The 922746-nt window shown below is 66.1% G+C and carries 756 protein-coding genes, 7 tRNA genes and 7 pseudogenes (1 of these 770 running past the window's edge); 431 read left to right on the top strand and 339 right to left on the bottom strand.

The annotated features are described in order from the left end of the window. Positions 1–247: 247 nt before the first annotated feature. Positions 248–1195, top strand: a complete 948-nt coding sequence (locus tag ACQPZ2_RS43690) for a DNA-3-methyladenine glycosylase family protein (protein WP_433523662.1) — start codon at positions 248–250, stop codon at positions 1193–1195. A 152-nt stretch (positions 1196–1347) separates the two neighbouring features. Here ACQPZ2_RS43690 and ACQPZ2_RS43685 read toward each other — a convergent pair whose 3' ends face one another. Both ACQPZ2_RS43685 and ACQPZ2_RS43680 read right to left on the bottom strand, forming a co-directional pair. After that, on the bottom strand, positions 1348–1554 hold the full coding sequence (locus tag ACQPZ2_RS43685; RefSeq protein WP_433523661.1) for a hypothetical protein: 207 nt from the start codon (positions 1552–1554) through the stop codon (positions 1348–1350). Beyond that, positions 1554–1844, bottom strand: coding sequence for a hypothetical protein (locus ACQPZ2_RS43680; protein WP_307678042.1), 291 nt, complete (start codon positions 1842–1844; stop codon positions 1554–1556). The genes ACQPZ2_RS43685 and ACQPZ2_RS43680 overlap by 1 nt, the downstream gene beginning before the upstream one ends. Before the next feature lie 560 nt (positions 1845–2404). On the opposite strand from ACQPZ2_RS43680, the gene ACQPZ2_RS43675 reads away from it, so the two are divergent. From ACQPZ2_RS43675 to ACQPZ2_RS43660, 4 genes are all read left to right on the top strand, one after another. Next, positions 2405–3334, top strand: a complete 930-nt coding sequence (locus tag ACQPZ2_RS43675) for a helix-turn-helix domain-containing protein (protein ID WP_433523660.1) — start codon at positions 2405–2407, stop codon at positions 3332–3334. Next, positions 3331–3528 (top strand): DUF397 domain-containing protein, encoded by a 198-nt coding sequence (locus ACQPZ2_RS43670; protein ID WP_397042997.1) that lies wholly within the window; start codon positions 3331–3333, stop codon positions 3526–3528. The genes ACQPZ2_RS43675 and ACQPZ2_RS43670 overlap by 4 nt, the downstream gene beginning before the upstream one ends. Before the next feature lie 12 nt (positions 3529–3540). Further along, complete coding sequence (locus ACQPZ2_RS43665) at positions 3541–3768, top strand: DUF397 domain-containing protein (protein WP_433523659.1); 228 nt, start codon at positions 3541–3543, stop codon at positions 3766–3768. 161 nt (positions 3769–3929) lie between these two features. After that, the gene (locus tag ACQPZ2_RS43660) at positions 3930–4127 is read left to right on the top strand and encodes a hypothetical protein (RefSeq protein ID WP_040697654.1); all 198 of its coding nucleotides are present in this window, start codon (positions 3930–3932) and stop codon (positions 4125–4127) included. A 56-nt stretch (positions 4128–4183) separates the two neighbouring features. Here the strand turns inward: ACQPZ2_RS43660 and ACQPZ2_RS43655 are convergent, their stop codons facing one another. From ACQPZ2_RS43655 to ACQPZ2_RS43630, 6 genes are all read right to left on the bottom strand, one after another. Then, positions 4184–4930, bottom strand: a complete 747-nt coding sequence (locus ACQPZ2_RS43655) for a succinate dehydrogenase/fumarate reductase iron-sulfur subunit (RefSeq protein ID WP_063042544.1) — start codon at positions 4928–4930, stop codon at positions 4184–4186. Positions 4931–4932: 2 nt separating this feature from the next. Further along, positions 4933–6873: a fumarate reductase/succinate dehydrogenase flavoprotein subunit gene (locus tag ACQPZ2_RS43650; protein WP_433523658.1), complete on the bottom strand. Its 1941-nt coding sequence runs from the start codon at positions 6871–6873 to the stop codon at positions 4933–4935. 30 nt (positions 6874–6903) lie between these two features. Beyond that, positions 6904–7734 (bottom strand): hypothetical protein, encoded by an 831-nt coding sequence (locus ACQPZ2_RS43645; protein WP_063042548.1) that lies wholly within the window; start codon positions 7732–7734, stop codon positions 6904–6906. Between the two features lie 271 nt (positions 7735–8005). After that, entirely contained in the window at positions 8006–8293 is a 288-nt protein-coding gene (locus ACQPZ2_RS43640) for a hypothetical protein (protein WP_063042550.1), read from the bottom strand. 232 nt (positions 8294–8525) lie between these two features. Beyond that, positions 8526–9533: an alpha/beta fold hydrolase gene (locus tag ACQPZ2_RS43635; protein WP_433523657.1), complete on the bottom strand. Its 1008-nt coding sequence runs from the start codon at positions 9531–9533 to the stop codon at positions 8526–8528. Positions 9534–9942: 409 nt separating this feature from the next. Continuing rightward, positions 9943–11898, bottom strand: coding sequence for an acyl-CoA dehydrogenase family protein (locus ACQPZ2_RS43630; protein WP_433523656.1), 1956 nt, complete (start codon positions 11896–11898; stop codon positions 9943–9945). Positions 11899–12207: 309 nt separating this feature from the next. Between ACQPZ2_RS43630 and ACQPZ2_RS43625 the strand changes: the two genes are divergently transcribed. The 4 genes from ACQPZ2_RS43625 to ACQPZ2_RS43610 all read left to right on the top strand — a co-directional run bounded on the left by ACQPZ2_RS43625 (position 12208) and on the right by ACQPZ2_RS43610 (position 14811). Next, a complete protein-coding gene (locus tag ACQPZ2_RS43625; RefSeq protein ID WP_433523655.1) occupies positions 12208–13578 on the top strand; it encodes a serine/threonine-protein kinase in 1371 nt (456 codons plus the stop codon). Continuing rightward, positions 13560–14066, top strand: a complete 507-nt coding sequence (locus tag ACQPZ2_RS43620; protein ID WP_433527728.1) for an AfsR/SARP family transcriptional regulator — start codon at positions 13560–13562, stop codon at positions 14064–14066. Before ACQPZ2_RS43625 ends, ACQPZ2_RS43620 begins: the two co-directional genes overlap by 19 nt. Positions 14067–14135: 69 nt before the next feature. Further along, positions 14136–14267 (top strand): FHA domain-containing protein, encoded by a 132-nt coding sequence (locus tag ACQPZ2_RS43615; RefSeq protein ID WP_433527693.1) that lies wholly within the window; start codon positions 14136–14138, stop codon positions 14265–14267. 106 nt (positions 14268–14373) lie between these two features. Next, the gene (locus ACQPZ2_RS43610) at positions 14374–14811 is read left to right on the top strand and encodes a peptidoglycan-binding domain-containing protein (protein WP_433523654.1); all 438 of its coding nucleotides are present in this window, start codon (positions 14374–14376) and stop codon (positions 14809–14811) included. Between the two features lie 8 nt (positions 14812–14819). On the opposite strand, the gene ACQPZ2_RS43605 is transcribed toward ACQPZ2_RS43610, so the two are convergent. Further along, the gene (locus ACQPZ2_RS43605; RefSeq protein WP_433523653.1) at positions 14820–16001 is read right to left on the bottom strand and encodes an AAA family ATPase; all 1182 of its coding nucleotides are present in this window, start codon (positions 15999–16001) and stop codon (positions 14820–14822) included. Positions 16002–16094: 93 nt separating this feature from the next. Here ACQPZ2_RS43605 and ACQPZ2_RS43600 point away from each other — a divergent pair, with 93 nt between their 5' ends. The 3 genes from ACQPZ2_RS43600 to ACQPZ2_RS43590 all read left to right on the top strand — a co-directional run bounded on the left by ACQPZ2_RS43600 (position 16095) and on the right by ACQPZ2_RS43590 (position 17835). Beyond that, positions 16095–16361 (top strand): hypothetical protein, encoded by a 267-nt coding sequence (locus ACQPZ2_RS43600; protein ID WP_063042561.1) that lies wholly within the window; start codon positions 16095–16097, stop codon positions 16359–16361. A 461-nt stretch (positions 16362–16822) separates the two neighbouring features. Next, positions 16823–17425, top strand: a complete 603-nt coding sequence (locus ACQPZ2_RS43595) for a C40 family peptidase (RefSeq protein WP_433527692.1) — start codon at positions 16823–16825, stop codon at positions 17423–17425. A 2-nt stretch (positions 17426–17427) separates the two neighbouring features. Further along, positions 17428–17835 carry an RNA-binding S4 domain-containing protein gene (locus ACQPZ2_RS43590; protein ID WP_433523652.1) on the top strand — a complete coding sequence of 136 codons (408 nt, stop codon included), beginning with the start codon at positions 17428–17430 and terminating at the stop codon, positions 17833–17835. Positions 17836–17839: 4 nt separating this feature from the next. Here the strand turns inward: ACQPZ2_RS43590 and ACQPZ2_RS43585 are convergent, their stop codons facing one another. The 5 genes from ACQPZ2_RS43585 to ACQPZ2_RS43565 are packed head-to-tail and all read right to left on the bottom strand — an operon-like array spanning position 17840 to position 28524. Continuing rightward, positions 17840–18982, bottom strand: a complete 1143-nt coding sequence (locus tag ACQPZ2_RS43585) for a cation:proton antiporter (RefSeq protein WP_433523651.1) — start codon at positions 18980–18982, stop codon at positions 17840–17842. After that, entirely contained in the window at positions 18979–19371 is a 393-nt protein-coding gene (locus ACQPZ2_RS43580; RefSeq protein WP_063042607.1) for a hypothetical protein, read from the bottom strand. Before ACQPZ2_RS43580 ends, ACQPZ2_RS43585 begins: the two co-directional genes overlap by 4 nt. A gap of 56 nt (positions 19372–19427) precedes the next feature. Then, entirely contained in the window at positions 19428–21107 is a 1680-nt protein-coding gene (locus tag ACQPZ2_RS43575) for a fatty acyl-AMP ligase (RefSeq protein ID WP_433523650.1), read from the bottom strand. Continuing rightward, positions 21104–28210, bottom strand: a complete 7107-nt coding sequence (locus tag ACQPZ2_RS43570; RefSeq protein ID WP_433523649.1) for an SDR family NAD(P)-dependent oxidoreductase — start codon at positions 28208–28210, stop codon at positions 21104–21106. The genes ACQPZ2_RS43575 and ACQPZ2_RS43570 overlap by 4 nt, the downstream gene beginning before the upstream one ends. Beyond that, positions 28207–28524: an acyl carrier protein gene (locus ACQPZ2_RS43565; RefSeq protein WP_433523648.1), complete on the bottom strand. Its 318-nt coding sequence runs from the start codon at positions 28522–28524 to the stop codon at positions 28207–28209. Before ACQPZ2_RS43565 ends, ACQPZ2_RS43570 begins: the two co-directional genes overlap by 4 nt. A 168-nt stretch (positions 28525–28692) precedes the next feature. On the opposite strand from ACQPZ2_RS43565, the gene ACQPZ2_RS43560 reads away from it, so the two are divergent. Then, positions 28693–29652: an MBL fold metallo-hydrolase gene (locus ACQPZ2_RS43560; RefSeq protein WP_433523647.1), complete on the top strand. Its 960-nt coding sequence runs from the start codon at positions 28693–28695 to the stop codon at positions 29650–29652. A gap of 21 nt (positions 29653–29673) precedes the next feature. Here the strand turns inward: ACQPZ2_RS43560 and ACQPZ2_RS43555 are convergent, their stop codons facing one another. Next, positions 29674–30264: a Uma2 family endonuclease gene (locus ACQPZ2_RS43555; protein ID WP_433523646.1), complete on the bottom strand. Its 591-nt coding sequence runs from the start codon at positions 30262–30264 to the stop codon at positions 29674–29676. A 198-nt stretch (positions 30265–30462) separates the two neighbouring features. Next, positions 30463–31437, bottom strand: coding sequence for an NAD(P)H-dependent flavin oxidoreductase (locus ACQPZ2_RS43550; RefSeq protein ID WP_433523645.1), 975 nt, complete (start codon positions 31435–31437; stop codon positions 30463–30465). Between the two features lie 336 nt (positions 31438–31773). Here ACQPZ2_RS43550 and fadD5 point away from each other — a divergent pair, with 336 nt between their 5' ends. Both fadD5 and ACQPZ2_RS43540 read left to right on the top strand, forming a co-directional pair. Further along, positions 31774–33345: a fatty-acid--CoA ligase FadD5 gene (gene fadD5, locus ACQPZ2_RS43545; RefSeq protein ID WP_433523644.1), complete on the top strand. Its 1572-nt coding sequence runs from the start codon at positions 31774–31776 to the stop codon at positions 33343–33345. A gap of 51 nt (positions 33346–33396) precedes the next feature. Beyond that, entirely contained in the window at positions 33397–34005 is a 609-nt protein-coding gene (locus tag ACQPZ2_RS43540; RefSeq protein WP_433523643.1) for a cysteine hydrolase, read from the top strand. A 30-nt stretch (positions 34006–34035) separates the two neighbouring features. Here the strand turns inward: ACQPZ2_RS43540 and ACQPZ2_RS43535 are convergent, their stop codons facing one another. Further along, positions 34036–34644, bottom strand: a complete 609-nt coding sequence (locus ACQPZ2_RS43535) for a TetR/AcrR family transcriptional regulator (protein WP_063042613.1) — start codon at positions 34642–34644, stop codon at positions 34036–34038. 121 nt (positions 34645–34765) lie between these two features. On the opposite strand from ACQPZ2_RS43535, the gene ACQPZ2_RS43530 reads away from it, so the two are divergent. Then, positions 34766–35470, top strand: coding sequence for a methyltransferase domain-containing protein (locus ACQPZ2_RS43530; RefSeq protein WP_433523642.1), 705 nt, complete (start codon positions 34766–34768; stop codon positions 35468–35470). On the opposite strand, the gene ACQPZ2_RS43525 is transcribed toward ACQPZ2_RS43530, so the two are convergent. Further along, on the bottom strand, positions 35471–37843 hold the full coding sequence (locus ACQPZ2_RS43525) for a lysylphosphatidylglycerol synthase transmembrane domain-containing protein (RefSeq protein ID WP_433523641.1): 2373 nt from the start codon (positions 37841–37843) through the stop codon (positions 35471–35473). It lies immediately after the preceding gene. A gap of 205 nt (positions 37844–38048) precedes the next feature. Here ACQPZ2_RS43525 and ACQPZ2_RS43520 point away from each other — a divergent pair, with 205 nt between their 5' ends. Continuing rightward, positions 38049–38885, top strand: coding sequence for an SDR family NAD(P)-dependent oxidoreductase (locus ACQPZ2_RS43520; protein ID WP_364473876.1), 837 nt, complete (start codon positions 38049–38051; stop codon positions 38883–38885). Between the two features lies 1 nt (position 38886). On the opposite strand, the gene ACQPZ2_RS43515 is transcribed toward ACQPZ2_RS43520, so the two are convergent. Together ACQPZ2_RS43515 and ACQPZ2_RS43510 are read right to left on the bottom strand one after the other, a co-directional pair. After that, the gene (locus ACQPZ2_RS43515; protein ID WP_433523640.1) at positions 38887–39654 is read right to left on the bottom strand and encodes an SDR family NAD(P)-dependent oxidoreductase; all 768 of its coding nucleotides are present in this window, start codon (positions 39652–39654) and stop codon (positions 38887–38889) included. Continuing rightward, positions 39638–40426 carry a 2OG-Fe(II) oxygenase family protein gene (locus ACQPZ2_RS43510; RefSeq protein ID WP_433523639.1) on the bottom strand — a complete coding sequence of 263 codons (789 nt, stop codon included), beginning with the start codon at positions 40424–40426 and terminating at the stop codon, positions 39638–39640. The genes ACQPZ2_RS43515 and ACQPZ2_RS43510 overlap by 17 nt, the downstream gene beginning before the upstream one ends. A 16-nt stretch (positions 40427–40442) precedes the next feature. Here ACQPZ2_RS43510 and ACQPZ2_RS43505 point away from each other — a divergent pair, with 16 nt between their 5' ends. Beyond that, entirely contained in the window at positions 40443–41117 is a 675-nt protein-coding gene (locus ACQPZ2_RS43505) for a GDSL-type esterase/lipase family protein (RefSeq protein WP_433523638.1), read from the top strand. Between the two features lie 235 nt (positions 41118–41352). On the opposite strand, the gene ACQPZ2_RS43500 is transcribed toward ACQPZ2_RS43505, so the two are convergent. Next, positions 41353–42717: an ABC1 kinase family protein gene (locus ACQPZ2_RS43500; RefSeq protein ID WP_433523637.1), complete on the bottom strand. Its 1365-nt coding sequence runs from the start codon at positions 42715–42717 to the stop codon at positions 41353–41355. A gap of 228 nt (positions 42718–42945) precedes the next feature. On the opposite strand from ACQPZ2_RS43500, the gene ACQPZ2_RS43495 reads away from it, so the two are divergent. Further along, positions 42946–43725, top strand: coding sequence for a GntR family transcriptional regulator (locus ACQPZ2_RS43495; RefSeq protein ID WP_433523636.1), 780 nt, complete (start codon positions 42946–42948; stop codon positions 43723–43725). A gap of 153 nt (positions 43726–43878) precedes the next feature. Next, entirely contained in the window at positions 43879–44829 is a 951-nt protein-coding gene (locus ACQPZ2_RS43490) for an oxidoreductase (protein ID WP_433523635.1), read from the top strand. Positions 44830–44836: 7 nt separating this feature from the next. On the opposite strand, the gene ACQPZ2_RS43485 is transcribed toward ACQPZ2_RS43490, so the two are convergent. The 7 genes from ACQPZ2_RS43485 to ACQPZ2_RS43455 form a co-directional block, all read right to left on the bottom strand. Next, positions 44837–45010: a hypothetical protein gene (locus ACQPZ2_RS43485; protein WP_433523634.1), complete on the bottom strand. Its 174-nt coding sequence runs from the start codon at positions 45008–45010 to the stop codon at positions 44837–44839. A 142-nt stretch (positions 45011–45152) separates the two neighbouring features. Next, positions 45153–46277 carry an NAD(P)H-dependent flavin oxidoreductase gene (locus ACQPZ2_RS43480; protein WP_063042581.1) on the bottom strand — a complete coding sequence of 375 codons (1125 nt, stop codon included), beginning with the start codon at positions 46275–46277 and terminating at the stop codon, positions 45153–45155. Between the two features lie 217 nt (positions 46278–46494). Then, positions 46495–47235, bottom strand: coding sequence for a class I SAM-dependent methyltransferase (locus ACQPZ2_RS43475; RefSeq protein WP_433523633.1), 741 nt, complete (start codon positions 47233–47235; stop codon positions 46495–46497). 46 nt (positions 47236–47281) lie between these two features. Then, positions 47282–48637: a WS/DGAT/MGAT family O-acyltransferase gene (locus tag ACQPZ2_RS43470; protein ID WP_433523632.1), complete on the bottom strand. Its 1356-nt coding sequence runs from the start codon at positions 48635–48637 to the stop codon at positions 47282–47284. Between the two features lie 144 nt (positions 48638–48781). Then, a complete protein-coding gene (locus ACQPZ2_RS43465; RefSeq protein ID WP_433523631.1) occupies positions 48782–49429 on the bottom strand; it encodes a methyltransferase domain-containing protein in 648 nt (215 codons plus the stop codon). Positions 49430–49455: 26 nt separating this feature from the next. Further along, complete coding sequence (locus tag ACQPZ2_RS43460) at positions 49456–49662, bottom strand: hypothetical protein (protein ID WP_433523630.1); 207 nt, start codon at positions 49660–49662, stop codon at positions 49456–49458. Positions 49663–49757: 95 nt separating this feature from the next. Next, positions 49758–50687 (bottom strand): DMT family transporter, encoded by a 930-nt coding sequence (locus ACQPZ2_RS43455; protein ID WP_433523629.1) that lies wholly within the window; start codon positions 50685–50687, stop codon positions 49758–49760. Between the two features lie 154 nt (positions 50688–50841). On the opposite strand from ACQPZ2_RS43455, the gene ACQPZ2_RS43450 reads away from it, so the two are divergent. Then, positions 50842–51258, top strand: a complete 417-nt coding sequence (locus tag ACQPZ2_RS43450) for a DoxX family protein (RefSeq protein WP_433523628.1) — start codon at positions 50842–50844, stop codon at positions 51256–51258. Positions 51259–51356: 98 nt separating this feature from the next. On the opposite strand, the gene ACQPZ2_RS43445 is transcribed toward ACQPZ2_RS43450, so the two are convergent. Then, entirely contained in the window at positions 51357–53030 is a 1674-nt protein-coding gene (locus ACQPZ2_RS43445) for a cutinase family protein (protein ID WP_433523627.1), read from the bottom strand. Between the two features lie 254 nt (positions 53031–53284). Between ACQPZ2_RS43445 and ACQPZ2_RS43440 the strand changes: the two genes are divergently transcribed. The 3 genes from ACQPZ2_RS43440 to ACQPZ2_RS43430 are packed head-to-tail and all read left to right on the top strand — an operon-like array spanning position 53285 to position 56837. Next, complete coding sequence (locus ACQPZ2_RS43440; RefSeq protein WP_433523626.1) at positions 53285–54328, top strand: GNAT family N-acetyltransferase; 1044 nt, start codon at positions 53285–53287, stop codon at positions 54326–54328. Further along, a complete protein-coding gene (locus ACQPZ2_RS43435) occupies positions 54316–55563 on the top strand; it encodes an MFS transporter (protein WP_433523625.1) in 1248 nt (415 codons plus the stop codon). The genes ACQPZ2_RS43440 and ACQPZ2_RS43435 overlap by 13 nt, the downstream gene beginning before the upstream one ends. Then, complete coding sequence (locus ACQPZ2_RS43430; RefSeq protein ID WP_433523624.1) at positions 55560–56837, top strand: KamA family radical SAM protein; 1278 nt, start codon at positions 55560–55562, stop codon at positions 56835–56837. The genes ACQPZ2_RS43435 and ACQPZ2_RS43430 overlap by 4 nt, the downstream gene beginning before the upstream one ends. Before the next feature lie 4 nt (positions 56838–56841). Here ACQPZ2_RS43430 and ACQPZ2_RS43425 read toward each other — a convergent pair whose 3' ends face one another. The 3 genes from ACQPZ2_RS43425 to ACQPZ2_RS43415 all read right to left on the bottom strand — a co-directional run bounded on the left by ACQPZ2_RS43425 (position 56842) and on the right by ACQPZ2_RS43415 (position 60599). Further along, positions 56842–58644: an alpha/beta fold hydrolase gene (locus tag ACQPZ2_RS43425; RefSeq protein WP_433523623.1), complete on the bottom strand. Its 1803-nt coding sequence runs from the start codon at positions 58642–58644 to the stop codon at positions 56842–56844. Beyond that, positions 58644–59234 carry a TetR/AcrR family transcriptional regulator gene (locus ACQPZ2_RS43420; RefSeq protein WP_433523622.1) on the bottom strand — a complete coding sequence of 197 codons (591 nt, stop codon included), beginning with the start codon at positions 59232–59234 and terminating at the stop codon, positions 58644–58646. The genes ACQPZ2_RS43425 and ACQPZ2_RS43420 overlap by 1 nt, the downstream gene beginning before the upstream one ends. Positions 59235–59339: 105 nt before the next feature. Next, complete coding sequence (locus ACQPZ2_RS43415; RefSeq protein WP_433523621.1) at positions 59340–60599, bottom strand: MFS transporter; 1260 nt, start codon at positions 60597–60599, stop codon at positions 59340–59342. Positions 60600–60712: 113 nt separating this feature from the next. Here ACQPZ2_RS43415 and ACQPZ2_RS43410 point away from each other — a divergent pair, with 113 nt between their 5' ends. After that, complete coding sequence (locus ACQPZ2_RS43410; RefSeq protein ID WP_433523620.1) at positions 60713–61660, top strand: LysR family transcriptional regulator; 948 nt, start codon at positions 60713–60715, stop codon at positions 61658–61660. Here the strand turns inward: ACQPZ2_RS43410 and ACQPZ2_RS43405 are convergent. Then, complete coding sequence (locus tag ACQPZ2_RS43405) at positions 61636–62520, bottom strand: alpha/beta fold hydrolase (protein WP_433523619.1); 885 nt, start codon at positions 62518–62520, stop codon at positions 61636–61638. The genes ACQPZ2_RS43410 and ACQPZ2_RS43405 overlap by 25 nt on opposite strands. Before the next feature lie 59 nt (positions 62521–62579). Between ACQPZ2_RS43405 and ACQPZ2_RS43400 the strand changes: the two genes are divergently transcribed. Further along, entirely contained in the window at positions 62580–63146 is a 567-nt protein-coding gene (locus ACQPZ2_RS43400; RefSeq protein ID WP_433523618.1) for a CGNR zinc finger domain-containing protein, read from the top strand. A 182-nt stretch (positions 63147–63328) separates the two neighbouring features. Here ACQPZ2_RS43400 and ACQPZ2_RS43395 read toward each other — a convergent pair whose 3' ends face one another. Then, complete coding sequence (locus tag ACQPZ2_RS43395; protein ID WP_433523617.1) at positions 63329–64192, bottom strand: alpha/beta fold hydrolase; 864 nt, start codon at positions 64190–64192, stop codon at positions 63329–63331. 75 nt (positions 64193–64267) lie between these two features. Between ACQPZ2_RS43395 and ACQPZ2_RS43390 the strand changes: the two genes are divergently transcribed. Beyond that, positions 64268–64633 (top strand): winged helix-turn-helix transcriptional regulator, encoded by a 366-nt coding sequence (locus ACQPZ2_RS43390; RefSeq protein ID WP_433523616.1) that lies wholly within the window; start codon positions 64268–64270, stop codon positions 64631–64633. A gap of 158 nt (positions 64634–64791) precedes the next feature. Here ACQPZ2_RS43390 and dnaB read toward each other — a convergent pair whose 3' ends face one another. The 5 genes from dnaB to rpsF form a co-directional block, all read right to left on the bottom strand. Beyond that, positions 64792–66531, bottom strand: a complete 1740-nt coding sequence (gene dnaB / locus ACQPZ2_RS43385; protein ID WP_433527691.1) for a replicative DNA helicase — start codon at positions 66529–66531, stop codon at positions 64792–64794. A gap of 788 nt (positions 66532–67319) precedes the next feature. Further along, a complete protein-coding gene (gene rplI, locus ACQPZ2_RS43380) occupies positions 67320–67772 on the bottom strand; it encodes a 50S ribosomal protein L9 (protein ID WP_387286879.1) in 453 nt (150 codons plus the stop codon). Between the two features lie 16 nt (positions 67773–67788). Continuing rightward, positions 67789–68040, bottom strand: a complete 252-nt coding sequence (gene rpsR / locus ACQPZ2_RS43375; protein ID WP_040697505.1) for a 30S ribosomal protein S18 — start codon at positions 68038–68040, stop codon at positions 67789–67791. A gap of 55 nt (positions 68041–68095) precedes the next feature. After that, entirely contained in the window at positions 68096–68632 is a 537-nt protein-coding gene (locus ACQPZ2_RS43370; protein ID WP_357473651.1) for a single-stranded DNA-binding protein, read from the bottom strand. A gap of 83 nt (positions 68633–68715) precedes the next feature. Further along, complete coding sequence (gene rpsF / locus ACQPZ2_RS43365; RefSeq protein WP_040697500.1) at positions 68716–69003, bottom strand: 30S ribosomal protein S6; 288 nt, start codon at positions 69001–69003, stop codon at positions 68716–68718. A 193-nt stretch (positions 69004–69196) separates the two neighbouring features. On the opposite strand from rpsF, the gene ACQPZ2_RS43360 reads away from it, so the two are divergent. After that, positions 69197–70588 (top strand): hypothetical protein, encoded by a 1392-nt coding sequence (locus ACQPZ2_RS43360; protein ID WP_433523615.1) that lies wholly within the window; start codon positions 69197–69199, stop codon positions 70586–70588. Between the two features lie 12 nt (positions 70589–70600). Here the strand turns inward: ACQPZ2_RS43360 and ACQPZ2_RS43355 are convergent, their stop codons facing one another. After that, the gene (locus ACQPZ2_RS43355) at positions 70601–71137 is read right to left on the bottom strand and encodes a CGNR zinc finger domain-containing protein (protein WP_433523614.1); all 537 of its coding nucleotides are present in this window, start codon (positions 71135–71137) and stop codon (positions 70601–70603) included. 90 nt (positions 71138–71227) lie between these two features. On the opposite strand from ACQPZ2_RS43355, the gene ACQPZ2_RS43350 reads away from it, so the two are divergent. Further along, complete coding sequence (locus ACQPZ2_RS43350; RefSeq protein WP_433523613.1) at positions 71228–72145, top strand: DMT family transporter; 918 nt, start codon at positions 71228–71230, stop codon at positions 72143–72145. Position 72146: 1 nt separating this feature from the next. Here ACQPZ2_RS43350 and ACQPZ2_RS43345 read toward each other — a convergent pair whose 3' ends face one another. The 3 genes from ACQPZ2_RS43345 to ACQPZ2_RS43335 form a co-directional block, all read right to left on the bottom strand. After that, positions 72147–72764 carry a TerD family protein gene (locus ACQPZ2_RS43345; RefSeq protein ID WP_433523612.1) on the bottom strand — a complete coding sequence of 206 codons (618 nt, stop codon included), beginning with the start codon at positions 72762–72764 and terminating at the stop codon, positions 72147–72149. Positions 72765–72847: 83 nt separating this feature from the next. Next, complete coding sequence (locus tag ACQPZ2_RS43340) at positions 72848–73957, bottom strand: DUF475 domain-containing protein (RefSeq protein ID WP_433523611.1); 1110 nt, start codon at positions 73955–73957, stop codon at positions 72848–72850. Between the two features lie 246 nt (positions 73958–74203). Next, positions 74204–74779, bottom strand: coding sequence for a TerD family protein (locus ACQPZ2_RS43335; RefSeq protein ID WP_063042648.1), 576 nt, complete (start codon positions 74777–74779; stop codon positions 74204–74206). Positions 74780–74923: 144 nt separating this feature from the next. Here ACQPZ2_RS43335 and ACQPZ2_RS43330 point away from each other — a divergent pair, with 144 nt between their 5' ends. The 7 genes from ACQPZ2_RS43330 to ACQPZ2_RS43300 all read left to right on the top strand — a co-directional run bounded on the left by ACQPZ2_RS43330 (position 74924) and on the right by ACQPZ2_RS43300 (position 82113). Beyond that, positions 74924–76141: a hypothetical protein gene (locus ACQPZ2_RS43330; RefSeq protein WP_433523610.1), complete on the top strand. Its 1218-nt coding sequence runs from the start codon at positions 74924–74926 to the stop codon at positions 76139–76141. Positions 76142–76190: 49 nt separating this feature from the next. Next, positions 76191–77402 carry an HpcH/HpaI aldolase/citrate lyase family protein gene (locus ACQPZ2_RS43325; protein ID WP_433523609.1) on the top strand — a complete coding sequence of 404 codons (1212 nt, stop codon included), beginning with the start codon at positions 76191–76193 and terminating at the stop codon, positions 77400–77402. After that, positions 77399–78832, top strand: coding sequence for a phosphoribosyltransferase family protein (locus ACQPZ2_RS43320; protein ID WP_433523608.1), 1434 nt, complete (start codon positions 77399–77401; stop codon positions 78830–78832). The genes ACQPZ2_RS43325 and ACQPZ2_RS43320 overlap by 4 nt, the downstream gene beginning before the upstream one ends. Then, positions 78829–79992 carry a cysteine protease StiP family protein gene (locus tag ACQPZ2_RS43315; protein ID WP_433523607.1) on the top strand — a complete coding sequence of 388 codons (1164 nt, stop codon included), beginning with the start codon at positions 78829–78831 and terminating at the stop codon, positions 79990–79992. Before ACQPZ2_RS43320 ends, ACQPZ2_RS43315 begins: the two co-directional genes overlap by 4 nt. Further along, a complete protein-coding gene (locus ACQPZ2_RS43310; RefSeq protein WP_433523606.1) occupies positions 79992–80834 on the top strand; it encodes an HAD family hydrolase in 843 nt (280 codons plus the stop codon). The genes ACQPZ2_RS43315 and ACQPZ2_RS43310 overlap by 1 nt, the downstream gene beginning before the upstream one ends. Before the next feature lie 65 nt (positions 80835–80899). Beyond that, a complete protein-coding gene (locus ACQPZ2_RS43305) occupies positions 80900–81253 on the top strand; it encodes a MerR family transcriptional regulator (RefSeq protein WP_433523605.1) in 354 nt (117 codons plus the stop codon). Then, the gene (locus ACQPZ2_RS43300) at positions 81253–82113 is read left to right on the top strand and encodes an LLM class F420-dependent oxidoreductase (RefSeq protein ID WP_433523604.1); all 861 of its coding nucleotides are present in this window, start codon (positions 81253–81255) and stop codon (positions 82111–82113) included. Before ACQPZ2_RS43305 ends, ACQPZ2_RS43300 begins: the two co-directional genes overlap by 1 nt. A gap of 96 nt (positions 82114–82209) precedes the next feature. On the opposite strand, the gene ACQPZ2_RS43295 is transcribed toward ACQPZ2_RS43300, so the two are convergent. From ACQPZ2_RS43295 to ACQPZ2_RS43285, 3 genes are read right to left on the bottom strand one after another with little or no spacing between them, the layout of a single operon-like run. After that, a complete protein-coding gene (locus tag ACQPZ2_RS43295; protein WP_063042659.1) occupies positions 82210–82977 on the bottom strand; it encodes an AIM24 family protein in 768 nt (255 codons plus the stop codon). 3 nt (positions 82978–82980) lie between these two features. After that, positions 82981–83676 carry an AIM24 family protein gene (locus ACQPZ2_RS43290; RefSeq protein WP_433523603.1) on the bottom strand — a complete coding sequence of 232 codons (696 nt, stop codon included), beginning with the start codon at positions 83674–83676 and terminating at the stop codon, positions 82981–82983. An 11-nt stretch (positions 83677–83687) separates the two neighbouring features. Beyond that, on the bottom strand, positions 83688–84311 hold the full coding sequence (locus tag ACQPZ2_RS43285) for an AIM24 family protein (protein WP_433523602.1): 624 nt from the start codon (positions 84309–84311) through the stop codon (positions 83688–83690). Positions 84312–84494: 183 nt separating this feature from the next. Between ACQPZ2_RS43285 and ACQPZ2_RS43280 the strand changes: the two genes are divergently transcribed. Both ACQPZ2_RS43280 and ACQPZ2_RS43275 read left to right on the top strand, forming a co-directional pair. Next, on the top strand, positions 84495–85877 hold the full coding sequence (locus ACQPZ2_RS43280; protein WP_433523601.1) for a TerD family protein: 1383 nt from the start codon (positions 84495–84497) through the stop codon (positions 85875–85877). A 28-nt stretch (positions 85878–85905) separates the two neighbouring features. Then, entirely contained in the window at positions 85906–87522 is a 1617-nt protein-coding gene (locus tag ACQPZ2_RS43275) for a TerD family protein (protein ID WP_433523600.1), read from the top strand. A gap of 108 nt (positions 87523–87630) precedes the next feature. Here the strand turns inward: ACQPZ2_RS43275 and ACQPZ2_RS43270 are convergent, their stop codons facing one another. From ACQPZ2_RS43270 to ACQPZ2_RS43260, 3 genes are all read right to left on the bottom strand, one after another. Next, positions 87631–89331 carry a glycosyltransferase family 87 protein gene (locus ACQPZ2_RS43270; RefSeq protein ID WP_433527690.1) on the bottom strand — a complete coding sequence of 567 codons (1701 nt, stop codon included), beginning with the start codon at positions 89329–89331 and terminating at the stop codon, positions 87631–87633. A gap of 561 nt (positions 89332–89892) precedes the next feature. Beyond that, positions 89893–92034 carry a transglycosylase domain-containing protein gene (locus tag ACQPZ2_RS43265; protein WP_433527689.1) on the bottom strand — a complete coding sequence of 714 codons (2142 nt, stop codon included), beginning with the start codon at positions 92032–92034 and terminating at the stop codon, positions 89893–89895. A 730-nt stretch (positions 92035–92764) separates the two neighbouring features. After that, a complete protein-coding gene (locus ACQPZ2_RS43260) occupies positions 92765–93184 on the bottom strand; it encodes a DUF5318 domain-containing protein (RefSeq protein WP_169814622.1) in 420 nt (139 codons plus the stop codon). Between the two features lie 159 nt (positions 93185–93343). Here ACQPZ2_RS43260 and ACQPZ2_RS43255 point away from each other — a divergent pair, with 159 nt between their 5' ends. The 5 genes from ACQPZ2_RS43255 (at position 93344) to ACQPZ2_RS43235 (ending at position 97907) form a co-directional block, all read left to right on the top strand. Further along, complete coding sequence (locus ACQPZ2_RS43255; protein ID WP_433523599.1) at positions 93344–94438, top strand: DUF1707 SHOCT-like domain-containing protein; 1095 nt, start codon at positions 93344–93346, stop codon at positions 94436–94438. Between the two features lie 6 nt (positions 94439–94444). Next, positions 94445–95248, top strand: coding sequence for a DUF1707 SHOCT-like domain-containing protein (locus tag ACQPZ2_RS43250; RefSeq protein WP_433523598.1), 804 nt, complete (start codon positions 94445–94447; stop codon positions 95246–95248). Between the two features lie 285 nt (positions 95249–95533). Beyond that, entirely contained in the window at positions 95534–96052 is a 519-nt protein-coding gene (locus ACQPZ2_RS43245; RefSeq protein WP_433523597.1) for a GNAT family N-acetyltransferase, read from the top strand. Positions 96053–96220: 168 nt separating this feature from the next. Beyond that, entirely contained in the window at positions 96221–96775 is a 555-nt protein-coding gene (locus tag ACQPZ2_RS43240) for a PadR family transcriptional regulator (protein ID WP_040697429.1), read from the top strand. Next, a complete protein-coding gene (locus tag ACQPZ2_RS43235; protein ID WP_433523596.1) occupies positions 96768–97907 on the top strand; it encodes an inositol-3-phosphate synthase in 1140 nt (379 codons plus the stop codon). The genes ACQPZ2_RS43240 and ACQPZ2_RS43235 overlap by 8 nt, the downstream gene beginning before the upstream one ends. Positions 97908–98276: 369 nt before the next feature. Here ACQPZ2_RS43235 and ACQPZ2_RS43230 read toward each other — a convergent pair whose 3' ends face one another. From ACQPZ2_RS43230 to ACQPZ2_RS43205, 6 genes are all read right to left on the bottom strand, one after another. After that, complete coding sequence (locus ACQPZ2_RS43230) at positions 98277–98702, bottom strand: GyrI-like domain-containing protein (RefSeq protein WP_040697421.1); 426 nt, start codon at positions 98700–98702, stop codon at positions 98277–98279. 8 nt (positions 98703–98710) lie between these two features. Then, entirely contained in the window at positions 98711–99169 is a 459-nt protein-coding gene (locus tag ACQPZ2_RS43225; protein ID WP_433523595.1) for a GyrI-like domain-containing protein, read from the bottom strand. Positions 99170–99636: 467 nt separating this feature from the next. Then, positions 99637–101901 (bottom strand): transglycosylase domain-containing protein, encoded by a 2265-nt coding sequence (locus ACQPZ2_RS43220; RefSeq protein ID WP_433523594.1) that lies wholly within the window; start codon positions 101899–101901, stop codon positions 99637–99639. A gap of 115 nt (positions 101902–102016) precedes the next feature. Continuing rightward, positions 102017–102892 carry a carbohydrate ABC transporter permease gene (locus ACQPZ2_RS43215; RefSeq protein WP_433523593.1) on the bottom strand — a complete coding sequence of 292 codons (876 nt, stop codon included), beginning with the start codon at positions 102890–102892 and terminating at the stop codon, positions 102017–102019. Continuing rightward, positions 102892–103914 (bottom strand): carbohydrate ABC transporter permease, encoded by a 1023-nt coding sequence (locus ACQPZ2_RS43210; protein WP_084509351.1) that lies wholly within the window; start codon positions 103912–103914, stop codon positions 102892–102894. Before ACQPZ2_RS43210 ends, ACQPZ2_RS43215 begins: the two co-directional genes overlap by 1 nt. 44 nt (positions 103915–103958) lie before the next feature. Then, a complete protein-coding gene (locus tag ACQPZ2_RS43205) occupies positions 103959–105260 on the bottom strand; it encodes an ABC transporter substrate-binding protein (protein ID WP_433523592.1) in 1302 nt (433 codons plus the stop codon). 410 nt (positions 105261–105670) lie between these two features. Here ACQPZ2_RS43205 and ACQPZ2_RS43200 point away from each other — a divergent pair, with 410 nt between their 5' ends. The 3 genes from ACQPZ2_RS43200 (at position 105671) to ACQPZ2_RS43190 (ending at position 108266) form a co-directional block, all read left to right on the top strand. Then, positions 105671–106696: an alpha/beta fold hydrolase gene (locus ACQPZ2_RS43200; protein WP_433523591.1), complete on the top strand. Its 1026-nt coding sequence runs from the start codon at positions 105671–105673 to the stop codon at positions 106694–106696. Between the two features lie 141 nt (positions 106697–106837). Further along, positions 106838–107677 (top strand): DUF2786 domain-containing protein, encoded by an 840-nt coding sequence (locus ACQPZ2_RS43195; RefSeq protein WP_433523590.1) that lies wholly within the window; start codon positions 106838–106840, stop codon positions 107675–107677. Positions 107678–107753: 76 nt separating this feature from the next. Continuing rightward, positions 107754–108266 (top strand): TIGR04338 family metallohydrolase, encoded by a 513-nt coding sequence (locus tag ACQPZ2_RS43190; RefSeq protein WP_433523589.1) that lies wholly within the window; start codon positions 107754–107756, stop codon positions 108264–108266. 214 nt (positions 108267–108480) lie between these two features. On the opposite strand, the gene ACQPZ2_RS43185 is transcribed toward ACQPZ2_RS43190, so the two are convergent. Next, positions 108481–109443, bottom strand: coding sequence for an o-succinylbenzoate synthase (locus ACQPZ2_RS43185; RefSeq protein WP_433523588.1), 963 nt, complete (start codon positions 109441–109443; stop codon positions 108481–108483). A gap of 300 nt (positions 109444–109743) precedes the next feature. Between ACQPZ2_RS43185 and ACQPZ2_RS43180 the strand changes: the two genes are divergently transcribed. Together ACQPZ2_RS43180 and ACQPZ2_RS43175 are read left to right on the top strand one after the other, a co-directional pair. Then, entirely contained in the window at positions 109744–110637 is an 894-nt protein-coding gene (locus ACQPZ2_RS43180) for an IS982 family transposase (protein WP_433523587.1), read from the top strand. Positions 110638–110780: 143 nt separating this feature from the next. Then, positions 110781–111074 (top strand): hypothetical protein, encoded by a 294-nt coding sequence (locus ACQPZ2_RS43175; RefSeq protein ID WP_433523586.1) that lies wholly within the window; start codon positions 110781–110783, stop codon positions 111072–111074. A gap of 44 nt (positions 111075–111118) precedes the next feature. Here ACQPZ2_RS43175 and ACQPZ2_RS43170 read toward each other — a convergent pair whose 3' ends face one another. Next, positions 111119–112288 (bottom strand): thiolase family protein, encoded by a 1170-nt coding sequence (locus tag ACQPZ2_RS43170; protein WP_433523585.1) that lies wholly within the window; start codon positions 112286–112288, stop codon positions 111119–111121. Positions 112289–112389: 101 nt separating this feature from the next. Here ACQPZ2_RS43170 and ACQPZ2_RS43165 point away from each other — a divergent pair, with 101 nt between their 5' ends. Continuing rightward, positions 112390–112902 (top strand): winged helix-turn-helix transcriptional regulator, encoded by a 513-nt coding sequence (locus tag ACQPZ2_RS43165; protein WP_433523584.1) that lies wholly within the window; start codon positions 112390–112392, stop codon positions 112900–112902. A 5-nt stretch (positions 112903–112907) separates the two neighbouring features. On the opposite strand, the gene ACQPZ2_RS43160 is transcribed toward ACQPZ2_RS43165, so the two are convergent. Together ACQPZ2_RS43160 and ACQPZ2_RS43155 are read right to left on the bottom strand one after the other, a co-directional pair. Then, a complete protein-coding gene (locus ACQPZ2_RS43160) occupies positions 112908–113660 on the bottom strand; it encodes an NADPH-dependent F420 reductase (RefSeq protein ID WP_433523583.1) in 753 nt (250 codons plus the stop codon). A 150-nt stretch (positions 113661–113810) separates the two neighbouring features. Continuing rightward, the gene (locus ACQPZ2_RS43155) at positions 113811–114905 is read right to left on the bottom strand and encodes an ABC transporter ATP-binding protein (RefSeq protein WP_433523582.1); all 1095 of its coding nucleotides are present in this window, start codon (positions 114903–114905) and stop codon (positions 113811–113813) included. 420 nt (positions 114906–115325) lie between these two features. Here ACQPZ2_RS43155 and ACQPZ2_RS43150 point away from each other — a divergent pair, with 420 nt between their 5' ends. From ACQPZ2_RS43150 to ACQPZ2_RS43115, 8 genes are all read left to right on the top strand, one after another. After that, on the top strand, positions 115326–116120 hold the full coding sequence (locus ACQPZ2_RS43150) for an LLM class F420-dependent oxidoreductase (protein WP_433523581.1): 795 nt from the start codon (positions 115326–115328) through the stop codon (positions 116118–116120). 185 nt (positions 116121–116305) lie between these two features. Then, on the top strand, positions 116306–118096 hold the full coding sequence (locus ACQPZ2_RS43145) for an ABC transporter substrate-binding protein/permease (protein WP_433523580.1): 1791 nt from the start codon (positions 116306–116308) through the stop codon (positions 118094–118096). A 24-nt stretch (positions 118097–118120) separates the two neighbouring features. Beyond that, a complete protein-coding gene (locus tag ACQPZ2_RS43140; protein ID WP_433527688.1) occupies positions 118121–118846 on the top strand; it encodes an amino acid ABC transporter ATP-binding protein in 726 nt (241 codons plus the stop codon). 97 nt (positions 118847–118943) lie between these two features. Continuing rightward, positions 118944–119240 (top strand): hypothetical protein, encoded by a 297-nt coding sequence (locus ACQPZ2_RS43135; protein ID WP_433523579.1) that lies wholly within the window; start codon positions 118944–118946, stop codon positions 119238–119240. A gap of 95 nt (positions 119241–119335) precedes the next feature. Then, the gene (locus ACQPZ2_RS43130; RefSeq protein ID WP_433523578.1) at positions 119336–119824 is read left to right on the top strand and encodes an N-acetyltransferase family protein; all 489 of its coding nucleotides are present in this window, start codon (positions 119336–119338) and stop codon (positions 119822–119824) included. A gap of 143 nt (positions 119825–119967) precedes the next feature. Further along, positions 119968–120324 (top strand): nuclear transport factor 2 family protein, encoded by a 357-nt coding sequence (locus ACQPZ2_RS43125; protein WP_063045732.1) that lies wholly within the window; start codon positions 119968–119970, stop codon positions 120322–120324. A 34-nt stretch (positions 120325–120358) separates the two neighbouring features. Continuing rightward, positions 120359–120778: a hypothetical protein gene (locus tag ACQPZ2_RS43120; protein WP_433523577.1), complete on the top strand. Its 420-nt coding sequence runs from the start codon at positions 120359–120361 to the stop codon at positions 120776–120778. Between the two features lie 101 nt (positions 120779–120879). Continuing rightward, complete coding sequence (locus ACQPZ2_RS43115) at positions 120880–121719, top strand: alpha/beta fold hydrolase (protein WP_433523576.1); 840 nt, start codon at positions 120880–120882, stop codon at positions 121717–121719. A 5-nt stretch (positions 121720–121724) separates the two neighbouring features. Here the strand turns inward: ACQPZ2_RS43115 and ACQPZ2_RS43110 are convergent. Both ACQPZ2_RS43110 and ACQPZ2_RS43105 read right to left on the bottom strand, forming a co-directional pair. Beyond that, positions 121725–122402: pseudogene (locus tag ACQPZ2_RS43110) on the bottom strand (CHAT domain-containing protein); the annotation flags it as partial. Positions 122403–122694: 292 nt separating this feature from the next. After that, positions 122695–122844: a hypothetical protein gene (locus ACQPZ2_RS43105; protein WP_433523575.1), complete on the bottom strand. Its 150-nt coding sequence runs from the start codon at positions 122842–122844 to the stop codon at positions 122695–122697. Between the two features lie 50 nt (positions 122845–122894). On the opposite strand from ACQPZ2_RS43105, the gene ACQPZ2_RS43100 reads away from it, so the two are divergent. Beyond that, entirely contained in the window at positions 122895–123203 is a 309-nt protein-coding gene (locus ACQPZ2_RS43100; RefSeq protein ID WP_433523574.1) for a putative quinol monooxygenase, read from the top strand. Here the strand turns inward: ACQPZ2_RS43100 and ACQPZ2_RS43095 are convergent. After that, positions 123200–124408 carry a helix-turn-helix domain-containing protein gene (locus ACQPZ2_RS43095; RefSeq protein WP_433523573.1) on the bottom strand — a complete coding sequence of 403 codons (1209 nt, stop codon included), beginning with the start codon at positions 124406–124408 and terminating at the stop codon, positions 123200–123202. The two genes, ACQPZ2_RS43100 and ACQPZ2_RS43095, sit on opposite strands and share 4 nt — an antisense overlap. 177 nt (positions 124409–124585) lie before the next feature. Between ACQPZ2_RS43095 and ACQPZ2_RS43090 the strand changes: the two genes are divergently transcribed. From ACQPZ2_RS43090 to ACQPZ2_RS43070, 5 genes are all read left to right on the top strand, one after another. Beyond that, a complete protein-coding gene (locus ACQPZ2_RS43090) occupies positions 124586–124834 on the top strand; it encodes a hypothetical protein (protein ID WP_433523572.1) in 249 nt (82 codons plus the stop codon). Further along, positions 124831–125328 carry a hypothetical protein gene (locus ACQPZ2_RS43085; RefSeq protein ID WP_433523571.1) on the top strand — a complete coding sequence of 166 codons (498 nt, stop codon included), beginning with the start codon at positions 124831–124833 and terminating at the stop codon, positions 125326–125328. Before ACQPZ2_RS43090 ends, ACQPZ2_RS43085 begins: the two co-directional genes overlap by 4 nt. 47 nt (positions 125329–125375) lie before the next feature. Then, a complete protein-coding gene (locus ACQPZ2_RS43080) occupies positions 125376–125648 on the top strand; it encodes a hypothetical protein (RefSeq protein WP_433523570.1) in 273 nt (90 codons plus the stop codon). 70 nt (positions 125649–125718) lie between these two features. Next, on the top strand, positions 125719–126147 hold the full coding sequence (locus tag ACQPZ2_RS43075; protein WP_433523569.1) for a hypothetical protein: 429 nt from the start codon (positions 125719–125721) through the stop codon (positions 126145–126147). An 11-nt stretch (positions 126148–126158) separates the two neighbouring features. Beyond that, complete coding sequence (locus ACQPZ2_RS43070; protein ID WP_433523568.1) at positions 126159–126443, top strand: hypothetical protein; 285 nt, start codon at positions 126159–126161, stop codon at positions 126441–126443. A 235-nt stretch (positions 126444–126678) separates the two neighbouring features. Here ACQPZ2_RS43070 and ACQPZ2_RS43065 read toward each other — a convergent pair whose 3' ends face one another. Genes ACQPZ2_RS43065 through ACQPZ2_RS43050 form a run of 4 tightly spaced genes read right to left on the bottom strand, consistent with a single transcriptional unit; the run spans position 126679 to position 131826 of the window. After that, positions 126679–127944: a CHAT domain-containing protein gene (locus ACQPZ2_RS43065; RefSeq protein ID WP_433523567.1), complete on the bottom strand. Its 1266-nt coding sequence runs from the start codon at positions 127942–127944 to the stop codon at positions 126679–126681. Continuing rightward, the gene (locus ACQPZ2_RS43060) at positions 127941–129476 is read right to left on the bottom strand and encodes a tetratricopeptide repeat protein (RefSeq protein WP_433523566.1); all 1536 of its coding nucleotides are present in this window, start codon (positions 129474–129476) and stop codon (positions 127941–127943) included. The genes ACQPZ2_RS43065 and ACQPZ2_RS43060 overlap by 4 nt, the downstream gene beginning before the upstream one ends. Next, positions 129476–130507 (bottom strand): hypothetical protein, encoded by a 1032-nt coding sequence (locus ACQPZ2_RS43055; protein WP_433523565.1) that lies wholly within the window; start codon positions 130505–130507, stop codon positions 129476–129478. Before ACQPZ2_RS43055 ends, ACQPZ2_RS43060 begins: the two co-directional genes overlap by 1 nt. Next, a complete protein-coding gene (locus ACQPZ2_RS43050) occupies positions 130507–131826 on the bottom strand; it encodes a hypothetical protein (RefSeq protein ID WP_433527687.1) in 1320 nt (439 codons plus the stop codon). Before ACQPZ2_RS43050 ends, ACQPZ2_RS43055 begins: the two co-directional genes overlap by 1 nt. A gap of 146 nt (positions 131827–131972) precedes the next feature. On the opposite strand from ACQPZ2_RS43050, the gene ACQPZ2_RS43045 reads away from it, so the two are divergent. Next, on the top strand, positions 131973–132515 hold the full coding sequence (locus ACQPZ2_RS43045; protein WP_433523564.1) for a lipoprotein LpqH: 543 nt from the start codon (positions 131973–131975) through the stop codon (positions 132513–132515). A 163-nt stretch (positions 132516–132678) separates the two neighbouring features. Beyond that, on the top strand, positions 132679–133494 hold the full coding sequence (locus tag ACQPZ2_RS43040; RefSeq protein ID WP_433523563.1) for a hypothetical protein: 816 nt from the start codon (positions 132679–132681) through the stop codon (positions 133492–133494). 57 nt (positions 133495–133551) lie between these two features. Here ACQPZ2_RS43040 and ACQPZ2_RS43035 read toward each other — a convergent pair whose 3' ends face one another. Next, positions 133552–133797: a hypothetical protein gene (locus tag ACQPZ2_RS43035; protein ID WP_433523562.1), complete on the bottom strand. Its 246-nt coding sequence runs from the start codon at positions 133795–133797 to the stop codon at positions 133552–133554. A gap of 259 nt (positions 133798–134056) precedes the next feature. Here ACQPZ2_RS43035 and ACQPZ2_RS43030 point away from each other — a divergent pair, with 259 nt between their 5' ends. Continuing rightward, a complete protein-coding gene (locus ACQPZ2_RS43030) occupies positions 134057–136126 on the top strand; it encodes a PhoX family protein (protein WP_433523561.1) in 2070 nt (689 codons plus the stop codon). Between the two features lie 66 nt (positions 136127–136192). Here ACQPZ2_RS43030 and ACQPZ2_RS43025 read toward each other — a convergent pair whose 3' ends face one another. Both ACQPZ2_RS43025 and ggh read right to left on the bottom strand, forming a co-directional pair. After that, positions 136193–136852 (bottom strand): glycoside hydrolase family 25 protein, encoded by a 660-nt coding sequence (locus ACQPZ2_RS43025; protein WP_433527686.1) that lies wholly within the window; start codon positions 136850–136852, stop codon positions 136193–136195. A 203-nt stretch (positions 136853–137055) separates the two neighbouring features. Continuing rightward, a complete protein-coding gene (gene ggh / locus ACQPZ2_RS43020) occupies positions 137056–138393 on the bottom strand; it encodes a glucosylglycerate hydrolase (RefSeq protein ID WP_357481901.1) in 1338 nt (445 codons plus the stop codon). Positions 138394–138593: 200 nt separating this feature from the next. Between ggh and ACQPZ2_RS43015 the strand changes: the two genes are divergently transcribed. Together ACQPZ2_RS43015 and ACQPZ2_RS43010 are read left to right on the top strand one after the other, a co-directional pair. Further along, on the top strand, positions 138594–139289 hold the full coding sequence (locus ACQPZ2_RS43015; protein ID WP_433523560.1) for an SDR family oxidoreductase: 696 nt from the start codon (positions 138594–138596) through the stop codon (positions 139287–139289). 192 nt (positions 139290–139481) lie between these two features. Beyond that, positions 139482–140252 carry a polysaccharide deacetylase family protein gene (locus tag ACQPZ2_RS43010; protein ID WP_433527685.1) on the top strand — a complete coding sequence of 257 codons (771 nt, stop codon included), beginning with the start codon at positions 139482–139484 and terminating at the stop codon, positions 140250–140252. Between the two features lie 153 nt (positions 140253–140405). Here the strand turns inward: ACQPZ2_RS43010 and leuS are convergent, their stop codons facing one another. After that, positions 140406–143255, bottom strand: coding sequence for a leucine--tRNA ligase (leuS, locus tag ACQPZ2_RS43005; RefSeq protein WP_433523559.1), 2850 nt, complete (start codon positions 143253–143255; stop codon positions 140406–140408). 128 nt (positions 143256–143383) lie between these two features. On the opposite strand from leuS, the gene ACQPZ2_RS43000 reads away from it, so the two are divergent. Continuing rightward, a complete protein-coding gene (locus tag ACQPZ2_RS43000) occupies positions 143384–143791 on the top strand; it encodes an SdpI family protein (RefSeq protein WP_433523558.1) in 408 nt (135 codons plus the stop codon). Positions 143792–143822: 31 nt separating this feature from the next. Here the strand turns inward: ACQPZ2_RS43000 and ACQPZ2_RS42995 are convergent, their stop codons facing one another. From ACQPZ2_RS42995 to ACQPZ2_RS42975, 5 genes are all read right to left on the bottom strand, one after another. Then, complete coding sequence (locus tag ACQPZ2_RS42995) at positions 143823–144230, bottom strand: cupin domain-containing protein (protein ID WP_433523557.1); 408 nt, start codon at positions 144228–144230, stop codon at positions 143823–143825. 109 nt (positions 144231–144339) lie between these two features. Beyond that, the gene (locus ACQPZ2_RS42990) at positions 144340–145374 is read right to left on the bottom strand and encodes an aminotransferase class I/II-fold pyridoxal phosphate-dependent enzyme (protein WP_433523556.1); all 1035 of its coding nucleotides are present in this window, start codon (positions 145372–145374) and stop codon (positions 144340–144342) included. Then, positions 145371–146414 (bottom strand): 3-oxoacyl-ACP synthase III family protein, encoded by a 1044-nt coding sequence (locus tag ACQPZ2_RS42985; protein ID WP_433523555.1) that lies wholly within the window; start codon positions 146412–146414, stop codon positions 145371–145373. Before ACQPZ2_RS42985 ends, ACQPZ2_RS42990 begins: the two co-directional genes overlap by 4 nt. A 9-nt stretch (positions 146415–146423) precedes the next feature. Next, the gene (locus ACQPZ2_RS42980) at positions 146424–147083 is read right to left on the bottom strand and encodes an SRPBCC family protein (RefSeq protein WP_433523554.1); all 660 of its coding nucleotides are present in this window, start codon (positions 147081–147083) and stop codon (positions 146424–146426) included. Further along, entirely contained in the window at positions 147080–148756 is a 1677-nt protein-coding gene (locus ACQPZ2_RS42975; RefSeq protein ID WP_433523553.1) for a thiamine pyrophosphate-binding protein, read from the bottom strand. The genes ACQPZ2_RS42980 and ACQPZ2_RS42975 overlap by 4 nt, the downstream gene beginning before the upstream one ends. Positions 148757–148957: 201 nt before the next feature. On the opposite strand from ACQPZ2_RS42975, the gene ACQPZ2_RS42970 reads away from it, so the two are divergent. The 3 genes from ACQPZ2_RS42970 (at position 148958) to ACQPZ2_RS42960 (ending at position 151385) form a co-directional block, all read left to right on the top strand. Further along, complete coding sequence (locus tag ACQPZ2_RS42970; protein WP_040697293.1) at positions 148958–149473, top strand: EXLDI protein; 516 nt, start codon at positions 148958–148960, stop codon at positions 149471–149473. 161 nt (positions 149474–149634) lie between these two features. Beyond that, positions 149635–150612 (top strand): ATP-binding cassette domain-containing protein, encoded by a 978-nt coding sequence (locus ACQPZ2_RS42965; RefSeq protein WP_433523552.1) that lies wholly within the window; start codon positions 149635–149637, stop codon positions 150610–150612. Continuing rightward, positions 150609–151385: an ABC transporter permease gene (locus ACQPZ2_RS42960; protein ID WP_433523551.1), complete on the top strand. Its 777-nt coding sequence runs from the start codon at positions 150609–150611 to the stop codon at positions 151383–151385. Before ACQPZ2_RS42965 ends, ACQPZ2_RS42960 begins: the two co-directional genes overlap by 4 nt. 53 nt (positions 151386–151438) lie before the next feature. Here the strand turns inward: ACQPZ2_RS42960 and ACQPZ2_RS42955 are convergent, their stop codons facing one another. The 3 genes from ACQPZ2_RS42955 to ACQPZ2_RS42945 all read right to left on the bottom strand — a co-directional run bounded on the left by ACQPZ2_RS42955 (position 151439) and on the right by ACQPZ2_RS42945 (position 153359). Then, complete coding sequence (locus tag ACQPZ2_RS42955) at positions 151439–152146, bottom strand: anti-sigma factor family protein (RefSeq protein WP_433523550.1); 708 nt, start codon at positions 152144–152146, stop codon at positions 151439–151441. After that, positions 152143–152652 (bottom strand): sigma-70 family RNA polymerase sigma factor, encoded by a 510-nt coding sequence (locus ACQPZ2_RS42950; protein WP_433523549.1) that lies wholly within the window; start codon positions 152650–152652, stop codon positions 152143–152145. The genes ACQPZ2_RS42955 and ACQPZ2_RS42950 overlap by 4 nt, the downstream gene beginning before the upstream one ends. A gap of 62 nt (positions 152653–152714) precedes the next feature. After that, on the bottom strand, positions 152715–153359 hold the full coding sequence (locus tag ACQPZ2_RS42945) for a YqgE/AlgH family protein (protein ID WP_433523548.1): 645 nt from the start codon (positions 153357–153359) through the stop codon (positions 152715–152717). 151 nt (positions 153360–153510) lie between these two features. Between ACQPZ2_RS42945 and ACQPZ2_RS42940 the strand changes: the two genes are divergently transcribed. Further along, the gene (locus tag ACQPZ2_RS42940) at positions 153511–154272 is read left to right on the top strand and encodes a lysophospholipid acyltransferase family protein (RefSeq protein ID WP_433523547.1); all 762 of its coding nucleotides are present in this window, start codon (positions 153511–153513) and stop codon (positions 154270–154272) included. Between the two features lies 1 nt (position 154273). On the opposite strand, the gene ACQPZ2_RS42935 is transcribed toward ACQPZ2_RS42940, so the two are convergent. Next, on the bottom strand, positions 154274–154585 hold the full coding sequence (locus tag ACQPZ2_RS42935; RefSeq protein WP_433523546.1) for a GNAT family N-acetyltransferase: 312 nt from the start codon (positions 154583–154585) through the stop codon (positions 154274–154276). Between the two features lie 150 nt (positions 154586–154735). Here ACQPZ2_RS42935 and ACQPZ2_RS42930 point away from each other — a divergent pair, with 150 nt between their 5' ends. Further along, positions 154736–156334 carry an alpha/beta hydrolase gene (locus ACQPZ2_RS42930; protein WP_433523545.1) on the top strand — a complete coding sequence of 533 codons (1599 nt, stop codon included), beginning with the start codon at positions 154736–154738 and terminating at the stop codon, positions 156332–156334. 102 nt (positions 156335–156436) lie between these two features. Here ACQPZ2_RS42930 and ACQPZ2_RS42925 read toward each other — a convergent pair whose 3' ends face one another. Then, the gene (locus ACQPZ2_RS42925; protein ID WP_433523544.1) at positions 156437–157297 is read right to left on the bottom strand and encodes an LLM class flavin-dependent oxidoreductase; all 861 of its coding nucleotides are present in this window, start codon (positions 157295–157297) and stop codon (positions 156437–156439) included. Between the two features lie 2 nt (positions 157298–157299). Beyond that, a complete protein-coding gene (locus tag ACQPZ2_RS42920; RefSeq protein ID WP_433523543.1) occupies positions 157300–158340 on the bottom strand; it encodes an aldo/keto reductase in 1041 nt (346 codons plus the stop codon). A gap of 106 nt (positions 158341–158446) precedes the next feature. On the opposite strand from ACQPZ2_RS42920, the gene ACQPZ2_RS42915 reads away from it, so the two are divergent. Then, positions 158447–159055 (top strand): TetR/AcrR family transcriptional regulator, encoded by a 609-nt coding sequence (locus ACQPZ2_RS42915; RefSeq protein ID WP_433523542.1) that lies wholly within the window; start codon positions 158447–158449, stop codon positions 159053–159055. A gap of 74 nt (positions 159056–159129) precedes the next feature. Here the strand turns inward: ACQPZ2_RS42915 and ACQPZ2_RS42910 are convergent, their stop codons facing one another. After that, a complete protein-coding gene (locus ACQPZ2_RS42910; RefSeq protein WP_433523541.1) occupies positions 159130–159924 on the bottom strand; it encodes an ArsR/SmtB family transcription factor in 795 nt (264 codons plus the stop codon). 160 nt (positions 159925–160084) lie between these two features. On the opposite strand from ACQPZ2_RS42910, the gene ACQPZ2_RS42905 reads away from it, so the two are divergent. Genes ACQPZ2_RS42905 through ACQPZ2_RS42895 form a run of 3 tightly spaced genes read left to right on the top strand, consistent with a single transcriptional unit; the run spans position 160085 to position 162103 of the window. Beyond that, on the top strand, positions 160085–161011 hold the full coding sequence (locus ACQPZ2_RS42905; protein ID WP_433523540.1) for an ABC transporter ATP-binding protein: 927 nt from the start codon (positions 160085–160087) through the stop codon (positions 161009–161011). Continuing rightward, positions 161008–161859, top strand: coding sequence for an ABC transporter permease (locus ACQPZ2_RS42900; RefSeq protein WP_433523539.1), 852 nt, complete (start codon positions 161008–161010; stop codon positions 161857–161859). The genes ACQPZ2_RS42905 and ACQPZ2_RS42900 overlap by 4 nt, the downstream gene beginning before the upstream one ends. After that, positions 161849–162103 carry a helix-turn-helix transcriptional regulator gene (locus ACQPZ2_RS42895; RefSeq protein WP_084509363.1) on the top strand — a complete coding sequence of 85 codons (255 nt, stop codon included), beginning with the start codon at positions 161849–161851 and terminating at the stop codon, positions 162101–162103. The genes ACQPZ2_RS42900 and ACQPZ2_RS42895 overlap by 11 nt, the downstream gene beginning before the upstream one ends. A gap of 3 nt (positions 162104–162106) precedes the next feature. On the opposite strand, the gene ACQPZ2_RS42890 is transcribed toward ACQPZ2_RS42895, so the two are convergent. After that, the gene (locus ACQPZ2_RS42890) at positions 162107–162985 is read right to left on the bottom strand and encodes an NAD(P)-dependent oxidoreductase (protein WP_433523538.1); all 879 of its coding nucleotides are present in this window, start codon (positions 162983–162985) and stop codon (positions 162107–162109) included. Between the two features lie 178 nt (positions 162986–163163). Here ACQPZ2_RS42890 and ACQPZ2_RS42885 point away from each other — a divergent pair, with 178 nt between their 5' ends. Further along, positions 163164–163514 (top strand): winged helix-turn-helix transcriptional regulator, encoded by a 351-nt coding sequence (locus ACQPZ2_RS42885; protein WP_433523537.1) that lies wholly within the window; start codon positions 163164–163166, stop codon positions 163512–163514. Between the two features lie 4 nt (positions 163515–163518). Here ACQPZ2_RS42885 and ACQPZ2_RS42880 read toward each other — a convergent pair whose 3' ends face one another. Beyond that, positions 163519–164634, bottom strand: a complete 1116-nt coding sequence (locus tag ACQPZ2_RS42880; protein WP_433527684.1) for a glycerate kinase — start codon at positions 164632–164634, stop codon at positions 163519–163521. 218 nt (positions 164635–164852) lie between these two features. Between ACQPZ2_RS42880 and ACQPZ2_RS42875 the strand changes: the two genes are divergently transcribed. Further along, positions 164853–165299 (top strand): nitroreductase family deazaflavin-dependent oxidoreductase, encoded by a 447-nt coding sequence (locus ACQPZ2_RS42875; protein ID WP_433523536.1) that lies wholly within the window; start codon positions 164853–164855, stop codon positions 165297–165299. A 123-nt stretch (positions 165300–165422) separates the two neighbouring features. On the opposite strand, the gene aroQ is transcribed toward ACQPZ2_RS42875, so the two are convergent. Both aroQ and ACQPZ2_RS42865 read right to left on the bottom strand, forming a co-directional pair. Continuing rightward, positions 165423–165860 (bottom strand): type II 3-dehydroquinate dehydratase, encoded by a 438-nt coding sequence (gene aroQ, locus ACQPZ2_RS42870; protein WP_433523535.1) that lies wholly within the window; start codon positions 165858–165860, stop codon positions 165423–165425. Positions 165861–165884: 24 nt separating this feature from the next. Further along, the gene (locus tag ACQPZ2_RS42865) at positions 165885–166466 is read right to left on the bottom strand and encodes a hypothetical protein (protein WP_433523534.1); all 582 of its coding nucleotides are present in this window, start codon (positions 166464–166466) and stop codon (positions 165885–165887) included. Positions 166467–166881: 415 nt separating this feature from the next. Here ACQPZ2_RS42865 and ACQPZ2_RS42860 point away from each other — a divergent pair, with 415 nt between their 5' ends. Further along, positions 166882–168561, top strand: coding sequence for an NTF2-like N-terminal transpeptidase domain-containing protein (locus tag ACQPZ2_RS42860; RefSeq protein ID WP_433523533.1), 1680 nt, complete (start codon positions 166882–166884; stop codon positions 168559–168561). On the opposite strand, the gene ACQPZ2_RS42855 is transcribed toward ACQPZ2_RS42860, so the two are convergent. The 3 genes from ACQPZ2_RS42855 to ACQPZ2_RS42845 form a co-directional block, all read right to left on the bottom strand. Further along, positions 168562–168924, bottom strand: coding sequence for a DUF3054 domain-containing protein (locus ACQPZ2_RS42855; RefSeq protein ID WP_433523532.1), 363 nt, complete (start codon positions 168922–168924; stop codon positions 168562–168564). It lies immediately after the preceding gene. Between the two features lie 175 nt (positions 168925–169099). Then, positions 169100–170209 (bottom strand): lysylphosphatidylglycerol synthase transmembrane domain-containing protein, encoded by a 1110-nt coding sequence (locus ACQPZ2_RS42850; RefSeq protein ID WP_433523531.1) that lies wholly within the window; start codon positions 170207–170209, stop codon positions 169100–169102. 4 nt (positions 170210–170213) lie between these two features. Next, positions 170214–171734, bottom strand: coding sequence for an adenylate/guanylate cyclase domain-containing protein (locus ACQPZ2_RS42845; RefSeq protein ID WP_433527683.1), 1521 nt, complete (start codon positions 171732–171734; stop codon positions 170214–170216). A 102-nt stretch (positions 171735–171836) separates the two neighbouring features. Between ACQPZ2_RS42845 and ACQPZ2_RS42840 the strand changes: the two genes are divergently transcribed. The 4 genes from ACQPZ2_RS42840 (at position 171837) to ACQPZ2_RS42825 (ending at position 176401) form a co-directional block, all read left to right on the top strand. Beyond that, positions 171837–173081, top strand: coding sequence for an AI-2E family transporter (locus tag ACQPZ2_RS42840; RefSeq protein ID WP_433523530.1), 1245 nt, complete (start codon positions 171837–171839; stop codon positions 173079–173081). Then, positions 173059–174264 carry a MacS family sensor histidine kinase gene (macS, locus tag ACQPZ2_RS42835; RefSeq protein ID WP_433523529.1) on the top strand — a complete coding sequence of 402 codons (1206 nt, stop codon included), beginning with the start codon at positions 173059–173061 and terminating at the stop codon, positions 174262–174264. The genes ACQPZ2_RS42840 and macS overlap by 23 nt, the downstream gene beginning before the upstream one ends. Before the next feature lie 344 nt (positions 174265–174608). Continuing rightward, the gene (locus ACQPZ2_RS42830) at positions 174609–175241 is read left to right on the top strand and encodes a response regulator (RefSeq protein ID WP_433527682.1); all 633 of its coding nucleotides are present in this window, start codon (positions 174609–174611) and stop codon (positions 175239–175241) included. 458 nt (positions 175242–175699) lie between these two features. Then, the gene (locus ACQPZ2_RS42825; RefSeq protein ID WP_433523528.1) at positions 175700–176401 is read left to right on the top strand and encodes a DUF1707 SHOCT-like domain-containing protein; all 702 of its coding nucleotides are present in this window, start codon (positions 175700–175702) and stop codon (positions 176399–176401) included. Between the two features lie 270 nt (positions 176402–176671). Here ACQPZ2_RS42825 and ACQPZ2_RS42820 read toward each other — a convergent pair whose 3' ends face one another. After that, positions 176672–177862, bottom strand: coding sequence for a helix-turn-helix domain-containing protein (locus ACQPZ2_RS42820; protein WP_433523527.1), 1191 nt, complete (start codon positions 177860–177862; stop codon positions 176672–176674). Positions 177863–178179: 317 nt separating this feature from the next. On the opposite strand from ACQPZ2_RS42820, the gene ACQPZ2_RS42815 reads away from it, so the two are divergent. Both ACQPZ2_RS42815 and ACQPZ2_RS42810 read left to right on the top strand, forming a co-directional pair. Next, on the top strand, positions 178180–178641 hold the full coding sequence (locus ACQPZ2_RS42815) for a hypothetical protein (RefSeq protein ID WP_433523526.1): 462 nt from the start codon (positions 178180–178182) through the stop codon (positions 178639–178641). Between the two features lie 1408 nt (positions 178642–180049). Continuing rightward, positions 180050–181660, top strand: coding sequence for a DUF2339 domain-containing protein (locus ACQPZ2_RS42810; protein ID WP_433523525.1), 1611 nt, complete (start codon positions 180050–180052; stop codon positions 181658–181660). 659 nt (positions 181661–182319) lie between these two features. Here the strand turns inward: ACQPZ2_RS42810 and ACQPZ2_RS42805 are convergent. Continuing rightward, positions 182320–182916 (bottom strand): TetR/AcrR family transcriptional regulator, encoded by a 597-nt coding sequence (locus ACQPZ2_RS42805; protein ID WP_433523524.1) that lies wholly within the window; start codon positions 182914–182916, stop codon positions 182320–182322. Between the two features lie 88 nt (positions 182917–183004). Here ACQPZ2_RS42805 and ACQPZ2_RS42800 point away from each other — a divergent pair, with 88 nt between their 5' ends. Further along, positions 183005–184210: an alpha/beta fold hydrolase gene (locus tag ACQPZ2_RS42800; RefSeq protein WP_433523523.1), complete on the top strand. Its 1206-nt coding sequence runs from the start codon at positions 183005–183007 to the stop codon at positions 184208–184210. A 387-nt stretch (positions 184211–184597) separates the two neighbouring features. Here ACQPZ2_RS42800 and ACQPZ2_RS42795 read toward each other — a convergent pair whose 3' ends face one another. From ACQPZ2_RS42795 to ACQPZ2_RS42780, 4 genes are all read right to left on the bottom strand, one after another. Then, positions 184598–187468 carry an MMPL family transporter gene (locus ACQPZ2_RS42795; protein WP_433523522.1) on the bottom strand — a complete coding sequence of 957 codons (2871 nt, stop codon included), beginning with the start codon at positions 187466–187468 and terminating at the stop codon, positions 184598–184600. Then, entirely contained in the window at positions 187468–188196 is a 729-nt protein-coding gene (locus ACQPZ2_RS42790; protein WP_084509697.1) for an NYN domain-containing protein, read from the bottom strand. The genes ACQPZ2_RS42795 and ACQPZ2_RS42790 overlap by 1 nt, the downstream gene beginning before the upstream one ends. Next, positions 188196–189005, bottom strand: coding sequence for a tRNA (guanosine(46)-N7)-methyltransferase TrmB (gene trmB, locus ACQPZ2_RS42785; protein ID WP_433523521.1), 810 nt, complete (start codon positions 189003–189005; stop codon positions 188196–188198). The genes ACQPZ2_RS42790 and trmB overlap by 1 nt, the downstream gene beginning before the upstream one ends. Positions 189006–189076: 71 nt before the next feature. Beyond that, on the bottom strand, positions 189077–190414 hold the full coding sequence (locus tag ACQPZ2_RS42780) for a lipase family protein (RefSeq protein WP_433523520.1): 1338 nt from the start codon (positions 190412–190414) through the stop codon (positions 189077–189079). Between the two features lie 246 nt (positions 190415–190660). Here ACQPZ2_RS42780 and ACQPZ2_RS42775 point away from each other — a divergent pair, with 246 nt between their 5' ends. The 4 genes from ACQPZ2_RS42775 to ACQPZ2_RS42760 all read left to right on the top strand — a co-directional run bounded on the left by ACQPZ2_RS42775 (position 190661) and on the right by ACQPZ2_RS42760 (position 196301). Then, positions 190661–191443, top strand: a complete 783-nt coding sequence (locus ACQPZ2_RS42775) for an SDR family oxidoreductase (protein WP_063047865.1) — start codon at positions 190661–190663, stop codon at positions 191441–191443. A 123-nt stretch (positions 191444–191566) separates the two neighbouring features. Then, positions 191567–192700: a hypothetical protein gene (locus ACQPZ2_RS42770; protein WP_433523519.1), complete on the top strand. Its 1134-nt coding sequence runs from the start codon at positions 191567–191569 to the stop codon at positions 192698–192700. Further along, the gene (locus tag ACQPZ2_RS42765) at positions 192687–194222 is read left to right on the top strand and encodes a hypothetical protein (RefSeq protein ID WP_433523518.1); all 1536 of its coding nucleotides are present in this window, start codon (positions 192687–192689) and stop codon (positions 194220–194222) included. Before ACQPZ2_RS42770 ends, ACQPZ2_RS42765 begins: the two co-directional genes overlap by 14 nt. Positions 194223–194462: 240 nt before the next feature. After that, positions 194463–196301 carry a phosphoenolpyruvate carboxykinase (GTP) gene (locus tag ACQPZ2_RS42760; protein WP_433523517.1) on the top strand — a complete coding sequence of 613 codons (1839 nt, stop codon included), beginning with the start codon at positions 194463–194465 and terminating at the stop codon, positions 196299–196301. Between the two features lie 542 nt (positions 196302–196843). Here ACQPZ2_RS42760 and ACQPZ2_RS42755 read toward each other — a convergent pair. Together ACQPZ2_RS42755 and ACQPZ2_RS42750 are read right to left on the bottom strand one after the other, a co-directional pair. Next, complete coding sequence (locus ACQPZ2_RS42755) at positions 196844–197578, bottom strand: phosphohydrolase (protein ID WP_433527681.1); 735 nt, start codon at positions 197576–197578, stop codon at positions 196844–196846. Between the two features lie 164 nt (positions 197579–197742). Beyond that, on the bottom strand, positions 197743–198582 hold the full coding sequence (locus ACQPZ2_RS42750) for an NAD(P)H-binding protein (RefSeq protein WP_433523516.1): 840 nt from the start codon (positions 198580–198582) through the stop codon (positions 197743–197745). Positions 198583–198645: 63 nt separating this feature from the next. On the opposite strand from ACQPZ2_RS42750, the gene ACQPZ2_RS42745 reads away from it, so the two are divergent. The 3 genes from ACQPZ2_RS42745 to ACQPZ2_RS42735 all read left to right on the top strand — a co-directional run bounded on the left by ACQPZ2_RS42745 (position 198646) and on the right by ACQPZ2_RS42735 (position 200543). Further along, on the top strand, positions 198646–199044 hold the full coding sequence (locus ACQPZ2_RS42745) for a winged helix-turn-helix transcriptional regulator (RefSeq protein WP_433523515.1): 399 nt from the start codon (positions 198646–198648) through the stop codon (positions 199042–199044). Positions 199045–199094: 50 nt separating this feature from the next. Further along, positions 199095–200045 (top strand): GlxA family transcriptional regulator, encoded by a 951-nt coding sequence (locus ACQPZ2_RS42740; RefSeq protein ID WP_433523514.1) that lies wholly within the window; start codon positions 199095–199097, stop codon positions 200043–200045. A gap of 294 nt (positions 200046–200339) precedes the next feature. Continuing rightward, entirely contained in the window at positions 200340–200543 is a 204-nt protein-coding gene (locus ACQPZ2_RS42735) for a hypothetical protein (RefSeq protein WP_433523513.1), read from the top strand. Here the strand turns inward: ACQPZ2_RS42735 and ACQPZ2_RS42730 are convergent, their stop codons facing one another. Continuing rightward, complete coding sequence (locus ACQPZ2_RS42730; protein WP_433523512.1) at positions 200544–201986, bottom strand: aldehyde dehydrogenase; 1443 nt, start codon at positions 201984–201986, stop codon at positions 200544–200546. Positions 201987–202194: 208 nt separating this feature from the next. Between ACQPZ2_RS42730 and ACQPZ2_RS42725 the strand changes: the two genes are divergently transcribed. Next, positions 202195–202497, top strand: coding sequence for a hypothetical protein (locus tag ACQPZ2_RS42725; protein WP_433523511.1), 303 nt, complete (start codon positions 202195–202197; stop codon positions 202495–202497). Here ACQPZ2_RS42725 and ACQPZ2_RS42720 read toward each other — a convergent pair. After that, entirely contained in the window at positions 202494–203276 is a 783-nt protein-coding gene (locus tag ACQPZ2_RS42720; RefSeq protein WP_433527680.1) for a class I SAM-dependent methyltransferase, read from the bottom strand. The genes ACQPZ2_RS42725 and ACQPZ2_RS42720 overlap by 4 nt on opposite strands. Before the next feature lie 226 nt (positions 203277–203502). Between ACQPZ2_RS42720 and ACQPZ2_RS42715 the strand changes: the two genes are divergently transcribed. Continuing rightward, a complete protein-coding gene (locus ACQPZ2_RS42715; protein WP_063046408.1) occupies positions 203503–204669 on the top strand; it encodes a glycosyltransferase family 4 protein in 1167 nt (388 codons plus the stop codon). A 179-nt stretch (positions 204670–204848) separates the two neighbouring features. Here ACQPZ2_RS42715 and ACQPZ2_RS42710 read toward each other — a convergent pair whose 3' ends face one another. The 3 genes from ACQPZ2_RS42710 to ACQPZ2_RS42700 form a co-directional block, all read right to left on the bottom strand. After that, entirely contained in the window at positions 204849–206960 is a 2112-nt protein-coding gene (locus ACQPZ2_RS42710; protein WP_433523510.1) for a hypothetical protein, read from the bottom strand. 82 nt (positions 206961–207042) lie between these two features. After that, on the bottom strand, positions 207043–207510 hold the full coding sequence (locus ACQPZ2_RS42705; protein ID WP_063046406.1) for a MarR family winged helix-turn-helix transcriptional regulator: 468 nt from the start codon (positions 207508–207510) through the stop codon (positions 207043–207045). A gap of 57 nt (positions 207511–207567) precedes the next feature. Further along, on the bottom strand, positions 207568–208329 hold the full coding sequence (locus tag ACQPZ2_RS42700; protein WP_433523509.1) for an alpha/beta fold hydrolase: 762 nt from the start codon (positions 208327–208329) through the stop codon (positions 207568–207570). Between the two features lie 174 nt (positions 208330–208503). Here ACQPZ2_RS42700 and ACQPZ2_RS42695 point away from each other — a divergent pair, with 174 nt between their 5' ends. Beyond that, positions 208504–209748, top strand: a complete 1245-nt coding sequence (locus tag ACQPZ2_RS42695; protein ID WP_433527679.1) for a polysaccharide biosynthesis protein — start codon at positions 208504–208506, stop codon at positions 209746–209748. Positions 209749–209820: 72 nt separating this feature from the next. Beyond that, positions 209821–210186: a VOC family protein gene (locus tag ACQPZ2_RS42690; protein WP_433523508.1), complete on the top strand. Its 366-nt coding sequence runs from the start codon at positions 209821–209823 to the stop codon at positions 210184–210186. 69 nt (positions 210187–210255) lie between these two features. Here the strand turns inward: ACQPZ2_RS42690 and ACQPZ2_RS42685 are convergent, their stop codons facing one another. After that, entirely contained in the window at positions 210256–211353 is a 1098-nt protein-coding gene (locus ACQPZ2_RS42685) for a DUF3068 domain-containing protein (RefSeq protein WP_433523507.1), read from the bottom strand. Between the two features lie 203 nt (positions 211354–211556). Here ACQPZ2_RS42685 and ACQPZ2_RS42680 point away from each other — a divergent pair, with 203 nt between their 5' ends. Further along, positions 211557–212762, top strand: a complete 1206-nt coding sequence (locus tag ACQPZ2_RS42680) for an acyltransferase family protein (protein ID WP_433523506.1) — start codon at positions 211557–211559, stop codon at positions 212760–212762. 94 nt (positions 212763–212856) lie between these two features. Here ACQPZ2_RS42680 and ACQPZ2_RS42675 read toward each other — a convergent pair whose 3' ends face one another. The 5 genes from ACQPZ2_RS42675 to ACQPZ2_RS42655 form a co-directional block, all read right to left on the bottom strand. Beyond that, the gene (locus ACQPZ2_RS42675; RefSeq protein ID WP_433523505.1) at positions 212857–213357 is read right to left on the bottom strand and encodes a DinB family protein; all 501 of its coding nucleotides are present in this window, start codon (positions 213355–213357) and stop codon (positions 212857–212859) included. 18 nt (positions 213358–213375) lie between these two features. Then, on the bottom strand, positions 213376–217788 hold the full coding sequence (locus ACQPZ2_RS42670) for an alpha-(1->3)-arabinofuranosyltransferase domain-containing protein (protein WP_433523504.1): 4413 nt from the start codon (positions 217786–217788) through the stop codon (positions 213376–213378). A gap of 59 nt (positions 217789–217847) precedes the next feature. Continuing rightward, entirely contained in the window at positions 217848–218015 is a 168-nt protein-coding gene (locus ACQPZ2_RS42665) for a DUF2613 domain-containing protein (protein WP_083898253.1), read from the bottom strand. Positions 218016–218129: 114 nt separating this feature from the next. Further along, positions 218130–219221: an isochorismate synthase gene (locus ACQPZ2_RS42660; RefSeq protein ID WP_433523503.1), complete on the bottom strand. Its 1092-nt coding sequence runs from the start codon at positions 219219–219221 to the stop codon at positions 218130–218132. Positions 219222–219278: 57 nt separating this feature from the next. After that, positions 219279–219758, bottom strand: coding sequence for a universal stress protein (locus ACQPZ2_RS42655; protein ID WP_433523502.1), 480 nt, complete (start codon positions 219756–219758; stop codon positions 219279–219281). Between the two features lie 148 nt (positions 219759–219906). On the opposite strand from ACQPZ2_RS42655, the gene ACQPZ2_RS42650 reads away from it, so the two are divergent. The 4 genes from ACQPZ2_RS42650 (at position 219907) to ACQPZ2_RS42635 (ending at position 224933) form a co-directional block, all read left to right on the top strand. Continuing rightward, positions 219907–221235, top strand: coding sequence for an ADP-ribosylglycohydrolase family protein (locus ACQPZ2_RS42650; protein WP_433523501.1), 1329 nt, complete (start codon positions 219907–219909; stop codon positions 221233–221235). A gap of 37 nt (positions 221236–221272) precedes the next feature. Continuing rightward, positions 221273–222433: a glycoside hydrolase family 3 N-terminal domain-containing protein gene (locus ACQPZ2_RS42645; RefSeq protein WP_433523500.1), complete on the top strand. Its 1161-nt coding sequence runs from the start codon at positions 221273–221275 to the stop codon at positions 222431–222433. Positions 222434–222683: 250 nt separating this feature from the next. Continuing rightward, positions 222684–223283 (top strand): TetR/AcrR family transcriptional regulator, encoded by a 600-nt coding sequence (locus ACQPZ2_RS42640; protein ID WP_354956604.1) that lies wholly within the window; start codon positions 222684–222686, stop codon positions 223281–223283. A 429-nt stretch (positions 223284–223712) separates the two neighbouring features. After that, positions 223713–224933 (top strand): DUF5685 family protein, encoded by a 1221-nt coding sequence (locus tag ACQPZ2_RS42635; protein WP_433523499.1) that lies wholly within the window; start codon positions 223713–223715, stop codon positions 224931–224933. 60 nt (positions 224934–224993) lie between these two features. Here ACQPZ2_RS42635 and ACQPZ2_RS42630 read toward each other — a convergent pair whose 3' ends face one another. Beyond that, entirely contained in the window at positions 224994–225860 is an 867-nt protein-coding gene (locus tag ACQPZ2_RS42630) for a MaoC/PaaZ C-terminal domain-containing protein (RefSeq protein WP_084509518.1), read from the bottom strand. Next, entirely contained in the window at positions 225860–227218 is a 1359-nt protein-coding gene (locus ACQPZ2_RS42625) for a 3-oxoacyl-ACP reductase (RefSeq protein WP_433523498.1), read from the bottom strand. The genes ACQPZ2_RS42630 and ACQPZ2_RS42625 overlap by 1 nt, the downstream gene beginning before the upstream one ends. 229 nt (positions 227219–227447) lie before the next feature. Between ACQPZ2_RS42625 and ACQPZ2_RS42620 the strand changes: the two genes are divergently transcribed. Together ACQPZ2_RS42620 and ACQPZ2_RS42615 are read left to right on the top strand one after the other, a co-directional pair. Further along, positions 227448–228764, top strand: coding sequence for an acetyl-CoA C-acetyltransferase (locus ACQPZ2_RS42620; protein WP_433523497.1), 1317 nt, complete (start codon positions 227448–227450; stop codon positions 228762–228764). Positions 228765–228950: 186 nt separating this feature from the next. After that, positions 228951–229490 (top strand): hypothetical protein, encoded by a 540-nt coding sequence (locus tag ACQPZ2_RS42615; protein ID WP_433523496.1) that lies wholly within the window; start codon positions 228951–228953, stop codon positions 229488–229490. A gap of 4 nt (positions 229491–229494) precedes the next feature. On the opposite strand, the gene prcB is transcribed toward ACQPZ2_RS42615, so the two are convergent. Next, positions 229495–230295, bottom strand: a complete 801-nt coding sequence (prcB, locus tag ACQPZ2_RS42610) for a proteasome subunit beta (RefSeq protein ID WP_433523495.1) — start codon at positions 230293–230295, stop codon at positions 229495–229497. Positions 230296–230532: 237 nt separating this feature from the next. Continuing rightward, entirely contained in the window at positions 230533–231564 is a 1032-nt protein-coding gene (gene gnd, locus ACQPZ2_RS42605) for a phosphogluconate dehydrogenase (NAD(+)-dependent, decarboxylating) (RefSeq protein ID WP_433523494.1), read from the bottom strand. Positions 231565–232115: 551 nt separating this feature from the next. On the opposite strand from gnd, the gene ACQPZ2_RS42600 reads away from it, so the two are divergent. Then, a complete protein-coding gene (locus ACQPZ2_RS42600) occupies positions 232116–233891 on the top strand; it encodes a VanW family protein (protein WP_433523493.1) in 1776 nt (591 codons plus the stop codon). Between the two features lie 7 nt (positions 233892–233898). Here the strand turns inward: ACQPZ2_RS42600 and ACQPZ2_RS42595 are convergent, their stop codons facing one another. Beyond that, entirely contained in the window at positions 233899–235002 is a 1104-nt protein-coding gene (locus ACQPZ2_RS42595; protein WP_433523492.1) for a DUF4185 domain-containing protein, read from the bottom strand. Positions 235003–235233: 231 nt separating this feature from the next. On the opposite strand from ACQPZ2_RS42595, the gene ACQPZ2_RS42590 reads away from it, so the two are divergent. Next, positions 235234–236358, top strand: coding sequence for a diguanylate cyclase (locus ACQPZ2_RS42590; RefSeq protein WP_433523491.1), 1125 nt, complete (start codon positions 235234–235236; stop codon positions 236356–236358). A 50-nt stretch (positions 236359–236408) separates the two neighbouring features. On the opposite strand, the gene ACQPZ2_RS42585 is transcribed toward ACQPZ2_RS42590, so the two are convergent. After that, on the bottom strand, positions 236409–238244 hold the full coding sequence (locus ACQPZ2_RS42585; protein WP_433523490.1) for an acyl-CoA dehydrogenase: 1836 nt from the start codon (positions 238242–238244) through the stop codon (positions 236409–236411). Between the two features lie 313 nt (positions 238245–238557). Between ACQPZ2_RS42585 and ACQPZ2_RS42580 the strand changes: the two genes are divergently transcribed. Further along, positions 238558–239154, top strand: a complete 597-nt coding sequence (locus ACQPZ2_RS42580) for an alpha/beta hydrolase family protein (protein WP_433523489.1) — start codon at positions 238558–238560, stop codon at positions 239152–239154. 565 nt (positions 239155–239719) lie between these two features. On the opposite strand, the gene ACQPZ2_RS42575 is transcribed toward ACQPZ2_RS42580, so the two are convergent. After that, positions 239720–240421: a class I SAM-dependent methyltransferase gene (locus tag ACQPZ2_RS42575; RefSeq protein WP_433523488.1), complete on the bottom strand. Its 702-nt coding sequence runs from the start codon at positions 240419–240421 to the stop codon at positions 239720–239722. A 1195-nt stretch (positions 240422–241616) separates the two neighbouring features. Here ACQPZ2_RS42575 and ACQPZ2_RS42570 point away from each other — a divergent pair. Then, a complete protein-coding gene (locus tag ACQPZ2_RS42570) occupies positions 241617–243020 on the top strand; it encodes an IS1380 family transposase (protein WP_433522759.1) in 1404 nt (467 codons plus the stop codon). Positions 243021–243159: 139 nt separating this feature from the next. Here ACQPZ2_RS42570 and ACQPZ2_RS42565 read toward each other — a convergent pair whose 3' ends face one another. From ACQPZ2_RS42565 to ACQPZ2_RS42555, 3 genes are all read right to left on the bottom strand, one after another. Then, positions 243160–244407, bottom strand: coding sequence for an erythromycin esterase family protein (locus ACQPZ2_RS42565; RefSeq protein WP_433523487.1), 1248 nt, complete (start codon positions 244405–244407; stop codon positions 243160–243162). Positions 244408–244526: 119 nt separating this feature from the next. Beyond that, entirely contained in the window at positions 244527–245636 is a 1110-nt protein-coding gene (locus ACQPZ2_RS42560; RefSeq protein WP_433523486.1) for a DUF4185 domain-containing protein, read from the bottom strand. A 179-nt stretch (positions 245637–245815) separates the two neighbouring features. After that, on the bottom strand, positions 245816–246565 hold the full coding sequence (locus ACQPZ2_RS42555; RefSeq protein ID WP_433523485.1) for a crotonase/enoyl-CoA hydratase family protein: 750 nt from the start codon (positions 246563–246565) through the stop codon (positions 245816–245818). Positions 246566–246675: 110 nt separating this feature from the next. Here ACQPZ2_RS42555 and ACQPZ2_RS42550 point away from each other — a divergent pair, with 110 nt between their 5' ends. The 3 genes from ACQPZ2_RS42550 to ACQPZ2_RS42540 are packed head-to-tail and all read left to right on the top strand — an operon-like array spanning position 246676 to position 249675. Beyond that, positions 246676–248208 carry an acetyl-CoA acetyltransferase gene (locus ACQPZ2_RS42550; protein ID WP_433523484.1) on the top strand — a complete coding sequence of 511 codons (1533 nt, stop codon included), beginning with the start codon at positions 246676–246678 and terminating at the stop codon, positions 248206–248208. Next, positions 248205–249023: a crotonase/enoyl-CoA hydratase family protein gene (locus ACQPZ2_RS42545; protein ID WP_433523483.1), complete on the top strand. Its 819-nt coding sequence runs from the start codon at positions 248205–248207 to the stop codon at positions 249021–249023. The genes ACQPZ2_RS42550 and ACQPZ2_RS42545 overlap by 4 nt, the downstream gene beginning before the upstream one ends. 4 nt (positions 249024–249027) lie before the next feature. After that, complete coding sequence (locus tag ACQPZ2_RS42540) at positions 249028–249675, top strand: TetR/AcrR family transcriptional regulator (protein ID WP_433523482.1); 648 nt, start codon at positions 249028–249030, stop codon at positions 249673–249675. Here the strand turns inward: ACQPZ2_RS42540 and ACQPZ2_RS42535 are convergent. Further along, positions 249659–250447 carry an alpha/beta fold hydrolase gene (locus tag ACQPZ2_RS42535; RefSeq protein ID WP_433523481.1) on the bottom strand — a complete coding sequence of 263 codons (789 nt, stop codon included), beginning with the start codon at positions 250445–250447 and terminating at the stop codon, positions 249659–249661. The two genes, ACQPZ2_RS42540 and ACQPZ2_RS42535, sit on opposite strands and share 17 nt — an antisense overlap. A gap of 105 nt (positions 250448–250552) precedes the next feature. Here ACQPZ2_RS42535 and ACQPZ2_RS42530 point away from each other — a divergent pair, with 105 nt between their 5' ends. The 3 genes from ACQPZ2_RS42530 (at position 250553) to ACQPZ2_RS42520 (ending at position 251507) form a co-directional block, all read left to right on the top strand. Continuing rightward, positions 250553–250777, top strand: coding sequence for a hypothetical protein (locus tag ACQPZ2_RS42530; RefSeq protein ID WP_433523480.1), 225 nt, complete (start codon positions 250553–250555; stop codon positions 250775–250777). Continuing rightward, complete coding sequence (locus ACQPZ2_RS42525) at positions 250764–251060, top strand: hypothetical protein (protein WP_433523479.1); 297 nt, start codon at positions 250764–250766, stop codon at positions 251058–251060. The genes ACQPZ2_RS42530 and ACQPZ2_RS42525 overlap by 14 nt, the downstream gene beginning before the upstream one ends. A 117-nt stretch (positions 251061–251177) precedes the next feature. Continuing rightward, positions 251178–251507 carry a hypothetical protein gene (locus tag ACQPZ2_RS42520; protein ID WP_433523478.1) on the top strand — a complete coding sequence of 110 codons (330 nt, stop codon included), beginning with the start codon at positions 251178–251180 and terminating at the stop codon, positions 251505–251507. Positions 251508–251569: 62 nt separating this feature from the next. Here ACQPZ2_RS42520 and ACQPZ2_RS42515 read toward each other — a convergent pair whose 3' ends face one another. Then, the gene (locus ACQPZ2_RS42515; protein WP_433523477.1) at positions 251570–253024 is read right to left on the bottom strand and encodes an alpha/beta hydrolase; all 1455 of its coding nucleotides are present in this window, start codon (positions 253022–253024) and stop codon (positions 251570–251572) included. Between the two features lie 164 nt (positions 253025–253188). Further along, positions 253189–253259: transfer RNA gene (locus ACQPZ2_RS42510), tRNA-Gly, on the bottom strand. Positions 253260–253891: 632 nt separating this feature from the next. On the opposite strand from ACQPZ2_RS42510, the gene ACQPZ2_RS42505 reads away from it, so the two are divergent. From ACQPZ2_RS42505 to dcd, 3 genes are all read left to right on the top strand, one after another. After that, positions 253892–270976: an amino acid adenylation domain-containing protein gene (locus tag ACQPZ2_RS42505; RefSeq protein ID WP_433523476.1), complete on the top strand. Its 17085-nt coding sequence runs from the start codon at positions 253892–253894 to the stop codon at positions 270974–270976. Next, positions 270973–271647 carry a DUF6875 domain-containing protein gene (locus ACQPZ2_RS42500; protein ID WP_433523475.1) on the top strand — a complete coding sequence of 225 codons (675 nt, stop codon included), beginning with the start codon at positions 270973–270975 and terminating at the stop codon, positions 271645–271647. Before ACQPZ2_RS42505 ends, ACQPZ2_RS42500 begins: the two co-directional genes overlap by 4 nt. 104 nt (positions 271648–271751) lie before the next feature. Beyond that, on the top strand, positions 271752–272324 hold the full coding sequence (dcd, locus tag ACQPZ2_RS42495; protein ID WP_433523474.1) for a dCTP deaminase: 573 nt from the start codon (positions 271752–271754) through the stop codon (positions 272322–272324). Between the two features lie 283 nt (positions 272325–272607). Here the strand turns inward: dcd and ACQPZ2_RS42490 are convergent, their stop codons facing one another. Further along, positions 272608–273057 (bottom strand): hypothetical protein, encoded by a 450-nt coding sequence (locus ACQPZ2_RS42490; RefSeq protein ID WP_063044860.1) that lies wholly within the window; start codon positions 273055–273057, stop codon positions 272608–272610. Between the two features lie 234 nt (positions 273058–273291). On the opposite strand from ACQPZ2_RS42490, the gene ACQPZ2_RS42485 reads away from it, so the two are divergent. The 3 genes and pseudogenes from ACQPZ2_RS42485 to ACQPZ2_RS42475 form a co-directional block, all read left to right on the top strand. Continuing rightward, on the top strand, positions 273292–274623 hold the full coding sequence (locus ACQPZ2_RS42485) for a helix-turn-helix domain-containing protein (protein ID WP_433523473.1): 1332 nt from the start codon (positions 273292–273294) through the stop codon (positions 274621–274623). Between the two features lie 170 nt (positions 274624–274793). Beyond that, on the top strand, positions 274794–276050 hold the full coding sequence (locus tag ACQPZ2_RS42480; protein ID WP_433527678.1) for a pyridoxal phosphate-dependent aminotransferase: 1257 nt from the start codon (positions 274794–274796) through the stop codon (positions 276048–276050). A 407-nt stretch (positions 276051–276457) separates the two neighbouring features. Next, positions 276458–277726: pseudogene (locus tag ACQPZ2_RS42475) on the top strand (YibE/F family protein); the annotation flags it as partial. 477 nt (positions 277727–278203) lie between these two features. Here ACQPZ2_RS42475 and ACQPZ2_RS42470 read toward each other — a convergent pair. Together ACQPZ2_RS42470 and ACQPZ2_RS42465 are read right to left on the bottom strand one after the other, a co-directional pair. After that, positions 278204–279538, bottom strand: a complete 1335-nt coding sequence (locus tag ACQPZ2_RS42470) for an Hsp70 family protein (protein ID WP_433523472.1) — start codon at positions 279536–279538, stop codon at positions 278204–278206. Positions 279539–279689: 151 nt separating this feature from the next. Beyond that, on the bottom strand, positions 279690–281012 hold the full coding sequence (locus tag ACQPZ2_RS42465) for a UDP-glucose dehydrogenase family protein (protein ID WP_433523471.1): 1323 nt from the start codon (positions 281010–281012) through the stop codon (positions 279690–279692). 149 nt (positions 281013–281161) lie between these two features. On the opposite strand from ACQPZ2_RS42465, the gene ACQPZ2_RS42460 reads away from it, so the two are divergent. From ACQPZ2_RS42460 to ACQPZ2_RS42435, 6 genes are all read left to right on the top strand, one after another. Next, the gene (locus tag ACQPZ2_RS42460) at positions 281162–281707 is read left to right on the top strand and encodes a YdcF family protein (RefSeq protein ID WP_433523470.1); all 546 of its coding nucleotides are present in this window, start codon (positions 281162–281164) and stop codon (positions 281705–281707) included. 235 nt (positions 281708–281942) lie between these two features. Next, positions 281943–282686 carry a DUF3558 family protein gene (locus ACQPZ2_RS42455; RefSeq protein ID WP_433523469.1) on the top strand — a complete coding sequence of 248 codons (744 nt, stop codon included), beginning with the start codon at positions 281943–281945 and terminating at the stop codon, positions 282684–282686. Between the two features lie 321 nt (positions 282687–283007). Continuing rightward, the gene (locus ACQPZ2_RS42450) at positions 283008–284237 is read left to right on the top strand and encodes an acyl-CoA dehydrogenase family protein (protein ID WP_433523468.1); all 1230 of its coding nucleotides are present in this window, start codon (positions 283008–283010) and stop codon (positions 284235–284237) included. Continuing rightward, positions 284237–285385: an acyl-CoA dehydrogenase family protein gene (locus tag ACQPZ2_RS42445; protein ID WP_433523467.1), complete on the top strand. Its 1149-nt coding sequence runs from the start codon at positions 284237–284239 to the stop codon at positions 285383–285385. Before ACQPZ2_RS42450 ends, ACQPZ2_RS42445 begins: the two co-directional genes overlap by 1 nt. Before the next feature lie 2 nt (positions 285386–285387). Next, complete coding sequence (locus tag ACQPZ2_RS42440; RefSeq protein WP_433523466.1) at positions 285388–285966, top strand: QsdR family transcriptional regulator; 579 nt, start codon at positions 285388–285390, stop codon at positions 285964–285966. A gap of 19 nt (positions 285967–285985) precedes the next feature. Beyond that, positions 285986–286810 carry an enoyl-CoA hydratase-related protein gene (locus ACQPZ2_RS42435; protein WP_433523465.1) on the top strand — a complete coding sequence of 275 codons (825 nt, stop codon included), beginning with the start codon at positions 285986–285988 and terminating at the stop codon, positions 286808–286810. Positions 286811–286888: 78 nt separating this feature from the next. Here the strand turns inward: ACQPZ2_RS42435 and ACQPZ2_RS42430 are convergent, their stop codons facing one another. Then, positions 286889–289981, bottom strand: a complete 3093-nt coding sequence (locus tag ACQPZ2_RS42430; RefSeq protein WP_433523464.1) for a (Fe-S)-binding protein — start codon at positions 289979–289981, stop codon at positions 286889–286891. 465 nt (positions 289982–290446) lie between these two features. Between ACQPZ2_RS42430 and ACQPZ2_RS42425 the strand changes: the two genes are divergently transcribed. Continuing rightward, positions 290447–291202 (top strand): hypothetical protein, encoded by a 756-nt coding sequence (locus ACQPZ2_RS42425; RefSeq protein ID WP_433523463.1) that lies wholly within the window; start codon positions 290447–290449, stop codon positions 291200–291202. A 53-nt stretch (positions 291203–291255) separates the two neighbouring features. Here ACQPZ2_RS42425 and ACQPZ2_RS42420 read toward each other — a convergent pair whose 3' ends face one another. The 6 genes from ACQPZ2_RS42420 to ACQPZ2_RS42395 all read right to left on the bottom strand — a co-directional run bounded on the left by ACQPZ2_RS42420 (position 291256) and on the right by ACQPZ2_RS42395 (position 300899). Beyond that, positions 291256–292140: an NRDE family protein gene (locus ACQPZ2_RS42420; protein WP_433523462.1), complete on the bottom strand. Its 885-nt coding sequence runs from the start codon at positions 292138–292140 to the stop codon at positions 291256–291258. Positions 292141–292279: 139 nt separating this feature from the next. After that, positions 292280–293482: a S1 family peptidase gene (locus ACQPZ2_RS42415; protein ID WP_433523461.1), complete on the bottom strand. Its 1203-nt coding sequence runs from the start codon at positions 293480–293482 to the stop codon at positions 292280–292282. A gap of 223 nt (positions 293483–293705) precedes the next feature. Continuing rightward, entirely contained in the window at positions 293706–295070 is a 1365-nt protein-coding gene (locus tag ACQPZ2_RS42410; protein WP_433523460.1) for a S1 family peptidase, read from the bottom strand. 89 nt (positions 295071–295159) lie between these two features. Continuing rightward, on the bottom strand, positions 295160–296287 hold the full coding sequence (locus tag ACQPZ2_RS42405) for a hypothetical protein (RefSeq protein ID WP_433523459.1): 1128 nt from the start codon (positions 296285–296287) through the stop codon (positions 295160–295162). A gap of 44 nt (positions 296288–296331) precedes the next feature. After that, positions 296332–299070, bottom strand: a complete 2739-nt coding sequence (locus ACQPZ2_RS42400) for a LuxR C-terminal-related transcriptional regulator (RefSeq protein WP_433527677.1) — start codon at positions 299068–299070, stop codon at positions 296332–296334. Then, a complete protein-coding gene (locus tag ACQPZ2_RS42395) occupies positions 299070–300899 on the bottom strand; it encodes an Hsp70 family protein (protein ID WP_433523458.1) in 1830 nt (609 codons plus the stop codon). Before ACQPZ2_RS42395 ends, ACQPZ2_RS42400 begins: the two co-directional genes overlap by 1 nt. 280 nt (positions 300900–301179) lie before the next feature. Here ACQPZ2_RS42395 and ACQPZ2_RS42390 point away from each other — a divergent pair. Continuing rightward, positions 301180–301335, top strand: a pseudogene (locus ACQPZ2_RS42390) (IniB N-terminal domain-containing protein); the annotation flags it as partial. 33 nt (positions 301336–301368) lie between these two features. Here the strand turns inward: ACQPZ2_RS42390 and ACQPZ2_RS42385 are convergent. After that, the gene (locus tag ACQPZ2_RS42385; protein ID WP_433527727.1) at positions 301369–303786 is read right to left on the bottom strand and encodes a hypothetical protein; all 2418 of its coding nucleotides are present in this window, start codon (positions 303784–303786) and stop codon (positions 301369–301371) included. 120 nt (positions 303787–303906) lie between these two features. Between ACQPZ2_RS42385 and ACQPZ2_RS42380 the strand changes: the two genes are divergently transcribed. The 3 genes from ACQPZ2_RS42380 to ACQPZ2_RS42370 are packed head-to-tail and all read left to right on the top strand — an operon-like array spanning position 303907 to position 308602. Next, entirely contained in the window at positions 303907–305154 is a 1248-nt protein-coding gene (locus ACQPZ2_RS42380) for a hypothetical protein (protein ID WP_433527726.1), read from the top strand. 32 nt (positions 305155–305186) lie between these two features. Then, the gene (locus ACQPZ2_RS42375; RefSeq protein ID WP_433523457.1) at positions 305187–307052 is read left to right on the top strand and encodes a dynamin family protein; all 1866 of its coding nucleotides are present in this window, start codon (positions 305187–305189) and stop codon (positions 307050–307052) included. After that, positions 307049–308602 carry a dynamin family protein gene (locus tag ACQPZ2_RS42370; RefSeq protein ID WP_433523456.1) on the top strand — a complete coding sequence of 518 codons (1554 nt, stop codon included), beginning with the start codon at positions 307049–307051 and terminating at the stop codon, positions 308600–308602. The genes ACQPZ2_RS42375 and ACQPZ2_RS42370 overlap by 4 nt, the downstream gene beginning before the upstream one ends. 221 nt (positions 308603–308823) lie before the next feature. Here ACQPZ2_RS42370 and ACQPZ2_RS42365 read toward each other — a convergent pair whose 3' ends face one another. Next, positions 308824–309390, bottom strand: coding sequence for a TetR/AcrR family transcriptional regulator (locus tag ACQPZ2_RS42365; RefSeq protein ID WP_433523455.1), 567 nt, complete (start codon positions 309388–309390; stop codon positions 308824–308826). A 74-nt stretch (positions 309391–309464) separates the two neighbouring features. On the opposite strand from ACQPZ2_RS42365, the gene ACQPZ2_RS42360 reads away from it, so the two are divergent. Further along, positions 309465–310664 (top strand): FAD-dependent monooxygenase, encoded by a 1200-nt coding sequence (locus ACQPZ2_RS42360; protein WP_433523454.1) that lies wholly within the window; start codon positions 309465–309467, stop codon positions 310662–310664. Between the two features lie 60 nt (positions 310665–310724). Continuing rightward, positions 310725–311366 (top strand): endonuclease, encoded by a 642-nt coding sequence (locus ACQPZ2_RS42355; protein ID WP_433523453.1) that lies wholly within the window; start codon positions 310725–310727, stop codon positions 311364–311366. Positions 311367–311369: 3 nt separating this feature from the next. Here the strand turns inward: ACQPZ2_RS42355 and ACQPZ2_RS42350 are convergent, their stop codons facing one another. Then, positions 311370–311642 (bottom strand): helix-turn-helix domain-containing protein, encoded by a 273-nt coding sequence (locus ACQPZ2_RS42350; RefSeq protein ID WP_433523452.1) that lies wholly within the window; start codon positions 311640–311642, stop codon positions 311370–311372. A 66-nt stretch (positions 311643–311708) separates the two neighbouring features. On the opposite strand from ACQPZ2_RS42350, the gene ACQPZ2_RS42345 reads away from it, so the two are divergent. Beyond that, complete coding sequence (locus ACQPZ2_RS42345; RefSeq protein WP_433523451.1) at positions 311709–312323, top strand: NUDIX domain-containing protein; 615 nt, start codon at positions 311709–311711, stop codon at positions 312321–312323. Between the two features lie 3 nt (positions 312324–312326). Here ACQPZ2_RS42345 and ACQPZ2_RS42340 read toward each other — a convergent pair whose 3' ends face one another. The 4 genes from ACQPZ2_RS42340 to ACQPZ2_RS42325 all read right to left on the bottom strand — a co-directional run bounded on the left by ACQPZ2_RS42340 (position 312327) and on the right by ACQPZ2_RS42325 (position 316409). Further along, positions 312327–313487 carry a zinc-binding dehydrogenase gene (locus ACQPZ2_RS42340; RefSeq protein WP_433523450.1) on the bottom strand — a complete coding sequence of 387 codons (1161 nt, stop codon included), beginning with the start codon at positions 313485–313487 and terminating at the stop codon, positions 312327–312329. 89 nt (positions 313488–313576) lie between these two features. Then, the gene (locus ACQPZ2_RS42335; RefSeq protein WP_433523449.1) at positions 313577–314014 is read right to left on the bottom strand and encodes a winged helix-turn-helix transcriptional regulator; all 438 of its coding nucleotides are present in this window, start codon (positions 314012–314014) and stop codon (positions 313577–313579) included. A gap of 392 nt (positions 314015–314406) precedes the next feature. Then, the gene (locus tag ACQPZ2_RS42330) at positions 314407–314703 is read right to left on the bottom strand and encodes a hypothetical protein (protein WP_433523448.1); all 297 of its coding nucleotides are present in this window, start codon (positions 314701–314703) and stop codon (positions 314407–314409) included. Then, a complete protein-coding gene (locus ACQPZ2_RS42325; RefSeq protein WP_433523447.1) occupies positions 314700–316409 on the bottom strand; it encodes an MFS transporter in 1710 nt (569 codons plus the stop codon). Before ACQPZ2_RS42325 ends, ACQPZ2_RS42330 begins: the two co-directional genes overlap by 4 nt. 116 nt (positions 316410–316525) lie before the next feature. On the opposite strand from ACQPZ2_RS42325, the gene ACQPZ2_RS42320 reads away from it, so the two are divergent. Further along, positions 316526–317011, top strand: coding sequence for a MarR family winged helix-turn-helix transcriptional regulator (locus ACQPZ2_RS42320; RefSeq protein WP_063044824.1), 486 nt, complete (start codon positions 316526–316528; stop codon positions 317009–317011). A gap of 2 nt (positions 317012–317013) precedes the next feature. On the opposite strand, the gene ACQPZ2_RS42315 is transcribed toward ACQPZ2_RS42320, so the two are convergent. Continuing rightward, positions 317014–318624: an FAD-binding oxidoreductase gene (locus ACQPZ2_RS42315; RefSeq protein WP_433523446.1), complete on the bottom strand. Its 1611-nt coding sequence runs from the start codon at positions 318622–318624 to the stop codon at positions 317014–317016. A 536-nt stretch (positions 318625–319160) separates the two neighbouring features. On the opposite strand from ACQPZ2_RS42315, the gene dnaK reads away from it, so the two are divergent. The 5 genes from dnaK to ACQPZ2_RS42290 all read left to right on the top strand — a co-directional run bounded on the left by dnaK (position 319161) and on the right by ACQPZ2_RS42290 (position 325073). Next, positions 319161–321008, top strand: a complete 1848-nt coding sequence (gene dnaK / locus ACQPZ2_RS42310) for a molecular chaperone DnaK (protein WP_433523445.1) — start codon at positions 319161–319163, stop codon at positions 321006–321008. Beyond that, complete coding sequence (gene grpE, locus ACQPZ2_RS42305; RefSeq protein WP_433523444.1) at positions 321005–321658, top strand: nucleotide exchange factor GrpE; 654 nt, start codon at positions 321005–321007, stop codon at positions 321656–321658. Before dnaK ends, grpE begins: the two co-directional genes overlap by 4 nt. A 24-nt stretch (positions 321659–321682) precedes the next feature. After that, on the top strand, positions 321683–322846 hold the full coding sequence (dnaJ, locus tag ACQPZ2_RS42300; RefSeq protein WP_433523443.1) for a molecular chaperone DnaJ: 1164 nt from the start codon (positions 321683–321685) through the stop codon (positions 322844–322846). Then, complete coding sequence (locus tag ACQPZ2_RS42295; RefSeq protein ID WP_433523442.1) at positions 322846–323247, top strand: heat shock protein transcriptional repressor HspR; 402 nt, start codon at positions 322846–322848, stop codon at positions 323245–323247. Before dnaJ ends, ACQPZ2_RS42295 begins: the two co-directional genes overlap by 1 nt. A 656-nt stretch (positions 323248–323903) precedes the next feature. Further along, complete coding sequence (locus tag ACQPZ2_RS42290; protein ID WP_433523441.1) at positions 323904–325073, top strand: FAD-binding oxidoreductase; 1170 nt, start codon at positions 323904–323906, stop codon at positions 325071–325073. Positions 325074–325489: 416 nt separating this feature from the next. Here the strand turns inward: ACQPZ2_RS42290 and ACQPZ2_RS42285 are convergent, their stop codons facing one another. Next, the gene (locus tag ACQPZ2_RS42285) at positions 325490–326266 is read right to left on the bottom strand and encodes an FAD-binding oxidoreductase (RefSeq protein ID WP_433523440.1); all 777 of its coding nucleotides are present in this window, start codon (positions 326264–326266) and stop codon (positions 325490–325492) included. 106 nt (positions 326267–326372) lie between these two features. Here ACQPZ2_RS42285 and ACQPZ2_RS42280 point away from each other — a divergent pair, with 106 nt between their 5' ends. Both ACQPZ2_RS42280 and ACQPZ2_RS42275 read left to right on the top strand, forming a co-directional pair. Further along, the gene (locus ACQPZ2_RS42280) at positions 326373–326663 is read left to right on the top strand and encodes a hypothetical protein (protein ID WP_433523439.1); all 291 of its coding nucleotides are present in this window, start codon (positions 326373–326375) and stop codon (positions 326661–326663) included. An 18-nt stretch (positions 326664–326681) separates the two neighbouring features. Continuing rightward, positions 326682–327524 (top strand): RNA-guided endonuclease InsQ/TnpB family protein, encoded by an 843-nt coding sequence (locus ACQPZ2_RS42275; RefSeq protein ID WP_433523438.1) that lies wholly within the window; start codon positions 326682–326684, stop codon positions 327522–327524. A gap of 34 nt (positions 327525–327558) precedes the next feature. Here the strand turns inward: ACQPZ2_RS42275 and ACQPZ2_RS42270 are convergent, their stop codons facing one another. From ACQPZ2_RS42270 to ACQPZ2_RS42260, 3 genes are all read right to left on the bottom strand, one after another. Next, positions 327559–328716: an FAD-binding oxidoreductase gene (locus ACQPZ2_RS42270; RefSeq protein ID WP_433523437.1), complete on the bottom strand. Its 1158-nt coding sequence runs from the start codon at positions 328714–328716 to the stop codon at positions 327559–327561. A 207-nt stretch (positions 328717–328923) separates the two neighbouring features. Then, positions 328924–329820 carry an LLM class flavin-dependent oxidoreductase gene (locus ACQPZ2_RS42265; protein WP_433523436.1) on the bottom strand — a complete coding sequence of 299 codons (897 nt, stop codon included), beginning with the start codon at positions 329818–329820 and terminating at the stop codon, positions 328924–328926. A 6-nt stretch (positions 329821–329826) separates the two neighbouring features. Next, on the bottom strand, positions 329827–330762 hold the full coding sequence (locus tag ACQPZ2_RS42260) for an NADP-dependent oxidoreductase (protein ID WP_433523435.1): 936 nt from the start codon (positions 330760–330762) through the stop codon (positions 329827–329829). Positions 330763–330984: 222 nt separating this feature from the next. Between ACQPZ2_RS42260 and clpB the strand changes: the two genes are divergently transcribed. The 7 genes from clpB (at position 330985) to ACQPZ2_RS42225 (ending at position 339589) form a co-directional block, all read left to right on the top strand. Beyond that, complete coding sequence (gene clpB, locus ACQPZ2_RS42255) at positions 330985–333543, top strand: ATP-dependent chaperone ClpB (RefSeq protein WP_433523434.1); 2559 nt, start codon at positions 330985–330987, stop codon at positions 333541–333543. A gap of 729 nt (positions 333544–334272) precedes the next feature. Then, positions 334273–335100, top strand: coding sequence for a DUF5666 domain-containing protein (locus ACQPZ2_RS42250; RefSeq protein WP_433523433.1), 828 nt, complete (start codon positions 334273–334275; stop codon positions 335098–335100). A 56-nt stretch (positions 335101–335156) separates the two neighbouring features. Further along, positions 335157–336290, top strand: coding sequence for a hypothetical protein (locus tag ACQPZ2_RS42245; RefSeq protein WP_433523432.1), 1134 nt, complete (start codon positions 335157–335159; stop codon positions 336288–336290). Between the two features lie 38 nt (positions 336291–336328). After that, positions 336329–337120 (top strand): SDR family NAD(P)-dependent oxidoreductase, encoded by a 792-nt coding sequence (locus ACQPZ2_RS42240; protein ID WP_245721158.1) that lies wholly within the window; start codon positions 336329–336331, stop codon positions 337118–337120. A 5-nt stretch (positions 337121–337125) separates the two neighbouring features. After that, complete coding sequence (gene pyrE / locus ACQPZ2_RS42235) at positions 337126–337692, top strand: orotate phosphoribosyltransferase (protein WP_063044806.1); 567 nt, start codon at positions 337126–337128, stop codon at positions 337690–337692. A 146-nt stretch (positions 337693–337838) separates the two neighbouring features. Then, entirely contained in the window at positions 337839–338897 is a 1059-nt protein-coding gene (locus ACQPZ2_RS42230) for a beta-ketoacyl-ACP synthase 3 (protein ID WP_063044805.1), read from the top strand. Next, positions 338897–339589, top strand: a complete 693-nt coding sequence (locus tag ACQPZ2_RS42225; RefSeq protein WP_433523431.1) for a lysoplasmalogenase — start codon at positions 338897–338899, stop codon at positions 339587–339589. The genes ACQPZ2_RS42230 and ACQPZ2_RS42225 overlap by 1 nt, the downstream gene beginning before the upstream one ends. 60 nt (positions 339590–339649) lie before the next feature. On the opposite strand, the gene ACQPZ2_RS42220 is transcribed toward ACQPZ2_RS42225, so the two are convergent. The 3 genes from ACQPZ2_RS42220 to ACQPZ2_RS42210 form a co-directional block, all read right to left on the bottom strand. Continuing rightward, complete coding sequence (locus ACQPZ2_RS42220) at positions 339650–340102, bottom strand: DUF3592 domain-containing protein (protein ID WP_040696927.1); 453 nt, start codon at positions 340100–340102, stop codon at positions 339650–339652. Between the two features lie 130 nt (positions 340103–340232). Beyond that, positions 340233–340886 carry a LuxR C-terminal-related transcriptional regulator gene (locus ACQPZ2_RS42215; RefSeq protein ID WP_063044803.1) on the bottom strand — a complete coding sequence of 218 codons (654 nt, stop codon included), beginning with the start codon at positions 340884–340886 and terminating at the stop codon, positions 340233–340235. Further along, positions 340883–342247 carry a sensor histidine kinase gene (locus ACQPZ2_RS42210; protein WP_433523430.1) on the bottom strand — a complete coding sequence of 455 codons (1365 nt, stop codon included), beginning with the start codon at positions 342245–342247 and terminating at the stop codon, positions 340883–340885. The genes ACQPZ2_RS42215 and ACQPZ2_RS42210 overlap by 4 nt, the downstream gene beginning before the upstream one ends. Before the next feature lie 95 nt (positions 342248–342342). Between ACQPZ2_RS42210 and ACQPZ2_RS42205 the strand changes: the two genes are divergently transcribed. The 3 genes from ACQPZ2_RS42205 (at position 342343) to ACQPZ2_RS42195 (ending at position 344606) form a co-directional block, all read left to right on the top strand. Next, the gene (locus ACQPZ2_RS42205) at positions 342343–342681 is read left to right on the top strand and encodes a hypothetical protein (RefSeq protein WP_063044812.1); all 339 of its coding nucleotides are present in this window, start codon (positions 342343–342345) and stop codon (positions 342679–342681) included. A 38-nt stretch (positions 342682–342719) separates the two neighbouring features. After that, positions 342720–343400, top strand: coding sequence for a TrmH family RNA methyltransferase (locus ACQPZ2_RS42200; protein ID WP_387286528.1), 681 nt, complete (start codon positions 342720–342722; stop codon positions 343398–343400). Between the two features lie 117 nt (positions 343401–343517). Then, a complete protein-coding gene (locus tag ACQPZ2_RS42195) occupies positions 343518–344606 on the top strand; it encodes a glycoside hydrolase family 76 protein (protein ID WP_084509135.1) in 1089 nt (362 codons plus the stop codon). 3 nt (positions 344607–344609) lie between these two features. On the opposite strand, the gene ACQPZ2_RS42190 is transcribed toward ACQPZ2_RS42195, so the two are convergent. Further along, positions 344610–345293: a DedA family protein gene (locus ACQPZ2_RS42190; protein ID WP_174566280.1), complete on the bottom strand. Its 684-nt coding sequence runs from the start codon at positions 345291–345293 to the stop codon at positions 344610–344612. Positions 345294–345312: 19 nt separating this feature from the next. Then, on the bottom strand, positions 345313–345972 hold the full coding sequence (locus tag ACQPZ2_RS42185) for a DedA family protein (RefSeq protein WP_084509133.1): 660 nt from the start codon (positions 345970–345972) through the stop codon (positions 345313–345315). Between the two features lie 324 nt (positions 345973–346296). On the opposite strand from ACQPZ2_RS42185, the gene fbaA reads away from it, so the two are divergent. Both fbaA and ACQPZ2_RS42175 read left to right on the top strand, forming a co-directional pair. Further along, positions 346297–347331 (top strand): class II fructose-bisphosphate aldolase, encoded by a 1035-nt coding sequence (gene fbaA, locus ACQPZ2_RS42180; RefSeq protein ID WP_063044797.1) that lies wholly within the window; start codon positions 346297–346299, stop codon positions 347329–347331. Between the two features lie 31 nt (positions 347332–347362). Continuing rightward, positions 347363–348481, top strand: a complete 1119-nt coding sequence (locus tag ACQPZ2_RS42175) for a BTAD domain-containing putative transcriptional regulator (RefSeq protein WP_063044796.1) — start codon at positions 347363–347365, stop codon at positions 348479–348481. A gap of 4 nt (positions 348482–348485) precedes the next feature. Here the strand turns inward: ACQPZ2_RS42175 and ACQPZ2_RS42170 are convergent, their stop codons facing one another. Further along, positions 348486–348824 (bottom strand): excalibur calcium-binding domain-containing protein, encoded by a 339-nt coding sequence (locus ACQPZ2_RS42170; RefSeq protein ID WP_433523429.1) that lies wholly within the window; start codon positions 348822–348824, stop codon positions 348486–348488. A gap of 43 nt (positions 348825–348867) precedes the next feature. Continuing rightward, on the bottom strand, positions 348868–349236 hold the full coding sequence (locus ACQPZ2_RS42165) for an excalibur calcium-binding domain-containing protein (RefSeq protein WP_433523428.1): 369 nt from the start codon (positions 349234–349236) through the stop codon (positions 348868–348870). A 300-nt stretch (positions 349237–349536) separates the two neighbouring features. Between ACQPZ2_RS42165 and ACQPZ2_RS42160 the strand changes: the two genes are divergently transcribed. Beyond that, positions 349537–350991: a DUF4185 domain-containing protein gene (locus tag ACQPZ2_RS42160; RefSeq protein ID WP_433527676.1), complete on the top strand. Its 1455-nt coding sequence runs from the start codon at positions 349537–349539 to the stop codon at positions 350989–350991. 10 nt (positions 350992–351001) lie between these two features. Here the strand turns inward: ACQPZ2_RS42160 and ACQPZ2_RS42155 are convergent, their stop codons facing one another. Together ACQPZ2_RS42155 and ACQPZ2_RS42150 are read right to left on the bottom strand one after the other, a co-directional pair. After that, on the bottom strand, positions 351002–352072 hold the full coding sequence (locus tag ACQPZ2_RS42155; protein ID WP_433523427.1) for a fused (3R)-hydroxyacyl-ACP dehydratase subunits HadA/HadB: 1071 nt from the start codon (positions 352070–352072) through the stop codon (positions 351002–351004). A gap of 116 nt (positions 352073–352188) precedes the next feature. Further along, positions 352189–353625, bottom strand: coding sequence for an Rv0361 family membrane protein (locus ACQPZ2_RS42150; RefSeq protein ID WP_433523426.1), 1437 nt, complete (start codon positions 353623–353625; stop codon positions 352189–352191). 1941 nt (positions 353626–355566) lie between these two features. On the opposite strand from ACQPZ2_RS42150, the gene ACQPZ2_RS42145 reads away from it, so the two are divergent. Together ACQPZ2_RS42145 and ACQPZ2_RS42140 are read left to right on the top strand one after the other, a co-directional pair. Then, positions 355567–356016 (top strand): DUF3151 domain-containing protein, encoded by a 450-nt coding sequence (locus ACQPZ2_RS42145; RefSeq protein ID WP_040696903.1) that lies wholly within the window; start codon positions 355567–355569, stop codon positions 356014–356016. A 3-nt stretch (positions 356017–356019) separates the two neighbouring features. Then, positions 356020–357168 (top strand): FUSC family protein, encoded by a 1149-nt coding sequence (locus tag ACQPZ2_RS42140; RefSeq protein ID WP_433523425.1) that lies wholly within the window; start codon positions 356020–356022, stop codon positions 357166–357168. A gap of 295 nt (positions 357169–357463) precedes the next feature. Here ACQPZ2_RS42140 and ACQPZ2_RS42135 read toward each other — a convergent pair whose 3' ends face one another. Together ACQPZ2_RS42135 and ACQPZ2_RS42130 are read right to left on the bottom strand one after the other, a co-directional pair. Further along, positions 357464–358249 carry a site-2 protease family protein gene (locus tag ACQPZ2_RS42135; protein WP_433523424.1) on the bottom strand — a complete coding sequence of 262 codons (786 nt, stop codon included), beginning with the start codon at positions 358247–358249 and terminating at the stop codon, positions 357464–357466. Positions 358250–358251: 2 nt separating this feature from the next. Further along, positions 358252–358959 (bottom strand): hypothetical protein, encoded by a 708-nt coding sequence (locus ACQPZ2_RS42130; RefSeq protein WP_433523423.1) that lies wholly within the window; start codon positions 358957–358959, stop codon positions 358252–358254. Between the two features lie 212 nt (positions 358960–359171). Between ACQPZ2_RS42130 and ACQPZ2_RS42125 the strand changes: the two genes are divergently transcribed. The 3 genes from ACQPZ2_RS42125 (at position 359172) to ACQPZ2_RS42115 (ending at position 364081) form a co-directional block, all read left to right on the top strand. Continuing rightward, positions 359172–360461, top strand: a complete 1290-nt coding sequence (locus ACQPZ2_RS42125) for an adenylosuccinate synthase (protein WP_040696877.1) — start codon at positions 359172–359174, stop codon at positions 360459–360461. A gap of 81 nt (positions 360462–360542) precedes the next feature. Next, positions 360543–363152 carry a LuxR C-terminal-related transcriptional regulator gene (locus tag ACQPZ2_RS42120; RefSeq protein WP_433523422.1) on the top strand — a complete coding sequence of 870 codons (2610 nt, stop codon included), beginning with the start codon at positions 360543–360545 and terminating at the stop codon, positions 363150–363152. Between the two features lie 8 nt (positions 363153–363160). Continuing rightward, positions 363161–364081 (top strand): AraC family transcriptional regulator, encoded by a 921-nt coding sequence (locus tag ACQPZ2_RS42115; protein WP_433523421.1) that lies wholly within the window; start codon positions 363161–363163, stop codon positions 364079–364081. 56 nt (positions 364082–364137) lie between these two features. On the opposite strand, the gene ACQPZ2_RS42110 is transcribed toward ACQPZ2_RS42115, so the two are convergent. The 7 genes from ACQPZ2_RS42110 to ACQPZ2_RS42080 all read right to left on the bottom strand — a co-directional run bounded on the left by ACQPZ2_RS42110 (position 364138) and on the right by ACQPZ2_RS42080 (position 371270). Beyond that, positions 364138–364890 (bottom strand): DUF427 domain-containing protein, encoded by a 753-nt coding sequence (locus ACQPZ2_RS42110; RefSeq protein ID WP_433523420.1) that lies wholly within the window; start codon positions 364888–364890, stop codon positions 364138–364140. A gap of 37 nt (positions 364891–364927) precedes the next feature. Further along, positions 364928–365377: a MarR family winged helix-turn-helix transcriptional regulator gene (locus ACQPZ2_RS42105; RefSeq protein WP_433523419.1), complete on the bottom strand. Its 450-nt coding sequence runs from the start codon at positions 365375–365377 to the stop codon at positions 364928–364930. A gap of 113 nt (positions 365378–365490) precedes the next feature. Next, entirely contained in the window at positions 365491–366570 is a 1080-nt protein-coding gene (locus ACQPZ2_RS42100; RefSeq protein WP_433527675.1) for an acyl-CoA dehydrogenase family protein, read from the bottom strand. 20 nt (positions 366571–366590) lie between these two features. Then, positions 366591–367622, bottom strand: a complete 1032-nt coding sequence (locus ACQPZ2_RS42095; protein ID WP_433523418.1) for an acyl-CoA dehydrogenase family protein — start codon at positions 367620–367622, stop codon at positions 366591–366593. Continuing rightward, positions 367619–368836, bottom strand: coding sequence for an acyl-CoA dehydrogenase family protein (locus ACQPZ2_RS42090; protein WP_063047692.1), 1218 nt, complete (start codon positions 368834–368836; stop codon positions 367619–367621). The genes ACQPZ2_RS42095 and ACQPZ2_RS42090 overlap by 4 nt, the downstream gene beginning before the upstream one ends. Then, positions 368836–369723, bottom strand: coding sequence for an enoyl-CoA hydratase (locus ACQPZ2_RS42085; RefSeq protein WP_040696851.1), 888 nt, complete (start codon positions 369721–369723; stop codon positions 368836–368838). Before ACQPZ2_RS42085 ends, ACQPZ2_RS42090 begins: the two co-directional genes overlap by 1 nt. Continuing rightward, on the bottom strand, positions 369723–371270 hold the full coding sequence (locus tag ACQPZ2_RS42080; RefSeq protein ID WP_433523417.1) for a FadD3 family acyl-CoA ligase: 1548 nt from the start codon (positions 371268–371270) through the stop codon (positions 369723–369725). Before ACQPZ2_RS42080 ends, ACQPZ2_RS42085 begins: the two co-directional genes overlap by 1 nt. 97 nt (positions 371271–371367) lie before the next feature. Between ACQPZ2_RS42080 and ACQPZ2_RS42075 the strand changes: the two genes are divergently transcribed. The 5 genes from ACQPZ2_RS42075 to ACQPZ2_RS42055 all read left to right on the top strand — a co-directional run bounded on the left by ACQPZ2_RS42075 (position 371368) and on the right by ACQPZ2_RS42055 (position 376312). Continuing rightward, on the top strand, positions 371368–372558 hold the full coding sequence (locus ACQPZ2_RS42075) for an acyl-CoA dehydrogenase family protein (protein ID WP_433523416.1): 1191 nt from the start codon (positions 371368–371370) through the stop codon (positions 372556–372558). Next, a complete protein-coding gene (locus ACQPZ2_RS42070) occupies positions 372555–373352 on the top strand; it encodes an SDR family oxidoreductase (protein WP_433523415.1) in 798 nt (265 codons plus the stop codon). Before ACQPZ2_RS42075 ends, ACQPZ2_RS42070 begins: the two co-directional genes overlap by 4 nt. Positions 373353–373723: 371 nt before the next feature. Next, complete coding sequence (locus tag ACQPZ2_RS42065) at positions 373724–374452, top strand: hypothetical protein (RefSeq protein WP_433523414.1); 729 nt, start codon at positions 373724–373726, stop codon at positions 374450–374452. Between the two features lie 45 nt (positions 374453–374497). Beyond that, complete coding sequence (locus ACQPZ2_RS42060) at positions 374498–375115, top strand: TetR/AcrR family transcriptional regulator (RefSeq protein ID WP_433523413.1); 618 nt, start codon at positions 374498–374500, stop codon at positions 375113–375115. 9 nt (positions 375116–375124) lie between these two features. Continuing rightward, entirely contained in the window at positions 375125–376312 is a 1188-nt protein-coding gene (locus ACQPZ2_RS42055) for an acetyl-CoA C-acetyltransferase (RefSeq protein WP_433523412.1), read from the top strand. 175 nt (positions 376313–376487) lie between these two features. Here the strand turns inward: ACQPZ2_RS42055 and ACQPZ2_RS42050 are convergent, their stop codons facing one another. From ACQPZ2_RS42050 to ACQPZ2_RS42035, 4 genes are read right to left on the bottom strand one after another with little or no spacing between them, the layout of a single operon-like run. Next, positions 376488–377564 (bottom strand): NAD(P)H-dependent flavin oxidoreductase, encoded by a 1077-nt coding sequence (locus ACQPZ2_RS42050; RefSeq protein ID WP_433523411.1) that lies wholly within the window; start codon positions 377562–377564, stop codon positions 376488–376490. Continuing rightward, entirely contained in the window at positions 377561–378370 is an 810-nt protein-coding gene (locus tag ACQPZ2_RS42045; protein WP_433523410.1) for a CoA-transferase subunit beta, read from the bottom strand. The genes ACQPZ2_RS42050 and ACQPZ2_RS42045 overlap by 4 nt, the downstream gene beginning before the upstream one ends. Next, positions 378367–379251: a CoA transferase subunit A gene (locus ACQPZ2_RS42040; RefSeq protein ID WP_433523409.1), complete on the bottom strand. Its 885-nt coding sequence runs from the start codon at positions 379249–379251 to the stop codon at positions 378367–378369. Before ACQPZ2_RS42040 ends, ACQPZ2_RS42045 begins: the two co-directional genes overlap by 4 nt. Then, positions 379251–380024 (bottom strand): enoyl-CoA hydratase family protein, encoded by a 774-nt coding sequence (locus ACQPZ2_RS42035; RefSeq protein ID WP_433523408.1) that lies wholly within the window; start codon positions 380022–380024, stop codon positions 379251–379253. Before ACQPZ2_RS42035 ends, ACQPZ2_RS42040 begins: the two co-directional genes overlap by 1 nt. A gap of 60 nt (positions 380025–380084) precedes the next feature. On the opposite strand from ACQPZ2_RS42035, the gene ACQPZ2_RS42030 reads away from it, so the two are divergent. The 5 genes from ACQPZ2_RS42030 to ACQPZ2_RS42010 all read left to right on the top strand — a co-directional run bounded on the left by ACQPZ2_RS42030 (position 380085) and on the right by ACQPZ2_RS42010 (position 385016). Beyond that, the gene (locus tag ACQPZ2_RS42030; RefSeq protein WP_433523407.1) at positions 380085–380882 is read left to right on the top strand and encodes an SDR family oxidoreductase; all 798 of its coding nucleotides are present in this window, start codon (positions 380085–380087) and stop codon (positions 380880–380882) included. A 36-nt stretch (positions 380883–380918) separates the two neighbouring features. After that, a complete protein-coding gene (locus ACQPZ2_RS42025; protein WP_387286473.1) occupies positions 380919–381830 on the top strand; it encodes an SDR family oxidoreductase in 912 nt (303 codons plus the stop codon). Positions 381831–382339: 509 nt separating this feature from the next. Continuing rightward, entirely contained in the window at positions 382340–383482 is a 1143-nt protein-coding gene (locus ACQPZ2_RS42020; RefSeq protein WP_433523406.1) for a hypothetical protein, read from the top strand. Positions 383483–383493: 11 nt separating this feature from the next. Beyond that, on the top strand, positions 383494–384009 hold the full coding sequence (locus ACQPZ2_RS42015; RefSeq protein WP_433523405.1) for an ImmA/IrrE family metallo-endopeptidase: 516 nt from the start codon (positions 383494–383496) through the stop codon (positions 384007–384009). Beyond that, complete coding sequence (locus tag ACQPZ2_RS42010) at positions 384006–385016, top strand: hypothetical protein (protein ID WP_433523404.1); 1011 nt, start codon at positions 384006–384008, stop codon at positions 385014–385016. The genes ACQPZ2_RS42015 and ACQPZ2_RS42010 overlap by 4 nt, the downstream gene beginning before the upstream one ends. A gap of 304 nt (positions 385017–385320) precedes the next feature. Here ACQPZ2_RS42010 and ACQPZ2_RS42005 read toward each other — a convergent pair whose 3' ends face one another. Then, positions 385321–385737 carry a helix-turn-helix domain-containing protein gene (locus tag ACQPZ2_RS42005; RefSeq protein WP_011207048.1) on the bottom strand — a complete coding sequence of 139 codons (417 nt, stop codon included), beginning with the start codon at positions 385735–385737 and terminating at the stop codon, positions 385321–385323. 361 nt (positions 385738–386098) lie between these two features. Continuing rightward, on the bottom strand, positions 386099–387262 hold the full coding sequence (locus ACQPZ2_RS42000; RefSeq protein ID WP_433523403.1) for a steroid 3-ketoacyl-CoA thiolase: 1164 nt from the start codon (positions 387260–387262) through the stop codon (positions 386099–386101). A 98-nt stretch (positions 387263–387360) separates the two neighbouring features. On the opposite strand from ACQPZ2_RS42000, the gene ACQPZ2_RS41995 reads away from it, so the two are divergent. Continuing rightward, entirely contained in the window at positions 387361–388668 is a 1308-nt protein-coding gene (locus tag ACQPZ2_RS41995) for a cytochrome P450 (RefSeq protein WP_433523402.1), read from the top strand. A 137-nt stretch (positions 388669–388805) separates the two neighbouring features. On the opposite strand, the gene ACQPZ2_RS41990 is transcribed toward ACQPZ2_RS41995, so the two are convergent. The 5 genes from ACQPZ2_RS41990 to ACQPZ2_RS41970 are packed head-to-tail and all read right to left on the bottom strand — an operon-like array spanning position 388806 to position 393377. Continuing rightward, positions 388806–389222 (bottom strand): nuclear transport factor 2 family protein, encoded by a 417-nt coding sequence (locus ACQPZ2_RS41990; protein WP_433523401.1) that lies wholly within the window; start codon positions 389220–389222, stop codon positions 388806–388808. Further along, the gene (locus ACQPZ2_RS41985; protein ID WP_433527674.1) at positions 389219–390109 is read right to left on the bottom strand and encodes a TIGR03619 family F420-dependent LLM class oxidoreductase; all 891 of its coding nucleotides are present in this window, start codon (positions 390107–390109) and stop codon (positions 389219–389221) included. Before ACQPZ2_RS41985 ends, ACQPZ2_RS41990 begins: the two co-directional genes overlap by 4 nt. Positions 390110–390117: 8 nt before the next feature. Then, positions 390118–391287 carry a thiolase domain-containing protein gene (locus ACQPZ2_RS41980; protein WP_433523400.1) on the bottom strand — a complete coding sequence of 390 codons (1170 nt, stop codon included), beginning with the start codon at positions 391285–391287 and terminating at the stop codon, positions 390118–390120. Further along, on the bottom strand, positions 391284–392360 hold the full coding sequence (locus ACQPZ2_RS41975) for a thiolase domain-containing protein (protein WP_433527673.1): 1077 nt from the start codon (positions 392358–392360) through the stop codon (positions 391284–391286). The genes ACQPZ2_RS41980 and ACQPZ2_RS41975 overlap by 4 nt, the downstream gene beginning before the upstream one ends. A 24-nt stretch (positions 392361–392384) precedes the next feature. Further along, the gene (locus ACQPZ2_RS41970; RefSeq protein WP_433527672.1) at positions 392385–393377 is read right to left on the bottom strand and encodes a Zn-ribbon domain-containing OB-fold protein; all 993 of its coding nucleotides are present in this window, start codon (positions 393375–393377) and stop codon (positions 392385–392387) included. A gap of 193 nt (positions 393378–393570) precedes the next feature. Here ACQPZ2_RS41970 and ACQPZ2_RS41965 point away from each other — a divergent pair, with 193 nt between their 5' ends. Both ACQPZ2_RS41965 and ACQPZ2_RS41960 read left to right on the top strand, forming a co-directional pair. After that, the gene (locus ACQPZ2_RS41965) at positions 393571–394608 is read left to right on the top strand and encodes an LLM class F420-dependent oxidoreductase (RefSeq protein WP_433523399.1); all 1038 of its coding nucleotides are present in this window, start codon (positions 393571–393573) and stop codon (positions 394606–394608) included. A gap of 85 nt (positions 394609–394693) precedes the next feature. Further along, the gene (locus ACQPZ2_RS41960) at positions 394694–396223 is read left to right on the top strand and encodes an acyl-CoA synthetase (protein ID WP_433527671.1); all 1530 of its coding nucleotides are present in this window, start codon (positions 394694–394696) and stop codon (positions 396221–396223) included. Between the two features lie 460 nt (positions 396224–396683). Here ACQPZ2_RS41960 and ACQPZ2_RS41955 read toward each other — a convergent pair whose 3' ends face one another. Next, positions 396684–397673: a sigma-70 family RNA polymerase sigma factor gene (locus ACQPZ2_RS41955; RefSeq protein ID WP_433523398.1), complete on the bottom strand. Its 990-nt coding sequence runs from the start codon at positions 397671–397673 to the stop codon at positions 396684–396686. Positions 397674–397857: 184 nt separating this feature from the next. On the opposite strand from ACQPZ2_RS41955, the gene ACQPZ2_RS41950 reads away from it, so the two are divergent. After that, positions 397858–398274 carry a VOC family protein gene (locus tag ACQPZ2_RS41950; protein WP_433523397.1) on the top strand — a complete coding sequence of 139 codons (417 nt, stop codon included), beginning with the start codon at positions 397858–397860 and terminating at the stop codon, positions 398272–398274. Between the two features lie 68 nt (positions 398275–398342). Here the strand turns inward: ACQPZ2_RS41950 and ACQPZ2_RS41945 are convergent, their stop codons facing one another. Further along, positions 398343–399119: a crotonase/enoyl-CoA hydratase family protein gene (locus tag ACQPZ2_RS41945; protein WP_063046682.1), complete on the bottom strand. Its 777-nt coding sequence runs from the start codon at positions 399117–399119 to the stop codon at positions 398343–398345. A gap of 85 nt (positions 399120–399204) precedes the next feature. Here ACQPZ2_RS41945 and ACQPZ2_RS41940 point away from each other — a divergent pair, with 85 nt between their 5' ends. Then, the gene (locus ACQPZ2_RS41940; protein ID WP_063046681.1) at positions 399205–400854 is read left to right on the top strand and encodes an acyl-CoA synthetase; all 1650 of its coding nucleotides are present in this window, start codon (positions 399205–399207) and stop codon (positions 400852–400854) included. Positions 400855–400861: 7 nt separating this feature from the next. Then, positions 400862–401692: a thioesterase family protein gene (locus ACQPZ2_RS41935; protein WP_433527670.1), complete on the top strand. Its 831-nt coding sequence runs from the start codon at positions 400862–400864 to the stop codon at positions 401690–401692. 41 nt (positions 401693–401733) lie between these two features. On the opposite strand, the gene ACQPZ2_RS41930 is transcribed toward ACQPZ2_RS41935, so the two are convergent. Continuing rightward, positions 401734–402915: an FAD-dependent oxidoreductase gene (locus ACQPZ2_RS41930; RefSeq protein WP_433523396.1), complete on the bottom strand. Its 1182-nt coding sequence runs from the start codon at positions 402913–402915 to the stop codon at positions 401734–401736. Positions 402916–403015: 100 nt separating this feature from the next. Between ACQPZ2_RS41930 and ACQPZ2_RS41925 the strand changes: the two genes are divergently transcribed. Beyond that, positions 403016–403630, top strand: a complete 615-nt coding sequence (locus ACQPZ2_RS41925) for a TetR family transcriptional regulator (protein ID WP_433523395.1) — start codon at positions 403016–403018, stop codon at positions 403628–403630. Here ACQPZ2_RS41925 and ACQPZ2_RS41920 read toward each other — a convergent pair. From ACQPZ2_RS41920 to ACQPZ2_RS41895, 6 genes are all read right to left on the bottom strand, one after another. Then, on the bottom strand, positions 403603–404364 hold the full coding sequence (locus ACQPZ2_RS41920; RefSeq protein WP_433523394.1) for an SDR family NAD(P)-dependent oxidoreductase: 762 nt from the start codon (positions 404362–404364) through the stop codon (positions 403603–403605). The genes ACQPZ2_RS41925 and ACQPZ2_RS41920 overlap by 28 nt on opposite strands. Then, positions 404361–405335: a hypothetical protein gene (locus tag ACQPZ2_RS41915; RefSeq protein WP_433523393.1), complete on the bottom strand. Its 975-nt coding sequence runs from the start codon at positions 405333–405335 to the stop codon at positions 404361–404363. The genes ACQPZ2_RS41920 and ACQPZ2_RS41915 overlap by 4 nt, the downstream gene beginning before the upstream one ends. Positions 405336–405524: 189 nt before the next feature. Then, the gene (locus ACQPZ2_RS41910) at positions 405525–406316 is read right to left on the bottom strand and encodes an alpha/beta fold hydrolase (RefSeq protein WP_433523392.1); all 792 of its coding nucleotides are present in this window, start codon (positions 406314–406316) and stop codon (positions 405525–405527) included. A gap of 71 nt (positions 406317–406387) precedes the next feature. Then, on the bottom strand, positions 406388–407497 hold the full coding sequence (locus tag ACQPZ2_RS41905; protein ID WP_433527669.1) for a cytochrome P450: 1110 nt from the start codon (positions 407495–407497) through the stop codon (positions 406388–406390). Between the two features lie 37 nt (positions 407498–407534). After that, a complete protein-coding gene (locus ACQPZ2_RS41900; protein WP_433523391.1) occupies positions 407535–408437 on the bottom strand; it encodes an SMP-30/gluconolactonase/LRE family protein in 903 nt (300 codons plus the stop codon). Continuing rightward, complete coding sequence (locus tag ACQPZ2_RS41895) at positions 408431–409576, bottom strand: cytochrome P450 (RefSeq protein WP_433523390.1); 1146 nt, start codon at positions 409574–409576, stop codon at positions 408431–408433. The genes ACQPZ2_RS41900 and ACQPZ2_RS41895 overlap by 7 nt, the downstream gene beginning before the upstream one ends. Before the next feature lie 86 nt (positions 409577–409662). On the opposite strand from ACQPZ2_RS41895, the gene ACQPZ2_RS41890 reads away from it, so the two are divergent. Continuing rightward, complete coding sequence (locus ACQPZ2_RS41890) at positions 409663–410274, top strand: TetR/AcrR family transcriptional regulator (protein ID WP_245721287.1); 612 nt, start codon at positions 409663–409665, stop codon at positions 410272–410274. A gap of 47 nt (positions 410275–410321) precedes the next feature. Continuing rightward, positions 410322–411080 carry a helix-turn-helix transcriptional regulator gene (locus tag ACQPZ2_RS41885; RefSeq protein WP_433523389.1) on the top strand — a complete coding sequence of 253 codons (759 nt, stop codon included), beginning with the start codon at positions 410322–410324 and terminating at the stop codon, positions 411078–411080. Positions 411081–411113: 33 nt separating this feature from the next. Here ACQPZ2_RS41885 and ACQPZ2_RS41880 read toward each other — a convergent pair whose 3' ends face one another. From ACQPZ2_RS41880 to ACQPZ2_RS41865, 4 genes are all read right to left on the bottom strand, one after another. Then, on the bottom strand, positions 411114–411551 hold the full coding sequence (locus tag ACQPZ2_RS41880; protein ID WP_433523388.1) for a type II toxin-antitoxin system VapC family toxin: 438 nt from the start codon (positions 411549–411551) through the stop codon (positions 411114–411116). Next, positions 411541–411783: an AbrB/MazE/SpoVT family DNA-binding domain-containing protein gene (locus tag ACQPZ2_RS41875; RefSeq protein ID WP_433523387.1), complete on the bottom strand. Its 243-nt coding sequence runs from the start codon at positions 411781–411783 to the stop codon at positions 411541–411543. The genes ACQPZ2_RS41880 and ACQPZ2_RS41875 overlap by 11 nt, the downstream gene beginning before the upstream one ends. A gap of 174 nt (positions 411784–411957) precedes the next feature. Then, the gene (locus tag ACQPZ2_RS41870; protein WP_433523386.1) at positions 411958–413064 is read right to left on the bottom strand and encodes an acyl-CoA dehydrogenase family protein; all 1107 of its coding nucleotides are present in this window, start codon (positions 413062–413064) and stop codon (positions 411958–411960) included. Between the two features lie 20 nt (positions 413065–413084). Continuing rightward, positions 413085–414278, bottom strand: a complete 1194-nt coding sequence (locus tag ACQPZ2_RS41865) for an acyl-CoA dehydrogenase family protein (protein ID WP_364357308.1) — start codon at positions 414276–414278, stop codon at positions 413085–413087. A 208-nt stretch (positions 414279–414486) separates the two neighbouring features. On the opposite strand from ACQPZ2_RS41865, the gene ACQPZ2_RS41860 reads away from it, so the two are divergent. From ACQPZ2_RS41860 to ACQPZ2_RS41805, 12 genes are all read left to right on the top strand, one after another. Next, positions 414487–414675, top strand: a complete 189-nt coding sequence (locus tag ACQPZ2_RS41860) for a ferredoxin (protein WP_364357305.1) — start codon at positions 414487–414489, stop codon at positions 414673–414675. 120 nt (positions 414676–414795) lie between these two features. Further along, entirely contained in the window at positions 414796–415713 is a 918-nt protein-coding gene (locus tag ACQPZ2_RS41855; protein WP_063046665.1) for a 3-oxoacyl-ACP reductase, read from the top strand. A gap of 297 nt (positions 415714–416010) precedes the next feature. Continuing rightward, the gene (locus ACQPZ2_RS41850; protein ID WP_387286415.1) at positions 416011–416775 is read left to right on the top strand and encodes an MlaE family ABC transporter permease; all 765 of its coding nucleotides are present in this window, start codon (positions 416011–416013) and stop codon (positions 416773–416775) included. Between the two features lie 4 nt (positions 416776–416779). Continuing rightward, positions 416780–417631, top strand: a complete 852-nt coding sequence (locus ACQPZ2_RS41845) for an MlaE family ABC transporter permease (RefSeq protein ID WP_040686323.1) — start codon at positions 416780–416782, stop codon at positions 417629–417631. A gap of 99 nt (positions 417632–417730) precedes the next feature. Next, a complete protein-coding gene (locus ACQPZ2_RS41840) occupies positions 417731–418864 on the top strand; it encodes an MCE family protein (protein WP_433527668.1) in 1134 nt (377 codons plus the stop codon). After that, the gene (locus ACQPZ2_RS41835) at positions 418861–419889 is read left to right on the top strand and encodes an MCE family protein (RefSeq protein ID WP_084509547.1); all 1029 of its coding nucleotides are present in this window, start codon (positions 418861–418863) and stop codon (positions 419887–419889) included. Before ACQPZ2_RS41840 ends, ACQPZ2_RS41835 begins: the two co-directional genes overlap by 4 nt. After that, on the top strand, positions 419886–420953 hold the full coding sequence (locus ACQPZ2_RS41830; RefSeq protein WP_063046661.1) for an MCE family protein: 1068 nt from the start codon (positions 419886–419888) through the stop codon (positions 420951–420953). The genes ACQPZ2_RS41835 and ACQPZ2_RS41830 overlap by 4 nt, the downstream gene beginning before the upstream one ends. Next, positions 420950–422218: an MCE family protein gene (locus tag ACQPZ2_RS41825; RefSeq protein ID WP_433523385.1), complete on the top strand. Its 1269-nt coding sequence runs from the start codon at positions 420950–420952 to the stop codon at positions 422216–422218. Before ACQPZ2_RS41830 ends, ACQPZ2_RS41825 begins: the two co-directional genes overlap by 4 nt. After that, on the top strand, positions 422215–423435 hold the full coding sequence (locus ACQPZ2_RS41820; protein ID WP_063046659.1) for an MCE family protein: 1221 nt from the start codon (positions 422215–422217) through the stop codon (positions 423433–423435). The genes ACQPZ2_RS41825 and ACQPZ2_RS41820 overlap by 4 nt, the downstream gene beginning before the upstream one ends. After that, positions 423432–424841: an MCE family protein gene (locus ACQPZ2_RS41815; RefSeq protein ID WP_433523384.1), complete on the top strand. Its 1410-nt coding sequence runs from the start codon at positions 423432–423434 to the stop codon at positions 424839–424841. The genes ACQPZ2_RS41820 and ACQPZ2_RS41815 overlap by 4 nt, the downstream gene beginning before the upstream one ends. Further along, on the top strand, positions 424838–425560 hold the full coding sequence (locus ACQPZ2_RS41810) for a hypothetical protein (protein WP_433523383.1): 723 nt from the start codon (positions 424838–424840) through the stop codon (positions 425558–425560). The genes ACQPZ2_RS41815 and ACQPZ2_RS41810 overlap by 4 nt, the downstream gene beginning before the upstream one ends. Further along, positions 425557–426042, top strand: coding sequence for a h domain protein (locus ACQPZ2_RS41805; RefSeq protein ID WP_433523382.1), 486 nt, complete (start codon positions 425557–425559; stop codon positions 426040–426042). Before ACQPZ2_RS41810 ends, ACQPZ2_RS41805 begins: the two co-directional genes overlap by 4 nt. Here the strand turns inward: ACQPZ2_RS41805 and ACQPZ2_RS41800 are convergent. The 4 genes from ACQPZ2_RS41800 to ACQPZ2_RS41785 form a co-directional block, all read right to left on the bottom strand. Continuing rightward, complete coding sequence (locus tag ACQPZ2_RS41800) at positions 426039–427535, bottom strand: sensor histidine kinase (protein WP_433523381.1); 1497 nt, start codon at positions 427533–427535, stop codon at positions 426039–426041. The genes ACQPZ2_RS41805 and ACQPZ2_RS41800 overlap by 4 nt on opposite strands. Then, a complete protein-coding gene (locus ACQPZ2_RS41795; RefSeq protein ID WP_063046655.1) occupies positions 427532–428269 on the bottom strand; it encodes a response regulator transcription factor in 738 nt (245 codons plus the stop codon). The genes ACQPZ2_RS41800 and ACQPZ2_RS41795 overlap by 4 nt, the downstream gene beginning before the upstream one ends. Positions 428270–428622: 353 nt before the next feature. Then, complete coding sequence (locus ACQPZ2_RS41790) at positions 428623–430107, bottom strand: alpha,alpha-trehalose-phosphate synthase (UDP-forming) (RefSeq protein ID WP_433527667.1); 1485 nt, start codon at positions 430105–430107, stop codon at positions 428623–428625. A 177-nt stretch (positions 430108–430284) separates the two neighbouring features. Further along, positions 430285–430455 (bottom strand): hypothetical protein, encoded by a 171-nt coding sequence (locus ACQPZ2_RS41785; protein WP_169338030.1) that lies wholly within the window; start codon positions 430453–430455, stop codon positions 430285–430287. Positions 430456–430643: 188 nt separating this feature from the next. Between ACQPZ2_RS41785 and ACQPZ2_RS41780 the strand changes: the two genes are divergently transcribed. From ACQPZ2_RS41780 to ACQPZ2_RS41770, 3 genes are all read left to right on the top strand, one after another. After that, positions 430644–431477: an alpha/beta fold hydrolase gene (locus tag ACQPZ2_RS41780; protein WP_063046653.1), complete on the top strand. Its 834-nt coding sequence runs from the start codon at positions 430644–430646 to the stop codon at positions 431475–431477. A 128-nt stretch (positions 431478–431605) separates the two neighbouring features. Beyond that, positions 431606–431848 carry an MbtH family protein gene (locus tag ACQPZ2_RS41775; RefSeq protein WP_011207082.1) on the top strand — a complete coding sequence of 81 codons (243 nt, stop codon included), beginning with the start codon at positions 431606–431608 and terminating at the stop codon, positions 431846–431848. 127 nt (positions 431849–431975) lie between these two features. Further along, positions 431976–432050, top strand: a tRNA-Thr gene (locus ACQPZ2_RS41770). A gap of 318 nt (positions 432051–432368) precedes the next feature. Here ACQPZ2_RS41770 and ACQPZ2_RS41765 read toward each other — a convergent pair. After that, positions 432369–432794 (bottom strand): HIT family protein, encoded by a 426-nt coding sequence (locus tag ACQPZ2_RS41765; protein ID WP_433523380.1) that lies wholly within the window; start codon positions 432792–432794, stop codon positions 432369–432371. Positions 432795–432907: 113 nt separating this feature from the next. On the opposite strand from ACQPZ2_RS41765, the gene ACQPZ2_RS41760 reads away from it, so the two are divergent. Then, positions 432908–433978 (top strand): alpha/beta fold hydrolase, encoded by a 1071-nt coding sequence (locus ACQPZ2_RS41760; RefSeq protein WP_433523379.1) that lies wholly within the window; start codon positions 432908–432910, stop codon positions 433976–433978. Here the strand turns inward: ACQPZ2_RS41760 and ACQPZ2_RS41755 are convergent. Further along, positions 433966–434340 (bottom strand): PH domain-containing protein, encoded by a 375-nt coding sequence (locus tag ACQPZ2_RS41755; protein ID WP_063046650.1) that lies wholly within the window; start codon positions 434338–434340, stop codon positions 433966–433968. The genes ACQPZ2_RS41760 and ACQPZ2_RS41755 overlap by 13 nt on opposite strands. A 193-nt stretch (positions 434341–434533) precedes the next feature. Here ACQPZ2_RS41755 and purD point away from each other — a divergent pair, with 193 nt between their 5' ends. Further along, entirely contained in the window at positions 434534–435805 is a 1272-nt protein-coding gene (gene purD / locus ACQPZ2_RS41750) for a phosphoribosylamine--glycine ligase (RefSeq protein ID WP_433523378.1), read from the top strand. Positions 435806–435997: 192 nt separating this feature from the next. On the opposite strand, the gene ACQPZ2_RS41745 is transcribed toward purD, so the two are convergent. After that, positions 435998–436972 carry a M23 family metallopeptidase gene (locus tag ACQPZ2_RS41745; RefSeq protein ID WP_433523377.1) on the bottom strand — a complete coding sequence of 325 codons (975 nt, stop codon included), beginning with the start codon at positions 436970–436972 and terminating at the stop codon, positions 435998–436000. A 126-nt stretch (positions 436973–437098) separates the two neighbouring features. On the opposite strand from ACQPZ2_RS41745, the gene ACQPZ2_RS41740 reads away from it, so the two are divergent. The 5 genes from ACQPZ2_RS41740 to ACQPZ2_RS41720 all read left to right on the top strand — a co-directional run bounded on the left by ACQPZ2_RS41740 (position 437099) and on the right by ACQPZ2_RS41720 (position 442177). Then, positions 437099–438265, top strand: coding sequence for a pyridoxal phosphate-dependent aminotransferase (locus tag ACQPZ2_RS41740; RefSeq protein ID WP_157124574.1), 1167 nt, complete (start codon positions 437099–437101; stop codon positions 438263–438265). Positions 438266–438406: 141 nt separating this feature from the next. After that, positions 438407–439045 (top strand): TetR/AcrR family transcriptional regulator, encoded by a 639-nt coding sequence (locus ACQPZ2_RS41735; protein WP_040686341.1) that lies wholly within the window; start codon positions 438407–438409, stop codon positions 439043–439045. 161 nt (positions 439046–439206) lie between these two features. Next, on the top strand, positions 439207–440628 hold the full coding sequence (gene purB / locus ACQPZ2_RS41730) for an adenylosuccinate lyase (RefSeq protein ID WP_433523376.1): 1422 nt from the start codon (positions 439207–439209) through the stop codon (positions 440626–440628). A gap of 21 nt (positions 440629–440649) precedes the next feature. Then, positions 440650–441072, top strand: a complete 423-nt coding sequence (locus tag ACQPZ2_RS41725) for an HIT family protein (protein WP_433523375.1) — start codon at positions 440650–440652, stop codon at positions 441070–441072. 148 nt (positions 441073–441220) lie between these two features. After that, a complete protein-coding gene (locus ACQPZ2_RS41720; RefSeq protein ID WP_433523374.1) occupies positions 441221–442177 on the top strand; it encodes an alpha/beta hydrolase in 957 nt (318 codons plus the stop codon). 2 nt (positions 442178–442179) lie between these two features. Here the strand turns inward: ACQPZ2_RS41720 and ACQPZ2_RS41715 are convergent, their stop codons facing one another. Both ACQPZ2_RS41715 and ACQPZ2_RS41710 read right to left on the bottom strand, forming a co-directional pair. Beyond that, positions 442180–443214: a DUF2330 domain-containing protein gene (locus tag ACQPZ2_RS41715; RefSeq protein ID WP_433523373.1), complete on the bottom strand. Its 1035-nt coding sequence runs from the start codon at positions 443212–443214 to the stop codon at positions 442180–442182. A 42-nt stretch (positions 443215–443256) separates the two neighbouring features. Further along, positions 443257–444345, bottom strand: coding sequence for an alkene reductase (locus ACQPZ2_RS41710; protein WP_433523372.1), 1089 nt, complete (start codon positions 444343–444345; stop codon positions 443257–443259). A 187-nt stretch (positions 444346–444532) separates the two neighbouring features. Between ACQPZ2_RS41710 and ACQPZ2_RS41705 the strand changes: the two genes are divergently transcribed. The 3 genes from ACQPZ2_RS41705 (at position 444533) to ACQPZ2_RS41695 (ending at position 447436) form a co-directional block, all read left to right on the top strand. Then, entirely contained in the window at positions 444533–444904 is a 372-nt protein-coding gene (locus ACQPZ2_RS41705) for a MerR family transcriptional regulator (protein WP_433523371.1), read from the top strand. Positions 444905–444914: 10 nt separating this feature from the next. After that, positions 444915–447086, top strand: a complete 2172-nt coding sequence (locus tag ACQPZ2_RS41700) for a S9 family peptidase (RefSeq protein ID WP_433523370.1) — start codon at positions 444915–444917, stop codon at positions 447084–447086. Between the two features lie 119 nt (positions 447087–447205). Then, the gene (locus ACQPZ2_RS41695) at positions 447206–447436 is read left to right on the top strand and encodes a hypothetical protein (RefSeq protein ID WP_433523369.1); all 231 of its coding nucleotides are present in this window, start codon (positions 447206–447208) and stop codon (positions 447434–447436) included. A 1-nt stretch (position 447437) separates the two neighbouring features. Here the strand turns inward: ACQPZ2_RS41695 and ACQPZ2_RS41690 are convergent, their stop codons facing one another. Further along, positions 447438–447590 carry a hypothetical protein gene (locus ACQPZ2_RS41690; RefSeq protein ID WP_433523368.1) on the bottom strand — a complete coding sequence of 51 codons (153 nt, stop codon included), beginning with the start codon at positions 447588–447590 and terminating at the stop codon, positions 447438–447440. Positions 447591–447831: 241 nt separating this feature from the next. Between ACQPZ2_RS41690 and ACQPZ2_RS41685 the strand changes: the two genes are divergently transcribed. After that, the gene (locus ACQPZ2_RS41685; RefSeq protein ID WP_433523367.1) at positions 447832–448533 is read left to right on the top strand and encodes a DUF2334 domain-containing protein; all 702 of its coding nucleotides are present in this window, start codon (positions 447832–447834) and stop codon (positions 448531–448533) included. 115 nt (positions 448534–448648) lie between these two features. On the opposite strand, the gene ACQPZ2_RS41680 is transcribed toward ACQPZ2_RS41685, so the two are convergent. After that, positions 448649–450061: a glutamate decarboxylase gene (locus tag ACQPZ2_RS41680; protein ID WP_433523366.1), complete on the bottom strand. Its 1413-nt coding sequence runs from the start codon at positions 450059–450061 to the stop codon at positions 448649–448651. Positions 450062–450293: 232 nt separating this feature from the next. Here ACQPZ2_RS41680 and ACQPZ2_RS41675 point away from each other — a divergent pair, with 232 nt between their 5' ends. After that, the gene (locus tag ACQPZ2_RS41675) at positions 450294–451658 is read left to right on the top strand and encodes a dipeptidase (protein ID WP_433523365.1); all 1365 of its coding nucleotides are present in this window, start codon (positions 450294–450296) and stop codon (positions 451656–451658) included. 90 nt (positions 451659–451748) lie between these two features. Here ACQPZ2_RS41675 and ACQPZ2_RS41670 read toward each other — a convergent pair whose 3' ends face one another. After that, entirely contained in the window at positions 451749–452393 is a 645-nt protein-coding gene (locus tag ACQPZ2_RS41670; protein ID WP_063044492.1) for an MBL fold metallo-hydrolase, read from the bottom strand. A gap of 95 nt (positions 452394–452488) precedes the next feature. On the opposite strand from ACQPZ2_RS41670, the gene purS reads away from it, so the two are divergent. Both purS and purQ read left to right on the top strand, forming a co-directional pair. Then, on the top strand, positions 452489–452728 hold the full coding sequence (purS, locus tag ACQPZ2_RS41665) for a phosphoribosylformylglycinamidine synthase subunit PurS (protein WP_040686358.1): 240 nt from the start codon (positions 452489–452491) through the stop codon (positions 452726–452728). 76 nt (positions 452729–452804) lie between these two features. After that, positions 452805–453482, top strand: coding sequence for a phosphoribosylformylglycinamidine synthase subunit PurQ (gene purQ, locus ACQPZ2_RS41660; RefSeq protein ID WP_063044491.1), 678 nt, complete (start codon positions 452805–452807; stop codon positions 453480–453482). A 206-nt stretch (positions 453483–453688) separates the two neighbouring features. On the opposite strand, the gene ACQPZ2_RS41655 is transcribed toward purQ, so the two are convergent. Beyond that, complete coding sequence (locus ACQPZ2_RS41655; protein ID WP_433523364.1) at positions 453689–454765, bottom strand: substrate-binding domain-containing protein; 1077 nt, start codon at positions 454763–454765, stop codon at positions 453689–453691. Positions 454766–454814: 49 nt separating this feature from the next. Here ACQPZ2_RS41655 and ACQPZ2_RS41650 point away from each other — a divergent pair, with 49 nt between their 5' ends. Together ACQPZ2_RS41650 and ACQPZ2_RS41645 are read left to right on the top strand one after the other, a co-directional pair. After that, a complete protein-coding gene (locus tag ACQPZ2_RS41650; protein WP_397055697.1) occupies positions 454815–455240 on the top strand; it encodes a MarR family winged helix-turn-helix transcriptional regulator in 426 nt (141 codons plus the stop codon). A 415-nt stretch (positions 455241–455655) separates the two neighbouring features. Continuing rightward, positions 455656–456954, top strand: a complete 1299-nt coding sequence (locus tag ACQPZ2_RS41645; RefSeq protein WP_433523363.1) for a M18 family aminopeptidase — start codon at positions 455656–455658, stop codon at positions 456952–456954. Between the two features lie 236 nt (positions 456955–457190). Here ACQPZ2_RS41645 and ACQPZ2_RS41640 read toward each other — a convergent pair whose 3' ends face one another. Then, positions 457191–458549: a glycosyltransferase 87 family protein gene (locus ACQPZ2_RS41640; RefSeq protein WP_433523362.1), complete on the bottom strand. Its 1359-nt coding sequence runs from the start codon at positions 458547–458549 to the stop codon at positions 457191–457193. Between the two features lie 177 nt (positions 458550–458726). Between ACQPZ2_RS41640 and purL the strand changes: the two genes are divergently transcribed. Both purL and ACQPZ2_RS41630 read left to right on the top strand, forming a co-directional pair. Beyond that, entirely contained in the window at positions 458727–461021 is a 2295-nt protein-coding gene (gene purL / locus ACQPZ2_RS41635) for a phosphoribosylformylglycinamidine synthase subunit PurL (protein ID WP_433523361.1), read from the top strand. A gap of 71 nt (positions 461022–461092) precedes the next feature. Further along, positions 461093–462874 carry an alpha/beta hydrolase gene (locus ACQPZ2_RS41630; RefSeq protein WP_433523360.1) on the top strand — a complete coding sequence of 594 codons (1782 nt, stop codon included), beginning with the start codon at positions 461093–461095 and terminating at the stop codon, positions 462872–462874. A gap of 56 nt (positions 462875–462930) precedes the next feature. Here ACQPZ2_RS41630 and ACQPZ2_RS41625 read toward each other — a convergent pair whose 3' ends face one another. Next, positions 462931–463221 carry a YiaA/YiaB family inner membrane protein gene (locus ACQPZ2_RS41625; protein WP_433523359.1) on the bottom strand — a complete coding sequence of 97 codons (291 nt, stop codon included), beginning with the start codon at positions 463219–463221 and terminating at the stop codon, positions 462931–462933. Positions 463222–463640: 419 nt separating this feature from the next. Here ACQPZ2_RS41625 and ACQPZ2_RS41620 point away from each other — a divergent pair, with 419 nt between their 5' ends. The 4 genes from ACQPZ2_RS41620 (at position 463641) to ACQPZ2_RS41605 (ending at position 467364) form a co-directional block, all read left to right on the top strand. Continuing rightward, on the top strand, positions 463641–465392 hold the full coding sequence (locus ACQPZ2_RS41620; RefSeq protein WP_433523358.1) for an alpha/beta hydrolase: 1752 nt from the start codon (positions 463641–463643) through the stop codon (positions 465390–465392). A 47-nt stretch (positions 465393–465439) separates the two neighbouring features. Then, entirely contained in the window at positions 465440–466030 is a 591-nt protein-coding gene (locus ACQPZ2_RS41615; protein WP_433523357.1) for a lysostaphin resistance A-like protein, read from the top strand. A 225-nt stretch (positions 466031–466255) separates the two neighbouring features. Then, on the top strand, positions 466256–466945 hold the full coding sequence (locus ACQPZ2_RS41610) for a hypothetical protein (protein WP_433523356.1): 690 nt from the start codon (positions 466256–466258) through the stop codon (positions 466943–466945). A 23-nt stretch (positions 466946–466968) separates the two neighbouring features. Further along, positions 466969–467364: a sterol carrier family protein gene (locus tag ACQPZ2_RS41605; protein WP_433523355.1), complete on the top strand. Its 396-nt coding sequence runs from the start codon at positions 466969–466971 to the stop codon at positions 467362–467364. Between the two features lie 222 nt (positions 467365–467586). Here the strand turns inward: ACQPZ2_RS41605 and ACQPZ2_RS41600 are convergent, their stop codons facing one another. Together ACQPZ2_RS41600 and ACQPZ2_RS41595 are read right to left on the bottom strand one after the other, a co-directional pair. After that, positions 467587–467796: a DUF397 domain-containing protein gene (locus ACQPZ2_RS41600; protein ID WP_329415316.1), complete on the bottom strand. Its 210-nt coding sequence runs from the start codon at positions 467794–467796 to the stop codon at positions 467587–467589. Continuing rightward, on the bottom strand, positions 467793–468872 hold the full coding sequence (locus ACQPZ2_RS41595; protein WP_433523354.1) for a helix-turn-helix domain-containing protein: 1080 nt from the start codon (positions 468870–468872) through the stop codon (positions 467793–467795). The genes ACQPZ2_RS41600 and ACQPZ2_RS41595 overlap by 4 nt, the downstream gene beginning before the upstream one ends. A gap of 342 nt (positions 468873–469214) precedes the next feature. On the opposite strand from ACQPZ2_RS41595, the gene ACQPZ2_RS41590 reads away from it, so the two are divergent. The 4 genes from ACQPZ2_RS41590 to ACQPZ2_RS41575 all read left to right on the top strand — a co-directional run bounded on the left by ACQPZ2_RS41590 (position 469215) and on the right by ACQPZ2_RS41575 (position 472674). After that, complete coding sequence (locus tag ACQPZ2_RS41590) at positions 469215–469499, top strand: hypothetical protein (RefSeq protein WP_433523353.1); 285 nt, start codon at positions 469215–469217, stop codon at positions 469497–469499. 65 nt (positions 469500–469564) lie between these two features. Continuing rightward, positions 469565–469873 carry a transposase gene (locus ACQPZ2_RS41585; RefSeq protein ID WP_433523352.1) on the top strand — a complete coding sequence of 103 codons (309 nt, stop codon included), beginning with the start codon at positions 469565–469567 and terminating at the stop codon, positions 469871–469873. A gap of 569 nt (positions 469874–470442) precedes the next feature. Continuing rightward, on the top strand, positions 470443–471687 hold the full coding sequence (ltrA, locus tag ACQPZ2_RS41580) for a group II intron reverse transcriptase/maturase (RefSeq protein ID WP_433523351.1): 1245 nt from the start codon (positions 470443–470445) through the stop codon (positions 471685–471687). Between the two features lie 54 nt (positions 471688–471741). Then, positions 471742–472674 (top strand): IS3 family transposase, encoded by a 933-nt coding sequence (locus ACQPZ2_RS41575; protein ID WP_433527666.1) that lies wholly within the window; start codon positions 471742–471744, stop codon positions 472672–472674. 279 nt (positions 472675–472953) lie between these two features. Here the strand turns inward: ACQPZ2_RS41575 and ACQPZ2_RS41570 are convergent, their stop codons facing one another. The 3 genes from ACQPZ2_RS41570 to ACQPZ2_RS41560 all read right to left on the bottom strand — a co-directional run bounded on the left by ACQPZ2_RS41570 (position 472954) and on the right by ACQPZ2_RS41560 (position 476848). Next, positions 472954–474357 (bottom strand): IS1380 family transposase, encoded by a 1404-nt coding sequence (locus ACQPZ2_RS41570; protein ID WP_433522759.1) that lies wholly within the window; start codon positions 474355–474357, stop codon positions 472954–472956. Positions 474358–474522: 165 nt separating this feature from the next. Further along, the gene (locus ACQPZ2_RS41565; RefSeq protein WP_433523350.1) at positions 474523–475584 is read right to left on the bottom strand and encodes an acyl-CoA dehydrogenase family protein; all 1062 of its coding nucleotides are present in this window, start codon (positions 475582–475584) and stop codon (positions 474523–474525) included. Positions 475585–475594: 10 nt separating this feature from the next. Further along, positions 475595–476848, bottom strand: coding sequence for an ABC transporter permease (locus ACQPZ2_RS41560; protein ID WP_433527665.1), 1254 nt, complete (start codon positions 476846–476848; stop codon positions 475595–475597). A gap of 217 nt (positions 476849–477065) precedes the next feature. Between ACQPZ2_RS41560 and purF the strand changes: the two genes are divergently transcribed. From purF to purM, 6 genes are all read left to right on the top strand, one after another. After that, positions 477066–478625, top strand: a complete 1560-nt coding sequence (purF, locus tag ACQPZ2_RS41555; protein ID WP_433527664.1) for an amidophosphoribosyltransferase — start codon at positions 477066–477068, stop codon at positions 478623–478625. Between the two features lie 397 nt (positions 478626–479022). Further along, positions 479023–480579 carry an ABC transporter substrate-binding protein gene (locus ACQPZ2_RS41550; RefSeq protein WP_433527663.1) on the top strand — a complete coding sequence of 519 codons (1557 nt, stop codon included), beginning with the start codon at positions 479023–479025 and terminating at the stop codon, positions 480577–480579. 119 nt (positions 480580–480698) lie between these two features. Then, positions 480699–481709, top strand: a complete 1011-nt coding sequence (locus tag ACQPZ2_RS41545; protein WP_433527662.1) for an ABC transporter permease — start codon at positions 480699–480701, stop codon at positions 481707–481709. Positions 481710–481744: 35 nt separating this feature from the next. Then, entirely contained in the window at positions 481745–482809 is a 1065-nt protein-coding gene (locus ACQPZ2_RS41540) for an ABC transporter permease (protein ID WP_433527661.1), read from the top strand. Beyond that, positions 482806–484518 carry an ABC transporter ATP-binding protein gene (locus tag ACQPZ2_RS41535; RefSeq protein ID WP_433523349.1) on the top strand — a complete coding sequence of 571 codons (1713 nt, stop codon included), beginning with the start codon at positions 482806–482808 and terminating at the stop codon, positions 484516–484518. The genes ACQPZ2_RS41540 and ACQPZ2_RS41535 overlap by 4 nt, the downstream gene beginning before the upstream one ends. 211 nt (positions 484519–484729) lie before the next feature. Then, positions 484730–485809, top strand: a complete 1080-nt coding sequence (purM, locus tag ACQPZ2_RS41530) for a phosphoribosylformylglycinamidine cyclo-ligase (RefSeq protein ID WP_063044470.1) — start codon at positions 484730–484732, stop codon at positions 485807–485809. Positions 485810–485951: 142 nt separating this feature from the next. Here the strand turns inward: purM and ACQPZ2_RS41525 are convergent, their stop codons facing one another. The 4 genes from ACQPZ2_RS41525 to ACQPZ2_RS41510 all read right to left on the bottom strand — a co-directional run bounded on the left by ACQPZ2_RS41525 (position 485952) and on the right by ACQPZ2_RS41510 (position 489118). Then, on the bottom strand, positions 485952–486164 hold the full coding sequence (locus tag ACQPZ2_RS41525; protein ID WP_364396718.1) for a DUF3073 domain-containing protein: 213 nt from the start codon (positions 486162–486164) through the stop codon (positions 485952–485954). A gap of 175 nt (positions 486165–486339) precedes the next feature. Next, complete coding sequence (locus ACQPZ2_RS41520; RefSeq protein WP_433523348.1) at positions 486340–487284, bottom strand: asparaginase; 945 nt, start codon at positions 487282–487284, stop codon at positions 486340–486342. Next, positions 487281–488003 (bottom strand): MOSC domain-containing protein, encoded by a 723-nt coding sequence (locus ACQPZ2_RS41515; RefSeq protein WP_433523347.1) that lies wholly within the window; start codon positions 488001–488003, stop codon positions 487281–487283. Before ACQPZ2_RS41515 ends, ACQPZ2_RS41520 begins: the two co-directional genes overlap by 4 nt. Beyond that, positions 488003–489118, bottom strand: coding sequence for a YgfZ/GcvT domain-containing protein (locus ACQPZ2_RS41510; RefSeq protein WP_433523346.1), 1116 nt, complete (start codon positions 489116–489118; stop codon positions 488003–488005). Before ACQPZ2_RS41510 ends, ACQPZ2_RS41515 begins: the two co-directional genes overlap by 1 nt. A gap of 151 nt (positions 489119–489269) precedes the next feature. Here ACQPZ2_RS41510 and ACQPZ2_RS41505 point away from each other — a divergent pair, with 151 nt between their 5' ends. The 7 genes from ACQPZ2_RS41505 (at position 489270) to ACQPZ2_RS41475 (ending at position 498189) form a co-directional block, all read left to right on the top strand. After that, a complete protein-coding gene (locus ACQPZ2_RS41505) occupies positions 489270–490187 on the top strand; it encodes an aminodeoxychorismate lyase (RefSeq protein WP_433523345.1) in 918 nt (305 codons plus the stop codon). 175 nt (positions 490188–490362) lie between these two features. Next, complete coding sequence (locus tag ACQPZ2_RS41500) at positions 490363–491847, top strand: cytochrome ubiquinol oxidase subunit I (protein ID WP_433523344.1); 1485 nt, start codon at positions 490363–490365, stop codon at positions 491845–491847. A gap of 9 nt (positions 491848–491856) precedes the next feature. Further along, positions 491857–492888: a cytochrome d ubiquinol oxidase subunit II gene (gene cydB, locus ACQPZ2_RS41495; RefSeq protein ID WP_433523343.1), complete on the top strand. Its 1032-nt coding sequence runs from the start codon at positions 491857–491859 to the stop codon at positions 492886–492888. Between the two features lie 2 nt (positions 492889–492890). Then, the gene (locus ACQPZ2_RS41490) at positions 492891–494897 is read left to right on the top strand and encodes an ABC transporter ATP-binding protein/permease (protein ID WP_433523342.1); all 2007 of its coding nucleotides are present in this window, start codon (positions 492891–492893) and stop codon (positions 494895–494897) included. A 68-nt stretch (positions 494898–494965) separates the two neighbouring features. Further along, on the top strand, positions 494966–496807 hold the full coding sequence (cydC, locus tag ACQPZ2_RS41485; protein WP_433527660.1) for a thiol reductant ABC exporter subunit CydC: 1842 nt from the start codon (positions 494966–494968) through the stop codon (positions 496805–496807). Between the two features lie 291 nt (positions 496808–497098). Next, entirely contained in the window at positions 497099–497536 is a 438-nt protein-coding gene (locus tag ACQPZ2_RS41480; RefSeq protein ID WP_433523341.1) for a hypothetical protein, read from the top strand. Between the two features lie 68 nt (positions 497537–497604). Then, positions 497605–498189, top strand: coding sequence for a Uma2 family endonuclease (locus ACQPZ2_RS41475; RefSeq protein ID WP_433523340.1), 585 nt, complete (start codon positions 497605–497607; stop codon positions 498187–498189). Here the strand turns inward: ACQPZ2_RS41475 and ACQPZ2_RS41470 are convergent. The 6 genes from ACQPZ2_RS41470 to ACQPZ2_RS41445 form a co-directional block, all read right to left on the bottom strand. Further along, positions 498186–498893 (bottom strand): FABP family protein, encoded by a 708-nt coding sequence (locus ACQPZ2_RS41470; RefSeq protein ID WP_433523339.1) that lies wholly within the window; start codon positions 498891–498893, stop codon positions 498186–498188. The genes ACQPZ2_RS41475 and ACQPZ2_RS41470 overlap by 4 nt on opposite strands. A 183-nt stretch (positions 498894–499076) precedes the next feature. Continuing rightward, the gene (locus ACQPZ2_RS41465; RefSeq protein ID WP_062988334.1) at positions 499077–499382 is read right to left on the bottom strand and encodes a DUF1416 domain-containing protein; all 306 of its coding nucleotides are present in this window, start codon (positions 499380–499382) and stop codon (positions 499077–499079) included. Positions 499383–499386: 4 nt separating this feature from the next. Continuing rightward, on the bottom strand, positions 499387–500220 hold the full coding sequence (locus ACQPZ2_RS41460) for a sulfurtransferase (protein ID WP_433523338.1): 834 nt from the start codon (positions 500218–500220) through the stop codon (positions 499387–499389). Between the two features lie 31 nt (positions 500221–500251). Next, positions 500252–500815 (bottom strand): DUF4395 domain-containing protein, encoded by a 564-nt coding sequence (locus tag ACQPZ2_RS41455; protein WP_433523337.1) that lies wholly within the window; start codon positions 500813–500815, stop codon positions 500252–500254. 322 nt (positions 500816–501137) lie between these two features. After that, positions 501138–501578 carry a thioredoxin family protein gene (locus tag ACQPZ2_RS41450; RefSeq protein WP_433523336.1) on the bottom strand — a complete coding sequence of 147 codons (441 nt, stop codon included), beginning with the start codon at positions 501576–501578 and terminating at the stop codon, positions 501138–501140. Continuing rightward, on the bottom strand, positions 501575–502381 hold the full coding sequence (locus tag ACQPZ2_RS41445) for an LmeA family phospholipid-binding protein (RefSeq protein WP_433523335.1): 807 nt from the start codon (positions 502379–502381) through the stop codon (positions 501575–501577). Before ACQPZ2_RS41445 ends, ACQPZ2_RS41450 begins: the two co-directional genes overlap by 4 nt. Positions 502382–502564: 183 nt before the next feature. Between ACQPZ2_RS41445 and ACQPZ2_RS41440 the strand changes: the two genes are divergently transcribed. The 6 genes from ACQPZ2_RS41440 to pstB all read left to right on the top strand — a co-directional run bounded on the left by ACQPZ2_RS41440 (position 502565) and on the right by pstB (position 508453). After that, positions 502565–503332: a winged helix-turn-helix transcriptional regulator gene (locus ACQPZ2_RS41440; RefSeq protein WP_433523334.1), complete on the top strand. Its 768-nt coding sequence runs from the start codon at positions 502565–502567 to the stop codon at positions 503330–503332. Between the two features lie 64 nt (positions 503333–503396). After that, the gene (gene mshD, locus ACQPZ2_RS41435) at positions 503397–504308 is read left to right on the top strand and encodes a mycothiol synthase (protein WP_433523333.1); all 912 of its coding nucleotides are present in this window, start codon (positions 503397–503399) and stop codon (positions 504306–504308) included. A gap of 249 nt (positions 504309–504557) precedes the next feature. Then, the gene (gene pstS / locus ACQPZ2_RS41430; protein WP_433523332.1) at positions 504558–505673 is read left to right on the top strand and encodes a phosphate ABC transporter substrate-binding protein PstS; all 1116 of its coding nucleotides are present in this window, start codon (positions 504558–504560) and stop codon (positions 505671–505673) included. A gap of 91 nt (positions 505674–505764) precedes the next feature. Beyond that, positions 505765–506757, top strand: coding sequence for a phosphate ABC transporter permease subunit PstC (pstC, locus tag ACQPZ2_RS41425; protein WP_433523331.1), 993 nt, complete (start codon positions 505765–505767; stop codon positions 506755–506757). Continuing rightward, positions 506757–507662, top strand: coding sequence for a phosphate ABC transporter permease PstA (pstA, locus tag ACQPZ2_RS41420; protein ID WP_063044451.1), 906 nt, complete (start codon positions 506757–506759; stop codon positions 507660–507662). Before pstC ends, pstA begins: the two co-directional genes overlap by 1 nt. A gap of 14 nt (positions 507663–507676) precedes the next feature. After that, positions 507677–508453 (top strand): phosphate ABC transporter ATP-binding protein PstB, encoded by a 777-nt coding sequence (pstB, locus tag ACQPZ2_RS41415; RefSeq protein WP_433523330.1) that lies wholly within the window; start codon positions 507677–507679, stop codon positions 508451–508453. 210 nt (positions 508454–508663) lie between these two features. Here pstB and phoU read toward each other — a convergent pair whose 3' ends face one another. The 4 genes from phoU to ACQPZ2_RS41395 form a co-directional block, all read right to left on the bottom strand. After that, positions 508664–509326 carry a phosphate signaling complex protein PhoU gene (gene phoU / locus ACQPZ2_RS41410; RefSeq protein ID WP_433523329.1) on the bottom strand — a complete coding sequence of 221 codons (663 nt, stop codon included), beginning with the start codon at positions 509324–509326 and terminating at the stop codon, positions 508664–508666. A 100-nt stretch (positions 509327–509426) separates the two neighbouring features. Further along, complete coding sequence (locus ACQPZ2_RS41405; protein WP_433523328.1) at positions 509427–511775, bottom strand: LCP family protein; 2349 nt, start codon at positions 511773–511775, stop codon at positions 509427–509429. Positions 511776–511997: 222 nt separating this feature from the next. Further along, positions 511998–513146 carry a tRNA dihydrouridine synthase DusB gene (dusB, locus tag ACQPZ2_RS41400; protein WP_433523327.1) on the bottom strand — a complete coding sequence of 383 codons (1149 nt, stop codon included), beginning with the start codon at positions 513144–513146 and terminating at the stop codon, positions 511998–512000. A gap of 69 nt (positions 513147–513215) precedes the next feature. After that, positions 513216–514076 (bottom strand): SDR family oxidoreductase, encoded by an 861-nt coding sequence (locus tag ACQPZ2_RS41395; protein WP_433523326.1) that lies wholly within the window; start codon positions 514074–514076, stop codon positions 513216–513218. 216 nt (positions 514077–514292) lie between these two features. On the opposite strand from ACQPZ2_RS41395, the gene ACQPZ2_RS41390 reads away from it, so the two are divergent. Continuing rightward, positions 514293–514946: a hypothetical protein gene (locus ACQPZ2_RS41390; RefSeq protein WP_433523325.1), complete on the top strand. Its 654-nt coding sequence runs from the start codon at positions 514293–514295 to the stop codon at positions 514944–514946. A 120-nt stretch (positions 514947–515066) separates the two neighbouring features. Here the strand turns inward: ACQPZ2_RS41390 and ACQPZ2_RS41385 are convergent, their stop codons facing one another. Both ACQPZ2_RS41385 and ACQPZ2_RS41380 read right to left on the bottom strand, forming a co-directional pair. Beyond that, positions 515067–516032, bottom strand: coding sequence for an acyl-ACP desaturase (locus ACQPZ2_RS41385; protein ID WP_433527659.1), 966 nt, complete (start codon positions 516030–516032; stop codon positions 515067–515069). 838 nt (positions 516033–516870) lie between these two features. Then, a tRNA-Lys gene (locus tag ACQPZ2_RS41380) sits at positions 516871–516943 on the bottom strand. Positions 516944–517793: 850 nt separating this feature from the next. On the opposite strand from ACQPZ2_RS41380, the gene ACQPZ2_RS41375 reads away from it, so the two are divergent. The 7 genes from ACQPZ2_RS41375 to ACQPZ2_RS41345 all read left to right on the top strand — a co-directional run bounded on the left by ACQPZ2_RS41375 (position 517794) and on the right by ACQPZ2_RS41345 (position 520621). Next, positions 517794–518459: a TetR family transcriptional regulator gene (locus ACQPZ2_RS41375; RefSeq protein WP_433523324.1), complete on the top strand. Its 666-nt coding sequence runs from the start codon at positions 517794–517796 to the stop codon at positions 518457–518459. 93 nt (positions 518460–518552) lie between these two features. Next, a tRNA-Glu gene (locus tag ACQPZ2_RS41370) sits at positions 518553–518625 on the top strand. A 29-nt stretch (positions 518626–518654) separates the two neighbouring features. Next, a tRNA-Asp gene (locus tag ACQPZ2_RS41365) sits at positions 518655–518728 on the top strand. 59 nt (positions 518729–518787) lie between these two features. Continuing rightward, positions 518788–518864 (top strand) — tRNA-Phe (locus tag ACQPZ2_RS41360). 238 nt (positions 518865–519102) lie between these two features. After that, entirely contained in the window at positions 519103–519330 is a 228-nt protein-coding gene (locus ACQPZ2_RS41355; RefSeq protein WP_433523323.1) for a hypothetical protein, read from the top strand. Positions 519331–519475: 145 nt separating this feature from the next. Further along, positions 519476–519661 (top strand): hypothetical protein, encoded by a 186-nt coding sequence (locus ACQPZ2_RS41350; RefSeq protein ID WP_433523322.1) that lies wholly within the window; start codon positions 519476–519478, stop codon positions 519659–519661. 240 nt (positions 519662–519901) lie between these two features. Then, entirely contained in the window at positions 519902–520621 is a 720-nt protein-coding gene (locus tag ACQPZ2_RS41345; protein WP_281197528.1) for a polyprenol monophosphomannose synthase, read from the top strand. Between the two features lie 441 nt (positions 520622–521062). Here the strand turns inward: ACQPZ2_RS41345 and ACQPZ2_RS41340 are convergent, their stop codons facing one another. Both ACQPZ2_RS41340 and ACQPZ2_RS41335 read right to left on the bottom strand, forming a co-directional pair. Beyond that, the gene (locus ACQPZ2_RS41340) at positions 521063–522511 is read right to left on the bottom strand and encodes an HAD-IB family hydrolase (protein WP_433523321.1); all 1449 of its coding nucleotides are present in this window, start codon (positions 522509–522511) and stop codon (positions 521063–521065) included. After that, positions 522511–524967, bottom strand: coding sequence for a glycerol-3-phosphate 1-O-acyltransferase (locus ACQPZ2_RS41335; RefSeq protein WP_433523320.1), 2457 nt, complete (start codon positions 524965–524967; stop codon positions 522511–522513). Before ACQPZ2_RS41335 ends, ACQPZ2_RS41340 begins: the two co-directional genes overlap by 1 nt. A gap of 121 nt (positions 524968–525088) precedes the next feature. Here ACQPZ2_RS41335 and ACQPZ2_RS41330 point away from each other — a divergent pair, with 121 nt between their 5' ends. Next, on the top strand, positions 525089–525853 hold the full coding sequence (locus ACQPZ2_RS41330) for a DUF2127 domain-containing protein (RefSeq protein ID WP_433523319.1): 765 nt from the start codon (positions 525089–525091) through the stop codon (positions 525851–525853). A 92-nt stretch (positions 525854–525945) separates the two neighbouring features. Continuing rightward, on the top strand, positions 525946–527256 hold the full coding sequence (nbtS, locus tag ACQPZ2_RS41325) for a nocobactin biosynthesis salicylate synthase NbtS (protein ID WP_433523318.1): 1311 nt from the start codon (positions 525946–525948) through the stop codon (positions 527254–527256). 118 nt (positions 527257–527374) lie between these two features. Here nbtS and ACQPZ2_RS41320 read toward each other — a convergent pair whose 3' ends face one another. Continuing rightward, positions 527375–528994 carry a (2,3-dihydroxybenzoyl)adenylate synthase gene (locus tag ACQPZ2_RS41320; RefSeq protein ID WP_433523317.1) on the bottom strand — a complete coding sequence of 540 codons (1620 nt, stop codon included), beginning with the start codon at positions 528992–528994 and terminating at the stop codon, positions 527375–527377. 139 nt (positions 528995–529133) lie between these two features. Here ACQPZ2_RS41320 and ACQPZ2_RS41315 point away from each other — a divergent pair, with 139 nt between their 5' ends. From ACQPZ2_RS41315 to ACQPZ2_RS41300, 4 genes are all read left to right on the top strand, one after another. Next, positions 529134–532637, top strand: coding sequence for an amino acid adenylation domain-containing protein (locus ACQPZ2_RS41315; protein ID WP_433523316.1), 3504 nt, complete (start codon positions 529134–529136; stop codon positions 532635–532637). A 50-nt stretch (positions 532638–532687) separates the two neighbouring features. Beyond that, positions 532688–533566, top strand: a complete 879-nt coding sequence (locus tag ACQPZ2_RS41310) for an oxidoreductase (RefSeq protein ID WP_433523315.1) — start codon at positions 532688–532690, stop codon at positions 533564–533566. A 212-nt stretch (positions 533567–533778) separates the two neighbouring features. Beyond that, a complete protein-coding gene (locus tag ACQPZ2_RS41305; RefSeq protein WP_433523314.1) occupies positions 533779–534249 on the top strand; it encodes a carboxymuconolactone decarboxylase family protein in 471 nt (156 codons plus the stop codon). A gap of 221 nt (positions 534250–534470) precedes the next feature. Beyond that, positions 534471–535562 carry a 3-deoxy-7-phosphoheptulonate synthase gene (locus tag ACQPZ2_RS41300; RefSeq protein WP_433523313.1) on the top strand — a complete coding sequence of 364 codons (1092 nt, stop codon included), beginning with the start codon at positions 534471–534473 and terminating at the stop codon, positions 535560–535562. Between the two features lie 37 nt (positions 535563–535599). On the opposite strand, the gene ACQPZ2_RS41295 is transcribed toward ACQPZ2_RS41300, so the two are convergent. Both ACQPZ2_RS41295 and ACQPZ2_RS41290 read right to left on the bottom strand, forming a co-directional pair. Next, a complete protein-coding gene (locus tag ACQPZ2_RS41295) occupies positions 535600–536151 on the bottom strand; it encodes a class I SAM-dependent methyltransferase (protein WP_433523312.1) in 552 nt (183 codons plus the stop codon). A gap of 44 nt (positions 536152–536195) precedes the next feature. Further along, positions 536196–536765 (bottom strand): GNAT family N-acetyltransferase, encoded by a 570-nt coding sequence (locus ACQPZ2_RS41290; RefSeq protein WP_433523311.1) that lies wholly within the window; start codon positions 536763–536765, stop codon positions 536196–536198. A gap of 61 nt (positions 536766–536826) precedes the next feature. Between ACQPZ2_RS41290 and ACQPZ2_RS41285 the strand changes: the two genes are divergently transcribed. Beyond that, on the top strand, positions 536827–537747 hold the full coding sequence (locus ACQPZ2_RS41285) for a sigma-70 family RNA polymerase sigma factor (RefSeq protein WP_433523310.1): 921 nt from the start codon (positions 536827–536829) through the stop codon (positions 537745–537747). Between the two features lie 49 nt (positions 537748–537796). On the opposite strand, the gene ACQPZ2_RS41280 is transcribed toward ACQPZ2_RS41285, so the two are convergent. Then, the gene (locus ACQPZ2_RS41280) at positions 537797–538000 is read right to left on the bottom strand and encodes a hypothetical protein (protein ID WP_329415367.1); all 204 of its coding nucleotides are present in this window, start codon (positions 537998–538000) and stop codon (positions 537797–537799) included. 176 nt (positions 538001–538176) lie between these two features. Here ACQPZ2_RS41280 and ACQPZ2_RS41275 point away from each other — a divergent pair, with 176 nt between their 5' ends. After that, positions 538177–539355, top strand: coding sequence for a pyridoxal phosphate-dependent aminotransferase (locus ACQPZ2_RS41275; RefSeq protein WP_063044425.1), 1179 nt, complete (start codon positions 538177–538179; stop codon positions 539353–539355). Here ACQPZ2_RS41275 and ACQPZ2_RS41270 read toward each other — a convergent pair. After that, positions 539352–540002: a trimeric intracellular cation channel family protein gene (locus ACQPZ2_RS41270; protein ID WP_063044424.1), complete on the bottom strand. Its 651-nt coding sequence runs from the start codon at positions 540000–540002 to the stop codon at positions 539352–539354. The two genes, ACQPZ2_RS41275 and ACQPZ2_RS41270, sit on opposite strands and share 4 nt — an antisense overlap. A gap of 34 nt (positions 540003–540036) precedes the next feature. Beyond that, positions 540037–540681 (bottom strand): LysE family translocator, encoded by a 645-nt coding sequence (locus ACQPZ2_RS41265; RefSeq protein ID WP_063044423.1) that lies wholly within the window; start codon positions 540679–540681, stop codon positions 540037–540039. Between the two features lie 310 nt (positions 540682–540991). Between ACQPZ2_RS41265 and ACQPZ2_RS41260 the strand changes: the two genes are divergently transcribed. Genes ACQPZ2_RS41260 through ACQPZ2_RS41245 form a run of 4 tightly spaced genes read left to right on the top strand, consistent with a single transcriptional unit; the run spans position 540992 to position 545478 of the window. Next, a complete protein-coding gene (locus tag ACQPZ2_RS41260; RefSeq protein WP_433523309.1) occupies positions 540992–542650 on the top strand; it encodes a DNA repair helicase XPB in 1659 nt (552 codons plus the stop codon). Between the two features lie 40 nt (positions 542651–542690). Next, a complete protein-coding gene (locus ACQPZ2_RS41255) occupies positions 542691–543359 on the top strand; it encodes a DUF3239 domain-containing protein (RefSeq protein WP_433523308.1) in 669 nt (222 codons plus the stop codon). Positions 543360–543398: 39 nt separating this feature from the next. Next, entirely contained in the window at positions 543399–544034 is a 636-nt protein-coding gene (locus ACQPZ2_RS41250) for a LysE family translocator (RefSeq protein ID WP_063044420.1), read from the top strand. 52 nt (positions 544035–544086) lie between these two features. After that, entirely contained in the window at positions 544087–545478 is a 1392-nt protein-coding gene (locus tag ACQPZ2_RS41245) for a M1 family metallopeptidase (protein WP_433523307.1), read from the top strand. A 3-nt stretch (positions 545479–545481) separates the two neighbouring features. Here the strand turns inward: ACQPZ2_RS41245 and ACQPZ2_RS41240 are convergent, their stop codons facing one another. Continuing rightward, complete coding sequence (locus tag ACQPZ2_RS41240; RefSeq protein ID WP_433523306.1) at positions 545482–546297, bottom strand: hypothetical protein; 816 nt, start codon at positions 546295–546297, stop codon at positions 545482–545484. Between the two features lie 224 nt (positions 546298–546521). Here ACQPZ2_RS41240 and ACQPZ2_RS41235 point away from each other — a divergent pair, with 224 nt between their 5' ends. From ACQPZ2_RS41235 to ACQPZ2_RS41225, 3 genes are all read left to right on the top strand, one after another. Next, positions 546522–547925 carry an IS1380 family transposase gene (locus tag ACQPZ2_RS41235; RefSeq protein WP_433522759.1) on the top strand — a complete coding sequence of 468 codons (1404 nt, stop codon included), beginning with the start codon at positions 546522–546524 and terminating at the stop codon, positions 547923–547925. Positions 547926–547966: 41 nt separating this feature from the next. Beyond that, the gene (locus tag ACQPZ2_RS41230) at positions 547967–548152 is read left to right on the top strand and encodes a hypothetical protein (RefSeq protein WP_433523305.1); all 186 of its coding nucleotides are present in this window, start codon (positions 547967–547969) and stop codon (positions 548150–548152) included. Positions 548153–548283: 131 nt separating this feature from the next. Next, positions 548284–548796, top strand: a complete 513-nt coding sequence (locus tag ACQPZ2_RS41225) for an LppU/SCO3897 family protein (RefSeq protein WP_433523304.1) — start codon at positions 548284–548286, stop codon at positions 548794–548796. On the opposite strand, the gene ACQPZ2_RS41220 is transcribed toward ACQPZ2_RS41225, so the two are convergent. Then, positions 548797–551196 (bottom strand): helicase-associated domain-containing protein, encoded by a 2400-nt coding sequence (locus tag ACQPZ2_RS41220; RefSeq protein ID WP_433523303.1) that lies wholly within the window; start codon positions 551194–551196, stop codon positions 548797–548799. A gap of 142 nt (positions 551197–551338) precedes the next feature. On the opposite strand from ACQPZ2_RS41220, the gene ACQPZ2_RS41215 reads away from it, so the two are divergent. Next, positions 551339–551527, top strand: a complete 189-nt coding sequence (locus tag ACQPZ2_RS41215; protein ID WP_063044417.1) for a hypothetical protein — start codon at positions 551339–551341, stop codon at positions 551525–551527. Between the two features lie 103 nt (positions 551528–551630). On the opposite strand, the gene ACQPZ2_RS41210 is transcribed toward ACQPZ2_RS41215, so the two are convergent. Continuing rightward, on the bottom strand, positions 551631–552254 hold the full coding sequence (locus ACQPZ2_RS41210) for a transglycosylase family protein (RefSeq protein ID WP_063044413.1): 624 nt from the start codon (positions 552252–552254) through the stop codon (positions 551631–551633). A gap of 366 nt (positions 552255–552620) precedes the next feature. After that, a complete protein-coding gene (locus tag ACQPZ2_RS41205; RefSeq protein WP_387286249.1) occupies positions 552621–552863 on the bottom strand; it encodes a hypothetical protein in 243 nt (80 codons plus the stop codon). Positions 552864–553064: 201 nt separating this feature from the next. Between ACQPZ2_RS41205 and ACQPZ2_RS41200 the strand changes: the two genes are divergently transcribed. Then, a complete protein-coding gene (locus ACQPZ2_RS41200) occupies positions 553065–553490 on the top strand; it encodes a cold-shock protein (RefSeq protein WP_063044411.1) in 426 nt (141 codons plus the stop codon). Between the two features lie 130 nt (positions 553491–553620). Here ACQPZ2_RS41200 and ACQPZ2_RS41195 read toward each other — a convergent pair whose 3' ends face one another. The 3 genes from ACQPZ2_RS41195 to ACQPZ2_RS41185 all read right to left on the bottom strand — a co-directional run bounded on the left by ACQPZ2_RS41195 (position 553621) and on the right by ACQPZ2_RS41185 (position 556785). After that, positions 553621–554130: a DUF2771 domain-containing protein gene (locus ACQPZ2_RS41195; RefSeq protein WP_433523302.1), complete on the bottom strand. Its 510-nt coding sequence runs from the start codon at positions 554128–554130 to the stop codon at positions 553621–553623. Positions 554131–554199: 69 nt separating this feature from the next. Beyond that, positions 554200–555942, bottom strand: a complete 1743-nt coding sequence (locus ACQPZ2_RS41190; RefSeq protein ID WP_433523301.1) for an MFS transporter — start codon at positions 555940–555942, stop codon at positions 554200–554202. Positions 555943–556011: 69 nt separating this feature from the next. Continuing rightward, positions 556012–556785: a glutaminyl-peptide cyclotransferase gene (locus ACQPZ2_RS41185; protein ID WP_433523300.1), complete on the bottom strand. Its 774-nt coding sequence runs from the start codon at positions 556783–556785 to the stop codon at positions 556012–556014. Between the two features lie 17 nt (positions 556786–556802). Between ACQPZ2_RS41185 and ACQPZ2_RS41180 the strand changes: the two genes are divergently transcribed. Together ACQPZ2_RS41180 and ACQPZ2_RS41175 are read left to right on the top strand one after the other, a co-directional pair. Then, positions 556803–559703 (top strand): DUF3027 domain-containing protein, encoded by a 2901-nt coding sequence (locus tag ACQPZ2_RS41180; RefSeq protein ID WP_433523299.1) that lies wholly within the window; start codon positions 556803–556805, stop codon positions 559701–559703. Further along, the gene (locus ACQPZ2_RS41175) at positions 559700–562810 is read left to right on the top strand and encodes a sacsin N-terminal ATP-binding-like domain-containing protein (RefSeq protein WP_433523298.1); all 3111 of its coding nucleotides are present in this window, start codon (positions 559700–559702) and stop codon (positions 562808–562810) included. Before ACQPZ2_RS41180 ends, ACQPZ2_RS41175 begins: the two co-directional genes overlap by 4 nt. 19 nt (positions 562811–562829) lie before the next feature. On the opposite strand, the gene ACQPZ2_RS41170 is transcribed toward ACQPZ2_RS41175, so the two are convergent. Next, on the bottom strand, positions 562830–563444 hold the full coding sequence (locus tag ACQPZ2_RS41170) for a TetR/AcrR family transcriptional regulator (RefSeq protein ID WP_387286241.1): 615 nt from the start codon (positions 563442–563444) through the stop codon (positions 562830–562832). Positions 563445–563571: 127 nt separating this feature from the next. Between ACQPZ2_RS41170 and ACQPZ2_RS41165 the strand changes: the two genes are divergently transcribed. Continuing rightward, positions 563572–565629, top strand: a complete 2058-nt coding sequence (locus ACQPZ2_RS41165; RefSeq protein ID WP_433523297.1) for a neutral/alkaline ceramidase — start codon at positions 563572–563574, stop codon at positions 565627–565629. Between the two features lie 9 nt (positions 565630–565638). On the opposite strand, the gene ACQPZ2_RS41160 is transcribed toward ACQPZ2_RS41165, so the two are convergent. Then, positions 565639–565875, bottom strand: coding sequence for a DUF2530 domain-containing protein (locus ACQPZ2_RS41160; RefSeq protein ID WP_433523296.1), 237 nt, complete (start codon positions 565873–565875; stop codon positions 565639–565641). A 63-nt stretch (positions 565876–565938) separates the two neighbouring features. Between ACQPZ2_RS41160 and ACQPZ2_RS41155 the strand changes: the two genes are divergently transcribed. After that, positions 565939–566376 (top strand): MarR family winged helix-turn-helix transcriptional regulator, encoded by a 438-nt coding sequence (locus ACQPZ2_RS41155; protein ID WP_063047673.1) that lies wholly within the window; start codon positions 565939–565941, stop codon positions 566374–566376. Positions 566377–566401: 25 nt separating this feature from the next. Here the strand turns inward: ACQPZ2_RS41155 and ACQPZ2_RS41150 are convergent, their stop codons facing one another. Beyond that, a complete protein-coding gene (locus ACQPZ2_RS41150) occupies positions 566402–566830 on the bottom strand; it encodes a YccF domain-containing protein (RefSeq protein WP_433523295.1) in 429 nt (142 codons plus the stop codon). A gap of 374 nt (positions 566831–567204) precedes the next feature. Then, entirely contained in the window at positions 567205–568410 is a 1206-nt protein-coding gene (locus ACQPZ2_RS41145) for a GNAT family N-acetyltransferase (protein ID WP_433523294.1), read from the bottom strand. Positions 568411–568612: 202 nt separating this feature from the next. Here ACQPZ2_RS41145 and ACQPZ2_RS41140 point away from each other — a divergent pair, with 202 nt between their 5' ends. Genes ACQPZ2_RS41140 through ACQPZ2_RS41125 form a run of 4 tightly spaced genes read left to right on the top strand, consistent with a single transcriptional unit; the run spans position 568613 to position 570923 of the window. Beyond that, positions 568613–569515, top strand: a complete 903-nt coding sequence (locus tag ACQPZ2_RS41140) for a M23 family metallopeptidase (protein ID WP_433523293.1) — start codon at positions 568613–568615, stop codon at positions 569513–569515. A 24-nt stretch (positions 569516–569539) separates the two neighbouring features. Beyond that, entirely contained in the window at positions 569540–569824 is a 285-nt protein-coding gene (locus ACQPZ2_RS41135; RefSeq protein WP_433523292.1) for a hypothetical protein, read from the top strand. Further along, on the top strand, positions 569812–570615 hold the full coding sequence (locus ACQPZ2_RS41130) for a TrmH family RNA methyltransferase (protein WP_433523291.1): 804 nt from the start codon (positions 569812–569814) through the stop codon (positions 570613–570615). The genes ACQPZ2_RS41135 and ACQPZ2_RS41130 overlap by 13 nt, the downstream gene beginning before the upstream one ends. After that, positions 570612–570923, top strand: coding sequence for a DUF2537 domain-containing protein (locus ACQPZ2_RS41125; RefSeq protein ID WP_433523290.1), 312 nt, complete (start codon positions 570612–570614; stop codon positions 570921–570923). The genes ACQPZ2_RS41130 and ACQPZ2_RS41125 overlap by 4 nt, the downstream gene beginning before the upstream one ends. Before the next feature lie 145 nt (positions 570924–571068). On the opposite strand, the gene ACQPZ2_RS41120 is transcribed toward ACQPZ2_RS41125, so the two are convergent. The 3 genes from ACQPZ2_RS41120 to serC form a co-directional block, all read right to left on the bottom strand. Then, entirely contained in the window at positions 571069–571812 is a 744-nt protein-coding gene (locus ACQPZ2_RS41120) for a DUF6928 family protein (RefSeq protein WP_433523289.1), read from the bottom strand. A 437-nt stretch (positions 571813–572249) separates the two neighbouring features. Next, positions 572250–573377: a septation protein SepH gene (sepH, locus tag ACQPZ2_RS41115; protein ID WP_433523288.1), complete on the bottom strand. Its 1128-nt coding sequence runs from the start codon at positions 573375–573377 to the stop codon at positions 572250–572252. A gap of 200 nt (positions 573378–573577) precedes the next feature. After that, positions 573578–574702: a phosphoserine transaminase gene (serC, locus tag ACQPZ2_RS41110; RefSeq protein WP_063047679.1), complete on the bottom strand. Its 1125-nt coding sequence runs from the start codon at positions 574700–574702 to the stop codon at positions 573578–573580. A gap of 64 nt (positions 574703–574766) precedes the next feature. Here serC and ACQPZ2_RS41105 point away from each other — a divergent pair, with 64 nt between their 5' ends. Next, positions 574767–575411, top strand: coding sequence for a hypothetical protein (locus tag ACQPZ2_RS41105; protein WP_433523287.1), 645 nt, complete (start codon positions 574767–574769; stop codon positions 575409–575411). A gap of 31 nt (positions 575412–575442) precedes the next feature. On the opposite strand, the gene ACQPZ2_RS41100 is transcribed toward ACQPZ2_RS41105, so the two are convergent. The 4 genes from ACQPZ2_RS41100 to ACQPZ2_RS41085 all read right to left on the bottom strand — a co-directional run bounded on the left by ACQPZ2_RS41100 (position 575443) and on the right by ACQPZ2_RS41085 (position 581429). Further along, positions 575443–576033 carry a GTP-binding protein gene (locus tag ACQPZ2_RS41100; protein ID WP_063047681.1) on the bottom strand — a complete coding sequence of 197 codons (591 nt, stop codon included), beginning with the start codon at positions 576031–576033 and terminating at the stop codon, positions 575443–575445. Next, positions 576030–578750 (bottom strand): ATP-binding protein, encoded by a 2721-nt coding sequence (locus ACQPZ2_RS41095; RefSeq protein ID WP_433523286.1) that lies wholly within the window; start codon positions 578748–578750, stop codon positions 576030–576032. Before ACQPZ2_RS41095 ends, ACQPZ2_RS41100 begins: the two co-directional genes overlap by 4 nt. A gap of 285 nt (positions 578751–579035) precedes the next feature. Next, a complete protein-coding gene (locus ACQPZ2_RS41090; protein WP_433523285.1) occupies positions 579036–579911 on the bottom strand; it encodes a polysaccharide deacetylase family protein in 876 nt (291 codons plus the stop codon). A 369-nt stretch (positions 579912–580280) separates the two neighbouring features. Continuing rightward, on the bottom strand, positions 580281–581429 hold the full coding sequence (locus tag ACQPZ2_RS41085) for a citrate synthase 2 (protein ID WP_063047564.1): 1149 nt from the start codon (positions 581427–581429) through the stop codon (positions 580281–580283). Between the two features lie 190 nt (positions 581430–581619). Here ACQPZ2_RS41085 and pdxH point away from each other — a divergent pair, with 190 nt between their 5' ends. The 4 genes from pdxH (at position 581620) to ACQPZ2_RS41065 (ending at position 585580) form a co-directional block, all read left to right on the top strand. Beyond that, on the top strand, positions 581620–582324 hold the full coding sequence (gene pdxH / locus ACQPZ2_RS41080) for a pyridoxamine 5'-phosphate oxidase (protein ID WP_063047570.1): 705 nt from the start codon (positions 581620–581622) through the stop codon (positions 582322–582324). Between the two features lie 109 nt (positions 582325–582433). Continuing rightward, positions 582434–583735 (top strand): MFS transporter, encoded by a 1302-nt coding sequence (locus tag ACQPZ2_RS41075; protein WP_433523284.1) that lies wholly within the window; start codon positions 582434–582436, stop codon positions 583733–583735. 138 nt (positions 583736–583873) lie between these two features. Further along, positions 583874–585178 (top strand): citrate synthase, encoded by a 1305-nt coding sequence (locus tag ACQPZ2_RS41070; protein ID WP_084509660.1) that lies wholly within the window; start codon positions 583874–583876, stop codon positions 585176–585178. Positions 585179–585220: 42 nt separating this feature from the next. Further along, the gene (locus ACQPZ2_RS41065) at positions 585221–585580 is read left to right on the top strand and encodes an FKBP-type peptidyl-prolyl cis-trans isomerase (protein ID WP_063047562.1); all 360 of its coding nucleotides are present in this window, start codon (positions 585221–585223) and stop codon (positions 585578–585580) included. A gap of 53 nt (positions 585581–585633) precedes the next feature. On the opposite strand, the gene ACQPZ2_RS41060 is transcribed toward ACQPZ2_RS41065, so the two are convergent. The 6 genes from ACQPZ2_RS41060 to ACQPZ2_RS41035 all read right to left on the bottom strand — a co-directional run bounded on the left by ACQPZ2_RS41060 (position 585634) and on the right by ACQPZ2_RS41035 (position 592595). Then, a complete protein-coding gene (locus tag ACQPZ2_RS41060) occupies positions 585634–585969 on the bottom strand; it encodes a transcriptional regulator (protein ID WP_433523283.1) in 336 nt (111 codons plus the stop codon). Then, positions 585966–586679 (bottom strand): hypothetical protein, encoded by a 714-nt coding sequence (locus tag ACQPZ2_RS41055; RefSeq protein WP_433523282.1) that lies wholly within the window; start codon positions 586677–586679, stop codon positions 585966–585968. The genes ACQPZ2_RS41060 and ACQPZ2_RS41055 overlap by 4 nt, the downstream gene beginning before the upstream one ends. A gap of 56 nt (positions 586680–586735) precedes the next feature. Further along, positions 586736–587908, bottom strand: coding sequence for a hypothetical protein (locus ACQPZ2_RS41050; RefSeq protein WP_433523281.1), 1173 nt, complete (start codon positions 587906–587908; stop codon positions 586736–586738). 63 nt (positions 587909–587971) lie between these two features. Continuing rightward, positions 587972–589804 (bottom strand): ATP-binding cassette domain-containing protein, encoded by a 1833-nt coding sequence (locus ACQPZ2_RS41045; RefSeq protein WP_433523280.1) that lies wholly within the window; start codon positions 589802–589804, stop codon positions 587972–587974. Positions 589805–589852: 48 nt separating this feature from the next. Then, positions 589853–591034: a type III polyketide synthase gene (locus tag ACQPZ2_RS41040; protein WP_433527658.1), complete on the bottom strand. Its 1182-nt coding sequence runs from the start codon at positions 591032–591034 to the stop codon at positions 589853–589855. Positions 591035–591122: 88 nt separating this feature from the next. After that, a complete protein-coding gene (locus tag ACQPZ2_RS41035) occupies positions 591123–592595 on the bottom strand; it encodes a cytochrome b5 domain-containing protein (RefSeq protein WP_433523279.1) in 1473 nt (490 codons plus the stop codon). 426 nt (positions 592596–593021) lie between these two features. Here ACQPZ2_RS41035 and ACQPZ2_RS41030 point away from each other — a divergent pair, with 426 nt between their 5' ends. Beyond that, the gene (locus ACQPZ2_RS41030) at positions 593022–593852 is read left to right on the top strand and encodes an LppX_LprAFG lipoprotein (RefSeq protein WP_433523278.1); all 831 of its coding nucleotides are present in this window, start codon (positions 593022–593024) and stop codon (positions 593850–593852) included. An 85-nt stretch (positions 593853–593937) separates the two neighbouring features. On the opposite strand, the gene ACQPZ2_RS41025 is transcribed toward ACQPZ2_RS41030, so the two are convergent. After that, on the bottom strand, positions 593938–595275 hold the full coding sequence (locus ACQPZ2_RS41025) for a PLP-dependent aminotransferase family protein (RefSeq protein ID WP_433523277.1): 1338 nt from the start codon (positions 595273–595275) through the stop codon (positions 593938–593940). A gap of 85 nt (positions 595276–595360) precedes the next feature. Between ACQPZ2_RS41025 and ACQPZ2_RS41020 the strand changes: the two genes are divergently transcribed. Continuing rightward, positions 595361–595999, top strand: coding sequence for a DJ-1/PfpI family protein (locus ACQPZ2_RS41020; RefSeq protein ID WP_433523276.1), 639 nt, complete (start codon positions 595361–595363; stop codon positions 595997–595999). Here ACQPZ2_RS41020 and ACQPZ2_RS41015 read toward each other — a convergent pair. From ACQPZ2_RS41015 to ACQPZ2_RS41000, 4 genes are all read right to left on the bottom strand, one after another. Then, positions 595992–597368, bottom strand: coding sequence for a sensor histidine kinase (locus tag ACQPZ2_RS41015; protein WP_433523275.1), 1377 nt, complete (start codon positions 597366–597368; stop codon positions 595992–595994). The two genes, ACQPZ2_RS41020 and ACQPZ2_RS41015, sit on opposite strands and share 8 nt — an antisense overlap. A gap of 7 nt (positions 597369–597375) precedes the next feature. Further along, positions 597376–598092 (bottom strand): response regulator transcription factor, encoded by a 717-nt coding sequence (locus ACQPZ2_RS41010; protein ID WP_433523274.1) that lies wholly within the window; start codon positions 598090–598092, stop codon positions 597376–597378. Positions 598093–598270: 178 nt separating this feature from the next. After that, positions 598271–598657, bottom strand: a complete 387-nt coding sequence (locus tag ACQPZ2_RS41005) for a hemophore-related protein (protein WP_433523273.1) — start codon at positions 598655–598657, stop codon at positions 598271–598273. Between the two features lie 144 nt (positions 598658–598801). Next, positions 598802–600799 carry an AMP-binding protein gene (locus ACQPZ2_RS41000; protein WP_433523272.1) on the bottom strand — a complete coding sequence of 666 codons (1998 nt, stop codon included), beginning with the start codon at positions 600797–600799 and terminating at the stop codon, positions 598802–598804. Between the two features lie 415 nt (positions 600800–601214). Between ACQPZ2_RS41000 and ACQPZ2_RS40995 the strand changes: the two genes are divergently transcribed. From ACQPZ2_RS40995 to ACQPZ2_RS40970, 6 genes are all read left to right on the top strand, one after another. Then, the gene (locus tag ACQPZ2_RS40995; protein WP_433523271.1) at positions 601215–605327 is read left to right on the top strand and encodes an ATP-binding protein; all 4113 of its coding nucleotides are present in this window, start codon (positions 601215–601217) and stop codon (positions 605325–605327) included. Beyond that, positions 605324–605737: a roadblock/LC7 domain-containing protein gene (locus tag ACQPZ2_RS40990; protein ID WP_011207200.1), complete on the top strand. Its 414-nt coding sequence runs from the start codon at positions 605324–605326 to the stop codon at positions 605735–605737. Before ACQPZ2_RS40995 ends, ACQPZ2_RS40990 begins: the two co-directional genes overlap by 4 nt. 7 nt (positions 605738–605744) lie before the next feature. Next, entirely contained in the window at positions 605745–606119 is a 375-nt protein-coding gene (locus ACQPZ2_RS40985) for a DUF742 domain-containing protein (protein WP_040686485.1), read from the top strand. Then, positions 606100–606702 carry a GTP-binding protein gene (locus ACQPZ2_RS40980; RefSeq protein ID WP_174414979.1) on the top strand — a complete coding sequence of 201 codons (603 nt, stop codon included), beginning with the start codon at positions 606100–606102 and terminating at the stop codon, positions 606700–606702. The genes ACQPZ2_RS40985 and ACQPZ2_RS40980 overlap by 20 nt, the downstream gene beginning before the upstream one ends. A gap of 50 nt (positions 606703–606752) precedes the next feature. Continuing rightward, positions 606753–608249, top strand: coding sequence for a carboxyl transferase domain-containing protein (locus ACQPZ2_RS40975; RefSeq protein ID WP_433523270.1), 1497 nt, complete (start codon positions 606753–606755; stop codon positions 608247–608249). 105 nt (positions 608250–608354) lie between these two features. Then, positions 608355–609209: an aldo/keto reductase gene (locus ACQPZ2_RS40970; RefSeq protein ID WP_433523269.1), complete on the top strand. Its 855-nt coding sequence runs from the start codon at positions 608355–608357 to the stop codon at positions 609207–609209. Between the two features lie 5 nt (positions 609210–609214). On the opposite strand, the gene ACQPZ2_RS40965 is transcribed toward ACQPZ2_RS40970, so the two are convergent. Next, on the bottom strand, positions 609215–610342 hold the full coding sequence (locus ACQPZ2_RS40965) for an NAD(P)-binding domain-containing protein (RefSeq protein WP_433523268.1): 1128 nt from the start codon (positions 610340–610342) through the stop codon (positions 609215–609217). A 90-nt stretch (positions 610343–610432) separates the two neighbouring features. Here ACQPZ2_RS40965 and ACQPZ2_RS40960 point away from each other — a divergent pair, with 90 nt between their 5' ends. The 5 genes from ACQPZ2_RS40960 to ACQPZ2_RS40940 all read left to right on the top strand — a co-directional run bounded on the left by ACQPZ2_RS40960 (position 610433) and on the right by ACQPZ2_RS40940 (position 615276). After that, positions 610433–611158 carry an enoyl-CoA hydratase gene (locus ACQPZ2_RS40960; RefSeq protein ID WP_433523267.1) on the top strand — a complete coding sequence of 242 codons (726 nt, stop codon included), beginning with the start codon at positions 610433–610435 and terminating at the stop codon, positions 611156–611158. Further along, positions 611159–612301 (top strand): MBL fold metallo-hydrolase, encoded by a 1143-nt coding sequence (locus ACQPZ2_RS40955; protein ID WP_433523266.1) that lies wholly within the window; start codon positions 611159–611161, stop codon positions 612299–612301. 33 nt (positions 612302–612334) lie between these two features. Then, positions 612335–612646 (top strand): antitoxin, encoded by a 312-nt coding sequence (locus ACQPZ2_RS40950; protein WP_433523265.1) that lies wholly within the window; start codon positions 612335–612337, stop codon positions 612644–612646. Between the two features lie 49 nt (positions 612647–612695). After that, positions 612696–615005 (top strand): ATP-dependent DNA ligase, encoded by a 2310-nt coding sequence (locus ACQPZ2_RS40945; protein WP_433523264.1) that lies wholly within the window; start codon positions 612696–612698, stop codon positions 615003–615005. A gap of 91 nt (positions 615006–615096) precedes the next feature. Beyond that, entirely contained in the window at positions 615097–615276 is a 180-nt protein-coding gene (locus tag ACQPZ2_RS40940) for an antitoxin (RefSeq protein ID WP_040686491.1), read from the top strand. Positions 615277–615356: 80 nt separating this feature from the next. On the opposite strand, the gene ACQPZ2_RS40935 is transcribed toward ACQPZ2_RS40940, so the two are convergent. After that, positions 615357–616004: a cysteine hydrolase family protein gene (locus ACQPZ2_RS40935; RefSeq protein WP_433523263.1), complete on the bottom strand. Its 648-nt coding sequence runs from the start codon at positions 616002–616004 to the stop codon at positions 615357–615359. 358 nt (positions 616005–616362) lie between these two features. Here ACQPZ2_RS40935 and ACQPZ2_RS40930 point away from each other — a divergent pair, with 358 nt between their 5' ends. Beyond that, positions 616363–617526, top strand: coding sequence for a lipase family protein (locus tag ACQPZ2_RS40930; RefSeq protein WP_433523262.1), 1164 nt, complete (start codon positions 616363–616365; stop codon positions 617524–617526). A gap of 64 nt (positions 617527–617590) precedes the next feature. Here ACQPZ2_RS40930 and ACQPZ2_RS40925 read toward each other — a convergent pair whose 3' ends face one another. The 5 genes from ACQPZ2_RS40925 to ACQPZ2_RS40905 all read right to left on the bottom strand — a co-directional run bounded on the left by ACQPZ2_RS40925 (position 617591) and on the right by ACQPZ2_RS40905 (position 623532). Further along, positions 617591–618235: an ammonium transporter gene (locus ACQPZ2_RS40925; protein WP_433523261.1), complete on the bottom strand. Its 645-nt coding sequence runs from the start codon at positions 618233–618235 to the stop codon at positions 617591–617593. Positions 618236–618446: 211 nt separating this feature from the next. Then, positions 618447–619133: a hypothetical protein gene (locus ACQPZ2_RS40920; protein WP_433523260.1), complete on the bottom strand. Its 687-nt coding sequence runs from the start codon at positions 619131–619133 to the stop codon at positions 618447–618449. An 18-nt stretch (positions 619134–619151) separates the two neighbouring features. Then, positions 619152–619889 (bottom strand): energy-coupling factor transporter transmembrane component T family protein, encoded by a 738-nt coding sequence (locus tag ACQPZ2_RS40915; protein WP_433523259.1) that lies wholly within the window; start codon positions 619887–619889, stop codon positions 619152–619154. Then, positions 619889–622003 (bottom strand): ATP-binding cassette domain-containing protein, encoded by a 2115-nt coding sequence (locus ACQPZ2_RS40910; protein WP_433523258.1) that lies wholly within the window; start codon positions 622001–622003, stop codon positions 619889–619891. Before ACQPZ2_RS40910 ends, ACQPZ2_RS40915 begins: the two co-directional genes overlap by 1 nt. A 62-nt stretch (positions 622004–622065) precedes the next feature. Continuing rightward, on the bottom strand, positions 622066–623532 hold the full coding sequence (locus ACQPZ2_RS40905; protein ID WP_433523257.1) for a flavin-containing monooxygenase: 1467 nt from the start codon (positions 623530–623532) through the stop codon (positions 622066–622068). Between the two features lie 99 nt (positions 623533–623631). On the opposite strand from ACQPZ2_RS40905, the gene ACQPZ2_RS40900 reads away from it, so the two are divergent. Further along, positions 623632–624690, top strand: a complete 1059-nt coding sequence (locus tag ACQPZ2_RS40900) for an AraC family transcriptional regulator (protein ID WP_433523256.1) — start codon at positions 623632–623634, stop codon at positions 624688–624690. Here the strand turns inward: ACQPZ2_RS40900 and ACQPZ2_RS40895 are convergent. Together ACQPZ2_RS40895 and ACQPZ2_RS40890 are read right to left on the bottom strand one after the other, a co-directional pair. Further along, complete coding sequence (locus tag ACQPZ2_RS40895; protein ID WP_433523255.1) at positions 624687–625466, bottom strand: metallophosphoesterase; 780 nt, start codon at positions 625464–625466, stop codon at positions 624687–624689. The two genes, ACQPZ2_RS40900 and ACQPZ2_RS40895, sit on opposite strands and share 4 nt — an antisense overlap. 162 nt (positions 625467–625628) lie before the next feature. After that, a complete protein-coding gene (locus tag ACQPZ2_RS40890) occupies positions 625629–626063 on the bottom strand; it encodes a MarR family winged helix-turn-helix transcriptional regulator (protein WP_433523254.1) in 435 nt (144 codons plus the stop codon). 85 nt (positions 626064–626148) lie between these two features. Here ACQPZ2_RS40890 and ACQPZ2_RS40885 point away from each other — a divergent pair, with 85 nt between their 5' ends. Then, complete coding sequence (locus ACQPZ2_RS40885) at positions 626149–626793, top strand: TIGR03086 family metal-binding protein (RefSeq protein WP_433523253.1); 645 nt, start codon at positions 626149–626151, stop codon at positions 626791–626793. A 116-nt stretch (positions 626794–626909) separates the two neighbouring features. On the opposite strand, the gene ACQPZ2_RS40880 is transcribed toward ACQPZ2_RS40885, so the two are convergent. The 6 genes from ACQPZ2_RS40880 to ACQPZ2_RS40855 form a co-directional block, all read right to left on the bottom strand. Continuing rightward, on the bottom strand, positions 626910–627338 hold the full coding sequence (locus ACQPZ2_RS40880; protein ID WP_433523252.1) for a TA system VapC family ribonuclease toxin: 429 nt from the start codon (positions 627336–627338) through the stop codon (positions 626910–626912). Continuing rightward, the gene (locus ACQPZ2_RS40875) at positions 627335–627592 is read right to left on the bottom strand and encodes a hypothetical protein (RefSeq protein WP_433523251.1); all 258 of its coding nucleotides are present in this window, start codon (positions 627590–627592) and stop codon (positions 627335–627337) included. The genes ACQPZ2_RS40880 and ACQPZ2_RS40875 overlap by 4 nt, the downstream gene beginning before the upstream one ends. Positions 627593–627629: 37 nt before the next feature. Further along, complete coding sequence (locus tag ACQPZ2_RS40870) at positions 627630–628418, bottom strand: RluA family pseudouridine synthase (RefSeq protein ID WP_433523250.1); 789 nt, start codon at positions 628416–628418, stop codon at positions 627630–627632. A gap of 140 nt (positions 628419–628558) precedes the next feature. Next, positions 628559–629566, bottom strand: a complete 1008-nt coding sequence (locus ACQPZ2_RS40865; RefSeq protein WP_433523249.1) for an adenylate/guanylate cyclase domain-containing protein — start codon at positions 629564–629566, stop codon at positions 628559–628561. Positions 629567–629618: 52 nt separating this feature from the next. Then, entirely contained in the window at positions 629619–631958 is a 2340-nt protein-coding gene (locus ACQPZ2_RS40860; RefSeq protein ID WP_433523248.1) for a galactose oxidase-like domain-containing protein, read from the bottom strand. 64 nt (positions 631959–632022) lie between these two features. Continuing rightward, positions 632023–632622 carry a PadR family transcriptional regulator gene (locus ACQPZ2_RS40855; RefSeq protein WP_433523247.1) on the bottom strand — a complete coding sequence of 200 codons (600 nt, stop codon included), beginning with the start codon at positions 632620–632622 and terminating at the stop codon, positions 632023–632025. 114 nt (positions 632623–632736) lie between these two features. Between ACQPZ2_RS40855 and ACQPZ2_RS40850 the strand changes: the two genes are divergently transcribed. Further along, the gene (locus ACQPZ2_RS40850) at positions 632737–633192 is read left to right on the top strand and encodes a hypothetical protein (RefSeq protein ID WP_433523246.1); all 456 of its coding nucleotides are present in this window, start codon (positions 632737–632739) and stop codon (positions 633190–633192) included. Positions 633193–633250: 58 nt separating this feature from the next. Here the strand turns inward: ACQPZ2_RS40850 and ACQPZ2_RS40845 are convergent, their stop codons facing one another. After that, positions 633251–633739, bottom strand: a complete 489-nt coding sequence (locus tag ACQPZ2_RS40845; protein ID WP_433523245.1) for a protein-tyrosine phosphatase family protein — start codon at positions 633737–633739, stop codon at positions 633251–633253. 243 nt (positions 633740–633982) lie between these two features. On the opposite strand from ACQPZ2_RS40845, the gene ACQPZ2_RS40840 reads away from it, so the two are divergent. The 4 genes from ACQPZ2_RS40840 (at position 633983) to ACQPZ2_RS40825 (ending at position 637055) form a co-directional block, all read left to right on the top strand. Next, positions 633983–634111, top strand: coding sequence for a hypothetical protein (locus tag ACQPZ2_RS40840; protein ID WP_433527657.1), 129 nt, complete (start codon positions 633983–633985; stop codon positions 634109–634111). A 93-nt stretch (positions 634112–634204) separates the two neighbouring features. Continuing rightward, positions 634205–635425 (top strand): cytochrome P450, encoded by a 1221-nt coding sequence (locus ACQPZ2_RS40835; RefSeq protein WP_433523244.1) that lies wholly within the window; start codon positions 634205–634207, stop codon positions 635423–635425. After that, on the top strand, positions 635422–635988 hold the full coding sequence (locus ACQPZ2_RS40830; RefSeq protein WP_433523243.1) for a TetR/AcrR family transcriptional regulator: 567 nt from the start codon (positions 635422–635424) through the stop codon (positions 635986–635988). Before ACQPZ2_RS40835 ends, ACQPZ2_RS40830 begins: the two co-directional genes overlap by 4 nt. An 83-nt stretch (positions 635989–636071) precedes the next feature. Then, on the top strand, positions 636072–637055 hold the full coding sequence (locus tag ACQPZ2_RS40825) for an aldo/keto reductase (protein ID WP_433523242.1): 984 nt from the start codon (positions 636072–636074) through the stop codon (positions 637053–637055). Position 637056: 1 nt separating this feature from the next. Here the strand turns inward: ACQPZ2_RS40825 and ACQPZ2_RS40820 are convergent, their stop codons facing one another. After that, the gene (locus tag ACQPZ2_RS40820; RefSeq protein WP_433523241.1) at positions 637057–637707 is read right to left on the bottom strand and encodes a TetR/AcrR family transcriptional regulator; all 651 of its coding nucleotides are present in this window, start codon (positions 637705–637707) and stop codon (positions 637057–637059) included. 243 nt (positions 637708–637950) lie between these two features. On the opposite strand from ACQPZ2_RS40820, the gene ACQPZ2_RS40815 reads away from it, so the two are divergent. From ACQPZ2_RS40815 to ACQPZ2_RS40805, 3 genes are all read left to right on the top strand, one after another. Then, a complete protein-coding gene (locus ACQPZ2_RS40815) occupies positions 637951–638283 on the top strand; it encodes a hypothetical protein (RefSeq protein WP_433523240.1) in 333 nt (110 codons plus the stop codon). A gap of 92 nt (positions 638284–638375) precedes the next feature. After that, complete coding sequence (locus ACQPZ2_RS40810; protein ID WP_433523239.1) at positions 638376–638894, top strand: hypothetical protein; 519 nt, start codon at positions 638376–638378, stop codon at positions 638892–638894. A 362-nt stretch (positions 638895–639256) separates the two neighbouring features. Further along, positions 639257–639574, top strand: a complete 318-nt coding sequence (locus ACQPZ2_RS40805) for a hypothetical protein (RefSeq protein ID WP_433523238.1) — start codon at positions 639257–639259, stop codon at positions 639572–639574. A 7-nt stretch (positions 639575–639581) separates the two neighbouring features. Here ACQPZ2_RS40805 and ACQPZ2_RS40800 read toward each other — a convergent pair whose 3' ends face one another. From ACQPZ2_RS40800 to ACQPZ2_RS40785, 4 genes are all read right to left on the bottom strand, one after another. Next, positions 639582–640469, bottom strand: coding sequence for an ABC transporter substrate-binding protein (locus tag ACQPZ2_RS40800; RefSeq protein ID WP_433523237.1), 888 nt, complete (start codon positions 640467–640469; stop codon positions 639582–639584). Between the two features lie 25 nt (positions 640470–640494). Continuing rightward, positions 640495–641259: an SDR family NAD(P)-dependent oxidoreductase gene (locus ACQPZ2_RS40795; protein ID WP_433523236.1), complete on the bottom strand. Its 765-nt coding sequence runs from the start codon at positions 641257–641259 to the stop codon at positions 640495–640497. A 20-nt stretch (positions 641260–641279) separates the two neighbouring features. Then, complete coding sequence (locus tag ACQPZ2_RS40790) at positions 641280–642014, bottom strand: SDR family oxidoreductase (protein WP_433523235.1); 735 nt, start codon at positions 642012–642014, stop codon at positions 641280–641282. Positions 642015–642401: 387 nt separating this feature from the next. Continuing rightward, complete coding sequence (locus ACQPZ2_RS40785) at positions 642402–642935, bottom strand: nuclear transport factor 2 family protein (protein WP_433523234.1); 534 nt, start codon at positions 642933–642935, stop codon at positions 642402–642404. A 114-nt stretch (positions 642936–643049) separates the two neighbouring features. Between ACQPZ2_RS40785 and ACQPZ2_RS40780 the strand changes: the two genes are divergently transcribed. Further along, entirely contained in the window at positions 643050–643661 is a 612-nt protein-coding gene (locus ACQPZ2_RS40780) for a TetR/AcrR family transcriptional regulator (RefSeq protein ID WP_433523233.1), read from the top strand. A 5-nt stretch (positions 643662–643666) separates the two neighbouring features. Continuing rightward, positions 643667–644593, top strand: a complete 927-nt coding sequence (locus tag ACQPZ2_RS40775) for an NADP-dependent oxidoreductase (RefSeq protein WP_433527656.1) — start codon at positions 643667–643669, stop codon at positions 644591–644593. Positions 644594–644728: 135 nt separating this feature from the next. Here the strand turns inward: ACQPZ2_RS40775 and ACQPZ2_RS40770 are convergent, their stop codons facing one another. From ACQPZ2_RS40770 to ACQPZ2_RS40760, 3 genes are all read right to left on the bottom strand, one after another. Beyond that, complete coding sequence (locus tag ACQPZ2_RS40770) at positions 644729–645064, bottom strand: calmodulin (protein ID WP_433523232.1); 336 nt, start codon at positions 645062–645064, stop codon at positions 644729–644731. A gap of 163 nt (positions 645065–645227) precedes the next feature. Beyond that, positions 645228–646259: a MauE/DoxX family redox-associated membrane protein gene (locus tag ACQPZ2_RS40765; protein ID WP_433523231.1), complete on the bottom strand. Its 1032-nt coding sequence runs from the start codon at positions 646257–646259 to the stop codon at positions 645228–645230. Between the two features lie 310 nt (positions 646260–646569). Then, positions 646570–646642 (bottom strand) — tRNA-Arg (locus tag ACQPZ2_RS40760). Between the two features lie 217 nt (positions 646643–646859). Here ACQPZ2_RS40760 and ACQPZ2_RS40755 point away from each other — a divergent pair. Next, positions 646860–647006, top strand: coding sequence for a hypothetical protein (locus tag ACQPZ2_RS40755; RefSeq protein WP_433523230.1), 147 nt, complete (start codon positions 646860–646862; stop codon positions 647004–647006). An 83-nt stretch (positions 647007–647089) separates the two neighbouring features. Here ACQPZ2_RS40755 and ACQPZ2_RS40750 read toward each other — a convergent pair whose 3' ends face one another. Continuing rightward, on the bottom strand, positions 647090–647902 hold the full coding sequence (locus ACQPZ2_RS40750; RefSeq protein ID WP_433523229.1) for a DUF1542 domain-containing protein: 813 nt from the start codon (positions 647900–647902) through the stop codon (positions 647090–647092). A 183-nt stretch (positions 647903–648085) separates the two neighbouring features. Then, positions 648086–648286: pseudogene (locus ACQPZ2_RS40745) on the bottom strand (acyl-CoA dehydrogenase family protein); the annotation flags it as partial. 288 nt (positions 648287–648574) lie between these two features. On the opposite strand from ACQPZ2_RS40745, the gene ACQPZ2_RS40740 reads away from it, so the two are divergent. From ACQPZ2_RS40740 to ACQPZ2_RS40715, 6 genes are all read left to right on the top strand, one after another. Continuing rightward, the gene (locus ACQPZ2_RS40740; protein ID WP_397056203.1) at positions 648575–649300 is read left to right on the top strand and encodes a ParA family protein; all 726 of its coding nucleotides are present in this window, start codon (positions 648575–648577) and stop codon (positions 649298–649300) included. Beyond that, entirely contained in the window at positions 649300–650148 is an 849-nt protein-coding gene (locus ACQPZ2_RS40735; protein WP_433523228.1) for a hypothetical protein, read from the top strand. The genes ACQPZ2_RS40740 and ACQPZ2_RS40735 overlap by 1 nt, the downstream gene beginning before the upstream one ends. Positions 650149–650416: 268 nt before the next feature. Then, entirely contained in the window at positions 650417–652018 is a 1602-nt protein-coding gene (locus tag ACQPZ2_RS40730; RefSeq protein WP_433523227.1) for an NlpC/P60 family protein, read from the top strand. A 133-nt stretch (positions 652019–652151) separates the two neighbouring features. After that, positions 652152–652547, top strand: coding sequence for an ArsR/SmtB family transcription factor (locus ACQPZ2_RS40725; protein ID WP_433523226.1), 396 nt, complete (start codon positions 652152–652154; stop codon positions 652545–652547). After that, on the top strand, positions 652544–653662 hold the full coding sequence (locus tag ACQPZ2_RS40720) for a cation diffusion facilitator family transporter (RefSeq protein WP_433523225.1): 1119 nt from the start codon (positions 652544–652546) through the stop codon (positions 653660–653662). The genes ACQPZ2_RS40725 and ACQPZ2_RS40720 overlap by 4 nt, the downstream gene beginning before the upstream one ends. Before the next feature lie 218 nt (positions 653663–653880). Further along, positions 653881–655518 carry a long-chain fatty acid--CoA ligase gene (locus ACQPZ2_RS40715; protein WP_433523224.1) on the top strand — a complete coding sequence of 546 codons (1638 nt, stop codon included), beginning with the start codon at positions 653881–653883 and terminating at the stop codon, positions 655516–655518. Positions 655519–655534: 16 nt separating this feature from the next. Here ACQPZ2_RS40715 and ACQPZ2_RS40710 read toward each other — a convergent pair whose 3' ends face one another. The 3 genes from ACQPZ2_RS40710 to ACQPZ2_RS40700 all read right to left on the bottom strand — a co-directional run bounded on the left by ACQPZ2_RS40710 (position 655535) and on the right by ACQPZ2_RS40700 (position 657654). After that, positions 655535–656083 carry an HD domain-containing protein gene (locus ACQPZ2_RS40710; RefSeq protein ID WP_433523223.1) on the bottom strand — a complete coding sequence of 183 codons (549 nt, stop codon included), beginning with the start codon at positions 656081–656083 and terminating at the stop codon, positions 655535–655537. Between the two features lie 71 nt (positions 656084–656154). Continuing rightward, the gene (locus tag ACQPZ2_RS40705; protein WP_433523222.1) at positions 656155–656547 is read right to left on the bottom strand and encodes an SCO5389 family protein; all 393 of its coding nucleotides are present in this window, start codon (positions 656545–656547) and stop codon (positions 656155–656157) included. Between the two features lie 60 nt (positions 656548–656607). Continuing rightward, positions 656608–657654, bottom strand: coding sequence for an NAD(P)H-dependent flavin oxidoreductase (locus ACQPZ2_RS40700; RefSeq protein ID WP_433523221.1), 1047 nt, complete (start codon positions 657652–657654; stop codon positions 656608–656610). A 268-nt stretch (positions 657655–657922) separates the two neighbouring features. Here ACQPZ2_RS40700 and ACQPZ2_RS40695 point away from each other — a divergent pair, with 268 nt between their 5' ends. The 9 genes from ACQPZ2_RS40695 (at position 657923) to ACQPZ2_RS40655 (ending at position 719318) form a co-directional block, all read left to right on the top strand. Beyond that, positions 657923–658750 carry a M23 family metallopeptidase gene (locus ACQPZ2_RS40695; RefSeq protein ID WP_433523220.1) on the top strand — a complete coding sequence of 276 codons (828 nt, stop codon included), beginning with the start codon at positions 657923–657925 and terminating at the stop codon, positions 658748–658750. Positions 658751–658817: 67 nt separating this feature from the next. Further along, a complete protein-coding gene (locus tag ACQPZ2_RS40690) occupies positions 658818–659801 on the top strand; it encodes a DNA-binding response regulator (protein WP_433523219.1) in 984 nt (327 codons plus the stop codon). Between the two features lie 247 nt (positions 659802–660048). Beyond that, positions 660049–667287 (top strand): amino acid adenylation domain-containing protein, encoded by a 7239-nt coding sequence (locus tag ACQPZ2_RS40685; RefSeq protein ID WP_433523218.1) that lies wholly within the window; start codon positions 660049–660051, stop codon positions 667285–667287. Between the two features lie 192 nt (positions 667288–667479). After that, positions 667480–681804 (top strand): amino acid adenylation domain-containing protein, encoded by a 14325-nt coding sequence (locus ACQPZ2_RS40680; protein ID WP_433527655.1) that lies wholly within the window; start codon positions 667480–667482, stop codon positions 681802–681804. Between the two features lie 1100 nt (positions 681805–682904). After that, the gene (locus tag ACQPZ2_RS40675) at positions 682905–690260 is read left to right on the top strand and encodes an amino acid adenylation domain-containing protein (protein WP_433527654.1); all 7356 of its coding nucleotides are present in this window, start codon (positions 682905–682907) and stop codon (positions 690258–690260) included. Positions 690261–690381: 121 nt separating this feature from the next. Continuing rightward, complete coding sequence (locus ACQPZ2_RS40670) at positions 690382–705945, top strand: amino acid adenylation domain-containing protein (RefSeq protein WP_433523217.1); 15564 nt, start codon at positions 690382–690384, stop codon at positions 705943–705945. A 190-nt stretch (positions 705946–706135) separates the two neighbouring features. Further along, complete coding sequence (locus ACQPZ2_RS40665; RefSeq protein WP_433523216.1) at positions 706136–716728, top strand: amino acid adenylation domain-containing protein; 10593 nt, start codon at positions 706136–706138, stop codon at positions 716726–716728. 230 nt (positions 716729–716958) lie between these two features. After that, positions 716959–717948 carry an alpha/beta hydrolase gene (locus tag ACQPZ2_RS40660; RefSeq protein ID WP_433527653.1) on the top strand — a complete coding sequence of 330 codons (990 nt, stop codon included), beginning with the start codon at positions 716959–716961 and terminating at the stop codon, positions 717946–717948. Positions 717949–718067: 119 nt separating this feature from the next. After that, the gene (locus ACQPZ2_RS40655) at positions 718068–719318 is read left to right on the top strand and encodes an Nramp family divalent metal transporter (protein ID WP_433523215.1); all 1251 of its coding nucleotides are present in this window, start codon (positions 718068–718070) and stop codon (positions 719316–719318) included. Here the strand turns inward: ACQPZ2_RS40655 and ACQPZ2_RS40650 are convergent. Continuing rightward, positions 719315–719722 carry a nuclear transport factor 2 family protein gene (locus tag ACQPZ2_RS40650; RefSeq protein ID WP_433523214.1) on the bottom strand — a complete coding sequence of 136 codons (408 nt, stop codon included), beginning with the start codon at positions 719720–719722 and terminating at the stop codon, positions 719315–719317. The genes ACQPZ2_RS40655 and ACQPZ2_RS40650 overlap by 4 nt on opposite strands. Positions 719723–719732: 10 nt before the next feature. After that, entirely contained in the window at positions 719733–720665 is a 933-nt protein-coding gene (locus tag ACQPZ2_RS40645; RefSeq protein WP_433523213.1) for a zinc-binding dehydrogenase, read from the bottom strand. 109 nt (positions 720666–720774) lie between these two features. Between ACQPZ2_RS40645 and ACQPZ2_RS40640 the strand changes: the two genes are divergently transcribed. Continuing rightward, positions 720775–721131, top strand: coding sequence for a winged helix-turn-helix transcriptional regulator (locus ACQPZ2_RS40640; RefSeq protein WP_397056246.1), 357 nt, complete (start codon positions 720775–720777; stop codon positions 721129–721131). Here ACQPZ2_RS40640 and ACQPZ2_RS40635 read toward each other — a convergent pair whose 3' ends face one another. After that, positions 721132–722157 carry an SDR family oxidoreductase gene (locus ACQPZ2_RS40635; RefSeq protein ID WP_433523212.1) on the bottom strand — a complete coding sequence of 342 codons (1026 nt, stop codon included), beginning with the start codon at positions 722155–722157 and terminating at the stop codon, positions 721132–721134. 69 nt (positions 722158–722226) lie between these two features. Then, entirely contained in the window at positions 722227–723030 is an 804-nt protein-coding gene (locus tag ACQPZ2_RS40630; protein ID WP_433523211.1) for an enoyl-CoA hydratase-related protein, read from the bottom strand. A gap of 166 nt (positions 723031–723196) precedes the next feature. Here ACQPZ2_RS40630 and ACQPZ2_RS40625 point away from each other — a divergent pair, with 166 nt between their 5' ends. Then, positions 723197–724429, top strand: a complete 1233-nt coding sequence (locus ACQPZ2_RS40625) for a TetR/AcrR family transcriptional regulator (protein ID WP_433523210.1) — start codon at positions 723197–723199, stop codon at positions 724427–724429. Between the two features lie 175 nt (positions 724430–724604). Here ACQPZ2_RS40625 and ACQPZ2_RS40620 read toward each other — a convergent pair whose 3' ends face one another. Next, a complete protein-coding gene (locus ACQPZ2_RS40620; RefSeq protein WP_433527652.1) occupies positions 724605–726122 on the bottom strand; it encodes an aldehyde dehydrogenase family protein in 1518 nt (505 codons plus the stop codon). Positions 726123–726556: 434 nt separating this feature from the next. Here ACQPZ2_RS40620 and ACQPZ2_RS40615 point away from each other — a divergent pair, with 434 nt between their 5' ends. The 3 genes from ACQPZ2_RS40615 to ACQPZ2_RS40605 all read left to right on the top strand — a co-directional run bounded on the left by ACQPZ2_RS40615 (position 726557) and on the right by ACQPZ2_RS40605 (position 729310). Then, complete coding sequence (locus ACQPZ2_RS40615) at positions 726557–727567, top strand: ATP-binding cassette domain-containing protein (RefSeq protein WP_245721277.1); 1011 nt, start codon at positions 726557–726559, stop codon at positions 727565–727567. Between the two features lie 109 nt (positions 727568–727676). Further along, entirely contained in the window at positions 727677–728459 is a 783-nt protein-coding gene (locus ACQPZ2_RS40610) for an ABC transporter permease (protein WP_433527651.1), read from the top strand. Beyond that, on the top strand, positions 728456–729310 hold the full coding sequence (locus ACQPZ2_RS40605; RefSeq protein ID WP_433523209.1) for an ABC transporter permease: 855 nt from the start codon (positions 728456–728458) through the stop codon (positions 729308–729310). Before ACQPZ2_RS40610 ends, ACQPZ2_RS40605 begins: the two co-directional genes overlap by 4 nt. Positions 729311–729316: 6 nt before the next feature. Here the strand turns inward: ACQPZ2_RS40605 and ACQPZ2_RS40600 are convergent, their stop codons facing one another. Next, positions 729317–730510 carry a lycopene cyclase family protein gene (locus tag ACQPZ2_RS40600; RefSeq protein WP_433523208.1) on the bottom strand — a complete coding sequence of 398 codons (1194 nt, stop codon included), beginning with the start codon at positions 730508–730510 and terminating at the stop codon, positions 729317–729319. Positions 730511–730567: 57 nt separating this feature from the next. Continuing rightward, positions 730568–731044, bottom strand: coding sequence for a hotdog fold domain-containing protein (locus ACQPZ2_RS40595; protein ID WP_063046548.1), 477 nt, complete (start codon positions 731042–731044; stop codon positions 730568–730570). A 548-nt stretch (positions 731045–731592) separates the two neighbouring features. Here ACQPZ2_RS40595 and rpsJ point away from each other — a divergent pair. From rpsJ to rpsQ, 11 genes are read left to right on the top strand one after another with little or no spacing between them, the layout of a single operon-like run. Further along, on the top strand, positions 731593–731898 hold the full coding sequence (rpsJ, locus tag ACQPZ2_RS40590) for a 30S ribosomal protein S10 (protein WP_003938093.1): 306 nt from the start codon (positions 731593–731595) through the stop codon (positions 731896–731898). A 14-nt stretch (positions 731899–731912) separates the two neighbouring features. Next, complete coding sequence (rplC, locus tag ACQPZ2_RS40585; protein ID WP_433523207.1) at positions 731913–732578, top strand: 50S ribosomal protein L3; 666 nt, start codon at positions 731913–731915, stop codon at positions 732576–732578. Then, positions 732575–733249: a 50S ribosomal protein L4 gene (gene rplD, locus ACQPZ2_RS40580; RefSeq protein ID WP_433523206.1), complete on the top strand. Its 675-nt coding sequence runs from the start codon at positions 732575–732577 to the stop codon at positions 733247–733249. The genes rplC and rplD overlap by 4 nt, the downstream gene beginning before the upstream one ends. Beyond that, entirely contained in the window at positions 733246–733551 is a 306-nt protein-coding gene (gene rplW / locus ACQPZ2_RS40575; protein ID WP_040686547.1) for a 50S ribosomal protein L23, read from the top strand. Before rplD ends, rplW begins: the two co-directional genes overlap by 4 nt. A gap of 33 nt (positions 733552–733584) precedes the next feature. Next, positions 733585–734421, top strand: coding sequence for a 50S ribosomal protein L2 (gene rplB / locus ACQPZ2_RS40570; RefSeq protein ID WP_063046550.1), 837 nt, complete (start codon positions 733585–733587; stop codon positions 734419–734421). A 15-nt stretch (positions 734422–734436) separates the two neighbouring features. Beyond that, positions 734437–734718 (top strand): 30S ribosomal protein S19, encoded by a 282-nt coding sequence (gene rpsS, locus ACQPZ2_RS40565; protein ID WP_040686549.1) that lies wholly within the window; start codon positions 734437–734439, stop codon positions 734716–734718. Continuing rightward, on the top strand, positions 734715–735113 hold the full coding sequence (rplV, locus tag ACQPZ2_RS40560) for a 50S ribosomal protein L22 (protein WP_062983231.1): 399 nt from the start codon (positions 734715–734717) through the stop codon (positions 735111–735113). Before rpsS ends, rplV begins: the two co-directional genes overlap by 4 nt. Beyond that, on the top strand, positions 735114–735923 hold the full coding sequence (rpsC, locus tag ACQPZ2_RS40555) for a 30S ribosomal protein S3 (RefSeq protein WP_040686551.1): 810 nt from the start codon (positions 735114–735116) through the stop codon (positions 735921–735923). A gap of 3 nt (positions 735924–735926) precedes the next feature. Next, positions 735927–736343, top strand: a complete 417-nt coding sequence (rplP, locus tag ACQPZ2_RS40550) for a 50S ribosomal protein L16 (protein WP_025347180.1) — start codon at positions 735927–735929, stop codon at positions 736341–736343. Next, positions 736343–736582 (top strand): 50S ribosomal protein L29, encoded by a 240-nt coding sequence (gene rpmC / locus ACQPZ2_RS40545; protein WP_040686552.1) that lies wholly within the window; start codon positions 736343–736345, stop codon positions 736580–736582. The genes rplP and rpmC overlap by 1 nt, the downstream gene beginning before the upstream one ends. Continuing rightward, on the top strand, positions 736579–736860 hold the full coding sequence (gene rpsQ / locus ACQPZ2_RS40540) for a 30S ribosomal protein S17 (protein WP_063047820.1): 282 nt from the start codon (positions 736579–736581) through the stop codon (positions 736858–736860). The genes rpmC and rpsQ overlap by 4 nt, the downstream gene beginning before the upstream one ends. An 83-nt stretch (positions 736861–736943) precedes the next feature. Here the strand turns inward: rpsQ and ACQPZ2_RS40535 are convergent, their stop codons facing one another. Next, complete coding sequence (locus ACQPZ2_RS40535) at positions 736944–737417, bottom strand: hypothetical protein (RefSeq protein WP_433523205.1); 474 nt, start codon at positions 737415–737417, stop codon at positions 736944–736946. 68 nt (positions 737418–737485) lie between these two features. On the opposite strand from ACQPZ2_RS40535, the gene ACQPZ2_RS40530 reads away from it, so the two are divergent. From ACQPZ2_RS40530 to ACQPZ2_RS40505, 6 genes are all read left to right on the top strand, one after another. Continuing rightward, positions 737486–738760 (top strand): helix-turn-helix domain-containing protein, encoded by a 1275-nt coding sequence (locus ACQPZ2_RS40530; protein WP_433523204.1) that lies wholly within the window; start codon positions 737486–737488, stop codon positions 738758–738760. Between the two features lie 3 nt (positions 738761–738763). Then, positions 738764–739228, top strand: coding sequence for an NUDIX domain-containing protein (locus ACQPZ2_RS40525; RefSeq protein WP_433523203.1), 465 nt, complete (start codon positions 738764–738766; stop codon positions 739226–739228). Positions 739229–739265: 37 nt separating this feature from the next. Beyond that, positions 739266–740501, top strand: coding sequence for an MFS transporter (locus ACQPZ2_RS40520; RefSeq protein ID WP_433523202.1), 1236 nt, complete (start codon positions 739266–739268; stop codon positions 740499–740501). Positions 740502–740726: 225 nt separating this feature from the next. Next, positions 740727–741131 (top strand): EXLDI protein, encoded by a 405-nt coding sequence (locus tag ACQPZ2_RS40515; protein WP_433523201.1) that lies wholly within the window; start codon positions 740727–740729, stop codon positions 741129–741131. Between the two features lie 41 nt (positions 741132–741172). Continuing rightward, positions 741173–743341 carry an MMPL family transporter gene (locus ACQPZ2_RS40510; protein WP_433523200.1) on the top strand — a complete coding sequence of 723 codons (2169 nt, stop codon included), beginning with the start codon at positions 741173–741175 and terminating at the stop codon, positions 743339–743341. 538 nt (positions 743342–743879) lie between these two features. After that, positions 743880–744452 carry a hypothetical protein gene (locus tag ACQPZ2_RS40505; protein ID WP_433523199.1) on the top strand — a complete coding sequence of 191 codons (573 nt, stop codon included), beginning with the start codon at positions 743880–743882 and terminating at the stop codon, positions 744450–744452. On the opposite strand, the gene ACQPZ2_RS40500 is transcribed toward ACQPZ2_RS40505, so the two are convergent. The 5 genes from ACQPZ2_RS40500 to ACQPZ2_RS40480 form a co-directional block, all read right to left on the bottom strand. Continuing rightward, positions 744442–747291, bottom strand: coding sequence for a hypothetical protein (locus ACQPZ2_RS40500; protein WP_433523198.1), 2850 nt, complete (start codon positions 747289–747291; stop codon positions 744442–744444). The two genes, ACQPZ2_RS40505 and ACQPZ2_RS40500, sit on opposite strands and share 11 nt — an antisense overlap. Before the next feature lie 169 nt (positions 747292–747460). Beyond that, positions 747461–748204: a lysostaphin resistance A-like protein gene (locus ACQPZ2_RS40495; protein WP_433523197.1), complete on the bottom strand. Its 744-nt coding sequence runs from the start codon at positions 748202–748204 to the stop codon at positions 747461–747463. A gap of 104 nt (positions 748205–748308) precedes the next feature. After that, a complete protein-coding gene (locus ACQPZ2_RS40490; RefSeq protein ID WP_433523196.1) occupies positions 748309–749244 on the bottom strand; it encodes an RluA family pseudouridine synthase in 936 nt (311 codons plus the stop codon). A 51-nt stretch (positions 749245–749295) separates the two neighbouring features. Continuing rightward, entirely contained in the window at positions 749296–749748 is a 453-nt protein-coding gene (locus ACQPZ2_RS40485; protein WP_433523195.1) for a TIGR03667 family PPOX class F420-dependent oxidoreductase, read from the bottom strand. Positions 749749–749809: 61 nt separating this feature from the next. Beyond that, positions 749810–750004 (bottom strand): hypothetical protein, encoded by a 195-nt coding sequence (locus ACQPZ2_RS40480; RefSeq protein WP_387295093.1) that lies wholly within the window; start codon positions 750002–750004, stop codon positions 749810–749812. A 618-nt stretch (positions 750005–750622) separates the two neighbouring features. On the opposite strand from ACQPZ2_RS40480, the gene ACQPZ2_RS40475 reads away from it, so the two are divergent. The 3 genes from ACQPZ2_RS40475 (at position 750623) to ACQPZ2_RS40465 (ending at position 755269) form a co-directional block, all read left to right on the top strand. Further along, positions 750623–751609 (top strand): sulfotransferase family protein, encoded by a 987-nt coding sequence (locus ACQPZ2_RS40475; RefSeq protein WP_433523194.1) that lies wholly within the window; start codon positions 750623–750625, stop codon positions 751607–751609. 97 nt (positions 751610–751706) lie between these two features. After that, positions 751707–753536 carry an ABC transporter ATP-binding protein gene (locus ACQPZ2_RS40470; protein WP_433523193.1) on the top strand — a complete coding sequence of 610 codons (1830 nt, stop codon included), beginning with the start codon at positions 751707–751709 and terminating at the stop codon, positions 753534–753536. After that, positions 753533–755269, top strand: a complete 1737-nt coding sequence (locus ACQPZ2_RS40465; protein WP_433523192.1) for an ABC transporter ATP-binding protein — start codon at positions 753533–753535, stop codon at positions 755267–755269. The genes ACQPZ2_RS40470 and ACQPZ2_RS40465 overlap by 4 nt, the downstream gene beginning before the upstream one ends. 59 nt (positions 755270–755328) lie before the next feature. Here ACQPZ2_RS40465 and ACQPZ2_RS40460 read toward each other — a convergent pair whose 3' ends face one another. The 4 genes from ACQPZ2_RS40460 to ACQPZ2_RS40445 form a co-directional block, all read right to left on the bottom strand. Beyond that, the gene (locus ACQPZ2_RS40460; RefSeq protein ID WP_433523191.1) at positions 755329–756924 is read right to left on the bottom strand and encodes an RNA-guided endonuclease InsQ/TnpB family protein; all 1596 of its coding nucleotides are present in this window, start codon (positions 756922–756924) and stop codon (positions 755329–755331) included. Next, positions 756863–758242, bottom strand: a complete 1380-nt coding sequence (locus ACQPZ2_RS40455; protein ID WP_433523190.1) for an alpha/beta hydrolase family protein — start codon at positions 758240–758242, stop codon at positions 756863–756865. The genes ACQPZ2_RS40460 and ACQPZ2_RS40455 overlap by 62 nt, the downstream gene beginning before the upstream one ends. A gap of 246 nt (positions 758243–758488) precedes the next feature. After that, entirely contained in the window at positions 758489–759190 is a 702-nt protein-coding gene (locus ACQPZ2_RS40450) for a siderophore-interacting protein (RefSeq protein WP_433523189.1), read from the bottom strand. A 123-nt stretch (positions 759191–759313) separates the two neighbouring features. Beyond that, positions 759314–759805: a hypothetical protein gene (locus ACQPZ2_RS40445; protein WP_433523188.1), complete on the bottom strand. Its 492-nt coding sequence runs from the start codon at positions 759803–759805 to the stop codon at positions 759314–759316. Positions 759806–759947: 142 nt separating this feature from the next. Here ACQPZ2_RS40445 and ACQPZ2_RS40440 point away from each other — a divergent pair, with 142 nt between their 5' ends. The 12 genes from ACQPZ2_RS40440 (at position 759948) to ACQPZ2_RS40385 (ending at position 783712) form a co-directional block, all read left to right on the top strand. Further along, the gene (locus tag ACQPZ2_RS40440; RefSeq protein ID WP_433523187.1) at positions 759948–761234 is read left to right on the top strand and encodes a SidA/IucD/PvdA family monooxygenase; all 1287 of its coding nucleotides are present in this window, start codon (positions 759948–759950) and stop codon (positions 761232–761234) included. 41 nt (positions 761235–761275) lie between these two features. Beyond that, positions 761276–762211 carry a methionyl-tRNA formyltransferase gene (locus ACQPZ2_RS40435; RefSeq protein ID WP_433523186.1) on the top strand — a complete coding sequence of 312 codons (936 nt, stop codon included), beginning with the start codon at positions 761276–761278 and terminating at the stop codon, positions 762209–762211. A 186-nt stretch (positions 762212–762397) separates the two neighbouring features. Then, complete coding sequence (locus ACQPZ2_RS40430) at positions 762398–763189, top strand: thioesterase II family protein (protein ID WP_433523185.1); 792 nt, start codon at positions 762398–762400, stop codon at positions 763187–763189. After that, positions 763186–764502, top strand: coding sequence for a polyketide synthase (locus ACQPZ2_RS40425; protein ID WP_433523184.1), 1317 nt, complete (start codon positions 763186–763188; stop codon positions 764500–764502). Before ACQPZ2_RS40430 ends, ACQPZ2_RS40425 begins: the two co-directional genes overlap by 4 nt. Next, positions 764495–767590 (top strand): nocobactin polyketide synthase NbtC, encoded by a 3096-nt coding sequence (gene nbtC / locus ACQPZ2_RS40420; RefSeq protein ID WP_433523183.1) that lies wholly within the window; start codon positions 764495–764497, stop codon positions 767588–767590. Before ACQPZ2_RS40425 ends, nbtC begins: the two co-directional genes overlap by 8 nt. Positions 767591–767604: 14 nt before the next feature. Next, entirely contained in the window at positions 767605–773598 is a 5994-nt protein-coding gene (locus ACQPZ2_RS40415; protein WP_433523182.1) for an amino acid adenylation domain-containing protein, read from the top strand. 70 nt (positions 773599–773668) lie between these two features. Next, positions 773669–778279 carry an amino acid adenylation domain-containing protein gene (locus tag ACQPZ2_RS40410; RefSeq protein ID WP_433523181.1) on the top strand — a complete coding sequence of 1537 codons (4611 nt, stop codon included), beginning with the start codon at positions 773669–773671 and terminating at the stop codon, positions 778277–778279. Next, positions 778276–779232, top strand: coding sequence for an ATP-binding cassette domain-containing protein (locus ACQPZ2_RS40405; protein ID WP_433523180.1), 957 nt, complete (start codon positions 778276–778278; stop codon positions 779230–779232). Before ACQPZ2_RS40410 ends, ACQPZ2_RS40405 begins: the two co-directional genes overlap by 4 nt. Next, positions 779229–779993, top strand: coding sequence for an ABC transporter permease (locus ACQPZ2_RS40400; RefSeq protein ID WP_433523179.1), 765 nt, complete (start codon positions 779229–779231; stop codon positions 779991–779993). The genes ACQPZ2_RS40405 and ACQPZ2_RS40400 overlap by 4 nt, the downstream gene beginning before the upstream one ends. Continuing rightward, a complete protein-coding gene (locus ACQPZ2_RS40395) occupies positions 779990–780754 on the top strand; it encodes an ABC transporter permease (RefSeq protein ID WP_063046886.1) in 765 nt (254 codons plus the stop codon). Before ACQPZ2_RS40400 ends, ACQPZ2_RS40395 begins: the two co-directional genes overlap by 4 nt. A gap of 84 nt (positions 780755–780838) precedes the next feature. Further along, positions 780839–782602 carry an MFS transporter gene (locus tag ACQPZ2_RS40390; protein ID WP_433523178.1) on the top strand — a complete coding sequence of 588 codons (1764 nt, stop codon included), beginning with the start codon at positions 780839–780841 and terminating at the stop codon, positions 782600–782602. A 45-nt stretch (positions 782603–782647) separates the two neighbouring features. After that, positions 782648–783712, top strand: a complete 1065-nt coding sequence (locus ACQPZ2_RS40385) for an MAB_1171c family putative transporter (protein ID WP_433523177.1) — start codon at positions 782648–782650, stop codon at positions 783710–783712. A 2-nt stretch (positions 783713–783714) separates the two neighbouring features. Here the strand turns inward: ACQPZ2_RS40385 and ACQPZ2_RS40380 are convergent, their stop codons facing one another. Continuing rightward, on the bottom strand, positions 783715–784698 hold the full coding sequence (locus ACQPZ2_RS40380) for an ABC transporter substrate-binding protein (protein WP_433523176.1): 984 nt from the start codon (positions 784696–784698) through the stop codon (positions 783715–783717). Between the two features lie 271 nt (positions 784699–784969). On the opposite strand from ACQPZ2_RS40380, the gene ACQPZ2_RS40375 reads away from it, so the two are divergent. Together ACQPZ2_RS40375 and ACQPZ2_RS40370 are read left to right on the top strand one after the other, a co-directional pair. Next, a complete protein-coding gene (locus ACQPZ2_RS40375) occupies positions 784970–785320 on the top strand; it encodes a hypothetical protein (protein ID WP_433523175.1) in 351 nt (116 codons plus the stop codon). Between the two features lie 186 nt (positions 785321–785506). Then, the gene (locus tag ACQPZ2_RS40370; protein WP_433523174.1) at positions 785507–786088 is read left to right on the top strand and encodes a Uma2 family endonuclease; all 582 of its coding nucleotides are present in this window, start codon (positions 785507–785509) and stop codon (positions 786086–786088) included. A gap of 21 nt (positions 786089–786109) precedes the next feature. Here ACQPZ2_RS40370 and ACQPZ2_RS40365 read toward each other — a convergent pair whose 3' ends face one another. After that, on the bottom strand, positions 786110–788146 hold the full coding sequence (locus tag ACQPZ2_RS40365) for a M13 family metallopeptidase (RefSeq protein ID WP_433523173.1): 2037 nt from the start codon (positions 788144–788146) through the stop codon (positions 786110–786112). Positions 788147–788245: 99 nt separating this feature from the next. Continuing rightward, positions 788246–790291, bottom strand: coding sequence for a M13 family metallopeptidase (locus ACQPZ2_RS40360; protein WP_433523172.1), 2046 nt, complete (start codon positions 790289–790291; stop codon positions 788246–788248). Between the two features lie 346 nt (positions 790292–790637). Between ACQPZ2_RS40360 and rplN the strand changes: the two genes are divergently transcribed. The 4 genes from rplN to ACQPZ2_RS40340 are packed head-to-tail and all read left to right on the top strand — an operon-like array spanning position 790638 to position 792080. Then, positions 790638–791006 carry a 50S ribosomal protein L14 gene (gene rplN, locus ACQPZ2_RS40355; RefSeq protein WP_040686591.1) on the top strand — a complete coding sequence of 123 codons (369 nt, stop codon included), beginning with the start codon at positions 790638–790640 and terminating at the stop codon, positions 791004–791006. Position 791007: 1 nt separating this feature from the next. Continuing rightward, entirely contained in the window at positions 791008–791325 is a 318-nt protein-coding gene (gene rplX / locus ACQPZ2_RS40350; RefSeq protein ID WP_062983172.1) for a 50S ribosomal protein L24, read from the top strand. 1 nt (position 791326) lies between these two features. Then, positions 791327–791890: a 50S ribosomal protein L5 gene (gene rplE / locus ACQPZ2_RS40345; protein ID WP_062983164.1), complete on the top strand. Its 564-nt coding sequence runs from the start codon at positions 791327–791329 to the stop codon at positions 791888–791890. A 4-nt stretch (positions 791891–791894) separates the two neighbouring features. Next, positions 791895–792080 carry a type Z 30S ribosomal protein S14 gene (locus ACQPZ2_RS40340; RefSeq protein ID WP_062983162.1) on the top strand — a complete coding sequence of 62 codons (186 nt, stop codon included), beginning with the start codon at positions 791895–791897 and terminating at the stop codon, positions 792078–792080. 130 nt (positions 792081–792210) lie between these two features. Here ACQPZ2_RS40340 and ACQPZ2_RS40335 read toward each other — a convergent pair whose 3' ends face one another. Further along, positions 792211–792864, bottom strand: a complete 654-nt coding sequence (locus tag ACQPZ2_RS40335; protein WP_433523171.1) for a Uma2 family endonuclease — start codon at positions 792862–792864, stop codon at positions 792211–792213. Positions 792865–793059: 195 nt separating this feature from the next. After that, on the bottom strand, positions 793060–795831 hold the full coding sequence (locus tag ACQPZ2_RS40330; protein WP_433523170.1) for an ATP-binding protein: 2772 nt from the start codon (positions 795829–795831) through the stop codon (positions 793060–793062). A 275-nt stretch (positions 795832–796106) separates the two neighbouring features. On the opposite strand from ACQPZ2_RS40330, the gene rpsH reads away from it, so the two are divergent. The 10 genes from rpsH (at position 796107) to ACQPZ2_RS40280 (ending at position 801866) form a co-directional block, all read left to right on the top strand. Next, positions 796107–796505 carry a 30S ribosomal protein S8 gene (rpsH, locus tag ACQPZ2_RS40325; RefSeq protein ID WP_062983150.1) on the top strand — a complete coding sequence of 133 codons (399 nt, stop codon included), beginning with the start codon at positions 796107–796109 and terminating at the stop codon, positions 796503–796505. A gap of 14 nt (positions 796506–796519) precedes the next feature. Further along, positions 796520–797059, top strand: coding sequence for a 50S ribosomal protein L6 (gene rplF, locus ACQPZ2_RS40320; protein WP_433523169.1), 540 nt, complete (start codon positions 796520–796522; stop codon positions 797057–797059). A 2-nt stretch (positions 797060–797061) separates the two neighbouring features. Next, a complete protein-coding gene (gene rplR, locus ACQPZ2_RS40315; protein WP_063046901.1) occupies positions 797062–797469 on the top strand; it encodes a 50S ribosomal protein L18 in 408 nt (135 codons plus the stop codon). A gap of 31 nt (positions 797470–797500) precedes the next feature. Continuing rightward, positions 797501–798163 carry a 30S ribosomal protein S5 gene (gene rpsE / locus ACQPZ2_RS40310; protein ID WP_063046902.1) on the top strand — a complete coding sequence of 221 codons (663 nt, stop codon included), beginning with the start codon at positions 797501–797503 and terminating at the stop codon, positions 798161–798163. Positions 798164–798165: 2 nt separating this feature from the next. After that, positions 798166–798345 carry a 50S ribosomal protein L30 gene (gene rpmD, locus ACQPZ2_RS40305; protein WP_062983142.1) on the top strand — a complete coding sequence of 60 codons (180 nt, stop codon included), beginning with the start codon at positions 798166–798168 and terminating at the stop codon, positions 798343–798345. A 1-nt stretch (position 798346) separates the two neighbouring features. Further along, complete coding sequence (gene rplO / locus ACQPZ2_RS40300; protein WP_063046903.1) at positions 798347–798790, top strand: 50S ribosomal protein L15; 444 nt, start codon at positions 798347–798349, stop codon at positions 798788–798790. 138 nt (positions 798791–798928) lie between these two features. Next, entirely contained in the window at positions 798929–800251 is a 1323-nt protein-coding gene (secY, locus tag ACQPZ2_RS40295; protein WP_433523168.1) for a preprotein translocase subunit SecY, read from the top strand. Then, complete coding sequence (locus ACQPZ2_RS40290; RefSeq protein ID WP_433523167.1) at positions 800248–800793, top strand: adenylate kinase; 546 nt, start codon at positions 800248–800250, stop codon at positions 800791–800793. Before secY ends, ACQPZ2_RS40290 begins: the two co-directional genes overlap by 4 nt. Positions 800794–800799: 6 nt before the next feature. Beyond that, positions 800800–801597 carry a type I methionyl aminopeptidase gene (map, locus tag ACQPZ2_RS40285; RefSeq protein ID WP_433523166.1) on the top strand — a complete coding sequence of 266 codons (798 nt, stop codon included), beginning with the start codon at positions 800800–800802 and terminating at the stop codon, positions 801595–801597. Positions 801598–801647: 50 nt separating this feature from the next. Beyond that, positions 801648–801866, top strand: a complete 219-nt coding sequence (locus tag ACQPZ2_RS40280; protein WP_433523165.1) for an antitoxin — start codon at positions 801648–801650, stop codon at positions 801864–801866. A 949-nt stretch (positions 801867–802815) separates the two neighbouring features. On the opposite strand, the gene ACQPZ2_RS40275 is transcribed toward ACQPZ2_RS40280, so the two are convergent. Further along, positions 802816–803637 carry a class I SAM-dependent methyltransferase gene (locus ACQPZ2_RS40275; RefSeq protein ID WP_433523164.1) on the bottom strand — a complete coding sequence of 274 codons (822 nt, stop codon included), beginning with the start codon at positions 803635–803637 and terminating at the stop codon, positions 802816–802818. Positions 803638–803798: 161 nt separating this feature from the next. Here ACQPZ2_RS40275 and ACQPZ2_RS40270 point away from each other — a divergent pair, with 161 nt between their 5' ends. Next, positions 803799–804395 carry a zinc ribbon domain-containing protein gene (locus ACQPZ2_RS40270; protein ID WP_433523163.1) on the top strand — a complete coding sequence of 199 codons (597 nt, stop codon included), beginning with the start codon at positions 803799–803801 and terminating at the stop codon, positions 804393–804395. An 82-nt stretch (positions 804396–804477) separates the two neighbouring features. After that, a pseudogene (locus ACQPZ2_RS40265) lies at positions 804478–805182 on the top strand (ESX secretion-associated protein EspG); the annotation flags it as partial. Here the strand turns inward: ACQPZ2_RS40265 and ACQPZ2_RS40260 are convergent. From ACQPZ2_RS40260 to ACQPZ2_RS40250, 3 genes are all read right to left on the bottom strand, one after another. After that, on the bottom strand, positions 805179–806678 hold the full coding sequence (locus ACQPZ2_RS40260) for a hypothetical protein (protein WP_433523162.1): 1500 nt from the start codon (positions 806676–806678) through the stop codon (positions 805179–805181). The pseudogene ACQPZ2_RS40265 and the gene ACQPZ2_RS40260 overlap by 4 nt on opposite strands. Positions 806679–806934: 256 nt before the next feature. Continuing rightward, positions 806935–807366, bottom strand: a complete 432-nt coding sequence (gene dtd / locus ACQPZ2_RS40255; RefSeq protein WP_063046912.1) for a D-aminoacyl-tRNA deacylase — start codon at positions 807364–807366, stop codon at positions 806935–806937. Positions 807367–807411: 45 nt separating this feature from the next. Next, positions 807412–809169 carry a hypothetical protein gene (locus ACQPZ2_RS40250; RefSeq protein WP_433523161.1) on the bottom strand — a complete coding sequence of 586 codons (1758 nt, stop codon included), beginning with the start codon at positions 809167–809169 and terminating at the stop codon, positions 807412–807414. 242 nt (positions 809170–809411) lie between these two features. Here ACQPZ2_RS40250 and ACQPZ2_RS40245 point away from each other — a divergent pair, with 242 nt between their 5' ends. The 6 genes from ACQPZ2_RS40245 to ACQPZ2_RS40220 all read left to right on the top strand — a co-directional run bounded on the left by ACQPZ2_RS40245 (position 809412) and on the right by ACQPZ2_RS40220 (position 839665). Next, positions 809412–810323 carry a cupin-like domain-containing protein gene (locus tag ACQPZ2_RS40245; RefSeq protein ID WP_063046914.1) on the top strand — a complete coding sequence of 304 codons (912 nt, stop codon included), beginning with the start codon at positions 809412–809414 and terminating at the stop codon, positions 810321–810323. 150 nt (positions 810324–810473) lie between these two features. Continuing rightward, complete coding sequence (locus ACQPZ2_RS40240) at positions 810474–810788, top strand: hypothetical protein (protein WP_433523160.1); 315 nt, start codon at positions 810474–810476, stop codon at positions 810786–810788. A gap of 10 nt (positions 810789–810798) precedes the next feature. Further along, on the top strand, positions 810799–811314 hold the full coding sequence (locus tag ACQPZ2_RS40235) for a YbaB/EbfC family DNA-binding protein (RefSeq protein WP_433523159.1): 516 nt from the start codon (positions 810799–810801) through the stop codon (positions 811312–811314). A 16-nt stretch (positions 811315–811330) separates the two neighbouring features. Further along, the gene (locus ACQPZ2_RS40230) at positions 811331–837001 is read left to right on the top strand and encodes a hypothetical protein (protein WP_433523158.1); all 25671 of its coding nucleotides are present in this window, start codon (positions 811331–811333) and stop codon (positions 836999–837001) included. Positions 837002–837231: 230 nt separating this feature from the next. Continuing rightward, positions 837232–837885: a hypothetical protein gene (locus tag ACQPZ2_RS40225; RefSeq protein ID WP_433523157.1), complete on the top strand. Its 654-nt coding sequence runs from the start codon at positions 837232–837234 to the stop codon at positions 837883–837885. 178 nt (positions 837886–838063) lie between these two features. Then, entirely contained in the window at positions 838064–839665 is a 1602-nt protein-coding gene (locus ACQPZ2_RS40220; RefSeq protein WP_433523156.1) for a hypothetical protein, read from the top strand. On the opposite strand, the gene ACQPZ2_RS40215 is transcribed toward ACQPZ2_RS40220, so the two are convergent. The 3 genes and pseudogenes from ACQPZ2_RS40215 to ACQPZ2_RS40205 all read right to left on the bottom strand — a co-directional run. Beyond that, positions 839662–840327: a response regulator transcription factor gene (locus ACQPZ2_RS40215; protein WP_433523155.1), complete on the bottom strand. Its 666-nt coding sequence runs from the start codon at positions 840325–840327 to the stop codon at positions 839662–839664. The two genes, ACQPZ2_RS40220 and ACQPZ2_RS40215, sit on opposite strands and share 4 nt — an antisense overlap. A 56-nt stretch (positions 840328–840383) precedes the next feature. Continuing rightward, positions 840384–840593, bottom strand: coding sequence for a hypothetical protein (locus ACQPZ2_RS40210; protein ID WP_433523154.1), 210 nt, complete (start codon positions 840591–840593; stop codon positions 840384–840386). Positions 840594–840655: 62 nt separating this feature from the next. Further along, a pseudogene (locus tag ACQPZ2_RS40205) lies at positions 840656–840981 on the bottom strand (MFS transporter); the annotation flags it as partial. A gap of 227 nt (positions 840982–841208) precedes the next feature. Here ACQPZ2_RS40205 and ACQPZ2_RS40200 point away from each other — a divergent pair. The 15 genes from ACQPZ2_RS40200 (at position 841209) to ACQPZ2_RS40130 (ending at position 851384) form a co-directional block, all read left to right on the top strand. Then, positions 841209–842423: a hypothetical protein gene (locus ACQPZ2_RS40200; protein ID WP_433523153.1), complete on the top strand. Its 1215-nt coding sequence runs from the start codon at positions 841209–841211 to the stop codon at positions 842421–842423. 24 nt (positions 842424–842447) lie between these two features. Continuing rightward, positions 842448–842582 carry a hypothetical protein gene (locus tag ACQPZ2_RS40195; RefSeq protein ID WP_433523152.1) on the top strand — a complete coding sequence of 45 codons (135 nt, stop codon included), beginning with the start codon at positions 842448–842450 and terminating at the stop codon, positions 842580–842582. Between the two features lie 15 nt (positions 842583–842597). After that, a complete protein-coding gene (locus ACQPZ2_RS40190; RefSeq protein ID WP_433523151.1) occupies positions 842598–842786 on the top strand; it encodes a hypothetical protein in 189 nt (62 codons plus the stop codon). A 264-nt stretch (positions 842787–843050) separates the two neighbouring features. Further along, positions 843051–843296, top strand: coding sequence for a hypothetical protein (locus ACQPZ2_RS40185; protein ID WP_433523150.1), 246 nt, complete (start codon positions 843051–843053; stop codon positions 843294–843296). A gap of 143 nt (positions 843297–843439) precedes the next feature. Then, positions 843440–845272 carry a WXG100 family type VII secretion target gene (locus tag ACQPZ2_RS40180; protein ID WP_433523149.1) on the top strand — a complete coding sequence of 611 codons (1833 nt, stop codon included), beginning with the start codon at positions 843440–843442 and terminating at the stop codon, positions 845270–845272. Next, positions 845269–846054 carry an ESX secretion-associated protein EspG gene (locus tag ACQPZ2_RS40175; RefSeq protein WP_433523148.1) on the top strand — a complete coding sequence of 262 codons (786 nt, stop codon included), beginning with the start codon at positions 845269–845271 and terminating at the stop codon, positions 846052–846054. The genes ACQPZ2_RS40180 and ACQPZ2_RS40175 overlap by 4 nt, the downstream gene beginning before the upstream one ends. 12 nt (positions 846055–846066) lie before the next feature. Further along, positions 846067–846408 carry a hypothetical protein gene (locus tag ACQPZ2_RS40170; RefSeq protein ID WP_063046511.1) on the top strand — a complete coding sequence of 114 codons (342 nt, stop codon included), beginning with the start codon at positions 846067–846069 and terminating at the stop codon, positions 846406–846408. 29 nt (positions 846409–846437) lie between these two features. Continuing rightward, complete coding sequence (locus ACQPZ2_RS40165; RefSeq protein ID WP_433523147.1) at positions 846438–846737, top strand: YbaB/EbfC family nucleoid-associated protein; 300 nt, start codon at positions 846438–846440, stop codon at positions 846735–846737. 138 nt (positions 846738–846875) lie between these two features. Next, positions 846876–847187, top strand: a complete 312-nt coding sequence (locus ACQPZ2_RS40160; protein WP_040686631.1) for a type VII secretion target — start codon at positions 846876–846878, stop codon at positions 847185–847187. Positions 847188–847189: 2 nt separating this feature from the next. Beyond that, positions 847190–848473 (top strand): hypothetical protein, encoded by a 1284-nt coding sequence (locus ACQPZ2_RS40155; RefSeq protein WP_433523146.1) that lies wholly within the window; start codon positions 847190–847192, stop codon positions 848471–848473. 25 nt (positions 848474–848498) lie between these two features. After that, the gene (locus tag ACQPZ2_RS40150; RefSeq protein WP_433523145.1) at positions 848499–848831 is read left to right on the top strand and encodes a PE domain-containing protein; all 333 of its coding nucleotides are present in this window, start codon (positions 848499–848501) and stop codon (positions 848829–848831) included. A gap of 29 nt (positions 848832–848860) precedes the next feature. Further along, the gene (locus tag ACQPZ2_RS40145; RefSeq protein WP_433523144.1) at positions 848861–849841 is read left to right on the top strand and encodes a PPE domain-containing protein; all 981 of its coding nucleotides are present in this window, start codon (positions 848861–848863) and stop codon (positions 849839–849841) included. Next, the gene (locus ACQPZ2_RS40140) at positions 849838–850644 is read left to right on the top strand and encodes an ESX secretion-associated protein EspG (protein WP_433523143.1); all 807 of its coding nucleotides are present in this window, start codon (positions 849838–849840) and stop codon (positions 850642–850644) included. Before ACQPZ2_RS40145 ends, ACQPZ2_RS40140 begins: the two co-directional genes overlap by 4 nt. 98 nt (positions 850645–850742) lie before the next feature. Next, positions 850743–851045, top strand: a complete 303-nt coding sequence (locus tag ACQPZ2_RS40135) for a WXG100 family type VII secretion target (protein WP_063046517.1) — start codon at positions 850743–850745, stop codon at positions 851043–851045. Between the two features lie 48 nt (positions 851046–851093). Further along, on the top strand, positions 851094–851384 hold the full coding sequence (locus tag ACQPZ2_RS40130; protein ID WP_433523142.1) for a hypothetical protein: 291 nt from the start codon (positions 851094–851096) through the stop codon (positions 851382–851384). A 195-nt stretch (positions 851385–851579) separates the two neighbouring features. Here ACQPZ2_RS40130 and eccE (ACQPZ2_RS40125) read toward each other — a convergent pair whose 3' ends face one another. Next, entirely contained in the window at positions 851580–853310 is a 1731-nt protein-coding gene (gene eccE, locus ACQPZ2_RS40125) for a type VII secretion protein EccE (protein ID WP_433523141.1), read from the bottom strand. A gap of 224 nt (positions 853311–853534) precedes the next feature. On the opposite strand from eccE (ACQPZ2_RS40125), the gene eccB (ACQPZ2_RS40120) reads away from it, so the two are divergent. Then, positions 853535–855040: a type VII secretion protein EccB gene (eccB, locus tag ACQPZ2_RS40120; RefSeq protein WP_433523140.1), complete on the top strand. Its 1506-nt coding sequence runs from the start codon at positions 853535–853537 to the stop codon at positions 855038–855040. 4 nt (positions 855041–855044) lie between these two features. Here the strand turns inward: eccB (ACQPZ2_RS40120) and eccA are convergent, their stop codons facing one another. Then, positions 855045–856865 carry a type VII secretion AAA-ATPase EccA gene (eccA, locus tag ACQPZ2_RS40115; RefSeq protein WP_433527650.1) on the bottom strand — a complete coding sequence of 607 codons (1821 nt, stop codon included), beginning with the start codon at positions 856863–856865 and terminating at the stop codon, positions 855045–855047. Between the two features lie 270 nt (positions 856866–857135). On the opposite strand from eccA, the gene eccD (ACQPZ2_RS40110) reads away from it, so the two are divergent. The 3 genes from eccD (ACQPZ2_RS40110) to eccCa (ACQPZ2_RS40100) are packed head-to-tail and all read left to right on the top strand — an operon-like array spanning position 857136 to position 864105. Beyond that, a complete protein-coding gene (eccD, locus tag ACQPZ2_RS40110) occupies positions 857136–858611 on the top strand; it encodes a type VII secretion integral membrane protein EccD (protein WP_433523139.1) in 1476 nt (491 codons plus the stop codon). Beyond that, a complete protein-coding gene (gene mycP / locus ACQPZ2_RS40105; RefSeq protein ID WP_433523138.1) occupies positions 858608–860041 on the top strand; it encodes a type VII secretion-associated serine protease mycosin in 1434 nt (477 codons plus the stop codon). The genes eccD (ACQPZ2_RS40110) and mycP (ACQPZ2_RS40105) overlap by 4 nt, the downstream gene beginning before the upstream one ends. A gap of 8 nt (positions 860042–860049) precedes the next feature. After that, positions 860050–864105 carry a type VII secretion protein EccCa gene (gene eccCa, locus ACQPZ2_RS40100; RefSeq protein WP_433523137.1) on the top strand — a complete coding sequence of 1352 codons (4056 nt, stop codon included), beginning with the start codon at positions 860050–860052 and terminating at the stop codon, positions 864103–864105. On the opposite strand, the gene ACQPZ2_RS40095 is transcribed toward eccCa (ACQPZ2_RS40100), so the two are convergent. Both ACQPZ2_RS40095 and ACQPZ2_RS40090 read right to left on the bottom strand, forming a co-directional pair. Next, positions 864087–864695 (bottom strand): GNAT family N-acetyltransferase, encoded by a 609-nt coding sequence (locus ACQPZ2_RS40095; RefSeq protein WP_433523136.1) that lies wholly within the window; start codon positions 864693–864695, stop codon positions 864087–864089. The genes eccCa (ACQPZ2_RS40100) and ACQPZ2_RS40095 overlap by 19 nt on opposite strands. A 30-nt stretch (positions 864696–864725) precedes the next feature. Then, positions 864726–865535, bottom strand: coding sequence for a GntR family transcriptional regulator (locus tag ACQPZ2_RS40090; RefSeq protein ID WP_433523135.1), 810 nt, complete (start codon positions 865533–865535; stop codon positions 864726–864728). Positions 865536–865748: 213 nt separating this feature from the next. Between ACQPZ2_RS40090 and ACQPZ2_RS40085 the strand changes: the two genes are divergently transcribed. Then, entirely contained in the window at positions 865749–866210 is a 462-nt protein-coding gene (locus ACQPZ2_RS40085; protein WP_245721274.1) for a DUF4254 domain-containing protein, read from the top strand. A 74-nt stretch (positions 866211–866284) separates the two neighbouring features. Here the strand turns inward: ACQPZ2_RS40085 and ACQPZ2_RS40080 are convergent, their stop codons facing one another. Together ACQPZ2_RS40080 and ACQPZ2_RS40075 are read right to left on the bottom strand one after the other, a co-directional pair. Beyond that, positions 866285–866557 carry a hypothetical protein gene (locus tag ACQPZ2_RS40080; RefSeq protein ID WP_433523134.1) on the bottom strand — a complete coding sequence of 91 codons (273 nt, stop codon included), beginning with the start codon at positions 866555–866557 and terminating at the stop codon, positions 866285–866287. 218 nt (positions 866558–866775) lie between these two features. After that, positions 866776–867207, bottom strand: a complete 432-nt coding sequence (locus ACQPZ2_RS40075) for a VOC family protein (protein WP_433523133.1) — start codon at positions 867205–867207, stop codon at positions 866776–866778. 100 nt (positions 867208–867307) lie between these two features. Between ACQPZ2_RS40075 and ACQPZ2_RS40070 the strand changes: the two genes are divergently transcribed. Next, positions 867308–868282 carry a GlxA family transcriptional regulator gene (locus ACQPZ2_RS40070; RefSeq protein ID WP_433523132.1) on the top strand — a complete coding sequence of 325 codons (975 nt, stop codon included), beginning with the start codon at positions 867308–867310 and terminating at the stop codon, positions 868280–868282. 592 nt (positions 868283–868874) lie between these two features. On the opposite strand, the gene ACQPZ2_RS40065 is transcribed toward ACQPZ2_RS40070, so the two are convergent. After that, the gene (locus ACQPZ2_RS40065; RefSeq protein ID WP_433527649.1) at positions 868875–870218 is read right to left on the bottom strand and encodes an AAA family ATPase; all 1344 of its coding nucleotides are present in this window, start codon (positions 870216–870218) and stop codon (positions 868875–868877) included. A gap of 2065 nt (positions 870219–872283) precedes the next feature. Here ACQPZ2_RS40065 and ACQPZ2_RS40060 point away from each other — a divergent pair. The 9 genes from ACQPZ2_RS40060 (at position 872284) to truA (ending at position 879900) form a co-directional block, all read left to right on the top strand. Continuing rightward, entirely contained in the window at positions 872284–872538 is a 255-nt protein-coding gene (locus ACQPZ2_RS40060; RefSeq protein WP_433527725.1) for a hypothetical protein, read from the top strand. Between the two features lie 2442 nt (positions 872539–874980). Beyond that, positions 874981–875202, top strand: coding sequence for a translation initiation factor IF-1 (gene infA / locus ACQPZ2_RS40055; RefSeq protein ID WP_003418601.1), 222 nt, complete (start codon positions 874981–874983; stop codon positions 875200–875202). 115 nt (positions 875203–875317) lie between these two features. Continuing rightward, complete coding sequence (gene rpmJ, locus ACQPZ2_RS40050; protein WP_040686659.1) at positions 875318–875431, top strand: 50S ribosomal protein L36; 114 nt, start codon at positions 875318–875320, stop codon at positions 875429–875431. Positions 875432–875608: 177 nt separating this feature from the next. Next, positions 875609–875980: a 30S ribosomal protein S13 gene (gene rpsM / locus ACQPZ2_RS40045; RefSeq protein ID WP_062983099.1), complete on the top strand. Its 372-nt coding sequence runs from the start codon at positions 875609–875611 to the stop codon at positions 875978–875980. Between the two features lie 10 nt (positions 875981–875990). Further along, a complete protein-coding gene (gene rpsK / locus ACQPZ2_RS40040; RefSeq protein WP_014349147.1) occupies positions 875991–876404 on the top strand; it encodes a 30S ribosomal protein S11 in 414 nt (137 codons plus the stop codon). A 20-nt stretch (positions 876405–876424) separates the two neighbouring features. Continuing rightward, positions 876425–877030, top strand: coding sequence for a 30S ribosomal protein S4 (gene rpsD / locus ACQPZ2_RS40035; protein WP_063039138.1), 606 nt, complete (start codon positions 876425–876427; stop codon positions 877028–877030). 102 nt (positions 877031–877132) lie between these two features. Beyond that, entirely contained in the window at positions 877133–878191 is a 1059-nt protein-coding gene (locus tag ACQPZ2_RS40030; RefSeq protein WP_040686662.1) for a DNA-directed RNA polymerase subunit alpha, read from the top strand. Positions 878192–878240: 49 nt separating this feature from the next. After that, positions 878241–878768, top strand: a complete 528-nt coding sequence (gene rplQ / locus ACQPZ2_RS40025) for a 50S ribosomal protein L17 (RefSeq protein ID WP_063039137.1) — start codon at positions 878241–878243, stop codon at positions 878766–878768. 325 nt (positions 878769–879093) lie between these two features. Next, entirely contained in the window at positions 879094–879900 is an 807-nt protein-coding gene (truA, locus tag ACQPZ2_RS40020; protein ID WP_433527648.1) for a tRNA pseudouridine(38-40) synthase TruA, read from the top strand. 64 nt (positions 879901–879964) lie between these two features. On the opposite strand, the gene ACQPZ2_RS40015 is transcribed toward truA, so the two are convergent. Next, positions 879965–880408: an Hsp20/alpha crystallin family protein gene (locus tag ACQPZ2_RS40015; RefSeq protein ID WP_433527647.1), complete on the bottom strand. Its 444-nt coding sequence runs from the start codon at positions 880406–880408 to the stop codon at positions 879965–879967. Positions 880409–880559: 151 nt separating this feature from the next. On the opposite strand from ACQPZ2_RS40015, the gene ACQPZ2_RS40010 reads away from it, so the two are divergent. The 5 genes from ACQPZ2_RS40010 (at position 880560) to ACQPZ2_RS39990 (ending at position 886039) form a co-directional block, all read left to right on the top strand. Then, positions 880560–881384, top strand: coding sequence for an LLM class F420-dependent oxidoreductase (locus tag ACQPZ2_RS40010; RefSeq protein WP_433523131.1), 825 nt, complete (start codon positions 880560–880562; stop codon positions 881382–881384). 169 nt (positions 881385–881553) lie between these two features. Beyond that, complete coding sequence (locus ACQPZ2_RS40005; protein ID WP_433523130.1) at positions 881554–882963, top strand: MFS transporter; 1410 nt, start codon at positions 881554–881556, stop codon at positions 882961–882963. 46 nt (positions 882964–883009) lie between these two features. Next, positions 883010–883669, top strand: a complete 660-nt coding sequence (locus ACQPZ2_RS40000) for a response regulator transcription factor (protein WP_433523129.1) — start codon at positions 883010–883012, stop codon at positions 883667–883669. Positions 883670–883709: 40 nt separating this feature from the next. Beyond that, positions 883710–885134: a sensor histidine kinase gene (locus tag ACQPZ2_RS39995; protein WP_433523128.1), complete on the top strand. Its 1425-nt coding sequence runs from the start codon at positions 883710–883712 to the stop codon at positions 885132–885134. Beyond that, on the top strand, positions 885134–886039 hold the full coding sequence (locus tag ACQPZ2_RS39990) for a TAXI family TRAP transporter solute-binding subunit (RefSeq protein ID WP_433523127.1): 906 nt from the start codon (positions 885134–885136) through the stop codon (positions 886037–886039). The genes ACQPZ2_RS39995 and ACQPZ2_RS39990 overlap by 1 nt, the downstream gene beginning before the upstream one ends. 3 nt (positions 886040–886042) lie before the next feature. Here ACQPZ2_RS39990 and ACQPZ2_RS39985 read toward each other — a convergent pair whose 3' ends face one another. Both ACQPZ2_RS39985 and ACQPZ2_RS39980 read right to left on the bottom strand, forming a co-directional pair. After that, positions 886043–886396, bottom strand: a complete 354-nt coding sequence (locus ACQPZ2_RS39985; protein WP_174566180.1) for a metal-sensitive transcriptional regulator — start codon at positions 886394–886396, stop codon at positions 886043–886045. An 82-nt stretch (positions 886397–886478) separates the two neighbouring features. Then, entirely contained in the window at positions 886479–886694 is a 216-nt protein-coding gene (locus ACQPZ2_RS39980) for a hypothetical protein (protein WP_433523126.1), read from the bottom strand. A gap of 89 nt (positions 886695–886783) precedes the next feature. On the opposite strand from ACQPZ2_RS39980, the gene ACQPZ2_RS39975 reads away from it, so the two are divergent. The 4 genes and pseudogenes from ACQPZ2_RS39975 to ACQPZ2_RS39960 all read left to right on the top strand — a co-directional run. After that, positions 886784–887593: an S-methyl-5'-thioadenosine phosphorylase gene (locus tag ACQPZ2_RS39975; RefSeq protein WP_433523125.1), complete on the top strand. Its 810-nt coding sequence runs from the start codon at positions 886784–886786 to the stop codon at positions 887591–887593. Between the two features lie 168 nt (positions 887594–887761). Continuing rightward, a complete protein-coding gene (gene tnpA / locus ACQPZ2_RS39970) occupies positions 887762–888160 on the top strand; it encodes an IS200/IS605 family transposase (protein ID WP_433523124.1) in 399 nt (132 codons plus the stop codon). Beyond that, complete coding sequence (locus ACQPZ2_RS39965; RefSeq protein WP_433523123.1) at positions 888160–889359, top strand: RNA-guided endonuclease InsQ/TnpB family protein; 1200 nt, start codon at positions 888160–888162, stop codon at positions 889357–889359. The genes tnpA and ACQPZ2_RS39965 overlap by 1 nt, the downstream gene beginning before the upstream one ends. Then, positions 889356–890378 (top strand): annotated as a pseudogene (locus ACQPZ2_RS39960) (NAD-dependent epimerase/dehydratase family protein); the annotation flags it as partial. The gene ACQPZ2_RS39965 and the pseudogene ACQPZ2_RS39960, both read left to right, overlap by 4 nt. Positions 890379–891138: 760 nt before the next feature. On the opposite strand, the gene ACQPZ2_RS39955 reads toward ACQPZ2_RS39960, so the two are convergent. Then, positions 891139–891975, bottom strand: a complete 837-nt coding sequence (locus ACQPZ2_RS39955; RefSeq protein ID WP_433523122.1) for an NAD(P)H-binding protein — start codon at positions 891973–891975, stop codon at positions 891139–891141. A gap of 143 nt (positions 891976–892118) precedes the next feature. Here ACQPZ2_RS39955 and ACQPZ2_RS39950 point away from each other — a divergent pair, with 143 nt between their 5' ends. Continuing rightward, positions 892119–892679, top strand: coding sequence for an NADPH-dependent FMN reductase (locus ACQPZ2_RS39950; protein WP_433523121.1), 561 nt, complete (start codon positions 892119–892121; stop codon positions 892677–892679). A gap of 133 nt (positions 892680–892812) precedes the next feature. Here the strand turns inward: ACQPZ2_RS39950 and eccE (ACQPZ2_RS39945) are convergent, their stop codons facing one another. After that, positions 892813–894462: a type VII secretion protein EccE gene (eccE, locus tag ACQPZ2_RS39945; protein WP_433523120.1), complete on the bottom strand. Its 1650-nt coding sequence runs from the start codon at positions 894460–894462 to the stop codon at positions 892813–892815. 113 nt (positions 894463–894575) lie between these two features. Here eccE (ACQPZ2_RS39945) and eccB (ACQPZ2_RS39940) point away from each other — a divergent pair, with 113 nt between their 5' ends. Next, complete coding sequence (gene eccB, locus ACQPZ2_RS39940) at positions 894576–896063, top strand: type VII secretion protein EccB (protein WP_433523119.1); 1488 nt, start codon at positions 894576–894578, stop codon at positions 896061–896063. 1 nt (position 896064) lies between these two features. Here eccB (ACQPZ2_RS39940) and ACQPZ2_RS39935 read toward each other — a convergent pair whose 3' ends face one another. From ACQPZ2_RS39935 to eccD (ACQPZ2_RS39925), 3 genes are read right to left on the bottom strand one after another with little or no spacing between them, the layout of a single operon-like run. After that, positions 896065–896823, bottom strand: a complete 759-nt coding sequence (locus ACQPZ2_RS39935; protein WP_433523118.1) for a potassium channel family protein — start codon at positions 896821–896823, stop codon at positions 896065–896067. A 60-nt stretch (positions 896824–896883) separates the two neighbouring features. After that, positions 896884–898290 carry a type VII secretion-associated serine protease mycosin gene (gene mycP / locus ACQPZ2_RS39930; RefSeq protein ID WP_433523117.1) on the bottom strand — a complete coding sequence of 469 codons (1407 nt, stop codon included), beginning with the start codon at positions 898288–898290 and terminating at the stop codon, positions 896884–896886. Beyond that, positions 898287–899753, bottom strand: a complete 1467-nt coding sequence (gene eccD, locus ACQPZ2_RS39925; protein ID WP_433523116.1) for a type VII secretion integral membrane protein EccD — start codon at positions 899751–899753, stop codon at positions 898287–898289. Before eccD (ACQPZ2_RS39925) ends, mycP (ACQPZ2_RS39930) begins: the two co-directional genes overlap by 4 nt. Before the next feature lie 174 nt (positions 899754–899927). On the opposite strand from eccD (ACQPZ2_RS39925), the gene eccCa (ACQPZ2_RS39920) reads away from it, so the two are divergent. Next, positions 899928–903971: a type VII secretion protein EccCa gene (eccCa, locus tag ACQPZ2_RS39920; protein ID WP_433523115.1), complete on the top strand. Its 4044-nt coding sequence runs from the start codon at positions 899928–899930 to the stop codon at positions 903969–903971. Further along, on the top strand, positions 903971–905419 hold the full coding sequence (locus ACQPZ2_RS39915; RefSeq protein ID WP_433523114.1) for a type VII secretion-associated protein: 1449 nt from the start codon (positions 903971–903973) through the stop codon (positions 905417–905419). Before eccCa (ACQPZ2_RS39920) ends, ACQPZ2_RS39915 begins: the two co-directional genes overlap by 1 nt. A gap of 101 nt (positions 905420–905520) precedes the next feature. Here the strand turns inward: ACQPZ2_RS39915 and ACQPZ2_RS39910 are convergent, their stop codons facing one another. From ACQPZ2_RS39910 to ACQPZ2_RS39880, 7 genes are all read right to left on the bottom strand, one after another. Further along, the gene (locus ACQPZ2_RS39910; RefSeq protein ID WP_040686706.1) at positions 905521–905808 is read right to left on the bottom strand and encodes a WXG100 family type VII secretion target; all 288 of its coding nucleotides are present in this window, start codon (positions 905806–905808) and stop codon (positions 905521–905523) included. A 39-nt stretch (positions 905809–905847) separates the two neighbouring features. Beyond that, the gene (locus ACQPZ2_RS39905) at positions 905848–906183 is read right to left on the bottom strand and encodes a WXG100 family type VII secretion target (RefSeq protein WP_387295284.1); all 336 of its coding nucleotides are present in this window, start codon (positions 906181–906183) and stop codon (positions 905848–905850) included. Positions 906184–906558: 375 nt separating this feature from the next. Then, positions 906559–908151: a serine/threonine-protein kinase gene (locus tag ACQPZ2_RS39900; RefSeq protein ID WP_433523113.1), complete on the bottom strand. Its 1593-nt coding sequence runs from the start codon at positions 908149–908151 to the stop codon at positions 906559–906561. 98 nt (positions 908152–908249) lie between these two features. Continuing rightward, a complete protein-coding gene (locus ACQPZ2_RS39895) occupies positions 908250–909461 on the bottom strand; it encodes a DUF7373 family lipoprotein (RefSeq protein ID WP_433523112.1) in 1212 nt (403 codons plus the stop codon). A gap of 9 nt (positions 909462–909470) precedes the next feature. Then, the gene (locus tag ACQPZ2_RS39890; RefSeq protein WP_433523111.1) at positions 909471–910664 is read right to left on the bottom strand and encodes a DUF7373 family lipoprotein; all 1194 of its coding nucleotides are present in this window, start codon (positions 910662–910664) and stop codon (positions 909471–909473) included. A gap of 8 nt (positions 910665–910672) precedes the next feature. Next, positions 910673–911761 (bottom strand): DUF7373 family lipoprotein, encoded by a 1089-nt coding sequence (locus ACQPZ2_RS39885; protein WP_433523110.1) that lies wholly within the window; start codon positions 911759–911761, stop codon positions 910673–910675. A 361-nt stretch (positions 911762–912122) separates the two neighbouring features. Next, complete coding sequence (locus tag ACQPZ2_RS39880; protein WP_433523109.1) at positions 912123–913328, bottom strand: DUF7373 family lipoprotein; 1206 nt, start codon at positions 913326–913328, stop codon at positions 912123–912125. Between the two features lie 143 nt (positions 913329–913471). Here ACQPZ2_RS39880 and ACQPZ2_RS39875 point away from each other — a divergent pair, with 143 nt between their 5' ends. Continuing rightward, positions 913472–914767 (top strand): FHA domain-containing protein, encoded by a 1296-nt coding sequence (locus tag ACQPZ2_RS39875; RefSeq protein WP_433523108.1) that lies wholly within the window; start codon positions 913472–913474, stop codon positions 914765–914767. 166 nt (positions 914768–914933) lie between these two features. Here the strand turns inward: ACQPZ2_RS39875 and ACQPZ2_RS39870 are convergent, their stop codons facing one another. Continuing rightward, the gene (locus ACQPZ2_RS39870; protein ID WP_433527646.1) at positions 914934–916325 is read right to left on the bottom strand and encodes a metallopeptidase; all 1392 of its coding nucleotides are present in this window, start codon (positions 916323–916325) and stop codon (positions 914934–914936) included. Between the two features lie 162 nt (positions 916326–916487). Here ACQPZ2_RS39870 and ACQPZ2_RS39865 point away from each other — a divergent pair, with 162 nt between their 5' ends. From ACQPZ2_RS39865 to glmM, 5 genes are all read left to right on the top strand, one after another. After that, the gene (locus ACQPZ2_RS39865; protein ID WP_433523107.1) at positions 916488–919043 is read left to right on the top strand and encodes an FHA domain-containing protein; all 2556 of its coding nucleotides are present in this window, start codon (positions 916488–916490) and stop codon (positions 919041–919043) included. Positions 919044–919107: 64 nt separating this feature from the next. Then, the gene (locus ACQPZ2_RS39860; RefSeq protein ID WP_433523106.1) at positions 919108–920883 is read left to right on the top strand and encodes a hypothetical protein; all 1776 of its coding nucleotides are present in this window, start codon (positions 919108–919110) and stop codon (positions 920881–920883) included. Between the two features lie 144 nt (positions 920884–921027). Continuing rightward, positions 921028–921471 carry a 50S ribosomal protein L13 gene (rplM, locus tag ACQPZ2_RS39855; RefSeq protein ID WP_040686710.1) on the top strand — a complete coding sequence of 148 codons (444 nt, stop codon included), beginning with the start codon at positions 921028–921030 and terminating at the stop codon, positions 921469–921471. Beyond that, complete coding sequence (rpsI, locus tag ACQPZ2_RS39850) at positions 921468–921977, top strand: 30S ribosomal protein S9 (protein ID WP_433523105.1); 510 nt, start codon at positions 921468–921470, stop codon at positions 921975–921977. The genes rplM and rpsI overlap by 4 nt, the downstream gene beginning before the upstream one ends. Before the next feature lie 217 nt (positions 921978–922194). Next, positions 922195–922746, top strand: partial view of a phosphoglucosamine mutase gene (glmM, locus tag ACQPZ2_RS39845; protein WP_433523104.1) — the 5' portion only. The gene runs 825 nt beyond the window's last position; only the first 552 of its 1377 coding nucleotides appear in the window; its start codon is at positions 922195–922197; the stop codon falls past the right edge of the window.

Genomic DNA, 922746 nt, shown 5'->3' with positions numbered 1-922746 from the left:
ACCCCAGGCATTGAGCAACCAGTTGAGCGCGTTGGTGATCATTTCGTACCTCCGTTAAGGCGACTGCCAGCTGTTTGCCGAACGCATCAATATCGCCACACTAATTCTTCGCGTTACAAAATAGCGGGGATCAGCGATTATGCCGGATCCGTATGGCAAATCGCACATTCGGACCGAAACAATTGTGAGCCGGGCAACATTCGAGGCCCGCACGCCCGCCGCCCACCTACCGGGGCACAATGGGGCGGTGCGCAATCAGACGGCCGCGCCGGACCTGAACCGGACCGGCCTGACCAGGACGATCACGGCCGAGCGGCCGATCGATCTCGCGCCAACGCTCGCGCCACTGTTCCGCGGCCACGGCGATCCCTGCCACCAGGTCACCCATGACGGCGCGTACTGGCACGCCTCCCGAATGCCGACCGGCCCGGTCACCTACCGCCTGATCCAAGCCGATCGCCACACCGCCGATGCCCGTGCCTGGGGTCCGGGCGCGGCCGAATTCCTCGACGGACTCGACCACATGCTGTGTCTTGACGAGGACGTCTCCGACTTCGCACCCGATCATCCGAAGATCGTCGACGCGCACCGCCGCTTTCCCGGACTGCGCATGCTGCGCACCGGCCTGGTCTTCGAGGCCCTGGTACCCGCCGTGCTGGAACAAAAGGTGCACACCGTCTCCGCCCGCGCATCATGGCGAAAGCTGGTGCGGCAGTTCGGCTCCCCCGCACCCGGCCCAGCACCCGCCGGACTGCTGCTGCCGCCCGACGCCGAGACCTGGCGCAAGATCCCGTCCTGGACCTGGCACCGCGCCAATGTCGGGCCGCAGCGCGCGCAGACGATCGTGCGCGCCGCCCGGGTGGCGGACGCGCTGGAGCGGGCGGCGGCCGAAAGTCCGGCCGAAGCCGCCCGCCGCCTGCGCACGGTGCCCGGTATCGGGGTGTGGACCGCCGCCGAGATCGGGCAGCGCGCCTTCGGTGACGCGGATGCTCTCTCGGTCGGCGACTACCACCTTGCGGCCATCGTCGGCTGGACCCTGCTCGGTGAACCCATCGACGACGACGCGATGGTCGAATATCTGGAACCGCTACGGCCACATCGCTATCGGGCCGTCCGCCTGCTGGAGATCAGCGGTTACGCGCACAAGCCGAAGTTCGGCCCGCGCACCCCGCTCACCGATCACACCTGGCACTGAGCGGATCCGCCGGACAACTCGCTTCGGCAGGCCGTATTTGGTCTGCGCGACAGCGTGCCGTCGATGTGCCAGGGACTCGGCGGTCACCCAGCGCAGGACCCGAATGCAGTCGGCAAGCACCTCCGGGACGCCCGGTGGCTCGGCGGCGGGCCTCATAACGGCAGGGCGCGCTCGTCCAGCACACATTTGCCCGCCTCGACCAGCGCGGTCCGCGCCGCACGGCGGACCCGGCACCGGTCGACGGTGCAGTCGATATGCAACTGCATTGCGGCGTGGGCTTGTTCGATTGTCAGCACACCAGGGTCGTTTCCGCAGGCCAATAGGGATGCGACGGGCATGTGCAGGTTGGTGAGCTGCATCAGGCGACCTCCGCCCGGCGGCGCACCGCGCGGACTTGTCGGGTGTATCGGGAGATCGGTCCCTGATCCCACGGTGCCTGTCGAACGGCCATCCCCAACGCCTCGAGTACGGTCAGGCCGACCTCGTCCGCGAGATCGCCGACCGCGGCGAACAGCGATGGCACCACCTCAGCAACCTTCAGCGCGGCAACCGCCTGGTCGCAGGTCAGCGTACGTCCGGGCAAATAAGAAACCACCCAGCTCTCCTGCCCGACGCTGCGGGCACGATGCGGGGTCAAATCGCTGGTCATCAAGGACGACGCTATGACACTTACAGCCATGACTCCTCGTTCCTACGTGCGATTCCTGCGACGCTCGCGACGCGCCCGGAGGCGGTAGCTTGCGTGACCACGGAGGACGCCGCGAGCGTCGCCATCGAATACTGTGCGCGCCCGGAGGTTTCACAGGAGGAGGGGAAAGGCGCCTGTTCCGCTCCGGGCACACTCCCAGCACACCATCACGGCAGGTCGCGAACAGCATCCTTCGTGGATATCCAAAGATTTGAGGCGAATTCCCAGCACAAAACCCAGCAGGGAAGGGAGGATTCTCCATAGTGGACGAAAGAGCCCTCTGCCCAAGCGAAGTGCCGGGGAACCGAGCTTGTGGGGTCGCCCGGAGCAACCGTTGGGTTTGCATCCGAACTCGCGGCGTGAGCGAGCGCAGCGAGCGAACCATGTAACAGGGCGCATCGCGCACGCCGGAGCCGAGCGTCAGCTAGGCGCGGGCGTGAGCGACGGGCCCGGAGGCGGCAGCCTGCGTAACCACGGAGGGACCCGAGAACGTCGCAGTTGAATACAGAACGGAGCGTGCTGTGTCAGCGAATTCGGCAAGAGCGTCGGAAACCCCGGACCGGCTATCCCCTGAGAACGCCGCCTCCACTCTACCCAGACGCCAGCTCGGCAGGTATCTCCGGGACTGGCGCACCCAGTCGGGTCTCACCATCGCGGAGGCGTCCAGGCTGATGGAGTGGGGCGCAAGCACGTTGCAGCGCTTGGAAAAAGGCCAGGCCGACCGCATCCGAACGATCGACGTCCAAGAATTGTGCCGTATTTACGGCATACCGGACGAATTGTCCGATGGTCTGAAGGGCCTGGCCCAGCAAGCCGCCGTCAAGAGCTGGTGGCATGCCTACGGCGATCTCATCCCCGAAAACTTCGACGTCTATGTCGGTTTGGAGGCATCGGCACAAAAACTCACCTCCTACCAATCCGAAATCGTACTGGGCCTACTTCAGATTGCCGACTACGCCAGGGCGCTCAATCGTCTCGGCTACCCGGATGATTCGGACGCGGAGATCGAGCGCCGGGTCCAATTGCGTATGCAGCGACAGGCTTTGATCATCCGTAAGGTCGCACCGGCGACGGTGAACGTGATCCTGCACGAGTCGGTTTTGCATCGGGTGGTCGGTGGCGCCAAAGTGATGGCGGCGCAGCTACGTCATCTTGCCGATATCAGCACCCAACCCAATATCTCCCTGCGTATTCTGCCGTTCGCGGCCGGTGTTCCGCTCGGAGTGTCCACCGGACCGTTCACAGTTCTCGAATTCGGTATCGATGGCAAAGGCCAGCCGATCGAGCCGCCGGTGGTGTATGCAGAGGGCTTCACGGGGGATCTCTACCTCGAAAGACATGCTGATGTACGGCGGTACGATCGTGCGCACGAGTGCCTCCAGCGCTGCGCGCTGGATATTCAACCCAGTAGACATCTGCTCCGGCAGATAGCGAAGGAGTATGTGGCATGAGTATGGATTTGGTTGGCGCGCAATGGTTCAAGAGCACCCGCAGCGGTGCGGGCAAGGACTGCGTCGAGGTCGCTTTTCTAGCGGGCGGCCGGATCGGCGTACGCGACAGCAAAAATCCCGGTGGACCTGCCCTCGTCTTCGGTACGGGCGCATGGCACGCTTTCACCGCAGGTGTTGCGGGCGGCGAGTTCTGAGGAGTTGCGGGCGTGAGCATCAATGAGGGTGCGAAAGTAGATTTGACCGGCGCGATCTGGCGTAAAGCCGGCGAGGGCGCGGGTAAGGACAGCGTCGAGGTTGCGCTATTGGATGCCGGGCATGTCGCGTTGCGTGACGGTAAGGACCCGGACGGGCCGGTCCTGGTCTTCACCCCCGGTGAGTGGGCCGCTTTCACAGCGGGTGTGCACGATGGTGAGTTCGACCGGCCCGAGTCCTAGGGTGAGCGACCCGGCGGTTGTCGTGCCCGCCGGGTTCGGTCACGTGACGGCAGACCGGTTCCCGCCGTATTGATCAGATCTGCTCGGGAAGATCACGAAATAGCGCAGATTCGACAACGAAACCGCGTTTGCCGAGGGTCATTACGGGTAGCCCACTTCTTGTGGACCGTGGGCTCAAGAGTTCCCATCCCCGGTACAAGAAACTGCGTCCGGGCGATTGGGTGGAATGGCTGATCGTGGCACTGCTTTTCGCGGTGTCCGCGGTCGGTGTGTTCGTCCTGACCGGCTCGTTCCTCTCGGCACTTTTCGTCGGGGTGCTCGTGTGGGTCGTCGCCGTCGGGGTTGTCGCGTTGTTATAAGGGTGCGCCGACCGGCCGGGTAGTCCTACCCCGGCCGGTGGTCCAGTATCGGTTGATCAGCGCCGGAAAAGCTTGTTGCCCAACCAGACCAGCGGATCGTACTTCTTGTCCGCCACCCGCTCCTTCATCGGAATCAGGGCATTATCGGTGATCTTGATGTGCTCGGGGCAGACCTCGGTACAGCATTTGGTGATATTGCAGAGCCCGAGCCCCTGCTCTTCCTGAGCCAGATCGCGACGGTCGGCCACATCGAGCGGATGCATCTCCAATTCGGCTATCCGCATCAGGAACCGCGGACCGGCGAACGACTCCTTGTTCTCCTCGTGGTCGCGGACCACGTGACAGGTGTTCTGGCACAGGAAACATTCGATGCACTTGCGGAACTCCTGGGAGCGCTCCACATCGACCTGCTGCATCCGGTAGTCGCCCGGCTTCAGGTCATCCGGCGGGGTGAAAGATGGTATCTCCCTTGCCTTCTGGTAGTTGAACGACACATCGGTCACCAGATCGCGGATCACCGGGAAGGTGCGCATCGGCGTGACGGTGATCAGCTCGTCCGGCTGGAAGGTCGACATCCGGGTCATGCACAGCAGCCGCGGCCGACCGTTCACCTCGGCTGAACACGAACCGCATTTGCCCGCTTTACAATTCCACCGCACCGCGAGATCCGGGGCCTGGGTGGCCTGCAGCCGGTGGATGATGTCGAGCACCACCTCGCCCTCGTTCACCAGGACGGTGAAGTCGTGCAGTTCCCCGCCGTCGATATCACCGCGCCACACGCGGAATTTGGCGTCGTAACCCATTCTTACGCCTCGCCTTCCGTGGCCGAAACCGAACCTGCCGGATGGGAGGCGAGATCGGCTGAGTTGTAATACTTTTCGAGCTCACCCAGATCGAAGAGCGCGAGCAGATCGTCGCGCATCGGGATCTGGTCCTCCGGGGTGACCCGCACGCCGGGCACCGGTCCGTCCGCATCCGCGGAATCGACCGCGCACACCAGCAGCTTGTTGCGCCACTCCGGATCCATGGCGGGGAAGTCGTCGCGGGTGTGTCCGCCGCGACTCTCGGTGCGCAATAGCGCAGCCTGCGCGACACATTCGCTGATCAGCAGCATATTGCGCAGGTCGAGGGCGAGATGCCAGCCCGGGTTGAACTGCCGGTGCCCCTCCACGGTCACACTGTTGAAGCGGGTCCGCAATTCGGCGAGGCGCTCGATCGCCTCCTGCAGTTCGTGTTCCTTGCGGATGATGCCGACCAGGTCGTTCATGGCCTGCTGCAGATCGGTGTGCAGGGTGTACGGGTTCTCCCCGCTCCCTTCGGCGGGCGGATCGAACGGCGCCACAGCGGCTTTCGCAGCCGCATCGATATCGGCATCGGCCACTGCGGGGCGCTCGGACAGTTGTTCGACGTAGGTCGCCGCGCCGAGTCCGGCCCGTCGGCCGAATACCAGTAGATCGGACAGCGAATTGCCGCCGAGCCGGTTCGAGCCGTGCATACCGCCGGAACACTCACCCGCGGCGAACAAGCCGGGCACGGTCGCCGCGCCGGTGTCCGGATCGACCTCGATTCCGCCCATCACGTAGTGGCACGTCGGGCCGACCTCCATCGGTTCCTTCGTAATATCCACGTCCGCAAGTTCTTTGAACTGATGGTGCATCGAGGGCAGCCGCCGCCGGATCTCTTCGGCGGGCAGTCGCGAGGCGATATCCAGGTACACGCCACCGTGTTCGGTGCCGCGTCCCGCCTTCACCTCCGAGTTGATGGCGCGGGCCACTTCGTCGCGCGGCAGCAGATCCGGCGTGCGGCGCGCGGAGTCGTTATCGCGCAACCACTGATCGGCCTCTTCCTCGGTCTCGGCGTACTGCCCCTTGAAGACCGGCGGAATGTACTCGAACATGAACCGCTTGCCTTCGGTGTTCTTGAGCACGCCACCGTCACCGCGCACACCCTCGGTGACCAGAATGCCCTTCACACTGGGCGGCCAGACCATGCCGGTCGGATGGAACTGCAGGAACTCCATATTGATCAGCGTCGCGCCTGCCCGCAGGGCCAGCGCGTGGCCGTCACCGGTGTACTCCCACGAGTTCGAGGTGACCTTGTAGGACTTGCCGATGCCGCCGGTCGCGACCACCACGGCGGGCGCCTCGAACAGCACGAACCGGCCGGACTCGCGCCAGTACCCGAACGCACCGGCGATCCGGTCGCCGTCCTTGAGCAATTCGGTGATGGTGCATTCGGCGAAAACCTTGATGCGCGACTCGTAGTCGCCCGTCTCCGCGAAATCCTCCTGCTGCAGCGAAACGATCTTCTGCTGCATGGTCCGGATGATCTCGAGTCCGGTGCGGTCGCCGACGTGCGCCAGCCGCGGGTAGGTGTGGCCACCGAAGTTGCGCTGGCTGATCCGGCCGTCAGCGGTCCGATCGAACAGCGCCCCATAGCTTTCCAGTTCCCACACCCGGTCGGGCGCCTCCTGGGCGTGCAGTTCGGCCATGCGCCAGTTGTTGAGGAACTTGCCTCCGCGCATGGTGTCCTTGAAATGGACTTGCCAGTTGTCCTTTTCATTGGCATTACCCATCGAGGCGGCGCATCCGCCCTCGGCCATCACGGTGTGTGCCTTACCGAACAACGACTTGCACACCACCGCGACGGAGAGACCGTGTTCGCGTGCTTCGATCACCGCGCGCAGTCCGGCGCCCCCGGCACCGATGACGACGACGTCGTACTTGTGCCGTTCCACTTCTGGCATGGCCGCGAAACTCCTGGTTTGTGAGGGCGGTTAGTTGATGAACCGCAGATCCGAAATCGTGTCGCTGGCAACCAACATCACGTAGAAGTCGGTCAGCACGAGCGTGCCGAGGGTGGTCCAGGCCAGCGCCATGTGCCGGGTATTGAGCTTGGAGACCTGGGTCCAGAACCAGTACCGCACCGGGTGGGCGGAGAAGTGCTTGAGCTTGCCGCCCATGATGTGCCTGCAGGAATGGCACGACAGCGTGTAGGCCCACAGCAGCACCACATTGCCGACCAGGACGATATTGCCGAGACCGAAGCCGAAACCGCCGGTCTTGCCGTGGAACGCGGTGATCGCGTCATAGGTGTTGATCAGCGAAACCAGCACGGCCACATAGAAGAAGTAGCGGTGCACGTTCTGGATGATCAGCGGCAGTTTGGTCTCGCCGGTGTACTTGGCGTGCGGTTCGGCTACTGCGCATGCGGGCGGGGAAAACCACACCGCGCGGTAGTAGGCCTTGCGGTAGTAGTAGCAGGTGAGCCGGAACCCGAGCAGGAACGGCAGCACCAGGAAGCCCAGCGGCAGGATGGCCGGGATGTGGCCGAACCATGCGCCGAAATGGCTGGAGCCCTCGACGCAGTCGCTGCTCACGCACGGTGAGTAGAACGGGGTCAGGTAGTGGTACTCCGGAACCCAATATGCCGTTCGCACATACGATCTGATCGTCGCGTAGGTGACGAAAGCGGCTAGTCCGACGGCGGTTACCAGCGGTGGGACCCACCACCGGTCGGTACGCAGGGTGCGCGTGGAGATGGCGGCCCTGGTCTTGCTGAAGACGCCGGTGCCCGTTTCCGGGGCGGCGGTCGGTGCGGCACTCACAGGTGGATGCCTCGCTGATCTGCTGTGCGGATGGTCCGCGCGACCTCCGCAATCGAATGTGATGCTGAGCACCATACGACACCCCCGCTATGGCTCGAGCGGGGTCCCGGCAAAGCCGACCCGCCTGGGGGGCCGTGATTTCTGCCACATTCGATCGAGGTTTGGTCGCCACCCGGGGTGGTGAATCCGTTACACCGCGCAGATCAGGGCGGTATTGCGAGCGCATACGGTCGCGGGCCCGCTCGACGGCGAGCCGGGTCCGCGAACCGGATTACTTTGTGCGCGGGCGGGAATGGAAGCCGAGGCCCTCGTCCTGTGCGCCCATCCACGCGGCTTCGTCGGATTTGCTGTCCGGTACGTAGATGGTCTCTTGCGGACGGCGCGTAATCTCCTGCGGCGGCGACTGCTCGAGTTCGTCGGCATCGATGACGAGCCGCTCGAGGTCGTTTTCCAGTCGTCGCACCGAATTGGCGTCGCCGTAGTGGGAGCGCAGTGCGCCGATGGATTGCCGGAGCTGGCCGACCGCGTAGCGCAGTTCCGCTATGTCGCTGCGTGTCATCGATACCTCCTGTGTTCCTTGGCGGACAGACGAACTCGATGGGTAGCGATGGGTTCCATGGTCTGCCTGGTAACGCGCTCTACCGAGTCGTGTGACTCACCACACAACGTGATCTTTAACACAGTACGTGAGGAATTCGGTTTTGGCTCGTGGTGCCCACAATTTCGGTGGTTCGCCCGAAGGTTGCCGGGGGTTGGCTGCCGTCCAGTTGTGTGTTCCGACGAACGGTTCGTCAGCTGGCGGTGGCGTACTCGGGGCCGTGCCCGTGCATAGCGGTGATGGCCCGGTCGACCAGCGCGACGATGGACAACGCCACCTCCTCGGCCCGCTCCAGATGCACGCTGTGGCCCGCGCCCTCGAGCCGGACCAACTCCGAGCCCGCCAGTTGCGAGGCGAGTACCACCGAATGTGCGAAGGGCACAACGATGTCGGCCGACCCGGCCAGCACCAGCGCCGGAATGCCGCCGAGGTGGTGCAGCGATGCGGTCTCGTCGAAGGTCATCAGCGAGGTCAGGAAGCTCGACATGGTGAGCAGCGGGGTGTCGTTCATCATCGCCGCGGCCACCGCGACCATGCGCGGATTCGTCCGCTTGGTGCCCATATTCGCCTCGCGGGCGATCGGCTCGAAGATCCGGCGGGAAAGACGCTTCGAGGCCTGCATGAATCGGGGCGCTCGCAGCACCGCGAGCTGAAACGAGCTCACCGCGCGCCGATTCAGGAAACGGCCGAGGCCGACCTCGGTGATGCCATTGGCCGCACCCGCGATGAGGCCGACGCCGACCACCCGGGTGCCGATGGTCGCCGGGAACAGCCGGGCGTAGGCGAGGGTGACCATCGCGCCCATCGAATGTCCGATGAGGATGATCGGGCCGGTCGGCACGACCGCCCGCAGCACGGCGTCGAGGTCGTGGCCGAGTTGCTCGATGGTGTAGGTCGAGGGATGGGCAACGCCGGATTCGCCGTGGCCGCGGTGGTCGTAGAAGACCATCCGTACGTCCGAACCGGTGTACTTACCCGCCCCGCCGGCTTCGCCGGCTGCCATCCCCAATTGCCGCAACAGTTGATCGCGCAGGAATGACCAGGACTCGGCGCGCAGACAGTGACCGTGCGCGAAAACGACGGTCAGTTGAGCATCGTCGGCGCCGAAGGTGCGGACCGCGATCGGGGTGCCGTCGTCGGCCGATACCGTCATCCGGTGGCCGTCGTAGTCGGCGGCTCGGCGGGCAGTCGTCGTGGACATGACGATTCTCCTGTGTCTGGTAGGACACCCGGTTCGGAGCGTTCTTGCCCGGTTGTCGGGCGGAATTCCCGCCCTGTTAGCGCGCCATACCGTCCGTTATGTACGCGTTGTCCAACTGACGCCGCTGATCGACCTGGCCCGGGCGCACGAGCCCGTGGATCGGTAAATCTATGAATGGATAGGTCAGGCGCTAGATTCCGGTAGACGTCCATGATCGACCCGTGGCATTGCCGCCTATCGGGTAATCGATCGGATCTCCTAGAGTCCGCTAGAAATTGTTATGGGACCGTAACCATACGTCGAGTATCGGAATTATGTCTATATCTAGAAATTTTGCGAGATATATGAATACTCATCACGCGACGAGCCGTCACCCATGCCTGGGTGACGGCTCGTCGCGGTTGCGCGCCTAGGTGCCCGCGTGGCTGCGGGTCGACGGTAGGAACGGTCGCAGCAGGTTGGTCTCGGTCGACGGACCCACCTGCCATTCGGCGATCCACGGTCCGGTGCCCTCGCTCGGATCGAAGATGCCATCCTCGAGCCACTCGTAGCGGCCGTCGAGGATGTGGCGGGTGAGGGTGCGATCGTCGTCATCGGTGTTGTCCCACAGCGCGTCGAACAACTTCTTGACCCGGATCCGCGACTGCCTGCTGAAGGTATCGGCCAATTCCTCGGCGGCCTTGGCCTCCGGCGCACCCGCGGTCCGCAGTGCCTGCGCGCGCACGCAGGCGGCCGAGATCGCGAACAACTCCGCGGCGATATCGACGATGCGGCCGAGGAAGTTCTGCCGGTATTCCAGTCCGGCCTGCCAGCGCGCCATCGCGTACATCAGCGATCTGGCCTGCTTGCGGGCGCTGCGCTCGACGAAGCGCAAATGCCGTGCCAGCGGCCCGAATTCGGCATAGCTCGCGGGCACCGTGCCCGCGCCGACGGCCAATTGCGGGAACCACTTGGCATAGAAACCACCCGCGCCGACCGCCGCCTTGGCCTTGTCCTTGAACTCCGCGTTCCGATCGACCAGCGCACCAGCCGCGGCCATATGGGCATCGGCCATCTCCCTGGCGACCAGCAGTCGCATGATTTCGCTGGACCCCTCGAAAATACGGTTGATCCGCAGATCGCGGACCAGCTGTTCGGCCCCGACCGCGCGCTCACCGCGGGCCCGCAGCGACGCCGCCGTCTCGTAGCCCCGGCCGCCGCGGATCTGCACGAGTTCGTCGGCGATCTGGCAGCTCATTTCGCTGGCCCAGAGCTTGGCCAGGGCCGCTTCGATACGGATATCGTTGCGGGCCTCGTCGCACATGGTGGCCGAAAGGTCGAGTGCGGCCTCGAGTGCGTAGGTGGTGGCCGCGATGAAGGAGATCTTCTCCCCGACCGCCTCGTGCTCGCCGACCGGCCGACCCCACTGCACCCGCTGCGTGCACCACTGCCTGGCGATCTTCAGCGACCATTTCGAGGCGGCCGTGCACAGCGCCGGGATGGCGAGGCGGCCGGCATTCAGCGTGGTCAGCGCGATTTTCAGGCCGTCGCCCTCGCGCCCGACCAGGTTGCGCTTTGGTACCCGGACGTTGTGCAGGCGCGTGACACCGTTCTCGATGCCGCGCAAGCCCATGAACGAATTGCGTCGCTCCACCGTGATGCCGGGCGAATCGGCCTCCACGATGAAGGCCGAGATGCCGCCGCGGTGGCCCTCGCTCTTGGGAATCCTGGCCATGACCACCAGCAGTTCGGCGACCACGCCATTGGTGGTCCACAGCTTCACGCCGTTGATCTCATAGGCCTCGCCGTCCGCGGTCGGAGTCGCGGTGCTGGCCATGCGGGCCGGATCGGAGCCGACATCGGGTTCGGTGAGCAGGAACGCGCTGACCGCGCCCGCCGCGCAGCGGGGCAGGAATTCGGCCTTCTGCTCCGGGGTGCCCGCTAGCTTCAGAGGTTCGGGGACGCCGATCGACTGGTGCGCCGAAAGCAGGACCCCGAGGCTGGGGTGCGCGGACCCGACCAGCATCAGGGCCCGGTTGTAGCCGACCTGGGAAAGGCCCTGGCCGCCGTACTCCTCCGGGATCTTCAGGCCGAAGCAGCCGAGTTCGGCCAGACCCTTCACGTACTCGTCCGGAATCTTGGACTCCGCCTCGATGACGCTGCCGTCCAGCGATTCGCAGAACGGCCGCAGCCGGGCCAGATAGGCCTCGGTGCGCGCGGCGTCCTCGTCGCTGGGCTGGGGATAGGGGTGGATCAGATCGAGCCGGAATCGTCCCAGAAACATCTCCTTGGCGAACGATGGTTTGGCCCAACTGGTTTCGCGGGACTCCTCGACCAGTGCGCGGGCCTGTTCTTCGGTGGCGTCGACTTTCGCGGTTGTCGCCATGATGTCCTCCTCGGACGTGATCAGGATCACATAAGAGTGTAGGAGGGTTTGTTACCGGCCGGTAGATGTTCGGGTAGAGCGTTATCTATCAATCTCTAATGATCTTGATAGACGGGGAGATGTGCCGTAGCGATTGCTTGTAGGTCGCTTGAAGGGTCAGCAGCGATTGCTTGCAGGTCGCTCGAAAGGGTCGGCTGACACTTGCCGTGTGCCGGGTGGCCCGAGTTGTCTTGACACCAAGCTTCGGATGTGGGGTAGTGGGCTGAAACGTGCCGGACAACGTGGTCCGAATTCCCTTGGAGGGTGGGGATGTCATTGCGGCCCGGGCAGGTATTCGCAGGGTATTCGATTGTGCGGCCCCTCGGTTCCGGCGGAATGGGGGCGGTCTATCTGGCCGATGATCCGGCCCTGCCGAGGCAGGTGGCACTCAAGGTACTAGCCAAGAATCTCGGGGCTAATCAACGTTATCGCAGCATCTTCCGGCGCGAGGCCGATCTGGTGTGCCGCCTGGACCATCCGAATGTCGTTTCGGTCTACAACCGGGGCGAGGAGGGCGAGGCCCTGTGGATGGCGATGCAGTATGTGGATGGCACCGATGCGGGCGAACTCATGCACTCCGAGCCCGGCGGATTGGCGCCGAACCGGGCGGCGCGCATCGTGTGCGAGGCCGCGAAGGGGCTGCATCACGCGCATGAGCAGAATCTGCTGCACCGCGATGTCAAACCGTCGAACATCCTGGTCGCCGACGGCGTCGACGGTGAACGCGTGCTGGTCGCCGATTTCGGGCTGGCCCGTACCGTCGAGGATGCCGCGACGGTCACCGAAACGGGTTGGCGCGCTTGCACTCCCGCCTTCGCCGCGCCCGAGGTGCTGCGCGGTCTCGCGGTCGATCGCCGGGCGGATATCTATTCTCTCGGCGCCACCTTGCTGGCGCTGCTGACCGGCGCGAATCCGAATGGAGGTTCGCCGTCGCCCGCAGGCACCCGAACGGTGCGGGACACGCTCGCGCCGACTCGAGTGCGTCCGGATGTGCCGCCGGCGCTGGAAGAGGTCATCGTGCGGGCGATGGCGGCGGAGCCGGAGCGGCGGTATCAGACCTGTGAGGAATTCGCGCGGGCCGTCGAGCTGGCGGTCAGCGATACCGAACGCTGGCCGTACCGGTGGGGGCTGTCCGGCCTGGTGCGTCGTCCGCGTGGCCGCATCGCCGCGCTCGGGGCGATCGCTGTCGTTGTCGTGGCAGCAGTGCTGACCGCTGTCTGGCCGACTCCGCATCGATCCGATGGCGCGACCGCGACGACGGTGCCGCAGACGAGCGCTGCGAAGACGGGCCTGCTGCGGTGCTATTGGCGGGCGCGGGTACCGATCGGCACCGACTTCTATCTCGAATTGCCCAGCGGGGCAGCCGATCACGACGATTCTCGCTGCGCGCTCAATGACGGTGATCGAGGCGATTCGGTGCTGGCCTTGCGGCAGGCGCTGACCATGTGCCACGGCATCGAACTGGATGCGACAACGGTGTACGACACCCCGATGAAGCGCGCCATTCGGCATCTGCAGGTCGACTACGGCGCCGCGGTCGACGGCATCTACGGACCGGAGACGCGGGCGAAAGCCATCCAGTGGCCGGTATTTCGGGTCGCCGACGGCGCCTTCGACGGCCGATGCGCACCGGCGCCATGACACCCGGTGCCGAGACGCCGCTCGATGTACGCATCCTCGGTCCGGTTCGGTGGTACGTCCTGGGTCGTCCGCTCGCCGTCGGCGGACCGCTGACCAGGGCGATGCTCGCGGTTCTGGTCGTCAACCGGGGCAATGCCACCTTGCCGCCGCGGTTGGCGAACACCATCTGGGATGGTGACCCGCCGCCCAGTTTTCGCGCGAACCTGCACAGTCGCATCGCCGAACTGCGCGCAACGCCGCAGGCCGCCGATGTGACCGCGACCGCGATATTGCGCACCGACAGTTCCGGCAACTACTACCTCGATATTCGCGACGAGCAATGCGATCTCGGCCGTTTCGAACCGGGGCCGAATTCGCTTGCGTCTCGGTGTGGATACCGATGGATCCGCGCTGCTGGAGACGCTCGGCCACGTGCTGTTGTACGTCGACGACGGCAGGCGATTCGAGGTGACCGGGGCGGGTATGACGATCGGTCGCAGTGCGGATAACGACATCCGGCTCGAGGATGTGAAGACCAGTCGGCGGCACGCGAGCGTTGTGTTAGTGCTGCGGTCCGGATCGAGGATCGTGGGTCGGCCAATGGCGTGTTCGTCAATGACCTGCGCATTCGGGGTCGGGCCGCGCTGGTGCACGGGGACCGCATCCGGATCGGATCGGTGACGCTCGAGGTGCGGCGGCCGCTGGCCTGAGCTGCGGGCGTGAGTACTTCGTTGGTCTGTCATTGGTCGCGCTTCCTAACTTGGCGCTACCAGCTTCGCCAGCAGGGGTGAGGCTTCGCGCACCACGAGGAACATCATGTACGCAGCACAGCTTTCCGGCGCTCATCGGATTCGCCGGGCGATTGCCGCGGCGGCCATCGGGGTTGCGGCGGTGGCCGGAACCGCCGCTATCGCCGCGCCCGCACACGCCGAGGTCCAGTACCCGGCGTCGATCAATCAGTGTCTTGCGGCCAAACCGACCTTGAAGGAGGGGGTGCGCAATCAGGGACCCTGTGTGGCGGCGGTGCAGGCATTCCTCACCTACAGCTATGGCAACGGCCAGGTTGATGTCGACGGTAAGTTCGGTCCGAAGACCAAGGCCGCGGTGCGGAACTTTCAACGGGCCGTTGGCATTTACGACGACGGAGTGGTCGGTCCCGTCACCTGGCGGTCGCTGCAGAATGCCTGCACCGCACAGGGGAAGTCGCTGGAGGGGAATTGCGACTACCGGTATCCACTTCCGCTGCCGTTCTGAGCTTTCGGCTACACGCTGCGCAGATAGCGGCCGAAGTGCGGCACCGTGAACCCGATGGTGCCGCGCTCGGCCGAATAGATCAGTCCCTTCTTGATCAGACCGTCGCGGGCCGGTGACAGCGAGGCGGGTTTGCGGCCGAGCTCACTGGCCACCGCCGCGGTCGGCACCGGACCGTCGTCGCCCGCTAAATCGGCCATGGCGCGCATATATTCGCGTTCGGCGGGGGTGGCGCGCTCGTACCGGGAACCGAAGAATCCGACGGCCAGTTCCTCTTCGGCGCTCGGCGCCGCCACCTCGACATCCTCGGCGGTGATCGGGCTTTCGGGCGCCTGATCCCAAGCGGCTTTGCCGTAGGCCTGCACGAAGTACGGATAGCCATCCGCCCTCTGGTACAGGGCATCCAGTGCTTCCTCGGTGAACTTCACCTCTTCGCGCTCGGCCGGTGCGATGAGGGCTTGATCCGCCGATTCGCGATCCAGCCGGTCGATGCGGTGGTAGCTGAACAGTCGCTCGGAGTAGCTCTTCGAGGCGGACAGCACCGCGGGTAGGTGCGGGAGCCCGGCGCCGACCACGATCAAAGGTGCGGTGTCCTGGCTCAATTCGTGACAGGCGCCGCATATCGCGGAGATATCGGCGGGACCGAGATCCTGCATTTCGTCGATGAAGACCGCGATGCCGACGTTGATATCGCTGGCCAGCGCGGCCGCCTCCTTGAGCAGCTCGATCAGATCGATCTCGATATCGCCGGAGTCGGCGCGACCGGTCACCGCGGGCACGTCGATCCCCGGCTGCCAGCGCTCCCGCATGCCCTTATCGGCGGTGGAGCGCAGCGCGAAAGCCTTGAGTATGCCCAGGAAGTCGTCGACGCGCTCCTGGTTGCGATGTGTCATGGCTATCGCGCGGACGGCCATATGCAGTGCCGACGACAGCGGGCGGCGCAGTTCCTGATCCGGGCGGGCCTCGATTTTGCCTGTACCCCAACCGCGCGAGCCCGCGGCAGAGCGAAGTTGGTTGAGCAGCACGGTCTTTCCGACACCGCGCAACCCGGTGAGCATGACGCTGCGTTCCGGCCGACCACGCGCGATCCGCTCCAGCACAACGTCGAAGGCCTTGAGTTGCTTATCGCGCCCGGCCAATTCGGGTGGGCGCTGTCCGGCTCCGGGAGCATACGGATTCCGCACGGGGTCCATGCCCAGACACCGTAGCGCGTTTCGTCAGCCGAATCTGGCCATATATAAGGCGTGTCCTAGATATTGCTAGCAAACTGTCGCATGCTGAGGGGCATGCCCACGGAACCACTCCCCACCCTTGCCGAGTTGGTCGAGTCATGGAAAGTTCCCGCCGAAGCCCCTGTGGCAGGCCACATCCGGTCCAATATTCTGGAGGCGATCGAAGGCGGCCTCGACGATCCGCAACTCGTCGCGGATATCGCGGTGGGTCCGCTGGTGGTGGCTCTCGGTCGGCTGGAGGTCGGCCTGGCCGATGCGCGGCGGCGGATCGATGAACTGGAGCGGGCGCTCGATCAGCGGAGTGCCGGATCCGACGGGTAGCAAGCGGTGGATCGCGAATCCGGTGGACGCAGTGTCACTTCCGATCGGGACTTCGGTTCGATAACACGCCGTGCGTCGCCGATACCGTGTCGTGACCATCTGGGCGTGTCGCAATTGCGCCGCTCGTCCTGGGATTTTTCGATCATCCACGAAGAGGCTGGTCTGTGCGCTGGACAACACCGCGTCCTGGCCGTAATCTCTTCGTGACCCAGTGGAGTCTGTCGGTTCGGAAGAGAAGCGGCGCCACTGAGTTACCGCCAAAACGGCTGTCGGGGCCACCAATTCCGACGGCCGTACCGGGACCCAGAGATTCAACTGGGAGTTGGGGCCGTTCTGCCGGTCCGAACCGACAGCTGACCCGGTCGGCGGGAGAGCAGAAAGATCGGAGACTCGGCTCGGTGGGTAAACACAGCTTGCAGCGGGAATCGCGGCTACCGAATTCCGTCAAGGGTGCGCTCGTCATGGGCGCGGTCGCCGCATCTACTGGTGCGATGCCCGCGATCCCCGCGATGGCAGCCACCATCAACATCCCGGGAATCGGCGATTTCGATGTCCCGGTTCCGCAGGAATTCGACCAGCAGGCCCAGGATCTGGGTAAGCAGCTCACCCAGGCACTCGCCTCGATGCCCGCCGCGCCCGCCCCGGAGGCCGTTGCCCCGCAGGCCGCGCCGTCGCTCCCCGGCTTGTTCGCCCCGGCCATGCCGCAGATGTTCCACAACACCGCCAGTGACGTCGCGCTGGACGCCGCCAAGACCAAGGTCGGCGCGCAGTACTCCTGGGGTGCCTCCGGACCGTTCAGCTTCGACTGCTCGGGTCTGGTCCAGTGGGCCTACAAGCAGGCCGGAATCGAACTGCCGCGCACCAGCTTCGAACAGTCGCACGTCGGCGCTCCGGTCGCCTTCGAGGACCTGCAGCCTGGCGATATCGTGGTGACCAACGGCGGCGGCCACGTCGGCCTGTACGCGGGCGACGGCAAGCTGCTCAATGCGGTCCAGTCCGGTCAGCCGGTGTCCTACACCCCCCTGCGCCCCGACATGGTTGTGACGGCACGCCGTATGGTCTAAGGGTGGCACCCGCCCAACCGACTACCAAGAACACCGCCCCGAACCAGGCCCGCGTGGACTCCTGGACGTGGGCGGTGCGTCTTTTCAAGACCAGGTCTGCGGCTGCGGAAGCCTGCCGCGGCGGCCACGTCCGGGTGAATGGTGTTGCTGCCAAACCGGCACAACCGGTTCGCCCCGGTGACGAGGTCCGGGTCCGAGCCGGTGGCATCGAACGCATTGTCATCGTGGAGCGCGCCATCACCAAGCGCGTCGGCCCGCCGATCGCCGCACAGTGCTTGATCGATCGCAGCCCCCCGCCGCCGCCTCGGGAGATTCTCGTGGGCATGCCGCGCCGCGACCGCGGCTCCGGTCGCCCCACCAAGCGGGAACGTCGCGAGACGGATCGGCTACTCGGCCGCACCGATAACTGAGGCGCTAATTCATGCCGGATTTCGCGGTGTGGGTTGCGACTCGGCTGGCCGCTAGTGCTGCGGCGGCGATGGTGCACAGGGCGCCGAGCATCATCGCGGATGCTTCGCCGGGCACCAGGGCGTGTAGCTGGGAGCCAACGGTGACAGCGGCGACCGGGACGCCGACTTGGGCCGCCGCGAGGGTGCCGAAGGCGATCGGCTGTCCCGCGACACGGGTGCTCAGGTGCACCAGTACCGCACCGGTGCCGAGTGCGATGCCGAGTCCGATCAGCCGTGGGTGGTCGCCGAATTCGCGCAGGTTGAGTCGGGCGCCCAGCCAAACGAAGAACAGTGGGCCGAGGAAACCGTCATTGATGGCGAAGAGTTGGCGGGCCACGCGCCGCGGCTCCCCGATTCCGGCGACCGCGAGTCCGGCGGCGAATCCGGCGAGCATGATCGACACCCGGGTCTGGGTTGCCAATGCGCACAGGGCGAACAGCACCGCGAGACTGACCCGCAGTTCCAAGGCGAATGCGCGCTTCTCGGACAGTCGATGCACTCGTCGTCGCCGACCCGACAGCTCCAGTTTGCGCAGCACGAGGAAAAGCACAGTGGCGGCCGCCGCCACCGCGGCGGCGCCGAGCGCCGCGCGGCCCGCGTTCCCGGGATCGATCACCAGCGGCAGCGCCACCACGCAGGCGGTATCGGCGATCGCGACCTGCGCGGTGAGGGCAAGTACCGGCTTTCCCGACAGACCGACCGAGTCGATGATCGGCAGCACCAGCGCCGCCGATGAGGACGCCATCAGCACCGCATAGACCGCACCGTGTCCGGTTCCGAACCAGCGGGCCAGCCCGAATCCGGCTGCGACCGCGAGCAATCCGACCAGGACGGCCCGGACCGCGCCCTTACCGAGTGCGGAGTGAACCGCCGGATCACGCACTGGGACATGGGTGCCCGCGACGAACATGACGACCGCGAAACCCATATCGGCGAGAAAGGCGAAGATCGGGTCGGCGGGGTGCAGGATGCCGAACCCGGTGGTGCCGAAGACAATGCCCGCGAGCAGTTCACCCAGGATCGCCGGGATGTGCCAGTTCTGCCGCAGTGCGAGCAGTGGTCCGCACAGTCCGAGCGCGATGATCAGGGCGAGGGTTGCGAAGGTCATTGCGGCATGGCGGCTATCTTCGCCGGGATGGCGATATTCTCATCGGCCCAGTGCACTGCGCACACGCGGTGGTAGCCATCGGCGATCACCATGGGCACGCCGGTGCGGAAGTCGCCGCGCACCAGCAGGATCGGCGATAGCGACTTGCGATTATTGATCTTGATCAGATCGCGGCGGACATACGGATTCTCGGCCGATACCAATTCGAGTCCGGCCGCGCGCAGAATGTCCTTGGCCTTCTTGTGCACGACCGGTGCGGCGCGCAGTTCCGCGATCACGGCGTCGACCACGTCCGGTTCGGCGAGCAGCTCCAGATAGTCGGCGGCTGCCGGGTAGTCGTGTTCTTCCGGGTGGTCTTTCCACGTCACGGGGATGATTGCGGTCGCCATTCGCCCATCATCGCGCCCCATATGGGCGAGCTGGGGGAGGTCGGTGGGTGTTTCCGCTATGGCTGGGTCAGGTGACCCGCGCGGTAGAGCGCTCGGCATTCGCCGCGGCGCAATTTGCCGCTGGATGTCTTCGGAATCCGGCCCGGTTCGACCAGGACCACTGCCCCCGGTGTCACCTCGTGGGCGGCCGCGATGGCATTGCGGATGCGAAGGGCCAGTTCCGCTGATCCGGTGGTCGCCGTGTCGGCGAGTTCGGCGACGACTACCAGATCCTCGCGGTGCCCGTCATCGTGGCCGAACGCGGTCACATGGCCGACGCGCAGCTCGGGGGCACAGTCCGAAACCGTGGATTCGATATCGGCAGGATAGTGGTTGCGGCCGTCGATGACGATGAGGTCGTTGAGCCTGCCCGCGATATAGAGCTGGCCCGCGTGCCAGAAGCCGAGATCGCCGGTGCGCAGCCAGGATTCGTCACTTCCGGACAGAGTGGCCCGGAACGTCGCCGCGGTGGCGATCGGATTGTTGTAGTAACCGGCGCAGATATTGGGGCCGCACACCCAGATCTCGCCGACGGCGCCCGCCGCGACCTCGGTGTGCTCGTTGGGCTCCACCACCGCGACTCGCTGGCCTGCGGGTACGCCGCAGCCGACGAGTGGAACGCCTTCCTGTGCGGTCTGTGCGCGACCCTGCGCCAAGGCTGTTCGATCGAATCGATGTGTGACGGGTTCGGTCGACTGCTCGCATACGGTGACCGAGAGAGTGGCCTCGGCCAAGCCGAAGCCCGGTGTGTGGGCGCGATGTCGGAATCCGTAGGGGGCAAAGGTTTCGGTGAAGGCGGTCAGGGCCTCGGTGCGGATCGGTTCGGCTCCGTTGAGGAGTGCGTCGAGGTGGGATAGGTCAAGGCCCGCGCGTTCGGCGGGGGTGGTTGCCGAGACCGCGAGGGTCAGGCCGAAATTGGGGCTGCCGGTGGCGCCGGCACGGTAGTCGCCAAGGGCGCGCAGCCAGCGGATGGGGCGTTTCACGAATTCGGCCGGTGCCATGGTTACGCCGTGCACGCCGGAGTAGAGCGGTAGTGAAAGGGCCAGGATCAAGCCCATATCGTGGAAGAACGGGAGCCAGGAGACGATGGGTTCGGTGCGCACCGCGGGCACCGCCGTCCACAGTTGATCCAGTGCCGCAGCGAGATTCGCGTGGGTTACTTCGACGCCTGCCGGGGTCTTGGTCGATCCGGACGTGTACTGGAGATAGGCCGTCTCTGTTCGATCGATAATCGGGTCGGCTGCTGGGGCGGATTCCGGTGCGAGTATCAGCACCCGGCCCAGGGCCGGACCGAAGATCTCGCTGGTAGTGGTGTCGGTCGCCGAGATCAGGCTCGACGCGGGCCGAGCATCGGCGAGCACACCTTCGAGTCGGGTCCGGTTTCTATTGCCCGTCGGCGGAAATAGCGGCACCGCGATGCGATTGCTGTAGAGGCAGGCGAGAAACGCTGTGACGTAGTCGATTCCGTGGGTACACAGGATCGCCACTCGATCACCGGGATCGGTTGTTGCCCTGAGTTTTTGGGCCTGGGCGCCCGCCGCGTGGTGCAGTTGTTCGTAGGTCAGTGTGACCGGAGTGCAATCCTGTCCGCGATAACGCAATTCGGTGTACGCATTGTCGTTGGGCTTGGTTCGTGCCCACTCGGCGACCCGGGCCGCCAATGTGTCGGTCAGCCGCGTCGTGTTCGGAGAAGTCACAGCACCCCATCGGATTTCGCGGCGGCGACTCGGTCGGCCAGGGCCGCGCCGAGTGCGGTGATGGTGGGGTGTTGGAACAGTTCGGCGGTCGAGATGCGGATATTGAGGCGGGATTCGAGGTGTCGGCGCATTTCTATGCCGAGCAGGGAGCTCAGGCCCAATTCGTTGAAATCGGCTTCCGGATCGACGTGGTCGGAGGTCAGGTCGAGGGTGACGGCGAGAGCGGTGCGGATGGTCGTGGTGAGTGGTTCGGACGGACGCGGCGGTATCGGGTTCGGCGACGCGGGGACCGTTATCGGTTGGTCGGTGAGCAGGTCTCGCAGGCGGGTGGCGACCCGGTCGGGATCGGCGGTCGGCGTGTAGTCGAGGGCGAGCAGGTAGGGCTCGTTGTAATACATGGCCTGGGCGAGTAATTCGGTGCCGCGTGGGATATCGAATGCGGAGATTCCGGCGCGACGCAGATGTGCCGCACCACCCGCGCTCTCGGTGAGGCCCGAATCCCATACGCCCCAGCCGATGCTCAGTACACGCCGACCCGGGTGTCTGTGAGCGAGGGCGTCCATTGCGGCATTCGCGCTGGCGTAAGCGGCCTGTCCGGGTGCGCCCAGTGCACCGGTGGCCGAGGAGAACAGCAGCACGAAGTCGGTTGGGTCGGCGGCGGTGAGCTCGATGAGGTTGTTCGCGGCGATGGGTTTCGGCGCGAACATGCGGGCGAGTTGGCGGGCGGTTACGGCCTCGAAGGCGGCGTCTTCGAGTGCCCCCGCGGCATGGACGACGCCCCGGATGGTGGAACCGCATTCGCGAACATCGTCGAGCGCGTTGGCGAGATCGCTGCGGTCGGCGGCGTCGCAGCGCACCACGACTATTCGGTCCTCGAGTCCGTCCAGGAGTGCGGGCACCGGTCTGGGGGCGCGGGTGAGCACCACGACATCGTGGGCACCGGCGTCGAGCAGCCAGCGCACCGCGACCGAACCGAGTGCACCCAATCCGCCGGTGACCACATAGGTTCCGTTGGGGTCGATCGGCGTCGGGGTGGTCGATCGGGGACGGGTGAGGATGAAACGGCGTGCCGTGATGGCGTCGGCGGAGATGCGGAGCTCATCGGGGAGCGCGTGGGCGGTGGCGATGAGTTCTCGCAGTCGTGACACTGCGGACGGTGATGTATCGGTCCATACGAGCCGCACGTCACGGCCCGATTCGAGCTGCATCGATCGCACCAAACCGGCTACCGCCATCGGCATGATCGTTTTGTCCGGCGAGCTGTGCTGTCGGCTCCGAGCGGGCGTTTGGCGGTCGGTCGTGCCGGGTTCCGGGAGGACGACCGTCAAAGATGCTGTGGTGTCCTCGGATTGGACGCGTTGAAGCAGATCCAGCACGCGTCCGGTTGTGGCGGTGGCACTGATCGCGGACTCGATGGCGTGGCCGGTGTGAGCGCCGGATTCGGTGGGCCAGACCACGACGACTGCCGTGTCGGCGGTGCCGGTGTGTCCGGCGAGTACGGCGGACACGATCGGGCCGGCGGCGTCCGGTTCGCGGGCGACGCGTTCGGTGGGCAAGGTACGGTCGAGTTCTCTGGCGAGCCGGATGGCGAGCTGTGATTCGCCGATAACCAAGGCGCGCTGCGGATTCATGGTCCTGTTGGGCTGGCCGTTGCTCTCGGCGTGGCGAAGGTACGGGATCCACGTTTCATGGCGGAACGGGCCGACCTGCGTTGTGGATTCGACCGTCGCGAAACGTATGCGGACACCCGACAGCGCGAGCACAGGGACGCCGTGCTGATCGGTGCCGATGATGTCACCTGTCAGGCCGGTCGTCGATCGATCACGCACGAGCGCATGGGCTTCCAGCAGAACCAGGTCCGGTTCGGCGGACAGCCAGGCGGATTCGATGCCGATCGGCAGCGCGATGGCATCGGCGGGCATGCGGTCCCAGCTCGCGGCGGCGAGCAGATGCAGGCAGCCGTCGAGAGTCGCCGAGCGCTGCGGCGGGGCGGAATCGAACGACCCCACCGCACAATCGGGTCCGGCCTCGATGTCGCGCAGCGCGCGGAAGCCGGGACCGTAGTCGAGTTGCCGCGCGCGCAACGAGTCGTAGAAAACACCTGGCGTGAGCACTCGCATCCGCCGACGGGCGGCCCGATTTGCATCGACCACCCGCATCCATGCGACGATATCCCCGGGTGTGGGGTCACCGGCCAACCGTGCCGAAGCCAGCGTCCCGGCGCCTGTGACCTCCGCCTGCAACCTTCCAGCACCATCGGCTCGATAAGTGACAGCGGACAGCGCGGCAAGCCCGGTCCGCTCATGCACCACGAAATCACTGATCGTCCGCCCGGCCCCAGCCAGGCCGATGAGCCTGAGCAGCCAGAAGACCGCGGGGACAGTCGGGACACCCTGCACCACGTGATCGTGGAGATCATCTGCGGGGAATTCGGATTCAGCGATGAAGACGCTGGATGCGCTCGAATCGACGGCATCTCGGCTGCGACCGATGTCGAAACCACTGGTTGTGTTCGTGGCGTGGATGTCTCGGCCACGAGGGGTGCCGAGCCGGGCGGTTGTGTTCCAGTCGTGGCCGGCGGGGCCACCACCGATGTCGAAACCGGTGGCTGTGTCCGCGCCCAGGGCATTTCGGCTGCGAATGGTGTCGCGCCCGGTGGTTGTATTCGCGTCGTGGGTGTCGCGTCCGCTAGCCGTGTCGAGTCGTGCGGCTGTGTTCGAGTCGTGTGCGGTTGTGTTCGAGTCGAGAGCGTCTCGGTCGCTACCAGCATCGTGCCCGGTGGTTGTGTTCGCACCCTGCGCATTTCGGCTGTGCGGAGCCGCGAGCTGGGTGGTTGCGTTCGGGTCGTGGGTATCGCTACGGACGACATCGACTCCGATCCCTGCGCCGAAGTCGGAGACCGGGGAGTTGTTGACGGCGTGGCCGTTGAGAGCGGGCTCAGCCGCAGCGCCGTGGGTGGCGCTGGGTTCGGTTGCGGCGTCTCGGGGAGTGCTGTTTTCGGTGGCGGGGCCGAATGTGGTTTCGGGCTTGGTGCCGGCGTGGCCGGTGGTGGTGGGCTTGGTTGCAGTGCCGTGGGTGTCGGGTTGGGTTGCGGCGTTGCGGATGACGCTGGGCTCGGTTGCCGCATCGGGCTTGGCTGCAGCGTCGCGGGCCGTGCGCGGTTCTGTGGCAGCGGCGTACGACGTGCTGGGCTCGGTGGCAGGAACATTGGTGGTATCGGCCTGGGTGGCGATGTCGCGGGTCGTCCTGGGTTCGGTTGCGGCGTTGCGGGTGGTGCGGGATTCGGTTGCGGCGTCGCTGGTCGTGCCTGGTTCGGTGGCAGCGACGTACGAGGTGCGGGGCTTGGTGGCGGGGTCGCGGGTGGTGCCGGGTTCGGTTGCGGCGTCGCTGGTCGTGCCGGGCTCGGTGGCAGGGACGTACGAGGTGAGGGGCGTTGTGGCAGGAACGTTGGTGGTGTCGGGCTGGGTGGCGGTGTCGCTGGTGGTGCCGGGTTCGGTTGCGGCGTCGCTGGTCGTGGCGGCCTCGGTGGCAGCGACGTACGAGGTGCGGGGCTTGGTACCGGCGACATGGGTGGTGTCGGGCTCGGTGGCAGCGACGTGGGTGGTGCCGGGATCGAGGGTGGTGATCAGGGGGAACCGGCGGTGGGACCATTGGCGTGCGGGCGGGGGTGCGGTGAAGGGGCCGTTCGCGGCCCAATTCAACGGGCGGCCTTCGAGGTAGAGCTTGGCGAGGCAGGTCAGGAAGGTTCCGGCCTCGTTGTCGCGGGTGGTCACCGTGTGGGTGGCGTCGGCGAATTCGGGGAACTCACGGATCGCGGATGTCAGGACCGGATGGGGTGCGATTTCGAGCACCGTGGCGAATCCGTCGTCGGCGGCTTTTTGCAGCGCGGCGGCCAAATCGACCGTTCTCGAGGCATTTTCGGCCCAGTAGTCGGCGTCCATCGCGGCCGTGGTGATGGTTTCGCATCGACGCGCCGTGGAGTACACCGGGACGCGCGGCACCTGCGCGGTGAGTCCGCCGAGCGTGTCGACGAATTCGGGCAGGAACGCGCCCACCTGTGGACTGTGTGCGGCGAAGTCGACGGCGATCCGTTGTGCGAATATCTGCCTGCGTTTGGCCCGGCGCACTAGCGCGTCGATGTAGCGCGGCGCACCGGAGATGACCACCGAACGCGGTCCATTGATCGCCGCGACCGCTACCGTCGCGTGCAGTGGTTCGACCAGCCGCGCCGCCTCATCCGCCGTCGCCTCCAGCACTGCCATGGCACCGTGCCCGTCGAGCCGCGCCAGAATCCTGCTGCGCTGCACCACGACTCGGGCCGCATCCGAAAGCGATAACGCACCGCTCACCATGGCCCCGGCCACCTCGCCGAGGCTGTGCCCGACCACCGCATCCGGTTCGATCCCCCACGTGGCGAGCAGTTCGGCGAGGGCCACCTGGAATGCGAAGATCGCCGGTTGCACGAGTTCCGTCGCACTGCTTCCGTTGCTCGCCGCACCGCTGAGTGCGAACCCGTTGCGCGGTGTCCACACTCGCCCGCCACCCGCCGCCGCAATCGCATCCGCGGCAGCGGTCACCGCCTGCGCGAATACCGGATAACGAGCCGCCAGACCCCGCCCCATCTTGGAATACTGCCCACCCTGCCCAGAGAACAGGAACAGCACGCCACCCCGCCGCCGCACCGAACCAGCGCCGATCACCCCGCCCCTGGACTCCCCACCCGCCAACGCCCGCAACTGATCCACCGCATCGTCCAGATCCCGCGCAACCACTGCGGCCCGGGCATTCTCAGGTATCAACCGCGCCGCAGCAGCCGCGAATTGCCGAAGAATTTCGCGATCGCCACCGCCTGCACCCGAGTAGCTCGCCACCGCATTGGTCGCTGCGCCCATGTCCGCGCGCGAAGTGCTGCTTGTGCGCTCGCGTGAATCGCCATTCGTACCTTCGCGCGAAGTGCCACTGTGCCCATGTGAATCGTCGCTAGCGCCCTCGAGGGAATCGCCGCTTATGCGCTTGCGCGAGTCACTTGTATGCGCACGCAAATCGCGACTGGTGCCCGCGCGCTGAGCGTTGCTGGTGTCGCCCCAGGAGATGCTTGCGCCGTTGTGCCAAGGGGCGTTGATGTTATCGCGCGATGCGTTGCCGGTGTCGATTTCCGAAGTGCTGCTCAGCCCATCGCGCCTGGCCCTGCCGAGGGAATCGCTGTTCGTGCCCTTGTGCGAGTCGCTCGTGCCCGCGCGTGACGTGCGACTGGTGCCCTCGAGCCGGGGGTTACCTGTGTCGTCGCGGGAGGCGTTGTTTGCGCTGTTGTGCCAAGGGGCGTTGATGTTATCGCGCGATGCGTTGCCGGTGTCGATTTCCGAAGTGCTGCTCAGCCCATCGCGCCTGGCCCTGCCGAGGGAATCGCTGTTCGTGCCCTTGTGCGAGTCGCTCGTGCGATCGCCTGACGTGCGACTGGTGCCCTCGCGTGACTCGAGACCGGTTCCCTCGGGCCGTGGGTTACCCGTGCCGCCGCGGGAGGCGCTGTTTGCGCCATCGCGCGAAGGGGCGCTCATGTCGCCACGCGATGCCGAGTCGGTGTCGTCACCCGACGGAGTGCCGATGCCGTCGTGCGAGGGGGTGCTGCCGCGTGAGGTGCTGCTCATGCCGTGGCGAGTGGCGTTGCCAGGCCTGTTGTGCGGGGCGTTGCTCATGCTGCTGAAGGAATCGCCGCTCGTGCCGTCTGACGATATGCCCGCACCCTCGAGCAACTCGGCCCACCGCAACGCTTGTGACCGCAGCTCCGCGATGTCGCGACCGGTGACCGGAAGCAGTACGGGCGGTTCATAACTACGGTGGCGCGCGGCCTCGAGACCGCGCAGCACCACGTGCGCATTCGTCCCGCCGAATCCGAATGAGCTGACTCCGGCACGTCGCGCACCAACCGGTGTGTCGGTCCAGTCGACAGGCTCGGTCGGTACCCGCAGTCCGTGTTCGGTGAGCTTCAGCAGCGGATTCTCGGTGTGGAAATTGATGGTAGGCGGGATTGTGCCGTGTCGAATGGACAGCGCCGCCTTGACCATTCCGGTGATTCCGGCGGCCGCCTCGAGATGTCCGATATTGGATTTGAGGGAGCCGATCCAGGTCGGTTCGGCATCGCTCGCGACTACCGCGGCGAGCGCACCCACCTCCACCGCATCACCCAATGGTGTTCCGGTGCCGTGGCATTCGATGTACCCGACATCATGTGGATCGAGTCCGGCCCGTGCCCAGGCAGTACGAATAACCTCCTGCTGGGCCCGGCCGTTCGGCGCGTACAGCCCATTGGACCGTCCGTCCGAACCGACTGCCGTGCCGAGGATTTCCGCATACACCCGATGCCCGTCCCGCAGCGCGTCGGCGGTGCGCCGCAGTACCACCACGGTGCATCCGTCACCGCGGGCATATCCGTCGGCAGCGGCATCGAATGGTTTGCACCGCCCGTCGGGCGCGAGGAACCCGCCTTCGGCCAGGTACTCCGAGGTATGCGGCAGCAGCGTGAGATTCATCCCGCCGACGATCGCGAACGGCACCGCCTCATCGGCCAGCAGACGCACCGCGAGATCCACCGCGGCCAGCGAGGACGAGCACGCGCTGTCCACCACCAGACTCGGTCCGTGCAGATCGAGGACATAGGACAGCCGGTTGGCGATGATGCTGAGCGCCGATCCGGTGACCGCGTACGGCGCATCGTGCCCTGCGCGGCCCAACACCGCGATGCCGTGATCGTAGGCGCATGCACCGAATACCACCGCAGCCCCGGAACCCCGGGTGCGATAGCCGATTCCGGCATCGTCGAGCGCCTCGATCGCGACCTCGAGTGCCAGCCGCTGCTGCGGATCCATCAGCGCGGCCTCGCGACCGGAGATCGCGAACCAGTCGTTGTCGAAGGCGTCGACATCAGTGAGATATCCGGCGCGCCGCGTGCCAGGTCGATCCGGCGGTGGTGCACAGGTGGCATCCCGGCCATCGCACAGCATCCGCCAGAACTCGGATACATTCGGCGCCCCGGGCACCCGGCAGCCGATGCCCACGATCGATACCGGCGGATCCGGCCGGACGGAGGCGGTATCGACGGTGCTCATCGCATCGCGAGATACTCGACAAGCTGCTCGATGTCCGGATGGTCGTAGAGGGTGGTGAGCGAAACCTCGACTCCCATGGCATCTTCCAGATGCGCCGTCAGCCGCGCCAGTTGCAGCGAGCTGAGGCCGAGATCGCTGAACGGCGCATCGGTCGAGACCTTTGCGGCATCGACATTCAGCAGGTCGGCGATGGCGGCGGTGGCAGCGCTCAGTAGCGCGGCACGTCGCGAACCGGCTCTGTTCGAAATACCGTCGGCGACTGTTCGCAGGTCGCTCGAGACAACACCCTGCCCGTCCGGAAGATCAGGCCCCATCCGTCCTCCTCCCGTCGCCGGAGGGCTGGTGCCCCCACGCCGGTACCCCCTGCGATTATGCCGTAGATATCGGCGCGATCAAGGTGTCGTCCAGGCTGGTGGATTGTCCGGAATTGTCCTGCATACCCGGCTCTTTCGTCGTTTACCGTGATCGCCTACGGTGGCACCGTGCCCGAATCCGGAACCGAGCGGACGCCCACCCTGCCGACCGTGCTGCGCTGCTGCAGCGCACTGGCGGCCACGCCTGGTCGGTTGCTGCGCCCGCGTCGGCCCGATACCGCGTTGCTGGCCGGTCTGGAACCGGTCCCGCTGCCGCAGACCGAGGTGACCGTCGGGCTCACCGTCCTGATGCAGGCCCGCATGGCCGCGCCGACCACGATCGTCGCGGAGGGCGTGCGCAGCCTGCGCGAACTGCCGATGACCATGTCGGCCTATCTGATCGAACATCCGAAGGCGCGATTCCTGGTCGATCCGGCCCTGTGCGCGGGTGTGCACGACCGGGTGCTGCCCGAGTTGCCGTTCCCGATTCCGCTCTTGGTCGCGCCCGATAAGCCGGTGCTCGGGCTCTCCGACGCGCTGGCCGCCCGCGATATCGCCGTCGACGCGATCGATTTCGTCCTGCCGACCCACCTGCACTGGGATCACATCTCCGGCCTGCTGGAACTGCCCGATTCCGTGACCATCCGACTACCCTCCGTGGAACGCGCCTGGGCCCTCGACGGCCCGCATGCCCCGGTCGGCGTTGCCCGAGGCCCACTGCGCGGGCGCACCTTCGACACCTTCGAACTCGACGGCCCGCCGGTGCTCACCTTCCCGCGCAGCCTGGACCTGTTCGGTGACGGTTCGGTGCTGCTCGTAGACCTAGCCGGACATACCCCGGGCAGCATCGGCGTCCTGCTCGCGGTCGACGACGGCACCCGGGTACTGCTCGCGGGCGACGCGGTGTGGAACAAACTCCAGGTCGAGCTGATCCGCGAAAAGGCACCCATGCCTGGCCAACTCTTCGATGCCGATCGCGACGCCACCTTCGCCACCATCCACCGCCTACACGCACTACCGGACGGCATCGAAATCGTCGCCGCCCACGACTACGCGGCCGTCGAGGCGCTCGCAGCACGGAAGCGGTAACCCGCCCCATCAGGGCGGAATTCAGTCGATGCCCTCGTCGAGCTGCTGCCGAGTGGCGGGCACCTCGAACGGCACCAGCGAATCGATCGCACTGGCAGAACGGTCCGATCGGGTGTGATGTCCCGCCGAGACGTACTCCCCGGCAGAGTTGAGCGTCAGCATCTCGATCGAAACCGCGGGACCGTCCTCGTTGGCCATACGGACGATCCAGTAGTGCTGGATACCGAACCGGGCATACTCGGCGCGTATGTCGACCAGGTCGGCGGTGGTCGTCGTCGGCGCTACAACCTCGACCACCAGCACGGTGTCCGCAGCTGTCGGCTTCATCCGCCACTTCGGTCGAGGCTCATCGATGCAGCGGTAGACGATGACGTCCGGCCGCTTGTAGTGGAAGGGAACCTTCGAGACCAAGATGTCCACATCTCGGTTGATCCGCAAGCACGGCTCGGCCGAACCGCGTTTGGCATGGCCCGCCAGCAGTGCCCGTTCGATATTTCGGGCTATCGCATTGTGATTCGGCGAGGCGGATTCGCAGTGGATGATCATCCCGTCTCGGATCTCGACATTGCGCGCGATGTCCTCGGGCATGGACAGGTAACCGTCGATATCCACCGGCAGGATGTAGGTCTTCGGCAGAGACCAGTCGAACGCTTCCAGCGCGGATGACCGTCCTTTGGTTGGTAGTCGACGTCATCGTAGGTCAGCGCCTCGCTCGACCTCGGTCGTGGTCACCGGTCGATGGACTGCGATGGGCCTGGCTCGACTATCGGACGAGCCCTGGGCGCTCAGCCCAGGGCTCGTAACGAACAGCTAGGCGACCACCTTCTCGGCGAGTTGCGCGGTGATGAGTTCCTCCGCGTCGGCGACCATCCGGCCGATCAGTTCGGCGCAGGAGGGGATGTCGTGGATGAGGCCCTGGGCCAGCCCTGCCGACCAGATGCCCGCGTCGAGATCGCCCTCGTCGAAGACGCGTCGTCCGCGCGCACCGGCGACCAGATCGCGGACATCGTCGAAAGTGCCACCGGCCTTTTCGATTTCGACGACCTTGCGGCTGATCTCGTTATCCGCGACGCGCGCGGTATTGCGCATGGTCCGGAAGATCAGCTGGGTATCGAGTTCGGAGTTGGCGACGATCTGTTCCTTGACCTTCTGGTCGATCGCCGACTCCTGCGTGCACAGGAAGCGCGTGCCCATATTGACGCCGTCGGCGCCGAGCGCGAGCGCGGCAACAAGACCGCGGGCATCGGCGATACCGCCGGACGCGATCATCGGAATATCGAGAACCCGTGCGGCGGCCGGGATCAGGATCAGCCCGGGAATATCGTCCTCACCCGGATGTCCCGCACATTCGAAACCATCGATGCTGACGCCGTCGACGCCGATCTTCTGCGCCTTCAACGCATGCCGCACGCTGGTGCACTTGTGCAGCACCTTGATACCGGCCTCGCGGTAGTACGGCAGGAAGGGCTCCGGATTGCTGCCCGCGGTCTCGACGATCTTGATGCCGCTCTCGACGATCGCCTGCACGTATTCGGCGTACGGCGGCGGATTGATCGACGGCAGGATCGTGACGTTCACACCGAACGGCTTATCGGTCAACTCCCGGGTGCGCGCGATCTCCTTGCGCAGGTCGTCGGGGGTGGGCTGGGTCAGCGCGGTGATGAAGCCGAGCCCGCCCGCGTTGGCGACGGCCGCGACGAGGCCCGCGCGGCCGACATGCATCATGCCGCCCTGCACGATCGGGTGTTCGACGCCGAATGTCTCGGTGAACCTGGTACGCAGCATTGCGCTTCTCCTATGCGTTGCGGGGCGTGCCAGTGGCGCCCTTACGCAGTGATGGTGACACGGGAATCGTCTGCTGTTCAACTTGTAAGTGAGCCGTGATTCGCATCGTATGGCCCTCTGGACGCGTGCGAAGACGCGAAGCAACCATCGAGATAGCGTATAAAAGCGCAGATAGAGGTGATTTCTTGCGCTGGGTCGCCCCATCGAGACGATTAACAGCGATTCCCATATCGGTCGCTTGCCGCCAGATTAAGTTAGTTGTTATTCTGCTCTCAGTTCAGCCCGTCGACGCCGTCGGATACACCGGCGCACGGTTGGCGGTCCGAGAGGAGTGGCATGACCACCGGTGCACAGGCGCTCGACGAGCCGATCAGGTCGCGGCGCAACCACTGGAACAACCAGATCGCGTCGCATGCGCAGATGCGCCCGGACGCGGTCGCCGTGCGGTTCCGTGGTGTGGACACCACCTGGCGGCAGTTGCACGAGCGTTCGCTGAAGTTCGCCGACGCGCTCGCCCGCCGCGACATCGGCTTCGGTGACCGGGTGCTGATCCTGGCGCTGAACTATCCCGAATACCTCGAGGCCGTCTTCGGCATCAACGCGCTCGGCGCCATCGCGGTCCCGGTGAACTTCCGGCTCACCCCGCCCGAGGTCGCCTATATCGTCAGCGATTCCGGCGCCAAGGCGATCGTCACCGACACCATGCTGCAGCCGTTGGCCACCGCCGTACAGGGTCAGGCGCCCGAACTGGCGACCTGCATCGTGATCGGCGGCCAGAGCGCCGACGGAGTGCTCGGCTACGACGATGTGCTTGCCGAGGGCGGCGAACCGCATACGCCGCTGGACATTCCCGAGGACACCCCCTCGCTGATCATGTACACCTCGGGCACCACCGGCAGCCCGAAGGGCGCGGTGCTCTCCCACTCCAATATGAACGGCCAAGCGCTGACCAGCATTCGGGCCACGGATATCGGGCCCGACTCGGTCGGCTTCTGCACCTCGCCGCTGTTCCATATCGCCGGACTCGGCAGTCTCGCACCGTATTTCCTGCTCGGCGGCAAAACCGTGCTGCACCCGCTCGGTGCGTTCGATCCCACCGAATTCCTCGACGCCGTCGAGCGCGAGCAGGCCACCACCGCGTTCTGCGTGCCAGCGCAGTGGCAGATGATCTGCGAGGAGCCGACGGTCAAGCAGCGCAAGCTCGCGCTGAAGGTGCTCAGCTGGGGTGCGGCCCCGGCCTCCGATACCGTGCTGCGGGCCATGGCCGACTGTTTCCCGGACGCGGTCAATGTCGCGGTCTTCGGCCAGACCGAGATGTCGCCCATCACCTGTGTGCTGGAGGGCAAGGACGCGATTCGCAAGCTCGGTTCGGTCGGTAAGCCGATCCCGACCGTCCAGGCCCGCGTCGTCGACGACGAGATGAACGATGTCGCGCCCGGTGAGATCGGCGAAATCGTCTATCGCGGACCGACTCTCATGCAGGGCTACTGGAACAAGCCGGAGGCCACCGCCGACGCCTTCGCCGGTGGCTGGTTCCACTCCGGTGACCTGGTCCGCGCGGACGAGGAGGGCTTCCTCTGGGTGGTCGATCGCAAGAAGGACATGATCATCTCCGGCGGCGAGAACATCTACTGCGCCGAGGTGGAGAATGTGCTCTTCGGACATCCGAAGATCCGCGAGGCCGCGGTGGTCGGTCGGGCGCACGAGAAGTGGGGTGAGGTGCCGGTTGCCGTTGTCGCCCTTGTCGATCCGGATGCCGAGCTCACCCTCGACGAGCTGGCGCCGTTCCTCAACGAGAGCCTGGCGCGCTACAAGCACCCCAAGGATCTGGTAATCGTGGCCGAGCTGCCGCGCAATGCCAGCGGCAAGGTGGTGAAAGTGCAGTTGCGCAAGGACTATTCGTCCTGAGCTTTCGCCGAATCGAAGACATCGGCGGCGCCGATGCGTCACGATCACCGCATGGCCATCCCACGCATCCGCGCCGCCGTGCTGGCGGTGCATTGGCAGGTGAATGTCATTCGGCCCGAGGGGTTCTTCGGGCCGATGCTGGCCGGTCCGGTCACGGCGAGCGGGGTGGTGCCGCGGGCCGTGCGCTTCCACGACGCGGTGGCACGATCCGGATTACCGGTGGTCTTCGTGCGGTTCGTCATTCCGGTCGGTGAGGGCGGGTTGGTCCGCAATACCGGATTCATGCGTTCGGTGGCCGCGGCGCAGACCGAATTCCGGCCCGAAGCGCCTGGTTCCAGGCTGATTCCGGAGATGGTCGAACAGCCGACCGTGGTGTTCGACAATCAGAAGCTCTCCGCGCTCGCGGGCTGTGACCTGTCCGAATGGTTCGACGAACAGGGCGTCGATACCTTGTTCATCACCGGTGTCGCGACCAATCTGGCGGTCGAGCAAACCGCCAGGAACGGAACGGATCTCGGCTTCACCGTGCATCCGATCGCGGACTGCGTCACCGCGGCCGACCCGCAAGCCCACGCCGCCTCGCTGGCGAATCTCGAACTGACCACGGCAGGTTGCCGCACCGCCGAGCAGGCGCTGGAGCTGATCGGCACATCGGCGTGAAGGCCATGCCCTCAGGCCGACCTGCGTGGATCAACGGCCTGCGCCGCTGACCCGTTCGGTGTGCGACACCCGGCTCGTCAGGCCGGGCCCGACCAGAACTTCGAGCCGACGGTAGGTTTCGGCCGCGGGCAGCGGCGGCTCCGCATCCGCGATCGAGCCGAGCAGGCCGACGACGCCCCAGGACAGAAATGTCATCGTCACCGCGAATTCGTCGTCGTCCATATCCAGGCGACCTGAAAGTTGTTCGGTGAGAATCTCTTCCACCATGCGCCGCGTCGAGCGCAGCAGCACCCCGGTCGCCCTGCGGCCCAGCAGCGCCCGGTAGACCTCCGGATTCGCCGATGCCAGCCGGAACAGTGTGTACAGCGGTGCCAGCGGTTCCGAATGTTGCGGTGCGTCAGGATCATTCGCGCCCGATTCGACATCGGCGACCGCTGCGCGCAGGTACTCGGTACTGCTGACCAGCAGCAGATCGTCCTTGTCCCGGAAGTGCGCGTAGAAGGTGGAGCGTCCGACATCGGCGCGATTCAGAATGTCCTGCAATGTGATCCGGTCATAGCCGCATTCGATCATCAGCTCGATCAAGGCACGGTGCAGCAGGCTCTTGGTGCGCCGCACCCGGCGATCGGTGCTGGTCATCGGCATCCTCCGAACGCGAATACCCGCGTTTCCGTACAGATAGTGCGAATCCGTTCGCAATGGCACGATATCCGCACTTTTGCTTCTGGTCGATCCGGTCATCCGGTCCGATTATGGACTCATGACCGGAAACGCACAACAGTCCACTAACACCCATGCTGACCGGAACTTCGAGATCGGCATTCTCATCACCAAACCGCGCGGCTACCTAGCTGTGAAATCGGCCTTCTTGCTCGGCCGGGTGGGCAGCCTGAACGCTCGACTCGTCGAGCTGACCGGTGCCGCACCGGGCGATCATGCTGTCGATATCGGTTGCGGCCCAGGCCAACTCGTCCGAGCGCTGGCCGATCGGGTCGGACCGGCCGGTCGAGTGATCGGTATCGACCCGTCCCGGGCGATGGTCGACTACGCGAGCGGTCGCGCCGCCCCCAACTGTCGTTTCGAAGTCGGCGCCGCCCAAACGCTGACTCTGCCCGATGCCTCGGTCGACGTGGTCACCTCGACCTTCGTCATGCATCACATTCCAGAGGCACAGCGCACAGCGGCGCTGGGACAGATGTTCCGCGTGCTGCGCCCCGGCGGCCGACTGCTGCTCGCCGACACCCATCCGACCGGAATAGTTCTGCCCGCGGCGGTTCGCATCATGTCCCGCTTCGCCGCGCGCCGCACCGATGACCCGCACGCGCCAGGAAACCACGCGGACCCACTGGCGGCCATCGATATTCGCCGCTACCGAGAAGCGTTGCGGGCAGCCGGATTCGCGACCGTGGACTTCACCGCGATCCCACCGATGAGCGGCGTACTGGTGGCGACCAAGGACGCCTGATCAGATCAGGTCCTTCGATGTCATCCAGCGCATGCAGAACCAGCCGCAGAACACCGGCAGCCAGCACGTGAGCACGCGGTAGAGCAGCACCGAGGGCACGGCGATGGTCGCGGGCAGGCCGAAGGCGGCAAGACCACCGATCAGCGCGGCCTCGACCGCGCCGACGCCACCGGGTGTCGGCGCGGCCGCGGCCAGGGTGCCGCCGATCATGGTGACGATGGTGAGGGTGATGAACGACGCGCCACCACCGAACGCCTCGACGCTGGCCCACAGTGCGAGTGCCAGGCCGAGTGTGATCGCACCGCAGCCGAGCACGATCACCGAGAAGCGCTTCGGATCCCGGACCAGATCACCGAGTTCACCGAGCACCTCCTGCAACTGCGGACGCACCGAATTGTTCAGCCAGCGGCGCAGTTTCGGGACGAACATGAACGCGCCGATAATGCCGACGCCCACACCGGCCGCCAGATAGAGCACAGTTGCGTCGGGCACGAAATGCGACAGATTCGCCGAGGTGCCCGCCGCCACGCTGAACAGGATCAGCAGGCCGATGTGGGTGATCACCTGGACGGCCTGCTGCAATGCGACGGCGGCGGTGGCCCGCACCGCGCCGAGTCCGGCCTGCTGCAGGAAGCGCACACTCAACGCCAGCCCGCCGACGCCCGCCGGGGTTGTCGTAGCGGCAAAGGTATTGGCGACCTGCATGATCACCAGATTGCGGAAGCTGACCAGGCGTGTTGCGCAGGCCCACAGTGCGGCCGCGGCACCGATATACGTCAGCCCCGAGAACGCCAGCCCGAGCAGCGCCCACCACCAGTTGGCGGTCCACAACTGCGAGAAGAAGGTCGGCACCGCGCTGATGAACGGATAGGCGACATAGACCAACCCGATCAGCAGCACCAGCTGGATGAGCTGATTGCGGCTGAACCGGGTGATCTGCTCGGCCTCGATCTTGTCCTGGCCGGTCTGCTTGCGCACCTCGTCGCGGGCCGAGGAGACCACCTCGCCCCAGTCCGGAATCGATTTCTTGATGCCGGGGGGCATGGCGGACTTGGTGAGTCGGCTCGCCGCGGTCAGTACCGTCTGCTCGCCGAGCGTTTCGATGGCGGTGCGCACCGCGGCTTCCTTGCCGAAGACCGCGGTGGTCGAGACCAGCAACTGCGCGACATCGGACTGTCGCTGCTTATCGGATGCGCCGAATTCCGCGTTGATGAATCCACTGAACAGCGTGGCGCCGTTCTCGATTCGGATCTCGACGGGCCGCAGATCGCCGTGCGAGATCTGGCCGCAGTGCAGTGCGGCGAGCGATTTCCATACACCGGCGAGGTCGTCGTCGGAGGTTTCGTCGAGCGGCTTACCCCGGGGCATGGTGTGCGCGTACAGCATCCAGCCGCGTTCCAGCGCCGCGACAGCGACCTGCTGCACCGCGGCCAGACCCATTTCGCCGACGGCGATGGCCACCAGCGCACGGTGCTCGACGGCGCGGTGCATCGAGCCGTGCATTGCCGCGGTTTCACTGCTGCGGAAGGTGAGCCAGCGCCACAGCTGACGCAGCGCACCGAAGCTGCGCTGATTCTTGCCGAACAGTTCGACGGTCAACTCGCGCTCCGGACCGTCGATGGCCGCCGCGAGCACGAGCGGACCGCGTCCGGCGGGATGCACCACGGTGAACGCGGTGACGGTATGTCCGCGCCTGGCCAGCACCCGCACCGCCGCATCCAGCGGCACCTCCAGCGCCGGGGTGCCGACAACCAGCACGATCACCGCGCCGACCAACCAGCCGACCGCGAGCCCGAACATGGCCCGTGCGGGCACTACCGTGCTGACCACCAGGTGGATCGGTGCGAAGGCCAGCAACAGGAACCACAGCCAGCGCCGTGGCCGGGTCGGCAGCCACGGACTGGATACGGTCAGCACCGCCGCGAGCATGGCGATCCAGCGCGGATCGTCGAGGAACTGCGACAGGAAGGTATCGAGCCGATCCGGTACCTGCAGATGCCATTGCGGCGCGGACAATCCAGTGCCGGTGATCGATAGCAGCAGGCCCGCGACCAAACCCGCGGCCGCGTAGCCCGCGAGCAGCTTCCACTGCCTGCCGATGATCAATTCGATGAGGATCGCGAACGGCAGCGCCAGAATCGCCATGCCGTAGACCAGGTACACCAGATTGGACTGGTCCGGATTGAGGAAGCCGACGATATTCGAGACCGAACGTTCCAGCGCCAGCCACTCCGGCCGGGTGATCAGCGATGCGGCGACGACCACACCGACCCACAGTGCCGCGAGTACGACACGGATGATGTCACTGGTCCGCCGGATCAGCGGTTGCAGCAGGCTCCCCGTGACCGGGATATCCCGCCCATCAACTCGCATCTCTGGCTCCGCTCGTCCGCCTCCCCCGGGCCTCTGCCGGTGTTGGGTGTGCCTAACTTACCGTTGCGGGCCGGTGCTTCCCCGGATGGCTGGGCCTGGGCGTCCTGGCGAGTTCGCCCCGCCGACCTACCGGTCAGTAGACGGTCTTGCCGAATCTGTCCCAGCCGATGAGGATCAGGACGAATCAGCCGACGGAAGGCAGGACATGGCAGCACAGGATCTAACCGGGAAGACGGTCGTGGTGACCGGCGCCAGTTCCGGCATCGGCGCCGAGGCGGCGGCGAAGCTGGTGGCGCGCGGCGCGAGCGTCGCGGTGGTCGGGCGCTCGCCGGAGCGCACCGCCGAGGTGGCGACGCGGGTCGGCGCGGAGCCGTTCATCGCCGATTTCGCCCGCTTCGACGAAGTGCGCAAACTTGCCGATCAGCTCCTCGATCGCTATCCGCGCATCGATGTGCTCGCCAATAACGCCGGGGGCGCATGGGCGAAACGCACCGTCACCGATGACGGCAACGAACTGACCTTCCAGGTCAATCACCTGTCGCCGTTCCTGTTGACCGCCCTGCTGCTGGATCGGCTGGTGCAGTCACAGGCCAGGGTGGTCAATACCGCGAGCATGACCTACCGGATGGCGAAGCTGGACCTCGACACCGTCAACGCTTCGACCGGCTCGTTCAATCAGCTGGGCGCTTACGGCACCTCCAAGCTCGCCAACATCATCTTCACCAGGGAACTGGCCCGCCGCACCGAGGGCACCGGGCTGGTCACCGCCGCATTCCATCCGGGCGCGGTCGCCACCCACGTCTACGACAATGCTCCGCTCGGCCTCGGCGCCTTCATCCGCTCGCCCCTGTCGCGGCCCTTCTTCATCAGGGCAGACAAAGGCGCGGATCCATTGGTGCACTTGGCGACAACGCCGGACGAGATCAACGGCAAGTACTTCCACCGGTTCAAAGTGGAGGAGCCGCGGAACAAGCAGGCGGTGGATGCCGAACTCGCGCAACGGCTCTGGACGATGTCCGAAGAGATCACCGGAACGGCATAGGTCAGTGGGCGTCCGCACCGAGTGCGCGACGCCCACTCTCGGCCGCCACACCGACGGTGAACACTTCGCCGCTCATCTCGCCTCGATCGAGTTCGACGATGGCCCGCACCACCTGTTCGGTGGACACCGTCGCGGGAAAATCATCGGGCGCGATGGCATTGGCCCGCACCCCGAACTCCTCGAATTCGGCCGCGATATGCCGGGTCAGGTGGTTGAGCGCCGCCTTGGACGCCGCGTAGAGCGCCTGCCCGCCGGGGTACACCCGCGAGCCCGCGATGCTGGAGACATTCACGATATTGCGATTGCGGGCTCGGTTCTCGTCCCCGGCATGCACCCAGCTCCGCTGTGCCAAGCGAGCCGACAAACGCAGCGGCACACCGACATTGAGCGCGAAATGCGGATCGAATTCGTCGAGCGCGGCATCACCGTCGACGATGCCGCGTGGCTGGAATCGGCGGTGCGCGGCATTGTTGACCAGCAGATCGATCTGCCCGAAGCGGGCAAGTGCGATATCGACGACGCGCTCGACTTCACCCGCCTCTGCCAGGTCGGCCCTGATCACGAAGATCCGCGAATCGTTCTCCGGCACCGGCATTTCCGGTTCGAAGGGATCGACGAACCATTCGAGCTGGGACGGTGCGGCCGGGGTGCGATTGCGGCAGACCGCGATGATGTCGTAGTCGGTGTACAGACCCCGGCAGAAGGTGTCACCGAGGACACCTCCGGCTCCGGTGAGCAGACATACCCGGCGTTCAGTGCCACTGCGCAATGCTGTCTCCTCCCCAGCGCCGCACCACATCTTCCTTCGGCCGGTGCAGCCACATCACCACGCTATTGCGCGCGGCGGCGTTGTCGCCGACGAACGTATGCCATGAGCGCGGTGTGCACTCGAACAGCAGCAGCGAATTGTCCAGTGGCGGAATCGTCAGTGCGGGAACCGGATTCGCGCCGATATGCGAATACAGCGCGGTTTCGCCGCCATCGCCGGGTTGCCAGTCCGGATTGCCGAAATAGAACAGCACCGCGACGGCGCGCACCGTCTCCCGCGCGAAGACCTCCGGCGTCCGCGGGCCGGTCTTCAGATCCACCTCCGGATCCACGGTCCTGACCTCGCCCGGCTCAGGCGCCGAACCCTTGAACCAGGCCGGATTCAGATCATTGTGCGGTGACCCCGACGGACTACCCGGCCGATGATGGTGCACCGACCCCTCGACATCACCGGTCGTCGCCACCCCCGCCACCCGTGCGATCAGGTCATGCCATTCCCGTGAAAGGAAGAGCGCCAACGGACCGTCCCGCAGTCCGGCCAGCGAGGCCCCGACCGCACCGTAATCCGCCGCTACCGCTCCGAAGGCCTCCGGCCGCTCGCGGCGCACCCGCGCAAGCTCATCGGCCAGCCGCCCGTAGAACTCGGGCACGAACACATTCCTGGCGTAGATATGCGGAAACGGTTCGACCCGGCGAATCCAGCGCTGATGCGCGAATAAACCCGTGAACCACGGCGGCGCCGCGGTCACCGCGGATTCGGCTACCCCTGTCAACTTCAATCCCTCCCGAATGACCACAGCGATCCTAACGGGCACGACCGGATTCCGTGCCCCGGCGGTATCCCGGCCCAGCAGTTGCGAAGATCACCGGGTGTGGAACGACCTACGCGTGTGCTTCATCGGTGATTCCTTCGTCGCGGGAGTCGGCGACCCGCTGTGCCTCGGCTGGGTCGGCCGCTTGGCCGCCCAGACGTATGCGAACGGCCAGCCGCTCACCACGTACAACCTGGGTGTGCGGATGCAGACCTCGACCGAAATCCTCGGCCGCTGGCGTACCGAATGCGCGCCCCGATTTCCGGTCGGCTCCGATGCTCGTTTGGTCGTCTCGTTCGGCGTCAACGACACCACGTTCATCGAGGGACGGCCCCGAGTCGCGCCCGGGCAATCGGCGGCCAATCTGTCCGAACTGCTCACACAGGCCGCCGAGCTTCCGGTCCTGGTCGTCGCGCCGCCGCCTATCGATGACGCCGAGCAGAATGTCAGGACCGCCGCGCTCGACGAACATTTCGCCGAAATCTGCTCTGCCGCAGCGGTCCCCTACGTGCGCGTCCATCGACCGCTGCGCGACAGCGCGGTATGGATGCGCGAGGTGCGCGCGGGTGACGGCGCACATCCCGGCGCGGCAGGTTACGACGAATTGGCCGCGCTCATCCACCCGGACTGGCGGGAGTGGTTGGCGCGCTGACCAACCCGGAAAAGTGCCCGACAGTCGGGCGGCGACGAGCCGATCGAGGCCCCGCGATGATCGGCATCCACCCATCGCCGAGGAGTCGGGTTCGTCGGTGGGCCGCGAACCTTGGAAACGCCGGACGTTCATCGACGCCGGAATGCCCGGCCCGCGAGCAAGGGCCATACTGTCTGAGACATAGTGTCTCGGGTAGTTCCGTCCGCGGCGTCCGAGCAGGTCAGCGCGGTTGTACTCAGCTGACAGACATCCGTCGCGCATCCGCGTCGGCGCGCTTTTGCCGAGCCGCCGCCAGGTCGACCGGCAACGCGCCCTCCGCGACGGGCCGAATCACCAACTCGTGCAGCGTCGGATGCCAGCGCCCGACCTCGTCGCGGAACGAACCCTCGGTCTCCAACTGACCGATCGCACCGATCAGCGTCAGCATCGATCGCGCGAACGGCGTGAAGCGCGCGGGCATCGTGCCCTGACGCAGGGCATTCGACAGCCGCGGATTCGTCACGCGCAGTACCTGTTTGCGCAGCCAGCGCATGGTGAACCGGTAATTCGCGTGCCGGAAGGGTTCGACGCACGGCGCGACCACATGGAACAGATCCTCGGCATCGAGTACCCGGCCCGGTTCGCAGAAGCCGTGCCGGCGTGCCGCCGCCTCCAATTCCGCGGGGCCGCCGTTGAACAGCGCATCGCAGTAGTCGAAGGCGAACTCCTCGAAACCCTCGGTCGGCCACGGTGTGCAGGCCCCGAAGTCGACGACGCCGAGTCGCCCATCCGGCAGCACCCGGAAATTGCCGGGATGCGGATCGCCGTAGAGCAGACCACTGCGGATCCAACTGGAGGCCATGAACCGAATCAGCTGCATGCCGACCCGATCCCGTTCGGCGCGCGTACCGGCGGCGATGACGCGCGGCAGCGGCGTACCGTCCAGCCATTCGGTGACGAGCACATCGCCGCGCTGTTCGATCACCCGCGGAATGTAGAAATCCGGATCATCGGCGTAGGCCGCCGCGAAGATCCGCTGCGATTCGGCCTCGGCCGCATAGTCGAGTTCGTCGAGCACACAGGCGCAGATCGCCTCGGTCACGCCCTTGACGTCCGCGCCCGGCACGAAAACCGTTGCCAGCATGGAGATCCGGCGCAGCTGATCGAGCTCGTTCGCGACGGCCTGCTTACCGCCGGGATACATCACCTTCACCGCGACCGGCGTACCGTCGCGCCATACCGCGCGATGCACCTGGCCGAGCGAGGCCGCGGCCGCGCGCCGATCATCGAATTCCCGGAAATGCCAACGCCAGTTCTCCCCCATGCTGGCGGCCATCGCCGCGTGCACCGACCGCGGGAGCATCGTCGGCGCGGAATCCTGTAGCCGACTCAGCGCGATCTTGTACGGCTCGGCGAGATCAGGCGGCAGTGCGAGTTCGTAAATGGCAAGCAGCTGGCCGAGTTTGGCGGCACAGCCCTTCAGCTCGCCGAGTACCTCGAACATATGCTGTGCGGTGCGCATCTGGATTTCGCGATTGACCTCACCGGCCGGTCGGCCCAGCGCGCGCTTACCAACGCCCGCGGCCTGACGGCCCGCGAAAGCGACCGGCAGCGCCGCCAATTTCGCAGTGCGAACCGCCGTGCGAACAGGAGGTTTACCGTTCGACCTCATCGCGAAAATGCGTGCACGTCTAGTTGTCGAACTCTCGGCCGATCGACCGTCGCCACGCTGAATTGTCATGACTCACCTCACACTGCACGCTGACCAGTGTTACACAGGTGCAGTCTCGCACAGGAGAGCATAGACTGTCTGGGACGTATCGGAACCGAGTCGAAAGGTGGCATCTCGATGGGATCCCAAACGGTAGTCGCCGACGTTGCCGATGAGCTGGCACGCCGGGTTGCCGCAGGGGAATATCAGCCGGGGGATTTGATGCCGTCGGTCCGGCAGGTCGCGGAAGAGTTCGATATGAACCGCGCGACCGCGCAGTTGACCCTCGGTCGGCTGGAATCGTACGGATTCGTCGAGGCGCGACGCGGCAAGGGGTTCACGATCCGCGATGTCCGAGAGGCGGGCGGCATCGATGTGTATCGGCACCTGTTCCGGTTCTCGGTTCCGATGCCGGATGTGGCCATCGAGATGTTCCACGACATCGTCGAGGTGGAGCGCGGCATCGTCATGGAGGCGCTGCTCGCATACACGAGCAGCGAGCAGGAGATCGACCCGGCCGAACTCAAGGCCGAGATCGATGAACTGGAATCGCTTGCCCGGCAGGATGTTCCCGACTTCCGGCAGATCCTGGCCATCGAGGTCGGCCTGGTCCGCCGTCTGCTCACCGCACTCGGGCTGAGCATGCAGCGCGCGATCATGAACTCCATCGGCGAGATGGTGCTCGAGGTACCCGAGGCCGTCGAGGCCTTCTTCGCGGGTGCGGCGGATCTGCATGTTTTGGTATGGCGTGCGCTGGTCGCGGTATGGGATTCCGGTTCCGGGCCGTCCGATGCGCAGCTCGCGCTGTTCGAGGATCTGTTCGGGCTGTATCACGACAAGGTGATCGCCCGGTTCGAGGAATTGCTCGATGTCGGGGCCGAGGGCCACGAGGATGCGGAGCACGCGGCGACCGCCTGATCGCGCCTCGATTCTTCCGAATTCACTGTCTGGGTCATTTGCCCCCAGGTCGATGGCCGTTAAGACGTCGACCGAGCTCCCAGAGCTGGCCATGCTCGGCCGGGTCTTCGGTGGCATCGTCGGGATCTGCGCTTGATCAACCAGGAGTTCTCTGTGAAATCGGTACCAATCCTGCCGCGCCGCTGGACCATTGCGGATATCGCGGATCAATCCGGCAAGACCGTCGTGGTCACCGGCGCCAATAGCGGCCTCGGCCTGCGCACCGCTGAGGCACTGGCGAGCAAGGGCGCACACGTGGTGCTGGCCTGCCGCAATCCGCAGAAGGCCGCGACGGCACTGGATGCGGTCACCGCGGTAGCCACCGGGACCGAACCCGAAGTGCTGCAGCTGGATCTGGCCGATCTGGCCTCGGTCGCGCGGGCTGCCGAGCAGATCAACGACACCATCGGGCGGATCGATCTGCTGATCAATAATGCGGGCGTGATGGCGTTGCCGCGCGCACGCACGGCCGATGGGTTCGACGCCCAATTCGGCACGAACCACCTCGGGCACTTCGCATTCACCGGCGGCGTGCTGCCCGCACTGCTGCGCGCCGAACGGCCGCGCGTGGTGACCGTATCGTCAGTGGCCGCGTGGGTCGGCGTGATCAATTGGCTCGACCCGAATTGGCAGCGGCTCTATCTGCGCTGGCCCGCCTACAGTCAGTCCAAACTGGCGAATCTGCTGTTCACCGCCGAACTGGAACGCCGGGCCCGCGCAGCCGGTTCCGACCTGCGCGCGGTGGCCGCGCATCCCGGAGTGTCGGCGACCCATCTCTACGACCGCAACGGTGAGAAGGGTGTGAGCGGTGTCTTGGCGGCGATCCCGCAGGCGATCCTGTTCGCGCTGGCCCAGTCCGACCACATGGGCGCATTGCCGCAGCTGTACGCCGCCACGGTTCCGGAAGTGCGCGGAAACTCCTATGTGGGACCGGGTTTCGAGTTCGCCGGATATCCGCGGCGGACACTGCGCAATCCACTTGCCTACCGCCGCTCGACCGCGCGCAAACTGTGGGAGCTCAGCGAGCAGCTGACCGGTGTGCGTTACGACTTCTCGGTGACCTAGACAGATATCAATGCGGTGCCGCGGCGAAGGCGGCCAGGACCAGTGAGCTCACGATCGCGACGGCAAGTACACCCAGCACCACCAAATTTCGCCGTTGCGGCAGATCGGCGTGCACCAGGTTCGGACATTCCGGCTCGTTATGTCCGCGACTTCCGCACCGAGGGTTGGTGCAGGGATACATGCCGACCTCCCAAGACTGACGCGAGCACTCGCACTGTAGCAATGCGAATCATCTGTATACCGCGTGCGCCGATGAACGGCTACCCAGCCACGGGAGGACGAAAACGCCGCCCCGACCGGTCGGGGCGGCGTCGAAGAGCCTGCTACAGAGCGCTATTGAGTTTGTTCAGGCGGTCGCACGCCTCGACGTACTCGTTGATCAGCCGGGCGATCACATCGGCGGAGCGCTCCACCTTGTTCATCATGCCGACGACCTGGCCGACCGGATTGAAGTTCACATCCTTGGCCGCTTCCGGATAGCGGTGCCCGCGCTTGACGCCGTCCAGGGCCACCATCATCTGCAGCGGCATGGGCAGCGGATCCGGATTCTCCGGCGCCTCCCAGGCCTCGGTCCAGTCGTTCTTCAGCATGCGGCACGGCTTACCGGTCCAGGACCGCGAGCGCACAGTGTCCTGGCTGGTGGCTTCGATGTAGGTCTGCATCTGCGCGGGCGGCACATTCGCCTCCTCGACGGTCAGCCACAGCGAGCCGGTCCACGCACCCGCCGCGCCCATCGCCATGGCCGCGGCGACCTGGCGACCGTTGCCGATACCACCGGCGGCCAGCAGTGGCATATCGCCGATGGCATCGACCACCTGCGGCCACAGCACCATCGAGGAGATCTCACCGCAGTGCCCGCCGCCCTCGGTGCCTTGGCAGACAACGAAATCCAGGCCCGCGCGCTTGTGGTTGAGCGCATGCTTCACCGAACCGCACAGCGCGCCGATGAGCCGTCCGGAGCCCTGGATCTGCTCGATCACATCCGGCGGCGGGGTGCCGAGGGCATTGGCGACCAGCTTGGCCTTGGGATGGCGCAGGATCACCTCGATCTGCGGTGCGACAGTGGTCGCGGTCCAGCCGAGAAGTTGGTTGTGGTGCTCACCGTCGGGCAGATGCGGCACATTGTGGTCGTTGAGGAGCTTCTCCGCGAAGTCCCGGTGTCCCTGCGGAACCAGTTCCGCCAGTTTGGCTTCCAGTTGTTCGGGGGTAAGGTCATCAATGCCCTTGCCCTCGTACTTCGACGGGATGACGAGGTCGACGCCGTATACACCGTGTACATGGTCGTCGAGCCAGGCCAGTTCGACTTCCAATTCCTCGGCGGTGAAGCCCACCGCACCGAGCACGCCGAGTCCGCCGGCATTGCTGACCGCGGCCGCCACATCGCGGCAATGGGTGAAGGCGAAGATGGGGAATTCGATCCCCAGCCGGTCGCAGATTTCGGTACGCATGGCGTGCTGGTCTCCCTACTTGCTCAGCAGCCGGATCGCAACGGCTGACGAGTGCTGGAACGGGTTGCATATTTGGTCACCGGCCCGCGCTGCCGATTCGGCCGACTGCCGCAGATATCGCCATGACGCGACGGTAGCTTCGTCGACAGGCGCGGACGCCTGCCATCGAATGTAACACGTTCTAGTTTTCTCGGGGTAGCCGTTCTGGACGACCGGATCAGAGTTCGGCGGTGACGAGCCGGTAGCCCAGGTCGAGGTGGGATTTGTCGAGCAGCTCGGGATACCGGGCGGACCACGCGTCGGTGGCGAGATCGTCGCGGAGCCGGTTCAGTCCGTCCTGTAGCAGTGCCGCCGGAGTCATCGCCAGCATCGACATTCCCGCGCGCACGGTTTCGTCCAGATACGCCTCGGGCCGCCGCCAGTACGCGCCGCCGAAGCCGTCGACGCAATCGTGCGGGACCGGGATCGGGGTGATCGATACGTCGCCGAGTAGGGCGGTGAGGCGCGGAAGTGGGACGGCCAGGCGCGCATCGGTTACGGCCGCGGCGGGCAGATAGTCACGGACCAGCCAGAATTCGCGGTAGACGGTGTGGTCCCAGGTGAGGATGACGACGCGGCGGCGGGCGATCCGTTTCAGTTCGGCGATGCCGTGATCGAGGTCGGTCCAGTGGTGCACGGTCAGGATGGCCAGGGCGGCATCGACGGCATCGGTGTGGATCGGCAGTTGCTCGGCGACCGCCTGTACCGCGGGTGCGGCGGCGGGCGGACGTTGCGCGATCATCACCTCGCTCGGCTCGACCGCGATCACGGTGCCGGTCGGTTCGTAGGATCCGCTGCCAGCGCCGATATTGGCGATCGAGTCCATGTCACGTACCGCGTCATCGATGACCGCGGCGATACGCGGATCCGGTTGCCTGGTCCGCGCGTACGTCTGCCCGGTGTGGTTGTAAAGAGTCAACCGCCTGCCTCGGCTTATCGACTGGCGACGTGGGCGATTCAACTCCTCAGGTGGCCGACTGCTCCAGTTCGGCCAGCGAATTCTCCAGGTGGTCGAGCAGGCTGTGCAGTCGCGGCACGCTGCGTCGGCAGCCCACGAGCCCGAAGTCCAGACTGTCGACATTGGTGGTGAGGGTGATGTTGACCGCCTGCCCGTCGAACGGAATCGACATCGGGTAGGAGGCGTCCAAGCGCGCGCCGTTCCAGTACTGCGGTTCCCTGGGGCCCGGGACATTCGAGATGACGATATTGAACGGCGGATTCGTGAACGACAGCATGCCTGGCAGCAGGGTCAGGGCCAGCGGGCTGAGCATCAACCCGGACAGCGCCATGGTCTGGATGGGCGAGAGCGAGTTGTAGACCTCTTTGCTGCGGCGCATCGATTCGCTCACCACGCGCAGCCGTTCGATCGGATCGGCGATATCGGTGCCGAGATTGCACAGGATAGCGCCGACCTTGACGCCACTGGCCTCGGCATCGTCCTCATCGGTCCGCAGCGAGACCGGAACCATGGCGATCAACGGCTTATCGGGCAATGCGTTCTGTTCGATCAGATACGCGCGCAACGCACCGGCGGACATCGCGAGCACCACATCGTTGACGGTCGTGCCGGTCGCCTTCTTGACCTGCTTGACCCGCTCCAGCGGCCAGGACCGGACCGCGCACCGGCGGGCGCCGCCGATCGGCACATTGAACATCGAGCGCGGCGCCTCGAAGGGCATGGTCAACTGTTGCTGCACCAATGCGGCGCGCGCGACCCGCAGCGCGGCGGGCCCGGAATTGGCCGCCGACAACAGATTTCGCGCGAGCCCACCCAGCAGCGAGCTCGACGGCTCGGCCTTGCGCTTCGATCGAGGCAGGTTCCACGGCACGCGTGTTTCGCTCGCCGTGGGATCGTTGGTGAGCGTTCGCTGCAGCACTCGCTGCGCGGCGACGCCATCGATCAACGCGTGATGCATCTTCGAGTACAGCGCGAAGCGGCCGTCGTTCAGGCCCTCCACCACATGGATTTCCCAAAGCGGGCGGTGCCGGTCGAGGAGGGCGCTGTGCAGGTCGGAGGCGAGTTCGAGCAGTTGAGCGAAGCTGCCGGGACTCGGCAGCGCCGACCGACGCAGGTGATAGCCGAGTTCGACGTGCTCGTCCTGGGTCCACGCCAGCTGCGGTGCGCCGAGCCAGGTTGCCGGGCGCTTGCGGAAGGTGGGGTGGAATTCGTTGTCCGCCAACAATTTCTCGTGGGTCAGCCGCGCGAAATCGGGCGCGGCGTCCTCCGGTGCCTCGAATAGTTGTAGCGAACCGACGTGCATCGGATGCTCGCGAGATTCGGCGAGCAGAAATACGGCATCGATCGGAGAAATGAGCTCCATGGTCTGTCGCCCCCTGACGACGGTGTGGTGCTGAGGTCTTGGTGAAAAGGAAAACGACCACGATGTCGATAAGGGCCCGCACAGCCATGTCCCCTGTGCGCTGTCCCCAACCTTACTGAAAGGTACGGATTCGCGTTCGCCGAATCAGCGATCCTTGACCAGGAGCAAGTACGCCTGGCGGCCCCGCTCGCCGGGATCCGGTTCCCGGACCAACCGGGCGATCGGCGCGAAACCGGCCTGTTCGGCCAGTGCGGCGAGCCGATCCGGTGACCATCGGTAGGCGGTTATCACCTTGTGGTCGAACGGTTCCGGATCCTGGACATCGGGTGCCTGGAAGAACGCGAGCAGTGCGTGCCCTCTCGGCTCGAGTACCCGATGAAACTCCGCCAGCACAGCGGGCATTCGTTCGGGCGGCAGATGGATTATCGAGTACCACACGAGAATTCCCGCGAGAGTGGCGTCGCCGATATCGAGGTGCTCGAGCGAGCCCTCCTCGAAGCCGAGTGTCGGATACTGAGCCCGCGCCAATTCGAGCAGCCGCGGTGACAGGTCGATCCCGAAGATATCGAGGCCGAGCCCGGCCAGGTGTGCGGTCATTCGTCCTTCACCGCACCCGAGGTCGGCCACTCGACCGTCGTGCACCAGTTCCGCGAATACGCTGAGCATGGCGCGGTCGAACGGCTGTGTCGCCAGGTGATCTTTGGCGAATTCGGCGTAGCGGATGGCGTTCTCGTCATAGGCGGCGCGGGTGTGCGCCACGTCCGCGGGATCGGTTCGACTGTTCGCTGTCACCCGAACATCATGCCCTCCTGTCACCTTCATCGAGTCGCGCCGCGACGCTGAATTTCATCGCCGAGCCCCGCGACAGGGAGGATCAAGCCGATGGCCAGGAGGGCCTTATCAATCCATTGGCTGATCGGCCGCCGCCACTCGGGAATCTGCTCGGCGCTGCGGCCCGAACGCTTGCGGCCGAGTTGGATGCGGGCTTGGCGGCGGCCGGGTTCACCGATCTGCGGGCCGCGCATGCGCCGGTGTTCCAGGTCATCGATCCCGAAGGCACGCGACTGATCGATCTCGCCGGTCGTGCGGCATCGGCGGGGCCTTCAGCGCGTGCGGGTGCTCAGGACTGGGTAACCGGCGTCGCGGCCGGTTCCTCGACGGCGCGGGCGCGGGCGGTGCCGAGGATCGAGCCGAGAATGACCAGCGGGAAGCCGATGCCCATGCCGATGGTCAGCGGTTCGTCCAGCAGGGTGACGCCGAGCAGGATGGCCACCGCTGGATTGATGTAGGTGATGACGGTGGCGCGGGCCGGGCCGACCTCACTGATCAGCGCGAAGAACACCAGGAAAGCCGCGGCCGTGCAGATTGCGGCCAGCCCGAGCACCGACCACGACGCGTCGGCGGTGAAATGTGCCGGTCGGCGGAGTATGGCGAACGGTGTGTAGATCACCGCGGCCAGAATCAGTGACCCGGTGACAACACCGAGCGGCGGCAGATCGGCGAGTGCGCGGTTGATGATGATCGGGCCGATGGCGTAACCGATGGTGGTCAGCCCGATGGCGCCGATGGCCGCGGGCCGTGTCAGATCGATGTCGAAGCCGACCAGCGCAGCGACCCCCGCGAATCCGATGATCAAGCCGGTGGTGCGGCGTGCGTCGAAGCGATCGTGTGCGAAGGAGTACCTGGGCCACATTTTCGCGCCGAGACCCTGAATGGGTTTGGACAGGATCACCACTCCGACCAGCGGAACCGCGGCGATCAGCAGCCCGACGGTCGAGCTGTTCAACGTGGTCTCCGCGTACCCGATCAGAAACCACGGCCCGGTGATCTCGACCAGCGTGTACAGCAGCAGCGGGCGCCAACGCCGGAACACCGGGGCGAGTGTCTTTGTGTATAGCGCGATCGGCAGCAGGATCAGCGCGCCCAGGAAGGTCCGGCCGAATGCCACCGCGATCGGGTCGAAATCCTCGACCGCGATCCGGATCATCGCGTAGGGCACGCCCCAGATGACGCCCATCGCCAAGAACAGCACCCACCCGCGCTGTGTCATCGCTTCACCATCTCGCCCTGCTCGCTTCCGATCGAATCGGAGCCTATACGAATACATCCCATCACGGGATGGCTGGACGAGCGATGAATTCGGCGATCGGGTCTCGTCTGTACCGGTGCAGGATCCGATACACGTCCTTGGGAGGACTCATACCATGACCGCTGAGAACACCGCCGAGGTCGGCGCGGGGCCCGGCCGTTCCCTCAACATCAGCCTGTGGGTGCTGCAGGGCCTGCTTGCCGCGTTCTTCGCATTCGCCTCCGCCACGCCGAAGCTCATCGGCGAGTCCAGCGCGGTCGAAGGCTTCGAGTTGATCGGGGCCGGCGACTGGTTCCGCTACTTCGTCGGCGCCGTCGAGTTGGCCGGTGCGATCGGCCTGGTCATCCCGCGGCTGTCGGGACTGGCCGCCACCGGCCTGAGCCTCACAATGGTCGGCGCTGCCTACACCAACGCCTTCGTCATCGACGGCTACTGGCCGGTCTACACCCCGCTGATCCTGCTGGTGCTCTTCGTCTTCATCGCCTGGGGGCGTCGGGACGAGACCAAGCGGCTGTTCGATCGAAACGCCTAGGGCTACTGGCAGACGCCATTCGACGCCTCGACCGCTGAAAGGATGTCGGTGCAGGCCCGCGACGGCGTCAGCCGTGCGGACCTGCCCTCCTGAGCGGATCAGGGGCGACTCGACCCGCTGGTGGTGGTCGGTGCCGCGGATTGCGTTGTCGTGGTGGTGGATTCGGTGGTGGTCGGCTTCGGGGGCTGAGTTGTCGTGGTGGTCGAAGCCGGTGGTGTCGTCACTGCCGGTGTGCTCGGCGGCGTGGTGGTGGTGGTGGTTGTCGTCGTCGGCTGGCTGCTGACTTCCGTCTTCGCGGGGGCGGTGGTGGTGGTCGTCGGTGACGTGGTCGTGGTCTTGCTCGGTTCGGGCGTCTTGGTCGGTTCGGGCGTCTTGGTCGTCGAGGTCGCGGCCTGGTAGGCGGCGGCGAGATCGGCCGACTCCGGCTTGGCGGTCGGGTCGACCGGCTGACCCGCCTGGGCCTGCTTCGCCAGATGGGTGAGCCAGGCGGCCGCGTACTCGGCGGAGGTCAGCGGCTTACCGTTGTTCGGGTCGGCGTCGCGCCAATAGTCGAAGTGGTGACCGGTCGCATTGGGGCCGAGCGTCTGCTGGTACGGGTCGCTCATGATCACCGGGATGGTGTTCTGGTTCGTCACGATGAGACCGATGATTTCGTTGAACACCTTCTGCGGCAGGTAGGCCAGCGGCGACATCTGATTGGTCGAGATCGCTTCCGCCTTGGCCGGAGTCTGCGACGTCTGTCCCGGCTTGTATTCCGGATCCGAAACCCTCAGCAGCACTTGCAGAAACGTCTCATCGCTCTGCATCCAGTTCGGCTGCGACTGGATATCCGCGAATGCCGCCAGCGCGATTCGGCCGAGGACAACGGCGACGTCCTGTCCGGTTGCGGGGGTGAGCCCGTCGCGTTCCAGTGCATCGACATTCAACTGCCGACCCACATTCACCACCAATTGCAGCAGTGAAATGTTCTGCGGCGCCGAGCACGTGAGGTCGCCATCGGAGCAGAACGACGCGATCTTGCCGTTCAGCGCGCCGAAGTCACCGCTGGTACCGGGCAGCGCGCCCTGGCCCGATGTGGCTTTCGTGCCGTTCTGATACTTCTGGTCGAACCCGTCGGGGTTGCTGTACGGATCCTTCGAACCCGGGAACGGACCGTCGCCCGCCGAACGTCCGGCATCGGCCAGGATGACGACACCCACGACATCGGCCGGATCGACGATGCCGTAGCCACCATCCTGATCGGCGCTCTGATGCCCGATCGTCATGGCGACGCGGCGCACCACATCGGCGCCCTCGCTGTAGCCGACGATCGAGAACTTGGTGTCCGGGCAGGCCTGCGAGATTTCCCGCATCACCTGTTCGGTATTCGCGACACCCGCGTTGACGGCGTCCTCGTAGGTGTCCATATTCGCCGGATAGGCGATATAGACAGCGGCATACGAGCCGGGATCGACATCGTCGGCCGGTGCGTTGACCACCGGATCGACCCATTCGCTGCTGTGATCTCCGGACAGCGCGGCGGGCAACTCCTCACCATTGGCCCCGACCAGCATTTTCGTGGTCGCGGCGTCGGGCGTATCCCGACGCCCGGCGACCGAAATGGTGACCATGTCGTGGCACTCCGTCACGGATGCCCGCAGGCGCGTATCGACGGTTTCGTGCGTCGATGTCAGCGCCATCGAAGCGGCGACAATTGCTACCACTCCCAATGACGCGGGCGCGACGATGGCCGAAGCCATGCGATGGCGCGCGAAAAACTCCCGAAGAGCCATGTCCCGTTCCCCAATCCAAAAACCGACAAGTGGACGGACAGGCCCCCCGACAGGCCGTGTGTCTTGAAGGACGTCGGACTCGAGGGCCGAATCGTTACGCGGGAGCGACAAAAAGTTACGCTCGGGCCAAGTTATATATGTCACTGTTCAACGGCACACTTGATATAGTTACGTCAGTTAACGGCATGATCGATGTGGTGCTTCCGCGGTGTCAGCGCCGATCCGCTCACTCATCGGGAATCTGCAGGTGAGCAATGCGTGTGGAACTCAGGGGGCCCGGAAACTGTCCGCCGGAATGGGTGACGCTGACGGCCGCGACCACGGATTTCGCCGTGTCCGGCCGATGGCTCGAGACCATGGGACCTTTGCTGCCGGGGCAGCCGCGCTGGCTGATCGGCAGTGTCGACGGCAGCCCGCAGGTCGGATTGCATGCCCGGCTGTTGGAAACTGCACCCGCGGAACCTCGCTACGACATCGGCGCGGTGCTGCGCGGTGAAATCCCGGCGTTCGAGCCGCGATCGGTTCCGCTCTCGGCATTCGAGCCCGAGACGCTGTACCCAGCCCTGCTTTTCGTATTGCCCGGCTACACCTGCGTGCCCGCCGGGCCGGGCGCCGCCGATCCGGCCGTGCTGGGGCGCACCGTGGAGGCCGTGCACGACTGGGCGCGGCGGCACGGCATCCGGTCGGTGTCGTTCCTGTATGTCCCTGAGCGGCAACGCATTCTGCGGCAAGCGCTCACCGAATTCGGGGCGCGGCCGGTCCAGTTGTATCCGACCTGCGTCCGGCCGGTGGATTTCGCGGATCTGGACGAGTACCTGGGCCGGTTGACGCGGCAGCGGGGTCGGGATCTGCGGCGGCTGCTGCGCCGGATCGACGAGAACGGCATGGTGCTCGGCGAGGACGAGCTGAGCAAGGTCCGCGACGAGGTATTGGAATTGCGCTTGGGGTTGTTGCGCAAGTACGACTCCGCCGCCGACCGTGCCACCCAGGCTGCGACGCTCGATCGGATGATCCGGAACTATCAGCCCGAAGATCGGGTGGTCACCACGGTTCGTCGCGATGGCCGAGTCGTCGGTTTCACCCTGTCGCTGCGTCACGGTGATTCGTTGCGTGTGCTCTGGTGCGGCCACGAGCCGGATGTATACGGCACCTATTTCGTGATGCTGTTCTACGAATTGGTGGCGGCGGCACTGCGGCGGGGTATCAACGAGATCGACTACGGCACTTTGAAGTGGCAGGAGAAGATCTCGTTCGGCTGTCGGCTGGAACAGCTGGCGGGCTACACATGGACGCTCTGAACCGTCCCACGGTTGGTCGGCTGTTCATACCCGGTCAGATCGTCTCGCTGTTCGGTGACGGGCTGGCCGTACTGGCGATTCCACTGCTGGTGGTGCATCTCACCCACAATCCGACGGCAGTGGCGCTGGCCGCCGCACCCCGCATGGTGGGCTACCTGCTGGCCGGGCTTCCGGCCGGCCCGCTGGTCGATCGCACCGATCCCTGGCATGTGCTCATCGCGGCCGACGCGGTGCGGGCGGCGATTTTCCTGGGCCTGTTCGGCATGGCGATCACCGGAACCGGTTTGGTCCCTGTCATTCTCGCGCTCGCATTCATCGCGGGAGCGGCCGGAGTGTTCTTCGAGACAGCGCTGACGGTAGTGGTGCGCGATATCTACCGTGATCGAGAACTGTTGCGCACCAACTCGTTTCTCGAAACCGCGAGTCAGGCGTCCTTGGTAGTCGGTCCCGCGGTGGTCGGATTGCTGGCGGCCGCGGCGGGTTCGGGTGCGGCGCTGCTGATCGACGCGGTTACGTTCATGGTGTCGCTCGCGACGCTGATGGGGACGTATCGCAGTGTGCCGCAGCGGATTCGCTCCAGCGAGCGGCGGCATCGGCTCCGAGCCGAATTCCGGGCGGGGTTACGGTATCTCGCGTCGTCCTCGATCATGAGCTCGCTTGCGGTATTGCAGCTGATCACGAATCTCTGCCTGGCGGCGACGACACTGATCGTCTTCTTCGCCCGCGATGTCTTCGGTGCGTCGCCCGGTCTGGTCGGTGTTGTGGCCGCGGGCGGTGGTGTCGGCGGAATCCTAGGCGCGGCAATGGCTTCCACCGTCGCCGCCCGCTATCGCCCAGTCCCGGTGTGTGTGCTGGGTGTGCTGCTGATCGGTGTCGCCCTGGCGGTCGCGGGAATCGCGCCCGGCATCTGGTGGCTCGCCGCGAGCAATGCGGTGCTGGTGTGGGCTGATGTGCTGGCGAGCATCGTGATCCGGACGCTGCGCCAACAGACGGTCCCGCGCGAGCTCCTCGGGCGGGTCACCAGTACGACCCGCTCGCTCGTCTTCGCGGCCGGGCCGGTGGGTGTGGTCCTGGCCGGACTGCTCACCCAGCTCGACGGAAATAATCCGCGCCCGGTGTTTCTTGCGGCCGCGGCGCTCATCGGGGTGTCGGCACCGGTCGTCTGGGCGACCGGTTTGCGCCGCCACCGCGGCATTCCACTCCACCGCAGCGATGAAGAATTGGTGACCGCATGAAGCTCTACACCGGCGAGCGCCTGGCCGAATTGGCAGGCGCCCGTGGCCTTTCCGACGACTATCTCCGTGAGCTACGGATCGTTTCCGCGGTACTGCCGTTCCGCGTCAACGACTACGTCGAGCGCGAATTGATCGATTGGTCGGCCGCGCCGGACGACCCGATCTTCCGGCTCACCTTCCCGCATCGGGATATGTTGCCGCCCGATGTCTTCTCCGGCGTCGCCGAACTATACGACGCGGGCGCCACCCGGGAGGTGCTCGCCAAGGCAGGCGCACAGGCCCGTCGACTGCTCAACCCGCACCCCGGGGGCCAAATCGAGGCCAATGTTCCTGTGCTGCGAGGTAAGCCGGTGCTCGGCCTGCAACACAAGTATCGCGAGACGGTGCTGGTTTTTCCGTCCCAGGGGCAGACCTGTCATGCCTACTGCGGCTACTGCTTCCGCTGGGCTCAGTTCGTCGGCACCGAAACCCGCCAGGCGCTGTCGGATCCGGCGACCATGGTCGCCTACCTGCGCGCGCATCCCGAGGTCACCGATGTGCTGTTCACCGGTGGTGACCCGCTGATCATGAAGACGGCGGTCCTGCGCCGTTGGGTCGAGCCGATATCGGAACCTGGGCTGAACCATATCCGCACACTGCGTTTCGGTACCAAGGCGCTGTCGTACTGGCCCGCGCGATTCATCGAGGACGACGACGCCGACGATCTGCTGCGTCTGTTCGAGCAGTGCGCGGACACCGGTCGACACGTCGCCGTGATGGCGCACTTCTCGCATCCACAGGAGCTGTCGACCCCCGCGGTGCGGCAGGCCATTTCCCGGATTCGGAGCACCGGTGCGGTGATCCGGGCGCAGGCGCCGCTGGTCGCGCATGTCAACGATGACGCCTGGGTCTGGGCGGATATGTGGCAGCAGTTGATCGGGCTCGGGGTGATCCCGTACTACATGTTCGTCGAGCGAGATACCGGTGCCCGCAACTACTTCGAAGTGCCTTTGGCCCGCGCCCATGACATCTACACTGATGCCATTCGCAGCGTGTCTGGCTTGGCGCGCAGTGCCCGGGGACCGGTCATGTCCGCCCACCCCGGCAAGGTCCTCATCGACGGCATCACAACCGTCATGGGCGTCAAGGTTTTTGCCCTCCGCCTACTGCAAGCCCGAAATCCGGCCGATGTGGGCCGCCAATTCTTTGCCCGATACGACCCGACTGCCCGTTGGTTCGACGAGCTGACTCCGGCCCTGGGTACGCACTTTCCGGGGGCCGCAGTGGAGCACTAGGGGCTCATCGCTTGAAATGAACCGTCTCCGCTCCGGTAATAGTACGGGCCGACTCATCGGGGTGAGTCAATTGTGGATGATGGGCAGCTCCGTCAATGGTGCTGGATTCGATTCGGGGCGACAGTGATTCGAGCAGGACCGGATCGAGCGGGTCCGCGCTTCCGGTGATCACGTGCACCGGTCCGGGATATTGCGCGAGCTTGTCGGCGAGTTCGCTGCGCCAGCGCGCGTTCGTTGTTGCGGCGAACAGTGTGGCGACGTTGGCCGCGACCTTCGCGCGACGCAGATCCTGGACGCTCGATTCCAGAACAGCCGCGTGGTCGGTCGAGCCGGTGAGCTTGTCGGACAAGGCCTCCGGGCTGATCCGACGCAGATACCACCGGGTCAGGGGTGTGACCCGTGTCGAAAGCCCGGCGCTCGGCTGGAGAAAGAACGGGGCGACCAGCGTGATCGATCCGACCTTGTCCGGATGCGCGGCCGCGGCCTCGACCACCGCGGCGGCGCCGATGGAGTGTCCGACCAGGTGCGCGCCGGGTGATCGTGCGAGCAATGCCTCGAGCCATGCCTGCCAGTCGCCTCGACCACCCGCGGACATCCCGAGACCGGGCAGATCCAGCACCTGGGCGTGGCCGATGGCCGCCGCGACCGGAGCCCAGGTGTCGGCATTGACCGGCAGGCCGGGCAATATCACGGTGGGCGCGTGGGGCTCGCCGATACGGAATGTTCGAACACCGGCGTATTCGTCGAAAGTCCTTGCGGCACTGCCGGTTGGAGCGGTCCCGAACCGATGCGCGGCGAGATGGTCGGCCCATCGCAGGATCGTGGGTGTGGTGTCGGGCATATCGAGGCCATGCCTGCGGGCGAGTTCGTGCGCCGAGTCCGTGGGGTACCGGTCGGTGGACAGGAAGGTCAGTGTCTCGGGGTCGGCTTTGGTCAACGACTGCGGTAGGCGTTTCACCAGCGCGACCGGGATGCGCGTGCGCGGCACCGGCACTCGGTAGTGCCGACCGACCTGCGAGAGCAGAGCCGGGAGAGCGGGCGTGGCGTCGTCGAGCACCCAGTACGCCGCACCGGCTGTAGTGGGATCGGTTGGGAGCAGGGTCATGAAGCGGGTCAGGTAGTCGACCGGGATCACCGGCACGAAGGTGTGCGAGTTGCCCGGCAGTGCCGCCGCCGTGCCTTGCCAAATCTCTTTCAAGCTCGCCGCGAGGCCCAGTTGCTGATCGGATTCGCCGGTGCCGCTCGGACCGATGACGGTGGGCGGGTTGACGATCGACCACGGCACGCCGAGTTCATCGGCGGCGGCCTGGAATACCGCATCGCTTTCCACCTTCGACGCCTCATAAGCGCCCAGCAGGCGATGGGTTCGTTCCACCCGCTCCGGGCTCCACGGAACGGTGGCCGGGTCCTGACCGCCGACGCGGTAGCCGGAGACATATACGAGCCGGGACAGCTGTGGCAGCCGGGCGGCGAAGGACGCCACCGAGCGGACGCTGTCGACATTGCCGTGCCGGGCCTCGTCCTTCGTCATCCCGAATCGGTAAGCGCCGACGCAGTTGTAGATCTCGGTGACATCCGCCCACGCCGAATCCTCGTTCTGGACAAGGGGATCGGCGTCGAAGTCGACAATCAGCTCGGCCGGAGCCGTCCGGCACCCGTGATCGGCCAACCATGCCGCAAGCTGCGTGAACGATTCTCTGCTGCGCACCGCGGCAGTGACGCGGACCCCGGCCTGCTCCAAGGTGCGGATCAAATTGCGACCGATAAAGCCGGTGGCGCCGAATACGAGCGCGTGGCGGGTGGTCATCACGCCACCGCCCCTGGCTGGTCGAGCAGGGCCGCCAGCAGCTGTGCCGTGCTGTGCAACGGCTCCACATCGCGTTTGGCGCGCGCCATGATCACCGCGCCCTCGACCGCGCTGACCGTCGCCGTCGCCAGCGTGCGTGCCGCCGCTTCCGAATGCCCTGCCGCGACCAGGTATTCACGCACCGGCCCGATCCACGATTCGAATGCCGCCGCGCACACGGCCCGCAGTCGTTCGCTGTGCGCGCCCATCTCCAACGTGACCACCGAAACCGGGCAACCGAGTTGAAAATCGCTGTCCGCGACCAACCTGGCCAGCACCTCCACAACCCGCCGGATCACCTCCCCCGGCGAGACCCCGGCCCCCGCCGTCTCGTCCAGCAAGCTCCGGAACCGTTCGGCCGCCAACTCGATCGCCTTCTCCCCCAGCTGCTCCTTCCCCTCCGGAAAGTGGAAGTACAACGACCCTTTCGGCGCCCCCGCATGGTCCACGACCGTGTTCAACCCCGTACCGCTATACCCCCGAGCCTGGATCAACTCCAGCATCGACTCCACCAACTGCCCACTCGTCTGAGCACCTTTGGACGTAACCATGAACCTCAGAATAGACCGGTCTATAGATTTTGCAAGCCGCGTGTGAATCGGCCTCGCCAACCGCCGCGGCGACGTCATCACGAGCCCTGAAGCGGCCGTCCAGGGTCATGCTTGCGCGCTGTCCTTGGCGAGAACTTCATGCGGCGGGATCGGTTCGGGCGCGGCCACTTGCCGCGGCAGCAGGAAGGGCGTGGCGAGCAGGAGAACTCCGGCCAGCGCAATTGCCGTACGCGGGCTGGTGAGTTGTGCCAGCAGACCCCATGTCACGGTGATTGCCGCGATGCTGATGCTGCTGGTGATCGACCACGCGGCGAGGACCCGGGCGTGCCGATCGGTTTCGGTGTTGTTCAACCGGTAGGCGGCGAACACCGCGTTGAAAATGCTGATGCAGATGATGAGCCCGAACTCGGTGACCATCACGATCACCAGCCCGGCCGGGCCCGGCCGGATGAACGCCAGCCCGAGCGGCCAGCAGGCACGTAGCGTGCCGAAGACCCGCAGCACCGTCTGCTCGCCGCAGCGGGAAGCGATGTGGCGAGCGAGTCGTGACCCGATCAGGCCGCCGATACACGGAACAGCGAAGGCCAGTCCGTACTCCCAGACCGGGAAATGCAGGTGCGCGAGCATCAGCACCGACAACAGCGGCTCCCCGGCCATGATCAGCCCGTTGACCAGCATGGTGTTGACGAAGAACCGGCGCAGCGTGTGATGGGTGAGGATGTAGCGCCACCCCTCGACGATGTCTGTCGACCGGCGCGTTCGGGTCTTCCGCAGTGGAGGTGGCTGCTCGGGTTCGCTGATCGCGGTGATGCCGAGCGCCGAGAGCAGGTAGCTCACCGCATCGATGACAACGGTGGTCACCGGACCGAGCAGCCCGATCGCCGCGCCACCCACCGGCGGTCCGATAACCGTGGCCGACCAGGTGGTGGACTCGAAACGACTGGTGGCCACGAGAAGTCCGTCGGCGGGGACGACGGTCTTCAGGTATGCGCCACTGGCCGCGGTGAACGCGATCTTCGCTGCCGCGGTGACGATGGAGACCACCAAGAGCTGCGCGAAGGACAATCCACCCAGGCAGTAGGCGAGCGGTATGGATGCCAGCGCTGCGAAGCGGATCAGGTCCGTGGCGATCATGACCGGCCGCTTGGCACGAAATTCCATCCACGGCCCGAGCGGAACCGCCAGCAGCGCCCCGATCGCCAGCCCGGATGCCGACAAGGCCGCGACTTCCGCCGAACTGGCGTTCAGCACGGTGATGGCGACCACCGAAAATGCTCCGAACCCGAGTCCGGTCCCGTAGGCGCTGACCGCGTAGGCGGCCCACAACCACCCGAACGTCCGACCCGGTTTCGCGCTACGCCACATATTCCGCACTCCCTCTGTTGTCAGGGAGATTGAAGCCGGTCGATGGGTGCTGTCACCAACAACGAATCGAGCGGAGTGTCACAACTTTTCGTTGTGGGAGTAGGTTTCCGCTCGTGGATCTCGACGCGGTTCGTACCTTCGTCGCGGTCGCCGAGACCGGCCAGTTCCAAGCCGCTGCCGACGATCTGCGAATCACCCAGCAGGCCGCGTCGAAACGAGTGGCCACGCTGGAGCGAGAACTCGGCGTTCGGCTTTTCGCGCGGATCGCCAGAGGTGTGCGGCTCACCGTCGACGGGCAAGCATTGCTACCGCATGCCCGCGAACTACTTCGTGCCGCCGAACGCGCGACCACGGCCGTGACTCCGGGGCGCAGGGCCCTTCGGATCGACGTCGTGGCCCGCAGGATCGCGCCGTCCACCATCCTGCATGCTTTCTACCAGCAACATCCCGATATAGAACTCGATGTCGTCACCTTGACCAACTTCGACGCGGAGGCGGCGCTGGCCGAAATCAGCGCGGGCACCATCGACGCCACGTTCAGATCCCTACGACACCTCGAAGTCCCGAGTGGACTCCGGGCGTCCCGTGTCATCGACGACCGGCACGAACTGCTCGTCGGTCCACGGCATCCACTGGCGAACGCCAAGACGGTGACACCGGCCGAACTCACCGATCACCCGATCTGGATGCTCGGCATGTCCGACGCCGAACCAGTCGGCTACTACAACGATTTGGCGACCGCGTTCGGACTGCACATCGTCACGATCGGCCCGAGCTTTGGCATCGAAGCGCTCCTTGCCGAACTCGCGGATTCCACCCAGCTCGCCACCTTCGTCGGCGAAGGTTCCCGATACCTCTGGCCGGAAAGCTACGACCTGCGCCGCATCCCTGTCGTCGACCCGACCCCGGTCTACCCACTTTCGGTGATCTGGCGAGCGGACAATGCACATCCCGTCCTCGCGAACTTCCTCGAGTACCTGCACACCAGATACAAGACGACATTCGACGACGACGTATGGACCCCGGACTGGGCGCCCTATCCGAAGAAGTCGCACAGGTGAGCTGCGACGAGATCGGGCTGTTCCTCGGCGAGATAGTGCCCGCTGTCAGGGATTTCGATGGCGAGTACGTCGGCTGCTCGCTCGGCGAGACTGTCGAGGATGTCGGTGTGGCCCGGAAAGTGCAGTGCGGCAACGGGGATCGTAAGTTTCGCGTATGTCCGGCCGTCCTCGATGTCCTGGGTGAGACTCTGATACCAGCCGTTGGCGGCGCGGATCGACTCGGGACGGGAATAGGCGCGTGCGTACACCGCACGGGACTGTTCGTCGATGGCATCGGGATTGCGCAGATTTCGATGGCACAGGTAGTCGACCAGGTGCCTGCCGCGTCCGGCCAGGAGCTGTTCGGGTAGTTCGGCGACCTGATTGAAGGCGAACCACCATCGCTGCCGGGCCCGTTCCGCGGGGCCGGGCAGCAGGCGGAAGTCGTAGAGCCGATCGTCGGGATGCGGCTCCTCCAGCAGCGCCAGCCTGCGCACGGTCTCCGGATGGTTGGCCGCGAGGCTGAAGGCCACCATCGAGCCGATGTCGTGCCCGGCGACGTCGACCGTCGAATAGCCGAGATGCCGGACCAGTTGGTGGATATCCTCGGCCATCGTCTTCTTGTCGTAACCGTGGTCCGGAGTATCCGAGGAGCCCATACCGCGCAGGTCGACGGCGATGACCCGGTGACGGCGTGCGAGCAGCGGCATGATCTTGCGGGCCTGCCACCAGGTTTGCGGCCATCCCGGCAGAAGTATCACCGGCGAGCCCGTCCCGCCCGCGACGTAGTGCAGCCGAATGCCGTTGATCTGGGCATGGTGGCTGCGGAAGTCTCCCGAGAGTGACTGTGCCAGTTGTGCATCCGTGACTTCGTCGGTCATGTGAACTACTTTAACCGGTTCCTTTCGAACTGGTCGAAGTGGTTCCATACACTGGGGGTGTGCCTCTATTTCGTGAAGGATCCGGTCGGATCTGCCTCGATTACGTGCGGACGTTGCGCCACCGCGGCTCGCCCGCCGAGGCCGAGGAGTTGACCGATCCGGCGGCGCTGACGGCCTGGGTTGCGCAATTCGGCCCCTGGGACCGGGTCGCGGCGGTACCTGACATTCGCGCCGTCCAGTCCGCGCAAACGTTGCGGGAGGCCATCTTTCGGGTGGTCGACCTTGCCCGCAAAACCAAGGGCCCGGTACATCCGACCGACCGGGACCGAGCCGTCATCAACAAGGCGGCGAGCCAACATGTTCCGATCCCGAGTCTCGACCGGCGCGGGGAATTGCAATGGACCGCGCCCGACCCGATCGCGGCTGTCCTGGCGACGGTCGCCCGGGACGCACTGGATCTGGTCACCTCGTCGACCGCGGCCCGAATACGGCGATGCGCGGGCGAAAGCTGCCAGGCCTACTTCGTCGACCTGTCCCGCCCGGGAAACCGACGCTGGTGCTCGATGGATACCTGCGGCAATCGCGCCAAGAAGCGAAACCTCCGGGCCCGGGAGACATCGGCGTAGCAGCGGCACCGCAATGGCCCCAACCGAATTCGGCTGGCACTGCGGGGCGCGGTGCCCCTGGGACTGCCGAATCGACCAGCTCATCACCGCCGCCGACCCTCGCTGAGGCCCCGGCACGTTCGGCACCGCCACACTCGCTGACCCGGATCCTCCAGTCCCGGACCGTAACCGGCAAGGGGTCACTAGGGTGCCAGGAAGTCGGTGAGCAGCGGGAGCAGTGCCGGTAGCCCGTCTACCGGAACGATGTGGCCGCAGTCGGAGATCACCGCCTCGGCCAGATCGTCGGTGCAGGACTGCAACTGCCGGGCGAGGGTGTCGCCGACCGGATGCGCCCCGACGGCCAGCGTCGGCATCCGCAATCGGGTTGTGGTGGTGGCGTTCTCGATCTGACGGGCGCTCTCGGACAGTGCGCGGTAGTGCGCGAAGGCGGCGCGCAAGGCGTCGGAGCCGGTGTAGGCGGCGACGAATGCGGCGCGCAGTTGCGCGGGCACACCGCGGCCGCGCGTGCCTGCGGTCAGAAACCAATTGATATAGGAGGCCTCATGCCCGGTGAGCACCGACTCGGCCAGGCCCGGGACGGTGTGGAAGCCGAACCACCAGGGCGGCCCGTCGCGCAGGAAATCCTCGGCCCCGGGTAACCGGCCAAGTAGCGCCTCCATGAGCACCAGGCGCCGGACCCGATCCGGGCGATGCATCGCGGCCAGGAACGCCGGAGCGGCGCCGAGGTCGAAACCGACGATATCCGCGCGGGTTTCGCCTAGGGCGTCCAGCACGGCAATCGCATCCATGGCCAGATTCCCGGCGTCGTAACCGCTTTCCGGCCGGGTGGTCGCACCCAGCCCGCGTAAATCGGGCGCGATCACCCGATGCGTGCCAGCGAGTCCGTCCAGCACACCCCGCCACACCTGCCAGGTGTGCGGGAACCCGTGCAGCAGCAGGACCGCGGGACCCGCCCCGGCGACCGCAACGTTCATGTCGATCCCGTTCGCCGCGACCCTGTGCAGTGCGATGTCGGCGCTCATCTCCACCTCGAAGCTGGTAACCATCAGTGACCACATCACGGTAGGTAACCTGGTTGGGTCGGCCAAGACGGCACTTTCGACTCAGGTGGTGAGGTCCAGGTGACTACCCGGCGCGGAGATCTGTTCGATCCGGCCTGTCCGACTCGGCAACTGCTGGACCGGATCGGCTCCAAATGGGTATCGATGGTGGTGAAACTCCTCGCAGCGGCGGACCCGCCCGAGGTGCGCTTCGCCGATCTACGCCGCCGCATCCCGGGCATCTCCCAGAAGATGCTGTCGGTCACCCTCGGGCAACTGGTGCGCGACGGCCTGGTCGCCCGCCGCGTCGACCCCACGGTCCCGCCCCAGGTCCACTATCGCCTCACCGAACTCGGTATGTCCCTAGAAGTTCCGCTCGCAGCACTACGGGAATGGGCCGAGCAGCATATGCCCGCCATCAACGACCGCCCCCCAGCCGACCGGTGATCCGCCGGGGCCGTCACGACATCCGAACTGGTGCAGGCTGGTTGCTACGGATCGACGCATCCCGGCAGAAGGAGCGGGATCTCAAAACCGTGGCGGATCCGCCACGTCACCGCCAAACTGAGACTCCGCCGCGACTTCCGAGACCCGACAGCATGGTTTCAGCCACGGGCCATGTCGACAAATCGAGACAGATGCAACTGGTGTGCGACAGTAATAGTCGCTGTCGGACCATTACGGTGTTTACCGACAATCAAGTCCGCCTCACCGCCGCGCGGGTCGTCTCTTTCGAATGCATCCGGTCGATGCAACAGAATGACCATATCCGCATCCTGCTCGAGCGATCCGGATTCGCGAAGGTCGGACACCATGGGGCGCTTATCGGTTCGCTGTTCCGGACCACGGTTCAGCTGACTGATCGCGATTACCGGGACCTCGAGTTCCTTGGCGAGTAGTTTCAGGTTTCGCGAGAAATCCGAGACTTCCTGCTGCCGGGATTCGACCTTTTTACCCGAGGTCATCAGCTGGAGGTAGTCCACCACAACGAGTTTCAGGTCGTGGCGTTGCTTCAGGCGCCGTGCCTTGGCGCGAATCTCCATCATGGTGAGATTGGGCGAATCATCGACGAACAGTGGCGCTTCACTGATCTCACTCATCCGCCGAGCCAGCTTCGTCCAGTCGTCGTCACTCATGCGTCCGGAACGCATATCGCCCAGCTTGATCTTCGCCTCGGCCGACAGCAGACGCATGACGATTTCGGTACGGCTCATCTCGAGCGAGAAGATCACGCTGGCCAGGCCGTGCTTGATCGAGCAGCTGCGCATGAAGTCCATGCCCAGGGTCGAATTGTGAGTCGGCACCATCGTCGCCCCGGCGAGGTACAGATGGTCGGCATTGTCCACCTCGACACATCGGACGGGGACGGTGTCGATCTTTCGAACATCCACAATGTGCCGGGCGTTCGAACGAGCGGTGGTCGGCACGAGATGGTTCGGGCTGTCGTCCGTGAGATGCACGCTGTGGACGATTTCGCCGGTTGTGCGTACGGCGGCGACGCGAGCACCAGCTGACCCCGCAATGGTGAGCCACTGATGTTGCTCATCGGCGACGATCACGGTGCCGTCGGAGAATTCGACCTCGTAGCACGGCCTTTCGGTCAGCACCTCGGTGGCCGCGACGACGCGAGTCGGACGGCCGGTGGTGTCGAGGAGTTCATCGCCGACTCGGACTTCGCCCATGGTGGTCCAGCCGGACGGGGTGGGCAGGGGAGTGTCCAGGGCGAGGGCCTTGCCGACGCCGGGGCGGGCGGCGACGATGATCATTTGGCCGGGGTGCAGGCCGTTGGTGAGTTCATCGAGTTCGGTGAAGCCGGTGGGGACGCCGAGGGAGATGCCGCCGCGGGAGGCGATGGAGTCGATCTCGTCCATCGTCGGCTGCAGGAGTTCCTCGAGGGGGAGGAAGTCTTCGGTGGTGCGGCGTTCGGTGACCTCGTAGACCTCGGCCTGGGCGCGGTCGACCACCTCGGCGATGTCCTGGCCGTCGGCGCCTGCGTAGCCGTATTGGACGATGCGGGTGCCTGCCTCGACGAGGCGGCGCAGAATCGCCTTCTCGGCAACGATTTCGGCGTAGTAGCCCGCATTGGCGGCGGTGGGGACGGTTTGGGTGAGGGTGACCAGATAGGGCGGGCCACCGATGCGCTTGAGTTCGCCGCGGCGGTCCAGACCCGCGGCCACTGTGACCGGGTCGGCGGGTTCGCCGCGGCCGTAGAGATCGAGAATGGTGTCATAGACCGCTTGGTGGGCGGGGCGGTAGAAATCGCCGGGGCGCAGCACCTCGACCACGTCGGCGATCGCGTCCTTGCTCAGCAGCATGCCGCCGAGCACGGACTGCTCGGCCGCCATATCGTGCGGAGGCTGCCTGCCGAAGTCCTCACCGGGCGGTTCGGGCGGATAGTCCGTATGCCCGCGGTCATCGGTGGTGGTCACCAGACTCGACCGTCCTCTCTCGCCACTTGCAGGCCGCTCGAAAACGCCTACCCGCCGACCCTATTGATCACTCGTTGTACTCCCGGGCTCCGACACATTCGGCAGCGCACCGCGGTCGAGTGACCTCATGAGAGGGTCTCACCTGCGGTTCCAGCAAACCGCCGCGACTGGTGTCGAATCATGTCGTTCCGGGTGGTGCGTGCATGATGTTGCGACGAACCTAGGCGACCCGGCGGGCAGACGCCAAACCGCAATGTGCACACACCTGTGGATAAGTTGGGGACTGTTTACCTGGTGTTGTGCACCCCCTGTGTACAACTTGGGGAAAACCCAGGTCACATCGTTCAAACACGCTGATAGATATCGATTTCTTGATCTATCCACGTGTGGATGAATCAAGTGCGGCGTGTCGATCTAGTTGAACAGCCGGGCGTGTTGTAGGTAAACAGCGTGTTCCACGGCTATGGCGTAGATCACATTGCGTCCGGTTGGTTTTCTTGGCGATCCACAAGCCGAATAACCGGTGGTAGAGCCGATAGCAGCGGGGTGTCGAGAATGGTCCAGATCACCGTTTCGGCCTTTCGCAAACAATTGGCTATTTCAGCGAAAGGCGCAACTCACCCAGGCCCGACCAATATGGGATCGATGCCGCACAGTCGAAAGCCACCCTTGTGCCGGAACACAAGAGTGGCCTTCGAATGAACTCAGTTCGCCGCGACCTGCAGGTCGAACTTCGCGACGACATCGGGGTGCAGGTGCACCACGACGTTGTGCTTGCCGACCGACTTGATGTGCGACTTCGGCAGCTCGATGCTGCGCTTGTCGACGACCGGCCCGCCAGCCGTCTTGATGGCGGCGGCGACGTCGGACTGGGTGACCGAACCGAACAGCTTGCCGGTGCCAGCGGTCTTGACCGACAGCGAAACCGCCGCCAGGCCCTCGATGGCCTGCTTCAGCTCGTTGGCGTGGTCCAGGTCGCGCACCTTGCGCGCGTCCTGCGCCCGACGGATGCCTTCGACCTGCTTCTGCGCGCCACGGGTGGCCACGATCGCCAGGCCGCGCGGCAGCAGGTAGTTGCGGCCGTAGCCGTCCTTGACCTCCACGGTGTCACCGGGGGCACCGAGGTTGTCCACATCAGCAGTAAGAATCAACTTCATTGCGATGCCTCCCTTCTCAGCGAGCCGTCGACACGTAGGGCAGCAGGGCCACCTCACGCGAGTTCTTCACGGCAACGGCGACGTCGCGCTGGTGCTGCACGCAGTTGCCGGTGACCCGGCGAGCGCGGATCTTGCCGCGATCACTGACGTACTTCCGCAGCAGGGCGGTGTCCTTGTAATCGATATTGACGGTGCCGGACTTGGCTTCCTTGCAGAAGGTGCAAGCCTTCTTCTTCAGCACCTTTTCGCGCGCGGGCGCTTTAGGCATGGTTACTCCGTAATCAATGATGGCCCAATGTCATTCAGGCCGATGTGAGCCGTTCTCAGAACGGCGGTTCGTCGTCTACGCGGCTGCCCCCGAAGGAGCCCGCCGCGGGTGCGCTGCCCCACGGGTCGTCGTCGGCGCCGCCGGAACGGCTGCCGCCACCACCACCGGCCGGAGCGAAGTTGCCACCGCCGCCACCGGAACCGAAGCCACCGCCGCCCCCGCCGCCGCGACTGGCCTTGGCGACCTTCGCGGTGGCGTAGCGCAGCGAGGGACCGACCTCGTCGACCTCGAGCTCGACGACCGTGCGCTTCTCACCCTCGCGGGTTTCGTAGGAGCGCTGCTTCAGTCGTCCGCTCACGATCACACGGGCGCCTCGGGTCAGGCTTTCGGCGACATTCTCCGCAGCTTCACGCCAGATGTTGCAGCGCAGGAAAAGCGCTTCGCCGTCTTTCCATTCATTCGAATTACGGTCGAACACGCGGGGAGTCGATGCGACGGTGAAATTCGCCACCGCAGCGCCCGCGGGCGTGAATCGAAGTTCGGGATCGGCCGTCAAGTTTCCGATGACGGTGATGACCGTGTCGCCTGCCATGTGGTTCCTCCTGCTCGGTATGCAGTCCGCAGTGCACTCGCTTTGCGCTAGAGCCTAGAGACAGGCACCGACGCAATCGAGAGTCACTTGCCGTGGCGCAGAACCTTGGTGCGCAGCACCGACTCGTTGAGACCCAGCTGGCGGTCGAGCTCGCTCACCGTGGCGGGCTCGGCGGTCAGATCGACCACGGCGTAGATGCCTTCGGCCTGCTTCGCGATCTCGTAGGCGAGCCGGCGGCGGCCCCAGATGTCGACCTTGTCGACCTTGCCGCCATCGGTCTTGACGACGCTCAACATGTTGTCCAGCGACGGACCAACAGTGCGCTCGTCCAGGCTCGGATCGAGGATGACCATCACTTCGTAATGACGCACGGACCAATCACCTCCTGTGGACTAGGAAACGGCCACGGACGGTCCGTGGCAGGAGGGTCGTTGCGTCAGCAACCCGACAAGGCTACATGAACGCCCGTTGAGCAGCGAAATCGATGCCTGGGCCGGTGCCCGTATGGTCATTGGTGGGGGGAAGCACGGGCGTCGTCGCACGGTGCGGCCTAGGGTGGTGCCCATGCCGACCGGACTCGCCACCCGCGACAGGATCGTCGGGGGAGTGACGCGCAGCGCGGCCTTGGCCGCGGTGGTGGTGTTGCTGTGCGGGCTCACGTTGGCGCTCGCGTACGCGAACAAGGCGCGGTGCGCGGGTGCGCCGTTCGCCGAGAACGGTCGCAGTGCGATTTTCGATGTGATCAAGGATTCGGATGTCTGTTATTCCGATATCCAATTCCTGTGGCTCGGTCGCGATATCGATCAGCACGTCTTTCCGTACATCGACGGCGGCATCACCGCTGACGGCACGCTGACCGGTGGCGCGGTCGAATATCCGGTGCTCAGCGGCGTGCTGATGTGGCTCGGTGCGGTCGGCGCCGATAACGACGCGGAATTCCTGCTGCATTCGGCATTGCTGTTGGCGCCGTTCGCCTTGTTGACCGCCTGGCTGCTGGTCCGGCTGGCCGGGCGGGCGGCGCTGCTGTGGGCGGCAGGCCCGCCGCTGGTGCTCTACGCATTCCACAACTGGGAGCTGCCCGTGGTCTGCACGGCGGTCGCCGCGGTGTACGTGGTGACCGCGCTGACCCGATATTCGTTGCGTACCAGGGGAATCCTTGCCGCTGTGCTGCTCGGTATCGGGTTCTGTCTCAAGCTGTATCCGGGCATCTTCGTGTTGCCGTTGCTGGCTTATGTGCTCACCGGCGGTCAGCGCGATATGGATGATCCGACGCCGACTCGATTCGATGTGCGCGGCGCGCTGCTGACCGCCGCCGCGGCCGTCGGCACGGTGGTCGTGGTGAATCTGCCGTTCGCGCTCACCGGTTACGACGGCTGGCGCGCATCGATCACCTTCCAGCAATTACGCCAGGCCGATATCACCACGAATTCCATTTGGTACTGGGGACTCCGGCAGCTGTTCGGCCAGGATGCCGATGGCGAGAGCGCGTTTCAGCATGCGGTCTCGATCGCCTCGCCGGGTCTGGTACTGACCTCCTTCGCGCTGGCGATGTGGTTGGGCTGGAAGCGATTCACGATGACCGGCACCTTCCCGTGGATCGGGGTCAGCGGCGCGATGCTGTGCGGATTCCTGCTGTTCCACAAGGTGCATTCGCCGCAGTACACGCTGTGGTTGGTGCCGTTCATGGTTCTGCTCGAGGTGCCGTGGGCGGCGATCGGCGCGTATCTGATCGCCGACGCCGCGATCGGAATCGGCGTATTCCGGTATTTCTATTCGATCGGATCCGGCAATTCGGTGGATTCGATGGAGAACGTCGTGCAATTCGGCGTCTGGGGACGTGCCGCGCTGCTCGTGGTGTTCTTCTTCCTGTTCGTGCGTGCGGTACCGCGCGGATTCCGGCCCGAACCGCCGCGGATACCCCGATTCGAACCCGGCAGCCTGGTACCGGTGGGCTAGCACGAACCGGGGTCAGTCGGCGCGTCTGGCGCGGAACGCCGCACTTTTGGCGCGGTTGCCACAGATGGTCATATCGCACCAGCGGCGTGACTTACCGCGTGAGGTATCGAGGTACAGCCGCGTGCATTCGGCGCGGCCGCATTCCTTGATCAACCCTCGCTCCGGCCCGCCGAGCATTTCGATCGCGGACCGGGCGATCGCGGCGAGTGCGGCGTCCGGATCGCCGTGGCGGGTGACCGTCGCATCGGCTCGCAAAGTGAGCCCGGGGAGTTCGCCGCCTGCGAGCTCGTTGACGATCTCGCGGTCCGCATCCGCGAACGGCTGGTCACGGGTCGCGGCCAGGGCCAGTCGGTAGCCCGCCTCGCGTAGGCGCACGGCTCGGTCGAGTGTTGCCGCATCGCAGTGTGGGGTGGTGTCGAGGAGGTCGGCGGCGAGCAGCCATTCGTCCAGATCCGCCGGGGTGGTGAGTACGTCGTCGAACGTCGTGGCACGGGCCTTGACCGTGCCTGCGAAGTCCAGGGCGAGGTTACCGCTCACGAAAGCGAACACCCTCCGATAGTAACCACCTTGACAGGTTACGTACAAAGATGCGACGGTTGGTAACCGCCTCAGATGGTTATCAGGCCGGTAGGAGTGGAAGTGAAGACGCAGCTGTCCCGAGCAACCGACAAGCCCTCCCTTGCGGCAGGCATGCAACCACTGTTCGTCGTGCTGTGGAGCAGCGCCTTCATCGCCGGGGTCATCGGTGTCGGCGCGGCACCGCCGCTGATGGTGCTGTTCGCGCGCTTCGCCATCGCGGCGGTCCTGCTCGCGGTGTACGCTCGCGCGATCCGCGCGAGCTGGCCGAGCGCGGGCCAGCTCAAACATGTCGTCATCGCGGGTCTGCTGATGCAGATCGTGCAGTTCGGCGCGTTCTACACGGCGATGAGCCTGCATGTTTCGGCCGCGATCATCGCCCTGGTGCAGGGACTAAATCCGGTCGTCATCGCTTTGCTGGCCGGATTCATCGGCGAAACCGTCACGGCGCGACAGTGGTTCGGCTTCGGCATCGGTGGTGTCGGCGTCGGCTTGGCCGTACTCGACCAATCGAGCATGTCACTGGTCGGTCTGCTGCTGTGCGTGATCGGCTTGCTCGGCCTCAGCGTTGGCACGATCTACCAGAAGCGCTTTGTACCGCAGGTCGATTCGCGCGCCGCCACCGCGATTCACGTGGCCGCGAGCGCGCCGATCGCTGGCGTATTGGCTTGGGGTACCGGCCAATTGCACATCTGGGATGCGACGCGATTCGCGGAATCGCTCACCTGGATGGTACTGGTCAATTCGATGGTCGCATTCCTGCTGCTGAACGCGATGCTGAAGCGTTGGGAGGCAACGCGAGTCGGCCGGCTGTTTTTCGCGACTCCCGCGGTCACCGCAGTGCTGGCCTGGCTGTTCATCGATCAGCCGCTGCGGCCCCTCGCCGCCGCCGGACTCGGCGTCGGACTGATCGGCATGGTGTTCGCCTCGCGCCGCCCGACGCCCGCGGTCGATCAGCGGCAGCCGGTTTCCGTGCGCTGAATCACTTCCTGGCGGCGTGCCAGTTCATGCCCCAGCTGTACGCCTCGTCGATCGCGCGCTGAGCACCGTTGATGTAGTTCACTTCCCGGTGCACGGTGATGCCCGAGCCCTGATTCTGCAGTAGGGCGATCGCACAGGACCGCGCACCGTCCACGGGGGAGTCCAGCCGGACCTCGATCTGCGGACCGGAGGTGGGGAACAGCGTCACCACACCGTCGGCCGCGGCCCAGTTCGGGATGCCCTCGTAGATGAAGGCGAAGATCAGAACGCGCCGGAACACCTCGGGCCGAGCGAGATTGATGTGCATATTCTCGCCGTCGGCCGATGCGCCGCTGCGGTCGTCGCCGTCGAGTTGGATGAACGGCTCGGATTCCAGTGCGCCGAAATTATTGCCGACGGCCTGCACCACACCCTTTGCGCCGCTCGACAATTCGTAAAGGCAGCCCAGGTCCAGATCGACGGCCTTGGAGCGGCGGAAAAAGCCCTTCGGACCACTGGACCAGTTCAGGTTGACCCGCATCGTGCCCTGCTGATCGCCGGGTTTGGTGAGGGTGATGCTCGGCGTGGCCTTCGACAAGGTCACCTTGGACAGGTTCGCGCCCGGAGTTTCGTTCGACATCGCCATTTCCCCCCTCGGGAAAGAGAAGCGGTAGCGGCCAAGGAGGCCGCTACCGCTCGAGTTCTTCGGCTACCCGCCGGAATTCAGGCTACCGGGGTGACCTCGCGCGCGCTCTCCACTTCGTCGGTGTCCTCGCCCCGATTCCGAATGATGCTGGTAATGAACGCCGCGCCGATGAACGCGACGCCGACGAGACCGGTGACGATCTCGTTGATGTGCACGCCGATCGAGACGAACAGGATGACCGCCAGCGCGCCGATCGCCCAGTGCGCGCCGTGCTCCAGGTACACGTACTCCGACAGCGTGCCCTTGCGCACCAGGTACACGGTGATCGAACGCACGAACATGGCGCCGATCAGACCGAGGCCGAGCGCGATGATGATCGGGTCTGAGGTGATGGCGAAGGCGCCGATGACACCGTCGAAGGAGAACGACGCGTCGAGCACCTCGAGGTACAGGAACAGGAAGAACGCCGCCTTACCCGCGGCCTTGACCAGCTGGGACGGACCGCCGTCCGCGGATTCCTCGAACTCCTCGGTGTGGAACAGCGAACCGAGGCCGTCGACCACGATGTAGGTGATCATGCCGAGCAGACCGGCGACCAGAACGGTGGCGCGCTCTTCGTCGCCCGCGATGAATTCCGCGGTGAGCACCAAGCCGACGCTCGCGACGACCACTGAGAGCATATCCAGCTTGCCGAGCTGGGCCAGCGGCTTCTCCAGCCAGGACAGCCAGGTGATTTCGCGTTCCTCGAAGATGAAGTTCAGGAACAGCAGCAGCAGGAACATGCCGCCGAATGCGGCGATCTGCGGATGTGCGTCGGTGAGCAGCTTTTCGTAGCTGGGGCTGCCGTCCGGGAAGACCAGCGCGTCATCGGCGGGCGGGTTCAGCGCCAGGTCGAACGCCTTGACCGGGTTCAGGCCCGCGGTGATCCAGACGATCGCCAACGGGAAGACCAACCGCATGCCGAAGACGGCGATGACCACGCCGATGGTGAGGAAGATCCGCTGCCAGAACTCGTTCATCCGCTCGAGCACGGTGGCGTTGATGACCGCATTGTCGAACGACAGCGAGACCTCGAGGACACCGAGGATGGCGGCCAGCGCCAGCGCTGTCGGCCCGCCGTACAGGAATGCCACGACGAGTGATATCACCGTGACAACGATGGACATGCCGAATATGCGCAGGACCACGCGGAGACCCTTTCCGTGCGGCGGTCGAATGTCTGTCCGAGCGCGCCTTATGCCGATGTAACCCGAGGGCCGTACCAACCCGCGGTCGCGATGATGGTTCCAGCGTGGTCGCGGAACCGTCGATTGTCCAACGGAGCGGCGAGCCGAATCGTTCCGTGAACATGCGAGCAGGGGGCCCGTCGCCGAGCCCCCTGCCGATCCTTTCGAGCGACCTGCAAGCAGTCGCTACGGGAAGACCAGTCCGTCTTAGACGTTCACGCCGTAGTCACGGGCGATACCCGCCAGACCCGAGGCGTACCCCTGGCCGATGGCGCGGAACTTCCACTCGGCACCGTTGCGGTACAGCTCGCCGAAGACCATGGCCGTCTCGGTCGAGGCGTCCTCGGACAGGTCGTAGCGGGCCAGCTCGGTGCCGTTGGCCTGGTCGACAACGCGGATGTAGGCGTTGCGCACCTGGCCGAAGGACTGCTGGCGGGTGTCCGCGTCGTAGATCGAGACCGGGAAGAAGATGCTCTCGATGGTCGGCGGGGTGTTGGCCAGGTCGACCTTGATCACCTCGTCATCGCCTTCGCCCTCACCGGTCAGGTTGTCACCGAGGTGCTCGATGGAGCCCTCCGGCGACTTGAGGTTGTTGAAGAAGATGAAGTGCTTGTCGGACACGACCTTCTTGTCCCCACCGGTCGCGATCGCACTGGCATCCAGATCGAAGTCGGTGCCGGTGGTCGTACGAATATCCCACCCGAGCCCGACGGAGACAGCGGTAAGGTTCGGCGCTGCCTTCGTCAACGAGACATTGCCGCCCTTGGACAAACTGACACCCATGCGGGGTTCCCTTTCAATAGACGTCTGTGGTTCCCAGCATTGTCCGAATCGCCGGGTACGCCTTACGACAGTAGTAGGTTTCGGCAATCTTGCGTAGGAACTGGTGTATCCCCGGCGAACTAGTCCACCGCCTAACATCGGGGCGTGGCAGGCCGTAGGCGTGGATGGTTCCGGTCGTCCGGGAACAATGAATGGATTGCACAGGCCCGGTCGACACTGGCGGCCGCGTTCCTCGATATGGATCGGCGCCAGAGCGCGGCCGAGGCGGCGGTGCACGCCTGCGAACAGGTGTTTCCCGAGCGACGGATGGGCGCGAAATGGGAACCCGTGCGCAGCAGGTGCTACGACGCCGCAGGCGCATATCTGACGTTCACCGAGGAGCTGGATAACGCCGAGCGCGACGGCACGCCGATGCCACAGGGACAACCGCGAGTGGACATCCTGGTGCGGCAGCTGACCGACGCGGCCCGTGCCGTCGACGAGTTCTATCGTGGTGATCAGTCCCAGCTCGAACATGCCGTCGCGGTGCTCGGCACGGTGCCGCAATTCGCGCAGCAAGTGAAGATCGCGGCCGCGGGTGTACGCAGGCAGGCCGCCGAATCCGAATATGCTGGTTACCCCTCGGTGCGCCAGCACGCGGCGGCGGTGGATGAGGCGCTGCTCACACTCGAGGGTCTCGATTCCGAGGCGCCCGCGGCCAATGTCCGAGAGGCCGCCAACCGCCTGGAATCGGCGACGAAAGCGCTGGCAGAAGCGTTGGCGCAGGCCCCATCTCGGGCTGCGGCGGCGGCGAACGCCATTACCTCGGTGGCTACCAGATCGGCTGCCGTGCGCACCCGTGGCGAACGGGTGGCACCGGCCTACTCGGAGATGCTGCGCGAGTTCAATGCTGCGAGTTCGGCGGATCTGGCTAACAATGGGCAGGAAAGCAGAAAGGCCATCGATGCCGCGGAGACCGCCCTGGTGCGGGCGCGTGCGGCGGCGGCCGAAAACAATCCGGAGTCCGCACTTGATCTGACCACATCCGCACGGGGGCACCTCACCGAGGCCGAACACTTGATCGACGCCGTCACCAAACGGCTGACATTGCTGCGTGAAGTCCGTGAGAATCCGCAAGAGAAGGCCAAGGCCGTACGATTTCGGCTGCGGGACGCACAAATGCTCGCGGTGAGCCGCGGGCTCGTCGGCGAATGGGGATCTGTGCTCGATGCACAGGTGGACCGGATCGATCGAATCACCGAAAACCTGTCGGGGCGCCATCCCGACTACTGGGCCTATGTGGCCGAATTGGATACCGTCGCGGAGTTCGTAGCCGGGGTAGTGGATCGAATGAGAAAACAAGCAGGACCACGACGAGAATGAGGCCAGGGGTTATGCGGCCACCGCAATTAGGGATGAGGACAGCGAAGCGATGACCGCGGGCATCGTCGTCCAGCAACAGGTCTCCCTGCGAAAGCAATTGCCGCTGCGCCATTTTCGCCAGCTGCACGGTCCGGAGGCGCGGCACCTGTTCCATAGACAACCGGAACCGTTCGGCGAGGATGCCGACCGGGAAATTCTGGCGTTCGCGCTCGGCGCCACGCTGTATGCGCCGGCGACCCGCGCCGATCTCGCCTTGACGATCAGTAAGCGGGCCGCGCGCGGTGTGTGTTCGATGGTCATCGATCTCGAGGACGCCGTCGCCGATCACGAGGTGGAATTCGCCAAACGGCAGACCGTCGCGACGCTGAATCTGCTTGCCGACAGCGAGGATCCGAATCCGCTGCTGTTCGTCCGGGTCCGCGATGCCGATACCGTGACCGAAATCGTCGAACAACTCGGCACCGGGGCGGTGGCACTGACCGGTTTCGTCTTTCCGAAATTCGACCGTGCGAGCGGTCCGAAATATCTCGCCGCGCTGGAGGCGGCCGCCGAGCGGTTGGGCAGGCCGGTATACGGCATGCCGGTGCTCGAATCGCCTGCGCTGGTGCATCGCGAGACCCGGGACCAGGAGTTGACCCAGATCGCGGCGCTGCTGGCCGAGCACCGGGAGCGGATACTCGCCGTGCGCATCGGTGCGACGGATATGTGCTCGACCTTCGGCATTCGGCGGGACCGGGATCTGACCATCTACGACGTGCGGGTGGTCGCGGATGTCATCGCCGATATCGTGAACTACCTGGGGCGTTCGGACGGTACAGGTTTCGTGATCACCGGACCGGTCTGGGAATACTTCGCCGACCACGAGCGGATGTTCCGGCCGCTGCTGCGGACCGCGCCGTTCGAGGAATCCGATGCGGTGCCGTTCCGGCGCTATCTGGTCAGCCGCGATCTGGACGGGCTACTACGTGAGATCACACTCGACCGGGCCAATGGGATCCAGGGCAAGACGGTGATCCATCCGTCGCATGTCGCGGCCGTGCATGCGCTGTCGGTGGTGACGCACGAGGAGTATTCGGATGCGCTGGACATTCTGCAGGTCGATGTCGGCGGGGTAGCGGCATCCGGATATCGGAACAAGATGAACGAGATGCGGCCGCATCGCAGTTGGGCGCGTCAGACGCTGCTGCGGGCTCGTGTTTTCGGCGTCGCGAATAAGGGTGTTTCGTTCGTGGATCTATTGACGGCGTTGGTGACCGAGTGAACATTGATCCTTGGGCGACAACGAATTTGGGTATCGAGTTGCGGCACGAGCGGTCGCACGGCGGCGGATCGGTGGATGTGCTGCCCGCCGAATTGCCCATCGCCACATTGATTCAGCCGGGGTTGCGGCGTAATCCACGTCGCGCGCACCTACTGGTTTCGACCGTGCTCGGGAAGCATCTGCCGACCGATCCGCGGGTGGTTCTCGGCGCGGGCAATCGGCTGGGCGATCTGGTGCGTGACGCACTGGGCGATCGCGAGGCCGTGGTGCTCGGATTCGCGGAGACCGCAACGGGTTTGGGGCATTGTGTGGCGGCGCGGGTCGGGGCCGGATGCTATCTGCATTCGACCCGTCGCGAGGTGCCCGACGCGAACACCTTGACCGGCTTCGAGGAGGGGCATTCGCACGCCACCTCGCATCTGCTGCAGCCCGCACCGGCGGATATCTTCGTCAACGATCTGCCGCTGGTGCTCGTCGACGACGAGATCTCCACCGGTGATACGGCGATCGATGCGGTTCGGGCATTGCACGCGTTTTCGCCGCGTTCGCATTATGTGCTCGCGTCGCTGGTGGATATGCGGACCGAGGGCGATCGGGCGCGGTTCGAGGCGGCGGCCGAGGAGTTGGGTGCGCGGATCGACACGGTGTGTTTGGCGTCCGGGCGCACCTTGCTGCCCGAGGATCTGGTCGAGACGGTGTCGTCTATGCCGGATCCGCAATTGAATCCGACTGCGGCGCAGCGTGGTTCGTTCGATCGAGTCGAGTTGCCGTGGCCTGCTTCGGTTCCAGAAGGCGGTCGGCACGGGATTCTGCGATCGGATACCGATGCGTTCGAGGCGGCGGTGGTGCAAGCCGCCGAGGCGTTGCGGGTTCGACTTGCTGATGATTTCGCTGGTCGGCCCGCGATTGTGCTCGGGCACGAAGAGTTGATGTATCTGCCGTTGCGGTTGGCCGCCGAGCTGGCCGATGCCGGGATTCCGACGCGGTTTCAGACGACGACCCGGTCGCCCGCATATGTGCTGGATGAGCCGGGATATCCGCTGCGGCGTGGGTTTCGGTTCGTGGCGCCCGAAGCTGGTGAGACGCAACCGCGCTATCTGTACAACGCGCACTGGATCGAGGACGGGTTGTCCGAACTCGTGACGCGCGACGATGGCGCGGCAGCGGGCGATCGTACGCGTGTGGTCGAGCGGGCGGTGGATGATTCAACGCTGACGGGGGCTGCCACCTCGGTGCGGTCACTCGAAGTCGATCCGATTCTGGTCGTCGTCATCGACACACCTGCCGATACCGATGAACTGCTGGTCGAGGGCGGTCTGATCGATGTGCTGACCGCATCCGGCGACGATGTCGTCCTGGCAGTGCTGCCGGGTGCGGATCCGCGGCTGTTGCATGCGGACCGGACCGATGCCGAACCGAGGGTGTTATGAGGTCGAACGCTGTGCCGGAATCGAATATCTCTCCGCAATCGGCCTTGGAACTTCCGGTTCCGCTGTACGGCCCGGCATTCGGATCGTATGCGGCCGAGGAGGTTTCCTGGCTGCTGAAGGATCTGTCGGGCGTCGACCTCGAGGCCGATGTGGCCGAGCGGGAACGCCGGATCCAGTCCGGTGCCGCGCATTACGCGGAATCGCTGCCGATCGAATATCAGCCCGACGCCGCATATCGCTCGCTGTTCGACGAGGTGTTGGCCGAGAGTGCCGAGCGACTCGCGCTCGCCGTGGCGACGGTATCCGAACTCGTTGTCGCCGAACGCGGTACCGATATCGTGCTCGTCTCGCTGGCGCGCGCGGGTACGCCGATCGGGGTTCTCATGCGGCGCTGGTTGCGGTCGCGAAGCCTCGATGTACCGCACTATGCGGTATCTATCGTGCGCGATCGCGGTATCGATGCCGTCGCACTGGATTATCTTGCTCGCAATCATGATCCGGCCTCGGTGGTGTTCGTGGACGGCTGGACCGGCAAGGGTGCCATCACTCGCGAACTCACCGAAGCGCTGGACTCCTATCACGCCGCGGGCGGCGCCCGATTCAATGACGAACTCGCCGTGCTCGCCGATCCGGGACATTGCGTGCGCACCTACGGCACCCGAGACGACTTCCTGATCGCCTCCGCGTGCCTGAATTCGACAGTCTCCGGGCTGATTTCGCGCACCGTACTCAATGACTCGCTGATCGGACCCGGCGATTTCCACGGCGCGAAGTTCTACCGCGAACTGGCAGCCGACGATGTCTCCGGTCGTCTGCTCGACACCGTGACCACCGCCTTCGACGCGGTCCGGGATCGCGTGCCCGCCGAACTGGCCGCCGTGCGCGCCGACGACCGGACACCGACCTGGACCGGCTGGGCCTCGGTCGACAAGGTGCGCGAGGAATACGGCGTCGCCAGTGTGAATTTCGTGAAACCGGGTGTCGGTGAGACGACCCGGGTGTTGCTGCGGCGGCTGCCGTGGCGGGTGCTGGTGCGTGAGGCGGACGCACCGGAACACGCGCATATCCGTCTGCTCGCCGCGGCCCGCGGTGTTCCGGTCGAGGTCGTACCCGACCTGGCCTATTCGTGTATGGGATTGATCAAGGACGTACAGCAGTAATGCATCTGAGAAAGCTACGAAGACAGGCTCTGATCGCTACCGATCTCGACCGAACGATGATTTACTCGCGCAACGCTTTCCACGCTGCCACCGACGTGCCGACGGTTTGTGTGGAACACCTGGAGGGCGCGCCACTGTCGTTCATGACGACCACCGCCGCTCTGCGCATGCAGACCCTGACCGAACCCGCCGCCGTCATTCCCACCACCACACGGACCATCAAGCAGTTCGAACGTATCCAATTACCCGGCGCTCCCTGGCGATACGCGATTACCAGCAACGGCGGGAACATCCTGGTCGACGGCGTGCCGGATATGCGCTGGCGCATCGATATCGACGCGCAGGTGCGGGCCGGTGGCGCGACGCTGTCGGAGGTGAATACCGAACTGCGTGCTCGGATCGACGATTCCTGGGTCACCAAATTCCGGGTCGCCGATCATCTGTTCACCTACCTGGTGGTCAAGCCCAAGGAAGTGCCCGACGGCTTCCTCGCCGAATGGGATGCCTGGTGCCGCCCGCGCGGCTGGTCCGTCTCCCAGCAGGGCCGCAAGATCTACACCATGCCCCTCGCCGTCTGTAAGAGTCACGCGGTGCGCGAAGTCCGCCGCCGCCTGGTCGAAAACGGTGAACTCACCCCTGCGTCGATGACTCTCGCCGCAGGTGACGGCGCTCTGGACGCCGAAATGCTGCGTACCGCGGACTCCGCCATCCGTCCGCGCCACGGCGAACTCGAACAACTCAACTGGACCCATCCCAACCTCACCATCACCCGCGCCTCCGGAATTCTCGCGGGCGAGGAGATCATCAACTGGTTCATCAAGGCCGCACCGGACGCCACGTAACCGACCTTGCCTTGACACCGGCGACAAGGTTTAGCGTTGCCCCGACGGGTCGTGAAGGAGGTCGAATGCTGATCGGTGAGCTGGCCGAGCGCGTCGGGACGAGTACCAGGACGCTGCGCTACTACGAGGAGCACGGTTTGGTGCGGGCGCGGCGCTCGACCAACGGGTATCGCGTCTATGACGAGTCGGAATTGCGGGTCGTAAACAAGATCCGGACGCTGCTCGACGTCGGTTTCGACCTCGACGATATCCGCCCGTTCGTCGCCTGCATCCGTGCTGGAAATACCTCCGGGGATGTCTGCCCGGATTCGGTGGCGACATTGCGACGCAAACTCGACGAAGTCGACGCCGCCATCGATCGGTTACATGCGGTGCGCTCGCAACTGTGCGACCAGCTCGACGCTGCGGCGGTGTCCTGATGAAATTCGGAATCAATTACAGCACACCGTATTACGGCACCGATCCGGACCGGCTGATGGCCTTCGCGCAACATGCCGAGCAGTGCGGTTTCGAGTCGATCTACCTGCCGGATCATATTGCGCTCTATCCGGGCGCGGTGATCGGAGCGTACGACATGCCACCGACACTGCCGTTTCCCGATCCGCTCGACTGCCTGAGCTTCGTCGCCGCGGCCACGGAGCGGATCCTGTTGGGCACCGGCGTGCTGCTGCTGCCGTATCGGCATCCGGTGGTGCTCGCCAAGCGGCTCGCCACCATCGACCTGCTGTCCAAGGGACGAATGCGGTTGCTGACCGTGGGAATCGGCACCTTGCCTGGTGAGGCCGTCGCGGTGGGGGTGGATTTCGCATCCCGGGGCCGTCGGACCGATGAGGCGATCGATGTGCTGCGCCTGCTGTGGGCCGGTGGCGCGGATGGTGTCGACTACCACGGCGAATTCTTTTCGTTCGACAAGCTATGCGTATATCCCAAACCTCATGGGGGAGACCAGTTGCCGATCCATATCGGCGGATCGAGCCGGGCCGCGGCGCGGCGAGTGGGACGACGTGGCGATGGGTATTTCCCGGGTGGGATGCTGATGCCCGCCGAACGTGCGGAGCAATGGGATCTCGCGAAATCCACCGCCGTTGCCGAGGGCCGGGATCCAGCCGCGCTGGAATACACCCGATGGGGATCGATCGATATGCCACAGGATCGGGTCGAGGGATTCGCCGCACAAGGCGTGACCCGGATCATCGTCGGCGCTACCGCCACAGACCAAGCCGTGCAGCTCGAGGAAATGTCGGCGTTCGCGGAGCGCGTCGGGCTGTCGAAGTCCTGACGGCGGTACCAGCACCGGGCAGTCTTCCGCGCGCCTCGATGCGGGGCGTCCGCCAGCTCGAGTCCCGGCGCGAGGATGATCCTCGAGTCATCCGGTTCAGTAATTCTGTTGCTGGGCGCCCAATTGCTGGGTAATCACACCGTGCAGCCGCTGCAGGCCGCCGACGGTCATACCGCTCTGCAATTGACCCTCGATGGTGCGAACCAGCGCGGAATCGCTGAGGATCTTCTCACTGGATTGAATGAGAACCGTTCCGGCGCCGGTGAAGTCGAACTGGCGCTCCTCACCGGAGTTCACCCCGAAGCGCGCCGCACCGGCGGCGAGGAAGCTGGAGACCCAGCGCTGATCGTAGTGATGGCTGGGTGATGGGCAATCCGCCCAGCCGACAAGGGCTTCCGGATCGACGCGCAGCGGCGGTTCGGCGAACATGACCGGGCCATTGGAGGAGGCCAGGAACTTACCGGTGCCGATGAGGGTGAGAAATCCGGGGACGATGGACTGATTCAGCGACAGTCCCGGCTCGAAGGCGAGCAGGTTGGCGGCGCGGATCGTGAGGTTGCCGTTGTCCTCGAGGTCATAGGAATTGATGTCGTAGCCGCGGTCGCCGATGATCAGCTTGCCGTGGCCCTCGGCGATCACATAGTCGCCGGTGAACAGCGGCGCGGAGAACTGCTGCGAGACCATGTGCAGCAGTCCGCCCTGCAATCCGTGGGTGAGCATCTGGAAGCGCATATCGCCGTAGTAGGCGATCATCGCGCCCTTGCGCATGAACCACGGCTTGTTCAGGTCGATGCAGTAGGCGTAGCTGTTACCCGGAAGGTTGTCGCTCTCACCGAGATTCAGCGGATTCAAAATATCGGTCATGGTTCACAACTTCTCTTCCGAGGCCTGTACGTACACGACACCCTGTCCGGCACAATGCAATTGCATCGCCTCGCCGGAACCGCGACCGACCGCATCGCGCCAGCTCAACGCCGTCTTCAGCTCGGTCTGCACATTGCCGTAGGCGGCAACGAAGGCCTGCGGGTCCACCACGATCGGATTCGGCCCGCCCACCGGCAGTTCCAGGAATCCGCCGTGGGCCAGCAGCACCGCCGCGCCCTGTCCGGACAGCTGCGTGGTGAACATGCCCTGACCGGTCAGCGCACCACTGGCCGCACCGCGCAACGCACCCATCAGTCCGCCGCCACCACCGCCCCCCGAACTCATCACGGACACAATCGAACTCTGCAGCGCGGCGGTATTGGCCAGCAGCCGCGAGGCCTCGACGCGCAGCACCGCGCCCGGCTGCATCTGCACAACATGCACTTCCAGCCCGGCGAAGCCGTAGTGCACCTCGCCATTACCGGAGGCCAGCATGGTGCGTTCGTGCTCACCGGCCATCATCCGGCCCGCCATCCGCATAATGCCGCCACCGCCCATACCGGGCGCGGCGCCCGGAATCTGGTGTGGCGCAAAGGAAATATCGCCGGTGTAGAACAGCATCGCGCCGTTGCGCGCGACCACGCCGCCCGCCATCCCGACGTCGACCTTGACGACCTTGCCGTTGACCTTCTCGAACATCGCTGGCTCCCTTACCGTTCCGCAGGCTGGATCAACACCAGGCCCTGGCCGTCGAAGCGCAGCGAGAACGCCTCCCCGGCATCCTGGCCGACGAAGGTGCGCCACGAAACATCGGTCACGAACGACTGATTCAGATTGCCCCGGCAGGCCACGAAGGCATCCGGATCGACGATCAGCGGATACTGCGGTGAAACCTCCAGGTGGATCAGCGGCCCGCCCGCCGAGAGCAGTGCGACCTGCCCCTGTCCGGTCACCGTGGTGGTGAACAGACCCGCACCCGACGACGCACCGCGCAGACCGGCGAAACGCACGTCCGTGCGCAGATTTCCGGCGAAGCACAGCAGCTGCTGCGATTCGACCTGCAGCGTCTCGTTATTCAGATTCACCACGGTCACGTGCTGACCATTGACCGCGAAGAAGACCCGGCCGTTGCCGCTGCATTCCATCAGCGACAGTTTCTCGCCGGTGGCACGCCGCTTGAGCCCGGCGAGTACGCCGTCGCCGCCGCCGAAACCGGCCGACTTGAACTGCACATTTCCTTCGTAGGCGACCATCGAGCCGGAAATCGCCCGGATACTCGATCCGTCGAGGTGTGCCTCGATCACCTTTTTCGACTGCTCGAACAGTTGCGCCATAGGGAGTTTGCCTGCTGTCTCGTAGGGGAACACGGGTTTATCGCCCGCCGCTCCGACCGCGTTTCGCCACCCTAACCGATCTTGGAGTACCTGTATGGGCCACGGCGAGGAGTTACTTCGGATCGTGGTCGGCACGTTTCTCGTAGAGTGGCACCGTACGCACCGACAAGCGAAGGGTCGAACTTGTCCGCAACACTCGCCAAGGGTCAGAATGGCCCGCTGGCCGTCAATGACGTGGTGATCTCCGTCCAGCTGACCGCACCCGCGGATCTGTCCGCGCTATTGGTCACCGAGTCGGGGAAGGTCCGTTCCGACGCGGACTTCGTCTTCTTCAATCAGCCCAATGGCCCCGGGGTGAATCTGCAGCCCGCGCCGTCGGGGCAGCCCGCGTCGCTGGCGGTATCGCTGAATGCGGTGCCCGCGGATATCGCGCAGATCCGCGCGGTGATCACCCTGGACGACGCGACCAGCAATTTCGGCCGTTTTCCCGCGCCGACGGCGATCGTGTCGGATTCGGCGGGTAATCAGCTGTACGAGTACCGCATCGACGGTTTGAACTCCGAGTCGATCGTGATCGCACTCGAGTTGTACCGGCGCCAGAGCGAGTGGAAGGTACGCGCGGTCGGCCAGGGCTACGCCGGTGGATTCGCGGCGCTGGTCACCGATCACGGTGTAACCGTCGACGAATCTCCGGCCGCGACGCAGGTTCCGCCGCCACCGGCCTACCAGCCCGCCCAGCCCGGACCGGGCTACCCGCCGCCGCCACAGCCCGCACCCCCGACGCAGCAGCAGCCGCAGTACCCGCCGACGCAGCAGGGTTACCCCCAGGGCGCACCCGGTTACCCGCCGCCCGGCCAGGGCTACCCGCCCCCGCCCGCCCCCGGTGGTTACCCGCCGCCCGCACCCGGCCCGGGCCAGGGCTATCCGCCGCCCGCCCAGCCTGCCGCGCAGCAACAGCCGCCCAGCGAAATCAGCCTGAGCAAGGATCGTCCGGTCAGCCTGGTCAAGGGCCAGCGGGTCACCCTGCGCAAGGAGGGCGGCGCCGCGCTGACCTTCGTGAAGATGGGTCTGGGCTGGGATCCGGTGCGCAGCCGCGGCATGTTCGGCAACCGGACCGTCGATATCGACCTCGACGCGTCGGTGGTGATGTTCGCCGATATGAACGTGGTGGATGTCGCCTACTACGGCCAGCTGACCTCCAAGGACGGCTCGATCCGGCACCAGGGCGACAACCTCACCGGTGAGGGTGAGGGCGACGACGAGGTGATCCTGGTCGACCTGACCCGGATCCCGGCGCACGTCAGCACGCTGGTCTTCATCGTGACCTCCTATAAGGGCCACACCTTCGAACAAGTCCAGAATGCGTTCTGCCGCTTGGTCGACGGCGCCAACAACGGCGAGTTGGCCAGGTACACCATGGCAGGCGGTATGCCGTTCACCGCGATGGCGATGGCCAAGCTGTTCCGGGTAGGCGGCGATTGGAAGTTGCAGGCGCTCGGCGAAGGCTTCCAGGCCAAGCATCCCGGTGAAGCGGTGCCACAGCTGGGCCGGTTCCTGGGTAATTGATACTGCACGAAACAACGGGGCGGACAACGTGATTCAGCTGAAGGCCGGTCAGAATACGGTGCTGACCGGTGATGTCGTTCGATTCAGCGCGAAAGCCGGGGCTGCCCTGGATGTTTCGGCGCTGGTTGTGGCGGAGAACCTGCGGGTCTTCGATACCGGCGATTTCGTGTTCTACAACCAGGCCGAGACCGCGGGGGTGACGCTGTCCGAGGACGGCGTCACCATCCGGCTCGCCGAGGTGCGTGCCGATGCCAAGGCAGTGCTGCTGGTGGTCAGCGCCGATCCGGCCGCGCCGGCGCAGGCGCACGGGCTCGGTGCGGTCACCGCCGAACTCGCCGTGCACGACACCCCTACAGCGGAATTCGCGATCAATCCGTCCGCGGGGGAGACCGCGCTGATCTGCCTCGAGGTGTACCGGCGCGGAACCGACTGGAAGCTGCGCGCGGTCGGTCAGGGCTATGCGGGTGGGCTGGCCGTGCTGCTCACCGCGCACGGCGTCGAGGTCGACGAACCGGCGACGCCGCAGTCCGGGCAACGCAACGCGGCCGATCTGCGGGAAGCCGAACCGGTCGGCAGCGCGGGCCGGGCCGGTGGTCAGGACACCATCAGCGGTCCCGGCGACTCCCGTGCCGCCGGTCCGGCGCCGCTCGAGGTCGCGCACGGACTCGAACGCCTGTGGATGATCTTCGAGGATGCCGCGCGCTCGGCCGCCGCGCTCATCTCCGCGCGTGATTACGCCATGCAGCGGCTGGATCAGGAACTGTCCGCGGCGGTTTCGGATCCGGCGACCAGGAACACCCCCGCCGCCGAGGAGGCCAGGCAGACCGCACAGCGTCGCTGTGACGATCTGATCGCCACCGCGGAAGGTAGTCATCTGCGCGATAGCCAAGCGCTCATGGGTGAACTCGCCGACGCCGATCGGCAACTGCCGCCGTCACTTGCGTCCTGGGATTCGCCCGCCTGGGACGGGGCGCCGACACCGAGCGATGGCATCCGACTCGGCGAGCTCTACGCGAACGAGCGTGGACCGCTGCGCATTCCGTACTGCGTGCCGGTGCCGCTGACCCGTCCGCTGTGGATCGATACCGAATCCACGGCCGCGGCGACCCCGGTCGTCGGCGCGGTGCTCGCGCGCCTGCTCGCGGCCGATCCCGGTCGGCGCACCCTGGTCGACATGATCGATCTGACCGGTGCGTTCAGCCAGCTCGTCGGTCCGCTGACCCCGGTGCTGAACGGTCCGCCGATCACCGACTTCGGCGATATCTCGGCGCGGCTGCAGATCCTGGTCGAGGCCGCCGACCTCGCCGATTTGGCTTATTCCAGTGGGAATTTCACGCCGCCGACCGAGCATCGGGTATTGCTTGCCGCGGACTTCCCGCACGGATACCAGACCGCGGACGCGCAGCGCATCGCCACGCTGCTGGTGCGCGGCGATCTGATCGGGCTGTCCACGGTGATCGTCGGCACCGACGAATCCGAGTCCAGTGACGGCACGGTGGCAATGCTGTCCCAGGCCTGCCGTCACCTGCCGACGGTGGACGGCACCCCGCTGTTCGATCCGTGGACCGGCAGCGCGTGGCAGCTGGATCTGGACCTGCTGCCGAGGGAACCGGCCAGGCAGGCGCGCTACCTGCGCACCAGCTGAACCGACCTTTTCGAGCGACCTGCAAGCAGTCGCTAGCGGCTGACCTTTTCGAGCGACCTGCAAGCAGTCGCTAGCGGCTGACCTTTTCGAGCGACCTGCAAGCAGTCGCTAGCGGCTGAGCAAAGCCCTTGGCCGCAGTGCCTCCGGCAGCCAGGGCAGCAGCGGGTCCGGTGCGCGATCGATGACGCCACCGACCGGATCGTCCACGAAATCGCGCCGGACCAGATCCTCCTCCGGTCGGTAGATCTGCCGAATGATCAAGGCGCACAGTGCGAGTACCGCGATATCGCGCAGCAGTACGGTGCCGGTGAACCACTCCTCGGGCAGACCCTTGCGGTCCAGGCCGAGGTAGTAGAACATGCGCGGCACCCAGACCAGTGCGTCGATGGTCATCCAGGCCAGCAGAATTCGGCGATGCGGTAGCGCGAGCACCGCCAGCGGCACCAGCCACAGCGAATACTGCGGGCTCCACACCTTATTGGTGATCAGGAAGGCGGCGACGACCAGGAAGCACAGCTGGGCCAGGCGCGGTCGGCGCGGGGCGGTGAGCGCGATATAGGCGATCGCCGCACAGGCTGCGACGAATACCAGCAGCGACACCAGATTCAGGACGGTCGGCTGTTCGGCATGTCCGATCTCGCCGTCGAATCCGGCCCAGCCGGTGAACGAGGTGACGACGTTGTAGACGGAATCCGGATCGGCGTGCCGAGTGGTGTTGAGCCGGAAGAACTCCCGCCAGCCATTCGGGTACAGCAGCGCAATGGGCAGATTCACAATGAGCCAGGTCCCCGCGGCGGCCGCGACGGTCAAGGCGGCCGCACCGAGCGGTCGAGCGCTGAGAAACCGCATGCGATACGGAGTTTCGCGCAGCCAGGTCATCGCGGTGCGCCCGCTGTTGATATCGCTCAACCGGAGTCCGAGCCGTGCGCTCGGCACTCGCTGCAGTGGGTCGGCACGCAGGCACAACACCACGATCGGCCCGAGCAGCAGCAGCGGATAGAGCTTGGCCGCGCCGCCGAGTCCGAGCAGCAGGCCCGCGAGCAGCGGTCGTCGGCGGGCCCAGGCGAGTAGGCCGGTGGCGGCGAAAGCCGTTGCGAGCGCGTCGAAATTGGTGAACGCGTGCACGATCACCAATGGCGAACAGGCGACCAGCGCGGCATCCCAGATCCGCCGCCCCGCCAGTTGCGCCGATGCCCATACCGTGACCAGCCAAGCGAAGGCCAGACCGACCGCGACCACATTGAAGTAGATGACCACCTGCAGCGCACCGGGCAGCGGGGACGCATCCCAGGTCTTGGCGACCTGCATGGACGCGTACTGGTAGAGCCCGGACAGCACCGGATACTCCATGTACCTGGTCTCGCGGCCGCCGTCCGGAGTCTGCTCGGTCCATTCCTTCTTGTACGGGAAGGCGCCCTCGTTCAAACGCTCCGCACCGTAGAGCGGCACGGTATCCGAGTAGCACATGGCGATGTACTGGCGGCCGTTGTTCCAGTCGAGGGTGAGCGAACCGTCGGACGTGGTCGTCTGCTGGATGCAGCCTGCCTTGCTCGCCCAGCCGAGTGCGAGGAAGACCAGTGCGAAGGCGAGCAGCACCCGCATCGGGGTCCAGAATCGCACCCGCCCGATCAGCGCGTGGTCACCGACCGGGCCGCCGACGACCGTGCTCAGCTGCGCGGTCAGGGAATCGTTGCGGCTGGGCCGATCTCGGCCGTCGGCCGAGCGCAGGTCCGGCGCCAGCGGCGCGGGCGCGACATAGTGCCCACCCGCGTCATACGCCGGTGTGGTCTGCGCTGCACCGGACTGCATCCCAGTGGGCTGCGGCGCGCTCCCGTTCGTCCGCCCGTCCGCGAGGTGCTGTTCGGTCACGCCATCCGAGAGTACCGGCCGCTGGGTGCGCCGCCTGGACCGAGTGGTACTGAGTGCCGAATGCGTATCGTTCTCGATGCGGCTGTTGCCGCTGATCGAACTGCTATGCGGCGTTTTTGGCGGTGTTAGCATCGTATTGATCAACTGTCGGAGGGGTGGTTGATCATCACAGGAGGGGTGGGAATGTTCACGAAAGTCATGGCTACCGCGGCCTTGGTCGGCGCAGCGCTCGTCGGATTCGCCGGTAATGCCTCAGCGGGGTACCCGTCGTACTCGGAATGCTTGACCTGGGCCGGGGTTCGCGACAGGTGCGTTCAGATATCGGACGGCTCATATGTCGTCTTGAAGGGTTACGGTTCCTACACCGAATGCCTCAGTTGGGCTGGGGTGCGGGACAAGTGCTACCAGGATCCGAATGGGTTCTGGTACATCACGAGTGTCTGATCCGACAACGTCGGGAAGCTCTGGCCAGCCGCAGCGGGCTGGCCAGAGCTTTTCGGTTCAGCGGGTCCGGGTCGGTTGACTGCCGTTGCCGTTACCGGTGCCACCGGATTGGGGCGATCCGGTGGTCGTCGGCATCGAACCGTCGGAGTTCGCCGTCGGCTGTCCGGGCAGCGGCGTCGACTCCGGCTGCTGCTGTTGTTGGGGCTGGCGCTGCTGCGTCTGCGGTTGCACACCGGGTACCTGGATCGGTCCGAAGGGGGTGTCGATCGTATTCGGGACGATCTGGATCGGCGGCAGTAGCGGCGCCTCCGTGGTCGACGGCGGGGTGAACGGTGCGGACCATGCGGGCACACCGGCCTGGCCCTTGATCGGGGCCGGCTTCGGGAAGGTTTCCTTGGGGGTGCCGTCCAGGGCGCCGTCCATGGTGGCCTTCCAGATGTCCGAGGGCAGACCGGAGCCGTAGACCATGCCCCCGCTGTAGTTGCGCAGCGGCGAGTTATCGATGGAGCCGACCCACACCGCGGTGGACAGCGATGGGGTGTACCCGACCATCCAGGCGTCCTTGTTCTCGCCGGTGTCGAGCAGCTGGGCGGTACCGGTCTTGGTCGCCGACTCGCGGCCGTTGGCCAGGTTGTGATTGCGCGACCACGCTGCGATCGGCTTCATCGCGTCGGTGACGTTGTCCGCGACCGCCGCAGAGACCCGCTGTTCACCGGCCACATCACCGCGGTCGAGCAGCACCTGCCCGTCGGCGCTGACCACCTTGGTGACGAAGTGCGGTGCGTGGTAGACGCCGGAGGCGGCCAGCGTCGCGTAGGCCGAGGCCATATCGAGCACCCTGGCCTGGTACTGACCGAGCACGATGCCGTTGTTCGGCGGGGAGCCGTCCGGCTCGACCAGGCTCTTGCCGACGCCCGGAATGGTCTCCGGAATGCCGAGCTTGTGCGCCATATCGGCGATCTTCTGCGGACCGTTCTGCATATCCAGCTCCATGCGGTAGAAGCTGGTGTTCAGCGAGCGCTTGAGCGCCTCGGCGATGGTGCAGGTGCCGCACTGCTCGCCTTCGACGTTGGTGATCTTGATGCCGTTCACGGTGATCGGCGAACTGTCGTACATCTCCGACAGCGGTTTGCCCAATTCCAGGTTCTCCGCGAGACCGAAGACCTTGAACGAGGATCCCGGCTGCAGACCGGCATTGGCGAAGTCGTAGCCCTGACCGTCGTCGCCGCCGTAGTAGGCGCGCACCGCACCGGTCTTCGGATCCACCGAAACCACTGCGGCGCGCAGCTTTTCCGGTTCGCCCTGCATCTTCTTCTGCGCCGCGTCGATGGCGGCCTGCTGTGCCTTCGGATCGATCGTGGTGGTAATCGACAGACCAGCGGTGTTGAGCTGCTGTTCGCTGATGCCCGCGGCCGCCAACTCCTTGAGCACTTGGGTCTTGATCAGACCCTCGGGCCCGGCATCCAGGCCCTTGTCCTTGGTGGAGGACACCGGGACGACCTGCGGGAACTGCTGGGCCTGGCGTTCTTCGGCCTTGAGATTGCCGCCGGAGACCATGCCGTCGAGCACATAGTTCCAGCGGAACTTCGCGCCCTCGGGGTTCTTCTCCGGATCCAGGCCGGAGGGCTGCTGGATGGTGGCGGCGAGCACCGCGCCCTCGGCCACGGTGAGCTCCGAGACCGGCTTGGCGAAGTAGGCCTTGGCGGCGGCATCGATGCCGTACGCACCGCGACCGAAGTAGATGGTGTTGAGGTAGGCGGCGAGGATTTCGTCCTTGCTCCACTGGCGCGCCATCTTCGCCGAGATGACCAGCTCGTGCAGCTTGCGAGACAGCGAGTGTTCGTCACCGACGAGCGCGTTCTTCACGTACTGCTGGGTAATGGTCGAGCCACCGCCCGCGCTCTCCCTGTTGAGGGCTTGATCCCTGGCGGCGCGCATGAAGCCGGAGACGGAGAAGCCCGGGTTGGTGTAGAAGTCCCGGTCCTCGGCGGCGATCACGGCATTGCGCACATGCGGCGGAATCTGGTCGATCGTGACGTCGGTCCGGTTGCCCTCCGGCGGTACCACCTTGCTGATCACCGTGGTGCCGTCGCTGGCGAGGATATTCGCGACCTGGTTGGTTTTGAGGTCACCCGGCTGGGGTACCGAAACCGTGGTGTAGGCGATCAGGAAGACCGTGCTCGGCAGAATGATGGACAGGGCTAGCAGGACGTAGATGACCCGGCGCACGATCCGCCACGGCGACTTCTTCTTCGCACCGGGACGACGACCGCCCGGTCCGCCCGGACCACCGCTGCCGCCATTGCGGCGCGGCGGCGGTCCCGAGGGCGGCGCGCCCGCGGTCGCGCGGCGCTCGCCGGTGGTGGGTCCGGCGCCGTTGGGCTGACGGGCGCCGGGGCGATCCTGACCGGGTCGATCCTGGCCGGGCCGCGGGCTGGCCGGTCGGGGACCGGTGGGCGGGGCCGTGCGGCGGTTGCGTTCGGCGACCGCGTCGGTCAGCGAACCGGGCTGCCGATTCGGGCGCTCGATCTTCTGCGTGGACTGCGCGCCGGGCGGGGCGTTATCGGGTAGTGGCCTGCCCTGCGGCGGACGGCCCTGCGGCGGCGGACCCGGTCGACGCGGCGGCGGCTGCGGACCACGCGGCTCACCCGGGTACCCGCCTTGCGGCGGCCGCGGACCACCGGGACCGGGCCGACCGGGTGGGGGACCGGCCGGTCGCTGACCGGGATACGGGTTCGGAGGCTGAGGTGAACTTCGCTGAGTGCGGCCGCCGTGCGGTTCATCGCCGTAGGGGGAAGTCTCGTAGGGCGAATTCACTGACAAGATCTCCATAACTCGTAAGGGTCTGCGGGGCGCGGTGCTGCGATTATCGCCGCGGCGGACACGTCGAGGCTCCGCGTGTCACCCGACGGGCAGATGACCTGGCACATCATTCGGCTGCGGTGCGCCGGTTGGCCCTGGTGCCCGTGCGCCGCCGCGTGGGCGACGGAGCGGTACCGAGCACATAGGACTGCACCAGATGATTCCAGCTGCAGCTCCGGCATACCTCGACGACATGGACCGAGAACTCCTCGCGAGTCTCGGCGAGGCGTATCAATTCCTCTGGTGTGCGAGCCGAACCCGCCATCGGGCCGACGCCGTCGCCGTAGACCCAGGATACGAGCGTCAATTGCTCTTTCCGGCAGATCGGGCATGTGACCTCACTCCCCCGACCGTGGAACTTCGCCGCACGTAAAAGGTAGGGATTGGCATCGCAAACCTCGGCAACATCGACACGGCCCGCATAGACGTCAGCGAGCAGCGAACGACGCTTGAGAGCGTAGTCGACCACCTGTCGCTGAATTCGCACGAGAACCAGAGTAGCGGGGACGCGCGCGGGCCGCGCTGGGCTGTGCGGGATCGACCGACCGGTATTCATTGTTGAACTGGGGCGTTACCGGCGTCGGCGGATTACGATTCTCCCGTGTCCCCCGCTACATCCGGGCGGTCGACCGCAGCATCCGGACGTATGCGAGCGCGTGACCTCGACCGTGCCAACGCGTCCAGCGTGCTGGATGCCGCCTACGCCGAAGGCCAGCTCGGCGCCGATGAATATCGCGACCGTACCGCGCGGGCCGAGACCGCCAAGACCATCGCCGATCTCGACCGGCTCACCCGCGATCTCCAGGTCCCTTCGGCGGTGCGCGATCTGGTACCGGGTGCGCCGACACCGACGCGAAACCCCTTGCGCCGCCCCGGTTCCACGGGCCGTTATCCCGATCACACCCGAGCCCGCGACGCCGATCGCGACACAACCGGGCAGGTACTCGACAGCGCCCGCCGGGACGGTCAGCTCACCGAAGAGGAGCATCAGACCCTCGGCGAATTGGCGCAAGGGGCCAAGACACTCGGCGATTTGGCCGATCTGGTCGACGACTTGCAACGGCCGACCGATGCGCCGTTGCCGCCTGCGCCACCTCGATCGAATCGCCGACGCTGGTATGTGATCGGTGTGACCGCCGCGTCGGTCTGTGCCGCCGTCGCCGCTTTCGCGCTGACCAGCGGCGCCACGACATCGGAGGCACCACCCGTCGCACATGTCGGCGCCGCGGTGCCCGATCTCGGTGCGGTGCAACCGGTGGTGGTCGCGACGCCGAATCTGCTCACCCGCGAAGGGCTTACGCACTTCCTGACGAAGTACCGGGAGAAGTTCGGTGATCTGCAGGCCGATCAACTGACCCTGTTCGGCGATTACGCCACGGTGACGCGCGCGGTACCCGGCCAGCCGAATCGGCAGGTCCGCTACGACTACCGCGGCGGATTCGCGCAGAGCGGTGCCCCCGTCAGTCGCAAGACCGATACGCCCGCCGCAGATCTGGCGCAGCTGAACGTCGCCGCTGTGTCGGACTTGCTGGCGACCGCGCCCACCGCGTTGAAGGTGCCGAACGGAGTTGTCACGCATATGGATGTGGAAGTCGACGCCACCGGTACCTATAGCTCTTTCGGCAGCGCGAAGGGTGCGACCATCGTGCGGATCTACGCGGGCAATCAATTCAACGAGTCCGGGTACTACGTGCTGACTCCGGCGGGCCAGGTTGTTCGCGCCTGGCCGTTCCAAGGGTGATGGTCGATGGCGACGACGCGCTATAGCGGAATCCGGGCCCGCGATACCGATCGGGCCGATGTCTGCGGACTGCTCGACGCGGCGCTGGCCGACGGTCAGCTCACCGATGCCGAACACGCCGAACGCACCGCGCAGGCCATGCGCGCCAAGGCATTCGGTGAGCTGGACGAGCTGATCGGCGATCTGCAGATTCCGCGGAATCTGGTGGACGCTCCGGTGATCCGAGTCGATCGCCGTCGGCCGCGGCGCTGGCTCGCGCCGGTGGCGTTCATCGCCGGTGCGGCTGTCATCGGTGCGGCGGTGGGCGGCATCGCGAGCTGCGCTTCGGGCGGGTCCGGACCGTTCGGGTGGTCCGAACATGTGCCGGTGCTCACCACGGGTAGCGGCCTGGCGTACTTCATCGACGAATATCGCGCCGAGTTCGGCGATACGAAGGTCGACGAGGTCACCCTGTATCCCGACTACGCGCTCTTCGAGCGGCAGGCGGCAGGCGATCCGACCGAGACCGTGCGATATCGCTACGACGGCAGATTCCACGACTACACCACCAGCAATGGGCGCAAGGCCGATGTGCGCACCTTCGATCTCGCGATCATCGATCTGCGTGCTATCGCCGGGCTGCTGGCCGGTGCGCCGCAGTCGATCGAGACCGGCGGCGCGATCACGCACGCCTCGATCGAATTCCCGCCGGGCCGTAGTGATTCGGACGCCGCTGTCTCGATCTACGCGAAGAACCAAGCGGGTGCGTCGGGCTATCTGACAGCGACGGTAGCGGGGGAGCCATTGCAAGTCTTCCCACCCAGTCGCTGACGAGGAGTCGGGGCGATCCGCGGCGGCCGTAATTCGCTGGCCCGCCACAATCGGGCGCGCTAGCATTCCTTGTTCGTATTCGACCCGATATACAGCCCGAGGAGGTGGGGCGGGATGACCGCGCCGAAGACCGCCGTCGCGCACGACGCCCGGACTGTTCAGATGTCCCGGGTCCCGGTCTGATCGCTGCTCATCCGGCGTTCGTGCCGCGAGCCGTCTGGTTCGCGTGACGGCGGTGCCGTGTCCGAAATCGGGCCCGAACCATACGAATACGGAGAATCCGAGTTGAATCCCCCCATCGATTGGCGCACGCGCGCCGAAACCGATGCCGATATCCCCGCGATCCACGTGATCAACCAGGCGGCCTTCGATCGACCCGATGAGGCCGATCTGGTCGACGCACTGCGCGCCGACCCGGCCTGGATCCATGGACTGTCCATCGTCAGCACGCTGCCGGACGACACTCCGGTCGGCTACGCGCTGCTGACCCGCTGCCACGTCGACAGCGCGCCTGCGCTGTGTCTCGGACCGTGCGCGGTGCTGCCCGAATATCAGAAGTCCGGCGCCGGCGCCGCGGCAATCCGGGCGGGTCTCGCGGCGGCGGAGCAATTGGGCGAGGCATTCGTCATCGTGCTCGGGCATCCGACCTACTACCCGCGCTTCGGCTTCGAGAAGGCGTCGGAGTTCGGCATCGGCCTGAGCATCGAGGTGCCGGACGAGGCGTTGATGGCACTGACGCTCGATCCGGCGCGACCGCTACCGCGCGGCACGGTGCGCTACGCCGCGCCATTCGGTATCGACTAGCGAGAATGTCGGCACCGACGGTGGGGAGCCCCGGCTTCCCGCCGTCGGTCTACCTGCGCAGAGAGTGCTTTATATCGCCGACGACTATGCACGTTTATATCGCTCCGATATAGTGGAAAGTCGCATCCATCGGTTAGGTCTGCACACACAGTCAGGGGGTGAAGCCCGATGCTCGAGCTGGCAATCCTCGGGCTGCTCCTCGAAGCGCCCATGCACGGGTACGAGCTGCGCAAGCGGTTGACCGGATTGCTCGGGCCGTTTCGGGCCTTCTCCTACGGATCGCTCTATCCGACGCTGCGTCGCATGCAGACCGATGGGCTGATCGCCGAGGAGAACGTCGCGGGCGTCACCCGTCGTGCGCGACGGGTCTATCAACTGACTCCGGCCGGGCGGGAGCGGTTCACCGAACTGCTCGCCGATACCGGACCGCAGAACTACACCGACGACGGCTTCGGCGTCCACCTGGCGTTTTTCAGCCGCACCCCCGCGGAAGCACGGATGCGGATTCTGGAGGGCAGGCGACGGCAGGTCGAGGAGCGCCGAGAGGGTCTGCGGGAGGCGATCAAGAAGGCCAGTGGCTCGCTGGATCGCTACACCCGCCAGCTCCACCAGCTCGGTCTGGAATCAAGCGAGCGCGAAGTGCGCTGGCTCAACGAGTTGATTGCGGCGGAGCAATCGACGAAGGCGGCACCACAGAAAGAGGGAAATATCGGCCATGAGTGAAGACAACAAGGCTGACAACGCCACGAATTCGCCCACCCCGTCGGCTTCGCCTCCTGCCATCCCCCAGGTCCGCGTCGCCATCGTCGGCGTGGGTAACTGCGCTTCCTCGCTGGTCCAGGGCGTGCAGTACTACAAGGACGCGGACGAGACCTCCACCGTCCCCGGCCTCATGCACGTCAAGTTCGGCCGGTATCACGTGCGCGATGTGAAATTCGTCGCCGCGTTCGACGTCGACGCCAAGAAGGTCGGCTTCGACCTGGCCGAGGCGATCTTCGCCAGCGAGAACAACACCATCAAGATCTCCGATGTGCCGCCGAGCGACGTTGTCGTGCAGCGCGGTCCGACGCTGGACGGTATCGGCAAGTACTACGCCGAGACCATCGAGCTGTCCGAGGCGCAGCCGGTCGACGTCGTGAAGGTGCTGAAGGACAACAAGGTCGACGTCCTGGTCTCCTACCTGCCCGTCGGCTCGGAAGAGGCGGACAAGTTCTACGCCCAGTGCGCCATCGACGCAGGCGTCGCCTTCGTCAACGCGCTGCCGGTGTTCATCGCCTCCGATCCGGTGTGGGCCGAAAAGTTCACCAAGGCAGGCGTTCCCATCGTCGGTGACGACATCAAGAGCCAGGTCGGCGCCACCATCACCCACCGCGTGATGGCCAAGCTGTTCGAGGACCGCGGCGTGCAGCTCGACCGCACCATGCAGCTGAACGTCGGCGGCAATATGGACTTCAAGAACATGCTCGAGCGCGAGCGCCTGGAGTCGAAGAAGATCTCGAAGACCCAGGCCGTCACCAGCAACCTGAAGAAGGAACTGGGCGCCAACGATGTGCACATCGGCCCGTCCGATCACGTCGGCTGGCTCGACGACCGCAAGTGGGCCTATGTGCGTCTCGAGGGCCGCGCCTTCGGTGATGTGCCGCTGAACCTGGAGTACAAGCTCGAGGTGTGGGATTCGCCGAACTCGGCGGGCATCATCATCGACGCGGTGCGCGCCGCGAAGATCGCCAAGGACCGCGGCATCGGCGGCCCCGTGCTCCCGGCATCGGCGTACCTGATGAAGTCCCCGCCGAAGCAGCTGGCGGACGACATCGCGCGCGCCCAGCTGGAAGCGTTCATCATCGGCGCCGAGTAATCGGGCGCACTGACGAGTAAAGCCGGGCCGGGCACAAATCTCCGGCCCGGCTTTGCGTGTCGAATCGGTTGGTGCCGCAGCCCGGTCTCGTCCCTTTCGGGTTGGTCGGGCTGCGGTGGGGCCTGTGGTCCTGCACCGACATATCGGGTTCGGCTGCCCTCGGATGGCTCGCCGTCCCGTGGTTTGCCGGGCCGTGCTGGGCGCATCGTGTGCCGTACCCGACTTACCTGCCGCAGTCAGGCGGGCAGGCCCATATCTTCCAGCCGGTCGACCGGTCGTGGTTGCGTGCTCGAGCTTTGTCGACGGTAGTCAAATGGTGGTGGCCGGGGTTGCCAGCCACCATTTGACTAGCCTCGACGGGGTGAGCGGTCAGTCGAGCGAGACGTAGACCTCGACGGAGGTCGGTCCCGTGTAGCGCTCGAGTTCCGCGGTGTGCGAGCGGGTGATGGTGCCCGCGCTCTCGGCCTTGCGGACCTGCGCCCATGCGGTGCGCAGCAGATCGTAGGGCTTATCGGAGACAACGAATTTCGCGTAGCGTCCGGTCGGGACCCGGGTCAGCACATCACCGGCATCCATATCGTCCATCTCGGCGACCTCGTAGCCCAGAATCGCGACGGCGTGATCGTTCTGGCCGATATAGGCCGCGACCCGCGGCACGTTTTTCTCCCGCGCCAGATACCGGTCCCAGGTGAAGTTCACCAGGTCCAGGTCGCGGGCGGTCACCTCGCGTCCGGCCAGCGGGACCGTGAGTCCGGCGACCAGGCTTTCGTCCAATGTGACAATTTCGAAGTCCACAGCTGTTCCTAACCGTCGACCGGTTCGTCTGCCAGCGCCACGAATACTTCGGCCGTGCGCGCGTCCGGATAATGTTCCACGTCACCGGTATAGCCGCGCACCAATCGTCCGGCGGCCTCGGCATCCCATACCGCCCGCCAGATGGTCACGATGGTGTCGCCGAGATTGTCGCCGCTGAGCGTGAATCGGGCGAACCGTCCCGCGGGTACTCGGGCGAGCACATCGCCCGGTAGCAGATCCGCGAGCGTGTGGCAGCGGTAGCCGACGATATGCGTCAAGTAGGAGTTGATCTCCGGCGCGTGGTCCACATACGCGGTCGTCGGCGGGCCGGGCAGCTTGCGGGCCAGATTGCGTTTCCACGCCTCCTCGACCTTGGCGCGGCGCGGTCCCTCGACCGCGAGCGCCGGGCTGCGCAGCACTGTGCCCGCCACGAGCGTCTCGGGACGGTCAACGACATTGAAATCCACCGGCGTGCCCCTATGTCTAGTCTGTCTCCAATTGGCGGCGCTCCCGGGCCCCCGTGGCCGCGGAAGCTACTTCCGGGCCTGACGCTCGCGCCGCGTGTCGTCGCTCGAGCGCATATCCTTCCTCATCGATCTCGCGACGTCGGCGTCGGCCTGGTTTCGGTTCCGGCGCGCGCGCTCACTTCACTCTGGCAAACGATGCTGCCACGTCATCCGTTCCCATGGCCCCGGTCGACGCACATTCATAGCGAACCAAATATGAGCAAGCTGGAAGCTTCGGCCAACCCAAACGGAGCGAGTCTTACGAGCGGCCGTTCGCGGCCGTCTCGCGTCCGAGTCGTCGAAGCGCATGCGACGTAGTCGCGAGTCTCGACGACGCCGCTAGCGACTGCTTGCAGGTCGCTCGAAAGGGTCAGCCCGCGAGACACCAGGGGCCGCGAACACGCAGCGCCGTAGGCGCTGCCAAAGATTCAGCCCGGCACCGGAATGCTGAATCCGGGGAAGATTTCGACTTCCTTCGAGGGCTCCGGGGCGGGTGGAATGATGATCACCGGTGCGGCGGAGGTGCTGGTCGGCGGATTCAGGATGTCGTAGCCGCCGCCGCTGGAGGGTTTGCTCGCGGTCGGCGGGCCGCCTTGCGATCCGGCCGCCGGGAACTGCTCGATCGGGGTGCCGCCGAGCGCGTCGTCCATCACCTGCTTCCAGATGTCGGCGGGCAGACCGGAGCCATAGATGTCGGTACCGCGCGCGGTTTCGATGGGCTGGGACTGTTCGGTGCCGACCCAGACCGCCGTGGACAGCGACGGGGTGAAGCCGATCATCCACGCGTCCTTGTTCTCTTTCGACTCACCGAGCTGGGTGGTGCCGGTCTTGGCGGCCGAGGGGCGTCCGCCGGACAGGCTGTGCCCGTTGGAATATGCGGCGATCGGGATCATCGCGCCGGCGGTACTGTCGGCGATGCCGCGCGGTATGCGCTGCTGGCCGGGCGGCAGCTGCTTGCCGGCCTGTCTGTCGGGTCCACCCCGATCCAGCAGGACGCGGCCGTCGCCCGCGACCACTCGCTGCACGAAGTAGGGCTGGTGGTAGACACCGGAATTGGCGATCGTCGCGTAGGCCGATGCCATATCGATGGGGCGAACCAGATACTGGCCCAACACGATTCCGTTGAGCGGGTGCCCGTCGTCCTCGGTGAGCGTCTTACCGGCCACGCCCGGAATCTCTTCGGGGATACCGGCCTGATGGGCGGCATCGGCAATTGCCTCGGGGCCGTCGGACATCGACATCGTCAGTCGATAGAAACTGGTGTTCAGCGAGCGTTTCAGCGCCTCGGCCATGCTGCATTTGCCGCACGATTCGCCGTCCACATTGGTGATCGTGATACCGCGATCGGTCACCGGTGAACTGTCGAGCATCCGGGTGAGCGGAATACTCTGCCGCAGCGCCGCGATCACCGCGAAGACCTTGAATGCGGAACCGGTCTGCAGCGGCGCCTGCGCGAAATCGAAGCCGAAACCGTCGGCGCCGCCGTAGTAGGCGCGCACCGCGCCGGAGCGCGGGTCGATCGAAACCACCGCGCCACGCAGTTCCGGCGGCTGCGGGTCGAGTCGATCGTGGATCGCGTCGAGTGCGGCCTGCTGTGCCTTGGTATCGATGGTGGTGGTGATCTGCAATGCCCCGGTATTCAGTTCCCGCTCGCTGATGCCCGCACTGCGCAGTTCCCGCAGCACCTGGCTGCGGATCAGGCCCTCTGGGCCGCGGGCCGCGTTGACGTCCGGGATTTCGGTGATCGGGACGATCGGCGGGAATACCGTCGCATCACGGTCGCCCGGCGCGAGCGCACCCATCTCGACCATGCCTTCGAGCACGTACTTCCAGCGCGCGGTCAGATCGGCGAGATGGGTTTCCGGATCCAGGATCGATGGGGTGCGGATGACCGAGGCCAGTACCGTCCCTTCGGCGAGCGTCAGCTCCGGCACCGACTTGTTGAAGTAGGCCTTCGCGGCCGCCGAGATCCCGTACGCGCCGCGCCCGTAATAGATGGTGTTGAGGTAGGCGGCGAGGATGTCGTCCTTACTCCATTGCCGCGCCATTTTGGCGGCGATGATCAGCTCGCGCATCTTCCTGGTCAGGGTGCGTTCGGACCCGAGGAAGGCATTCTTCACATACTGCTGAGTGATGGTGGAACCGCCGCCCGCATCCTCTTTGCCGAGGATATTGTCCCGCGCGGCGCGCAGGAATCCGCTGGTCGAGTAGCCGGGGTTGGTATAGAAGTTGCGGTCCTCGGCCGAGAGCACCGCATCGCGCACCGGTTTGGGCACCTCCGACAGCGGTACCGGAATCCGATTGCCATCGGGCGGAACAACTTTCGCGATCACCGTGGTTCCGTCGGCGGCCAGGATGGTGGCGATCTGATTGGTCTGCACCGAATCGGGATCCGGGATTTCGGCGCTCCAGTAGACCAGCACGAACAGCAGCGACGGCACCGCGACGAAGGTGATGAACAGGGCGAGCAGTAGTCGTCGGAAGCGTTCGCCCCTGGTGCGCTGCGGTCGATTCGCCGGGGTCGGTTGCGGCCGAGACGGTTTCGAAGAGCCGGGCGGTCGGGGCTTGTCCTTGCGTCGTGACGTCCCGAAGTTGTGCTCGCTGAATCCCGCGACCGAGGCATAGGGTGCGGGCGCCGGTTTGCCCCGGCGACTGCCGCCGCGTCGCCGCTTGCCGAACGAGCTCACGATCATCTCCTCCCGGAGCGTCGGTAAAACTCACCTGCACAGGACACGATCGGAAATGACCAGAGATCGTATACACCGAGTATTACCGCCGCAATGGGATTCAACCCATACGACAGGCGTACTAGCTCTTCACGCCACCCGCCGTGAGACCGGAGATGATCCGGCGCTGGAACAGCAGCACCATGATGACCAGCGGAATCGTGACCATCGTGCCCGCGGCCATGATCGCGGCGTAGGGCTGCACGAGCGGGTTGTTACCGGAGAAGCGCGCGATCGCGACGGTCACCGGTTCGGTCTTATCGCTGGAGAGCAGCCGGGCCAGCAGATATTCGTTGACCGAGGCGATGAACGCCAGGATCGCGGTGGTGAATACCGCGGGCGCAGCCAACGGCAGCATGACCAGCCGGAACGCCTGCATCTTGGTCGCACCATCGATGCGGGCGGCTTCCTCGAGTTCCCATGGCAGTTCGGCGAAGAACGAGGCCAGGATGTAGACGGTCATCGGCAGCACGAAGGAGATGTTCGGGATGATCATCGCCTGGTATTCGCCGATCCAGCCGAGGTTGGTGAACAGCTGGAACAGCGGGGTGACGAGCACGACCACCGGGAACATCGACGCGGACAGGATGAGCCCGGAGACCAGGTACTTGCCCTTGAAGGTGAGCCGCGCCAGCGCGTAGGCGGCGAGCACGCCGAGCACAAGCGCGACGGCCGTGGTCACCGCGCCGATGATGACGCTGTTGAGCAGCGCCTTGCCGAAGTCGTTGCCGCGGCTGGTGTCGAAGGCGTTGCGGAAGTTCTCCAGGGTGACGTGGGTGGGCCACGGCGTGTTGTCGAAGGTGTAGTCCGGATCGCGGAATGCGGTGACGGCCATCCAGTAGAACGGGGCCAGGCCCCACACCAGCACGATCAGCGCACCCAGATACAGCCGCACTGGGCCCAGGCGCTTGGCCCAAGGTGTCTGTGCCGCGGGCTTTTTGGTGCTCACGGTGGTCATCAGTGCGCCTCCCGCTGTTCTTCCTGGGTCCGAACGGCATTGGCGCCCAAGACCTTTACCAGCAGGAACGCCACCGCGAAGATCAGCAGGAAGGTGATTGTCGACAGTGCCGCCGCGCTATTGGGCCCCTGGCGGACCTGTTCGACCACCAGCGCCGAAATCGGGCGGGTGGACGGGTTGCCGAGCGTCATGATCGCGGGCAGGTCGTACAGGCGCAGTCCGTCCATGGTGCGGAACAGCACCGCGACCAACAGCGCGGGCTTGAGCAGCGGCAGCGTGATCTGGGTGAAGCGCTGCCAGGCCGACGCACCGTCGACCTTGGCGGCCTCGTACACATCGGCCGGAATCACCTGCAGACCGGCCAGCAGCAGCAATGCCATGAACGGCGTGGTCTTCCAGACATCGGCGGCGATGACCGCGAACCGCGCGGGCCAGGCCTCCGAGGTCCACAGCACGTGGGTGCCGAAGACCCGGTTCACCACGCCGTCGTACTGGAACATGAACTCCCACAACCGGGCGGTGACCGCGGTCGGAATCGCCCACGGCACCAGCACCGCCGCGCGCAGCAGCGCCCGGCCCTTGAAGGTCTTGCCCATCACCATGGCCATGCCGAGGCCGAGGGTGGCCTCCAGGGTCACCGTGATCACCGTGAAGAACAGCGTCACGCCGATGGCCAGCCAGAACTGCGAGCCGAGGTTGCCGGTCGGGCAGGAGACCGTCTCGCCAGCCGCCTGACACTGCTGCAGCAGCCAGTGCGTGTAGTTCGAGAAGCCTGCGCTGCCGCCCTCGACGAACATGCCGGTCGCCGGGTCGAGTCCAGGATCCTTCTGGAACGACATGTACAACGCGCGGAAGACCGGATAGCCGACGACCACCGCGAGGGTGATCAGCACGGGCGTGACGAACAACCACGCCTTACCGGAACGCCGCAACTCCAACGCCAAGGTGCCACCGAATCCGCGCTTTGTCGGCTGATCGCCGTCGCTCGGCACGCGAGTGGCCGTTCCCGAAGGATCCGACACCGTTTCTCTCTCCTACGGGGTGGTCGGGTCCGCTCTAGTACTCGCTACGACCCGGCTGTCTCGATGCCCTTTTGCATACCGTTGATCGCGTCGTCGACGGACTTGGTTCCGTTCAACGCAGCATAAGCGTTGTCCTGGATAGCCTTCGACACCGCCGGGTAGAACGGGGTGACCGGACGCGGCACCGCGTTGGCGATCGAATCCTTCAGCGCGGGCAGGTACGGCATCTTCGCGATCAGCGCCGGATCGTCGTACATCGACGCGCGCACCGACGGCAGCGCACCGGCCGCGACGATGTGCTGAGCGTCCTCGCTGATCAGGTAGCGCAGGAAGTCGAGCGCGGTGGCCTTGTTCTTGGAGAACGCGCTGATCGCCGCGTTGTAGCCGCCGAGGGTCGATGCGCCGACGCCGTTCTCGCCGGGCAGCGGCGCGACGCCGAACTTGTCCTTGACCGAGGAGGATTCCGCGCCCGCGTCACCGAAGGTGGACGGCCAGTTGCGCATGAAGAGCAGCTTGCCGGTGTTGAAGGCGTTGGCGCTTTCCGGCTCCTTGAAGGTGATGGCTTCCTTCGGGATATCGCCGTTCTTGTACGCGTCGACGAGCACCTTGAGCCCGGCACGCGCCTGCGGGGTGTTCACGGTCGGGGTCTTGCCGTCCGCGCCGACGAAGGTGCCGCCGTAGGCGTTGATGGCCTCGGCCGCGTTCACCGTCAGACCCTCGTACGGTGCGAGCTGGCCCGCGTAGCAACCCATATTGTTCTGCTTGGCGATCGGGCACTGTGCCAGCATCTCGCTCCAGGTCTTGGGCGGGGTCGGCACCAGATCCTTGCGGTAGAACAGCAAGCCGCCGTTGGTGTTTCGCGGCGCGGCGTAAAGCGTGTTGTTGTAGGTGGCGCTGGCGACCGTCGGGGACAGCAGGGCCGAGGTGTCGATGCTGAAGGTGTCCTTCAGCGGCTGGATCCAGCCCTTCGCGGCGAATTCCGCGGTCCACGGCACGTCCAGTGCGACCACGTCATAGGTGGACTGCTTGGAGCGCATGTGCTCGACCAGGTCGTCGTACTGCTGCGAGGCATCGTTCGACTGCTCTTTGAAGGTGACCTGCTCGTCCGGGTGCGAGGCGTTCCAGCGCTCGATCAGCTGCTTGACCGCGCCGGTTTCGGTGGTGTCCTTGCCCTCGACGTAGGTGATCGGGCCGCGGCCGGTGAGGTTCTGACTGGATGGATTGCCGCCGTTATCGCTGGAGCAGGCGCTGGTGAACGTCGCCGTCAGCAGCGCAACAGCGGCGGCTGCCAACGCCGCTCGTGGTACGAGCGACGAACGTAGGGACGTCACCTTTTTCAAAGCCATCGCGAACACTCCAAGGGGTCGAGACGTGAGCAGCAGCACACCCTGCAGGTGCACAAGGCAAGATACATGGTTGTTATATGCGACGCAGCGATTGTGCCCGCAACAGGGGCACTGTCCAGCCGGGGCGGACGCTTTCGCCGCGATGTCATAGTCGCTCGCAACCTCGTTATTTCGCCGGGCCCTCGGCCCGATCGTCTGCGCCCGGATCCGGGTTGAGCGCGCCGACCTCCTGACGGCTATCAGTTTTGAATATTTCGTCAGAAACCTTGACTGTGTGAATCATCGCATGTGACGATTTCGTCAGCTACGGCGGAGGTGGACACGAATGCTTTCGATAGCTGGTGGATCGCAGCCGACGAACCTCGCGCCCAGCATTCCGAATTACGCACCAACGGACAGGAACCATCGAGATGACTGTGGATTTCGCCCACACGTATACCGATCCGCCGCAGCGTTTCAGTGCCGAACTCAGTGGTGGCGGCGCTGCGCAGGACCTCTTCCAGCGTGTCGGGACACTCCTCGGGGAACTCCCCGAACCCGGCCCCGTGCGGACCGACACCGACGGTGAACGCGAGCAGCTCGGCGATACGACGGTGGTACACCGGTTCGTCAAGGCGCCCGGTGACAGCGAGACCGTCACATGGCACTACGTGGAGGCCGGTGACCCATCGGCGCCCACGGTCGTGTTCCTGCACGGTGTGCCGGATTCGTGGTGGCAATGGCATTACGCCTTGGAGTTGCTGAGCGACCGATATCATTGCGTCGCTGTCGATTTGAAAGGCTATGGACAATCCGACAAACGCACCGGCGATTACCGTCAACGAGGGGTGGCAGGCCAACTCCAGGCCCTCTTGGACACGATCGGTATCGCCGAGTTCGCGCTGGTGACGCACGACCGCGGCACCCCGCCCGGCGATCACGTCGTCGCCATGCTCGGCGATCGGGTGACCGGATATGCCCGCGGACAGCAGCATCTGTGGCATCTGCATCCCAGCCTGCATCCGCAGCAGCAACTCTTCACGTCGGCGGACGCCCCGACGCTGCTCGGTGACGCCCGTCGGTTCGTCGCCTCGGCATACACCTGGCTGGCCGCGCGACCCGTCGCGGCATCGGACCTCCTGCGCACCATCGAGGAGTTCTCCCATCCGGGTATCGCCGCGGCCGTCCCGCGCTACTTCCACTCCTCGTCATTCCGGCAGGAATGGATCGATCGGCGCGCCGAATTGATCCGCTCCTGGACGGCGCCGGTGCTGATTTTGCAGGGCGCTCAGGACCCGATGCAGCCGCACGAGTTCTACACCGATCCCGATGTTGTCGAGATGCTGCCGACGGGCAGCGATGTGCACCTATTCGACACAGGACATTTCTGGCCCTTCGAGGCGCCGCACGAATCGGTCGATGTCATTCGCGCGTTCCTCGATTCCGTGACCCGTTAGCCACGATTTCCGCCGGATCTGTGGCACCGCAAGATCAGGTTCGGATTCGGTGGGTGTGGTCGACGGCCGTGTCGGTCGACAAACTGCCGGGTTCCGCGGGCCCGGTGGTGGTCACCCGCGATGCGGTTAGGCTGGCTGGCGATGACTTCGCCGAATGCGGTTCCGGACCGGATGCTCACCAGGATCGGTGGGTTGCTGCGCCAAGCCGAATCGACCGATAACGAGCACGAGGCCGAGGCATTTCTGGCCGCGGCCCAGCGGTTGGCGACCAGGTCCTCGATCGACCTCACGGTCGCCCGTGCGCATATCGCCGGACGTGAGCGCAGGCCGACGCCGGTGCAGCGGATGATTCCGATCGGCGAACCAGGCAAGAAGGGTTTGCGCACCTACGTGCAGTTGTTCGTGGCGATCGCCGCGGCCAATGATGTGCGCTGCGATGTTGCGCGCACGTCCACGCAGGTTTACGCGTACGGCTTCGATTCCGATATCGATACGTGTGCAGCCCTCTACGCCAGTCTGCTGGTGCAGATGGTGCGTGCGTCGGATCAGTACATCAAATCGGGCCAGTATCGTTCGGCCACCGTCGAAAAGCTCGTCACGGAGAAACGCTGGGGCCGAAAGGTGCAGCGGCGGGTGCAAGCGCCGGTCGCGGCGGTTACCGCGCGGCTGAACTTTCAGATGGCCTTCGCCGCACGGATCGGCCGACGCCTTGCCGAGGTGAAGGCGGAGGTCGTGGCCGAGGTGGTGCCCGAAACCGTGGCGGCGGGAACGGCATTGGCCCTGCGCAATAAGGAAGTCGAGCTCACCGACTTCTACAAGAAGACCTCCGATGCCCGCGGCACCTGGCGCGGTCCGCAGGCGTCGGCCGGACATTCCGCCGCGGCCCGGCGTGCGGGTGATCGGGCGGGGAAGGCGGCGCGACTCGGGACATCTCCCGAACTCGGTACTGCGCGTGGGCAGTTGCCCGGCGGGGCGAAATGAGCGAATTCATTGCGTGACATGCGAATTGCCCGACTCGGTGTGAGCGACAATGGGTGTGAACCGTGAGCGGGGCCCGATGAGTGCACGAGATACCCAGCGCGCCAAGGTGTATGACGCCGAGCAGTTGGTGCGCAGTGTATTCGATCGAGCCGATGAAAACGGTGTCCGCACGGTGGAGCTCTACGGTTCACATCTCACGCTGCCGATCGAGCGCCGCTTCGCCTCGGTCGAATCGGTGCAGGTCTACGCCGATAAGGTGCTGAGTCTCAATTGGATTCGGGCGCAATGGGACCGTGCCGCGACGCCCGTCCGGGTCCGCTCCCGCGCCGGAACCGCCGCCGCGCACTACGAGGCCGCCGATGCGGTGCTGGCTGTTCCGCTGTACACCGGTGCGACCGCATGGGCACTGCGCGAATTGGTGATTCTGCACGAACTGGCCCATCACCTCGAGCCCGCCGCCGGATCGGTGGCCCCGCACGGACCCGAGTTCTGCAGCCGCTACTTGGAACTCGTCGATGGCATTATCGGGCCGGAAGCTGGGCTGGTTCTGCGGTCGAGCATGCTCGGGTGCGGTGTCCGCTTGACCTGAGGCCGCTGCTGCTTTTGGTCGCGCCGTGTCTGCGGCCGCCGGTGGCTGATTGTCGGGCTAGGCATGCGAACTCGCGATGCTCGGCTGTGGTGCCCGCCTTCGCGTGTCCAACGCGATCGAGATCGCGCGACCGCGGTTGCGCAACGCCGACCTGTTGGAGGTGCCGGGTTCGGTGGTCCACTGCTCTCCGTTGCCGACTGATGTCGCGACACGGTCACTCGGGCGGCGCCAGTGCGCGGACGCGGGTAAGTCGGTCCTCCCACCAGCGGGTTCGTGCTGGGTCGGGGTGGCGGTACTGCTCCAGTAGGGCCGGGTCGGGTGTAGGTGGTGACTTCGGGACCGCCATGAAGCCGTCGACGGGGCGGAGTGATTCGTGGACGAGGTCGCCTTCGAGGAGCGACAAAGTGCCAAGGCCGCAGGCGAATTCGAGTTCGGGGAGGGCGGCGGCGAGTGCGAGTTGGGCGGCTAGGCCGACGCTGGTTTCCAGGGCGGAGGAGACTACGCACGGCAGCCCAGCGGCCTCGGCGACCTGGAGTGCGCGGCCGACACCGCCCAGCGGAGTGCATTTGAGAACCGCGATATCCGCGGCACCCGCCACCGCGACGCGCAGGGGATCATCGGCGCGGCGGATGGATTCATCGGCGGCGATTCGGACATCGACACGCCGACGCACCGCGGCCAGCTCCTCGATAGTGCGGCATGGTTGCTCGACGTACTCCAAACCGCCTGCGGCACGGTCGATCTGCTTGATATGCGTGACGGCCGTCTCGACATCCCAGACCGCATTGGCGTCCACCCGAACCGAGCCATCGGGCCCCAGCGCATCCCGGACCGCCTCGACCCGCGCCAGATCCTCGCTCAGCGAATCCGGGTGATCTGCGATCTTCACCTTCGCTGTGCGGCATCCGGACCCGGCCACGATCGCATGCGCTCGCCCCGGATCGACCGCGGGCACCGTGCAATTGATCGGAATCAGTTCCCGCACCGGCGCCGGCCAGCCAACCGTCACCTGTTCCACCGCGGTCGCCAACCAGCTGGCGGCCTCTCGATCGTCGTACTCGGGAAACGGACAGAACTCGCCCCACCCGAGCGGCCCCCTGATCAACATCCCCTCACGCACCGTGATGCCGCGGAACCGGGTCCGCATCGGAATGGCGTAGACGAAGGTTTCGGTCATCACCGTGCAGCCTAGCGATCCCGGTGCCCCCGCCCGCGCTGTGCGCCTGCCGCCACTGGCAAGGCCGCGAGGATCGGCGAATTGTTCGCGCACGGAGTTGCACTGCCGCGGGCTTCCTGTCGGGCGCGCCTGGTGTGGCTGGCAGGGCCGCGGGGATCGGCGAATTGTTCGCGTGGAGCAGGGCTGCTGCGCGGCTAGCTTCTCGTTGTCGGCGTTTGCCGCTGTGGACGGTGGGCTAGACGAGTAAGTCCGAAGTCCCCGTGATGCCCGGACATGGCGGAGGGCGTCGAAGATCATTGTGTGACGAACGATCTGGACGCCCTCCTGACCGCACTGTACGTGAAGATCGATGATGAGTTGACCGGACCGCGGTGGACTGGGCGGCCTCCGGTGTTGACCGATTCGGAACTGGTGTGCCTGGCGGTGGCGCAGTCGCTGCTGGGGTTTACCTCCGAGGCGCACTGGCTGCGGTATGCCCGCAAGCATTTGACCGGCATGTTTCCGTATCTGCCGCAGCAGTCCGGCTACAACAAGCGGCTTCGGGCGGCTCTGGGCTTGGTCAAGCGGGTCGTTCGGATGCTGGCGCGGTCGAGTGATTTCTGGCTCGATGACTGCTGGATCGTGGACTCGACCCCGATACCGTGCGGGATGTCCCGACCCACAGTGGCGCGCTCGGAGCTGGCCGGGTGGGCCGGTTACGGCTACTGCGCGTCGCATTCACGGTTCTACTGGGGTTTGAAACTGTATCTGGTGTGTACCCCGGCGGGGATGCCGATCATGTGGGCCTTAGCAGACCCGAAAATCGGTGAACGCGAGGTGCTTTCGGCGATGCTCGAGGTCGACGCGGTCGTGGCGGGTGAGCACGACGGGATTCTGTTGATCTGCGACAAGGGTTTCGCGGGCCGTGATTTCGAGACACTGCTGGGCGAGTACGGGATCACCATGCTGCGGCCATCCCGCAAGGATGAGAAGGCCCGTTACGGTGAACCGCTGCTGAAGAAGGTGCGGCAGTTGATCGAGTCGGTCAACGACACCCTCAAAGGGCAACTCGACCTGGAAGACCACGGCGGACGCTCCTGCCAGGGCGTCGCGATCCGCGTCGCCCAACGCGTGCTGGCGATGGCCGCCGCGATCTGGCACAACCACACGATCGCCGCACCGGTCACCCGCTCACTGATCGCCTACGACCACTGACCAGGCTTCGGACTTAGTCGTCTAGTGCGGGCGGGTGGTGCTGGAGCGGAGTGGCACTGGGATGTGCGAGTCCGATCCAACGGTCATGCTGGGGTATGGGGTCGAGTCGGTTCGAGCTGCGGTTGGCGAATGCGGTTCGGGCGGTGCTCGGGTCGGTGTTCGTGGTCGGGTTCGGGTGGGTGGTGGCCTCTGCCGTGCCGCTGTATGAATTTCTCGGACGTGATGCCGATCCCGATGGGGGTGTGCGCTATCTGCCGGTCGCGTATTGCGTTGCGTGGGTCGGGATCGCCCTTTCCGTAGTCGCGGTGGGCATCATGGTTGTGCAGAAGATCCGTTACCGACGCCGCATCGCTTGGGCGCCGCTGGTGGCGGTGCCATTGATTGCCGAGTCGTGGTTGCTCGGCTTTTTGATCGCGGTAGTGCTGGTTTCGATCTGAGCCCGCGGCACCGATGCGAGACCGGTGCCGCGGTACTCGGTGACTCAGAGCCGTTCGATAATGGTGGCGTTGGCCAAACCACCTGCTTCACACATGGTTTGCAGACCATAGCGCGCACCGCGCTCCTGCATGGCGTGCACCAGCGTGGTCATCAGGCGCGCGCCGGAAGCGCCGAGCGGATGTCCGATGGCGATGGCGCCGCCGTTCACATTGACCTTCGACATGTCCACACCGGTGTCGTGTGCCCAGGCCAGTACCACCGGCGAGAAGGCCTCGTTGATCTCGACCAGATCGATATCGGAGAGCTGAAGTCCGGCGCGCTGCAACACCTTCTGCGTTGCCGGGATCACGGCGGTCAGCATGAGCAGCGGATCGTCACCGGCTACGGCGAAGCTGTGCAGCCGGGCCAGCGGCTTCAGTCCGAGTTCTTCGGCGCGTTCGCTGGTCATGATCAGCACCGCCGCGCTGCCGTCGCTGACCTGGCTCGCCGTCGCGGGGGTGATCTGCCAGCCGATTTCCGGGAAGCGCGCGGCCATGGCCTCGTCGTAGTAGGCGGGACGCAGTTTGCCGAGGGTCTCCAGGGTGCTGCCCACCCGGATGCCCTCATCGGTTTCCAGTCCGGCGATGGGGGCGAGCTGACCGGCGAACGAGCCGTTCTTCGTTGCCAGCGCTGCCTTTTCGTGGCTGCCGAGGGCGAATTCGTCGAGCTGGTTGCGGGTCAGGCCCCAGCGGGCCGCGATCAGTTCGGCGCTGATGCCCTGGGATACCAGACCCTCCGGATAACGCTCGGCGAAGCCGACACCGGAGAAGTCGTCGGATCCGATCATATTTGCGCCCATCGGAATTCGTCCCATGGACTCGACACCTGCCGCGACCACGATGTCGTAGGCACCGGCGATCACGCCCTGTGCGGCGAAATGAATGGCCTGCTGACTGCTGCCGCACTGGCGATCGACCGTCGTCGCCGGTACCGATTCGGGATAGCCCGCGGCCAGCGCCGCACGCCGGGTCATATTGGCGCCCTGTTCGCCGATCTGCGTGACGATGCCGCCGATCACATCGTCGATGAGCACCGGATCGATGCCGCTGCGGTCCACTACCGCGCGCAGGCTGTGTGCGAGCAGGTCCACCGCGTTGACATCGTGCAGTGCCCCGTTCGGCTTCCCCTTGCCGATCGGCGTGCGTACCGCTTCGACAATCACCGCGTCTCTCATGGTGGTTCCTTTCGAACCGTGAGCCGATCTTTTTCACCTGGCTCTATGGGCTTATAGTCAGGTTAACGCCTGGATATAGTCGACTCAAGCCAGATATCGCTATGATGTTCGTCATGGCAGCCGTGATGGAAGGACCGTTGGCAGATCTGAGCGCGTGGAAACCCACGGAATGCTCGATCGCGAAGGCGATGGACCTCATCGGTACCCGCTCGGCGATCCTGATCCTGCGCGAGGCCTACTACGGCACGACCCGGTTCGACGGTTTCGCCGCTCGGGTCGGCATCACCGACGCCGCGGCATCCGGCCAGCTCCGCAAGCTGACCGAGGCAGGCCTGCTCGCCAAGCGGCCGTATCAGGAGTCGGGCAAGCGGACTCGCCACGAGTACGTGCTGACGGATATGGGTCGCGATCTACTGCCCGTGGTGCTCGCGCTCATGCAGTGGGGCGATGCGTACCTGCAGCCGGGACCCGCGCCGCTGCTGCTGGTCGAGGAATCCAGCGGTGCGCCGGTTCGTGTGGAAGTGCGCAGCGAAACGGGTCGCGAGATCGACCTCGAAGAACTCCGTGTCCGGCTCAACCCCGAATATTCGCGCGCCATCCGCTCGGCGAAGTAGGACCCTCAGGCGGTGACAACCGCGTAGTTGATGTCCTCGGTGCCGAACTTGTTGTAGAGGTGAACCCAGAGCAGCACAAGGGGTTCGGTGCTTCGCGCGGTCACGACGCCGCCCAGGTCGATGATCTGCTCATCGGACCAGCCGAAGGATTTCAGCAGCGCCGCCACCTCGGCCTTGGCCGGCTCGTCATCGCCGCTCAGAAAGACATTGTGCTGCCCTGGAATTCGGGACGGGTCCACCATGAGCTGGTTGTTCATGGTGTTGAGGGTCTTGACCACCCGCGCGTCCGGGAAGGCCTGCTGGATCGCCTCGGCGACGCTGCCCGCCTCGGGGGTGGCCAATTTCGGCGGGAATCCACCGGAGAAATCCAGTGCATTCGACACGTCCACCAGCACTTTCCCGCTCAGATTCGCCGCGCCCGCCGCAGTGAGCGCAGCCAGCGAGACGGTGCCGGAGGTCGCGTTGAACACCAGCTCGGCATCGGCCGCGGCGTCGGCGAAAGTGCCATGGCTGCCACCGGTTTCGTTCGACCACTCGGTTGCCGCCGCATTGTCGGCGGTCCGGGACCCGAGCGTCACCGCGTGTCCCAGTTCGACCAGCTTGCTCGCGAGCCTGCGTCCGACCTGCCCGGTACCGAGCACCGCTATCTTCAACGTCCACTCCTCACGCAGATCCCGTTCGAGCGTCGAGTTTATGAGTGCGGCGTGGTTTTCGCGTGGTCTTCCGCCGTGGGCGAACGCCGATGGCATCGCGCTCATCGGACAGTTCCACACTGCGAGCGGTCTGGGGAGGCGGCCTGTGCTGCCTTCAACGACGAGGGCAAGGACGGCACCTCGGTTTCTGCGCGTGCACTTTCGCCGGTATCCGGTAGGAAGTGTCGGATCGGCGAAAGTGCACGCGCAGCGGTCTCAGGACAGACGGCGACCGTCGACGGCGGAGAAGAAGTAGGTGTGTTCCGGTGTGGGCGTCAACCGCACCCGGGTGCCCTTCTCCGGCGGGTTGCGCCAATCCGCCCGCGCCACAATGGTTTCGGCCGCGCCGTTCGTCGCGCCCTCGGCAACCGTGCGGCCGTAGATGTAGGCGTCCGAGCCCAGCTCCTCGACGACGTCGACTTCCATCTGGATGCCCGACTTGTCCACCGCCCCACCGATTTCCAGATGTTCGGGCCGCACGCCGACCACTACCGACCCCTCTGCGGCATCCGCGACCGACCGCGGTACCGCCAGCTCGGCGCCGCCGAGCTGCACCGCGCCGTCGGCGACCGGCAGCGTGAACAGATTCATCGCGGGCGAACCCATGAATCCGGCGACGAACACATTCGCCGGATCCCGGTACAGATCACGCGGCGTCGCGCACTGCTGCAGCAGTCCGTCCTTGAGCACCGCGACCCGATCACCCATGGTCATAGCCTCGACCTGGTCGTGCGTGACGTACACGGTGGTGGTGCCGAGGCGACGCTGCAGCTGGGCGATCTGCGTGCGGGTCTGCACGCGCAGCTTGGCGTCCAAGTTCGACAGCGGTTCGTCCATCAGGAATACCTGCGGCTGGCGCACGATCGCCCGGCCCATCGCGACGCGCTGACGCTGACCGCCGGACAGCGCCTTCGGCTTGCGGTCCAGATAGGGCTCGAGGTCGAGCAGTTTGGCCGCCTCCAGCACCCGGCGCTCCTTCTCCGCCTTGGCGACCTTGGCGAGTTTGAGCGCGAAGCCCATATTCTCCGCGACGGTCATATGCGGGTAGAGCGCGTAGTTCTGGAACACCATGGCGATATCGCGTTCCTTGGGTTCGGCGTGCGTGACGTCGTTGTCGCCGATCAGAATGCGCCCGTCGTCGACATCCTCGAGCCCGGCGAGCATCCGCAGCGAGGTTGATTTACCGCAGCCGGACGGGCCGACCAGCACGAGGAATTCCCCGTCGGCGATCTCCAGATTCAGCTTGTCGACGGCGGGTTTGGTCGAGCCGGGGTAGAGCCGGGTCGCGCTATCGAAGGTCACGGTGGCCATGACAAATCACATCCCATCACCGGCAGGAACGTGCCGGACGATCCGAGTAAGGGTTGACCGGCGATATTACTGGATGTGCTTGCTTCGCGCGCGATGCGCTCGAGTTCGCGCAGAAATAGATCGGTGCCGTCGAGCGGCCGGTTCCCGCCGGACAGCGGTGTCCGTGGCAGCTCCCTCCACCTCCGCCTTCCTTACGGGCTCAGCCGGGAATGGGGACGGCCGAGAAGTGATGATCATCGACGGCACTCTGGAGCTGAGCAACCTGGACTCGTGCTGGGCCAGTGGCTTCGCGCGCGTTATACGTTTCGCTTCGTTCGCGGTGCACTGCGCGGGACAGGACCCCGGGTAATAGCTGCGCTGAAGATCTTGACGCCGGTAGCCTCGATCGGGGAACCAGATCGAGCAACGAGGAGCAGGCTCATGACGCGACCGGTTCGAATCGGTGTACAGCTACAGCCCCAGCACGCCTCCGACTACGGACTCCTGCGCGACGCCGTGCTGCGCGCGGAGGATGCGGGCGTCGATATCGCCTTCAACTGGGATCACTTCTATCCGCTGACCGGCGACCACAACGGTGCGCATTTCGAATGCTGGACCATGCTCGGAGCGTGGGCCGAGCAGACCGAACGAATCGAGATCGGCGCGCTGGTCACCGGCGGCGGTTACCGCAATCCCGATCTGCTCGCCGATATGGCGCGCACGGTGGACCACATCAGCAATGGCCGGCTCATTCTCGGCATCGGCGCGGGGTGGTTCCAGAAGGATTACGACGAGTACGGCTATGAATTCGGTACGCCGGGAACCAGGCTCGCGCTGCTGAAGGCGAATATGGCCCGGCTCACCTCCCGGCTGAAGAAGCTGAATCCGCAGCCGACCCGCGATATCCCGATCCTGATCGGCGGCGGTGGCGAGAAGAAGACGCTGCGGCTGGTCGCGCAGTACGCCGATATATGGCATACCTTCGCCGACCTCGACGCGATCGCGCACAAGAACAAGGTGCTCACCGACCACTGCGCGGACGTCGGCACCGATCAGGCGAAGATCGAGCGCTCGGTGCAATGGCCGGGTGCGGAGCGGGCGGCGACATTCGTCGACGCCGGGGTGAATCTGTTCACCATCGGTGTGAGCGGGCCGAAGTTCGACCTGAGTGAGGTCGAGCGGGCGGTCCGTTGGCGTGACGAGGTGAATCCGGAGCCGGTCAGAGGTCTGGCCTAGCCCCGGACCGTAACGCCGGTCGGCGCTCGGGTTCGAATCACCGTGATTCGAATTCCGGGATCGGGCCGTGGTGCCGCGTCCGTGCACGCCCGGCGGCCGCAGGCCTTGACGGCGAGATGTGGCCGACCGCACGCGCCACGGGTAGCTGCCTGTCAGCCCTGAATCGGACGTTAGGGTTCCTCACCATGGCTGGTCTGCCCGCTGTGCGGTCTCGTGCGTTGATCGCCGTGCTATTGCTTGCCGTCGGCCTCGCCGCCACGGCCTGCGGTTCCGGCGACGAATCCTCCGATCGAGACCAATGCACGCCGCCCGGACTCAGCGCGGCATCGGCCGCACCGACGAACCTCGGCTCGGCGGCAGCGGCTGGCGCGGACAAGTACACCACCGCGAGCACGTTGCCGGTGTCGGCGATCGATACCGGCAAGCTGCGTTTGATCACGCCGGGCAAGCTCACGGTGGGCACGCTCTCGGATGCGCCGCCGAGCATCTGCTTGAACTCGGCGGGCTCGTTCACCGGCTTCGACAATGAGCTGCTGCGGGCGATCGGCGCGAAACTCGGTCTCCAGGTGGAGTTCGCTGGCACCGAATTCGCACCGCTGCTCTCGCAGGTTTCCGGCGGTCGCTTCGATGTCGGTTCGTCGAATATCACCACCACCGCGGAGCGGCGCGAACGCGTCGGATTCACCAACGGTTACGACTTCGGCTACTTCTCTCTCGTTGTCCCCAACGGCAGTGCCGTCAAGGGCTTTTCGGATCTGGGGCGCGGCAACCGGATCGCCGTCGTGCAGGGCACGGTGCAGGACGATTACGTGGTCAACCAGCTGCATCTGGATCCGGTGAAGTTCCCGGATTACGCCACCGCCTACGCGAATCTGAAGTCTGGTCAGGTCGATGCCTGGGTCGCGCCGTCGGCGCAAGCCGAGGGGCAGGTGAAGTCGGGTGACGGAACCACGATCATCCAGAACACCTTCAGCCTGGACAATTTCGTCGGCTACGCGGTCGCCAAGAACAACCAGCCGCTGATCGACGCGCTGAACAGCGGTCTCGATGCCGTGATCGCCGATGGCACCTATGCCAAGCTCTACGCCGACTGGGTGCCGAGGCAGTTGCCGCCCGGTTGGAAGCCGGGCTCGAAAGCCGCACCCGCACCGCAACTCCCGGACTTCGCCGCCATCGCCGCGGCGAAGAAGACCACCGACAGCGGACAGACCGCGCCGAAATCGACGTTGCAGCAGCTGCGGGAGACGTTCTTCGACTGGTCGCTGTACCGCAAGGCATTTCCCGATCTGTTCACGACCGGTCTGCCGAATACCCTGATCCTGGCGCTGGTTTCGGGCGTGCTCGGCACCTTCCTCGGCATGCTGCTCGCGGTCGCGGGCATCTCCCGGACGCGCTGGTTGCGCTGGCCCGCAAGGATTTACACCGATATCTTCCGCGGCCTGCCCGCCGTCGTGATCATCCTGATCATCGGACTCGGCATCGGCCCTGTCGTGCGCAATATCACCGGCAACAACCCGTATTGGCTCGGTGCGATCGCGCTGGCATTGCTGGCCTCGGCCTATATCGGTGAAATCTTCCGTTCCGGCATCCAATCCGTGGAGGCGGGGCAGCTGGAGGCCGCGCGTGCCATCGGCTTCGGCTACCGCCAGGCCATGACGCTGGTGGTGATTCCGCAGGGTGTGCGCCGGGTGCTGCCCGCGCTGATGAACCAATTCATCGCGCTGATCAAGGATTCCTCGCTGATCTACTTCCTCGGACTGCTCGCGACCCAGCGCGAACTGTTCGCGGTCGGACGAGATCTCAACGCACAGACCGGAAATCTCTCCCCGCTGGTCGCCGCCGGTCTGGTCTATCTACTGCTGACCATCCCGCTGACGCACCTGGTGAACTATATCGACCACCGGATGCGCACCGGCCGACCCGACCAGCCGATCGACCAGGTCGAGGCGGCCACGATCACGGAAGGGCGCGGGTAAACCATGAGCGAGCGAATCGACAACATGAGTGCCTCTCTCACCGGAACCGGTCTGCATCTGACGCTGGGCCACAACCATGTGCTGCGCGGCGTCGATATCCATGTCGACGCGGGCAAGACCACCACCGTCATCGGGCCGTCCGGCTCCGGCAAGTCGACACTGCTGCGGGTGCTGAACCGCCTGCACGAACCCGATCAGGGTGATGTGCTGCTGGACGGCGAGTCGGTGCTCACCGAGGATCCGGATAAGCTGCGCCAGCGCATCGGCATGGTGTTCCAGCACTTCAACCTGTTCCCGCACAAGACGGTTGCGGAGAATGTGGCGCTCGGACCGCGCAAGCTGCGCGGGCTGTCCAAGGATGCCGCTCGCGCGCTGGCCGTCGAGCAGCTCGAGGTGGTCGGGCTGGCGAAGAAGGCCGATTCGCGGCCGGGCAATCTGTCCGGTGGGCAGCAGCAGCGGGTGGCGATCGCCCGTGCGCTGGCCATGCAGCCGGAGATCATGTTCTTCGACGAGGCCACTTCGGCGCTGGATCCGGAGTTGGTGAAGGGCATTCTCGCGCTGATGGCCGATCTGGCTACCCAGGGGATGTCGATGATCGTGGTGACCCACGAAATGGGTTTCGCGCGCAGCGTCTCCGACAGCGTGCTGTTCATGGACGCTGGTCAGGTGGTTGAAACCGGCACACCCGACGCTTTGTTCGACAACCCGCGGACTCCGCGACTGCAGCGCTTCCTCGCGCAGGTTTTGTGACCGGCAGCACACATCTAGTAAACTCGATAGATGCGCACCTGTTAATGTATTGCCGCGCTCGGCGCGACATATCCAGCAATGGGAACGAGGAGGTCCGATGACCACAGCGCATCACGAGCACACCGACCACCAGCACGTCCACGGGCCCGGCTGCGGCCACACCGAAGTCCCGCACGGTGACCACACCGACTACGCCCACGGCGGCCACCTGCACCGCGAACACAACGGCCACTGGGACGAATGCGAACCTGCCGGCCACACCGAACATGTCGGCCACGACCACACCCACGGCCCCAATTGCGGCCACGAAGCCGTCCAGCACGGCGACCACGTCGACTACCTCCACGACGGCCACCACCACGCCGCCCATAACGGCCACTACGACGACCACTGAGCGCGCCTCGCCGAGCTGCTGCCCGAATCGGCCGCAGCTCGGCAGCTGGCGAAATCGACTCGCCGCGCGACTCGGATTCGAGTAGAGATGGCGGGATGGGGATTGTCGATCCACTGGTTCGGCTGCTGACGCCCGAGGACTGGGCGGCATTTCGGAGCATTCGCCTGCGCGCCCTGGCCGATGCACCGCAGGCTTTCGGCTCGACGCTGGAGCAGGCGCGGAGCAGGTCCGATCAGGATTGGTCGGACCTACTGACGCAGCGTGCGCAGTTCGTTGCGAGCGTCGACGGCATCGATGTCGGGACCGCCGCCGGGCTGGATGATCCCGAACGGCCTGGGGCGCACCTGATTTCGATGTGGGTTGCGGAAAAGTCCCGTGGGACCGGGATTTCGGATCGTCTCGTGCGATCGGTGATCGACTGGGCGGTCGATGTGGGGCATCGCAAGGTGTGGTTGGAGGTCGCTGCCGGCAACGCGGCGGCCGAGCGGTTGTATCTGCGGCACGGCTTCGTGCGGACCGGGGTGCAGGGGACGATTGCGCCCGACGATCCACGGCCCGAATTCGAGATGCTCTTGAACCTGTGAACCGGGCACGCTGACCGCATACGTATAGGTCGGCGAAAAGTACTTATGGATGACTGATTCGGCGCCCATGGCTCTGCTCATAACGTAGTTCCCGTCAGCACGAACGACAGCGGAACCGCAGATCAGAAGCCTTGGAGGCCAACATGAACGAGCTCGTCGCGCAGTACCTGGAAGTCTGGAACACCACCGATGCCGCCGCCCGCAAGGCCGGAATCGAGGCTGTGTTCACCCCCGAGGCCAGCTACATCGACCCGCTGGCCGCGGTTGCCGGACACGACCAACTGGATGCGGCCATCGCCGGTGTTCAGGCCCAGTTCCCGGGGTGGGTTTTCACCCTCGCCGGACCGGTCGACGCTCACCACAACCAGGTGCGCTTCACCTGGGAACTCGGCCCCGCCGATGCCCCCGCCGTAGTCGTCGGCTTCGACGTCGCGGTCATCGAGGACGGACGTATCGCGAACGTCTACGGCTTCCTCGACAAAGTTCCCGCCGCAGCCTGATCCGAACTCGTTATCCCAGAAGGAAATACCAGTCATGACCACGACCGCCCCCACCTACATGTCCACCCTGCTCGCACCCGGCCAGCACCTGCTGCGCACCTCACTGCGCCTGGACTCGGTCGTCACCACCGTCAACGGCCTTGCCTACCTGGCACTTTCGGGCCCACTCGAATCCCTGCTCGGCCTGGACAGCAAGATCGGCATTCCGATCGGAGTCTTCCTGACCCTCTACGGCATCGGTGTCGCACTGGTCGGCATGACCAAGACCATCAATACCAAGGCCGCCGTCGTGGTCGCCGCGGGTAATGCCGCCTGGGTCGTGGTCAGCCTGGCCGCCCTCGTCGAGGGCTCACTCGAGCTGAACACGGTCGGCTCGATCTGGACCGTGATGCAGGCAGCCACCGTCGGCGGATTCGCGGCCCTGCAGTACCTCGGCATCCGCAAGGCCCGCTGAATATTGGATCTACTCGACCAACCCCCGCAAAATGCGGCATCGGAACCGTCCGATGCCGCGTTCGGTGTTTGTGGTCGGTGCCTGCCTCTAGAGTCGGGGGCGTGCTCGAGGCAACCAAGATCCCGACCGAATTCGGCACCTTCGACGCCCTGACCAGCGGCGAACCAGGTGGGCGCGAAGTTGTGCTGTTGCACGGCTTTCCGGAGTCGGCCATCGCATGGGAGTTCCAGCTGACCGCCCTCGGTGGCGGCGGCTGCCATGTCATCGCGCCCGATCAGCGCGGTTATTCGTCAGGGGTGCGTCCCGGCAAGGTCGCCGATTACCGCGTCGAGGAGTTGGTCGCCGATGTCATCGCCATCGCCGACCAATCGGGTTGGCAGCGTTTCGATCTCGTCGGTCACGACTTGGGCGCGCACGTCGCCTGGGCAGTAGCGGCCGACCACCCGGCACGAATCCGAACCCTGACCGCCGTATCGCAGCCGCACCCCACCGCGTTCTCACAGGCCATGACCGAGGACGAAGACCAGGCGCAACGAGCCCAGCACTTCACCCACTTCCGCCAGCCCCGGACCCCCGAGCGCGCCCTCCTCGCCGACGATGCCGCCGCCCTCCGCAAGATCTTCGACTGGAAGATTTCCGAGGAACGCATCGACGACTACATCCACCGCCTCACCCGCCCCGATGCCCTCACCGCGGCCCTCAACTGGTACCGAGCCTTCCCGCTCGCCGGTCCGACCGTCCCCATCACCGTCCCGACCCTCTACGTCTGGGGCACCGAAGACCCCACCATCGGCTCCACCGCCGCCCTGGCCACCGCCGCCCAGGTCACCGCCCCCTACCGCTTCGAAATGCTCGAGGACACCTCCCACTGGATCCCCGAAGAAGCCCCCGAATCCCTCACCCGCCTCATCATGGAACACCTCCTCGCCCATCGGACGTAGTCGCCTCAGGTACGGACGGTGGCGAAGGCGGACCAGAGGAGGGGGGAGTATTCGATGGCGTGGGTGGTGCGCCAGGCGGTCAGGCGAGATCGTTGCCAGGTGGCGAGGGCGGTTACCGGGTCCGGGTGTTCGTGGGCGGCGTCGATGGCACAGATGGCGTCTTGCAGGGGGTGGGCTTCGGGGGGTGCACCGGCGAGGCGTTGGAAGGCGAAGTCGGTGGGGAGCGGCCAGCGGCTGGCGGTGACCAGTTCGGCGCCGCCGTTGATCATGGCGGTGACCAGGCCGAGGGCCTCGCTGAAGCGCATATCGCCGCCGCTTTCGCAGGCGATCAGCGCGACTCGGCTCGGAATGGGCCAGAGTTGTGGTCCGGCAACGGGATCGGTGGTCAGGGTGTGGGTGCCGAGCAGTAGGTCCTTGGCCGAGAGTGGGCGGTGGGCTCGGACGGGGGCGGCGAAGCCGATGGATTCGGCGTCGCAGGCGAGGTGTAATTCGGAGGCTTCGCTCTGGCCGGATTCGGGGGCTGCGGCGGTTACGTGCCCTACATAGGTCAGGCGGCTGGCACCGCCATGTAGCGCTTCGCTCAACCAGCTGCGATCGATATCCGTGCGGCGGAAGGCGTCGATCGGATCATCGACCGCGGGCAGTAGTCGGCCCTGGGCCGAATATTCGGCAACCCGTTGGGAAGACCGGGCCCAGCGAGCCCAGCACTTTCACCTACTTCCGCCACCCCCGGTCCCTGAGCGCTCCCTCCTCGCCGGTGATGCCGCAGCCGTCCGCCAGAGGAAGATTCCCGAGGAGCGCATCGACGACTATGTCCACCGCCTCCACACGAGGCACTGTGCCCGTACATCAAGAGCGTCCACACGCGCTGATCGAAATCGCCACGCGCCGAACCGATCGCGCATCGGTCGAGATCGACCGATGCGGATTCGGACAGGACCCGTCGCTGCTGAAATTCAAATCGGAGTGGCCCGGTCAGAATCCGATCAGCCTGGTTCGCCCGGCGACCTCGACGCCGACGTGCATCTGGCAGCCGCCCTGCTGCCCGAGATCGGCGCTGCCGGGCAAAGTGCGGCGAAGGTGCGCCGGGAACAGGTGACCGCGACCGGCGACGTCGCCGGCCATCGACGCTGAGATTCTCTGCCGTCGGTGCCGCCCACTGCTACGGTCGTGCCATGTTCGCTCTTGTGGTGAAGTTCGACTTGTTCGACCAGGACGCGGCCGACGCGTTCGACCAACTCGTCGCCGACACCGTTCAGCAGATCATCGAACACGAAACCGGCACGCTGGTTTACGCAACGCACACCGTCGCCGATGCACCGTTGTCGAGGATCTTCTACGAGGTTTACGCCGATCGCGATGCTTTCGAAGAACACGAACGGCAGCCGCATACGCGTGCGTTCCTTAACCAGCGCGAAGATTTCGTCGAGTCGTTCCGCGTCGAGTTTCTGGCTCCGGCCGTCGCGAAGGGCCTGCCCGCCTAGAGTCGCTGGGCAATACCGCACCATATGGCGAACCCGTGCACGCTGTCGACGGCGCGGGCCTCAGCGCGAGCGAGCGCTCGGGCGGTCTCGTGAACCATTGGGTTGTAGCGGGTTTGCGCCGGTGCGATCGACTTCGCAGTGAGCAGCGCGTCGAACGCACGACGGCGGTCACCGTGAAGTAGGTAGGCGCGCGACAGGTCGATGTAGTGATGGCCTGCACGCTCCTTCGGTGTGTCGGCGGGGAGCACCAGAGCGCGGGCGCGGTTGAGCGCCTCCGTACCGTCCATCGCTTCGACTGCTAGCGCGACCGACCATATACCGACGTTCGTCGGGCCGAAGCTGAGGACCCGGTCGCGGTCGTCGCCAAGTCGTTCGGCAGTGGCTCGAGCCTCGTAGAGATGGTCGTCCGCCAGGCTACGGCGGCCAGACCGTGACGCGGCCAGGCCGGATTGCAGGTGCAGGCCACCCCATGCAATCAGGTCGTCACGGTGGCCGACGCCGAGCCTGGGCTCGATATCGCCGCGGCATCGCTCGAGGAAGCTGAGCGCAGCTGTCCAATCACCGCCAGAAGTGAGCAGCGCTGCGCGCTGAAACTGGGCTGTTGCCTTCCATAGCGGGTTGTCGGCTTCGGCTGCGGCCCATGCGATTCGATCGACGGCGAGCGCAGCGAGGTCGGAGTAGCCGAGCTTGTGCGCCAGTGAGTGCGCGGAGTAGTACAGCTCGCACAGCATCACCAAAGCATGATTGCGGTCGACGCCGGTAGCATGGTGCACGGCGGCGCGCAGTTCGCCGAGCAAACCAGGCAGGTACTCGCCAAGCTTGTGGAAGCTAGCCGCCCGCCGCCAGGTGCACACTTTGTCGACTTCGGCGGCGAGTTGCGTAAGGGGGCGAAGCTCGGCCACAGCGGCATTGTCGATGTCGTAGGCGGCCAGCTCAGTACGAAGCACGGCAATCGCAGAGTGCACTTCGGTGTCCGGGCCGGGCGCCGGCGCGTACGGCTGCCCTGTCAGGTCGGTCACCGACAGGCGCAAGGCTTTCGACACGGCACCGAGAAACGCGGGCGTTGCTGGCGCTCGGCGCTGTTCGACAGAGCGGACGAGCGCCGTCGACACGTTCGCTTTCTCGGCCAGCTGCTTTTGCGTGAGTCCCGCCAAACGTCGAGCCTCGCCGACCCGGGCCGCTACTGCCGCGCGATCTGCGCTCATGGTCACCACCGTTTCATTGAACGCCGTGCCAAGTCCGTAGTGCCAAGAGTACGAAAATCTTTCGCACTTCACAGTCGGAAGCTGCGCCATCGTTCTAGACACACCACGCCGCCGGGTCGAGCCTCATCCCCGGCGGCGTGGTGGTCAGCGGTCCGAACCAGACGCCGGGGGAATCCCATGGCTAAACCAGAAATTGCCGCCCTGATAGCTCGCGACGACGAGCTGCTCGACCGGTCCGTGCTGCCGCTTGGCTGGCCACACGAGGCACCCGAGCGGCCGTTCAGCATCGACCAGGCACACCACGCGATGCAGCGGCACGCCTCATGCCCGCTCGACTCCTGCGCCCGTAAGCGCACCGCGCACAAGGTGCTCGTCGAGGCCGGTCACATCGTGCCCGACCCGCGCAACTCGAAGAACCTTCCGTGACCGGCGAGGTTGCCCGGCTCGGCGGGCACGACGACGACCAGAACCACCACGCTGCGGCGTGGCTGCAACGCGATTCGCAACTGCCGCAACGCGATCCGTTTACCGGGCCGCCAGCAACCTATAGCGGCGCACCGGCCGATGTGGTCGAGCTATTCGCGGATGCCATCCGCCAATGGGGAGAACTGCCGCAAGCGAAGCCGTGCCCCCGCTGCACCTACGAGGACGCCGAGCCAGCTACCGGCATTTGCCGCTACTGCACGGCCGCGATCGAGCGCGGAGGCGCTGCCGCGCTTGTCGCGATGCGTGACGCCAACGCCACAACCGATCGCCCGGCGGGCTGGTTGCAGCGCGACGACGGATCGTGGGCGCCTGTCGACGATCACGGGTTCATCGGCCAGTCGTTCGCATTCGAATTGGATGACCATCACGAGATCGACGAACACGCTGTGATCACCGTCGAACCAATCTCGATCTACGACACGGAGGTCGACTAGCCGTGTCGACGACTGGACTTGTATGCGCAACCGTCGCAGGGGTTTTGATGTTGGGCGCCGTGGTCTTCTACCTGCTGCCGTACCTCATCGACCGCCCCGTGCATCTCGACGGTGAGCGCCGCAGCACGGAAATACTCGCGCGCATCGCTCGCGACGCGTGCCACCGTGCACCGCGCCATCCGTACAGCGTCGAGGAAGCGCGCCGCGTATTCCGTGCGCGGATCAACTGCGACGCCGACGCATGCGGCGCAAAACACGACGCGTTCTGGACCCTTGTCGACGCGGGAGTGCTCCGACCCCGCGCATATGTCGAGCAGTAGGGCGCCTGGTTCGAGCCAGTTCTGATCTCTCCCGTGGGGTACGGGAGCAGTAGGTAATGGAGGGATATCTATGAGATTCAACGTGATTCGGGCGGCCGTCACGGTCGTCGCTGTCAGCGCCGCACTACTCGGCGGACAGACGCTCACCACCACGCCGGTCACGCAGGCCGGTGGCGGTGTATGCACCTTCGCCTTCAACAAGAACCCGTACGTGCTGCACGACGCTGTCGTCGTAGGCGGAGTAGTGGAGTGCGAGCCAGCCCCTCTCCAGTTCCGCATAGAGTTGCGGCTATGGCATCGGTCAGGCACCAGCAACCCGCAGCCGAAGGGGGACCCCGCCATTGTCACGCAGATCCCTAACCTGCACCTCAACGTCGCTGCGATGGCGTTGGACTGCGTACCCGGCGTGTGGCAGGGCAAGATTGTCATGCGGGCGACCTGGGACACCGGGACCGATGAGGGCCGCAACGAGACCGCGCCCACCTTCCTCCAGTGCTAAGTTGACACCTGATGAAGCTGCTCCATATCAGTAGCGGCCCTGCCACGTGGTCGAGTCGCTGGTTCTTGTTGCGCCGCAATCTGTACTACCGGTTTCGTCATGTCTCCCGCGAGCCCGGCTACACCGGTGAGAACCAGTGGAGTCCTCACCGCGAATACGGCGGCTGGGTCATCCGTCCGGACAGCGGGTGGCGGCGGATCCGCTGGATAACCCCGCCTCTGCACTACACGCGCGCCATCCCCGCTGACGACATGTACGCCGTCGGCAGTTGGATGCTGGAGAAGCTGGAGAAGTAAGGCCGGTAAACCGGATACAGCGAATCCCGCCCTGCCTCCGAATCAATAGACGTGGGGCGCATTATTCGTCGGCCATGGCGTCGGTACCTGCGCGCTCGGGTCACCGACCAACATCGGCATCACCTCGTCGAGCGGTGGCATCGATGAGCCTGACCCACAGGTATCCACGCACACCGTGACCGTCATCCACCCGCCTCATCATGGAACACCTCCTCGCCCATCGGACGTAGTCGCCTCAGGTACGGACGGTGGCGAAGGCGGACCAGAGGAGGGGGGAGTATTCGATGGCGTGGGTGGTGCGCCAGGCGGTCAGGCGAGATCGTTGCCAGGTGGCGAGGGCGGTTACCGGGTCCGGGTGTTCGTGGGCGGCGTCGATGGCACAGATGGCGTCTTGCAGGGGGTGGGCTTCGGGGGGTGCACCGGCGAGGCGTTGGAAGGCGAAGTCGGTGGGGAGCGGCCAGCGGCTGGCGGTGACCAGTTCGGCGCCGCCGTTGATCATGGCGGTGACCAGGCCGAGGGCCTCGCTGAAGCGCATATCGCCGCCGCTTTCGCAGGCGATCAGCGCGACTCGGCTCGGAATGGGCCAGAGTTGTGGTCCGGCAACGGGATCGGTGGTCAGGGTGTGGGTGCCGAGCAGTAGGTCCTTGGCCGAGAGTGGGCGGTGGGCTCGGACGGGGGCGGCGAAGCCGATGGATTCGGCGTCGCAGGCGAGGTGTAATTCGGAGGCTTCGCTCTGGCCGGATTCGGGGGCTGCGGCGGTTACGTGCCCTACATAGGTCAGGCGGCTGGCACCGCCATGTAGCGCTTCGCTCAACCAGCTGCGATCGATATCCGTGCGGCGGAAGGCGTCGATCGGATCATCGACCGCGGGCAGTAGTCGGCCCTGGGCCGAATATTCGGCAACCCGTTGGGCGAGTGGAGCTTTGGGGTCCATGCGGCCGAGGACGGAGCCGAGCGCCGAATCGGCGCGAAAGCCCGGGACGCGCGGGTCGAGTACCGCCACCACCGGCAATGCACTCGTCTCGGACCAGGTGCGCGCCGTGCGGTCCGGACCGTGCACAATGCTGGCGGGAGCGAGCAGACTGATATCGGCGATATCCACCAGGCGCAGTTCCGGGCCGGGAGCGATGATCTCCCACGGAATCTGAGCTACCCGGGGCGAGGGTTGCAGCCGAATATGCGGACGCACCCCCCGTACGTGCAGGTCGTACAACTGCACCGCCAGGCCATAGGGCAGCAATGCGCGGGAAAGCGACCGCGCGACAAGATATTCCGCGTCGTACGACGCGAAAGCGCCGGTGGTCATGGCATATTCGAGTCCGCCGGGCAGCGCCGGATTCGGCAGCGCCCGCGCGAACTGCTCGACGGCATCGGTGATCGCATCCCCGGGCAGCATGCTCGCACCCTGGGCGTATTCGTTACGCAACCAGCGCCACGACATGTACAGATCGCCCGCATCCGCCATCCGCACAATGACGGTCGGTTGTTCCGAGAGGGTCATGCGGGCAGCACCCGGCTGTCCCGCACCGGATGCCCGTACCGCAGCTCGGCGGCCTCGATATACCCGGCCAACGCGATATGTCCGTCCGGTGCGACGGCCACCCGCGGCGGTGGCACCACCGGCAGTCCGGCGCTCGCCGCGACCGAGGCCAGCGCCGTGCCCAACTGCGGTGCCGACCCACTCTGCGGCCCGGTCCCGACCTGTACCGTGGGTTGCGCCGGCTCAGCCGGTGGATCGAATAGTTCGAGCGGCAGCCGCGGCGGCGCGCCGACAGCCGATCTGGCGATATCCAATGTCGTACCCGCGCACTGTGTTTCGATGAGGTCAACGATCAGCGGACCATTGCCGGACAGATAGGCGAACCGGAATGCCATCCGCATTGCCGGATCGGCGATCTGGCGGTTCCATTTCTCGCGTTGATTGCCATTGGGCAGGGTGTAGCGCACGGCATCGATGGCCAGCGCCGACGGCACCGCGAGACCGATCGCTCGCCCCAGTAACTCGGCATCCGGGGATTCGGCCGCCTCGATGACCGACTCCAGCAGTGCGGCATGCCAGAAATCGATTTGGGCACAGTGCAATCCGAGACCGCGCTCGGCATACGCGGCGAAGGCCTCGCCGATGAGGGCCTCGCCCTCGCCGTATTGTCCGTTCGAGTACGCCACGGTCGCCAGGCGCACCCGCACATCGGCGTCATCGAGCACCGCACCGGATTCTCGAAAATAGTCGAGGCTGCGGCGATAGAGCTGGTGCGCCGCATCGGTATCGCCACGGCCCTCGGCGAGAAAACCCATGGTCTTGAGCCCGACGCCCGCGCGATATCCGAGTTCGGCGCGCTCGAAATACTCCTGGCTGGACCGCAGCGGCGGTTCCGCCTCGTCGAACCGATCCAACCTGACGTACATGACGGCCAGATTCTGTTCCGTCTCGGCGACGGCATTGCGATCACCGGCGGTATCGAAGGCCGCCAGCGCCTGGCCCATGAAGTCGACGGCCAGTTCGCGCCGTCCGGTCTCGAAGTAGATCCCGCCGAGCGTCGAGAGCGGATGTCCGGCCAGGTGCGGCGCGAAACGCACTGCCGCATCCAATGATTCGGTGGCGAGTTCGATGGCGTAGGCCCAGCTCTGGCGATGGAATGCGACCGCGGTCAGCGATAGCAGGCAGGCTACCCGCTGCATGCTCTCGTCATTGTGTTCGGTGAGCAGTGCGCGCGCCTGCTCCAGCGCCTCCTGCGCACCATCGAGATCGCCGACGTGCTGCAATGCCTGGGAGAGGTTGATCAGTGCGGCGGGCCGCTTTTCGATCGCGTCCGCGGGCATCTCCGCGAGCGCCTCGCGGAACATGACGATCGCCCCGGCATGATCGCCGAGTTCATCGGACATGCTCGCCGCATTGACCAGTGCGCTGACCCGCAGGCCATCCGCGCTGGTCCTTGCGATTTCCTCGAACAGTCGCCTGGCCTCGGCGACATCGCCGCGCTGATAGGCGGCCGCTCCTTCGGCGAGTCGCTCGCGACCGTCATCCGCGGGCATCAGAAGTCCGAATCCGATGCGGCGGCTGCGATTTCGGCAAGAAGGGGTGCATCGACCGCATCGTCCGCGGCGGTAGCCCGACGCAGCCGTGCGGCCGCGAGCTCACGAATCCGTCGCCGGATCTCGGGACCACCCAGCTCGGGTGCGCCGGGCGCACCGACGCCGGGCACGTAGACATCCACCGTAGAAACGGAATCGGATGGTGTGGTGGCCGCGCCGGTCCACAGATCGCCGACCAGATCCAGTTCGACCTCGGCGGTGCCGACGGGTGTGGTGATGAGGGCGCGCGGGTGCAGGTGTGCCGGTGCGTCCGAACCCAATTGGGGCGCGGCTACCGCGGTGACGCGGACCGTCGTGGTGCCCGAACTTCGGGTCGATTCCCAGGACACCGCCCGTTCGGACGCGTCGATGAGGCCGGGCGGGCATCGCTGCCAATCCCATCCGCCCGTGCCGTGACCGAGCGACAGCGCCCCGGCCGGACGATCGGCCCCGCCACCGGCGGCGAGCGCATAATCCTCCGCACGAGTAGGTATTTCGACAAAAAGAGGCAACTCATCGTCTGAGCCCGGCTCGTCATCACCGAGGAGCGGTTCGCACTGCGTGCGCAGTGTCGCTATCTCCTGGTCCAGCAGCAGATCGTCGAGCGGAGTGATGCCGTCGATCGTCGATGCGGGCCACCAGCGCGCGGCCCAATACGCGAACCCGAGCCGCCAGGCAGCGGCCACCAGATTCGGCACCGCGGGGTCGGCTACGTCGGTGAATTCGGTGCCACCGCTCTCGGTGTCGGCGATGGCAATGGCAATCCGTTCGCCGTACACCGCCCACAACCAGTCCTGAGCGAGCTCGACGTCATCGATCACGGCCGCCGGAATCGTCTGTCCGGCAAGCAGACTCCACGACAGATGACCGCCGACCACCTCCAGCACCATCGCATCGATCGCCGCGGCGCCGTCCGATACCGTCGGCGCTCCGTCAGGTGCGATGATCCAGATTCCGTCTCCGGCCGGTTCCATCCGCACGATCCCGCTCATCAGCTCGCCCTCGATTCCGCCGGATCCGACTCGGTGACCAGGGAACTCACACTCAGCGCCTGTTTGACCCGCATACGATGGTCCAGCATGACCGAGCGCGCCACACCGTCGAGCAGATCCCACAGCTCGTCCGGCTCGTAGACGCCGAACTCCCTGACATCGCGTCCGTGCAGGCGAACCCACAGCCGCCGCAGATATGGCCGCCACGGTGTGCGCAACTCGGTCGCGATGGCCGCCAGCGGGCCACTCGGCATTTCGATATCGGTGCGCACCGCGAGCCGCCGGGCCTGCAGGACGTATGCCTCCCGCTGCCAGCGGCCATTGATGACCCGATGCGCCGCGGTTTCGGCCGCCGCCGACTCCGCGCCATGCACTGCGATCGGCCGCAACCCGAGCGCGAGCGCGGCCCCCGCCGTCGCCGCGACTCGTAGTGATTCATCCAAAAGTGCCCAGGGCGAGCAACTTCGGGCGATCTCCGTGGTCACCAATTCCGGAATGGGCGGCAGTTCGGCCCGTTCACTCGACGCCTGCAGCACGGTGAATACGCGCTCGTAGATGGTGCGATCGAACGGCAGTCCGAGACTGGCCTTCGAGGCCGACGAACCGAGCGCGGGCGGCTGCGGAATCGACACCGCGGTCAGCCCCAGCTGATGTGCCGTCGGCTCGAAGCTGTTGTCCCATAGTCGGATTCCGCCGTGCGTCCCGGCATGGGTGGCGACGAGCTGATCGAATGTCCGCTGCCCGTCGGCGCTGCGACCGTCACGCGCCGCAGCCGCATCGAGCAGCGCCGCGAACAGTTCGGCGTGCTCTCCGGTCGGACCGCCCACCGGACGTCGTCCCCACGCGATATCGATCAATGAGCCGAGTTCGGCAGTCCGCGCACCCGCGGTGATGAACTCCTTGAGCGCCTGTGTGGTGCGCCCCGCCGCGAATTCATGGACGTCGCGCAGTGTCGCCTCGGCGGTCGCCCGGTCCCGGTCCGGATCCGGCATACCCGATGTGGTGGCGAGTTCGAAGGCACGCTGGAAATACAGATCCTGCGGATTGCCCTCGGTGATCCGCAGGGCCCGCCGGACCTGTTTGAGCAGGGAAAACCAGGCCGCAGTCGCGCGCAGCACGTCGGCGGCGGCATGGATTCGAGTCGCGAGCAGAACCGCGCCGTCGGCGGTGAGGATCGGGCCCGCGCACAGCGGATTCTGCACGGGGCGAATGACCAGTGGATCCAGGATGAGCTTCACGGTCCGCCGCAGCGGCCCGCCGTGGGGTCCACTGAGCGGTTCGACGCCCTCGAGTCGGCGCCAAACCTCGTCCAGCACCATCGCGCGCGGCCGTCGCATTCGACCAGGTTAACGGAACTTCCTCCGTTTCAGACTCCGAAAAACCTGGGATCGGTAGGGCGCGTTCGATTCCTACCTTTCTCGTATCGGCCCAACACCGGAGCCGAACGAAGCAAAAGGAACAGATCATGAACACCAAGCCGGTCCGCATCTCCGCCGCCGCCCTCGCCGCCTCGGCCGCCGCCTTCGCCCTCTTCGTCACCGGATGCAGTGACGACTCGGGCAGCTCGCCGACCACCTCGGCCAAGCCGGGCACCTCGGCCGCCCCGGCGCCGGCGTCGGGCAAGTCGACCGCTTCGGTCGACGGCAAGGCGCTCGACGGCAAGTTCGACACCACCTGCGCCAAGCAGGGCGGCACCCTCGCCCTCGCGCTCAGCGACACCAATAACGCCACCTACGGCACCCTGAGCGTGAGTGCCTCCATCACCGGCACCGACAACGTCCAGGCGGTCGCGGTCGCGGGCAGCAAGGGTGGCGCCAACGGCCTGCCCTACGCCCTCGGCTTCGGCAACGGCATGCCCGGCGGTTCGGCCAAGGTCGTCAAGGACGGCAACACCTACAAGGTCACCGGTGAGGGCGTCGGCGCGCCCGACCTCGCCAATCCGACCGCAAGCCCGAAGAGCTCGAAATTCGACATCACCTTCGCCTGCTCCACCGTGGTCGGCGGCTGACCCGCACCATGACAAACCCGCTCACGGCTCCGCCTCGCTGACGCTCGGCTCCGGCCGTGCGCGGACGCGCGCTGTGTCTTCAGTTCGCTCGCTGGCGCTCGCTCACGCCCCTTGATATGAGGGGCGTGAGCGGGGCAAACCTCTTCATACACAAGGGAACATCATGAAAAATATCGCCCGCTCGCTCGCCGCCGCCTTCCTCGTCCTCTCGATCGGCTACTACCTCTGGCACGGCCTCACCTACACCAGCTACGGTCCCTTCGACGACGGCACGCTCGCCTGGGTCGGACCGCAGATGGCGCTGCCGCTCATTGCCCTGACCATCGTCCCGATCGTCTTCGTCTTCACCGGAGATGGCATCGGCGAGGGCATCATGGCGGCCTTCACCGGCAACAACAGCTCGGCCTTCCGTGATGGTCTGGTCGGCATCGGCACCATCAAGTCCTTCCGCCAGACCGGGCTGACCGTCAATGATCAGCCGCAGATCCGCATCGACTTCAGCGTCGAGGGCGTCGACGGCAAGATCTTCCACTCGCACGCCAAAATGATCGTCCCGCTCACCGAACTCGCCCTGCTGCAGCCCGGTGTCGTGCTGCCGGTGCGCTATCTGCCCGATCGCACCGACAAGGTCGAGGTGGACCGCTCCGGCGATATGTCGGCAGCCCAGCGCGCCATGAACGAATCCATGATCCGAAAGGGCTTCACCACCAAGGCCAAACTCGATATCGCCGAGCGCGGCATTACCGCTCAGGCCGTCGTGCAATCGCTTGCGGTGCCCGGCGAAATTCGCAACGGGTATTCCAAGATCGAGCTCGGCCTGGTCGTGACCCGGCCCGACGGAACGACGTTCACCGCGAGCGTGGACAAGTTCCTGCCGCCCGCCAGCGTGGCCCAGGTGCAGGTCGGCCGGATCATCCAGGTGCACTATCTGCCGGAGAACGAACAAGAGGTCGTGATCGCACTGCAGGTCAATGCGTAGCCCCGGCACAGAATATTGCTCTCGTTCATCACCGAACGGGAGCAATATTTGTTTGCGTCAGAAGACGCGGTGGCTGAAGAAGCTGTGCTGGCAGGTGGGGCGCTTGCAGACCGCACCACCGCCCGGGATGAAGCCGACACAGGTGGGGTGGGTACACCTGTTGCAGCCGCCGTCGCCGTCTTCGCCCATATGGTCGTGGTCGACGAGTACGACGCGGGCCTCGGCCACCGCGCCCGCGAGAATCGAATCGAGATAGTCCAGCGCCTTCGAGGTGAGCTGGGGTTTTCCTCCGGACAAGGTCATCGCACCACTCCTCACTCTGTACTCATGTCCTTGATCCCGATCTTCCTCCCGCGAGGGGATTCGCACACGAGTAGCGCGGTACACAAATTGAGGGTCACCTAATTGGTCGGTCGTTCATCTGACTGTTTCCTGTGGATTGCCTGAGCGGCTTACGGTGCGCCGGTCGGCACTAATGTCAGGAGTTCATCGTGAGCGAGCGAACCGTAAGCAGAGGCCACCTCGGTGGCACGACGGAGCCGAGCGCTAGCGAGGCGCAGTCGTGACACCGAAGCCCCTTGCCCTGTTCGTGAAGCGGGACGGCCAGCCGAAGCGCTCGGCCATCACCTGTCAGTACAAATGCGGCAACGCCTGCTTCCACGACGTTCCGAACACTTCCGAGAACGAATACTTCGGCGATATGGTGCGCGCGGCGCTGACGCGGCGCGGCATGTTGAAGGGCAGTGCGGGGGTCGTGGTCGCGGTCGGCGCGGCCGGTGTGCTCGCGGCCTGCGGAGACGACAAGGTCGAATTGGCGGCGGGCGGCTCGCTGGTCGACGGTGTGCCGGTCGGCACCAACTTCGAACCCGTCGCGGCGAATTCCGATGACGCACTGGTCATTCCGGAAGGCTACGAGCACAATGTCGTGATCCGCTGGGGCGACCCGCTGTTCGCCGACGCGCCGAAGTTCGACGCGAATGCCCAGTCCGCGGCCACGCAGGCCGAACAGTTCGGCTTCAACAACGACTTCGCCGCGCTACTGCCCATCGAAGGGCAGGCGAATACCTACCTGCTGGTGGTGAATCACGAGTACACCACCGAACCGCAGATGTTCAAGGGCTACAACAAGGAAGAGCCCGCACTTGAGCACTACCAGACCGCCATTGCCGCGCACGGTCTTTCGGTGGTCCAGGTAAGGGGCGAATCCGGAATCGGCAAGCTGACACCGGAATTCGGCAAATACAACCGTCGCATTACCGGCACCACCGAATTCACGGTCACCGGGCCAGCCGCGGGCAGCGCCTTCCTGAAGACGAGCGCCGACCCGTCCGGCGCCAAGGTGCTCGGCACCCTCAACAACTGCTCCGGCGGCCTGACCCCGTGGGGCACAGTGCTTTCCGGTGAGGAGAACATCAATCAGTACTTCGCCAACGGCGATAAGGTCACCGACGAGGCCACCAAGGCCAGGCTCAAGCGCTACGGCTTCCCGAACGGCGCCTCCGAGCGCAAGTGGGAGCGGCACGAGTCCCGTTTCGATCTGGCGAAGGAGCCCAACGAGGCCAACCGATTCGGCTGGGTCATCGAGGTGAATCCGTGGGATGCCGCGGCCGCGCCGATCAAGCACACCGCGCTCGGCCGGTTCAAGCACGAGGCCGCGACCATTCACGTCGCCAAGGACGGCACCGTGGTCGCGTATATGGGCGATGACGAGCGTTTCGACTACATGTACAAGTTCGTCTCGTCGCGAAAAGTGCAGTCCGGCAACGGCCAGGCGAGCATGCGGCACAACCTGACGATTCTGGACGCGGGCACGCTGTACGTCGCCAAATTCACCGGCGATCACCCGGACAAGATCGACGGCAATGGCACGGTGCCCTCGGATAAGGGCTTCACCGGTACCGGCCAGTGGATTCCGCTACTGGTCACCGGCGAGGACGGCAAGGCCACCTCGAAGGTGGACGGCTTCACCGCCGAAGAGGTTTCGGTATTCACCCGATTGGCTGCCGATAAGGTCGGCGCGACCAAGATGGACCGTCCTGAGGATTTCGAGGCGAATCCCAAGTCCGGCAAGGTCTATGTCGCGCTGACCTACAACGAGCAGCGCGGCGCGCAGGGCAAGCCCGCCATCGACGAGGCGAATCCGCGCAACATCAATAAATTCGGGCAGGTGCTCGAACTCGACGACGATCACGCGGGCACCACATTCACCTGGAATATCCTGATGCTGTGCGGTGATCCGAAGACCACCGACACCTACTTCGCCGGTTTCGACAAGGCCAAGGTCAGCCCGATCGCGGCACCGGACAATCTCGCCTTCGACGATTACGGCAATCTGTGGATCTCCACCGATGCCTCACGCGCCAACGGTGCCAATGACGGCCTGTTCTCGGTGGTGCTCGACGGGCCGAATCGCGGCGAGACCAAACAATTCCTGACCGTCCCGTTCGGCGCGGAGACCTGCGGTCCGACGGTGTCGGAGCAGCGGGTCACCGTGTGCGTCCAGCATCCGGGCGAGCGCGATGACGCGACCGCGGAAAAGCCCGCCTCGCATTGGCCCGATGGTGGCGATAGTCTGCCCAGACCCGCCGTTGTCTCGGTGTGGAAGAAGGGTGGCGGGCGAATCGGAGCCTAGTCGATTTCCCCGCGCAACACACGAAGCCGCTACTCGAACCTGCAGGGAGTAGCGGTTTCGTGCTGTTCAGCCCATATTGGCGTAGCGCGCGAAATCGCCTTGGGCGCCGCTGTACACGTTGACGTCGGTGCCGCCCGCGATACCGGGAATGCGGCCGCTGTCGGTGGTCTGCCAGAACGTCCAGGTCTGCCAGCCACCCGGCACTTCGGGTTGTTCGTTGCCGCGGTAGTCGGCGATCCAGAGCGGATACCTGGTGAATTCATTGGTATTCGCCATGGCCGACTTCCAGAAATTCGGATAGGTGTAGACGATCGGCACCCGTCCGGTCAGGGCCTGCACGGTATTGAGATACCGATGCGTCCAGTCGATCAGTGCGGCCGGACCGAGTCCGCCCGTACTCTCCAGATCGAGCACCGGCGGCAGATCGAGCGGCCCGTTCTGTCCGAGCACGATCGTCGCGTACAGCGCCGCCTGCGGCTCCGGCGGCAGGTTCGGTCGCGCGTAGTGATACGTCCCGCGCGCGACCCCCGCCGCCCGCATCAGCAAGCTGTCCGGCACGAAATACGGATTGACGTAATTCACGCCCTCCGTCGCCTTCAGCATGGCGAAGGCGTGCCCCGCGCTTCGCACCGCGAACCAGTCGATGAACCGGCCGTCGACATGCTGCCACGACGACACATCGGGCCCGCTCGGTTCGGCCACCGCCGTGCCCGCCGAAGTAGCCATCAGGATGCTGCCCGCCGTGATCGCGGACAACGCCAAGGCGCGAGTGGATCTCCAACAAGTACTATCCATGCTGTTCGACGATAGCGACCATTGCTTGATGTGACCAGAGTTACACCTGAGGTATTTGCGCAGCGTTCACTGGTCGCCTCTTGGAGCCGATTACATCAACAGCGGCCACCATTGCCGCGACCGGCCCGGATACGTCAGCCGAGCCAGTCCAGGACCGAGGCCGCGGTCCAGGACTGCTGCATGCTGCCGAGGGGTTCGCCGGTGAATGGTTCGTAGTACTCGGCGAAGCTGCCGTCGCTGGCTTGGCGCAGACCCTCGGCGCGGAGCATGAAGGAGCGTTCGGCCCAGCCGCGGCGGGCGAAGACCCAGGAGAACAACCAGCTCATCACCGGCCAGACCGGGCCGCGCCAGTATTCGCGGGAGCGGAAGTCCTTGGAGACCGGCGAGGTGGACGGCGGCAGGGCGTAGCGCAAGTCCGGATGACCGCAGAAGCGCGGGCCCTCGAACAGTCGCAGCAGACTGCGTTCGGTGTCGCGGGGCAGTCCGCCGCACAGCAGCGGGGCGAACATCGAGAGGGTTTCGGTGTTGATCCAGCGCTTGAGTCGCACATCGAAATCCCGGGCCGCGCCGGTGCGCGCGTCGGTAGTCGCGACCACACCCGCGCGGAAGCGCTCCGCCCACGAATACAGTTCGCGGACATCGGCATGGGGCTGCTTGTACTCCTCGCCGATATTGGCGAGAACCTCACACGCCAGCGCGAAGATCGCGGTGACGAAGACATCCTCCACCGCGAAACTCATCGTCGAGGCGAGCTGGTAGTCGTCGTATCCGGCGCGGCGCATCTGCTCGACCAGCCACAGATAGCGGTCGTATTCGCGATCGCTCGGCCGCTGCGATGTGTCCGAGACCACCAGCAGATCCTCACGCTGATACGGCGGCAGATCGCCGGGCGTCACATTCGCATAGGCCCGATCCCAGCGCGGCGAATTGTCCATCCCGGATTCCCAGCCGTGATACAGCGTGATCCGGCCGCTCTCCTTGGGGTCGCGGGCATGGGCCAGCCAGCGATGCCAGCGCACCAGATCCGGCCAGCGCCGATTCAGGAATTCCTCGGCGACCGCCCTGGTGCTGCGGCCGTGGCGGCGGGAATGGTCGAGGATGCGCTGCACCGCGATGGCGTGCACCGGCGGCTGGGTGATGCCGGAGGTGTCCGGACCGTCCGGGGCATTGGCGGCCAGCTTCTTGCACTCCCAGCGGGCCGGGCCGGGGAAGTAGCCGTCCACACCATTGGCGAAGACGATGTGCGGGATCATCCCGTTCTTCCACTGCGCCGAAAGCAGCGTGTCCAGTTCGATGACCGCGCGCTCGACACTCAGCGGGGCGAGGCCGACCGCGACGAAGGCGGCATCCCAGCTCCACATGTGCGGATACAGCCGGGGTGCGGCACTGGTCATGGTGCCCAGATCATTGCCCCGTAGCAGGTAGGCGGCGCGAGCCGCGAGCTGTGTTGGGGTGAAACCCGGGTGTGCCATCCCCCTATTTTGCGATGACACTCGCAAGTACGCCCGCTCAGTGACTCGTGTCTCGTCCTGGTGCGTCCTGGTGGCCAGCTGTTGTGTGCCGGATCTCACTCTGCATGCCCCGTCCGTGAATTCCACTTATTCGCTTTATGCATCCATCGCCGCGCGCGGGTAGTGCTACCACCCGCTTCGGTGGCCGATACGGTGACTCCATGACCTCCGCCGTGACCAGCACACCGAAGCCGACCGCGCTGATCACCGGCGCCAGCCGGGGGCTCGGCGCCGCGATCGCTCGCGAACTCGCACCGACCCACGATCTGTTGCTCGGCGCCCGCTCGGCCGAGGCGCTGCGCGCGATATTAGGCGAACTGCCCGGCGCCACCGGATGGCCGGTCGAGTTGACGGACTATTCCGCAGTGGCGGAAGCTGTTTCGCCGATTCGACGCCTGGATGTGTTGGTACACAACGCCGGTATCGCGGACCTGGATTCTATCGCCGAATCCTCGGTGCAGCAGTGGCGAAATACCTTGGAAGCCAACGTGATCGCCATCGCCGAGTTGACTCGGCTGCTACTGCCCGCATTGCGCGCGGCCAACGGTCATGTGGTGCTGATCAATTCGGGTGCGGGATTGCGGGCGAATGCGGGGTGGGCGTCTTACGCGGCGAGCAAGTTCGGCTTGCGGGCTTTCGGTGACGCGCTGCGGTTGGAGGAGCCGACGCTGCGGGTGACCTCGATCCATCCCGGCCGCATCGATACCGATATGCAGCGGGAGATCATCGCGGGCGAGGGGCGCGAGTACCACGCGGAGGAATTCCTCAGCCCGGAGACTGTCGCGGCGACCGTGCGTGCCGCGATCGACACACCGCGCGACGGCCATCCGACCGAGATCGTGCTGCGGCCCTACTGATTCGGCTCACTGTGATTTCATCCGAATGTGCGGCCGAGATGGTGTTGTTTTCTTGACATGTTGTTCCGAGGTTCAGCTCGGGGACAGTTTCACTCGGTAGCCTCGCGTCTGTTACCTGCGCGTTTGCGTCGACGGGGCGGCGGTGCGCTGATAGAGCGAAGCTAGAGGGTTCGGATCGTGGATAGACGTCGGTTGCTGACAATGCTTGCAACAGGCACCGCGCTGGCATTGACCGGCTGTGTGCGGGCCGAGGGGGAGCCGTTCAACAGTGGCTCGGCGGGCAGCGGGCCGATACTGCCCGCGCCGCTGCTGCCCCCGCCGCCGATCGGACCGAAGACGCCGATTCCGGCGCAGACCATCACCGCGCTGCCGGGCGGTGGCACCAATCTGGCGCTCACGATCGATGACGGTGCGAGTCCGGAAGTCGTCGGGGCCTACATCAAATTCGCCAGGGATACCGGCGCGCGGTTCACCTTCTTCGTGACCGCCTACTACGACTCATGGGCGATTCACCGAGATGCGTTGCGGCCCCTGATCGATTCCGGTCAGATCCAGCTCGGCAATCACACCTGGGACCACGCCGATCTGACCAAGCTGTCCGCGTCGGGCATCTCCTCGCAGCTGGAGCGGGCGAAGTCCTTCCTGCGGAACAACTTCGGTGTGGACGGCACGCCCTACTACCGCCCGCCCTTCGGTCGCCACAACGGCACGGTCGACCGGGTCGCCGCGGATCTCGGCTACACCGTGCCCACCATGTGGTACGGCTCGCTGTCGGACTCCGGTGTGATCACCGAGGATTACCTACTGGAGTGCGCGCGTAAGTATTTCAATCCGCAGACGATCATCATCGGGCACGCGAACGCGCCCGCGGTTACGCACGTCTACGGGCAGCTGGTGGACATCATCAAGGAGCGCAACCTCTCGATGGTGACCCTCAACGACGTGCTGCTGCCGCCGCGCTGACAGAACCGCGGCGCGCACGGTATCCGTCCGCCGCGCTGACAGGGCTCTGCACACGGGCCCGTCCGTCGCGTTGACAGCGGCTGCGCCGCGCACGGAATCGGTCGGCGCGCACGAAATGTGCGGGCGAATTCCGAGCGCAGCGGTGACCAGCGCCTACGCGACGATATTGATGAGCCGCCCCGGCACCACGATCAGCTTGCGCGGCGCATTCCCGCCGAGCAGTGCCGCGATCTTCTCATCGGCCAGCGCGGTCGCCTCGATGGTCGCGTTATCGGCGTCGGCGGGCACCTGAATTCGGCTACGCACCTTGCCGTTCACCTGAATCGGGTACTCCACCGACTCCTCGACCAGCAGCGCCGGATCCGCCACCGGGAACGGGCCGTGGGCCAGGGATTGCTTGTGCCCCAGCCGTTCCCACAGTTCCTCGGCGATATGCGGTGCCATCGGCGCCAGCATCAGCACCACCGGCTCGACCACCTCGCGCGGCGCGCCGGCGGGGTAGCTCTTGGTCAGATGGTTGGTCAGCTCGATCAGCTTGGCACCGGCGGTGTTATCGCGCAGCGCGGCGTAATCCTCGTCCACACCCGCGATCGTCTTGTGCAGCAGGCGCCGCGTCTCCTCCGACGGCGCCGCGTCGGTGACCCGGATCGCGCCGGACTCCTCGTCGACGACCAGTCGCCACACCCGCTGCAGGAACCGGTGCGCACCGACGACATCCTTCGTCGCCCACGGCCGCGAGGTATCCAGCGGACCCATCGACATCTCGTAGAGACGGAAGGTGTCGGCGCCGTAGGTATCGCACATCTCGTCCGGCGAGATGGCGTTCTTCAACGACTTTCCGATCTTGCCGTACTCCTGGAACGCCTCGATCTCGATGCCGGTGGTGGGATCCGGGAAGTAGTGCTTGCCGTCGCGCTCGATGATCTCGGCGGCGGGCAGATACGCACCGCGCGCGTCGGTGTAGGCGTGCGCCTGGATGTAGCCCTGGTTGAACAGGCGGCGGTACGGTTCGTAACCGCTCACATCACCCAGATCGAACAGCACCTTCTGCCAGAACCGCGCGTACAGCAGGTGCAGCACCGCATGTTCGACACCACCGACATACAGATCGACGCCGCCGGGATCGTTCGGGCCGTGCTCCGAGGTGCGTGGGCCCAGCCAATACTGCTCGTTTTCTTTGGCGCAGAACGCATCCGGGTTCGTCGGGTCCGCGTAGCGCAGCTGATACCAGGAGCTGCCCGCCCAGTTCGGCATGACATTGGTGTCGCGGCGGTACTGCTTGGGACCGTCGCCCAGATCGAGTTCGACATTCACCCAGTCGGTGGCCTTGGCCAGCGGCGGCGACGGTTCGGAGTCGGCGTCGTTCGGATCGAAGGTGACCGGTGCGAAATCGTCCAGCTCCGGAAGTTCTACCGGCAGCATGGATTCCGGCAGGGCGTGCGGTGCCCCGTCCTCGTCGTAGACGATCGGGAACGGCTCACCCCAGTAACGCTGGCGGGCGAACAGCCAGTCGCGCAGCTTGTACTGGACGGTGCCCTTGCCGTGGCCGTCGGCCTCGAGGCGGGCGATGACGGTGGCCTTGGCCTCGTCGACGGCCAGGCCGTTCAGGTAATCGGAGTTCACCAGCGCGCCGTCACCGGAGTAGGCCGCGGCCGAAATATCCCCGCCGGAAATGACTTCCACGATCGGCAGGCCGAATACCGAGGCGAATTCCCAGTCGCGCTGATCGTGCCCTGGCACGGCCATGATCGCGCCGGTGCCGTAACCGGCCAGCACGTAGTCGGCGATGAAGATCGGCACCGGGGCACCGTTCACCGGGTTCGTCGCATAGGAACCCAGGAAGACACCGGACTTCTCCTTGTTCTCCTGTCGCTCCAGATCCGATTTGGCCGCGATCGCCTTGCGGTATCCGGCAACGGCTTCCCGAGGGTCACCGGCGTCCTCGAAGGTCCAGCGCGGATCGACGCCCTCGGGCCAAGCCTCCGCGGTCAGCCTGTCGACCAGTTCGTGCTCGGGAGCCAGCACCACATACGTGGAACCGAACAGGGTATCGGGCCGCGTGGTGAAGACCTCGATCTGCTGACTGTCGGCATCGAATTTCACCTGTGCGCCACGGGATCGCCCGATCCAGTTGCGCTGCATGGCCTTTACGTTCTCCGGCCAGTCCAGGCGATCCAGATCGTCGACCAGCCGGTCGGAGTAGGCGGTGATGCGCATCATCCACTGCCACAGCCGCTTCCGGAATACCGGGAAGTTGCCGCGCTCACTGCGGCCGTCGGCGGTGACCTCTTCGTTGGACAGCACCGTGCCCAGACCGGGACACCAGTTGACCACCGAATCCGTTTGGTACACCAGGCGATACGAGTCCAGCACCTCGGCGCGTTCGGCGGCGGTCAGATCGTTCCAGGCGCGGCCGTCGGGGGTCGGCCGGGCACCGGAGTCGAACTGCGCCTGCAGCTCCGCGATCGGGCGGGCGCGGTCCAGATCCTGGTCGTACCAGGCGTTGTAGATGCGCAGGAAGATCCACTGCGTCCACTTGTAGTACTCCGGATCGGTGGTCGCAAACGAGCGCCGACGGTCGTGGCCCAGGCCGAGCCGGTCCAGCTGACGCTGCATGGTGGCGATATTCGACTCGGTGGTCTGGCGCGGATGCGCACCGGTCTGCACCGCGTACTGCTCGGCGGGCAGACCGAACGCGTCATAGCCCAGCGCGTGCAGCACATTGCGGCCGTGCATCCGGTGATAGCGCGCGAAGACATCGGTGGCGATGTAGCCCAGCGGATGCCCGACATGCAGGCCCGCGCCGGACGGGTACGGGAACATGTCCTGGACGAACAGCTTGTCCGTCGGCGTCGCACCCGCGAGCGGGCCTACCGGGTTCGGCGCGTGGAAGGTCCCGCGCTCATCCCAGGTCCGCTGCCACCGGCGCTCGATGCGGCCGGCGAGCCCGGCGCTGTACCTGTGCTCCGGTACATCGCTTTCGGTTGCACGAGTGTCCGCCACGGTCCTGCCTTCTTGTTCTCGCCGATCCCCGTCATAGATGTGTCTATCAGGGTAGAACGTCCGGGCTCATACACCGAAAATCGGGCCGGGCTGGATCCGGCGTGGCGGCGGTGCGATAACCTCCTCAGGTGTTCGTCGTCGCTCTCACCCTGTTCGTGCTGGCCATGGTCGCCATCGCAACCGGCGTGCTCGGACTGACCGGCCGGCTGCCACGCAACCGCTTCGTCGGGGTGCACACCGAGGCGGCACTGTACGACGAGGAAACCTTCCGCATCGCCAACCGCGTCGCCGCCCCCACCTCCGTGGCCGCGGGCGCACTGCTGTTCGCGGGCGGTCTCGTCGCCCTGGCCGCAGGTGGTTTTCCGGCGGTGATCGTTGCGGTGGTCACAGCGGCGGTGGCGCTGTTCACCCTCGGCGCGGGCGCGAATGCCGCGGCTCGTGCGGTCGAGGAACTTGTCCCCGCCCAAGAGATCGGTGGCTGTGGTTCCTCCTGCGGCGCGTGCTCGCTGCGCGACGCCTGCGCCCCGACCAACTGAGTGCGGTTCGGGAGCTGATGCGAGCACGGAACTAGTCAGCGGCGCACTCAGGCGGATCGACGTGGCGCGATAGCGGGCTGCCGACCGGGTTCAGGTACAGCACGAACAGTGTCACGGGTGTCGTCCCGAGATTGCGCGCCACATGGGGATAGGACGGGCCGCTGGGCTCCCGGAAGATTCGGCCGCGCCGGTAGGTGACCGGGACACGGTCCGAGCCCGGATGGTCGAGCGTGCCGCGGGCGACCAGCACCAGCAGCGTGCCGTCGTGATAGTGCCAACCACTGGTCCCACCTGGTTCGATGACAGTCTGCCTACCGATGACCGCACGCCGCCCCAGCGTGCACCGGAACAGCACCCGACTCGCCGTCCCGCGCGCCGGGGCCGCATTCACCTGGAACTTCCGCCACAGCATCACCCCATCGAACCACCGCGCGATCACGAGAGGTTCCTATACCGAGCCGCAATGCCATCGCTGCACGATGCCCGTTGGAGGCGGCGGCGCAGTGGAAACCACACAGGTTCCGCGAACGCCGCCGCTCCAACACCACCTACCGCAGTGATTCCAGCGCCTTCGACACCGCGTTGTCCGCCTCGGTGTCCCCGACGGCTACGCGCGCGCTGCCGTCGGGGTACACCTTGGCCGCGATGCCGGCCCGGCGCAGCGCCGTTGCTACGCCGGGCCCCGGCAGGTACAGGAAGTTGGCGTGGCTGCGCGGCACGGCGATGTGCCGGTGCAGCAACGCACTGCGCAGGGTCTCGCGTGCGGTGGTGATGCGCAGGATGCGCGCGGCCAATTCGGGTTCGGCGGCGTAGGACGCGGCGACCGCGGCCACCGCCGCCGAACTCACCCCGAACGGCAGCTGCAGCCTGCTGACGCGGCTGATCAACTCGCTGCTGCCGAAGGTGTAGCCGATGCGCAGACCGGCCAGTCCGTAGGCCTTCGAAAAGGTGCGCAGGACCAGCAGATTCGGATGTCGATTGAGCAGTTCGAGGGTATCGACCCGATCGGCGGGACCGAGGAATTCGGCGTACGCCTCGTCCAGGACGACCGGCATCCGGCGCGGCACCGAGCACAAGAACGCCTTCAGCTCAGCGGCCGAGATCACGGTGCCGGTCGGATTGTGCGGACGGCAGACCACCACCAAACCGGTCCGCTTGTCGATGGCCTTCGCCATCGCCCAGAGATCCTGATTGCCCGCGACATCCAGGGGCACCGGAACGACCTCGAGATCGGCCATCTCCGCCATGATCGGATAGCCGTCGAAAGTCGGTGCCCCGTAGACGATTCCGTCACCCGGCTTGGTCAATGCCTGGATGATCTGCATGGCCACCCCGGTCGCACCGGAACCGACGACCACCTGATCCGAATGCACCCCGACGCGCCCCGCGATCAACCTCGGCAGCCGACGCGGCAGGAACTCGGGATAGCGATTGGCCTGCGCCAGTACGTGGTTCACCGCGATGAGTACCGAAGGCAGTGGGGGGAACGGATTTTCGCTCAGGCTGAGATCGAACCGAGCCTGCGTGCGCTGACTTCGGTGCTGTTGCGAGGGCCGAGATTCATCGGCCACCCGCACGCTCATCCGGCCGCGCCCCAGCGCACCGCCGCGGCGCCGGCGAAATCACCGGCGTGCGCGAATGCCGACAACAGCACTACCGAGCCGTTGCGCAGCCGACCCGCCCGATTCTCGGTATCGAGGGTGACCGGAATGCCTGCGGCGAACAGGTTTCCGCACTGGTCGAAGGTGTCCGGATGCCGCTCCGGCGGCAGTTCCAGCGCATCGTGCCAGTTGCGCAGGAACAGCCGGTTCGGCTGATTGGTGACGAAGGTGTCGATATCGCGGCCCTTCACCCCGATCCGATCGCACACCGCCAATGCCACCTCCGGCACCAGCCGATTGCCGCGTGCGAACACCTTGGTGATCTTCGATTCGCTGAAACTGACGCAACCCTGGCCTTCGCCCGGCTCCCAGTACTTGCGCTCGCCATTGGTCGAGAACTCCATATCCCCGGCGAATTCGGGATAGGTGCGGCATTCGATATCCAGGATCGGCGCGGAATCGTCCTTGACGAGCAGTCCGACACCGCAGGCGTCGCCGGGCACCGGCGCCTGGGCGAGCTTGCGGATCTCGGTCTGGGTGAACACCGGGCCCGCGCAGTTCTGGGTCGCCGCGATGAGCGCGGAGCGGGCGTCGGTGGTCTGCAGGATCATCCTGGCCATGGCCATCATGTGCACGAAGGCCGCGCAGCCGCCATTGTGCACGTCGTATACGAAGCGGGGCGTCATCCCGAGGCGGCGGGCTGCCTCGGGTCCGCAGCCCATCACCGGATTGTCCGGCAGCTGGGTGTGCGTGATCAGCACGTCGATATCCGAGATCGCCTGTGCGCCATGGCGTTCGACCAGCGGTGCGACGGCCCGCTCGACCATGTCCACCGCGGTCTCGTCCCTGCCCACGTGGTGGCGCGCCTTGGGCGAGCGGAACATGACGTTCTTGGCCATCCGATCGGATCGGCTGTACTGCGTGAAGTATTCGGTGCCGACCGGCTCACCCGGCAGATAGCTCGATACATCGACAAGGCTGACGGCCGGCAGTCCAGGGCCGTTCGGATCAGAGAAGTTCATTGCGCGGCCTCACTTCATCCAGTCGGGCTTGATCGGAAGACCGTTAGCCGCACGGTATTCGCAGATCGCCTTCAGGTTGTCCATCTCGAGCTGGTGCCCGGCGGAGAACATCTCCCAGAAGTCGCCCACCCATACCGGCCGCTTCTCGGGAGCCGTTTCGGGATAGGGGTTTTCGTCGTAGAACGGGTGACGGCAGTTCACCCACAGCACTACCGAACCCGGCTTGTTGAACACCACCTGGGCATCGATCACCCGCAGCAGGTAGATCATCCACAGGTGCTGACTCTGATCCCAGGCGCAGTGGTAGTCGACGGTCATGCCCTCGCGATGCGCGACGGTGCGGGTGAAGATCTTGGTCGCCGGGCCGAGCCGGTCCCAGGCCAGCCACAGACCCGGTTCCTCGGTCTCGACGAAGCCGCGCAGGCTATAGGTCCACTCCTCCAGGCTGCGGGTATCGGCCAGGTATTCCCACACCTCCTCCGGCGGCGCGGCGATATACGCCTGCACCGGACAGTATTCGCCGAAGATCTGGTCGTGTGGATACACCGACCGCAGCATGTCCATGATGATCGGAGTGGTTGCGTCCTTATCTGAGTTCTCGATCCGCAGCACGCCGGGGACTACGTCTTCCGGAATGTCGCTGAGGGCGGGGAGGGCGCTTGTTGTCACGGCTTCTTCTCCAATGTCGCGAGAAACGGGATGAAGGGTGGAACTTCGTCGGGGTCGACGTCGATCGAGATGAACGCCGGCCCTTCGGATTCGACGCATCGCCCCAGTGCGATGGCCAGCTCTGCGGTAGTACGGACGGAGTACGCGGGAAGTTCAGGGAACATGGCATCGATGCCCGCTCCCAGTTGTGTTGGCCGAAATCGGTTGAAGCTGTAGCGATCTTGGTAATAGAGCTGTTCTCGAGTGACACACATCGCGTGCGCGTTGTTGTTGAGCACGATGAAGATGACCGGCAGCTGATGTTCGATCGCGGTGTGCAGTTCCATGCCGTGCATGTAGAAAGCGCCGTCACCTGCGACGACGACGGTGCGTCTGGTTCCGGACGGTCCGCGATGGCGTGCGAATGCCGAACCTATCGCGGCGCCGAACGCATAGCCCATCCCGCCCATGCCGAGCGCGACCACGAATCGGCCGCCGCGCGGCACCCTCAAATGGTGCACCACCGCGGCCCCGGTATTACCCGCATCCGCGAAAACGTCCGTGCCCTCGGGCAATAACGCCTCGATCGTCTCGACCAATTCGCGGTAGCGCACACCGGGTCCGGTCGACTCGGGCACCCGCAACGGCGTCAGAGCATGCGGTGGATACGGATGGTTCTCTTCGATGCCGTCGGTGAATTCGTCCGCGAGTTCGGCCAGATCCCGCGCAAGATCGGTGCTGGTGGCGTGGATCGCGGACAGATACGGCGCGGCGACACCGATATGCGCGACGGTGCGGTCGGCCAACAGTTCGTCCAACCCGGTGCGCGCGGTGATCGGCATCGGTGTGCCGACGATCAGGCACAGGGCCGCCGAGCGCAATGCCGCTGGCAACTCCGGATGTCCCATGACCCCGGCGACTCCGCAGAACGCCGGGTCGGCATTGTCGTAGGTGTCCTTCGCGTCCGGGGCGACGCCCACCGACGCATCCAATGCGCGTGCCAGCCGTGCGAGTTCGGCGCGGGCGTCGTCGCGCGCGATTTGGTCGCCCAGGATGATCACGATCTTGCCGATCTTGCGTGCCGCGGTCAGCGCCGTGCGCACCCGAGCCAGGCCGCTTTCGTCGCGCCGATGCGTCGGCGAGGTCGGCCGGAACGGCGGGGTATCGCCGATATCGCTCTGCTGTACGTCCTTGGGCAGCAACAGGACTGAGGGCCCGCCGCGCCGGGCGGCGTCGACCGCCCTGGACAACTTGTCGGGTAGGTCGGCGGCGGTCTCCACCCGTGCGCAGTATTGGGTGATCTCGCCGAACATCCGGGCCGCATCGATGGTGCCCGCGAGCCCGCTGGAGTCCTGGAACGCGCCGTTGCCCTCCTGGGCGGTCGGCGGCTGCCCGACCAGCGCCAATACCGGCACCCGGGACGCGAACGATTCGGCAAGTCCGGCAACGAGATTCATCGCGCCGCCGCCGGAGGTGGCGGCGACGACACCGAGTCCGCCGGTCGAGCGGGCATAGCCGTCGGCCATGGTCGCGGCCGAAAACTCGTGCTTGGCAACGATTCCCGCGATGTCGTCGGGCGCGTCGAATAGCGCGTCGTATAGATCCTCGATATTCGCGCCGTCGACACCGAAGATGTGCTGCACCCCCAGGGTTGAAACCGCTCGAACCAGATAATCTACGACCCTGCTCGGCATCGGCCCTCCTCTCGCAGTGACCTGCCGTGCGCCGAAGGCGAACACGGACGCGGTCACGCATCGCGTACACGTGAACTACGAGTTGGGCTGCTGAGCGGTTCAATCCCTCGTGCAAGATGTACTCCGCGCATGAGGCGGTCTGGGGATTCTTGTGAGCCGTCACTGCTTGCGTGTACGTATACATCTACGTATAGTGAGTTCATGCCCAACAAAACGATCTACGTTGCCGACGACGACCTGCCACTGTTCCAGCGCGCGCAGGAGCTCGTCGGCGGCAACCTTTCGGGGGCGGTGACCACTGCACTGCGGCGGTTCATCGAGCTGGAAGAGGGCAGGCTGGAGGGCTACGACGAGGTAGTGCTGCGGGTCGGCCACAATGGCGTGCGTCAGGTCCGCTTCTCCGGCGCCCTACTCGGCGAGCATCGCGACGTGAACGAAGAGCGCATGGAACACGTCCGGGTGTATCGCAGCCGGAAGGGCAAATTCGTCATGCATGCCCAGTATTCGAACTGGGACGAATACCCGCAGAGCACCAACTGGGTCAAGGATCTGACGAACTGGCGTCGCATGCTGGGCGTCGGTGATCAGGACTGGGGCGATTTCATTTTCGAGATCGTCGATTCGCTCGGCGAATTGAAGGGAAAGATTCCGGACAAGCTCTACGAGCGCGTGGCCCAGATCGCCGACCGTCCACCGGTCGAGGAACTGGATATCTAGGGGGATGGCAGTCGGCGGGAGCCGACGGGGCGGGTAAGGACAGTCGAACTCGATATCAACCGAATACCACCTCTCACAACGCCGCACCGGACTCCGGGCGCGGTGCGGCTGAATCATGCTGTCATTCGCATTGATTTATGAAAACCCTCGAAAGGAAGACCATGACCAATGGTCATCGCGCCCCCGCCATTTCGGCGCTGGGCCTGCGTAAATCGTTCGGTGAGCACGTGGTGCTCGACGGCATCGACATCACGGTTCAGGAGGGCACGATCTACTCCCTCCTCGGCCCGAACGGTGCGGGCAAGACCACCACCGTGCAGATCCTCACCACGCTGCTGCGCCCCGATGCCGGTGAAATCCGCGTCGACGGCCACGATCTGGTCACCGAACCCGATGCCGTGCGCACCGCGATCGGTGTCACCGGCCAGTTCTCCGCGGTCGACGAATTGCTGACCGGCCGCGAAAACCTGATCCTGATGGGTGATCTGCACCATCTGCCGCGCCGCGAGAGCAAGCGCCTCGCCGCCGAGCTGCTGGAGCGCTTCGACCTGGTCGAGGCGGGCGACAAGACCGCGGCCACCTATTCCGGCGGGATGGTGCGGCGGCTGGATCTGGCCATGACGCTGGTCGGCGATCCGCGCATCATCTTCCTGGACGAGCCCACCACCGGACTGGACCCGCGCAGTAGGCGGGCGATCTGGGAAATGATCCGCACACTGGTCGACGACTACAGCGTGACGGTCTTCCTGACCACCCAGTACCTCGAGGAGGCCGATCAACTGGCCGACCGGATCGCGGTGCTCGACCACGGCCGGATCGTCGCCGAGGGCACGGCCGCCGAATTGAAGCGGCGGATCCCCGGCGGACATATCCGGCTGGAATTCGCCGACCAGCTCGGATTAGCGGCCGCGGCAACGGCATTGGGGCCGGAGGCGCGCGTCGTCGATGACGCGGCCGAGGAGGAATTCACCCTCGCGGTCCCCAGCGACGGCGGCGTCAAATCGCTGCGCGCGGTGCTCGACCGGCTCGACTACGAGCAGATCGAGGTCGCCGGACTTTCCGTGCACACCCCCACCCTCGACGACGTATTCCTCACCCTCACCGGACATCCCACCGCCGAAAAGGAGACCGTGCGATGAGCAGCACGATGGCGTACGCGCTCGCCGACTCGAAAACGATGCTGCGGCGCAGCATGCTTCATGCGAAGCGGTACCCGAGCATGACCTTCGGCATCATCCTCATGCCGATCATCCTGCTGCTCACCTTCAACTTCGTTTTCGGTGGAGCACTGGAGAAGTCGTCCGGCGGTAACTACATCGACTACCTGACGCCGGGCATGCTGTTGATGATCCCGGCGTATATGACCGCAGGTGTGGCGGTTTCGGTCTGCACCGACACCACCAAGGGCATCGTGAATCGCTTTCGCACCATGGCGATTTCGCAGTCCTCGATACTCGCCGGACATGTGGTCGGCGCATTGATCCAGGCCCTGCTCGGCATCGCCGCCATGGTCGGTGTCGCGTTGCTCGCCGGTTTCCGGCCGTCGGCGAATGTCGTGGAGTGGATCGCCGCATTCGGACTGCTCGGCATGCTCGTCTTCGGACTCACCTGGCTCGCGGTCGGCATGGGGCTGGTCGCGCAGACTCCGGAGAGCGCGAGCAATATGCCCTTCCCGCTGATCATGCTGCCGTTCCTCGGCAGCGGCCTGGTCGGCACCGACACCATGCCGGTCGGACTGCGTCAATTCGCCGAGTACCAGCCGTTCACCCCGCTCACCGAAACCATCCGCGGCCTGCTCATGGGCACGGAGATCGGCAATAACGGCATCATCTCCATCGCCTGGTGCGTCGGTCTCACGCTGGTCGGATACTTCTGGTCGACCTCGGTCTTCCGCAAGCAGACCCAGCGCTGAAGCACCGAAACCTTCGATCCCCCCGTCGAGTTCGGCGGGGGGATCGAAGTGTGTCAGACCGTGCCGGACAGCAGTGTCTCGCCCGTCGAGGCCTTCCGGATCTGCACCGCCTGGATCTGATCCGGCGTCTTGTCGACGGTCCGGTCGATCGTCAGCTCGGTGCCGGGTCCGGCGGGCCACCGATCGAGTTTGGCCTGGCTGCCATCGGTGCCGATGACGTACAGGTCGAGATCCCAGTTGTACTTCTGATCGCTCGGCCCATAGCTGCAGGTCATCACGATCCGGGTCTTGCCATCGGCCTGCACGACCTTGAAGCTGGCCGTCACCGGATTCGGTGTGATCGCTTCCATACTGCGTTCGGCCACAACCTGTTCGGAGCTCGGCTTCTCCACCGCGGTGACCGAGGTGACCACCGGAACCGCGATGGCCACCGCCGCGGCAGCCGCAGCGACGGCCGCCCCGACGGCCGCCCACCGACTGCGCCGCCTACGCCGCTCGGCGGCATCGGCGAGCCTGGGCAGCAGCTGTGCGGGGGGATCCGCCTCGGCCGCAGTCTTTTCCGGCGGCTCGATCATGGCGAGCGCGGTGTCGGGATCGACCATCGAGAGCAAACCCGGGAGTCCGGCGAGATCGGCAACCGCCGCCCGGCAGACCGGGCAGCCGTCCAGATGCTCTTCGTACTCCCGCCGTTCGGCGCGGGACAGGGAGCCGAGGATGTACGGTGCATCCCACGTCGAGTAGTCGTCGGCGATGTCCGTCATTGATTCGTCACCCCCATCTCCTGTAGTGCCAGCCGTAACGCCCGCATGCCGTAGTGCATGCGAGATTTCACCGTGCCCGCCGGGATATCGAGTTCCTCGGCGATCTGGTGGGTGGAAAGGCCTCGATAGTAGGCCCGCACGATCACCTCGCGATGATCGCCGCTGAGTCTGCTCAATGCGTCCGCGACCAGCCAGCCGTCCAGGGCCCGCTCGGCCTGGTCCGGAGCGGCCTGCTCCGGCGGATTGTCGGTACGGAATTCGCGCCGATTGCGGGCGCTGCGGTGCTCATCCACGGCGAGATTGCGCGCGACCGTGAACAACCACGCCCGCGCCGATGTCGTCGATTGATCGAGCACGTTGGGGCGCTGCCACGCCCGCAACAACGTCTCTTGCACGATGTCCTCGGCCCGACCTGGATCGCGAACCAAACCGAGCGTGTACCGCCATAGCGCCGAAGCATGTTCCTGATATAGAACCCGCATGAGCTCGGCTTGTTCTTCGGGCATTCGTCACCTCCCGCTCATCCCACGAATCAGGAGGGCCAAAAGGTTCAATGCGCGTAGGCATGTCAATTGCGTTCTAGTTCGATCGGATGTGTCGCCAGGAGAGACAGGGGCAGTGGCTGGCGGCGCAGCACGTGGGCCCACAGGTCGGGGCGGCCGGTGCTGATCGGATCCGAGGGCAGTGCCGAAAGCACGATCCAGTCGTTGTTCTGCAGTTCGCCCTCTAGTTGGCCGAAGGTCCAGCCCGCATAGCCCGCGAAGATCCGCAGCCCCTCGATCAGCGGGTTGATCTGATCCGGGTCGGCGTCGAGATCGACGAGCACCACGCGGCCATCGATGCGACGCAGTCCACGGACGCCCGCGATCGACGCGCCGACCCGGACGGTGCCCAGACACAGCGCCGCGTCCCGCTTGACCGGGCCGCCGATGAAGAGCGTGCGCGGCGCGGCGGCCGCCTCGGACCAGCGTGGCAGCACGTCGTGCACCGCGGTATCGCTCGGACGGTTCAGTACGACCCCGAGGCTGCCCGCCTCGTTGTGCTCGATGATGTACACGACGGTGCGCCGGAAGGTCGGCTCGACCAGTTCGGTCGCCGACACCAGCAGGGTGCCTGCGCGAACCACCTGCTCGCCCTGCCGGAAATCGCGTCGCCTGCGGTCACCGTGTCCGCCGCGAGTTTTCCGATCGTCCGGGTCATCTCCGCGTGCCACTCCGACATCATCGCACTGGCGCGGGCGGTTCGTCGGTCAAGCGGCGTGGCGGATTCTCGGATCGACGGCGAGCTGACCCTTTCGAGCGAGCTGCAAGCAGTCGTTAGCGGCACGTCGATCACCCCGAAAACAGACCGGTTAGGGTGTGGCCATGGAACGGCCCGAGGTCCTCCTCGACAACGCTGACACTGTGTACGACTTCTATCGCGACCACCGGCAGAACCGGCTGAAGGCATGGGGGGCCTACGCCATTCTCGGACGCCGATACCATCCGCGCGTCACCTATGCCGAGGGTGCGCAAAAGCTACTGCACCAGGTGATACGCCAGCGCAGGCCGTTGCTTGTCGCGATCGACCACCTCTCCGAATCCGACCCGTACACCGTCGCCGCCGCGGCCTGGCGCAGCGAATTGCGTTCGGTGATCGGGCGGGTTCGCGTACTGGCCAAGGACGAGCTGTTCATCGATCCCGACCAGCGCCGCAAGATCGACATGATGGGCGGGATCCCGGTATTCCGCGGTAAGGACCACGGCCTGCGGGCGGTGAACGCGGCCGGTCAACGGATGATGGATATCTGCGCGGAGCGGATGGCGAACGGCGACGGCATCGCGGTCTTTCCGGAGGGCACCTGCAACGATGTCGACCACACCGAGGTACAGCCGGTGGGCAGCGGGATCGGCCACATCGCATTCCGTGCGATGAAGTTGGGTGCGCAGCCGGTGCTGCTCAGCCTGGGTTTGAGCTATGGGCCGCGACCCGATCCGAGCGTGCCGGTCACCAAGGAGGAGGCCAAGTCGGCCAGCTTCCATTTCGGGGTGCCGATCACCGAGCTGCCGACCAAACCCGCGGAGATCGCCCGGCTGGTGCGCACCGATCTGCAGCAGGCGCTCGACGGAGCTGTCGCCGCGTACTGAGCTACAGGGGCAGGCCGAACTTCTGGCGTGCCCACTGTGGAACCGTCGCGATGTACTCCGGTTCCGTTTGGACGAATTGCCGCACCAGCGGACACATCGGCAGAATGCCGAAACCTTCCTGACGTGAGGCGTTCAATGCCGCCTGCACCAGCACCCGGCCGTATGCCCGGCCCGCGTACCTTGGATCGAACTCGGTGTGGATGAAGGCCCGCTCGGCGCCGGTGTCCTGATATTCGGCGTAGCCGGCGATGGCACCGTCGACGTAGATCTCGAAGCGTTCCAGCGCGAAGTTGTTGCGGACCTCAGTCGACATGGCTCGACGCTACTCCGGTGGGGGTGGATGGCTGTGCACCGCAATGCCAATCGCATCCGATCGCCCGCTCGACTTGTCTACCGGTGCCGGGCTGACCAGAATGCCTATGGTCGCGCCGAATCAGCGATGGGCCCGGCGGAGGTACGAAACATGATGAGGACGCCAGGTTTTCCACGAGCGCTGGTCGCTGTCGCGGCCGCGAGCCTGATCAGCGGATCGATCGTGACGGGTTGGGCCGAGGCCGCACCCGCGGCATCCTTCGGCGCCTGCCCGGACTCGTCGGTCACCGAGGGGCGCGGTGTGCAGTGCGCGGTGATCTCCGTCCTGATGAATTATGCCGACCCCGGCGGCGCGCGTATCGAGCTCACCGTCAGCCGGATCGCCGCCACTGGCGAGCGTCGCGGCGTCATTGCCGCGAATCCGGGCGGACCGGGCGCGGATGCCCTCGACTACTGGGCTCGCCGGATCGATTCGATGCCTGCCGAACTCAACGAGCATTACGACCGGATCGCGGTGCAGCCGCGCGGACTGCGCTGGGCCACCCCGCTGCGCTGCGATTCCCAGACCCTCAGTGCGGCATCGAAATCGGCTGAGGGCGAACAAGTTTCGCTGGGCGGCGGTAACCGCGACGATATCAAGAAGGCCTGCGACGCGGCGCTGCCCGGCTACCTCGACACCATCACCACCGAGAGCGCCGCCCGTGACCTGGACGAGGTGCGCGCCGCGCTCGGCGTGGATCGGATCAGTTACCTCGGTACGTCGTATGGCACCTATCTCGGCGCGGTGTACGCGTCGTTGTTCCCGACCCGGGTGGATCGAATGGTGTTGGACTCCAACGTCAATCCCGATTGGGTGTGGACCGAGGAATTCGCCCAGCAGCAGGTCGCCGGTAAGCAGCGACTCGACGATCTGTTCGCCTGGATCGCCGACCACAGCGGCGACTACGGGCTCGGTGATACCGCGCTGCAGGTCTACCAGAACTGGGTGCGGCTGGTCGCAGACCAGGGCGGCGGCTGGTACGCCAACCTGACCCCGCCACCCGCGAGCGTCGCCGACCTGCCCGGCGCGCTGCCCGACCCGCTCGCCGAAATCGCCCGCGACGGTTTCAACGACAGCGTGGAACAGGCGGGCAAGGTGCAGAATCTGGTGCGCCTGCTGGTCACCGGCGGTGCGTCCGCGCAGGTGCCGCTGGTCGGTGCGACCGCGGTCGCCACGTACACCCGCACCTTCTGGCCGACCTTCGCCAGGGCGATGGCCGACGCCAATATCGATCCGAAGAACGTCCGCCAGCTACTCGCTATCGAGGGCGCGACCAGTACCGATCCCACCGGACGCTTTGTCTTCTCGGCCATCACCTGCAACGAGAACAATGTGCCCGGCCGCTCCGAGCTGATCGGCTCGGCCATCGCCACCATCGCCACCGGCGGCAATGCCATGGACGCCCGCGCCGATCTGGTCCGCTCCGGAACCGCCTGCGGCAGTTGGAAACCGGTGACCAAGCCGGTGTCGATCACCGGAAAGGATCTGCACACCCGCCCGCTACTGCTACAGAGCCGCTGGGATGCGCTGACCGCCTACGCGGGCGGCCCGGCCATGGCGCAGGCGCTCGGCGGATCGCTGATCACGGTCGAGGGCGGCGACCACGGCGCATTCGGCCGAGGCAACACCGCCGTCGACGACGCCGTGATGACGTATCTGCGCACCGGTCAGGTCACCATCGACCACGCCGACCAGGCGCCGTTGCAGTAGGCGATATCACCGTGGGCGCACTCGGTGAGGATTTGGCCTGCGCGCCAATCCAGCAGGCGCATTCGATTGCGGAATGGGCCGCCAGGCCAATCCTTTTCGGCCCTAGGCCGCCGTTCTGATGAGCTCGTCGGCGACCCACTGTGCGACGCCGGCGGGGTATGGCGCGGGCAGTCCGAGGACTATGTGGTGGAAACCGGCGTCGATCGCCGCGCCGATCGCGTCACGGGTGCCGCCGGGGTCGTCGTAGGAGATGGGCAGGTGGATCGACCGGGTGATCGAGGCGGGGTCTCGGCCGATCTCGGTGCAGTAGCGGTCCAGCAGTGCGCTGCGGCGGATGACGTCGTCGATATCGCCACCGGGGATGTTCCACAGGTCGGCGTGCTCGGCGGCCACTCGCAGTGTCGCGGCTGATCGCCCACCGATCAGGATCGGCGGGTGTGGGCGCTGGACCGGTTCGGGGTTGCAGAACGCTCCGGTGAGTTGGATATGGGTGCCATGGAAGTCGAACGGTTCGGCCTCGGTCCACAGCCGCCGGATGACCGTGCAGGCCTCGGCGAAACTTTCTACGGCACTGGCAGTGTCGTGGAAGGGTAGGCCGTGTGCTTCGTACTCGCGCCGCGCCAGCGGATGGTCGGGTCGTGAGCCCACACCGATACCGAAGTCGAGCCGCCCACCGGAGACGATGTCGACGGTCGCGGCGATCTTGGCCAGCATCGCGGGCGGGCGGAAGCGGTTGCTGGTCACGAGCAGACCGAGGCGCAGTCGCCGGGTCTGCGCGGCGAGGGCCGAGAGCAATGTCCAGCCTTCGTGTGTAGGTCCGTTCGGATCGCCGCCGATGGGCATGAGGTGGTCGAACAGCCACGCGTGTTCGATCTGCGGGATTGTGTCCGCCTCGCGCCAGACCCGCAGGATGTCTTGGTAGCCGACCTGCATCGGGGCGGTCATGATTCCGAAACTGGGCATGGCTACCGGCCACCTACCGGCGATGAGCGGCGTCGTAGCGCCGCGTCGAGCAGAGCGGGTGGCGTGTCGTGCTTCTCGTCCGGGGCGAGGTCGACGCCGGGCGCGACGATCGCGTCGATCGCATCGAGCACGTCGGCGGAGAGCACGGTGTCGGCGGCGGCGAGTTGCGAGTGCAAGTGATCCATCGTGCGTGGCCCGATGATGGCGCTGGTGACGCCGGGGTGCGCGGTCACGAAACCGAGGGCGAGCTGGATCATCGTCAAACCGGCCTGGTCGGCGACCTTGGCCAGCTGCTCGACGGCATCCAGTTTTGCCCGGTTGATCGGGATGGTGGTGTCGAAGCGTTGCGGCATGAATTTCGAGCGGCTGGTGGTGATGTCTCGACCCGCGCGGATCGCACCCGAGAGCCAGCCCGAAGCCAGCGGGCTCCACGCCAGCACGCCGAGTCCGTACTGCTCGGTCACCGGCAGCACGTGGGATTCGATGCCGCGCTGCAGGATCGAGTAGCCGGGCTGTTCGGTGACGTAAGGGCGCAGGTGGTTTTCGCGAGCGGCCCACTGGGCCTGCACGATTCGGTACGCGGGAAATGTCGACGAACCGAAGTAGCGAATCTTTCCGGCGCGCTGCAGGTCGGTCAGGGCCGACAGCGTCTCCTCGTCGCTGGTGTTCGGGTCCCATCGATGAATCTGGTACAGATCGACGTGGTCGACGCCCAGCCGTCGCAGGCTGTTGTCCAACTCGGTGACCAACCAGCGGCGTGAGCCGCCCTGACGGTTGCGCTCCGCACCCATCGGCATGCTCGCCTTCGTGGCCAGCACGATGTCGTCGCGGCGCTCGGCGATGGCCTTGCCGACCATCTCCTCCGACTCGCCGTCGCTGTACATATCGGCCGTGTCGATGAGGTTGATCCCGGCCGCCAAGGCGGCATCGACGATAGCGGTGGCCTCGTCCTGGGTGGTGCGCCCGATCCGGCCGAAGTTCATCGCGCCGAGCGCGAGGGTGCTGACCTGCACACCGGTGCGGCCCAAAGTGCGGTACTGCATGAGGTGTTCCTCCATGAGAGGCGTGAATTGGTTTCGGAACGGCTGTTCTGTCATCCTGAACAAACGGAACCTTGTTCCGAAACCAACATACGGAACGCTGTTCCGTTTGACAAGCGCTGTGCCGGAGGTGGTTGATATCGACAGCGGATCGGGGCCTTCAGCCCCGCGGAAACGAGCCGACGCCCTGCGTAACAAGAAGACACTGCTGGACGCGGCGGCCGCGGCTTTCGTCGAGTCCGGCGTCGATGTGCCCGTGCGCGATATCGCCGCGCAGGCGGGTGTCGGCATCGGCACGATCTACCGCCACTTCCCGACGCGAGCCGATCTCATCGTCGCCGTGTACCGACACCAGGTCGAGGCATGCGCCGACGCCGGTCCGACACTGCTGGCGAACAGCGGCACACCGCATGCCGCCCTGGGGCGGTGGATCAACCTGTTCGTCGACTTCCTGGTCACCAAACACGGCCTCGCCGAGGCGCTGCAGTCCGACGATCCCGCCTTCGAGACGCTGCACGCCTACTTCCTCGACCGCCTGGTCCCGGTATGCGCCCAACTCCTCGACGCCGCCACCGCGGTAGGCGAGATCCGCCCCGACATGGACCCCTACGAACTCCTCCGCGCCGTCGGCAACCTCTGCATCGGCGCAGGCAACACCCCCCGCTACAACGCCCGCCGCATGGTCGACCTCCTCATCGCAGGCCTGCGCCACCAGTAGCGACCTCATTCAGGCGCGCCTCAGGCGCCGATCCAGCTGGGTCCCCGGCGGTATTCGAGCAGTTCCGGCTGGAACTACGCCACCGGTTCCGGCAGTGACTCGCCCGTCTCCAGCAAGGTCTTGAGGCTCGACAGGATGCTCGGCCAACCACCGCTGATTCCGGCCAGGACCGCGCTGCCTGGCTCGAAACCGTCGTGGATGACAGTCAATTTCACGGTTTCGCCATGGGGTTCGATTTCGAACGTCACCTTCGAGCGGGGCTCGCGCGCCCAGGCCGCCACGTCTTCCGGGTTCATTTCGAAGGTGGTGGCGAAGGCGGGGTCGAAGGTGTGCCAGGTGTAGGAGAGCCGGGTGTAGGGATCTGCCTCCAGGACAACCTGTTCCGGATCCTTGCTGGTCCAATCCCGTTGGTGCCAAACCATTTCCGAGCCGGGCTGCCAATCGGTGTCGAAGCTGGCGCCCCAGTAGCGGTTGGTGAAGGCGGGGTCGGTAAGGGCTTGCCATAGTCGCTCCGGCGTCGTCTTTATGTAGGTGGTGTAGACGAATGCGTTGTCACTCATGGGGTTTGCCTCCAAAGCTTGTTTCAGGTCGGCCAGCGCGTGGACGCGGGCGCGGTGGTAGCGGGTGATCCAGCGGTCGGCGATGGCGTTGATGGGTTCGGCATTGAGGTAGTGCAGTTTTTCGCGGCCGCTGCGACGAGTGGTGATCAAGTTGGCGGACTCGAGGACCGCGAGGTGCTTGCTCACCGATTGGCGGGCCATATCCAGTTCGGCGCACAGTTCGCGCAGGGTTTGGCCATTGCGCGCGTTGAGGCTGTCGAGCAGCCTTCTGCGGCTCGGATCGGCGAGCGCTCGGAATACCTCGTCCATGCCACCTTCTTCGTGATATGCAGCCCTCCGGCTGCGCATTCACACGATAGGCAGCCATTTGGATGCATGTCAACCGTGACGTAGGCAAGAAATAGCATTGTCGCGGTGCAATGTAGTAGATATGCTACGATTTATCCCGATCTCACAACGGGAGGATGAGATGACCATGGGCGATGGCGTCGCGCTCGACGTCGAAAAATTGCGGATGCGATACGGCACGACCGACGTCCTGCACGACGTGACATTCCAAGCCCGGCCGGGCGAAGTGCTGGTGCTCCTCGGTCCGAACGGCGCGGGCAAGACCACGACCATCGAAATTCTGGAGGGCTTCCGCATGCGCTCCGCGGGCCGTGTCGAGGTGCTCGGCATGGATCCGGCGCACGGGAACGAAGCCTGGCGGGCGCGACTGGGTGTCGTCCTGCAGTCGTGGCGTGACCATGCCAAATGGCGTGTGCGCGAGCTGCTTTCACACCTGGGCTCCTATTACGCGCCGTACGGCACGGATAGGATCCACCGGCCTTGGGACACAGACGAACTCATTGCCGCCGTCGGACTGACCGAGCAGGCCGACCGCAAGATCGGATCGCTGTCCGGCGGTCAGCGCCGTCGCATGGATGTCGCGATCGGCATTGTCGGCCGCCCTGAACTGCTGTTCCTGGACGAACCGACTGCGGGCTTCGACCCGCAGGCCCGCCGCGAATTCCATGATCTGGTCCATCAGCTCGCCGACGACCGGACCACCATCCTGCTCACCACCCACGATCTCGACGAGGCCGAGAAGCTCGCCGACCGCATCATGATCCTGGCCGGTGGCCGGATCATCGCCGACGGCTCGGCCGACGAACTGTCGCGCCGCATCGCGGGCGAGGCCGAAATCCGTTGGACCCACGATGGACAACGGTTCGTGCACACCACCGCGGAGTCGACCGAATTCGTCTACGAACTGTTCAAGCAGCACGGCGACGAGATCGGCGAGCTCGAGGTGCGCCGCGCCTCGCTGGAGGACACATATATGGCGCTGGTGCGGCAGTACGAGTCCGGCCGGCTCGAAACCGAGGTCCATTCCCTGGAGGAGGTCGCGCGATGAATCCGATCGATGCCGCCGTGCGGGCCGGAACCCGGCGCGGACTGATCGAAATACGGCAATCGCTCACCAATGTGCAGGACCTGTGGGGCATGCTCTTCTGGCCGGTCGCCATGGTCATCGTGCTGTTCTTCATGCGCGACGCGACCTTCGAGGCGAGCGGCTTCGCACTCGGTTCACTGGCCCTGCCGAGCATCCTCGGCATGCTCGTCGCCTTCAACGGCATGTTCGGCATTGCCCAGATGCTGACCCTGGAACGCGAAGACGGAACACTGTTACGCGCCAAGGCAACTCCGAACGGCATGGTCGGCTACCTGATCGGCAAGATCGTGACGACCGCGGGCTGGGTGGTCATCCCGTTCCTGATCGTGCTGATTCCGGGACTGTTCCTGGTCGACGGCACGGCAATGGGCAGCATCGGTTCCTGGCTGGGTCTGATCGGCGTCGTCGCAATCGGCATGCTCGCGACCATGCCGATCGGCGCGGTGCTCGGATCGCTGTTCAGCAACCCGCGCAATATCGGCTTCGTCTCGCTGCCGATCATGGGCATCGTGGCGATCTCCGGCGTCTTCTACCCGATCACCTCGATGCCCGGCTGGCTGCAGGGCGTCGCGCAGGTGTTCCCCGTCTACTGGGTCGGGCTCGGCATGCGTTCGGCGATGCTGCCGGGCGATGCGGCCGCCATCGAGCTCGGCCATTCCTGGCGGCATCTGGAAACCATTGCCGTGCTGGGTGTCTGGGCGGTGGCGGGGCTGCTGCTCGCGCCGATCGTGCTGCGTAGGATGGCACGTCGCGAGTCCGGGTCGAACGTGGCGGCGCGCCGCGAGAAGGCGATTCAGCGTGCCTACTGAGGTCATCTACAACCGCATCGCCATGTTGCGGGCCGAGCGCGGCATCTCCCGGCGGGAGCTTGCCGAAGCGCTCGGCGTGCACTATCAGACGATCGGTTACCTCGAACGCGGCGAGTACAGTCCGAGCCTGCATCTGGCATTGCGGATCGCGGCGTATTTCGAGGTCGCGGTGGAGGTGATCTTCTCGACCACCCCGTTCCCGCGCCTCGGCTCCGTCGATTCGGCGCGTGCCGCCGGGGACTGAGACTTACCGCCGCCCGGCGAACAGCTGATACACCGGAACCGGCTGCCCCGCCTCCTCGCTGGCCGCGATCGCGCGCCGCCACAGGCCCTGCGCCGCGTGCGACAGCGTAGCGTCGACACCGACCTCCTCGCTGGCATCGATGATGTGCTGCGCCCCGGCATCCATCATCTTCAGACTCGCCAGGGTGCCCCAGCCACCCGCCTTCGCGGCGGCCGCGAAATCCTCGATGAAATACGGGTACGCGCCGGTCGCGCGCAGCGCGAAGGGCACGAACTGGTCGATGCTGTGACCGGACTTCTCGATCACCGCGAGCGCCTGATCGAACGCGAGCATCCAGGGATGGAAAATGATCAAACCGGCCTGGTAGAAGATCTGCGCGAGACCGTCATCCGCACCGAGGTATTCCTGCGGGCTCAGCGGTCGCAGCAGTTCGGCGTGCGCGTCGAAGACCTCTTTCGGACCGCTGTAGAAGATGAACGATGACGGATGAGCGATATTGTCGCCCGCCGACATGACGCCGCCGGAAATGAATTCCGCCCCGTGCGAACGCACCCACTCGGCACCCTTGTGCGCCTTCTCCGGTGAATCCGAGGACAGATTGGCGATCACCTTGCCCGGCAAATGGTCGATGGCCTGGCCCAATACGTCGTACATGGCGGCGTAGTGGGTAAGGCTGAGCACGGTCACCGGATTGGCGTCCAATGCTTCTGCGACCGTCGAGGCCCGCTTCGCGCCGAGTTCGACCATGGCGTCGACCTTTTCGGTACTGCGATTCCAGACCGTCACCTCGATACCGGCGTCCAGGAAGGCCCGGACCATGGCCTGGCCCATCGGACCGAGGCCGACCACGGAGACGGAGCCAGCGGTGTTCTGCTCGGACATATTGTGTCCCTTCGGTTCTCGTTTCGATTGTGTCGACTGGCCTTTTCGAGCGACCTGCAAGCAGTCGCTACGGCCGAGTTCCATGGTCGTTGTCGCAGGTAGCGTCGGGAAGACCGAACGTTCAGGTGTGGTTGCTTACCTCGAGGTTCGAATTCAGGTCAGAAGGAGTGCGGTGGGCATGAGCAGTGACGCGGATCACGATGTGTGCGGCATGTCGGTGGCGATCGACGTCGTAGGCGGCAAATGGAAGCTGCACCTGATGTGGGTGCTCGCCGCGGGTCCACAGCGCTTCGGTCGGATACGCAAGCTGCTCACCGGCGTCAGCGAGAAGGTGCTGGCGGAGAATCTGCGGCACCTGGAGGCCAGCGGTGTGGTGCACCGCGAGGTCTTCCCCGAAGTCCCGCCGCGCGTCGAATACTCGCTAACGCCGCTGGGCGAAGAACTCGAAGTCGCCCTGCGCCCGCTCGAAGCCTGGGGTGATAAGCACCGCAACGAACTGCTCGGCAATCTGCTCGCCGCGGCGGGCTAGGCGTTCACAGGTTGTCGGCGCCTATTTGTTCGCCGACGCGAGTAAGGAGCTGTGCCGCATCGGCGATCGAGCGGGCGGGGTCCGGTTCCAGATCGGCGAGTGCGTAGCAGGCGGTGAAGCCTGCCGCTCGGATCTCATCGCGCGTCAATTGTGTTCGGCCGACGGCGGCAACCACCGGGACGCCCGCCTTGCGCGCCGCCTCGCAGACACCGATGGGGGCCTTTCCGTGCAGGCTCTGGGTATCGAGGGCCCCCTCGCCGGTGACGACGAGGGTGGCTCCATCGAGAAGTGTTGGGAAATCGAGGAGTTCGAGTACGACTTCGATGCCGCTGCGGACCTGCGCCCCGAGCACTGCGAGCGCGCCGAATCCGGTGCCGCCCGCCGCACCCGCACCTGGAACCTCCGCGAATTCCGGGGCGACGACGGTGGCCCAATTCGTCAGTGCCGCTTCTAGAATCGACAGATCCGATGGTGTCGCACCCTTTTGTGGCGCATAGACGGCGACCGCACCGGTTGGGCCGAGTAGTGGGTTGTCCACATCACAGGCCAGAGTGAAGGTCGCCGTCGCGATCCGTGGATGCAATCCGGTGCGATCCAATCGTGCGGCATGCGCCAAAGCCGCTCCACCTGTGGATAATTCAGCGCCATCGGCATCCAGGATCCGGGCACCGAGAGCCTGCAGCATGCCCGCCCCGCCATCGGTGGAGGCGCTGCCGCCCAAGCCGAGGACGATATCGGTTACCCCTCGATCCAGCGCATGAGCGATGACAACACCGAGTCCGTAGGTATCAGCTCCGAGTGGATCACGTTGTTCCCCTGACAGTTTCGTCAGTCCGACCGCCGCGGCCAATTCGATCACCGCCGTGGTTCCGTGTACCGCATAGGCGGCGGTGTCGGGTGCGCCGGTCGGTCCGGGCGCATCGACCTCGATCCGCGCCCAGCCCGCGGCCACGAATGCGTCGACGGTTCCGTCACCGCCGTCCGCGACCGGCACCTGCCGGAGCTCGGCCTCCGGCACGGCGCGCGTGATGCCCGCGGCCAGGGCGGCCGCGACCTCGGGGGCGGTCAGCGAGCCCTTGAATTTGTCCGGGGCGAGCACCACCCGGGGCGCGGACGTCATCTGCACATTCTCTGCGGTGGTTCCGAACGGCGCACGTCGGGGAGCGCGGTAGATCGGGTCCGGCGGCGCTTCGGCACCGACTCCATTCGTTGTGATCATGAGTGTGTGGCTCATCGCTTTTGGACGCCCAAATAAAAGAGAGCAGTGCTCTTGACTTGATGGGATTTGGTGTGGAACACTGATCTCAACAGAGAGCAGTGCTCACAAAGGAGTAGGAAATGAACGCCAGCACCCGCTACCTCGCCCCGACCGGCATGGACCCGATCATGAACAAGATTGCCAATTGGCTGCCTCGCCTCGGCATCAGCGTGATGGGGTCGCGGCTGTTGGCTGTGCGCGGACGCAAGAGTGGCGAATGGCGCACCACCATGGTCAATCTGATGACCGATACCGACGGCACGCGCTACCTGGTCGCGCCGCGCGGCCACACCCAGTGGGTGCGGAACCTGCGCGTCGCGGGCGATGGTGAACTGCGGCTGGGTCGCAAGGTCGAGGTGTTCACCGCGACCGAAGTGGCCGACGCGGACAAGGTGCCGCTGCTGCGCATCTACCTGCAGAAGTGGGGCTGGGAGGTCGGCAAATTCTTCGAGGGTGTCACCAAGGACGCCACAGATGCGGAATTGGCCGAGATCGCCCCGGGCTTTCCGGTCTTCCGACTCGCCTAGTGTGACAAGCCGATCCGGTCAGCCGACCCTTTCGAGCGACCTGCAAGCAGTCGCTAGCTGACCCTTTCGAGCGACCTGCAAGCAGTCGCTAGCTGACCCTTTCGAGCGACCTGCAAGCAGTCGCTAGCGGTGGATCAGGAATTCGATGGCCGCGGCGTAACCCCGAATCCCCATCCCCGCCACCACCGCGGTGGCGATGGGGGAGATGTAGGAGTGATGCCGGAACTCCTCGCGCGCATGCACATTGCTGATGTGCACCTCGACGATCGGGAGTTCCGGAATCACCAGCGCATCACGCAGTGCGACCGAAGTATGCGTGAGCCCACCGGGATTGATGACGATCCCGGACTCGACGCCGCGCGCCCGGTGGATCCGATCGATCAGCGCTCCTTCGGAATTCGACTGGAACGCATCGACCTCGCGGCCGTACCGGGCGGCGGTCTGTCGGCACAATTGGACGACATCATCGAGCGTGGCCGACCCGTAGACCTCCGGCTGGCGGGTGCCGAGCATATTGAGGTTCGGGCCGTTGAGAACCAGGATCGGGCCATGTGTCGACATGGCTTAGACACTAGCCCGCCCTGTTCAGAGTCCCTGCGGACCTTCCGACCGCAGGTCGTCCACTTTCCGCATGGCGGTGCGCAACTCCTCGAGCCAGGCCTCGGCATGTTTGCCCGCCAACTTCACCGTCCACGCCAGCGCGTCCGCGCGCGAGCGCGCCACACCGGAATCGACCAGCGTGTCGAGCACCTTGCGCTCCGGCTGCCGCAGTCGCGTCATCACCGGAACCGCCAAGTGCGTGAACATGATTCGTTCGCCGTCCACCGAGACGCCCCACGCGACGCTGCGTCCGTAGCGGCGCTGGGCCTCGTTCGCGATCTGCATGCGGGCCGGGCGAGTGGTCTCGCGGAAGCGGGCGACCGCGCCCTGCTTCGTCGCGGCCGGGACCTCCTCGGCGGGAGTGTCTTCCTTTTCCGATACCGGGGCCGGGAGCTCACCGATAACCACGATCTCGTCCCGGTCGATTTCGATGACGGGCTGCCCGGCGAACCAGTCGCTCGGCAACCTTCCGGCGAACCAGTCCGGGGCGTCCGCGGGATCCGGTAGATCGGCCTGCTGCCAGCCGCCCGGTCGTCCGAAGCCTCGTCCCCGATGCTCGTGCCTCATTGGGATTCACCTACTTACTGTGGTGCCTGTATTTCATTGATTACAAGATTACGTCGCAAAGAGCGCGCGTGGTTCTGCTCTGTGCGAACGGTTTCGGCCACCGGCCGTGCGGGTACGCCGGATAAAGGTGTGTGCTGGTCAACGAGGCCCTGCGCGATCGAAACGCGGACGCGGGCCGCCGAAACGCCGACGTGGGCCGTTTTCTGACAAGTTCGTGTTCCGGCCGGTACGGTTGCGGCGCCGGGTGTCGCAACGGGACCGGGGAACGTCCATGATCGACCAACCGAAGCACGGGCTTCGGGAACAATCGGAGATACTGAGCATGGGTAACGTCCGGCCGGTGCGGCACGGTGGGCAGCTAATTTCAGGTACGGTGGTCTTGTTACTGGAGTGACAAGAGTAAAGAGTGGGCGACATGGATGTGTGGGGATCCCGCCGCTATCGCGTCCGGGGCGCAATCGCACTCTCGGGGGTGGTGGCGCTGGCTATCGCAATTGGGGCTTGTGGTTCGGATGCGAAGCGCAATGAGGCCGAGTACGTCGTTGATCGCTTCACCCAACTGCTCGACGAGCAGAACTACGCCAAGGCCGCGGAGCTCACCTCTTATCCCACGGCCGCATCCGCAACGCTGAAACAGATGTTCGCCGGATTGCAGCCGGGCAAGGTCGACTACCAGAAAACCCAGTTCATCGACCTGGACCGCGAGGCGGGCCTGTTCAGCATGGATGTCGCCTGGAACTTCGGCGAGAACAAGACCTGGAAATACAGCCTGCAGGGCAACGTACGGAAGTTGGCGATCGGCTGGCGCATCTCCTGGGATCCCGCGGTCGTCATGCCGCAGTTGGACCACAACCGCACGGTCCGGCTCGTGCGCACCATGCCGACGCCGCCGCCGCGGGTCAAGGACATCGTCGGCGACGCGCTGATGACCGAGCAGGTCATCAATGTGGTCAAACTCGATCCCGCCAAGGCGACCGATCCGGTGGCCTCGACCGATGCGCTGGCCAAGGCCATCGAACCGGTCGCGCCGCTGATCACCGGACCGTCGCTGATGCAGCAGCTGTCGACCTCGCAGGGCAAGCCGATCATCGCGGTGAATCTGCGTGAACCCGATTTCGCGATCCTGGAATCCGCGCTGGCCCGGGTGCCCGGTGTCGTCACGGAGAAGCAGCCGCGGCTGATCTCCGCCGACCGCCGGACCTGGTCGCCGATGCTGGACGCGCTGCGCAAGGTGTGGCAGGACAGCCAGGATCTGCACTCCGGTTGGGGCGTGCAGGTTTTCGAACAGGACGGACGTTTCGTCGGCCAGATCGCCGGTTACCAGGGCCCGCCCGGTCCGGATATCGCGGCCACCATGGATCAGCGCCTGCAGCGCGCCGCCGAGGATGCGGTGGTGAGTGTCGGGACGCCCGCCTCGATCGTGGCGATCCAGCCGTCCAGCGGCGCGGTCGTGGCGGTAGCGCAGAATACGCAGGCCAGTGAGCACGGTTCGGTCGCGTTCACCGGGCTGTATCCGGTCGGCACCAATATCGATCTTTTCCGCAATGTCGCCTCGGTGCTGAAGAACAAGGCACCGCAGGACGTCTCGGTGCAGGATGCGGCCGAATCCGCGCCGAATCTCGGCGTCGGCGTCGATTACAAGGTGCCGGGACTGGACGAGGTGACGGGCCGGGTCGCGATCGCGGGCCGCAGTGCCGAGCAGGTGCGCCAGGGTGGTGGTACGGATGCGGTGCTGGCCAGCCCATTCGGCATGGCGATCGCCGCGGCCGCCATCGCGCGCGGGCAGGTGCCGCCGCCGATGATCGAGGCCGGACACCCGAGCGCCACGGACGCGCAGGTCCCCGAGATGTCACCAGAACTCACCGATCGGCTGCGCGCGATGTTGCGCGACGGCGCGGGCCGACCGGAGTTCGCGCCGCTGCGGCCCTACCGCGATGTCATCGGTTTCATGGCAACCGCGGGCCATGACGGTTGGCTCATCGCGAATGCCGGGGATCTGGCCCTCGCGATTCACATCAATGACGCCGACAGCGGCGACGCGACCGCGCGGATGGCGGCCAGGTTGTTCCAATCGCTGGCCCATCCGGAACCGTGATCAGTTGATGGCCTTGATCGCCGCGCGCCAGCCGAGCAGGAACAGCGCGAGCACACACGCCGCGACGATGATGAAACTGAATGCCGTGCCCTGACCACTGATCACGCGCAGCAGCATGCCGCCGCAGAGGGTGCCGAGCCAGACCAGAACTCCAGCGGGCCACAGGGCGGTTCCGTCGACGTGCCCCTTTACCCGACTGGCGACGGCGGCCGCGAGCACCCAGCCGATCGCCAGCCCGATCGCGAAGGGCCACACCGTCTTCAGCAGTCCGGTGAGTACCGCCTCGTCATGGCTGCGCCGCCCGATCGCGCAGAACAAGATCACCAGCAGTGCGTCCACCACCAACGGCACCAGTCTTCTCACGCTGGCCAGCGTAGTAGTGCCCGCATCCGTCGTTGCGACGCGACCACCTGCGGTACTCCTGGCTAACCGACCGATCTCGTCCGGCGTACGTCGGTTTCTGAACCATACGCACATTGCCGACCACGACGGAGCGAGTCTGACGAGCGAACACGCAGCGCCGCAGGCGCTGCCAATGTCACAGGCGGCGCTGTTCGAACTCCTTCTCGAATTCGGCATCATCGGCCTGCGGAGTGCGGAAGAGGAAGGCGAAGACGATCCAGCCGATGATCGCGACCAGCACGAAGCTCACCAGGCGGTAGACGAAGGCGGCGGCGACGGCCTGGGAGGCGGGCAGGGTCGCGCCCGCGGTCAGGCCGTAGATGAGGGTCGCATCGACATAGACGATGCCGCCGGGTGCGAACGGGATAGAGCCGACGGCCTTGCCCACGGTGAATGCGATCAGCAGACCGGCCAGCTTCGGATCCGCACCGATCGCGTAGCAGGCGGCGCCGAGACAGGCCACATCGGCGAAGCGGTGCACCAGCGCCCAACCCGCGACCATCGCGCCGTCGCGCTTGCCGAGATCCACCGATTCCAGCTGCGAGAGCATATCGGCGATCTTGTTCATGCCCTGCTTGGCGGGGCGTTTGCGGATCCGGTTGAGCAGCGCGAGCCCCCGGCGCAGCACGGCCTCCAGCGCGCCCGGATTCTTCGACAGGTAGTTGCCCGCCCACACCAGCGCGATCACACCGGCCAGCGACAGTATGAGCTTGAACGGGCCGACCCGGTCGCCCACCAGCAGTGCACCACCGACGCCGAGCAGGGCAAGTCCGGCGGTCGCGATCACACCCGACATCACCAACTGCCAGGAGGCGACGATCGGATTCGCACCCCACCGGCGGGTCTGGCGATAAGTGAAGGCGGTGGAGAACACCTGTCCGGCAGGCAGCGTCACCGACATCGCGGTGGCGCCATAGACGACGGCGACGGATTTGTGCTGACGGACCTCGACGCCGCCCGCATGCAGCAGTTGCTTCTGCACCCGGCTGAATCCGCTCATCGACAGGGCCTGCAACCAAATACAGGCGGCGACCCAGCCCCAATGGATTTCGGTGAGGTTATTCCAGGAATCGTGTAATCGTGGCCAGAGGTAGTAGCCCTCGCCGATCAGCAATGCCAGCAGGGCGATGCCCGCGACCCATTTGACCCACCAGAATTTGCTCCGGCGACCACGTTTCGCCGGTCTATCGGGGTCGTCGGACGGCTGCGGCGCAGGCTCGCCGGCTAGTTCCCCATTGGCCGTCACGCGGTCAGCCTAACGAACCGACTGTTTCGCTGTCTGCATCGACGTGCGGATCCGTACCATCCTTCGGCCAGGCCAACCTGGTCTTTCGTCGCCGCCCGCGGAGCTGGACTTCCTCGCCCGTCAGCCAAAAGTCCTGCTCACTTTCATCGGCGAAATACAGCGCACTGCCCGAGGCGAGTACGCGGCCGGGTTGATCCTTTGCCAGTTCGGTCAGGCGTGATGCCTCGTTCACCGGATCGCCGATCACGGTGTATTCGAAACGGTTTGCGGCGCCGATATTTCCGGCGACGGCCAGGCCCGCCGACACTCCGATGCCGATATCGAGTCCGGGCACCTCGCGCAGGACTTCACGCAGTTCACGGGCGGCGGCCAGGGCGGCGGTCGGTGCGTCCGGACGGTCCAGCGGGGCGCCGAAGATCGCCAGTGCGGCGTCGCCGACGAATTTGTTGACGAAGCCGTGGTGCCGGTCGATGACGTCGACCACGATGCGGAAGAACTCGTTGAGCAGGCTGACCACCTCGGTCGGCGGTCGCTCCGCGGCGGTCGCGGTGGACCCGACCATATCGACGAACAGCACGGCGACGAATCGGGTCTCGCCGCCGAGTTCGGTGCCGTAGTCGAGTGCGCGCTGCGCCACTTCCTCGCCGACATGCTGGCCGAAGAGTTCTTGCAGCTGGCGGCGCTTGGCGGCCTCTTCCATCATGCGGTTGAAGCCGACCTGCAGCAGTCCGATCTCACTGCCGTCGAACACCTCGACCTGTACATCGCGAGCGCCCTCCTGCACCCGGTCGATGGCCTGGCTGAGCTGGCGCACCGGGTCGGAGATGCTCGATCCGGTCAGCATCGACAGCGCCAGCGCCTGCATGATCACCACGCCGCACAGCAGCAGAATCGAGATGGCCAGCGACTGCGCGGAGAACTTCACGTCCGAGGAGATCTGCGTGACGCACAGCAGCACGATGGCGATGGTGGGCGCGAAGGTGCCCATACCCCAGGTCATCCCCATCCTGGTGCCGACGCCCGGGGTCAGCGTGTGGTCGAACGAGCCCTCGGTGAGGGCCTGAGCGGCGACCGGGCGCAGAATTCGTTCGCCGAGCATGTAGGTGAAACCGAAGACGATCGTCGCCGCCATACATTCGGTGACGATGACCGCGCCCGCCAGCTCCGGCGCGTCCACGATGATGGTGGCCGCCAGGATGGCGCCGCCGATCAACCACAGCACCAGATGCAGGATCGCCTGGCGCAGCGGCGCGTGCAGTGCGGCCATCTGTTCTTGGTGGCTGGGCGGCCCACCGCGCATCTGCCAGCGCATGACCGGACGCAGCATCAGCGCCGAAGCGGCCAGGCTCAGCAAACCACCGGTGGTGAAAACCAGACCGGGAATCACCAGGCCGGTGCGTCGCGCACCAGCCGCCTCACCTTCGGGAACCGGGAGTCCATATTGGATGAACGCCCACACCAGGACCGCGCCGAAGGCATTGGCCAACAGCATCGATGTCAGGTACAGCGGCCAGCGCGTTCGCATGGTCTGTTTGACCGCTTCCAAGGGCGCTGACACGATCACCAATCTAGCGTTCAGCTCATCCGAGCATGTCCGCGGCGCTCTGCGGCCATTAGGCTCGCGGAGGTGACCGACCAGAAGGTTAGTGCTCTCGGAAAAGCCACTGCTGCGCGGTCGGCTGCTGATTCTGTACATCCGTTCGTCCGAGTTTCCGCCGAGTGGGCGTGGCGGCTGCTGGTGATGTTCGCCGCGCTGATCGCGATGACGATGGTCGTGCAGAAGTTGGCGACGGTGGTGATACCGCTCGCCATCGGCCTATTGGCCGCCGCAATGCTGGCGCCGCTGGTGGATTGGATGCAGCGGCTCGGGGTGCCCAGGTCGGTGGGGGTCTTCGTCGCGCTGGTCGGATCGCTGGGGGTGGTCGCGGGAATCATGACCTTCGTCATCGAGCAGTTCATCGAGGGCGTACCGCAGCTGTCCGACGAAATCACCCACAGCGTCCACGAGATTCAGGACTGGCTGATCAACGGTCCGCTGCATCTGAGCAATGAGCAGATTCGGAATGCGGGCGACACGATCGTCAAAACCATCCAATCGAACAGGGAAGGTCTCACCAGCGGGGCACTGACCACCGCGACGGTGATCGGGCATATGCTCACCGGCGCGTTCCTGACCCTGTTCATCCTCATCTTCTTCCTTTACGGCGGCGATCAGATCTGGCACTTCGTCACCCGGATCGTGCCGACCCCGCATCGGGAAAAGGTGCGCACCGCAGGGCAACTCGGCTTCGGCACGCTGGTCGGATTCGTCCGCGCGACGGTGGTGGTCGCACTCGTCGATGCCATCGGCATCGGTGCCGGTCTAGCGATTCTCGGGGTGCCGCTGGCATTGCCGTTGGCATCGCTGGTCTTCATCAGCGCATTCATACCGATCGTGGGTGCATTCCTGGCCGGGACCATCGCGGTATTCATCGCGTTGGTGACCAAGGGCTGGGTGACCGCGGTGATCGTGCTCGGCATCATCATCGCGGTGATGCAGCTGGAAAGCCATGTGCTGCAACCATTGCTGCTCGGTCGGGCAGTAAGCATCCATCCGCTCGCGGTGGTGCTGGCCATTGCGGCGGGCCTAGTGCTCGGCGGCATCGCGGGCGCTCTGTTGGCGGTGCCGTTCGTCGCGGTGATGAATACCGCGATCCGGTCGCTGCTGTCGGAGAGTCCGGAGGAGGCGTTCGAGGAACTGCACACCGGCGACGGGGGTCGATTCGCGGTGGAGCCGGATAAACCGGAACCCGGCCGGTTCGATGTGGATGCGGTGCTGACCAGGGAGATGCACCGGGAGGACCGCTCGGATGACTCGGCCGGTCCCGGCTGAGGCCGGTGCGGCCGAACTGAGCGCGGACGATGCGGCGACCGCGCCGCTGTGGCGTGCCGTGCAGGCATTGCGGCTGGTCACACTGCTCTATGCGGTCGGTCAGCAGATCGCCTCGGTGCAGCACTATCAGAATCAGCAGCTGAGCTGGGTACTGATCGCCGCGATGGCGGTGTGGTCCGGTACGTCGGCATTCATGTTGTCGCAGTGGCACTTTCCCGATGTGGCGCGGCTGCGGTCGTGGGTGGTGATCGGGGATCACGTGGTGGTGATCGCGCTGATCGCCTCGACCAGGTTGGTCGCCGATTACAGCTGGTACCACGGGCATCAGACGCTGCCGACCACGCTGTGGGTCGCCAATGCCGTTGTCTCCGCGGCGATTCTGCGTGGGCCACTGGCCGGTGTGCTCTCCGGGCTGCTGATAGCGGGGGTCATCGTGACAGTGCGTGAGCAGTGGGGCCAGGATGTGTGGGCCGATGCGACCGCGCCGGTGCTCGTCTCCATCGGGCTGGCGCTCGGACTGGCCGCCAATACCGCGCGTCGGGCGCAGGGGCAGCTGGAACGGGCCGTTCGGTTGACTGCGGCGGCCGAGGAACGGGAACGGCTGGCTCGTGAGGTGCACGACGGCGTGCTGCAGGTGCTCAGCTACATCAAGCGGCGCGGTAGCGAGATCGGCGGTCTCACCGAGGAATTGGCGCAGCGGGCGGCGGAACAGGAAGTGGCGCTGCGGGTTTTGATCTCCGAACAAGGTAGGCACGGGGATACCGGTGGTGCGGATGTCGATCTGCGGCCGCTGCTGACGGTGCACGCGACGCCGTCGGTGTTCGTTTCGACGCCGGGTGAGCCGGTGCGGGTCGGGCGATGGATGGCGGGCGAGATCGCTGCGGCGGTGGCGAACGCGCTGTCCAATGTCGGGCTGCATGCCGGCCCGGATGCGAAAGCTTATGTGCTGCTGGAGGATACCGGTGACGAGCTGATCATCAGCGTGCGCGATGACGGTGTCGGGATTGCGCCGGGGCGCCTGGAAGAGGCGGAAGCCGAGGGGCGCATGGGGGTTTCGCGATCAATTATCGGTCGCATCGAGACGTTGGGGGGAACGGCGGTGTTGCTGACCGAGGAGGCTGGTGGGGTGGGGTTCGGTACCGAGTGGGAATTTCGGGTGCCGCGTTCGGACGCTGCCGCGTGAACTCACCGCAGCCGTGCTGGCCGGAGTCGGTGTCTCCGGCGTTCGAGCGCGGAGGAGGACACTGTGACCAGTGGTGATGCGGCCGAGGCGATTCTTGCCCCGGGTTGCCCAGGTGCGCGAGCGAGCGGAGGAGGACCTTGTGACCAGTGATGATGCGACTGAGGCGATCCGGTCATGGATTGCCGCTGGCTGCCTAGGGGCTCGAGCACGTAGGAGGAGGACGTGGTGACCAGTGGCGGTGCGGCCGGGGCGGTTCGGTCATGGATTGCCGCTGGCTGCCCAGGAGCCCCAGCACGTAGGAGGACGATGTGACCAGCGATGATGCTGCCGAGGCGATTTCGGTGATGGTGGTGGACGACCATCCGATGTGGCGGGATGGGGTTTCCCGTGATCTGGCCGAGGCGGGGTTCGTGGTTGCCGCGACGGCGGATGCGGTGGGGTCGGCTACTCGGCGGGCGGCGGCGGTGCGGCCTGCGGTGGTGTTGATGGATATGCAGTTGCCCGATGGGAATGGGGCGCAGGCGACTGCGGAAGTACTGCGGGTGTCGCCGGAGAGCCGGGTGCTCGTGTTGTCTGCGTCGGCCGAACGCGACGATGTGCTGGATGCGATCAAGGCGGGGGCCTCGGGTTATCTGGTCAAGAGTGCGTCGGCGAGCGAGTTGATCGAGGCAGTGCGGGCCACAGCGGCTGGGCAACCGGTGTTCACGCCGGGGCTGGCCGGGCTGGTGCTCGGTGAGTATCGGCGGATGGCGACCGCGCCGGTCGAACCGGATGAACCGCATCGGCCCGCGCTCACCGAGCGGGAGACCGAAGTTTTGCGGATGGTGGCGAAAGGCCTGTCCGCCAAGCAGATTGCGTCCCGGCTCGGGCTCAGCCACCGAACCGTGGAGAACCATGTACAGGCGACTTTGCGGAAGTTGCAGCTGGCCAACCGAGTTGAACTGACTCGCTATGCGATCGAGCAGGGGCTCGAATAGGTGCGCAACGGTTCTCGAATACGTGGCTGGAACGTCAGGCGGTGCGGTAGAACTACTCGCCGTCCTAATACCGGGCACCCCTTCTCGCTAGTGGGCACCTTGTACATGAGGTCGGGGTGCCCGGTGGGCGGGCTCGTCCTCCGGCGCGGGTCGTCGTCTCGGTGCCCGGTGGTGCAATGGAGTGCCCCAGGGGATCCAGGGAATGCGCGGACCTGGTTCGCTGACGCACCTGTGTGATGAGCGGGAAACGGTCCGGATCTGTGCGCAAATCGGCGGGAGTGGAGCGGGGTGCCCCGTGGCTCCAGGTGATGTGTGCTCGGTTGCCCATGCATCTGTGCGATGAGTGCGGAAACGGTCCGGATCTGCGCGGAAATCGGGCGGGACCACGCCCGAGGGGAGCGGGGACTCGGGGATTGCCCTGATGCGTCGGGGATGCTGGGGTCGGTAACCTCGGATTCATGGGTGGCCCCGAATCGGTATCCAACGGTGTCGGCTCCGGTGACGTGGTCGGCGATCGTGAGTTGCGTGTTTCCGATGCCGAACGCGAACATGTCGGTCAACTGCTGCAGCGCGCCGTCGGGCTCGGCATGCTCTCCCTCGGGGAGTTCACCGAGCGGATGGATACCGCGCTGGCGGCCAAGACCCGCGGTGAACTCAATGCCGTGCTGGTCGACCTGCCCGGTGTGCGACTCGTCGGCCAGCCCGCCGCGCCGCCCTCGACATACGTGAATTCCTCGCCCGCCTTCACGAAGCGGGTGTCACCGCCGCCCTCGGTCCCATCGCAGGTCACGCCGGGGAATGTGATCCGCAGCCGACTGTCCGGGGTCAATCGCCGCGGTCCCTGGCAGGTGGCGCCCGCGCTGCATCTGAACAACTGGCTGTCCGGCGTCACCCTCGATTTCACCGAGGCGATCATGTCGACCCAGGTCGTCGAGGTGCACGTCGACGACTATCTCAGCTCACTCACCCTGATCGTCCCCGCCGAGGCCACCGTCGACCTCAACGCCGTCGACCTGATCGGCTCCAGCGTCAACAACAAGGTGCGCACCGGCCCACCACTCGGCCGACTGCACGTCGTTGTACAGGGCCGAATCCGCTTCGGCTCGATAACCGCCAAACACTCCTTACGCGCCCAATGGCGCAAATTGATGGGCAGCTAGCGCGGACCGGCTCGGTGAGGTCGGTTGCCGGGGCGCGGAAGCTCGAACGGTGCGGGGACATGTTGCGGCAGGCGGATTCGGTGCGTTCGGCGGTCGAGCAGCGCGGATCGCGCGAGTCCGATGACTGAGCCGCAATAGCTCGGTGCAGCGGCTGGGTTTTCGCTGCACACTCGTCAGCAGTGGCCACTGTGGCACAACTCGCCGCTAGAGCCCGCGGTGATACCGCAAAGCACCTGCGGCTGACGCCGATCGACCGGATCTCGACGCCGATCAGGTGTTGACGCCGATACGGCGGGCGAAGGCGCGCAACGGGACTCGGCGGTCGTGGTCCAGTAGTTCGGAGACGATGTGCCGGGGCAGGGACTGGTATTTGATCCAGTCGGCGCCGCCGACGCGTTCGGCGTCGAGCAGGGCGGCAAGGGCGCGCTTGTGCTGGCCGGTGCGGGTCAGAGCGACGGCAGTATCGGTGAGGTGGCGGGCGCGGGAGGCCTGGGGCAGACCGCAATTCGGGGGCATATCCTGCGCGGCGGTCAGAGCCTCCGGATAGCGTTCGGAGCTGATATTCACATCGACCGTCTGCATGACGACTTGTGAAGGGCCGAAATAGGTTTCGTAGTCGTGACGATCGACGCCGATGCGCAGCGCGACCTCGCTCGCAGCTTGGACCAGCGACAACGCTTCGGGAACGTCCTGCGATCGACCGGCCGCGGTTGCGCCCTGCAGGACCAGCGATCCGTACGCGGACAGGTGTGCCGGAGCTTCGTCACCCTCGGGCTCCAGATCCGCCGCCGCACGCAGCGCGACCTTGCGCGACTCCTCATAACGGCCCTGCACCAGCAGCTGCCAGGCGACCGAGCCGCGAATGGTGGCCAGCAGCAGCGGATCATTGCCGAGTTCGGCGGCGGCAAGTCCTTGCCGGATCGCGAGGAACGCCGGATCGGTCTGCCCGAGGTGGACCAGGGTGCAGCCGGTGACCCAATACATCCGTGCGAGTAGCTCATTCGCGGATGCGACCGCGCCGTTGCGGGCGGCGTGCACCGTTGCCCGCAGTTGGGTGAGTCCGGTCGGCAGGATCGAGGTCAGCAGTTCGTAGTGGCCGGTCCAGTAGGCGCCCCACGCGTAATCGACGGCGCGACTGCCCTCGTCGAGGCCGATCGCACCCTCATCCGGGATCTCGCCGAGCAGATCGTCGACCGGGGTCAGTGCGCGCCGGATCGCGACGATACCGGCATCGGGATTGCCGGAGGGGATGCCGTGTCGCTTGCCCACGAGGTCGGAGATGTCGACATCCAGTGCGCGCGCGAGTTTTTGCAGACTGGCGATGGACGCGGTCTGGCGGCCACCCTGTTCCAGTTTGCGCACCAGATCCACGCTCACACCGGCTTGGTCGGCGAGTTGGCGCTGCGTGAGCGCCTTGCCACGGAAGAGCCTTATCCGCACGCCGATCGACGAATCGTCCATTTAGCCAAGTCCTTTGTTACATCCTTGTTTCAGGGTACGACGTTAAGTGATCGTGCTCACTCGAAGTGGGACATTACGTACGACTCGTTCCCGCTCAGTTGGAATACCTTTGCCTTTCTGCAACTTTGAGAATGCAAAGGGCGGCGGCAATGATCACCATGCCGAATACCACCGTGCGAGCTCTCCGCGCCGATCGCGCGTTCGAGCCGGGTGTCCAGACCAGTCGATCCGCGCGCCACACCCAGCGCGTGCGCGAACAGCACGGTCCGCTACGCAGAGGGTGCTGCCCGGTCTGCGGACGGGGGGAGGAGTAGACCATGTTCGAGCGCTGTCACTCGCCCCACGAAATCGCGCACATGCTGCGACATCGGTACGGATTGCCGGTCCAGCTGTTGGCGGGTCGCCCGATGATCACCACCGGCTCCATCCTCGGTGCCCTGGTGATGCCACCGGATCTCGGCCGCAAAGTCCTGGGCACCCTCGACCGGACCTACACGGCCCCGGTGGTCGCCGAACCCGGCGAACGCACCTGGACCTTCCTCGTCGCACCACCGAGTCCGGCAGTTCCGGTCGAGATCAGCGTGCGCCGCTGCCTGGCCGGACATCACGTGACCGTCATCCCCCCTGGCCGCCACGTCCTGCTCCCCACCACCGATTCCCAACTCGGCTGGCACTGGGCAGGCGAACCGACCCCCGGTGTCCTGCGCATGCCACCCCGGTCCGCGGTGATCAATGCGGTCTACCAGGCCACCAACATGCGCTTCCACACCCTGCAGTAAGCGCCGACCCCCGCCCTGCCACGACCGGGCGGGGGTTCCGGTGGAGCGCTGCGGCGGTGGGCGTCTTCGTACTGGTGACTCGGTCGCGCAGATGGAATTCGAGTAGATCCCGGATGAGTACCAGTGGTTTCTACTCATGTTCCGGTGCGCTCGGGAAATCAGCATTGGAGACATGACTACGTCTATCGATCCCGCGCTGATTTCGCGGTTGTCCGGGGAGTTCGCTGCGTTGGGAACGCAGATGGGCGTCCTCGGCCGAGATCTGGATTTGTTACGAGCGCAGGTCGTCGCCGATTCGGTTGCGGCATCCGCGGTTTCGCCGGAGTCGACCGGATTCTCGGTTCGCGGAGAGTATCCGCTCGGTCCGATCCCGGTGCCGCCCGGTGCCAGCGGCGAGCCTGCGTCCGGAGCCGCAGGGGCGGGCGGTGGCCAGACGGGTTTGCCGGACGCTCCCGTAGCTCCTTCGGCCGAGCCGACCTGCGGTGCTGGGCATACATCGAATGCAACCGCCGCATCGGCAGTCTCGGGAGAGTCGGCTGCCGACCAGAGATCGACGGCGCGGTCGGATGCTGCGAGTGCCCCGACACCCGAAGCGATCTCTGATGCTTCCAGTGTGCCTGTCGGGGGCGCGTCGCTGGATGCGCCGACCATGCCCGCAGGGAGTAGGTCGGATGCGGCGGCCGCGGGTACTGCCGCAGCGGTGTCAGCAGTGCCTACAGCAGGAGAGACTCCCGATGCTCCGGTTGTGCCTGCGGGGGGCGCGGTGCAGCAGTCAGCTTCTGCTGATGTTGTGGGCGTTCCAGTCGTGGCTGCGGCTGGTGTGGTCCCGGGTGTTCCGGTTGTGCCTGCGGGGGGCGTGGTGCAGCAGTCTGCTTCTGCTGATGTTGCGGACGCTCCAGTCGCGGCTGATGCAGTCCTGGGTGTTTCGGCCACGCCAGCGGGGGGTGCGTCGGCCGTCGCGGGCGCGGCCTCGGGGGCTCATGGTGTGTCTGCAGAGGCTGCGTCGGGTACGGGTTCGGCAGGCGCGGTGCCTGGTGCTCTGGTTGTGCCTGCGGGGGGCGCGGTGCCGCAACAGTCAGCTCCTGCCGGTATTCCGGGCGCTCCCGTCGTGCCTGCGGCTGGTGCGGTGCCGGGGGTGCCCGCCGCTTGGGCGATGCCTGGCGCGCCGATGGCGGGTGCGGCGCCGTCCGCACCAATTCCTGGCGGGGTGGGGCGGATTCCGATGCCGCCGACCGGGTGGGCGCGGCCGGTGCCTGGGTACGGCGCGCCAGGCGGTGTCGGGATGTCCGGGTGGGCTGCGGGGCCCGGTGGAGTGCCGGGGGCTTCGGGTATGCCCGGCGGGTTTGTGCCGCCAGGACCGCGGGGGCCGGGGGGTGGGGCGGTGCCGCCGGGGTGGGGTGGGGCGCGTGTGCCGAAGACGCCGTGGTGGCAGCAGGAGGGGATGATCAGCCGGGTACTGGCGGTGGCCGGGGTTGGGGTGACGCTGATCGGGGTGGTGATGCTGTTGGTGCTCGCCGCGCAGGCCGGGTTCTTCGGGCCGGTACCGAGAGTTGTTGCCGGGGCGGTGTTCTCGGCGGCGCTGGTGGGGGCCGGGGCGCGGGTGTTCGGGCGGGCCGGTGGTCGGGTCGGTGGAATTTCCTTGGCGGCCACCGGTATCGCCGGGGCGTATCTGGATGTGGTCGCGGTGACGGCGATCTACGAGTGGCTGCATCCGGTGGTCGGGCTCGCGGTGGCGCTCGGTGTTGCGGTGGGTGGGGTCGGGTTGGCGATGCGGTGGCAGTCGCAGCCGCTCGCGGTGCTCGTGGTCGCGGGTGCGGCGTTGTTGTCGCCGTTCGTCACTTCGGAACTGGTGCTGCTCGCATTCCTGATCGTGTTGCAGTTGACCTGTGTGCCGGTGCAATTGGTCCGTGATTGGCCGTTCCTGCATGTGGTGCGCACTGTTCCGACGACATTGGCGACCTTGTTCGCCATTGCCGTCGCCATCGTCGACGATCCGGCGCAGGGCCGGGTGTACTGGCTGCTCACCGCTGCGGTGGCGATCGCGGCGATCGGGTTGGTCGGTGGCGTTCTGGTGGTGCGCAGGCGATCCGGTGATAGCGTGGCCGCGCTGAGCTTCGCGCTTTCGACGGCACCACTCTTGGCCGCCCCCGCGATGTTCGAGCGGCACCCGGCCACTTTGGTCGCGGCTGTTTACGCGGCGGTTCTGCTGGCCGTGGCGGCATTGCCCATGGTGCCGAAATTACGTGAGCTGGTGCGGATTCCGGGTTCGATCGCATTCGTCTCCGCGATCGCCGGTTCGTTCGCGCTGCTCGAAGCGTGTGTCGGCGTGACGCGAGTACAGACCCTGCCCATCGCACTTTTCCTGGTGGCGCTCTGCTATCTGGGGTTGGCCGGACAGCGACGCTCCCGTATTGTCGCCGCCATCGGCGCGGCATTCACGCTGGTCGGATCGGTAGCGTACTTCACCACCGCGACTCCGGAAGCGCTTGCGACACAACGGTTTGCGCACGAGCATCTGGGTATCGCCACCGCTCTGGGCGCCGTCCTCGCGCTCGCGGTCATCGTTGTGGGCGTCTGGTGCGCCCGGAGACTCCCCGGCATGACGAAGGGCGGAACCGACGAGTCGACGCTGTTCGTCGTCGCGAGCATCGCGGGCCTGTATGCGGTAACCGCCACGGCGGTCTCGATCGGCATCGCGACCGGCAGCGCCGACGGTTTCATCATCGGCCACAGCGCCGCCACCATCCTGTGGATGGCCGCCGCCACGGCCGCGCTGTTCTTCGGCCTGCGCAACCTGTCCCGCTCGGCCGCCGTCGCCAAACTGGCCCTCGGCTCCGGACTGCTCGTCACCGCAGCCGCCCTGGCCAAACTGTTCCTCTTCGATCTCGCCACCCTCGACGGTCTGGTCCGAGTAGCGGCCTTCCTGGTAGTCGGCGTTCTCCTGCTCCTGGCAGGTACCCGCTACGCCCGAGCCTTTGCCGAAGCCGGTGCCACAAACCCGGATTCAGTAGAACGCTGACAACTGCGGTACTGATCGTCCGCCTGCTCATAGCCAGTGCGCGCCTATGTGAGCGTCTTCGCCGAAGACTGCAGGCCGAGATCCAGCAGAAGACCCCGCTGATACTCGCGGGGTCTTTCTCGTCTCGGCTGGTATTTGCAATGTCGGCCCTTCGTCGAAGCCGGTGCCGCAGACGAGGATTCAGCAAAGTCAGCGCGCTGATACTTGCGGGCGCCTCCTTGCTGGTATCTGTAGTGGCGGGCTTTCGCGGAAGCCGGTGCCGCAAACCCGGATTCAGCAAAGTCTGCGCGGTGATACTTGCGGGCGCCTCCTTGCTGGTATCTGTAGTGGCGGGCTTTCGCTGAAGCCGGTGCCGCAAACCCGGATTCAGCAAAGTCAGCCCGCTGACACCTGTGGGCGCCTCCTTGCCGGTACCCGTAGCGGCGGGTCCTTCGCTGAAGCCGGTGTCGCAAACGAGGATTCAGCAGCGGCACTCGCCGATGCAGGCAGTGACCGTGCCGCTCGGCACACCGCAACGCCCGAACGTCTCGCCGAAGCCTCTGTTAGATATCAGAATTCAGCAGACGCAACCCGGCGAGACCGGTCCGACCGTTGGCGGGTACTCAGGTGTTGAGCATCGTTGGGCTAGTGGCAATCTCGTTGCACCAACTCGGCGTGTGTCACGCACCCGGTTGCTCCAGCCCGGCGCAGATCAGGGCGACGATGCGTTCGGGCAGGGTCTCGTCGATCGGCTCGTGGGTGAGTAGGACTCGCATGTGGAACGGCGCGATGACGGTCTCCAGCACCAGGCGCGCATCGGTGGTCCGGGGCAACTCGCCTCGCTGAATGCCGCGTTCGATGATGACCGACGTCAGGCCGAGGCGCGATTCCCAGAACCTGCGGCGCGCTGCTGCGACGGACTCGTCGTCGACGTGCACGGCCGCCGCGCGGGTGAAGGTCGCTCCGGCGGGTTGGGACAGGAATGCCGCTACCGAGCGGGTCAGTGCGAGGAGGTCGCCCCGCACCGAGCCGGTATCGGGCACGGGGACGTCCTCGCCGCTGGTGGCCAGCATCGCATCGACGATGAGGTTCTCTCGGGTGCGCCAGCGGCGGTAGATCGAGGTCTCATGGACACCGGCACGGGCCGCGACCTCGCCGACACTGAAATTGTTCGGACCATGTTCGAGCAGCACGCTGACGGCGGCCTCGACGACTGCGCCGCGCACCCGCGCACTGCGACCGCCGGTACGCCGCGGCCGATCTGCTGACTCGGTCACCCAGCCACCTTAACGCAAGAATCCTTGCGTTCGAGTGCGGTGCGGGTTAGCGTTCTTATCGCATGATTGCTTGCGTTAAGGAGTGGATATGGTCAACTGGGATGCGCCGACCATCGACCTCGCGCCCGCTGCGGACCCAGTCGGCTACCACAGACTGCATCCGGACCGGGGCATGGAATTCCAGCTCAACCGATTCCTGCAGTGGATCGGCCCCGATGCTCTGACCGAGATTCGCGCCGCCGCCGAGCGGATCGGCTCCTACTCCGACTGGATCACGGCGTTCCTCGAACTGGCGCAGCAGTCACGGGCGGACGGTCGCGTGCTGCCCGCCGCGTACTACGACCGGGCGGCAGAGTTCTTCATGCCCGTGGACGACCCGCGCCGCGTCCACGCTCGCGACCGGTTCGTCGGTGCGATGCGCGATCTCTACCAGCTGTTTCCGGTCGATGTGCCCTTCGGTGCGGTCGCATTGCCGACATACGAGGTGCGGCCCGAAGGCCCTTCGCGAGGCGTCATCGTCGTCTGCGGTGGATTCGACGAGTACACCGAGGAAATCTTCCCCCTGCTACTGACCGGCGCCCGCGCCGGATACCGCGTCATCGCCTTCGACGGCCCCGGCCAGGGCGGCGCTCTGGAAGACCACGGACTGCCTCTCACCGCAGCCTGGGAACACCCTGTCGGTGCCGTCCTCGACCACTACGGCCTCGATGACGTCACCTTGATCGGCATCTCACTCGGCGGTGGACTCGCCATCCGCGCCGCCGCCCTCGAACCACGCATCCGGCGCGTCGTCGCGCTCGACGTTCTCGATGACTTCCTCGAATGCCTTGGCGGACAAGCCTTTCCCGGCGCAACCCCGGCGCTGCGTCTCGCCCTCGCCGCCCACGCTCGCCCCATCGTCAACCTCACCGCGCGCTTGGCCGCCGCCCGCAAACCGATCGCCGCCTGGGGCGTGCGCCAAGGCATGCACGTCACCGGCACCGCGGACGCCTACGCCTTCTTCCGCGCCGCCCGCGCCCTGTCCACCCGCACCATCTCCGACCGCGTCACCGCCGACGTCCTCCTGCTCGCCGGAGCCGACGACCACTACGTCCCCGCACGCCAACTCCACCGCCAAGCCGCCGCGCTGACCCACGCCCGCTCCGTCACTACTCGCCTGTTCACCGCCGCCGAACAAGCCCAAAACCACTGCCAAATCGGCAATATCGGCACCTGCCTGCAGGCCATCCTCGCCTGGCTCCACGATCATCAGCCCGCAGCGGACGACAACCTGAGCGCAACGCCGAGCCGGTGAGCCTCTGGGTTCGCACCGAACGGCCCGCAAAACCGCTGGCACCGAAGCTGCTCAGTGTCGTTCGGTCGTCACCGACGAATCCACCACCGGCACCCGAGTCTCCTCAGCAGCGCTCAACGCCATCGAAACCAATAACGACACACCGGAATTCGCACCCGGGCCGCGACGACCTCCCGCGGAACGCCCACTGAGGCCGGAATTCGAAAGCCATAGCTTCCCCACTCGGCGCAAATCTGCTGATGGAGGAGTCCGTATCGCGACCCTCGCGAACCCAGACGGCACCATCTGGCAACGCCATCCGGCGCTGGCTCAACGAACAAGGCGCCCGCCAGTTCTTCCTCCGCGCCCTTGCGTAGTCGCCGTCGAAAGCCGCAGCTGCGCAGCGCGTTACTCGCGATCCCGCCGCCGCAGCAACTCGTTCACGCTGACTGTCCGCCCGTCCGCGCTGTGGTGCCGACCTTCGTCGGGCTGGCCGATGCGGCGACGATTGGACCGCAACTCGGCCATCCAGTTCTCGATGCTGCTCCGGTTCTCGTCCGAGACATCGTCATTCGACGGGGCGGGCCGCTCCGACGGCGCGTGGTGGGTCGGATGGTCCGAAGCCGGGATGGGCGTCTGCTGAACCGGTGGCGGGGGAGGCGTCGGTGTGGGCGCAGGCGGAATCGGACGAGTCGGTTCGGACGCTCCCGAAATCGTCGGAATCGGCCGCGGCCGAATGGGCTCGGGTGCGGGCGGCGCCGACTGGCCGAACGGCACGGCCGGCGACCCCTGCGCAGGCGGCAACCCCGGCGCAGGCGATGCCAGTCCGGATGGCGGCACGGGCGGCCCAGGCGGTGGCGTGTGCAGCGACGGATTCGCCCGCGGCCGAGTCGGATCGTGCGGCGCGACAACCGGCCGCGGCGGCACCGGCGGCTCGGGCGGGAGCTTCGCGAAATGCTGCGTCGGCGCGTCCGCCTCGATCTCCTCGACCGTGCGCGGCCGCCGCGGCGACCGCGACCGAGTACTGGCGTTATCGGTGAGCGCGGGCATCTGCATCGTCACCGGATCGGTGATCGGCGTGGTCTTGACCAGGTCGACGACCTCCCCCCCGCCGGGACGTTCGTCGTCCAGAATCGGCTCGCCGAGCCCGATCTTCTGCTGCACCTTCTTCATCCACGCAGGCGCCCACCAGCAGTCGTCGCCGAGCAGCTTCATGGTGGCCGGGACGAGCAGCATGCGCAGAATCGTCGCGTCGATGAAAAGCGCCGCGATCATGCCGTAGGCCAGATACTGCATCATGACCAGATCGGAGAACGCGAACGCGCCGGTCACCACGAGCAGGATGAGCGCGGCGGCGGTGATGATGCGCCCGGTCTGCGCGGTACCGATGCGCACCGCCTCGGTCGTCGAGGCCCCTTGCGTGCGCGCTTCGACCATGCGCGACAACAGGAATACCTCGTAGTCGGTCGAAAGACCGTAGATAACAGCGATGATCAGCACCAATACCGGCGACATGATCGGCTGCGGCGTGAAGTTCAGCAGGCCCGCGGCGTGCCCGTCGACGAAGATCCACGTCAAAATGCCGAGCGTGGAACCCAATCCGAGCGCGCTCATCAACGCGGCCTTGATGGGCAGCACCAGTGAGCCGAAGGTGAGGAACATCAGCAGCGTGGTCACGAACAGGACCAGCGCGATCATCCACGGCATCCGGTGCAGCAGCGCGTCGATGCTGTCCTTCTGGATCGCGGGCTGTCCGCCGACATACATCTGCACGTCGTCCGGGATTTCGAGGGAGCGCAGATAGTCGATGGTCGGATCCGGATTCTCCGAATCCGCCAGTGTCGCGCTGGTGCGGAACACTTCCTTGTCCGTGTTGGACTGAGCGGGCACGTCGAAGGTGCCGTTCAAGCCGGGCGCCTGCTTGGCCGCGGTCCACACCTTGCCGACGTCACTGCTGTTACCGGAGACGAAAACCAGCTGGATCGGATCGGACTTGCGTAGCGGGAAGATCGAGTCGAACTTCGCCTGCGCGAGCCGGGTCGCGTTATCCGGCGGCAGATACCGCTCGTTGATACCGCCGAAGGCCAGATTCTTGACCGGAATGATCAGCAGCAGCAACAGGATGCAGATCGGGATCGCGATCTTGAGCGGATGCTGCATCACCCAGCGGGTCGACTTGCCCCAGAAACCGGTCTCGACTTCCTCCGCGGTCTTGGTCTTGCGGAAACGCTTGAGCCCGAGCAAATCCACCCGCGACCCGAGAATGCTGAGCATCGCGGGCAGGATGGTGATGGCGGTCAGCGCGGCCAGCGTGACGGTCGCGATGGAGCCGTAGGCGATCGATTTGAGGAAGCCCTGCGGAAACAGCAGCATGCCGCCGAGGCTCGCGATGATCATCGTCGCGGAGAACACCACGGTGCGACCCGCGGTCATCACCGAACGTCGCACGGCCGCACGGGTGTCGTAGCCCTCGGCGAGTTCCTCGCGGAATCGACTCACGATGAACAGGCCGTAGTCGATGGCCAGACCGAGACCGATCATCGAAACGACCGGCGAGACAAACGAGTTGACCTCGGTGAACTCGGTCACGAACCGCACGATGCCCCAGGCGCCGATCACCGTGAGACCACCGACGATCAGTGGTAGCGCCGCCGCGACAACACCACCGAAGATGAAGAACAGCAGCACCGCGACCGCGGGGATGGCCAGGATCTCCATCCGCTTCTGGTCCGCGGCCATGGTGTCGTTCAGCGTGCCCGCCACCGCCTGCAGACCCGCGACCTGCACATCGACGCCCGGAATGGCGAAGGCATCCTTCGCTTTCCGGAAATTGCGCACCATATCGGTGTCGTTATTGCCCTGGATGGCGACCGAGGCGAAGGTGTACTTCTTATCCTTCGAACCGAATGTCAACGGTGATGCCGGACCGGTTTCGGTCTGCCAGTAGGCGCCGTTGATCTTGGAGATCTCATCCGGATGTTCGCGCGGCAGCGAATTGAGGCTGTCGACGATCTTCTGCCGGAATTCGGGATCATCGATCGTCTTACCGTCCGGTGCGGTGTAGAGCACGATCACATCGCTGTTGTGATCACGTCCGAACGCCTCGTCGGACAACTTGGCCGCCTTGGCCGATTGCGACGTGGGATCGTCCCACCCGCTGGAGCTGAGATGGTCTTCCAGGCCAAGGCCGTAACCGCCGAGTGCCAAGAGGGCGGCCGCGACCATGCCGATGACGGCGAAGCGCAGCCGATAGACCAGATCGCCCCAGCGTGTGAACACTAAGCGACTCCTTGGGCAGGGCGAGAGGTGAGCAGCGCCGACAGCGGCCGGAACGGCTGCAGCCAGGCTCCCTCATCGGGCAGCGAGTCGAGGCTGACCCTGGGCAGTGGTTCACGGAACACGCCCGGGATGTCCTCGAGATCTACGAACTCGAGGGTATCGGATGTTACGGCCCAACTCGCATGCTCACGGAAGCCGAGTATCTGAACGGGGATTCCGTTGGCGGCCAATCGTTCGAGCGGTTCGCGGAATGCCTGGCCATCGGCGGAGGCGACCATGATGCCCGCCAGCCCGGCACCGCGGCTGCGTAGCTCGATGTGCGCGAGCATATCCGCGTCGACATCGGAGTCCTCATCGATCTTGGGCTTGGCGAAGACCGCGTAGCCGACATTGCGCAGCGCCTCCACCCACGGCCGCACCACATCGGCGGTACCCGGCGCGATATTGGTGAAGACGGTCGCTTCCGGTTCGACCCTGGTCACGCTGCCCACCGATAGTTCGGCGGTGCGCGCGAGCAGCCAGCGGCCGAGCGCGTCGAAGCGCGGTCGATAGGCGGCGGTCGGGCGGCCGCCGAGGATCGCGCCCAGTCCCATATCGAGGTTCGGGGCGTCCCAGACCAATAGCACCCGACGCACATCGGGCGTAACCGCGCCGATCACCTCGGATCCGGTTCCGTGCACCTCCCCGGCAACATCCACGACCGCATGGGCCATCTCACCGACACTCATCATCCGATCTTCCCCCATATGAACTCGTTGATGGCGCTTCCGGCGCGATGTGCCTTGCCTTCGAATTTCGTGACGGGCCTTTCGAAGCCGATCGGGGCGCTGTCGCGATGCTCGGCGCTGACCCCGACCGTGGTCTCGTTGAGGCCGATGAGCTGCGGTTCTGCGGCACCGACCTCGGCGATGAATTCGGCGTAGTCGGCGTGGTCGGTCGCGACGTGCAACACACCGCCGGGCCGCAGGCGATTGGCGATCAGTGCGAATGTCGCGGGCTGCAACAGTCGGCGTTTATGGTGTCGCGCCTTCGGCCACGGGTCGGGAAAGAAGACTCGAACGCCCGTGAGCGACTGCTCAGCAATCATGTTTTCCAGCACATCCACAGCGTCACCGCGCAGCAGTCGAATGTTGCCGATCTGCTCACGCTCGATGCGTTGCACCAATTGCGCGAGACCGGGCTGGTAGACCTCGATGCCGATGAGATTCAAATGCGGTTCCGCCTGTGCCATCGCGGCGGTGGCGGTGCCTGTCCCACAACCGATTTCGATGACGAGCGGAGCCTCCCGGCCGAACCAGGCAGGGGCGTCGAGTGGTTCGTCGGCCACATCGCGGCCGATCTCGGGCCAGGTGCGATCCCAGGATTGCTGCTGGGTCGCGGTGAGTGCGCCCCGGCGCGAGCGGAAGCTCGTCACGCGTGGGTACAGGCGAGAGCCCGAGCCCTTTCGGGATCCACCGTCCGCCGGAGCCGGAGCTGTGGACGGCGGTCCGGGAACTGACTCGGCAGTATGGTTCGCGGCGTCGTTCACGCGCTCCATTGTCCAGCATCGCAGGATGCGGGCAGCAAGCGGTCGTAGCGGATCGCTTGCGGGTCACCCGATACGAACGATTATGCGGCGCGTACGCGGGGGATTCGAGCGGCGGGCTCGGTCTCCTGACGCAGCGGCTTGCCCAGCGCCACCTTGAGTGCGGTGCCGAGCATTTCCCACAGCCCGCGCACCCCCGTGGGCGAGGCGGCGACCGACCACACCGTGCTGTCACCGACTTCGCGCACCGGTTTTCCGGCGAGCCGGTCGCTGAGCCAGTCCAGGCTGATCGGGGTGGCCAGGGGGAGCAGCGAGAAATGCTCGCTGAGCCGGTCGCGCACATAGGTGACCTGTGCGCCGCCGCGGCGATACCGCTCGACCTGGCCGTCGACGCCGTCCATATGGATGATCTGGTCGTGCACCGGCTGCAACACCAGCAGCGGGCAGGTCGGGGTGGAGTGGCCGAGGCGCAGGTCGTCGAGCATGGCCTGCATATCGGGCGTGGCGAGTACCTCGGCGAGCGGACGGCTCAGATGGTGGCCGACATCTCTTTTGACGAGCCCGAGAACCGCCGCGAACGGTGTCGACCGTTCGGCGCGTTCGATGAGCCGCAGACCCTCGGCATCGCAATCGCTGTCGAATACCTCGCCCAGTGCCGGATAGAGCCTGCGTAGCGCCGCGATCACGATCGCGGGCAGTCCGGCGTAGTGCCCGCCGTTGAGCCGGGTGAATACCTGGCCGGGATCGCCGACCGGCGCACCGAGTACCGCGCCGACGATATCGAGCTCCGGTGCGTAGGTCGGCGCCATCTCGACCAACCACGAACTGGCCATACCGCCGCCGGAATAACCCCAGACCGCGATCCGGGTATCGGGGCGCAGACCAAGCGGCGCGAAGCGCAGCGCCGCGCGGATCCCGTCGAGTCCGCGGTAACCGGGCTCGCGCGGCGCGCCGAAATTCCCGTGCGGGCCCTCGTGATCGGCGATGCTCACCGCCCAGCCCCGGCGCAGCGCGTTGGCCACCAGCATCCATTCGAATTGGGTGACCGAGCCGAGTGCGTGGGCACCGCGACGCAGTGCGTAGGAGGGGGAACATCGCTCGGCGACCGCGTCCATGGCGGTCTGGAAGGCCAGCAGCGGGCGGTCTTCGTTAGGGTCGGCGTCGAGCGGCAACAGCACCGTGGTGACTGCCGCTTCCGGAGTGCCGTGCATGTCACAGCTGCGGTAGAGCAGCTGCCAGGCAGAGACCTGCTGCGGTACAAGACCGAACAGTGCGAGTTCGACGCGACGGCTGCGCAGGATGGTCCCGGCCGGACGGGCCGCGAAACCCTTCGGTGGTCGGAGGAATGGATCGCTACTGGGTAGCAGTGGCTTCCGATCGCCGGACGCGTCCGGCTCGACACCGATGACATCGACAGTCACGGCAACCTCCTCATCGAGACCAGCGGAACGGATTCCGCCTGGTCGGCTTGCCGTGTTCGATTGCGGCGCTCCCGGGGCCCTGCGTGGTGACGTAAACTACCGCCTCCGGGCCCGTCGCTCGCACCGCGTGTTCGAAAAGCAAAGCTGCGCACCGACTATGGTGCCGACCATCCCGCCAGATTAAGTGACCATGGCATCTGTGGGAACCCCGAGGTAGGGGGCTTGCCGCCGCACTAGACTGCGCGCATGAGCAGACCGACTGTGTTCATCACCGGTGCGGCGGCGGGTATCGGCCGGGCCACGGCCCTACTTTTCGCAGCACAGGGGTATCACGTCGGTGCATACGATATCGATGAGGTGGGGCTGACCAGGCTCGCGGCCGATATCCACGCCGCCGACGGCAGTGTGCGCACCGGGGTGCTGGATGTGACGAACGACACTCACTGGACCGAGCGTCTCGCGGAGTTCAACGGTGACGAGAACCGGCTCGACATCCTCGTCAACAATGCGGGCATCCTGCGCGCGGGTTCATTCGAATCGATCGATCTGGCCGCCCACCAGACAATCATCGACGTCAATCTCGGCGGGGTCATAGCGGGAACGCATGCCGCGTTCAGCTATCTGCGCGATACGCCCGGTGCTCAGGTGGTGAATCTGTGCTCGGCATCGGCGATCTACGGTCAACCCGAACTCGCCAGCTACGGCGCGACCAAGTCCGCGGTCAAAAACCTCACCGAGGCACTCGATCTCGAATGGGAGCGTCACGATATCCGGGTGATCGCGGTGTGGCCGCTGTTCGTGGCCACCGCCATGGTGGACGGCGTCGAGACCGGTACGACCAAATCGCTCGGCGTGCGTCTGACCGCCGAGGATGTCGCGCAAGGGATCTGGGACGCGACCCGCAAGCGCGGACGGCTGCCGCGGGTGCACTACGAAATCGGTGCGCAGGCAAAGGTACTGGCGGCCGCCGCGAAATACGCGCCCAACTGGGCCGTGCGGACCGCGAACAAATACTTCAGCGGCAGCTGACCCTTTCGAGCGACCCGCAAGCAGTCGCCAGCTGACCCTTTCGAGCGACCTGCAAGCAGTCGCTACGGCCCGTCCGCGCGGTATGTCTGCAAGAATGGCGCACCGAAAAGGGGGTGCGAAGCTTTGCCGACAGCCACCGAATCCGACGGGCCCCGGATCCGACCGGGCGGACCCGCACGGGAACTGGACCAACTCGACCACCTGCTCGCGACGCTGCGCTCGGGTGCCGATCCGCGGATCGTTGGCCAGGTGGGGACCGCCGTCGCGCGCTGGCGTCGGCCGCCGCGCATTCAGGTGACCGGGCGGGCGCATACCGGGCGGACCACCGTGCTGCACGCGCTGGCGTTGATGTCGGCGGTGGAGACGGCGCCGATCGATGAACCGGGTGTGGCCGATCCTGAACTCGACGCCGACATCGTCGTCTATGTGCTCTCCGGTGCGCCACAGCCTGCCGACCGGCGGATTCTGTCGGAACTGCCGCCGGAGCGCACGGTCGCGGTGCTGAACAAGGCCGATGCCATCGGATCCCGGTGGGGTGATGCGGTCGCCGCCGCCGAGCAGTACAGCGGCGGCCTCGGGACCGTCACGCTGCCGGTGGTCGCCTCGTTGGCCGTGCGCACCAGGGCCGGTGCGGTGAGCGAGGCCGATATGGCCACGCTGCGCCGCCTTGCCGAAAGCGCGGATCCGGCGCTCACGCTTTCGCCCGACTTGTTCGTCTCGGCATCGGCCGGACCGGACGTCGCCGAGCGTGAAGAGCTGTTGCAGCGCTGGGATCTGTACGGCGTGACCTGTGCGCTGTCGGCGTTGCGGCAAGACCCCGGACTGGGTCCGCACGCACTGCTGCAGATCATGCACGCGGCCAGCGGTATCGATCCGCTGCACCGCTTATTGCACCGCCGCTACGAACAGGTCTCCGCGCTGCGCGGCGGCGAACTTCTCGACGAACTGGCCCGTCTCGCCGCCCGCGCCGTCCCGGCCGACGGCGCGAACGCACGGGACGTGCTGGAGGACTACCTCCTCGGCGACGACGCCCTCTGGCTCGGCCTCTGCGCGGGTCTCGCCTACCCGGAGGTCGCCCACCTGGCCGCCGGATATCGCGCACCCGCGCCGTCCGATGCCGACGACGCCCTGGCCCGCGCCGCCCGCTGGCGCGCGGTGGTCTCCAGCGATATGTCCGCCGCGGCTCGCCGCGCCGCCCTGCGCGTGCACAACGGCTACATCCGGCTATGGGAACGGATGAGCAGTGCCGGACTCTGAGCAACCGGATTCCGTCGGCGCGGAGCCCGAGAAGGGGTCGCTGACTCCAGAGGTCGAGGCGGTCATCGCGCGGTGGAATCCGCAGGGGACGGCGCTGTTGCGCGCGGTGCGGGGGACCGGGGTGGCGTCGGCGGTGTCGTTGATCGGGCCCGATGACGCCAGTACGAGCCTGTTGCGCACCGAGCTGGCACGGTTCGAGCCGCGGATCCCGCTCTCGGATCCGGTGCCCGATGCGAGCGCGGCGGTGGAGACCACGTCGCCGTCGGGTAATGCGCCGTCGGCGGTCGCGCTCATGCTGTTGGACGCGGGTAGTGCCCTCGGCGCCGACACCCTGCACATCGTGCAGCGCCTGCGCGCCGACGGCACCCGGCTCCTGCTCGCCATGAACGGCATCCACGCCTATCAGGACTGGCGCGCGGTGCGGGCGCACAACCTCGAACTGCTCGCCGCCCAGGGGATCGACGATCTGGAGATCGTGCCGGTTTCGGCGCGGCTCGCGGTGGCGGGCCGATCGGGTGGAGATGCGGGTCTGCTCGATCGCTCCGGACTCGGCGCGCTGCATGCGGAACTCGCGGCGGCCACGGCCGGCGCCGAATCCGATGACCGGGTCGCCGCGGTCACCACGCGCGTGTTGACCGATACCCGCCGACGGGTCGCCGAACAGGTCGCGGTACTGCGCTCCGGCGCGGAACCGATCCAGTGGCGCGAGGAACGCGCCGTACTGCTCGCCGGGCGTGACGGCGGCCGCGCCACCGCCATGTCCACCCTGCGCAGCCAGCTGCATCTGGCCAGGGTGGATCTGATGACCGATGTCGGGGCCCGGGTCCGCGCGCTGCACGCCGCCGCCCGGGGCGAACTCGATCGCTTGCGCCGCGCCGAATTCGGCGGCTATCCCGAACGCTTACAGCAGGCGGTCAACGAGCTGACCAACGTCGTGGACGGAACCATCGACCAGCGGCTGTCCGAGCTCACCGACCGGCTCGCCGCAGCACCGGAACAGGACCGCGGCATGCCACCGCGTTGGCGTGATCCGGCCCCGCGTGTCGGTCCGGATCCGGAGCCGAGGCACCGAGGTGTCGAAGATCACCTCATGATCGCGCTGGGTGCGTCCGCGGGGGTCGGCATCGGCCGCCTGCTGGTGGCCCCGTTCTCGCTCGTGCAAGCCCTCAATTTCGCGGTCCTGCCTGTGACGCTGCTGCTCGGAGCGGGTGCGGCGGCCTGGGTGGTGCGGGCCCGCGGTCAGGTCGCCGACCGTGCGCACCTACGTCAATGGGTCTCGGACGCGCTGGTCAATGTGAAGGCCCAATTGGAGCAGCGGGTCGCCACCGCGCTGGTGGAATCGGAGACCGCGCTATCGGACCGCGTCATGCGCGCGAGCACCGAGCGAATCGTCGAAATCGACCGTCAGGTGGCCGAATTGGAGGCCAGACTGCGCCGCGCCGCAGCGGAGCAACCGGGACAGCTCGCCGCCTGCGAACGCGATATCGCCATCCTCGACCGGTATCGGACTTCTTTTGATTAGGTAACTTAGTGGGTACTCCTGGGGGAACCCGATTCCGTACTGGTCGTCACATCGCGTTAACCTCTTAAGCAGGAACCTGGGCGTCCGCTTCGTCCTTGTACGCGGTCCAGCCATGACGCGCTTTCGACTGGTCGTAGCGGGTGCCTTCCCGCCAACGGTGGCGCTCGGTGTGTTCGCGCTGGTCATGGGCCTATAGGCCAGGCGGAAACACCGTGAACCGCCCATCTCAGGAGAGTTTTCATGACCTCAGCGACCATTCCTGGTCTTCGCGATTCCGACGGCAAGCAGCCGACCGAGCACAGCGAACTACTCGCCTGGGTACAGGACGTCGCAGAACTCACTCAGCCAGAGCGAGTGGTCTGGGCGGACGGTTCCGACGAAGAGTGGGATCGGCTGACCGCTCAGCTCGTTGCGGCGGGCACTTTCAAGAAGCTCAACGAGGACAAGAAGCCGAACTCGTTCCTCGCCCTCTCCGACCCCTCCGATGTGGCGCGTGTCGAATCCCGCACCTACATCTGTTCGAAGACCGCGGCCGACGCGGGCCCCACCAACAACTGGGTCGACCCCACCGAGATGCGCGCCACCATGACCGAGCTGTACCGCGGCTCGATGAAGGGCCGCACCATGTACGTGGTGCCGTTCTGCATGGGCCCGCTCGGCGCCGAGGACCCCAAGCTGGGTGTCGAGCTCACCGACTCCGAATACGTCGTCGTCTCGATGCGCGTGATGACCCGCATGGGCACCGCCGCGCTGGAGAAGCTCGGCACCGATAAGCCTTTCGTGAAGGCCCTGCACTCCGTCGGCGCCCCGCTGGCCGACGGTCAGGCGGATGTGCCGTGGCCGTGCAACGACACCAAGTACATCACCCACTTCCCCGAGGACCGCGAGATCTGGAGCTACGGCTCCGGCTACGGCGGCAACGCGCTGCTCGGCAAGAAGTGCTACTCGCTACGCATCGCCTCGGCCATGGCCCACGACGAGGGCTGGCTGGCCGAGCACATGCTGATCCTCAAGCTGATCTCCCCCGAGGACAAGGCGTACTACGTCGCCGCGGCCTTCCCGAGTGCCTGCGGTAAGACCAACCTCGCGATGATCCAGCCGACGGTTCCCGGCTGGCGCGCGGAGACCCTGGGTGACGACATCGCCTGGATGCGGTTCGGCAAGGACGGCCGCCTGTACGCGGTGAATCCCGAGTTCGGATTCTTCGGCGTCGCGCCGGGCACCAACCGCAGCTCGAACCCGAACGCGATGGCGACCGTCGAGGCGGGCAACACGGTCTACACCAATGTCGCGCTCACCGATCACGGCGATGTCTGGTGGGAGGGCCTGGAGGGCGAGCCCGATCACCTGATCGACTGGAAGGGCAACGACTGGTACCTGCGGGAGACCGAAACCCTTGCCGCGCACCCGAACTCGCGGTACTGCACGCCGATGTCGCAGTGCCCGATCCTGGCTCCGGAATGGGACGACCCGCAGGGTGTGCCGATCTCGGCCATTCTGTTCGGCGGCCGGCGCAAGACCACGGTCCCGCTGGTGACCGAATCCTTCGACTGGCAGCACGGCGTCTTCATGGGCGCGACCCTGTCCTCCGAGCAGACCGCCGCCGCCGAGGGCAAGGTCGGCACCGTGCGCCGCGACCCGATGGCGATGCTGCCGTTCATGGGCTACCACGTCGGTGACTACCTGAACCACTGGATCAATGTCGGTAAGAACGCCGATGCGAACAAGCTGCCGAAGATCTTCTACGTGAACTGGTTCCGTCGCGGTGGCGACGGCCGCTTCCTGTGGCCCGGATTCGGTGAGAACTCCCGCGTGCTGGAGTGGATCGTCGGCCGCATCGAGGGTTCGGCGCAGGCCGAGCCGACCGCGATCGGCAATGTGCCCACCGCCGCCCAGATGGACCTCGAGGGTCTGAAGGTCGATCCCGCCGATGTCGACGAGGCACTCGCCGTCGATGCGGACGAATGGCGCAAGGAGATTCCGCTCATCGAGGAGTGGTTCGAATTCGTCGGCGACAAGCTGCCCTCCGGCGTGCGCGACGAGTTCGAGGCGCTGAAGGAGCGCCTGGGCTCTGTCTAATGGCCGCGCCTTCGGCGCGGCGTGTTCGCGGCCCCCTGGTGTCTCGCGTCCGAGCCGTCGAGACTCGCGCCTGCGGCGCATGCGCTTCGACGACTCGGACGCGAGACGGGCCGCGAACTCCTCGCTCGTAAGACTCGCTCCGTGGTGGCTGAGTAATCGACGAACGCGCGACGCCGCCTGCACCGTGTTGCTTCGACGACTCGGACGCGAGACGGGTCGCGAACTCCTCGCTCGTAAGACTCGCTCCGTGGTGGCTGAGTAATCGACGAACGCGCGACGCCGCCTGCACCGTGTTGCTTCGACGACTCGGACGCGAGACGGGCCGCGAACTCCTCGCTCGTAAGACTCGCTCCGTGGTGGCTGAGTAATCGACGAACGCGCGACGCCGCCTGCACCGTGTTGCTTCGACGACTCGGACGCGAGACGGGTCGCGAACTCCTCGCTCGTAAGACTCGCTCCGTGGTGGCTGAGTAATCGACGAACGCGCGGTACCGCCCGCACCATCTTTCGCGATGGTGCGGGCGGATTCGGCTGTGGCGGGATTATTCGGAGAACGGCGCGAACCGGATCACTTGACGGAAGCCCGTAGTCCGGAAGAGCCATCGGATCCGTCCGTCCGGCATCACGGCAGCCTCGTTCGTCAGCGCTTGCGTAACATGCTGTTTGAAGTTGTGCCGAGGATGGCGGCGCAGCAGTTCCTCGACCCAGCTCGGATCGAGATCGGACATCCGTGCCCCGAAGACGTCCACGGACGCGCCTGCGGAGACGAAGCCGAGATCGTCGACCTCATCGGCGACTCCGACGGTGAGGTGCGCGGCGATCGCGGCACCGACGGTGTGTGCCTGTTCCGGTGTCGCACCCGCACCGGTGACGAATTCGACGGCCCGCTCCGCCCCGGTCACCGCGAAACACCTTCCCGGCGTTGGATGTTCGAGATGCAAATCATGCAGCAGGCAGGAAACGTAGGCCAACTCGTCGTCGTATCGCGTGCCATCGACTTCAGCGAGCGCACGCCCGAAGAAATAACTCCGATACGAGTGCTCCAGCACGTGCACCGAAAGACTTTCCCGCGCTTCCTCTTCCGTGGCCTTGGCCAGCTTCGAATCGGGCAGTTTCAGTTCCGCGAAATCCACCCGCCCGTTCCCGCGTCGACCGAGCGCCATCGCTACCTGTCCCGCAACGAGCCGGGGCAATCCCGCAACGAGCTTGGCAGTCAGCTGCCTCCGCTGACGACCGGAAAGCGCCCCGCTCGTACGCGTCGCCCATTCCCAATCCATCCCAGCAGGCGCACCCACGTCGATCTCCTTCTCCTCGAACAAGTCTCGCTCTCAGTGAAGCCCCCGAGGCGCCCGCCGACGAGTGGCGCAAATGTCAGTAACCCTCGGATTCCCGCCAATCGTACGCCCCACCAGCCGAAAGTTCGGGCTGGACAGGCGATCGGTCAGCGGAAATCGAGAGCGTGATCTTGTGCCCACTGGGCGAAGGTGTGGGCGGGGCGGCCGGTGAGGTCTTCGACGATCGTCGATACCTGCGGTGGTTCGGTGACGCCGGCCTTCCATCCGGCCAGGACGGCCTCGACGCCGATCTCCGGCATGGTCTTGCCCAGCTCCACGCGGGCCTGTTCATCGGAAATCACTTCGAAAGCGATCTCGCGATCGATGGCCGCACCGATCTGCCGCACCTGCTCGCGCAGGGTCAGTGATTCGGAGCCCCATACGGTGTAGGCCTGGCCTTCGTGACCAGGCTCGGTCAGCGCGGTCACCGCGAGTGCTGCCAGATCCTTCTCGTGGATGGGTGCGGTCCTGGCTTCGGGATATGGCAGCCGGACGGCGCCCTCGTCACGGATGGAATGCTGCCACCACCAGAGGGCGTTCGTGGCGAACATGCCGGGGCGGATGAAGGTCCAATTCAGACCGGACTTCTCGATGGCGGACTCGATGACGCTGTGCATCAAGGCAATCGGATTGCTCGACGCATTGCTGTGCAGCACGGCGCCCGACGATAGGAACACCACGTGCTCGACTCCGGCGGCCTCGGCGGCTGCCACGAAACCGTCGATCCCCTCGGGCTTGGCGTATAGGAATACGCGCTGCGCCCCTTCGAGCGCCGCGGGCAGCGTTTCGGGCTGCTCGAGATCGGCCGCGACGACCTCCGCGCCCGGCGGGAAGCCCGCGGTGGCGGGTGCCCTGCTCGTCGAACGGACTTGTTCCCCTCTCGAAATCAGGCCCTCCACCACGTGGCGACCGACATTGCCTCTGGCTCCGAAAACAACTGTGACCATGGCGGCAGCGTAGGCCGCCCGGCTTACCCATGGTAAGGACATACCTTCAGGTAAGCTCCAGAAATGGCGGTACGTTCGCAGGTCGAGCCCACTACCTGGCAGGGCATGAGTGACGCATTCAACAGTGAGTGCCCGGCACGCGAGGTGCTCGACCACATCACGAGCCGCTGGGGAATGCTGATCCTGACCGCGCTGACCGACGGGCCGCTACGGTTCTCCGAGCTGCACGCCAAAATCGGTGGTATCAGCGAGAAAATGCTGTCGCAGACGTTGCGCACGCTCGGGCGCGACGGGCTGATCGCGCGCACCGTCGAGCCCACCACGCCACCGCGGGTCAGCTACGAACTCACCGAACTGGGCCAGGGGCTCACCGTGTCGCTGCACCAGTTCCTCGGTTGGATCCGTCAGCACACGGTCGAGGTCATGGCCGCCCAGCGCCGCCACGACCGCCAGCACCAGTAACCTGATGGCAGGGATTCCAGTCATGCTCGGATTCATGCCACACTGAGGATGTGCAGCAGGTAGTCGCGCTGGCGCTGGACGGCGTCATGACCTACGACCTGGCCTGTGCGGTCCAGGCATTCCGCCATGGGCCGGGCAAGACCGGGGAGTCGGTGGGGTTCGAGATGCGGACCTGTGGAGTGCGGCCGGGTCCGGTGTGGACCCCGAACGGTTTCGAACTCCGGGTCGACGAGGGGCTCGAGGCGTTGGCGAACGCCGACATCGTGGTGGTTCCGGGTATCGGGTTGCCCACGCTGCCGCCGCCCGACGAGGTGCTCGATGCGCTGCGGGCCGCATCGGAGCGCGGCGCGACCATGGTGAGCATTTGCGTCGGCGCGTTCATCCTGGCGCGGGCCGGACTCCTGGACGGGCGGGCCGCCACCACCCACTGGGCGTATTGCGATGAATTCGCCGCACTGTTCCCAGCGGTAAAGCTGGACCCCGCCGCACTCTACGTGGACGACGGTGATGTGCTCACCTCGGCGGGATTGTCCGCGGGAATGGACCTGTGCCTGCATATCGTGCGTCGAGAGCTGGGCGCGGGTCCGGCCGCCGATTTGGCCCGCTGGAATGTGACACCACCGCACCGCGAGGGCGGTCAGGCGCAATACATTCCGGATGCCTTGGGCGGCAATGACTTCCCCGGCGCCCTGGCCGCGACCATGGCCTGGGCGGCGGCGAATCCGGCTGCGGCGCCGGATGTTTCGGCGCTTGCCGGACATGCGCTGATGAGTGAACGCACGTTCATCCGCCGATTCAAAGCCGAGGTGGGCACCACGCCGCGGCGCTGGTTGGAGGCACAGCGCACCGTACGTGCCAGAGAGTTGCTGGAGACTACCGAACTGCCCGTCGAAGTTGTTGCGGCACAGTCCGGATTCGGTAGCGTCACCGCGCTGCGGGTGCATCTGCGCGCAGCCACCGGTACGACGCCCGCCGGTTATCGCCGGTCGCTGCGTCGTTAGCAAATCTCGTCGGCGAACGCGCGTACCAGGCGGTATCGATCGGTCGATGTTCTCGGATCGTCGGATCTGAAGCCGTCGGTGCGCTACGGTTGATTTGCCCGGACGTGCTTCATATTAATAAGAAGCCGGTCCGGGAGGGGCCTATGCTTCGCGTGTTTTCCGTCTCGTGACCCGACAGTTCGATTGCTAATCATTAACTGCATGACTTAGATCGACTGAACTACTTCCCTTTCGACTCGCGAATCCGCACCTTGCGGCCAGCGATGAGATCAACGCACGAGAGGTGGTTGGAACATGACCGATCTGGAAATCGGCCCGCTGGCGGTGCCGCAGATCGAGCCGGCGACCGCGAGCACACCGCTGCGGCGCGCTGTCGGACGTTTGCAGGATGCGCTGCCGTCGGGTTGGCAGGTCGAAATCGTCGACGCCGGTGCGCCGAGCATCGTCGACGCACCGGGCCGTCAGCCGGTAGTCCGGGTGGTCATGCCAGGGGTTTGACTACCCCGTCCATCCCATCGGCATCAGCAGGGACTTCTGCTCGCAGAATGCATCCAGACCCTCTGGTCCGTTCTCCCGGCCGAGGCCGGAGTTCTTGTAACCGCCGAACGGCGAGCTCGGGTCGAATGCGTACCAATTGATCGCGTATGTTCCGGTACGCACCCGCGCCGCGATTTCCGCGCCGTGCTCGATATCGGCGGTCCAGACCGAGCCGGCCAGGCCGTATACGGAATCGTTCGCGATGGCCACTGCTTCGTCCTCGGTCTCGTATGGGATGACCGACAGGACCGGGCCGAAAATCTCCTCCTGCGCGATCGTCGACTTGTTGTCGACATCGGCGAAGATGGTCGGCTCGACGAACCAGCCGCGGTCCACATTTGCCGGGCGGCCGCCGCCGAGCACCAGTCGCGCGCCCTCCTCCTTCCCCTTTGCTATATAGCCCTCGACACGGTCGCGCTGACGTTCGGAGATCAGTGGGCCGAAGGTCGTCGCCGGATCGGTGGGATCGCCGGTCTTCAGCGTCTGCACGTGCTCGACCAGCGCGTCGAGGATCTCGTCGTAGCGGCTGCGCGGCGCGAGAATGCGGGTCTGCGCGACGCAACCCTGGCCGCTGTTCATCAGACCGGAGAAGGCGAGCACCGGGATATTGGCGATATCCATATCCGGCAACAGGATTGCCGCCGATTTGCCGCCGAGCTCGAGCGAGACACTCTTGAGCTGTCCGGTCGCAATGGCGCCGATCTTGCGACCGACCGCGGTGCTGCCAGTGAAGGTGACCTTGTCGACGCCCGGATGCGAGACCAGGTACTCCGCGGCATCCGCCTCGGCGGGCAGGATCGACAGCACGCCCTCGGGCAGGCCCGCCTCGGTGAAGATTTCCCCGATCTTGTTGGCGGTCAACGGAGTCAGCGGCGCGGGCTTGAGCACCACCGTGCATCCGGCGAGCAATGCGGGCGCCAGCTTATTGGCGGCGAGGAACAGCGGGACATTCCAGGCCGTGACGGCCGCGACCACACCGCGCGGTTCCCGCGAGACCCGCGCGGTACCGAACAGGCCGGTGCGGGTTTCGTTCCAGGGGAAGGACTCGGCCAGTCCGGCGTACGCGTCGAGCGCGGCCACTGCCGGAATCTGGTTGAGCGTCATCGCGATCATCTGCGGTGCGCCCATTTCCGCGGTGAGCGTGGCCAGCAGATCGGCCGAACGCTCCTCGATCAGGCGCGCGGCACGCGTCAGCACCTGGGCGCGCTCCGCGGGCGGTGTGGACGGCCACGGACCGTTGTCGAAGGCGTGCCGGGCGGCGGCTACGGCGGCGTCGACGTCGGCGCGACCGACCACCGGGACGCTGCCCACCGGCTCGACCGTCGCGGGCGAGATGACCTGGAGGCGCTCGGTGGCGGCGGGCGCGGTCCAGCGGCCGCCGATGAACAGGCTGTCGTAATGCATGAGAACACGTTACAGTTTTGTGGCCCGATTGTCTGTAACGTGTTCCAGTTTTCCATTCGGCCAGCGGTCTGAACTGCGCGAATTCCAACCTGTCGGTTCGCTTTTCAGAGAACGCACTATTGCGTTCTGTTGCTGCACCGGTCATGCTGTAGCTACTGATCAGCTCGCTCGATTCATGAACCGATTACGCAATTGGGGAGTCAGAGTCATGGCGGTGCAAGTGATCGGTCGGTCGCTGATGACCAGCGACCAGACCGAGCATCAAGCTAAAAGTGTCGGCGCAGGTGGGTGGGTAGTTTCCTTCCTACCGGGCCGGACGCTGACCATCGAGCAGGCAACCGCCGCGATGCAGGCCGCCGAGGCGGTCGCCGTCGTCGGAATGCTGGCTGATCAGGTCGGTCTGACCACCCTGGAGACGGTCGGTTTGGCCATTCAGGAGTCGCCATGGGCGGCCACGATCAACGCGTGCGGGCGCAGGAGCTGGCGCCGGGGCTGGCTGGAGAAGCGCTAGGGCTTGGTGGCCACTACCACCAGATTGCTCACCAGTAACTCTCGCAACACGGGTACGCGAACCATCCACCAGGCCCAACGCGGGTGGTAGCGGGGGAAAACGATGCGCACATCTGCGGAAGTGCTTGCCGCCCAACGCAACCCGTCGGCGGCGCCGACCGCGAACAGTGACTTGCCGAAGCGGTTCTTCGGTTCCCGGCCGGTCTTTCGACGGTATCGGCGCGCGGCGTACTCGCCACCTAGGTAGTGCCACGGCCCTGTTTCGTGGCCGCCGAACGGGCCGTGCCACACCGTGTACGAGAGCACGATCAAGCCGCCTGGACGGGTCACGCGGACCATTTCGTCAGCCATGACCCACGGCTGCGGCACATGCTCGGCGACATTCGAGGAGAAGCAGATGTCGACCGCGTTGTCCCGGAACGGCAGTGCCATCCCGGACCCGCGGACCGCGCCCGCTACCGAGAGTCCGGCGGCGTGCATCTCCGATGGGTCGGGCTCGACGGGGATGTAGCGCGCACCCGTCTTGACGAATTCGTCGGCGAAGTAGCCGGGGCCGCCACCGACATCCAGGATGGTCGCGCCATCGAGGCCGTGTCCGGTGACATCTGTGTAGAAATCGCCGAGCATCGCCGCGCTGTCGGCGGCCAGACCGCCGTAGAACAGTGCGGGATCGGTCTGCTCGAATCGGAAACTGCCGAGCAGCCGCAGCGACCGCCGCAAGGTCGCCCGCCGCGCGAACCGGGACACGGCTCGTCCGCGCCGTGGGGCATGCGTCGCCACGGCCTCGGCTGGCTCGGTTTCAGCAGTCGGCACGGCGCAGAGTCTCGCATAGTGCGGGCAACCCGCCGCAGTGCCGCCCACCTGGACTGGGAATTCTCGCGGGCGTCGGTTGTTGTTCATGCGGTGCGCGATCGCTGGTAAGGGCGCGGTGGAGGCTGGTCGGGCGGGTGCGCGGGTTAGGGTGTACGGCGATATCCGTGACCTGCTGACCGAGAGAAGCTCCACCGTGCGCGAAGTCCTCCTGCTGTGCTGGCGTGACACCGGGCACCCGCAGGGCGGCGGCAGCGAACGATACCTGGAACAGGTCGGCGCGCAGCTCGCCGCGCGCGGGGTCAAGGTAACGCTGCGCACCGCGCGTTATCCGGGCGCACCGAAGCGGGAGCGGATCGACGGCATCGATATCAGCCGGGCGGGCGGGCGGTTCTCCGTCTATCCACGGGCGCTGGCCGCGATCGCGTTCGGGCGACTCGGCATCGGGCCGCTGCGGGGGCTGCGGCCCGATGCGGTGATCGATACGCAGAACGGGATCCCGTTCTTCGCGGGTGCGGCGACCAAGGCGCCGTCGGTGGTGCTGGTGCATCACGGGCATCGGGAGCAATGGCCGGTCGCCGGACGGTTCGTCGGGCGGATCGGCTGGTGGATCGAATCGCGGCTCTCGCCGCGGGTGCATCGGCACAACCAATACCTGACCGTTTCGCTGCCCTCGGCCGAGGAACTGGCCACGCTGGGGGTGGACGGTTCCCGGATCGCGGTGGTCCGCAACGGCGCCGAACCCGTTCCAGTGGACGCGCCGACCGGCTGTGCGGAGACCCGCACCGAAGAGCCGCGCATCGTGGTGCTCTCGCGGTTGGTGCCGCACAAGCAGATCGAAGACGCGCTGGCGGTTGTCGCGCGACTACGGAGTCGGATTCCCGGCCTGCGACTCGATGTGATCGGCGACGGCTGGTGGGCGGACAACCTGAAGGCCGACGCCCGCCACCTCGGCATCGCCGACGCGGTCACCTTCCACGGCCACGTCGACGAGCGGCGCAAACACGAATTGCTCGCGCGCGCTTGGGTACACGTGCTGCCCTCGCGCAAGGAGGGCTGGGGCCTCGCGGTCATCGAGGCGGCGCAACACGGTGTACCGACGATCGGCTACCGCAGTTCACGCGGACTCACCGATTCCATTGTCGACGGGGTGACCGGGGTGCTCGTCGACGATGTGAGCCAGCTCTCCGAGTCCGTCGGTGAGCTCGTCGACGACACCGAGGCGCGCGCTGTCATGGGGGAGAAGGCGCGTGCCCGTGCGCGTGAATTCTCTTGGGAGCAAACCGGGAACGGTGTGTACGAGGTGCTCGCGGCCGCGGCTCGAGGTGAGCACAGCTCGGGGCTTATCCCGCCTGGACCCTGATCGACCGCGCTCGCGCGAGCGATTTGTCGGTGACGTGCGCGGGCGGATGTCGTGGCCTGCGTATCCGAACCCCGCAGAGCCGGTGCGTAGTGCGCCAGCTCGGCTGCGGTCCTACCGCAATCGCATATCCAGGCAGTACCGCGCAATGGTCGGTCGGGTATGTGGGCCGTCAACGGTTTTCACGTGGTTGGGCGTGGGCGCAATATGGCCGCGAGCAGCAGGCCACCGACCAGTAGGGCGGCCCAGAGGATGTGGGCGGCGTAGGCGATCACGCGGTGCGCGGACTGTGATTCTTCGAAATGGCCGGTGGCGTCGGGAACTCGGTACAGCGCCAGTTGGGAGTCGGCGTAGACCGGGTCCAGCTGGGCGAGTGTTGTTTTCGACTCGCCGAGCGGTCCGGGCGTGGTGCGTTCGACGAGGACCCAGCCGACCCCGAGCTCACCCAACCGCCGCGCCGAATCACCGTGCAGCAGTGCGGTTTCCACCTCCCGGGCCCGGGTGCCCTCACCGGCCACGATGCGCCCGTGCACCGGAAGCTCGCCGGTCTGCAACACATCGCGCGGCAACATTCGTGGCGCCGGATCCAATACCGCCACTTTGCCGCTGTACGGGAACTTCCGAAACATTCCGCCGGGCAAGACCGCAACATCCCCAGGCCCATCGATCCGTTCCGCAACCCGCAGCCAGCCGACCGGATAATGCACCGGCTTCAGCGCCCCACCCACTCCCCAGGCCAAATCGAATAATGGCAGCACCAGCAGCGCGATGAATACCGTTGCGGTCAAGGCCATCCAGGGCGAGCGGGCGGCCTCCTTCGTCGCGGCACTCTTCGCTGCGAAGCGCAGCACGACCGCTCGACACCCAGCGGCGGCGCACAGCACGTACGCAGGCATGGCTAGCGCCACATACTTCTGCGTATCCCGCAACAACCCCGCACCGGGCACATGACCGACAAGCCACTCCATGCCGCTCATGCCCCAGGACGTCGCCCCCAATGCGGGCAGTAGGACGGCAAGAGCCGCAAGTAGCAGCAATGCGCGACGGACTCGCAAGCTCTCCCGATCGATGCCGCGAGTGGCGATTGTCGCGGCATCGGGGTGCGTCGAATTCGTGGCGTCGCCTACGGGAGTCGCGCTGGCGCCGGATGTCTCGGCCGCCTCGCGATTCGAACCCGCGTCGCCTGTGCCGGATTCGACGTCATCGGCTTGGAGAGGGGAGATTGCGGAATCGCCGGACATTTCGGCAGCAGAAGCTGGCGGATGGGTTGTGGCGGTGTCGGATTCATCGGCAAGTGAAGTGCTCGTCGAAGGGGTGGACTGACGAGCGGTACGGCCGTTCGTAGTGCCCGTCTCGATACCCGCGGTGGCGCGGATGCCGAGGGCTACGAGGGCCAGGAGTAGTGCGGTGGCGATCAGGGCGAGGGGGGTGGTGCGGGAGCCGGGGACCGAGTCGGCGTTCCATATTCCGCCGAGTCCGGCCAGCGAGCCGAAGGTACCGAGGGCGGGTTCGGCGCGGGCGGCGAAGGCGGCGATTCCTGCGGGGTCGGAGGGTTCGGAGCCTGCGCCGGACAGTGCCGTCGCGGTCAACCAGGGTGCGGACGTGGCCAGCAGCAGTGCAAGCGTTCCAAGTAGATTTCGGCGTCCGACCAGGACCATCGCGGTGCAGCCCGCCAGCAGCGCACCCGTCGGGGTCAGTCCCGCGGCCGCGAAGCATCCCGCCAGAGCCGCCCACGAACTCACGGCACTCGTGCGCGAAGCGGACTTTCCGCTTCGGCTCAGCGTCTCGAGTGGCGGCTTCCTGGGGTCTGGGTTGATCGAACAGCGGATTCGGTACGCGGCCAATGCGGTCCAGGGCAGGGCCGCATATCCGGTCAGGAGGCTCCAGTGGCCTTGTAGGAGACGTTCGGCGACGTATGGGTTCCACATGGCGACCGTGACGGCCACCAGTTGGGGGCCGGTCGATACCCGGAGCAATTCGCGGGACAGGACCGCGGCGCCGAATCCGGCTGCCCACAATGCGACTAGCAGTATCGCCTTGACGATCGAACCGCCGTCGATGAGCGGTGCGAGCGCTGCCAGCAGCGCATCCTGGGGGACTGCGCGTGGGGCCGCGTCGCCGAGACCGAGCGCGGAGTCCGTCAGGTAGGAACGCGGTGTGCTCACTGCGTCGCGCAGCAGCAGATAGCCCGGCCCGAGCAATGGGCCTGCGATGAGCAGTGCCAGCAGGCCGCTGTAACCGGCGGGGACGAACCTTGCCCACCGGGTGCGTCGAGCCGGGCCGCTGCCACTCACGCCTGTGCACCTTACGTACCGGCGAGCAAGCCGCCACCTTCCGGTACCGAGTGCCTGTCATGGGCATCACCTGCCAGGCGACTCAATGCCGTTCTTGCAGAGCCGCCCGACGTTCGACCGCCCGCACCGCGGGAAAGTCGGCGGCGAAGCCGCGCAACAGTTGCAGCGTCTCGTCCACGGGTCGTCCCGTGGTCGCCGTGTCGATCGCGCCGTACAAGCGCTCTTCCACCAGCGCCACCTCCGCGGCGAGCCGGCGTCCGGCGGATGTGAGGCCGAGGGTGATCTGGCGTCGGTCGACGGACCCGGCCTGCTTATCGATCAGGTCCATAGCGACGAGTCGGTCGACAAGTCGGCTCGGGCTGCCACCGGTCTCGCAAACCAGCAGGTCGCCGAGCCCGGCCAAGGTCAGCGGCTGATGGTCGGCAAGTACGCGCAGGACCTCGGCCTGGGATGGAGTCAGTCCCAGTGGTCGTAACTCGGACGACAGTTTTCGGTTGCCCTCCCGCTGAATGGCGAGGATGAGATAGCGCAGTTCCTCAGCCGGCCGCACGGGTTCGCACCTGCCGAGCGCCGTCGAATGAGCGGGTGGACGTCATGGGCTACCACTTTAGATGTCGTGTAACGGGCTGACGCGCGGCAGCCCGCTGCTGAGCTCCTCGTCACGTAGGAACGCGGCGATGGCGTTCGCGTAGGTGTGCGGGTGGGAGAAGCGGAACATGTGGCCGGTGCGTTCCAGGACGACTTCCCTGGCGTCCGGGATGCCCTCCTGTAGCACCGTCGCCGCCGCTTCGCCGATCAAGACGTCATGCGAGGGCGTGAGGATGAGCGTGGGCACCGCCACCTGCCCGAGTTCGCCGGTGTAGTCGGCGTTCAGCGCCGCGATCGCCCGGGCGCCGAAGGATCGGGCGGGGGTGTTGTCCAGGAACAGGTTCCGGCTGTCGGCCTTGTTCCACGGGACCTGCCCCTCGTGATCATGCGGCGAGGCCAGATTGTGGGCGTGAGCGCGCAGGGCCACCTGACGGTAGAGACTGCCGCGCATCCGCCCCATGGCGCGCATCGCGGTTTTCAGAACGGGCGAAGAGATCGGATTGGCGGCGAATCCGCCCGACAACACCAGGCCTTTCAGGCCGCGCGGTCGGCGGACGGCCAGCGCGAGCGCGACATTCGCGCCGAAGGAATCGCCGATCAGTACGAACTCCTGCAGATCCCCGACCACTTCGGCCACGGCATCGGCATAGGTCTCCATATCGGCGACGGCTTCGGGGAGCCGCATTGTGCGCATGGGATGGGCGGCCAGTGGCGTGAGTTGCTCGATATCCCACGGGGCGCCGGAGAAGCAGGGAACAAGGACGAGAGTCGGTTCGGTCACGCATTTAGATTACACGACATACATGTCGTGTAATCTAAATAGTGATGCAGGTCACGGCGATTCAGATGGTGGGCGCGTGCGGGGCGCGGGGTGGTGGGGTGGGACGATTGCCGCGTGCCCGCTGTCCGTCGTCTCCCCGTTGTGGCGGATCTGACGTTGGTCACGGCAGGGGCGATGACGGCCAATGTGGCGGGATATCTGCTGCAGATGCTGGCCAGCCGGTGGTTGGGGGTCACCGGATACAGCGAATTCGCCAGTCTGCTCGCGGTGCAGCTCTTGTGCGCGGTACCTGCCCTTGCACTCCAGAACGTGGTTGCCAGGGAACTGGTGCGCGGGTCGAGCGTGGCCGCACTGCGCGGGTTGCAGTGGCGGTGTGCGGTGATCGTCGCGGTAGCCGCCGCGGTGCTGGTACCGGTTGTGACGGCGGTACTGAATGTCGGCGTACTCGCCGGTGCAGCCGCCCTCGGTGCGGCCCCCGCCTTGGTCCTGCTGTCCGGTGAACAGGGAATCCTGCAGGGCAGCAGACGCTTCCGAGCCCTGGCCGTAGTCCTGGGCGCGGCCGGGGTAGCGCGGGTGGTCCCGGCATTGGTGGTCCTCGCGGCGGGTGGCGGCACAGCTCCCGCACTGTGTGCCGCCGCTGCGGGAATCGTCGTCGCCGCCGCGTTCGCCCGCTCCACCGCAGGCTCGCCCCCGGTACGCACTCGCCCCGCTGTCGCCCCCGCGACGGAACGGTCGCCGGACGTTACCTCCGAAGGCGCTGGCGCCGAAGGACCGATGCCCGGATTCACAGCTCAGGGTGTGCGTTCCGTCGGAGTGCTGCCGGTCTTGCGGGCGGCGCAGGTGCAGGCGGCGTTGATGGCATTGTCGTCGGCGGATTTGATCGTTGCGCGAATAGTTTTGGCCGAGGCGGATGCGAGCCGGTACGCGCTGGGGGCGATCGCGGCGAAGATCGCGTTCTGGCTGCCGCAGGCCGTGGGAGTCGTGCTGTATCCGCGGATGGCGCAGCCGACGCATTCGGCGCGTGCGATCCGGGATGCACTGGCGGTGCTGTCGGGCATCGGAATCGTGGCGGTATCGGGCGCTGCCCTGGCGGCACCGCTCGCGCCATTGTTCGCGGGTCAGGATTACGCGCCGATCCAAGGCTTGCTGTGGTTGTTCGCCCTACAGGGAGCCGTACTGGCGGTGCTGCAGGGTGCACTGCTTTCGGCGATCGCGGTGGACCGCACCGCCCTCGCCGCGGTGACCTGGCTCGGCCTGCTGGTCGAGGTGGTCCTCATGGCCTGCTTCGCCCGCTCGGTACCGACGCTGATCACCACCGCGGTCTGTGTCGCGGCCGCTACCACAACGCTCGTGGCGGTGATCGTGTTGCGTACCGCCGACCGCTCCGGGACCGCCGGACCGCCGGGCGCATCCAGCTGATCACGCGCTAGCCGAGCGCCGGGCCGACCATACGCGCGTCGTAGAGCCGTCGACTCGCCTAGCATCACCAGCATGATCACCGCTGTGCACACGCTGGTTTACGCGGAGGATCCGGACGCGGCCCGCGCCTTCTTCCGTGACGTTCTCGGCTGGCCGAATGTCGACGCCCACGACGGGTGGCTCATATTCGGGACGGGGCCGAGTGAGCTCGGGGTGCATCCGGCGGATGGGCCGCCGCGTCACGAGATTTCGTTGATGTGCGATGACCTCGAGCAGACGATGGCGGAATTGGGCGGGCGTGGGGCGGAATTCGTGGGTGAGATCGCCGAGCGGGGTTTCGGGCGCTGTATCGAGATGAAGATTCCCGGCGCGGGAGTGCTGCTGCTGTATCAGCCGTCGCATCCCGTTGCCTATCCGCTGGGTCCGTCCGCGCCCTGAATCGACCTACGCGAAAACGAACTCGGCTCCCCGGCATAACGCCGGGGAGCCGAGTGGTCGGACTGACGATCAGAGATTCTTCTGGATCCTGATCTGCTCGGTCGGAGCATCATCCCTGCCGCGACCCGGCCCACGCCGACCCGCACCGTCCCCGCCGCGGATCCCGAGGAACACACCGCCGACCACGGCGGCGACGCCGAGCACACCGAGCACGATCGGCATGATCCGGCCATACAGCGACAGCTTGTCGATGTTCTCCTTGGCCACCGAGATCTGCGATTCGATGGTGTTCTCGTCGAAGACGAGGTGCGACTTCAGCGCGGTGACGTCCGGGTGGTCGCCGCTGCGCGCGTAGTACAGGTGGATCTGCTCGCCACCCTTGATCACGGTGCCGGTCTGCGGCTCGACCCACAGGTCGCGGGTGTCGGTGTAGAAGCGGGTCATGGTGACCGGGTCATCGCCCTCGAGGCCCCACTTCGAGGCGGGCAGGCTCAGCTTGTTGGACGGCGACTGGATCACGTCCCACAAGTTGGTGGCCGGGACCGACATCTGGAAGTGGTAGACCTTCATGTCGTTGATCTCGGACTCTTCGATGAACTTGGCGTCGTAGGACTTACGCGCATTGACATCGAAGTACGGGTAGGTCTTCTTCTCGGTGCCGATCGGGAAGCGGTACTGCAGACCGGTGTGCTGGACCGGGTCGGCGATGCTCTGCATGTCCTTGTTCACCGTGACGGCGATGGAGCCGTTGGGGTCCTTGGCCACCGGCGCGCCGGTCTTGCGGTCGATGGTGACCCGGTCGACGGTCGCGGTGAGCAGGCCGGTGTCGCCCTGCTTATCGATGCGCCGCAGGGTCTGACCGGCCTGGACGGTCATCTCGGTGGCGTCGGAGGGCTCCTCGACGGTGAGGAACCGCTGCGAGATCAGCGGTACGTTTGTGTCGATCTTGGCCGCGCCCTCCGGTGCGGTGAGCGACTTGGCGTCCAGGACCAGGCTGTCCTCGCCCGGCTGGTTCGTCGCGATCGTGGTGATCTCGAGATCGAGTGGAGTTTTCGCCAGTTTGCTGACGGTGTAGGTCGGGATCATCACCGCGGCGACGATCAGCAACGCACCCAGACCCACGAGCAGGCAGGCCACCGTCCTTCTGGTTCCGGCACTCAGTGCCATGCAAACTCTCCTCGTCGTAGAACACAGGTCTGTCCGGCGAGTACTGCGGGCGCGCCGCTGCACTCGTGAGCCCCGACACTAACAGCCCGATGTCGTACCATGCGGTGCCGAGGCCGGATTCGACCCAGAAATCGCCCGAGTCTAGCGCGAAATCTGAAACGTGGGGTTACCAGCTGGTAGGACATCCTGCAGACTGGAGTCCGATGACCGCCACTCTTTCCGCTCCGACCACCGACGCACCCGCGCGTACCCGCGGTTTCGTGCCTGCCTTGGAAGGTATGCGCGGCATGGCCGCACTCGGTGTGCTGCTGACGCACGTCGCATTCCAGACCGGCGCCGCGAATACGCCTGTGCTCGGGCGGATTTGGGAACGGTTCGATATGGCGGTCGCGGTGTTCTTCGCGCTGTCCGGATTCCTGCTGTGGCGTCCGCATGCGGCGCTCGCGCGCGGACTGGGCACCGCGCCGCCGGTCGGCCATTATTTGCGGCATCGGGCGGCGCGCATTCTGCCCGCGTATTGGGTGGTCGTCGCCGCGGTACTGATCCTGGTGCCGAGTGCGGCCGATACCGCAGGCCTGCGGGTATGGGCTTCGAATCTGGCGTTGACGCAGGTATTCGTGCCGCTCACGCTCACCGATGGACTCACCCAGATGTGGAGTCTGTCCGTCGAAGTGGCCTTCTATCTCGCGCTGCCGCTGCTGGCATTCGCGGCGGTGCGGTTGCGTGGCGATGCCGCGCGCTGGCGCATCCCCGCGATTCTCGCGCTCGCGGTGGTGAGCCTGGGCTGGAACTTCATTCCGGTGCCGACTCCCGACGCCATTCACGCCGATAATTGGCTGCCCGGATATCTGCCGTGGTTCGCGGGCGGCATGTTGCTCGCCGAACTCGTCGACGATAGGGATCAGCTATCACCACGGCTTCGGCTGCTCGCCAATCAGCCGGTGATGTGGAGCATCGCGCTGGTCGCATTCCTGATCTCCGCCACCGACCTGGGCGGTCCCGCCGGGCTGACGCGGGCCGAGCCCTGGCAGTACGCGGCGAAGATGGGTTTCGGCGCGATCATCGGTTTCGCGCTGCTCGCTCCGCTGGTGTTGCGCCCGCCCGGCGCGCGTCCGCATCGCTGGTTGGAATCCGGGGTCGCCGCGATGATCGGGCGCTGGTCCTACGGCATCTTCCTCTGGCATCTCGCGGTGCTCTCGGTAGTGTTCCCGATTTTCGGAATCCTGCCGTTCGGCGGCAACTTCGGCAAGGTGCTCATCCTGACGATCGCGATCACCCTCCCGATCGCCGCGGCCAGCTATGCACTCATCGAGGAACCGGCGCGCCGGTTCGCGCGTGATCGCGATCGTGCGAAGGCCGCGCGCTCGGCTGCGACCGTGACAGAAGCGCGTGACGAGACGGTTGGCTGAGCGGATTCGGGCCTGCGGCGAGTGAATTGCCGACGCCCGGAGACTGTGAGCTGGTGGCCGCAGGACTCGGCGTCGCGAGATCGGGCGGTTGTGATCAGCTGTCGAGCTGGCGGCGGATGTCGAGCAGATGGTGCCGGAGCTCGTGCAGCGTGTGCAGGGCGAGCCAACGCAGTGGACGTTCCAGGCGCTGCGGGAAGTTGTAGATGATGGTCCGGTCCCAGTCCGCGCGTGCCAGCCGATCGAGGACGTTGGCGAAGAGCAGGGCCGCATCGTCGAGTTGCCGGGCGACATCGGCCGGATGCTGCTCGTTGTACCCGTCGTGCTCGACGCGTTCATCGCGACCCATCGGCTCGAGCACGGGAGTATCGACCCGGCGCGCGAGCAACACCCGTTCCCGTTGTGCGAGCAGGACATCCCGCACATGGCAGGCATACTCCAACGGCGACCACACATCCGGCGCGGTGCGCTGCCGAAGTACCCGACCGTCACCGGCGAGCAGTGCCGCGTATTCCGCTGCGTGGCCCCTGGTCAGCGCCGACACCTCGGGAACCAAGGCAGGGTCGTACTCGAATCCGCACTCTGCGCAGTCCGTCACCTGTTCGAGGCTATGCCCTCAACGATGCTCACGTCGGGCGGGCAGAGCGGCGATGCCGACGGCGATCACGGCGAGCAGTGCGGGTACTTGCACCCACAGCGAGCCGCCCATGTATCCGCCTGCGGCGCGCCATGGTCCGGTGGACAAGGCTGCCGCCGCGGTGGCGGTGCCCAGGCCCGCGACGGCGGTGAGGACTTTCGGCGTCACCCGTGCGGAGAACCGAGCGGCGGCGAGCGTGACAACGGTCAGTGCGGTGCCGACCGGCCCGGCGATGACTGTTGCGACAGCAGCGATTCCGAGCGCGCCGAGAACGCGACTACCCCAGGTGGTCGGGGGTGACGCGTCGTCGGCTGCGTGCACGTTGGAGTCGGCACGGCTGCGCTTGCCAGGCGGATTCCGAGAGGCGTCTGTGCCCGCGGGTGAATTCGGCTCCGGGCCAACGGTTGCCGGGATCCGGCGCTTGCGGGGGATGGCGATCAGGATCAGCGGGATGAGCAGCAGCAGGCCGCCGAAGATGCTGAGGCGGTACCAGCGGTCGATGGGGAATGAGACAGTGACGGGATTCGAGTAGTTGTCCGGGAGCAGCCAGCCTTGCTGCCAGCCGTTGACCACGACCGGCTCGAGTTCTTTGCCGTCGGCGGTGCGCGCCTGCCAACCGACATTGGTACTGAGCGGCAGGACGAGGAGCTGTCCCGATGTCGCAGTGGGCGCAACGGCGAAATCGGTGCGGTTGAGGCGAAGTCGGTCGACGAAGAAGAGATCCGTCGGTGCGACCGTCACGTCCGCTCGCCCCGCGGCCAACGCGATCGTGTCGGTGGACTCGAGACCGGTGTCGGCCGCATCCGGTGTGCGAGCTGTACTCGGGCCATTTCCGGGTGCGGGGCGGGCATTCCCGGTGTTCGCCAACTCGGGCGGAAGTTCCGAATCCGCGCAAACACGAGCGGGAACCGGTGCACCAGAGCGCAATTCATCAGCAGTCGCGGTGACGGACGTATGCACGAATCGTCCACCGAATGCAATCGTCGGCCCCTGCGCACACGGGACGGTGATCAGCCGATCCCCCGGAGCGGGCGCAGGGTAATCGGGACCGAGTACCGCTACCTCGGCGAGACCGGGCGGCTGCGTCTGGGCGAACCCGAGGGCGGTGCGGTCGAGTACCGGCCGCCAGGTCTGGATGCTCAGTTCGATGCGGTCGGTCACGGTGGGCTGCAATGAGACTCGGGTCGATTCGCCCGGTTCGATCTCGCGAACCTGTGGGCCGTTGCCGAGATTCACGACTATCGAAAGCGGTGCGGCGGGCAGCTCGCCGAGCGACGGTGTCACGTCCAACCCTGTCACCAGCGCGGGTTCGGGCAATTCCAGTGTGAGTGTCGGTTTGCCGCCCGCCAGATTCCGCACCGAATCCTCCGGCGCGGTCCAACTCGTACGCGGATCCCCATCGGTGGCCGCGAAGGCGGACCCACGGAGGTCGCCGACGTCTGCCTTACCGCGGGCGACGGGACGCGTGTGGTCGGTGAGCAGTGCCTCGAGTGCTGGACCCTGTCGAGTCCGCACGGTCAACTGCGGCGTCACACCGACTGGTTCTGGTACCGACAAGGTGCGTTCGAAGGCGCCGGGTTCCTCCGGTGCCAGGGCGAGTCCCTTGCTGCACCGCACCCGGTCCGGCGCATCGAAACACGCACTGCGCCCGGGAAATTCCTGACCGAGATCCCAGGCCCGCACCTGCGCGCCCGCCGGGGTGGGCGGCAGCACGGTCCGATGCCGAATATCGACCCGCACCGGCGCACTCCGGTCGGTGTAGTCGTCCAGAGTCAGCTCGCTGATTCCGAATTGCCCACCGCGCGTACCGTCCTCGGTACGGATGGCAGTGATGGTGAGCCAGCCCGTCTTGCCCGCAGGCAGCGAAATAGAAACCGGCATACCAGGTTCGGGAATGCGCGCGGACACACTCCCGTTGGCGGTCCGCACCTCGACCCACTTCACCGGATCGCCGATCGCGGCCGCGCTGGTGGTCAGCTCGAGCAGTCCGGAGCTGATCGGATGGTCGAGATCGAGCCGAAGCCATTGTCCCAGTGCGTGTTCGGCGCCATTGCTGATCCACGCGGTCGACGGATCACCGTCGACAACCGCGGCCGTCGAACTGCCCGGCGCGGAGCCGCCCAACTGCGTGGCGTCAGCGGCGGAACTCGATGCGGTGACCGTCGCACCGGACCATTCCCCGCGCACCAATTCCGCACCGGGAACGGCATAGTCGGGCACAAGGTTGTGCGTGCGGCGCGCATCGTCGGGAGCGCGCAGCGCCGAATTGTGATTGTCGACCCGACCGAAGTCGGCTTCCCGGTCCATCGGCGTATCCGTCACCGTCAACGGCCCGATCGGCAATCCGGCCGCCGCCGCATCGGATGCGAGAAGTGTCGGCGCGGTTCCGGGATCGCGACGCAACCGTTCGAGCACTTCCGGCCCGCCCTGAACCGTCCCGACCGAGGTCATGGGCACCGTGTAGGCACCGGGGAATGATGTCGGCGCGCCTGTGCCGCTCTGAATCTCGATCGGCATGCCCACCGGTGATGCCTCGACGCGATAGATCTCGACCGCCCGATACGCGGGGCGCAGATCACCATCGGCGACCAGACCATCGGGTCTGACAGTCTCGATCGGGTTGCCGAATTCGGCCACCTTGCGTATCCCTGGCGACCCGTCGATCGCCTGATGCGCCAGCATCGGCCGGGTCGAACGCGACGTCTCCGGATCGAGATCGTTGCGCAACACCAGAATTCCGATGCCCTGCTCGGCCAGCGTCGCAGCGAGACCGGTCGACGGCCTACCGTCGGCGATCAACCGCTGCACCGAATCCATGGCGCGGATGGTGCCCGGCGGATTCAGCGGCACCGCATCCCGGATAGCCCACGGCGTACTCGCGAGCGCCTGCAGCGGTTCGTCGCGGGTGAGGCCCCACACCTGACTGCCGAAGGGTGCGCCGGGCACGACCAGCGCTCGGGTATCGGAGGCATTGTGGGACAACCACTGCGCCGTCTGCTTCCAGTACCCGGGCACTTCGTCGTAGGCGCCGCGCGGCGCGAGCTTCGCGGTCCAGGCCAATGAGGTGGACAGCGCGAGCGCGGTGAGGATCAAGGCGGCGACGGCGACCGACCTATCGCGTTCGGGATGTGCGAAGGCGCTGCGCCACACCGGCATCGGGACGGACGCGGGCAACGGCACCTTGCTCAACATATGAGCGAGACCGAGCACCAACGGAATGCGGATCAGCGGTTCCAGCTTGTGCACATTGCGCAGCGGCGCACCTCCGGCATCCAGGAATACTCGCACCGAATCCGCGAACGGCCCGCTCAGTTCACCGACAAATCCGGCACAGATCCCGACCAGCCCGACCAGCAGAATCAGCGCGAGCCGCCCGCGATACGGCATGGACCGCATCGCCAATCCGGCCATACCCGCCGCCGCGAGCAGTCCGGTGGCCAGCACGGCGGCGGGCTGGGTCACCAGCACCGCGCCCGCGATCCGCTCTGGGGAGACGAACGGTGTCCAACTGTCGGTGCCGCGCAGCACTTCACCGAGCGAGGCCCACTGCGTGGTCACCCCTGACGATTCGATGTAGTCCAGGAACGGCGGACTCACCTTGCCGAGCAACAGCAACGGCACCGCCCACCAGAATGTGGCCAGCACAAGCAGCGGAATCCAGGCCCGGGTGAACCGCCACCACCTCCGGTTCGGTCGATACGACGCCCACCACAGCAACGCGGGCAGAAATGCGGCGACCGTCGCCACCGCATTGACCGCACCCATCAATGCCAAGGCCAGCGCACTACCTGCGGGCGAGGCCGCACCGCCGCGCCGGTTCCGGTAGGCGGTGCCCAGCGCGGCGGGCGCGAGCAGCACCCACGGCGCGAGCACCATCGGCAGCGTCTCCGAGGAGATCGAACCGAGCGTGGTCAGCACCCGCGGTGACAGTGCGAATGCCGCAGCCGCCACGATCCGCGATCCGCGTGCGCCGATGCCGAGCGCTTCGCAGAGCCGCACGATGCCCCAGAACCCGGCGAGCAGCAGCAACGCCCACCAGATCCGCTGGGTCACCCAGGCGGGCAGACCGAGTACATGCCCGGCCGAGAAGAACGCGCCGTGGGGGAAGAAATATCCGTAGGCCTGGTTCTGCACCTGCCCCATCGGGGCCTGACTGCTCCACAGGTGGGCGGCGCGTTCGAGGAAACCCAGCGGATTCTGCGCCAGGTCGTATTTGGTGTCGGCGACCGTCAGGCCGGGCGCCTGGAGAAAGGTGAGCAGGAACGCCGCGACCACGGTCCCGACGAACCAGCCTCTGCCGAGCGGGGCGCTGTCGTGTCGCCGCGCCGCGCCGGAGGAACCGAACGAGTCGGTAGACGAAACAGCAGGCTGTGTCGAATCTGCGGCGCTCACCGGCCCTCCGTGGTTACGCAGGCTGCCGCCTGCGGGCCTATCGTTCGCGCCGCTGGGAATCAGCGGCTGCCGTACTCAACGTTGTTGAGTAGCGAGGAGGTGGAGTCGGAGCGCTCGATATCGGGCCGCGTGTTCTGCTGCACTGCCATCGTGATGACGAATACCGCGATCACGCCCAATACGGCGCCCGCGACCGCACTCGCAACACCAGGGACAGCAAACTTCATCGCGGCACTCCAATACATCGATGCAGGCACATTCTGGGCCAACCTAGCAGGGCCGCGCGCGATCACCTACGTTCAGGCCATTGATAGCTGAATCGAATAGCGAGCGCGGGTCGCTCAGCTCGGGATGGCGCAGTGCAAACTGCCGAGCAATGTGCGCAGTTTGGCGGTGGTCTCGTCCAACTCGGCGTGCGGATCCGAAGCGGCCACGATGCCGCCGCCCGCGAAGGCACGGATCGAGCGCCCGTCGGCGGCGATTTCCGCGCTGCGAATCGCGACCACCCATTCGCCGTCGCCGTACGCGTCGCACCAGCCGACCGCGCCGCCGTAGAAGCCGCGTTCCTCTTCTATGTGCGCGATGGTGTCGAGGGCGAGATCGGTCGGCGTGCCACAGACCGCGGGGGTGGGGTGCAAGCGGATCGCCAGGTCTAGCGCGGTCGTCGCGGGATCGCGTAGGCGACCGGTGATCGGAGTGGCCAGATGCCAGACCTCGTGGGTATTGATCAGCTGCGGGCTGTCCGGAATGGTGAGTTCCGCGCAGACCGGCGCGAGCACCTCCCGAATCCACTCGATGACGAACGCATGCTCATCACGATTCTTGGTGCTGGCCAACAACTCTCGCGCCTGCGCGGCATCGTCGTCCGGATCGGCGAGGCGCGGCGATGTCCCCGCGAGCGGATGCAGCGTGACGGTCGCGCCATGCCGTGCGACCAGTACCTCCGGGGTGGCGCCGACCAGCGTCGCACCCGGGCGGCCCGCGGCCGTCAGGTCGACCGCGAAAACATTCGCATGCGGATGCCTGGTCAGCAGATGTCCCGCGACCAGCTCCGGTTCCAGCGCGCGGTCGGCTTCGGCCAGCACCGATCGAGCGGCCACGACCTTGCGCAGCGGCTGCGCCGGATCGTTCAGTTGCTCGACCAGTTTCGTCACCCGCGCGACATGCTCTGCCGGACTTGGTATTTCGGTGATGACCCGAACGGCGGGAAGGTCCGGCAGTGCCGCTGGCCGCCATGGCCCGACCGTGCGCTGTGCCTGCTCGGGCACGCAAAGCGCGGCCGAATTCCGGGGATCGAACGGCAGGGCGCCGACGATCAGCTCGGCGGTCCCGTCCCGCAGCGCCGCCACCGCCCGCGCCGCCTCGTCGAAGGTGACCCGGGTCCCCGACGCGCGGATCACCCCACCGGGCTGAGCGAGCAAGAAACCGTTCATGATCCCTCGACCCTAACCCCGCAAACCCGGAGCAGAGCCACCCGAGCGATCCAAATCTCAGCGGCGCGGTTCCTTACCCGGCGGCACCATGAGCACCGGACGGTGGCAATGCTTGAGTACGGCGTCGGCGACGCTGCTGTGCATCAGCGCTCGAATACCGGTGGCGCCGCGCGTCCCTGCCACGATGATGTCGACGTCGAGGTCGTCGGCGGTTTCGACGATGGCGTTCCAGATCGTCGATGTGCACTCCGCGGTGCGCGCCTCGGCGTTGAGACCGGCGAGTTTGGCCAGGCGGACGCCCTCGATATTGATATTGCGGGCATCGACATAGGCGACGTCCTCGATCTCCTCGTCGGGCACCCATTCCGGCTGCATCACACCGGAGAGTCCGGACAGCCGAGCGGCCTGGCGCACCATGGGTTCCCAGGCGGTGAGCACCACCGCTCTGTTCGCCGCGAGGAACCGTCCGGCGTATTCGATGGCCCGCTTGGCATTTTCGGAACCGTCATAGGCAATGAGCATGAGATCGCACGGCACGATGACCTCCAGGTAGGAGTCATTTGGCTACGTCACAACATTACTCCCGACAACCCCGTCACGAGGTATTGCGGCGCGCGGATAATCTGCTGCGGGAACGGATTGAACGGCGAAAAAACCGACTGGGCGACACGGACCAGGAGCGGATATGTCCGATGCGAACGAACTGGTGTTCTTCGGCAGGCACGAGATCGACCCCCGGACCCTGCTGTTCTATGAATGGCGGCAGCGGCTCGAATCGGGCTATCCGGTGGCCGAGTTCGAGTCCGAGGTGCGCGCGCTCGTCGCCGTAGATCATGTCGAACCGGCCGAATGCTGGGCGGTTTTCGATCGGCTCGAAAGCACCGAACGCGATCCCGACTGGCGTTATGACGAATCCGAAACCGAGGCACCGCAGTCGGTGATCCGGCCGGTCGCGCCGATACCCGAGTTGTTCGAGCGGATCCACGGCGGTTGGCTCGGGCGCTGCGTCGGCTGCACGCTGGGCAAGCCGCTGGAAAACGGATTCGTCTGGACGCCTGCGCGAATCCGCGCCTATCTCGAGCGTGCCGATGCCTATCCGCTGATCGACTATGTCCCCGCATTATTGCCGCCGTCGCCGGAATATCCGTTGAATCCGACGTGGCCGGTATCGGCTAAAGGCCGCATCGACGGTGCACCGCGTGATGACGATGTCGATTACACCGTGCTGGGATTGCACCTATTGGAAACATGCGGAACGAATTTCACGCAATCCGATGTCGCGGATGCCTGGTTGGAACATCTGCCATTTCTGCAGACCTACACCGCGGAGCGGGTCGCTTACCGCAATCTGATCGCCGGTCGGAAACCGCCGGAAGTGGCCGGGTATCGAAATCCGTACCGCGAGTGGATAGGTGCGATGATCCGCGCGGATATCTACGGTTACGTCAACCCGGGTAAACCCGCGCGCGCCGCCGAGCTCGCCGCCCGCGATGCCGGGCTTTCGCATACCGGCAACGGTGTGTACGCGGCGATGTGGGCTGCCGCATTGGTAGCTGCGGCTTTCACTGCCGAAGGCGTACCGGATGCGCTTTCGGTTGCCCAGCAATGCATTCCGGACCGTTCGAGGTTGCACGTCGCGGTTGCCGAAGTGATCGCGGACCATGACCGCGGCATGTCATGGGAGCGGGCCCTCGAAGTCATCCACCGCCGCCACGATCACTACAACTGGGTGCACGCCATTCCGAACGCCTGCCTCGTCACCGCCGGTTTACTCTGGGGCGCAGGCGATTTCACCCGCACCATCGCGCTGACCGTGCAGGGCGGCTGCGATACCGACTCCAATGGCGCGACGGCGGGGTCGGTCGCCGGAATCCGCGCCGGTGCCAGCGGAATCCCGACCCACTGGACCGATCCGTTCCACGACCGACTGCACAGCGCGGTCTTCGGCCACGACGGCAGCCGAATCTCCGACCTGGCCCGCCGGACGCTGCGAGTGGCCGCTAGCCATACCTGAGTCGGACCGTCCGGAGCACGCCGATTACCGTGGGCTTATGCGGAAGACGCCTCTCGTTCTGCTCGCAATCCTCGCCGCCGTCGCGACGGCGTGCTCGAACGGCGACTCCAGTCCCGCGCCGTCGAAATCCGCGATTCCCGCCGTGACGGCCGGTTCCGCGGCTCCCGCCGCCACCACCGCCAAACGTGACTGCGGTGCCGACTACCTCGCGAAACTCACCCTGCGCGAGAAACTGGGGCAACTGCTGACGGTCGGTGTCACCGGCGCCGACGACGCCACGAATGTGGTGCGCAATTCGCAGGTCGGCGGCATTTTCGTCGGCGGCTGGACCGATAAGTCGCTGCTGGGCGACGGCCTGATCAAACAGGTCAAGGCCGCCGCCAAGGTGCCGCTGATGGTGACCATCGATGAGGAGGGCGGCCGCGTCTCCCGGGCCAAGGATCTGATCGGCGTCGCCCCGTCGGCCCGGGTGACCGCGCAGACCATGACCGCCGATCAGTTCCACGACGCCACCGTGACCCGCGGCCGCGCCCTGAAGGATCTGGGCGTCACGGTGGACTTCGCCCCGGACGTCGATGTGAGCAGTCAGCCCGACGACTCCGTCATCGGTGACCGGTCCTTCTCCGACGATCCCGCGGTGGTCACCGAATACGCCGGCGCTTACATCCGCGCCATGAACGAGGTCGGCGTCGGCACGGTGATGAAGCACTTCCCTGGCCACGGCTCCGGATCGGGCGATTCGCACACCGGCGCCGTCCGCACCCCGCCGTTGACGCAGTTGCAGAGTGTCGATCTCGTGCCGTTCCGCAATCTGGTCGACTCCGGCGCCGCCGCCATGGTCGGCCACCTCGACGTACCCGGCCTGACCACCCCCGATGTCCCCGCCAGCATCAGTCCGGAGGCCATGGCGCTGCTGCGCGACGGCACCGGCTACGGCGCGGCGCCGTTCCAGGGTCCGATCTTCACCGACGACCTCGGCGGCATGGCCGCCATCACGAGCCGGATGAGCATCGAGGACGCGGTCGAGGCGGCGCTGATCGCCGGTGCCGACAATGCCCTGTGGATCACCACCGATGCGGTGCCGCAGGTGCTGGATCGCCTCGAGCAGGCGGTATCGAGTGGGCGCTTGTCCACCGAGCGGGTCGACGCCTCGGTGCTGCGGATGGCTCGATTCAAGGGCGCGCTGCAGTCCTGCTGACGGTGGCCTTTCCAGCGACCCGCAAGCAGTCGCTGGTGGCTGTCGTATGTTGTACAGCCGCCTTATCGCCGTACACCCGTAGTATTCCTCTGCTGGACAGCTGAACAGCTGCGCCTGCGAATCCAAGGACATCGCGGTCCGAAGGATGGGAGCCGAGTGCCGATAGTTCGCCGAACTTACTAACGCGCAATCCGACCCGCCGAACTTACCTTGGAGTAATATAAGAGTTTCACCATGTGGTAGGAGAGTGATGGCGGGCGGAACGAAGCGACTTCCTCGGGCGGTTCGTGAGCAGCAGATGCTCGACGCCGCGGTCGAGGTTTTCTCGCGTAGGGGGTTCCACGACACCTCGATGGACGCGATCGCCGCCGAGGCGAAAATCTCCAAGCCGATGCTCTACCTCTACTACGGCTCCAAGGATGAATTGTTCCGCGCCTGCATCCAGCGCGAGGGGCTGCGCTTCATCGAATCGGTGGCACCGGCGGGCAATCCGCAACTGTCCCCACATGAACAAGTGCGCACGGCGCTCGAGGGTTTCCTCGGATTCGTCGACCGCAATCGCAACTCCTGGCAGGTGCTCTATCGCCAAGCGATCGGCCAGCAGGCCTTCGCCTCGGAAATCGAGAACGCCCGCGAACGCGTCATCGAACTGACCGCCAAACTGCTCGAATCCAGCGCCAAGCACGCCGAACCCGGCACCAACTTCGACGTTGTCGCCGTGGCCGTCATCGGTGCGGGCGAGGCCATCGCCGACCGCGTAGCCAGCGGCCGCATCGAGGTCTCCGAGGCGGTCGACCTCTTGGACGACCTCGCCTGGCGCGGTCTTGCGGGGCGCAAGAAGGCGGAGTAGCTGCCCGGGGCGGATTGCGCCGAATCGCTGCCCCCGAGTGCGCGCACTCTTTGTCCCAGCTGCACGCCCCATACAGCCGGTGTGCGGTAGATCAAAGGTGGAGTACGTGCCCGAGTAGCCCTGTGGGTTTGGCTGCTCTGGCCCGTAGCGGCGCACCCCGATTTTGGGGCGTGTGGGTTCATGTAGGTGTACCGGAGTGCACTCTCGAAAGACCGTAGTGGCCGGCTGCCCAGCGCGCCATTGTCATAGCAGCGCAACTCTATTCGCAGCTGTATATGCGTATTGGGGTGGTGGGGTCCGGGCACAGGGGGTGTGCCGCACGCCGGGGCAGTGGCTCGGCTTGCGGCGGCGTTGACGGACTGCCAGAGTGCGGGAGATCAAGAGAGTGGACCGGCGCAATGGCCGGGGAACGGGGCGGAATTGTTCGGGATGTTGCGGCCTTGTCCGCATGGGGCCGAGAAGTACGGGATCGATGCGAGCACGTGGCGGGCACATATGTGTGGGCTGTGTTTGGGGCTGCGGGATGGGCACGGGCAGTTGGCGCGGGCGGCGACCAATACCGATGCGATCGTCCTGAGCGTGCTGACCGAGGCGCAGATGTCCGGCTCGATCGGGCGGACCACGGCGGCCCCGTGCGCGCTGCGGGGGATGCGTCGCGCCGAGGTGGCGAGTGCGGATTCGCCGGGCGTACTGCTGGCTGCCACCGCGTCACTGTTGCTGGGATCGGCCAAGATTCGCGATCACGTCGACGATGGTGACGGTTCCGTCCTCACTCGGCGTCCGATGACGAAGGTGTCGAGCCGCTGGGCCGACCGCGCGCGCTCGCAGGCATCCATGATCGGCCTCGATGTGGAACCGCTTGTCGCCGCGATCAATTCGCAGTCGCACCTGGAAGCCCTCGCCTCGGTGGGTGCCAACCGCTCCACCGCCTCCGCGGCGGGTACGTCGGAAAATGCGTCTCGCACAATCTCTCTCGACGAGCTGACCGCACCGACACAGATCTGCGCGGCGGAATTCTTCGCGCACACCGCGGTGCTGGCCGACCGCCCCGATAACGTCGCCGCTTTGCGTGTGGCGGGCCGGAATTTCGGACGGATAGCGCATCTCGCCGATGCCGTCGCAGACTTCGACGACGACCGAACCCGCGGCCGCTTCAACCCGCTCGCCGCCACCGGAACCACCATGCCCGAGGCATACGATCTGCTGCGGCAATCGGATTCGCACCTGCGCAAGGCCGTCGCGGAGGCGAAACTCGACCAGGTCCCGACCGTCCGCTGGATGCTGCTCGATCCGCTGCACGCCTTGGTGCGGAGAGTCGGCCGTGGTCTCGGCGTAACCGCCCACGCCTGCAGCACATCTCGGCACAGCGCGACAATGCAGTACCCGATGCCGCCGGGAACGGGATTCGAGAAGCCGCCGCGTCGCCCCGGGATCGGCGAGGCGCTGGCTTTGGTTCTCGGCGTCTACTGCACCGGCTACGCCTGCTGCGCCGACCACACCAACCCCTGCAACGGCAAGCGCAAGGACGCCTGGATCAAGAACTGCGACTGCGGCGATTGCTGTGACTGCGGCGATTGCAGCTGTAATTGCTGTGGCAACTGCTGCGACTGTGACGGCTGCTGCTGCGACGGTTGCGGCTGCGACTGCTGAAACTCGGCCCAGAAACGGCGAAGCCGCACTCCGAACCAGGAGTGCGGCTTCGCCGTCGGGTCAGCGCAGGGTGGCCGTCAGATGCGGATACCCCTTCTTCGGGTTCAGCATCGCCAGGTCCCAACCGCCGTCGACCTGATCGGCGTACACATTCACCGTGGACGGCAGCAGGATCGGCTTGCCGAATTTGACCGCGTAGCCAGCCTTTTCGGGAATCCGCCCCTCCACATTCGAGAGGATGTTCGCGGCCGACCACATGCCGTGCGCGATCGCCTTCGGGAAGCCGAATGCCTTGGCGCCCAATGCCGAAGTGTGGATCGGGTTGTGGTCACCGGAGGCGGCCGCGTAGCGGGTGATCGTCTTCTGATCCACCCGAACGGTGCGCATCGGCGGCGGCGGAACCTCTTCCGGCTTCGGCTCACCCTTCGGTTCGCCCGAGAGCGAGGTGCGCTGCTGGTGCAGGAAGGTGGTGACCTGACGCCACACCAGTTCCCGGCCGACATTCACCTCGGTGATCGCATCCACCAGCAGCCCCTTCGGGTGCTCGCGCAGATTCTCGATGTGCGTGGTGAAGTCGAGCGGTTCGCTCACCGAGATCTCGCGACCGCGCTCGATCAGATTCTGCGCGTGCACCGCACCCACCGCGACGAACGGAAAGTCCCGTGCCACAACCAGTTGCATCGCCAGCGGGAAGCTGAGGATGAACGGGTAGGTCAGCGGCAGCGAGTCGCCGAACCGCAGTCCGGTCGCCCGGCAGTACGCGGCCAGGTGATCCGGATCCACGCGCAGGCCCTCCAGACGGACGACGCGGTCGGGCAGTGTCGCTTTGCGCCCCGAGACCAGCGGCACCGGCACCGCACCGAGCGCGGCCTTGACGAAAAGGCCGCTGTTCTTGGGAGGTTCGGTGAGCGTGATCGTCTCGGTCATCATGCTCCGATCAGGCTCTGACCGCAGACCCGAACCACATTGCCGCTCACCGCGTTCGACGCCGGGCTGGCGAAGTAGGCGATGGTCTCGGCGACGTCGATGGTCTGTCCGCCCTGCAGCAGCGAGCTCATCAGCCGACCGGCCTCACGGGTGGCCAGCGGAATGGCCGCGGTCATGGCGGTTTCGATGAAACCGGGCGCGACGGCGTTGATGGTGATGCCCTTCTCGGCCAGCTTGGACGCCTCGGCGTTGACCATGCCGATGACACCGGCCTTCGACGCGCCGTAGTTGGTCTGGCCGCGGTTACCGGCGATGCCCGCGATGGAGGACACGTCGATCACCCGACCGCCCTCCTTCAGTGCGCCACGCGCCACCAGGCCCTCGGTAATGCGGTGCGGCGCGGCGAGATTCACGTTGATGACCGACTTCCAGCGGCCCTCGTCCATATTGGCGAGCAGCTTGTCGCGGGTGATACCGGCGTTGTGCACGACGATATCGATGCCGCCGAAGCGTTCGGTGGCGAATTCGGCCAGCTTTTCGGCGGCATCGGGTGCGGTGACATCGAGTGCGAGCGCGGTGCCGCCGACTTTGTTGGCGGTGGCCGAGAGGGCCTCACCGGCGGCCGGGATATCGGCGACGATCACGGTCGCGCCGTCACGGGCGAAAACCTCGGCGATGGTCGCGCCGATGCCGCGCGCGGCGCCGGTGACCACGGCGACCTTGCCGTCGAGCGGCTTGTCCCAGGCGGCCGGGGCCACCGAATCGGCCGAGCCGACCCGGATGACCTGACCGTCGACGAAGGCCGACTTGGCCGAAAGCAGGAAGCGCAGCGTGGATTCCAGGCCGGACGCGGTGGCGGATGCCTCCGGGTGCAGGTAGACCAGCTGGGCGGTGGCGCCGCGCAGCAGCTCCTTGGCGACGCTGCGGGTGAAGCCCTCCAGCGCGCGCTGGGCGATCTGCTCGTCCACGCCCGCGGTCAGCTCGGGGGTGGTGCCGATGACGACGATGCGCCCGGACGCCGCGACGCTGCGCATGGCGGGCTGGAAGAATTCGAACAGCTGCGAGAGATCCTCCACCGTGCCGATGCCGGTCGCGTCGAAGACCAGCGCGCCGTACTTCTGACCCGAGGCGGGCGCGTCGGCGAACGTGTAGTCCGAGAGCAGCGTGCGCACCGGTTCGGCGACGCGGCCCTTGCCGCCGAGCAGCACCGGACCGGGCAGCGGCGGCTCACCGGCCTGGTAGCGGCGCAGGTTCTGCGGCTGTGGCAGGCCCAACTTGCTCGCCAGGAATTGGCCGGGAGCGGAGTGTACGAACGATCCGTAGAGGTTGGGAGCACCCTTGCTCTTGCTGGCTGCCACTGTTTCTCCCTTTTCTCGTGTGTCGTGGTTTCGGCGCGCCGGTGGCTGCGTTGCCGAATGGTCTGCATGCCCCGGCGCGAATTTACGCAGACTTGCGGGGTACGGTGTCGACAACAAACTTACTCCAGAGTAAGTTTAAAGTAAACCAACCGCGACGGGGCGCCGATCTGCGCGGACACGTCCGTGTCGAACGGCCCACCGGGCACCCGACGAGACCTTGGAGACTCGAGTGACAACCAAAGCCCGTTCAGCGAAGAGCACGGCAAAGAAGGGCCCACGCCCGGTTGCGATCGTGGGCGGCAACCGGATTCCGTTCGCCCGCTCCGATAAGGCCTACGCCCACGCCTCCAACCAGGACATGTTCACCGCCGCGCTGGACGGTCTGGTGAGCCGGTTCGGCCTGCAGGGCGAACGCCTCGGCATGGTCGTCGGCGGCGCGGTGCTCAAGCGGGTCGGCGAGCACGGCATGGTCCGCGAGAGCGTGCTCGGCAGCAAGCTCAGCCCCTACACCCCGGCTCATGACCTCCAATTGGCCTGCGGCACCGGCCTGCAGGCGATCGTCACCGTCGGTGACGCGATCGCCGCCGGTCGCATCGACGCCGGTGTCGGCGGTGGCACCGACACCACCTCCGATGCCCCGATCGGGGTCAGCGAGTCCATGCGCGAGTGGATGCTCGACGCCAACCGCGCCAAGAGCAATAAGGACCGCCTCAAGCTGGTCGGGCAGCTGCGTCCCGCCATGCTCGGCATCGAGATCCCGCGCAATGCCGAACCGCGCACCGGTCTGTCCATGGGTGAGCATGCCGCCATCACCGCCAAGGAATTCGGTATCGCGCGCGAGGCCCAGGACGAACTGGCCTACCTGTCGCACAAGAATATGGCCGCCGCCTACGACCGCGGCTTCTTCGACGACCTGATCACCCCGTTCCTCGGCCTGACCCGCGACGACAATCTGCGTCCGGGTTCGACCGTCGAGAAGTTGGCCACCCTGAAGCCGGTGTTCGGCAACAAACTGGGCGATGCCACCATGACCGCCGGTAACTCCACCCCGCTCACCGACGGCGCCTCCGCGGTGCTGCTGTCCAGCGACGAATGGGCCACCGAGCGCAACCTGCCGGTGCTGGCGCATCTGGTCGACTCCGAGGTCGCCGCGGTCGATTACATCCACGGCCCCGACGGCCTGCTGATGGCGCCGACCTACGCGGTGCCGCGCCTGCTGGCCCGAAATGGCCTGACCCTGCAGGACTTCGACTACTACGAGATCCACGAGGCCTTCGCCTCGGTGGTGCTGGCCACGCTGCAGGCGTGGGAGTCGGATCAGTACTGCAAGGAGCGCCTCGGCCTGGACGGCGCGCTCGGTTCGATCGATCGCAGCAAGCTCAACGTCAACGGTTCCTCGCTCGCCGCGGGTCACCCATTCGCGGCGACCGGCGGGCGGATCGTCGCCTCCACCGCGAAGATGCTGGCGGAGAAGGGATCCGGCCGCGCGCTGATCTCCATCTGCGCCGCGGGCGGACAGGGCGTCGTCGCGATCCTGGAGCGCTGACCAGTCGACAGGAGGCGGCATCGGCCCAGCCGATGCCGCCTCTCGTCTGTCGCCGCACTTGCGAGTTCTATTCGACACCAACGGATTTCATGGCGATTCTCGCGAACTCCCGTATCCGCAAGTCTGACCGGGTAGGTTCCGTTCGGAACCTTTGTCCGAGACCGCTACCGGGTACAGGAGCGATGGATGCCGACCGCGAGGACCCTGGCCGAAGCGCAGACCTACCTGAGCCTGCTCGCCGCGGCCGATGGGGATGCGAGCCCGCCGCAGACTTCGCTGACCGAAGGTGAGCACGCGTGGACGGTGCACTCGATGCTCGGTGACGTCGAGGTGCCCTACGACTCCGAGGCGGCGTGCCGCAACCTCGGAGTGTGGTTCGGTCTCGGCGTCTCCCCGCTGGTCGACGCCGGGCAGTGGATCATGATCGCGGGCACCTACGCCCGCCGTGCGCTCGACGCGGATCTGACCTACCAGGGCAGACCCGGACAGGACCGCAATACCGTCGAACTGAACTGGCAGTTCGCCGCCGAGGCGCTCGGCGAGGCGATCAAATTCCTGCCCGAGGGTGCCGACCGTCTCCCGGCCGCGGCATTCTGGTCCGAACTGGGCGAACAGCTCCGGCGCGACCAGCCCGAGCAGATCACGCGTGCCAAGCTCGCCGACGATCTGGAGTACTACACGGGCACACTCGAGGACTTCCGCGCGCTCTACGGCGAGTCCCCCTGAGGACTCATTCGCGGGCCAGTGCGGCGCGATCCTCGACTAGTCCGTGAGTGATCTCGGCGAGCCGTTGCGCCGGAACCTCCACGGCGCCTTCGGCATTGATGACGACCACGGTCGGATAGATGCCACGGGTGAGATCCGGACCGCCGGTGGCGGTGTCGTCCTCGGCGGCATCGAAGAGCGATTCGACGGTGATCCGCAGCGCCCGATCCTCATCGATGCCGCGGCTGTAGGTCTTCTTCAGCGAGGACTTCGCGAACAGCGAACCGGAACCGACCGCGGTATAGCCGAAGCGCTCCTCACTGCGACCGCCGACGACATCGTAGGAAAAGATCCGCCCGACCTTCTCCGGGTCGGTGGCGCTCAGGTCGTAGCCGATCAATACCGGGACCACCGCCATATCCTGTAGTGCGGCAGGCAAATTGTCGCGCACCATCTTCGACAGCTTGTTCGCCTTGCCCTCGAAGGTCAGCCCGACACCCTCGATCTTCTCGTAGTGTTCGAGCTCGACCGCGAACAATCGGATCATCTCGATGGCCATGCCGACGGTGCCCGCGAAACCCGCCGCCGAGTAGGTGTCGGTGATGTACACCTTCTCCATATCCCGGCTGGCCAGCAGATTGCCCATGGTGCCGCGCCGGTCGCCGGCGAGCAGCACGCCGCCGCGGTAGGCGACGGCCACGATCGTGGTGCCGTGCGGCGCGATGTCCTGTCCGCGCACCGTGGCATTGCCGAAATCGCTGCCGGGCAGTAGTTCCGGGGCGTATCGGCGCAGGTTCTCGGAGAAGGAAGACGTCGCGAACTCCATAACTCCACCGTAACGACTTCCCGCCCGCCGCGTCAGCGCACCGAACTTCCGTGGGCGGAAAGTCCGGTGCGCCACAGCCATTCGCTCATACCGATCTTGATCGCGGCCTTGGGCAGTACCGGCCGCGCGAGAAATTCGAGCAGGCGAACGACTCGGCGTCAGTGCAATATTGCGTGGCATCGGCCGTGGACAACCTTGTCCGACAATTTCTGTCTGAGACGATGGGTTCGGATAGTCCTACTCCGGGGGCAGCTCGATGTGACCGCCGAAGGCCTTGCGCATGGCCGAGAGCATCTTGTCCGCGTATAGTGCCTCGCCACGCGAGGAGAATCGCGCGAACAGCGCCGCCGCGAGCACCGGTGCGGGGACGCCGGTATCGATCGCGGCGTCGAGGGTCCAGCGGCCCTCGCCGGAGTCCGATACCCGGCCATCGAAGGATTCCAGGGTCGGATCGGCATAGAGCTCGCTCGCGGTGAGGTCCAGCAACCACGAGGCGACCACCGAACCGCGCCGCCACACCTCGGTCACCTCGGGCACGTCGATGTCGTATCGGTACCACTCGGGATGTTCGAGCGGGGTCTCCTCGGCGGAGGGCACGGCATCGTGGGTCGCGCCGATATTTGCCTTGTGCAGGATGTTCAGGCCCTCGGCGTAGGCGGCCATGGCGCCGTATTCGATGCCGTTGTGCACCATCTTCACGAAATGTCCTGCTCCGGCCGGTCCGCAGTGCAGATAGCCCTGTTCGGCGGGTGACGGCTCACCCGTGCGGCCCGGCGTCCGTTCGGCCGCCTCGATCCCAGGAGCGATGGACTTCAGCAGCGGATCCAAATGCGCCACCGGCTGGGCCTCGCCGCCGATCATCAGACAGAAGCCCCGGTCCAGTCCGAAGACGCCGCCCGAGGTGCCGATGTCCACATAGTGGATGCCCTTGGGCTTCAGCGCCGCGGCGCGTGCGATGTCGTCGTGGTATCGGCTGTTGCCGCCGTCGATGATGATGTCGCCGGGCTCGAGCAGCTCGGCGACCTGGTCGATCACCTGACCGGTCACCGCAGCCGGAATCATCACCCAGACCACCCGCGGGGTCTCCAGCCGGGATACGAAGTCCTTCAGATCGGTGGAGCCCTGGAAACCGTCGCTGCCCAGCTCCGCGACGAGCGTGTCGATCATCTTGGGTCTGCGTTCGTAGCCGACGGCGGTATGCCCGTTCTTGACGATCCGGCGCACGATATTGCCGCCCATCCGGCCCAGGCCGATCATTCCCAGCTGCATTCCAGCCATCTCCCTCGTCGCATGTGGGCCCTGGTGGTAGGGAAGTTCAGCTCGATTGTCCCGCGGATGTGTAACGCAGGGTGCGGCGGACCAGATAAACGGATTGGCTCCGCGTAGTTGCCAGACCCCCGACCCGGCAACTACGCGGGGCCCTTCCATGTGTGGCGTGGTCCGTTGCACGGGGTTTGCTGATGGACCGCGCTGTGCTGACGATGTCGGTGCAGACCACTATCGTTGGCGGGGCTCGCACCGTGCGAGTTCCTAACAATCGAGCGGGAGGACGGTTCGTGACGAGCGAATCGAGTACCGGGCGGCACGGTCCACACGAAGGCGGCCAGGTCGGACTACGACAGCTCCTCGACTCGGCTCGATCCTCGACACCGCAGCAGCCACCACCGCCGCGCACGGTTTCGCAGCAGGCTCCGGGCGCGGATCCGACGCCGCAGCCGCCCCGGCTTCGATCGGCGCAGCAGCAACCGAGGTCGTCCGAGACGGCGGCTCAGCAGCCGACGCCGTCGGGACATCAGTCATCGGAGTGGGCTGGAGATTCCATGCCGACCGCGCCGCTGCGGGCGACTCGGCGACCCAAAGCAACCGCGCCCACCGGCGGGCAGCGGGGTCGCGCACCCGAACAGCCGTCCAGACCGAGCGGGCTGAGATCGCCCATCGCGAAACGCATCGGCATCGGCGTCGGCGCACTGATAGCGGTCTGCGGTCTGGCTTACGTTGCGGACCTTGTACTTTCGTCCGGTCACGTACCGCGCGGCGTCGTCGTGGCCGGTATCGATATCGGCGGCGAGGATACCGCGGCCGCGCAGGCTCGGTTGCGCACCGCGGTGGATCCGCGCGTCGACCAGGAACTGCCGTTGCAAATCGGTGACGTGCAGACCAGGCTCACCCCCAAAACCGCTGGCCTGGCGGTGGATTGGGATGCCACCCTGGCCCGAGTCGGCGGCCAGCCGCTCAATCCGATCACCAGACTGACGTCGCTGTTCGTCACGCACACGGTGCCGGTCGCGAGCACCGTCGACGACAACGCACTCGATGCCCAGCTCACCGCCCTGCGCGTGCACGACCGCGCGACGGTCGAGGGCACCATCGCCTTCGACGGCGCGCGTCCGGTCGCCGTGCCGCCGGTACCCGGCCGCATCCTCGATGTTCCGGCCGCGCGCGCCGCGCTCATCGAAAACTGGTATCTCGGTGCGCTGCTGGATCTTCCGGAGACGGCCGCGCCGATCGCCGTGCGCGCGGAAGCGGTCGAACAGGCTTTGCACACCATTGCCGAACCGGCGGTGAGTGCGCCGATTGTGTTCGCGGGCAAGAACAATGCGGCGGGCAAGCTGGAGCCGGAGCAGATCGCATCCATACTGTCCTTCGCCCCCGATGGGCAAGGCGGTCTCGCCGCGTCCTTCAAACAGGATGTCGCACTCGGGGTGCTGGGTCCGCAACTCGCACCATCCGAGGTCGAGGCCAAGGATGCGACCTTCGCGGTGACCGGGTCGGCCGCGACGGTGGTTCCGGCCGTGGTGGGCGACAAGATCAATTGGGCGAAGACGTTCGAGCAGTTGCCGAATCTCGTCGTCGCCCCGCAGGAGCGCACCGCGCAGGCCGTCTACGAGAAGGTGGATCCCAAACTCACCACCGAGGCCGCCAACGCACTAGGCGTCACCGAGGTGATGGGCCAATTCACTACGAGCGGCTTCAGTGGGCCGTCCGGTGTGAATATCCGGGTGGTCGCCAAGAAGGTGAACGGCGCCATCGTCAAGCCGGGAGAAACCTTCTCGCTCAACGACTTCACCGGTCCCCGCGGGACCGCTGAGGGGTACGTCGAATCCGGCATCATCGATCACGGTCGCCCGAGCACCGCCGTCGGCGGTGGCATCAGCCAATTCGCGACCACGCTTTACAACGCCGCGTATTTCGCGGGCATGGAAGATGCCGGTCACACCGAGCACAGCTACTACATTTCCCGCTATCCGGCGGCCCGCGAGGCCACCGTCTTCGACGGCGCCATCGACCTCAAATTCCGCAACAACAGCCAATCCGGTGTCTACATCGAAACATCGACCACCGACTCCGAGGTCACGGTCCGCCTCTGGGGCACCAAGACCGTCAATGTCGAATCCACCACCGGTGAGAAGACCAAGCCCACCGAGCCCACCGAGATCAAACTTCCCAAGGGCAAGGACTGCATCGCGACCGAAGGTGCACCGGGCTTCACCATCTCCGATACGCGAGTCATCACCGACCGCAAAACCGGTCGCGAAATCTCGCGCAGCACGCGGACGGTGAAGTACGACCCGGTACCTGTCGTGAAATGCGAGTAGTCGACTCCTACAGCGGGGTTCGCATCAGCAGCACGTTGTACTGGTTCCACACCGACAGCAAGAAGTACAGGTCACTGCCGGTCTGATACGGGAAGATCATCGGCGCGTAGGCGCTCGGCAGCGCGGGGCCGTCGACGAGCACCTCCGGCTCGCTCCACGGTCCCTCCGGCGCCGATGCGGTGCGCAACACCACCGCATTCCGGGAGTCCGTGGTGAGCATGATGAATTTGCCGAGATGCTCGTTCCACATGACCGACAGTTCGCTGACATCCCCGACGATCGGTGTGGCGTCCTTGGCCTCGGGCTTCCACTCCTTGCCGTCCCAGTACTCGTAGCGATCGAGATCAGCGATATCGGATTCCATTGCCCGCGAGATGAATCCGGGATTCAGCCGACCCGCCGGGGTGCCGTAGCGGTAGATGTAACCGCCGTCCTTCAGGAAGGCGTTCTGCTGAAAGTTCTGATGGCCGTCCACATTCGCGCGCCGGGTCGTGGTCAGTGGGGTCCAGGTCTGTCCGCCGTCACCAGAGGCGGCGAGAGTGGAGAAGTTGGTCGACCACTTGCCGTGCTCACCCCATTCGCGCACCGACATCAGGCTCATGTACTGCACACCGCCGACCGAAATGCCCGCTGTCGGAATGAGACTGATCTCGATGCCCGGAATCTTCGGGCTCGGCAGCGGATTGGTCACGGCGCCGTCGAAGGAAATCCCCTGCGACGGATCCTTGGTCGAGCTGTGGAAAAGTACCTGGCTGCTCCAGGCGAAGACGCTGCCTACGAGCAGGTTCGGGAAGCCGAGGCCCGCGCTGTCACCGAAGGCGGTGATCATCCGGCCGTTGCCGTCGTCCCACATGACGCCGAGGTCGGTGCCGAGCACATTGACGTGCTGGGTGCGATTGGGGCTGTCCATACCGGTCATCTGGAAGACCGCCTGGGTCGGTCCAGGTAAGCGTGGCAGGCCGCGTGGCTGTCCGTTGATGCCAGGAATGGGGTTGATGCCGGGAATGGGAAGCAGGAAGTTCGAATCGGCGGCGGCCGGTCCGGCCAGCGCGACCGATATTGCGGCGGCGAATACACCGGCTCTGCTGAGTGCGGACAGCGATCGGTTCATCCGGACGATCCCTTCTTGCGCGCGTCTGCCCGGTCATTGTGCCCCGATTCGTGACCTATGTCCGGTCCCTGCGCGCTGGAGGCCGACATGTGATCATCGCTACACTGAAGATCACCAGGAGACGGGGGTTCCGGCAGGGGCTGGCCTGTCACCGCTGCTTAATGGTCGCTCGAAATGGCAAAGCTGTTCGGTACATCCAGCAGGATTTCGTGAACGCTAGGCGGTGGCTCCATGGGTGACAGTCGCGCGATACTTCGCAGTTGGTGGCGCGATCCGGCGCACTATCGCTGGTTCGTGCGGACACTCGAATCTCATTCCGGGCTGCGCCTGATCAAGGCGATCATCGGCGCGGGCGGTGCGATCATGCTCGTGATCAACATCCTGATCTGGATGTCGCCCGCCGGTCCGAGCGGCACGGTGCACCGCACTATCTTCGCGGCGGCCGGTGTTACGGCAGTGGTGTGGACGGTTCGCTGGTGGCTGTTCCCGTGGCCCCGCGCCATCACCTCACTGGCGTTGTTGACCTGGGCGGATATCGCGATCACGGCATCGTGCCTGGTGGACAGAGATCGGGTGTACGGCGCATTGAGCGCGATGCTGCTCGTGGTCACCGGCGCCTACATCACGTTCTTCCACAGTCCGAAGGCGCTCGCCGCGCACGCCGGATGGTCGCTGCTCACGGTGGGGGCGCTGGCCGTATTGCTGGTGACCGATGCGCAAAGCAATGATCTCGCGCTGGCCGGTGCGATGGTCCTGATCATGGTCGCGGCCATCGTCGTGGTGCTGCCCGCCTTGCAGTTCTGCTATTGGGTACTGCGCATCGATGTGCTCTCCGATCCGCTGACCACGCTGCTGAATCGCCGCGGACTCGACTATTACGTGCACCGTTCGCGATACCAGCGCCAACTGTGCGTGATCACGCTCGACCTCGACCACTTCAAGGCGGTCAACGACACCTTCGGCCACACCATCGGTGACGAGGTGCTGGTCTCGACGGCCGCGCGGTTGCGCGCCGCGGCCGATCCCGATGCCGTGGTCGCCCGCACCGGCGGGGAGGAGTTCGCGGTGGTCGATCAGTTGGATCGTGCGGCCGCGCTGAGTCTGGGCGAACGATTGCGCCTGGCCGTGGCGGAGACGCCCGGCATATCCGTCACCGTCACGGCCAGTGTCGGTGTCGCGGTGTGCGACGGCGGCACGGACGCGGGACGGCCGCGATGGCTGCTGCGGTGTGCCGACAACGCGATGTATCAGGCGAAACGGCTGGGCGGCAATGCCGTTGTGCTGGCGGAAGATCCGGAGCAACCGGCGATCGAACTCGCCGAGCCCGCCCGAGAGATGGTGCACCGCATCAAATAACAACAGCGGCCCCGGAGACTCCGGGGCCGCTGTGTGCGAAATCTATTGGATCAGAACGCCGCTTCGTCCAGCTCCATGATGTCGTTGTCGAGGTTCGACAGGATGGCGCGGGTCGCGGTCAGCTCCGGCAGCACATTGCGCGCGAAGAACTGCGCGACGCCGACCTTGCCCTGGTAGAACGCCTCATCGGCGCCGGTCGCGCCATTGTCGAGCGCCTTGATGGCGATGTCGGCCTGACGCAGCAGCTGCCAGCCGATGAGCAGGTCACCGACCGAGAGCAGGAAGCGCACCGAACCCAGACCGACCTTGTACAGCTCGCTCGGCTGCTCCTGGGCGCCCATCAGGTGCCCGGTCAGGGTGGCGGCCATGGCCTGCACATCCTCGAGCGCGGTGGCGAGCAGCTTGCGCTCGGCCTTCAGCCGGCCGTTGCCCGCCTCGGACTCGATGAACTTCTGCACCTGGCCGGCCACGTGGGCCAGCGCGACGCCCCGGTCACGGGCGATCTTGCGGAAGAAGAAGTCCTGCGCCTGGATGGCGGTGGTGCCCTCGTAGAGCGAGTCGATCTTCGCGTCGCGGATGTACTGCTCGATCGGGTAGTCCTGCAGGAAGCCGGAGCCACCGAAGGTCTGCAGCGATTCGGTCAGGTACTGGTAGGCCCGCTCGGAACCGACACCCTTGACGATCGGCAGCAGCAGATCGTTGACGCGGAAGGCCACATCCTTATCGGCGCCGGAGACCAGCTCGGCGATATCCGCATCCTGGTGCGCGGCGGTGTAGAGGTAGATGGCGCGCAGACCCTCGGCGTAGGCCTTCTGCAGGGCCAGGCTGCGGCGCACGTCCGGGTGGTGGGTGATGGTGACGCGCGGGGCGGCCTTGTCGGTCATCTGGGTCAGGTCCGCACCCTGGACACGCTGCTTGGCGTAGTCCAGTGCGTTCAGGTAACCGGTCGACAGGGTCGCGATGGCCTTGGTGCCGACCATCATGCGTGCGTTCTCGATGACGTCGAACATCTGCGCGATGCCGTTGTGCACCTCGCCGACCAGCCAGCCCTTTGCGGGCACGCCGTGGCCGCCGAAGGTGACCTCACAGGTGGCCGAGACCTTGATGCCCATCTTGTGCTCGACATTGGTGACGAAAACACCGTTGCGGTCGCCCATGGTCTGGGTGTCGAAGTCGAAGTGCCACTTCGGCACGTAGAACAGCGACAGGCCCTTGGTGCCCGGACCAGCGCCCTCGGGGCGGGCCAGCACCAGGTGCATGATGTTCTCGAACAGGTCGTCGGAGTCACCCGAGGTGATGAAGCGCTTGACGCCCTCGATGTGCCAGGAGCCGTCCTCCTGCTTGATCGCCTTGGTGCGGCCGGCGCCGACATCCGAACCGGCATCCGGCTCGGTCAGCACCATGGTGGCGCCCCAGTTGCGATCGGCGATGATCTGCGCCCACTTCTTCTGCTCATCGGTGCCGTTGTTGTAGAACACCTGCGCGAAACCCGCACCGGCGGCGTACATCTGAGCTGGCGGGTTGGCGCCGAGGATCATTTCGCCGAGCGCCCAGGAGACGGCGCTCGGAGCGCCGAGGCCACCCAGCTCCTCGCGGACGGCGACCTTGGCCCAGCCGGCGTCTTCCAGCGCGCGGTAGGACTTCTTGAACGATTCGGGGAGAGTGACCGTGTGAGTCTCGGGATCGAAGGTCGGCGGGTTGCGGTCACCGTCGACGAACGAATCGGCCAGCGGACCCTCGGCCAGGCGACGCACCTCGTTGAGCATCTCCTTGACGGTCTCGGCGTCGAGGTCGCCGTAGGCGTCGCTGTCGAGGATGGCGCCGAGGCCGAGTACCTCGAAGAGGTTGAACTCCAGGTCGCGGACGTTGCTCTTGTAGTGGCCCATGTCTGTTACTCACTCTCCGTTGAGTTGGTGCGGTCGGTTGGTTGCCGTTCCCGCCCGTTGTCCGTCCACCGGGTAGCCGTGCCGGTTTCTCCGCATGCTACTCGCGGGTAACTTATGTCCCATATTACCGGTCGGTAATGGGGTCGCAAAGACCCGAGCGGGCAATGTGACGCGGAAAACACTCGAAGGCGTTGCCGTTTGTCTACGGCTCGCGTAGTAGACGTTCGAGCCGGGTTTGCCGGTGCATTACCCTGCGGCCGACGCGCTGCGGGTGGCTGGGCGTCTTCGGATAGCTGGGGACTACCTTGGAAATGTGCGAATCGAGACGAGCGCCGGGCCCGCGGAGATCGAGCTCGACAAGCCGCGCAAGGCGGCGTTCCTACTGCTGCTCACGCACGGATCCGGCGGCGGTGTCGACGCGAAAGACCTGCTCGCCGTGCGCGACCGCGCCTACGAGCTGGGCGGCGCGGTGGCGCGAGTGGTGCAGCCGTACCGGGTCGCGGGACGACGCGCCCCCGGTTCCGCGGTGAAGCAGGACGAGGCGTGGCTCGAGATCGTGACCGACCTGCGCAAGCGAGTGAAGAAGGTCCCGCTGATCCAAGGTGGGCGCAGCAATGGGGCCAGGGTGGCCTGCCGCACCGCCATCGCCGCCGACGCGCGCGGCGTGCTCGCGCTGTCCTTCCCGCTGCATCCGCCGGGTAAGCCGGAGAAGTCGCGTCGCGAGGAACTGCTGGCTCCGGGCGATATCGAAGTCGTCGTGATCAACGGCGCAAACGACCCATTCGGCATCCCCGACCCCGCCGATGCCGCCGAGGTGCGCGTAATCCCTGGTCAGCCGCATTCGTTCCGGTCAGGATTCGACATCATTGCCGATACGGTCGCGCCCTGGTTGCGGCGCTGGTCGCAGTAGCGCAGGTCTCGGCGGGGCGGCCGCGTGTGTGCGGCCCCGGGTGCGATGGGTCGCTGACTGCTCGCGTGCCGGTGCTGGAGACCTCGGATCCCGCGCGCCCGCATTTGGCGCGCTGCGCACGAAATATTCGGCCGAGCTATGTGTGGGGCGCCGAAAGCATTGCCGATACGGTCGCGCCCTGGTTGCGGCGCTGGTCGCAGTAGCGCACGGTCTGGGCGGCGGTCGCGTGTGAGCGGCCGGGTGCGACGAGTCGCTGACTGCTCGCGTGCGGGTGCTGGACACCTCGGATCCCGCGCGCCCGCATTTGGCGCGCTGCGCACGAAATATTCGGCCGAGCCATGTGTGGGGCGCCGAACCATGAGTGGCGCGCCGAAACGTGTGAAGCGTAGAGCCGTGTGTGGCGCGTGGAGACGTGTGAAGCGCAGAGTCGTGTGTGGCGCGCCGAAACGTGTGAAGCGCAGAGACGTGCGAAGCGCAGACACGTGTGTGGCGCGCCGAAACGTGCGTGGCGCGTACAGATGTGCGCGGCGCGCAGGGACGTGGGCGGCGCAGGCGCCAGGTTCGGCTAACTAAGCGATGCGGGTTCGACGGCGGGTGGGTCTGCCGGGGGTTTGGTGGCGATGACCAGGGCGTCGATGGCGTCGCGTTCCTCGGTGGGGCGGTAGACGCGGTCGGCGAGGCGGACTCGGATGCGTTCGGGGTCGGTGCCGAGGTCGGCGATGATGTCGTCGGGGGTGAACAGGACCGAGGGGTCCTGCGGGCCGCCGAAGCCGTCGGTGAGATTGGTGGTGTCGTGACCGATGATCAGCAGCGTGCCCTCGGGGGCGAGTAGATCGGCGAGTCGGCGGACCAGCGGGCGGCGGTGTTCGGCGGGCAAGTGCAGGAAGACCATCAGTACGAGTTCGTACGGGCCGGTGATGCCCGCGGCATCCAGATCGGTGACATCGGCGCATTGCCAACTGATGCGGTTGCGGACCGAGCGGGACAGTCGGGTCGCGATGGTTCGGCCCTTGTCGACGCCCACTTGCGAATAGTCGACGGCGTGCACCTGCCAGCCGTGCGTGGCCAACCACAGCGCGTTGCGCCCTTCGCCGCAGGCAAGATCGAGGGCACGCGGCAGGCCGGGCGGATCGCCGTCGGGAGTGTCCGGCACCAGCGGTGCGATCCGCTCCAGCCCGTAGACATGCTCCACCACAGTGCTGTTCGGCGGTGCGCCCCAAACCAGTTCACTCTGCGCATACCGCGTGTCCCAATCGGCCGCGTCCATATGCGCGAGTGTATTTGCCCCGCGCACCGCGCGACCGCCGCCTACCTCGCGACCGCTGGGTACTTCGCGACTGCTGGGTACTTCGCGACGGCTGTGCCCTTCGCGCCCCGCTGGGCACCCCGCGATGGCTGTGCAGACCGCGATGGCTGTGCAGACCGCGATGGCGGTGTGCCCCGCGATGGCTATTCACCCAGCGATGGCTATGCAGACCGCGGTGCCGGGTACTCCACGATGGCAATGCACCCCAGGGCGGCTGTGCAGACTGCGCCCGCTGTGTGTCTCGCGATGGCGGTGTGCCCGCGACGGTCGTGCTTCGCGCCCGCTGTACATCCCCGCGCTAGCTGCGCAGCGCGGGATGTCTGTGACTCCGCGATGGCAATGCACCCAGGGCGGCTGTGCACCTCGCGCCCGCTGTGCACCTCGCGCCCGCTGTGTGCTTCGCGATGGTGGTGTGCTTCGCGACGGCCGTTCCCTTCGCGCCCCGCTGGGCACCCCGCGATGGCTATTCACCCAGCGATGGCTATGCAGACCGCGGTGCCGGGTACTCCACGATGGCAATGCACCCCAGGGCGGCTGTGCAGACCGCGCCCGCTGTGTGCCTCGCGCCCGCTGTGTGCCTCGCGATGGCTGTGTGCTCCGCGATGGCTGTGTGCCCACGACGGTCGTGCTTCGCGCCCGCTGTACATCCGCGCGCCAGCTACGCAGCGCGGGATGTCTGTGACTCCGCGATGGCTATGCACCCAGCGATGGCTGTGCAGACCGGGATGCCGGGTACTCCGCGATAGCAATGAACCCAGGGCGGCTGTGCAGCCGCGCCCGCTGTGCAGCCGCGCCCGCTGTGCAGCCGCGCCCGCTGTGCAGCCGCGCCCGCTGTGCAGCCGCGCCCGCTGTGTGCCTCGCGACGGCGGTGTGCCTCGCGACGGCCGTGCCCTTCGCGCCCGCTGGGCACCCCACGATGGCTGCACTGCGGGACCTCTGTGCTTCGCGCGACCGCCGTGCGCCGCGCGATCGCCGCGCACCCGCGACGATCGCGAATCCCGTCTGTGCGCCCGGGGCATCGCGGCCCGAGCTCTAAGCCTCGATCCGTGGACGTAATCAGTGGTGGGCCGTCCCCGGAATAGGGAAAGTGCCTTCCGAGCTGCGATGATTGGTGTTCTCACGCATCAATCGTTGCAAGATCGGAAAGACACTTTCAGTGCGATTGTTTCACACGTTCGCCGAGGGCTCGGCAGTGTTCGATGACGACAATCTCGTCTCGGTGGCTGGGCTGGTCCCGGTGATGACGTTGGCCGAGCAAACGGGCCTGACCAGCATGTTGGCTGACAAGGTCGCCATAGCTTCGCCGCGGATCACTTCCGGGTCGGCCAACCCGGCCCCGAAACTGGCCACGCTGATCGCCGGGATGTGCGCGGGTGCGGACAGTATCGATGACATCGACCTGCTGCGCAGCGGCGGGATGGGGCACCTGTTCGGTGGTGTGTATGCGCCCTCGACGGTGGGAACTCTGTTGCGCGAGTTCAGCTTTGGTCATGCCAAGCAGTTGGAGTCGGTGATGCGCGAGCACCTGTCCGCGCTGGCCGCCCGTACCGATCTGCTGCCCGGCGCGCAGACACGGTGTTTCGTCGATATCGATTCGCTGCTGCGCCCGGTCTATGGCAAGCAGAAGCAGGGCGCGTCCTACGGGCATGCGAAGATCGCCGGGAAACAGGTTCTCCGCAAAGGGCTTTCACCCCTGGCGGCCACGCTCAGCACCGACCTCGCGGCACCGGTTGTTGCCGGGATGCGGTTACGCGCCGGGAAAACCGGCTCCGGCAAAGGAGCTGGGTCGATGGTCACAGAAGCGATCGGCGTCGCCCGCGCCGCCGGGGCCACCGGCACCATCGTGGTGCGCGGGGATTCGGCCTATGGCAACCGCAGGGTCGTGCGCGCAGCGCTGCGGGCTGGGGCACTGTTCTCGCTGGTGCTGACCAAGAACGCGGCCGTGAAGAAAGCGATCGCCTCGATTCCCGATGACGCGTGGACCCCGGTGCGCTATCCCGGTGCGGTCCGCGACCCCGACACAGGCGAGTGGATCTCCGACGCCGAGGTCGCCGAAACCTCCTACACCGCTTTTGCTTCCACCAAGGACCGCGTCACCGCCCGGCTGATCGTGCGGCGGGTGAAAGACGCCCGCTACCCCGACGCGCTGTTCCCTGTGTGGCGTCACCACCCCTTCCTGACCAACTCGCAAGAGCCGGTTGCCGATGCCGACATCACCCACCGCAAACACGCCGTCATCGAGACCGTTTTCGCCGACCTCATCGACGGTCCCCTGGCCCATATGCCGTCCGGGAAATTCGGTGCCAACTCCGCCTGGGTGATCTGCGCTGGGATCGCCCATAACCTGCTGCGCGCTGCCGGAACCCTCGCCGGCGGCAACCACCGCCGCGCCCGCGCAGCTACCTTGCGCCGCAAAATCGTCAACATCCCCGCCCGACTGGCCCGCCCGCAACGTCGGCCGATTCTGCATCTGCCCACCCACTGGCCCTGGGTCGAGCCATGGCTCATGTTGTGGCACAACACGATCGGCTACACACCGCCACAACCCGTCACTACCTGACCACCCGGCCAGAACCGGCCCGAACCGAGATCCACGTGGAAATGCTGGGCAGACCAGCGGCTACCTCATACCCGAAACCCGCTGGTCTGCGCGCCTCCGGCGCGCAGACCAGCCCGAAACCCGAGTCCATGGATCGAGGCTAAGAAGTCTCTTGGGGCAACCAGTGCACGGGGGAGGTCTCGCGGATGTGGACGAGCACGTCGAAAGCATCCAGGAGAGATCGGACGCTCGTGTGGGCGGTGGCATCCTTGACGGGATCGTAGATACCGCTGATCGTGCGCAGCTTCGCCGGTCCGTGCAGCCACTGCTGCACCGATTGTGGTGCGTCGCTGTGCAAGTCGACGTAGAAGGCGGGCACAGCTACCTCACCCAGCGCCGCATCGACCAGGTCCGACCGCGGTTCCGGCGCCACCGCCATGCCGAGATCCCCGTGGTGGAAGCCGATGGCGACCGAGATATACCGCGCACCGAAATGTTCGCGCAAATAGCTACCGGTACCACGGAATTCGGCGGTCTCCGCCGGACCGTCGCCGAGGGTAAGGGCTGCGGTGTGGGCGATGCCGTCCCAATACGCGATCTTCGCGCCGGTATCGCGCTGCCATTCGATTACTCGGTCTGCGGCGGGGCGCTCGTCGCGCGCGAAACCGCCCTGCCCGGCAACGCTCTTCTCGTGGAATTCGACTATGAGCCGCAGATGCGCCTGTGCATTTTCGAATTCTGTTGTTACCGGAAGGTTTTCGACCAATGCCAAGGCATCACGTGCGTCGTCGATGAACGGGCGGCCGGGGTGAACTCCCTGATGGCGCTGCACATGTTCATCTACTTGGTGCGCGGTGCGGATCGGAGCGAGGTGGGATTCTATGGCGGCCAATCGATCCGGTGCCTGTTGGCGGACATAATCCAGCACCACGTCGTAATCCGACGGTTCGGCACGCGGCGGTTCGACTCCGAAAATCCGCACCGGATCGTTCGGGTGCTCCTTATTGAATTCGCGAATCCACACCAGTGCCGCCGCCATTTCGCCGGTACGGGTCGGCCGCCATGCACCCGCGAGCACCGATTCGGGATCACCCGCGCCGTTCCGTACATAGGCATCGAGCCGCTCACCGGAACGTGCACTGTCCTGCACGGCGAGCGCGCGGAAACCGTATTCCTCGACGAGCACCCGGAATACCCGCTCCCGCAGTCCGAAGGTCTGTCGAGAGAACCGGGTCGACTCACCGAGCCCGACCACGGTCGCAGATCCCAGCCGCTCGGTTAATGTCGCGATATCCGATCCCACGCTATTCGAATGCGTATCGAAAATCGGCCGCGCATGCGAACGCAGCCATTCACGCAAATCCGAAGTGCCGGTCACTGATTCACTGGATGTGAGGGTGGTACCCATGGTCTCTCCCGAAGCTCGACTACTCGACGCGACCCAGCTTCATACCTGAAGTGCCATTGAGGTCAAGTCGGCACACGAGCAACGGCACACGGCCACGGCCATGTGCCGTTGCGGAGGGGCTAGAGGGTGGTGTGCATCAGTAAGACGTTGTACTGACTGTGAACCGTGGTGACGAAGTACAAGTCGCGTCCGGTTTGGTAGGGGAAGATCGACGGAGCGTATGCGGACGGCAGTTCGCGGGTGTCGATCAGCACCTCGGGATCGCTCCACGGACCCGCGGGCGAGGCGGCCCGCCGCATGACCACCGAGTTGAACGGATCGGTAGTGAGTGAGATGAACTGGCCGAGGTACTCGTTGTACATCACCGACATCTCGCCGACGCCCCACATGATCGGCGCCGCGGCATCGACATCGCCCTTCTTGCTCCAGTGCTCGCCGTCCCAGTACTCGTACTCGCCCAGATTCTTGATATCGCCTTCGCGGACCCGCCCGACATACGCCGCCCGGTTGCGCCCGGACTGGGTGCCGTACTCGTAGACGTACCCGCCGTTCTTGACGAACGCGTTCATCTGGAAGTTGGCGTTACCGCCCTCATTCGGGCGTCTGGTCTCGGGTAGTTCGGCCCAGGTCTCACCGTTATCGCCGGATACGGCGAGTCCGGAGAAATTCGTGGTCCACCGGCCGATATCGTCCCAGGTCTGCACCGACATCAGGCTCATGTACTGAACGCCGCCGACCGAAATGCCCGCGGTGGGGATCCGGCTGATCTCGATGAATGGAATCTTCGGGCTCGGAATCAGATCGCGCGCCTGGCCGAAGATATCGCGCACGACGCTGTCGAAGTAGATGCCATTGGACGGATCGTGGGTGTGGCTGCGCACCAGAATATTGCTGCGCCACGCCCAGGTGCTGCCCGCGAGCAGATTCGGCAGGCCGAGTCCGGCGGTATCGCCGAATGCGGTCAGCATCTCGCCGTCGCCGTTGTCCCACATGATGCCCAGATCCGTGCCGAGCACGTTATAGGCCTGGGTGTTATTCGGGCTGGCCATGCCGGTCACCTGGAATATCGCCCTGCTTCGGCCGACCAGATTGGGGAGTCCACTGGTGCCGTTCAGCACCGGGATCGGATTGATCGCATTGGGGTTTGCCGACGCTGGGGTAGTCGCAACGAGGAGCAAGGCCGAAGCTCCTGCCAGTGCCGAGAGCAAGGCGGACGCGGTCTTGTTCAAGTCTCAAGGCCCTCCGGTTCTGGCCGAAGTGGCACGATACGCACGCCCCCCACCTCGTGTGTCGTGTCACATTCGGCTGGCTGGCAAATCGTTCAAGATGCTAACAGCGAAACCGGGGAAATTGGTGGCTTGCGTGATTCGTCTGGACAGTTGTAAGCGCGGTGCTACCTGAATTGTGATCAGCGACGACGAGAAATGGCCTGCCGCAGGATCAATGGCAGCTGGGTGGCTCGCTCGACGGCGAAGGTGCGGCGAGTCGAGGCGTGCCAGGAGCGATCGAATAGTTGTTTTGCCCCTGCGACGGCGTGCGGGGAGCGGATGGCGATTCGATCGGCGAGCTTTTCCGCCGCCGCGACCGGGTCCGCGGTCACCTCGGTGACCAGGCCGATCCGCTCGGCGTACGCGGCGTCCACGATATCGGCGGTCATGGTCAGCAGCAGTGCCTTGTCGACACCGATCAGCCGGGACAGCGTCGCCGCGCCGGTCATATCCGGGACCAGACCGTACTTGGCCTCCATCACCGAGAATTCCGCGTCGGCGCTGGCGAAGCGGACGTCGGCGGCCAGCGCGATCTGCAACCCACCGCCGTAGCAGTGGCCGTGTACCGCGGCGATCACCGGCACCGAGAGCCGACGCCAGGCCCAGCAGGCTTCCTGGAAGGTATTGGTGCCGCGCCAGGGCAGCGGGATGAAGCCGCGGACGACGGCCAGTGGATCGCGGCTCGTTCCCGCGATATCGAGGCCACTGCTGAAACTCGGACCGTTGCCGGACAGGATGACCGCGCGGACTTCCTTGTGGTCTGCGACGGTATGCGCGGTCGTGACGAGATCGCGCAGCATCTCGATGGTCAGGCCATTGTGCTTATCCGGCCGGTCCAGCGTGACGTAGGCGCGGTCGTCGACGAACCGCAGCGCGATATTCGAGGCCATTCCCGAATCTTACCCGTGAGTCAGTTAGCGGGCCATTGCTTGCTGCATGCGCGTTTGTTCTAATCGAACGCAAGTTACCGTCAACATTGACGGTAAAGAGTGGAGGAACCATGCTGCCACCCGGAATGGACCCGCGCACGCCGGTACTCGTCGGCGTCGGGCAGGTCGTGCACCGCAACGGCGAGCCCGGCCTGCCCGGACCGGTCGAACTCGCCGCCGAATCGCTGCGCCGTGCGGGCGCGGACAGCGGCGCCGGGGATCGGCTATTGCGCTCGGCCGATCTGATCGCGGCCGCGGCCCCGGTCAGCAGGCCTTATCCGGATCTCGGTGCGTTGGTCGCGGTGGAACTCGGCGCCGCACCGAAGCGCACGCTGCAATCCGTGCGATTCGGCGGTGACGCGCCACAGCGCCTGGTCGATACCGTCGCGCAGGCCATCGCAGACGGACGGTGCGAGGTCGCGCTGATCGCCGGGGCCGAATCGGTCGCATCCTGGAATGCGGCTACTCGTACCGGTGCCGCTCTCGACTGGCCCGAGCAGGGCGAGGAGGTTCGGCCGACCGAGCTGATCGGCACCGAACGCGGACCCAATACCGAGATGGAGACCGCGGCGGGACTGTGGGGTCCGATCTATTTCTATGCGCTGATGGAGACCGCGCTGCGCAGACGGCTCGGCCTGAGCGAGGCCGCGCAGCGCGAACGCATCGGGGCACTGTGGTCGCGGTTCTCGGCGGTGGCCGCCCGGAATCCGTATGCGTGGCAGCCCGCCGAGCAGTCGATCGAGGATCTGGTGACGCCGTCGCGCGCGAATCGCATGGTGTCGTCGCCGTATCCGAAATTGCTCGTCGCGAATCTGTCCGTGGATCAGGGCGCGGGGCTGATCCTGTGCAGTGCGGCGGCGGCCGATGCCGCGGGCGTGCCGAGGGACCGCTGGGTGTTTCCGCACGGTGGGGCCAGCGCCGCCGACGAGTGGTACGTCTGCGAACGTGCGGACATGTCGAGTTCACCGGCCATTGCCGCGGCCGGGCGGGCCGCATTGTCGGGTGCGGGTATCGGCATCGACGATGTCGCGCATATCGACCTTTACTCGTGCTTCCCGGTGGCGGTGCAGGTCGCGGCCGAGGCGCTGGGACTGCCGATCGACGATCCGGCGCGGCCGCTGTCGGTCACCGGCGGACTCACCTTCGCGGGCGGCCCCGGCAACAACTACGCGACCCATTCGATCGCGACGCTTGCCGGTCGGCTGCGCGATGATCCGTCGGCCTACGGCCTGGCGAGCGCACTCGGCTGGTACATCACCAAGCACGCCATCGGCGTCTACTCCGCTCGCCCGCCCGCGCGACTCTTCCGTGCCGACGAACCGGAAGTGCCTGTGGCACGGCGCGATACGGCGCTCGGCTATACCGGACCGGCCACCGTCGAGGCCTACACCGTCGCCTATCGCAAGGGCCCCGCGCCCGAACACGCCGACGAACCCGAGGCCGTGGTGATCTCCGCATTGACTCCGGCCGGTGCCCGCATACTGGTTCGGGCGTCCGATTCGGAAACCGTCGCGGCGTTCACCGACGGCGACCCGATCGGCGCGGAGGCCGATGTGATCGCCGCCGACAAGCTCACGTTGCTTACCGAGAGGACTGTCAAATGAATGCAGCGTCGCACAGCGACTCCACGAGGGGTGATGGCCGGGAGACGGGTGGGCCCGATTTGGTACTGGTCGAAAAGCGCGATGCGATAACGCTGTTGACCGTCAATCGTCCGGAGGCCCGCAATGCCATCAATTTGGCCACCGCACAGGCGATCGAGGCGGCGGTCGACGAATTCGAGGCCGACGATGCCGCGCGCGTGCTCGTGCTCACCGGTGCGGGCGGAACCTTCAGTGCCGGAATGGATCTCGTCGCGGCATCGAAGGGAGAGATGCCGATAACCCCCAAGCGCGGTCCGCTCGGCATCGCCGCGAAACCGCCTGCCAAGCCGATGATTTCGGCGGTCGAGGGTTTCGCGCTGGCCGGTGGGTTCGAACTCGCGCTCTCCGGTGATCTCATTGTCGCCGCGAACAATGCCCAGTTCGGTATTCCGGAGGTCAAGCGCGGTCTGGTCGCCGCGGGCGGCGGCGTACTGCGGCTGACCCAGCGGCTGCCGCGTCCCATGGCCGCGGAGCTGGCCCTCACCGGTGGCCGCATCGATGCCGAACGCCTCTACCAGCTCGGACTGGTCAACCGGCTCACCGAACCCGGTGCGGCACTCGACGGCGCTTTGGCCCTGGCGGCTGAAATCGTCGCGGCCGCACCGCTTTCGGTGGCGGCGAGTAAGCGGATCATCGACGAATCGCCGGATTGGACCGTCGCGGAGGGGTTCGCCAAGCAGGGCGAAATCGCGCTGCCCGCGCTGTTCTCCAAGGATGCCGCCGAGGGTGCGCTGGCCTTCGCGCAGAAGCGCGAACCCCAGTGGCAGGGACGCTGATCCGATGCCCGATCGCGTCCGGGAGACGCAGGCGCAGCGGCGCTCGCGCATGCGCACGCGGCTCCTGGACGCCGCGGTGGAGAGTCTGGTCGAGGTCGGCTACGCGGGTACCACCACGCTCGAGGTGCAGAATCGGGCCGGGGTGCCGCGCGGCACATTGCAACACCACTTCCCGACCAGGGCGGACCTGCTGGCCGGTGCCGTAGAGCATCTGGCCGAGCGTCGATTCGCCCAGCTGACAAGGGAATTCGAGGCGATCACGGCCGACGCCGATCGCCTCGAAACGGCGGTCGAGCTGACCATGCGCATGTTCACCGGGCCGTCATTCTGGGCGGCGCTGGAGATGTGGGTCGCCGCGCGCACCGATCCGGAACTTCTCGCGGCCTTCCTGCCGCTGGAGTATCGACTGTTCGACCTGATGCACAACAGCATTCGCGACATCTTCCGTCAGGAATTCCCGGACGATCCGCGCGTGCCGACCATTACCGAATTCACCATCGAGATCATGACCGGTCTCGCCATGCGCGTGCTGCTCACCGGCGACCTGGACCGGAACCGAATCCTGCGGCACCGCTGGGGAAATGCGGTCCGGATCCTGCTCGGCGAGGCGGATCCGGCAACGCTGACGCGAGCGGTCAGGGATGTGGGCTGATGGTGTCGAGCAGAACCTGCGCGCACCCGGCCGGATCGTCGAAGAACGGGGTGTGGCCGCTGCCGTGCAGCGTGACGTGGCGGGCATTGGGCAGCACGGTGCGTGCCTTCCTGCTCTGGGTGGCGTAGGTCAGCAGGATATCCCGGTTGCCCCAGGCGATGGTGACGGGTATGTCGGCCAGCGCACCGATTTCGTGCAATTTCGCATCGGTGAAGGAAGCGAGGGCGGGCTCGAAGCCGGGTGCGTCGGCCGCGTCGGCGGCGGTGTCGATGGCCACCTGTGGATCGAGCGCCCACGGCTTGCCGAAGATCAACGTCAGAAATGTGGTGCGGCCCGCGGCGGTGCCCAGCACATCGGGCAGCCACCGGCGCAGCACCCGGGCGAGTTGGCGGGATTTGCCGAGCGACTGTTGGCACCACACGCGGCCGGGGGTGTCCCAGAATCCGATCGGTGAAAAGGCCGTGACCGAGCGGGCCGCGCCGCGTGCGCCGAGGTTGAGGCTGATGAGTCCGCCCATCGAATTGCCCGCCAGGTGCGGGCGCTCGATGCCCTGTTCGCGCAGGAAGTCGGCGAGCGCTTCGGTGAGGGTGTCGACGGTGGTGTGCTCGATCGGCGCGGACCCCGCGAAACCGGGCAGATCGACGGCGATGACGTCGAAGGATTCGGCGAGAGTACCGATGATCGGCTCCCACACCTGCCAGCGGCTGCCTACGCCGTGCACCAGGACCAGCGGTTCCCCCGCGCCCACCCGGTGGTGGTTCAACGTCGTCATATCTGTGACCGTACAGCGATTCGCAGCCGTCGGACCGAGATTTCCGGCCACGACCGGATCGGATTTCCGCTGGCAGTCGGCCGAAACGGCGGTACGATAAATGGTATGGCAACGCGTAAGGTCACCCTTTCGCTGGACGCGGCGTCCTGGGCCTTCGCCGAACAGGCGGCGGCCCGCGCGGGGATGTCGCCCTCGGCGTGGATATCGAAAGCAGCGCGTCGCGAAGCAGTGCGGACCGGTGTCGGTTCGGTAGCCGATGTGACGGCCCTGGCCGCGGCGGACGAAGCGGAGCTCGCCGCCGCCGAGGAGGCGATGCGTGCGCAGGGGTGAACTGTGGCTCTATCACCCACACGGTTCGCCGCGGCACCGTACCGTCGTGCTCATCAGCAGTGATGGCATCAATGAATCACCGAGGCAGTGGCTGATCGCCGCCGAGGTCGTCGACGAGGATCCGCAGGACATTCTGGCTGTGCCCGTGGAGCGGCACGGTTGGGTGCATGCCGGGAATATCGGTCGCATCTATCGCGGCTGGCTGGCCGAGCCCATCGATGAGATGGAAGCGGATGCGCTGGATCGGTTGGATACCGCATTGCGCGCGGCCATGGACCTTTAACTTACTTTCCGAATGGGAAGCCGCTCGCTCGGCTACCGCTGGGCGTCGTACGGCATTATCGTTGCGGCGCCACCGGCGGTGGCCGTAGATACATACTGAATCGAGAAGAGGAATCAGGTGCGGACCTTCCTGATCGCCGCAGCGCTCGTCGCGCTGCCGGTGCTGGCGGCGTGCGGTAACGACAAGGCCGCGGACCAGCCCGCGGTAACCCAAGCGGACCTCTCCAAGTCGCTCCAGGACAAGGGGCTCAAGGACAGGAACCTGGCCGACTGTGCCGCCAAACTCTATGTGGACCAAGGCATTTCGCAGGCGGGCCTGCGCAAGATGGTCAGCGACGAATACGACGCCAAGGCCGCCGACGCGAATAACTTCGGCATGAGCCAGTCCGATGCCGACAAGGCCCGCGAGGCCAACACCAAGATCTTCACCGAATGCCGCTCGAAATAGCGGGTTGATCAGCCTTTACGCGCCCCGGACCCGTTGGGTTCGGGGCGCTTTCGGCCGACTGGTCAGGCGGCCGCGCAGTGTGTCGACGGTGCCGGAATGACCAGGTCGATGAGATAGCGGTCGGCCGCATTCGTCGTGCAGGGTGTGCGGTCGTAGCTCCCGTGGCCCCAGCCGTCGTAGGTGAGCAGGGTGGAGTTGGGGATCTGGGCGGCTACTCGAGTTGCCCATTCATACGGGGCGGCCGGGTCGTGGCGGCCGTTGATGACGAGAATCGGTGGGGCGCCATCGATCCTCGGGCGGTGTGGCGGATTTTGTGCAGCGGTCGGCCAAGCGGAGCAGAGAGTGCCTGCGGCCCAGGCGAAATGGGCACGCAGCGTCGGGGCGGCGGCATTCTGCTCATGCCATTGCCTGATCCAGTCGTCCTGATCGGCGATATCGAATTTCCAATCGGCACATACGAAGGCCTCCGGCGTTGCCGCCGGTCGGCCTGATCGCTGGACCGCGGCGGATTGCACCGGGGTCGCCGGTTGAGCGGCCAATGCCTGCAGATCGACGGTCAAACCCGGCCAATCGGGGCGGTAAAGCCGTTGTGTCACTTTGATACTCAGATCGATCGGGCCCATTGCCCGGTTCGGATCCGCCGAGTCGTGCAGTGTTCCTTGTGCGGCCCGGTCGAAAAGGTCGCCGTAGATCCGGTGCACATCGGTGCCGTGCAGTGCACATGTCCGGTCGCGTTCGCACCACGCCGCGAATTCGTCGAAAGCGTCTTGGCCACCGCGTGCCTCGGTGGCGAAGAATCCGCGGCCGTCGAGGCTGTGATCGTCCACGCTGTCCATCAGCAGTGCGCGCAGCCGCTGCGGGAACAGTTCCGCATACGCCTGCGCGAACATGGTCCCGTACGACCGGCTGTAGACGCTGAACCGATCGACTCCGAGCGCAACCCGCAGCGCCTCCACATCGCGCGCGACGCTGACGGCATCCAGATGGTCGACGAGGGCACCGGTATGCTCCCGGCAACTCGCTGCGAAATCTCTTGCATAGGAACGAATTTCGTCGAGCCGACCACCGAGGTCGGGCACCATGTTCGGCCGGTGCGCGGCAAGTCCGCCGTCGCAGCGCAGCGGGTGACTACGCTGCACCCCACGCGGATCGAGACTGACGATGTCGAATCGCGCCCGCAGCTCCGGTGAGAACCTCCCGCCTTTCAGGAGGTCATCCACCCCGGAGGACCCGGGGCCGCCGGGTAGCGCGACCAGCGTCCCCACCTTCCGCGCCGGATCATCGGCTTTGTCCCGGATCACGGCGATATCGATCGTCGCACCATCGCGATCGGCCCAATCGATCGGCACAGTGACTGTCGCACAGTCGAATCCGTCATTCTCCTGGCAGGATCGCCAATTCAGCGTGGGTGTCGGACTCGATGTGGAAGTACAGGCGACCAGGGTGGCCGGTACCAGCGCGGCCACGATGGCGGCGCTGAACATAGTGCGGCGGAAGACCATGGCGCCGATCGTCACCTCGGCGCCTACCCACCTGCATCCCTCCGTCGAGCCATCCCGCACTAACACTCCGGTACTGCGGGGGCTGCACCCGAATGGCTGAATCTGCTGGTGGGGAAGGGTTTCGGCGACAGTGGCGGCAGAGGAAAAGGCCCCCGGCAACTTGCCGGGAGCCTTGCGCGAGCCGATGACGGGAATCGAACCCGCGCTGTCTGCTTGGGAAGCAGAAGTTCTACCATTGAACTACATCGGCAGACCCCGAAGGGTACGTCCGAGACTGTAGCAGAATCGTCCGGCGGCCGGTAAAAGTCCAGGTAGATGTCGCTGACCTGCTCTGATGCGGACAGGCAGTGGCGACCCGCCGGTGGCCGCCGGAGCGTGGTCGGCGCCGACACCCGGCCGCGATGCGCGGCGCAGCGAACTCACCGCGTCCGGCAGCTGTGTGATGGAATATCCTTTCGAAACCGATTCACCGATTTCCATGAAAAGCGACGATCGCAATGCGGCTGGCATGTGTTAACAATAGAATCGAATTTATATAGATTTGCCGTCTTTGTATTGCAATTCGGCTGGTTTATACATCGCGTGTATTATTGGCGTTTAGGGCATTTGGTCATGGGATCCGGGGGCGAAGGTCCCTGTGTGGCAACATGTTGCATTCCGCCTGTCGATGCGCCATGCCTCTCGAAGGAGAGTCGGGAGATTCGCAGGTCGCCACCGCGAATCAGGTGAAAATTTCACGGTGCAGATTCCGTAATGTGGGTATACATCGGCGAATGATTCGGCTTAGACTGGCCGTGGTCGGGGTTAGAGGAAAGTTCAATGACCGTTCTGCGACCACAGCTTCGCCCCGACCGGGGGTTGAGCAGAGTAACCGAGCCGGACGTGTCAGCAATAACGCGGATACCGTTGTCCGCTGGGCAGCGTGGGTTGTGGCTGGCGCAGAAATTGAGTCCGGATGTGCCGATATGCGAGGCACAATATATCGAGTTGCGTGGCGATCTCGATGTTGATCTACTGCGCGAAGTCTCGATACGAGCCGGCCAGGAGTTCCAGTCTGGCTACCTGCGGCTGGTAGAGGTGGACGGCGAGCCGTACCAGTTGTTCGACCCGTTGCTCCATACGACCGGGCCGTTGATCGATGTGCGCGGCGAGCCGGATCCTGTTGCGGCGGGCTTGGAGTGGATGCATCGGGAGTACACCAGACCGCTCGACATGACGCGGGACCGGTTGCTCGGATCGGCGATCGTGCAGGTCGGGGACCATCATTACCTGCTGTACCTCAAAATCCACCATGTCGCGTTGGACGGCTACGCCGGAGTGCTGATCGCGAACCGCATCGCCGCGCTGTACACGGCGGCGGTACAGGAACGGACACCGGAGCCGAACCGAGCGGCGGACGTGCGCACGCTCTTCGAGGCCGACCGCAGCTATCGGGAGTCGAAGCGATTCGCCGACGACAAGGAATACTGGCTGAACAGACTCGCCGATGCGCCGGACGAGTCCAGTCTGGTCGCCGGGCACGCAGCTGCCCGCGCGGACAGTACGGTCGCCACCGCCGAACTCTCGCCGGTGACGGTACAGCGGATCGGTGATTCCGCGAAAGCGCTGAACGCGAGTCCGGCCGCGGTGGTGATCGCCGCATTCGGCTGCTATCTGGCCCGGATGACCGGCCGCGACGAGGTCATGGTCAATATCCCCGTTTCGGGCCGCACCAACGCCGTACTGCGGCAGTCCGGCGGGATGTTCGTCAATGTCGCACCCCTTCCACTCGCGCTGGGGCCGGGCGATACCGCGGCGACATCGACGCGGCGGGTGCAGTCCGATCTGGTCGGGGCATTGCGCCACCAGCGGTGCGGCCTCACCGATATCCGTGCGGCCGCCGGATACCACGGCGGACAGCGACGTTTCGCGGGCCCGGTAGTCAATGTCATGTTCTTCCACCAGGAGATCCGGTTCGGAACGATGAGCGGGGAGTTCCATATCCTCAGCTCGGGGCCGGTCGACGATTTGCTGATCGACCTGTATCAAACCGGGGACCCGCCGCGCACGATCCTGCACTTCCTCGCCAATCCCGACCTCTATACCGACGCCGAACTGTCAGCACACTGCACCAGATTCGGGGAGTTCCTCGATGCGTTCGCGGCCGATCCGGACGCCGCGCTCGAGCAGATTCACCCCGCCAGCATCCGTGATGGCGCCCTGATCAAGCGTCGCCGAGAGAATCTGGCGTTCTGGCAAGCCGCGCTCGCGGATCTTCCCGAGGAGCTTCACCTGCCGTTCGACCGGCCGCGGCCGGAGGTGCCGACGAATCGCGCCGCCACCGTACGGTACCCATTGCGTGCCGAACTGGTTCCTGCGTTGGAACGGTACGCGCGGCAGCACAACTGGTCACTGTTCACCGCGATCCATGGCGCGCTGGCGGTGCTGCTCGCCCGGCTGAGCGGAACCACCGACATTTCGATCGGCACACCGATCACCGCGCACGCTGGGGTCGCGCGCGACGAGGTCGCCGACGGGTTCGTCGATACTCCGGTGCTACGGACCGAGATCTATCTCGATGAATCGTGCAGCGACTTGCTCGGCCGCATCGAACAAGCCGATCTGGACGCCTTCGAACATGCCGATGTTCCGTTCGAGCAGGTGCTCGATGACATCGTTCCGCGGCGGTCCCGGCATCCGGTGTTCCAGGTGATGTTGGCGGTGCGGGATATGGAGCCGGATCCCGAACGGTCGGCGGTCGATCTGCCAGCTGAAGCATCCCGCTTCGACCTGCAGTTTCTCTTGTCGGCCGACCAGGACAGCGGCGCTGCGACGATAGCGGTCACCTACGCCGTCGACCTGTTCGACGCCGCGACCATCGATTCTGTTGCCCATCGGTGGATTCGGATTCTGGAGTCGATCGCCACCGATCCGAGTGTGCCTGTCGGGGCGATCGACGTTCTCGAACCGGCTGAGCGAGCTGATCTGCTGACCCGCTCCGGTGTCCCGTCGGCTCCGCCCACCACGTTGCCCGACCTGCTGACGGCGGCGGCTGCGCTCGATCCCGACGCCACCGCGATCGTGTGCGACGGACAACAGTTGAGTTACCGACAGTTGGACGAACGTTCCAGCCGGTTGGCTCGCCAGCTCATCCAGCGCGGCATCGGACCGGAAGACATTGTCGCGATCGGAATCCCACGCTCCGCGGACTCCGTGCTCGCGGTGTGGGCGGTCACCAAAACGGGAGCCGCCTTCCTGCCGATCGACCCGACCCACCCCACCGAACGCATCACCCACATGATGACCGATTCGAAAGCAGCAATCGGTCTGACCGTGACATCTGTCCGCGCACAGCTACCCGACAGTACGGACTGGTTGATATCGGACAACCCCGGCACTTCCGACGACCAGCCGACCACAGACGGTCGGCCCGTCACCGACGACGACCGGGTTCGTCCGTTGCGGATCGACGATATCGCCTACGTCATCTACACCTCCGGATCGACCGGACTACCCAAGGGCGTCGCGGTCACCCACCGCGGACTCGCCAACTGCGCCGCAGAACATCGGGCTGCGATGGGCGTCGAACCCGGCTCCCGGACATTGCATCTGGCGTCACCGAGCTTCGATGTGTCGGTGCTGGAGATGCTGCTGCCCTTACCTGCTGGTGCGGCCATGGTCATCGCACCCGACGACGCATACGGCGGGGACGAACTCGCCGCACTGCTCGACCGCGAGCACGTCAGCCACGTCCTGGTCACACCTTCGACACTGGCCACCATCGACCACACCCGTTGGCCACTACCGGATCTGAAGTATCTGATGGTCGGCGGCGAGGACTACGGCACCGAACTGGTCGAGCGCTGGGGCGTCGACCGCGTCGTGCTCAATGAGTACGGTCCGACCGAAACCACTATCGCCGCGACACTGATCTCGCCGTTGGCGGCCGGAGAGGTGGTCACGATCGGTGGTCCGGTCCGCGGGGCCTCGGTATGGGTTCTCGATCAGCGGTTGCAACCGGTTCCGGTTGGTGTGGCCGGTGAGTTGTATATTGCGGGTGATCTCCTCGCTCGCGGGTATCACCTCCGGGCGGCCACCACGGCCAGCCGGTTTATCGCGTGTCCGTGGGTGCCTGGTCGGCGTATGTATCGCACTGGTGATGTCGTGCGCTGGACCGGCAACGGAGCGATTCAGCACCTCGGTCGTTCGGATTTCCAGGTGAAGATTCGTGGGCTGCGTATCGAACTCGGTGAGATCGATACCGCCCTCGCTACCCACGAAACCGTCGCCTACGCGGCGACCATCGGTTATCGCAACGACGCCGGAACTCACAGACTCGTTGCGTATGTCGTGGCCGCACCGGGCCACGCCATCGACACCACGATGTTGACCGAGTACCTCACCGACCGGTTGCCGTCTTATATGGTGCCGTCCTCGATCATGGTCTTGGACCAGATTCCGTTGACACGGGCGGGCAAGCTGGACCGGAGGGCGTTGCCGAAGCCGGTTTTCGCCGACCGCAAACCCTTCCGAGCACCACAGACACCAACCGAACACGCGATCGCCCAGGCGATCATCGACGTATTGGGTATCGAGACAATCGGTCTCGATGATTCGTTCTTCGCCCTGGGCGGCGACAGCTTGGTCGCGACCCGCGTCGCGGCGCGACTCGGGGCCGCATTGGATGCCGAGATTCCGGTGCGACTGTTGTTCGAGGCGTCCACTGTCGCGGAACTCGCCACTCGCATCGAGCAGCATGCCGGTACCGGGCGCAGACGCCCGCCGCTCGTCGCCGGGCCGCGTCCCGATCTCGTGCCGCTCGCGCCTGCCCAACAACGGATGTGGTTCTTCAACCAGTACGACACCGCATCGGGCGCATACAACATGCCGATCGCCATTCGGCTGCGCGGCGACTTGAACATCGACGCCCTGCACGCGGCGGTTCTCGACGTGCTGGGCAGGCACGAGTCGTTGCGAACGCGGTATCCGGATCACCACGGAATGCTGATCCAGCTGATCGAGCCCGTCGAGAACGTGGATCGCGAGCTGATCGTGGTGCCGGTCGTGCCGAGCCGGTTGGTCGAGACGCTGACCGAATTCGTCGCCGACGGCTTCGATGTGACCAGCCAGGCGCCCGTGCGTGCCCGGTTGTTCCGCATTGTCGGCGGCGCGGAACCGGAATACGTATTGGCCGTCGTAGTGCACCACATCGCCGCGGACGGCTTCTCCATGGCGCCGCTGGCCCGCGACGTGACGGCCGCGTATGCCGCGCGGATCAGCGGCAGGGCCCCGGCCTGGACACCGCTGCCGGTGCAGTACGCGGACTACGCGCTGTGGCAGCAAGCGACCCTCGGCACACCCGATGATCCGGAATCGCTGTGCGCCGAACAGATCCGATACTGGACCGAGGCGCTGGACGGCGTCGCCGAGGAGCTTCGTCTGCCGTTCGACCGGCCGCGGCCGGTGGTGCTGTCGAATCGTGGCGCCACTCTCGATTACTCGGTGTCCGCCGGTTCGGTGCGGGCATTGGAACGGTTTGCGCGGCAGCATAATTCGTCGTTGTTCATGGCGATCCACGGCACGCTTGCGGTGCTGCTCGCCCGGTTGAGCGGCAGCACCGACATTCCGATCGGCACACCGATCGCCGGGCGCGGAATGGCCGCACTCGACGACATGATCGGCATGTTCGTCAATACCCTGGTGCTGCGGACCGAGATCGATCTCGACGAATCCTTCACCGACCTGCTCGGCCGGATCAAACAAGCCGATCTGGACGCCTTCGAACATGCCGACGTTCCGTTCGAGCAGGTGGTGGACAAACTCGTAGTACAGCGGTCCCAAGCGCGACATCCGCTGTTCCAGGTGCTGCTGGCGTTCCAGAATCTGGAACCGGTAACACTGCGACTTCCCGATCTCGAGTTGTCGGTGGTCGAGCTGCCCAACCAGGTCTCCCGGTTCGACCTGCAATTCATCCTGTCGGAAAACCATGACAGCGGCGATATGCGCGTTGCGGTCACCTATGCCACGGACCTGTTCGACGCCGCGACCGTCGATTCTGTTGTCCATCGGTGGATTCGGATTCTGGAGTCGATCGCCACCGATCCGAGTGTGCCTGTCGGGGGGATCGACGTTCTCGAACCGGCTGAGCGAGTCGATCTGCTGACTCGGTCCGGTGCGCCCTCGGCTCCGCCGACGACGTTGCCCGACCTGTTGGCGGCGGCCGCCGCGCTCGATCCTGAGGCCACCGCGATCGTGTGCGACGGACAACGGCTGAGTTATCGAGAGCTGGATGAACGTTCCAATCGGTTGGCTCGGCAGCTCATCCGGCGCGGTATCGGACCGGAAGATGTTGTCGCGATCGGCATTCCACGGTCGGCGGACTCCGTGCTCGCGGTGTGGGCGGTGACCAAATCGGGGGCCGCTTTCCTGCCGATCGATCCGACTTATCCGGCTGAACGCATCACCCATATGGTGACCGATTCGAAAGCGGCCCTAGGCATTACGGCCGGGGCCATACCCGCGCGATTGCCAGACGACACCGAGTGGGCGACGTTCGACAACCTCGACGAGGCCGACAGCGGTCCGATCACCGACGGCGACCGGGTTCGTCCATTGCGGATCGACGATATCGCCTACGTCATCTACACCTCCGGATCAACCGGACTCCCCAAGGGTGTCGCGGTCACCCACCGCGGAATCGCCAACTGCGCCAGCGCACTCGGAGCCGCCATGTGCGTCGAATCCGGCTCCCGGACACTGCATCTGGCGTCACCGAGCTTCGACGCGTCGGTACTGGAGCTGCTGTTGCCGTTGTCCGAGGGGGCGGCCATGGTCATCGCGCCGACGGATGTCTACGGCGGTGATGAACTCGCCGCGTTGCTCGACCGCGAGCACGTCAGCCACGTTCTCATCTCACCTTCGGCGCTGTCGACCATCGACCACACCCGTTGGCCACTACCGGATTTGGAATACCTGATCGTCGGCGGCGAAGACCACGGCAGTCAGTTGGTCGAACACTGGGGCGTCGCCCGGACGCTGATCAACGACTACGGCCCAACCGAAGCCACCGTCACCGCGACGCGGAGCCCTTTGACGGCCGGAGAGGTGGTCACGATCGGTGGTCCGACCCGCGGGGCCTCGGTATGGATTCTCGACCAGCGGTTGCAACCGGTTCCGGTCGGTGTGGCCGGTGAGTTGTATATCGCGGGTGATCTGCTCGCCCGCGGATATCACCGGCGCGCAGCCACCACCGCCGGCCGTTTCGTCGCCTGCCCGTGGGCACCCGGTCGGCGTATGTACCGCACCGGTGATGTCGTGCGCTGGACCGGCAACGGAGCGATCCAGCACCTCGGCCGATCCGACTTCCAGGTGAAAATCCGCGGCCTGCGTATCGAACTCGGTGAGATCGATACCGCCCTCGCTACCCACGAAACCGTCGCCTACGCGGCGACCATCGGTTATCGCAACGACGCCGGAACTCACAGACTCGTTGCGTATGTCGTGGCCGCACCGGGCCAGACCATCGACACCACGATGTTGACCGAGTACCTCACCGACCGGTTGCCGTCCTATATGGTGCCGTCCTCGATCATGGTCCTGGACCGGATTCCGTTGACACGGGCGGGCAAGCTGGACCGGAGGGCGTTGCCGAAGCCGGTTTTCGCCGACCGCAAACCCTTCCGAGCACCACAGACACCAACCGAGCAGATCATCGCTGGAGCCTTCGCCGACATACTCGACGCCGACACGGTCGGGCTCGATGATTCGTTCTTCGCCCTGGGCGGCGACAGCATCATGGCGATCCAGTTGGTGGCCCGAGCCAGGTCGGCCGGTGCGACGTTCTCCGCACGCGACGTGTTCGAGCGGAAAACGATCGCCGGATTGGCCCAGGTCGCAGCCCACGACAGCACCGCAGCCGCCCAGTTGACGGAACTGCCCGGCGGCGGCGTCGGCACGGTACCGCTGACGCCGATGATGCGAAGGCTGCTCGAACGGTCAGGTCCGGAGTTCGCCCGCTACTCGCACGCGATGATGCTGAATCTGCCGATCGGAATCGACCTGGAGCGGTTGGCGAAAACGGTGCAGACGGTGCTCGACCGGCACGACATGCTGCGCGCGCGGCTGTGTTCGGACGACGATGGCCGCCGGACGTGGGATGTGCTGCCGGTCGGCACGATTCGTGCCGCCGATGCCATCCACCGGGTGCCGATGCCGGGAAGCGCCGAGTTCCGGACGTTCGCGGCGGCGGAGCTGACTTCCGCTGCGGCCCGGCTCGATCCGGACGCCGGGATCGTGCTGCGGGTGGTCTGGTTCGATCCGGCGAATCCGGCCGAACCGGGCAGGGCTCTGGTGCTGGTGCATCAATCGGTGATCGATCGGGTTTCCTGGCGGGTACTGGTGTCGGACCTCGCGGCCGCGTGGGCGCGGATCGAGTCCGGCGAGCCACCCGAGCAGGCCCCGGCCGGGACCTCGATGCGCAGGTGGGCGTATGGGCTGGTCGAGGCGGCCCGGCGGCCGGAGCGGGCAGCCGAGCTCGAACTGTGGCGGGCGATGGCCGACCGGCCCGATCCGATGATCGGGTCGCGGGCCCTCGACCCCGCGATCGACGTGGTCGCGACTACTCGGGTGGTTGAGGTCGAGCTGTCCCCCGAGGTGACAGAGGCGCTGTTGACCGACGTGCCCGCGGCATTCCACGGCGAGGTGGGCCACGGGCTACTGGCTGCGCTGGCGGTTGCGCTGACGAAGTGGCGGCGCGAACGGGAACCCGCGGCCACGGGGCTGACGGATGTGGTGATCGGTCTCGAAGGGCACGGTCGGGAGGAGGGCGTTGTCCCGGGCGCGGACCTGGCCCGGACGGTCGGCTGTTTCACCACGAGTTTTCCGGTGCGTCTGGATCTGTCGGGCATCGATATCGACGACGCATACGCGGGCGGGCAGGCCATCGGCGCAGCGGTCAAGTCCGTCAAGGAACAGCTGCTCGCCGTCCCGGACCACGGGATCGGCTACGGCTTGCTGCGGTATCTCGACGAGGACACCGGCGCGCTGCCGACGCCGCAGATCGCCTTCGACTACGTCGGTCCGTCCTCCAGCGGGGTTCCCGAAGGGGAACCGGCGGTCGGATGGCGGCCGGTGGACGGCGACGAGTTCACCTATGCGCAGGATCCGGATAGGCCGGTTTCGGCGGTACTCGACATCAATGTCCGTGTTCGTGACGACGGACGAGGGCCGCGTTTGCGGGCCATCTGGTCCTATCCCGCCGAGTTGCTCACCCCCGAGGAGGTGCGTGCGGCGGCGGAGTCCTGGCGCCGGGCACTGACCGCGTTGGCGAGCAACGTCCGCCTGGCCGGTAGCGGAGGACGGACACCATCCGATCTGGATCTGGTCCGGCTCGGGCAGACCGAAATCGAGCGACTCGAGCACCGATACCCGACGCTGAGCGATGTCTGGCCGTTGACGCCGTTGCAGGAGGGGCTGCTGTTCCACGCGTTGGTGTCCGAGGAGTCGGTGGACGCCTACCTGACCCAACTGGTCGTCGAATTGCGAGGTCAGGTCGATCCGGAGCGGCTACGCAGAGCCGGACAAGTGCTACTGGACCGGCATGCGAATCTGCGCGCCGCCTTCGACACCGATGTCGGACCGGTGCAGGTGGTCCAGGAAGATGTCGAGGCCGCCTGGTCGGAGCTGGACCTGTCCGACCTCGATGACAGTGCCCGCGATCGCGAGTGGGAGTTGCTCCTGGCCGCGGACCGGGCAACCAGGTTCGATCCGGCGCGTGCCCCGCTGCTGCGCTGGATGCTGGTCACCACCGGGCCGCAGCATTATCGGCTGGTACTGACCAATCATCACCTGCTGCTCGACGGCTGGTCGACGCCGCTGCTCCTGCGGGACTTGCTGGTGCTCTATGCCACCGACGGCGATGCGACCGTGCTGCCCGAAGTCCGTCCGTACCGGGACTTCCTTGCCTGGATCGCCGGGCAGGACTCGGCCGCTGCGCTCGACGCGTGGGCCGGCGCGTTCGACGGCGCCGAGGAGCCGACGCTGGTAGTGCAGGCCGATCCCGGCCGCCGCTACACCGAATCACGCGATGTGCCCGGCGATTTGACCGAGGAGCAGACAGCGGCGCTGACGAATCTGGCCAGAACCCGCGGCGTCACCCTCAACACCGTGATCCAGCTGGCATGGGCAATTGTGTTGGGCACGTTGACTTCTCGGGACGATGTGACGTTCGGCGCCGTGGTCTCCGGACGGTCACCGCGGATCGAGGGCGTCGAATCGATGATCGGACTGTTCATCAACACCGTGCCGGTGCGCGTCCGTCTCGACGCCGCCGAGAGTCTGGGACAACTGCTCGACCGAATCCAGACCGAACAGGCGGACCTGCTCGAGCACCAGTTCGTCGGCCTCACCGAAATCGAGCGGGTGGCCGGGCCGGGGGCGGTGTTCGACACGATGACGGTGTTCGAATCGTTCCCGATCGACCGTTTCGGGCTGACGGCGCAGACCGATATCGCGGGGATGCGAGTAGTCGATGTCACGGGCGCGGACGGCGCGCACTATCCGCTGGGAGTGGTCGCGCGGATCGACACCCGGCTGCACCTGAAGATCAAGTACCTGCCCGAACTCTTCGACCACGACACGATGACCGAGACCCTGCAGCGCATCCTGCGCGTGCTCGGAGTCGTCGCAACCGATCCGGAGCTGCCGCTGGCCCGGCTGAATCTGCTTTCACCCGCGGAATACCGGGAGTTGACGCCGGTATCGGGCTCCCCGGCGGTGCCGGGGCGAATGCTGCCGGAGCTGTTGGCGGCGACGGTGCGGCGGGATCCGGGGGCAATCGCGATGGTGTACGAGGATCGGCGCTGGACCTACAGCGAGCTCGATGCGCAGTCGAATCGGTTGGCACGGTTGCTGATCGATCGAGGTGTGGGGCCGGAGGCCAATGTGGCGGTGGGGCTGCCGCGATCGGTCGAGTCGGTGCTTGCGGTATGGGCGGTGGCGAAGTCGGGGGCGGCATTCGTGCCGATAGACCCGCAGTATCCGATCGGCCGGATCGAGCACATGCTCACCGATTCCGGTGCAGCGGTGGGAATCACCTTGGCACAGTGGCGGTCTCGATTGCCCGGATCGGTGCCATGGCTGGTCCTCGACGAGGCGGCGGTCGAAGCCGAGGCGTCGGCGGCGTCGTCGGCGCCGGTGACCGATGCGGAGCGAACACGGCCGATCCGGCTCGATCATGCGGCGTACCTGATCTACACCTCCGGTTCGACGGGTGTGCCCAAGGGCGTGGTGGTGTCGCACCAAGGGTTGGCCGACTTGGTGGCCGAGCTGTGTTCGCGGTTCGATATCGAGCCGGGTGCGCGGGTGCTGCATGTCGCGTCGCCGAGTTTCGATGCGGCCGTGCTGGAACTGCTCTGGGCGTTCACATCGGGTGGGCGGCTGGTGATCGCGCCGCCGACCGTCTACGGCGGGAACGAGCTGGCGCGGATCCTGTCGAGCGAGCGGGTGACCCATGCCGCACTGACGCCGACGGCCTTGGCGACCGTCGACCCGGCCGGGTTGGAGAACCTCGAGACGGTCATGGTCGGTGGCGAAGCGCCCCCGCCCGATCTCGTGTCACGGTGGGCGCCGGGCCGGAGATTTTTCAACACCTACGGTCCGGCCGAGGCCACGATCCAGACCGACGCCAGCGCGCCGCTGGTGGCAGGTGAGCCGGTGACGGTCGGCGGACCGATCCGCGGGGTCGGGCACGTCGTGCTCGACGCCTGGCTGCGGCCGGTGCCCGTCGGAATTGTCGGCGAGCTGTATCTCACGGGCCCGGCTCTGGCTCGTGGTTACCGCAACCGGATGGGGCTGACGGCCTCGCGCTTCGTCGCCGATCCGTTCGCGGAGGAGGGGCGGCGGATGTACCGGACCGGTGACCTGGTGCGCTGGCTGCGGCTGCCGGAGGGGAATCTGACGCTCGACTATGTGGGCCGGGCCGACTTCCAGGTCAAGCTGCGTGGTTTCCGCATCGAACTCGGCGAGGTCGAATCGGGCCTGCTGGCCTGTGCCGGTGTCGCACGAGCGGCCGCGACCGTCCACCGGGGCACAGTCGCCGGTGACCGGCTGGTCGGGTACGTGGTGCCCGAGCCCGGCGCCGAGCTCGACCCGTCGGCGATCCTCGCGTTCGCCGAACAGCGGCTGGCCCCGCACATGGTGCCCGCGACCGTGGTGGTGCTCGACACCTTGCCGGTGACGGCGAGCGGCAAGCTCGACCGCGCCGCGCTACCCGAGCCGGACTTCACTACCGGCCGGGCCGAATTCCGGGCGCCGGTCACCGAGGTGGAAAGGACGCTGGCCGGACTGTTCGGCGAGGTATTGGGCATCGACAGGGTCGGAGTCGATGATTCGTTCTTCGCCATGGGCGGCGACAGCATCATGTCGATCCAGTTGGTGACCCGAGCCAGAGCAGCCGGTGTGGTGTTCTCCACACGGGAGGTATTCGAGCGGAAAACGGTTGCGGGACTGGCCCAGGTCGCAGTCCAGGACAGCACCGCGGCGGCCGCTCTTCCGGCGGAGCTCCCCGGCGGCGGCGTCGGCCGGGTACCGCTGACGCCGATCATGTGCTGGATGTTCGAACGCGGCGGATTCGACCATTTCTGCCAGTGGGTGATGCTCACGCTGCCGAGCGGTATCGACGTCGACGGGATCGAGGCCACCGTGCAAGCGGTGATCGATCAGCACGACATGCTGCGGGCCCGATTGCAGCCGGAGCCGACGCACCCGTCCGGGTGGGCATTGCGGGTGCGGCCTACCGCGACGATCGCCGCCGGACTGATCCGGCGCGTGCCGGTGGCAGCGGCGCCGGACAGCGCCGCCTTCGCCGCGATCGCCGACGCCGAGGCGCACGCGGCCGCCGAACGACTCGACCCCGCCGCGGGCATCGTGCTGCAGTTGGTCTGGTTCGACTGGGCGCAACGGCCGGGACGGCTGCTGGTTGTCGTACATCACTTGGCCGTCGATGCGGTGTCGTGGCGGATCCTGATTCCCGACCTCGCCACGGCATGGGCCCAGATCGATGCCGGGCAACAGCCACGGCTCGCGCCCGTCGGCACCTCGATGCGCCGCTGGGCGCACGGCCTGAACGCCGCCGCCGAGAGCCTCGATGAGCTCGGCTGGTGGCGATCCACGCTGGGTGCCGCCGATCCGCCGCTCGGCGCCCGCCCGCTCGACCCCGAACTCGACGTGCAGGCCACCGTCGCGACCGTAGAGGTGACACTGCCGACCTCGGTGACCCGCGCTGTGCTCACCACCCTGCCCCAGGCGTTCCGCGGCAGTGTGGACGACGCCCTCATCGCCGGGCTCGCACTGGCACTGGCTCGCTGGCGGCAGCGTCACGGCGACAACGTGATCGAAACGCTGCTCACGCTCGAAAGCCACGGCCGCCACGACACGGTGCTCCCCGGCGCCGACCTCACCCGCACGGTCGGATGGTTCACCACCGCCTACCCGGTGCGGCTCGACCTGTCCGGCATCGATATCGACGACGCATTCGCCGCGGGTGCCGCGGCGGCGGCGGTCGTCAAATCGGTCAAGGAACAACTGCGCGAGGTCCCCGACCGTGGGATCGGCTACGGGCTGCTGCGCTACCTCAACGCCGATACCGCCCCCATCCTGCGTGCGCTGCCTGCCCCGCAGGTGAGCTTCAACTATCTCGGTCGTCTGGACACCGTTCCCGAGGCGTTGCGCGACAGCGGATGGCTGCCCGCCGATGGCGACACCGGCGGCGGCAACCAGAATCCCGACGCGGCCGCGGCCGCCGTGCTCGGCATCAACGCGGTCACCACGGATACCTCGGACGGCCCCGCCTTGACCGCCGCCTGGGACTACCCGTCCGGCGTGCTCACCTGCGCCGAAGTCACCGACCTCGCCGAACTGTGGCGCGACGCCGTGACGGCTCTGGCTGCCCACGCGTCCCGACCCGGTGTCGGCGGGCTGACCCCTTCCGATGTCGGCCTAGTCGATCTCGACCAAGCCGCGATCGACCGGCTGGAGACCCGGCACCAGGCGCTGGACGACATCTGGCCGCTCACGCCGCTGCAGGCGGGACTGCTGTTCCATGCCCAGCTCGCCGATGGCGCCCTCGACGCCTACATCGTGCAACTCCGTATCGAACTCGCCGGGCGCGTCGATGCGGACCGGCTGCGCCGCGCCGCGCGGACTCTGCTCGGACGGCACCCGAACCTGCGGACCGCGTTCGTGCGTGACGGCGCCCGCGACCCCGTCCAGGTGGTGTACCGGCATGTCGACGTGCCGTTCGCCGAGGTCGACCTAGCCGAGCACGACGACACCGCGGCCGCGCTCGAACAGGTCATGGCCGACGACCGCCATTTCGATGTGACCGCAGCGCCGCTGCTACGACTGACACTGATCAGGATCGCCCCCCAGCAGTACCGGCTGGTGTTGAGCATGCATCACATCCTGATCGACGGCTGGTCCACACCACTGCTGATCCGGGAACTGCTGATCCTCTACGCCGCCGACGGCGACGCCGCGGCACTGCCTCCGGTGCGTCCCTACCGCGATTACCTGATGTGGCTGACCAGCATGGACCGGACCGGTGCGGAAACCGCGTGGGCACAGGCACTCGAGGGGGTCGCCGAGCCGACTCTGCTGGCCCCCGAGGACCGCGGCCGCCGAACCACCGCCGCGGGGCGCGAAGTGCGCGTGCAGCTGAGCCAGGACCACACCGCGGCCCTGGTCGAGGTGGCTCACCGGCACGAGACCACCCTCAACACCATCGTCCAAGCGGCCTGGGCGCTCGTGCTCGCCAACGCGACCGCCCGCGACGACGTGGTCTTCGGCACCACCGTCTCCGGGCGTCCGCCACAGCTTCCCGGCATCGAATCGATGATCGGACTGTTCGTCAACACCGTGCCCGTGCGGATCCGGCTCGACCACCGCGAAAGCGTCGCCCAGCTGCTGCGGCGAATCCAAACCGAACAAACCGCGCTGCTCGATCATCACCACCTCGGACTCGCCCGGATCCAACAGGTGGCCGGTGCCCGCGCGATGTTCGACACCGTGACCGTCTTCGAGTCCTACCCGGTGGACCGCGCCGGGCTGTCCGAAGACATCGACATCGCCGGAATGCACGTCCGCGGCATCGACGGACGAGACGCCGCGCACTATCCGCTCGGCCTGGTCGTGCACCACGACACCCGGCTGCACTTGACCTTCGAATACCTGCCTGAACTGTTCACTCGACAGCAGATCGACGCCCTCGCCGACCGGGTGCTGCGCGTGCTCGACACCGTCGCCGCGCATATCGATCTCCCACTCACCGAACTGCAGCTGCTCTCGCCCGCCGAGCAGGCCGCACTGGTGCCCGTCCGCGGTCGGCCCGGCCCGGTGGCGTCGGTACTGCCGCAGGTGTTGTCGGATGCGGTCGCGATGACGCCCGGCACGGAAGCGCTGGTCTGCGACGGCGTTCGGCTGTCGTATCGCGAACTCGACGAGACCTCCAACCGCTGGGCGCGCGTATTGATCGATATGGGAATCGGTCCGGAAGCGATGGTTGCCGTGGCGCTTCCGCGCTGTGTCGACGCTGTCATCGCTGTGTGGGCGGTCGCCAAGTCCGGCGGCGCGTTCGTGCAGATCGATCCCACCCACCCGCGCGACCGGATCACGCGCATTCTCAACGATTCCGGTGCCGCGGTCGGGCTGACCCTGGACACCTATCGAGAGCAGTTGCCCGGCGCGCTCGAATGGCTCGCCCTAGACGATCCCGCCTTCGTCGCGATGACGGCGGAGACCGACCCGAGGGCGATCGATGACGCCGAGCGCGCAACCCCGCTACGCCCGGAGCATCCGGCCTACCTGATCTACACCTCGGGCTCCACCGGGACTCCCAAAGGAGTGGTTGTCACTCATACCGGGATAGCGAATCTGGCCACCGAAATACGGGAGCGGTTCGGCCTCACCCCGGCCTCTCGGATGCTGGCCGCCGCTTCACCCACCTTCGACGTCTCGATCCTCGAATGGTTCAGCGCGACCGCCACCGGCGCCACCCTGGTCGTGGCCCCCGCACCGGTAGTCGCGGGCGCCGCACTGGCCGAGTTGATCAATGCCGAACAGGTGACCCATGCCGCCGTGACTCCCACCGTGCTCGCATCACTGCACGCCGACGAAGTCCACACCCTGGACACGCTGATCCTGGGCGGCGAGACCTGTCCACCCGATCTGGCGGCACAGTGGACGCCGGGCCGCACCGTGCTCAACGCCTACGGGGCTACCGAAACGACAATCGTCAGCTGCGGCCATGCTCCTTTGACCACGACCGCGGGCGGCCCGATGACAATCGGCGGGCCGGTGCTCGGATTCACGGCCGTCGTACTCGACCGCAGATTGCGCCCCGTCCCGCCCGGAGTAGTCGGCGAACTGTACGTGTCCGGACCGGGCCTCGCCCGCGGCTACCATCGCGAACCCGCAACCACAGCAGCCCGATTCATCCCGGACCCGTACGGACCGGCCGGGACACGCATGTATCGGACCGGCGACCTCGTCAGCTGGACTACCGATCGAACACTGCGATTCTCCGGTCGCAGCGACCTACAGCTCAAGATCAACGGCCACCGCATCGAACCCGGCGACATCGAAGCCACACTCCGCGCCCACCCCGACATCGACCATGCCGCCGTCACGGTGCACACCGGCCCCAACGGAAGCACTCAACTCGTCGGCTACGTCGTGCCCGCTCCCGGCAGCACGACCGACACCGCCGCACTGACCGCCCACCTCGCAACGCGACTAGCCACGCACATGATCCCCACGGCCATCCGCACGGTCGACCGGATACCCCTCACCCCGACCGGCAAAGTCGATTACCAGGCCCTACCCGCACCCGATTGGCGACCCGCCCGGTTCCGGCCGCCGTCCACCGCACTCGAGGGCACCGTCTGCGACGCCTTCACCAGGAGCCTCGGCATCGAGCGGGTCGGCCTCGACGACGGCTTCTTCACCCTGGGCGGCAACTCGCTTGCCGCGGCCGAACTGGTGGCGCGCCTTGCCGAGTCGACCGGTGTCGACGTGCCGGTTCAGTGGATCTTCACCGATCCGACGCCCGAGTCGCTGGCCCGCCGCATCGACATGCGCCGTCGCGGGCTCGACGAGCAGGACAGCGATGCGCTGTCCGTCCTGCTCCCGCTGCGCGCCGCCGGAAACGAGCCGCCGCTGTTCTGCGTCCACCCCGCCATCGGATTGGCTTGGGGTTTCAGCGGACTCGTGCAGCACATCGATCCCGACCGTCCCGTGTACGGGGTGCAATCCCCAGCATTCAGCGATGCCACCGCGGAGTTCGAGACGCTCGACCAACTCGCCGCCCGCTATGTCCAGGAGATCCGGGCCGTCCAGCCGCACGGGCCGTACCACCTGCTCGGCTACTCGCTCGGCGGCACCATCGCGCACGCGATCGCGGTCCGACTCCGCGGCGAAGGTGCGTCCGTCGCCACCCTGGCCATGATGGACACCCGCGTCGTCACCGGCGACACCGTCCGTGTGCCCACTCCTTCCATCGGACAGCTGCTCGCCGAGTTCGCCGGACTCGATGTGCCACCGGGCGCGGCCGATCTCACCGCCGCGGCCGCGGCCGAACTGCTCCACCGGCAAGGCGGACTCTTCACCGCGGTGACCCCCGAGCACCTCGTGATCCTGCACGACGACTACACCCGGCTCGTCGACCTCACCTGGAACTACCGGCCGACTCCCTTCGACGGCGACCTGATCTACTTCAGCGCCGCCGCCCACACAGACGAAGGTCCCTCGCAGGCCCTCGCATGGCACAACCTGATCAATGGCCGTATCACCGACCATCACATTCCGGTCCGGCACGAGCGGATGATCGAACCCGAGTCGCTGCGCGCGATCGGACTCGTCCTCACCGAGCACTTCCGCTCAGCCCGGACCACCCCGATGGAACCCGCCACCTCCGCAAGGACAAGCCGATCATGAACCCGCACCGAATCGTCGGGACACGTTCCGGCATCGAGCCGGTCAACCTATTCGCGCCCGATCCGGCGACGCATATCGATCTGCATCCCCGTGCTGCCGAATTGCGTAGGTGGACTCGCGAATACCTGTGTCGGCCGCACCCCGATCTCGGCCGGTCCGGTCCGGTCTGTCCCTACACCAACCACGCCATCGCGAACCACTCGCTCTGGGCCGCATTCTTCGCGGGTACTTCCGTGGACGCCGAGTGCCTGACCGCGATCATCGACGATCTGTACGACATGTTCCCCGCCCTGCCACCCTGGGATGAACCCGATTGCAAGTTCAAGGCCGTCCTCGCGGTGTTCCCGGACCTCACCGACTACGCCGACATCGACGCGGTGCAGCATGACCAGAAGTCTCGGTTCGTCGCAAAGGGTCTGATGCTCGGCCAGTTCTATCCGGGCTGCACCGTCCCGGGGCTGCGCAACCCGGCCTTCCCCGCACTCGACGCGCCCCTGCCCATGCTCGCCATTCGCCATATGGCCGCCACCGACTTCCCGTTCCTCAGCTCCCGCCATGAATGGGTGGACTCCTATCTCAAAATATTCGCACCCGCGATCCCCAAGTTCATCACCAGCGCCATGTCCGACAGACTCGTGCAGACAACCGAAGCCTCGGACGGAAATCACTGAGATCGGGTCCCGGACAAGGCAACCGAGCCATCGACAATGCGGCGGCAGCTCGTCACCGTGCGGCGGCTGAGCAGCGGTATCGAGCAGGCGCTACGCTCGTCGGCGTGCTGCTTTCCGATCGTGACATCCGTGCGGAGATCGCCGCTGGGCGTCTCGGCGTCGAGCCGCTCCTGGAAAACCTGATCCAGCCGTCGAGTATCGATGTGCGGCTGGATGGGCTGTTCCGGGTATTCGACAACACGCGGTACACCCATATCGATCCGGCACAACGTCAGGATGAGCTGACCAGCCTTGTCGAGCCCGACGCGGGTGAGCCGTTCGTGCTGCATCCCGGCGAATTCGTGCTCGGCTCCACGCTCGAGGTGTGCACGTTGCCGGACGATCTGGCCGGTCGGCTGGAAGGCAAGTCCAGTCTCGGACGGCTCGGCCTGCTGACGCACTCGACGGCGGGCTTCATCGATCCGGGCTTCAGCGGCCACATCACACTGGAACTGTCGAATGTGGCGAATCTGCCGATCACCCTGTGGCCGGGTATGAAGATCGGTCAGCTGTGCCTGTTGCGCCTGACCAGCCCCGCCGAGCACCCCTACGGCAGCACCAGCGCGGGCTCCAAATACCAGGGCCAGCGCGGACCGACCCCTTCCCGGTCGTATCTGAACTTCCCGCTGCCCACTTAGTCTGTGACAGTGCGGGTTTCGGCGGGCCGGAAATAGTCGCGACCAGCGGCAGCGACCCGTACGCATCGGCGTCGATCCGAACGAGCTTCCTCGTCTCGCTCGAATCTTGCCGATGCGTACGGGTTTCGGCGCCAGGGCGCAACCCCACTGCCCTTTCGCTGCCTCTTCGCCCACGTCGGATCGCGCGGATCCGGCCCGAAAAACACCCGACCGAGCCCGCCCCTGTCGACTGCCAGTAGAGGGGCGGACTCGGTAGGCCCGGCGGCGGGGACCGACGACGCATTCAGTCCCCGCCACCCGCCCCCACCGCGAGTGCCGTCGTGATGACGACGGATAACGGTGGGAGCGTGTCGCCGCGACTCGGTGGGTTGACCCAGAAGCACCCTTCCCGGGTCCACCGACCGAGCCCGGTCGGCAACATCACGGCACTGCCGATGGCCGGTATGCCTATATCGAGACGGTTCAGCACCTCCAATACCTGCGCGCCCGGCCGACTGTCCGGCTCGGCGAGGAAGCTCCAGCGAATCTGCCTGGCCAGCATCGGGCCCCTCGTCCCGTGCTGTTCCAGTGCGGCCCTGACCTTTTCGGCCCGAATCGTCGGCAGATGGACAACGCAGACCCGGCCGGTGATGGGCAGCATCACGAACCCGCCGCGTTCGGTGACCGGTAATCCGAACTCGTGCCGGTAATAGGCCACCCAATCGTCGACTGTTCTGAGTTTCTCCACGTTCACGGCCAACTCCTTGCCTCCTCGTGTCCAAGGGTCCTGTGCCGGACGGCGATTCGGGAATTGCCCACCCGCTCGCCTTCTACTGCCATTCCGCTGCCTCTGATAGCGGACGGCTTTTGCCTGTGGCCGCACTCACAAAGCGCTCGTACCCTGGGAAGGAGTTCGTTCGGAAGGGATGACGTCGTGGTCCGGCAGTGGTCAGGTAAAGAGGCCCGTGCCCTTCGCGATGCCAGGCGGATGAGTATCCGGGAGTTCGCGGCGCATCTGGGTGTGCACGAGCGGCTCGTATCGAAGTGGGAGGCCGGCGGCGCCCGGGTCCATCCACGTCCGGTGAATCAAGCCGCCCTCGATACATCCCTGGCCAGGTCCGACGATGTTGTGCGGGCGCGGTTCGCGGCCATGATCGATCAACCTGTATTCGATCGACCGGCCGCGCCCGGATTCGACAGGCGGGCCGATGCGTCGGCTCGCCCCAATTATTCGAGTGACGCGGATCTTTTGGCTCTCATAGACGCCGGTGCGATGAGAGGTGATGCGTTAGCGGCGATTTCGGAGAGGGATCTGATCATGGCGGCTGCCCATGAGGCGAGCGAGCATGCCGGCCAGGCCGAGAGCACCAATGTGGGTGCCACCACCTTGGAGCAGCTCGATGCCGATGTCACGCGCATCGCGAACGAATATGTGCACATCCCGCCGGTACCGATGATGGTGGAGATGCTGCGAGTGCGCCGCCGGGTGTACCGGCTGCTGGAGGGGCATCAGCGCCCTGCCGATACCAGCCATCTGTATCTGCTGGCAGGCACGCTGTCGGGACTGCTCGCCAATGCGAGCACCGACCTCGGCTATCTCGATGCCGCGGGCGAGCAGATCAGAGCGGCCTGGGCCTATTCGGAATTGTGTGGTCACAACGGGTTGCGCGCCTGGACCCGCGGCATGCACGCGCTGATCGAATACTGGTCCGATCGACCGCGTCGGGGGGTGCTGCTGGCACAGAGCGGGCAGGATTTCGCCGAATCGGCCACGGCCAAGGTTCGACTATTGAATATCGAGGCCAGAATCTGGTCTCGATTGGGCAGTGACGCCGATGCCGATCGCTGTATCCGGGCCGCCGACGATGCCCGCGAGGTGTCCGATACCGACTCGCTGCACGACGAGGTCGGCGGCGTCTTCGGCTTCAACGAGGCCAAGGCCCATTACTACGCTGGCGCGACCTATATCCATCTCGGTCAGGCCGAACCCGCGTTGGCCGCGACGCAACAGGCTATCGAGTTGTATGCGAACGGTCCGTCCGAGCGGCGTTCCTACGGCACCGAGGCGATGGCCCGGGTCGACAGCGCCGCGGCGCATCTGATCAACGGCAGTCTGGACGGCGCGGCCGCCGCGCTGGTTCCGGTGCTCGGCCTGGCCGAGGACAAGCGCATCGCCCAACTGGAGGAACGGCTCGTCGGGCTGCGGCGGCGGATCGCCGGACCGGAGTTCCGCGACGCCGTCGAGGCGCGGTTCCTCGACGAGAAAATCGAAGAGTTCTGCGGAACCACTGCGGCCAAAGGCATCCCGCCGGGCAGTTGAGCGACTCGAAGCCTAGAGAGCGCTGGCGGGCGACGCGTCGTATTCACATCACCACAACCGAGCGAGTCTTACGAGCGACCGTTCGAGACACCGGGGCCGCGAACACGCAGCGCGAAGGCGCTGCCATTAGACACAGTGACGTGGATTAACCAGTTGCTCGGGATGGCACCATAGGCAGCGTGAGTCCTAGCCATTTACCGCATCACCCGCCGCGCGTGCTGGAGCAATCCACGAAGCTGCAGAACGTCCTCTACGAAATTCGTGGACCGGTGGGCGCACATGCGGCACGGCTGGAGGCGGAGGGGCATCGCATCCTCAAGCTGAATATCGGCAATCCCGCGCCGTTCGGGTTCGAGGCGCCCGATGTGATCATGCGCGACATCATCGCCGCGCTGCCGTATGCCCAGGGCTACTCGGAATCAAAGGGCATCCTGTCGGCCCGGCGCGCCATCGTGACCCGCTATGAGCTGGTCCCCGGCTTTCCCGAACTCGATGTCGACGACGTCTACCTGGGCAACGGCGTCTCCGAGCTGATCACCATCACCATGCAGGCGCTGCTCGACAACGGTGACGAGGTGCTGATCCCGGCGCCCGACTATCCGCTGTGGACCGCCATGACCAGCCTGGCCGGCGGCACTCCGGTGCACTACCTGTGTGACGAATCCAACGGCTGGCAGCCCGATATCGCCGATATCGAAGCCAAGATCACCGATAAGACCAAGGCGCTGCTGGTCATCAATCCGAACAACCCGACCGGTGCGGTGTACTCCACCGAGGTGCTGCAGCAGCTGGTCGACCTCGCGCGCAAGCATCAGCTGCTGCTGCTCGCCGACGAGATCTACGACAAGATCCTCTACGACGACGCCAAGCACATTTCGCTGGCGACGCTCGCGCCCGATCTGCTCTGCCTGACCTTCAACGGACTCTCCAAGGCCTACCGGGTCGCGGGCTACCGCTCCGGCTGGTTGGCGATCACCGGACCCAAGGAGCATGCGGCTGGTTTCCTCGAGGGCATCGATCTGCTCGCCTCGACCAGGCTTTGCCCGAATGTGCCTGCGCAGCACGCGATTCAGGTGGCACTCGGCGGACATCAGAGCATCGAGGATCTGATCCTGCCCGGCGGCCGACTGCTCGAGCAGCGCGATGTCGCGTGGGAGCGGCTGAATATGATCCCGGGCGTTTCCTGTGTGAAGCCGAAGGGTGCGCTCTACGCGTTCCCGAAGTTGGATCCGAACGTCTATGAAATCCACGATGATTCGAAGCTGATCCTGGATCTGCTGCTGCAGGAGAAGATCTTGATGGTGCAGGGCACCGGGTTCAATTGGCCGAATCATGATCATCTGCGGATCGTCACGCTGCCGTGGGCACGAGATCTCGCGGTGGCGATCGAGCGCTTCGGGAACTTCCTGTCGAGTTACCGGCAGTAGGAACTGGGCGGTCCGAACCCCCTTGTCAGCGTGCGCTGGGCTACCGAATCGCCCCGCTTCCGGGGGCAAAACATACCCGGTGTACGGATAGTTGCGAGTTTTGGTTACTAGCTAGCGCTAAACGAGACTTTTTGTGTACAGTGTCTCTTGGCACTTCGAGTGCCCGGTCAAGTTGTCTACCCCCCCTGGACAACCTGACCTCGGGTTAGGCTGCCTACCCCCCTGGGCGCCAACCTGCGGGCGGCGGAGACATCCCCCTGCTCTCCGCCGCCCCCTCCCGATTTTCCATTCGGAACCTTTCATGACTCTTCGTCGGTCGCTGCCGGTCCGTGAATCCGATCTTGAAAATGAAATCCTTTAAGCTCGCACCCTGGACTACAGACGAAAAGGTAGGAGTCCGGTGAGCCATGAGTGATCATCACCATCACCACGACCATTCCGGCCCCATCGCGATCGGCGCGACCGCGGCCCGTGTGGTCGTCGGGTTGCTCGCCGCGATCGGTGTCGTGGTCGTGATCGCCGCGATCGTGCTGTGGCCGAGCAGTCAGCACATCGACATCCCGCTGCCGATGCAGAACGCGGGCGGTGGCGCGGTGCAGACCGAAGCCGGAACCGTGGTGATGCAGGACGTCGGCGCGTGCGGGAGCAGTTCGATCGGCAAGGTGTTCATCGATAAGCCCGAGCAGCCGCGCGCTGCGGGCTACACCTGTCAGCGCAGCCTGATCAGCATCGATTCCGGTCCGCACAAGGGCAATCGCACCCTGTTCGAAATCGCGCCCGGCCCAGGACAACCCGATCTGCATGCCGGTGACCACATCCGGATCGTGCGACAGACCGATCCGAGCGGAATGCCGCTGTACTCGTTCGAGGACTACTCGCGCGGGCTGCCGCTGACCCTGATCGTGCTGGCCTTCGTGGTCGTGGTCATCGTGGTGGCGCGCTGGCGCGGGTTGCGGGCGTTGCTCGGGCTGGTCTTCGCCTTCGCGGTGCTCGTGCTGTTCATGCTGCCCGCCCTGTTGGACGGTAAGCCCGCTATTCCGGTCGCGCTGGTCGCGGGTGCGATGATCCTGTATGCCGTGCTGTATCTGGCGCACGGTGTGAATCTGCGCACCAGTTCGGCGCTGCTCGGCACGCTGACATCGATGATCGTCGCGGCGGTGCTGTCCTGGATCGCCATCGAGGTCACCCATCTGACCGGCCTATCCGAGGAACAGAACACCAACGTCGCCACCTACATCGAGCACGTCAGCATTACCGGTCTGCTGCTGGCTGGCTTCATCATCGGTTCACTCGGTGTGCTCAACGATGTGACCATCACCCAGGCCTCGGCCGCCTTCGAACTCGCCGCCCTCGATGAATCCGCTTCGCGCCGCGAGGTTTTCGCCGCGGCCATGCGCGTCGGCCGGGACCATATCGCCAGCACGGTCTACACCCTGGTGCTGGCCTATGCCGGTGGCGCGCTTCCGTTGCTGCTGCTGTTCAGTGTCGCGGGCCGCTCCATCCGCGACGTCCTGACCGGCGATGCGGTCGCCATCGAAATCGCCCGCTCCTCCGTCGGCGGTATCGCGCTGGCCCTTTCGGTCCCGTTGACCACCGCCATCGCCGTCATGCTCGCCCGGCCCTTCGGTCACAAGCCCGAACCCGCGGTTCCCGCGCGGCACTCGCGGCATGCGAAGTCCGAGGCGTCCGCACCTTCCCGTCGCTCGCCGTCCCGCTCCGCCGCCGCTCCCAGCCGCCAGCGGACCTCGACCCCGACCCGGGACGACGAGCCGGGCTCGGCTGCCTGGAACGACCAACCCTCGAATACCCGGGCATACGAACGCAGTCGGGGCTACCGCAGCGCCGACTCACGGGACTACGAACCCGACTACGACACCGACCCGCACGGCTACCGCCGCCCGGATCCGCGCGGATCCTGGGACGACGACGGCCCTGCCTCTCGGTAACCGCCGCCCGGATCCGAGAGCGCGTGGGGCGACGAAGGTCCCGGCCCCTCGGCAACTGCCGCAGGGTTCAGCCCAACTATCCACCGCCCTACACCCTCGCAAGGCAAGTGCGCACCCAGCTACCGGGTGGGCACTCGCCACAAAGAGCGTGCAATACGAGACGTACTGCCGCATTACCTGCTCGGCTGGGGAGTGCAGGTCACCGGTTCAGCGCTGCGCGGGTGGCGGGAAGGGGAGGATCACGGGCGGAATCGTGGGCACCACGATCGGCGGAAGTCCTGGCACGACAATGGTGTTCGGGCCGGGCGTGGGCGAGGGCGGCTCCGTGGTCGTCGCACGGTACGGGGGCGGTGCGGCCACCGACTCGGCGGACTCGGTGGTGCTGGCCGGTGCGACGGCGATCTGCGGGTCCAGGGTGGTGGTGCGCGGCGGGTTGGTCGGCGAGACCGAGGTCGGGTGGTCACTGCTCTGCGAATCGCGCGTGAGAACCTGTGGGCCGTAACCGAGTCCGAGTCCGATTGCCGCGACGACAGCCAGTGCGCTGACGGTAAGCACCGCACCATTGATTTCCCGCTTGCCGCGGCGCCGTTTGGGCGGTGCGGATAGCCAGGCGGGTGAGAGCTCATCGTCATCGAGCAGCGAATCCGCGACGGGCGCGTGCTGCTGCGGGGTCTGGACGACCGTGCGCACCGGACGCGCCATCAGTGCGGCACCCCGGGTGACCACCGTTTCCGGGCTGTCGGGCACGATGACCGGCACACCCATCCAGCGTTCGAGGACCTTGGCGATCAGCGGAATTCGCGCGCAACCGCCGATCGCGAGCACACCGTGCACCGGACGATCCGAGCGCACGATGACATCGCGCGCCATCCGCGCCGACGATTCGATCGCCAGCATGATGAGGGCTTCGAAATTCTCCTGGGCCAGCAGCACCAGCCCTTGTTCGCTGGGCAGCGCCACGGCGGTATTCGAGGACAGTTGCTCTTTGGCCTCGCGGCACAGTGCGTCCAGGGCGGCCAGCCCCGCCGAATCCGGCGGATGCGCGATCCGGCCCGAGGCGATCTGCTGTTCGCGGATCAGCGAATCCAGGTAGTCGCCGCTGATATCGCTGGTGCGCTCGCTGTGGCGGATCTCACGGGTCTGGGTGTCGACGACGCTGACCGTCAGTCCGGAGCTGCCGAGGTCGTAGACGACGAGTGAGGAGATGCCGCGGATATCCCCGGTGGCCTGCGCGAATTCGACCGCCGCGACAATTTCGGGCACCAGTTCGTAATTGGTGAGCTGCTGCCGCGCCATGGCGGCGCGCAGCGCCTTGGCATGCTGCTCACTGCGGTAGGCGATCGCGGTGGCCGCGATACCTGGCATGGATTCCAGCGTCACGCCGATCGCCTCGGCGGCCAGCTCCTCCACTTGATGCTCGACGACCGGAATGGTCTGCAGATCGAAGGAATGCGGAGCGATGGGGCCGTGGGGGCTCGCGGTGTGTGGTCGCGCCATACGGACTGCGCCGGCCCCCACCGAAACTCCCAGAACCGAACTCATCAGCTGCCCATCCCGTTTCACACATCACGACATGCGAGCCTGCGCCGCCCGCCGGGGGATCGGCCCGCTCTCGGGACCCTACCGCCGACGTCCGACAGACCCGAAGGCAGGATCTGATCGTCCCGGCGTCGCCCCCGCGTCGCAGGCAACTCTACGGTGTGCCGAGTCCGGCGTACACCCATCCGGCGTCTCTCCAGGTGGCTCGATTGAGACAGTTGCGACCGTCGATGATCGACCGTTTGCGAACCACCGGATCGAGGTCTTGCGGACGCAATGCGACGAATTCGTCCCACTCGGTCAGCACCAGCACCACATCGGCGCGATCGCAGGCCTCGGTGACCGAGGTCGCGTAGTTCAATGTGGGGAAGACCCGTCGCGAATTCTCCGCGGCCTTCGGGTCGTACACCGTCACCACTGCGCCGTGCAGCTGGATCATCCCCGCGACATTGAGTGCGGGTGAGTCACGCACATCGTCGGATTCGGGTTTGAAGGCCGCACCCAACACCGCCACATTGGCGCCGAGCAGCGATCCGCCGCAGGCCCGCGCGGCCATATCGACCATCTTGGTGCGGCGGCGCATATTGATGTTGTCGACCTCGCGCAGGAAGGCCACCGCGTGATCGGCGCCGAGTTCGCCGGAGCGCGCCATGAACGCGCGAATGTCCTTGGGTAGGCAACCGCCGCCGAAACCCAGTCCGGCATTGAGGAATCGGCGGCCGATGCGCGCGTCGTAGCCGAGTGCGTCGGCCAGCATGGTCACATCGGCGCCGGTCGCCTCGCAGACCTCGGAGACGGCGTTGATGAAGGAAATCTTGGTCGCGAGAAAGGCATTCGCGGAGACCTTGACCAATTCGGCGGTGGCCAGGTCGGTCAGCAGGAACGGCACCTCGGCCCCGATCAGGTCCGCGTAGATCTCGCGCACCAATTCCTCGACCCAGGCGGCGCTTTCGCGTTCGCGATCCACGCCGAGTACCAGTCGATCGGGACGCAGGGTGTCCTTCACCGCGAAACCCTCACGCAGGAACTCCGGATTCCACGCCACCTCGACCGCGGCGTCGGTCAGCGCGCGGGCCCGCGTACCCAATGCGGCGGCGGTTCCCACGGGCACCGTCGACTTCCCGACGATCACCGACGGCCGCTCCAGCAGCGGTGCGAGCGTATCGACCACGGCGTGCACATATTTCAGGTCCGCGGCGTACTCGCCCTTTTTCTGCGGTGTCCCGACCCCGAGGAAATGCACCTGGGCATGGTCGGCGGCCTCGGCGTACGAGGTGGTGAAGCGCAGCCGACCGGCGTCCAGGTTCCGGCGCAGCACCTCCTCCAGCCCGGGTTCGTAGAACGGCACCACACCATCGGACAGCTTCGCGACCTTGCCCGGATCGATATCCACGCCGATCACATCGTGTCCGAGCTCGGCCATGCACGCCGCGTGCGTGGCCCCGAGGTACCCGGTTCCGAAGACTGTGCATCGCATGATCGATTGATAGGTCCCGTCGATGGCCACCCCACGTCAGCGAGGCAAGGGTCTCGGCAACAGCAGATGTACATGTGGCGACATGAATGACGGGTAGCCTTCTGGCCTGCGTAAACTCATTCGATGACGGCCCGGTTACGATCGATCTCGTGCGACGCCAGCGCAGCATCCGGGCCCGCAGCGCCTGGGTGGTGCCCGGCGTTGCGGTGGTGCTGCTGATCGCAGGTCTGTGGCCGGTTTACGTCCGGCCGCAGGTGGATGTGCCCGCGAAGGCCGATGCGATCCTGGTGCTCGGCGGCGCGCACGATGGGCGCGAGAAGCTGGGGTTGCGGCTGGCCAGTGCGGGGTACGCGCCCCGGGTGCTGTTCTCGGACCCGTATGAGAACAGTGCGCTGATGAACCGAATCTGCCACAGCCGCTACAGCTTTCAGGTCACCTGCTTCGATCCGTCGCCGCGCACCACGCGTGGTGAAGGTCGTGAACTCGCTGGACTCGCCGCGGCGGAAGGGTGGCGTCGAGTCATCGTCATCACCTTCACGCCGCATATCTCGCGGGCCCGCTACATCCTCGGGAAATGCTGGGACGGTGAGGTGCTGATGGTGGATCCGCAGCCGCGCCTTTCGGTCCCCAGGTGGGCCTACGACTACGTCTACCAGTCCACCGGATACGTCAAGGCATTCTTCGAAGACTGCTAGCTTCTGGCCACCGGTACGCCAACCACCAACCCTCCTCTCCCGCAGCGGAACCCATCGAATCAGCCCGCGCCAGTCCCTGTAACGACCCATGGGTACTTCGCGACTGTGAACATGGGTGTTCGTAATCCTGTCCACGGGGACCCGACAACCGTCCGAATTGACCAGGCCCATTGCGCGTCTGCCCATTTCAGGCATGGCGGCAGGAGCAACAGGGGAGACCGTGCAGATTATGCGGATGCCAGGCAAGGGGCGCCGATGGCGCGCCGGTACAGGACTGGTGCTGAGCATCGTGGCACCGGCACTGATCGTCACCGCGTGCACGGCTGACCACCAGAATTCCGACACGACACGCTCCGGCGCCGCGACGGCCACCTCGAGCAGTGCCTCGAAGACGCCGCCCCCGACCGCCACTGCGGCAGCGGGCAATCGCGGCGAGGCTGAAGGAAGTCCGGGCAGTGGGGGTGGAGCAGGCACAGGGCAGACGGTCGGTGCGCAGCCCGGCGCCTCAGGCGGCACCGATACCTGCGGTGCGACTCTGTGCGGCACCACCGATCGGCAGCCCGCGCCCGGTGCGCTCTGGGACCCCTGCGATATATCCGCCGCAGATATCACCGAGCAGGGATTCCGCTCCGACCGCAAATCGGCGCTCAGCGGATCCGGGGGCGTGAGCGACAAGAGCTGCCGTTGGCAGTCCCTCACGGGCAAATCCGAATTGACGGTCACGTCGACCCGGCAGACGGTGGAGGAATTCGAGCAGAGCGGGAGCTATGTGGATTTCAGTCCGCTCTCGGTCGGCGGTCGAGCGGCCTACCAATATCGTGCGGCTCAGGACACGAACAAAATCGGGTGCTACGTCGGCATTCCGGTGCCGTGGGGCCAAGTCGCGTTCGTCACGCGGAATATACAGCCCGACGCGCCCGAAGAACCGTGTGCCGCGGCGCGGCGTCTCAGCGGTGCTCTGATCGGGTATCTGCCCTGAGCGACTCCCCGTGCGGGAGGGTGAGGCAGCCGAATTCGATGACGCGCCCGCATCATCGGGTGGACACTGAAATGTTGGGACCGGGATGGTGAGAGCTTCCCGGTCCCAACGCTGTTCCGGCTACATGCTGGGGCCGTGCCGACCCCGGCCTCGGTCGGCGCGCGGGCTCGCGTGCCCGATGCGGCCCTCGAAGACTGCTAGCGCCCGAAAGTGCAGGCGGATGACATCAGTTTGATTTCCGGCGTGAGACAGATGTACATTGTGTCTCGTGGGGCCGCAGAGCGACCCGATGCAATGACGCAGATCCCTCCGGGAGGGCAGATGGATTACGACTGGTCAGCGGCCGATCTGGACTTTCGCGACGAGGTTCGCGCATTTCTCGGCGAGAAGCTGACGCCGGAGCTGCGGCGGGCCGGGCGCTTGGCGACGAGCGTGTACCCGGACCACGAGGCGAGCATGCAATGGCAGCACATCCTGCACGAGCGTGGCTGGGCCGCACCGGCCTGGCCGGTGGAGCACGGTGGCTGCGATTGGAGCCTCACCCAGCACTACATTTTCAATCGCGAGTCGATGCTGGCCGGTGCGCCGTCGCTCTCGCCGATGGGCATCCGGATGGTCGCGCCCGCGATCGTCGCATTCGGTACGCCGGAGCAGAAGGCCTTCTATCTACCGCGCATCCTGACCGGGGAAGTCTTCTTCTGCCAGGGCTATTCGGAACCGGAAGCCGGTTCGGACCTGGCCTCGCTGACCATGGCCGCCGTCGACGACGGCGCCGATTTCGTCTGCACCGGCAGCAAGATCTGGACCACTCATGCCACCGAGGCGAATTGGATCTTCTGCCTGGTCCGGACCTCGCGCGAGGGGAAGAAGCAGCAGGGCATCACCTTCCTGCTGATCGATATGACCACACCGGGCATCGAGATCCGCCCGCTGGTGATGACCTCCGGCGAACAGGTGCAGAACCAGGTCTTCTTCGATCACGTCCGGGTGCCGAAGGCCAATGTGCTGGGTCGGATCGATGACGGCTGGACCGTCGCGAAATATCTGCTCGTGCACGAGCGCGGCGGTGCGGCTGCGCCGATGCTGCAGGTCATGGCCCAAGATGTGGCCACCGCGGCGGCCGAGCAGACCGGACCCGACGGCAATCCGCTGATCGATGACGCGGCATTCGCGGCGAAGTTGGCGGAGGCTCGAATTCGCACCGAGGTGCTCGAAATCCTGGAGTACCGCACGCTTTCGGCGATGGCGCAGGGCAAGAATCCGGGTCCGGCGTCCTCGATGCTCAAGATCCTGGCCACCGAATTGAGTCAGCGGCTCACCGAATTGGCGCTGGAGGCGGCCGGTCCGCGCGGCCGCGTTTATCAGCCGCATGCCACCGCGCCGGGCGGGCCGATCGCCGAATTCACCCCGCCCGCCGACGAATATCGCAGCGGCGCGGACTGGCAGGCGGTCGCACCGCTGCGCTACTTCAACGACCGGGCGGGCTCGATCTACGCGGGCAGCAACGAAATTCAGCGAAACATTCTCGCCAAGGCAGCATTGGGGCTCTGATGGACTTCACCTTCACCGATGAGCAGGAACTGCTTCGCGACGCGGTGGCCGGATTCCTCGGCGCCCGTTACGAACTGGACAAAAGCCGGGGCGCGGCGAAATCCGATGCCGGTTGGCAGCCGAGTGTGTGGCGCGGATTCGCCGAGGAGCTGGGCATTCTCGGGGCAATCCTGCCCGAGCGGGTCGATGGCATGGGCGGTGGTCCGGTCGAGTTCATGATCATCACCGAGGAACTCGGCCGTGCGCTGGTCGTCGAGCCGTATGTCGACACCGTGGTGGTCGGCGCCGGTCTGCTGAATCGCGCCGGTGGCGAGCGTGCGGATTCGGTACTGCGCCAGATCGTTTCCGGTGCGGCGCGGACAGCGTTCGCGGCGCTGGAGCCGAGCTCGGGACAGACGCTGCACGACGTATCGACCACCGCGCGTCGCGATGGTGACGCGTGGGTGCTCGATGGCGTCAAGACGGTCGTGACCAGTGCGCCGCTGGCGACGCATCTGCTCGTTACCGCGCGCACCGCCGGTGATCGGCGCGACAAGGACGGAATCTCGCTATTCCTCACCGAATTCGATACCGCTGATCTGCCCGCCGGTGTCGAGGTGCATTCGTATCGGACGATCGACGATCGGGTCGGCTCCGATATCACCTTCACCGGCTTCCGATTGCCCGCCGATTCGCTGCTCGGTGCCGAGGGTGCGGCATGGGACGCGATCGATGCGACGGCGGACGAGGCGATCGCCGCGATCGCGTCCGAGGCCGTCGGCTGCATGCGAAAGGTATTGGCGGACACCGTCGAATACGCCAAACAGCGGCAGCAGTTCGGTCAGCCGATCGGCAGTTTCCAGGTGCTCCAGCATCGCATGGTCGATATGTTCATCGAGCTCGAGCAGGCAATTGCCGCGGTGTATCTGGCCGTCTACTCGTTGGGCGCGGCCCCGGCGGACCGGGCGCGGGCGGTCTCGGCCGCGAAGGTCACCATCGGCCGGGCCGCGCGCTACATCGGCCAGAACGCCGTGCAGCTGCACGGTGCCATGGGCATGACCGAGGAACTCGCGATCGGCCACTACTTCAAGCGCCTGACCGCGATCGAATACGAATTCGGTTCCAGCGATCAGCATCTCGCTCGATATGCGGCGCTGACGAGGCCCTAGCCGTGTCCGACGAGGCGGCGGTCGTATCGAAGCCGGTGCGTGCGGATGTGATCGACCTCGCGCACCGCTGGTTCCTCGACGGCCGCCGCATCGATATGCAGCAGCTCGCGCGCGAACTCGGCATCGGCCGCGCCACGCTCTATCGCTGGTGGGGCAGTAGGGAAGTGGTGATCGGGGAGGTGGTGTGGCGGGTGATCGCGGAGGCGATCACCCGGGTCGAGGCGCGCGGTTACGGTGCGCCGGCCGCACGTTTCGTCCGCAATTTCGGCAAGCTCGCCGATACCGTGCGCACCTTCGAACCGCTGTCACGCTTCGTCGCCGAGGATCCTGAGTACGGACTGCGCGTCCTGACCTCGCGTTACACCGTTGTACAGGCCCGCATGATCGATTGGGCCGCAGAGCGTTTGGCCGGGCTGCCCGATCTGGATCCGCGTATCGAGCTCCGCGATCTCGCCTATGCGATCGTGCGTATCGGCGAAGCTTTCGTCTGGAGCGATGTCATCACCGGTGACCCGCCGCAGTCCGAAAAAGCGACCGCCATGGTCGAGCTGCTCGTCTCCGCCGCATCCGGCAAGCGCTGAACCGTAGTCAGGAGCCGAATTGTCCTATAACACTATTACTTACCGCGTCGCGGATGCGATCGCCACCATCACGCTGAATCGACCCGAGGCGCGCAACGGTTTCACCACCGAAATGGCCGATGAACTCGGGGCCGCTTTCACCGCCGCCGATAACGACGATGCGGTCCGTGCTGTCGTATTCGCCGCGGCGGGAACGGATTTCTGCGTCGGGATGGACCTCACGGCGGGCGGTTCCGACGAGGATGTCACCGCGCCCGACTGGGTCGAATGGTCCACGCGTGTGGTTCGGCCGATGACGAATCTCGACAAACCCGTCATCGTCGCGATGCAAGGTGCCGCCGTCGGTGTCGGCCTGTCCATGACGCTCGCCGCCGACTTCCGCCTGGCCGCAACCGATTCCCGCTTCGGCTTCGTTTTCGCGCGCCGCGGCCTCTTTCCCGAGGGCGGATCGCTCTGGTTCCTGCCGCGCATTGTCGGCTTGGCCAAGGCCAAGGAATGGATGATCACCGGCCGCGTCTTCGGCGCCGACGAGGCATTGGCCGCCGGTCTGGTCACCAGCCTGCACGCTCCCGAAGACCTGCTTCCCGCCGCTCGAGCCCTCGCCATGGAACTGGCCACCCAGGTAGCCCCCGTCTCCATCGCCGCCATCCGCCGCGGCCTGGTAGCCATGTCCGGCGACAAAACCCCCGAAGACGTCTTCACCCTGGACGCCCGCCTCATCTCCTACGCCTTCTCCAGCCCCGACCTCCGCGAAGGCATCCTCTCCTTCCTCCAAAAACGCCCACCCACCTTCACCGGAAAAGTAGCCACCGAACTCCCGTCCCTGGACGATTGGTTGGCGTAGGACCGGGCGGTCAACGAAAAGCGAGCGGCCCGGGTGCGCAATGCGCACCCGGGCCGCTCGCTGGTTTCCGCTTACCCCTCAGTTCTTGCGGCCGGGGGCCTTGGCGCCGGATTTGAAGCCGAGGCCGCCGGGCTTGGCGGGTGGGGGTGCGACGGCTGGGGTGCCGTTGCCGTTCGCGGGCTGGGCCGGTTCGTCGGCGGGTTCCGTTGCGGCTTCCGGGGTGGCGGAGGCCGGTTCGGCGGGAGCCGGGGCGGCCGTGCCGGGGGCCTTGGGGCCGGGGCGTTTGAAGCCGGACTTCATGGCCAGGCCCTTGGCGGGGATGGACGGCTTGGTTTCGGTCGAGGTCGAAACCGGTTCGGTGGCGGGGGTTTCCGCTACCGGGGCCGCATGGGCGGGGGCCGAGGCTTCCGGTGCCTTGGCTCCGGGTGCCTTTGCCGCGCCCTTCATGGCCAGCCCCTTGCCCGGTGCCTTCGCCGGACCCTTCATTGCCAGACCCTTGACCGGCGGTGTCGCCGGTGCCTCGGCGGCGGGTGCTGCTTCGGTGGCGGCGTCGGGAGTTGCCTTGGCGCCGGGCGCTTTTGCACCGCCCTTCATACCGAGGCCCTTGCCCGGTGCCTTGGCGGGACCCTTCATGGCGAGGCCCTTGACGGGTGCGGCCGGAGCCGACGCCTCTGCCGCGGTGTCCTCGGCCGGAGCCGGGGTCGCCTTGGCTCCGGGTGCCTTCGCGGCGCCCTTCATACCGAGACCACCACCCGGTGCCTTGGCCGCACCCTTCATACCCAGACCACCGGGTGCCTTGCCGCCGCCCTTCATCGCCAGACCGCCACCGGCCGGAGCCGCCTTCGGTTCGGCGGGCGCTTCGGCCGCGGGTGCCGGTTCGGGTTCGGCGGCAACCGGTTCCGGCTCGGGGGCCTGCTTCGGTTCCTGCACTACGGTCAGGTTCTCGGTGAGCTTCGACGGGTCGACCCGGTCGATGGCGTCGAGCATCAACTGCGCGACATCGACGACCTCGACGCCCTGACCGACCTCGCCGCTGTCCTTGCGTGCGGTGACACCGTCGGTGAGCATGACGCGGCAGAACGGGCAGCCGGTCGCGATCTTGGACGGTTCGTTGCCACCGTTCAATGTGGACAGCGCCTCGTCGACGCGATCGATATTGATCCGCTTACCGAGCTGCTCTTCCATCCACATCCGCGCGCCACCGGCGCCACAGCACATGGAACGTTCGCCGTGCCGCGGCATTTCGACGAGGGTGGAGCCGGAGGCCTCCATCAACTCGCGCGGTGCGTTGTAGACCTTGTTGTGCCGGCCCAGGTAGCACGGGTCGTGGTAGGTGACATTCTGCGATACCGAGGCGACCGGGATCAGCTGCTTGGTGCGCACCAGCCGGTTCAGCAGCTGGGTGTGGTGCACCACCTCGTAGGTGCCGCCGACCTGCGGGTACTCGTTGTTCAGCGCGTTGAAGCAGTGCGCACAGGTGACGACGATCTTCTTGCGTGACTGCTCGACACCCTCGAACACCGAGTTCAACAGTTCGATGTTCTGCTGCGCGAGCTGCTGGAACAGGAATTCGTTACCCGCCCGGCGCGCGGAGTCACCGGTGCAGGTCTCGTCGGCGCCGAGCACCATGAACTTCACGCCCGCGGTGGCCAGCAGCTCCGCGACGGCCTTGGTGGTGCGCTTGGCGCGATCCTCGTACGCACCCGCACAGCCGACCCAGAACAGGTACTCGTACCCGTCGAAGGAGTCCGCATCCTGGCCGAAGACCGGGATCTGGAAGTCGAGTTCGTTGATCCAGTTCAGCCGGTCCTTGGCGTTCTGGCCCCAGGGGTTGCCCTTGTTCTCCAGGTTCTTGAACAAACCGGCCAGCTCGGAGGGGAACTCCGACTCGATCAACACCTGGTAGCGGCGCATATCGATGATGTGATCGACATGCTCGATATCGACCGGGCACTGCTCGACGCACGCACCGCAGGTGGTGCAGCTCCACAGCACCTCGGGGTCGATGATGCCGTTGACGTCCTCGCCGCCGACCAGCGGACGCTCCGCCTCGGCCTTGGCCAGTTCGGAGATCTTGGCCAGCTTCGCCTCGTTGGGCTTGCCGTCGCCGTCGACCAGGCCGATCTCGTCGCCGCCCATATCCTTGCGGCCACCGGCCAGCAGGTACGGCGCCTTGGCGACACCGTGGTCGCGCAGCGACATGATCAGCAGCTTGGGCGACAACGGCTTACCGGTATTCCAGGCCGGGCACTGCGACTGGCAGCGACCGCATTCGGTGCAGGTCGTGAAGTCCAGCCAGCCCTTCCAGGAGAAGTCCTCGACCCGGCCCGCGCCGAAGGTGTCGACGTCGGGGTCGGCGGTCTCCATATCGACCGGCTTGCCCTTGGACATCATCGGCTTCGCCGCGCCCAGTGCGACGCCGCCGTCGTCCTCACGCTTGAAGTAGATATTGAAGAAGGCCGCGAACCGGTGCCAGGCCACACCCCAGTTGATATTGCGACCGACCAGCAGCAGGAAGGTGCTGCCCGAAACCATCTTGATGAACGCGAATATGGCGACCATGGCCACGCTGGACGGCAGCAGCTTGGCCACCTGCATGGTGAAGAAGTCGGTCCAGGCCTCGGAGTGGCCGTAGGTGGCGATCTTGCCCGCCTTCACCATGACCATGCCGATGCCCTCGAGGAACACGATCGCCTCGATGACGTAGGCCGGGGCGAACCGGGAACCACTGAATCGCGACAGTCGCGCGGGGACCCGCGGGTGGTTGAGCTGGCGAATGGCGATCAGCACCAGGATGCCGATCACGGTGCCGATGCCGAGCAGTTCGTCCCACAGGTGGTAGATGCCCCAGCCGCCGATGACCGGCCAGTGGAATTCGGGATCGAAAGTCTGCCCGTACGCCTCGAAGTACAGGATGAAACCGCCGAGGAAGCCGATCATCACCAGCCAGTGCGCCCAGCCGACCGTGCGGAACTTGTTCATCCGGGTGTGGGCGAGGAATTCGACGATCATCGTCTTCAAGCGCGGGAAGAAGGGTCGCCAACGATCCGGCGCGGGCTGGCCGATCATGATCGCGCGGGTCATTTTGCCGACGCCACCGACGAATGATGCCCAACCCAACAGGCTGAACGCCACACCAATCGTGCCCAGCGTCAATGTCAGGGCATTCATGTCGCGACCTTTCTTTAGAGGCAACACGAGCGTGGGCGGCGATCTCGCCACCCGGTTGGCTCGTATCCTAACTGCAGGTAAGTTACCCACCGGTAACTTACCTGTCTATCGTACGATCGGCGGTTGGCTCCTGCCCCCTCTTCCTGGGGCTTGACCTGTTTTTCGCCTGTGATGGATTTCACGAAGATCGCGCGATCCGGGTGTGGTTCGGGGCGACAACCACCGTAAACAATGCTCGGTGCCCGATCGGCGGTAAGGACAGGCTTATGTCACGCCGAGATCACAGTGGGAATAGTCGATCTCGCATCTTCATGTCGGTTCGATTACGCTCACCACGTTCTGTTTGATGTGCCTGTCTTTCACACTGCTCGGGGAGAATCCGGGGTCCGACCACCTCGGATTGATGAGCGCTCTCGCGTGTACGGAAGCGGCGCGCGGACAACCTGATGATGGATTGGAAACTGAATGAATCTCCGCAGCACCACCGCGGCTGCCACGATGGTCATCGGCGCGATGACCATCGGATTCGGAGTTGCTCACGCCGAGCCAGCCCCCGCGGCAGCTCAACCGATCAGCTACTCCGTCAAGCTCGTGGACAAGACGGTCGTCGCCACGCTGAAGGGGGGGACCTTCGAGCTGACGAAGTCCGACGAGGAATTGAAGGAACCTGACCTCTACACGGTCAAGGACGAACTCGGCAACACCGTCATGTCGGCACCGCTCGACGTCAATGTCGACCAGACCCCGGTCGACGTCAAGCCGGTTGTGAAGGACGACGGCAAGGTCCTCGAACTGACCCCGGACCAGAGCGTCAAGGTCGAGCAAAAGGTGAATACGGTCAACGCCGTCGCCAAGCCGATCGCCTCCCCGGATGAAGACCAGCGGGCGATGAACGAGTTCTCCACTCAGTTCGGCATCGCCACGGCGGTGGGCGGCTTCGTCGGCACCGCCATCGGTGTCGTCGCCGGTGGTGTCATCGGCTGCATCCTCGGCCTGCCACTGCTCGGTGTCGGCTGCATTCCGGCCGCGATCGCGGGCGCGGGTATCGGTGGCATCCTCGGCACGCTCGCCGTCGGCGGTCCGATCCTGACCCTCGCGGGCATCGACCTGGTCAACACCCTGCAAGCGGCACCCGGCACCACCAAGTTCGCCGAGAAGTCGGTGCCGGCCCAGCAGCCTGCGTCGGCCCAGCAGCCGGTGCCGGCCCAGCAGCCGAACTGATCTCGATCGAAACTCGACCGGCCCGCTCCAACCAGGAGCGGGCCGTTTGCGTTTCAGGCCTGGTGCTCGCGCAAATCCAAACTGCCGCTGAAGATTTCCTCGCCCCTGTGCCGTCCGAAGCGTCCGAAGGAGCGCTCGGCCATCTCGAACGAACCGTCCTCGCGCACCAGCAGGACCGTGCTCGCCCTTGTCCCGTGCAGTGCGTTGGCGATGAATCTGGCCGAGAGCGTGCGCTCGCGCCGCAGCGGGACTCCGGTGTGCGGCAACAGCTCATCGGGCGCCTCGGTGCGATCGGCCAGCACCTCGAAGTAGCGCGCGACATTGCCGGGATCCGATTCGATGACCGTGCGCAGGTCGGTGAGACCGCCGCCTACCTTGGGCCAAATGGATTGGGGCGCTTCGAATGCCGTCCCCGGGCCCGGCGCGGCCGAGGTGATGAACATGCCGTTGGACACGCCGTGGAAGCCCGGTGCCAGCTCCTGGGGCGGTCGTGCGCTGCGGTTGGAGTGCCACCACAGCGATTCGAGATCCGAGATCAGCATGTTGTAGCCGTTGTAGTCGTCGGGGGCGGCGGCTACGTCGAGCACGTACTGCTCAGGGCCAAGTAGTTCACGCCGATCGCCGATGCCGCGCAGGAAATCCATCAGCAGCGCGCCACGCGAACGGGCATCGCCGCGTTCGTCTTTCGGATTGCGCACATTGGTGACGGTGGCGAATCGATTGCGGCCCTTGTCTTCCCGCGTCAACCCGAGCCAGGTACCCGGCGGATCGCCCGCGACCTTGCGCAGCGCCCCGAGATCGCGCCCGGCCAGCAGTCCGGGCACCTCGGACCACCATCGCATCGACTCGGTCGGGCGGGAGTAGAACTCGTCGCGGTTGGCCGCGACGATCAACCGATACTCCGGATGGACCCGCCAACCGATCAACACCAAACACATGCATTCCAGGATGCCGGAAGGTCGCCGGGCCCCACAGGGCATTTGCGCGCACTCGGGCAACGCAAGTTCAGTGGATCCGGGCCCAAGGACAGCAAAAAGGCCGACAGCGTCGCTGCTGTCGGCCTTTCGCGGGGTGCTGCTAGTTGTTGACCTTCAGGCCAGGGTTGTCCGAAAGAACGACGCTGACCGGCTGGGCGAACAGCTGCGGCGCATTGCCGGTGAGTGCACCGATCAGATTCGGGATCTCGCAGATCGGGAAGTCGGCCACCGACGACGCGCTGGAGATGCCCAGCGCCATCCGGCCGGACACGATCGCGCCGCCACTGTCACCGGGCAGGGCGCAGATGTTGGCGGAGAAGGCCTGGGTGAGCTCCCGGTCACCGACCTGCACGGTCTGGTCGACGGCGTTCACGATGCCGCAGCTGAAGCCGGTGCGCGCACCGGACTTGCAGACCGGAGCACCGACCACCGGCACGGCAACGCCCTCGACCGCGACCGGCTGGCCCGGCTGGCGCACGAAGTTGTTGCTGAACCGGTCCTTGGCCTGATCGTTGATCCGGATGATCGAGTAGTCCTGCGAGCCGAGCACCGACTTCTGGAACGTGCCCACTTGCGCGCCCGCCCGATCGCCTGCCAGCTCATAGACGCCGGCCGCATTCCCCGAACCCGCCGACGGAATGTCCGGGTTGCAGTGACCCGCGGTGATGTTCACGACGTTGCCTGCCCGGTCCGTGCCGTTGAAGCCGAGCGAGCAGCGCAGCGACGTCTTCCCGGCGATCGAGGCGAAGCCGTCGCCACCGGCCAGCGGACCGGTCTGCATCGCGGCCGCGGCCGGGGTGGTCTGCAGCTGCTCACCGGCGATCGGCGGGGCCGTCACGATGACCCGCGACGGGTCGACGAAGTTCGGCATCGGCAGGCCGGCCTGCTCGACCCGCACCGCGATGCTGTTGTTGACGGGATCGACCACCACACCGCGCACCAGCGCGGAGACCGCCTCGGGCTGGCCCTCCAGCCAGCGCTCGAACGCGCTCTTCTCGCCGCGCAGCGCCGCCTCGCTCTTGGCGACATTGCGGACCTCGAATCCGGCCGACGTGGCCGCCTGGCGCGCCTCGTCGGCACCAGGGCCCTGTGCGAGCGCCACGACCGCCTTGCCGCCGTCGGCGAGCCACGAACCCGCGAAGACCTGCGGGAACTGGCGCTGCGCTGTGGTGGCGAAGGCCGCGAGCTGCTGGGCCAGATCGGCCCGGTGCAGGTACTCCTCGGGGGAGATCTTCAGATCGCGCGCGACCGCGGCGACCAGGTCGGCGGGCAGGGCCGGCTGGTCGGGTTCTGCGTTCGCCACTGCTGCCGTTGGACCGAACAGCAGAATCGCCGCCGAGGCGGCGATAACTGTTTTTCGGACCCGGGTCTGTCGCGCAGCTGATCGGAACTGACCTATACGTGGCAGGAGCATGCCCATACCTTAAGGTGTCCGGCCGGTTATGCCTACTTATGTCGGAATGTTGTTCGGCCCACTAATGGACCGGCGGTCGGTTTGTCGGAAATACGGTGTCCGACAAGCCCTCTCACCCGGCGTTCGGACGGGTCCGCAGTGCGATGCCGGTGCCGACGCCGCCGCCTGCGGAGGAGTCGATATCGGCCAGGATCGAGCGGATCGGGATACCGAGGGTCGCGGTGCCGCCGTATTGCGCGAGGGCGATATTGGCCTCGTTGCAGTCGGGGGCGTCGGCGGCGTTGGAACCGCTGGTGATGCCAAGGGCCAGCGTGCCGGAGACGATCGCGCCGCCGCTGTCACCGCCGAGCGTGCAGGCCGAGCTGGCGAAGCCGCGCACGGTCTTGCTCACGCCCTCGGCGGTGTACAGCTGGGTTTCGACCCGATCGGCCACCACGAACCCGCAGGTGAAGGTGGAGGATTGGCCCGACTTGCAGATCGGGGCGCCGGTGACCGGCTCGGCGGTACCGGTGATGGTCAGCGTGGTGCCATTGGATCCGCGCACCGACGGCTGGTCCATGCCCGCATTGACCGAGCGCTCGTTGAGCTTGATGACGGAGTAATCGAGCGCGGTCGGGCCGCCGAGGCGTGCCTTGACGAAATTGCCGAGCTCGATGCTGTTCGGGATGTCCCTGACATTGGGCAGGTAGACCGCGGCGTGCTGGTCGTCCTTTTCCAGGTTCGGGTCGCAGTGGCCCGCGCTGATATTCAGCGCGTTACCGGCCGCGTCCACACTGTTGAAGCCGAACGAGCACACATCGACGCCGCGCAGCGAGGTGTCCTTCAGCGAGGTCGGCGCGGTGATATAGGTGTCGCCGCCCATCGGACGGCGTTCGATCGGGCCGCCGCTATTGGGCGAGAGGATGACCTTGACGTTGGCGATCAGGGTCGGCAGGTTCAGCGCGTGGCCGACCGGCGTATTGGCGACCGACAGCACCAGCTGGCTGTTGAGGAAGTCGACCGCGACGGAGTTGATCGACTGGGAGATCTCCTTGGGCAGCGTGTTGATCCACTGATTCAGCTGCATCAGCGAGTTCTCCAGGCCGTTCGCCGAGATCGGGGCCAGATGGGTCTGGTAGCCGTCGGCCGCGGCGATCTTGGCGGCGTCGACCGAGGTGACCGCGACGACCGGCTTACCATCGGTGCCGAGCCAGGCGCCCGCGTAGGTGTCGGGGCGCTCGCTGCGGAACGACTCCGCGTATTCGCTGAGCTCCTGGGCCTTGGCGGAGCGTTCCAGATACTCCGCGGGCGTCATCTTCAGATCGCGGGAAATGGCCTCGACGAGTTCGGGCGGCAGGTTCTCGGCGGAGAGCTGCCCGGGTGCTGTCGGTTCGGCCGAAGCGGCGGTGGTGACGAGCAGGGGTGCGATGAAAACGGTCGCGGCGAATCCGATCGAAGCTGCCTTGACCGCGGCGCTGCGCGCCACCAACTTGCGCATGAAGTCCCTTCGTCGGCACGAGATGTGCCAGCCACTACACCGGTCAGCGGATCACTTTAAGGCACAAACCCCGGTAGGTCGCTGCGAAATCAACCAGGAGGCGCCAACTCGAACGGAATCGGCTGCTGCCACGGCAGTTGCGTCCACGTCGGCGGCGTCCACATCGGGAAGCCGGGACGGGTGGTCGTGGTCCGGCTCGGCCGGGTGGTGGTCGGCGGTGTCGTCGTGGCCGGTGCGGGCGTGGTGGTCGGTGGTGTCGTGGTCGGCTCGGTGGTCTCCGGTTCGCTGCTGGTGATGACGACCGGCGGTTCTGTGGTCGGCGGCGTGGTTTCCGGCACGGTCGGTAGGTCCACCGGCGGCTGCGGAGTCGGGCTCGTCGAGACCTGATCGGATTTGGCGTCGCGCACCGGCGGCACCGGGGTCGAGCCAGGATCTCGGAACAGTATGGCGACACCGATGCCGCCGAGTATCAGGCCGATGCCGACCGCGACCGCGATCAGCAGCGGTGTGCCGCGGTCCTTCTTGGGGGTCGCGGCCGACGGCGGCGCCGCGGTGGTCGCCTCGACCGCGGTCGCCGCGATCAGCGGTGTGGCCACCGGCATCGCCGCCGAGTAGGCCTGCGGCTGCACCTCGGGCGTCGGCACCGCCGGGATGACATCGGTGACCACGGTCGAGTTCTCGGCATTGCTCGGATCCGGCGGGGTCGCGCCGGCCGGGGTCGCCAGCACCGCGGCCAGCGCGGCGCGCGCGGCGTCGTAGGCGTAGGCCAGTTCCGGTGCGACGGCGTCGCTGCCGGGGAGGTCGCCCTCGCTGACCAGCAGTACCGATTTCAGGCCCAGATAGTCCAGTGCGTCGCGGAGCGAGAGCACGTACTCCGATGGCCAGCCCGCGGGATAGGTCGCATAGAACTCGGCGGCGCCGTTCAGATGTTCAGCGGTCAGATTGATCAGGCAGAACAGTGCGGTCGCGACCAGATCCTCGGCCCGGTAGGCCTCGCCGGCGTCGACGGAGATACCGGCCGGATCGCCGACCGAGGATGCGAAACCGGTGATCGAATGTGTATGACCGGCCGGGGCCGGTCCGCCGAGGACGGTGTCGCCGTCATCGGACATATGCAGGATCGACTCGCGGACGATGAACGTCGGTTCGCCGTTATCGGTGACGATGGCCGCTGTGCAGTTGTCCTCGGCGATGCGCAGGCCCACCCCAGTGGCCATCCTCAATACCTCGCTTCGGCGTCACGGATCGGGCCGCACCCCGATCACACCAGCAGCGAGCCGTGTCCCATGGCGCGGAGCATCGACAATAACTCCGAACGGGAACGGGCACCGATCCGGCGTCGGATCCGGGCGACATGATGCTCCACCGTCTTGGCGGAAATGTACAGGCGAGCGCCGATCTCCCGGTACGTCAAACCGAGTAGGACGAGTTCGGCGACCTCGCGCTCACGTTCGCTGAGAATCGCCGCGTCGGCGACCGGTTCCGGGGCGGCGGCCTGACCGTCGCCCGAGGCCGCGGCCGTTGCGGCCGGACGAGCCGCGGGCTCCTGCGGACGGGCGTCGGCCCGGACGGTTCTGGCCAGTTTCAGCAGGGTGGTCGCGGTAGCGGAATCGGCGGCGGCGAGTGCGGCCTCGCTCGCGAGCCGGGCGGCATCCCAGGTCAGCCCGATCTCGCTGAGTCCGGCGACCGCCGCCTGCACCGGGGCCGCGGCGACCTGGCCGCGCAGCACCAGCACCCAGGTGCGGCCCGCGTCGGCGAGGATCGCGGCATGCCGGTCACCGGACTCGGCCGCGGCTTTGAGCAGCCGGGCGTGCGGGAGCAGTTCCTCCGGGCTCTCGTGTGCGATCGCGGCCTGCACGCCGTACCAGTGGAAGGCGTTGGCCCAGGCGGGCGGCTGGTCGAGTCGGCGCAGCAGCGCGAGGCTGGCGTCGACCAGCGGTGCGATCCGGCGTTCGTCGCGCAGCCGGATGCCCGCCAGCCACAACTCGCCGATCGGCAGCAGGGTGAGCAGGTCGGCGTCGACGTCGTCGAAGAGCGGATAGGCGGCCTGCCAGGCGCGGGTGAGTGCGGCGTGGTCGCCGCCGCGGCGGGCCAGACCGACCGCGACACCATGGGCGAGCAGGCGGTCGCGGATATCGAGCGAATCGAATTGCAGTGCGGCGACGGTGGTCGCGGCGGCCTGTTCGTCGCCGCCGAGCATCGCCGCCCAGGCGGTCAGCACCTGCAACTGGTGACAGCGCAGACCGCTGGTGGTGGCCCGGCGCAGCGCCTCACCGGCACGGCGTGGTTCGCCGGTGCTCAGGCACAGCAGCGTCGCGATGGAGACCGCGGTGCACGGCAGGAACCGATCGGTGCCCGCATCGGCCTGCGCGGCCTGGATGAGCGCGGATACGGCTGCGGCGGTGCCGGTTCCGTGTTCGACGATGGTGCGGGCGAGTGCGGTCGCGATCAGACGGGCGTGCGCGTTGGCCTCGGTCGGCGGCCACTGCGTCGCCGATTCGGACAGCTCCGCGGCGGCGGTCACCTCACCGGCGAGATACTGCACGGTCGCGCCGACCGCCCAATCCGCGCCGACCCGATGTGCGCCGAGCCAGGAATACAGTTGCGCCGCGCGCCCGACCAGACCGCGGCGGGTCAGCACCGCCGCGCAGATCCGCACGGCCGCAGCCAGTTCCGCGCCGGTGACACCGGGGCGAGCCAGCACCGGTTCGGCAAGTCGCATGGCGGTATCGCCATCGCCGGTGCATGCGGCCGCCTCCGCCCAGCGCAACGCGATGACGTCCGGATCCGCGCCGGTCGCCGCCGCGGCGGCGTAGTAGCGCACGGCCTCACGTCCCGCCTTTTCGGCTGCGGCGCAGAGGAATTCGGCTAGACGCTGGTCGCGGACACCGGATTCGGCGAGCAGCAGCGCGGTGTGGTCGCGCAGCAGGCCCGCATCCAATCGCGCGTTGAGCAAACGACGCTGCACGGCAACGAAGCGGCGGTCGCCGAGCAGGGTGCGTAGCGGTGTGACGGCGGGTTCGAGCAACAGATCGGCATCGGTGACCAGTGCGCTGGCCCTGGCCCGGTCGATGAGTTCTTGGGCCGCGGCGGTGTCCACGCCGAGGACCTCGGTGAGTTCGGAGGAATCCAGGCCGGTGCCGGTGGTGGCGACGACCAGGGTTTCCAGCAGATCGGGCTCGAGGTTGTCCAGGAGGGCGCGCGTCCAGGCGGCGACGGCGTCGTCGACGGCGCGGATGCCGGCGTCGAGGCGGGCCGAGCAGGCGGCGGTCAGCGCGGCCACCACGCCACCGCGGCTGCCCGCGGTCTGACGATGGATGTGCTGGGCCACCGGGCGCGGCACCGCCATACCCAATTCGCGGGCGAACGGGGCGATATCGGAGACGCCGAGCGCCCGCAGATCGGCCACCCGGCCGCGGCGGGCCACGGTGTCGGCGAGTGTGCGCAGTTGTGGATCGTGCGGGCGCGGCTGGGTCGCGACAATGACCGTGTAGCGGCCGGATTCGATGGTCGCGCAGAGGGATTCGAGATCGGAGTCGCTCAGCGTGTGGGCATTGTCGATGATCAGGGCCGGGCGCGGTGTGTGCGGGTGTGCGCCGTCGATGCGGTGGATCGGATGCGCTCCGTTATCGGTGCGCTGAATGATGTCGGTTTTCTCGGCGGTTCGGGTTCCGTGGCCGTTGCCGGTGGCGTGGGCCGCGCCGATGGTGTGCGAATCGACGTGGTCGGGGTGCTGCCCGTCGGCGCGGTGGGCGTCAGCCGTCGCGTGCGCTCCGTTGACCGAGCCTGCTTGCGCTGCAAGGTGTTCGGGCATTACGGGGTCGTCTCGGAACGGGATGCCGTGTGCGCGCAGGCGGGCCCGGATCACCGAGAGGAGGGTGGATTTGCCGGAGCCGGATCGGCCCCTGATCAGATAGACCACGGGTTCCCGGTCCGCGGAGTCCAATTCGCGGAAGATCTCGCGTGCGCAGGGCAGCGTGTCGAAGGCGATATCACCCATCATCTGCCTCCGGGGATCTTGGGCAGTGCGGATTGGACGCCGCCGAGGGTGTCGCTCAGCGGGTTCGTCGGCAGGGACGGCACGGTCGGGATCTGCACCTGTGTCTGCGTCTGCGTCTGCGGGGCAGGCTGCGGTTGTGGCGCGGGTTGGGTCTGTGTTGCCGGAGCTTCCGCCGTCGGCTGCGTCGCCGGTGCCGGTTGGCCGGGAGCCGGTTGGTTCTGGGTGGTCTGGCCGTCGGCGGACTCGCCTGCGACGGGTTGGCTGCTCGCTACCGCGACGGTGCTCGTTGCAGCGGAACCTGGCTGTCCCGCAGCAGGTTTCGGTTTCGGACTGCCGACGGGCGAATCCTTCGCCGAGGTCGTCGCCGAGCCGGTGGGATTGCCGTCACTGGTCGCCGCGACGACGGAAGCGCCCGGCGTTGTCGTCGGATCCGAACTTGCCGGTGACGTCGGACCGGGCTGCGCGCCGGTGCCGATGGCGACGGTGCCGGTCGCGAGTGCGCCGAGCACCAGTGCCGCTCCCGCGATGATGACGGCGCGCTGGCGGCCGCTGAGCCTGCGGCGGGGCCGGTCGCTCGTGCCGGGCAGGGTCTTTTTGGGCACGGTGTCATCGTGGGAAAGGCCGCCGCTTGCCACCACGCTACTGGTCACGCGGGAGCTGTTCGCGGACTTTTCGACCGGCCGCGGCACGGTGGGCAGCTCCTCGGTTTTCACGTTGCTGCCCATGACTGCGACCGGGGTGCGATCCACGGTGACCGACATCAAGTCCGCGGCCAGTTCGGCGGCACCGAGCGCGCTGGTCAGCCGTGGTTGCGGGGCAGCGACCACGGGGAGTGCGAATTCGGTGGAGATCAACTCGGCCACCAGCGGGATCGCGCCGCCGCCGCCGGTGAGCAGCACCCGGCCGATATTGCCGATATCGAGTCCGGCGCGATGTACCGCATCGCGGATGAGATCGAGCGAGGTGAGTAAGGGGCCGCGCAGTAGGTCCTCGAGTTCGTCGCGGACCAGCCGGATGTTTTCGGCGTGGTGATCGTCCGGGTTCAAACGGACCGGGACAACCGTCGCGGTATTTGTGGAAAGCTCTTCCTTCGCATATCGGCAGCGATCGCGCAATGCCGACAATTCCCGTTCCACCACCGGATCGAACGGATCGAAATCATTTCCACGTAAGGCATTAGCCAGGACATAGCGCATGGTCAACAGATCGAATTCGGCGCCGGCGACATCAGTGGTGCGCAATGGCGCGCCGAGCACGGCCGCCTGCGCGCCGGTGCGGACCACCGAGACGGTGAGGCCGGAAGCGCCGAGGTCGTATACGACAACCGTGCCGTCGCCGAGCGGGCCGTGCGCGGCCTCCAGCCAGCGCACCGACGCGGTCGGCTCCGGAACCAAGGTCACCTCGCGCAGGGCGGCGCGATCCAGCGCGGCCCGCTGCACATCGACGGTATGTCGCGACCACCACGCCGGATGGCAGGCGACCATGGAGTGCGCGGCACCGGCCCCGATCTCATCGATCAGACAGCCGACCGCGGTGGCCACGAGATCCGCTGCGGAGTGGGCGGTTCCGTCCTCGGCGAGGATATCCACCGGATCACCGACCCGGGCGAGGAAGCCCTCGAGTACAACGTCACTGGAGTGCCTGCCGGTGGGGCGAGCGCCACTCCCGAATGCGGGCGCCGCATGCGGGGCGAGGCGCAGCACACTCGGATGGGTGATGACAGTGTCGCCGGAGTGACCCCTGTCATAGTCGCTGCCGTCCCCCGGGGTCGCCACGGCGACCGAATTCGACGCTCCGACAGTGATGCCGAGCGCCAGACGCTCTGTCATTCGAGAACCCCGTTCGAAAACTGTGTGGCCCGGTAGTCGCTGTTGTATAGACGGGAAGGCGCAGTGGACCTGCCAGCCGCAACACTTCTGTCGGTTGCTGAGCATCAGCCGTTACTCGGTCGGGGAAGGTGCGGGGAAATTCCCCTAATGGTTCGGGGGTCCCTAACGGGAACGCGTGGTTCGTAGTAGGGGTGCGCCCCGTTTCGGAGTAACGCCGGGCGTCCCTAGCGTGAAATGCATTCCAACGACTGCGGATCGCGAGGGTCCGCTCATCCAGGAGATGATTTCGATGACACCCAACGCGATTCTGGAGTTCATTCTCAACCTGCTCCGTGACCACGAGGCCGCGGTGGGTTATTGCGCCAACCCCGGCCAGGCGCTGGCAGCTGCCGGTTTGCCCGCCGTGACGCCGGAGGATATCGCCGCCGTCGCCCCCATGGTCGCCGAATCGGCCCTGATCGCGGGCGGCTCACAGCTGTCGGCGATCGTGGCGGCCGGTGGCGCCGGGGCGGTCGATGCCGGTGCCGCCGCCGGCGCCAATACCGCCGCCGCGGTTGGACTCGGTGCGGCCGCCGACGCGGGCGTTGACCTCGGCACCGATATCGACCTCGGCGCGGACCTCGGCCTCGGCGTCGGCACCGGCCTCGACCTGGGTGCCGGGCTCAACGGCGCGATCGGCGCGGGCCTGCAGGCCGGAGCCGACCTCGGCGCCGGTCTCGGCAGCATTGTCGGCGCGGGCGCGGATCTGACCGCCGGTCTCGGCGGCGCCATCGGCGCCGGTGTACAGGCCGTGACGGGTCTCGGCGGTGCGCTGGGTGGCGCGCTCGGCGCGGGAGCGCAGGCCGGTGCCGATCTCGCCACTGGTCTCGAGGGTGCACTCGGTGCCGGAGCGCAGATCGGAACGGGGCTGGAGGGGACTCTCGGCGCGGGCCTGAACGGCGGCGCGCAGGTGATCTCGGGCTTGGAGACGGGTCTCGGTGGCGCAGTCGGCGCGGGCGCCGATCTCGGCGCCGGGCTGAGCGGCGCCATCGGAGCGGGCACTCAGTTGGGTGCCGGCCTCGGCGGTGCCCTTGGCGCCGGTGCCCAAGCAGGCGCTGACCTGGGCACAAGCCTTTCGACCGGCCTCAACGGCGTTGTGAACGCGGGCACGCAGGCTGGCGCGGGCCTGGAGGCGGGTCTTGGTGGTGCTGTGGGTGCGGGTGGTCAGGTTGGCGCGGATTTGGGTGCTGGTCTGGGTGGTGTGGTCGATGCGGGTGCGCAGGCCGCGACGGGCCTCGGTGGCGCTGTCGGTGCGGATCTCGGTGCCGGTCTCGGCGGCACGATTGGTGCAGGGGCACAAGCGATTTCGGGCTTGGAGACCGGCCTCGGCGGCGCTGTCGGCGCGGGTGCCGATCTCGGTGGCAGCTTGGGGGGCGCACTGGACGCCGGTGCCCAGGCATCGACCGGCTTCTCCAGCGCAATCGGCACCGCAGCCGACGCGAACGCTGATTTGTCCACAGGCCTGACAGGCGCGGTGAACGCCGGTGCGCAGGCGGGCTCCGATCTGGGTGGCAGTCTGTCGACCGGCTTGGGGGGCGCCGCGGGTGCCGGTGCCCAGGCGGGTGCCGACCTGTCCACGGGTCTTAGCGGTGCTATTGGCGGCGGTGCGCAGGCGGGCTCCGATCTGGGTGGCAGCTTGTCCACCGGTCTGGGTGGTGCCGTTGATGCGGGTGCCCACACGGCCGGTGGTCTGGAAACCGGCCTGTCCACCGGAATCGGTGGCGCGCTCGGCGGGGGTGCGCAGCTGGGATCGGATCTGGGTGGGAGTCTGTCGACCGGTCTGGAAGGCGCGGCAGGCGCAGGAGCCCAGGCAGGTGCTGATCTGTCCACAGGACTGAGTGGCGCGGTCGGTGGCGGCGCGGAACTGGGGTCCGATCTCGGTGCCGGTCTGTCCACAGGTCTCGGCGGTGCTGTCGATGCCGGGGCACAGACGGGTGCCGATCTGGGCGGCAGCTTGTCCACAGGTCTGGGCGGCACTGTCAGCGCTGGTACGCAGGCTGGCGCTGATCTGGGTGGCAGTCTGTCGACCGGCTTGGGAGGTGCCGCGGGTGCTGGTGCCCAGGCAGGTGCCGACCTGTCCACGGGACTGAGCGGCGCCGTTGGCGGCGGTGCGCAGGCGGGCTCCGATCTGGGTGGCAGCTTGTCCACAGGTCTGGGCGGTGCTGTTGATGCTGGTGCGCAGGCCGCCGGTGGTTTGGAATCCGGGTTGTCCACCGGAATTGGTGGCGCGCTCGATGGCGGTGCGCAGTTGGGGTCTCAGCTCGGTGGCGGTCTGTCGACCGGTCTGGAGGGCGCGGCGGGTGCCGGAGCAGGGCTTGGTGGCAGCTTGTCCACAGGTCTCGGTGGTGCTGTGGATGCTGGCGCGCAGGCCGCCGGTGGTTTGGAATCCGGTCTGTCCACTGGCATTGGTGGTGGTGCGCAGTTGGGTTCTGAGCTGGGCGGCGGGTTGTCGACTGGTCTGGGTGGTGCTGTCGACGCAGGTGCTCAGGCTGGTGCTGATCTGGGCGGCGGTTTGTCCAGTGGTTTCGGTGGTGCTGCTGACGCTGGTGCGCAGGCTGCCGGTGGTTTGGAAACAGGGTTGTCCACAGGGATCGGTGGTGCGCTTGGTGCCGGTGCGCAGGCGGGGTCCGGTCTGGGTGGTGGCTTGGCTACCGGTCTGGGTGGTGCTGTCGACGCAGGTGCTCAGGCGACGAGCGGTCTGGAGGCAGGGTTGTCCACCGGGATCGGTGGGGCTGCGCAGGCCGGTGCGGGTGTTGGGGGCGGGTTGCCCACAGGGGGGAATGGGGTTGTTGATGCTGGGGCGCAGGCTACTTCGGGGATCGAGGGGGCTTTCGATGCGGGGGCGCATGCGGCGAGTGGGCTCGGGGGTGGGCTGGAGGCTGGGCTCGGCGGCGTGGTGGATACCGGTGCTGGGCTCGGTGGCGGGGTATCGAGTGGGGCTTCGTCCGCGATCGGTACCGGTGCTCAGGTGACGACGGGGCTGGAGTCGAGTTTGGCTACCGGCGCGGCGCTCGGTGCGGGTGCTGAGCTCGGTGGCGGGTTGTCGAGCAGTCTCGGTGGTGCTCTCGGCGGCGGTGCGCAGGTCGGATCGGATCTGGGTGACGCTGGGGCGCACGCCACGTCCGGGTTCTCCAGTGCCATCGGCGGCGCGGCTGATCTGGGCGGCGGTTTGTCCACCGGACTGGGCGGTGCCGTCGGCGCCGGGACGCAGGCCGGTGCGGGGCTGTCCACGGGTGTCGGCGCTGGTGCACAGGCTGGTGCCGATCTCGGTGGCAGCCTGGCATCCGGACTGAGCGGTGCGGTCGGTGCCGGTGCGCAGGCGGGCGCCGATCTCGGTGCGGGCCTGTCCTCGGGTCTGAATGGCGCGGTCGGTGCCGGTGCGCATGCGGGTTCGGAGCTCGGTGCGGGTGTGAGCGGTGCGGTCGGTGCCGGTGCCCATGCGGGTTCGGAGCTCGGTGCGGGCTTGTCTTCGGGTGCGAGCGGTGCGGTCGGTGCCGGTGCGCATGCGGGTTCGGAGTTGGGTGCGGGACTCTCGTCGGGTGTGAGCGGCGCGGTCGGCGCCGGGACGCAGGCGGGTGCGGGGCTGTCCACAGGTTTGGGCGGTGCTGTCGATGCCGGGGGCCATGCGGCTACCGGTCTGGAGACGGGGCTGTCCAGCGGAGTCGGTGCGGCCACCGGGCTCGGCGGCAGTGTGTCCACCGGAGCGCAGGGCGCCGTCGACGCCGGAACACATCTGGGGACAGGTCTGGAGACGGGTCTTTCCAGCGGAATCAGCAGTGGCGTCCAGGCAGGCAGTGGCCTGGAAACCAGCCTCGGCGGTGGTGCGCACGCCGGAACCGGTTTGGCCACAGGCCTTTCCACCGGTGGCTCGGCGGATGCGGGCCTCGGCGGCGGACTCTCGTCGAGCGTCGACTCCACGGTGCACTCCGGCGCCGCGGCACAGGGCACCGCCAACGGCGCCGCGGATCTGGGCGGTCACGCTGGTTCGGCACTGACCGGCGGCGCCGCCTCGACCGTCGGGTCCACCGCGAATACCTGGTCGTCGCTGGACGTTTCGAATGCCTTCGGTTCCGGACTCGACAGTTCGGCCGGATCGCATCTGGACACGTCGGTCACCGGACACAGCGATTCCAGCCTCTTCGCCGATACTCATGCGGGTACCGATCTGGCCGGACATGCCGGCGGCGATCTGGGCGGCGACGCCTTCCTGCACTAAGAGGCAGCCGATATTCGTACGAAAGAGGTTCGATGGGGACACCCGCAGTCAATGCTCAACCGCCCGCGGTACCGCTGCTGACGGTATTGGGTGAAACCATCGCCGCGGCGCGCGCCGCGGGTCGCAATGATCTGGTCGGTCGCCTGGAAATGGCGGCCGACCGGGTCCGCGACCCGCGGCGCCGCATCGTGATCGTCGGGCAACTCGGTCAGGGCAAGAGTTGTTTCGTCAATGCGCTGTTGAATCTGGAGATCTGCCCGGTCGGCGATGACGCGACCACCGCTGTCCCGACCTTGCTCGCCCACGGTCCCGAACCGTATGCCGAACTGGTGCTGGCCGGTCCGAGTGGAACCGAGGAAGCGCGAGTTCCGTTGCCGGTCGACGAGATCGGCATGATCAACGTCCGCACACCGCAGGCACACGGCCGACGGGTGCTGCGCATCGAGATCCAGCTCCCGAATCCGCTGCTGGCCGACGGCATCGTCCTGGTGGACACACCGGGCGTCGGTGGCCACGGAAGTGGTTATGCGGCAGGCGTACTCGGCCTGGTCGCGACCGCCGACGCAGTGCTGGTGCTCTCGGATGCCTCCACCGAACTCACCGAGCCGGAACTGGCGTTCCTCCGGCAGGTCCGCGAACTGTGCCCGACGACCGCACTGTTACTCACCAAGATCGATCTGTATCCGCATTGGCGCCAAGTGCATCAGGCCGACGAGGGTCATCTGAGCCGAGCGCGAGTCGAGGTGCCGATCATCCCGGTTTCCGCGGTCCTGCGCAGGCACGCGATGATTCTGCAAGACCAGCAGTTGGGTGCCGAATCCGGCTTCGGTGTGCTGTACCAGTTCCTCCGCGAACAGGTGGTAGCCCGCGATCAGGCCGCCACCCTCGTTGCGGTAGCCCACGATATCCAGTCCGCCGCAGAGCATTTGGCGCTCGCGCTCGGCAGTGAGCTGGTCGCACTGCGTGATCCACGCCAGGGCGCGATGGCGGTCCGTGAGCTGCAAATCGCGAAGACCACCGCCGAGGATCTGCATCGGCGCACCTCGGCCTGGCAGCTGACCCTCTCCGACGGCATCACCGATCTGGCCGGCGATGTCGATCACGATCTGCGCGAACGCCTGCGCGAGATCGCCCGAACCGGTGAGGAATGGATCGATAAGCACGATCCGGGCCGCCATTGGGAGCGGATTGCCGAATGGCTCACCGGCGATATCGACACCGCCCTCGGCGACAACCTGCTCTGGACGCATACCCGCGCGGTGGAACTCGCGGAGCGGGTAGCCGAGCATTTCACCGAGATCGGCATGGTCGAACTGCCCGATGTCAGTTCCGGCCTGCACACCGAGGACAGCCGCGCAGGCGGGGGCACCCTCGCCGATCTGGAGCCCGATATCGGCTTCGGCAGCAAAATTCTGGTCGGCATGCGGGGCTCCTACGGCGGCGTGCTGATGGTCGGGCTGGCGACCACCTTCGCCGGGCTTGCGATGCTCAATCCGATCTCCATCGGCGCCGGTGTCCTGGTGGGCGGCAAGGCTTTCCGCGATGACAAGCAGGCCAGGCTGGCCCGGCGCCGCAACGAGGCCAAGGTCGCCATCCGGCGCTTCATCGACGACGTCGCATTCCAGGCGGGCAAGGAATCCAAGGATCGCCTGCACCGCATCCACCGGGCACTGCGCGATCACTACACCGGCGTCGCCGAACGCAGCCTGCGCTCCATCGACGATTCGCTGCGGGCCGCGCAGGAGGCGGCGAATATGGAAACGGCCCGCCGGACCGAGCGCGGCGCGGTGCTCGATCGGCAGCTGCACATGGTCGCCGAGCTGCGACGCTATGCGGATGCTATGCAACCTGCCATCGCCGCGCCGTGGAAAGGGGCCGCCGGTACGGTAACCCCGTGAGAAGAGACGTGACCCGGCATGATGCTCGGCGGGCGCCCGGCATCGTCGCCGAGGCGCATCAGCTGGTCGCCGCGGCCAGGCAGGCATTTCCCCGTGAGCCGCGACCGCGTGCGCTGCTGGCCGATTGTGCCCGCCGCCTGGATCAACCGCTGCGGGTGGCGCTGGCGGGTTCGTTGAAGGCGGGCAAGTCGACTCTGCTCAACTCCCTGGTCGGCCAGGACATCGCCCCGACCGATGCGACCGAATGCACGCGCGTGGTCACCTGGTACCGCAACGGCTCGACCCCGAGCGTCACGGCCTACGCACCGGACGGCTCTACGGCGAATGTGGTGGTGCGCCGCGGTAACGGCACGCACGGGCTCACCTTCGATCTGGAACGACTGAACTGGAATGCGCCGGGCCCGCGCGAGGTGGACCACCTCGAGGTCGAGTGGCCCGCGGCCGCACTGGCGAATACCACCATCATCGACACCCCGGGCACGTCGTCGCTGTCGCGGGAAGTGTCGTTGCGGACCGCGCGACTGCTCACGCCCGGTGACGCCGACGGCATGGCGGCCGTATCGATTCCGGGCGCGGACGCCGTGGTCTATCTGCTGCGTCGGCTCGACGACGCCGACGTCAGGTTCCTGGAACAGGTCGGTGCCGGAACCGCTGGTGCGCAGGGCATTTCGGGTCCACTGGGTGTTATCGGAGTGGTCTCGCGTGCCGACGAGATCGGGGCGGGCCGGATCGACGCACTGCATTCGGCTCGCGATGTCGCGGCACGTTTCGCGGGCGAATTGGAGCGAACGGGACTGTGCCAGGCGGTAATTCCGGTCGCCGGTCTGCTCGCATTCGCCGCGGCGACCCTGCGTCAGCAGGAATTCACCGCCTTCGAGGCGCTGGCCCGCATCCCGGTCGATGAACTGAGCGCCGCACTGCTCTCAGCCGATCGGTTCGCCCGCCCCGATATTGCGCTGCCGGTCCCGCCCGAACTCCGCGCCCAGCTGGCGGCCCGTTTCGGCCTGTTCGGAATTCGCATGGCGGTCACACTGATCCGCCTCGGTGTGCGCGACTCCGCCTCGCTGGCAGCGGAATTGACCAACCGCAGCGGTGTGGACGAACTCCGCTCGGTACTCGATGTCCAATTCGGACAGCGCGCCGACCAGCTCAAGGCGCACTCGGCCCTCACCGCCCTGGCGCGCGTTCTGACCGCATACCCCGGCACCCCCGCCGACCAGCTGCTACCCCGAGTCCGCACCCTGCTCGCCGACGTGCACGGTTTCGCCGAACTCCGCCTCCTCGGTCGCCTGCGCACCGATGAATTGGCCCTGCCCGCACCGGATCTCGCCGAACTGCACCGACTGATCGGCGGCTCCGGCGTCGCACCGCACCTGCGACTCGGCCTGCCCTTCGGCACCGACCCCGCCATACAGCGCGCCGAGGCGATGGCCGCCGTGCGCAAATGGCGTGCCCGCGCCCGCCACCCCCTGGCCGACCAGTTCACCACCACCGCCTGCCTCACCGCGGCTCGCAGCGCCGAAGGCACTCTCAGCCTGCTGCCCGAGTGATCCCCGCCAACTGACGACTGCGGGAAGCCGTAGTGCCTCAGCCTGGCTTCGTCGGTGACCACCCAGTTCGAGGTTCGACGATGATGCGGCGCGAGGCAATGGTGGTAACCAGCGATGCGGCTCGACGCGATAGTGATCAACTAGCGATCCAGCGCGACGAAACAGTGGTCAATCGGTGATCTGACGAGCGGTCAGTCGGTGATTCGGCGGAGCAACAGTGGTCAACCGGTGATCCGCCGCAACGCCTCGGCCAACTCCCTGCCCGACGGCGCGTGCTCCGGGTCGATCAGAACCTGCGCGGCCAACCCCGTCAGCAGCGCCTGATAGAGCGACCCGATGGCACGCCCGCCTTCGGTATCGGATTCATCGATGCCCTCGAACAGGCGGGCCAGCCCACGGCGAGCCTCGTCGAGACTGTCTGCCAACTGTTCGCGGGTCGCCTCGTCCTGCCCGGACTGGGCGAGGATGTCGAAGGTCGCCGACCAGAGCCCGCGGTGATCGGCAATCGAGTCGAGCACCGCCGTCCAGTTCGCTTCGAAACGTTGCAGCGCAGTCGAATTCGGCTCCGCTGCCGCGCTCAGGGTGCGTTCGAGTTCATCGCCCCACTCCCGATTCGCCTCGGCCAGTGCCGCATTGAGCAGTGCCTCCTTGGAGCCGAAGTGGTAGCCGATGGCCGCCATGCTGACCCCGCCCGCCGCATTCGAAATATCGCGCACGGTGGTGCGCGTATAGCCCTTCTCGAACAGGCAGCGGCGCGCGCCCGCCAGCAGATCCTCGCGATTTCCCATGGTCGGCATGCTAGCGCAATCGCCTTAGGCATTTGTCTTGCGCATGCGCCTAAGACAAATGTACAGTTTTCGGCATGAGTAGTAACCGCACCGTTCTCATCTCCGGAGCGAGCATCGCCGGACCGGCACTGGCCTTCTGGCTGCACCGCTACGGATTCACCCCGACGATCGTCGAGCGCGCACCGCGGCTGCGCGAGGGCGGTCAGGCCATCGACGTACTCGGCACCGCGACCGATGTTTTGCGTCGCATGGGCCTGCTCGAGCGGGTGCACGAGCTGAGCACCGGCAAGCGCGGCACCTCCTATGTCGATGCTGCGGGCAAGGTGAAGGCAGACATCAGTAGTGAAGTCTTCAATGGCGTAGGAGCCAACGGCGACACCGAGATTCAGCGCGGTGACCTGTCCGGTGTGCTCTACGAGGCCACCGAGGGCAACGTCGAGTACCTCTTCGGCGACTCGATAACCGAACTCGCCCAAGATGATTCGGGCGTGCACGTCACCTTCGTCAATGCCGAACCCCGCACCTTCGACCTGGTGATCGGCGCGGACGGCGTGCACTCCAACATCCGCAAACTGGTCTTCGGCCCGGAATCGGACTTCATCCGGCATATGGGCTACTGCATTTCGATTTACACCACCCCCAACCTGCTCGAACTCGATCGATGGGAGCTGGACTACAACACTCCCGGCACCATCGCGGGCAGCTACAGCGCACGCCGGAACACCGAAGCCAAAGCGGTTTTCGCGTTCGAATCCGAGCAACTCGACTACGACTACCGCGATATCGAACAGCAGAAGCAGATCCTCGCCGACCGATTCGCGGGTCAGGGCTGGGAGGTGCCGAAACTGCTCGCCCACCTCGATGCCGCCGACGATTTCTACTTCGACGCCATGGCACAGATCCACATGGAGGACTGGTCCAAGGGGCGCGTCGCACTGGTCGGCGATGCGGGCTATTGCGCATCACCGCTATCCGGTCAGGGCGCCGACCTGTCGCTGGTCGGTGCCTACATCCTGGCCGGTGAACTCGCCGCCGCGGGTGGTGATCACACCATCGCCTTCGCCCGCTATCGCGCGGAAATGCTGCCGATGGTGCGGGCCTGTCAGACCTTCGCCGAGGGTGTCGGCAAATGGTATGCGCCGCCGAGCAATTCGATGATCCGCATGCGCAATCTCAATGTCCGTCTGCTGCCGTACCTGCCGTGGCGGGGTCTGATCGGCGGTGCACCGCAGAAGGTCGCCCGCACGGTCGTCGCGAAGGATTACGCGGCGTAGTCCCGGGTGTGGACCCGCGACCCTTGGGTACGCCCCGGATATCGAACCCAGGAGCATGCGATGACTCAAAAAGATGTGGTGAACGCTTTGCTGGACCGGGCGGGCACCGGCTACGCGGCCGAGGCAGGCATCACCCTGGCCGATAAACCCGCTCCGCTCTTCCAACTGCTCATGCTCGCCGAATTGCTCAGCACCCGGATCTCCGCCGATATCGCCGTCGCCGCGGCCAAGGAACTGGTGAGCACCGGATATCGCACCCCGGACCGGGTCGCGGACGCCGACTGGCAGGAACTCGTCGACGCACTCGGGCGCGCCCATTACAAGCGCTACGACGAAAGTACGGCGTCACGCTTGGGCGCCAACGCGTCTCGCGTGCTCGACCGCTACGACGGTGATCTGCGCAAACTCGCCGACGAAGCCGAGCACGTGCCGACCCGTGCCGCCGAACTGCTGCAACAGTTCCAGGGCATCGGCCCGACCGGCAGCGATATCTTCTTACGCGAAGTCCAGGACGTATGGACCTGGGCCCGTCCGCATTTCGACGAACGCGCGCTGCGTGGCGCCGAACGCGTCCGGCTTCCGAAGGATCCGGACCGCCTGGCCGATCTGGCCCCCGAAAACCACACCGCCGATCTGGCCGCCGCATTGGTGCGGGTCGCATTGGACCGCGAGATCGCCGATCAGGTGCTCGCCGCCACCTGAGGATCAGGTGATCAGCACCTGTACCCGCAGACCGGCCGCGGCGATCATATTGACCAGCGCGTCCAGGCTGAACAGCTGCGTTCGGCCGCCGAGCAGGTCGGAGATCCGCGCGGCGGTCACGCCTAGGTGCTCGGCGGCGGCGTCCGGACTCCAGCCCTGGGCCGCGATCCGGTCGGTCAGTTCGAATATCAACTGCGACCGCAGCCGCATGTTCTCGACGTCGTCTCGGATGTCGTCGATCGCATCCCACACGATGTCGAAGATCTTCTCGGCCATGCTTAGCCCACCTTCTCGAGCTGTTCGAGGACGTATGTGCGCTGCTGGTGTACAAGTGGAGAGACCGTGCCCATCGTCGCAGCAGGTGCGGTCAAACGGCGGCAACTCCGCCGAACCCGCGTATTTCCGGACCCGGCGAAGGAAGGTCGTGAGGTGATGTCGGACCGTGACGCGAAACCGTTCGCCCAGGTGAGACTGGCTGCGGGGGCGCTATTCGTGCGCGGCGAGGACGTGCTGCTCGTCCATTCGGTCGATCGGGGCGGTTGGGACATTCCGGGCGGCATTGTCGGGCCCGGCGAATCGCCCGCAGCGGCCTGTCGCCGCGCGATCGGCGAAGAACTCGGCCTCGACCGCCCGCCGCAGCGCCTGCTCGTGCACGACTGGGCACAGAAAACCGCTGGCGACACGATCCTCTACATCTTCGACTGCGGCGAACTCGGCGACGAATCGGCCATCCAACTGCGAGCGAGCGCACTGGACCGCTGGCAGTGGGTTCGCGTCGACACCGTGGACACCCTCGCCCGACCCGAGCTGTGCCGCCGCGTCTGGCAGGCCTTCCGTGCCCGCATGGAGGGCCACGCCGTCTACCTCGAGCACGGCCAACCCGCGCTCAGCTATCCGGACACCGCGGCGCCATCGTGGCTCGATCGGCAGCCCGATCGCGACCGGCACCTCGGCTGAGCGTCAGGGCGTCGTCGCCGTACTGGCCGGGTCGATCAGGATCTTCGCGTGCTGTTCCGGATCGGCCAGCGCGGCGAACGCATTTTCGATGCCGGTCAGCCCGACGGTGCCGGTGATCAAGCGAGCCGGATCGACCTTCCCGTCGGCGATCATATGCAGCGTGTCGCGGAATTCACCCGGATCGTAGCCGAAGGCGAAGCGAAGTTCGATTTCCTTGTTGATGGCCATCGCGGGTTGGAAGCGGTCGGTCTCCATACAGACGCCGACCACGACAACGCGCGACAGCGGCGGCGCGGCCGCGAGGATCTGATCGATAATGCCCGGCACCCCGACGCATTCGAAGACGACCGGACCTGCCGGACCCGCATCGAGTGAGTGCGCCAGCCGGAAGACGTACCACCAGGGCAGATTCGGGACGCGGCGCAGCCGTTCCATGGTGTCGAAACCGAGGCTGAGAATATCGGTGACACCGTTGATCTGCCTGCGCTTCGGCGCTGCCTCCCAAGGGGATTCGGTCGCGGGATCGACGACGATATCGGCGCCGCAGCCGACGGCGAGTTCGCGGCGGCGTGGGGAGAAATCGCTGGCGACCACCGTGCGTACGCCCGACGCCTTCAGCATGCTGATGACAGCCAAACCGATTGGACCACAGCCGATTACGAACGCAGTCCGGCCTTTGCCGACGTGCCCCTTGCGTACCGCGTGCCAGGCGACGGCCATCGGTTCGGTGAGTGCGGCATGTTCGGCCGAAAGTCCGTTCGGGATCGGCATCGTCATGGACTCCTGCACCACCACCTGCTCGGCATACGCGCCGGGCGCGGCCGTCGAGAGCCCGGTCAGCTGCGGTGCGCCATCGTGGCGCACGATCGGCAGTGCCACCACGGGTGTACCCGTGCGCCAGCGTTTGCGGCAGCCCGGCCCGTAATCGACTATCTCGCCACTGAATTCGTGTCCGAGCACCACACTCTGTTCCGCGCGCATGAATTGGTCGTATCCGGTGCGTGCGGCCAACTCGGCCATCTCGTCGGCATGGGTGCGGGCATGCAGATCGGACCCGCAGATGCCGCACCGCGACACATTGATCAGCACCTGCCCGCGACCGGGCGTCGGTGTCGGCAATTCCTCCACCGAAAACTTGGTATCGGTGACGACGGCGGCCCTCATAACGAACTCCTCGGATCGCGTCGGGACGGCTCGCAACCTCCCGTTATCGCCACCCTACTTGCCGTGCGGGAAGAAAATGCGGGTCCGAGTCAGACCGTCGCTTCGGTTTCCAGCGCCCGACGGTCGTAGGAATCACGGGCCGCGGCGATCGCGTTCTGGTGGGTCTCGGTCCAGACCACCAGCGCTTTGATGGTGGTGTGCAGGCTGATGCCGAGCGGGGTCAGGGCGTAATCCACCCGTGGGGGCACCGTCGGATACACCGTGCGCTCGATCAGCCCGTCACGCTCCAAATGCCGCAGCGTGCGGGTGAGCATGCGCTGGCTCACGCCATCGATCTTGCGCTTGAGTTCGGTGAAACGCAGGCTGCGTTGCTCGAGCAGCGCGATGACCAACAGTGACCATTTATCGGCCACCCGGTCCAGAATCTGGCGGACCTCGCAGTCGACCCGGGTATCCCACTGGAGAACGTCGTAGTCCGCCTCGGTATCCCCGCAGTGACCGGGTGACTTCGAAGTGCCTTCTTCCATGGTCACCGATTCTGCCTGCGCAGAACGACCGCGCCCTACGGCTCCGCCGCAGATCAGCTCATGCGCGCCTGAAACTACCTTCTCCTACTGGACCCCGCGCCAGAACGCGGTGCACACAGACGCGGTCGCGCAATGGGTTTCACTGGGCGATCTCACCACCCGACAGCATGTTTGGGATCTGTACCAACGAACCAGTCCCGCCGGAGCAGGTTATCCGCTCGGTCAGTTCTGGCAGGGTATTCACGATCCGAAGCTGCACGTTTTCCGGTTGACGCCCTGGCGCATTCAGCTCATCCGCGGTACCGATCTGCGAAGCCGAATGTGGCGGTCAACTCGGTAATTCGGCTGACGACGGCGGTTCCCGCGGGGGTGCGGGAACCGCCGTTTGGCTACTACTGACGATCCAGCGTCGGGATGACCACCTCGTTCAGGTAATCCTCGATACCGCGACCGCCGCGCTCGGCCTCGTGCACGGTGACGTGCCGGTCGGCCGCTTTCCGCTTCAGTGCCGCACGCGAATTCGGTTCAACGCCACCACCGATGATCAAATTGGTGATCTCGCCGGTATCGAGTACGCGCAATGCCTCGGCGTCGGCGACGGTACCGACGGCGGCATAACCATTGGCCCGCAACAATTCCGTTGCGGTGTCGACGACGGCTTGTCCGCGTCCGACGGCAAGTACTTTCACCTCAGAGCTCCTGTCGGTACCAGTTCGAGAGGATCATCGATGTGGTGCTGCCCGAGCCGTGCATCCCTGGGGAGCACGAGGAAGCCGAGGCACATGACGGCCAGTAGGCCGATGCCGTACCACAGCGTGTAGCGGAAGGTGTTGGCGAAATTCACCGCATTGGCCCGTTCGCCCGCATCGGTGAGCACCTGTGCCACAGCGTAATTGCCCGCACCGGAACTCTGGCAGCTGGCCGGTACCGCCGTCGGATCCACCTGTGCCGACCGGTCGTGAACGCAGGCGAGGAAATTCGCGATGATCTGGTCCTGTGCCGGTCCGGGTAGGCCGATCGTCGAGAGTTCGGTGCGCACCTGCGGCGTGACCGCCTCGACTCCACGCGTCGAATCATGGTCCAGCTGACCGAAGAAGACCACGCCGACCAATGCGACACCGAGCGCGGTGCCGAGCTGCTGTCCGGTATTGAGCAGTCCGGACGCCGCCCCCGCCTCACGCGCGGGCACCTGACCGAGCAGCAGGTCGATGGTCGGCGCGACCACCATGCCGAATCCGGCACCGGTGACGATCAGCGGAATCACCATCTGCCATGACGCGATCGACGCACCGTAATGCGCGGCCAGCCACCCGTACAGCGCGAATCCACCGGCATTCACCACACCACCGGCGACCAGCACGATGCGCCCGAACCGCGGCGCGAGCACACTCACCGAAACCCCGGCCCCGATGCCCGCGCCGACCGCGAAGAAGACTGCCGTGAGCCCGGCCCGCATTGCCGACCAGCCCAGCCCGGCCTGCATGAACAGCGTCCAGATCAGGAAGAACCCGCCGAGCCCGATCCAGAACAGCAGCCAGCTGGCGAGGCCGACCGTGAACGGGCGGGACCGGAACAGCTCCAGATCGATCAGCGGGGATCCGACACTCCGCGCCCGCCGCCGCTCGAAGACGACGAATGCGCCGAAGACCACCGCGGCGCTCACCATCATGACGAAAGTCCATGCGGGCCAGCCCAATCGGCGGCCCTCGGTGAGCGGATATGCCAGCAGCAGCACCGCGGAGATCGCCAGCACCATGCCGATGGGATCCAGTCGCGGCGAGGCTGGCGAGCGTGAATCCCGCATGACGATGGTCGCGGCGATCAGCGCCGCGATCCCGACCGGCACATTGACCAGGAAGATCGGCCGCCAGTCCAGGTCGAACAGATTCCATTGCACCAGCAGTCCGCCGAGTGACAGGCCGACCGCGGAGGCCGAGCCGCCGACACCGCTGTAGATCGCGATGGCCTTGGCGCGCTCTTCCTGCGGGAAGGTGGCCCGGATGATGGCGAGGATCTGCGGCACCATCAGCGCGGCCATCGCGCCCTGGACGAACCGGGAGGTGATCAGCATGGTCGGATCCGAGCTGAAGCCGCACGCGGCCGAGGCCAGCGTGAATCCGGTCATGCCGATCAGGAAGATCCGCTTGCGACCGTAGATATCGCCGAGTCGGCCGCCGGTGATGAGCACCGCGGCGAAGGCGAGCACATACGCCGCGATGATCCATTCGATCTGCGAATACTGGGCGCCCAGATCGGTCTGGATGCTCGGTACCGCGACATTGACGATGGTGACGTCGAGTAGATCCATGAACCCCGCGGCCAGCACGACCGCGAAGGCGATCCATCGGCGCGGGTCGAGTGGCGCGTCTGCGCCAGGAGAGATGTCGGTATCCACGAGAAGGCTCTTTTCGGATCGGTGGAGTAGGACGACACCTCAAACTATGCACATGAAGTGATTATCAATCAAGTGTGCAATCACTAAGGGTGCGTTGATCGGGGTATGCTCGATGAGTGACCGAACCGACCTTCGTGCCGCTGTCCGAGCACCCCGCCTTCCTGCTCGGTCAGCTCGGGTTCCATGTCGCTGCGCGCTTCACCGACCTGCTCGCGCCGCTCGGCATCAGCCCACGCCACTACGGCACGCTGCGAATATTGAGTGCCAACGATGGCCAATCGCAGCAGCAGCTGTGCGAGGCGCAGCGGATCCACCGCAATGTGATGGTCGGGCTGGTGGACGAACTGGAGAAGCGCGGACTCGTCGAGCGACGCAAACATCCGACCGACCGGCGCGCCCACGCGGTGTATCTACTCCCGGCGGCGCACGAGCTGCTCACCCGCGCCGAGGCGATCGTGACCGGATTGGACGCCGATGTCACGGCGGCGCTCGAACCCGACGAGCGCGCCACCCTGGTCGACCTTCTGCAGCGCACCGCGGCGTCGAACGGACTCATCCCGGGCATTCACCCGGGCCTGGCCCGCTCACCAGACAAGTGCTGAGCTCAGATCAGCACGCCGGGATTGAGGATTCCGGCCGGATCCAGCGCGGATTTGGCCGCCCGTAACGCATTCGCGAACGGGTCGGGGCGCTGGCGGTCGTACCACGGTCGGTGGTCTCGGCCCACCGCGTGATGGTGGGTTATGGTCCCGCCCGCAGCTGAGAGTGCCTCGGACACAGCGGCTTTGATGTCATCCCACTGCGCGAGCGTACTGCCCCAGCGACCCGCGGCGTAGATGCCGAAATATGGCGCAGGGCCGTCCGGGTACACATGGGTGAAGCGGCAGGTCACCACGCCGGTGGCGCCGACAGATCGGATGGCGGCGTTGGCGGCCTCGGTCACGGCTGCCTTCAGATTGTCGAATTTGTCCCAGGTGCAGGCGGTTTCGAAGGTTTCGGTGATCATCGACCGGGCCGCGAGGGCGTCGCGTTGATAGGGCATCCGCAGGAATGACGAACGCCAGGTGGCGGCCGCGCTCGAACCTCCTCGGTGCTCGGTCGATTCGGTGTAGCGCGCGGGTTCGGGAAGAGTGCCGCCGTGGTCGGCGACCAACTCGAGCGCGCGTTCCATCCAGGTGCGCGTGGGGTGATCGGCTGATTCGAATCCGAGTACCAGCACACCGCCGCTCGTCGCGGCACCGGCATTGAGAAATGCCTCGGCCGGATCGAGTAGCCGGCAATTGGCCGGGTAGAGGCCGGACTGCGCGATGGCCCTGGTGGCGGCCACGGCCTGGGTGTAGTCGTCGAAGTGCACGGAAGCCGTTGCGCGCCAACGTGGCCGGTCCTGCAAGCGCATCCACGCCTCGGTGACTATTCCCAGTGTCCCTTCGGATCCGAGGAACAGCCGATCCGGTGACGGCCCAGCCCCCGATCCTGGCAGCCGCCTCGATTCGCTTGTGCCCGTCGGGGCTACCACTCGCATCGACTCGACCAGGTCATCGATGTGGGTGTACAGCGTCGCGAAATGTCCACCGGCCCTGGTGGCCAGCCAGCCGCCGAGTGTGGAGAATTCGAACGACTGCGGAAAATGCCGCAGCGTCAGATTCGCGCCGCGCAGTTGATCCTCCAGCGCCGGGCCGAAGACTCCGGCCTGAATTCGCGCCGCCCGGCTGGTGCGATCGATCTCCAGCACCCGATCGAGCCGAGCGAGGTCCAGACTGATCGCCCCCGCGAATCCGGTCGATCGAGCGGGCAACCTCGGCTCGACCCCGCCGACCACGGAAGTTCCACCCCCGAACGGGATTACCGCGATATTCGCCCCGGCGGCCCAGTCGAGCACGTCGACGATCTCGCCCTCCGTGCGCGGCCGGACGATCAGGTCCGGCACATTGCGCACCTCGCCGAGCAGATTGCGCACCACATCGCGAAACGCCTGACCGTGCGCGTGCGCCGCCCGATCGGCCGGATCCGTCGACACCAGCTCGGCGAGCGAATCCGGAGCGCTCACCCGCGGTTCGGGCATTCCGAGCGATTCGACCGACGGCGGTTCGTGTGGTGTGAGATCCGCACCGGGCAGAATCGCCGCGACCCGCGCCGTCAGTGCTTCCCGCTCCGCGCCGACGACCGCGTCCTCGACATTGCCCCAGCCCCACCAGGACCGCGTCTTCGTCGGCACATCCACTCCTTTCGGCGGATCGACGCCGCCGTCACCGCCATCCTCGTGGACCACCGGATCCACGGGCAACCCGCCCCGGGGTGGACGGAATCAGGGCAGTTCGCTGTCGATCGCAAGTGGTCAACGATTCCGGTTCGGGTCATCGGGCCTGACGAGAATGGCGGGCAACGGCCCTTTCTTCCCGCATCGGGAATAGAACAGCGTGGGCCGTCGGTTGAGCTGTTCGGCAGTGTTGAGTGCGCTCGGCTCAAGTTTCAGTTGACGCCCGGTATCGAATGGGTGCAGGATTGAGCCGACCACGCTCAGCGTTGCTGGGACCGTGCTCCGTGAGGTGCTTGGGGCGAGGTCTCGCGGCACCCGACCCGGTTGACCCGGGCGGATGTCGCAGAGCGGGTAGATCGCCCGAAAACCGCGATTACCCAGCACCGACACAAGAAGTTACGTCAACCCGGTATGAGAGGTCAGGCACGGAGGCGGCAGCTTGCGTAACCACGCAGTGCCCCGCTCATACCGAAATGGACACAGGAGGAACCACCATGGCTCGTGCGGTCGGAATCGACCTCGGGACCACGAACTCGGTCGTCGCCGTTCTCGAAGGCGGCGAGCCGGTCGTCGTCGCGAACTCTGAAGGATCGCGCACCACCCCGTCGATCGTCGCGTTCGCCAAGAACGGAGAGGTTCTGACGGGTCAGCCCGCCAAGAACCAGGCGGTCACCAACGTCGACCGCACCATCCGCTCGGTCAAGCGCCACATCGGCACCGATTGGTCGGTGGCCATCGACGACAAGAAGTACACCGCGCAGGAGATCAGCGCGCGCGTGCTGATGAAGCTGAAGCGGGACGCCGAGGCCTACCTGGGCGAGGAGATCACCGACGCGGTCATCACCGTGCCCGCGTACTTCGAGGACTCGCAGCGCCAGGCCACCAAGGAGGCCGGTCAGATCGCCGGTCTGAACGTGCTGCGCATCGTCAACGAGCCCACCGCGGCCGCGCTCGCGTACGGCCTGGACAAGGGCGACAAGGAACAGACCATCCTGGTCTTCGACCTCGGTGGCGGCACCTTCGACGTCTCGCTGCTGGAAATCGGCGAGGGCGTCGTCGAGGTCCGTGCAACCTCCGGCGACAACCACCTCGGTGGTGACGACTGGGACGAGCGTGTCGTCAGCTGGCTGGTCGACAAGTTCAAGGCCAGTGCTGGCATCGACCTGACCAAGGACAAGATGGCCATGCAGCGCCTGCGTGAGGCGTCCGAGAAGGCCAAGATCGAGCTGAGCTCCTCGCAGAGCACCTCGATCAACCTGCCCTACATCACCGTCGACGCCGACAAGAACCCGCTGTTCCTCGACGAGCAGCTGACCCGCGCCGAATTCCAGAAGATCACCTCGGACCTGCTCGACCGCACCCGCGCGCCGTTCCAGTCCGTGATCAAGGACGCGGGCATCAACGTGGCCGATATCGACCACGTCGTGCTCGTCGGTGGCTCGACCCGTATGCCCGCCGTCTCGGACCTGGTTCGCGAGCTGACCGGCGGCAAGGAGCCCAACAAGGGCGTGAACCCGGACGAGGTCGTCGCCGTCGGCGCCGCACTGCAGGCCGGTGTACTCAAGGGTGAGGTCAAGGACGTCCTGCTGCTCGATGTCACCCCGCTGTCGCTGGGTATCGAGACCAAGGGCGGCGTGATGACCAAGCTCATCGAGCGCAACACCACCATCCCGACCAAGCGCTCGGAGACCTTCACCACGGCCGACGACAACCAGCCGTCGGTGCAGATCCAGGTGTTCCAGGGTGAGCGCGAGATCGCCTCGCACAACAAGCTGCTCGGTTCCTTCGAGCTGACCGGCATCCCGCCGGCCCCGCGTGGTGTGCCGCAGATCGAGGTCACCTTCGATATCGACGCCAACGGCATCGTGCACGTGACCGCGAAGGACAAGGGCACCGGCAAGGAGAACACGATCAAGATCCAGGACGGCTCCGGCCTGTCCAAGGAGGAGATCGACCGGATGGTCAAGGACGCCGAGGCGCACGCCGCCGAGGACAAGGCCCGCCGCGAGGAGGCCGAGACCCGCAACCAGGCCGAGTCGCTGGTGCACCAGACCGAGAAGTTCATCAAGGAGAACGAGGACAAGGTCCCCGCGGACGTCAAGACCAAGGTCGAGGCGGCCATCGCCGAGGCCAACGAGGCGCTCAAGGGCACCGATATCGCGGCCGTGAAGTCCGCGGTGGAGAAGCTCGCGACCGAGTCGCAGGCGCTGGGTCAGGCGATCTACGAGGCATCGGCCGCCGACCAGGCCGCGTCCGGCAACGGCGCGTCGAGCTCCGCGAGCGATGACCAGGTCGTGGATGCCGAGGTCGTTGACGAGCCGGTCGACACGGAGAAGAAGTGAGCGACGGAAACTCCGAGCAGGAGCCGATCACCTTCGTCGACAATCGCAAGATCGATCCGGAGACAGGTGAAATCCGGGAACCGGCGGCGGATCAGTCTGCCGCCGGGCCCGGTCCCGAAGCCGGGAACGGCACCGAACCCGTCATCGGTTCCGATGAGGGCGCCGAGATCCTGGCCGAGGCCATCACCAAGGAACTGGCCGAGCGCACCGCCGACTTGCAGCGGCTGACCGCCGAATACGCCAACTACCGGCGTCGGGTCGAGCGGGACCGCCAGGCCACCATCGATTCGGCCAAGGCGGCCGTGGTCTCCGAATTGCTCGGTGTACTCGACGATCTCGATCGTGCGCGGGCGCACGGCGATCTCGATGCCGGACCGCTCAAGTCGGTCGCGGATAAGCTCGCCGACGCGCTGCACAAGCAGGGGCTGCAGGAATTCGGTACGGAGGGTGAGCCTTTCGACCCGACCCTGCACGAAGCCGTGCAGCACGAGGGCTCCGGACACGATCCGGTGATCGGCCTTGTCATGCGCAAGGGCTATCGGTTCGGCGATCGAGTGCTTCGGCACGCGCTCGTCGGGGTAACCGATGGCGTGGCCGATCTGGTCGAAGAAGAGGCATCGGATGCTGATGCCAATGCGAACAACCAATAGGAACCCGAGAGGAGGAGATGCCCGGTGAGCCAACGGGAGTGGATCGAAAAGGACTTCTACAAGGAGCTGGGTGTCTCCTCCAGCGCCTCCCAGGACGAGATCAAGAAGGCGTACCGCAAGCTCGCCCGTGACCTGCATCCGGATGCCAATCCCGGCGATACCAAGGCCGAGGAGCGGTTCAAATCCGTCAGCGAGGCGCATGCCGTGCTGTCGGATCCGGCCAAGCGCAAGGAATACGACGAGACCCGAAAGCTGTTCGCCGGTGGCGGATACGGGCGGGGTGGCTTCACTCCCGGTGCGGGCGGCGGCTTCTCGCAGGACTTCAATATCGGGGACATCTTCGGCCAGGCGAATGCCGGCGACGGTGGCCTCGGTGACCTGCTGGGCGGCCTGTTCAACCGGGGTGGCACGCGGACCGCGAGCCGTCCGCGCCGCGGCGCCGATGTGGAGACCGAGACGACCCTCGGCTTCCGCGAGGCCGCACAGGGTGTCACGGTTCCGCTGCGGATGACGAGTCCGTCGCCGTGTACGACCTGTCACGGCAGCGGCGCCAAGCCGGGGACCAGTCCGCGAGTCTGCCCTGTCTGCAATGGCAACGGGGTGATCAGCCGCAACCAGGGCGCGTTCGGCTTCAGCGAGCCGTGCGACGAATGCCGTGGTAGCGGTTCGATCATCGACGATCCGTGTGTCGACTGCCACGGCAGCGGCATCCAGAATCGGACCCGCACCATCACGGTGCGGATTCCCCCTGGTGTCAGCGATGGGCAGAAGATCCGGCTGGCCGGACAGGGCGAGGCCGGACTGCGTGGTGCGCCCTCGGGTGACCTCTATGTGACCGTGCACGTGAGCCAGGACAAGGTCTTCGGCCGCAACGGCGACGACCTGACGCTGGTACTGCCGGTCAGTTACAGTGAATTGGTGCTGGGCACAACGGTTTCCGTGCCCACGCTGGAAGGGCGCGTCGGTGTCAAGGTGCCCCCGGGCACTGCGGACGGTCGCATCCTGCGGGTGCGCGGCCGTGGCGTGCCCAAGCGCGGTCCCGGCGGCGGGGCGGGCGATCTGCTCGTCACCGTCAAGGTGGCCGTGCCGCAGAAGCTGGACGACAATGCCGCCGAGGCGCTCAAGCGCTACGCGGAGGCCGAGAAGACCAGCGGGTTCGATCCACGTGCGGGATGGGCAGGTGCGTGATGTCCGATAATCCGAAGCAGGCGTCCGGCGGGGCGTCGCGGGCGGAGTTCTTCATGATCTCCGTGGCGGCCCAGTTGGCGGGTATGCACGCGCAGACACTGCGCACGTATGACCGCCTCGGACTGGTTACGCCGCAACGGACTTCGGGTGGCGGTCGACGTTATTCGGCACGGGACGTCGAACTGCTCCGCGAGGTGCAGCGGCTATCCCAGGACGAGGGCGTCAATCTGGCGGGCATCAAGCGCATCATCGAACTCACCAATCAGGTCGAGGAACTGCAACAGCGCGTCGCCGAGATGTCGGCCGAGCTGGATCGGCTGCGCACGGGGTATCGCCCCGATCTCGCGCCGCCGCAACGCAGTACCGCACTGGTGGTGTGGAAGCCGCGCAATAGGCGCTGATAAGCGCGAAAGGCTCCGGGATTCGGTTTCGGCCGAGCCCGGAGCCTTTTGTCATTTCGTGCCGATAATTTGAATGCGTTATGTCGCAACGCCGAATCGGGTTGTGGACCCGAATAACCATCGGCAGTGCTCGAGCAAACTCCGGAACCGGGTTTCATTACCCGACAACCGGTTCAGCCCCTCGTGGGCGTCGGCATGTGGTTCGGCAGGGTTGCCAACGATGTGCCGAGCTGCGAAGTTTGCTGTGGCCCTTGCCGCAGCAAACAATGCGCCGGAGCAGGCCGCCGATTCCGTCGGTCGCCAGGTCGGCCTATGCCTGCGGTTTGCTCGAGCCGGATGGGCGGTCCCGGATCGTGGGTTGCCGCGCGATCGCTCCGAGATTACGAATGGGATGAATCTTGCAAACCGGGCCTTCCGAATTCGGTGATTATATGCCGGATTTCGTCGTCGTGTTCGTTCTTTCGGTTTGTTTTCAAGGGTTTTCGTGGTGCGACTCCTCGGTTCGGGGGAATTACATGCGTGATGTTTATGCGACTGATACCGCGGCTGGCAAACCTCGCCTACACTCGTTACGCATCGGCTGCTGTCGAGTGTCCCGCAGCACTTCACTCGCCGGCACGGGTTTGTGTTCGAGTGCAAAAGGGGTTGTGACACAAATGGACTCGCGGACCGTCGCTTTGATAAGAACGACGTTCAAGGCGGTTGCTGCGGAGGAGGGGGGTCCGGCCAAGCTAGCCAGTTCGTTCTACGCAATTCTGTTCACGGACTATCCCGCCGTCCGGGATTTCTTCCCCGCAGCGATGGATTCCCAGCGTGACAGATTGGTCAAGGCCATCTCCTACGCGCTGGATCGGCTCGAGGAGCCGAATAAGTTATTGCCATTCCTCGCCCAACTCGGGCGCGATCACCGCAAGTACGGGGTGCAGGCCGCGCATTACACCGCCGTGGCGACCTCGTTGAAGTCCGCGATGCGGATCTTCGCGGGCACCGAGATGTGGACCGACGAGGTCGACCGGGCGTGGGACGAGGGCCTGAAGATCATCGGCGACACCATGATCGGCGCGGCCGAACAGGAATCGGCGCCGCCGGTCTGGAGCGGGACCGTCGTCGAGTGCCGCGAGGTGCTGCGCAATCTCGCCGTGGTGCGGCTGCAGTTGAATCAGCCGATGCAATACGCCGCGGGCCAGTACATCAGCGTGCAGATCCCGGCTCGGCCGCGCATGTGGCGCTATATGTCCCCGGCGGTGCCCGCGAATGCGAACGGGGAGATCGAATTCCATATCCGCGGGGTGCTCGGCGGCTGGGTCAGTCCGGCCATTGTCGGCCACACCAATATCGGTGACCAGTGGCTGCTCGGTTCACCGCTCGGCGGACTCGGCGTGCCGCGCAATGTGAAACGCAAAATGCTGATGGTCGGCTGTGGTACCGGCATCGCACCCCTGCGCGCCCAGCTCATGGCGATGGCACAGCGGCGCGTCAATCCGCGGGTGCATCTGTTCGTCGGCGGCCACCACCCGTGTGACCTCTACGATCTGGAGATCCTGAGCCAACTGGCCACCGCCAATAAATGGCTCACCGTCACGCCGGTCACCGAGAGCGATGAAAACCCCTGGTGGTACCTGGATTCCGGCGAGCCGGAGCACACCTGGCCGGGACTGGAAGCCCGGATGACCGGCCAGATCGGCAAGGTCGTCGCGAGCTACGGCTCATGGTCCGACCGGGATGTGCAGATCGTCGGATCACCCTCGATGGTGCAGACCACCAAGTTCCGCTTGATGGCCGCCGGAACGCAGACCAAGAACATCCGCCACGATCCGCTGTTTTGAGCTGTGTTTTTGGCCGCGTGGCCGCGGCGTGTTCGCGGCCCCCTGGTGTCTCGCGTCCGAGCGGCCGAGACTCGCGACTTCGTCGCATGCGCTTCGGCCACTCGCACGCGAGACGGGCCGCGAACGGGTCGCTCGTAAGACTCGCTCCGGACGGGGGACCAGTGCTTGAACAGCCCTTGATCGGGTGCCGCGTGTTCGCGGCCCCCTGGTGTCTCGCGTCCGAGCGGCCGAGACTCGCGACTTCGTCGCATGCGCTTCGGCCACTCGCACGCGAGACGGGCCGCGAACGGGTCGCTCGTAAGACTCGCTCCGGACGGGGGACCAGTGCTTGAACAGCCCTTGATCGGGTGCCGCGTGTTCGCGGCCCCTGGCGAACGTCGCTCGTGAGATTCGCTCCGTGGTGGTCAGGCTGTCGGTCAAAGTCCTTCGAACTGTATTGCCGAAGCAGGGGTTCCGGTCTCGACGAGTCGATCCAGAGTCACGCGGACCATATTGGGTGAACCGCAGACCAGCACCTGATGGTGGTCGAATGCGCCGTGTGAACCGACGACATCGGCGAGCGTGCCGAAGAGCATATCGTCGAGCGGGAAGCCGATATCCACGCGCGATTGCTCGTACCATTCGTCTACCCAGCCCGGATCCTCCGGGCCCTCGATCACGGGAATCACCGTGAGCCAAGGCAATTCGTTCGCCAGCAGGAACAGCATGTCATCGGCGTACAGGTCGCGCGGGGAGCGGCCGCCCACGAACAGGTAGGTGGGCGGCGGGTCCTCGTGGCGGGCGAGGTCGAGAATCTGGGAGCGCATCGGGGCCAGCCCGGTACCGCCCGCGATCATCACCACCTCGTCGCCGTACGGATCGACGGCGAGAGTGCCGAGGGGAGAGCTGATCTGCCATTCGTCGCCCGGTTGGGTGTCGGCGACGATACTGCCGCTGCACCAGCCGCCCGGCACCGTGCGCACGTGGAATTCCAGCTTGCCGTCCAGCGACGGTGGCAGCGCGGGGGAGAGCCGACGGCGCATCCCCGGGTGCTGCGGCACCTGTACCTCGACGGATTGACCGGCGAGGAACGGGACGTACTCGCCGATCAGGCGGATTACCGCGATATCGTGACGCAGCCGATGGTGACCGACCACCGTCGCCTTCCACGCCGGTGGCGCACCATTGCCGAGCGTGCTCGGATCTATTGTCATCGGGGTTGTGGCGCGAGTACTCCCTCACGGGGAAATGGAAGCGCCATCCTCCTTTCAGAGCTTGGGGTACAGGGAAATGTCGGTGGTGCCGGTTAGGTTGTGGGGTGTGGAGGAGGTGGTGCGGTATAGCTATCGTCTGCGTCCTGGCGCGCGGGCGGAGCGGGCGCTGGTTGCGGAGTGGGATCGGTGCCGCTTTCTGTGGAATGAAGCTGTGCATCAACAGAAGTCGGGTGCACGTCTGAGCTTTGGCAAGCTCGGAAAGTTGCTCACCGAAGCGCGTGGGCGGACGGGGTGGTTGCGCGATGGGTCGCAGGTCGCTCAGCAGCAGATGCTGCGCACCTATGCGCAAGCCCTCGATGATTCGTTCAAGGTGAAAGGGCGTGGCCGGCCGAGGTAAAAATCGCGGAAGAAGACGTTGCTGTCGCTGCAATACACCTTGCGCGGGTTCAGCATCCGCGACGGCAGGCTGCTCCTGCCGAAGGGGGTGAGTATCCCGGTGGTGTGGTCGCGCGAACTGCCGTCGGACCCGAGTTCTGTGCGTATCACGCGGGACAATTTGGGGCATTGGTATGCGTCGTTCGTCGTGCGGCGTGAGCTGGAAAGTGCGCCGGTAGCCCACGGTGGTGTCGGAATCGATGGGGGGGTGCGTGTCACTGCTACGGCCACCGATACCCGGTTCGATTTGCCCTTTCTCGGGCGCCGGAAGCGGAGCGCCGCGGAACTGGCGAAAGCACAACGCCGCATGGCCCGCCGGCACAGTGGAAAGCGTGGCCCGCAGTCTCGCGGGTACCAGCGGGCCGCGCGGCAGGTGGCGAAGTTGCATAAGAAAGCGGCGCGGCAGACCCGGCATGATTCGCGAGTGTGGGCGAAACGTGTTGTCGCCGAACACGGGTTGATCGCGGTGGAGGATTTCAGGCCGAAATTCTTGGCAAAGTCGACGATGGCCCGCAAGGCGGCGGACGCGGCGATCGGCGCGGCGTTGCGGGAGTTGATCGAGCGTGGCATGCGGGCTGGCCGGAAGGTGGTGTTGGTTCAGCCCGCCTATACGTCGATGACGTGCAGTCACTGTTTCGCGAGAGCCAAGCGACTGGAACTGCGCGAGAGAATTTTCCGATGCCCCGACTGCGGCTTCACTGCGGGTCGGGATCGCAACGCTGCCAGAGTGATTCTGGTTGTGGCAGAACGCGGCCACAACAGTGTTGAGGACGTGAGACAAGCGGGTCATCTACCTCAGGTGGGTGGTTCGGTTGCGGTCTGAGCTGTGAATCTCCTGCCTCCAGGCAAGGGAAGCGTTAAACGGGATCAGAGCTGATTACCGACTCGGGGGTGCCCACCGCCATCAGGGCGCGGCGGGTGTCGGCGATCATGCGGGCCGAACCGGCGATCTGGATCTGCCGGTCGGACCATGAACCGAAGCTGGCGACGACCGCGCCCAGATTTCCGATCAGGCGGCGGTGCATGCCGTACGGCTCGTCCTGCGGTGGATGCGGATACCACCACGGGTTGGTCTTCTGCTCGCAGACCGGGACCACGGTGAGCCACGGATTGCTCTGCGAGAGCTGCCACATATTCTCCACGTCGTACAGATCGCAGGGGTAGCGACCGCCGATGAAGAAGTGCACGCGCGGATTGATGCCGCGCTGACCCATCTCGATCAGCTGCGCGCGCAGCGGTGCGATGCCCGTGCCAGCACCGATCAGCAGCACGTCACGGCCGCTGTCACGATCGATGTGCAGACCGCCGAGCGGACCCGCGATCATCCACCGATCGCCGACCCTGGTCTCGTTGACGATGGCCGGGCTCACCCAACCGCCGCGGATCTTGCGCACGTGGAATTCGATCTCGCCGTAGGGATTCGCCGGAATCGCGGGCGAGAGGTAACGCCACATCTTGGGGCGCTGGGGCAGCGAGATCGGCACGTACTGCCCGGCCTGATACGGAATCGGGCTGTCGGTCTGCAGCCGCACGATCGCCAAGTCCTCGAGCACCCGGCGATGGCCGACCACGGTCGCATCCCAGTACGGCTGCGATTTGTCGGAATTGGCGCCGATGGCCATGGAGGCGGAGATGAGGATGGTGATATCGCGCCAGCCCTCCTCGAGCCCGCGATTCCACATCGGACCGTTGAAGACCCGGAAAGCGGCCAGCAGCGCCCGCCCCGCGATGTCGTAGTGCGCGGCGATGACACCGTACTTGCGGTGATCGCGCGCCAACTGTTCCAGGAACCGCTGCGCCCGCCCCCAGTCCTCGAGGTTGTCGAGCACGTAATGGATGGCGGTCACCACCCGCTTCGCCTGCATCTCCAGCGCGGGCGGGAACAATTCCCGCAGCTGCGGCTTCTCCGCAAACAGGTGACCATAAAACGCACTGATCAACCGCTCGGGTCCGTTCGGTGACTCGATCACCGCTCGGAAGTTGGCGCGGACCAGCGCTGCCGAACGCGCATCCACGACGTGGAGCTTCCTTTCCCTCAAAATCTGCCCAGGGACATATCCGTTACCGGCGGTCCTCCGCCGACAAGTATCCCTGAAAATCACATGGTCGTGTGGGTATGGCCGATCACGCCCGCGCTCACGGTAATCCGTGGGCAAATCGGGGCTGCTCTGGGCCGGTTATGCAGGATATCGCGACCTCGCTTGCTCCGGGTTACCGCCGGGTCAACTCGCGACGTTCGCGCGCACCGCGGGCGCGACCAATTCGGCGTAGCGATGTACCTGGTCGACGGGGTCGCCCTCGGTCGGCCAGAAGATGAAGCCGTCGATGCGCTGGTCACGATGCAGTGTGGATAAATCGTCCACCCAGCGCTCGGGCGGGCCCTCCAGGAAGCCGTAGTCCGTACCGTCGGCGGTGATGGTGCCCGACAGGTTGTAGACCCGGCGGATGGCACGCGGATCGCGGTGCGCCGCGGCGGCGGCATCGTCGATGCGCTTGCCCGCCTCGGTCAGGAATTCGGGCGGGGCCCAGGCCGCCGACGGCAGCCAGCCGTCGGCGCGCTGTCCGGTCAGGGCGAGCATGCGCGGTCCCTTCGCGCCGAGCCAGATGCCTGGATCGTGCTGCGGCTGCGGTCCGGGGTGCGCTCCGGCGAGCAGATGGTAGGTACCGGGAAACCGGACCGAACGTTCGTCGCTCCACATGGCTCGGATGACCGCGATGCCCTCGGCCAGCGCCTGGACTGATTGACCCGCGCTCAGGTGGTAACCGCCCATGGCGGCGATGGCGGCCCAGAACGCGCCGGCGCCGAGTCCGAGATGGATCCGGCCGCCGGTCATGATGTCGAGGGAGGCAACGGATTTCGCGAGTACCGCGGGATTGCGCAGTGGCAGGTTGGCCACGTCGGGGAAGAAGGTGAGTCGCTCGGTCCGCATGGCCAAGCCGGTGATCAGGGTCCAGGTGTCGAGGAAGCGTCGCTGGTAGGGATGGTCCTGGACGCCGATCAGGTCCAGTCCGGCGCTTTCGGCATATGTCGTCAGCTCGGTGAGCTGCTGGTAGTTGTCGGCCTCCGGAATCAGGAAGAGGCCGAATTCGGGTGGGCGTGAGCCCTTTTTGCGGCTCACCTGGCCTCACATGGCAAGCACGGTTTTGCCCCGCGCCCCTGTCGCGCCGATGACCGAGGGGCCCCGGTCCAGCGGGACGGTCGCGTCGATCGGCACGACCACATCGCCTGCGGCGACCCGATCGAGCAGGCGGGTCAGTTCCGGTCCGCGCCCGGAGGATTCGATATTTCCGCCTTTGATGCCGCGATCGCGCAGTGCGTCCGGATCGGCGGACCAGATGGTGGAGTAGACGGTGCCGCCGTCGCGGACCAGCGCGGTCAGTTCGGCCAGCGCCTCGGGTGGACTCACCAGATCGAACAATGCGTCGACGCCGTCGGGATGCGCGGCGGCGACCTGTTCGGCGACCGGACCCCGGGTGTAATCGATGGTCTCGGCGGCGCCGAGCCTGGTCATCTGATCGGCGACCGCCCCGCGCGCCGTCGCGATGACGTGCGCTCCGGCGATATTCGCCAGTTGCACCAGGAAGGAGCCGACGCCGCCGGTGGCGCCGACGATCAATACCTTCTGGTCCGGTTCGATTTTGGTGGCGTCCACGATGTCCTGCGCCGTGACGCCCGCGGTCGGCAGGGCGGCCGCCGCGACGGTCGGCACCCGGTCCGGGATCGGGACCAGGGTGGCGTCCTCGGGCAGTACCGAGTACTCCGCGAAGCTGCCGTGGCCCGCGGGCGGGACCAGAAATTTGCCGACGACGCGGTCACCGACGCCGAATTTGGTGACGCCGGGGCCGACCGAGGTCACCGTGCCCGCACCGTCGACGCCGAGGATCATCGGGAAATCGTGCGGCAGCTTGCCATCCAGAATGCCGCCTGCCATCTTCTGGTCGAAGGGGTTGACACCGGCCGCCTCGACCTGGATTCTGACCGCACCCGCGCCGGGTTCGGGGGTCGGCATTTCGGCCAGTTCGGGTGTTGCTCCGAAGCTTCGTACCACGATCGCGCGCATCCATCGCTCCTCGAGTCGGGCTGGATCTGATGCATCAACCAACGGCCAAGGCCATCGTAGGCATCGCGGTCCCGTGGACCCTGCGATTGATGCCATTCGGCAGTGTCGCGGCGTAGCGTTCAGCCCGAGTCTGTTCAAGTGTCGAAAAAATCAAAGTTGAGTGGAACAGACTCAACCTTTCGGACGTTGGATAGTGCGAATCGACTAGTAGGAAGGTGACTTGTGGACTCGTTCAATCCCACCACCAAGACCCAGGCGGCCCTGACCGCCGCCCTGCAGGCCGCCTCGGCCGCGGGCAATCCGGAGATTCGTCCGGCGCACTTGCTGGTGGCGTTGCTGGATCAAACCGATGGCATCGCCGCCCCCTTGCTCAAGGCTGTCGCGGTAGATCCGGCGACCATTCGACGCGAGGCGCAGGACATCGTGGACAAACTGCCGCGAGCGACCGGTGCGACCACCACACCCCAACTCGGCCGCGAGGCACTGGCCGCGATCACCGCCGCCCAGCGCCTGGCCACCGAACTCGGCGACGAATACGTCTCCACCGAACACGTCATGGTCGGCCTGGCCGAGGGCGATTCGGAGGTGACCATGCTGCTGAAGAAGTACGGCGCGACCCCCGATGCGCTGCGTGAGGCATTCACCACCGTACGCGGCAGCGCGCGGGTCACCAGCGCCGATCCGGAGGGCAGCTACCAAGCGCTGGAGAAGTATTCGACCGATCTCACCGCGGCGGCCCGTGCGGGCAAGCTCGATCCGGTCATCGGGCGCGACACCGAAATCCGTCGTGTCGTACAGGTTTTGAGCCGTCGCACCAAGAACAACCCGGTGCTGATCGGTGAACCAGGCGTCGGCAAGACCGCGATCGTCGAGGGCCTTGCCCAGCGCATCGTGGCCGGTGACGTGCCGGAATCGTTGCGCGGCAAGTCCGTCGTCTCGCTCGACCTCGGCGCGATGGTGGCCGGCGCGAAGTATCGCGGTGAATTCGAGGAGCGGCTGAAGGCCGTACTCGAAGAGATCAAAAGCAGTGCGGGACAGATCATCACGTTCATCGACGAGCTGCACACCATTGTCGGCGCGGGCGCGACCGGCGAATCGGCGATGGATGCGGGAAATATGATCAAGCCGATGCTGGCACGCGGTGAGCTGCGCCTGGTCGGCGCCACCACGCTGGAGGAATACCGCAAATTCATCGAGAAGGACGCCGCCCTGGAGCGCCGCTTCCAGCAGGTGCTGGTCGGTGAGCCGTCGGTGGAGGACACCATCGGCATCCTGCGCGGCATCAAGGATCGCTACGAGGTGCACCACGGTGTGCGCATCACCGACTCCGCACTGGTCGCCGCCGCCACGCTCAGCGACCGGTACATCACTTCCCGGTTCCTACCGGATAAGGCGATCGATCTGGTCGACGAGTCGGCGTCGCGGCTGCGCATGGAAATCGACTCGCGCCCAGTGGAAATCGACGAGGTCGAGCGTGCGGTGCGCAGGCTGGAGATCGAAGAGGTCGCGCTGGAAAAGGAGACCGACGCGGCATCCAAGCAGCGCCTGGACAAGTTGCGCCAGGAACTCGCCGACGACCGCGAGAAGCTCAACCAGCTGATGACCCGCTGGCAGAACGAGAAGAGCGCTATCGACCAGGTGCGCGTCCTCAAGGAGGAATTGGAATCCCTGCGCGGTGAATCCGAACGCGCCGAGCGCGATGGTGATCTCGGCAAGGCCGCGGAACTGCGCTACGGGCGCATACCGGCGCTGGAGAAGCAGCTCGCCGAGGCCGAAAAGGCTTCCGCCAAAGCCGCTGACGGCGAAGTGATGCTCAAGGAGGAGGTCGGCCCCGACGATATCGCCGAGGTGGTCTCGTCCTGGACCGGTATTCCGGTCGGCCGGATGATGGAGGGCGAAACCCAGAAGCTGCTGCGGATGGAGCAGGAGCTGGGCAAGCGCGTGGTCGGCCAGACCGAGGCGGTGCAGGCGGTTTCCGATGCGGTGCGCCGGGCGCGCGCCGGTGTCGCGGATCCGAACCGGCCGACGGGTTCGTTCATGTTCGTCGGCCCGACCGGTGTCGGTAAGACCGAGCTGGCAAAGGCGTTGGCGGACTTCCTGTTCGACGACGAACGCGCCATGGTCCGCATCGATATGAGCGAGTACAGCGAGAAGCACTCGGTCGCCCGGCTCGTCGGCGCTCCGCCCGGCTATGTCGGTTACGACCAGGGCGGTCAGCTGACCGAGGCGGTCCGGCGTCGGCCCTACACCGTCGTGCTCTTCGACGAGATCGAGAAGGCACATCCCGATGTCTTCGACATCCTGCTCGCCGTACTCGACGAGGGCCGCCTGACCGATGGCCAGGGCCGCACCGTCGACTTCCGCAACACCATCCTCATCCTGACCTCGAATCTGGGTGCGGGTGGCGATCCGGAGTTCGTCATGAACGCGGTGCGCTCGGCCTTCAAACCGGAGTTCCTGAACCGCCTCGACGATGTGGTCATGTTCCACGCCCTCGACGAGGAGCAGCTGGAATCCATCGTCGATATCCAGCTCGACCAGCTGCAGAAGCGGCTGTCGCAGCGCAGGCTGAAGCTGGACGTCAGCGATTCGGCCCGGTTCTGGCTCGCCGTGCGCGGCTATGACCCGGTCTACGGCGCCCGCCCGCTTCGCAGGCTGATCCAGCAGGCCATCGGCGATACCCTCGCCAAGGAGCTGCTCGCGGGCGAGGTCACCGACGGCGACACCGTCGCTGTCAACGTGAGCCCGAACGGCGAAAGTCTCATCGTCGGGCGCGGCTGACCGAGATGGCCCAGCCTGCGATCAACCCGCAGCTGGGTATCTCCGGTAACCACGACGGAGTGAGTCTTACGAGCGACGTTCGCGGCCCGTCTCGCGTGCGAGTCGTCGAAGCGCATGCGCGGGTCTCACCTATCCGGCGCGTGTATGTCAGGTGCCGGACGTGCCGCCATCAGCGACCACGACGGAGTGAGTCTTACGAGCGACGTTCGCGGCCCGTCTCGCGTGCGAGTCGTCGAAGCGCATGCGCGGGTCTCACCTATCCGGCGCGTGTATGTCAGGTGCCGGACGTGCCGCCATCAGCGACCACGACGGAGTGAGTCTTACGAGCGACGTTCGCGGCCCGTCTCGCGTGCGAGTCGTCGAAGCGCATGCGCGGGTCTCACCTATCCGGCGCGTGTATGTCAGGTGCCGGACGTGCCGCCATCAGCGACCACGACGGAGTGAGTCTTACGAGCGACGTTCGCGGCCCGTCTCGCGTGCGAGTCGTCGAAGCGCATGCGCGGGTCTCACCTATCCGGCGCGTGTATGTCAGGTGCCGGACGTGCCGCCATCAGCGACCACGACGGAGTGAGTCTTACGAGCGACGTTCGCGGCCCGTCTCGCGTGCGAGCCGTCGAAGCGCATGCGACGAAGTCGCGAGTCTCGACGGCTCGGACGCGAGACACCAGGGGGCCGCGAACACGCCGCGCCGAAGGCGCGGCCAAAGACACAGAGCCTACGCTGGAGGCCATGAGTAGTCCCAACGATCCCTGGGCACAGCGACCGGAGGATGCGCCGACGGAACATATCGGTCCGTCGGGTAAGTCGGGATTTCAGCCTTCGTCGTCTACGACGGAATACACCGAGGCGTTCGGCCACGGCGATGCGACCTCGGTCTATCCATCGACCGAACAATACGAGCCGTGGGGGCCGCCGCCGGTCAATGCCACCAAGGAGTTCCCGCCGTACGAGAGCCAGGTCCAGTGGGGCGGGCAGGAAAGTGGCGCGTGGCGGGAGCCGACCCAGGTCGGTGCATACGGCCAGCCCGGCGCGCAGTATCCGCCCGGCCCGCCGGGTGGACCCCTACCCCCGGATCAGCAACCGCCGCGTAAGCGCAATACCGGGCTGTGGACCGCCCTCGGAGTCGGCGTGATTCTGCTGATCGGCGCGGTCAGCGTGCTCGCGGGCGTGCTGATGGGCGGTAAGGACACCTCGTCGAGCTCCGCCGCGAGCACCTCGGCCTTCCCGACCGCGGGCCGATCCCCCGTGCCCTCGGGCGGTCCATCGACCACTCAGGTCCTGCCGAGCATTCCGGGACTCGGCGGCATCGATAACCTCGGCGCGACCATGGGCACCATCAAAGCCAATGCCGGTGGCCAATTGACCCTCGACACCATCGGCGGATCCGCCGTGACGGTGCGCACCACCGACAAGACCCAGGTGATCTCGTTGACCGGGTCCAAGGCATCCGATCTTCCGGTCGGCGACATGGTCGTGGTGCAGGGCGATAAGGCCGCGGACGGTTCGATCGACGCGAAGATCATCATCAGTACCGCACTGCCCGGGGGCACGCGGTGAAATATCAGCGGGCAGTAATGCGCAATAGCCCTGTCGGCTCTATAGGGTAGGCGACGATGACGGCAATGTGGTTCGGGTTGGCGGCGATCGCGCTCGTTGGTGCGATCGTGCTGCTGTATTTCGATCGGGTCCAGCGACAGCGGACCGGTCATGCGCGCCAGGTGTGGGCGAAGGCGCAGGGCTATACGTATGTGTCGGTGGAACCGGCGCTGGCGTCCACTTGGCGCCGCGGTGCGTTGGCCAAGCTCGGCTACCTGTCCGCGGTGGATGTGGTGTCCGGCATCCGCAAGGGCGAGAAATTCGTCCTCTTCGATCTGGAAGACGCGGCGACGCTGGTCGCGGTGCGCAGGCAGATCGGCTCCGATATCGATGTGGATATGCGGCTCAAGACCGCGTCCCCGCCGAAGGACGCCGATCTGGAACTACTCGGTGCGATCGGCGATCGGGTGGTGTTCGCGACCAATCCGGAAATCGCCAGGCACGCGGTCGACCAGCGCATGGTCGCCTTCATCGAATCGCTGCCCGATAGCGTCCAGATGCTGTGGAGTGAGGGCAACTGGACCCTCGGCATGCTGAATGTCGGGACGGTGGCCAAGGATTGGGAGACCGCCATCGATGCGGTGCTTCGCCTGTCCGGTCTGCTGCATGTGCTGCCGCCGGTCAGCGATGCGCGCGGGGTGGATTCCGGTGGTCACGATCCGGGACGGCCGCATCCGCGCAAGCGCGCGGACGAGCGGGACGAGGCGGACAGTCCGGTGGCCGCGCGGGTCGCGTCGGCGGATCTGCGCAAGGGCGAGGATTTCGACGACGACTACGAGGCCTCCGCCTACGACGAATCGTCTTATGACGAAGACGATTTCGACCGGCCGAAGTACCGCGAGTACTCCGACGACGACTATTACGACGACGAACCGGCCGCCGAACCGGTGACCCCTGAGCCGCCCCGGCGCCCCAGTCTCGCGGTCGTCCCCGACTCCCGCTCGCGGGCCCGCGACGAGCGCTGGGCAGCCGAACCGGAGGACGACTGGTCGCCGGAGGACCGTCCGGCCCAGCGCAAACCCGCGAAGCCCGAGCCCGTCCGATCCGAGCCGGATGCGGACGATTGGCCGTCGGCAGAGCACACACCGGAACCGCCCGGCGGTCCGTTCCACCCGGGATTCCGCCCGTACCAGGGACCCGTGCCGCAGTGAGCGGGCATGACGCCCTCTCGACACCGATTGTCCAACCTGTGCGCCTGCCCGGTGCCACCCGCCCCGTCGCGCTGATCACCGGACCGACCTCCGGCATCGGGCACGGATTCGCCGTGCGTTTGGCCACACTCGGCTACGACCTGGTGCTCGTCGCCCGCGACACGGACCGGCTGAACGCACTCGCCGCGGAATTCGAGCGGAAATTCGCGACCCGTTCGGAGGTGCTCGTCGCCGACCTGGCCAAGGCCGACGATCGGGATCGGGTGTTGACCCGCGCCGCCGACGGCATCGAATTCCTGGTCAACAATGCCGGATTCGGTCAGTCGGGGGAGTTCTGGACGCAGCCGCCCGCCGAGGTCCAAGCTCAACTCGATGTCAATGTCACCGCGGTGGTGCAGCTCACCAGGGCCGCGCTGCCATCGATGCTCGCGGCCGCGAAGGGTTCCATCGTCAATGTGGCCAGCGTCGCGGGTCTGATCCCCGGACGCGGCTCGACCTATTCGGCTTCGAAGGCCTACGTCGTATCCTTCACGGAAGGGCTGGCGGGTGGACTGGCTGGAACGGGAGTCCGGGTCCAAGCCCTGTGCCCCGGATTCGTGCACACCGAATTCCACGAGCGGGCCGGTATCGAGATGTCCTCGCTGCCGAAAAAGCTGTGGCTGAGCGTCGACCAGGTGGTCGCCGGTTCGCTACGTGATCTGGAGAAGGACCGGGTGCTCAGCGTGCCCGGGGTGCAGTACAAAGTGCTAACCACCGCCGCCGGGATGATCCCGCGAGCCCTGGCGGCCCGACTGAATCGCGGCATGTTCAACGCACGCGGAAGGACTTGACAGACATGATCGACCAGGCGAACAAGGCCACCGTTTCGACGGACGACCGAGATAGATTGGCCGCATTGGTGCGCGAGCTCGCCGTCGTGCACGGCCGCGTGACGCTGTCCTCTGGCAAAGAGGCCGACTACTACGTCGACCTGCGCCGCGCCACCCTGCACCACGGTGCCGGACCGCTCATCGGCAAGTTGCTGCGCGAACTGGTGGCGGACTGGGATTTCGAGGCCGTCGGCGGACTCACCATGGGCGCGGATCCGGTCGCACTGGCCGTCATGCACGCACCCGGCCGTCCGATCGACGCCTTCGTGGTGCGTAAAGCCGCCAAGACGCACGGCATGCAGCGCCAGATCGAGGGCCCGGACATCGTCGGCAAGCGGGTGCTCGTCGTCGAGGACACCACGACCACCGGAAATTCGCCGCTGACCGCCGTGCGCGCACTGCGCGAGGCCGGTGCGACCGTCGTCGGCGTCGCGACCGTGGTGGACCGGGAGACCGGCGCCGATCAGGTAATCGCCGCGGAGGGCTTGGAGTACCGGTCCATCCTGGGATTGAAGGATCTGGCCCTCGGTTAAGCTGCGAATGCGGTCCTGGGTCGCCATCGCTGGTGGTCGGCGCTTCGCATTGCGCTGAAACGCCGACAGCGGTGCGACTCGATAAAAGGACGTATACGTCGAGCGCGATGAGGCGTTCGAGACAGTGAAGGGTCGTGGAGTTACCTGTGGTGAGCATTGCAGTCAATAAGAGCCGTGCGAATGTCGCGATGCTCGGCATCGGTGCTTACCGTCCGAAACGCCTGGTCAGCAATGAAGAGGTGTGCGAGGTTCTCGACTCGACCCCGGAGTGGATCTATGAGCGCACCGGTGTGCGCAACCGTCGGTGGATCAGCGGTGAGGAAACGCTGCAGTCGATTTCGGCGGCCGCCGGTGAGCGGGCGATCGTCAACAGCGGCATCGACCGGTCCAAGATCGGCGCGCTGATCCTGGCCACCTCGAGCTGGTTGACGCTGACCCCGCACGGCGCCCCCAAGGTCGCCAACGACCTGGGGATGAACGGCATCGCGGCCTTCGATCTGACCTCCGGCTGCGGCGGTTTCGGCTACGGCCTCGGCGTCGCCGCCGACCTGATTCGTTCCGGATCGGCCGAATATGTGCTGCTCATCGGTGCCGAGACGATGACGGTCGGACTCGATCCGACCGATCGCGGCACCGCGATGATCTTCGGCGACGGTGCGGGTGCGGTGGTGGTCGGCCCGAGCGAGGAGAACGGCATCTCCCCGACGGTCTGGGGCAGCGACGGCGAGAATGCCTCGGCGATCGAGCAGGACGTGAACTTCCTCGAATACATGGAGAAGGCACAGCGGCTGCAGGGCACCGATCCGGCCGTCGAGCCCATCGGCCGGATGTCGCTGCGGATGGAGGGCCCGCGGGTATTCCGTTGGGCGGCGGTCACTTTGCCGCGTGCGCTGGCCTCGGCGCTCGAGGTCTCCGGTGTCTCCAAGGAAGATATCGAGGTCTTCATTCCGCATCAGGCCAATGCACGCATCAACGAGCTGATGAAGAAGAACCTCGGGCTGGCCGATGACATCCCGGTGGCCAATGACATCGAGAACACCGGCAACACCTCCGCCGCATCCATCCCGTTGGCGATGGAGGAGATGCTGGTGACCGGTAAGGCCAAGGGCGGCCAGGTGGCGCTGCTGCTCGGCTTCGGTGCGGGGCTGAGCTATGCGGGCCAGGTTGTCACGCTGCCGCCCGCCCCGAAAGAGCCGAGCTTCTGATGGTGCGACCGTTGCGAGCCGCATTTCTGGCGGCAGCGGCGGCGACCGTGTACGGCGCGGTCACCGGCCGCGAGAAGGTGCAATGGGTTGCGAAGCCGCTGCTGATGCCGCTGTTGGCGGCGGATGTGGCGACCGATCAGGCGGTGTTGGAGCCGGTTGATCGGACAGTTCTGCTGGGTTCGCTCGGTGCCGCGACCATCGGTGATGTGCTGCTGATCGAGCCGGACAACGATCGGCGGCTGATCGCTGGGGCGTCTTCGTTCGCGGTGATGCAGACCGGATATTCGGTGCTTTGGTGGCGCAGCGGTGGGCGGCCGCGTCCGGAGATCGCGGTGCCACGGGTGTTGGCCTGGCTCGGTGCCGCACTGCTGATGCGGGCCAAGGCGCCGACCGTGGCGGCTCCGCTGACGGCCTACGGTGCGACGCTGGGTGGTGCGGCGGTGCTCGCCTCCGATCCCGGATTGGCCCCGGACGCGAAAAATGTTGGCGGACTGAATATTCCGAGTGCCGATCCGCGTAGCCGGGTCGGTCTGGGTGCACTGCTGTTCACGGTTTCCGATGGGTTGATCGTGCTGCGGCGGCTGTTCGCGCGGAGCGAGCGTTCCCGGCGGGTCACCGAGGGTGTCATCCTGGCTACTTACGCGGCCGCGCAATATCTGCTCGCGGATCCGCGAGCGCACGCGCGGGACTGACCTGCGCCCGTCGATTCGGCGAAATGCCGGGTCGGCCTGGTCCGCGCGGGTGGTCGAAAGCTATTGCCCCAGAACGAGAATGATCCGATCGCGATTTTGCGGATCGACCCGGATGGAGATGGTCTCGCCGACCGCCAGTCGCGGCTTGTCGGCCGGGGTGACATCGAAAACAATAGTGCCACGGTAACTTTCGGATCCCGGCACAACGAGCTCCAGATCGAATTCGGTCAGTTCGGTGTGATGATCGGTGCGCTGCAGCGTATGGGCGCCCTCGATGGTCGCCCATCCCTCCAGTCCATGCCGCCACAACTGCCGATCCGCGCGCGACGGCCGAGCCGCCAATAGCATTCCGACGCCCACGCACGATCCGAACAGACCAACCAGCGCGACGATCTGGAATGGCTCGGTCCCCGGCGGCGTATGCGGTAGTAGCCAGCCCAGCCAGAATCCGAGCACGATCAAATACCCGGTGGTCACCCCGAGCACTGTGCGGAGAACGCGTGCGTGATCCATGCCAGCCTCCACCCGACTGCCCTGCACCTCCAGAATAGGACCGCCCACCCCACCGTGAACCCGCCTTGACCACAACCGTGACCTGCCCGCCCCCACCACACCCCAGCCCCCATTCTACGGATGACCCGGTTCAGCCCTTCAGGCGCAGGACTGCGAGGACTCGGCGGTGGTGGGTGTCCGACGGTGGCAGATCCAGTTTGGTGAAGATATTGCCGATGTGCTTTTCGACCGCGCGCTCGGTGACCGTGAGTGCGGTCGCGATCGCATTGTTCGACAGTCCCTGTGCCATCAGTTCGAGGACCTCACGCTCGCGGGGTGTCAGCCGGGCGAGCGAATCCTGTTGGCGTGCGGCACCCATCAACTGACTCACCACCTCCGGGTCGAGTGCGGTGCCGCCGGTGGCGACGCGGTCCAGGGCGTCGACGAAGTCGCGGACGTCGGCGACCCGATCCTTGAGCAGATAGCCGACGCCGTTCGCGCCACCGGCGAGAAGCTCAGTGGCATAGCGGGTTTCGATCCACTGGGAGAACACCAGCACGCCGGTAAGCGGATATTTGCGGCGCAACTCGATCGCCGCGAGCAGCCCCTCATCGGTGAAGGTCGGCGGCATCCGCACATCCACGACGGCCACATCGGGGTTGTGGGTGCCGACCACATCGCTCAAGGTAGTGGCGTCGCCGACGATGGCGACCACCTCGTGGCCACGCTCGGTCAGCAGCCCGGCCAGTCCGTCGCGCAGGATCGCATTGTCCTCGGCGATGACCACCCGCAACGGCGTACTCATCGTGGCCCGGCCGTCGGCAGCAGAATGGTCACCACGGTCGGCCCGCCGGTCGGACTGTGCACGGTCAGCGTGCCGTCCACCGCACGCGCCCGCGCGGCCAGTCCGGAAAGTCCGCTGCCCGCGACGTGTTCTCCGTCCATCGGCTGCAGTACACCACCGATTCCGTTGTCGCGCACGGAGACCGCGATGGTGTGCGCATCGGTCGGCACGACCGATACCCACGCGCCGGTGGCATTCGCATGTTTGACCACATTGGTGAGCAGTTCGGCAACCGAGAAGTAGGCGATCGCCTCGATCGCGGGATTCGGCCGCTGCGGCAGATGGACTCGCAGCTCCACCGGAACGGCACACCGCGAAGCCAGTGTTTCCAGTGCCGGGTCGAGCCCCAATTCGAGTGCGGGCGGATGGATTCCGCGCACCAGTTCACGCAATTCGGTCAGCGCCTCCTTGGCATTGGCGTGTGCGTCGGCGATCAGGTCGCGAGCGTCACCGCCGTGGGATATCCGCTCCTCGGCTCGGCCGAGGGCCATGGCGATGGTGACCAAGCGCGCTTGCGTGCCATCGTGCAGATCGCGCTCGACCCGGCGCAGCGTCGCCGCCGAATCCTCGACTGCCGCACGCCGACTCGCACGCAATTCGACCAATTGCCGGTCCCGCGCGGTCGCCGACAGCAAGGCGATGGTGAGCAGTCGGTGCACCCAGCACACCGCGCGCAGCAGCCACGGCAGTGCGAAGCAGCATATGATGCCGACCGCGGACATCAGCAAAACCCTTGGCCAAGTGTCGATATAGAAGGATCCGAATTGGGCCAGCGAATGGTGCTCGACGCCGTTGTCGTCGATATTCGTCGGATTGAACAGCACCCACGGGATGGGCGAGAGTGCGGTGAATACCGTCACGGCCACCACGATCAGCACGAGATAACCGCCGACCACACCGAGTACGGTCTGCGCGAACAGGAACAGAATGGCCCGCCAACTCGCGCGATCGGTGAACGCGCTCTTCAGAAATCCGAAAAAGCCCCGCTGCGAGACATACGGTGGCGGCGCGTCGACAGGCGTATCCAGCAGATCCCTGGCCAGCGCGCGATACACCTTCGCCCAGAGCCGCGTGCCCAGCATCACCAGTGCCAGAATCGGGATGCCGATCAAGAAGATCGAGGCGTACAAACCGCCGCCGAAACCGAAGAACAGATAGCAGACGGCGAGCATGCCGATCACGAAAACCGTGAATACATAGACGAGTTGTTTCCAGGTCCGGGCCTGGATCGGCGCCCGCAGTATCGCGCGCAGCACCTCTCGCGCGTCCGGACCGGTCGTGCCGGTGGGCGCGTCGAGCACGAGGGTTTGTGTCTCGGTCATGGACTCCATGGTTGTCGCGGGCACGGCGGCATTCGATCGAGCTGACCGCCGAATCGGAGGTGTGGCCAGCCACACCACCAACTACCATCCTGCGCATGAACTATCCGCCGCCACCGCAGTACGGTTCGCCGTACGGCTACCCAGCCTATGGTCCGCCGCAGGATCATCCGCAGGCCATCACGATCATGATCCTCGGCATTCTCGGCCTGCTGCTGTGCCAGTTCCTCGGCCCGGTCGCGTGGGTAATGGGTAAGAAGGCGCTCAACGAGATCGATGCGTCCGGCGGCGCCATCGGTGGTCGCGGCAGCGTCCAGGCCGGATATATCTGCGGCATGATCGCCTCGATACTGCTGATCCTGACCATTCTGTTCGTCATCCTGATGGTGGTCCTCGCCGCTGTCGGCGTCCTCGGCTCCTCGTCCTCGACGTACTGAATCACGGCGGCGGGGCGGCCGGAATTACCATCGTCGGGGTGAACCACCCCGCGCCGGATACGGCCGAGCAGCCAGGACCCACCGAATGGGGCGAGCACCCGCACGGTGTCGGACCATGGGCGCAGGAGCACGGGGAAGCCCCGCCGGAGGATCCCCACTACGATCCGGAGCTGCTTGCCGGCGGTGACCGCCGCAACGTCGTCGATGCCTACCGCTACTGGAAGCGCGAGGCGATCATCGCCGATATCGACCGCCGCAGGCATCCGTTCCACGTCGCCATCGAGAACTTCGGCCACGATGCGAATATCGGCACCGTGGTGCGCACCGCCAACGCTTTCGCCGCGGCCGCCGTGCACATCGTCGGCAGGCGGCGCTGGAATCGCCGCGGTGCCATGGTCACCGACCGCTATCAGCACATCGAACATCACACCGATATCGGCGAGCTACTCGCCTTCGCCGAGCGGGAAAACCTGACCGTGGTCGCCGTGGACAATGTGCCCGGCTCGGTTCCGCTGGAAACCGTCGAGTTGCCGCGCCGCTGCCTGCTGCTGTTCGGGCAGGAAGGGCCGGGTGTCACCGAACATGCCAAGGGCGCGGCGGCACTGACGGTTTCGATCGCGCAGTTCGGTTCGACCCGCAGTATCAATGCCGGAGTCGCGGCAGGCATCGCAATGCACGCATGGATCCGGCAACATGCCGATTTGACGTCAGCTTGGTAACGAAAAGATCGGTATTAAACGGGTCGAAGCTGGCACCATTGACCCATGACCTCGCGGAGTCCGGAAACCGGGCGCGATGCTGCCCCCACGCCCGCGCTGTGGTCCGAGCGCGCGGATATGGCCGAATCCGCGATCGTCTCTCGGCACCTACGCGCGCTATGGGCCGTCCCGGGAACCGAATTGGGTGTCGTCGGTTGGCCGGCCACCCGTCGTGAGCGGGCCTTCGCATCCTGGCACTACTGGTGGCAGGCGCATCTGATCGACTGCGCTGTCGATGCCGCCAACCGGGTGCCGACGCCGACGCGACGCAAGCGCATCGCCGCGATCGCGCGGGCGCATCGGCTGCGCAATATCACCGGCTGGACCAATAACTACTACGACGATATGGCCTGGCTGGCAATCGCTTTGGAGCGTGCCGAGCGAACCCAGGGCATCACCGAGGCGCGCGGCGGTCTGATCGCACTCGAGAAGGAGCTGTACGACGCCTGGGATCCGGCGCGTGGCGGCGGTGTGCCGTGGCGGGTCGGCGCGGACTATTTCAATGCCCCCGCCAACGGACCGGCCGCGATCGCGCTGCTGCGCCTCGGCCGCCACGTCCGCGCGCAGGAAATGGCGGACTGGATCGATACGACGTTGTACGACAAGGAATCCGGCCTGATCCTGGACGGCATCCACCTGCCCTCCGGCGAGATCGAGAGCCCGACCTTCACCTATTGCCAGGGCGTGGTGCTCGGCCTGGAAGCCGAACTCGCGGTGCACACCGGCGAGCCGCGCCACAGCGAACGGGTGCACCGGCTGCTCACCGCGGTCGAGGAGCAGATGACCACCAATGGGGTGATCAATGGCGGCGGTGGCGGCGACGGCGGCCTGTTCAACGGAATCCTGGCCCGCTATCTCGCGGTGGTCGCGCTGATGCTGCCCGGCGACGAGCGCGAACAGGTGGCCGACCGGCGGACCGCGGCGGCCATTGTGCGCGCCAGCGCCGCGGCCGCCTGGGCGAACCGGCTCGAGGTCGAGGGGGAACCGCTGTTCGGGCACGACTGGAGCAAGCCCGCCCAGTTACCCGGCGGCCGGTCCGGTGCCGGACATTTCACCGCAGGCGGTTCGGTGACCTCCTCGCGGGTGCCCGAACGCGATATGTCGGTGCAACTGTCGGGCTGGCTGCTGATGGAGGCGGCCTACCAGGTCAGCGCCGCCGGGCTGTAGGCGTCAGCACTCGGACTCCAGCACGCCGGTCGGCGCGGTTTCGAAATCGAAATCCTCGGCGGGTTTGGCGATCTCCTGGCGATAGTGCCGGATACCGATGGCGGTTCCGATGATCAGCCCGACCACCAGGGTGCCGATGACGCCTGGCATCAGCCACGGCACACGGTCCAGGAAACTGCCCGCGTAGTAGCCGATGAGCAGCAGCACCGGCGCCCAGATAATGGCGCCGACCGTGCTGGCCACGGTGTACTTGCGATGATCCATCCGCGCCGCGCCCGCGACCATCGGGCACAGCGTGCGGACCCATGGGATCCAGCGCGAAATGAGTACCGCGAGGAAGCCGTGCTTCTGCAGCAGTTCGGTGACCCGCTGCAGGTTGCGGGTGTTGATGTAGCGGCCGTTCTTCCTGGCCACCAGATGATGGCCGGTGCGATGCCCGATGACATAGCCGACCTGGTTGCCCGCGATGGCCGCGATCATCGCGCCGATGGACAACGCCCAGACATGGGCCTCACCCGCGGCGTTGGAGGCCATCACGATGCCCGCGGTGATGAGCATCGAATCCCCCGGCAGGAACAACCCGATGATCAACGCGCATTCGAGGAAGACGAAGGTCAGCACCACCGTCCAGACGAGCGCGGGCCCCGCCGAGGTCAGCGGATCGAAACTGCCCACTGCTAGGGGCAACTGCGCCGTGGACACCGGCTCAGTGGGTCGGCTCGTTCGTCGAGGCGGTCAGCGCGGCATCGTCGTGCTGAGCGGCCTCGTCCGCACCGCGGTTGAGCACCTTCTTGGCCACCGCGATGATGCCGGGCAGGATCGAGATAAGGACGATGAGCAGGAAGATCGGCTCGATGTTCTTGCGAATGAATTCGATATTGCCGAGGAAGTAGCCGAGCACCGTGACACCGCCGCCCCACAGGACGGCGCCGACGATGTCGAAGGTGACGAACTTGCGGTAATCCATCTTGGACACACCCGCAAGCACCGGCATGAACGTGCGCACGATCGGCACGAATCGGGCCAGGATGATCGTCTTCGGCCCGTGCTTTTCGAAGAAGGCATGCGTCTGGGTGACGTAATGCTTCTTGAACAACCGGGTGTCTTCCTTGTGGAACAGTGCGGGCCCGATGGCCCTGCCGATCCAATACGCGCATTGATCACCGGCGAAGGCGGTCACCATGACTGCGGGCAACAGGATCCAGATCGATACCGGCGGGTTGTCCGTCGCGGACAGCAGGCCGCCGGTGAACAGCAGCGAATCGCCCGGGAGGATCGGGAAGAGCAGGCCGGTCTCGATGAAGACGATCACCAGGATGGCCGGGAGCACCGCGTTCTTGAGCCACGTCTCCGTAAGCAGGTGCATCGGGTCCAGCAACTGGGTCAATGCGACGTTGCTCGTCACCGATTCTGTCGCTGCCAGCAGAATCACGCGGCCTCCTGTCCGGGGTACGGCTGGCCTGCATTGCTTGCCACCGCATCGGAAGCTGCCAGCGCAATTACGCGGCCAACAGTACCGGGTCCAACTGAGAAACCTCTTGCTGTGCGAAAAGTTCGCTTCGTCCGACCGGCCGGTCCGTATTGTCAACCCGCCTCACAGAGCGGTCCCCGCACACCGCGCGAAAGCCCGCTGGCCTACTCTGTGGGCTGACAGAATTGTCTTTTGCCGCACAACACGGAGGTCTTCACAGTGCCCATCGCGACTCCGGAGGTCTACGCCGAGATGCTCGGTCGGGCCAAAGCGAACTCCTTTGCCTTCCCGGCCATCAACTGCACCTCCTCGGAAACCGTCAACGCGGCCATCAAAGGCTTCGCCGACGCGGGCAGTGACGGCATCATCCAGTTCTCCACCGGCGGCGCGGAGTTCGGTTCGGGCCAGGGTGTGAAGGATATGGTCGTCGGCGCGGTCGCGCTGGCCGAATTCGCGCATGTGATCGCCGCGCGCTACGACGTGACCATCGCGCTGCACACCGATCACTGCCCCAAGGACAAGCTGGACACTTTCGTGCGGCCGCTGATCGCCATCTCTCAGGAGCGGGTGAACGCGGGCAAGAACCCGCTGTTCCAGTCGCACATGTGGGACGGCTCGGCGATCCCGATCGACGAGAACCTGGAGATCGCCAAGGAGCTGCTCAAGGCGACCAACGCCGCGAACATCATCCTCGAGGTCGAGATCGGCGTCGTCGGCGGTGAAGAGGACGGTGTCGAGGCCGAGATCAACGAGAAGCTCTACACCTCCCCCGAGGACTTCCAGAAGACCATCGACGCGCTCGGCGCGGGCGAGAACGGCAAGTACCTGCTCGCCGCGACCTTCGGCAATGTGCACGGCGTGTACAAGCCGGGCAATGTGGTGCTCAAGCCCGAGGTGCTGGCCGAGGGGCAGCGAGTCGCGGCGGCCAAGCTGGGTCTGGCGGCGGACGCGCAGCCGTTCGATTTCGTCTTCCACGGCGGTTCGGGCTCGCTGAAGTCGGAGATCGAGGATTCGCTGCGCTTCGGTGTGGTGAAGATGAACGTCGACACCGACACCCAGTACGCGTTCACCCGGCCGGTGGCCGCGCACATGTTCAGCAACTACGACGGTGTGCTCAAGATCGACGGCGAGGTCGGCAACAAGAAGGCCTACGATCCGCGCAGCTACCTGAAGAAGGCCGAATCGGCCATGGCGGCACGTGTCGTCGAGGCGTGCAATGATCTGAAGTCCGCGGGTCGCTCGATCAGCGCCTGACCCTATTTACCCTTCGGGGGGCATTGAGCACATGGTTTTGGATGTGCGCGTGCTCGGGCCCGTTCGATTGCTCGTCGGTGGTGAACCGGTGGCGGTCGGCGGGCCCAAGCCGCGAGCCTTGCTCGCCGCGCTGACCGTCAATCGACGGCGTGCGGTGGCTTCGGCTGCGCTGGCCGATATGGTCTGGAACGAGGATCCGCCCGATTCCTACGCCGCCAGCCTGCAGGTATTCGTCTCGAATATCCGTAAGGCACTGCGTAATTCGGGTGTGGATCCGGCCATGGTGCTGCGCACCGAATCATCCGGTTATCGACTCGAGATCCCGGAGGATGCCTGCGATCTCGGCCGCTTCGAGGCGGCCAGAGATGCTGGCACGCGCGCCGCCGAGGTCGGCGACCATGTGGGCGCGTCGCAACTGTTCGGAACTGCGTTGCGCGAGTGGAGCGGTCGGGCACTGGCCGATCTGGCCGGATTGCAGTTCGCCGACGGATTCGCCACCGCGATGGACGAGGAGCGGCTGCAGGCCGCCTCGGCTCGTATCGATGCCGAAATCGCCTGTGGGCGGGCGTCATCGGTGATCGGCGAGTTAGTCTCGATGACCAATGAGCATCCGCTGCGCGAACCGCTGTGGGGTCAGCTGATCACCGCGCTGTACCTATCCGGCCGACAGGCCGACGCGCTGGACGCGTGCCGTCGGGTACGCACGGTGCTCGCGGACGAACTCGGTATCGATCCTGGGCCGGTCCTGGTCGATCTCGAACAGCGGGTGCTGCGGCAGGAACCGCTGAGCACGATGGAACTCAAGCGCACCGAGCGGCTGGCCGCGGCGATGACCGAGACGGTCACCGAGATGCCGCGTGCGGTCCGCAGCGGTCAGCTGCGCATGCCGGACGGCCGGGTCACGGCAATCGCGCAGGGCGGCATGCGAATCGGCCGGATGACCGACAACGATCTGGTCCTCGACGATCCGAAGGCCAGTCGCTACCACGCGCACATCATGCCGAGCCGGGCCGGACTGCTGATCAAGGATCTGCATTCGGCCAACGGCGTGTACGTCAACGACGAGGCGATCGAGAGCGGCGCGCTGCTGGCCGACGGCGACAATATCCGCATCGGCGCAACGGTTCTGGTGTTCCAGGCCGTCCAGTAGTCGCTCAGTCGCAGGCGATGCCGTCCCCATCCGGATCCAGATACGGGTTGTACCCGGGCTGACCGCGATAGAGCGGCAACTTCCCCTCGGCCCGAACCTGATCGCAATCGGTGTAATACCTCGGCGACTCCTCCTCCGTCGACTTCTCCGGCGGCGGCACATTCGACCCCTTCGGCCCCGGCCGATAGGACGGCACCGGAAGCGAACTATCGGGCCCGGCAACGAATTGGACGGCAGACGAATCGGCGACGGCGATCGGCGACGCGATCGCGAGGCCGCCGATCACCAGACAAGCGGCGCCGAGCGCGGGCACGGCACGGCGACAGATCAGTGAAGCGTTCACACTCTCCATCCTGCTCCGCTTTCGGCGCCGATGTCAGTGCGCTTTATTCGCAGGCGATTCCGTCGTTGTCGCGGTCCAGGTGGGACGCGTATCCCGGGTCACCGCGGTGCAGCGGCGCCTTTCCCGCTCGGCGGACTTCGTCGCAGTTCTTGTAGTAGGGCGCCGGTTGGGTCTGCGGTGGTGGTGATTGTGGCGGTTGCACCTGGGGTGGTTGTGATTGCGGCGGGGGATTGCTCGGCAGGTTCTGTTGAGGTTGTGCGGGCGGGCAGAATTGGGCGGAGCCCGAGTTGCACAGCAGGTCGGTGAGTGGATCGGCGGTCGCCGTCGGTGCCGCGAATACGATGGCGGCGGAAGCGATCAGGATCGCCGAAGCGGTTCCGCGCAGCGACCTGGGGTGCAAAGCAGGCTTCATGGGTGTCCTCTGGTCGAATGAGAACCACCGGAGGCCCTTTGCTCCCCCGGTGGACGGCCACTCACCCCGACTCGAGTTGTCGTGTCGTGGACGGTAGCAGGCGGCTGGGCCGCGGTCCCGGAAATGGAGTAGGAGTTTCCTGTTAATTCTGGATGTCCATGCGGCGCATGGGTTATTCGGTCGGTAAGTCGGGCGGGGCGAAGCGGGCAAAACGGGTAGGGTCGGGCGCTGGTGCACAGCATCGCGGAGACCATTGATGCGGCGGGTGTCCAATTTGCGCGAGATATCGAGGGGTTGCGGATGGCTCGGCGGTGGGTTGCGGTGTTCGGTGCGGTCGTATGTGCGGCCGGGGCGTTGACGTGCGCGGCACGAGCCGGTGCCGCGCCGGAGGAGGTAGGGCCGGTGGCCGGGCCGTGTGTGACGGATCCGCCCGCGACGCATGAAGGCCTGGTACCCAAGACCCTCGATGTGCCGATTCCGTATCCGGTGATCACCGTGCTGCCGCCGGATCGGCCGGAGCCCGCGCCGGTTCGGACGCAGATGCGGTTGCCCTCGGATCCCTGCACGAATCCGTGCCCGGATCTGACCGACTTACCGGCACTGCCACCGAGTCCGGCGAGCCAGCTCGGCATTCCGGAAATTCTGTTGAGCCCCAAGCCTTTCCACTTCGCGATTCCGGGACCTGGACCGGATCCCGGTCAGGTGCCGCCGCCTCCGCCGCGGGTGGATCCGCCGATCGAACCCGCCCCTTCGACAGCGGCTCGGCCGACGCCACGGGTCGGCGCGGTCACCGAGGTGGCAAAGCAGACCGGCGCGAATTCGGTCAATCGGACCGATAAGCGCTGGCAGGTCGATGGCACCGATCTCGGCATCATGTGGGAGAGCGCACCGGGGGAGATCGCGACCGCATTCGGTGACACCGTCGGACGCGGCTTCCACCCGCCGGGTGGAATGGGATCGGATTGGCGCAGCAATGTGCTCGCATTCAGCACCGATCGCGATCTCACCGACGGGATGACCTACGACCGGATGGTGACCGACGACCGCTGCCACGCGGCCGAGGTGCTCGCCAGCCGCAAACTCGACAATGTCGAGGTCACCACGATTCCGACCTCCGGATTCGCACTCGGTGCGCGGCAGTACCTGAGCTATATGTCGATTCGCACCTGGAACAGCATTCCGGGCACGTTCTTCACCAATTACGGCGGCATCGCCTACTCCGATGATCACGGCCAGACGTGGACCAAAGATCCCTACGCGCGTTGGGACAACATCTTCGGCCTCGCGAATTTCCAAGTGAGCGCGATGGTTCCGCAGGGCGACTACGTATACATGTTCGGCACGCCCAATACCCGCCTCGGCTCGGTCGGCCTCGCGCGAGTGCCGAAGGATCAGCTCCTCAATACCACCGCATATCAGTACTGGCGAGACGGAAACTGGACGCCGGTAGGCGGATTCGGCTCCGCTAGCCCGATCGTCGACGCGCCCGTCGGTGAGTTGTCGGTGCGCTTCGACGCCTCCCGGAACGTCTGGCAGATGAGCTATCTGGATACCGCGAAAGCGGCACTGGTCGTCCGTGAAGCGAATTCACCGCAGGGCGTATGGTCCGATGGCGCACCGACAGTGACGGTGCGCGAATATCCCGAGTTGTACGGCGGATTCATCCACCCCTGGTCCTCGGGTCCTGACCTGTACTTCAACGTTTCGACCTGGAGCGACTACAACGTCTATCTCGTGCACGCGACCATCGAATGAGGTTGCGCCGCTAGGCGAAGCGAACCTCGGCGATGGCCCGGCCGAACAGTTTGCGGCCCTCCGAACTACCCGCGAGCACAATGGTCGCGGTCCGTCGGCGCGGATCCAGCGATTTGATCTTCCCGCTGAATTCGACGGCGCTCGGCGCCTCGGCGGTCACCGGAACGAATCCGGAGAACCGCACGCTGAACTTTTCGACGGCCGTCGGATCACCGAGCCAGGAGGTCAGATAATCACCGGCCAGGCTCATCGTCAGCATGCCGTGCGCCACCACGGTCGGCAGTCCGGCCAACTGGGCCGCGCGCTCGCTGAAGTGAATCGGGTTGGGATCGCCGGAAACGCCCGCATAGTTGGTCAGATCGCCGCGCGTCACATACGCGGTCTCGGCCGGGAGCTGATCGCCGACGGCCAGCTGGTCGAAGTCCGGGAGCGAGCGCACGGATGCGCTGCGCACCGCGGGCTGTCCGGGGGCCGGGGCATCCGCGGGCAAGGCGACCAGCGGGCCGCTGTCCGGCACCGTGATATCGCCGACGGTGACCGGGCGCGCGTGCATCATGATGTTCTCGACGGCGGCCGCGATATTCGGATCCACCTCGACACCGCGGCGCGCCACGATGGTGGTCGAACCCGATACCACGATCTCGCCCTGCTGGTTGGTCAGCGAGAAGGTCACCAGGATGAAGTCGTTATCGCCGAACTGGCGGATCGAGTCGATCACGATCTCGGTGCTGAGCCGGTCGCCCGCCAGGATCGGGCGGGTGAGCTCGAAGACCTGGTCGGTCTGCAGGATCTGGGACAGGTCGTATTCGGTGAGCACCGTGTCCAGCAGGACCCTGGTCGCATTGATGCCGATGACCGAGGCGAAGGTCGGCGGCGCGATGATGCCGTCGTAACCGAGCTCCAGCGCATCGGGTTCGGAGTAATGCGCACCGTGGCGACTCTGCGTCGCGCGGGCGAACTCACGGACCTTCTCCCGGCCGACCGAATAGTGTTCGCGAACCCGGAACCGGCTTCCCGCCAGCGTGGCTGTCTGCTCGACCACTTCGATTTCCGGTTTTTCGATTGTCTGCTCCCTGACCATGATCCGGGCCATGCTACTGGCGAACCGGTCTGATGACCAGGTAAGTGTGACGTTCGCTACCGGTTAGAGGGCTTACCTTTTGGATATGTCCTGCTGGACTCGGCGTCACCGTTCGGCTACGGCGTCCCGGCACTCGGCGGGTCGCAGACCTTCCAGCCGTCGGCGGTCTGCTCCAGATCGAATGTCCGCGCCGAACGCTTCGTCGGGTCCGCGTCGGTGTATACGGTGGCTTGCGCGATCGCCGTCTTGTCTGTGATCTTGATCGCATCGACGCTAGCCACCACGGGAATGTTCTTGCGATCCATCGACAGCTGGTGCACGCCCGCGAACTGGTCCGCCGCAATGCCCTGATAGAAGTCGTGCAACTGTCCGCAGGTGGTGCTGCGCAGCGCCGCGAGATCGCCGGATTTCAGCGCCTGGGTGTAATCGGTGATGGTGGCGCGCACCTTGGCCTCCGGGGAGTTGTCACTCCGGCCCCCGATGAGCGCGACCGCGAGCCCGATCACCGCGATGAGCGCCACCGCCGCCGCACCGAGGAACAACCAGCGCTTCGAGCGCTCGGCCGGTACCTCGGCGGCCGCCGGTTGCTGACCGGGCGGCGTGATTCGCTGCGGCTGGGCCATCTGTGATCCGGTGACCGGCTGGGCGGGTCGAGTCAGCTGGGTGTCCGCGGGTGACGGGGCCGACGCGACCTGCCGCGGCCGCCCTGGTCCGCGCGGTGCGGAGGGCGCGGTCTCCTCGACCCCCAGCCCGCTCTGCGAAGGCCCTTGCGCCCCAGCCTGTTTCGGACCGGCCGCCGGACGTGGTGTGCTCGGCGGCTTGGTGATCGGACCGGGCCGCGCCGCGGGCGGAACGACGCGGTCGGTACCGGGCTTGGTCCCGGCATCGGTCCGCATTCGCTGCGTGGCGTCCTTGTCGGCCGGTTTCTGAATCGGCAGTGCGACGGTCTGCTCGGCATCCAGCTTCGAAACCACCGGCATGGCGACGGTCTTGTCGTCCGCGCCCGCCAAATCCGGCTCATCCTGCGTCGGAGCAGCCGTCGCTTCCTTGGCGGTCGGCTTCGCCTTCGGATCGATCCGGCGCATCACCATGGTCGCCGCATCCGCACCCGCGGCATCGTCGACCTCGTCGGCCGCTGTCGCAGACTTGGCCGCAGCCGAATCCCGCTGGATTACAGCGGTTTCCGCAGCGGATCCGGTCGCCGATACGGGGGTGTCACCTGGTGACGGGGTTTCAGACGGTGGCTCAGCTCCCGTCGGAGATTTGGCGGCACTTGATGTGGATGCCGCGGACTCGTCGGCCGGGTCCGCGTCGGATCCAGCGCCAATTCCACCGGCCGCAGCAGCAGCGGCGGACTTCGCCGTACCAGCAGACTGGGCGGCGGGACCACCTCGTTTGATCACGACAGTCGGTGCATTCGGCCCGGAGCCAGTAGTGGCTGCTCCGCCGGAGCCGCCAACTGGCGTCGCCTGCCCCGGAGCTGCCGCGCCCGGCGCCTGCGTGGAAGCCGTCTTGGTCTCGACGCCGCCACGCGAGATCTCCGTGGTCTTCACCTCGGAATTCGCCGCGTCACCGCCGGACCGTGTGGCATCGGCAGCTGCGCCCGATTTCGCGGGACCAGGCGCAGACGAGGCCGCGCCGCCATCTCGTTGACCCGCGCCATCCGGCTTGGCTCCGCCGCCGGGCGCCGCAGGTGAGGCTGTGCCGCTGTCTCGTCGGCCGACACCACCCGGCCCGGTTGCACCGCCCTGCGCAGGTCCAGATGGAGCCGCGCCGCGATCTCGCTGGCCCGCGCCGCCGGGCGCGGGAGCCGATGAGCCGCCACTTCGCTGTGCCGCGCTGGGGTTGGTCGCGCCGCTCGGCGTGGAAGCAGGTGACGCTGTCCCGCTGTCCCACTGGCCTGCACCACCTGGCTTTATTGCGCTACCCGGCGTGGGAGCCGATGGGCTGCCGCCACTTCGCTGTGCCGCGCCGCCGGGGGTGGTTGCGCCGCTCGGCGTGGAAGCAGGTGCGGCTGTGCCGCTGTCCCGCTGGCCCACGTCGCCCGGCTTTATTGCATTGCCCGGCGTGGGAGCAGATGAGGCTGTGCCGCCACCGAATTGGCCCGTGCCGCCGGAGTTGGCTGTGCCGTCCGGCCTGGTTGCGTTGTCCGGTGTGGGGGCCGATGAGCTGCCACCTGGCTGGGCTGTGCCACCTGGCTGGGCTGTGCCACCTGGCTGGGCTGTGCCACCTGGCTGGGCTGTGCCGCCTGGGTTGGCTGTGCCGCCCGGTCTGGTTGCGTTGCCTGGCCTGGTTGCGTTGTCCGGTGTGGGGGCCGATGAGCCGCCACCGCGCTGAGCCGTGCTGCCCGGGTCGGCTGCGCCGCCGCCTGGCGCGGGAACCGATGAGGTGCCGCTAGCTTGTTGGCTTGCGCCGCCCGGCCTGGTTGCGCCACTCGGCGTTCGAACGGATGGTGTTGCGCCGCCAACTTGTTGGCCCCCGCCGCCCGGCTTGGCAGTATTTCCCGGCGCAGGAGCAGGCGAGGAGCCGCCGCTGTCTCGCTGGCCTGCGGTGCCCGGCCTGGTTGCATTACCCGGCACGGGTGGCGAGGCTGCGCTGGTATCTCGCTGGCCGGGCCGTGTGACGCCGCTCGCGGTCCGAGCGGATGGGGCTGCGCCGCCCGGCAGTTGACCTGCGCCACCCGGGGCGGATGTGGATGACGGCGCATTGGTTGGGCTGGGTGCCGCCGGTTTCCCGAGCGCGGCGATATCCCCGGTCGCCGCACCGGACCCGCCCGACCGCCCGGGCGACGGCTGCCTCGGCGACGAAGCTGCGGGAACTGGCCGCGTCGGCGCGCTGGCCGCACCTTCTTTCGCAGCCGAACCACTTCCCGATGGCGCACCGGATCCCCGGGATACGTTCGACCCCGACGAGGCGGGCACCGGTCGGGTTGGAGCAGCGGCCGAACCGCCGCCTCCCACAGCGCCAGGCCCCGAGGGGGTGCCGGAGCCTGTGGCTGAACCAGGGCGTGTGGGGGCGGTGGATCCCGACGAACTGGGCCCTGACGATGAGGGGAACGGACGGGTCGCGTCAGCCGCGCCAACGTCGGTCCCGGCTCCCGAGGGGCTGCCCGTTCCCGGCTGGGTGCCGGAGCCTGTGGCCGGACCTGGGCGCGAGGGCGCACCCCGGTCGGAGGGGTTGGGCGATGTGGGTGTCCGGTCCGCGGACGCGGCTGGGCGCGGGTCAGCTGCCGCTTCGGCCGGGCGGCCAGGATTTTGTGCCGGGCTCTTCTCGTCGTTCGGGTCGGACACCTATAACCCCTCGGTCGGGCGGAACAGTTGAACTCGACGGCCAGCCTAGCCAGCAATTCGATCGACTGTGATGATTCCCCTGCGCCGTACGCCGCCTCGTCCGGCTCGACAGCGGCGGGTGGGTGGGAGAGGCGGACTGGGCACTGCTCAGCCAGGGGAACACCGTGTCGGCGCGACACGCGCGCGCAGTGCACAATGAACCGCATGACCTCGTTCGGTGACTTGCTCGGACCGCAACCGGTACTCCTGCCCGAAGACTCCGATGCGGAGGAGGCGCTGCTGAACAATGCCGATCCGGTGCAGGTCGCGGCCGCGCATCCGTCGGCTTCGATCGCCTGGGCCCATCTCGCCGAGGCCGCGTTGGAGCGTGGCGGGGCCGAGGGCGATACACAGGTGGTCAATCACGACATCGTCGCCGCGTACGCATTCGCGCGCACCGGCTACCACCGCGGCCTGGACCTGTTGCGGCGCAATGGCTGGAAGGGTTTCGGGCCGGTGCCGTGGAGCCACGAACCCAATCGCGGTTTCCTGCGCAGTGTCGCCGCACTGGCCAGGGCGGCCAGGGCGGTCGGCGAGACCGAAGAGTACGCACGTTGCCTCGATCTGCTGGAAGACTGCGACCCGCGCGCTGCGGGTGAGCTCGGCCTCGACTAACAGTTGATCGACCCGAACTCCCCGGTAGGTGTCGCCCGCGACAGCAGCGTGGAAAAGCTGCGCAGCTCGTGGGCGCGGCTGCGATTGTCCGCGCTGCCGATTCTGCAGTGCGCGGTCGGCGCGGCGCTGGCCTGGTTTATCGCGCACAAAATAGTCGGGCACACCCAGCCCTTTTTCGCACCGACCGCGGCCGTGGTCTCGATCGGCATTTCGTTCGGCGCCCGGCTGCGCAGGTCGGTGGAGTTGGTGGTCGGCGTCGCGGTCGGCATCGGCATCGGCGACCTGTTCATCACCCGCGCGGGGACCGGCGTCTGGCAGATCGCGCTCGTGGTCGCGGTGGCCATGGCGCTGGCGGTATTCCTGGACGGCGGTTCGATCATCACCATGCAGGCCGCCGGTTCGGCGGTGCTGGTCGCGACGCTGCTGCCGCCGTCGGCGGGCGGCGGCTTCTCGCGCATGATCGACGCGCTCGTCGGCGGGTTGGTCGGCGTGGTCGTGGTCGCATCGATACCACTGCATCCGGTGCGTCGAGCCCGCGAGCAAGCCGCGGAAGTCCTTGCGGTACTGGCGAAGTCGCTGCACGACTGCGCCGACGGTCTGCTCGAACAGGATCCGGAGAAGATCCGCGCGTCCCTGACCGCGGCCCGCGCGACCCAGCCCCAGATCGACGGACTGCGCTCCACCTTGGAGGGCGGCCGCGAGATCAGCAGGATCTCCCCGCTCTATTGGAATTCCCGCCAGCGCCTCGATCGGATCCGCGCCACCGCCGACCCGCTCGACAATGCCGTCCGCAATACGAGGGTGCTGCTGCGCCGCTCCCTCACCCTGGTCCAGGACGACGAAATCCTCGATCCGCGACTGATCGAGGGATTGGAGCGCCTGGCCCAAGCCGTCGAGGTGGTGCGCCGGATGATGCTCGCCGATCCCGGCCAGCAGCCGGATCAGGCCGAGGCCGCCAGGGTGCTGCGCGGCATAGCGAAGGCCGCGCGACCGGAACTCGTTGAGGGCGCGGGACTTTCGGCTCATGTGGTGTTCGCGCAGATGCGCTCCATGCTGGTCGATCTCATGCAGGTCTGCGGCATGCAGCGCATCTCGGCCATGGCTCTGCTGCCCCCGACGGTCCCGCATCCGCACGTGCCGCCGGAGGAATGAGCCAACTACTCAGCGGATTTCGGACATATTCCCGCCGCTGCGGAGCCGCGTGCCCGGCCCCTGTCACCCGAATCGCGATCTTCACGTAGTCCGCTACTCGTGTTCGCAGCTGCCTGCGGTCATAGCCTCGAGAGGCAACCGCGGTTACGAGGGGTAGCGCGGTTGGGACGCTTCGCCCGACGGCGAACCGCCCTACCGGCCATATGGTGTGGTGGCCGGGCGGGTACGGGCGCGCAGCGGTCGTGCGAAGAGGTCGCCCGGTCCGGGAGGTCGGATCGGGCGACCGGGATATCGGCTAGGTCCAGAACCGGGTCAGCCAGCTGCCGTACCGCGACCAGTCCGCATCGACCCCGGACAACTCGTACAGCGAGTACACCGCATCGAAGAACACCTTGTTGATCGACGGCGTGACCAGCAGCGCGAACACGATCAGCATCCCGAACGGCTTGAACTGATCGAGCGCCCGCCGGGTCTGATAACTCAGCGACGGCTCGACCACGCCGTATCCGTCCAACCCGGGCAGCGGCAGAATGTTCAAAAGCGTTGCGGTGATCTGCAGAAACGCCAGAAAGCTCAGGCCGTACCAGAACGCGCGATGTGACGTGTCACTGCCGAAGAACCGCACGACCACCAGCAGCAGCACCGCGCATACCGCATTCACCGCGGGCCCGGCGCCGCTGATGATCCGCTGCATGCGCGTGCTCACGTTATGCGTATGCACGTACACCGCACCGCCCGGCAAGCCGATACCGCCGAGTGCGATGAACACCATCGGCAACACGATCGACAGCAGCGGATGGCTGTATTTCAGCGGATTCAGGGTGAGATAACCCCGCAACTCGACCTCGCGATCACCCGCCCGCCACGCCGTGTACGCGTGCGCGAATTCATGCAGGCACAGCGTGACGATCCAGCCGAATACGACGAGCAGAAATACCCCGAACTTCGCCCGCGTCGACTGCACGTCGGCGTCCCATGCGAGCACGCCACCGGCCACCGCGATCGCGATCACCAGCAGGAATATCGGGCTGGGCCGCCGCGAAACACCTGATACGGGGCGGCCGTCTCTCGGGAAACGCATCGTCAACGCACCAGCAGCCAGTTTTCGTGATGCCGATAGAACGACGAACGCGGCAGCACCCGATCGTTGGCGATGCCGTCCCTGGTCACCACGGCCCCCGGCGTGCCGAGCTGCGCGGCCCGCCCTTCCAGCCAGCGGCGCCTGCGGATGATGTTCTTCTGCACGCTCGCCCGCACCCCCGGCATATCCAGCATGGGGGAGACGATCATCGCGTCGACCTTGCCGGAGAACAACTGAGCGTCGTCCACATAGGCCTCGCCCTCGAGCTTCTCGCCACCGGGCCCGGTGATCTCGGCCCGTCCGACCAGCACGGTTCCGGTGTCGTCGCGAATCAGCGGGGTTTCGACGGGCCGTCCCTTCACCGCCCGCTTGGCGGCGGCATTGCCGGTGCCGGTCTGGTAGGCGCGCGAGCCGTAGGTCTTTTCGACGGGCACGTAACCGATCTCCACATGCAGTCGCTCGGTCCGCATCAGATGGGTCAGCACGGAGGCCAGGGCGGCATCGTCGCCGAGCACGATCAGCCGGGGCAGGCTGTCGGCGGCGAGGACGGGCAATAGCTCATCGATGACGCTGTTTTCCGGGATGGCGGTCGTCTGCGAGAGCGGCAGCGACGCGAGGGCGATGGGTACCGGTGCGCCGTCGCAACGGAGAACATGGGTACTCAAACTGCCGTACACCCTCCTCGGTTCGGCCGACAACCCGTCGGTCACCCTCGCCACCTGTCGGCGGACCTCGGGTCCGCCAGTGCCTCGCAACCATAGCCCTGCCCGACTACGGCCACACGGTTGTCGAGCCTACGGTGCGATCCGGTTCGATGCCGCCTCGAACGCGTTGGGTAGACTGTGCTTCCGGCCACCGCCTCGATACGGCAGGTAGCTGCAGTACACGAGATACTGCGCGTCGAACCGTAGGAGACACGACCATGCCGGCAATCGTCCTGATCGGCGCCCAATGGGGCGACGAGGGTAAGGGCAAAGCAACCGATCTGCTCGGTGGCAGGTTGCAGTGGGTGGTCCGGTACCAAGGCGGTAATAACGCCGGTCACACGGTCGTGCTGCCCAATGGCGACAAGTTCGCGCTGCATCTGATCCCGTCCGGCATTCTCACACCGGGCGTGACGAACGTCATCGGCAATGGTGTCGTGGTCGATCCCGGCGTCCTGCTCGCCGAGCTGGCCGGACTGGAGGAGCGCGGCGTCGATACCTCCGGGCTGCTGCTCTCGGCCGACGCGCATCTGATCATGCCGTACCACGTGGCCATCGATAAGGTCACCGAACGCTTCCTCGGCAACAAGAAGATCGGCACCACCGGTCGTGGCATCGGTCCGTGCTATCAGGACAAGGTCGCCCGCGTCGGCGTGCGCGTCGCCGATGTGCTCGACGAGAAGATCTTGACCCAGAAGGTCGAGGCGGCCCTGGAATTCAAGAACCAGGTCCTGGTGAAGATCTACAACCGTCGCGCATTGGACCCGCAGCAGGTGGTGGATGAGGTACTCGGACAGGCGGAGAGCTTCAAGCACCGCATCGCCGACACCCGCCTGGAACTGAATCTGGCGCTCGAGCGCGGGGAGACCGTGCTGCTCGAGGGTTCGCAGGGCACCCTGCTCGATGTGGACCACGGCACCTATCCGTATGTGACCTCGTCCAACCCGACCTCGGGTGGTGCGGCGGTCGGCGCTGGCGTCGGACCCAACAAGATCACGACGGTGCTCGGCATCCTGAAGTGCTACACCACCCGCGTCGGCTCGGGTCCGTTCCCGACCGAACTATTCGACAATTTCGGTGAATTCCTGGCCAAGCAGGGCGGCGAGGTCGGCGTGACCACCGGCCGGGCCCGCCGCTGCGGCTGGTTCGACGCGGTCATCGCGCGCTATGCGACCCGGGTCAACGGCGTCACCGACTTCTTCCTCACCAAACTGGACGTCTTGTCGAGTCTGGAGCGGGTGCCGATCTGCGTCGCCTACGAAATCGATGGCAAGCGGGTCGAGCAGATGCCGACCACACAGACCGAATTCCACCACGCCAAGCCGATTTACGAAGAGATGCCCGGTTGGTGGGAAGACATTTCACATGTCGAGACGTTCGAGGAATTGCCCGCCAACGCCCAGGCCTATGTCTTGCGCCTGGAGGAGTTGTCCGGCGCGCGCATCTCCTGTATCGGCGTCGGACCGGGTCGTGACCAGACCATTGTCCGTCACGACGTGCTCGGTTAGGAGCCGAAACAGCGGAGCCGGTGCGCCCGTTCATGGTTCGTTGTCATCGATCATGATCCGTGACGAACTACAGTAAGAGCTATGGCTCGGAACTGGCCGATGATCGAGCGCGAGACCGAGTTCGAAGCGATCCGCGCGGCACTCACCGGAACTGAATACGTCGGTGCGGTATTGACGGGCGACGCCGGAGTCGGGAAGACGACGCTGGCGAGACAGGCGACGGCCGCGGTAGGCGGCAATGTCCGGTGGGTGGCGGGTACGGAATCGGCCCGCAGCATTCCGCTGGGCGTATTCGCCCATATGGTCGGCGTTTATACGGCACACGATCCGGTGACATTCATGTCCGCCGCGCGCGAGGCGCTGCTCGCCGACGGGCACACGATCATCGGTGTCGACGACGCGCACCTGCTCGATCAGCTTTCGGCCACACTGCTGTTGCAGCTGGCCATTGATAAGGCCGCGCATATCGTCGCGACGGTTCGCAGTGGGGTACAGGTGCCAGATGCCGTGACCTCGTTATGGAAAGACGGCCATCTGCTGCGCATCGACCTCACTCCGTTCACGCAGCAGCAGAGCGTCGATCTGGTCGAGTCCATGCTCGGTGGGCAGCTGGAAGGCTTCACGGCCAACCTGATGTGGGAGTCCTCCGGCGGAAACGCCCTGTTTCTGCGGCATTTGGTGGAGGGCGCGCTGGAGGCGGGCGCGCTGCGGCAGGTGAACGGCGTCTGGCAGCTGCGCGGCCGGGCCGCGGTGACCTCGGAATTGGCGGCGCTACTGGAGGATCGGGTCGAGCAGTTGCCCGAACCGGTGCTGCGGGTGCTCGAACTGCTCACCTTCTGCGAGCCCATCGATCTCGACGTGCTCTCCGAACTGGCGGGGGAGGAAGCCGTGGAGGCCGCCGAAACCCGCGGTCTCATCAGGGTTGTCGAGAACACCCATCAATTGATCGTGCGCTACAACCATCCGCTGTTCGGTGAGGTTATCCGGCGCAGGCTCGGCATCGCCTCGGCCCGGCGGCTGCGCGGTCGGCTGTACTCCTCGCTCAAGGAACGCGCGATCAATTCCGCGCCGGATCGCATCCGGCTGGCCGAATTGGCCTTGGACAGCGATAAATCCGCGGATCTCGAACTCTTCGAGGCGGCCGCCGCCGATGCGATCGGGCTGGCCAATTTGCCGCTCGGTGAGCGTTTCGCCAGGGCGGCGGTGGAACGTCGCGGCGGCGTGGAGGCCGCGGATCTGCTGGCTCGGGCACTGCTGTGGCAGGGCCACCGCATCGAGGCCGAACGCACCCTCGCCAGCTTCGATCCGGATCAGATGAACGAGGTGCAACTGGGCCGCTGGGGCAGCACCCGGGTCTCGAATCTGTTCTGGGCCATGGGCGATGCCGAGCGTGCCGACGAGGTGCTCGCGATGCTGCGCGGCAAGGTGCAGCATCCGAAGACCATCGCCACCTTCGAGGGCCTGGCCGCGGCGTGCGCGGTTCACGAAAATCTGCTCGAGGACGCGTTTTCCGGGGCCGAGTCGGTGATGGAGACCGAAGGCGCACCGCCGTGGGCGGTTTGGTGGGCAGCCTTCGGCGGCGGCCTGGCGCTGGCGCTGATGGGTAAGGGCGATGCGGCGCGGCAGTACGCGGCCCGCGGGCATCAGGTGGAGTCGCATATCGACGGACTCAACCGGTTCATCTCGACCCATGCCGAGGTGCTCGCGCTGATCTGCACCGGTGATCTCGAGGCCGCCCGCCGGCGCGCCTCGGGGTATTTCGGCTACTCGGCGCCCGGCCAGTACCTGGCGTGGGGCATGTCGAAAATCTTGCAGGGCACCGTCGACGTGGCGCAGGGCCGCTTCCTGGACGGGATCGAACATCTCGAACAGGCGCTGGCCGCGCTCACCGCCGAGGGTGCTGCCGCTTGGCACATTCCGGCGAGAATCCGTCTGGCCGAGGCATATTCGGCACTCGGGCGGGCCCCGGAGGCGGCCGAATCCATTGCCGAGGCGGCCGCTCGCGGCGGCAGGCACAGCGCGGTCTACGACCCGCAGTTGGAGATCGCACGCGCCTGCGCGGCCGCCGCGGAAGGCACCGTCACGCCCGCCATCCGGCTTGCCATGGGCGCCGCCGACGCGGCGGCGCGCGCACATCAGCACGCCATCGAGGCCATGGCACTGCATACGGCCGCCCGCTTCGGCGACCATTCCGTGGCGGGCCGACTCGCTGACCTGGCGGCCCGGGTCGACGGCGAACTGGTGCAGGTCCAGTCCCGCCATGCGGTGGCACTCGCGGCTCACGACGGCCCCGGACTCGACGCGGCCGCAGCCGAATTCGAGCGCATCGGCACCATGCTCTCCGCCGCCGATGCCGCCGCCCAAGCCGCATCCGCCCACGAACGCGCCGGTGACCGCCGCCGCCTCCTCGAATCCGCGGCCACCGCGAACCGTCTCGCCGCGGCCTGCGGTGGTGCCGGCACGCCCGCTTTGCGCCAGGCGGCCCAGCCGTTGCCACTGACCTCGCGCGAACGTGAAATCGCGAATCTCGTTGCGGCAGGCCTGTCCAACCGTCAGATCGCCGATCGCCTCACGGTTTCCGTCCGCACGGTCGAGGGCCACCTCTACCGCGCCTGCATCAAGATGGACGTGACCGACCGCGAGTCCCTCGGGGCGCTGATGCGTGGTGAGTCCTCCGGCGGGGTCGGCTGAGCGCGGCGATGGACATCCTCAGCGAAACCATCGCCGCCATCCGCACCGGCAATCCGACCTCCGGCCTGTTCATCCGGCACGCGCCGTGGGGCCGTGCCTATCCGGTCGTCCCCGGCGCGGGTTTCCATGTGGTGCTGCAGGGTTCGTGCTGGGCGGTGCCGACCGGCGGCGAACCGATAGCTCTCGGTGTCGGCGACGTCCTGTTCATGCCGCGTGGCGCCGACCACGATCTGCTCGACCGCCTCGACAGTCCGGTCACCGAGAAGGCGCAACCGGGGGAACCCCGCGAGATCACCGGACCGGGTGCGCGCACCGCCCTGCTGTGCGGCGCGTACGAACTCGGCAGGCAGCGCAGCCACCCGCTGCTCGACGAACTTCCCGAATTCATCCATCTCCCAGCACGTCCCGGCCGTCACCCGTCCCTGCGCGCCGCTGTCGACCTGCTCGCCGCCGAGGTCGCCGAACCGAAACAAGGCAGCGATGCCGCTGTTCCCGTCATCCTGGAAACCCTGCTCCTGTTCATGCTGCGCGCCTGGTTCGACGAACAAGCCGCCGACGAACCCGCCACCGGTTGGGCGGGGGCCTTCGCCGATCCAGCGGTCGCCGCGGCACTGCGCGCCGTACACGAAGCACCCGCCCGCACCTGGACGGTCCCCGACCTCAGCGATATCGCGGGCGTCTCCCGAGCCACCCTGGCCCGCCGCTTCACCGCCACCGTCGGTGAACCACCCCTGGCCTACGTCACCCGCTGGCGCATGCTCACCGCCGCCCGCCTGCTCCGCGATACCGACAGCCCCCTCGGCGCCATCGCCCGAAAGGTCGGCTACACCTCCGAATTCGCCTTCGCCAAGGCCTTCAAACGCGAATACGGCCAGGCCCCAGGCCAATACCGCCGCGCAGACGACCAGCCCCCACTGATCGCGGTCTGATCAGGCGAGCTCGCTCCCGCAGCGCGGCAGCCGCGTGCCCGAACGACCCGCTTGCGTCAGCTGAACGGAGTATTCGGACGGTCCTGGAGTTCGCCGTCGAGGTAGATATCGACCTTCTCGTTGTAGAAGCAGGCCAGGCCCGCGATCTTCTGGCTTTCCGGGAGCGGGGTGCGATAGCCCCAGACGATGTCCGGGTATTCCTTGCCGTCGATGTGGACGGTCCAGTAGTCGGCGGTGCCCTTGTAGGGGCAGCTGGTGTGGATTGCCGAGGGCTTCAGCAGGTCCTGCCGAACATCGGTCAGGGGAAGGTAATACCTTGCGGGGAGGCCGGTTTCGAAGAGGATACGGGGGGAGTGCGAGTCGGCGACGGTGGTGCCGTCGATTTCGACGCGGATATGCCGGGAACTCGCGAGGATGTCGACGCGGGTGTACGGATCGCGCGGGTGGACGTAGACCGGCTCGTCCTCTTCGAACCATTCGTCCATGGCGTTCCAGTCCAGGCGCACCAGCTCGTTCAGTTCGGTGAACGGGGAGTCGTGATAGCGCACCGCGGCTCCGGACGCGGTGGTGCCGTCGACGACCACGTCGTATCCGGTCGCGGTGCCGCGGCTCGGGGATTTCGCGCTGGTGCCGTTCGGCTCGAGTTTCGCGTGCAGATCCGCGGCGGGCAGATAGTAGGTCGGGTAGTGCGGACTTTCCCAGACCAGGACCGGTCGGGCGGTATCGGCGACCAGCTGGCCGCCGAGGTAGACCCGGACTCGCTTCTGGCTGGTCGCTAGCTTGACTCGGCCACGCTTCTCATCGGTCATATTTCCGACCGTACTCCGGTCCGACCAGCCGAGTCGGCTATCGCGACCTGGACAGATGCTGCGGCACCGACTTCTTCAGCGCGTCCAGCAGTTCCTTCATGTCGCTTTCCATCCGGGCCAACCGTTCGATATCGAAACCGGTGAGTCCCGCCGCCATCGCCTCGCCGAAGGCGCCGCGGGCACGCGTCAGGCGACTGCGTCCGGCCGGGGTGAGCTCGACGACGACGGCCCGGGAATCATCCGGATCCTTGCGTCGGGAGGCGTATCCGTCCGCGACGAGCTTGCCGATCAGCGCCGTTGCCGCCGGCTGCGAACATCTATCGATACGAGCGAATTCGCTGACGCGCACCGCGCCGTGTTCGTCGAGCACCGCCAGTGCGCGCATCACGGCTCGCGGCAGATCGTCGCCGCTGATCACCCCGGCCAGCCGGGTCAGCCGACCCGCGGTGACGAGGAGGTCGACCACGATGTCATCTGCTGTTGCCACCTGAGCCTGCTGCATAGAATATTATTACATACGCTAACTATGTATGGCGAGGGCGTGTACCAGACCTGTCCGAACGATAGCGCCCCGGGGAACTCCACCGGGGCGCGTGACCGTCAGGCGGGTTGCGTGAGCGGTCTGCGTGGCTGCCCGAACAACTCCGCATCACCGTGTGCGCGCTTGAAGAACAAATGCGCGTCATGTTCCCAGGTAATGGCGATGCCGCCGTGCAACTGCACCATCTCGGCCACGATGGTCGTGAACGTCTCCGAACAGTGCGTCCGCGCCACCCAGACATCCTCGGCGGCGGACGGGCTCTGCTCCGCCACCGCGACCGTCGCCGCGTAGGACGCGGATTTGGCCGACTCCACCAGCACGTACATATCCGCCATGCGGTGCTTGAGCGCCTGGAAGCTGCCGATCGCCCGCCCGAACTGCACCCGGGACTTGGCGTATTCGACCGTCATATCCAGGCACCGTTCGGCCGCACCGACCTGCTCGGCAGCCACTGCGGCCCAAGCGATTTCGTGTAGCCGTGCGATGAGCGCCGGATCAGCCGAAGCGAGCCGCCGCGCCGGAACCGCCGCAAACGTGATTTCGGCGAGTTTGCGAGTGGGATCCATAGTCGGGACGGCACGTCGGGTGACGCCCGCGGCACCCGACTCGACCTCGAACAGTCCGTCGGAAGTCACCACAACAAGCGTGTCGGCATGCAACCCGTCGAGTACGTAATGCGATGTGCCGGACAGTGTTCCGCCTTCGGAATGCACACCCGGCTCATCCCAGCCGCCGGTGCCCGCCCAGCACACCGCGATCGTGCGGGCGCCTTCGGCAACCTCCGGCAGCAGCCGCTCACACGCCGCACTGTCACCGGACAACAGCACCGTCTGCGCACCGAGCACGGCCGAACCCAGCATCGGCACCCCGGCCAGCGTGCGCCCCAATTCGGTCACCACCAACAGGGATTCGACCAAGCTGGCGCCGAATCCGCCGTATTCCTCCGGAATCGCCAGCGCCGCGACACCGACCTGCTCGCACAGCAGCCGCCACAACGTCTCGTCATAGCCGAGTTCGGTATCCATTGCCGCGCGCACCGCGGCTGACCCGGCGTGCTTGGCGAGCAGCGCCCGGACCGAGGCGATGAATTCCTGATGTTCGGTGCTTGGCCCACCCGTCGCCCGACCACCACCCCTCATCGAATCGCTACGCGATGCAGTCATTTCATACCTCGCAAGGCTCGGTCCCGGACCGCCTCGTCGCGCAGTGCGCGGGAAATCCGGGAACGATGCAGATCCGGTGTACCCCAGGCCGACCGCAGCGCGGTCACCCTGGTCAGCCACAGCGACAGGTCGTACTCGGCGGTGTAGCCGATCGCGCCGTGCACCTGCAGCGCCGCGCGTGCTGCCCGATAGGCCGCATCGCCGCAGGCGATCACCGCAGCCGAAACGTCGCGCCCGCGCGTGGTTTCGCCCATTGTCAATGCCGCCCGATAGAGCAGCGGCTCGGCCAGGTCCAGCGCGATCAGCACATCGGCCAACTTCTGCTTGACGGCCTGGAATTCGCCGATCGGCTTACCGAACTGCTTGCGCTGCTTGGCATATTCGGTGGCCGCGGCCAGCAATGCCCGGCCCGCACCGAGCAACTGCGCCGCATTGGCCAGCGCACCGGAATCGAAGGCGGCCCCAACCGCCTCTAGCACCTGCTCGCCTTCGGCGACAACGGCATCGGATTCGATGACGAACAGTCGCCGCGCCGGATCGACCGATCGCACCAGACCCGCGCGCTGTCCGGTGCGGAGCTGATTACCGTCGGCGATGAGCACGATGTCGGCGGTATCCGCGTCCAACGCGACCGTGCCGTGCTCGGCCGACGTGAATGCCAGCGTGCCGAGCGCCGCACCCTCCGCGAATTCGGGTAGCCAGCGTGCGGCCAGTGCGGTATCCGGAAGGGCTTGCAGCAGTGCGGGTATCGCGGCCGCCGTCTCGACCAGTGGTCCGGGCGCCGCGGCGCGGCCTATCTCCTGGAATGCGACGACGAGATCGATCGGCTCCGCACCGACACCGCCGTGCTGTTCCTCGACGGCAAGTCCGAGCGCACCCGCACCGGCCAGCTGCCGTATGAGCGCGCGTCCGGGCCGGGGATCGCCCGCGGCCCAGTTGCGCACCGCGGCTGGTGTCCGTCCGGCGTCGAGCAGCTTGCGCAGGCTGGTGCCGAAGTCGAGTTGTTCCGGGCTGAGCGCGAATCTCATCGGCTGCTCCCTCTCGGTAGTCCGAGCAGCCGCTCGGCGATGATATTGCGCTGAATCTCATTGGTACCGGCGTAGATCGGGCCGGACAGCGAGAACAGATAGCCGTCGGTCCACGACCCGGCCCGCTCGGCCGCACCGCCGAGTACCTCCAGCGCGGTCTCGTGCATGGCGATATCCAATTCGGACCAGAACACCTTGGTGATGGAGGATTCCGCGCCCAGCTTGCCGCCCTCGTTCAACCGGGTGACCGTGCCGAAGGTGTGCAGCCGATAGGCCTCGCTGCCGATCCAGGCGTCCACCACCGCATCGCGCTGCGCGGTATTGGTGCGGTCGCCGGTGTCGAGCCAGAGATCGATGAGGCGCTGCGCGGTGGCGCTGAAGCGGCCCGGCGACCGCAGCGACAGTCCGCGCTCATTGCTCGACGTACTCATCGCGACCCGCCAGCCGTCGCCGGGCTCGCCGATCACATCGCGATCCGGCACGAAGACATCGTCGAGGAAAATCTCCGCGAAGCCGGGTTCCCCGTCCAACTGTGGAATCGGCCGCACCGAAACACCATCCGCGGACAGCGGGAACATCACATAGGTGAGTCCGCGATGCCGCCCCCGGCGGCTGCGGTCAGGCCCGGAGGCGGCAGCCTGCGTAACCACGGAGGGCCCCGCATCCGCCGAATCGGACACAGCTTCGGGATCGCTGCGGAACAGCCCGAAGGCCCAGTCCGCGAACGTCGCGCGCGAACTCCACGTCTTCTGACCGCTCAATAGCCAGCCGCCGGTGGTGCGTCGCGCGGTCGAGCGGATACCGGCCAGATCGCTGCCCGCCTCCGGCTCGGACCAGGCCTGCGCCCAGATATCGTCACCGCGCGCCATCCGCGGCATGATCCGTTCCAGCTGCTCCGGTGTGCCGTGCTCGAAAAGTGTCGGCGCCAGCAGGAATATGCCGTTCTGGCTGACCCGCCCCGGCGCACCGGCGGCGTAGTACTCCTGCTCGAAGAGCACCCACTCCAGCAGTGCGGCATCGCGCCCGCCGTACTCCCGCGGCCAGGCGACGACCGACAGCCGCGCCTCGGCGAGCGTGCGCTCCCATTCGCGATGCGCCTCGAACCCGGCCTTGGTATCCATCGAAGGCAGCGGCTTCGCGGGTTTGGCGGCGGCGAGGAATTCGCGGACTTCCCGCTGGAATTCCTGCGTCGCCTGATCGAGATCCAGATCCACTACGTTGTCCCGTTCTGCTCGGACGTCGAGGCCGTCGTCGCGTTGGCCTTCATCGACTTGGCGTTCATGCCGCCGAGCGAATCCGCGCCGACCTCGGCATTGTGCGCATGTGCGAAGTGATGCAGGCCGAATACCGAATCCATGCCCGCCCGCATGCCCATCAGATCCTCGGCCTGGTTGACCGCCTTCTTGGTCAGCGCGAGCCCGAATTGCGGCATGGTGGCGATCTTTTCGGCCAGTTCGAGGGTTTCGGTCTCTAGCTGGTCGCGCGGCACGACGCGATTGACCATGCCCCACTCCTTGGCCTGCGCCGCATCGAAGCGGTCACCGGTGAACAGGAACTCCTTGGCCGCGCGCGGACCCATCACCCACGGATGGGCGAAGTACTCCACACCCGGAATACCCATGCGCACAACGGGATCGGAGAAGAAGGCGTCGTCGGAAGCGATGATCAGATCACAGACCCAGGCCAGCATGAGCCCGCCCGCGATGCAGGCGCCCTGCACCATGGCAATGGTCGGCTTCGGAATTTCCCGCCAGCGCCTGCACATGCCGAGGTACACCTCGAGTTCGCGCGCGAAGCGCTGGTCACCGCCGACCTTGTCGACGTGATCCCACCAGAGCGCGGCCTTGTTCTGGTACCGCACATGGTGATCACGGCCGGGGGTGCCGATATCGTGCCCGGCGCTGAAGTGTTTTCCATTGCCCGCCAGGACGATTACGCCGACCTCGGGATCCTCGACCGCGCGCTCGAAGGCGGCGTCGATGGCGTAGGTCATCACCGAGTTCTGCGCATTGCGGTAGTCGGGCCGGTTGAGCGTCACGATGGCGACCCGCCCGCGCCGTTCGTACGTGACGACGTCCGGCTCATAGGGGATCTCGGACATTACGATTTCTCCTCACGTAGTTCACGTTTCAGCACTTTCCCGGCCGCGCTATAGGGCAATTGGTCCCGGAATTCGATGAACCGCGGCACCTTGAAATTCGCCAGCACCGTGCTCGCATGTGCGCGCACCTGCTCCTCGGTCAGCCCCGCACCGGGCTTGCACACCACAAATGCCTTGCCCACCTCGCCCATTCGGGTATCCGGCACTCCGATGACGGCGGATTCGGCCACCCCGTCGAGCCGGGCCAGCGCCTGTTCCACCTCCGCCGGATACACATTGAATCCGCCGGAGATGTACATATCCTTGAGTCGATCGGTGATCTTCAGATAGCCGCGCTCGTCGATCGTGCCGATATCGCCGGTGTGCAGCCAGCCCTCGGTATCGACGGTTTCGGCGGTGCTTTCCGGATCGTTGAGGTAGCCGAGCATGACATTCGGTCCGCGCAGCAGCACCTCACCTTCCGGGCTCAGCCGCAGTTCGAAATCGGCGATCGGTCGGCCGCAAGTGCCCGCGATGGTCGCGGCATCGTCGTCCGCGCGGCACATGGTGCCGAACCCGGCGGCCTCGGACAGTCCGTAGCCGGTGATGACGACATCGAAGTCGAGTTCCGAACGCATGCGCTCGACCAGCACCACCGGTACGGTCGCGGCGCCGGTGACGGCGACCCGCAGGGTGCTCAGGTCGAAGTTGTCCCGGTCCGGGAAGTCCAGGATGGTCTGGTAGATGGTCGGCGGTCCTGGCAATACCGTGACCTTCTCTTCGCCGACCAATCGCATGGTCACCGGCACATCGAAGGTCGCCTGCGGAATGATCGTCGCGCCGGTCACCAGGCACGCGAGAATGCCCGCCTTGTAACCGAAGTTGTGGAAGAACGGGCTGACCACCAGATAGCGATCGGAGCTGTCGAGGGTGGTGCATTCGGCCCAGGCCCGCACCACCGACAGTGCCTGCCGATGCGCGACCAATGTGCCCTTGCTGCGTCCGGTGGTGCCGGAGGTGAACAGGATGTCGGAAATATCCTCGGGGTCGACATCCTCGGCACGCTTCACGGCATCGGCCGACGGGACGGATTCGGCTATTTCCGCCAGTTGCGACCAGTTCAGCGCGGTGGGATCGTCGGTATCCGAGTCGACCGGAATGACCACCACCGTATCGATATGCAATTCCGGTGCTGCGGCACGCAATTCGGCCAACCGATCCCTGCCGAGGAAGGTCCCGGCAATGAACAGCGCCTTGGCCTCGACCCGCTCCAGCACATCGGCGGCCTCGTCCGCGACGTAGCGGGTATTCAACGGCACCAAGGCGGCGCCCGCGTAGTGCGCGGCCAGGGCGGCGATCACCCAGTGGTAGGTATTCGGCGCCCACATGGCGACCCGATCGCCCGGCCGCACGCCACGGGCGATCAGCGCCCGCGCCACCTCCTGCACCGCCGCCAGCAACTGCGCCCAGTCCAGCCGTACGTCGCCGTCGCCGAGGGCGGGTGCGGTGCCGAAGGTGCGCGCGGCATCGTGCAGTGCCATGGGTGTCGTTTGTGCAGGGGTTGTCACGGGTGTCCTCACCGTCGGCGGGGTCTTTTGCTGCCTTTGCTCGATAAAAGCGGTCCGGCTCTAACAAAGCAAGTGCTTGGTAGGTTATCCTACCGGCGTGGTTGCTATCCAGACCTCAGATTCCGACACTGCGGCACAGGACGCGCGGTTTTCCGCAGAAGTGCGCGAGTGGTTGGCCGAGAACCTCGACGGCGAGTTCCGTGCGCTGCGCGGACTCGGCGGGCCCGGCCGCGAACACGAGGCCTTCGAGGAACGCCTCGCCTGGGACCGGCATCTGGCCGCCGCCGGCTGGACCTGCCTCGGCTGGCCCAAGGAGTGGGGCGGGCGGGCGGCCTCGGTGCGCCAGCAGGTGATCTTCCACGAGGAATACGCCAAGGCGAACGCGCCCGCGCGGGTTTCCCACGTCGGTGAGGAACTGCTCGGTCCGACGGTATTGGCCTTCGGCACCCAGGCGCAGAAGGAGCGGTTCCTGCCGGGCGTCCGGAATGTGACCGAGCTGTGGTGCCAGGGCTACTCCGAACCCGGCGCGGGCTCGGACCTGGCGGCCATCACCACCAGCGCCCAGCTCGACGGCGACGAATGGTCGATCAACGGCCAGAAGATCTGGACTTCGCTGGCCCATGTGGCCGACTGGTGCTTCGTGGTCGCGCGCACCGAAAAGGGTTCGACGCGGCACAAGGGCCTTTCCTACCTGCTGGTTCCGATGCATCAGCCTGGCATCGAGGTCCGCCCGATCATCCAGCTGACCGGCACCTCGGAATTCAACGAGGTTTTCTTCGACGATGCCCGCACCGCCGCGGACCTGGTCGTCGGCGAACCCGGTGACGGTTGGCGCATCGCCATGGGCACGCTCACCTTCGAGCGCGGCATCTCCACCCTCGGCCAGCAGATCCGATTCGCTCGCGAACTGGCCGATATCGAGGCATTGGCCCGCCGCACCGGCGCGGCCGACGACCCGTTGATCGCCGACCGTATCGATAAGGCATGGGTCGGCCTGCGTGTGCTGCGCGCGCACGCGCTGCGGACCATGCAGGACAGCACCGCGGACGACGGCGGCCAGGCCTCGGTTTCGAAGCTGTTGTGGGCCAACTGGCATCGCGGCCTCGGCGAATTGGCCATGGCCGTACTCGGCCCCGCCGGTCTGGTAGCCGATGAGCACGATCTCAACGAATGGCAGCGGCTGTATCTGTTCACCCGCGCCGACACGATCTACGGAGGTTCGAACGAAGTGCAGCGCAATATCATCTCCGAGCGCGTGCTCGGACTGCCGCGGGAGGCTCGCCCATGAATGGACCGCTTTCCATTGCGCCGCAGCCCATTCCAGGGCACGGTCTGCTGACCGGACGCAATGCCGTGATCACCGCGGCGGCGGGCACCGGCATCGGCTCCGCGACCGCGCGCAGGTTGCTCGCCGAGGGCGCCGATGTCGTCGTATCCGACTGGCACGAGCGACGTCTCGCCGAAACCGAGATCGAGCTGAAGGCTGAATTCCCGGAGCGCCGGGTCGCTTCGATCGTGTGCGATGTGCAGAGCACCGAACAGGTCAACGAGCTGATCCGCAGCGCCGCAACGGCATTGGGCCGCATCGACATCATGGTCAACAACGCCGGACTCGGCGGCGAGACTCCGGTCGTCGATATGACCGACGAGCAGTGGGACCGCGTCCTCGACATCACCCTCAACGGCACCTTCCGCTGCACCCGCGCCGCTCTCGGCTACTTCCGCGATGCGGGCCACGGCGGTGTCATCGTCAATAACGCCAGCGTGCTCGGCTGGCGCGCGCAATACGGCCAGGCCCACTACGCCGCCGCCAAGGCCGGCGTCATGGCCCTGACCCGCTGCAGTGCGGTCGAGGCCGCCGAACTCGGCGTCCGCATCAATGCCGTCGCCCCGAGCATCGCCAGGCACGCCTTCCTGGACAAGGTCAGCTCGACTGAACTCCTCGACCGCCTCTCCGAACGCGAAGCCTTCGGCCGTGCGGCGGAACCCTGGGAGGTCGCCGCCACCATCGCCATGCTGGCCAGTGACTACACCACCTACCTCACCGGCGAAGTGGTATCGGTAAGCAGCCAGCGGGCCTGATCTACGCGACCCCAGCGGAGCGAGGCTGACGAACGACCCGTTCGCGGCTTGTCTCGCATTCGTGCGAAGGCGCGACCCTCGACTCAGTCGAGTCGGCGAAGAGCATGCGCTGCGGGCGCGCGTCTCGGCGGCGCCGCTAGCGACTGCTTGCAGGTCGCTCGAAAGGGTCGGACGCGAGACAGACGGGGCCGCGAACACACAGCGACGCATGGGCTGCCTGTATCACAGCGCAGTTGTGCGATCGCTTTCAGACCTCTGCGATCCGTCGGGCAGGTGGGCGTCTGATCAGGTAAAAAGGCCGGGACGCGGGCCGTATACCTGTGCAATGCTGGGAGTGGCCGAATCCCGTACTTCCCTAAGGGGCGATGGCTATGGGGCAGGATCGCCCACCGGCCCGCGAACAACTGGAACTCGAATTGGTGCGCGAAGTCGTGCTGGCCAGGCGACGTCTGGACAGCATGGTGCTCGCGGCGCTCACCCTCGGCGCCGAACTCATGGACCACACGTCCGAGCGCGCGACCGCGACCCGGACCGCCCAGATTCTCGAGCAGTATGCGATCGATGAATCCGAGGTCGCCCGTGATCCGCGCGGTGCGTTGCGTGCCGATATGACACGTGATTACGAACGCGCCTGCCGCGTCGGGCTCAGTGCCGCATCGCTCGGATCCGAACAGGACCGCAGACGGCGGCGGCAGACGGCACTGTTGTGTGAGGTGCGAGCGGATCTGCTCGACGTCATTCGCAAATGCCGCAAATTCCGCTTCGATCGTGCGGCATTCGCCGACGAGATCGCCCAAGGTCTGTGCGCCGCTACGGACAAGCTGGTGGTCGGCGCGGATATGGATACCTATCGAGCCTGGCAGCGCGGCATGATCCTCAAACTCATCGAGGAGCCGGTCCCATTCGGCCCACCACGCGTCATGGCCACCGTGGACGCGGGTCCGGATCGCAGCCCGCTGACCGTCGAATGGGACAGCTGTGAGCGCAGACTCGCGCTGGTCGCCCGGATGGCGCGCGCAGGCGTCTCACCGGTCGTGATCTGCGACCGACTCCTGGCGGATCTGTCGGTGTCGTCACCACTGCGCTATTCGATGCGCTGACCAAACGAGGTACGCGGCTGGCCCAAGCAAATGCTTGGTTGTATTATGAGCCGTGTGACCGCACCAGACGCCTCGAAATCAGCACGGCGCAATGAATTGCTCGCACTCGCGGCCCAACTGTTCGCCGAGCGTGGACTGCGTGCGACCACCGTGCGAGATATCGCCGATGCGGCCGGAATTCTATCGGGGAGCCTCTACCACCACTTCGATTCCAAGGAGTCGATGGTCGACGAGATTCTGCGCGGCTTCCTCGACGATCTGTTCGGCCGGTATCGGGAGATCGTGGCCTCCGGGCTGAGTTCGCGAGATACCTTGGAAGCGTTGGTGATCGCGTCCTACGAATCCTTCGACCGCTCACACGCCGCGGTGGCGATCTACCAGGCCGAGGCCAAGCGCCTGCGCGATTCGGAGCGGTTCACCTATATCGCGGACTACAACCGCGAATTCCGCGAGCTGTGGCACCGGGTGTTGATCAATGGCGTCGCGGACGGCAGCTTCCGGCCGGAACTCGACGTCGAATTGGCCTACCGGTTCCTCCGGGACACGGTTTGGGTTGCGGTGCGGTGGTACGAGCCCGGCGGCTCGATCACCGTCGAGAACCTCGCCAAGCAGTACCTGACCATCGTGCTAGACGGCCTGACAGTGCCTGAGCACACCAAGTAGGAGTTCCAGATGTCAGCACCATCCGCTCGCCGCCCCTACGCCCCGCTGCGGGATGCCTATGTGATCGACGCGGTGCGCACCCCGGTCGGCAAGCGCAATGGCGCGCTGGCCGCGGTGCATCCGGCCGATCTCGGCGCGGCCGCACTGCGCGGGCTGCTGGACCGCAACCCGATCGATCCGGCGGTGGTCGACGATGTGATCGTCGGCTGCGTCGACAATATCGGCCCGCAGGCGGGCAATATCGGCCGCACCATGTGGCTGGCCGCCGGATATCCGGAGGAAGTTCCCGGGGTCACCGTCGACCGGCAGTGCGGATCCTCCCAGCAGGCCATCAATTTCGGCGCGCAGGCCATCATGAGCGGCACCGCCGAGGTGATCGTCGCGGGCGGCGTGCAGAACATGAGCGCCATCCCGATCTCGGCGGCCATGTTGGCGGGCAAGGAATATGGGTTCGACGCACCGTTCGTCGGGGCGCAGGGCTGGGACCATCGCTATGGCACCGCGGAGGTTTCGCAGTTCAACGGTGCGCAGCTGATCGCCGACAAATGGAATATCAGCCGAGAAGAGATGGAGCGCTGGGCATTGCGCAGCCATGAGCGCGCCCGCGATGCCATCAAGAACGGCCGCTTCGATGGTGAGATCGTGCCCGTCGGCGATTTCTGGATCGACCAGGGGCCGCGCGAGACCACGCTCGAGAAGATGGCGTCGCTGCCGGTGCTCGCCGAGGGCAGCACGCTGACCGCCGCGGTCGCCAGCCAGATCTCCGACGGCGCGAGCGCGACCCTGCTCGCCTCCGAATGGGCCGTCGCGGAATACGGATTGCGCCCACGCGCCCGCATCCACCATGTGAGCGCCCGCGGCGCCGACCCGATCATGATGCTCACCGGCCCGATTCCGGCCACCAAGTGGGCGCTGGAGAAGACCGGTCTGACCATCGAGGATATCGATGCCGTCGAGATCAACGAGGCCTTCGCTCCGGTCGTGCTCGCCTGGCTGCGGGAGACCGGCGCCGATCCGGAGAAGGTGAACGTCAACGGCGGCGCGATCGCCCTCGGCCACCCGCTCGGCGCCACCGGCGCAAAGCTTTTCGCCACCCTGCTCAATGAGCTGGAACGCCGCAACGGTCGCTACGGCCTGCTCACCATCTGCGAGGGTGGCGGCACCGCCAACGCCACGATCATCGAACGCCTCAGCTGAGAGCCCTTCGTCAACTCCGGCTGAGTAACCAAAGGCCGCCCCTTGGAAGCGATGCCAAGGGGCGGCCTTTCGGTGCATCAGGATTGCGGCGATGGCTGCCCAACGCCTGCACAAGTTTGCAAGCCCGGACGACGGGAGCGACCGCGAGGTGTGCCTCGCAGCCGCGTCGCTTCGATCAGGACGTCTTGCGGTCCGCAGTCAGCGCGGCGATGGTGTCGATCCGCGTGACGGCATCGGCGACGATGCGGTCGATGAGTTCCTTGCAGGTGGGCAGGTCGTCGATGATGCCGGTGACCTGGCCCGCGGCAAGTACGCCCGCGTGGGTATTGCCCTCGACGAGTCCGGCGCGCAGCAGCATCGGGGTATTGGCGGCCATCACGACCTGAGACCAGCTGAGGTCCTTGGCCTTTCGCATGGCCAGGCCGTCACGGACCATGGTCGACCACTTCATGCCGGTCATGCCCTTGAACTTCGCCGCATTGGAGACCGCGGCGGCCAACCCCCGCCAGCGCCCCGAATGTTCCAGGCGATCAACCAGTTCGGTATTCAGCACCCGGTGCGGCATACCGTCGACCTTGAGCGAGACCACGGTGTCCTGCAGTTGTCGCTTCAGGTACTCCTGCTTGACCGCGTCGGGCACGGTGCTCTCCTTGGTCAGCAGGAAACGCGTACCCATCGCGACACCCGCGGCGCCGTAGGCCAATGCGGCCGCCAGACCACGTCCGTCGAAGAATCCGCCTGCCGCGACAACCGGAATATCGACCGCATCCAGCACCGACGGCAGCAGCAGCGTGGTCGCCACCGGACCGGTATGCCCACCGCCCTCGCCGCCCTGCACGATCACCGCATCGGCGCCCCAGGACGCGACCTTCACCGCGTGCTTGGCGGCGCCGATCGACGGAATCACCACCACACCGGCATCTTTCAGCTTGGCGATGAGTTCCTGCTTCGGTGCCAACGCGAATGACGCGACGGCCACCTTCTCCCGGATCAATAAATCGATCCGCTCGGGCGCATCCGTGGCGTCGGCGCGGATATTCACGCCGAACGGCTTGTTGGTATGCGCCTTGGTCTTCGCGATCGCGGCTTCCAATTCGGCGAATGTCATGGTGGCCGAGGCCAGAATCCCGAGCCCACCCGCCTCGGCCGTCGCCGACACCAGGCTCGGCCCGGCCACCCAACCCATACCGGTCTGCACGATCGGATGTTCGATGCCGACCAATTCGGTCAGCGGTGTCCGCAGCGAACTCATGACGGCACCTCTGATTCCCGAACCTTCCTCGGATCGAGCACATCGCGGATCAACCGCAGCTCTTCCGAGGTCGGCAGCCGAGTTTGTCCCGCCTCGGCCAGTCCGGCGATCTCGAACGAGGTGTTCTCGGCGATCTCGTCGGCGGTGACGCCCGGATGTAGACTGCGCGCCCGCATCGTGTGGCCGGGTCCCTCGAAATCGAAGACGCCCAAATTGGTGACCACCCGATGCAGGTGATGGAACCGATACGCCGGATTGGCCGGATCGACCTTGTCATAGCCGACGCCGGAGACGATATCGACCTGATCGACGAACACCCGGCGCGTATGCCGCGAAACCCAGTAGCTGGTCGGGTGATTGATGGTGTTGCCCGGCGCACCGCGCGAACCGAACATCTGCCGGGTCGGCTGTTGCAACGGACCGAATGCCGACAGATTCTGATTGCCGAACCGATCGAGCTGATTGGCCCCCATCACCACATGGCGCCGCCCCGAGGCCACCACGTCGAACACCTTGCGGAACGGAATCCATCCCTCGACCGGCGCTTTGCCGCCCAGCGGGGGAGTGTCGGCGAAGAACAGCGCCTCGCCATCGGAGAGCAGCAGATCCGGTTCGGTGGTCAACTTGGCCAGCCGCGCGCCGATGATCGTCATCGGCGACATCGGCGAGGCCATGATTTCCCCTGCGCCGCTGAAGATCTCGGCGCAGGCGATGGCGCAGATCTCGGCCCTGGTGACTGTTTCCGTAGTTGGCCCGCCCGTCACCCGACCACCACCCCTCACGGAATCGCTTCGCGATGCTGTCATTTCTGCGCCTCCTGTGCGAACTCGCGAACGGCGGCCTGATATTCGTCCTCGGAGACCGCCAGATACTTGTCGACGAACTGCTGCCAGGACTCCGGCGTCTTGGCCGACTCCACATAGTGCTTCTGGAACTTCTCGTCCCGGCCGTAGCTGTCGGCGGCCAGGGTGAAGTGCGCGCCGCCGGGCGCCTCGACCACACCGTCGACCAGCATCCGGTTGAGCAATAACGACTGCAGCGGAACGGCTTTCACCAGTTCCTCGGTCTCCACCACCTGCTCCACCGACACGTAGCGACGCTCGGCGGCCAGGCAGTACAGGTCGTCGAAGTACGGATCGACACCGGTGTAGGCGGCATTGCCGTGCTTATCGCCGATATTCAAATGCACGAGCGCCGCATCGAGGTTCAGCGCGGGCATCGCGATCAGCGTCTCGGTTCGTCCGTCGCCGTCCGGATACGGTGACGCGACGGTCTTCAGCTCGCCGTCCCAGAAATTCACGACATCGGATCCGAGACCGGCGCGGATCGGCAGGAACGGCAGTCGCGCGGCCGCCGCCTCCAGCCCGCATTTCAACATGCCCTCGTCCATCTCCCGCGCCACCAGCGCACCGGACGTCCGCGCCTTGGCGAACCACGGATCGTAGAACGGCGGCGAATCCAGCGAGACGAAGCCGTAGTACGCCTTGCGCACCTTGCCCGCCGAGCACAGCAGACCGAGATCGGGTCCGCCGTAGCTGACCACGGTCAAATCGGTGATATCCGAGCGCAGGATGGCCCGCACCAGCGCCATCGGCTTGCGCCGCGAGCCCCAGCCACCGATACCGATGGTCATACCGCTGCGCAGTTCGCCGACTACGTCGTCGAGCGACATTCGCTTGTCCCGCATCAGTTTTCCTTGCTCTCTTCCTTGCGCGCGGCCAGATCGTCGTCGAACCGCGCACGGATCTCATCCGCGACACCGGCCAGATTCAGTTCGAAGGTGAAGCCCTGTTCGTAGCGGTAGCTGCGGTGCACGTCCTGCACATCGATGCCATTGAGCGCCCGCTTGGCCGCCCGGATGACCCGGCTGTCCTTGGTCGCGATGTTCTTGGCGACCTCCAGTGCTGCGGCATCGAGTTCGGCGCGCGGCACCACCTGGTACACCGAGCCGAAGTGCTGCAACTGCTGTGCGGTGATGGTGCTCGCGGTATAGAACAGCGCGCGCATCAGATGCTGCGGCACCAGCCGGGACAGATGCGTGGCCGCACCGAGCGCACCGCGGTCGACCTCGGGCAGCCCGAACGTGGCGTCATCCGAAGCGATTACGACATCGGCATTGCCGACCAGGCCGATGCCGCCGCCGAGGCAGAAGCCCTGCACCGCCGCGATCACCGGCACCGGGCAGTCGTAGACGGCCGCGAACGCCTCGAAACAGCCGTGATTCGCGTCGATCAGCGCCTGATGGCCGGGGGTGCGCTGCATCTCCTTGATATCGACACCGGCATTGAAGCCGCGGTTCTCGGCGCGCAACACCACCACTTTGGTTTCCGGATCGCGACCGGCCGCGCGGATCTCATCCGCCAGCGTGAACCAGCCGTCGGACGGTATGGCGTTGACCGGCGGGTAGTCGACCGTGACCACGGTGATGCCGGTTGATTCGGTGTGACGGTTGATCCCCATCGCAAGTCCCATCGTGTGTACGAGGTGGCAAAGCAAGCAGTTGCTTGGTAGGTTAGCACGGTGGCACTCGAAATAGACCTCACCGGCAACGTCGTCCTGGTCACCGGCGGTGTGCGCGGGGTGGGCGCGGGCGTCAGCAGGGCTTTCCTGGCTGCCGGAGCGACCGTCGTGGCCTGCGCGCGACGACCCGGTGAAGAGCTGGTGGAACACGAAGGCCGGGAGATCGAATACCTGCCCTGCGATGTGCGCGATGCCGACGCCGTGCAGGGGTTGGTCGACGCGATCGTCGCGCGGCACGGCCGCCTCGATCACCTGGTCAACAATGCGGGCGGCGCCCCGTTCGCCCTCGCCGCCGATGCCAGCAAGAACTTCCACAGCAAGATCGTCGAGCTGAATCTGCTCGCGCCCCTGCTCGTCTCACAGGCCGCCAATGCGGTGATGCAGCAGCAGCCGGGCGGCGGCTCCATTGTGATGGTGTCCAGTGTGAGCGGGCACCGGCCGTCGCCGGGGACGGCCGCCTATGGCGCGGCCAAGGCGGGCGTCGACAGCCTGACCTCCTCGCTCGCCGTCGAATGGGCGCCGAAAGTCCGGGTGAATTCGCTGGTCGTGGGCCCGGTCGTCACTGAACTGAGCGAACTTCACTACGGCGATCAAGACGGTATCGACGCCGTCGGCGCGACCATCCCGCTCGGTCGGATGGCCCGCCCCGAGGACATCGGCCGCTGCGCCGCCTTCCTGACCTCATCCCTGGCCGCCTTCGTCAGCGGCGCGACGCTGCTGGTGCACGGCGGCGGTGAGCGTCCGGCATTCCTCGCGGCGTCGAATGCGAAAGTCGGCGAGCAGACCGCCAAGGCCTGAACAATCGAACCTGAAAACGAAGAGGACACAACAGGTATGGACACCGAGCAGATCTGCGCGGGGCGCATTGTCATCGTCACCGGCGCCGGCCGCGGTATCGGCCGGGCGCACGCGCTCGCCTTCGCCGCCGCCGGGGCCCGTGTGGTCGTCAATGATCTCGGCTCCGCGTTGAACGGCGCGGCGACCGGTGAGACGCCCGCCGAACAGGTCGTCGCCGAGATCAAGGCACTCGGCGGCGAGGCCGTGGCCAATGGTGACGACGTCGCGGACTGGGACGGCGCCCGCAATCTCATCCGCCAGGCCGTCGACACCTTCGGCGGCCTGGATGTGCTGGTCAACAATGCCGGTTTCGTGCGCGACCGCATGTTGGTGAACCTGGGCGAGGACGAGTGGGATGCGGTGGTCCGGGTGCACCTCAAGGGCCACTTCGCGACCATGCGCCATGCGATCGAGTACTGGCGCGGTGAGTCCAAGGCGGGGCGCCCGGTCGATGCCCGCATCATCAACACCAGCTCCGGCGCGGGCCTGCAGGGCAGTGTCGGCCAGAGCAATTACGGTGCCGCCAAGGCGGGTATCGCCGGCCTGACCCTCACCGCTTCGGCCGAATTCGCGCGCTACGGCGTCACCGTCAATGCCATCGCACCCTCGGCCCGCACGCGCATGACCGAAACCGTCTTCGCCGAGACCATGGCCGCCCCCGAGGACGGCTTCGACGCGATGGCTCCCGAGAATGTCTCGCCGATCGTGGTTTGGCTCGGCAGTGCGCAATCCGCGGCTGTCACCGGGCGGATGTTCGAGGTCGAGGGCGGCAAGGTCGCACTCGCCGATGGCTGGCGGCACGGCACCGCCGTGGACCGCGGCGCTCGCTGGAATCCCGCCGAACTCGGCCCGGTGGTCGCCGACCTGATCGCCAAGTCCGTTCCGCCGGAGGCCGTGTACGGCGCCTGAGCGCCGAATAGTTCCGGCAGCACCGAAAGCTGGGTGATTGCTTCACTCAACGGATATTGGTGCGACCGTACTATTTTCCTCTCCGGCTCACCGGGGATTGCATCGGCGTGTCCCTCGATCCGCGGTCTGGTCGTAGGGGTGCGCGGACGCGTCCGTGGTGGGCCATCGCCGGGTGATCGGACCGACACGGGTTCTGCTGCGGGTAAGTCCGATTCGCCGCTGCGCAGCATCGACATACGTACTGGTCTGCCCGTTTAGTCCAGCGCGCGTAGGGGATCGCGCGGAAATGTGTTCCGGATTACAGCCGAACTCCCGAAGACATGGTCTGGGCGGTCGACCGAGAACCGGCGTGTGGCCGGTCGGCGTGTCGAATATCCCGCGTGGCCCGAGCCACTGCGCGGATTTGGGCTGAGGTTTACTATGGGCTCCCGTTCGTTGAAGTCCCGGAACTGAAGTGTTGCGACCGGGCAAGAGATCTGCGCTATTTCGGATGAGGGGAAGGCTGGCGCATGGCCGTTGGTCGCATGTCGCGTGTGGTCGCAGTACTCGCGACTGTCGCCGGCTTTGCGCTACTCGGGGGCGTTTCGGCCGAAGCGCAGCCCGGCGGCGCCTGTGCGCGGTGCGCGGACCCGACTAATCCGACGCCGGATTCGAACGGCGATGTCTGGATGCCGCTGACGATTCCGGGCCAGTCGAGTGTCAGTTCGCCGATCGATCCGACCGACGCCGCGGCCGGGGTGAACCCCGCCGCCGGTCTCGGTTCGGCCGCCGGTTCGGCCGCAGCCGGTTCAATCGCGACGGGTCTGCTCGGCGCACTACTCGGCGGTGGCTCGGTAGGCGTGGGCACCATCATCGGCACCGGCTCCGCGGGCGTCGGCGCGATCATCGGCACCGGCTCGGCCGGTGTTGCCACCATTCTCGGTACCGGATCCGCCGCTGTCGGCTCCGCCGCCGCGGGTACGGGTTCGGCCGCGCTCGGAACCGGATCGGCTTTGCTCGGAACCGGTTCTGCCGCAGTCGGTTCCGCCGCCGCGGGTACGGGTTCGGCCGCGCTCGGAACCGGATCGGCTTTGCTCGGAACCGGTTCTGCCGCAGTCGGTTCCGCTGGCGTCGGCACCGGATCCGCACTAGCAGGTACGGGTTCGGCCGCGGTCGGTTCCGCGGGCGTGGGTTCGGCCGCAACCGGTTCTGCCGCTGTGGGTTCGGCCGCCGTCGGTTCCGCGGCGGTCGGCTCTGCCTCGCCACTGCTGCTGCTCCTGATCCCGCTGCCGACGCCGCCCGCGCCCGCGGTGCCGCCCGCTCCGATCATCGTTCCGCCCGCACCGCCCGCACCGCCCGCACCGCCCGCACCGCCCGCACCGGCAGCGCCGCAGATCGCGCCGGTCCCGGTGGCCGCGCCGTCCGCGCCCGCTCCTGAGCAGGCACCACCGCCTGCCGCGCCTCCCGCGCCATCGGCCGAGCCGAATTCGGATGTCCAGCACACCAGTGCAGACGACGGCCTGCCGAAGCCCAACGTACTGGGTGTGGTCGGCGGCCTGATCGCGCTCGCACTGGCCGGAACCGGCTCCGGCGCAGTGAGTTTCCGGAGCGCGTCGGCCGCGCAGGCCCGCATCGATGCCGCTCGTGCCGAATTCTTCGGACCGAGAACGTAAGCGGGCGTTCGATGAGTGAGAGCAGGATCCAAAGCGGACTCCGGGCATACCGCCGGGTCGCGGCGGCGGTCGACGCGGTATGCGCGGTCGCCGCGGATTCCGATGCGACCACCCTGGAGGAGGTCGTCGCCTCCATTGCCAGCGAGCGGCGCCGCGAAATCGAAATCGCCAGTGCCGAACTGGGTCCCGGTGTCTGCGGCCAGCGCCGGTTCTATCCGGACCGCGATGTCATCGTGCTCGCCACCGCACTGCCGAGCCGCGACCACACGCTCGCACACGAATTGGGCCATATCGTCTTCGATCACGAGGGTGCGCCCGCGCCGGAGGTGACGCTGGAGGCCAGCGACGATCTGATCGCCTACATGCTCAGTCAGCGGGCGCATCAGGAGGTCGTCGACGACGGCGCGGACGAACTCGCCGAATGGGAGGCCGAAACCTTCGCCGCCATGTTGATGACCCGACTCCGCGTATTCAACAGCCGGGGCGCAGGCGTCTCGGTCCTTCGATTCGATGAGGCGCTGGGATGACCCTCTGGTTGACGGCCATGCTGGTCTGGGTTGCCGCCGGTGCGCGTGTGGGGCGCGTGCTGGTGAAGCCCGCGACGACCGCCCGAGTGGCGATCGTGGTCGCGGTCGCGGCGGTCGCGGTCGCGGCCACCGTCGCGGTTCCGGAAATCGCGCTGGCGCTGGACAACCTGCTACCGCGCGGCCTGCGTTCGGGCATGCTCTCCGACGGCATCGTCGCCTCGGCCTGGATCCTCTTCGCGGCCGCGACCTCGGTGGTCGCCTCGGCCGCGTGGCCGGTCGTCTCCCGCAGCAATCTGCGCCAGATCGCCTTCGTCATCTATGGCGTCGGTGTGCTCGTAGTGGCGGTGAATCTGTTCTGGTCCACCACCTTCGGCTGGATAGTTGTCGCACTCGGCTGTGTATTCGTCGTTGTCACCGGTGTGCGCAATCTGGACTGGACCGCCCTCGGTCGTGGTATCGCGATCTATGCCGCGGGCACCACGGTCGTCGCGGTACTGGCCGCGCTGCAGGTCCGCCGGGCCTATATCGATGCGCCGCCCGCGCGGGCCGGTGAAGCGGACTGGGCCTGGCCGATCTGGGCGGCGGCCGCGCTGCTCATCGCGTTCGGTGCGGTCTGGATCGTGGTGGAGTTGTGGGTGCGTGCGCGAATCCTGTTGCGGCAGATCAAGGTTCTGCACCGCATCATGGTCGGCCGGTTTCCGGAGGTGGTCGCCCACGAGCAGACCGGTACCTCGACGCAGCTCAAGGCATCCGATCAGGTCGCGCAGATCATGGACGCGCTGTATCTGCAATCCGGCGGCGGTATCGAAATTGTCACCGCGGGCCCGCCGCCGCCACTGGTATCGGCGCGTGCGGACCGAGTTGCGCAGTGGGCGCGAAACCCATTGGGTGATGTAGTAGTAGATGCACGGTGGATTGCTCCGCCCGAGGGCATTAGTCCTCGCGGTTGGATCCAGGCAATCGCGCGCGCCTACGAAGCGGGTGCCGGAGCCGCTGCCCGAAATTGATCGTGTGCAATCCAAACCGATCAGTCCGAAGCATTCCGAGGACTCGCTCCGGGTATTCAATACGGTTGACATAGCAAGGAATCCGGCAAGGCTCTGATGGCCTGCCGGATTCCATGTGTCTACCGACGTATCCGCACAACTGATTTCGTCACAACGCGGTCACTCCAGGCGCGCGCTTTTATCGCAACCCTGCACTTGTCGCCAAGCCCATAATTCATGGGTAGTGCAAGTCGCGAAGCATCCATACCCATGACGCAGTACGGTGCGACCCTGTGGGTCGCACCGTACTGCGCTGTGGGAGAACCTATTCGGTACCGTCCGGAGGAATTTCGGGCAGACCTTCGCTTGCCCGCAATTTCTCCGCCATGGAGGTGAGGAGGTTCTGTGATTCTTCGGACAAATCGAACGCCCTACTCGACAACCGTCGCAGCCCGTAGCCCTGCAGCTGGGACAGCAACTCCAGATCGTGATCGATCTTGGCGGCATAGATGTCGTTGAAGAAGTAGTCCGGCTTGACCTTGAAGAACTTGGCCAGTGCAGCCACCGTTTCGTCCGACGGGTTGGTCCGCTGTCCCGACCGCAACTGCGAGAGGTACGGTTTCGAGATCGGATGCCCGGAGGCCGTCAGCGCAGCCGCAACCTCCGCGTTGGTGTGCGGCTTGCGCCCCGGGGGATGCACGGTTTCGAACAGCTTGTTCAGCCGCGCCGCGAAATCAGCCATTGTGAGCCGCCCAATTCCCTTCGCTGTACTAACAGTCGTTATCTCGGATACGTATCATTGATATTAGCGGCTCAGTAACTGAAAACCTACGCCTGATTCAGGATTTCCTTGAAGCTTCTAGGTGCCGCTCCGGTGAAGTCACTGCGACGGTTGCGTTTGCGGGTCACGCCAACGGCTCTTGAGAAGGGGTGGTGTGAACCGGTTCTGGCCCGTCGCGAGGGTCTTGCCCGATAGGTCTATGATAGCGAAAAGATAGCTGATAGGTCATCTACGTGCCTGTACTGGAGTTTGTGTGGCGTACGACACGTTTTGGGCTCATTGGGATGAACGTTCAACTTTGGAGCAGAATTGGTTGAAACTGCTACAAACGCTCGATGATAGTGCCTGTCGCCAATGCGCCACCTGCACACATGAGAACCATCGCGGTGCTGCCGCCGGATCGCTCCAGTTCGTGCAAAGCCGTTGTGATGAGCCGAGATCCGGTTGAACCGACGGGATGTCCGAGGGCGATGGCGCCACCGTTTACATTCACCCGGTCCATGTCTGGTTTGTGTACAGAAGCCCATGAAAGTGCCACTGCCGCAAAGGCTTCATTGATCTCGAAAAGGTCGATGTCGCCGATATTCATTCCGGAGCGTTCGAGCAGCCGGGTGCAGGCCTGCACCGGACCGTCGAGATGGAACTCGGGCTCCGCGCCGACGAGCACCTGGCTCACAATCCGCGCTCGCGGGCGCAAACCTGCCCGCTGCGCGGCCTTTTCGTCCATCAGCAGTACGGCGGCCGCCCCGTCGGAGATCTGCGAGGAAGTGCCCGCGGTGTGGATTCCGCCCTCGAGTACCGGCTTCAGCTTGGCCAGGCCCTCGGGCGAGGTGTCGCGAAGGCCCTGATCCCTTGTCACGTCCAGCTTTTCGCCGGTGAGCTTGCCTTCCTTGTCGACACCGGGCGCGGTCACGGTGAGCACCTCGCGATCGAAGCGTCCCTCGGCCCAGGCCTGGGCGGCCAACCGCTGCGAGCGGACGCCGAGTTCATCGAGATCATCGCGAGTGAAGCCGCGCCGCTTGGCAATACGCTCGGCGGCCTCGAATTGATTCGGCAGATCGATATTCCAGGAGGCCGGGCGACGCGGGCCCGCGTTCTCGCCGACGTTGGCGCCCAAGGGAACTCGGCTCATCGCCTCCACGCCGCAGGCCATGCCGATATCGATGGCGCCGGTCGCGATCAGTCCGGCGATCAGGTGGTTGGCCTGCTGCGCCGATCCGCACTGCGCGTCGATGGTAGTGGCGCCGACCTGCCACGGGAGTCCGGCGTGCAGCCAGGCCACGCGGGTCACGTTGTTGGACTGTTCGCCGGCCTGGGTGACGCAGCCGCCGATGACCTGTTCCACCGCGGCGGGATCCAGGTGCGCCTTCTCGAGCAGTCCGCGCTGGGCGACGCCGAGCAGTTCGGCGGCGTGCAGACCGGCGAGCCAGCCGCCGCGCTTGCCGATGGGGGTGCGAGCGGCCTCGACGATGACGGGTGTGCCCATGTCCAACCTTTCTTTCGGGACAGAAACTGAAACGTGTGTTTACGCGCAATACGGCGGAATCTGTCCTGTTCTTCCCTCATTATGCAGCCTATGCTTCAATGATTGTAGAACGTGTTTCAGTTTGTCGAAGGAGACATCTGGTGGTAGACCAGCGCAATGCCCGGCCGAACCTGCCGGATGGGTTCGATGTCACGGACCCGGACATTTATGCCGAGCGTGTTCCGGTCGAGGAGTACGCCGAACTGCGCCGTACCGCACCGATCTGGTGGAATCCGCAGCCCCCTGAGATCGGCGGTTTCCATGACGAAGGCTTCTGGGTGGTGAGCAAGCATGCCGACGTCAAGGAGGTCTCGCGCCGCAGCGATGTGTTCTCCACCTTCGAGAACACCGCGATCCCGCGCTTCAACGACGACATCACTCGCGAGCAGATCGAATTGCAGCGCTTCGTCCTGTTGAACATGGATGCGCCCCAGCACACCAAGCTCCGCAAGATCATCTCCCGCGGCTTCACCCCGCGCGTGATCAACGGCCTGAAGGCCGAACTCGAGACCAGGGCCGAGGCCATCGTGAAGGAGGCGGTGGAGAACGGCACCGGCGATTTCGTCACCCAGGTTGCCTCCGAACTGCCGCTGCAGGCGATCGCCGAGCTGATCGGCATCCCGCAGGAGGACCGCAGGAAGGTCTTCACCTGGTCCAACGATATGACCGGCTACGACGATCCGGAAAGCACGGCCGATCCGGTCGCCGCATCCGCCGAGGTGCTCGGCTACGCGTACCAAATGGCCGCGGCGCGTAAGGAATGCCCGGCCGACGATATCGTGACCAAGCTGATCGAGGCGGATGTCGACGGCGATGAGCTGACGCCGGAGGAGTTCGGCTTCTTCGTGATCATGCTGGCCGTCGCGGGCAATGAGACCACCCGCAATGCGATCACGCACGGCATGGCGGCCTTCCTGGAGCATCCGGACCAGTGGGAGCTGTTCAAGAAGGAGCGTCCGGCCACCGCCGCCGACGAGATCATTCGCTGGGCCACCCCGGTCACCTCGTTCCAGCGGACCGCGCTGGAGGACACCGAACTCGGTGGCGTGCAGATCAAGAAGGGCCAGCGGGTGGTCATGCTCTACCGCTCGGCCAACTTCGACGAAGAGGTCTTCGAGAACCCGGAGAAATTCGACATCATGCGAAAGGACAACCAGCACTTGTCCTTCGGCGGTACCGGCGCGCACTTCTGCATCGGCGCGAATCTGGCGCGGATGGAGGTCGATCTGATCTTCAATGCCATTGCCGACGCCATGCCCGATATCACCAAGCTCGGTGACCCCAAGCGGCTGCGTTCCGGCTGGCTCAACGGGGTCAAGGAATTCCAGGTCGACTACAAAGCCTCGGGCTGCCCGGTCGCGCACTGAATCGCCGGGGATCCAGGCTTGTGTCGGCAGCCTGGGTCCCCGGCCCTCGGTAACAGATAAGGGCCCCCGCACCGGTTTGCCCAATAGCCGGTGCGAGGGCCCTTGTTGTGCTGCCCCCGAGGGGAGGGGCAGCGCGCTCAGGTGATCGGCTTGGCCGTAGCCATTGCGCGGTCGACCTCCCAGAAGGCCCGCAGCGCGGCGATTTTGCCTGATCCGTCGACCTTGTAGGTGAACACGCCCACGGCATCGATCTGGTGTCCGCCCATCTTGGTGCGGATCAGACCGGTGAAGGCGATCTCGTTACCGCAGGCGAAGGAGTCCCCGAACAGGAACTCGATCGAATCGGTCTTCGCGATCGCCATATCCCAGAAGGCCGCGATGGCCTCCTTACCGCGATGACCCTTGCCCTCCGGATCGAAACCCGAAGGGCCGATGGGGTCTTCGACAATGCCGTCGGTTGCGAACAGATCGACCCACGCCTGCTTGTCCCTGGCCCGCACCGCGGCCTGCGAGGCGAGTCCGGCGGTCCTTGCTGGATGTTCGGAAGTACTCATACGCGTGCCTTCGCGACGATGGGGTCCTCGATATTCTTCGCGGCGAAGCGGCGCAGCGAATCCTGCTTCGCCGCCAGCTCACCGTCGAAGCCGATGCCGTCGGCCAGCCACGGGACCACGATCGCATCGGTCACCCCGGCATCGGCCAGATCTTGATATCCGGAGCGCCCGAACTTGTCGATGCACACCGCCTGGATTTCGAAAGGTGCACTCTCCCTGCCGAATTCGGTGCGCAGGGAGCCGAGCCTGCCGATGGTGACGCACAGTTCGTCGTAGGTCATCATCGCCGAGGTCCAGCCGTCGCCGACCTTGGCCGCCCGGCGCAGCGCGGGCGCGGTGTGGCCGCCGATGTAGAACGGCACCGGCTCGCTCGGCGCCGGGCTGATCTGCAGCGGCTCGAAGTCGAAGAACTTCCCGTGGTACTCGACCATGCCGCCGTCGAGTACCAGCTTGATCACCTCGATCATCTCGTCGACCCGTGCGCCACGGTCGGCGTAGGGTACGCCGCACCATTCGAATTCCTCAGGTGCCCAGCCGATTCCGACACCGAACCCGAACCGGTCACCGGACAGGTTGGCGACCGAGCCCACCTGGCGCGCAAGCAGCAGCGGATTGCGCGAGCCGAGCTTGAGCACGTTGGTGTAGAAGCGAATCCGGCTGGTCACCGCCGCCATAGCGGTCGCACCGATGAGCGGGTCGACCCATGGTGTCTCCGGGCCCCAGAAGCGGCTGCCGTCGGCGGTGTAGGGATACTTCGCGGCCGCCGACTTCATATAGAACAGCGAATCCGGTAGTGCGATCGACGAAAACCCGCACTCCTCAGCGGTTTTCGCCAACTCCGGCAGCTGGTCCAGCGGACTCAGCGCGATACCGACGGTGAACTTCAGCGGGATCATCAGTTCGGCTGCTCCGAGCCGACCACCCACATCGAGAAGTACTGCGACCCACCGCCATACGCGTGTCCGAGTGCCTTCTTGGCATTCGCGACCTGGTAGTCCCCGGCCCGGCCCATGACCTGCTTGGCGGCCTCGGCGAATCGGATGAGCCCCGAGGCACCGATCGGATTGGAGGAGAGCACGCCGCCGGACGGATTGACCGGCAGGGTGCCGCCGATCTCGGTCTCGCCCTTATCGGTGAGCTTCCAGCCGTCGCCCTGCGGGACGAAGCCCAGGTTCTCCAGCCACATCGGCTCGAACCAGGAGAACGGCACGTAGATCTCGGCGACATCGATTTCGTTGAGCGGGTCGGTGATTCCGGCGGCCTGCCACAGTGCGGCCGCCGCATCCTGTCCGGCCTGTGGATTGACCTGATCGCGTCCGGCGAAGGTGGTCGGCTCGGTGCGCATGGCGGTGCCGTGCACCCACGCGACCTTCTTGCCGGTGGCCTCGACGGCCTTCGCGGCATCCTCGTCACCGATCACCACGGCGCACGCACCGTCCGAGGACGGGCAGGTCTCGTCGAATCGGATGGGATCCCACAGCATTTGGGAGGAGAGCACCTTCTCCAGCGTGATATCCGGCTGGTGCAGATGTGCCAGCGGATTCTTCGCGCCGTTGCGGCGATCCTTCACCGCCACCATCGCGCCGATATGGCCCGGCGCATTCGAGCGACGGATGTAGGAACGCACGTGCGGTGCGAAGTAGCCGCCCGCACCCGCGCCGACCGGCATGGTGAACGGCACCGGAAACGACAACGCCCACATGGCATTCGATTCCGACTGCTTCTCCCAGGCGATCGCGAGTACGCGCTTGTGCACCCCGGCCTGCACCAGATTGGCGGCGACGATACCGGTGGAGCCGCCGACGGATCCGGCGGTGTGCACGCGCAGCAGCGGTCTTCCGGTGGCGCCCAACGCATCCGCCAGATACAGCTCGGGCATCATGACGCCCTCGAAGAAGTCCGGCGCCTTACCGACCACCACCGCATCGATATCGGCGATGGTGAGTCCGGCGTCGACGAGCGCACGATCGATCGCCTCGCGGCACATGCCCGCCATGGACACATCGGTTCGTTTCGTCACGTGATGGGTTTGTCCGGTGCCGAGCACCGCAGCAGGGAAACTCATCGGCTCGCCTCCGAATCCAAAACGGCTACCAAGTTCTGTTGCAGGGCAGGACCGCTGCTGGCATGGGCGAGCGCGCGATTCGCGGTGCCCGCGATAATCGCCTCGGCCGCGAAGCCGATGCGCTCGAGACCCGCCGAGAACATCGGATTGGCGGCGAGTGCGCCGCCCGACGGATTCACCTTGGTCTCGGACCGCAGGCCGATGGCCTCGGCGAGAATCAGCTGCTGATGGCTGAACTGCGCATGCAGTTCGGCGATATCGAAGCCGCTGGTATCGCCGCCGGTAACCGATTGTGCCGCCGCCGAAGTCGATGGAGAGACGGTCAGATCGCGGGCGCCGAGATTGGGGGTGTCCACCCGATGCGCCATGCCGGTGATCCAGGCCGGGCGTTCGCACAGTTCGCGCGCCCGGTCGCCGACCGCGAGCACAATGGCGGCCGCGCCGTCGGTGACCGGTGCGACATCGTGCGCGCGCAGCGGATCGGCGACATACGGTGTGGCGAGCAGAGTTTCGATATCGCCGGAATCACCGGCGGCCACCGCCGCCATATCGCGCTCGGTCCAGCGTCCCGCATCCAGTCCGGCCTGCGCCTGCAGACCCGCGATGGACAGTGCGTCCGGCCACAGCGGAGTGACCAGATACGGATCGAGCTGCATGGTCAGAACCTGGCGCAGCGTACCCGCCGAGGACTTGCCGAACCCGTACACCAGCGCCGTCTGCGCCTGGCCGGAACGGAGTTTCACGAATGCCTCGTAGAGCGCCCACGCGGCGTCCATTTCGACGTGCGATTCGTTGATGGGCGGCACCGCGCCGATGGCATCGACCGCCGAGATGAACGAGAAAGCGCGGCCGGCAAGGTAATCCGAGGAACCCGAGCACCAGAAGTCGATATCGGACTTGGTAATGCCGAGTCGGGCGTAGAGCTGCTGGAAGATGGGCACCAGCATCTCGACACCATTGGTGGTGCCGAAGGTCTCCGGCACATGCGGTGCGTGAGCGAAGCCCACAACCGCGATGTCGCAAGGGGGATGGTAGCCGTCGGAGCGTGCGGAGACGGCGGGGTGGGTAGGCAGAGCGTTGTTCGTCAACGTGGCCTCTCAGAGATGGTGCTTATAGGTCTCGTAGTCGGCATCCGGCTCGCCGGTGGGTCGGAAGTGGTCCACATTGCTGAGCCCGAACCCCCACTCCTCGCGCGGTTTCCACACCGCCTCCACCCGCATGCCCATCCGCACCTCGCTCGCGTCGCATCCGAGCACCAGGTGCAGCACCGGGATATCCGCGCCGTCGAGCAGCACATATGCCGCCACGTACGGCGGCTTGATCCGCTGGCCCATGAACGGCACATTCACGATGCAGAAGGTGGTGACGATGCCGCGGTCGGGCAGTTCGACGATTTCGTCGGTAGGCCTGCCGTCGGTCGGATTGGCGCCGCGCGGCGGGAAGTACACCTTGCCCGCGGCGTCCGTGCGCCCGCCGAGCAGCTTGCCCTCGGCCAGACCGCGCAGGTAGATGGTCTCCTGCGGCGACGCGCTGTGCATGTACTGCAGGTCGACCGGGGTGATGAGTACCTCGATCGGCTCGCCGTCCGCGCTGGATTCCGCCGGTGCGGTGGACGTCTCGCCCGGCTCGAAGCAGGCGATGTCCTTGATGCTGCCGATGGTCTCGTCGGCCCAGCGTGCGACCACGCGGAGTCCGGTGTGGATGTCCTCGGGTGTGGAAACATCGACGGCGTGCAGCAGCGTGGTGTCCGCGCCGTCGAGCTTGATCAGTGCCCAGGCGAACGGGCGGTCGAACGGCTGACCGGGCAGCGGATCGCGCACGAAGGTCCACGACTGGACGGTGCCGGTATCGGCCACATCGACGAATTCGGTCAACGGTGCGGAGGTGACCGGATCGTATTCCGGCGGCGGCACCAATACCCGCCCGTCCGAGCCACGCACACCGACGATCCGGCGGGCGCGCAGCTTGGCCAGGAAGGTGCCGATGGTCGGTCCGACCGATCGCGTGTAGTCGAATTGCACCCGAAGGGGTGCACTGAGTACGTCGGGCGCGGCAGTGTGCCCGCCCGAGCCCCGACCACCACCCCGCATCGAGTCGCTGCGCGACGCAGTGTTCATTGACCCTCTCTCATCCGCGATTGTCCCGGATGCGGTATGCCCACCCGTCGCCCGACCACCACCCCTCACGGAGTCGCTCCGCGACGCAGTATTTTCTTCAGCCACGAAATCGAGTAGAACAGGTTCTTATTCTGCTGGCAAGAAGTTGGCTGGAAAGAGGTCTCCCATGAAGTTCGGATTGCAACTCGGGTACTGGATGGCGCAGCCGCCACAGAATGCCGGTGAGATGGTGGTCGCCGCCGAAGCGGCCGGTTTCGACGCGGTCTTCGCGGCCGAATCCTGGGGATCGGATGCCTTCGGGCCGCTGATGTGGTGGGGCTCGTCGACGAATCGGGTGCGGCTGGGCACCTCGGTGGTGCAGATGTCGGCGCGCACGCCCGCCGCGACGGCCATGCACGCACTGACGCTGGACCATCTCAGCGGCGGCCGGGCGATCCTCGGGCTCGGCGTTTCGGGTCCGCAGGTAGTGGAGGGCTGGTACGGACAGCCGTTCGCCAAGCCGTTGCAGCGCACCAGGGAGTACGTCGGCATCATTCGCCGCATTCTGGAGCGGCAGGCGCCGGTCACCAATGACGGGCCGCAGTACCCGCTGCCCTACACCGGACCGGGTGCGACTGGACTCGGCAAGCCGCTCAAGCCGATAGTGCATCCGCTACGAGCGGATTTGCCGATCTGGCTGGGTGCGGAGGGGCCGAAGAATGTGGCGCTGACGGCTGAGATCGCCGACGGCTGGCTGGCGATCTACTACGCGCCGCGGCTGGCCGGGATGTACAACGACTGGCTCGACGAGGGCTTCGCGAGGGTCGGCGCACGGCGTTCGCGGGCGGATTTCGAGATCGCCGCGAGCTGTCAGGTGGTGATCACCGACGATCCGAAGAGCGAGTTGGAGCGGATGCGCTGGATCATGGCGCTCTACATCGGCGGCATGGGCGCACCCGAACTGAATTTCCACGCCCAGGTCTACCGGCGGATGGGCTATGAGCGCGAGGTCGACGAGATCGGCAGGCTGTTCCAATCCGGGAAGAAGGCCGAGGCCGCCGCCATGGTGCCGGATGAGCTGATTTTGGATACATCGATCATCGGCGACGAGGAGCATGTGCGTAAGCAACTCGGCGTGTGGGAAGCCGCGGGCGTCACCGAGATGCTGGTGTCGGTTCCAGATTTCGAGCAATTGCATCGGCTCGCACCCCTTGTACAGATGTAGAACACGTTCTAGATTCGTAGGGGTGACTGATTCACCCACCCCGTCGGCTCCGCCTCCTCACCATCCCCCGAGGGAGTCAGTAGAAATTCTCGGTCTCTGGAACATCGCGAACGCGGAACCCGATCGGATCGCACTGGTGGATCCATCCGGCCGCGAGGTGAGCTATCGCGAATTGGCCACGCTCGCAAACCGCTACGGCACCGGACTGCGGGCGCTCGGCCTGCAGCCCGGCGACGTGCTGGTCAGCATGGTGCACAACTGTGTCGAGGCGGTCGCCGCCTACTTCGCGGCCTATCAGGCCGGGCTGTACATCGTCGCGGTGAACTGGCATCTGACCGGTCCGGAGGTCGCCTACATCCTCGGCGACAGCGAGGCCAAGGCGTTCATCGCGAGTGATCGGTTCGCCGCCGCCGCGATCGCCGCCGCGGATGAGGCCGGGCTGCCCGCCACCGCGCGCTTCGCGGTCGGCGAGATCGAGGGCTTCAAATCGGTGTCGTGGCTGGGTGCCGCCGATACCGGTCGCCCCGATAACCGGACCACCGGCGCGCCGATGCTCTACACCTCGGGAACTACGGGGCGGCCCAAGGGTGTTCGGCGTCCGCTCACCGGTACCGACCCCGATGTCGTACCGCCGCATTCGCCCGCCTTCTTCGGCCTGTTCGGGCTGAAGCCCTACGACGATCACGTGCACATCTGTGGTTCGCCGCTGTACCACACCGCCGTGCTGAACTTCGCGACGATCTCGATCCAGTTGGGGCACAAGGTCGTTCTGATGGATCGCTGGGACGCCGAGGAAATGCTGCGGCTCATCGACAAGCACCGGGTCACCCACAGCCATATGGTGCCGACCCAATTCCACCGCCTGCTCGCGCTGCCCGCGGATGTGCGCGCCAAGTATGACGTTTCGTCGCTGCGCAGCATGGTGCACGGCGCGGCGCCGTGCCCGGCCGAGACCAAGCGGCAGATGCTGGAGTGGTGGGGCCCGACGGTCACCGAGTACTACGCGGCCACCGAGGGCGGCGGCACGGTGATCAACGGGACCGAATGGCTCACGAAGCCCGGCTCGGTCGGCAAGGCCTGGCCCTGGTCGGTGATCAAGGTGCTGAGCGAGGAAGACGGTTCCGAAGTTCCCGCGGGTGAGACCGGTCTGGTCTACATGCGCATGGGCGTGTCCAGCTTCGAATACCACCACGCCAAGGAGAAGACCGAAGAGGCAAGGGTCGGCGACCTTTTCACGGTCGGCGATATCGGCCACCTCGACGAGGACGGCTACCTCTACCTGCACGACCGCCGCTCCGATCTGATCCTGTCCGGCGGTGTGAACATCTACCCGGCCGAGATCGAGAATGTGCTGACCACCCACCCGAAGGTCGAGGATGTCGCGGTCTTCGGTCTGCCCCATCCGGATTGGGGCCAGGAGGTCAAGGCCGTCGTCCAGCCGGTCGCGGGTGTCGAGGGCAACGACGAACTCACCGCCGAGCTATTGGCCTTCGCCGCAACCCAATTGGCGAAATACAAAATACCCCGCTCCATCGACTACCTCGACGAACTCCCCCGCGACCCCAACGGCAAGCTCTACAAGCGCAAACTCCGCGACCGCTACATCCCGGCCTAGAGCGCTATCGCATACCCAGTGACTGTCGCTCAGAACGTATAGCTTCTGCGCGACAGTCACTGCGTATGCGACAAGCTCACAGGTTGTGCGGGACGGCCGGGCGCGTACCTGGTTCGCGCGGGTATCCGCTGTCTGGTCCGGTCTTCCTCGTCTCGCTGCAAGTCCTCTTGTGCCGCTGATGTTTTCGCGCGCCGCGCATTGGTTCGCTCGGCGAATTCGCGCGCGGCGCGCCGAAACGTGCGCGGCACCCAAATCAGCGAGGCGTCCGCAGGGTCGGTCTCAGCATCTCCTGGCTCGGCCTACCCCTCCCCGAGCCGACCCCAACTTTCCCCACCAGTCCTCATTCAACCCTCTCGACCCGGTCCGTTGCCTCCCAAGCCTTCGCCTCCGGGTCTCGAACCTTCCCCTCCCGACCCCGGACCTCCCCTCCCGGAGCCCTCAACCGAACCACCAAACCAGTTCAGGCAGCTTCGCGCAGCTCCGGCGCCAAACCGAAGAGCGGGAACAGCTTTTCGGTGTCGAGGAAGAAGTTGAGTCCGGCGATCGAGTCGCCGTCCAACTCCAGCACCGTGATGGACCACGGCACCCAGACGCCCGGCTCGGTCTCGCTCGGCTTGTAGTGGCCGAACGCGGGCAGACCGTTGGCGCCTGCCAACCGGATCATGCGGGAATCGCGGCAGCCCTTGCCGTGGCCGAGCATGAAAGCGGCCACATTCTCGGGGCCCGAGACCCAGAGTTCGATCGGCGGCATGGACAGTGCCACATCGGTTTTCAGCAGGGTGGTCAGGGTGTCCATATCGTAGGCCTCGAAGGCCTTGACGAAATCGTCGACGAGTTTGCGCTGATCGTCATCGGTTTCGTCATAGGTGTCGGTGGCAGTCGGCTGCACCTTCGACATGGTGGCCCTGGCGCGCTGTAGTGCGCTGTTCACCGAGGCGGGGGACATGGTGAGTGCCTCGGCCGTCTCACTGGCCGAGAACCGCAGCACTTCGCGCATGATCAGGATGGCGCGCTGGGTCGCGGGCAGATGCTGACAGGCCGCGACGAACGCCAGCCGCAATGTGTCCTTGGCCGAGGCGTGCTCGGCCGGATCCGATCCGAAGGCCAGTGCGTTCGGGATCGGTTCGATCCAGACGTAATCCGGTTGCGGCATCGGCAGCGGCGAATCCGGCCGCGATGGACCGGACAGATCCATCGGCCTGGCCCGGCGCTGCGGGCCGTCGAGCATATCGAGGCAGACATTGGTGGTGATCTTGTACAGCCACGACCTCAAGCTGGCGCGACCCTCGAACGAGCCGTAGGACTTCCACGCACGAGTGAAGGTCTCCTGCACCGCATCCTCCGCTTCGAAGGAGGAGCCGAGCATGCGATAGGCGTAGGCGCACAGTTCCCGCCGGTGTCCTTCGAAGGATTCGAGGACGTCCGGGGTGAGGCCGACGGAGTCGTTCATGGGTGTCACCCTGCCACAGCCCACCGACACATTCGAGACCCGAATCGCCTGTACCTGCGGCTTCAAGATCAATCACTGCGGTGCGACAGATGTGTTCGGCCACACAGTGCTCGGAACCGATGAGTTCCGCACGGTCGATCCGTCTTTACATAGAGACCGCCAACGCCGACGTAAGGGATCCCGCATGCCCAGCAAGATGATCTTCATCAACCTCCCCGTCGCGGACCTGGGCCGGTCCAGAAACTTCTACGAGGCGATCGGCTGGAAGGTGAATCAGGACTTCACCGATGAGAACGCCGCGTGCATCGTCATCGACGACAACATCTGCGCCATGCTGCTGACCAAGGAGTTCTATGCGAACTTCAGCAAGCGCCCGATCGCCGACACGATCGCGACCAGCGGCGGCGCGTACGCGTTGTCCCTGGGCAGCGCACAAGAGGTCGACGCACTCACCAATGCCGCCCTGGCAGCAGGCGCCACCGAGGAAATCAACGAGGATCGCCGCGCCCAGGAAGCCCAGGTCGGCATGTTCGGCCGCACGTTCATCGATCCGGATGGCCACCAGTGGGAGCCCTTCTGGATGGACTACCCCGGCAACTGATCGACGCCGATGCCGGTCGAGTGGTGGCCCGGGTGCCACCACTCGACTTGCTTCGGCGCGAACGTAGTTCAGCTGCCGGTAAAGGTGGGCTTGCGCTTCTCCGCGAAGGCCTTCGGGCCCTCCTTGGCATCGGCCGACCGGAAGACCGACATGCCGAGCTTCGCCTCGATCTGGAAGGCGTCCTCTTCCGGCATGGCCTCGGTCTCCCGAATGGTGCGCAGAATCGCCTGCACCGCGAGGGGACCGTTGGCCGCGATCTGCGCGGCGAGTTCGAGTGCCTTGTCCAACGCGGTGCCGTCCGGGACCACATGCCCGATCAGCCCGATCTCCTTGGCCTCGCCGGCGCTGATGTGCCTGCCGGTCAGCAGAATGTCGGCGGCGACGGTGTAGGGAATCTGCCGGACCAGCCGCACGGCCGAGCCGCCGAGTGGGAACAGGCCCCAACGCGCCTCGGATACACCGAATTTCGCGCCTTCGGCGGCCACTCGGATATCGGTGCCCTGCAGGATTTCGGTGCCACCGGCGATGGCCGGGCCCTCCACCGCCGCGATCAGCGGTTTGGTGAGTCGACGGCCTTTGAGCAGCGCCTCCAATTTGGTCGGATCGAAGCTGCTCGCGTTGTCGCCGGGGTGCCGTGCGGTCATCGCCTTGAGGTCCATGCCCGCACAGAAAGCACCGCCCGCACCGGTCAGGATCGCGACCCGGATATCGGGATCGTTGTCCACCTGGTCCCAGGCGTCGCGCATGATCGCCATCATCTCGGCCGAAAGGGCATTGCGGGCCTCGGGCCGATTCATGGTGACGATGAGGACGTGATCGCGCTTCTCGACGAGGCAATCTGGCATTGGGAGATTCTCCTGACTTTCCAGGGCCCGGGGTGGGTCAAATTCAGCCTTGTCAGAAACAGTAACACGTTCTATTTTTAGCTCTGTGAGCTACAACATAGCGGACCTAGTCGAACACGCCATCGATCTGATGCCCGACCGCGTAGCGCTGGCCGACGACGGCCGCGAGGTGACTTACGCGCAGCTGGAGGAGCGGGCCAACAAACTCGCAAACTACCTGCTGCAACAGGGTGTCCAACCGGGTGACAAGGTGGGCATCTATTCGCGGAACACGGTCGAGGCCGTCGAGGCCATGGTCGCGGTCTTCAAGGCGCGCGCCGTGATGATCAACGTGAACTTCCGTTACGTCGAGAACGAGTTGCAGTACATTTTCGACAATTCGGATATGGTCGCGCTGATCCACGAGCGCCGCTACAGCGACCGGGTGGCCGGGGTTCGCCCGAATACGCCCCTGCTGAAGACGGTCATCGTCGTGGACGACGATACGACCGGCACTATTGCGACCGCAGCCGATTCGGTGGAATACGAGACGGTGCTGGCCGAGTCCTCCGGTGAGCGCGACTTCGGCGAGCGCTCCTCCGATGACATCTTCATGCTCTACACCGGCGGCACCACCGGCTTGCCCAAGGGCGTCATGTGGCGGCACGAGGACTGGTGGCGCGTGCTCGGCGGCGGCATCAACTTCCTCACCGGCGAATACGTCGAGGACGAATGGCATCAGGCCAAGACCGGTGCGGGCAATCCGCAGATGGTCCGGTTCCCGATTCCGCCGATGATCCACGGCGGCTCACAGACCGCGACCTTCCACAGCCTGTTCGACGGCGGTAAGGCCGTGATGATTCCGGAGTTCACCGGACACGGCGTGTGGCAGCACATCGACCGGCACAAGATCAACCTCATCTTCATCACCGGTGACGCCATGGCCCGGCCGATGATGGACGCGCTCGCCGAGGGCAATCCGGAAACCGGTGAGCCGTACGACCTTTCGAGCCTCTACCTGATCGCCAGCAGTGCGGCGCTGTTCTCGCCGACGCTCAAAGACCAGTTCCTGGAACGCCTGCCGAACCGGATGATCACCGATTCCATCGGGTCGTCCGAGACCGGCTTCGGCGGTCTCGCCGTTGTCGCCAAGGGCGCCAACCACACCGGTGGTCCGCGGGTGAAGATCGATGCCGCCACCCAGGTGCTCGACGACCAGGGCAATCCGGTGGCACCGGGCTCCGGGCAGGTCGGGTTCCTCGCGCGCAGCGGCCACATTCCGGTCGGCTACTACAAGGACGAGGCCAAGACCAAGGCAACGTTCAAGGAGTTCAACGGAATTCGCTACTCCATCCCCGGCGACTACGCCCGGGTCGAGGAAGACGGCACCGTCACCATGCTCGGTCGCGGTTCGGTGAGCATCAATAGCGGCGGCGAGAAGATCTATCCGGAGGAGGTCGAGGGCGCGCTCAAGATCCACCCCGAGATCTTCGACGCGCTCGTGGTCGGCGTTCCGGACGAGCGGTGGGGACAGCGGGTGGCGGCGGTCGTGCAGTGTCGTGGCGACAAGCGACCCACCCTCGACGAACTGCGTCCGGTGCTCACCCAGGAGATCGCGCCCTACAAGCTGCCGCGCAGTGTGTGGTTCGTCGATCAGATCAAGCGCAATCCGGCGGGCAAGCCCGATTACCGTTGGGCCAAGGCGCAAACCGAGGAGCGTCCGGCCGACGAGCACATCGAGGCGAGCAGCAAGTAAATTGGCTATTCGCCTGGGGTTTTTCGAGGAGACCGCACTCGGCTTCGAGCCGTTGCCGTTCGCCGCAAGTGCCTGGTCGCCGGATATGATCAACGGTCCCGCCATCTGTGGACTGCTGGCGCAGGCGCTCGAACGTGAACACGGTCGGGACGGATTCGTGCCCGCCAGGCTGACCGTCGACCTGTTCCGGCCGACGCGCAGGCAACCGGTCCAGGTGGTCACCGAATCGGTGCGCGACGGGCGGCGGATCCGGGTCGCGGATGCCGCGCTGATGCAGGACGGTGTCGATGTGGCCAGGGCGACGGCGGTCTTCTTGAAGAAGTCGGTACAGCCGCCGGGGGAGCTGTGGACTCGGCAGGATCAACCCGCGCCGCCGCCGGTCGAGATCTCGCCGCCGACGGATCTGCCCCGTGCTCCGATGTGGGGCAGCGATGCCCATGCCGACGGCTGGTCGACGCGGATCGGTGAACATCAGAACGGCAGTCGCAAACGGACCTGGCAGGTGCCGATGTCGTTGATCGAGGGGCAGACGCCGTCCGCATTCGTCGGTGCGACCATCATCGGCGAGGGGACCAGCATGATGACCAATTGGGGCAGCGCCGGAATCGGATTCATCAACACGGATCTGACACTGGCACTCGCGCGGCCCGCCGTCGGCACGGAAATCGGACTCGAGGCCGATATGCACATCAGCGCGGAGGGGGTCGCGGTGGGCACCGCGATACTGTTCGATCGGCATGGATCGTTCGGGACCTGTGTGGTGACCGCGCTGTCGAATGCCGAACGTCAGGTCGATTTCTCCAATGGGGTCGACCACATCGAGGCCGCGAATAGGTAAGGCCCGCCGGGCACTTGCCAGGCGGGCCCTTCAGGCGGGGACTATCGGTTGGCGAGTTCCGCGAGGCGGAATGCCAGCTTGTTCCGGACCGCCGGGACGCTGGTCGCCATTGTCATAACGGTATTGCGGACGATGCGTGCCGGGAGCGGTCGCAAGGTGGCCATCTTCGTCATCCGATCGGTGAAGGCGACGACACCGAGAGCCACTGGGCGACGGGTGGTTTCGTAGGCGTCGAGTATGGCGTCGGGCTCGCCGCCTACGACCCGGGCCAGCAGCGGACCGAGGAAAGCCGCATCCTGGATGCCGGTGTTCATGCCTTGTCCGCCCGCCGGGCTGTGCACATGTGCGGCATCGCCGGCCAGCAGCAGACGACCCGCGCGGTAGTGATCCGCGACGCGGTGGTGCACCCGGAAGCGCGAGCTCCACAGCACCTCACGGACTTTCACGCTGCCGCCGGGGCCGCGGGTGTCCAGGATGGTCTGAATATCCTCGATAGCCGGGTGCTCGGGTGCCTCGTCGACGGTCGCGACGACCCGGTACCGATTCGGATCGGTCTCGTCCGGCAGCGGCGCGACCACCGTCACGCCCTCCGGCGAAAGGTGCAGTGCCACTTCGTCGCGCGCGATCGGCCAGTCCATCCGGACATCGGCGAGGACGAAGGATTCCGGGTAGGTGTCGCCGGTGAAGCCGATGCCCGCCTGCTCACGGACGACGCTGTGCATACCGTCCGCGCCGACCACATAGTCCGCGCGGATCGTGCCGGTCGCGCCCGCGCTGTCGACGTATTCGACTGTTACGCAGTCGTTTTCATCGACGACCCCGGTGATCCGGTAGGGCCGGTGCACATCCCCGCCCGCCTTGCGCAACCGTGCGAGCAGTACGGCCTCGGTGGTGTCCTGCGGAACCATCAGCGTGTACGGGTACTCGGTGGGCAGTCCGCCGAACGGCACTGTCGCCAGTGTGCGGTTGCCGTCCAGCACTCGGAAGGTCGGCACCACGATGCCGCGGTCCACGAGTTCCTCGGCGATGCCCAGTTCCCGCAGCACCTCCAGGGTCCTTGCGTGAACCACCGCGGCGCGCGAGGTGTTCGCACCCTCGGTGAGCCGGTCCAGCAGAACGAAGTCGATACCGGCGTCGGCCAGGGTGATCGCGGTGGTCAGTCCGGCCGGACCGGCCCCGATGACAACGACGGAAGTGGTCTCCGGCAGCGGGGTGGTGTTCATCGGAACTCCTAGGTCAACATCTGTAGGCCAACGCTTGTTGGCATAACCGTAGCGTGAGTCGCTTGCGAAAGTCAACAGTTGTTGGCCTACACTTGTTGGCATGAGTATCGAGCCTGATCAACCGCCTGCGCGTCGCTCCGATGCCACCCGCGCGGCCATCCTGGCGGCCGCGCGCGCCCGCTTCGCCGCCGAAGGATTTCGCAAGGCGACCATTCGCGCCATCGCCGCCGATGCCGCGATCGATCCGTCGATGGTGATGCGCTACTTCGGCAGTAAGGACGGGCTTTTCGCCGCGGCGGTCGATGTGCGCCTCGACCTGCCGGATCTCGCCGCGGCCGATCCGGATGCCCTGGGGGAGTTGCTGGTTCGCCGATTCCTGGCGGTCTGGGAGGACCAGTCCGACAACAAGGTGCTGGTGATCTTGCTGCGCTCGTCCATCACCGATGAGGGTGTGAGCCAACGCTTTCGGCAGATCTTCGCCGAACAGGTGCTGCCCGCGGTGCTGCGCTTCGGCGATCCGGCCGACGCGCAGCGCCGCGGGGGTTTGATCGTCACCCAGTTGCTCGGGCTCGCGCTGTGCCGCTACGTGCTCGAGCTGCCGCCGGTGGTCGGCCTGACGCACGAGCAGATCATCGCCGATATCGCACCGACTTTGCAGCGCTACCTGACATCCGAGCCGATCAGTGCCTATACGTGCGCGCCACCGTCGACGTGAATCGTTGTACCCGTGATGAATTCGCCGTCGGCGGAAGCGACCATCGCGACCACACCGGCGACCGTCTCGGGCGATCCGAGCAGTGGCCCGATGGCCGGAGCCATCTTGCTCATCAGGGCCGGATCGATATCCGGTGGCACCTCGAGCAGGCTGTAGGTCATGGCCGTCTCGATGCCGCCGGGCGAGACGCAGACCGCGCGCAGATTCCGCTTGCTGTACTCCAGCGCCAGCACCCGGGTGAAGGCCTCCAGTCCGCCTTTGCTCGCCGCGTACGCCGCGCGATACGGCGCGGCATAGGACGCGGCATTAGAGCTGATATTGACCACCACCCCGCGCCCGGACTCCAGTAGTGCGGGCAGGGCGGTCCGAGTCACCAGGAATGTTCCGGTCAGATTGGTGCCGAGGACGGTATTCCACAGCTCGGTGGTGGTCTCGTGGGTATGCGACATGCGCACGATCCCAGCGGCATTCACCAGCACATCCAGGCCATCGGCTATCAGCCCGGGCACCATCTGCTCGACAGCGGCCTCGTCCGCGATATCGAGCGACGCGACGGTGAGCCGGTCGCCCGAGCCCTGATCCATGGCGAGCTGAGCGGTCTTGGCGAGGCCGTCGCCGGTTCTGCTCACGCCGACCACCTCCGCTCCCTCCTCGAGCAGCCGCAAGACGATGGCCCGGCCGATGCCGGAACCCGCGCCCGTCACGAGCACTCGGCGTTGCGTGAAACGTTTCATACGCTCTGTACATCCCGTTCGGCCAGCAACTGCGCTATCTGGGGCAGCCGGTCGAGATCGATCGGCTCGGCGATCAATTCGACCGGAAAGGGCCGATCTGCGGGCTGTGGCAGGCCGGGGCCGAGGATCAGGCCACCGCGGATGCCGATGCGATCCATTTCCTGGATCAGCGGCTCGTAGCGGGCCGACTGCAAGTTGTTGTGCAGCACAAAATCGCGAACATCGTCGGCCGTGGTCAAACTGCGCTGCCGGACCGGTGAGCAGACCGGGAATTTCGGATCGCGGAAGGTCATATCGTCGACGAAACCGCGCATGAAATCCGCGGCATGCTGTTGCAGCGGCGAATGGAACGCACCCTGGTACGCATCCAGTACGAACATTTGGCGGGTATCCGAGGACGCCTCGATTTCGGCCAGGATCTCTTGCAGTGCCGTGAGATAACCCGAGATGACAAATGATCGGTGCACGTCATCGATCGGGCCGGTGTCGACGGCCAGATGCACACCGGGGCGGCGTGCACCGTAATAGTTCGCCGGATCGTCCTCGATCGGCGTGTACATCAGGCCCATCCCCTGTGCGGCAACACCTTCCGGCAATTCCGGCACGAGCCGGCGGTGATGCAGCATGCCGAACAATTCGTGCCGCTCCACGGCTCCGGCCACACAGGTACTGATCAGCGCGCCCAGGCTCAGGCCACCGGCGGCCTCCGGCTCGAAACCGCGCGCGGCCAGGTCCTCGGCGAGACCGAGTGCGAATGCGGCCTGACGCAATGCGCCGAGGCTGTGCCGATCCTCCGGTTCGCTCGCCATTTCCGCGGCCGATTCCCGCGCGCGCAGTCGGTCCACCGATAATCCGGTCACCGCGGCGGCTTCTTCGTAGGCGAGTGCGATGGACGGGCACCGCTCGCAGAATTCATCGATGACTTCGGCGGTCAGGCTGACCTGTCCACCGAACAGAAAAGAAACCCTCATTGCATGTCCTACCCACGCCGGGGGCGCACCATGGCGACACCCACTGCGTATCTGTGAATCACGTTCGACCGGAACGGAATTGGCGGCGCCGCCGTATCGAATACATCAAGCGGGCGTCCCTGTGGGCAAGAGTTTCCCCGGACCAGGCATCGGCCACCCCCTGGCCGGTAGTACCCCTGATCGGTAGTACTACCGGCCGAGTCGCCCGAGGAATTGCAGCATCAGCTGGTCGATTTCACACGCATGCGTGAGATTCGGTGTGTGCGCTGCGCCCTCGATGGTATGGAATTCCGCGGGACCACCGAGTCCCTTTGTCAGTAAATCCACGGCATCGTGATCGAAGGCCGGATCGGAGGCGCCGCGCACCAAGAGTGCGGGGCAGGTGATGTCGCCGATGAGATCGGAGATGTCGTCCACATTGATCAGACAGTCGGCCGCGGCGGCGACCCGTTCCCGATCACCGCTCAACCATTTGGCCAGCCACGGTTGATGATCGGACCGATCACCGCCGATGATCAAGCCCGCCACCATCTTCGCGATCACGGTCAGTGGCCCGGTCCCGATCCAGGCATCGGTGACCTGGCGATAGCCGACCCGCTGCACGTCGCTGTAGGCCCGCGCCGAACAGCCGAGCAGGATCAGGCCGTCCACTCGCGGCGGGCACAGCAGGGCCATCCGCAGTGCGGTGAATCCGCCCTGCCCGACACCGCCGACGACCACCCGGTCGATGCCGAGGTGGTCGACCACCGACCAGGCATCGCGGGCCAGATCCCAGAAACTGTATGCGCCGTCGTCGTGTTCGGTCAGTCCGTGGCCGCGCGCATCGATCGAGATCACGCGGTATTCCGGGGCAAGTGCGGCAATCTGGTTCGCGAACATTTCGTGATCCATGAAGAAGGCGTGCCCGAGCACCACCGCGGGCCCGGATCCTCCGCTGTCGACGAAGTGCACATTCGCGCCGGCGGAGGTTACGAAGGGCATAACCGTGCTCCTGTCAGACTGCGTCCCCCGAAAGGGAGCAGCCTAACAAGAACCGGTTATACCAACGGTTTTCACCACATCACGGGCAACTCCTCGACACCGCCGGTGAAGCTGCTGGTGCGCATCGGCACCTCGGCAGGGTCGACGGCCAGGCGCATGGTCGGGAACCGGGTCACCAATTGGGTGAATACAGTGTGCAATTCGATGCGGGCCAGCGGTGCGCCGATGCAGTGCCGCGCACCGTAGCCGAAGGTCACATGGGAGCCGTCCTTTCGGGCCACGTCGACGCGGTCGGGATCGGTGAAGACCGTCGGATCATGGTTTGCCGCGGTCAGATCCAGCAGGACGAGATCGCCGGTGTGCACCTCGTTTCCGTCGATCTCCATATCGGTGCGCGCATAGCGGGGCATCCGAGTGGCATCCGCGGTCCGGAGCAGTTCTTCGATCGCGGTCGGCACCAGTTCGGGGTCGTCGACCAGGGCCTGCCATTGGTCGAGGTTTTCCAGTAGTCGTTTGGCGCCGACCCCGATCTGGACCACCGTGGTCTCGTGCCCGCCGAACAACAAACCGAGGCCGAGCGTGGCAATGCCCTGATCGGACAGATCGTCTCGGGCGCACAGATGCGACAGCACGTCATCGGCCTGGTCGTGCCGTTTGCGTTGGACCAATGCCATGAAGTACTCGAACAATCCGGCGACACCCTGCTGCACCTTCACGGCGTCCTGCTGCTCGCCGAGGGCCTCGGTCCAGGCGCGGAACCGATCGCGGTCGGCGTAGGGCACACCGAGCAGTTCGCAGATGACCAATAGCGGCAGCGGCAGCGCCACAGCGGTGTGCAGGTCGGCGGGGGAGCCCTGCGCGGACATCTCGTCGAACAACCGCGTGGTGAGCTCTTCCACTCTGGGCCGCAAGTCGCGCATCCGCCGCGGCGAGAAGAACGGCACCACCAACTCGCGCAGCCGGGCCTGATCGGCGGGTTCGGTCTCGAAATTGCCGAGCGGGCCGCCGAAGAACATCGAATCCGAAGCCCGCGCGGCGGTTTCCGGCGTGGGATGGGTACGGCCGAGGCGCGGATCGGCGAACAGTGTCCGCACTTGCGTGTAGCTGGTGGCCAACCAGCCTTCATGGCCGAGCGCGGTGCGCGTCCGCTGGATGGTTTCACCTGTGCCGGGGCAGCCCATGTCCACAGTCACTCCTTACGTAGTTCTCGGGTCGGACTCATTCGGGCAAGCGCACTCGCAGCAGGTTGCCGCTGGCAGTGCCGACGACGAATTCCCTTTCGGCGCTCCGTGATACGACGATCGAGGTCATCGGCTCACCCGTCAGGACGGTGCATGTCGAGTGATCCGCCGGATTGATGCGGACGAGTCGGCCCGAGGTGGTGGCGTCGTAGAGCATGCCGTCCGGGCCGATGGCGAGATCGTCGGGAAGCGGAGGCGCGCCGGGTCCGGCGGCCAGATCCGCGACGACGGTGGCGTGCGAGGGATCGTCGAGCGGGATGCGCAGGATGCGGCCGTTCGGGCTGAGATACAGCGTGACGTAGAGCGCGTCACCGTCGACCAGAATGCCGTCGGCGCCGAAATGCTTTGCCCGGTCGGACCATTCGGCGTCGACGCTGCCGTCCGGCCGGATCCGGACAACGCCGGTCGAGGTGTCGGCGACGAAAAGGTTTCCCGCGGTATCGAATGCGGCGCCATTGGCCATACCCAGACCGGAGGCGAAGATCTCGGCCCGCGGCGTCTCGGCTGTGGGATCAATGCGGACGACGCCGCCACCGGTCGAGCCGGGTACCAGATTGGTCGGGAAGTTGCCGTAGGTCACGTAGATCAGCTGGTCCGGGCCGAGTTTCAGCGCACCGGGATACGCGACCGCGACCTTGGCGGTAACGCGGCCGGACGGGTCATAGCGAACCACTTCGTTGCGTCGCACCCGCGAGACCCATAGGTCACCGCGCGCGTCATAGGCCAGCCCTTCGGCCCAGTCGTCATCCCGAACGACAGCGGCCGCGGCAATCGTGGCGGTGGCTGTTGCGCACGAAACCGATTCGGCCGCGGCCGAAACCGGAATCACGCCGACGAGCGCGCAGGCGATCGCGGTGCCGACCCCTATCGCGTTCACCATGCGACGGGCAACGAGGTCAGGCCCTTGGTGACAACGTTCTCGCGCACTTGCAACTGGTCCGGGTCGACCGTCAGGTGCAGTGTCGGGAAGCGAGATATCAGCTGACCGAAGGCGACCTGCAATTCGATGCGAGCCAGCGGCGCACCGGTGCAGTAGTGCAGGCCGTAGCCGAACGCCAGATGCTGCCCCTCCGAGCGGGTCACGTCGAGTTGGCGCGCATTGGTGAAGATCTCCGGATCGTGGTTGGCCGAATCGACGTCCAGCAGCACCAGATCGCCCGTCCGGACGGCGACGCCGTCGATCTCCATATCGGTGCGCGCATAGCGGGCGAAGGCGGTGGAGTCGTGTACGCGCAGCAGTTCCTCGATCGCGGCGGGCACCAGCTCCGGCTGGTCGACCAGCTGCTGCCACTGCGCCGGATTCCGCAGCAATTGCACGGTGCACAGGCCGATTTCGACGACGGTGGTCTCATGCCCGGCCAAGAGCAAGCCCATGGCCAGCGTCGCGATGGCATCGTCGGCCAGGTCCGGCACCTCGCACAGCTTGGCGATCACGCCCTCGCCCGGTTCCCTGCGCAGCCGTTCGACCAGCGACTTGCAGTACAGGAACCATTCGGCTCCGGCCTGTCCCGACTTCGCGCCGTCGCTGGTGTCGAACAGCGCCTCGCTCCAGATCCGGAACTGCGCGCGATCCTCGTAGGGGACACCGAGTAGTTCGCTGATGACCAGCAGCGGCAGCGGTTCGGCGAAGGCCTTGTGCAGGTCGGCGGGCGAGCCCTTTCCGGCCATATCGTCGAGCAGTTGCGTGGTGAACGCGGCCACCCGCGGCGTGAGTTCGCGCATCCGCTTGGCCGAGAACAGCGGATTCAGCAGTCCGCGCATCCGCGCGTTATCGGCGGGTTCGGTCTCGAAGTTCCCGAACGGGCGGCCGAAGAACACCGACTCCGACGACCGTGCCGCCGTCTCCGGCGTCGGATGGGAACGGCCCAGACGGACATCGGTGAACAGCTCTTTCACCTTGTGATAGCCGCAGACCTTCCAGGCCTCGTCGCCCGTCGCCGTGCGGACGCGGCTGATCGAGCTGGGTGCGGCGTCGGTTCCGGTGAAGGGGCATGCGAGTTCCGATGAGTCGGTGGTCATGGCTCACTCCTTGCTAACAAGCTCTTGTACAAGCAAGCTTAAACATAATTGCTTGTACTATTCCACTTGAACAAGGAGGTGATGTCGTGCCCGAAAGCCCAACGCCCGCCGAGACTTCGGCGCAACCCGTCCGGCGCATGCCGCGTGCCCAGCGGCGCGAGCAGATCCTCGCCGCGGCCACCCGCGCGGTGGCCCGCAACGGATTCACCGGGACGGGCCTGCCCGATATCGCCGCCGAGGCGGGCATTACGCACGTGATCCTCTACCGTCACTTCGCCTCGAAGGCCGATCTGTACCGGGCCGTGCTGGAACGGGCCTATACCAGGCTCGGCGACGCCGTCGGCACCGAAAAGCTGGACGGCACCAGCATTTCCGCGCTGCTGCGGGCGGCCGCCGCGGATCCCGACGCCTTCCGGCTGCTGTTCCGGCACGCGGTCCGCGAGCCCGAATTCCGCGATGTCATCGATATGGTCCGCAGCTATTCGACGATGATCGCGCAGCGGTATCTCACCGATGCCGTGCCCGCGGGGCCGTGGCAGGACTGGGCCGCGCAGGTCATCCCCACCTTCATCCTGGATGCGGTGATCGCCTGGCTCGATGCCGGACAGCCGGATCTCGACGATGCCGCCGAGCGGATCAATCGCGCGGCCCGTGCGCTCATCGAGGTCGCCGGTGGTGAATTGCCCCAGAAGGATTGAGCGGCAAGGCATAACGTCATCCATGGGCGGCGACCCGAAGGAGGAACATGGATGAACTACAGGTGCCGACGCTCGCCGAATTCGTGCGGATGCGGCGGCAGCGGCCGACCGCGGCGCATCCGGGCGGCCTGAGCCGACAGCAGCTCGCCGAGGCGATCCACTCCAGCGTCGGCTATCTCGCCAAGATCGAACAGGGCGGTGCGTTCAATCCGAGCCCATCGATTCTCGACGCGCTCGCCGACGTCTTCGCACTGGATCCCGACGAGCGCATCCACCTGTATCACCTTGCGCAGCAACGATTCAGCGGCAGACCAAGTCGGCCCGGCCCGGAGCGGCGGCCCGTGCGCAAGACCCTCGACGCCTTGACCCCGCATCTCGCGGCGGCGCTCGACGACGGCTGGCGCATCATCGACTGCAACGACGCCTTCGACGAAGCCTTCCCCGGTCTGGGACCGAACGGACATGCGCTGCGCTGGATGTTCACCGATCCGCGGGCACGTCTGGTGATCGAGGAATGGGAGCGCGAGGCCGATCTGATGGTCGGGCGTTTTCGCGGCTACGCGGGCCGTGCCGGTGCACGAGCCGATGTCCAGTTGCTACTGCGCGAGCTGGGCGCACAGCCCGACTTCCACCGCCTGTGGAATACCGGCCGGGTGTACATCGGCCGTCGCGACCCGACCATCCGGCTCCGGAATCGCAAGACCGGCAAGCCATTCGAAATCCACGTCCAACGATTCCGCACCACGCTGCCCGAGCCGACCCGCCAGCTTTTCGTCGGGTTGCTCGGGGATGATGAGGCCAGATAGCCGCTACCGGAGCGCAAATCAGTGCGCCCGTTTTCATGGCATGGGTGCGATCAGTTCTACGGTCGGAAAATAGCCGCGATACCGGCCGGCGTCACGTGTCAGGAGTCGATATCCGGCGACTGCGGCGTGGGCGCCGATGTAGAAGTCGGGCATCGGGGAGCGCTTCTCGCCGCTGTTACGGCGATAGCGCTGAAATGCCTTGCCCGCCAGGAAGCCGGCGCGGAATGGTAGAGCCTCACGCTCGAACTCGTCGGCGGGCAGCAAATCGTCCAGGTCTTCGACGGTGTCGTACCCGACGGAGACCTCTGCGTAGATGATCGGGTTGATGACCACCCGGCCGGAGTCGAGAGCGTCGGTGATTCGGTCCATCGACCACGGCGCCCAGTGCTCGTCATTGGTCATGACATCGAGTAGGACACACGAATCGATGAGGACGGCGGGCCCGCCGATAGGGGTCGGCCTACTCGCCACGGAGCAGATCCATGATCTCGTCCGTGCTCATACCTTCGATATCCCGGCTGTCCGCGGTTCCGCGCAGGCGCCGGACGAGGCGTTGGCCACGAGTGGGGACGCCTTCGGTGCGAACGATCCGAAGGGTGCCATCGACTTCGATGATTTCGACGTCGTCGCCCTCGCGCAGATTGTGCTTGGCACGCAACTGCGCGGGGATTGTCACCTGGCCCTTGCTGTTGAGCAGCACCATGCCCTCCTCGAGCCGTATCTGTAATACGTGTATTACGTAATACTAGCGCGAACGGCAGGTCGACCTAACTGCTTCGCTCAGCAATCGGCCCGCCGGTGGCAGGTCCGGCGGGCCGATTCGGGAGTGCGGATCCCGACCCTTTCGAGCGACCCGCAAGCAGTCGCCAGCGCTCGGTCAGGCAGGAGTTTCCGCGAGCAGAGAGCCGATGGCCCGCAGGTGGTCACTCGCTCCGCCCAGTGCGAATTCATTGTGCTTCGCGGCGGTGAAGTAGTTGTGCACGATGTGGTCGCGGTCGATGCCGACGCCGCCGTGCACGTGAACCACGGTGTGCGCCACCCGGTGCCCGGCATCGGCGGCCCAGAACTTGGCCGTGTGTACGGCTTCCGCGCTGGCCAGCTCCTCGGAAACCTGCCAGGCCGCCTGGGTGACCGCCAGGCGCAGTCCCTGGACATCGATGTAGGCGTCGGCGAGGCGCTGCGCGACGGCCTGGAAGCTGCCGACCGCCTTGCCGAATTGTTCACGCTCGCGGGCATATTCGGCGACCAGCTCGAGTGCGCGCTCCAGAGTGCCCAATTGCTGTGCGCTCAGGCCGAGCCAGGCGCGGGTCAGGATCCAGTCCAGGATCTCCGCACCGGAGTCCACCGTCGCGACCAATTCGGCCGGGGTGTCATGGAATTCGACGCCGAACTCGGCGCTGAAGTCGACCACACGCTGGGCGGTCACGTTCACGGTCGCATCGGAGGGATCCACCAGGAATAGCGCGGGGGCTCCGGAAACCGTGGCGGGGACCAGGATCCGGGCCGCACGATCGGCATAGGGCACCGTGGTCTTCGCGCCGGTGAGTCGCCAGCCGCCATCGGCCTCGTGCGCAACGGTGGTCGGTTTCGTCGGCTCCCAGTTGTGTTCCTCGGCGAGCCCGGTGGTGAGGATGATGCCGCCCTCACCCGCCTGCCGCGCCCAATCCTGTTGAGCGTCCGAGCCGAAACGCGCGAGCGCACCCGCGCCGACCACGATCGACCACAGGTACGGGACCGCGGCGACATGCTTGCCCAGTTCACGCAGCACCGCACTCTGCTCGAGCGCGCCGAAATCGCCGCCGCCCACCGACTCCGGCAGTGCGGCGGCCAATACGCCGGTCTCGGCGAGCGACTGCCACAGCGGCTCGTCGAAGCGGCCTTCGGCATCGAGTTCGCGGATCCGGTCCGCGGTGACCAACTTGGCGCAGACCTCGGCGGTCAGGCGGGTCAGATCGAGCTGAGCTTCGGTGGGTGTGAAATCCATGGTGTCTACCTGCTTTCTACTCAGCGCGCCGCGGCGGGTTGCTTGAGTGCGGTCATGGCGATGATGTCGCGCTGGACCTCGTTGGTGCCGCCACCGAAGGTGAGGATCAGTGCGGCGCGGTGGAACCGCTCCAACCGTCCGCGCAGCTCGGCGCCCGGCGAATCCTGACGCAGATAGGCCTGCGGGCCGAGGATTTCCATCAGCAGCCGGTAGGCCTCGGTGGACAGTTCGGTGCCGTAGACCTTGCAGGTCGAGGCATCCCACGGCCGCGGTGCGGCATCCCCGCCCGCATCGGCCCGGCTGGCGATCTCCCAGTTCAGTAGCTTCAGATATTCGACCTTGGCCTGCACCCTGGCCAGATTGAGCCGCACCCATTCCTGATCGATCACCCGGGAACCGTCGCCCGCCTTGGTGTTGCGCGCCCATTCGGTGGTCTGGTTCAGCGCGACCATGAGCGGTCCGGCCGAGGTCAGCGCGACGCGCTCGTGGTTGAGCTGATTGGTGATCAGCGCCCAGCCGCCGTTCTCCTGGCCGACCAGTGAACTGGTCGGCACCCGGACGTCCTGGTAATAGGTGGCGCTGGTATCCGGTCCGGCCATGGTGTGCACCGGGGTCCAGGAGAAGCCCTCAGCGGTGGTCGGCACGATGAGCATGCTGATGCCCTTGTGCTTCTTGGCAGTCGGATCGGTGCGGACCGCGAGCCAGACATAGTCGGCGTACGCGATCAGGCTGGTCCACATCTTCTGGCCGTTGATCACGTAGTCGTCGCCGTCGCGCACGGCGGTGGTGCGCAGGCTGGCCAGGTCGGTGCCCGCGCCCGGTTCCGAATAGCCGATGGAGAAGTGCAGTTCACCGGCGGCGATCTTGGGCAGGAAGAATTTCTTCTGTTCCTCGCTGCCGTAGTGCATGATCGTCGGCGCCACCGAATTGATGGTGAGGAAGGGCACCGGCGCACCGGCGATGGCCGCCTCATCGGTGAAGATCAGCTGGTCCATGGTCGGGCGGTCCTGGCCGCCGAACTCCTTGGGCCAGGCCAGGGTGAGCCAGCCGTCGCGGCCCATTTCCTGGACCACTTCGCGGTAGACGTTGCCGTGGCCGTACTCGCCGGTGGTCGCGCTCAGGGCGGCTCGGCGCTCCGGGGTGATCAGCCGGGCGAAGTAGTCGCGCAGCTCCGCGCGGAGCTCTTCCTGCTGCGGCGTGTACGCAATGCGCATGGCAATACCTCTTGGGGGATGGTCAGCCGACGGAGCTTGCGGAGTCGGCGGGGTGGGAAGAGTTCAGCCTTCGTTCGATGTCGGTCAACCGATCATTGCATACGAACTGAAACATGTTCCAGTATTGCTACCGAATCCGCACAATGGCGGTATCCGATATGACCTGGTGTTGTTAGGCTTCGACCAGAGTCGCTTTTAAGGAGTTCCCATGAAGGTCACGGTCGATCCGGATCAGTGCGAGGCCAACGGAATCTGTGTCGGAATCGCCCCCGACGTCTTCGAACTCGATGACGAGGACGTGCTGCACATCGTGGAAGCCGACGTACCTGCGGATCGGCTCGCCGATGTCGAGGACGCGGTGGCCCAGTGTCCGAAGGCGGCGCTGAAGTTGCAGTAGCCGATGCTTGCCGATAGCTGGAACACGTTCTAGAGTCTGCCCCGTGAGTGAGCGCAGCGAACGAGCCGAAGACACAGCGTGTATCACACACGGCGGAACCGAGCGCAGCGAGGTGCAGCCGTGAGTGATGTAGACAACACGGATGTCAGCCTTGCTGGGCGGGTGGCCATCGTTACCGGTGGCGGCGCCGGACTGGGGCGCGCCGAGGCGCTGGCCCTGGCGGGGGCGGGCGCGTCGGTGGTAGTCAACGACCTGACGGAGTCGGATGCGGTGGCCGAGACCCTCGCCGATATCCGTGCGCTCGGTGCCAAGGCCGAGTTCGTCGCGGGCAGCATTGCCGAGCGGTCGACCGCCGATGCGCTCATCAGCACCGCCGAGGAAGCTTTCGGCAGCGTCGACATCGTGGTGAACAATGCGGGCATCACCCGCGACCGCATGTTGTTCAACATGTCCGACGAGGACTTCGACGCGGTGGTCGCGGTGCATCTGCGCGGCCATTTCCTATTGACTCGCAATGCGGGCGCCTACTGGCGGGCCAAGTCCAAGGCGGCGGGCGCGCCGATCTACGGCAGGCTCGTCAACACTTCTTCCGAGGCGGGCCTGCTCGGCCCGGAGGGGCAGGCCAACTACGGCGCGGCCAAGGCCGGTATCACCGCGCTGACGCTCTCCGCCGCGCGCGGTCTGTCCCGATTCGGCGTACGCGCCAATGCCATTGCGCCCCGGGCGCGCACCGCGATGACCGAGGCGGTCTTCAGCGCGGCGCCGGAGGGCGGCATCGATCCACTCTCGCCCGATCATGTGGCGCGCTTGGTCGCATATCTCGCTTCGCCCGCCGCCGATGCGGTCAACGGGCAACTGTTCGTCGTGTACGGGCCGATGGTCGCGCTGATGGCCGCGCCGGTCGTCGAGGAGCGCTTCGACGCCGCCGATGATCACTGGTCGGTAAACGATCTCGCCGCCACGCTCGGCGGATACTTCGCGCAGCGGCCCACGGGGCGTACGTTTTCAGCGTCTTCTTTGATCGATCTGGACAACTGACGCTGTGATGGCAGGTGCCATCGGAAACCAGCTGATCACTCGTCCAGTTGTTGATCACCGATGCGGCGCTTGGTAGACATGGGAGTCGACGGTGCGTGACGCCTCACAAGGGTTAGGCCACCCTCAAATGACACCTGTTACAAATTCATGGGCCGAATTTGAGAAAAATGGCAGTTCAAATATGCCAAAAAGCTTCCTACAGCAATGTGAACATGTTCTAATCGTTGCGGCGATGTGGCCAGGGGTGGGGCATCGTGCGATGAGCAGAATCAGCAGGATGAGCAAGGAGGATCGTGCATGAACGAGGTCCTTGCTGTGCCATTGCGGGCAGTCGGCGGATTCTTCGAACTCGTTGCCGACGTCGCGCGGGCCAGCATTCGACGTCCGTTCCAAGGGCGCGAGTTCATTGATCAGGCCTGGTTCATCGCACGCGTTTCGATCATTCCGACCCTGCTGGTGGCGATTCCGTTCACCGTGCTGGTGAGCTTCACGCTCAACATTCTGCTGCGCGAAATCGGCGCCGCGGATCTCAGCGGCGCCGGTGCGGCATTCGGTGCGGTCACCCAGGTCGGGCCGATTGTCACCGTATTGATCGTGGCGGGCGCGGGCGCCACCGCGATCTGCGCGGATCTCGGGGCGCGAACCATTCGCGAAGAGATCGATGCGATGCGGGTACTCGGTATCGACCCGGTGCAGCGGCTGGTGGTGCCGCGGGTGCTGGCCTCGATGTTCGTGGCATTGATGTTGAACGGCCTGGTGTGCACCATCGGCATCGTCGGCGGCTTCCTGTTCTCGGTGCTGCTGCAGGACGTGAATCCGGGCGCTTTCGTCAATGGCATCACGCTGCTCACCCATCTGCCCGAGCTGGTCATCTCCGAAGTGAAGGCCGGTTTGTTCGGGCTGATCGCCGGACTGGTCGCCTGTTATCTCGGCCTGAATGTCAAAGGTGGTCCCAAGAGTGTCGGTGATGCGGTGAATCAGACCGTTGTCTTCGCCTTTATGGCCCTGTTCGTGGTGAATGTCGTGGTCACCGCCGTCGGTATCAAGTTCGCGGCGCGGTGAGGCGATGGCATTCGTAATCCAATCCCGCTTCCCGCGTACCGTGCGGCGAGTGCGTCGCTTTTCGAATTCGCTCGATTCGCTGGGTAAACATGCGGTGTTCTATGCGCAGACAATCGGTTCCATCCCGCGCGCACTGATCTACTATCGCACCGAGACCATTCGTTTGATCGCCGAAATCAGCATGGGCACAGGCGCTTTGGCGGTTATCGGCGGCACGGTGGTCATCGTCGGATTTCTCACGCTGTTCACCGGCGGCACCATCGCGGTGCAGGGTTACAGTTCGCTCGGCAATATCGGCGTCGAGGCGCTGACGGGCTTCTTCGCGGCATTCATCAATGTGCGCATCGCGGCGCCGGTGATCTCCGGAATCGGTTTGGCCGCAACCATCGGCGCGGGTTCGACCGCGCAGCTGGGCGCCATGCGGGTGGCCGAGGAGATCGACGCGCTCGAGTCCATGGCGATCCGGCCGGTGCCGTATCTGGTCGGCACCCGGGTGCTCGCGGGCATGATCGCGATCGTGCCGCTGTACGCGCTCGCGGTGATCTGCTCGTTCATCGCCAGCCGATTCGCCACCGTGGTCATCTACGGGCAGTCGGCGGGCGTCTACGACCACTACTTCTCCACCTTCCTGATCCCAAGCGACATCCTCTGGTCGTTCGCCCAGGCGATCTTCATGGCCTTGGCGGTCATGATGATTCACACCTACTACGGCTACAACGCCGCGGGCGGTCCGGTCGGCGTCGGGATCGCGGTCGGCAATGCGGTGCGGGCCTCGCTGGTCGCGGTGGTCACGGTGACACTGCTGATCTCGCTGGCCATCTACGGCACCTCCGGCAACTTCCATCTCTCCGGGTAGAGCGGTATGGCAACGAAGCAATCGGGAAGCGGCCCAAACACTTCAGCCTGGGCCGCAGCACTGCGCGGCGGGCTCGGGCTCAAGCTCGCCGGGCTCGGCATGGTGATCGCGCTGGTCGTGGTCGTGTCCATCGCGATGGTCATGTTCTTCGGCGGATTCACCAAGACGGTGACCGTCACGGTGGACGCGCCGCGCAGCGGCCTGGTGCTCGATCCCGACGCCAAGGTGAAGATCCGCGGTGTGGAGATCGGCCGGGTCTCGGAGATCGTGCAGACCGCCGACGGTGCGAAGCTGACGCTGGCGATGGATCCCGAACTGCTGAAAATGGTTCCATCCAATGCGACCGTGGATATCAAGTCCACCACCGTATTCGGCGCCAAATACATCAATTTCACCGCGCCGGACCAGGCTTCGTCGACCCCGCTGAAGCCGGGATCGACCGTGACGGCCGAATCGGTGACCGTCGAATTCAATACGCTGTTCCAGCATCTGACCGATGTGCTGCAGAAAATCGAGCCGGAAAAGCTCAATGCCACACTGTCGGCGCTGGGCACCGCGCTCCAGGGGCGCGGTGAGAAGCTCGGTGATCTGCTCGCCCGCAGCGATGCCTACCTGCGCGATATCAATCCGAGTCTGCCCGCGCTGCAACGGGATCTGGTCTCCTCGACCGGCGTCACCAATCTGTATGCCGACACCGTGCCGGATCTGCTGCGCACCACCGACAACGTGACCGTGACGGCCAAAACGCTCGTCGAGGAGCAGGAGAACGTCGATGCGATGCTGGCCAACCTCATCGGATTGGCCGATACGACCGGCTCGGTGCTGCACGAGAACGAGCAGCCGCTGGTGACGGCGCTGGATCTGCTGCGTCCGACCACCCAGCTGCTCAACGACTACAAGCCAGCGCTGTACTGCCTGGTCGTCGGCCTGGCCAATGTGCTCCCGATCGGTGAGGACATCTTCGGCGGACGGTTCGACGCGGTGCCGCTGAACGCGAGTTTCATGCCGGGCGCCGATGCCTACCAGTACCCGCAGGACCTGCCGAAGGTGAATGCCACCGGCGGGCCGCACTGCGAGGGCGTGCTGGATCGGGTGCCGGACAGCCATGCGAACTTCGTGGTCACCGATACTTCCGAGGGCCATGTGTGGACGCCGTCGACGACGACACATCTGAACGGGCCCAAAGTGTTCCAGCTGCTGTTCGCCGGATTGCCGGGGGTGGGGCAGCTGTGAAACCGCGCGCGACAACCGTCAAGCTGACGATCTTCACCCTGGTGATGGCGCTGGTATTGGCCGGACTGGTGGTGGTGTTCAGCCAGATGCGCTTCGCCAGGGAGACCGGCTATCACGCGGTCTTCACCAACTCCTCCGGCATGCTGGACGGTGCCAAGGTTCGAATCGCCGGTGTGCCGGTGGGTTCGGTGACCGGGGTGCATGTCGGCAAGGACAATCTCGCCCACGTCGATTTCGATGTGGACAGCAAGTACCGGCTCTACACCAGCACCAAGGCGACCATCCGCTACGAAAACCTGGTCGGGGACCGGTATCTCGAACTGCTGGAGGGGCCTGGCTCCGCGAAGGTGATGTCCAAGGGCAGCACGATCGGCCTCGATCGGACCTCGCCCGCACTCGATCTGGATATGTTGCTCGGCGGCTTCAAACCGCTGCTGCGCGGCCTCGATCCGGCTCAGGTCAATGATCTGACCGAGGCGCTGCTCCAGGTTTTCCAGGGGCAGGGCGGCACGCTCGTCGCACTGCTGAACAGTTCCGGATCGTTCGCCAAAACCCTCGCCGATCGAGATGCGTTGATCGGCAGCGTGATCGAGAATCTGAAGACCGTGCTCGCCACGATCGATGACCGCGATCAGCAGTTCGCCACCACACTCGAGGAATTGCAGCGGCTGGTCAGCGGTTTGGCCGCGGACAAGGATCCGATCGGCGCCGCCCTGCCGCGGATCGCCGGTGCGACAGGGGATCTGACCGATCTGCTGCAGCAGGCCCGGCCGGATCTGAAGACCACCATCGAGCAGACCGGCACCGTCGCCGCGACTCTCGACGACGGCTCCGACACCGTCCAGTGGGTGCTCGATCGGCTGCCCGAAACCTACAAGAAGCTGGTCCGGATCGGTTCCTACGGGTCGTTCCTGAATATGTACGTGTGCGGCACGAACTTCATTGTCGACGGGCCGGACGGCAAGCCGATGCACATCACCCTGCCCGGTATGCAGACGACGGGAAGGTGTGCGAAGAGCCGATGAAGGAAACTCGATCACGCGCGGTCTCGCTCGGCATCATCGGCATTGTCGTCGCGACCACGGTCTCACTGTCCGCACTGCAGGTCGACCGGCTGCCGTTCATCCGCTCCGGCGCGACCTACACCGCGTACTTCGCCGATGCGGGCGGACTGGTTCCCGGTGACAATGTGCAGGTCGCCGGTGTGAAGTCGGGACGCGTCGAGCAGGTGAAGCTGGACGGTGCGAAGGTCTACGTCCGGTTCACGCTGGACGAGGGAATCGTGCTCGGCAATAAGACGAGTGCCGCCATCAAGACCAATACGGTGCTCGGCCGGAAATCGCTCGAGGTGACTCCGTCGGGCAGCGGTTCGACCCGGACGAACGACACGATTCCGCTGGACCGCACCACCTCGCCGTATTCGCTCACCGACGCGCTCGGCGATCTGACGAATACCGTCAAGGGCCTGGACATGGATCAGGTCAACCGGACGCTGGACGCGCTGTCCACGACCTTCGCCGATACTCCGGCGCCGCTGCGGTCGGCACTCGACGGCGTCACCCAGCTTTCGCGCAGCCTGAATGCCAGGGACAAGGCGCTGACCGAGTTGCTCGGCCGGGCGCAGAACGTCACGAAGGTGCTCGCCGATCGCAGCAATCAGATCAACGCGCTGCTGGTCGACGGCAATGACCTGCTCGGCGAATTGGATCGGCGGCGCGGCGCGCTCAGTCAGTTGATCGTGTACATCAACGGGCTGGCCCAACAGCTGACCGGCCTCGTCAACGACAACGAGGCGCAGCTGAAACCCACACTGGACCGGCTGAATTCGGTGCTCGCACTGCTGCAATCCAATAAAGACAACCTGTCGAAGGCGCTCGATGGCCTCGGTCCGTTCTCGGCCGCGCTCGGTGAGCAGGTCGGCAGCGGTCCGTACTTCCAGGCGTATGTCTCGAACGCGACCACGCGTGGCCTGCAGATCCTGGTCGACGCGCTGGTGTGGCCGCAGCATGTGCCGGACTCCTTCCGCGCATATCTGACCGACCCCGCGTTGCCGTCGATCGAGCCCGCGATTCAGGAGCCGCCGCGATGAATGCATTGCGCACTGTTCGTTCGGCACCGCGGTGGGTGCGGCTGCTCGCGCTGGTCGTCATCGCCGCGCTGGTGATCGCAGGCGGGTGGTCACTGATATCGCGGATCGGAAAGACCTCGATCACCGCGTATTTCCCGTCCACGACCGGCCTGTACGCCGGTGACGAGGTGCGCGTGCTCGGGGTCGAGGTCGGCCGGATCGACTCCATCGATCCCGGTAAAGACCAGGTCCGGGTCGCGATGACACTCGATCGCGGCATCGAGATCCCCGCGGACGCCAAGGCGGTCATCATTTCACCGTCGCTGGTGTCGGCGCGATTCATCCAATTGGCCCCGGCCTACACCGGCGGGCCGAAAATGCACGACGGCAGCGTGATTCCGATCGAGCACACCGCGGTTCCGGTCGAATGGGATGACATCAAGGCCGAATTGTCCAAGCTGGCAACGACATTGGGGCCGGTCGGCGACGATAAGCAGGGCTCGTTCGGGCGGTTCGTGAATACCGCCGCCGACAATCTCGGCAATGGCAATGCGGAGGCGTTGCGCGATACCCTGCGCGAGCTGTCGCACACGCTGAGTACGTTGTCGGACGGGCGCACCGATCTGTTCGGCACCATCCGCAATCTGCAGCAGTTCGTGGATGTGCTGTCCAAGAGCAACGATCAGATCGTCCAGTTCGGCGGTCGGCTCGCCTCGGTCTCGTCGGTGCTCGCGAACGTATCCGGTGATCTCGGTACCGGACTGGACAATCTCGACATCGCCGTCGGTGATGTGCAGCGGTTCATCCAAGAGCGCGGCGGGGCGCTGACCGAGGGTGTGCAGCGGCTGGCCGAGGTGACCCAGATCCTCGCGGATAAGCGGCCCCAGCTCGAGCAGGTATTGCATGCCGGGCCGACGGCTCTGGCGAACTTCTATCAGATCTACGATCCCGCGCAGGGCAGTCTCACCGGCGCCGTCGTCGGGACGAACTTCGCCAACCCGTTCGCCTTCCTCTGCGGCGCGGTAGAGGCGAACGATGCGAATGGTTCAGATCAGAGCGCCGCCCTGTGCCGACAGTATCTGGCACCGGTCATCCAGCAGCTCATGATGAATTACCCACCGCTGCTTGTTAATCCGGCCTCCAATCAGACCGCGTTCCCGCATCAGCTCGTCTACAGTCCGCCGAGTCTGGCCGCGCGCGGGCCGAGTGATTCGGTGCCGCAGTCGGATCCGGTCACGGTGCCGAACGGTATCGCCGGGCTGGCCATTCCGGGAGGAGGGCGATGATGCGCAGGCGAATGGCCGGTGCGGCAATCGGATTGGCCGTTGTGCTCGGAGTCAGCGGCTGCGAATGGGATGGGCTCAATTCGCTGCCCATGCCGGGTACGGCCGGAAGTGACAACGCCTACCAAGTCGAGATCCAGATGCCCAATGTCACCACACTGACCCGCAATTCGCCGGTCCGCGTGAACGACGTGACGGTCGGCACGGTGTCGAAGATCGAGGTCGAGGGCTGGCACGCGCTGGTCACCGTCTCGTTGAACAACGATGTGAAACTGCCCGCCAATGCGACCGCCCGAATCGGGCAGACCAGTCTGCTCGGCAGCAATCATCTCGAACTCGCCGCGCCGAAAGATGTTCCGGCACAGGGTGAGCTGAAGAATGGCGATCTGATCCCACTGGATCGGGCCGGTGTCTATCCGACCACCGAGCAGACCCTGTCATCGCTGTCGGTGGTGCTCAACGGTGGCGGCATCAGTCAGCTCGAAACCATTACCCACGAACTCAATGCCGCATTCAACGGTCGCGAGGATGCGATCCGGGATCTGCTGCCGCAGCTGACCGAGCTGACCACCACACTGGATTCGCAGACCAAAGACATCATCGATGCGATGGGTGGACTGGACCGGTTCGCAGGCACGCTGGCCAAGCAGAAGGATCGGGTGGCCGCGGCGATCGAACAGATCCACCCGGCGCTCACCGTGCTCGCCGATCGGCGCGAGGACATCACGCATACCCTTACCGCCCTCGGTGATCTGAGCGATGTGGTGCAGCGGATCATCGCGCAGGGCGGGGACAATCTGAAGGCGAATCTGGCGAATCTGGCGCCCGTGCTGGAGACGCTGGCCAGCACCGGGAACAGCCTGGTCGAGGTCATGAAGATACTCTTCACCTTCCCGTTCCCGATGAAGAATCTCGATCACGCGGTCAAGGGCGACTACATGAACCTGATCATGACCGTCGACATCACCGGCAAGCGATTGGATTCGAACTTCCTCACCGGCACTCCGCTCGGCGGTCGCTTCGGCGGGGTCGAAGGTGCACTCGGCGGTCTGGCCGGGACGGCGGAGGGCAATAGCAATCCGGCGACGGCACCACTGCAGTCACCTGGCGCGACTCCGGCTCCGACGCCGAGTATCCCTGGGCTGCCGCCGATTCCGGGTCTGCCCGCGATTCCCGGCCTCACCGTTCCGCCCGCCGGGCAGGAAGGCGCGGGCCGATGAAACTCACGCGATTCGTCAAGATCCAGTTGGCCATCTTCTCGGTGCTTACGGTGATCGGCTTGGTGGTGATGGGCGGTACCTATGTGGGGCTGCCCGCCATGTTCGGTATCGGCCGCTACGAGGTGACCGTCAAACTGTTGGCCACCGGCGGGCTGTATCCGACCGCCAATGTCGCCTACCGCGGCACGAATGTCGGCAAGGTGGAAGAGGTTCGGCTCACCCCGACGGGTGTGGACGCGAAGCTGTCCATCAAGAGCGACTACAAGATTCCGTCCGATGTCGACGCGTGGGTGCGCAGCGTCTCGGCCATCGGTGAGCAGTACGTCGATCTGGTGCCGGTCGCGAATGCCAAGGGCGGCAACCTTTCCGACGGTTCGGTGATTCCGGTGGATCGCACCGAGCTGCCCGAGGATATCGGCACCGTGCTCGATCGTTCCGATCGTCTGCTGTCCAGCATTGCCGATACCAAGCTGCGGCAGGTGATCGACGATGCGTTCAAGGCCTTCAACGGGGCCGGACCGGATCTGCAGAAGTTCATCGATTCCGCATCGCTGCTGGTGCAGGAGGCCCAGGCGAATGCCGAGCCGACCAAGGACCTGCTGGAAAAGATCGGGCCGCTGCTGGATACGCAGAATTGGTCCGATGCGGCGATCCGGTCGTGGACCCAGGACCTGGCGACGGTCACCGACCAACTGCGCGCCCATGATCCGGCACTGCGGAATGTCATCGAGAAGACGCCCGGCGCGGCACAGCAGGTCAGTTCGCTGTTCCAGGACCTGCGCCCGACCCTGCCGATCCTGCTGTCGAATCTGGTCAGCGTGGGTCAGGTCGCGGTGACCTATCACTCGGGTCTGGAACAGATCCTGGTGATTTATCCGCCGCTGACCGCCGCGTTCCTGACGGCCATCCGCGGCCCCGTCGAATACGGTGCCGTGGTGGACTTCCACCTGGAACTCAACGATCCGCCCGGCTGCACCACCGGCTTCCTCACGCCGGAGCAGCGCCGATCACCCGCCCAGCTCGACACCCCGGACACGCCGCCCGGGCTGTACTGCAAGGTGGCGCAGAACGCCAAGGAAGCCGTCCGCGGTATCCGCAATACGCCGTGCATGGAGGTGCCGGGTAAGCGGGCGCCATCGCCGGAGCTGTGCCGCGACCCGAACGGCTATGTGCCCGAAGGCAATAACCCGGCCTTCGGTCCGCCGCAACCGGTGACACCGTCGGGTGACCCGATCGGCGATCAGGGCTCGACCCACCCGGCCGCACACAGTACGACATTGGATCCCAGCAGTGGGACTTTCATGGGACCGGACGGACGCACGTACCGTCAGGGGGATATCGGAAAGGACGGATCCGGCACGATACCGTCGAGTTGGCAGGCGATGCTTCAGGAGCAGCAGCAATGAGCGAATCCAGTGTGGTCAAGGTCCGGTCGAGGCGACGGGCGGTGCGTTCGGCGGGGCCGCCGCCGGAGGACACCCTCCCGCTCGAGACCGAAGGTGTCGAGCTCACCAAGGCCGTCGATGTCACGGTCAAGGTGACGAAGTCGGAGTCGGACAGCGACGATGCCGAACCCGTGACCACACTGGAGATACCCAGCGTTGCGGATGCCGTCGACGACGATCCGAAGTCCGGCCCGCCGCGCTGGGTGCTCATCGCAAGTGCCGCCGCGGCCGCGGTCGTGGCGATCGCGCTGGTGATCGGGACCGGATTCTTCGCCTACAACCTGCACACCGCATCCGACCGCGATGCGCGGCGCGCGGACTACGTGCAGACCGCCAAGCAGGCGATCCTCAATCTCACCACCATCAAGGACGACACCGCCAAGGCCGATATCGACCGCGTCCTCGCGGTGGCCTCGGGCGAACTCAAGGCCGAATACTCGCAGCGCAAGGACGCCTACGCGAGCGTGGTCGAACAGGCCAAGGTGAAGGCCACCGGTGAGATCATCGAATCCGCCATCGAGAGCGAGGACGGTGATTCGGCACGCGTGCTGGTCGCCGCCAAGCAGACCCTGACCAATGCGGGTATGGCGGATCCGCAGACGCGGTACTACCGATTCCGGGTCACCGTCACCCGCGGCGACAACGGGATCACCGCCTCACAAGTGGAGTTCGTGGCATGAACAGGCGTCTGATTCTGGTGGCTTCCGCAGTCGCCCTCGTCATCGTCGCGCTGGCGGCCGTCTGCGGCGTCACCGGGTACAAGTACTGGAACGACCGCAAGAGCGAACAGGCGCGCACCCAGGCCGTCCCCGCAGCCCAACGCACCGTCGAAGCGATGTTCACCTACAACTTCAAAACGGTGGACGCCGAATTGCCGAAGGCCGCCGACAATCTCGGCGGCAGCTTCCGCGACGACTACCTGAAACTGATCAAGGAAGCCATCGCCCCCGGCGCCAAGGAAAAGGAACTCAACGTCCAGGCCACCACCCAGGCCAGCGGCGTAGTCTCCGCCGAACCCGCCCACGCCGTAGTCATGCTCTACCTGAACCAGGTAAGCACCGGTAAAGACTCCCCCCAAGCCAACATCAGCACCAGCCGAGTCCGGGTAACCCTCGACAAAAACGACAGCCGCTGGCTCGTCTCCGCGGTCACCCCGATCTAGTGGATTTCGCGGGGTAGGCGGACGGTGAAGGTGGTGCCTTCGCCCTCGGCGCTTTCGACGCCCACGGTGCCGTTGTGTGCGTCGACCAGGGCTTGGACGATGGACAGGCCGAGGCCGGTGCCGCCGCTGGCGCGGGTGCGGGAAGTGTCGGTGCGGTAGAAGCGTTCGAAGATGCGCTCGGCCTCCTCGGGCGGCAAGCCCTGACCCGTGTCGGCGACCTCCAGCAGGACCTCGTCGTCGGTTGGGGTCAGCCGGACCCTGACGTCGGCGTCCGGTGGTGTGTGCGTGAGTGCGTTGTTCAGCAGGTTGGCCAGTATCTGACGCAGCCGCGCTTCATCGCCGGTCACTTCCAATGTTCCTGTGCCCGAACGGATTTCCAGCTCGACGGAGCGGCGCGGACCGTCGTCGCCATTGGCCGCGGTGACGGCGCGGGCGTTGTGCACGGCGTCGCTGGCGATGGCGAGCAGGTCGACCGGGCCCAGTTCCAGCGGACGCTGTGCGTCCAATCGGGCCAGCATCAACAGGTCCTCGACCAAGAGTCCCATGCGCTGGGCCTCGTGTTCGATGCGGTCCATGAACATGGCCGGGTCCGCGGTCGCGCCCTGCCGATACAGTTCGGCGAAGCCGCTGATGGTGGTGAGCGGGGTGCGCAGTTCATGGCTCGCGTCGGCGACGAAGCGGCGCATCTTCGCCTCGGAGCGCCGGGCCGCCGATTCGGAGGCTTCCGTCGCGGCGAAGGCCCGTTGGATCTGGGCCAGCATGCCGTTGAGCGATTGGGAAAGCCGGTCGACCTCGGTGTTGGTGCCGCGCACCGGAACTCGGCGATGCAGATCACCGGCGGCGATGGCGGCTGCGGTCTTCTCGACCGCGCGCAACGGCCGCAGACTGCGCCGGATCACGAAGTAGGCGAGCACCGCCAGCGCGGCGAGCACCGCGGCACCGACCATGAGCTGCAACATGATCAGTCGATTGACCGTGTCGATGTTCTCGGTGAGCGGTATCGCGACCGTCGTCGTCGTATCGGGTGACACCGCCGTCATGGTCCGCCATTTGACCGTCGAACCGTTCTTGGAGCCGACGGTTACCGCTCTGGTGAGGACCTTGCTGCCCGGCGGATCCGTGGTCGGCCGCACATCGGGCAGTCGCGGCAGTTCCGGCTCGGCCTCCTCGTTGAACGGTCTGGTCTCGAGATAAGTCGTGCCGTTGCCGCCCGGGGTCGGTTCGATGTGGACAAAGAAGGTGCTGGACGGATGCGACGGATTCGAAGGAGTCGGCGGCCGCGGCCGCGACCACGCCATCACCGCATCGCGAAGTTGCTGATCGGTGCGGTGCAGCAGCGAATTCTCCAGCGCCGAGGTGACGACCGTGCCGGATGCGAACAATCCGAGCGCGGAAAGCAGTACGAGCGCCAGCACCAGCGTGACCCGCAGCGGAATCGCCGAAGAAGCGCTTGCCAGTTTGCGACGGGTCTGTTCGAGCCGGGACGTGATCATTTGTCGGACTGGCGTGTGCGATTCGGTGCGCGCATCACGTAGCCCACACCACGCAGTGTGTGAATCAAGCGCTGATCGCCCGTGTCGACCTTCTTGCGCAGATACGAGACATAGGTTTCGACCACGCCGACCTCACCCCCGAAGTCGTAGCGCCACACGTGGTCCAGGATGCGCGGCTTACTCAACACCGTTCCGGCATTGACCATGAAATACCGCAGCAGGGTGAATTCGGTGGGCGACAACGCAACCGGCTCGCCCGCCTTCCACACCTCGTGCGTATCGTCGTCGAGTTCGATGTCCTCGAACCGGAGTCGTGAACTCTCACGCTGCGGCGCGGCATGACCGAAGCGGCGCAGGACAACGCGCAGCCGGGCCACCACTTCCTCGAGGCTGAACGGTTTGGTGATGTAGTCGTCGGCGCCGAGGGTGAGTCCGGCGACCTTGTCCTGCACATCGTCGCGTGCGGTCAGGAACAGCACCGGTGCGTCGATGCCGTCGGCGCGCAGTCGGCGCAGCAGCCCGAAGCCGTCCATACCCGGCATCATCACATCGACGATCAGTGCCTGCGGCCGGAAGGTGCGCGCCTTGTCCAGCGCCTGCGCCCCGTCGATAGCAGTATCGACGGCGAACCCCTGATAGCGCAGGCTCACCGACAGGAGCTCCACGATCATGGGTTCGTCGTCCACCACCAGCACTCGGGCCTCGGGCGTGGACTCCGCGGGCGCACCACTCATTTCTTCATAGTCCGGCAATCGACTGGGAACTGTCTGGACCTTGGCTGGGTGATTCCTGTGAGTGCTCTGTCTGATTTGCCGCGCCTGCGGCGCGGCGTGTTCGCGGCCCCCTGGTGTCTCGCGTCCGAGCCGTCGAGACTCGCGACTGCGTCGCATGCGCTTCGACGGCTCGGACGCGAGACGGGCCGCGAACGTCGCTCGTAAGACTCGCTCCGTGGTCGGGGGGGTCGTTCGGCACCTGGTGAACACCCACCACACGGGCGAGACTCGCGACTGCGTCGCATGCGCTTCGACGGCTCGGACGCGAGACGGGCCGCGAACGTCGCTCGTAAGACTCGCTCCGTCGGGTTGCGTCAGCGACGGGGAGCTCGGGACTCCGGGTACACATCGTCGTCGGTGAGCAGCGCGCTGCCTGCGACCTGATCCTGAGCCAGTGCCTCCAGGAATGACCGCGCCCAGCGGTCCACATCGTGGGCGAGAACCTGACGGCGCAGGGAGCGCATTCGGCGGCGACGGGTGTCGCGGTCGTCCTCCAGTGCGGAGACGACGGCATCCTTCACACTGTTCAGGTCGTGCGGGTTACACAGGTATGCCTGACGCAATTCCGCTGCGGCACCGGTGAATTCGCTCAATACCAACGCTCCGTTGAGGCCGCTGTGACAGGCGACGTACTCCTTTGCGACCAGATTCATCCCGTCACGCAGCGGCGTCACCAGCATGACGTCGGCGGCCACGAAGAAGGCGACGAGTTCGTCACGCGGGATCGGGCGGTGCAGATAGTGCACGACCGGATAGCCGACCCTGGCGAATTCACCGTTGATCCGGCCGACCTGGCGCTCGATATCGCCGCGCATCTGGATGTAGCTCTCCACCCGCTCACGGCTCGGGGTGGCTAGCTGCACCATGACGGTATCGGCCGGATCCAGCCTGTTTTCCAGCAGCAATTCCTCCAGCGCGGCCAGGCGGATATCGATGCCCTTGGTGTAGTCCAAGCGGTCGACGCCGAGCAGGATATTTTTCGGATTGCCGAGTTCGGCTCGGATTTTCGCGGCCCGTTCGCGGACCGAGCGGCGGCGCGAATGCTCATCGAGTTCGGCCGAGGCGATCGAAATCGGGAACGCGCCGACCCGGACCGTGCGGAAGCCCACCTGCACCACGCCGAGCTTGGACCGCACACCGACGGTGCCGCGCGAGGTGGGCTGGCCTGCCAACCTGCGGGCCAGGTAGAGGAAGTTCTGCGCGCCGCCCGGCAGGTGGAAGCCGATCAGGTCGGCGCCGAGCAGACCCTCGATGATTTCGGTGCGCCACGGCATCTGCATGAACAGCTCGACCGGCGGGAACGGAATGTGCAGGAAGAATCCGATGGTGAGATCGGGGCGCAGCATCCGCAGCATCTTCGGCACCAACTGCAGTTGGTAGTCCTGAACCCAGACGGTCGCGCCCTCGGCGGCGACCTTCGCGGTGGCCTCGGCGAAGCGCCGGTTCACCGTGACATAGGCGGCCCACCAGGCCCGGTCGTAAACCGGGCGCACGATCACATCGTGGTACAGCGGCCACAGCGTGCCGTTGGAGAAGCCCTCGTAGTACTCGGAGACTTCCTCCGCGGACAGCGGCACCGGATGCAGTTCCAGGCCGTCCTCGATGATCGGATCGATATCGACATCGGGAACGCCGGCCCAGCCGACCCACGCCCCCTTGTTATTGCGGAGCACCGGTTCCAGTGCGGTCACCAAACCGCCCGGGCTGCGCTTCCAACGGGTGGAACCGTCGGGCAGTTTCTCCAGGTCGACCGGCAGCCGATTGGCGACGACGACGAAGCCGGAACCGGCCCCGCTCATCTCGGCGAGGGCGGAGGGGACCACCGTGGTGTCGGGTTCGGATGGGGGCTCTAGAAAGGCGTGTTCGGAGTCCTCGGACGGCTGTTGGGTCATCTGGTCCACTCACGCATCCTTTGCGCGTCGCTTTTCGGCGTTTGAAGTTGTGAATAGTCGACGGCCCCGTTGACGTCGAGGTGGTTACTCGCCTCGAGAGTTAGGCCCGATGCCCAGCATGGACAGCAGCATCCGGCATTCGTCCGCATCCTCCGCGTAGGCCGCGACAACTCGCTGCGCCTGACGGGCGGTCTCGTCGGCGAGTGGTTCCAGATCGTCGTCCGCGATGTCGTTCGCGCTGCTCTTCGCGGCCATCTTCTTGTCCTCCCGGCTCAGTACGCTCGTACGTGCGAATAGTCAATGGTATCTGGCCACCACAGCGGTATGCCGCACCCGGATCCGGGTGACCTCCGACACGTTCGGCGTCATACCCTTCGCCTGCTCGTCGAAAACCGAAGCCCTATACCTTGGGAACGCAGCACCAACTCCACGAAAGGGTCGATATGCCGCTGGCCACGGTGAACGGAATTTCACTCAACTACCAGGTCAAGGGCGACCGAACCAAGGGCACGGAGGCGAAAGGCGCGGGTCCGCTGGTCGTCATGATCATGGGTACCGGCAGCCCGGGCAGGGTCTGGGAGTTGCATCAGGTCCCGGCGCTGGTCAAGGCCGGATATCGGGTCTGCACTTTCGACAATCGCGGCATCAAACCGTCCTATGAGGCGGCCGACGGCATGACCATCGATCAACTCGTCGGCGATACCGCCGGACTCATCGAACTGCTCGATGAGGGTCCCGCACTGGTGGTCGGCACCTCGATGGGCGCGCGGGTGGCGCAGGAGCTCGCGCTGGTGCGTCCGGAACTGGTGCGCAAAGCCGTATTCATGGCCGGACACGGCCGCCTCGACCAGTTCCAGAAGACGCTCTCGCTCGGCGAACACGAACTCGATGCCAGCGGGGTCAGCTTGCCCGCGAAGTACGAGGCCGCCGTCACAGCGGTGATGAATATGTCGCCCGCGACCATGGCCGATCCGAACGCCGCCCGCGACTGGCTCGATCTGTTCGAATTCACCGGCGGTGCGGTGACGCCAGGTATCCGCGCCCAGCGCCGGATGGACCACGATTTCGACCGGGTGCAGGCTTACCGCGGCATCAAGGTGCCGTGCCTGGCCATCGGATTCGCCGACGATCGGATGATTCCGCCGTATCTGTCCAGGGAGGTTGCCGAGGCCATTCCGGGTGCGCGTTACCTGGAAGTTCCTGATGCGGGGCACTACGGCTATCTCGAGCGTCCAGAAGCGGTGAACAAGATCCTGCTCGATTTCTTCGCGGCCTGAGGTAACTGCCTACGCGTAACGTCTGCCTTGCTAGGGTCGACACAACGCTCGGGGAGCTTCTGACGCTCGACAGCGTTGGACGAGCCAAGGGCGATCCCGTACATGCGCCAGTATCCAGTGAGGTGAAATTGAGCACCAACCCCTTCGATGACGAAGACGGCCGCTTCTTCGTTCTGGTCAACGATGAGGAACAGCATTCGCTGTGGCCGGCCTTTGCGGAGGTTCCGGCCGGATGGCGAGTCGTTTTCGGCGAGGACAGCCGCGCCGCGTGCGTGGAGTACGTCGAGAAGAACTGGACCGATATGCGTCCGAAGAGCCTGCGTGACGCAATGGCCGCCGATGACGCGGCCCGCCAGGGCGCCCAGTCCTGACCCGCGGTATCCGATACTGCGCCGGGCCCACTGCTGAACCGTCACTGCGTGACACCGTAAAGCCGGTGTCACGCAGCTGGCGTGCCCGGTTATGATGGGCACCGTTTTGTTGAGTAAGACACCATCCGCCTCCTTAGCTCAGTGGTAGAGCACTCGCCTTGTAAGCGAAAGGTCGTCAGTTCAATCCTGACAGGGGGCTCCAGTCGAGCGCGCCGGTTACGGCGCGCTCGTTCACGTGTTAGAGGCCCTGCCGTTTGTGTAAGCGAAAGGTCGTCAGTTCAATCCTGACAGGGGGCTCCAGTCGAGCGCGCCGGTTACGGCGCGCTCGTTCACGTGAAACGGGCGCGCCGTCAACGGCGCGCCCGTTCCTCGTATTCGGCCGCACGGGCGGCTAATTCAGACCACACCGTACCGACTCTCGTGAGCGCACGTGGACGCGTGATCACCATGCACTGGTTGAGGTGAACCCCGAGAACACCCCTCCATCAGTACATTCTCGAGGTTCAGGGAGTGCTTGGGGTTAGTCGGGGACGTTGGATCCGTAGCCCAAGTCGCGGAGGGCGGACTTGATTTTGGTTTGGGCTTCGTCGAGGGATTCGGGGGTGGGGTGGGGGTTGGCGCCGGAGATGTCGAAGTTGCCCATGGTGAAGGCTGGGAAGACGTGGACGTGCAGGTGGGGGACTTCCAGGCCAGCGATGAGCAGGCCGGCGCGGGGGGCGTCCCAGGCGTGGCGGACCGCTTGGCCGATTTTCTGCGCGACGCTGTTGAGCCGCGCGAAGGTGTCGGCGTCGACGTCCTGCCACTGATCGATCTCCTTGCGGGGGACCACCAGCGTGTGCCCTTGCGTCACCGGGGCGATGGTGAGGAATGCGACGAATTCGTCGTCCTCCCAGACGAAACGGCCCGGCAGCTGGCCTTCGATGATCGCGCTGAAAACAGAAGCCATGCACCGCAGGCTACGCCGGGAGTTCCCGATCGGTGGTTCGGGTGTTGACCTCGCCACCAAACTGTGTCTATCGTACACATATTAGTTTCCGTCAGACACAGTTTAGGAACGACATGCTCACCATCGCCCTTGCCGCGACAGCCGCCGCCCCCGCGGGCTTGCTCACCCACCGTCAGCTGCGTCGCCGCAGCAATGCTCATGCGCTCCGGATCGATACGCCGAACGGCATCTCGGAGGCGGGCTTCGTCACCATCGGGGGCATCGAGCAGTGGATCGAAATCCGCGGCGAGGATCGGGACAACCCGGTGCTGCTGGAATTGCACGGCGGCCCCGGCGCCTCGAACACCTACTTCGCCAATCGAACTCGGGCGTGGGAAAAGCACTTCACGATCGTTCGGTGGGATATGCGCGGCGCGGGAAAGACTTTCGGTCGCTGCGCACAGGGCGAGATGACGTTCGACCGGCTCTACGCCGACGCACTCGAGGTCACCCACCACGTGCGCGACCGGCTGCAGGTCCACAAGGTGGTATTGCTGGCCGCCTCCTTCGGCTCGGTGCTCGGTCTTCGCCTGGCCCGCAACCACCCCGAGTTGTACTCGGCATACGTGGGCACCGACCAGAACATCACCGGCGGCGAACCCGACCACGGCGCTTTCTTCGCGGTTGTACAACGGTTACGCGAGGCCGGAAAGCGCACCGCCGCAGCGAAATTGGAGGAGATGGGTCCGGATGCCACGCGGTGGACCGCCGAGCAGTGGGGCCTGCACGCAAAACTGGCGACCAGCTCGGATCCCATGCTCACCGGAATACTGAAGAAGCTGATCGTGCCGTCGATGTGGTTCTCGCCGCAGCATCGGCTGCGCGATGTGAAGGTGGGCGCGGACGGCATGAAGTTCTCCGAACGGGTCGGCATCGAATCCGTGCACTTCGACGCCTGGCGCGACGGCACGCGATTCGAGTTGCCGTTCTTCATCTTTCAGGGCGAACACGACAGCCTGATGCCCGCGGCCAGGGCGCGCCGCTACTTCGACGATGTCGAGGCGCCGCACAAGGAGTTCGCGCTGATCGCGGACGCCAACCACTTCGCGGCGTTCTGGCAGCCCGAGCAGTTCCTCGAACTGCTGCTGACCCGGGTCCGGCCGGTGGTCACCAGCGGGCTCGGGTCATGTGCTCAGGCGACGTAGTGCGAAAGGATGCTCTGCACTTCGTAGATGTCGACCTGGCGATTGAACCGCTTCTGTACCGGTTCGTGGGTGCCGGAGATCCAGATGCAGAGTTCGGCATCCAGGTCGAAGGTGCCCGCGGTCTCCACCGAGAAGTGGGTGATGGCGCGGTAGGGGATGCTGTGATAGCTCACCTTGCGGCCGGTGACCCCCTGCTTGTCGACCAGGATGAGACGCTTGTTGGTGAACAGAATCGCGTCGCGGACAAGAAGATACGCGGCGTAGACCTGCTCACCGCCGCCCATCAGTCTCGCGTATTCCTCTTGCGCCTTGCCGGGATCGATCCGCCCGGCATTGCCCATCAGTCCGTCGATCAGACCCATAGTCAGCACGTCCTTTGCGCGGTGGAGGTCGGCTGTCGCGCCCCCTCCCATCAATCATCCACACCGGTCGGCGCCGCGGGGTGGAGCTGTGAACGGAAATTCGGCGCGGGTCGATGTACAGGTGATGAACCACTAGTGGCGGGTCGTCGGACTGCTGGTCAGCCACCATTGGCAACAACCTAAGCTGTTGCCCGTGCGCGTACTCGTCATCGGTTCCGGAGCCCGTGAACATGCCCTCGTCCTGTCCCTGCGCCGGGACCCCGCGGTGACCGCGCTGTTCGCGGCGCCGGGCAATGCGGGGATCGCCCAGTACGCGCAGGTCAGAGCGGTCGATCAGTCCTCCGCGGAGGCGGTTGTCGCGCTAGCTACCGACCTGGACGCGGACCTGGTGGTGATCGGCCCCGAGGTGCCGCTGGTACTCGGCGTCGCCGATGCGGTCCGGGCCGCGGGTATCGCGTGCTTCGGTCCGTCCGCCGCGGCCGCGCGCATCGAGGGTTCGAAGGCGTTCGCGAAGGACGTCATGACGGCCGCCGGGGTCCGCACCGCGCACAGCGAGATTGTGGACAACCCCGCTGAACTCGACGCCGCGCTCGACCGGTTCGGCCCGACCTGGGTGGTCAAGGACGACGGCCTGGCCGCGGGCAAGGGTGTGGTGGTGACCGCTGACCGGCATGCGGCCCGCGATCATGGTGCCGAACTGCTCGAGCAGGGCCATCCGGTGCTGCTGGAATCCTTCCTGGACGGACCGGAGGTTTCGCTGTTCTGCCTGGTCGACGGCGAGACCGTGGTGCCGCTGCTGCCCGCGCAGGATCACAAGCGCGTGGGCGACGGCGACACCGGGCCGAATACCGGCGGTATGGGTGCGTACACGCCGCTGCCGTGGCTGCCGGAGCAGACGGTCACCGCGATCGTCGAGGATGTCGTGAAGCCCGTCGCGGTGGAGTTGGTGCGGCGTGGCTGCGGCTTCTCCGGACTGCTCTACGCGGGTCTGGCGATCGGTGTGGACGGACCCGCCGTCGTCGAATTCAATTGTCGCTTCGGCGATCCGGAGACCCAGGCGGTGCTCGCGCTGCTGGAGAGCCCGCTCGGTGAATTGCTGAATGCCACCGCGACCGGCACGCTCGCCGAGGTCGCCGCGCCGCGTTGGCGCGACGGTTCGGCCGTCACGGTCGTGATCGCCGCCGAGAACTATCCGGGTCGTCCCCGCGTCGGTGATGTGATCACCGGAGCGGGCGAGGGCAATACCGACGACTCGTCCGCCGTGCTGCACGCGGGAACCGCGTTGCGCGAGGACGGGGCCTTGGTCTCCGCGGGCGGTCGTGTGCTGAGTGTCGTCGGCATCGGCGCGGATCTGGCCGAGGCTCGCGCGCACGCCTATGACCGGATTGCCTCGATCAAGTTGCCGGGCAGCCACTTTCGCACCGACATCGGTCTCGCCGCCGTCGAGGACCGCATCAGTGTCTAATTGCCGCGCCTTCGGCGCGGCGTGTTCGCGGCCCCCTGGTGTCTCGCGTCCGAGCCGTCGAGACTCGCGACTGCGTCGCATGCGCTTCGACGACTCGGACGCGAGACGGGCCGCGAACGGTCGCTCGTAAGACTCGCTCCGTGGTGGTTGCGTCACGCTGTCTGTCTCGATCCAGTTGACGCTATTCCGGGATCAGCCGAACGTGAGCCCGTGCACCGCCAACCACTGCTGCGGGTCGACGTGCTGTCCGTTGACAATCACCTCGAAGTGCAGATGCGGCCCGGTGGAGTCACCGCGGTTTCCCATGCGAGCAATCTGCATACCCGCCGGAACACGCTCGCCGACCGAGACGAAGAAGTCGTACATATGGCCGTAGACGGTGATGCTGCCGTCATCGTGCCGGATCCGCACCCATAGTCCGAATCCCTGCGCGGGTCCCGCATCGATGACGGTGCCGCTGGCGACGGCATAGATCGGGGTGCCGATCGGCCCCGCGATATCGATGCCGTTGTGGAAAGTGCCCCAGCGCGAACCGAATCCGGAGGTGAAGGTGCCGCGGGTCGGCAAAACCATGCCGGTGATGCCGGGCAGCGCCGAACCCGTCGTGACCGGCGCGCTGCCCGCCATCCACGGCTGATACTCACCGGACACGGCCGCGGCTGCCTCGGCCTTGGCACGTTCCAGCGTCGCGCGGGCCGCCGCCGCGACCACCTCCTGCTCACGGATGCGCTCGCCGTTGGCGATGGCATTCAGATAGCGCTTCACCGACGGTGGTGTCGACTGCATCTGCTGTGGATAGGCGAAGGCGACGCGTTGCGCTTCGTCCTGGCCGGGCGTGCGATCGGTGACGCCCCAGGTGACCGAGGAATCGGCGGCCGCGAATACGGCCGTGACGCAGACGCCCGCGATCAGGATCCGGTGCTTGCGCAATAGCGCGCGATAGTCGGGTTTGGGCCGGTCCTCCCACAGCGCGTGCAGGTCGGGCGGTGGCTGCCGACGCAGCCAGACCAGGCCGTCCTTGCACTCGCCGAGCACCTCGCGCGCCCGCCCGCGCAATTCGGATTCACGCCGTTCCCGCAACTTGGCACGCCAATCGGGGGGTATGACACCGATGCCACCCACCCCGGGTACTCGGTCCAGCCGCGCACGGCGAGCCTTGTCAAGCATTAACGCCGACCATAACCCGCGCCGCATGCCGCGAACATGACGAACCGCGGGTGGGTCGCATTTCCGTCCGGCAAAAGCCGAGCATCGGCGCACACCCGACGTGCGGGACCGTCTACCGTACGTCGGGTGTCCAGAGAATCTCGCCGGTCGACCATTCCACCTTTCTACGTGATGGATGTCTGGAAAGCTGCCGCGGAACGGGCCAGGACGCACGGCGATGTGCTGGTGCTGGCGGCCGGGCAGCCCTCGACGCCCGCACCCGCTCCGGTGCTGCGCGCGACGAAGACGGCGATCGATTCCGAATTGCTCGGCTACACAGAGACATTCGGCATTCTGCCGCTGCGCGAGGCGATCGCCGAACATCACCGCGATACCTACGGATACGCCGTCGAACCCGATGATGTCGTGGTGACCACCGGCTCCTCCGGCGCGTTCACCCTCATCTTCCTGGCCGCATTCGACGCCGGGGACACGGTCGTGGTGGCCAGGCCCGGATATCCGGCCTATCGCAACTCCCTCACCGCGCTGGGCTGTCGCGTCGTCGAACTCGATTGCGGTGCGGAGACCCGATTCCAGCCGACGGTCGCCATGCTGGAGGCGCTCCCGGAACCGCCCGCCGGTCTGATCGTGGCCAGTCCTGCCAACCCGACCGGCACCATGATCGATCCGGACGAGCTTGCCGCGCTGGCCCGCTGGTGCGATGCGCACGACACCCTGCTGATCTCCGACGAGATCTACCACGGCATCACCTACCAGGGCCTCAGCGGTGGCCGGACATCATCGGCCTGGGAGACCTCGCGCGAATCCGTGGTCATCGGTTCGGTCTCGAAGTACTTCTCGATGACCGGGTGGCGGCTCGGCTGGATGCTGGCGCCGAGCGGATTGCGGCCCGCATTGCAGCGGCTCGCATCCAATATGACCGTGTGTCCGCCCGCGGTCTCGCAGTTCGCGGCGCTGCACGCGTTCGGCGCCGAGGCCAAGGAGGAACTCGACGGTCACGTCCGGCGCTACGCGGTGAATCGGCAACTGCTGCTGGAGGGGCTGCCCAAACTCGGTATCACCGAGCTGGCCCCGGCCGACGGCGCCTTCTACGCCTACGCCGATATCGGCCACCTCACCGACGATTCCAGGAAGTGGTGTGCCGAAGTGCTCGACCACACCGGAGTCGCCTTGGCCCCTGGAATCGATTTCGATACCGCGGCGGGGCACCGGACGGTACGGTTCTCCTTCGCCGGAGCTACCGCGGACATCGAGGCGGCACTCGTTCGGCTGGGTCACTATCTGCGTGGTTGATCATGCTGTCCGACAACAAGTTTGCACAGTTCGGCACCATGAACGAGCAGATGCGGTAAAACAACGATGGCTGGGCTTTCACTCTTTGGGTTTCCTCTGATTTCGCACGGATGAGCTGATGATGACTGGCACGATGGCACGGTGATAACCGCGACGACCCCGAAAGGCGAACGGCGTCGCCAGGCTTTGGTAGCGGCCGCCGCCGAGTTGTTACTCGAAGGTGGATTCGATGCGGTGCGGCATCGCTCGGTCGCAACGCGCGCCGACCTTCCGCTGGCGTCGACGACGTACTACTTCGAGTCGCTCGATGATCTGATCGCGCGAGCGGTCGAATTCAGCGGCAATGCGGAGCTGGACGCGATGCGGCGCCGGGTCGGCGAGGTGAGCCACCGCAGACGCGGCGCTGAGGCGACCGTCGACCTGGTATTGGACCTGCTGGTGGGGTCGGACGGAAACGACGAGGGCGCACGCGGGCAGCTCATCGCGCGCTATGAGCGTTCGGTGGCCTCGGCGCGGCATCCGGAACTGCGGGAAGTGCAGCTCCGACTGAGGGCGCAGCTGGACGAGCTGCTCGCCGATGTACTGCGCCGCTCCGATCGGGCGGTTCGGGCGGAGCAGTTGCGCAGGATGGTCGCGGTGGTCGACGGGGCCGTGGTGGCGGCGCTGAGCGAAATGGACCCGGAGCCAAGGCGAATGGCGCGCGGTGCGTTGCTCGAGGTCATCGATATCGTCGCGCCCGCGACGCCGCAGCAGGTCGACAGGTTCCGGACACTAGACTGACTGGACGTGAGAGAGCGCAGCGAGCGAACCAAAGGCACAGCGCACAGGCGTATGACGGAGCCGAGCGCTAGCGAGGCGCAGTCCGTGAGGGAGCGCAGCGAGCGAACCAAGAACTCAGCGCCCAGGCGTATGACGGAGCTGAGCGCTAGCGAGGCGCAGTCATGAGCCTCGTCCCGAACGTCCTTGCCACCCGATACGCGAGCCCCGAGTTGGTGCATCTCTGGTCGCCCGAGAACAAGATCGTGCTCGAGCGGCGGCTGTGGCTGGAGGTGTTGCGGGCACAGTCCGAACTCGGCATCGATCTGCCCGCGGGCGTCATCGACGACTACGAGCGGGTCATCGATCAGGTGGATCTCGCCTCGATCGCCGAGCGTGAGCGGGTCACCCGCCACGACGTGAAGGCGCGCATCGAGGAATTCAACGCGCTGGCCGGGCACGAGCAGGTGCACAAGGGCATGACCAGCCGCGATCTCACCGAGAATGTGGAGCAGCTGCAGATCAGGCTCTCGCTCGAGCATGTGCACGCGCACGGTGTCGCGGTGGCGGCACGGCTGGCCGAGCGGGCCGCCGAGTACCACGCGCGAGTGATGGCGGGCCGTTCGCACAACGTCGCCGCCCAGGCCACCACGCTCGGCAAGCGGTTCGCCTCCGCCGCCGACGAACTGCTGATCGCGCTGACCCGCCTGCGTGAGCTCATCGACCGCTACCCGCTGCGCGGTATCAAGGGCCCGATGGGCACCGCGCAGGACATGCTCGATCTGCTCGGCGGCGATTCGGCCAAGCTTGCGACGCTGGAGCAGCAGGTCGCGCGGCATCTCGGTTTCGCGAATGTGCTGACCAGTGTCGGTCAGGTGTATCCGCGCTCGCTCGATCACGATGTGCTGTCGGCGCTTGTTCAGGTAGGTGCGGGTCCGTCGTCGTTCGCGCACACCATCCGGCTGATGGCGGGCCACGAGCTGGTCACCGAGGGCTTCCAGCCCGGCCAGGTCGGCAGCTCCGCGATGCCGCACAAGATGAACACCCGCTCCTGCGAGCGCGTGAACGGGCTGCAGGTGGTGCTGCGCGGTTACGCCTCGATGGCCGCCGAACTCGCTGGCGCGCAATGGAATGAGGGCGATGTCTTCTGCTCGGTGGTGCGCCGCGTCGCGCTGCCGGACGCGTTCTTCGCCATCGACGGCATGATCGAAACCTTCCTCACCGTGCTCACCGAATTCGGCGCCTATCCGGCCGTCATCTCTCGCGAACTCGACCGCTACCTGCCCTTCCTCGCCACCACCCGCATGCTCATCGCCGCCGTGCGCGCCGGTGTGGGCCGCGAAACCGCGCACGAGGTAATCAAGGAACACGCCGTGGCGGTCGCCCTCGCCATGCGTGAACAGGGTCGCGAACCCGACCTGCTGGACCGCCTGGCCGCCGACTCCCGCTTTCCCTTGGACCGCGCCGAATTGGATGCCGCCCTGGCCGACAAGTCCGCCTTCATCGGCGCGGCGGAAGCTCAGGTTTCCGATGTGGTCGCCGCCGTCCAGAAGCTGGTGGACCAGTACCCCGACGCCGCTCGCTACACCCCCTCGCCGATCCTTTAGCGATCGGCCATAGTGATCGGCGTGAATCCGTACACGATCTTTGCCGACATTGTTGCTGGGCGGGCCGAGGCCAGCCGGGTGTATGAGGACGATGATGTGGTGGCGTTCATGGATATTCGGCCCATGACGCCGGGGCATTTACTCGTGGTGCCGAAGGTGGCGGCGCGGAGTCTGGCGGAACTGGATCCGGCGGTCGGGGGGAAGTTGTTCCAGGTGGCGCAGAAATTGGCGGGGGCGCTGCGGGACAGCGAGGTGGGGTGTGATGGCGTCAACTTCTTCATGGCCGACGGGGTGACCGCAGGTCAGGAAGTGTTCCATGTGCACCTGCACGTCATTCCGCGGACGCCGGGTGACGGGTTCGGATTGCGTGGGCGGCCGACCCGTCCGCACCGCGCTGACCTGGACTATCTGGCGAGTTCGATCCGCGGCGCGCTCGAGCGCTGAGCCGTCGCCGGGCCGGGCTGTGACTGCCGTGAAAGTTATTACCTATCGGAAAGTTTGCCGCGGAAACGCCGGATAACAATTCTCTTCTCCAACGTCTCGACGTGAGTTACGTTGAAGGCCATTGTCATGCGGTGACGGAGGTAGGTTCGTGCGGCGAACGAAGATTGCTGTTGCGGTGCTCGCCTTTGTGACCGCACTGATGGGACCCATGCTTGTCGAGCCGACCACGGCATCGGCCGCACGGATCGACCGGATCGATGAACTGAGCACGACGCGCTCGGCGCTGTTCATCGAATCGCCATCGATGGGACGGATCATTCAAGTCGACGTTCTGCACCCGGCGGGCGGCGGCTCGCATCCGTCCTTCTACCTGTTGGACGGCCTCGATCCGGGCATCGACCAGAGCACCTGGACCAATGCCACCGACGCCGAATCGTTCTTCCGGGGTAAGAACGTCAATGTGGTGTTGCCGGTCGGCGGCCAGGCAAGCTACTACACCGACTGGCAGCACGACGATCCCAAATTCGGCCGCTACCAGTGGGAAACCTTCCTGACCGAGGAGCTGCCGCCGATCGTCGACGCCCGATACGGCAATGGCGTCAATGCCATCGGCGGTCTGTCCATGGGCGGCAACGCGGCCTTCATTCTCGCCGCCCGCCATCCCGAGTTGTACCGTGCGGTCGCGGGCTACAGCGCCTGTCCCGACACGACTCTCGCCATGGGTGCGGTGATGTTCTCCATCGCCAACCGCGGCGGCAACCCGGTGAATATGTGGGGCGGTCCCGGCAGCCCGGCCTGGGCCGAACACGATGCGGCGGCGCTCGCGGATCGCTTGCGCGGCAAGACGATCTACCTCTCCACCGGCACCGGTGTACCCGGTCCGCACGAGGCCGAGGTCAAACCCCAACTGGGTGAGAACATCGTCCTCGGCGGCCCGGTCGAGGTCGGCGTGAACACCTGCGTCATCTCGTTCGAACAACGGCTGCGTTCCCTCGGCATCCCGGCCGAGGTCGATTACAGCCCGACCGGAACCCACTCCTGGTCCTACTGGCAGGACACCCTGCACGCCTCCTGGCCCACCATCGGTCCGGCGATCGGAGCCTGAGGTCAGGCCCGCAGCACCCGGACGATGGCGAATACCACGACTATCGCGGCCAGGAAGACGGTACCGAGGATGACGATGCCCGCGGGCGCGCCGAATAGTTCGACGTTCTCGGTTCGGTGGATCGTCTGGTAGACCTCCGCGTCGCTGGCATCGGCCTCGAAGGCGAAGTCGGAGTGGATATCCGCCGGGCTATCGATCGAAATCCGCAGTTCGGTCAGGTAGTCGCGGCCATTCGTCGTCACCGGCGCGAGTTCTGGATCCGATGACGCAACCCGGCCTGCGAAATCGACGTGCACACTCTGTGCGGTGGCATCGGGATCGGAACGTCGCACGCGATGCTCGCTCAGCGCGTAAAGATGCACGTACTGGGCCCGTTCGGCGGCACTGGACATGCGCATCGGATACACGAACCGATCCGAATCGAAGGTCAGGCGCACCGGATCTATTGCGCCGTCGAGCGGTTGGGCGCTGGTGAGGCGCATGGCGACGAAGGACCAGCCCTCGCGCAGATACGGTTCGAGGGTGCTGACGACCTCGGAGCGCATCTCGTAGCCGTTGTCGCTCAGCCACTTTCGAATGCCATCCAGGTTGCCGCCGGACAGGGTGGTCGCCTCCAGCGGGCCGAGTTGCACGCGGCCGAGGACGGTCGGGCCGCCACCGGCAGCGCTCATGGCGCCCTCGCCCGCGGCGTCGCTGGAACCCGAGCCGAACCATCGACGCTGGGTGACGACCTTGGGTGCGGTCAAGTTCGCCAGTTCGGTAAAGGTCGCGGCGGAACCGCCCGCGACGGTCGCCGGTTTCGGCGTCGGCACGATCAGCGCCGCCTGATCGGTGCCGGATTTCAGGCCGAGCCGCATGAGCACTGTCTCCCGCTGACCGTCCCAGCTGACCAAAGCCGTCTCCTCGCGCACCGACGCCGGGTGACCCGGCGGATTGGCGACCCCGCCGCAAGCGCATGCGGAAGCCGGTGCGAGCGCGCCGATTCCGGCTGTGGCGAACAGCATTCCGATGACGGCCAGCAGGTGAACAGCACGCATGGCCGCGAGCCTAATGGGCTGCGCGGCCATGCGGCCGGACCATCAGGCGCACCGCGTTTCGCGCAACTCCCAGCTCGGATAGTCGCTGTACCCCGCCGCATCGCGCCCGTACAGCAACTCGTCGCGGATCGAAGCCAGCGGCAGATCGTGGGTAATCCGCTGCACCAGATCGGGATTGGCGATGAACGCGCGTCCGAACGAGACCAGGTCGGTGAGTCCTTCCCGGAGCACCGCCTCGGCCTCGATCGCGCTGGTCGGCTTGCGGTTCTCACCGATATTCGCGATGAGCGTGCCGTGCCAGCGCGGCCGCAGATCGGCCAGGGCCGGATAGTCGTCGTTGTCGGTCAGATGCAGATAGGCCAGGTCGCGGCGATCCAACTCGGCCACCAGCGTGCGGTACAGCGGTGCCGGATCGGCCTCGTGCATATTGAACTGCGGGTTGCCCGGCGACAGGCGAATAGCGGTCCGGTGCGATCCGACGGCCCCGACGACGGCGTCGACGATGGCCAGCGGCGCACGCATGCGGTTCTCGATGGAGCCGCCGAATTCATCGGTGCGCAGATTGGTGTTATCGGCCAGGAACTGGTGCGGCAGATAGCTATTGGCGCCGTGGATCTCGACACCGTCGAAGCCTGCCGCGATCGCATTGGCCGCAGCTGCCGCGAAATGCTCGACCACCGCGGCGATTTCCGCACGGCTGTACGCACCCGGCGTGATCGGATCGGCCTTGGTGCCGTCGAGCAGGTGCGGCCGATCGTCATCCAGCACGGACGACGGTCCGGTGGGCCATGAGCCGTCGACCCGCGCCAGCGGATGTCCCTTCCGACCTCCGTGCATCAGTTGTGCGACGATCCGCCCGCCCGCCGCGTGCACCGCATCGGTGACTTTCCGCCAGGCATCGACATGCCGACCCGTCTGCAGGCCGGGCACCCAGGCCTCGCTCTGGCCGGTCGAATGCGGCCAGATGCCCTCGGTCACGATCAGTCCGGCCGCGGCCCGCTGCGCGTAGTAGTCGACGACATCGGCGGTCGGCGAACCGTCCGGCTGCGAGCGCAACCGGGTCATCGGTGACATGACGATGCGATTGGGCAGGGCCAGACCATGGTTGCGGTATTCGCTCAATAGCTGCATGACGGCACCATAAAACCTGACATCGATGTGAGGTCAAGTAAGCTCGATATCGCAACGGCTGATCTCGGGGGCCCTTGGGTAACTCGTCGGGAACGCCCAGCAGCCCTTTCATGCTCGGCCGCCGGTCCGCAGCGGGGGTTCCGTTGCACTCACTTGTCGGCAAAAGGTCCGGGGAGGCGGAATAGATATGCGTATCGGTGAGCTGGCCGAGCGGACCGGGGTGAGCGTCCGGTCGCTGCGGTACTACGAGGCCAAGGGCATGCTCGGAGCCGAGCGCACCTCCGGTGGTCAGCGCGAATATCCGGAGTCCGCGGTCGCGCGGGTGCTGCGCATACGCGAAATGTTCGCCGCGGGCATCGGCAGCGATACGGTCAGCCAGTTGCTGCCGTGTATCCACGACGAAGACGGCACACCGAACGAGCGGGCGACACCGTTCCTGGTGGACAAGCTGGCCGAGGAGCGCCGTCGCATCGACCAGGCCATGACCGATCTGCACCGGGCGGGCGCGGTACTCGACGAGATCCTCCGAGCGGCGGGCGGTGCGCAGCCCGAACAGTAGGGTGGAGCCCATGGCTCTCGACAGTGGAATCGGAACGCTCGCCGGTCCGGGTGATGTGACGGCCCCGGTCGCCAAGACGGTGCGCACCGAGCGGGTGCACCACGGCGACGTCTTCATCGATGAGTACGAATGGCTCCGCGATAAGGAAAACTCCGAGGTCATCGCCTACCTCGAGGCCGAGAACGCCTACACCGAGGCGCAGACCGCCCATCTCGGCGGACTGCGGAACAGGATCTTCGACGAGATCAAGTCGCGTACCCAGGAGACCGATCTGTCGGTGCCGACCCGGATGGGCGAGTACTGGTACTACTCGCGCAGCTTCGAGGGCAAGCAGTACGGCGTGCACTGCCGCTGTCCCATCGATGCAGCGGCCGAGGGCATCGACGCCTGGACTCCGCCGCAGCTCGAGGTCGATACCGAGATCCCCGGGGAGCAGGTGCTGCTCGACAGCAACCAGGTCGCCGAGGGGCACGACTTCTTCGCACTGGGCGCGTTCTCGGTCAGCCATGACGGCAACCTGCTCGCGTATTCGGTCGATACCAGCGGTGACGAGCGCTATCTGCTGCGCTTCAAGGATCTGCGCACCGGCGAGGTGCTCGCCGACGAGATTGCGGGCACAGCACCGGGCGCGACCTGGTCGCTGGACGGCACGCACGTCTTCTATCAGACGGTCGACGAATCCTGGCGGCCCGACACCGTGTGGCGGCACCGGCTCGGTACGGGCAAGGACGACGACGTCAAGGTCTTCCACGAGCCCGATGAGCGCTACTGGGTGAGCATCGGCGCGACGCGCTCGGAGAAGTACCTGATGATCTGGGTCGGCTCCAAGATCACCACCGAGGGCTGGGTGCTCGAATCCGATAATCCGGAAGGGGATTTCCGGGTCATCATTCCGCGCCGCGATGGCGTCGAATACTCCGCGGAGCATGCGGTGGTCGGCGGCGAGGACCGTTTCCTGATCCTGCACAACGATGTCGTGGACGGGGTGAAGGCCGAGAACTTCGTACTAGCCGAGGCCCCGGTATCGGATCCGTCGAATATGACGCTGCTGATCGGCCATCGCGACGATGTGCGGCTCGAGGATATCGATCCGTTCGCCAGTCATCTGGTGCTGAGCTACCGGCGCGAAGCCCTGACCCGCGTCGCCATTTGGCCGCTGACCGAATCCGGCTACGGCGAGCGGCGCGAACTCGAATTCGATCTGGAACTCTTCGCGGTCGGTTCCGGCGCCAATCCGGAGTGGGAGCAGCCGACGCTGCGAATCGGGCTGACCTCGTTCATCACGCCGATGCAGGTCTTCGACTATGTGCCCGCCACCGGTGAGCTGCTGCTGCGCAAGGAGCAGCCGGTGCTCGGCGGCTACGACGCGAACGACTATGAGCAGCACCGGGATTGGGCGATCGCCGCGGACGGCACCCGGATTCCGATCTCGCTGGTGCGGAAGAAGGGTCTGCCCGCGGGGCCGAAACCGTTGCTGCTGTACGGATACGGCTCCTACGAGGCCAGTATGGATCCGTCCTTCTCGGTATCGCGGCTTTCGCTGCTCGATCGCGGCATGGTGTTCGCGGTGGCGCATGTGCGCGGCGGCGGTGAAATGGGGCGGCTCTGGTACGAGAACGGCAAGACGCTCACCAAGAAGAACACCTTCACCGATTTCGTCTCCTGCGCAAGGCATCTCATCGATACCGGCGTAACCTCCGCGGACCGGGTGATCGCCGACGGCGGCAGTGCGGGCGGCCTGCTGGTGGGTGCGGTAGCGAACCTGGCACCCGAGTTGTTCAAGGGCGTCCTGGCCAACGTACCGTTCGTCGACCCGCTCACCTCGATCCTCGACCCGTCGCTGCCGCTCACCGTCATCGAATGGGACGAGTGGGGAAATCCATTGGCGGACAAGGACGTCTACGACTACATGAAGTCCTACGCGCCCTACGAGAACATCGAAGCCAAGGACTATCCGGCCATTCTGGCCATCACCAGCATCAACGACACCCGCGTGCTCTATGTCGAACCCGCCAAGTGGGTCGCCAAACTGCGCGCCACCAAGACCGGCGACACACCGCTGCTGCTCAAGACCGAAATGAGCGCGGGCCACGGCGGTGTCAGCGGCCGCTACGAGAAGTGGAAGGAAGTCGCCTTCGAATACGCCTGGGTGCTCGACACCCTCGGCCTGGCCGACGCGTAGCCTCCGTGCGCGGCCGGTTCACCCCGGCCGCTCACCCGGGCGGGTACCGATAGTTTGCCGAGCGGTGTCGTGAGCTGGCGGCGGTCAGCGCCGTGAAGGTGTCATCGAGGTAGGCCGGAATGGCCGCCTCCGCCTCGTGCAGCCGTTCGCGGCCCGCATCGGTAACGGTCACGGCACAGGAGCGGCGGTCGCGCGGATTGCGTTCGCGCGAACTCGCTGCGGCACTCGGGATTCCGTACGACAAGGTGATGCTCGCGGCATTCATTCCGCTGGCCTACACCCTCGGCACCGACTTCGAACCGGCTGTCCGGGTGCCGAGGGCGCAGGTACTGCACTGGGAGCGGTGGTAAATCAGAGACCGCAGGTACGCATGTTGTCCAGGAACGTCGCACGATCGCTGTCGCGGAATTGCTCGATCCCTTGGTACGCGCCGTTCGCATCCATGATCGCGATATACGCGTCGGCGATCTGATCCGGACTCGCGTCCGGGGTCTTGTTGCGCACCTGGTTTACGAATCCCTGTGTGGCCGTGCATGTTTCGTCTTGACTGAAGATCTGGGGATCGCCCGGATCGGCTAGGGCCGTAGCCGGCGCGAGGAGCAGGAGTGGAACTGACAGAGCGCTGAGCAGGGCTGTCTTCACGCCGGAGATCCTAGGGCAGATGTGCCGCGGGTGGAACGCAGTGTTCGTCGGCGGGTCATCCGCCCTGCACGCCGAGTACATCTGCGGCTGACACCGTAAGGCCATGAACGCTGAGCTGATCGTGTCGATTTCCGGGATCCGGGACACCACGCGGGACGCGGCTATCGAGTTCGCGGCCGAAATGGATCGCCGCGATGTGCGGCTTTCGCTGCTGGTCGCGCCCCGGTTGAAGGGTGGTTACCGGCTGCTGGAAGATCCGGCGACGCAGTCGTGGCTGCGCGGTCGGCGGGCGCGCGGCGATGCGATCGTGTTGCACGGCTACGACCAGGCGGCGACCAAGCGCCGCCGAGCCGAATTCGCCACGCTGCCCCGGCACGAGGCGCGCTTGCGGCTGACCGCGGCGGATCGGGTGCTCGAGCAGGTGGAACTGCGCACCCGGCTGTTCGCGGCCCCGCGCTGGGATGCCTCGGCGGGCGCCATCGAGGCGCTGCCCGAGGCCGGTTTCCGGCTCGCGCTCGGGCTGACCTCGATTCTCGACCTCGAGCGCAATATCGCCCAGAAGGCGCGGGTCTACGGCATGGGCGAGGGTTTCCGCGCCGAGCCGTGGTGGTGTCGCGCGCTGGTGCTCGGCGCGGCCAGGACCGCGCGTCGCGGCGGTGTGCTGCGGCTGGCCGTTTCCGCCGCTCAGCTCGGCCGTTCCGGTCCGCGGCAGGCGATGCTCGACGCCGTCGATCTCGCTTTGTTCCACGGCGCGGCCAGCGACGTGTACCGCTGGGAGCCGTTCGCCGCCGCCAAGGCGGCCTGATCGGGTCCGCCGGAAGCCGTGCAGGGGTGTGGTCGGCACCGCCCGCACGAGGCGCCGCCGCCCGTAATGGCGTGACCGGGCGGCGGCGCGCGGCGTAATCGACGCTGCGCCAGCGCTATTCGCGGCTCGGTCGGACGGGTTTGGCCTGCTCGCTCGGTACCGCCGCGGTCGCGTTGTGCGTGAATCCGCCCGCTTCCTCTCGGGTGAGCGGTTTGGCTTGTGGATGCTTTTCCAGTTGCGCCATACTGCGCGCGAAATCGGCGAGCAGCAGGTCGGCCATATCGATGCTGAACCCGTGCCGGACCAGTGCGCGCATGATCGTCTCGTTCTCGCGGTCGGCGGGCAGCGGATACGCGGCGATCAGCCACCCCCTGGTCCGCAGCCGATCCGACAGTTCGTAGAGATTGAAGCCGACATCCTTGGTCAGCCGCCACGACACCGCCGCGATGCCCCGATGTGGATCGCCGCCGTGGATCATCTCGAACGGCCCGAGTTTCAGCAGGCCATCGGCCAGATGCTGGGCGACGTGGTAGAGCTGGGACTGCAGTCGGGCGTATCCGGTGCGGCCGAGCCGGATGAATTCGTAGTACGAGGTGATCACCTGCCCGCCGGGGCGGGAGAAGTTGAGATTGAAGGTGGCCATGCTGCCGCCGAGGTAGTCCACATTGAAGATCAGCTCTTCGGGTAGATCTGCGGCCTCACGCCAGATCGCCCAACCCGAGCCGAGCGGCGCGAGCCCGGTCTTGTGGCCGGAGGCATTGATCGATTTGACCCGCGGCAGCCGGAAATCCCAGATCAGATCCGGCGCGGTGAACGGCGCGAGGAAGCCACCGCTGGCGGCGTCGACATGGATGGGGATATCCAGGCCGCTGACCTCCTGCAGCCGGTCCAGCGCCTTGCTTATCTCGGCGACATCCTCGAACAGGCCGGTGTAGGTCTGCCCGAAGGTCGGCACCACCATGATGGTGCGCGCATCGCAGTAGGCGGATACGTCGTCGGGATGCATGGTCAGCCGGTCCCCGCGCAGCGGAATCTGCCGTATCTCCACATCGAAATAGCGCGCGAACTTTTCCCAGCACACCTGCACCGGGCCGCAGACGAAATTCGGGGTTCCGGTGCCGCCGCGCTTGCGCCAGCGGAATTTGGCGGCCAGACCGCCGAGCATCGCGGCCTCGCTCGAGCCGGTGGTGGAGGTGCCGTGCGTGCCTGCCGGATCCGGCGCATGCCACAGATCGGCGACCATCCGCACGCACCGGCGCTCCAATTCGGCGGTCTGCGGGTATTCGTCCTTGTCGACGATGTTCTTGTCCAGGGATTCGTTCATCAGCCTGCGCGCCTGATCCTCCACCCAGGTGGTGCAGAACGTCGCCAGATTCATCCGGGAGACGCCGTCGAGCATCAGCTCGTCGTGCACGATCTCGTAGGCGACCTGCGGGAACAACTCGTTGATCGGAAATCCGGCCTTCGGCGCCGACCGGCGCAGGCCCGGCAGGGCGAATAGGTCGTCGGGCTCCAGTCCTTCTGTCATCGAACCGCCTCCGAATATGGATCGCGTGATGTTTGCGAAAACAGTGGCAACCAGCGTCGACGTTTCAGCATGTCACAGCGGCGACCGGATTTTCGGTGTTCCGAACCGGACGACACAGACCGATCGGTCGGCTGAGTTCTCCGTATGCACCGAGCGGTTCATGCCAGAGTGGGCGGGCGGCGCGCGGTCGGCCGCTTCTGTGCCGGATCGGATCTGAAATGAGGTTTCGCAGATGATCGACGACTCCCGCATCGCGGCGCTGCGCCAGCGGGTGGCCGCGCTGATGCCGCAGGCGAAAACCGATCTCACCCAACTGGTTTCGTTCAAGTCGGTGGCCGATCCCCGACAGTTCCCGCTGGAGGAATGCGACCGGACCGCGCAGTGGGTGGCCGACGCATTCGCCGGGGCGGGCCTCACCAAGGTGGGTCTGCACGAAACTCCCGATGGCAGTAAGGCCGTCATCGCCTCCCGTCCCGCGCCGAACGGTGCGCCGACGGTATTGCTCTACTGCCACTACGACGTGCAGCCGCCGCTCGACGACGATGCCTGGCGCACCCCGGTCTGGGAGCTGACCGAGAAGGACGGCCGCTGGTACGGGCGCGGCAGTGCGGACTGCAAGGGCAATATCGTGATGCACCTGACCGCGCTGCGGGCCCTCGGCGCGGAACTGCCGCTCGGGGTGACGCTGGTCGCGGAGGGGTCCGAGGAGCAGGGCACCGGCGGACTCGAACAATTCGTCGAAGCCAACCCGGATCTTCTGCGCGCGGATGCGATTCTGATCGGCGACTGCGGCAATTTCGCGATCGGGGTGCCGACCTTGACCGAGACCCTGCGCGGCAGTGTGAACGTTGTCGTCACCATCGAAACCCTGGCCGGGCCAATGCATTCCGGTATGTTCGGTGGTCCCGCCCCCGATGCGCTCGCCGCGCTCGTCTACCTGCTCGCCTCCCTGCGCGACGAGCACGGCAACACCACGGTGGCCGGACTGCCCAATTATCAGCGCTGGACCGGTGTGCAGTACTCGGAGGACCAATTCCGTACGGACGCAGGCGTACTCGGCGGCGTCGAACTCATCGGTGACGGCACCGTCGCCGATATGCTCTGGGCGCGACCGGCTTTGACGGTGCTCGGCATCGACGCGCCGAAGGTGGTCGGCTCGGCGGCGGCCATCCAGCCCGCCGCACGAGCCCGGCTCAACCTGCGCATTCCGCCGGGCACCGATCCCGACCACGCGTTGGAACTGCTGACCGCGCACCTGCGTGCGCACACACCGTGGCGCGCAAAACTCTCCGTGGAAACCGAGTCGACCGGCGCACCGTTCCGATCGGCCAGCGGCGGTCCCGCCCGCACTGCGATGGAAGCCGCACTCACCGCCTCATACGGCCGCCCGACCACCACTCAGGGCCAGGGCGGCTCGATCCCGCTGTGCAACGTCTTCGCCGACACCTACCCGCACGCCGAGATCATGCTGCTTGGCGTCGAAGAGCCCAAATGCCTGATCCACGCCCCCAACGAAAGCGTCGACCCCTCCGAAATCGAACACATGGCCCTCGCCGAGGCACTCTTCCTCACCGCCTACGCCGAACAGGTCCGCTGAGTGGGCGTTGGACACCCGATCACCATGCATCCGTGGCGGACCCTGTCGACATTTGCCGCCAGTGATACATGGTGATCAGCAGTCCAAGAGTTAGAGGTCGCGCTGGGCCTCAGGAGGGATGACGGTGAATTCTGTGGTGGTGGGGCCCATTTCGGCTAGGCGGCCGAAGTAGATGCCTTGGGCTTCGGGTTGGATGATGCCGAAGTGGATGGGGAAGGCAGTGCGCGGGGCGACCGCGCGCAGGTAGTCGACGGCCTCGCTGATGCGCATCCACGGTGCGGATGCTGGTATCGCGAGGACACCGACCGGTACCGGTGGCACCCAGAGCGAGTCGCCGGGGTGCACGAGTTGGGCAGGGTCGTCCGGGGTGCCGAGTTGGAAGACGGTGTTGTCGATCACCGGGATCTCGGGATGGATCACGGCGTGCCTGCCGCCGCCTCCGGTGATCTGGAGATCGCCGAGGGTGATCACATTGCCCGCGTGCACCGGCTCCCACGGCTCGCCGCGCTGCTGTGCGGTCTGTGGATCACTGAACAGGCGCGCGTTCGGGTTGTTGTCGAGCAGCGCCTCGATTCGGCTCGGATCGATATGGTCGGGATGCTGGTGGGTGACGGCGATGGCGTCCAGGCCGGTAATGCCCTCGAAGCCGTGCGAGAAGGTGCCCGGATCGAACAGCACCTTCTTGCCGTGCAATTCGACGAGGATGCAGGAGTGGCCGAAGTGGGCTATGCGCATGGGGCCATGCTATTTGACTCGACCCCGACCGTAGCTCGGACAAGCTGGACAACTACGCTGCTCAGGTAACCCCAACACCACCTGAGGAGCAACGCGTGGCACGAGTCGTGGTCGAGGTGATGCCGAAGGCCGAGATCCTGGATCCGCAGGGTCAGGCCATCGCCGGCGCGCTCCCGCGCCTGGGATTCGCCGGAGTGTCGGATGTGCGGCAGGGCAAGCGATTCGAACTCGATGTCGACGACAGTGTCAGCGACGCGGAGCTCGAACAGATCGCCGAGGCGCTGCTCGCCAACACCGTGATCGAGGACTGGAAGGTCGTGCGGGTCTCGGCATGAGCGAGCGCAGCGAGCGAATCAAAAACACAGCCGCCCTGGCGGGCATGACGGAGCCGAGCGCCAGCGAGGCGCAGTCATGACCGCCCGGATCGGGGTCATTACTTTTCCGGGCACGCTCGACGATGTCGACGCGGCTCGGGCGGTGAAACTGGCGGGCGCCGAGGCGGTCAGCCTGTGGCATGCCGATGCCGATCTGAAGCAGGTCGACGCGGTGGTCGTGCCCGGCGGCTTCTCCTACGGTGACTACCTGCGTGCAGGTGCCATCGCCCGGTTCGCCCCGGTGATGGGTGAGGTCGTCAAGGCCGCGGGTAAGGGTCTGCCGATCCTGGGCATCTGCAACGGTTTCCAGGTGCTGTGCGAGGCGGGTCTGCTGCCCGGTGCGCTGACCCGCAACGAGGGTCTGCACTTCGTCTGCCGTGACGAATGGCTGCGCGTCGAGACCGCGAACACCGCTTGGACCTCGCGCTTCGAGCCCGGCGCCCAGATCCTCATCCCGGTCAAGAACGCCGAGGGTCGCTACCAGGCGTCGGAGAGCGTGCTCGATGAACTCGAGGGCGAGGGCCGGGTGGTCTTCCGTTACGCGGGCGACAATCCGAACGGCTCCCAGCGCGATATCGCGGGCATTTCCTCGGCCGATGGCCGGATCGTCGGCCTGATGCCACATCCCGAACACGCCACCGAGCCGCTGACCGGCCCGAGCGACGACGGCCTCGGCCTGTTCCTCTCGGTACTCGACACCCTGGTCGCTGTGTAGTCTGGCCGCGCCTCCGGCGCGGCGTGTTCGCGGCCCCTTGGTGTCTCGCGGCCGACCCTTTCGAGCGACCTGCAAGCAGTCGCTAGCGGCGCGGCCGAGACTCGCGACTTCGTCGCATGCGCTTCGGCCACTCGGACGCGAGACGGGCCGCGAACGGTCGCTCGTAAGACTCGCTCCGTGGTGGTCGCCGTGGCGGGTAAGTCACCTCAAGTGATCCGGGCGATGATGTCGAAATCGACGCCGTCGGCCAGCGCGATGTAGCCGTGCTGCTGCGCCTGGTTTCCGATGAAAGATCTGGAACCGCCGGGTGTTTCGAGTTGTACGCCCTGATCGAGGGTCGCGTGCACGTCGGGAACGGCCAGTGATCCGACCGTCTCGCCGATCGCGCGCAGGGTGTGGATCGCCTCGTAGCTCATATTGCTGAAGCTGGTCAGTGCGGGTGCGAAGGTGCCGTGTAGGCGGCGGTAGCGAGCCAATCGGTCGCGGCCGTCGTCGGTGTCCGGGTCCACGAAGAAGCTCGATGCCACGTAGAAGTTGTTGTTGGCGTCGGGGCCGCCGGTCAGCAGGACGTTCTCGTCCGCGGCCGGGCTGACGCGCAGCAGCGTGTCGGCGCGTCCGGTGGCGGCGAACTGCTGGTTGAAGCGGGAGACATCCGCGCCGACCATCAGGATGATGACGGCATCGGCTTGGTCCAATGCGGGATCGCGGAGGAATTCACCGAAGTCCGGTGCGCCGAGCGGTACGAATCGCTCCAGCACGATGGCACTCGAATCGGCCAGACTGCGGCGCACCGCCTTGGCCGATTCGCGCGGCCAGATGTAGTCGTTGCCGATGATCGCCCAGCGGCGCACACCGTGTTCGCGCTCGAGCCAGTGCACGGCGGGCAGGGTCTGCCCCGCCGGATGCTCTCCGAGCATCAGCACCCCTGGTAGCTCATTGGTGAGGCCCTCGTGTCCGGTGGCGAAAAGATAGGGCACTCGACTGGCATTGGCCCGCGCGACGGCCAATCGCACCGCCGAGGTGTGCCAGCCGGTGATCGCGTGCACCATTCCGGTGGCGAGCAGCGCGGAAACCTCATCGGCGACCTCGCGCGGATTCCGGCCGCCATCGATATTCGTAGTACGAATTTCGCGGCCGAGAAAACCGGTCCCAGCATTGATTTCGTCGACCGCGAGGGAAATCGCCGCATCGCACGACGCCGCTACGATACCGCCCGGTCCCTGCATCGGGACTATGTTCAGGATCTCGATCGTGCCGTCTGGGCTCTCGCCGAACGCTGACATTCGGTACTCTTCTTCTCGTTCGAGCGAAATTCATGGCAGGCAGGAAATAATGACGACCATTGTAAGCGGATATTCCACGCTGCATGGTGCGCTGCGTGCCGCGGAACGGCGTTGGCTGGATCACCTCGACGCCGCCCTGTGCGCCAGGCAACTGACAGCCGATCAATGGTCGATGCTGTCGAATCTGTCCACCGAGTTCGGGGTCACCATGAGTGAGCTAGCGGCCAGGTCACAGCTACCGCCGTCCTCGGCGACCAGGCACGCCGACGCGCTCGCCGAACGCGGCCTGATCTTCCGGGTGGCCGCCGAGGACGACCGCCGCCGCATCCTGATCGGCCTGAGCAGGCTCGGTTCGGATCTGGTCGACGCGGTGCGCGCCGAGGAGGAGCGTGCGGAGCAGGAGTTGCGTTCGCGTATCGGTGCGCGGCGTTATGCCGAGCTGATGCGTTTGCTCGAACTCGTTTCCGCAGAGTAGTTCAAATCGGTACATCCTCAGTCATCGGATGAATTAGTCCTATGAATTTTGGTTGCGCTGGTGCGAGTGCGCAATTCACCATTCATTGAGTTATGTTCCGAATAGCCCTCATTACGCTGCCGCAATATTCGAGGCGTACGACGAGACCGAGTTGCACGCGCCGCCGCGGTCATTCCCGGCGACGAAACCGGGCCTGCACCGCAACGAGGGGCGCTTCGACCGCGATCACTTCGGTCCGTACGAGTGGTTGCACCGGGGTGTCGGCCATGCGCCCGGTGCACGCGGGATAGTGGACTGCCCGCTCGGGTCTCTTTCGAGCCCGGATAAACGATCCGCTGCGAGGCGCAGGGGCACCTGCGGGATCCGATCGAGACGGATCCTGAGGTCTGCGCGAGGTCTGCATAGGATCGCAGGCATGCCCGTTTCCACTACCGCTGCCACGGCCGCCGGACTGTGCGCCTTCATCGATGATTCACCGTCGCCGTTCCACGTGTGCCGGACGGTCGCTCGGGAACTGGACGCCCACGGCTTCACCCCGCTCGCGGAGTCGGCGCCGTGGCCATCGGATGGGCCGAGCCGCCATTACGTCATGCGTGGCGGTTCGCTGGTCGCATGGGCGACGGCCGATTCCGCCGGTGCGACCCCGTTCCGGGTGGTCGGTGCGCATACCGACAGTCCGAATCTGCGGGTGAAGCAGTATCCGGATCTGGCCGCGGTGGGCTGGCAGCTGGTCGGGTTGGAGCCCTACGGCGGCGCCTGGCTGAATTCATGGCTGGACCGGGAACTCGGCATCTCCGGACGGCTCAGCGTGCGCGACGGAAATGCGGTGCGCGACCAGCTGGTTCGCATCGATGAACCGATTCTTCGGGTGCCGCAGTTGGCCATCCACCTTTCGGAGGACCGCCGGGGTGTCACGCTTGATCCGCAGCGACACGTCAATGCGATCTGGGGTCTGGGTGCGCAGCCGCGCTCGTTCCTGGATTTCGTCGCCGAATATGTCGAGGTCGATCCGCAGGCAGTGCTCGGCTGGGAGCTGATGACCCACGATCTGGCACCGAGCCGGTTGGTGGGCCGAGATCGCGATCTGGTGAGCGCGCCCCGCCTGGACAACCAGGGCACCTGCTACGCCGGATTGAACGCCTTCCTCGCGGCGATCGCGGAACCCGGTGCGGCAATTCCGGTTTTGGCGATGTTCGATCACGAGGAGGTCGGCAGTCAGTCCGATCGCGGCGCGCAGTCCGATCTGCTGCCGACGGTGCTGGAGCGCATCGTGCTCGCACGCGGCGGCGGCCGCGCCGAATACCTGGCCGCCCTGGCCGGATCCGTCTGCGCCTCCGGCGATATGGCGCACGCGACCCATCCCAATTACCCGGAACGGCACGAGCCCGCACACCGCATCGATGTCAATGGCGGCCCGGTGCTCAAGGTCAACCAGAATCTCCGCTATGCCACCGACGCCGCAGGTGCGGGCGCGTTCGCCCTGGCCTGCGCACAGGCCGAGGTCCCCCTGCAACGCTATGTGCACCGCGCCGATCTCCCCTGCGGCTCCACCATCGGCCCGATGACCGCCGCCCGCACCGGCATGCCAACCGTCGACGTCGGCGCACCCCAGCTGGCAATGCACTCCGCCCGCGAAATGATGGGCGCCGAAGACGTTCCGGCCTACGCCGCCGCACTAGCCGCTTTCCTGACTCCCGTACCGCTCGACCGGTAGGCCGCATCGGAGACCTGCGGTTTCGCGCTTTGCCGATGAGCTCGCCGCATCGGCTGGTGAGCCCGATGCGGGCTCATGCTGCGACACTCTGTGATCGAGTCCTATGCGTCGAGGTGTGCGCCATTGATCGGCGGGCAGGTCCGGTGCCAACAATAAATCGGCAGCAGGCTCACAAGGGGTGCATACCGGTGGAACGGGCTGCCGGGCGTCCGTGCGGCAGTGACGGTGATTGCCGATCAGGCTGCGTCGCTGGCCTTCTCGGGCACCGCGCTGGCCGGGGCGGTCGATCGCTGATCAGGCTGCGGCGCTGGCCTCTCAGGCACCGTGCTTCTCGCCGGGTGGTAGGTGACGACGGCGACCACGAACACCGCAAGAGTCGCGAGGACGTAACTGCTGCCGATGAGCTGTTGCCACCAGGCCCAGCCGAGTTCCAGGTCTTTCGAATGCGGCAGGAGCCACTGGGGGCCGATCATGAACAGGACGGTGAATGCGGCGACGGAGCCGATGAACCAGCGATTGCGGGTGCCGCGGGCGATGGCGTCGGCGGCGACCAGGATGGCGGGGGCGATCCAAACCCAGTGGTGCGACCAGGAAACCGGGGACACCAGCAGTACCGCGGCGGCGTTCACCATCAGTGCGGCGACCTGCTGCCCCGCTTCGAGCAGGCGGCGCATCCACACCGCGGCGAGGGCAATCGCGATGAGCGACAGGGTGATCCAGATCAGGGTGGCCAGGGAATCGGAGACGCCGAGGCGGAAGGCCATGCCCTTGATCGACTGATTGCCCGCGAAGTACGGCGGGCCGATGCGGCCGGTATCGGCCAGGGTGTGGAACCAGTATTCGGCCGAATCGCTCGGGAACAGCAGGAATCCGAGTCCGACCGCGACGATCGCGGAGACGATCAGCGTGCCCGCCGCCTTCCAATCCCGGCGCAGCAGGAAGTACAGCAGATATCCGGCCGGAATCAATTTCACCGAGACCGCGATGCCGATGAGCATGCCGCGCGGCCAGAACGGTTTGCGGACAAGGCAATCCATGGCGACCGCGGCCATCAGCACCAGATTGATCTGGCCGAAGCCGAAGGTCGCCCGGATCGGTTCGGACGTCTGTGCCACCGCGACGATACCGATGACCAGCGCCAGCATGGTCCGCCGCTCGAGGCTCGGGCGCAGCCGCGCGAGCACCAGCCAGAGTGTGATGCCGAGGCTGAGCACCGAGGTGGCGGTCACCAGCACCTCGGCCAGCGGTAGCGGCATCAGCGCGAGCGGTGCGAAGAACAGGGCGGCCAGCGGGGGATAGGTGAACGGCAGTCCGATCCCCTCGACCGGGGGCATCGGTCCGTACAACTCGCCGTCGTCGAGCCAGACGCGCGCACCGTTGCGATAGACCTGGAGATCGATGTACCCGTTCCACCAGTGCACTACCAGCGAGACGATGGCCGACACGGCGAACATCGCGACAGCGATCAACAGCCAGCGCACCTGCGGGTTCGACAAAGAGAATCGCGGCGAGACATCCGAGTCGAGTTCGAGCCGAGTGTTCTGCGTGGTGACGGGCTGCTCGGCCGGATCCGCAACCCCCGATCGATCGTTCACGGCCAAAGCGTAGCGGTTGCGAGCTCGCGCGATGTGTGCCGACCCGAGGCATCCGGGCCCGAAAACCGGCGATCCGGACGACCGGTCGATGCGAGCGGCTGCCCATCGAGGGCCACGGCTAAACTTCATGGCGAATCCCCAGCTTCGCGCTCCGGCCCGAAAGGACCCTGGTACTCCGTGACTCCGCAGGTCGACACCGTCAGCGCAGCCGCAGCAACTCCCGACGCCCCGCAGCCGTACAAGGAGCTCGGTCTCAAAGACGACGAGTACGCGCGGATCAAGGAAATCCTCGGCCGTCGGCCGACCGACGCCGAATTGGCGATGTATTCGGTGATGTGGAGCGAGCACTGCTCCTACAAGTCCTCGAAGGTGCATCTGCGCTACTTCGGCGAGACCACCACCGACGAGATGAAGTCCGCGATGCTCGCGGGCATCGGTGAGAACGCGGGCGTCGTCGATATCGGCGAGGGCTGGGCGGTCACCTTCAAGGTGGAGAGCCACAACCATCCCTCCTATGTAGAGCCGTATCAGGGTGCGGCCACCGGTGTCGGCGGCATCGTGCGCGACATCATGGCCATGGGCGCGCGGCCGATCGCGGTGATGGACCAGCTGCGCTTCGGTGCGGCGGACGCGGCCGATACCCGGCGCGTGGTCGACGGTGTGGTGCGCGGTGTCGGCGGCTACGGCAACTCGCTCGGCCTGCCGAATGTCGGCGGCGAGACCGTTTTCGATGCCTCCTACCAAGGCAATCCACTGGTCAACGCGCTGTGCGCCGGTGTCATGCGGGTCGAGGATCTGCATCTTGCCTTCGCCTCCGGCGCGGGCAACAAGATCATTCTGTTCGGCGCGCGCACCGGCCTCGACGGCATCGGCGGCGTTTCGGTGCTGGCCTCGGACACCTTCTCCGGTGACGAGTCCGGCACCGGCCGCAAGAAACTGCCCAGCGTCCAGGTCGGTGACCCGTTCGCCGAGAAGGTGCTCATCGAGTGCTGTCTCGAGCTGTACGCGGCCAAGCTGGTGGTCGGCATCCAGGACCTCGGCGGCGCCGGATTGTCCTGTGCCACTTCCGAACTCGCGGCCGCGGGCGATGGCGGCATGCATATCGACCTGACCAGGGTGCCGCTGCGCGCCAAGGGGATGACCCCGGCCGAGGTGCTCTCCAGCGAATCGCAGGAGCGCATGTGCGCGGTGGTCACGCCGGAGAACGTGGACGCGTTCATGGCCGTCTGTCACAAGTGGGATGTGCTGGCCACGGTCATCGGTGAGGTCACCGAGGGCGACCGGCTGGTGATCAGCTGGCACGGCGAGACCGTTGTCGATGTGCCGCCGCGCACCGTCGCACATCAGGGCCCGGTGTACGAGCGCCCGGTCCAGCGACCGGATTTCCAGGACGCGCTCATCGCCGACACCCCGGACACACTGCCCCGGCCGAAGACCGCGGAGGAACTGCGCGCCACCGTATTGCAGATGGTCGCCAGCCCGCAGCTGTGCAGCCGCCGGTGGATCACCGAGCAGTACGACCGCTACGTCCGCGGCAATACCGTGCTCGCCGAACACGCCGACGCGGGTGTCATCCGGATCGACGAGGAGACCGGCCGCGGCATCGCGCTGGCCACCGACGCGTCCGGCCGCTACACCAAGCTCGACCCCTACACCGGCGCGCAGCTCGCACTGGCCGAGGCCTACCGCAATGTGGCCACCACCGGCGCGACGCCGAAGGCCGTCACCAACTGCCTCAACTTCGGTTCTCCGGAGGACCCGGGCGTCATGTGGCAGTTCCAGCAGGCGGTGCGCGGTCTCGCCGACGGCTGTGTGGCCCTCGGCATTCCGGTCACCGGCGGCAATGTCAGCTTCTACAACCAGACCGGTCAGGACGCCATTCTGCCGACCCCGGTGGTCGGCGTGCTCGGCGTCATCGACGATGTGCACCGGCGCATCCCGACCGGACTCGGCCTGGAGCCGGGCGAGACGCTGATCCTGCTCGGCGAGACCGCTGACGAATTCGGCGGCTCGATCTGGTCGCAGGTCGCGCACGACCATCTCGGCGGCGTGCCGCCCAAGGTCGACTTCGCCCGCGAGCAGCTGCTCGCCGAGGTGCTGACCTCGGGTTCGCGCGACGGCATGATCAGTGCGGCGCACGACCTTTCCGAGGGCGGCCTGATCCAGACCGTGGTCGAGGCCGCGCTGGCCGGCGAAACCGGTTGCCGCATTCTGCTTCCCGAGGGTTCGGATCCGTTCGTGCAGCTGTTCTCCGAATCGGCGGGCCGGGTGCTCGTCGCGGTGCCGCGCTCGGAGGAGACCCGCTTCACCAAGATGTGCACCGCGCGCGAATTGCCGTGGGTGCGCATCGGTGTGGTCGACCAGGGCTCGGATTCCGTCGAGGTGCAGGGCCAGTTCTCGATCACCCTGGACGACCTGCGCGAGGCGCACGAGGGCACGCTGCCGAAGCTGTTCGGGGCCAGTGCCGTTTGAGCGCGCCGGAGGCTGGTGAAGTCTCGGCAGTCCTACGCAGGGCTCGATTTGCGGCGTTCGCTGTCCCCTCCGTGGTCACGCTCCGCTACCGCCTCCGGGGCCTGAGCTCGCGCCGCGGGTGCGTCGGCAAGATCGTCGGCGCCGTCGAGCGTTTCTTCCACCCGAATTACCTCGGCCTCATCGTGGCCACGGTGTTCCTCGGCTGGTCGCTGACACCCTCGCTGCTGCCACGGGATTGGCTGTTCGAGGGGCTGGTCAGCGGGATCAATGCGGTCATCGGCTACGGCGTCGGCTGTCTGTTCGAATGGATTTACCGCAAGTGGTTGCGGAAACCGTTGCGCCGCAAGGCCGCTCAATTGCCGCCTGCGGTCACGCGGGTGTGGGCGAAGCGGCCGAAATGGCTGTCCGGTGCGGTCAAGACCACGATTGTGCTCGCCTGTCTCGGCGTCGCTGTTTTCCTGCTGGTCGAATCGGCCCGCTGGCAGCGCGAAATCACGGCGCTCATGGGCATGGAACCCATCACGACCTCCGGGTTCCTGCGCACCGGCGGTATGAGTGCGCTGGTCGGCGCGATCGTCATCGCGGTGTTCCGGATACTGCGGCGGCTCGTTCGTTCGATCGCATTCGAGCTGATCAGGCGTGCCCATTTTCCGCGCCAATTGGCCGTGCCGACCGGAGTGCTCATCGTGGTGGTCGCGATGGTGCTGCTGTTCAATGGCGTGCTCACCAAAGTCTTTTTCGACGTGGCGAATTCGGCCTTCAGCGTGCGCAATGGCAACACCTCGCCGAATGCCGTACAGCCGCAGCTGCCGGAGCGCTCCGGCAGTCCGAATTCGCTGGCGGCTTGGGACACGCTCGGTTCCGAGGGCCGCTGGTTCGTCTCGTACGTGCCGAGTGCGGGCGATATCAGCGAGGTCACCGGAAAGCCCGCGCGCGAACCGATTCGGGTCTACGCCGGATTGGAATCGGCCGACGGACCGGAGGCGCAGGCCGAATTGGTCGCGGCGGAGTTGGAGCGCACCAAGGCATTCGAGCGCAAGGTGCTGGTCGTCGTCACGACGACGGGCACCGGCTGGGTCGATTCGTCCAGCGCCGAATCCATCGAGCTGATGTACGACGGCGACACCGCGATTGCCGCGACCCAGTACTCCTATCTGCCGAGTGTGCTGTCGTTCCTGTCCGATAAGGACAAGGCCACCCAGATGGGAAAGCTGGTCTTCGACAAGGTCTACGAGCATTGGTCGGCCCGGCCGAAGGATGCGCGGCCCAAGCTGCTCGTCTACGGCGAGAGTCTGGGATCCCAGGGTTCCGAAGGTGCTTTCACCGGCCTGGCCGATATCCGATCGAAGACCGACGGCGTGCTGTGGGTCGGACCGCCGAATTCCAACCGGCTGTGGAGTGAATTCACCGCCCGCCGCGATCCGGGCACACCGGAGATCCTGCCGACCTACGCCGACGGACTGGTGGTGCGCTTCTCCGATAGCCGCGCCGACCTGTGGAAGCCTGGGGACAACTGGCTGCCACCCCGCATCGCCTATCTGCAGCACGCCTCCGATCCGGTGGTCTGGTGGTCGCCGGATCTGCTATTCAGTGAACCGGATTGGCTGCGCGAACCGCGCGGTCCCGATGTGTCCTCGCGGATGGCGTGGTATCCGATCGTCACGTTCTGGCAGGTCGCCGCGGATCTGCCCAGAGCGCAGAGCGTCAGTGACGGACACGGGCACAACTACGGAAATCTGGTTCTGGATGCGTGGGCGGCGATCGCGCAGCCGCCGGATTGGTCGGCCGAGCTAGCGGATCGGATCCGGGAGTATCTGGCCATCTCCTCGGCCCGTGAGCACCAGCTGAAATAAAGCACACCCGGGCGGGCCCGGACCCCTCGTTGCCGGACTCGCCCAGGTATGCGCCATCAGGCGACGGATTTGAACGGATCGTGCTCGGCCATCAGCTTTTCCATCCGCGCCTCGTCCAAGCGGCGGCTGATGCTCGCCGTTTCCTGTTGGTCGCGAACGACCTTCGCCAGGGTGAACGCGCTCGACACCAGGAACAGCACGGACATGCCGAGGAAGCCGCGCTGTGCGATATCGAGTGGCAGGTAGAAGATGCCGACGCCGGTCCCGAAGAAGCTGACGCCGAACGCGATCGCGGCTTGCGCGAGGAAGGCCGAAGAGGTTTTCGGCCGGGCGTTGGGATTACTCATGGATACCGAGTCTGCTGAATGATGGTGGCACCCAACCGCGTAAAACTACTCGAGCGGGGTTGGTAGTTGTCGTTCACATCCACGTGGGAAGACACTTGGTTTCGCCAATCAGGAAGTACTGTGCCGCAGGGCAATACGTCAATCAATCGGAATCCGACCAAACCCGGCCACCACGGAGCGAGTCGTACGAGCGACGTTCGCGGCCCGTCTCGCGTCCGAGTCGTCGAAGCGCATGCGCCGCAGGCGCGAGTCTCGACGGCTCGGACGCGAGACAGAAGGGGGCCGCGAACATGCAGCGCCGAAGGCGCTGCAATCAGATACAGCATACTGTTCGAGTGATGATCGCTACGGACCCGTTGACGTCGCCGCCCGTGCCCGATCCCACCGACAACCCGGGCATCGCGCCGTCGCGCTGACCGATGCTCGAAACCACGACCACCCTGACGAAGCTGCGTGCGCGCGGCGTCGTGGTGGTGCGCCGTGCCGAGGACATCATCGATCTGAACTATGTCGGGCTGGTCTTCGCGACGATCTTCTTCGCACTCTCGGTGACGCCGTCGCTGGTACCGCGCGACTGGCTGTTCCAGGGCCTGATCAGCGGCATCAATGCCGCGCTCGGCTACGGGCTCGGCTGCCTGTTGGAGTGGCTGTTCCGGCTTTGGATCCGGCCGCGGCTGGCCAAGCTGCTGCGCGACCGGATCGCACCGCCGCCGACTTGGGTGCGCTATGCGGTGAAATCGGCGATCCTGTTGACCGCCGCCGTCACGGCAGCGTTCATGCTGGTGCAGTCGGCCCGCTGGCAGCGTGGGATCACCGCGCTGATGGGTATGGAGGGCACCACGACCCCCGCGTATCTGCGCACGGGATTGCTCAGTATCGCGGTGGGGACCGGGGTGGTCGCGGTGTATCGGACGCTGCGCGAGATCATTCGTTTCCTGGCTCGCCAGCTCAACCGCTGGGTGCGGGTGCCGCGCGAGCTGGCGCCATCGGCCGGATTCCTGGTTCTGGTGGTGCTGACCGTCACGCTGTTCAACGGCGTCGCCTCGCGCGCCTTCTTCGCGGTGGCCAACTCCGCATTCAGCGTGCAGAACGATCACACTTCGCCGAATGCGGTCCAACCGGTGCAGCCCGAGCGGTCGGGCAGTCCGGCCTCACTGGCGAAATGGGACTCGCTCGGATTCGAGGGCCGCTGGTTCGTCTCGCACGGTCCCTCCGCGGCCCGGATCACCTCGATCACCGGTAAGCCCGCGCGCGAGCCGATCCGCGCGTATGTGGGGCTGGAGTCGGCGCCGAGCGGTGATGCGCGGGCCGAGCTCGCGGTCTCCGAACTGGAGCGCACCGGCGCGTTCGACCGGAACGTGCTGGTGGTTGTCACCACAACCGGCACCGGATGGGTGAATTCCATGGCGGCCGGCGCAATCGAGTACATGTACGGCGGCGATTCCGCCATCGTGGCCTCGCAGTATTCGTATCTGCCCAGCGTGCTGTCCTTCCTCGCGGACCGCGGCAAGGCATCGGATGCGGGTAGGCAGCTGTTCGACGCGGTCTACCAGCATTGGTCGGCGCGGCCCGAGGGGGCGCGGCCGAAGCTGCTCGTGTACGGCGAGAGCCTGGGCTCGCAGGGCTCGGAGGCGGCCTTCGACGGACTCGCCGATCTGCGCTCCAAGGTCGACGGTGCGCTGTGGGTCGGGCCGCCGAATTCGAATCGACTGTGGGAGCAGTTCGTATCGCGACGCGATCCCGGATCGCGCGAGGTCGAACCGGTGTACGCCGACGGCCTGGTGGTCCGATTCGCGTCCGACAGTGCCGATCTCGCGCGACCGACCACCGAATGGCGGGCCCCGCGCATCGCCTATCTGCAGCACGCCTCCGACCCGATCGTGTGGTGGTCCTCGGATCTGATCTTCTCCCAACCGGATTGGCTCTCCGAACCGCGCGGCTCCGATGTGTCATCGCAGATGCGCTGGTGGCCGTTCGTCACGTTCTGGCAGGTCACCTGTGATCTGTCCAATGCGCAGGGCGTCGCAGACGGGCACGGGCACCGGTACGGCAGTCTGGTATTGGACGGCTGGATCGCCGTTGCGGCACCGCCGGATTGGACCGCTGAACAGTCCGACAAGATCCGGGCCGAGATCGAGGCCGCCGAGGACTACGAGCGCGAGATCAAATGACGATTATCGGGCGCTTTGCGAAAACTGCTGTCGCTGTTGGTGTTCCGTTGGCATGGAGCAATTGGCTGTTGCCGCGCTTGAATCTGGATATACGCGGTCGCACCGCTGCCAATGCCGGGTTCGCGACCGGTTACGCACTGGCATTTCGCGGCCGACCGAACTGGTTGTCCGCGCGGGGGCTCGGTTACGGACTCGCCTCGGCGGGCGTGGTAGCCGCTGGTTATGGTGTGGCCGTTGCCATTCCGGCGCTGCGCGGTCGTATGGGTGGGTTCAGCGACCGGGCTCCGGATGTCCCGCTCGGTGAGTGGGTCGCGGTACATATCCCGATCGGTACGGTCTACAGCGAGGAACTCATCTTCCGGGCAACATTGAACCCGCTGCTGGACAAGTTTTTCGGGCCACGCGGCGGTGCGTTGATCGGAGCAGCCGTCTTCGGCCTCTGGCACATCCATCCCGCCCGCGCGGCGGGCGATGGCGTTCCCGGAACCATTGCCGTGACCGCGGCCGGTGGCCTCGTATTCGACGCGCTGCGCCGCCGCACCGATAGTGCCACCGCCCCCGCGCTGCTGCACTTCGCCCTGAACGCCGGTGGCGCGCTGGCGCCGCGCCTCGCCGCGGCGGCTTCGCCGAGCAGTTGACCGGCTTCAACCGCTGTCACGTAGCGGCTTCCAGCTTGTGGCCTGATCACCTATCCCAGCGCCGACGAGCCCGGACGTGCATACCTGTCCGTGACGACCGAACTCGTTGCCGCCATTGACAATTGAAGGGTGTTCTACCAGCATGGCTGCGATACTCAGTGCTCGGGACACACTCACACAGGCGCGAGGTTTTCGTCGGCCACGGCAAAGGAGGCCAGGCAAATCATGGGGGACGACCAGCACGACGAGGAGTCTCGGAACTCGAGCCGACCCCAGCAGGAAGCTCCTCCCGAGCGGCGCAGCTGGGTCAGTCGCCACCCCGTTCTCGGCGCGATACTCTTACCGGTCATTCCCGGTTTGATCGTCGGCTTGATCATCCTCGTACCGGACAAGTTCTTCGACGCCAAGCAGGACGGAAACTCCTCCGCACAGTCCCCACCACCGGTCCGGACCGAGCCCGCCGACCGACCGACCACTGTCTCCGCGCCCGCGACTTCCCCGACATCGACCTCGTCGGAGGACGTTCGGTGGTCCGGCACGGTCAACCTGACCTACCTCGACCTGGACTCCGTCCCGCCCAAGGTGGTATCCGGGAACAACGGCGCCAGCACGTGGGCCAGCTACAACTACTCTTCGTCCAAGAAATTCTCCGAAGCCACGCTCTACGGTCGGCGAGGCGACTTCCTTACCGTGCAGCCCACCATCGCGTCCTGGAGCAATCCGACCAAGCCGACCCGGCAACAGTGCGCGGACCTCATCACCACCCAGGGCGTCGAATCCCTACCTATCACCAAGAACAGCAGCTACTGCGTCGAGACTGCGGCCAATCGGGTCGCCTTCATTACCGAACTTTCGCTCAGCGACGCCATCCACGCCTATACGGCAGTGGTGACCGTCTGGTCCGCCACCAGCTGATAGGCCTCAGTATTCTCGGCATCGTGGCAGGACGAGCAAAGGTTGATCCGGCGGAACTACGAACGGCGGTCGCGGCGGTCAGTGCTTGGCTGCGCGACGAGTCGACGTCAGCACCCGCCCGGCCCGAACTCGCGGCCGCGGTCCGCACCACCGTCCGAACCCTCGCCGCTTCCGCACCCGGCCATTCCGTCGAGGTCCGCGTCCCACCTTTCGTGGCCGTGCAGTGCATCGAGGGCCCACGGCACACCCGGGGCACACCACCGAATGTCGTCGAAACCGACCCGCGCACCTGGCTTTTGCTTGCCACCGGCCTCCTCGAATTCGACGTGGCAGTGGCATCGGGCGCGGTCAGCGCTTCCGGCGGCCGAGCTGGTGAAGTGGCCCACTGGCTGCCCATCACGCGTGCCACCGCGGACTGACGATCGTCCTGGCCGGTCGCACCGTCCGCGCGCGGACTCCTTGGGATTCGCCCTTCGTTCACAGCGCCACAAGGGGTGCGGTCTACTTGAATGCTGAAGTGGCACACCGATGAGCGGCTTCGGTGCGAGTTCGTCCGGGGACAGAGGGCGCAGCGGCGCGTAGCGAAGGACAGGCAGGAAACGACGGAACCCCCGAATTCTCCGGGGGTTCCAATGGCAGGGCTACGGCCGATCGAACTCGCCATCGTTGGCACCGGCGAGGAAGGCGTCCCATTCGGCTGGGGTGAAGATCAGCGCGGGGCCTGAGCGGTCTTTGGAGTCGCGTACGCCGATCATGCCCCCGTCGAGGTGTGCGACCTCAACACAGGCTTCGCCCCCGCCGCTCCGACTGCTCTTGAACCAGCGTGCCCCGGACAGATCAACGCTTCTCACGTCTCGAACTCCTTCGCTACCTGCCTCAGCAGGCGTTTGCTATCCGCTTCGGTCAACGCTACTCGGCTGATGGACTCATGCGCCCCCAGGTATCGATTCACGATGTCCGCACTGTCGTAGTACAGCCGGGAACCGTACGACTCGGCGTAGACCGTGGTCGGCTCTACCGGCCGTTGGGTGCTCAGGTCGGTTGGGAAGTGCAGGATCACGAATGGCCCGGTTGCGATGCCAAGTGGGAGGCCCGCCGAGAACGGAATGATCCGAACTCGGACGTTCGGCGGAGTGTCCGCCAGCTTGCGGAGCTGTGCGGCCATGATTCTCTTCCCGCCCACTATGCGCCGAAGGACAGACTCATCCAGAAGAAGATCCACTTCCACGGGAGACAGCCCTCGCGTGAGGGCGGCTTGCCGCTGCATCCGTACCTGTATTCGCTGCTCCAGCTCCATCGGCCTGTCGGACTTGAAGAACAAACGGTCCAGTGCCCGCGCGTAGTCGGCTGTCTGCACGATCCCCGGAACCACGTCCGCCTGATACATGATCACCTTGGCCGCTGCGGACTCCAAGCTCAGATATGTTCCGAAATCCTCTGGAATCAGGTCTTCGTAGCGCTGCCACCAGCACGAGTCATCAACGGGTCTGGTTCGTTCGTCCGCTTGTGCGGCAAGGGCTTTGAGAGCCTTCATGCGGCTCGTCGCGCTGTAGATCTTGCACAGGGCTTCGATGTCGAGCTGGCGGATCCGGGGGCTCTCGCCCTTCTCCAGCCGCTGCAACGTTCCGGCCCCGCGCTCGATCAGGCGTGCCGCGTCGGCTATGGACAGACCTGCCCCATGCCGAAGCTCGCGCAGCTCGCGTCCGAGCTGACGGCGCGGGATTGTGGTCGGGTTCTTGCCTGTCATTAGCGTTGCTCCCGAATCTTTGGATGGCATGGCGCCTGGTTGATGGGTGTACGAATCGGAGTTGCCTGGATCACGCTGTGCATCGTGTTCGGATGCCTTGCTGGACAAACGGATCAATCTGCTTGGACGGTCCATTTTTGCTGTGAAACCGCGATACCTGGTGTTTTCCTGAATGCGCATCTGGTGAACGGAAATCCGCACGAACCCCCGACGCTCTCCCGGCTCAAGGGTACTGCGGGACACCGGGAAACGGCACCGACCGCCGGTTCCTCCAGTGGCCGACCCCCTGCGGCCCGTCACCAGGTGCACCAACCGAACCGAGGGAAGTGCCGAGGTGGACCCCCTTCTCGATCACCGCGCGACCGAGATCGATAGCAGCACACACGCTCACACGATCATGCAAGACCACAAGGAGTGCCCGACAACCATTTGCGCGGCCAAGCTTCAGGCCAAGCTCTACCTGGTGCACCACGGACTTCTGCAGCCTCGAACCAACCCACGCAGCCGCTTCGGATTCTGATCATGGATATCGCAGAGCAGGCGCAGGTCGAAGCGGCAGTGATCCGCGAAGTCATAGACGCGGTGGACAAGCGAATCTCCGCGATGGCGGGCACCCGGAAACTCACCGTGCCCAAAGCCCGCATCTATGCTGCGATTATCTATGAAGTCCTAGCCAGTGCCCGCGAGAACGCCATTGGCTCGATGTGTCTGCTCGACGCGCCTCTGCTGGACTCCATCCTGGACGGTGACGAGGACGAGGGAACCAATGTTTTCGATCGAATCCTGGAAGTCGCCATCACCAGTTGAAGGACTGGACCGTTCCCGGTTCGGTGGACACAGGGGTCGAGACCGCCCGGTAGTACGGGAGTTTGGTGTTGGGTTCGACGCGGCGTAATTTCACCGAGGAGTACAAGGCCCAGGCGGTGGCGTTCGTCTTGGGTGAGGGTCGGCCGGTGGCCGAGGTGGCACGCAATATCGGCGTGCACGAGATGACGTTGAGGAAATGGGTGAAGAAGGCGAAGGAGTCCGGGGCTTCGGGTGGTTCCGGGGATAAGCCGATTTCCGACTCGGAACGGGCCGAGTTGGAGCGGTTGCGTGCGGAGAACGCGGAGTTGAAGATGCAGGTCGCCTTCGCAAAAAAAGGTGTGCCACGAACACGGGAGGCCGAGCGAGGTAGGTAAATCGACCGAATGTGATGCTGTGCGAATGATGAAGGGGTTGTGGCCCTTCGGAGCCGCCCGTCGGGTGGGAGGCTTCAAATCACCTCATGCTGCGTTGGCTGAAGACCGTCGTGGTGAGCGATGAGGAAAAGGCACCCGTTCGAGGTGTCAGATGGGGATCAGGAAGACGAACGAAAGTGAACCGCTGACGACGTGTCGTTATGCAAATCAAGTGACATCGAAACCGGGGCTTCTTTTTGGAACCGGGATGAGCCTGGCGGGTGGCCCGATTTCTGGCCAGGTGGTGTCCGGCATGAAGGCGGCGTGATCCTGGTCTGCGGCTTTCGCATGGAACGTGGGAAGGCGTGCCCCGATATTTCCGCCGTGAATGCGGTGGTGAGAGGGAGTGCGGCAAGCAGCAGAAACTGCAAGCCGTCGAGTACCGATGCGGGGTGCGCTGGCGGACCGGCTCGTAGTAGTGGTGAAGCGGCTGTAATGGGCGTGGAGCGAAGGGGCCGGACTGTCCGGGTTGGCTCGGTGGTCAACCAGCGAAGGCTGGGAGGAGCCGGGTGAGTCAGCCGAGGTTGTCGGTGAAGTCATTCGAAATTTCGAAATGGGCTGTGCACGAAGCGTTTCGCCGAGTGAGGGCGAACAAGGGTGCTGCCGGTGTGGATGGAGTGTCGCTGGCGGTGTTCGAGTCGGATCTGAAGAACAATCTTTACAAGATCTGGAATCGGATGTCGTCGGGCACGTATTTTCCGCCGCCTGTTCGGGCGGTGGAGATCCCCAAATCTGGTGGCGGAGTGCGGGTGCTGGGTGTGCCGACGGTCGCGGACCGGGTCGCGCAGACGGTGGTGGCCATGGAGTTGGAGAAACGGGTGGAACCTAAATTCCATCCTGGCTCGTATGGTTACCGGCCGAAACGCTCGGCGTTGGACGCGGTCGCGACGTGCCGACAGCGGTGCTGGAAATCCGATTGGGTAATCGACCTTGATATCGCGAAATTTTTCGACACCGTGGATCACGACCTGATGGTCAAAGCGGTTCGGGCTAACACCGACCAGGATTGGGTGGTGTTGTATGTGCAACGATGGCTTTGTGCGCCGTTGCAGCGCCCGGACGGGACGCTAGAACAACGGGACCGCGGAACCCCGCAAGGGTCGGCAGTTTCACCCGTTCTTGCGAACCTTTTCATGCATTACGCGTTCGATGCGTGGATGGCGCGGGAATTCCCGCACCTGACATTCGAACGGTATGTCGATGACGCTGTAGTGCACTGCACCAGCTTGAAGCAGGCGCAAATGGTGCGCGACAAGATCGGTCGTCGCTTGACCGAAGTCGGGCTGAGCTTGCATCCGGACAAGACGAAGATCGTCTACTGCCGGGATGGGAAGCGGCGCAATGGCTCTCACGAGCACACGTCGTTTACGTTCCTGGGTTACGAGTTCCGGATACGGGGTGCGCAGGACCGGCACGGGCGAAAGTTCTCGTCGTTCCTGCCCGCGATCAGCAAGGCGGCAGAGAAGGCGATCAACCGGGAAGTCCGCTCCTGGAAGCTGCATCTGAGAAATAGTTGGACCCTTGGTGACCTCGCGCGGTGGATCAATCCCATCGTGCGGGGATGGCTGCAATACTACGGTCGGTTCTATCGGTCGGAGTTGTATGCCTTGTGCAGACGCATCAACACCTATCTGATGCGGTGGGCTCGGAAGAAATATCGGAAGATACACGGGTTCAGGAAAGCTCATGTGTGGTGGAAACAGTTGGGGCAGCGTTATCCCCGCCTGTTCGCGCAGTGGCAATACACTCGTGGTTTCATGACGACTGGATGGTAGGAGCCGTGTAACGGGCGACTGTTACGCACGGTTCTGTGAGAGCCCGGGGGCGAAATTCCCCCGGGCCACTCGACTTGCGACCTGGTTCGCGAAAGACCAGCGGTGAAATTCGCCGCGATCGCGGGCTGGGCGGATTCGGGTGAGTTCGACATCGATTTCATGTGCCGTGAGTTGGACGTGTCGCGGTCGGGGTATTACGCCTGGCGGGGACGCGGTCCCAGCGAGCGTGACAGCTCCGATGCGGCGTTGACGCGACTGATCCGCACGATTCATCAAGCGCTGCATGGTAATCCGGGTGTACGGCGGGTGCATGCCGCCCTGCGGGTGGCCGGTCACCGGATCTCACGCAAGCGGGTCTGGCGGCTCATGCGGGCCGCCGGACTGCAGGGCAGGCACCCGAAATCGTTCCGCCGCACCACGATCCGTGGATCGAAACCGGTGGACGCGCCGGATCTGTTCGGGCGTGATTTCACCGCAGCAGCGGCCAATCGCCGCTGGTGCGGCGACATCACCTACGTGAAAACCTGGGCCGGATGGGCCTATATCGCCACCGTGATCGATCTGCATGACCGAGCGGTGGTCGGGTGGGCCATCGCCGATCACATGCGCACCAGCCTCATCACCGATGCCTTGGACATGGCCCTGGCGCGACGTCGACCGTCGGCAGGGGTGATTTTCCATTCCGATCGCGGAAGCCAGTACACGTCCAAGGAATTCGCCTCATACTGTCGGAAGAACAAGATTCGTAGGTCGCTCGGACGCACTGGATCATGCTTCGACAACGCAGTCGCGGAATCGTTCTTCGCGACCTACAAGAAGGAACTGGTGCACACTCGACCTTGGCCGACACTGGCGCGGTTGCGGACAGAGACCTTCGATTGGATCGAGAACTATTACAACACTCGGAGAAGGCATTCCTCGCTCAATTATTTGACACCACAAGAATATTCGTTAGGGTACAGGGAAATCAGTCAGATCGCGGCTTGACCCGGTGTCCACGAAACCGGGAACACTCCAGACTTCGCGCCCGATAGGTCTTATGCAGGGGGAAGGGGATGCCCGGGACAGCCTTTCTCTCAACAGGTTTCGGGGCCTAGCACCCGCACTGCACCCCTACTGTTCCTAAACCTCGATCCATGGACTCGGGTTTCGGGCTGGTCTGCGCGCCGGAGGCGCGCAGACCAGCGGGTTTCGGGTATGAGGTAGCCGCTGGTCTGCCCAGCATTTCCACGTGGATCTCGGTTCGGGCCGGTTCTGGCCGGGTGGTCAGGTAGTGACGGGTTGTGGCGGTGTGTAGCCGATCGTGTTGTGCCACAACATGAGCCATGGCTCGACCCAGGGCCAGTGGGTGGGCAGATGCAGAATCGGCCGACGTTGCGGGCGGGCCAGTCGGGCGGGGATGTTGACGATTTTGCGGCGCAAGGTAGCTGCGCGGGCGCGGCGGTGGTTGCCGCCGGCGAGGGTTCCGGCAGCGCGCAGCAGGTTATGGGCGATCCCAGCGCAGATCACCCAGGCGGAGTTGGCACCGAATTTCCCGGACGGCATATGGGCCAGGGGACCGTCGATGAGGTCGGCGAAAACGGTCTCGATGACGGCGTGTTTGCGGTGGGTGATGTCGGCATCGGCAACCGGCTCTTGCGAGTTGGTCAGGAAGGGGTGGTGACGCCACACAGGGAACAGCGCGTCGGGGTAGCGGGCGTCTTTCACCCGCCGCACGATCAGCCGGGCGGTGACGCGGTCCTTGGTGGAAGCAAAAGCGGTGTAGGAGGTTTCGGCGACCTCGGCGTCGGAGATCCACTCGCCTGTGTCGGGGTCGCGGACCGCACCGGGATAGCGCACCGGGGTCCACGCGTCATCGGGAATCGAGGCGATCGCTTTCTTCACGGCCGCGTTCTTGGTCAGCACCAGCGAGAACAGTGCCCCAGCCCGCAGCGCTGCGCGCACGACCCTGCGGTTGCCATAGGCCGAATCCCCGCGCACCACGATGGTGCCGGTGGCCCCGGCGGCGCGGGCGACGCCGATCGCTTCTGTGACCATCGACCCAGCTCCTTTGCCGGAGCCGGTTTTCCCGGCGCGTAACCGCATCCCGGCAACAACCGGTGCCGCGAGGTCGGTGCTGAGCGTGGCCGCCAGGGGTGAAAGCCCTTTGCGGAGAACCTGTTTCCCGGCGATCTTCGCATGCCCGTAGGACGCGCCCTGCTTCTGCTTGCCATAGACCGGGCGCAGCAGCGAATCGATATCGACGAAACACCGTGTCTGCGCGCCGGGCAGCAGATCGGTACGGGCGGCCAGCGCGGACAGGTGCTCGCGCATCACCGACTCCAACTGCTTGGCATGACCAAAGCTGAACTCGCGCAACAGAGTTCCCACCGTCGAGGGCGCATACACACCACCGAACAGGTGCCCCATCCCGCCGCTGCGCAGCAGGTCGATGTCATCGATACTGTCCGCACCCGCGCACATCCCGGCGATCAGCGTGGCCAGTTTCGGGGCCGGGTTGGCCGACCCGGAAGTGATCCGCGGCGAAGCTATGGCGACCTTGTCAGCCAACATGCTGGTCAGGCCCGTTTGCTCGGCCAACGTCATCACCGGGACCAGCCCAGCCACCGAGACGAGATTGTCGTCATCGAACACTGCCGAGCCCTCGGCGAACGTGTGAAACAATCGCACTGAAAGTGTCTTTCCGATCTTGCAACGATTGATGCGTGAGAACACCAATCATCGCAGCTCGGAAGGCACTTTCCCTATTCCGGGGACGGCCCACCACTGATTACGTCCACGGATCGAGGCTAAAGCTGGCGTGAATCTCGTTGAGAGATACGAGGATTCGCAGACTTATGGGTATACGGTGTCGGCGGCCCGGGTCAGGCGATCCAGCAGCGCGGTCCTGATGGCCGGACGGGACCCGAAGACCAGGGTGAAGGTGGCCTCGCGGACGGAGCGCTCGGCGAGGTTGCCGCGGGTGACGGCCCCGCTGCCGACTGCGGTCACCAGGGCGGTGGCCACGCGGACCGCGAGTTCGGAGGCACGGGCGCGGGCCAGGTAGACATCCGACTGGCCGGTAAGCGCATCGTCGAGTTCGGTTCGGATGCGGGCGGCTTCGGCGGACGAAGCGGTGGTGTCGATGCCGAGCCGTGTGAGTTCGCCGAGGCAGCGCCGCACGATGCCGAGAGCGATCGCGCCGTTGCGCCAGGCGGCCAGGATGAAGGAAGCGTTGAAGCTGCGCAGCGAAAGCCGGTTGTCCACAGCGGAATCGGGCACCTGGACACCGTCGAAGGTGAGCGTCACGGTCTTGCTCGCGTCGGCGGCGATGAGCGGGAGCGGGGTGGCATGCATCGTGGGGCCCGGCTCGGCGGGCACCAGCACGCTGATCAGCGATCCCTCGTCGTCGGCATCGCGCGCCATCACGCCGAGGACGTCCACCAGACCCCACCCGGTGACGAACGGCGCGGTGCCGTCGAGCACGTACCCACCGTCGACGCGACGCGCGATCAGGCCGGGTTGGTCGTTCGCGCCCGCGTAACTCACACCTGCGCGCACCCGTCCGTGCCGCAGATCCTCGGTAAGTCGTTCGCGCAGTTCGAGATTCGGTGAGGTGGCGATCCGTCGCGCGACCCCCAGATGCTGCGCCCAGACGAAGGTGGTCGTCAGACATCCGGCGACCAGGATCTCACCGGCCTGGGTGAAGGTGGCGATATCCATATCGTCGGCCATGGTCGCGCCGTAGAACCCGTACTCGGCGAGTAGGTCGAAATGGGTGCCGGGAATTTCGCCGGTGCGGTCGACCGCGTCGGCCTGTGGTGCGAATACTTCATCGGCCAGATAACGCGCGTGCTCGATCCACGAATTCACAGGATCCATCTTGGTGCATGCCGCGAACTCGGTCGCAGCCGCCACGGTGCTCGCCTCAGCCGCGGGACAGATCGCGCCGATGCAGGCCCCGGTAGTCGTAGTACCGGGTGATGAAGGTGCCGAGCACCAGCCCGATCGCGAGCCCGAGCGTCGCCATCCACACCCCGCGTGACAACCCCGCCGGGAAGTTCGCGTCGAAATAGAGAATTGCGCGCACACCGACGAACACCTGGTGCATCGGCTCGAATTTCGCCAGCCAGCCCAGATATTTCGGCGTCGCCTCGATCGGCACGGTGCCGCCCGATGAGGGCAGCCCGAGAATGATGAACAGGATCAGGTTGATCAGCAAACCCGCCGAACCGACCGCTGCGAGGATGGACAACCCGGTGATCCCGACCGCAATGATGGCCAGCGCGCTATAGAGAAACAGCGTGAGCGGATGATCGATCGGCATATCGAGCAGCCGGGCCACACCCAGGAATACGCCCGCGACGATATTCGCGGTGATCACCATCACACCCCATTTGATCAGCAGCGTATTGAACCGCGAGATCGGAGTGGCCGGAAAATGTACGTACCACGGCCCGTATTCGGTGGGCACGAATCCGAGTGCGGCATCGATCATGGTGTGGATGGTCATCGAGCCGACCAGTCCGGCGAGCAGAAGTAGCAGCGCGTAGAAGAACGCCGTCAAACCCTGTCCGGTGCCGGACGGCAGCGGACGGAACGGTGAGACGACGATGTGCACCGGATCCGCGAGCGCCACCCGCGTCGCACCCGTCAGCTCGGGCGCTGCCCCGCCGCTCGGCGGCGTCAACTGCGCATTCACCTGATCGGTCAGCTTCTTACCGACCTGCTCGTTCACCTGGGCCAGCGCCTGGGTGCCGATGGTCGTGACGATATTGGTGACGAACGCACCACTGCGCGGATTCGTCTGCAGTGTCAGCGTCGGGCGCTGGATCTCACCGGGCACCACACTGCCCACACCGAGAATTCCGAGGCGCTTACTGAAATCGCTGGGGATCAGGATCGTGCCGTAGACCGCACCGGACTGCATCTTCAGTTCGGCGTCGTTGATGCCGAGCACCTGCAGATCGACCTTGTCCGCCGGAATGCCCTGCCGCAGCGCATCGGTGATCTGTGTGCCGAAATTCACCTGCTGCCCGCCGACCGTATCGCCGACATCCTGGTTCACCAATGCGATCGGGAAGTCGTGCAGGTTCTTTTCCGGATCGACGACGTAATCCAGATACATCGTGGCCAGCAGCGCCATGAACAGTGTCAGTACCGCGATCGGGACCAGCCACATGCGCGCGGTCAACCGGGTAACCGACCCACGGGTGCGCGCACTGTCCGAAGTCGTCACGGCTTGGCACCGTAGCACCGCGCTGTGCGGAAAAACGGCAGCGTCGCTCGGCGATTGCTGTGCCTACCCGGTGGCGGTGATCGCGGCGCATCGTTCACCCGTAGAATAGCCATTGCCCCCAGCCCGCCCGAACAGGGAGCAAACGGTGACCAACGCCGAGATGCCGGTCGAAACTACCCCCGATCAGGTCGAGAACGAACCACGCGAAGAGTGTGGTGTGTTCGGAGTCTGGGCGCCGAGCGAGGACGTGGCCAAGCTCACGTACTACGGCTTGTATGCGCTGCAACACCGCGGCCAGGAAGCCGCGGGCATTGCCGTCTCCGACGGCTCACAAATTCTGGTCTTCAAGGATCTGGGCCTGGTCAGCCAGGTATTCGACGAGCAGACGCTGGCCGCGATGCCGGGTCATATCGCCGTCGGTCACTGTCGCTACTCCACCACCGGCTCCACCACCTGGGAGAATGCGCAGCCGATCTTCCGCACCACCTCGGTCGGTTCCGGACTTGCGTTGGGCCACAACGGAAATCTGGTCAACACCGCCGAATTGAGCGCGCGCGCACGCGAACTCGGGCTGATCGGTATGCCGCCGGTCTCCGGTGGTCGCCCCGCGCCGATCACCGCCACCTCCGACTCGGATGTGATGACCGCGCTGCTCGCGCACGCCGCCGCGGATTCGAGCATCGAGCAGGCCGCGATGAAGCTGCTGCCGACGCTGAAGGGCGCGTTCTGCCTGACCTTCATGGACGAGCACACCCTCTATGCCGCGCGGGACCCGCACGGCGTTCGTCCGCTGTGCCTCGGCCGGCTCGAGCGTGGCTGGGTCGTAGCCAGTGAGACCGCCGCGCTGGATATCGTGGGCGCCGCCTTTGTCCGGGAGATCGAACCGGGCGAACTGCTGGCGATCGACGCCGACGGCGTGCGGTCCATGCGCTTCGCCAATCCCGAACCCAAGGGCTGTGTCTTCGAATTCGTCTACCTGGCCCGGCCCGACAGCACCATCTCCGGCCGCTCGGTGCACGCCACCCGGGTGGAGATCGGTCGTCGCCTGGCCAAGGAACATCCGGTCGAGGCCGATCTGGTGATTCCGGTGCCGGAGTCCGGCACCCCCGCCGCGGTCGGTTACGCGCAGGGCTCGGGTGTGCCGTACGGGCAGGGCCTGATGAAGAACGCCTACGTCGGGCGCACCTTCATCCAGCCGAGTCAGACCATCCGCCAGCTCGGCATCCGACTCAAGCTGAATCCGCTGCGCGAGGTGATCCGCGGTAAGCGGCTGATCGTGGTGGACGACTCCATCGTGCGTGGCAACACCCAGCGCGCGTTGATCCGGATGCTGCGCGAGGCGGGCGCGGTGGAGATCCACGTGCGGATCGCGTCGCCGCCGGTGAAGTGGCCGTGCTTCTACGGCATCGACTTCGCCTCGCGCGCGGAGCTGATCGCCAATGGCGCGGGCGCCGATGACAGCTACGAGGACATGGTGGAGGCCGTGCGCCGTTCGATCGGCGCCGACACCCTCGGCTACATCTCCACCGAGGGCATGATCGCCGCCACCGAGCAGCCGCGCTCGCGGCTGTGCAGCGCCTGCTTCGACGGCGAATACCCGATCCCGCTGCCCACCGAGGCGGCCATCGGCAAGAACGTGCTCGAGGGCATGCTCACCGGCCAGTCCGAGGCAATGTTGTTGAGCGAGAACGCGAATGCGAGTGCGCTGAGCCGCCCCTGACAGAATTCGATGATCACGAACCCCTCGGCGAAAGCCGGGGGGTTCGATCTTGTTCGGGCAGCTTTATACGCGATCTGTCCGCGGCCGTGCCGTGGCCTACTCGAGACGCTGCGGCGCCGCTCTCGAGTCAAACCTGGTCATTCGTCCGGTGATCCGGTGTTACCCGCGCACCATTCGCAACCTCCGCTAACCCGCCCGTGATTTTTTCTTTGAAAACGCAACATCCCAGAAATGGATCCTGGGTACGGTGCCCGACATATCGGAAGTTCACCGTGCCCGCCGCTGTCCTGTGATCCAGCACATGCGGTGTGGCGCGCTCGAGAAGTGGGGCCTGATGATGAGGGTTTCGAAGAAGCCTGGGCGAGGCAACCGGACGCGACGAATCGCGGCGGTCGGGATGGCGGCGCTGGCCGTATCCGCGATCGCGGGATGCGGTTCGGGGCGCACCGGCGGGGGTAGTGACGGGGCCGGTCTGGTGGCGGGCACCACGGACAAGATCTTCTCGCTCGACCCCGCGGCCGCCTACGACAATGGTTCGCTGCTGGTCGAAACCCAGATCTATTCGTATCTGCTGAATTTCGCGCCCGGCGATGCCACCCCGAAGCCGGATGCGGCGGAGAAGTGTGACTTCAGCTCCCCGACGGTGTACACCTGCAAGCTGAAGCCGGGGCTGAAGTTCGCCAATGGGAATCCGTTGACCGCCAAGAGCGTCAAGTTTTCCTTCGATCGCATGCTTGGCATCAACGACCCGAACGGTCCCGCCTCGCTGCTGGGCAATCTCGAGAAGACCGAGATCGCCGACGACCTGACGGTCAACTTCACATTGAAGGTCGCCAACGATCAGACCTTCCCCGCGATCCTGCCGACCCAGGCCGGTCCGATCGTGGACGAGAAGGTCTTCCCGGCCGACAAGGTGCTGCCGGATGAGGACGTGGTGAAGACCAAGGGCTACTCGGGCCCGTACACGATCGCCAGCTACGACAAGAACAAGCTGGTCGAGTACCAGGCGTTCCCGGACTACAAGGGCATCCTCGGCACACCGAAGACATCGCAGGTCTCCACCAAGTACTACGCGACCTCCGACAATATGAAGCTCGATCTGCAGAGCGGTGCGCTCGATGTCGCCTACCGATCCTTCACACCGACCGATATCGAATCGCTGCGCAAGGACAGCAAGGTCACGGTGGCGGACGGGCCCGGCGGCGAGCTGCGCTACATCGTCTTCAATCTGAACACCATGCCGGGCGGCACCCCGGAGCAGAAGCTGGCGGTGCGCAAGGCCATCGCCTCATCGATCGACCGGCCCGCGCTGGCCGAGGGCGTCTACAAGAACACCTATCAGCCCGCGTACGGCTTCGTGCCGCAAGGTATGCCGGGTGCGGCCGAGCCGCTGAAGGATCTCTACGGGGCCAAGCCCAATAAGGACGCGGCGGCGAAGTTCCTCTCCGGTGCGGGCGTCGCGACACCGGTGGAGCTGAACCTGCAGTACAACCCCGATCACTACGGTTCGAGCAGCTCCGAGGAGTATGCGGCGATCAAATCGCAACTGGAGTCGACCGGGCTGTTCAAGGTGAATCTGCAATCCACCGAATGGGTTACCTACCAGAAGGAACGGGCCCGCGACGGTTACCCGCTCTATCACTTCGGCTGGTTCCCGGACTACCCGGACGCCGATGACTACCTGACCCCGTTCTTCGGCCCCAACAACTTCCTGCAGTCGCACTTCGAGGACCCGAAGATCAACGCGCAGCTCACCGCGGAGACGACCGAGCAGGACAAGACCAAGCGCATCAAACTGATCGAGGACGTGCAGAAGGATCTCGCGCAGAACTACCTGCCGACCCTGCCGCTGCTGTCCGGTAAGCAGATCGCGGTGTCGAATCCGAGCGTCAAGGGTGTGTCGGACACACTCGACGCGTCCTTCAAGTTCCGGTACACGGTGCTGAGCAAGTGACATCGGGCGAAGCCGGGTCCGAAGCTGTTGCCGCCGCTGAAAAGCAGGCACCGGTTCGGGCCCGGCGCTTCGGGCTGCCATGGGCCGGGAAGCCGAGTGGGGATTCCCGGCAGCTGGCGTTGTTGCGGTACTTGGTGGTTCGACTGTTCTTGATCCTGCCCACGGCGTGGATCCTGGTCACCGTCGTGTTCTTCCTGATGCGGGTGATCGGCGATCCGATCAGTGCCGCGATGGGCGGACGGATGACCCAGGAACAGATCGAAGTGCGCAAGGAGGCGGCCGGTTTGAACCGGCCGATCCTGACCCAGTATTGGGAATACATCTCCGGGCTGATGCACGGGGATTTCGGTCACTCCCAGGACAATCGGCAGATCAGCGAGGTGGTGACAACCTACGGGGCGGCAACGCTGGAACTGGTGTTCTGGGCGCTGCTGGTCGCCTTCGCGGTCGGCGTGCCGCTCGGCAGATACGCTGCGACACACCGTGATTCGGCGGCCGATGCCGGGCTGCGGTTGTTCGCCATCCTCGCCTACGCGGCGCCGGTGTTCTTCGTCGGTCTGCTGCTGAAGCTGATCTTCGCGGTGAAGCTGGAGTGGCTGCCGGTCGCCGGCCGGGCGAGCACTCCCGTCGAACTGCAACTGCAGCATGTCTCGCCGAAGACCAACATCATGGTGGTCGACGCAATCCTCTACGGGGACAACAGTTATCTGATCGATGTGCTGAAGCATGCGATATTGCCCGCGGTCGCACTCGGTCTGCTGACAGCGGGCATCTTCCTGCGCCTGGTACGCGTCAATCTGATCCAGACGCTGCACAGCGAATTCGTGGATGCCGCACGCGCACGCGGACTTTCGGCGCGGGTGGTGACGGGGCGACATGCCGTGCGCAACGCGATGATTCCGATCATCACGGTGATGGGCATGTATATCGCGACGCTGCTCGGCGGTGCGGTGCTCACCGAGACCACCTTCGAATGGAAGGGGCTGGGTTATCAGCTCGCGGAATACCTGCATCAACGCGATTTCATCGCGGTGCAGGGCATTGTCGCGTTCCTGGCGCTGGCCGTCGCGGTCATCAGCTTCCTGGTGGATGTCATCGTCGCGCTGATCGACCCGAGAGTGAGGTTCTGATGACCGCTCCGGAATTGGCGAACGAGCCACTGGTGATGCCGCCGGTGACGACGGCGAAGCGCAGGCGGATCCCCGGATTGCGGCTGTTCACCATGACAGCCGGATTGCAGCGGGTGACGCTGATCGTCGGACTCGGCCTCGTCGCGGTATTCGTATTCGTGGCGATCTTCGCGCCGCTGATCGCACCCTACGGACTCGCCCAGAACTCCTCGGACGGAGTCGCTTTCGTCGCACAGCAACCGCCATCGGGCCAGCATTGGTTCGGTACATCGGTGCGCAGCGAGGATGTGCTGTCCCGGGTGATCTTCGGCGCCCGTACCGCGCTGATCGTGATCGCGATCTCGCTGGTGATGTCACTGGTCGTCGGGGTACCGCTCGGATTGGTGTCCGGGTACATCGGACGTGCCCTCGACCGGGTGCTCGTGCTGTTCATGGACGCCATCTACGCGTTCCCGACCCTGCTGCTCGCGATCGTCGTGTCCATCGTGGTCGCGGGTGGGCAGTCGAGCAGCTTCGGCGGCGTGCTGTCGGCGTCCGTCGCGATCACGGCGATCTATGTGCCGCAATACTTTCGGGTGGTTCGCAATGCGACCGTCGCGGTGAAGAACGAACCGTATGTGGATGCGGCCAGGGTCACCGGTGCGTCAACCACTCGAATCATGTTCCGGCACATCCTCGCCAACGTCACGCAGTCGCTGCCGGTGATCGTCACCCTCAACGCGGGCGATGCCATCCTGACGCTGGCCGCGCTCGGCTTCCTCGGGTTCGGTATCGAACCGACCCAGGCGGCCGAATGGGGTTACGACCTCAACAAGGCGCTTTCCGATGTCTCCAACGGCATTTGGTGGACGGGCATCTTCCCCGGTACGGCCATCGTTCTGGTCGTGCTCGGGCTGACATTGGTCGGTGAAAGTCTCAACGAGGTGCTGAATCCGTTGCTGCGCACCCGTCGTGCCCTCGCCCCGGCCACGGTCGCCAGCGACACCGCCATCGAAAAAAACGTTCCCGCAACGGAACTCACCGCCGCTGAACTGGATCTGCGCGAAAGTGACAGCGCCGCAGCTGAAGACAGTTCAGCAGGGGAAGGAGTATCGCAATGACGGAAGCGGTCGCCGAGACCAAACGCCCGGCGCTGTCCATCGAATCGCTGTCGGTCACCTTCGCCACCGACGCCGGTCCGGTCTACGCGGTCAGCGATGTCTCCTACGAGGTGTTTCCCGGCGAGGTGCTCGCCATCGTCGGGGAATCCGGCTCCGGCAAATCGGTGAGCTCGCGCACCGCGATCGGACTGCTGCCGAATACCGCCCGGGTCGACGGCCTGGTCACCCTCGGTGCGGACAAGGTCACCTCGATGAGCGAGCGGCAGCTCACCGCGCTGCGCGGCGGCGCGATTTCGATGATCTTTCAGGAGCCGGGTCGCGCACTCGACCCGCTGTTCACGGTGGGCTATCAGATTGCCGAGGCACTGCGGGCGCACAGCGATATGAGCCGCAAGGCCGCCAAGGCCAGGGCGATCGAACTGCTGCGCATGGTCGGCCTGCCCGATCCGGAGCATCGGGTGGACTACTACCCGCATCAGCTCTCCGGTGGCCAGAAGCAGCGCGTGATGATCGCGATCGCGATTTCCTGCGAGCCGAAGGTGATCATCGCCGACGAACCGACCACCGCCCTCGATGTCACCGTGCAGGCCGAAATCCTGGAACTGCTGCGCGATCTGCGCGATCGCATCGGCAGCGCCATCGTGCTGATCACGCACAATATGGGCGTGGTCGCCGATATCGCCGACCGGGTGGTGGTCATGCGCGACGGCAACGTGGTCGAGCAGGCGCCGGTGGACGAACTGTTCGCGGCGCCGAAAAAGGAGTACACCCGCAAACTCCTCGCGGCCGTTCCGCATTTGGGCACCGAGCAACTGGAGCACGGTGCGGTCGAGGAGGTCGCCGCAGGCGAGCCGGTGCTCGAGGTGACCGATCTGGTGGTGCAGTTTCCCGGACCGTTCGGCCGACCACCGTTCCGCGCCGTGGACGACGTGAGTCTGTCCATTCGGCCCGGCGAAACCCTCGGCCTGGTCGGCGAATCCGGTTCCGGGAAGTCGACCATCGGCCGCTGCGTCGCGGCCTTGCAGCGCCCGACGTCGGGGGTCGTGAAGGTGCGCGGACAGAACATCGCGGAGCTGTCGCAGCGGCAGCTGCGACCGATTCGCCGCCGCTTCGGATTCGTCTTCCAGGATCCGGCCAGCTCGCTGAATCCGCGGCTCACCGTCGGCGATTGCGTGGCGGAACCGCTGATCGTGCACAAGGCGGGCAGTTCGGCGGAGATCCGGGCGCGAGTCCGCAAACTCCTCGATGACGTGCAGTTGCCCGCGGGCACCGAACGCCGCTATCCACACGAACTGTCCGGCGGCCAACGACAGCGCGCCAGCCTGGCCAGAGCGCTGGTCCTCGATCCGGACCTGCTGGTGGCCGACGAGCCGACCAGTGCGCTGGACGTCTCGGTGCAGGCGGCGGTGCTGGAGCTGTTCGGCCAGCTGCAGCAGGAGTGCGGCTGGGCCTGCCTGTTCATCAGCCACGATCTGGCGGTCGTCGACCAGCTGGCCGATCGGATCGTGGTACTGCGCAACGGTGCGGTGGTCGAGCAGGGTGATCGTGATCGCATTCTGCGGCGTCCGGAGCAGGAGTACACCCGGCGACTGGTCGCCGCGGTGCCGGTGCCGGATCCGGTGGAGCAGCGACGCAGGCGTGCGCAAACGGCCGCTCTATTCGCAACAGAGCAGGCTCCCCCGCCTCCCCGGGACTTCGGCCGGTCGTGAGTGCCGGAGGGCTTGATCACCGGGCCGACGGTTGGGTGCGGCGGCACTTACTGGGCGTGCCCGGTGAGTTACCCATGTACTTGCGAAATCAGTCGTCGCTTTTGTCCTGGTGGTGGCCATCCAGCACTACGTCCGGTGCATGCTTGTTATGTGACTCCGGTAGCGTGAGCTGGCATCTATCCGCCGATTCGGTTTGGAGCTTTCCCCGAAAATGACTGAACAGACCCCCAGTGGTGCCGGTGCTTCCTACGCCGCGGCCGGCGTGGACATCGAGGCAGGTGACCGCGCAGTCGAGTTGTTCGGGCCATTGGCGAAGAAGGCCAGCCGACCCGAGGTGCAGGGCGGGCTCGGCGGATTCGCCGGGCTGTTCGCACTGAAGGGTGGCTACCGCGAGCCGTTGCTCGCGGCCTCCACCGACGGGGTCGGCACCAAGATCGCGGTCGCCCAGGCGATGGACAAGCACGACACGGTCGGCCTCGACCTGGTCGCCATGGTCGTGGACGATCTGGTGGTCTGCGGCGCCGAGCCGCTGTTTCTGCAGGACTACATCGCCATCGGCAAGGTTGTCCCGGAGAAGGTGGCCGAATTGGTCTCCGGTATCGCCGAGGGCTGCGTGCGGGCGGGTTGCGCACTACTCGGCGGCGAGACCGCCGAACATCCCGGCCTGATGGATCCCGACGACTACGACCTGTCCGCGACCGGTGTCGGCGTGGTCGAGGCCGATTCGGTGCTCGGTCCGGACCGGGTGCGCCCCGGCGATGTGGTGATCGCGATGGGCTCCTCGGGCCTGCACTCCAACGGCTACAGCCTGGCCCGCAAGGTGCTGCTCGATATCGACCGGATGTCGCTGACCGGCCACGTCGAGGAGTTCGGCCGCACCCTCGGCGAGGAGCTGCTGGAGCCGACGGTCATCTACGCCAAGGACTGCCTCGCGCTGATCGCCGAAACCGATGTGCGCACCTTCGCCCACGTCACCGGCGGCGGCTTGGCCGCGAATCTGGGCCGGGTGATTCCCGCTGGCATGGTCGCCGAACTGGATCGCGGCACCTGGAATCCGGCGCCGGTATTCAAGATGATCGCCCAGCGCGGCCGGGTCGATCGGGTCGAGATGGAGAAGACCTTCAATATGGGTGTCGGCATGGTTGCCGTGGTGGCGCCCGAGGACGTCGACCGGGCACTGGCGGTGCTGACGGCACGGCACATCGCCTGCTGGACCCTCGGCACCGTCAAGAAGGCCAAGGACGCCGACGCGGTCCGCGCCGTACTCGTCGGCGAGCACCCGCGCTTCTGAGAGTCGTTACGACACAACAGCGTCCCGCATCGTCGGATGCGGGACGCTGTTGTTGTGCAAGCCTCGAATGGTTAGTCCGGTCACGCGGCGTCAACGGGTGAAGGGGGAGGCCCGTCGGCCTCCCCCTTCGTCGTCTACCGAGTCAGCGGCGCCAGTCGTTGTAGTCGTCGTCCTCGTCCCAGCGGGATGAGGATTCGTCCGCGTCGTGCTCATCGGACAGCACACCACCACTCCGCTGGGAGGTGGGGCTACCCGAAAGCTCGCGCTGAAGGCTCGCGAAGTCAGTCGGCGCGGAGCTGTACTTCAGCTCGCGTGCGACTTTGGTCTGCTTTGCCTTAGCCCGGCCACGGCCCATGGCTGACCCCCTCGCGTCACTGCGGGGCGGCCTGGGGTTTGTTGGCGGCCCCGTTCGAATTAATACTCTTCCTGACAGACACTTTAGCGTGTGTCAGGCGGTCGCGCTTCCAGGAGTGGGGGAAGAACTCCGGAAGTGGCGCCGTTTGCCCGGTTGTCGCCGTCGGGCCGCCCCCTCAGACGACCCCGGGAATCGCTCGGACGACCCCGACCCTGGCACCGCCGCCGAGCACCGGCGGCGCCGCGAGGTCGGCATGCGCGGCGGTCCATTCGACGCCCATGCGATGCAGAATGGCCAGCGTCAGGGGGATTCGCGCACGGTCGTGACCATCGGCGATCTTGTATGCGAAGGCCGTTCCGTCCGGTAGCGCACCTGCGTGTACACCGTCCGCGCCGATCTTGCAGACCAGGCCGGGGGTGGCCTGCATGGTCAGTAAATCGGGTGCGTTGGTGCCGGAAATCACTCGCGGATTGGCGCGAATCGCATCGGCGACGCGCCGCTCCGGCGAACCGGGCGCGGCGGTGGCCATGGCCGCGAACGCACGGGCCAGATTCACCAGTGAGACGGGAATGATCGGTAGTCCGCAGCCATCGATGCCGAGGTCGGTTTCGGGCTCGCCGGTGAGGTCGGTGATGGTGGCGATCACCGCCTGTTGCAGCGGATGCGCCTGGTCCAGGTAGCCCTCGGTGGGCCAGCCGTTGACGGCGCAGGTGGCGAGCATGGCCGCGTGCTTACCGGAGCAGTTCATGTATACGCGGCGGGGTCCGGGTAGCGCCTCGGCCCGTGCGCGCTCGTCCTGTGGTAGGTCGGGCGGGCATTCGAGGGACTTCTCGTCGAAGCCGAAACGGTCGAGCAGGCGCTCGACCAGGGCGACGTGGTCCGGTTCGCCGTAGTGCGATGCGGTCGCGATGGCGAGCTCGGCATCGTCGAGCGGTTCGAAGCCGTTGCGCAGCAAGGTGATCGCCTGCATGGGCTTGTTGGTGGAACGCGGGAAGATCGGGACGTGCACCTCGCCGAGCGCGAGGGTCGGTTCACCGTCGGCGCCGAGGATCACCACCGAACCGCTGTGCACGCATTCGCGGAAGCCGGAGCGGACGACCTCGACCAGTTCGACGGTCATAGCTCGGCTCCTGTCGGTTCGGCCCGCTGCTCGCGCGCATTCGCCACATCGACCCGCTGTTCGCGGGCACGGGCGGCATTGGCGTGGCGGCGGCCGTGACGCTCGATCTGCATCCGCACATCATCGGAGATGGTCGGTTCGGTCGCGAGCAGAATCGCGAGAAGATCGGGATCGTGGCCGGTGAACAGGTCGCGGACGGTGATGCCGTGCTCGGGTGTGTGCACGATGCGGACCTCGTCGCCCGCGCCGATCGTGCCCTCGGTGAGTACGCGCAGGTAGGCGCCGGTATCGCTCTGCAACGTGAACCGCTTGACCCAGTGGGACTCGCCGGACCAGTGCTGGAAGGTCGAGCACGGCACACGGGGCGCGCTCACCTCGAGCAGGGTGTCCCCGATGCTCCAATGCGCACCGATCACCGCATCGCTGACCGGGAGTCCGGCGATGCGCAGATTCTCGCCGAACCAACCAGCGGGCAGCTCGCGGCCGAGTTCCTCGCCCCAGCGCCGCGCGTCTTCCTCGGCGTAGGCGTAGACGGCCTGATGTACGCCGCCGTGATTCTTGGTGTCGCACACGTAGTCGCCGTCGAGGCCGTGGGCACGCGCGGCGACGCGATGGGGAACAGGTCGCTTGTCGATGGCCGTCCGGCCGAAGCGGGTCGGCACCTCCAGTTCGGCATGGACGACGCACACGGCAAGCACCCGAGCGCAATCGGGCTGCATCAACGGCCACGCAACCGGTCGACGGCGATCCGACCCGCCTGGGGTGCGTCGTCGGCGGGGACCGAATCCGGATCGATGGCGGCGGCGGTCGGGCCCGCGACCAGTTCGGTATCGGCCGGGATGGTGCGTTTGATCAAAGCCAGTGCGATGGGGCCGAATTCGTAGTGGTCGATGACGGTGCCGAGTCGGCCGACAGCACGGCCGCCCGCGGTGACGTCCTCGCCGGTGGCCGGACGTTCGTCGGCCGAGCCGTCGAGATGCAGCAGCACCAGGTGGCGCGGCGGCTTGCCGAGGTTGTGCACCCGGGCCACCGTTTCCTGGCCGCGGTAGCAGCCCTTGTCGAGGTGCACCGCACCGTGTTCGGCGATGCCGCCGATCCAGCGGGCCTCGTGCGGGATGGTTCGTTCGTCGGTGTCGAGTCCGATCCGGGGGCGCAGTGCCGCGACGCGCAGTGCCTCGAAGGCCCACATGCCCGCGGGTTCGGCGCCGGCGGCGGTGAGGCGGGCCCAGCGGTCGGCGAGTTGGTCACGCGGGATGACCAGGTCGAAGGAGTCCGCGGTTGGCCACGGCATGCGGCGCAGGAAACCGCCGTCGGGCAGCGGCACCGCTTCGTAGGTGTCCGGGAGGGTGGAAATGCCGAGCGCTTCGGTCAACTCCGTGATGCGTGGGCCGAGCAAGCTCAGCACCGCGTGATCGGCGGCCTCGACCGGTTTGGCATCGGCCCAGAAGACCATCTTCGCCAGGAACTCCAGCAGCGCCGGTCCGTGCTCGCCTTCGGTGTCGATCCACACGGTGCTGTCGAGCTCGGTCAGCACGAAGTGGTGCAGCACCCGGCCGTTGAGATCGAGGTCCAGGTTCTCGGCGGACCGACCGTCACCGAGGTTCGCGATGTGCTGGCTGCTGATGGTGTGCAACCAGGTCAGCCGCTCGGCCCCGGTGATTTTCAGGACGAAGCGATGCGACCGGTCGACGATCGCCACGCGCTCCGCGGCGGCACGCTGCTCTCGGAAGGGATCCCCGTAATGCCAGGCGACGGCGGCGTCCGGCGTACCGGCCGCGCCCGCGACGGCGCCCGGGACAGCGAGGATGGGACTGGGTGCGACGACCACGGACACGTAAACCACTCTAAGCGCGAACCGGCAGTGGTGGCGTCGGCGGGTGTTGCGCGGGGGTCGCAACCGCATCCGGGCGCAACTGTGTCATGGGGGCTTACGGAAGTCGTTCATGACCTAGGCGCGGTCAACGAACAGCGCCTACGCTCGTCCCATGGTGGATCGAGTTCTTGTAACACTCGACGGCGCCGTCCAGGATCCGGACGCGCCGTTGTTGTTTGCCGACGACATCGGCGTACTGCGCGGTGACGGTGTCTTCGAGTCGGTTTTGGTTCGCGCCGGTGACGCGTGCGCGATCGAATTTCATCTAGGCCGACTGCGTCGTTCGGCGCAGGCGCTCGATCTACCCGAGCCCGAGCTGGGGAAATGGCGAGACGCGGTCGAGACGGCGACGAAGGAATGGGGGACCGACCGCGAGGGCCTGATGCGGCTGGTGCTCACCCGTGGGCGCGATACCGAGCTGTCGGCCCCGTCCAGCGTCACCTCGGGTGATCTCGCGGCCGCGGTGCCGGTGCCGACTTCCTATGTGCTGGTGCTGCCGGTGCCGGAGCGGGTGCAGAAGGCGCGCACCGATGGCGTCGCGGTGGTGTCGCTATCGCGTGGGATCTCGGTCGATCTGGCGCAGGCCGCGCCGTGGCAGCTGCTGGGTGCGAAGACGCTCTCCTACGCTACCAATATGGCGGCGCTGCGGTTCGCCCAGCGGATGGGCGCCGATGACGTGATCTTCACCAGTACCGAGAACCGGGTGCTGGAGGGGCCGCGCTCGTCGGTGGTGATCGTGCGCGATAAGCAGTTGATCACCCCGCCCGCCAAGAACGGCGTACTGCCCGGGGTTACCCAGCGCGCGCTTTTCGCCGAGGCCGAGAAGGCCGGGTGGAAGTGCAGCTACGACTCGCTGTTCACCGCCGACCTGTTGACCTGCGACAGCATTTGGCTGCTGTCCAGCATCACGCTCGCCGCCAGGGTGAATTCGCTGGACGGATTGCGCATGATGGCGCCGGACAATGCGGCCGAAATCATCGAATTGGTGGACCGAGGAGTGGAGCGGGCCGGGGCCATCGGTGATTGGTGAGTTCGCCGGGCCGTGATCTTCGTCCTACTACGGCGTGTAGGAGTACTCGGCGAGCTCGGAAAACGGGTCGTTGAGGGGCTGGAGCCTCGGTGTGTCGTGGCGTACGCCTCCTTGATGGACCCATTCCCGGGCGTACTCTTACTACGTAATGTCGTAGATCGGCGGGAGGTCGGTTTTGAGCGTCCTGGACTTATCGCGTTGGCAGTTCGGCATCACGACCGTCTATCACTTCATTTTCGTACCGCTGACGATCGGTCTGGCCCCGCTGGTGGCGGGTATGCAGACCGCTTGGGTGATTACCGGCAAAGAGCACTGGTACCGGCTGACCAAATTCTTCGGGAAGCTGTTCCTGATCAATTTCGCACTCGGTGTCGCGACCGGCATCGTGCAGGAATTCCAGTTCGGCATGAACTGGAGCGAATACTCCCGCTTCGTCGGTGACGTCTTCGGCGCACCACTCGCGCTGGAGGCGCTCGTCGCATTCTTCCTGGAATCGACCTTCCTCGGCCTGTGGATCTTCGGTTGGACCCGGCTGCCGAAAATGGTGCACCTGGCGACGATTTGGTTCGTCGCGATCGGGGTGAATGCCTCCGCGTACTTCATCGTCGCGGCAAATTCGTTCATGCAGCATCCGGTCGGCGCCAGGTACAACCCGGAGCGGGGACGCGCCGAACTCACCAGCATCTGGACGGTGCTCACCAATAACACGACCCTGGCGGCATTTCCGCACGTGGTGGCCGGAGCATTCCTGACCTCGGGAACTTTTGTGGTCGGCATCTGCGGCTGGTGGATGGTGCGCAATGCGCGCAGCGGTGACGAGACCAAAGTCGCTGAGGCGCGAACGATGTGGCGCGCCGGCGGACGCGGCGGCCTGTGGGTGATCGTCATTGCCGGTGTCGCGCTGTTCTTCACCGGTGACGTGCAGGGCAAGCTGATGTTCGAACAGCAGCCGATGAAAATGGCTTCGGCGGAATCGCTGTGCAATACCGCAACCGATCCGGACTTCTCGGTGCTGACCATCGGCACGCACAACAACTGCGACAGCGTGACGCACGTACTCGAGGTGCCGTACGTGTTGCCGTATTTGGCCAAGGGCAAGTTCAGCGACGTCACCTTGGACGGCGTCTCCGATCTGCAGCACGCGTACAACGCGAAATTCGGGCCCGGCGACTACCGGCCCAATCTGTTCGTCACCTACTGGTCCTTCCGGGCCATGATCGGCCTGTCGGCCGGTGCGATCCTGCTCTGGTTGGTCGGCCTCTGGCTGACCCGCGGCGGCCGGATCACCGATAAGCGCTGGTACTCGTGGCTGTGCCTGATCGCCATCCCGACTCCGTTCCTGGCCAATAGCGCGGGCTGGGTCTTCACCGAAATGGGTAGGCAGCCATGGGTTGTCGCGCCGAATCCGACCGGTGACCAGAGTCTGCGGCTGATGGTGCAGCAGGGCGTCTCCGACCACGTCGCGGGCACGGTGATCACCTCGCTCGTGGTGTTCACCCTGCTGTACGGCGCGCTCGCGGTGGTGTGGTTCTACCTCATGCGGCGCTACACGGTCGCCGGACCCGAGCCCGCGAAGATTCCGACCGGCGGACCAGACGATACGGGCGGTCGTCATCAGGCCGAAGAACCTGCCGTCGAACAGCTTTCGTTCGCCTATTAGGAGCCGACGATGAATCTGCAACAGTTCTGGTTTCTGCTGATCGGCGTCTTGTTCACCGGCTACTTCGTGCTGGAGGGCTTCGACTTCGGGGTCGGCATGCTGATGCCGATCCTCGGCAAGGGCAGCGATACCCGAAGGCGGGTGGTGCTGAATACGATCGGGCCGGTATGGGACGGCAACGAGGTGTGGTTGATCACTGCGGCCGGTGCGATGTTCGCCGCCTTTCCGGAGTGGTACGCGAGCCTGTTCTCCGGTTTCTACATCGCATTGCTGCTCGTGCTGATCGCGCTGATCGCGCGGGTCTGCGCCATCGAATATCGCAGCAAGATCGACGATGCGCGGTGGCGGGCCTGGTGCGATGCCGCGATCGGAATCGGTTCCTGGGTACCGGCATTGGCATGGGGCTGGATATTCGCCAACGTCGTGCGTGGGGTGCCGCTGAACGAGAAGAAGCACATCGCGGGCTCGGCGTGGGATCTGCTCGGGCCGTATGCCTTGCTCGGCGGACTCGCGACCGGATTGCTGTTCGCGCTGCACGGCGCGGTCTTCCTGGTGCTGAAGACCGGCGGCGAGGTGCGCTCCGATGCGGCGAAGACAGTGCGATTGTTGCTGGCGCCGACCGCGATCGTCGTCGGTGTGTTCGGCGTGTGGACGCAGTTGGCCTACGGAACCGGATGGACCTGGATTCCGTTGGCGCTGGCGGTAGTCGGGCTGCTGCTCGCGGGCGCGGCGAGTTTCGCCGACCGCGACGGGTGGGCGTTCGTCGGCACGGCGGTCACCACCGCGGCGGCCACGGTGCTGCTGTTCGGGTCGCTGTATCCGAATGTACTGCCGTCCACCATCAGCGACATGTTCAACCTGACCATCGACAACGCCTCCTCGACGCCGTACACGCTGAAGGTGATGAGCTGGGCGGCCGTGGTAGTAACGCCCGTGGTGCTGGGCTATCAGGGTTGGACGTACTGGGTATTCCGCAAACGGATTACGGTCGAGCAGATTCCCGCGCCGATCGGCCTGCCGTTGGAAACCGTCAAGGACTGATCATGGCTCGCCCGCCCGTCGACCCCCGGTTGTGGAAGTACGCGCGCTCGGCCCGCCGCTACCTGGTGCTGAGTGTGGCACTGTCCGTGGTGATCACGGGTTCGATCGTGGTCACGGCGGTCGCACTGGCGACGGTGCTGGCCGGGGTCGTCACCGATCCCGGTCGGCGCAACTCCGGGGCGTGGACATTCGAGTTGGTGGTGCTCGTGGTCGCCATCGGCTGTCGAGTGCTCGCCACCTGGGTGCAGTCGCGAATCGCGCATCGGGCGGGGGCCGCGGTGGTCGCGGAACTGGAAACCGCGGTGCTAGCCGCCGGGGCTCAGCTGCCGCCGCGCGAACTCGAAACCCGGCGAACCGAATTGGCGGTTGTCGTGAGTACCGGGCTGACCGGGCTGCGGGCGTATCTCACCGGGTATCTGCCCGCGCTGCTCCTTGCTTGCCTGGTGCCGCCGATTGTCTTGGTGGTCATCGGGTTTCATGACCCGGTCTCCGGTCTTATCGCCGTGGTAACGCTGCCGTTGATTCCGGTGTTCATGGTGCTCATCGGTCTGCTCACGCAGGGCCGGGCGGAGGCCACCCTCGTCGCGACCACACGGCTGTCGGATCAACTGCTCGATCTCTTCGCCGGAATGCCGACGTTGCGGGCGTTGGGGCGGGAGGGAAGCGCGGGGCGGACGGGTTCGATGGAACACCGGGTGCGCGCGCTCGGGGATGCGTTGCGGCAGCGCACTATGCGTGCGCTTCGGATCGCGTTCCTGTCGTCGATGGTGCTCGAGATGCTTGCCACGCTCAGCGTTGCGTTGATCGCGGTGTCCATCGGTCTGCGGCTCGTCTACGGCGAGATGAGTCTCTATGCCGGGCTGGTGGCGTTGATCCTCGCGCCGGAGGTGTATCTGCCGCTGCGGATGGTGGGGGAGCGGTTCCATGCGGCGCAGGACGGAATGGCAGCCGCGGACAAGGCATTTGCTGTTCTCGAGCCGTCTGTGCAGGTTCGGGCCGAATCGGGTGCCGATGGTCAGGCGGCCGACGGGGACGCGGGCGCTGTCCGGTCGGTCTCCGGAACTGGTGGGACTGGTGCTGCGGTTGGCGGAGCGGGCGTTGTCCGGTCGGCAGCGCCCGGGTGCGCAGGTGCTGTCAGGCCGGTTTCGAGTACCAATGGTGTTGATCCCGCGGCCGTCGTCGGCTCCCATCACGGGAATCTCGGCGGTGAGGGTGCTGTGGCGAGCGGCGACCACGGCAGGGACAGCGAACTCGGTTCAGCGGCACCGAATGGCGATCCCGCCGAGACGAGGCATGAAGTCGGCAGAGATGGCCGGGGCCTCATCGAGATATGCGATCTCTCGGTACGCGCCAGGGACGGGTTTGCGCCCGCCGGGCTGACGGCGGTGTTGCGGCCGGGGTTGGTGACTGTGTTCACCGGACCCAACGGGAGCGGGAAATCGACTGCGCTGCAAGCAATCCTGGGATTGATCACGCCGGAGTCCGGCTCGGTGGAGGTCGACGGCAGCGACGTACGTGCGCTGGATCAGAACGCCTGGTGGGCCCGTGTCGCCTGGCTGCCGCAACGTCCGGTTCTGGTCCCGGGAACGCTGCGCGAGAATCTCGAATTACTCGGCGCGCACACACCCGACACCACGGCCAAGGGTGCGGCCCGAGTGCTCGACGAACTCGAAGCCGCCTGCATCGCAACCGGATTCGATGCGGTACTCGACGAACTCCCCGACGGCTGGAACACGATCGTCGGCGCGGGCGGCATCGGCCTCTCGCTCGGCCAGCGCCAACGCCTGGCCCTCACCAGAGTGCTCGCCGCCGACCGCCCGATCCTCCTTTTGGACGAACCAACCGCCCACCTGGACCGCGCCGCCGAAGCCACCGTTCTCACTGCGCTACAACAGCGAGCTCGCACCGGCGCAACCGTAATCGTCATAGCCCACCGCCCAACCGTCCTCGCCGCCGCCGATCACATAATCCCCATCCACTCGACCGCACCTCAGGCAGTCGTCTCATGAACCGCGCGAGAGACACTTCGGTGCCGAGCACAACGGCTCGTCGTGGACCAGTAGCGGATCTGCGGCGCATGTGGGGGTTGCTCGAGTTGTCGCCGTGGCGAGTTGCCGTGGCGATCGGGTGGGGTGTGGCGGCGCTGGGTAGCGGTCTCGGGCTGGCGGCCCTGGCGGCGTGGTTGATCGCGCGTGCCTGGGAGATGCCTCCGGTGCTCGATCTGAGCGTTGCTGTCGTCGCGGTACGGGCGCTCGGTATATCCCGTGGCCTGTGCCGATACCTGGAACGCCTTGCTACCCACGATGTCGCGCTGCGTGCGATGACGACCGCCCGGACAACCGTTTACCGGACTCTCGCTCAATCGGACGTCTGGATGCGGCGGGATATGCGAGGCGACACCTCGGACAGCGGTGTGGGTCGTCCGGTGGCCGAGACGGATTCGACGAGCGCGGATGGTGCTGCGTCGTTGCGGCGCGGAGACCTGCTGGTTCGAATCGGCAGCGATATCGATGACCTCGGAGCCGCTGTCGTCCGTGTGTTCGTGCCGATCGCGGTCGCGATTGTGCTGTCGCTGGCCGCGATCGGACTCATGGCCACCATTTCGGTTGGGGCCGCGGCCATTCTGGCGGCATCGCTCGGCATTGCCGGGATCGTCGCACCGTGGCTCTCGGGGTGGGCCGCCCGCGAGGCCGAACGTGCGGTGCGCGCCGACCGCGCCGAATTCACCGCGCAGGCGCTCACGGTCCTCGACCACGCGGCCGAACTCCGGGTCGCGGGCAAGCTGGATGCCGCGCTGACGGCCGCCGACCGCGCCGGACAACGTGCGGTCGCCGCCGAGGATTCCGCGGCCGCACGCAGCGCCTGGGCCGCCGCGGCGACGCCACTCTCGATCGGCGCCAGCGTCCTCGGCGCCCTTCTGATCGGCATCGCGATCTACGGCACCAACCCGCCCGCCATGACCCCCATGGCCCTCACCATCCTTGTCCTGCTCCCCCTCTCGGCCTTCGAAGCAGTCGCCCCACTACCCGCCGCCGCGCAGGCCCTCACCACCGCTCGCGCGGCCCTGCACCGCCTCCCGCTGCTCGAAACCACCCGAAACCCGATGACGCAGCAACGCTGTGGCCGCGCGATCGCCGACTCCGCCACGAACCGGCACAGCGACTCGGCGCGAGATCATCTGCTGCGCGATGCCACCGGACGAGCCGAGGGCAGCGGGCACGGCTCGTCGACAGCGGGCGCACCAGCGACACCCGACCGCAGGGGCATTGATGCGGGCATCCGCGACGCACGAAATTTATTGCCGGGCAATCTACCCGAGCGTCCGACGGCAAAGCGGATCGCCGTCGTCGGACCGAGCGGCGCGGGCAAGACCACGTTGCTCATGGCGTGGGCGGGGTTGTTCGGTACGCCCGTGCCCGGGGTGACGTTCTTTGCCGAGGATGCGCACATCTTCGGCACCTCCGTGCTCGAGAACCTGCGTGTCGCGCGGGGGGATCTGACTGTCGAAGCGGCCGAGAAGGCTTTGTGCGCGGTCGGTCTCGGGGATTGGCTGGCATCCCTGTCGGATGGTGTGCACACGGATCTGGTCGGAGGTGCGGCCGCGGTTTCTGGCGGGCAGCGGCGGCGGATTCTGCTCGCCCGAGCGCTCATTTCGCCCGCGCGGGTGCTGCTGCTCGACGAGCCGACCGAACATCTCGAGGCCGAGGCGGGCGCGCGACTGCTGCGCGAGCTACTCGATATCGGCAGCGGCCTTGTCGAACCCGACCGAACTGTGGTCGTCGTCACACATCAGCTGCCATCCGATCATCGCGCCGAAGCGGTGCTGCATATCGATGGATCAGGCCAGGTCAGGGCCACTGGAGGAGTTGAGGAGCGCACCGGTTCAGCGCCCAGCGAAATTCCGTTGCCGACGCGCTGACCGCTGACTAGATTCGTTTGTACACAAGGAAGGAGGTGGTTCGAAGAATGTATGTTCATAGGACTCGTGAGGTGGCTGTCCGCTAGCGCCACCGCTGCAACGGATTTCCGTTCGCGCGAGCGCTGAGCGAATTCCAGGCAGCCACCCGGCCCCCGAGCTACCGGTCTAGTCCGACCGGGACCCATGCAGGCTTCACCGCCTGCGGGGTATGGCTCGGGGGCCGTTCCTTTTTCGGCACAATTCTCTCGGACGGTAGAGTCCGGCGACCGGGTTCGACACGAGGGGTAGCCGATGCCATCGGAGGGTCTCGCAGCAGTGGTTGGCCGCCGCATCAGGGCGGTTCGCCGCATGTTCTACGTACAGGGCAGTGATGTCGACCGCACCGAAGGCCCCATCGAATTGACCTTCGACGACGGTTCGGTGCTGCTGCTGGACGCCGGAACCGACGGCGAGGAACTCCTGGTCGCATCGACCCCGTGGCGCGACCCGTTCGCCGGTCTCACCGAACCCGAATACATCGAATACGTAGCCGAATCCGGCAAATACACCGCGTTCGACGTCGGCTCCGAACCCCCGTACTCACACCTGATCGGCTCCCACATCGCCGCCGTCTCCGAATCCCGCCTGCACGACGACCGCCTCCGTGCCGCCGTGCTGGAGGTGAACGGCTCCAAACTCGCCGTCGAAACCGTCGCCGACGAACTCCTCGTCACCTGGCACCCAACCTGATTCGCCCCGCTGTCCTAGGCGTCCCTTTTCCAGTGAAGTTCTACCTCGGCAGGCGCTACGCTGGGGCAATGACCGTTGAGCCGTTTCCTGACTGGTTGATTCCACCTGCTGGTGGGTTCACAGTCGAGGACTTTCTGGAGCTGCGCGGCCTTCCGAAGCATACCGAGTTGATCGATGGGGGTCTGGTCTTCGTGAGTCCGCAGGAAATGTGGCACAGCCGGTGCGTGTCGGTTCTCTGGCGGGACCTCGATCAACAAACTCCGCCGGATCTCTATGCTGACCGTGAAATGGCCGTCAAACTCGGACCGCGTCAGATGCCGGAACCAGATGTCCTGGTGGTCAGCAAAGCGGCGACTCGTCGAGCAGGTCTATCCACTTACTACTTCGCTGAGGACGTTGTTCTTGCTGTCGAGGCAGTGTCTCCGGATTCCGAAGAACGCGACCGGGAGACGAAGCCAGCCAAGTATGCGAAGGCAGGAATCCCGAACTACTGGAGGGTCGAGCGTCGTGACGATGAAGCCGTTGTCTACGTCTACGAACTCGACCCCGCCACAGCAACTTACGGCCTGGTCGGTATTTTCCACGACCGCCTGAAGATCAACGTGCCCTTCCCGATCGACATCGACCTGACATCGATCTGGCCGCGCGACTAACCGATGTAGCGCTGCAAACGGGCCGAGAGGCGGGGTTCGAGGGGACCATCGGCGACTACCCGCTCCTCGACGTAGGCGAGATCACCGCCTTCGACGATGCCGTACAGGCGTTTGGCTCCGCCGACGACGATGCCGGATTGGCTGCGGATGACGACATCGGTGGCCAATTCCCAGGAGGACTGGGTCAGTGCGGTGCCGTAGAAGAGTTCGACGATACCGGTGCTGTGGGTCAGCAGCAGTTCGATGACCTCGTCATCACCGTCGATGCCGACCCGCCAGAAGCCGCTCTCGCGTAGATCGGGTCCGCCGTAGGAGCCGTCGGAGTCGATGACCCAGGAACGCGAGTCCCAGGCCAGGTAATCGCCACCGTCGTGGGAGACGATGATCTGCTGGCCGAAGCGGTAGTCGCCGCGAGCGGGATCGTTGCCCTCGCCCTCACCGCGCCACACGCCGACCATCGGCAGCAGCGCGAGCATCGACGAACTCAGATCCGGGCCGAGCCGCAGATTCGCGGTGTCCTCGGGCAGCGGCAGATCCGGTAGCACCGGAATATTGCGCGCACCAGTCCATTTCGCCCGTTCGGCGGCCTCGGCCACGGCCTCGTCGCCACTGCGGCGCGGCGCGGACTCGGCCGGGCCGTTGCCGTTCAGTTGTTCACTCGCTCGCTCGGCCGGGTTGGAACCTTCGCTCGCGAGTTCACTCATGATTCGGTGAACAACCGGTAGAAGACGTACAGGCCGAACCAGCCGATCAGAACGGCCACGGCCACCAGCAGAATCTCGAAGAAGAGGACCACAACTGGAGTCTAACGAGTTGCGTCCCGCCCAGCACAACGGCCCCGTTGCTTCCCAGTTACCGGGAAACTACGGGGCCGTCGGCGCAATTACTTACTTGGCGACTGCCACATCCACGGCGTGGATGCCCGCGCCCTCCGGACGAACCTCGGCCGAGCCGTTGCCCGAGGAGGACAACGCGCGCACGGTCCACGCGCCCGGCGCCGCGAAGAAGCGGAAATCACCGGTGCCCGAGGCCACGACCTCGGCGGTGAAGTCACCGTTGCCGTCGAGCAGGCGCACGAACGCGCCGCCGACCGGCTGACCGTCGGTGCTCAGAACACGGCCGGTGATGACCGTTTCCTTCTCGACATCGACTCCGGCCGGAATGGCCTGTCCCTGGGTAGGTGCTGCGCACATGTGATTACTCTCCCAATTCGATCGGTGCACCGACGAGCGAGCCGTATTCGGTCCAGCTGCCGTCGTAGTTCTTGACATTCTGGTGGCCCAGCAGCTCCTGCAGCACGAACCAGGTGTGCGAGGAACGCTCACCGATGCGGCAGTAGGCGATGGTGTCCTTGGATCCGTCCAGCCCGGCCTCGCCGTAGATCTCGGTCAGCTCGGCATCGGACTTGAAGGTGCCGTCCTCGTTCGCGGCCTTGCTCCACGGCACGTTGATGGCGCCCGGGATGTGGCCGGGACGCTGGCTCTGCTCCTGCGGCAGGTGCGCCGGAGCCAGGATCTTGCCGGAGAACTCGTCAGGGGAGCGGACGTCGACCAGGTTCTTGATGCCGATGGCGGCGATGACCTCGTCGCGGAACGCGCGGATGGTCAGGTCGGGCGCGGCGGCCTTGTACTGGGTGGCCGGACGGTTCACGGCGTCGCGGGACAGCGGACGACCGTCGAGCTCCCACTTCTTGCGGCCGCCGTCGAGCAGCTTGACGTTGTTGTGGCCGTACAGCTTGAAGTACCAGTAGGCGTATGCGGCGAACCAGTTGTTGTTGCCGCCGTAGAGCACGACCTCGTCGTCGTTCCCGATGCCGCGCGCCGAGAGCAGATCGGAGAACTGCTCCTGGTTCACGAAGTCGCGACGAACCTGATCCTGCAGGTCCTTCTTCCAGTCGAGCCGAACGGCACCCTCGATGTGGCCGCCGTCGTAGGCGGAGGTGTCCTCATCGACCTCGACGAAGACGATGCCGGGGGCGTTGAGGTTCTCTTCGGCCCAGTCAACGGAGACCAGGACATCGGAGCGAGCCATGTTGTTCCTTTCGGGGTGGTGACTTGCAGTGTCAGTTCGCCGGGGACCCAGCGGTGTTCGCGTCAGGCCCGGAGGCGGTAGCTTGCGTGACCACGGAGGGCCCGCGAACACCGCCCATCGGCCCTGCCCGGCGGAGTCGGGCGACCAGCGGATAGATCTGGCAACCCAGGCAGATCCCGAACGCCGCGTTCAAGAACGCCGCGAACAGGGCGAAGCCGGCGAACACCGCGCCGACGACGGTGGAGCCGACCAGGAAACCCAGCAGGCTGACGGCACTGAAGACCAGGCCGAGTAATTGGGCGAACCGCAGCGGTGCCACGGGTTCGGTTTCGAGGGTCGGACCAACGCGTGGCGCGACGAACGCGGCGAAGATCCGGCCGTAGGGATGCCGCCGCGGCCCGTAGGCCGCGCCGATCGCGAAGACCACCGCCTGTGCGGCGACGAGCACCGCGGCCAACGGCGTCGAAACGGCTGCCGCGAGCAGGATCAGAACGAGGACGCCGGTGGTGACCCACGCGGCGAAGCGTGGCCCGCGCACGTCGACGACGACGGGAATTCCGTTCTCAACGGCTGTGTTTCGGGAATTTGTGGACATTGTGCGTACTCCTGCGCTGAATTTCGCTGTTGGCGGGAAAAATGCCAGTTCGCCGGGGGATCAAGAGATCACTCGCACGACGGACGCAGGTCGGCATCAGGAATTCTGACGGAGCCGACCGCTCAGCCACACAGGCAGCAACAACCACCGAGGCGACACAGATCAACTGTGCGGCGTCGGGTGAGCATCAGCTCGTGGTTGGCTTGCACGCAGAGCAGTTTACCTGGTTCTGCCGGAGAATTGGACCCGGGGTTCGTCACAGTTGCTATCAACCCTTGTCACGCCCGGTTTTTCCACCGTCAGGGGCGATTCGCCGGAAGAGTTATCCCACGGTCAGCGGCTCGAGTGCGGTACGCAGGTCCGCGGACTTGGGGACCCCGGAGATCCGGAATCGTTCCCGCCCTTCGATATCGAAGACGAAGGTGGTCGGCAGCGAGAGCACGTTCAGTTCTTTGGCCAGCGCGGGCTCGGCATCGATATCGACCTCGATATCCAGCGGCGGACGCGGTGATCCGGACAATTCCTCGGTGACCCCGGCGACCACGCGTCGCACCGCGTCGCACGGTCCGCACCAATCGGCGGAGAAGTGCAGTACCGCCGGGCCCGAGTTGTCGGCGCCGACCGATGCCAGCAGATCGGTGCGCGCCGATTCGTCCGGTAGCTGGGTGTCGCTCGCGCGCAGCTTGCCGTTGCGGCGCCGCAGCACCACTCCGACCGCAACCGCAGCAAGCAGCACTACCAGCAGGATTGTGATTTCAATCATGGTCGCCGCAATCTGTCCAGGTCGATGGTCACGTTCTCGGCCTTGGCCTCGATGACGATCTGGCCGCCCTGTGCGGAGACCTTCGTCGGCCGCAGCCCGAACGGCAGTTCGTTCGTATCGATTGTCCGGGTGAACTGCTCCAGCACCTTGGGGCGCTCGGTGTCGGTGACGACCGCAGTCGTCGTGGCATCACCCGTGCCACGGTAGATGCTGGTCGCGACGATCTTCACCTGATCGCCGTCGACCACGAGGTCTGCGGTCACACTCACATTGTCACCGCCGAGCGGTGCACCCGGCTTGCTCGGCGTCTTGCCCGGCATGGTGCCGGTGAGCAGGAGCTGCCCGCCGGTGGTCATACCGGACCCGCCCGATCCGCCGGTTCCGTCGGATTTGTTCCCCGGCGCCGAATGTACTTGCAGGTCCGGGATTTTGAACAGCCTGCCGAGTTCGGTCGGCTCGAGCCGCATCTGCCCCTCGACCCGATCCACCGGAATCGCGCGCACGTTCCCGTCGGTGAGGTCGCCGATGGAGAGGTGGGCTCCGGTCAGCGTCGCGCCGACCGAGATTTCGCCGGGGATATCGGGTCGCATGACGCGCGCACGGATATCGACGGTCTGGTATCGGCCGTCGAGCGCCTGGGTGAGAAAGGGGAACCCATAGATGACCACGTCGGGATCCGCGGTGAGGTCGGCGCCGACACGCAGGGCGCGCGACACGCGGTACTCGGAGTAGGCGGCGGCGCCGAAATCGATGACTACCGCCAATGCCGCGAGGCACAGCAGCCCGATGATCAGCTTGCGCATGCGGGCAACACTACTTGGCGGTGCGTTTCGGGTATCGCACCTCTGCCCCGAGGTGCCACACTAACCCCGGATGGCGAGGTCATCGGTGTTCACGCGCTAATCTTGCATCCGATTACCTGTGATTAGCGACGTGGCCCCGGCGGTGTGGCTGTTGTCCGGTGCTACTAGATGGGAGGAGGGCTTGTGGAGCTGCTCCTGCTGACCTCCGACCCCAACCCCGAGTCGGTTCTGCCCTCGCTGTCGCTGCTGGCGCACAATGTGCGCCCGGCGCCGACCGAGGTGGCTTCCCTGCTCGAGGCGGGGACCGCGGATGTCGCGCTGGTCGACGCGCGCACCGACCTGGCCGCGGCCCGCGGCCTGTGCCGGCTGCTCGGCAGCACCGGGTCGTCGGTGCCGGTGGTCGCCGTGCTGACCGAGGGCGGGCTGGTCGCCGTCAATGCCGACTGGGGCCTGGACGACATTCTGCTGCCCGGTACCGGACCGGCCGAGCTGGACGCCCGGCTGCGCCTGCTGGTCGGCCGCAACGGCGGTGTCGCGAGCCCGGAGAACACCGGCAAGATCACCCTCGGCGAACTGGTGATCGATGAGGGCACCTATACCGCCCGGCTGCGCGGTCGCCCGCTGGATCTCACCTATAAGGAATTCGAACTCCTCAAATACCTCGCGCAGCACGCGGGCCGGGTCTTCACCCGGGCCCAGCTGCTGCAGGAGGTCTGGGGTTACGACTTCTTCGGTGGCACCCGCACGGTCGACGTGCACGTGCGCCGCCTGCGCGCCAAGCTCGGCAGCGAATACGAATCGTTGATCGGGACCGTCCGCAATGTCGGCTACAAGGCCGTACGCCCCGCGCGCAACAGCACCAAGGGCGACCACGTCACCTTCCCCGACGACGAGTCCGCCGAGGACACCGACGATTCCCCGCCCGTCCCCGTCAACGGATCCGTCCCGTAGCCGTTGGAATGGCGCGCGGTATTCGCGCGTTCGTCGCGATGACGGATCGACGAGGGAGACGCTGATGGGTGAGACGACGCTGCGGTGGAGTACGGAGCTCGATGCCGATGTGGCGCGGGCGGTGCGTGAACTGCTGGAGCGGGCGAGCGCCGAAGACGGTGTCGCGCCGGTCTCCGAACAGGCGGTCCTCTCGCTCGTCGCGACGGATTCCGGGGCCGAACATCTGGTGGCGCTGCGTGCCGGTGTGGTCGCCGGTTACGCGAATCTCGTTGCCGCACATGGCGAACACCCCGCAATGGCCGAGGTCGCCGTCGATCCGGCTGCGCGCGGCCATGGCATCGGTGCGGAATTGGTCTCGGCGGCGCTGACAAAGGGTGGATCGGGTGCTCGGGTCTGGGCACACGGAAATCGGCCCGCCGCCCAGGCGCTCGCGGCCCGGCTCGGACTGCACGTCGCACGGGAGTTGTGGCAGATGCGGCGGTCACTGGCAACGCCAGAGCTACCGGAGTTGGTCGTTTCGGAAGGTACCGCGCTGCGGACCTACGAAGGCGCCGCCGACGACGCCGAACTGTTGCGTGTCAATAACGCGGCCTTCGCCTGGCATCCGGAACAGGGCGGCTGGACCGAGCGGGATATCGCCGTCCGCCGCGAAGAGTCCTGGTTCGACCCGAAGGGGCTGTTCATCGCGGTGGATCCGGCCGATCCGGACCGCATCCTCGGATTCCACTGGACGAAGGTGCATTACGAGGAGAACCCGCCGGTCGGCGAGGTTTATGTAGTGGGCATCGACCCGGCCGCGCAGGGCCGGGGCCTCGGCCGTCTGCTCACCCTCGCGGGCCTGCGCTACCTGCGCGAACGCGAGCTGCCAGAGGTTCTGCTCTATACCGAGGCCGACAACACCGCGGCCGTGCACACCTATACCCGACTCGGCTTCGAACCGTCACATATCGATGTCGCCTATTCGGCCGCTGACTGAATAACAGGCGGCTCGCCGGGGTTGCTCGAGTAACACTGGGGCAAATGTCACACATAACGGGACCATTAGCGCCGGGCTGTTCACCCTCCGTTCACTCAGCCTGGTCCAACTGTCAACCGAGCGACCTTACGTTACATAAGGGCGGCACAGTTGCCGCCTGGTGCGCAAGTTCCCCGCGAACGGCACCACGAAACCCGCCCGGGCCGGTGAGGGACCGGGCGTGTCGAACGCGATTCCCCGGAGGAATAAGTGAACTTCAAGCGCAGCAGCGCCCTGATCGGTGTGCTGGCCGCCGTCGCCATGCCCCTGGCCGCCTGTGGCAGCGACGACAACAGCACCTCGTCCAGTGGCGATTCCACCGCCAAGGTCGATGTCGCCTGTGGCGGTAAGAAGGCGCTCAAGGCCAGCGGTTCCTCGGCTCAGAAGAACGCCATGGACCGCTTCGTCGCCGCCTACGAGGCCAACTGCAGCGGCTCCACGCTGAACTACACCTCCAGCGGTTCCGGCGCCGGTGTGAACGAATTCCTCGGTGGCCAGACCGATTTCGCGGGTTCCGACTCGCCGCTGAGCGACAAGAAGGGCGAGCCCGCCAAGGCGCAGGAGCGCTGCGGCGCCCCGGCTTGGAACCTGCCGACCGTCTTCGGCCCGATCGCCATCACCTACAACATCGACGGTGTGAGCGATCTGGTGCTCGACGGTCCGACCGCCGCCAAGGTGTTCAACGGCACCGTCGCCACCTGGGACGCGCCGGAGATCAAGGCGCTGAACCCGACCGCCAAGCTGCCCTCGGACAAGATCTCGGTGATCTTCCGCAGCGATGAGTCGGGCACCACCGACAACTTCCAGCTCTACCTGGACGCCGCCTCCGACGGCGCGTGGGGCAAGGGCGCGGGCAAGACCTTCAACGGCGGTATCGGTGAGGGTGCCAAGGGCAACGAGGGCACCTCGGCCGCCATCAAGAGCACCAAGAACTCGATCACCTACAACGAGTGGTCCTTCGCCAAGGCACAGAACCTGTCCATCGCGCAGGTCGTCACCTCGGCCTCCAAGGATCCGGTCAAGCTGACCCCGGAGTCCGCGGCCAAGGCCGTCGACAGCGTGAAGATCAAGGGCGAGGGCAACGACCTGGTGCTCGACACCTCGTCGTTCTACAAGCCGACCGCGGCCGGTGCGTACCCGATCATCCTGCCGACCTACGAGATCGTCTGCTCGAAGTACATCGACGCCGACACGTCCAAGGCGGTCAAGGCATTCCTGACCTCGGCCGTCAACAACGGCCAGAAGGGTCTGGACACCGCGGGCTACGTCGCGATCCCGGACAAGTTCAAGACCAAGCTGACCACCGCGATCAACGCCATTTCCTGATAGCTGCCACGCCATGACCGTGCACCCTGAGGTGTCCGCCGCGGACCAGTCGGACTCGACTGGTCCGCTGGCGGCTGGAGATACTGCCCCTATGTCGAGTGAACCGAGCACCGAACCGGACTCACCGAAAGGTCCGGCCGCAACACCGGCCAGGAAAGGCCACAACCAAGGGGCCGAGGTCGTCTTCCGGTCGCTTGCCACCGCAGCGGGTGCCACGGTCGTGGCGGCCATCGCACTGATCGCCCTATTCCTACTGATCCGGGCTTGGCCCTCGATCATGGCGAACGAGGCGAACTTCTTCACCACCAGCGAATTCAACACCACCAATGCCGATCACCTGCGATTCGGCATCCGGGACCTGCTCATGGTCACGGTGTTGAGCTCGATACTCGCGCTGGTGATCGCGGTGCCCATCGGTGTGGGCATCGCACTTTTCCTGACCCACTATTCGCCGAAGCCGATGGCGCGTCCGTTCGCGATGCTCGTCGATCTGCTCGCGGCGGTGCCGTCCATCGTGTTCGGCCTCTGGGGCTTCCTGGTGCTCGCACCGCGGCTCGAACCCGTCGAGACGTTCTTGAACAAGAACCTCGGCTGGTTCTTCCTGTTCTCCGACGGCAATGTGTCGATCTCCGGTGGCGGCACGATCTTCACCGCGGGCGTGGTGCTGGCGGTGATGATCCTGCCGATCATCACCTCGGTTTCTCGCGAGGTCTTCAACCTGACACCTCTCTCGCATATCGAGGCCGCGCAGGCGCTCGGCGCGACCAAATGGGAGATGGTCCGGATGACGGTGCTGCCCTACGGCCGCAGCGGTGTGATCGCCGGTTCCATGCTCGGCCTCGGTCGCGCGCTCGGTGAGACGATCGCGGTATTGGTGATCCTGCGCACCTCGGCACAGGCCGGTCACTGGTCGCTGTTCGACGGCGGCTACACCTTCGCCTCCAAAATCGCCGCCGCCGCGTCGGAATTCAGTCAGCCGCTGCCGACCGGCGCCTACATCGCGGCCGGCTTCGTGCTGTTCGCGCTGACCTTCATCGTCAACGCGCTGGCGCGGCTCGTGTCCGGTGGAAGGGTGAACGGGTAATGACCACCACGACGACTCTCGACAAGCCGGTCAAGGCGCCCACCTTCCGGCATGTGAGCGCGGCCCGCCGCCTCAAGAACAACATCGCGACCGGAGTGGTCTGGGCCTGCTTCGCCATCGCGCTCGTGCCGCTGATCTGGGTGCTGTTCATGGTGGTTTCGAAGGGCCTCGAGTCCGTCGTCTCGCCGGACTGGTGGCAGAAATCGCAGAAGGGCATCCTGCCGGACCAGACCGGTGGCGGTGTGTACCACGCGATCTACGGCACCATCGTGCAGACCGTCGTCGCCGCGATCCTGGCGGTGCCGCTCGGCATCATGGCCGCGGTTTACCTGGTCGAATACGGGCGTGGCGTGCTGGCCAAGGTCACCACGTTCATGGTCGACATCCTCGCGGGTGTCCCGTCGATCGTCGCGGCGCTGTTCATCTTCGCGCTGTGGATCGCGACCTTCGGCTTCCCGCAGAGTTCCCTGGCGGTGTCGCTGGCGCTCGTACTGCTCATGCTCCCGGTGGTGATTCGCAGCACCGAGGAAATGCTGAAGCTGGTTCCCGACGAGCTGCGCGAGGCGTCCTACGCGCTCGGAATTCCCAAGTGGAAGACCATCGTTCGGATCGTGGTGCCGACCGCGGCGCCCGGCATGATCAGCGGCATCCTGCTCTCGCTCGCCCGCGTCATGGGTGAGACGGCGCCGGTGCTGGTGCTGGTCGGCTACAGCAAGTCGATCAATACCAACCTGTTCGACGGCAATATGGCGTCGTTGCCGCTGCTGATCTACCAAGAGTTGGCGAACCCGGAACCGGCCGGCCGAGCCCGGGTGTGGGGCGCGGCGTTGACGCTGATCCTGTTGATCGCCCTCTTGTACGCGGCGGCCGCGGTCGTCAACAAGCTGCTCACGCGGAACCGATAGAAGCGAACGGAAAAATGGCCAAGCGGATCGACGTCAAAGACCTGAATATCTACTACGGCAAATTCCATGCGGTTGCCGATGTCAAGCTGTCGGTACTGCCGCGCAGCGTGACCGCCTTCATCGGCCCGTCGGGTTGCGGTAAGTCCACCGTGCTGCGTTCGCTCAACCGGATGCACGAGGTGACCCCGAATGCCCGCGTCGAGGGCGCGGTGCTGTTGGACGGCGAGGACATCTACGGCTCCGCCGTCGACCCGGTCGGCGTGCGCCGCACCATCGGCATGGTGTTCCAGCGCCCGAATCCGTTCCCCACCATGTCGATTCGCGACAATGTGGTGGCCGGGCTGAAGCTGCAGGGTGTGCGCAACAAGAAGGAGCTCGACGAGGTCGCCGAGCGTTCGTTGCGCGGCGCCAACCTGTGGAACGAGGTCAAGGACCGGCTGGACAAGCCGGGCGGCGGCCTCTCCGGTGGTCAGCAGCAGCGTCTGTGCATCGCGCGCGCCATCGCGGTATCGCCCGATGTGCTGCTGATGGACGAGCCGTGCTCGGCACTGGACCCGATCTCCACCCTGGCGATCGAGGACCTGATCACCGAGCTGAAGAAGGAATTCACCATCGTCATCGTCACGCACAATATGCAGCAGGCCGCGCGCGTGAGTGACCAGACCGGCTTCTTCAACCTGGAGGCACAGGGCAAGCCGGGCAAGCTGATCGAGATCGACGATACCGAGAAGATCTTCTCCAACCCGGGCCAGAAGGCGACGGAGGATTACATCTCCGGTCGCTTCGGATAAGCGGCAACAAAAGGCCCGCACTACGGTGCGGGCTCCTCCGCCTCCCCGCACCTTCAGGCACCAGACTCATGTGCCCGAACGCGCGGGGAGGCGGCTGGCAGTACGAGCGCATCACGTCAGCCCGTACCCGGCGAGTTACCTATGTGCTCACGAAATCAGTTGAGCCAGATGGAAATACAAAAGGCCCGCGTAGAACGCGGGCCTTCATATTCACAGCTCGGCGTCGGGGTCCGGCGGCAGCTCACCGGTGACGAGGAAGATCACCCGGCGGCCGATCTCCACGGCGTGGTCGGCGAAGCGCTCGTAGTAGCGGCCGAGCAGCGTCACATCGACGGCCGCGGCGACGCCGTACTTCCAGTCGCGATCCATCAGCAACGTGAACAGGTGACGATGCAGATCGTCCATCGCCTCGTCGTCCTCGTTGAGCTGCGCGGCGCGCTCCGGATCACGGGACTCGAGCACTTCCTTGGCGCCCTCACCCATATTCACCGCGATGCGGCCCATTTCGGCGAAGTAGCCGTTCACCGCCTCGGGCAGTGCGTGGTTGGGGTGGCGGCGCCGGGTCACCTTGGCGACGTGCAGCGCCAGGGCACCCATCCGGTTGACGTCCTGGACGATCTGGATCGCGCTCACCACCTGCCGCAGATCACCCGCCACCGGCGCCTGCAGCGCAAGCAGGGCAAACGACTTCTCCTCGGCATCGGTGATCAGTTCGGCGATCCGGTCGCCCTCGCTGATCACCGACTCGGCCAGAGTGAGATCGGCCTGGAGCAGTGACTGGGTGGCCCGTTCCATAGCCGAACCCGCCAGACCGGCCATCTCGCCCAGCAGGTGGGCAAGGTCGGCCATTTGCTCGTTGTAGATGACACGCATGAATACAGACATTAGTGCCAGGTGCTGACCTAGTCACCAACACTGGGTTAATGGGTGGTGCCGAACGATTGCGAGGGTGTTGCCCCAGCTCGTGGCGGCGCTACTTGCAGGTTTCGTCGGCGGCGTTCACGTGCTCCAGGTCCGAGGGCAGTGTGACCGGTTCCGCACTCGCCACGGTGACCGAGACATTCGAGATCGGATCGCCGACCGGCGTGGGAGTGCGAATGGTCGGGTTGTCGGCACCGATCACGACCTCGACGATGCCACCGAGACTGTTCGACTGCTCCATCGTCGCCCCGGGCAGGGAACTGGCCACCGTGGCCGCCTCGGCCTCGTGGCCGGGCCCGAAGCGCACCTTGGTGGCGACCTCGGAATTGCCGCCGGAGTAATTGCCGGTGTTGTAGATCTGGAAGCCCTGATTGCCGAGCTTGGTCGCCGCCTTATTGGCCGCTCCTGCCGTCTCCGACCCATTGGAGACCAGCAGCGATACCGAACTCGGATCGACCGCGGTCAGCTTCGGCGGCGTCGGCTGGGCCGATGGGATCGAACCGGGGGCCGGGGTCGACTTCTTCTCGCCGGGCAGCGGCTGGTCATCGATGATGGCGCGGAAGATCGCCTTGATATCCGAATCGCGCGGGATCTCGTTGCCATAGGAGGTGGTGCCCGCGGTCGGGATGGTCAGGAAGGTGACCGCGCCCGCGTCGACCTTCTGCAGCGAGCGGCCCAGCGTCAGCAGGTCGGTCGGTTGCACCTTGTCGACGAAGGTGTGGCTGGTGAATGCGGAGATGAAGCCGTTCAACTTGCCGGGATCGAAGAGCACCCGGCTCGACAGTGCGCCGCGCAGCAGCGAGGCCAGGAAGCGCTGCTGCCGGTTGATCCGGTCGTAGTCGCTGCGTTCCTCGCCGTAGACGTGCCTGGCGCGCACGTAGTTGAGCGCGGTCTCGCCGTTGATGTGCTGATGGCCCGAGTTTTCCAGCACGGTGCCCAGGATGCCGTCGATGATCGGCTTGGGCGTGCAGACATCGACGCCGCCGACCTGATCGACCATCGCCTCGAATCCGGCGAAGTCGATGCCGATGAAGTGTCCGATGCTCAGACCCGTCATCTTGCGGATCACATTGACCAGACACTTCGGTCCGGCGAGCGCGTACACGGCATTGAGCTTGTCGCCCATGGCCGAGGGGAACACCTCGTTGGTGTATTCGGCCTTGTCGTTGTCCCAGCCGTTGCACTGCGGCCGGGTGACATCGAGGTCACGGGGGAACGAGACCACCACGACCCGCGAACGGTTCTTGGGGATGTTCACCAGCATGACGGTGTCGGCGCGGGAGCCTTCGGCATCGTCCAGAGTCCCGGCACCCACTTGGCCGTTGACGCCCGCGCGGGTGTCGGTGCCGACGAGCAAGTAATTCTCGTCGCCGAGCTGCGCGCCGGAGTCGACCACGTCTTCCGGATGGTCGTCGAGTGCGGAGACCTGGGTGAAGCCATTGGCGGTCGAACGTAGATAGCTCCAGCCGCCGCCGGTGACCAGCAGCGCGACCACCGCACAAATTGTCAGGGTGGCCCGGCCCGCGACCTGCAGCCGCTTATTGCGGCGCTGTCGGCTCGCGGCGAGCCGGGACAGGCCGACACGGGTCGATGCGGCCGCGGTTTTCGGGGCGTCCGGATCGGTGGTCGGCCAGCCGATGGTGCGCTTCTTCGGTCGCGGGGTCTCCTCGACCGGGGGGATCACGTCGGTGACGACCTCGGGCGGCTCTTTTCCGGAAACCGTCGATGCGCGGCGTTTCCCGGTGCGCGCGGTCGTCGGGGTGCCCGCGATGTCGTCGACGACCGGGGAGGCCGCGGAACGGCGGGCGGCGTCGGCCTTGGCGGCTGGAGTGGCCGTTGTACGGGGTGCGTCGGTCTTGCGTCCGGCCGGGGTGCTCGCGGTGCGCGGCGCTTCGGTATTGCGTGCAGCCGGGGTGCTCGAGGTGCGGGGCGCGTCGCCTTTGCGTCCAGCGGGCATTGCGGATGTGCGTGGCGGCGCGTCCGCCTTGCGTCCGGCCGCCGGGGTAGCCGATGTGCGGGGTGCGTCGGCACCGCGTCCGGCTGGCATGGCTGATGTGCGTGGCGGCGCGTCCGCTTGGCGCGCGGAGGGAGCGCCTGATTTGCGCGGCGGGGCATCGGCTTGGCGGGCGGCGGACTCCGGCGGCTTCGGGGCAGCCCGGTTCGCGTGCGTGGGCGGTGCATCCGGGGTCGCGGACCGGCGTCTGCGCCCGCTGCGTTCGTTGTCGACCTTCTGGACCAGGTCCTGAACCGTCAGCGGTGTCGAGCCGGAATCGGGATCGTTATGTCGGGCTCTCCGGGACGACCGTGCACTGTCGCGTTCGGTGTAATCCGCCGTGGGATAGCGCTCCCACGGGGCGCGACCTCCGGGCCGTGGCGACTGCCCGTGCCGATCGTCACCCACCAACGAACCTCGCTTTTCGTCTCCGCTGCCGTTTCGGCCGCTTTCGACCCGCATGACCGATTCCGCCAATGATAACGATTCCGCCACGGCGAGCCAGCCCAGTGCGAAATCGACGGGCCGAGGTCGTGTTGCACATTTGGATATGTGCTGGTCGGAGGGTTTTTGACGATCGAGTGACAGTGCGATTGCACGTACAAGTCGCTTGCCGGTCGGTCGAAACGATCAGCCGCCGCTGTGCATCAGATCCGCGGCCGCGGGGACGGCCGGATCGTCGGGATCGTCGAGCCAGCCGTGCGGCAGCGCCACCTTGCCCGGCGAACCTTGACGGCCGCGCGGACCCTCGGCATCGCGGGGGAACGGCGCGGTCGGGTCGAGTTCGCCGATGAGGTCCTGCAACTGAGTGAGACTCGACACAGTCGCGAAGGAGCGGCGCAGGTCCGCACCGACCGGAAAGCCCATCAGATACCAGGCCATATGCTTGCGCAGATCGCGCATGGCCTTGTCCTCGCCGAGATGTTCGGCGAGCAGCGCCCCGTGCCGGTACAACACCTCGCCGACGCGGCCGAGGTTCGGCGCCTCGGGCAGAGCTTCGCCGCGCAATGCCGCCTGCAATTCGGCGAACAGCCACGGGCGACCGAGGCAGCCGCGGCCGACAACGACTCCGTCGCAACCGGTTTCGTCCATCATGCGCACCGCGTCGGCGGCGGAGAAGATATCGCCGTTGCCGAGCACTGGAATCGTCGTGACGGCCTCCTTGAGCCGCGCGATCTTCGTCCAGTCGGCCTGGCCCGAATACCGCTGTGCGGCGGTGCGGGCGTGCAGTGCGACGGCCTTGGCGCCCTCGGCCTCGGCAATGCGTCCCGCGTCCAAGTAGGTGAGGTGGTCGTCATCGATGCCGATGCGGAACTTCACCGTCACCGGAACACCGGCCGGTTCGGCGCCGGAAACCATCGCCTTGACGATCTTGCTGAACAGCGCGCGCTTGTACGGCAGTGCCGCGCCGCCACCCAGTCGAGTGACCTTCGGAACGGGGCAGCCGAGGTTGAGATCGATGTGATCGGCCCAGCCCTCGCCGACGATGATTCGCACGGCCTCGCCGAGTGTGGCCGGATCCACACCGTAGAGCTGCATCGAGCGCGGATGCTCGTCCTCGTCGAAGGACATCATGTGCAGCGTCTTCTCATTGCGCTCGACCACCGCCCGCGCGGTGATCATTTCGCACACATAGATCGACGTGGAGCTGCCGAACTCCCGGCACAGCTTCCGAAACGCCAGGTTGGTGATGCCCGCCATCGGCGCGAGCACCACCGCCGGATCGACCGGATACGGCCCGATCCGCAGCGTGCTCTTGGCTTCGGCAGTAATCGTCACGCCCACCAGTGTCTCATCAGCGGCCGGGCGTCCTCGAGCCGTATGCGCTGACGTGCGCTGATTCACCTGCTATTCGCCGCGGAGTCTGCGGTGGTAGATCTCGCGCACGGCCGGGTCGGGTTGTGCGTAAGCCGTCGTCGCGCCGGTGAATTTGGCGACACCCAGCTGTGCGCGATAGGGCAGCAGCTGTGCTGATTTGATGATGGCCGCGAGTCGGCGCGGCACGGTCACCAGCGGTTTGTCCTGCTTTACCGATTTCACGATGGCCTGCGCGACATCCTCCGGATCCACCGTGGTCAGCGGTGTAATCCAGGTCGGCATATTGGCGCCGGCCGACAGTTCGGTGCGCACGATGCCCGGCAGCACCGCGCCGACGTGCACGCCGTGCTCCTTCATCTCCAGATGCAGCGCCGAGGTGAAACCGACCACCGCGTGCTTGGTCGCGCAATAGGTGGCCAGGCCCGGAAAGCCCTGTGTCCCAGCCAAAGACGCGATATTGATCACATGTCCGCTGCCCCGGTCCATGAATCGCCGGACGGCCAGACGCGAGCCGTGGATCACGCCGTTGAGGTTGATATCGATGATCCGCTGGGTCATCGCCTCGTCCTCGTCGGCGAACAACCCGGTCGGCATGATGCCCGCGTTGTTGACCAGCACATCCAGCGGGCCGAGCGCGCTGTCCACGCTGTCGAGGAAGGCGGCGAAGGAGGCCTTGTCCGTGACGTTCAGCGGCAGGCCGACGATCTTGGCATCCGGATCGGCGCCCAACTCCGCCGCCGTCTTGGTGACCAGTTCGACATCGATATCACCGATCGCGACCGCGGCGCCCGCCCCCAGGAATGCCTCCGCGGTGGCCCGTCCGATCCCGCGTGCGCCGCCGGTGATCGCAACGACCTTGCCGCCGAGCGTGGCCTCGCCCTTATTCGTCATGTCCCGGGCCTCCTGTGAGTGAGCGTCGAATGAACCATCAGTACCGCGCACATCGCGCACGACGGAGCCGAGCGTCAGCGAGGCGCAGTCGTGAGCGGGCATCGGATATTCCCCCAGTGTTGAGGTTCCCGGCCGAATCGTCGGCGGTTTGGGCCGATACGTAGCCTGTTACTCGCGGGTATCGCCCGTGACCACCAGACTTATCGGAGAGGGCCAATGACGGAACGGATCGAAGGCGCGGGATCGGGTGCGGACCGCGACTCCGGCGTGGAGCCGGGCAAGGCGACCGAGTCGAAGGCGTCCGATACGCGGGCGGGCACTTCCGGGCAGCCGTCGGACCGGCAGCCGGGCACACTGTCGATTCGCGTATCCACCGTGGTCGTCGGCGCGGTAATCGGCGCATTGATAATCGCGGTCGCCGTGCTGGGCGGTTTTCTCGTCTCGGCCCGCGGTGATCTTGCCGATCGAAACGATCGGGAAGCCGCGGATAAGCGGGCCGAGCAGGTGGCCACCGAATACGCGGTCGGCGCGGCCACCGTCAATTACCAGGACATCCCGTCATGGGTGGCCAAGCTGAAGGCGAATACAGTTCCGCAGCTGGCGAATAAGTTCGACGCGACCGCGCCCAAGCTCGAACAGATTCTGGTTCCGTTGAAGTGGACCTCCACCGCCGCGCCGATTACCGCAAAGGTGATGTCGGAGCAAGGCGGTATCTACAAAGTCGATGTGTTCGTGAATGTGAGTTCGACGAATGCGCAGAGTCCGGAAGGTGCGCAGACAACGGTGACCTACAACGTCACGCTGGATAAGAACTCGGATTGGAAGATCACCGATGTGGGCGGTGTCGACGGCGCACTGCCGGTGAAGTAGCGGCGCAAGGACTTTCGGCGGTTGAAGCTATAAGTTCGCCACTCGGATCGACGTTGCCGAAAATAAACGCGCCGCCGCCGGAGAAATCCGGCGGCGGCGCGTTTACGTTTGCGGTCGAGATCAGCCGGCGGCGACCCCGGCGAGCTCACGCTTCTTCGCCTCGCGGGCGAGCATGCGGTCGCGCTGCTCTTCGAACTTGACGACGTCCTGACTCAGCTTCTCCAAGAACAGCCCGAGCCGTTCGCGCACGGCCTCGCCGCGTGCGGTGAAATCGGTGCGTTCGAAGATGCTCCACTTCTTCAGCACGGGCTGCACCACCTCTTCGAGGTGCTGGCGCAGATCGTAGATGCCGTGCTTGGCCATCAGTACGCCGTTGCGGCGGAAGTTGGGCATACCGGCGCCGGGCATCTGGAAGTTCTCCAGGATCAGCGTGATCGCCTCGATCGCCTGGTCGGGGGACAGATCCAGGGCCGCGCCGCACATGTTGCGGTAGAAGATCATGTGCAGGTTCTCGTCTGCGGCAACGCGCTGCAGCATGCGGTCGGCGATCGGGTCGTCGCAGACCCGGCCGGTATTGCGGTGGCTGACCCGGGTGGCCAGCTCCTGGAAGGTCACATACGCAACTGAGTGCAGGAAGCCCGCATCGGCCTCGGTCGGCGAAGCGAATCCGTTGGTCATGTGGATCATGCGCGCCTCTTCGAGCGCCACGGGATCGACGCCACGGGTAACCACGAGGTAGTCGCGCATGACGATGCCGTGGCGGTTCTCCTCGGCGGTCCAGCGACCCACCCAGGTGCCCCAGGCGCCGTCCTGCGAGAAGTTCTCGGCGATCTCGCGGTGGTAAGAGGGCAGATTGTCTTCGGTGAGCAGGTTCGTGATCATGGCCGCCTTCGCGACTTCGTTCAGTCGGGACTGCTCAGGGTCCCAGTCCACCCCGCCGAGTGCCGCGAAGTTGCGGCCCTCGTCCCACGGGACGTAGTCGTGCGGATGCCATTCCTTTGCCAGGGAGAGGTGCCGGTTGACGTTTTCTTCGGCAACCGGCTCCAACTCCGTGAGCAGCTCGAGTTGAGTCAGATCCCTTGCCATATACAAGCCCTTCATGTGTGTGCGCTCTTGCTGGTCAGTCCCCCGGGTAGACCGTGTGCCGATGCGGCCATACCTTACGGCACCGTAGGTGTGATGCGAAACGCATCTGGCTGACAAATGAGACCTCGTGATAGAGGTCATATGCCGATGTCGGCGTTCGACAACCACACCGAGTGTAGGGGCTCGGCCCGCAGCAAGGGGTTTATCGCTACGGGCCGAGAGTCGTTAGCCCAGCGTGCCGTAACACACAAAGCCCCTGGTGTCGCCGCTGCGATCGTTCCGCTTCACCGCCGAAAAGTCCGCCCGAGTGCACCACCTGTGTTCTCGGCCAACGCTTCTCCGATCGTGCCGCCGATGCCGGCGCTCTTGCCGCTGCTGCCGGGCAGACCGCGAAGTATGTGTCCGATGCCGTCGCTGAACCGCGTCTGTGGTGCGCGCCACTGTCCGGGTGCTGGGGCGGCCAGGCCATCGCGATCGGAGGTACGGCATCGGTGACCAGATCATTGCCGCTGGTGCCCTCCTGTACGCCGGGGCCCGATCCAGTGCGCCGACCAACGAGCCGCGCCCTCGGCTCGGTCGCGCTGGGCGGCAATCAACCGAGCAATGCGGCCTCTACCGCACTCGTATCGGTGGCAGCTGTCCAATAGGAACTGAGAGAGGCAAATCGGCCAGCGAAGTCCACCTGTTGCCGAGGCGCGCCTCCGGGTGTGCGGCCCACGGCATGGAAAGCCAGCCGCGGAATGTGGTGTTTCATGGCCGCGGCCGATGCGCGTCGCGACTGCGCGCGGTCTGGAATATGACTCAGGCGTCCGGTATGGAAACCGGACGCCTGAGAAGGTGCCCCCAGTAGGGCTCGAACCTACGACCTGCGGATTAAAAGTCCGTAGCTCTACCAACTGAGCTATAGGGGCGCGGATGGACAGTGTAGTGGGCCGGGCACGGATCGGGTAACCGGGGGCGGGGCGCGTCGGTTGGGGGCGTGGATCGGTTCGCTCGGGGTTGCCGGGTGCCGCTGCCGAGTCGTGCTGGCGCACCGGGTAACACGATGCGTGCGAGTAGCGATGCTGCCGGTAAACAATTGGTACCCAGCTTTGTTCATTCCTGCCGAGCCGGGCTACCATCCAATCATGTTGCGTACCAATGTCTTTGGATTTGCAGGGGGTGTAGGGCCAGTGCGCGGGGGGACGCAGCGAGGTGACTGGCCGGTGTCGCGCGGTCGGCGCCGCGGCGACGGGGCCGCTGGTCGACTCGGGTGAACAGTGCTGCGACGCTGTCGAATTCGGAAATCCGAGGCATCACTTTGCTTGATTGCGTGAAGTTTGCTGTAACAGATATCCGGATGTTTCGGCCGCTGGAGTCTTCGGTTTGCCGCGTGTCGGATGGTGTTTCCGGGTACCGTGACGGCTTGGTGAATTACGGAAGAATCGCCGACTTACCCGGCGATCCGAAATTCGGCTTATCGTTGGTGTGCCCGAACGTGTCGCGGCCGGTTCGACCGATCGCGACTTCCTACGAGTCGACGCCGGGGGAGGCAGATCCGAGACGAAGTAATGCCCAGGTGCGCACCCCCTGCGGCGCACCTGGGCAGGAAAACTATACCAGCTGGTGTGTTTCAGGATTTTCGCAAGTTTTCGTACCGAAAGTTTGAAACGGGGCGAAATCCCGGTTTGAAGTATTGATAAAACTCATAACTTCGCGCCAAGGGTCCGTTCTTTTGGGGGCACCGATTGGCGACGAGTAGGCTTCGGAGGCGTTTCGAGCATGGCACGGCAGCAAGAGCGGGCCCGCCGGACACGCGCGGCGATAATCAGGTCCGCCGCCGTTGAGTTCGGGAAGAGCGGCTATGCCGCTGCATCGCTCAACCGCATTTTGGAAGGTTCACGCGCCACCAAGGGCGCCATGTACTTTCATTTCGATTCCAAGGAAGATCTCGCACGCGCGGTGCTCGAGACCGCGGTCGACCGATACCGCACATCGGCCGAGCGTTGGCTTGCCAGAACGGATCTCGGTGCACTCGACGTCCTGCACGGGATGGTCGACGAGGTGGCATTACGGCTCGAGCACGACATCATCGTGCAGGCCGAATTCCGGTTGATCATCGAGCCGGACTTCTATCGCGACGTGCAGACCGGCGGCGGTCGAATACTCGGCCGCGCCACCAGAGCGCTCGCGGTCCGCGCCATCGACCAGGGCCAGCTGCGTGCCGACGCGGACCCGGACCGCTTCACCCGCACCATCTCTGCCGCCCTCGCCGGCCAGCGCTATCTGATCGACATCCTCGGCAGCGGGGTCGATCTGCGGACCCGGTTCCAGGAGGCGCTCGAGGTCGTGGTCGAGGCGATGGCCACCCCGGAGTGGGCGGAGAAGTTCCGCAACGACGGCTGGCGGGCGCAAGCTCGACTCGAAGAGCTCGGTTTGGGAGCCTGAACAGCCGATTTGGGAATCGCGGCCGATCTGTCATAAGCTATCCCAGCTCCCAACGGACAGCCGTTGAAGCCGGTCCGGAGAAATCCGGGGCGAGCCCCCTTCGTCTAGCGGCCTAGGACGCCGCCCTTTCAAGGCGGTAGCGCGGGTTCGAATCCCGTAGGGGGTACGGTCTTCGGACCGTTGGAAGCAACGCAAGGCCCTGTGGCGCAGTTGGTTAGCGCGCCGCCCTGTCACGGCGGAGGTCGCGGGTTCGAGTCCCGTCAGGGTCGCAAGATAAGCGCCGGAGCAATCCGGCGTTTCGCGTATGGCATTCACCACGGGTGCCTGCGGCCAGGTAGCTCAGTTGGTACGAGCGTCCGCCTGAAAAGCGGAAGGTCGCCGGTTCGATCCCGGCCCTGGCCACCAAATCCCCTCGACATATCACCTGGTCGGGGGGATTTTTTATGTGTTGGCTCGGTTATCGAACTCGACCGAAGTGACGAATGTCCCGGCGCGCATCGGTGTCCGGTGCGTATGTTGGAGCCTGCAACTCAGGGGGTGAGCTTCGTCGGCTCCGGCGGACGGGCGTACTCCGAAACACATCAGGCAAGTGAAGCAGGTGTCGAGCAGAACCGTAGGACTGCGATTCGAAGGAGGAAATCTCATGCGATTCGTCAAGACCGGTGTTCTCGCTGTAGCGCTGGCCGGTGCCCTCATGACCGGGGCCGGTATCGCGCACGCCGACGAAAGCATCAGCGTGGACGCCAAGTTGCTTGGCTGCGCGATGCAGGCCGGGATCAGCGCATCCGACCTGACGGAGGCCAATATCGGCCGCTCCATCACTGTCTCCGATGAGATTGCCGCCCAGCTCAGGGCTAATGGTTGCCTCTAATCGGTACCGCCGGTCGTCCTGGCCGTCACAAGCCAGGACGACCGGTTTTTCGACCGCGCCGCATCGGTACTCACAAGGGGACGGATCTTGGGGGCCGGGGGTGAAATCGGGGGTCTGTTGATCATGGTGGTGGGATGCTGGGGTGATGGCGGAGAAGTGGTACTACTGCTTGAAGCACCAGCGGGCCGAGAATGGGAAGCAGTGTTGGTTCCGGGATCGGATGGGGCCGTATCCGGATCGGGCTACTGCCGAGCGGGCATTGGAGATCGTGCATGCGCGCAATGCTCGTGCGGATGCCCGGGATCGGGATTGGCGCGATGGAGAGAAGTGAGGGCGCGCCAGGGGTGGTGTGCGGCAACTGATTTCGACATGGATCCGGGGGTGGTCGGCGGGGTGGGCGACGCGATTTGCGAGGTAGTCGGCATGTCGCGGGTATTCGGGTGGCGGCGGGAGCGTGCGGGCGCTCAGGTGGTCTTCAGTTCGATCAAGTACGGTTCTTGGCAATCAGACGAGTGCTCCGGGTCCTGTCGTGGGTCTGCGGGCTGGAACAGGTGAGCAGGGAGGGCGACCCTTGAGGGTTACCGTTGTTGTGCCGACCTACAACGAGCGGGAGAATCTGCCGGTTGCGGTGGAGCGGCTGACGGCGCTGCCGGTGCCCGATCTGCATGTGCTCGTGGTGGATGACAATTCGCCGGACGGGACCGGTGAGATCGCCGACAAGCTGGCGGCCGAGCTGCCGAATGTCGTCGGCGTACTGCACCGCACCGAGAAGAACGGATTGGGTCGCGCCTACGTGGCCGGGATCACCCGGGCACTGGACGAGGGCGCCGATGTGGTGATCCAGATGGACGCCGACCTGTCGCATCCCGCTGAGGTCATTCCGGCGATGCTGGAGAAGCTGGACACCACCGATGCCGGTGTCGTGCTCGGGTCCCGCTATGTGCCCGGCGGGTCCACCGCCGAGGAGTGGAAGTGGTACCGCAAGGCGCTGTCCGCCTGGGCCAACTTCTACGTGAACCTGATCCTGCGTCTGAGCGTCAAGGACGCCACTGCCGGGTTCAAGGCATGGAAGGCCGATACGTTGCGCGCCATCGACGTGGCCTCGATTCGCAGCAACGGGTATTCGTTCCAGGTCGAGATGAACTACCGCACCGTCAAGAAGGGCATCACGATCGCGGAGGTACCGATCCGGTTCGAGGAGCGCACCCTCGGCGCCTCCAAGATGAGCCTCAAGGTGCAACTGGAATCCGCGCTGATGCCGTGGAAGCTGCTGTTCGGGCGCTCGGTCTGACACACCCGGCGACGACCGGGCACCCCGTCACCAGGTAACGGGGGATCCGTCCGTCAGCCGGGAATCCCGTCCGGCAAGCAGCCGGGCACCGTTCGTCAACCGGGCACCCCGCCCACCACCTAACTGGGCACCCATTGGCCTGCCGGGCACCCCGTCTGCCATTTCACCGGGCATCCGTGCGCCAGCCGGGTATCCGTGGCTGCCGCCGCTCAACTTCACCGCAGCGGAAGCGGTCGCACTCGCCATGGCTTTGGCATGCGGCGAGGCGACGCCCTTCGGCCAGGCCGGGCGCAGCGCGTTGCGCAAGATCCTCGGGGTGATGTCGGAGCGCAATGCGGCCGCCGCCCGGATTCGGTTGCGCTGACCGGGTATCGGTCCGCTGACCAGGCATCCGGGAAAGCGGAGCCCCAGGCATACGGGGTGCTGAAGGTCCCGGCGGCGTCACCGGTCCGGCGACGGCCAGTTCAGCAGGGTGTCGGTGTACAGCTGACGGACGGCTTCGACGTTGTCGTCCATATCGTTCGCGTCCCAGCTGCCGACGTCGATCGGGTCGAGGATGGCCACGTCGACGGTGCCTTTGCGCGCGACCATCGAGTTGCGCCAGTTGATTTCACCCGCATTGCGGATCACCACCGGGATCACCGGCACCCCGGCCTGGATTGCGATGTGGAAGGCGCCCTTCTTGAACGGGCCGATGCGCGGCGTATACGACCGGGTGCCTTCGGGTGCGACCGCGATCGACAGCCCGCCACGCAGGGTATGCACGACCGGCGCCAGCGCCGCCTTGGCCTGCGTGGTGTTGGCACGATCGATGAAGGTGACCCCGACGAACCGCATCAGCGGACCGAAGATCGGATTCTTCGTCAGCTCCTTCTTGCCGATTCCGGTGACCCCGCCTTCGAGCACTTTGGGCACGATGATCACGTCGAACTGGCTCTGATGGTTGAACAGGAACACGGCGGGTCTCGGGGCGCGGGCGTTTTCCGCACCGCTGACCCGCAGCCGGATACCGGTCGCGGCGAGCGTGACACCGGTTCCATAGGCCATCAGCGCATCGGCCATCTTCCGGCGCTGACGCGTGTAGGACTTGCTCAGCACGCCGAGCAGCGCCCCGGCCAGTAGCCCGGCGAATCCGGCGACGGTGCGCAGATAGTCGATCGGGCGTGGTGGTTGGCGCGAACGGAACGTCAGTATCTGCCAATTCTGTTCGGCGGCAGCGGTACCGAGCTTTCGCTCGGGATTCACCGCCACCGGATGCCCGACCACCGAGAGCAGCGGCAGATCGGCGATGCTGTCCGCGTAGACGTAGCTGCGGCCGATATCCAGCCCATGCGCGGCGGCGAATTCGCGAACCGCATCGGCCTTGCCATTGCGCCACAGGGTTTTTCCGTCGGCGTAACCGGTGAGCACGCCATCGGTGGTCGCCATCCGGGTGTACAGCACGTGTTCGATACCGAGTTCGGCCGCGGCGGGTTCGACCTGGAATCGGGTCAGCGCGGTCGCGAGCACCACAGTGTGCCCGGCGGCCTCGTGCGTCCGGATCAACTGCCACGCTTCGGGATACAGGTGCCCGTAGATCTTTCTCCGGAACAGCAGCGTGCCCAACTCGTCCAGCTCGTCTTCGGGCTGCTCGGCGAGTATCCGCATGGCCTGCTGCAGGAACCGGCTGTATTCGCCGTCGGTGAGCCCGTTGCGGATGCTGCCGAGCAGGGTGTCCGCGGTGATTCGGCTCTTATCGCGCCGGAATGTCCACCGTGACAGCGGCCCGAAACCATCCACAACGGCGGCGAAGTCGAAGACCGCGGCGACTTCCGGCCCCTGCGGCCCGGACCGGATCGCGGCGATGGCCGCCGCGAGATCCGTTGGGGCCGCGGGGCGCTGTTCGACCATCAGGCCCCCCGTGCGGGGATATTGGACGGATCCAGCGCGGCGGCCTGCGAGATCCGAGCCGCGATAACGCGCAGCTGGTCGGCGAATTCGTTTCTGCGCCGGGTCAATTCGGCCCTCGGCTTGGCCGAGTCATGACTGACGCGGGTCAACAACCCGTGGTTGTCCGCGAGTTTGAGTGCGCTGGAGAACAATTCGGTGGAGACCGATTCCGGACTGTGCAGTCGCTGCTGCAGCAGCATCTGCTTACCGACCGCTACGCATTCGTCGATGAACTCCTTGCGATCGATCTCTTCGGCGCTGTCGTGTGCCGCCAGCCGTTCGGCCACCACGAGCTGCGCGTCGGTGAATGCGCGAAGAGCACGGTGCGCCATCATGAATCCGGATGCGGTGAGTTTGTGCAGAACTTCCTCGCCGAGGGTGTCCGCCGCGGTGTGCTGGTGCCAATCCGGGTCCACCAGCAGCATTTCCGCGGTCATCTGCGCCGAGAACTCGGCCCGCTCCGGGAAGAAGAATTCGAACTTCAGCAGATCGCGCAGTCGGAAGGCCTCGTCCCAGCCTGCCCGCAGCTGATCCGGCGCCTGCATCTCCAAGGCGGACAGGATCGACAATTCGAGAATGGCGCGGTTGATGAACCAATGCACCGCGCTATTGCGATAGAACGCGGCCTCCAGATGCGCACCCGATTCGATCGAGTACACCGGTTCCAGCCCGCCGCGGTACACGGTCACGACCTTGGCCAGCGACAGCTGCTCCAGCACCACCGCGAGACTCTGCTCATCGCGCAGCGCCGCCAGTTCGCCGTGCGGCAGCTCGCGCTTCTCGATGTACCGCAGCACCGGGGCCAGCACGGTACGGACCTCGCCGAGGGTGAGCGCGCGCTCGTGCACACCGAGCAGCGCCAGGGTGACCAGCGCGTTGACGGTGATCGGGGTGACCCTGTTGATACCGTCGGCGACCTCGAAGGCCAACCGCTGCACGGCCTTTCGCTCCAGCTCGGCGACCTCCGTCGGCTCGGTGACATTGCTCGGCTCGGTCCCCGCCGGTTCGGTGCGGTGCAGCGGAATGATCGTCGGCGTCGGAACGAGCGGATCCCCGTATGCGGCAAGGCGATCGCGCGCCGACAGCGGTTCGCCGAATCGCACGTAGACGTGTCCGGCCGAATGCTGTTGGCTGCGTATATAACGCGCCATCCAGGCCAGGCCCTCCGGCTTCTTCTTCCCGCCCACCTGTTCGGTGGCGATGGCGCCGAGTTCGTTCAGCCGCTCATAGGTGATCGATACCGGGACGAGCAGCACATCGTCGATCCGATTCGAACGGACCGCGGAGGCAAGGTAATTCAGCAATCCGTAGCGCGGCGGGCGCAGCTTGCCGGTGCGGGTGCGGCCGCCCTCGAAGTACCACTCCATATTGAATCGCTTGGCCAGCAGGTAGGCGAAGTACTCCTCGACCACCGCCTTGTAGACCTCGTCGTCACCGAAGCTGCGCCGGATGAAGACCGTGCCGGTGCGCCGGGCGATCGGACCCATCGGCCAGAAGCTCAGATTCGCGCCGCCGATCACATGATTCGGTGGAAAGTCATTGCGGGCCAGCACATCACCGAGTACGAATGCATCGACATAGGACCGGTGCGAGGGCAGGAAAACCAGTGGATGGTTGCGGTTCAACGCGCGCAACCCGTCCAGGCCGGAGTCGTCGGAGTCGACATTCCAGGTCGAGGCGTGGATCGGGCGCATCGCCTGGGTGAACAGATCCGAGACCAGCCTGCTCTGGGCGGCGACGAGTTCGTTGAGCGCCTTCTCGGCCCGCCGGTACACCTCGTGCGGACTCGTACCGAGTTGATCCGCGATGAGTTCGAGCCTGCGCAGGAAGTCGGGGGAGTCGAGGATCTCCTCGGCCACCAGTCGCGGCACCTTGTACCGGTCACCGATGATGGATCGTTCGGCACGTTCCAGGGCGACCACCGCGGCGCGCACGATGGCGCGCGCGAACGGCTCGGCGGAGCCCTTCATGAGCAGCGCCGCGGCCTCCGGATTATTGGCGCGCAATTCGCTGAGCAGAGCGGGCTGCCCGGTGAGCACCACGTGGCGGTCCGGTGATTTGCCGACCAACCGGCGTTGCGCGAGTCGGTTCGGCTTACGCGGATTCGTCAGCAGGGCCAGGTCGGCGAAGGTGATGCGGCGGACCCCGTCGCGCTCGGGCGGGAGCCACAGCACTCGGATCGGCACCACCAGCGGATCGTCGCGGCGTCCGACCAGTCGATCGCCGATCGCATCCGCATCCAGATCCAACTGGGTGATCGGTGCGTCGACGCCGAGTTCGTGCTTCAGTCCGCCGTCGGCCAGCCAGGCACCGACGAGTTCGCGTTCCACGCCGGAGCTCGCATCGATCAGTGCCACCACCGAATCGGGAGCTGCCGCTCGAGCTGGAGCGGGCGAATCCCCGCGGTGATCGATCATGACTCCTATTGAAGCCCGCCAGTGGATTCCGCGCAGGAACTCCGGCGGGCGAGTTGGGCTTCGGGTATCGACACGGCGTTTGCGATCGCGGCCGATTGCGATGGCGAACTAGGCTGCGCGCATGGATTGGGCCTTACGCGCGTGCGGCTGGCACGGCCACTACACCTATGCGCCGGACGAGCAGGATCTGGCAGAGCGGCTGCATGTTCAGACGGTGGCCGGTGTCGCGTGGCGGTGTCTGCGCTGCGGCACGTTCGTACCCGGCGAACCGGTTGGCTCCGGGCCCGCCGACCATGCTCCGGAGGTGCCGCGTGGGCGACTGCTGCGGGACCGCTGGCTGATGCGGGCGTTGGCGATCGAGCGGTTGGTGCGCGGCTTGCTCTTGGTGGTCGCCGCGCTCGCCGTCTTCAAATTCCGGTCCTCGCGCGAGGATATGCGGGCAGCCTTCGACGAGGAACTGCCGCTGCTGCGGCCGCTGGCCGATCAGATCGGCTGGGATATCGACCGATCCAAGATCGTGCATCTGATCGATGACGCGTTCTCGCTGTCGAATACGACCCTGCTGTGGGTGGCCATCGGCATCCTCGCCTATGCGACGCTGCAGGCGATCGAGGCGGTGGGCCTGTGGTTGGTGAAGCGCTGGGGTGAGTACTTCGCGGTGGTCGCGACCAGCATCTTCTTGCCGTTGGAGATCTACGAGTTGACCGAGAAGATCACCGTGCTGCGCATCGGTGCGCTGCTGATCAATATCGCCGCGGTGGTCTGGCTGGTCTACAGCAAGCGGTTGTTCGGAGTGCGCGGCGGCGGGGCCGCGTACCACGCGGAGCACAGTATGGAGAGTCTGTTGAGCGTCGAGCGGTCGGCGCTCGCGGTGCCTGCGGAGTAGCCGTTTGCTGTGGTCTGCAGCACACTACCGATCTAGACAGGTAATGCTAACCTTACTTTTCTAAGTTAGGTCAGCATAACCTTGGAGGATCGTTGTCGACCACGGAGCGCTTGCGCGTTGAGTATGTGACCGATCCGGCGGCAGCGATGTCCCGGCTGGCCGCGGCCGAGCGCTTCGGCGAGTACGTGATGTACGAACGGCCCGGCGAATGGGTATTCGCGGCCGATCCGCTCGGCGGCGTCGAACTCGACGCGAACGAATTGCGTGTGTCCTGGGATGGGCGCGGCACCACGAGTGCCTGGGAGGGCAGCCCGGCGCGGGTCATCGACAACGCGCTCGCCATGCTGCCGCTCGGTGGGCGTCGGGCCTACGGCTGGATCGGATTCGAGTTCTGCGCATGGGCATTGGATGCGACGCGGCATCTGGATCCGCGAACCGCACTGGCCCATCTGATGATTCCACGCATCGAGGTGCGGGTCGGCGAGTTCGGCGTCCGGATTTCCGGCGCCACACCGGCCGAGGCCGATGACATTCACGATCTCATCGCCGCCTCGCAGGAGACCGAGCTGCCGCGGGCGCATCCGGTCGATGTGCGTCTCGATCCGACCCGATATCGCGATCGGGTCGCCGAGGCGGTCACGGAAATCCGCTCCGGTCGCTATCAGAAGGTCATTCTTTCCAGGAAGGTCGATCTGCCGTTCGCGGTGGATGTCCCCGGCAGTTACCGGCTCGGCCGCGCCAACAACACTCCGGCGCGGTCGTTCCTGCTTCGCCTCGGTGGACTCGAAGCGGCCGGATTCAGTCCGGAGTTGGTCGCCTCCGTCGACGAGGATCGGGTCGTCACCACCGAGCCGCTTGCCGGTACGCGCGCCTTCGGGCTCGGCGAAGCCATCGATATGGCGGCTCGGGCCGACCTGATCACCGATCCCAAAGAGATCGTGGAGCACGCGATTTCGGTGCAGACCTCCTTTGCCGAGATCACCGAGGTGGCCGATCCCGGCACGCCCGCGGTGTCCGATTTCATGGCGGTTCGAGAACGTGGCAGCGTGCAGCATCTGGCCTCCACGGTGCGCGGGCGGCTCGCTGCGGACCGTTCCAGCTGGGATGCGCTGGAGGTGCTGTTCCCGTCGGTCACGGCGTCGGGTATTCCGAAGCGGGAGGGCGTCGACTCGGTGTTCCGTCTCGACGGAGCGCCGCGTGGTCTGTACTCCGGTGCCGTGGTGACGATTTCGCCGAGCGGTGCGATGGAGGCGACGCTGGTGCTGCGTGCGGTCTACCAGACCACCGAAGGCGCGTGGCTGCGGGCGGGCGCGGGCATTGTCGGGCAGTCGCGGCCGGAGCGGGAATTCGAGGAGACCTGCGAAAAACTGGGCAGTGTCGCGCCCTACGTAGTCAAGGCCTGACAAATTCATACCCATCAAGGTCGGCCCGCGTTCCGAATCATCTGCTGGGGCACCCGGTTATCCGGGGTTCGGATCGGGGGTGGCGAGATCGGACTCGCGCCACCCCCGATCGTTCCGGTCAGCCGTGGTCGGCGCGCAGGGCCTTCTTATCGATCTTGCCGACGGCGGTGACGGGCAGTTCGTCGGCCTGGCGGAGCAGGTCCGGGAGTTTGTAGGTCGCCAGACCGCGTTCGGTGAGGAAGGACTTGAGCTGGGCCAGGGTCGGCATCTCGCCGTCGGCAACCAAGACGGCACAGACCTTTTCGCCCAGCGCGGCATCGGGGAGGCCGACGGCGGCGGCATGCCGGACGGACGGGTGGGCGAGCAGATGTTCCTCGAGTTCGTCGCAGGAGATGTTCTCGCCACCCCGATTGATGACGTCCTTGATGCGGCCCGAGACGATCAGATGGCCGCTCGGCAGTCGGCGCACGAGATCGCCGGAGCGGTAGTAGCCGTCGGGAGTGAAGGCGCGGGCATTGTGTTCAGGGGCGCGGTAGTAGCCACGGATCGTGTAGGGGCCCTTGGTGAGTAGTTCACCCTCTTCGCCGGGGGCGACATCGTTGCCGTCGGCATCCACGACCCGCACCTCGTCGGCGGGCGAGAGCGGACGGCCCTGGGTGGTGCAGACGGTATCGGCGGTGTCGTCGAGGCGGGTGTAGTTGAGCAGGCCCTCGGCCATACCGAAGACCTGTTGCAGTTGCACGCCCAGTGCGGGTGCGACCTCGCGGGCATTCACCTCGGCCAGCCGGGCGCCGCCGACCTGGAGCAGGCGCAAGGAGCCGAGATCGGCGTCCTCCCATTCGGTTGCCGCACACCAGAGTTGGGCCAGTGGCGGCACGACCGCGGTGACGGTGACGCGATGGCGTTCGATAGCGGCGAAGGCGCTCTCCGGGCTCGGGTCGGTGATGAAGGTGACGGCCGCGCCGACCGCTACGGTGCCGAGGATGCCGGGGCAGGCGAGCGGGAAGTTGTGTGCGGCGGGCAGTGTCGCGAGGTAGACGTCGTCCTCGGTCAGTTCGCAGACCTCGGCGCTCGCGGTGGCGTTGTAGACGTAGTCGTCGTGGGTGCGCGCGATGAGCTTCGGCAGGCCGGTGGTACCGCCGGAGACCAGCATCAGCGCGATATCGCTCGGATCGATGTCGGGAAGTGAACGGCCGTCGCGGGGTATCGAATTCAGATCGGTGAAGGTTCCCGGATCGCCGAGTACGAGAACGTGACGCAGGGTAGGTACGGCCGAGCGGACGGTTTCGGTCAGTTCGCGGTAGTCGAAGTCGCCGAGCCGGTCGACCACGATGTACGCGACCGCTTCGGAAAGTCCGGCCAGATGCTCGATTTCGGCGCGGCGATGCGCGGGCAGGGTCAGCACCGGAATGATTCCGGCGCGCAGCAATCCGAACAGGACCGTCAGGAACTCCGGCACATTCGGCAGTTGCACGAGCACCCGATCGCCCGGCGCGATGCCGAGTGCGAGTAAACCGTGCGCCATTCGATCTGCCTCGGCATCCACCCACGCGTAGGTGCGCGCGCTCTCGGCGTCGAGAAGTGCGGTGCGATGCGGGTGCCGGGTCGCGGTCGCGCGCAGCAGGTCGCCGAGTGGGCGGCCGGTCCAGTAGCCGGCCGCGCGATAGGTCGCGGCATCGGCGGTGGGGAACGGGACGTAGCCGTCGCGATGGGTGGGCGAGGTGGATGTCGAAGTCACGGTCTGCCTCACTGGAAGATCTGCTGCATGATTAGGGTCTCATAACATAGGTTAGGCAACCCTATCTCAATGCGATAGGCTACCGCCGAGCAGTCTCGATCCGCCGGATGCGGCGGCGACCAAGGAGTGACAGCGCCAGATGGAGCCAGCACAGCGACCGGGGGACGGGGCGGGGACGACGATCGGCCGGGAGGAAATCCGCGCGGCCATTGCGAAGCAGCTCGATGTACCGGTCGAGACGATCGCAGACGGCGATGATCTGATCCAGCTCGGACTGGACTCCATTCGCACCATGAAGTTGGCAGGCGGCTGGCGCAAGCGCGGGCTGGAGATCAACTTCGCGCAATTGGCTGCGGCGCCGTCGGTCGCGGAGTGGGCGCGGTTGCTCGGCGTCGACGAATCCGTCGCGGCGGTTCCGGAGGTCGAACCTGTCGAAAACCTTGATCCCGGGGACGAATTCGCGCCGTTCCCGTTGGGGTCGATGCAGCACGCCTACTGGATCGGTCGCTCGGAGGAACAGGATCTCGGCGGTGTCGCCGCACACCTGTATGTCGAATTCGACGGTGCCGAGGTCGATCCCGAACGATTGGCGCGGGCGGTGACGGATCTCGTTGCCGTGCATCCGATGCTGCGCACCAGGTTCCTTCCCGACGGCACGCAGCAGACCATTCTCGACTCGGGTCGGCCGGTGTTCTCGGTCGTCGATCTGCGCGCGCACGCTCCTGCGGCGGCCGAGGCCGAGCTGGAGCGGTTGCGCGACAGCAAGACTCATCAGCGGCTGGTCATCGAGGAGGGGCAGGTGCTCGATGTGACGCTGAGCCTGCTCGCCGACGGTCGTACCCGGCTGCATCTCGATGTCGACATGATCGCGGGTGACGCGATGAGCTACCGCGTGCTCGTCGCCGACCTCGCCGAGCTCTACCACGGCGGCACGGTGCCTCCGCAGGGCTACAGCTATCGCCGCTACCGCACCGAGCGCACAGTGGATGCCGTTGCCAGGGAACGCGATAAGCAGTGGTGGCGCGATCGGCTTCCGGCGCTGCCCGGCGCGCCGGAGCTGCCGACCATTCCGGTCAGCGAGCGCGCCGAACCGCATCGGACCGTCCGCTACAACCACTGGTTGGAGCCGGAAGCCATGGAGCGGCTGCTCGCCGCCGCGCACGCCCGCGGCATCACACCGGCAATGGCGTTGGCCGCGGTATTCGCCGAAACCATCGGCGGCTGGTCGGCGCAGAGCCGCTTCCTGCTGAATGTGCCGCTGTTCCATCGGGAGCCGGTGCATCCGGATATCGACCGGGTGATCGGCGATTTCACCTCCTCGATCATGTTGGAGGTGGACGTCACCGAGAACGTGACGGTCACCGAGCGGGCGAAAACACTGCAGCGCGCGATGCACGAAAGCGGCTCGCACACCGCGTATTCCGGGCTGGAGGTACTGCGCGATCTGGGCAGGTACCGCCGCGAGCCGGTGCTCGCGCCGATCGTCTACACCAGCGCGCTCAACCTGGGCGAGCTGTTCGCCACCTCGGTCACCGAGACCTTCGGCGAGCCGGTCTGGATCATCTCGCAGGGCCCGCAGGTGCTGCTGGACGCGCAGGTCACCGAGGTGCGCGGCGGGCTGCTGCTCAACTGGGACGTGCGCGAATCGGCGTTCCCCGCGGGAATGATCGACGCCATGTTCACCAGCTACACCGAGGCCATCGGCAGGCTGGGCGCGGGCGAGGCGGGCTGGATCGCGGAGGCCGCGGTGCACCTACCAGTCGCCCAGGCCGCCGTGCGCGCCGCGGTGAACGCGACCGACGGTCCGGTCTCCGGACGGGCACTGCACCAGGGTTTCTTCGACCATGCCCGCAGCACGCCGGACGCACCGGCGGTGCTGTGGCGCCGCGACGGCGTGGACGGCGGCTGGAGCTATGCCGAGCTTGCCGCACAAGCGCTTTCGGTGGCGGCCGCGCTGCGCGAAATCGGGGTGCGGCCCGGTGCGACCGTGGCGGTGCAGCTGCCGAAGGGGCCGGATCAGATCCTCGCCGTACTGGGTGTGCTCGCGGCGGGTGCGGCCTATGTGCCCATCGGTTTCGATCAGCCGGTCGGGCGGCGCGCGGAGATCCTGCGCACCGGTGACGTGGTCGCCGCGCTCACCGTCGACGGCGCCGACATGGGTCGCCCGGATATCACCTGTCTGCCGCTCGCGGCGGCGCGTGCCCATCCGAATCCGTCGGCCGAGCCGGTGATTGCGGATCCGGAGTCGATCGCCTATGTGCTGTTCACCTCCGGCTCCACCGGTGTGCCGAAGGGTGTCGACGTGCCGCACCGCGGTGCGATGAACACCATCGACGCGGTGAACGAGTGGTTCGAGGTCGGCCCGGCAGACCGGGTGCTAGGACTGTCCGCGCTGGAGTTCGACGCCTCCGTCTACGACATGTTCGGCATGTTCGCCGTCGGCGGCTCGGTGGTCGCGCTGTCGGCCGCGCAGCGCGAGGAGGCGACAAGCTGGGTGGAACTACTGACCCACCACCGGGTTTCGATCCTCAACTGTGTGCCGAGCATGCTCGACATGATCCTGGAGATCGGCGGTGACCACCTCGGCGATTCGCTGCGCGCGGTCACTCTCGGCGGTGACTGGGTCGGTGCGGATCTGGCGCGGCGGCTGGCCGGACAGGTGCCAGGATGCCGGTTCTCCGGGTTGGGCGGCGCCACCGAAACCTCCATCCACAACACCATTTGCGAGGTCGCCGACCCGCCCGAACATTGGGCCACCGTCCCGTTCGGCGTGCCACTGCGCAATGTGCGCTGCCGCGTGGTGAATTCGGCAGGCCGCGACTGCCCTGACTGGGTGCCCGGCGAATTCTGGGTCGGCGGTGCGAATGTCGCGGCCGGCTATCGCAATGATCCGGAGCGCACCGCGGAACGGTTCGTCGTCCACGACGATCTCCGCTGGTACCGCACCGGTGATATGGCGCGCTACTGGCCCGACGGCACCATCGAATTCCTCGGTCGCGCCGACCATCAGGTCCAGATCCGCGGTTACCGGGTGGAATTGGGCGAGGTGGAGAGCGGTCTGCGTACCGCGCCGGGGGTGCGGCACGCGGTGGCCGCCGTGGTCGGCACCGGCGCGCCGAAGCTCGTCGCTGCGGTTTCGGGCGAGGTCGGCTCCGCCGAGGAGATTGTCGCCGCGGTGCGAGATCTTTTGCCCGGCTACATGATTCCCACTCGCATCGAGATCTTCGAGCAGATGCCGTTGACCGATAACGGCAAGCTGGATCGTCGCGCGGTGGTGGCACTGCTGGAACCCGACGCGTCCGAATCGGTGGACGCGCGTCCGCGCACGCCGCTGGAGGCGGCACTGGCCACGATCGTCGCCGAAGTGCTCGGTACCGAGCGCATCGGCGTGCACGACGATTTCTTCGGCGCGGGTGGTGACTCGGTGCTGGCCACCACGGCCGTCGCCAGGATCCGCGAATGGCTGGAGGTCGACCACGCGCTGGTCGCCGATCTGCTCGTCGGCCGGACGGTGGCCGGGTTGGGCGAGCGGCTGGTCGAACGGGAGACCGGTCGTGGCACGCCCGATCGCCTGGACGCCGTCGCCACGTTGTACCTGGAGGTGGTGGCGATGACCGACGAGGAGATCCTGGCCCAGGCGTGACCTGTGCGCATTGCCTGAGAACGGTCGCCGCGCGCACTAGACTTCCGGATATGAGCCATTGGGATACCTCGAACATTCCCGATCAGAGTGGCCGCACGATCATCGTCACCGGCGCGAACAGCGGGCTGGGGGCGGCGACGGTGCGTGCGCTGGCCGGGGCGGGTGCGCAGGTGGTCCTGGCCTGTCGGAATCTGGCCAAGGGCGAGAAAGTGGCCGGTGAGATCGGTGCGCGGGCCGAGGTGCGCGAACTCGATCTCGCGGATCTGGCCTCGGTGCGTGCGTTCGCCGATGCGGTGGACCGGGCCGACGTACTGATCAATAACGCGGGTGTGATGGCGGTGCCGCAGCGGCGGACCGCCGACGGCTTCGAAATGCAGATCGGCACAAACCATCTCGGTCACTTCGCGCTGACCGGGCTACTGCTGGAAAAGATCTCGGACCGGGTGGTCACGGTCTCCAGCGGTGCGCACCGGGCCGGCAAGATCGATCTGGACGACCTGAACTGGGAGCGCCGCAAGTACCAGCGCTGGTCCGCCTACGGCCAGGCGAAGTTGGCCAACCTGATGTTCGCCTACGAGTTGCAGCGCAGGCTGACCGCGGCGGGTTCGTCGAAGATTTCGGTGGCCGCCCATCCCGGTTATGCCGCAACGGAACTGCAGTCGCATACCGAATCCATTCAGGACAAGGTCATGGCGCTGGGCAACCGGCTGCTGGCGCAGAGCGCCGAAATGGGCGCGCTGCCGGAGATCTACGCGGCGACCGAGCAGGTCGAGCCGGGCGCGTTCTATGGTCCGGACGGATGGGGCGGCATGCGCGGCTATCCCGGGCTGTCCGGTTCCACCGCGGCGTCCAAGGACGAGCAGGTCGCGCGCGGCCTGTGGGAGCTGTCGGAGAAGCTGACAGGCGTCACCTACTCCTTCGGCAAGTAGTCGAATCCCCTGCGGCACAGGACAACTCAGGAAGCGGGGCGGTGGTGCCGGTCGCTTTCGGCGCGATGAATGAAATCACTGCGAGCCAGTACTGATCCGGCCCGCAACGGTGATGCACGGCGCTCGTGATCCAGGTCACATACGTCGATGTCACACTGGGCTCGGCCGCGTCGTCCTCTCTGTGAACCCAACCGAATGGAAAGGCACAGATCATGGAACAGCGCTTCGACCTCTACGCCAACCCCGTCGCCGGTAGCTATGTCAAGCGGCTCGTCACCGCGGGCAAGGTCGTCGACGGGACTTCCCTGCCCGCCGCCACCTACGAGCTGGTCAAGATCCGCGCCAGCCAGATCAACGGCTGCGGCATGTGCGTCGATATGCACACCAAAGACGCCGCGCACGCGGGCGAGACCGCCGTGCGAATCAACCTGGTCGCCGCCTGGCACGAGGCCACCGTCTTCACCGAGGCCGAGCGCGCCGCCCTCGCCCTCACCGAAGAGGCCACCCGCATCGGTGACGGCCGCGGCGTCAGCGACGAGACCTGGGAGCAGGTGCGCAAGCACTACGACGACGATCAGACCGCCGCGCTCATCGCGGCCATCGCGACGATCAACGCGTGGAACCGGATGAATGTGATCGTCCGCACCCCGGCCGGTGGATACGTCCCCGGTCAGCTGGGGTGAGCTTCGGCACGAAAGTTGGCCTTGCGGTTACCTCGGGATAGTCCCTGGTACAGTCACTGTCGTGCAGCGCGTCTATTTCTGGTTTAGCAAGCCGGCCCTGGGTGGGTCGGTCTGCGGCAACCATTTGCGCTGACCTCGTTTCCACCCCGAGCCGGATGATGGACCGGCTCGACGGGTTTCACGTCCGTGGGTCGGCCTTGAAGTAAAGGAACCCACAAACGATGACTACCGCAGCCGACGTCGACGCGCGGCATTCCGATCTGGACGACCAACGCACCCTGAGCGTGAGCCCTTTGCGCTCACCGGCAGAGGTGCGCCAGGTGCACCGAATCACCGATGCGCTCGCCGACGTCGTCCGAGCCGGTCGCAAAGCCACTGTCGACGTGCTCAACGGTGCCGACGATCGCCTGATGGTGATCGTCGGACCGTGTTCGGTCCACGATCCGGCCGCCGCGCTGGACTACGCCCGCCGCCTGGCCGCCAGGGCGGCCGAACTCGACGATCGGCTACACGTCGTGATGCGGGTGTACTTCGAGAAGCCGCGCACCACCCTGGGGTGGAAGGGGCTGATCAACGATCCGCACCTGGACGGCTCCTTCGACGTGAACACCGGACTGGGCATCGGCCGCAAGCTGCTGGTCGATATCTCCGCCCTCGGTCTGCCGGTGGCCTGTGAATTCCTTGACCCGATCACCCCGCAGTACATCGCGGACCTGGTCTCCTACGGCGCCATCGGCGCGCGCACCGCGGCAAGCCAGGTGCACCGCCAGCTCAGCAGCGCGCTGTCCATGCCGGTCGGCATCAAGAACGGCACCGACGGCGATGTGCAGGTGGCCGTCGACGGTGTGCGGGCCGCCGCGGCCAGCCACGTTTTCCCGGGCACCGACTTGGACGGCCGCTCGGCGCTGATCCGCACCACCGGCAATCCGGACTGCCATGTGATCCTGCGCGGCGGCAGCACCGGCCCGAACTACGACGCCGCCTCGGTCCGCGAGGCCTGCATCCGGTTGGAGAAGGCATCGCTACCGGAGCGGATCGTGGTGGACGCCAGCCACGGCAACAGCAATAAGGATCACAACAAGCAGGTCGATGTGGTCACCGATATCGCGGGCCGGTTGGCCGCGGGCGAGCCGGGCGTGGTCGGAGTGATGCTGGAGAGCTTCCTCGTCGCGGGCCGCCAGGATCTGGCCCTCGGGCACGCCGACGCGCTGACCTACGGGCAGTCCATCACCGATGCCTGCATCGATTGGGAGACCACGGCCGCCCAGCTCGATCGTCTCGCCGACGCGGTGCGGCAGCGCCGCGATCACTGATTCGGAGCCTGTCGCCCCGGTGAAAGCCGGGGCGCGGCTACGGATTTCGCCGCGGTTTCGCGACGACGCCGAGGATGTCGCCGGAGCAGACGGTGGCGCCGTCGAAGCCCGCGATGGCCAGATAGTCGATCAGATGTCCGGGTGCGGGTTTCGGACCGGTGCCGCGGGGTCCGTCCGGTTGTCCGTATCCGTAGAACAGATACAGCGTGCCGCCGGGTGTGAGGACCTGCCGGATCAGCGCGAGTTCGGCGGTGGGCCGCTTGGTCCAGAACAGATTCACGTTGACGGCGACAACCTTGTCGAAGCCGCGGGCCGGTCCGATTTCGGCGAGTACCCGGGCTCGGTCGAGCTGTTCCAGTCCGGCGTGCAACAGGTGGATCTTGCCGCATTTGATCAGTGCGGCATGGCGTTTCGTCGCGCGGGCGATGGCCGTCGGCGAACGGTCCACGCCGACGATCCGACCGCCGTCCAGCCGTGCGGCCAGGTACGCGATCGAGTCGCTGGAGCCGGGACCGATTTCCAGGATCCGGTCGTCGGGCCGCAGGTGCATGGTTTCGGCGATCCACTCGAATCGGGCATCGACCGCCATACGGGCAATCTACGACTGTTGCGCGGCACCGGTCGGCGGTTCCGTCAGATTCCGGGCGGCCAATCCGAGACCGGGCCGGGCGGGTCCGTCGCCAGCCGTCCGCCCAGCCAGGTGTCTCGGCGGGTGCCGCGCTGCATACTGCCGAGTCGCGCCATGCCCTCGTAGTGAAAACCATTGCGGCGGACCACCGCGGCCGAGGCATGATTGCCGACGAAGGCGCGCCAGTTGATCCGGCTCAGCCCCAATCCGGTCGGCTGGAAACCGAATTCGCACACCAGGGCGACCGCACGCGACATCAGCCCGCGTCCGCGTTCCGCGGAGACCAGCCAGAAGCCGATTTCCGATGCCGATTCGTCGCGCGCGTTGAGATCGATCATGCCGACCACCGGACCGTCGGCCCGCGTCCGCAGCGCCCAGATCGGACTGCGGGTGGCCCAGCCGGGCGCGACCATATCGTCGAGGAAGGATTCGGCATTCTTCCGGTGATACGGGACCGGAATCGTCACCCACTCGGCGATGCTGGGCTCCTGGCAGCATGCGACGATATCGTCGATATCGGCCTCGGTCGGCCGCGACAACCAGATGGTTGTGTCGGATAGCGGATGATCCTCCATACGATCATGGTGTCATGACCGGCTCGTCGGGCCGATCAGCGCGGAACGTAGAATCAGCCCGATGGTTGCCGCTCTTCTCGCCGACTTGTTCGAATCGCATCGGGCGCATCTGCTCTCGGTCGCCTACCGGCTGACGGGCAGTGCGGGCGACGCCGAGGACGCGGTGCAGGAGAGTTGGCTGAGGCTGGCCGGTACGCATCAATCCGAGATCGAGGATCTGCGAGGGTGGCTGACCACCGTGGTCAGCCGAATCTGCCTGGACCGCCTGCGCAGTGCCGCGGTGCGCCGGGAAACTTATGTCGGGCAGTGGCTTCCGGAGCCGGTCGTCACCGGTACCACCCCATCGACCATGCCGGATCCGCTGGAGGCGGTGGTCCGCAAACAGGAATGCAGCCTCGCCGCCATGGTGGTGCTGGAGAGTCTGACGCCACCGCAGCGCGTGGCATTCGTTCTGCACGACGGGCTTTCGGTGCCGTTCGACGAGATCGCCGAAATCCTCGGCATTACGGCGGAGGCGGCGCGCCAGCTGGCCGTGCGGGCCAGGAAATCCGTCGCACAGGCCCCGCCGCCCGTCCCGGATGTCGAGCACGCGACCGCGGTGCGCAATTTCGTCGCCGCGCTGTCCGCCGGTGATATCGCCGCGATAACCGCTGCGCTGCACCCGGATTCGGTAATAATCGGCGATGCGAACGGCACCACGTCCACCGCGATCAATGTCATCGCCGGTGCGGACAAGGTCGCCCGTTTCCTCCTCGGGCTGATGCGCAAGTACGGCATGGACGGCTCCGCGGAGCCGACACTGGAATTCGAATTCGCCACGGTCAACGGTCAATTGGGTTTGGTCGTGTATCGGGTCGGCCCGGGTTACGGGCGGCTCGACGGTCCGCCCCGGGTGATCGGATTCGCGGTTCGCGACGGATTGGTCTGGGGTACCTACGATCTCGCGAATCCGGAGAAACTGTCCCACGTCCGTCTGGGGTGAGACGGTGCCAGGCCGGGCCCTCATCGCCAGGCCTGACACCGCCATCGGATTACGGCGTGGACGAGCCCAGGAACCAGTCCCCGGTCGACGATCCGGTGCCGCTATTGCCGGTCGACGAGCCGTTGAACCAATCGCCGGTGGACGAGCCGAATCCGGCGATCAGGTCGTGTGCGACATTTCGCAGGAAACCCAGTACCGTTCCGGCGACCTCCGACGCGGCCGGCTGCAGTACCAGGTCCAGATACGAGGCCATAAGCGCCCCTTTCGAGCTACCGCCGCAGGTCGGCGGTTTGTGAGGTAGAACACGGTGAGGCTAGACGCCGTTGGGACACCGCACAACCTTGCAGGTAGAGGGTCCAATTCAAAAGTGAAATATAGCCTTTCGCTATCTGTTGGCAACAATGGCGATCGCTGGGCTACTCTCCGGATATGTCCTCGCAACCCGCGACCGTCGCCCGCCTGCGCCCCTTCGCCTCCACGATCTTTGCGGAGATGACCGAATTAGCCGTCCGGCACGAGGCGATCAACCTGGGCCAGGGCTTTCCGGATACCGACGGACCCGCAGGCATGCTCGAGGTCGCGCGTCAGGCCATTGCCGACGGGCTGAACCAGTACCCGCCCGGTCGCGGTATGCCGATCCTGCGGCGCGCCATCGCCGCCGACCGGGCCCGCCGCTACGGCACCCAGTACGACCCGGACACGCAGGTCCTGGTCACCGTCGGTGCGACGGAGGCGATCAGTGCCGCCGTGCTCGGCCTGGTGGAGCCCGGCCGGGAGGTCGTGCTGATCGAGCCCTACTACGACTCCTATGCGGCCGCGGTCGCGCTGGCCGGAGCGCGGCGGCGCACGGCCCATCTCGTCGCCGACGGTGACCGCTTCGTACTCGACCTGGACAGCCTGCGCGCCGCCATCACGCCCGCGACCAGGATGCTGATCGTCAATTCACCGCACAACCCGACCGGCACCGTACTCGACCGCGCCGATTTGACCGCGATCGCCGAAATCGCCTGCGAGCACGACCTATTGGTGCTCACCGACGAGGTCTACGAACATCTCGTCTACGACGGCAACGAGCACATCAGCCTCGCCACCCTGCCCGGTATGGCCGAGCGCACCGTCGTAGTGTCCAGCGCGGCAAAGACTTTCAGCGTCACCGGTTGGAAGACCGGCTGGGCGCTAGGGCCGGCCGAACTCATCGACGGTGTGCTCGCGGCCAAACAGTTCCTGACCTTCGTGGCGGGCGGGCCGTTCCAACCGGCCGTCGCGCACGCGCTGAACAATGAACTCGACTGGGTCGCCGCACTGCGAGACACGCTGTCGGACAAGCGACTCCGGCTCGCCGCCGCGCTGAAGGACACCGGCTTCGGGGTGAAGGAGAGTGCGGGCGGTTATTTCATCTGCGCGGATATCACGCCGATGGGCGCAACCGACGGCTTGGCCTTCTGCCGGGAACTACCGGCTCGGCTCGGTGTCGCGGCCGTGCCGCTCATCGCCTTCGCCGACCACGTCGAGGCGTGGAATCACCTGGTGCGCTTCACATTCTGCAAACGCGACGAAACCCTCGACGAGGGCGTGCGCCGACTCCGTGCGGGTGTTCGAGTGGGCTAGGCCCGGTCCTGTGGGCGCCGCCGCGCCTGCGGCGCGTGCCAGTCGTACCGCATCGCGAGCAGGCGAAATACGATGGCGCCGAGCGCGGCGCAGGCGCCGGTGATCGGATTGTAGGCATTGAAATGCAGTAGCGTCGCGGTCGCGGTGGCACCGAAAAGTGCTGGTACCGCATAGATCTGCTCGGGTATCAGGACACTCGGCGTCTGTCCGCCGAGCAGATCGCGGATCACTCCGCCGCCGATCGCGGTGACCAATCCGAGCAGGGTGGCCGAGGGCGCGCCGAGACCGTGGTTGTAGGCGATCACCGTGCCGGTCACACAGAACAGCCCCAGCCCGAAGGCGTCGGCCACCCCCAGCGGACCGCCGGTCACGCGCGGCGACGGATGCCAGAAGAAGATGACCGCGGCCGCGAGCAGCGCGGTCCACAGGTAACTGAGATCGACGAACGACGCGGGTGGTGTCCGGCCGATCACCAGATCCCGAATGACACCGCCACCGAGCGCCGTACTGCAAGCCAGTACCACGATCCCGAATACATCGAATCCGCGCCGCACCGCGAGCAGCGCCCCCGAGGTCGCGAAGGCGAAGACGCCGAACAGCTCCCCGACGTGCTGCGCGGTATTCACCGCGGAATCGAAATGCGCCATGCGCACACGATCACATATCCAGCGGCACCGGGGCTCAGGCAGGCATCGGCCGCGCGCGGTCGGTCGCGACCAGTACCGCGATCCCGCCGAGCATCGTGCCCATGAAATAGCGCTGGATCCGCAACCACAGCGGCCGACCGGTCAGGAAGGCGGCGATCCCGCCCGCACCCAGCACGATCAGCCCGTTCACCGTCAACGCCACCGCGATCTGCACCGACCCGAGGCACAGACTCTGCAACCACACCCGGCCGTGTTCGGGCGTCACGAATTGCGGGATCAAGGCCATGTACATGATCGCGATCTTCGGATTCAGCAGATTGGTGACCAGGCCCATGGTGAACAATCGCCGCGTCGGATCCGGCGGCAGCTCGGCGGGTGCGAAGACCGAGGTCCCGCCGGGCCGCACGGCCTGCCAGGCCAGCCACAACAGGTATCCCGCGCCCGCCAGCTTCACCGCCAGATACAGGCCGGGCACGACTGCGAACACCGCGGTGATCCCCGCTGTGGCCGCCGCCAAGTAGACCCCGAATCCGGCCGCCACACCCCCGAGCGACACCAATCCGGCCCGCCGTCCCTGCGAAACGCTGCGCGACACCAGATACATCATGTTCGGTCCCGGTGTGAGCACCATTCCCAACGCGGCCGCCGCCACACCGAACAACGCAGCAGTCTCGATCATGCCCCCGATCCTCACCCGCACTCCCTGTCGATGTCTCGGTCCAGTCGGACACCGCTGGACCGACCAGGTGACGTCATCGCTCAGTCGTGTCTCGATCCCGCGGTATCCGGACGAGAATGGCCGGTCGGTGCATCGTCCCGGAACAAAACAGGCTGCTCGCACGCTGTATGTGCGAAGCCAACGCAAGCTACGCCCGTCGGGAGCAGGATCGATGCCGCATCCGATGGGTTGTCGGTGGCGTCGGGGAGAATGGGCCGGAGTCGCACGAGCGATCCGGCAATGCCGGACGCGCCGTATACGAGGAGAGACTGTGACCGACGGTCCGCTGATCGTTCAGAGTGACAAGACGCTGCTCTTGGAGGTCGACCACGAGTTGGCCGGGGTGGCGCGGCAGGCCATCGCGCCGTTCGCGGAATTGGAGCGGGCGCCGGAGCATGTGCACACCTATCGGGTGACGCCACTGGCGCTGTGGAACGCGCGGGCGGCGGGTCATGATGCCGAGCAGGTGGTGGATGCCCTGGTCAGCTACTCGAGGTATGCGGTCCCGCAGCCGCTGCTGGTCGACATCGTGGACACCATGGCCAGGTACGGCCGGTTGCAGCTGGTGAAGAATCCGGCGCACGGGTTGATGCTGGTCAGTCTGGATCGCGCGGTGCTCGAGGAAGTGCTGCGGCACAAGAAGATCGCCCCGATGCTGGGCGCCCGCGTCGATGAGGACACCGTGGTCGTGCATCCGTCCGAGCGCGGCCGGATCAAGCAGATGCTGCTGAAGATCGGCTGGCCGGCCGAGGATCTGGCGGGCTACGTCGACGGCGAGGCACATCCGATCGAGCTGGATTACACCGGCGGGAAGTGGCATCTGCGCGATTACCAGGAGATGGCGGCCGATTCGTTCTGGGCCGGTGGTTCGGGTGTCGTGGTGCTGCCGTGTGGTGCGGGCAAGACGATGGTCGGCGCGGCCGCGATGGCCAAGGCGCAGGCCACGACGCTGATCCTGGTCACCAATACGGTGGCCGGACGGCAGTGGCGGCGTGAGCTGCTTGCCCGGACCTCGTTGACCGAGGACGAAATCGGCGAATACTCCGGCGAGCGCAAGGAAATCCGTCCGGTCACCATCGCCACCTATCAGGTGATCACCCGCCGCACCAAGGGCGAATACAAGCACCTCGAACTCTTCGACAGCCGCGATTGGGGCCTGGTCATCTACGACGAGGTGCACCTGCTGCCCGCGCCGGTCTTCCGGATGACCGCCGATCTGCAATCGCGGCGCAGGCTCGGTCTGACCGCGACCCTCGTCCGCGAGGACGGCCGCGAGGGCGACGTGTTCTCGCTGATCGGACCCAAGCGCTACGACGCGCCGTGGAAGGACATCGAGGCGCAGGGCTGGATCGCCCCCGCCGACTGCATCGAGGTCCGGGTCACCCTCACCGATGCCGAGCGGATGGCCTATGCCACCGCCGAGCCCGAAGAGCGCTACAAGCTCTGTTCCACCGCGCGCACGAAAATCCCTGTGGTGGAATCGATTCTGGCTCAGCACAAGGATGCGCAGACCTTGGTGATCGGCGCGTATCTGGACCAACTCGACGAACTCGGCGCGGATCTGAATGCGCCGGTAATTCAAGGTTCGACGAAAACCAAAGAGCGCGAAGAACTTTTCGATGCCTTCCGGCGCGGTGAGATTCCGGTGCTTGTGGTGAGCAAGGTCGCGAACTTTTCCATCGATTTGCCCGAAGCCTCTGTCGCGGTGCAGGTTTCGGGAACATTCGGTTCACGCCAGGAAGAAGCGCAACGGCTCGGTCGACTGTTGCGGCCGAAACACGATGGTGGCCAAGCCCACTTCTATTCGGTCGTCGCACGTGACACCCTGGACGCCGAATATGCCGCGCACCGGCAGCGTTTCCTCGCCGAACAGGGTTACGCGTATCGCATTACGGATGCCGACGACTTGCTGGGACCGGCCATCGGATAAGCGGAGGAATTACCTCCGATACGTATGCTAGGAATAAGACGTGCGACGCTTCGAATTCGCGGTGGACCGGCAGCACGCCCATGCGGTCAACGAAGTCTTCGCCGACCTACGTCGACTGCGGGTCATGGCGATCGCGGCGGCCGTCATCGCCGCGACCGGCACCGCGTATCTGATCTGGCTCAACCATCCGTGGGCCTATCTGCTGGCGATCGCATTCGCACTCGGCGCGGTCGTCGCGTTGTGGGTGGCGTTCTGGACACCGCACCGCTCCAGCATCGACAAGCTCTATGCCGACGGTGAACTGGTCCCCGCGGTCGTCTCCGAAACGCATCCGGGCGGGGTGGTGCTGCTCGCACTGGTCGATGTCTCGAAACCGGAGACTCACGACCCGCGCTATGCCTTGGTGATCAGGAAGGTCCGGGATCTGCCGGGGCACGAGAGGCGCGCGGGTGAGCGGGTGCCGTCGGTCGCGGTGCGCACCGATCGGGCGCCGCGTCAGGTCGGCGAGCGTTGGCAGTCGGTCAGCGCAATGCCGATCGCCTGGGGCACTCGCGACGGCACCGTCATCGATCGGGCGCGCGCGGCCATCAGCGAGGTCGAATGGCGATTGCTCACCGACAATCTGGAACTCGCCGACAAGGTGCGGCGCACCTCTGCCAAACGGTTGCTGCTCGACCCGCACCAGCTGCCCGGTGACCTGGGCTCCTGATCAGCCGAATTCGCTTGCGCCGCCGAATAGACTCGGTAAATGGTTCCGGCGTCCAACCTGCTGGCTTTCATCGCCGCATCGATTGTCATCATCGTCATCCCCGGACCGGGTGTGCTCTTCACCATCGGCCGGGCCCTCGCACTCGGCCGCCGCGCCGCCCTGGTCTCGGTATTCGGTCATTCCGCGGGCGTTTTCATCGCGCTACTGCTGGTCTCGGTGGGCCTTGGCACCCTGCTCGCGGCCTCGGCGCTCGCGCTCACCGTGGTCAAGTTCGCCGGTGCGCTCTATCTGATGTACCTCGGCATCCAGGCGATCCGCGAGCGCAAGGCGTTGCGGGCGGCGCTCAACGCGCAGCTCGACCCCGCCGATGCCAAGGTCTTTCGGCAGAGCGTGTTCGTCGGGCTGACCAATCCCAAGGCGATCGTCTTCTTCTCGGCGGTACTGCCGCATTTCGCCGAACCGTCGGCGGGTTCGCTGCAGTTGCAATTCCTGATCCTCGGCTCCATCTTCCTGGCGATCGCATTGATCTCCGATAGCGCTTGGGGCCTGCTCGCCGCATCGGCACGCACCTGGTTCGCGCGCTCGCCGCAACGACTGGAGGCGGTCGGCGGTGCGGGCGGTGCGATGATCTTCGGCCTCGGCGCGTCGGTGGCACTCAGCGGTAGCGCCGACTGAAGCGACTACCATCCACCGAGGTCAGGTGGGCCATGAAAGGGGTGGTGGTCGTATGAGGTGGTCCGGCTGGTTGTGTGCGGCCGTGGTCGGCGCACTGGTCGCCGCCCCGGTTCCGGCGAACGCCGATCCGTTCGTCGGCGCGCCGGGTCTGGACGATCCGTACTACCCGCTGGACGGCAACGGCGGCTACGACGTCGGGCACTACGAGGTCACCATCGGCTACGACCCGCCGAGCCATCAGCTCACCGGCACGACCACGATCGACGCCACCGCCACCCAGCCCCTGCGGATGTTCAATCTGGACTTCAACGGCCCGGACGTGCGCATGGTCTCGGTGAACAACCTGCCCGCCGCCTTCGACCGCAACGGCGAACACGAACTGACCGTGACTCCACTGCTGCCGCTATTGCCCGGCCTGCCCTTCACGGTGACCGTCGACTACGCCGGGCAAGCCAGGAACACCGAAGGCGAGGGCTGGACCTACGCGCCCAGCGGCGGCGCCTTCGTCGCGGGCGAACCGCATTCGGCCACCACCTGGTATCCGCTCAACGACACCCCGTTGGACAAGGCCACCTTCACCCTGCACGCGTCGGTCCCCGCGGAATGGGAGGTGGTTTCCAACGGTGTGCGGACCGAGAACGCGGTCGTCGGTGCGCAGCGCAACGTCACCTGGGAATCGCATCAACCGGTGCTCGGCTACCTGACCACGGTCGCGATCGATCACTACAGCTACCTCGAACAGCGCCGCGCCAACGGAACCCCGCTGATCAGCGCCTTCGCGGAGAATGCGGAGCGCAATAGGGAAACCGAGCAGCGCCTGCCCGAAATCATCGACTTCGAAGAGGCGCTCTACGGTCCCTATCCGTTCGATACCGCGGGTGGCATCTACGTCGACGCGGATCTGGAATTCTCGCTGGAGACCCAGACCCGTCCGATCTACGCACCGTGGACCGACCTGCCGACCGCGGTGCACGAAATCGCGCACCAATGGTGGGGTGATTCGGTGTCCGTGCGGCAATGGTCCGATGTATGCCTGAACGAATGCTTCGCCAGCTACACCGCCGACTATCTGTGGCCGGAACGGATGGAGGGCAAGGATGTCGACGCGACCTACCGCGAGACCATTCGAAAGAACCGAACCGACCCGAAATTCTGGGATATCCCGCTGGAAAATCCGGGCGTCGGAAATGAATTCACCTCCGTCTACTATCGCGGCCCGCTGTTCCTGCACGCCCTGCGCAAACAACTCGGCGACGACGTATTCTTCACGGCCGTCCGGGAATTCAACGCCGCCCACGCTTACGGCAATGCTTCGATGCCGGAGTTTCGTACCTTCATGCAGTCGAAATCCCCGGCCGATCTGACCGGCTTCTTCGACGCCTGGCTGAACCGCACCACAATGCCGCCGGACGAGTACCTTTTCCCTGGCGCATTGCGCGGCTGACGTTCAGTCGACGCGTTCGCGGGCCTTTTCCACCCAGCGCTCTGCCCGATCGAGTTGTTTCCGGGCCGCGCGTAGTTGGTCCTGTGCACCGCGATCGGCGGTGCGGGCGAATTGCTTCTGCTGTTCGGCGTGTGCGAGCTCTTCGCGCAATGTCGCGATGCGGGATTCGCACTCGGCCAATCGTTTTGTCGTCTCTTCGACCTCTTCCTGTGCCGAATCTCGTGCTGCACACGCAGATTCGAGGGCCTCGAGTGCCTCATCGAGTTCCTGCCCCGCATTGTCTGCTGCGACGGGTTCGGTGGATTTCTTTGCGCCCGTTCCGCTTACCGAGGTGAGTGCGGCACCGCCCGGCCCGAAACCCGCATAACTCGCCGATGTCGCCAGCGTGCCACTGCGCACCTGCTCGGCGACCGCGTCATCGGCCAGCGCCGCCGTAAGCGTCTGTCCCACTTCACGCAGCACCCCCTCGGTGACCGGATGCCCGCGATCTGCGGCCAGTGCGCCCGCTCGCTTGGCGAGGGCATTGACCACTTGCTGCCGCTGCGTGGTCAGTGTGCGCAACTGATCGCCGGACAATTCGCGTTGCGCCGTACGCAGCGCGATCCCCAGTCGCAGCAGCGCATCGACATCATCGGGTGCGGCACGGGCCAGCAGGTTCACCGTCCAGGCGACCACCGTCGGCTTACGTAGTTTGCCGACGGCGGTCGCGAGCGCCTTATCGCCCGCATCCTTGGCCTCGGCGACGCGTGCCGCCCTGGCGGCGATGAACTCACCAGGGTCTAATCCGTACAAGTCGACGGCGACCTCTTCGAGCCTCATACTTGCCAAGCGTAACGACCGGGTCTTCGGAAGCGACAGAGTGCACATGCTGGACAAACGTCCATGTGTTCGTAATGCGAAAGGCATTGATAGTGAACAGTTTAGCCTCGATCCGTGGACGTAATCAGTGGTGGGCCGTCCCCGGAATAGGGAAAGTGCCTTCCGAGCTGCGATGATTGGTGTTCTCACGCATCAATCGTTGCAAGATCGGAAAGACACTTTCAGTGCGATTGTTTCACACGTTCGCCGAGGGCTCGGCAGTGTTCGATGACGACAATCTCGTCTCGGTGGCTGGGCTGGTCCCGGTGATGACGTTGGCCGAGCAAACGGGCCTGACCAGCATGTTGGCTGACAAGGTCGCCATAGCTTCGCCGCGGATCACTTCCGGGTCGGCCAACCCGGCCCCGAAACTGGCCACGCTGATCGCCGGGATGTGCGCGGGTGCGGACAGTATCGATGACATCGACCTGCTGCGCAGCGGCGGGATGGGGCACCTGTTCGGTGGTGTGTATGCGCCCTCGACGGTGGGAACTCTGTTGCGCGAGTTCAGCTTTGGTCATGCCAAGCAGTTGGAGTCGGTGATGCGCGAGCACCTGTCCGCGCTGGCCGCCCGTACCGATCTGCTGCCCGGCGCGCAGACACGGTGTTTCGTCGATATCGATTCGCTGCTGCGCCCGGTCTATGGCAAGCAGAAGCAGGGCGCGTCCTACGGGCATGCGAAGATCGCCGGGAAACAGGTTCTCCGCAAAGGGCTTTCACCCCTGGCGGCCACGCTCAGCACCGACCTCGCGGCACCGGTTGTTGCCGGGATGCGGTTACGCGCCGGGAAAACCGGCTCCGGCAAAGGAGCTGGGTCGATGGTCACAGAAGCGATCGGCGTCGCCCGCGCCGCCGGGGCCACCGGCACCATCGTGGTGCGCGGGGATTCGGCCTATGGCAACCGCAGGGTCGTGCGCGCAGCGCTGCGGGCTGGGGCACTGTTCTCGCTGGTGCTGACCAAGAACGCGGCCGTGAAGAAAGCGATCGCCTCGATTCCCGATGACGCGTGGACCCCGGTGCGCTATCCCGGTGCGGTCCGCGACCCCGACACAGGCGAGTGGATCTCCGACGCCGAGGTCGCCGAAACCTCCTACACCGCTTTTGCTTCCACCAAGGACCGCGTCACCGCCCGGCTGATCGTGCGGCGGGTGAAAGACGCCCGCTACCCCGACGCGCTGTTCCCTGTGTGGCGTCACCACCCCTTCCTGACCAACTCGCAAGAGCCGGTTGCCGATGCCGACATCACCCACCGCAAACACGCCGTCATCGAGACCGTTTTCGCCGACCTCATCGACGGTCCCCTGGCCCATATGCCGTCCGGGAAATTCGGTGCCAACTCCGCCTGGGTGATCTGCGCTGGGATCGCCCATAACCTGCTGCGCGCTGCCGGAACCCTCGCCGGCGGCAACCACCGCCGCGCCCGCGCAGCTACCTTGCGCCGCAAAATCGTCAACATCCCCGCCCGACTGGCCCGCCCGCAACGTCGGCCGATTCTGCATCTGCCCACCCACTGGCCCTGGGTCGAGCCATGGCTCATGTTGTGGCACAACACGATCGGCTACACACCGCCACAACCCGTCACTACCTGACCACCCGGCCAGAACCGGCCCGAACCGAGATCCACGTGGAAATGCTGGGCAGACCAGCGGCTACCTCATACCCGAAACCCGCTGGTCTGCGCGCCTCCGGCGCGCAGACCAGCCCGAAACCCGAGTCCATGGATCGAGGTTTAGGAATCATGGTCCTGGTCAACCTGATCCCGAAATTCGTCAATCTCGCGCTGATGGGGCTGACCGGACTCTACGGGCAGTACTGAGCCGCGCCTCCTGTTGGTCGGTTGTCCGAACTGCTGATGCGGTTCGGGCGACCGTGACGGTATCCTCACCGCGTTCACATCTGTCGTGGACACGTTCGGTGAGAGAGGGTTTCACGTTGAAGTTCCCAGGAATGAGGCTGCTGGCACGCATTGTGCTCGCCCTCCTGGCGGTGGGCGCATTGGTGGCCGTGGTGACCGGTTGTTCGGCGCTCGACAATGCAAGCAAGTCCGACACCGCCAAGGCGAAGGTCGGTGATTGCATCAATGTCACCGACAGTTCGTCATCGGCCACCAAGTCCGAGCCAGTCGACTGCTCGTCGCCGAAGGCGGTTTACAAGGTATTCCAGACCGCGGACAAGAAGATCGAATGCGCGGCCGAATACACCACCTACACCGAGGATCTGGTCAGTGGCGGCCAGGCCTACATGTGCCTCGCGCCGAACTTCAAGCAGGGCAGCTGCTACGCCGACGTCGGCACGAACCCGTACAAGTACGTGGACTGCTCCTCTTCCGAAGCCACCTTCAAGGTGGTGCAGCGCATCGACGGTCAGGCCGACGAATTGCAGTGTGGCGCCGACGCGACCAGCTTCGTAACCGTGCCGGACCCGAAGGTCACCTTCTGCCTCGGCGCAGCCAAGAGCTGATTACTCGAGTAGTGCGACCGACGCGATCCGGTGCAAGGTGAAATGCCGGATCGCGCCGGTTACCGGGTCCAGTGCGTCGAGCTGGCCGTTGCCGACCTTCAACGGTTCGACTACACGCTGTGACGCGACGCCCTGGGCATCGACATAACCGATATTGACCGACCGCCGCACCCGCGCCGCCAATTGCAGCAGCGCCAGGGTTGCGGCGGTACTCGTTCTGGTGCCGTCCGGGCGCACCGCCTGGCCGTTGCGGGCGCTGGCGGCCCGATCACCCGCTCGCAGCTCCGCGACGAGCAGTGTCAGCTGCTCGGTGCTCGGCGGCGTCGGACGATATGGCTGCCTGGCATGCGGACGCACCGCGATCCGGGCGCCGCGCGGGCGCAGATCGACAATGGTGCCCGCGGAATCCTCACCGGCCGGGGCGAATCCGGCAGCACGCAACCGTTCGAGCAATTCGCCGAGCGGGGCCTGGGCAATAGCGACGGTGGGTGCGATGGCCCGCAGCACGAGTTCGCCCGCCACCGGCGAGCTCAGTACCTGAGCGAGCAGTGCCGGATCGTCACTGCGGACGAACGACTGGGCCATACCGGCCCGCAACTGGCCGTGCCTGCGCGCGACGTCATCGATCAGATAGGTCAGCGACTGCGGGATCGGTGTGCGGGAATGGGTGGTGAACAGCGTATGCAGTTCGGCCGCGGTCATCCCGGCATCGAGCGCACGTCGCACCGATGTGTCGCTGATCCGGTAAACCGTTGCCGCACCCGCGGATTCGATATCGGCCACGAGTGCCACCCGGTTCTGTAGCTCCGGTGTCAGCGGACCGGGCGCGATGACGGTCAGATCCGCCTGGACAAGCACATGATCGATGGGCTCGGGCAGCGCCGATTCCATCTCGGCCTCGGCATCGGACGCGCTGTTCGGCGAACCGTGCAGCAATGCTCGCGCCGGTGAGGCGAGCGCGCCGCGCCCGATGAAACCGAGCGTCGCGGCCTCGTCCAGCGTGTGCTCGACCGCCTCGGCGCGAAAGTGCCTGCGCCACCGCGGTTGCCGCCAGGCCAGCAGTCGGCCGATATCGGTGGGGGCCAGTGCGGTGCCGGTCGGATATTCGGCGAGCAGATTCAGCATGGTGCGACGGTCGCGCGGCGCGTGCGGGGTGCGCAGCTCGATCGCCAACGCCGCCAGCGGTTTGTCATTGGCGTCGCGCATGCCGATCATCCACGGCACGCGGTCCAGGTCCAGCCAGGCCTGTGCCAGCGCCACCCAGCGGCGCGCGGGCGGGGCGTCGCGCCAGCCGTCGGCGGCCGGTGTGGGGGCCCAGAAGTCGTCGGTGGAGTCGAATTCCGGTGGCGGGTCGGGCATACCCTTTTCGATGAGTTTGGCCGCGGCGAGCAGTTCGACGAGCAGTCCGGCGCGCGGTTCGTCGATACCGGTCTGTTTGGCGATGCGGCGCAACTCCCGCACTCCGAGCCCACCCGCGCGCAATGCGGGCGCGGGCGCCTGGCCGAGCGCCTCCAGAATGTCGGCGCAGTGCCGCAGTAGCTCGCCCACTTCGCCCGCCGCGACCGCATTCACTTCGGTGGGGCTGTGCTTCGTCGGCGTCGGCTCCGGCGCTTTCAGCGCGTGCGGATGGGTCACCGGCTCCCGGCGCAGCACTTGGCCTACGGTGACCGGGAGTTCGACCGTCTCCTCGTCGATCCAGTGCAGTAATCGGCGGCCGAGTAGTTGCTGGATCGGGCGGTCGGCCGGTGTGCCCGGAGCCGCGTCCCTGGTGCGTCCGCGCGGGCCAGTGGTGGCCAGCTTGTCCAGCAGCGCGCGTTCGGCGGGGGAGACGGCCGCGAGGGCCGCTGACACCTCGGGCTCGGTCAGCGCATCGGGAATTTCGGTGGTGCTGCCGATCGGCCACGGCAGCGCCTCGGCGGTGGCCGGGATCAGATGTAGGTCGTCTCCGACATTCCAGACCAGCGCGCGATCGGATAGGCGGGCCAGCGCGGCATCGATCGCTGCGACCTTCACCCGATCTTTCAACTGCACGCGCAATGCCTTGCGACTCATCGGCGTTCCGCCCGACCCCGTCGCCCGATGCACCGCAAGGGTTTCCACGATCGCGAACTCGAGTGTGTCCAGGTCATCGGTGGCACGCAGGACCGACGCGCGCTGCTCGGCGCGGGCCGCGAGCACCGCCATGGAGGAGGGCAGTGGCACGGCCAGATCGGGCCGGAGTTCGAGCAGGGCCACCAGCTGCGCATCGCTGCGGGCCGCGAGCCACCCGGCCAGGGATTCGGTCGCAGGCTCTCCCGCCGCCCCGGGCCTTTTGCCGGTCGTGAGTGCCGCGTGACTGCCGTCGCGGGCCGGCGGTCGTGTGCCCGGTCCGGCTTTGGGCGTCCCCGACGAGTTACCCATGTGCTCTCGAGATCAGTCGTTGCGTCGCAGTCCGAATATTGTCGATTTTGTCAGCCTAGTTGATGTCGTTTATCCGTGACCGGGCGTGGGCAGCGGCGGAGGGCAGAGTGCTGGCGGGTCGCTCGCATGCCACAATGTGGACGTGGTGAACAAATCGAAGAAACCCTATGTCGACCATGGCTGGCCCTCGGTGGAGGACGGTGGCCATGCGGTCACCGAACTGTCGTCGACTCGTTCCGGTGGGCTCTCGCCGTTCGGTGAGGACACCGAGTTTCCGCTTCCGGCCGATCAGCTGCCGTACATGCACCCGAATACGGTGATCAACCGCTGAGCGGCACATCGCTCGGTACCCGGACGGAAAACCCGCCGATACGAAGAAGGTCCCCGCATCAATGATGCGGGGACCTTCTTCGTATCGTCTGCGTTGTGACGACTCAGGAGGGCAGCATGCCCTTGTTCGCCTCGTAGAAGCTCACGACTGCCGGGTCGAGCTGGGTGCCCTTGGCGGCATTGAAGAAATCGAGGGCTTCCTGCGGGATCTGCACACCCTGACCCTGCACGACGGCGACGGCGCGGTCGATCGCGTCGAACACCTGCTGGCTGGGGTCGGCGGCGGCCTGCTCCGGGGCTGCCGGGGCCGGGTTCCAGCGCGGGGTCTCGGTGGAGGAGGGGGCGGTGCGCGGAGTGGATCCGCTGCTCAAGCCGAGCGAGGACGAGCACGAGGGCCAAGCGCCCCAGCCCTGGCTGGCGAGCACCTTCTCGGCGACCGCGATCTGCTGTTCGCGGGTGGCCTGGTTGGCGGTCGCGGCGTATTCGCCGCCGCCGTGAGCATTCCAGGTGGAGGGGGAGAACTGCAGTCCGCCCTGGAAACCGTTGCCGGTGTTGATGCCCCAGTTGCCTCCGGCCTCGCACTGCGCGAGGCGATCCCAATCCTGGTCGGGTGCCGCGCTGGCGTTTCCAGCGAGAGCCACACCTGCGGTGCCGATGATCGCGCCGGTGACGGCGACCTTGGCTACGGTGCGCCCGGTGGAGGTTGGCTTGCGATGGCGTCCACTCATATCGGGTTCTTCTGCCTCTCGTACGCATCTGCACGTGGTCCGGACTGAGAGGTCGTCCGTCCCGCCCCCACCCCTGCTTCCGTTGGGGTCCGGTACCCGCGGGGTGAGGTTTGATGCGGCGGGCCGGTGGTTGCCGGTTGTCCCGGCTGGGTAAGACCGTACGACGATCGGCGCGAAAAATCACTATTTGGTAACCGGCGGGTCTGCGTGGGTCTCGGACCGGTATCGGTTGCGGCGGACAAGCTTCCGCGCAGCTGAGACATGGTGCGGGCGGGCCGGTCACGGGCCGCTGCCGCTCCGTTATCGCGCCGTTATGTGACGAGGATCACACTGACGGTTCGGTAACGATTAGCAGGGGTAACCGGTTTACCGCGATCGTCGGCCGGACCACAGTGCGAAAACGATCGCGCAGAGGAAGCCGAGCGGCGCCAACATCGCCAGCAGATACAGCCACAGGCCCGGGTCGGAATCACTGAGGACCGGCGTCAGGAATATGGCGACGATCGCAAGCAAGCCGATCGCGAACAGACCGAGTGCCACGTACAGCAACCGGTCGCCCGCGCGGCGCGGTGAGCGGCTCGGAGGCGGTGGCGCGGATGGATTCGTCACTGCTCGACCGTAAAACTGATGTGCTTGCGTTATTCGCACCGGGGTAGACTCTGTGTCAATCGCGTCCTGCACAGCTGTGGGGCGCGTTCTTTTCGCAAACTGACAGGAGCTGTCCGAGGCGGTATGCCGGACGAGCACCTGGGCAGACGGATGTGCTCGGGCCAGTGGGGCCCGAGTTTCGATGACGAACGGGTGAGTGCAGTGCCGACCGGCAGGGTGAAGTGGTACGACGTCGAAAAGGGCTTCGGCTTCCTTTCCCAGGACGAGGGTGAGGACGTCTATGTCCGTTCGTCCGCGCTGCCCGACGGCGTCGATGGGCTCAAGCCCGGCCAGCGTGTCGAATTCGGCATGGCCGCCGGTCGCCGTGGCCCGCAGGCGCTGAGTCTGAAGGTGCTCGAATCGCCGCCCTCGGTCCGTCAGGGCCAGGACCGCGATCGCGGTGCGCACAAGGAACCGGCCGCGCGCAAGCACACGCCGGACGAGCTGCACGGGATGGTCGAGGACATGATCACCCTGCTCGAGGCCAAGGTGCAGCCGGATCTGCGCAAGGGCAGGTACCCGGATCGCAAGACCGCGCAGCGCATTTCGGAAGTGGTGCGGGCGGTCGCGCGCGAACTCGATCACTGACGTTCGCGGATAACGAATTACGCGCGCTGCCCGGCTTACCGGGCAGCGCGCGAATCGTTTTCAGGCCGACCTTTTCGAGCGACCTGCGAGCAGTCGCTGCCGACCCTTTCGAGCGACCTGCGAGCAGTCGCTACGACGAGGTGCTGATCGACCAGGCCGCATGCGGGACGTAGAACTCGCGGCCCGTCTCGTCGCGCGCGAGGATCGGCAGCTGCAATTCGATACCGACGAGCCGCAATTCGGGCTCCGGCTTCGAATCGATGGTGACGGCGAGCGCACCCTCGGGGAAATCGTTGCGGCTCACCACCCGGTCCACCTTCTCGCCGGTGGGCATGGCGTAGACCAGCTGCGCCAGCCAGGGCGCGTCGGCGATCTTCTTCGGCAGCGACAGCTGCAGCGGGTATCCGGCGGGGACGTCCAGGATGACGGTCTCGCCGTACTTGCAGTCCTCCATTTTCACTGTGCAATACAGGAATGGGGACACCGTGACGGTCTTGCCGTGGGCGTATGCGGTGACGGTCGGGTCGGGGTGGTCCGCATTGCGGACGAACACCGTCAACACGCCGACGAAGGCGACGGTGAACACCAGTAGGGCCGCCACGCATAGCGCGACGACGGTGCGGGTACTGAGCTTGCTCACGACTGCGCCTCGCCGGCGCTCGGCTTCGTCGCGAGCAATGCTGCTGTGTCTTTGGTTCGTTCGCTGCGCTTACTCACAGATCGGATCTCCTGTGCCTCGTTGCATGTGCTTAGTTTCGCTACCGCGCTCCTTGCCGCGTTGTGCGGCTCGGTCGGCGTCGGCGTGTCGGGTGGTCGCGACCGCCTGCTCGGCATGTTCGGGGCGATGGCCGCCGAGGCCGGGCAGCAGGGAGTGGCCGCGGTCGCTGATGAAGGTCTGCAGCAGCCCGAACAGCAGGACCGCGGAGATGAACGCGAAACCCTGCCAATAGGTGGTCGGCATCAGCACGCCCGCCGCGCCGCCGAGAACCCAGCTGAGCTGCAGTACGGTCTCGGACCGGCCGAAGCCGGACGCGATCGATTCCGGCGGCAGATCGTCCTGGATGGAGGCGTCCAGCGATACTTTCGCCAGCGCGCTCGCACCCGCCGCGACCAGGGTGGCCAATGCGGCGCCGAGCAGATTGTCGAGGAAGACCGCGAGCAGGGCGACCGCGCAGCAGGCCGCGGTGCAGCCCAGCACGATCAGTGACGGCTTACCGAGTTTGATCCGGGCGCCGGTCGCGTTGCCGACGAAATTGCCGATCGCCGCGGCCACGCCGACCACACCGAGCATGGCGGCCTGCTGCCAGCCGCCGTGTTCGGTCGCCTTGGCGACGAAGGCCACATAGAAAGTCAGGAAGCCGGTCAAGATGCGAATGGCGCCATTGCCCCACAGTCCGGTCACGACCGCGCGACCCAGCGGCTGCCTGCGCTTGCGCGGCGGAACCGTGGCTTCGGTTGCCGGACTGAACACTTCGGTCTTCGCGTGATAACTGAGGGTCGCCGGAACCTCGCCCTCGGTGACCTCGACCCAACGCGGGATGCGCAGGCTCAGGAAGGTTCCGGCGACCGCGATCGCGGCGGCCAGCACCAGTGCGCCATTGGAGCCGGCGATCGCGGCGGCGAGAGCGGCGACCGCGCCCGCGCCGATGGTGCCGCCGACCAAACCGAACACGGTGAGCCGAGAGTTGGTGCGCACCAGGTCGATTTCGGGTGGCAGCACGCGCGGCGTCACCGCGCTCTTGAGTACCGAGAACGATTTACTGCCGATCATCATGCACAGGGCGAGCGGATACAGCGCCCAGCTGTCGAAGGCGATGATCAGCACCACCGCGACCACCACGCGCAGGGCGAAGGAGGTGGCGAGTGCGAGGCGGCGGCCGCGCTGTAGTCGGTCCAGCATCGGTCCGACGAGCGGGGCGATCACCGCGAACGGGGCGATGGTGATCAATAGGTAGAGCGCGACTTTGGTTTTGCTCTCCGCGGTCGCGCTGGCGAAGAACAGTGTGTTGGCCAGGGCCACCGCGATCGCGGCGTCGAGGGCGAAGTTCGCCATGGTGGCGTAGGTCAGCGCGGTGAGGCCGGATTTGTCGGCGCCGTCGGCCTTGGCGGCGCGCTGGAAGGTGGCGACACCGCGGGAGGTGAGCTCACGGCCGCGCATGGCGGCGACCCGGGTGACGGTCAGCTTGCGCGGAACGCGCTGCGGCTCGGCCGGAATTTCGGGTTCCGGCGGCGGGTCTGCCGGTTTCGCGGATCCGCCGGGCAGCGGCTTGGTCGGCGGTGGTTCGCGGCGTTGCGGTGGTGGTTCAGGTGGCAGCGGCGGAAGCGGGGACCGACGGGGCGGGGTGTGGGGTGGCGGGTAGCGGTCGTAACCGGGGTGACGCTGGATCGGTGGGGACTCCTCGCCATCCCACGGACCGCGGTCGGAACCGGAGGGATCGCGGGGAGTAGTCACAACGTCAATTCTGTCGTACATCGGCGACTTGGGTTCAATTGCCGCTCCAAGCCGTCCGGAAAGGTGAGCTCAGTCCGGTACGAATCGGACCTCGAAGATGGTCGGCCAGTATTTGCCGGTGATCAGGAAGCGGTCCGTGCCGGGCAGCTGCGCGATGCCGTTGAGCACATCGGTGCGCGCGCGCACGGTCGCGGGCAGCAGTCCGCTCGCGCCGATGACCGCGAGCACACGGCCGGTTTCGGGATCGATGTGCAGGATCTCGTCGGTGGGATAGGAATTGGCGTAGACGGAACCGTCGGCGGCGCAATCGAGTTCGTTGAGGCGGGCACGGTTTCGGGTGGTGAGGGTTACCGTGCCGGTCACGGCGAAGGTGAGCGGATCGCGGAAGGTGAGGGTGTCGGTGCCGTTGCTCATCACCACTTTGCCCGCGTGGGTGCACAGCCCCCAGCCCTCGCCGTCGAAGGACGCCCTGGCGCGTTCGGCCAATGTCGCCGGATCGCGGGCGATCGCGACCCGGTCTTTCCAGGTGAGCTGCCAGAGGGTGTCACCGGCTTTGGTGACGCCTTCGCCGAAGTAGGGCTTGGGCAGTTCGGCTCTGGTCAGTTCGTCGCCGGTGGTCAGATCGGTGGCGCGCACGCCCGACGCGCCCGGCATGCCGGTGGCTTCGTAGAGCACGGTGCCGTCGACCTCCAGACCCTCGGTAAACGCCCGTGGATCGTGCGGACGGGTGCCGACCACCTCGATATGCAGTCGCGGCGGATCGTCGTCGGAGCCGCCACACCCGGTGATTCCGAGCAGGCTGACCAGGACAACGACGGCCAACGAACGCCGATTGCGCTCCATACGGCAAAATGTAGGCCGTGAGCGCAGTATCTGTTTCGCAGTCCGGCGTGCGGCCGATCCTTGCCGATGCCGTCGACGTGGCCCGCCGTGCGCTCCTGGAGCTGGAGCCAACCGGTGTCGGCGCGCATATCGGTGTCACCGGCGAGGACGAGGCCGCGGCAACGCACCGGTTCGAGGCCACCCTGCCCGGCTATCGCGGCTGGCAGTGGGCGGTCGTGGTGGCGGCCCCGCCGGACGCGCAATACGCGACAGTGAGCGAATCGGCGCTGCTGCCCGGTCCGGACGCGCTGGTCGCACCCGATTTCGTCCCGTGGGAGCAGCGCATCCGCCCCGGCGATCTGGCGCCCGGCGACCTGCTCGCCCCGCCCGCTGATGATCCCCGGCTGGTGCCCGGCTACATCGCGAGCGGCGATCCGGCCGTCGACGAGGTCGCGCTGGAAATCGGCCTGGGCCGTACCAAGGTGCTCAGCCGCGAGGGCCGCGAAGAAGCCGCCGAACGCTGGTACTCCGAATACGGCCCCGAAACCGATATGGCCAAGGCCGCCCCCTCCACCTGCGGCCGCTGCGGCTTCTACCTCCCCCTCGCCGGCGCCCTCCGCTCCGCCTTCGGTGTCTGCGGCAACGCCATGGGCGCCGACGGTCACGTAGTCCACGCCGAATACGGCTGCGGCGCGCACTCCGACGTAGAAGTCCCGACCGGCGGCGGATCGCCGCTGTACGAGGCGTACGACGACGCGGCGTTCGATGTGATCCCGGTGGAGGCATTGCGCAAACCCGCCGCACCGGACGCGGTGACCACCGAGGGTGAGTCCGCCACCGCGCCTGGCATCAGTGATGCTGCGATCGCGGCAGAACCGATTACGGTCGAGCCGAGCGATCGTGCCGCATCCGATACTGCGGCCCAGCCGAGCGAGGCAGGGGCCGGTGATGTTGCGACCAGCTCAGTGGAGTCGGCTGCCATCTCGTCGGATGATGTTGTGGCCGAGCCGAATGCGTCGGTTGCGCACGATGTCTCGATGCCCGGCGCGGACAGCGATGCCGATGCTGAGGCCGCCGAAGATCTGACAGGTGAGGTCGCTGCGCCGACTTCGGTCGAGCCCGGCGTTGATACGTCGAGTGCTGTCGCGGCTGAGTCGCCCAGCGCGGTGGAGCCGACTGTTCTCCCGTCGGATGATGTTGTGGCCGAGCCGGATGCCGCGGTCGATTTCTCCGCGGGTGGTGTGGACAGTGAGCCCAGTACTGAGGCTGCTGAAGGTCTGACCGGCGATGTCGTTGAGTCGACCGTCGTTGGTGCACCGAGTGATATTGCGGCCGAGTCGCCCAGCGCGGTCGAATCGAGTGCTGTCGCCGCGTCGGATGAGGTTGCGGTGGAGCCGACTTCGGCCGCCGCGCCGAGCGGGGTCAGCGAGCCCAGTGACGCTGCTGTGGATCTGACAGCTGATTCGCTGACTGAGCCCGATTCGGCGGTCGTCGAGGATGCTGCGGCACCGAGTGTCGGCACCGAGGCAGGTGATGCGGCTGCCGCAACTCGGACTGCTGCAAGTGCTGAGCCGACCTCCCCGGAGCACGGCGCTGCTGCGTCGCGTTTCGGCAGCCAGCCGCCCAGCGCGGTCGAGTCGGACGCTGCGCACCTGCCGGGCGAGGCCGCGGCAGAGTCGAGCACATCGGGTGAGCCCGATGTCCTCGCCCAGGGTGTGGCCGACATGTCCAGCACCGCAGCCACATTCAGCCCTGCTGCTGACGTGGTCGCTGAGCCGGGCGCGGTGGTCGAGCCTGCTGACGCGTCCGATGCGGACCGCGAGTCGATCGGCGCAGTCGCGCCCGGCGCGGATGCGGCGGAGGGCCCGGTTGGATCGACGACGGGTGCATCCATCAGTCGCGAGACCGAGCCGAACGGTGCGACTGCCGAGAGCGTGGCAGGCCCTGAGGCCGGGGCAAGTGCGGGCTCGGCAAGCTTCCCCACTTCGGCAGATCCGAGCGCCGAAGCTGCTGCGTCGCAGCGGGAGTCGAGTGCCGAGCTTGCGTCCGGTGCAACCGCCGGGAGCGCCGAGGTAGCTCCCGAGGCAGTGGCGAGTGGCGCAACAGGCGACACCGCCGCAGTTGAGTCGAGCACCGGGGTGGCCGCGTCGCAGCCGGAGCCGGGTGTCGGTGCGGTTGTGGTCGAGCCGGGTGCTGAAGCCGCTGTGCCGCAGCCGGAGTCGGGCGCCGAGATCGCGTCTGGTGCGATTGCCGGGAGTGGCGAGGCGGTTCCTGCCGAGTCTGCGGCTGGCGACACTGCAGCAGTCGAGTCGAGTGCCGAAGTGAGCGTGCCGCAGCCGGAGTCGGGGGTCGGCGCAGCGGCCGCTGCCGTCGTGGTCGAGCCGGGTGCTGAAGCTGCTGTGCCGCAGCCGGAATCGGATGCTGGTTTCGCGACCGGGGCTACCGAGGTCAGTGCTGCCGCCGGTGCGGCGATTCACGGTGCGTCGGCAATCGGTGCGGATGGTGGCGTCGCTGCGGGGGAGTCCAGCGTCGACGAGGCTGTGTCCGAAGCTTCGGGTGCTGCTCCGGCATCGGACATCGACCGCGTGGCTGAGCGGGTTGTCGATGCGGCGGTCGAGGCTGAGGCCGCAGTGATCGAACCGGACATCGAAGGTGCTGGGGCGCAGCCGGAATCGGGTGCCGGCGGGGCCGACGCGGCGGCAGACTTCGTGGGCGGAGCTGAAGTTCCAGGTGACGAAGCTTCCGCCGTTCGAGGCGAGGCGGCCGACGCGCGCGGCGTGAGTGCCGACGCTGATGGTGGCGCTGTCGATGCTGACGGGGCCGTGGCGGACGCTGACAGCGGGGTCGCCGGTGCCGATGGTGAGACCGCTGACAGTGCGGGTGGGAGTGGGCCCGGGGCTGCGGCTCGGCCGGAGTTCGGGTCATCGCCGCAGGGGTGAGCGCGGTATCGGCGGCGGATCCGTTCGGGACGTCGGGGCTGCGGGCGGGGGTTCTTGCGGCTTGGCGTGATTCGCCTACTCGGTTGCGGGAGGATGCGGCGACCGAGGCGGATCTGGTGCGGGCGGGGTATCGGGATCGGCTGCTGACCGAATTGGCGCAGAATGCCGCGGATGCTGCGGCGAAGGCCGGTGTCGCGGGCCGGGTGGTGGTGCGTCTCGTCGACGGCGCCGTACATATTTCGAATACTGGTGCACCGCTGGATCTTTCGGGCGTGCACGCGCTGACCGCACTGCGTGCTTCCGGCAAGGCGGATCCGGCCGCGAGCGTCGGCCGCTTCGGCGTCGGCTTCACCGCCGTACGCACGGTAAGCGAAGAGATCGAGGTCCGATCGACCACCGGCTCCATACGGTTCTCCCACGAACTCACCTGGAAAGCCCTGCGCGACAACGCGATCACCGTCCCGGCCGATACCTTCACCCCACCCGTCCTCCGCCTGGCTTGGCCGACCGACGCCACCCCGCCACCAGAGGCGGACACCGAGATCGTCCTGCGCCTGCACCCCGACATCGACCCCCAATCCCTACTCGCCGCAATGCGCGCCGAAGCCGTCGATCTCCTCCTCGAACTGCCCGCCCTGCGGAGCATCCGAATCGGCGACGACGAGATCACCAGCACGGTCACCGATCTGCCCACTGAAGGTCCGCACCAGCGCGGGCACGAAGAACCCCACCCCGCACACGGCGACGCGGACTCGGGCGGCAGCCACGCCGACCCGAGTGACGGCCACACGGACCTGATCGGGCCGCACGACACCCACGACGCCGAATTCGGCCGCACCGATGCAGATCTGGGCACCGGCCGGTCCGCAGGGCTCGGGCTCAGGGAGTTGCGCATCGATGGCCCCGGATCGCAGCGCCGGGTTTGGTGGGAGTACCGGACTGCCCGGGCGCGCTGGTTGCTGCCGCTGCGGGATGGCAGGCCGGTGTCCGCTGCGCATGATGTGCTGCGCGCACCCACGCGATCCGACGAGGAGCTGTCGCTACCAGCTCTCCTGATAGCCGACATACCGATGCAGCCGGACCGCCGACGCGTCCTCCCGGGAGCTCGCCTTGCCGAATTCGCCCAGGGTTACGGCGATTTCGCCCGCGCACTCCCGCCGCGCGATCGCCTCGTCCTGGTTCCCGCCCCGGGCTTCGCGCGCAGCGAGGTAGACGGCATCCTGCGCGAGGCCCTGGTCCGCGAACTGCAGACCCACCCCTGGCTCCCGGTCGTCACCACCCGCTCGGAAACCGCTGGCGAAACCGCCGCACAGTCGGCCTCGGCCGGTACACGATCAGCCGTCGCGGACCAAGCCTTTTCGGTGCGCACGGCCGCTGAGAGCGGTGCCGAGCACAGTGGTCCGCTCGACACTGACGACTGGACCGCCGCAGACCTTCCCGGCCACGCGCGATCGCCCCGGACAAGACATGCGGTACCCACGCGAGCGAGCGTATTCACCGGCCTGAGTTCGGAATTGGCCGACCTGCTCGACGACATCGTCGGACCACTGGTAATACCCGAGTTGTCAGGGCGCGCACATAGCGAGGCTCTCGGTGTGCTGGATGTGCACAGACTGGGACTTGCTCGGCTTGCGGAACTTTCGTCCGGACTCGAGCGGTCTCCGAAGTGGTGGCATTCGCTGTACGTCGCGCTGGAGCCATACGTTGTCGACCCGCTGGCCGCTGAAGAACTCGGCGCGCTCGCGGTACCGCTGGCAGACGGCCGACTGGTAACCGGACCGCGCACAGCAGTTTTGGATGACCAGCTCGATGTCGCCATACCGGTGCACTGGGCGCGTCTGGTGCACCCCGAGGCAGTGCATCCACTCCTCGCGCGACTCGGCGCACGTTCGGCCACCGCCGAGGATCTGTTGAGCGATCCCGGATTACGCGCGGAACTGGAGGATCAGCCGGGCGATCCCGACACCACTGATGCCGTGCTGCGGCTGGCCGCACATGCCGATCCGTCGGCACTCCCGTCTTGGCTCGGCCTCCTCGAATTACCCGACACTACTGGGGAATTGCTCCCCGCCGACGAATTGCTGCTCCCCGACGCACCGCTGAGCACATTGCAGGTGCCGGATTCGCCGTTCGGCACTGTCGCAACGGACATGGTGGACCGCTACGGCGCCGAGGCGCTGCGTGCGGTGGGCGTCGGCTGGGATTTCAGCATTGTCGTCGAAACCGATCCCACCGGCCCCGATCACCACCTGGACGACGAGGAGCGCTGGTGGTCGGGCCTGCCCGAAGATCCGCCGGAACTGGCCGCAGTCCGCGACTTGGACCTGGTCGAAGAGTCCTGCTGGCCAGAGGCGTTGCGGCAGTTGGCATCCACTCCGCGCACCCGCAAACTGCTCACCGATCCCGATGGCTACACGGCCTGGTGGTTGCGCAGACACGCGCGTATCGATGGCATTCCGCTCGGCTTGCTCCGCTACCCCGCCGATACCGAATTCGCCGGCCTACTCCCCGAATTCGAACTTTCCGACCTGGATTCCGAAGCCTTACGCGGAGTCCTGGCGAATCCGAATGCCATCACCCAGGAACTGGCCGCCGCACTGCTGGACGCACTCGCCGACCCATCGAAAACCCCTACACCCGAGGTGGTTTCCCGAACCCACGCCCGCCTCGCCGCCGCCGTGGATCACCTCGACCTGACCGAACTCGAGCTCCCCGAGCGCGTGCGCGCCCTGTCCTCGGCAGTCGTCGACCCCAGCGACGCCTGGGTACTCGACCAGCCGTGGTTCGGCCTCGCTGTTCCAGCGGATCACCTGGTAGCAGGCGACACCGTCACGGCGTCCGCCCTCGCGACCCTGCTCGATCTCCCCATGGTCTCCGATGTGATCACCGCCGAGGTGATGAGCCAGGGCCGCCACACCACCTGGTCCGCCGAACCGCTGGGAATCGTTCTGCGCCAACTGTTCACCCTGCCCGATGAACAAGGCGACCTGGTGCTCCACGACGATCTCCAGATCCGCCTACGCGGTGCCATGGAAGCCACCGTCTGCGTCCCCTGGTGGCGCGACGGCACAACCACCCACATCCGTACCCCGCACCACCCGGCCTGACCGCGGCTACACAGCCGACCTACACCGCGTAGTTCGCAACCATCTCGCTGAGCAGATCCAGTTGTCCGCGCACACTTTCGCTGTCGTTGTCGACCAACCAGCGCAGCACGACACCGTCGATCACATTCAAGGTGAAGCGGCTCAGCGTCGGCACCGGCACGGACCACCGGCAACCGGTGGCATCGCGGGCATGGTCGAGGATGTCGGCGACCGTGGTGTCGTTGAATGCGTACTGTTCGCGCGCTATCGCGAGTTTCGCGGGAGTCGATTCCCCTTCGCGTAGCGCATATGTCGTGGTTTCGTATGTGAGCAGTTGTCGTTCCGGTGTGGCTTCAATGTTGAGCCACATCAGTTCCAGTCCGGCGCGCACCAATTTTTGAAGCGCTTCTTTTCCACTTCCGACGTCTTGCCAAACTGTTTCGTTGGCATCGACAGAATCGCGTAATTCCATCGACAACGCCTTGACCAGCTCGGTCATCAGCGCGTCCTTGTTTTCGAAACAGTAATGCACCACACCGAGCGAAACACCGGCTGCCTGAGCGACATCGCGCGTGGTCACGCCCGCGACGCCCTTTTTCTCGGCAAGGCCGATGGCTGCCTCGATAAGGTGGGCCCGTCGTTCTTCGACGCTCAATCGGGAGGACACCCAAGGGAGTTAAGTCCGCAACTCCGCCACAGTCAATTCGCAGGGCCGAAAATCTCGACTGGACGATTGTCCAGTTGTGTGGTTCGCTTCAGCACGGGATCGAAGGGAGACGCGCATGCCGGTGTCACGCAGAACGGTGCTGGCCCGAACCGCGATGGGTTCCGCCGCGCTCGCGACAGCGGGCACGGTGCCGGGTGTGACTTCGGCGCTCGGCGCACCGGCCGCCGCGGCTCCCGAATCGGGTGGCTACCGCATCGGACTCGGGCTTTCCGATATCACCGGCCCGGCCGCCGAATGCGGAATGATGGGCTATTCACAGTTCGAGCAGCAGACGGCGGGCATCCATCTGCGCCCGCGCGCTCGCGCATTCATCATCGACAGTGGTGCGCGTCGAATCGTGTTCGCGGTAGCGGAGAACGGCATGATTTTCCAGTCCGTGCATCGCGGCGTCATGCTCGAACTCGCCCGCCGCTTCGGTGATCTGTACACCGAACAGAACGTCGCGCTCACCTCGACGCATTCGCATGCGACCTGTGGCGGCTCCAGCAACGATTACGCGTATAACCTGTCGATTCTGGGTTTTCAACAGCAGGTATACGACGCCGAGGTGAACGGCATTGTGGAGGCGATCGCCGCCGCGCACGCCGATCTCGGACCGGGTACGCTTTCGCTGGGTCGCGCCGAACTGCACGACGCGAGCGTCAACCGATCACGAGTTGCCTTCGAACGCAATCCGGATGCGGATAAACAGCACTTCCCGAATGCCGTCGACCCGGCGGTCACCGCACTGTCATTCGTCAAGGGCGGCAAACAAGTCGGCGCAATCACCTGGTTCGCCACGCACAACACCTCGATGACCAACCAGAACCGACTGATCAGCGCGGATAACAAAGGTTACGCGTCGTTCTCGTATGAACACGCCGAGCACGGCGTTCGCTATCTCGATGGCCCCGCTGATTTCGTCGCCGCGTTCGCGCAGACCAACGCGGGGGATATGTCCCCGAATCTCGATCTGCAACCCGGTTCGGGACCGACCCGGAACGAGTTCGACAACACCCGCATCATCGGCGAGCGTCAGTACCGCGCCTCGAAAACCGCGTTGTCGGGTGCACAGTCCATCGGCGGTCCGGTCGATTCGATGCTCTGTTATATCGACTTGGCCGATATCGCCGTCGACGGCGGATTCACACCTGACGGCCAACCGCGCCATACCGCGCCCGCCGCCGCGGGCGTCTCGCTCATCGCGGGCAGCGTCGAGGATGGTCCCGGCCTGCCGGGTATCCCGATCCCCGAGGGTGTGCGCAATCCGTTCATTGATGCGCTCGGCGACCCGCGCCAGCCAGCACCGTCCTGGCTCGCGGATGCGCAGGCGCCCAAGGCGATCATCGCGCCGCTCGGGCTGTTGCCGCCGGTGCCGTGGGTGCCGAATGTGGTGCCGATCCAGATTGTTCGGATCGGTGAGCTCTACTTGGCCTGCGGCGGTGCAGAGTTCACCATCGTCGCCGGACTGCGCATCCGCCGAGCTGTTGCCGCCGCGCTCGGCGTTCCGCTGGAGCAGGTGCTGATGCAGGGCTACGCGAACGCGTACCACGAATACGTCACCACCCCGGAGGAATACGACTCCCAGCAGTACGAGGGCGGCTCAACCCTGTTCGGACGCTATACATTGCCCGCCTACCAGCAGGAGTTCACCCGTCTGGCAACGGCTTTCGCCGTCCGTCAGCAGGTCCCGCGCGGTCCGGCGCCGCGCGACGTATCCAACCTGCAGCCGAACTTCCAACCCGCACCCGGCCCGGACACCACACCGTCGGGTCGTGGATTCGGCGATGTCCTGACCCAGCCCGCCGCCTCGTACGTGTCCGGCACCCAGGCCGCCGCCGAATTCGTCTCCGCCCACCCGAAACACAACCCCCGGCGCAACGGCACCTTCCTGGAAGTGCAGCGCCGCAACGCATCCGGCGACTGGGTCCGCGTCGCCAACGAGGGCGAATGGGCCGTCCGCTTCTACTGGAGCAAGCGTGGACCGGCCGCATCCGTAGCCCGCTTCACCTGGGACATCCCGACGGACGCCGCCCCCGGCACCTACCGCATGCAACACTTCGCCGACAGTCTGAGCCCCGACGGCACCCTGCACCCCTTCACCGGTATCACCAACGAGTTCGAAGTGAGCTGAGGCAGGCGGTCAAAGTCCGGTTTGCGCGCCTTTGTCGCCGCGGCGGACGCCCCGGCGCTGGATCGCGAAGATCGTGTAGCCGAGCAGGCCGACGGCCATACCCATCAGACACACCGGACGGGCGGATTCCCAGCGGTCGCTGGTCCACACGACGACGGTGGCGATCAGCCAGAGGGCGCTGCCGACCGCGAGGACCGGCCGTGGATCGGTGAAGCGCGGCGGGATCTGCGGGACATTCTGGGGCACAGTCACAGCGTAGCCGCGGGAAGAGGCGGTCACCGGCGAGCGTGTCCCGTATCGTTCTGCTCTGTGACAACGCCATCGGATGTTCGAGCTCTCGCCGGTGAGCTGTCGCTCGCGGTGGTGCGCTTGACGCGACATCTGCGGGGGCGGCGCGCCGACGCCCAGATTTCGCTGACGCAGCTCTCCGCGCTCGCCACCCTGCATCGAGAAGGGGCGATGACGCCGGGCGCGCTGGCCGCCAAGGAGCGCGTACAGCCGCCGTCGATGACGCGCGTGATCGCCTCGCTGTCCGATCTGGGATTGGTGGAGCGCAAGCCGCATCCGACCGATGGCCGCCAGATCATCGTGTCGCTCTCGGATGCGGGTCGCGCACTGATCGCCGACGAAACCAGCGCCCGCGAGGCCTGGATGACCGAACAGCTCTCAACCCTCACCGACGAACAACTGGTCGTGCTGACGCGCGCCGTCGGCATCATGAAGCAACTCGTCGACGACTCGGAGTAACCGAACCCACCCCGGGCACTGGTTGCTAACGAGGTGGGTAACCACCCCGGGCGTATTGGGCACCGAACGGCTGGTCGCTGTCCACGATTTCGCGGCCGAGGGGGAACAGGGAGATCGGGATCAGTTTGAGGTTCGCCCAGCCGAACGGGATGCCGATGATCGAGATGAACAGCGGGATGCTGGTGAGCAGGTGGCCGAGCGCCAGCCACCAACCGGCGACGATGAACCAGATGATGTTGCCGATCATCGATCCGACACCCGCGGAGGGTTTTTCGACCGTGGTGCGTCCGAACGGCCAGAGCACATAGGTCGCGATCCGGAACGAAGCGATACCCCAGGGGATCGTGATGATCAGAACGCAGCAGATGATGCCCGCGACAATGTAGCCGAGCGCCATCCAGAACCCCACGATTACGAGCCACAGGATATTGAGCACCAGCTGAATCGGCTTCATGAATCCAGCATGCCAGCCCACCGAGCCTCCGACATCACTCCGGAGTACGAGGTCGGCTCAGGGATATCCCTGATCAGCGAAATCAGCGCCCCGACCGGCCGACCAGCCGCCTCGGCACGGAACGGCGGTCATCACGGATCCGACCGCCCAGAACTGCTCGGTTCGGCAAACGCAGGCCGTCTCAGGCCCCGAGGCGGCCGGGCTCGTGGGAAAGCCCCGAAATCGCGGCTGGTCGACCCGAGCCCGGCTCACAGATTCAGCTCGACCCGAGAGCCGGTCGTGCGGCGGAGACGACCCGGCTCCGCGGGTGCAGACCGGCTGCGCGACCAACCCGATCCATCGGGACTTGGCTGGCCCAGCAAAGACAGCCCAGCTCAGAAGAACCAGCCGAGTACCGCGTCTCGTTCCGCGCCGAATGCTTCGTCGAGGGCGCGTAGTTGCACGGCGTCCTTGGCCTGCAGGCGGTTGGCGGCGGCGAAGACGCGGGCCGGGTAGGCGCCGAGGTACATGGAGGCCAAGACGTCGATGCCGAGTTCGAAGTCGGGTGGGCGGGTGCTGGGTGTGCATTCGGCGATGCCGTCGCGCACCGTGAGCGCGAAGGTGCCGCCCGCGTCGCGGAACGGATCCTGCACTGCGAGAACGATATCGAGGTCGCGCAGGTATGAGCGAGCGGTCAGCGCCGCGGGAACATCCATGAGCCGCAACCACAAATCGTCGAAGCGCGCCTTCGTGCGCACCAGTCGGAGATCGGTGAGCAGATACGGCAGCGGATCGTTGTCGGTGATCGACGCCTCGACGTGAGTGCACAGCTCCAACCCGAATAGTGCCCGCCACAACGCGATCTGCGCCTCCGAGGTTACCGCGCGCATCTCCTCGACCACCGCGGACTTGCCTTGTTCGCGGCGGTGGTAGCGATACAGCACATAACCGTCCGGGTGCAGGAATGCGAAGAGCTCGGTGCCACCGTCGCGGAACGCGGGCGAATCGGAGAGGTCCATCTGCCAGCGCGCCTCGGGACGCGCCTGCGCACCGGGCACCAGACGCCGCCAGCGGTCGTAGATCGCACGTAGCTGCTCGCCCGCATCGGCCGTGGTGCTGAGCACCACGCCGCCCGGATCGGGGGCGGACGGCAGGAATTCGACGAACCGCCGGTCGATCGAGACCGCGTTCTGCCGAATCGTCGGCCCGTATCCGAACCTGCCGTAGATGGCGCCCTGACTCGCGGTGAACATGGTCAGCGGGAGCCCGGCCGCCTCGGTGCGCCGATGCTGCTCGATGTAGATGGCCCGCAGAATTCCGCGCCGCCGGTGCGTCGGCGCGACGCCGACCCCGGCGATTCCGCAGGCCTCGACCGTGCGCTCGCCGGGCACGGTCAGCGTCATCCGAGTGGACCTGGCATGTCCGACGACGCGCCCGTCTTCGATCGCGACGATCGCCTTTTCGGTCGGAAAGACCCGCGCCCGCAATTCCGCATACTCCGGCTCGCCGCGCATCCCGAACGAGGTGTCGCCGAGCAACTGAATGGCCGCCACGTCATCCTCGGTGGCCGACCGGATGGTGATGCCGGGTATCAGCGTCATCCCTCGACGATCGCACGCCCCCCGACCCGCCCGCACCCGAATTACCGCCACTTCGTACGGATCGACGCCCAACCCGCACCCGAACAAAAGTAGTGGACCGCTTCTCGAACCGGCCCCGTCTGAGCGGGCTGCATGATCGGAGCCGATGCACTGGTCCACCGACCGTGGCTATCGCAGCGGAAGCCGTAGGTAGCATCGTGTGATGCGTTCGGCAGCACAGCTATTCGGTGATTTCATCTGGCCGGTTGTGCTGGTGGGTGCGGTGTCGCGCAGCTGGCTCGCCGACACCGGAGGGCAGTGGCTCGCCGGTGTTCTGACCGTCATCGCCATGTTGGTCCTGACGCACGAATTTCTCGCGCCCAGCTTGCGGACCGCGCCCTTTCCCGCCCTGCACCTCGAGTTGCTCGCGCTCGCGGTATCGGTGGTGGCCGTGGTGCGGGTTCCCCGCGTTACCGGTGGATTCCTGGAACCGGGACCATCGATCGCCGCGGCGCTCGTGGTCGCGGTGGTGTCGGCGAAGTTCGTTTCGCTCGGACGGGCGATCGCTGAGCCGGTAGATCAGGAGTTGGTATTTCCGCTCGGCCCCGGCCGATGGCTGATCGTCGAGGGTGACGGTCGGTTGTGGAACCACCATTGGATTGTGCGGAGTGAGCGGGCCGCCTTGGATATCATCCGTCTCTCGACGTGGCGACAGACCCGAAAGCGGCTGTCGGCGCGGCGAATCGAGGACTATCTGGCATTCGGGGCGGATGTCTACGCGCCATGTTCCGGGTGGGTGCGCGAAGCCGCGGATGACACGCCGGACGACGATCGCGATTTCCGCCGGGCAGGTGGAAACGAGGTCGTCATCGACAATGGCAAGGAATTGATCGTCATCGCCCATCTTCAGCGCGGCAGTGTCGCGGTCGAGGCCGGACAGCACGTCGAGGTGGGCCAGCGAATCGGTGCCATCGGAAGTTCCGGTAACTCCACCGAACCCCACCTGCACATTCACGCGGAATGCGCCGGGGAGCCGCGCCGCCTGGTTTTCCGGGGCTTTCGTCGACGCTTTCCGCGCGGCGCGGTTGTCACGGTCCGAACCGGACACGCAAATCAGCCGATCTAGCTGCGCGAAGGACCATTGAGGTGCATGATTCTCGGATCGGCACACCGTTCGAACGGTGACTTCGGCCAGGTCCTCGAGAGTCCCGGCTACCAACTGCTGGAGGCTTTTGTCCGCACTGTCGTGGCACAGTCCGGTCGACCCGGGGCTCGCTTCCAGTTCATGTTGCTGACGACGCGCCCGCAGCCGGAGATGTCGACACTGCAGGTCATTCTGGTCTCGGAGATCTCGGCGACGGGTGTCGGGCCGATGATGGATCCGATTGTGGCCGGGCGGGGTCGGCGCGGCAGGATGATGTCGTGGCTGATGTGATCGATATCGACGATCCCGCTGATCCGCGGGTCGATGACTTTCGCGATCTGAAGTCGGCGGATCGGCGGCCGGATCTGCCGGGGCGCAAGGGGTTGGTGATCGCGGAGGGGGTGGTGGTCGTCCAGCGGATGTTGGATTCGCGGTTTCGGCCGAGTGCGCTGCTCGGGGTGGAGAAGCGGCGGGTGGAACTCGTGGAGGAGCTGGCGCGGATCGATGTGCCGTATTACCGGGCGAGCGCCGAGGTGATGGCGCAGGTGGTCGGGTTCCATCTCAATCGCGGGGTGCTCGCGGTGGCGCGCAGGCCCGCGGAGTTGACCGTGGACGACGTTATCGAGCGGGCCCGCACGGTCGCGGTTCTGGAGGGTGTGAACGATCACGAGAATCTCGGCTCGATGTTCCGGAATGCCGCCGGACTCGGCGTCGAGGCGATTCTGTTCGGCGATCGGTGCGCCGATCCGCTGTATCGGCGTGCGGTGCGGGTGTCGATGGGGCATGTGCTGCGGGTGCCGTTCGCACAACTGCCGAAGTGGCCGGAGGGGCTGGATGTGTTGCGGAGCAACGGATTCCAGATCATCGCACTCACCCCGAACCCGGCTGCGGTGAATTTGGCGACGGCGATGACGGGGGAGCGGGTGGCGCTGCTGCTCGGCGCGGAGGGACCCGGATTGACCGAGGAAGCCATGCGCGCCACTGACATTCGAGCCCGCATCCCGATGTCACCCGGCACGGATTCGCTCAATGTGGCGACCGCGGCCGCCATGGCGTTCTATGAACGGGTGAGGACGTCGTGAGTTACTTCCCGAACGGGGCGTATCGGCCCTACCAGCCGTACCAGGATCCGACCCCGTGGGCCGCCGGACTCACCGTCGCGACCATGGTCGCACTGCTGACGGCCGTCGCGGTGTACGCATTCGGCTCGGCGCTGGCGGACGTCCATCCGCTGCTTGCGATCCTGGTCAATCTCGTCGCGGTCGGCGGCGCCGCACCCACCGCCTGGCGTTGGCGCCTGGCACCGGTGACCCGGTGGGTCGTCGGTGGGGGTGCGGCTGGTGTGTTGCTCGGCTGGTGCGTCTTGATCATCGGCGGTCTGTCGGGGTAGCAGACCTCGTCGGCCCGGTGCGGCTCGCGACCTCTGTGGCTGGGGGTGAAGTGTGAGTTGGGGTGGCGGTCTGCCGCGAGCCAGCTGGGTATGCCCGTCGGCCTAGCGATCTACACGACGTGGTGGCAAAGCCAGTTGCGCGCGCTCACGAGACGCGATCCTTGCCGCGCAGCCAGTCGAGCAGACCGCGTCTCGGTTTCATGTCGCCGTTGTGCTCTCCCAGCGGGATCAGGTCGGCGGGGTCGGGTGCCTGGCCCTTGGGGTAGAGGGTGAATCCGCAGACCGCGATATCGCCTGGTACCAATGCGCCTTCGGGGGCCGGGGCGCGATAGTGGAAGCCGAGCCATTCGTTATTGGCGGCGTCGGCGAAATCGGGCGGGTCGAAGGGGAGGGTTTGCGGGTCGGGCAGTTCCCCGGCCTGCCACCGCACCGGATGATCACCGGCCCAATACGAACGCTCCCACACCAGCGGGAGGCCCTCGTCCTCCAGGATGTTCACCCGCGTCGAGCTGAACGAGCGCCGGAATTCGCCACGCTCCCAATGCGCGAACGCGCCCCAGCCGTGATGTGCGTCGAACGAGATCAGATAGGTGTGCTCCGAGGCGAGCGGGCGAACCAGCAATTCCGCCAGCGCCGTCGGGTGCGCCCGCGCGGCCTGTGCCGAGCACACCACGGTGACTCCGGGGTAGCAGCCGATGTACACCTCGTCGGCATCCGGTCCGGCGCAACCGCCCAGCGTGCCGACCATGATCGGCATGACATCGTGGTCGGTGTGCAGCTGTTTCGCCAGCGCGAGCGCGGCTTCGGGGTCCGGATCGTGGTTCGCGCGGAGTATCGCCAACGGATCCTGTGCGTCGACGTACCAGAGAGACGAAGCCTTGGACAGCATTTCCGGCACCTCCCGATGGTTGCACCAAACAGCTCCGCAAACTTCGAGCAACCCACGGCGCCCTTAGCAACTCCCGCTACCGTGAACCACCCGACGTCGACTGATCAAATCGACGACACCCCGAAAAATCTACCCGCACTCCCGCGCCAACGTCGGCCCTTCCGCACTCGAACACGCCAACAGGCCTCAGAAATTCGCAGCAAACAGTGCCCGGAATCAAGATCAGGTGGAAGCTACGGCGGCATCGCCCGAGAAGTCCCCGCCACCATGTCCACTTGATCTTGGTGAGGGTTGAAGTGGCGCCCACGACTGGGTGAAAGTTTGGCTGGGTTCAAAGCGCGTCCGGGGGCCGGCGGTCCGTACCCGAGAGGGAATCCATCGCTGCTGGAGCCACGATGCGATGCCTGCGCCCTGAAACCCCTACGCAGGAACGAAACTCAGTGCCCTGAGCTGCGCACCCCGAGCAACACATCCTCCCAGGACGGCATCGGCGCCTTCCCTCGCTTGTTCCGAGCTGCTTTAGCGGGCGCCTTCTTCGCCGCTTCCTCGGAAGCGGCGGGCTTGGCGGCAGGCTTTGCGGTCTTGGTCGGGGCAGCAGCGGGCGCGGGCGGGGTGGTGGCCGCACCAGCCGGAGCTCCACCGGCGGCCGGAGCCGTATTCGTCCCGGCGGTGACCGCAGCGGAACCGCTCGCGGCCGGAATGGCATTCGTGCTCGCGGCGGCCGGAATCGCGGCTGCCGCACCACCCGCGCTGACCGGCGTACTGCTACCGCCGGCCGCGACGGAACGCTGCTCGTAGTACTCGTCCAACGTCGGCTGGGTCCGGGCTGCCGGACGCGCCGGTGCCGCCGCGGCCTCGCGTGCCGGACGCGCCTCGGCCGGACGGGGTTCCACCGGCCGGGTCTCTACCGGCGGTTCGGGCGCCGGCGGCGCCTCGATCTCCGCCTGCGGCGGCAGGATGGTGGCGAGCCCGCGTAGGGCACGGCCGAAGTCGGGATCGATCAGATCCGAGGCCGGATCGTCGAGCGGGGAAACCGAGCCGCCGTGCGCGTCGGGCTGGTAGCGCCAATGCGCGGCGATCTCGGAACGGCCGTTCTGCCACTGCAATTGCGCTACCCAGAAGCCCTTTTCGTCCTTCCAGGCATCCCACTCGGCATTCTCGAGCGTGTGCCCGCGCTCGGTGAACGCGGCGGTGACGATATCGATGAGGATCTCCACGGCCGGACCGTCGGCGCGCACCGGATGCGCCTTCTGCGCGAGTTCGGCGGCGCGGGCCCGCTCCAACAGCACCGGATAGGCGAATCGCTCCACGCGACTCAGCGGCATACCGGATTCTTCGGTGACCTGTTCAACGGATGCCCCGGCACGGATACGAGCTTGAATATCGCGGGGACGCATAGTTGCTTCCATCTCGATCTCAATCTGGCCGAATCGGGCAAGGTCTCCGCGTGCTGCGGCTCGAAGCTTGTCGTCGGCGGGCAGCCGGTACTTGGTGCCGGTCTCGGTGTCGATGCACACGATGTGCGTGGAGTCGGGCGTCACCCCGATCACTCGAAGTTCACGCACCGTTACCTCCTTATCGCGTCGGCTCGCGACACCGCCCACTTTCCGAAACAGTAGTGCACTACTGATGATCTCGAGGCAAGACACGCGGGGCGGAAATCTGCGAAAGACCCTCCGCGCCCCGCTAATCTGCTCTATTCAACTCGCTGCGCTACAAGATACGGCGTGTCGAAAGTGGGCGTGTCGCAATGACCGAGCGCGATTTACCCCAGCTTCTCGACAACCCAGTCGATGCTACGCGTCAGCTGCGAAACATCCTCTGGGTCGATGGCGGGGAACATGCCGACGCGCAGCTGGTTGCGGCCGAGCTTGCGGTAGGGCTCGGTATCCACGATTCCGTTGGCGCGCAGCACCTTGGCGACGGCGGCCGCATCGACCGAGTCGGCGAAGTCGATGGTGCCGACGACCTGTGAGCGGTGCGCCGGATCCGTGACGTAAGGGGTGGCAAAGGAGCTCGACTCGGCCCAGGAGTACAGCCGCGACGACGAATCCAGCGTCCGCTTGACGGCCCAGTCCAGTCCGCCGTTGCCGTTGATCCACTCGATCTGGTCGGCGAACAGCAGCAGGGTGCCGAGTGCGGGGGTGTTGTAGGTCTGATCCTTGGTGCTGTTGTCGATCGCGATCGGCAGCGAAAGGAATTCCGGGGTCCAGCGACCCGAGGCCTTGATCTCCTCGACCCGGGCCAGTGCGGCCGGGCTCATCAGCGCGACCCACAGGCCGCCGTCGGAGGCGAAGCACTTCTGCGGTGCGAAGTAGTAGACATCGGCGTCGGTGATGTTGACCGGCAGACCGCCTGCGCCGGAGGTGGCGTCGATGGCGATCAGCGCGTTCTCCGAACCCGCCGGACGCTGCACCGGGATCGAAACACCGGTGGAGGTTTCGTTGTGCGCCCAGCCGATGAGGTCGGCCGACGGGTCCGAAACCGGCTCGGGCGCACTGCCCGGCTCCGCCGAGACCACGATCGGATCGCCGATGAACGGGTTGCCCTTGGCCACCGCGGCGAACTTCGAGCTGAACTCACCGTTGGTCAGGTGCAGCGAGCGCTCGCGGATCAGACCGAAGGCGGCGGCATCCCAGAACGCCGTGGTGCCACCGTTGCCCAACACAACCTCGTAGCCGTCGGGCAGCGCGAACAGCTCGCGCAGGCCGCTGCGTACGCGTGCGACCACATCCTTGACCGGCTTCTGCCGGTGACTGGTTCCGAACACCGAGGCGCCGACGGATACCAGAGACTGCAACTGCTCCGGGCGCACCTTGGAGGGGCCACAGCCGAACCGTCCGTCGGCGGGCTTGAGATCGTCGGGAATGATCGGGAACTCAGCGGTCATGGCCAACAGGGTAGACGGTGGTAATGCTGTGACTCTGACCACACTCCGGCTAACGTTATCGCTCATGAACCTTGCGTCGGCTAGCACGGGGTGGCGAGAGCGCAGCAGGGGGCCGCGGAACTTCGGATTGCGCACGGGTGCGCTATCGGATTCGCAGCGGCGCGAGTTGCTCATGCACGGCGCGATCGGCTCGGCGACCATACTCGGCGTTCGGCCGCGGCGCAGTGAACCCGGACATGTTTTCTGGGTTCGAGTGCAGGTAGAAGGTGCGCTGCCATACGAAACCCGGGTGCGGCAGCGGATGCGCGAGGACGACCTGGAGTGGATGCAGCCCAGTGATGTGGTCGGCTGCCGGGTCGATCCGGGCGATCGCGACCGACTGGTGCTCTACGTGCCCGATATCGCCGAGACCGGCCGGGCGAGCATTTCGAAGATCCTGTCCGACGGCCGCCGAGCCGACGCCACCGTGCTCGCCGCCGCACCGGTCGCCGCCGACTACGCCGGTCGCGACGACCCGGTGCTGCGCCTGGACCTCGAACTGCGTGCCTGGGATGAGGCGAAACCGTGGCGCGTGCGCCTGATCCAACCGGTACCGCTGGCCGCGATCGGCCTCGTCGATCTGGGCCAACATCTGGAGGTCGCCTTCTTCACCGTCGACCGCGGCGAATCCGTCGCGGTCGACTGGCTTGCCTCCCTCGATGAGGATTAGTGCGGCGGCTCGGCATCGAGCCGCCGTTTCGCTAACTCTTGGCTTTCACCCGCGCCAGCGCGTGTCCGGTCAGTGCGATGAGCGCGGTCTTGGCCGATTCCCGGTCCCTGGCGTCGATCATCATCACCGGAACATCGGCGGATAGCGAGAGGGCATCGCGGATGGCCTCCTCGGGAAACTTGGGGGCGCCTTCGAATTCGTTGACCGCGACCAGGAACGGTAGTCCGAGTTCTTCGAAATAGTCGACCGCGGCGAAACTTTCGTCCACTCGACGGGTATCGACCAGCAGGATCGCGCCGATCGCGCCGAGGCTGAGGTCGTCCCACATGAACCAGAACCGGTGCTGCCCGGGCGTGCCGAACAGGTACAGCACCAGATCGTCGGACAGGGTGATCCGACCGAAATCCATGGCGACCGTGGTGGTCGTCTTATCCGGGACCGCCGAGGTGTCGTCGATTTCGGAACTCAGATCGGTCATCAGCGCTTCGGTTTTCAGCGGAACGATATCCGAAACCGCGCCGACCAGCGTAGTTTTGCCGACCCCCATCTCGCCGGCTATCACGATTTTCGCCGAAACCGCGCGGGATGTGGTCTCGGGTGGTGCTTGTTCAGGTGCGGTCATCGAACATCCTCGGCTGCAAGGGGTTTCAACTTACCAGTGGCTCTTCCGTCACGTACCCCCCGCTGATACCGGTTCAATCCTGTGCGGATCGTTTCCGGGTCGCGGCGCGTGCTCGCCGCAGATTCCGTTGCCGCCGACCCCGATTCGGCCCCACCCGGCACCAACTGATTCCCTGGATCTCGTTTCGGTAGCCCGGACGTTGTCCTTTCCGTAATTGTCGGATCCGCTGCCCGCTCTGCCGCAGACCAGCCTTCATCCGCCGCCGAATGCCAATTCGTCAAAACCGGTAGCTCCCCCGTAGTCGGATCCGCCAACCACGCCGACATCATGCCGGCGAAAATCGGCGTTGCCGCTTCCCCCTCGGTGGGCTGCGTCGATCCGTTCGACGCAGACCCGTTCGAAGCGGATTCGACGGTCTGCGCCGAATCCCCCTCTTCGGATTGGAAGAACGAGGTCGTCTTCGCCACCCGCTCCTGCGGCCCGGTCGGGGGACCCGAATCGGCCACGCTAGCGGACTGCGGTGGCGCGCCGGCCGTCGCGGTGGTGCTCGGCGGCTTCGCAGCAGCCCCGCCCGCTTTGCGCCGCCCCTTGCGGTTGACTCCCGGAACCCGTTTCGGCAGACCATAACTGGTGATCACCGGCGGTGCCGCGGGCGCATCCGCCGCAGGTTCGGCCGGCTTGGGTGCCGCCGACGGCGGCGCACCGATCCGACGTGCCGGGGTTTCGGCCTTGGCAACAGGTGTGACCGCCTTGGCCGCGGGTCCGGCAACACCCGCGCCCGCCTCGGCCGTCGCCTTGGTGCCGAGCATGTCCCGATGCACCGGAATCACCGGCTTCAGCGTCGACGGATCCTCCGCATCCTGCGACGGCACCTCGATCAGCGCGGGCGGAATGTGCAGGCTCGCGGTGATTCCCGGACTGAGCGCGCGATCGTGCGTCCGGCGCAGTCGAACCGTGATGCCGTGCCGCTCGGCGAGTTTGCCGACCACGAACATGCCCATCTGCCGGGTCGTCGCGACGGTGGCCACAGTCGGCGTCGCCAACCGCTCGTTGATCTCGTTCAGTTCGCTCGCCGTGATGCCGATGCCCTCATCGATGACCTCGATGAGCAGGCCGCCCTCGGAGGTCCGGCTGTAGGCGAAGGTGACATCGCTGTCGGGCGGTGAGGCCCGCAGCGCATTCTCCAGCATCTCCGCGATCAGATGGACCACATCGGTGGCCGCGATGCCCGCGACCCAACCGTCCGGTGTGGCACCGGATTTGACCCGCTGATAGTCCTCGACCTCGGAGACCGCGGCGCGCAGGATATCGCGCACCTCGACCGGTCCGGAGCGATCGTGGCGCGACCGCGTTCCGGCCAGTACCAGCAGATTCGCGCTGTTGCGCCGCATGCGCGCGGCCAGGTGGTCGAGCCGGAAGAGCTGGCCGAGCCGATCGGGATCCTTCTCCTCGAATTCGAGCGCCTCGATCATGCTGAGCTGGCGATCCACCAGCGTCTGGCTGCGCCGCGCCATGGTCTCGAACATGTCGTTGACCTGATCGCGCAGCAGTTGCTGCTGTGCGGCGAGTTTGAGTGCCTGGGTGTGCAAACCGTCGACGGTGCGGGCGATTTCGCCGATCTCCTCACCGGTGTGCACCGGCACCGGCTTCACCTCGATGTCCTCGAGCTGGGCGCCGCGCATGATCCGTTCGACCTCGCTCGGGAGGTCCTTCTCGGCGAGTTCGCTGGCACCCGCCCGCAGCCTGCGTAGCGGCTGCAGCAGCGAGTGCGCGACCCACAGCGCGAGTGCGAGCGCCGCGATCACGGTCCCGAGTACCACCAGGGAGGCCTGCACGGCCGCGGATCGGGCCTCGGCGACCTTGTCGTCGACATCGTGGATGACGCCCTGCACGATCTGGCGCGTCAATCCGGTGAAGACATCGCGGGATTCGATGGCCAGCCGCCGCAACTCCACCAGGTCGACGACGTGCGTGCGCATCGCGACCTCGATCATGTCCTTGAGCACGGCGTTATTCGGCCGCACCACCCGATCGAGGTCGGGCTTGGCCGCGGGCATTACCCGTTCGATCGCATCGCCCATGGCCAGGATGCGTCCCTGCGCAATTTGGAAATTCTCGGACTGGGTCGGCTGTTGGATCGCCGTCATGGCCGCCATCAGCCAGTTGAAGCCCTCGACCTTGCCGACCAGCACATCGGAGAGCTGCGCCTTCGCGGCCACGACCGAGCCGACGCCGATCGGGGTGAGCAATTTGTCCACGGTGCCGACGGCATCGACGACGATGGCGTTGTTGAGCTCGATGGCCTTCACCGGATCGCCGCCGCCCTTACCGCCTGAGCGGATGACCTCGCTGGTCGCGGTCATCTGCTTCAGCGCCCTGGCGACCGTCGCATCGATGCCCTTGCGTCCGGCGCGCACCGTGGCTTCGGTAATAGCCGTTGACAATTCGACCAGGTCCTGGTCGGTGGTGGTGCCGTAGACCTGCCCGCCGGCGACGGTCGAGGCCGCCGATTCGAGTGCGGTGATCGCCGGAATATCGGAGATGCGATCGGCCGCACTGTCGTATTCGGAGTAATCGCGGAAGAAGACCGTCAGGCGCAGACCGCCGAGCAGAATGGCCGCGGCCAGCGGAAGTGCAACGGCCGCGCCGACTTTCCAGCGGACTCGCCATTGCTCGAGATTCCGCCATCGAGTGTGCGCGAAGATTCCCTGCGCCACCCTACATACCGCCTTCCGCTCGGATCGGGCCGATCCGGTCACCTCGCGCTGGCGAAATGCCCGGTGCACGGCCGCAATCCGTCTCACCTTTGTTTTTTCGAGCGACCGGCAGGCGGTCGGCTGACATCGGGACACCGGTCAGCATCGGTACCATACTGGCTCGCCGCCGGGGGTTGCGCGTTATTGGCGCGATCCCGGGGGCGTGCACTCCATACCGTAATAATTGCACCCCGCGGCTCACCGGCGCGATGGCCTGCCGAGCCCGGCTACGGGCGGCAACGGTGCTCAGAGATGGACAAAGGTGAACCCCGCCGATCGCAGCGCGGGCAGCGCCGCCGTCATGCCTGCGGCCGTTCCGGAATTCGGCCGGTGCATATGCGCCAGCGAGATCGCACCGGGTGCGGCGGCTTTCATCGCATTCTGCACCTGTGATGCGCTCGCGGTGGCGCCGTAGTCGGCATTGATGCTGAAACCGACCGGCCGCTCACCTAATTCGTTGACGATCGCGACCGCGACATCGTCATAGTGTGCGGTACCCGCGCGGAAGAACCGCGGCGGTTTGCCGAGCAGGGAGGTGAGCCGTTCGTGATTGGCCCAGACCTCGTCGGCGGCCTCCTGCGGCGAGCCGGTGCCCCGGATTTCGTAGGCGGCCCGGCCGGTCACCGAGAGCGGCTTGTGTGCCACACCGTGATTGGCCAGCTCGAACAGCGGATTGGCGGCCAATTGCGCGGCACGACCGGGATTCGCGTCGATCCAGCGTTTATTGAGGAAGAGCGTGGCCGGAATCTGCTGGGAGATGAGCAGATTCAGCAGTGTCTCATCGATATCGTTATTTCCGGGCCCGCCGCACGCGTCGAAGGTGACCGCCATCTGTTTGCCGGTCGCCGCGAAAGTGCTTGTGATGCCGTCCATCTCCATGCCCCACCGCGTCGGTTGCGCACCGGCGTGCCGGGCGGCCACCGCCGCGGGGGAGTTGGCCGCGGGGGCCTGCTGCAACGGGGATCTCGGAATGGCCTGCACGTCAACGGCGTTCGCAGCGGTGGTCGTTCTCGATTGCGCGGTAGTCGTACTGCCCTTGTCGGTACTGCAACCAGCGACGAAAGCCGCAGCCGCGGCACCGAATCCGATCAGCCGCCGCCGCGACACGTTCCTATCCAGCATTCCCCGTTAACTCTCTCTCACAGCGTCCCCCGAGATGCTACGCGGAATGTCGGCAGCGAGATTGCTCGCTCACCCAACCCCGACGGAGCCGGTTCTACGAGGGACCCGTTCGTGGCCCGTCTCGCGTCCGAGCGATCGAAGCGCATGCGCCGCAGGCGCGGGACTCGACCACCCGGTGTGCGCGCATCGGGTGCCGACCGACCCGCCACCAGTGACCACAACGGAGCGAGTCTTACGAGCGACCCGTTCGCGGCCCGTCTCGCGTCCGAGTCGTCGAAGCGCATGCGACGAAGTCGCGAGTCTCGACGGCTCGGACGCGAGACACCAGGAGGCCGCGAACACGCCGCGGCCACGCGGCCAAAAACACAGCTACACGTGCGCGATGGCGGACCATCCTGCGACGTCCTGCGGCTGGCGCGGGCCGGGGCCGGTGTAGATGGCGGCCGGGCGGACCAGCTTGCCCAGCTGCTTCTGCTCCAGGATGTGGGCGCACCAGCCAGCGGTGCGGCCACAGGTGAACATCGCGGGCATCATGTGCGCGGGGACCTCGGCGAAGTCCAGGATGACCGCCGCCCAGAATTCCACATTGGTCTCGATGGCGCGGTCCGGACGACGCTCGCGCAGTTCGGCGAGCGCGGCCTGCTCCAGCGCGGCGGCGACCTCGAAACGCGGGGCGTTCAGGCGCTGCGCGGTGGCGCGCAGTACGCGGGCACGCGGATCCTCGGCCCGGTACACCCGGTGGCCGAAGCCCATCAGCTTTTCCTTGCGGTCCAGGATGCCCTTGACCAAAGCGCGTGCGTCACCGGACTTTTCGACGGCCTCGATCATCGGCAGCACGCGCGCGGGTGCGCCGCCGTGCAGCGGACCCGACATCGCGCCGATCGCACCGGACAGCGCCGCGGCGACATCGGCGCCGGTCGAGGCGATGACCCGCGCGGTGAAGGTGGAGGCGTTCATGCCGTGCTCGGCGGCGGAAACCCAGTAGGCGTCGATGGCCTCGGTGTGCCGCGGATCCGGGTCGCCCTTCCAGCGGGTCATGAAACGCTCGGTCACCGTGGTGCACTCGTCGATCTTCTTCTGCGGCACCGCGGGCTGGTAAATGCCGCGCGCGGACTGCGCGACATAGGACAGCGCCATCACCGAGGCGCGCGCCAGATTCTCCCGCGCGGTCTCGTCGTCGATGTCCAGCAGCGGCTGGTAGCCCCAGATCGGGGCGAGCATGGCCAGTCCGGCCTGCACGTCGACGCGCACGTCACCGGTGTGCACCGGCAGCGGGAACGGCTCCGCGGGCGGCAGGCCGCGACCGAATTCACCGTCCACCAGCAGTGCCCACACATCGCCGAAGGTCACCCGTGAGCCGACCAGGTCCTGGATATCGACGCCGCGGTAGCGCAGCGCGCCGCCGTCCTTGTCGGGCTCGGCGATATCGGTGGTGAATGCCACCACGCCTTCGAGGCCGCTGACGAAATCAGGGGGTACGGCGGTCTGCCCACTGGGCACCGCATGGCTGGTAGTCATTCTGTGACTCTCCTTGCACTTCGGTTCGTTCCTTCGCGACTGCTTGCGGGTCGCTGGAAAAGGCCTGTTCTCGTCGATGAGGGGTGTGGCTCGCCGAGCACATGCCGATCAACAAAACCTTAGCTCCCTGCTACCGCGGAGTAACGTCTGGCCCATGCGTGACCTGGACAATTCATCTCTCGGTCAGGAAATGGCCGCAAATGATCGGGTTCTTTTCCCGGCGACCGATTTGGCCGCCATGCGAGTCGACTACGGCGGCATGCCATTCGGCAGCGGTGAGGACACCGATCTGGACGAAACCTGGCTGGCAGGCGGCTGGGAGCCGCTGCTGCGGCACTGGATCGAACAGGCCACCGCGGTCGGCATTCCCGAGCCCAATGCCATGGTTGTCGCCACCGTCGCACTCACCGATGTCGGACCGCGTCCGGTCGCACGAACGGTGCTGTGTAAAGGCCTCTCGCCGGAAGGTGTGACTTTTTACACGAATTACGACTCGGCCAAGGGCAACCAGCTGGCGGGCGTTCCATTCGCAGCCGCCACCTTCGTCTGGCCCGCGCTTGGTCGACAGGTGCACGTGCGTGGGCCGGTCGAGCTGGTCTCCGCCGAGACGACCGCCGTCTACTGGCGCTCCCGGCCACGCGATTCGCAGCTGGGCGCCTGGGCTTCGCGGCAGTCCCGGCCGATCGCCTCCCGCGCCGAACTCGATCGCACCCTGGCCGAGACCACCGCACGCTTCGCCGACGTCGACGAGATCCCGGTGCCGCCGCACTGGGGCGGCTACCTGATCCGCCCCGACGAGGTGGAGTTCTGGCAGGGCCGCCGAGGTCGGCTGCACAATCGGATCCGGGTGCGGATCAGCGGCGATGTCATGACGGTCGACCGACTACAACCTTAGAGAGCCCACCCGTCACCCGACCACCACCCCTCATCGAATCGCTCCGCGATGCTGAATCGCCAAACCCCAACATTGTTGAGCTGCTGACCGACTCGTTACGCTGCGGTCGGTGAAACTGCTCGCCGACACCACCCCGCTGCGCTATCCCGATTTCCGACGGTTGTGGACCAGCAACATCGTCACCGTCATCGGTTCACAGTTGGCCGTGGTGGCCGTGCCGCAGCAGATTTTCGAGATCACCGGCAGCTCCGGCTATGTCGGCCTGGCCGGTCTGTTCGGCCTGGTCCCACTGATCGTGTTCGGTCTGTGGGGCGGTGCGCTGGCCGATGTGATGGACCGGCGCAAGCTCATGCTCATCACCAACTGCGGTACCGGTGTGACCGCACTCGCCTTCTGGGTGCAGGCCGCGGCCGGACTCGACAACGTCTGGATCGTGCTCGGACTTTTCGCCGTGCAGCAGGCGCTCTTCGCGGTGAATCAGCCCACCCGCAGCGCCGCCATCCCGCGGTTGCTGCCCACCGAACATCTGGCCGCCGCCAGTGCGCTCAGCATGACCGTGCAGCAGACCGGCGCCATTGCCGGGCCGGTGCTCGCAGGTGTGCTGATCCCCGTCGTCGGTCTGTCCACCCTGTATCTGATCGACGCGATCGCACTGCTCGCCACCATCTGGGCGGTGTGGCGGCTGCCCGCCATCCCACCGACCGGAACCGCGCGCAAGGCCGGATTCCGCACCGTCCTGGACGGTTTCGCCTATCTGGCGACGCAGCGCATCCTGCTCGCCTCCTTCGTGGTCGACGTGATCGCCATGGTGTTCGGCATGCCGCGCGCGCTCTATCCGCAGATCGCGCACGAGACCTTCGGTGATCCGTCCGGCGGCGGCGTCGCGCTCGGCTTGCTGTTCGCCTCCATCTCGGTCGGCGCGGTGCTCGGCGGAGTGTTCTCCGGTTGGATCTCGCACGTGCGCCGCCAGGGTTTCGCGGTGGTGGTCTGCATCGCGCTCTGGGGGGTGGCCATGGTCGGCTTCGGCGTCGCCGTCGGCTGGACCGGTCACGGCCTCGGTATCGGGCCGGGACTGTGGATCGCGTTGGCCTGCTCGGCCTTCGGCGGCGCGGTGGATATGGTTTCGGCCGCGCTGCGCATCGCCATGCTGCAGGCGGTCACCACCGACGAGATGCGCGGCCGCCTGCAAGGAGTGTTCATTGTGATCGTCGCGGGTGGCCCGCGCATCGGTGATGTTGCCCACGGTTTTGCCGCAGCGGCCCTGGGTACCGCGGTTGCCGCGGCGGGCGGCGGTGTGCTGGTCGTTATCGGGGTGTCGCTGGCTGCGCTCGTGTTCCCGGCCTTCGTGCGCTATCGCGTCGCCAGGTCGCACTCGGTGCCGGTGTCCGACAGCGCGACAAACCTCACCTGACGCGAAGTTGTTTGTGAGGTCGACCGGTGGGCACCCTCGTTCTCGGGCCGTGCGAGCAGCGACTAGCGTCTAGGTGAGTGCACCGCCGTGCCGACCGCACCCCGATGCCGACGGTCCTAGCCTGAGAGGGATCCTTCCGTGCCCGAAAAAGACCACATCAACGACGCCAAGCCGATTTTGAGCTACCCCGGCGGCGAATATGCCATGACGATCGCCGAAGCCAAAGAAGGCAATGACGGCGTCGACCTCGGCAAAATGCTGGCCAGCACCGGGTATGTGACCTACGACCCCGGATTCATGAACACCGCGCCGACCAAGTCGGCGATCACCTACATCGACGGCGAAGCGGGCATCCTGCGCTACCGCGGCTACCCGATCGACCAGCTCGCGGAGTCCTCGAACTTCATCGAGGTCAGCTACCTGCTGATCTACGGCGAGCTGCCGACCCAAGCGCAGCTGGACGAGTTCACCGACCGGATCCGCCGCCACACCCTGCTGCACGAGGACCTCAAGCGGTTCTTCGACGGCTTCCCGCGCAACGCGCACCCGATGCCGGTGCTGTCCTCCGCGGTGAACGCGCTTTCGGCGTACTACCAGGACTCGCTGGACCCGAAGGATCCCGAGCAGGTCGAGCTGTCGACCATCCGACTACTGGCGAAGCTGCCCACCATCGCGGCCTACTCGTACAAGAAGTCGGTCGGCCAGCCCTTCCTCTACCCGGACAACTCGCTGAGCCTGGTGGAGAACTTCCTGCGGATGACCTTCGGCTTCCCGGCCGAACCCTACGAGGTCGATCCCGAGATCGCGGCCGCACTCGACATGCTGCTGATCCTGCACGCCGACCACGAGCAGAACTGCTCCACCTCGACCGTGCGCCTCGTCGGCTCCTCCGACGCCAACCTGTTCACCTCCGTCTCCGGTGGCATCAACGCGCTGTGGGGCCCGCTGCACGGCGGCGCGAACCAGGCCGTGCTGGAGATGCTGGACGGCATCAAGGCCGAGGGCGGCAACGTCAAGGACTTCATCCGCAAGGTCAAGAACAAGGAAGACGGCGTGAAGCTCATGGGCTTCGGGCACCGCGTCTACCGCAACTACGACCCGCGCGCCTCGATCGCCAAGAAGCATGCCGACGCGATCCTGTCCAAGCTCGGCGGCGACGACGAATTGTTCGATATCGCAAAGTCTCTCGAAGAGGCCGCGCTCACCGACGAGTACTTCATCTCGCGCCAGCTGTACCCGAACGTCGACTTCTACACCGGTGTCATCTACAAGGCCATGGGCTTCCCGACCCGCATGTTCACCGTGCTGTTCGCGATGGGCCGACTGCCGGGCTGGATCGCACACTGGCGGGAAATGCACAGCGAGCCTTTGAAGATCGGCCGTCCGCGGCAGATCTACACCGGTTACGGACACCGCGATTACCACGAAATCAACGGCCGCTAATTTCAACCGAATCCACCATCACCTATCAGAGGGGATAGCCGAATGACCAAGCCGGAGATCGAGTTCCAGGCGGGCCCAGCGCCCACCGAGCTGGTTATCAAGGACATCGTCGAGGGCGAGGGCGCCGAGGCCGTGCCCGGCGGCACCGTCGAGGTGCACTATGTCGGCGTGGAATTCGAGTCCGGCGAGGAGTTCGACTCCTCCTGGAAGCGTGGCGAATCGATCAGCTTCCCGCTGCGCGGCCTGATCCAGGGCTGGCAGGACGGCATCCCCGGCATGAAGGTCGGCGGCCGCCGCCAACTGACCATCCCGCCGCATCTCGCCTACGGCCCCGCAGGCTCCGGCCACCAACTCTCCGGCAAGACGCTGGTCTTCGTGATCGACCTGCTCAACGCCAGCTGAGCTGAAAACCCAACTGCGGCCCGTGCTCTCGTAGAGCACGGGCCGCGGTTGTCTCACGCTGGCTCGGTGGCCGGGTCGGCGTCAGGGGTCTGCTCCACCTGACGGATGATTCGCTTCAGCTGGGAGATCTCGTCGTGCAGGGCTCTCTTCCCGGCTTCGGTCAGGTGGATCCACGTACGGCCGCGTTTGCCCTCATAGCCTTTCTCGATCTCCACCAGCCCGGCCTTCTCCAACACGGTCAGGTGCTGGGAGAGGTTGCCGGTGGTCAGATCCAGTGTGGCCCGCAGAAAGCCGAACTCCACGCGCCGGGCCTCGTGGGCGACGGCGAGGATGCCCAGCCGGACGCGCTGGTGCACGACGTCGTCGAGTCCGTTCGTCGGATGGGTCATAACCCACGCCGTTCGGCTAGGGCGAAGCCCATGCCGCCGAGGAGCAGCACACCTCCGGTGACGACCAGGCCGGGCAGGAAGCTCCACGTCGGGTCGAGGTTCAATCCCAGTCTCCGCCTTCCCATTCCGCACGCCAGGAGCGCGACGACCAGATAGCCGATGGCGAAAGCCAGCAGGGGCCAGTTGCGTTCCACCCGGGCCAGCACGAACAATGCCAGGCCGATGGAGAGTAGCGGGACCATGCCAACAGCGACCGGACCGGTCGGAAAGTAGCCCTGCAGGTCGAGTTGCTGGGCCCATGCCGATGCGATGCCGAACACCAGCCCCGCCGCGATCCCCGAGCCTACGTACGGCAGGATGCGGGCGCCGACCCCGCGGCTGCGGGCCCGGTACACGTACACGACCGCGATCGCCGCGTAGGCCAGGACAAAGGCGACGATCCAGTAAACCCCGACGGGCCAGCCGACGACTTGGACGCAGGTACCCCGGTGAATGATCTCCACGCCGCCGCGGGCGCCCAACGCCGGATCGCATGTGACGACGTGTCGTCCCAATCGGTAGAAGGGCGCCGACGCGAGCACCACCAGACCGAGCAGCACGAGCGGGAACCAGGTACTGCGCTGCGCGAGGCGCACACGGCGGGTGAGTTGTCGGGTGGCCGAGAGCGCCTGTCGGGCGGTGTCTACGGAATCAGCCGCATGGTCTGTCATGGAAGTATGCTTGCATCACAAGCAAGTCTTGGCAACACGCATTATCCATGGCCTGATCAGTTGCGGACCACCTCGACCGGGTCTGTCAACGCAAGCGCCAGTGCGGATTGCTGGGTACTGCTGCGCTGGGGTAGTGCTGCGACGGCCTTGTCGGTTTGGGCGCTGAGGTTGGTCACGATCTGCTGGAGTTGGGTGACACCGCCGGTGAGTTGGCTTATTGCGCTCACTAATTGAGCGCCACCCTGGTCCGCCAGTTGCGGCAGGCCTTCGGCGAGTTTCGCGCCCTCGGCCAATTGCGCACTGGCGCCGGTCAATCGGTCCACAACTGTGCGCAGGAGCGTGCCCAGGTCGGTGCTCGGATCGACCGCGCTGCCGACCAGATCGCCGAGATCGGTCAGCTGGGATCCGGCCTGGCCGGAAACATTTCGCAACCCTTCGAGTTTCGCGATGATGTCGGCGACCTGGGGATCACCCGCGAACGGCAGCGCACGCATCAGCGGCAGGATCTGATCCAGACCGCCGCTCACCGTATCAGCGGTCTGCTGTACCTGTCCGATCGTGATGCCGGTCGAATCCAGTGCCGAGGCAAGTTGATTCGCCTGCGCGGCCGCGCCGGAGACGGTCGAGTTCAGCAGTGCGATGGCCGAAGTCAGCTGTGCCGAACCCGCTTTGGCGTAGGTCAGGAAGCCGAGCAGCTGATCCGCGCCCGAGCTGAACTGATCGGCACCAGCGGCCGCGGCATTCACCCCAGCATTGAGCAGTTGGGTGGTGAACTGCACCGAGGTCATCTGGGTGCGCGCCTGCGCGACGGCGGCCAGGGCGGCATCGACACCGGATGCGCCGATCCGGTGTGTCACCGTATTCACCGCGCCGTTCACCACATCCGCGTCCGCGCCCTTATGCGTATCCACCGTGACCTTGGCCCGTTTCGGCTGCGCGCTCGCCAGCGTGCCCATGGATTCGGTGAGATCGGCGGGCAGGGTGATCACGGCCGCGTAGTCATCCGCGTCGAGTTCACCCGGCTTGCCGACGGTCCACTCGTAACCTCCGCCGTCCTGCTGCAGTCCCTGCGCGATGCGCGCACCCGTCGGCCCGGTATCGGCATTCACCAATGCGATACCGCCGGGTGAACCGGATGATCTCGAGCAAGCGGTGACTGCGCCACCGAGCGCCCCAGCGATGACAACGGCAACGGCGAGCAGGGCCCAGCGGGCGCGATTTCCAGCCACGTCTGCCGACCCTAGAACTCCGAATTGGCCGAACTCTGAGAATTCCGTAAGGGCCGCAGATGATCAGGAGAGTTCGGCGCCGGTGGGCTCCTCGGTCCGCGTCGCCTCGACCACCCGGCCGAAATCGAGCTTGACCAGCTGGTCAGCGTGGTGGAAATAGCGATCGTCGTGGGTGATCACGATGACGGTCTTCCCGCGCTGTTTGAGCTCGGTGAGGATCTCCTGATAGAAGACGTCGCGGAATTTGGGTTCCTGGTCGGCGGCCCATTCGTCGAAGACATAGATCTGCCTGTCCTCGAGCAGCGCGGTCAACAGCGCGAGCCGTTTGCGTTGCCCCTGCGACAGATCGATGGTCGACAGCCGTCCGTCCTGCACCGTCACCTTGTGCGCGATCTGCAACTCCTCGAGGTAGCGGTGCACCTCACCGTCGAGTCCGGGCCGATCGAAGCCCAGGTACTCCTCGAACAGATGGAAGTCGGTGAAGATCGCCGAGGAGTTCTGCCGGTACCACTCGATATTCTCGTGGTCGATCGGCTCGCCATTGAGCGACAGCGCGCCGGTCTGCGGCACGTACAGTCCCGTGATCAGCTTCGCCAGCGTGGATTTGCCGCTGCCGTTGCCGCCGACGATGAAGGTGATCTGCCCGGGTTCGAAGACCAGATCGAGCGGGCCGAGCCGGAATCCGGATTCGTCGTTGCTCTTCTCGGGTGGCGGGCCGAGCGGCATCGGCCGGTTGTCGTGTCCGCTGTGGTCGACGATCCGACGACCGTTGACATCCGGTCGCGGCCCACCGGGACGCGGACCCCGACCCGGGGGATGCGCGCCGCCTCGCGGCCCAGGCGGCGGCCCGCCAGGACCCGGCGGGAACGGCGGTGGCGGCTCCATCCGGTAGCTGTAGGTGACATTCGTCAGCTCCAGCCGCGCCGAATCGACGGCGGGACGGTCCGTGAACGGCAACCGCTCCTCGTCGTGCATGGTCTCCATGGACAGATTCATCGCGCGGATCTTCGCCAGCGCCACATCACCGCGCAGCAGATCCGGGATGCGGTGCATGAAGTTCTGCATCGGCATCGCCAGGAACGTCGTCACCAGGACATACCCGACCATCACATCACGCGACAGGTCGAGCGGTGCGACCAGCACGAACAGGATCAACGCCATGGTGCCGAGTTGCAGCGCCTGCCCGAAGCCCTGTGCCACCGAGAATTTGGATCCGGCGTCGACATTCTGCGCACGCAGCGTCGCGGCGGAACCGAGCAGATGCCGCTCCATGAAGTCGCGGCGGCGCCCACGATGCAGCTTCAACTCTTTGATGCCCAGCGTCACTGCCTGGTACGACCGCAACAGTGCGTCCTCGTTCTCCCGCGCCTCGCGATAGATCTTGCGCACCCGCTCGAGAATCAGCTCGACACAGGCGATCCCGAGCAGTGTGCCCACCACGGTCACCGCGAACAGCGGACCCGACACCACGAGCAGGAAGACGAAGCAGCCGACGATGGTGGCCACATCGATGCAGATGCTCGGAATGGCGGTCACCGCTTGCGACAGCGAACGCACATCCTCGGTCAGCGTCGCCATCAGACGGTGCATGCCGAGCCGTTCCAGATGCTCGAGCGGCGCCGAGACGATCCCGGAGCTCAGATCCGCGCGCAGCCGGTAAATCGCCTCTTGGGCAAGGCGAATCAGTAGCACCTGCGACACCACACCACTGACCAGAATGACGAGCCCGGTGAGGACGAAGCTCTGGATATTCACGTGTGGATGCGGTTCCGGCGACACCACACCCCTGATGAGAGTCACCAGATAGGTATTGGCCGCACCGCAGATGAGGCCTGCGGCAATGACGGCCGCGATCCGCATCCAGGAGATCGAGATGAGGAATCGGATGAGTTGCATGGTTGCTGCGCTCCCTCAACGGGCGATTTTGGCTGAGACCGGTGCTTACTACCGGCGAATGATGTCGAAGATCATGCCTTCGAGGGTGACCCCAGGCGCGAAGGAAAACGCCACTCCGGTCGAGATCGGCTTCGCCGCTTCCTGCCGAATCATTTGTTCCAGCACGAAAATCAGCGACACGCTCAGCATATTGCCGAACCTGGCCAAGACATCCCAGCTCAGCGCCGCCCGCTCCGGCGCGATACCGAGCGAATGCACGGACTCCTCGATGATCTTCGGCCCACCCGGATGGATCGCCCACAGATCGACATCGGATTTCCGCAATCCATTGCGGCCCAAGACCTCGGTGATCACGGGATCGACTCCGGTGTAGATGTATTGGGGGAGATTCTCCGACAGCTCGCAGGTGATGCCGTTCTGGTTGACGCCGAGCACGATGCCGTCCTCGGCACCGTCGAAGAGCTGGCTGAAGCTGTCCCGGATCACCACCCGGCCCGGCGCCAGCGGCTGCTGGACCTGACCGGCACCGATGACCACCGCTCCGCAGCCGTCGCCGAACAGGCTGTGGATGATCACATCGTTGATGTTGTCGTCGAAGACGGCGTTCACCGAGCTCAGCTCGATGCAGACGACCATCGCCTTCTTATCCGGATGCGCCCGAACATAATCCACGGCCGTCCGAATACCGTTCATCGCGGCCGCGCAGCCCATGAAGTTCACCACGACCCGCCCGACCGACGGCGAAAGACCGAGCTGCTTCACCACCGCGACGTCCACGCCGGGCGCGATGAAACCGGTGCTGGTCACGAAGACCAGCAAACCGATTTCCGCCGCCGCGTCCTCGATATCGGCGAGGGCACGACCAGCGACATCGACGGCCAGCGGCACCGCGTGGCGGTAGAACAGATTCATCCGGTCCCGGATCGTGCCGCGCTCCCGGCCGAACTGCAGGAATTCGGGATCGAGCGGATCGACGACGAGTCGGCGGCTGTCGATCTTCGTCTTCTGGTAGATCCGCGAAATCCGCGCCCGCTGTTGCGGATCGGTGAACAGCTCGGCCACCCGATCGGCGGCGCCGGCCTGGTCGACGAGCTGACTCGGCGCACCGGTCGCGATGCTCTCGATCACCCCGACCGTGGTCGGCGGCGCGGGTGGCAGCCCGTGCTGCACGAGGCCGTGGCCGTGCTCGTCCCCCTGACGAGCCGCCGACGTTCCCTCATCGATAGTGATTGACACGAAATTCTCCCCGTTCTTGTGAAAAATGGTGATCGGCACCACTGTTGACCAGCGGTTCGATCGGTCGACCTCCGGAATCGGCTCAGACCGTGCCGATTCCGGTGAATCCCTGGACCGTATAGACCGCACAGGTTTTCAGCGCCCCGGGCGAGCAGTGCTCGCGGATGAAGCCCCAATTCCGTTCCTCGGCTTCACGTGAGGGCGACAAGAGATAGGTGCGGCAGAGTTTCGGGAAACGGTCGGTGAAGAAACTCTTCGCCGGCAGCCACTCGATGCCGAATTTCGCCGACTCCTCGCGCAATACGTCCTCGGTGGCGATATTGGCGAAACCGCTGCGCTGGAACGGCAGTACGTGATGGACGCGATGCGAACTCAGACCGGCCGCGAGAAAGCAGTCGATATAACGATTTCCGATCACCTTCAGGTCGTAGGCCTGCTCCACCTGATTGACGGCCCAGTCCTCGGTATCGGCGGCCGGGAGTTCCTCGGCCTCCACCTCGAAATCGTGGCTCGCGACGACCAGGAAGGTACTGATCCACAGCGTCACCACGAATTGCAGTGCCCAGGCCCAGAAGTCGCCCGCCAGCGTGAATACCACCAACTCGCCGAGCAATAGCGCGCGCACCCCGAACGAACCGATGAAGTGCGGCAGCGCACCACCCCAGGTTCCGTACATATCTTTGATGCCGACTTTGCGGGTGAGGCGGCAGACATCGAGGAGTCGAATGGTCATGCCGGTCACCGTGTGCCCGAATTTGTGGAGGGTGTGAATCGGCACCCGATACAACCGTGGCACCCGCATCATCATGGTGAAGACGTTCTTCTTGATATCGACTTCACTCTGGGTGTGCGGGTGATGCAGCAGCGCATGTCCGTCTGCGGTGACGAAAGCCAGTGCGACGTAATTGAAATCGAAGGTGTTCGTATAGATCTTGTTGAGGCCCTTTTGCGCGCGATGGATGGCATAGTGGCCGAATCCGGCCAGCGAGCTGCGCAGCAGCACCATCAGGATGACGAAGACGGGCAGCGGCATCCAGCTGCGCTCGAACAGGCGCAGACCCTGCACCGCGAAGTATGCGACGGCCAGCACGGCGACCACGATGTTGAAGATCGTGTCCATGCGCCGCAATCGCGCGGCCAGCTCCGGCTCTTTCAGCCGCGCCTTGACCTTGTGCAGCAGATCGTCTTTATTGTCGAATCGGTACTTCGGAGTGTCCTGCCAACTGTCGAAACCCTCTTTGAAGAGGAAGTCGGGTGCGTTGGCCTTCGGATGGATGTCCTCGGGTAATGCGTTGCGCCCCAACGCATATCTCTCCAGCATTCGTCCGATTCGCTCGGGATCGCGGTGGTAGGACCCGATGATGGAGGTGATATCGCGATTTTTCGTTCGCCCGATGAAGAACTCGCCGCCGGGATGTTTGGAGATCCAGTCGCTCAGATCGTAGGCTTTTCCGTTGTAAACCCACACATTCGAGAGTTGCGGGCCACCACCAGGAGGCGGGCCGGGCGGTCTACGGAAGTCCCGCTCCTCCGCTTCCGGTCGGCTGTTCGTCATCGCATTCCTCCGTGTCTGATCCGCGGTTCGGTGGCCGTTGTCGGCGCCGGGGTTATGGCGTGTATCGCGGACAGGCGCGGGGGCGCTTCATCCGGCGAACCGGATGTCCCCCCAAAGTCACACACACTGCCTGAGCCTTCGTGACAGCATCGTGCTTGCAGCGCCTTACATCTCACTAAACAATCCCTTAACCCGGTAACTTTCGCGTCGGATTCCCCCCGATCTCTGCGAGAAGACCGAACCAAGGGTAACGTCGGCACCCGCAGCATGCGCGGCTCACCCCTTGATTGGGAATAGGGTCGAGTTATCCTGCGCGACAGGCTAATCTGTCGGGCGAAATGCTGCACTACACCGGGCGGCAGCACCAGCTGTCCTCGTCAACCACCCGGGTCGTACCCGACCTCGCACTCTTCTGGGGGCAGAACATTGAGTGATCTGACAGCGCGAGCACGCACCTCGCACCGAATCCGTCTTCGCCGACCGGGTCTCGTGCCCGCCGTGGTCGCGGCGTCGATGTTCGCTGCACTGGTGACAGGCTGCGACTCCAGCTCCGACTCCAAGACAACCTCGTCCGCGCCGCCCTCGGGTCAGCTGCCCGAGGCCGCGCAGATCGTGCAGGAGTCCGCCAGGACCACCCAGACCCTGCAGGCCGTGCACCTGAATCTGAAGGTGGACAACCTCACCACCCTTCCGGTCGAGAGCGTCTCGGCCGATGTGACCAACCAGCCGCAGGGCGCCGGTCAGGCGATCGGCGAGGCGAAGGTCCGTACCAAGCCCGAGGCCGACTTCATCCAGGCCAAGTTCCTGGTCGTCGACAAGGAGATGTACGCGCAGACCGGTAGCTCCTCCGCTTACGCAAAAATCGGTCCGGCGGAACAGATCTACGACCCGGGCGTCATCCTCGACAAAGACAAGGGTCTGGCCAACCTCATCGCCCAGGTGAAGAACCCGAAGGTGGAGGGCCGGGAGAAGGTCGACGGCACCGACACCGTGAAGGTGACCGGAACCATCGACTCCACGGTCATCGACCCCATCGTGCCCAAGTCGGGTGACCCGGCAGGCACGTTCCCGATCACCCTGTGGATCGCGGATGTCGCACCGCCGTCGGGTTCGGCATCGGCCCTGCCGTCCACCGCAGCCTCCCCCGGCAACGGCCCGAACCTGGTTCAGGCTGTGGTCAAACGGGATCCGGGCACCATCAAGGTGACGCTGTCGGCGTGGGGTAAGCCGGTCAAGGTCACCGCACCGCCGAAGTAGGACACAGATACCGCGAACCGGTCCTGGAGCGCGTGACGGTGGCAGCAGCCGTCATCCGCACTCCCGGACCGGTTTTCGCGTTTCATCAGCGGTAGGTGTATGCGTCGACGACCCGTTTCACCTTGTGCAGCGCTTCGCGCAGGGCATCCGGATTTGTCGAGCCGAGAGCCAACCGGAGCGCGTGTGGCACATGCGTGGACGTGGCGAACGGTTCCGCGGTGGACACCAGCACCTGTTCGCGCATGAGCGCGGCCGCTATCTGGTCGGCCCGCACCTCCTCGGGCAGGGGGAGCCAGAGGAAGTACGACGACGGATGGCTGACCAGCGGGAGCCCCGCCAGCACCGCACGGGCGATCGACTGCCTGATCCTCGCATCATCGCGCTTCTGCGCTTCCAGCCTGGTGACGGTGCCGTCGTCGAGCCACCGGCACGCGATCGCTGTCATCACCGCGGGGGTGTTCCAGGTGGTGGTGCGGATCGCGCGCTCGATGGTGGGCACCAATGTGGTCGGGGCAGCAACGAATCCGAAGCGCAGACCGGTCGCAACGTTCTTGGAGAGCCCGGAGGCATAGACGGTCCGTTCCGGTGCGAGCGCCGATAGTGGTTGTGGCGGCTGCTCGGCCAGGAAGGCGTATGCGGCGTCCTCGATGATGAGCAGTTCGTATCGGCGCGCGATTTCGACCAACTGCTCACGGTGGTGCTGCCCGGTGACCCAGCCCAACGGGTTGTGCAGTGTCGGCATCGTGTACACGGCGCGCACCCGCCGCGTCGCGCAGAGCTGTTCGAGGGCATCGAGATCCGGGGCGTCACCCGCTGCGGGAAGTGGTGCCAATTCCAGGTGCAGCGCATGGGCGAGCGCCTTGAAACCCGGATAGGTCAGGGCATCGGCCGCTACGACGTCTCCCGGCCGCAGCGTCGCCATGGCGGTGGCGGCCAACCCGTGCTGAGCGCCGCTGACGATCAGCACCTGATCCGCGCCGACCGGCAAACCACTACGCCGCAGATGGCGGGCGACCGCGGCCCGCTCATCAGGTCGACCGCCGTGTGGCTGGTAGCGCAACAGGGACTCCAGGTCACCCCGGGATGCCAGTTGACGCAATGCCTGCCGCAGCAAGTCGGCCTGACCAGGTAGTGCCGGGTAGTTGAAGTTGAGATCCACCACGTCCGCCGCGGCCGCCTGCAGGTCGATGCCGTGGCTGGGCGGCAGCGCGATCTCGCGAACAAAGGTGCCCCGGCCGGGTTCTCCGCTCACCAGACCCATGGCTTCGAGTTCGGCATAGACCCGCGACGCGGTCACCAATGCCAGCCCCTCGCTGGCCGCGAGTTGGCGATGGGTCGGCAGCCGAGTCCCCGAGGGCAACCGCCCCGCTCGGATGTCGGACGCCAACGCGTCCACGACGCCTTTATATCTAGAGACGGCCACGCTCGGATTGTATGCATGACAATTTGTTGATTGTATTGGTTCCCGGTCATACGGTGCCTGGTAACGACCGGGAAAGGCAACCGTTATGCACATCGCCATCCTCACCTTCGAGGGCTACAACGAACTCGATTCCCTCATCGCGCTCGGCGTTCTCAACCGGGTCCGGAAGACCGACTGGCGAGTATCGATCGCCAGTCCTACGGGCCGAGTCCGTTCGATGAACGGTGTGGTCATCGAGTCGATGGCGACGCTGGAAGAAGCCGGTAGCGCGGACGCGGTCATTGTCGGTAGCGGTGCGCAGACCCGCGAAGTCGTCGCCGACCGGGAGCTGATGGCGCGGTTGCGACTCGACCCGTCGCGACAACTGCTGGCCGGACAATGTTCCGGGACATTGGTTTTGGCCAAGCTCGGACTGCTCGACGGTGTTCCCGCCTGCACCGATCTGACGACCAAACCGTGGGTCCAGGCAGCCGGGGTCGATGTGCTCGAGCAGCCCTTCTTCGCCAAGGGCAATCTCGCCACCGCGGGCGGCTGCCTCGCATCGCACTACCTCGCGGCCTGGATGATCGCCCGCCTGGAAAGTATCGAAGCGGCCGAAAGCGCTCTGCACTACGTCGCTCCGGTCGGCGAGAAGGATGACTATGTGGCCCGCGCGATGCGCAATATCGGCCCATACCTGTACGAGGAACCGGCTACCGCGTCGGACGGGCGGTCTTTCAGGTGATAGTCCGGCGCTCCGGAAGGTCGAGTACGAGCCGCACACCACCGAGCGGGCTGTCATCGAAATAGGCTCGGCCACCGTGTAATTGGGCCTGTTGAGCGACCAGGGCGAGGCCTAGTCCTGAGCCGCCTTTGCTGGCTTCGCTGCCGCGGAAGAAGCGTTCGAAGACGGCGGTGCGTTCTTCGACGGGGATGCCGCGGCCGTTGTCGTCGACGGTTATCAGTATGTGTCCGTTGGGGATTCGGTGAGCAGAGACCACGGCCTCGGTGGCGCGGCCGTGTTTGACGGAGTTGGTCAAAGCGTTGTCGACCGCGAGGCGCAGTCCGGCGGGCAGGCCGCGGGTGATCAGTTCGGCGTCGGTATCGATGCGGACGGTCACGCCGGGGAAGTGCCGCATTGCGTCGTGGGCGGCCTGGTCGCACAGGTCGCCGACGTCGGTGTCTACGTGATCGCGTTCGTGGGTGAGGTCGCCCGAAGCGAGGCGTTCCAGTGCGGCCAAGGTGGTTTCGACGCGGCCCTGGCTGCGTTGCACGTCGCCGAGGATTTCGGCGCGTTGGGCCTCGTCCAGGTCGAGGGTGCGCAGCACCTCGAGATCGGTGCGCATGGCGGTGAGCGGGGTGCGCAGTTCGTGGGCGGAGACGGCGGCGAAATCGCGTGCGGTCTCGAGTGCGGCGGCGGTTTCGGTCTGTGCCTGATCGACCCGTTGCAGCAGGGTATTCACCGCCTCGGCGAGTTTTTCCGCCTCTCGCACTCCGGAGCCGTCGACCGGCGGCTGTGGATTGTCCGGGTCGCGGTAGCCGCTGCGTGCGCCGACCTGACGGGTGAGATCGACGATCGGGCGCACTGCGCGGCCCGCGAGCAGCCAGCCGAGTGCGGCGGCGGTGGCGATCGCCAGTCCGGCCCCGGCGAGTACCCAGCGCTGTTGCTCGGCGGTTGTGCGTGCCGCCGCGGTAGACGGAATGCCAAGGGAGACAACGCGTCCCGCCGGTTGGTTTTCGGTGGTGGTCAGCACGCGGAACGGGGTGCCGTTCACGGTGACGGTATGCGATCCGATCGGCTGTTCGGGCAGGCGGATGGGTGTGCTCGCCACGATCGTGTTGTTGTCGCGGACCGTCACCGCCATGTCGTAGTTCGGACCGACCAGTCCGAGCACGCCGACGGCCAAGACCGAGTCGATGAGCACCAATCGCGACGCGATCGCCAATTGCTGGTCGGTCTGGGCCAGGTTGTTGCGCTCGATGGCCCGTGAGGAGATCACGCCGATGATCGTGACGATGATGATCGCGCCGACCGCGGCCGCACCGGCCACCCGGGTGCGCAGGGAGAACGCGCGTTGCCGCCGTTTCCGGGGAGCCGGGAGCTGCGGCGTCATCGCCAACTCACTTGGACGCTCGCAGTACGAATCCGACGCCGCGGACCGTGTGCAGCAGCCGTGGCGTGCCCTCGACCTCCAGCTTGCGCCGCAGGTATCCGACGAAGACATCGACCACATTGGTATCGGCGGCGAAGTCGTAGCCCCACACCAATTCCAGTAGCCGCTCGCGGCTCAGCACCACGCCCGCATTGCGGGCCAGGGTGGACAGCAGCTCGAATTCGCGCTTGGTGAGCTCGATTTCGCGCCCGTTCAGCAATGCGCGGTATCCGGCGACATCGACCTCCAGCGGGCCGACCGTGATCGCGCCCGGCGTGGCCGGGGCCGGAACGTCCGAGCGGCGGCGCAGCAGCGCCTTGATCCGCGCCACCAATTCGGCGAGCACGAACGGTTTGGTCAGATAATCGTCGGCGCCGGACTCCAGTCCGGAGATCCGGTCGTCGACGGAGGCGCGGGCGCTGAGCACACAGATGGGGACTTCATTGCCCAGGGCCCGAAGTGCCGTCACCACGCCCGCACCGTCGAGCACCGGCATATTCATATCGAGCACCACCGCGTCGGGCGCCTGCTCGGTCACGCTGCGCAGCGCCTCGGCGCCGTCGCGGGCGACCCGCACCTGGAAGCCGGACAGGCGCAGGCCCCGCTCGACCGACGCGAGCACGTCCTCGTCATCGTCGACGACAAGGACGGTCGGGTTCGCGCTCCGCTCAGTCACATCACTCATTGTGCTCCCCCGCCTCCCCGGATCTTCAGGCCATAGCAGCAGGTGCCGCTATGTTTTCGTACAGGTCCCGCGTGGGGTGCCTCGGCATTTTCGGGCGTACCCGGCGAGTTACCCATGTTCTTGCGAGACCAGTCGACCGGTCGGCATCCAGGGAGTCACCTCGGCGTGTCGGCTGGTGTCAGTAGCTGTGGCAGGTTTCGGCCACGGTGCGGATGGTCTCGGCCAGGCCGGATGCACGCGGGTCGTTCTCGGCGTCCTGCGCGGCGCCGGGGTTCTCGTTGATGGCGGCCTGGAGTTCGGCGCGACGCTGTTCGACCGGCTGATCGAACTTGCGCTGCAGTTCGGCCTTCTGGGTCGGGTTCGAGTCGAGCATTGCCGCCAGCTGCGGGGCCTTGGCGTGCAGCGCCGCGTCGACCTGGGCGAAGGAGCAGTCGGAGGTCAGCAGCGGCCCGGCCAGTGTCATCGGATCCGCGGCCGCGATGGCCGGGGAGAGCAACACGGCCACACTGGCCATGCCGCCCGCGGCGAGAGCGGCGACGGCCGGGCGGCTGCGGAAGAGCTTCATGGGTATGCCTCCAGATTTTCGGGGGTCATGCTGCTTCGAGGGTGGTGTGGATCCAGCGCCCTAGACGCTATTGCCCCGCACTGGCGCATGTGTGAATTATCCCTGAGGATTCTCTAAGGGGTGAAACGCAATGCAATCGCAAAGTTATGACGGCACAATCGGATCGCCGTTGGGTGCAACGACTTCCGGGCCGGGCTCCTGCGGGCGGCTTGCTCGGATCTGGACCTCCAGCGCGGCGAGCACCGAGGCATCTTCGATGGTGGACGGCACCTCGTAGCTATCACCCGCGGTGATCTGCCGGATCGTCTTGCGCAGGATCTTGCCCGACCTGGTTTTGGGCAGCGCGGTGACGACGACAGCGTCGTGCAGTGTGGCGATCGCGCCGATCTGCTCGCGCACCCGGGCGATCAGTTCGTCGCGCAGGCGGTCCGGATCGATCTCGACACCGGACTTGAGCACCACGTAGGCGATCGGCCGCTGGCCCTTGAGTTCGTCGGGCAGGCCGATCACCGCGCATTCGGCGACGGCCTCGTGTCCGGCGATGGCGGCCTCGATGCTGCCCGCCGACAGCCGGTGACCGGCCATATTGATCACATCGTCGCTGCGGCCGAGCACGTAGAGGTACCCGTCGTCATCGAAATATCCGGAGTCGCCGGTGAGGTAGTGGCCCGGGAACGCCGACATATAGGAGCGTTGGAAGCGGTCTTCGTCGCGCCATAGTCCGGTTAGTGTCCCTGGTGGTAGTGGCAGGCCGATGACGATATTGCCCTCGGTCCCCGGTGCGACCGGATTGCCCTCGGCATCGAGCACCCGCAGCCGGAAGCCGGGTACCGGCACCGACGCTGAACCCGCCTTGATCGGAAGTTGCTGCAGGCCGAGCAGATTCGCGCAGATCGGCCAGCCGGTCTCGGTCTGCCACCAGTGGTCGACCACCGGGCAGTCGGGCCGATCGGCGAGCAGTGTTTCGCTGGCCCACTCGTAGGTTGCCGGATCTAAACGCTCACCGGCGCAGAACAATGCGCGCAGCGAGGACAGATCGTGGCGGTGGGCGAGTGCGGCGTCCGGATCGGCCTTGCGGATGGCGCGCAGCGCGGTCGGCGCGGTGAACAACACCCGCACGTTGTGCTCGGCGACCACCCGCCAGAACGCGCCCGCATCCGGTGTCCCGACCGGTTTGCCTTCGTAGAGCAGCGTTGTCGCGCCGACGAGCAGGGGTGCGTAGACGATGTACGAATGTCCGACGACCCAGCCGACATCCGAGGCGGCCCACATCACCTGGCCCGGCCCGACGTCGTAGATATTGCGCATGGACCAGGACAGGGCGACCGCGTGTCCGCCGTTGTCGCGGACCACTCCCTTGGGCTTTCCGGTGGTGCCGGAGGTGTAGAGGATGTAGAGCGGATCGGTCGCCGCGACCGGAACCGGATCGGCGGGTTGTGCGTCGCGCACCGCGTCTGCCCAATCGAGCCACTGCGCCGCGACGGTCTGGGTGGAACTCGGCAGTGATTCGGTGGCGGGCTGTGGTGCGGGGAAGTGGATGGTCGGAAATTGCGGTCGCTGCTTGACGATCACGTGACGCGGTGCGCTCGTCTCGGCGAGGTCGAGGGCCTGCAACACGATCGGCGGGTAATCGATCGTTCGGCCCGGCTCCAGCCCGCCCGAGGCAGTGATGATCAACACAGGCTCGGCATCATCGATGCGGGCGGCCAGCTCGGGTGCGGCAAAGCCGCCGAAGACCACCGAATGCACCGCGCCGATGCGGGCGCAGGCCAGCATGGCGATCACCGCCTCGGGGATCATCGGCAGGTAGATGACCACGCGGTCACCCGCGGTGACACCCAAACGTGCCATCGCACCGGCGAACTCGGCGACCTCGGCGAGTAGTTCGGCGTAGGTGAAAACGCCTCTGGTGCCGGTCATAGCGGAGTCGTATATTAGGGCGGGCTGATCGGCCCGGCTTGCTTCGTCCGGAGTGTCGCCGCCGTGCACGTGCCGGTCGAGGGCGTTGAAGGAGGTGTTGAGGCGAGCGTCCGGAAACCACCTGGCCATCGAGCGAGCCGTGGTGTCGACGATGTGGGTCGGCGGGGTCACCCAATCGATCGCCTCGGCCGCCTCGGCCCAGAACTCAGCGGGATCGACCAAGCTGGTCTGATAGACCGGCCGGTACGTCTGACTTTCCGGCCCACCCGTCGCCCGACCACCGCCCCCCACGGAATCGCTACGCGATGCTGTACCCAAACTTGTGACTCCCTAGCCTCGCCTCGATGCCCGCCTCGATAGATCAGCACGATTGTGGCAGACTTCACGCGACGCCCGGGTGGGTGCCGCGACCTTTGGTTTTGCCAGCTATCGGCAGGTCAAGGCCCGTAGCTATACTCAACGTCACCCAAGCTGTTATTGATCCGTTAGAATCTGATGTCACTTATTTGGGCCGTCGTAGACGCAATTTCTCGGCCAGCCGCAGTTCCTCGGCCAGCTCTGCCTGTCGAGCCAGCATGCGATTGTCTAGGTTCGCTGATGGCACGTGGTTGGGGCCAGTTTGGAAAGTGAGTGGGAGATGCGTGACGCCGCAAGGTCCGGCAGCAAACGCTGGGCGCTCGGCAACTGGGACCTGCGCTGGAAGGTTACGGCGGTTCTGGCCGTTCCGCTGGCAGTCGCGGTTGGGCTCGGCGTGTCCAGGATTACCACCGAGTTCGCCGAGGCGAACCGACTGGACGCCGCCGCGAAGAACATCGAGGCGATTCCTGCCGTCACCGCGCTGAGTGCGCAGACGGCTACGACCGCCGGTTCGCAGATGATTTCGATCATGCCGAACGTATCGATCGTGTCGGACAAGAACCTGGCCGACCTCGACAGGGTCATCGCCGATGCCGAGCAGTCGGTCGGCAAGGTCGACGGTGTTGCCGGCGCGCGCGCGTCGCTGGAAGACATGATCACCCAGGCCAAGGCGGTGCGCGCACAGGGCAAGAACGTCTCGACGCAGACCCCGGCCGAAGTCATCGGGACGATCGACAGGGTCCGCAACGACAGTGTGCACATCGTAGAAGCCACGGTCGGCCAGGTCAGTGATCAGGCCATCGAACAGGCGAAGCTGCGGCTGGTCGACTCGTTGAACACCCGTTACGCGCTGGTCGCCGAGGTCGCCGCATTCCCCGAGGTGCTGCGCGGTTCGGCGGCGGGCGTGCAGAGCGCGATCACCGCGGCCAATACCGAGCGGGCGATGCTCAACGTGCTCGCCCACCGCTTTTCCGATGGCGATACCTCGATCGCCGATCTGCGGGCCGGTATCGATAACCGGATCTCACTGCTGACCAGCCCGGAGGCGCAGTCCGGCAAGATCCCGGTCGGTGATCTGAAGAACTCGCTCACCGGCAGCCTCGATGTCTACGAGCGCGTGGTCACCAAGTCCACCAAGGACATCGACTCGGCGATGAGTTCGCTGGTGTCCAACGCCAACACCGGAGCGTGGACCTATACCGCGGTCGTCATCGCGACCATTCTCGCCGCGCTGTTGCTCGCGGTGTTCGTCGCGCGCTCGATGATCGTGCCGCTGCACCGGCTGCGTCTGGCCGCGCTGCGCGTGGCCGAGAGCGATCTGCCGCACGAGGTCGCCCAGCTGCGTAACGGCGCGTCCCCGGAGGATGTGCCGCTGGAGCCGATGCCGATCCGCAGCCATGAGGAAATCGGTCAGCTGGCCCGCGCCGTCGACGATATCCACGGCCAGGCGCTGCGCTTGGCCAGTGACCAGGCGCAGATGCGTGCCCAGGTCAACGACATGTTCGAAACCCTGGCGCGGCGCTCCAAGTCGCTCGTCGACCATCAGCTCAGCCTGATCGAGGCGATGGAGTACGACGAGAAGGATCCGCGCCTGCTGGAAAACCTGTTCCGGCTGGACCACCTCGCGGCTCGTATGCGTCGTAACGGCGACAACCTGCTGATTCTCGCCGGTACCCGGCAGCGGCGCAGCAAGTCCGCGCCGGTCGAGATCGCGGACGTGCTGCGCGCGGCGATCTCCGAGGTCGAGGACTACGAACGGGTGAAGCTCGGTGCGACACCGCGCGGTTCGCTGGTCGAGCCCGCCGCCTCGGATATGGCGCACCTGTTCGCCGAGCTATTGGACAACGCGCTACGCGCGTCGCCGCCGGAGACCGACGTGAAGTTCACCTTCGCGCAGGGACACGACCAGGGCATGCTCATCGAGGTCGCGGACCGCGGCATCGGTATGCCGCCCAGCGAAATGGCCGATATCAACCGGCGGCTCGAGCAGACCGCCGAACCGGGTCCGGACACCGCGCGGCACATGGGTCTTTTCGTGGTCGGCCGATTGGCCGAGCGCCACGGACTCACCGTGCGTCTGCGCCCGACCTTCGATACCGCACGCGATCCAGGCGTCACGGTCACCGTGCAGGTCCCGGCCGGTCTGATCGTGCTCGGACAGGGCCAGACCACGGCGATGCCGCAGGCGACACCGCAGGTCGCCGCGGCCGTTCCGCAACGGCAGTCCGCCGCGGCATCGATGCAGATGCGCGCGATCACCAGGACGCCGGGTGGCAATGTCATGGTCACCGTCGATCCCGGTGTGAGCGGACCGATTCCGACGAGCAGTCCGGCACCGGCCGCGGGCAGTGGTCCGATCCCGACGGCGGGCGGTCTACCGCAGCGTTCGCCCGGCTCGACCATGTCCTCGGGCGCCTCGGGGCTGCGTCAGGAACCGGCGCAACCGAATCCGACCCTGCGCCCATCGGCCGGACAGGCGCCGAGCGGTCCGCAGCGCGGCAAGCTCGCCGCGGCGAATCTGCCGAGACGCAATGTCACTCCAGGCGGTCCGCCGCCGAGTCGGCCGGGTGCCGAGCCGACGGTTTCCGGTGGTGGTCTGCCGCCGCGGAATCTGAATTCGGGTGGGCTGCCACAGCGTCAGCCCGGTACGAATGGTGTGCCGGAGGGCGGTCAGCCGAGTGGCGGTCTGCCGCAGCGTCAACCGGGCAGCAACGGTGCACCGCCGCGCGAGGGCGCGGGCGGTCTGCCGCAGCGTGCGTCGGGGCTGAACGGTCTGCCGCAGCGCGAACCGGGTGCCGGTGGTGTGCCGCCGCGCGATACCGGATCGGGTCTGCCGCAGCGTGATACATCGGGTGGATTGCCGCAGCGTGAGCCTGGTTCGACTGGTCTGCCGCAGCGGGATTCCGCCGCCGGTGGATTGCCGCAGCGTGAGCCCGGTGCAACCGGCCTGCCGCAGCGTCAGTCGCCTGCGGGTGGTCTGCCGCAGCGGGAAGCGCCGAATGGTTTGCCGCAGCGTGAGAGCACGGGTGGTCTGCCGCAGCGTGATGCTTCGGGTGGTCTGCCGCAGCGTGAGCCGGGTGCGACCGGTCTGCCGCAGCGTGAGAGCTCTGGCGGTTTGCCGCAGCGTGAGGGCGCCGGTGGCCTGCCGAAGCGTGGTCCGTTGCGTGATCCGTTGAGCAGTCTGCCGCAGCGGGAAAGCACGGGCGGTCTGCCGCAGCGTGAAAGCTCTGGCGGTTTGCCGCAGCGTGAAAGCGCCAGTGGTCTGCCGCAGCGTGAGAGCACCGGCGGTCTACCGCAACGGGATTCCGCATCGAATGGTCTGCCGCAGCGTGAGTCCGGCGTGACCGGTATCCCGCCGCGGGACACCGGTTCGGGCTTGCCGCAGCGGGATTCCGCTTCCGGTGGTCTGCCGCAACGTGATGCCTTGGGTGGTTTGCCGCAGCGGGAAGGCACGGGCGGTTTGCCGCAGCGTGAGAGCACCGGTGGCCTGCCGAAGCGTGATCCGTTGCGTGATCCGTTGAGCAGTCTGCCGCAGCGGGAAACCACTGGCGGTCTACCGCAGCGTGATTCGGCCTCGAATGGCCTGCCGCAACGGGGCACCGGTTCGGGCTTGCCGCAGCGGGATTCCGCTTCTGGTGGTCTGCCGCAGCGTCAGTCGCCCGCGAACGGTTTGCCGCAGCGTGAGGCCCCGAACGGTCTGCCCCAGCGTCAGTCGGGCGGGACGCCGAGCGGTCTGCCCCAGCGCGACGGTCTGCTACCTTCCCGCGACAGCCTGCCGCAGCGGGAGTCGGCTGCTACCGGTCTGCCGCAGCGCGATCCGGGAGCGACCGTGCTGCCGCGCAAGGAAGTTCCGCCGGGCGTCGGTCTGCCGCGACGGGATCGCGGTGCGGCCCAGCCCGCGGTCGGCGGTGAGACAGCCGCGATGTCCGAGGGCGGGGCGACGACCGCACCGCGCGATCCGGGTCGGCACAGCTTCAAGCCCGATCCGGAGAAGGCGGCGTCGTTCTTCCAGACCAGGTTGCAGCCTGCCGTCGACTCTGATTCGGTAATGGGCGGGACACCGATCTTCGCCGAAATGATGTCGGCGTGGCTATCGGATCCCAACCAGGACCGGTCCCAAGTTGCTGCCTCCTTCGAGTCACCCGGCGACGAGGGCTGGCAGGCGGCCCGCCGTGCCAGCGAGGCCCAGGCCGAAACAAAGACGGCCGCCGGGTTGCCTCAACGCAATCCGGGCGGGAGGCTGGTCCCCGGCGGTGTCACCGGCAACGCCGATCGCGCGCCGCGTCGCGATCCAGAAACGATCAGGTCCAGCTTGAGTCGTCACCAGCAGGGCGTCCGGGATGGCCGCGCAATGAAGGCAATGAACCTAACCGGAGATAAAGGAGACCGATGAACCCCGATCTAGGTGGTACGAATCGTCAGCTGGATTGGCTGGTTTCGAACTTCGCCAACGAGGTTCCTGGCGTAGCTCATGCCGTCCTGGTCTCGGCTGACGGCCTACTCATGGCGGCGAGCGCGCAGCTGCCGGTGGACCGTGCCGAACAGCTCTCGGCAGTTACCGCCGGACTGGCCAGCCTCTCGGTAGGCGTCTCGAATCTATTCGAGGGCGGCACCGTGCTGCAGTCGGTGGTCGAGATGGAGCACGGCTACCTGCTACTCATGGCAGTCGGCGACGGCTCGTATCTTGCGGTGCTGACGAATACTTCCTGCGATATCGGCCAGGTGGGCTACGAAATGGCCCTGTTGGTCGAGCGTGTCGGCCAGACGGTGCAGGCCACGCCACGCGTCACGATGGGTTCCTGATGGTGGGATGGACATAGACGATCACCGCATGGGGAGCGCCGAGCCGAGTCTCGTTCGCCCATACTCCTTGACTGCGGGCCGAACCAGGCCCGCGGTCGAGTTGGCGTTGGAGGCACTTGTCGCATCGCATCCGGTCGCCCTGGAGCGGCAGTTCGAACTGACCAACATCGAGACGTCCATCGTGGAGTTGTGCAGAGAATCGCCGTCCGTTGCTGAAGTGGCAGCGCGTTTGGGTATACCCATCGGGGTGGCCCGCGTGCTCGTGGCCGACCTCATCGAGGCCGGGCATGTGCGAGTTTCGGCGACTTTGAAAGACGATTCCAGCGACGATGAACGTCGCGAGCTGATCGAAAGGGTTCTCAGTGGACTCCGGCGTATTTGATTCGACGGCACAGGTCGATACCCGCACCAGCAAACCGACTTCGGCAAAGATCGTGGTCGCTGGCGGCTTCGGTGTCGGTAAGACCACGTTGGTGGGTGCCGTCTCGGAGATCGTTCCGCTGCGCACCGAGGCATTGGTGACCAATGCCAGTACCGGAATCGACAATCTGACCGGTATTCCGATGAAGTCGACCACCACGGTGGCGATGGACTTCGGCCGGATCAGCCTCGCCGACGATCTGGTTCTGTACCTGTTCGGTACGCCCGGCCAGTACCGCTTCTGGTTTATGTGGGACGACCTGATCCGCGGCGCCATCGGCGCCGTGGTGCTGGTCGACACCCGCAGGCTCGAGGACAGCTTCGCGGCCGTCGACTACTTCGAAGCGCGCAATCTACCGTTCCTGGTTGCGCTCAACGAATTCGACGACGCACCGCGGTATCCGATCGAGGACATCCGTCAGGCCCTCGCGGTGCCTGCGGATGTGCCGATCCTGTCCATCGACGCCCGCCGTCGTGAACCCGCCAAGCAGGCGCTGGTCTCGCTCACCGAGTACGCCCTACGCAAGGTCATGCAGGGCTACTGAGCGTTCGCGCCTGTCGCGTCGGTCCCGAATCGAGTGGTTAAGCTCGCTCGATGAGGATTTCGGCGCGGGAGTTGCTCGGGCAACTGCTCGACTCGGACTCGTTTATCAGCTGGGATCGGCCACCGGTGACGGTGGCCGCATCTCCGCGATACCGCGAGGATCTGTGCAAGGCCGAGCTGGCGGCCGGCACAGATGAGGCGGTGCTGACCGGCGAAGGTCTGCTGCGTGGTCGACGCGTGGCCGTAATCGCCTGCGAGTTCGGATTTCTGGCGGGTTCGATCGGGGTGGCCGCGGCCGAGCGCATCGTCTCGGCGGTCGAGCGCGCCACCGAATTCGGCCTGCCGCTGATCGCTTCACCGACCTCCGGCGGAACCAGAATGCAGGAAGGCACAGTCGCTTTCGTGCAGATGGTGAAGATCGCGGGTGCGGTCGCGGCGCACAAGGCGACCGGGCATCCGTATCTGGTCTATCTGCGCAATCCCACGATGGGCGGCGTCTTCGCGTCCTGGGGTTCGCTGGGGCACATCACCTTCGCCGAACCCGGCGCACTCATCGGCTTTCTCGGTCCGCGCGTCTATAAAGCGTTGTACGGCAGGGCTTTCCCGGAGGGTGTGCAGGTCGCGGAGAATCTGTACCGCAATGGCGTGATCGATGGCGTGCTGCCGGTTTCGGTGTTCCGCCGGATCGCGCATCGTGCGTTGAGCGTGCTCAGCGGTGTGCCGGATCCTGTTGCGGCGGAACCTGGCTGGGCCGCACCGGTGCGTAAGTCCGCGAATGCGGATGTTCCGGCTTGGGAATCGGTTCAGATCTCGCGCCGCCCAGGTCGGCCCGGTATCCGTGACCTGTTACGCCATGTGACGCAACGGGTTCCGCTCAGTGGCACCGGCCAGGGCGAATCCGATCGCACCATGGTGCATGCGCTGGCCCGCTTTCGTGGTCAGCCGTGCATTGTGTTCGGCCACGACCGCGCGGGTCAGCGGGGTGAACACACCATGGGCCCCGCCGCATTGCGCGAGGCCCGGCGCAGTATGGCGCTGGCCGAGGAATTGCGGCTGCCGCTGGTGCTGGTGATCGACACGGTCGGTGCGGCCCTGTCGAAGGAGGCCGAGGAGCGTGGGCTCGCCCCCGAAATCGCCCGCTGCATAGCCGATCTGGTGACGCTCGACACCCCGACGGTCTCGGTCCTGCTCGGTCAGGGCACCGGCGGCGGCGCATTGGCGCTGCTGCCCGCCGACCGCGTCCTGGCCGCCACCCACGGCTGGCTTGCGCCGCTGCCGCCGGAAGGGGCGAGCGCCATCGTCTACCGCGATACCGGCCACGCCTCCGAACTGGCCGACGCACAGGGCATCCGCGCCACCGACCTGCTCGCCGACGGTGTCGTCGACCGCATCGTCCCGGAATTTCCGGACGCCGCCGACGAACCGGTCGACTTCGCCCGCCGCATGGTCGCCGCCATCGCCGACGAGCTCACCGGGCTCCGCGCCCGTCCCCTCGACGAGATCCGCGCCTCCCGCCATACCCGCTATCGCCGCCTCGGTCGGTCCTGACGACCCTCGGTAACCAGCACAAACGCGATCCCGTTGGGAAAACCGGTGGTCAACACACCAGGGGTTCTCGTTGACGACGCGGCGCGGCACTTCTACGGTCGGAATGTGACCTTCAGAAGCGAGACCAGCGCCATTCCCTCGATCGTGCTGAACGACGGGAACGTGATCCCGCAGCTCGGCTTCGGTGTGTTCCAAGTACCGCCGGAGGACGTTCAGCCGGTCGTCACCGCCGCGCTGGAGGCGGGCTATCGCAGCATCGATACCGCCGCGATCTACGGCAACGAGGAGGGTACCGGCCGCGCCATCCGGGAATTCGGGCTGCCGCGCGACGAGGTCTATCTCACCACCAAGCTGTGGAATTCCGACCAGGGTTACGACTCCACGCTGCGCGCCTTCGACGCCAGCATGGCGCGGCTCGGCCTGGACTACCTCGATCTCTATCTCATCCACTGGCCGGTGGCGCAGGCCGATCGCTTCATCGAGACCTTCAAGGCCTTGCAGACACTGAAGGCGCAGGGCCGGGTGCGTTCGATCGGTGTGTCGAACTTCACCGTCGCCGATCTGGAGCGGGTCATCGGCGAGACCGGCGAGATTCCGGCCGTCAACCAGGTCGAGCTGCATCCCCGGCTGGCGCAGCGCGAGCTACGCGCGTTCCACGATGCGAATGCGATTGCCACCGAGGCGTGGAGTCCGCTCGGGCAGGGCACGCTGCTCGATGATCACACCATCGTCTCCATCGCCGACGAGGTCGGCGGCACCCCGGCCCAGGTGCTCATCCGCTGGCACCTCCAGCAGGGCATTGTCGTCATCCCCAAGTCGGTCACCCCGTCCCGCATCGCCGCCAACTTCGACGTCTTCGGTTTCGAACTCACCCGCGACCAGATGAACGCCATCAACGCACTCGACAAGGGCGCCCGCATCGGCCCCGATCCGAGCACATTCACCGCCGGACTCCTCTAGAACTTTCAGCGCAGGCCGAGGTGGGCCGTCAGCTCTTGGGCGGCGGCGCGCCCGGCTCGGTTGGCGCCGATGGTGCTCGCGGATGGGCCGTAGCCGATCAGGTGGATGCGCGGGTCGACGGCTACCCGGGTGGCGAGGCGGCCGTTCATGGTGATGCCGCCGCCCGGACCGCGCAGGCGTAGCGGGGCCAGATGGTCCAGGGCACTGCGGAATCCGGTCGCCCACAGGATCACGTCGGCAGGCTGGAATGAACCGTCGGGCCATCGCACCCCATCGGGTTCGATGCTCGCGAACATCGGATGCCGCTGCAGCGCACCGCGCGCCTGTGCGGCGCGCAGTCGATCGTCGAGCCGCAATCCGGTGACCGAAACCACAGAACCCGGCGGCAGGCCCTGCCGCACCCGATCCTCCACGATGGCGACGGCCGCGCGGCCGTCCTCCTCGGCGAACGGTGCGTCACGGAATACCGGCTCGCGTCGAGTCACCCAGGTTGTGGTCGTGACCTGCGAGATCTCGTCCAGCAACTGAACGGCCGACACTCCGCCGCCGACCACGACGACATGCTTGCCCGCGAACTCGTCGGCGGTGCGGTAGTCGCGGGTGTGCAGCTGGCGTCCGGCGAAGGTCTCCGCACCCGGATAGTGCGGAATGAAGGGATGTTCCCAGGTGCCGGTGCCATTGATCAGGCCGCGCACCCGGATCGTGCCCGCGGTATCGGTCTCGACATTCAGCGTCGTGCCCCGGCCCGCCACGAGATCCGGCCCTGCGGCACAGGGGCTTCCGTCGGTATTGCGGTCGCAGACCACGGTCACCGAGACCGGCCTGCGCACCCGCAGATCGAATCTCTTCTCGTACAGCTCGTAATAGCGCGGCACCGCGGTGGCCGCGGGAACGGCGTCGGAATCGGGAGGCAAGGTCTCGGCGAAGGACATGCCCGGGAGGTCGTGTACGCGATTGACGGTGGTCAGGGTGAGCGATGGCCACCGGAACTGCCAGGCCCCGCCGGGTCCCGGTGCGTGATCGACGATCAGGAACTCCCGTTCCGGGCGCAATCCGAGGCGCTGCAGGTGGTAACCGGCGGACAGCCCGGCCTGACCAGCACCGATCACCAGGATGGGGAAGTCTGTCGGCACAAACCGAGATCGTATCGGCTTGGTCGGTATGTTCCGCCACCTGTGGCAGAGTTGATGTAACCACTCGAACCGGTCAGTTGGGGAGGATGCATGCTCGACGTTAGCCGCGATGGCGATGTCGTCACCATCGAACTACAGCGCGAGGAGCGGCGTAACGCGCTGAACTTCGAACTCGTCACTCGGCTCCGCGAGGCAGTGTTGACCGCGGCCGAGGATGCCAGGGTGATCGTGCTCACCGGTCGGGGATCCCTCTTCAGCGCGGGCGCTGACCTGTCCGGGGTCTACGCGGAGGAATTCCTGACGGTCCTGCCCGACATGTTGCACACGATCGAATCCGTGCCGGTCCCGGTGATCGCGGCGATCAACGGCGGTGCGCTCGGCGCGGGCGTGCAGATCGCGCTGGCCTCGGACCTCCGGGTCATGGAACCCGACGCCTATATCGCCATTCCGGCCGCCAAGCTCGGTATCACCGTCGACCGCTGGACCGTGCGGCGGCTGGCATCGCTGATCGGCGGTGGCCCGGCCCGGACCATGCTGCTCGGCGCGGAATCGGTATCGGCCGCCGATGCCTACTCCTTCGGCTTCGCCAACCGGCTCGGCACGCTGGCCGACGCACAGGCCTGGGCAAAATCGATCGCCCAGCTGGCCCCGCTGTCGCTGCGGCATATGAAGTTGGAACTCAACGATGACGGCACGCGGGATCCGGAGAGTACGCAGCAGCGTGCGGCGCTGGAGGCGGCGTGGACCAGTCAGGATGCCCAGGAGGGGCGACTGGCCAGAGCAGAGAAGCGCGCGGCGAAATTCGTGGGGCGATAAATGAATCCGAAGAAGATAGTGGGCATTGCCGTCGGCGCGCTCGGCGTCTCCTGGGTGGTGCGCGCGGTCTGGGACATTCCGTCGGCGATCGGCGCCTCCATCAATGCCATTGCGCCCTACGCCACCGGCGCGGTGAGCTATCGCAATCGGCAGTTCCACAACACCGAGCCGAGCACCCAGTTCGTCTCGGGAGCCGCTCCGTCCCTGCTGATTTCGGCGCTGACCCGGCGTAATGCGGGTCGCCCGCGCAATGCGGTTCCGCTGGCAACCCCCGACGTGCCGACGGAGGCAGGCGATCTCGCGGTCACCTGGTACGGGCACGCATCGGCGCTCATCGAGGTCGACGGGTACCGGATTCTCACCGATCCGGTTTGGAGCGAACGGGTTTCGCCGTCCGCGCTGGTCGGTCCGGCCCGGCTGCATCCGGTGCCGACGCCGCTGTCGGAACTGCCGCAGGTGGACGCGGTGCTGATCTCGCACGATCACTACGACCATCTGGACAAGGCGACGATCCGTCAGCTGGTGGTGGGACAGGCCGCGCCCTTCCTGGTGCCGATCGGCATCGGCGCCCATCTGCGGCACTGGGGCGTGCCCGAACATCGGATCGTCGAATTGGATTGGGGCGGTTCGGTTTCTCTCGCCTCGCTGGGCCGTGAGCGCGATGGCACAGATCTGGTGCTCACCTGCACCGAGGCGCGGCACTTCTCCGGACGCGGCCTGGTGCGCAACACCACACTGTGGGCGTCCTGGTCCATCGTCGGCCCGACGCGGCGGGTCTACTTCGGTGGTGATACCGGATACACCAAGGCTTTCGCGGAGGCAGGGACCGCGCTCGGACCGTTCGATCTGACGCTCCTGCCGATCGGCGCCTACGACGAGGCCTGGCCGGACGTCCACATGAACCCGGAGGAGGCGGTTCGCGCACATGCCGACCTCGGCGTCGGCGATCCGGGACACGGACTGCTGGTGCCCATCCACTGGGCGACCTTCAACTTGGCTTTCCACGGGTGGTCGGAGCCGGTGCGCCGAATGGTCGCGGCGGCACGGGCGGCCGGCACCGCGGTCGCGGTGCCGATGCCGGGCCAGCGCATCGACCCCAATGACCTGCCGAGCCGGGATTCCTGGTGGGAGGATATTGGGTGAATACCTAGGTCGTCGACAGGAAGGAATGCAGGCATGAGTCTCGTGGACACCCTGAAAGGTCTGGTCGGCAAGGGTAGGGACGCGGCAGCCGAGAACGCCGACAAAATTTACGATGCGGTCGACAAGGCCGGTGGGTTCATCGACGAGAAGACCGGCCACAAATACACCGACAAGATCGGCAAGGTGCAGGAGGCCGCCAAGAAGGCGGTCCCGACGGACCACTCCGCATCGGAGCCGCCCGCGCCCGCACCGAAGCCGCCCGCGGCCGCGGCTGAGGAGCCGCCCGTGCCACCTGCCCCCAAGCCCACTCCCGAGCCCGATGAGCCGGGACAGCCGCAGGCCTGATCTGTGGCGGGGACCGATATCTGTCGGTCCCCGCCCCTAAACTTCATTTATGGTGACCCGCCGGGAATTCGGTGGCAGCCCGGGCCGGCCGGGCATCGAGGTTGAGCTGAGCAACCTCGACAAGGTGCTGTATCCGGCGACCGGAACCACCAAGGGCGAGGTCATCGCGTACTACTCGGCCATCGCGCCCGCAATGCTCCCGCATATCGCCGGGCGACCGGTCACCCGGAAGCGCTGGCCCAATGGGGTCGACGAATCGTCCTTCTTCGAAAAGAATCTCGCCGAGCACGCACCGTCGTGGCTGGAGCGCCACACCATCGAACATTCCGGCCGCAAGGTCGTCTATCCGGTCATCGATTCCGAGGCCGGACTTGCCTGGATCGGACAGCAGGCGGCGCTGGAAGTCCATGTGCCGCAATGGCGTTTCGACGGTGACAAGGTCGGCTACGCCACCCGGTTGGTCTTCGACCTGGATCCGGGGCCGGGTGCGGGACTGGCCGAATGCGCGCGGGTCGCGCTGGCGGTGCGTGAGATGGTCGAGGGGATCGGGTTGCACGCCTTCCCGGTTACCAGTGGTAGCAAGGGAATTCACATCTATGTGCCGCTGGATCGGGAGTTGAGTCCGGGCGGTGCGTCCACCGTGGCCAAGCAGGTGGCGACGAATCTCGAAAAGCTGCACCCGGATCTGGTCACCGCGACGATGGCGAAATCGGCGCGCGGTGGAAAGGTCTTCCTGGACTGGAGTCAGAACAATCCGTCCAAGACCACCATCGCACCGTATTCTATGCGCGGCCGCACCGAGCCGAATGCGGCCGCACCGCGCACCTGGGCCGAGCTGGAGAGCCGGAAGAAGCTGCGACACTTGCGCTTCGACGAGGTGCTCGCGCGCTGGCGCGATGACGGCGATCTGCTCGCCGAATTGGATCGGCCCGATTCGAACAGCGATGCGCTGACGAAATATCGATCGATGCGCGATGCCTCGGCGACCCCGGAACCGGTGCCGTCCGAAACGCCTACGCCCGGGGCGAATGATCGGTTCGTCGTCCAGGAACACCACGCGCGGCGGCTGCATTGGGACGTGCGGCTCGAACGCGACGGCGTACTGGTGTCATGGGCCGTGCCGAAGGGTCCGCCGACCTCGTCGGATCAGAACCGGCTCGCCGTGCACACCGAGGATCATCCGTTGGAGTACTTGGACTTCCACGGCGCGATCCCGAAGGGGCAGTACGGCGCGGGGGAGATGACCATCTGGGATTCCGGCACCTACGACACCGAGAAATGGCGCGAGGACGAGGTCATCGTCACCTTCCACGGCAAGCGACTCCGCGGTCGCTACGCGATGATCCGAACCAATGGCACCCAGTGGCTGATGCATCTCATGCGCGATCAGAATCCGGCCGAGGACGAGGCGGACCGGGTGTCCAGTGGTCCGGTTGGCCCGGAGGCCGCGTTCATCGTGCCGAGACCGGCTGGGCCCGTGCCCTTTCCACGTGGGCTGCAGCCGATGCTCGCCACCCACGGTGAGGTCGCCGATCTCGATGACGTCGAGTGGTGCTTCGAAACCAAATGGGACGGCTTCCGGCTGATCGCCGAAATAGATTCCGGGACACTGACTCTGCGCAGCCGGGCGGGCAATGTGGTGACCAAACGCTATCCGGGTATGTCGCTGCTGGCCGAGGAATTGGCCGGACATGATGTGGTGCTCGACGGTGAGGCCGTGGTGTTCGACGATCACGGCGTAGCGAATGTCGGTCTGCTGCAGGCCGATGCGGCGCGCGCGGTCTTCATCGCCTTCGATGTGCTGTATCTGGACGGGACTTCCCTTATCCGCAAACGGTATTCGGATCGGCGTCGGGTACTGGAAGCTATCGCCGCCAACGCACCGTCACTGCGGGTACCCGCGCGCCTGGACGGCTCCGGTGCCGAAGCGCTGCGCTACAGCCAGGAACATGGCCTGGAGGGTGTGGTCGCCAAGCGCAAGGATTCGGTGTATCTGCCAGGTAAGCGCGGGCATTCGTGGGTCAAGCAGCGCAACTGGCGCACCCAGCGTGTCCTGATCGGCGGCTGGCGGCGCAGCGACGCCCGCAACTTCAAATCGCTGCTGGTCGGCATTCCGCACGAAGGCAGGCTGTATTACGTGGGGCGGGTCGGCACCGGGTTCAGCGAGCCGGTCATGCGGGATCTGGCCAAAAGGCTCGGCAAGTTGGAGCGCAAGACCACTCCGTTCGACAATGACCTCACCGCCGAGGAACGCGAGGCCGCGGTGTGGGTAACCCCGAAGCTCAGCGGAACCGTGCGCTTCATGAACTGGACCGAGACCGGCCGGCTCTGGCATCCGGCCTGGCTCGGCGAGATGTGACGGCGGTCGCTGATGGTTTGCCGGGGCATCGGAGAGTTTGCTCGGTATCGTTTGTTTGCGGTTGTTTCGGCTCGAAGAAGAGGAGTGCGCGGTGGATTTCAAGAACCTGGCGAACAAGGCGCTGGACCTGGCCCAGCAGAATGCGGACAAGGTTGATACGGCCATCGATAAGGTGGGCGATCTCGTCGACAAGCAGACCGACGGCAAATTCGCGAGCCAGGTCGACGCCGCGCAGGATGCCGCCAAGAAGGCCGTCCGCAAGGACAGCTGAGTCGTCGACCCTTTCGAGCGACCTGCAAGCAGTCGCTACGGCGTGGCGGACCGGGCGTACCCGATCCGCCATTCCCGCCGTCAGTTCTGTTCGCGGGCGAGCAGCGGAATGATGGTCGCGCTGTCGGTGACCATCGCGTGCCCTTGGAATTCGAAATCGTCGTAGGCGCGCGCCATTGCCTCCTTGTCGCGGCCGCCGACGGCATCGCTGATGATCACCGGCACGAAGCCGAGATCGGTCGAATGGGTGACCGTCGGCGCGATGCCGATCTCCAGCGCGACACCCGCGATCGCGTATGCGCCGACGCCGAGATCGCGCAGCACCGCGGCCAATGGCGTGCCCTCGAATGCCGACATCGAGGTCTTGTCGAAGATCACCTCGTCCGCCGTCGGCCGCAGCTCCGGAACCAGTTCGAAGGCCGGGGTGTCGCGCTGCAGGATGAACTTCACGTCGTCGACATTGTCGACCTGCTGCCAGCTCATGGCCATTCGCAGCGCGAAGGTGCCACTCAGGCGGCGCGGCAGGAAGAAATGCCGCAGGAAGATGATCGGATAACCGCCGCGCCGTGCCGCTTCGACCACCCGCGCCACCCGCTCGATGATCTCCGGACCGTCCGGCAGTTGGGACAGCACACCGACCTGCATGTCGTAGACGATCACCGCCATGCGGTGCGGCGCACACACATCGGCGAGTCCTTCGGGAATGTCCAGTCCGTTGCCGTGCCGCATGGTCAGCTCACTCCTGTTCGATACCGATCACATCCGGGGTACGGCCCGACGGTGATTCGGTTGCGCGATAGCCACTTTCGAAGCGCGCCGCAGCGTGCTCCGCCCCAACTGTAACCATGTCGGAAATCGGACACGCACGGCGTCGCCGATGCCCGCCATTGCCCATTGCTGGGCCTCTGATCAGGCAGTACGGTGGTGGCATTCGAGGCCGGGCGAAGTCGGCGCCGACGCGTTCCCGGCGCACTGTGCGTCGCGCCGCGTCGGAACACTGGAGGCCCCGATGAAAATATTGTCTGCACCATTCGTCGGCGGTAACCGGAGATCCGGTGCGATATCGATCCTTATCGTTCTCGCGGTCGTGGCGTTCGCATTCGTGCCCGTTGCCAGGGCATTGCCGACGCCGGATGAGGACCCGTTCTACGCGGCACCGGCCGAGCTGGCTTCGCAGCCCGACGGTGCCGCGCTGCGGACCCGATCGATCGCCTTGTACGGTCTACCGCTTCCGGTTTCGGCCTGGCAGGTGCAGTACCGGACCAACGATACGAACGGCTCGCCGATCCCGGGGATGGCCACCGTGCTTGTGCCGAGCTGGCCGTGGTTCGGCCCTGGCCAGCGCCCCTTGCTTTCGTACCAGATCGCCGAGGACAGTCTCGCCACCCGGTGTGCGCCGTCGTACGCGCTGCGGGGCGGCTGGGATCTCGGCGGCGCGAATACCTATATCGACACACTGTTCATCGCCGAGGCGCTGCACCGCGGCTGGGCGGTGGTGACGAGCGATTACGACGGGCCGGAATCCCGATTCCTGGACGGCGTCAACTCCGGCCGCGCGGTGCTCGACGGCATCAGGGCGGCCCGCGCGCTCGCACCGGACGGCGTCGGTCCGGCGAGCCCGATCGGAGCGTGGGGCTATTCGGGCGGTGCCTTCGCGACGCTGTGGGCGGCGCAGATACAGCCGGAGTACGCACCCGATATCCAGTTCGCCGGGATCACCTCGGGCGGGGTGCCCGCCGATTGGACAGCCATGGCCCATAGTGTCGATGGCACCGTGCAGGCGGGGCTGGGCATGCTCGTATTGCTCGCGATCGCGAAGAACGAGCCGAATTCCGGTGTGCCGGAATTGCTCAACGAACGTGGTCGCAGCGCCCTGGCCGAGGATGCATCCGCCTGTGCACCGGATCTGGTCGTCAAGTACATCAACGCGCATGTGGACGATTTCGCGGCGGTGCCGGATGTGTTGTTCCAACCGGCTTTTCGGGCCGCGACCGACCGGCAGGAGTTGGGCGGCCGTGTACCGGTCATGCCGATGTACCTGTACCACAGCACAACCGACGACGTGATCCCGGTCGCGGGCTTCACCGATCTGGTTGGCCGATATTGCGCAGAGGGTGCCGATCTCACCTCCGTGTATTCGGCGCTGCCTGGACACAATGTGACCGCCATCGGCGAGGCGGCCGGTGCGATGGGCTTCCTCGCCGATCGCTTCGCGGGTGTTCCGGTCGCACCGGGCTGTCCCGGCCGATAAACGAAAGATGCGGCGCGCTACGAGGATTCGCCGCGCGCCGCGTTCGGAGTGCTTGTTGCCGGTCCTACTTGACCGGCGCGTCCTGCCATTTGGTGGTGCCTGCCGGGGCGGACAGGGTGCTGAGCAGATCGATGCCCGCAATGATCAATGCCGGTCCGCCGACCACGAGGGTGCCGATGATGCCGCCGATACCGGCGCCCGCGATGACGCTGGCGATGACGGTCGGTCCGCCGATGATGCCGGTGAGCCCGACCAGCGCGCCGATCACCGTGCCGAGAAAGCCGCCGATGGCGGTGGCAATGCCGAACTGGGACAGGAAGTTATCCTGCGCGCGCAGATTCTCCCGCGGCGATGCGATCGGCGCGGCCGCCTGCCGCGCCTGCGTGTAGTCCTTGACCGCGGTCAACTCCAGCACCCGGCCCGCGTCGCGGATCTCGTGCGGCATGGCGAACTCCAGACCGTCCTGCCGGAACGTCAGCGGCAGCGTGACCACCGTATTGCCCGCGATGTCCTTGATGTCCACGGTGTTCGCGGACAACTGGAAGGACCCGTTGGTCAGCGTGGTGACGATCTTGTCGCCCACCAGTTTTGCCTCGTACCCGATGTCGGTTACGGGCGCGGCATCTGGCTGTGCATAGGAGGTGCCCGCGCCGACCGCGACAGCGGCGACGATCGGCACGGCTGCCGCGGTGATCTTGCGGAGAATCATTCCGGTGGTCCAATCTTCATCAGTTTTTGCAAGCCGTAGCAACGCTCCGCACGCGAAAAATCCTCCCCCCGACGCTGTGCAGAGCCACGATGTGATCTAGAGAACGCACTCCGAGGACACCTTACCGCGTACAAAAGGTTTAGAGAAATGCTTTTCGGGGTATCCGATATTGCTCACATGACGAATCTTGTTATAGCTCTTCGCTATCCGATCAGGACCCCGGCTGCTGCAGGACATTGATCGCGCGGGCGATCACCAAGATCACCAGCACCAGTGAGATCGCCGACTGCAGCATCATCGTCGCCTTCGCCCACCGCGACATCGGCATCACATCGGTCGGGCTGAACGCTGTCGCATTGGTGAACGCCAGATACAGATAGTCCAGGAACTGCGGCTCCCATTCGGGTTCGGTCAGGTCCGGACTCTGCATCTGCACGAACAGGAAGTCCGGCAACGGCTTTCGCGCATGTGCGCGGGCCGCGGGTCCGCCGCGATCGAACTCCCAGTACCAGAGTCCGAACACCACCACATTGGTCAACCAGACCGCACCGCCCGAGACGAGCAGTTGCACCGGATCGCTGAGAGTTCCATTGATCAGTTGGAAGACCAGTCGACCCGCCGAAACCGCGGTGGCCAGACTCAACAAACCGGTCAGCAGGAGGCCGCCGTTGCGCAGCCAGCGCTCTTCCCGGTTGAGCCGGAACGGATTCGCCACCACCAGCACACCGAGCAACAGGACCTCGAGTACGGGCAGCACCAGCCAGGCGGGTTGCTCCCGGAGTTCCTTCGGCGCGATCTGCAACACCACGATCACCAGCACGGCGAGCGTCGCGGCCCACCGCGATTCACCCTCCGTCTTGCGTTGCCAGGCAGGTACATCGTCGTCTTGGTCCGGCACAGGGGCCAGTATCGCCGATCAGGTGAGCAGATCGAGGACGACCGCGCCGAGGCAGACCGCGATGACAATCGTCAGCGCGATCGCGTCATTGCGTCCGGGGGCGCTCGGGTGGGCGGTGAGCTGGCCGGTGCCGCCGCGTGCGGTGATGGCCTCGCCCAGTTCGGTTGCCCGGCGGCTGGATACCGCCATGGCGGCGGTGAGGATATCGACGAGCGGATTATCGGCGGCGCGAGTGAGCAGACCTTCCTTCGGGCGCAGTCGGCGCGCCGCCCGCAGCACCCGGATCTCGTCCATCAGCAGCGGCAATCCGCGCAATGTCAGCGCGATGACGACGGCCCATTCGTCCACGGGCACGCGGAATCTGCGCAGTGGGGAGCCGAGTTTGGCCAGCGCGGGGGCGATATCGCCCATCGGGGTGGTCCAGGCGATCAGGAACGAGGAGGCCAGCAGGATCAGGCCGAAGACGGTGACATTGGAGTAGCGCAGCACGGCATCGCGGCCCACCGGCACATTGAGCAGGGCGCCGATTCCGATCGCCGCCCAGAACCACCACGGCAGGCGCGGCAGGGTGCTCAGCGGTAGCCGGGCCACCAACCCGATCGCGATCACGAAGACGACCATCAAGCCGAGTACCGGCCAGGACGGCAGGAACATCAGCACCACGCTGATCAGGAACGCCGCGATGATCTTGGTTCCGGCCCAGAGGCTGTGCACCGGACTGGAAACCGGCACTTCGCGGAACAGCACCGTACTCATTACCGACCTCCATTCCCGAGTCGCCAGGCCGGATCGCCAGGGCGCGTTCCCGGCACTGTCGTGCGGGAATCCAGCTGGTGCGCGGGCACATTCGCGGTATCGCGGATCGGATCGGTCTCGAGAATGCGTCCGGCCTCGAGATGTACGGCCCGGTCGCAGACCGCGGCCATATCGTGCACGTCATGCGAGATGACGATCAGGGTTAGCCCGGAATCACGCAGGCGGGCAAGGAGTTCCACGATTTCGGCGCGACCGTGCGGGTCCAATCCGGCCAGCGGCTCGTCGAGCACGACGACCGGTGCGTGGCTGGCCACAATGGCCGCGAGCACCACGCGCTTGGCTTGGCCGCCGCTGAGTTCTTCGATGGACCGCGCGGCCAGTGCGCGATCCAGACCGACCGCATCCAGTGCGCGTCCGACCGCACCGGATCCGGTGGCCCGTCCGCCCCAGTCCGCGATTTCGTCGCCGACCGTCTGTTTCTGCAACTGCAGCCGGGAGTGCTGGAACGCCAATTCCACTCGGCCGATCTGCTTCGCGATCGGCTTACCGCCCAATTCGCAACGGCCGGAACTGGGTTCGATCAATCCCGCCATGATCCAGGCCAGGGTTGATTTGCCGGAGCCATTGCCGCCCACCACGAGTAGCGCCTCGCCGCGCCGCACAGTCAGGTCGACGCCGTGCAAAGCCGGTGCGGCCCACGGTGTTCCGCGGTTATAGGTGTGACGGACCTCGCTCAGCCGCAGGATGGTTTCGCCCATCGGGCGGCGCCGGATCTCGCCGCCCGGTTGCGGCCATGCGGGCAGTCGCTCGACGGTCCGGCCACCCGCCAGGTGCACGACCCGGTCGGCGGCCGCCGCATCGGCCTCGTGATGGGTCACCAGCACCACCGCCATCGGATGGCGTTTGGGCAGCTCGGCCAGGAGTGCGACGAGATCGCGGCGACCGTCCGGATCGATCATCGAGGTGGCCTCGTCGGCAATGAGCAGCGCGGGGCGGCGGGCCAATGCCGCGGCCACCGCCAGTCGCTGCTGCTGACCGCCCGAAAGCGTCGCGGTCTCGCGATCACCCATACCGTCCAGGCCGACCTCGCGCAGCAGGCCATCGATATCGACCGCGGCGGCGAGTTCGGTGGACAGACCCCACACCACATCGTCGGCGACGAGCACACCGAGCGTTTGACTCTCCGGCCGCTGCAGCACCAGCGCGGTGCCACCCAGATGGCCGAGGCCTGCGGCGCCCGGACGGTCCACGCCGCCGGTGGTCGGCGGATGTCCGGCCAGTAGCCGGGTCAGTGTCGATTTGCCCGATCCGTTGTGGCCGACAATGGCCACGAATTCGCCGATATCGACCGTGAGATCGATGCCGGACAGCGCATCGACCGGCGCGCCCGGATAGCGGAAGCCGACCTCGCGCAGTCGCACCGGGAGCGGTGCGATCGGCCGGTCGTCAGGTGGTGCGTCGAGCCGGTCTCGACTGGGCAGCCAGGACAGCCGGTCGAGTACCGAGCCGAGTACGAACCAGGAAAACACCGCCGTCGCGATAAAGCCCGCCAGCACACCACCGCCGACCAGGACCCACCACCAGCGGATCGCCGCGTCCGCGGCGTCGGCGACTCCGCGCCCGAGTGGTTCCAGCTGGGGCTGCCGCGCCGCCGTCCGCTCCAGGCCCTCAGCCGTGCTGCGGATGGTGTTGAACAGTAGATTCCGTGACCGGGACAGCACGACCAGCGTTCCGACGGCGAACGCCGCGAAGCCGAGACCGGCGATTACCGACAATCCGAGCACCGCGGGCAAACCGCCGCGCCGACGTTTGACGATGCCGATGATGCCCGCGACGGTGGCCGAGCTGAGAATGCCGAATGCGGGCACGATGCCCGCCGCGACGAAGCAGACCAGCACGGCCGAACCCGTCGCGGTGATCAGGGCGCGCAGCCGATAGCGGTGCGCGATCATGGCCAGCGGCACCGCGGCCACCAGCTGCAGCGCTGCGGCGAACGGAATCAGCGCACCGACGGTGACCAGGCCGACGGTGGCACCGCCGAGTACCGCCCCCGCCGCCAATTCGATCGGGCGCAGCGGGCCGCGTTCGGTGGGGCGGGCTGGCAGATCACTCACGGGTCAAGTCTGCCAGGATCCGGTGGACAGTTCGTGTGGTCTTTCTGTGGAGACCGTGTGCTTCAGGCCACCCGGGTCAGCTCGTAATCGGCGGCCTTCAACTTGCGGACGCGACGGCGGTAGGCGAGCTGTGGACCCGGCCAGTTGTTCGTGATCCGGCCCGAAGCGGTGCGATACCAGCTGGAGCAGAAGTTCCACGGTGTGCGCGCGAGGCGCTGCTGAACCGCGGTATTGAATTGCGCCTCCGCTTCGGGGCGCACCTCGAGCACGTGGCCGGGACGTTCGGCGAGCAGTTGGACGGCCTGGCGGATATAGCGGGCCTGCGATTCGATCATGTAGATGATCGAGCCGACGCCGAGATTGGTATTCGGACCGTAGACCAGGAACATATTCGGGAAGTCGGGCACGGTAATGCCGCAGTAGGCGTGCGCGCCGCCCTGCCAGGCATCGGAGAGCTTGCGGCCCGCGCGGCCGTAGATATTCATGGGCCAGAGGAATTCGGTGCCCTTGAATCCGGTGCCATAGACGATTACCTCCGCCTCGTGCACCTTGCCGTCGGCGGTGCGCACGCCGTTCGGCACGATTTCGGTAATGGCGGTGGTCTCGACCTGCACGTTCGGTTCGAGCAGAGCCGGGTAGTAGTCGTTGGAGAACAGGCCGCGCTTACAGCCGATCGGATAGTCGGGGGTGAGTTTGGCGCGCAGTTCCGGATCCGGGACCTGCACTTCCAGATGTTTCGACGCGATTTTCGCGACCAGTCGCACGATCCACGGGAATTCGACCAGGCCGAGCGCGATGAATTCGGCGATGGCCCACCAGCCGAAGCGTTCGACGAGCAGGGCGCCGGGCAGCCGCGCGAAGAGTTTGTGCTGGACCGGGGTGTAGTCGGTATCGAATTTGGGCAGCACCCACGCCGCCGTGCGCTGGAACAGGGTGAGGTGTTCGACCCGCGGCTGGATCTCCGGAATGTACTGGATGGCGCTGGCGCCGGTGCCGATGCACGCGACGCGTTTACCGGCCAGCTCGACGCCGTGATCCCACTCGGCGGAGTGGAAGGCCTGACCGGTGAAGGTGTCGATACCGGGAATGTTCGGCAGCGCCGGCCGGGACAGTTGGCCGACCGCGGAGATGAGCACGTCGGCGGTGCGGGCCGAGCCGTCCTTGGTCCGTACGGTCCAGCGGCCGGAGGCGTCGTCGAATTCGGCGTCGGTCACCTCGGCGCCGAAATGGATCGCCTCCAGCAGGCGGTGCCGCTGCGCGACACCGCGCAGGTAGTCGTGGATCGCGGCCTGTCCGGAATATCGCTGCGGCCAGTCCGGCTTGGGCTCGTAGGAGAACGAGTACAGCGGCGACGGCACATCACAAGCCGCGCCGGGGTAGGTGTTCTCCCGCCAGACCCCGCCGATGTCCGTGCCGCGCTCCAGAATGGTGATATCGTCGAAACCGTTGCGCCGCAATTCGATTGCCATCCCGACGCCGCCGAAACCGGCACCGATGATGATGACCGAGGGCCGTTCGCCAGCTGTCATTTTGTGGCACTCCTCACAGCACTGTAGATGAGTTCCACTCTAAGACCGCAGGTCACGTATGGGGTGGGCCTATCGAGATTTTCGGCCATAATGTCCGCTGTGGAGCGGGTACAGGATCCGGGCATCCGCGACTGGAACTTTCCGCGCGGCATCGCCAGCGTGGCACTCATGGTCGGCTATGCCGGTGAGCAGGGCGTGCCCGTCGCGCGCATGCTCGCCGGAACCGAGCTGACCGAGGCCGTGCTGCACGATCCGGACGCGCAGATCGACGCGCGCACCGAACTCGCCGTCATCCGCAATCTCGTCCGCGAGCTCGCCGATACGCCCGCGCTCGGTGTCGAGATCGGTCGCCGGTATCGGATCACCACTTTCGGCATTTTCGGCTTCGCCTGTGTCAGCAGTCCGACGCTCGGTGAGGCGATCTCGTTCGCGCTGCGCTATCTGGAGCTGAGCTTCACCTTCTGCCTGCCCGTCGCGGAATGGGGGGAGGGCGAATTCATCGCCTGGGTGCACGACGAATCGATTCCGGCCGATGTGCGCCAGTTCCTGGTGGAACGCGATGTGACCGCCATGCATCAGGTCATGAGCGATCTGATCGGTAAACAGTTGCCGCTCACCAGGGCCGAATTCCGTTTTCCCGAACCGGCATACGCCGATCGGATCATGGAGGTCACTCATGTGCGGCCGCGTTTCGGACGGCCGCGCAATCTGTTCACGATCGATCCGGCAATGCTGGAGCAGCCACTGCCGCAGGCGAATGAGCACACCTGGGCCATGTGCCTCGCGCAATGCCGGGATCTGGTGGATCGACGCCGAGCCCGCACCGGTATCGCGGCCGAGGTGCGCGAACTCCTGGTGCCCGGCGGTGCCGACGGATTCGCTGCCCCGCGCGGAATCGACTCCGTCGCACGCGATCTCAATATGAGCACCCGCACCCTGCGTCGCCACCTCGATGCCGCGGGTACCAGCTACCGCGCGCTGCTGGACGAGGTGCGTCGCGCGCTCGCCGAGGAAATGCTCACCGCCACACCGCTTTCGGTGAGTGATGTGGCCATCCGGCTCGGCTATGCCGAATCCTCCACCTTCATCTACGCCTTCAAGCGCTGGACCGGCGCGACACCGGCGGCCTACCGCCGCGAACGGGCGGTACGCCGCTAATTCGGCTGCACGCCGATCCGGCCGCCCATCGCGATGCTGCGGAAATGCGTTGTGATGCGGTTGCTTTCATCGATGACGTGCAGGGCGATGGCCGGATCCGGCGCGTAGTCCATCACATGATGGGGGAGCTCGAGTTCCCACTCCCCGCCCAGGACGGACGCGGTGCTCGGGGAGATCAGTAGCGGGCGGCCCGCGAAGGTGGTCGCGGCGGCGGAATGCGCATGTCCGGTGATCACGCCCACGATGCGTTCGTCGTCGGCGACCACCTCGGCCAGTTTCTCGGGCTCCGCCAGCGAGATCTCATCGATGACCGGACTGAACAGATGTGCGGGCGGATGGTGCAGCGCGAGGAGGACGGGCGCGTCGGCGGGTGCGGCGGCGAGTACGCCGCGCAGCCAGTCGTAGGTTTCCTCGGTGAGTCGGCCGCCGGATTCGCCGGGGACGCTCGAATCCAGCAGTACCACGGTTGAATTGCCGATTCGGTGTGCGTTGTTGATCGGCGCGGTCGATGCGGATTCGCCGAGCAGGATCGTGCGGAAGGCGGCGCGGTCGTCGTGATTACCGGGCAGCGCGTAGATGGGGATATCGGCATCGAGTGCGGCGCGCGCCTCGGCATATTGCTCGGGCTTACCTGAATCGGTGATATCGCCGGTCACCAGAATGGCATCGGGCCTGCGTCGCAGCTCGGCAAGATAGGCCATGACCCGCTCGACGCGTTCGGCATTGCGGGTGCCGAGATCGAAATGGGTATCGCTGACCTGAGCCACCAGGATCATCGGCGTTCGCTTTCTCTGGGGGATCGCTCCATTGCGTCAGAGGGTGTCGGCATCGTGTGCCCGGCACGTCTACAGGCTAGATGACCTGCGGGTTACACGTCGCCATGAGGCTGACCACCGGTAGAAGGCCGCGGGGTCGGAAGTGGTCGCGCGCACACCGGGTCAGCTCGACGTGTCGACGACCGATGCCCACAGCGTCTGCAGTGACCGCAGGAACGACTTGCGATCGGCGGCGGGGAGCTGGGCGAGCAGGCGGTCCTCCTGCTCCTGGATATCGCGTTGTGCCTGGTCGCGGGTGGTCCGACCGGTCGGGGTGAGCGAAATCAGGCGTGCGCGCCGATCGGCCGGATCGAGGTCGCGCCGGATGAGGCCGCGCTGCTGGAGTTCGTCGAGTGTGCCGATGATGCGCGTCTTGTCCGCGCGGATCTTCTTGGCCAGCGCGGCCTGGGTGTAGACGGGTTCGTCGCCGAGTCCGAGCAGGACCACATAGCCCCACATGGTCAGGCCGTGCCGCTCGAGTATGGGCAGTTCCGCCATGGCGAGGGCGCGGCCGAGCGGCGCGATCATCGCAGCGAGGTCGGGGCGCTTCTCCGGCATGGGTAGAAAATACCGCTTGGCTTATGATAAGCATGAGCTTACGATATGCATGCGCTTATCAATTGGATGTATCGAGAGGACAGCGATGACCACCGATTCCGACACCGCCCCCGAGTTGCAGACCCTCAAATCACTGGGCACGCAGGTCGATTTGATCGCGCTCAATGCCCAGGCCGTGCGCACCAGCATCGAAGTTGTTTCCCAGCTGACTCCCGCCGATTTGGCCAAGTCGACGCCGTGCGCCGGTTGGACGCTGCACGGGTTGCTGGCGCACATGATCACCCAGCACTACGGCTTCGCGGCCGCCTACCGCGGCGAGGGCGATCTGTCGCTGTGGCGGCTGCGTCCGCTGGGCGAGGACCCGGTCGCGGACTACCGCGCCGCCGCCGAACATGTGCTGGCGTCCTTCGCCGAGGACGGGGTGCTCGACCGCTCCTTCCCGCTGCCGGAGTTCACCCGCGCCTTCGAATTCTCCGGAGCCGAGGCGGTCAGCTTCCACTTCATCGACTACGTCGTGCACTCCTGGGATGTCGCCCGAACCCTCGGCCGCGCAGTGCATTTCGACGACGACCTGCTCGCGGTCGCATTATCGGTAGCCGAGATCGTCCCCGGTGGCCCGGCCCGCCTGGCTCCAGGCTCCGCCTTCGGGCCGGTCATCACCTGGTCCGGTGACTCGGTGCTCGACGAGATCGTCGCCATCCTCGGGCGGTCCCCGAGCTGGCCTGAGTAGTCGCCGTGGCTGCTCGGGCGTGATTACCGGCCGCACGATTTAGCGTGCCGCGCAGGGAATTCCCGCCCATTCCGTGCGTGTCGGCGCCAAGATGTGCGCGGCGGTGGCGTCAATGTCTACTTGGGGCTGAGGGTTACGACCTGGACGGACGGGTAGCGTGCTGTGAGTTTTCGATCGAGTGTCGCCAGTGCGGCGTTGCTGGTTTGTGCAAATGCGGCCAGGTAGTCGTCGGTCCACAATTTGTGGCTGTTGTCGTTCCTGGCGGAGAACGCGCGGAACACGGCTTCCAGCTCGGCGGGCTCCTCCGCCCAGAGCACTCGTTCGTCCTCGTCGAGCTGATCTACGATTCGCCACGCCGCGCTTCGCGGCAAGACATCGCTTCCCAGTAAGGCAGGGTTGGAGAGCAACCGAAGCAGACCTGTTCGGGTAACTCGGCACAGGAGCAGGCCGTCGGCTTGTTCTCCGAACCATGCTGCCGCGATCTTGTGATGTACGTGCCTGCCCCACACCGCCGCAAGCCAGACGCCCACGTCGACCAAGGTCATTGCGCGTACTTCTCGATGTCCTCGGCCTCGAACGCCGCTTCTATATCGGCATTGGTGATAGCGGCCTTCGGCTCTGCATCTGGCCCGCTGACCAGCGGGAAGGTGACGCGTCCGTGCTTTCGGCCGGGTATGCCCGCGCCGATCTCGTGAGTCAACGCCTTGGCAAAGAGATCTTTCAGGCTCATCCCACGCTCGACGGCAGCGATCTTGGCGGCCTGCATCAACTCTGGTGGTAGGTCGATCGTGGTGCGCATAAAAGCATATTGGCACGCGGCTTTGGGCGGGTGAGGGCTATTCGGTTGGGGGAGCGGGGATTCGGTGGTGCAGCAGGGTGTCGGCGTGTTGGAGGAGGGCGGCGGGGTCGGGCGTGGGATGGAGGGGGTGCCAGAAGTCGGGAGTTGGGGTCGCTTGGAGGGTGAGGGTGGGGGGTGTGCGCCAGGAGGCGGCGAGGGCGAGTTGCCAGGAGTGGAGGTAGGTGCGGTCGTATCGGGCGGATTTGTCGAATAGGGGGTCGCCGACGATGGGGTGTCCGATCCAAGCCAGGTGTACGCGGATCTGGTGGCGGCGGCCGGTGATCGGGCGCACTGCGAGCACGGTGCGGGTGTCCGTGCGCAGGACCGTGGTGAACTGGGTTGTCGACGGATAGTTCTTGGTGGCCAAGAGGTCCGCGTCATCGACGAACCAGCGACCGGCCTGCTCGCGAATGGATTCGCGGGGCGCGGCGATTCGCACCCGGTTCTTGCGACCGACACTGAGCGGCAGTTCGATGACGCCGTGATCGGGCAGGCCGGTCGATTCGACGATCGCCAGATACGCCTTCTCGGCCGTCTGCTTGTTGAACTGCCTGGTCAGCTGCCCGTGCGCGCCCAACTCCTTGGCCAGCAGCACGAGTCCGGAGGTCACCTTGTCGATCCGGTGCACCGGATGCAGCGTTTCCCCCACCGCGGCCGCCGCCTCGACGATATCGCTGTCGTGCCGCTCCCCGGTCACCGAAATCCCGGCGGGCTTGTTCAGCGCCAGCACCGCCGCGTCCTCCTCGATAACGCAGCTCTTCCGCAACTCGGCCCACTCGAACTCCACCGGACGAGCTTAGGTTGTGCGCTATCGTGCCTGCCCTTGCGGCGCAGCGTGGGGGGCTCAGGTGGCGAGGCCCAGGTTGTGCGCTGCCGGTGTTTGCCGTTGCGGCGCAGCGTGCGCAGGTGGCGAGCTCAGGTCGTGCGCTATCTGTACTTGCCGTTGCGCCGCAGGGTGTGGGGCCGCAGGCGGTTGAAGCCGCGGACGCGCACGCTGCGCAGATTGCGGATATCGAACTCCGGATTGCCGTCCAGGGCCGCGGCGGCCTCGTCATCGACGAGAACGGTGCCGGGCCGGGCGACGCCGGTGAGCCGGGAGGCGATATTGACCACCGAGCCGTACAGATCGCCGAAGCGTTGCAGCACCGGCCCGTATGCCACGGCGACCCGTAGCTCAGGCGTGCCGCCGACCATCATCGTGCTCTCCTGGATGGCCAGCGCGATGCGGGCCGCATCCGTGGGATCCTCGGCCGCGTACATGACCTCGTCGCCGACATTCTTGATCACCCAGCCGCCGTTTTCGGTGATCGCGGCGGTGGTGGTGGATTCGAATGCCTCCAGCAACATGGAGAGTTCGTCGGGATGCAGATGCCTGGTGAGCCGGGTGTAGCCGACCATATCGGCGAAGCCGACTGCCAGCTCGCGCACCGCCTCGCCCGCCGTGGTGCCCGGATCGAGGGAACGGGCCAGGGCCGCGGCGAGGTGGCGGCGCCACGCGTAGGTATTGAGCTGTTCGAGCGTGGAGATGGCCGCCTCGGTGGCGGCGCGCGCGATTTCGGCCGGATCGGTGCCGGGCGCTGCCGCGGCCATCCGAGCGCTGATTTCGGCGAGCACCACATCGACCTGCCATTCGGCCAGTCGTGCCATGCCCTGACCGAGCGTGCGTGCGGTCGCGGCCTGCTGACGGGAGTCCGCCGAGGCGAGCACATTGAGCGCACGGAAATTGCGCACCGCGGCGACATCGGCGTCGGCGTAGTCGACGGCGGCATCGTCGAGACCGGCCGGGAAGCCGAGTGCCATCCACAGCCGCTTGGTCAGGTCGGTGGTCGTCCCGGATTGTTCGGCGACCTGGGTCCGGTTGTAGCGGCGCGGTCCGTCGAGCAGATACGACTCCACGACCGACTCGACCAGCTCGGATATCTCGGTGGGAACCATGATCGGTACCCTACGGGCCGGGCAGGCGGTCCGGGACTGTGATCGGTCACAATCAGCCCAGGTGCAGCCACTGTCCGGTCGACGGCACGCCCTGGTCGTTCACGACGAATACCAAATACCAGCCCGGCGGCGCGAGTGCCGGATTCGACGGCAGCGTGATCGTCGCGGAATCCGGTGCGGTGCTGGTGAATTCGAGATCGATCAGGCGTTGCTCATTATCGGAGGAGTGGGTGCACGCCCCAGGTCGGACGAGATTCACCTCGCGCAGGGCCGTAGTGGTAGTCGCGGCAACGGTCGCGCCGTATGCGGCAGTGTCCGTCGCGAGCGCGAGCCCCGGTCGCTCGCCGTGGAAAAGATAAGGCGGCCAGTAGGTTTCGATGCGCAATTCCTCGGTCTTGCGTGCCGGATTCGACCCGGCGGTGATCACCTTGCCGTCGGGGGTGAGCAGGGCGACGGAATGGTACAGCCGCGGCACCCGACAGGGCGCGGTGTGCATCCAGGTGCCCATCGCCGGATCGAAGATCTCGGCGTGCGGCGGCGCGTCGTGCGCCATTTCCTCCATACCGGAACCGCCGGTGGCCAGCACCGTTCGGTCCGGGAGCAGGACCGCGCTCAGATGCATCCTGGCATGATCCATCGGCGGGGCCGGTTGGTATTCCGGTGTCGCCGAGGTCAGATCGACGATCCTGGTATCGGCCAAAGCCGGTGCGGGACTGTGCATATCGTATCCGCCGCCGCCGAGAATCATGACCCGCTGCTGCTGCGCGGGCGGCAGCAGCACGCTCGCCGACTGATTGCGTGAGCCCGGATCGGTGAGACCGGGCACCTCGGCAGTCGTACCGGTCGCCGGATCCCAAATCGATGGTCGCATGCCGTTGTTCGCACCGTACTGGCCGCCGGTGTAGAACAATCTGCCGTCGGCGAGTAGCACGAGATGCCCATACATCGGGATCGGACCGGGAGATGGCAGCTGGGACCAGGTTTCGGTGCCCGCGTCGAATAGTTCTGGAACAACGGATAGGAAGTTATCGGCACCCAGACCCGACACCGCGACGATATTGCCGCTCGGCAGCGGCGCCAGCGACGGGTACCAGCGGCCGAAAGCCATGTCCGGCTTGGTATTCCAGGTCAGCGTCGCCGGATCGAAGAGCAGTGCGTCCTTCAGTCCGTAGAACGGGTCGTAGCGTTCGGTGCCGCCCGCCGCGAGCAGCCTGCCGTCCGGCAGGAACGCGTGCCCGACGCAGAACATATCGATCGGGGTTCCGGGTGCGCTCAGACCAGGGCGCGGGTAATGCCAGACGCGCGTGCGGAATTCGTGGGCGTCATGGCGGTCCGGATCGTTACCGGAGCCAGCGAAGAACAGCACGTCGCCGGTGTGCAGTAGGGCGGCGTGTACCGGGTTGATCTCGGTGCCGAAATCGAGAATGCGCCACAGGCCCATATGCGGTGCGTGCGTCAGATCGGTCTCCAGTTCGAGCACGCGCACATAACCGGCATTGACGCCATCCGGTGCGTCGATGGTGAAGACCGCCAGTTCCGGAGGTGTGCCGTCATGCGGCAGCAAAGCCAGTGCCGCGCCTTGGTTTTCGGCGAAGCCCCACTCGGTTTCGGTCCACCCGCTCCAGCCGTCGACCGCGTGCCCGGAACCTTCCAGGCCCCAGCCGATGGTGTACACACCGGCATTCACACCCTCGGGGTTGTCCACCGCGAAGACGATCAGTTCCGGCCTGCCGTCGCCGTCCAGATCCGCGGCCGTGATGCCCGCGCCCTGGTTTTCCCAGCCGTACCAGTCGGGCACCGCCACCCATGGCGTCCATTCGCCGACCGCGCCGTCCGCGGTGAGTCCCTTGGCCAACCGGAACTGTCCGCTGTTCTGGCCCGGCGGATTGTCGACCGCCAAAACGACCAGGCTGAGCTGACCATCGATGGACGTGAGGCAGATATCGGCGCCCTGGTTCTCCCAGCCGTACCAATCCGGCACTGTGATCCACGGCGTCCAGCCGCCGGTCACCGTGCCGTCCTCGGCCAGATCGCGCCCGATCCGGTAGCACCCCTGGTTCTGGCCGGGTGGATTGTCCACGACGAACACCACGAGATCGGGTCGGCCGTTGCCGCTCAGATCGCCGATCGCGATGCCCGCACCCTGGTTCTCCCAGCCGTACCAATCCGGCACCGGCAGCCACGGCCCCCAACTCTTCGTCGAGCCGTCGGGGGCCAGCCCCATGCCCACCCGATATGACGCGGTGTTCTGACCAGCCGGATTGTCCACCATGAGTACGACGACATCCAGGGCGCCGTCACCATCGATATCCGCGATCGCGATCCCGCAATCCTGGTTCTCCCATGCGAACCAGTCGGGGACCGGAACGAATTGTCCTGCCACGCAATACATCGTCGCCCCGAACGCGCCATCGCGCGCGTCATATGCCGAAGTTGTCCGATGATGTGGGTTACGGCTACTGGTGCGGCAGAAGGGATTCCCTGGACCAGGTGAGGGTGCCCGCGGCCAGATCGGCGATAACGGCATCTAGCCAACGCAATTCGGCCTCGGTCACCGCGCGCTGGTACTCGTCCTCCAGCATCACCACCCTGGGCAGCTGCATCGCGGCGGCCTGTTTCGCGTCGGCATCCATCTCTGCGAGCTTGGCGCGCACCGACTTCGCCCGCCGCTCCAATTCCGTGCGAGCACCTTCGGGTCCGAGCAGCATCAGGAACGACAGCGCGGCAGGGAATTCCGGGTACTCGTTGCGCGGCTCGCCGATCATCTCGGCGAGCCAAGTCGCGCAGGCAGCGCGGCCCGCATCGGTGATCTCGTAGACGGTTCGCTCCGGATACTGCTGATCGCGGCCGGTTTCGCGGACCGTGACCAGTCCGGCCTCCTGCAGCCTCCCGATCGTCTTGTAGAGCGCGGCGCGCTGGGCGACATTGACGACCTTGTCCTTGCCCCACTCCTTGATCCGCCGCTGGATCGCATAGGGGTGCATCGGTTCCAGATGCAGGATGCCGAGCAGCGCCATCGCCAGGGGAGAGCGCTTGAACTGCGTCGATGCCGTCATGTCGACCATTCTAGTGGTGTCCCGACAACTAGGTTCACACAAACTAGTTGCAAAGAAACTAGTTTGTGTGCCACTATTGATTTACCAGCGGAAGCCGCCCGAAAGGATCGAAAAATGACCGCCAAGACCGCCGCCCGCATCCATGTCGACCACGAGGCCACCAAGCGCCTCGGCAACTGGACCGACGCCGACACCTTCGAAATCACCGCCCGCTACGGCAGCGTGGTGATCGACCTGCGTTCGCCGCGGATCACCGGCGAGATCGTTGTCCACGCCGACCTCGACCACGCCATGGTGAAACTGCTCGTCCCGGACGACGCCGTCATCGACCAGACCGAACTGCACTGGACCGGCCGCGGCCGGGTGAAGGATTTCGCGCGGCCGCAGGATGCCGCGGGTCGCGTCATCCGGCTCACCGGCACCAGCAACCGCGGCGAATTCCGGGTGCACCGCGCGGGTATCGCCGTGCTGTCGGCAATGTTCTCGCGGGAGTTCTTCGAGGATGCGCGCCGGGCGCATCGCGAAGGCGTGCAACCGACCGTTGCCGATCCGGCCAACGCGCCACGTTGATTCGCATCTGTTGCCGAAACCGCAGTGCCCCGACCATTAGGTTGGGGCACTTGGTATTTCAGGTTCGGTCGAGCCCGATCGTCAGATACTTCACGAAGAACTCGTTGTTCAGCGCATAGCGGGAACGTCGCTGCCGAATCAGGTCGATGGCGTCATCGACCGAATACCCGAGATCCAGCAGCGTCTGCGCGACCACCAAACCCGAACGGTTGTATCCGTACTGGCAGCGCACCATGACGCTGCGTTCGGCACGAACCGCCGCTGCGGCGATCCTGGCCAATTCGCGCGCCGCCGCCAGCTGCTCGGCGTGCAGCTCCGCATCCGGAATCGCGAGGTGATGGTGTTCGACATCGGGTCCCGGCCCGTGCCCGTCGGCCTGGAACAGGCTGATCACCACATCGAATTCGATCCCGACGATCGCGGGCACCCGCTCGCCTTCGACGTTTCCGTAATGATGCCCACCCATCCACAGCTGTGGCACGATCTCGTTCCACGGCGCTTCCGCATCCGGTGTCTTCACTCTGGGCGGCCGTTCCCACTGCACCATCGCTGCCTCCCCGCGTTTCGGCCCAGCCTCTACGGTACCGCCGTCTTATGCCGTGGCAACGGCTCGGGAACTGCTCCGAAGTCTGGCAACGGTCCGGGCAACCGTCGGACCCCGGAAATGATCACCGGCAATGAAGGGCATCGCCATGTCGATGGATCCTGATCCGCGGCGCACTCACGATCGCGAGGCGGGCGGCGGCGTCCGACCGGATCGACCCCGCCCGAGACGGCGCAGACCTCTGGACTGTCCGCGCCCGAACCGCGCACCAGCCGACACTTTCCGCCGACCGGAGTCGGCTTCATCGCCATGGCCGCGGCGCTGGCAATCCTGTTCATCGTGGTGGCGGTGTTGCTGGTGGTAACTCTGCTCTGACCGCAAGGCCGGTTCGAAGCGGCGCAGGATTCGCGCCGACCGGCTGTAGAACGCGTTCTAGACAGATCTAGCATTTTGTCTTACTCTCGGATCATGATGACAGAGTTGTCTCACCGACCGCATTTCGAATTGAGATCCGCGGAGACCTGGCGCGACCCGTGGCCGATGTATGCCGGACTGCGCGCGCACGATCCCGTGCATCACGTTGTGCCCCAGGATGATCCGGCGAGCGACTACTATGTCCTGTCCCGCTATTCGGATGTGTATGCGGCGGCGCGGGACGTCGCGACCTTCTCGTCGGCGGGCGGTCTGACCGTCGACTACCACGACCTCGGCGAGATCGGGCTACCCGAACCGCGGCCGTTCGTCTTCACCGATCCGCCGGATCACACCACCTTCCGCAGACAGGTCATGAAAGGCTTCACGCCGCGGCAGGTGCGCTCGGTCGAACCGCAGGTTCGGGCGTTCGTCGTCGAGCGGTTGGAGCGGCTGCTGGCGGCGGGGGAGGGCGATATCGTCGTCGAACTCTTCAAGCCGCTGCCGAGCATGGTGGTCGCGCACTATCTCGGTGTGCCGGAACCGGATCGGCCGAAATTCGACGAGTGGACCGATCTCATCATGACTGCCTCCGCGGGCGGTAGTCCGCTCGATGCCCAGGAGGCCATCGGCGAATTGATGCAGTACTTCACCCATTTGATCGAACGCCGTCGTGCCGAACCCGCCGACGATACGATCTCGCATCTGGTGGCTTCCGGCCTCGGCGCTGATGGTGACTATGCGGGCATCATCTCGATTCTCGGCTTCGCCTTCACCATGATCACCGGCGGAAACGACACCACCACAGGCAATCTCGGCGGTGCCGTGCAATTGCTGACCGGGCGTCCGGATCAGCGGCGGCTGCTGATCGAGAATCCGTCGCTAATCCCGGATGCGGTCGAGGAGTTCCTGCGGCTCACCTCGCCGGTGCAGGGTTTGGCGCGAACCATGGTGCGCGACACCGAGATTCACGGCACGACCATCCCGGCCGGACGTCGCGTGCTGCTGCTGTATGCCTCGGCGAACCGGGACGAGCGCGAATTCGGTTCCAATGCGAGCGAGCTCGATGTGCGACGGCGGCCCAAGCAGATCCTGACCTTCAGCCACGGCAACCATCATTGTCTCGGCGCGGCCGCCGCGCGCATGGTCGCGTGCGTCGCGCTGGAGGAACTGCTCGTGCGCTGCCCGGATTTCGTCGTGGATATCGACCGTGTGCGTTATGCCCCCGGCAGTTATGTGCGCTGGCCGGATCGTGTGCCGTTCCGGGTGACGGCATGACCGGAGATTGGTTGCGCCCCAAGCGCGCCGATATCGCGGCCGAGCAGATTCTCGATGCGGCCGCTCAGCTGTTCGTCGAGCGTGGGGTCACGAATACCGGGATGGGCGATGTCGCGAAGGCCGCGGGTTGCTCGCGCGCCACCCTGTATCGCTATTTCCCGAACCGCCAAGCGCTGCGAATCGCGTTCGTGCACCGCGAAGCTCGTCGGGTCGGCGCGGCGGTTGCCGAGCGAACTCGCGAGATCACCGATCCGGGTGAGCGCATCGTCGCGGTCATGCTGGCATCGCTGCGCGAGGTCCGTGCCGACCCGACTCTGATCGCGTGGTTCACCGCGGGCGATGCGGGCATTGCCAATGAAATCGGTCAGTCTTCCGAGGTCATCGAGGCGATAGCGGCCGGGCTGCTGCCGCCGACGGCCGATCCGGACCGCTCCCGGCTGGCCCGCTGGTTGGCTCGTATCATCATGTCGCTGCTCACCGCGCCCGGTCGTGACGAGGTCGATGAGCGGGTCATGCTGGAGCAGTTCGTCGCACCGGTCGTCATGGGCGCGTTCGCGAACTGACCGAACCTCTCGCACTTGACTTGGAGCGCTCTCCAGGTCGTAGCGTCGATGACGAGATCGTCGACCAAGGAGGAGAGCCCCGCATGATTTCGACCAGGAAACTCGGCCAGTTGACCGTTGGTGCACAGGGTCTGGGCTGCATGGGTATGAGCCAGGCCTACGGCGTACGCGATAACGACGACGAATCCATCGCCACCATCCACCGTGCGCTGGATCTGGGCGTGACGCTGCTCGACACCGCAAATGTCTACGGCCCGGAAACCAACGAGCGCCTGGTCGGCAAGGCCATCGCCGACCGCCGCGATCGGGTGGTGCTGGCGACCAAATTCGGCATCGTGTGGGGCGAGGACGGGAGCATGGGCGCCCGTGGCGACGCCGAACACGTCAAGCAGAGCTGTGACGCTTCGCTGGCCCGGCTCGGTGTCGACCACATCGACCTCTACTACCAGCACCGCGTCGATCCGAATGTCCCCATCGAGGAGACCTGGGGCGCGCTGTCGGAGTTGGTGCAGGCGGGCAAGGTTCGCTACCTCGGCATCTCGGAGGCATCGGCGGCGACCATCCGCGGCGCGCACGCGGTCCATCCGGTGACCGCCCTGCAGAGTGAATGGTCGCTGTGGACAAGGGATATCGAGGCCGAGGTGCTGCCGACCTGTCGTGAACTCGGCATCGGCATCGTGCCCTTCTCGCCGCTCGGCCGCGGTTTTCTGACCGGCGCGATCACTTCCACCGCCGATCTGCCCGCCGACGATATGCGCCGTCGGCTACCACGATTCGCCGAGGGCAACTTCGACAGCAATCTCGCCATCGTCGCGGCGCTGCGCGAGCTGGCCGCCGAAAAGGGCATTACCGCAGGACAATTGGCGCTCGCCTGGGTGCAGAGCCGCGGCGACGATGTGGTTCCGATTCCGGGCACCAAGCGGCGCGCCTACCTCGAGGAGAATGTCGCCGCCGCCGAGATCACGCTGACCGCAGACGATCTTGCCCGCATCGATGCCGCCGCCCCCGCCACCGCATTCGCCGGTGCGCGCTATCCCGAGCATCTGGCCAAGGTCGCCGGTCGCTGAATTATTCGGGAGGCACGCCCATCACCAAACGGACAAGCGTGCGTGGAAAGCCCTGCAGACGTTCCGGTGGATAGTGCACGGGATCGCTGACCGCCAGTCTGCCGAGCATCTCGGCTACGGTCAGCAGCGAATTGGCGAGCAGCGCGGCATCCACACCCGCCCAGCGGGGTTCGAGCGCCAAGCCCATGCGCACCAATGCCTCGGCATGGTCGAGAATGATGGCGCGCGAATTGCGTAGTGCTTCACGATATTCCCTGGGAGCCCCGCCCGGGGTGGCGAGAATCAGCCGCCACCGGGTGGGATTCTCCAGGGCCATACCGACGAATGCCGCCACGGTCGCCGAGGCGGCCACGACGGGATCGGAGCCGATCAGATCGGTCGGCATGGCCGCGACGACCTGGTCCAATCCGCGCTCGCGCTCGCGCTCCAGCAGCGCGGCGACCAACTCCGCGCGCGTGCGAAAAACGGTGTAGAGAACCGGCTTTCCGACGCCCGCCTCCTGGGCCACCGCCTCCATGCTCAGCTCCGGCAATTCGGTGCGGTGCAGCACTGCGAAGGCGGCATCGAGCACTTGGACGCGCCGCTGTTCGGGCGGTAGGCGCGGTGCATAACGCCGCTTCGGTCGGTTCGACGCGGTTCGCGATGTCGCCACTACCGCCTCACCTCCACCGGTTCATAGTGGCAGATCTTGTAACTTATGTGGAATCGGTTCGACCGCACGACTTTCGGTGTCGAGAACATACGTTCCTGTTGTATTCGGCGGGGGAAATTGCTACGGTTGCGTTGTATTTGCTGCGACAGTGTGCGGTGGCGGGGCGCCAACGACGGTAACTGCACCCGACCTGTATGGATCGAGCATTAGAAGATCTGGTACACGACGGAACGAGGCAAGTCGATGAGGCCGACGCCGACCGCGATCGGATACCTTCGTCAGGACGTGTCGGGCGATGCGATGGATTGGGACATTGCCCAGATCCGCAAGTTGGCAACGCGATACGGATATGACCTCGCCGAGATCGTGCGGCTGGAGGGCGCGGGTTCGCATATTCTCGCGGCATTGCGCGAGGTCATCCGCAAGACGGACGCGGAAGCGGTGATCATGCCGAATCTCGCGCATTTGGACGATCGACCGGAAGAACTCGTGCGGGCGTGTGACGTTATCACCGTCAACCCGAACAATACCTTTGCCCGGCGGGCATATCCCGGGGAATGCGTGTGGGCTGATTAGCCTGCGTCGCACACGCGGTCTAGTATCTTCGCGTTTGCTTGTCGTCAGCTGCTCCATCAGATCAGTTCGATCAAAAGGAGAAGGTATTCGTCATGGCAATTTCCCGGAAGATCGCTACAGCTTCGGTCGCAGTCGCCGCACTCGCCGCCGCATTGGTCGGCGCCCAGCAGGCCGCGGCCGATCCGATTGCCGGCGGCTGCTCCGGCGGCCAGTTCAGTTACAACACAAGCCCGCTCGGGATGTCGGTCGCGCCGACCACGGCCACCTGGAACGGTAATCTCACCGGTTGCACAGGCGCACCCGCGTCCGAGGCCACGGTCAGCGGCACCTTCGGTGGAACCGGTAGCTGCAACGGTGCCGACGGTCAGATCGACGGCAAGATCAACTGGTCCAACGGTGCGGTCAGCCGGATCAGCGGGCCGTGGCACGTGCCGGGTGGTGTCGCCAGGTCGATGTCCAACACCGTGACCATTACCGACGGCCCCGGCGCGGGTGGCCATCTGGTGGTCGAACAGGGGCCGATCGGCAATGCCATGGCAATGGCGGGGGCGTGCATCGCGGGCGATCTCCGCAATGCCGACGCGCCGATCCTCGCGGCGCGCTTCAACTGAACCGATGAACAAATGACGGGTACCGGGCCGTGCGCCCGGTACCCGTTTTCCGGTGGGTGCGATTTTCCGGTCTTCACCGACGCCAGCCCCCGCGACATCCGTCAGGGGTGAGCAGGACAATTCGGAGTATGCCTTTGTGCCGGAATGTATTTGCTCACCTCGTCGCCATCTCACCCCTCGGCTTACTGGTCGCTCCCGCCTCGGCAGCCCCTCCGGCTCCGGTCACCGCCTCGGCCGAGTTCGCATCGCCCGAGCAGTATTCGAGTGATCCCGGTGGTGTGTCCGCAATCAGCTATGACCCTGCCGCGGTGCCTTTGGGCGGCAGGGTCACAGTCACCGAAGCTCTCAACAAATGGGGAGGCATGAGCGTGACGCTCGACCTGACCGGTGTGCGGCCACGTCAGATGTATCGCGCTTACGTGCATGTGGATTCCTGCGGCGCCGTTCCTTCGAGTACGGGTGAGCGCCTGCGAAATGGTCCGTCGCCCGACAGCTACGAGGCCAACGAGGTCTGGATCGAAGCGACCGCGGACTCCGACGGCAACGCGACCGGCACCGTGGACAAGTACTGGGGGATCGCCGCGAACCAGCATGCGAATTCGGTGGTGCTCCATCTCGGCGACAGCGCACCAGTAAAAGCATGCGTGACCGTGCCGTTCCAGCGGCTCGCCGAGTGGTGATCGACGGCTACGCTGCGGACTGCTCGGCCGGTTCGGTTCGGTAGATATCGGCCGCATCGGGCACGGTGGCCACCCCCAGTTCCTCCGCCACGCTCGATATCGCCCGGGCCGCGACGGACGGATCGTGCCGGCCGTCGGCGGTGAAATACGGTGCGACGTAGCGTTCGTAATACCGGCGGGCCTCGGTTTCGGCGAGGCCCGGGATGAGGGCGTTGACGTACCGGACGGCGAGATCCGGCTTGTCGCGGATGGTGCGCAGGGCCCGGCGGTTGGCCCGCACGAGGGCCAGTAGCGCCGGATCGTCCGTCGCGATGTGGGTCGGGTCCACGGCGACGCCCACCGTGGGGATCCGGAAATGGTCTCCGACGAAGGCCAGCGATCGCAGGCCGTGCTGCCGGGCCGTGACCTCGGGGGCCAGGGTGCTGCCGACGAACGCCGCGTCCAGCGAGCCCTCGGCGAGTTCGCGTAGGTGGCGGCTGTAGTCACCGGGTCTCATGACGACCGACTGGACGTCGTGGTCCGGATCCAGCCGGTGTTTCCTGAGCACGATGCGGGAGAAGCATCCAGGTGCGGTCGTCGGCGGGTGGATGCCGATCCTGCGGCCCTTCAGCTGCTCGACCGACGCGTAGGTGTCGCGGGCGAGTAGCCAGAACAGCGGCCGGTCGGTGTTGACGCACAGCACAGTCCACGGGATGCCGTCGGTCACGCGCGACAGCACCGCCCGGCCCAGACCGATCGTGGCGGTCCGCCGGACCCGTTCGGTGTCCCAGGCGCATCCGTCGCGGAGCGCGACGTGGACTCCCTCCTGCCGGTAGTAGTCCTGCTGGTCGGCGACGTAGGCGACCAGTTCCTCGTGGATTCCCAGCCCGACATAGGTCAGGTCGATGGTGTGCACGTGCGGCCTCCTTTCGAAAGTCCGGTCAGTCCATGGCCATTCCGCCGTTGACCGGCGCGGTGATGCCGGTGATGAATCCGCTGTCGTCGCCGGCGTAGAAGGCGACGGCCCGGGCCACGTCGTCGGGGGTGGCGATGCGGCCCAGTGCCGTCTGAGCTGCCTGGTTCTGCTGGTGTTCCGGCCCGAGGACGGCGTTGACGGTGGTGGTCTGGCCGACCGGCCCCGGGGCCACGACGTTGACCGTGATCCCCTGTGGCCCCAGTTCCTGCGCGACGTAGCGGGCGAACTGGCTCAGCGCCGCCTTCGAGGTGCCGAGCGCGATCATGCCCGCACGAGGTCGTCGGCTCAGCACGGTGCCGAGGTAGACGATCCGGCCGTAGCCGCACTTGGTCATGCCGGGGACGACGGCCTTGGTCATCAGGAAGGCAGCGTGCATCTCCTGTCCGAGTTTGCCGCCCAGTTCGTCCCATGAGATCTCGTCGAACGACTTGACCGCGTACGGGATCAGGGCGTTGTGGACCAGGACCTCGACCTCGCCCAAGGCGGCCCGGACCTGATCGACCATGTCGCGCACTTCGGACTCGTCGCGCACGTCGGCCCGCACTGCCATTGCCTGGCCGCCGGCGGACACGATCGACGCGACCACGTCGTCGGCCTCGTCGCTGCTGCTGCGGTAGTTGACGACGACCCGCATCCCTCGCGATGCGAGCAACCGGGCAGCGGCCGCGCCGATCCCCCTGCTCGCGCCGGTGATGAGGGCGATCCTCCCCTCTTGTCGAACGTTCGTCATGTCTGCCTCCGAAGAGTTCGTCAGCGTGACCGCAGCCAGTCCCGGAAGTGCGTGGTGGAGAGGTGGGCACCTTCGGGTGCGGTGAGCACATCGCCTTTGACCGCGGCGAACAGGCCGGCGGTCTCGTCGGTGACGACGCGGCGGTTGTCGCCGGTCACCTCCAATGTGATGCGGCCCAGCTCGTCGAGCGGGAAGACTTCGGGGCCGCCGATATTTCGTGTGCCGCGCAGCGGAGCACCCGCCGCGACCTCGGCGACAGCGGCCGCGACCTCGGCGGAGCTGATGGGCTGAATCGGAATGGCGGGCAGGCGCACGACATCACCGTCGGTGGTCCAGTCCAGCGACGCCACCAGGAATTCCATGAACTGTGTCGCGCGCACGATCGAGTACGGGATCGGACCGGCTTCGACCATGTCCTCCTGCAGGGTCTTGGCCCGGTAGTAGACGAGGTCGGGCACCTGGTCGACGCCGACGATCGACAGCGTCACGATGTGCCGGACACCTGCGGCCTGTGCGGCGGCCAAGAGATGGGGCACCGTGGTGCGGAAGAAGTCGAGGGAGGCCTCGTCGAAGGTCGGCGAGTTGGCCACGTCGACGACGACCTCGGCGCCGCGCAGCGCTTCATCGAGTCCGTCGCCGGTGAGGAGGTCGATCCCGGTCGAGCGCGAGTGTCCGGTCGCATCGTGTCCGGCCGCGGTGAGCTGCTGTACCACCTGGGAGCCGATGAGTCCGGTGCCGATGACTGCGATTTTCATGAGATGTCCTTCCGGTAGAAGTCGGCCTCTGACAGGAGCCTTTCTCGTGTTCTATCCCGGAGCGGATAGCCCCGTAGAGGACCGCGTCGACGGTCGTCCGCAGCAGATCGGCGGCACTGCAGTCGAGTTCGCGTGGTAACCGCGAGTTCGGCAGCCGCTCGACCGCGCCGCGGGTGATCTCACCCAGCAGTTCCGGCGGCACCGACAGCAATCCCCGCCGGTGCCCATCCCGGAACAGCTCGTCGATCCGCTGGTAGACAACTACGTCGATCCGCTCTTCCACGTGTCGGCACAGCACTTCTGCCGCCACCATGAGCGTGCGCTCCACTGCCGCGACCTGACGATCCAGCACCGCGGTCATCAGACTCCGCCCACGTTCGCACGCTGTCAAGACACGGTTCGGTAGGACGGGTCGGTGGTGTCGCGGGTGCCATGGAGGTAGCCCTGGTCGGTGAAGAACGGTGATTGCAGCACCCTGGCGTCGGCGGTGCACATGACCTCGACGGTGGAGCGTCGTAATGCAATGCGCCAGTGGCCGTTTCGGCGTTCGAGCCGGTCGAGGTAGCGGCCGCTGACGAGTTGTGCGGTGCGGCCGTCGATGCCGAGTAAGACGACGATCGAATAACTTTCGCAGTGTGCGATGTCGCCGTCGATGTCGCAGGTGTGGGTGGTGATGTTGTGGGTGTGCGTCTGTGAGGTGGCGGCGTGGACGGCGTTGGCCCAGCCTGCGTAGCCGGTGCCGGTGTTGGTGGTGTTGCCGTGTTCGTCGATGGCGTCGGGGTGGTAGGCGCTGCTGAGCAGTTCGGCGTCGTGCCGATCGCAGCCGCGGGCGTGGCGGGCGATGCAGTCGAGGATTTCCGTCCGGTCTTCGAGGTAGCGGATGCGCCGCTGCAGGTCCGCGATCTCGGATTCCGCTCCCATGTCAGACGACCGCTTCGATGTGGGCGAGGGGGTGGTGCATTTGTTGTCCATCCGTACAAGAATAGAATATTTCATAAATGAGAGATAGATTCTCGCGTTCAAGGTGGTGGTGTGATGGCTGCGCAGCGGGGAGTGGGCTCGCGGAGCTCGCAGACCCGTACGGAGATCGTGCGGGCGGCCGGCGAGCTCATGCTCGACCACGGCTATGCGGCCGTGACCTATCGGGGTGTCGCGAGCCGGGCCGGTGTGGCGCCGGGGCTGGTGCAGTACTACTTCCCGACGCCGGAGGAGTTGTTCATCGCGGTCCTGACTCGATGGACAGACCACACCGTGCAGCGTCTGGCCGCGGTCGGCGAATCCGGCCGGCCCCTGCGGGAGATCTGGAAGTACGCGAACGATAAAGCAGGCACCGCGATGCTGCTGGAGTTCATGGCGCTGGCCAACCATCGCAAGGGCATCGGTCCGGTGATCGGTGCGGGCGGTGAGCGCGTCCGGCAGACTCTGCTCGCGATCCTCGAACGGACGGTACAGCGATATCTCCTGTCCGGCACCGAGATTCCACCCGCGGCGCTGCTGTTCCTGATGTCCGCGATCCCGCGGATGGCACATCTCGAGGAGACCTTCGGCACCTACACCGGTCATGCCGAATCGATCGCGCTGGTGGAGAGATTCCTCGACGAAGTCGAACCACGCACACCACCAGAAAACGGATCGGAGCAGCCGTGACGCTCATGAAAGCCGTCGCTCAGCACAGCCTGGGTGGTCCGGAGGTGCTGCGAACCATCGAGGTGCCGCGCCCGTCGCCGCGGCCGGGGGAGGTGGTATTGCGCCTACAGGCGACCGCGGTCAACCCGGTGGACTGGAAACTGCGATCCGGGCGGGTGACCCATTTGGGGCCACCGCCGTTCACGCTCGGATTCGACGTGTGCGGCACGGTGACCGAGACCGGCGCGGATGTCACCGGATTCCGCCCCGGCGAAGAGGTTTTCGGCATGATCTTCAGCCGTACCGGCGCCTATAGCGAATACGTCGTTGCCCGCGCCGACTTACTGGCGCCGCGGCCGTCGAGCCTCGACGTCGTGCAGGCGGCTGCCTTACCGACCGCCGGGCTGACTGCTTGGCAGGCACTGGAATTGGCCGAGCTGCGACGTGGTGAGCGAATCCTGATCCACGCCGCCGCGGGCGGAGTCGGACATCTGGCCGTGCAGTTCGCCGCGCTGCGCGGCGCCCGAGTGATCGGCACCGCTCGTGCCGTCAACCATGACTTCGTGGCCTCGCTCGGCGCCGACACGATAATCGATTACACGACAGTCGATTTCACTACCGCCGTCCATGATGTGGACGTTGTGCTCGACTTGGTGGGCGGAGAGTACGGAACGCGCTCGCTGCGGGTGCTCGGACCCGGCGGTCGGTACATCACCGCCCAGGACTCCGACGCCACAGGCGATCCCCGCAGCCGACAGGTGACCGGACGCCCATCGCCCACCGACCTGGCCGCGATCGCACAATTGGTTGTCGACGGCCGGATTCGCGTGCATGTCGATAGCGTCGTGTCGCTGGCCGACGTCGCTGCCGCCCATCGACTGGCCGAATCGGGCCGCATCCGAGGCAAACTCGTCCTCACACCCTGGCCTCGAGATTTCTTGTGCCCGCGCTAGCACGACTGGCAACGGGATCTGGAGTCGGGCCGGTGCAGGACGTTCAAGGGCCACGAGCCACGGTCGCGCAAGCTCTGCACCCGCGGACCCCGGCCGAAAGCATTCGGCCGGGGTCTGCCGTCGACGGCGTCGTGATCAGCGGATCTCTCGGGTGAGCCGGGACGACCACGGACACCAGAAGCAGCCCGGTAGGAAAGCGCCGCAAGCCTCGTCCAGGTGATCCTCGAGGTAGGAGATGGACGAGTCACACACTTCGATCGCCATGGTGAAGAAGGAGATCGTGTCCGGGTCGAGGTGGAAGCTCCAACCCGGGTTGTAGTCGGCCACCTGTTTCCTGATGCGTCCCATGACATGGATCGACATCTGCTCATCGCCGGACAGGATCCGACGCGCTTCCTCGATGCGCTGCTCATTTTTGAGCCGGATGATGAATTCCTTGCCGGAGTAATCGGTGAATGCGAAGTCCGCCATGACATCTCCCTGCCAAAAGTAGTGGATGGGGGTCGCGCGCGGTTCTGCATCGATGCACTCAGCATCGTATCGGCGTGAGACCACTGTTGTACACGAAATTCTCTGTGCAACAATCGATTTGGACTGTCTGCCGGTTTTCGGCTCAGATAACCTGGTCTAGGCGTCAGTTCCGTCCCTGGTTGGTGGCGTGGTGGCCGTTGCTTCGAGAGGAAAGCCGGGTTCGGATCGATTTCTCGGCGAGAATCAACTCACGGATCGCGATAGCGCCCCGCGCAACCGGCGCGGCGACCCGGCCCTCAGCATCGATCAGCACAGCCGACGGCGTACCGCGGACGCGATATCGCAGCGCCGCCTCGTTGCCCTGCTGCACCAGCGACGGGATCTCGCCCAGACCCTGTTCAGCACCCCAAACGGCCTGCTCATCGGCGTCGCTGTTCCCGACGACGACCATGGTCATGCTGGTGCGCGCCCGCCACCTCGGCAGCTCACGGGCCAGCGCGGCGCACATCTCACAGCCAGGGTGCACGAACACCAGCAGCACCGCCCGGCCTCCCGAGAGCAGGTCCGCGAGGTTCGTGCGGGCGCCAACGACGTCGAGCAACTCGAACTCCGGCGCGACCGAGCCGACCGGCAAGCCCTCGGCGCCCAGCGTCGAGAGCGCCTGCTCGTCCAGCTGACGGCGCAGCGCGCCGACCTGGCCGACCAGCCACGCCAGGACGCCGCACAGCAGCGCACCGAGCGCGAGCCCGGTTGCGGCATCGGCAGCCAGTCCGGCGGGCACCGAGGGACGGGCCAACGCGCCCCACAGGACCAACGCCGCGAGCACCATCAGCACGCCGTTGCGCACGATGCTGCGCGCGCCGATCGGCGTCGTACTCGTCGCGCCGAAGCATGAGCACGAGGGACGCTTACCGTGCTGCAACAAGCCGACCATGACCACCGTGAAGACCGTCAGCAGGAGCAGCGCGCCGACCGCCGCGGCGGCGGCAGTCCACGGCAAGACGACGCCGACCGCCAACACCGCCTCGGCGACCGGCAGCCCCCGCGCCACGGCGGGCACCCACCGCACCGGCACCTCGAACTCCCCCACCGCCTGCCGCGTCCCGGCGCGATCGGCCAGTTTCCCCCAGGCCGACAACCCGAACACCACGGCGAGCGCCAACCGCGTAACCCACACCCCGTATTCGATCAGCATGGGCCGCACCCTCCCACATCCGCGGTTATTCGAATTCCGAATCGCCGGAAGAGTATTCGAGGTGTTGCGAAGGTCTAGTCTTTTTCGGGCCGGACGGGGCCGCACACCAGGCAGTGCGGCCGGTTGCGCGCCGCCGACGATCGTCGAGCCAGCTGCCGTCCGCGGCGCTGTCGGTGTCCGATCCGAACGTCCTCCGGCCCCAACTGCCGATGCACCGGTCGGTTACCTGACGGCGCGCCAGAGTCCGGGACAAGTGATCGCCGAAATCCAACCCGGGTCAGGCGGCGCCGAAAACGCTGTCATAGCTTTGTGCCCTCGGCAGGATTCGAACCTGCGACACCCGCTTTAGGAGAGCGGTGCTCTATCCCCTGAGCTACGAGGGCTGAACTGGTGGTGCTGGAGGGCACCGGTGGGACGACGGGGAGTCTACCGGGTCGGGGGCGGGTGGGTTGAATCGATTTCGTCGGAGCGCGACGAGGTTGTCATCGGGTCTGGATCGATTGAGGGTTGACCAATGTCGCAGGACTGTCTGAGACTGTTGGGGTGCTCGGTCTGTTCTGTTGGTGGCGGGCGGGCAATGACGCGAGCCGGAGGTGGGCCATGGCCGGGATTCCCCTGGTCGGTCAGGTGGTTCGGGCCGCCGCCGACCCACGGGAAGCGTGCCGAGCGTTCGACTCCGGAGATGTCGACCCCGTGGTCGCCTCTGGTGCGGAGCCGACCTCCGCCGGGCGTCGGCCCCTGGCGTGAGGTCGGCTTCTGCCAAAGGGTGCGCCCTTTTGGGGGTCGTGTTCGGAGTAGCCGCTGGTATCGACCAGCGCCAGGCCGGGCGGTCAGAACCCGCCGTCGAAGCCGCCCCCATCGAACCCGCCGCCGTCGAAACCCCCACCGTCGAACCCGCCACCCGAGTCGTACCCACCTTGATCGTCGGAGTACCCGCCCTGATCGCCGGGGTCGTAGCCCTGATCCCCACCCGCTGCGTCGAGGGCATCCTGATATCCCTCGCCGTAACCGCTTTCGAACCCCTGCACGTCATACCCGACGCCGGACATTCCGGAGAACAGTGAGGAGAACAGCAGCGCCGAACCCAAACCCCAAGCGCCGCCGATCAATGCGGGCCGCCACCATGGCTCGGAGTACCAGCCCGCGGGTACCGGCCGCCCGGCGACGCGTCCGCCCGGATAGTAATTCGGCGTTTCCGAGGAGGGATTCGGCGAAGCGGCGACCTCGCGGCCCTCGTATTCGACGACTCGCTTCTCGGTGACTCGCCCGGCGGTGTCCTGCCCTTCCAGCGCCGGAATCACCGGGCCCGGATCCATCAACATCGCAGTGCGCGCCGCGCGGATGTAGTACATGCCCTCGACCGCGGTCTGCTTCGCCAGCCGCGCTTGGGCGGGCGTGCGGGCTTGCTCGATTTGGGAGCCGGCCGCGATATGCCGCTCCGAGGCGTCGGCGAGTGCCTGCTCAGCCGCCTCGTTGCTACCGGTGAGGTTGTAGACCTGACCTGCGAGTCGCTCGATCATCTGCCTGGCGTCGGCGGCCGCATCGTCGAACTCCCGTGCCGCGCGCTGTTTGCTCTGTTGCGTCAGATAGATGACGTAGGCCGCCGCGAGCAGGATGACAACGCCGATCAGTACCCACAGCATCGCTCGCGCCCCTTTCGTCATCGATCCAGATCGCCCCGAGTTTACTGGGGGCTTGCTGAGACTCGGCTGAGCTTCGCGGCGGGCGGTGACCCGCCGTGTCTATTGTCCGGCGACCGCCGGGTGATGACCAGACGTCGGATCTGGTCGGTGTCCTCGAAAATCTGCATGACCTGGGACTCGCGCATACGTCGCGCGCGCCGAATTCACGGCGGCGGCCATATCGGCAAGCGCGAAACCGAGGCCCTGGTGGTGGATGATGTGGCGGCCGAAAGCCTCGCGTTCCCTGGCATAGGCGATGACTTCGTCGAGGGCGCGCTGAGCGGGGCTAGTCGCGACCGCAGTGCTGCGGCGACCTGAGTTCAGAGTGCTGAATGCGATCGAAAGTCATTGTCCCGCAACGCCTATCATGTTTCGCGGGATCCGCGATGGCCCGACAGCGCCGCGCGGCCGCATCGGATCCGGCATGCGCTTCGGAAAAGTCGCAGGCGCCGATGGTTTCCGCGCCGTCCTTGTCGGATCGGGTGTGTCCAATTGGACACAGCTTGCCGCCCAAATCGGGCACAGCACTCGCGCGCGAGGAAATGGCAGGTCCGCAATCAGTGGAAATTGAACTGCGCTGTGCGAAACTTGGCCCCGCCACAGCTGACCATCCTCACCCTCGGAGGACTGTCCATGAAGAATTCTGTTGCGCCACTGGAAATACCCGAACCGCTGGTCATAACGCTCGGAAATCTCAAAGGCGGCGTCGGCAAGACGACATCAGCGTTTTTCTTGGCCTCATATTTCGCGCAGGTCCACGAATTGCGTGTGCTCGTCATCGACGCCGATCCGCTCAGTCAGACCGGATATTCCTGGTATCGGCGGCTGCTCAGGGGCGGGATCGAGGTGCCGTTCAAGCTGATCGCCTTCCCGTCCCGGCATGTCGACGACTGTATTACCGACAATGCCGGGAAATTCGATGTGATCATCGTCGATGCCGGTGGCGAGTCGGCCGAGATATTCAAGGCCGCGATACCGCAGAGCGATGAGCTGATTCTGTTGACCAGCGTCAGCCCATCGGAGGTCAAGCGGGTGCCGAGTACCTATAAGGCCGCCGAGGAGGCCGCGGCGGATAGCGGCCGCGAGATCCGGGTGCGAGTATTGATGACCAAGGTGCCGGTGACGATGAAGAACGGCGTGAATGTCTCGACCGAATACCGCACGCAGCGCGGAAATCTGGAGGATGCGGGCTATGACGTATTCGAATCCTATTTGAGCGCGTGGAAGTGGTACCGGGAGGCGGCCGACGGGGAGGTCGGTGAGGGCGCCGAGAATCCGATCATGGATCTCGGTGAATACCGGCAGGTCGGCGAGGAGCTGGTGAGTCCGTACCGGGTCGCGGTGGAGGTGCCCGCCTGATGCCTCCACAACGCAGAAAGGGTTCCATCGGTAAAGGCTCGATCGGCGGCGCGAATCCGCTGGCGGACAGTGCCGAGCACACGCCGCCGGTATCCCCGCTGCGGGATGCCGAGTGGCGAACGGGTCCGCTGAGCGCGGCGTCGCTGGAGGTGATCGCGCCGGCGGTCGAGGCGAATGTATTGACGATGCCGCTGCCCGCGCCGAACGAAACCGCATTGGACGGGCCGCTCGACGATCGCGAACAGGCGCAGTTGACCGCCTGCGAATCCTCGATCGACGGCCTGCGGGTCGCCTTCTGGTCGGCCGGGCGCGCGCTGCAAATCGTGCGCGACGGTCGGCTCTACCGGGATCGGCACGCGAGCTTCGACGATTATGTGGAGCAGCGCTGGGATATGCAGCGGTCATACGCGCACAAGTTGATTCGGGCCTGGCCGCTCGCCGCCAAATTGCATCCGGTCGCCCCCGCGATCAATGAGGGACAGGTTCGCGAACTGCTGCCGGTGGCCGCCCAGCACGGCGAAGACGCGGCGGTCACCGTGTACACCACGATCGCCGGTGTCGACGATGTGAAGGTCACCGCGGGCAAACTCCGCGAGGCCGTCGCGCTGCTGCCCGAGCGGTTCGACAAGGGCGAGGTGGTCGAATTGCTGCAGGCCTGGCTGCGCGGGGAGTTGCGGGACCAATCGAGTGAGCGCGCCGTCGATCTGTTCGCGGCGGTGGAATCGCGGTTCGCGGCGCTGACGCGACGAGTTGTCAAGGGCTCGAACAATGATCCGGCGGCGGCGCGCGAATTCGCCGCGAAACTACGAACTCTCGCCGAACAGATCGAAGAACAGATCATCGCCTGAGTCATTTCGATGCCGGAATGTCCCGCTGCGGAAGCGATTCTGCTGCGGGACATTTCCGTTTAGTTACACTTTTGTTATCGTCAATGCGCGTGTCGTGTCGCATAATTGGCGCGGGTTGCGCGAAACATGGCGCACGGATCCGCTGGACTAAAGATCACCGTGATGGTTTTCGAATTCATTCGAGGTCTTGGTGAAGTCCTGAACGCCAATGCAGTTCGGCGTCGACGGCCAGCCAGGAACTTCGATACGAGCATCGGAGGACCGGATCATGGCATCAACTACGGAGGGTCGATATTCTCGTTTCCTGCGGCGCGCGCTCCCATGGGCCGTCGGCGCGGGAGTCGTCGCAGGCGCGGCCATCGTCGCGACACTGCTCGCAGGAGGTCAGGCGTCAGCGCAACCGCTGACCATTCCGGGGGTCGGGACATTCGAAGTCCCGGATCAGATTTCGATTCCCAGCATTCCCGCGGTAGCGGATTCCGGCGCACCTTCGGAAATCACGCCAGCTGAAGTTCCGGGGAAGGAACTTTCGGCACCACGCGCGGTTCCCGGTGCGGAACTCGATGTGCCCCTCGGGGTCCCGAGTAATGAGCTTTCGATTCCACCGACGATTCCGGGCGCAAAGTTCTCCGCGCCCCTCGCGTTTTTGAATATCGAGCGTTCGGCACTTCCATTGATTTCCACTATTGAGGTTGCTCCTTCGTGTGCTGCGCCGGTCGCGGTGCAGGGCAGGGAACTTTCGGCGCCGCTGACTGCTCCGGGTCTCGCACTTGCGGTGCCCTTGCGGGCTCTGGGTGTCGAGCGTTCTGCGCTTCCGCTGATTCCTGCGGTTGAGAATTACATTGCTCCCTTGGGTGCGGCGCCGGTCGTGGCGCAGGGCAAGGAACTTTCGGCGCCGCTGACTGCTCCGGGTCTCGCACTTGCGGTGCCCTTGCGGGCTCTGGGTGTCGAGCGTTCTGCGCTTCCGCTGATTCCTGCGGTTGAGAATTACATTGCTCCCTTGGGTGCGGCGCCGGTCGTGGCGCAGGGCAAGGAACTTTCGGCGCCGCTGACTGCTCCGGGTCTCGCACTTGCGGTGCCCTTGCGGGCTCTGGGTATCGAGCGTTCGGAACTCCCGCTGATTCCCGCGGTCGAGTATCCGGTCGCTGTCCCGGAGTTCGCGCCGGTCGAGGTCCGCGGGAAGGAACTTTCGATTCCGCTGGGGGTTCCGGGTGCGCAAATCTCGATACCCGTCGGGGTGCTCGGGTTGGAGCGGTCTGCTCCGCTCGCGATACCCGGCGCGGAGCGGTCCGCGCCGCAGACGGGGCGCTCACTGCCCGTGGTGATTCCGTGGGGCGAACGTTCGGCTCCGGAGGCCGGGCGATCGGCGCCCGGCTCAGCCCCCGGTGCCGAGCCGCCTGCACTCGCGACGATTCCGGGGACCGGGATTACGCTGCCCGCGGATATGTTCCGCAGTGAAATCGCGTACCTCAGCAGTGTTCTCGGCATCAAGCCGCCCGCCTCGCCGCCCGTGGTGGCGCCGCAACGCACGCACGGTGAGATCGCGGTCGACGCGGCACGCGCCAAGGTCGGCACCGGATACAGCATGGGCGCGACGGGGCCGGATGTCTTCGACTGCTCCGGGCTGGTGCAGTGGTCGTATAAGCAGGCCGGGGTGAAGGTGCCGCGGACCAGCTATGAGCAGCTGTCCGCGGGCACCCCGGTCGCCCAGGACGAGCTCGAACCCGGTGACGTGGTGTCCTTCTACAACGGCAGCCACTCGGCCCTCTATGCCGGTGACGGCAAGGTCATCCACGCTTCGACCTATGGAACCGGCGTGATCATGTCGCCGATGTCCTCGATGCCCTACGCGGGCGCCCGTCGGTACTGATCGCGACGAGTCACACCGACTGAACCGATGAGCTGGAGCGGACCGGTCTGCCGACGGCCGTGCAGGGATGTCGCCGTCGGGCCGGTCCGAAGGGACCGTTTCATCTGACGCACTATAGTTCTATTATCTGCGTATGAATGCAGATAACGAGCCGCTGCGGCTGCCGATTGCGGAGGACCAGGTCGGGCTGGTCGTCGAGGTCTTCCGCATGCTGGCCGACTCGACTCGCGTACAGATCCTGTGGGCGCTGGTCGACCGGGAGCTCTCGGTCAATGATCTGGCCGGTCACATCGGCAAACCCGGCCCCTCGGTATCGCAACACCTGGCCAAGCTGCGCATGGCTCGTCTGGTCCGGACCCGCCGCGCTGGAACCACCATCTTCTACAACCTGGAGAACGAACACGTCCGCCAGCTGGTCGTGGATGCGGTGTACAACGCCGAACATTCGGGCCCCGGCGTACCTGCGCATCACCGCGGCGAAGGTTTCGTACACGAACTGCCTGCTCGCGATCAGGCGGTGGCGGAATGAGTCACGAGCGCAATCCTGAACGCTGGCAGAACATTTCGCGTGGTCACCACCACGGGCATTCGCATGGTGCGGACCACGATCATGAGCACGGACATTCGCGCGGTCCGGACCACGAGCACGACCACGATCATGCGCACGACCACGGTGTGCACCACGACCACGACCATCCGGGTGGACTGCGCGGTGCGCTGCGCGAGATCTTCGTACCGCACAGCCACGACGCCGCCGACAGCATCGACGGTGCGCTGGAGTCCAGCGCCGTCGGCATCCGCGCGGTGAAGATCAGCCTGGCGGTGCTCGGGCTGACCGCCGTGCTCCAGGTATTGATCGTGCTGGTTTCCGGTTCGGTCGCGTTGGCGGCGGACACCATTCACAACTTCTCCGATGCGCTGACCGCGGTGCCGCTGTGGATCGCCTTCGCGCTCGGGCGGCGGGCGGCGACGCGCCGCTATACCTATGGGTTCGGGCGGGCCGAGGATCTGGCCGGGTTGTTCGTGGTCGGGATGATCACGTTGTCCGCGATCATCGCCGGGTACGAGGCGGTGCGCAGGCTGATCGATCCGGTGCAGATCCAGCATCTGAGTTGGGTTGCGGCAGCGGGACTCATCGGATTTGTCGGCAACGAGACGGTCGCGCTGTACCGGATCAGGGTCGGGCGGCGGATCGGCTCGGCGGCACTGGTGGCCGACGGATTGCATGCGCGAACGGACGGATTCACCTCATTGGCGGTGCTGATCGGTGCGGGTGGCGTCGCGCTCGGGTTCCCGCTTGCCGATCCCATAGTCGGACTGCTGATTACGATCGCGATTCTCGCCGTGCTGCGCACCGCCGCGCGAGATGTCTTCCGTCGCTTGATGGATGGCGTCGAGCCCGCCCTGGTGAGCACCGCCGAGCTGGCGTTGGTCGCCGAACCCGGTGTGCTCGGCGTGCGCAGCCTTCGAATGCGCTGGATCGGTCACCGCCTGCATGCCGATGTCGAGCTGGATGTCGCCCCGAGCATCACCCTGGCCGACGCCCACCGCCTGGCCCACGGCGCCGAGCACACCCTCACCCACGCTGTGCCCAAACTCGACAGCGCCCTCGTCCATGCCTACCCCGCTCACTCCGCGGTCTGACTTGCCGTCGAGCGTCGTCGGATGGCGGTTCTCGGGCACCTGGGGCCGCCATTCGACTCGCTTCGCAATCGCGGCCCAGGTGGTCAACTGATGGCACCCGCCTGCTGATGGGATCGGCTATGGGCCCTTCTGTGCGCCCTACTCTTGGGTAGCATCCCCGGTGTGATGTGGCTCATGGTCGGCAGGCTGCCGTAGCCACCATAGAAAAAGGAGTACCGATGTTGAGCACCATGCAGGACGAGCCGTTGTCGCTGGCGACGTTGCTGCGCTACGCATCGACGTTCATGGGCGATTCCACCGTCTCGACCTGGACCGGCACCGGCGTACGCACCATGACCTACCGTGAGCTCGGCACCGAATCGGCACGCTTGGCAAATGCGTTGCGCGCCTTGGGGATTGGTGAAGGCGATCGGGTCGGCACCTTCATGTGGAACAACAACGAGCATATGGTCGCCTATATCGCGGTACCCGCGATGGGTGCGGTGCTGCACGCGCTCAATATCCGGCTCTTCCCGGAGCAACTCGTCTTCGTGGCCGATCACGCCGAGGACCAGGTGGTGATCGTCGACGGCACGCTGGTGCCGATGTTCGCCCAGTACCTGCCCAATCTGAAGACCGTCCGCCACGTCATCGTGGCCAATGGCGATGCCGCCGCGCTGCAGGCACCCGAGGGTGTCCAGGTGCACTCGTATGCCGAACTGCTCGCCGCGCAGCCGGATACCTTCGACTTCCCGGTGATCGACGAACGATCTGCTGCCGCAATGTGTTACACCTCCGGCACCACCGGTGACCCCAAGGGTGTGGTGTATTCGCACCGCTCCAACTGGTTGCACGCCATGCAGGTGTGCCAGCCGACCAGCATGGGCTTCTCCAACCGCGACTATGTGCTCGCCATCGTCCCGCTGTTCCATGCCAATGCCTGGGGCCTGCCGTACGCGGCGCTGATGTCGGGCGCGAATGTCCTGATGCCCGACCGTTTCCTGCAGCCGGGTCCGCTGCTGGAAATGATGGCCACCGAGCAGCCGACCTTCGCCGCGGCCGTCCCGACCATCTGGGGTGGCGTACTCGCCGGGCTGGCCGCGAAGCCGCAGGACATCTCGCATCTGCGGTCGGTGGTCGTGGGCGGTTCGGCGGTGCCGCCGTCGATGATGCGCGCCTTCCAGGAAAAGCATGGCGTGCGCATCCTGCACGCCTGGGGTATGACCGAGACCTCCCCGCTCGGCAGCGTCGCGCATCCGCCCGCCGGGGTAGAGGGTGAGGACGAGTGGGAGTACCGCTTCACCCAGGGCCGTTTCCCGGCGAGTGTGCAGGCCCGCTTGGTCGGCGATAACGGCACCGTGGTCGCCAATGACGGAGAGTCGCTGGGCGAGTTGGAAGTTCGCGGTCCCTGGATCACCGGGTCGTATTACGCCCCGGACGGCGCGGTGATCGATCCCGACAAGTTCGACAACGGCTGGCTGCGTACCGGCGATGTCGGCAAGATCAGCCCGGACGGCTACCTCACCCTGGTCGACCGCTCCAAGGACGTCATCAAGTCCGGCGGCGAATGGATCTCCTCGGTCGATCTGGAGAACGCGGTCATGGGGCACCCGGCCGTCGCCGAGGCCGCGGTCATCGGTGTGCCGGACGAGAAGTGGGACGAGCGCCCGCTGGTCGCGATCGTGCTCGCCGATGGTACCGAGGCCAAACCGGAGGAACTGCGCGACTTCCTCGCCGACAAATTCGCCAAATGGCAACTGCCGGAACGGTGGACCTTCATCGCGGAGGTCCCCAAGACCAGCGTCGGCAAATTCGACAAGAAGCGCCTGCGCGCCCAGTACGCCGATGGCGACCTCACGGTCACCACGCTGTCCTAGGACGACAAACCCCGCGTCACCACTTCAGCATCGGCAGTGGTGACGTGGGGTGCGTCCGGATTCGCTTGGCGGCCAGTTGGATCAACCGGCGGTGGAAGCCTTTGTCGGGGTATCGCTTCGCCAGTTCGCGGTAGGTGGAGCGCGGTATCCCGAAGCGTCCGAGCAGGCCGTATTCGACATCGATCGCATCGGCTCGGCGGAAGATCTCGATCGGGTCGGTGGCTGGACCCGCGGATCGGATCTTGTGGTGCTCGTCGATCATTGCTACGACCAGGTCGGCCAAGTCGGCGCGGTCGATCTGGTCGAGCCACTGCAGTGCGAGGTCGGCGGAGGGCGCCAGGTAGTCGAAGGTGCCTGCGGTCCAGATCCCCAGGTCGTGAAAGGCCGCGGCGGTGCGGAACTCCTCGCGGGTGCTCGGCAGGCTGCCCGAACCGCTGTTGAGCAGATCGCACAGCTCCAGCACGCGCAGCGCATGGTTGGTGTACGCACCGCGATCCGAGCCGAGTTGCGGCAGCCAGGGCTGCAGCCGCCGATCGATCTCGTCGCGAAGATCGTTGCCGCTCATGCTCGCTCACACTACGCGCGACCCCGGCGCGGCCGGGAAATCCGTGCCGCGCCGGGGTTTCGCGATGCCGATCAGCAGTTGCGGAGTTCGGGGCTCTGGTTCAGCAGTTGGGCGCGAGTCCCGATGAAGGTGGTGTAGGTTTCGCCGCCGACGGCGGCGATCGGGAAGGCGGCTACGCGGTGGCAGTTCTGGAAGGCGAGCTTCACGTTGAAATGGCGTTCCAGGCCGCTGCGGATGGCGTCGGAGGCCATGGCGCGCAGCAGTTGTCCACGGGCCACCTCGTCGGGTGGCGCGACGACATTGTCGGCGAATTCGGCTGTGCCGGAATGCAGCTCACCGGCCACCCGGCTGACGACCTCCCAGGCATACGGGAGCGAGACTCGCACGACCTCGACGAAGTCGGCGTCGTCGACCTCGCCGCGTTCGGCGCGTTCGAGTAGGGCGGTGGGAACATCGAGGGACATAGCGCTCTCCTGACCTGGATGGCTGTTGCGATGCCCCTCGATTCTAAACGGAAACTGTTGTCAACAAGACTGGATTCGTCCCGAAAGTGCTGTGGTCAGCGCGGTTTTCGCATCAGCAGCCAGGGTGCGGACCAGTTCACCGGCGGGTAGCTCGGGTGCCAGCGTGTGGGTCTGGCCAGCCCACATGTTCACATCGTCCGGATTGCCCGCCGCTCGTGCCGCGGCCCGCAACGGCGCTGTGGCGTAATGGATTTCCGGATAGGCGGCCGGTGCTGTCGCGGAGTGTTCATCCATGAACCGATTACGCAGGCCGCGCGCCCGGCGGCCGGTGAAGGCGCGGGTCAGCATGGTCGGGGTGTCGGCGCCCAGTGCGGCGCGGTGTACCGGATTGGTGCCCGCTTCCGGCGAGCGCAGGAAGACGGTCCCGAGTTGCACGGCCGCCGCGCCGGCCGCGAGTGCTGCCGCGATGCCTGCCCCCGTGGTGATGCCGCCGGTGGCCACGATCGGCCGGTCGACGGTCGCGTTGAGGATCTGCAGCAGCGCGAGCAACGTGAGCGGATCGGTGGCGTCATCCGCGACGCGATCGATGAAGGTGGCGCGATGCCCACCCGCCTCCGCGCCCTGGGCGATCAGAACATCGGCCCCCGCCTCGACCGCGATGCGGCCCTCGGCGGCCGAGGTGACCGTCACCCAGACTTCCGAACCGGCCTCGTGCAACCGGGCCACCTCGGCGGCGTTCGGGCAGCCGAAGGTGAAGGTGACCACCGCGACCGGCGCATCGATGAGCAACTCGAGCTTGGCGTCCCATTCGTCTGTGTCGTACTTCGGCACGCCGACCTCGTGGGTGCGCCCCAACTCGGCGAGGTAGTCGGCGAAATCCTCGGGCGCGGCGGCGGGGCCCGGGGTGAAGAGGTTGACGCCGAACGGCGCGGTGGTCAGTTCGCGGGTGGCCGCGAGTCGTGCCGCGGTATCGGTCGCGGTCAGGTATCCGGCGGCCAGCAGGCCGAGGCCGCCCGCCGCGGAGACCGCCGCGGTCAACTCCGGCGTGGACGGCCCGCCCGCCATCGGCGCAAGCACGATCGGAACGCTCAACTCGTCGAGGATCACGGGTTCAGTGTGGCGCATAGGTCGCCGCTAGCGACTGCTTGCAGGTCGCTCGAAAGGGTCAGCTTCGTGATGCCGACCCGCACGTCTGACCAGGCCTTAAACCGTGACTTCGGCCGAGAAGGTTGCGGAATGGTCACGACGGGGTAGAGTTCCCGTCACAACGGATGCCGAAACGTTACAAAACTTCGGAAGCCATTGAGTCACTGTAGGTCGAGCGCAAGGACCAGCTTTGTCGCAGCATCGGGTAGGCCCCAGTTCCATCACCGTCATGAGCCTCATCGGCGACGGCATTGCGGGTCGGCCGACGCGGCATCGCGCCGAGCCGTCGACCACCGACCGGGTGAAGATCGCGGCCGGTGTCGCCGTCGCGACCGGCGCCCTCATCGGCACCGCAGCCCAGGTCGCGCCTGCCATTGCCGCCCCGCTCCTGCCGGGTGCGCACGACGGGGACGAGGAAGCCGCCGCGCCCATCACGTTCAAGGGCACGGCGGAATTACCTGTCGAAGAGGCCAAGGCCGCGGCCCCGGTCGCCGAAGCCGCGCAAGCCGTCACTGCCACTCCGGTGGCCGCGCCGATCGCGGACGCGGTGGCCAATCCGTTCGGCATCAGCAATCTGCCGCCGGAGATCGCGGGCCCGCTGGCCCAGGTCGAACAGATCCTCAAGGGCGCGCAGCAGCAGTTCGCCCCGGCCCCCGCGGTGCGTCCGGTCGCCGGTGAGATCAGCTCCGGATTCGGTTCCCGCTGGGGCGAATTCCACTACGGCCTCGACTTCGCCGATCAGCTCGGCGCGCCGATCCACTCGGTGAGCAGCGGCACTGTCATCGAGGCGGGCCCGGCCTCCGGCTTCGGCCTGTGGGTGCGGATCCAGCAGGACGACGGCACCATTGCGGTCTACGGCCACGTCAACGAGATGTTCGTGCACGCCGGGCAGCATGTGAACGCGGGCGATGTCATCGCCACCGTCGGCAACCGCGGCAATTCGACCGGACCGCATCTGCACCTGGAGATCTGGGATCAGGGCGGCAACAAGGTCGACCCGATGCCGTACTTGGCAGCCAAGGGTGTCCCGCTGCAGTGGGGCCCGTCGGCGCACTGATTTTCTTGCCCGGCTTGATATTCCGACGGGGTCCCCGTGGGGACCGTACGGTCGTTAGGCTCAGGCGATGACTGCGCTGGGCGATATCTTCGAGCCTGGATCACCGCATGGCCGGACATACGCCGTGCTGGTGCATCATCCGCGATCCAGCCTGGGTGAGGTCGCCGAATATCTGGGCGTCTCGAAGGAGAACGCCGCCGCATCGCTGGAGGTATTGACCGACCTGCAGGCCGCCGTCAGTCAGCTGTCCGCCGACGGTGAGGCCATCTGGGATGCGCACGCCCCCGAATCGCTGTCCGAGGCCGAGGCGCGGCGCAGGCAGCACGAGATCAACCAGATGCACGCCGCGGCCGCGCGACTGAGCGAGACGTTCCGATCGGTGCGCCGCTCACCGCGCACCAATGGCGCGATCGTGCCGGTCTTCGAACGCCTGGAGATGCTCGCGGATTTCGAGGAGGTCCAGACATCGGCCCGCAACACGGTCAAGGTGATCGAACGCGGTCCCTATCTCAGCGATCCGGAACGCGAGCGACAGCTGTTCCTGCTCAAGCGCTCTCGGATCGGTGACGGCATCCGCTACCAGACGCTATATCAGGACACTATTTACCAGGATGCGGAAAGGTTGCGGCACGCGCTGTCCACCAATGCCAGTGGGGCGCAGGCGCGCACTCTGCCTGAGCCGCCGTTCAAGCTGATCATCAGTGATGACGAGCGCGCGAGCCTGGTCCTGCACGCGGACGAGCGCCGCCCGGATCCGATGGGTCTGCGCATTACCGGATCGCCCGGATTGCGGTTGCTGGTCAAGACCTTCGATGTGCTGTGGTCGCTCGCGGCGCCGATTTCGGTGAACCCGGCCGTCGACGAACTCGACGAGCGGGATAAGGCGATTCTGACCCTGATGGGCCTGGGTGCGACCGATGACACCATCGCTCGCCGACTCGGCATGTCCCGCCGAACCGTGGTCCGGCGCACGGCGCGGTTGCTGGAGCGGCTCGGTGCGAGCACCCGGTTCCAGGCGGGCGTACAGGCGACGAGGCGAGGATGGCTATAGCTCGAGCAAGTGAACGCTCGAGTGGACAACATGGGACGAATGCTGAACGATCAGTGTCCCGGGATGTTTGAGGGCTTGTGTCACAACGGATTCGGAGGTAGCGCCACGCGCTCCGTATTCGCGGATAGTTAGCTCTCGCCAAGACGACTACCCGATTGCGTTGCGCAGGAGCGAATGCGGCGGCGGAATTCCGTGTGCGGTTGTTCGACCCTGCCATGTGCTCGATGTGAAAGGCGAATGGTTGGGAATGGATAGGGCGAGTCGATCTGTTCGGACCAACCGTCGGCGCCGAGCAAGCACCCCACTCTTCGGTCAACTGCTCACCGCCGCCGTCGAATCCGCCGCCGATGCGGTTGCGGTGCGCTTCGATCCGACCGGTGATCCGGCCGACCAGCGCGAGTTGACCTATCGCGAATTCGACGAGGCGTCCTCGCGGCTGGCCTGGGAACTCATAACACACGGCATCGGCCCCGGTGACATTGTCGCTACCGCGCTGGCCCGATCGGTCGAGTCCGTCCTCGCGGTGTGGGCGATCGCGAAGACGGGTGCGGCCTATGTCCCGGTGGATCCGGCCTATCCCGCGGAGCGGATCGCGCATATGGTGTCGGACTCCGGCGCTGCGCTCGGCCTGACCACCGCCGCGCATCGCGCGGTGCTCGGCACATCGGTCGATTGGATCGAACTCGATGATCCAGTGGTGGCCGCGCGGATCGCCGGGCAGCCGGAGCGGCCGGTCTCCTATGCTGATCGGGTGCGGCGGCTCGATGAGCGGCATCCGGCCTACGTCATCTACACCTCCGGTTCCACCGGACGGCCGAAAGGCGTCGTGGTCACGCACGCCGGTTTGGCCGGGCTGGCCGCGATCGGTCAACGGTATGCGCTGACGGGCGATTCGCGGGTGACGCACCTGAGTTCGCCGAGCTTCGACTTCTCGCTGATGGAGCTGCTTTTCACGTTCTCGGCGGGGGCGACGCTGGTGATCGCGCCGCCGACGGTATTCGGCGGTGTCGAGCTCGCGGATCTGCTGCGCCGGGAACGGGTTACCCATCTGCTGATCACCCCGGGTGCGCTGGAATCGGTCGATCCGGCCGGGCTGAACGAACTGCGGGCCGTGGTGGCCGGTGGCGACAGACTCGGTGCCGAACTCGTCGAGCGCTGGGCGCGGGGCGGTCGGGCCGTGTTCAATGCCTATGGCCCGACCGAGGTCACGGTCATGGTCACGACCGGGCAGATGGAACCCGGCACACCGGTCACCCTCGGCGGCACCGTCGCCGGGGTCGGGGCCTTTGTGCTCGATTCGCGTTTGCGGCCGGTGCCATCGGGTGTTGTCGGCGAGTTGTATCTGGGCGGACCCGCGCTGGCGCAGGGCTATCTCGGACGGCCCGGATTGACCGCGGAAAGATTCGTGGCCAGCCCGTTCGGTGCGGAAGCCGGTGCGCTGGGTGCGCGGCTGTACCGGACCGGAGATCTGGTGCGGCGCAACGAAACCGGCGTACTGGAGTATCTGGGCCGCTCCGATTTCCAGGTGAAGATTCGCGGTCTGCGCATCGAACTCGGCGAGATCGATAGCGCGCTCACCGCGCATCCGGATGTGGATTTCGCGGCCACGCTCGGCAAGACATTGCCTTCGGGTATGACCGCGCTCGTCTCGTATGTGCTGCCACGCACCGATGCCGTCGTGGATACCGCCGAACTCGTTGCCACACTGGAGCGTTCGCTACCCAAGTACATGGTGCCCACGGCCATTGTGGTGCTCGACGAACTGCCGCTGACGCCGGTGGGCAAGCTGGATCGCGCCGCGCTGCCCGATCCGGTTTTCGAGGCGCGGGCGTTCCGTGCGCCGTCCACGCGGGAAGAGCAGGTCGTCGCCGAGGTGTACGCGGCGCTGTTGCTCGCCGACGGAGTGGACGTCGGTGTCGACGACGACTTCTTCGAACTCGGCGGCAACTCGCTGCTGGCCGCACAGGCCGCCGCGCGTATCGGTACCGCGCTGGGCACGCGGGTGCCGGTGCAGCTGGTATTCGAAGCCCCCGGAGTCGCCGAACTCGCTCAACGGGTGACAGTACTCGCGGCGGCCGGACATGCTTTGACCGCACAACCGCGCACGGATCGGATTCCGCTCTCCTACGCGCAGCAGCGCATGTGGTTCCTGAACCGCTTCGATCCGGCCAGCGGTGTCAACAACATTCCGCTGGCGGTGCGGTTGTCCGGGGTGCTCGACATCGAGGCGCTGCGTGCGGCGGCGCGCGATCTGGTGGCGCGGCACGAGGTGCTGCGGACGGTGTATCCGGAGATCGATGGCGAGGGCATCCAGGTCGTATTGCCGATCGATGATGCCCGTGCGGTGCCGGAGCTCGAGATCGTGTCCGCGCATGCGGCCGAGTTGCCCGAGCTGGTCATCGCCGCGGCCGTCGCCGGTTTCGATGTCGCCGTCGCGCCGCCGATTCGACTACGGCTGGTGCGGCTCGGCGAATCCGAGCAGGTGCTGGTGTGCGTGGTGCACCACATCGCCGCCGACGGTTTCTCCATGGGGCCGCTGGCGCGGGATCTGATGTCCGCCTATTCGATCCGGTCGGTCGGTGCGGGTACGCAGCTGCAGCCGCTCGACGTGCAGTACGCCGATTATGCGATCTGGCAGCGGGCGGTGCTCGGTGCGGAAGACGCCCCGGATTCGCTGCTGGCTCAGCAGATCGCCTTCTGGCGTGCCGAATTGGCCGGACTGCCCGAGCAATTGGCGCTGCCCACCGATCGGCCGCGTCCGGCGGTGCTGTCCAGCCATGGCGGCGTCTTCGCCTTCGAAATCGACGCCGAGGTGCATACGGCGCTCGAACGAATTGCCCGCGATCATCATTCGACGCTGTTCATGGTGGTGCACGCGGCGCTCGCGGTGCTGCTGTCGCGGCTGGCCGGGACGACCGACATCGCTGTCGGCACCCCTGTTGCCGGTCGTGGGGATGCCGCACTCGACAATGTGATCGGAATGTTCGTCAATACGCTGGTGCTGCGTGGCGAGGTCGACCCCGAACTATCGTTCGACGATTTGCTGCGCAACTTCCGGCGGGCCGATGTCGCGGCCTTCGGACATGCGGATGTGCCGTTCGAGCGACTGGTCGAGCTGCTCGATCCGGTGCGTTCGATCGCGCGGCATCCGTTGTTCCAGGTGATGCTGACCTTCCAGAACATGGACCGGCCCGAACTGGAGCTGCCCGGCCTCACCGTTTCCGGCATCGATCTGGGGGTCGTGCAGGCGAAGTTCGATCTCGAGCTGACCGTCGTGCCGCGCGAGGACCATGGTGCGGCGAACGGTCTCGCGGCATCGTTCACCTATGCCGCCGACCTTTTCGACGAGGCGACGGTGGCCGGTTTCGCGCAGCGCCTGAATCGGGTGCTGGGCGCGGTGGCCGCGGATCCGCACCTGGTGGTCGGGGAGCTCGAGCTGCTCGCTCCCGACGAGCGGCAGCGGATGCTGCGGGACTGGAACGACACCGCGCACCCCGCGGTCCCGGAACTGCTGCTCGACGGATATCGCCGTGCTGTGGCCGCCTATCCGGATGCGGTCGCAGTGGCCTACGCGGGAACCGAGCTCACGTATCGCGAATTCGACGAGCGGGTCAACCGGCTCGCGCGGCTGTTGATCCAGCGGGGCGTGGGTGCGGAAGCCCTGGTGGGACTGGCGGTTCGGCGTTCGCTCGACTTGGTCGTCGGCATGTATGCGATCCTGACGGCCGGTGGTGCGTACGTGCCGTTGGATCCTGATCATCCGGGGGAGCGGATCGCGCATATCCTCGATACCGCCGCACCCATCTGTGTGCTGACCACGACGGCCGATGCCGTTTCAACGGGCGATACGCCGGTGGTGTACCTGGATACCGTTGAGCTGTCGGCATTCTCGGGGGATCCGGTGCTGCCGACGGAACTGCTGCGGCCGGTTTCGCTGGACAGTCCCGCCTACGTCATCTTCACCTCGGGCTCCACCGGCCGCCCGAAAGGTGTTGCGGTCACCCATGCGGCCATCAACAACCAGATCGAGTGGATGCTCACGCACTACCCGCTCCGTCCGGATGATGTGTATTTGCAGAAGACCGCCACCACATTCGACGTATCCCTATGGGGATACTTCATGCCGTTGCGTGCGGGTGCGAAGCTGGTGGTCGCCACGCCCGATGGTCATCGCGATCCGGTCTATCTCGCGGAAACGATTGCCACGCAACGGGTTACCGTCACCGACTTCGTGCCGTCGATGTTGACGGTGTTCGCCGCACATCTGGCGCCCGGCTCCTGCCCGACACTGCGCGATATCTTCGTGATCGGCGAGGCATTGCCGCCGGAGACGGTGACCGCGCTGCGTGCGGTATCGGATGCGGCGGTGCACAACCTGTACGGACCGACCGAGGCGGCGGTGTCGATTACCGCATGGCGCGCGGACGCGATCGAACAGACCACCGTGCCGATCGGCCTGCCACAGTGGAATTCGCGGGTCTATGTGCTGGATTCGCGACTGCGGCCGGTACCTGCCGGGGTGGTCGGTGAGCTGTATCTGGCTGGGACGCAACTGGCGCGCGGCTACGTCACCCGACCGGATCTCACGGCGGATCGTTTCGTCGCCGACCCGTTCACCGCCGGGGCGCGCATGTACCGCACCGGTGATCTCGTCGTATGGCGTCAAGAACCGCGCCGCCTGGAGTACCTGGGCCGCAGCGACTTCCAGGTGAAGTTCCGTGGTCAGCGCATCGAACTCGGCGAGATCGAGACCGCGCTACTCGCGCAACCTTCGGTCAGCCAAGCCGTGGCATCAGTTGCGCAAGATCAGCTGGTCGGATACGTGGTGCCGCGGCCGGGCCAGCAGGCCGAGCCGCAGGAATTGCGGACCGCGGTGGCCGAAGTGCTTCCGGCGTATATGGTTCCGGCTGCCATTGTGGTGCTGGATGCCTTCCCACTGAATACCAGCGGCAAACTGGATCGCAAGGCACTGCCCGCGCCGACATTCACCGCACGCGAGTTCCGCGCTCCGATCACCGCGACGCAGGAGATCGTCGCTGCCGTCTTCGCCGAGGTGCTCGGCATCGAGCGGGTCGGCCTCGATGACGACTACTTCGCACTCGGCGGTAACTCGCTGCTGGCTACCAGGGTCATTGCGCGAATCAACGATGGGCTTGATACGAATGTCGCCGTGCGCGATCTTTTCGAGACTTCGACCGTCGCCGCACTCGCCGCCGGAATCATCCCCGGTGCGGGCCGTGCCGCCACCGCGCGCGTACCGCTGACCAAGGCCGAGCGCCCGGAGCAGGTGCCGCTTTCCCTTGCCCAGCAACGGATGTGGGTGCTCAATCGGATCGATCCGGAATCTCCGGCATACAACCTGCCGTTCGCGATCCGGCTGTCCGGCCAGCTCGATGTCGCGGCGTTGCGCCAAGCCGTCGAGGATGTGCTGGTGCGGCACGAGGCGCTGCGCACCCGGTTCCCCACGGCGGGTACCGGTGGGCAGGCGTATCAGGAGATTCTGCCTGCCGCCGAGGTGCTGCCCGATGGGCTCGAGGTCGAGACCACCACCGATGTGCTCGGTCGGGTCGTCGAGCTGGTGTCGGCCGGATTCGATGTGACCGAAGCGGTTCCGGTGCGGGCTCGACTATTGGCCGACGGGTACGAGCATGTGCTTGTTGTCGTGGTGCACCACATCTCGGCCGACGGCGCTTCGCTCGCCCCGTTGGCTCGGGATCTGGTGACCGCGTATCTCGCTCGCGTGGGCGGTGCGGCCCCCGGCTGGTCGCCGCTTCCGGTGCAGTACGCGGATTTCGCACTCTGGCAGCGCGAGGTCATCGGCGCCGATGACGACGAGAACTCGGTGGCCGCAGGGCAATTGGCGTACTGGCGCGAGCAGCTCGCCGGTCTGTCGAGCGCGCCGGTGTTGCCGCTGGATCGTCGACGTCCGGTGGCGGGGTCGGGGCGTGGGGCATCGGTCGGCTGGACCGTGCCCGCCGAGGTGCACGAGGGTCTCGTGCGGATCGCTCGTGCGCACCGATCCTCAGTGTTCATGGTGGTGCACGCAGCGCTGGCCGTCCTGCTCGCCCGGCTGTCCGGTGGTTCGGATATCGCGATCGGCACGCCGATCGCCGGGCGCGGTCAGCGGGCGTTGGACGAGCTGGTCGGCATGTTCGTCAATACGCTGACGCTGCGCACATCGGTCGAGCGCGGCATGGCATTCGACGATTTGGTCGAGCAGACGCGTGCGACGGATCTGGCCGCGTTCGCGCATGCGGATCTGCCGTTCGAGCGGGTGGTCGAGGTGGTCTCCCCGGGGCGTCCGTTGTTCCAGGTGATGCTGGTCTTCCAAAATCTCGAGCAGCCGAGTCTGGAGCTGCCGGGACTCACCGTCGCGGCATTGGATGCAGGCGAGGTCGTCGCGAAGTTCGATCTGCAGGTGGTCGTCGAACCGCGCCTGCGGGCGGATGGGACGCCGGATGAGCTGGTAACGGTATTCACCTATGCCACAGACCTTTTCGAGGAATCGACGGTGCGTGGGCTGGGGCGCATTCTGGAGCGCATTCTGACCGCGGTGGTCGCCGATCCGAGCGCGCGCATCGGCGGCATCGATATTGTCGACGAGCAGGATCCGGTTCGCACCGCGAGCGATGCCGCGATCACCACCGACGGCACCGAGCTGACCCACCTGCTGACCGCCGCGGTGGAGGACGATCCGGACGCGCCCGCACTGGTGTGGGGCGAGGAGGAAATGCCCTACCGGAAACTCGATGCCAAGTCGTCTCAGCTCGCCAGGGTGCTGATCGGGCGTGGTTGCGGTCCGGGGACGGGTGTGGCGATCCGGTTGGAGCGCGGTCCCGACTGGGCGGTGGCTGCGTGGGCGGTGCTCAAGGCAGGTGCGGCGCTGGTACTGCTGCCCGCGGACGAGTCTTCGATACCGGATGAGCCCTTCGTGCGGATCGGGTTGACCACTGATGCGAGTCCGATCGGTGACGGCATCGAATGGCTGCGCCTCGACGATGCGGCGACCAGCGCCGAAATTTCTGCGCAATCACTGCGACCGGTGAACCACGCGAATCGCACCGGGGTGCTCAGCGGGTCCGATCCGGCCCTCGTCATCGCCGCGACCGGGGTGCGGATGAGCTACGACGAGCTGGCCACCGCGGCCGATCGCCTGCGTGTCCGCACCGACCTGACCTTCGAATCGCGCACCTTCCAGCACGGCCGGTCCGATTCGGCGGCGACGTTGCTCGAGGTGGTGAGCGCCGGTGCGACCGGGGCCGGTCTGATCGTGGTGCCGGGTGCCGAAGACCTGGGTGCGTCCCTCGCCGAGGAGTGGGTGACGCATCTGATCGCCGATCGGGCCGCGCTGGCCGCCATCGATACCGCCCAGCTGGCGGATCTGCGGGCGGTGGTGCTGGAGCAGGGCACATCCGCCGAGGTCGTCGTGCCCGAATCGGCCGAGATCGTGCCGTTGGATGAGCTGCTGCCGGTGGTGTCGAGCTGAGTAGATGACGGTGCATGGGGGGAGGTTGAGATGTAACGACAAACGCTAGGAAGTAGTCCCGGAAATGCTCGGCTTGTTCGAAGGTGTGTTGGCATTCGCGCGCGGTGCGCGACAGGGGTTCGGCGCATGACGCGGCCGAATCGCGAGCGGCCCAACCGGACTCGACGCCCGCGGATCAAGACCCTGCCGCAATTGCTCACCACCGCGGTCGAGGCCAATCCGGCCGGAGCCGCGGTCGTCTTCGCCGATGCCACAGCGACGCTGGCGCAGTTGAGTTATGCCGAACTCGATGATCGGTCGAACCGCTTGGCGCGCTTGCTGATCGAGCGCGGCATCGGCCCGGAGGATTTGGTCGCGGTCGGTATCCCGAGGTCGGTGGAATCGATTGTCGCGGTGTGGGCGATCGCCAAGTCCGGTGCCGGATTCGTGCCCGTCGACCCGAACTACCCTGCCGAGCGCATCGCACACATGCTGTCGGATTCCGGTGCGGCACTCGGCCTCACCGTCGCGGCGGTGGATCTGCCCGACGGCCCGGAGTGGCTCGCCATCGATACCTCGGACATCGCGGCATATTCGGCGGAACCGATCACCTACACGGATCGGATCCGGCAATTGCGTGCCGAGCATCCGGCCTATGTCATCTACACCTCCGGATCGACCGGAACACCCAAGGGCGTGGTCGTCACCCAGGCCGGGCTGTCGAATTTCTGTGATGAGCAGCGCGAACGCTATACGCTCACCGCCGATTCGCGCACACTGCATTTCGCCTCGCCCTCCTTCGACGCATCGGTATTGGAGTTGCTGCTCGCGCTGAGCCGGGGCGCGACCATGGTCATCGCCGCACCGACGGTGTACGGCGGCGCGGAACTGGCCGCACTGCTGCGCCGGGAGCGGGTGACGCACGCCTTCATCACCCCGGCCGCGCTCGCCTCGCTGCCCGCCGAGGGACTGGACGAGTTGCGCGTGGTGGTCGCGGGCGGTGAGGCCTGTCCACCGGAGTTGGTGCAGCGCTGGGTAGTACCGATCGCGGATGGCCGCACGCGGGAATTCTTCAATGGATACGGTCCGACCGAGACCACCATCATGACGAATATCAGCGCACCGCTGGTACCCGGCGAACCGGTGACCATCGGTGGGCCGATCCGCGGGATCACCGAATATGTGCTGGACGAGGAACTCGCGTCGGTGCCGGGCCGGGTCGTCGGCGAACTCTATATTTCCGGTGCGCAGGTGGCCCGCGGCTATCACGAACGACCGGGACTGACCGCCGCTCGGTTCGTGGCCGATCCGTTCGGTGAGCCGGGTTCGCGGCTCTACCGCACCGGTGATCTGGTGCGCTGGACGGCGGAGCGGGAGCTGGAGTATCTGGGGCGCAACGATTTCCAAGTGAAGATCCGTGGCTTCCGCATCGAACTCGGTGAGATCGATGCGGTGCTCGCCGCGCACGACGGCGTCGATTTCGTGGTCACCATCGGTCACGAACAGGACAGCGGTGCGACGATTCTGGTGTCGTATGTACATGCCGTCGATGGTGTTGCCATCGATACGACGGAACTGACCGAGCTGGCCGCACGTAAACTGCCCGCCCATATGGTGCCGAGCGCCATTATGGAGCTCGATGAGATCCCGCTGACTCCGGTCGGCAAGCTGGATCGGCGGGCGCTGCCCGCACCGCAATTGCGCACCAAGACCTTCCGAGCGCCGTCGGGTGCGATCGAACCGGTGGTCGCCGAACTCTTCGCCGACGTTCTCGCGCTCGACGTGCCGGTCGGCGCCGATGACGACTTCTTCGAACTCGGTGGCAACTCACTGATCGGCACCCAGTTGATGGCGCGCCTCGGTGCCGCGCTGGATGCCAGGATTCCGGTGCGTCTGCTTTTCGAGACTCCGACCGTGGCTGGACTGGCCGCCGCGGTGGCCGAACACGCGGGGGCGGGTGACCGCAAGGCATTGGTTGCCGGTCCGCGTCCGGAGGCGATTCCGCTGTCGCTGGCGCAGCAGCGGATGTGGTTCCTGAATCGGTTCGATACCGCATCGGCGGCCTACAACATCCCGATCGCGGTGCGATTGAGCGGTGCGCTGGATGTGGCCGCGCTGCGGGCGGCGGTCGCGGATCTGGTTGCGCGACACGAGGTCCTTCGGACGGTATACCCCAACACCGATTCCGGGCCGGTGCAGCTGATTTTGCCCGCGGACCGATCCGTTCCCGAGCTGACGGTCCGGACGGTCGCGGCCGAACAGCTCGAATCCGCTGTGCGCGAATTGCTTTCGACGACATTCGATGTGACCGCCGAGGTGCCGCTGCGGGTCGGCTTGTTCGAGGTCGAGGACGCGCCTGCCGAATTCGTACTGGCGCTGGTGGTGCACCATATCGCCGGTGACGGCACCTCGATGGGACCGCTGGCGCGCGACCTGATGACCGCCTACGCCGCACGGTCGGCCGGTTCCGCGCCCGGCTGGACACCGCTGCCGGTGCAATACGCGGATTACAGCATCTGGCAGCGCGAACTGCTGGGCAGCGAGGACGACACGGAGTCTTTGGCGGCCGGACAGATTGCCTACTGGCGGGATGCACTCGCGGAGCTGCCCGATCAGCTGGATCTCCCGACGGATCGGCCACGGCCACCGGTGCAGTCCTTCGCCGGTGGCAAGGTTCCACTGCTCATCGATGCCGAAACCCACCGTGCGCTGGTCGAATTGGCGCGCACCGAGGGCGCGACGCTGTTCATGGTCGTGCACGCGGCATTGGCGGTACTGCTGGCCCGGTTGTCGGGTACCGATGACATTGCCGTCGGTACGCCGATGGCCGGTCGCGGTGAGGCGGCGCTGGACGAGCTGATCGGCATGTTCGTCAATACCCTGGTGTTCCGGACCCGGGTCGATGAATCCGCACCCTTCACCGAACTGCTCGCGCGGCAGCGCGAGACGGATCTCGGGGCCTTCGCCAATGCCGATGTGCCGTTCGAACGACTGGTCGAGGTGCTGAATCCGGTCCGCTCGACCGCGCGGCATCCGCTGTTCCAGGTGGGGTTGTCGTTCCAGAATCTTGCCGCGACGAGTCTGGAGCTGCCCGGACTGACCGTCGCGGCGGTGGACTTCGATGCCGCGGTGTCGCAGTTCGATCTGCACTGGATCATCGGCGATCACTACGACGAGTCGGGTCGGCCCGCGGGTATCAGCGGTGCCGTCACCTATGCGCACGATCTGTTCGACGAGCGGACGGTTCAGAGCTTCGTAGCTCGGTTCGCACGCTTGCTCGGTGAGATCGCCGCCGCACCGCGCACCGTCGTCGGTGAGCTGGAACTGCTCGACGCTACGGAACGGACCGAGCTGGTGTCCGGTCGCAATGCGACCGACCATGCGGTGGATGGGTCGGCGACGCTGGTGTCGCTGCTGGATGCGACTGTGGCCGCCACACCGGGCGGGGTGGCGCTGATGGGTGCGGACGGCGAACCGGTGACCTATGCCGAGCTGGACGTGCGAGTGAACCGCCTTGCGCGGCATCTGATTTCGCGGGGTGTGGGTCCGGAGTCGCGGGTGGTGCTCGCCTTCCGCCGCTCGGTGGATCTGGTTGTCGCGATGTACGCGGTGGCCAAGGCCGGTGCCGCGTATGTGCCGGTGGATCCGGACCAGGCCGCCGCGCGGACCGACTACATACTGGGTGCCGCGGCACCGGTCTGCGTATTGACCAATGCGGCGGCGGGTTTCGATACCGACCTGGCACCGGTCGTGCGACTGGACCCGCTCGACCTCGGTTGGCTTGCCGAGACACCGATCACCGATGGTGAGCGGGCAAGGCCGCTGCGCGCGGCGAATACCGCGTACGTGATCTTCACGTCGGGTTCGACGGGGCGGCCGAAGGGGGTCGCGGTGTCGCATGCCGCGATCGTCAACCAATTGCTGTGGAAGACCAGCGAATTCGTGCTCGGACCCGGCGATGCGGTGCTGTTGAAGACGGCCGCCACCTTCGATCTGTCGGTGTGGGAGTTCTGGTCGGCGGCGGTATTCGGCGGGCGATTGGTGCTGGCCCACCCGGACGGGCATCGCGATCCGGATTATCTGAACGATCTGATGGCGCGGGAGTCGGTGACCACCCTGCATGTGGTGCCGTCGATGCTGGACGCGCTGTTGACCGGTCGGCTGCCGTTCACCTTGCGGCGGGTGCTGGTCATCGGTGAGGCATTGCCCGCAGGGCTGGCACAGCGATTCCGGGACACCTATCCGCAGAAGGAACTGTTCAACCTGTACGGGCCGACCGAGGCGGCGGTGTCGGTCACCAGCCATCGGGTTACCGATACGGATTCGGTGTCGGTGCCGATCGGTGCGCCGGAGTGGAACAGCCGTGTCTACGTGCTGGATTCGCGGTTGCGTCCGGTGCCTGTTGGTGTTTCGGGTGAGTTGTATCTGGCCGGTGCGCAATTGGCGCGGGGCTACTTCGGGCGGGTCGATCTGACCGCGGAGCGGTTCGTGGCGAATCCGTTCGAGTCGGGTGCGCACATGTACCGCACGGGTGACCTGGTGGCCTGGAATGCGCACGGTGAGTTGGAGTATCGCGGTCGCACCGACTTCCAGGTGAAGATCCGCGGTTTCCGGATCGAGTTGGGTGAGATCGAGGCGGCATTGGCCGCGTTGCCGGGGGTCGCGCAGGCGGCGGTGATCGCGGATGCCGATCAGCGGACCGGTGATCGGCTCGTCGCGTATCTGGTGGGCGTCGATATCGATGTGGCACAGGTGAAGTCGGCGCTGGCGCGCGTGCTGCCGTCCTATATGGTGCCTGCCGCCTACGTGGTCCTGGCCGCGCTGCCGCGCACCGTCAACGGCAAGCTGGATCGAAAGGCATTGCCCGCGCCCGAGTTCGAAACCCAGGTCTTCCGTGCGCCGTCGACGCCGATCGAGGAGATCGTCGCCGGGGTGTTCGCGGATGTGCTCGGGGTGGATCGGGTCGGTATCGATGACGACTTCTTCGCGCTCGGCGGCAATTCGCTGATCGCAACCCAGGTGGCGGCGCGCCTGGGCGCTGCGCTGGATACACAGGTGCCGGTGCGGGTGTTGTTCGAGGCGACCACCGTCGCGGCACTGGCGGTCCGGGTGGAGCATGAAGTCGGCTCCGGTCGGCGCCTCGCATTGGCGGCGGGTACGCGACCGGATCGGGTGCCATTGTCGCTGGCACAGCAGCGAATGTGGTTCCTGAACCAGTTCGATACCGCTTCCGCCGCGTACAACGTGCCGGTCGCGGTGCGGCTGTCAGGTGCACTGGATATCGATGCGCTGCGCTTGGCGGTCGCAGATGTGATTGCCAGGCACGAGGTGCTGCGCACCGTGTATCCGTCTCGCGACGGTATCGCGTATCAGGTGATTCTGCCTGTGGGACAGTCGGTTCCGGATCTGACGGTCGTCGACATCACTGTTGATGAGCTGCGGGATCGAATCATCGATTTGGTCGGTGCCGGGTTCGATGTGACCGCCGAAGTGCCGGTTCGTGCCGAATTGCTGCGTTGCGACGGCGACTACGTGCTGGTCCTCGTGGCTCATCACATCAGTGCCGATGGCTGGTCCATGGGGCCGCTGACCCGTGACCTGATGCTGGCCTATGTCGCGCGCACCGGTGGTTCCGCGCCCACGTGGACGCCATTGCCGGTGCAATACGCGGACTTCGCGATATGGCAGCGGGCGGTACTCGGCTCGGAATCGGATCCGGATTCGCTTGCCGGACAGCAGGTGTCGTATTGGCGGCAGGCACTGGCCGAGCTGCCGGATGAGCTGAACCTGCCGTCGGATCGGATTCGGCCCGCCGTCCCGTCGTTCGTCGGCGGCCGGTGCGATATTCCGATCGATGCGCAGTTGCACGCGGCGCTGGTGCGATTGGCTCGCGAGCACAATGCGACCCTGTTCATGGTGGTCCACGCCGCGCTGGCGGTACTGCTGGCGCGCCTGTCGGGCACCGGCGATATCGCCATCGGAACGCCGGTCGCCGGACGTGGCGAGGCCGAACTCGACGATGTCATCGGCATGTTCGTCAATACGCTGGTGTTGCGCACCGAGGTATCGGGCGGCAGCACCTTCGCCGAACTGCTGGCCCACGCCAAGGATGTGGACCTACAGGCCTTCGCGCACGCGGACATCCCGTTCGAGCGGTTGGTGGATCTGCTCGAACCGGAACGGTCGACGGCACGGCATCCGCTGTTCCAGGTGGCGCTCTCGTTCGAGAACCTGCCGGACAACGCGTTCGAGCTGCCCGGGTTGCAGGTCGCCCCGGTGGATTTCGATCTCATCATCGAGAAATTCGATCTGTCGCTGGCGATTCGCGAGTCGGGTTCGGGCATGTTCGCCGCGTTCACCTATGCGCGCGACCTTTTCGACGACGCGACGGTGCGCGTCTTCGCGGATCGATTCGTGCGGCTGCTGACCGCGATTGTCGCGAATACGGAAACAGCGGTGGGTGATCTGCCGCTGCTGGCCGACTCCGAGGTCGAATTCCTGACGCGGGTGCAGCCGGATCATGTGATGGCGGGTGGGCTGCTGCCCGATCTGCTGTTGCGCGGGCTGCGCCACGGTGCGGACCGTGTCGCGGTCCGGTATGCGGGCCGGTCGATCAGCTACCGCGAACTCGACCGGTACTCGTCGCGGTTGGCCAGGGTGCTGATCGAGCGCGGTGTCGGTCCGGAAAGCCTTGTCGCGCTGGCCTTGCCGCGCTCCTACGTGATGGTCGCCGCGGTGCTGGCCGTCGCCAAGGCCGGTGGCGCACATGTGCCGATCGATCCGAACCATCCGCCGGAACGGGTGCGATACCTGCTGACCGACTCGGCCGCGGTGGTCGGACTGACCGCCACCGAGTACCTCGGCGGCCTCCCCGATGACGTGCCGTGGCTCGCACTCGACGATTCCACGACGGAAGCGTTGTGCGCCAACCGATCCGCCGCGCCGATCACCGATGCCGATCGGATCGTTCCGCTGCGTCTGCACCACCCGGCCTATGTCATCTACACCTCGGGCTCGACCGGTATGCCCAAGGGCGTCACGGTGACCCACGCCGGACTCGGCGGCCTACTCACGCATGCGATCGAGCTGTACCGGCTGGAGCCGACACGTCGCTTCCTGCACATCTGCGCGCCGAGCTTCGACCCGTCGGTACTGGAATGGCTGTGCGCCTTCTCGGTCGGCGCGACATTGGTGATCGTGCCGTCCACCGTGCCGGGCGGCCCCGAACTCGCTGAGCTGCTGCGCGCAGAACGGGTGACGCACGCGATCATCACCCCGGCGGTCCTCGGCACGGTGGACCCGACCGGCCTCGACGACCTCGAGATGCTCTCCGTTGGTGGCGATGTCACCACGCCGGAACTGCTGGCCAAGTGGCAGCCCGGTCGCAGGTACTACAACGGCTACGGCCCGACCGAGACGAGCATTATTTCGTCGTATGCGGAATTGACTGCGGAACAGCACATTACGATCGGCACGCCCGTGCGCGGCATGTCCGCACTGGTGCTGGACGGGCGGCTGAATCCGGTGCCGCCCGGGGTGACGGGTGAGCTGTATCTGGCGGGCGGCGCGCTGGCCCGCGGTTACCGCAACCGAGCCGGGCTGTCCGCGGAACGTTTCGTCGCCAACCCGTGGGGTGAGCCGGGTGCCCGGATGTACCGCACCGGCGACCTGGTCCGCTGGTATGCGACTCCGGCAGGCGCATGGGAGCTGGATTATGTGGGGCGTAGCGACTTCCAGGTGAAGATTCGCGGCTTCCGTGTCGAACTGGGTGAGATCGACGCGGTGCTCGGCGGTCACGAGGATGTCGAATTCGCGGTCACCCTCGGCCACGAAACCGCCGCTGGCGCAACAGTGCTGGTGTCGTATGTGCGTCGCGTGGCGGATCGTGCTGTCGACGCGGACCGGCTCACGGAATTCGCGGCGCGGGTACTGCCTTCGCATATGGTGCCTTCGGCCATCGTCGTTCTCGACGAGGTGCCGCTGACCACCAATGGCAAGCTCGACCGCAACGCGCTGCCCGAGCCGCAGTTCACCGCCACCGTGTCGCGGGCGCCGTCCGGTCCGCTGGAATCGCGGATCGCCGAACTGTTCGCGCAGGTTCTCGGCCTGCGGCTGGTGGGAGCCGATGACTCGTTCTTCGCCATCGGCGGCGACAGCATCGTCTCGATCCAGTTGGTTTCGCGGGCCAAGGCGGTCGGAATCGGCTTCACCCCGCGCGATGTCTTCGAGCAGAAGACCGTCGCCGGATTGGCCAGGGTCGCGGTGCTCGGCACGGATCCCGCGCCGGTGGTGCTGGCCGAGCTGCCCGGTGGCGGTGTCGGCGATATCCCGCTCACGCCGGTGCTCGCGGGCTTCCTCGACAACGGTTCGTTCGGTCGATTCGCGCAGACGCTGGTGCTCGCGCTGCCGGAGGGGATCGATCGCACTGGACTGGCCGCCACGCTCACGGCTGTACTCGACCACCACGACATGTTGCGCGCGCGGGTATGGCAGGTCGACGGTCGATGGTGGCAGCAAGTCGCCGCGCCGGGCACCCTCGACGCGCTGGTGTCCGAGGCGGACGTGCCCGACGAGGCCGAGCTCAACCGAATCGGCAACGCGGCCATGGTTTCCGCGCTGGCCGCACTGGATCCCGCTGCGGGCCGGATGGTCGCGTTCAGTTGGCTGCGCAGGTCGAACGCCCGCGATCTGCTGGTCGTCGCGGCGCACCACTATGTGATCGACGGCGTGTCGTGGCGGATTCTGATCCCGGACCTCATCACCGCATGGGCGCAGCGTTCCGCCGGGATGGCCGTTGCGTTGCCGCCGGTCGGAACATCGTTCCGGCGTTGGGCGCACGGTCTGGTGGAGGTGGCGGGCTCGCCGTCGCGGATGGCCGAACTCGATTACTGGCGCACTGTGCTGGCCACGCCGGATCCCTTGCTCGGTACGCGTGCGCTCGATCCCGCCGTCGATACCCATGCGACGGTGCGTCAGTTGACGGTCGAGGTGCCGGTCGATGTCGCCGATGCGATGCTGACCACGGTGCCGGCGCTGTACCGGGGCGGTGTCAACGACGGTCTGCTGGCCGCGCTGGCCATGGCGGTGCGGACCTGGCGGGCGCGTCGCGGGATCGACGCCACGGTCACCAGGATTCGACTCGAGGGTCACGGCCGTGAAGAAGCGACCGTGCCCGGCGCCGATCTGACCCGCACGATCGGCTGGTTCACCAGCGTGTACCCGCTGGCGCTCGATCTGAGCGAGGTTGCCGAGGAGACCGCGGCGGTGCTGCGGTCGGTGAAGGAGCAATTGCTCGCGGTTCCGGATCGGGGCATCGGCTTCGGCCTGCTGCGCCAACTGAATTCGGGCACCGCCGGTGCGCTGGCCGGTGATATCGGGCAGATCGGCTTCAACTACCTGGGCCGGGTGTCCACCGGCGAATCGGCGGGGCTGACAGATCCGGGATGGTTGCCGTCCGGCGATCTGGGGGACCTCGACGACGGCCAGGATCCGGCGCTGCCCGCGTCGGCGGTGGTCGATATCAATGCGATCGTCGTCGATACCGATGCCGGACCGCGGATGGATGTGGTGTTCAAGTACGTCGGTGAAATCCTCGACGCGGCGGCGGTACAGGAACTCGCCGACGACTGGCTCACCGCGCTCACGGCAGTAGCCAGGCACGTAGCCGACCCGGACGCCGGTGGTCTCACACCATCGGATGTGCCGCTCGTATCGACCACCCAGCACGAACTCGACACCTGGCGGGCGAACTACTCGGGCCTGGTCGACGTTCTGCCGCTGTCGCCGCTGCAAACCGGCCTGCTGTTCCTGATGGAAATGCTGGCGGAGTCGGTGGACCCCTATGTCATTCAGGTGGCGGTCGAACTCTCGGGCGAATTCGAACTCGAGCGTCTGCGCCGCGCCGCACAGGCGGTGCTGGACCGGCACGCGAATCTGCGCAGCGCCTTCACGTTCGGCGCGAACGGCAAACCGGTGCAGCTCATCACCGACGGTGTCCGGGTGCCGTGGCGGGTGGTCACCGACGTGCCCGACGCCGACCTGCCCGATCTGCTCGCCGCCGACCAACGCACCGGATTCGATTCCGCGCTCGCGCCGCTGCTGCGATTCACGGTGTACCGCACCGTATCCGGGCACACCCACCTCGTGCTGACGGCGCATCACATCCTGCTCGACGGATGGTCGATGCCGCTGTTGATGAAGGACCTGCTGATCCTCTACGCGACCAGGAGCGATCCGGCGCTGCTGCCCGGGTTGCGGCCGTACCGCGACTATCTGGCGTGGCTGTCGCGGCAGGACCGCGAAGCCACACTGCGCGCGTGGGAGACCGCGCTGACCAAGGTCACGCCGACGCTGCTGGCGCCCGCGCTGGTGCGACCCGCGTTGCCGGACAATGGATTCGGTAGGTCCGCGTTCGAACTGTCGGCGACCGAGACGGCAGCGCTGACGTCCTTCGCCGCGGCGACCGAGGTCACCGTCAATACGGTGCTACAGGCGGCGTGGGGTGTCGTCGTCGCCGGTATCACCGACCGCGACGATGTCGTCTTCGGCGTCACTGTTTCCGGACGTCCGCCGCAGCTCGACGGCGTCGACGCGATGGTCGGACTGTTCGTGAACACCATCCCGGTGCGGGTCCGATTCGATTCGGCGACAACGGTTTCGCAGTTGCTCACCGAGCTGCAAGCCGAGCAGGCGGCGCTGCTGGAGCATCACTATCTCGGGCTGGCCGACGTCCAGGCGCTCGCGGGCGGCAGCGAGTTGTTCGACACGCTGTTGGCCTACGAGTCGTATCCGATCGACGCCGATGGCCTGCGGCAGGCGGGCAATGCCGTCGACGGGCTGGTGGTCAGCGGTGTGAGTTCGGTCGACTACACCCACTATCCGGTTACCGTCCGGGCCGAACTGGGTGCCGAGTTGCGGGTGGAGGTGCTGTACCGCGCCGATGCCGTCGCGGATTCGGCGGCGCTGGCGCTGACCAGGCGGTTGCGCACTGTGCTCGGCGAACTCGTCACCGCGGATTCGGTTGCAGCCGTGCGTGACGGTATTGGCCCCGATGTGCTCACCCAGGTTCGATACTGGCGCACCACGCTGGCAGGCTTGCCGGATGAGTTGACGCTGCCGATGGATCGTCCGCGCTCGACCGCGCCCTCATACATCGGTGGGCAGGTCGCGCTGCAAATCGGCGTGCACCTGCACCACGAACTGCGTCGGCTTGCCGAGTCCAGGAATACCTCGGTATTCGTGGTGGCGCATGCGGCTTTCGCGGTGTTGTTGGCGCGGTTGTCCGGGACGAGCGATATCGCGATCGGGACACCGGCATCGGGGACAACCTTCGATGAACTGGGCGTCGCGGTCGGTCCGGCCGCCGGTATCCCAGCCTCGGACAACACTGTGGTGCTGCGTACCGATAGCAATCCGAGTGCGGCTCTCGTCGCGGTCGGTCCGGCCGCTGCCGGTACTCCAGCCTCGGGGACAACCTTCGACAACACTGTGGTGCTGCGCACCGAATACGACCCGAGCGCGACCTTCGATGAACTGCTGGCCGAAGTCGGTTCGGTCGACGCCGTCGCATTCGCGCACGCCGATGTGCCGTTCGCACAGCTCGTCGAGATACTCGACCCGGTTCAGGTGACCGGCAGACATCCGCTGTTCCAAGTCGCGATGGGCAACACCGCCGCGACGGATCCGCTCACCGTTGACCTGCGGCTATCGCTGAACGAGCGGATCGGCCCGCGCGGTGAAACTCAGGGTGTGCTGGCCGAATTCGCTTATGCGACAGACCTGTTCGACGCCGCGACCACACAGGGCTTCGCCGATCGGTTTGCTCGCATCCTCACCGCGGTCGTCGCCGACGCCACGGTGACCGTCGGCGATATCGAGCTGCTCGGACCGAACGAACGCACCAGGGTGCTGCGCGAATGGAATTCGCGTGGTGCGTGGGTGCCCGCCGCGACACTGCCCGCGCTGATCGCCGATCAGGCCCGGCGCAGGCCCGACGCGGTGGCGGTTCGCTTCGGCGATACCGCGCTGAGTTTCGCTGAGCTGCGACGGCGGGCGAACCGGGTGGCCAGGGCGCTCATTGCCGCAGGTGCCGGACCGGAATCGCTGGTGGCCGTCGCGGTTGCGCGTACCGAAGAGTTGCCGGTCGCATTGCTCGGTGTGCTCATCGCGGGCGCGGCGTATCTGCCGATCGATATCACCTATCCGGCGCAGCGGCTGGCCTTCGTGCTGTCGGATGCGGTTCCGGTCTGTGTGCTCACCACTGCGGAGCAGCGTGCGGATGTGCCGGTCGGCGAGTTGCCGGTGATTTTGCTCGAAGAGACAACGGAATTCGACGACCGCCCGGTCAGCGATGCCGATCGCATCGCACCGTTGCTTCCGGATCATCTCGCCTACGTCATCTACACGTCGGGTTCGACGGGTGTGCCGAAGGGCGTTGGGGTGGCGCATCGCAATGTGGTCGAGCTGTGCGCGAATACCCAGCCGCTGTTCGGGTTCGACGAGACGGATGTGTGGACGCTGTTCCACTCCTTCGCCTTCGACTTCTCGGTGTGGGAGCTGTGGTGCGCGCTGGCCACCGGCGGCTCGGTGGTCGTGGTCGACTACGCGACTTCACGAGCACCGGAACTGTTCCGTGAGTTGCTGATTCGTGAACAGGTCACCGTGCTGAACCAGACGCCGTCGGCCTTCTACCAGCTGATCGAGGCCGATCGAGCGGCAAGCGATAGCGAATTCGCGCTGCGACATGTCGTATTCGGTGGCGAGGCATTGGATCTGCGTCAGTTGCGGCGCTGGTACGAGCGGCATGACACGGATGCGCCGCGCCTGGTCAATATGTACGGCATCACCGAAACCACGGTGCACGTGTCGTTCCTGGCGTTGGATAAGCAGATCGCGGACAGTCCGGACAGCCTGATCGGGCGCGCGCTGCCCGGCTTGGACGGCTACGTGCTCGACGAGCGCCTGCACCCGGTGCCGGTCGGAACACCGGGGGAGATCTATGTCGCCGGAGCCCAGCTGTCCCGGGGATACCTCGGCAGGCCGGGTCTGGCCGCGGTGCGTTTCGTCGCGAATCCGTTCGGAGCACCTGGATCTCGCATGTATCGCACCGGCGACCTCGGACGCTGGGGTAAGACCGGGCTTGCCTACGCCGGGCGCAGTGATCAGCAAGTTCAGTTGCGCGGCTTCCGGATCGAACTCGGCGAGATCGAATCCGCGCTGCTGCGCTGTCCGGGCGTGAGCCAGGCGGTGGTGCTGGTCCGCTCGACCGAACGTCTCGGTGATCAGCTCGTCGGGTATGTGGTCCCCGCGGCCGGTGCCCGCATCGATGCGGATGAATTGCGCGTCCAGGTGGCCGAATTCCTCACCGGCTATATGGTTCCCGCGGCCATCATGGTGCTCGACGTCATGCCGCTGACCCCGAATGGCAAGTTGGACCGGCGTGCGCTACCCGAGCCCGCATTCGAGGCGCGGCAGTACCGCGCACCGGCCACACCGATCGAGGAAACCGTCGCCGCCGCCTTCGCGGAGGTGCTCGACCTCGACCGATTCGGTATGGACGACAACTTTTTCGAGCGCGGCGGCAATTCGCTGGTCGCCACGAAGCTGACCGCGCGGCTCAGTTCGCTTCTCGGCGAGAAGGTTCCGGTGATGCGGGTATTCACCGCGCCGACACCATCGGACTTCCTGGCCGAACTGGCGCGTCGGGCGGGTGGGCAGGTCGAGGGTGAGGTGGCCTTCGATGTGGTGTTGCCGCTGCGTGCGACGGGTACCGCCGAACCGCTGTTCTGCATTCACCCGGTCTCCGGTATCGCGTGGTCGTTCGCTGGTCTGGCCGCTTACCTCGGTTCCGACCGGCCGATCTACGGCATCCAAGCGCCGACACTCGCCGCACCGGCGGTGCTGCCGGACACGATCGAGGAGTGGGCCGCGATCTACGTCGATGCGATCCGCTCGGTCCAGCCGAAGGGGCCGTATCACCTGATCGGCTGGTCGATGGGCGGTGTCTTCGCCCACGAGATCGCGGTGCAGTTGCAGCGGGCCGGACAACGAGTGGCGACGCTCGCGGTGATGGACAGCTATATGGCCGATCCGCCCGACGAACGCGCACAGGGCGCGGGCTCACCCGTCCCGGTGGCCGAACTGATCGGCGGCCTACTCGGCGAACAGGCGGGTGACCTGGGCTTCGACACCGACGTGGACTGGGGACAACTCGCCGAGCGGCTGGTCGATCTCCCAGAGCCGTTCGCCTCCTTCGGTTCCGACCGGTTCACCCGGGTGCTCGATACGGCCGTGCATTCGGTCGTGCTGCGCAACGCGTACCAGCCCGTTCGATTCCACGGGAACGTCATCTACTTCACCGCGGCGCTCGACGATCCCACCGGCTCGATCGGCGCGGGAATCTGGGCCGATGTGGTCGACGGCACCGTGGACAACCGCCCGGTGCCGACCACCCACTGGCGCATGACCGCCGCCGAAGGACTCGCCGAAATCGGCAAACTACTGACCTCGATTTGGCACGAAAGCCATAGCGCGGATTGATCTTCGGGCCGCACGCTCAACGGGTGTCCGCACCGGTCAAGATCAGGTGGCACTGGTGGCGGAGGCTTCTCGGCCGATGCCGCCGGTGCGTGTGGAAGGTGGCGGCGTACCAGACACTTGTGCTCGCCGGACGGTTGGTCCCGCAGTCGATGAGCCCGCGTGAACGAGCCGCCGCCAGGGGGATCAGTTGTCCGAGAGCGTCCGAGAGTGACGTGCTATTGCCCAGCGGTCACTCGCCGGGGACGCTACGGGAGGTGCTGGACAGGCTCGAGGCTCTGGCATGCGATCCGAACGGATAGCGCATGGGCGAGCACCGGACCGAAGTGGACGGCTGGTCGGCCGAATGGCGGATAGACCACCATCGCATTCGAATGACGTTGGTACGCAATTGGTCCGAAACGCCCTTGTTTTCGTGCACTACGGACTCGGCCCCGGATCTAGCGCAGATGCGAGAGCGATTTCCGGAGCTTTCGCGGTTGTGGGATGCGATTCGGCACGAGTACTGGGCGGAATTCGCTCCGCCCCGGAGAAATTCACGAGGGCGGTTCGTCTAGTGGATGAAAGCAGGCGGCTTCGGCCGGTACCGGACGAGCCGACGGCGATGCGGATTCGGCAGCTCACGGCATGAGCCGGACGGGCGGGCTATCGGCTCGAACGTGCTTCCGGGGTGCCCTACGACTGGATGCTGCTCGATGCCGAAGACTGCGCGGCCAGCTATTCGGCCGAGGATCTCGATCAGATCGAGCGGTGGCTCGACGAATGAGGTGGGGTGGGGTTTTTCGATGGAGAATCCGGGCTGGAGATGCACATCTGCTATGTGACGTAGTTCACTGAGCCGGGGCGCGTCGCAACATCTACCGTCTGAGACCGATACATAGCTGTCGCGTCTGCGCCGTCTGAGGCGGAGGCGCTTCAGTGCATGTGGCAACGCTTATATGATGACTCGGACTGGTTTGGCCCCCGGCGCAACGATGCCCTTTCGCGGGGCCGGGGGCAGGTCTTAGCTCGACCCGAGAGGTGATTACACCCGAATGGAAACTGCTCGTCGTTCCGCCCGAGGTAGTCGCCGCCGCAGGTCGGGAAGCCCGCTGTTGGCCCAGCTGCTCACTGCCGCAGTAGAGTCCGCCGCCACCTCTGTCGCACTCCGCTTCAACCCGACCGGTAACCCGGCTGACCAGCGTGAACTCACCTACCGCGAATTGGATGCCGCCTCATCGCGGGTCGCGCGCGAGTTGATCAATCGCGGGATCGGCGCGGGCGATTTCGTGGCTATGGGCATTACCCGTTCGGTCGAATCGATCGTCGCGCTGTGGGCGATCGCGAAGACCGGCGCGGCCTATGTACCGGTCGATCCGAACTATCCGGCGGATCGGATCGAGCACATCGTGACCGACTCGGGTGCCGCACACGGCCTGACCACCTCGGCGCATCGCGCCAAGCTCGGGACCTCGGCCTATTGGATCGAATTGGACGATCCGGTGCTGTCGGAGCGCATCGCCGCCCGGCCCGATCATCCCGTCTCCTATGCCGATCGAGTGCGGGCGGTCAATGAAAACCATCCGGCCTATGTCATCTACACCTCGGGTTCCACCGGTAAGCCGAAGGGCGTCGCGGTCACCCACACCGGTCTGGCCGGGTTGGCGGCGATCGGCGAGCACTATCTGATCGACGCGGATTCCTGCGTCTCCCATCTCAGCTCGCCAAGTTTCGACTTCTCGATGATGGAGACGCTGTTCACCTTCTCGGTGGGCGCAACGCTGGTCATCGCGCCGCCGACGGTATTCGGCGGTGTCGAACTCGCGGATCTGCTGCGCCGCGAGCAGGTCACCCATCTGCTGATCACCCCGGGTGCGCTGGAATCGCTGGATACCACTGATCTCGATGACCTGCAGGTCGTAGTGGCCGGTGGTGATCGGCTCCCGGCGGAATTGGTGGCGCGGTGGGCGGATAGCGGCCGCTCGGTATTCAATGCGTACGGGCCCAGCGAGGCGACCGTCATGGTCACCAGCACCGAGGCGCTTCAGTCCGGTGAGCCGGTCACCATCGGTTCCGCCATCGCGGGTGTCGGCGCCTTCATTCTCGATGCGCGGTTGCGGCCGGTGCCCGCCGGGGTCGTCGGTGAGCTCTACGTCTCGGGTGCGGTGCTCGCGCAGGGTTATCTCGGTCGACCGGAGCTGACCGCGGAGCGGTTCGTGGCCAGCCCGTTCGGCGCGGAGGTCGATAACCCGGGGACGCGCCTCTACCGCACCGGAGATCTGGTGCGGCGCAACGAAACCGGTGCCCTGGAGTATCTCGGACGATCCGATTTCCAGGTCAAGATCCGCGGTCTGCGGATCGAGCTCGGCGAGATCGATAACGCGCTCACCGCACATCCGGATGTCGACTTCGCGGCCACGCTCGGCAAGACGCTGCCCTCGGGTACCACCGCGCTGGTCGCGTATGTGCTGCCGCGTGACGGTGCCACCCTCGATACCGGAGAGCTGGCAGCGCATATCGGAGAATCGTTGCCGGACTACATGATTCCGGCCGCGATCATGGTGTTGGACGAGATTCCGCTGACCCCGGTCGGCAAGCTGGACCGGGCTGCGCTGCCCGAACCGGTCTTCGCCGCACGTCAGTTCCGTGCCCCGGCGACACCGGTCGAGGAGATCGTCGCCGATGTATTCGCGGCGGTGCTGCACGGTGGCAGCACGGACGCACGCGTCGGTGTCGACGACGACTTCTTCGAACTCGGCGGCAATTCGCTGCTGGCCACCCAGGCCGCCGCACGCATCGGTTTCGCACTCGGTATCCGGGTGCCGGTGCAGCTGATCTTCGAGGCCTCGACGGTATCGGTACTGGCCGAACGTGTCGAGCAGCACGCGGGTTCGGCCGACGGCCGGGCGCTCACCGCGCAGACCCGTCCCGATCGGATTCCGCTGTCGTACGCGCAGCAGCGGATGTGGTTCCTGAACCGTTTCGATACGGCTGGTGCGGTCAATAACATTCCGCTGACGGTGCGGTTGTCCGGGCGCCTGGATGTCGACGCACTGCGTGCGGCGGCGCGCGATCTGACCGAGCGGCACGAGGTGCTGCGTACCATCTATCCGGACATCGATGGTGAGGGATTCCAGGTCGTCCTGCCCGTAACCGATGTGCGCGCGGTGCCGGAACTTCCACTCACCGACGCGGCGGCACAAGAACTTCCGGAGCTGATCAGTGCCGAGGTGCTGGCCGGATTCGATGTGACGGTCGCGCCGCCGGTGCGGCTGCGGTTGTTCCAGCTCGGCGAATCCGAGTACGTGCTGGTGTGCGTGGTGCACCACATCGCGGGCGACGGTTTCTCGCTCGGTCCGCTGGCCCGCGATCTGGTGGCGGCGTACTCCGATCGCCTGCGCGGCGGACGGCCCGAATGGCCGCCGCTGACGGTGCAATACGCCGACTACACCATCTGGCAGCGCGCTACCCTCGGCAGCGAGGACGACCCGGAATCGGTCTTCGCGCAGCAGATCGAATTCTGGCGCAACGAATTGGCCGCGCTGCCGGACCAATTGGATCTGCCCGCGGATCGGCCGCGGCCCGCCACGTCATCCCACGACGGCGCGGTCGTCACGTTCGACATCGACGCCGCGATTCATACGCGACTCAATGATCTTGCGCACGAGCATAATTCGACGCTGTTCATGGTCGTGCACGCCGCGCTCGCGGTACTGCTCGCCCGGCTGTCGGGCACCCGCGATATCGCGGTCGGCACCCCGGTCGCCGGTCGCGGTGAGGCGGCGCTGGACGATCTGATCGGCATGTTCGTCAACACCCTGGTGCTGCGGACCGAGATCGACCCCGGCACGACCTTCGACGATCTGCTGCGAACGGTGCGCAAGGTCGACATCGAGGCCTTCGGACACGCGGACGTGCCGTTCGAGCGGCTGGTCGAGCTGCTCGATCCGGTGCGTTCGGCCGCGCGGCATCCGCTGTTCCAGGTGATGTTGGTCTTCCAGAATCTGGCGCGCACCGAACTGGAGCTACCGGGCCTGACGGTCGCGGGTGTGGATCACGGGGTGTCGCTGGCCAAGTTCGATCTGCAGCTCGAGATCGCGGAAAACCTTGCGGCGCGAGCGTCGGGCCCGGAGGCGGTAGCGGACCGTAACCACGGAGGGCACCGGGAGCGCCGCGAATCGGATACAGCCGCGCGGGGCATGACGGCGACCTTCACCTACGCCACCGATCTCTTCGACGCCGCCACCGTGCAGGACTTCGCCGATCGCTTCCTGCGGGTGCTGTCCGCGGTGTCCGCCGATTCCCATGCGGTGCTGGGCGATATCGATCTGCTCGCCCCCGGCGAGCGCGATCTGGTACTGCACGAATGGAATTCGGCCGGGGCGACGGTGCCCGATGTGACGCTGCTCGATCTCATCCAGGCGCAGGCACGCCGCCGTCCGGATGCGATCGCCGTCCGATTCGGTGATACCGCACTGAGTTTCGGTGAACTGCAGCGGCGCGCGAACCAGGTGGCACGGGCGCTGATGGCGCGCGGTGCGGGACCGGAAGCACTGGTCGCCGTTGCCATCGGGCGGTCCGAGCAGTTGCCCGCCGCACTGCTGGGCGTGCTCACCGCGGGTGCGGCGTATCTGCCGATCGACACCACCTACCCGGCGCAGCGGCTCGAATTCATGCTCACCGACGCGCAGCCGACCTGTGTGCTGACCACATTCGATCTGCTGGGCGAAATTCCGGCGACGGATATTCCGCTGGTGCTGCTGGATGAGACGGCGGGCTTCGGCGAATCGCCGATCACCGATATCGAGCGCACGTCCCGGCTGCGTCCGGACAACCTGGCCTACGTCATCTACACCTCGGGCTCCACGGGCGTCCCGAAGGGCGTCGGCGTCGCGCACCGCAATGTGGTGGAGCTGTTCGCCAACACCCAGTTGATGTTCGAATTCGACGATACCGATGTGTGGACGCTGTTCCACTCCTACGCCTTCGACTTCTCGGTGTGGGAACTGTGGTGCGCGCTGGCCAATGGCGGCACCGTTGTCGTCGTCGACTATCTGACCTCGCGTTCGCCGGAACAGTTCCGCGACTTGCTGATTCGCGAACAGGTCACGGTGCTGAACCAGACGCCGTCGGCGTTCTATCAACTGGCCGAGGCCGATCGCGCCTCGCATGCCGGAGACCAGGGCAAATTCGCGCTGCGCTATGTCGTATTCGGCGGTGAGGCACTGGATCTGCGTCAGTTGCGGCGCTGGTACGAGCGGCACGCCTTCGATGCGCCGTGGCTGGTCAATATGTACGGCATCACCGAGACCACGGTGCACGTGTCGTTCCTGGCGCTGGATGAGCAGCTCGCCGAGAATCCGGCCAGTGCCATCGGACGTGCATTGCCCGGCCTGGAGAGCTATGTGCTCGACGACCGGCTGCATCCGGCTCCGGTCGGAGTGGCGGGCGAAATCTATGTCAGCGGTGGGCAGTTGTCCCGCGGCTACCTCGGTCGGCCCGGGTTGGCCGCGACCCGTTTCGTGGCGAATCCGTTCGGTGCCCCGGGATCTCGCATGTACCGCAGTGGCGACCTCGGTCGCTGGGCCGGTTTCGCGGGCCACGCGAATCTCGAATACGCCGGGCGCAGTGACCAGCAGGTGCAGCTGCGCGGCTTCCGCATCGAACTCGGTGAGATCGAAGCGGCGCTGCTTGCCCAGAGCGCGGTCAGCCAGGCGGTCGTACTGGTGCGCTCCGACGAGCATGCCGGTGATCGCCTGGTCGGATACGTTGTGGCCGAGTCGGATTCGCAGGTAGTGGGTGCGGAGCTGCGCAATGCGGTCGCCGATTTCCTTACCGGCTACATGGTTCCGGACGCGATCGTCGTACTCGACGCGCTGCCGCTGACTCCCAACGGCAAGCTGGACCGGAAGGCGCTGCCCGCACCGGAATTCGTCAGCAGCGCCACCTACCGCGCCCCGCAGACCCCCATCGAGCAGGCCGTCGCCGGGGTATTCGCCGGACTGCTCGGTGTGCGCGATGTCGGTCTGGACGACGATTTCTTCGGCCTCGGCGGCAACTCGCTGCTGGCCACCAGGGCGGTCAGCCGGATCAACGAGGCGTTGGACGCGAATGTCTCGGTGCGCGAACTCTTCGAGGCATCGACCGTCTCGGCACTGGCCGCGCGGATCGTGCCCGGTTCCTCGACCGGAACTCGCGCCCCGCTGGTCGCGGCGGTGCGCTCGGAGCGGGTGCCGCTGTCGCTGGCGCAGCAGCGCATGTGGGTGCTCAATCAGTTCGATACCCGCTCGGCGGCCTACAACATCCCGCTCGGCATCGGCCTGACCGGTGCGCTCGATGTGCGGGCGCTGCGCGATGCGGTCGCCGATGTGCTCGAGCGGCACGAGGCGCTGCGCACCCGCTACCCGTCGACGGGTCCGGGCGGGCTGCCGTACCAGGAGATCCTGCCGGTCGCCGAGGCCTGGCCGGGCGGGCTCGCTGTCGAGTCGAACGCCGACCCGATCGTCCGCATCACCGAGCTGATGTCGACCGGATTCGATGTGACCCGAGAGGTTCCGGTGCGCGGTGTGCTGTTGCGCGGCGATACCCCGGACCGTCATCTGCTCGCCATGGTGGTGCACCACATTTCAGCCGATGGCGCCTCGATGGCCCCGTTGGCCCGTGACCTGATGCTCGCCTATGCCGCGCGCTGCGCGGGCGATGTCCCGACCTGGACGCCGCTCGAGGTGCAGTACGCCGACTTCGCGATCTGGCAGCGCGAGGTCATCGGCACCGATGACGACGAGGACTCCGTCGCCGCACAGCAATTGGCCTACTGGCGCGACCAACTGGCCGGACTGTCCGGCGCGATCGAGCTGCCGCTGGACCGCCCACGCCCTCCGGTGCCGTCCATGCGCGGTGCTTCGACGGCCTTCACGCTCTCGCCCGAGGTGCATACCGGACTGATTCGCATTGCCCGGGAGCACAATTCGTCGCTGTTCATGGTCGTGCACGCGGTGCTCGCGGTGCTGCTTGCGCGGCTGTCGGGCAGTTCCGATATCACGATCGGCACCCCCATCGCGGGCCGCGGTGAGCGCGCGCTCGACGATCTGGTCGGCATGTTCGTCAATACCTTGGCGCTGCGCACCAGGACCGAATCGGGGACCACCTTCGACGCGCTGGTCGAACTTGTTCGCGAGACCGACCTTTCGGCCTTCGGCAATGCCGATATCCCGTTCGAGCGGGTGGTCGAGGTGGTGCTGCCGAACCGCGCGACCTCGCACAATCCACTGTTCCAGGTGGTGCTGTCCTTCGACAATCTCGAGCAGCCGAAGCTGGAACTGCCGGGGCTGACGGTCGCGGCACTGGATACCGGTGCGGTCGCGGCGAAGTTCGATCTGCAGCTGACCATCGAGCCACGGCACGGCGCGGACGGCGCGCCCGGCGAGCTGGTCGCGGTATTCAATTACGCCACAGACCTTTTCGATGCGCCGACGGTGCAGGCATTCGGCCGCAGGCTGACCAGGATCTGCGCCGCCGTCGTCGCGGACCCGCAGGTCAGCGTGGGCGATATCGATATTCTCGATGCCGCCGAACGAGATCGCACTCTGGCCGCGCCGGAAACAGCGCTGGAACCTGCCGCCGACGGCGTACCGGTCACCAGCGGTGCGGCGCTGACCCAGGCACTGGCCGCCGCGGTGGAAGAGGATCCGGACGGGCCCGCTGTGGTTTTCGGCGAGGACGCGGTGTCCTTCCAGGATCTCGACGCGCGGTCCTCGCGACTGGCGCGGGTGCTGATCGGCCGCGGCTGCGGTCCGCGCACCGGTGTCGCGATCCGGCTGGATCGCGGGGTGGACGCGGTGGTCGCCACCTGGGCCGTGCTCAAAGCCGGTGCCGCATTGACCCCGGTGACCGCCCTCGACGGACCACTGCCCGTCGGCCTGCAGGTCAAGGTCGGAATTACCACCGGCGCATGGCCCGCCGACAGCAGCGTCGACTGGCTGGCACTCGACGATCCGGACGTGCTGGCCGAGATCGCCGCCGAATCGCCGCGACCGGTGACCTATGCCAACCGGACGCAGGCGCTGCGCGGCGAGGATCCGGCCTTCGTGGCCGCGGTTACGTTGTCCTACAACGATATTGCCGTCGCGACCAAGCGGCTGCGAGCGCGCACCGAGCTCACCTTCGAGTCCCGGCTGTTCCGGTACGGCCGCGCTGATTCGGCGGCGGCGCTATTGGAAGTTGTCGCGGCCGGTGAGAACGGCGCGTCGGTAGTGGTGACCGCCGGTGACCTGGATAACGTAACGCTTTCGGCACTGTTGGCCGACGAATGGGTTACACACCTGTTCATCGATCGGGCCGGACTCGGGCCGGTCGAGGTGACGGGGCTGGAGGATCTGCACGCGGTGGTGCTGGACGACGGCGCGTCCGCGCCGGAATTCGGGGCCGTCCCGGTGGTGGTCGACCTCGGTGCGCTATTGGGCGTCCAGGACCCGAGCTGATCTTCCACCCGGGAGATCCGGGTAGTGACGATGAGCGAGGGGAGGAAGTTCCTATGCCGGGATACCGGTCGGTGGGACAGGATCGGGCGCGGCCGCGCGATATCGGAGGGGGGTCGTTCGCGTGACCCGGCCAGCCCGAAGCCGTCCGGCCCGGACCCGTCAGTCGCGGGTCACCACGCTGCCGCGGCTGATGGGCGCCGCGGTCGAGGCGAATCCGGACGGAGTCGCCGTCGTCTTCGCCGATGCCGACGCGACCCTGGGGCAGCTCAGCTACGCCGAACTGGACGATCGGTCCACCCGGTTGGCCCGGTTGCTGATCGAACGCGGCGTCGGACCGGAAGATCTTGTCGCCGTTGGTATTCCGCGGTCGCTGGAGTCGGTGATCGCGGTGTGGGCGGTGGCCAAGACCGGTGCCGGATTCGTGCCGGTCGACCCCAATTATCCGGCGGAGCGCGTCGCGCACATGGTGACGGATTCCGGTGCGGTGCTCGGGCTCGCGGTCGCCGAGGTGGCGGTGGAGCTCCCGGATCGGGTCGAGTGGCTGGTCATCGATGCGCCCGAATTCGCCCTGCGCCTAGCGGAATACCCGGGCGAGGCCATCACCAATGCGGACCGCGTCCGCGCGGTACGTGCGGAGCACCCGGCCTACGTCATCTACACCTCCGGATCCACCGGTAAGCCGAAGGGCGTCGTCGTCACCCAGGCCGGATTGTCCAGCTTCTGCGATGAACAGCGCGAACGGTATCGCGTCACGAACCAGTCGCGCACACTGCATTTCGCGTCGCCGTCCTTCGACGCGTCGGTGCTCGAGCTGCTGCTCGCACTCGGCGGTGCGGCGACCATGGTGGTGGTCGCGCCGAATATCTACGGTGGCGACGAGTTGGCGACGCTGCTGCGCCGGGAGCGGGTGACGCACGCGTTCATCACCCCGGCCGCGCTCGCCTCGGTCGATCCGACGGGGCTCGACGATTTCCGGGTCGTCGTCGCCGGCGGTGAGGCCTGTCCGCCGGATCTGGTGCGGCGCTGGGTTTTACCGATCGCCGACGGCCGGAAACGTGAGTTCTTCAACGGCTACGGGCCGACCGAGACCACGATCATGACCAATATCAGCTCGCCGATGACACCCGGTGCGGTGGTGACCATCGGCGGCCCGATCCGTGCCATTACCGAATACGTCCTCGATGACCGACTGAATCAGGTGCCCAGCGGCGTGGTCGGCGAACTGTACATCTCGGGTTCGCAGGTGGCGCGTGGCTACCACGATCGGCCCGCGCTGACCGCATCGCGCTTCGTGGCGAATCCGTTCGATCCCAGCGGTTCTCGGCTCTACGCCACCGGTGACGTAGTGCGCAGGACCCCGGCCGGTGAGATCGAATACATGGGCCGCAACGACTTCCAGGTCAAGATCCGCGGCTTCCGCATCGAACTCGGTGAGATCGATGCGGTGCTCGGCGCGCACGACAGTGTGGACTTCGTCGTCACCATCGGGCACAAACTCGACACCGGCGCAACGATTCTCGCGTCCTATGTGCACCCGGCGGGCGCCGCGGTCGTGGATACCGACGAGCTGACCGTCTTCGCCGAACGCTCCCTGCCAGCGCATATGGTTCCGACGACGATCACAGTGCTCGATGCGATTCCGTTGACCCCGGTCGGCAAGCTGGATCGCCGGGCACTGCCCGCACCGGTGCTGGAAACCAAGGAGTACCGGGCGCCGGAGACCGAAATCGAACAGATCATCGCCGAGGTGCTCGGCGAGGTCCTCGGTATCGAGCGCATCGGTCTCGACGACGACTTCTTCGCACTCGGCGGCGACAGCATCACCTCGATCCAGGTGGTGTCGCGGGCCAGGGCGCGCGGGGTGATCTTCACGCCGCGCGACGTTTTCGAATCACGCACGGTCGCCGTCCTCGCGCCGCTCGCCACGCAGGGGGCATTGGTCGAGACCGGCACGCAGGGTCCGCTGGTCGAGCTGTCGCAGGCCGATAATGACCGGCTGGCAAGGGAATACCCGAAGCTGGCCGAGGTGTGGCCGCTGACCCCGCTGCAGTCGGGCATGCTGTTCCACGCGCAATTGGCCGAGTCTTCGGTCGATGCGTATATGACCCAGTTCATGGTCGATCTCGGCGGCGATGTCGATGCCGAGCGACTACGCGCGGCGGCGGTCGCGGTGGTGGGTCGGCATGTGAATCTGCGGGTGGCATTCGCCGCGGATGCGGCGGGCAATCCGGTGCAGGTGGTGCTCGACGAGGTCGAAGTGCCTTGGCGTTCAGTCGATCTCACTGATCGTGCGGACACCACTGCGGAGTTGCGGCAGATCATGGCCGCCGAGCTGGCCGACCACTTCGATATGCGGACCGCGCCGCTACTGCGGTTCACGCTGATCCGTTCGACCGCCGGTGCCTATCACCTGCTGGTCACCAGTCATCACATCCTCATCGACGGCTGGTCGATGCCGCTGCTGACCCAGGATCTGCTGACGCTCTATGTGCTCGGTGGTGATGCCAGCCAATTGCCGCAGGCCCGCTCCTACCGTGACTATCTGGCCTGGCTCGGCGCGCAGGACCACAGTGCCGCGCGCAAGGCTTGGCGTGAGGTGCTGGCCGGAATTACCGAGCCGACACCGTTGGCTTCGGTCGATCCGGCCCGCGAAATCGCCGCGGGCGTAGGCGAAGTCGGCTTCGAACTGTCCGAGGCGGACACCAAGGGGCTGAGCCGGTTGGCCGCCGATGCCGGGGTCACCGTCAATACCGTCATCCAGGCGGCCTGGGGTTTGTTGATCGGCCGGAGTGTGGATCGCGACGATGTCGTCTTCGGCGCCACCGTTTCCGGGCGGCCGCCGCAGCTCGACGGCATCGAGACCATGGTCGGGTTGTTCCTCAATGCGATTCCGGTGCGGGTGCGCCTGGATGCGAACGACACCCTCGCCGGATTGCTGCGGCAGTTGCAGTCCGAACAGGCGGCGCTGCTGGACCACCACTATGTCGGCCTGAGCGAAATTCAGGAAATCGTCGGCGTGGAAGGGCTTTTCGACACCCTCGTGGTATTCGAGTCGTTCCCCGTCGACGAGCAGGCGCTGACTGCGGCGGCGGGCGCGCTCGATGGCATGAGCATCGAGGGCGCGGTCGCGGTGAACGGCACGCACTATCCGGTCACCGTGGTGATCGTCCCCGGCGCGCGCATGCACGTCACCCTCAAATACCTGCGCGATGTCTTCGATGAGACAGCGGCACAGGCACTGGCCCAACGCTTCTCGACACTGATCCGCCGCTTCCTTACCGATCCGTTCGCAAAGGTCGCCGAGGTCGATGCGCTGACCGATGCCGATCGGACCGTGCTCGACGCCGTCAATGCCACCGAAGTGGCCGAGCTGCTGGATGATTCGACGCTGTTGACGCTGTTCGACACGCAGGTCGCCCGCACTCCGGACGCACCCGCGGTGATCTACGGCGATACCACGTTGAGCTACCGCGAGCTCGACGCGCGTTCGCGGGAGCTGGCCGCGGACTTGGCCGGTCGGGGCGTCGGCTCGGAATCGCTGGTGGCGGTGGCGATGCGGCGCAGTATCGAGATGGTCGTGGCGATCTACGGTGTGTTGCGGGCCGGTGGGGCGTATGTGCCGATCGATCCCGACCATCCGGCCGAGCGCAGTGAATATGTGCTGTCCAGTGCGGCTCCGGTGTGTGTGTTGACTACGACCGGGACCGGCTTCCGAACCGAGACCGTCGCACCGCTGGTCCATGTGGACGTTTTCGAGCGACCGGTTCGCTCTGCGGCCGACGCCTCGATCTTCGGTGACCTGCCGACCGTCGCGGCACCGCTTCCCGACAACACCGCCTACGTCATCTACACCTCTGGCTCGACCGGGCGACCCAAGGGTGTCGCGATCACGCATCGGCAGATGGCGAACCAATTCCGTTGGGCGCAGCGGACCTATCCACACGGTCCGGGTGATGTCGTACTGCACAAGACGCCGATCACCTTCGATATCTCCACGTGGGAGCTGTTCTGGACCTTGCAGACCGGTGCGGCGGTGGTCATCGCCGAACCGGACGGGCATCGCGATCCCGCGTACCTGGCTCGCGTGATCGACGAATACTCGGTCAGCACTGTGCATTTCGTGCCGTCGATGCTCGACGCATTTCTCGACGGCGCACCCGCGTCGTACCCGTCGTTGCGCCGGGTATTCGCCGCCGGTGAGGCGCTATCGGGGGAGACCGCCGCGCGCTTCGACACCTTCCTGCCGAATGCCGACCTGTTCAACTGGTACGGCCCCGCGGAGGCGACAGTCGTCACCGCCTATCCCGCCGAAGCTGATGGGCGCGTGGCGATTCCGATCGGTGCCTCGGTCGCGAACACTCGGGTGCATGTGCTCGACCGGCAGTTGCGACCGGTTCCGGTCGGCGCGGTCGGCGAGTTGTATGTCGCCGGTGTGCAATTGGCGCGTGGCTATGTGAACGCACCGGCGCTGACGGCCGAACGGTTCGTCGCGCATGTCGATGGTGCGCGGCTGTATCGCACCGGTGATGTGGTGCGGTGGGTGCCTCGCGATGGCGAACACGCCCTGGAATACCTGGGCCGCAGCGACTTCCAGGTCAAGTTGCGTGGACAGCGCGTCGAACTCGGTGAGATCGAGACCGTGCTGCTCGGTGCGGACGCTGTGCAGCGCGCCGTGGTGGCGCTGGTCGAGGGGAGCGCCGGTGATCGGCTGGTCGCCTATGTGGTGGCTGCTCCCGGTGCGCAGATCGATGACGATGCCTTGCTCGACCACGCGCGGGCAGCGCTGCCGTCGTACATGGTCCCGTCCGCGTTCGTGCATCTGGACGCTTTGCCGCTCAATGCGAGCGGCAAACTCGACCGCAGGGCACTGCCCACACCGGAGTTCATCGGGCGGCCCTACCGGAAACCGTCGACGCCACTGGAGCGGTCCGTTGCCGAGGTATTCGCCGATGTGCTCGGCATCGAGCACGTGGGTGCGGACGACGACTTCTTCGACCTCGGCGGCAACTCGCTGGTCGCGACCCGCGTGGTGGCCCGGCTCGGTGCCGCGATCGGCAGTCGCGTCCCGGTGCGTGCCGTTTTCGAAGCGCCGACGGTTGCCGCCTTGGCCGCCGCGGTCGCACCCGGCGCGGGGCAGCGTCGCGAGGTGCCGCTGGTGGCCGGTGCACGGCCGGAACAGATTCCGCTGTCGCTGGCACAGCAGCGGATGTGGTTCCTCAACCAGTTCGATACCGAATCGGCGGTGAACAATCTGCCGGTGGCGGTCCGGCTGACGGGTGCGCTCGATATCGCCGCATTGCAGCAGGCCGTTGCCGATCTGGTCGAGCGGCACGAAACGCTGCGGACCGTCTATCCGGCCGACCGCGACGGTGTCGCGCATCAGGTGATCGTGCCCGCGGCACAGGCGGTTCCGGATCTGACTCCGCAACAGGTCGCGCCGGATGCGGTGCACGCGAAAGTCGTCGAGATCATCGCCGCCGGATTCGATGTCACCGATCAGGTGCCATTGCGAGGTGCACTGTTCCAGGTCGCCCCTGAGAACGAGTACGTGCTCGTCTTCGTGGCGCATCACATCAGCGCTGATGGCTGGTCGATGGGACCGATGACCCGCGACCTCATGCTCGCCTACGCATCGCGCGCGGCAGGTGCGCCGCCTGCCTGGCAGCCGCTGCCGGTGCAGTACGCGGATTTCAGTCTCTGGCAACGGGCAGTGCTCGGTTCCGAGGACGATCCGGAAAGCCTGATCACCGCGCAGGCCGAATTCTGGCGCACGACACTGGCTGGGCTGCCCGACGAGCTGAACCTGCCCGCCGACCGGCCGCGCCCGACGACGCAGACGTTCGCCGGTGGCACAGTCGGTTTCACGATCGATCCCCGGGTGCACCGCAGGCTGCAGGAGATCGGTCGCGAACAGAACGCGACGATCTTCATGGTCGTGCATACCGCGCTCGCGATATTCCTGGCCCGTCTGTCGGGCACCGAGGACATCGCCGTTGGCACGCCGGTTGCCGGTCGTGGTGCGGCGGAATTGGACGATGTCATCGGCATGTTCGTCAATACGCTGGTGCTGCGGACCTCGGTGCGCGGCGGCGCGACCTTCCCGGAGTTGCTCTCGGCGGTGCGGGACGCCGATCTGCAGGCCTTCGCGCATGCCGATATTCCGTTCGAGCGCCTGGTCGATCTGCTGAATCCGGAGCGGTCCACGGCGCGGCATCCGCTGTTCCAGGTGGCGCTGTCGTTCCAGAATCTGCCGGACAACTCGTTCGAGCTGCCCGAATTGCGAGTCGGTGCCGTCGATCTCGATATCGATACCGCGAAATTCGATCTGTCGCTGGCGATCACCGAGCTTCCTGGCGTGTCCGAGGGCATGTACGCGGTGTTCTCCTTCGCACGTGACCTGTTCGACGAGTCCACCGTTCGGGTGTTCGCGGATCGGTTCGTACGGCTGCTCGAGGCGATCACCACCAGGCCGGAGCTGCCGGTGGGTGATCTGCCGCTGCTGGCCGATACCGAGACGAAATTCCTGACCCGGGTGCATCCGGATCACGTGACGGCCGGTGGGCTGCTGCCTGATCTGCTGATGCGCGGGCTGCGTCGTGGTGCGGAGCGTACGGCCATCCGCTATCAGGGCAGGTCGATCAGCTATCGCGAACTCGACGAGTACTCGTCGCGGTTGGCCAGAGTGCTGATCGATCGCGGCGTCGGTCCGGAAAGCCTTGTGGCGCTGGCTCTGCCGCGCTCGTATCAGATGGTGGCCGCCGTGTCGGCGGTGTCGAAGGCCGGTGGCGCACACGTGCCGGTCGACCCGAATTACCCGGTGGATCGGGTTCGGCACATGCTGACCGATTCGGGTGCGCTCGTCGGTCTCACCGCTTCGGAGTATCTGGGTGAGTTGCCGGACGACGTGCAATGGCTTGCGCTCGACGATGCGGAGACGGACGCGCTGTGCGCCGACCGATCCGCCGCACCGGTCACCGACGCCGACCGGATCACGCCGTTGCGGCCGCACCATGTGGCCTACGTGATCTACACCTCCGGCTCTACCGGCATGCCCAAGGGCGTCGCCGTGACCCACACCGGTCTCGGCGGCCTGGTCGACCATTCGGTCGGCCTGTACCGGCTGGAGCCGGAGCACCGGCTGCTGCACATCTGTTCGCCGAGCTTCGACGTGTCGGTGCTGGAATGGCTTGTCGCGCTTTCGGTCGGCGCGACTGTAGTGATCGTGCCAGCGGCGATCATCGGCGGTCCGGAACTGGGTGATCTGCTGCGCAGCGAGCGGGTCACGCATTCGATCATCACCCCGGCGGTGCTGAGCTCGGTGGATCCGATCGGGCTCGAGCAGCTCGAAATGCTCATGGTCTGCGGCGATGCGACGACACCGGAGCTGCTCGGTAAGTGGCAGCCGGGCCGCAGGTACTACAACGGCTACGGCCCGACCGAGGCCACGGTCATCGCTTCCTACGCGACGCTGCGGGCGGGTGCGCCGATCACTATCGGCACACCGGTACACGGTATGTCGGCGCTGGTGCTGGATGCGCGGCTGCACCCGGTCCCGCCGGGCGTGGCTGGGGAGCTGTATTTGTCCGGCGGCGCGTTGGCGCGTGGGTACCACAACCGTCGGGGGCTTTCCGCGGAGCGTTTCGTGGCCAATCCGTGGGGCGAGCCGGGAGCGCGGATGTACCGCACCGGTGACGTGGTGCGCTGGTTCGCCGAACCCGAACTACGGATGGGCAATGCGGCGCTGCCGTCGATACCGTGGGCACTGGAATACGTCGGCCGCTCGGACTTCCAGGTGAAGATCCGCGGCTACCGCATCGAACTCGGTGAGATCGATGCCGTGCTCGGCGGGCACGCCGATGTGGAATTCGCGATCACCATGGGCAGGCAGAGCGACGCGGGTGTCACGATCCTGGTGTCCTATGTGCTGCCGGTGTCCGGCCGGGTCATCGAGCCCAGTGTCCTCGTCGAGCGTGCGGCGCGGCGCCTGCCGCCGCATATGGTGCCGTCCGCGGTCGTCGTGCTCGACGAGATCCCATTGACCCCGGTCGGCAAGTTGGATCGCAAGGCGCTGCCGGAACCGGTCTTCGAGCAGGCGGCTTTCCGTGCGCCGAAGTCCCATACCGAACAGATCGTGGCGAGCACCTTCGCCGCAGTGCTGCGCATCGGCACCGGCGTGGACGACAGCCGCTACCTCGGTCTGGACGACGACTTCTTCGCGCTGGGCGGAAATTCGCTGCTGGCAACGCAATTGGTCGCGCGCCTCGGTGCGGCATTGGACACCCGAGTACCCGTGCGGGTGCTCTTCGAGGCATCCACCGTCGCCGAACTCGCGGTCGAGCTCGAACAGCTCGCCGGTACCGGTGCCCGCAGGGCATTGGTGGCAGGTGCACGGCCGCAACATATTCCGCTGTCGCTGGCACAGCAGCGGATGTGGTTCCTCAACCGATTCGACACCGAGTCCACGGCTTACAACATCCCGATCGCCGTGCGGCTCACCGGGACCCTCGATGTGGCGGCGCTGCGCCAAGCGGTCGCGGATGTGATGGAGCGGCACGAAATCCTCCGAACCATCTATCCGCAGACCGATGCGGGTGCGGTCCAGCTGATCCTGCCCGCGGATGGTGTCGTGCCGAAACTCGAGGTCCGCGAGGTCGCGCCGAATGCACTCGAATCCGCAGTCGTCGAGCTGATCTCGACGACCTTCGACGTCACCAGCGAGGTGCCCGTCCGGGTCGTGCTGTTCGCTATCGACGGTGTCGGTGCGGCGGGTCCGGAGGTGGTGGCTGGCATTGCTGCGCAGGGCTCCGCGGACGTCGCCATCGAACACGAATACGTGCTCGCCATGGTGGTGCACCACATCTCCGGTGACGGTTCGTCGGTCGCGCCGCTGACCCGCGACCTGATGCTCGCGTATGCAGCCCGCTCCGCGAATGCCGCGCCGGGCTGGGCACCACTGTCCGTGCAATACGCGGACTACAGCATCTGGCAGCGCGAGCTGCTCGGCAGCGAGGGCGATCCGGAATCGCTGGCGGCAGAGCAGGTCGCCTACTGGCGTGACGCACTGGCCGATCTGCCCGAACAGCTGGATCTGCCGTCGGACCGGCCGCGCCCTGCGGTGCAGTCCTTCGCGGGCGGCACGGCCGAGGTGCGCATCGATCCCGAAACCCACCGTGCCCTCATCGAATTGGCGCGTGCCGAGGGCGCGACGCTGTTCATGGTCGTGCACACTGCGCTGGCAGTACTGCTGGCGCGGCTCTCGGGTACCGATGACATTGCCATCGGCACCCCGATGTCCGGTCGCGGTGAGGCCGCGCTGGACGATCTGATCGGCATGTTCGTCAACACCCTGGTGTTCCGCACCCGGGTGGACGTGGGTGCGACCTTCACCGAGCTGACCGCGCGTCAGCGAGAGGCCGACATTCGGGCTTTCGCCCATGCGGATATACCGTTCGAGCGGCTGGTCGAGGTGCTCAACCCGGTCCGCTCGACCGCGCGGCATCCGCTGTTCCAGGTGGGACTGTCGTTCCAGAATCTGGAGCAGTCCAGCCTCGAACTGCCCGGCCTCTCCGTCTCCGGAGTCGGCATCGACACTCAGGTGGCGCAGTTCGATCTGAACCTCATCGTGAGCGACGCCTACGATGCGAACGGCGTGCCCGCCGGTATCGCCGGTCAATTCGTCTATGCCAGGGACCTTTTCGATCAGGCGACTGTCGAGGGGGTCGCGCAGCGCTTCACCCGCCTGCTCGATCGGATCATCGCCGCACCGCGCATCCCGGTCGGCGAACTCGACCTGCTGGCCACCGCCGAGCAGGAGCGAATCCTGCTCGAATGGAACCAGACCGCCAATCCGGTGGCCCCGGAGCTATTGCTCGACAGTTATCGCCGAGCGGTCGCGGACCATCCCGACGCGATCGCGGTCGTCTACGAGGGCACCGAGCTGGCCCACTCGTCGCCCGACCACCACCCCTCATCGAGTCGCTCCGCGACGCTGGCCCACCCGTCGCCCGACCACCACCCCCCATCGAGTCGCTTCGCGACGCTGACCTATCGGGAATTCGATCAGCGGGTCAACCGTTTGGCGCGGCTGCTGATCGAGCGTGGTGTCGGCACGGAATCCCTGGTCGGTCTGGCGATTCGGCGTTCGCTGGACCTGGTCGTCGGGATGTACGCGATCGTGACTGCCGGTGGCGCGTATGTGCCGTTGGATCCGGATCATCCGGCTGATCGGATCGCGCACATTCTGGATACGGCCCAGCCCGTGGCGGTGCTGACCACCACCGCGGATGCGGTCGCAGTGCCGGGTGATACGCCGGTGCTGCACCTGGATACGTTGGCACTCGACGGATTCGACGCGAGTCCGGTGCGTGCCGAGGAACTATTGCGCCCGGTGCGTCCGGAGCACCCCGCCTACGTCATCTTCACCTCGGGTTCGACCGGACGTCCCAAGGGCGTGGCGATTTCGCATGCGGCCATCCACAACCAGACCACGTGGATGCTCGCGGAGTATCCACTCGGCGTCGGCGATGTGTACCTGCAGAAGACCGCGACGACCTTCGATGTTTCGCTGTGGGGCTATTTCATGCCGCTGCGCGCGGGCGCGAAACTGGTGGTCGCCACGCACGACGGCCACCGCGACCCTGCCTATGTCGCGGAAACCATTGCTGCACAGGGCGTCACCGTCACCGATTTCGTTCCGTCGATGCTCACCGTTTTCGCCGCGCACACCGCGGCGGGCTCCTGCCCGACGCTGCGGGACATCTTCGTGATCGGCGAGGCGCTGCCGCCGGAAACCGTCGACGCCGTGCGCGCCATGTCGGATGCCCGCGTGCACAACCTGTACGGACCGACCGAGGCCGCGGTCTCGGTGACCTACTGGGAGGCCCGCGGCGACGACCACCCCGGCGTCCCGATCGGCCTGCCGCAGTGGAATACCCAGGTATACGTGCTGGATTCGCGACTGCATCCGGTGCCTGCGGGCGTGGCCGGTGAGCTTTACCTGGCCGGTGACCAACTCGCCCGCGGCTATGTGCGCCGCCCCGATCTCACCTCGGATCGATTCGTGGCCAACCCATTCGGCGACGGCACCCGCATGTACCGCACCGGTGACCTGGTCGTCCGGCGCGCGACAGGTGTGCTCGACTACATCGGCCGCACGGACTTCCAGGTCAAATTCCGCGGCCAGCGCATCGAACTCGGCGAGATCGAAACCGCGCTGCTGGCCGAGGCGTCGGTGAGCCAGGCGGTGGCCGTCGTGCTGTCGTCGACGCTGGGCGACCAGTTGGTCGCGTACGCCGTGCCCGCTCCCGGGTACCAGATCGATCAGACCGAACTGCTGGCTGCGATCGCGGGAACCCTTCCGGCATATATGGTTCCGGTCGCTATCGTGGCGCTCGACTCGTTGCCGCTGAATACCAGCGGCAAGCTGGACCGCAAAGCCTTGCCGGAACCCACCTTCGCCAGCCGCGAATTCCGTGCCCCGGCAACACCGGTCGAGGAAATCGTGGCGGGCGTCTTCGGCGATGTGCTCGGCTTGGCTCGAGTCGGCCTCGACGACGATTTCTTCGCACTCGGCGGCAATTCGCTGATCGCCACCCAGGTGGTGGCCCGGCTCGGTGCCGCGATCGGCGGTCGGGTGCCGGTGCGCACCCTGTTCGAGGCGTCGACGGTGGGCGGGCTCGCGGTCAAGATCGAGCAGCATGCCGGATCCGGTGGTCGCCGCGCGCTGACCGCCGGTCCGCGCCCGGAACGCATCCCACTGTCGATGGCGCAGCAGCGGATGTGGTTCCTCAACCAGCTCGATCCGTCCTCGGCGGTCAACAATATTCCGGCAGCCGTGCGCCTGACCGGTGCGCTGGATCTGGTCGCGCTGGAGCTGTCCGTCGCGGATCTGATCGAACGGCATGAGGTACTGCGCACCGTTTATCCACAGACCGATGACGGTCCTGTGCAATTGATCGTGCCCGCCGAACAGGCGGTGCCGGATCTGACTCCGATACGGGTGCGCGCGGCCGATCTACCCATGCAGGTCATTGCCACGGCCTCGGCCGGTTTCGATGTGACAGTCGAGGTTCCGGTGCGGGCCGCGCTCTTCCAGGTCGAGCCGGACGAGCATGTGCTCGTGCTGGTAGCGCATCACATCAGCGCGGACGGCTGGTCCATGGGCCCGCTGACCAGGGATCTGATGATCGCCTACGCATCCCGCTCGGCTGGTTCGCCACCGGCTTGGTCGCCACTTCCGGTGCAGTACGCCGACTTCAGCATCTGGCAACGTGCGGTGCTGGGTTCGGAAGCCGATCCGGACAGCGTCATCACCGCTCAGGCGAACTACTGGCGCACCACGCTCGCCGGTATTCCGGACGAGCTGAATCTGCCTGTGGATAGGCCGCGTCCGACGACGCAGTCGTTCCGCGGTGGCCGGGTGGTTTTCGGGATCGGCACCGAATTGCACCGTGGCCTGCGGGAACTCGCGCGGACCGAGAACGCGACCATGTTCATGGTTGTGCACACCGCGCTCGCTGTCTTGCTCGCGCGGTTGTCCGGCACCGATGACATTGCCATCGGGACCCCGGTCGCCGGTCGCGGTGAGGCCGAACTCGACGATGTGATCGGCATGTTCGTCAATACCCTCGTGCTGCGCAGCGCGGTGCCGGGTGAACTGAGTTTCGGTGCGCTGCTGGCACATACGAAGGATGCGGATCTGCGGGCCTTCGCACATGCAGACATTCCGTTCGAGCGACTGGTCGACCTGTTGAACCCGGTGCGCTCGACCGCCCGGCATCCGCTGTTCCAGGTCATGCTGTCGTTCCAGAATCTGCCGGACACCTCGTTCGAACTGCCCGGATTGCGGATCGGCGCGGTCGATCTGGAGATCGATGCCGCGAAATTCGATCTGTCGCTGACCGTTCAGGAGGCGACCAAGAGTGCCGGTATGGTCGCCGAGTTGTCCTTCGCCAGGGACCTTTTCGACGACGCCACCGTTCGGGGTTTCGCGGATCGGTTCGTTGCGCTGCTCGAGCAGATCGTTGCTCGCCCGGAGGCACCGGTCGGCGATATCGATCTGCTCAGCGATACCGAACGGCCGGCGGTGTTGTGGCGGTGGAACGACACCAACCGTCAGCTCGGTGCGGTGGGGACGCTTGTGGATGAATTCGCCAGGCAGGCCGCGGCGACGCCGGATTCGGTCGCGATCGTCGATCCGGCGACGGGCACTTCGTTTACCTACTCCGAATTCGGTGCGCGTGTGCATCGGTTGGCGCGGCGGTTGATCGAGGCCGGTGTCGGACCGGAAAAGCTTGTCGCCCTTGGCCTGCGGCGTTCGGTCGATTTCGTGGTCGCGGCGTACGCCGTGCAGGAGGCCGGTGGCGGTTACGTGCCGCTCGATATCGAGCAGCCCGCGGAGCGGATCGGGCATGTGCTCGAGTCGGCCGCACCGGTGTGCGTTCTGACCACTTCGCGCGACGACTTCGAGACTGAACTGCCTACCATCACGATCGATGAGCTGGAGCTGTCCGGCTATTCGGAGCAGCCGGTCACCGACACCGAGCGGATCGCGCCACTGCGGCCGAACAACCCCGCGTACGTCATCTTCACGTCCGGTTCGACCGGTCGTCCGAAGGGTGTGGCGCTGCCGCATTCCGCGGTGGTGAACCAGATCCGTTGGATCACCGGTGAATACGGCATCGGTGCCGATGACGTCGTGTTGTTCAAGACCCCGGCAACGTTCGACGTGTCTGTGTGGGAGCTGTTCGGCCCGTTGTCCACCGGCGGCCGAATCGTCGTGGCCACCCCGGACGGTCATCGCGACCCGCAGTACCTCGCGGAAGTCATCGCGGCCGAACGGGTCACCATGACCTCGTTCGTACCCTCGATGCTGACCGTCTTCGCGGGCGCGGTCGACGGCTCCGCGCTGGCATCCCTGCGCACCCTGCTGGTCGCCGGTGAGGCCCTCACCGCCGACGCGGTGCGGGCCATCCACAAGGTCAGCTCGGCCGAGCTGTACAACCTGTACGGACCGACCGAATTCGCCGTCCACGCGACCCACTGTCCGGTGGCCGCCGATATCGAGGGCGCGGTGCCGATCGGCCTGCCGGTCTGGAATGCCCAAGCGTACGTACTGGATTCCCGGCTGCATCCGGTGCCGTCGGGTGTCGCGGGCGAGTTGTACCTGGCCGGTGCGCAATTGGCCCGCGGCTACGCCGGACGCACCGACCTCACATCGGATCGCTTCGTCGCCAACCCGTTCGGTGCGTCCGGTTCCCGTATGTACCGCACCGGCGACCTGGTCACTCGCAAGGCCGACGGTTCGATCGTCTACCTCGGCCGCACCGACTTCCAGGTCAAACTGCGCGGCCTGCGCATCGAACTCGGCGAGGTCGAAACAGCGCTCACCGCACACGATTCGGTGGCGCAGGCGGTGGCCTCGGTGCGTTCAGATCAGCTCGTCGCCTATGTCGTAGCCGCGAGCACAGTTGATGCCGAGGCACTGCGGACCCGTGTCGCCGAACATCTGCCGTCCTATATGGTTCCGGCCGCCATCGTGGTCCTCGATGCCATGCCGTTGAACCCCAACGGCAAGCTCGATCGCCGCGCCCTGCCCGATCCCGTCTTCGCGGCACGGGAGTTCCGCGCGCCGACGACCCCGCTCGAATCGACCGTCGCCGCTGTCTTCGCCGAGGTCATCGGCATCGACCGGGTCGGCATCGATGACGACTTCTTCGCCCTCGGCGGTAATTCGCTGCTGGCCGCCCAGGTCGTCAGCCGACTGCGCAAGGTGACCGGCGCGCAGATCAAGGTCGCCTGGTTCTTCACCGAGCCGACGGTGCTCGGCATTTCGAAACAGATCAGCGCGGTGCTCGAGCACGGGCGCGATGTCGACTCCGGCTCCGCGGCCGCACTCGGCGTGATCCTCCCGATCCGCGCCGCCGGTACCAAGCCGCCGCTGTTCTGCGTGCACCCGCTGGCCGGACTGTCGTGGTCCTATGCCGGACTGGCCCGGGTCCTCCCCGCCGACCAACCGATCTACGGCATCCAGACGCCCGCGCTCACCGAGGACGACTACCACCCGGGCTCGATGGTCGAGATCGTGCGTCGCTACATCGTCGAGATCCGGGCCGTCCAGCCCGAGGGCCCGTACCGGATTCTCGGTTGGTCGCTCGGCGGCAAACTGGCCCACGCGGTGGCGACCGGACTGCAGGCCGACGGCGCGCGGGTCGAGCTGCTCGCGATCCTGGACGCATACCCGGGCGGCGACTTCACCGGCTTCCGGAACCAGATCCGCGAGGCCTTCACCGAATTGGGTCTGGACGCCGCGGCTCTGCCCGCGGTGGAAAATCTGCAGGAAATCGGTGACGAGGCCGTGGCAGCGCTGCACGCGATGGCCATCGGCCAGGGCGTGGACGTGCTCACGCCCGAACGACTACGGCTGATCTACCGCACGGCCATGCGCACGGTCGAGCTGGAGCCGCAGTACCACCGGGGGGTATTCGAGGGGGCGCTCGAGTTCTTCCGAGCGACGGTCGATGCCGAGGCCCGAGCAGATCGCACCCCCGCCGACTGGCAGCCTTTCGTCTCCGATGAGATCATCGATCGCCCGATCGGGTCGACGCACGAGTTGATGACCTCTGCCGAAGCGTTGGCCGAGATCGGTCCCCGGCTCGCTGAGCTGCTCGAAACCCCTGAGCGGTAGCAATCGGCCGGGGAACGCAGGTGGATCGTCGACGGGAACAAGCTGCCAATGCGGTTACGATCGGCGTCTGACCATGCGATGCTTCTGAGCAAGCACTGGGAGGGGAGCACTTTTTAGGGATTACAGGGTAGGTGAGCTCCTTCATGTTTCGGGTGGTTGGACAACGTCGGCATGAGGAAGCGGTGACCAGGTGACGCGCCAGGCTCGGGTGCGGCCGGCTCGGACACGGACACAGCGGACGCGCGTCATCACCCTGCCGCAGCTGATGGCGGCCGCCGTCGAGGCGAATCCCGGCGGCCGCGCCGTCGTATTCGCCGACGCCGACGCCACCTCCGGCGGGCTGAGCTATGCCGAGTTGGATGAGCGTTCGACCCGGCTCGCCCGGCTGCTCATCGATCGTGGTGTCGGACCGGAGGATCTGGTCGCCGTGGCCGTGCCGCGGTCGGTGGATTCGGTGCTCGCGGTGTGGGCGGTGGCCAAGACCGGCGCTGGATTCGTGCCGGTGGACCCGCATTATCCGGCGGATCGGGTCGCGCACATGCTGACCGACTCCGGTGTGAGCTTCGGCCTGACCGTCGCCGCGGTCCGCCGCGGCCTGCCCGATCACGCCGAATGGCTGATGCTCGACGACCCGATCACCGCGCAACAGCTGCAGCGGTATCCGGTGGATCGGGTGACCAATCAGGATCGGGTGCGACCACTGCACGGCGCACACCCGGCCTATGTCATCTACACCTCGGGCTCGACCGGCGTCCCCAAGGGTGTGGTGGTCACCCATCAGGGATTATCCGGCTTCTGCGATGAACAGCGGACCCGATACCGGGTGACGAGCGCGGCCCGGACACTGCATTTCGCGTCGCCGTCCTTCGACGCGTCGGTGCTGGAACTGCTGCTGGCATTGGGCGGCGCGGCCACCATGGTGGTCGTATCGCCGACTGTCTACGGCGGTGCGGAACTGGCCGCGGTGCTGCGGCGCGAGCGGGTGACCCACGCCTTCGTCACCCCCGCGGCCCTGGCCTCGGTGGAGCCCACCGGACTCGACGAACTGCGGGTCGTGGTGACCGGCGGTGAGGCTTGTCCACCGCAGTTGGTGCGGCGCTGGGTACTACCGATCGCGGGCGGGCTGCTCCGCGAATTCTTCGATGCCTACGGTCCGACCGAGGCCACCATCGCCACCAATATCACCGCGCCGATGGTGCCGTGGCAGCCGGTGACCCTCGGCTCGCCGATCCACGGCATCGCCGCCTATGTACTCAACGATCGGCTGGTGCCGGTGCCGAACCGGGTGGTCGGGGAACTGTATGTCGCCGGTGCGCAACTCGCGCGCGGTTACCTGGGCCAACAGACGCTCACCGCGGCCCGCTTCGTGGCCAATCCGTTCGAACCGGGCACCCGGCTCTACCGAACCGGCGATCTGGTGCGCTGGACCGCGACCGGTGAACTGGAGTACCTCGGCCGCAACGACTCCCAGGTCAAGATCCGCGGCTTCCGCATCGAACTCACCGAAATCGACGCGGTACTCGGCTCATACGACCATGTGGATTTCGCGGTCACCGTCGGGCACGAACTCGACAGCGGTACCACCGTATTGGCCTCCTATGTGCACCCCATCGACGGGCTGACCGTCGATATGGCCGAGCTGAAGGCCCTGGTAGAGCGGAAATTACCGGCGCATATGGCGCCCGCGTGTATCACGGTGCTCGACAAGGTGCCGCTGACGCCCATGGGCAAACTGGACCGCAAGGCGCTGCCCGCACCGGTATTCGAGGCCAAGGTGTTCCGCGCACCCTCGACACCGGTCGAGGAGATCGTCGCGGGCACCTTCGGTGATGTGCTCGGTGTCGCGCGCGTCGGCCTGGACGACGACTTCTTCGAACTCGGCGGCAACTCGCTGCTGGCCACCCAGGTGACCGCACGGCTGGATGCCGCGCTGGATACGCAGTTGGCGGTCCGCGATCTGTTCCACGCGTCGACGGTCGCCGCCTTCACCGCCGTCGTCGAACGCACCGCCGGATCCGGCCGGAGTCGGCCGCGGCTGATCGCGGGGGAGCGGCCCGAACTGATTCCGCTGTCGCTGGCGCAGCAGCGGTACTGGTTCCTCAACCAGTTCGATACCGAAACCTCGGCGGTGGACAATATTCCGCTCGCCGTGCGGCTCACGGGTGAGCTGGATGCGGCCGCGCTCGGGCTGGCCATCGGCGATGTGCTGTCCCGGCACGAGGTGCTGCGAACCACCTATCCGAGCATCGGCGGGCGGCCGCATCAGGTCATCCATCCGGTGCCGGATACTCGGTTCGCCATGGTGCCGGTCGATGTGGCCGAGGACGAACTGGTACGTCGGCTCATCGACTTCGCGGTGCTGACCTTCGATGTGACCGTCGAGGTTCCGGTCGCGATCGAGCTGTTCCGCCTGGCGCCGCGTGAGCATGTCATCGCCTTGACCGTGCACCATGTCGCGGCCGACGGCGCATCGATGGGACCGCTGGCCCGCGATCTCATGGTCGCCTACGCCGCGCGGGTGCAGGGGCAGGCGCCGCGGTGGCAGCCGCTGCCGGTGCAGTACGCCGACTACGCGCTGTGGGAGCGCGAGGCGCTCGGCGACGAGGACGATCCGGATTCACCGGCCGCACAGCAGATCGCCTACTGGCGGCGGACGTTGGCGCAGTTGCCGGACCAGTTGGAGCTGCCGACCGACCGTCCGCGCCCGCCCGCGCAGTCGTTCCAGGGCAAGTCGGTGCGGTTCGAGATCTCGGCGGATCGGCACGCGGAACTGCATGCGCTGGCGCGGGCCAATCACGCCTCGCTGTTCATGGTCGTGCACGCGGCGCTCGCGGTGCTGCTGGCCCGGCTTTCGGGCAGCGACGACATCGCGGTCGGTACGCCCATCGCGGGTCGTGGCGAGCGTGAACTCGATGATCTGATCGGCATGTTCGTCAACACTTTGGTGTTCCGGACGCGGGTGCGTCCCGGTGACAGCTTCGCCGCTCTGCTCGCCGACGTGCGCGAGCGCGATCTCGAGGCCTTCGCCAATGCCGATGTGCCCTTCGAGCGAATCGTCGAGGCGCTGAATCCGGTTCGCTCGATCGCCCGCAATCCGCTGTTCCAGGTTGGCCTTTCCTTCCAGAACCTGGCCGAGACCACCTTGGAGCTGCCCGGACTCTCGGTCGCCACGGTCGATTTCGATCTGCAACTGGCCAAGACGGATCTGCACATCTCGCTGGCCGACCGCTACACCGACGACGGTGCGCCCGCCGGGATCGTGGCGAACTTCGGCTATGCCACCGACCTGTTCGACGAGTCGACAGTGCAAGGATTCAGCGACCGGTTCGTCCGGGTGCTCGATGCCGTGCTCAACGATGTGTCGGTGCGGGTCGGCGAGATCGAACTGCTCGCCGGTGCCGAGAGTTCGCGGATTCTGGCCGGTTGGAACGACACCGCGCATCCGATCGATGCGACGGCGACGCTGGTGTCGCTCCTGGATGCGACGGTGGCCGCGGCGCCGGATGCGGTTGCGGTGGTATCCGATCAGCCGGGGCGCAAGCTCAGCTATGCGGAGCTCGACGCCCGGGTGAATCGGTTGGCGCGGTATCTGATCGAGCGCGGCGTACGCTCGGAGGATCGGGTGGCATTGGGCATGCGCCGGTCCGTCGATCTGATCGTCGCCATGTACGCGGTGGCGAAATCCGGTGCGGCGTATGTGCCCATCGATCCGGATCAACCCGTCGAACGCGTCGAGTACATCCTGCAAACCGCACAACCGGTCTGTCTGCTGAGCTCCGTGCACGACGGCTTCCACACCGACGCCATCGATTCCGTGACAATCGATGAACTCGACCTCTCGCGCTACTCGGACGCTCCGCTCGCGGCGCATGAACGCGGTGGTGCATTGCTGCCGGGGAACACCGCGTACGTGATCTATACGTCGGGTTCGACCGGGCAGCCGAAGGGCGTCGCGGTTTCGCACGGCGCGATCGTCAACCAGTTGCTCTGGAAGACGGCCGAATTCGGCCTCGGAGCCGATGATGTGCTGTTGCTCAAGACGGTCGCCACCTTCGACCTGTCGGTCTGGGAGTTCTGGACGGCGGCGGTATGCGCTGGCACGGTGGTCGTCGCCGCGCCGGATGGTCATCGGGATCCGGCCTATCTCAACGAATTGATGGCGCGTGAGTCGGTGACGACCCTGCATGTGGTGCCGTCGATGCTGGACGCGCTGTCGACGGGTCAGCTGTCCCGATCGCTGCGCCGGGTGCTGGCCATCGGAGAGACGCTACCGGCCGCCACCGCGCAGCGATTCCGCCAGAGCAACGCCGCGGACCTGTTCAACCTGTACGGCCCCACCGAAGCCGCGGTCTCGATCACCAACCATCGGGTGACCGACGCCGACGCGGTTACGGTGCCGATCGGCGGGCCGGAGTGGAACAGCCATGTCTACGTGCTGGATTCGCGCCTGCGGCCGGTGCCCGTCGGCGTATCCGGCGAGTTGTACCTGGCCGGTGCACAATTGGCGCGTGGCTACTTCGGGCGGACCGATCTCACCGCGGAACGGTTCGTGGCCAACCCATTCGAATCCGGTGCCCGCATGTATCGCACCGGCGACTTGGTGTCCTGGAACGAGCACGGTGAGCTGGAGTACCACGGCCGCACCGACTTCCAGGTGAAGATCCGCGGCTTCCGGATCGAACTCGGCGAGATCGAGACCGCACTGCTCACCAGGCCCGAGATCGCGCAGGCCGCAGTGCTCGTCAAATCCGATGCGCGGATCGGTGATTGGCTGGTGGCGTACGTCGTACCGGCCGATGAGGCGACCCCGGTCGTCGTCGCCGAACTGAAGGCGGCGCTGGCCGCGGTGCTGCCGTCGTACATGATGCCCAATGCGTTCGTCATGCTGACGTCCTTGCCGCGCAATGCGAATGGCAAGCTCGATCGCGCCGCGCTACCCGATCCGGAGTTCGAGACCCAGGTCTTCCGCGCGCCCGCGACACCGGTCGAGGAGATCGTGGCCGGAGTCTTCGGCGACGTGCTCGGCGTGCAGCGCGTCGGACGCGATGACGATTTCTTTGCCATGGGCGGCAATTCGCTGCTGGCGACGCAGGTGGCGGCCCGGGTCGGCGACGCGCTGGATACCAAGGTGCTGGTGCGCTCGATCTTCGAGACACCGACCGTGGCCGGACTCGCCGCCAAGGTCGAAACCCATGCCGGTTCCGGTCGGCGACAGCCGCTGCTGGCCGGGCTGCGGCCGGAGCGGATCCCGCTGTCGCTGGCGCAGTTGCGGATGTGGTTCATCAACCAGTTCGATCCCGGCTCAGCGGCTTACCACATCCCGGTGGCCATCCGGCTGTCCGGCGAACTCGATATCACCGCACTGGGTTCGGCGGTCGAGGACATGGTGGCGCGGCACGAGGTGCTGCGCACGGTCTATCCGCAGACCGCCGACGGTCCGGTGCAGGAGGTGCTCGCACCCAACGAAGTGCCGATCGATCTGGTCCCGATTCCGATCACGGAATCGGACGCGGTGCGGCAGGTGCAGCAGATCGTCGCGGTGGGCTTCGACGTCACCGTCGAGGTACCCTTCCGCGCCACCCTATTGCGGCTCGATACTGGTGACCACATTCTGGTTTTCGTCGCCCACCACATCGGCGCCGACGGATGGTCGATGTCGCCGCTGGTCCGCGACGTCATGCTGGCCTACTCGGCCCGCAGCGCGGGTGAGCTGCCCTCGTGGTCACCGCTGCCGGTGCAGTATGCGGATTTCAGTGTCTGGCAACGCACTGTGCTCGGCTCCGAGGACGATCCGGCGAGCCTGATCTCGGCACAGGCCGGATACTGGCGGACCGCGCTGGCCGATCTGCCCGACGAACTGAATCTGCCCGCGGACCGGCCGCGCCCGGCGCTGCGGACCTTCGCGGGCGGGCGCACCGAATTCGAGATAGACCCGCTGGTGCACGCCGGTCTGGTGCGCCTGGCCCGTCGGCACAACGCCACCATGTTCATGGTGGTGCACGCCGCGCTGGCGGTATTCCTGGCGCGCATGTCCGGCACCGCCGATATCGCCATCGGCACCCCGGTCGCCGGTCGCGGCGCGGCCGAACTCGACGACATGATCGGCATGTTCGTCAATACGCTGGTGCTGCGACTGCCGGTGCCCGACGACCGCACCTTCGGTGATCTGCTCGCCCATGCCAAAGACGCCGACCTGCAAGCTTTTTCGCATGCGGACCTCCCGTTCGAGCGACTGGTCGAACTGCTGAACCCGCCGCGTTCCACGGCTCGCCACCCGCTGTTCCAGGTGTCGATGTCGTATCTGAACCTGCCGACCAGCACCTTCGAGCTTCCCGGATTACGCGCGGAGACTTTCGATTTCGCCGTCGACATCGCGAAATTCGATCTATCGCTGACCATGTGGGCACCGGGTACCGCCGAGGAGAGCCTGCGCGGTGAGTTCAACTTCGCGCGAGACCTGTTCGACGACAAGACGATCGAGATGTTCGCCGCCCGGTTCACCCGGCTGCTCACCGAGATCGTCGCACGGCCCGATGCCCCGATCGGCGACCTGCGGCTGCTCGGCGCTGCCGAAGAGCAGGCGCTGACACCGGTGCGGCGCGGCGAGACGCCCGCCGTCCGGCTGCTGCCGGACCTGCTGACCAGCGCCGTCAGCGTCGATCCGGAACATGTCGCGGTGCGCACCGCCGGTCGCTCGATCTCCTACCGCGAACTGGACGAATACTCGTCGCGGCTGGCTCGGGTGCTGATCGATCGCGGTGTCGGCCCGGAGAGCCTTGTCGCCCTTGCCTTCCCGCGTTCGCTGGAGATGGTCGCCGCCTTCTGGGCCATCGCCAAGGCCGGTGGCGCGCACGTGCCGATCGACCCGACCTATCCGACGGACCGGATCCGGCACATGGTGACCGATTCCGGTGCCGTCCTCGGCATCACCACCTCCACCTACACCGAGCGGTTGCCCGAGGAATCGACCGAAACCAGCTGGCTACAGCTCGACGATCCCGCGATCCACGCGGCCGTGGCCGATAAGTCGCCATCGCCGATCACCGATGCCGAGCGGCTGCGCACGCTGCTGCCGCAGCATCCGGCGTACGTGATCTACACGTCCGGGTCGACGGGCACACCCAAGGGCGTCACCGTCACCCAGGTCGGTGTCGGTGGTGCCGTGGAGAACGCCAGCGCCGTGTTCCAGCTCGGTCCGCAGCATCGGTTCCTACATCTGTGCTCGCCGAGCTTCGATCCGTCGATTCTGGAGTGGCTCTGTACCTTCCACAACGGCGCGACTCTGGTCATCGTGCCGTCCACCATCCTCGGCGGCCCGGATCTGGCCGCGCTGCTGCGCACCGAGCGGGTCACGCACGCGATCTTCACCCCCGCCGTGCTCGGCACTGTCGATCCGGCCGGTCTGGACGAATTCCGATTCCTGTGCTGCGGTGGCGATTCCAGCTCGCCCGAGCTCGTCGCCAAATGGCAGCCGGGACGGCATTTCATCAATGGCTACGGTCCGACCGAGGCCACGGTGGCCGCGTCGTGGAGCGAGATGATCGCCGGACAGCGCATCACGCTCGGCGGTCCGGTGCCGGGAACGCCGATGGTGGTGCTGGATTCGCGGCTGCGCCCGGTGCCGCCGGGCGCCGTCGGCGAGCTCTATCTCGGTGGCAACGCGCTGGCACGCGGCTATCACGACCGGCCTACGCTGACCGCGGAACGTTTCGTCGCCGATCCGTGGGGTCCGCACGGTGCCCGGATGTATCGCACCGGCGATCTGGTGCGCTGGGTCGGCGAACCGGGGGAGTGGGAGCTCGAATACGTCGGTCGCACGGACTTCCAGCTCAAGATCCGCGGTCTGCGCATCGAACTCGGTGAGATCGATGCGGTGTTGCGTGGGCACGACCAGGTCGAGTTCGCCGTCACGATCGGCCGGGAAAACCCCGCGGGTGAAAAGATTCTCGTCGCCTACGTACTTCCGGTGGTGGGGCGGACCATCGATACCGGGGCGCTCACCGAATACGCCGCGCGCAGTTTGCCTCGGCACATGGTGCCCTCGGCGGTGGTGGTCCTCGACCACGTGCCGCTGACCCCGGTCGGCAAGCTCGATCGCGCGGCACTGCCCGCACCCGAACTCGCCCCGCGTCCGTATTTCGCGCCAGCGACCCCGCAGGAACAGGCCGTCGCCGACGTATACGCCGAGGTACTCGGCCTCGACCTGGTCGGCTCCGATGACGATTTCTTCGCACTCGGCGGCAGTTCGCTGGCCGCCGTGCGCGCGGTGAACAAGCTGCGTGAGCTGACCGGCATCGCGGTCCAGGTGCAGTGGTTCTTCACCGATCCGACCGTCGCGGCGCTCACCCAGCGCATCATGGCCGCCGACGAAACCGAGAGCTACGAATACGGACTGAACGCCGAGGCCGCACTCGACGTGCTGCTGCCGATCCGCCACGGCACCGGCGAAGCGCTGTTCTGCATCCATCCGATGGCCGGATTGTCCTGGTGCTACACCGGTCTCGCGCAGTATCTGCCCGCCGACCGCCCGATCTTCGGTGTGCAGTCGCCCGCACTGTCCGAATCGGACTTCCGGCCGGACTCGCTGGATGCCATGGCCCTGCGCTATGTCGAGGAGATCCGCGCGGTGCAACCCGAGGGGCCGTACCGGCTGCTCGGGTGGTCGCTCGGTGGTGCGCTGGCCCACGCGGTCGCGGTCGAATTGCAGTCCGCGGGTGCGGAAGTCGCCCTGCTCGCCATGCTGGACAGCCGCACCGGTGGCAATATCGCCGACTTCTGGGCGGAACTGCGCTCGGCCTTCGCCGAACTAGGCATCGGCCCGGACATGCTGGGTGACAGCAATATCCGCAACCTCACCGAAGAGGCGCTCGCGGTGCTGTACGCCAATATCCCGCCGGAACTGGCACTGCTGACCCCGGAACGCCTGCGTCAGAGCTACCGTGGCGCGGTGCGCTCGGTCGAGCTCGGAATCAACCATCAGCACAAGGTTTTCCACGGCACACTCGACTTCTTCAGCGCCACCGGCCACACCGCCGAGTCCCGGGCCTGGCGGCCGTATGTCGACGGCACGATCAACGAGCATCCGGTCGAGGCGACCCATGAGCTGATGACGTCACCGGCGGCCCTCGCCGAAATCGGACCCGTCCTGGCCGGGTTGCTCGCCGAGCCCGAGCCCCCGGTCGAGAATGCCGCGGAGCCAACCGAAGCCGAGGCGCCGGTCGAATACGCCGCCGCACCGGAGGGATACGAGTACGCGGCACCGCTCGCCGATCCGGCCGGGTTCGACCACGACTACCCGACATCGGTCCTGGTCCCGATCCAGATCGATGTCCCGGCACCGACGGACGACCTGCCCTCGACGGTCGAGGCCCCGGCACTGGACCTCGACGACGACGAACCCGAGATTGCCGTCCAATCCGAGCGCGTCCCGTTCGCGGTCATCCACGACGACGACCCGATCGAGTACGCCGTCCCGCACCGCCCCGACGAACCCGACGACACCCCCATCCCGCTGTCGCTGACCCCGAATGCCGTGCGGCTCTTGGACTCCGGTGTCGAACTGCGCGTCGTCACCCTCGAGATCCCGCCCAACTACTCACCGGAAGCGGTGCAATTCGCCGTCGATACGGTGCTCGAACAGCATCCGATGCTGTGGGTCCGGCTGCATCGTGACCGTGCGGGCGCCGATCCGGTCTTCGAAATCCCGGCCGAGGCGCAGCGTCTCGACGAGGCCTTCCTCAGCCTGGAATACGGCATCGAGCAGACGCCGCCGCCGATCGACGATGTGGTGCGCGCCGTCGCCACCGAACTCGACCCGGTCCATGGCCGCAATATCCGCTTCGTACTGGTCGGCGGCCGCGAGGTGCCCTCGACCATGGTGATCGTCGCCAATGGGCTGGTCGTGGACGACACTTCGTGGCGCACCATCATCGACAAGCTGTCGCTGGCCTGGTCGCGTGGCAGGCACCGCTCGCCCGCCGTTCCCGAGGCCGGACTGTCCGACCTGCTCCGGGTGCTGTCCGAGGGTGCGAGCGGCCCGGCGGCAATCGAGGAAGTGGCGTGGTGGCACCACACCTTGAGCGCGGTCCCCGCCGCCAAGGCCGGTGCCACGAACAAGAATCTGCGCGCGCGGCGCCGGGTCTCGCTGACCATCACCACCGAGGGCACCGCCGCCGTCGTCGCCGCGGCCGCCGCGCACGGTGCCGACATCGACGAAGTCCTGCTCACCGCGCTGGCGATCGCGCAGATCACCTCCGCTGGCGAAACCGTTACCGAGGCGATGGGCCCGGTGGTCCGGCTGCATGCCGACAGCCGGTCGATGGCCGAGACCGACACCCTGGTCGGCGCCTTCACCACCGACTACCCGCTCCCGCTGCAACTGGATGGTGTGAATATCCAGGATGCGCTGGTCGGTGGTCGTGCGGCCGGTATCGCGATCGAGCAGGTCAAGCGGCTCACTGGTGCCGTGCCGTCCTTTGGCGTCGGTTACGGCCTGCTGCGCTATCTCAATCCCGATACCGCCGCCGCCTTGACCGCACTCCCCGCCGGTCGGTGTGCGTTGCGTTACAGAGATCTGCGCCCGGCGCGCGTGCACACCGACGCACCGTCCGCTGATCTGCTGCTCGATATCACCGCCGACGCCACCGCCGAGGGCCTGCTCGTGCGCTTCGACTACGCGGCCGAGGTATTCGGTGGTGACGAGGTCAAGACTTTCGCCGAACACTGGATCCGGGCCCTCGGCGGACTGGCCGAATACGGTCAGCGATATCCGGGGCGACCATGATCACATTCCGGCCGCTGAGGCATGATGGAGCAACATTGCGGTAACGATGTCCACTATCGTCACGACTAAATAGGCCGTATGGTCGGCCGCGGTGCATGCCCGCGGCCAGGGGAAGCCCTCCCGTAATCACGATACGAAGTGAAGGTGTGAAATTGATGCGTAGTCTGATCCGGCGTCGCGGCACACGTGCGGCGGCGGTGATCGCGGCAACCGCGGTATTCGCGGGAGTCATGTCCGGCTTCGGCGCATCTACCGCGACGGCTGATCCGATCATCGATTCGAAGACGCTGCTGGCGAACCCGGTCGCGCCGGACGGCTCGAAGATCACCAAGGCCGAGTACAAGGACGATCGCAGCATCCGCCTGTACGTCTGGTCCGCGGCCATGGACCGGACCTTCCCGATCGACGTGCAGCGCCCCGCCGACGCCTCGGTGCCGCGTCCGGTGCTCTACCTGCTCAACGGTGCGGGCGGCGGTGAGGACAGCGCGTCCTGGGTGGCCAAGACCGATGCGCTGAAGTTCCTCGGCGACAAGAACGTCAATGTGGTCCAGCCCATCGGCGGCAAGTGGAGCTACTACACCGACTGGATCAAGGATGATCCGGTACTCGGCCGCAACAAGTGGAAGACCTTCTTCACCGAGGAACTGCCGCCGCTGATCGACGGCGCGCTCGGCACCAACGGCACCAATGCCATCGCGGGCCTGTCCACCTCGGGCACCACCGTGCTCGCGCTGCCGATCGCCAAGCCGGGCCTGTACAAGGCCGCCGCGGCCTACAGCGGCTGCGCCCAGACCAGTGATCCGGTCGGCTCGGAGTTCGTCAAGCTGACCGTCGAGACCTGGGGCGGCGGCAATGTCGACAACATGTGGGGCCCGGTCGGCGGGCCGGACTGGGTGGCGAACGACCCCTACGTCAATGCCGAGGGGCTGCGCGGTACGGATCTCTACATCTCGACCGGCAACGGTTTGCCCGGCCCGTACGACACCCTCAACGGTGAGTACACCCTTCCCGGCCCCGGCGGTCTGGCAAACCAGATCCTGATCGGCGGCGTCATCGAGGCGGGCACCAACTACTGCACCAACAACATGAAGACGAAGCTGGACTCGCTGGGTATCCCAGCCACCTTCAACTTCCGCCCCAGTGGCACCCACTCCTGGGGCTACTGGAACGACGAGCTGCACGCCTCCTGGCCCACCCTCGCCAAGGGCCTCGGCATCTGAGCTGATCCCCACGACTTCCAGCCGACCGCCCCGATTGTGCGCTATCGCACAATCGGGGCGGTCTGTTTTTTATAGATAGTGCTAAACAAAAAGTTCGGGAACCCGTAAAATTCTGTTCTATGAGTACAACCCTGGTCGAGTCGGCGCGGAACGCGACGACCCGGGCGAGATCCGTCAGCGTCTTGCTCGGTCCGGCCTTCGTAGCGGCCATCGCCTATGTCGATCCCGGCAATGTGGCGTCGAATATCAGCGCGGGCGCCCAGTTCGGCTACCTACTCGTGTGGGTCATCGTGATGGCCAATGTGATGGCCGGGCTGGTGCAGTTCCTGTCGGCGAAGCTGGGGTTGGTCACCGGTATGTCGCTACCGGAGGCGGTGCGGTCCAAGTCGAGTCGTCCGGTGCGCCTTGCCTATTGGGTGCAGGCGGAAACCGTCGCGATGGCCACCGACTTGGCCGAGGTGGTCGGCGGCGCGATCGCGCTGAAGCTGCTCTTCGATCTGCCGCTGCTGGTCGGCGGCGTGATCACCGGGGTGGTCTCGATGGCGCTGCTGCTGGTGCAGAACCATCGCGGGCAGAAGCCGTTCGAGCGGGTCATCACCGGTCTGCTCGCCGTCATCGCCATCGGCTTCCTGGCCAGCGTCGTGATTTCGCCGCCGTCGGCCTCCGGCACCGTCGGTGGTCTGCTGCCGCGCTTCCAGGGTTCTGAGAGCGTGCTGCTGGCGGCCGCCATGATCGGCGCGACCGTGATGCCGCACGCGGTGTACCTGCACTCCGGACTGGCCCGGGACCGGCACGGTCAGCCCGAGGTCGGTCCGCTGCGGACTCGGCTGCTGCGGATCACCCGATACGATGTCGGACTCGCGATGGTGCTGGCGGGCACGGTCAATATGGCCATGCTGCTGATGGCCGCGAATACCTTGCGGGGCCGCGAGAACATCGAAACCCTCGAAGACGCGCACGCCGCTGTCGGCGATGCGCTCGGCCCTGTCGCCGCCCTGCTGCTGGCGATCGGTCTGCTGGCCTCCGGCCTGGCATCGACGTCGGTCGGGGCGTACGCGGGCGCGATGATCATGGAAGGTCTACTGCGCCGCAAGATTCCGCTGTTGGCCCGTCGTCTGGTCACGCTGGTACCGGCCATCGGCATCCTCGCGGTCGGCATCGATCCCACTCGCGCACTGATCATTTCGCAGGTCGTGCTGTCGTTCGGCATCCCGTTCGCCCTCATCCCGCTGGTCCGCTTCACCAGCGACCGCATACTGATGGGCGCCGACGTCAACCACCGGGTGACCACCGGCCTTGCCTGGCTGGTCGCCGTCATCATCAGCCTGCTGAATGTGGCACTGATCTACTTGACCGTCACGGGCAACTAGCCGAACAGCATGCGCTGCGCATAGCCCGTATCGAAATACTCACGGGCCTCGGCGATCTTGCCGTTCTCGACTCGGAAGACGATCGCCACATTGTTGACGTACGGTTCGCCCGCCTCGGTGGTCGCGCGGGTGGTCCATTCGGCGACCGCCTGCGCGCCGTCGGCCAGCACGGTCCGCACCTCCTGGCCGATCGGCTGTGACGCGTCCATCCGCTCGATCATCTGCGCGACGAATTGCCCGAAGATCTCCTCCGGTCCGGTCCAGGTACGCGCGGTCGGCAGCTCGCCGAACAGCGTCCAGGTCGAATCCGGGGTGAAGAAGCCTGCGGCGCGTTCGGCGTCACCGGATCCGAGTGCCTCGATGTAGGCCAGGATGGTGGCGCGGGTCTGCTCGGTGGTCGACATGATCGCTCCTTCAGGCGTCGATGGTGAGGATCGCGTTGCCGCGGATCCGGCGGTTGTTCAGATCGGTGAGTACGCTTGCCGTTTCGGCCCAGTCGGCGACCCTACCGAGCTCTGGATGCAGGCGGCCGGTGGCCGTCAGGTCGACCAGGACGCGCAGATCCTCGGCATCGGTGGTGTCGGCGACCCAGTGCGGGAAATGCCGCAGCGTGAACGGCGAGACCGTCAGGTATTCGAAGAAGCTGAGCCGGATCGGTCGCAGGCTCGCCTGACCGAACCACAGCACGGTGCCGCCGGGCGCGATCCGGGCGAGCGCGGCCGCGAAGACATCGCCGCCGACCGATTCGAAGATGATGTCGAAGGGACCGTCGGCGTCCGCGACATCATGGACGACGGCTGCCGCGCCGAGTTCGGCCAGCCGGGCGCCGCGCTCGGGCGAGGCGGCCACCGCGGTTACCGAAATGCCTGCGGCCGTTGCCAATTCCACTAGGTAGTGACCGACTCCGCCCGATGCGCCGGTGATCAGTGCCTGCTTGCCCGCCGGGGCCTCGACGTGCCGGAGTAGACGCAATGCGGTCAAACCCGCGAGTGGCAAAGCTGCCGCGGTGGTGGCGGTGATGGTGTCGGGCAACTCGGCCAGTGCTGCGGTCGGGACGGCCACCCGCTCGGCCCACCCGCCGCCCTCGGCATGGCCGACCACGCGGGTGCCGACGGCGGGCCCCGAGTCATCGGCGGCGGCCGCGATGACCCGGCCGACGACGTCCTGTCCCATGACGGTGCCCGGTGCGGTCGGCGTGCCGTAGGCCCCGGTCATGGCGAGAATCTCGCCGCGGTTCACCGAGAATGCCTCGACCTGGACGATCGCGGCATCGGCGGCCGCCGTGGGTTCGGTGGTGTCGGTGAACCGCACCAAGGTCCGATCACCGGTTGCTGCAAGGGCTTTCATCTGACTTCCTCCCGGTCGTTGCGACGAAAACGACACTAAGAGGGTTGGTTTCCGGATTAAAGAAGGCAGTAATTAGTGGTATAGGTACCTGGTGGATACCAACGATCCCATGGCATACGACATCTTCGATCTGAACTGTCCGTCCCGTGCGGTCTTCGACCGGCTCGGTGAACGCTGGACCGGGCTCGTATTGCTGGCCCTGAAGCCGGGCACGCTGCGCTTCTCGGAGTTGCGCAGGCAGGTGCAGGGCATCACGCAGAAGATGCTCACCCAGACGCTGCGCGGCTTGGAGCGCGACGGGATGGTGTCGCGCACGGTGTATCCGACCGTGCCGGTCACCGTCGAATACACGCTGACGCCGCTCGGTCACAGCCTCAGCGCCGCCGTGGATGTGCTGCGCGCCTGGGCCATCGAGCATATCGATGAAATCGACGCGGCCAGAGCCGAATACGAGCAGGCAGGGTGATCAGACCCAATTCTCGATCCAGTACTTCCAGATCAGCGGAGCATAGGCGGCCAGCGGCTGCACCTTGATATCGGTGCCCGCGAGTGCGGCGGTGGCATTGCGGCAGTCGAACCAGCAGCTGAATTCGCTGTGCTCCAACACATCCTGGGGGACGCCGACGCGCGGGAGCAGCCAGCTCGTGCCGGGGACGCGCAGCATCATCTCGAGGGTGCGCTTGGGCATCACCTCCACCAGATGTGGTGCACCGGCCTCGTCGGCGAACAGATTCAGCGCCTCGGCGGCGCTCTGCCGACGCGGATCGGCCAGGTGGTAGGTGGTGCGGATCGAGTCGGGGCGGTGTGCGATATGGGCCAGTGCGCGAGCCACGAAATCGACCGGGACCATATTGGTTTCACCCAGCTTCGGCACCAGCACCGGCAGGATCCTCGGCAGCTGCGCGGCCATCCGCAGCAGCCGGAAGAAGTAGTAGGGCCCGTCGATTCGATCGATCTCACCGGTGCGCGAATGCCCGATCACGATCGATGGCCGATAGATACGCCAGCCCAACGCGGATTCGCGCACGATCTTCTCGGCCTCGAATTTCGCCCGCTGCATGGGCGAACTCAGCACCTGCCCCTCGTCGAACATGTCCTCGGTGAACAACCCGTCGAACCCGCCCGCCACGTCAACCGTCGAGACATGGTGCAGCAGAGTGGCGTTCAGCTGCTCCGCGACATCGACGACATGTCTGGTGCCGCCGCCACCCTCGGCGAGGTCATAGCTCGACGCCAGATGGAAGACATGGTCGATCGACCCTCGATGCTCGGCGATCCAGGCCGGATCGATGCCGAGCCCGGGCGCGCCCATATCCCCGCGCACCGGCCGCACCCGCTCGCCACCCATCCACTCCCGGGCGCAACAGGTGTACCGGTCCGCCGAATCGACCCCCGGCCGGACCAGTACATGAATATCCCCTTCCCGTTTCAGCAGCTCGGGAATAAGAAATCGACCGATGAACCCAGTTGCTCCGGTAACCAGGTAAGCCATAGCCGATCAACATAGTCGCTTGTGCGGGCGCACTTGTGTCCGGGATCACGGCGCGCCCGATTCGTGCGATCAGTCGGCGAAGACCGGCTTGCGCTTGGTGAGCATGGCGGTCGCGCCCTCGAAGAAGTCGGGGGATTGGAGCAGTTCGCTCTGGCCGGTTTTTTCGGCTGCGAGAGCGGCGTCCAGCGCCGAGAGGGTTGCGGCGTTGAGCGCCTTCTTGGTGAGTTCGAGGGCGCGGCGCGGGCCCGCGGCGATTTTGGCTGCCGCCGCCTCGACCTTTGCGTCGAGTTCGTCCTCGGGAACCACGGCGGTGAACAGTCCGGCCGCCTTGGCGGCAGGCGCGGTGAGTCGTTCGCCGAGCAGGGCCATTTCGGCGGCCAGTGGACGTCCGGCCGCGGCGGCGACCATGGCTGCCGCACCGCCGTCGGGCATCAGGCCGATATTAATGAAGGCGAGCAGCAGGTAGGAATCCTCGGCCGCGTAGACCAGATCGGCGGCCAGCGCGATGCCGACGCCGACACCCGCGGCCGCGCCCTTGACCCGCGCGATGACCGGAATCGGCGCGTCCACAATGGCTTTCACGAGCCGGTTGGCGACATCCATCACCATGTCCGAGGTGATGCCGCGCTGCGCCTCGGCGGCCGATGCGGCAAGATCGGCGCCGGTGCAGAAGTCGCCGCCCTCGCCGGTCAGTACGATCACCCGCACCGAGCGGTCCTCGGCGGCGGCGAGGAAGGTGTCACCGAGGGCGACCATCGTGTCGTAGTCGATGGCGTTCTTGCGCTTGGGCTTGGTGATCGTGACCCGGAGCACCTTGCCGTCGTGGACGGCACTGAAACCCGCGGGTGTGGTCGCGGAATCCGGTTGGCTCATTTGGTGCTCCTGATCTGGAATTCAGCGGGCCTGGTTCTTTCGAGCGATCTGCGAGCAATCGTTGGCGGGAACCATGAATGGTGGTTAACTTTGCGAATTGTGGTTAACTTAGGATGATTTGTCCGGCGCTGTCAACCAGCGGCGCCGTACCGGAACGGAGAGCTACATGGTCGCGGATCGCAGCGAGGTCGGTCTCGCTTCCGCGCGGCCTGACGCGGGTGCGAGCAGGACCGGCGCGGAGCCGGTGCGGCGTCGCCCGAAGGATCGCAAGGTCCAGATCATCCGGGCCGCCGCGCGCGCGTTCAGCGAACGCGGGTATTACCCGGTCGGCGTCGACGAGATCGCCGCGGAGGTCGGCATCTCGGGCCCCGCGCTGTATCGCCACTTCGCGAACAAGTACGCGCTGCTGGTCGCGGCCGCCGAAGAAGGCGCACTGCACCTGCTGCAGGTCGCCCGCGCCGCCGACAACCCGGACCTGGAGCCCGAACCCAGGCTCGACGCCCTGATCAAGGCGATCAGCGAACACACCATCGATATCCGCCGCGAGGCCGGACTGTACCGCTGGGAGCGGCGCTACCTGGAGGCCGAGGACCGCGCCCGGATCAGGAAGGTCTACGACGCGCTCAACGCGACGCTGGCCGAACCGATCGCACAGCTGCGCCCCACCGCACCGCCCGCCGATGTGGCGATGCTCGCCGCCGGGGTGCTCAGCGCCATCGCCAGCATCTCCTCGCATCGCACCACGCTCGCCACCGCCCGGCTGATGCCGCTGCTGCGCGAGATGAGCTGGTCGATCCTGCGCGCCGAACTGCCGCCCGCACCGACCGAGCCCCAGCCCGGACCGGCCACCCGCGGCCTGCCGGTCACCTCGAAACGCGAACAGCTGCTCACCGAGGCGATCCGGATCTTCGGTCGCCAGGGCTATCACGAGGCCAGCATCGAGGAAATCGGCGCGGCCGTCGGCATCAACGCCTCCAGCGTCTACCGGTACTTCACCAGCAAGGCCGACCTGCTCGCCGCCGCCTTCCACCGCACCGGCGACCGGGTGGCCATCGCGATCACCGAGGCCCTGGCCGAGGCCACCAGCCGTCCGGACGCGGTCCGGCGCATCGCCTACCGCCAGGCCCGGCTCACCTTCTCGATGCCGGAGATCATGCCGGTCTACTACGCCGAATTCAGCAATCTGCCGCAGGCCGAACAACACAAGCTGCGCGCCATCCAACGCCAGAACGTGCTGGAGTGGGCCAACCTGCTCGACGGCGATCCGGTGGAGACGCGCTTCCGCGTACACGCCGCCATCGCTCAGATCATCGACGTGGGCCGGTTGACCAAATTCGATCCCCGGCCCGAACAACTGGCCCGCGTCTGCGCCCTGATGGAGGCCGTCCTCTTGGGCTGACCGGCAAGTCCCCCACAGCCGGTCATCACGGAGCGAGTTCTGCGAGCGACCCGTTCGTGGCCCGTCTCGCGTCCGAGCCGTCGAAGCGCATGCGACGAAGTCGCGAGTCTCGACGGCTCGGACGCGAGACACCAGGGGGCCGCGAACACGCAGCGCCGAAGGCGCTGCCAAAGACTCAGCCGTGGCGCATCCGGAAGATGGCCTTGGCCGTGCGCAGATGCCGTGGGTGCCGGTCGAAGGTGGACAGGTTCACCGCCGCGCGATACCGCTTGCGCGCGATCGCCAGCGTCCGGCTGAACTCGCGCAGGCCCTGATCGCCGTGATGGTGTCCCTGCCCGTATTCACCGACCCCGCCGAACGGCAGCGCCGGAATCCCGGCGTAGGTGCTCGAAGAATTGATGGTTACAACGCCGACCCGCAGTTGCTCGGCGAAGGATTCGATACCGTGCACATCCCGGGTGAACACCGACACCGCGACACCGTTGCCGACCGCATTGATACGCTGCGCCGCCTCGTCCATATTCGCCACCCTGTTGACGATCAGCAGTGGCCCGATCCCCTCGCCGGTGATCGCGACGCTCTCCTCCGGCACCTCGGCCAACACGATCGGTTCGATGTAGGGATCGCGAATCGAATCCAGTCCGCCGACCACCGCGCGTCCGCCTCTGGCCAGCGCGTCGCGCACCTGTTTGCGCACCACGTCCACCTGCGATTCCAGAATCATCGGACCGTAGGACGCGCGCTTGTCCGCGCCGGGCCGCAGCCGCCGCGCCTGCTCGACTACCAATTCCAGGAATCGGTCGTAGACGGAGTTGGCGACGTAGGCCCGCTGGATGCCGGTGGAGTTCTGGCCCGCATTGGCCATCGCGCCGAACACCGCGGCCTCGGCGGCCTCGTCGAGTTTGGCGTCGACGTGAACCACCATGGTGCCCTTGCCGTTCCGCTCGACCACCACCGGTGTCAGGGTCTGCGCGCACAGCGTGATCACCTCGCGCGCGCCCGCATCCGAACCGGCATAGGCGATCTTGTCCACCTTGGCGCGGCACAGTGCCGCGGTGGTGGCGTGATCGCCGGTAACGACCTGCAGCACAGGCTGATTCGGCGCGAGCTTGTTCCAGCTGTCGGCGAGCCAGACCCCGACGCCGGTGGTGAGCTCATCGGGTTTGAACACCACGGCATTGCCCGCGGCCATCGCGTAGGCGATCGAGCCCATCGGGGTGAAGACCGGGTTGTTCCACGGTCCGAGCACGCCGACGACGCCGAGCGGCAGATAGCCGACCGACGCGTGCTGGTTGCGGGTCAGCCAGGTGGAGCCGAGCTTGCGCCGATCCAGCACGCGCGCGGCATTGCGAGCCGCCCAATCCAGATTCTCGACGGCGAGCATCACCTCGATTACCGCGTCCGCCTGTGGTTTTCCGGTTTCCTCGCACAGGATTTCCACCAATTCGCCTGCGCGCCTGGCGATACTGCGTTTCCAGTCCAGTAGCCAGCGTTTGCGAGCGTTGAATCCCAGTTCCGCCCACCATTTTTCGGCGGAGCGTGCGGCGCGCACGGTGCGGTTGATTTCGCCCGCGCCCATCACGGCATAGTTGCCGACGATCTCGCCGGTGCGCGGGTCATAGGACGTCAGCACGTTCGGTCGGCCCGATCCTCCCGTATGCGCTGCCAGCCTCGGCTGCGCGGTCTCGGCCATGGTCACCTCTCGCAGGGTCGATCCGCCGCAGCCGCTGAACGCTTTGGCGAAACAGCGCTGCCGCAAACGAGTTAGTGCGTTTCCCCCGTCTAGCAGACTATGGTCGCCGCGACGGCCGGACAAGGTGTCGCTACCGCCCCTACGCTGCCCCGCGAGGGCCGCCACCAGCGACGTTCTCGGGTCGAGTGGATCGGCCGGAAGAAATGTGAGTAAGGACACAGTTAGGTCGCGGGTCGCTGGGTATGACGCGGTCGGCCATGCGGGGATGGCTCTGCCGGTAACATCACGCTTGGCGGCAGGGATCACCAACCGGGACGTATTCATGCCTAGCGCTAGCGACCGCTTGCAGGTCGCTCGAACGGGCCGGATCTTGGCGATCCGCGGTCGCCGCCCAGGCCCCGCGAACGCCGCCGATCAGACACAGTGGAGAGTTGATGCCGAGCTTGAACCAAGCGGATTCGCATACCAGCGAGCCACCACCCATCGATGGTGGTGGTGACGTCGCGGTCGCGGTTGCGGATGTCCGGAAGTCATTCGGCGATGTGCACGCGCTGCAGGGCATCAGCTTCACCGCCGAGCGTGCGAGTGTGCTCGGCATCCTCGGGCCCAACGGTGCGGGCAAGACCACCATGGTCAAAGTGCTGTCGACCCTGCTGCGCCCGGACTCCGGCACCGCCGTGGTCGCGGGCCACGATGTGCTGAAGGATCCGGCGGGTGTGCGCCGCTCGATCATGATGACCGGCCAGTACGCCGCGCTCGACGAGAACCTCTCCGGCCGGGAGAACCTGGAATTGTTCGGACGGCTCATGGGCCTGGGCAAATCGGCCGCCCGCAAGCGCGCCGACACCCTGCTCGAGGAATTCGACCTGGTGCACGCGGGCCGTCGCGCGGTGCGCCACTATTCCGGCGGTATGCGTCGTCGGGTCGATATCGCCTGCGGACTGGTGGTCCGTCCCGAGGTGGTGTTCCTCGACGAGCCGACCACTGGTCTGGATCCGCGCAGCAGGCAGGGCGTGTGGGATCTGGTGACCGCGCTGAAGAATCAGGGCATCACGGTGCTGCTCACCACGCAGTACCTCGAGGAAGCCGATGTGCTCAGCGACAACATCATCGTCATCGATAAGGGCACGGTGATCGCCGAGGGCACCGCCGACGAACTCAAGGAGAAGACCGGCGGCAACTACTGCGAGGTGGTGCCGCTGGATCCGGGTCAGCTCGGCAAGGCCGCCAACGCACTCGGTGATCTGGTGCCCGCCGCCGTACTCGCCGACGTCGATGGCGGCGACCGGATCTCGATTCCCGCACCCGACGGCGCGGGCACGCTGTCCGAGGCATTGCGCAGGCTCGACGCCGCCGGGATCAAATTGGCCGATATCGCGCTGCGCAGGCCCTCGCTCGACGATGTCTTCCTCTCTATCACCGGCCATTCGGGCGGCCACGCGTGAGCGAGCGGAGCGAGCGAACCATCAACACAGGACTGGAAGTCACGATGGAGCCGAGCGCCAGCGAGGCGCAATCGTGAGTTCCACCACCGTCGAGCGGGCCGATTCGGCACTGCTCTTCGCCGAGCTGCCCGCGGCCAGGCTCTCCTACTTCGCACAGTGGCGGGCGCTATCCGGACGCATTGTGCGGACCATGGCCGTCAAGGGCGAACTGATCGTCGCGATGATCACCCCGCTGGTGTTCACGCTCGGCTTCTATCTGCCGCTGCGCTATGTCATGAAGTTCCAGGGCATCGACTATGCCCAGTTCGTCATGCCGATCATCGTGCTGCAGACCATGGCGTTCACGATGATGTCGAATGCGCAGCTGTCCGCATACGAGGCGCTGACCGGTCTGAGCACGCGACTACAGACGATGCCGATCGGCATGCTGGTGCCGTTGAGCGCGCGGATCGGCGCAGGGCTGGTGCGTTCGCTGACCGCGCTGACCGCGGCGATCATCTTCGGCTACATGATCGGCTTCCGGTTCGTCGCCGGACTCGGTCAGGCCGTGTTGTTCTGCGTGTTCTCGCTCGCGGTCGGCACCGTGCTCGCACTCGGCGCGGACGCGCTCGGCAGCCTGACCAAGAGTCCGGAATCGCTGAGTCAGGCACTGACGCTGCCCACCTTGATCTTCGGCATGCTGTCCTGCGGATTCGTCCCGGAGCGCAGTTTTCCGATGTGGATCCGGCCGTTCGTGCGTAATCAGCCGATCTCCCAGTTCTCCTTCGCTCTGCGCGATATGGCCCATGACGGGGTGACCTGGGATGTGCTGTGGGTGCCGCTGACCTGGCTGGGCGGTATGGCGATCGTCTTTACTCCGTTGGCGATCTGGGCGAGTGTGAGGCGGTCATGAGTTCTGTCGAGACCTTGGAGCGGACCGAGGTGGACGGATTCGACCCGCTGCCGCGGGTGGCCACGCCATCCGAACGCGCGCTGTCGACCTGGATCACGCACAGCCTGATCCAGTGCAAGCGGCTGCTGCTGGTGTGGGCGCGCGATCCCGCGACCACCATCCAGACCCTGATCTATCCGGCGCTGACGCTCTTCATGTTCCGCGTCGTGCTCGGCAATTCGATCACCGCGGCCACCGGTAAGCCGAGCATCTACGGACAGGTCGCGCTGATCACGTTGGTCGCGGCGATGTCCGGTGCGGTGGTCAGCGCACTCGGCTTCAAGGGTGAGAAGTTCACCGGGCTGCTCGGTCGGTTCTGGACCATGCCGGTGCATCGGGCGGCCGGACTGACCGGCAGGCTGTTCGCCGAGGCGATCCGCGTGCTGGTCACCACGCTGTTCGTGATCGCGGTCGGCTTCACCCTCGGCTTCCGCTTCGGGCAGGGTCCGTTGGCGGCCATCGCGCTGGTCGGTATTCCGGTGCTGTTCGGTGTCGGCTTCGCGGTGCTGGTCACGGCGCTCGCGACCATCACCGAGGGCGTCATGCTGGTGAGCATTATCGGCATCGTCAATACCCTGCTGATGTTTTTCAATTCCGGGTTCGTGCCGGTGATCGCCTATCCGGTCTGGTTGCAGGACGTGGTCGCGAATCAGCCGATGAGCTGCGCCATCGATGCGATGAAGGGACTGTCCTACGGCGGTGCCGTCGCCGAACCCCTGTTGAAGACCGTCGCCTGGGTGCTCGGGCTCATCGTCGTGTTCGCGTATCCGGCGATCCGCGGCTACCAACGCGCCGCCGAAACCGGCGCCTGACCTCCGTCAGCCGATCCGGCCCGCTTCGCGTTCGGCTGCGGCGAAGTCGAAACCGACCCAGCGGTTTCGATTCGTCCAGCCGACCAGGTCGTAGCGCCAGCGGAACGGCCAGGTGCGGGCGACGGTGTTGAAGAGGACGGCGCCGAGGACGGTGTAATCGTCATGGGCGGAGAGCAGGGCGCGCTGGCCGCGCGGCGAGGCGTTGAAGAAGGCGTCGAACATGGCGACGGCCTGTTCGGTGGTCAGGCGGCCCATGCCCCAGAGGCCGCGTATGCGCATCCAGTACACCAGCCGGGCCTGCCACGGCCAGAGTTCTGCAATGGGGTCGCGGCCTTGCCGGAGGGCGGCGACGGCGGTGTCGACCAGGGCCAGCGAATCGGCGACGCTGTAGCCGGTGCAGGGATGCATCATGCCGCCGCGGGAGCCGAACGGAATCGCTTGGGCGGTCCCCTTTTTCGGGGGTGGCTGGTCCAGTGGGTAGTGCGCGGCCTCGGTCGGCTCGGCGCCGGTGAGCCGAATGCCGTGTGCGGCAAGGCGGTTCAGGGTGCGTCTGCGCAACTCGTGCTGCGGCATGCCGCCGCGCAGGCCGAGACTGGTCTCCTCGAAGATCACCGTGCCGTCGCCGAGCGGGACGGCATAGAGGAACGACGGCGGCTCACCCGGTCCCGCACCGTTCTCCGGACGCCAATCGAGCAGCAGTCCCTCGCCCTCGGTCACCATGGGCGCGGCGGTTTCGGCGTCGACGAAGATGCCGTGTGCACTTGCCGCGCGGCGCTGTCCGAGCGTCGGCAGCCCGCGGGTATCGAAAACCGTTGCGGCCCTGAGGATCGTGCCGTCCGCGAGTTCCACCTCGTTGGCCTCGACACGAGTGGCCCGCCCGGCGACAACGGTGGCGTCGTCGAGCCGCAGCGCATCGCGCAGTCCGGTTTTCGACAGCACGCAGTAGGGGCGGTCGATCCGATGCTCGGCCTTCGTCCAGACCGTCGGCTTCGGGATGCGTGCGGCAATGGCGCTCGACGGCAACCACTCCGGCAGTTCATCGATCCAGCAGGAGAACGTCGGCGGCCAGAGCCGCTCCGGACGCGGATCGACGGCGGCGACACGGAACCCGGCGCGCATGGCACGATGCGCCAGCGCTCGGCCGGTCGGTCCGAGCCCGACCACGCAGAGGTCGAACTCCCGGACCGCACTGTCACCCATGCTTCGCATTCAAACCGCTCCGTCCGTTCGCCCGCAACACTGTGTCCCGCAGGTCACCTACTTGGGTGTGATCCAAGTGGTGATGTCGGCGTGCACGACCTCGAGGCCGTGCTTGTCGTAGATGGACACCGGAACGGTCAGCTCCTGCCCCTCGGTGATCCGGGTGAAGTCGGGCACCTCGGCCAGCTTCGCCACCGCGCGCAGACCGGTCTCGGCCTTGGCCAGGTACTGCACATTCATGGCCTTGGGAATCCAGCGGTGCGTGTCGGGCACCGTGGCCTCGCTCAGCATGCCCATGGCCACCTCGGCCAGGTTGCAGGCCGCGATCGCGTGGAAGGTGCCCAGGTGGTTGTGGATGCCGAACCACTTCGGCGAGGTCACCTCGCACAGTCCGGGCTCCAGCCGCACGACGCTCGGCAGCACCGTCCCGAAGTAGGGCACCCGGGCCACCATGCCGAGCGAGAACAGGGTGTGCCCCAGCCGGTTGTCCGGCAACTTGTTCCAGATCCGATGAGTCGCGGTCGGTTTCGTCATGGCTCTATCTTACTCAGAAGTAAGTTTGTCTGCGGTAGGGTCGGGGCGCGCCCGGGATTCGCACCCTGACCTGCTGGCGAAGCGTTGGTAGGGGGCGGATTTGAAGTCGCCAACGCGGTCGGGCATACTGTTCGGGTTGCCTTGCACCGGGTCATGCCGTTCGGCGGTTGTGGCGGGTGGCGAGGCGAGCAACACCCAATCGTGTACCTCGCTGGACATCCAGCGCGGGTACGTCCGGGACAAACGTTCCAGGCCAGGTGAAGTTTCGAACCGAGGCCGAGGAATGAGCGGATGGGCGACACGCCCGACCGCGTGGACCGGAGAACCATGACAGATGAACAGCGGCGAGGATCGGGCGGTGCCCGGTCGCGGTCTCACGGTGTTGGATCTTGCCCGAGCGGGGGCCCTGCGTAGTTACGTAGGCTGCCGCCTCCGGGCCTGATCCGATCGGGCTGGGACGTCTTCGTGTGTTCGGGCTGTGCAATTGAAGGTGGTACGGAAGCCGGCTTCCGGACCACGAACGATAAGCGGAGAAAAGGACACTTAGCGTGGCGGGACAGAAGATCCGCATCAGGCTCAAGGCCTATGACCACGAAGCGATCGACGCGTCCGCGCGCAAGATCGTGGAGACGGTGACCCGCACCGGGGCCCGTGTGGTCGGGCCGGTGCCGTTGCCGACCGAAAAGAACGTGTACTGCGTCATCCGTTCGCCGCACAAGTACAAGGACTCGCGCGAGCACTTCGAGATGCGGACGCACAAGCGGCTGATCGACATCCTCGACCCGACGCCGAAGACGGTTGATGCCCTTATGCGCATCGACCTGCCGGCCAGCGTCGACGTCAACATTCAGTGACGGGGACTCGAGATATGACTGACAACAAGAACAGGCCGGCGGCCGGCATCCTGGGCACCAAGCTCGGTATGACCCAGGTGTTCGACGACAAGAACCGTGTCGTCCCCGTGACCGTCATCAAGGCCGGACCGAACGTCGTTACCCAGATCCGCACCGTGGAGCGCGACGGCTACAGCGCCGTCCAGGTCGCTTTCGGCGCCATCGACCCGCGCAAGGTGAACAAGCCGGTTTCCGGTCAGTTCGCCAAGGCCGGTGTCACCCCGCGCCGCCACGTCGCCGAGATCCGCGTCGCGGACGCCTCCACCTTCGAGGTCGGCCAGGAGATCAACGCCGATGTCTTCGAAGAGGGCGCCTACGTCGACGTCACCGGCACCAGCAAGGGCAAGGGCTTCGCAGGCACCATGAAGCGCCACGGCTTCGCCGGTCAGGGCGCCTCGCACGGTGCGCAGGCAGTGCACCGTCGCCCGGGTTCCATCGGTGGTTGCGCCACCCCCGGCCGCGTGTTCAAGGGCATGCGCATGTCGGGCCGCATGGGTAACGACCGCGTCACCACACAGAACCTGTCGGTGCACAAGGTCGACGCCGAGAACGGCCTGCTGCTGATCAAGGGCGCGATTCCGGGTCGCAAGGGCAGCGTCGTGACCGTCAAGAGCGCAGTGAAGGGTGGTGCGCACGCATGACCAGCGTCGAGAAGAAGACCAACCTGACCCTCCCGGTCAAGGAACTCGGCGGCAAGACCAACGGCACCGTCGAACTCCCCGCGGAGATCTTCGATGCCACCGCGAACATCTCGCTGATGCACCAGGTCGTGATCGCGCAGCTCGCTGCCGCACGCCAGGGCACGCACGCGACGAAGACGCGCGGCGAGGTCTCCGGTGGTGGCAAGAAGCCGTACCGCCAGAAGGGCACCGGCCGCGCCCGTCAGGGCTCGACCCGCGCGCCGCAGTTCACCGGTGGTGGCATCGTGCACGGTCCGCAGCCGCGTGACTACAGCCAGCGCACCCCCAAGAAGATGATCCGCGCCGCGCTGCGTGGCGCCCTCTCGGATCGTGCGCGCAACGAGCGCATCCACGTGATCACCGAACTGGTCTCGGGTCAGACCCCGTCGACCAAGACCGCGAAGTCGTTCCTGTCCGAGCTGTCGGACCGGAAGAAGTTCCTGCTCGTCCTCGGACGTGAGGACATCGCGGGCTGGAAGAGCGTGCAGAACCTGGAGTTCGTGCACCCGATCGCGCCGGATCAGCTCAACACCTACGACGTGCTGGAAAGCGACGAAGTGGTGTTCAGCGTCGAGGCCTTGAACGCCTTCGTGCACGGCCCCGCCGAATCCGCACAGGAGGAGAGCAAGTGACCACGATCGCCGACCCCCGCGACATTCTGCTGGCGCCGGTCATCTCGGAGAAGTCCTACGGACTGATCGAGGAAGGTACCTACACCTTCATCGTGCACCCGGATTCCAACAAGACGCAGATCAAGATCGCCGTCGAGAAGGTCTTCGGTGTGAAGGTGACCAGCGTCAACACCGCCAACCGTCAGGGCAAGCGCAAGCGGACCCGCTTCGGTTACGGCAAGCGCAAGGACACCAAGCGCGCGCTCGTGACCATCTCGGCCGACAGCAAGCCCATCGAGATCTTCGGAGGCCCGGTCGCGTAAGCGCCCGGGAATCCAGAAAGCAGAGAAGAACTCATGGCAATCCGTAAGTACAAGCCGACTACGCCGGGCCGTCGTGGCTCCAGCGTCTCGGACTTCGCTGAGATCACTCGGTCGACTCCCGAGAAGTCGCTGATCCGCCCGCTGCACAGCAAGGGTGGTCGTAATGCGCACGGTCGCATCACGACTCGCCACCGCGGTGGCGGCCACAAGCGTGCCTACCGTCTGATCGACTTCCGTCGCCTGGACAAGGACGGCATCCCGGCCAAGGTCGCGCACATCGAGTACGACCCGAACCGCACCGCCAACATCGCGCTGCTGCACTACCGGGACGGCGAGAAGCGCTACATCATCGCCCCCAAGGGCGTGGTGCAGGGCACCCCGATCGAGTCCGGCCCGACCGCCGACATCAAGCCGGGTAACAACCTGCCGCTGCGCAACATCCCGACCGGTACCACGATCCACAACGTGGAGCTGCGTCCGGGCGGTGGCGCCAAGATGGCCCGTGCCGCAGGTATGAGCATCCAGCTGCTCGGTAAGGAAGGCCCCTACGCCACGCTGCGTATGCCCTCCGGTGAGATCCGTCGCGTCGACGTGCGCTGCCGCGCCACCGTCGGCGAGGTCGGCAACGCCGAGCAGTCGAACATCAACTGGGGTAAGGCCGGCCGTATGCGCTGGAAGGGTCGCCGCCCCACGGTCCGTGGTGTCGTCATGAACCCGGTCGACCACCCGCATGGTGGTGGTGAAGGCAAGACCTCCGGTGGTCGCCACCCGGTCTCGCCGTGGGGTCAGCCGGAAGGCCGCACCCGCAAGCCCAACCGTCCGAGCGACAAGCTCATCGTCCGCCGTCGCAAGACCGGCAAGAAGCGCTGAAGGAGGAGGTAAGAAATGCCACGCAGCCTCAAGAAGGGCCCGTTCGTCGACGACCACCTCCTCGCGAAGGTGGACGTTCAGAACGAAAAGGGCAGCAAGCAGGTCATCAAGACCTGGTCCCGTCGTTCGACCATCATCCCCGATTTCATCGGTCACACCTTCGCCGTCCACGACGGCCGCAAGCACGTGCCGGTGTTCGTCTCGGAGTCCATGGTCGGCCACAAGCTGGGTGAGTTCGCGCCCACCAGGACGTTCAAGAGCCACGTCAAGGAAGACCGGAAGAGCAAGCGGCGATGACCACTGAGACTCAGAACCCGACTGCCCGGGCGACGGCGAAGCACGTTCGCGTCACCCCGATGAAGGCTCGCCGTGTCGTGGACCTGGTCCGCGGCAAGCGGGTCGAGGACGCCCTCGCGATCCTGAAGTTCGCGCCGCAGGCCGCGAGCGAGCCGGTCGCGAAGGTCGTCGCCAGCGCCGCGGCCAACGCCGAGAACAACCTCGGCCTGAACCCGGCCACGCTGGTCATCTCGACCGCCTACGTCGACGAGGGCGCGACCATGAAGCGTTTCCAGCCGCGGGCCCAGGGCCGCGCGTTCCGGATCCGCAAGCGCACCAGCCACATCACCATCGAGGTCGAGAGCGTGCCCACCGCCGGTGCTGCTCGCAGCCGCCGGAAGGGAGGGGCAAAGTAAATGGGACAGAAGATCAATCCCCATGGCTTCCGCCTCGGTATCACCACCGACTGGAAGTCGCGTTGGTACGCGGACAAGCAGTACGCGGACTACGTGAAGGAAGACGTCGCCATCCGCAAGCTCCTCGCCACCGGCATGGAGCGGGCGGGCATCTCCAAGGTGGAGATCGAGCGCACCCGTGACCGGGTTCGCGTCGACATCCACACCGCGCGTCCCGGCATCGTCATCGGTCGCCGCGGCGCCGAGGCCGATCGCATTCGCGCCGAGCTGGAGAAGCTCACCAAGAAGCAGGTGCAGCTGAACATCCTCGAGGTCAAGAACCCCGAGTCGGATGCGCAGCTCGTTGCCCAGGGTGTCGCCGAGCAGCTGTCCAACCGTGTGGCGTTCCGTCGCGCGATGCGCAAGGCCATCCAGTCGGCCATGCGTTCGCCGAACGTCAAGGGCATCCGGGTGCAGTGCTCGGGCCGCCTCGGCGGCGCCGAAATGTCGCGCTCGGAGTTCTACCGCGAGGGTCGCGTCCCGCTGCACACGCTGCGCGCGGACATCGACTACGGCCTCTACGAGGCCAAGACCACCTTCGGTCGCATCGGCGTGAAGGTCTGGATCTACAAGGGCGACATCGTCGGTGGCAAGCGTGAGGTCACGGCCGCGGCCGCGCCCGCCGCTGGTGACCGCCGCGAGCGTCGGGAGCGGCCGAGCCGCCCGCGTCGGTCCGGTTCCGCCGGTACCACCGCGACCAGCACCGAGGCCGGGCGTGCGGGCGCTGCTACCGCGGTTGCCGACGCTCCGGCGGAAACACAGGAGGGCTGACGCATGTTGATGCCACGGAAGGTCAAGCACCGGAAGCAGCATCACCCGGGTCGTTCCGGAATGGCAAAGGGCGGCACTTCGGTCGCGTTCGGTGAATTCGGCATCCAGGCTCTCGAGCCGGCCTACGTCACCAACCGGCAGATCGAGTCCGCGCGTATCGCGATGACCCGCCACATCAAGCGTGGCGGCAAGATCTGGATCAACATCTACCCGGATCGCCCGCTCACCAAGAAGCCGGCCGAAACCCGCATGGGTTCCGGTAAGGGCTCGCCGGAGTGGTGGATCGCGAACGTCAAGCCCGGGCGCGTGATGTTCGAAATGAGTTACCCCAACGAGGAGATCGCTCGTGAGGCCCTGCGCCGCGCGATGCACAAGCTCCCCATGAAGTGCAGGATCGTGACCAGGGAGGAGCAGTTCTGATGGCTACCGGTACACCGGCCGCAGAGCTCCGCGAGCTCAATGAAGAGGAGCTCGTCGCCCGCCTGCGCGAGTCGAAGGAAGAGCTGTTCAATCTGCGCTTCCAGATGGCGACGGGTCAGTTGGACAACAACCGTCGCCTGCGCGTCGTGCGTCACGAGATCGCGCGCATCTACACGGTCATGCGTGAGCGCGAGCTCGGCCTGGCCTCGGCACCCGCTGGCAAGGGAGATGCGGCATGAGTGAAGAGAACGTGACCCCCGAGGTCAAGCGCGGCACCCGCAAGGTTCGCATCGGCTACGTGGTCTCGGACAAGATGAACAAGACCATCGTCGTCGAGCTGGAAGACCGCACGCGGCACAAGCTCTACGGCAAGATCATTCGCTCCACCACCAAGGTGAAGGCGCATGACGAGAACGAGATCGCCGGCGTCGGCGACCGCGTCCAGCTGATGGAGACCCGCCCGCTGTCGGCCACCAAGCACTGGCGGTTGGTCGAGGTCCTGGAGAAGGCCAAGTAACCCCTTTTCCGGCGGTAGAGCAAAGGCCCGCTTCCCATTTGGGAAGCGGGCCTTTTTCATATTTGCTCGGCAGTTCGGATTATTCATCCGGTCTGTGGCGGAGCCGGTCTATCGTTTCGATCGAATAACGATGCCAGCGTTGTGCTGATGACGTTCGACAGTATTGGCAGCAATTGATCGCGACCCGGCGGAATGATCCAGTGCGCCCCTTCGCGGGTCCACCGCCCGAGGCCTGTCGGTATCATCAGCGCGCTGCCGACGACGGGCACACAAATGTTTTTCCGTGCCAGCAGTTCCAGGACCTGATCACCCGGGGCGTAGTCCACGGCCGCGACGAAGGTCCAGCGGATCTGCCGCGCCAGCACCGGGCCGGGAGTTCCCTGCTGTAGCAAGGAATTTCGGACTTTTTCGGCCAATAGCTTGGGCATGTGGATAATGCCCAGATGGTTCGTCACCGGCAGCATGACGTAACCGCCGCGTTCCTCGGCGGGGAGATGAAACTGTTGGCGGTAGTAGTCCGCCCAATCGACGACGCTCGCGAGTTCCTCGGTGTCCACGGTGGCCTTTGTCCCGTTCAGCACTGATGTCGTTTGGTTTGCAAGTAGCCTGAGGCCGGATCAGATGTATGCCCGGAATATCTTTCCGGGATTGTTGCCCAGCCGAGTCGGAAGATTGTGTTGTGCGCGGAATGACCCAGAACCTCACCATCGGTGAGCGGGTGTCTTGGTACCGACGGCGTCGCGGTATGTCCCAAGATGTGCTAGCCGGTCTTGTCGGGCGGACAGACGATTGGATGAGCAAGGTCGAGAACAATCGGATTCCGCTGGACCGCTTGTCGGTGATCCGCCTACTCGCGGACGCATTGGATGTTTCGCTGGGAGACCTGATCGGTGATCCGAGTCTGTTGGAATGGACCACCGACAGCGGGAGTTCGACCATCCCCGCACTCCGGGCCGCGTTGATGGATTACAGCCATTTGATGCCTGCGCCGGTGCCGCCCGGTCGTGATCCGGAGTCGTTTCAGCTCCCCGCGCTCGAACGGGAGCTGCGTGGTGTCTTCGATGCCTATCAGGGGGCCAGGTTCGGATTTGTGGCGGGCCGATTGCCCGGCCTGTTGTCTGCCGCGCTGGCGGTCGCCCAGCGAGCGGAAGACGAATCCGGGTACCGGCTGTTGGCACTGTGCTATCAGGTGGCGGCCTCGGTATTGACCAAGCTCGGTGAAACCGATTTGGCTTGGAACGCCGCCGAACGAGGTCTCGCGGCGGCTCAGCGAACCGACGATCTCGCGATCGTCGGTTCCCTGATGCGATCTGTCGCCTTCACGGTGATGTCCACGGGCCGTGTGCAACCCGCTGTCGATCTGGTCGAAGCCGGAGCGGCCTACTTGCAGCCGTACCTGCACGAGGGGCGGGACGACATGTTGTCGGTGTACGGAACGCTGCTGCTCGTCGGCTCGATGGCAGCCGCGCGGAGCAATCGTCGCGACACCGTGCAGGAGTTTCTGGCCGAGGCGGATGTGGCTGCGCGGAAGCTGGGTGGTGATCGGAACTGCCTGTGGACCGCGTTCGGACCCACCAATGTCGCAATCCATCGCGTCAACACCGCGATGGAACTCGGTGATGTGCAGATCGCGCTTCGGTTGGGACCTGGGCTGGATACTTCCGCCCTCCCGGTGGAGCGCCGGATTCGTCACCAACTCGAGCTTGCTCGCGCGTTCAATCTTGCTGGCCGCCAGCAGGATTCGGTATCGGCTCTGCTGGACGCCGAGCAGGCGGCCCCGGAACAGGTCCGCCATCATTACCTCAGTCGGCAACTCGTACTCACCTGGATGCGCAACGCGCACGGCAGTCCTTCGTTCGTCTTGCAAGCCTTGGCCCAACGAATGCACGTCGTGAGGTAACCAATGACCAATGCGGACAATCGGTTTGCGCGCGCACGTCTGGCGGCGGGAGCGCTCTTCGTGCGCGGTGACGAGGTGCTGTTGGTGCACAAGACTTACGGCAGCGGTTGGGATATTCCCGGCGGGTATGTCGAGCCCGGGGAGTCGCCAGCCGCTGCCTGCCGTCGCGAGATCCGCGAAGAGATCGGAATCGACCGTGCGCCAAGGCATTTGCTGGTTCACGATTGGGCGCCGAGCGAGGGAGAAGGCGACAAGATTCTCTATGTTTTCGATTGTGGTGAGATCGGAGCCGATGAGCGAGACATCAGCCTCCAGGAGAGCGAACTCGACCGCTGGGCGTGGGTTGGGTTGTCGAAGCTCGATGACTACCTGATCCCGCGGCTCGCCCGCCGACTACGTCAAGCACATATCGCGCGTTCCGAGAGCCGTACCGTCTACCTCGAACATGGTGAGCCCGCGCCGATGTGATCCGCGCTGGGGCATGTGGTTGCCGTCGGATCGAATCATGGGATTAATCGGTGGCGTGCGGGTGGGCGGGCGTGGGACGCTCGGTCGGGTGCGGGCCTACAGGGAGGTGCTGGCTGACTCGGCAGTGCGCAATGTGCTGCTGCTGGGGGTGATGGTTCGCATTCCGTTCTTCGCCGGATCGGTGTTGCTCGCACTGCATGTGGTGCAGACGTTGCACGGGTCGTATGGGCAGGCCGGGGCGTTGAGTTCGATTGTCACGCTGTGCGTTGCGGCGAGTGGGCCGTGGCGTGGGCGGATGTTGGACCGTTTCGGGCTACGGCGCACTATTCTGCCGTCGATCGTGGTCGGGGCGGTGTGCTGGTCGATCGCGCCGTTCGTCGGGTACGGGGCGCTACTGGTGCTGGCGGCGATCGCCGGGCTTTTCGATATTCCGATCTTCACGGTGGTTCGGCAGGCCGTGATCGCCACGACCACCGAGCAGAGCCGCCAACCGGCGCTGGCACTGGAATCGGTGTCGGTGGAGATGGCGTTCATGGTCGGGCCGGTGCTCGGTGTCGCCGCCGCGACGGTTTGGTCGACGACGCTCACCCTCTTCGGGATGCAGATGGCGCTGGTGTCGGCGGGAGCCTTTGTGTGGGTCCGCAATCCGCCGCTGCGCTCGGACGACAAGGCCGAGGACGCGACAGTGCCGCGGCGCGAATGGTTCCGGGTCGAGTTCGTCGCGCTGTGCGTCGGCGCGTGTGTGGCGATCGCGGTGCTCGCGGGTTCGGAATTGACATTCGTATCCGCCATTCGCGAGTTCGGCGCGCAGCGGTGGCTCGGCGTGGTCATGGCGGTCTGGGGTTTCGGTTCGCTGGTCGGCGGGCTCGTCTACGGCGCGTTGCACCGCTCCATTTCGACGTATGTGCTGCTCGCCGGGCTCGGCGCCGTCACCATTCCGATGTGCTTCGCCGTCGGTCCGGTATCGCTCGGGGTGACCGGGCTCGTTGCCGGAGCGCTTTGTGCGCCAACACTTGTCGCATCCGTCGATCAGTTGAGTCGAATTGTTCCGGAAGGCGGGCGCGGCGAGGCGATCGGCTGGCACGGCGCCGCGATGACGCTCGGCAATGGCATCGGCAGTTCCCTCTGCGGCGTCGCGATCGACGCGGGCGGATTCCCGGCGGGTTTCGCAGCGGCCGCGGCACTCGGGCTCGGGCTCGGTATCGGGCTGTTGCTGCTGGTCAAGGTGGTGCGTCGGGTCGACCGGGAGGAGTTGCGCGCCGGGGCGCGTTGAACTTGCGCGACACAGGTCTTGCGTTATACGTATACATCTACTTATAGTGATTCTCGACGGACGCCGAGGAGTGGGCTCGAGGCGACCGGAGAACAGCAGATCAACTCACCGCAGCGGACCGAATCGGGTCCGCTGGCGTTGGACACATGCTTTTTTGCATATCTATTTATGAGACGGGGAATCATGACACCGGATTCGAGCACACCGACCGACACTGCTTCGGACGTGGCAACGATCAACATCGAGAAAAACGCATCGGATATGCGCGATGTGCTGCTCAAAGTAGGTCCCGGCGGCCTGCGCAGGCAGCGCTTCGTCGGGCGGAAGCTCGGTGAGACAAGGGAATTCACCAAATCGGGAATCGAGGTAGTCCGGGTCTACCTGAGCCGCAAGGGCAAATACGTTGTGCATCGGCAGCGGGCCGACTGGATGGACTTCGCGCTGACGAACTGGACCAAGGATCTGAAGAACTGGCGCGAGATCTTCGACGTCGACGACCAGACCTGGGGCGACTACACGGTGGACATCGTCGACTCGGTCGAGGAACTCGCCGGGCGGATTCCGGCACGCATCTACCGCGAACTCGTCGGCACCGCGACGAGTCCGAAGATCGACGAACTCGACATCTGAGACCGGTCCGCTCGCTCGGACCTCGAAAGGACTTCTCCCACATGTTCGCTCGACTGGGCGCGATCGTTGTGCACAACCCGTGGAAGGTGATCGGTCTCTGGCTGTTCATCGTGATCGCGGTGGTGGCCACGGCGCCGCAACTGAAATCGACCACCGACCAATCCGAATTCCTGCCATCGCATTACGAGTCGATTCAGGCAATGCAATTGCAGCAGAAGGCATTTCCACAACAGCAGGCGCCCGCGGCGCTGCTCGTCTTCGTCCGCGCGGACGGCGCACCGCTGTCCGAGGCCGATTCGGCGAGCGTGACGGCGATCGCGTCGAAGCTCGACGACCGGAGAATCAAGGACGTCATCGGTATCCAGGCCGTTCCGGCCTCGGAGAACCGGTTGGTGCAGATCGCCGCCGTGCAGATGACGAAGGTGACCAATGCGGGCGATACGACGCAGAGCGATGCGGTCAAGAAACTGCGCGACGCGTTGCGCGATCAGGTGCAGGGTTCGGATCTGAAGGCGGGCGTCACCGGTCAGGCGGCGCAGATGCTGGACCAGACCGAGTCCGGTGAAAAGGGTATGGCCATTATCGGTATCGCGACAGTGGTGCTGATTCTGGTGTTGCTGCTGATCATCTTCCGCAGCCCGGTGATCGCGCTGCTGCCGATTGTCGTGATCGGTGCGGTCTCCGGCACCGTCGGCGGTCTGATCGCGATGGTGAGCAAGGCCTTCGATCTGAAGGTCGACAGTTCGGTGAATTCCATTCTGCTGGTGGTGCTTTTCGGTGTCGGCACCGACTACATCCTGTTCCTGATGTTCCGGTACCGGGAGCGACTGCGGGCCGGCGAGGATCCGAAGACCGCGATGGTCAGTGCGGTCACCAAGGTCGGCGAGGCGATCACCTCGGCGGCGGGTGCGGTGATCATCGCGTTCATGGCGCTTACCCTGTCCACACTCGGCATGTTCCGTGCGCTCGGTCCCGCCCTGGCGATCGCCGTCGCGGTGGCGCTGCTGGCCGGTCTGACGCTGGTGCCCGCCGTGGTTTCGCTGTTGGGCACCAAGGTGTTCTGGCCGTCGAAGGCATGGCAGCAGGAGCCGAAGGGCGCGCGCTTCGGTGCGATCGGCGCGGCGATGGGTCGGCGGCCCGGTGCGTTCGCGGCGGTGTCCGGTGGGCTGCTGGTGGCCCTGGGTGTGCTGGCGTTCGGCTTCCATCCGACGTTCGATCTGAGCTCGGGCTCGACCTCGGATTCCTCCGAATCGACCGTCTACAACAAGGAATTGCTCAAGGGGATGCCCGCCGGGTCGACCCAACCGTCCGAGGTGCTGTTGCATTCGGACACCGGCGCACCGCTCGACAATGACCAGCTCACCGCCTACCGTGCCGCAATCGCCGCGGTGCCGGGCGTGAGCCAGGTCGGGGCGCCGACGGTATCGAGTGACCGACTGGCCGCCGACTTCCAGGTGACCCTCGATGGTGCGCCCGAATCGGATGCCGCGCTCGATACGGTGCGTGATCCGCTGCGCGACGCCGCGCATTCGGCGGCACCCGCGGGCACTACCGCTGTGGTGGGTGGCATCTCGTCGGTGTACGTCGACTTCCAGGACGCGATGGTGCACGACTACAAGATCGTGTTCCCGGTGGCGGCGATTCTCATCATGATCGTGCTCGCGCTGCTGCTGCGCAGTCTGGTGGCGCCGTGGTACCTGATGGCCTCGGTCTTCCTCGGTTTCGCCGCGACGCTCGGTGCCGCGGTACTGGTTTTCCAGCACTTCCAGGGCAATTCCGGACTGATCTTCACCCTGCCGGTGATCATGTACCTGTTCGTGGTGGCACTCGGCACCGACTACAACATTCTGATGGTCGCTCGCCTGCGTGAGGAGGCGCGGGCCGGAAACGAGCCGAAACAAGCTGCGGCCCTTGCGGTTCGGCACACCGGCCCGACCGTCGCCGCAGCCGGTGTAATCCTGGCGGGCACCTTCGCCTCGATGATGTTGGCGGGCAACAATGTGTTGTCGCAAATGGGCTTTGCGATCTCGGTCGGCATCGCGATCGCCGCATTCGTCATGGCGATGTTCTTCACCCCGGCAGTGACCGCGCTGATCGGGCACCGTGCCTGGTGGCCGGGGCATGGGGACCGGGATTCGAAGGGTGCATCCGAGGGGAAGTCGCAAGCTGTGCGCTCGGATCCGTACGCGTACTCGGATACGTACAACTAAGGGCCGAGCAGGCAGCGGTAACTGGTCGAACCTCGCAACACAGATCAGCCCAGCCGCTGAGTAATCGGGGCCGTCCGACTCGGGATATCCAAGTCGGACGGCCCTTCTCGTCATCCTCAACGCTCGTTGCCGGATACCCAGTGCCTACCTCGCATACGGTGCAACCTATGCGAGGTAGGCACTGGGTATGCGCGAGCAGGGATCACCGAATGCCGCACTGCTGACGCTGCTGTGCGCCGCCGCTAACCCCGCGCTGTCGGTGGTTGCGCCGCCGCGCTGCTGGTGCGGCGTTCCTGCCGCCGCTGGTTGCACAGCCGCCGCGTTGCTGCTGCCACCTCGGGCTGCCGCCGCTGCTGCTACCTCGGGCCGCCGCCGCTGCGTTGCTGCTGCTGTCTGCCGTTGCCGCTGCTGTCGCTGCCGTTGCCGTTGCCGCTGCCGGTTAGCACCGCTGCCGGTTAGCACCGTTGCCGTTGCCGCTGCTGCAGGTTAGCACCGTTGCCGTTGCCGTTGCCGTTGCCGCTGCTGCTGGTTAGCGCCGTTGCCGTTGCCGTTGCTACCCATTCGTTGCTGCTGCCGCTGCGTTGCTGACGGCCGCAGTGGCGCGGTATTCGTGAGTGGTAAGCACCGAACGCCGCTCTGCTGCTGGTGCAGCGTTGCTGCTGCTGTCGGGCTGTCGGGCTGTCGGTTGCCGTTGCCGTTGCCGTTCCCGCTGCTGTCGCTGTCGCCGCTGCTGCTGGTTAGCGCTGTTGCCGTTGCCGTTGCTACCCGTTCGTTGCTGCTGCTACCCGTTCGTTGCTGCTGCCGCTGCGTTGCTGACGGCCGCAGCGGCGCGGTATTCGTGAGTGGCAAGCACCGAATGCCGCTCTGCCGCTGCTGCTGGTGCAGCGTTGCTGCTGCCGCTGCTGCCGCTGCTGCCGCTGCTGCTGGTCAGCGTTGTTGCCGTTGCCGCTGGTACCCGTTCGCTGCTGCTGTCGGGCTGCTGGGCTGCCGGTTGCCGTTGCAGCTGCTGTCGCTGTCGCCGCTGCTGGTTAGCGCCGTTGCCGTTGCTGCTGCTACCCGTTCGCTGCTGCTGTCGCGCTGCTTGCAGTGGCGAGGTCTGGTTAGCTGCTGATTGCGTAGGGGCGGCGGACTCGGCGGGCGAATTCCAGGACTTGGGCGATGGCGGTGCGGGAGAGGCCGACTTCGGCGCCGATGCTGGTCGGGGTCCAGGATTGGTCGGCGAGCATGAGGATTTCGGCGAGTTGTTCCACGGGGATGACGGAGAGGCCGCGGCCCGCGATTGCGCGGGCGACCGACCATACCTCGATATCGTCGCTCTCGGAGCCGAGGTTCTCGGTCAGCAGGTCCTCGGCCGAAAGTGATTGCACGACTTCGCTGATCACCTCGCTGGTGGTGCGGCGAGGTGTCTCATCCGCAACGAGTTGCCTGACCTCGGCCTCGGATGCTGCGGTCTGATCCTCGTGATCGGCTGCGGAGTTGTCGGCGCTCGAAGTGCGGTGGCCCTCCATTGCTCGTGTGATGCGTTCGGCCGGGGTCGGTGCCGCGGAACCGCGGGTAGCACGCTGGGTTTCGGTGGGTGTGCTTGTGCGTGTGGGGGTTTCGGGGCGAGTGCTGGACTTCGCAGGATGGGCAGCGTCAGCTGGTGTGCCCGTGCCCGCAGCGGTTGCGGTGCGGAACACCGTGGCGCGATCGGTGTCGGTCGGTGCGCGGTCCCCGGCGTCCGCATTGGTCTGCGCGACGGATTCGACCGTTGCCGTATCGAAGATGCTCAGCTGCGACTGTGCTGCGGCCCGCCGCGGTTCCGCTTCTCCGACAACAGAAGTCGCGCTCGCACTCCGATTGGAACGCTCGGCGCGACCGGACGCTCTGGTCGTGGCATCGGGCTCAAAGCCTGCAGTCCCCGAGGCCGTGTGCTCGTCCGGAGCGCTGGCGTCGGCCGCCGTCGCGGTCCGGAGGTCGATATCCGTAGCAGGAACAGTTGCGTCGTCTGCGGCAGGCAAAGCCCCGCGATCGTCGGCCGCAGGTGCTGTACGGGGCTCGAAGCCGCTGGTATTGGAGGCCGTGTGCTCGTAGCGAGTGGAAGCAGTAGTCGCGGACGCGGTACGGACGTTGGCGGCGACAGGCGTGCGCTCATCGGTAGCAGTCGCCGAGGTCCGGGGATCGAGTCCTGCTGCGGCAGCAGTCGTGTGCTCGTCGCGGGTGCTGGCGGTACTCGGCGTAGCCGTCCGGGGAGCTGAGCCTGTGCCAGCGAAAGTTGTGCGCTCATCGGTAGCGTCCGCCAGCTCGGCCCGGGTATCGAAACCTGTTGTGGCAGTGAGAGTCATGCGCTGATCGGGAGCAGTCACCGCGGTCTGGGGATCGAGACCGGTTGCGGCAGTCGTGTGCTCATCGTGGGTGCCGAGCGCATTCGATACAGCTGCCCGGGGCGCGACACCCGCAGCAGCGAAAGTCGCGCGCTCATCGGCACCGGTCCGGGAGACGAATCCGTTCGCGGCAACGGCCGTGCGCTCGTCGCGGGTAGTGGCGGCACTCTGCGCTGCCGTCTGTGGCGCGAAGTCCGTGGCAGCGAAGGTCGCGCGCTCATCGGCAGCGGTCCCTGGCGCGTCCAGAGGCTCGAACCCGGCAAAGGTCGTGTCACGAGCATTCACTGGTGCAGTCACGGACTTACCCCGCGCGGTGGCATGCGCTGCGCGCTCGGCGCTCGCAGCGGTATCAGGTGTAATGCGCGGGTCGAGGTCCGACGCATGAAATGCGTTTTCGCCGAGGCGATTCGCGCCGGTTGCCGACGTATGGGCTGACGATGTTCCGTTGGCGTCGGTGAAGGGCCGCGCGGTGCCATGGATCGGATCCGTCGCACGCACCGTGTGACCGGGGCGGTAGTCGTCGCTCGGGATCTGTTGGGTGAGGCGGCCGTTGGTCGAGCGGGTGCTCTGCGCGTGGTACACGAGGGTTTCCGTGCAATCGAGGCGCGAGACGGGAACCGCGTCGGGTTGTGCGGCGCGCATCGCCGCTTCCGCGACATGGGGATCCATATCGACCGGGAAGCGGACACCGGCTTGGTCGAGCAGGGGATCGAAACCCTTGGCGGCGAGCAGTTCTCGACGGTCGGTGGGTTCATCGGCACGGAACGTATCGATGGGTGCGCCGCGCTCGGTGGTGACCCGGTGCCGGGGCGGCAGGTCGGGTTCGTCCTCGACCATCGGGACACCGTCGATGAGCAGGGCGTATCGCGCGGAGACCCAGGCGTGCAACCAGATGACGACGCCGACCATGACCGGTGCGATCGCGTATTCGGCGGCCTGGCCGAAGGATCCGGCGGCCAGGTGCGGGCCCGCGTTGAGCGCGATGGTCGTGCCGAGCAGCGCGGTCTCGAAGAAGACGACCTTGCCGCGGTCGAGTTCGCGGCCCCAGCGGGCGGCCGTCGTCGCGGCCACCATGATGGTGATGATCGGGATCGAGATCATCGCCTCGATCCCATAGCTCAACCAGTACAGGGGATCTGCCATATTCCCGCTGGGCACCAGGTTGTGCTGTACATTCACCCCGGCCCACACCATGCCGAGCACCACGACGGCGATCAATGCGCGCGAGGACCATTCGGCCCGCCGGTACAACTGGGCAAGGCGCGCATCCTGATTCGAGACCCGCCGCCGCGCCGCAAGTGCGCGCCGATGCCAGCGGGCATCCGCGTCATCGGCGCGCTGGATGGCCGACATGGTTCGCCGGTTGCGCTTCTCCGCCGTGAGTTCATCCTGGACGGCCCGTTTGCGCTGCCCCCGCCGCTGCGCCCGAACCCATTGCGCAAGTTCGCGTTCCGCATCGATCTCGTCATCCGATAATGCCTGTACCAGCGCCGCGTCATCCTGCAGCGGTAACCGCCCCCGCGCGTTCGCGACCCGCTCGGCCAATGCGGCGATCTCGGACCTACCGGTCGACTGTTTGTCGCGCATCGCGAGCCTTCCCAGGAGCAGGTGTCATACCGACGCAGACCTACATGCTCGAACATATGTGTGATCGCACCGAGATTAAACCGCTACCCGCCCGAGGTCAATGCTGCGCACCCCGAAAACTCGAACAAATGCGCGAATCGCGAGCTCCCCGGCTTGCGCGGAATTCGGGTCAGCTGAGGGTGGTGTGCCAGACGATGGCGGCGGCCAACGCGCCCGCGCCGTTTATCGACCAGTGCAGGGCGATAGGGGCCAGGAGGCTGCCGCTGCGGCGGCGCAGCCAGGTGAAGACGACGCCCGCGGCGGCGGTGGCGAGGACGGCGAGCAGGATGCCGATGATCTGACCGGCCGGGCCGCCGCCGATGAAGCCGGTCAGGCCGCGGTTGCTGGTGGTCAGGCCGAGGGAGGAGGCGATATGCCAGAGGCCGAACAGCAGGGAGCCCGTCGCGAAGACGCCGCGGACGCCGTACACGCGGTCGAGCGTGCCGTGCAGGACACCGCGGAAGGCCAGCTCTTCCGGAATCGCGGTCTGCAGCGGGATGACGATCATCGATGCGATGAGCGCGCCGGAAATGGTGGCGTAGCGGTCGGCGAGGAAGAACGGCCGGGTGATCGGCAGCAGCGCCCCGATCGCGACCACCGCGAGCACCAGGCCGACCGCGCCGAGCGCCCAGAGCGTGCTGCGTCGCCAGTGCCGTGGTGCGAGTCCGAGTTCGGACCAGCCGAGTCCACGTCGCCGCATGAGCCCGAGCAGCACCACGGCGGCGATCGGAACGGTGAGGATGCTCGCCCACGCGGTGGTGAAGTGGGCGATCAGATTCGTGCAGGCCAGGACGATCACCACAACGGCCACGTCGAGATAGGCGTGCAGTTTGTGGCGGGGCGGCGCCGCTTCGCCGAGGTCCTGTTGAAGCATCCGGCCCAGTCTACGGATGCCCGCAACTGGCGCGACGGGTTCGGCTTCAGGGGGTTGCGTGATCAACATGGTCGTACCTTGTTTCGCGCTACGCTCTGTCGGCGTTAATGCCGACCCCGCCAACCCTGCGGATCCGCCCATGCCTGCAGCGTCCGAGCACTGTCGAACCGGCGCGGTGCGCCGCTGACCGGGTCGGTGAATTCGAGTGATGTGGCCAGCAATTGCAGGGGCCGAGTGAAGTCGTGCACAGATTTGTCGGTGAGCACCGGATAGAAGTCGTCGCCGAGGATCGGAATGCCGAGTCCGTTCATATGCAACCGCAGCTGATGGGTGCGCCCGGTCAGCGGCCGCAGCCGATAGCGGCCGAGGCCCTCGCGCTGCTCGAGCAATTCGATCCAGGTCTCCGCATTGGGCTCACCCACCACCTCCTGCGCGGCGAGCACCTGCTTCTCCTTGATGATCCGGCTGCGCACCGTGCGCGGCAGCGTCAGCTCCGGATCGAAGGGGGCGATGGCCTCGTACTCCTTGCGCACCGTGCGCTTGTGGAACATCGTCTGATAGGCCCCGCGTCGGGCCGGATTGATCACGAAGAGCACCAGCCCCGCGGTGACGCGATCGAGCCGGTGCGCCGGAATGAGATCGGGTAGGTCGAGTTCGCGACGTAGCCGCACCAACGCTGTCTGCAGGATGTGCTGGCCGCGCGGAATCGTCGCCAGGAAGTGCGGCTTGTCCACCACGAGCAGATCGTCGTCGCGGTGGACGATCGGGATATCGAACGGAACTTCGGTCTCATCGGGTAGGTCGCGATGGAACCAGACCGCGCCGCCCGGTACATACGCCGCGTCCGGCGCGATCGGACCGGATAGATCGACGATCCCGCCCGCGTCCAGCAGCTCATCGATGCGCGCGGCGGGGACACGAGGCAGCCGATCCACCAGATGGTCGCGAATGGTCGCCCAATCGCCCTGCTCCGGTAGGCGGAGCCGGGCCGGATCCAGGCCGTGCCGCTTGGGCAACGGCGGCTGCTGCCTCCTTCTCATTACCGACGACCTTAGTCGGCCACGAATCCCCAGCTCACGGCCGGGTCGGGCTCAGAATCCGCGCAGCCGATCCGGGGTGACGCGCACCGTGACCGAGTAGTCGGCGTGGAACTGTTCCTCGGTCATCGAAAGCGAGGCGAGTCCGTCGGTGTATTTCTCGGTGAACGCGGCGACCTCCGCCGGTGCCGGCCCGGCTTCGTCGATTCGCGCGGTACCGGTGAGAATCACCACGTCGCCGCCGGTCGCGGTGCTGTTGAGATGCAGCGACACCCGAGAATTGCGGGCGATATTGCGCAGCTTCGGCCTATCGGCCTGGCTGAAGATCAGGAATTCACCGTCGCGCCATTGAAACCACACCGGATTCGGCTGTGGTGTTCCGCTGGGGCCGACGGTGGTCAGCCAGATGACATTCTCGCGTTCCAGGCGGTCGGCGACCCTGGCACCGAATGCGGTGCCGGTGTCGACGACGGGCGTGGCGGAGCGATCGGATTCGGTGGTGGTCATGATTCTGCCAACGCCGACAGCGTGCAGTCGATTCCGAGGCGGCGCAGTCGCGCCATTACGACTACGGCTCGGCGCGTTCGTCCAGCACCATCCGCCGGGACTCGACCAGCGTCTGCCGGGCGCGGCGGCGGACCTTGCAGCTGTCGACACTGCAATTCAGATGCACCTGCATCGCCCGGTGCGCCTGCCGCTCGGTCAAGGTGCCGGGATCACGGCGGCAATCGCCGATATTCGAAATAATTGTCGTGACAAACATTTTCACATCTCCAACCGCAGTCGCAATCTGTGCAGCTGCATAAGCTAGTAATGCTCGTGCACGAAAGTTGCTGGGATAGTGCGTCGTTCACACAAGCTTCCCCGGCGCGTCGAAGATGTGTTGCCAAGTGCGGTGAGAGAACCGGTCATTCGGTATTGAACAGCGGTTGGTGCCCGCAGCGCCGATCGGCCACCTCTCGCCACTGCTCGTGCCTGGGCATGGAAATCGTTGTCGGAGGCAAGATCTCACTGTGCGAGCTGCACATCGAACTCCTCGGCAAGTGTCCTACCCTGTGCGGCATTTCGGTCCGGTGAGCAGCGGCGGCCAGTGTGTGGCGGCGCATCCCCTTGTTGGCGGGTCTTGTGAAGTTGCCCAGATGGGATGCATTGTCGTCTGTGTATCGACAGCCGGGATTTCGGTGACGCCGGGATGAACTCGGCGCTAACGTGATCCGCAAATCGACTCCCGACGGGCAGCGGGATCGATTGGCAGGAGGTAACAACGTGAGTTTCCTCGAATTGCGTGTCAGTAGTCGGACGAACCATTCCTAGCGGTTGGTTCGGAAAGTAGATCGCCGCGTGCTCTGCGGCGAAGATCGTTGTGCGAGGGGATGTTCCGATGTCAACAGTGGTGGCGCCGTCGAGCGCGCAAGAGTACGCGTCCGATAGATACACGAAAGGGTTTGCGGTATTCGAAGAATGGCAACTGCACCGCTACAACCGGGAGAGCTATCTCGGGCGTCCGTTGCGCACCGCGCGGCTGGGAATTCGCTATCTCACGCTGCCGCATTATTTCGGCAGAGTGCCACCGATCCGGCTGTGGTTGCGGCGTTTCGGTGGGCCGCGCGTGCTGCCGGATTTCGCCTGCGTCGGCGCGCTGAAGTGTGGCACTACCGACCTGGCCAGCTACCTCATGCAGCATCCGAGCATCCTGGCGCCGCTCACCAAGGAGATCGGGCACGGCTGCCCGCACATGTGGGGTCCGTTCTTCCCGACGCAGCGGCAGAAGGCCGAGGTGATGCGATGTACCGGCCAGGCGCTCGCGGGCCATTTCGACCCACTGCTGCACGATCTTCCGTTGATCGACAACTACAGTGCGGCCCGACCCGACGCCAAGATCGTGATGATGTTGCGCGATCCGGTGGATCGCGCGTACTCGCATTACAAATGGGATCTGTTCCTCAGTAACAAGGACGGCCTGCGCGCCGTGCCGTACGGCCAGACCTTTGCCGACTACATCGGGTACGCGCTGGAGATGTTTCCCGCGCCGCCGCCACCGACCACGCTGCCCTCCATGCCGGTGCTCGGCACCGGTGTCTACGTCAATGCGGTGGCCCGCTGGCTCGAGGCGTTCGGCAAGGACAACGTCTACATCGTCACCGCCGAGGACTTCTTCGCCGATATCTCGAAGACGGTGTGCGGCATCCACGAATTCCTCGGACTGCCCGCCGTCGAGCCGGTCCGTCATCACGTCTTGAACCGCAATCCGCTCGAAGTCCCTGAGCCCGACGAGGGTTCGGTGGCCCGGCTGCGCGAGTTCTATCGCCCGTGGAACGAGAAGTTGTTCGATGTGATCGGGCGCGACCTCGGTTGGAACGACCACTAGATAACTTAGCCTAACCTACCCTCTCGGCCGATCTTGTGTGAAGATGGGTGCCGATTCCGGCGAGAGGCTCCACGAAGGAGCGAGAGGGGCGAGGCAGATGACGGTGGAGGAGACCGGAAACCGGCCGCCGAAGACGGTGCTGAAGGCGCGAAAGCAGCAGGAAGCGGCGGCGCGCAAGGAAATCCTTGCGCCCGTGCGCCGCACGCTGACGCTCGCGAGCATCATCGTGGCCATTGCCTCGGTCGGCACCGTCGTACCGTTCGTGCTGATCGTCGCGGCCTGCCGGGAACTGCTCGCCGACCGGGTGGATACCGATCGGGTGTGGCGACTGCTGCTGATCGCGGTGGTGGTGCTCGTCGCGCGCGGCCTGCTGCAGGCGGCGGCGCTGACCTGGTCGCATCTGGTCGATGCCGGATACCAGCTGACATTGCGCCGATTGTTGGCGGCCAAGCTGACCAGGGTGCCGCTCGGCTGGTTCGGTGAACGTTCCTCCGGCGAGGTGAAGAAGTATCTGCAGGACGATGTCGAGGCGCTGCACTACCTGGTCGCGCATGCGCGACTGGAGTTCGTCGGCGCACTCACCGTGCCGCTGGTCACCCTCGGCTACCTGGTCAGCGTCGACTGGCGACTCACACTGGCACTGCTGATTCCGCTGATCGCCTATATGGTGCTGTTCAGCCGGATGATGGATCAGGACGGCCGCGATCGCATGGCGGTCTATACCCGCTGGGAGCGCCGCACCCAGGACGCCACCATCGAATTCGTCGACGGCATCCAGGTGGTGCGGGCGTTCGGTCAAGCGGGCAAGGCGCACACCGTGTTTCAGGAGGCGGTGGACGGACAAGCCGACAGCCTGAATCGGTTGAAGATGCCGATCATTCGGATCCAGTCGGCCTCCGACATCGTGGTCACGCCGGTCTTCGTAATGCTGGTCGTGGTAATCGCCGGACTCGCCGCGGTGGGATCGGATTGGGTCGCCCCGCTGGATGTATTGCCGTTCTTGCTCGTCGGCCTCGGGCTCGGCAGTGCGCTGCTCGGTCTCGGATACGGAACTCAGGCGCTGCGGGCCGCCGGTGCGGCCGCGGTGCGCCTGCACGAACTGCAGCAGACACCCGAATTGACTGTGCCCGACGCGATATCGGCTCCCGATCCGGCGGCCGCGGGTGTGGTGCGGTTCGAGGCCGTGAGTTTCGGATATCGCTCGGATCACCAAGTGCTGCGCGAGATCGACCTCGAGCTGCGGCCGGGCACCATTACCGCGCTCGTCGGGCCGAGCGGGTCGGGCAAGTCGACGCTCGCGAAGCTCCTGCCGCGCTTCTACGACGTCAGGGCCGGGCGGATCACCATCGCGGGCCGCGATATTCGCGACTTCTCGACCGAGGAGCTCTATCGCACCGTCGGATTCGTCTTCCAGGATGTGCGCTTGATCCGCGGCAGCATTCGCGAGAATCTGCGGCTGGCTCGAGCCGAGGCCGATGACGCCGCACTGGAGCAGGCGGCACGGGCGGCCCAGATCCACGCACGCATCCTGGCGCTGCCGCGTGGCTACGACTCCGAGATCGGCGTCGACGCCACGCTGTCGGGTGGTGAGGCGCAACGACTCTCGATCGCCCGCGCGCTGCTCGCCGATACTCCGGTGCTGGTCCTCGACGAGGCGACCGCCTTCGCGGATCCGGAGTCCGAGGCCGCGGTGCAGGATGCGCTCGCGGTACTGGTCGCGGGCCGGACCGTGCTCGTGATCGCGCATCGGCTGCACACCGTCACCGGTGTCGATCGGATTCTGGTGCTGGAGAACGGGTCCCTGGTCGAGCAGGGTGATCACGCCGCTCTGCGCGAGGCGGGCGGTACCTATCAGCGACTCTGGGAAATCAACGAGGCGGCTCTGGGCGCGCTCGCGCTGGTCGAAAATGTCGAGGTGACACGATGATTCGCAAGGTGCTCGGGCTGATTCCGGCGGAATTCGCCCACCTGACGCCGAAACTGTTGGCGGCCATCATCGCTCAGGCGCTGAGTCAGGCGGCGGCGTATCTGCTGCTGGTGCCGGTGCTGGAGGCGTTGTTCGACAACGAGCTCGGTCGCGCCTGGTTCTGGGCGCTGTGGATGCTGGTCGCGGTCGCCGGGGTCGTCGTGTTCGGATATCTGCAGGCCGTACTCGGTCTGCGCATCGGCGTCGGCATGCAGCGCGGGCTGCAGACCAGGCTCGGTGATCATCTGAATGCGCTGCCGCTCGGCTGGTTCGAGACGCACAGTGCCGGGCCGCTGTCGCGGATCGTGGTCGAGAATGTGCGTGAGATCCAGGGCCTGATCGCGTATCTGCTGACCAAGGTGCTCACCAGCATTGTGGTTCCGCTGGGTGTCGCGCTCGGCATGCTGTTCATCGATTGGCGGATCTCGCTCGCCATGTTGCTCGCCGCGCCGGTGCTGTTCGTGGTCAACGGTCTGGCCGATCGCGCTTACACCCGCTCCGATGCGCGGATGCACGAGACGGCGGCCGAAGCCGATTCGCGCGTGGTCGAATTCGCGCAGGCGCAGCCGGTGCTGCGCGCCTTCGGTGCGGTGGGGCCGGGCAACCGGGCGCTCGACACTGCCCTGGCGCGGCAGCGCTCAGCGATCACCCGATTGATGTTCGCCTCGGTGCCCGGGCTGATCGTTTTCGCGCTGTTCGTGCAGGCAGTGTTCCTGGTGCTGGTCTACATTGCGGTGGGCCGGGTTACCGACGGCGCCGTTTCGGCGGCGGCCGCTGTCGCGCTCATCGCGGTGAGCTCTCGGTTCATCGAACCGCTGAATCAGGCCGCGCAGCTGGGCAATGCGTTGCGGTCGGCCGCGGCAGCCGCCGACCGGGTCACCGGACTGCTCGCCGAACCCGTACTGCCCGAGGCGAAGTCGTCGGTGACACCGGGTGTGCCGTCCGTCGTCTTCGACAGTGTCTCCTTCGGCTACCGGCCGGATGAGCCCGTGCTGTCGGAGCTGAGTTTCGCGGTGCCCGCCGGGACCACCACCGCGATCGTCGGGCCGAGCGGCGCGGGCAAGACGACACTGCTGCGGCTCGCGGCGCGGTTCTACGATGTCGAGGCGGGCCGGGTCGTGGTCGGTGAGCACGATGTGCGCGAACAACCGTCGGAGACGCTGTTGGATCAGCTCTCGCTCGTCTTCCAGAACGTCTACCTGTTCAATCAGTCGGTGGCGGACAACATTCGGATCGGCCGCCCCGATGCCACCGACACCGAACTGCGACGTGCGGCCGAGGCGGCCAGGGTGGACGAAATCATCGAACGGCTGCCCGACGGCTACGACACCGCGGTCGGCGAGGGCGGTGCGACACTGTCCGGTGGTGAGCGGCAACGGGTTTCGATTGCCCGCGCGCTGCTAAAGGATGCGCCGATCGTGCTGCTCGACGAGGCGACCAGCGCGTTGGATCCGCACAGCGAGGCCGTCGTGGTGCGCGGGGTGCACGAACTCACCAGGGATAAAACGGTAATCGTCGTCGCGCATCGGCTGGCCACCATCGCGCATGCCGATCAGATCCTGTTCCTCGATGGTGGCCGGATCGTCGAACGCGGTACGCACGCGGAACTTCTGGCGCTCGACGGCCGGTATGCCGACTTCTGGAACGAGCGGTCGCGGGCCACCGGATGGCGGTTGGAGCCCGCACCGGTCTAACAGCGTGTCTGAAAACCCTTGTGGGTCTTCGGGCACCGCCCTTCTCGGGCGTCGTCGGTTCACGCCACGAAGGTGTGAACGTCGGTTCCCGCGTCGTCCGGGATGGTTTCACCAGCACCCGTAGGGTGCTGGTCAGCGCCTTCCCGTCGGCGGGCATTGGTGACCCGGCCCCCTGCTTGGGGGGCCGGGGATCGAGGAGAGTCTTCATACTGGATCGTCGGCCAGGCGGCGAGGTTGACCGCCGCGTTGTGGTCGCGGTCGGCGCGGAACCCGCACCCGCAGGCGAACACTCGATCCGACAGGGCCAGTTCGGTGTTTACGGTCTCGCACTTCGAGCAGCGTTTACTCGACGCATACCAGCGGTCGGCGGTGACCACGGTGCCGCCGCGCCAGGATTGCTTGTAGTGCAAGAGCCGCGCGAAGTCGGCCCATCCGGCGTCACCGATCGCGCGTGCCAGGCGCCGATTGTGGAGCATGCCCGCCACGTGTAGGTCTTCGAGGACGAGCCGGTCGTGGGTTTTGACCAGCCTGTTGGTGGCCTGATGCAGAAAATGACGGCGAATGGCAGCGATTCGGTGGTGGTGGCGCGCCAGGCGGGCGGCGGCGGTTTGACTGTTGCGGGATCCTTTCTGTTTGCGGGACAACGCTTTCGCCAGCCGCCGCTGCTTGTGTAGCCCGGTGGCCAGGGGTTTGGGTGGGGCGTCGATGCGGGCTACTTCGGCACCGTCGGCGGTGGCGGCGACCAGAAACGCCGACAACCCACGATCGAGTCCCACCCAGCCACCGTCACCGTCATCGTCGGCTGCGCGCGGCGGGTGGTGGCAGGCGGGATGCAGGTCGGCGGCCTCGGTCACGATGCTGATCTGCCAGCGACCCGCCCGGAATGTGATGGTGGCGGACAAAATCTTCGCCCGGCTTTTCGCGAGCATGCGCCGCAGGCTGCGAGTGTCCTCGCGCACCCGCAGCATCCCGATACCGGGCAGGGTGATCGAGCGTGCGATGTTGTTTTCGCCGACGCGGATCGCCGCACGACCGGTCTTGGATAGTTTGTTGCGGAGCCGAAACGACGGGGTGGTGGTGTGTTTTTTCTTGATCCGGGGGAATCCGACGCGCCTGCCTTTGCGTTTGCCGGTGCGGGAGTCGGAGAATGCGGTCAGGGCGCGCCCGCAGTCGACGGCGGCTTCTTCGAACACCTGTTGGCACACCTCGGTGCGCCAGGCAAGCCCGGTCACCTCGACGTCGGCGACGCCCGCCGCGTTGACGGCGATCACGCGCCCGGCGGCTTCGGTTTTCTTCCATGTATTGAAGGCGTTGATCAGGCTGTATCCGGTCCACGGGACCGAATGGTCGGGATCGGTTTTCCTTTGGGTGAGAGCGGTTTTGACGAAGTCCAGGGATTTGTTGAACGCGAACCGGGCCGCTCCGGCGTGGCGTGCGAGCACGGCTTGCTGCTCGACGGTGGGGTCGAGGCAATACCGGAAGGAGGTGTGGCGGCTCATCACCGGTGAGTGTGACATGAGCCACCGACAATAACGGGCGACTCCGGTGACCGGCGGTGTCACGCGAATCCGATCCCGAGTTCTCAGATGCGCTCTAAGGGATGGGACCGCCGCGGATATTCGGGTGACCGGCCGCCGCTGCCTGGATGTCCCCACCCTGGAGGAATGCGACCAAAATATCGTTGGCCGCACGCTGGGAATCCACCGGTCCGCGCTCACCGCCGATGAATCGGGCGACGGCGAACCGCGCGGGCGCGGCGAGGAACAGCGGGACATCGGTGAAGTCGAAGTGATTGGCCTCGGCGATTTCATAGCGGAATCCGGCCGCCTGGAGATGCTGGATGAGGTCGCGGTTGCGCTCCAGGTACTGCGCGGAATGACCAGTCTCCGAGTGATCGCTCTCCAGCAACAGGAACGGCTGTTTCAGCGTGGGCAGATCCCCGTACAGCGTGCCGTCGATATTCGCCACCGCCTTGATCCGGGGCTCTTCGGCCGCGGCGGCGACCGCGCTCGTGCCGCCGAACGAATGTCCGATCGCCGCAATGTGATCGGTATCGAGGCGTCCCGAGAGTGCGCCGATGGCGTCGGGCCGGTCCAGTTGATCGAGCACGAAACACAGGTCGCCCCTGCGGACTTGGAGGTGTTCGGTCATATACCGCTCGCCGTCCGCATCGTTCTCGGGAAAGTCATCGGTCGCCGTCGCGACGCCGCCGTCTGCGAGTTCGGTGACCGCCACCTCGTACGGATGGTCGATGGCGAGTACGACGAAGCCACGGCTGGCGAGATCGGCCACGAGTCCGGTGTAGAACGCGCGCGGCGCGCCATATCCCGGTGAGAACAGCACCACCGGCCAGCGTGCGCGTTCCGCGCTGATCGGCACGTCGGCGTAGGCGTGGGTATCGATACGCCCGTAGCTGTGCATGACGAAACCCGGAATCTGCGTCACTCGGCCGGGCAGCCGGGCCTGCCCGTCGATATAGACCCACTGCCGCGCCGACTCGACGTCCGTCGGATACCACGCCTGCACAATGACATTGCGTCGATCAGCTGTGGAATCAGTTGACGTTTCCGGTCGCTGCTCATCGATCCAGCGAAAGATCTCCGAGCCGATGCGGTATCGGCCGGTCGGCTCGGGCAGTGTCGGGACCGGCGGAATACTCCACGGCAGAATCGCGAGTGCGGCGAGTAGACCGACGGCCACGGGTGCGAGGACGGTGAGAACTCGACGCTTACGCGTCGGCTCACCTTGCGTCCGGCGCGATCGGCTGGCGACGAGCACTGTCGCGGCCACGATCGCCAGGTAGCACGGCACCATCTGCCAGTAGAAATCTTCCAGCACGAACTGGATCAGGCAGCCGAATAGCAACAGCGGCAACGCAACCGGCAGCGCATAGGCGACCCGCCTGGGAAACACCGCCGCGGCCATCGCGAAAAGGATGGCGGCAGCGGACACGACTGCATCAATGACCGACATTGCCCGCTCGCTTCTGTGCCACCGACATCCGGAAGCCATTCGACCATCAGCATCCCGCATCGCCCGGTGCCGACACGTCGCCCCAAAGTCGCACCCAGTTCATCCCGAAGTATGATCGGGCCTCCGCCCGCATGCTGCGCACCTTATCGCTGCCGATCGGAGTCGATAGGTGGCTGGTACGGGGATCAGGAACGACTATTTGACTACCCTCGGCGAATACGCACGGCTCGGTGCGGGCCGCGGGGGTTATTTCCAGTAAGCGCGGTATTTGATAGCGGTTTTCGGCAGATCGTGGGTGGTTTTGAGCGCCTTGACGATCGACCGCGTGGTGTGGCCGTCACACGCGACCCAGGCGAAAGCGTCCTTCGGGCACTCCATTTCGTTGGCTTGCTCGCGCAGCAGCCGGCCGTTGTCGATCCGCTGCACCCATTTCACCTGGTGGTGCGGCTTATTGCGGACCGGGAGCCCGGTGTCGGATTCGTATTGCCATTCCAGCCAGACCCGGGCAGGCACATCGCCGATCGCGTCGAGCAGCGAGTTGACGGCGGGCAGCGACGCGGTATCCCCGAAGATGACGAACTCGCTCGGGAGTGGTTCGGGCAGTTGGAAATCCGAGCCGAGCACTGAGACATCGATCTGGTCGCCGACGGCCGCCTTTTGCGCCCACATCGAGGCGGGCCCGTGGTGCACCGCGAATTCGATCGAGAATTTGTTCCCGTCCGGATCGGGGTCGACCAGCGTGTAGCCCCGCTGATGCTCGCGCTCACCGTTCGGAATCCACAGCCGCACCCACTGCGTCGGATGCACCGGATGATCGGCGAGCAGTCCGCCCGCGTCGAATCCGAGCCGCATGTATTTATCGCTGATGTACTCGGTCGAGGTCACCGTGAGCCGGTAATCCTCGGCGCGCCACGCCTTCAGCATCAACCCTTCGAAACCTCTACCCATGCAGCTAAGGTTAGCCTAAACACACTCTGATGTCGTGGGGTGTTCGGTGAAACTACTCCGAATGGCCGTGCGGCCCCGAGGCGGTGATCTGCCTCGGGGCCAACTCGCGTGTGTCGCAGGCGATTACAAGTTGCAGGGCACCATCGCGACGCTCGCGATGGTGCATTCGGCCTCGCGGGTCAGCTTCCAGGTGCCGTCGATCTGCTTCCAGGACAGGTCGAAGTACCAGGGGTCCCAGCCGTCGATGGCCGTGGTCAGCTGGGCGGTGAGCAGATCGCCGGAAACATTGACCGGGCCGAGCACGTCCCAGCGGAAGCTCGGCGGCGCCGAGGCCATGACGCTGCCGACCTGGTCGACCAGGCTGAGACCGGCCTCGCCCGCCTCGAGTTCGGCCGCGCGGGCGGAGCGCGAAGCGCCGGTGTTCAGCACCAGTTGCAGCTTTGCCTTCAACTCGCCGAGGCCGGGAGTGGCGGTCCGCATCGGCGCGCCGATGGGCGCGGCGGTGGCCGGGGCCACGGTGGCGACGGTGCCGAATGCGCCGATAACGGCGGCCGCGGTGAGCGAGAACGCCGCGGTGGCAAGGCGCGCCACCTGCCTATTTCTGGTGCTGAGCATCGGATCATCCAATCGTTCGTTTGCCGGGAGGTGCCGGTCCGAGGACTGGCACTACAGTGCAATATAAGGTAAGCCTATGCAAAGCTGAAAGTCGGAAGTTAGGTGACCCTGGCTACCGCACCAGATCGAACGCAGGAGAACCGTGGACACACTATTGGTGGTCGGCGCCGGGCCGAAAGCCCTTGCGGTGGCGGCAAAAGCGCACGTCCTGCGGAAATTGGGGCTCGCGGCCCCGCGCGTGATCGTCATCGAGGCGCATGCCGTCGGCGGCAACTGGCTGCCGAGCGGTGGTTGGACCGACGGGCAGCATCGGCTCGGTACCAGTCCGGAAAAGGACATCGGGTTCCCCTACCGCTCGACTTGGGCGCGCGGGCACAACCGGGCCATCGACGAGGCGATGATGGCCTACAGCTGGACCTCGTTCCTGGTCGAGCACGGCACCTACGCCGAATGGATCGACCGCGGCCGACCGAGCCCGCACCACCACGTCTGGGCCAAATACCTGCAGTGGGTGGCGCGTGCGATCGATCTCGAATTGGTCCTCGGAACAGTGGATTCGGTCGCGGCGGCGGCTGACGGCTGGCTGGTCTCGGTGACCGATGCGGACGGTGTGATCACCCAGATCGACACGGACGCGCTGATGATCACCGGTCCTGGCCACAGCGGTCGGGCTCTGGCCGAACACCCCCGGGTGCTCAGCATCGCCGAATTCTGGGATCTGGCGGGCAAACGCGCGCTGCCGGTCTCCTCGCGCGTCGCGGTGATCGGCGGCGGCGAGACCGCCGGTTCGGCCCTGGACGAGTTGGTCCGCCACGACATGCTGACCATCTCGGTGATCACGCCCAAAGCCACCATCTACACCCGCGGCGAAAGTTATTTCGAAAACGCGCTTTTCAGCGATCCGACCAAGTGGAACGCGCTGAGCATGGACGAGCGCCGCGATGTCATCCGGCGCACCGACCGCGGTGTGTTCTCGGTTCGCGTGCAGGAGAGCGTGATCGGCGACAACCGCGTGCATCACCTGCAGGGGCGGGTCGTGCGGGTCGCCGAACAGGGCGACGGCGTGGCGGTGACGCTGCGCAACGATCGTCGCCCGGATCTGGTGCAGACCTTCGATCTGGTGGTCGACGCGACTGGCGGGCAGCCGCTGTGGTTCCTGGAGCTCTTCGATTCCGATGCCGCTGACCTGCTGGAACTCGCCGTCGGCGGTCCGCTGACCCAGCCCAGGCTGGAGGCCGCGATCGGCTACGACCTGGCGGTCTCCGGACTGGACGCGAAGCTCTATCTGCCGAATATGGCGGCCATCGCCCAGGGGCCCGGGTTCCCGAATCTCAGCTGCCTCGGCGAACTTTCGGATCGGGTCTTGCGTACCGCCCCGGCGCGTCAGGTCGTCGGTGCGCGGCGGGGTGCGGCCGCCCGGCTGGGCTGATTCGGCCCGGATATCCCCAAATACATCTACGTGAGGTTTTCATGCGCATCGTCTCGTTCGGCTTCCAGACCTGGGGCCGCAAAACGCTACAGGCACTGATCGATTCGGAGCACGAGGTCGTGCTCGCGGTCACCCATCCGGCCAGTGCGGACTCCTACAAGGGAATCTGGTCGGATTCGGTCGAGGACCTCGCCCGCGAGCACGCCATCCCGGTGCATCTGACCGAACGGGCCGATGCCGAAACCATCGACCTGGTGAAGCGGGCCGAACCGGACGTCATCGTGGTGAACAGTTGGTACACCTGGATGCCCGCCGAGCTCTACAACCTGCCCCCGCACGGCACCCTGAATCTGCACGATTCGCTGCTGCCCAAGTTCACCGGCTTCTCCCCGGTGCTGTGGGCGCTGATCAGCGGCGAGTCCGAGACGGGCCTGACCGTGCATCGGATGGACGAGGGCTTGGACACCGGCGACATCCTGGTGCGGCGCGCATTGCCCATCGGACCCACCGATACCGGCACCGAATTGGTATTGCGCGGTATGGAACTCATTCCCGGCGCGCTGCAGGAAGCGCTGCACGCCCTGGAATCCGGTACCGCGCAATGGAAGCCGCAGCGCAAATCCGAGCGCACCTACTTCCACAAGCGTTCCGAGCGGGACAGCCGCATCGACTGGACCTGGTCCGCCGTCGATCTCGAGCGTTTCGTGCGCGCGCTGTCCGAGCCGTATCCGCGTGCGTACACCTACTACCGCGGTGAGCGGATCGAGGTGCTCGAGGCGGTGGTCTCCGAGGCGCGCTACGGCGGCACGCCCGGTCGGGTGATCGTGCAGGAGGGCGGCGGCGCGGTGGTGTGTGGCACCGAGGCGCATCGCGGGCGCAACCGCGGCCTGGTGCTCACCCGGATTCGCACTGCGGACGGTACCGAGCATTCGGCCGCGGAATTCTTCACGCGCGGTGGCTATCTCACCGACCAGTGAGGCGGCGCCGGGAGGTCGGGCCGAATCAGTAGACTTGTTAGGGTAGGCTACGCTAATATCGAGCGACCGTTCAGAAGTAACCAGACAGTGCAGCGTGCCGGGGGGTGTTGTACACCGCCGATCGAATGACGCTGCCTGGCGCGACCATTGCGCCGGGACGTCCGGCGGAAGCGCAGGAGTCAAGAAATGCCAGCAAATCTCGGATGGATCCGGCAATTCCACCAGCCCCGCTCCACCGCTAGCGACTGCTCGCAGGTCGCTCGAAACGGCACAGCGCGCCCGCCATTGTTGATCTGCCCGCATGCGGGCAGCGGTGCGTCCACCTATCGAGCGTTCTCGAAGGTGCTCAGCGAGCACTTCAATGTGCTGATCTTCCAGTACCCGGGTCGTCAGGACCGGGCCCGCGAGGCGGCGCTCGCCACGCTTCCCGAACTGGCCGCCGGTGCGTTCGCGGAATTCCGGACCTCCGAACACAATCGCGGCCTGCCGCTGACGGTCTTCGGCCACAGCATGGGCGCGATGGTGGCCTTCGAACTGGTGCGCAATGCCGAAGCGGCCGGACTCGAGGTGCGACTGCTCGCCCCATCCGCCGCGGTTTCGCCGGGCCGGGCCGTCGACCTGCCGCCGCATCCGACCGAGGACGAGCAGATCCTCGACCACCTCGGCGCGCTGGAGGGCACCGGCGCCGATGTGCTCGGTAGCCGCGAGCTCATGCGGATGGCGCTGCCGGTGGTGAAGGCCGACTACCGCGCGTTCGATTCCTATACCTGCCCGGTGGATGTCCAGGTGCAGGCCAAGATTCACGTGCTCGGCGGTGCCGAGGACACTTTCATCACGCCGCGTGAGCTGTACGGCTGGTCCAATCACAGCGCACAGGAGATCGACGTCACGATCTTCGACGGCGGGCACTTCTATCTGAACGACAATGCCGCCGGTATCGCGGAGCTGCTCGCGCCCGAACTGGATCGCGTCGGATGAGTACCGAAATGGATCCGATCGTCATCTCCGGCATGGCCGTCGAGGCGCCGGGCGGTATCGAGACGCTGCCCGACTTCTGGTCGGCGCTGGCCGAAGCGCGCGAACTCATCGGACCGTTCCCACGCAACCGGGAGTGGCCGATCGAGGAGTTGCTCGCGCTGCACCGCACCGAAGGCTGGAGCCGGGTCGCCGATGCCGGTGGGTTCCTCTCGGAGGCAACCGAATTCGATCCGATGTTCTTCGGTATCACCCCGCGCGAAGCCATTTCGATGGATCCGCAGCAGCGGGTCGCGCTGCGGGTGGCCTGGCGGGCACTGGAGAATGCGGGCATCAATCCGGGCGCACTGGGCGGCGCCGAGGTCGGCTGCTTCATGGGCGCGTCCATCAATGAATACGGGCCGCAGTCCGGTGTGGTCACCGAGTACTCCGGATACCGCGCCACCGGGACCGCGCTCGGCGCGGTGGCGGGCCGGATCTCGCACAGTCTTGGACTGATCGGGCCGTCGCTGACCACCGATACCGCGTGCGCATCGTCGCTGACCGCATTGCACCTGGCTGCCAACGCCGTGCGTGCCGGTGAATGTGACTGGGCGCTGGCCGGTGGCGTCTGTGTCATGGGCTCGCCCGCGGCGTTTTTCGAGTTCTCCAAGAACAACGCACTCGCCGTCGACGGACACTGTCGCTCCTATGCCGCCGATGCGACCGGCACGCTATGGGGTGAGGGCGCCGGTGTAGTCGTTGTGGAACATGAGTCGCGCGCACGCGAACTCGGCCATCGGATCTATGGCCGCGTGCTCGCCACCCGGGTCAATCACAACGGCAAGGGCGCGCCGCTCGCGGTACCCAGCGCGACGGCGCAGCAGCGACTGATCGAGAAGACCTTGGCGGCGGCCGGAATTCGGCCGGACGACATCGGCCTGATCGAGGGGCACGGCACCGGGACGCCAGTCGGCGACCCGCTCGAGCTCACCGCCCTCGCACAGACCTACGGCGGTGTCGACCGCGGCACCGACGGTCCGCGACTCGGCTCGGTGAAGTCGAATATGGGCCACGCACAGGCCGCCTCGGGGGTGCTCGGCCTGATCAAGGTGCTGCTGAGCGGCGCGAACGGTCAGATCGCACCGAGCCTCTACGCGGACAACCCGACCACCGAGGTGGATTGGGACGCCACCAGCCTGCGGCTGGCCACGAAACTCGAACCCTGGGACCCGATCGGCGGCGTCCGCTACGGCGCCGTCTCCTCGTTCGGCGTCGCAGGCACCAATGCGCACGCGATCTTGGCCATGCCCGTGCTGGAGGATATCGATGCCTGACTACCGACTACCGGACGGCACCGTCCCGGTACTGCTGTCTTCCGATACGGCGGACGGACTGCGCGGCGAGGCGGCCGCGATCCTGGGATATCTGGAGCGGCATCCCGGCGTGACCCCGGATCGCGTGGCGGACATGCTGTTTCGCACCCGGGTCGCGCGCCGCCGTCGGGCGCTCGCGATGGTCGACAACCGCGACGGCTTGCTCGATGCGTTGCGAGCGATCGTCGCGGGCGCCGAGCATCCGGCGGTCGTGGTGACCGATGGCGTCGCCACCGCACGCGGCATCGGATTCGTCTTTCCCGGACAGGGCAGTCAGCGGCCGGGCATGGGCAAACTCTTCTACGAGATCTCCCCGGCGTTCCGTCGCGCGGTCGACGACTGCACCGCGATCTTCGAGGAGCGCTTCGGGCACCGCGAGCCGCTGCACTATCTGCTCGGCGACGAGGGACAGTTCGAGGATCACGTGCGGGTGCTCCAACCTGCGTTGATGTTCCAGATGTACGCCTTCGCCGCCATGTGGCGCGCGGCCGGTGTCGAGCCCGCCGCGACCATCGGACACAGCCAGGGCGAGCTGGCCGCCGGTGCGGTCTCCGGAGTCATGACGCTGCGGGATTCGGTGCTCGCGGTGACACATCGGGCCTTGGCCGTCGATCAGCTTTCACCGCGCGGCTATTCGATGGCGGTGCTGGGGATGGACCGCGACCAGTGCGAGGCGCTGCTGGCCAGGCACTCCGGCTGGGCCGAGCTCTCGGTGGTCAATTCGGCGCATATCCTGGCCATTTCGGGTGACCGCGAGACCATCGTCGATATGGTGGCGACCGCGACCGCGCGCGGTCAGTTCGCCAGGGAGATCCGCGTCGCGTATCCGGCGCACACCTCGGTGGTCAGCGAGTACCGGGAGGGACTTGAAGCGGCGCTCGGCGACGAAATGAGCGGCCCGAACTTCGTCGCGACCGAAATCCCTTGCTATGGTGCGACACTCGGCACCACCATCACGCCCGACCTGCGGCACGACCAGTACTGGTATTGGAATCTGCGCAACCGGGTGCGGTTCGATCGGGCGATCACGGCGGCCACCGCCGACGTCGACACCTTCGTCGAGATGTCGGAACATCCGATGCTGCAGTTGGCCATTCAGGAGAACCTGAGCACGGTGCGGCCGGACCCCGCCCGCCCGCAGCAGGAATTCCAGGTGATCGGCACCTCGCTGCGCACTGCAGTGGGACTCGGCGAGTTCACCCGCAATCTGGCGACCGTCGCGGTGCACGACCTCAATTATCGATGGGATGCGCTGCGGGTCGAATCCGATTCGGACACAGCGCGTTTACCGCTGCGGGACTTCCCTAACACGGTGCTCGATCCGCAGCGCCTGTGGGCTCACTACCGGACCGAGACTTCCACGCCGGTGGCCCCCGAGCACACCGCGAACCGGCTGGCGGAGCACTGGGTGCGGCTCGAGCGTCGCTCGCTGGTTTCGCCGCGCACAATGCTCGTCGTCGACCACACCGGGCAGTGCGCCGAACTCGCGGCGGCGCTGTGCACCGCCGCCTTCAACCACGGTGGTGGTGCGACCGTTTACGATCCGGACCAGCCCGCTGACACCGCCGACTACGACTCGATCGTCGTGCTGCTGCCCGAGTTGCCGGATCTGGACGGGCCCGCCGCGGTCGCGGAACTGGCGCGGTTCTATGACGCGCGCTGGCTGCCCACGCTCGACGCCACGGTCGCCGACTGCTGGCTGGTGACCATCGGCGGTGAAGCCGCGGTCGCCGACGACCCGGCACCGCATCTGTTCCACGGCGCGGTCTCCGCCGGATTCCGCTGCATCGGACTGGAAAATATCGGCACCGCCTTCCGGCACCTCGATCTCGACGCCGCCGATGCGGGGCAGGCCGCCAAGATCGTGCGCGCACTGCATGCCAAGGACGAACCGCAGTTGGCACTGCGCGCGAGCGGGCTCTATGCCAAGCGGCTCGAGGTAGAACTCGAACCGTCGGCCGGAGCTCAGGACGATGCGGAACTCGAGCACGTCGTCATCGTCGGCGGGACCGGCACGCTCGGACTGAAGTTCGCCGAGTACTTCGCCGGTCGTGGCGCGCGGCGGATCACGCTGCTCAGCCGGTCCGGCGAAACCGATTCCGTCGCAGGCCGTTTGCGGGTCGTCCGACAGATCGGCACCGCCGATGTCGCGGTTGTCGCGTGCGATGTCAGCGACGAAGCCAGCGTGCGTGAGCTCGCCGTCGCACTGGCCGACACACCGGCGACCATGCTGGTGCACGCCGCGGTGAACTATGTGCGCGCCGAACTCGCCGATGTGACCGCCGAGAAGCTGTTCGAGATGGCGGCATCGAAGATCATCGGCACCGGCCATCTGCTGCGGCTGTTGCCGCTGGCCACGGATGCGCGGATCGTCATCTGCTCGTCCGCGGCAGCCACCTTCGGTGGTCGCGGGCAGATTCTCTACGCCACCGTCAACCGCATGCTCGACGTGCTGGCCACGCGCCTGCGTGCGGCGGGCACGAATGCCGTTGCGATGCAATGGGGTATCTGGGATCTCGAAGGGCCACTGCACGCGGTCGGCGTGGACCGGATCGCCGCCGCGGGCGGCCAGTCCATGGACCCGCGCGACGCACTCGCCGTCGGCTTCACCGAGCACGCCGAAATCGGACGGCCCGGCAATCGCATTGTGATGGCGGCCGATTGGTCGCAGTTGAACGACATCATCTCGGCGGTCGGCTGGGGTCCGCTGCTCGCCGATGTGCTCGCGCGAGTGGAACCGGCCCCGCCTCGGGTCGACCCCGTCGTTGTCGCTCCCGCCGTCGTGGCCGTACCGGAGGCGGTCGTGCCGTCCGCCGGTTCACTGTCCGACCGGGTCCGCGTCGAACTCGGCAAGGTGATGGGCGCCGACGGGCTCGACGCCATCGACAGCTCGGTGCCGCTGGTAGCCCTCGGCCTGGATTCACTGCAGGCATTGGACTTCCGCAAGCGGGTGCAGGCCGAACTGAACCGCGATCTTCCGGTGGCGGCCATTCTGGGCGGCGCGTCGTTGGACGACGTCGTGCGCCTGATGGCCGACAGCAACGTCTAGGCGAGGGATTGACGATGTCGAACAACGAGCAGGCCAGCGTGCTGGACCGCCGGAAGGCGCTGCTGCGCCAGCGTTTGGCCGAAAGTGGCCTGACCGCACCGACTTCCGACAAGGCGCCGGTTCGAAGATCGAAACCCGGTGAACGTCATCCGCTTTCGGCCGGACAGCGGCGCATGTGGTTTCTGCAGACCCGCGATCCGGAGGACACCACCCTCAATATCTGTGTGGCCTACGGGCTGACAGGCGCGCTCGACGAGGCGCGGCTGCGTGCTGCGGTAGCGGCCGTCGTAGACGGCCACGACATTCTGCGCACCACCTACGGGCTCGACGAGAACGGCGAGCCATACCAGATCGTCCGTACCGACCTCGAACTGTCCTGGCAGGCACACGATCTGACCGATCTGCCGGAAGCCGGGCGCTCGCGCAGACTGGAAGTGCTGGCACGCCGGGAATTCGGCCGACCGTTCGATCTCGCGACCGAGTCGCCGTTGCGGGTCAGCCTGGTGCGCACCGGTGCCGATGAATTCGCGCTGCTCTTGGTCGCGCATCACATCAGCTGGGATGACGACTCGTGGGCCGTCTTCTTCACCGAGCTCAATGCCGCCTACCGCGCCGAGTCCGTCCGGACCGACCGTGCGCAATTCGTCGACGTCGCGGTCTTCGGCGATATCGCCGCCGACGATGACACTGCCGATATCGACTACTGGCGCGCAACCCTGCGCCCACTGCCGGAATCCCTGGAACTCCCTGGTCCGGCCACGGTCGCCACAGTGGCGGCGAAGCAGTCCGATCGGTGCACCTTGCCGCTACCCGCGGAGCTCGTCGGCCGGGTCGAGGCCTTCGCGCGTGTGCACGGCGCCACCCCGTTCATGGTGTGGCTGGCCGCCTATGACGCGGTGATCCATCGCTACACCGCGGCAACGGATTTCCTGGTATCGGTCCCGGTGACCGTGCGCCGCGATGCCGCCGCCGAATCATTGATCGGCTACTTCGGCAATACGCTGCTGTTGCGTGCCACCATCGGCGCCGAGGACACCTTCGCCCGTTTCACCGAAACCATTCGCGACACCTGTGTCGGTGCCTTCGCACATCAGCATGTCGGTATCGATCGCGTTGTGCGCGAGGCGAATCCGGATCGCGTCGGCGGCCGGGACGGGTTGGAGCAGCTGGTCCGACTCGGCTTCGGGGTGCGCAGGAGCGCGCAGGGCTTCGATCTCGCGGGCGTCGAGGCGACGCTGCTGGATCTCGGTAGTGCTGTTGCGCAGGTTCCGCTGGGACTGACCGTTGTCACGGAAGCCGACGGCGCCTATCTGGAGGCCGAGTATCGGATCGCCGATCTGGACCGTGCCCTGGTGGAACAGCTACTCGGCCACTACGTGCAGCTGCTGGACAGCGCGCTCGCGAATCCCGACCGCGGGCTCGGTGATATCGATATGCTCGGCGCGGCCGATCGTGCCGCGATTCTCGAACTGTCGCACGGCCCGATTGTCGAGGCCGAAGCGACCACCATGGTCGCGCTCTTCGAAAACCAGGTCGCCGCAACGCCAGACGCACTCGCCGTCGTCGCCCCCGCCGAACGCGGCACCGAACTCAGCTATCTCGAACTGAATCGCCGCGCCAATCGTTTGGCGCACTGGCTGATCGGGCGTGGACTGGGCACCGAGGACATCGTCGGATTGCGGCTGACGAATTCGGTGGAGTTCGTCGTCGCGGTGCTGGGTGTGCTCAAATCCGGTGCGGCCTATCTGCCCATCGATCCCGCCTACCCGGACGATCGCATCGACTACCTCGTCGAGGATGCCGCGCCCCGGCTGGTGCTCGGGCGGGCCGACCTGGACGCCGCCGAGGCCGCGGCCGTCGAACTCCCCGAGACCGATCCTGTCGACACGGACCGGGTGCGGCCGCTGCTGCCCGGCCATCTCGCGTACGTCATCTACACCTCCGGGTCCACCGGAAAGCCCAAGGGCGTGCCGGTATCCCATGCCGCGATCGCCGAACATCTCGCGGGCTTCGTCGCGGAATGGAGTATGACCGCCGAGGACCGGCTGCTGCAGTCCTCCTCGGTGAGCTTCGATGCCTCCCTGCTCGATATCTTCGTGACGCTGACGCTCGGCGCCCGGCTGGTCATCCCGAAGCCGGATGCCTTCCGCGATATTCCGTATGTCGCCGAGTTGATCACCCGCTGCGGGGTCACCGTGCTGCATATGGTGCCGTCGATGTTGAGCACCTTCCTGCTGCTGCCGGAGGTGAGCGAATGGCGTGCGCTGCGGCATGTTCCGGTGGGCGGTGAGGCGCTGCCCGGTGAGGTGGCCGATAAGTTCGCCGGTGTCTTCGATGCCGAACTGCGCAATCACTACGGTCCGACCGAGGCCGTGGTGTGTGCGACGCATATGAATGTGGAAGGTCCGCAGGGCACGCGGATCGTGCCGATCGGTGTGCCGAATCAGAACGTCACGGTGTATCTGCTCGACGAGGCGTTGCAGCTCGTGCCATCGGGTGTGGTCGGTGAGATCTATTTGGGTGGAGCGCAATTGGCGCGCGGCTATCTGAATCGGCGTGGGCTGACGGCGGAGCGGTTCGTCGCCGATCCATTCGCGCCGGGCGCTCGGCTGTATCGGACCGGCGATCTCGCGCGACGCAATGCCGATGGCGAGATCGAATTCGTCGGCCGGGCCGACGAGCAGGTCAAGGTGCGTGGCTTCCGGATCGAACTCGGCGAGGTCGAGGCGGCCATCGCGTCCTATCCAGGTGTCGGACACTGTGTCGTCATCGCGGTCGACGATGCGGCCGTCGGTGCGATGCTCGCCGCGTATGTGGTTGCGGCCAATGGCCTTTCCGAGTCGGCCCTGGAAATCGACGAGGTGCGCAGGCACGCCGCGGCGACGCTGCCGGAGTACATGGTGCCCAGCGCCTTCGCGGTGATCGACGAGATCCCGTTGACCGTGCACGGCAAGCTCGACCGGCGCGCGCTGCCGGATCCGGAACGCGCGACGACTCGCCGCTACCGGGAGCCGAGCACCGCCACCGAAATCCGCCTCGCGGGCCTGTTCGCGCAGATCTTCGGCCGCGAGCAGATCGGCGCGGACGATTCCTTCTTCGAACTCGGCGGGCATTCGCTGCTGGCCACCCGCCTGGTCGTGCGGATTCGCACCGAATTCGGCGTCGAGATCGATGTGCGGGCACCGTTCGATACCCCGACCGTCGCGGGACTCGCCGCGCTCATCGAAGCCGCACCGGCACAGGCCTGCGCTGCCGTGCCCGCGTTGCTGAAACGGGAACGCCCCGAGCATATTCCGCTGTCCTATTCGCAGCTCGCGTTGTGGTTCCAGCGCAAGCTGGAGGGGCCAAGTGCGATCGGCAACATTCCATTCGCGGTGCGGGTGGACGGTCCGCTGGATCTCGATGCGCTGACTGCCGCGCTCGGCGACGTCGTTGCCAGGCACGAGGTACTGCGCACCGTCTTCCCCGAGAACGGTGGCGTGCCATATCAATTGGTGCTGCCTGCCGGGCCGATCGATGTACCGGTAACGGAGCTGGACGATCCGGAGAAGCTGCGTGCGGAACTCGCCGCGGCCGGTGAGCATTGCTTCGCCGCGGATACCGAGCTGCTGATTCGACCGCGAATCTTTTTGCTGGACAACAAGACCCACGTACTGTCGCTGCTGGTGCACCATTTGGTGGCGGATCACTGGTCGTTCCGGACGATGCTGGACGATCTCGCCACCGCCTACCGTGCGCGCACCGCGGGCGCCGATCCGGACTGGACGCCCCTGGACGTGCAATACGCCGACTATGCGCTGTGGCAGCGCGAGGTGGTCGAGACGCTCGGCACCCAGGTGGATTACTGGCGCGACACACTCGCCGGTCTGCCGGACGAGATCAATGTCGCCTTGGATCGCCCGCGTCCCGCCATTCTCGGCAAGAACGGACATGTGGTGCCGTTCGCGGTGCCCGCCGCATTGCGCGGCAAACTGAAGGCTCTCGCCGAGGCGAGCGGCGGCAGTGAATTCATGCTCTACCAGGCCGCGGTCGCGACTCTGCTGCACAAGCTGGGGGCGGGTGTGGATATCCCGCTCGGCACGCCGATCGCGGGCCGGGTCGATCCGGCCGCCGCCGAGTTGGTCGGCCTGCTCGCCAATATGGTGGTGCTGCGCAATGACCTGTCCGGCGATCCGACGCTGCGGACCGTGCTGCAGCGCTCCCGCGATACGGCGCTCGGCGCGTACAGCAATCAGGACATCCCGATAGAGCGCGTGGTCGACTCGCTGAATCCGGCGCGGTCCCGGTCCAGGAACCCGCTGTTCCAGGCCATGATGCACTTCCGCGAGGAGAATTGGGACGGTGCCGGTCATGGTTTGGACGCGCACACCGCGCTGACGGTACTGCCATTGGATTTCGACACCTCGCTGCTGGACCTCAGCATCAATTTCTTCGCGGGTCCCGACGGCGGCTTCGATGCCAGCGTCATCGTCAATACCGATCTGTACGAGCCTGTGACCGGAGAGTTGTTCGCGCAGCGCACGCTTCGCGTATTGACGGCCTTCGCCGAAGCCCCCGACAGCACGGTGGGTGAGCTCGACATCATGCCCGCCGCGGAACGGCAGCGGGTCCTCGGTGAATGGGCCACCGGTGTGGAGCTCTCCTGGACGCCGGGCATTGCCGAGTTGATCCGGCGTGGCCGCGGGGTGCCGACCGATCGGATCGCCCTGCGGTGCGGTACCGAGACGCTCACTTATGGCGAGCTGTTCGAACAGCTCGATGGCGGGGGATCGGCGCGAGTGCCCGATGGTGCTTCGGCGGCCGGGGTGGTGCGCAGGCTGGCCGCACTGGATGCGGTAGCGAATACCGGCGGGACCATCGCTGTTTCGCACGTGGTGCTGGACCGGGAGGCGCTGGCGGCCGCGGTGGCCGATCGACGCGCCATTGCCGCCGATCGCCGCGGCGAATCGCTGGACCGGGCCGCGGGTTCGGCGGATGTGCGACTCGTCGCCGCACCCTGGACGGGATCCGAGATCGAAGTCGAGTTGCTGGCCGCGCTCGCCGATGGGGCGACGCTGATCCTCAGCACCGAACAGCAACGTGCAGATCCGGTCGCGCTCGTCGAGCTGATCGGTGCGCATTCGGTCACCCACGTGGTCGCCGAGCCCGTCACGCTGTCGCGGTTCGTGCAGACCGGTGTCTCCATGCTGCCGTCGGTGCGTAGCTGGGAGGTCGTCGGAACTTATTGGCCCGCAGCGCTTCCCGATCTGCTGCCCGCGCTCGCGGCCGGTTCGGCCGCCACCTTCGACTTCCGGATTCCGGAGTACGCGGGTGCGGTGGCACGCGGTGCGGTCGATGGCAGCGGACGCGCGCGACCCATTCCGGGGGCCCGGGTGTTGGTGCTGGATGCAGCCCTGCGACCGGTCGCGCCCGGCGTTGACGGCGATGTGTACGTCGGTGGTGCCGGACTCGCTCAGGGGTACGTCGAGGATTCGGCAGACGCGTTCATCGACGACCCCTACCTGCCGGGAGCCCGGTTGTTCCGCACGGAGCAGCGGGCGCGCTGGGATACCGCAGGGCGAGTCGCGTTCCGGACCGATAGCACCGGTGAAACCAGCACGGGCACAGCTTCTTCCGATGTGACGCACACCGAGACCGAACAGCAGCTCATCGCGATCCTCGAGGAACTGCTCGAGATCGAGGATGTCACCGCCGACGACGGCTTCTTCGCACTCGGCGGCGACAGCGTGATCTCCATCCAGTGGTCGGCTCGCGCCAACGAGCTCGGCCTCCCGCTGTCTCCGCAGCTGGTATTCGAGTACCTGACCATCGCCGAACTCGCGGCCGCGGTAGACGAAGTGGTCGCCGCCGGGGTGACCACGACAATCGGCGACACCTTCGGTACCGGTGGCGTGCGGGCCGAGCCCGAGGAGCCGACCGACAACCATCAGCATGCCGCGATGAGCGTGTCCGGCCTCGGCTCGGACGCGCTGGCCGCATTGGGTGCGGCATGGAAGCAGTCGCAATGAGGGGCGATTTCTTCCGAGCGGCGGACCCGACGAGGGGCGATGCGATGACCGTGGGCCGAAAGGCGATGCGATGACTGTGGACCGGAGCGTCCCGGCCGAAATCGAGGATGTGCTCGCGCTCAGCCCACTGCAGGAGGGGCTGTTCTCGTTGGCGCGGCTGGCCGCCGACGGGGTCGATCTGTACACGATGCAGTTCGTCATCGATATCGGCGGTCCGATCGACGTGCCGATGCTGCGCCGCAGCGCCGAGGCGATCCTGGAGCGGCACGCCAATCTGCGGGCCGCGTTCTGGGATAAGGATCTACCCAAGCCGGTGCAGATCGTGCCGACCTGGGTGGATCTGCCCTGGTTCGAAATCTCCGCGCTACCCGCGGAATTCGATGCGATCGCCGAGGCCGACCGGCAGCAGCGGTTCGATCTCTCTCGCGGTCCGGCCCTGCGGATTACGCTGGTCACGCTGCCCGACGAGCGGCACCGGGGGATGGCAGCCGACGGAGCTCGCGGAGTCGGCGGGGTGGGTAGACACCGGGGGATGGCAGCCGACGGAGCTCGCGGAGTCGGCGGGGTGGGTAGACGCAGGATGATCGTGACCGCGCATCACATCCTGATGGACGGCTGGGCGGTCGCGGTGTTCTTCCGCGAGCTGATCGCGGTGTACGACGCCGGGGGACAGGCGGATTCGCTGCCACCGGCACGGCCGTACCGCGACTACATCGGCTGGCTCGCGGCGCAGGACACCGCCGCCATCACCCACAACTGGACCGAATACCTCGCGCCGCTGAGCGGTCCGCTCATGCTGGCCGCCGGTACGGCAACCGAAGTCGGCACGGCGATTCCGCGCCGCAGCCGATTCAGTTTGGACAATGCCGAAACCGCGCGGCTGGTGCAATGGGCACGGGCGAACGGCCTGACTCCCAATACCGTTGTGCAGTATGCCTTGGCCGTCGTACTCGGCAGGCTCACCGATCGACGCGATGTCGTTTTCGGCACTACCATCTCCGGCCGTCCGGATGCGCTGCCCGGCGTCGAAACGATGATCGGGCTGTTCATCAATACCGTGCCCGCGCGCGTCATTATCGACCGGACCAGCACCGTCGCCCAGCAATGTGCGCAGCTGCAGCGCGAATCCGCGGCCATGCGGGATGCGGGATACGTGAGCCTGTCGGCCATTCAGCGCGCGGCCGGGCACGGTGCGCTGTTCGACGTGCTGTTCGTCTTCGAGAACGCACCCATCGGCGCGGCCACCGATCCGATCGTCACCGCGAGCGGCACCCGCTTTCTGCCGGTGGCCATGGAAAGTCTGGTGCACTACCCGCTTTCGGTGGTGTCGCATCTGAACGACGGCACGCTCGTCGTCATGCTCGAGGCGATTGCCGAAGCCCTGCCACACTTCCCGGTCGGCGATATCGGCCAGCGGATTCTGTCGGTGCTGCGTCAGCTGCCCGATCATGGCGATTCGAGCCCCGATGCGCTGGATCTGTTGCTTGCCGATGAAAAGGTCGTCGCTGTCTCGGAGAACGTCTCCACGATTGGCACGGCTTACGAGCTCTTCCTGAACCAGGTCGCCCACACCCCGGATGCGATCGCGCTGAGCACCGGTTCGGATCGCTACACCTATCGTGAATTGCGTGCAGCCGCCGGACAACTGGCGAATGAGCTGATCGCCAACGGTATCGGCCCGGAAACCGTTGTCGCCCTTGCGCTACCGCGATCGGCTCGTTCCGTCATCTCGATCCTCGCCGCACTGGAAGCAGGCGGAGCCTACGTGCCGGTCGACATCTCGGCACCCGCTGCCCGCATCGAATCCATACTGCGCCGAGCCGATCCGAAACTCATTCTGACAATTGGGGAGGCCACCAGCCTGCTCGGGGAGACCGCACAGCCGGTGCTGGTACTCGACGACCCCGCCGTCGCGGAGCGGATCGCGAACCACCCCATCCCGCCCTACCGCCCGGTCGCCCCGCAGACAGCCGCCTACCTGATCTTCACCTCCGGATCGACCGGCGAACCCAAGGGCGTAATCGGCACCCACGCAGCTCTGACCAGCTACTTCACCGACCATCGTGACCGCGTCTACCGCCCGGCGGTAACCCGGCTCGGCCGCCGACTGCGCATCGCACACGCCTGGTCGCTGAGCTTCGACGCCTCCTGGCAGCCGATGATCGGCCTGTTCGACGGCCACGCCGTCCACCTGTTCGACGAGACCGAAATGCGCGATGCGCAGGGCCTCGTCGACGGCATCGTCCGGCACGAGATCGATATGATCGACACCTCGCCGTCCATGTTCACCCAGCTGTCGGCAGCCGGTCTGGTAGACGGTGAGCGACTGACCGTGCTCGCCCTCGGCGGCGAGGCCATCGGTGCGCCCATGTGGGAGCAGTTGCGTGCGCTGCCGGGCACCGCGGTCTACAACTGCTACGGCCCCACCGAGACCACGGTCGAGGCGGTGGTCGCGACGGTGAATACCGGTCGCAACGAGGCGGGCAATGCCCAGCCCACCATCGGCGGACCGGTGGATCGTATGTCCGCCTACGTCTTCGACGCCATGCTGCGGCCGGTGCCGCGCGGTGTCGTCGGAGAGCTGTACTTGTCCGGCGCTCAGCTGGCCCGCGGGTATATCGGTAAGGCCGCCATCACCGCGGATCGCTTCATCGCCGACCCCTTCCGACCCGGTGTTCGCATGTATCGCACCGGTGATCTGGTGCGGCAGTTACCGAATGGCGATCTCGCCTATCTCGGCCGAGCCGACGACCAGGTCAAGATTCGCGGCTACCGAATCGAAATCGGCGATATCGAAACGGCTTTGCTGCAGTTGCCGCAGGTTCGTGCGGGCGCTGTGCTGGTTGTGCAGCGGCCGAGTGGCCCGACTCTGGTCGCCTTCGCGGTCAGTGCTGATTCGGCCGCCTTGCGTGCCCGCCTTGCGGAGCGCCTGCCTGCTTATATGGTTCCGGCGCGGGTTATTGCGCTGCCCGAACTGCCGGTCACCCCCAACGGCAAGCTCGATGTCCGAGCTCTGAACGCGCTGGCGCTGGAGGCTCTACGTGGCTCCGCCCAGCGCACCCTGCCGAGCACCGATACCGAGCGGACCCTCTGTCGCGCGCTCGCCGAGGCGCTGGGCGGTGCGACCCCCGGCATCGATGACGACTTCATCGAACTCGGCATGGACAGCATTGTTGCCATCTCTCTGGTGAACGCGGTGCGACGCGCGGGACTCTCGGTCAGCCCGGCCATGGTCATGACCAACCCCACCGTCCGCGATTTGGGCGCCGCCATCGATTCCCGTGCGGCACAACAGGAGAACAGCCCGGCCGCGATCGGCGAAATACTTCCGACGCCGATCATGTCCTGGATGTACGAGTACGGCGGCTTCCGCAGGCTTGCACTCTCGACGCTGGTAGAGCTGCCGGCCGAGGTGGATCGGGCACAGTTGGAAGCGGTGCTACAGGCACTCCTCGACGGTCACGACATGCTGCGCGGCCAGCTGTCGACCACCGAAAACAGGTTCGAAACCAGAGCGCCGGGCAGCGTGCGCGCCGCCGATATCCTGCACGAGGTCCGGGTATCCGGTGACTTCGGCACCGCACTCGAGAAGCATGCACGAGCGGCGATCGATCGCATCGATCCGAAGACCGGCACCCTGATCCAGGCTGTCCGTTTCGAGGGCCCCGATGTGCTGTTGCTGTCGATCCACCATCTCGCGGTGGATCCCGTCTCCTGGCACATCATTCTCGCTGATCTGGCCGACGCGTGGTCGCAGCTCGCGGAGGGGCGAACCCCCACTGTCGCACCCGAATTCACTGGATACCGCAGCTGGGCGGAACTACTCGACAAGCGCAGCACCGCACCGGAAGTATCAGCCCAGCGCGACTTCTGGACCGACCAACTGACCGGCCCCGATCCGGAACTCGGCCTGCGCCGCCCCGATCCGACCCGCGACACCTGGTCCTCCTACCGCCTCACGCCGTCGTTCCTGCCGACCGACACCACCCGTCGGATTCTCGACGGCCTCGGCAGCGACCTCGGTATGCACGAGTTACTGCTCACCGCATTGACAATCGCGCTCACGACCTGGCGAGCCGAACGCAACCAGGACGGCTCCACCGGCGCACTGGTCGCCCTCGAGGGCCACGGCCGCGAGGATGCCGCCGTCGGCAACGTCGACACTTCGCGGACGGTCGGCTGGTTCACCACCGTGTACCCACTGCGCGTCGGCACGGGCTCGACACTCGACATCACCCGCGCCGAATCCGATTCCGCCGAAGCCACCGGACTGCTGAAAGCGGTTGCAGCACAACTGGACAGTGTCCCGAACAAGGGCTTGGACTACGGCTTGCTCCGCTACGGCGATGCCGAGCCGCACACAGATCCCCAGGTAATGCTCGACTACCTGGGCCGCATGGACCTCACCGCGGGCACGTCGGGTCCATGGACCCCGATCACCGACCTCACTCTGCACCAACGGCTTCCGGTCGCCCCCGAACCGGAGATGCCGCTGCGCTACGCGCTCGACCTCGTCGTCGCCGTCTACCCCGGCGCCGACGGACCCCAGCTGGCCACCCTGTTCCGCTGGAGTGACGCCCTTTTCGACACCACCGAGATCGACCGTTTCGCCACCATCTGGCAGCGCTGCATCACCGCAGTCGCCGCCGCCATACCAAGCGCAACTCCGGGAGAACGATGAACGCGATCGAAAACGCCATCGTGGTCGAGGACGTCCGCAAGTCCTTCGGCGACGTCCACGCCGTGCGCGGCCTGAGCTTCTCGGCACCGGCCGGGAGTGTGCTGGGCGTACTCGGCCCGAACGGCGCGGGCAAGACCACCACGGTCTCCATCCTGTCCACGCTCACCAAGCCCGATGCGGGCCGCGCCCTGGTCGCGGGATACGACGTCGTGCGCGAGGCCGCGGATGTGCGGGCATCCATCATGCTCACCGGTCAGTACGCCGCCTTGGACGAGGTGCTGACCGGCCGGGAGAACCTCGTCCTGTTCGGCCGCCTGATGGGTCTGCGTCCGAAACAGGCCAAGATCCGCGCCACCGAACTGCTCGAACAGTTCGATCTCACCGAGGCGGCCGATCGTCGTGTCGGCGGCTACTCCGGCGGTATGCGCAGACGCATCGATATCGCCTGCGGGCTGGTGCGCCCGCCCAAGGTCGTCTTCCTGGACGAACCCACCACCGGCCTGGATCCGGTGAGCAGACAGGGCGTTTGGTCGCTGGTGCGTTCGCTGAAGGAACAGGGGGTGACGATCCTGCTCACCACGCAGTACCTCGAAGAGGCGGATGCGTTGAGCGACAACATCATCGTCATCGATAAGGGTCGCGTGATCGCCGAGGGCACCGCGGACGAACTCAAGGCCCGTTCGGGTTCGAGCTACTGTGAGGTCGTTCCGGTCGACGCGGGTGACGTGCCCGCCGTGGTCACCGCGTTGGACGGCCTCGGCACGGTGACCGTCGCCGAATCCAAGGACCGGGTGTCGCTCCCCGCTCCCGACGGTGCCGCCACACTGGCTGAGGCGCTGCGCCGCATTACCGAGGCCGGTATCGAACTCATCGATATCGCCCTGCGCAGACCGTCACTCGACGAGGTCTTCATCAAGCTCACCACCGATGAACCAGGGTTGGTGACCGCATGACCGAATCAGTCACCATTCCCGCCGGAATGCAGTGGACCGCGCTGAGCGGTCGCACCGTGCGTGCGGCGGTCCGCGAGGGTGATCTGCCCTTCGGTTTCGTCGCGCCGATGATCTTCTTCGTCTGTTTCTATGTCCCGCTGCGCAAGTCGATGGAGCAGACCGGTGCGGACTACGCCCAGTACCTGCTGCCGGTGATCGTGCTGCAGGGCATGTTCTTCACCGCCATGTCGGCGGCCGACCGCGCCGCCCGAGACACCTTCAGCGGCATGGGAACTCGCATGCGGTCCATGCCGGTCGAATCGTGGGTGCCGCTGGCCGCGCGGATGTCCGCGAATCTGGTTCGCGCGCTGGCCGGACTCGCCGGAGCGCTGGTCATCGGTGCGGCCTTCGGATTCCGATTCCACAGTGCGGCAGCGGCTCTCGTCTTCATCGCATTGTCACTGGCCTTCGCCGTGGCACTGGTGATCGGTGCCGACACACTCGGCGTCGCCACGGGTAAGCCGGAAGTCGGTGCGTCCGCACTGCTGGCGCCGCAACTGCTGCTCATCATGATGTCCACGGGTTTCGTCCCGGCCGAAGGCTTTCCGGGTTGGATCCAGCCTTTCGTCCGCAATCAGCCGGTATCCCAAGCCGCTGCCGCCCTGCGCGATCTCGCCGATGGCGAATACACCTCGGCCGTCGCCGTTGCGGTGGCTTGGATTCTCGGCCTGATCGTGGCGTTCGCCGCGATCTCGGTGTGGGTGGAAAGGCGACGGCCGTGAAAACACTGATCGACCAGAGCTTCGTCGAAACGGGCCGACTGCTACGACGCTGGCCGCGCGAACAGGAGGTGCTGACCTCGACCGTGATCCTGCCGGTACTGCTGCTGTTGATGTACCAATTGGTGCTCCACAAATTCCTCAGCGCATCCTCCGGCGTGGACGCCATCTACGGTTTCGTCCCGATGATCGCGGTCACCGGCGCGATGTACGGCGCCATGGGGACCGGCCTTTCGCTCTACGCGGAACGGGAAAGCGGTCTGCTGCGGCGCATTTGGGTGCTGCCGGTGCACCGTGCGGCCGGACTGATCGGCCGACTGCTCGCCGAATGCGGACGCACGCTGATCGCGACGATCATCGTGGTCGCCCTCGGTGTCGCGCTCGGATTGCGCTTCGAGCAGGGCTGGCTGGGTGTGCTCGGTGCGCTCGCCGTTCCGGTGCTGCTGATTCCCGGCTTCGCCACCATGGTGATCACGGTCGGCGTCAGCAAGGCGGGCGACAAAGTCGTGCAGTTGTTCTCGGCACTCGTGCTGCTCGGGATGTTCTTCAATTCCGGATTCGTACCCGTGGAGAACTACCCGGGTTGGCTGCAGCCGGTAGTTCGCGTCCAGCCGATGAGTTGCGCCATCGAGGCAATGCGCGGCTGCACGATCGGCGGCCCCATCGCGACCCCGCTGCTGCAGACCCTCGCCTGGTCCGTTGGGCTCGCCTTGGTCTTCGGCGCTTTCGCCGTACGTGGCTACCGCAAGGCCGCGGAGGGCTGAGCGGTTCACTGAGTGGGCCCCGGCTTGATAGTTACATCGGCTAACTATATAGTTTCCTGAGGTAACAATCAGCAAGGGGCTGCCGTGACGATTCCATCCGCCGATCTGGGTGATGTCCAGACCATTCGCCGCCGCCTGCGCTACGACCGGGATCACCCGCATTACAAGTGGATCGTGCTGACCAACACCACCATTGGTGTACTGCTCAGTGCGGTCAATGCCTCGATCGTGCTGATCTCGCTGCCCGCGATCTTCCGAGGTATCGGGCTGAATCCACTGGAAGCGGGCAATGTCGGCTATCTGCTGTGGATGTTGATGGGCTATCTGCTCGTCACCGCGGTACTCGTGGTGATGTTCGGGCGGCTCGGCGATATCTTCGGCCGCGTCCGGATCTACAACCTCGGCTTCGCGGTCTTCGCGGTGACCTCGGTCGCGCTGTCCTTCGATCCGTTCCAGGGTGGTTCGGGCGCGATGTGGATCATCGTCTGGCGCGTGCTGCAGGGCATCGGCGGCGCCATGCTCACGGCCAATTCGACGGCCATCCTCACCGATGCCTTCCCGGCCAAACAGCGTGGTACCGCACTCGGCATCAATATGGTCGCCGCGGTCGCGGGCTCCTTCCTCGGACTGATCATCGGCGGCGTGCTCTCGGAATGGGATTGGCGCGCGGTGTTCTGGGTCAGCGTGCCGATCGCCGTGATCGGTTCGATCTGGTCCTATCGCTCGCTGCACGAGGTGGGCATGCGCACCAGGGGCAAGGTCGACTGGGCGGGCACCATCACCTTCGGCCTCGGCCTGACCGCACTGCTCACCGGCATCACCTACGGGATCCAGCCCTATGGCGGACATCCCACCGGTTGGTCCAACCCGTGGGTGCTCGGTGCGGTGTTCGGCGGCATCGCCCTGCTCGCGGCGTTCTGCGTGGTGGAGACCAAGGTCGCCGAGCCGATGTTCCATCTGTCGCTGTTTCGCAACCGTGCGTTCGGCCTCGGCAATTTCGCCAATCTGATGGTCTCGATCGGCCGCGGCGGCATGCAGTTCATGCTGATCATCTGGCTGCAGGGCATCTGGTTGCCGCTGCACGGCTACGACTACGAATCGACGCCGCTGTGGGCCGGTATCTATCTGTTGCCGCTGACCGTGGGATTCCTTGCCGCCGGACCGGTTTCGGGTTGGCTGTCGGACCGCTACGGATCGCGCCGGTTCACCACCGGCGGCGCAACGCTGGCCGGACTCACCTTCCTGCTGCTGCTCGTCATCCCGGTCGACTTCAACTACTGGGTGTTCGCCGCGATCGTGCTGCTCAACGGCATCGGCTGCGGACTGTTCTTCTCACCGAACACCGCCGCCATCATGTCGAGCGTGCCCGCGTCCCAGCGCGGCGCGGCATCCGGTATGCGCGGCACCCTGTTCAACGGCGGCAATGCGCTGTCGATGGGAATCTTCTTCTCGCTCATGGTCGTCGGCCTCGCCGCGAGCCTGCCCTCGGCACTCGACAGTGGTCTGCGCGCCCAGGGTGTATCCGCGGGCGCCGCGTCCCAACTCGCCGACCTGCCGCCCGTCGCGAGTATGTTCGCCGCCTTCCTCGGTTACAACCCGATCCAGGAATTGCTCGGCCCCAGTGGCGAATTGGCCAAGCCGGGCGTCAATGCGGACACCCTGACCGGTCAGGAGTTCTTCCCGCATCTGCTCACCGGACCGTTCCACTCGGGTCTGATCGTGGTGTTCGTCTCGGCCGCCCTGATGATGTTCCTGGCCGCCGCGGCCTCGTATTTCGCGGGCGATAAGTACATCGAGGAGGAACTGGCCGAACTCGCCGAGGCCGACGAACTCGTCGCCGCGCGCTGAGTCGCGGTTGGTGCGGTCCGCGCTCGGACTCTACTGTCTGGAGCTATGAACTCGGTGCCGGTCGCGCCCGTGGTGGTGATCGTCGGATTCGTCGCGGCGATCACCATCGGCCGCTGGTTCCTGGTCGACGAGACCCTCAGCGACCGGCTCATCAATCGCGCACTGGCCTGGGATCTGGTCGGTCTGCTCGTCTTCATCTGCGTCGGCCGGTTCGGCCGGGCTCATCTCGCGCTCGATCTGTTCACGATCTTCGGCGCGCTGGCGGTGTCGAATGTATTCGGATTCGCCCGCTTGCTCGACGGCGGGGACACGCGGACCGCGGTGCGGCGGCAGCGCACCTACGACGGCATCGCCGTGGCAGCCGGAGCTGTTGTGCTGGTCGGCATAGTGGTGGCACCGCAGCGAGATTGGGGACTCACGGTCTGGTCGCTTACCGCGGTGCCGACCGCCTTGTCCGGCATGCTGATGACGCGGGCCTGCGTGCGGGAGTTGCGTACCGGGGGGATCACGGCGAAGGAGCGATTGACCTACGGCGCACTTCTGACCGTCGCCGGGTATGCCGTGAGTGCGACGGTGGTCGCGCTCGTGCGGATGGCCACCGGCACTCGACCCGATGAGCAGGGCCTGATCTGGGTGATCGGAACATACGCGACATTGGTCCTACTCGCGGGCCTGATCGGAATCCCGCTGTGGAATGCGGTGCTGTTTCGGGCGGAGCTGGATCGGGCCGGTCGGTGCTGTCGCCGACTGCGCCCGCTGTGGCGGGCGCTCACCGATGCCGTACCCGAGGTGGTGCTGGCTCGGCCGAGTAGTGGTTCCACCTCACGGCTGTATCGGATGACGGTCGAAATCCGCGACGCCCTGGTGCAATTGCGGCCGTACGCACCGGATGTCGAGGCGCACACCGATATCCGTGAATACGCGCGGTGTATCGCGCGGGCGGTACAGGCCAAAGCTGCTGGTGGGTCACCCGCGACGGCGTCCGGTCGCGCCACTCCGGTCGACCTGCGCGACCGGACCGATGAACTCAGGTACCTGCTCGCTCTGGCCGCGGAATGGCCGAAGGCCAGCGCGCTGGTGCGTGCGGGCCTCGAATCTCCGGCGCGCTGAACCTATTTCGCCGCGTTGGCGAAGGCGGGCTCCAACTTGTTCAGCAGGTAGGGCACCGACAGTGCGGTCGGCTGGTTGACGGCGCTGATCTCCTGAACCGTGAGGAAGACCACCGCCCCCTTCTTCACCGCGGGCAGATCGGCGTATCCGGGGAGCTGCCGGTACTTTTCGTCCATACCGGGGGAGTAGCCCGCGAGCAGCAGATCGGCGGTGAGCTCGTCGACCCGCTCCGGGGACAGCGCCAGCCTGCCCTGATTCGACGGCCGATCGGTGAGGTTCTTCGGAATGGACAGTCCGAGCTGGGTGAAGATCTTGCTGGACCCGTCGTTCGGATCGGTCAGCACCATCAGCTGGGCCGGGCTGGCCAACCAGGTGCTCGCGAAGGTCTTGCCCGTCAGACCCGGATTGGCCTGGCCGATGGACACCACCTTCTTGTCCACATCGGCGATCACGCGGGTCGCGTCGTCTTCCTTGTGCAGTACTTTGCCGAGCGTGGTCACCAGGTCCTGCCAGGGCTGGATCGACGAGGAGGTGAGCGCGGGCAGCGTCGGGGCGACCTTGGACAACTCGTCAAAGGTCTTCTGGTCGGCCAGGAATCCGTCCACCAGAATGAGATCCGGCTCCAGCGCCGCGACCTGCTCGGCGATATTGCCGGTGGTATTCAAGGCTTTCGCCGATTCGAGCGACTTCGGCTCCCACGCCGGGGTGCTCTTGGATACCGAGGCGACATTGTCGACATAGCCGACCGGGGTCACGCCGAGCGCCAGCGTCGAATCCAGCCACTGATTCCCCAGCGTGACAATCTTTTTCGGGGTGCCATGTACCGTCGTCGTGCCGCGTGCGTGGTTGATGGTGACGGGTGCGCCACCGCCGGACTCCGCGTCATCGCTCGACGACCCACAGGCGGCGATACCCAGGGTCAGCGCACCGGCCAGCACGGCAACCGCCGCCCGCTTCCAGCCACGAGACGTCCGTACAGACTCCATCGACACCCTCTCCTTCATCGAGGAATTCCTCGACTCGGCTCTCTTCGAGCCGAAATAGCAAAGGTCAGCCTAACCTACATTGATCGCCGTACCGCCCTGGCTTGCCGGTTGCTGTCATGTCATCTGTTGTGAACCTATTGAACGTGCCGCTATCTAGCGGTACGTTAAATGACGTCAATAATGATCCTCTCGTCCGGGAGGCATCGACGTCGAACCCGTGAGGACGCGGGTCTTCGCACGACTGACGCATACCGAATTGAGGTTAGTTCCGATGAATCAAAAGAGTTCCGCCGGACGCGTCCGCCCCATGGTCGCCCGTATCGCCATCACCTCCGCTCTGGTCCTGGCCCCGATCGCCGCGGTCGCTGGTCCGGCGCTCGCCGATACGACCGACACCCAGGGTCCGGCGATCGTGCTGGTGGATCAGGCCGACGACATCCACGGCCACGGGGGCTGGGGCCATGGTGGCTGGGGTGGTCGTGGCGGTTGGGGCGGTTACGGCGGCTGGGGTGGTCGTGGTGGCTGGGGTGGTTACGGCGGTTGGGGTGGTTACGGCGGCTGGTTCGGCTACCCGGGCTGGCCGGGCTATTTCCCCATGCCCTCCACCGGCAGCGCCTTCTGACCCCAGCCGCTCGGCGGCGCAAGCCATTCCCCTCGAAGCGCTTCCCGTATGAATAAGCCCGGCATGTCGGGCTTATTCATACGGATCCGACGTCCTCGCTCCGGCGGGCAGCGGCAAGGTGGATAGCCGGTCGATCAGCTGCCGCCGATATGGGCTCTCGACATGACGAATGGGTAGGCTTCCGTCATGACGATCGCCCCGTCCGGCCATCTGCCGCACGAGATGACCGAGGAGCAATACCGTCAACTGCCCGAGGCGACAGCACGCGAGATCGAGGTCGTACACGGGCATGTGATCGTCTGTGAGTCGCCGGTACCCGAGCACAATCGCGTGGCGCGCAGGCTGGCCGGTGCCATGGAGCAGTTGCCGAGTACCGAACCGTGTATTCGAGTCGAGACCGATATCGACGTAGTGCTCTGGCGGGTACCCAAATTCACGTTCCGGCGGCCGGATGTCACGGTCTATCGGTGCCTTCCGGAGCTGGGTGCGAAACCGGAGGCCGGTGATGCTCTGATCGTCATCCAGGTTTCCTCGCCATCCACCGCCGCCGAGGATCTGCTCGCCAAGAAGGTGCAGTACGCCCGCGCGGGCATCCCGCTCTATCTCGTCGTCGCACTCGACACCAAGTACGACATCGAAGAGGTCCGCGAGTTCCGGCTCGACGCCCACGCCGCCGAATACCGCCTGCACCGGTTGCATCGCGACGGATTCGTACGACTGGAGCACGTGGTGCTGGGCGATATCAGCTTCGCGGACTTGGTCCGATAGCGAGGAAGGTCGGTCGCCGGCTCAGAGGGTGATGCGCTGGTTTTCGGGGAGGAAGAGTTTGTCGCCTTCCTTGACGGCGAAGGTGTTGTAGAACTGGGCGATATTGCGGACGATCTGGTTGCAGCGGAATTCGTTGGGGGCGTGGACGTCCTGGAGCAGGCTGATGGTTGATTCCTCGGTCTGCTTTTCGCGCCAGCTGCGGGCGTAGGAGAAGAACATCTGCTGGTAGTCGGGGTCGATGCCGTCGCGCTTGGCGGCGATACGATAGGCCTCGACGGCGATCTGCAGGCCGCGCAGGTCGGCGAGGTTTTCGCCGACCGTGAGTGCGCCGTCGACGTGGTATTTGGGATCGAGGCCCTCGGGCACCAGCACATCGAATTGGTCGATCAGCTGTTTGGTCTTGGCCTCGAATGCGGCCAGGTCTTCGGGTGTCCACCAGTCGCTGCGATTACCGCTGGCGTCGTACTTGCGACCCTGATCGTCGAAGCCGTGGCCGATCTCGTGCCCGATGGTCGCGCCGACCGCACCGTAATTGACCGCGGTCGTCGCGTCCTTGTCGAAGAACGGCGGCTGCAGATAAGCGGCGGGGAAGGTGATCTGGTTGCTGGTGGGTGAGTAGTAGGCATTGACGGTCTGCGGCGACATACCCCATTCGGATTTGTCGACCGGAGTGCCGAGCCGGTTGAACGCCTTCTTGGATTCGAAAGCGTTGACGGCGCGCAGGGATTCGATCAGCTTGCCCCGGGTGATCTTCAGCGCGGAGTAGTCGTCCCACTTATCCGGATATCCGATCCTGGCCTCGATCTTGTCCAGCTTGACGATCGAGGCGTCCCTGGTCGGCTTGGACATCCAGGTCGAATTGGTGAAGTTCTCCCGATAGGCGGCCATGAGGTCGGCCACCATCTCCTTGGCCCGATCCTTGGCGGCCGGTGGAAAGTGCTTGTCCACATACAGTTTGCCGAGCTGGTCACCGAGATTGTCGTCGACGACGCCGACGCCGGACTTCCAGGTCTCCGGCCGCTCCTCGAGTCCGCTGAGCACCTTGCCGACGAAATCGAACCGCGCGTCGCGGATCGCCTTGGGCAGGAATCGGGCGAACTGCGCGACGATGTTGACCCGCAGATACTCTCGCCACAGCGCGATATCGGTATCGGCCCACAGTTGCGCGGCCGCGGTCACGAACGACGGCTGCGCCACCACGAGCTTGTCGAACAGCGAGCGCGGCCGATCGGTATTGCCCGCCATCCACGGATCCCAATCGAATTGCGGTCCGAGCGCGACCAGATCGTGCCAGCCCATCACGTTGTAGGTGGCATCGGTGTTGCGATTGCGCACGCTGTCCCAATGCGCCGCCGCGATCTTGGTCTCCAGATCGAGGATGCGCTGCGCGATTCCCGCCGGATCGGCGAACCCAGCCCCCGCGGACATCTTCTCGAGGTAGGTCTTGTAGCCCGCGAGCTGCTTGGCGTATTCCGGCTTGCGGTAGTACTGCTCGCTCAGCGTGATACCCGACTGGCTGACGGTGGGGATATAGGAATTGGAGTCCTTGCGATCGATGCCGACTCCGATACCGATCAGCCCGGCGATGGGCAGCTCCGCCATCACCTTGGCCAGATCCGGTTTGGTCGCCGCGCCATCGATCTTGGCGAACAGATCGGTCAGCGGTGTCATGCCGAGTGTTTCGAACGCGGCCTCATCGAGGCGCGCGTCGTAGAGATCGCGAATCTGCTGCGCCTCCGAACCCGGTTTCGGATCCTCGAGACCCTCGATGATCTCGCGCAGCTGATCCAGCGTCCGATCGCTCGCATCGCTGATCGCGCCGACCGCGGCCTTGTCCGGCGGCAGCTGGTACTCCCGCAGCCACTTGCCGTTGACATGCCGGTACAGATCGTCCTGCGGCCGGATCGCCTCGTCCGCGCCGCCCAGATCGACCCCGGTGAGCTGCACCTGATGCTCATCCTTCGAGCAGGAGGCCAGAGCGACGGCCGCGGGCACCACCCCGAGCGCGATCAGGAAGGCACGACGGTCCAGCTGACCGAGACGACCGGTTGATGTCACGAGGATTTCCTCTCCCGATGCGGCCGGTGGCCGCATCCTCGTCAGGCGCGATAGTGCTGGCCCGAGGCTACCTGTCTCCGGCGTTGCCAGCCCGTCGGATCAGAGCGAGACCCGCTGGTCCAGGGCCAGGTACAGCTTGTCGCTGGGTTCGACGGCGAAGGTGGTGTAGAACTCGTCGATATTGCGGACCACCTGGTTGCAGCGGAACTCGTTGGGCGCGTGCGGATCCATGGCCAATCGCAGTTCCATGTGCTGTTTCGTCGATTTCTCCCGCCAGATCCGGGCCCAGGACAGGAACAGCGTGCGGTTGTCCGGGTCGCCCTTGCCGTCACGTTTATCGGCGATGCCGAGGGCGGCCACGGCGATACCGAGACCGCGCAGATCCGCGAGATTCTCCCCGACCGTCAGCGCGCCGTCGACGTGCTTGCTCGGGTCGAGACCGGCCGGGACCAGCGCGTTGTACTGATCGATGAGCTGCTTGGTCTTGGCTTCGAATGCGGTCCGGTCCTCGGGTGTCCACCAGTCGCGCAGATTGCCGTCACCGTCGTAGCGCGAACCCTGATCGTCGAAGCCGTGGCCGATCTCATGACCGATGATCGCCCCGATCGCGCCGTAATTGACCGCGGTCGCGGCACGGGAGTCGAAGAACGGCGGCTGCAGAATGGCGGCCGGAAACGAGATCGAATTGGCATTCGGGTTGTACTGGGCATTCACCAGCTGCGGCGGCATCCGCCATTCGGACTTGTCGACCGGGGTGCCCAGGCGCGCGAAACCGCGCTTGGTCTCGAAACGCTGTGCGGCGCGGACGGATTCGATCAACTTGCCGCGGGTGATCGTCAATCCCGAGTAGTCGATCCAGTTGTCCGGATAGCCGATCTTGGTGACGATTTTGTCGAGCTTCGCGATGGCGGCCTGTCTGGTCGGCGGCGACATCCAGGTCGAATCGGTGAAGTCGGCGCGGTAGGCGGATATGAGATCGGCGACCATCGCCAAGGCGCGCTCTTTGGCCGCGGGCGGAAAGTGTTTGTCCACATAGAGTTTCCCGAGCGGCTGGCTCAGGTTCGCATTGACGGTCGCAATACCCTCCTTCCACAGCTCCGGACGCTCCTGCGACCCTTGCAGCACCTTGCCGACGAAATCGAATTCGGCATCGGCAATGGCCTTGGGCAGCAGCGATGCGAACTGTTTGAGCACCGCCATGCGCAGATACTCCCGCCAGGCCGCGATATCGACCTCGGCCCAGAGCTTTCCGGCCGTCGTCACGAAGGACGGCTGACCGACCACCACGCGATCGAACAGTGCGCGCGGTCGGTCGGTATTGCCCGCCAGCCACGGCTCCCAATCGAATTGCGGTGCGAGCGCGGTCAATTGGGCCCAGCTCATCGGGTTGTATGCGGCATCGGGATTGCGCAGTCGAACATCGTCCCAGAACCCGGTGGCGATCTTGGTCTCCAGTTCGAATACCCGCTGGGCGGTACCTGCCGGATCGGGAAAGCCCGCGCCCGCGGCGACGCGTTGCAGATAGGTCTGATACGCGGCGCGCTGCTCGGCGTATTCGGGCTTGCGGTAATACTGCTCGCCCATATTCGAGTCGATACCGGACTGGGAGATGTCGGCGACGTATTCGGCCGAATTCTTCTGATCGACCCCGACGGACAAGCCGATGAGCCCGCCGATCGGCAGCCCGCCCATCACCTTGGCCAGATCCGGTTTGGTCGCCGCGCCGTCGATCGCCGCGAACAGATCCGCCAGCGGGGCCACGCCGAGCCGCTCGATTTCGGCCAGATCGACCCGGGCGTCGTAGAGATCGCGGATCTGCTGCTCGGCGGTCCCGTCCTTCGGGTCGTGGATGCCGTCGATGATGGCCCGAAGCTGCTGTTCGACCCGATCACCGACTTCGTCGAAGGTGGTGTAGGACGACTTGTCGGGCGGCAGCTGATAATCGCGCAACCAGCCGCCGTTGACGTAGCGGAACAGATCGTCCTGTGGCCGAATCGCCGGGTCCTCGCCCCGCATGTCGACACCGGTGAGCCGCACCGATTGCTCCCGCGAGCAGGAGACCAGCGCGGTGGTGGCCGGAATCACACCGAGTGCGATCAGAAAGGTGCGACGACCGAGCCGGGTGGGACGCGCAGACGAACTCAACGAAACCCCCTATTCAGCGATGATATGGAATGTGCACAGCTCATCCGGTGATCTTGCTTGTTCCGAGGGTAGTAACAGGACGGCCCGAGAGCACTGATCCACGCGGGTTTCACAGGGGAAGTTCAGCCTGTGCCTGCGGGACCCCGATTTGGGACCGACCTGGGGATTCCCCTACACTGAACCGGTTGCCTGCGGGAGCTGTGCCCGCAATCCGGCCGCGAACCCCCAGTGGTTGATCCATCCGATCGAGAAAACCGCTGGCAGGCGCGCGTTCGGGTGGTGACACGACCATGCCCGTCGGGTCGGCAATCCGGCGTGCGTATACATCCAGGTCAAGGAGGCTGAAGTGATTCAGCAGGAGTCGCGACTGCGCGTCGCCGACAACACGGGTGCGAAGGAAATCCTCTGCATCCGCGTTCTCGGTGGTTCGTCGCGTCGCTATGCCGGCATCGGCGACATCATCGTCGCCACCGTCAAGGACGCTGTCCCCGGCGGCAACGTCAAGAAGGGCGAGGTCGTCAAGGCCGTCGTCGTGCGCACCGTCAAGGAGCGTCGTCGCCCGGACGGTTCGTACATCAAGTTCGACGAGAACGCGGCCGTGCTGATCAAGGCGGACAACGACCCGCGTGGCACTCGTATCTTCGGCCCGGTCGGCCGCGAGCTGCGCGAGAAGAAGTTCATGAAGATCGTTTCGCTGGCTCCGGAGGTGCTCTGACATGAAGGTGCACAAGGGCGACACGGTGCTCGTCATCTCGGGTAAGGACAAGGGCGCCAAGGGCAAGGTCATCCAGGCCTACCCGAAGGAGAACCGGGTCCTGGTCGAGGGCGTGAACCGGATCAAGAAGCACGTTGCCAACTCCACCAACCAGCGTGGTGCCTCCTCGGGCGGCATCGTGACCCAGGAAGCTCCGATCCACGTGTCCAACGTGATGGTCGTCGACTCCGACGGCAAGCCGACCCGTGTCGGCTACCGGACGGACGAGGAGAGCGGCAAGCGGGTCCGGATCTCCCGTAAGAACGGGAAGGACATCTGACATGACCACCTCTGAGAAGACTCAGCCGCGTCTGAAGGCGCGCTACCGTGCCGAGATCAAGGACGCGCTGAACAGCGAGTTCAACTACGCCAACGTGATGCAGATCCCGGGCGTGGTCAAGGTCGTCGTGAACATGGGTGTCGGTGACGCCGCGCGCGACGCCAAGCTCATCAACGGCGCGGTCCGGGACCTGGAACTGATCACCGGTCAGAAGCCCGAGATCCGCAAGGCCACCAAATCGATCGCGCAGTTCAAGCTGCGTGAGGGCATGCCGATCGGCGCGAAGGTCACCCTGCGCGGCGACCGCATGTGGGAGTTCCTGGACCGCCTGGTCTCCATCGCGCTGCCCCGTATCCGCGACTTCCGCGGTCTGTCGCCGAAGCAGTTCGACGGCAATGGCAACTACACGTTCGGCCTGAGCGAGCAGTCGATGTTCCACGAGATCGACGTGGACTCCATCGACCGCCCGCGCGGTATGGACATCACCGTGGTGACCACGGCGACCAACAACGAAGAAGGCCGTGCCCTGCTCAAGCACCTCGGCTTCCCGTTCAAGGAGAACTGAGCACATGGCTAAGAAAGCACTGGTCAACAAGGCCAACAGCAAGCCGAAGTTCGCCGTTCGCGCCTACACCCGCTGCCAGCGCTGCGGCCGCCCGCACGCGGTGTACCGCAAGTTCGGCCTCTGCCGCGTGTGCCTGCGCGAAATGGCGCACCGCGGTGAGCTCCCGGGCGTGCACAAGAGCTCCTGGTGAGCTTGCGCTCCCTGTGAGCGCACCCGCACGAAACTGAACAAGGGCACGGCCTCCACCGGAGGCCGTGCCCTTGCGCGTTTCCGGTGCCCGCCCATCCGGTTTCCAGGGGTGTCGATTCCCTTGCCGCGGTTCAGAATTCGAGTTCGGACCAGGGGATGGTGATGGGGAATGGGAAGTTGATTGTGATAGCGGCGGAATCGTTGGGCGACCACTTGCCGGTCAGGATGTAGTTCGCGGGGTGTAAGGCTCGAACGCCGGGCGGGAGGTGGTCGACCTCGGTTGCGAGGGCGTACGCGTGGACGTAGGCGATTTCGCTCTTTTCCCGGGCGAGTGCGATCTCCCAATACCAGGGGATGTCGGCCTGGGCGTACCTCGCCTTTTTCTCTTCCATATCGGTCTGGGAATTGGAGGGTGACAGGACTTCACCGACGAGAATCACGTCCGCTGCGCGGATGTCCTGGTAGGGCTTGTCCAGGCAGCGATAGGCGAGGAAGTCCGGTGTGACGAAATCGGACTTTCCGGCGTCGCCGAAGAACACATTCGTCTCGAAGTCCACACGCCAGCACTGTTGCGGCAGTTCGGTCATGGCTTTGCGGGCGCTGCTCTTGAGCGCGCTTGTCAACGCGAAGGTGAAGGCTTGGTGTTCGGCGGGCCCGCGTCGCAGCCACACGACGCGCCCGTTCCAGAGTTCGATCTGCTCCGCGATCTCTTCAGGTAGCTGCTCGAGCTCCTCCCAGGTCATGTACTCCGGGAGGTCGGGACGCTCGATCCGCGGACTCGACATGGCGCCATACTAGCCGCGCAGGGCGACAATTTGCCCTGGTTGCGGCGGTCTCCACTGTCGGCTGGGCGGTGCCGCATAACCAACGACGTTCCCGCAGAACGGGTATCACCCTCGCATAGGTGTGAGCTGTGCGAGGTGTTCATTGGCTCTGCGACGGCTTCGAAAGTACGCGAGGGTGGGCGACCGAGCCGAGGTTCAGTGAGCCTGCGGTGTGGTGATTTCCCGGCGCGAGTGGAGATCGAGTTTCGCGAGGATATTCGACACGTGGGATTGAATTGTCCGGCGGGACAAGAACATTTGGGCTGCGATGTCGGTGTTGGACAGGCCTTCGGCGACTTGGGTGGCGACTTTGCGTTCGGTGTCGGTGAGGGCGGCCCAGCCGGATTTGGGGCGGTTGCGGGGGCCGCGGACGCCGCGGCGGATTCCGTATGGTCGCACTCGGGCTACCGCGCGGGCGCAATCCCAGGATGCGCCGAGAGCGGAATACAGTTCGACCGCGGCGTCCAGGGCGTTGCGGGACTCGGGGTCGCGTCCTGCTGCGGCGAGGAGTACGGCGGCGTTTTCGTGCGCTTGGGCTTCGAATAGTGGGCGGCCTGATTGCCGGAAAGCGCTTGCTGCCGTGCGGAGTACGTCAGGATCGGAGTCGGCGAGACCACGGCACAGCAGGGCCGTTCCGGTTCGTGATGCCGTCGGTTGTCGGCTCGAGAGCAGATCCGCGCTGGCCACCACCGATCGGGCCGCATGCGCGTCGCCGGTTTCCGCGGCCAAGCGCGCGATGTCCGGGAAGATGTAATGCAGTGTGGCGGAGGCCAATCCGTCGGCCAGTCGACGGTGTGTGTCGACGAGTAATTCCAGTGCCTGGTCGGGGCGGCCGCGAGCCTCGGCGTTCAGCGCCTTGACCCATGGATGCAAGTGCGCGTAGCCGATATTGCCCGGGCGATCGTCCGGCGCGGGCAGGCCGTCGGGGTCCGGCAGGAAGGTGCCGCGGCGAATTCCGATGAGCGCGGCAATGGTGTGCGCGACGGTCGCGTAACCGAGTACATCGGGTGTCTGCATACTCGCCGTGCATTCGGCCAGCGCGTCGTCCCAGCGCCCGCTCACCAGATACATCCGCGCCTTGGCCACCAGGTTCGAGGACAAGTAGACGCCACGGAAGCGGCGGTTGCGCCCGATGGCCGTCTGCAAAACCTCCTCGGCGTCGCTCAGCCGATCGAGTTCGATCAGGCAATGGGCGTAGAGGGCGTACGGATCGAATTGGTCGGGTCCGGTTCCGTCATCGAAGAGGGCCGGGATGCGCGCGCTCAGGTCCAGCGCTTCGTCGAGATGGCCCTGGGTGTAGCGCACCGCGCCCACCGCCGTGAGCCCGTACCCGGTGGCCAGCCGGTTCCCGGTGCTCTCGCCGAGTGTCACGGCCTGCCGACCGGCCCGCTCGGCCGCGGCGAACCGCTCGAGGAAGAAATTGCCGAGTCCGGACATGCCGAGAAAACGGGCGGCGTCCTCGGCGTCGAGTTCCCTGGTGGACAGCACCTCCTCGGCCAGCGCGACGGCATCGGTCAATCGGGCCTCGGCCTGAAAGATCTGGGCGAGCAGCCAGTGAAGTTCGATGTCCGGCTGTGTGAGCAGTGCCTCACGCGCCACCGATTCGGCCTCGGCGGCGTTTCCATCCCAGAGCAGGGCATGAATTCTCAGTCGGATCAGTACCGAGCGCATTCCAGCGTCGAGATCCGGCGCGGCGGCGACGCGGCTCAACAATCGTTTCGCCAGTTCGGGCGCGCGAACGATCAGCTTGTCGGCGACACCGATCAGCCAATCGAGGCTGGTCCTATCCAGTTCGCGATCCGCGACCCACAAGTAATAGGCAACCCGCTCGATCGGCGCATCGGTCGACTGGAGCGCCTGTCCGGCCTGTTGGAGCAGATCCGACCGCAGTGAAGCAGGTAGCCGATCGGCCAGTGCGTGCCGGATCAGATCGTGCCGAAACACCAACTCGGAGTCGACGCGGATGAGCAGCCCGCCGTCCAGCGCCTCGGTGACGGCGCTCCAGGCATCCAGAATCGGGATCTTCAACACCACCGCCAGGTCCGCGACATCAATGGTCGGACCGAGGGCCGCGGCCATCGGCAGCACATCCCGCGTCGGACGGGAAAGGAAGTCCAGCCGCTGGGTAATCGCCTCGGCCAACGACGCGGACGGGTTCTCGACGGCAGCGCCTGCCGGATCGGCAGTGTCGGCGATCACCCTGATCGCCCCGTCGCGCACCAAAGCGGCCACCAATTCCGTGACATGCAGCGGATTCCCACCGGCCTCGGCCACCTTTTCCAACAACCGAGGACCCGGTTCGGCACCGACCAGATGACGCACCAGTTCCGCGGCATCCGTGTCGGGCAGCGCGCCGAGCCGCAGCATCGGGGCCTGCCGTGCGACCAGTTCGGCCGACAGGGCGGCGAATTCCGGATCGTGCGGAAGTGGCCGAGCCGCGAGCACCAGCAGCAGCGGCAGCTCGTCGACGAGGGTGCAGAGCCGGTGCAACAGCGCCGAGCTCGAACGGTCCGCCCAGTGCACATCGTCCATGACCAGGGCAATCGGGCCCGCCGCGCACCAGCTGTCGATCTGGTCCAGAATCGCCTCGGCAATGGCGAGTTCATGGGTCGCCGCCACATCGCCCACGCGATCTCCGCTGCGCAACGCGTCGATCGCAGATGTCGTGCCCGTGTCGTTCAGCCAGGAGCACACTCCGGCGAATGGCACACCCTGCCGCAACTCCTCGGCCGCACCGACACGGATGTGCAGGCCCGCTGCCGCCAACGGACTTCGCGCCGCTTCCAACAGCGCCGATTTGCCGATCCCCGGCTCGCCCTCGATCAGAACAACGCACCCGTGACCGGCGACCACACGCCGTCCGAGTGCCGTCAGAGTTGCTACTTCGGCTTCGCGACCCACGAACGCGGTCGCGAGACAATCCTGCACGCGGGTGAGTGTAAGGGGCCGGACCCGGATTTTGTCCTGGTAGCGACCTTGCCTACACTAGAGCGGTTGCTCGGGCACCTCTGTGTCCGCATGTCCTAGATGCGCTGTTGCATCGACGTGTGGACGGCCCTCGCACCGAGAGCTCATATGAGAACTCAATCCGGTCGGCAAATGTCGGCCGGACCGCCGAATTGCTGTAGGCCCACGGCTGGCATGCCCATTGGTGTGCCGGTGTTGCATGGGAACCGCAGCGAGAAAGGTGTCAAGGTCGAACTATGACCATGACTGATCCGATCGCAGACTTCCTGACACGTCTGCGCAACGCCAACTCGGCGTACCACGATCAGGTGAAGGCTCCGCACTCGAAGCTCAAGGCGAATATCGCCGAGATCCTCAAGCGCGAGGGTTACATCGCCGACTACCGGACCGAGGACGCGACCGTGGGCAAGACCCTCGTCGTCGACCTCAAGTACGGCCCCAGCCGTGAGCGCAGCCTGCAGGGCTTGCGCCGCGTGTCGAAGCCGGGTCTGCGTGTGTACGCGAAGTCCACCAACCTGCCCAAGGTCCTGGGCGGCCTCGGCGTGGCGATCATCTCCACGTCGACCGGTCTGCTCACCGATCGTCAGGCGGCCAAGCAGGGCGTGGGCGGCGAAGTCCTCGCCTACGTCTGGTAAGGGAGGTAGGACAAATGTCGCGTATTGGTAAGAAGCCCATCGCCATTCCTGCCGGTGTCGAGGTCGCCATCGACGGCCAGAGCGTGTCGGTGAAGGGTCCCAAGGGCACCCTGATCCACCTCGTCGCCGAGCCGATCACCGTCACCAAGGGTGAGGACGGCCAGCTCGAGGTTGCCCGCCCGGACGACCAGCGCCAGAACCGCTCGCTGCACGGCCTGACCCGCACCCTGGTCTCGAACATGATCGAGGGCGTGACCAAGGGCTACGAGAAGAAGATGGAAATCTTCGGCGTCGGTTACCGTGTCGCGGCCAAGGGCTCCAACCTGGAGTTCGCCCTCGGCTACTCGCACCCGGTGCCGATCGAGGCCCCGGAGGGCATCACCTTCGCGGTGGAATCGCCCACCAAGTTCTCCGTGTCCGGAATCGACAAGCAGAAGGTCGGTCAGATCTCCGCTGTCATCCACGGACTGCGTAAGCCCGATCCCTACAAGGGCAAGGGCATCCGCTACGCCGGCGAGGTCGTTCGCCGCAAGGTCGGAAAGACGGGTAAGTGATCATGGCGCAAACCGAAAATCAGAAGGCCAAGCGCATTCCGCGTGGCAAGGACGTGTCGACGACGCGTCGTCTGTCGAAGACCCGCCGTCACTTCCGTCTGCGCAAGAAGGTCGTCGGCACCACCGAGCGTCCGCGCCTGGTGGTCAACCGCTCCTCGCGTCACCTGCACGCACAGCTCATCGACGACTCGATCGGCAAGACCATTGCCGCCGCGTCCTCGATCGAGGCCGATGTGCGCGCACTGGACGGCGACAAGTCGGCCAAGGGCAAGAAGGTTGGTCAGCTGATCGCCGAGCGTGCCAAGGCCGCGGGCATCGAGGCCGTCGTGTTCGACCGTGGTGGCCACGACTACCACGGCCGCATCGCGGCGCTCGCCGATGCCGCTCGCGAAGGTGGGTTGAAGTTCTGATGACTGCAAACATTTACGGAAGGAACGTCTGATGCCGGGACGTCAGAGGCGTGACGGCGGCAACGGACCCGCCGGACAGCAGAATGGTGCCGCCGGTGGCGGCGACAGCCGTGACGGCCGCGGCGGTGGCCGCGATCGTCGTGGCGGTGGTGACCGTCGTGACCAGCAGGCCGACAAGAACCAGCTCGAGCGCGTCGTCGCGATCAACCGCGTCTCCAAGGTCGTGAAGGGTGGTCGTCGCTTCAGCTTCACCGCCCTGGTGATCGTCGGTGACGGCAACGGTCTGGTCGGCGTCGGCTACGGCAAGGCCAAGGAAGTTCCCGCGGCGATCCAGAAGGGTGTCGAGGAGGCTCGCAAGGGCTTCTTCCGCGTCCCGATGATCGGCTCGACCATCACCCACCCGGTGCAGGGTGAGGCGGCGGCCGGTGTGGTCATGCTGCGTCCGGCCTCGCCCGGTACCGGTGTGATCGCCGGTGGTGCGGCGCGCGCCGTGCTGGAATGCGCTGGCATTCATGACATTCTGGCGAAGTCACTCGGTAGCGACAACGCCATCAACGTCGTGCACGCGACGGTTGCGGCACTCAAGATGCTGCAGCGTCCGGAAGAGGTCGCGGCCCGTCGTGGTCTGCCCCTCGAGGATGTTGCCCCCGCGGGCATGCTGCGCGCACGCGCTCAGGCAGCGGGAGGTCGGTAGTTATGGCAGATCTCAAGGTGACCCAGATCAAGTCGTCGATCGGCGCCAAGGCGAACCAGCGGGAGAGCCTTCGTACGCTCGGCCTGCGCAAGATCCGCCAGACCGTGGTTCGTGAGGACAACCCTCAGAACCGTGGGCTGATCAACGTCGTGCGCCACCTCGTAACAGTTGAGGAGGTCTGACATGACCATCAAGTTGCATCACCTGCGTCCGGCTCCCGGCGCCAAGACCGAGAAGACCCGCGTGGGTCGCGGTGAAGGCTCCAAGGGCAAGACCGCGGGCCGCGGTACCAAGGGCACCAAGGCTCGCAAGAACGTCCCGGCCGCCTTCGAGGGTGGGCAGATGCCGATTCACATGCGGCTGCCCAAGCTCAAGGGCTTCACGAACCGGTTCCGCACGGAATACCAGGTCGTGAACGTCGGCGCGATCGCCAAGCTGTTCCCCGAGGGCGGCGCGATCGGCAAGGCGGAGCTGGTGGCCGCCGGCGCGGTTCGCAAGAACCAGCTGGTCAAGGTTCTCGGCGATGGCGAGATCGGCGTCGCGGTCCAGGTGACCGTCGACAAGGTGACCGGCGCCGCCAAGGAGAAGATCACCGCGGCCGGTGGCACTGTCACCGAGCTGGGCTGACGGTACTCTGCAGATAGTGGCGCCGGACGAGTGAAGAGCTCGTCCGGTGCCACTGTTAGAGTTCAATTGTTGTCTGCCAAGCCTCGTCATGGGTTTTCTATATCCGTGGCATGACCATGTCGTTCGCCAGGAGGATCTGTGCTTTCCGCCTTCGTATCGGCCTTCCGGACTCCGGACTTACGGCGGAAGATTCTCTTCACGCTGGGGTTGATCGCGCTGTACCGCTTGGGTGCTTCGCTGCCGTCCCCCGGTGTCGATTACAAGAGCGTGCAGGAATGCATCGACTTGGTCTCCGGCGGTGATTCCGCCGGTATCTATCAGCTGATCAACCTGTTCTCCGGTGGTGCGCTGCTGCAGTTGTCGGTCTTCGCGATCGGCATCATGCCCTACATCACCGCGAGCATCATTATCCAGCTGCTCACCGTCGTCATCCCGCGCTTCGAAGAACTGCGCAAAGAAGGCCAAACGGGCCAGAACAAGATGACGCAGTACACCCGCTATCTCTCGATCGCGCTGGCGATCCTGCAGGCCACCGGTCTGGTCGCGCTCGCGGCCCGCGGTCAGCTGCTGCAGGGCTGCCAGAAGGACATCCTGGCCGACACCAGCATCTTCGGCATGGTGATCATCGTGCTGGTGATGACCGCCGGTGCCGCACTGGTCATGTGGTTCGGCGAGCAGATCACCGAGCGCGGTATCGGCAACGGCATGTCACTGCTGATCTTCGGCGGTATCGCCGCGCGTATCCCGAACGAGGGCAACAACATTCTGCAGAACCGCGGTGGACTGGTCTTCGGTCTGGTCTGTGTGGCCGCGTTCGCGATCGTCACCGCGGTCATCTTCGTCGAGCAGGGCCAGCGCCGAATTCCGGTGCAGTACGCCAAGCGTGTAGTCGGCCGCAAGATGTACGGCGGTTCCTCGACCTATCTGCCGCTGAAGGTCAATCAGGCCGGTGTCATTCCGGTGATCTTCGCGTCCTCACTGTTGTACCTGCCGAACCTGGTCGCGCAGCTGACCTCCTCGAAGACCGCCACCGATAAGAGTTGGTGGCAGGAGATCATCCAGAAATACCTGGTGAACCCGGGCAATCCCGTATACATCGCGATCTACTTCGGTTTGATCGTGTTCTTCACCTACTTCTATGTCGCGATCACCTTCAACCCGGAGGAACGCGCGGACGAGATGAAGAAGTTCGGCGGCTTCATCCCCGGGTATCGCCCCGGTAGGCCCACCGCCGACTACCTCAATTTCGTATTGAGCCGCATTACCCTCCCCGGCTCGATCTACCTCGGTCTCGTGGCCGTCCTGCCGAACCTTTTCCTCGATATCGGCGCATCCGGTGGCACCCAGAACCTTCCGTTCGGTGGCACCTCGGTGCTGATCATGGTGAGCGTCGGCTTGGACACCGTGAAGCAGATCGAAAGCCAGCTGATGAATCGAAATTACGAAGGGTTCCTCAAGTGAGACTTGTACTGCTCGGACCGCCGGGAGCCGGCAAGGGCACCCAGGCCGACCTACTGTCGGACAAACTGGGCGTCCCGCACATCTCCACCGGGGACCTGTTCCGCACCAATATCTCCGCTCAGACGCCGCTGGGCCGGGAGGCACAGAAGTACATCGACGCAGGTGATCTGGTACCGAGCGATGTGACGAACCGCATGGTCGAGGCCCGGGTCGCCGAGCCGGATGCCGCGAACGGCTTTGTGCTGGACGGCTACCCGCGCACGGTCGATCAGGCCGACGCGCTGGAGAAGATCCTCGCGGACATGGACAAGAAGCTCGACGCGGTGCTCTGCTTCGTCGTGCCGGAGGAGACCGTGGTCGGCCGGATGATGGCGCGCGGTCGTAACGACGACAACGAGGACGTGATCCGCAACCGGCTCCGGGTGTACCGCGAGGAGACCGAGCCGCTGCTGGAGCATTACGACGGTCTGGTCGTCTCGGTCGACGGTGTCGGTGAGATCGACGAGGTCAACGTACGCGCGCTGCACGCCCTGGGACACTGAGGCCGGATGGTCTTCAACCGTAAGAAGAAGGTCGTGCCGTTCCGGACGGCGGGCGAGCTGGATGCGATGGCGGCGGCCGGTGCGATTGTCGGTCGCGCACTCGTCGCGGTGCGCGCGGCGGCCAAGCCCGGTGTTTCCACCCTGGAGCTGGACGAGATCGCCGAGCAGGTGATCCTGGATGCGGGCGCGGTGCCGTCGTTCAAGGGGTATCACGGCTTTCCGGGTTCGATCTGCGCGTCGGTGAACGATCGTGTGGTGCACGGGATTCCGACCTCGTCCGAGATCCTGACCGAAGGTGATCTGGTCTCGATCGACTGTGGCGCGATTCTCGAGGGCTGGCACGGTGATTCGGCGTGGACCTTCGGTGTCGGCACGATCATCGAGGCCGATGAGCTGCTCAGCGAGGCCACCAAGATGTCGATGGAGGCGGGTATCGCGGCCATGCTGCCCGGTAACCGGCTGACCGACGTCTCGCATGCCATCGAAATGGGTACGCGCGCGGCCGAAAAGGAGCACGGCCGGTCCTACGGCATCGTCGACGGTTACGGTGGGCACGCCATCGGCCGGGAGATGCATATGGATCCGTTCCTGGCCAACGAGGGTGCGCCGGGTAAGGGGCCGAAACTCGTGGTGGGATCGGTGCTCGCGATCGAGCCGATGCTGACGTTGGGCACTACGCAGACGAAGGTGCTCGACGATGACTGGACCGTGGTGACGTTGGACGGAAGTCGGGCGGCGCACTGGGAGCACTCGGTTGCGGTTACCGAGGATGGGCCGCGGATTCTTACGGTTCGTCCGGAGTAGGCGGCTCCGAGCCGTATCCCACGCATTTCCGCTCTGGCAGCATTGCCGGAATGGAGCTGGCTGTGAGCCTGTCGGGCGAGGATGTGGCGGTGCTCGACGCGGAGGTTGGGCGGTCCGGCCTGCCGGGACGGTCCGCTGCTGTTCACAAAGCGATCGCGCTGCTGCGCTGTCATGCTCTCGAAGATGCCTACGAAGAAGCATGGGATGAGTGGAACGCGGTTGGTGAGGAAGCTGTCTGGTCGGCGACTGCCGTAGACAGCCTGACGTGACGCCTCATGGCTCCCGTGCTCGTAGCTTCGTTCCAGCTCGCGGCTGCTCGCTCCAGGACTTATCGGAGGACGGAGCTGCGGACGCTTACGGTTGGCCGGAGTAGGTTGGTACCGGACATTGGTCGGTACCGGGCCATTCTCGGTACCGAACATCTGGGGATACCCGACCTTGGTTGGTGCCGCACATTTCTCGGCACTGTGGGAGTCGTACTTTTAGCGGCACTGTACGTTTGGGGTGCCGTATGTTATCGGTTTCGAATTCATAGCGCCGCACATTTCGGCAGTGCAGTTCGAGCCGTCGTACATTTCCGGCGCTGTGCCAGTCGAACGGCACAATACGTTGATCGGTGCCGTACGTTGCTTCGGCACCGGACGTTTGTCGGCACCGAATAGCCGTCCGCGCGAACGGCTTCAGCATCGCCGGAGTCTCTGGCCCGGCGGGCATTGCCTTGAATGTCTCGTGGATCGGTGACGCTCTCCGACTCCGAGTTCGGTGACGTCGCGCGGCGAGGAGCCGAGCCGCACCGACGCCCGCCGGACGTAAATGTCTGGTACGCAACGGCTTCGGACACGATGCGTCCGCTGCCCGCCCTGACGTTACCCAGCTCACGCTGGATCGGTGTCGTCGTTCCTTGCACCCGCGCTCGTGCGTCTTACCGCAACCCGGGGGTCATCCAGGGGTCGACCGCAACCACAATGGCGATGATTTCTCCTCCGATTCGTGCTGAACTTCAACGATGGGAGAAGCGTATGACCGGGGCAGGGGTGCTCACCCGAGTAGATAGCTACTCGAATTCCCTTGCGGGATTGCGTAACTCCGCGGCGAACAATGATCGCTCGAGGGGTGTTTCAGGAGCGACGATACGGGTCTCCGTACAGCTCAGGGGCGGTGTTGCGGGGTGCGTGGCGCACCGAGTAGGTAGCGACTTCCGCTAGACCCCCGCGCGGCTCAATTCGGCTGCGGTGTTCCGGTATCGATCGAGCGGCGCATGGTGCGGATGACATCGGTGCGGATGGGGAAGTCGAATTCGCCGGTCGCTGTCTCGGGTCTGCCGTGCAGGTAGTCGGAGATTCGTTCGAGCAGCGCATTGCGTGCCTGTGTGGGGATGACCAGCGTGTGCGAATGCGTTCCGATTGTCGCGGTGAGGGATTCGGCGGTGCGGCGCTGGCGGTGCGGAAAATCGGCCCGCTCGAAGTTCTCGAACGACGGATGTGCGGGCAGTTGTGCGGGCAGTAGCTCCTGTGACGGGAGGGACGCGGCAGTCCGAGTTACCCTGTGCAACTCCGCAACCCATTCGACGTCGAGGTCATCCTCATTCCACAGGGCGGCGAAGACCCCACCGGCGCGCAGTACCCGCGCGATCTCCGGTAACGCCCGCTCCTTGTCGAACCAGTGGAATGCCTGCCCGGCCAGCACCGCATCCACCGAGCCGTCGGCCAATGGAATCGACTCTGCCGCACCGGCCGACGCGTTCATTTCGGGGAACCGGCGGGCCAGTTCGGCGCGCATCGCTGCATCGGGTTCGACGGCGATCACTTCCGCGCCGACGGCGAGCAGTCCCTCGGTGAGTTTGCCGGTGCCTGCGCCCAGATCGAGAACGACCGGTGCGGGTGTGGCGATCGGCTCCAGCGCCCACCGAATGGCCGAGGTGGGATAGTCGGGGCGATGCTCGGCATACGCCGCGGCATGTGCGCCGAATGAGGAGGCACGCTCGGCCCGGAGCCGGGCCGGATTCGTTGTTCCGTCAGCCGATTGCCCGAAGTCTTGCACGCGACGACGGTACCGCGCCGACCGATGGTGACGCAGGTCATTTACCACGTCGGCGCTGGAACAAACGTTGCCACGAAACATGACTGCGACCCAGAAATGCCCGCCGCACAAGAACTTCCGAACATGATCGGAAAACTCCTGCCGTAAATTAGGGTGTTGGGGTGAAGCTGGTCGTGCAGGTCAAACTGCTCCCCGACGCGGCGACCGCGTCCGCGCTGCGGGAGACGCTGACGCTGTGCAACCGGGCCGCTAACCAGGTCTCCCGTGCTGCGTTCACCACCGGCACCACTGGCATGCAGGCCCTGCAACGGCTCACCTACACCGCTGTTAAGCAACTCGGAGTGTCGGCGCAGCCCGCTCTGCAGTGCATCCGCAAGACTGCCGGGGCGTACGCGACGCTGCGAGCGAATTCAGCGGCTGGGAACTACGGCTCGGCCGGGTCGAACCGCCGCGAACGTGTTGAAGCTGAACCGATCCGGTTCGGTAAGGATGCGGCCCAACCGTTCGACGATCGCCGCGCCGGGATCCCCGTGGCCCACGTGGATCCGCGATACACCTCCCAACAGTGCTCGCGGTGCGGGCACACCTCGCGGAAGAACCGGCCCGACCAGGCCACCTTTGTTTGCACGTCGTGCGGTTTCGCTGAACACGCCGACGTGAACGCAGCCCGTAACATCGCCGCACGCGCTGATGCGGGCTGGGCAGTGAGTCACGCTGCCGACGACGCGGCCGAGCCCACGCCAGCCAGGCGTGAGTGAGAGCTGCGAGCCCGGCCCTTCAGGGCCGAGAAGTTGACCGAGAAGAACAGCCGAGCCCAACAGCACATAGCCCTTCTCGTACACCAGTCGGACGCGGTGGCGCGACGACCATGAGCGCGAGAAGTTCGAGACCTGGGAGCGACTGCGGGCCACCGTCGACGGATCCATCCGCGATGTTCTCGAAACCTTCGCGCGCCCAGAGGTTTTCGTGGTCGTGCACGGCTGGGACGACGCGGATATCACGAATCCGGAGAAGCGCATCAGGGCGCGCGCGGTGCGTTCGGGTATGCGCGGGTATCTGGTTACGCAGCGTCCCGGTGAAACGCTCGGGCACAGTGGCGGGTTCATTGTCACCGAATGCGGTCCGCATGGTTTGGCCGATGCCGTGGTGCGCGCATTGCCACCATTGGGGGCGGGACGGTTTCGGAATATTCCGATCATGACCGATCGGGCCGACGATCGTGAGCAGTTCCGGCATGTCGCGTCGTTGGTGACCGCGGCGGATCGGGAGTCACCGGCGCGGCAGAGCGAGCGGTTCTTCCAGACCCGGGCGTCCCTCACCGGTGCCATCACCATTCACCAGGGCCACTCCAAGTTCGGGCCGCGCGGCATCCTCGAGCAGTTCATGCTCTGGCGTGATCTGCCCGATGACGGCCGCTACGCATTCGTGCTCGATCACGCTCCGGTGGCCAATGGCGTGCGTGCCGAGCAGCTCGCCGCAATGCTGGAAACCGCGATCGAGGCTATGCTCGATCGCTCCGAAACCCATTGGGAAGTACCCGGCTAACTCCCGTCGCCGCGGAAGAAAAGGACATTGTCGCCGTAGTCCGCGAGCGGAATGGCCAGTGCGGCTTGCCGAATGCCGCTGGCGGGCATGTGGGTGAGTTTCGCGAACATATCGGTGTTGCCGAACGCGGCGCGGACCTGCGTTTCGGACGCGTAGTCCGCGCCGTAGTCGGCCAGGGCCGCGAAGTCCAGGGGTGCCAATGGGGTATCGAGCGGGGCCTGTCCGCTCGGGCGGCCGAGTGCGGCGTATTGGGTGGCCACACCGTCCTCGTATCGACACAGCTCGTAGGACATCTTCTCGTTCGCGGTAACGCTGATCACCGGCCAGCGCGCGGAAAGGTGCTGTGCCAGTGGATGTTTGCCGACGGGGGCTATTTCCCAATTCAGGCTCATGACGACAACCGAACCGCCGTATGGCTGTTCGAGCAGCACTACGTCATCGCCGAGGGATTCGGCCGAGTTCAGTTCGGGATCGAAGGTATGCCAGTGGGTTTCGTGTGCGCCACGCACGGCCGAGCGATCGACCTGGCGCGCGTTGTCGGCGGCGTAGGCCGCGATGATGGCGGCGCGAACCTGGGCGACGGCGTCGCGTGCGCTGCAGCGGACACTCAATGCGCCGAAGGTCGCACCGATTTCCACCGGCCGGGACGGGGGATCCGGTAGGGCGCCCGCGGCCAGCGGCTTCAGGCCGACCAGAGCGAGCTTCCAGTTGATCTCCTCGATTGTGGCGAGATCGCCCGAGGTTTGGTACAGAATCTGCTGCTGCGTCAGATGTCCCGCGCGCTGCAAGGTCCGGGCTTCGAGTTTGGTGAGCGCGGTGAAGGTCTTGTTGGTGAGATCGATGTCCTCGATCCGGGTTTCGCGCAGCCGTGCCGTCATCTCCGGTGACGTCAGTGCGGCATACCGCTCGCGGTACATCGCCACGGCCTGTTTGCGCTGGCGGCCGACCATCAGTGTGCGCAGCAGCATGTTCAGGCTGGCGAGATATTTTCCGGACTGATCCGGATTCGCCGCGAACAGCGCGCTGCGGATGCGCACGGCGTCCTCGCTGGCGGCGACGGCGGCCTTCGGGTCGAGGCGGCACAACCAGACGCCGCATTTCGAGAGCCCGTCCGCGCATACGGCGGCCACTTGCGGATGCGTCCGTGACACTTGGCGATAGGTGTGGCAGGCATTGCGGATGGTGCTCGCTGCTAGTTCCCGATGGCCGATATGCCGGGTCGCCTGCTCGAAGACGCGTAGCGCATCCTGGACTTCGCCCGCGAACTCGGCGGTCACGCGACCGGCGGCGAGCCAGTGCAGCCGGATGCCGACGGACTCCTGCGATGGCGCCAGCGCCTCGGCCGTTCGGTCCCTGCCGGGGCCGTTCTTCGTCGCGACCAGGCCTTTTGCGAGGTCGCACAGCGACGAGGCCAGACGCAATTCGTTCTCGACCGTCCGGTCGATCGCTGCCCGGCGATCCTCGGCTACCCGACGCTCGAGTGCACTCAGATCCATCGCGACCTCAACTCCCGCTTCACCTTCCGCGTCACGGTCGTCGAGCGGCCGCATTCTGCTCGACCGAGTTTGCCATAGAAATGGCCGGAATGAGCAGGCAATCAACCGGCGACCGGTGCCGCCGCGATCGACCTGTTGACAGCCATGACAACCGCGCTTGCGGACGCCGCGGCTGTTCCGCGTGGTTCGTGAGTGTAGCCGAGCAAACCAGCGGTGCGCGAAGTTGTCAGGGGTGGTTGCGCTCGGGCGGTTGTGCTCAGCCCTCCAGCAGCAGTGTCACGGGACCGTCATTGACGAGTTCGACATGCATATGCGCGCCGAACCGTCCGGTGGCGACGGTTGCGCCCAGCTCGCGCAGTGCTTGCGCGAAGGTCTCGACCAGCGGTTCGGCGATGGGGCCGGGCGCGGCGGCGGACCAGGACGGCCGCCGCCCCTTGGCGGTATCGGCGTAGAGGGTGAACTGGCTGACCACGAGAATGGGTGCGTCCAGATCCGCGGCCGCGCGTTCGCCCTCCAGGATTCGCAACCGCCACACCTTGTCCGCCAATGCCTTCGCGGTGGATTCCGTGTCCTCGTGCGTCACTCCGACCAAGGTGACCAGGCCCTGCGGATTCGGTTCGATCCGGCCAACGGTCTGTCCGTCGACGGTCACTTGCGCGGCGGATACGCGCTGCACCAGTACTCGCATGCGTCGATCCTTGCACCCGGGTGATTGCGGGTGCACCGGCCGCCCTCAGGTCTCGTCCGGGTCGTCCGGCGTCTCGGCTTCGGCAATCGGGTGTGCCTCTTCGGTGTGTGATGACGCCAGGTCACGCAAGATCGCCGGGTCGATCGCGAGGTCATCCGGCGGCGTGCGATCCATCGACGGGATCGGCGTATCACGAACTGCCAGAAAGGTATCGAGGAGGGCGAGTGCGTCGGGGGTGAGGCCGGGACCGGCACACGACAGTTCGTCCTGCAGGATTTCCAGCCCGGATGCCGCCTCGATACCGGGCGATGTGGGATCGACCCGCCGCCAGTGCACCGCGACCGACCAGGACGGGTCGCCACAGACCCACGCCCAGATGACATCGCGAACGACCTTGTGTCGCAGGGTGTATACGCGAAAGTGCTCCGACGCGGATCCTGCCCGGTGCTCGATTTCGTATACCCATTCGTAGCGGCGGGTTCGGATGTAGGTCTCATCCGCGCGTGCGACGACCAGGAACGGGTCGTCCGGGTCGGCGGCGGCGACCACGAAGTCCTCGAGCAGTGCGGGAGTGAGGTAGGGCAGTGACCGGCCGTCACCGACGCTCACGCGGACGTCGATGTGGCCGCGCGGGTCGTAGAGGTGGCCCGTCTCCACGTCCAGGACGGCGAGGTCGCGATCCTTGGTGAGTTCCAGTACGGCGAGCAGGTGCCGCCCGCGGTTCGGTCCCCAGGTGCGCAGTACGGCGCCGCGCGAATCCGCAACGGCGGCAACGAATCCGACCGCGCCGCCGTTGCGGTCGATCTCGGCGATGAGGTCGTCGAGCGCGGGTGGGGTCGCACTGTCGTCCGGGGCGGTGCACATGTGCCGGTACTGCTCCATCGCATCGAGCGCGGTATCGACCGCGTCGGCGGGCAACACCGCGAATTCGCAGGTCACCGCCAGGCTGGTCAGTAATGCCTCGAATTCGGGGGTCGGGCGCACCTCGACGTTGCGATCGGGGTCGATCTCGGTGATGGCGGCCAGGCCGATCTCCCCGTCGCGCCACCAATAGACCGCCGGGCTGATCGGCTGCGGTTCGCTGCGGTAGGTGTTGGCGGCCACCTTGCCCAGCAGAATCATCGCCGTCAGCGCATTCGGCCCGACAATCGGATGCGCGTAGACGTTGCCCTCGTGCGAGATGACGAAAAGTGCTCCGTACGTTCCGATTACCGGATAGTCGCCGAGCCACTTCGAGTGGGCACTCGCGGAGTTCGACCCGCTCAGAATGGCGAAATGCGCATCGTTGTAGTTCCGCCATTCGATCGCCAGCCGGTCGGCCGCACGAGTGTTCGCCTCGGCCAGTTCGAAGAGTTCGGTGGTGTCGATCTGCCAGTGGGCGAGTTGGCCGGAAGTGACGGCCTCGGCGGTTAGGAGTTGCTCGATCACCACCACCTGGATGATGCCCGGCGCGACGTAGTGCCCGACGATGTCGATACCCGCGATGGTGTCCGACGATGCGAACCGTGTCTTGAGAAATCCACGCACTGTCGTGAATTCGTCGGTATCGAGCGGATCGGTGTAATCCAGATCGACTTGCGCCAGGAACGTTTCGACATGATCCGCGATGTGCGCGGGCCACTGATCAAATGGCTTCTCGTTGAGCCTGCGCCGCAGGTTGTCAAGCCGCAGAAAATATGGTCCATCTCCACGCGGGCCCACCAACTGCACCCCATCCGACTCAGTTGCCCGGCACGAATACCCCATATGTTCAGCCGCCATGGTCACCAGCGAAATCAATGGGTCCGAAGGCAAGTCGGCCACGACATCTCCTGAAATCGGCGTCTCCTCGACCCTAGGCGTTCCGACCGGCACCGGCTGTTGCCGTCCATGGGAGGTCCAACTGCCCGCGCCGTGAGTTACGTCCCGATCTTCCCAGCAGTGGGCACGGTTCGGGACGGTAGACTCGAGGATGTCGATAGGGTCGGGATCGCGGCGCGGTGATGGTTGCTTCGAGCAACCGAAAGTCAAAGCAGTGCACCAATTCTCTTAGAAGACACGGGGATATGACCAAGGGTTACGATGAGAGGCCGGTCACGCTGGCTCCTATTTTCCTAGCCAGTTTCGTACTGTGGGCCGGTCGCAGTGTTCGCGATGTACTGAATCGGTCGACGGGTGGGCAGCAAGGGCTGGTCGTACCCGATCGGGATTTCCAACTCGAGGCCGTCTTCGATAAACAGACACCGGTCGTATTCCGTGGTGTCGCAACAACTTGGCCGGTATTCGAGGATTTTCAGCCGGGAGCGCTGCGCGAGAAATACGGTGACCAGAAGGTCGCCGCGCTGACCAGTGCGACCAACGTGTTCACACAGGAGACGTCGCCGGTCGAGGTGCTCGAATATCGCGATGTCATGGCAGCGGTTTTCGACGAGCCGAAGCCGGGCAAGAACTACTACTCGCGTGCCGCCGCCGACCCGCAGCCGCTCGCCGATCAGCTGCCCGCGCGCGTCGGCACCCGGCAGCAGAGTCCGGCGGCGAGCAGTGTGTGGATCGGCCAGCAGGGCAATCTGACTCCGCTGCACAATGATCCATGGCACGGCCTGCTGATTCAGCTGCACGGCCGCAAGCGGGTCCGGCTCTTTCCGCCGAATGAGTACAGCAATGTGTACGGCCGGATTCCGATGAAGGTTTCGGACCCCTACACCGGACTCCCCGACGAGTTCGACCCGGATGTGAGCAGCTTCGAGAAGCTGCGGGACGCGTCCTACTACGACGTTGTCCTCGAGACCGGCGACATCCTCTACATCCCGATGTTCTGGTGGCACCAGGTCGAATCCGTGGATCCAGCGATTTCGTATGTCGCGCGGTACAACCCGAGCTACTTCGAGTTCATGAAGGCCGCCTTCTTCCCGATGGCGGTGCGTGGTGTGCTGCGCATTGTCGACGGCATCGTGGGCAGGTTCCGCAAGCCGAAGTGACCGCGAACCGCGGTCGGTGGGCGCTGTAACTGGCGCGGCACTTGCCGTTCATGTCCGAGCTACTGGTGAGTCGCCAAGCGCTGTCATCGTCGAATCTGAGGATCCGATGGTGATTGGTGCGGGTGACCGCTGGAGCTCGAGGAGTGCGCGATGTCGGACAAGTTGAGGCACGACGCGGATCTGTTCGAGAAGGCCGCGGAGCGGACCAGCGCCGTTCGGGATCGAGTGAACGGCGTGCTGAGCACATTGGATGCCGCGCTCGTCGGCCGCGGTGCGCCGTGGGGGAACGACAAACTCGGGCGCCAGTTCGCCGAGGGCCCCGATGGATACAAGGTCGCGCGCGAGCAGATGACCGGGAATATCGAGACCACGGCAACGAATTTCGACAACTTCTACACCGGTCAGACCGAGACCGCCAAGGAACTGCGGCGGATGGACCAGTCCAACGGCGACGGCTTCCGGTGAGTTGTAGAACATGACGAACGAATTCGCCAAGGCCGAGATGGCGGCAGTGCTCGATGAAGTCCAGCAACAGTTTCGAGCGATCGCGCAGGTGCAGCAGCAGCGTGCCGAACTGACCGCGAGCGCCACCGTGCGCAAGCGGATCATGGTCACCGTGAATGCCGACGGCACCATTATCGAAACCAAATTCGGTTCCGGCATCGATGAATTGAGCTACGGCGAGATAGCGAAGGCGGTGACCGAAGCGGCGCAGAAGGCGACCGCCGAGGTGATGCGCAAGGCGCAGGAGCTGATGATGCCCCTGCACGACCGTCGTGCGCGACTGCCCAAATTGTCGGATCTGATCGAGGGCATGCCCGACCTGAGCGCCGAAATGCCGAAGGCGCCGAAGGTTTCGCTTGCGGCACCGAATTCCGGAGAGCGCCAATCAATTTCCGACGATGACGGCGCACCGATGGAATTCAGCAATGTCGAGGTCGTCTCGCGTCAATCGGCCACGGACCGCGGAGTCACCGATTCCAGCTGGTGACCGAGGGTGAGCGCAGATGGCTGAGCTGCCGGGTTATCTCAAATGGCTGGAATGGGTCGCCGGATCCGACTGGCCTGCGGGCGATCCCGATGGCATGTGGGGACTGGCCGACGACTGGCGCGCAGCGGCCGCCGGATTGCGCGACATTCTGCCCGATATCCGTGATGCGAAAACGGCGTCGCTGAAGGCATATCAGGACGGCGACGGCATCGAGGCGATAATCGCCAACTTCGACAGTTATCTCGAAGGTCCGCAATCGCTCGAGATGCTGGCCCGCGATTTCGAGAAGCTGGCCGATTCGGCGACCAGCGTCGGAACCGAAATCGAATACGGCCAGCTCATGCTGATCACCTCCCTCGCGCTGCTTGCGGCCGAGATCGCGATCGCATGGATCTTTCCGCCGACCGCGCCCGCGGCGGAGGCGGCGGCTATTGCCGGAACGCGGGTAGCGATCCGGATAATCGCCAAGCGGATCATGGACAAGATCGTCGAGATCGTGGCCAAATTCCTCGGGCGTCGACTGGCGAACTTCCTGGTGCGTCACATTGCCATCGACACGGTCCTCGGCACGGTCCAGGACTGGGGAATTCAGCAGTACCAGGTGAATTCGGGGCATCGCAAGGAGGTCAACTGGGAGCAGGTCGCCATCACCGCGATCAGTTCCGCGGTTGGCGCCGGTGTCGCGAGCCCGATCGGCGAGCGTCTCGGCGAGAAGCTCGCCGAGACCGAGATGAAGGCCTGGCTGCGTGGACTGCTCACGGGTGCGACGGCGGGCACAGTGGGTGCCATCGCCGGATTCGGCGGCAGCGTCGGCGCGCAGTTCGCGTTCACCTGGGCGAAGTCCGGACCGGAAGGCGGTTGGGACAAGGCCGTCGATGGTCTGAAGAAGACCGAATTCGACCTGCGCATGCTGACGGCGGGCGCCTCGAACGGCGCGATGTCCGGTGCGAATCGTGCGGCGGCCGAGCAGTTCTATCACAATCGGCATCCGGATTGGTACCGGCCGAGCGGTACGCGGGTAAATCCGGATGACCTGTCCCGCATTGGTTTTCGCCCTGATGCCGGTCCGGTTGCGGCCGGTGATGGTGGACGTGCTGGTGCTGATTCGGGAGCCGGGCAGACCGGCGAGGGTGCGCCGACCGCGGGGCATACGGGAGAGTCCGTTGCTGGGCGTGGCGGTGCGGACGGTGCGGCCGACGGTTCGGCAGCGCATGCCGTGGACGACGGTTCGGCGGCGGGAGCTGATGGTTCGTCGAATAGTCATGGTGCGGGCGATGATTCGGCGCAGGCGCATGGTGCTGATGACGGCATGTCGAAGGCGGGGGCCTCCGATGATGGTTCTGCTGCGCATGCTGGAGCTGATGGTGCGACTGCCCACGCTGGTGATGACGGTGCGGCTACCCACGCTGGTGATGACGGTGCGACTGCACACGCTGGTGACGATGGTGCGGCCGCGCGTGTGGGGGATGACAGTTCCTCGACTGCGCGCGTCGACGCGGATGGTTCCACAGACACGCAGCGCGTCGGTGATGGAACGACGGATGGTGGAGTCGACCAGTCGAGCGTCCGGAATTCGGAGGTGGGAACCGGATCGGACGGTGCCGTCCGGCCCGCAGCAGAAGCCGCGACTCATTCGGATCCGGCTGCGGTACAGGCGAATTCGAATGCCGAGTCCAACGGTGCTGGCGACCGTACCGGGTCGGCCGACCACGCGGGAGCGTCGGCTCGCGAGGGGCAGAGCCGCCTCGATGCCGCTACCCGAGCCGACCTGACCCCTGCAGGAGCGGAACACACTTCGAACACGACCACCGATGGTTCGCGCGTCTCCGGCGACAATGCGGCCTCGCAAGCAGGCGCCGCAGCGTCGACCCCACTCCAAACCGGCACTGCTCCTACACATCCCGCAACCGCACCAACCCACGCCGCACCCGACGCACGCACCGGCGCAACACCATCCACACTGCGCACAACCTCAACCGCCGACATGCGCCCCGGCGCAACCTCCAACACGGAAACCCCACGGGGCGAACAGACCCGCCCACAACCGCCCGCCGAACCCCGCACCACAGACCCTCGTCCCACAACCCCAACCACCGCCGATGCCCGCACCGCCACTGACGGCCGCCCCGGCCCGGACCGATTCCGCACCGGTACCGGCGACACGTCCTCCGAATCCGAATCCCGCCGCACCGCATCCGAAAACCGCGCGGGCGCAGCTCAATCCACACCCCACCACCTCACCGCCGAACCCATAGCAGGCCCACAGGCAGCACCCGCCCCGATCCACGCCGAAACCCACGCCGACGGCAGTGCCACCGTCCGCCCCCACAGCGACACCGCTGCACACCCGGACAGTGCCGGTGCCTTGCGGCCCGATGGGGATACCGTTGGGCGCTCCGGTAGTGACCGTGCCGTGCCCCCTGTCAGCGACAGTGCCATGCACCCTGACGATGACGGCGCCGCGCGGCTGGACCGCGATAGTGCGGTGCGCCCCAACAGCACCAATGCGCTGCGGTCCGAGGGCGAGAGCCCGGTGCTGCCCGTGCGCGCCGAGGGTGACGGCGTGGTGCGGGCAGAGGGTGACACCGTTGCGCGGCCGAACGACGCTGTGGGGCGCGACGGTGAGGGTGTCGTGCGCGCCGACAACGAGCGGGTGGTGCGGGCAGAGGGCGAGAGTGCCGCGCGTCCCGATAGTGACGGTGCCGTACGTCACGACGGTGACGGTGCTGTGCGTCCTGGCGACGAGCGCGGTGATGTCGTGCGGTCTGAGGGTGACGGCATGGTGCGCCCTGAAGGGGACAGTGTTGTGCGTCCCGAGGGCGAGCGTGTCGTGCGCACTGACGGTGATGATGCGGTGCGTCCTGGCGATGAGGGCGACGAGGGTGCAGTGCACCCCAGCGACGAGGGCAGCACGCGCGCCGACGACACTCCAATGCGCTCCGAACCTTCCGACGTCCGGCATGCGACGGATCCGACGGCGCGGGAGGACGGGGCGCATCGGGGTGCGGATATCGGGCCTGCCAAGTCGCATCGTGCCGATGATTCGGCGCGGCGGGAGGAGGTCGAGGCGCGGCGGGAGGCGGCGCGGCAGCGGGCTGAATCTCTCGATCCCGCAGCGGCTTTCGTGCCGCAGCCGGTGGCCGAATCGCATACGCATCGGAATACGGGCGACGCGCCTGCGGACAGGTCACGCGACGGGGCGGATGGTCAGCAACGGCAAGGGGGCGATGAGCCTCGGATTCCGGAGCGGAACCGTGGTCGCTGCGCGGAGTTGTCGCTGCGGTTGATCAAGGCGCTTACCGGGAGTTCGGCGATCAGGTTGCCGGAGCGGGTGATCGGGCTGGACGGGATGACGGCCGCGGAGGTACAGACGGCCGCGGGCGGGCAGTTGCGTTCGTATGAGGGGCATGCCGAGATCGCGCGGTTGTTGCTTTCCATGCCGGAGGGGTCTTCGGCGCTGGTTGTCGATGAATACAGCGGTGCGGTCGACAGGTACAACGTCGGAGCGCACGCGTATGTGCTGGTGCACGAGAACGGCGGGATCGTGGTGCGCGATCCGGGGGCGGGCCGGGTGGAGGGCTTCCCGCCGACGGTTCCGCGCGAACTCCGTGGCACGTATGCCATCGCCTTCGACCCGGCCGGAAATCCGATGCACCCGCTCGGCTCCGAGCATCCGCTGGCAACCGATCCGGGGGCTCGCATCGGTCGCTCGCTCGATGCGCAGCCCGATCAGGTCCGTGAACTGTTGCGCCAGACCGAGACCGGACGGCGGATCGCGGCGAGCTTCGACAACAGTCCCGTTCGCGACGGATTCGAGCCGTCGGCGGGTGACGGCCGATCCGGTGAATTCCGACGACGCGAATTGACCGCAGTCGCTTTCACCTCGGGTGCCGATCATGTCCAGCAGGCGCTCACCCTGGCTCACGAATCCGTGCACGCCGAACGGTACGTTCAGGGCCGAACCGGTGACGTCCGGGGGATGGCACGCGACGAATTCGTGCGCACCATGGTCGACGAGGAGGCCGCGGCAACTGGTCGACGCTTCCAATTGGCCCAGGAATTCCGGGATCTCGGCCACGACATCGCCGTGCACCCGCTCGAGGAGACCTACACCGCCGCCTATGACCGCGCCGCCGCCGATCTGTCGGCAAGCGATTCGTCGCTCACCTCGGCCGAGGTCCGCCAGGCCGCACATGATGTCGCCGTCGACGCGCTACGCCGAGAAATCGCCACCCACGAGTGGCAAAACGGCAAGAACTACACCGATTACTACGGCGACGCCTGGGATCGCGTGCATGCGGCCAGTGCCGAACTCGCGCCGGGCGCGCGCATGCATGACACCCCGTCGGATATCGCAGAAAGCCTGCGTACTGCGGCGCTGGACCGCGAGTCGGCCTTCCGCGACCTACGCAACACCTCTGAAGAACTCGCCAAGCGCGCGACCGCCCTCGGTCTCGATCCCACCCTCGCCCGACAGCCGCTGCAACGCCAGATCACCGACCGCCTGCAGCGCATCACGAATGAACTCGCCGGACCGGATGTTCCGCCCGAGCGGCAGGCCGAACTGCGTACCGAACAACACGATCTGCGCACCCTCGCCGACCTGGCCGACCAGCGTCAGCATGCCCAGGCGACCTACGACCACCGCGCCGACCAAGTGGCAAATGCGGCGATCGAAGAGGTTCTCACCCAATACGTACGTGAGAACTCGAATGCGCGGATGCTCAACGAACACATCGTGCATATCCCCGGCGAGCCCGACCGGCTGGTCATCGCGTCAGGCACCGATGACCACCAGCGCATCCTGCGCGATGCCCGGCAGCACCCGGACATCCGCGAACTGCTCGACCGGCCCGAGGTTGTGCGCGAGCACCTGAACGTTGACGCCGACCAGGTCGGCCGCATCAGGGTCGAGCCCATCGACGAGCCGTCACCCAACCAATTCGATCGCGCCACCGATCTGACTCCACTGGACCGTGCGGGTCAGGCAGCCCAGGAACGCATCGCCCGGATTCGAGAACAGCTACGGGAGACCGAAGTCGGCCGCTGGGCCGACGCGGTGCTCACCCGCCACGACGTCGGTATCGTGCACGAGTCCGGCGCCGACGACCGCTACTACCCGAGCCGCCGCACCCTCGCCCTGGACGTCGGCGCCTCCGATGCGGCACAGATGGCCGCCTTGGTGCACGGCGCCATCCACGTCGAATTGGCACATACCCGTGAGACTCCCGGCGGTGCGCAGGAACGCATGCGCCTGCCGCGCGAGGAATACATCACGCGCATGCTCGACGAGGAAGCCCGTGCGCACGCGCTGGAAATCGTTGCGGCGAAACAACTCAGGGCCGCCGGACACGATCTCGCGGAAACCCCGCTGGAGCGCACCTACACCGCGGCCTACGACGAAGCCCGAGCCCGAGCACACGACGAGAATCCCGAAGCGCCCGCAGCGGAACTCGATCGAATCGCCAATGATGCGGGCCTGGAAGCCATCCGCCCCGAGGTGGCTCAGCATCGTCCCGAGCATTCGACCGAAACCCATGCCGAGTTCTACGGTCACGCTTGGGATGACGCGCACGGCATCCGCTCGTTCGACGATGTCGTCCGCTCCGCCATCGCATCCGGCGAACGTTCGGCTACGGTGCTCAGCGAGGGTTCCTCGGTGCATGCCGCAAGGAAGGTGGAGCTGGTCACCTTCAACGATGGCACCGAACTGATCCGCAAGACCGTCATGAATCCGCGCCACGCCGTCGCCGAGCGGTTGGCGTCGCTGCTCGGTCGTACTCTCGGTGCGAATGTGCCCGAGGTGTTCCACGCCAAATCCACTGTCGTGTACATGGAGAAGCTGGCGGGACATGTTGCGGCCGAGCGGCATCCGCAGTTCATCGATGTGCACGAGCTCGGTTACGCCGATACCGTCGCGGGCCGTGCGCTCGGTCTGCTGGACGCGCTGATCCGGGTTCCGGACCGCGACGGACAGGGCTGGATGATCGGCCCGCAGGGCGATGTGCTCGGTATCGACCACAGTCGTGGGTTCGAGGAGAGCGAAGCCGCACGAAATGCGTTGAGCCCGTTCGCCGAACACTTCCTGCGTCGCAACGGTGACAGCATCGAGGTCATCGACCATCATCTGCCACGTGCGGTGGTCGACGCGATCACCGAACGCGTCGCCGCGTTGCGACCGGAGTTCGACAAGCACGGTCGCGGCCAGTGGCACGACACGGTGATGGCACGCCTGGCCGAAATCCGTACGCACGCCTCCGATCTGCCGCCCGAACACGGCGATATCGCAGTGCGGCCGGAGGACTCGAGCAGGCACGACGAGGATTTCGACGACCGCCCGAACGCCTACACCAACCGGTACGGCGGGGACAACCAGCATGGGATCCACGGTCGGGTCGATGCGGACGGCGTACTGCGCGCGACGGTGCGTGTCGGTGACGGCACGCCGACCGGGCGCGAAATGTTCCGGGACATGATGCGTGAGCTCGGACATCAGGTGACCGAGATCCGCGCCGAATGGAATGCCGACGACCGGGTCCGGGACAACCTCGACACCTTCAATGCCGGTGTGCAGGAGCTGTACCTGACCCCGGAAGAGGCGGCACGCAACACCTTCACCGGCAAACTGGCCGTCGAACTCGGCTTCACCGAGGTGAGCTTCGATCACGATGCGATGCGCGGTCGGCCGGGCGAGTACGAGAAGGTCGTCGCGCATTTCAGCAGGCCGGAGACCTCGGTCCGACCCGAAGCGCCGGGCGAGGGGGCGGATTCGCCCGAGTTCCGGCCGACCGGCGACGTTCCCGAACCGGACGCCGGGGCCTGGCAGGTCCGGCCGCGGGATATGACCGGTGGTCCGGTGTGGGAACTGCTGGGGTGCAGCGAAACCGGACGCGAGGCGGCCGACGTGCTGCGGGCCGCCGGTGCCGCGGTGCGCTTCGAAGGCGGGCGGCCGGATTCGTTCAACGGCCGGACCATGGACGTGTCCGTCGACACCCGTGACCGCGGCCAGCCCGCCCAGGCGGAGGCGCTGGTACGTGCGGCGGTACTCGCGGATGCCGTGCTGTCCGGTCGGGTCGAGGTGGATCCGGCCCGTATCCGCGCCATCGATCGCGCGGATTACGTCGACGCACAGCTGCGTACGGAAGCCGAGGTGCTCGGCTGGCAGGCCGAGCTCCGCCGTGAGCTGGGTGCGGCCGGATATCCGGAACCGGCCCCGACCACACACGATGTTGCGGATTCGGCCTACACCCGCGCCTTGCACGAGCAGTATCTGACCGCCCGCGACGCGGCCGTGGCCGCCGCGGATCCGGGCCTGGGCGAGCACGAACTGCGCCGAATCGGTCGCGAGGCGGGCGTCGATGCGCTGCTGTCCGGCGATATGTTCGACTCGCCGCTGTATCCGAGCGAGGGCGCGAGTCTGCGCGATATCCACGGCGGCACCTGGGATGCCCATCAGCATCCCGACGGAATGCACGAGCCGACCTCTGCGGAATCGGCACGGGAACTGCGGCGCTTGGTTCGCGAACATGCGGCGCTCACCCGGGAACTGCGTGCGGTCGAAGGCGATTGGGATCGCGCGGTCCGACGGTTCGGCGCCTTCGACCCCGAAACCCACCGCGGCGACCGGGAGCTTTTCGAGCGCGGCCGACAGGCGGTGGCGGACGACAGAATCCGGCCGGTGGGCGTACGGAATTCCGAGCGCCCCGCGCAGGTGCGAGCGCTGGTCGAGGCGACCCGCCGACATGCCGAGGTGGAGGCGCGGCGTAACCATCTGCTCGATGAGATCGCGGCACGAGTCGGACAGGATGTGCTCGGTCCGGAAGTCTCCGAGCAGCATTGGGTCAACGACCGCGTCGCGGTACTGCCGGGTGAACCACTGCGTGTGATCGTGGTCGATGCTCGCGGTGACCATGCCGCGATATCGCGCGCGGCGGCCGATCGAGGCAGCGACCTGCATCGTGCCATCCGTTACGGCGATGCCGTCGCGGAGCGGGTCCGCGTCAGCGTCGACGATTCGGGGGCCGTCCAGGTGCGGCGGGAGCCGGTGGATCTGCGCGCCGCCTGGGTCGACGCCGCCGCGGCGGACGTCCGTGCGGAGGTAGACCACCTGGTGGCACCGCGAACGCCGGACGAACCCGCCGCGGCATTGCCGGACCAGTCGATGGTCGACACCGCGCAGGTGGCGTCGGACCGGCTGCAGCGCATCCTCAGGGGCAACGAACTCGGACGGTGGGCGACCGAGGTACTGGCCAGGCACGGGGTGGAGATCCGTTTCGGCCTCGACGTGGATTCCAGCCGCTACGACGGCAGACAGCAGCGCGGCGTCGATGCCGGATACGATCCGGCCTCGAAAACCGTGCTACTCGGCCTGACCGATGCACCGTCACAGCATGCGGCGGAAGCGATTCGGGCGGCATATCTGGCCGAACAACTCGGCGACGGTCCGCTCGAGCGATTCACGCTCGGGCGTGACGAATACGTCGATCTGATGCTGGATCGGGAGGCCGTTGCGCAGGCAAGAGCCTTCGAATTCGATAGGTGGCGGCAGTTCGGGACGGAAGCATCACCGGCTCCGGAAACGTTGCTGTCCAAGGCATATAAGGACGCCTTCAAACAGGCGGAGCAGCAAGCCTTGCGGGCCTACCGCGACAATCGTGAGGTCGCGGACAGCATGATCGATGCGGCCGCACACCATGCCGCTGCCCGTGAAGTGCGAAATCGGTTGGTGGAGCTGGGGCCGCATGTCGACGGCAATGACCTCGCCGCGTTCTATCGGGCGCAGTGGGATAGTGCGCACGGAATCACCCGTGCGCCCGGCGAGGGGCCGCCGCCGCGCCACACCGATACACCGGCGATCCGGGATCAGCGCAGCCGTCAGTACGCGGCGGAAATCGAATCCCTTCGGCTGCTGCGTGATTCGGGTCGTTTCGTGCCGGTCGGTCCGGCCGAACGTGCCTATGCCGACGCCTACGATCGCGCCTATCAGCGTGCCGAGCGGGCCGCTGCTCGCTCGAATGATCCGGCGATCCGGCCGGAGCGGGCGGGTTACGAGGCCGGGCGCGAAGCGCTGCGCAAGTACATCGACAAGGTCGGTCTGGAACCCGCCGAGGTCGCCTTCGATGTCGCTCGGCACGCCGGGGACAACGTCGACGACTATCGCCCGTGGTCGGATACGTCCGAGCCCGAAACCGGGCGTCCGGCCGATCAGGATGCACCGCCGCGCCAGATGAGTTCCGAGGAAGCCGCGGACCGGGTACGTCGCGCCCTAGACGACGAGCTGGCGCGGGATCCGGGTGGCGCCCGGCGCACCGAACGGGTCGCCCATTTTCCGGGTCACCAGCCGGTGGGACGCGGACGTCTGGTTGTGGTGGCACCCGAAGGCCAGCACATGGACGCGCTGCGCGAACTGGCCGCGACGCATCCGGAATACACCAGTGTGCTGTGGGACGGCACGCAACGGATCGAATATCTGCAAGTGGGGCCGGGTTCCGATGGTCTGCACGATGCCCGGTTCATCGACGCCGACGCTGCCGAGGGTCCCTACCGCCGCCCGACCGAAGACGAGGCGGCCACCGAACTACTCGCGCACTACCTGCGCTACCGCGCCGCCGGACAGACGGATCTCGGGTTCGATGCCTGGGTGCGCCAGCTCGGCCCGGATGCCTTCAATACCAGGGAGAATGCGTCCCTGAACCTCGAGGGCAGACTGCGTCTGGACTTCATGGCCCGCGGTTACGAACTGGCCGAAGCGGATCCATCGATCGGCGAGCCGCATCCGGCGGAGGTGGCGCGTCGTCTGCTGACGCGGCAACTGGCCATGCCGGAATCGGCTGATGCGGCGGGTCGGGAACGTCGCTGGCCGCAGTTCACTCGAACCGAGGTGAAGACCCGGGCGTGGGACTTTCCGGTCATACTCCAGTCCGATGGCAATGGCGGCTGGCGGGTGGCGCCGCCCACCGGAGATGGCAGTGCGGGCGATGTGCTGGCCAGACAGTTCCAGGGCATGTCCGGCACCGATACCGGGCGGCTCGGGGAACGGATAACCCGGATCCTGCTCGACGGTTCGGCCGATCTGCACGACCACAGCGCGCCGAAGGGCCTGCTGCGCAGGATCACCGACCGACTGTCGTTCGGAAACCGATCGGATCAGGGCGATTCCGCGCCGCGACCGATCGATCGGCCACGGTCCGGCGACGATTCGTTCGACGCACCGGAGTTCCCACCCGCACATCCGGACGACGGTGCACAGGAGCGACAGGCCCAGCAGCAGCGACAAGACGTGCTGGATCGGTTGGCGGCCGAGAATGCGGCGGCGGTGCGTGAGCGCGACGAGGCAAGGGCCGCAGGCGATCCGGAGCGCATCGCGCGGGCCGAGGAGCGGGCCGCACGGCTCGACGAGGCGATGGCGATCGCACTGCAGCGCGACGCGTTGTTGCGGGCCGGCGCGATTCCGGTCACCGATCGGGTCGGTGTGGTGCCGGGTGAGCCTGCGCGCGTATTCGTGGTCGGCTGGGGCGACGGTGATCCGGTTCGCGTGCTGGACGATGCGGCCGATCGACATCCGCAGCTCGCGGAGTTGCGCGCCGAACCCGGCACTGTCGTACGCGAGTTGCGGATCGGCGCGCAGGGCGAGACACGAGTGCTGCGCGTCGATGATCCGGCGGCGCGGCAGGAGGTCGGGCGGCCAGCCGAGGCTGGCGGTGGCGGTAAGAAGCCGCCCTCCGAGCCTCCCATTCCCGCCGGGACGCCCGGCGATCCAGAACATTCGCGAAATGAAAACTCCGGCAACGAATTCGAGGATCCGTCGGCGGGACGGCCGTTCGCTCCGGCGAATCCGGACGAGCCGCGCCGCATCGTCATCGATGCCAACGGCGAAGAGGTGCCGCTACAGGTGCGGCCCGACGAAGAGGGGCACTGGCGAGTCGAAGCTCCCGAAGAATCCGGAACACCCGCGCGCCCAGCGGATTCCGAGCCACCCGAGAAGAAGTCGCCACTGCGCCGAGCGTGGGAGCGGATTCGGGAGAAGATGCGCGTGCGTGGTTACGTGGGCGACTACCCGAAGTACCCATCGGGTTCGGGTGAGGACCGCCGCGGCCAGAACGCGCTGAAGGATGGCGTCGAACATGCGCCGGACCTCTTCGAATCGCATCCGAATACGCCACATCCACCGCAGGCGACACCCGGGCACGAAACCGTTGCTCGACCGGCTCCGGAGAGTGAAGGCGGGGGCCTCAATATGGCCCGAATCGCCAAGGAGGGCTGGACCGCATGGCGCAACCGGGAGCATCTGCCGATCCTGAACCGGCTCTCTAGTCGAATTCGGGATGTGGCAGGCGATTTCGTCGTGCCACGCACGCCCGATGGCGAGGAATACCGGTTCTGGGTCAGCGATGCCGATCCGGATCTGGTGCGCCAGACCGTCACCGAACTGCTCGAGGTCGAGGCCATCGCCCCGGAAGAGGCGCGGGCGGTGCTGGAAGAGGCACTGGCCGTCGCCGATCCGGAACAGCGGCAGCGGATCATCGATGACCTGGAGAACTTCGGTCTGATCTCCGACGAGGAGGCCGGGGCACTCGAGCACGAGCCGACGCATCCGGAGCCGACCACCGAACTCGACGGTCCGCCACCGGAAGACGAATCACTCACCGATAAGGCACACCGGCTCGGTTTCGACCTGCCCGACGAGAGTCCGGAGACCATTCGCCGGGTGCTCGACGAGCAGGAATACCGGACGATGCGTGAGGCGGCCGCGATTGCTGGCCTCGCGGAAGCGGCGGATCGCTTCAACGAGGAGGTCACGCGTCCGTACGTCGATGCCGACCTGCCGGGTGACTCGGCGCCCGAGCTGCGCGGTCGACAGCCGGTGGCGGGGGAGATCGAGGATCCCGATGCGCGGCGGCTCGACGAGGACGAGGACTACTACGACGAGGACGAACCGACCAGTGAGTCCAGCCCCGGATCGGGTGCGCCCGATGCGACGGGCCGTCCGGTGCCGCTGGCCGATCAGGTCAGCATCTTCGACGACAATCCGATGGGCCGCTTCCTCAGGGAGCTGATCAGCGCCTTCGGTGGCGATCCCGGTCTGCAGAACTTCCGGCCCGTCGGCAATGGCGCCGACCCGCTGCGCGAATGGGGCGATATCGGGGACGGCCAGGAACTGGGCCGCGACCAGGGGCCCAGGGTGTACTTCGAACATGCCCTGCGCCGCGACCAGCTTCGCGACGAGGCGTCCACTTGGGCGCAGATGTTCGGGCTGGACCTCAACGATGTGAACCCGCGCAATCTCGATGCCACGCTGCGCAGGTTGTGGGCCGAGAACGATGCGCGTGCCGCGAGGGTCGCCGAATTCGCCGACGCCGCCGAACCGCATCTGCGTGCCGGAGAGCAGGAGCCGGTCGGGGAAATCCATGGCGATCAGGTCGCGCGGGTGCCCGTCGGGGAGGGCGCGCCGGACCGGCTGGTGGTGATCAACGGGCCGCTGGATCGCGCGGATGCGCTGGCCAGGGCGCTCGCCGATGATCCGTCCCTGGCTGATGCGCTCAATCGTGGTGAGGTCGAACTCGATTACCGGAACGCGCGCGTGGATCGCGTGGGGCAGATTCATCTGGATCCGGTCGAAACACCCGAGGTGTACCACCATCGGGAGACGATCGATGGTCGCGAGCTGGTCGTCACGATGGTGCGCGACAACGACGGTCAGTGGCGCGCCGTGCAGGCACCCGTCGAGGAACCGACGAGTCATTCGCCCGGCCACGAGAGTGATGCGCCGCCGCGCACTCGCGCAGAGATGGTCGCCGAAATCGTGGATCTGGCAAATGAACTCGGCCTCGGACCGGAGGCGCTGCACCCGGATCGGCTGGCACAGACCATTGCGGAACTGAAGCTGGCCAATGCTCTGCGCGCCGGTCAGGTCGAGGCGCTGGCGGACTTCGCGCGCACGATGAACGAGATCGAGAACTTCAACGATATCGGCGATGCGCGTGGTCAACTCGCGCACCGGCTCGATATTCCGGAGTCCGAGCTCACGCCTCGGCGGGTCGCCGAGGCGCTGGCCGATCCGGAATGGCGCAGTGCGCGGCGCGAACAGCAGTTCAAGGATCTGGCCGATTACGCCAAGCAACTGCGCGATATCGATCCGGGCGCGGTCAATGCCGCACGTGATCGCTTGGCCGCACAGCTCGGACCGGCCAGCCCGGAATCGTTGCAGCCGCCCAAGATTCGGATCGCCGATGACGGTGAGATCCTGCGCGGACTGGATGCGAACGGACTTGATCCGGCGAAGCTGCGCAAGGTGATCGCGGGCCTCGAAGGTGCCGGTAAGCACGATCAGGTGGTGGACGCGCTCACCGAATACATGCGTGCGCTGATCGATATCGATCCGTACTCCGATGTGCCGCGGGGCGACCTGTCCGCCGATCCGCGGGCCGCTGGCGAACCGCCTGTCCATGAACTGGCTTGCGTGCAGGCGTTGCGTGAACTCCTCACTGAGGCAATGCAATCCGGTGACCCGCTGGATCTCGGAAGTGTGCTCGCGGATCATCCGGGCCGCGCCGACGGCGCATCCGGCGAGGGGCGTGGACGGCCCGAACCGAATCGCGACTGGGCTCGGCTCGTCGGTGTCGATATCGCGGGTGCGGACGATGCCACCTTCCGCAAGGTGTACGAGGCCTACCGTGATGGAAAGATCGAGAAGCACGAAGGTCTCAGCCCCGCCGAACTGACCGCGGAGCTCGGCCGCATGCGCGCGGAGATCCAGACTCGCGCCGAACAGATCAGAAATCTCGCGGCGCTCCTCGACGAGTTCTACGGCGCTCCGAGCGAGTTGGCTGGTGCGCCCAGCGAGTTGGGTGGTCCGGACGACAGCGGACCCGGGCCCAAGCCGGTCGGCCCGGAGGACGCGGGGTCGAGCGGTGCGGTCGATCCGTCTGTCCGGTCTGGGGGTGATGAGTCCGACGCTGGTGCCCGGCAGGAGTCCGGATCGGGTGGTGCGGTCGATCCGCCGGTCGGGACCGGGGGCGATGAGTCGGGCGCGTCCGAGCCGGACTCTCGATCGGACTGGAAGCGGCAGATGGATGCTGAACAGGCCGAGTGGAATGCGCGCATGCATGCGGAACTCGATGAATGGGTCGCCAAGATGGGTGGGGGAGAGGATTCGGCGGATCCACGGTCGCGGATCGATGATGCGTTGGCGCGTGAGCAGGCTGCTGCTGAGGAGGGGTTCCGGCGTCGTGATGAGGAGGCCGAGGCCGAGCATCAGGAGTTGATGGATCACCTCGATGAGGTGGAGCGTCGACTCGAGCAGGCGGCCGACGAATTCCGGCAGTTGGATGAAGGACCGGATGAGGACGGACCCGATCCTGCCGCGACACCGTCCGGCCCGCCGCACGACCCACCGGACAGCCCCGCCGCCGGTGCGAAACCGATCCCCGTCCCGGATGAGGCGGACGGCGCTCGTGACACGAATACCGATGGGGAAGTACGAAAGTCGTCGGCCGACCCGACAGAACATCCGGCGTTGCCGACGGAGTCGCGACCGATCGTCGACGAGTGGTCGAAGCGCAGTCCGCGGCAGGTCGCGAAGGTGCTGGCGCGGCGGCATTCGATCGAGGTGGAGGGGTTCCGGCGCAAGGGCATCGATCCGGAGGTGGTTCGCGAAATCGCGCGAGCGGTGGACGAAATGCTGACCGAGCATCCGGAGATGAAGCTCGCCGGCGTCCGCATCGAGCCCGGCGACCCGCGCCATCCCCAGGGGGGAGTCGCCTATACGAGCACCAGTCCCCGCGTCGGCGCGGATGCGCCACTGGCCGAACGGCTTCGGCAGGTGACCCCGTCGATCGTCGTCCTCGAGGAATCGGCGCGCGGTCAGTCATGGGGATCCGACGCGGACACGCTCGCCTCGAAGACGAGTCGCGATGGAACCCGGATCATCGGTGCCGACCGCCCGGTGTACGGCGTGATGGTGCACGAACTCGGCCACGTCCTCGACTACGCCGGACAAGGCCGCGCGCAGCGGCGTGTGATGGAGGCGCTGCGGGAGCACTACCTCGCCACCCGCGAACACCCCAGCGAGACGGACTTCCGCGCCTGGGTCGATCAGCTCACCCGTTACAGCTTCGACGGCGACAACCTGGACCCCGGCGAGGCCCTCTCCGACGCGTTCCGTGAAGTGGAGCGCTACGGCGACGACGCCTCCGAACCCGCGCAGGTTCTGCATCGCCTGCTGGTCGACGAGGGGCGAGCGGGCGAGTCCAGCTCCGTCGAGTACGTCAACCGAGCGCCGTCCGTGCCGGTCGAATTGTGGCCCGGCGGATCCGGCGATGCCTCGCCCCATGTTTCGGAGCCACCGTCCGAGCCGCCCCGCGCCGAGGCCGGGGAGCAGCCTGATCCGGTCAGCACCGACGAGGCTTCGAACGGTCTGGAGCCGGTGCGTCCGGAATCGGATTCGGCTGATTCCGAGCCAGCTGCCGATGAGGCGTCGACCCGTGATTCGGATGGCGAGGAGTCGGTACATCATCAAGATGAAGACGCCGAGTATCGAGCGTTGGTAAACGAACTCGATGAGATGGTGCGGCGTCTCGAGGGGGCTTCCGAGGAACCGCCGCAGTCGGATGAGGATGGTCCTGAGCCGACGGCATCCCCGTCGGGACCGCTGCACGATCCGTCGGACAGTCCGGCTTCCGGTGCGAAACCGATCCCGGAGTCGTCCGAGCCGTCGCGCGCCGAGGAGCCTGTGCTGGTTCGTTTCGACGACGATTCGGATGGTGTGGAGCCGGTTCGTCCGGAAGAGGCGGGTCCGGATGAGGCGACCGAACCCGTCGCCGAAGCCGGTGGCGGGTCGAAGAAGCCGCCCGCCGACCCGCCCGCCCCGCCGACGTCCGAGCCCGAGGAGCCGTCGGGTGGGAACCGGGGTGGTGAAGGGCGCGGCGCGGATAACCGGCAGGGTGACCCGTCTGCCCCGCCGATGTCCGAGTCGGAGGAGCCGTCGGGTCGGAGCCAGGATGGTGAACAGAGCAACGCGGAGAACCGGCGGGATGACACGGAAGCCGGGAACTCGGAGCCAGGGGCCGAAGCTCGGACCGGACCGGAGCATGCGGAGGCGGTGCGGGCGCATGCGGATGCGGTCGCGCGGCGGGATGCGCTGGCGGCCCGGATCGCGGAGCTGGCCGATCGACTTCCGGCGCAAGAGGATGCGGATGCGTGGACGCCGCGCCGAATTCGGGCGACCGTTGCCGAATTCGCGGGGCGGCGATTGCTTTCGGATGCCGATCGTGCCGTTGTAGCCGAATTGGAGCGGCTCGCACCGGAATTCGCACGGGTGGATGCCGAGGTCGGCGAGCTCGCGGCACGCATCGGACTGGTCGGCGAGTACGACCGGCTGCTACAGGAGCGACGAGATCTGGTGCGCGAGCGCGAGTTCGTCCGCGCCAAGGCCAACCAGCGCGCCGCCAATTTGGGTCTGGACGATTCGACCGAATGGGTGCGCCGGGACCCGGATGCGCGCGACGAGGCGATTCAAGCACTGCATGCCCACGCGCGAACCGATGTCGTCGACGTGCTGGGTGGCCTCGAGGAGGCGAACCGGCAGGTGCGCAGCCCGGTCGAGCCCGGCGAGCAGGGACGGCGCGAAGCGGCGCTGCGCAAACTCGTTGCCGCGACCGAGGACTTCGAATCCCTCGACGATCAGGTCCGCCGCGTGGACCAGCGGCTGTCCGAGCTGGAGGACCAGGGCGTCGCGCGGCACCGCCCGCCGTCGGAGGAGGGTGCTGCCGAGATCGATCGGATGGCGCGGGAGCGGGCGGAGGAACTCCGGCAGATCAAGCCGCGGCGGGCCATGCGCGACGATCTGGCCGTCCGGCTCGGTGTGGTCGATGAGTCGGGCAATCCGGATGAGGCGACGCTGCAACCGGACCGGCTGCGCAGAACGATCACCAACCTGCGATTCGAGGTGGATGACGAGGTGCGCGATGGCACGCTGTCTGTGGATGAGGCAGATGCTCGCCATCGTGAGATCGACGGACTCTTCCACGCCGCCGACGATGTGAACCAGGCGCACAATCGGATCGGCCGACTCCAGGACGAAATGGCCGGAGCCGCGGGCGTATGGCGGCAGCAGGTCGAAGCCGAGGGCGGCCGGATGGTCACCGACCGGGTCGGCATCGTGGAGGGCGAGCGCCCCCGCATCATCGTGTACGGTCCGCGTCCCGATCCGGCGGCACCGCGCGCGGATCACGATCGGGCCCTCGCCGATGCGCTGCGTCGCGATCCCGCCGTCGCCCAGGCGATGGTGCGTCCGGAAACCCGCGTCGAGTACCGCCAAGTGCTCGCGGATCGCGAGGGCAACACCCGGACGTTGCGGATGCCGCCACCCGAGATCCGCCGACTGAGCACCGGCTGGCACAACGGCAGACGCATGGATATGACGTCGTGGGTCGATGCCGAAGGCAGTGTGCACCACGTCGATCCGACTCGCCCGGATTGGGTGGGCAACCGCGATGCCGGGACCGTGCCGAAGAAGTTCACGCCCAAGGATCCGCCGGACGGTGTCAGCGGCTGGGCCATGGAGGATGTCGTCAACGACGTCACCCTGCCGACCGATCACGTGCCGCCGGGTGAGATCGCGGAGAGCACGCTGCCGGTCAATATGCCGCAGGCGCCGTCACGCTACGACACGTCGTCCGTGCCGCCGGGCACGCCGATCTTCGAACAGCATTGGGGCGGCGACGCTTACAACATCACCCGGCTGATCCTGATGGCCGCGCAGACGCCGAAGCATCCGGCGGTGAAGGCCTGGATCCAGGCGCGTCCGGAGATCGGTGAGTGGGTGCGGGCCCGGCCGTGGCTGCAGAAGATTCCGCCGTTCGGCACCGTCTTCCGCGACTACGAGTGGTTCGCGGGGCCGGAGCGCAATATTCAGCCCATGCATCGGCCGTGGGATCCGGCCGAACACGGCAATCCCGCGGATCGGGTGGAGATTTCCGAAGGACTGCAACGGGAATGGGATCGCGACGTCGTGAACTGGCGTCGCGTGCAGGACTGGGCCGATGCCGAGTACGAGCGGTTCCTCGCCGATGACAGCGATATCGATCGGATCATGGACGGGCTCGACGCCCACCGCCGTGCCCAGCAGATGGCTGCGGCACGGGATGTGGTCGGGACCGTGCAGGACAGGCTGGTGACCGCGGATCGAGGTATCGATCCGACCCGCGACGTCGATGCGCAACTGCTGCGGATGCAGGACGAAAACGACCGTGTCGCGGATGATTTGGCGAATCGATTTGTCGTCGACGATCCGGACGCGGTGCGCGACACCATCGCCGACATTCGCGAGCTCGTGCGCGCGGGCGCGGATCCGGACGCCATTGCCCAGATCCTGGCCCAGCACATGCGCCACGACGTACCGGATTTCACGCGCGCCGAGATCGAGCAGATCAAGAACCACCTGATGGTCGACGAGCATCTGGTGCGCGATTACAGCGATCCCAATGGCGCGTATGTCCGTCGCCCGATGGATCGACTCGCCGATGTCGCCGAGGCATGGAACCGGTTGACGGCGGGCGAACCGCTGCCCCAGGACCTCGTCCTGCTGCAGGATGCGCGCGCCGAATCCGACTTCCTGCACGCCAATCCCGGTGCCACCTGGCGCGCCGCCAACACCCACGCCATCGGCCTCGGCTTCCACTGGGACGCGGACCGCCCGCCGCTCACCGACTGGCGTGCGGGCATTCCGTACGCCGTCGACATCGTCGCGCCTGATCCGTCCTGGTCGCCGCCTGACCAGCACTCCGGCTCCGAACTGCCACCGCCGCCGGATGCGCCGCAGTTGGGTGCCACCCCACCGGATACGCCGAGCTCCGGTGGAAGTGCGCGACCCGATGCGGAGCCGGAATCCGTGCCGGAGGTGCAACCGGATGGCGCTGCGCCGGGGCGGGATCCCGATGCGGCCGCTCGACAGGCGGAAATCGGGCGCATCGCGAACGAATGGGCGGCTGCTTTCGTCGCCCGCGAAGACGCGCGCACCGCCCTCGACGAGGCTATGGCCGACCCGAGCCCGGAACACGCGGACGAACAACAGGCCGCCGCACGCCGATTGGACGAGGCCGACGCAGAACTGACGCGGCTGAACGAGGAACTGAGCCGTGCGGTCGCCCGCGATATCGCGGAAGCTGCTGCGACTCAGCATGATTCGTCGGATGGGCATACACGGCACGGTGATTCGGGTACTGGTACCTCGCCCGAAGCGACCGGTGAGGGTGGTTCACGACGTCCACCCCAAGATCCCCCGGCATCGACCGACCCGGTGCCCTCGCCGGTGGACGGTGACCCGTCGGCGGGGAGGCAGGGTTCCACGTCGGAGGTGGATGAGCAGTCCTCGACAGGGCGGCACGGTGATTCGACCTCGGGGATAGGTGAGGACTCGTCGGCCGGGCGGCAAGGTTCGGGCCCTGCAGTGCGTGAAGAGCCGCCGATCGGACAGCGGGATGAATCGGTCCCGGGTCTGGGTGAGGAACGGGGTGATTCGTCGTCGCGAGTGGGCGAGGAGTCGTCTGCTGGGCGGCATCGTGATTCGGCGTCGGCAGGCGGGGAGGAGCTGACAGGGCGGCGGGGCCAGGACTCGGACGGGGAGTCGGCAGCGGGGCGGCAGGGTTCGGCGGCGGTCGATGGAGAGTCGTCTGCTGGGCGGCAAGGTGATTCGGCGTCGGGTGCAGGCGAGGAGTCGTCGGCCTCACGGCGGGATTCGGCGTCGGAGGTGCAGGAGAGGGCGAGCGGGCGGCGCGGTGGCGAGCCTGGGGACGTGCGGATTCGGCCACTCGGTGGGCAGGAGGGAGCGGGTGCGCCGGAGGCTGGTGGTGATGGGGGATCGCAGCATCCGCCGCAGGAGCCGCCCAGTCCGGGGCAACCGGAGCCGGGGGAGTCGGGTTCGGGCGGTTGGCCGCAGGATGGGCCCTCGCGGGTACACGAGCCTGTTACGCCGGAATTGCGTGATGCGCTGCCAGGTTCGGCCGCTCGAATTGCGGAGACTGCGGCTGCCCGCCAGGCCATGGAACCGGGCATTGCCGAAGGTGCCAGGCGCCTCGGAATCAACCCTGACGGTTTGAGCCCGCACGAAATACAGCGTGCCGTCAACGATTTGGTGGGCGTGGCAGAGGATCAAGCTGCCGCGATACGGGATCGTGAAAACGTGCCGAGCCATGAGATGGTGCAGCATTTCGCGGATCTCCGCGCCGCCGAGCAACATGCCGCCCAGGTCAGGGATGCGGCTAGTGCGTATCAGGCCGAGCTGCGCCGCTACATCCACGTGCTGGGCGAGGAGAACGTGGCTCGCCAGCGCGCCGCCGTGCTCGCCTCTCGTGACGTGCTGGCCGGGGAACAGGCGCATATGGTCGCCGAGGGCGTTGGAATCGCACCTGATGGGCAGCGCGTGGTGGTCGCGTCGCCGTCGAGGGCGCCCGAGCAGGTCATGCCCGCCGAGCTTCGCCGTCAGCTGTCCGATCAGGGTATCCAAGTCGACTATCTGCACGTCGTGGTCGACGAGTCCGGAGTCGTCACCGTCACCCCGATCCGCCCGCCCGACGAAGGAGCGGTGCCAGCCCGCCCGGCAGGTCCGCCGGAGACACCGGGTTCGGGATCTGCGGTGCCACCGGAACACGCTGCGGCACAGTCGGATCCGACGCAGGCATCGCCCGAGACGTCACGCGCTGATACGCACGTTTCGGAACCGACGCGATCGAGGGCACAGGGTCCCGCTGCGGACAGTTCGGATCCGACGCGATCTGCGCCCGAGTCGCGGGGTACCGCTGCGGATGGTTCGGATCCGACGCGGTCAGCGCCCAAGACCCGGGCCGCTGTGGATGGTTCGGATCCAAGGCGATCCGCGCCCGAAACACGGGGCACTGATCCGGGTGGTTCGGATCCGACGCGATCTGCGCCCGGGGTACGAGACGTCGCTGAGGACGTTTCGGATCCGACGCGATCCAGGGCACAGGGTCCCGCTGTGGATGGTTCGGATCCGACACGATCTGCGCCCAAGACCCGGGACGCCGCCGCGGACACCTCGGATCCGACGCGACCTTCGCAGGAACCACGGAACACCGACGCGGACGATTCGGATCCCACGCGCTCCACGCCCGAACCAGGAGACGCTGACGGCTCGGAGCCGGATCCTGGAATCGCGCCCGACACTGCGCCGCATTCGGACGCTCTGACCCCCGAGGTCCGCGCCGAACTCGAGCGGCTGCGTGCGGAGCGTGCCGTGGCCGTCGCCGATCGCGAGGAATTGCGCGATCTTCGCCGACTTCGCGCCGAAGGACTACCGGTCGATGTCGAGCAGGGGCTGCGGCCAGGCCTGCCGCTGGAGACGACCCTCGAAGAGCTGCGCAACCAGACCATGCTGGTCCATGAGCAGGCCGAGCGGCATGCGCGGATCGACGCACTCGAGCGCGCGGCCGACGAATTCAACCGTGCCGATGCCGAAGTGGCGCGGCTCGACGAGGCGATCGCGACGCTCGAACTGTCCGGAACACCGGAGGCCGTGCACGCCGCATTGGTGCGGGAACGCGCCGCGATGGCGGCCGAATGCGAGTTCTGGCGGGCCAAGCGCAATGACCGCGCCGAACGCTTCGATATTCGCGATCCCGATCACGCCCTGAACCAGGGCAACCTGGAGCCGACCCTGCGGCAGCTCAGCGGCGATATCGTCGGAACCAGGGACATTGCGGGCACCGGCGACGAAACATCGAGGCCGGAACCGGAACTGGTGGGCTCGGCCGAACGCACCCAGCGCGAGAACAACATCTTCAAGCTGCAGGACGCGGCGGAACGCTTCAACGAAGCCGATTCCGCCCTCGCCGAACTGGATCGGCGTATTGCCGCACTCGAGGGCGCGGATGTCATCGCACACCAACCGCTGTCGGCAGAAACACGCGCCGAGCTCGACCGGCTCGGTGCCGAGCGCGCCACCGAGGTGCTCGCCAGTAAGCCATGGCGCGGGATGTGCGACGACCTGGCAGACCGTCTCGGCGTTGCCCGAGACGCATTGGGCCCCGATGAGATCGACCAGACCCTGCGCGATGCGGCGAACCGTCTCGCGCCGACCGAGGAGAACACCAGGCAACTGCAACTGCTCCGTGAAGCCGCCGACCGAGTCAACCAGGCGGACAACAGGATCGGCCGCATCCAGGATCAGATGGCCGAACTGGCCGGAGCGTGTCGCGACGTCTTCGCCGCCGAGGGTGCCAGGCCGATCACGGATCGGGTCGGCCTCGTCGAGGGCGAACATCCGCGGATCATCGTGGTGGCCCCGCGCGGCACATTGGAGCATCCGCGCGCGGGCCACGATGCTGCGCTCGCCGATGCGATCCGACGCAATTCCGCGGTGGCACAGGCGATGACAAGGCCTGAGACGCGAATCGAATATCGCGTGATCGTCGCCGAGCGCGAGATGCCGGTGCGCATCGAGGAACTCACACCACCGCGTCGCGACTATCTCACCGCGGGCTGGCGCGAGGGCTCGCCGGGTATCCACCTCACCCGGTGGCAGGACGCCAATGGTGACTGGCATCCGGTCAATCCGACCCGCCCGGACTGGACGACAAACCGTCAAGGTCCCAGGGTGCCGAAGGCATTCGAGCCGCGCGTACTTCCGGAAGGCGTCAGTGGTTGGGCGGTCGATCCGTTCCAGTCGTCCATAGTCGACCCGTTCCTGGATCCGCCGCCCGGCGCGATCGATGAGGAACTGCTGCCGCGGATCCCCGGCATGGACCCACTCGATCCGGGTGTGCCAACCTTCGAGCCGCCGATGGCGGGCGTGTTCTACAACACCATGCGCATCATCCTCGAATCGGCGAAGCTGTCCGGATTCACCTGGTACAGCGATAAGGACCATCCGGGCCGAATCAGTCCGGGATTCAAGGGACATCCCTACTTCCGTCCGCGCGCGGCCGATGTGCAGCCGATGGCGCGCGAATGGGATCCGCAGGATCGGGTGCCCGATCGCGGCGAGTTGTCAGAGGAATACAAACAGCGCCAACGGGATCAGGAAGCGGCGTGGGCGCGCGTGCAGGACTGGGCCGACACCGAATACCACCGGTTCCGCGCCGACGACAGCGATATCGCCAGCATCGTCGATCATCTCGCCGCGCATCCGGATGCGGAAGGCGCGGCACGTGCTGTGCGGGCGGCGGAGATCGTCGATCAGATCGCCCGCAGACTCGACAGCTCCGGCGACCTCGACCCGATCGTCGACGCGCTCACCGGCCAGCTGCGGAACGAACAGCCCGGTGATGCAAGACGATTGGTCGACAACCTTTGCGACCAGCTCGGCAACCTGGGTGCCGACCGCGCCGAATTGACCAGGTTGGTCGCCGGCCGACTCGACAACTCGACCCCGGCCTTCACCCACGCCGAGATCGAGCAGATCAAGAACCACCTCATGCGCGATCCGCATCTGGTGCACGACCCGAACGACGGCATCCTCCGTCGCCGCCCACTCGATGCCGTCGCCGATGTCGCCGAAGCCTGGAACCGCCTGATCGCGGGCAGCCCGCTGCCACAAGACATCCTGCTCCTGCAGGACGCTCTCGCCGAATCGAACTACCTGCGGCACAACCCGATCGCCGCATGGCACGACGCCAACCAGCACGCGATCCGCATCGGTTTCGACTGGAACGCCAACCGCCCACCCCGCACCGACTGGCGCACCGAAATCCCCTACGCCCCACCCCGAGTAGACCACCAACCCCAACTCCCCCCACCCGCACTCCCGAACCCGCCCCTCGCCCTCCCCCTGACCAACGAACTCCCACAACCAGCATCGGCCGAAACCCCTGTACCACCCTCCCCCTCCGACGGCGCCGAGCGACCGCCGACAACGGAAGTGCCTGTAGTTCAAGAAGTTTCGAAACCGGCACAGCCGCTGACCACAGACGAGAGCTCGGCCACTGATCCGAGCCCGCAACACGGTCATGGTCTGCCGGACACCGCAGACAGCCACGATCGCGCCGACTCGTCCGATGGCACGGCCCGTGGTGATCGCGACGGCGAATCGTCCGCGCCCGAGGTGCCGCCGGTCCGCGAAGGTACGCCGCAGGTCGCCGACGATCACTCGGCCACTGATCCGAGCCCGCAACACGGTCATGGTCTGCCGGACACCGCAGACAGCCACGATCGCGCCGACTCGTCCGATGGCACGGCCCGTGGTGATCGCGACGGCGAATCGTCCGCGCCCGAGGTGCCGCCGGTCCGCGAAGGTACGCCGCAGGTCGCCGACGATCACTCGGCCACCGATCCGAGCCCGCAGCACCGTCAGGATGCGCCGGATGGCGCTCGGTCGAATCGGGGTGGCGGGCAGGAGCCGCCGGAGGGCCGGTCGGATTCGGGTGATTCCGAGCCCCCACCTCTGCCCGGCTCGGTGCTGCGCTCCCATATCCCGCATCCGCCGAGGCTGAACCACGAGTACGAGATGCCCGATCCGCCGAGCCGGGCACCGTTCGATCCGACGTGGCCGCTGCCGAAGCACCCGCCGGAACCCCCGAAGCCACCACACCCACCAACGCCGCCGCACCCGCCGCGCCCGCCGCACCCGCCGAAGCCTCCGGTGCCGCCACAGCCACCTGTGCTGCCGCACCCGCCGCAGCCGCCGCACCCGCCGAAGCCTCCGGTGCCGCCACAGCCACCTGTGCTGCCGAAACCGCCTGTGCCGCCGCACCCGCCGCAGCCGCCCAAACCGCCGGTCCCCCCGAAGCCCCCGCTTCCACCTACTCCTCCGGTTCCGCCTTTCCCGCCGACGCCACCGCCGACGCCACCGCCGACGCCACCGCCGACGCCACCGCCGACGCCACCGCCGACGCCACCGCCGACGCCACCGGAGCCTCCGGTGCCTCCGACCACGCCGGTGCCCCCGTTGCCCCCGACGACACCGGAGCCGGTGCCTCCGACAATGCCGGAACCCCCGGAGCCGCCGACCACGCCGGAACCCCCGCAACCCCAAACGTTCCCACCCCACGACCCGACGACTCCCCCGCACGACCGGGTACACCCACCGTCATCAGGCCACCCGTCGGAACCCCCGAACCGCCCGGGTACACCCATGCCTTCGGAGCCACCCGACCAGCACCACTCCGGTGCCCCACTGCCTCCCGGCTGGCCCGAAGCATCCCACCAACAGATCAACCCCGTTGCACCGCAACAAGACCGAACAACTCCACCGCCGATGACACCCCCGCCCGTCGGCGCACCACCACCCACCCGAAACCGCCAAGGTTCCAGCGGCCACCGGAACCGTCCATCCCAGAACGGCAACAGCGCAACCCTTTTCGTCCAACCTTTCTCCGGCTTCGGCGTGCCCGCACACTTCGACCCGGAGACCGGAGCACTCCAAGCCGTCGGCGGCGGAATCGGCCCGCAACTCGGCGTATACGGCGATCTCGGTGACACACCGGTCGTCTTCTACCGTGACCCCTCCGGCCTAGCCCTACGCATCGGCGACAACACCATCAACCTCGACATCTCCCTCGTCGCAATCGAATGGGAACCCGTAGGGAACCGCCGAACCCGCTTCGCGGTTACCGCCTCCGGCACCGTGGTCTGCCAACTCCTGTATCGCTCGCTCCCGCCGGAACTCGACCTGGGCCGCCTGATCTACGACGTCTGCACCACCCCCACCCGCCGCACCCAAATCTTCACCCGCTGACCCATGAGCGCCGATCGAGCACCGGATTCGCTGGTGACGGGCAGTCGGTTACTCGGTGTGCGGGAACCCGAGCCCCCGAGCCGCGGCACGCTCGCGCAGCGTCAACGACTGCGACGCGAGCCGACCCGCGAGCATCCACCTGCTCGACCATGTATCCGTGCAGGTCCACCAGCTAATTCGGCTGCGGTACCGCACAATTGGGTACAGCTGAAGGTCTGCCGAAGGAAGTCATGAATACGCGCAAGCTCCTGCTGGTGTCATTGCTGTCCGTGCCGCTGTTGACAGCCGGTTGTGCACACCAGAATTCGAAACCGATATCCCAGGCCGTGCCGCATCCGCCCGCCGCGCACGAGGCCGCACGGGTGCCGGTCGGTCCGGGCCCGTCGGGGACCTATACGGTGCAGCCGCAACCGGCCGAGGGCAGCTGCCATTTCGGCAAGTCCGTCAGCGGTCAGCCGCTGCCGGATCCGGCGTGCACCCCGGGCGCGACCAATCCCAAGGTCACCGCCGACACCTTGGGCAGCACCATTTGCGCCAGCGGCTACACGTCTTCGATCCGCCCGCCGGCCAACATCACCAACCGGGAAAAGGACGCCAACGCCAAGTCCTACGGGTACACCGGCTCGCTGCACGACGCCGAATACGACCACCTGGTCTCGCTGGAACTCGGCGGCGACCCCAACGACCCGCGCAACCTGTGGGTGGAGCCACCTTCCCCCGACCACAAGCCCGGTGCCGGACCCAACAACCCGAAGGACACCGTCGAGAACCAACTGCATTCGCTGGTCTGCTCGGGCAAGGTGGCCCTGACCGACGCCCAGGACGCCATCGTCGCCGACTGGACTACTGCCCTCGCCACCGTCGGCCATCCCGACGGAAAGTAATGACGCGCGGTCAATAACGAGTCGCACTCCGATGGAGTTCTTCCTTCAGGAACGGTTAAGCCCCAAGCTTTCGTGAATCGCGTATCTCGGCGCTGTGCCAGGATAAGAACGGTAATAGGCTCGGGCACTGTGCGTACGTTCCCATGCGCGGTGCGCAGATGAGGGAGATTGCGGCGACGTGACCACACCTGATGGCGAAGCACCCGGCGACACGTCGAATGAAGAGCCGACCCCGAATCACGAGCAGCGCGCGGCGGTACCGGATGGCGACGCGGAGTTCATGGCTGAGTTCATGAAGGCATTCGAGGCGGCCGACGACAGCCCAACCGAGGAAAAGGACGAGGACGCCCCGGATATCGGCTTCACCCTCGACGAACCGGTAGACGTCGCCGAGCAGGCCAAACAGCTCATGCACGGGATCGCCCGCGCGCTCGCGGCCGGTGGCCCACCGGGCTGGCGGCGCCTGGAGGCCGTCTTCGCGATGACCACGAGCACCGAAATCGGGTTGGTGACCTTCGCCGATGACGAGCAGCGCGAGGCACGGGTCCAGCCTGCCGATGAGGTGGTCGAACTGGTCCGCGAGCAGCGGCATCTTTCCGCTCAATTGAGCGATGGCCCCTGGTGGCGGCTGTTGATCGAGTTGGCGAGCACCGGCGAGATCGAGGTCGATTACGACTATGGTGACGAGCCCTTCCCGGACGATCAGCTATTGCTTCCCGAGGTCTATCTCGCGGATTTGCAGGCATATCCGCGCGACCGGCTGCCGGTTTGGCTCGCGGCCTATATCGGCCACGGTGACCGGCAATCGCGCCCGGCGGCCGCGGCGGCCGCGCAGGCCAGGATGGACCGGGAGACCGGCGTGCGCCCGGTGCTGTCCGAGCGGGACTTTCCGGCCTTCCCGGTGCTGTCGGCTCGCTGGGCGATTATCGCGGCGGCTTTCGTGGCCGCCGGATCACAGTGGGGGCCAAGGGTTTTGCCCGCCCTCGGCTGGTTCGAAGGTTCGAAACGCAGCGGGTCGACCCTGTATGCCCTGCCGGGTGGTCGCGCGGTGCTGTCCGGTGGCGTGTGGAATGCGCCCGAACTCGATGCGGTCTACAACGGCGCGACGCCGATGCCCGCACTGTATGCCGGCGCCCCGGAGTGGGTCGCCAATCCGGTGTTGAATCCGCGCGCGGCCAGCGGGCTGTTGTCGTTCTGCTATTGGTGGGACGGCGGTCGGTGGTATCGCGGCGAGTCGCCGACCGCGGACCGGCTCAGCGAGGCGGTGCCCGGCATCTGGACCTCCGATACGGTGGCCGGAGTGGTGGCGGGGTTGGTCGCGGAGCAGCCGAGCGATGGGCAGCGCGCTGCGGTGGCGAATCTGGTGTCGGCGGCGGAAATCGGTGTGGTGACCCGGGATACGCTCGTCGAGGTCTTCGGCGACGACGGCACCTTCGATATCGACAGCGCCCTGTATCAGCTCACGCTGGCCGGTGTGACGATCACCTTGCCGGAGCCCATCTCGCGGGACGCCGCGATGGCCCAGGTCCGCCAGTTCATTCTGGATCAGAATATGGACACCACCGGCTATCCGCTGGAAGATCTGCGCGCAGACCGGATCAGCGTCGGCTGGATGGTGTACGTGCCGACCGAACCCGGTGAGATCTCGATCGGGCGCGCGATCTTCTATGTCGCCGATGACGGTGTGCTGGAACAATCTTCGTCATCGGTGGCGCCGTCGGTCTATGCCGCGGAGTTCGAGCAGCGCTTCCAGCAGCGGCATGGTTCGGTGCAGACCTAGGATCCGTCGGTGCGCCAGCGATAGCCGAAGCCACGGATGGTGGTGATCAAACCGGGCCGGTCGAGTTTCGCGCGCAATCCCGCCATATGCACATCCAGTGCCCGCGATACCGAGGCCGATGAGTCGCCCCAGATGCGGTCCATCAGCTCTTGCCTGCTCACGGCGGTATCGGGTCGCTCCGCCAGGATCCGAACCAGCTGGAATTCCTTGTGAGTCAGCATGATCGGCACTCCGGCCACCTCAACCTGCCGAGCCATCAGATCGACCCGAACGTCTTGGGAGACAACCGCTTCCACGGGCGAGGTGTGGATAACGACGCGACGGGTCACCGTCTCCAGCCGCGCGACCAGCTCCGCGATGCGCGGCGGTTTCACCAGGTAGTCGTCCGCGCCGGAGCGCAGCGCGAGCACCACGGTGCGCTCACCGGCCCGGGCGGTGAGGATCAGCACGGGGACCGAGCTGACTTCACGCAGCCGCCGCAGCACCTCCAGCCCGTCCATATCCGGTAGTCCGAGATCGAGGATCACCGCGTCGTAGTCGCGGTGGGTGCGTAGTAGGTCAGCCCCGCGCCGCTTGCGGTCGACGAGGTAGCCCCGAGCGGTGAGCGCGGCCTGCAGCGCTTCCCCGACTCCGTCATCGTCTTCCACCAGCACAAGCCGCACGCGCCGATCCTTGCAAAGCGAAGGTTCGACGCGCAGCCGTTTGCGGATTGCCATGCTCAACGCACGGCCACCTCGGCATCGGCATCGGCCTCCGCCTCGATCGCGGAGTTCTTCGAGGTCTCCCGCATGAAGTAGTAGATCGTCGACGAGATCGCGACGTACCAGAAGTACAGCGATTCGTGGTTCGCCTTCTTCGGCGCCATCGCGATGGTTTCCGCGGTGCCGCCGAAGATCGTGACGGTCAGCGCGTTAGGGCAGGCCGACACCGAGCGCCCGAATCCGGGTCGGGAACAGTTCGGCCTTCACGATGGCGTTGATCGAGGTGTAGCCGGTGACCCGGCGAAGCCACCTCGGACAAATACGTTGCGCTGGTTGCGTATTCGTCGCCGAGTGAGAATCCCTGTGGCAGCCGTGTCAGCAACAGCAGCACCGGTGCGGCGATGCCGATCGTCTGATATCCGGGCGTGGCGCGATCAGCAGCGAACCCGCGGCCATCACGGTCACCGAGCGGGTCGGTGCGGCGCGGCGGCCGAAGCGGTCGGGTGTAGCGGTCGAGCATCCAGCCGCCGACCGGGCGCATTAGGAAGCCGACGGCGAACACGGCAGCCGAATTGAGTAGCTGTGGGTGGAATCGTCCTCAGGAAAGAAAGTCCGAAACTAATTCAGCTTTTGATAATTCGGCCGTCGAAGTCGCAGATGCCCTGGTCGGAGGCTGGAACGAATTCTTAACAGTCTCTTTAGCTAGTCACCATCGGTAACGCGATGCGGGCGCCGATCCGCGTGCCACTATCGAAAAGACATCGATGGCGAGTACGTGCCCAGCACTCGAAACAACAGCGCGCGATCGGTGAATCGATTGTGTTGGAACAGGAACGAGAGCAATGACTCGAGCATCGCGTAGCGATTCCGTCGTCGCCGACCACGGCCGGTACCCCGACACGTTGGTTTCGCGCATCGCGAGCGAGTTGGGGGAACTCGGCCCAATCGGTTGGCAGCATCTGAACGCGGTATTCGCATTGACCGTGACCGTCGAGTCGGCGCGCGTCGAGTTCACCGGCGAGCATCGGCCGGTACGCCTGGAAGTCCCGGAGTCGGTGGTCGCGCTGGTGCGGCAGTATCGTACCGAGGTCGCCGCGTCCGGCACCGAGCCGTGGTGGCGACTGTTGTTGCGGGCCAACGCATACGGTGATGTCGAGGTCGATTACGACTACGGCGACGAGCCGTTCCCGGCCGACCAACTCTTCCGCCCGGAGGCGTATCGCGCCGATGTGGCGGCGTATCCGCGGCCGCGACTGCCGGTGTGGTTGGCGGCCTACATGAGTCACTGCGACCGGCAGTGGCGCCGCCCGCGCCGCGCCGTGGCCGCCGCGCTCGTCGAGCGGGCGCACGGGGTGACCGCGCGTCCGGTGGATCCGGAACTTCCGTCGTTTCCACAGTTGTGGGCCCGCTGGGCGATGATTTCGGCCGCGCACGTTGCCGTTTCGTCCGACCGCGGACCACGGGTAGTGCCGTCGAACGGCTGGTTCGAAAGCGGCGGGAACGGTAGCAGCGGCTCCACGCTGTACGCCGTGCCGGGCGGCCGGGCCGTGCTCTCGGGCGGAGTATGGGACGCACCGGCATTGAACGCGGCCTATAACGGCGGCGTCGATCTGCCGAATCTCTATGCGGGAGCGCCGGATTGGGTGACCAATGCGGTGCTGAGCCCGCGCGCGGCGGTCGGCTTGCTCTCGTTCTGCTTCTGGTGGGACGGACAGCGGTGGTACTGCGGGGAATCGCCCTCGGTGCAGCAGTGCGGTGTGGCAATGCCGGAAATCTGGCAGTCGCACACCGTGATCGAGACGGTGGCCCGGTTACTGTCGGGGGATCCGGGCACCCGAACACGAACCGCGATGGCGCGCTTGCTGACTGCCGCAGAGCGCGGGGAGGTCACCCGAGAACTGTTGATGGACACCTTCGGTCGCGATCGAGATCTCGAAGCCGCGACGCGTCAGCTGTCGGCGGCCGAGTTGCTCGCGCCGCGGCCGAATCGAGTTCATGCGGTGGGACTTCACCTTTTGGACGACAGGCGTCCATGTGATGATCGAATTGTGCTATAGCCCCGGGTCGGAGGGGGGTTCGAGATGAGTGAGGGCTTCCGGGCGACACCGTCCGTGTTGAACAAACCGTCGGCGGACCTGGCGGAGGTCGCCGGCAAAATCCAGGCGATCGTGTCCCGACTGGAGAAGTCCGGGCTGGGTGTAGGGGTGCCGGGGTGAGCTAGGAGGGATTCGATGGCGGACGACATTTCGGTGCGCGAGATATTGCCCGAACGGCCCGACGTGTCGACCGCACCGCCATCCGCGCGACCGCTACCGATGCCCGAGGATGCGGACCCGCCCATGGTGTTCACCGATGTCACGCCGTGGGACCACACCCGCTCCTTACGTGGGCAGTCGGGTGTTTCCGAGTTGGACTGGTGAGCTCGCGCATCGGTGCGATGAGGTGCTACTGGATGTTCATCGCCATCACTCCGCTGTGAAGCTGGATTCCGGGCTGGATTCTCAGCGCGCTGAATTTCGGCATGACACCGCCTATTCGGTCATCGCGTTGATCGCCGAGTTCTGGCCCCTCGGCATGGGGGCCGCATCACTGGAATTGGTGCTTTCGCGGGAAGCTCAGGCGCTGGCCGAGCGGGAAGCCACCGCGCCGGCGACCGCGCGGCTAGCGCGAATCCGATTGCGAAAGTGGCTGTTTCGCCGCGCACGAGGGGTGTTGCCAGCGGTTTGGTCAGTGGCGCCGCCGGTGCCGACGCGATCGAGATCGATCTGGACGCTCGAGAATCGGGCGCAATGGAGGTCGGCACCCACGGCCGCGGGCTCGGCATACTGGAGGAGACGGCCACCGTCTGGGGTGTCGATGTGCGACGGGATGGCAAGCGCGTCTGGTTCGAAGTCGAGAAACCACCGAACGAACAACCGGAGGGCCCATGAGCGCCAGCATGATTCACGGTGAGGTCACCGACCGTTCACGCAGCTCATGGGATCATCGGTGTGATATGTGCGCGGATGAGGGGCGACGTGAGGGGGCGCACACCGCGCGTCGAGGCAGCGCCGAGCAGGACAGGAGTTGATCGATGGCCGGCGGAGGCAGCAACCCGTGGTCGGGCCTGAAAAACCAGGCGAAGAGCGGTGTGTTCAAGATCGATCCCAAGGTCGCGCCGGACGCGGTGCAGTACATCGCCGACGCGATGACTGTCTTCGAGATCGCCGCGGGGGATACCAAGGGGCCCTACCCGACCAGCGACGCCCAGGGCATGAAGCAGTACAAGGACATGCTCACCGTCGACCACTTCGGCAGCCTGGGGTCGGGCAAGATCCTCTCGAACGCATTCGCCACTGTGGCGAGCGAGCTGATCAACAAGAAACTGCCCGAGTACAAGAAGTCGCTGCAGGATCTCGGTGAGGCCTTTGTCATCGCCGGACAGATGGTGAAGAAGTCGGAGGAGACCTCGGAATCGGTCTTCAATGCCATCAAGGCGAAGACCGCGCCCAAGATCTCCGATGCGGCCACCCAGATCATGCAGCGGAAATATCAGGGCGGCGCGGGCGGGCAGTACAGCTGGGTCGATGTCGATCCCGATATGCCGAAGGCGGACGGCAGCAAATACGACGGCAAACCGCTCGAACAGCACGGCCCGGCGACCGAGGTCGTCGATCCGCATCTGGAGCCCGCCGAGTCGTTCACCTACTACAAGGCGACCGAGATGTATTGGGCGCTGGTGGACAAGCCCAACGGACTGCTGTCGATGGGCGGCGACTGGACCAGGATGGCGGCCCGTCTGGAGTCGGGTTTCGCCGACTTGGGCAGCAATATCGATCTGCTCGTGAAGGATCGGTGGCAGGGTGACGGCTCCAAGGCGGCGAAGGGCGCCGTCGATAAATACGTCGGCGCGAGTAAGCAGCTGACCACGGATATGCGCCAGATCGGTCAGTTATTGGTGGACGGCGCGATGTGGACGATCAATTTCCGCCAGACTCTGCCGCAGCCGGACGCCAAAACCGGTCAGTACGCGGCCATTACGCCCGAACAGGAAAGCGCGGCGACCAAAACGGCCCAGGACGGATTCCGGGCCTGGTATCGGCCGGGCATTCAGTCCAGCACGGTGCTGCCCGTATTGCCGCCGCCGACCGGAATCCCCGGTGTGGACTCCAGGACCACCGACGGTGGCGATCAGCGCACCAGCGGTGGTGGTGGCGGCGGAAGTTCGGCGGCCGATAACGCGGCGGCGCAGCAGCGCGCGGCGCAAGCGGCCGCGCAGCAGCAGAAGGCGCTCGAGCAGGCGCAGGCACAGACCAAACAGCAACAGGCCGAGCTCGAGAAGCAACGCCAGCAGGCCGAGCAGCAGGCCGCACAGCAGCAAGCCCAGCAGGCGCAGCAAGCCGCGCAGCAGCAGGCCGAGCAAGCCGCGCAGCAAGCGGCCTCGCAAGCACAGGACGCGCTGAAACAGGGGCTGGACAGCGCGAAGTCGGCGGCGGAACAGGCAGCACAGCAGGCACAGGCCGCGGCGGCCAAGGATATGCAGTCGGCTGGATTGGCCGGGCTACCGTCGGCGCTGTCGGCCCTGGGCAAGGACGCGCTCAAGGCGGGCGGCGGTGCCGGAGCAGGCAAGGGCGCCGGTGGTGGTGCCGGTAGTGGAGCCGGTGCCGGGCTTTCGCCCAATAGCCTGAGCTCGAAACTGTTTCCGCGCGCGGCGGTCGGTGACGCCGCCGCGGCCGCGACCGCCGCACGCGCCGGGCTGGCGAGCACGGGGCAGCCGGGTTCGCCCGGCGGCATGGGACCGGCGGGCCACGGTGCCGGTGGCCAGAACAAGGAACATAAGCGGGCTGCGTATCTGGATTCGGTCGAGCACATCGAGGAGGCGCTCGGCGACGCGCCAGTCGTTGTCAAACCTGTTGTCGAGCAATGAATCCGACCTGGAAGTTCACCGACCTCGAGTTCTACGCACTCTGGTTCGCGGAACTCGGCGAGGCGCTGCCGTGGCCGTTCTACTTCACCACCGATGTGCCGACGGAGGAACAGTTCGAGGCGCTGAAGTCCGAGGCGCTCGAGCGCGTCCGTCGCACATTGGGCGGGTCGTTCGACGATGCCATGGCCGCGATCGTCGACCCCGACGTCTGGATCGCGGTCAACGGCTGGGACGGGCGCGAGCCGCGTAAGCCGCAGACCCTGCTGCGGGTGCTCGCGGTCCGGCGCGCGACTCGCGGCTATCTGGTCACCCAGCTGCCCGGGAAAACTTTTTGGCATGCAGGAGGTTTCACCGTAACCGAATGCGATGCGGTGGCGTTGGGCGAGGCTGTCGTCGAGGTGCTGCCCGAGATCGACGCGGGCAAGTTGTCCGATATCGTGCTCGCCTCCCCGGACCGCGACGACGATATGGACTATTCGTTCGGCAGATCGGCGGTGCACGACTCCTTCGACGATTCGGTCGCCGAGCGGGCCGAACGCTTCCTCGAAACGCCCACGCCGAGCATCGGAAGTATCGATATCGTCCAGGGCCGTTCGCGATTCGGCCCCCGTGGAGTCACCCGGCATCGGCTGGTGTGGCGCGATGTGGACGAGGACGGGCGTTACGCGATCGACGAGCAGAGCCCGCCGGTGGCCGTTGCCGCCGATAAGAAGCGGTTGACCGCGATGGTCAACACCAGGATCGCCGCCATCGTGCGTGCGATCAAGGACGAGCGAGTCTGAAAGGTGGCCGCCATGGACGAAACGCAACCGGGTATTCCCGAATGGACCGCGACCTCGCGCAGCGGCGCGATCTCGGTGCGCACCACCGAACAGGGTCTGCCACTTGGTATTTCGGTCCAACCGGCCGAGTTGAAGCGCGATCCGCAGGCATTGGCGGCCGAGGTGTTGCGGCTGTGCAGGCAGGCAGCCAATCGGGCCGGGATGGCGCGTAGGGCGGAGTTGGCGGCGGCGGGAGTGCCCGCTGAGATGTTGGCGCTCAGCGGGTTGCCGACCGCCGAAGATGTTGCGCGCCAGGAATTAGCTGAAGAGCAGGAGTACGAGACCGAGCCGGATAGCTGGTTGCGTCAGGTGTAGTTCGGCGTTGTCCGAGAGGAGTTTTCATCGTGTACGAGACCATGGACGAACTGATGGCCGGCGTGCAGCGGCGGCTGTATCGGATCCGGGATCTGACCGACGATATGGCCGGGGTGCGCGGGCGGGAGACGGCGCAGGACGGTTCGATCACCGTTGAGGTCGACGGCAACGGAACATTGCTGGATCTGCAGTTCTCCCAGGCTGTTTCGCGGATGACACCGGCGGAATTCGAGTCGACGCTGGTAGCGACAGCGGCCGCCGCGGTGCGGCAGGCATTCGAGCGACGTAGCGAATTGGTCACTGCCTTCAACGAGGAAGTTGCCGAGTAGACACCCGACGTTCACGCTGCCCCCGTAGAACTTGTGTCAAGAACCTTAAGTTTGTGCAAAATTGCTTTCGGACATTGCAGTTCGATTGATAGGTTCTACAAGGGACGATCAATTGAGTTACGGGATCGGGGGATTACGATGAGCGAACTTGTAGCAACGCCTGACGCTATTCGCGCGTATGGGGACGCGGCGGTGGCCATGGCCACCGGTGTCGCAACGGCCGGTGCGTTCGACCAGGTGGCAACCGTGGCGGCGGCCGCGCCGGTATTCGGCTTGATCGGCCAGGACTTTCTGCTGGCGTTCGCCTACGCGCAGTCCAATCACGTGAGTTCGATGTTCGAATTGGCCGGTGTGCACGCGGGTACCGCGCTGACCGCGCATCAGGGCGCCGCCGCCTATGAGGCGGCCGAGGCGGCATCCGGCACCGAATTCGGCGCTGCCGGCGTCTAGCAATGACTGCGCCGCTCGACCCGTCGATCGTGGATCTGCTGCGTGGCAGTGCCCTTGCACCGCTTGTCGATCGACCGGTCAACGACATCCTGAAGGATATGGGCCTCGGCCCGCTTCCGGAGATCTCGGGGCTGCCACCGCTGCCTGAACTGCCGCCGCTGCCGGTCATTGATCTGGCCGCACTGGCCAGGCCGCTCACCGATATGGCGAGCGGTTTCGGCACCGGAAATCTCGGCGCGCCCGCGGGCGGTGGACCCGACCCGACCAAGGTGCTCTCCGATACCGCGCAGGCCGCGCAGACCGCGATCCAACTCGGCACCCAGGCGCTGCAGACCGTGATGTCGCTGTGGCAGGGCTTGGCCGCGATGCAGGCCGCGAACAAGTCCGGACAGGCCGCGGAGAACGGCGCGGAACTGGCTACGCAGAGCGCGCAGGAGAAGGCGTCGCTCGCCGGTGGGGCGACCTCGGTGGCGACCGGCGGCGCGCTGATGGCCTCGGTCATCGCTAAGTACATGGCCACCGTGGCCGCGGCGACGCCGTGGCTGGCAACCGGTGGCGGACAAGCGTTTATCGCTGCGGCGACCGTGGAGGCGATCACCGAGGGCATCGCGGTGGTGACCAAAACCCGGGTCGAAATGACCGCGCATTCGGCGAATATGACCGCGGTCGGCAAGAAGGTCGAGGTCACCGATGCCCCCAAGGGCGTCGACTCCATGCAGCAGGTGATGCAGCTGCTCACCCCGCTGATGACCATGGCGCAGACCGGCGCGCAGACGCTCACCCAGGTGGCCACGCAGAACGCGACGCAGGCACAGAAACTGCAAGCCGACGCCATCGCGAAAGAGCAGCGCGAGGCTACGGAGAAGGACGAGACCGAGCACGGCGCGTCGGGTGGTGGCGCAGGTGGTGGCGGCGGCGGTGTGGGCGGTATCGGCGCGGCCCCGATATCGACACCACTGAGCCCGTGGAGCGGACCGCGCACCGCCGGACTCAGTGGTATGCCCGGTTTCAATGCCGCCGGAACCGGTTCCGCGGCAGTGGAACCCGCTGCCGCAGTGCGTGGCACCACCGGTGCGCCGGGCAGCCCGGGCATGATGCCCTACGGCGCGGCGGGCGGGGCAGGTGCGCGCGGAGCGGGGGATGCGGGCGGCGATATGCCCGGTTTCCTGGTCAATGCCGAACACGGCGAAGAGGTCGTCGGACCGATCGAGGGGGTCTCGCTGCCGGTGGTCGGCGCGACCGAACAGATCTCGGAGCCACCACCCGATAAGGAACTCACCCTCTAAGGGTTCGTTGATTCAGGAGGTTGCGATGGCAAGCGGCGGTACGGATTTCGATGGAGTGATGTTCGATCCGGCGGCGGCCCGGGACGCGGCCATCCGGCTCGACGGACTCGCGGCCCGACTGGAAGCGGAATTGCGCGAGGGCTCGCCCGCGTTGACGGTGCCGTCGGCTGGCGTCGACGAGGTTTCGGCGCGCGCGGCGCAGACGATGAACGATGTCGCGGCCTCCTACGGCCAGAGTGCGACCGCCGGAATCGTCGAATTGCGCAAGCTGGCGGCGACGCTGCGCGCGCAGGCCGCACAGTTCGGTCGCGCCGAGAACGACAGTGTCGCCGACTTCGGCGTCCCGGGCGCGGCCTGACACCACAGCGAATACGACACGGAGCCGCCATGATCGAACCACCGCAGCCCGGTTTCACCGGTGTGGTCTGGGGCGCGCGCGAGCCGGAGCGGCTGGCGCGTGAACTGTCCACCGGTCCCGGCGCGGTACCGATGGCCGAGGCCGGTGCCGCGTGGACCCGGCTGGCCGCCGGATTCGGTACGGCGGTCGCCGAATACGAACTGATCGTCGCGTCGATGCGCGGTGCGTGGCAATCCACCACGAGTGGCCCGGTGCTGGAACGGATTTCGCGGTTGCGCGATTGGCTCGCCGATGCCGCGACGACTGCGGGCAATAATGCGGCGCGTGCCGAAACCCAAGCCGCTGCTTATGAATTGGCCCGGCTGACCATGCCGCATACCGCCGAGATCCAGGCCATCCAGGCGGTGCAGCGGATGCTCGAATCGATCGGCGGGGCGCTCGGCGCACCGCTCGAGGCGGTGGCCGCCCGGGCCGACACCGACGCCGATATGGCGAAGGCGGCGGCCGCGCGCGTGATGCAGACCTACGAGGCGGCGACCGAACCGCTTGCGACACCATGGATTCAGCAGGATCCGCCGGTAATCGCCTCGCCCGCCGCACTGGCGGCCGAGGAAGCGAGCGCGTCGGCGGCGGCCGCGACTTCGGCAATGCCCGCGCTGCCCGCGATCACACCCGGGATGTTCATGCCGGGCGGAATCGGTGCGGTCCCGACGCTCACGAAGTTGCAGCCGTATCGGGCACCGGTCTTCACTGAAGCGCCCACCCCGGTGGAAGTGACTACCCCACAACCGGTTCCGGCCTCCACCGCGAGTTCCAGTGCGCTGCCGATGGTTCCCGGCGCGATGGCGGCGGGCGGCGGAGCCGAGGAGGAGGATTACGCCCCCCGCGCGGCCGCAGTGACCGGCGACGCGATCGGTGCCGATCTCGGTATCGCCGCCGCCCCGGCGGTACTCGGCGCTCCGGAAGCACCTGCGGCCACCGGTCGGACGGCATCGGGAGGCGCCGAATGACGACCATGACCAATGACGGCCTGCTCGCGGTGGCCGAGCGACTCGGTGTCCAGACCTTGCCGCTGGTGCTTTCCGTTGGACCGCAGCAGGATTCGTTCGACGCGTGGGCCGAGGCGCAGCAGCGCGCGGTGACCGAACTGGTCGGCGCGGGCGTGCTCGACGCCGAGGGCGATGTCGACTCCGAACTGGCCGATGCCATGTTCACGCTGGCCCAACCCGATCGTGAGCTGGTCGCCCGCATCTATGCGACCGGGCCCGACGGAACGCCGGCCGTGACCCGGATCTGCCTGGCCCGCCGCGGCGAACAGCATGCCATCGCGGTGCGCACCGGCGACACCTTCGACGTGCGGACCGTCTGGGCGGACGGGTCGGGCGCGGCGCTGGTGCGCCCACTGCTCGAGGCGCTCGGAGCCGGAACACCCGCGGAGGTGACCAATTTCAGCGCGCTGTCGAGCGAATTGAGCGAGCGACTAGCCGCGGCACAGACCTCCGAGGACTACGCGGACGCCGTCTACGCACTGGGCGTCGCCGATCATGACGCCACCGCCTATGGCCTGGCCTTCGCCTCCTGCCATGCCTTCGCCGAGATCGTGGCCTACGCCCATCTCGACGGTACGACCACCCGGCCGCCCGGTGCGGTCGCGGTCTATGACACCGGACGCGGTCGCATTGTGGCCGCGCCCGGGATTGCTGCGGATCAGCAGGTCTGGTCCACGGTGACACCGGGCACCGATCACCGTATCGCGCAAGCGATTTCGGCACTGATCGAATCACTGCCCGGGGGAAGGTGGCTTCCGCAGTAGACCCTGAGGGCGCGCAGTAAGTCAGCCGCCGACCTTCCGGCGATGTCACCCGGCATCGTTTCCGGGCATTGGAATCACTACACGAGAGGGTGTCCACGATGAGTGGTGAAGGTGTACACGTAGACGAGGCGACCGCGAAGAAGGCCGAGGAGTTCATGGCCGCCGCGGTCGACAACATGCAGCGCACGCTGAAGAAGATCGATGACGAGGTCGCCGCGGCGACCCACTGGGAAGGCGATGCGAAGGCGGCGTTCGTCGCGGCCTCGACCAACTGGGCTCAGCACTCGCAGGAGCTGCACAAGAAGCTCAACGCCATTACCGAGCAGGTCGGTCACGGTACCCAGCAGTACATCCAGATGGAGCAGGAAAACCGCGAAGGTTTCGAGCACATCAGCCTGTAAGTGCTTGGGCCGACACACTATTCAGTCTTCGATTCGGAGGTAATCACCATGACTATGGCATACGCCAAGGGCCCGATGACGGCTCTGTACAACGATCTGGTCACCCTGCACGGCGACCTGATCAAATACGGCAGCGATATGGAGGACGCGGGCGGCGTGCTCAAGGTGGCGTGGGAGGGCAACGTGGCCCACGCCAGCTTCAAGCAGGTCTACGACGCCTGGCACTCCGAGTACGGTGACACGCTCACCTCGCTCAACAATGTCGCCGCGGCGGTGGAGAACTCGCTGCACCGCGCGCTCGGCACCGACGGCAAGATCGGTGACGGCTTCGGGGCCTGAACCTCGCCGTAGCGATCGCTTGCGGGTCGCTCGAAAGGATCAGCAGCGATCGCTTGCGGGTCGCTCGAAAAGATCAGCAGCGATCGCTTGCGGGTCGCTCGAAAGGATCAGCAGCGATCGCTTGCGGGTCGCTCGAAAAGGCTCAGCACGGCCGGTCCGGAGCGTCACGCTTCCGGACCGGCCGTATTCGTTCGATTACCGTGCCGCGGCGAGGGATTCACCGATGTACCACATCTCGTCCGGGGTGGTGACCATATTGACCGTCGCGCTGGCCGTCGAGGTCCGCACCGTGATCAGGTTGGGAGCCGAAATATCCTGCACCAGAACGATATCGGCATCGAACTGCCCATCGGGCTGCTCGGGCGCGCGAACATGCACGATGGTCGCGCCACCGGTCAGCGCGGTGGGGGCGATACCGTCGAAGACCACGACGGTCGCGGCGGGAATGGGCCCGCCGGGCTGCGGTGGGGCGACGTGATGCCCCGCACCGGCGAAACGGGGCGCCAGCGAGAGCGAATGCGGCGCATCGACATTGGCGACCATGGACTGCCAGGCCTCGGGCCGGTCGGTGTGCACGATGGTGTGCGCGCCGAGGGCGATGGCCCGCAGGATCACCTGCTGGGCCAGATCCAATCGGCCGATCACCTCGAGATGTCTGGTGCCGTCGCCGATCAGCGGCACCGCGATGCCCTGACCAGCATTGTCGGCGCCGATCAGCTGACCGCAACCGGCGGTCGGAACGACAATGCCATCGAGCGCGGCGAGCGGACCGCGGTAGTCGCCCGCGTTGTCGCCGTCGCGTCGAGCAGTGCGGGCGGGCAGGCAATCCAGCAGTGCGCGGAATTGCTCACCCGGCAGGGTGCGCAGCCCGGGCACCGGCGGCTCGACCGGCTCGGCCGCGGTGTCGAAGCGGACCAGCGCGCCCAGTCTGATCGGCGGAGAACCGGTTTCGCGACCTTCGCCGGGCCGCTGCGCACCGGGGCGAAGGCGCACGGTGACCGTGGTGGTGAGGCTCGGGGTGGCCCAGATATCGGCGAAGCCGCGCGACCCGATCAGCTCCGGGCGGATCTCGTAGCTGGTGAGGTACAGGCCCTGGTGCACCAGCGATTTCGGGGTTTCGACGAATCCGTCCAGCGTGATACCGCGGGTGAGTTGGCGCACCGCGCTGTTCATCTCGCCCGCGGTCAGCACCGATACCGAGATGTCACGGCCCGCGAGTCGATTGGCCACCCGGCGGGTCGCGATGATCGCGGTTCGCAGCGCACCCGCACCGCCGCCGCCGCGGTTGTCCACGGCCTCGGCATTGGCGAGCGGATCCAGTCGCAGGACCAGCCAGACCGTGCGATGCGCGATGGCGGGCAGCGGGCCGAGGATACGGTCGTAGAGCTGGGCCACCGGGCCACCGCCCGCGGTCCGCGCACCGGTGCTGATCACATCGATCGAGGCCAGGTTGATATCGAATTGACTGAGGCAGCGGCCGATTTCGGTGAGTGGGACCACCTGGTCGGTGGACAGCGAACCACGCCGCAGCAGCGTCAGCGCATCCGGCGGCGGATCGATGCGCAACATGGTGAGCAGCAGATTGCCGTCCCAGCGCACGCCGTAACTGCCGCCCTCGGGCAGCGGCACATCGAAGGCGGCCTGGCCGGCATCGGCGGGGCCGGGCCGGGTCCGCCGCCAGCGAAAGGCGATCGCGCGCGCCAGCATGCCGACGATATTGCGTGGCTCGCGCCGACGCACCGGTGCCGCACCGGCAATGAGAACGACCGCGGCGACCGCGATGACGGCGACCGTCGGCGCGTGCAGCGCCGTTGCGATCCAGGCCGCTATCGCGGCAAACAGCGCGAGCGGAATCATGAGTCGCAAAGGCATTTGACGCAGCAGCCAGAATTCCGGATCACGTAACGTTGTGTGCGTCGCGTTCACGGAGTTTTCGTTTCCGGTTAATTCACGCGCGTTCGCTCCGGAGTCGGTATCGCGTTTGTTCACAGCCCCGTCCCCGATAATCAGACCAGTATTGCGATAACAGTACCGCGCCGCACCGGTGTTCGCGGATGGGAAATAGTTTGCCCAATTGTCGCTGGATTGACACCGCGGCACCGAACGATACTGTAATTATCCTGTCCTGCCCGTAGTTCGATGGAGACCATGTGCCGGCTCAGCTGACCACCAAGGCCCAGGTCAACGGCTACCGTTTTCTGCTGCGCCGACTCGATCACGCACTGGTCCGGCGCGATGTGCGGATGCTGCACGACCCCATGCGATCTCAGCTGCGTTCGATGCTCGTCGGCGCCACCCTCGGCCTGCTCGTGGTGGCCGGCGCGGCCATCCTGGCCTTTCTGCGGCCGCAGGGCGCGATCGGCGACGCGAACATCGTGATCGGCAAGGACAGCGGCGCGCTGTATGTGGTGGTGGCCGAATCCGAGGACAAGAAGGACGACAAACGCCTGCATCCGGTGCTGAACCTGGCCTCGGCCCGATTGATCAGCGGCAGCAGTGAATCGCCCAAATCGGTGAAGGATTCGAAGCTTTCGTCGATGCCGCGCGGTCCGATGCTCGGCATCCCGGGTGCGCCCGCCGCACTGCCCGGTTCGACGCAGGGCGGCCGCTCGGACTGGTCGCTGTGCGAAACGGTGCAGCTCTCGATCACCGGCAGCGCAGCCGCGGCGACCGGCGTGGAAACCGCAATTTTCGCGGGCAAACCCCAACTGGACGAGCGCATTCGGACTCTCGGCCCATCGGATGCGTTGCTGGTGCGACGGGCCGATAAGACCTATCTGATCTACGACGGCAAGCGCGCGGAAGTCGATCCCGCCAACTCGGTGCTCGCCCGTGCGCTGAACCTGGCCGGGCACAAACCGCGGCCGGTCGGCACCGGCCTGCTGGATGCCGCCATCGCGGTTCCGCCGCTGGCCGTGCCGGATATTCCGAAGGCCGGACAGCCCGGTCCGGCAAAGCTTTCCGATGTGCCGATCGGCGGTGTCATCGCGGTCGGCGGCACCGGGCGGACCGATCAGTCCCAGCTGTATGTGGTGCTCGCCGACGGTGTGCAGCCGGTCACCGATTTCGCCGCGCAGGTCATCCGCACCGCGAATTCCCAGGGCATGCGCGAGATCAAGGCCGAACCGCCGGACGTGCTGACCAATATGCCGGTACTACATCAGCTTTCCCTCGACCACTTCCCGGCGACCACCCCGAAGATCGTCTCCGCCGAGGACGCTCCGGTCACCTGCCTGAGCTGGGCAAAGGGCCCCGAACCCGGCAACGACGCGACCGAAAGCCCCACCGACCGAGCCGCTGTCACCCTGCTCGCGGGCAACCGTCTGCCGCTGCCGGGTTCGGCTGAACCGGTGAGTTTGGCCACCTCCGACGGCACCGGCGATCGGGTCGATTCCGCCTACATCCCACCGGCTTCGGGGGAGTTCGTGCAGGTAACCGGAACGGAGCCGGGCAGTTTGCGGCGCGGTGGCCTGTTCTATGTGGCGGACAACGGAATCCGCTACGGCATCCCGGATATCGCCACCGCCCAGGTGCTCGGACTCGGCAGCGAACCGCGCCTGGCCCCCTGGTCGATCATCGGTCAGCTGGTGCCCGGCCCGACGCTGTCGAAGAACGATGCGCTGGTCGAGCACGATATCTTGCCCGTCGGAAACTGAACTCTCAGACGCCGAGCGAAGCCAGCACACCGGTGAGCGCGGCCTGCATATCCGGCGCTTCGATGCGCATGAGTACCGTCTCGTCCACCGCGCTCAGATCCAGCGATTCGTCATTGGCCAGGCGGAATTCGCGTTCCTCCTCGGCGGATTCGATGATGTTGCGCACGAATCGACCGTTGCCCGCGAGATCGATGCCCCGGCGCGGCTGCCCGCTCTGATCGACGCGCTCGGTCTCGTACAGCCGCCCGCACGCCTCGATCAGCAGTTCCATTGCCCCCTCGGACAACTCGGAATCGCGTGAGCGGGCGATCAGGCTGCCGATCTGCCCGAGTTCGGTCGGAGTGTAGGACGGGAATTGCAGGCGTTTGGCGAAACGTGAAGCCAGACCGTCGTTCGCGGCGAGCAGCCGGTCGATCTCACCGTCGTAGCCCGCGATGATCACCACCAGCCGGTCGCGGTCGTTCTCCATCCTGGCCAGCAGCGTATCCACCGCCTCGCGGCCGAACGCGTCGCCGCCCTGCAGACCGGTCTGGATCAGCGTGTATGCCTCGTCGATGAACAGCACACCGTCCATCGCGGTATCGATCAGCTTGTCGGTCTTGATCGCGGTGCCGCCGAGATTCTGGCTGACGAAGTCCACGCGCTTGGCCTCGACGACCTTATCGGTCTTGAGAAGACCAACGCCGCAATAGATCTTGGCCACGACCCGGGCGATGGTGGTCTTACCGGTGCCGGGCGGACCGGTGAAGGCCAGGTGGTTGCCGCGGGCCACGCTGGCCATACCCTTCTCGGTCCGGATCTTGGCCAGCTGCGCGGTCGCCTGCAACTTCGCGACCTGCGTTTTCACCGATTCGAGGCCGATCTGGGAATCCAGTTCGGCGCGCGCGTCGGCCAGGATCTTCTTGGCGCGGTCCTCGGCGTCGGCGGTCTGCATCGCCTCCACCGAGGGCGCCGACGCCGGATCCCAGCGGTCGGTGCGCGCGTCGATCGACTCCTTGGTTGTCACCGTGAGCCGGTAGGTGCGATCGCGCATGGCTGCGGTATTCGCGGCGAAATCCGGTGCCTGCGAATACACCTTCTCGAAAAGGGCCTGCGCCTCGGCCTCTTTACCGGTCTCGCGCAGGCACAGGCCGCGGCAGAACATGGCGGTGGTCCTGGCCGCCGGGATCGGGCCCGCCTCGGCCTGTTCCATGCGCCGGATGGCCTCGCCGAACAGTCCGAGCTGGGCGCAGGCCGAGCCGACCATCACGTGGGCGCCCGCCGCTAGATACGGGTCGTCCCATTCGGCGGATCCGGCGAGCACGGCCATCACATCGGGCCAGCGCTGGGTGTTGAAGTGCAGTACGCCACGGATATACGCGCAGATCCGGTCGTCGATCTCCCGATCGGTATCCGAGAGCATCGAGGCGCGATGGGTGGCGAGTTCGTCGAGCACCCGTTCGGCCTCGTCGTACTCCTTCTCGGAAATCAACTGAGCCGCTTGGGCCAGCCAGATTTCGGTGTAACCGGACAGCGGGTAGTCGATGTACAGCCCGGCCAGGAAGCGTCCGGCCAATGCCCGCGGCGCCAGCCCCAACCGGCGTTGCTCGCGGAAAAGTGTTGTCCCACTGTTCTTGTACAGGTTGTAGAGCACCTCGGTGGTGACTTCGCCCGCCGCGGCCCGGCCCAGCCAGGCGTCGCACATCGTCGGGTCCCACTCGGTGGCACGCGCAAACGCCAGTTTCGCGTACTCGAGATCGCGAGCCGATTCCTGTCCGTCGATGGTCAGGCCCAGCGACAGGATTCCGGCGTCGAAGGCCCGTTGTGCTTGGCGGTTGCCGGTCATTGCTGTCAAACCCCGAAGTGTTGGTTGGAGCTATCTATTTGTTGCGTGATTGTCCGCGTTCATCTTCCGACCAGCTTAGCGATCGCGTCGGCTCGGCTCGTCCGATACATTATGTTTTGCTACCGATGGGTTGCAAAGTGTGCGACGACCACATGCGGCGGGGGGAACGTTCGTGCGAGAGTGGATCCGAGTCGTAGAGTTGGTTCGACAGGTAGGAAACCGGGCGCAAGTGTTTGGATCGTTCCGTAAAGAGCTGGGATCGGTGCGCAATTGACCGAACCGTTGAGCAGCGGCACCCGCGCCGCCGAACCCGAACTGTGCCGAGTCTCCGTCATCGGGGGAAATACCCAGCTCGATGTCGGACTTCCGGCGACCGTGCCGATCGCCGCATTTATCGGTGATCTCGTCGCTCTGATCGAATCGCGCAATCCCGATGTGGTGGAGAGCGACGACGGCGGCACCCCACTGCATACCGAACACTGGACCCTGGCCCGGCTGGGTCGCGACGCCATCGCACCGAGCCGCAGCCTGACCGAGGCCGAGGTGTTCGACGGCGAACTGCTGGTGCTGCGCTCGGTCACCGCGAAGGAATCGCCTGCGCTCTTCGACGATGTCATCGACGCGGTATCCCGGCTCACCAGTGCCGATTTCCGCGGCTGGTCGCCCACTGCGGCCCGTTGGACGGGTCTGGTCGCCGCGGTGTCGGCGGTACTGCTCGCGCTGCTGCTGCTCGCCGCTGGGCGGGCGCACGGCGGTGGTCTGGCCGCGCCGTTCCTCGCGACCGGCGTCGCCGTCATCGCTGCCGTCGCCGCGGGCATCGCGGCGCGTAAGTACGCGGATCAATTGACGGCTACCTGGTTGTCACTGTGTGCGCTGCTGTTGTTCTTCGGCGGCGCAGCACTATTCGTGCCAGGCGATCTCGGCAGTCCGCATCTGCTGCTCGGCTGTTCGGTCACGCTGGTGGCGGCGGCTGTGATCTATCGCGCCACCGCGACCGGTGCCGCGCTCGCGGCGTCCGCGGTGACCGTCACACTGTTCGGCGGAATCGCCGCATTGGTGCGGATGATCTGGGATTTCGACCTGACCCAGATTTGCGCCGCCATCTTGGTGGTGGCCATCACACTGATCTCCGCGGTGCCGCGGCTGGCTGCGGTGCTGGCCCGGCTGCCGATCCCGCCGGTGCCGACCGCCGGTGGCGCGATCGATCCGGCCGATCACGAACCGCGCCCGACCATCGAGGGCATCGGCGCGATCGGCGCGACCGCACTGCCCTCGGCCGCCGGACTCGGTGAGCGGGCCAGGGCCGCCAACCAGTACCAGACCGGCATGCTCATCGCCTGCGCCATTGCCGCGGTCATCGGTGCGCTCGGCGCCGCCGATCCGCTGGGATCCGCACGCTGGCAAGGGATTACGCTCGCCGTCATCGCAGCGGTGATCATCAGTCTGCGCGGCCGTTCGTTCGCCGATCTGGTGCAGGCCGGTGCGCAGATCGCGGGCGGCTGCGTCCTCGTCATCGGCCTGATCACCGGACTGGCCCTCGGCGATTCGGATCTGCTGCTGCTCGCGGGTGTGCTGCTGCTGGCCGTCGCGGCGGGGGTGCTGGTGTTCGGCGTGATCGGTCCGCACCTCGAGGTGACGCCGGTGACCCGCCGAGCCATGGAGATCACCGAATATCTGCTGATCGTCGCGGTGATCCCGCTGGTGCTGTGGATCATGGGAGTGTATTCGATGGCCAGGAACATATGACTGCTCGGGCGAGTAAGCCCGGCTGGCGGCGCGGAACCGGAATCGTCTGCGCCGCAGCGGTTCTCGGCGCATCTGTGCTCGGTTGGTCCGCTCCGGCCGGAGCTGTCCCACCACCGAGGATCGACCCGGGTGCGCTCGGTCCCGCGCAGGCGCTCAGCGGCCGGCCCGCGCCCTTGGAGCCGACCGAGCAGAAGGTGGTCTGCGCCGAACTGTCGCTCATCGGTGGCCCGCCCGCGGAGTCGCCGCTGCCACAGCGTGTGCTCGATTTGCCAGCCGCTTGGCAATTCAGTCGCGGTGCGGGACAAAAGGTTGCGGTCATCGATACCGGCGTGAATCGGCATCCGCGACTGCCCGCTCTGCAAGCGGGCGGCGACTATGTCTCGGACTCCGACGGCACCGTCGACTGTGATGGCCACGGCACCCTCGTCGCGGGCATTATCGCCGCGCGCCCCAGCCCGGACGATGCCTTCGTCGGTGTCGCGCCCGATGCCGAGATCCTCACCATCCGCCAGCTGAGCACGCACTATGAGCGCAAGGATCGCGCGGGCGGCGACCAGCCGCCGGATGCCATGGTGCGCTCCGGTTACGGCAGTGTGCTCGCCCTGGCCGCCTCGGTGGTTCGTGCCGTCGATATGGGGGCCACGGTTATCAATATTTCCGAAGTATCTTGCAGCGCAGCCGGAACCGACACCGCCGACGTTCCGCTAGGTGCGGCGGTGAAGTACGCCTACGACCACAACGTGGTGGTGGTCGCCGCGGCGGGCAATGTGGAGAACGGCGGCGCCTGTGAGAAGCAGAACGACGGTGACGGCTGGGACAGCGTGCAGACCATCGCGAGTCCCGCGTGGTTCCAGCCCTACGTCCTGACCGTGGCCTCCATCGATCCGAACGGCTCGCCATCGGCGCTGTCGTTGCACGGGCCGTGGGTCGGCGCCGCCGCCATCGGGCGCAATATCGTCTCGCTCGACAATAGGCCGGGCGGCACCGGACTGGTCAACGGCGCGGTCACCCAGGAGGGCACCGGAACCATCCAGGGCACCAGTTTCGCCGCACCCTATGTCGCCGGACTCGCCGCGCTGGTCCGGTCCCGATTCCCGGAACTCACTGCCGGACAGGTGATCGACCGAATTACCCGCACCGCACAAGAGCCCGGCCCTGGCCGCGACGATCGGGTCGGCCACGGCCTGATCGATCCGCTGGCCGCGCTGACCGCGCAACTTCCGGACAAGCCGGTGAGCGTCGGCGCCGATATCCCACGTGTGATGGCGGCGCCGGTACATCCCGCGGGACCCGATCCGCTGCCGCGCCGCATCGCGATCATCGGCTCGGTCACCTGTCTGATCGTGCTGGGACTCGGTGCGGCACTGTCGATTCCGTTCCGGCGCGCTCGTGGTTCCGTCGATCTCGCGTCCGAAGCAACAGAGCAGTAGAGGGACCCATGGCTACCGAAGGTTTCGTGCGCCGCCCCCGCATCGCCCCGCCGCGCGCGCCGGGCGGTGAGGTGGCGTTGAATTCACCGCCGGAGATCCAGCGGGCCCTGCCGGGACCACTGATCATGAAGTTGATGCCGGTGATCATGGTGGTCGCCGTCGTCGGCATGATCGCGATGATGGTGATGATGGGTCGCAACCTGCTCGCCAACCCGTTCATGATGATGTTCCCGATGATGATGCTCATGTCGATGGGCGGCATGATGCTCGGCATGCGGGGCAACGGCCCCAAGGGTGCGGGCGAACTCAACGAGGAGCGCAAGGACTACTTCCGCTACCTGGACCAGATGCGCAAGGACGTCCGCCGCACCGGCAATAAGCAGCTGGAATCGCTGATCTGGAGTCATCCGGAACCGATCGGTCTGCCGTCGGTGGTCGGCACCCGCCGGATGTGGGAGCGCAGGCCGAACGATCCGGACTTCGGACATGTGCGGGTCGGGGTGGGCAGCCACCGGTTGGCGACCAAGTTGGCGCGTCCGGAAACCGGACCGCTGGAGGATCTGGAGCCGGTCTCCACCGTGGCGTTGCGCCGTTTCGTACGAACCCATTCGGTGGTGCACCAGCTGCCGACCGCGGTGTCGCTGCGCGCTTTCCCGGCCATCAATATCGGTGGCAATGCCGAGGAAGCCAGGATGCTGGCGCGCGCGATGCTGATGGAGCTCACCGCATTTCACGGACCCGACCACGTCGCGGTCGCCATCGTCTGCGCCGATCCGGACGGTCCGGCCTGGGAATGGGCGAAATGGCTACCGCACCTGCAACATCCGACCGTCCGTGACGGCATGGGCTCGGCCAGAATGATGTACGGCTCGCTGGCCGAACTAGAAACCGCACTTGCCTCCGAACTGCTCGAACGCGGCCGCTTCATGCGCAATCCGCAACCGACACAGGGCCGTTTGCATTTGGTGGTCATCGTCGATGACGGCTACGTCAACGGCACCGAACGCCTGATCAGCGAATCCGGTCTGGATTCGGTCACCGTGCTCGATCTGACCGCACCCGAGAACGGCCTGGCTGCCCGGCGCGGTCTGCAATTGGTCGTCGGCGACGGTGCCGTCAGTGCGAAAAGTGCTGCGGGAACCGAGAAATTCGCCACCGCTGACGAAGTGAGCGCGGCCGAATCCGCCTCCTTCGCCCGTAGCCTGGCCCGGTTCCGGATCGCGACGGCCGCACAGATCGTCAGCCTCGGCGACGACACCAGGACAGATCCGGGACTGATGGCGCTGCTGAAGATTCCGGACGCGGCGCAGATCGAACCGTCGCGGGTTTGGCGTCCGCGCACCGCGCGTGAGCGGCTGCGGGTGCCGGTCGGCGTCACCCCGGACGGCACCCCGGTCGAAATAGATATCAAGGAATCCGCGGAGAGCGGTATGGGTCCGCACGGATTGTGCATCGGCGCAACGGGGTCGGGTAAATCCGAATTCCTGCGCACGCTGGTGCTTTCCATGGTGACCACGCACTCGCCGGACGCGCTGAATCTGGTGCTCGTCGACTTCAAGGGCGGCGCGACCTTCCTCGGCCTCGACTCGCTGCCACACGTCGCCGCGGTCATCACCAACCTCGAGGAAGAACTCTCGATGGTGGACCGCATGCGGGACGCGCTGGCCGGTGAGATGAATCGCCGCCAGGAATTGCTGCGCGCCGCAGGCAATTTCGCCAATGTCACCGACTACGAGAAGGCGCGTGCGGCGGGCGTCGCGCTCGACCCGCTGCCCGCGCTGTTCGTCATCGTCGACGAGTTCTCCGAATTGCTCTCGCAGAAGCCGGATTTCGCGGATCTGTTCGTGATGATCGGCCGCCTCGGCCGCTCACTGCACGTCCATCTGCTGCTGGCCTCGCAGCGACTCGAGGAGAACAAGCTGCGCGGACTGGACTCGCACCTGTCCTACCGAATCGGTCTGCGCACCTTCTCCGCCAACGAATCCCGCGCCGTACTCGGCATCACCGATGCCTACCACCTGCCCGGCATTCCGGGCTCCGGCTATCTCAAGAGCGATGCCGACGATCCGTTGCGGTTCAACGCGACGTATGTGTCCGGGCCGTATGTGTCACCGAGTGGCAGCCGACAGGTGGACGGCCGGGTGGTCGGCGGTCAGTCGCCGACGGTGTTCACCGCCGGACCTGTCGAGGCAAAAGATCGGCCCGAACCGGTGCGGATGGAACTGCCCGATCTGCCGCCGCCTCCGGGTGCGGAGCCGGAAGAGGAGGAGCTGCTCGGCGGCGGCGTTCCGGAGACGCTGCTCGAGGTCGTCGTGAAACGCCTTACCGGACACGGCCGTCCGGCGCACGAGGTGTGGTTGCCGCCGCTGGACGAATCGCCGACGGTGGATATGCTGCTGCCCGATCCGGATTGGCGCTCCCCGGTCAACCGGCACGGCCAGCTCTGGATGCCGATCGGCATCATCGACAAACCCTACGAACAGCGCCGTGACGTGCTGACCATCCAATTGGCCGGTGCCCAAGGCAATGTCGCGGTGGTCGGCGGTCCGCAGTCGGGTAAGTCGACCACCATCCGCACGATCGTCATGGCCGCCGCGGCGACGCACAGCCCCGAACAGGTCCAGTTCTACTGCCTCGATTTCGGTGGCGGCAGCCTCGCCGGTCTGTCCGGTCTGCCGCATGTCGGTTCGGTCGCGGGCCGCCTGGACGGCGATCGCGTGCGCCGCACGGTCGCCGAATTGACCACGCTGATGCGCCAGCGCGAGGAGCGCTTCGCCGAACTCGGCATCGAATCCATGGTGGAGTTCCGGCGCCGCAAGTACTCCCAGATGGAGGCCCGGCTCATCAACGGGACCGCGGCCGATCCCAACGATCCGCTCGCCGCCGACCAATTCGGCGATGTGTTCCTGGTCGTCGACGGTTGGGCCGCCATGCGCGAGGAGTTCGACGCCGTCGAACCGCAGATCACCGCCATTGCGGCACAGGGGCTTTCGTACGGCATCCACCTGATCATCGGCGCCGCGCGCTGGGGCGAGATCCGGCCCAATGTGAAAGATCAGATCGGCACCCGCATCGAGTTGCGCCTCGGCGACCCGACGGATTCCGAAATGGGTAGGCGTACTGCCGCTCTGGTGCCGGTCGGTCGTCCCGGTCGCGGCCTCACGCCCGATGAACTGCATATGCTGATCGCGCTGCCCCGGCTCGATTCCGATTCCGATCCGCAGACCCTGGCCGAGGGCGCCGCCCAGGCCAGAGACCAGATGCAGCAGCTCTATCCGGGCCGACGCGCCCCCGAGGTGCGCATGCTGCCATTGCAGATCAGTCGCGACGAGGTCGTCGCGATCGCGCGCAAACACGAGGTCGAACTCGGCCCGACCAAGGTCCTGGTCGGGCTCGGCGAGAACGAATTGGACCCGTTCGTCCTGGATTTCGGCCAGGAGCCGCATTTCATGGCCTTCGCCGACGTCGAATGCGGCAAGACGACGCTGCTGCGCAATATCGCCATGGGCATCACCGAGAAGGCGACACCGGAGCAGGCCAAGATCATCCTGATCGACTACCGCCGCAGCCTGCTCGGCGTCGTCGACGAGGCGCATCTCGGCGGCTACTCCACCTCATCGCAGACCTGCGGACCGATGGTCAACGAACTCGCCCGCTACATGTCCAAGCGCATCCCGGGCTCCGACATCACCCCACAGCAGCTGCGCGAGCGCAGCTGGTGGACCGGACCCGAAATCTATTTGCTGATAGACGATTACGACATGATCACCGCTGGCATCAATCCACTGCTGCCACTGCTGGAGTACCTGCCGCAGGCCCGCGATATCGGTCTGCACGTGGTCGTCACCCGACGCACCGGCGGCGTTTCGCGCGCGCTCTACGACAACGTGCTCGGCGGTATGAAGAACCTCTCCGTCGACGCGCTGATCATGAGCGGCCCCAAGGACGAGGGCAAGCTGATCGGTGATGTCCGTCCGATGAAGCTGCTGCCCGGGCGCGGCATCCTGGTGTCGCGCAACCGCGGTCAGGAGATGGTGCAGATCGCCTATCTGCCGCCGCTGTGAGCCTCCGGCGTCGGCTGGGGCGCCGCGGGCAGCGGTACGTGGGTCAGAACCGGCGTCATCGGCTCGAAGGCCCAGCTGTCGGAGCGGCGTTGGAACAGCGCGCGGGACGGTCCCGAGGCGGCCGGGCCCGCGATCCTGGCCAGGTGGAAGCCTTCCCCGCGGTAGTAGTCGTGCAGATCGGTATTGGTGGTCCAGGCGTCCAGCCGGACCCAATGGCGTTGTCGTTGGCGCGCAAGCGATGCGGCGTGGGCCAATAGGCGGTGGCCGACGCGCTGGCCTGCGAAGCGGAGGTCGACGATCATGTAGTGCACGATCACCGCGTCGGCCAGCTCCCATGGCGACCACAGCCCCGGATCCGAGCGGTCGTTGACGGTGATCGTCCCGGCCGGTTCCCCTGTCACCTCGGCAATCCAGGTTTCGCCCGCGTCCAGCGCCTCGCCGACCGCCTGCGCGAAGATCTCGATGGGTAAGCCGCGGCCCGCGACGGTCCACTGATCGGAGCCGCGCGCGGTGAGCCACGCGGTGCGCTGGATCCGGAGTCGACAGATGGTGCCGAGATCACTCAGAGTCGCCCGGCGGATGATTTTCATGACTGCACCGTATTCATGGCGGAACGTTTTTCATGGCAACGCGATCCCCGGCCGGTAGGAGATGCCGAGCGTGTGTCGGATGACGTTGCTGCCCTGGTCGTCGCCGAGTTCATAGGCCAGCCGGTTGCGGGTGGCGATCGACCGATGCCGAGTGGCCCTGGTGATGCGCTCGTGGTTGGCGCCGATGCGTAGATGGTCCAGCAGAATGGTGCCGGTCGCGACGCCGAGCACGATCGCCTCTTCCGCACTGGCCGGACGGGCGGCGAGCGTGTCGCGGTGCGCGGTCTCGCCGTGGCCGCGGTCGGCCAGTCGGCGTGTCGTGCCCTCCGGAATATCGTGCGGCGAGTCGATACCGGTCGCCTCCGCCAAGTCCCGTGGATAGAAGCTGACCTCCCACGACCACGGCTCGTTGTCAAGGAACTGGACGACAGTCCTGGCCAGCACCCAGGAATCCTCCGGCACGCCCAGCCAGTGCGCCACTTCCGGATTCGCGGGTTCCATCTTCGCGCTGAACTCCTTGGTCGGTTCGCGATGTGCGGCGCGCGCGATCTCTTCGAAGATATCGTGGGCCGATTGCGGACGATCCGGACGAATATGGTCGGTGACAACCGATTCCAGGACTTCTTGGTTTCGGACGATGGTGCCACGGGAAGTAGCGGTGTAGACCAAATTCTCGGTGACCAACACCTGAATAGCGTTGCGCGCGGTAGTGATCGAAACCTGCATCTGATCGGCCAGCTCGGTGTGGCTGGGCAACCGATCGCCCGGATTCCACTTGCCTGCGCGGATCTCCTCACGGAGGAGGTCTGCGATCCGGAGATACGTCGGACCGTCCGCCATCTTGCTCCTCGGTCAGTCGTGCAGGTAACGAAGTGTACTCTTCGTCACACCCTACGGCCGGGTAACGCTTGACAGGTGCCTTCAGAGGTTTATTGTAATGAACGTCCTGATCCAGGTGTTGTGCGGCGATGACGGCGAGGCAACGTGGCAGGTTCGGATTCATCAACGGTTGTGATGGCTCTTCCCGGCACACCGAGGTGTGTCGATTCGACGGTGCAGTCCTTGACTCCCGGACTACTTCCCACGTCGGATCTACTTGTTCGGGCGTGTCGCGGTCACCGAGTTGTCGGTGGCCCGCTGCTCTGGTTCGCCCGTGACCTGGCGATTCTGCATGAGAAGCGACTCGTCGGTCGTGGCGGATCGGTATCGACCGATCCGGCGACGATCCTCGAAATCGAGCGTCGCAGAATCGAATTGGTCATGGCTATCGACGATTGGGTGGCGCGCAGCGTGCCGCAGCACCGGCTCGGTGCGACGCTACACACCGAAACCGTGGGCTCGGTCATCGACCGGATCGCGGAATCCTCGGTGCGCGCCCACCACGCGTTGATGACCCTGGACGCGCACGACGAACAGCTACACGTCGCGTGGCATCATCTGGCCGAATTGGCCGATGCCTACGACGATTTGGTGCGCGATGTACTCGCGGGACGGCGGCGACTCCCGGAGTGGTGACGACCCGGGGCGACGAGAGGCCGTGGCTTCCCCACGGGATAGCCACGGCCCCTTCCCGATTCGTGGTGGGCAGCTCACCGGTGCCTGGTGTTGGGCGATAGGCACCAGCGCCCGTCCTCGGCCTCTCGAACCAAATCGCCGTAGGCGATCGACAATTCGGCCAGTCGCGTCCATGCCACGTGCATATGTTCGCCGGTCAGATCATCGGTCATCAGCAGGTGAAAGGCGCGATCGGCGGTGGCCGCGATGCGATCGATCATGTCGCCGAGTTCGGCGTCGCGCCGGTCGGCGGGCGGTAGCGTCAGGTGCTCGGTTGCCCAGGTATTGATGTTGGCAACCAATTCCATTCGGAGACAGTCGATCACGGCAGCACACCGGGGATGCTCGCGTCTTATGCGGTGCAACCGGACCAGATCCCGCGACCATCGGCAGACATGTCCGCGGACCTGTTTTCCGCTCAGCGCGCAGAGTAGTTCGCTGGTGCTCGGCAATGCGGAGCCGACCTTCGTGCCCGCCAGCGCCGGAGTTCGACGGAAGGTCGGATTACTACAGTGCGTCGGCGCGTTCACAGCGGTGCGGTGAGCTCGAGGTGGATGCCGTCGGGATCGCTGAAGGACAGGATCGCGATGCCGAGCCCGTCCAGCGGCGTGACTTCGCCGTGTTCGATTCCGGCCTCGGCCAAACGGGCGGCGGTACGGGTCAGATCGTCGACCGAGGGCACGGTGAAGCTGAGATGATCCAATCCGACGCGTTCGGAATCGAATTTATCGGTCGGTTCGGCCACCGGGCGTAGTCCGAACAGCATTCCGTTCGTTTGGAATACGACGCCGCCGTAGAACTGGGCCGGATCGGTGCGCACCTGTGGATCTTCCGGCCGACCGGGCGATTCCACCGCGATCTCGAAACCGAGCACGTCGCGATAGAACGCCTTGGAGCGGTCGATATCGGTCACGGTCAGGCGGATGTGGTGGATACCGGTGGTTTCGACGATCGTCATATGAACTCCGCAGGGCAGGCCGGATAAGTAGTACGAACAGTAAGCCGCTTATTCCGCAGTTCCGAGTGTCGGAAACGACATATTCAGTACTGTTTGCGACATGGATGTAGCGGTTTTCGTGCAGGACGGCGTCGCCGACCTCGGACTTACCGCCGTACTGGAGACCTTCGCGACCGCAAACGGACTGCGCGAGGAACTGGATACGGCTCCCGATCCATGGCGGGTGCACATCGTCGCCGATGGCGAACAAGTGCTTACAGCGCACGGTTTTCGCGCGCAGACGACACCGATAACCGAACTGCCGGACGATGTCGGTCTGATCGTCGTCCCCGCAACGCGCGTGCTGGATGCGGATGGGCTGATCGGCGTGGTCTCCGCACCCGCGAATCGGCCGGTGCTGCAACTGATGACGCGGGCCTACGAATCCGGCGCGCATCTCGCCGCGGCCTGTACCGGCACCTTCTATCTGGCCGAGGCGGGTGTGCTGGACGGTGTGGCGGCGACGACGAGCTGGTGGCTCGGCCCGGCCTTTCGGCGCCGATATCCGCGCATCGACCTGGACGAGAGTCGAATCCTGTGCCGGGCGGATCGGCTCACCACCGCGGCGGCCTCGCTATCGCATATCGACCTCGCACTGGCGCTGATCGCCGCGCAGAGTCCGACCCTGGCCGAGCTGACCGCCCGATATCTGGTGGTCGGTGATCGCCGAACGCAGAGCGACTCCGCGATCCCCGAGGTGATCGCCCGCAACGACTCCCTGGTCGCCGCATTCGAGCGCTGGGTGCGCGACCACGTCGCCGACCAGTTCCGCATCGCCGACGCCGCGCATCTGCTCGGCGTCACCGAACGCACGCTACAGCGCGCCACCCAAGCCGAAATCGGAATGTCGCCACGGGATTTCGTGCACGAGGTCCGGTTGGAACGCGCCACCCAACTGCTGCGCACCACGACCCTGACCATCGACGCGATAGCGGTCAAGGTCGGCTACCTGAACGCGGGCACACTGCGCGGACTGTTCCGCCGCCGTCGCGGGCGGTCGATCGCGGAGGTGCGGGCGTCCCGGTTGTCCTGGTGAGTCGCGCATGACTACGGCATCGATGATCACGACGGAGCGAGTCTTACGAGCGGCCCGTCTCGCGGCCCGTCTCGCGGCCGAGTCGTCGAAGTGCATGCGACGAAGTCGCGGGTTTGGACGACCCGAGGTGCGTGCGTGGGGTGCCGACTGCCCCGGCATCGGTGATCACGACGGAGCGAGTCTTACGAGCGGCCCGTCTCGCGGCCCGTCTCGCGGCCGAGTCGTCGAAGTGCATGCGACGAAGTCGCGGGTTTGGACGACCCGAGGTGCGTGCGTGGGGTGCCGACTGCGCCGGCATCGGTGATCACGACGGAGCGAGTCTTACGAGCGGCCCGTCTCGCGGCCCGTCTCGCGGCCGAGTCGTCGAAGTGCATGCGACGAAGTCGCGGGTTTGGACGACCCGAGGTGCGTGCGTGGGGTGCCGACTGCGCCGGCATCGGTGATCACGACGGAGCGAGTCTTACGAGCGGCCCGTCTCGCGGCCCGTCTCGCGGCCGAGTCGTCGAAGCGCATGCGACGAAGTCGCGAGTCTCGACGGCTCGGACGCGAGACACCAGGGGGCCGCGAACACGCCGCGCCGAAGGCGCGGCAATTAGACACTGTAGCGACGGTGATCGATGCCGAATTCGTCTGCGACCGTAGCGGCGAGTTCGACGTAGGCGCGTTTGGTGGTCTTGTGCAGACGATGCAGATCGATCTCGGCGCCCTCGGACAGGTGCGAGTCGTACGGGATGATGTGCACCGCGCGGCAGCGCGACAGGAAGTACTCGCGCAGCTGCTGGATGCCGACATTCGGGGAACCCTCACGCGGCAGGTTGATCACCACGACCGCATTGCGGACCAGATGATCGTGGCCGTGCAGGGACAACCAGTCGAGCGTCGCCGCCGCACTGCGCGCGCCATCGATCGCGGCCGAGGAGATCAGTACCAGCGAATGCGCGAGGTCGAGCACGCCGCCCATCGCCGAATGCATCAGTCCGGTACCGCAGTCGGTCAGGATGATGTTGTAGAACCGCTGCAGGATGCGCGCGACCGCGCGGTACTCCTCGTCGTTGAACGCCTCCGACGCCGCCGGATCCCGTTCGCTGGCAAGCACTTCCAATCGGCTGGTGCCCTGCGAGGTGTGCCTGCGCACATCCGAATAGCGCTGGATCGCGGGATCCAGCAAGAGATCGCGCACGGTCGATCGGGTCTGCAACGGCACCCGCTGCGACAGCGTGCCGAAGTCCGGATTGGCATCGACCGCGATCACCCGGTCGCCACGGATGGAGGCGAAAATCGACCCGAGACCCATTGTCGTGGTGGTCTTTCCGACACCACCCTTGAGCGAGAGCACCGCGATCCGATAGTCACCGCGCACCGGCTGCCGGATCCGCGCCACCAACTCCTGCAGCCGCAACTCCTCCGCGGACAAGCCGGGATTGATCGCGCCACCGGAAACATGGTGCACGGCCTTGCGCCACCCACCGCTCGGCGACTTCTTCGCACGCCGCAACGGCACGTCATCGAGCGAAGGCTGCGGCCCGTGCGGATGCTGCGGCTGATACTGACCACCCTGCTGATACCCGGGCGGCGGCCCGGCCGGTGGTTGGCCGTACCCAGCCTGCGGATCCCCAACGGGCGGTTGCTGTCCCATCGGCCCATGCCCCTGCTGCGCGAAGCCCTGCGCCGCAGGATTTTGCCACTGCTCACCCTCGGGCGCCCGCCCGATCGGCGGCTGCCCATACCCGGGCGCACCTTGCCGTGGTGCGTGATCGCCACTGGGCGCTTGGCCGGTGGGACCGGATGCGCCTTGCCACGGTCCCTGGTCGCTGCCAGGTGCCTGGCCTGTCGGGCCGAATTCGCCTTGCTGTGTTTGGTTGCTGCCAGGTGCCTGCCCCGTAGGTGCGGGTCCGCCTTGCCATTGCGCGTCGTCGCTGCCGGATGCTCGCCCGATGGGTCCGCTCTGCGACGATGCCTGGTCGCTGCCGGGTGCCTGTCCCGTATGCGCAGGCCCGCCTTGCCATGATGCTTGGTCGCCGCCGGATGCTCGGCCCGTCGGCGCGGAGTTGCCTTGCCCCGGTGTGTGATCGCTGCCGGGTGCCCGCCCGATGGGTCCGCTCTGTGACGGTGCCTGGTCACTGCCGCGCGCCTGCCCCATGGGCGCAGGGCCGCCCTGCCATTGCGCGTGGTCGCCAGATGCCTGGCCGGTGGGTGTGAGTCCGCCTTGCCACGTCGAGTGATCGCCGCCCGGCGCCTGCCCGGTGGGCTCGCTCTGCCACGGTGCCCGTTCGCCGTCGGGTGCCTGCCCCGTAGGCCCAGGTCCGTTCTGCCAAGGTGGTCCGACCTGCCCGCTGACCGGTGCCTGTCCGGTGGACGGTTGTGCGTACCCCGGTCCGCCCTGCCACGGCGCCGCCTGATCGCTGCCAGGTGCTTGCCCTATAGATCCAGGCCCACTCGGCCGTGATGCTTGGTCGCTGCCAGGTGCGTGGCCGGTGGGCGTGAGTCCGCCCTGCCACGGCGCGTGTTCGCCTCCGGGCCCTTGCCCTGTGGGTCCGCTCTGCGAGGGTGGGCCGACTTGATCGCCGACCGGTGCCTGCCCGATGTGCGGTTGCGCGTACTCGGGTCCGCCCTGCCACGGTGCGGCCTGATCGCTGCCGGGTGCTCGGCCCGCAGTTCCTGGGCCGCTCGGCCGTGGTGCTTGGTCGCTGCCAGGTGCGTGGCCGGTGGGCGCGAGTCCGCCTTGCCGCGGTGCGTGTTCGCCTTCGGGCCCTTGCCCCGTGGGTCCGCTCTGCCATGGCATTTGATCGCTGCCCGGTGCGCGCCCGATGGGTCCGCTCTGCGACGGTGCCTGGTCGCTGCTGGGCACCTGCCCCGTGGGTACCGGGCCGCCCTGCCACTGATCGCCAGACCCTTGACCCGCTGGTCCGTGTCCGCCTTGCCACGGCGCATGGTCGCTAGGTGCTTGCCCTGTGGGTGTCGGGCTGCCTTGCCACGGTGCGCGATCGCCGCCGGGTGCTTGCCCCATGGGGCCGCTCTGCCACGGTGCTTGGTCGCCGCCGAGTGCTCGGCCGGTGGATGGTTGCGCGTACCCGGGTCCGTTCTGCCATGGCGCGGCCGGGTCGCCGATGGGTGCATGCCCTGTGGGCCCAGGTCCGTTCTGCGATGGTGGGCCGGTCCGATCGCCGACAGGTGTCTGCCCGGTGGGCGGCTGGGCGGATCCAGTTCCGTTGTGCCACTGACTATTCGGCTGGTCGGTGCCTGGTGCTTGTCCTGATGCGGGCTGCACGTCCCCGGGGGCATTACGGTCGCCGCGCTGCCCTTCGGCTACCGCGGATTGCTCCGCTCCGGCAACACTTCCTCGGTCGCCCGGCCCATGCGGTGCCGACTGCTCGCTCGTCGGAACCTGCTGATCGCCCGCAGTGTCGGTCGCCCCTGCGGCCTCATCGTCCGCCTCGGCGGCCGCGTCGATTTCCGATGGCAACCGGTGCCGTCCAGCGACGGGCGTCGGTGCGCCCGTCGTGCCGGCGACGGGGTGCGCAGCCCAACCAGGCGTGGCCAACTCACGTCCTCGTTGCGCCGCACCGGATCCAGACTGTCCTGCCGTCCCGGTCGGCCGCTGGGATTCGGCTGCGGTTCCCTGCGGTCCCGAGCCCGGACGTCCGAGCTCCTCGCTCGGTGCCTGCGGTGCCCCCGATTCCGGGAACTCAGAACCCGTCGGATCGGGGCCGGTGACCCATCCGGGAGCGGTCGACCCGCTATCGCGTTGCGGCCGAACCGATTCCGAAACTCCGGTACCGGTGGGCCCTTGGAAATCAGCTCCCTGCGGCGCGAAGGGCGGCTGGTGGAACTCGCCGCCGGGTGCTCGTGGTGCGGATGCCGGGCGATGGAACTGGCCCGGTGTCCGAGGTGCTGCTTCCGAGCTGGCTGCCCGCGCGGAGGCCGGATCGTCGCTGGCGGTGTGCGTCGCATGGCCGTACTGGCTGTAGTCGTGCGGTGTACCGCCGCTCGCGGACGATGTTGTGCCCGAGGGCGATCCGCCTGCGGGGTGGCCGGTGCCCGCGCCCGAATCCTGGGTGCCGCGCGGTGCGGGGCCGTACTCCGAGGAGGCGGTGCTGGGCACCCGGGAGGAGCCACCCGGCCGCCTGGCCGGATCGACCGTCGCGGAATCGAATATCGGTGTCGCACCAGAGGATCGCGCGCGATCGCCCTCGGCGGAACCCGCTGCGTCGTTCGCGGTCTGCGCTGCACCGAGCGCTCGTGCCGAATCATCCTGATCCGTACGGCTTACCGCGCCCGGTTCATCCGCCGACGCCCCGGCCGCCGAGCCGGAACCCCGTGCCACACCAGCGTCCGCGGGTATACCGGAGGCCGACTGTGCGTCGAATTCCCCTGGTGGCGGCGGCAACTCAGGCCGCTGCGCGCTGCGCGCACCTTGCTCGTCGGCGGTCTGATCCTCCGACGGCCGCTGTGGCGCGAGCCAAGGCGGCGGACCATCGTCACCTTGCGAGTCCGCCGGACCCGCCTCGTCCAATTGCTGCGCCGGGCCATCGCCCCCGTGCGAGTCAGCCCGGCGCGACTCATCGAGTGCTGGGCCCGAGCTGTCCGTACGCGAGCCCGGCCGTGACTCGTCGAGTCGCGAAGGCGGACCGTCGACTCCGCGCGGGTCGTGCGGCCGCGGTTCATCGTGTCGGGTGGGCGGTCCGGCGACGCCATGAGAGCCCTGTGGGTTCGGTTCTTCGACTCGCGAAGGCGGGCCGTCGAACCCGGGTGAGTGCTGCGAGGACGGGCCATCGATTCCGCCCGCGTGCGGTTCGTCTAGCCGTGCGGACGGTGCGTCGGTGCCGCCCGAGGTCGTTGCGGATGGTGCGCCGACCTGTGCGGGCGGCGTGAGCTGGCCATTTTCCGACCGGTTTTCGGGCACCGAAGTCGGCCCGGGATGAGCTGGTGCCGAGGCTGTGGGGGTATGCGGGCCCATGCCAGCCGCCGGTTGGCCCTGCTCGGTGCGGGGCGTATCGAGCCATGCGGGTGGGGCGTCGAAGTCGCCGGTCCCCGGCCGCTCGCTCGTCGGCGGCTGCGGTGGTGCGGCAGGCGAATACGGTTGTGCGGCGGCCTGGTTCGGCGGGGACGGCAGGTCGGGGCGCGACGCCTGGTAGCGCACCGTTTCCTCGATGGGCGGGGGCGGCTCTGCGGCAATCGGCTGGCCCGCACCCGGCTGCTGGTAATCGGCAGCGGGCTGCTGAGGGCCGGAAGGGTGCACCAGCGGTTGCGACGGTTGCGACGGTGGCGTCGGCGGCCTGCTGCCGAGCGGGTCGAAACCGGCGGAGGGCTGGCCGGGGTGGCGGGTCGGCAGCTGATTGCTGCCCTGCCAACCGTTTTCCGAGCGCGGCGAACCCTGACCTGGCCCATCCGGGCGCGCAGGTGGACCGGAGTCGTGCTGAGGTGGACCCTGTCGGCCTGGCTCGGGGCCGCGCTGGGGTTCGGGTCCGCGAAAGGCGTTCGGGCCCTGGAAACCACCCGATCCGCTGTGTAGTTCGAAACCCGGACCGGACAATTCGCGCCCCGCCGAACCTGGGCGCTGGCCCTGTTCTTCGGGCTGCTCGTCCTTACCTTTGCGACGGCCGAATCGGCGCTTGTCCCGGCGCGCGGCTTCGGGACGCTCGGTCTCCGGCGCGCGCTTGGAACGTCCACGCCGCGAAGGCGCTTCATCGATGAGGTCGTCGTGTGGCAGGTTCTGTACGGGTGCTTCGTAGCCGCCGGTGACATCGCTCTCGGAAAGCCACGGGGGCAGCATGGGGAGGCCGTCGTTATTACGGCTCACACGTCCCCCTTGATCTGCTCGACCTTTATTCCTGGGCTGTGGTCAGTTTACGCGACGACTCTGCCTCATCACGGGTGGGGAGTGGGCCGAATGACCGGTTTTCGAACGCCCCTATCGCGGGATCTGTTGGACCCATGCGCCTCTCGATAGATAGGCCGAGATGTGCTGTGCCGTATGACCGGCGCACTCCGCATGGCAGATTGCCGCGCGTCTGCTTCGTCACCAGCATCCGGCCTCGATCCTGATCTCCGGCGGGCCTCTACTTTCCGGCGAGGGCGGCCTCTATATCCCGCTGAGCAATCGTCTTCGCCAACGCTCCGCACCGCCGGAGTGACGAACGCGTTCGCGACCGCATTCGGTGCGACCAATTCACGAAGCATCGCCACGCTCCGGCTCTGCCTTACAGTGCAGTGCCCTGACCTCGCTCGGCCACGGTGGATGGCGACGAACCGCGATGCCGATGCCGATGCCGTGGCCGATGCCGAACGGGGGACTGTGCCAGATAAGAGAGGGGGGGATCGTGTCGGATAAGACAGCCCGGCTGGGAAGCCGGTGGGCATTCGACGACGAGCAGAGCAGCACCGACTTCCGGTCTCGCCACCGACGGTGGCCGCTGCGTGACGATCACGACTGCAATGCGGCTCCGGCCACCACGACCACGCTGGCAACCGCGGGTCCGCGCACTGGGTCGCGCGCACCAAAAGCGGGACAATAGCCGCTCCCGCACGCTGTGACCAGGGCGAATTGGCCTGCCCGCAATTAAACCGGTAAGCTTGGTCGGCGGTGCACCTACGCGCCGACTGTTTGCATGCCGCCGATCGGGACGACCGATGGGTACATGGAAGCAGATACAAGGCAATCAAACCAGGTTTGAGCGTAAACCGGGATCGCGGAGGACATGGCGAAGAAAGACGGGGCCATCGAGGTCGAGGGTCGAGTTGTCGAGCCGCTGCCCAATGCGATGTTCCGGATCGAGCTCGAGAACGGACACAAGGTTCTCGCGCACATCAGCGGAAAGATGCGGCAGCACTACATTCGCATCCTTCCCGAGGACCGTGTGGTCGTCGAGCTTTCGCCCTACGACCTGTCGCGCGGCCGCATCGTTTACCGCTACAAGTGATCGCGCCGGAAGGCGTGACCATCGAGCCGCAAGGCTCACCACAGAGACTTCCCCAGTCGTCGGCTGGGGAAAAACTGTGTTCACACCCGTGTGAACCGAACAAGATTGGACGGACGTGAAGGTTCAGCCGAGCGTCAAGAAGATCTGCGAGAAGTGCAAGGTGATCCGCCGTCACGGTCGGGTCATGGTGATCTGCGAGAACCTGCGCCACAAGCAGCGTCAGGGCTGAGTTCGCAACACCAGCCGGGCACCGATCACTGATCGGCTTGGCCAACTAAAAAGAAGACCTCCCAGCGCCAGCGGGCACACGCAGTGCCCGCCTACCCCCGGACCGGAGGCCGGGGCCCCACCAAGACGAGGGGACGGACAGGGAGCAGACCTCCGCAACGATTAAGGAACCTGCCACATGGCACGTCTCATGGGCGTTGATCTTCCGCGCGAAAAGCGCATGGAGATCGCACTGACCTACATTTTCGGCATCGGCCGTACCCGCGCCAAGGAGATCCTCGAGGCGACGGGCGTCAGCCCGGACCTGCGCTCGAAGGACCTCAGCGACGAGCAGGTCACGCAGCTGCGTGACTACATCGAGGGTTCGGCCCTCAAGGTCGAGGGTGACCTGCGCCGCGAGGTGCAGGCCGACATTCGACGCAAGATCGAGATCGGCTGCTACCAGGGTCTGCGCCACCGTCGTGGCCTGCCCGTGCGCGGCCAGCGCACCAAGACCAACGCGCGCACCCGCAAGGGCCCGAAGCGCACCGTCGCAGGCAAGAAGAAGTAGGGGATAAAGGATGCCTCCGAAGAGTCGGGCCTCCGGCCCCAAGAAGACCCAGAAGTCGCGTCGCCGGGAAAAGAAGAACGTCCCGCACGGCCACGCGCACATCAAGAGCACGTTCAACAACACGATCGTGTCGATCACCGACCCGTCCGGCAACGTCATCTCGTGGGCGTCCTCGGGCCACGTCGGCTTCAAGGGCTCGCGCAAGTCGACCCCGTTCGCCGCGCAGCTCGCCGCCGAGAACGCTGCCCGCAAGGCGCAGGAGAACGGCGTCAAGAAGGTCGACGTGTTCGTCAAGGGCCCGGGTTCGGGCCGCGAGACCGCGATCCGTTCGCTGCAGGCCGCAGGCCTGGAAGTCGGCACGATCTCCGATGTCACCCCGCAGCCGCACAACGGCTGCCGTCCGCCCAAGCGGCGTCGCGTCTAGCGGGAAAGGAATAACGAAAAATGGCTCGTTACACAGGCCCTATCACCCGCAAGTCGCGTCGTCTGCGGGTCGACCTCGTCGGAGGCGACCAGGCGTTCGAGCGTCGTCCCTACCCGCCGGGCCAGCACGGCCGCGCGCGGATCAAGGAGAGCGAGTACCTGCTCCAGCTGCAGGAGAAGCAGAAGGCGCGCTTCTCCTACGGCGTCATGGAGAAGCAGTTCCGCCGGTACTACGAAGAGGCCAACCGCCTCAAGGGCAAGACCGGTGACAACCTGCTCCGTCTGCTCGAGACCCGGCTCGACAATGTCGTGTACCGCGCCGGTCTGGCGCGCACCCGTCGGCAGGCTCGCCAGCTGGTCAGCCACGGTCACTTCCTGGTGAACAACCGGGCCGTGAACGTCCCCAGCTTCCAGGTGACCCAGTACGACATCATCGATGTCAAGGAGAAGTCGCTCGGCACGCTGCCCTTCCAGGTCGCGCGCGAGACCGTCGGCGACCGCCCGGTTCCGGGTTGGCTGCAGGTGCTCCCCGGTCGTCTGCGGATCCTGGTGCACCAGCTCCCGGAGCGCGCTCAGATCGATGTGCCGCTGCAGGAACAGCTGATCGTCGAGTACTACTCGAAGTAACAGCTTTCGTGCTGGTGGGTGACCGCCTGAACCAGGTGGTCACCCACAACCCCCAAAACGTGGGCATCAAATAGTGGGTGCCCGTACAGGAGGATGATCCTAATGCTGATTTCACAGCGTCCGACGCTGACCGAAGAGGTCGTCGCCGAGAACCGCTCGAAGTTCACCATCGAACCGCTCGAGCCGGGCTTCGGTTACACCCTCGGCAACTCGCTGCGGCGTACCCTGCTGTCCTCGATTCCGGGGGCCGCGGTCACGAGCATCCGCATCGACGGCGTCCTGCACGAGTTCACCACCGTTCCCGGTGTGAAGGAGGATGTCACCGACATCATCCTGAACCTCAAGGGTCTGGTCGTGTCCTCGGAGGAGGACGAGCCGGTCACGATGTACGTGCGCAAGCAGGGCCCGGGCACCGTCACCGCCGGTGACATCGTGCCGCCTGCCGGTGTTGTCGTGCACAACCCGGATATGCACATCGCCACCCTGAACGACAAGGGCAAGCTGGAGATCGAGCTCGTCGTCGAGCGCGGTCGCGGTTACGTCCCGGCGGTGCAGAACAAGGCGTCCGGCGCGGAAATCGGCCGGATCCCGGTGGATTCGATCTACTCGCCGGTGCTCAAGGTGACCTACAAGGTGGAGGCCACCCGTGTCGAGCAGCGCACCGACTTCGACCGTCTGATCCTGGACGTGGAGACCAAGAACTCCATCACCGCCCGGGACGCGCTCGCTTCGGCGGGCAAGACCCTGGTCGAGCTGTTCGGCCTGGCCCGTGAGCTCAACGTCGAAGCCGAAGGCATCGAGATCGGCCCTTCGCCGGCCGAGGCGGATCACATCGCCTCGTTCGGTCTGCCGATCGAGGATCTGGACCTCACCGTCCGGTCCTACAACTGCCTCAAGCGCGAGGGCGTGCACACGGTCGGCGAGCTCGTGGCCCGCACCGAATCGGATCTGCTGGACATCCGCAACTTCGGCCAGAAGTCCATCGACGAGGTCAAGGTCAAGCTGCATGCGCTCGGCCTCTCGCTGAAGGACAGCCCGGCCTCGTTCGATCCTTCGTCCGTGGTGGGTTACGACGCGAGCACCGGAACGTGGAGCGACAGCGGCACGTTCAGTGACACCGATGGCGGCGAGCAGGACTACGCCGAGACCGAACAGCTCTAGGCCGCTGGGGTAGGCACCCCGGCCCGGCCTCACACAAGGAGAACAAACAATGCCCAAGCCCAAGAAGGGTGCCCGCTTCGGCGGGTCGGCGTCGCACCAGAAGGCGATCTTCGCCAATCTGGCCACGGCGCTCTTCGAGCACGGTCGTATCACGACCACCGAGGCCAAGGCCAAGGCGCTGCGCCCCTACGCCGAGAAGCTGGTCACCAAGGCGAAGGCCGGCACCCTGGCCGACCGTCGCGAGGTGCTCAAGGTCATCCGCAACAAGGATGTCGTCCACGAGCTCTTCGCCTCGATCGGTCCGTCGTTCGAGGGCCGCGAGGGTGGCTACACCCGCATCACCAAGACGCTGCCCCGCAAGGGTGACAACGCGCCGATGGCGGTCATCGAGCTGGTCCGGGAGAAGACCGTGACCAACGAGGCCGACCGCGCTCGTCGCGTTGCCGCGTCCAAGAAGGCCGAGGCGCCCGTCGCCGAGACCGTGGTCGAGGAGCAGGCCGATGCGGCCGTCGCCGAGACCGTCGAGGCCGAGGCCCCCGCTGCCGACGAGGCCGCTGAGGACAAGAAGGACGCCTGACGCTCGCGTTGGAAGTCTTCGAAGGAGCCCGCCGCACCCTCTGTGGGTCGGCGGGCTCATTCGTGTCCGAAGGAGATCGCTTTCGCGGCAGCGTGTTCCACGTGTGCGAGGTGGATCTCGATGAGCGAAGCGCTGGCTCGCGCGTATCGAGCAGGAGATGACCGTGACCGTGCAGGATTCGACCGGTTCGTTCGCGACCCGTAGCGCCGCGCCCCATCGCCCCGGCGGGGGTGGGGGGCCAGCGGCGGATTCCGTCCTTCGTCGAGGTGACGAGGTGCGCCCCGATAGCGGGGTCGGGCTGGATGGCGGGACGAACGTGTTGCGCGTGCGGCTCGACATCTCCTACGACGGTACGGATTTCATCGGCTGGGCGCGGCAACCGGGTCTGCGCACCGTGCAGGGTGTGCTCGAGGAATCGCTGAGCAAAGTGTTCCGCGAGCCGATCCAATTGACCGTCGCGGGACGCACCGATGCCGGTGTACATGCCGAGGGGCAGGTCGCGCATTTCGATATCGGGACCGAACCGGATGCGGCCAAGCTCATCCATCGCATGGCGCGGTTTCTGCCGAAAGACGTGCGGATCAAGGACATTCGCGTCGTCCCGGCCGAATTCGACGCGCGTTTCTCGGCGATCCGCCGCCACTATGCGTATCGGCTGACCACCGCGCCATATGGTGCCGAGCCGCTCCAGGCTCGCAGTGTTGTCGCCTGTCGTCACGACGTCGATCTCGAAGCCATGCGCGAGGCGTCGCGAAAGTTGTTGGGGCTGAAAAACTTTGCCGCATTCTGCCGCCGCCGCGATGGTGCCACCACCGTCCGTGAACTCCAGCGCTTCGACTGGGAGCGCGATGGCGACCTGCTCATCGCCTATGTCAGCGCGGATGCGTTCTGCTGGTCCATGGTGCGCAGCCTCGTCGGCGCGGTGCTCGCGGTGGGGGAGGGGCGTCGCACGCCCGACTGGGTCGCCGCGCTACTCAACGAAACCGAGCGCTCCAGTTCGGTCACCGTGGCGCCCGCACATGGTCTGAGTCTCATTGCCGTCGACTATCCCGACGATGCCGACCTCGCCGCGCGCAATGCCGAAACCCGCGAAATGCGTACTGTCCCAACCGAAGGCTGCTGCGGCGACTGAGCTGACGGGGCTCCCGCACCGTGAATCTGCGGGCACGGGCGGTGCGGGAGCATGACCCAGCGAATCAGCCGGACGAACTTGCTTCGATCGTCCGTGGCTGGCTGGAACCGGAGATTTCGATACGGCGCGGCTTGGCCCGTTCGGCGATCGGAATCGTCACCGAGAGCACGCCGTTGTTATAGGTTGCGCTGATCTTGTCGGCATCGACATTGTCGCCGAGGCTGAGCTGGCGCATATAGGTGCCGGCGAAGCGCTCGGACGCAATCCATTGGACGCCTTCGTCGCTCGGCAGGCTGCGCTGCGCGCGCAGGGTGAGTGTGCCGTTGTCGACGCTCACATCCACCGAGCCGGGGTCCACACCGGGCAGGTCGGCGTTGAGTACGTAATGATCGCCTGCCTTGAACAGATCCATCGGCATGAACCGTGGCGCGCGGGATGTCCCGATGGATTCGCCGAGCAGCTGGCGGGCAACGGTGTCGATGTCATGGAATGGATCGAACCGGAGCACAGCAATCACCTCCATTTCACTAGCGGCGGCGCCTGCCACGGCGGCAAGCGCCGGAAGCTGTGCACCATCCAAGTTAGCACTCTGAGATAGAGAGTGCTAACCCGATTTGGAGGTCGGAATAGGAACCGTGACAGCGTGGTTGGCTCGGAACATGGCGATCGCAGATCTCGGACGGTTCGGTGTATGGCGCTACTACGGGGCGTTCACCCCGCAGGACGCCCAGGACTTGGAAGGACTCGGTTACGGCACCCTGTGGCTCGGCGGGTCCCCGCCCGCCGAATTGCCCGTGATCGAGTCGCTGCTCGAGGCGACCGAGTCGATCACCGTCGCCACCAGCATCGTGAACATCTGGACCGCACCCGCGAAGCAGGTCGCGGAGTCGTTCCACCGGATCGACGCGCGCTTCCCCGGTCGGTTCCTGCTCGGCCTCGGCGCGGGCCACCCAGAACACCAGGGCGAATACCGCAAGCCCTACGACGCGCTGAGCGAATACTTCGACGAACTGGATGCCGCGGGCGTACCGAAGGAGCGCCGCGCCCTCGCCGCCCTCGGCCCGCGCGTGCTGCGGCTCGCGGCGCAACGATCCGCTGGCGCGCTGCCCTACCTCGTCACCCCGGAACACACCGCCCGCGCCCGCGCCGAACTCGGTGAGGGTGTGCTGCTGGCCACCGAACACAAGGTGGTCCTCGACGAAGATCCGGTCCGCTCCCGCATCACCGCCCGTCCACGCGTCGAGTTCTATCTCGACCTCCAGAATTATGTCAGCAATCTGCGCCGCCTCGGCTTCAGCGACGACGATGTGACCAAACCCGGCAGCGATCGCCTCATCGACGCCCTGGTAGCCCACGGCGACGCGGACTCGATCGTCGATCGCCTCTCCACCCACCTGAACGCAGGCGCCGACCACGTCGTCATCCAAGTCCTCGCCGACGAAGCCGCCACTCTGCGCACCCTCGCACCGCTGCTCGCGAAGTAGACCGTGGTGGCGATCGGCTGATTTTGCGGCCGATCGCGATTTCGGCCGCGAAAGACAACATTCGTCCTAAGACAGCGTTAGAAAGGGTGCCGTCCGCTTCCATCGGCGCTGTGACTGCGCACACACTGGTCTCCGACCGACGCAAGGCCGCGTCGAAGAAGGAGATCTTGTGACTACGACACAGCCTGTCGGCGAGCGCCGGGTGGTCGCGAATGTATTGCGTGGTTCCATCGGCAATCTCGTCGAGTGGTACGACTGGTATGTCTACACGGCATTCAGCGTGTATTTCGCGAAGTCGTTCTTCCCGAAGGGTGACTCGACCGCGCAATTGCTTTCCACTGCAGCGATTTTCGCGGTCGGGTTCCTCATGCGGCCGCTCGGTGGTTGGCTGCTCGGCCGCTATGCCGACAAGTTCGGACGCCGCTCGGCGCTCACGCTCTCGGTGACGGTGATGGCGGCGGGGTCGCTGCTGATCGCGCTGACGCCTGGATACCAGACGATCGGAATCGTTGCGCCGGCACTGCTTTTGCTGGCCCGGCTGTTGCAGGGTCTTTCGGTGGGGGGCGAATACGCAACCAGCGCAACGTATTTGTCCGAGGTGGCCTCGACGGGTAAGCGCGGGTTCTATTCGAGCTTCCAGTACGTCACGCTGGTCGCCGGACAGTTGGTGGCGCTCGGTGTGCAGATCATCCTGCAGCAGTTCCTGAACAACGCCCAGATGAACAACTGGGGCTGGCGCATTCCGTTCGTGATCGGTGCGGCGGGCGCGCTGATCGTGATGTGGCTGCGACGCAGCATGGACGAATCCGAGCACTTCGAGGCCGAGGTCGAGGCCGAACGTGACCCGGCGGCGAGCAGCGCCGGTGCAAACCAGCCTGCGCGCGGTTCGTTGCGGATGCTGCTGCAGTACCCGCGGGAATGCCTGCTGGTGATCGGGCTGACGCTCGGCGGCACCGTCGCGTTCTACACCTACACCACGTACATGCAGAAGTTCATGATCAATACCTCCGGCATCGCCAAGCCGACGGTCTCGTGGATCAACTTCATCGCACTGCTGGTCTTCGTGGTGCTGCAGCCGCTGGCCGGGGCACTGTCCGACCGGGTCGGACGACGTAAGTTGCTGATTTTCTTCGGCGTCGCGGGCACCCTGCTCACCGTGCCGATCATGACCGTGATCGCGCACACCAAGAATCCGATCGCCGCCTGGGCGCTGATGATGGGCGCGTTGGTCATCATCACCGGCTACACCTCGATCAACGCCATCGTGAAGGCCGAGCTGTTCCCGACCAAGATCCGCGCGCTCGGCGTCGGCCTCCCGTACGCGCTGACTGTCGCGATCTTCGGCGGCACGGCCGAAACCATCGCGCTGTCGCTGAAGCAGGCGAACCATGAATCGCTGTACTTCTGGTACGTCGCCGGATGCATCGGAATCTCGCTGCTGACCTACTGGTTCATGCGAGAGACCTCGAGCGGATCCGCCATCGACGCCGATGCCGCTGCCACGGACGATGTTTCGCTCACCAAGGCGGATACCTCGGCCGCCGGGCCGGACCATGACCTCGCGGCGGCTCGACCCTGACGGCCCGACCGCATACGCCGCTCCATTGCTATGGGAGGATCGGCGTGTGCGGCTGGCGGTGGTCGAGGACGATGACGGCGTAGGCGACGCGCTGGTAGAGGCGCTCAACGCCCGCGGTTATCAGGCCGAGCGCAAGCGCCGCGGCGCCGATCTGCTCATCGCGCACCGCGGCTACGACGCGGTCATCCTGGATCTCGGACTACCCGACGGTGACGGTCTGCAGGTGCTGCGCCAGCTGCGCGAGGTGAGTTCCGTGCCGGTGCTGATCCTGACCGCGCGCAGCGACGAACGCTCGATCGTGCGCGGACTGCGCGGCGGCGCCGACGACTATCTGGTGAAGCCGCCGCGGATCGCGGAATTGATGGCCCGGCTGGAGAACGTGGTCCGGCGCGCCGTCGCCGGATCGCAGCCGGAGCGTGCCGACGTGGTCACCGGCGATGTGCGGGTCGATCTGGCGGCCCGGGTGGTCGAGGTGGCCGGGCGGCCGATCGCGTTGACCCAGAAGGAATTCGAGTTGGTGGAGGCATTGGTGGAGCGGCCCGGTGCCGCGGTCAGCCGCCAGCAGCTGATGGATCGGATCTGGGGTGACGCGTTCGTCGCGGTATCGCGCTCACTGGATGTGCACATGACCGGACTACGCGCGAAATTGGACCGACCTGGGCTGATAACGACGATTCGCGGCTACGGTTACCGCTGGGGCCAGTGATCGTGCCGGCCCGGCAGACCTAGCAGGAGCGGAGCCCGGCATGCGCAGACGACTACTCGTCGCGCTGACGGTATTCGCGGCGATCGCCGTCTTCGCCTTCGCGGTACCGCTCTCGCTGACCTTCGCGACCAGCCGCACCCAGGAGTTCGTGGCCGATCGGTCCGGCGATGCCGACCGGTTCGCCAGCCTCGCCGATGCGGCGGTGGCCGAGGGTGACAGCCGGGCGCTGGCCGACGAGGCCGGGCGCTACCACGATCTCTATGGGGAAAACGTGCTCGTGGTAGATGCGCGAGGTGCGCGGACGGTGAATGCGGGCGTCGACGCGGCCGCCGATCCCGTAGAGGACGCTGTTGCCGCCGCCCGCCGCAACCAGCGGCCGCAGCCGGTGTATCGACTGACGCCGTGGAGTGCGTCGACGGTGCTGATCGCCCGTCCGGTCGGCACCGGAGTGCAGGTCAACGGCGCGGTGGTGATCGAGGCATCCACTGCCCGCGCCCGGCGCGATATCGCCCGAGCCTGGGCGGTGATCGCGGTCGGCGCGGTGCTGGCAATGGTGGTGTTCACCATGCTGGCGCTGAGCCTGGCGCGCTGGGTGCTGCGGCCGCTGGCGGCGCTGTCGCAGGCCGTCGCCGAGCTGACCGCGACGCTGCCGAAGCCGCGCGCCGAGGCCGCCGCCCACGTCTCGATCGCCCGCCACCATGGCGGGCCACCGGAAATGCGGGCGGTGGCGGAATCCTTCGATGCCATGGCACTGGCGGTCGCCGATTCGGCGGATGCGCAACGTCAGCTCGTCGCGGATACCGCGCATGCCATGCGAAACCCGCTCGCCGCCTTGACGATTCGTCTCGACTCTTTGGAAGCCGCCATTCCGGAAAGTGCGGTGGCGACCTTCCGTAGCGCGGGCGCGGAGGTCGAACGGTTGACCGCGCTGCTCGATGGCCTGCTCAGCTTGGCGGTCGCCGAGACCCCAGCTGCTTTCGAGGCCGCACGCGCTCCATCCAATACTGAAATCCATTGTGACGCAGTGCAAGTTGCTGCGGATCGGATCGACGCCTGGTACTCCGCCTACGAGAGCGCCGGGCAGGAATTGCGGGCGGAACCGCAGGTCACCGAGGCCGAAGCCGCGGTTTCCGCCGATGTACTCGCCCAGATTCTCGATGTGCCGCTGAGCAATTCGTGCAGCTATGCCGGGCCGGGCACGCAGACCGTCATCGTGGTCGACGTCGAGCCGGACTGGGTGACGGTGACCGTCCGTGACGATGGGACCGGCGTCGAACCGGCCGAGATCGACAAGCTGACCACCCGGTTCTTCCGCGGCTCCGGTGCGTCGTCCGGCGGCTCTGGCCTCGGGCTCCCGATTGCGACGGCACTGGCCCAAGCGCGCGGCGGGACGTTGTCCGTGCTCCCCGTGCAGCCGCGCGGTCTCGCGATCCAGATCCGGTTGCCGCAGGCGGTGCGGTCGTGATGCGGCGGCGGAAGTTCCTGGCGCTCACCGTCTTCGGTGTCGCAGCCGGTGCTGTCGGATGTGGTCGGAGTCCAGAACTCGTGCGGCTGGCCTCGGGCGAGGTCGGCGGCTTCTATCACGCGTTCGCGGAACTGCTCGCGGCGGTTGCCCGGGAGGAGGGCACGGTGCGGATCGAACCGGTGACGACGACCGGCTCGCAGGAAAATCTGGGGATGTTGGCGAACGGGCAGGTCGATGCCGCACTGGCGCTGGCGGATTCGGTGCAGAGTGAGCGGGCTCCGTTGGTGGCGCTCGGTCGGGTGTACGAGAACTATCTGCAGTTGGCCGTGCGGTCGGAAGGGCCGATTCAGCAGGTCACCGATCTGCGCGGGACCCGGGTCAACCTGGGGGCCGCCGGATCCGGTGCGGCGGTGACCGGGGAGCGGCTGCTGTGGGCCGCGGGCGTGAATCCCGTTTCGGATGTGGATATTTCGCATCGACCGCTGCGAGATGCGGTGGCGGGTGTGGAATCCGGTGAGCTGGATGCGCTGCTATGGGCGGGCGGCGTACCGACCGACGCGCTCGATGTGCCGCAGCGGTTGCGGCTGGTGGAACTCGGTGAGTTGGCCGCGCCGATGCGGGAGCGTTTCGGACATCTCTACGATCTGGTCGAAATTCCCGCCGACGCCTACGACAGCGGTCGTTCGGTCCGCACGGTCGGCGTCGCGAATCTGCTGCTCGCCGCCCCGACCATGTCCGATGCCGCGGCGGGGGCGATCGTCGATCTGCTGGTTTCCCGAGCGGATCGGTTGGTGCCTGCCGAGGCGGCTGGGACCCAGTTCCTGGATACCCGCTCGCTCATCGGAACCGATGCCGTTCCATTGCATCCGGGTGCGGCCGCGGTGTACCGACGGCGACACGGTTGAGCGTCAGGAACGTACCAGGCGGGCGATGGCGTCGGTGGCCTCTTTGATCTTGGCGTCGGCCTCGGGGCCACCGGCGACCGCGGCGTCCACCACGCAGTGGCTGATGTGGTCCTCCAGCAGGCCCATCGCAACGGCCTGCAGTGCCTTCGTCATCGCGGAGACCTGGGTGAGGATATCGATGCAGTACTTCTCTTCCTCGACCATGCGCTGCAGGCCGCGGGCCTGGCCCTCGATCCGGCGCAGGCGCTTGAGGTAGTCGTCCTTGGCGGTGATGTACCCATGGCCGGAATGGTCGTGGGTGCCACCCGCCGAGTCACTGCCTGGCGCGGTGTCATTGTGCGACGGGGTGGATGTCACCGACGGTCTCCTCACTGCTCACCGGCTTGACCGGCCTGGTTAATACCCCCCTAGGGTACAGTGCTGCGAGGGTGTTGTCAGGCTACCGCGCTCTGCGCCGCTTCGGCCACCGATGTGTGGCCCCTGATGGTCGCTGTCCGCGCACCGCCCAGTTCCAGGCGATCACCGCGATCGGGGTCAGGAATTGGATCATCAGCGTCACGCCGACCTGCGGGTAGGGCCGGGAAAGGACGAAGCTGGCCTGCACCCCGGCGACCGCGATCACGCCGAACCCGCCGACGGTGCGCAGGTGGCGCACGCTGCCGCGCAATCCGCTCGGATCGCTGAGCGTTGGCCGGATGTGGACCCGTTTGGTCGGGAATCGGGGACGAGCGAGAGAATCGGTGCATGAGTTTGGATGTTCGGCCCGCGCTCGCCGTGATCGGCGGTAGTGGCTTCTACGATTTCTTCGATAACGAGGCGACCACCGTCGAGGTCGAGACGCCTTACGGCAAGCCGAGCGCGCCGATCGCGGTCGGCGAGGTGGAGGGTCGCCCGGTGGCCTTCCTGCCCCGGCACGGCAAACAGCACGAATTCGCGCCGCATACGCTGCCGTATCAGGCCAATATGTGGGCGTTGCGTTCGATCGGGGTGCGGCGGATCTTCGCGCCGTGCGCGGTCGGCAGCCTGCGCGCGGATTGGGGGCCGGGGACCGTCGCGGTGCCGGATCAGCTGGTCGACCGGACCTCCGGCCGCCCGCAGACCTACTTCGACGGCGGTGGCGTGCACGTTTCCTTCGCCGACCCGTACTGCGACGAACTGCGCTCTGCGGCAACGAAATCCGCGACGGACGCGCTGCCGATGAAATCCTCGGGCACCATGGTCGTGGTGCAGGGCCCGCGCTTCTCCACCCGGGCCGAGAGCCGTTGGTTCGCCGCGCAGGGCTGGGAACTGGTGAATATGACCGGACATCCCGAGGCGGTGCTCGCCCGGGAACTCGAAATGTGCTATGCCGCAGTCGCTTTGGTGACCGACCTGGATGCGGGCGTCGAGGAGGGCGACGGTGTGCACGCGGTCGACGTCTTCGCCGAATTCAAGAAGAATCTCGGGCCGTTCAAGGAGTTGATCCGGCGCTCGGTTTCGGCGGTCACCGGAACCGACACCTGCGAACGTTGCCGTGTCCATGCGGGAGTGTCGCTGCCGTTCGAACTACCGTGAGCTGTAGGGCGCTAGGTGCTGATCATCCCAGGTCGGAAGATGCGAACGCGGGATGTGGACACGATCTGTTCTGAATGGTGCGGGCGGACTTCCGGCTTCATACGCGGCGGCGAACAGGTGAATCGAACACACTAGCGATATATAGCTGTAGGTTGTATATTGTCAAAGGTGACTGTGACACTGCGAACTGACGCGGACATCGTGTTCCAGTGCGCGTTTCATGTCGTGTGGTGTCCGAAGTTCCGGCGGCGTGTCATCGCCGGTCGGATGGAGGAACGGCTCAAAGAGATCGTTGGCGAAGTCGTCAAAGAGAAGGGGGCGTGGCTGATCGAGTTGGAAACCATGCCCGACCATGTCCATCTCCTCATCGAAGTAGACCCTCGATACGGGGTGCATCGGCTTGTGAAGGCCATCAAGAGTCGTTCCTCGCGCGTATTGCGTGACGAATTTCCCTGGCTGAAGTCGAAACTTCCTACACTCTGGACAAATTCGTACTTTGTGGCCACGGTCGGCGGTGCGTCGCCCGAGATCGTCGAACATTACATCGAACAGCAGAAGGCCCGCTGATGCTCACCGGACGTAGGTACCGGATCGGGTTCACCGCCGAGCAAGCTGAATACGCCGAACCGGTCGGCGACGCATGCAGGGCAGTGTGGAATACCGGACTCGAGCAGCGCCGCGCTTACCGAAAGCGTGGCGCGTGGATCAACTACCAGGAACAGGCCCGTCAGCTAGCCGACGCGAAGAGGGAACACCAGTGGCTCGCGCAGGCTCCGGGCCACTGCTTGCAGCAAACCCTGATGGATCTCGACCGGGCCTGCCGCGACCATGGGACGTGGCGGGTGCGGTGGCGTTCGGGCCGCAGGTGGTCGCCGTCGTTCCGGTTCCCCGAAGGCGGGAAGATCGCCGTCGAGCGTCTCAACCGCCGGTGGGCGCGGGTCAAGCTCCCGAAGTTCGGATGGGTCCGTGTCCGCTGGTCGCGAGCCCTCGGCGGCACGATCCGGCCGGCGACCGTTTTCCGTGATGGCAACAAATGGTACGTGTCGTTGCTCATCGAGGACGGCGCAACTACCCCGCAGCAGCACACCCACCCTGCAGCGGCGGTCGGGATAGACCGTGGCGTCGCGGTCGCCGTAGCCACCAGCGGTGGCGAACTGTTGGACGGGGAGTTCATCACACCGGGGGAAGCGGAACGTATTCGCCGGTTGCAGCGGCAGCTCGCCCGGCGAGAGAAGCGTTCCGATCGATGGAAATCTACCCGTAAGAAACTGGCGGCTCTGTACGCTCGGGTTCGGGCGGGACGTAAGGACTTCGGCGCTCAAACCGCCGAAACCCTCACTACCGGTAATGCGCTAATCGTGTTGGAAGACCTGAAGACCCGGGACATGACTCGCACAGCCAGGGGTACATGTACGGAGCCGGGACGCAACGTAGGCCAGAAGGCCGGGTTGAATCGTGCCATCCTCGACAAGGGCTGGTACCAGTTCGAGCTGGCGCTACAAAGTAAGGCCCGTTATACGGGCACTCGGATAGTGAAGATCGATCCCGCGTACACGTCGCAAACCTGTAATGCCTGTCAGCATGCCGCATCTGGATCGCGTGAGAGCCAAGCCCGGTTCCGCTGCGTCGCGTGCGGGCACTCGGACCATCCCGATGTGAACGCCGCACGAAACATTTTGGCCGCCGGGCTGGCGGTTACAGGGCGTGGAGACTTCGGAGGTACCCGGTCTGTGAAGCGTCAACCGACAACCGCGACCGTCGCATGAGCAGCGGTCACGGTTTGGAATCCCCCGGCTTCAGCCGCAGGGAGGAAGTCAAGAGAGTGCTGGTCACCGGTGCGGCCGGGTTCCTCGGGTCGCGGTTGCGGCGGGCGTTGGCGGTGGCCGGGCATGAGGTTGTCGGCGTCGATGTGCTGTTCGAGGGTGCGCATGAGCCGGATGGGGTTTCGCGGGCGGACGTGCGCGATGCCGATGCGCTCGAGCCTTTGCTGCGCGGTATCGATACCGTTTGTCACCTCGCCGCCGTCACCTCCGGGCCGGAGTCGGCGGTGTTCGCCGCGCACAATGATCTCGGGACGGCGGTCCTGCTCGATGTGATGGGTCGGGCGAAGGTGCGTCATCTGGTACTCGCGTCATCCATCGTGGTGTACGGCGAGGGGCGCTATCGCGGGATGAACAGCGGGCCGATCTATCCCGGATTGCGGCGGCGGTCCGATCTGGATCGCGGCATGTTCGACCACCTGGCGCCGCGTACCGGAGAGTTGCTCACCTGGGAGCCGGTCACCGAGGACGCGCCGTTGCGTCCGCGCGGCTTCTACGGTGCCAGCAAGTTGGCGCAGGAAAACTACGCGCTCGCTTGGGGTTTGGCCAACGGTGCGGCCGTCACGGCATTGCGCTACCACAACGGATACGGCGAAGGCACGCGATCCGGCTTCATCGGAAACTTCCTCGCCGCACTCGATCAGGGCCGCCCGCCATTGGTCGGCGAGGACGGCGGACAGGTCAGGGATGTGGTGCACGTCGACGACATCGTGGCCGCCACCGTGGCCGCCGTCGACCGTCGCCCACCGGGCTTCGTCCCCCTCAACATCGCCTCCGGCCACCCCATCACCATGTGGGAAGTCGCGTCGATCATGGCCAAAGCCCGCGGCGGCCCGGCCCCCGTGGTAACCGGCCGCTACCTCCTCGCCGACGCCCGCCACCTCGCCGCCGACCCCGAACGAGCCAGGCGCACACTGGGTTTCACCGCCAGAATCCCACCCACCCACGGTCTCGCCGAACTCGCCGCCCCCGCGGTCGAGACCACCACACCCCAACGGGAACCCGCTCCACTTCACGTGCGAGCCGTGCCGCCGCCGACCGCACCCCAGCATCAGGTGCACCCGGAGCCACGGCCCGCCGCGCCGATCGCGCGGCCCGACACTCCGGTGCCGAACGTAAACGTGTCCGCGCCCCGGCCGGAGCCGGTGATCGACCGTCCCGGGCCGAATATGAAACCCCCTGGCCCCCGACCCGAGTTGGCCAAACCGGAGGCCGGTGCCGGTTCGTCGATGTGACGGCGCTTGCGCCCACAACTCCGCTGGTCGACATTTCCGGACTTGTCACACCGACTCCTGAGTCGGCTGCTCTGTGAGCGGTCGCATAGGTACTCGAAGATTTCGGCACCGGCCAGCGGGTGCGGTGGGCGCGAAATCCGGCCCGAGGCCCTGCATCAGCGCATCCACGCGGCGTGTGCGCGCATCGAGCAGAAATGGCGCAACCCCAGGCACGGGCGGGGGATCTCCTGGGCCGACCCAGAGATGGACCGCGTACGCCTGCTCGTCGGACCCGATGCCGGCACGGCCCGCAGACACTGTTGCGACCACGTCTGTCGCGAAGTCGGCAGCATCTGATCAACGACCCATCCACTTGCACACGCGGGTCTACTCGCGGAATGCGCTTTCTCGAGTGCGCGGCGTGCGTCCCTGCTGCCGCGAGGTCATCGGTTCCAGGGCGGCCCAGTTGGTACGCGTCGTTCGTCGGCCTGTCGTCGCATTCTGCGATCGATCACGCCTCTGCGAAGGCGTCGGCGTGTGCGTGGGCCCACTGGTCGAAGGTGCGCGGTTCTCGGCCGGTTACTTCCTGCACGGTGGGGTAGACCTGGGATTCGTCGAGGGTGCCGTCGACGAAGAAGCTCCAGAATGCGTCGACGTAGTGCTGCGGCATGGAGGCCTCGAGTTCGGCCCGTGTCTCCGCATTCGTCAAGCCCTGGCAGACAAGTGGCCGGTTGAGCACTTCGGCCAGCACCGCGACCTGATCGGCTGGCACGAGCGCTCGCGGGCCGGTCAGCTCGAGGACGCGCCCGGCCAGTCCGCCGCCGGTCAGGGCGACCGCCGCGACGGCCGCGATATCGGCGGGATCGATCGCGGCGACCGGTACATCGGGGAACTGGGCGCGGATGACATCACCCTGTTCGAGTTGCGGCAACCAGCGCAGCGCATTCGACATGAACGAGCGCGGGCGCAGAAAGGTCCACGCCAGGCCGGATTCGCGCACGTCCCGCTCGGCCTGCGTCATATACGCGGAGACCGCGTTGTTCATATCCTCGAGCGCCGCCGAACCACCCGAAAGCAGCACGATGTGCTGGACGCCCGTCTTCTTCGCGCGGGCGAGCAGGTCGGGGGTGTCGGCGTAGCCCGGCAGCAGGAACATTCCGGTGGCCCCGTCCAGGGCTTCGGTCAGGCTTTCCGGCTGGTTCAGATCGCCCGTCACCGCCTCGACACCGGCGGGCAGCTGTGCCCGCCCGGGATCGCGGACCAATGCGCGCACGGCAGCACCGGAATTACTCAGTGCCGCAACCAGTTCCGTGCCGATATTGCCGGTCGCGCCGGTCACCAGGATCATGTTGTTTCCTCCAGAGTCGCACCGGGTTGTCCCGTCAATCATGCGGAATCGCCGAGCCGCACGTCGACCGATCCGGCCGAATGAATCGAGATCGCCGAGCCCGCCTCGACCGTACCGCCGGTACACCGAGTTAGGCTCGCGCAGTGGATACTCCGCTACGGCTAGAGGTCATCGTGGCCAGCACGCGCCCGGAGCGATTCGCTCCGGTGGTCGCCGACTGGTTCCTGCGCACGGTCCGGGCGACCCCCGAATTCGACACCGGCGTCATCGATCTCATAACCACCCCACTGCCGACCGACCTGACCTTCACGGCCGAGGTCGAGGCCTATCGCCAACGCCTGGCCGCCGCCGACGCCTTCGTCGCCATCACCTCCGAGTACAACCACGGCTACCCGGCGTCCCTGAAAACCGCCTTCGACAACGCGAAACACGAATGGCGCGCCAAACCCATCGGCTTCGTCTCCTACGGCGGCCTCTCCGGCGGCCTGCGCGCGGTCGAACAACTCCGCCAGGTAGTCGCGGAAATCCACATGGTCTCCATCCGCGAAACCGTCAGCTTCCACCAGGCCAAAAGGCGATTCGACGAATCAGGCAACACCCAAGACGGCGCTGCTATAGATGCCGCCGATCGCCTGATCCGCCAATTGGCTTGGTGGGCGAGAACTCTCCGCGCCGCACGCACCACAGACCCCTACCCAGGCTGACCATCCAGGAGCGGAACCCATCGAGGGCAGTCGAAATGGTGGTTCGACGCGCCGACTACTACCACCATTTCACTACCCGCGCCCAAAAAGCCTGGAACGCAACCACAGCCATGCCGCGCACCGAAACAAGCGGCTACTGGGGACTCCCAGCCATAGCCCGCCGCCCGCGCGGATGCCCGATATACGTCGCCTCGCGCGGAATCGACACCAACGTCAGATCGACCTGAGCAGTCCCGGTCCGCAGCACCACATGGTTTCCGATGGCCCCCGGCTGATGGATCGACAGGTCGGGCCGAGTCGCGGGCCACCCCATCGGATCTCCGGTCACATAGATCGTGGTGACACCGGCGTGCGGTGCTGGTGCCAGCACACCGTCGACCACCGTCGCGGTGAACCCGGCATCGGATTGATGCGTCTCCACCGCGATCTGCAGCCGCTCCGGATTCCCGATGGTCGTCACCAGGTTCTCCCAGGCATGCGTTCGATCGGTACGGATCAGGATGCGTTCACCGACCGCCAACGCGCGGAACACCAACTGCTGAGCCAGATACAACTCACCGGCCACATACACCGTGGAAATACCGGTACCGACAATGCGGACCGCGACACCCTGACCCTCGTCATCGGAGCCGATCAGCTGACCGCAACCCGACGACGGCAGATGCAGCGCACCGATCACATCGATCGGGTACTCGGTCACCGGAACCGCGTCGTCGAGATCCGGAATGGCCAGTGGCAGATGCGCGAGCAGACCATCGCGCTGCCGCCCGTTCATCGAGATCAGACCCTTGAGCTTCGTACGCTCCGGCAGTTCCCGCGTGGTCAGCCGCCAAGCCGCACCGATGCTCACCGATTCCGCCGAGCTACCCGGACGTAGCCGCACCGCGACCGTCGTGCCGCGCGACGGCGCGACCCACAGCTGCGAGAGCAGATCCGAACCGAGCCGCTTCGGGTCGACCGCACTACCGATATTCACACTGTTGCCGATCTCGGCATATCGCCAGCGATGAGTCAGCGTGCGCGGATCGAAGCCCTGCGTGACCTGCAGAACCGCCTTGCGGATCTCGGGTGCGGTAAGGATGCGGGCACTGCAGTCCGCGTCTTCCAGGGTGCGCATAATGCGTTGCGTCGCAATGGTTACCGCGCGTGAGGCACCCTCGCTGCCGCCACCGCGCCGGGCCGCGGCCTCCGGGCACGCGATCGCGTCGAAGCTGATGGCGAGCCACACATTCCGGTGTGCGGTCGCGGGCAGCGGTCCCAGCAGCGATTCATAGATCTTGCCCGCGGGCGTACCGGAGCGACTGCGGTGACCGTGGCTGATGATGTCGATACCGCTGAGCAGAATGTCGTGCTGGTTCAGGCATTTCGCCAATTCCGGCAGCGGCAGCAGATGCGAGGCGTGGACGGTGGTACGAGCGATCCGGGTCAGCCCGCCCTTGGGGGCCAGGACCTCGACGACGGTGACAACCCGGCTGCCGTCCCAGTACAGCCCGAGCGAGCGTCCGTCCGAGCCGCGGAAGTCGACGGTATCGCCGAGCTCGTAATCACCGTGGGTGAGGTAGCGCCACCAGGTGGCGATCCAATCCAGGATGGTGCGCTTGGCAATCGGGATCAGCGGCAGCAGTCCGGCGACCACCGCGATGCCCGACGCGGGCCACGCGCCGAGCCCGGCCAACAGGGCGAGCAGTCCGGCAACGAGCCCGATCACCTGCGCGATCAACAGATTCCGCAGTGAGATGCGCCCGAGCAGCGGGCGTGGTCCCGCGCCGGCTTGTTCGGCCATCGTCGTCCCCCCAAGTACCCGGTATCGGCCGTATCGCAGCGGCCGAGCTGAACAATAGTCCTCCGGAACTGTACTGTGTTCCGCGAACGCGAGCATTGTTCGGGGAGGGAAACATGCCTTCAAAACCCACTACACGGTGGCAGGTGAGCGGTTACCGCTTCCTGGTCCGCCGGATGGAACACGCGCTGGTGCGCCGGGATGTGCGCATGCTGCATGATCCGATGCGCTCCCAGTCCCGCGCCTACGCGGCCGGATTGATCATGGCGATCGTGGTGCTGGCCGGTTGCGGCGTGCTCGCACTGCTGCGTCCACAGGACAAGATCGGCAGCAACAAGATCCTGATCGGCAAGGAATCCGGCGCCGTCTACGTGGTGATCAACGATGTGGTGCATCCGACGCTGAATCTCGCATCGGCCCGGTTGGCCGCGGGATCGCCGGAAAAGGCCGTCATCGTCAAGGAATCCGAGATCGGCAAGAAGGCGCGCGGCCAGCTGATCGGCATTCCGGGCGCACCCTCCTCGCTGCGCTTCGACAAGGACGGCAAGGGCCGGATCTGGACCGTCTGCGACCAGATGAAGGTCGACGGCAGCAGGGATCTCACCACCTCGGTGCTCGCCGGAAGTCTCTCGCTCGGTGAGAAGGCCTCGGTCATGGGTAGGGATCGGGCGCTGCTGGTGCAGGGTAAGGACTCGGCGTATCTGGTCTACGAGGGCAAGCGCGCCCGCGTCGACCTCAAGGACCGGGCTGTCACCGACGCATTGAAGATCACCGGCGCAACCGCCCGGCCGATCGGTGAGGGCCTGCTCAATACGATTCCCGAAGTGCTGCCGGTCATTCCGCCCAAGATCGATAATCCGGGCGGCTCGGTGAGCTACTCGGTCGGCAACCACCGCATCGGCGAAGTCGTGCATGTGCCCGCACAGCCCAATACGGAATACGTTGTGCTGCAAGATGGTCTGCAGCAGATCTCGCCGGTGACCGCCGAGATCATCCGCGGCCGATACCGCTCGATATCCAGCAATGATGTCGTCGATCAGACCGACAAGACCTATGCGCCGGTGTCGAACGCGCTGCTGGTCGACGCTTATCCGCAGGTCGTACCGTCCATCGTCGACTACAAGGACCAGCCGGTCAGCTGCCTGTCCTGGAAGCCGTTGGCCGCCGCCGCGGACAACAAGGACGGCGGCAATCGCGCCGAACTGACCGTGCTCACCGGTGTGGCCCTGCCGATTCCGGATAAAGCCAAAGTCGTACCGTTGGCTCAAGCGGACGGTACCGGCCCCAACGCCGACTCGGTCTACATCCCGCCGGGCACCGGCGCCTTCGTCCAGACCACCGGTATCGAACCCGACAGCCGACGCAAGGACAGCAAGTTCTATATCGCCGACACCGGCGTCCGCTACGGCATCAAGGACTCCGACGCGGAAAAGGCGCTCGGCATGGATGCGGATTCGGGCACCAAGGCCGAACCGGCACCGTGGCCGATCGTCGGCCTCCTCGCGGCCGGTCCGAGCCTGTCCCGCGCGGACGCCATGGTCGCCCACGACGGCGTCTCCGCGGACCCGTCACCCTCGAAATCACCTGTCGCCTCGGCGAATTGAGTTAGTCCCCGGACATCGAAGCCGCGCGCAACTCGGCGACTTCGCTTCGTAGCGCGCGGATTTCGTCGACCAGCATCGCGATCTCCACCTCGGTGCGGTCGGCGGTCACCTCGACGGACTTCAGCTGGTCCATCACCCAGCTGGTCGTGGTGCCGATGGCGAAGCTGATCAGGCCGATGCCGAGCGTCATCAGGATCAGTGCGATCATGCGGCCCTGCACGGTCACCGGATACACATCGCCGTAGCCGACCGTGGTCACCGACACCATCGACCACCACAGGGCGTCGCCGAAGTTGTGGATCTTGCTGTCGGGCGCGCCGTATTCGGCATCGAAGAAGGCCAGACTGCACAGCACCAGCGTGAGTGCCGAACTCGTGCCGACGAATATCGCGAGGCGAGCGCGCGTCACCCGATTGCGGTTGAGCTGGTCGAGCACCAACAACGCCGCGCGCAGTAACCGCACTGGACGAAACGGCGGCAGCAGCACGATCAACAGCTCCAGCGGATGCGTGCGCACGAATCGCCGGCGATCGGTGGACAGCCAGGTCCGGATGCCGAAGTCCGCGACGAATGCCACCCAGATCATGATGTCGACCCGTTCGAGCCAGGCATCCAGGCGCGGTGACGCTCCGGTATCCAGCACATGCCAGGCGTAGACACCGATGAAGAGCACGGCGAGCACCAGCATCGGGATGCTGGTCGTGCGTTCCCAGGCTTGTCTACGGCTCGGTTGCCCGCCGTCGTGTTGTGCTACGTGCATGGGAACTACCTGTATCGATCGGGTGCGACACCCTATGTACCGCCGTTTGCCACGAAGACGCTACATATCGTCGGACTTGACGCCGAACCGGCGGCGGATCGGGAACGAGGCGAGGTAGCCGAGCACTAGGGCGGTTCCGATTATCCCGGTGCCGATCAACGCGACATCGCGGGCCCGATTGTCCGGCGGCGGAGCCGGTTTCGGCACCGCGAGCTGGGCGCTCTTGGCCGGGCTCGGCCGCTTGGGCGGCAGCGGCGTGCTGCTCACCTCATCGGTCAGCGCCGCGACCGGATCGACCGCGCCGTAGCCGATATAGGGACTCCACCCCTCGGCGGGCGCGTGCGCGGTGGCCTGCATCCGCTTGACCACATCCAACGCACTCATATCTGGAAAGCGGGCGCGTACCAGCGCGACCACACCGGATACCAGTGGCGTCGCGAAGCTCGTACCGCTCATCGCCTGCTGCTGCCCTTGCTGATTCACGGTGCCGGTCGCGGTCCCGGTACCGCGCGGGTCGAGCGAAACCATATTCTCGCCCGGCGCGGCCACACTCACCCATGGCCCGGGCACCGTGAACTTCGACGGCGCGCCGTTCGAATCGATCGAGCCCACCGAGAGCACATAGTCGTCCCAGCGCGCCGGGCTCACATTGACCCTGACATTGCTCCACGGATCGGCGGACGGATTCAGCGGATCGATGATCTGCTGTTCGGTCTTGCATGAGCCGTCCTGGTTTCCGGCCGCCACGACCACGACCACGTTCTTCTCCAGCGTCGCGTATCGCACTGCCGCGCCGATGGATCCGTCGGCGTCATTGGACGAGCCGCACCACACCTCGGAGATATTGATGACGCTCACGTTCGCATCGGCCGCGCGCCGGATCGCCGAGGCCATGGTGGCCAGATTGCCGTAGCCCTCGGGCAGGTCGTCGGGATTGCGCTCCCTGGACCGGCCTTCCTTTTGATACATCTTGCTGGTCTGACGGATGGTCATGATGCGTGCTTCCGGCGCGACACCGGAGAATCCTTGGCCGTCGATCTTCGAGGCGGCGATCAGGCCCGCGACAAAAGTGCCGTGCCCATCGCAGTCCTCGGTGCCGTCGCCCGAGTTCGCCACGAAGTCGCCACCGGCGATCAGTCCCGGCAACCGGGGATGCCGCGCGACGCCGGTATCGATGACCGCGACGGTCTGGCCCTCACCCCTGGAGAACCGCCACGCGCTGTCCAGATCAAGGGAGCGCTGCGCGGTGGGAATCGTCGCGCCCTCACCGCCGGACACCGTATTCGAGCAATCGGAATTCGCTGGCCGCTCGGTCTTTTCGGGTGGTGCGGCCGGATCGCCTGCGGGCAGCAGACCCGGATTCGCCGCGGGCGGGTGATCCGCGGAAGCCGCACCGGCCCCCAGCCCAAGCGACGCGCTCAGGCCCAACGCCACGGCTGCCGCCGCGACGCGCAGCTGCCTGTTCACAGCCCGCGAACGAGCGAGTAGAGCGAGGCCACCCAGAACACCAGCGGCAGTACGGCGGCCACGAACGCGTACTCGAGCAATTCGACACCACGGCGCATCGGCGGTGTCGCGGACTGGTTCGGAATGATGATGCCGAGAATCAGCGCGGCGACCAGCACCACCATCGCCGCACCGAAGACGGCCAGCGGCTGTTCCATGCCGACGGCGACGCCGACCATCATGATCAGCACGATCGACGCGCCGCCCGCGATCAGCACCACGGCCTGTTCGGCACCCGCGTAGGTCCGGCTGCGGAACATCAGCACCACGGCGGTCACCAGCGCCAGCGCGATACCCGGCCAATACGGATCCTGCGCGCCGGGGCCGGTGCCCGCCAACGCACCCGCCACAGAAAGCAGTGTGGTCGCCGAGACGAGTCCGGCCAGGTACATCCGGGCCCGTTCCGACTTCACCCGCAGCGCGTCCATGGTCGGCAGCGCGCGGTGATCGTCCGGATCGTCCTCCGTCGGGTCGATCGGGGTGCCGGGGGAGGGCACCGGCGGTAGCGGAAGGCTTGCCAGCAGCATCGAAACCCGCGGCGCGAGTGAAAGACCCGCGAGTCCGACCGCGGCGACGACGGCGCCGATGGCCTTCTCCGGCTGGTCGGTGAGCACGCCGACCAGCGCGGCAGGGACCGCGTACACCGCGAGCGTTGCCGCGCCGATGAACAGCGCGAGTCCGACGCCGGTGACACGCCACGCGAGAACCGCTGTCGCGCCGACCAATACCGAACCGAGCAGCAGATGCGCCCAGCCGTAATCGTCGGGCACGTAAAGCATTCCGGCGGTGAACGCGGCGGGCAGCGCACAGCCGCCGAGCACCAGCGCGGTCGAGGTGTCGCCGTACATCCTGCTGAGCACCATGCCCGCGATCACCAGCAGAATCGCCACGGTCAACCCGAGCGAACCGCTGATCCAGCCCGGCAGTGCGTCTTTGGACAGCAGAAGGCCGAGGCAGCCGACGATCATGGTAAGCGCTGCGAGCACCGAACCGGTGATCCGCGCGACCTTCGGGGTCCAGCTGCGGTAGTGATCGGCGTCGGCGATCGCGACGTTGTACATGATGTCGTCGAACAGCGGCGTCGGCGCGGTATGCGAGGCACTCTCCAACATGAGCAACTCGCCGTCGCGCACACCGTGCTCACCGAGGCTCAGCGAATTGGAGAAGGGCGGATGGCCGATCCTGGCCAGCACCCATTCGGCGGGCTCGAAGCGCTCCCCCTCATTGTCGAAATCGTTGGTGCGGCTGTGTTGAGCGACCATATCGACGACACTCGGGATCACCAGCGCGACCGGCACATCGACCGGAATCGCCATATCCACCTGGGTGTGCTTCGCGAGAATCGTGACCCGGGCAAGGTCGGGCGCACGGACGATACCGCGCGAGGATTCTTCGTCGATGTGGTCAAGTCGCGCGTGCGTCAAGCTTCCCCCAACTCGGTCTCTACCTCGTATTTCCGCGTCCCGTGAGCGAGGGGGCCAAGCTTGCGAACCCACCGTTCGGGCAGCAGAATGCTGGTCGAACTGTACGACATGTCAGCTGTGGCCTCTACACTGAGGCCGAAAAAGTGCAGCTTGCGAAGAGGGGGATCTCGTCCGATGAGTACCGTCCGGTTCCAGCGGCGCGCGCGTCGCGAGATGCCGCGCTCGCCAGGTGGCGAGGTCACGCTGCAGCCGCCGCCCGAAATCCCAAGGGTGACACCGGGCAGCCTGGTATCGAAGCTGATGCCGGTCGTGATGGTCGTCGGCATGGTCGGCATGATGGCGCTGATGTTCACCCAGGGCGGCAGCAGCATCACGTCGAACCCGATGAGCATGATGTTCCCGATGATGATGGTCGTCTCCATGGTCGGCATGTTCGCCGGTCAGGGCGGCGGCAAGGGACAGAAGGCGGCCGAGGCGAACGAGGACCGCAAGGACTATCTGCGCTACCTCGATCAGGTCCGCAAGGACGTCGACCAGACCGCAACGCAGCAGCGCGCTTCCGTCGAATGGAGCCATCCGGAGCCTGCCCTGATCTGGATGCTGGCCGGAACTTCTCGCATGTGGGAACGCCGCGCCGGGGACAAGGACTTCTGCCACGCCCGCATCGGCACCGGCGGACAGCGCCTGGCCACCCGTCTGGTCGCGCCGGAGACCGGTCCGGTCGAGGAATTGGAGCCGATCGCGGCGGTTTCGCTGCGTCGCTTCGTGCGCGCGCACTCCACCGTTCCGGATCTGCCGACCGCGATCGCGGTCAAGGGCTTCGCGACCATCGCACTGGACGGCGACCGCGCCGAGGCGCGCGATATGACCCGCGCAATGCTGTTGCAGCTGTGCATGTTCCAGGCGCCGGACCAGGTGCTCATCGCCGTCGTCTGCGGCCCGGACACCGCCCGCGAATGGGAGTGGACCAAGTGGCTACCGCACACCCAGCATCCGGACGCGCAGGACGGCATCGGCACCCAGCGCATGTTCTACGGTTCGATCCGGGAGGCCACCGCGGGCCTGCATCCGTTGCTGGCCAACCGCGTTCGCTACTCCCGTAACCAGCCGGCCAACGCCAACCTGGTGCATATCGTCATTGTCGTCGACGGCGGTCTGCTCGAGGCCGAAGAAGACCAACTTCGCGAATCCGGTTACGAGGGCGTGACCATCATCGACTTGTGCGGCTACGCACCGCGTTTGGCGGTTTCGCGCGGCATCAAGATGGTCGTCGAGAACGGTGAATGCGTCGGTCGCGGCGCCACCGGCAACCAGGAGCGTTTCGCGCTGATCGACCGGATCAGCCCGCAGCAGGCCCAGCAGGTCGCGCGCCGACTCGCGCCGTACCGCGCCGCAACCCAGCGCAGCAGCGATGTCGAACACGATGACGCCGAAGTGATCTCGACCTGGACCCAGCTGATGAAGCTCGGCGATATCGGCACATTCAATCCCGAGCATGCCTGGCGTCCCCGATACGGCCGCGAGCGGCTGCGCGTGCCCTTCGGTGTCGGCGCGGACGGTGCGCCCATCGAACTCGATATCAAGGAAGCCGCCGAAAGCGGTATGGGCCCGCACGGATTGTGCATCGGCGCAACCGGTTCCGGTAAGTCGGAATTCCTGCGCACCCTGGTGCTCAGCCTGCTGGCGACCCATTCGCCGGACCAGCTGAACCTGGTGCTCGTCGACTTCAAGGGTGGTGCGACCTTCCTCGGCTTGGACGGCGTACCGCACGTCGCGGCCGTCATCACCAACCTCGAAGAGGAAGCCGACCTCGTCGACCGTATGCGCGACGCCCTGGCCGGTGAGATGAACCGCCGCCAGGAAGTACTGCGCCAGGCGGGCAACTTCGCCAACGTCTCCGAATACGAGAAGGCGCGCGCCGCGGGCGCCGATCTGGACCCGCTGCCCGCACTGTTCGTGGTGCTCGACGAGTTCTCCGAATTGCTCACCCAGCACCCGGATTTCGCCGAACTGTTCGTGATGATCGGCCGCCTCGGCCGCTCGCTGCACGTGCACCTGCTGCTGGCCTCGCAGCGCCTCGAAGAGGGCAAGCTGAAGGGGCTGGAGAGCCACCTCTCCTACCGCATCGGTCTGAAGACCTTCTCCGCCAACGAATCCCGACAGGTCCTCGGCGTCCCCGACGCCTACAACCTGCCCGGCGTCCCCGGCGGTGGTTACCTCAAGTCCGACTCCGGTGAGATCCAGCGCTTCCAGGCCTCCTACGTCTCCGGCCCCTACGTCGGCGGCGGCTCCCAGCGGGAGGTCACCCAGGCCGGTGTCGCGGGCGGCGAAATCGACATCAAGGCACGCCCTTTCACCGCCACCCACGTCGACTTCCGCACCATCGACCGGGTCCCGCTGCCGTCCGAGCCGTCGCACGATCCCGAACCGCAGTCCGACGACGCCGAACAGATCTCCAACCTCAATATGCTGGCCTCCCGCATCGCCGGCCACGGCCGCCCGGCCCATGAGATCTGGCTCCCGCCCCTGGAAGAGGCCCCCACCCTCGACCAACTGATCCCACGCAGTGTGCTCACCGGCGAATACTCCGCCGTCGCCACTCTGCGCGCGCCGATGGGCATCGTCGACCGTCCCTACGACCAGCGCCGCGATCCCTTCGTCGTGGACCTGTCGGGTTCGCGAGGCAATGTCGCGGTCGTCGGTGGCCCGCAGTCGGGTAAGTCGACGGCTCTGCGCACCATGATCATGGCCCTGTCTCTTACCCACACCGCCGAACAGGTGCAGTTCTACTGCCTCGACTTCGGTGGCGGCACCCTGGCCAGCCTCGAAGGCCTGCCGCACGTGGGCTCGGTGGCCAGCCGTCTCGACGAGGACAAGGTCCGCCGCACCATCGCCGAGATGACCACCATCGTCCGCCAGCGCGAGGCTCGGTTCCGTCAGCTCGGCATCGAGTCGATGACCGAATTCCGTCGCCTGCGCGCCATGGATCCGGCGAGCAGTCCCGGTGCAGCCGGTGCGCACGAGGACCCCTTCGGCGATGTCTTCCTGGTCATCGACGGCTTCGGCTCCATCCGCCAGGACTTCGACCCCCTCGAGCAACCCATCATGAACCTCGCGGTTCAGGGCCTGTCCTACGGGGTCCACGTGGTCATCGCCCTCGCGCGCTGGGCCGAGGCGCGCCCCGCTCTGAAAGACCAGATCGGCACCCGCATCGAGCTCCGCCTCGGTGACCCCATGGACTCCGATCTCGGCCGCAAGTTCGCTTCGCTTGTGCCGCAGGGCCGTCCGGGACGCGGTATGACGCCCGAGTGCCTGCACATGCTGACCGGTCTGCCGCGCATCGACGGAAGCGCGGATCAGGACAACCTCGGCCAGGCCGTCGCCGATGCGGTGGCGACCATCGCCCGGCTGACCCCGGGCCGCCCCGCGCCCGCGGCCAGGATGCTGCCGGAACTGCTGCCGCGCGAGCAGTTGCTGCAGCTCGCGGGCAACTGGCCGTCGCAGGTCGACCCGGACGTCAAGTGCATGCGAATTCCGCTCGGTATCAACGAATCCGAGCTGGCCCCGGTCTATCTCGACTTCAACGAGAGCCCGCACTTCATCGTCCTCGGTGATACCGAGAGCGGTAAGACGACATTGCTCCGGACGATCATCGAGAGCATCGCGGCGTCGAATACCCCGGATCAGGCGCGTTTCATCCTCGGCGACTACCGACGGTCGATGCTGGGACTCGTGCCCGACGGATACCTCGCCGGATACGGCTCCACCGCACCGCAGTTCACCCAGAACATGACCGATCTCGCCGCCTATGTCGCGCAGCGGACGCCGGGACCCGACGTCACGCCACAGCAGTTGCGCGACCGCTCGTGGTGGCGTGGTCCGGAGCTGTACGTCATCGTCGACGACTACGACCTGGTCGCCTCCTCCAGCGGCAATCCGGTATCGGCACTGGTCGACCACCTGCCGCATGCGCGTGACCTCGGTTTCCACGTGATCATCGCGCGGCGCTCCGGTGGTGCCAGCCGCGCCATGTACGAGGCGACGGTGGCGCGCATGAAGGATCTCGGTTCGGCCGCTCTGGTCATGAGCTGCAATAAGGACGAGGGCGTGCTCTTCGGCACCACCCGCCCCGGTATCAAACCGCCTGGGCGTGGCACATACGTCACGCGCAATACCGAGGGCTTGATTCAGCTGGCCTGGATGCCACCGGCCGAGTGATGTCGAACGTCGATCTGGTGGTGACCGACACCCGAATATGGGCGCGCGGTCCGGCCACACATTGGGATGTGCCGCCGTCGGTGGTGCTCGGCAGCAACGGTGATCTCGTTGTCGGCGAGCCACTTACGCCGCCGACACAGGTCAGCTCAGCCGTCCAGTACATCGCGGCGGATCGGATCGCCTTGCTGCCGCGCGTGCCGAGTCTCGCCGAGGCGATGGGCTCGGTAGTCGGCACCGTAATGCGCAACCTAGGTGTCCCGGTTCCGTGTGCGCAGCTCACCGTCGTATGTCCGACCGAATGGGGTGGTCGTCGGCGAGCGGTATTCGCCGAGGCCGCCCGCCGCTTCGCCGCGGATGTGGTGTTCGAGGACATGGCGATTCGCGCGGTGATCGCTGATGTCGGCACCGCCCGCAGCCGTCGCACGGTCGTCTTGGAATGCGGCCCGCTCTCGACCACCGCGACCGCGGTGGTGCGCAGCCATCAGGGTATTCGAATCGAATCGTGTGAACACGAACCGAATCTCGCGGTCGCCGATATCGAGCCGGAGTCGAGTGGCTTCTACGATCTGTGCGAGCTCATCGATCGCGTGCTCGCGGGTCAGCCCGCCGATTTTGTTCAGGCTGTCGGAGTTTCCGATTCGGCGAAGCTGGACCTGATTCGTTCGGCGGTGCAACAGGTCTGCACACAGGCGATCGAAGTGCGTCCGATCGCGGGCGCGGATCTGATGCGCGGACCACAGCAGGAACCGGAATATCAGCCCGAAGTCGCGCCGTTGCCGACCACCGAGTGGATGCAGCCGCTGCGTCAGCGGGCCGCGGCCATGCAGCCACCCGGCCGAAATACCAAGGCCTATGCGATCGCTGGTATTGCCGGAGTGCTGGTGGTCGCCGCAGTGGCCGCCGGTGCCGTATTCGCATTCGGTGGCTCGGACGATACCCCTGCGGCCTCGGCGGCGAGCACCTCAGCGGCCGCAGGCACGACCGCACAGTCGCCGGTCACCCAACCGCCGACGACCTCGAAGCCATCATCGGAAACCGTTGGACGCGTACGCTTTCAGATCCCGTCCGGGTGGCGCCTGACGCAGGCCGTCGACCCAACCAAATCGCGAGTCGACCTCGTCCCGTCGGACGGAACCCGTGCCCGCATCACACTGATCCAGACCCCGGTCGCCCCGGGTACCGGATACGAGCAGGTCGCCGCCAATCTCGAAACTCAGATGAAACAGCAGCCCGACGGCAAGCTGAGCGATCTGAGGCGCGACGTGGTCTTCGGCGGTAAGTCCGGGCTCGCCTACACCGAACAGCCAGGCGACGGCTCGACGGTGAGCTGGCACGTCCTGGTCGAGCACGGACTTCAGGTCAGCACCGGATGCCAGTACCTCGGTGGCACCGACTCGATCAAACAACCCTGCGAGCAGTTCGCGGCCTCGCTACAGGTCAATTCCTGAATGGTGTTGTCCCAGTACGGGTTGCACCGCCGTTCCGCGCATAAACAATTCGAGCCCCCGGCAAACCGCCGGGGGCCACGAATAGTTCGGATGATCGGAACTCAGAAGAGGCCAGCGAGGGCGGTGTCCGTGCCCTGCAATTCGGAGTTTCCCTTGTCGATCAGCGTAGCGGCACCGCTCAGCGTCGTGTTGAGCTGCACGACATGCTGGTTCCAAGTCGTCTGGTACTGCTCGAAGGCCTCCTTGGCCTGACCGCCCTGAGTGTCGAAGAATGCCTTGACCTTCTTCTCGAACGCCTCGAGCTCGTTCCGAATGTTCTCGGCGCGGTTGAGGATCTGGCGGGCACCGTCCGCAACGCCGTCGAAATTAGCGGAGATCGGCTTGTCCATGCTCATTATTCAGACTCCTTTGTGGCGTGATTCTGGAAATTAGACCGCGGGCAGGTCCAGGCTGGAAACCTGCGTCTGGATCTGCGAGGCGAAATCGTGCGTCTGATCCGAGAACTGGTTGCTCATCTTGAGCAGGTTGTCGGCGGTCTGCATCAGCTGGTCGTTCATCTTGGAGGCCTGGAAGTAGTACCGCTCCATGAAGGCATTGAAGGCGTCGCGGGCCGCGCCCTGCCAGTTGGCGCCGTTCGTGACGTTGTCCTCGTCGGTCTTCAGCTGACTGATCGCGGCGTTCAGGCTGTTGTGCTGCTCCATGAACTCCTTCGCCTTCGCATTGATACCCTCGGTATCCGCAACGAAATTCCCTGGTGAAGTCATCGCTTCTGCTCCTGGTTCTGGTTCTGGTCAACATCCCGACTGCGAGTCGACCTCGTTCATATGGTTGGACGCGTCCTCGGCCCGTTCGGTTCCATCCAGTTCGAAAGAATCTGGCAGTTCCATCGCGTCACACGGGCGCTGTAGCTTTGTCGACCGGGCTTCATCACGGTCGGAGGGCCACACAGATCCCCCCGGATGCCTTGGACCGCAATGTCATCGTCTCGGTCACCACCAGCACACCGATCCCCTCCTTCCCCCTGCTCGCGGCCACTGAACTGGCGAGTGGGCTGGCTGCGAATACCCTACCGAACAGCGCAGTGTCGCGTCTACAAGACCGATCCCCGTTCGATAAGACTGTTGGCCGCGTCCGCTGTGTTACTTGACGACCTTGCCGATCGACGGAACCATCTTGTCGACCAATGTGTCCTGGGACTGACCGGTCCACACCTGGAAAGCCTGTACCGTCGAGGGGTCGTCGATCACAACGATCTTCGCGCTGCTGGACAGGAGGCCGCCGGGCAACCCACGCAGGCCACCGTTCCCGGCTTGGCTGTCGGTCCGCAGCACGATCACGACCTCGGAATCGACATCCGCCGAATAACTTGCGGCCGACAGTGCGCGGGGCGACTTCTCATCGCCGACGGCCTTGTATTTGGTGCTGTAGACAAAGCCGAGGTTCTGCAGGAACTTGGATTGCTCGCTGGGATTGAGCACCACAGAGAGCGTCGAGTTGCCGAAATTGAATGCGGTGACAGTCTTTCCCGAGAATTGCGGATTGGCATTTCGTGCTTCGGTCACCTTGTCGCCACCACCGGAGCCGGATCCGCCGCTGGTCAAGAAGAACGTTCCAGCTGCGACGGCGGCAACGACGACTACGGCGAGAGCCGCCGGTATCAGGAATCGGCGGATGGATGACCGGCGGGAGTGGTTTCGCTGGGTCGCGATCAGGCTCTGGTCGGTGTTTTCCTGTGGCGCGAATCCAGTTGTGGAAGTTCGGGTTTGGGTGTGGTAGCCAGTGGAAGCGTACGGATCCGCGGTAACCGGCATGGTCGGGCTGGTCGAATATCCCGCGACAGGCATGCGGTTATCGGTCGAGTACCCGGCCTCCGGGGCACGGAATTGAGCACCGTAAAGGGCGGCCTCGGCGGCTTGGGTGAACTCGCGACATGTTGCGTAGCGCTGTGTCGGGTCCTTGGCCATCACTTTCTCGATCACCGCATCCAACGCGGGCGGCAGACCCGGTCGAACCGCGCTCAGTTTCGGTGGTGGCTCGTGCAGGTGGCCCATCATGACCACGGCCGGCATGGTCGACGGATACGGGTTCTGCCCCGTCAGCAGCTTGAAGAACGAGCAGCCGAGGCTGTAGATATCGGCGCGATTGTCCAGGCTGGTTCCGACCAACTGCTCAGGCGGGGCATAGGCAACCGTAGCCATGAAATTGCCTGTCGCCGTGAGGTCTTGGCCGTCCTCCGACGATTTTGCGACACCGAAGTCGGTGAGCAGTATTCGTTCCTCATCGCCTTCTTCGGCGGCGGAGAGCAGGAAGTTCGCCGGTTTCACATCTCGGTGCAGCAGCCCGCGCCGATGCGCGTAGTCGAGCCCTTTGCCCACCTCGGACACGATCCGCAGGGCGCGCTGCGGGGTCATCACAGAGGGGCCCTTCTTGGCCTCGTCCGCGGCATCGACACCGTCGATGTACTGCATGGCGATCCACAGCTGCCCGTTCTCCTCGCCGCGGTTGTACACCGCGACGATGTTCGGATGATCGAGTCCGGCAGCCAGATTCGCTTCGCGCTCGAAGCGGGCGCGGAATTCGTCGTCGGTGGACAGATCGGCGCTCAGCACCTTCAATGCGTCACGACGCGGGAGGATCGGGTTCTGGGCCAGGTACACCGTGCCCATACCGCCGCTGCCGAGAACTTGAAGTACCCGGTAGCCGCCTACGATTGCGCCGGGCCGCAACGCCATTCGGTCCTCCTCGATGATGTCGAACGCCCGGATACGCGAGCCTCCGCCAGAAATCTAGCAAGTCGTCGGTGGGTATTCGAGTCGCATCCGAACCGTCCTCAACGGCTCTGCAGCAGGACATACTGCGCGGAGACCTTCTGGTGCAGATCCTGCAGTTGCTTCCCGAACGCCTGCACGACGTACCGATCGACCTGGAACACACACAGATTCATCGAGCCGGTCGGATTCTTCTCGGTTACTCCATCCGCGAAACATTGGACATGTTCGCCGAGTCCGGCCGGTGCAGCGACCATCTTCTGATCGGGCTTCAATGGCTGCCACGTCGTCCAGAGGTCCTCGGCGTCCTTCATGGTTTTGGTTCGGAAGACGACGGCATCGCCGAACGACACCAGATCGACGCCGTATTTCTCCAGTTCCGGCAGTGTTGCTTGGCCAGCATTCATCAACGACACCGTACCGCGGCCGCTGAAGACACCATCGGGCTCCGCGCGAATGGGTCTCTCCGGATTGCTGGGTATGGTTCGGCCGAGTAAACCCTGTGGGTCGAGCGGGATCCGTGAGAGTTCGCCGGCCGGAGTCGGCTGGAACTTGTCGAGCAGCGGGAGTTGCACTCCGAGCATCTTTTCGACCTGCGATGTCAACGCGGGCAGATCGGGTGCCGAGGTATCGTCCACCACTTTGATGTAGACGATGTACCGGTCGTGCACCGTCCATGAGCCGACAGAGGAGATGTCCGGCCGCCAATGTGCGTACGTATTCGGCTTCGAAATCGAAACGGGCTGATTGTCGGCGTTGTAGGTGAAGTCGTCGTGTTCGAGGGTCGGCCCGACTGCCGACGCGGTTTGCGCATCCGGGAACATCAGCACCGCGACATTCAGCGTTCGTCGCTTGTCCTCCTGAGCGCCCCCGGTTCGCCACGCGTTGACCCAGCCCGCGACCAAGTCCTTCGCGACATCATCGAAGGTGTCGTTGATGACGAGGCTGCCGAGGGTCTTGCGGTTGAGGACAATATGCGTCGCGATGCCCCAGGCATCCTCGACGTAGGCGGGATCGGCTTCGTACGGCAGCGCCACGTAGTCGGCCAGTCGTTGTGCCTCGCGCGCCCGAGCTTGTTTGTCGCTCTTGGCATTACCTACTTGGCGCGGCTTGGTCTGATAGTTGCCGAAATCGAGCTTCGACGCGTCCGGCTCCACGCGGACCGGCTGTCCGGTCACCTGCGAGCCACAGCCTGCCGATGCGGTAGCCAACGCCGCGACCATGCACAGCGCCACTACTATTCGCACAGCCGTCGGCCTGGTAGTGAGCTTCATGCCCTCCCCCTAACGCCCGTAAGCAAGTAGCTTGTATTGCGCAGCGGCTTTTTGGTACGCCTCTTGCACATTGGTTCCCTCGACCTTTGCGACGTATCGGTCGTACGCGAGATAGCACGCCGGCGGGTAACTGAGCGACGAGGTCTTTTTGTCCTTGGTGTCGAAACACTTCGCGTCCGGCATGTTGGGTGGCGCGTCGATCGGACGGTATCCATCGGACCGCTGATCGATAAGGGCGGCGATCAGGCGGACGGTGCTGCTGACATCACGAGTGCGAAATACCCTTTCGCCGGAGTATGCGACCAGATCGACGCCGGCATCATCGAAGGCGGCTTTGGATAGTGCCGGGAACCTCTCGGAAGGCAGCGCGCTGCGTTCGGTCATGAGCCTCGTCCGATCGATCCCGGAAATGCTCAGCTGCCGGTCTTCGAGCGGCAGGGTCCGGCCGAGTAGGCCGTCCACATCCAGCGGAAGGGACCCGAGCTGATCGATCGGCGTCGGCGAATAGTTCTTCAGTGCCTCGATACTCTTGGTGAACGTCGCCTGGGTGAAAGCGATCAGCGGCGCGGTGTCGACAGGTTCGCTGACCGGATCGGTGATGTACACGTACAGCAGCATGGTGTCGTGTGCGAGGAATGAATCCAGCGTCCGCTTACCGGGCGACCATTTCGCACGGGCGCTCGGGTGTTCCGGGATCGTCACGGTCTCGCCGGGGTCCAGCTCCGCCTGGCGGTCGGCTAGGCGACGGGCCGCGGTCTCGGCCTTGGTCGCGTCGGAGAATCGAAGCGTATCAATGATTACCGAGCTGCCGACCCACGGGTTCTTGCGGCGCTCGCCAGATGATTCCCACCCGGCGACGAGTCCTTGCGCGAGGTCGGGGAACTCCTTGCTCGAGATAGACGTCATCGTTGCCGGTGATTTCAGGGTGGTCCGCCCATCCACCGATGCCAAGCGCTGGTAAACGAACTTCCCGTCTATTTCGAAAGGTAACGGTATCGAGTTTCCGATCCGCACCGACTCCAGGTTGGCTCCCGAGTCCGCCGTGCGCGTGGATTCCATATCGCGTGGCGTTGTCGGATAGTTCCCCGAGTCCAGTTTGGTCACGTCGATGGCGGGGGTGGTCGCGTCCTTGCTGTCACCGCAGGCTGCGGTCGCGGCGAGGGCCACGGCGATCAGGGCGTACAGGCTGTGTCGGAATCGCATGTTCGGACTCACTCGCTCTTGGCCAGGATTGCGTACTGAGCGGCGGCGCGCTGGTACAGCACCGGATCCAGGTTTCCGGTGAACGTTCTCCCGACGACGACGGCCGCGTACCTCCCATAGACCACGACGCAGTATTGATCGAAATTCCTTGTGTCGTCTCTGGCATCGAGCTTGATACAGGTGGCATCGGGCAGGCCCGGTGGCGATGCGATGATCTCGTCGTTCTTACCGGCCTTGGCCAGGACGGATTGCAGGTGGAAGGCGCCGGACAGGTCGCGCGCACGATAGAGGATCGCGCCACGGCGTCCGACGAGATCGACCCCGCTCTGATCGAATGCCTTCTGCAGCTCGATGGGATTGCGCTCGAAGTGCAGTTCGCCGGACGGTTCGAAATAGCCGAAATCACTCTTGCCGATGAACGGGTCGCTGAAGTCCGGGGCCTCGGGCAGTGCGCGGCGCATGATGTTGTCCGGATCCGTCGGCAGGTCGAGCAGGTCGTCCAGTGGTACCGGCTTCTGCTGGTCCAATCGGGTGATCTGCAGGTCGATGGCTTTACCGATATTGTTCGCGACCATGGTCTGATTCGGTTGAGGGAGAGCGGCATTCGCCACGATCACGTACGGGCCGTGCGCGACGAACGAGGTCACCGTCTTGTCGTCGGGCGAGGAGGCCCGAGCATCCGAATGCCCCGGGATGGCCACCGGATGACGGCCCGGACTGCTGTTGGTGAGCTGATCGAACTGGTCGGCGGCGGCTCGCCCGGCCGCGTCGGTCGGGAAGCGCAATACCGAGATGATCAGCTTCTTACGACTGCGGAGATTACCGTTGGTACCGGAGACATAAACTCCCGCAAGGAGATTGTTGTCAGTTGCGACCGGACGATACAGTTCAGGAAAGGATTTCTCGCTGATCATCGAATCGGCATTCGCCATCAACGTCTGATTCGCGGTCACGCTGATTTCGCTGTCGATCTCGAACGGATGAACCAGATAGTTGAGCATCCGGCGCGCTTCGATCAGCCGCAGGTCGGGAATGCTGGTGATGTCGGGAGCGTAGGCAGTCGGCTCGGCGGTATACGCCCCGGTCTTCAATGTCACAACATCGACCGGCGAAAGCCCCGGCCCTGGTTGCCCTGTCACGGTCGCCGAACAACTCACGCTCGCTGCGGTTGCTGCGGCGAGCAGTGCGACGAACCCGCCTCGGTACCTCATACTTCCCCCGTTCCGGAGCTATTCTCCCCGTTCGCGTACTCCTCGCGGGATCCTACTTCACACCTCTCGTCGGCGCCGGAAGCATTTTGGGAAGGCAGCGACTCGGCTGGGCCCTCTTCACCTGCGCTTTGAGCACCGGAACTGCGTTCTGCGCGCTGGCGATATCCAGATCATCAGGCCCTTGCCGAGGAATTGTGGAGCCCGAAAGGACGGCGTCACAGACTCACACGGAGTTAGACGTGCTCTGTCAGAGGCTATTGGCCAAAAGCGCGTACTGCGCGGTCACCTTCTGTCGCACATCCGGTTCCTTATCGCTGGTGACCACACCGACATACCGCTTGTACGGGACATAACAGCGGTATTTGTACTGCCGCTCGGGATCGCCTTTGCTGTTGAGCTGCAAGCACTTCGCGCCGGGGACGTCCTTGGGTGCGTCGATCGGGTCGAAGGTGTTGCGCACCTCGTCGATCAGCCCGTCGATGAACTTCTGGGCGGCCGGATAGTCGCGGACGCGGGTGACCGAGCCGTTGTCGACGATGGCGAACCGCTCGACCCCGACCTCGTCCACCAGCTTCTGGGTCTTGGCCTCGTCCTCGGCCGACTGCACGAAGTAACTCGGCCCGTAGACCGCGAAGTTATCGGCATTCGGGGTGTGCCCACGACGATCCGCGACCACTACGCGCCCGAGCATGCCCTCCGGGTCGACCTTCAGGCTGCTGAATTTCTCCTGCGGCGTGGCCTGGAATTTGTCCAACGCGGGGACCTGGGCGTCGAGTGTCTTCTCGACCCAACTCTGCAGGTCCGAACTGTCCGCGCGGGGCCGCCCGACGAACAGCGAGATGACGAACTCCTTGTGCGCCATGAAGGTTCCGATGTTGGCAATGCCGGGACGGTAGTGGATATAGGCATCCGGGTATTTGCTCGACGTCAGTTTGCGGTTGTCGGGTGAGATGTTGATGTCGGCGTCTTCGAGTTCCCTGGCGGCGATCTTCGCGGTGGCCTCGTCCGGGAACCGGAATACGACGTTGGTGATCGCCGTGGTGTCGGCCGACGGCCGGGTCTGACCGGGCGGATCGGGCTTGTCCGAACCGCTGGTCGCGTATCCGGTGAGGTACTTGCGGTTCACCAGCACCGGCTTGGACGCGGACGCGACGTGTTCGACGGCATCGTCGATGCTGCTGAGTACCTTGCCTTCGCGCCCGTAGGTGAGCGACGGGTCGATCTTCGAACTGGCGACCACGGCCTCCGACATTCGCATGCCCTCGACCAGCGCCCCGTTCGAGCCCGCGTCCTGGTCGTATTTGTGCCGATCGACCGGATAGGTGCCGACCTCCAGTTTGCGCACGTCTTGCTCGGCCGCCAGCGGCGTACCCTGCACGCCGCTGCAACCGGCCAGCACGCCGGTCACCGCGATACAAGCCACGGCGAGCGCGATGCGCGAAGTCCTAACCATGACAGGGCCCCTCGTTCCTCCCGATGTCCATCTGAAGTTACCGGACGGACGCCGGGCAGGGGGACCCCTTAGGGCTTGGATTGCAATACCCTTGTCGATGTGGCGACGACACCGCAATGCGCACCTCCGGAAGGCCGATACCGTTGAAGGATCGGCAGGTCGAGGTCGTTGTCGGAGGTCACGCCGTCGCCCGGGTCGCGGGTGCGGTGTTGGTCGTCGCGCATCGTGGGCATGCGCGCCCGACTCCGGACGCACCCGCCGTTATCGCGCTGGAATCGCTGGCCGAACTCGTGCGCGACGCCGCCGAACAGCATCCGGAGGGGCCGGGCGCACTGGTCGCGCGGGCGGCAACCCGCTGGCTGATGACGCATGCCGAGCGGATCAGTCCCGGTGCGCCAATCGATTTCGGGATCCTGTCCGCGGCCGAGACCGGCGGGGCGGCGATCTTCCTGCACGGTGCCGTCACCGCGGTGCTCGCCGGTGACGGAACGGTCGAGCGCTATCGGGGCAGTGATGCTGCCTTCACGGTGGACCGGGTCGCATCGGTGCCCGCGCGTGCCGTCGCGCTCTTCGTCGATGACCCCGAGGGCCGTATTCCGGATGTGCCCGCAGAGCGGGGGATCGGCTGGTTGGTCGAGGGGATCGCACAGGCGGGCGGCGCGATCGTCTGGTCGGACGCGGTGCGCGGCCGGTCCGAACCGGCGCGATCGGAGCACGCGCATCCACCGCCGACCGCGCGCATCGACTCGGGACCGACCCAGCGTCCCGAGCCCGAACCGCAGCTCGAGGCCGAACATCTGACCGAGACCCGCGCCTCTACCGCGATGCTCGATTCGGTTCAGGAGCAGGAACCGGTCGACCCGCATCACGCGCCGACCCAAACGGGCGGCACCAATCCGGCCCCGCGCCCGGATCCGGATCTGCAGCGCAGGCTGGAGGCCACCGCGAAGGCCACCGCGCTCACCGTCAAGGTGCTGGGATTCAAGTGCGCGCGTGCGCATCCCAGCGATCCGCGCTCGGCGTTCTGCACGGTCTGCGGGATGCCGGTGGATCAGACACAGCAACTGATCGAGGTGGTCCGCCCGCCGCTGGGCATGCTGGTCCTAGACGACGGCATGACCTACATGCTGGCCGCGGACGCGGTCCTCGGCCGCGATCCGGAACATTCCGAACAGGCCCGCCGCGGCATGGTGCCCTTGAAGGTCGAGGATTCCTCGGGCGGCATGTCCCGCGCACACGCCGAGGTGCTGCTGGTGAATTGGGATGTGTCCCTGGTGGATCGCGGTTCCACCAATGGCACCCGCACCCGCCTGCCCGGTTACCGCGACTGGATCCGCCTACCACCCCACCAGCCGATGGGCCTGATACCCGGCACCGAAATCATGATCGGCAACCGAGTTCTGCGATTCGAACCAGCCGCACCCCCGCCATTCGGCTGACCTACTCAGGTCGCCGCGCATCTGCCCAACGCAACAACTGATTTCGTGCGGACATGGGTAACTTGCCGGGTACGGGCTGACGCGATCCGCCCGTACCGTCGGCCGCCAACGGTACTTCCTACACGTATTAGTCTGGCGCCTGAAGGTGCGGAGAGGCGGGGGAAGCTCAGGAATACCGCGACATGCAGGTGTGCTCGCCGTTGAGCACCCCGGCGCGGAACGCGTCGACCCTGGAGAACCCACTCGGTACGGTCTTGCCCTCGATATCGCTGGCCGCCAGCCCGTCGGCCAGTAGTCCGGAGACCGCCTCGTCGAGATCGCCTGCGGCCAAGACGATATCGCCCTGGGCCTGGGTCCGTCCCGGTTGCGCGAGCTTGCCGGTGACCACGCCCGAAAGGCAGGCCGCACGTAATCCGGTCTTGGCGCCGACGAGTTGCTCGCCGTTGCTCTGCTGCACGGCGAGGGTGTAGCGCGAGATGAAGACGATGTAGCCGTTGTAATCGCCGGTCACCTTGAGCGGCAACGGATCATTGTCATCGGCATCGGAGGTGCCGCGCTGCGCGAGCGCGGGCACATCGGTCGCGATGGTGTTCTTGGCCGGACAATACGAAACCGGGGGTGTGGCAACGCCGTTCTTGCAGTCGATCTTCGCGCCGGAGTAGTCGTAGGTCGGCGCCTGCTTCAGCGGCAGGATCGCGGCGAGTGCCTTGCTGAGCTCGATCAGACTGTCCTTGTCGATCGGATTCTCACCATGGCCGGGATCGTCCTTGAAGCTCTGCGGCAAATTGCCGCGGCGGCGCTCGATCTCATGCATATCAATGGCTTTGCACGCCTTCGGGCCATCGGTGAAGCCGATCTGCACCGCCGTGACCCGTTCGAATGCCGACCCGTGCACGCTCTCGGGATCATCCGGATTGGAGTCCCGAATGGCGACGGTCGCGGCCAGCACCGAGTTCAGGCCGTCGGAGGTATTGATGGTGAAGTGCTTGGATTTGCCTTCTGCCACATGGCGAATGAACGCACCAGAGAAGCAGTCCGCCTGCTGCTCCTTGACGATCACCGGGTCCTTCGCCTGCACGATTTTCGCCAGGGTCTGGATGGCGTGTCCGTATTCATGGGCGAGCACCATGATCACGGCCATCTTGCCGAAGGTGTCCTCGATCGTCGGCAACAGCACCGAGCGGTCCCAGCCGATCGAGTTGTCCAGTCGGCAGTAGGCCGCGTTCACCAGGTGATAGGTGGATTCCCTGCAGAATTCGAGCGCCTGGGTGCGCGGCGCCTTCGCGCTCCAGGAGATCAGCTTGTCGACCGGCTTGAATTCGCCGTCGAAGTCCTTGCTGTATTCCGCGCGCCAGTATGTCTGGATATCATCGATCGCGTTGAGCGCCAGGGCATCCACCTCGCCGCTGTCGCCGTTCACCGCGGTGAGCGAGCTGTCGGGGACGCCGTCGCGCGGTCCGCTCGGACCGTTCGTGGTGGGCAGCCCGGCGACCTTGAACGGATCGTCGTAGACCGAAACCGCTCGACCGTGCACCGCGCGAGTGCAGCCCGCCAACATTGCGATTACGCACAGTGCTGCGGCAATGACTGCGGTCGCTCGGAGTTTCGGCAAGGCTCCCCCTAGTCGGCCGGTCGCACGTTCATAACGGTCTCCGGATCGGGGCATAAAGGCGCATCGGGGGCACCGCCGAAGTCCGGGTGATGGAATAGTATCCGCTGCATGTCTTTACCGGGGGCGCAGACCATCACCGTGCGCCATGATGGAACCGAACGGGTCTTCGATTCGAATCAACAGGTCACGATGGGCCGCGCACCGGAAGTGACGTTGTTCGTGGACAGCCCGCTGGTCTCGCGGGTGCATGCGACGCTCGCCTGGCAGGGGAACAGCTGGGTACTCACCGACAATGGCAGCACCAACGGCGTTTTCGTGGATGCGCGGCGGTTGAGTCAGCCGGTGCCGATCAATCGGCCGACGCAGGTTCGGCTCGGTGACGCGATCAGTGGGCCGCTATTGCATCTGCTGCCCGCGACGCCGTCGGCCCGGCCGCAGCGGCCGCCTGCGGCGCAACCACCTTCACAACCGCAGTCGTCGGTGCCACCGGGTTATCAGCATCCGCGACGGACACCCCAGGCGCCGCCGCCGTCCCAGCAGCGTCCGCAACAGCAACGCCCGGAGCAACCCCCTTCGCAGTCGCAGCCCCAGCAGCAACCGCCCTCCCAACCGCAGCAGCCGAACGTCAATATGACCTTCAAGGCCGACACCTCGATGCTGCCGCCGGTCCGCACCCGCCCGTCCACCGCGCCGATCGCCAGGGCCGACCGCCTGCCGCCCGGCGGGCTGAATATCGGTCGTACCTCGGACAATCAGATCGTCGTCAACGATCCGCTGGCCTCGCGCAAGCACGCCCGACTGGTCGCGGACTCCGAGGGCCTGACCATCGAGGACCTCGGCTCGGCCAACGGCACCTTCGTCAACGGCCGTCGCGAACAGCGCACGGTGCTGCGCGAGCGCGACATCATCACCATCGGCAATATCGACTTCGTCGTCCAGCAGGGCACATTGGTGCATCGGCAGAAGCCGGTCGCCGAACAGGGCCTGCACGTGCACGGTGTCGGATTCACCGTCGAGGGCAACAAGCAGCTGCTCGTCGATGTGAATATGCAGGCGGGACGGGGCACGCTCACCGCGCTTATCGGACCTTCCGGTGCGGGCAAATCGACGCTGTCGAAATTGATCGCGGGAAGTACACAGCCCTCCGGCGGCGTGGTCACCTTCGAAGGTCGCAATCTGCACGCCGAATACGAGGCGCTGCGTTCCCGCATCGGCATGGTGCCGCAGGACGATGTGCTGCACCGCCAGCTGACCGTGCGCCAAGCCCTCGGCTATGCCGCCGAACTTCGACTGCCGCCGGACAACTCGAAGGCCGACCGCCAGCAGGTGATCGACGGTGTGCTGAAAGAACTTTCGCTCACCGAACATGCCGAGACCAGGGTGGACCGGCTCTCCGGCGGTCAGCGCAAGCGCGCGTCGGTGGCGCTGGAACTGCTCACCGGTCCGTCGCTGCTGATCCTGGACGAACCGACCTCGGGCCTGGATCCGGCGCTGGACCGTCAGGTGATGACGATGCTGCGCGAACTGGCCGATGCCGGGCGCACCGTCATCGTGGTCACCCACTCGGTGGCCTGCCTGGACATGTGTGATCAGGTGCTGTTGCTCGCACCCGGTGGCAAGACGGCCTTCTGCGGTCATCCGGCCAGCGTCGGCGCGGCCATGGGGACCAGTGACTGGGCGGAGATCTTCGGGCGGGTCGCCGCGAATCCGGATCAGGCATTCGCCGCGTACCGGTCCAGGCTGGCCTTCGCGCCACCGCCGCCACCGCCCGCGCCGCCGCGGCAGGGCTCGGCGGGCAGCCCGCCGCAATCCGGGCGCGCCAAGCAGTTCTCCACCTTGGCGCGACGGCAGGTGCGATTGATCTTCGCCGACCGCGGTTACCTGGCCTTCCTCGTGATCCTGCCCTTTATCCTCGGTGCGCTGTCGCTGGTGGTGCCGGGCAGCAACGGTTTCCAGAGCGGTCCGCTGGAGCAAGTGCAGAGCGGCAACCAGGTGCTCTTCGTCCCGTCCGGAGGCAGTGAGACGCAGCAACTGCTTGTCGTATTGATCCTGGGCGCCTGCTTCATGGGGTCCACGCTGACCGTGCGTGATCTGGTCGGTGAGCGCACCATCTTCTATCGCGAGCGCGCGGTCGGACTGCTGCCCTCGGCGTATCTGCTCGCCAAGATCGCGGTGTTCAGCATTACCGCGTTCCTGCAGGCGGCGGTGCTGGTCGGCATCACGCTGGTCGGCAAGAAGCCGCCGCTGGAGGGTTCGGTGATCCCGAACGGGCCCACCGAGCTCTATCTCGATATCGCGTTGACCGCGGTGTGCTGCGTGGTCTTCGGGCTGCTGCTGTCCAGTCTCGCGAAGTCCAACGAGCAGGTCATGCCGATGCTCGTGGTGATGATCATGGTCCAGCTGGTCATGGCGGGCGGCCTCATTCCGGTGACCGACCGGGTGGTGCTCGAGCAGGTCTCGTGGCTGTTCCCGTCACGGTGGGGCTATGCGGCCGGGGCGTCGACGGTGGATATTCGGACACTGTTCGCCAACGCGCAACCCGACGCGCTCTGGAAGCACGAGCCGAATATCTGGTATCTCGATATCGGCCTGCTCGTCGCGATAACCGCGGTATTGGCGATCATCACCTGGCGCCGGCTGCGGTTGCGGAAGTCGAACGCGTGAGGCGCCGCTCAGGCGGGCTCTCACCGGATGTGGTGAGCATGTCGCTCGCGCAGCAGGCACACTTATGCCTGTGACGGTGCGAGTTGGGGCAGTACATCTCGGATGGGATGTGGTGTCCGTTGCCGCGGGCGGCGGTGGGACACCGATCCGGCCCGTGCAGGTAGAAGGTACATACACGCCGCCGGCATATCTGCTGGCGGATTCGTCGGGTCGGCTGCATACCGCCGGAGTGGAGCGGCAGCGGCCGGATCTGGGGATGGCGATCGCCGACGTGCGTGACATCCTCGGCCATCCGCAGATCGTGGTGGCCGGTGCGACCTGGCCCGCCGAGCTGGTCTTCCGTGCCCGCATGTACAACCCGCTCGCGGCCATCGGCAAATATCTGCGCGGCAAACCGGACCTGGTCGCGCTGCCGTTCCCGGACGGCTGGCCCGACGCGAAGGTCGATGTGTACGTCGACCTGGTCGAACGGCTGGACGTCACGGTCGAACCGCTGCCGGAAAGCGTTGCGCTGTCCGGATATGTGCGTGCGCTCGGTCTGGTGCGCTCCCCGGACGATCGCAATCCACACGGCATCGGGGCGACCGGGGTGTACTCCGACGGGCGGACGATGCTGGTCGTCGCGGTGCACGGCGACGATGAGCAGCCGACCGAATCGGTCGACGTGCCGGTCACCGCGGAGGCGATGCGCGATGCGCGTTCGGCCGACAATGTGGTGATCGAGGTGATGGCCGCGGCCCGCTCGATCGGCGCGGACACCTCGACGGTGCTGCTGTCCGGCAATGTCTGCTTCAACGACGCGCTGCGATTGGCGTTCCAGAACCACCTCGGGCACCGGTTGCATGTGGCCGATCACCCGATGCACGCGCTGGTACTCGGGGCCTCGCATCTGCTGGTGACCGATAACGAGAACGGTGAGCCGGAATCGGCGGGACGGCATGCCGAGCCCGCAGCGCCGCCGCGGGTGCGGCAGGTGGAGCCGACGCAGTATCAGGCCGAATCGGCACAGCAGCAGGCGCTTTCGGTGCAGCGGCAGGTGGAGGCCGCGCAAGCACAGGCGTTGTCGGCGCAGCGGCAGGCCGAGACGTCGCAGCCGTCTCGTTCGGAGCAGGTGGGGCAGGGGCGTCCCGATCAAGGGCCGGTTCGGCCGGAGCAGGGGCAGGGCCAGCGCGAGGCCGGGCAGTCGCATCCGCCGGTGGTCCAGTACGGGCCCGGATATCCGACCGTCCAACCGTCGACCGAGCCGACGGGGGAGGAGCCGACCACCCGGGTCAGCCGGGAGTCCTTGCCGCCGAACCTCGCCGAGTTGGGTAGCCGATTCACCCGCCCGCCCGGGCAGTATCCGGACGAACAGCGGCCCAGCGTTATCGGTCGGCCTCCCACACCTCAGGGACCGGTGCCGCCGCCGGGTCCGCGCGTTCCCTATCAGCCACAGCAGGACCAACCTCCGCAGTCGGAGTGGCATCCGCACGAATCGGACGATGACGCGGACAAACCGCGCAAGGGCAAGCGCTGGGGCAAACTGTTCGGCGCGCCGGCGGTGGCCGGTGCCGCCGTGCTGGCCGCGATGGCCATGCCCTCCGGTGCTGACCGGGTCGAACTGGCCGCTTCGGTCGCCGGGACACCGGTCTCCTGCCCATTGACCCCATACGTCACCAATGAGCAGCGTGCAGGCATTGCCGCGGCTCGCGGATACGACCCGGGCCTGGTGTCGGAACAAGACGATTCCGGATTCGACGCCGCGGGTGCGGAGTGCGCGCAGCCGAGCATCGACGTCCCCCGCTACGTGGTACCGGGCCCGCCCGGCGCCATCGACCACGGCCCGCCGATCGAGATCTGACCGGTTTCATACCGCTGGGGCATGGCTGGTATTGTGGCCCGTTGGCGTGTGGAAGTACGTCGAGCCCTGGGTCTCCACCGGCCGCCGGGAACCGCTCGACTGCACGCCGTGGCTGGCAACACCGACTACAGACAGGGAACCACTGTGCCTACGTACAGCCCCAAGGCGGGTGACGTGACCCGTAAGTGGTACGTCATCGACGCCACTGACGTAGTGCTCGGCCGTCTCGCCGTCCAGGCAGCGAATCTGCTGCGCGGCAAGACCAAGCCGACCTACGCGCCGAACTTCGATGGTGGCGACTTCGTCATCATCATCAACGCCGACAAGGTTGCCATCTCCGGCAACAAGAAGGCGGACAAGCTGATCCACCACCACAGCGGACACCCGGGCGGCCTCAAGTCGCGCACTGTCGGTCAGGTGTTGGAGTCGCGCCCCGATCGTCTCGTGGAGAAGGCCGTCAAGGGCATGATCCCGAAGAACAAGCTCGGCAACGCCATCGCGGGCAAGCTGAAGGTCTACGCGGGCCCGACGCATCCGCACGCCGCTCAGCAGCCCATTCCGTTCGAGATCAAGCAGGTGGCCCAGTGACCGCTCCTGAGGAATTCAACGAGTCCGACGAATACGCAGCCGAGGACGCCAACGTCGAGGTCGTCGACGAGGACTACGGCTACGAGGCCGAGCCCGCCGCCTACGCCCCGATCGTGATCGACCGCCCGGTGCAGACCGTCGGTCGTCGCAAGGAGGCCGTCGTTCGCGTGCGTCTGCTGCCGGGTACCGGCAACTTCGTGCTCAACGGCCGCACCATCGAGGACTACTTCCCGAACAAGGTGCACCAGCAGCTGGTCAAGTCGCCGCTGGTGACCGTCGAGCGGACCGAGTCCTTCGACATCCACGCGCGTCTCGTCGGCGGTGGCCCCTCGGGCCAGGCCGGTGCGCTGCGTCTGGCCATCGCCCGTGCGCTCATCGAGGTCACCCCGGACGACCGCCCCGCCCTGAAGCGGGCCGGCTTCCTGACGCGTGACCCGCGTGCTACCGAGCGTAAGAAGTACGGCCTCAAGAAGGCCCGTAAGGCGCCCCAGTACTCGAAGCGCTGATTTTGGCTACGTCGGCCACCGCCATCCGGCACCCTGGAGGTGTCGGAGGCGGTACGGTCGGCGGGGCACCTGTGCGAGAGCAGGCTCCCAGCACGGCTGGGCGCCTGCTCTCGTGCTGTATCTATTTGCGGCGTTTGCGGGGCCCTGCGTGGTTACGCGGGCTGCCGCCTCCGTGCCCGTCGCGCACGCCGCGGATCTACGATGAGGGGCGAGGGTAGTGGGACGTTTGTTCGGCACCGACGGAGTCCGTGGGCTTGCCAATGAATCGCTGAGTCCGGAACTGGCGCTGCGGGTTTCCGGTGCCGCCGCGCAGATCCTGAGTCGCGGCAAGGAGCGCGCGCTCGCCGTGGTCGGTCGCGATCCACGCGCCAGCGGTGAGATGCTCGAGGCCGCGGTCACCGCGGGTCTGACCGCCGCGGGCGTGAATGTGCTTTCGGTAGGTGTACTTCCGACTCCGGCCGTGGCGTATCTGACCGGTCTGTACGACGCCTGCCTCGGCGTAATGATCTCGGCCTCGCACAATCCCATGCCGGACAACGGAATCAAGATCTTCGCGGCCGGTGGGCACAAGCTCGACGACGCGATCGAGGATCGGATCGAGGCGTTGATCGCCGAAGACGCGACGCTGCGGCCGATCGGTGCGGGGATCGGTCGCGTGTTGAACGCTTCCGGCGCTCGCGATCACGGGCTGGTGATCCCGAATCAATACAGCGAGGCGGGCACGCACGAGCGGTATGTCGAGCATCTGGTCGAGGCGACCGGACAGGAC

Origin of the sequence: Nocardia pseudovaccinii, from assembly GCF_050942345.1 — a bacterium.
GTDB classification, from domain to species: domain Bacteria; phylum Actinomycetota; class Actinomycetes; order Mycobacteriales; family Mycobacteriaceae; genus Nocardia; species Nocardia pseudovaccinii.
The sequence above is the reverse complement of the archived record's forward strand: the minus strand, read 5'-3'. Positions and strand labels throughout refer to the sequence as shown.

Coding starts and splice junctions, on each gene's coding strand:
- ACQPZ2_RS43685 (WP_433523661.1), bottom strand. CDS start 1,554: ATGCAGCTCACCAACCTGCACATGCCCGTCGCATCCCTATTGGCCTGC.
- ACQPZ2_RS43680 (WP_307678042.1), bottom strand. CDS start 1,844: ATGACCAGCGATTTGACCCCGCATCGTGCCCGCAGCGTCGGGCAGGAG.
- ACQPZ2_RS43670 (WP_397042997.1), top strand. CDS start 3,331: ATGAGTATGGATTTGGTTGGCGCGCAATGGTTCAAGAGCACCCGCAGC.
- ACQPZ2_RS43655 (WP_063042544.1), bottom strand. CDS start 4,930: ATGGGTTACGACGCCAAATTCCGCGTGTGGCGCGGTGATATCGACGGC.
- ACQPZ2_RS43650 (WP_433523658.1), bottom strand. CDS start 6,873: ATGCCAGAAGTGGAACGGCACAAGTACGACGTCGTCGTCATCGGTGCC.
- ACQPZ2_RS43640 (WP_063042550.1), bottom strand. CDS start 8,293: ATGACACGCAGCGACATAGCGGAACTGCGCTACGCGGTCGGCCAGCTC.
- ACQPZ2_RS43635 (WP_433523657.1), bottom strand. CDS start 9,533: ATGTCCACGACGACTGCCCGCCGAGCCGCCGACTACGACGGCCACCGG.
- ACQPZ2_RS43630 (WP_433523656.1), bottom strand. CDS start 11,898: ATGGCGACAACCGCGAAAGTCGACGCCACCGAAGAACAGGCCCGCGCA.
- ACQPZ2_RS43625 (WP_433523655.1), top strand. CDS start 12,208: ATGTCATTGCGGCCCGGGCAGGTATTCGCAGGGTATTCGATTGTGCGG.
- ACQPZ2_RS43620 (WP_433527728.1), top strand. CDS start 13,560: ATGCGCACCGGCGCCATGACACCCGGTGCCGAGACGCCGCTCGATGTA.
- ACQPZ2_RS43610 (WP_433523654.1), top strand. CDS start 14,374: ATGTACGCAGCACAGCTTTCCGGCGCTCATCGGATTCGCCGGGCGATT.
- ACQPZ2_RS43605 (WP_433523653.1), bottom strand. CDS start 16,001: ATGGACCCCGTGCGGAATCCGTATGCTCCCGGAGCCGGACAGCGCCCA.
- ACQPZ2_RS43600 (WP_063042561.1), top strand. CDS start 16,095: ATGCCCACGGAACCACTCCCCACCCTTGCCGAGTTGGTCGAGTCATGG.
- ACQPZ2_RS43595 (WP_433527692.1), top strand. CDS start 16,823: ATGGGCGCGGTCGCCGCATCTACTGGTGCGATGCCCGCGATCCCCGCG.
- ACQPZ2_RS43585 (WP_433523651.1), bottom strand. CDS start 18,982: ATGACCTTCGCAACCCTCGCCCTGATCATCGCGCTCGGACTGTGCGGA.
- ACQPZ2_RS43580 (WP_063042607.1), bottom strand. CDS start 19,371: ATGGCGACCGCAATCATCCCCGTGACGTGGAAAGACCACCCGGAAGAA.
- ACQPZ2_RS43570 (WP_433523649.1), bottom strand. CDS start 28,210: ATGAGCACCGTCGATACCGCCTCCGTCCGGCCGGATCCGCCGGTATCG.
- ACQPZ2_RS43565 (WP_433523648.1), bottom strand. CDS start 28,524: ATGGGGCCTGATCTTCCGGACGGGCAGGGTGTTGTCTCGAGCGACCTG.
- ACQPZ2_RS43550 (WP_433523645.1), bottom strand. CDS start 31,437: ATGCTGCGTACCAGGTTCACCGAGACATTCGGCGTCGAACACCCGATC.
- fadD5 (WP_433523644.1), top strand. CDS start 31,774: ATGACCACCGGTGCACAGGCGCTCGACGAGCCGATCAGGTCGCGGCGC.
- ACQPZ2_RS43540 (WP_433523643.1), top strand. CDS start 33,397: ATGGCCATCCCACGCATCCGCGCCGCCGTGCTGGCGGTGCATTGGCAG.
- ACQPZ2_RS43535 (WP_063042613.1), bottom strand. CDS start 34,644: ATGACCAGCACCGATCGCCGGGTGCGGCGCACCAAGAGCCTGCTGCAC.
- ACQPZ2_RS43530 (WP_433523642.1), top strand. CDS start 34,766: ATGACCGGAAACGCACAACAGTCCACTAACACCCATGCTGACCGGAAC.
- ACQPZ2_RS43525 (WP_433523641.1), bottom strand. CDS start 37,843: ATGCGAGTTGATGGGCGGGATATCCCGGTCACGGGGAGCCTGCTGCAA.
- ACQPZ2_RS43520 (WP_364473876.1), top strand. CDS start 38,049: ATGGCAGCACAGGATCTAACCGGGAAGACGGTCGTGGTGACCGGCGCC.
- ACQPZ2_RS43505 (WP_433523638.1), top strand. CDS start 40,443: ATGACCACAGCGATCCTAACGGGCACGACCGGATTCCGTGCCCCGGCG.
- ACQPZ2_RS43495 (WP_433523636.1), top strand. CDS start 42,946: ATGGGATCCCAAACGGTAGTCGCCGACGTTGCCGATGAGCTGGCACGC.
- ACQPZ2_RS43485 (WP_433523634.1), bottom strand. CDS start 45,010: ATGTATCCCTGCACCAACCCTCGGTGCGGAAGTCGCGGACATAACGAG.
- ACQPZ2_RS43480 (WP_063042581.1), bottom strand. CDS start 46,277: ATGCGTACCGAAATCTGCGACCGGCTGGGGATCGAATTCCCCATCTTC.
- ACQPZ2_RS43470 (WP_433523632.1), bottom strand. CDS start 48,637: ATGGAGCTCATTTCTCCGATCGATGCCGTATTTCTGCTCGCCGAATCT.
- ACQPZ2_RS43460 (WP_433523630.1), bottom strand. CDS start 49,662: ATGCGCGGCCCGCAGATCGGTGAACCCGGCCGCCGCCAAGCCCGCATC.
- ACQPZ2_RS43455 (WP_433523629.1), bottom strand. CDS start 50,687: ATGACACAGCGCGGGTGGGTGCTGTTCTTGGCGATGGGCGTCATCTGG.
- ACQPZ2_RS43450 (WP_433523628.1), top strand. CDS start 50,842: ATGACCGCTGAGAACACCGCCGAGGTCGGCGCGGGGCCCGGCCGTTCC.
- ACQPZ2_RS43445 (WP_433523627.1), bottom strand. CDS start 53,030: ATGGCTCTTCGGGAGTTTTTCGCGCGCCATCGCATGGCTTCGGCCATC.
- ACQPZ2_RS43440 (WP_433523626.1), top strand. CDS start 53,285: ATGCGTGTGGAACTCAGGGGGCCCGGAAACTGTCCGCCGGAATGGGTG.
- ACQPZ2_RS43435 (WP_433523625.1), top strand. CDS start 54,316: ATGGACGCTCTGAACCGTCCCACGGTTGGTCGGCTGTTCATACCCGGT.
- ACQPZ2_RS43430 (WP_433523624.1), top strand. CDS start 55,560: ATGAAGCTCTACACCGGCGAGCGCCTGGCCGAATTGGCAGGCGCCCGT.
- ACQPZ2_RS43425 (WP_433523623.1), bottom strand. CDS start 58,644: ATGACCACCCGCCACGCGCTCGTATTCGGCGCCACCGGCTTTATCGGT.
- ACQPZ2_RS43420 (WP_433523622.1), bottom strand. CDS start 59,234: ATGGTTACGTCCAAAGGTGCTCAGACGAGTGGGCAGTTGGTGGAGTCG.
- ACQPZ2_RS43415 (WP_433523621.1), bottom strand. CDS start 60,599: ATGTGGCGTAGCGCGAAACCGGGTCGGACGTTCGGGTGGTTGTGGGCC.
- ACQPZ2_RS43405 (WP_433523619.1), bottom strand. CDS start 62,520: ATGACCGACGAAGTCACGGATGCACAACTGGCACAGTCACTCTCGGGA.
- ACQPZ2_RS43395 (WP_433523617.1), bottom strand. CDS start 64,192: ATGGTTACCAGCTTCGAGGTGGAGATGAGCGCCGACATCGCACTGCAC.
- dnaB (WP_433527691.1), bottom strand. CDS start 66,531: ATGGCGGCCGAGCAGTCCGTGCTCGGCGGCATGCTGCTGAGCAAGGAC.
- rplI (WP_387286879.1), bottom strand. CDS start 67,772: ATGAAGTTGATTCTTACTGCTGATGTGGACAACCTCGGTGCCCCCGGT.
- rpsR (WP_040697505.1), bottom strand. CDS start 68,040: ATGCCTAAAGCGCCCGCGCGCGAAAAGGTGCTGAAGAAGAAGGCTTGC.
- ACQPZ2_RS43370 (WP_357473651.1), bottom strand. CDS start 68,632: ATGGCAGGCGACACGGTCATCACCGTCATCGGAAACTTGACGGCCGAT.
- ACQPZ2_RS43360 (WP_433523615.1), top strand. CDS start 69,197: ATGCCGACCGGACTCGCCACCCGCGACAGGATCGTCGGGGGAGTGACG.
- ACQPZ2_RS43345 (WP_433523612.1), bottom strand. CDS start 72,764: ATGTCGAACGAAACTCCGGGCGCGAACCTGTCCAAGGTGACCTTGTCG.
- ACQPZ2_RS43335 (WP_063042648.1), bottom strand. CDS start 74,779: ATGGGTGTCAGTTTGTCCAAGGGCGGCAATGTCTCGTTGACGAAGGCA.
- ACQPZ2_RS43325 (WP_433523609.1), top strand. CDS start 76,191: ATGACCGCGGGCATCGTCGTCCAGCAACAGGTCTCCCTGCGAAAGCAA.
- ACQPZ2_RS43315 (WP_433523607.1), top strand. CDS start 78,829: ATGAGGTCGAACGCTGTGCCGGAATCGAATATCTCTCCGCAATCGGCC.
- ACQPZ2_RS43310 (WP_433523606.1), top strand. CDS start 79,992: ATGCATCTGAGAAAGCTACGAAGACAGGCTCTGATCGCTACCGATCTC.
- ACQPZ2_RS43305 (WP_433523605.1), top strand. CDS start 80,900: ATGCTGATCGGTGAGCTGGCCGAGCGCGTCGGGACGAGTACCAGGACG.
- ACQPZ2_RS43300 (WP_433523604.1), top strand. CDS start 81,253: ATGAAATTCGGAATCAATTACAGCACACCGTATTACGGCACCGATCCG.
- ACQPZ2_RS43295 (WP_063042659.1), bottom strand. CDS start 82,977: ATGACCGATATTTTGAATCCGCTGAATCTCGGTGAGAGCGACAACCTT.
- ACQPZ2_RS43290 (WP_433523603.1), bottom strand. CDS start 83,676: ATGTTCGAGAAGGTCAACGGCAAGGTCGTCAAGGTCGACGTCGGGATG.
- ACQPZ2_RS43285 (WP_433523602.1), bottom strand. CDS start 84,311: ATGGCGCAACTGTTCGAGCAGTCGAAAAAGGTGATCGAGGCACACCTC.
- ACQPZ2_RS43270 (WP_433527690.1), bottom strand. CDS start 89,331: ATGCAGTCCGGTGCAGCGCAGACCACACCGGCGTATGACGCGGGTGGG.
- ACQPZ2_RS43255 (WP_433523599.1), top strand. CDS start 93,344: ATGCGAGCGCGTGACCTCGACCGTGCCAACGCGTCCAGCGTGCTGGAT.
- ACQPZ2_RS43250 (WP_433523598.1), top strand. CDS start 94,445: ATGGCGACGACGCGCTATAGCGGAATCCGGGCCCGCGATACCGATCGG.
- ACQPZ2_RS43240 (WP_040697429.1), top strand. CDS start 96,221: ATGCTCGAGCTGGCAATCCTCGGGCTGCTCCTCGAAGCGCCCATGCAC.
- ACQPZ2_RS43235 (WP_433523596.1), top strand. CDS start 96,768: ATGAGTGAAGACAACAAGGCTGACAACGCCACGAATTCGCCCACCCCG.
- ACQPZ2_RS43220 (WP_433523594.1), bottom strand. CDS start 101,901: ATGATCGTGAGCTCGTTCGGCAAGCGGCGACGCGGCGGCAGTCGCCGG.
- ACQPZ2_RS43215 (WP_433523593.1), bottom strand. CDS start 102,892: ATGACCACCGTGAGCACCAAAAAGCCCGCGGCACAGACACCTTGGGCC.
- ACQPZ2_RS43205 (WP_433523592.1), bottom strand. CDS start 105,260: ATGGCTTTGAAAAAGGTGACGTCCCTACGTTCGTCGCTCGTACCACGA.
- ACQPZ2_RS43200 (WP_433523591.1), top strand. CDS start 105,671: ATGACTGTGGATTTCGCCCACACGTATACCGATCCGCCGCAGCGTTTC.
- ACQPZ2_RS43195 (WP_433523590.1), top strand. CDS start 106,838: ATGACTTCGCCGAATGCGGTTCCGGACCGGATGCTCACCAGGATCGGT.
- ACQPZ2_RS43190 (WP_433523589.1), top strand. CDS start 107,754: ATGAGTGCACGAGATACCCAGCGCGCCAAGGTGTATGACGCCGAGCAG.
- ACQPZ2_RS43185 (WP_433523588.1), bottom strand. CDS start 109,443: ATGACCGAAACCTTCGTCTACGCCATTCCGATGCGGACCCGGTTCCGC.
- ACQPZ2_RS43170 (WP_433523585.1), bottom strand. CDS start 112,288: ATGAGAGACGCGGTGATTGTCGAAGCGGTACGCACGCCGATCGGCAAG.
- ACQPZ2_RS43165 (WP_433523584.1), top strand. CDS start 112,390: ATGATGTTCGTCATGGCAGCCGTGATGGAAGGACCGTTGGCAGATCTG.
- ACQPZ2_RS43160 (WP_433523583.1), bottom strand. CDS start 113,660: ATGAGCGCGATGCCATCGGCGTTCGCCCACGGCGGAAGACCACGCGAA.
- ACQPZ2_RS43155 (WP_433523582.1), bottom strand. CDS start 114,905: ATGGCCACCGTGACCTTCGATAGCGCGACCCGGCTCTACCCCGGCTCG.
- ACQPZ2_RS43150 (WP_433523581.1), top strand. CDS start 115,326: ATGACGCGACCGGTTCGAATCGGTGTACAGCTACAGCCCCAGCACGCC.
- ACQPZ2_RS43145 (WP_433523580.1), top strand. CDS start 116,306: ATGGCTGGTCTGCCCGCTGTGCGGTCTCGTGCGTTGATCGCCGTGCTA.
- ACQPZ2_RS43140 (WP_433527688.1), top strand. CDS start 118,121: ATGAGTGCCTCTCTCACCGGAACCGGTCTGCATCTGACGCTGGGCCAC.
- ACQPZ2_RS43135 (WP_433523579.1), top strand. CDS start 118,944: ATGACCACAGCGCATCACGAGCACACCGACCACCAGCACGTCCACGGG.
- ACQPZ2_RS43130 (WP_433523578.1), top strand. CDS start 119,336: ATGGGGATTGTCGATCCACTGGTTCGGCTGCTGACGCCCGAGGACTGG.
- ACQPZ2_RS43125 (WP_063045732.1), top strand. CDS start 119,968: ATGAACGAGCTCGTCGCGCAGTACCTGGAAGTCTGGAACACCACCGAT.
- ACQPZ2_RS43120 (WP_433523577.1), top strand. CDS start 120,359: ATGACCACGACCGCCCCCACCTACATGTCCACCCTGCTCGCACCCGGC.
- ACQPZ2_RS43105 (WP_433523575.1), bottom strand. CDS start 122,844: ATGGCCGGCGACGTCGCCGGTCGCGGTCACCTGTTCCCGGCGCACCTT.
- ACQPZ2_RS43100 (WP_433523574.1), top strand. CDS start 122,895: ATGTTCGCTCTTGTGGTGAAGTTCGACTTGTTCGACCAGGACGCGGCC.
- ACQPZ2_RS43095 (WP_433523573.1), bottom strand. CDS start 124,408: ATGAGCGCAGATCGCGCGGCAGTAGCGGCCCGGGTCGGCGAGGCTCGA.
- ACQPZ2_RS43090 (WP_433523572.1), top strand. CDS start 124,586: ATGGCTAAACCAGAAATTGCCGCCCTGATAGCTCGCGACGACGAGCTG.
- ACQPZ2_RS43080 (WP_433523570.1), top strand. CDS start 125,376: ATGTTGGGCGCCGTGGTCTTCTACCTGCTGCCGTACCTCATCGACCGC.
- ACQPZ2_RS43075 (WP_433523569.1), top strand. CDS start 125,719: ATGAGATTCAACGTGATTCGGGCGGCCGTCACGGTCGTCGCTGTCAGC.
- ACQPZ2_RS43070 (WP_433523568.1), top strand. CDS start 126,159: ATGAAGCTGCTCCATATCAGTAGCGGCCCTGCCACGTGGTCGAGTCGC.
- ACQPZ2_RS43065 (WP_433523567.1), bottom strand. CDS start 127,944: ATGACCCTCTCGGAACAACCGACCGTCATTGTGCGGATGGCGGATGCG.
- ACQPZ2_RS43060 (WP_433523566.1), bottom strand. CDS start 129,476: ATGCCCGCGGATGACGGTCGCGAGCGACTCGCCGAAGGAGCGGCCGCC.
- ACQPZ2_RS43055 (WP_433523565.1), bottom strand. CDS start 130,507: ATGAGCGGGATCGTGCGGATGGAACCGGCCGGAGACGGAATCTGGATC.
- ACQPZ2_RS43050 (WP_433527687.1), bottom strand. CDS start 131,826: ATGGTGCTGGACGAGGTTTGGCGCCGACTCGAGGGCGTCGAACCGCTC.
- ACQPZ2_RS43045 (WP_433523564.1), top strand. CDS start 131,973: ATGAACACCAAGCCGGTCCGCATCTCCGCCGCCGCCCTCGCCGCCTCG.
- ACQPZ2_RS43040 (WP_433523563.1), top strand. CDS start 132,679: ATGAAAAATATCGCCCGCTCGCTCGCCGCCGCCTTCCTCGTCCTCTCG.
- ACQPZ2_RS43035 (WP_433523562.1), bottom strand. CDS start 133,797: ATGACCTTGTCCGGAGGAAAACCCCAGCTCACCTCGAAGGCGCTGGAC.
- ACQPZ2_RS43025 (WP_433527686.1), bottom strand. CDS start 136,852: ATGGCTACTTCGGCGGGCACGGCGGTGGCCGAACCGAGCGGGCCCGAT.
- ggh (WP_357481901.1), bottom strand. CDS start 138,393: ATGGCACACCCGGGTTTCACCCCAACACAGCTCGCGGCTCGCGCCGCC.
- ACQPZ2_RS43015 (WP_433523560.1), top strand. CDS start 138,594: ATGACCTCCGCCGTGACCAGCACACCGAAGCCGACCGCGCTGATCACC.
- ACQPZ2_RS42990 (WP_433523556.1), bottom strand. CDS start 145,374: ATGAGCGTGCGGGTGGCCGATGAATCTCGGCCCTCGCAACAGCACCGA.
- ACQPZ2_RS42985 (WP_433523555.1), bottom strand. CDS start 146,414: ATGAACTTCTCTGATCCGAACGGCCCTGGACTGCCGGCCGTCAGCCTT.
- ACQPZ2_RS42975 (WP_433523553.1), bottom strand. CDS start 148,756: ATGCCGAGCAGGGTCGTAGATTATCTGGTTCGAGCGGTTTCAACCCTG.
- ACQPZ2_RS42970 (WP_040697293.1), top strand. CDS start 148,958: ATGCCCAACAAAACGATCTACGTTGCCGACGACGACCTGCCACTGTTC.
- ACQPZ2_RS42965 (WP_433523552.1), top strand. CDS start 149,635: ATGACCAATGGTCATCGCGCCCCCGCCATTTCGGCGCTGGGCCTGCGT.
- ACQPZ2_RS42960 (WP_433523551.1), top strand. CDS start 150,609: ATGAGCAGCACGATGGCGTACGCGCTCGCCGACTCGAAAACGATGCTG.
- ACQPZ2_RS42955 (WP_433523550.1), bottom strand. CDS start 152,146: ATGACGGACATCGCCGACGACTACTCGACGTGGGATGCACCGTACATC.
- ACQPZ2_RS42950 (WP_433523549.1), bottom strand. CDS start 152,652: ATGCCCGAAGAACAAGCCGAGCTCATGCGGGTTCTATATCAGGAACAT.
- ACQPZ2_RS42940 (WP_433523547.1), top strand. CDS start 153,511: ATGGAACGGCCCGAGGTCCTCCTCGACAACGCTGACACTGTGTACGAC.
- ACQPZ2_RS42935 (WP_433523546.1), bottom strand. CDS start 154,585: ATGTCGACTGAGGTCCGCAACAACTTCGCGCTGGAACGCTTCGAGATC.
- ACQPZ2_RS42930 (WP_433523545.1), top strand. CDS start 154,736: ATGATGAGGACGCCAGGTTTTCCACGAGCGCTGGTCGCTGTCGCGGCC.
- ACQPZ2_RS42925 (WP_433523544.1), bottom strand. CDS start 157,297: ATGCCCAGTTTCGGAATCATGACCGCCCCGATGCAGGTCGGCTACCAA.
- ACQPZ2_RS42920 (WP_433523543.1), bottom strand. CDS start 158,340: ATGCAGTACCGCACTTTGGGCCGCACCGGTGTGCAGGTCAGCACCCTC.
- ACQPZ2_RS42910 (WP_433523541.1), bottom strand. CDS start 159,924: ATGGACGAGGTATTCCGAGCGCTCGCCGATCCGAGCCGCAGAAGGCTG.
- ACQPZ2_RS42905 (WP_433523540.1), top strand. CDS start 160,085: ATGACCATGGGCGATGGCGTCGCGCTCGACGTCGAAAAATTGCGGATG.
- ACQPZ2_RS42900 (WP_433523539.1), top strand. CDS start 161,008: ATGAATCCGATCGATGCCGCCGTGCGGGCCGGAACCCGGCGCGGACTG.
- ACQPZ2_RS42890 (WP_433523538.1), bottom strand. CDS start 162,985: ATGTCCGAGCAGAACACCGCTGGCTCCGTCTCCGTGGTCGGCCTCGGT.
- ACQPZ2_RS42885 (WP_433523537.1), top strand. CDS start 163,164: ATGAGCAGTGACGCGGATCACGATGTGTGCGGCATGTCGGTGGCGATC.
- ACQPZ2_RS42880 (WP_433527684.1), bottom strand. CDS start 164,634: ATGACGTCCGCGCCCCGGGTGGTGCTCGCCCCGGACAAATTCAAGGGC.
- ACQPZ2_RS42875 (WP_433523536.1), top strand. CDS start 164,853: ATGAACGCCAGCACCCGCTACCTCGCCCCGACCGGCATGGACCCGATC.
- aroQ (WP_433523535.1), bottom strand. CDS start 165,860: ATGTCGACACATGGCCCGATCCTGGTTCTCAACGGCCCGAACCTCAAT.
- ACQPZ2_RS42865 (WP_433523534.1), bottom strand. CDS start 166,466: ATGAGGCACGAGCATCGGGGACGAGGCTTCGGACGACCGGGCGGCTGG.
- ACQPZ2_RS42860 (WP_433523533.1), top strand. CDS start 166,882: ATGGATGTGTGGGGATCCCGCCGCTATCGCGTCCGGGGCGCAATCGCA.
- ACQPZ2_RS42845 (WP_433527683.1), bottom strand. CDS start 171,734: ATGCGAACGCGCTGGCCGCTGTACCTGACATCGATGCTGTTGGCCAAT.
- macS (WP_433523529.1), top strand. CDS start 173,059: ATGACTCGGCCGGTCCCGGCTGAGGCCGGTGCGGCCGAACTGAGCGCG.
- ACQPZ2_RS42830 (WP_433527682.1), top strand. CDS start 174,609: ATGGTGGTGGACGACCATCCGATGTGGCGGGATGGGGTTTCCCGTGAT.
- ACQPZ2_RS42825 (WP_433523528.1), top strand. CDS start 175,700: ATGGGTGGCCCCGAATCGGTATCCAACGGTGTCGGCTCCGGTGACGTG.
- ACQPZ2_RS42820 (WP_433523527.1), bottom strand. CDS start 177,862: ATGGACGATTCGTCGATCGGCGTGCGGATAAGGCTCTTCCGTGGCAAG.
- ACQPZ2_RS42815 (WP_433523526.1), top strand. CDS start 178,180: ATGTTCGAGCGCTGTCACTCGCCCCACGAAATCGCGCACATGCTGCGA.
- ACQPZ2_RS42800 (WP_433523523.1), top strand. CDS start 183,005: ATGGTCAACTGGGATGCGCCGACCATCGACCTCGCGCCCGCTGCGGAC.
- ACQPZ2_RS42790 (WP_084509697.1), bottom strand. CDS start 188,196: ATGAGTGTCGGTGAGATGGCCCATGCGGTCGTGGATGTTGCCGGGGAG.
- trmB (WP_433523521.1), bottom strand. CDS start 189,005: ATGGAGCGCGTGAACGACGCCGCGAACCATACTGCCGAGTCAGTTCCC.
- ACQPZ2_RS42775 (WP_063047865.1), top strand. CDS start 190,661: ATGAGCAGACCGACTGTGTTCATCACCGGTGCGGCGGCGGGTATCGGC.
- ACQPZ2_RS42760 (WP_433523517.1), top strand. CDS start 194,463: ATGACCTCAGCGACCATTCCTGGTCTTCGCGATTCCGACGGCAAGCAG.
- ACQPZ2_RS42755 (WP_433527681.1), bottom strand. CDS start 197,578: ATGGATTGGGAATGGGCGACGCGTACGAGCGGGGCGCTTTCCGGTCGT.
- ACQPZ2_RS42750 (WP_433523516.1), bottom strand. CDS start 198,582: ATGGTCACAGTTGTTTTCGGAGCCAGAGGCAATGTCGGTCGCCACGTG.
- ACQPZ2_RS42745 (WP_433523515.1), top strand. CDS start 198,646: ATGGCGGTACGTTCGCAGGTCGAGCCCACTACCTGGCAGGGCATGAGT.
- ACQPZ2_RS42735 (WP_433523513.1), top strand. CDS start 200,340: ATGACCGATCTGGAAATCGGCCCGCTGGCGGTGCCGCAGATCGAGCCG.
- ACQPZ2_RS42730 (WP_433523512.1), bottom strand. CDS start 201,986: ATGCATTACGACAGCCTGTTCATCGGCGGCCGCTGGACCGCGCCCGCC.
- ACQPZ2_RS42725 (WP_433523511.1), top strand. CDS start 202,195: ATGGCGGTGCAAGTGATCGGTCGGTCGCTGATGACCAGCGACCAGACC.
- ACQPZ2_RS42695 (WP_433527679.1), top strand. CDS start 208,504: ATGACGGCCAATGTGGCGGGATATCTGCTGCAGATGCTGGCCAGCCGG.
- ACQPZ2_RS42690 (WP_433523508.1), top strand. CDS start 209,821: ATGATCACCGCTGTGCACACGCTGGTTTACGCGGAGGATCCGGACGCG.
- ACQPZ2_RS42685 (WP_433523507.1), bottom strand. CDS start 211,353: ATGGCACTGAGTGCCGGAACCAGAAGGACGGTGGCCTGCCTGCTCGTG.
- ACQPZ2_RS42680 (WP_433523506.1), top strand. CDS start 211,557: ATGACCGCCACTCTTTCCGCTCCGACCACCGACGCACCCGCGCGTACC.
- ACQPZ2_RS42665 (WP_083898253.1), bottom strand. CDS start 218,015: ATGAAGTTTGCTGTCCCTGGTGTTGCGAGTGCGGTCGCGGGCGCCGTA.
- ACQPZ2_RS42660 (WP_433523503.1), bottom strand. CDS start 219,221: ATGAACGGTTTCTTGCTCGCTCAGCCCGGTGGGGTGATCCGCGCGTCG.
- ACQPZ2_RS42650 (WP_433523501.1), top strand. CDS start 219,907: ATGTCCGATGCGAACGAACTGGTGTTCTTCGGCAGGCACGAGATCGAC.
- ACQPZ2_RS42645 (WP_433523500.1), top strand. CDS start 221,273: ATGCGGAAGACGCCTCTCGTTCTGCTCGCAATCCTCGCCGCCGTCGCG.
- ACQPZ2_RS42640 (WP_354956604.1), top strand. CDS start 222,684: ATGGCGGGCGGAACGAAGCGACTTCCTCGGGCGGTTCGTGAGCAGCAG.
- ACQPZ2_RS42635 (WP_433523499.1), top strand. CDS start 223,713: ATGTTGCGGCCTTGTCCGCATGGGGCCGAGAAGTACGGGATCGATGCG.
- ACQPZ2_RS42630 (WP_084509518.1), bottom strand. CDS start 225,860: ATGACCGAGACGATCACGCTCACCGAACCTCCCAAGAACAGCGGCCTT.
- ACQPZ2_RS42615 (WP_433523496.1), top strand. CDS start 228,951: ATGCCGACCGCGAGGACCCTGGCCGAAGCGCAGACCTACCTGAGCCTG.
- prcB (WP_433523495.1), bottom strand. CDS start 230,295: ATGGAGTTCGCGACGTCTTCCTTCTCCGAGAACCTGCGCCGATACGCC.
- gnd (WP_433523494.1), bottom strand. CDS start 231,564: ATGCAGCTGGGAATGATCGGCCTGGGCCGGATGGGCGGCAATATCGTG.
- ACQPZ2_RS42600 (WP_433523493.1), top strand. CDS start 232,116: ATGCCGACCGCGCCGCTGCGGGCGACTCGGCGACCCAAAGCAACCGCG.
- ACQPZ2_RS42595 (WP_433523492.1), bottom strand. CDS start 235,002: ATGAACCGATCGCTGTCCGCACTCAGCAGAGCCGGTGTATTCGCCGCC.
- ACQPZ2_RS42590 (WP_433523491.1), top strand. CDS start 235,234: ATGGGTGACAGTCGCGCGATACTTCGCAGTTGGTGGCGCGATCCGGCG.
- ACQPZ2_RS42585 (WP_433523490.1), bottom strand. CDS start 238,244: ATGGGCCACTACAAGAGCAACGTCCGCGACCTGGAGTTCAACCTCTTC.
- ACQPZ2_RS42575 (WP_433523488.1), bottom strand. CDS start 240,421: ATGGACGCGGCCGATTGGGACACGCGGTATGCGCAGAGTGAACTGGTT.
- ACQPZ2_RS42565 (WP_433523487.1), bottom strand. CDS start 244,407: ATGGGTACCACCCTCACATCCAGTGAATCAGTGACCGGCACTTCGGAT.
- ACQPZ2_RS42555 (WP_433523485.1), bottom strand. CDS start 246,565: ATGGCCTCGAATATCGCGCTGCGGTTCGTCGACGACCGCGCCTACGTC.
- ACQPZ2_RS42550 (WP_433523484.1), top strand. CDS start 246,676: ATGCTGCCACCCGGAATGGACCCGCGCACGCCGGTACTCGTCGGCGTC.
- ACQPZ2_RS42545 (WP_433523483.1), top strand. CDS start 248,205: ATGAATGCAGCGTCGCACAGCGACTCCACGAGGGGTGATGGCCGGGAG.
- ACQPZ2_RS42540 (WP_433523482.1), top strand. CDS start 249,028: ATGCCCGATCGCGTCCGGGAGACGCAGGCGCAGCGGCGCTCGCGCATG.
- ACQPZ2_RS42535 (WP_433523481.1), bottom strand. CDS start 250,447: ATGACGACGTTGAACCACCACCGGGTGGGCGCGGGGGAACCGCTGGTC.
- ACQPZ2_RS42530 (WP_433523480.1), top strand. CDS start 250,553: ATGGCAACGCGTAAGGTCACCCTTTCGCTGGACGCGGCGTCCTGGGCC.
- ACQPZ2_RS42500 (WP_433523475.1), top strand. CDS start 270,973: ATGAACCCGCACCGAATCGTCGGGACACGTTCCGGCATCGAGCCGGTC.
- ACQPZ2_RS42485 (WP_433523473.1), top strand. CDS start 273,292: ATGAGTATCCGGGAGTTCGCGGCGCATCTGGGTGTGCACGAGCGGCTC.
- ACQPZ2_RS42470 (WP_433523472.1), bottom strand. CDS start 279,538: ATGAGTTCGGTTCTGGGAGTTTCGGTGGGGGCCGGCGCAGTCCGTATG.
- ACQPZ2_RS42465 (WP_433523471.1), bottom strand. CDS start 281,012: ATGCGATGCACAGTCTTCGGAACCGGGTACCTCGGGGCCACGCACGCG.
- ACQPZ2_RS42455 (WP_433523469.1), top strand. CDS start 281,943: ATGCCAGGCAAGGGGCGCCGATGGCGCGCCGGTACAGGACTGGTGCTG.
- ACQPZ2_RS42450 (WP_433523468.1), top strand. CDS start 283,008: ATGGATTACGACTGGTCAGCGGCCGATCTGGACTTTCGCGACGAGGTT.
- ACQPZ2_RS42445 (WP_433523467.1), top strand. CDS start 284,237: ATGGACTTCACCTTCACCGATGAGCAGGAACTGCTTCGCGACGCGGTG.
- ACQPZ2_RS42430 (WP_433523464.1), bottom strand. CDS start 289,981: ATGAATGCCCTGACATTGACGCTGGGCACGATTGGTGTGGCGTTCAGC.
- ACQPZ2_RS42425 (WP_433523463.1), top strand. CDS start 290,447: ATGAATCTCCGCAGCACCACCGCGGCTGCCACGATGGTCATCGGCGCG.
- ACQPZ2_RS42420 (WP_433523462.1), bottom strand. CDS start 292,140: ATGTGTTTGGTGTTGATCGGTTGGCGGGTCCATCCGGAGTATCGGTTG.
- ACQPZ2_RS42410 (WP_433523460.1), bottom strand. CDS start 295,070: ATGCGCAAGTTGGTGGCGCGCAGCGCCGCGGTCAAGGCAGCTTCGATC.
- ACQPZ2_RS42405 (WP_433523459.1), bottom strand. CDS start 296,287: ATGGCCACTGGGGTGGGCCTGCGCATCGCCGAGGACAACTGCACAGCG.
- ACQPZ2_RS42400 (WP_433527677.1), bottom strand. CDS start 299,070: ATGGGTGATATCGCCTTCGACACGCTGCCCTGCGCACGCGAGATCTTC.
- ACQPZ2_RS42395 (WP_433523458.1), bottom strand. CDS start 300,899: ATGACAGAGCGTCTGGCGCTCGGCATCACTGTCGGAGCGTCGAATTCG.
- ACQPZ2_RS42385 (WP_433527727.1), bottom strand. CDS start 303,786: ATGCGCCCCCGCATCGAAAGCCCCCTCGATCCCCGAAGTAGCCTGCGC.
- ACQPZ2_RS42375 (WP_433523457.1), top strand. CDS start 305,187: ATGGGGACACCCGCAGTCAATGCTCAACCGCCCGCGGTACCGCTGCTG.
- ACQPZ2_RS42365 (WP_433523455.1), bottom strand. CDS start 309,390: ATGGGAAATCGCGAGGATCTGCTGGCGGGCGCGCGCCGCTGCCTGTTC.
- ACQPZ2_RS42360 (WP_433523454.1), top strand. CDS start 309,465: ATGAGTAGTAACCGCACCGTTCTCATCTCCGGAGCGAGCATCGCCGGA.
- ACQPZ2_RS42355 (WP_433523453.1), top strand. CDS start 310,725: ATGACTCAAAAAGATGTGGTGAACGCTTTGCTGGACCGGGCGGGCACC.
- ACQPZ2_RS42350 (WP_433523452.1), bottom strand. CDS start 311,642: ATGGCCGAGAAGATCTTCGACATCGTGTGGGATGCGATCGACGACATC.
- ACQPZ2_RS42340 (WP_433523450.1), bottom strand. CDS start 313,487: ATGAGGGCCGCCGTCGTCACCGATACCAAGTTTTCGGTGGAGGAATTG.
- ACQPZ2_RS42335 (WP_433523449.1), bottom strand. CDS start 314,014: ATGGAAGAAGGCACTTCGAAGTCACCCGGTCACTGCGGGGATACCGAG.
- dnaK (WP_433523445.1), top strand. CDS start 319,161: ATGGCTCGTGCGGTCGGAATCGACCTCGGGACCACGAACTCGGTCGTC.
- ACQPZ2_RS42295 (WP_433523442.1), top strand. CDS start 322,846: ATGTCCGATAATCCGAAGCAGGCGTCCGGCGGGGCGTCGCGGGCGGAG.
- ACQPZ2_RS42290 (WP_433523441.1), top strand. CDS start 323,904: ATGGACTCGCGGACCGTCGCTTTGATAAGAACGACGTTCAAGGCGGTT.
- ACQPZ2_RS42285 (WP_433523440.1), bottom strand. CDS start 326,266: ATGACAATAGATCCGAGCACGCTCGGCAATGGTGCGCCACCGGCGTGG.
- ACQPZ2_RS42260 (WP_433523435.1), bottom strand. CDS start 330,762: ATGCGCGCGATCGTGGTACGAAGCTTCGGAGCAACACCCGAACTGGCC.
- ACQPZ2_RS42250 (WP_433523433.1), top strand. CDS start 334,273: ATGAGTAGTCCCAACGATCCCTGGGCACAGCGACCGGAGGATGCGCCG.
- ACQPZ2_RS42245 (WP_433523432.1), top strand. CDS start 335,157: ATGACGGCAATGTGGTTCGGGTTGGCGGCGATCGCGCTCGTTGGTGCG.
- pyrE (WP_063044806.1), top strand. CDS start 337,126: ATGATCGACCAGGCGAACAAGGCCACCGTTTCGACGGACGACCGAGAT.
- ACQPZ2_RS42225 (WP_433523431.1), top strand. CDS start 338,897: ATGGTGCGACCGTTGCGAGCCGCATTTCTGGCGGCAGCGGCGGCGACC.
- ACQPZ2_RS42220 (WP_040696927.1), bottom strand. CDS start 340,102: ATGGATCACGCACGCGTTCTCCGCACAGTGCTCGGGGTGACCACCGGG.
- ACQPZ2_RS42215 (WP_063044803.1), bottom strand. CDS start 340,886: ATGAGTACGCCGTTGCGGGTGGTCATCGCCGAGGACAATGCGATCCTG.
- ACQPZ2_RS42210 (WP_433523430.1), bottom strand. CDS start 342,247: ATGACCGAGACACAAACCCTCGTGCTCGACGCGCCCACCGGCACGACC.
- ACQPZ2_RS42205 (WP_063044812.1), top strand. CDS start 342,343: ATGAACTATCCGCCGCCACCGCAGTACGGTTCGCCGTACGGCTACCCA.
- ACQPZ2_RS42195 (WP_084509135.1), top strand. CDS start 343,518: ATGGCCGAATCCGCGATCGTCTCTCGGCACCTACGCGCGCTATGGGCC.
- ACQPZ2_RS42185 (WP_084509133.1), bottom strand. CDS start 345,972: ATGCACCTGCTTACGGAGACGTGGCTCAAGAACGCGGTGCTCCCGGCC.
- ACQPZ2_RS42175 (WP_063044796.1), top strand. CDS start 347,363: ATGGTTTTGGATGTGCGCGTGCTCGGGCCCGTTCGATTGCTCGTCGGT.
- ACQPZ2_RS42165 (WP_433523428.1), bottom strand. CDS start 349,236: ATGAAGCCTGCTTTGCACCCCAGGTCGCTGCGCGGAACCGCTTCGGCG.
- ACQPZ2_RS42160 (WP_433527676.1), top strand. CDS start 349,537: ATGGCTCGGCGGTGGGTTGCGGTGTTCGGTGCGGTCGTATGTGCGGCC.
- ACQPZ2_RS42155 (WP_433523427.1), bottom strand. CDS start 352,072: ATGGTCAGGGAGCAGACAATCGAAAAACCGGAAATCGAAGTGGTCGAG.
- ACQPZ2_RS42145 (WP_040696903.1), top strand. CDS start 355,567: ATGACCTCGTTCGGTGACTTGCTCGGACCGCAACCGGTACTCCTGCCC.
- ACQPZ2_RS42135 (WP_433523424.1), bottom strand. CDS start 358,249: ATGCGTTTCCCGAGAGACGGCCGCCCCGTATCAGGTGTTTCGCGGCGG.
- ACQPZ2_RS42125 (WP_040696877.1), top strand. CDS start 359,172: ATGCCGGCAATCGTCCTGATCGGCGCCCAATGGGGCGACGAGGGTAAG.
- ACQPZ2_RS42120 (WP_433523422.1), top strand. CDS start 360,543: ATGGCTCGGAACTGGCCGATGATCGAGCGCGAGACCGAGTTCGAAGCG.
- ACQPZ2_RS42115 (WP_433523421.1), top strand. CDS start 363,161: ATGGACATCCTCAGCGAAACCATCGCCGCCATCCGCACCGGCAATCCG.
- ACQPZ2_RS42110 (WP_433523420.1), bottom strand. CDS start 364,890: ATGACCGATGAGAAGCGTGGCCGAGTCAAGCTAGCGACCAGCCAGAAG.
- ACQPZ2_RS42100 (WP_433527675.1), bottom strand. CDS start 366,570: ATGAGGGGTGGTGGTCGGGCGACGGGTGGGCCAAGCACCGAACATCAG.
- ACQPZ2_RS42095 (WP_433523418.1), bottom strand. CDS start 367,622: ATGAGATTCGCGCTCAGCCCGGAACAACTCGACTTCGGCACCAGCCTG.
- ACQPZ2_RS42085 (WP_040696851.1), bottom strand. CDS start 369,723: ATGTCCGAGATCCCCTATGAGCCGGACGTCGTCACGTACGAACGGCGC.
- ACQPZ2_RS42070 (WP_433523415.1), top strand. CDS start 372,555: ATGAATGGACCGCTTTCCATTGCGCCGCAGCCCATTCCAGGGCACGGT.
- ACQPZ2_RS42065 (WP_433523414.1), top strand. CDS start 373,724: ATGGGGCAGGATCGCCCACCGGCCCGCGAACAACTGGAACTCGAATTG.
- ACQPZ2_RS42060 (WP_433523413.1), top strand. CDS start 374,498: ATGAGCCGTGTGACCGCACCAGACGCCTCGAAATCAGCACGGCGCAAT.
- ACQPZ2_RS42055 (WP_433523412.1), top strand. CDS start 375,125: ATGTCAGCACCATCCGCTCGCCGCCCCTACGCCCCGCTGCGGGATGCC.
- ACQPZ2_RS42050 (WP_433523411.1), bottom strand. CDS start 377,564: ATGAGTTCGCTGCGGACACCGCTGACCGAATTGGTCGGCATCGAACAT.
- ACQPZ2_RS42045 (WP_433523410.1), bottom strand. CDS start 378,370: ATGACAGCATCGCGAAGCGATTCCGTGAGGGGTGGTGGTCGGGTGACG.
- ACQPZ2_RS42040 (WP_433523409.1), bottom strand. CDS start 379,251: ATGCGGGACAAGCGAATGTCGCTCGACGACGTAGTCGGCGAACTGCGC.
- ACQPZ2_RS42035 (WP_433523408.1), bottom strand. CDS start 380,024: ATGGGGATCAACCGTCACACCGAATCAACCGGCATCACCGTGGTCACG.
- ACQPZ2_RS42025 (WP_387286473.1), top strand. CDS start 380,919: ATGGACACCGAGCAGATCTGCGCGGGGCGCATTGTCATCGTCACCGGC.
- ACQPZ2_RS42020 (WP_433523406.1), top strand. CDS start 382,340: ATGGCCGTTGGTCGCATGTCGCGTGTGGTCGCAGTACTCGCGACTGTC.
- ACQPZ2_RS42015 (WP_433523405.1), top strand. CDS start 383,494: ATGAGTGAGAGCAGGATCCAAAGCGGACTCCGGGCATACCGCCGGGTC.
- ACQPZ2_RS42010 (WP_433523404.1), top strand. CDS start 384,006: ATGACCCTCTGGTTGACGGCCATGCTGGTCTGGGTTGCCGCCGGTGCG.
- ACQPZ2_RS42005 (WP_011207048.1), bottom strand. CDS start 385,737: ATGGCTGATTTCGCGGCGCGGCTGAACAAGCTGTTCGAAACCGTGCAT.
- ACQPZ2_RS42000 (WP_433523403.1), bottom strand. CDS start 387,262: ATGGGCACACCCGTCATCGTCGAGGCCGCTCGCACCCCCATCGGCAAG.
- ACQPZ2_RS41995 (WP_433523402.1), top strand. CDS start 387,361: ATGATTGTAGAACGTGTTTCAGTTTGTCGAAGGAGACATCTGGTGGTA.
- ACQPZ2_RS41990 (WP_433523401.1), bottom strand. CDS start 389,222: ATGAGTACTTCCGAACATCCAGCAAGGACCGCCGGACTCGCCTCGCAG.
- ACQPZ2_RS41980 (WP_433523400.1), bottom strand. CDS start 391,287: ATGAGTTTCCCTGCTGCGGTGCTCGGCACCGGACAAACCCATCACGTG.
- ACQPZ2_RS41970 (WP_433527672.1), bottom strand. CDS start 393,377: ATGCGGGGTGGTGGTCGGGGCTCGGGCGGGCACACTGCCGCGCCCGAC.
- ACQPZ2_RS41965 (WP_433523399.1), top strand. CDS start 393,571: ATGAAGTTCGGATTGCAACTCGGGTACTGGATGGCGCAGCCGCCACAG.
- ACQPZ2_RS41955 (WP_433523398.1), bottom strand. CDS start 397,673: ATGAACGACTCCGTCGGCCTCACCCCGGACGTCCTCGAATCCTTCGAA.
- ACQPZ2_RS41950 (WP_433523397.1), top strand. CDS start 397,858: ATGCCCAGCAAGATGATCTTCATCAACCTCCCCGTCGCGGACCTGGGC.
- ACQPZ2_RS41945 (WP_063046682.1), bottom strand. CDS start 399,119: ATGCCAGATTGCCTCGTCGAGAAGCGCGATCACGTCCTCATCGTCACC.
- ACQPZ2_RS41930 (WP_433523396.1), bottom strand. CDS start 402,915: ATGAACACCACCCCGCTGCCGGAGACCACTTCCGTCGTTGTCATCGGG.
- ACQPZ2_RS41925 (WP_433523395.1), top strand. CDS start 403,016: ATGAGTATCGAGCCTGATCAACCGCCTGCGCGTCGCTCCGATGCCACC.
- ACQPZ2_RS41920 (WP_433523394.1), bottom strand. CDS start 404,364: ATGAAACGTTTCACGCAACGCCGAGTGCTCGTGACGGGCGCGGGTTCC.
- ACQPZ2_RS41915 (WP_433523393.1), bottom strand. CDS start 405,335: ATGAGGGTTTCTTTTCTGTTCGGTGGACAGGTCAGCCTGACCGCCGAA.
- ACQPZ2_RS41910 (WP_433523392.1), bottom strand. CDS start 406,316: ATGCCCTTCGTAACCTCCGCCGGCGCGAATGTGCACTTCGTCGACAGC.
- ACQPZ2_RS41905 (WP_433527669.1), bottom strand. CDS start 407,497: ATGGGCTGCCCCGGCACAGGTGAAACCATCCAGCGGACGCGCACCGCG.
- ACQPZ2_RS41900 (WP_433523391.1), bottom strand. CDS start 408,437: ATGGTGAACGCGATAGGGGTCGGCACCGCGATCGCCTGCGCGCTCGTC.
- ACQPZ2_RS41895 (WP_433523390.1), bottom strand. CDS start 409,576: ATGACCACCGACTCATCGGAACTCGCATGCCCCTTCACCGGAACCGAC.
- ACQPZ2_RS41885 (WP_433523389.1), top strand. CDS start 410,322: ATGGATGAACTACAGGTGCCGACGCTCGCCGAATTCGTGCGGATGCGG.
- ACQPZ2_RS41875 (WP_433523387.1), bottom strand. CDS start 411,783: ATGGTGCTGCTCAACAGCAAGGGCCAGGTGACAATCCCCGCGCAGTTG.
- ACQPZ2_RS41870 (WP_433523386.1), bottom strand. CDS start 413,064: ATGGATTTCACACCCACCGAAGCTCAGCTCGATCTGACCCGCCTGACC.
- ACQPZ2_RS41865 (WP_364357308.1), bottom strand. CDS start 414,278: ATGCGCATTGCGTACACGCCGCAGCAGGAAGAGCTCCGCGCGGAGCTG.
- ACQPZ2_RS41860 (WP_364357305.1), top strand. CDS start 414,487: ATGAAGGTCACGGTCGATCCGGATCAGTGCGAGGCCAACGGAATCTGT.
- ACQPZ2_RS41850 (WP_387286415.1), top strand. CDS start 416,011: ATGAACGAGGTCCTTGCTGTGCCATTGCGGGCAGTCGGCGGATTCTTC.
- ACQPZ2_RS41845 (WP_040686323.1), top strand. CDS start 416,780: ATGGCATTCGTAATCCAATCCCGCTTCCCGCGTACCGTGCGGCGAGTG.
- ACQPZ2_RS41840 (WP_433527668.1), top strand. CDS start 417,731: ATGGTGATCGCGCTGGTCGTGGTCGTGTCCATCGCGATGGTCATGTTC.
- ACQPZ2_RS41830 (WP_063046661.1), top strand. CDS start 419,886: ATGAAGGAAACTCGATCACGCGCGGTCTCGCTCGGCATCATCGGCATT.
- ACQPZ2_RS41825 (WP_433523385.1), top strand. CDS start 420,950: ATGAATGCATTGCGCACTGTTCGTTCGGCACCGCGGTGGGTGCGGCTG.
- ACQPZ2_RS41820 (WP_063046659.1), top strand. CDS start 422,215: ATGATGCGCAGGCGAATGGCCGGTGCGGCAATCGGATTGGCCGTTGTG.
- ACQPZ2_RS41815 (WP_433523384.1), top strand. CDS start 423,432: ATGAAACTCACGCGATTCGTCAAGATCCAGTTGGCCATCTTCTCGGTG.
- ACQPZ2_RS41810 (WP_433523383.1), top strand. CDS start 424,838: ATGAGCGAATCCAGTGTGGTCAAGGTCCGGTCGAGGCGACGGGCGGTG.
- ACQPZ2_RS41805 (WP_433523382.1), top strand. CDS start 425,557: ATGAACAGGCGTCTGATTCTGGTGGCTTCCGCAGTCGCCCTCGTCATC.
- ACQPZ2_RS41800 (WP_433523381.1), bottom strand. CDS start 427,535: ATGATCACGTCCCGGCTCGAACAGACCCGTCGCAAACTGGCAAGCGCT.
- ACQPZ2_RS41795 (WP_063046655.1), bottom strand. CDS start 428,269: ATGAGTGGTGCGCCCGCGGAGTCCACGCCCGAGGCCCGAGTGCTGGTG.
- ACQPZ2_RS41790 (WP_433527667.1), bottom strand. CDS start 430,107: ATGAGCGGGGCCGGTTCCGGCTTCGTCGTCGTCGCCAATCGGCTGCCG.
- ACQPZ2_RS41785 (WP_169338030.1), bottom strand. CDS start 430,455: ATGGCCGCGAAGAGCAGCGCGAACGACATCGCGGACGACGATCTGGAA.
- ACQPZ2_RS41780 (WP_063046653.1), top strand. CDS start 430,644: ATGCCGCTGGCCACGGTGAACGGAATTTCACTCAACTACCAGGTCAAG.
- ACQPZ2_RS41765 (WP_433523380.1), bottom strand. CDS start 432,794: ATGGCTTCTGTTTTCAGCGCGATCATCGAAGGCCAGCTGCCGGGCCGT.
- ACQPZ2_RS41760 (WP_433523379.1), top strand. CDS start 432,908: ATGCTCACCATCGCCCTTGCCGCGACAGCCGCCGCCCCCGCGGGCTTG.
- ACQPZ2_RS41755 (WP_063046650.1), bottom strand. CDS start 434,340: ATGGGTCTGATCGACGGACTGATGGGCAATGCCGGGCGGATCGATCCC.
- ACQPZ2_RS41745 (WP_433523377.1), bottom strand. CDS start 436,972: ATGCTTGACAAGGCTCGCCGTGCGCGGCTGGACCGAGTACCCGGGGTG.
- purB (WP_433523376.1), top strand. CDS start 439,207: ATGAGCCTCGTCCCGAACGTCCTTGCCACCCGATACGCGAGCCCCGAG.
- ACQPZ2_RS41715 (WP_433523373.1), bottom strand. CDS start 443,214: ATGCGTGCTGTTCACCTGCTGGCCGTCATCGGAATGCTGTTCGCCACA.
- ACQPZ2_RS41710 (WP_433523372.1), bottom strand. CDS start 444,345: ATGCAGCTATTGAGCGAATACCGCAACCATGGTCTGGCCCTGCCCAAT.
- ACQPZ2_RS41705 (WP_433523371.1), top strand. CDS start 444,533: ATGCGTATCGGTGAGCTGGCCGAGCGGACCGGGGTGAGCGTCCGGTCG.
- ACQPZ2_RS41700 (WP_433523370.1), top strand. CDS start 444,915: ATGGCTCTCGACAGTGGAATCGGAACGCTCGCCGGTCCGGGTGATGTG.
- ACQPZ2_RS41695 (WP_433523369.1), top strand. CDS start 447,206: ATGGCCGCCTCCGCCTCGTGCAGCCGTTCGCGGCCCGCATCGGTAACG.
- ACQPZ2_RS41685 (WP_433523367.1), top strand. CDS start 447,832: ATGAACGCTGAGCTGATCGTGTCGATTTCCGGGATCCGGGACACCACG.
- ACQPZ2_RS41680 (WP_433523366.1), bottom strand. CDS start 450,061: ATGACAGAAGGACTGGAGCCCGACGACCTATTCGCCCTGCCGGGCCTG.
- ACQPZ2_RS41675 (WP_433523365.1), top strand. CDS start 450,294: ATGATCGACGACTCCCGCATCGCGGCGCTGCGCCAGCGGGTGGCCGCG.
- ACQPZ2_RS41670 (WP_063044492.1), bottom strand. CDS start 452,393: ATGCGCATAGCCCACTTCGGCCACTCCTGCATCCTCGTCGAATTGCAC.
- purQ (WP_063044491.1), top strand. CDS start 452,805: ATGACCGCCCGGATCGGGGTCATTACTTTTCCGGGCACGCTCGACGAT.
- ACQPZ2_RS41655 (WP_433523364.1), bottom strand. CDS start 454,765: ATGTCAGCGTTCGGCGAGAGCCCAGACGGCACGATCGAGATCCTGAAC.
- ACQPZ2_RS41650 (WP_397055697.1), top strand. CDS start 454,815: ATGACGACCATTGTAAGCGGATATTCCACGCTGCATGGTGCGCTGCGT.
- ACQPZ2_RS41645 (WP_433523363.1), top strand. CDS start 455,656: ATGCCCGTTTCCACTACCGCTGCCACGGCCGCCGGACTGTGCGCCTTC.
- ACQPZ2_RS41625 (WP_433523359.1), bottom strand. CDS start 463,221: ATGAGTAATCCCAACGCCCGGCCGAAAACCTCTTCGGCCTTCCTCGCG.
- ACQPZ2_RS41620 (WP_433523358.1), top strand. CDS start 463,641: ATGCTCGAAACCACGACCACCCTGACGAAGCTGCGTGCGCGCGGCGTC.
- ACQPZ2_RS41610 (WP_433523356.1), top strand. CDS start 466,256: ATGGGGGACGACCAGCACGACGAGGAGTCTCGGAACTCGAGCCGACCC.
- ACQPZ2_RS41595 (WP_433523354.1), bottom strand. CDS start 468,872: ATGCGCATTCAGGAAAACACCAGGTATCGCGGTTTCACAGCAAAAATG.
- ACQPZ2_RS41590 (WP_433523353.1), top strand. CDS start 469,215: ATGGATATCGCAGAGCAGGCGCAGGTCGAAGCGGCAGTGATCCGCGAA.
- ACQPZ2_RS41560 (WP_433527665.1), bottom strand. CDS start 476,848: ATGTGGCTGGTCCCGATCGCGGTACTGACACTGTTCATGGCGCTGCTG.
- purF (WP_433527664.1), top strand. CDS start 477,066: ATGCCGGTCGAAACTACCCCCGATCAGGTCGAGAACGAACCACGCGAA.
- ACQPZ2_RS41550 (WP_433527663.1), top strand. CDS start 479,023: ATGGCGGCGCTGGCCGTATCCGCGATCGCGGGATGCGGTTCGGGGCGC.
- ACQPZ2_RS41540 (WP_433527661.1), top strand. CDS start 481,745: ATGCCGCCGGTGACGACGGCGAAGCGCAGGCGGATCCCCGGATTGCGG.
- ACQPZ2_RS41535 (WP_433523349.1), top strand. CDS start 482,806: ATGACGGAAGCGGTCGCCGAGACCAAACGCCCGGCGCTGTCCATCGAA.
- purM (WP_063044470.1), top strand. CDS start 484,730: ATGACTGAACAGACCCCCAGTGGTGCCGGTGCTTCCTACGCCGCGGCC.
- ACQPZ2_RS41525 (WP_364396718.1), bottom strand. CDS start 486,164: ATGGGCCGTGGCCGGGCTAAGGCAAAGCAGACCAAAGTCGCACGCGAG.
- ACQPZ2_RS41520 (WP_433523348.1), bottom strand. CDS start 487,284: ATGACCGTCGAACTGGTCGAGGTCGTCCGCTCCGGCTTCCGCGAATGC.
- ACQPZ2_RS41515 (WP_433523347.1), bottom strand. CDS start 488,003: ATGCAGCCCGATTGCGCTCGGGTGCTTGCCGTGTGCGTCGTCCATGCC.
- ACQPZ2_RS41505 (WP_433523345.1), top strand. CDS start 489,270: ATGGTGGATCGAGTTCTTGTAACACTCGACGGCGCCGTCCAGGATCCG.
- cydB (WP_433523343.1), top strand. CDS start 491,857: ATGAATCTGCAACAGTTCTGGTTTCTGCTGATCGGCGTCTTGTTCACC.
- ACQPZ2_RS41490 (WP_433523342.1), top strand. CDS start 492,891: ATGGCTCGCCCGCCCGTCGACCCCCGGTTGTGGAAGTACGCGCGCTCG.
- cydC (WP_433527660.1), top strand. CDS start 494,966: ATGTGGGGGTTGCTCGAGTTGTCGCCGTGGCGAGTTGCCGTGGCGATC.
- ACQPZ2_RS41480 (WP_433523341.1), top strand. CDS start 497,099: ATGCCATCGGAGGGTCTCGCAGCAGTGGTTGGCCGCCGCATCAGGGCG.
- ACQPZ2_RS41475 (WP_433523340.1), top strand. CDS start 497,605: ATGACCGTTGAGCCGTTTCCTGACTGGTTGATTCCACCTGCTGGTGGG.
- ACQPZ2_RS41470 (WP_433523339.1), bottom strand. CDS start 498,893: ATGAGTGAACTCGCGAGCGAAGGTTCCAACCCGGCCGAGCGAGCGAGT.
- ACQPZ2_RS41465 (WP_062988334.1), bottom strand. CDS start 499,382: ATGTGCGCAGCACCTACCCAGGGACAGGCCATTCCGGCCGGAGTCGAT.
- ACQPZ2_RS41460 (WP_433523338.1), bottom strand. CDS start 500,220: ATGGCTCGCTCCGATGTCCTGGTCTCCGTTGACTGGGCCGAAGAGAAC.
- ACQPZ2_RS41455 (WP_433523337.1), bottom strand. CDS start 500,815: ATGTCCACAAATTCCCGAAACACAGCCGTTGAGAACGGAATTCCCGTC.
- ACQPZ2_RS41450 (WP_433523336.1), bottom strand. CDS start 501,578: ATGATTGAAATCACAATCCTGCTGGTAGTGCTGCTTGCTGCGGTTGCG.
- ACQPZ2_RS41445 (WP_433523335.1), bottom strand. CDS start 502,381: ATGCGCAAGCTGATCATCGGGCTGCTGTGCCTCGCGGCATTGGCGGTA.
- mshD (WP_433523333.1), top strand. CDS start 503,397: ATGGGTGAGACGACGCTGCGGTGGAGTACGGAGCTCGATGCCGATGTG.
- pstC (WP_433523331.1), top strand. CDS start 505,765: ATGTCGAGTGAACCGAGCACCGAACCGGACTCACCGAAAGGTCCGGCC.
- pstA (WP_063044451.1), top strand. CDS start 506,757: ATGACCACCACGACGACTCTCGACAAGCCGGTCAAGGCGCCCACCTTC.
- pstB (WP_433523330.1), top strand. CDS start 507,677: ATGGCCAAGCGGATCGACGTCAAAGACCTGAATATCTACTACGGCAAA.
- phoU (WP_433523329.1), bottom strand. CDS start 509,326: ATGCGTGTCATCTACAACGAGCAAATGGCCGACCTTGCCCACCTGCTG.
- ACQPZ2_RS41395 (WP_433523326.1), bottom strand. CDS start 514,076: ATGACGAATAAGGGCGAGGCCACGCTCGGCGGCAAGGTCGTTGCGATC.
- ACQPZ2_RS41390 (WP_433523325.1), top strand. CDS start 514,293: ATGACGGAACGGATCGAAGGCGCGGGATCGGGTGCGGACCGCGACTCC.
- ACQPZ2_RS41385 (WP_433527659.1), bottom strand. CDS start 516,032: ATGGCAAGGGATCTGACTCAACTCGAGCTGCTCACGGAGTTGGAGCCG.
- ACQPZ2_RS41375 (WP_433523324.1), top strand. CDS start 517,794: ATGGCACGGCAGCAAGAGCGGGCCCGCCGGACACGCGCGGCGATAATC.
- ACQPZ2_RS41355 (WP_433523323.1), top strand. CDS start 519,103: ATGCGATTCGTCAAGACCGGTGTTCTCGCTGTAGCGCTGGCCGGTGCC.
- ACQPZ2_RS41350 (WP_433523322.1), top strand. CDS start 519,476: ATGGCGGAGAAGTGGTACTACTGCTTGAAGCACCAGCGGGCCGAGAAT.
- ACQPZ2_RS41340 (WP_433523321.1), bottom strand. CDS start 522,511: ATGGTCGAACAGCGCCCCGCGGCCCCAACGGATCTCGCGGCGGCCATC.
- ACQPZ2_RS41335 (WP_433523320.1), bottom strand. CDS start 524,967: ATGATCGATCACCGCGGGGATTCGCCCGCTCCAGCTCGAGCGGCAGCT.
- ACQPZ2_RS41330 (WP_433523319.1), top strand. CDS start 525,089: ATGGATTGGGCCTTACGCGCGTGCGGCTGGCACGGCCACTACACCTAT.
- ACQPZ2_RS41315 (WP_433523316.1), top strand. CDS start 529,134: ATGGAGCCAGCACAGCGACCGGGGGACGGGGCGGGGACGACGATCGGC.
- ACQPZ2_RS41310 (WP_433523315.1), top strand. CDS start 532,688: ATGAGCCATTGGGATACCTCGAACATTCCCGATCAGAGTGGCCGCACG.
- ACQPZ2_RS41305 (WP_433523314.1), top strand. CDS start 533,779: ATGGAACAGCGCTTCGACCTCTACGCCAACCCCGTCGCCGGTAGCTAT.
- ACQPZ2_RS41300 (WP_433523313.1), top strand. CDS start 534,471: ATGACTACCGCAGCCGACGTCGACGCGCGGCATTCCGATCTGGACGAC.
- ACQPZ2_RS41295 (WP_433523312.1), bottom strand. CDS start 536,151: ATGGCGGTCGATGCCCGATTCGAGTGGATCGCCGAAACCATGCACCTG.
- ACQPZ2_RS41290 (WP_433523311.1), bottom strand. CDS start 536,765: ATGGAGGATCATCCGCTATCCGACACAACCATCTGGTTGTCGCGGCCG.
- ACQPZ2_RS41285 (WP_433523310.1), top strand. CDS start 536,827: ATGGTTGCCGCTCTTCTCGCCGACTTGTTCGAATCGCATCGGGCGCAT.
- ACQPZ2_RS41280 (WP_329415367.1), bottom strand. CDS start 538,000: ATGGCCTCGTATCTGGACCTGGTACTGCAGCCGGCCGCGTCGGAGGTC.
- ACQPZ2_RS41275 (WP_063044425.1), top strand. CDS start 538,177: ATGTCCTCGCAACCCGCGACCGTCGCCCGCCTGCGCCCCTTCGCCTCC.
- ACQPZ2_RS41270 (WP_063044424.1), bottom strand. CDS start 540,002: ATGGCGCATTTCGATTCCGCGGTGAATACCGCGCAGCACGTCGGGGAG.
- ACQPZ2_RS41265 (WP_063044423.1), bottom strand. CDS start 540,681: ATGATCGAGACTGCTGCGTTGTTCGGTGTGGCGGCGGCCGCGTTGGGA.
- ACQPZ2_RS41250 (WP_063044420.1), top strand. CDS start 543,399: ATGGTTCCGGCGTCCAACCTGCTGGCTTTCATCGCCGCATCGATTGTC.
- ACQPZ2_RS41245 (WP_433523307.1), top strand. CDS start 544,087: ATGAGGTGGTCCGGCTGGTTGTGTGCGGCCGTGGTCGGCGCACTGGTC.
- ACQPZ2_RS41240 (WP_433523306.1), bottom strand. CDS start 546,297: ATGAGGCTCGAAGAGGTCGCCGTCGACTTGTACGGATTAGACCCTGGT.
- ACQPZ2_RS41230 (WP_433523305.1), top strand. CDS start 547,967: ATGCTGGGCAGACCAGCGGCTACCTCATACCCGAAACCCGCTGGTCTG.
- ACQPZ2_RS41225 (WP_433523304.1), top strand. CDS start 548,284: ATGAGGCTGCTGGCACGCATTGTGCTCGCCCTCCTGGCGGTGGGCGCA.
- ACQPZ2_RS41220 (WP_433523303.1), bottom strand. CDS start 551,196: ATGGGTAACTCGTCGGGGACGCCCAAAGCCGGACCGGGCACACGACCG.
- ACQPZ2_RS41210 (WP_063044413.1), bottom strand. CDS start 552,254: ATGAGTGGACGCCATCGCAAGCCAACCTCCACCGGGCGCACCGTAGCC.
- ACQPZ2_RS41185 (WP_433523300.1), bottom strand. CDS start 556,785: ATGGAGCGCAATCGGCGTTCGTTGGCCGTCGTTGTCCTGGTCAGCCTG.
- ACQPZ2_RS41165 (WP_433523297.1), top strand. CDS start 563,572: ATGCCGGTGTCACGCAGAACGGTGCTGGCCCGAACCGCGATGGGTTCC.
- ACQPZ2_RS41150 (WP_433523295.1), bottom strand. CDS start 566,830: ATGAAGCCGATTCAGCTGGTGCTCAATATCCTGTGGCTCGTAATCGTG.
- ACQPZ2_RS41145 (WP_433523294.1), bottom strand. CDS start 568,410: ATGACGCTGATACCCGGCATCACCATCCGGTCGGCCACCGAGGATGAC.
- ACQPZ2_RS41140 (WP_433523293.1), top strand. CDS start 568,613: ATGCGTTCGGCAGCACAGCTATTCGGTGATTTCATCTGGCCGGTTGTG.
- ACQPZ2_RS41135 (WP_433523292.1), top strand. CDS start 569,540: ATGATTCTCGGATCGGCACACCGTTCGAACGGTGACTTCGGCCAGGTC.
- ACQPZ2_RS41120 (WP_433523289.1), bottom strand. CDS start 571,812: ATGCTGTCCAAGGCTTCGTCTCTCTGGTACGTCGACGCACAGGATCCG.
- serC (WP_063047679.1), bottom strand. CDS start 574,702: ATGACCGCTGAGTTCCCGATCATTCCCGACGATCTCAAGCCCGCCGAC.
- ACQPZ2_RS41105 (WP_433523287.1), top strand. CDS start 574,767: ATGAACCTTGCGTCGGCTAGCACGGGGTGGCGAGAGCGCAGCAGGGGG.
- ACQPZ2_RS41100 (WP_063047681.1), bottom strand. CDS start 576,033: ATGACCGCACCTGAACAAGCACCACCCGAGACCACATCCCGCGCGGTT.
- ACQPZ2_RS41090 (WP_433523285.1), bottom strand. CDS start 579,911: ATGCTGGATAGGAACGTGTCGCGGCGGCGGCTGATCGGATTCGGTGCC.
- ACQPZ2_RS41085 (WP_063047564.1), bottom strand. CDS start 581,429: ATGACTACCAGCCATGCGGTGCCCAGTGGGCAGACCGCCGTACCCCCT.
- pdxH (WP_063047570.1), top strand. CDS start 581,620: ATGGCCGCAAATGATCGGGTTCTTTTCCCGGCGACCGATTTGGCCGCC.
- ACQPZ2_RS41065 (WP_063047562.1), top strand. CDS start 585,221: ATGACCAAGCCGGAGATCGAGTTCCAGGCGGGCCCAGCGCCCACCGAG.
- ACQPZ2_RS41060 (WP_433523283.1), bottom strand. CDS start 585,969: ATGACCCATCCGACGAACGGACTCGACGACGTCGTGCACCAGCGCGTC.
- ACQPZ2_RS41055 (WP_433523282.1), bottom strand. CDS start 586,679: ATGACAGACCATGCGGCTGATTCCGTAGACACCGCCCGACAGGCGCTC.
- ACQPZ2_RS41045 (WP_433523280.1), bottom strand. CDS start 589,804: ATGCAACTCATCCGATTCCTCATCTCGATCTCCTGGATGCGGATCGCG.
- ACQPZ2_RS41035 (WP_433523279.1), bottom strand. CDS start 592,595: ATGACGAACAGCCGACCGGAAGCGGAGGAGCGGGACTTCCGTAGACCG.
- ACQPZ2_RS41020 (WP_433523276.1), top strand. CDS start 595,361: ATGCACATCGCCATCCTCACCTTCGAGGGCTACAACGAACTCGATTCC.
- ACQPZ2_RS41015 (WP_433523275.1), bottom strand. CDS start 597,368: ATGACGCCGCAGCTCCCGGCTCCCCGGAAACGGCGGCAACGCGCGTTC.
- ACQPZ2_RS41010 (WP_433523274.1), bottom strand. CDS start 598,092: ATGAGTGATGTGACTGAGCGGAGCGCGAACCCGACCGTCCTTGTCGTC.
- ACQPZ2_RS41005 (WP_433523273.1), bottom strand. CDS start 598,657: ATGAAGCTCTTCCGCAGCCGCCCGGCCGTCGCCGCTCTCGCCGCGGGC.
- ACQPZ2_RS40995 (WP_433523271.1), top strand. CDS start 601,215: ATGCGTGACGCCGCAAGGTCCGGCAGCAAACGCTGGGCGCTCGGCAAC.
- ACQPZ2_RS40990 (WP_011207200.1), top strand. CDS start 605,324: ATGAACCCCGATCTAGGTGGTACGAATCGTCAGCTGGATTGGCTGGTT.
- ACQPZ2_RS40985 (WP_040686485.1), top strand. CDS start 605,745: ATGGACATAGACGATCACCGCATGGGGAGCGCCGAGCCGAGTCTCGTT.
- ACQPZ2_RS40975 (WP_433523270.1), top strand. CDS start 606,753: ATGAGGATTTCGGCGCGGGAGTTGCTCGGGCAACTGCTCGACTCGGAC.
- ACQPZ2_RS40960 (WP_433523267.1), top strand. CDS start 610,433: ATGCTCGACGTTAGCCGCGATGGCGATGTCGTCACCATCGAACTACAG.
- ACQPZ2_RS40955 (WP_433523266.1), top strand. CDS start 611,159: ATGAATCCGAAGAAGATAGTGGGCATTGCCGTCGGCGCGCTCGGCGTC.
- ACQPZ2_RS40950 (WP_433523265.1), top strand. CDS start 612,335: ATGAGTCTCGTGGACACCCTGAAAGGTCTGGTCGGCAAGGGTAGGGAC.
- ACQPZ2_RS40945 (WP_433523264.1), top strand. CDS start 612,696: ATGGTGACCCGCCGGGAATTCGGTGGCAGCCCGGGCCGGCCGGGCATC.
- ACQPZ2_RS40935 (WP_433523263.1), bottom strand. CDS start 616,004: ATGCGGCACGGCAACGGACTGGACATTCCCGAAGGACTCGCCGATGTG.
- ACQPZ2_RS40925 (WP_433523261.1), bottom strand. CDS start 618,235: ATGATTCTCCGCAAGATCACCGCGGCAGCCGTGCCGATCGTCGCCGCT.
- ACQPZ2_RS40915 (WP_433523259.1), bottom strand. CDS start 619,889: ATGAGTACGGTGCTGTTCCGCGAAGTGCCGGTTTCCAGTCCGGTGCAC.
- ACQPZ2_RS40905 (WP_433523257.1), bottom strand. CDS start 623,532: ATGACAGCTGGCGAACGGCCCTCGGTCATCATCATCGGTGCCGGTTTC.
- ACQPZ2_RS40895 (WP_433523255.1), bottom strand. CDS start 625,466: ATGATCCTGGTGGCTCAGGTCAGCGATACCCATTTCGATCTCGGCACC.
- ACQPZ2_RS40890 (WP_433523254.1), bottom strand. CDS start 626,063: ATGCCGGAGAAGCGCCCCGACCTCGCTGCGATGATCGCGCCGCTCGGC.
- ACQPZ2_RS40885 (WP_433523253.1), top strand. CDS start 626,149: ATGACCACCGATTCCGACACCGCCCCCGAGTTGCAGACCCTCAAATCA.
- ACQPZ2_RS40880 (WP_433523252.1), bottom strand. CDS start 627,338: ATGACCTTGGTCGACGTGGGCGTCTGGCTTGCGGCGGTGTGGGGCAGG.
- ACQPZ2_RS40875 (WP_433523251.1), bottom strand. CDS start 627,592: ATGCGCACCACGATCGACCTACCACCAGAGTTGATGCAGGCCGCCAAG.
- ACQPZ2_RS40865 (WP_433523249.1), bottom strand. CDS start 629,566: ATGGTTCCCACCGAGATATCCGAGCTGGTCGAGTCGGTCGTGGAGTCG.
- ACQPZ2_RS40860 (WP_433523248.1), bottom strand. CDS start 631,958: ATGTATTGCGTGGCAGGACAATTCGTTCCGGTCCCCGACTGGTTCGCA.
- ACQPZ2_RS40855 (WP_433523247.1), bottom strand. CDS start 632,622: ATGACGGCATCGACGCAGTTCAAGCGCTCTCCCCTGGCGATGGCGCTG.
- ACQPZ2_RS40850 (WP_433523246.1), top strand. CDS start 632,737: ATGACCGCCAAGACCGCCGCCCGCATCCATGTCGACCACGAGGCCACC.
- ACQPZ2_RS40845 (WP_433523245.1), bottom strand. CDS start 633,739: ATGGTGCAGTGGGAACGGCCGCCCAGAGTGAAGACACCGGATGCGGAA.
- ACQPZ2_RS40835 (WP_433523244.1), top strand. CDS start 634,205: ATGATGACAGAGTTGTCTCACCGACCGCATTTCGAATTGAGATCCGCG.
- ACQPZ2_RS40830 (WP_433523243.1), top strand. CDS start 635,422: ATGACCGGAGATTGGTTGCGCCCCAAGCGCGCCGATATCGCGGCCGAG.
- ACQPZ2_RS40825 (WP_433523242.1), top strand. CDS start 636,072: ATGATTTCGACCAGGAAACTCGGCCAGTTGACCGTTGGTGCACAGGGT.
- ACQPZ2_RS40815 (WP_433523240.1), top strand. CDS start 637,951: ATGAGGCCGACGCCGACCGCGATCGGATACCTTCGTCAGGACGTGTCG.
- ACQPZ2_RS40810 (WP_433523239.1), top strand. CDS start 638,376: ATGGCAATTTCCCGGAAGATCGCTACAGCTTCGGTCGCAGTCGCCGCA.
- ACQPZ2_RS40805 (WP_433523238.1), top strand. CDS start 639,257: ATGAGCGTGACGCTCGACCTGACCGGTGTGCGGCCACGTCAGATGTAT.
- ACQPZ2_RS40795 (WP_433523236.1), bottom strand. CDS start 641,259: ATGACGAACGTTCGACAAGAGGGGAGGATCGCCCTCATCACCGGCGCG.
- ACQPZ2_RS40790 (WP_433523235.1), bottom strand. CDS start 642,014: ATGAAAATCGCAGTCATCGGCACCGGACTCATCGGCTCCCAGGTGGTA.
- ACQPZ2_RS40785 (WP_433523234.1), bottom strand. CDS start 642,935: ATGGGAGCGGAATCCGAGATCGCGGACCTGCAGCGGCGCATCCGCTAC.
- ACQPZ2_RS40780 (WP_433523233.1), top strand. CDS start 643,050: ATGGCTGCGCAGCGGGGAGTGGGCTCGCGGAGCTCGCAGACCCGTACG.
- ACQPZ2_RS40775 (WP_433527656.1), top strand. CDS start 643,667: ATGAAAGCCGTCGCTCAGCACAGCCTGGGTGGTCCGGAGGTGCTGCGA.
- ACQPZ2_RS40770 (WP_433523232.1), bottom strand. CDS start 645,064: ATGGCGGACTTCGCATTCACCGATTACTCCGGCAAGGAATTCATCATC.
- ACQPZ2_RS40765 (WP_433523231.1), bottom strand. CDS start 646,259: ATGCTGATCGAATACGGGGTGTGGGTTACGCGGTTGGCGCTCGCCGTG.
- ACQPZ2_RS40755 (WP_433523230.1), top strand. CDS start 646,860: ATGGCCGGGATTCCCCTGGTCGGTCAGGTGGTTCGGGCCGCCGCCGAC.
- ACQPZ2_RS40750 (WP_433523229.1), bottom strand. CDS start 647,902: ATGCTGTGGGTACTGATCGGCGTTGTCATCCTGCTCGCGGCGGCCTAC.
- ACQPZ2_RS40740 (WP_397056203.1), top strand. CDS start 648,575: ATGAAGAATTCTGTTGCGCCACTGGAAATACCCGAACCGCTGGTCATA.
- ACQPZ2_RS40735 (WP_433523228.1), top strand. CDS start 649,300: ATGCCTCCACAACGCAGAAAGGGTTCCATCGGTAAAGGCTCGATCGGC.
- ACQPZ2_RS40730 (WP_433523227.1), top strand. CDS start 650,417: ATGGCATCAACTACGGAGGGTCGATATTCTCGTTTCCTGCGGCGCGCG.
- ACQPZ2_RS40725 (WP_433523226.1), top strand. CDS start 652,152: ATGAATGCAGATAACGAGCCGCTGCGGCTGCCGATTGCGGAGGACCAG.
- ACQPZ2_RS40720 (WP_433523225.1), top strand. CDS start 652,544: ATGAGTCACGAGCGCAATCCTGAACGCTGGCAGAACATTTCGCGTGGT.
- ACQPZ2_RS40715 (WP_433523224.1), top strand. CDS start 653,881: ATGTTGAGCACCATGCAGGACGAGCCGTTGTCGCTGGCGACGTTGCTG.
- ACQPZ2_RS40710 (WP_433523223.1), bottom strand. CDS start 656,083: ATGAGCGGCAACGATCTTCGCGACGAGATCGATCGGCGGCTGCAGCCC.
- ACQPZ2_RS40705 (WP_433523222.1), bottom strand. CDS start 656,547: ATGTCCCTCGATGTTCCCACCGCCCTACTCGAACGCGCCGAACGCGGC.
- ACQPZ2_RS40695 (WP_433523220.1), top strand. CDS start 657,923: ATGAGCCTCATCGGCGACGGCATTGCGGGTCGGCCGACGCGGCATCGC.
- ACQPZ2_RS40690 (WP_433523219.1), top strand. CDS start 658,818: ATGACTGCGCTGGGCGATATCTTCGAGCCTGGATCACCGCATGGCCGG.
- ACQPZ2_RS40685 (WP_433523218.1), top strand. CDS start 660,049: ATGGATAGGGCGAGTCGATCTGTTCGGACCAACCGTCGGCGCCGAGCA.
- ACQPZ2_RS40660 (WP_433527653.1), top strand. CDS start 716,959: ATGTCCGGCTTCGGCGCATCTACCGCGACGGCTGATCCGATCATCGAT.
- ACQPZ2_RS40655 (WP_433523215.1), top strand. CDS start 718,068: ATGAGTACAACCCTGGTCGAGTCGGCGCGGAACGCGACGACCCGGGCG.
- ACQPZ2_RS40650 (WP_433523214.1), bottom strand. CDS start 719,722: ATGTCGACCACCGAGCAGACCCGCGCCACCATCCTGGCCTACATCGAG.
- ACQPZ2_RS40645 (WP_433523213.1), bottom strand. CDS start 720,665: ATGAAAGCCCTTGCAGCAACCGGTGATCGGACCTTGGTGCGGTTCACC.
- ACQPZ2_RS40640 (WP_397056246.1), top strand. CDS start 720,775: ATGGCATACGACATCTTCGATCTGAACTGTCCGTCCCGTGCGGTCTTC.
- ACQPZ2_RS40635 (WP_433523212.1), bottom strand. CDS start 722,157: ATGGCTTACCTGGTTACCGGAGCAACTGGGTTCATCGGTCGATTTCTT.
- ACQPZ2_RS40630 (WP_433523211.1), bottom strand. CDS start 723,030: ATGAGCCAACCGGATTCCGCGACCACACCCGCGGGTTTCAGTGCCGTC.
- ACQPZ2_RS40625 (WP_433523210.1), top strand. CDS start 723,197: ATGGTCGCGGATCGCAGCGAGGTCGGTCTCGCTTCCGCGCGGCCTGAC.
- ACQPZ2_RS40620 (WP_433527652.1), bottom strand. CDS start 726,122: ATGGCCGAGACCGCGCAGCCGAGGCTGGCAGCGCATACGGGAGGATCG.
- ACQPZ2_RS40615 (WP_245721277.1), top strand. CDS start 726,557: ATGCCGAGCTTGAACCAAGCGGATTCGCATACCAGCGAGCCACCACCC.
- ACQPZ2_RS40605 (WP_433523209.1), top strand. CDS start 728,456: ATGAGTTCTGTCGAGACCTTGGAGCGGACCGAGGTGGACGGATTCGAC.
- ACQPZ2_RS40600 (WP_433523208.1), bottom strand. CDS start 730,510: ATGGGTGACAGTGCGGTCCGGGAGTTCGACCTCTGCGTGGTCGGGCTC.
- ACQPZ2_RS40595 (WP_063046548.1), bottom strand. CDS start 731,044: ATGACGAAACCGACCGCGACTCATCGGATCTGGAACAAGTTGCCGGAC.
- rplC (WP_433523207.1), top strand. CDS start 731,913: ATGACTGACAACAAGAACAGGCCGGCGGCCGGCATCCTGGGCACCAAG.
- rplD (WP_433523206.1), top strand. CDS start 732,575: ATGACCAGCGTCGAGAAGAAGACCAACCTGACCCTCCCGGTCAAGGAA.
- rplB (WP_063046550.1), top strand. CDS start 733,585: ATGGCAATCCGTAAGTACAAGCCGACTACGCCGGGCCGTCGTGGCTCC.
- rpsS (WP_040686549.1), top strand. CDS start 734,437: ATGCCACGCAGCCTCAAGAAGGGCCCGTTCGTCGACGACCACCTCCTC.
- rplV (WP_062983231.1), top strand. CDS start 734,715: ATGACCACTGAGACTCAGAACCCGACTGCCCGGGCGACGGCGAAGCAC.
- rpsC (WP_040686551.1), top strand. CDS start 735,114: ATGGGACAGAAGATCAATCCCCATGGCTTCCGCCTCGGTATCACCACC.
- rplP (WP_025347180.1), top strand. CDS start 735,927: ATGTTGATGCCACGGAAGGTCAAGCACCGGAAGCAGCATCACCCGGGT.
- rpmC (WP_040686552.1), top strand. CDS start 736,343: ATGGCTACCGGTACACCGGCCGCAGAGCTCCGCGAGCTCAATGAAGAG.
- rpsQ (WP_063047820.1), top strand. CDS start 736,579: ATGAGTGAAGAGAACGTGACCCCCGAGGTCAAGCGCGGCACCCGCAAG.
- ACQPZ2_RS40530 (WP_433523204.1), top strand. CDS start 737,486: ATGCCCGGAATATCTTTCCGGGATTGTTGCCCAGCCGAGTCGGAAGAT.
- ACQPZ2_RS40525 (WP_433523203.1), top strand. CDS start 738,764: ATGACCAATGCGGACAATCGGTTTGCGCGCGCACGTCTGGCGGCGGGA.
- ACQPZ2_RS40520 (WP_433523202.1), top strand. CDS start 739,266: ATGGGATTAATCGGTGGCGTGCGGGTGGGCGGGCGTGGGACGCTCGGT.
- ACQPZ2_RS40510 (WP_433523200.1), top strand. CDS start 741,173: ATGTTCGCTCGACTGGGCGCGATCGTTGTGCACAACCCGTGGAAGGTG.
- ACQPZ2_RS40500 (WP_433523198.1), bottom strand. CDS start 747,291: ATGCGCGACAAACAGTCGACCGGTAGGTCCGAGATCGCCGCATTGGCC.
- ACQPZ2_RS40495 (WP_433523197.1), bottom strand. CDS start 748,204: ATGCTTCAACAGGACCTCGGCGAAGCGGCGCCGCCCCGCCACAAACTG.
- ACQPZ2_RS40490 (WP_433523196.1), bottom strand. CDS start 749,244: ATGAGAAGGAGGCAGCAGCCGCCGTTGCCCAAGCGGCACGGCCTGGAT.
- ACQPZ2_RS40485 (WP_433523195.1), bottom strand. CDS start 749,748: ATGACCACCACCGAATCCGATCGCTCCGCCACGCCCGTCGTCGACACC.
- ACQPZ2_RS40480 (WP_387295093.1), bottom strand. CDS start 750,004: ATGTTTGTCACGACAATTATTTCGAATATCGGCGATTGCCGCCGTGAT.
- ACQPZ2_RS40475 (WP_433523194.1), top strand. CDS start 750,623: ATGTCAACAGTGGTGGCGCCGTCGAGCGCGCAAGAGTACGCGTCCGAT.
- ACQPZ2_RS40470 (WP_433523193.1), top strand. CDS start 751,707: ATGACGGTGGAGGAGACCGGAAACCGGCCGCCGAAGACGGTGCTGAAG.
- ACQPZ2_RS40465 (WP_433523192.1), top strand. CDS start 753,533: ATGATTCGCAAGGTGCTCGGGCTGATTCCGGCGGAATTCGCCCACCTG.
- ACQPZ2_RS40455 (WP_433523190.1), bottom strand. CDS start 758,242: ATGTCGGTCATTGATGCAGTCGTGTCCGCTGCCGCCATCCTTTTCGCG.
- ACQPZ2_RS40450 (WP_433523189.1), bottom strand. CDS start 759,190: ATGGGTAGAGGTTTCGAAGGGTTGATGCTGAAGGCGTGGCGCGCCGAG.
- ACQPZ2_RS40445 (WP_433523188.1), bottom strand. CDS start 759,805: ATGCTCAGCACCAGAAATAGGCAGGTGGCGCGCCTTGCCACCGCGGCG.
- ACQPZ2_RS40435 (WP_433523186.1), top strand. CDS start 761,276: ATGCGCATCGTCTCGTTCGGCTTCCAGACCTGGGGCCGCAAAACGCTA.
- ACQPZ2_RS40430 (WP_433523185.1), top strand. CDS start 762,398: ATGCCAGCAAATCTCGGATGGATCCGGCAATTCCACCAGCCCCGCTCC.
- ACQPZ2_RS40425 (WP_433523184.1), top strand. CDS start 763,186: ATGAGTACCGAAATGGATCCGATCGTCATCTCCGGCATGGCCGTCGAG.
- nbtC (WP_433523183.1), top strand. CDS start 764,495: ATGCCTGACTACCGACTACCGGACGGCACCGTCCCGGTACTGCTGTCT.
- ACQPZ2_RS40415 (WP_433523182.1), top strand. CDS start 767,605: ATGTCGAACAACGAGCAGGCCAGCGTGCTGGACCGCCGGAAGGCGCTG.
- ACQPZ2_RS40410 (WP_433523181.1), top strand. CDS start 773,669: ATGACTGTGGACCGGAGCGTCCCGGCCGAAATCGAGGATGTGCTCGCG.
- ACQPZ2_RS40405 (WP_433523180.1), top strand. CDS start 778,276: ATGAACGCGATCGAAAACGCCATCGTGGTCGAGGACGTCCGCAAGTCC.
- ACQPZ2_RS40400 (WP_433523179.1), top strand. CDS start 779,229: ATGACCGAATCAGTCACCATTCCCGCCGGAATGCAGTGGACCGCGCTG.
- ACQPZ2_RS40385 (WP_433523177.1), top strand. CDS start 782,648: ATGAACTCGGTGCCGGTCGCGCCCGTGGTGGTGATCGTCGGATTCGTC.
- ACQPZ2_RS40380 (WP_433523176.1), bottom strand. CDS start 784,698: ATGGAGTCTGTACGGACGTCTCGTGGCTGGAAGCGGGCGGCGGTTGCC.
- ACQPZ2_RS40375 (WP_433523175.1), top strand. CDS start 784,970: ATGAATCAAAAGAGTTCCGCCGGACGCGTCCGCCCCATGGTCGCCCGT.
- ACQPZ2_RS40370 (WP_433523174.1), top strand. CDS start 785,507: ATGACGATCGCCCCGTCCGGCCATCTGCCGCACGAGATGACCGAGGAG.
- rplX (WP_062983172.1), top strand. CDS start 791,008: ATGAAGGTGCACAAGGGCGACACGGTGCTCGTCATCTCGGGTAAGGAC.
- rplE (WP_062983164.1), top strand. CDS start 791,327: ATGACCACCTCTGAGAAGACTCAGCCGCGTCTGAAGGCGCGCTACCGT.
- ACQPZ2_RS40340 (WP_062983162.1), top strand. CDS start 791,895: ATGGCTAAGAAAGCACTGGTCAACAAGGCCAACAGCAAGCCGAAGTTC.
- ACQPZ2_RS40335 (WP_433523171.1), bottom strand. CDS start 792,864: ATGTCGAGTCCGCGGATCGAGCGTCCCGACCTCCCGGAGTACATGACC.
- rpsH (WP_062983150.1), top strand. CDS start 796,107: ATGACCATGACTGATCCGATCGCAGACTTCCTGACACGTCTGCGCAAC.
- rplF (WP_433523169.1), top strand. CDS start 796,520: ATGTCGCGTATTGGTAAGAAGCCCATCGCCATTCCTGCCGGTGTCGAG.
- rplR (WP_063046901.1), top strand. CDS start 797,062: ATGGCGCAAACCGAAAATCAGAAGGCCAAGCGCATTCCGCGTGGCAAG.
- rpsE (WP_063046902.1), top strand. CDS start 797,501: ATGCCGGGACGTCAGAGGCGTGACGGCGGCAACGGACCCGCCGGACAG.
- rpmD (WP_062983142.1), top strand. CDS start 798,166: ATGGCAGATCTCAAGGTGACCCAGATCAAGTCGTCGATCGGCGCCAAG.
- rplO (WP_063046903.1), top strand. CDS start 798,347: ATGACCATCAAGTTGCATCACCTGCGTCCGGCTCCCGGCGCCAAGACC.
- map (WP_433523166.1), top strand. CDS start 800,800: ATGGTCTTCAACCGTAAGAAGAAGGTCGTGCCGTTCCGGACGGCGGGC.
- ACQPZ2_RS40280 (WP_433523165.1), top strand. CDS start 801,648: ATGGAGCTGGCTGTGAGCCTGTCGGGCGAGGATGTGGCGGTGCTCGAC.
- ACQPZ2_RS40260 (WP_433523162.1), bottom strand. CDS start 806,678: ATGGATCTGAGTGCACTCGAGCGTCGGGTAGCCGAGGATCGCCGGGCA.
- dtd (WP_063046912.1), bottom strand. CDS start 807,366: ATGCGAGTACTGGTGCAGCGCGTATCCGCCGCGCAAGTGACCGTCGAC.
- ACQPZ2_RS40245 (WP_063046914.1), top strand. CDS start 809,412: ATGACCAAGGGTTACGATGAGAGGCCGGTCACGCTGGCTCCTATTTTC.
- ACQPZ2_RS40240 (WP_433523160.1), top strand. CDS start 810,474: ATGTCGGACAAGTTGAGGCACGACGCGGATCTGTTCGAGAAGGCCGCG.
- ACQPZ2_RS40235 (WP_433523159.1), top strand. CDS start 810,799: ATGACGAACGAATTCGCCAAGGCCGAGATGGCGGCAGTGCTCGATGAA.
- ACQPZ2_RS40230 (WP_433523158.1), top strand. CDS start 811,331: ATGGCTGAGCTGCCGGGTTATCTCAAATGGCTGGAATGGGTCGCCGGA.
- ACQPZ2_RS40225 (WP_433523157.1), top strand. CDS start 837,232: ATGAATACGCGCAAGCTCCTGCTGGTGTCATTGCTGTCCGTGCCGCTG.
- ACQPZ2_RS40200 (WP_433523153.1), top strand. CDS start 841,209: ATGACTCGAGCATCGCGTAGCGATTCCGTCGTCGCCGACCACGGCCGG.
- ACQPZ2_RS40195 (WP_433523152.1), top strand. CDS start 842,448: ATGAGTGAGGGCTTCCGGGCGACACCGTCCGTGTTGAACAAACCGTCG.
- ACQPZ2_RS40190 (WP_433523151.1), top strand. CDS start 842,598: ATGGCGGACGACATTTCGGTGCGCGAGATATTGCCCGAACGGCCCGAC.
- ACQPZ2_RS40180 (WP_433523149.1), top strand. CDS start 843,440: ATGGCCGGCGGAGGCAGCAACCCGTGGTCGGGCCTGAAAAACCAGGCG.
- ACQPZ2_RS40175 (WP_433523148.1), top strand. CDS start 845,269: ATGAATCCGACCTGGAAGTTCACCGACCTCGAGTTCTACGCACTCTGG.
- ACQPZ2_RS40170 (WP_063046511.1), top strand. CDS start 846,067: ATGGACGAAACGCAACCGGGTATTCCCGAATGGACCGCGACCTCGCGC.
- ACQPZ2_RS40160 (WP_040686631.1), top strand. CDS start 846,876: ATGAGCGAACTTGTAGCAACGCCTGACGCTATTCGCGCGTATGGGGAC.
- ACQPZ2_RS40155 (WP_433523146.1), top strand. CDS start 847,190: ATGACTGCGCCGCTCGACCCGTCGATCGTGGATCTGCTGCGTGGCAGT.
- ACQPZ2_RS40150 (WP_433523145.1), top strand. CDS start 848,499: ATGGCAAGCGGCGGTACGGATTTCGATGGAGTGATGTTCGATCCGGCG.
- ACQPZ2_RS40145 (WP_433523144.1), top strand. CDS start 848,861: ATGATCGAACCACCGCAGCCCGGTTTCACCGGTGTGGTCTGGGGCGCG.
- ACQPZ2_RS40140 (WP_433523143.1), top strand. CDS start 849,838: ATGACGACCATGACCAATGACGGCCTGCTCGCGGTGGCCGAGCGACTC.
- ACQPZ2_RS40135 (WP_063046517.1), top strand. CDS start 850,743: ATGAGTGGTGAAGGTGTACACGTAGACGAGGCGACCGCGAAGAAGGCC.
- ACQPZ2_RS40130 (WP_433523142.1), top strand. CDS start 851,094: ATGACTATGGCATACGCCAAGGGCCCGATGACGGCTCTGTACAACGAT.
- eccA (WP_433527650.1), bottom strand. CDS start 856,865: ATGACCGGCAACCGCCAAGCACAACGGGCCTTCGACGCCGGAATCCTG.
- mycP (WP_433523138.1), top strand. CDS start 858,608: ATGACTGCTCGGGCGAGTAAGCCCGGCTGGCGGCGCGGAACCGGAATC.
- eccCa (WP_433523137.1), top strand. CDS start 860,050: ATGGCTACCGAAGGTTTCGTGCGCCGCCCCCGCATCGCCCCGCCGCGC.
- ACQPZ2_RS40095 (WP_433523136.1), bottom strand. CDS start 864,695: ATGAAAATCATCCGCCGGGCGACTCTGAGTGATCTCGGCACCATCTGT.
- ACQPZ2_RS40090 (WP_433523135.1), bottom strand. CDS start 865,535: ATGGCGGACGGTCCGACGTATCTCCGGATCGCAGACCTCCTCCGTGAG.
- ACQPZ2_RS40080 (WP_433523134.1), bottom strand. CDS start 866,557: ATGGAATTGGTTGCCAACATCAATACCTGGGCAACCGAGCACCTGACG.
- ACQPZ2_RS40075 (WP_433523133.1), bottom strand. CDS start 867,207: ATGACGATCGTCGAAACCACCGGTATCCACCACATCCGCCTGACCGTG.
- ACQPZ2_RS40070 (WP_433523132.1), top strand. CDS start 867,308: ATGGATGTAGCGGTTTTCGTGCAGGACGGCGTCGCCGACCTCGGACTT.
- infA (WP_003418601.1), top strand. CDS start 874,981: ATGGCGAAGAAAGACGGGGCCATCGAGGTCGAGGGTCGAGTTGTCGAG.
- rpsM (WP_062983099.1), top strand. CDS start 875,609: ATGGCACGTCTCATGGGCGTTGATCTTCCGCGCGAAAAGCGCATGGAG.
- rpsK (WP_014349147.1), top strand. CDS start 875,991: ATGCCTCCGAAGAGTCGGGCCTCCGGCCCCAAGAAGACCCAGAAGTCG.
- rpsD (WP_063039138.1), top strand. CDS start 876,425: ATGGCTCGTTACACAGGCCCTATCACCCGCAAGTCGCGTCGTCTGCGG.
- ACQPZ2_RS40030 (WP_040686662.1), top strand. CDS start 877,133: ATGCTGATTTCACAGCGTCCGACGCTGACCGAAGAGGTCGTCGCCGAG.
- rplQ (WP_063039137.1), top strand. CDS start 878,241: ATGCCCAAGCCCAAGAAGGGTGCCCGCTTCGGCGGGTCGGCGTCGCAC.
- ACQPZ2_RS40010 (WP_433523131.1), top strand. CDS start 880,560: ATGGCGATCGCAGATCTCGGACGGTTCGGTGTATGGCGCTACTACGGG.
- ACQPZ2_RS39995 (WP_433523128.1), top strand. CDS start 883,710: ATGCGCAGACGACTACTCGTCGCGCTGACGGTATTCGCGGCGATCGCC.
- ACQPZ2_RS39990 (WP_433523127.1), top strand. CDS start 885,134: ATGCGGCGGCGGAAGTTCCTGGCGCTCACCGTCTTCGGTGTCGCAGCC.
- ACQPZ2_RS39975 (WP_433523125.1), top strand. CDS start 886,784: ATGAGTTTGGATGTTCGGCCCGCGCTCGCCGTGATCGGCGGTAGTGGC.
- ACQPZ2_RS39965 (WP_433523123.1), top strand. CDS start 888,160: ATGCTCACCGGACGTAGGTACCGGATCGGGTTCACCGCCGAGCAAGCT.
- ACQPZ2_RS39955 (WP_433523122.1), bottom strand. CDS start 891,975: ATGATCCTGGTGACCGGCGCGACCGGCAATATCGGCACGGAACTGGTT.
- eccE (WP_433523120.1), bottom strand. CDS start 894,462: ATGGCCGAACAAGCCGGCGCGGGACCACGCCCGCTGCTCGGGCGCATC.
- eccB (WP_433523119.1), top strand. CDS start 894,576: ATGCCTTCAAAACCCACTACACGGTGGCAGGTGAGCGGTTACCGCTTC.
- ACQPZ2_RS39935 (WP_433523118.1), bottom strand. CDS start 896,823: ATGCACGTAGCACAACACGACGGCGGGCAACCGAGCCGTAGACAAGCC.
- eccCa (WP_433523115.1), top strand. CDS start 899,928: ATGAGTACCGTCCGGTTCCAGCGGCGCGCGCGTCGCGAGATGCCGCGC.
- ACQPZ2_RS39915 (WP_433523114.1), top strand. CDS start 903,971: ATGTCGAACGTCGATCTGGTGGTGACCGACACCCGAATATGGGCGCGC.
- ACQPZ2_RS39910 (WP_040686706.1), bottom strand. CDS start 905,808: ATGGACAAGCCGATCTCCGCTAATTTCGACGGCGTTGCGGACGGTGCC.
- ACQPZ2_RS39905 (WP_387295284.1), bottom strand. CDS start 906,183: ATGACTTCACCAGGGAATTTCGTTGCGGATACCGAGGGTATCAATGCG.
- ACQPZ2_RS39900 (WP_433523113.1), bottom strand. CDS start 908,151: ATGGCGTTGCGGCCCGGCGCAATCGTAGGCGGCTACCGGGTACTTCAA.
- ACQPZ2_RS39895 (WP_433523112.1), bottom strand. CDS start 909,461: ATGAAGCTCACTACCAGGCCGACGGCTGTGCGAATAGTAGTGGCGCTG.
- ACQPZ2_RS39890 (WP_433523111.1), bottom strand. CDS start 910,664: ATGCGATTCCGACACAGCCTGTACGCCCTGATCGCCGTGGCCCTCGCC.
- ACQPZ2_RS39880 (WP_433523109.1), bottom strand. CDS start 913,328: ATGGTTAGGACTTCGCGCATCGCGCTCGCCGTGGCTTGTATCGCGGTG.
- ACQPZ2_RS39870 (WP_433527646.1), bottom strand. CDS start 916,325: ATGTTGGCGGGCTGCACTCGCGCGGTGCACGGTCGAGCGGTTTCGGTC.
- ACQPZ2_RS39865 (WP_433523107.1), top strand. CDS start 916,488: ATGTCTTTACCGGGGGCGCAGACCATCACCGTGCGCCATGATGGAACC.
- ACQPZ2_RS39860 (WP_433523106.1), top strand. CDS start 919,108: ATGCCTGTGACGGTGCGAGTTGGGGCAGTACATCTCGGATGGGATGTG.